The 750,979-nt window shown below is 46.4% G+C and carries 592 protein-coding genes, 10 tRNA genes, 5 pseudogenes and 2 riboswitches (1 of these 609 only partly in view); of the genes and pseudogenes, 83 read left to right on the forward strand and 524 right to left on the reverse strand.

Annotation, left to right across the window (positions count from 1 at the left end; translation table 11 throughout):
- The 50 genes from T456_RS0115265 to lepA form a co-directional block, all read right to left on the reverse strand.
- On the reverse strand, positions 1–362 hold the start of the coding sequence (locus T456_RS0115265; protein ID WP_024866882.1) for an ABC transporter ATP-binding protein. It extends 778 nt beyond the left edge of the window; the window shows 362 of its 1,140 coding nt (coding positions 1–362); its start codon is at positions 360–362; its stop codon lies off the left edge, out of view.
- A gap of 15 nt (positions 363–377) precedes the next feature.
- Positions 378–2,039, reverse strand: coding sequence for an ABC transporter permease (locus T456_RS22130; protein WP_024866883.1), 1,662 nt, complete (start codon positions 2,037–2,039; stop codon positions 378–380).
- A gap of 17 nt (positions 2,040–2,056) precedes the next feature.
- Positions 2,057–3,043 (reverse strand): ABC transporter permease, encoded by a 987-nt coding sequence (locus T456_RS0115275; protein WP_024866884.1) that lies wholly within the window; start codon positions 3,041–3,043, stop codon positions 2,057–2,059.
- 112 nt (positions 3,044–3,155) lie between these two features.
- Positions 3,156–5,540, reverse strand: a complete 2,385-nt coding sequence (locus tag T456_RS0115280) for an ABC transporter substrate-binding protein (protein WP_024866885.1) — start codon at positions 5,538–5,540, stop codon at positions 3,156–3,158.
- Positions 5,541–5,605: 65 nt separating this feature from the next.
- Positions 5,606–7,282 (reverse strand): M3 family oligoendopeptidase, encoded by a 1,677-nt coding sequence (locus T456_RS0115285; protein WP_024866886.1) that lies wholly within the window; start codon positions 7,280–7,282, stop codon positions 5,606–5,608.
- A gap of 114 nt (positions 7,283–7,396) precedes the next feature.
- Complete coding sequence (locus T456_RS0115290) at positions 7,397–8,686, reverse strand: alpha-amylase family glycosyl hydrolase (RefSeq protein WP_024866887.1); 1,290 nt, start codon at positions 8,684–8,686, stop codon at positions 7,397–7,399.
- An 8-nt stretch (positions 8,687–8,694) separates the two neighbouring features.
- Complete coding sequence (locus T456_RS0115295) at positions 8,695–10,761, reverse strand: oxidoreductase (protein ID WP_024866888.1); 2,067 nt, start codon at positions 10,759–10,761, stop codon at positions 8,695–8,697.
- 38 nt (positions 10,762–10,799) lie between these two features.
- Positions 10,800–11,645: a patatin-like phospholipase family protein gene (locus T456_RS0115300; protein ID WP_024866889.1), complete on the reverse strand. Its 846-nt coding sequence runs from the start codon at positions 11,643–11,645 to the stop codon at positions 10,800–10,802.
- Positions 11,646–11,765: 120 nt separating this feature from the next.
- Entirely contained in the window at positions 11,766–13,916 is a 2,151-nt protein-coding gene (locus T456_RS21615) for an HD domain-containing phosphohydrolase (protein ID WP_024866890.1), read from the reverse strand.
- Positions 13,917–14,008: 92 nt separating this feature from the next.
- Positions 14,009–14,584 (reverse strand): histidine phosphatase family protein, encoded by a 576-nt coding sequence (locus T456_RS0115310; RefSeq protein WP_024866891.1) that lies wholly within the window; start codon positions 14,582–14,584, stop codon positions 14,009–14,011.
- 15 nt (positions 14,585–14,599) lie between these two features.
- Positions 14,600–15,514: a ribosome small subunit-dependent GTPase A gene (gene rsgA, locus T456_RS0115315; protein ID WP_024866892.1), complete on the reverse strand. Its 915-nt coding sequence runs from the start codon at positions 15,512–15,514 to the stop codon at positions 14,600–14,602.
- 5 nt (positions 15,515–15,519) lie between these two features.
- Positions 15,520–17,553, reverse strand: a complete 2,034-nt coding sequence (gene pknB, locus T456_RS0115320; protein WP_024866893.1) for a Stk1 family PASTA domain-containing Ser/Thr kinase — start codon at positions 17,551–17,553, stop codon at positions 15,520–15,522.
- Complete coding sequence (locus T456_RS0115325) at positions 17,554–18,306, reverse strand: Stp1/IreP family PP2C-type Ser/Thr phosphatase (RefSeq protein WP_024866894.1); 753 nt, start codon at positions 18,304–18,306, stop codon at positions 17,554–17,556.
- Positions 18,307–18,350: 44 nt separating this feature from the next.
- Complete coding sequence (gene rlmN / locus T456_RS0115330) at positions 18,351–19,433, reverse strand: 23S rRNA (adenine(2503)-C(2))-methyltransferase RlmN (RefSeq protein ID WP_024866895.1); 1,083 nt, start codon at positions 19,431–19,433, stop codon at positions 18,351–18,353.
- A gap of 4 nt (positions 19,434–19,437) precedes the next feature.
- Positions 19,438–20,787, reverse strand: coding sequence for a 16S rRNA (cytosine(967)-C(5))-methyltransferase RsmB (gene rsmB, locus T456_RS0115335; RefSeq protein WP_024866896.1), 1,350 nt, complete (start codon positions 20,785–20,787; stop codon positions 19,438–19,440).
- 3 nt (positions 20,788–20,790) lie between these two features.
- Entirely contained in the window at positions 20,791–21,504 is a 714-nt protein-coding gene (locus T456_RS0115340; protein WP_024866897.1) for a zinc metallopeptidase, read from the reverse strand.
- Positions 21,505–21,518: 14 nt separating this feature from the next.
- Positions 21,519–22,460: a methionyl-tRNA formyltransferase gene (gene fmt, locus T456_RS0115345; RefSeq protein WP_024866898.1), complete on the reverse strand. Its 942-nt coding sequence runs from the start codon at positions 22,458–22,460 to the stop codon at positions 21,519–21,521.
- A 164-nt stretch (positions 22,461–22,624) separates the two neighbouring features.
- The gene (locus T456_RS0115350) at positions 22,625–23,101 is read right to left on the reverse strand and encodes a cupin domain-containing protein (protein WP_024866899.1); all 477 of its coding nucleotides are present in this window, start codon (positions 23,099–23,101) and stop codon (positions 22,625–22,627) included.
- Between the two features lie 624 nt (positions 23,102–23,725).
- Positions 23,726–26,074, reverse strand: a complete 2,349-nt coding sequence (locus T456_RS0115355) for a glycoside hydrolase family 31 protein (RefSeq protein WP_024866900.1) — start codon at positions 26,072–26,074, stop codon at positions 23,726–23,728.
- 45 nt (positions 26,075–26,119) lie between these two features.
- Positions 26,120–27,970, reverse strand: coding sequence for an alpha amylase N-terminal ig-like domain-containing protein (locus T456_RS0115360; RefSeq protein WP_024866901.1), 1,851 nt, complete (start codon positions 27,968–27,970; stop codon positions 26,120–26,122).
- Positions 27,967–29,229: a sugar ABC transporter permease gene (locus tag T456_RS20425; protein WP_024866902.1), complete on the reverse strand. Its 1,263-nt coding sequence runs from the start codon at positions 29,227–29,229 to the stop codon at positions 27,967–27,969. The genes T456_RS0115360 and T456_RS20425 overlap by 4 nt, the downstream gene beginning before the upstream one ends.
- Positions 29,229–30,590, reverse strand: a complete 1,362-nt coding sequence (locus tag T456_RS0115370) for a carbohydrate ABC transporter permease (protein ID WP_024866903.1) — start codon at positions 30,588–30,590, stop codon at positions 29,229–29,231. Before T456_RS0115370 ends, T456_RS20425 begins: the two co-directional genes overlap by 1 nt.
- Before the next feature lie 66 nt (positions 30,591–30,656).
- On the reverse strand, positions 30,657–31,958 hold the full coding sequence (locus T456_RS0115375) for an extracellular solute-binding protein (protein WP_024866904.1): 1,302 nt from the start codon (positions 31,956–31,958) through the stop codon (positions 30,657–30,659).
- Positions 31,959–32,151: 193 nt separating this feature from the next.
- The gene (locus T456_RS20430) at positions 32,152–33,531 is read right to left on the reverse strand and encodes an alpha-amylase family glycosyl hydrolase (protein WP_024866905.1); all 1,380 of its coding nucleotides are present in this window, start codon (positions 33,529–33,531) and stop codon (positions 32,152–32,154) included.
- A gap of 68 nt (positions 33,532–33,599) precedes the next feature.
- Entirely contained in the window at positions 33,600–34,616 is a 1,017-nt protein-coding gene (locus T456_RS0115385) for a LacI family DNA-binding transcriptional regulator (protein ID WP_024866906.1), read from the reverse strand.
- 105 nt (positions 34,617–34,721) lie between these two features.
- The gene (locus T456_RS0115390; RefSeq protein WP_242835991.1) at positions 34,722–35,747 is read right to left on the reverse strand and encodes a hypothetical protein; all 1,026 of its coding nucleotides are present in this window, start codon (positions 35,745–35,747) and stop codon (positions 34,722–34,724) included.
- 69 nt (positions 35,748–35,816) lie between these two features.
- A complete protein-coding gene (gene def / locus T456_RS0115395; protein ID WP_024866908.1) occupies positions 35,817–36,320 on the reverse strand; it encodes a peptide deformylase in 504 nt (167 codons plus the stop codon).
- 53 nt (positions 36,321–36,373) lie between these two features.
- Positions 36,374–38,632, reverse strand: a complete 2,259-nt coding sequence (gene priA / locus T456_RS0115400; protein WP_242835993.1) for a replication restart helicase PriA — start codon at positions 38,630–38,632, stop codon at positions 36,374–36,376.
- Between the two features lie 49 nt (positions 38,633–38,681).
- Complete coding sequence (locus T456_RS0115405; RefSeq protein WP_024866910.1) at positions 38,682–40,172, reverse strand: UDP-N-acetylmuramoyl-L-alanyl-D-glutamate--2,6-diaminopimelate ligase; 1,491 nt, start codon at positions 40,170–40,172, stop codon at positions 38,682–38,684.
- A 218-nt stretch (positions 40,173–40,390) separates the two neighbouring features.
- On the reverse strand, positions 40,391–42,178 hold the full coding sequence (recJ, locus tag T456_RS0115410) for a single-stranded-DNA-specific exonuclease RecJ (protein WP_024866911.1): 1,788 nt from the start codon (positions 42,176–42,178) through the stop codon (positions 40,391–40,393).
- An 89-nt stretch (positions 42,179–42,267) separates the two neighbouring features.
- Positions 42,268–44,580 (reverse strand): protein translocase subunit SecDF, encoded by a 2,313-nt coding sequence (locus T456_RS0115415; protein ID WP_024866912.1) that lies wholly within the window; start codon positions 44,578–44,580, stop codon positions 42,268–42,270.
- Positions 44,581–44,597: 17 nt separating this feature from the next.
- Positions 44,598–46,031, reverse strand: coding sequence for a thioether cross-link-forming SCIFF peptide maturase (gene scfB, locus T456_RS0115420; protein WP_024866913.1), 1,434 nt, complete (start codon positions 46,029–46,031; stop codon positions 44,598–44,600).
- A gap of 108 nt (positions 46,032–46,139) precedes the next feature.
- Complete coding sequence (scfA, locus tag T456_RS20435) at positions 46,140–46,286, reverse strand: six-cysteine ranthipeptide SCIFF (RefSeq protein ID WP_013281386.1); 147 nt, start codon at positions 46,284–46,286, stop codon at positions 46,140–46,142.
- 96 nt (positions 46,287–46,382) lie between these two features.
- A complete protein-coding gene (locus tag T456_RS0115430) occupies positions 46,383–47,663 on the reverse strand; it encodes an HlyC/CorC family transporter (RefSeq protein ID WP_024866914.1) in 1,281 nt (426 codons plus the stop codon).
- 51 nt (positions 47,664–47,714) lie between these two features.
- Positions 47,715–48,980, reverse strand: a complete 1,266-nt coding sequence (gene hisS / locus T456_RS0115435; protein WP_024866915.1) for a histidine--tRNA ligase — start codon at positions 48,978–48,980, stop codon at positions 47,715–47,717.
- Between the two features lie 118 nt (positions 48,981–49,098).
- Positions 49,099–51,054: an EAL domain-containing protein gene (locus T456_RS0115440; protein WP_024866916.1), complete on the reverse strand. Its 1,956-nt coding sequence runs from the start codon at positions 51,052–51,054 to the stop codon at positions 49,099–49,101.
- Between the two features lie 8 nt (positions 51,055–51,062).
- A complete protein-coding gene (locus T456_RS0115445) occupies positions 51,063–53,009 on the reverse strand; it encodes an EAL domain-containing protein (protein WP_024866917.1) in 1,947 nt (648 codons plus the stop codon).
- Between the two features lie 31 nt (positions 53,010–53,040).
- Complete coding sequence (locus tag T456_RS0115450; protein ID WP_024866918.1) at positions 53,041–53,301, reverse strand: hypothetical protein; 261 nt, start codon at positions 53,299–53,301, stop codon at positions 53,041–53,043.
- A 62-nt stretch (positions 53,302–53,363) separates the two neighbouring features.
- Positions 53,364–55,574, reverse strand: a complete 2,211-nt coding sequence (locus tag T456_RS0115455; RefSeq protein ID WP_024866919.1) for a beta-galactosidase — start codon at positions 55,572–55,574, stop codon at positions 53,364–53,366.
- A gap of 23 nt (positions 55,575–55,597) precedes the next feature.
- Entirely contained in the window at positions 55,598–56,596 is a 999-nt protein-coding gene (locus T456_RS0115460; RefSeq protein WP_024866920.1) for a LacI family DNA-binding transcriptional regulator, read from the reverse strand.
- A 242-nt stretch (positions 56,597–56,838) separates the two neighbouring features.
- A complete protein-coding gene (locus tag T456_RS0115465; RefSeq protein WP_024866921.1) occupies positions 56,839–57,702 on the reverse strand; it encodes a sugar ABC transporter permease in 864 nt (287 codons plus the stop codon).
- Positions 57,702–59,099 carry a carbohydrate ABC transporter permease gene (locus tag T456_RS0115470; RefSeq protein ID WP_024866922.1) on the reverse strand — a complete coding sequence of 466 codons (1,398 nt, stop codon included), beginning with the start codon at positions 59,097–59,099 and terminating at the stop codon, positions 57,702–57,704. The genes T456_RS0115465 and T456_RS0115470 overlap by 1 nt, the downstream gene beginning before the upstream one ends.
- A 114-nt stretch (positions 59,100–59,213) precedes the next feature.
- Positions 59,214–60,554: an extracellular solute-binding protein gene (locus T456_RS0115475; protein ID WP_024866923.1), complete on the reverse strand. Its 1,341-nt coding sequence runs from the start codon at positions 60,552–60,554 to the stop codon at positions 59,214–59,216.
- A 212-nt stretch (positions 60,555–60,766) separates the two neighbouring features.
- Entirely contained in the window at positions 60,767–61,927 is a 1,161-nt protein-coding gene (gene dprA, locus T456_RS20440) for a DNA-processing protein DprA (protein ID WP_024866924.1), read from the reverse strand.
- A gap of 3 nt (positions 61,928–61,930) precedes the next feature.
- Positions 61,931–63,499, reverse strand: a complete 1,569-nt coding sequence (locus tag T456_RS0115485) for a YifB family Mg chelatase-like AAA ATPase (RefSeq protein WP_024866925.1) — start codon at positions 63,497–63,499, stop codon at positions 61,931–61,933.
- A 194-nt stretch (positions 63,500–63,693) separates the two neighbouring features.
- Positions 63,694–64,755 (reverse strand): type IV pilus twitching motility protein PilT, encoded by a 1,062-nt coding sequence (locus T456_RS0115490; RefSeq protein ID WP_024866926.1) that lies wholly within the window; start codon positions 64,753–64,755, stop codon positions 63,694–63,696.
- A 17-nt stretch (positions 64,756–64,772) separates the two neighbouring features.
- Positions 64,773–65,894, reverse strand: coding sequence for an HD-GYP domain-containing protein (locus T456_RS0115495; RefSeq protein WP_024866927.1), 1,122 nt, complete (start codon positions 65,892–65,894; stop codon positions 64,773–64,775).
- Positions 65,895–65,980: 86 nt separating this feature from the next.
- The gene (yfbR, locus tag T456_RS0115500) at positions 65,981–66,577 is read right to left on the reverse strand and encodes a 5'-deoxynucleotidase (RefSeq protein ID WP_024866928.1); all 597 of its coding nucleotides are present in this window, start codon (positions 66,575–66,577) and stop codon (positions 65,981–65,983) included.
- Between the two features lie 19 nt (positions 66,578–66,596).
- Entirely contained in the window at positions 66,597–67,775 is a 1,179-nt protein-coding gene (hemW, locus tag T456_RS0115505) for a radical SAM family heme chaperone HemW (RefSeq protein ID WP_024866929.1), read from the reverse strand.
- 17 nt (positions 67,776–67,792) lie between these two features.
- Positions 67,793–69,601: a translation elongation factor 4 gene (lepA, locus tag T456_RS20445; RefSeq protein WP_035802249.1), complete on the reverse strand. Its 1,809-nt coding sequence runs from the start codon at positions 69,599–69,601 to the stop codon at positions 67,793–67,795.
- Between the two features lie 205 nt (positions 69,602–69,806).
- Here lepA and rpsT point away from each other — a divergent pair, with 205 nt between their 5' ends.
- Positions 69,807–70,070: a 30S ribosomal protein S20 gene (gene rpsT / locus T456_RS0115515; protein ID WP_024866930.1), complete on the forward strand. Its 264-nt coding sequence runs from the start codon at positions 69,807–69,809 to the stop codon at positions 70,068–70,070.
- A gap of 70 nt (positions 70,071–70,140) precedes the next feature.
- Here rpsT and T456_RS0115520 read toward each other — a convergent pair whose 3' ends face one another.
- The 10 genes from T456_RS0115520 to rsxC form a co-directional block, all read right to left on the reverse strand.
- Complete coding sequence (locus tag T456_RS0115520) at positions 70,141–71,163, reverse strand: putative ABC transporter permease (RefSeq protein WP_024866931.1); 1,023 nt, start codon at positions 71,161–71,163, stop codon at positions 70,141–70,143.
- A 13-nt stretch (positions 71,164–71,176) separates the two neighbouring features.
- Complete coding sequence (locus T456_RS0115525; RefSeq protein WP_024866932.1) at positions 71,177–72,118, reverse strand: TIGR03943 family putative permease subunit; 942 nt, start codon at positions 72,116–72,118, stop codon at positions 71,177–71,179.
- Positions 72,119–72,137: 19 nt separating this feature from the next.
- Positions 72,138–73,403 (reverse strand): GTP-binding protein, encoded by a 1,266-nt coding sequence (locus T456_RS0115530; RefSeq protein WP_024866933.1) that lies wholly within the window; start codon positions 73,401–73,403, stop codon positions 72,138–72,140.
- 123 nt (positions 73,404–73,526) lie between these two features.
- Complete coding sequence (locus tag T456_RS0115535; protein ID WP_024866934.1) at positions 73,527–75,443, reverse strand: hypothetical protein; 1,917 nt, start codon at positions 75,441–75,443, stop codon at positions 73,527–73,529.
- Positions 75,444–75,860: 417 nt separating this feature from the next.
- Positions 75,861–76,655: an RnfABCDGE type electron transport complex subunit B gene (locus tag T456_RS0115540; RefSeq protein ID WP_081749118.1), complete on the reverse strand. Its 795-nt coding sequence runs from the start codon at positions 76,653–76,655 to the stop codon at positions 75,861–75,863.
- Positions 76,656–76,835: 180 nt separating this feature from the next.
- A complete protein-coding gene (gene rsxA, locus T456_RS0115545; protein WP_035802250.1) occupies positions 76,836–77,420 on the reverse strand; it encodes an electron transport complex subunit RsxA in 585 nt (194 codons plus the stop codon).
- Complete coding sequence (gene rsxE / locus T456_RS0115550) at positions 77,420–78,196, reverse strand: electron transport complex subunit RsxE (protein ID WP_035802487.1); 777 nt, start codon at positions 78,194–78,196, stop codon at positions 77,420–77,422. Before rsxE ends, rsxA begins: the two co-directional genes overlap by 1 nt.
- A 5-nt stretch (positions 78,197–78,201) precedes the next feature.
- The gene (locus T456_RS0115555; RefSeq protein ID WP_024866938.1) at positions 78,202–78,801 is read right to left on the reverse strand and encodes an RnfABCDGE type electron transport complex subunit G; all 600 of its coding nucleotides are present in this window, start codon (positions 78,799–78,801) and stop codon (positions 78,202–78,204) included.
- Positions 78,798–79,748 (reverse strand): RnfABCDGE type electron transport complex subunit D, encoded by a 951-nt coding sequence (locus tag T456_RS0115560; protein ID WP_024866939.1) that lies wholly within the window; start codon positions 79,746–79,748, stop codon positions 78,798–78,800. Before T456_RS0115560 ends, T456_RS0115555 begins: the two co-directional genes overlap by 4 nt.
- Before the next feature lie 13 nt (positions 79,749–79,761).
- Positions 79,762–81,078 (reverse strand): electron transport complex subunit RsxC, encoded by a 1,317-nt coding sequence (gene rsxC / locus T456_RS0115565; RefSeq protein ID WP_024866940.1) that lies wholly within the window; start codon positions 81,076–81,078, stop codon positions 79,762–79,764.
- Between the two features lie 139 nt (positions 81,079–81,217).
- Here rsxC and T456_RS0115570 point away from each other — a divergent pair, with 139 nt between their 5' ends.
- Entirely contained in the window at positions 81,218–82,393 is a 1,176-nt protein-coding gene (locus tag T456_RS0115570) for a ribonuclease H-like domain-containing protein (RefSeq protein ID WP_024866941.1), read from the forward strand.
- A 131-nt stretch (positions 82,394–82,524) separates the two neighbouring features.
- Here T456_RS0115570 and T456_RS0115575 read toward each other — a convergent pair whose 3' ends face one another.
- From T456_RS0115575 to T456_RS0115610, 8 genes are all read right to left on the reverse strand, one after another.
- A complete protein-coding gene (locus tag T456_RS0115575) occupies positions 82,525–83,310 on the reverse strand; it encodes a CheR family methyltransferase (protein ID WP_024866942.1) in 786 nt (261 codons plus the stop codon).
- Positions 83,311–83,433: 123 nt separating this feature from the next.
- The gene (locus tag T456_RS0115580) at positions 83,434–84,633 is read right to left on the reverse strand and encodes an endo-1,4-beta-xylanase (protein ID WP_024866943.1); all 1,200 of its coding nucleotides are present in this window, start codon (positions 84,631–84,633) and stop codon (positions 83,434–83,436) included.
- Between the two features lie 95 nt (positions 84,634–84,728).
- Positions 84,729–85,886, reverse strand: a complete 1,158-nt coding sequence (gene rpsA, locus T456_RS0115585; RefSeq protein WP_024866944.1) for a 30S ribosomal protein S1 — start codon at positions 85,884–85,886, stop codon at positions 84,729–84,731.
- Entirely contained in the window at positions 85,867–86,718 is an 852-nt protein-coding gene (gene ispH / locus T456_RS0115590; RefSeq protein WP_024866945.1) for a 4-hydroxy-3-methylbut-2-enyl diphosphate reductase, read from the reverse strand. Before ispH ends, rpsA begins: the two co-directional genes overlap by 20 nt.
- A gap of 75 nt (positions 86,719–86,793) precedes the next feature.
- Entirely contained in the window at positions 86,794–87,462 is a 669-nt protein-coding gene (gene cmk / locus T456_RS0115595; RefSeq protein WP_024866946.1) for a (d)CMP kinase, read from the reverse strand.
- A gap of 109 nt (positions 87,463–87,571) precedes the next feature.
- On the reverse strand, positions 87,572–88,879 hold the full coding sequence (locus T456_RS0115600) for an NAD(P)/FAD-dependent oxidoreductase (protein ID WP_024866947.1): 1,308 nt from the start codon (positions 88,877–88,879) through the stop codon (positions 87,572–87,574).
- Positions 88,880–89,806: a MurR/RpiR family transcriptional regulator gene (locus T456_RS0115605; RefSeq protein WP_024866948.1), complete on the reverse strand. Its 927-nt coding sequence runs from the start codon at positions 89,804–89,806 to the stop codon at positions 88,880–88,882.
- A gap of 10 nt (positions 89,807–89,816) precedes the next feature.
- Complete coding sequence (locus tag T456_RS0115610; protein WP_024866949.1) at positions 89,817–90,368, reverse strand: TetR/AcrR family transcriptional regulator; 552 nt, start codon at positions 90,366–90,368, stop codon at positions 89,817–89,819.
- 158 nt (positions 90,369–90,526) lie between these two features.
- Here T456_RS0115610 and T456_RS0115615 point away from each other — a divergent pair, with 158 nt between their 5' ends.
- From T456_RS0115615 to T456_RS0115625, 3 genes are read left to right on the forward strand one after another with little or no spacing between them, the layout of a single operon-like run.
- A complete protein-coding gene (locus tag T456_RS0115615) occupies positions 90,527–92,014 on the forward strand; it encodes an MFS transporter (RefSeq protein ID WP_024866950.1) in 1,488 nt (495 codons plus the stop codon).
- 21 nt (positions 92,015–92,035) lie between these two features.
- Positions 92,036–93,010: an alpha/beta hydrolase gene (locus T456_RS0115620; RefSeq protein WP_024866951.1), complete on the forward strand. Its 975-nt coding sequence runs from the start codon at positions 92,036–92,038 to the stop codon at positions 93,008–93,010.
- A 6-nt stretch (positions 93,011–93,016) separates the two neighbouring features.
- Positions 93,017–96,130, forward strand: coding sequence for a DEAD/DEAH box helicase (locus T456_RS0115625; protein ID WP_024866952.1), 3,114 nt, complete (start codon positions 93,017–93,019; stop codon positions 96,128–96,130).
- On the opposite strand, the gene T456_RS0115630 is transcribed toward T456_RS0115625, so the two are convergent.
- The 6 genes from T456_RS0115630 to T456_RS0115655 all read right to left on the reverse strand — a co-directional run bounded on the left by T456_RS0115630 (position 96,096) and on the right by T456_RS0115655 (position 100,125).
- Complete coding sequence (locus tag T456_RS0115630; protein ID WP_024866953.1) at positions 96,096–96,641, reverse strand: shikimate kinase; 546 nt, start codon at positions 96,639–96,641, stop codon at positions 96,096–96,098. The genes T456_RS0115625 and T456_RS0115630 overlap by 35 nt on opposite strands.
- 47 nt (positions 96,642–96,688) lie before the next feature.
- On the reverse strand, positions 96,689–97,768 hold the full coding sequence (mnmA, locus tag T456_RS0115635; RefSeq protein WP_024866954.1) for a tRNA 2-thiouridine(34) synthase MnmA: 1,080 nt from the start codon (positions 97,766–97,768) through the stop codon (positions 96,689–96,691).
- Positions 97,769–97,958: 190 nt separating this feature from the next.
- Complete coding sequence (locus tag T456_RS0115640; RefSeq protein WP_024866955.1) at positions 97,959–98,210, reverse strand: heavy-metal-associated domain-containing protein; 252 nt, start codon at positions 98,208–98,210, stop codon at positions 97,959–97,961.
- Between the two features lie 83 nt (positions 98,211–98,293).
- Positions 98,294–98,437, reverse strand: coding sequence for a hypothetical protein (locus T456_RS22605; protein ID WP_155838118.1), 144 nt, complete (start codon positions 98,435–98,437; stop codon positions 98,294–98,296).
- A gap of 45 nt (positions 98,438–98,482) precedes the next feature.
- Entirely contained in the window at positions 98,483–99,226 is a 744-nt protein-coding gene (locus tag T456_RS20450) for a DUF4886 domain-containing protein (RefSeq protein ID WP_024866956.1), read from the reverse strand.
- A gap of 68 nt (positions 99,227–99,294) precedes the next feature.
- The gene (locus T456_RS0115655) at positions 99,295–100,125 is read right to left on the reverse strand and encodes a YitT family protein (protein ID WP_024866957.1); all 831 of its coding nucleotides are present in this window, start codon (positions 100,123–100,125) and stop codon (positions 99,295–99,297) included.
- Between the two features lie 591 nt (positions 100,126–100,716).
- Here T456_RS0115655 and T456_RS0115660 point away from each other — a divergent pair.
- Entirely contained in the window at positions 100,717–101,001 is a 285-nt protein-coding gene (locus T456_RS0115660) for a hypothetical protein (protein ID WP_024866958.1), read from the forward strand.
- Between the two features lie 113 nt (positions 101,002–101,114).
- Here T456_RS0115660 and T456_RS0115665 read toward each other — a convergent pair whose 3' ends face one another.
- The 16 genes from T456_RS0115665 to T456_RS0115745 all read right to left on the reverse strand — a co-directional run bounded on the left by T456_RS0115665 (position 101,115) and on the right by T456_RS0115745 (position 118,971).
- Complete coding sequence (locus T456_RS0115665; protein ID WP_024866959.1) at positions 101,115–102,848, reverse strand: ABC transporter ATP-binding protein; 1,734 nt, start codon at positions 102,846–102,848, stop codon at positions 101,115–101,117.
- Positions 102,849–102,906: 58 nt separating this feature from the next.
- Positions 102,907–104,604 carry a MutS-related protein gene (locus T456_RS0115670; RefSeq protein ID WP_024866960.1) on the reverse strand — a complete coding sequence of 566 codons (1,698 nt, stop codon included), beginning with the start codon at positions 104,602–104,604 and terminating at the stop codon, positions 102,907–102,909.
- A 124-nt stretch (positions 104,605–104,728) separates the two neighbouring features.
- A complete protein-coding gene (locus tag T456_RS0115675; RefSeq protein WP_024866961.1) occupies positions 104,729–105,304 on the reverse strand; it encodes an anthranilate synthase component II in 576 nt (191 codons plus the stop codon).
- Complete coding sequence (trpE, locus tag T456_RS0115680; RefSeq protein ID WP_024866962.1) at positions 105,301–106,839, reverse strand: anthranilate synthase component I; 1,539 nt, start codon at positions 106,837–106,839, stop codon at positions 105,301–105,303. Before trpE ends, T456_RS0115675 begins: the two co-directional genes overlap by 4 nt.
- Before the next feature lie 19 nt (positions 106,840–106,858).
- Positions 106,859–107,635 carry a tryptophan synthase subunit alpha gene (trpA, locus tag T456_RS0115685; RefSeq protein ID WP_024866963.1) on the reverse strand — a complete coding sequence of 259 codons (777 nt, stop codon included), beginning with the start codon at positions 107,633–107,635 and terminating at the stop codon, positions 106,859–106,861.
- Positions 107,628–108,818, reverse strand: a complete 1,191-nt coding sequence (trpB, locus tag T456_RS0115690) for a tryptophan synthase subunit beta (RefSeq protein ID WP_024866964.1) — start codon at positions 108,816–108,818, stop codon at positions 107,628–107,630. The genes trpA and trpB overlap by 8 nt, the downstream gene beginning before the upstream one ends.
- A gap of 17 nt (positions 108,819–108,835) precedes the next feature.
- On the reverse strand, positions 108,836–109,474 hold the full coding sequence (locus T456_RS0115695) for a phosphoribosylanthranilate isomerase (RefSeq protein ID WP_035802503.1): 639 nt from the start codon (positions 109,472–109,474) through the stop codon (positions 108,836–108,838).
- A 5-nt stretch (positions 109,475–109,479) separates the two neighbouring features.
- The gene (trpC, locus tag T456_RS0115700; RefSeq protein ID WP_024866966.1) at positions 109,480–110,259 is read right to left on the reverse strand and encodes an indole-3-glycerol phosphate synthase TrpC; all 780 of its coding nucleotides are present in this window, start codon (positions 110,257–110,259) and stop codon (positions 109,480–109,482) included.
- A 15-nt stretch (positions 110,260–110,274) separates the two neighbouring features.
- Complete coding sequence (trpD, locus tag T456_RS0115705; protein ID WP_024866967.1) at positions 110,275–111,300, reverse strand: anthranilate phosphoribosyltransferase; 1,026 nt, start codon at positions 111,298–111,300, stop codon at positions 110,275–110,277.
- 406 nt (positions 111,301–111,706) lie between these two features.
- A complete protein-coding gene (locus T456_RS23285; protein ID WP_242835996.1) occupies positions 111,707–112,846 on the reverse strand; it encodes a GNAT family N-acetyltransferase in 1,140 nt (379 codons plus the stop codon).
- 11 nt (positions 112,847–112,857) lie between these two features.
- Complete coding sequence (locus T456_RS22615; RefSeq protein WP_155838119.1) at positions 112,858–113,034, reverse strand: hypothetical protein; 177 nt, start codon at positions 113,032–113,034, stop codon at positions 112,858–112,860.
- 117 nt (positions 113,035–113,151) lie between these two features.
- Positions 113,152–114,090 carry an exopolyphosphatase gene (locus tag T456_RS0115725; RefSeq protein ID WP_024866968.1) on the reverse strand — a complete coding sequence of 313 codons (939 nt, stop codon included), beginning with the start codon at positions 114,088–114,090 and terminating at the stop codon, positions 113,152–113,154.
- 227 nt (positions 114,091–114,317) lie between these two features.
- Positions 114,318–115,064, reverse strand: coding sequence for a triose-phosphate isomerase (gene tpiA / locus T456_RS0115730; protein ID WP_024866969.1), 747 nt, complete (start codon positions 115,062–115,064; stop codon positions 114,318–114,320).
- A 58-nt stretch (positions 115,065–115,122) separates the two neighbouring features.
- Entirely contained in the window at positions 115,123–116,361 is a 1,239-nt protein-coding gene (locus tag T456_RS0115735) for a phosphoglycerate kinase (RefSeq protein ID WP_024866970.1), read from the reverse strand.
- A gap of 104 nt (positions 116,362–116,465) precedes the next feature.
- A complete protein-coding gene (gene gap / locus T456_RS0115740; protein ID WP_024866971.1) occupies positions 116,466–117,491 on the reverse strand; it encodes a type I glyceraldehyde-3-phosphate dehydrogenase in 1,026 nt (341 codons plus the stop codon).
- 118 nt (positions 117,492–117,609) lie between these two features.
- A complete protein-coding gene (locus T456_RS0115745) occupies positions 117,610–118,971 on the reverse strand; it encodes an MATE family efflux transporter (RefSeq protein ID WP_024866972.1) in 1,362 nt (453 codons plus the stop codon).
- A 110-nt stretch (positions 118,972–119,081) separates the two neighbouring features.
- Here T456_RS0115745 and T456_RS0115750 point away from each other — a divergent pair, with 110 nt between their 5' ends.
- The 9 genes from T456_RS0115750 to T456_RS0115790 all read left to right on the forward strand — a co-directional run bounded on the left by T456_RS0115750 (position 119,082) and on the right by T456_RS0115790 (position 125,183).
- Positions 119,082–119,906: a histidinol-phosphatase HisJ family protein gene (locus T456_RS0115750; protein WP_024866973.1), complete on the forward strand. Its 825-nt coding sequence runs from the start codon at positions 119,082–119,084 to the stop codon at positions 119,904–119,906.
- 94 nt (positions 119,907–120,000) lie between these two features.
- Positions 120,001–120,741, forward strand: coding sequence for a GGDEF domain-containing protein (locus T456_RS0115755; RefSeq protein WP_024866974.1), 741 nt, complete (start codon positions 120,001–120,003; stop codon positions 120,739–120,741).
- Positions 120,742–120,745: 4 nt separating this feature from the next.
- Positions 120,746–121,765 (forward strand): transglutaminase-like domain-containing protein, encoded by a 1,020-nt coding sequence (locus tag T456_RS0115760; protein ID WP_024866975.1) that lies wholly within the window; start codon positions 120,746–120,748, stop codon positions 121,763–121,765.
- Positions 121,766–121,786: 21 nt separating this feature from the next.
- Entirely contained in the window at positions 121,787–122,842 is a 1,056-nt protein-coding gene (locus T456_RS0115765) for a type II secretion system F family protein (protein ID WP_024866976.1), read from the forward strand.
- Between the two features lie 12 nt (positions 122,843–122,854).
- On the forward strand, positions 122,855–123,187 hold the full coding sequence (locus T456_RS0115770) for a hypothetical protein (RefSeq protein ID WP_024866977.1): 333 nt from the start codon (positions 122,855–122,857) through the stop codon (positions 123,185–123,187).
- Positions 123,188–123,190: 3 nt separating this feature from the next.
- Entirely contained in the window at positions 123,191–123,685 is a 495-nt protein-coding gene (locus T456_RS0115775; RefSeq protein WP_024866978.1) for a DUF4860 domain-containing protein, read from the forward strand.
- A gap of 2 nt (positions 123,686–123,687) precedes the next feature.
- Positions 123,688–124,233: a hypothetical protein gene (locus tag T456_RS0115780; RefSeq protein ID WP_024866979.1), complete on the forward strand. Its 546-nt coding sequence runs from the start codon at positions 123,688–123,690 to the stop codon at positions 124,231–124,233.
- A gap of 1 nt (position 124,234) precedes the next feature.
- Positions 124,235–124,639, forward strand: a complete 405-nt coding sequence (locus T456_RS0115785; protein ID WP_024866980.1) for a hypothetical protein — start codon at positions 124,235–124,237, stop codon at positions 124,637–124,639.
- A 181-nt stretch (positions 124,640–124,820) separates the two neighbouring features.
- Positions 124,821–125,183 carry a response regulator gene (locus T456_RS0115790; protein WP_022764589.1) on the forward strand — a complete coding sequence of 121 codons (363 nt, stop codon included), beginning with the start codon at positions 124,821–124,823 and terminating at the stop codon, positions 125,181–125,183.
- 108 nt (positions 125,184–125,291) lie between these two features.
- Here the strand turns inward: T456_RS0115790 and T456_RS0115795 are convergent, their stop codons facing one another.
- The 7 genes from T456_RS0115795 to fliY all read right to left on the reverse strand — a co-directional run bounded on the left by T456_RS0115795 (position 125,292) and on the right by fliY (position 134,824).
- Complete coding sequence (locus T456_RS0115795; RefSeq protein WP_024866981.1) at positions 125,292–126,104, reverse strand: nitroreductase family protein; 813 nt, start codon at positions 126,102–126,104, stop codon at positions 125,292–125,294.
- 153 nt (positions 126,105–126,257) lie between these two features.
- Complete coding sequence (locus T456_RS0115800) at positions 126,258–127,868, reverse strand: Mbeg1-like protein (RefSeq protein ID WP_081749122.1); 1,611 nt, start codon at positions 127,866–127,868, stop codon at positions 126,258–126,260.
- Between the two features lie 10 nt (positions 127,869–127,878).
- Entirely contained in the window at positions 127,879–129,816 is a 1,938-nt protein-coding gene (locus T456_RS0115805; RefSeq protein ID WP_024866983.1) for an ABC transporter ATP-binding protein, read from the reverse strand.
- 15 nt (positions 129,817–129,831) lie between these two features.
- Positions 129,832–131,580, reverse strand: a complete 1,749-nt coding sequence (locus T456_RS0115810; RefSeq protein WP_024866984.1) for an ABC transporter ATP-binding protein — start codon at positions 131,578–131,580, stop codon at positions 129,832–129,834.
- Positions 131,580–133,070: a GGDEF domain-containing protein gene (locus T456_RS0115815; RefSeq protein ID WP_024866985.1), complete on the reverse strand. Its 1,491-nt coding sequence runs from the start codon at positions 133,068–133,070 to the stop codon at positions 131,580–131,582. Before T456_RS0115815 ends, T456_RS0115810 begins: the two co-directional genes overlap by 1 nt.
- Before the next feature lies 1 nt (position 133,071).
- A complete protein-coding gene (locus T456_RS0115820) occupies positions 133,072–134,208 on the reverse strand; it encodes a DUF4317 domain-containing protein (protein ID WP_024866986.1) in 1,137 nt (378 codons plus the stop codon).
- Positions 134,209–134,218: 10 nt separating this feature from the next.
- The gene (gene fliY, locus T456_RS0115825) at positions 134,219–134,824 is read right to left on the reverse strand and encodes a flagellar motor switch phosphatase FliY (protein WP_024866987.1); all 606 of its coding nucleotides are present in this window, start codon (positions 134,822–134,824) and stop codon (positions 134,219–134,221) included.
- Positions 134,825–135,047: 223 nt separating this feature from the next.
- On the opposite strand from fliY, the gene T456_RS0115830 reads away from it, so the two are divergent.
- The 5 genes from T456_RS0115830 (at position 135,048) to ptsP (ending at position 140,908) form a co-directional block, all read left to right on the forward strand.
- Positions 135,048–135,797 (forward strand): DeoR/GlpR family DNA-binding transcription regulator, encoded by a 750-nt coding sequence (locus tag T456_RS0115830; protein ID WP_024866988.1) that lies wholly within the window; start codon positions 135,048–135,050, stop codon positions 135,795–135,797.
- 14 nt (positions 135,798–135,811) lie between these two features.
- On the forward strand, positions 135,812–136,717 hold the full coding sequence (gene pfkB, locus T456_RS0115835) for a 1-phosphofructokinase (RefSeq protein ID WP_024866989.1): 906 nt from the start codon (positions 135,812–135,814) through the stop codon (positions 136,715–136,717).
- Between the two features lie 54 nt (positions 136,718–136,771).
- A complete protein-coding gene (locus tag T456_RS0115840; protein ID WP_024866990.1) occupies positions 136,772–138,706 on the forward strand; it encodes a PTS fructose transporter subunit IIABC in 1,935 nt (644 codons plus the stop codon).
- 136 nt (positions 138,707–138,842) lie between these two features.
- Positions 138,843–139,106: an HPr family phosphocarrier protein gene (locus tag T456_RS0115845; protein WP_024866991.1), complete on the forward strand. Its 264-nt coding sequence runs from the start codon at positions 138,843–138,845 to the stop codon at positions 139,104–139,106.
- A 95-nt stretch (positions 139,107–139,201) separates the two neighbouring features.
- The gene (gene ptsP, locus T456_RS0115850) at positions 139,202–140,908 is read left to right on the forward strand and encodes a phosphoenolpyruvate--protein phosphotransferase (protein WP_024866992.1); all 1,707 of its coding nucleotides are present in this window, start codon (positions 139,202–139,204) and stop codon (positions 140,906–140,908) included.
- Between the two features lie 73 nt (positions 140,909–140,981).
- On the opposite strand, the gene T456_RS20465 is transcribed toward ptsP, so the two are convergent.
- The 6 genes from T456_RS20465 to T456_RS0115880 all read right to left on the reverse strand — a co-directional run bounded on the left by T456_RS20465 (position 140,982) and on the right by T456_RS0115880 (position 149,714).
- Positions 140,982–142,622 (reverse strand): methyl-accepting chemotaxis protein, encoded by a 1,641-nt coding sequence (locus tag T456_RS20465; protein WP_024866993.1) that lies wholly within the window; start codon positions 142,620–142,622, stop codon positions 140,982–140,984.
- Between the two features lie 225 nt (positions 142,623–142,847).
- Positions 142,848–144,182 carry an NADP-specific glutamate dehydrogenase gene (gdhA, locus tag T456_RS0115860; protein ID WP_024866994.1) on the reverse strand — a complete coding sequence of 445 codons (1,335 nt, stop codon included), beginning with the start codon at positions 144,180–144,182 and terminating at the stop codon, positions 142,848–142,850.
- 184 nt (positions 144,183–144,366) lie between these two features.
- Positions 144,367–145,674 carry a cell wall hydrolase gene (locus T456_RS23875; protein WP_024866995.1) on the reverse strand — a complete coding sequence of 436 codons (1,308 nt, stop codon included), beginning with the start codon at positions 145,672–145,674 and terminating at the stop codon, positions 144,367–144,369.
- A complete protein-coding gene (locus tag T456_RS0115870) occupies positions 145,559–146,761 on the reverse strand; it encodes a Gfo/Idh/MocA family protein (RefSeq protein WP_024866996.1) in 1,203 nt (400 codons plus the stop codon). Before T456_RS0115870 ends, T456_RS23875 begins: the two co-directional genes overlap by 116 nt.
- A gap of 24 nt (positions 146,762–146,785) precedes the next feature.
- A complete protein-coding gene (locus T456_RS0115875) occupies positions 146,786–148,123 on the reverse strand; it encodes an SH3 domain-containing protein (RefSeq protein ID WP_024866997.1) in 1,338 nt (445 codons plus the stop codon).
- Between the two features lie 88 nt (positions 148,124–148,211).
- Positions 148,212–149,714 (reverse strand): carboxypeptidase M32, encoded by a 1,503-nt coding sequence (locus T456_RS0115880; protein ID WP_024866998.1) that lies wholly within the window; start codon positions 149,712–149,714, stop codon positions 148,212–148,214.
- 116 nt (positions 149,715–149,830) lie between these two features.
- On the opposite strand from T456_RS0115880, the gene T456_RS0115885 reads away from it, so the two are divergent.
- Positions 149,831–149,902, forward strand: a tRNA-Arg gene (locus T456_RS0115885).
- Between the two features lie 248 nt (positions 149,903–150,150).
- Here T456_RS0115885 and T456_RS0115890 read toward each other — a convergent pair.
- The 15 genes from T456_RS0115890 to T456_RS0115960 all read right to left on the reverse strand — a co-directional run bounded on the left by T456_RS0115890 (position 150,151) and on the right by T456_RS0115960 (position 168,728).
- Complete coding sequence (locus T456_RS0115890; RefSeq protein WP_024866999.1) at positions 150,151–151,062, reverse strand: DUF5688 family protein; 912 nt, start codon at positions 151,060–151,062, stop codon at positions 150,151–150,153.
- Between the two features lie 251 nt (positions 151,063–151,313).
- Complete coding sequence (efp, locus tag T456_RS0115895; RefSeq protein WP_024867000.1) at positions 151,314–151,871, reverse strand: elongation factor P; 558 nt, start codon at positions 151,869–151,871, stop codon at positions 151,314–151,316.
- 99 nt (positions 151,872–151,970) lie between these two features.
- Positions 151,971–152,405 (reverse strand): type II 3-dehydroquinate dehydratase, encoded by a 435-nt coding sequence (locus T456_RS0115900; protein ID WP_024867001.1) that lies wholly within the window; start codon positions 152,403–152,405, stop codon positions 151,971–151,973.
- A gap of 31 nt (positions 152,406–152,436) precedes the next feature.
- The gene (locus T456_RS0115905) at positions 152,437–152,949 is read right to left on the reverse strand and encodes a DUF1961 family protein (protein WP_024867002.1); all 513 of its coding nucleotides are present in this window, start codon (positions 152,947–152,949) and stop codon (positions 152,437–152,439) included.
- Positions 152,950–153,112: 163 nt separating this feature from the next.
- Positions 153,113–153,631, reverse strand: a complete 519-nt coding sequence (locus tag T456_RS0115910) for a GNAT family N-acetyltransferase (protein ID WP_024867003.1) — start codon at positions 153,629–153,631, stop codon at positions 153,113–153,115.
- A complete protein-coding gene (locus T456_RS0115915) occupies positions 153,628–154,557 on the reverse strand; it encodes a GNAT family N-acetyltransferase (RefSeq protein ID WP_024867004.1) in 930 nt (309 codons plus the stop codon). Before T456_RS0115915 ends, T456_RS0115910 begins: the two co-directional genes overlap by 4 nt.
- 7 nt (positions 154,558–154,564) lie before the next feature.
- Positions 154,565–155,020: a hypothetical protein gene (locus tag T456_RS0115920; protein WP_024867005.1), complete on the reverse strand. Its 456-nt coding sequence runs from the start codon at positions 155,018–155,020 to the stop codon at positions 154,565–154,567.
- 75 nt (positions 155,021–155,095) lie between these two features.
- Entirely contained in the window at positions 155,096–159,970 is a 4,875-nt protein-coding gene (locus T456_RS0115925) for an AarF/UbiB family protein (RefSeq protein ID WP_024867006.1), read from the reverse strand.
- Positions 159,971–160,009: 39 nt separating this feature from the next.
- Positions 160,010–160,687, reverse strand: coding sequence for a beta-phosphoglucomutase (gene pgmB / locus T456_RS0115930; protein ID WP_024867007.1), 678 nt, complete (start codon positions 160,685–160,687; stop codon positions 160,010–160,012).
- A 24-nt stretch (positions 160,688–160,711) separates the two neighbouring features.
- The gene (locus T456_RS0115935) at positions 160,712–162,472 is read right to left on the reverse strand and encodes a glycoside hydrolase family 3 protein (RefSeq protein ID WP_035802253.1); all 1,761 of its coding nucleotides are present in this window, start codon (positions 162,470–162,472) and stop codon (positions 160,712–160,714) included.
- The gene (locus tag T456_RS0115940; protein WP_024867009.1) at positions 162,473–164,014 is read right to left on the reverse strand and encodes an alpha-L-rhamnosidase-related protein; all 1,542 of its coding nucleotides are present in this window, start codon (positions 164,012–164,014) and stop codon (positions 162,473–162,475) included.
- Positions 164,007–164,990, reverse strand: a complete 984-nt coding sequence (locus T456_RS0115945; protein ID WP_024867010.1) for an ABC transporter permease — start codon at positions 164,988–164,990, stop codon at positions 164,007–164,009. Before T456_RS0115945 ends, T456_RS0115940 begins: the two co-directional genes overlap by 8 nt.
- A 16-nt stretch (positions 164,991–165,006) precedes the next feature.
- Positions 165,007–166,209, reverse strand: coding sequence for a substrate-binding domain-containing protein (locus T456_RS0115950; RefSeq protein ID WP_024867011.1), 1,203 nt, complete (start codon positions 166,207–166,209; stop codon positions 165,007–165,009).
- A 29-nt stretch (positions 166,210–166,238) separates the two neighbouring features.
- Complete coding sequence (locus T456_RS0115955; RefSeq protein ID WP_024867012.1) at positions 166,239–167,216, reverse strand: ABC transporter permease; 978 nt, start codon at positions 167,214–167,216, stop codon at positions 166,239–166,241.
- A gap of 12 nt (positions 167,217–167,228) precedes the next feature.
- Complete coding sequence (locus tag T456_RS0115960) at positions 167,229–168,728, reverse strand: sugar ABC transporter ATP-binding protein (RefSeq protein ID WP_024867013.1); 1,500 nt, start codon at positions 168,726–168,728, stop codon at positions 167,229–167,231.
- Between the two features lie 227 nt (positions 168,729–168,955).
- On the opposite strand from T456_RS0115960, the gene T456_RS0115965 reads away from it, so the two are divergent.
- Positions 168,956–170,011 (forward strand): AraC family transcriptional regulator, encoded by a 1,056-nt coding sequence (locus T456_RS0115965; RefSeq protein ID WP_024867014.1) that lies wholly within the window; start codon positions 168,956–168,958, stop codon positions 170,009–170,011.
- A 6-nt stretch (positions 170,012–170,017) separates the two neighbouring features.
- On the opposite strand, the gene rhaD is transcribed toward T456_RS0115965, so the two are convergent.
- From rhaD to rhaB, 3 genes are read right to left on the reverse strand one after another with little or no spacing between them, the layout of a single operon-like run.
- Positions 170,018–170,833: a rhamnulose-1-phosphate aldolase gene (rhaD, locus tag T456_RS0115970; RefSeq protein ID WP_024867015.1), complete on the reverse strand. Its 816-nt coding sequence runs from the start codon at positions 170,831–170,833 to the stop codon at positions 170,018–170,020.
- Positions 170,834–170,864: 31 nt separating this feature from the next.
- On the reverse strand, positions 170,865–172,127 hold the full coding sequence (locus T456_RS0115975) for an L-rhamnose isomerase (protein WP_024867016.1): 1,263 nt from the start codon (positions 172,125–172,127) through the stop codon (positions 170,865–170,867).
- Between the two features lie 18 nt (positions 172,128–172,145).
- Positions 172,146–173,591: a rhamnulokinase gene (gene rhaB / locus T456_RS0115980; protein WP_024867017.1), complete on the reverse strand. Its 1,446-nt coding sequence runs from the start codon at positions 173,589–173,591 to the stop codon at positions 172,146–172,148.
- A 118-nt stretch (positions 173,592–173,709) separates the two neighbouring features.
- On the opposite strand from rhaB, the gene T456_RS0115985 reads away from it, so the two are divergent.
- Complete coding sequence (locus tag T456_RS0115985; protein ID WP_024867018.1) at positions 173,710–174,675, forward strand: AraC family transcriptional regulator; 966 nt, start codon at positions 173,710–173,712, stop codon at positions 174,673–174,675.
- Positions 174,676–174,752: 77 nt separating this feature from the next.
- On the opposite strand, the gene carB is transcribed toward T456_RS0115985, so the two are convergent.
- From carB to T456_RS20475, 8 genes are all read right to left on the reverse strand, one after another.
- Complete coding sequence (gene carB / locus T456_RS0115990; RefSeq protein ID WP_024867019.1) at positions 174,753–178,019, reverse strand: carbamoyl-phosphate synthase large subunit; 3,267 nt, start codon at positions 178,017–178,019, stop codon at positions 174,753–174,755.
- Between the two features lie 130 nt (positions 178,020–178,149).
- Complete coding sequence (locus tag T456_RS0115995; protein WP_024867020.1) at positions 178,150–179,373, reverse strand: carbamoyl phosphate synthase small subunit; 1,224 nt, start codon at positions 179,371–179,373, stop codon at positions 178,150–178,152.
- Between the two features lie 224 nt (positions 179,374–179,597).
- Positions 179,598–183,404 carry a phosphoribosylformylglycinamidine synthase gene (locus T456_RS0116000; RefSeq protein WP_024867021.1) on the reverse strand — a complete coding sequence of 1,269 codons (3,807 nt, stop codon included), beginning with the start codon at positions 183,402–183,404 and terminating at the stop codon, positions 179,598–179,600.
- Between the two features lie 70 nt (positions 183,405–183,474).
- On the reverse strand, positions 183,475–184,071 hold the full coding sequence (locus T456_RS0116005) for a TetR/AcrR family transcriptional regulator (protein WP_024867022.1): 597 nt from the start codon (positions 184,069–184,071) through the stop codon (positions 183,475–183,477).
- 29 nt (positions 184,072–184,100) lie between these two features.
- Positions 184,101–184,574 carry a hypothetical protein gene (locus T456_RS0116010; RefSeq protein WP_024867023.1) on the reverse strand — a complete coding sequence of 158 codons (474 nt, stop codon included), beginning with the start codon at positions 184,572–184,574 and terminating at the stop codon, positions 184,101–184,103.
- A gap of 77 nt (positions 184,575–184,651) precedes the next feature.
- Complete coding sequence (locus T456_RS0116015) at positions 184,652–185,233, reverse strand: zinc ribbon domain-containing protein (protein ID WP_024867024.1); 582 nt, start codon at positions 185,231–185,233, stop codon at positions 184,652–184,654.
- 26 nt (positions 185,234–185,259) lie between these two features.
- Positions 185,260–186,153 (reverse strand): HAD family hydrolase, encoded by an 894-nt coding sequence (locus T456_RS20470; protein WP_024867025.1) that lies wholly within the window; start codon positions 186,151–186,153, stop codon positions 185,260–185,262.
- A gap of 150 nt (positions 186,154–186,303) precedes the next feature.
- The gene (locus T456_RS20475) at positions 186,304–188,013 is read right to left on the reverse strand and encodes a methyl-accepting chemotaxis protein (RefSeq protein WP_024867026.1); all 1,710 of its coding nucleotides are present in this window, start codon (positions 188,011–188,013) and stop codon (positions 186,304–186,306) included.
- Positions 188,014–188,280: 267 nt separating this feature from the next.
- Here T456_RS20475 and T456_RS0116030 point away from each other — a divergent pair, with 267 nt between their 5' ends.
- From T456_RS0116030 to T456_RS0116045, 4 genes are all read left to right on the forward strand, one after another.
- Entirely contained in the window at positions 188,281–189,576 is a 1,296-nt protein-coding gene (locus tag T456_RS0116030; protein ID WP_024867027.1) for an adenylosuccinate synthase, read from the forward strand.
- Between the two features lie 60 nt (positions 189,577–189,636).
- A complete protein-coding gene (locus T456_RS0116035) occupies positions 189,637–190,056 on the forward strand; it encodes a DUF6553 family protein (RefSeq protein ID WP_024867028.1) in 420 nt (139 codons plus the stop codon).
- The gene (locus tag T456_RS0116040; RefSeq protein ID WP_024867029.1) at positions 190,053–192,755 is read left to right on the forward strand and encodes a translation factor GTPase family protein; all 2,703 of its coding nucleotides are present in this window, start codon (positions 190,053–190,055) and stop codon (positions 192,753–192,755) included. Before T456_RS0116035 ends, T456_RS0116040 begins: the two co-directional genes overlap by 4 nt.
- Before the next feature lie 108 nt (positions 192,756–192,863).
- A complete protein-coding gene (locus T456_RS0116045; RefSeq protein WP_024867030.1) occupies positions 192,864–194,630 on the forward strand; it encodes a methyl-accepting chemotaxis protein in 1,767 nt (588 codons plus the stop codon).
- 107 nt (positions 194,631–194,737) lie between these two features.
- On the opposite strand, the gene T456_RS0116050 is transcribed toward T456_RS0116045, so the two are convergent.
- The 10 genes from T456_RS0116050 to T456_RS0116095 form a co-directional block, all read right to left on the reverse strand.
- Positions 194,738–195,025 carry a DUF1858 domain-containing protein gene (locus T456_RS0116050; RefSeq protein WP_081749126.1) on the reverse strand — a complete coding sequence of 96 codons (288 nt, stop codon included), beginning with the start codon at positions 195,023–195,025 and terminating at the stop codon, positions 194,738–194,740.
- 51 nt (positions 195,026–195,076) lie between these two features.
- Entirely contained in the window at positions 195,077–197,506 is a 2,430-nt protein-coding gene (gene leuS / locus T456_RS0116055; protein ID WP_024867032.1) for a leucine--tRNA ligase, read from the reverse strand.
- 144 nt (positions 197,507–197,650) lie between these two features.
- Positions 197,651–198,193, reverse strand: coding sequence for a DUF308 domain-containing protein (locus T456_RS0116060; RefSeq protein ID WP_024867033.1), 543 nt, complete (start codon positions 198,191–198,193; stop codon positions 197,651–197,653).
- The gene (locus tag T456_RS0116065; RefSeq protein ID WP_024867034.1) at positions 198,190–199,299 is read right to left on the reverse strand and encodes a DUF6765 family protein; all 1,110 of its coding nucleotides are present in this window, start codon (positions 199,297–199,299) and stop codon (positions 198,190–198,192) included. The genes T456_RS0116060 and T456_RS0116065 overlap by 4 nt, the downstream gene beginning before the upstream one ends.
- 3 nt (positions 199,300–199,302) lie before the next feature.
- Positions 199,303–199,821 carry a hypothetical protein gene (locus tag T456_RS0116070; protein ID WP_024867035.1) on the reverse strand — a complete coding sequence of 173 codons (519 nt, stop codon included), beginning with the start codon at positions 199,819–199,821 and terminating at the stop codon, positions 199,303–199,305.
- A 127-nt stretch (positions 199,822–199,948) separates the two neighbouring features.
- Positions 199,949–200,248 (reverse strand): hypothetical protein, encoded by a 300-nt coding sequence (locus T456_RS0116075; RefSeq protein WP_024867036.1) that lies wholly within the window; start codon positions 200,246–200,248, stop codon positions 199,949–199,951.
- A 19-nt stretch (positions 200,249–200,267) separates the two neighbouring features.
- The gene (locus T456_RS0116080; protein WP_024867037.1) at positions 200,268–202,295 is read right to left on the reverse strand and encodes a methyl-accepting chemotaxis protein; all 2,028 of its coding nucleotides are present in this window, start codon (positions 202,293–202,295) and stop codon (positions 200,268–200,270) included.
- 216 nt (positions 202,296–202,511) lie between these two features.
- Positions 202,512–202,721, reverse strand: a complete 210-nt coding sequence (locus tag T456_RS0116085; RefSeq protein ID WP_024867038.1) for a hypothetical protein — start codon at positions 202,719–202,721, stop codon at positions 202,512–202,514.
- A 93-nt stretch (positions 202,722–202,814) separates the two neighbouring features.
- Positions 202,815–204,770, reverse strand: coding sequence for a fructose-1,6-bisphosphatase (locus tag T456_RS0116090; RefSeq protein ID WP_081749127.1), 1,956 nt, complete (start codon positions 204,768–204,770; stop codon positions 202,815–202,817).
- Positions 204,770–205,414: an endonuclease III domain-containing protein gene (locus tag T456_RS0116095; protein WP_024867040.1), complete on the reverse strand. Its 645-nt coding sequence runs from the start codon at positions 205,412–205,414 to the stop codon at positions 204,770–204,772. The genes T456_RS0116090 and T456_RS0116095 overlap by 1 nt, the downstream gene beginning before the upstream one ends.
- Before the next feature lie 166 nt (positions 205,415–205,580).
- Here T456_RS0116095 and T456_RS0116100 point away from each other — a divergent pair, with 166 nt between their 5' ends.
- Positions 205,581–205,871 carry a hypothetical protein gene (locus T456_RS0116100; protein ID WP_024867041.1) on the forward strand — a complete coding sequence of 97 codons (291 nt, stop codon included), beginning with the start codon at positions 205,581–205,583 and terminating at the stop codon, positions 205,869–205,871.
- Positions 205,872–205,952: 81 nt separating this feature from the next.
- Here the strand turns inward: T456_RS0116100 and T456_RS0116105 are convergent, their stop codons facing one another.
- The 23 genes from T456_RS0116105 to T456_RS0116215 form a co-directional block, all read right to left on the reverse strand.
- Positions 205,953–206,507, reverse strand: a complete 555-nt coding sequence (locus T456_RS0116105) for a GtrA family protein (RefSeq protein WP_024867042.1) — start codon at positions 206,505–206,507, stop codon at positions 205,953–205,955.
- Between the two features lie 39 nt (positions 206,508–206,546).
- Entirely contained in the window at positions 206,547–208,967 is a 2,421-nt protein-coding gene (locus T456_RS0116110) for a glycoside hydrolase family 3 C-terminal domain-containing protein (protein WP_024867043.1), read from the reverse strand.
- 51 nt (positions 208,968–209,018) lie between these two features.
- Positions 209,019–211,967: a glycoside hydrolase family 3 N-terminal domain-containing protein gene (locus T456_RS0116115; protein WP_024867044.1), complete on the reverse strand. Its 2,949-nt coding sequence runs from the start codon at positions 211,965–211,967 to the stop codon at positions 209,019–209,021.
- A gap of 122 nt (positions 211,968–212,089) precedes the next feature.
- Positions 212,090–213,220 (reverse strand): GGDEF domain-containing protein, encoded by a 1,131-nt coding sequence (locus T456_RS0116120; RefSeq protein ID WP_024867045.1) that lies wholly within the window; start codon positions 213,218–213,220, stop codon positions 212,090–212,092.
- A complete protein-coding gene (locus T456_RS0116125) occupies positions 213,217–214,527 on the reverse strand; it encodes an ATP-binding protein (protein ID WP_024867046.1) in 1,311 nt (436 codons plus the stop codon). The genes T456_RS0116120 and T456_RS0116125 overlap by 4 nt, the downstream gene beginning before the upstream one ends.
- 34 nt (positions 214,528–214,561) lie before the next feature.
- Positions 214,562–215,266: a LytR/AlgR family response regulator transcription factor gene (locus T456_RS0116130; protein ID WP_024867047.1), complete on the reverse strand. Its 705-nt coding sequence runs from the start codon at positions 215,264–215,266 to the stop codon at positions 214,562–214,564.
- Positions 215,267–215,348: 82 nt separating this feature from the next.
- The gene (locus T456_RS0116135; RefSeq protein WP_024867048.1) at positions 215,349–215,810 is read right to left on the reverse strand and encodes a PH domain-containing protein; all 462 of its coding nucleotides are present in this window, start codon (positions 215,808–215,810) and stop codon (positions 215,349–215,351) included.
- Between the two features lie 17 nt (positions 215,811–215,827).
- The gene (locus T456_RS0116140) at positions 215,828–217,195 is read right to left on the reverse strand and encodes a TrpB-like pyridoxal phosphate-dependent enzyme (RefSeq protein WP_024867049.1); all 1,368 of its coding nucleotides are present in this window, start codon (positions 217,193–217,195) and stop codon (positions 215,828–215,830) included.
- A 234-nt stretch (positions 217,196–217,429) separates the two neighbouring features.
- Entirely contained in the window at positions 217,430–218,029 is a 600-nt protein-coding gene (locus tag T456_RS20480) for a GNAT family N-acetyltransferase (RefSeq protein WP_035802258.1), read from the reverse strand.
- Positions 218,030–218,159: 130 nt separating this feature from the next.
- Positions 218,160–219,980: a hypothetical protein gene (locus T456_RS0116150; protein WP_024867050.1), complete on the reverse strand. Its 1,821-nt coding sequence runs from the start codon at positions 219,978–219,980 to the stop codon at positions 218,160–218,162.
- A gap of 209 nt (positions 219,981–220,189) precedes the next feature.
- Positions 220,190–221,926: a GGDEF and EAL domain-containing protein gene (locus tag T456_RS20485; RefSeq protein WP_024867051.1), complete on the reverse strand. Its 1,737-nt coding sequence runs from the start codon at positions 221,924–221,926 to the stop codon at positions 220,190–220,192.
- 47 nt (positions 221,927–221,973) lie between these two features.
- Complete coding sequence (locus tag T456_RS0116160) at positions 221,974–223,023, reverse strand: tetratricopeptide repeat protein (RefSeq protein WP_024867052.1); 1,050 nt, start codon at positions 223,021–223,023, stop codon at positions 221,974–221,976.
- Positions 223,024–223,063: 40 nt separating this feature from the next.
- Complete coding sequence (locus T456_RS0116165; RefSeq protein ID WP_024867053.1) at positions 223,064–223,441, reverse strand: RidA family protein; 378 nt, start codon at positions 223,439–223,441, stop codon at positions 223,064–223,066.
- 2 nt (positions 223,442–223,443) lie between these two features.
- Complete coding sequence (locus T456_RS0116170; RefSeq protein WP_024867054.1) at positions 223,444–223,686, reverse strand: hypothetical protein; 243 nt, start codon at positions 223,684–223,686, stop codon at positions 223,444–223,446.
- Positions 223,687–223,694: 8 nt separating this feature from the next.
- Entirely contained in the window at positions 223,695–224,684 is a 990-nt protein-coding gene (locus tag T456_RS21620) for a GDSL-type esterase/lipase family protein (RefSeq protein ID WP_024867055.1), read from the reverse strand.
- Between the two features lie 35 nt (positions 224,685–224,719).
- Positions 224,720–225,970, reverse strand: coding sequence for an MBOAT family O-acyltransferase (locus T456_RS0116180; RefSeq protein ID WP_242835998.1), 1,251 nt, complete (start codon positions 225,968–225,970; stop codon positions 224,720–224,722).
- 178 nt (positions 225,971–226,148) lie between these two features.
- A complete protein-coding gene (locus T456_RS0116185) occupies positions 226,149–227,567 on the reverse strand; it encodes a tetratricopeptide repeat protein (RefSeq protein WP_024867057.1) in 1,419 nt (472 codons plus the stop codon).
- A gap of 2 nt (positions 227,568–227,569) precedes the next feature.
- A complete protein-coding gene (locus tag T456_RS22880) occupies positions 227,570–227,734 on the reverse strand; it encodes a hypothetical protein (RefSeq protein ID WP_035802265.1) in 165 nt (54 codons plus the stop codon).
- Positions 227,735–227,743: 9 nt separating this feature from the next.
- The gene (locus T456_RS20500; protein ID WP_081749128.1) at positions 227,744–229,123 is read right to left on the reverse strand and encodes a bifunctional folylpolyglutamate synthase/dihydrofolate synthase; all 1,380 of its coding nucleotides are present in this window, start codon (positions 229,121–229,123) and stop codon (positions 227,744–227,746) included.
- 25 nt (positions 229,124–229,148) lie between these two features.
- On the reverse strand, positions 229,149–231,821 hold the full coding sequence (locus tag T456_RS0116200) for a valine--tRNA ligase (protein ID WP_024867058.1): 2,673 nt from the start codon (positions 231,819–231,821) through the stop codon (positions 229,149–229,151).
- 24 nt (positions 231,822–231,845) lie between these two features.
- Positions 231,846–233,483 carry a GGDEF domain-containing protein gene (locus T456_RS0116205; protein WP_024867059.1) on the reverse strand — a complete coding sequence of 546 codons (1,638 nt, stop codon included), beginning with the start codon at positions 233,481–233,483 and terminating at the stop codon, positions 231,846–231,848.
- Positions 233,484–233,931: 448 nt separating this feature from the next.
- Positions 233,932–236,430: an ATP-dependent DNA helicase gene (locus T456_RS0116210; protein WP_035802268.1), complete on the reverse strand. Its 2,499-nt coding sequence runs from the start codon at positions 236,428–236,430 to the stop codon at positions 233,932–233,934.
- Between the two features lie 92 nt (positions 236,431–236,522).
- A complete protein-coding gene (locus tag T456_RS0116215; RefSeq protein ID WP_081749129.1) occupies positions 236,523–236,762 on the reverse strand; it encodes an HPr family phosphocarrier protein in 240 nt (79 codons plus the stop codon).
- A gap of 213 nt (positions 236,763–236,975) precedes the next feature.
- Between T456_RS0116215 and asnA the strand changes: the two genes are divergently transcribed.
- Together asnA and hflX are read left to right on the forward strand one after the other, a co-directional pair.
- The gene (gene asnA / locus T456_RS0116220) at positions 236,976–237,986 is read left to right on the forward strand and encodes an aspartate--ammonia ligase (protein WP_024867062.1); all 1,011 of its coding nucleotides are present in this window, start codon (positions 236,976–236,978) and stop codon (positions 237,984–237,986) included.
- Entirely contained in the window at positions 237,986–239,314 is a 1,329-nt protein-coding gene (gene hflX, locus T456_RS0116225) for a GTPase HflX (RefSeq protein WP_035802270.1), read from the forward strand. The genes asnA and hflX overlap by 1 nt, the downstream gene beginning before the upstream one ends.
- Positions 239,315–239,525: 211 nt before the next feature.
- On the opposite strand, the gene clpB is transcribed toward hflX, so the two are convergent.
- From clpB to tig, 7 genes are all read right to left on the reverse strand, one after another.
- A complete protein-coding gene (gene clpB / locus T456_RS0116230; protein ID WP_024867064.1) occupies positions 239,526–242,120 on the reverse strand; it encodes an ATP-dependent chaperone ClpB in 2,595 nt (864 codons plus the stop codon).
- A gap of 224 nt (positions 242,121–242,344) precedes the next feature.
- Complete coding sequence (locus T456_RS0116235) at positions 242,345–242,995, reverse strand: HdeD family acid-resistance protein (protein ID WP_024867065.1); 651 nt, start codon at positions 242,993–242,995, stop codon at positions 242,345–242,347.
- Positions 242,992–243,600 (reverse strand): ribosome biogenesis GTP-binding protein YihA/YsxC, encoded by a 609-nt coding sequence (yihA, locus tag T456_RS0116240; RefSeq protein WP_024867066.1) that lies wholly within the window; start codon positions 243,598–243,600, stop codon positions 242,992–242,994. Before yihA ends, T456_RS0116235 begins: the two co-directional genes overlap by 4 nt.
- A 283-nt stretch (positions 243,601–243,883) precedes the next feature.
- Positions 243,884–245,356: an ISLre2 family transposase gene (locus T456_RS0116245; protein ID WP_024864352.1), complete on the reverse strand. Its 1,473-nt coding sequence runs from the start codon at positions 245,354–245,356 to the stop codon at positions 243,884–243,886.
- A 271-nt stretch (positions 245,357–245,627) separates the two neighbouring features.
- Entirely contained in the window at positions 245,628–246,896 is a 1,269-nt protein-coding gene (gene clpX, locus T456_RS0116250) for an ATP-dependent Clp protease ATP-binding subunit ClpX (protein ID WP_024867067.1), read from the reverse strand.
- 19 nt (positions 246,897–246,915) lie between these two features.
- Positions 246,916–247,515 (reverse strand): ATP-dependent Clp endopeptidase proteolytic subunit ClpP, encoded by a 600-nt coding sequence (clpP, locus tag T456_RS0116255; RefSeq protein WP_024867068.1) that lies wholly within the window; start codon positions 247,513–247,515, stop codon positions 246,916–246,918.
- A gap of 115 nt (positions 247,516–247,630) precedes the next feature.
- Positions 247,631–249,085: a trigger factor gene (gene tig / locus T456_RS0116260; RefSeq protein ID WP_024867069.1), complete on the reverse strand. Its 1,455-nt coding sequence runs from the start codon at positions 249,083–249,085 to the stop codon at positions 247,631–247,633.
- A 315-nt stretch (positions 249,086–249,400) separates the two neighbouring features.
- Between tig and T456_RS0116265 the strand changes: the two genes are divergently transcribed.
- A complete protein-coding gene (locus tag T456_RS0116265) occupies positions 249,401–251,419 on the forward strand; it encodes a methyl-accepting chemotaxis protein (protein ID WP_024867070.1) in 2,019 nt (672 codons plus the stop codon).
- Positions 251,420–251,504: 85 nt separating this feature from the next.
- Here T456_RS0116265 and T456_RS0116270 read toward each other — a convergent pair whose 3' ends face one another.
- The 7 genes from T456_RS0116270 to T456_RS0116300 form a co-directional block, all read right to left on the reverse strand.
- Positions 251,505–252,056, reverse strand: a complete 552-nt coding sequence (locus T456_RS0116270; RefSeq protein ID WP_024867071.1) for a DJ-1 family glyoxalase III — start codon at positions 252,054–252,056, stop codon at positions 251,505–251,507.
- A 26-nt stretch (positions 252,057–252,082) separates the two neighbouring features.
- Positions 252,083–254,344: a glycoside hydrolase family 3 C-terminal domain-containing protein gene (locus T456_RS0116275; RefSeq protein WP_024867072.1), complete on the reverse strand. Its 2,262-nt coding sequence runs from the start codon at positions 254,342–254,344 to the stop codon at positions 252,083–252,085.
- Between the two features lie 49 nt (positions 254,345–254,393).
- A complete protein-coding gene (locus T456_RS0116280; protein WP_024867073.1) occupies positions 254,394–255,176 on the reverse strand; it encodes an HAD family hydrolase in 783 nt (260 codons plus the stop codon).
- Between the two features lie 114 nt (positions 255,177–255,290).
- Positions 255,291–255,539 carry a hypothetical protein gene (locus tag T456_RS0116285; protein WP_024867074.1) on the reverse strand — a complete coding sequence of 83 codons (249 nt, stop codon included), beginning with the start codon at positions 255,537–255,539 and terminating at the stop codon, positions 255,291–255,293.
- Between the two features lie 121 nt (positions 255,540–255,660).
- A complete protein-coding gene (locus T456_RS0116290) occupies positions 255,661–256,401 on the reverse strand; it encodes a hypothetical protein (protein WP_024867075.1) in 741 nt (246 codons plus the stop codon).
- Between the two features lie 12 nt (positions 256,402–256,413).
- On the reverse strand, positions 256,414–258,084 hold the full coding sequence (locus tag T456_RS0116295; protein WP_024867076.1) for a sensor domain-containing phosphodiesterase: 1,671 nt from the start codon (positions 258,082–258,084) through the stop codon (positions 256,414–256,416).
- 53 nt (positions 258,085–258,137) lie between these two features.
- Entirely contained in the window at positions 258,138–259,511 is a 1,374-nt protein-coding gene (locus T456_RS0116300) for a diguanylate cyclase domain-containing protein (RefSeq protein WP_024867077.1), read from the reverse strand.
- Between the two features lie 120 nt (positions 259,512–259,631).
- Between T456_RS0116300 and T456_RS0116305 the strand changes: the two genes are divergently transcribed.
- Positions 259,632–260,756, forward strand: coding sequence for a cation diffusion facilitator family transporter (locus T456_RS0116305; RefSeq protein ID WP_024867078.1), 1,125 nt, complete (start codon positions 259,632–259,634; stop codon positions 260,754–260,756).
- Between the two features lie 150 nt (positions 260,757–260,906).
- On the opposite strand, the gene T456_RS0116310 is transcribed toward T456_RS0116305, so the two are convergent.
- The 6 genes from T456_RS0116310 to infC form a co-directional block, all read right to left on the reverse strand.
- The gene (locus tag T456_RS0116310) at positions 260,907–263,300 is read right to left on the reverse strand and encodes an alpha-galactosidase (RefSeq protein WP_024867079.1); all 2,394 of its coding nucleotides are present in this window, start codon (positions 263,298–263,300) and stop codon (positions 260,907–260,909) included.
- A 13-nt stretch (positions 263,301–263,313) separates the two neighbouring features.
- The gene (locus T456_RS0116315; RefSeq protein WP_024867080.1) at positions 263,314–263,883 is read right to left on the reverse strand and encodes a TetR/AcrR family transcriptional regulator; all 570 of its coding nucleotides are present in this window, start codon (positions 263,881–263,883) and stop codon (positions 263,314–263,316) included.
- 48 nt (positions 263,884–263,931) lie between these two features.
- Positions 263,932–265,368 carry an aminoacyl-histidine dipeptidase gene (locus T456_RS0116320; RefSeq protein WP_024867081.1) on the reverse strand — a complete coding sequence of 479 codons (1,437 nt, stop codon included), beginning with the start codon at positions 265,366–265,368 and terminating at the stop codon, positions 263,932–263,934.
- Between the two features lie 120 nt (positions 265,369–265,488).
- Complete coding sequence (rplT, locus tag T456_RS0116325) at positions 265,489–265,845, reverse strand: 50S ribosomal protein L20 (RefSeq protein ID WP_024867082.1); 357 nt, start codon at positions 265,843–265,845, stop codon at positions 265,489–265,491.
- 56 nt (positions 265,846–265,901) lie between these two features.
- On the reverse strand, positions 265,902–266,099 hold the full coding sequence (gene rpmI / locus T456_RS0116330) for a 50S ribosomal protein L35 (RefSeq protein ID WP_022764511.1): 198 nt from the start codon (positions 266,097–266,099) through the stop codon (positions 265,902–265,904).
- Between the two features lie 99 nt (positions 266,100–266,198).
- On the reverse strand, positions 266,199–266,729 hold the full coding sequence (gene infC, locus T456_RS0116335) for a translation initiation factor IF-3 (RefSeq protein ID WP_051465063.1): 531 nt from the start codon (positions 266,727–266,729) through the stop codon (positions 266,199–266,201).
- A 233-nt stretch (positions 266,730–266,962) separates the two neighbouring features.
- Between infC and T456_RS0116340 the strand changes: the two genes are divergently transcribed.
- Positions 266,963–268,354: an MFS transporter gene (locus tag T456_RS0116340; RefSeq protein ID WP_024867084.1), complete on the forward strand. Its 1,392-nt coding sequence runs from the start codon at positions 266,963–266,965 to the stop codon at positions 268,352–268,354.
- An 87-nt stretch (positions 268,355–268,441) separates the two neighbouring features.
- Here the strand turns inward: T456_RS0116340 and T456_RS21625 are convergent, their stop codons facing one another.
- From T456_RS21625 to T456_RS23295, 13 genes are all read right to left on the reverse strand, one after another.
- Entirely contained in the window at positions 268,442–270,601 is a 2,160-nt protein-coding gene (locus T456_RS21625; RefSeq protein ID WP_024867085.1) for an HD-GYP domain-containing protein, read from the reverse strand.
- Between the two features lie 165 nt (positions 270,602–270,766).
- Entirely contained in the window at positions 270,767–271,819 is a 1,053-nt protein-coding gene (locus tag T456_RS0116350; RefSeq protein ID WP_024867086.1) for an ABC transporter substrate-binding protein, read from the reverse strand.
- A gap of 12 nt (positions 271,820–271,831) precedes the next feature.
- Positions 271,832–272,869, reverse strand: a complete 1,038-nt coding sequence (locus tag T456_RS0116355; protein WP_024867087.1) for an ABC transporter permease subunit — start codon at positions 272,867–272,869, stop codon at positions 271,832–271,834.
- Between the two features lies 1 nt (position 272,870).
- Positions 272,871–273,959 carry an ABC transporter permease gene (locus tag T456_RS0116360; RefSeq protein ID WP_024867088.1) on the reverse strand — a complete coding sequence of 363 codons (1,089 nt, stop codon included), beginning with the start codon at positions 273,957–273,959 and terminating at the stop codon, positions 272,871–272,873.
- A 3-nt stretch (positions 273,960–273,962) separates the two neighbouring features.
- Complete coding sequence (locus T456_RS0116365; protein WP_024867089.1) at positions 273,963–275,471, reverse strand: sugar ABC transporter ATP-binding protein; 1,509 nt, start codon at positions 275,469–275,471, stop codon at positions 273,963–273,965.
- A gap of 238 nt (positions 275,472–275,709) precedes the next feature.
- Positions 275,710–276,699 (reverse strand): ABC transporter substrate-binding protein, encoded by a 990-nt coding sequence (locus tag T456_RS0116370; RefSeq protein ID WP_330369808.1) that lies wholly within the window; start codon positions 276,697–276,699, stop codon positions 275,710–275,712.
- A 132-nt stretch (positions 276,700–276,831) separates the two neighbouring features.
- A complete protein-coding gene (locus T456_RS0116375; RefSeq protein ID WP_024867091.1) occupies positions 276,832–278,169 on the reverse strand; it encodes a sensor histidine kinase in 1,338 nt (445 codons plus the stop codon).
- Entirely contained in the window at positions 278,166–279,785 is a 1,620-nt protein-coding gene (locus T456_RS0116380) for a response regulator transcription factor (protein ID WP_024867092.1), read from the reverse strand. Before T456_RS0116380 ends, T456_RS0116375 begins: the two co-directional genes overlap by 4 nt.
- 144 nt (positions 279,786–279,929) lie before the next feature.
- Positions 279,930–280,487 carry a VanZ family protein gene (locus tag T456_RS0116385; RefSeq protein WP_024867093.1) on the reverse strand — a complete coding sequence of 186 codons (558 nt, stop codon included), beginning with the start codon at positions 280,485–280,487 and terminating at the stop codon, positions 279,930–279,932.
- Between the two features lie 120 nt (positions 280,488–280,607).
- Positions 280,608–281,444 (reverse strand): HAD family hydrolase, encoded by an 837-nt coding sequence (locus T456_RS0116390; protein ID WP_024867094.1) that lies wholly within the window; start codon positions 281,442–281,444, stop codon positions 280,608–280,610.
- Positions 281,445–281,705: 261 nt separating this feature from the next.
- Positions 281,706–283,610 carry an alpha-amylase family glycosyl hydrolase gene (locus tag T456_RS0116395; protein ID WP_024867095.1) on the reverse strand — a complete coding sequence of 635 codons (1,905 nt, stop codon included), beginning with the start codon at positions 283,608–283,610 and terminating at the stop codon, positions 281,706–281,708.
- 234 nt (positions 283,611–283,844) lie between these two features.
- Entirely contained in the window at positions 283,845–284,153 is a 309-nt protein-coding gene (locus tag T456_RS0116400) for a hypothetical protein (protein ID WP_024867096.1), read from the reverse strand.
- Between the two features lie 116 nt (positions 284,154–284,269).
- A complete protein-coding gene (locus T456_RS23295; RefSeq protein WP_155838121.1) occupies positions 284,270–284,467 on the reverse strand; it encodes a hypothetical protein in 198 nt (65 codons plus the stop codon).
- Between the two features lie 3 nt (positions 284,468–284,470).
- Between T456_RS23295 and T456_RS23300 the strand changes: the two genes are divergently transcribed.
- Positions 284,471–284,704, forward strand: coding sequence for a hypothetical protein (locus T456_RS23300; RefSeq protein ID WP_155838122.1), 234 nt, complete (start codon positions 284,471–284,473; stop codon positions 284,702–284,704).
- A gap of 75 nt (positions 284,705–284,779) precedes the next feature.
- Here T456_RS23300 and T456_RS20510 read toward each other — a convergent pair whose 3' ends face one another.
- From T456_RS20510 to T456_RS0116445, 7 genes are all read right to left on the reverse strand, one after another.
- Positions 284,780–285,478 carry an MgtC/SapB family protein gene (locus T456_RS20510; RefSeq protein ID WP_024867099.1) on the reverse strand — a complete coding sequence of 233 codons (699 nt, stop codon included), beginning with the start codon at positions 285,476–285,478 and terminating at the stop codon, positions 284,780–284,782.
- Between the two features lie 59 nt (positions 285,479–285,537).
- Positions 285,538–286,599, reverse strand: coding sequence for an ABC transporter ATP-binding protein (locus tag T456_RS0116420; protein WP_024867100.1), 1,062 nt, complete (start codon positions 286,597–286,599; stop codon positions 285,538–285,540).
- A gap of 52 nt (positions 286,600–286,651) precedes the next feature.
- Positions 286,652–288,364 (reverse strand): ABC transporter permease, encoded by a 1,713-nt coding sequence (locus T456_RS0116425; protein WP_024867101.1) that lies wholly within the window; start codon positions 288,362–288,364, stop codon positions 286,652–286,654.
- Positions 288,365–288,441: 77 nt separating this feature from the next.
- Positions 288,442–289,623 (reverse strand): ABC transporter substrate-binding protein, encoded by a 1,182-nt coding sequence (locus T456_RS0116430; protein WP_024867102.1) that lies wholly within the window; start codon positions 289,621–289,623, stop codon positions 288,442–288,444.
- A 162-nt stretch (positions 289,624–289,785) separates the two neighbouring features.
- Positions 289,786–290,547 (reverse strand): response regulator transcription factor, encoded by a 762-nt coding sequence (locus T456_RS0116435; protein WP_024867103.1) that lies wholly within the window; start codon positions 290,545–290,547, stop codon positions 289,786–289,788.
- Between the two features lie 13 nt (positions 290,548–290,560).
- The gene (locus tag T456_RS21630; protein WP_024867104.1) at positions 290,561–292,240 is read right to left on the reverse strand and encodes a sensor histidine kinase; all 1,680 of its coding nucleotides are present in this window, start codon (positions 292,238–292,240) and stop codon (positions 290,561–290,563) included.
- The gene (locus T456_RS0116445) at positions 292,233–293,294 is read right to left on the reverse strand and encodes an extracellular solute-binding protein (RefSeq protein WP_242836000.1); all 1,062 of its coding nucleotides are present in this window, start codon (positions 293,292–293,294) and stop codon (positions 292,233–292,235) included. The genes T456_RS21630 and T456_RS0116445 overlap by 8 nt, the downstream gene beginning before the upstream one ends.
- A 543-nt stretch (positions 293,295–293,837) precedes the next feature.
- On the opposite strand from T456_RS0116445, the gene T456_RS0116450 reads away from it, so the two are divergent.
- Positions 293,838–295,295 carry an InlB B-repeat-containing protein gene (locus tag T456_RS0116450; protein WP_024867106.1) on the forward strand — a complete coding sequence of 486 codons (1,458 nt, stop codon included), beginning with the start codon at positions 293,838–293,840 and terminating at the stop codon, positions 295,293–295,295.
- Positions 295,296–295,387: 92 nt separating this feature from the next.
- Here the strand turns inward: T456_RS0116450 and T456_RS0116455 are convergent, their stop codons facing one another.
- The 12 genes from T456_RS0116455 to T456_RS0116510 all read right to left on the reverse strand — a co-directional run bounded on the left by T456_RS0116455 (position 295,388) and on the right by T456_RS0116510 (position 312,326).
- A complete protein-coding gene (locus T456_RS0116455; protein WP_024867107.1) occupies positions 295,388–295,732 on the reverse strand; it encodes a DUF1622 domain-containing protein in 345 nt (114 codons plus the stop codon).
- A 105-nt stretch (positions 295,733–295,837) separates the two neighbouring features.
- The gene (locus T456_RS0116460; protein ID WP_024867108.1) at positions 295,838–301,321 is read right to left on the reverse strand and encodes a hypothetical protein; all 5,484 of its coding nucleotides are present in this window, start codon (positions 301,319–301,321) and stop codon (positions 295,838–295,840) included.
- 87 nt (positions 301,322–301,408) lie between these two features.
- Positions 301,409–302,233, reverse strand: a complete 825-nt coding sequence (locus T456_RS0116465) for a GNAT family N-acetyltransferase (protein WP_024867109.1) — start codon at positions 302,231–302,233, stop codon at positions 301,409–301,411.
- Positions 302,234–302,326: 93 nt separating this feature from the next.
- Entirely contained in the window at positions 302,327–303,340 is a 1,014-nt protein-coding gene (locus T456_RS0116470) for a TRAP transporter substrate-binding protein (protein ID WP_024867110.1), read from the reverse strand.
- Positions 303,337–304,119, reverse strand: coding sequence for a response regulator transcription factor (locus tag T456_RS0116475; RefSeq protein WP_024867111.1), 783 nt, complete (start codon positions 304,117–304,119; stop codon positions 303,337–303,339). The genes T456_RS0116470 and T456_RS0116475 overlap by 4 nt, the downstream gene beginning before the upstream one ends.
- A 13-nt stretch (positions 304,120–304,132) precedes the next feature.
- Entirely contained in the window at positions 304,133–305,635 is a 1,503-nt protein-coding gene (locus T456_RS0116480; RefSeq protein WP_024867112.1) for a sensor histidine kinase, read from the reverse strand.
- A 74-nt stretch (positions 305,636–305,709) separates the two neighbouring features.
- Entirely contained in the window at positions 305,710–306,180 is a 471-nt protein-coding gene (locus T456_RS0116485; protein WP_024867113.1) for a YcxB family protein, read from the reverse strand.
- Between the two features lie 14 nt (positions 306,181–306,194).
- Positions 306,195–307,490 carry a TRAP transporter large permease gene (locus T456_RS0116490; protein ID WP_024867114.1) on the reverse strand — a complete coding sequence of 432 codons (1,296 nt, stop codon included), beginning with the start codon at positions 307,488–307,490 and terminating at the stop codon, positions 306,195–306,197.
- The gene (locus tag T456_RS0116495; RefSeq protein WP_024867115.1) at positions 307,487–308,014 is read right to left on the reverse strand and encodes a TRAP transporter small permease; all 528 of its coding nucleotides are present in this window, start codon (positions 308,012–308,014) and stop codon (positions 307,487–307,489) included. Before T456_RS0116495 ends, T456_RS0116490 begins: the two co-directional genes overlap by 4 nt.
- A 44-nt stretch (positions 308,015–308,058) precedes the next feature.
- Complete coding sequence (locus T456_RS0116500; protein ID WP_024867116.1) at positions 308,059–309,165, reverse strand: TRAP transporter substrate-binding protein; 1,107 nt, start codon at positions 309,163–309,165, stop codon at positions 308,059–308,061.
- Positions 309,166–309,307: 142 nt separating this feature from the next.
- A complete protein-coding gene (locus tag T456_RS0116505; protein WP_024867117.1) occupies positions 309,308–312,013 on the reverse strand; it encodes a hypothetical protein in 2,706 nt (901 codons plus the stop codon).
- Positions 311,994–312,326, reverse strand: coding sequence for a hypothetical protein (locus T456_RS0116510; protein ID WP_024867118.1), 333 nt, complete (start codon positions 312,324–312,326; stop codon positions 311,994–311,996). The genes T456_RS0116505 and T456_RS0116510 overlap by 20 nt, the downstream gene beginning before the upstream one ends.
- Positions 312,327–312,629: 303 nt before the next feature.
- Between T456_RS0116510 and T456_RS0116515 the strand changes: the two genes are divergently transcribed.
- Both T456_RS0116515 and fucO read left to right on the forward strand, forming a co-directional pair.
- Entirely contained in the window at positions 312,630–313,205 is a 576-nt protein-coding gene (locus tag T456_RS0116515) for a TetR/AcrR family transcriptional regulator C-terminal domain-containing protein (RefSeq protein ID WP_024867119.1), read from the forward strand.
- 176 nt (positions 313,206–313,381) lie between these two features.
- Positions 313,382–314,530: a lactaldehyde reductase gene (gene fucO / locus T456_RS0116520; RefSeq protein ID WP_024867120.1), complete on the forward strand. Its 1,149-nt coding sequence runs from the start codon at positions 313,382–313,384 to the stop codon at positions 314,528–314,530.
- 151 nt (positions 314,531–314,681) lie between these two features.
- Here fucO and T456_RS0116525 read toward each other — a convergent pair whose 3' ends face one another.
- A complete protein-coding gene (locus tag T456_RS0116525; protein ID WP_155838123.1) occupies positions 314,682–315,053 on the reverse strand; it encodes a hypothetical protein in 372 nt (123 codons plus the stop codon).
- Positions 315,054–315,124: 71 nt separating this feature from the next.
- Entirely contained in the window at positions 315,125–315,457 is a 333-nt protein-coding gene (locus T456_RS0116530) for a winged helix-turn-helix transcriptional regulator (RefSeq protein ID WP_024867122.1), read from the reverse strand.
- A 102-nt stretch (positions 315,458–315,559) separates the two neighbouring features.
- Here T456_RS0116530 and T456_RS0116535 point away from each other — a divergent pair, with 102 nt between their 5' ends.
- The 4 genes from T456_RS0116535 to T456_RS22620 all read left to right on the forward strand — a co-directional run bounded on the left by T456_RS0116535 (position 315,560) and on the right by T456_RS22620 (position 317,161).
- Positions 315,560–315,766, forward strand: coding sequence for a 4Fe-4S dicluster domain-containing protein (locus T456_RS0116535; protein ID WP_024867123.1), 207 nt, complete (start codon positions 315,560–315,562; stop codon positions 315,764–315,766).
- Positions 315,759–316,349, forward strand: coding sequence for a 4Fe-4S binding protein (locus tag T456_RS0116540; protein ID WP_024867124.1), 591 nt, complete (start codon positions 315,759–315,761; stop codon positions 316,347–316,349). Before T456_RS0116535 ends, T456_RS0116540 begins: the two co-directional genes overlap by 8 nt.
- A complete protein-coding gene (locus tag T456_RS0116545) occupies positions 316,346–316,735 on the forward strand; it encodes a C-GCAxxG-C-C family protein (RefSeq protein WP_024867125.1) in 390 nt (129 codons plus the stop codon). The genes T456_RS0116540 and T456_RS0116545 overlap by 4 nt, the downstream gene beginning before the upstream one ends.
- Positions 316,736–317,017: 282 nt before the next feature.
- Positions 317,018–317,161 carry a hypothetical protein gene (locus T456_RS22620; RefSeq protein ID WP_155838124.1) on the forward strand — a complete coding sequence of 48 codons (144 nt, stop codon included), beginning with the start codon at positions 317,018–317,020 and terminating at the stop codon, positions 317,159–317,161.
- 357 nt (positions 317,162–317,518) lie between these two features.
- Here T456_RS22620 and T456_RS0116555 read toward each other — a convergent pair whose 3' ends face one another.
- Positions 317,519–319,198, reverse strand: a complete 1,680-nt coding sequence (locus T456_RS0116555) for a zinc ribbon domain-containing protein (protein ID WP_024867126.1) — start codon at positions 319,196–319,198, stop codon at positions 317,519–317,521.
- A 482-nt stretch (positions 319,199–319,680) separates the two neighbouring features.
- Here T456_RS0116555 and T456_RS0116560 point away from each other — a divergent pair, with 482 nt between their 5' ends.
- Positions 319,681–320,277, forward strand: coding sequence for a recombinase family protein (locus tag T456_RS0116560; protein ID WP_035802275.1), 597 nt, complete (start codon positions 319,681–319,683; stop codon positions 320,275–320,277).
- Here T456_RS0116560 and T456_RS0116565 read toward each other — a convergent pair.
- Genes T456_RS0116565 through hsdR form a run of 4 tightly spaced genes read right to left on the reverse strand, consistent with a single transcriptional unit; the run spans position 320,267 to position 326,441 of the window.
- A complete protein-coding gene (locus tag T456_RS0116565) occupies positions 320,267–321,709 on the reverse strand; it encodes a restriction endonuclease subunit S (protein ID WP_024867128.1) in 1,443 nt (480 codons plus the stop codon). The genes T456_RS0116560 and T456_RS0116565 overlap by 11 nt on opposite strands.
- The gene (locus T456_RS0116570) at positions 321,706–323,187 is read right to left on the reverse strand and encodes a type I restriction-modification system subunit M (protein ID WP_024867129.1); all 1,482 of its coding nucleotides are present in this window, start codon (positions 323,185–323,187) and stop codon (positions 321,706–321,708) included. Before T456_RS0116570 ends, T456_RS0116565 begins: the two co-directional genes overlap by 4 nt.
- A gap of 19 nt (positions 323,188–323,206) precedes the next feature.
- A complete protein-coding gene (locus tag T456_RS22890) occupies positions 323,207–324,118 on the reverse strand; it encodes a hypothetical protein (RefSeq protein WP_024867130.1) in 912 nt (303 codons plus the stop codon).
- Positions 324,096–326,441 carry an EcoAI/FtnUII family type I restriction enzme subunit R gene (gene hsdR / locus T456_RS0116580; protein ID WP_024867131.1) on the reverse strand — a complete coding sequence of 782 codons (2,346 nt, stop codon included), beginning with the start codon at positions 326,439–326,441 and terminating at the stop codon, positions 324,096–324,098. The genes T456_RS22890 and hsdR overlap by 23 nt, the downstream gene beginning before the upstream one ends.
- Positions 326,442–326,644: 203 nt before the next feature.
- Here hsdR and istA point away from each other — a divergent pair, with 203 nt between their 5' ends.
- From istA to T456_RS0116600, 4 genes are all read left to right on the forward strand, one after another.
- The gene (gene istA, locus T456_RS0116585) at positions 326,645–328,207 is read left to right on the forward strand and encodes an IS21 family transposase (RefSeq protein ID WP_207640365.1); all 1,563 of its coding nucleotides are present in this window, start codon (positions 326,645–326,647) and stop codon (positions 328,205–328,207) included.
- Complete coding sequence (istB, locus tag T456_RS0116590; protein ID WP_024865699.1) at positions 328,200–328,964, forward strand: IS21-like element helper ATPase IstB; 765 nt, start codon at positions 328,200–328,202, stop codon at positions 328,962–328,964. Before istA ends, istB begins: the two co-directional genes overlap by 8 nt.
- A 4-nt stretch (positions 328,965–328,968) precedes the next feature.
- On the forward strand, positions 328,969–329,337 hold the full coding sequence (locus T456_RS0116595; RefSeq protein WP_155838052.1) for a hypothetical protein: 369 nt from the start codon (positions 328,969–328,971) through the stop codon (positions 329,335–329,337).
- Between the two features lie 413 nt (positions 329,338–329,750).
- Complete coding sequence (locus tag T456_RS0116600) at positions 329,751–330,812, forward strand: hypothetical protein (RefSeq protein WP_024867132.1); 1,062 nt, start codon at positions 329,751–329,753, stop codon at positions 330,810–330,812.
- A 299-nt stretch (positions 330,813–331,111) separates the two neighbouring features.
- On the opposite strand, the gene T456_RS0116605 is transcribed toward T456_RS0116600, so the two are convergent.
- Positions 331,112–331,183: transfer RNA gene (locus tag T456_RS0116605), tRNA-Trp, on the reverse strand.
- Positions 331,184–331,540: 357 nt separating this feature from the next.
- On the opposite strand from T456_RS0116605, the gene T456_RS0116610 reads away from it, so the two are divergent.
- Positions 331,541–332,878 (forward strand): ATP-binding protein, encoded by a 1,338-nt coding sequence (locus tag T456_RS0116610; protein ID WP_024867133.1) that lies wholly within the window; start codon positions 331,541–331,543, stop codon positions 332,876–332,878.
- A 71-nt stretch (positions 332,879–332,949) separates the two neighbouring features.
- Here T456_RS0116610 and T456_RS0116615 read toward each other — a convergent pair whose 3' ends face one another.
- From T456_RS0116615 to T456_RS0116645, 7 genes are all read right to left on the reverse strand, one after another.
- A complete protein-coding gene (locus T456_RS0116615; RefSeq protein ID WP_024867134.1) occupies positions 332,950–334,281 on the reverse strand; it encodes a VirD4-like conjugal transfer protein, CD1115 family in 1,332 nt (443 codons plus the stop codon).
- Between the two features lie 127 nt (positions 334,282–334,408).
- Positions 334,409–335,869, reverse strand: a complete 1,461-nt coding sequence (locus T456_RS0116620; protein ID WP_024867135.1) for a CapA family protein — start codon at positions 335,867–335,869, stop codon at positions 334,409–334,411.
- Positions 335,869–338,124 (reverse strand): DUF3160 domain-containing protein, encoded by a 2,256-nt coding sequence (locus T456_RS0116625; RefSeq protein ID WP_024867136.1) that lies wholly within the window; start codon positions 338,122–338,124, stop codon positions 335,869–335,871. The genes T456_RS0116620 and T456_RS0116625 overlap by 1 nt, the downstream gene beginning before the upstream one ends.
- Before the next feature lie 41 nt (positions 338,125–338,165).
- Positions 338,166–338,642, reverse strand: a complete 477-nt coding sequence (gene ybaK / locus T456_RS0116630; RefSeq protein WP_024867137.1) for a Cys-tRNA(Pro) deacylase — start codon at positions 338,640–338,642, stop codon at positions 338,166–338,168.
- Entirely contained in the window at positions 338,632–339,381 is a 750-nt protein-coding gene (locus T456_RS21635) for a 4'-phosphopantetheinyl transferase family protein (RefSeq protein WP_155838126.1), read from the reverse strand. Before T456_RS21635 ends, ybaK begins: the two co-directional genes overlap by 11 nt.
- Positions 339,382–339,466: 85 nt before the next feature.
- Positions 339,467–342,490, reverse strand: a complete 3,024-nt coding sequence (locus T456_RS0116640) for a hypothetical protein (RefSeq protein ID WP_024867139.1) — start codon at positions 342,488–342,490, stop codon at positions 339,467–339,469.
- A gap of 17 nt (positions 342,491–342,507) precedes the next feature.
- Entirely contained in the window at positions 342,508–344,622 is a 2,115-nt protein-coding gene (locus tag T456_RS0116645) for an efflux RND transporter permease subunit (RefSeq protein WP_024867140.1), read from the reverse strand.
- Positions 344,623–344,823: 201 nt separating this feature from the next.
- Between T456_RS0116645 and T456_RS0116650 the strand changes: the two genes are divergently transcribed.
- The 3 genes from T456_RS0116650 to T456_RS23305 all read left to right on the forward strand — a co-directional run bounded on the left by T456_RS0116650 (position 344,824) and on the right by T456_RS23305 (position 346,607).
- A complete protein-coding gene (locus tag T456_RS0116650) occupies positions 344,824–345,423 on the forward strand; it encodes a TetR/AcrR family transcriptional regulator (RefSeq protein WP_024867141.1) in 600 nt (199 codons plus the stop codon).
- A gap of 78 nt (positions 345,424–345,501) precedes the next feature.
- Positions 345,502–346,164: a YczE/YyaS/YitT family protein gene (locus T456_RS0116655; RefSeq protein ID WP_024867142.1), complete on the forward strand. Its 663-nt coding sequence runs from the start codon at positions 345,502–345,504 to the stop codon at positions 346,162–346,164.
- Positions 346,165–346,220: 56 nt separating this feature from the next.
- Positions 346,221–346,607 carry an MATE family efflux transporter gene (locus tag T456_RS23305; RefSeq protein WP_024867143.1) on the forward strand — a complete coding sequence of 129 codons (387 nt, stop codon included), beginning with the start codon at positions 346,221–346,223 and terminating at the stop codon, positions 346,605–346,607.
- A gap of 117 nt (positions 346,608–346,724) precedes the next feature.
- Here the strand turns inward: T456_RS23305 and T456_RS0116665 are convergent, their stop codons facing one another.
- From T456_RS0116665 to T456_RS0116745, 17 genes are all read right to left on the reverse strand, one after another.
- Positions 346,725–347,480: an SDR family NAD(P)-dependent oxidoreductase gene (locus T456_RS0116665; RefSeq protein ID WP_024867144.1), complete on the reverse strand. Its 756-nt coding sequence runs from the start codon at positions 347,478–347,480 to the stop codon at positions 346,725–346,727.
- Between the two features lie 156 nt (positions 347,481–347,636).
- Complete coding sequence (locus T456_RS0116670) at positions 347,637–348,476, reverse strand: DUF4097 family beta strand repeat-containing protein (protein WP_197026895.1); 840 nt, start codon at positions 348,474–348,476, stop codon at positions 347,637–347,639.
- 37 nt (positions 348,477–348,513) lie between these two features.
- Positions 348,514–349,470 carry a zf-HC2 domain-containing protein gene (locus T456_RS21640; protein ID WP_024867145.1) on the reverse strand — a complete coding sequence of 319 codons (957 nt, stop codon included), beginning with the start codon at positions 349,468–349,470 and terminating at the stop codon, positions 348,514–348,516.
- Entirely contained in the window at positions 349,467–349,952 is a 486-nt protein-coding gene (locus T456_RS0116680) for an RNA polymerase sigma factor (protein WP_024867146.1), read from the reverse strand. Before T456_RS0116680 ends, T456_RS21640 begins: the two co-directional genes overlap by 4 nt.
- Positions 349,953–350,151: 199 nt before the next feature.
- Positions 350,152–352,464, reverse strand: a complete 2,313-nt coding sequence (locus T456_RS0116685; RefSeq protein WP_024867147.1) for a glycogen/starch/alpha-glucan phosphorylase — start codon at positions 352,462–352,464, stop codon at positions 350,152–350,154.
- A 198-nt stretch (positions 352,465–352,662) separates the two neighbouring features.
- Positions 352,663–353,652 carry a LacI family DNA-binding transcriptional regulator gene (locus T456_RS0116690; protein WP_024867148.1) on the reverse strand — a complete coding sequence of 330 codons (990 nt, stop codon included), beginning with the start codon at positions 353,650–353,652 and terminating at the stop codon, positions 352,663–352,665.
- Between the two features lie 88 nt (positions 353,653–353,740).
- Positions 353,741–354,478 carry an amino acid ABC transporter ATP-binding protein gene (locus T456_RS0116695; protein WP_024867149.1) on the reverse strand — a complete coding sequence of 246 codons (738 nt, stop codon included), beginning with the start codon at positions 354,476–354,478 and terminating at the stop codon, positions 353,741–353,743.
- The gene (locus tag T456_RS0116700) at positions 354,465–355,151 is read right to left on the reverse strand and encodes an amino acid ABC transporter permease (RefSeq protein WP_024867150.1); all 687 of its coding nucleotides are present in this window, start codon (positions 355,149–355,151) and stop codon (positions 354,465–354,467) included. The genes T456_RS0116695 and T456_RS0116700 overlap by 14 nt, the downstream gene beginning before the upstream one ends.
- Before the next feature lie 10 nt (positions 355,152–355,161).
- Positions 355,162–355,932: a basic amino acid ABC transporter substrate-binding protein gene (locus T456_RS0116705; RefSeq protein ID WP_024867151.1), complete on the reverse strand. Its 771-nt coding sequence runs from the start codon at positions 355,930–355,932 to the stop codon at positions 355,162–355,164.
- Positions 355,933–356,041: 109 nt separating this feature from the next.
- Positions 356,042–357,046 carry a type I phosphomannose isomerase catalytic subunit gene (locus T456_RS0116710; protein ID WP_024867152.1) on the reverse strand — a complete coding sequence of 335 codons (1,005 nt, stop codon included), beginning with the start codon at positions 357,044–357,046 and terminating at the stop codon, positions 356,042–356,044.
- 7 nt (positions 357,047–357,053) lie between these two features.
- Positions 357,054–358,265, reverse strand: coding sequence for a hypothetical protein (locus T456_RS0116715; protein WP_024867153.1), 1,212 nt, complete (start codon positions 358,263–358,265; stop codon positions 357,054–357,056).
- A 6-nt stretch (positions 358,266–358,271) separates the two neighbouring features.
- Positions 358,272–359,291 carry a glycoside hydrolase family 130 protein gene (locus T456_RS0116720; RefSeq protein ID WP_024867154.1) on the reverse strand — a complete coding sequence of 340 codons (1,020 nt, stop codon included), beginning with the start codon at positions 359,289–359,291 and terminating at the stop codon, positions 358,272–358,274.
- 4 nt (positions 359,292–359,295) lie between these two features.
- Positions 359,296–360,468 (reverse strand): glycoside hydrolase family 130 protein, encoded by a 1,173-nt coding sequence (locus T456_RS0116725; protein ID WP_024867155.1) that lies wholly within the window; start codon positions 360,466–360,468, stop codon positions 359,296–359,298.
- A complete protein-coding gene (locus T456_RS0116730) occupies positions 360,437–361,660 on the reverse strand; it encodes an AGE family epimerase/isomerase (RefSeq protein ID WP_024867156.1) in 1,224 nt (407 codons plus the stop codon). Before T456_RS0116730 ends, T456_RS0116725 begins: the two co-directional genes overlap by 32 nt.
- A 23-nt stretch (positions 361,661–361,683) precedes the next feature.
- Positions 361,684–362,517 carry a carbohydrate ABC transporter permease gene (locus tag T456_RS0116735; protein ID WP_024867157.1) on the reverse strand — a complete coding sequence of 278 codons (834 nt, stop codon included), beginning with the start codon at positions 362,515–362,517 and terminating at the stop codon, positions 361,684–361,686.
- Positions 362,514–363,413 carry a carbohydrate ABC transporter permease gene (locus T456_RS0116740; RefSeq protein WP_024867158.1) on the reverse strand — a complete coding sequence of 300 codons (900 nt, stop codon included), beginning with the start codon at positions 363,411–363,413 and terminating at the stop codon, positions 362,514–362,516. The genes T456_RS0116735 and T456_RS0116740 overlap by 4 nt, the downstream gene beginning before the upstream one ends.
- Before the next feature lie 88 nt (positions 363,414–363,501).
- On the reverse strand, positions 363,502–364,965 hold the full coding sequence (locus T456_RS0116745; RefSeq protein ID WP_024867159.1) for an ABC transporter substrate-binding protein: 1,464 nt from the start codon (positions 364,963–364,965) through the stop codon (positions 363,502–363,504).
- Between the two features lie 251 nt (positions 364,966–365,216).
- Here T456_RS0116745 and T456_RS21645 point away from each other — a divergent pair, with 251 nt between their 5' ends.
- Complete coding sequence (locus T456_RS21645; protein ID WP_024867160.1) at positions 365,217–366,125, forward strand: helix-turn-helix transcriptional regulator; 909 nt, start codon at positions 365,217–365,219, stop codon at positions 366,123–366,125.
- 2 nt (positions 366,126–366,127) lie between these two features.
- Here T456_RS21645 and T456_RS0116755 read toward each other — a convergent pair whose 3' ends face one another.
- The 6 genes from T456_RS0116755 to T456_RS0116780 form a co-directional block, all read right to left on the reverse strand.
- Entirely contained in the window at positions 366,128–367,150 is a 1,023-nt protein-coding gene (locus T456_RS0116755) for a LacI family DNA-binding transcriptional regulator (RefSeq protein WP_024867161.1), read from the reverse strand.
- 67 nt (positions 367,151–367,217) lie between these two features.
- Positions 367,218–368,558, reverse strand: a complete 1,341-nt coding sequence (locus tag T456_RS0116760) for an MATE family efflux transporter (RefSeq protein ID WP_242836003.1) — start codon at positions 368,556–368,558, stop codon at positions 367,218–367,220.
- Positions 368,559–368,682: 124 nt separating this feature from the next.
- Complete coding sequence (locus T456_RS21650; protein WP_024867163.1) at positions 368,683–370,824, reverse strand: hypothetical protein; 2,142 nt, start codon at positions 370,822–370,824, stop codon at positions 368,683–368,685.
- A gap of 188 nt (positions 370,825–371,012) precedes the next feature.
- Positions 371,013–371,876, reverse strand: coding sequence for an SseB family protein (locus tag T456_RS21655; RefSeq protein WP_024867164.1), 864 nt, complete (start codon positions 371,874–371,876; stop codon positions 371,013–371,015).
- Between the two features lie 116 nt (positions 371,877–371,992).
- Entirely contained in the window at positions 371,993–374,164 is a 2,172-nt protein-coding gene (locus T456_RS0116775; protein ID WP_024867165.1) for an ATP-binding cassette domain-containing protein, read from the reverse strand.
- Between the two features lie 38 nt (positions 374,165–374,202).
- Positions 374,203–376,371: an NHLP family bacteriocin export ABC transporter peptidase/permease/ATPase subunit gene (locus T456_RS0116780; RefSeq protein ID WP_024867166.1), complete on the reverse strand. Its 2,169-nt coding sequence runs from the start codon at positions 376,369–376,371 to the stop codon at positions 374,203–374,205.
- Between the two features lie 157 nt (positions 376,372–376,528).
- On the opposite strand from T456_RS0116780, the gene T456_RS0116785 reads away from it, so the two are divergent.
- Positions 376,529–377,752, forward strand: coding sequence for a hypothetical protein (locus tag T456_RS0116785; protein ID WP_024867167.1), 1,224 nt, complete (start codon positions 376,529–376,531; stop codon positions 377,750–377,752).
- Here T456_RS0116785 and T456_RS0116790 read toward each other — a convergent pair.
- Together T456_RS0116790 and T456_RS0116795 are read right to left on the reverse strand one after the other, a co-directional pair.
- On the reverse strand, positions 377,712–379,367 hold the full coding sequence (locus tag T456_RS0116790) for a glycosidase (RefSeq protein WP_024867168.1): 1,656 nt from the start codon (positions 379,365–379,367) through the stop codon (positions 377,712–377,714). The two genes, T456_RS0116785 and T456_RS0116790, sit on opposite strands and share 41 nt — an antisense overlap.
- 17 nt (positions 379,368–379,384) lie before the next feature.
- Positions 379,385–380,371 carry an adenylyl-sulfate kinase gene (locus tag T456_RS0116795; RefSeq protein WP_024867169.1) on the reverse strand — a complete coding sequence of 329 codons (987 nt, stop codon included), beginning with the start codon at positions 380,369–380,371 and terminating at the stop codon, positions 379,385–379,387.
- Positions 380,372–380,487: 116 nt separating this feature from the next.
- Here T456_RS0116795 and T456_RS0116800 point away from each other — a divergent pair, with 116 nt between their 5' ends.
- The 4 genes from T456_RS0116800 to T456_RS0116815 all read left to right on the forward strand — a co-directional run bounded on the left by T456_RS0116800 (position 380,488) and on the right by T456_RS0116815 (position 385,213).
- Entirely contained in the window at positions 380,488–381,504 is a 1,017-nt protein-coding gene (locus T456_RS0116800) for a LacI family DNA-binding transcriptional regulator (RefSeq protein WP_024867170.1), read from the forward strand.
- Between the two features lie 310 nt (positions 381,505–381,814).
- Positions 381,815–383,161: an ABC transporter substrate-binding protein gene (locus T456_RS0116805; protein WP_024867171.1), complete on the forward strand. Its 1,347-nt coding sequence runs from the start codon at positions 381,815–381,817 to the stop codon at positions 383,159–383,161.
- A 91-nt stretch (positions 383,162–383,252) separates the two neighbouring features.
- Positions 383,253–384,344 carry a carbohydrate ABC transporter permease gene (locus T456_RS0116810; RefSeq protein ID WP_051465046.1) on the forward strand — a complete coding sequence of 364 codons (1,092 nt, stop codon included), beginning with the start codon at positions 383,253–383,255 and terminating at the stop codon, positions 384,342–384,344.
- Positions 384,344–385,213 carry a carbohydrate ABC transporter permease gene (locus tag T456_RS0116815; RefSeq protein WP_024867173.1) on the forward strand — a complete coding sequence of 290 codons (870 nt, stop codon included), beginning with the start codon at positions 384,344–384,346 and terminating at the stop codon, positions 385,211–385,213. Before T456_RS0116810 ends, T456_RS0116815 begins: the two co-directional genes overlap by 1 nt.
- Positions 385,214–385,413: 200 nt before the next feature.
- Here the strand turns inward: T456_RS0116815 and ltrA are convergent, their stop codons facing one another.
- The 21 genes from ltrA to thiT form a co-directional block, all read right to left on the reverse strand.
- On the reverse strand, positions 385,414–386,808 hold the full coding sequence (ltrA, locus tag T456_RS0116820; RefSeq protein WP_024864751.1) for a group II intron reverse transcriptase/maturase: 1,395 nt from the start codon (positions 386,806–386,808) through the stop codon (positions 385,414–385,416).
- 617 nt (positions 386,809–387,425) lie between these two features.
- On the reverse strand, positions 387,426–387,947 hold the full coding sequence (locus T456_RS0116830) for a peptidylprolyl isomerase (RefSeq protein WP_024867174.1): 522 nt from the start codon (positions 387,945–387,947) through the stop codon (positions 387,426–387,428).
- Between the two features lie 50 nt (positions 387,948–387,997).
- Positions 387,998–388,771 carry a tetratricopeptide repeat protein gene (locus T456_RS0116835; protein WP_024867175.1) on the reverse strand — a complete coding sequence of 258 codons (774 nt, stop codon included), beginning with the start codon at positions 388,769–388,771 and terminating at the stop codon, positions 387,998–388,000.
- 3 nt (positions 388,772–388,774) lie between these two features.
- Positions 388,775–389,734 carry a vWA domain-containing protein gene (locus tag T456_RS20555; protein ID WP_081749136.1) on the reverse strand — a complete coding sequence of 320 codons (960 nt, stop codon included), beginning with the start codon at positions 389,732–389,734 and terminating at the stop codon, positions 388,775–388,777.
- Positions 389,731–390,846: a hypothetical protein gene (locus tag T456_RS0116845; protein WP_024867177.1), complete on the reverse strand. Its 1,116-nt coding sequence runs from the start codon at positions 390,844–390,846 to the stop codon at positions 389,731–389,733. The genes T456_RS20555 and T456_RS0116845 overlap by 4 nt, the downstream gene beginning before the upstream one ends.
- Positions 390,837–391,334, reverse strand: coding sequence for a hypothetical protein (locus T456_RS0116850; protein ID WP_035802278.1), 498 nt, complete (start codon positions 391,332–391,334; stop codon positions 390,837–390,839). The genes T456_RS0116845 and T456_RS0116850 overlap by 10 nt, the downstream gene beginning before the upstream one ends.
- Entirely contained in the window at positions 391,318–392,199 is an 882-nt protein-coding gene (locus T456_RS0116855; protein ID WP_024867179.1) for a DUF58 domain-containing protein, read from the reverse strand. The genes T456_RS0116850 and T456_RS0116855 overlap by 17 nt, the downstream gene beginning before the upstream one ends.
- Entirely contained in the window at positions 392,199–393,224 is a 1,026-nt protein-coding gene (locus tag T456_RS0116860) for an AAA family ATPase (RefSeq protein WP_024867180.1), read from the reverse strand. Before T456_RS0116860 ends, T456_RS0116855 begins: the two co-directional genes overlap by 1 nt.
- A gap of 18 nt (positions 393,225–393,242) precedes the next feature.
- On the reverse strand, positions 393,243–394,106 hold the full coding sequence (metF, locus tag T456_RS0116865) for a methylenetetrahydrofolate reductase [NAD(P)H] (protein ID WP_024867181.1): 864 nt from the start codon (positions 394,104–394,106) through the stop codon (positions 393,243–393,245).
- Between the two features lie 3 nt (positions 394,107–394,109).
- The gene (gene purB, locus T456_RS0116870) at positions 394,110–395,543 is read right to left on the reverse strand and encodes an adenylosuccinate lyase (RefSeq protein ID WP_024867182.1); all 1,434 of its coding nucleotides are present in this window, start codon (positions 395,541–395,543) and stop codon (positions 394,110–394,112) included.
- Between the two features lie 29 nt (positions 395,544–395,572).
- A complete protein-coding gene (purF, locus tag T456_RS0116875; RefSeq protein WP_024867183.1) occupies positions 395,573–397,021 on the reverse strand; it encodes an amidophosphoribosyltransferase in 1,449 nt (482 codons plus the stop codon).
- 158 nt (positions 397,022–397,179) lie between these two features.
- The gene (locus T456_RS0116880) at positions 397,180–399,468 is read right to left on the reverse strand and encodes a putative bifunctional diguanylate cyclase/phosphodiesterase (protein ID WP_024867184.1); all 2,289 of its coding nucleotides are present in this window, start codon (positions 399,466–399,468) and stop codon (positions 397,180–397,182) included.
- A 201-nt stretch (positions 399,469–399,669) separates the two neighbouring features.
- Positions 399,670–400,863 carry a hypothetical protein gene (locus T456_RS0116885; RefSeq protein WP_024867185.1) on the reverse strand — a complete coding sequence of 398 codons (1,194 nt, stop codon included), beginning with the start codon at positions 400,861–400,863 and terminating at the stop codon, positions 399,670–399,672.
- 1 nt (position 400,864) lies between these two features.
- Positions 400,865–401,704, reverse strand: coding sequence for a hypothetical protein (locus T456_RS21660; protein ID WP_024867186.1), 840 nt, complete (start codon positions 401,702–401,704; stop codon positions 400,865–400,867).
- A 24-nt stretch (positions 401,705–401,728) separates the two neighbouring features.
- A complete protein-coding gene (locus T456_RS0116895; protein ID WP_024867187.1) occupies positions 401,729–403,030 on the reverse strand; it encodes a DUF5716 family protein in 1,302 nt (433 codons plus the stop codon).
- Positions 403,031–403,036: 6 nt separating this feature from the next.
- Complete coding sequence (locus T456_RS0116900; protein WP_024867188.1) at positions 403,037–406,624, reverse strand: DUF5717 family protein; 3,588 nt, start codon at positions 406,622–406,624, stop codon at positions 403,037–403,039.
- A gap of 67 nt (positions 406,625–406,691) precedes the next feature.
- Positions 406,692–407,906: an ABC transporter permease gene (locus tag T456_RS0116905; RefSeq protein WP_024867189.1), complete on the reverse strand. Its 1,215-nt coding sequence runs from the start codon at positions 407,904–407,906 to the stop codon at positions 406,692–406,694.
- A 15-nt stretch (positions 407,907–407,921) separates the two neighbouring features.
- Positions 407,922–409,130, reverse strand: a complete 1,209-nt coding sequence (locus T456_RS0116910; protein WP_024867190.1) for an ABC transporter permease — start codon at positions 409,128–409,130, stop codon at positions 407,922–407,924.
- Entirely contained in the window at positions 409,130–410,683 is a 1,554-nt protein-coding gene (locus T456_RS0116915) for an efflux RND transporter periplasmic adaptor subunit (RefSeq protein WP_024867191.1), read from the reverse strand. The genes T456_RS0116910 and T456_RS0116915 overlap by 1 nt, the downstream gene beginning before the upstream one ends.
- Before the next feature lie 35 nt (positions 410,684–410,718).
- The gene (locus T456_RS0116920) at positions 410,719–411,423 is read right to left on the reverse strand and encodes an ABC transporter ATP-binding protein (RefSeq protein WP_024867192.1); all 705 of its coding nucleotides are present in this window, start codon (positions 411,421–411,423) and stop codon (positions 410,719–410,721) included.
- A gap of 174 nt (positions 411,424–411,597) precedes the next feature.
- Entirely contained in the window at positions 411,598–412,299 is a 702-nt protein-coding gene (gene thiT, locus T456_RS0116925) for an energy-coupled thiamine transporter ThiT (protein ID WP_024867193.1), read from the reverse strand.
- A gap of 96 nt (positions 412,300–412,395) precedes the next feature.
- Positions 412,396–412,498: riboswitch (TPP riboswitch) on the reverse strand.
- A gap of 48 nt (positions 412,499–412,546) precedes the next feature.
- Here thiT and T456_RS0116930 point away from each other — a divergent pair.
- Positions 412,547–413,020: a CPBP family intramembrane glutamic endopeptidase gene (locus T456_RS0116930; RefSeq protein ID WP_024867194.1), complete on the forward strand. Its 474-nt coding sequence runs from the start codon at positions 412,547–412,549 to the stop codon at positions 413,018–413,020.
- Here T456_RS0116930 and addA read toward each other — a convergent pair.
- From addA to pdxR, 4 genes are read right to left on the reverse strand one after another with little or no spacing between them, the layout of a single operon-like run.
- Positions 413,005–416,700 carry a helicase-exonuclease AddAB subunit AddA gene (gene addA / locus T456_RS0116935; protein WP_024867195.1) on the reverse strand — a complete coding sequence of 1,232 codons (3,696 nt, stop codon included), beginning with the start codon at positions 416,698–416,700 and terminating at the stop codon, positions 413,005–413,007. The genes T456_RS0116930 and addA overlap by 16 nt on opposite strands.
- Positions 416,690–420,244 carry a PD-(D/E)XK nuclease family protein gene (locus T456_RS0116940; protein WP_024867196.1) on the reverse strand — a complete coding sequence of 1,185 codons (3,555 nt, stop codon included), beginning with the start codon at positions 420,242–420,244 and terminating at the stop codon, positions 416,690–416,692. The genes addA and T456_RS0116940 overlap by 11 nt, the downstream gene beginning before the upstream one ends.
- Before the next feature lie 18 nt (positions 420,245–420,262).
- A complete protein-coding gene (locus T456_RS0116945) occupies positions 420,263–422,398 on the reverse strand; it encodes a GGDEF domain-containing phosphodiesterase (protein WP_024867197.1) in 2,136 nt (711 codons plus the stop codon).
- 36 nt (positions 422,399–422,434) lie between these two features.
- Complete coding sequence (gene pdxR / locus T456_RS0116950) at positions 422,435–423,523, reverse strand: MocR-like pyridoxine biosynthesis transcription factor PdxR (protein ID WP_024867198.1); 1,089 nt, start codon at positions 423,521–423,523, stop codon at positions 422,435–422,437.
- A 127-nt stretch (positions 423,524–423,650) separates the two neighbouring features.
- Here pdxR and T456_RS0116955 point away from each other — a divergent pair, with 127 nt between their 5' ends.
- Together T456_RS0116955 and T456_RS0116960 are read left to right on the forward strand one after the other, a co-directional pair.
- Positions 423,651–424,253 (forward strand): ECF transporter S component, encoded by a 603-nt coding sequence (locus tag T456_RS0116955; RefSeq protein ID WP_024867199.1) that lies wholly within the window; start codon positions 423,651–423,653, stop codon positions 424,251–424,253.
- 50 nt (positions 424,254–424,303) lie between these two features.
- The gene (locus T456_RS0116960; RefSeq protein ID WP_024867200.1) at positions 424,304–424,867 is read left to right on the forward strand and encodes a TIGR01440 family protein; all 564 of its coding nucleotides are present in this window, start codon (positions 424,304–424,306) and stop codon (positions 424,865–424,867) included.
- A 119-nt stretch (positions 424,868–424,986) separates the two neighbouring features.
- On the opposite strand, the gene T456_RS0116970 is transcribed toward T456_RS0116960, so the two are convergent.
- From T456_RS0116970 to T456_RS21665, 3 genes are all read right to left on the reverse strand, one after another.
- Positions 424,987–426,165 (reverse strand): phosphoribosylaminoimidazolecarboxamide formyltransferase, encoded by a 1,179-nt coding sequence (locus T456_RS0116970; RefSeq protein WP_024867201.1) that lies wholly within the window; start codon positions 426,163–426,165, stop codon positions 424,987–424,989.
- A complete protein-coding gene (locus tag T456_RS0116975; RefSeq protein WP_024867202.1) occupies positions 426,162–426,884 on the reverse strand; it encodes an IMP cyclohydrolase in 723 nt (240 codons plus the stop codon). Before T456_RS0116975 ends, T456_RS0116970 begins: the two co-directional genes overlap by 4 nt.
- A gap of 157 nt (positions 426,885–427,041) precedes the next feature.
- Positions 427,042–427,126, reverse strand: a riboswitch (ZMP/ZTP riboswitch).
- A gap of 60 nt (positions 427,127–427,186) precedes the next feature.
- Entirely contained in the window at positions 427,187–429,667 is a 2,481-nt protein-coding gene (locus tag T456_RS21665) for a bifunctional diguanylate cyclase/phosphodiesterase (protein WP_024867203.1), read from the reverse strand.
- 193 nt (positions 429,668–429,860) lie between these two features.
- On the opposite strand from T456_RS21665, the gene T456_RS0116985 reads away from it, so the two are divergent.
- The gene (locus T456_RS0116985; protein WP_024867204.1) at positions 429,861–431,399 is read left to right on the forward strand and encodes an alpha-amylase family glycosyl hydrolase; all 1,539 of its coding nucleotides are present in this window, start codon (positions 429,861–429,863) and stop codon (positions 431,397–431,399) included.
- Between the two features lie 94 nt (positions 431,400–431,493).
- Here the strand turns inward: T456_RS0116985 and glmS are convergent, their stop codons facing one another.
- Genes glmS through nagB form a run of 4 tightly spaced genes read right to left on the reverse strand, consistent with a single transcriptional unit; the run spans position 431,494 to position 436,198 of the window.
- Positions 431,494–433,365 carry a glutamine--fructose-6-phosphate transaminase (isomerizing) gene (gene glmS, locus T456_RS0116990; RefSeq protein ID WP_024867205.1) on the reverse strand — a complete coding sequence of 624 codons (1,872 nt, stop codon included), beginning with the start codon at positions 433,363–433,365 and terminating at the stop codon, positions 431,494–431,496.
- Between the two features lie 18 nt (positions 433,366–433,383).
- Positions 433,384–434,730: a phosphoglucosamine mutase gene (gene glmM, locus T456_RS0116995; protein WP_024867206.1), complete on the reverse strand. Its 1,347-nt coding sequence runs from the start codon at positions 434,728–434,730 to the stop codon at positions 433,384–433,386.
- Positions 434,731–435,393 carry an acyltransferase gene (locus tag T456_RS0117000; RefSeq protein ID WP_024867207.1) on the reverse strand — a complete coding sequence of 221 codons (663 nt, stop codon included), beginning with the start codon at positions 435,391–435,393 and terminating at the stop codon, positions 434,731–434,733.
- A gap of 1 nt (position 435,394) precedes the next feature.
- A complete protein-coding gene (gene nagB / locus T456_RS0117005) occupies positions 435,395–436,198 on the reverse strand; it encodes a glucosamine-6-phosphate deaminase (RefSeq protein WP_024867208.1) in 804 nt (267 codons plus the stop codon).
- A 115-nt stretch (positions 436,199–436,313) separates the two neighbouring features.
- On the opposite strand from nagB, the gene T456_RS0117010 reads away from it, so the two are divergent.
- A complete protein-coding gene (locus tag T456_RS0117010) occupies positions 436,314–437,303 on the forward strand; it encodes an SH3 domain-containing protein (protein ID WP_024867209.1) in 990 nt (329 codons plus the stop codon).
- Between the two features lie 64 nt (positions 437,304–437,367).
- A tRNA-Thr gene (locus T456_RS0117015) sits at positions 437,368–437,440 on the forward strand.
- Between the two features lie 73 nt (positions 437,441–437,513).
- Here the strand turns inward: T456_RS0117015 and T456_RS0117020 are convergent.
- The 5 genes from T456_RS0117020 to T456_RS0117040 form a co-directional block, all read right to left on the reverse strand.
- A complete protein-coding gene (locus T456_RS0117020; RefSeq protein WP_024867210.1) occupies positions 437,514–438,029 on the reverse strand; it encodes a DUF4364 family protein in 516 nt (171 codons plus the stop codon).
- A complete protein-coding gene (locus T456_RS0117025) occupies positions 438,026–439,192 on the reverse strand; it encodes an NAD(P)-dependent malic enzyme (RefSeq protein WP_024867211.1) in 1,167 nt (388 codons plus the stop codon). The genes T456_RS0117020 and T456_RS0117025 overlap by 4 nt, the downstream gene beginning before the upstream one ends.
- Before the next feature lie 97 nt (positions 439,193–439,289).
- A complete protein-coding gene (locus T456_RS0117030; protein WP_024867212.1) occupies positions 439,290–441,101 on the reverse strand; it encodes a DUF5722 domain-containing protein in 1,812 nt (603 codons plus the stop codon).
- A 7-nt stretch (positions 441,102–441,108) separates the two neighbouring features.
- On the reverse strand, positions 441,109–442,443 hold the full coding sequence (locus tag T456_RS0117035) for a replication-associated recombination protein A (RefSeq protein ID WP_024867213.1): 1,335 nt from the start codon (positions 442,441–442,443) through the stop codon (positions 441,109–441,111).
- Between the two features lie 84 nt (positions 442,444–442,527).
- Positions 442,528–443,409 (reverse strand): ComEC/Rec2 family competence protein, encoded by an 882-nt coding sequence (locus T456_RS0117040; RefSeq protein ID WP_081749138.1) that lies wholly within the window; start codon positions 443,407–443,409, stop codon positions 442,528–442,530.
- A gap of 117 nt (positions 443,410–443,526) precedes the next feature.
- Between T456_RS0117040 and T456_RS0117045 the strand changes: the two genes are divergently transcribed.
- Positions 443,527–443,958, forward strand: a complete 432-nt coding sequence (locus T456_RS0117045; protein ID WP_024867215.1) for a hypothetical protein — start codon at positions 443,527–443,529, stop codon at positions 443,956–443,958.
- A 60-nt stretch (positions 443,959–444,018) separates the two neighbouring features.
- On the opposite strand, the gene T456_RS0117050 is transcribed toward T456_RS0117045, so the two are convergent.
- From T456_RS0117050 to T456_RS20585, 21 genes are all read right to left on the reverse strand, one after another.
- Entirely contained in the window at positions 444,019–445,455 is a 1,437-nt protein-coding gene (locus T456_RS0117050; protein WP_024867216.1) for an MATE family efflux transporter, read from the reverse strand.
- A gap of 39 nt (positions 445,456–445,494) precedes the next feature.
- Positions 445,495–446,652 (reverse strand): YibE/F family protein, encoded by a 1,158-nt coding sequence (locus T456_RS0117055; RefSeq protein ID WP_024867217.1) that lies wholly within the window; start codon positions 446,650–446,652, stop codon positions 445,495–445,497.
- Positions 446,642–454,330, reverse strand: a complete 7,689-nt coding sequence (locus T456_RS21670; RefSeq protein ID WP_024867218.1) for a CehA/McbA family metallohydrolase — start codon at positions 454,328–454,330, stop codon at positions 446,642–446,644. The genes T456_RS0117055 and T456_RS21670 overlap by 11 nt, the downstream gene beginning before the upstream one ends.
- A 238-nt stretch (positions 454,331–454,568) precedes the next feature.
- Entirely contained in the window at positions 454,569–455,228 is a 660-nt protein-coding gene (gene sfsA / locus T456_RS0117065) for a DNA/RNA nuclease SfsA (protein WP_024867219.1), read from the reverse strand.
- Entirely contained in the window at positions 455,225–456,112 is an 888-nt protein-coding gene (locus tag T456_RS0117070) for a TIGR01212 family radical SAM protein (RefSeq protein ID WP_024867220.1), read from the reverse strand. Before T456_RS0117070 ends, sfsA begins: the two co-directional genes overlap by 4 nt.
- Positions 456,103–456,609 (reverse strand): type 1 glutamine amidotransferase domain-containing protein, encoded by a 507-nt coding sequence (locus tag T456_RS0117075; RefSeq protein ID WP_242836007.1) that lies wholly within the window; start codon positions 456,607–456,609, stop codon positions 456,103–456,105. The genes T456_RS0117070 and T456_RS0117075 overlap by 10 nt, the downstream gene beginning before the upstream one ends.
- A 67-nt stretch (positions 456,610–456,676) precedes the next feature.
- Positions 456,677–457,714 (reverse strand): aldo/keto reductase, encoded by a 1,038-nt coding sequence (locus T456_RS0117080; protein WP_024867222.1) that lies wholly within the window; start codon positions 457,712–457,714, stop codon positions 456,677–456,679.
- 65 nt (positions 457,715–457,779) lie between these two features.
- The gene (locus tag T456_RS0117085) at positions 457,780–458,517 is read right to left on the reverse strand and encodes a nucleoside/nucleotide kinase family protein (RefSeq protein WP_024867223.1); all 738 of its coding nucleotides are present in this window, start codon (positions 458,515–458,517) and stop codon (positions 457,780–457,782) included.
- A gap of 490 nt (positions 458,518–459,007) precedes the next feature.
- Positions 459,008–459,604, reverse strand: a complete 597-nt coding sequence (locus T456_RS0117090) for a ClpP family protease (protein WP_024867224.1) — start codon at positions 459,602–459,604, stop codon at positions 459,008–459,010.
- Positions 459,605–459,743: 139 nt separating this feature from the next.
- On the reverse strand, positions 459,744–460,358 hold the full coding sequence (locus T456_RS0117095) for a hypothetical protein (protein ID WP_024867225.1): 615 nt from the start codon (positions 460,356–460,358) through the stop codon (positions 459,744–459,746).
- 13 nt (positions 460,359–460,371) lie between these two features.
- Positions 460,372–461,898, reverse strand: coding sequence for a hypothetical protein (locus T456_RS0117100; protein WP_155838128.1), 1,527 nt, complete (start codon positions 461,896–461,898; stop codon positions 460,372–460,374).
- Positions 461,899–461,909: 11 nt separating this feature from the next.
- Positions 461,910–463,499, reverse strand: coding sequence for an Hsp70 family protein (locus tag T456_RS20580; RefSeq protein ID WP_051465047.1), 1,590 nt, complete (start codon positions 463,497–463,499; stop codon positions 461,910–461,912).
- Positions 463,500–463,501: 2 nt separating this feature from the next.
- On the reverse strand, positions 463,502–464,122 hold the full coding sequence (locus tag T456_RS0117110; RefSeq protein WP_024867228.1) for a nucleotide exchange factor GrpE: 621 nt from the start codon (positions 464,120–464,122) through the stop codon (positions 463,502–463,504).
- A gap of 145 nt (positions 464,123–464,267) precedes the next feature.
- Positions 464,268–464,429, reverse strand: a complete 162-nt coding sequence (locus T456_RS22635; RefSeq protein WP_155838129.1) for a hypothetical protein — start codon at positions 464,427–464,429, stop codon at positions 464,268–464,270.
- Positions 464,430–464,500: 71 nt separating this feature from the next.
- A complete protein-coding gene (locus T456_RS0117120) occupies positions 464,501–464,734 on the reverse strand; it encodes a hypothetical protein (protein WP_024867229.1) in 234 nt (77 codons plus the stop codon).
- Positions 464,735–464,895: 161 nt separating this feature from the next.
- Entirely contained in the window at positions 464,896–465,567 is a 672-nt protein-coding gene (locus T456_RS0117125; RefSeq protein ID WP_024867230.1) for an RNA polymerase sigma factor, read from the reverse strand.
- Positions 465,568–465,756: 189 nt separating this feature from the next.
- Positions 465,757–467,922 (reverse strand): NACHT domain-containing protein, encoded by a 2,166-nt coding sequence (locus T456_RS0117130; protein WP_024867231.1) that lies wholly within the window; start codon positions 467,920–467,922, stop codon positions 465,757–465,759.
- Complete coding sequence (locus T456_RS0117135; RefSeq protein ID WP_207640369.1) at positions 467,909–470,257, reverse strand: hypothetical protein; 2,349 nt, start codon at positions 470,255–470,257, stop codon at positions 467,909–467,911. The genes T456_RS0117130 and T456_RS0117135 overlap by 14 nt, the downstream gene beginning before the upstream one ends.
- A gap of 601 nt (positions 470,258–470,858) precedes the next feature.
- Positions 470,859–471,029, reverse strand: coding sequence for a hypothetical protein (locus tag T456_RS22640; protein WP_155838130.1), 171 nt, complete (start codon positions 471,027–471,029; stop codon positions 470,859–470,861).
- Between the two features lie 48 nt (positions 471,030–471,077).
- The gene (locus tag T456_RS0117145; protein ID WP_024867233.1) at positions 471,078–471,554 is read right to left on the reverse strand and encodes a hypothetical protein; all 477 of its coding nucleotides are present in this window, start codon (positions 471,552–471,554) and stop codon (positions 471,078–471,080) included.
- A gap of 155 nt (positions 471,555–471,709) precedes the next feature.
- The gene (locus T456_RS20585; RefSeq protein ID WP_024867234.1) at positions 471,710–472,768 is read right to left on the reverse strand and encodes a helix-turn-helix domain-containing protein; all 1,059 of its coding nucleotides are present in this window, start codon (positions 472,766–472,768) and stop codon (positions 471,710–471,712) included.
- 129 nt (positions 472,769–472,897) lie between these two features.
- Between T456_RS20585 and T456_RS0117155 the strand changes: the two genes are divergently transcribed.
- On the forward strand, positions 472,898–474,259 hold the full coding sequence (locus tag T456_RS0117155) for an MFS transporter (RefSeq protein ID WP_024867235.1): 1,362 nt from the start codon (positions 472,898–472,900) through the stop codon (positions 474,257–474,259).
- Positions 474,240–476,621, forward strand: coding sequence for a glycoside hydrolase family 2 TIM barrel-domain containing protein (locus T456_RS0117160; protein WP_024867236.1), 2,382 nt, complete (start codon positions 474,240–474,242; stop codon positions 476,619–476,621). Before T456_RS0117155 ends, T456_RS0117160 begins: the two co-directional genes overlap by 20 nt.
- 117 nt (positions 476,622–476,738) lie before the next feature.
- Here the strand turns inward: T456_RS0117160 and T456_RS0117165 are convergent, their stop codons facing one another.
- The 25 genes from T456_RS0117165 to T456_RS0117290 all read right to left on the reverse strand — a co-directional run bounded on the left by T456_RS0117165 (position 476,739) and on the right by T456_RS0117290 (position 507,829).
- On the reverse strand, positions 476,739–477,512 hold the full coding sequence (locus T456_RS0117165; protein WP_024867237.1) for a hypothetical protein: 774 nt from the start codon (positions 477,510–477,512) through the stop codon (positions 476,739–476,741).
- Positions 477,505–478,839: a hypothetical protein gene (locus tag T456_RS0117170; RefSeq protein ID WP_024867238.1), complete on the reverse strand. Its 1,335-nt coding sequence runs from the start codon at positions 478,837–478,839 to the stop codon at positions 477,505–477,507. Before T456_RS0117170 ends, T456_RS0117165 begins: the two co-directional genes overlap by 8 nt.
- An 81-nt stretch (positions 478,840–478,920) precedes the next feature.
- Positions 478,921–479,574 (reverse strand): helix-turn-helix domain-containing protein, encoded by a 654-nt coding sequence (locus T456_RS20590; RefSeq protein ID WP_024867239.1) that lies wholly within the window; start codon positions 479,572–479,574, stop codon positions 478,921–478,923.
- Entirely contained in the window at positions 479,540–480,220 is a 681-nt protein-coding gene (locus T456_RS0117180) for a DUF3990 domain-containing protein (protein ID WP_024867240.1), read from the reverse strand. The genes T456_RS20590 and T456_RS0117180 overlap by 35 nt, the downstream gene beginning before the upstream one ends.
- Before the next feature lie 64 nt (positions 480,221–480,284).
- On the reverse strand, positions 480,285–481,358 hold the full coding sequence (locus T456_RS0117185) for an NAD-dependent epimerase/dehydratase family protein (RefSeq protein WP_024867241.1): 1,074 nt from the start codon (positions 481,356–481,358) through the stop codon (positions 480,285–480,287).
- Complete coding sequence (locus tag T456_RS0117190; protein ID WP_024867242.1) at positions 481,355–482,809, reverse strand: oligosaccharide flippase family protein; 1,455 nt, start codon at positions 482,807–482,809, stop codon at positions 481,355–481,357. The genes T456_RS0117185 and T456_RS0117190 overlap by 4 nt, the downstream gene beginning before the upstream one ends.
- 6 nt (positions 482,810–482,815) lie before the next feature.
- Positions 482,816–484,579: a thiamine pyrophosphate-binding protein gene (locus T456_RS0117195; RefSeq protein ID WP_024867243.1), complete on the reverse strand. Its 1,764-nt coding sequence runs from the start codon at positions 484,577–484,579 to the stop codon at positions 482,816–482,818.
- A 3-nt stretch (positions 484,580–484,582) separates the two neighbouring features.
- Positions 484,583–485,647, reverse strand: a complete 1,065-nt coding sequence (locus T456_RS0117200; protein ID WP_024867244.1) for a polysaccharide pyruvyl transferase family protein — start codon at positions 485,645–485,647, stop codon at positions 484,583–484,585.
- Complete coding sequence (locus T456_RS0117205; protein WP_024867245.1) at positions 485,626–486,918, reverse strand: hypothetical protein; 1,293 nt, start codon at positions 486,916–486,918, stop codon at positions 485,626–485,628. Before T456_RS0117205 ends, T456_RS0117200 begins: the two co-directional genes overlap by 22 nt.
- On the reverse strand, positions 486,915–488,207 hold the full coding sequence (locus T456_RS0117210; RefSeq protein ID WP_024867246.1) for a glycosyltransferase family 1 protein: 1,293 nt from the start codon (positions 488,205–488,207) through the stop codon (positions 486,915–486,917). Before T456_RS0117210 ends, T456_RS0117205 begins: the two co-directional genes overlap by 4 nt.
- An 18-nt stretch (positions 488,208–488,225) precedes the next feature.
- Positions 488,226–489,239, reverse strand: a complete 1,014-nt coding sequence (locus T456_RS0117215) for a glycosyltransferase family 8 protein (protein WP_024867247.1) — start codon at positions 489,237–489,239, stop codon at positions 488,226–488,228.
- A 14-nt stretch (positions 489,240–489,253) separates the two neighbouring features.
- Entirely contained in the window at positions 489,254–491,464 is a 2,211-nt protein-coding gene (locus T456_RS21675; RefSeq protein WP_081749141.1) for a glycosyltransferase, read from the reverse strand.
- Between the two features lie 207 nt (positions 491,465–491,671).
- Complete coding sequence (locus T456_RS0117230; protein WP_024867248.1) at positions 491,672–493,030, reverse strand: sugar transferase; 1,359 nt, start codon at positions 493,028–493,030, stop codon at positions 491,672–491,674.
- Between the two features lie 180 nt (positions 493,031–493,210).
- The gene (locus tag T456_RS21680) at positions 493,211–494,128 is read right to left on the reverse strand and encodes a Uma2 family endonuclease (RefSeq protein ID WP_024867249.1); all 918 of its coding nucleotides are present in this window, start codon (positions 494,126–494,128) and stop codon (positions 493,211–493,213) included.
- A 112-nt stretch (positions 494,129–494,240) separates the two neighbouring features.
- Positions 494,241–494,579, reverse strand: a complete 339-nt coding sequence (locus T456_RS0117240; protein ID WP_024867250.1) for a type II toxin-antitoxin system HicB family antitoxin — start codon at positions 494,577–494,579, stop codon at positions 494,241–494,243.
- Positions 494,580–494,790: 211 nt separating this feature from the next.
- Complete coding sequence (locus T456_RS0117245; protein ID WP_024867251.1) at positions 494,791–495,063, reverse strand: helix-turn-helix domain-containing protein; 273 nt, start codon at positions 495,061–495,063, stop codon at positions 494,791–494,793.
- The gene (locus tag T456_RS0117250; RefSeq protein ID WP_024867252.1) at positions 495,050–495,406 is read right to left on the reverse strand and encodes a type II toxin-antitoxin system RelE/ParE family toxin; all 357 of its coding nucleotides are present in this window, start codon (positions 495,404–495,406) and stop codon (positions 495,050–495,052) included. The genes T456_RS0117245 and T456_RS0117250 overlap by 14 nt, the downstream gene beginning before the upstream one ends.
- Positions 495,407–496,075: 669 nt before the next feature.
- Positions 496,076–496,660, reverse strand: a complete 585-nt coding sequence (locus tag T456_RS0117255; RefSeq protein ID WP_024867253.1) for a zinc-ribbon domain-containing protein — start codon at positions 496,658–496,660, stop codon at positions 496,076–496,078.
- A gap of 170 nt (positions 496,661–496,830) precedes the next feature.
- Complete coding sequence (locus T456_RS0117260) at positions 496,831–498,813, reverse strand: glycoside hydrolase family 31 protein (RefSeq protein WP_024867254.1); 1,983 nt, start codon at positions 498,811–498,813, stop codon at positions 496,831–496,833.
- A 56-nt stretch (positions 498,814–498,869) separates the two neighbouring features.
- Positions 498,870–501,065 carry a glycoside hydrolase family 127 protein gene (locus T456_RS0117265; RefSeq protein ID WP_024867255.1) on the reverse strand — a complete coding sequence of 732 codons (2,196 nt, stop codon included), beginning with the start codon at positions 501,063–501,065 and terminating at the stop codon, positions 498,870–498,872.
- A gap of 106 nt (positions 501,066–501,171) precedes the next feature.
- Positions 501,172–502,485, reverse strand: coding sequence for an ABC transporter substrate-binding protein (locus T456_RS0117270; RefSeq protein ID WP_024867256.1), 1,314 nt, complete (start codon positions 502,483–502,485; stop codon positions 501,172–501,174).
- Between the two features lie 106 nt (positions 502,486–502,591).
- Complete coding sequence (locus tag T456_RS0117275) at positions 502,592–504,367, reverse strand: cache domain-containing sensor histidine kinase (RefSeq protein WP_024867257.1); 1,776 nt, start codon at positions 504,365–504,367, stop codon at positions 502,592–502,594.
- Between the two features lie 85 nt (positions 504,368–504,452).
- Positions 504,453–505,301, reverse strand: coding sequence for a carbohydrate ABC transporter permease (locus T456_RS0117280; protein WP_024867258.1), 849 nt, complete (start codon positions 505,299–505,301; stop codon positions 504,453–504,455).
- A complete protein-coding gene (locus tag T456_RS0117285) occupies positions 505,298–506,197 on the reverse strand; it encodes a carbohydrate ABC transporter permease (RefSeq protein WP_024867259.1) in 900 nt (299 codons plus the stop codon). The genes T456_RS0117280 and T456_RS0117285 overlap by 4 nt, the downstream gene beginning before the upstream one ends.
- A 108-nt stretch (positions 506,198–506,305) precedes the next feature.
- On the reverse strand, positions 506,306–507,829 hold the full coding sequence (locus T456_RS0117290; protein ID WP_024867260.1) for a response regulator transcription factor: 1,524 nt from the start codon (positions 507,827–507,829) through the stop codon (positions 506,306–506,308).
- Positions 507,830–508,057: 228 nt separating this feature from the next.
- Here T456_RS0117290 and T456_RS0117295 point away from each other — a divergent pair, with 228 nt between their 5' ends.
- The gene (locus T456_RS0117295) at positions 508,058–508,840 is read left to right on the forward strand and encodes a formate/nitrite transporter family protein (RefSeq protein WP_024867261.1); all 783 of its coding nucleotides are present in this window, start codon (positions 508,058–508,060) and stop codon (positions 508,838–508,840) included.
- 124 nt (positions 508,841–508,964) lie between these two features.
- Here T456_RS0117295 and htpG read toward each other — a convergent pair whose 3' ends face one another.
- From htpG to T456_RS0117355, 11 genes are all read right to left on the reverse strand, one after another.
- The gene (htpG, locus tag T456_RS0117300) at positions 508,965–511,079 is read right to left on the reverse strand and encodes a molecular chaperone HtpG (RefSeq protein ID WP_024867262.1); all 2,115 of its coding nucleotides are present in this window, start codon (positions 511,077–511,079) and stop codon (positions 508,965–508,967) included.
- 230 nt (positions 511,080–511,309) lie between these two features.
- Entirely contained in the window at positions 511,310–512,071 is a 762-nt protein-coding gene (locus tag T456_RS0117305; protein ID WP_024867263.1) for a response regulator transcription factor, read from the reverse strand.
- Position 512,072: 1 nt separating this feature from the next.
- The gene (locus tag T456_RS0117310; protein WP_024867264.1) at positions 512,073–513,827 is read right to left on the reverse strand and encodes a cache domain-containing sensor histidine kinase; all 1,755 of its coding nucleotides are present in this window, start codon (positions 513,825–513,827) and stop codon (positions 512,073–512,075) included.
- Between the two features lie 213 nt (positions 513,828–514,040).
- On the reverse strand, positions 514,041–514,898 hold the full coding sequence (locus tag T456_RS0117315) for a carbohydrate ABC transporter permease (RefSeq protein WP_024867265.1): 858 nt from the start codon (positions 514,896–514,898) through the stop codon (positions 514,041–514,043).
- 1 nt (position 514,899) lies between these two features.
- A complete protein-coding gene (locus T456_RS0117320; RefSeq protein ID WP_024867266.1) occupies positions 514,900–515,805 on the reverse strand; it encodes a carbohydrate ABC transporter permease in 906 nt (301 codons plus the stop codon).
- A gap of 83 nt (positions 515,806–515,888) precedes the next feature.
- Complete coding sequence (locus tag T456_RS0117325; RefSeq protein ID WP_024867267.1) at positions 515,889–517,250, reverse strand: ABC transporter substrate-binding protein; 1,362 nt, start codon at positions 517,248–517,250, stop codon at positions 515,889–515,891.
- A gap of 33 nt (positions 517,251–517,283) precedes the next feature.
- A complete protein-coding gene (locus tag T456_RS0117330; RefSeq protein ID WP_024867268.1) occupies positions 517,284–517,832 on the reverse strand; it encodes a hypothetical protein in 549 nt (182 codons plus the stop codon).
- Positions 517,833–518,704: 872 nt separating this feature from the next.
- Complete coding sequence (locus T456_RS0117335) at positions 518,705–519,784, reverse strand: peptidylprolyl isomerase (RefSeq protein WP_024867269.1); 1,080 nt, start codon at positions 519,782–519,784, stop codon at positions 518,705–518,707.
- Positions 519,785–519,923: 139 nt separating this feature from the next.
- On the reverse strand, positions 519,924–521,366 hold the full coding sequence (locus T456_RS0117340; protein WP_081749145.1) for an NAD(P)/FAD-dependent oxidoreductase: 1,443 nt from the start codon (positions 521,364–521,366) through the stop codon (positions 519,924–519,926).
- Between the two features lie 89 nt (positions 521,367–521,455).
- The gene (locus T456_RS0117345; RefSeq protein WP_024867271.1) at positions 521,456–521,956 is read right to left on the reverse strand and encodes a GNAT family N-acetyltransferase; all 501 of its coding nucleotides are present in this window, start codon (positions 521,954–521,956) and stop codon (positions 521,456–521,458) included.
- A gap of 427 nt (positions 521,957–522,383) precedes the next feature.
- Positions 522,384–524,315, reverse strand: coding sequence for a subtype A tannase (locus T456_RS0117355; protein WP_024867273.1), 1,932 nt, complete (start codon positions 524,313–524,315; stop codon positions 522,384–522,386).
- A gap of 266 nt (positions 524,316–524,581) precedes the next feature.
- Between T456_RS0117355 and T456_RS20610 the strand changes: the two genes are divergently transcribed.
- The gene (locus T456_RS20610) at positions 524,582–525,283 is read left to right on the forward strand and encodes a L,D-transpeptidase (RefSeq protein WP_024867274.1); all 702 of its coding nucleotides are present in this window, start codon (positions 524,582–524,584) and stop codon (positions 525,281–525,283) included.
- A gap of 361 nt (positions 525,284–525,644) precedes the next feature.
- Here the strand turns inward: T456_RS20610 and T456_RS0117365 are convergent, their stop codons facing one another.
- From T456_RS0117365 to T456_RS0117575, 42 genes and pseudogenes are all read right to left on the reverse strand, one after another.
- Complete coding sequence (locus tag T456_RS0117365; RefSeq protein WP_024867275.1) at positions 525,645–527,639, reverse strand: 2-isopropylmalate synthase; 1,995 nt, start codon at positions 527,637–527,639, stop codon at positions 525,645–525,647.
- A 326-nt stretch (positions 527,640–527,965) separates the two neighbouring features.
- Complete coding sequence (locus T456_RS0117370; RefSeq protein WP_024867276.1) at positions 527,966–529,372, reverse strand: undecaprenyl-phosphate glucose phosphotransferase; 1,407 nt, start codon at positions 529,370–529,372, stop codon at positions 527,966–527,968.
- A gap of 105 nt (positions 529,373–529,477) precedes the next feature.
- Positions 529,478–530,443 carry a glycosyltransferase family 2 protein gene (locus T456_RS0117380; protein ID WP_024867277.1) on the reverse strand — a complete coding sequence of 322 codons (966 nt, stop codon included), beginning with the start codon at positions 530,441–530,443 and terminating at the stop codon, positions 529,478–529,480.
- A gap of 76 nt (positions 530,444–530,519) precedes the next feature.
- The gene (locus tag T456_RS20615) at positions 530,520–532,007 is read right to left on the reverse strand and encodes a glycosyltransferase family 2 protein (RefSeq protein ID WP_024867278.1); all 1,488 of its coding nucleotides are present in this window, start codon (positions 532,005–532,007) and stop codon (positions 530,520–530,522) included.
- A 16-nt stretch (positions 532,008–532,023) separates the two neighbouring features.
- On the reverse strand, positions 532,024–533,760 hold the full coding sequence (locus T456_RS0117390) for a phospho-sugar mutase (RefSeq protein ID WP_024867279.1): 1,737 nt from the start codon (positions 533,758–533,760) through the stop codon (positions 532,024–532,026).
- Between the two features lie 177 nt (positions 533,761–533,937).
- Positions 533,938–534,972, reverse strand: coding sequence for a hypothetical protein (locus T456_RS0117395; protein WP_024867280.1), 1,035 nt, complete (start codon positions 534,970–534,972; stop codon positions 533,938–533,940).
- 24 nt (positions 534,973–534,996) lie between these two features.
- Positions 534,997–536,409: an MBOAT family O-acyltransferase gene (locus tag T456_RS0117400; protein WP_024867281.1), complete on the reverse strand. Its 1,413-nt coding sequence runs from the start codon at positions 536,407–536,409 to the stop codon at positions 534,997–534,999.
- 217 nt (positions 536,410–536,626) lie between these two features.
- The gene (locus T456_RS0117405) at positions 536,627–538,324 is read right to left on the reverse strand and encodes a ribonuclease J (protein ID WP_024867282.1); all 1,698 of its coding nucleotides are present in this window, start codon (positions 538,322–538,324) and stop codon (positions 536,627–536,629) included.
- A gap of 8 nt (positions 538,325–538,332) precedes the next feature.
- The gene (locus tag T456_RS0117410; protein ID WP_024867283.1) at positions 538,333–538,599 is read right to left on the reverse strand and encodes a hypothetical protein; all 267 of its coding nucleotides are present in this window, start codon (positions 538,597–538,599) and stop codon (positions 538,333–538,335) included.
- A gap of 51 nt (positions 538,600–538,650) precedes the next feature.
- Positions 538,651–538,866 (reverse strand): hypothetical protein, encoded by a 216-nt coding sequence (locus T456_RS0117415; protein WP_024867284.1) that lies wholly within the window; start codon positions 538,864–538,866, stop codon positions 538,651–538,653.
- Positions 538,841–540,547, reverse strand: a complete 1,707-nt coding sequence (locus T456_RS0117420) for an LIC_10190 family membrane protein (protein ID WP_024867285.1) — start codon at positions 540,545–540,547, stop codon at positions 538,841–538,843. The genes T456_RS0117415 and T456_RS0117420 overlap by 26 nt, the downstream gene beginning before the upstream one ends.
- Before the next feature lie 13 nt (positions 540,548–540,560).
- Positions 540,561–542,687, reverse strand: a complete 2,127-nt coding sequence (locus tag T456_RS0117425) for a glycosyltransferase family 2 protein (protein WP_024867286.1) — start codon at positions 542,685–542,687, stop codon at positions 540,561–540,563.
- A 54-nt stretch (positions 542,688–542,741) separates the two neighbouring features.
- Entirely contained in the window at positions 542,742–544,862 is a 2,121-nt protein-coding gene (locus T456_RS0117430) for a glycosyltransferase family 2 protein (RefSeq protein ID WP_024867287.1), read from the reverse strand.
- A 5-nt stretch (positions 544,863–544,867) separates the two neighbouring features.
- A complete protein-coding gene (locus T456_RS22145; protein ID WP_024867288.1) occupies positions 544,868–547,033 on the reverse strand; it encodes a class I SAM-dependent methyltransferase in 2,166 nt (721 codons plus the stop codon).
- A 15-nt stretch (positions 547,034–547,048) separates the two neighbouring features.
- A complete protein-coding gene (locus T456_RS0117440; RefSeq protein ID WP_024867289.1) occupies positions 547,049–548,404 on the reverse strand; it encodes an ABC transporter ATP-binding protein in 1,356 nt (451 codons plus the stop codon).
- 67 nt (positions 548,405–548,471) lie between these two features.
- Complete coding sequence (locus T456_RS0117445) at positions 548,472–549,473, reverse strand: ABC transporter permease (RefSeq protein ID WP_242836009.1); 1,002 nt, start codon at positions 549,471–549,473, stop codon at positions 548,472–548,474.
- Positions 549,467–550,015 carry a dTDP-4-dehydrorhamnose 3,5-epimerase gene (gene rfbC, locus T456_RS0117450; RefSeq protein WP_024867291.1) on the reverse strand — a complete coding sequence of 183 codons (549 nt, stop codon included), beginning with the start codon at positions 550,013–550,015 and terminating at the stop codon, positions 549,467–549,469. The genes T456_RS0117445 and rfbC overlap by 7 nt, the downstream gene beginning before the upstream one ends.
- 59 nt (positions 550,016–550,074) lie before the next feature.
- Positions 550,075–550,581, reverse strand: a complete 507-nt coding sequence (locus T456_RS0117455; protein WP_024867292.1) for a hypothetical protein — start codon at positions 550,579–550,581, stop codon at positions 550,075–550,077.
- A gap of 66 nt (positions 550,582–550,647) precedes the next feature.
- Positions 550,648–551,517: a glucose-1-phosphate thymidylyltransferase RfbA gene (gene rfbA, locus T456_RS0117460; RefSeq protein ID WP_024867293.1), complete on the reverse strand. Its 870-nt coding sequence runs from the start codon at positions 551,515–551,517 to the stop codon at positions 550,648–550,650.
- A 13-nt stretch (positions 551,518–551,530) separates the two neighbouring features.
- Entirely contained in the window at positions 551,531–552,616 is a 1,086-nt protein-coding gene (gene rfbB / locus T456_RS0117465) for a dTDP-glucose 4,6-dehydratase (protein ID WP_024867294.1), read from the reverse strand.
- 90 nt (positions 552,617–552,706) lie between these two features.
- Positions 552,707–554,170, reverse strand: coding sequence for a hypothetical protein (locus T456_RS0117470; RefSeq protein ID WP_024867295.1), 1,464 nt, complete (start codon positions 554,168–554,170; stop codon positions 552,707–552,709).
- A 16-nt stretch (positions 554,171–554,186) separates the two neighbouring features.
- On the reverse strand, positions 554,187–557,840 hold the full coding sequence (locus tag T456_RS21685; RefSeq protein WP_051465050.1) for a GH25 family lysozyme: 3,654 nt from the start codon (positions 557,838–557,840) through the stop codon (positions 554,187–554,189).
- Between the two features lie 118 nt (positions 557,841–557,958).
- Positions 557,959–558,219, reverse strand: a complete 261-nt coding sequence (locus T456_RS22645; protein WP_155838131.1) for a hypothetical protein — start codon at positions 558,217–558,219, stop codon at positions 557,959–557,961.
- A gap of 29 nt (positions 558,220–558,248) precedes the next feature.
- On the reverse strand, positions 558,249–560,660 hold the full coding sequence (locus tag T456_RS0117490) for a YfhO family protein (protein WP_024867296.1): 2,412 nt from the start codon (positions 560,658–560,660) through the stop codon (positions 558,249–558,251).
- A gap of 15 nt (positions 560,661–560,675) precedes the next feature.
- The gene (locus T456_RS0117495) at positions 560,676–560,870 is read right to left on the reverse strand and encodes a hypothetical protein (protein ID WP_155838132.1); all 195 of its coding nucleotides are present in this window, start codon (positions 560,868–560,870) and stop codon (positions 560,676–560,678) included.
- 144 nt (positions 560,871–561,014) lie between these two features.
- A complete protein-coding gene (locus tag T456_RS23485; protein WP_278246946.1) occupies positions 561,015–561,140 on the reverse strand; it encodes a hypothetical protein in 126 nt (41 codons plus the stop codon).
- A 32-nt stretch (positions 561,141–561,172) separates the two neighbouring features.
- A pseudogene (locus T456_RS24180) lies at positions 561,173–561,341 on the reverse strand (IS200/IS605 family transposase); the annotation flags it as partial.
- 29 nt (positions 561,342–561,370) lie between these two features.
- Positions 561,371–562,441: a hypothetical protein gene (locus tag T456_RS0117505; RefSeq protein WP_024867298.1), complete on the reverse strand. Its 1,071-nt coding sequence runs from the start codon at positions 562,439–562,441 to the stop codon at positions 561,371–561,373.
- Between the two features lie 16 nt (positions 562,442–562,457).
- Complete coding sequence (locus T456_RS20635) at positions 562,458–563,897, reverse strand: MBOAT family O-acyltransferase (RefSeq protein ID WP_024867299.1); 1,440 nt, start codon at positions 563,895–563,897, stop codon at positions 562,458–562,460.
- 22 nt (positions 563,898–563,919) lie between these two features.
- Positions 563,920–564,981 (reverse strand): hypothetical protein, encoded by a 1,062-nt coding sequence (locus T456_RS0117515; RefSeq protein ID WP_024867300.1) that lies wholly within the window; start codon positions 564,979–564,981, stop codon positions 563,920–563,922.
- A gap of 29 nt (positions 564,982–565,010) precedes the next feature.
- Entirely contained in the window at positions 565,011–566,144 is a 1,134-nt protein-coding gene (locus T456_RS0117520; RefSeq protein ID WP_024867301.1) for a hypothetical protein, read from the reverse strand.
- A gap of 24 nt (positions 566,145–566,168) precedes the next feature.
- On the reverse strand, positions 566,169–567,590 hold the full coding sequence (locus T456_RS0117525; protein ID WP_024867302.1) for an MBOAT family O-acyltransferase: 1,422 nt from the start codon (positions 567,588–567,590) through the stop codon (positions 566,169–566,171).
- A gap of 51 nt (positions 567,591–567,641) precedes the next feature.
- On the reverse strand, positions 567,642–569,081 hold the full coding sequence (locus tag T456_RS0117530; protein ID WP_024867303.1) for an SGNH/GDSL hydrolase family protein: 1,440 nt from the start codon (positions 569,079–569,081) through the stop codon (positions 567,642–567,644).
- An 11-nt stretch (positions 569,082–569,092) separates the two neighbouring features.
- Positions 569,093–570,571 carry an MBOAT family O-acyltransferase gene (locus tag T456_RS0117535; protein WP_024867304.1) on the reverse strand — a complete coding sequence of 493 codons (1,479 nt, stop codon included), beginning with the start codon at positions 570,569–570,571 and terminating at the stop codon, positions 569,093–569,095.
- A 53-nt stretch (positions 570,572–570,624) separates the two neighbouring features.
- Entirely contained in the window at positions 570,625–571,470 is an 846-nt protein-coding gene (locus tag T456_RS0117540; protein WP_024867305.1) for a LicD family protein, read from the reverse strand.
- Between the two features lie 8 nt (positions 571,471–571,478).
- Complete coding sequence (locus T456_RS0117545) at positions 571,479–572,267, reverse strand: hypothetical protein (protein ID WP_024867306.1); 789 nt, start codon at positions 572,265–572,267, stop codon at positions 571,479–571,481.
- 23 nt (positions 572,268–572,290) lie between these two features.
- Positions 572,291–573,517 (reverse strand): DUF6077 domain-containing protein, encoded by a 1,227-nt coding sequence (locus T456_RS0117550; RefSeq protein ID WP_024867307.1) that lies wholly within the window; start codon positions 573,515–573,517, stop codon positions 572,291–572,293.
- A gap of 4 nt (positions 573,518–573,521) precedes the next feature.
- On the reverse strand, positions 573,522–574,142 hold the full coding sequence (udk, locus tag T456_RS0117555; protein ID WP_024867308.1) for a uridine kinase: 621 nt from the start codon (positions 574,140–574,142) through the stop codon (positions 573,522–573,524).
- Positions 574,143–574,154: 12 nt separating this feature from the next.
- On the reverse strand, positions 574,155–575,651 hold the full coding sequence (locus tag T456_RS0117560; RefSeq protein WP_024867309.1) for a hypothetical protein: 1,497 nt from the start codon (positions 575,649–575,651) through the stop codon (positions 574,155–574,157).
- A gap of 11 nt (positions 575,652–575,662) precedes the next feature.
- Positions 575,663–577,072 carry an MBOAT family O-acyltransferase gene (locus tag T456_RS0117565; RefSeq protein ID WP_024867310.1) on the reverse strand — a complete coding sequence of 470 codons (1,410 nt, stop codon included), beginning with the start codon at positions 577,070–577,072 and terminating at the stop codon, positions 575,663–575,665.
- Positions 577,072–578,025, reverse strand: a complete 954-nt coding sequence (locus tag T456_RS0117570; RefSeq protein WP_024867311.1) for a glycosyltransferase family 2 protein — start codon at positions 578,023–578,025, stop codon at positions 577,072–577,074. The genes T456_RS0117565 and T456_RS0117570 overlap by 1 nt, the downstream gene beginning before the upstream one ends.
- 80 nt (positions 578,026–578,105) lie before the next feature.
- A complete protein-coding gene (locus T456_RS0117575; RefSeq protein WP_024867312.1) occupies positions 578,106–579,689 on the reverse strand; it encodes an NAD(P)/FAD-dependent oxidoreductase in 1,584 nt (527 codons plus the stop codon).
- A gap of 224 nt (positions 579,690–579,913) precedes the next feature.
- Here T456_RS0117575 and T456_RS0117580 point away from each other — a divergent pair, with 224 nt between their 5' ends.
- On the forward strand, positions 579,914–581,122 hold the full coding sequence (locus T456_RS0117580) for a GDSL-type esterase/lipase family protein (RefSeq protein ID WP_024867313.1): 1,209 nt from the start codon (positions 579,914–579,916) through the stop codon (positions 581,120–581,122).
- Here T456_RS0117580 and T456_RS0117585 read toward each other — a convergent pair.
- Genes T456_RS0117585 through T456_RS0117630 form a run of 10 tightly spaced genes read right to left on the reverse strand, consistent with a single transcriptional unit; the run spans position 581,086 to position 594,572 of the window.
- On the reverse strand, positions 581,086–582,330 hold the full coding sequence (locus T456_RS0117585; RefSeq protein ID WP_024867314.1) for a lipopolysaccharide biosynthesis protein: 1,245 nt from the start codon (positions 582,328–582,330) through the stop codon (positions 581,086–581,088). The two genes, T456_RS0117580 and T456_RS0117585, sit on opposite strands and share 37 nt — an antisense overlap.
- Before the next feature lie 4 nt (positions 582,331–582,334).
- Entirely contained in the window at positions 582,335–583,285 is a 951-nt protein-coding gene (locus T456_RS0117590; protein WP_024867315.1) for a glycosyltransferase family 2 protein, read from the reverse strand.
- Between the two features lie 30 nt (positions 583,286–583,315).
- Entirely contained in the window at positions 583,316–584,335 is a 1,020-nt protein-coding gene (locus T456_RS0117595; protein ID WP_024867316.1) for a radical SAM/SPASM domain-containing protein, read from the reverse strand.
- 31 nt (positions 584,336–584,366) lie between these two features.
- Entirely contained in the window at positions 584,367–586,028 is a 1,662-nt protein-coding gene (locus tag T456_RS0117600; RefSeq protein WP_024867317.1) for a hypothetical protein, read from the reverse strand.
- Positions 585,997–587,556, reverse strand: coding sequence for a glycosyltransferase family 39 protein (locus tag T456_RS0117605; protein WP_024867318.1), 1,560 nt, complete (start codon positions 587,554–587,556; stop codon positions 585,997–585,999). The genes T456_RS0117600 and T456_RS0117605 overlap by 32 nt, the downstream gene beginning before the upstream one ends.
- Before the next feature lie 3 nt (positions 587,557–587,559).
- Positions 587,560–588,876, reverse strand: coding sequence for a sugar phosphate nucleotidyltransferase (locus T456_RS0117610; RefSeq protein ID WP_024867319.1), 1,317 nt, complete (start codon positions 588,874–588,876; stop codon positions 587,560–587,562).
- 48 nt (positions 588,877–588,924) lie between these two features.
- Positions 588,925–590,481, reverse strand: coding sequence for a hypothetical protein (locus T456_RS0117615; RefSeq protein WP_024867320.1), 1,557 nt, complete (start codon positions 590,479–590,481; stop codon positions 588,925–588,927).
- Positions 590,482–590,509: 28 nt separating this feature from the next.
- Entirely contained in the window at positions 590,510–592,081 is a 1,572-nt protein-coding gene (locus tag T456_RS0117620; protein ID WP_024867321.1) for a hypothetical protein, read from the reverse strand.
- Positions 592,082–593,170, reverse strand: a complete 1,089-nt coding sequence (locus T456_RS0117625) for a GDP-mannose 4,6-dehydratase (protein ID WP_024867322.1) — start codon at positions 593,168–593,170, stop codon at positions 592,082–592,084.
- A gap of 28 nt (positions 593,171–593,198) precedes the next feature.
- Positions 593,199–594,572, reverse strand: coding sequence for a sugar transferase (locus tag T456_RS0117630; protein ID WP_024867323.1), 1,374 nt, complete (start codon positions 594,570–594,572; stop codon positions 593,199–593,201).
- 125 nt (positions 594,573–594,697) lie between these two features.
- Here T456_RS0117630 and T456_RS0117635 point away from each other — a divergent pair, with 125 nt between their 5' ends.
- The gene (locus tag T456_RS0117635) at positions 594,698–596,206 is read left to right on the forward strand and encodes a hypothetical protein (protein ID WP_024867324.1); all 1,509 of its coding nucleotides are present in this window, start codon (positions 594,698–594,700) and stop codon (positions 596,204–596,206) included.
- Between the two features lie 35 nt (positions 596,207–596,241).
- On the opposite strand, the gene T456_RS0117640 is transcribed toward T456_RS0117635, so the two are convergent.
- From T456_RS0117640 to T456_RS0117700, 13 genes are all read right to left on the reverse strand, one after another.
- Positions 596,242–597,258, reverse strand: a complete 1,017-nt coding sequence (locus T456_RS0117640) for a hypothetical protein (protein ID WP_024867325.1) — start codon at positions 597,256–597,258, stop codon at positions 596,242–596,244.
- Between the two features lie 34 nt (positions 597,259–597,292).
- Complete coding sequence (locus T456_RS23880) at positions 597,293–599,608, reverse strand: glycosyltransferase (RefSeq protein ID WP_330369820.1); 2,316 nt, start codon at positions 599,606–599,608, stop codon at positions 597,293–597,295.
- Between the two features lie 27 nt (positions 599,609–599,635).
- Positions 599,636–601,297, reverse strand: coding sequence for a hypothetical protein (locus tag T456_RS0117650; RefSeq protein WP_024867327.1), 1,662 nt, complete (start codon positions 601,295–601,297; stop codon positions 599,636–599,638).
- A gap of 47 nt (positions 601,298–601,344) precedes the next feature.
- The gene (locus tag T456_RS0117655) at positions 601,345–602,766 is read right to left on the reverse strand and encodes a flippase (RefSeq protein WP_024867328.1); all 1,422 of its coding nucleotides are present in this window, start codon (positions 602,764–602,766) and stop codon (positions 601,345–601,347) included.
- Positions 602,753–603,766, reverse strand: coding sequence for a hypothetical protein (locus tag T456_RS0117660; protein WP_024867329.1), 1,014 nt, complete (start codon positions 603,764–603,766; stop codon positions 602,753–602,755). The genes T456_RS0117655 and T456_RS0117660 overlap by 14 nt, the downstream gene beginning before the upstream one ends.
- Position 603,767: 1 nt before the next feature.
- Positions 603,768–604,736 carry a glycosyltransferase gene (locus T456_RS20640; RefSeq protein WP_024867330.1) on the reverse strand — a complete coding sequence of 323 codons (969 nt, stop codon included), beginning with the start codon at positions 604,734–604,736 and terminating at the stop codon, positions 603,768–603,770.
- The gene (locus T456_RS20645; RefSeq protein ID WP_024867331.1) at positions 604,736–605,764 is read right to left on the reverse strand and encodes a glycosyltransferase family 2 protein; all 1,029 of its coding nucleotides are present in this window, start codon (positions 605,762–605,764) and stop codon (positions 604,736–604,738) included. Before T456_RS20645 ends, T456_RS20640 begins: the two co-directional genes overlap by 1 nt.
- Positions 605,765–605,802: 38 nt before the next feature.
- On the reverse strand, positions 605,803–607,041 hold the full coding sequence (locus T456_RS0117675) for a glycosyltransferase (RefSeq protein ID WP_024867332.1): 1,239 nt from the start codon (positions 607,039–607,041) through the stop codon (positions 605,803–605,805).
- Positions 607,019–608,185 carry a radical SAM protein gene (locus T456_RS0117680; RefSeq protein WP_024867333.1) on the reverse strand — a complete coding sequence of 389 codons (1,167 nt, stop codon included), beginning with the start codon at positions 608,183–608,185 and terminating at the stop codon, positions 607,019–607,021. Before T456_RS0117680 ends, T456_RS0117675 begins: the two co-directional genes overlap by 23 nt.
- A 7-nt stretch (positions 608,186–608,192) precedes the next feature.
- Positions 608,193–609,284, reverse strand: a complete 1,092-nt coding sequence (locus T456_RS0117685) for a glycosyltransferase family 4 protein (protein ID WP_081749147.1) — start codon at positions 609,282–609,284, stop codon at positions 608,193–608,195.
- Positions 609,263–609,826 (reverse strand): acyltransferase, encoded by a 564-nt coding sequence (locus tag T456_RS20650; protein ID WP_197026909.1) that lies wholly within the window; start codon positions 609,824–609,826, stop codon positions 609,263–609,265. The genes T456_RS0117685 and T456_RS20650 overlap by 22 nt, the downstream gene beginning before the upstream one ends.
- 139 nt (positions 609,827–609,965) lie before the next feature.
- Positions 609,966–610,499, reverse strand: a complete 534-nt coding sequence (locus T456_RS0117695; RefSeq protein WP_024867336.1) for a hypothetical protein — start codon at positions 610,497–610,499, stop codon at positions 609,966–609,968.
- Positions 610,492–611,772 (reverse strand): O-antigen ligase family protein, encoded by a 1,281-nt coding sequence (locus tag T456_RS0117700; RefSeq protein ID WP_024867337.1) that lies wholly within the window; start codon positions 611,770–611,772, stop codon positions 610,492–610,494. The genes T456_RS0117695 and T456_RS0117700 overlap by 8 nt, the downstream gene beginning before the upstream one ends.
- Positions 611,773–612,300: 528 nt before the next feature.
- Here T456_RS0117700 and tnpA point away from each other — a divergent pair.
- The 4 genes and pseudogenes from tnpA to tnpC form a co-directional block, all read left to right on the forward strand.
- Positions 612,301–612,450 (forward strand): annotated as a pseudogene (tnpA, locus tag T456_RS24380) (IS66 family insertion sequence element accessory protein TnpA); the annotation flags it as partial.
- 75 nt (positions 612,451–612,525) lie between these two features.
- Positions 612,526–612,702, forward strand: coding sequence for a hypothetical protein (locus T456_RS22650; RefSeq protein ID WP_155838035.1), 177 nt, complete (start codon positions 612,526–612,528; stop codon positions 612,700–612,702).
- The gene (tnpB, locus tag T456_RS0117710) at positions 612,699–613,043 is read left to right on the forward strand and encodes an IS66 family insertion sequence element accessory protein TnpB (protein ID WP_024864678.1); all 345 of its coding nucleotides are present in this window, start codon (positions 612,699–612,701) and stop codon (positions 613,041–613,043) included. Before T456_RS22650 ends, tnpB begins: the two co-directional genes overlap by 4 nt.
- Before the next feature lie 150 nt (positions 613,044–613,193).
- Positions 613,194–614,861 carry an IS66 family transposase gene (gene tnpC, locus T456_RS0117715; RefSeq protein WP_024865528.1) on the forward strand — a complete coding sequence of 556 codons (1,668 nt, stop codon included), beginning with the start codon at positions 613,194–613,196 and terminating at the stop codon, positions 614,859–614,861.
- Between the two features lie 638 nt (positions 614,862–615,499).
- Here the strand turns inward: tnpC and T456_RS0117720 are convergent.
- The 37 genes from T456_RS0117720 to asnB (T456_RS0117905) form a co-directional block, all read right to left on the reverse strand.
- Positions 615,500–616,996, reverse strand: a complete 1,497-nt coding sequence (locus T456_RS0117720; protein WP_024867338.1) for a lipopolysaccharide biosynthesis protein — start codon at positions 616,994–616,996, stop codon at positions 615,500–615,502.
- A 4-nt stretch (positions 616,997–617,000) separates the two neighbouring features.
- Positions 617,001–618,359: a hypothetical protein gene (locus tag T456_RS0117725; protein WP_024867339.1), complete on the reverse strand. Its 1,359-nt coding sequence runs from the start codon at positions 618,357–618,359 to the stop codon at positions 617,001–617,003.
- Positions 618,340–620,655 carry a Gfo/Idh/MocA family oxidoreductase gene (locus tag T456_RS0117730; protein WP_024867340.1) on the reverse strand — a complete coding sequence of 772 codons (2,316 nt, stop codon included), beginning with the start codon at positions 620,653–620,655 and terminating at the stop codon, positions 618,340–618,342. The genes T456_RS0117725 and T456_RS0117730 overlap by 20 nt, the downstream gene beginning before the upstream one ends.
- Positions 620,652–621,944 carry a Coenzyme F420 hydrogenase/dehydrogenase, beta subunit C-terminal domain gene (locus tag T456_RS0117735; RefSeq protein ID WP_024867341.1) on the reverse strand — a complete coding sequence of 431 codons (1,293 nt, stop codon included), beginning with the start codon at positions 621,942–621,944 and terminating at the stop codon, positions 620,652–620,654. Before T456_RS0117735 ends, T456_RS0117730 begins: the two co-directional genes overlap by 4 nt.
- A 725-nt stretch (positions 621,945–622,669) precedes the next feature.
- A complete protein-coding gene (locus T456_RS22655; protein ID WP_024867342.1) occupies positions 622,670–623,857 on the reverse strand; it encodes a glycosyltransferase family 4 protein in 1,188 nt (395 codons plus the stop codon).
- Positions 623,858–623,864: 7 nt separating this feature from the next.
- Complete coding sequence (locus tag T456_RS0117750) at positions 623,865–625,091, reverse strand: hypothetical protein (protein WP_024867343.1); 1,227 nt, start codon at positions 625,089–625,091, stop codon at positions 623,865–623,867.
- A complete protein-coding gene (locus T456_RS0117755; RefSeq protein WP_024867344.1) occupies positions 625,088–625,798 on the reverse strand; it encodes a glycosyltransferase family 32 protein in 711 nt (236 codons plus the stop codon). The genes T456_RS0117750 and T456_RS0117755 overlap by 4 nt, the downstream gene beginning before the upstream one ends.
- A 23-nt stretch (positions 625,799–625,821) precedes the next feature.
- On the reverse strand, positions 625,822–626,886 hold the full coding sequence (locus tag T456_RS0117760; protein ID WP_024867345.1) for a glycosyltransferase family 4 protein: 1,065 nt from the start codon (positions 626,884–626,886) through the stop codon (positions 625,822–625,824).
- On the reverse strand, positions 626,883–627,671 hold the full coding sequence (locus tag T456_RS0117765) for a WecB/TagA/CpsF family glycosyltransferase (protein WP_051465051.1): 789 nt from the start codon (positions 627,669–627,671) through the stop codon (positions 626,883–626,885). Before T456_RS0117765 ends, T456_RS0117760 begins: the two co-directional genes overlap by 4 nt.
- 20 nt (positions 627,672–627,691) lie before the next feature.
- Complete coding sequence (gene wecB, locus T456_RS0117770) at positions 627,692–628,810, reverse strand: non-hydrolyzing UDP-N-acetylglucosamine 2-epimerase (protein ID WP_024867347.1); 1,119 nt, start codon at positions 628,808–628,810, stop codon at positions 627,692–627,694.
- Positions 628,811–628,990: 180 nt separating this feature from the next.
- Positions 628,991–630,448 (reverse strand): WecB/TagA/CpsF family glycosyltransferase, encoded by a 1,458-nt coding sequence (locus tag T456_RS23315; protein WP_024867348.1) that lies wholly within the window; start codon positions 630,446–630,448, stop codon positions 628,991–628,993.
- A gap of 14 nt (positions 630,449–630,462) precedes the next feature.
- Entirely contained in the window at positions 630,463–631,656 is a 1,194-nt protein-coding gene (pseC, locus tag T456_RS0117780; protein WP_024867349.1) for a UDP-4-amino-4,6-dideoxy-N-acetyl-beta-L-altrosamine transaminase, read from the reverse strand.
- 105 nt (positions 631,657–631,761) lie between these two features.
- Positions 631,762–632,781, reverse strand: a complete 1,020-nt coding sequence (locus T456_RS24385) for an acyltransferase family protein (RefSeq protein WP_024867350.1) — start codon at positions 632,779–632,781, stop codon at positions 631,762–631,764.
- A 109-nt stretch (positions 632,782–632,890) separates the two neighbouring features.
- The gene (locus T456_RS0117790) at positions 632,891–633,085 is read right to left on the reverse strand and encodes a DUF6465 family protein (protein WP_024867351.1); all 195 of its coding nucleotides are present in this window, start codon (positions 633,083–633,085) and stop codon (positions 632,891–632,893) included.
- Between the two features lie 79 nt (positions 633,086–633,164).
- Positions 633,165–634,520, reverse strand: a complete 1,356-nt coding sequence (gene rfbH, locus T456_RS0117795) for a lipopolysaccharide biosynthesis protein RfbH (protein ID WP_024867352.1) — start codon at positions 634,518–634,520, stop codon at positions 633,165–633,167.
- 15 nt (positions 634,521–634,535) lie between these two features.
- Complete coding sequence (rfbG, locus tag T456_RS0117800; protein WP_024867353.1) at positions 634,536–635,606, reverse strand: CDP-glucose 4,6-dehydratase; 1,071 nt, start codon at positions 635,604–635,606, stop codon at positions 634,536–634,538.
- A 91-nt stretch (positions 635,607–635,697) separates the two neighbouring features.
- Complete coding sequence (locus T456_RS0117805; protein ID WP_024867354.1) at positions 635,698–635,856, reverse strand: rubredoxin; 159 nt, start codon at positions 635,854–635,856, stop codon at positions 635,698–635,700.
- 93 nt (positions 635,857–635,949) lie between these two features.
- Positions 635,950–637,533, reverse strand: coding sequence for a DUF6020 family protein (locus tag T456_RS0117810; protein WP_024867355.1), 1,584 nt, complete (start codon positions 637,531–637,533; stop codon positions 635,950–635,952).
- Positions 637,534–637,547: 14 nt separating this feature from the next.
- Positions 637,548–638,195, reverse strand: a complete 648-nt coding sequence (locus T456_RS20665; protein ID WP_035802671.1) for a flavin reductase family protein — start codon at positions 638,193–638,195, stop codon at positions 637,548–637,550.
- A gap of 57 nt (positions 638,196–638,252) precedes the next feature.
- Entirely contained in the window at positions 638,253–639,275 is a 1,023-nt protein-coding gene (locus T456_RS0117820; protein WP_024867356.1) for a glycoside hydrolase family 88 protein, read from the reverse strand.
- A 1-nt stretch (position 639,276) separates the two neighbouring features.
- On the reverse strand, positions 639,277–640,323 hold the full coding sequence (locus tag T456_RS0117825) for an acyltransferase family protein (protein ID WP_081749149.1): 1,047 nt from the start codon (positions 640,321–640,323) through the stop codon (positions 639,277–639,279).
- Positions 640,324–640,332: 9 nt separating this feature from the next.
- Entirely contained in the window at positions 640,333–641,859 is a 1,527-nt protein-coding gene (locus T456_RS0117830) for a lipopolysaccharide biosynthesis protein (protein ID WP_024867358.1), read from the reverse strand.
- A gap of 6 nt (positions 641,860–641,865) precedes the next feature.
- Positions 641,866–642,795 carry an alpha-1,2-fucosyltransferase gene (locus T456_RS0117835; protein ID WP_024867359.1) on the reverse strand — a complete coding sequence of 310 codons (930 nt, stop codon included), beginning with the start codon at positions 642,793–642,795 and terminating at the stop codon, positions 641,866–641,868.
- Positions 642,796–642,797: 2 nt separating this feature from the next.
- On the reverse strand, positions 642,798–644,009 hold the full coding sequence (locus T456_RS0117840) for a polysaccharide pyruvyl transferase family protein (protein WP_024867360.1): 1,212 nt from the start codon (positions 644,007–644,009) through the stop codon (positions 642,798–642,800).
- Position 644,010: 1 nt separating this feature from the next.
- Complete coding sequence (locus tag T456_RS0117845) at positions 644,011–645,009, reverse strand: glycosyltransferase family 2 protein (protein ID WP_024867361.1); 999 nt, start codon at positions 645,007–645,009, stop codon at positions 644,011–644,013.
- 18 nt (positions 645,010–645,027) lie between these two features.
- Complete coding sequence (locus T456_RS0117850; protein WP_024867362.1) at positions 645,028–646,398, reverse strand: DUF3329 domain-containing protein; 1,371 nt, start codon at positions 646,396–646,398, stop codon at positions 645,028–645,030.
- Positions 646,391–647,626 carry a hypothetical protein gene (locus T456_RS0117855; protein ID WP_024867363.1) on the reverse strand — a complete coding sequence of 412 codons (1,236 nt, stop codon included), beginning with the start codon at positions 647,624–647,626 and terminating at the stop codon, positions 646,391–646,393. The genes T456_RS0117850 and T456_RS0117855 overlap by 8 nt, the downstream gene beginning before the upstream one ends.
- On the reverse strand, positions 647,616–648,704 hold the full coding sequence (locus T456_RS0117860) for a glycosyltransferase family 2 protein (RefSeq protein WP_024867364.1): 1,089 nt from the start codon (positions 648,702–648,704) through the stop codon (positions 647,616–647,618). The genes T456_RS0117855 and T456_RS0117860 overlap by 11 nt, the downstream gene beginning before the upstream one ends.
- Positions 648,701–649,657: a glycosyltransferase gene (locus T456_RS0117865; RefSeq protein ID WP_024867365.1), complete on the reverse strand. Its 957-nt coding sequence runs from the start codon at positions 649,655–649,657 to the stop codon at positions 648,701–648,703. Before T456_RS0117865 ends, T456_RS0117860 begins: the two co-directional genes overlap by 4 nt.
- Before the next feature lie 2 nt (positions 649,658–649,659).
- Positions 649,660–650,430 (reverse strand): DUF5672 family protein, encoded by a 771-nt coding sequence (locus T456_RS0117870; RefSeq protein ID WP_024867366.1) that lies wholly within the window; start codon positions 650,428–650,430, stop codon positions 649,660–649,662.
- A 13-nt stretch (positions 650,431–650,443) separates the two neighbouring features.
- Positions 650,444–651,487, reverse strand: coding sequence for a glycosyl transferase (locus tag T456_RS0117875; RefSeq protein WP_024867367.1), 1,044 nt, complete (start codon positions 651,485–651,487; stop codon positions 650,444–650,446).
- A gap of 3 nt (positions 651,488–651,490) precedes the next feature.
- Positions 651,491–652,339, reverse strand: coding sequence for a DUF3431 domain-containing protein (locus T456_RS0117880; protein WP_024867368.1), 849 nt, complete (start codon positions 652,337–652,339; stop codon positions 651,491–651,493).
- 18 nt (positions 652,340–652,357) lie between these two features.
- On the reverse strand, positions 652,358–654,151 hold the full coding sequence (locus tag T456_RS0117885) for an ABC transporter ATP-binding protein (protein WP_024867369.1): 1,794 nt from the start codon (positions 654,149–654,151) through the stop codon (positions 652,358–652,360).
- Complete coding sequence (locus T456_RS0117890) at positions 654,148–655,020, reverse strand: alpha-1,2-fucosyltransferase (RefSeq protein WP_024867370.1); 873 nt, start codon at positions 655,018–655,020, stop codon at positions 654,148–654,150. Before T456_RS0117890 ends, T456_RS0117885 begins: the two co-directional genes overlap by 4 nt.
- A 74-nt stretch (positions 655,021–655,094) precedes the next feature.
- Entirely contained in the window at positions 655,095–656,189 is a 1,095-nt protein-coding gene (locus T456_RS0117895; RefSeq protein WP_024867371.1) for a hypothetical protein, read from the reverse strand.
- 271 nt (positions 656,190–656,460) lie between these two features.
- Entirely contained in the window at positions 656,461–658,104 is a 1,644-nt protein-coding gene (locus T456_RS0117900; RefSeq protein WP_024867372.1) for an MBOAT family O-acyltransferase, read from the reverse strand.
- A gap of 35 nt (positions 658,105–658,139) precedes the next feature.
- Positions 658,140–660,086 (reverse strand): asparagine synthase (glutamine-hydrolyzing), encoded by a 1,947-nt coding sequence (gene asnB / locus T456_RS0117905; RefSeq protein ID WP_024867373.1) that lies wholly within the window; start codon positions 660,084–660,086, stop codon positions 658,140–658,142.
- 159 nt (positions 660,087–660,245) lie between these two features.
- Between asnB (T456_RS0117905) and T456_RS0117910 the strand changes: the two genes are divergently transcribed.
- A complete protein-coding gene (locus T456_RS0117910) occupies positions 660,246–661,175 on the forward strand; it encodes an ATP-grasp fold amidoligase family protein (protein WP_024867374.1) in 930 nt (309 codons plus the stop codon).
- Between the two features lie 110 nt (positions 661,176–661,285).
- Here T456_RS0117910 and T456_RS0117915 read toward each other — a convergent pair whose 3' ends face one another.
- Positions 661,286–662,242 (reverse strand): hypothetical protein, encoded by a 957-nt coding sequence (locus T456_RS0117915; RefSeq protein ID WP_024867375.1) that lies wholly within the window; start codon positions 662,240–662,242, stop codon positions 661,286–661,288.
- Positions 662,243–663,510: 1,268 nt separating this feature from the next.
- Between T456_RS0117915 and T456_RS20670 the strand changes: the two are divergent.
- A pseudogene (locus tag T456_RS20670) lies at positions 663,511–663,963 on the forward strand (IS110 family transposase); the annotation flags it as partial.
- Between the two features lie 240 nt (positions 663,964–664,203).
- Here T456_RS20670 and T456_RS0117930 read toward each other — a convergent pair.
- On the reverse strand, positions 664,204–665,679 hold the full coding sequence (locus tag T456_RS0117930; protein ID WP_024865525.1) for an ISLre2 family transposase: 1,476 nt from the start codon (positions 665,677–665,679) through the stop codon (positions 664,204–664,206).
- A 106-nt stretch (positions 665,680–665,785) separates the two neighbouring features.
- Here T456_RS0117930 and T456_RS0117935 point away from each other — a divergent pair.
- Both T456_RS0117935 and T456_RS0117940 read left to right on the forward strand, forming a co-directional pair.
- Positions 665,786–666,541, forward strand: a pseudogene (locus T456_RS0117935) (IS110 family transposase); the annotation flags it as partial.
- Positions 666,542–667,024: 483 nt separating this feature from the next.
- Complete coding sequence (locus tag T456_RS0117940) at positions 667,025–668,263, forward strand: IS256 family transposase (protein ID WP_024864735.1); 1,239 nt, start codon at positions 667,025–667,027, stop codon at positions 668,261–668,263.
- Between the two features lie 529 nt (positions 668,264–668,792).
- Here T456_RS0117940 and T456_RS0117945 read toward each other — a convergent pair.
- From T456_RS0117945 to T456_RS0118160, 44 genes are all read right to left on the reverse strand, one after another.
- On the reverse strand, positions 668,793–669,380 hold the full coding sequence (locus T456_RS0117945) for a hypothetical protein (protein ID WP_024867377.1): 588 nt from the start codon (positions 669,378–669,380) through the stop codon (positions 668,793–668,795).
- The gene (locus T456_RS0117950) at positions 669,377–671,194 is read right to left on the reverse strand and encodes an HAD-IIIC family phosphatase (protein WP_024867378.1); all 1,818 of its coding nucleotides are present in this window, start codon (positions 671,192–671,194) and stop codon (positions 669,377–669,379) included. The genes T456_RS0117945 and T456_RS0117950 overlap by 4 nt, the downstream gene beginning before the upstream one ends.
- Positions 671,195–671,244: 50 nt before the next feature.
- Entirely contained in the window at positions 671,245–672,045 is an 801-nt protein-coding gene (locus T456_RS0117955; RefSeq protein ID WP_024867379.1) for a class I SAM-dependent methyltransferase, read from the reverse strand.
- 47 nt (positions 672,046–672,092) lie between these two features.
- Positions 672,093–673,313, reverse strand: coding sequence for a glycosyltransferase (locus T456_RS0117960; RefSeq protein WP_197026910.1), 1,221 nt, complete (start codon positions 673,311–673,313; stop codon positions 672,093–672,095).
- Positions 673,314–673,342: 29 nt separating this feature from the next.
- On the reverse strand, positions 673,343–674,092 hold the full coding sequence (locus tag T456_RS0117965; RefSeq protein WP_024867381.1) for an SDR family NAD(P)-dependent oxidoreductase: 750 nt from the start codon (positions 674,090–674,092) through the stop codon (positions 673,343–673,345).
- Positions 674,085–674,525, reverse strand: coding sequence for a MaoC/PaaZ C-terminal domain-containing protein (locus T456_RS0117970; protein WP_024867382.1), 441 nt, complete (start codon positions 674,523–674,525; stop codon positions 674,085–674,087). The genes T456_RS0117965 and T456_RS0117970 overlap by 8 nt, the downstream gene beginning before the upstream one ends.
- Before the next feature lie 24 nt (positions 674,526–674,549).
- The gene (locus tag T456_RS0117975; protein ID WP_024867383.1) at positions 674,550–674,792 is read right to left on the reverse strand and encodes an acyl carrier protein; all 243 of its coding nucleotides are present in this window, start codon (positions 674,790–674,792) and stop codon (positions 674,550–674,552) included.
- Positions 674,793–674,918: 126 nt separating this feature from the next.
- Complete coding sequence (gene asnB / locus T456_RS0117980; RefSeq protein ID WP_024867384.1) at positions 674,919–676,808, reverse strand: asparagine synthase (glutamine-hydrolyzing); 1,890 nt, start codon at positions 676,806–676,808, stop codon at positions 674,919–674,921.
- Between the two features lie 68 nt (positions 676,809–676,876).
- A complete protein-coding gene (locus tag T456_RS0117985) occupies positions 676,877–677,638 on the reverse strand; it encodes a hypothetical protein (RefSeq protein WP_024867385.1) in 762 nt (253 codons plus the stop codon).
- An 11-nt stretch (positions 677,639–677,649) separates the two neighbouring features.
- Complete coding sequence (locus T456_RS0117990; protein ID WP_024867386.1) at positions 677,650–678,768, reverse strand: glycosyltransferase; 1,119 nt, start codon at positions 678,766–678,768, stop codon at positions 677,650–677,652.
- A complete protein-coding gene (locus tag T456_RS0117995) occupies positions 678,769–679,704 on the reverse strand; it encodes a methionyl-tRNA formyltransferase (protein ID WP_024867387.1) in 936 nt (311 codons plus the stop codon).
- Positions 679,704–680,993, reverse strand: coding sequence for a glycosyltransferase (locus tag T456_RS0118000; protein WP_024867388.1), 1,290 nt, complete (start codon positions 680,991–680,993; stop codon positions 679,704–679,706). Before T456_RS0118000 ends, T456_RS0117995 begins: the two co-directional genes overlap by 1 nt.
- Entirely contained in the window at positions 680,993–682,438 is a 1,446-nt protein-coding gene (locus T456_RS20675) for a glycosyltransferase (protein ID WP_024867389.1), read from the reverse strand. The genes T456_RS0118000 and T456_RS20675 overlap by 1 nt, the downstream gene beginning before the upstream one ends.
- Before the next feature lie 75 nt (positions 682,439–682,513).
- Entirely contained in the window at positions 682,514–683,260 is a 747-nt protein-coding gene (locus T456_RS0118010) for a DUF2334 domain-containing protein (RefSeq protein WP_024867390.1), read from the reverse strand.
- Positions 683,260–684,234, reverse strand: a complete 975-nt coding sequence (locus tag T456_RS0118015) for an SDR family oxidoreductase (RefSeq protein WP_024867391.1) — start codon at positions 684,232–684,234, stop codon at positions 683,260–683,262. Before T456_RS0118015 ends, T456_RS0118010 begins: the two co-directional genes overlap by 1 nt.
- Positions 684,235–684,323: 89 nt before the next feature.
- Positions 684,324–685,640 carry a nucleotide sugar dehydrogenase gene (locus T456_RS0118020; protein ID WP_024867392.1) on the reverse strand — a complete coding sequence of 439 codons (1,317 nt, stop codon included), beginning with the start codon at positions 685,638–685,640 and terminating at the stop codon, positions 684,324–684,326.
- Between the two features lie 22 nt (positions 685,641–685,662).
- The gene (locus T456_RS0118025; protein WP_024867393.1) at positions 685,663–686,763 is read right to left on the reverse strand and encodes a glycosyltransferase family 4 protein; all 1,101 of its coding nucleotides are present in this window, start codon (positions 686,761–686,763) and stop codon (positions 685,663–685,665) included.
- Positions 686,760–688,574, reverse strand: coding sequence for an HAD-IA family hydrolase (locus T456_RS21690; protein WP_024867394.1), 1,815 nt, complete (start codon positions 688,572–688,574; stop codon positions 686,760–686,762). Before T456_RS21690 ends, T456_RS0118025 begins: the two co-directional genes overlap by 4 nt.
- A gap of 151 nt (positions 688,575–688,725) precedes the next feature.
- Positions 688,726–689,370 carry a sugar transferase gene (locus tag T456_RS20685; protein WP_035802295.1) on the reverse strand — a complete coding sequence of 215 codons (645 nt, stop codon included), beginning with the start codon at positions 689,368–689,370 and terminating at the stop codon, positions 688,726–688,728.
- A 775-nt stretch (positions 689,371–690,145) separates the two neighbouring features.
- The gene (locus T456_RS0118040) at positions 690,146–691,417 is read right to left on the reverse strand and encodes a DegT/DnrJ/EryC1/StrS family aminotransferase (protein ID WP_024867395.1); all 1,272 of its coding nucleotides are present in this window, start codon (positions 691,415–691,417) and stop codon (positions 690,146–690,148) included.
- Between the two features lie 81 nt (positions 691,418–691,498).
- On the reverse strand, positions 691,499–693,442 hold the full coding sequence (locus T456_RS0118045) for a polysaccharide biosynthesis protein (protein WP_024867396.1): 1,944 nt from the start codon (positions 693,440–693,442) through the stop codon (positions 691,499–691,501).
- On the reverse strand, positions 693,439–696,108 hold the full coding sequence (locus T456_RS0118050) for an O-antigen ligase family protein (protein WP_024867397.1): 2,670 nt from the start codon (positions 696,106–696,108) through the stop codon (positions 693,439–693,441). Before T456_RS0118050 ends, T456_RS0118045 begins: the two co-directional genes overlap by 4 nt.
- Positions 696,109–696,163: 55 nt before the next feature.
- Positions 696,164–697,798: a DUF6020 family protein gene (locus tag T456_RS0118055; RefSeq protein WP_024867398.1), complete on the reverse strand. Its 1,635-nt coding sequence runs from the start codon at positions 697,796–697,798 to the stop codon at positions 696,164–696,166.
- Positions 697,788–698,732 carry a glycosyltransferase family 2 protein gene (locus T456_RS0118060; RefSeq protein WP_024867399.1) on the reverse strand — a complete coding sequence of 315 codons (945 nt, stop codon included), beginning with the start codon at positions 698,730–698,732 and terminating at the stop codon, positions 697,788–697,790. The genes T456_RS0118055 and T456_RS0118060 overlap by 11 nt, the downstream gene beginning before the upstream one ends.
- 14 nt (positions 698,733–698,746) lie before the next feature.
- On the reverse strand, positions 698,747–699,277 hold the full coding sequence (locus T456_RS21695; protein ID WP_024867400.1) for a GNAT family N-acetyltransferase: 531 nt from the start codon (positions 699,275–699,277) through the stop codon (positions 698,747–698,749).
- 83 nt (positions 699,278–699,360) lie between these two features.
- Positions 699,361–701,175, reverse strand: a complete 1,815-nt coding sequence (locus tag T456_RS0118070; RefSeq protein WP_024867401.1) for a hypothetical protein — start codon at positions 701,173–701,175, stop codon at positions 699,361–699,363.
- 15 nt (positions 701,176–701,190) lie between these two features.
- Positions 701,191–702,327, reverse strand: coding sequence for a dTDP-4-amino-4,6-dideoxygalactose transaminase (rffA, locus tag T456_RS0118075; RefSeq protein WP_024867402.1), 1,137 nt, complete (start codon positions 702,325–702,327; stop codon positions 701,191–701,193).
- Between the two features lie 35 nt (positions 702,328–702,362).
- The gene (locus T456_RS0118080; RefSeq protein ID WP_024867403.1) at positions 702,363–702,839 is read right to left on the reverse strand and encodes a GtrA family protein; all 477 of its coding nucleotides are present in this window, start codon (positions 702,837–702,839) and stop codon (positions 702,363–702,365) included.
- Positions 702,840–702,852: 13 nt separating this feature from the next.
- Positions 702,853–704,598 carry a hypothetical protein gene (locus T456_RS0118085; protein WP_024867404.1) on the reverse strand — a complete coding sequence of 582 codons (1,746 nt, stop codon included), beginning with the start codon at positions 704,596–704,598 and terminating at the stop codon, positions 702,853–702,855.
- Complete coding sequence (locus T456_RS0118090; RefSeq protein ID WP_024867405.1) at positions 704,592–705,728, reverse strand: acyltransferase; 1,137 nt, start codon at positions 705,726–705,728, stop codon at positions 704,592–704,594. Before T456_RS0118090 ends, T456_RS0118085 begins: the two co-directional genes overlap by 7 nt.
- 23 nt (positions 705,729–705,751) lie before the next feature.
- The gene (locus T456_RS0118095; RefSeq protein ID WP_024867406.1) at positions 705,752–707,509 is read right to left on the reverse strand and encodes an ABC transporter ATP-binding protein; all 1,758 of its coding nucleotides are present in this window, start codon (positions 707,507–707,509) and stop codon (positions 705,752–705,754) included.
- A gap of 42 nt (positions 707,510–707,551) precedes the next feature.
- On the reverse strand, positions 707,552–708,616 hold the full coding sequence (locus tag T456_RS0118100) for a glycosyltransferase family 2 protein (RefSeq protein ID WP_024867407.1): 1,065 nt from the start codon (positions 708,614–708,616) through the stop codon (positions 707,552–707,554).
- Between the two features lie 202 nt (positions 708,617–708,818).
- Positions 708,819–709,829 carry a UDP-N-acetylglucosamine 4,6-dehydratase (inverting) gene (gene pseB / locus T456_RS0118105; protein ID WP_330369827.1) on the reverse strand — a complete coding sequence of 337 codons (1,011 nt, stop codon included), beginning with the start codon at positions 709,827–709,829 and terminating at the stop codon, positions 708,819–708,821.
- A 513-nt stretch (positions 709,830–710,342) separates the two neighbouring features.
- Complete coding sequence (locus T456_RS0118110; RefSeq protein WP_024867409.1) at positions 710,343–712,169, reverse strand: hypothetical protein; 1,827 nt, start codon at positions 712,167–712,169, stop codon at positions 710,343–710,345.
- A gap of 4 nt (positions 712,170–712,173) precedes the next feature.
- A complete protein-coding gene (locus T456_RS0118115) occupies positions 712,174–713,181 on the reverse strand; it encodes a glycosyltransferase family 2 protein (RefSeq protein ID WP_024867410.1) in 1,008 nt (335 codons plus the stop codon).
- Entirely contained in the window at positions 713,174–714,397 is a 1,224-nt protein-coding gene (locus tag T456_RS0118120) for a hypothetical protein (RefSeq protein ID WP_024867411.1), read from the reverse strand. Before T456_RS0118120 ends, T456_RS0118115 begins: the two co-directional genes overlap by 8 nt.
- Positions 714,398–714,401: 4 nt before the next feature.
- Positions 714,402–715,757 carry a glycosyltransferase family 4 protein gene (locus T456_RS0118125; RefSeq protein ID WP_024867412.1) on the reverse strand — a complete coding sequence of 452 codons (1,356 nt, stop codon included), beginning with the start codon at positions 715,755–715,757 and terminating at the stop codon, positions 714,402–714,404.
- Positions 715,758–715,762: 5 nt separating this feature from the next.
- Positions 715,763–717,040 (reverse strand): glycosyltransferase family 4 protein, encoded by a 1,278-nt coding sequence (locus tag T456_RS0118130; protein WP_024867413.1) that lies wholly within the window; start codon positions 717,038–717,040, stop codon positions 715,763–715,765.
- A gap of 42 nt (positions 717,041–717,082) precedes the next feature.
- A complete protein-coding gene (locus T456_RS0118135) occupies positions 717,083–718,027 on the reverse strand; it encodes a glycosyltransferase (RefSeq protein ID WP_024867414.1) in 945 nt (314 codons plus the stop codon).
- 11 nt (positions 718,028–718,038) lie between these two features.
- Positions 718,039–718,854: a glycosyltransferase family A protein gene (locus T456_RS0118140; RefSeq protein ID WP_024867415.1), complete on the reverse strand. Its 816-nt coding sequence runs from the start codon at positions 718,852–718,854 to the stop codon at positions 718,039–718,041.
- The gene (locus tag T456_RS0118145; protein ID WP_024867416.1) at positions 718,847–720,271 is read right to left on the reverse strand and encodes an exopolysaccharide biosynthesis polyprenyl glycosylphosphotransferase; all 1,425 of its coding nucleotides are present in this window, start codon (positions 720,269–720,271) and stop codon (positions 718,847–718,849) included. Before T456_RS0118145 ends, T456_RS0118140 begins: the two co-directional genes overlap by 8 nt.
- Before the next feature lies 1 nt (position 720,272).
- Positions 720,273–721,034, reverse strand: a complete 762-nt coding sequence (locus tag T456_RS0118150) for a glycosyltransferase family 2 protein (RefSeq protein WP_024867417.1) — start codon at positions 721,032–721,034, stop codon at positions 720,273–720,275.
- Positions 721,034–721,972, reverse strand: a complete 939-nt coding sequence (locus T456_RS0118155; RefSeq protein ID WP_024867418.1) for a glycosyltransferase family 2 protein — start codon at positions 721,970–721,972, stop codon at positions 721,034–721,036. The genes T456_RS0118150 and T456_RS0118155 overlap by 1 nt, the downstream gene beginning before the upstream one ends.
- Before the next feature lie 105 nt (positions 721,973–722,077).
- Positions 722,078–722,938, reverse strand: coding sequence for an AraC family transcriptional regulator (locus tag T456_RS0118160; RefSeq protein ID WP_024867419.1), 861 nt, complete (start codon positions 722,936–722,938; stop codon positions 722,078–722,080).
- Positions 722,939–723,100: 162 nt separating this feature from the next.
- On the opposite strand from T456_RS0118160, the gene gmd reads away from it, so the two are divergent.
- Complete coding sequence (gene gmd / locus T456_RS0118165) at positions 723,101–724,192, forward strand: GDP-mannose 4,6-dehydratase (RefSeq protein ID WP_024867420.1); 1,092 nt, start codon at positions 723,101–723,103, stop codon at positions 724,190–724,192.
- Positions 724,193–724,210: 18 nt separating this feature from the next.
- Positions 724,211–725,152 carry a GDP-L-fucose synthase family protein gene (locus tag T456_RS0118170; protein WP_334291128.1) on the forward strand — a complete coding sequence of 314 codons (942 nt, stop codon included), beginning with the start codon at positions 724,211–724,213 and terminating at the stop codon, positions 725,150–725,152.
- Positions 725,153–725,220: 68 nt separating this feature from the next.
- On the opposite strand, the gene T456_RS0118175 is transcribed toward T456_RS0118170, so the two are convergent.
- The 4 genes from T456_RS0118175 to T456_RS0118190 all read right to left on the reverse strand — a co-directional run bounded on the left by T456_RS0118175 (position 725,221) and on the right by T456_RS0118190 (position 731,120).
- Complete coding sequence (locus T456_RS0118175; RefSeq protein ID WP_024867422.1) at positions 725,221–725,733, reverse strand: helix-turn-helix domain-containing protein; 513 nt, start codon at positions 725,731–725,733, stop codon at positions 725,221–725,223.
- 152 nt (positions 725,734–725,885) lie between these two features.
- Positions 725,886–726,686 (reverse strand): hypothetical protein, encoded by an 801-nt coding sequence (locus T456_RS0118180; RefSeq protein WP_024867423.1) that lies wholly within the window; start codon positions 726,684–726,686, stop codon positions 725,886–725,888.
- Complete coding sequence (locus tag T456_RS0118185; protein ID WP_024867424.1) at positions 726,686–730,849, reverse strand: S8 family serine peptidase; 4,164 nt, start codon at positions 730,847–730,849, stop codon at positions 726,686–726,688. Before T456_RS0118185 ends, T456_RS0118180 begins: the two co-directional genes overlap by 1 nt.
- 16 nt (positions 730,850–730,865) lie before the next feature.
- Entirely contained in the window at positions 730,866–731,120 is a 255-nt protein-coding gene (locus T456_RS0118190; RefSeq protein ID WP_024867425.1) for a hypothetical protein, read from the reverse strand.
- Between the two features lie 220 nt (positions 731,121–731,340).
- Here T456_RS0118190 and T456_RS24390 point away from each other — a divergent pair.
- Positions 731,341–731,421, forward strand: a pseudogene (locus T456_RS24390) (AraC family transcriptional regulator); the annotation flags it as partial.
- A 42-nt stretch (positions 731,422–731,463) separates the two neighbouring features.
- Here T456_RS24390 and T456_RS0118195 read toward each other — a convergent pair.
- The gene (locus tag T456_RS0118195; RefSeq protein ID WP_024867426.1) at positions 731,464–732,201 is read right to left on the reverse strand and encodes a DUF975 family protein; all 738 of its coding nucleotides are present in this window, start codon (positions 732,199–732,201) and stop codon (positions 731,464–731,466) included.
- Between the two features lie 139 nt (positions 732,202–732,340).
- Here T456_RS0118195 and T456_RS0118200 point away from each other — a divergent pair, with 139 nt between their 5' ends.
- A complete protein-coding gene (locus tag T456_RS0118200; RefSeq protein WP_024867427.1) occupies positions 732,341–735,103 on the forward strand; it encodes a transglycosylase domain-containing protein in 2,763 nt (920 codons plus the stop codon).
- A gap of 207 nt (positions 735,104–735,310) precedes the next feature.
- Here T456_RS0118200 and T456_RS0118205 read toward each other — a convergent pair whose 3' ends face one another.
- The 8 genes from T456_RS0118205 to T456_RS0118240 form a co-directional block, all read right to left on the reverse strand.
- On the reverse strand, positions 735,311–736,690 hold the full coding sequence (locus T456_RS0118205; RefSeq protein ID WP_024867428.1) for an MATE family efflux transporter: 1,380 nt from the start codon (positions 736,688–736,690) through the stop codon (positions 735,311–735,313).
- An 81-nt stretch (positions 736,691–736,771) separates the two neighbouring features.
- Positions 736,772–736,851 (reverse strand) — tRNA-Leu (locus tag T456_RS0118210).
- A gap of 499 nt (positions 736,852–737,350) precedes the next feature.
- Positions 737,351–737,423: transfer RNA gene (locus T456_RS0118215), tRNA-Lys, on the reverse strand.
- Between the two features lie 40 nt (positions 737,424–737,463).
- Positions 737,464–737,535 (reverse strand) — tRNA-Gln (locus T456_RS0118220).
- Positions 737,536–737,564: 29 nt separating this feature from the next.
- A tRNA-His gene (locus T456_RS0118225) sits at positions 737,565–737,638 on the reverse strand.
- A 27-nt stretch (positions 737,639–737,665) separates the two neighbouring features.
- Positions 737,666–737,739: transfer RNA gene (locus tag T456_RS0118230), tRNA-Arg, on the reverse strand.
- A gap of 76 nt (positions 737,740–737,815) precedes the next feature.
- Positions 737,816–737,886: transfer RNA gene (locus T456_RS0118235), tRNA-Gly, on the reverse strand.
- An 18-nt stretch (positions 737,887–737,904) separates the two neighbouring features.
- Positions 737,905–737,979 (reverse strand) — tRNA-Pro (locus tag T456_RS0118240).
- A 204-nt stretch (positions 737,980–738,183) separates the two neighbouring features.
- Here T456_RS0118240 and T456_RS0118245 point away from each other — a divergent pair.
- Positions 738,184–739,512: an IS30 family transposase gene (locus tag T456_RS0118245; protein ID WP_024864491.1), complete on the forward strand. Its 1,329-nt coding sequence runs from the start codon at positions 738,184–738,186 to the stop codon at positions 739,510–739,512.
- Between the two features lie 28 nt (positions 739,513–739,540).
- Here T456_RS0118245 and T456_RS22665 read toward each other — a convergent pair whose 3' ends face one another.
- On the reverse strand, positions 739,541–739,723 hold the full coding sequence (locus tag T456_RS22665) for a hypothetical protein (protein ID WP_155837996.1): 183 nt from the start codon (positions 739,721–739,723) through the stop codon (positions 739,541–739,543).
- A gap of 395 nt (positions 739,724–740,118) precedes the next feature.
- Here T456_RS22665 and T456_RS0118250 point away from each other — a divergent pair, with 395 nt between their 5' ends.
- Positions 740,119–741,447, forward strand: a complete 1,329-nt coding sequence (locus T456_RS0118250) for an IS30 family transposase (RefSeq protein WP_024864491.1) — start codon at positions 740,119–740,121, stop codon at positions 741,445–741,447.
- Positions 741,448–741,475: 28 nt separating this feature from the next.
- Here T456_RS0118250 and T456_RS22670 read toward each other — a convergent pair whose 3' ends face one another.
- The 14 genes from T456_RS22670 to T456_RS22895 form a co-directional block, all read right to left on the reverse strand.
- A complete protein-coding gene (locus T456_RS22670; protein ID WP_155837996.1) occupies positions 741,476–741,658 on the reverse strand; it encodes a hypothetical protein in 183 nt (60 codons plus the stop codon).
- Between the two features lie 289 nt (positions 741,659–741,947).
- On the reverse strand, positions 741,948–742,430 hold the full coding sequence (locus tag T456_RS0118255; RefSeq protein ID WP_024867429.1) for a metallophosphoesterase: 483 nt from the start codon (positions 742,428–742,430) through the stop codon (positions 741,948–741,950).
- Complete coding sequence (gene rdgB, locus T456_RS0118260) at positions 742,423–743,052, reverse strand: RdgB/HAM1 family non-canonical purine NTP pyrophosphatase (RefSeq protein ID WP_024867430.1); 630 nt, start codon at positions 743,050–743,052, stop codon at positions 742,423–742,425. The genes T456_RS0118255 and rdgB overlap by 8 nt, the downstream gene beginning before the upstream one ends.
- The gene (locus tag T456_RS0118265; protein WP_024867431.1) at positions 743,049–744,101 is read right to left on the reverse strand and encodes an N-acetylmuramoyl-L-alanine amidase family protein; all 1,053 of its coding nucleotides are present in this window, start codon (positions 744,099–744,101) and stop codon (positions 743,049–743,051) included. The genes rdgB and T456_RS0118265 overlap by 4 nt, the downstream gene beginning before the upstream one ends.
- On the reverse strand, positions 744,098–745,252 hold the full coding sequence (locus tag T456_RS0118270) for a THUMP domain-containing class I SAM-dependent RNA methyltransferase (RefSeq protein WP_024867432.1): 1,155 nt from the start codon (positions 745,250–745,252) through the stop codon (positions 744,098–744,100). The genes T456_RS0118265 and T456_RS0118270 overlap by 4 nt, the downstream gene beginning before the upstream one ends.
- Before the next feature lie 113 nt (positions 745,253–745,365).
- Complete coding sequence (locus tag T456_RS21700) at positions 745,366–746,310, reverse strand: hypothetical protein (protein WP_155838134.1); 945 nt, start codon at positions 746,308–746,310, stop codon at positions 745,366–745,368.
- On the reverse strand, positions 746,225–747,244 hold the full coding sequence (locus T456_RS21705) for a hypothetical protein (RefSeq protein ID WP_051465052.1): 1,020 nt from the start codon (positions 747,242–747,244) through the stop codon (positions 746,225–746,227). Before T456_RS21705 ends, T456_RS21700 begins: the two co-directional genes overlap by 86 nt.
- 2 nt (positions 747,245–747,246) lie before the next feature.
- On the reverse strand, positions 747,247–747,474 hold the full coding sequence (locus T456_RS21710) for a hypothetical protein (protein WP_024867435.1): 228 nt from the start codon (positions 747,472–747,474) through the stop codon (positions 747,247–747,249).
- Positions 747,475–747,502: 28 nt separating this feature from the next.
- Positions 747,503–747,847, reverse strand: coding sequence for a hypothetical protein (locus T456_RS21715; RefSeq protein ID WP_024867436.1), 345 nt, complete (start codon positions 747,845–747,847; stop codon positions 747,503–747,505).
- A gap of 40 nt (positions 747,848–747,887) precedes the next feature.
- Positions 747,888–748,430, reverse strand: a complete 543-nt coding sequence (locus T456_RS21720; RefSeq protein ID WP_024867437.1) for a hypothetical protein — start codon at positions 748,428–748,430, stop codon at positions 747,888–747,890.
- A gap of 100 nt (positions 748,431–748,530) precedes the next feature.
- Entirely contained in the window at positions 748,531–749,481 is a 951-nt protein-coding gene (locus tag T456_RS21725) for a hypothetical protein (protein ID WP_024867438.1), read from the reverse strand.
- Positions 749,453–749,794: a hypothetical protein gene (locus T456_RS0118305; protein ID WP_155838135.1), complete on the reverse strand. Its 342-nt coding sequence runs from the start codon at positions 749,792–749,794 to the stop codon at positions 749,453–749,455. Before T456_RS0118305 ends, T456_RS21725 begins: the two co-directional genes overlap by 29 nt.
- Entirely contained in the window at positions 749,718–750,092 is a 375-nt protein-coding gene (locus T456_RS0118310; protein ID WP_024867440.1) for a pectinesterase family protein, read from the reverse strand. Before T456_RS0118310 ends, T456_RS0118305 begins: the two co-directional genes overlap by 77 nt.
- A 182-nt stretch (positions 750,093–750,274) precedes the next feature.
- Positions 750,275–750,979, reverse strand: a 705-nt coding sequence (locus T456_RS22895; protein WP_024867441.1) for a hypothetical protein, incomplete at its 5' end; no start/stop codon positions are given.

Consider the following 750,979-nt stretch of genomic DNA (forward strand, 5'->3'; position numbering starts at 1 on the left):
GTATTGAATCTGATCTCACCTTCTACAGTCTGTCCTGAAGGACGCTGTACCAGCTGCATAAGTGAAAGGCTGGTAACTGACTTTCCGCAGCCTGACTCACCAACGATACCTACGGTCTTACCGATGGGCACCTCAAAAGACACACCGTCAACGGCCTTAACAGTTCCGATATCCGTAAAGAAATATGTATGTACGTTATCGAACTCCACGCAGTTGTTCGGGTCTTTCATCTGAGTAACATATTCGCTCTCAGGTATGTTTTTTCTGTTCCTTCTTTTCTCAATCTCTGAGGTGATCTTGCGGTTCTCTCTCGAGATCCTTCTGGACTCCCTGGCAGAGATATAATTTGAATTCTTAGCCATTTTATTTCTCCTAACTTATCTCTTCATCTTAGGGTCAAAGGCATCACGAAGTCCGTCACCGATAAAGTTAAAGGCGAGAACTGTGAGCAGGATAAACAATCCTGCAGGAAGCCATACAAATACATAGTTACTCATTACATATGAGTCATTAACCGCGTTAATGATACTTCCCCAGGAAGCTGCAGGATACTTGATACCAAGTCCCAGGAAGGAAAGTGTAGCCTCCGCAAGGATAACATCACCAAGTCCCATACTTGCAAATACGATAAGCTGAGGAACTACGTTAGGAATAAGATGCTTGAAAATACGTCTGTAAGTACTGATACCTGTTGCCTCTGCCGCAACCATGAACTCCTGCTCACGAAGGGAAAGGATCTGACCTCTTACGATACGAGCGATTCCTACCCATCCGATAACAGCCATGATCACGCACAGCATATAGATTCTGGTGGTAGCACTTGCCTGATAGTAGTCCATGATGGAACCAAGAATCAGGTAAAGAGGCATTGTAGGAATACAGTAAACAACATCGACAAAACGCATGATCAGGTTATCAACCCATCCTCCGAAGAATCCGGCGATTCCACCCATGATCATTCCGATGAATACCTCGATAAAGATAACTACGAAACCGATAAGAAGTGAGATACGTCCACCGTACATAAGTCTTGCAAGAAGGTCCATACCGTTTGCATCGGTTCCTACCCAGTGCTCCTTGGAAGGTCTTGCATAAGTGTCGATGACTCTGGTCTCCTGGTACTTTCTGAAGGTGTACTGACCGTTCTTGTTCTCGATTACATACTCAACTTCTTCACCGTTTTCATCAGCAAAGGTGAATGAGCTCTGTCCTGCCTCAACGGCTTCCATAGCTGCATTCTTGTAAGCAGGGCTGATGAATACTCCTGCATTTGCCGCATTGAAGTTAAGGTCTGATACAAAAGCATACTCTGCGCCGTCTGCGGAAACCACTTCTCCGTCTACGGTATAAGTTTTGCCGTCTGCCTCAAAGCTGTTCTCGCCGTTAGCCATGGCAACCAGGGCTCCGCGGTAGAAATCGTAGGAGAACTTTGTGTTCTTGTCATAAGCGGTAAAAGACTTCATGGCTGCAACACCAAGCTCTGTAGCTCCGTAAACATCAGGATTTGCTGCTCCTGTGTCCTGGAACAGATAGGTGTCACCCTTGGAATCGGTAAAGAAGTTCTCACCTGCCGCTACAGCTGCATCGTAATCTGCATTCTTACGAAGAAGCATATTTACTGACTGCAGTGAATAGATAACGTAAACGCCGTCACCTACATTACCAAGACCCATAACATCGCCTTTTCTGGTCTCGAATACATACTTGCCTGTGGAAGCAGCAATAAGTGTCTTGGAATAGATATCTGAAGGAAGCTCTGCTCCCTCCTTCTGCTGGATCTGATACTGGTCTATGGTAGTAGCACCGGCATAGTCCTTAAGAATCTTATCTGTTGTATAGAACACCTGGCTCTGTGAGTAGGGGCAAAGAAGACCGCCTACAAATGAGAACAGGAACATGAATACAATGATAACCATTCCAACGATAGCAAGCTTGTTTCTGATGAAACGCTTGAATACCATCATTCCGGGAGAAAGAACTTTAACTCTGGCAGCATCGTCAAGAGTCATTTCTTTGTTTTCTACATTTGTGTTTTCCATCTGCTCTTCCTCCTTTCTTAATTTACTCGAACTCTGGGGTCAACGAGAGCATATGTGATATCTGCAATGAGGTTGCCCATAAGAATAAGTACAGCCATAAATACCATATAGAACATAACAAAAGGAATATCTCCCTGAGTTACGCACTGGTAGAATGTGTATCCGATTCCGGGAATCTGGAACAGAGTCTCTGTGATCATGGCTCCGCCAAAGAGTCCGGGAAGAGATCCTCCCAGAAGTGTAACGATGGGGATAAGTGTGTTTCTGAAAGCATGGTGATTGATAACCCTGTTCTCGGAAAGTCCCTTTGCTCTTGCGGTTCTGATGTAATCAGAGTTAAGAACCTCAAGCATGTTGGCACGTGTATAACGCATAAGGCTACCGATACTTACAACGACAAGTGTAAGTGTGGGAAGTATCATGTGCCTTACCATATCTAAAACTTTTCCTGTGGATGACATTGACTCATGCATACGGCTTACAATTCCGTAAAGATCAACCCATCCAAGTCTGATGGAAAAGACATATTTCAAAATTGTGGCAAAGAAAAAGCTCGGAAGTGAAATTCCGATAAGTGCGATAACTGTGATCGCATAATCTGCAAGTGAATACTGTTTTCTTGCTGCCAATATGCCGGCAGGAATAGCAATAACGATTTCAATGATAAATGAAGCCAGTCCCAAACCAAAAGAATACCAGATTACGCTGGAAAACTTCTGAAGTACAGGCTGATTGAAATACCATGATTCCCCAAAATCAAGTCTTATTGCTTTAGTCGCCCATTTGAAATAACCCTGAACGATACCGGTATCAAGACCATACTGTGCATTGAGCTGGTCTACCCATTCCTGATATGATTTGGATCCCGGTCTTGTAGCCAGAGCCATGGCCTGAGTCTCTACATAGGATGTGGGCATCAAACGCATGATTGCATAAATGATCATCGATACAAAGAATAGGAGAACTACAGATATAAGCAATCTCCTGATTATAAACTTCTTCATTTTAGCGGTGCTCCTTGTCTAGTAAAACCATAATTCTTTTGGCACCAAAATCGCAGTGCACTTAGGCACTGCGATTTGTATGCCAGGTAAAACAATATTGTTGTGCTACTTATTAGTTCATAGCAATTTTATGGATCTCATCCATGAATGTGTAATATGTTGTCTGATCAGGTGTGATAGAATCAACATTTACTCTCTCTGTGCTGTAGATTGTGCAATCCTGTCTCTGATATACAGGGATCTCGCAAGCAAAGTCTACAACGAAGTCAAGAGCTTCCTTGTAAAGAGCCTTACGAACTGCCTGGTCTGTTACAGTTCTAGCCTCAAGAACGAGCTTATCAAGTTCGTCTGAGTAGATTCTGTAGTGACCTGCGCTACCACCCTCTGAGTGATAGATCTGGAACATATCAGGATCAAGAGTTGTCTGCCAAGCTGCGCACCAGAGCTCTGCTGTGCCGGCCTCAAGTGCTGACCAAAGGATAGATGTATCTGAAAGGTCGTTGATTGAAAGGTCGAAGCCGATTGTCTTAAGTGCCTCAGAAGCTGCTGTAAGGATACCGAATGAAGGATGGTCTCCCTGTCCGCCGCCGCCGATCATAACTTCGTAGCCCATCTTAGCACCCTCGGGAGCTGCTGTAAGCTTGCCGTCTGTTACGGTGTAGCCTGCTGCCTCGAAGAATCCAAGAGCTGCCTGAAGAGCTGCTGCATACTTCTCATCCTCTGACATTCCGTCTGTGTAGATGGGGTTACCATCAACGTCAGTTGAGAATGCTACCTTGTAGTCAGGATCAGAAGCCTGAGGAGCTGCCCATGATGTGTTGGAGATAGGATAGTTGATAACTGAAGCAGCCTCTCCGTAGTAAGAGTCAATAACAACGTCACGATATACGGCAATAACAGTTGCGATAGCCTTTCTGAGGTTCTTGGAAGCTTCGCTGCCGTTATCACCACCAACAGCTACGTTCTCAGAGTTCATACCGATGTAACCGTATCCTCTGTAGTCTGTAAGAACTGTTGTAAGCTTGTCACCTGAGATCTCGCCGTTTGAGTTCTCGCCGGCGATCTGCTCAAGAGCTGACTTGGAAGCTGAAGGATCAGAGATATCAATTGTTCCCTGAACTACACCTGACTCCTTATCAGCATTTGATGTAACCTTGAACTGAAGGTTCTTGGTTGCAGGAGCGCCTTTCCAGTAGTTCTCGTTTGCTGTCATGTAAACGATCTTGTTCTCGAACTTCTCGAACTTGTAAGGGCCTGCTCCCATAGGAGTTGTTGTCTTAGCACGAACGGGAGAAAGGTCACCCTTCTCGAATCCGAACTTGTTGTTGTCGTAGTCATACATATCCTTGTTGCCGTAGTAGTGCATAGGGCAAACATCGATAGCCAGCTGATAGATAGCTGTAGCGTCAACCTCTGTAAGAGTTACTCTTACGGAATAGTCGCCTGTCTTCTGGATACCTTCGATGTGATCTACAGAATCGCCTGTCTCGATAGCAACCTTGTAGTCATCTGAAAGGAAATCAAGGATTCCGGCATCAGCCTGCTCTGTATCTGAAAGAGTAACAACGTCTCCCTCATAAGCTGCCATAAGCTCTGCCCAGTAATCAGCTGCTGTAGGAGCATTGCCGCCTGCTACATCGAAGTTTGTACCTGTAGCTGAAGTTGTGATGGTACCGTCCTCGTTGTCCTTAGCGAATCCCCAGTTAACCATACCGTTAGCGATAACGTCATTGGCAACAGCCTCTGTAGCTGCAAGATAGCCCTTGTCCTGGCAGTACTTACCGATGGACTCAGCGAACTTCTCACCTGCTGCAGGAAGATCTTCATCCCAGAACTTCTTCTGCTGCTCTTCTGTTACGAAAGTGAAATCTGTGTTGTCAGCGCCGCCCTTAACCAGAAGGTTGAAGAGTGTGTCTGATCCGCTTCTGTATTCCTCAAGACCCTTGATAGGAAGAGCGTAAACTGATCCGCTTCCATCGTATGAAGGATCAAGGAAAACGTAATATGAGAAGATTACGTCATCTGCTGTAAGTTCCTCTCCATCAGAGAACTTAACTCCCTGACGAAGTGTGAAATCATAATCAACGGTTCCGTCAGCATTCTCTGTTACTACACAGTCAGAAATACCCTCATAGGTATAATCTGTTCCGTTGTAAGACTTTGTCTCACCTTCGATACCATTGTAGATGAGCTCACCTGCACGATCGTTGGTCAAAAGAGCTACTGAAGTAAGACCGGCTACGTTTGTGTCAGGTACGCTTGCTGCAAAGAATCTGCTGAACTTCTCTGAGAAGTCGTCAGATGCGATTACCAGTGGAGCATCGCTTCCGGAAGCAACTTCTTCTGCAGGAGCTTCCTGAGTCTGCTCTGTGGCAGTTTCTGTTGTCTGAGTATCAGCCGGAGTCTCTGCTGCAGGCTGTGAATTTCCGCATGCTGCTGTTGAGAGAACAAGCACGCCGGCAAGAAGGGCAGACAACACTTTGTTTCTGTTTTTCATAAACTTTCCTCCTTTAGAATATATATTTAAAAGCCGGGGCCCTAAGACGCCGGGCAATTAAATCATTATCCGAAGATCTTGGCGCTCATATCGGCTGTGAGCTGATCGATGGTGCCGTCCCTGAAGGGGCTCTTAAGTCCGACTTCATCAAGCATGGGCTCGTAGAAGTCCTTGGCTGAAAGCTTGCAAAGCTGCAGGTAATGCTTCCAGGCATCATCAAAATCCTTGTCCATCCAAACCTTAAACTGCATTGCTACAACGCTGGCAAGAACGTAATCGATATAATAGAAGGGATTCCAGAAAATATGTCCCTGCTTCTGCCAGAATCCGCCCTCCTCAAAGAAGGGATCGCCGTCAAAGTCAAGCCATGGTCTGTAGGTCTTCTCAAGATCCTTCCAAACCTGCTTCCTCTCTGCGGGAGTCATCTCGGGCTTGTCATATACAATGTGCTGTAACTCATCAACCATGCATCCGTAAGGGATGAAAGTAACCGAATCCTGAAGATGCATCTTCAGATAGTCCTCGGATCTGTCTCCGAAGAACTTGTTCATCCAGCCATAGGTGAAATATTCCATGGACATGGAGTGGATCTCTGCTGTCTCCATGGTGATATCATTGTGCTCAGAAATCTCATCGTTCCTGGTAACATAGCCCTGGAACGCATGTCCGCACTCGTGAGTGATGACATCCACATCTCCGCTGGTTCCGTTAAAGTTCGCAAAGATGATGGGAGATTTGTACTTGGGCAGGAAGTCCATATATCCGCCTGCCTTCTTGGTCTTGCGTCCAAGAACATCAAATAGCTCATTCTCGATCATGAAATCAAAGAACTCTGCAGTCTCGGGAGACAGCTGTCTGTACATCTCCTGTCCTGCCTTCATGATCTCCTCGGGAGTTCCTGTAGGAGCGGGGTTTCCGTCCTTGAAGAACATGTCGTTATCGTAGTACTTGAGCTCATCCACACCGATCTGAGCCTTACGAAGTTCCTGAATCTTAGTAACGAAAGGAACAAAGCTCTCTCTTACCTGTTTGCGGAAGTTCTCAACCTCAGCTCTTCTGTAGGAGTTTCTTCTCATTCTGTTGTAGCCGAGCTCAACATAGTTGTCATAGCCAAGCTCCTTGGCCTGCTTGGTCCTTATCTTCACCAGCTGATCGTAGATATCGTCGATCTCGTCGGTAACGGACATAAAGTAATCTGAAAGTGCCTTCCAGGCTCTCTTTCTGGTGTCTCTGTCCTTGCTGGTAAGGTACTTGCGAAGAAGTGAGATATTGCACTCCTCTCCGTCGAATACAATCTTGGCTGACGCTATCAGCTTGTCATACTTACTGATAAGTGCGTTCTCTTCCTGCATAAGAGGAAGTATCTTCTCATCGATGGACTTGTTGTCCAGCTCGATGTTCTTGAAGGCCACCTTGCTGATCTTCTCCTCAAGGTAATCTCTGTAGGGAGATTCATAGAGAACCTTCATATAATCATTAGTGTACTTCATTATAAGAGGAGTGATCTCGTCGTAATAATCATTCTCCTTGGAGTAGAACTCCTCTGTAGTATCAATGTTATGTCTGAATACAGCCAACTTCATATTGGTGAAGACTTCGTCTGTAAACTTGTAGTACTTCTTATGAAGTTCGAACTGCTCCTCGCCGCTTGCAGCCTTCTTGCTGTCGGCGATAAGCTCCTCAAAGAACTTCTTGACTTCCTCCATATCAACCCTGGTGTAGGGCATTTCGGAACACTTCATATAAACCTCTTTCGCATTAACTCGTTAAATTATTAAATTTCTATAAATCAACAACTAATGTATTATACTTTAAACTGCTAAAATATGCAATGAAATTTACACGCTTTGATAAGTCTACTTTAAATTTATGATCACCGGCTCACCGCAGATGCTGATATATCCGTGAAGTATCTCCACTTTGCTTCCGTCAATAAGATTTTCGTAGACTCCGTCGGGCGCATTAATGGGAACCAGGGAAGACTCTCCCTTCATGGAGAATATTCCGATACACTTCCTCTCTCCCCTGCTGTGGATTCCCTTAAGGATATTGTCCTCATAGGTCTTGAGCCTGTAGGTGCTGTCCGCAAAAAGAGGATCGCTCTTGATCTTCCGCAGTGCCACAAACAGATCCGTAAGATCCACATTCTCTTTTGCCTTCCAGTCAAGGATGTCCCTGTCAAAAAGACTCGGCAGATGAGCCATGCCCATCTCCTGCCCCGCATATATAAATGTAAGTCCCTTCTGGAAGAACAGGAAGGCTGTGGCATTTTTCAGGGCACGGTTATCAGGGAAAAGAAACTTCGCCCTGGGCTGATCGTGATTCTCAAGAAACCTAAGTTTCACATAGTTGTCGGGGTAAATGAACTCCTGGCGGTTAACCGCAGAGGCATAATCCTCCAGCGATCCCTTTCCGGACACATAGGCCGTAAAATCCTGATATACATCGTACTCGTAGAGCACATCAAAGGCCTGATACATCTCGGAATCGGACTGGGCAAGAACTCCCATGTCTCTCATGGCCTGGATAAAGGGCGGGTCAATGGACTCGGAAAGCCAAAGGCATCCGGGGCGGACCTCCTCCACCATATCCCTTGCCTGTTTCCAGAATTCCACGGGAACCAGTGGAGCCACATCACATCTGAAGCCGTCAACGATACCGGCCCACATCTTAAGGGTCTCTATCTGATAGTCCCAGAGCCCTTTGTCCGAATAATCAAGGTCTATGATATCCGTCCAGTCTCCCACTCTGTTTCCGAAGCTTCCGTCCTTTTTGTGGTAGAACCACTCGGGATGCTCGGATGCCAGAACGGAATCGGGAGATGTGTGATTGTACACAACATCGATGATGCAGTCCATTTCTCTGTCATGGATCTCTTTTACCAGAGCCTTAAAATCCTCAAGAGTTCCATACTCAGGGTTTATTGCCCGGTAGTCCTTAATGGCATAGGGTGAGCCAAGGCTTCCCTTCCTTGCCTTCTCCCCGATGGGATGGATGGGGGTAAGATAAATGATATCCACTCCCAGGTCCTTTATCCTGTCAAGCTGCGGGATAATACCCTTAAAGTCCCCGCTCTTGCTGAAGTTTCTGGGGAATATCTGATACATGACCTTGTTACGAAGACTCTTTGATGTTGTGCCAGCCATAAGTCACCTCACATTCTCATTGCAACTTCATAGGCTCTCCAGATAACGCTTCTTAAGTTGCCTATCTTCTTGCAGTCGCCTACATAGTCCATGTTACTGGTTCTGTCGTTCTCGGAGATAACGGGATTGGGAATGTAACCCGCAGAGCTTATGACGCTGTCGCAGTCAATCTCCAGCTCTTTTCCCGACTTGTCTTTGCAGATGATGCTGCCGTCCCTTACCTCCTTAAGAGAGGTCTCAAGGTATACGGGGATCTTGTGGAGCGCAAACCACTCCCTTAGGTATGAACTGTTGGCAAGGCACACGCCGGTCTGGGAAACCAGGTCGTCCTTCATCTCTACGATGATAGGGTGCTTGCCCATAAGAGCTAGCTCATAGGCGATCTCGCTTCCTGTAAGGCCTCCGCCTATAACAGCAACGGTGTCGCCAACCTCAGCGCCGTTCAAAAACTCGCAGGCTTCGATCATCTTCTCGTGGCCGGGAACCCCTTTAAGTATCCTGGGCTTTGAGCCGGTGGCGATGATGATGTCGCTCTTCCTGCCGAATTTCCTGGGATCCTTCACCTCGGTATTAAGGTGAACCTCAACTCCGAGAATCTCCATCTGGCGTCTGTACCAGGTAAGAAGGTCACGGAGCTTGCCTTTATAGGATTCTGCGCTGGCGGGAATAAAGGTTCCGCCAAGCACATCGCTCTTCTCATATATTACAGGTTTGTGGCCGCGGAGCTTCAAAACTCTTGCAGCCTCCATTCCGCCGATACCGCCGCCAACGATGTGGATTGTCTTGGGGTGTCTTGCGGGTTTGATGTAGTGCTTGTCCTTCTGCATGGTCTCTGCGTTTACAGCGCAGCGGGCAAGGTGCAGGCTGTCGGAAAGGGCCTGATCATTGGGAACGCCCTTGTAATGGCACATGTTAAAGCAGCCGTTGTGGCAAAGGATGCAGGGCCTGATGTCCTCCTGTCTGTCCTCCATGAGTTTGGTCACCCACTCGGGATCTGCAAGGAAAGGTCTTGCAAAACCTGCTCCGTCCAGCTCTCCCTTGCTGATGCTCTCTGCTGCCACCGCAGGGTCAAGTCTTCCTGCGCATACCACAGGGATGTCCACGTATTTCTTGAGTTCTGTCACATCCTTAAGGTTACAGTTCTCAGGCATATAAATGGGCGGATGAGCCCAGTACCAGGCATCATAGGTTCCGTTGTCGCAGTTGAGCATATCGTAGCCGGCATCCTGCAGGAACCCGGCTGCCTTTTTGGACTCCTCAAAATCTCTTCCAACCTCGGTGTAATCTTCACCGGGAAGGGCTCCCTGACGCATTCCCTTGGTCTTTGAAATGACGCTGTAGCGAAGGGAAACCGGGAAGTCGCTGCCGCACTGCTTCTTGATCTCCTGAACGATCTCTGCGGCAAAGCGGTATCTGTTTTCAAAAGAGCCGCCGTATTCATCGGTTCTTTTGTTGACATATCCTAAAGTAAACTGATCCAGAAGATATCCCTCGTGGACCGCATGAACCTCAACGCCGTCAACACCGGCTTCCTTAAGGAGCTTCGCAGTCTTGCCAAAGGCAGTCACGAACTCATGGATCTCCTCCACGGTCATCTGCCTTGAAGGAACCTTGTCGGACCATCTGTTGGGAGAAGGGCTTGCGGATGCTGTGATCTTATCAAGATCCATAAAGGGCTTGCTTATGGCCCGGAGCGCACCGTTGGTATACAGCTTCTCCATCATTGATGACACGGTAAAAGAGCGGCCGAATCCGGCGGTCAGCTGAACGAACAGCTTGGCTCCCGTTTTATGAAACTCGGGCATCCACTCTGCCAGGTCCTGATACATCTTCTTGTTCTTGTATAGCCACTGGCCAAACATGGGATTGTACACAGGCTGGCATCCGGGAAGCAGAAGTCCCGCATTGTTCCTTGCAACCTCCAGTATGAAGTCGGCTCCGGCCTTGTCGAAATGGTTCTTTTCCATCCATCCGAAAAGGTCCGTTCCTCCCATGGATGTCAGTACTATTCTGTTCTTGATCTCACAATTTCCTATCTTCCAAGGTGTAAACAGCGGATTATACTTTTGATCCATCTTATGCTCTCATCTCCTGTTGTTATTCGTAATGTGCTTTATCCAAGGTATTCTTTGATTCTCTGAAGGTTCCTGTTTGCAACCTCCCGCCCGTGGTTATAAACTCTCTCAAGTTCCCCGGGGTCTTTTTCTATCGGACTTATGTGAAGGGGCGCATCGGGCCGCAGCACCAACAGCTGTCCCTTCTCCTCCTTGTCCCTGATGTAGCGCTTCTCCTCATTGTACATAAGATAGCGCTCCTCCATGCACTTTATCATGTTCGGATACTTCCTTAACATGAAGCGGACCAGGGGCATATATTGCTGTTTGCCTTTTACATAATCAACGGGCTGGGTCTCAACGACAAGATTCCTGTCGTACCCGTTGTCTTCCATGAATTTAAGGGGGATTGAATCAGAGATTCCGCCGTCCAGATAAACTCCGCCGTCAATATGCACCGGTTTTGAAACCAGCGGCATTGATGCCGAGGCCTGGATCCAGACAATGTCCTGCTTCTCGCCGGTAAGGCACTTGTGGTAGGCAGGCTTTCCTGTGCGGATATCGGTGGCCACGCAGTAGAACTCCATGGGATTGTTCTTAAATGCCTCTATGTCCCATTTGTCCAGTTTGTATGGCAGCTCATCGTAGCAGAACCGTACGTTGTAGATGTCACCTGTGGTTATCAGGGACCAAATGCTGTGATACCTTTTGTCGGTGCAGTACTTCTTGTTGTATCTGAAAGCTCGCCCCTGCTGCCCTGACTTGATATTGCAGCCAAAGGTTGCGCCTGCCGACACTCCCACCGCTCCGTCAAAAGAAATATCGTTCTCAAGGAAGACGTCTAAAATACCGCAGGTAAACATGCCCCGCATAGCGCCGCCTTCCATAACCAGCCCTGTTTTCATAAGCTTTTTCATCCTCCCGATTGCATCACCTACTATTATAAGCGTTTTGCCCCGATAATGCACTACGACAAAGCAAAAAAGCGGGATAGCTTTTGCTATCCCGCAGGGTTTTTATATCGTTTATTCTTTTGGCTCGCCATCCTTCATTGCGGCAATCCGTTCCACCTCATCAAGACTGTTAAGGAAAGCTCCGGCTACACTTGGATCAAAGTGGGTTCCGACATTGTCCCGGATGATCCGCAGCGCTTCATCTATGGGGAACGCCCTCTTGTAGCTTCTCTCCGAAACCAGTGCATCAAACACATCCGCCACAGCCATTATCCTTGCGGACAGAGGGATATCCTCCCCGGAAAGTCCCATGGGATAACCGCTTCCATTCCATTTCTCGTGGTGATACAGAGCAAGGTTCCTTGCTTCTTTCAGATAGCTCTCACTGCCGCCCGGCACCGATTCAATAACCTTGTCGATGATCTTGGCGCCTATGGCCGAGTGTTCCTTCATCAGATCAAATTCGTCCACGGTAAGTTTCCCGGGCTTATTCAGGATCGTGTCGGAGATGCTTATCTTTCCTATATCGTGAAGAGGTGTGGAATGGTAGACATCGGAAATAAACTCATCGGTGAGCTGGTCTTCATACATTCCCTCACGTCTCATCTCCTCCATGATGACCTTGGCGTACTCCGCAGTCTTCATGATGTGATCGCCGGTATTCTGATCCCTGCTCTCCACCATATCCGCCAGAATATTGATCAGGGACATCTGCATCTCGTTTATGGTGGCGTTCTTATTGTTTATGTCCCCGACGTACTCAAGGTTCGATGCAGCCATGTTGTAGATTGCCCGGTACAGGTTCTCAATCTCATCCCCTGTCCTTATGTCCAGCTTCTTCAAGGTGCTGACAGTCATCTCCATGGCTTCCTCATTCTCCTGGGCATACTCCGAAGTGGTGTAGGCCATGGAATTGAGGGGCAGTATTATCTTGTATTCCGTAAAGTAAAGACCTGCCGCAAAGATGAATATAAATATTCCGAGGAAAAGAGATATCTGGCTTACCAGGAACTCTTTTCCGTAGGTAGATACGTGTTCCATGGAAAGGTCCACTGCCGCATAGGCCATAACCTTTCTGTCGGAATTCCTGATCGGCACATAGGCTGTAAGGAGCCACCCGTATTCATCATGGCTGTCTGTTGGAGAGATCTCATTTCCCTCAATGAAATCCTGTTCGTATTCCGCAAAGGCAGGATCTATCGGTACGACCATACCGGCTTCATTGCCAAGCTCTGCGGGATTATCAAGGTCGAATACCACGTGGCATCCGTCCTCCTCAAACTTGTATACATAAAGGTACTCAATGTACGGCGAAGCATCCCGGATCCTCTCCAGAGCCTGCTTTGTTTTATTGTAGCCTTGAGCATCCTCACCTTTTTCAAGGTACTCCTCGATCATGTCACCGTCTACAGCGGCAGCCACCATGTTCGCCAGCTCCTCAGCGTAATCGCTGTGCTGATGGATTATGGTATTGTGGAACAGGAAATAACTGATGAGAACCGCTGCAAGAGCAGTGAGGGTCGATGCCAGTGAAAGGATAAGTATAAGCTTATCCCTTAAGGAAACACCTCTGCTGTGGCCCTTTTGCAGCTCTTTTACCGCCTCATCGGAAAGGGGCGCCTGAGCCCAGGCATCGTAATTGACCTTGTCCTTGATATCAGCAGATAGGAATCTGTCGGCAATGACCACCACAACAACGTTTATGGTCTTGTCAATGAGATCCACCAAAAAGTCTCCCAGAAGCTGGGAAAAGAACCTTCCAAAAACTCCGGTATTGTAGAAGGCCGCCACAACAGCTGAAGTTGCGGTACCTGCCTCAAAGCCGTACAAAAGCCAGGTAAGAACAGCTCCCAAAACGCCCACGGTGCAGGCATAGATAAGTATAACAGGAATAATGTACCGTACTTTCCTGTACCATCCGAGTTTTTTTAAGAACACGGTGATCACAGCCACCAGAACATTTAAAACACCGTAGGACAGATATATGGGATTTGCAATGGAATTAAGTCCGCTGCCAATAAGAGCCACAATGATTCCGGGGATATACCCTCCGAAATATGCTGCTATGACCGTACCTATGGTATCGAGATAAAGCGGGACTCCCAAAAGAGAGACAAAAAAAGAGCCCACAACATTGAAAGCTACTCCAACTATCACAAGACAGATGAAGTAAGCGTTCTTCTCCGTTATGGGTCTTACTTTCTCATCTTTAAAAATGTTCACTCTTTTTATCCCTATAATATATGAATTATCAATAATAATTATATAATAATTCGAACAACCGGGGCTGAACTTTTTTTATTAAAAATAGTGAATTATCTTATATCTTCCACAAGCCTTCGCTTTCCGCCAATGGATTCATACACAAACACTTCGCAGTTCTTAGGTCTCGGGCGCCAGATGATGCCGCTTTTTCTGTTCTCCATGTAGCCTCTTATGGGTCTGATGATCCCGCCGTGGCAGGCTACAAGCACGGTTTCATAGTCCTTCTGCTCCAGCTCCCGCAAAAAAGAACTTGTTCTGTCCACCATTTCTCTTATGGTCTCAACTCCCTCCGGTGCCGGAAAGATCTCGGGAAATGACCAGTACGCCATCATCTTAAGGCCTGTGCTGTAATAGCCCATAAGTTCGTACTTGCCGAAGTTCGCCTCAATGATCCTCTCGTCGGTGATAATGTCAGCCCTGTCCACATTGCCGATTATCTCCGCAGTCTGAACGGCTCTGATAAGGGGGCTTGCATATACCGCATCAAACTTAAGGTCTCCAAGGCTCTCCCGCCTTGCCTTTGCCTGAGCAATGCCGGTGTCGTTTAAGGGGATGTCGCTTCTCCCCTGCATCATCCTGCTCTTGTTGTAGTCGGTCTGACCGTGTCTTGTTACGTATATCTTCATGTCACTGTTCCGATCCTATCTGCCCTTCTTTGAATAGTCGGGCTTCATGTTCTTAAGGTCCTGATAGAGGATCCTGTAGTTGTCATAGCGGACCCTGGCTACCTTCCCCTCTTCAATGGCATCCTTGACGCCGCAATCGGGCTCTGCGATGTGGGAGCATCCGCCGAACCTGCAAAGGGGTTCATACTCCTCAAACTCGGGATAATAGTTCATAAGGCTGTCACAGGTAACGCCACGAAGCTCCAGGGAAGTAAATCCCGGAGTGTCGATTATAAAGGTCTCCTCCTGTTCATCCGACAGCTCTTTTACGTAAAAGAGCTCCGAATGCCTGGTAGTGTTCTTGCCCCTGTCGATCTTGCGGCTAAGCTCCCCCGTCTGCATATCCGCATCGGGAACCAGCTTGTTCAAAAGAGACGACTTCCCTACGCCGCTGGGGCCTGCAAGAGTTGAGGTCTTACCACGAAGAAGCGCCTTTAGCTCATCCAGTCCTCTCTCTTCAAGAACGCTTACAAACAGGACCTTGTAGCCGCACTTCTCATAGGCATCGTAAAGCTCCTGCTGCTCTTCTTTGGTGGCAATATCCTGCTTGTTGAAGCAGATTATAACCGGAAGGTTCTGCTGCCGCATCATGATAAGGAAACGGTCCAGCAGGTTATAGTTGGGATCCGGTTTTACGATGGCAAACAAAATAACCGCCTGGTCAACATTGGCAACAGGCGGTCTTATGAGGCTGTTCTTGCGGGGCAGGATATCCGTAAGATTTCCAAGGCCCTTCTCCTCATCAATTATCTCTATCTCCACGTCGTCGCCAACCATAGGTTTGATGCCGGCCTTGCGGAAAATCCCCTTGGCCTTGCACTCATAAACCCGCTCGTTTTTGGCTTCGACATAATAAAATCCAGCTATGCCCTTTAAAATTCTTCCGTGCATAAGGATCAGTTCTCCTGGGTAAAGGTTACTGCTCTGGTAACAGTATACTCGCGGCTCTCACCGCCCGTGGTCTCTCCCGTCTCGGGATTGGTGGTGGTTGGTGTGGTAGCTGTGTATACAAAGGTAATGGTTCCTGTGGGGGCTGTGATACCCTTGTAGGTGCCCTGCAGCGGGAAATCCGTTGTGGTGGTGCTAAGAAGAGTAGTTCCGTCAGAGGTCACAAGTGTAACCTTAACCGAAAGTCCGGCGGTATAATTCTCACCCTCTGAAGGAGCATCGATACTTGCATTGTAACTGTAAGTCACACTGGCAGGTCCCGTTGAAAGCTCCATGTTGATAATGGTTCCCTCTGAAACCGGAGTGCCGAAAGCAATGCTCTGGGCACAGATAAGTCCAGTAAGATTGGTATCCTCATGGCTGGTCTCCACGATGGATCCGGCAGTAAGTCCTGCCTCTACCAGAGTGATGACAGCATCCTCTGAGGAAAGGCCGATAAGGTTGGGAACGGTTACCTGTCCGTCGGACTTGGCTGTCTCAACCTGTGTTGTTGCAGTCGTTGCTGCTGAAGATGCGGCATTGGATCCGTTACTTACATAAACCGTGATTGAAGCGCCGCTGGCAGCTCTTTCTCCTGCCTTTGGAGAAATGGCAACAACGATATCCTTGGCTGCGGTATTGGCTGTATCCTCAGCCTTTACAACCTTGAATCCCTTGTCGTCATGAAGGATCGATACTGCCTCTGCATAAGTCTTGCCTGTGACATCGGGGATCTGTATTCCCTCATCACCGGTGACGGTTATCTCATTGCTTGAAAGAACAGATGATGAAGTCTCAGAGGAGTCGGAACCACCAAACAGTCCCATGCTCCTGCCAAGAAGAAGGATCACAATGAATCCCACAAGGACTGCGGAAACAATGGCCATGATAATAGTCATCTTCTCTATGCGGGAAGGTGTATTATTCTGCCTTGGACGTCTTCTGTCCCTGTTGTTGTCATATTCGTAAAGGTCATCCTCATCGTCGTATTCACGGCGAACGGGTTTCTTCTTCTCTCTGTCGTAATCCCCTCTCTCCCTGTCCTTGACGGCATCGGGATTGAGTCTCATCTGCTCCGTATCGGAAAGTCTGTCTGAATCACGAACGCTCTCCATCTCCTCTTCGGAGGCAACCCTTGTGGCGCCCTCCTCATCGGGATCAACCAGTGATACGAAGTCCTTGTCGGGAGTGATGAGGGATCTCTTAAGATCGGAGATAAGTTCCGCAGCGTTCTGATATCTTCTGTCGGGACTCTTCTGACAGCACTTGAGCACTATCTTCTCAACACTTATAGGTATCTCATCGTTGAACTCCGCAGGTGACGGAAGCTCTTCCTGAATGTGCTTGATGGCAATCGCCACAGTGGTATCACCGTTAAAGGGAACTCTTCCTGTGAGCATCTCAAACAGAGTGATACCCAGAGAATAGATATCACTCTTGGCATCGCTGTAGCCGCCTCTTGCCTGCTCCGGAGATGTATAGTGAACCGATCCCATGACATTGGAGGTAATGGTGTTGCTGGTGGCAGCCTTGGCAATACCAAAGTCTGTAACCTTCACCTTGCCTTCCTTGGAGATCATTATATTCTGAGGTTTGATATCCCTGTGAATGATATTGTTGTTGTGGGCAGCCTCAAGGCCCATAGCCACCTGAATGGCTATGCTGACTGCCTCCTTCACCGACAGACGCACCTTCTTCTCGATGTACTTCTTCAAGGTGATGCCGTCCACCAGCTCCATAACAATATAGTTGATACCATCCTCATCGCCTACGTCATATACGTTAACGATGTTAGGATGCATAAGACCTGCTGTTGACTGTGCCTCCACACGGAACTTGGAAACGAAATTCTCGTTCTCGGAAAATTCCTGCTTGAGCACCTTAACAGCCACAAGTCTGTTCAATTTATGATCTTTTGCTTTATATACATCGGACATGCCGCCGGTACCGATCTTCTCCAGTACCTCATAGCGATCCCCGATCACCATTCCAATCTTAATCATTTAGTCCTCCACGCGACCGGGCTCATCTGCAAACGGCTCGATAAGAATAACTGCTATATTGTCCTTGCCTCCGTTGTTATTGGCAGCAACAACCAGTTTCTGAGCCTTCTCTATGATGTCCCTCTGACCGCTTACTATCATACGGATCTCTTCGTCCTCCAGCATGTTCGTAAGACCGTCAGAACATAAAAGAACAATATCCCCACGATTTAATTCCACATTAAAAAAGTCGATGTCTACCGTTTCAGTGGCACCGATTGCCCTGGTGATGATGTTCTTATCCAGGTGAGTCCTTGCGGTCTCCCTGTCAATTCCGCCCATCCGCACCATTTCCTCCACCAGAGAGTGATCCCTGGTGATCTGAGTGATTGTATCATTGATGACGTAAAGTCTGCTGTCACCAACGTTAGCCACCTGCAGATATCTTCCCAGAACAGTGCAGGCCACCACAGTTGTGCCCATGCCAAAAAGGCTGGGATTTTCGGAAGCCTTCTGTCTCAGCTTGGTATTAGCTACTTTAATGGCATGCTCCAGTATCTTCACCGGACTCTGCTCAAAAGACCTTTCGATCTCCTCCACCATGGTGTCAACGGTAAATCTTGATGCATAATCGCCTGCATTATGGCCTCCCATGCCATCTGCCACGATAAACACGTTGGAAAGATTACCGATCCTCCTGTCTGAGGAGAAGACGTAGTCCTGATTCAGTTTTCTCTTTTTTCCAATATCGGTTACGGAAAAAGTCTTAAGCAAAATTGCCTCCCCGACTACTATTTTCTTCACTCAAAAAAAGCAGGTTAACTGTTTTCTTCCAAATGGCGTCTCCTGAGCTGTCCGCAGGCGCCGTCAATATCCCTGCCCATTTCTCTTCTAATAGTAACATTTATTCGGCTTTTTTCAAGCTTATTTTTGAACGCTTCAGCCCCCTTGCGGTCTGTAGGCACGAAGCTTCTCTCCTTTATAGGATTTACGGGAATCAGATTGATGACAGCGTTGAGAGGGCCGATAAGTTCTGCAAGTTCAGCTGCGTCCTCCTTAGTATCATTGACGCCCGAAACCAGCGAGTACTCAAAGGTGAGCTGACGCCCTGTCTTTTCAAAGTAATACCTGCAGGCATCAAGGAGCTCAGCTATGCTGTACCTGTTGGCTATGGGCATAAGCTCTTTTCTCTTGTCATCATTGGATGCATGAAGGGATATTGCAAGGTTGATGGAAAGCTTCTCATCCGCCAGCCTCTTCATGTTAGGCACTATTCCGCAGGTGGAAACGGTAAGGTTCCTCTGGCTTAAATTCATTCCGTTTTCATCGGTCAAAAGAGCTATGAACCTGAGGAGGTTATTGTAATTGTCCAAAGGTTCCCCGCTTCCCATTACCACAACGCGGTGTATCTTTTCCCCGGTTATACGTGCAATGGAATAGATCTGGTCCAGCATCTCGGAAGGCTGAAGGTTTCTGACAACGCCGTCCAGAGTTGAGGCACAGAATCTGCAGCCCATGCGGCATCCCACCTGGGAGGAGATGCAAAGGCTCACGCCGAACCTATACTTCATGAACACGCTCTCGATAATGTTGCCGTCAGGCAGGGCAAAAAGGAACTTCTTGGTATCGTCAAGCTTCGACTCCTGAACCTGCACGGACTTTAAAGTCACCAGGGAAAACTTCTCCCTGCACTTGTCCCTTAAGGCCTTTGAGATGTTGGTCATCTCCTCGTAGTCTCTTGCCTGCTTTACGTGGAGCCAGGAATAGAGCTGCTTTGCCCTGAAAGCGGGTTCTCCCATCTCTTTGATGCACTCCGTAAGCTCTGAAAGGGTCAGGGACTTTACGTCGATCTTCCCGTCCGGGGCTGTTATGTAGTTGTTATTTGTAACTGTTTCCTGCATATGATCAGATTCTCCGCAATTTGGCGATAAAGAAACCGTCGGTTCCGTATTCTCCGGGAAGGAGCTGAATGTAGCCGTTCTTCAGGCTCTCGCACCCCTTAAGCTTATCCGGAACGCTGTCTGAAATGTCCTCTGTTTTAAAGGGAAGCTCGGCTGTTATCCTCTTTACCATCTCCTCGTTTTCCTCACTGTTTACGGTGCAGGTGGAATACATCAGTATCCCGCCGGGTTTTACATAGTCCCAGGCTGTCTTGATGATGTCCCACTGCAGGGCAGCAAGCTCGGAAAGCCCCTTCTTTGTTGCATTGTATTTGATATCGTTCTTTCTTCCTATGATTCCAAGGCCTGAGCAGGGAAGGTCAAGATAGAGGATATCCGCCTTGCCCTCCAGGTTTCTGTCGTGGACTCTGGCGTCGTACTCTTCAACCTTCACATTGGAAAGGCCCATTCTCTCTGCATTTTCTCTAATAAGGTCACACTTGCGCTGTGACACATCTCTTGAAAGCACGGTATCTGCATGCTCCGCTGCGTGAAGGCTCTTTCCTCCGGGGGCGGCGCACACGTCAACCACCACCTGGTCTCTCTCCGGTGCAGCGATCTGTGTCACCAGCATGGAGCTCACATCCTGCACAAAGAACCTGCCATCGTCAAATCCCGGAAGGAATCTGATGTTGTCGGTCTTCTCAAGTTCCAGAGCATAGGGGAGAATGGGATTTTTCTTTACAACAACACCCTGGTCTTCAAGCTCCTTGATGTAAGCATCTGTCTCTTTTCCCTGAATCTTATTGGTGTTAAGCCTTATGACAGTCGGCCTTGGAAGAAGGAAGAACTTAAGCATCTCTTCTGTTTTGTCAAAGCCGTAACGGTCAAGCCACATCCTGCAGATCCACTCCGGCATGGAATAAAGAACGGACAGGTATTTCACTCCGCCCTCTTTGTTTCTGTCGGGGTACTCTATCTTATCTTTGCTTCTTGCAATGTTGCGAAGGACACCGTTCACAAAACTCTTTAAGCCAGCGAACCTGTGCTTCTGGGCAAGCTTTACCGCCTCGTTGCAGGCGGCGCTGTCGGGCACCGCATCCATGAACATGATCTGATAGACGCTCATGCGAAGAAGGCTTCGGATAAAGGGCTGCATTTTGGACACTTTGACCTTGGAGAAGGAGTCCAGGATGTAGTCGATCTGGATCTGTCTCTCAAGGCAGCCGTCCACACAGCGCTTTATGAAGGCCTTGTCCCTGGTCTCAAGATAGTCGTACTTCTCCAGGGAATCCTTTAAAAGGGATGGCTTTCGAACGCCATCCCTGTCGTATTCAATAAGTATGTTAAGTGTTATCTCTCTGATATTTGCCATTTATTAGCGCCTTCTATTGTTAAGCAGAATGAGCCTTAAGAGCTGAACCACTGCGGAAGCTGCGCTGGCCACATAGGTCATGGCTGCTGCCGAAAGTACCTTCTTTGAAGCGGGCACCTCGTCGTGCTCCAAAATGCCGTAATCTTCAAGCATCACAAGAGCCCTGTGGGAAGCGTTAAACTCCACGGGAAGTGTTACCACCTGGAAAAGAACTGCCAGTGAAAATACCAGTATTCCGATGGTGATAAGTGGCCTGAAGCTAAGGAGCATTCCAAGAAGAAGCAGCGGAATGCCGGCCTTTGAGCCGATGTTGGCTGCCGGTACTATGGCTGTTCTAATCTGCAAAGGAAGGTATCCTGTGCTGTGCTGTATAACATGTCCGCACTCGTGTGCCGCAACCGCCACAGCTGCAACACTGCTTGAACCGTAGGTAGCATCGGAAAGGCTTACCGTCCTTGTCCTCGGATCAAAGTGGTCTGTAAGGTTTCCTGCAATATGCTGCACAGAGACATCGGTGATGCCGTTTCTTCTGAGTATCTCCATAGCTGCCTGAGCTCCCGTAAGACCGCTCATGCTGCGAACCTTCGCGTATTTTTTGTAAACAGATGAAACTCTGTGGCTGGCCACCATGCAAAGGATTGCCATGATGATGACCAGAATGTACATGGGGTCAAATCCGATCCCCATTCCTCTGTATCCGTATCCGCCGTAATACATATCATCTACCTCCCTTATCTTCCAAGTTTATCCCCAACGTTAAGGTGATATCCCAGCAGGAAATCCTTAGCCGTCATTCTCTTTTTGCCTTCAAGCTGAACTTCAAGGATACGCAGTAACCTGTCTCCTGTCAATACGTCAAAAGAGTCTTTGTATATCGCCGTAACTGTTCCGGGCTCCCTGTCCTTATCCTTATCAAGAACGTCCAGAGTCTCGGCCTTCCAGATTTTAAGCATCTTGTTTCCAAGATAGGTATAGGCGCTGGGCCAGGGATTTAATCCCCTTACAAGGTTTCTTAAACTCTCCGCATCTTTGGTAAAGTCAAGAAGTCCCATGTCCTTGGAGAGCTTGCCGCACTTGGTGGCCTTCTCCTCATCCTGAGGAACAGGAATAATCTCACCCTTTTCTATTTTGGGAAGAGCCTCGACTATCAGCTCGCCCCCAAGAACAGAGAGCTTGTCGAAAAGTCCGCCTCCTGTCTCGTCCCTGTCTATAGGGATCTCCCTCTGAAGAAGGATGTCTCCCGTATCCATTCCGGCTGCCATCTGCATAATGGTTACGCCGGTAGTTTTTTTGCCGTCTAAAATTGCCTGCTGAATCGGAGCCGCTCCCCTGTATTCAGGAAGAATGGAAGCGTGTATGTTGACGCACCCGAACTTTGGAATGTCCAGTATCTCCTGGGAGAGGATCTGTCCGAAGGCAGCCACCACATAGATGTCCGCATTGTACTTCTTAAGCTCCGCAACGTTCTCGGGAAGCTTGATCCTAACCGGCTGGAACACCGGGATATTGTGCTCAAGGGCGCAGGCCTTAACATCCGAGATCTGCAGCTCTCCGCTTCTGCCCTTTGGCTTGTCGGGCTGGGTCACACACAAAACAACCTCATGTCCCGCTTCTATTATCTTCTCAAGGGCTGCTCTGGCAAAATCCGGAGTTCCCATAAAAACTATCTTCATTCTGTGATCTCTCTTTCCTGTAAATTTATCATGTCAATTTTTGTATAATGCCCTCGTAACCTCGTGGCTTGTACTTAGGAAAAGGTATACGGCATACCCAAGGCCCCTACCTAGAAAAAGTATAACACCGGCCCATTTTTCTAACAACAGCCACGCGCTATCCTTCAGGCACCGGTTCCTTCGAAGGCAAGATACTTGATCCTGTCGTATTCTTCCGGGCATATGGCTTGAAGTTCTTCCTGATATACAAGTCTGAAACCATCATAGGTAAACTTAGGGGTTGTGGCGCAGGATACAAAAGCGTAGCTGTCCTTATCCAATGGCTCGGATGCAAATATTGCACCCTTCGGGATTACAACCATTGCATTTTGATCTTCTCCGGGTCCCAGAAGTTCCTCACTCTTCTTCCCATCAACCAGCACCGTGATCTTAAGGCCGCACCCTTCATGGTGATACCATATCTCATCGCAGTCTATCTGGTGAAAATGGGATATATCACCACCTTCTAAGAGAAAGTATATGCTTCCCATAAAAGCCCGCAATCCATGCTCAAAGGGCGACGTATAGATCTCTGAAAACCATCCGCCTTCAGGGTGTTTTTCAAGGTTATATTTTTCTTTTAGTTCATCTGCTCGATCCATGATTGCCTCTCAAAAGTTTTTACTACTTCGTACTGATGTCATATATTGTAGCAAAAGATTTTAAGTTGGCCCATGGCAGTGAGATATACTGTACTTTTATGAAATATACGTATCCATAAGAGCTATATTACGGCATGAAATCAGTTTTTGAAATTGTACCGTAAGGGCAAAAAAAAGATTACTGCAGGATTTAGAGAACGCAATCTATACAGTAATAATTCTTCTTTGCCATGCTAATTAACCTATCTTCCTTACGGCAAGGTAAACAGAAATTGAATCTTGGCCGTAATAAATCTTCTCACACAAGCCATTTCACCATATCCCTTACAGCAGGAAATCGAAAATTGAATCTGTGCCGTAAAGTCACAAGTTGTTTACGGCACAGAATATTGAAGTGAGTTTTCTGCCGTAAAAAACACTGTGCCAAAAACAAAAACGATCTTATCGTAAGTCCTCGGCATATACAGTATGCCAGTATATTATAAAAAGCCTTATGGCAAGCAGCTTCCAGCTTACCATAAGGCACTTGTACATATACTCTTAGGTTGCTACGTATAATCATGACTATGAAATCATCATGACTTTGGAGCCATCATAACTACGGAATCTCCATAGCAACTGCCGTTATACGTCACAGTATACTTCTCTGATGGCGTCCTTCAAAGTCTCCGAAAGGTCTGCCTCCTCAAGCCATTCAAGGAATCCCTCATCATCAAAGCGGTTTAAGGCATCGCCTACCCAGTCCTTGGTGATGATATCGATCCATGCATAGTCGAGGATATCAAATACCTGCTTCTTGTGGTCGTTGCCGGCAGGGCGAAGACCTGTAACGGTAACCTTTGCTCCTTCTGCAGATTCAACACCTGAAACCTTCAGGGTGATCATCTTTCTTGCATCATCAACGCTTATCTCGCTGCAATCGCCGGAAACCACAGGCTTGTCACTTCCGGCTGCTTCCACACCCAGAATGCAGATCTCGTAGTCTCTTTTCCCGGGGATAAGGCTAAGGTCGCCCTTTGCAGCCTCAATCTCTATCGTTACGCCCTCACCACCGCATGCTGCTCTGTACATGGTCTTTACAAAGCTTCCATTAAGGTATTCCATGGTGATGCCGTCATCCTCGTACATCTCATAGGAGCCGTCCTTGCCAAAACCAACGTAAAGGCGAAGGCTTCCCGGATTGTCGGTGCCGTTCTTCCTGTCTTCAAGAGACATGGGAACTACTCCGCCCTCTCCCATAAGTACAGGGATGTCATCAAGGCGTCTGTAGAACTTTCTCATGGCTGCGCCCTTATAGATGCGGCCGGAGAAGATATCAAACCATCTGCCCTCAGGAAGAAGCATGTTTACAGCTGACATCTTAAGCTCATCATCCATGGGCTTTGTGATGGCTGCAACCAAAAGCTCCTCGCCAAAGCCGTACTCATTCTTAACCCTGTAGGCTCTCTCATCATCGGGAAGCATATAGTAAACAGGTCTTATAAGGGGCCTGTCATCCTCATTGGCTCTTCTGCTCTCTGTGTAGAGGTAAGGGATCAGTTGATGACGAAGTCTCATATACTTTGTCATCAGGCCTTTATAGGGCTCTTCCATGACCCAGGGCTCCTTATTAAGGAAAGAGCTGCTGCTGGAGTGAAGTCTCATCACAGGAGAGAACACTCCGAACTGTATCCATCTGATGAGTCTTTCGTTGTTCTTGTCACCCATCATATGACCGCCGATATCATGGCTCCAGAAACCATATCCGATGTTGCTGGAGGTGCTGGTAAAGTAGGGCTGGAAATCAAGACTCTTCCAGGTCATGACCGTATCACCGGAGAATCCCACGGGATATCTGTGGCTTCCGGGACCTGCATATCTTGAGAAGATCATGGGTCTTCGATTTCTCTTTTCCTGGTCGTGATAATGGTAGTGGTTAAGAAGGAACAGCGGGTCTACATCGTCCTTGCTGCGGCCTGTGCCCTGCTGCCAGTCGATCCACCAGAAGTCAACTCCGTCCTCTTCGTAGGGGTTCATCACCACATCGAAGTAAGCCTTTCTGAACACCGGATCTGCCAGATCAAATTCAACAGGCTCCTCTGTTTCAGGATCAATTCCAACGCTCTTTGCCATCTTGCTGTACATGCATTCAAATCCCCGGATTCCGTCTGCGGGATGGAGGTTTAAGGTTGTGGCAAGCTTTCTTTCGTGAAGCATCTTTAGGAATCTCTTATAATCCGGGAACAGCTCGCTGTTCCAGGTATATCCTGTCCAGCCGCTTCCGTACTTGGGATCAACCTCGGTAAGATGCCAGTCCATATCGATAACCGCTACGGACAGCGGAATCTGAAGCTCCTCAAACTTATCTACAACCTCTTTATAAGATTCTTCGGTATATCTGTAGTATCTGCTCCACCAGTTTCCGAGGGCATATCTCGGGATCATGGGAGTCTTGCCGCAGAGGGCATAAAAATCCTTAAGCCCTCCGAAGAAGTCCTTACCATATCCAAAGAAATAGATATCGAGACCCTCGCCTTTTCTGTTTTCATAGCTGTAATTTTCGGGGCCATCCTCCGTGCCTGATACCACCACAGGGCTGTCGCTGTCGTTAAGAACAGCAAAGCCCTTCCGGCCGAAGATTCCCTCTTCAAGGAATAGTCCGCCATCGCACCCATCCAGTGTTCTTGCGGTTCCCATAAGGTTACCGTCGGTGTTTCCGTAGGTGATGCTGTAATGCCATACAGTCCCTTCGTTCTTAAGTTCAATGGAAAGCCCCAGTGTTGAGAAGGGCTTTTCATCATATTTCAGCAAAAGAGCCTTCGTTTCAATCTCAATTCCTGAATCACTTCTTCTCTCTTCATAGGATATTTCCGGAAAAGATCTGTTTACGACAGTCTTTGACATCCTGTCCTCAAAAGCGTTATCTTCCCTGTATTCCAGCCTAATAAGCCTGTCTGTCAACACAGTTATCCTGTATTTATCTCCTGTAACCATCTTTTCTCCCTAATCCCAGAACAAAGGATGTTCTGTATTTTGTAATCACACAACCTTGAAAATATAGGAGGCATAGCCCGGCACCTTAAGCCGGATGCCGCCATCTGCCTTGTCAGCGTATATTCTGTCCCCGAACTCATCGGTATCGCAAAGGTTCTTTTCCGCTCCGATGTTTTTAAGAGGCACTTCGATCTGCATCTCGTCCTCTTCCATGGAGATGACACCGATGTACATCTCATCCTCCATGAATCTGGCGATCACAAGCACTCTGCCGTCGGCAAAAAGTACCTTTCTTCCGCCCTCTGAGAATGCTGCTGTATTCCTTCTAAGATCAGTGACCTTCCTGTAAACTTCAAAGTGCTTTTTGCCTCTTTCGGATCTTTCACCCCAGGGCATGGGGAATCTGAAGCCCGAGTCATGCCCGGTATATCCTTCTATGGCAACCTCATCCCCGTAATAGATGCAGGGAATTCCGGTCCAGAGAAGCTGGGAAACAGCCATGATCTTCCACTTTTCAAATGTTATGTTTTCATAGTTATGAACCCTTGCTACGTCATGGCTGTCAAAAAGATTCATCTGACAGTCTGCGATAACCTGGGGTATTGCACTGTAGTGAGAGTCGCATCTTCTCACTACATCTTTTGCCGTCATCATATAGTTTACCTTGTTAAAAGCCTCGTTTCTCATAAGGAACAGTTCGGGAAGCCCCACAAACTGGCGAAGGATACGTCCGTATCCGTAATAGTTCATGGGAGTGTTCCAAAGGTCTCCCTGAAGGTACTCCGCGCAGTCTCCCCAATGCTCTCCGATAATGATGGCGTCTTTTTTGACCTGTCTTATTGAGTCGCAGACTTCTCTCCACACCTCATCGGCCAGCTGAACATCATCATTTCTCGCAAGCACATCGGCGACGTCAAAGCGCCAGCCGTCAATATCGTAAGGGGGCTTAAGCCATTTCTTAAGTACCGAATCATCATCCTTGTAGATGATGTGTCTAAGCTCCTCGTTCCTGTAATCCAGAACGGGCAGCGACGAAAAGCCTGCCCAGCCCATAAGTGAGCCGTCGGCTTTTTTGAAATAATAGGGTTTGCCTTCCTTTACCCAGTGGTGGGCAATTCCCGTGTGATTTATTGATATATCAAGGACCAGCTTAAGACCGTTTTCATGAAGAGCCTTGGAGAGCCTTGCCAGTGCTTCGTCTCCGCCAAAGTGCTCATCCACGTGAAAATAGTCTATGCAGTCATACTTATGATTTGAATAAGCCGAAAAGATAGGATTTAAATAAAGAGCCGTAACACCAAGCTCCTTAAGATAGGGTATCTTTTCAATTATTCCGTCAAGATCTCCGCCAAAGAAATCCATGCCGGCGCCTTTTTCCGGAGGAAGGGGCCTTTCGTTCCAGTCATCGATCTTAACCGGGCCTCTGCCATGGTATTCATACTCGCCGGTAACTACATCATTGGAAGGATCCCCGTTGCAGAACCTCTCCGGGAATATCTGGTAAAAAACCGCTCCCTTCACCCAGTCGGGCTGCGGATGATCCGCCATGATCACAAAGTCGTGGCGATAATCCGGAATGCAGGTTGATATTTCCTCCTGATTGTAGAAATAATAATTGTCTTTAGTGGTTATCTCAAAGAGATAGCTTACCCTGGGCTCGTTAATGAAAATCTCGGCTTCATAATATGCAAGCCCTCCCCGGGAAAAGACATATCTCATGGGTATATGGTTCTCGGCTCCGTTTACCATCTGACGAAGAAGAACATCCACCACGGGAGCATCTTCAGCAAAACGCAGTCTTACCGTAACCGTACTTTTAAGCTTGGGAAGGGGATTGCTTACGAATCCCCTTGTTCCGTCACTGTAAACACTATCAAGAAAGTTGTTCATCATCATCCCTTAACCGATCCTGACAGACCTTCCACATAGAATCTCTGAAGCCAGATGAAGAGGATAACGATAGGCAGTGCAACTACCACCGCACCTGCAGCAAACTGTGTGTAATAGGTGTCAATTCTTCTGAAGTCAGTAAGCCAGTACAGACCTACCGCTGCTGTATAGGAGCTCTGCTTGTCGCCAAAGAGCATGCTGGGGAAGATATAATCCGACCAGGCACCCAGAAAGCTTCCGAGAGCTGTATAAACAATGATTGATTTTGACAGAGGCAGTGTGATCCTTGTAAAGATCTGAAGTCTTGAAGCTCCGTCAATGATCGCTGCCTCATCCACAGCCTTGGGAATAGTATCAAAGAATCCCTTGCTGACATGGTATCCCATGGCGGCACCCGCTGCACTTACCACAATAAGAGCCATAAGTGACTGGTTAAGTCCGAGGCCTTTCAAAATATTGTAAACCGCGATAAGGGACATGAAGCCCGGGAACATACCGATGATCATCAGAATGTTCATGAAGCCCTTCCTGCCCTTGAACCTTGTACGGCTAAGAACGAAGGAAGTCATAAGCACGATCAGAGTATTGATAACGCAGATGAAACTTGCCACGATAAAGGTGTTCATCCACCATCTTCCAAACGGAAGGACGCTCTTATTGCTGAACAGGTTTATGAAGTTTTGGAATGTGAGCCCTTTAGGGAAAAAGTAACCTACATAATATCCCTGCTCAGCTCTAAGAGCGGTGAGCAATATCCATAAAATGGGAAAAAGCCATATTACTCCCAGTATTGTGAGGGCAATGTACCCCGGATTTGTCTGAGTCACCTTCATGATGAAGAAAAGTCCGAAGTATGCTGCTGCAAGTCCGATCCAGAATCCTATACCAAGGTATTTGTTAAGGAAAGAAGTCTGGAGTCCTGCACCCTCAAGGATGTTCTTGCTGGCAAAAAGAAGGAAGGTCCAGAATGCTGTTGCAAATGCCTGTACGCACTGCCATACCTTTACTCCCGCTACTGTTGTCTTAAAGAAGTTAACAACTCCCAGCACAAATGAAACTGCAGTAAGAAGCACTGCACAATATACAAAGAAAGTGATCTTTGATCCGCCCTCTGCGCCCATCAGCGAAAGAGCCGTGGATACCATTGAGCTTCTTTCTCCATCCCTTGAAATGTAGGGAAGGAAAAGACTTATAAAGCCAAGAACGACTCCGATAGCCGCTCTGTTAAAGTATGAAAGATTAAGTCCTATAACTGTTTTTCTCATTACTGGAAGCCCTCCTCATTCTTGAGTGCATTAGATCTTGAGAACGAGATCAGAGTGAAGATAGCAGAGATCACAAATATGATGATACCGATGGTAGCTGCCAGGTTGTAATCGTTGCTGTCCTTTGTAAGTTTATAGAGCCAGGTTACAAGAAGGTCAGTTTTGCCGGCGCCCTTGTAATAGTTAAGTGTATGAGGCTCTCCTCCTGTAAGGAAGAATATGGGGTTAAAGTTATTAATGTTACCGATAAGGTTTGAAATGATATAAGGTGTTGTTACAAACCACATGTAAGGGAAGGTGATCTTCCTGAACATGGTTATGGGTCCTGCGCCGTCAATCTTGGCACTCTCGTAAAGCTCACCGGGGATGTTCATCAAAATTCCGCTTACCATAAGCATTGTTACTGGAACACCGATCCAGAAGTTAACGATAACTACGCTGGCTCTTGCCCAGGTGGCATTGGTAAGGAAAGGAAGCGATGAAGCGGTGAAGCCCCACTGCTGAAGAAGCACATTGAAGATACCTCTCTCTCCCAGCATGGTTGCCACAACTCTAAGGGAAATGAATGAAGGAACCGCCATGGTGAACACGAAAATGGTTCTCCAGAATTTCTTGAACTTGATTCCCTTGGAGTTAATGATCATTGCAAGGATCATTCCTCCGAAATAACATGTAAAGGTTGCCAAAAAGCCCCAGATAAGGGTCCATCCCAGTACCGGCCAGAAAGTAGCCGATAATCTGTCACTGGCTGCGAAAAGTGTATTGAAGTTCTTGATTCCCACCCAGTCGAAAAGATTTCCCGGAGGCTGATGCTCCGAATCATAGTTGGTAAATGCCATAAGGATCATGTAGATAAGGGGCATTACCGTAAATATTGAAAGTCCTGCTACCGGAACTGCAAGAAGCAGAAAACGAATATTCTCATTTGTAAGGCTTACTACGTCCTGGATAAAGTTGTTGACATGCTTGCCTGCTGCTTTGTTCCTTCTGGCGTTCTCTCCGGAAAAGATTGAAAACAGCCATACTGCAGCAAAGGCAGCTGAAATAACAATAGCTACAACGCCGTATAAAAGTATCAGCATGGAGTTGTCTCCCTGCTGCATCTCATAGATGCCCAGAGCTTCATTGAAAGCCATGCCCTGTGTGTTTTCTCCAAGTGTTGTCAGATCGTGTAAAAGATGACCACCCTTAAAGATCATAAATGAGATATAAGCTATCTCAAGAAGGAAGAAAAGAAATCCTTTTATTATCTGTCCGTTGCGCACATTGGCTGCGCCGCAGAAAATGTATGACAGCTTTGAAAAAATGTCTCCCTTTGTAAATATGGTGATAAAGTTCCTATCCTTGTACTCTGTCTTCATAGTTCGTACTCCGTTTAAAAACATGGGGCTGCTAAAAGCAGCCCCCGTCTTGCTTTATCTTTCTGATTAGTTCTCAAGTGTTCCTGTGATGCTGTCTACAAGTGAATCAAGATTCTGCTGAAGGTTAGCCTTTGTGATCTCACCGCTGTAGATACCCTCACCAAGAGCCTGTGCAGGTGTCCAGTAGTCACCCATCTTGGAAATGCTGGGCTGGTTGGTTGCAAGAGCTGCCTGATCGTTAAGTGCGCTTGCTACGAAATCGTTCTTGATCTCTTCGCTGTCAGCAAGTGACTTAAGAACGGGAACATCACCCTGCTCTTTGTATCTTACAAGGCAGTTCTCAGGGCTGGCCATGTATACAGCGAGCTGCTGTGCAGCCAGAGGGAATGCTGTATTTGACTTAACTGTGATTGTCTTGAAATCTACGAAGTTTGAAAGCTGAACGTCCTTGCCACCGATAGTAGCTGTAGGAAGAGCAACTGCTCCGAGCTTGTCGCCAAGTGCCTCTTTGAACTCAGGTGCGCTCCATGCTCCTGAAGTTACAGCACCAAGCTTGCCTTCCTTAAATGCAGAACCGCCAACGCCGTCCTTGTCCTCAAGGTACTTAGCATTTGATGCAAGATCAACAAGATACTCGCCTGCTGCAAGACCGTTCTCATTGTTGAATGAGCACTCTGTGGGATCCTTTCCGTCAGAACCGAAAAGTGTGCATCCGTTTCCAAGGAAGAAACTCTCGATGTACCAAGAGTTTGTGATCTGAGTACTGAAGTTCCACATTCCGTCTCCAAGATCCTTAGCCATCATTGTGTCAAGGTTCTTGACCTCATCCTCTGTGAAGAGTTCCTTGTTGTAATACATGAAATATGTGTTAGGTGAGAAAGGAGCTGCATATGTAAGACCGTCGATTGTAACTGCTGTAAGTGCACTCTCGGGAAGGTCTGATGCAATTGTCTCGAAATCCTTTGTGATGGGAAGAAGAAGACCCTTGCTTGCCATATCAGCTACACCGCCGCTGGGTGTGTAGAAGATATCAGCTGCTGTATCAGCGTCTGTCTCAACTGCCTGAGGTGCCTCGTCGATACCAACTACAGCGATCTCATAAGTGATGTTGAACTCATCGTGAGCTGCATCGAAGTCCTGTACCATCTTGTCTGTGATATCAACTTCCTCTTCAGGAACCCAGATCTTAAGGGTTACGTCCTGAGTCTCTGCAGCGGGTGCTGCAGTATCAGCAGCTGCCTGTGCAGCTGTCTCTGTTGTGTTTGTGGTGGTTGTTGCTGCCCCTGTGTCCTGGCTGCCGCAGCCTGCAAGTGTACCTGCTGTAACAGCAGCGGTCATTAAAAGAGCGCCTAACTTTTTCAACTTCATTTGTTCATCCTCCTGTTTAAATACCTTTGTTGATAACCGGTTTCGATTTGGTTAATCGCTTTACCAGTACTATATCCTTAGATGGTTAATCGGTCAACCTCATTTTGGCGATTTCTATATTATGAATAAATAGGTATTTGTAAAACTGTGGAAAATAAACAATTGAATTCTTTTGGATTTTATGTTATGCGTTTTACCTTGTGAGTAAATAAAAAGACCAGGGATTAAGGTTATCAAGGCTATTCGGGTTATCTCCGCCTTCCCCGTACTGTCCGTCTGTTCCGGAATAAAGAACCTTCTCTTCTCCGGTTAAGATTCCTGACAGATCATACTCTTCCTGCTGCCTCTTGGAGAGATTGAAGATGCATATCACTGTATCTTTTCCCTCTGTTCTCTCAAAAGCAAAGATGTTCTTGTTGCCGGTATCGAGTATTTCAAAAGTCCCATTCTCATTACCTGCATAAAGGGCCTTGTGGTCTTTCCTTATGCCGGCAAGATCGCGGATAAGTCCTCTATAATCCCCTGTGCCCTTCTCCCAGTTGATGGTATCCTTCTCCATGAAGGCAATGGCGTGATCATAGGCTATCTCATCCGAAGAATAGATCATGGGGATCCCGGGAATGGTGAAGATAAGGCTCAACATTGCAGGATATGAGCTGCTATCGAAGGCCTGGGGCACCGTTCTGTCATAGGAGTTAACATCGTGGTTATCAAGGTAGTTCATGCCGAAGGTGTGGTTATCGTTTCCCTGAAGATAGAGCTTTATCTTATCGGCCTTTTTGTTGTCCTTTGCAACTTCCACCAGGGCTTCGTAAAGCTTGCCGCTGTAGTTGGAATCAAAGGCGTAGTTAAGGTTCGCTCCCGCTATGGCTCCAAGGTCCTCTTCCAGCATGTAAACGTCCTTAACCTTATCAAGTTCTTTTCTTGCTTCCTCCCAGAAATCAACAGGAACTCCCGGGGCATAGTCACATCTGAAGCCGTCTATGTCATATTCCCTGATCCAGTACTTCATGCACTCGATCATCTCTTTTCTCATATCGGCATTGTCATAGTTAAGGTCTGCAACATCAGGCCATCCCATGTTCTTAGGGGATATAATCTGGCCGTTTTCCTGTGTATACCAGTCGGGATGCTCGCTGATCCAGGGGCAGTCCCAGCCGGTGTGGTTGGCAACCCAGTCAAGGACAACCTTAAATCCCATGTCATGAGCCTTGTCCACCAGAGCCTTAAAATCCTCTTTGGTTCCAAACTCAGGGTTAACCTCCCTGTAATCGGTAACCGAATAATATGATCCCAGCTTTCCGGATCTGTTAGTCACGGAAATGGGGTGGATAGGCATGAACCACAGGGTGTTTACTCCCATATCTTTAAGGGTATCCAGGTTCTCTGAAAACTCGTTAAAGGTTCCCGAGGGAGTGTACTGTCTTACGTTAACCTCGTACATAACCGCATCCTGCGTCCACTTTGGAGGCCTTGATACTCCCTCTTCCTCCTTAACGCTGCCGCAACCTGTCGCTGCGATCATAAGTGTCATCAGTAAAATGGCTGTTATTCTCTTTATGCTGTTTTTCATGGTGTTTTCCTCTGCTTAAGAAAAGAGCAGATCCTTTACTGTGATCTGCTCGTGTCTGTTGTTATTATTTACTGTGTGAGATCTCTTACCGACTGTCTCTCCATAACCCTTATGGGCTGGCGTTCGTCCACATGAAGGTCCCTCTCTCCGTCTATCATTCTGAAAAGGAATCCTCCCGCCTTCTCCGCTTTCCACTCATAGTCCTGAGCAATGGAAGTAAGCTTTGGAGTCATGAAATCACAATCCGGAAGATTATCAAAACCAATGACGGAAATGTCGTGGGGAACTCTTATGCCGCACTGCACAAGTCCCTCAATAACGCCGAAGGCAACAATGTCCGAAAGGGTTGCAACAGCAGTGTATCCCCTGTTTGAGAAGACTATATCCTGTCCCACTTCCACGGCATTTCTGTAGGTGGAAACGCAGCTGAAAGAATCTCTGTTAAGGTTAAAGTCGATATTACTCTCCTTGCACGCATCAAGAAATCCCTGCTGTCTCTCTCTTATAACGCCCTCTCCTGCATCGGGAGGTGTTACCAGAGCCAGCTTCCTGTGGCCTTTTCCTATGAGATACTTGGCGGAAAGATATCCTCCGCGATAGTCCTCGATTCCAACGTTAACGATCTTCTCCCCCGGAGCATAGGTATCTATGAACACCATGGGGATATCGATGGTCTGCCTTATCTCCCGGACTTCATCCTTGAATACCCCAAGAAAAAAAGCTCCGTCAACGTTCCAGGATGACAAAAGGGGAATGATTTCCCTTGGGTCTCCGACGCACCGCAGCATGACATAGTAATCATGGCGTCTTACCAGCCTCTCGAGAGCTGCTACTATATGGGCATTATAGGGATTTGTAAGGAAATCTTCCGTCTTATCAAGATAAGGAACTACAACACCTATAAGATGGCTCTCTTTCTTGGCAAGAGACCTGGCCATAACATTGGGCTTGTAGTTAGAATCCCTGATGATCTTCTCAACTCTTAACCTGGTCTCCTCCGATACCTTGTGGAAATTGCCATTTATGACATTGGAAACCGTGGCAGTGCTGACGCCTGCAAGAGAAGCAATAGTCTTTAAGTTCATTTGTGCTCCAATCTGAATCTTATGTCAGTAATAGGTTTAGCGATTAACCTTTCTTAACTATACATAGAATCAGAACTCTATGTCAAGCACATATTGCTCACAACGTTAATAAACCGTATTTACATCGGTAATGTTATCGCCGTTAACCTTAAAGCTCCAGATCTGATGATCGGTAAGGCGATGCTCCGTAAGATAATAGGTGTCATCAACCCTGGAAATATTGTAGGGGGTTCCGCCTCCGACAAAGTACCTGGCGTAGATATCCTCGTACTTACCCTTTATGAGGCCATCAAGGGATTTGGTCCTTACGATGGTGGCAAAGTCCTGGTTGCCGGTAATGTCAGTAGAAACGGTCACATAGTAGTATCCATCTATTGGCATTATCTGCACCATTCCCGCCATGGAATCGGGAACATCGTAAGTTCTTTTTACGGAAAGTGTTTCCAGATCGCATACCAGTATCTGTGGCTTTACACCGGCAGCTGAAACTCCTGAGACAAAAAAGATCTCATCACCGATTATGGTAAATGAGCGGACGTAAATATTGGAAAGCTGCTCGACATTCCTGATGTCCGTAAGATACATGCGGGTAGAATCCGCAGTGTGTCTGAAACAGTAAAGCTCACCCGACTCGGAGCTCCATACGTAGAAAGTATCGGAGATCTCGTCATAAGCACTGAAATGAGGCCTTATACCTATCTCGTAGAAGACCTGTGTCTTTATAAACTTGTCTCCGGATTTCTCGAAGATAAGCACCCTGCTGTTCTCGGTGTCATCCATGAGATAGACCTTGCCGTCACTGGCAAGGGTATGGGGGTAGGTAACCTCGCTGCACATGATGTTCCACTGATCAAGGGGCTTCCCCATGGTATCCGAGTAGATGATCCTGTTATGATAGCAGTCCACAATAAACCAGACATCATCCACCTTCGTTACATACGTCGGTACACTCAGTCTGGTATCGTAGTTGTGCTGCACCTCAAAACCGGCTGCTGCCGCCTCAAGGTCCGCTGCTTCATCATACAGCTCCGACATGCGAAGATACCCCTCTCCATCGAAGGGCTCCGCCTTGACCGGGGCTGTATCCACGCTACCAAAGGCAGCACATCCTGTAAGCAGCAGTACACACATTATTAAGCTTATGAACCTGGAAAAAAGTCTGTATCCTTCCATATTGGGCAAACTATAACGGCAGATCCGTTATTCGTTCTCTTCCTCTTCCTGTGAAGCTGCAAGATCCTCGTTATTTACCAGATCTCCCTCCACCTTCTCTACGTACATATGACCGTCAAGGTGATCAAGCTCATGGCAGATGGCTCTTGCAAGAAGCTCCTCGCCCTCAATCTCGTACTCGTTCATGTCAAGGTCAAAGGCTCTTGCCTTAACGTAATTGGGTCTTGTAACAACGCCGGACTTACCGGGAATTGAAAGGCATCCCTCATAGCCGGTCTGCTCACCATCTGTCTCCAGGATAGTGGGATTTATCATCACGATAGGCTGGTCTCCCTCGGGAGATACATCTATAACCACTATTCTCTTTAAAACTCCCACCTGAGGCGCTGCAAGTCCAACACCGTTGGCCTCATACATGGTATCAAGCATATCGTCAACCAGCTCCCTGATCCTGGGGGTTACTTCCTTAACCTCCTTGCAGGGCTTTTCCAGTACGTCGTCTCCGTATTCTCTGATAGTTCTAAGTGCCATTTTATATTTCTCCGTTTCTTTTAAAGCAATATCATTAGACTCCTATAATAATATCATCCACCATTCATAGGGTCAAAGTCAAATTGAACGGTTACGTATCTAAGTTTTCCCATGTCCTCAAGCTGCCTTATGTAGCCTTCCAGAACATCCTTAAGCCGAACCAGTCCTTCATAGTCATCAAGCTTGGCAAACACGTTAAGCCTATAAACATCATTGATCCTGCTGATGGCAGAAAATGCCGGTCCTATGAATACAGCTCCTGAAGCCTTCTGCTGCTCCATGAGCGCACGAAGTCTTGTGGCCAGTTCCATTCCCTCCTTCTCATCACGACTCTGGATCTGAACCGACATCATATGCGAGACGGGCGGGTATCTCAAAAGATCCCTGTAGGCTATCTCCTCGTTGTAAAAAGAGCCGTAGTCCTGAGCTGAAGCTGCCACAATGCTGTAGTGATCGGGCTGATAGCTCTGGATCACCACGTTTCCTGCCTTGTCTCCTCTTCCCGCTCTTCCCGCAGCCTGGGTAAGCAACTGGAAGGTCCTCTCCGAAGCCCTGTAATCCGCGGCGTATAAAGACATATCCGCTGCCAGGATTCCAACCAGAGTCACATCCGGGAAATCATGTCCCTTTACGATCATCTGGGTTCCCACCAGCACATCCGCCTCCTTGTTGGCAAAGGCAGAAAGTATCTTCTCGTAGCTGCCCTTGGTCCTGGTGGTATCCGCATCCATCCTGAGGACCCTGGCCTTTGGCCAGAACTTCTTTACCTCATCCTCAATCTGCTGGGTTCCCGCCCTGAAGGAGGACACATATTTAGATCCGCACTTCGGGCATATCTTGGGCCTTATCTCCTCATGTCCGCAGTAGTGGCACACGAGCTTCCCGCCTCTGTGCTCGGATAAAGAAACATCGCAGTGAGGGCACTTGAACACATGGCCGCACCCTCTGCAGGATACAAACCCGGCAAGTCCTCTCCTGTTGATGAAAAGCATTGCCTGCTCTTCCTTCTGCAGCTTCTCATCCATAAGCTCCTGAAGCCTTAATGAGAAAATGGACCTGTTTCCCATTCTAAGCTCCTGCCTAAGGTCTGCCACTTCCACCGAAGGGAGCGTACCTCCCGTGAGGCGCTTGTTAAGTTCGAACAGCTTGTACTCCCCGGTAGTTGCCCTGTAGTAAGCTTCCAGGGACGGAGTTGCCGAGCCGAGAACCACACAGGCTCCGTCCGGCACCAGTTTTGCCAGCTCTATAGCTGTTTCCCTGGCATGATATTTAGGCATGTTCTCACTCTTATAAGTGGACTCATGCTCCTCGTCTATGATTATTATTCCCGTATTTGGAAAGGGGGTAAAAAGAGCCGATCTGGGGCCTATGATAATATCTATGTCCCCGGTCCTTGCTCTCTCCATCTGATCAAACTTCTCTCCCGGAGAAAGAGATGAGTTCATAACCGATACCCTGTCTCCGAAGTGGGTATAGAATCTCATCAGAGTCTGATAGGTCAGCGCTATCTCCGGTATAAGTACTATGGCCTGCTTGCCCCTCTTTAAAATATCGTCTATCAGGGCTATGTAAACTTCAGTCTTACCGCTTCCCGTTATACCATGGATAAGGTAGGTATCTCTTTTCCCAAGGTCATAGTCTTTCCTTACGGTATCAACAATGTGCTGCTGATCGGGGCTTAAGACCTTGTCGCTGTATCTGCCTGAAGCGCTAACCTTGGGATTTCTGAAATACTCTTCACTATCTATGCGGATTATTCCCTTTTCTTCAAGGCTCTTAAGGGTAGCTGCCGCTACATTAAGCTTGCCTGTAATAAACTCGTAGGGGATCCGCTCATCCGGGTTTCCAAGAAGCTCCTTAAGTATCCTCTCTCTGGCCTTTTGCTTTTTCCTGATACACTCGTTGTAAAGAGCCGTCGCATCCTCTGTGGATGCACAAAGAGAAACAAACTTCCTCACCTGCCTCTTCTGCTTCTTGGCGGAGGGAAGCACGGTCTTTAATGCCGCTATCATGGTAGAGCCATAGTGTCTTTTCATCCATGCCGCAAGCCGCAGGGAAATGTCCTCTGCAGATACGATGTCATCCTGGACCGATATGATCTCCTTGATCTTATCAACATCCCAGTTAGGCTCATCGGTAACCTCGATCACATACCCTTTTCTTGGTGTATTTCCTCTTCCAAAGGGAACCTGAACGCATACTCCTATATCGACTCTGTCTCTTAAGTGCTCAGGTATCCGGTACTGAAAGGGTCTGTCCACCTTCTCGTGGGATATATCTATTATTATGTTAGCAAAAATGTCTCCTGCCACTTACTCTCCTTGCAACCTTATGCCTTTTTGCCGGAAGATAGCCGGTCCGTTATCCTCTGCGCTCCTCAAGGATTTCCTTTATAAGATCCCTCTCATCCATGGGATACTTAACGCCCTTGATCTCCTGGTAGTCCTCATGCCCCTTGCCTGCAAGGACTATGATATCTCCCTGCTCAGCATTATCGATGGCGTAGGCAATGGCTTCCTTGCGGTCTGTGATCTTGATATACTTGCCGTCGGTTTTCTTCATGCCGGTCTCAATGTCGTTCATGATCTCTTCCGGCTCTTCAAATCTTGGGTTATCTGAAGTGATAATGGTAAAGTCGGCATATCTTCCACTGACTTCGCCCATCTCGAATCTGCGAAGCTTACTTCTGTTGCCGCCGCAGCCAAAGAGGCATACCAGCCTGTTGGGGCGATAGTCCCTTAAGGTTGAAAGAAGGCTCTTAAGGGCCATTGCGTTGTGGGCATAGTCGATCATGAGAGTAAACTCATCCGAAACCTTTACCATCTCAATTCTGCCTTTAACCTTGGCATTCTTGAGCGCGGGAGCTATCTCATCTGCAGTGCAGCCAAAGTGTCTTGCAACAGCTATTGCGCAAAGCGCATTATATACACTGAACTTACCGGGAGTACGGATCTCAGCGTGAACATTTATAAGTCCGTCTGTATCAAAGAACACTCCCAGTTCTCCGGGCTTTCTGATATATGCAAGATTGATGGCTCTAAGGTCAACGCCCTCGCCAAAGCCGTAGGTCTCTACTTCACAGGTATGGCCTTCAAGAATGTCATCGGTATGGATATCGTCGCCGTTGCAAATGCCTACTTTGCACTGTTTGAACAGAAGTCCCTTGCAGTGCATGTAGTCATCAAAATCCTTGTGCTCATTGGGTCCGATATGGTCTGCCTCGATATTGGTAAAGATACCTATATCAAAGATAAAGCCCTGGCTTCTGTGGAGCATAAGTCCCTGAGAGGAAACCTCCATAACAACCGCATCGCATCCGGCCTCTACCATTCTGGCCATATACTCCTGAAGTGTATAGGACTCGGGAGTTGTGTTTTCGGAATGGATATGCTCATCCCCGATGATAACCTCAATTGTTCCTATAAGGCCTACCTTATGACCGGCATTCTCCAGCATGCTGCGGATAAGATAGGTAGTGGTGGTCTTGCCTTTGGTTCCTGTTATTCCGATGGTCTTAAGCTTTCTTGCCGGATGGTCAAAATATGCTGCCGATATGAAAGCCATGGCATATCTGGTGCTCTCAACTCTGATAACAGGCATTTTGCAGTCTTCCGGAAGATCCACCTCGTGCTCGACCACAACAGCGGCGGCTCCGGCCTCGGCAGCCTGTGAAGCGCAGCTATGTCCGTCAAAATTAGCTCCCTTGATGCAGATGAAAAGAGATCCCTCTTCAATCTTCCTGTTATCGTTAACCACATTTTTGATCTCAATGTCTGCGGCGTTTAAGATCTCCTTGCTGTTTCCTGCAGTGATATCATACTTAAGTTCTTCCAACAGTTTTTCAAGTTTCATAGTTTCCTCCATTAATTTAATTCATAATCAAATTAAATCATCTACTAATATTATCTATATTTAGCTAAAATATTTTTAATTATTTACACACAAATGCGTCACATTTATAATGTATATTATTAAGAAAGATATGAGTTATGTACTAACTCATCATCTCCCCCTCATAAGAAACCGCAGACACACGCCTTCGCGTGTGTTTTTGTGGTTTTAGGGGTTTTTTATGTGAAATCGCTCATTATGATCTGCATGCTCCCGTTGTAATCATTGATACCGGGATAGAAGGCTACGCACACACTCATGGGATCATCTGTCCTAATACCATTATACAGAGCATCCACCTTATCCTGTCCATATCTTTCCCTTAGGAAATCGTGCCATTTTTCAAGATCGCCGAAATACATCATATCCATTTCGAGATCACCGTCAGCAACCCTATACTTGCCAAAATTTTTATTCTTGCCTATAAGGCTTCCCCTTAGCAGTTTCACATTCTTTCTGGCAAACACAGGCTTGGGATTGCCGTTTCCGAAGGGTTCAAGCTTCTCCATGTCCTTAACAAGCTCTTTATCCGCATAGGCAAAAGGCAGCTCCATATCTATATGCAGCACGGGAACAAAGTCCTCTTCTGAAAGACCACAGTTTTCGCAGAGTCTTTCCCTGAGCACCTCTATGTTCTCCTTGGGCAGGGATAGTCCTGCCGCCATTTTGTGTCCGCCGAATTTGGTAAACAGCTCTTTTACCTCGGAAAGACGCTCGAACATGTCATATTTCTCAATGGATCTTCCGGAGCCCTTGGCTCCGCCGCCCTCGGCATTGGTGATAACGATAGTGGGCCTGTAATACTTCTCCTTGATCCTGCCGGCAATAATACCTGCAATGGACTCCTCCGTATTCTCCAGATACAAAACCAGAACCTTGGGAAGATCTCCGCCGGCGCTAAGCTCCTCAACCTGCTTAACAGCCTCTTTAACCCCGTCCTGGGTCATCTGCTTGCGGCTGTCGTTGAGAGCCTTAAGGTCTCCCGCTGCCTTCACCGCCTTACCGTAGTCCTCCTCCATAAAAAGATCAAGAGCCATGGTAGCCTGCTCAAGCCTTCCTGTGGCATTAAGGCATGGCCCTATCACAAACCCGTAGTGATATGCGGACATATGGGAAGCATCCAGACTGTTGACGTTTATAAGCGCTTTAAGGCCATTATTGGACGTGTTTGCGATCTTCCTTAAGGATTCCTTCACGATTATCCTGTTCTCGTCCCTAAGCTCCATAACATCGCATACGGTTGCTATACCGGCAAATACAAGCATCTGGGAAAAGAACTCTCTAAACTCCTCTTCCTCTTCTCTTCCGGAGATCTTCGCCATCACCTGAAGGAATTTATAGGCAACCACCGCTCCGCAGATCTCCCTGAAGGAGCAGCTGCCCCCGGCGCGCTTTGGATCTATCACGGCATCCGCAGGGGGAAGCAGCTCTTTTCTGGCCAAGCCTTCCTCTCCCTCCTCAAAAGGCACCTCGTGATGATCCGTAACCACAACAGTCATACCCTTCTCTTTGGCATGGGCAATCTGCTCCGATGCGGCAATTCCGTTATCACAGGTTATTATGGTATCTATTCCATCTGATATTGCATTATCCACCAGCTTGATGCTAAGTCCATACCCGTCCTTGACCCTGTCGGGAAGAACGCAGTCTACGTCTGCCCCAAAGAGTTTAAGTCCCTTAACAAGAATAAAGGAGGAGCAGATTCCGTCTACGTCGTAGTCTCCGATAACTCTGATGCGGGCACCTGCCTTGATCCTGTCCGACATAATACCGGCGCCCCTTTCAATGTCCTCAAGCTCCATGGGATCATGCAGCATGGAGGCATCTCCTGTAAGGTAACTCTCTATCTGTTCGTCACTTATAAGGTCTCTGTTTCGAAGGAGCCTTGCGGTAATATTCTTAATGCCGAATTTCTTCGCTGTCGCGTCAAAATCCGCTTTTTTCATTGAAACCATCCATTTAGTCATACTCTTGTTTCACTCTCCCAACATAAAATAAAAAAGCCGTTCAGGCATATATTATTATACCTGAACGGCGTCCTATAAAAAGGTCTCAATTAAACATTTTCAGCTTTTTCAGCCTTCTTGGAAATGAAGTTCTTAAAGCTTGTCTTAAAGTCATACCAGATAGGTGATGCGATGCAGATAGATGAATATGTACCGCAGATAACACCAACCATAAGAGGAAGCGCAAATGCCTTGATATCAGCTACACCGAAGATGTAAAGAGCAAGTACTGTGAAGAAGGTGGTCGCTGATGTGAAAAGGCTTCGTGTGATGGTCTGTGTAACAGAACCGTTAACCAGATCCTCAAGCTCTTTTCTTCCTGTTGCAAGGTGCTGGTTCTCACGGATACGGTCAAAGGTAACAATCGTATCGTTGATTGAGTAACCGATGATGGTAAGAACAACAGCGATGAATGTGCTTCCTACTGCAAGTCTTGTGAATGCATAGGATACGATGACCATAAGTGCATCGTGTGCAAGGGCTACGATAGCAGCTGCACCGAACTTGATATCCTTGAATCTGATCCAGATGTATATAAGCATAAGGATAAGTGCGATAACAAGTGCCTCGATAGCGCTGGCTCTCATCTCTGAGCTGATAACACCGCTGATGGTCTCAGCTGCGATATTGTCTGCTGTTACATTGTATTTGCTCTCGAGAACGTTCTCAACTGCCTCTCTCTGAGCAACATCAAGTGTTGTTGACTTGAAGATAACCTGATTTGTTCCTGTTACTGTCTGGATCTGGAGCTCGTTGATGCCTGCTGCTGCCTTGATGTCTGCAGCTGCACCTGACTCAAGCTCTGCAAGCTCATAAGCCTTGTCGAAGGTAACTGTTGTTGAAGTTCCTCCAACGAAGTCAAGGCTGTAATTGAAAGCTCCCTTGCCTGCGCCTGCGTTGATGCTCATTGCGATCACGCCTGCAACAAGGATCGCACAGGAGATTCCGTAGAAGATCTTTCTCTTGCCAACGAAATCGATCTTGTTAAGCTTCTTAGCCTTGCCGTAAAGCACAGGGTTCTGAAGTCCGATGCCGTAAAGTACTGAAGTGATGAATCTTGTTACAACAAGTGCTGTAAACATTGAAAGGATGATACCAAGGATAAGAGTCTCGGCAAATCCCTTGATGCTTCCTGTTCCAAGGAACCACAGAACTGCTGCTACAATAAGGGTTGTGATGTTACCGTCAAGGATTGATGAAAGAGCCTTGTTATATCCGTTCTTTCTGGCAGCATCCACATCCTTGCCTGCTGTGATCTCCTCTCTGATTCTTGAGAATACAAGCACGTTGGCATCAACCGCCATACCGATTGAAAGTATGATACCTGCAATACCGGGAAGAGTAAGTGTCATCTCAAAGGCTGAGAGAAGGAATACCATAAATCCGGTATAGAATGCAAGAGCAAGTGTTGCTGAAAAACCAAGGAGTCTGAACATAACGATCATGAAGATCGCAATAAGTGCAAATCCAACTGCTGCAGCGTAAAGGCTGGTTCTGATGGCGTCTGAACCGAGCTGAGCACCTACAACGTTTGAACGCAGCTCGTTAAGCTGAAGCTTAAGTCCACCGATACGGATCATGGATGCAAGATTATCAGCTGCCTCGTATGAAGACATTCCTGTGATAACAGCCTTGCCGTCTGTGATGGCTGCCTGAACATTGGGAACGCTGATGAACTCGCCGTCATAATAGATACCGATGCTCTCGCCGTTTGCAAAAGCCTTTGTTGTGGCATCAGCAAATGCCTTGGCACCGTTATCGGTAAATTCAAGGGAAACCACAGGCTCCTGAGCGCCATATGAATCCTGCTGATATACAGCCTGTGAAGCTGCAACATCTTCACCTGAAAGTACGATGGATCCCTCAGCCTGAAGCTCTTCAAGGGTCTTGTCAAGGATGTATCCAAACTGGGGATTCTCATCCATAACAATGTTTCCATCTGCATCTACTGAATAACCTGAGCTGTAGTGGTAGTTCTCATTGCCGTTTGCGTCGGTCTGTGCAATGAAATACAGGTTACCGGGCTGTCCCAGCTCCTCAAGGATGGTATTGGCATCACTTACGCCGGGGATCTCGATATTGATCCTGTTTGAACCCTCCTGGTAAACCTGTGACTCTGTGCTGTACTGATCTACACGCTGCTGGAGCTTGTAGATTGTATCTGACATGTCCTCTTTGCTGGGGGTCTCATCACCTACTACCTCATAAGTGATGCTGACACCGCCTGCCAGGTCAAGGCCAAGGTCGATGCTTGACAGTGAACCGGACTTGTCTTCACCCAGTCCGTAGATCACTGAGTATCCCAATCCTCCCAAAAGCGCGAGGGTGAGGATCAGCGCAACAACATACTTTATACGTTTCATAACTTAGATTCCTCCGTTTAACCTTCTTCGGCTAAAGCCGCTTTTATCATAATCGCACATTCGATGCGCTTCCTCTGAAGCTCACATCCGTGCTTATATGTCGTATTGATGTCTCCGTTAAAGTTGTATGCATTGGCAGCACATCCGCCGCTGCAGTAATATCTGGCAAAACACTTCTCGCACTCAGGTCTTGAATAGACATTGCTCTTCTTGAACATGTCTCTTATATCGTCCCTGGTGATTCCGTCGTAGACATTACCCATGATGAAATCTTCATTGCCTACAAACTGATGGCAGGGATACAGATCTCCCCAGGGAGTAACTCCCAGATACTCACATCCCGAGCCACAGCCCGATAATCTCTTGGCAACGCAGGGTCCGCCCTCAAGATCTATATTGAAGTGGAAGAAATTAAAGCCCTTTCCTTCCTTGTGCTTCTCTATATAATATTTAGCCAGCTTGTCATACTCCTCACAGAGTTTGGGAATATCCTCATCCTTAAGAGCATACCAGTCTTCCGGCTTGGCAACAACGGGTTCAACGGAAATCTGTTTGAATCCAAGTTCAGCCAGGTGCTTCACATCCTCTGAGAAATCAAGATTGTTGTGGGTAAAGGTACCTCTTACGAAATAACGCAGCTGATGTCTTGACTCAGCCACCTTCTGGAACTTAGGAACTATCTCATCATAACAGCCCTGTCCGCCCTTCCTTGGACGCATCGCATCATTGATTTCCTTACGTCCGTCGATGGAAAGGACAATGTTGCCCATCTCTTTATTTACATATTCAAGGATCTCATCATTAAGAAGAGTTCCGTTGGTTGTAATGGTAAAGCGGAAGTTCTTGTCGTACTGCTTCTCGATGCTCCTGCCGTACTCGACTATCTTCTTGACTACCTCCCAGTTCATAAGGGGTTCGCCGCCGAAGAAATCAACCTCAAGGTTCCTGCGGCTGCCTGAATTCTTAACAAGGAAATCCAGTGCTGCCTTTCCCACTTCCTCGCTCATGAGAGCACGTCTTCCGTGGTACTCACCTTCATCCGCAAAGCAGTACTTGCATCTTAAATTACAGTCGTGTGCGATATTCAGACAAAGAGCCTTGACTACGGTCTCCCTGTTCTGGAAATCCTCCACATAGTTCTCATATACATCATCCGTATAAAGAACTTCCGATGCCCGAAGCTCCAAAAGCTCCGAGATCGCCTCGCCGATATCCTCGGCGGAATACTTGCCTGAGATTTCAGGAACTGTCATAAGCTCGTTAAACAGCTTCTGAAAATCCTCATCGCCTTCCCTGTCTTCCTCCCTTGCAGCAGCTGTGCCATACCATTCGGTCAGCTTCTGCTCTACAACGGGAACCAGGTCGAAAACAACGTCATCCACCACATGTACGGAGCCGGAATTGACATCCAGTACAATGTTGTAGCCGTTGTTCTTATATGCGTGAATCATAAAAAACAAAACTCCTAACTAATACAAAATTACGATACAGACCTACGCAATAAATGGGCAGCGACATAGCCGCTGCCCGACATGATTACATCAACTTATCGGTATGGATTACTTGCTAAGCTGCTCACAGCTCTGATTTCCTACTGTGCAGGAAGTCTTGCAAGCTGACTGGCATGATGTCTGGCACTCGCCGCATCCGCCTTTCTTCATGGATTCCTTAAGGTTTCTTGTTACTAATGACTTTACATGCTTCATAATCTAGCCTCCTACTTGAAAATGTGGAAAGTGCCACCTTTCGAGTTTTTTACATCGGTTAAGTATACCATATATTTTCAAATTATTAAAGTATTTTTATTCAGTATCTTCTTTTTCATCACCTGAAGGTGTATTGACGGTTATAAGTACCTTGGTTATGCGGTTTCCCTTGATCCCGCGTGCGGTAAGGGTGATGCCGTTATCCAGAGTCACCGTCTCGCCGTAGCCCGGCAGTCTGTCCAGAGCCTCTATCATAAGTCCGCCGATGGAATCGTAGTCCTCGGAATCAAGCTCAGTCCCCAGCTCATCGTTGATATCATCAAGCTTCATATTGCCCTCGACAAGATATCTTCTTCCGCCAACGTTCTTAATAAGATTGATCTCGTCTGAGTCATACTCATCCCTGATCTCACCTACGATTTCCTCAAGAAGATCCTCTAGAGTGATCATTCCCACTGTAGCTCCGTACTCGGAAAGTACAAAGGCCACATTCTGGGATTTCTCCCTCATCTCCACAAGAAGATCCGCAGTCTTTTTAAACTCATATGTATAATAGGCCTTCCTCAGGTGATCCCTTATCTTGAAGTTCTCCCTGTCCTGCAGAAGGATCAGGTCCTTCATATTTATAAGGCCTATGATGTTGTCCTGCTCATTGCCCTCATAGACGGGGATTCTGGTGTACATGTCCTCCTTGAAGACCCTCATGACCTCGCTGTAGTCGGACTCGGTGCTGACACAGGACATATCGATCCTGGGGATCATGATATCCTTGGCCACCGCATCACTGAAATCAAATACGTTGTAGATGATCTCCTTCTCGCCGCTCTCAATGACTCCGTCCTCATGGCTTACATCCACGTAGGTCTTCAGTTCATTCTCGGTCATGGCCTGTCTCTTGCTGGTATCGATCCTGAAAAGCTTCATAATACCGGTGGCTATTCCGTTGATAATAAAGCTGAAGGGTGTCATGATCGCCATGACAAAGAGGATAACTGGAGCATAGACCAGCGACATACCCTCGGCATAGGCAGTTGCCACTGTCTTGGGAATTATCTCTCCGAATATCAGGACCACCAAAGTCAATATTCCCGTTCCAAGACCTATGGCAAAACTTCCGAACACATCCGTAACAAATACAGTCATCAGGGCGGATGCACTTAAGTTTACTATATTGTTGCCGATCAGTATCGCAGAGAGCATTTTCTGAGTGTCATCGCAGATCTTTAAAACCCGCTCTGCCCCCTTATTTCCTTCATCTGCCAGGGCTTTCATCCTGACCTTGTTGACGGTCATAAGTGCTGTTTCCGCCGATGAGAAAAAGGCGGACAAAAGAACCAGAAATATAAGCACTATGATCCTTATCACATTCGTGTCCAAAACATTCTCCTTATAAAACCGCTGTCACATAAAGCGTCTCATCCGGCTCTGTCAGCCAATGGGATTTACATAGAACTCGCGGAAATCTTCGTATCCCTGCTCAAGAAGCTGCTGCTTCTGGAATTTCTTGTTCTTGTTCATACGAACAACAAGAACCTGCTTGCCGTCTGCTCTTTCCTTCTGGGATTCTGAAATGATCTGCGCAAGGCGCTCTCCTCTTATTCCCTTTTCTATAAGGAATGCAACCCTTCCCTTTTCATCAGGGATCTTAAAGCCTTCGTCCATCATGATCATAATGATACGCTCAAATCCGATGGAGAATCCGCAGGCAGGTGTATCCTGTCCAAGGAACTTCCCTACCATCTTGTCGTATCTTCCGCCGCCTCCGCAGCTTCCGCCGTACTGAGGCATTGCCACTTCAAAGATGGTTCCTGTGTAATAGCTCATTCCGCGAACCAGAGTGGGATCGAATACCATCTCAAACTTCGCTGTCTTGGTGCTGTCAACGGAAGAAATGATCTCATCGAGGTTGTTTCTTACTTCCTCTTCAAGAGCATCACCAAGCATATCGGCTATCACCTTAAGTCCGTCAAGGCCGCTCTTTCCTTCTGCAGCACGGAAAAGATCCAGATACTTCTCAATTGACTCTGTGGCAAAGCCGCTCTTTGAGAGTTCCTCGGCAACGCCGTCAATTCCTATCTTGTCCATCTTGTCCAGGGTAATGAATACATTATCGTACTCTTCCTCGGGGAATCCGCTGTAGGCAGCCATTGCCTTAAGAAGTCTTCTGTCGTTGATCCTGATCTTGAAATCAGCAAATCCAAGTCTTCCAAGTGTTGTTGTGGTAGCCAGGATAAGCTCTATCTCGGCAAGATTGGAAGCCTCTCCGAGGATATCTATATCGCACTGCATGAACTGCCTGTATCTGCCCTTCTGAGGTCTGTCAGCTCTCCATACATTTCCCATCTGCAGAGCCTTGAAAGGTGCGGGAAGTTCACCGGTATGGTTGGCATAGAAACGAACAAGAGGAACCGTCAGATCATATCTAAGTCCTGAATCCGTAAGATCGTTCTCCTCTTTTGCAGTCTCAAGGTTGAGCTTCTCGCCTCTTTTCATTACCTTGAAGATAAGCTTCTCGTTCTCTCCGCCCTGCTTGCTGTTAAGATTCGCCAAAGACTCAACACAGGGAGTCTCAATTGAAGTAAAACCGAACTCGGCATAGGTCTTCTTGATGATCCCTATGCAGTAGTCCCTGAGTTTCATCTCCGCAGGGAGAATATCCTTCATTCCGGTTACGGGTTTTTTGATAAGTGCCATATCATACCATCCTTACTGTAAACTAATTCTCATAAACTAAATCCAGTGTGCCCTCGCGTTATACAAGGCGCACACTGAATGATTTTACTATATACAACCTTACTATTGCAACATTTCCTTACTTATTGTGCTCCTTTAAGAATTCTATGAATGCAGCCTTTGGCAGCGGCCTTGAATAATAGAATCCCTGAATGTGATCGCATCCAAGACGGATTATCTGTTCCGCCTGCTCGGCGGTCTCAACGCCTTCCGCTACAATCTCTTTTTTCAGGCCCTTTATGATCTTCACCAGATTCAGCATCACCATGTAGTTCGTACCGTCCTCAAAAGCCGATTGAACGATGCTCTTGTCAAGCTTGAACATGTCCACGGGAAGTGAGGAAATCCTGGCAAGGTTTGAATAGCCGGTTCCGAAGTCATCCATGGAAAAAGAGGTACCGTACTCCGTAAGTTTCCTGATATTTTCATCCATCACCGAAGTAATACCCTGTTCAAAAGTCTCGGTGATCTCAAAATTCAGCTGATCCGGTGATACTCCGTATTTCTCCATGGTCCTGATGGCATTGTCCGCCAGATTAGTCTGGATGATATCCACCACCGACAGATTGACTTCCGTATATTTAAGCCCGTACTTAACCGCGTCGGAGTTTGCCATCATGTCACACACAGAGGACAGCACAAAATTGTCTATGGCTATAACGGTTCCGTTCTGTTCAGCCACCGGCATAAACACCGCAGGTGAAATAAATCCAAGCTGAGGATCCTTAAGCCTGAGAAGTGCCTCGCAGGTTGTAAATCTCTTTTCCGCAGGACTGTAGATCGGCTGGTAATAAACCTCCAAAAGTCCGTCATCCAGGGCGTGCTTTACAATATTGTCTATCTTCTTGTCATGCTCAACGTGCTTTAAGTTAAGGTCGGAAACCCGAAGCACATCCCTGTTGTGTCTTGCAAGAGCTTTTTTGATAACATCTCTGACTTCGTTGTATTTCTCGACGTTGTCAATCTCATCCGGGAATCCGATGGCATAAGGGCTCTCAAAAAGCTTAATGTCCTCGTTTCCAATAGTCCAGGTATCCTTGAAGCGTTTTTTGATCTGATCTGAGACCTTCTCGATAACAGGATCGTCCGGTTCAGCCTCAGGATATATCATAAGGAAGTTTCCGTCATCGTCATAAAAAACATTTCCATCGGGGCACAGCTGTCTAAGATAAGCGGTTATCTGACCGAGCAGCTCTCCCGCTCTCTCCACGGGCTCGCCTCCGACCAGAACCCCCAGTCTTTCAATATTGATGCCGAAAACCGTGAACACCTTTTTCTGAAGAAGATTGGTGGAAATAGCAAATTCCAGAGCATTTCTGGTGCCCGCACCGGAGAGAGAATCCGTAAACTCGCCGGGATTCTGGAAAGTGTAAACGCACATCAAAAGCGCGATGGATACGCTGAACTCAAAGATGGAGCTGGACTTTGTAAGGATCCTTATGGGGATTCCCGCCATCATCACAACATAGTAAAGGATAAGCGAGAGGAATTTCTCTGTGGTAAGGGATTTTCCGAATTTGAAATACAGAAATGCCGCGTAGCCGAAGTATATAAAAAGACAGATATTTACACTTGCGCCCTGCGGATATCGATATGCCACCTCTCCAATTTCATCAAAGGAAAAGAATAAGTCCGTTACAAGCCCGCTGAAAAATACCAGCACCGAATATGCCACCGGAATCATAATAAGTATCTTCTTTAAGACAGTCTCCGCATTCGCTCTGAAAATAGACATTACGTAGATCATGGAATAATAGGACAGCAAATACGAACATACCTTTTCCACAAGAACGAAGTTGGTGTTCATATCATACGGCACAACTGCTCTGAAGGGTTCGCTGAAAACCCAGAGGCTGTGCAGAAGTCCGAAAATATTCAAAACCAGGGCATCAATAATAAGGGCACCGAAAATCTGCTTTTGCCTGCTGTAATGCGACTCCTCCGATACATGTATCGTAAGAGTGACAAGAATAAGCAAAAGAGATGCCACCGAAAATACTACATTATAAGTTTCAGGACTGATAATAACTCCCATACTGTCCCCTATTCGAAGTATTCATCTATAAATTTCACAAAGGAGCTGTCTTTCATCGGCCTTCCGAGATAATCACCTATAAGGAAATCGCATCCCAGTTCCTCTGCCATAAGCTTTTCTTCTTCGGAGCTGATGTTGCTGGCCCCCACAAAGATACTGATATCATGGAACAGGTTTACTATACCCTGAGTAACCATCTTCATCTGTTCGGATAACATGGACTGTGCGATAATGTCGCGGTCAATGTTCACCTGTGTTACGGGAAGTGTGAGGATCTTCTGCAGATCTCCGTATCCGTTTCCGAAATTATCGATTATGATGGAGCAGTTGATATCCTTAAGAAGCTTAAGGTTCCTCTCCGCCGTGGCATTAATGGTGGAGACATTGGTCTCCGAAAGCTTAAAGGTTATCCAGGAAATCTCTGCTCTCTCCTCCCTGGCTATCTTCTTTATTCTTCTGATGAAGTCATTTCTTGATATCTCGCCCTGGGAAACCTGCACTATTGCTCTGTATTTGCCGTTCTTATCACCGCCGTTCCAAAACGCCAGCGCTCTGCAGGCTCTTCTTATTACGAACTCATCCGTATCAAGAAGTGCCTGGGTTACCTTTATATCAGGGACCTTTCCCCTCATATCGATCTCATTGCCCTCTTCGTCGATGAGGAAGCAGAGCACATCCGCACTGTAGTTGATCTTGTAGATCTTGGAAAGCATGGGCTGGAACTTTATCACAGCCATTCTCGTATCCAGATTATTTCTGGCCATGACATCGTAATCCATGCTCTTTTTCCTGTCATAGAAATCAATATCATCAGCATTTACAATGGTTTCCGGATTATTGCCGATATCCTCAATGATCATCTCCAGTTTTGACATAAGATCCGGCACGCTCTCATAGTGTCTTGGGTAATTCATGATAAAACAATGTGCCTCGACTCTGATTGCCATGTTGGAAAAAGTCCAGGGTTTCTTGAGTCTGTCAGCGACAATCTTCAAAAGAGCCTCGACTCTTTTGGCATCATCCGTATGAACCGTTATGGCAAACACGTTCTCGGAATATCTGTAGGCGAAGGTCTGCACCTGAAGTTCCCTTTTTCCTGCCCGCTTGAGATATTTGGCAATCTTTTTAAGAACGCTCTGAGCCTGCATATAACCGATCTCATCGCTGAGAGCTCCGATATTGTCCACGCTCACAAAGATCGTATAATTGGAGGACTTTCTTCCGGTCTTAAGCTCAAGGCCCTCGAGAAATGCCCTTCTGTTCAATATATTAAGAGCCTCATCCACCATCTCACTGGGGTTCTGCAAAGTAATGTAAACCAGAGTAATGCTTATGGTAGTGAGGAAATTTTCGATCAGGATAGTGGGATAAAAATACTGAATAAGTATTCCCGATGCCACGAAAAAGATATAGGAATAAACCACAGCCTTTGTGCGAAGCCTCATGAGATTCCTGTTTTTTACCATCATGCCAAATCCAAAGATCAGATAGTAAGTTGCAAGAATATAATAAACGGCAATGTAAGCGCCTCTGTGGTAAAGGCCGTTTTCATCATAATAGAACAGAATGGGGGTGAAAATATTGACGATCACAAGGACTATTCCTATAAGATAGCCAAGATAGAACAGCACAAAATCTTTTAAAGACCGAAAATCAAGGAATATATCAAGAACCGCATAGATGTACAAAAGATAGAAAAATCCGGAGCCCAGGTGAGCCACAAAATACAAGGATCCGGTGGCCATCTCGGCAACATGATACCAGGGTGCCTTCACGGGAAACATCTGCAGATAAGTCTCTATCCGCTCTCCGATAGTAGCCGCAAGAACAGCGCAAAAAAGCATAGCATATGCTCTCTGCTTGTAAGCCGGTACCCACCTTCTCGACAGAGAAACAATTGCTATGGTAGCAAGTATGCAAATAGCGCAGATGTCAAAGTAATAGTTATAATGCATGCGCAGCCTCCGGTTGCCCCGCGACTTTACTTCATAACCACTTTAGCGGATTGCTGATGGCCTTGGCCCTCTCCATGATGTCATCAGCATTATCTCTAAGATACTCCTCCAGCCACTTGGCTTCTTCGTTGCTGTAACCGTTTTGGCGTACAATAACACAATCCGGCAGTACTCCTTCTGCGAGCTCCTTACCGGATTCTCCAGGTCTCTCAAACTGAACTCTTACAACCTTATTTCCATCCTTATCGCGCAGTATTGCGGAATAGGTCATAGTGATATCACTATTAATCATATATTCCCCATAAAAAAAGTGTTACCGAAGCAAATGCTCCGATAACACTATTATACGTCAATTTATGATATTTTGATACGATATTGTGCAATTAAATGGATATTATTTACGACGCAGGCTTCTCCATCCGTCATTTTCGGCCATTCCTGAAGATATATCGCCGCATTTTCGTGGAGAGGCTCCAGTTTACAGTTAAGGTCAAAAGAGCCTTCACTTTCACCGAACCTGTCATAGTAGCGCTTTAATCCTATCTCCCACTCCTGCCCGGTGTAGAAGCTGTCTGTAAGGACTTCCTCGCCCTTATACATTTTAGCCGCCTCTGCCTCGTAATCAACCGTAAGGAACAGCTCGTCCGCCCCCTTAAGTGACCCCGGTACCGTGATCCTGTACTCCTCTTTGGAAATCTTCGATAATCCGCTTTCGTAATCGCAGCTTATCGCCTCCTCTTTCTCATACAGTGCAAATATATCTCCCGTGGAAAAAGAATCAGCCGCCTTTCCCTCACTCTTTGCGGTAAATCCTTCCGGCGCCTTTGAAAGAGCAGGGAAACATCTGAAGGAAGGTACTGCCGATCTCTCAGTGTCAGATACCATCGCATAGAGATATGTCGCCCCGTTTCTGTCTGTAACCGCATCTGCCTCAGAGATGATAAGGCGTTCTTTTCCGCTGATTGTGGTCTTTACGGAATGGACTGCTTCGTTTCTTGTCAGGGTAACGATCACATTCCCCGAAAGATCTCCTTTAACATCCGCGCTGATCTCTCTGTCCGTATCGGTATAGAACACATAGGCATTGTGACCCAGACCGTCAAAATCATGCAGGATGCAGAAAGGAGTTGCATCCACGGTCAAAAGAGCTCCGTCTCCCACTTCCATGTTGAAGGGGTAGAAGAAATAGTCGCCATCTGCGATGTCTCTTTTGGCAAAAGAAGCAAGAACCTCGCTTCCGGCCTCGTCGAAGACTTTAAGCTCTGTGTCTTTGTGAAGAGCCATCTCGTATCTTCTCTGATAGTTGTTAACAAAAAGATAGCCTCTGGTATACTGCGAGCCGTCTTTTCCCAAAGCCTTCTTATATCTTGCCGAAGTCCTCAGGGACGTAAGATCGTCGGGCTTTAAGGGATTGCCGGGCTGAGGAACGTAAGGCATATCCGTAATGTCATCGCCGAAATCCCTGACAAAGGAAGCAAGAAGCCTTACCTCCCTGTAGGTATCTTCCATCTGTCCGAACTCCCTAAGCGGTGCGTTGAAATCGTAGGAATACTCCGGAAGGTCGTTGGGATAGCCCGTCTCTTTTGTCTCCTGAAGAGTTGTAAGCTTGCCCTTGGGATTGGTACCGCCGTGATACATGTAGTATCCAAGAAGGTTAGCACCGCTTCCAAGCTTTGTCATGGACATTGCGCCTGTATCAGAGGCAGTTGCGATGGGCCTTCTGTGTCTTGTCACCTGAAGTCCGCCGCCAAGTTCCGCCGTAAGATAAGGGAATTTGTCCATATCAAAGGTAATGCCGGCTCCAAGCCCATGGTCGGAACCGATATTGTGGTCGTTTCTTTCCCTGGTGAAAATATAGTTGCCGCTGGGCTCAATTTCAGTAGTTCTCTGATCCCAGGGGGCCTCACAGTAGCCGCCCATAACCGGGATCATGCCGCCTGTGACAGCGCCACCCCAGCCGGTAGCAGTGTAGATGGGAGTAACAAAGCCTATCTCCTTTGCCATGGCAAGCAGGGTCCTCATATGCTGCTCACCCTCTTCACCGTTTTTGCCGCCGCAGTGGCCATACTCATTTTCGATCTGGATTCCGATGACAGGTCCGCCGTCCTTTAAGAAAAAGCCTTGAACCTGTTCATAGGTCTTTTCGTAAAATCTTCTTACATGCTCAAGGTAGGCGGGTGCATCGGTCCTTGTCTCATAGCCTTTGCTCTTTGCATCCTCCAAAAGCCAGTCGGGAAAGCCGCCGTTTCTTGCCTCGCCGTGGGCCCAGGGACCTATTCTGAGCACGCAGTAGAGGCCGCTTCTTTTTACCGCTTCCATGAACTGTCTAAGGTTCCTGTCTCCGGTAAAATCAAATTCACCCCGTATCTCTTCATGATGGATCCAGATCACATACAGAGATACAATGTCAATTCCGCCGGCCTTCATCTTGGCAAGCTCTTCATCCCAGTACTTGTGGGGATATCTGCTGAAATGCATTTCTCCCATCATAGGAAACCAGCGCTTGTTGTCCACGATGATGCTAACGGGATCAAAGGTGATCTGTGAATCCTTGTTTATTTTCATAAAAACTCCTCTTTATCAGTTCTTTATTTTGTGCTCTCTTTGAGCACCACTTCGTAATTGCTGAGCATCTTATTTGCGACCCTGTTGCCGTCAATAAGCTCCAAAAGACTCTTGGCTGCCTCAGCCCCAAGATTTCTGTCGTTGAAATTAAGGGATGTTATTGATGGCATGGTATTATCAAGGATTGAACTGTTGTAGAAGGAAGCCAGGCGGATATCCTCCGGGATCCTTATGTGTTCGTCCCTGCATCTGGATATAACTTCTCCGGCAATATTGTCATCCATACAGATAACACCGTCGATCTTTTTCTTAAGAAGGTCCTTGAGAATCCTCCGCACCTTGGTCATGGATTCCACATCCAGATAGATAAGGGAGGGATCAACCGATATACCCGCATCCTTGAATGCATCCATAAATCCGGCATACCTGGTGTTGGAGATAACGTGTCCCATGGAGCCGCCTATCAGCGCAAGGCGCTTTAACCCCTTGGCTATAAGTATTGAAGTGAGCTCCTTGCATGCAGAGAAATTGTCGTTATCAACGGAGACAATGTCGGGGTCGCTGGTACTTCCTACCGCAACAAAGGGTATACCGCTCTCCTTTAGGAATCTTGCGGGTCTGTCATTTACAAGGGTCCTGGTAAGGATGATGCCGTCAACCTTGTGGTTATCAATGATACGCTTTAAGCCGCTGATATCTCCGCCGGTTATAAGCGAGACCACAATGTCATAGCCGTAGCTTGAGGTAACCTCACTCATACCGATCATGCACCTTTGGAAAAAAGGCAGATCCACAGCATTGTAATCGTCAGGCCAGACTACACCTATGTTGTAGGTCTTCTGCTGAGCCAGTGCCCTGGCCATCATATTGGGTTTGTAATTGTGTTCTTCTATGTAATTCATGACACGAGCCCTGGTATCATCTCCAACCCTGCCTTTTCCGGATATTGCTCTGGATACGGTAGTCTTGGAGATGCCAAGAGCTCTGGCAATGTCATCAATCGTAATTTTACCGTCTGCCATATGATATGTCCTTTATAGTCAATAGCATGCTACAGGCATTTTCACAAGGAAGTCATGCTCTCGCACTGCGTGCTCGCCATGACACGTTCGGACTAGCCTCGTTAAGTACCTCGACAAGTCCTCTCAGCCCTTTATAGTCAATAGCATGTTACAGGCATTTTCACAAGGAAGTCATGCTCTCGCACTGCGTGCTCGCCATGACACGTTCGGACTAGCCTCGTTAAGTACCTCGGCAAGTCCTCTCAGCCTTTAACCGCACCGCCTGTTACACCTTCAACATAGTATTTCTGCAGGAACATGAACAAAAGTGTTACGGGAATGGCTACAAGAACGCCGCCGGCGCAGAATCTTGTGAAATATCCCTGATAGTCGTTGGTCCATACCCATCTGGTCATACCTACTGCAACGTTGTAGCTGGTGTCGTGACCGAAAGCTACATAAGATGCGAATACATAGTCACACCAGGGAGCCATGAAAGCAACCAGTGCGGTGTAAATGATGATGGGCTTTGACATGGGTATGATCATGGTAAAGAATATTCTCGATCTTGTGGCACCATCGATCATAGCAGCCTCATCAAGAGCCTTGGGAATGGTGTCAAAATATCCCTTGCAGACATAGTATCCCATTCCGGAACTGGCTACGGATACCAGAATAAGTCCGGGGATAGCACCTGCCTGTGTAAGTCCGAACTGTTTCAGAAGGAAGTACAGGCAGATCATGGTAAGGAATCCGGGGAACATACCCAGGATAAGCCAGAATCTCATGAGGAATGTTCTTCCTGCGAATCTCATTCTTGAAAGTGAATAACTTACGCAAAGCTGGATAATGGTCTGAAGCAGAGATACAAACACCGCAATGATAATGGTGTTCTTGTACCACATAAGATAATTGGTCTGACTGCTGTCAAACAGGAACTTGTAATTGTCCAGAGAGAACTGCTTGGGAACAAGGTAGTCCACCATTCCGCCGTACTCTGTGGCATAGGATCTGAAGCTCTGAAGAACCAGTCCCACAAAAGGGAACAGCCAGATAATGCTTATAAGTATCAGTATGATATAGCCAACAGCGTTTCCGATGGCTCTTTTTGTCTTGTATGATTTCATTATTGGAAGCCCTCCTCATCTCTTACTGAAGGAAGCATGTTGTAGACAACCAGTGAAATAACCGCTGTAACTACGAATACCATGATTCCGATTACCGCTGCCATCCTGTAGTTGGTGTCGTTGACAGTCATCTTATAGAGCCAGGTGATAAGCAGGTCTGAATATCCGGCTTTCTCCGCAAGATTGACTGACTGCGGCTTACCCTGTGTAAGAAGGTAGATAACATTGAAGTTGTTGAGGTTTCCTGTAAACTGTGTCAGAAGGAAAGGTCCTGTGACAAACAGCATATATGGAAGGGTGATGCTCCTGAACATCTGCCAGGGATTGGCTCCGTCGATCCTTGCGCTCTCGTAAAGATCCTCGGGGATGTTCATGAGAAGTCCTGTTGCTATCAGCATCATGTAAGGGATACCGATCCAGATATTGACAACGATAATGGTAATCCTTGCCAGCAGCGGATCAGTCCAGAAAGGAATGTAGGTCTTGATGATTCCCCACTTTATCAGGTATCCGTTAATAAGTCCGTCATTGGCGAACATCTTCATAACGTAAAGAAGTGAAACAAACTGGGGAACCGCGATGGTAAGAACCAGGATGGTTCTCCAAAGTCTCTTGAATTTGATTCCCTTTTTGTTGATAAGCATGGCAACTGCCAGTCCAAGGAAATAGTTTGTAAATGTAGCAAACAGAGCCCATACAAGAGTCCATGCAAGAACCTGTACGAAGGTGGGTCCGATGCCTGCGCCTGAGAAGGATACCAGCTGTTTGAAGTTTGAAAGTCCCACCCAGGTAAAGAGATTTGTAGGTGACTGATGATTCTTGTCATAGTTGGTAAAGGCCACCAGGATCATGAATGCAATGGGAAGAACCGTAAATACAAAGATTCCCGTTACAGGAAGTGCAAGCAGTGTCTTGTGGAAATTCCTGTCGAAAAGTGAATGGAAAACCTCTCCGTTTGAAGGAAGCTTCTTGCCGTTTCTAAGAATCAGCTCTTCCTTGCGGTTCTCCTTGATGTTTATATACCATATCGCTATCAGCGCAATGACCGCGAAAATTGCAAGAACACCGAACAGAAGGATAAGGAAACTGTTGTCTCCGTATACCGTCTTTCTGCCGACCTTCTTGGTCGCTACTGTTCCAAGAGTTGAAATCTTGGAAAGATACTGCCATCCGAAGCCCGTCATAAACCAGATGAAAAGAGCCTCACAAGCAAGGAGTGCAACTCCTATAAGGATCTGTCCTCTCATGATAGGTCCGAATCCGAAAATAAGGTAAGAGATCTTGGTCTTCCAGTCTCCCTCCTTAAAAGTTACCCCTATGTCCTTAAAGCCGTTTCCCACCGCCTTAAAGAACTGGGACGCAACAGTGGTCTTCTTTTTTCCTGCGTCCTGTGCCATACCTTTAAGCCTCCTTTGCATCTGTCGCAAGTTTGATTAGTTAAATACAGGCTCGGAAACATACCGGATCCGAGCCTGAAAATTGTGCTTTATGAATGTAACTGAATCACTCTATTACTGAGCGTATGACTCACATGTTGTCTGGAAATCTGTAAGAGCCTTCATGAAGTCGTCATCGCTGGAATCCTTTGTGATCTCGCCTGAGATTACAGAATCACCAAGTGATGTTGCAAGTGACCAGTAGTCTCCGGGATACTGTCCCTGAGGGATAGTGTACTGGAGCTGATCAGCAAGAGCTGAAAGAGCTTCGTCAGCCTGAACTGCATCAGACTTCTGAGCATTGAGGTTTGAAGGGCCCCAACCTACTGCATTGTATCTTGCAAGCTGAACTTCTTCGCTTGAAAGGAATGCTGCAAGAGCATCACAAACAGCAAGCTTAAGGTCATCTTCCTGAGGCTTAACACCAAGGAGCTTGAATCCACCGAATCCGCTCATCTGATATGTCTTGCCATCAGCGCCTTCGAATGTAGGAAGCTTAGCACAAGCGTAGTTGTCACCGAAGAGATCCTTAGCTGCGCCTGCATCCCATGTTCCGTCTACGATAGCACCAACGTTTGTTGCGTTGCTGATAGCTGAACCGTTCTGGAATGCCTTGGAAGAAGCAACCTCTGCAATCTTCTTAAGAGCTACAACACCTGCATCAGATGCATATGTTGAGTTGCACTTTGTGAAGTTTCCTGAATCGTCTGTGTCGTATGTAAGCTCAGCACCTGTTCCGAAGAAGAATGCTGTCTGATACCAACCTGAGTTAATCTCGAAGTAGAAGTTCTTGCCTGCTGCTTCGCAATCAGCAATGATTCCCTCAAGAGTAGAAGGATCTGTTACAACGCTCTTATCATAGTAAAGGAAATATCCGTTGTCTGATGTAAGAGGATAAGCATAAAGTGTGCCACCAACTGTAGCTGCACCAACAGCACCGGCATCGTTCTGAGCCTTAACTGCCTCTGCGTTTGAATCCTCAACAACTTCAAGAGCACCTGCTGTTACAAGTCTTGCGATCTGATCCTGAGCGAATGCATAGATATCTGCACCTGCCTCAACGTCTGTGATCATGTTTCCTGCTGCATCTCCTTCACCAACAGCCTCAACTGTGTAGGTGTAACCTGAGAACTCAGGATGTGCAGCCTGGAATGCTGCGATCTGCTCATTTGTGAAATCTACTACGTTGTCGGCAACCCAAATCTTGATCTCGCCTGTGCCGTAGTCTGTGATCTCCTCAGCTGCATCTGCAACTTCCTCTGCAGTCTGCTCAGCTGTCTCAGCAACCTCTGTTGCTGTCTCTGCTACATCTGTAGCTGTGTCTGCTACTGTCTGTGCTGCTTCATTGCCGCAGCCTGCAAGCAGGGTCATGCCCATAGCTGCTGTCAGCAATACAGAAACCAATTTCTTTTTCATATTTTTCCCTCCATTTTCTAAAAAGGACTGCGCAATCTTGCGCAATCGGTTGCTCACACATAGAGTATATTTCTTGTGCATATTTTTGTCAACTAACACTTTTTTATAATATTATACCGTTTTATTTATACATAATGCACATTGACAAAGTTAACGGTAACGATTCCGGTAACGTTGTCGGTAACGTTTTGCGCAATCGGTGACATAATCGGTTATGCGCTGATTTTGCGGTAATATGCGCCATTCTGGGCTATCTGTCCAGTGGAAGTTAAGTCCATTAACGTACCTATGAGCATCGGTATCGTCACTTCCACACCCCTTCTGTAGAGTTCGTCCATGATGTAGGAGGTTGAAACCGGTATGATATCTACCGTTTCAAGGATGAGCTCTTCAAGGCTGAGAGGCCCATTTTTCGCGGTTTTCGAAGTGCCTTTGGGATCAATCTCTTCGAATTCCTCCTCCTCAAAAATGCCATCCTCCTCTTCTGCCTTACAGGCATCTGTCCTGATTCTAAGCCTGTCCAGCACATCCTCAACATCCACTGCGATACCGGCCCCCTGGCTGATTATGCTGTTGCAGCCATCGCTGAGCCTGTCGGTTACTCTTCCCGGAACCGCCAGCACTTCTCTTCCCTGCTCCAGCGCAGTATCCACGGTTATCTGGGTTCCGGACTTCTTCCTTGCTTCAACAACCAGCACCACATCCGCAAGGGCGCTTATTATCCTGTTTCTCACAGGAAAGTTCCTGCTCTCGGGCATGGTACCGGGAGCATATTCGGAAATTATCCCGCCGCTGCTTGCTATTCCGTCGTATATCAGTCTGTTTTCTTCGGGATAACAGATGTCAGGACCGCAACCCAGGACTCCGAAGGTAGTTCCTCCCGCATCCAGGGCCGCTGCCTGGGCAATCCCGTCAACGCCCCTGGCCATTCCGCTTATTATCTGCACTCCCGAAAGAGCAAGCCCCCTTCCGAAATGTCTTGCGGCGTATCTTCCGTATTCCGAGCACATCCTGGCTCCGATAATGGCAACGGAAGGCTTTTGAGGATCCGGAAGCTTCCCCTTAACATACAGGGCAAAGGGCGGATTATGAATGTTCTTTAGCTTCTCCGGAAAATCCGGTTCAATCCTTGATATAAAGCGGATCCCCTTCTCTTCAAGCTTTCTCTTTTCCCTGTCAAAATCCCAGTCAAATCTGGACTTTTCTATGGCTTTTACCTGCTTTGCGGACAGTATGTCCGATAGCTCTTTTGCCTTCATCCCGTATATGTCCCTGCAGCTTAAGCCGCTGCAAAGGAGCTTATCCGCGCTGGCATTGCCGATTCCCGGCACGTTAAACAGCCACAGCGCATAATCTTTTTCTGTTAATTCCATCTATCATTCCTCCATCTGCTGCCAGTATTTGCCGTCGGTTATCCTGTATCCCACGGCCTCCATAAGGTGTATCTGACAGATATCCTTTGATCCATCGATATCCGCAATGGTCCTGGCAACCCTTAATATTTTGTGATAGGCCCTGGCACTGAGCTCCATGGTGCAAAAAACCTGCTCAAGATAGCTTTCCTCCTTTGGCCCGAGCCTGCAGTATTTTTCAATATCCTTGGGGCTCATCTCCGAATTGAACTTAAGCTTCGTCCCCTTAAAGCGCTCCTCCTGAAGGGCTCTTGCTCTCATGACTCTCTCCCTTATGGAACTGCTGGATTCATTGGCGATGTTCCGCTTGTGGCTAAGGTCTGCTATATCAACTCTTTTTGCCTCCACGCAGATGTCTACCCTGTCCAGCACAGGGCCCGAAATATGCCCGAGATACCGCCTTATCTCATGAGGCGTACACTTGCATCTGTTTCTGTCGGGATAGAAGCCGCAGGGGCATGGATTGAGGGCGCCCACAAGCTGAAAATCCGCAGGGTAGGTATAGGTTCCCCGGTTTCTCACTATGTGGACATTTCTGTCCTCCAGAGGCTGCCGGAGCATATCCAGTTTTGCCCTGGAAAATTCAGGCATCTCATCCAGAAACAGCACTCCTCTGTGGGCAAGGGATATTATGCCGGGCCTCGGCACGTTTCCTCCGCCCACCAGGGCTGTTTCCGTCACCAGATGATGCGTGCTCATGAAGGGTCTTTTTGTTATAAGCGCCTTGTCCTTCCCCATCATTCCCGCCACGGAATATATGGTTGATACTTCAAGGCTTTCCTCCGGCGTAAGGGGAGGAAGTATTGTAGGTATCCTCTTGGCGATCATGCTCTTTCCCGCTCCGGGCGGTCCTATGATCATGATGTGGTGAAAACCTGCTGCCGCTATCTCCACAGCTCTTTTCACCGCAGCCTGCCCGTTGATGTCCGCAAAGTCCAGATCATATCCGTCACTTTGCGCATCATCAAAAAGAGCCTTCACATCAACCTTTGTCGGTCTGATAAGCTGATCTCTCTCCTTTTGGTCTGCGTTAAGATATCCCGCTGCCTCCTGGAGGGAGCTTACGCCGATGACCTTTATACCCTCCACTACGGCCCCTTCCCTGGCATTGCCGGCGGGGAGTATTGCGGTTTTATATCCCATTTTCTTCGCCTTGGCAACGATGGGAAGGGCGCCCTTTATCTCCTTGACCTCTCCGTCAAGTCCAAGTTCTCCAAGGACTATGGTGTCTGCAAGGCTTTCCTCTTCTATCTCTCCCATGGCAGCCATGATGCCAACAGCCACCGGAAGGTCTACCACTACACCGGTCTTTCTTATATCAGCCGGCGATAGGTTTATGGTTATCTTTGAGGCGGGGATTTTTGTACCTGCGTTTCTGAGAGCCACTTTGACTCTGTCGCCTGCTTCTTTTACCTCGCCGCTCATAAATCCAACCATGTTAAAGCCGGGAAGCCCGTCAGCCACATCCACCTCTACCTGCATTAGGTAAGGCGAGATGCCGCCCACGGCTCCCGATGTAATTGAACTGAACATTTTTATTCCTTTCTTGATCTTTTAAACGGAATTTCTTTTGAAATAACCTGACGCGCCGGATTTGGCGCAAAGAAAAAACATAAAACAAAATCGACCTGCTAATTGTATAACAGGTCGATTCGAAAAGTCTTTAAGAATTTCTTAAGAATTCTTATGATTTTCTTAAGATTGAAATTGTCGTATCATCCATGAGTTTATCTTAACATCTTGTTCTGCATGGTATCGGGATCCTGCGCAAACTGAAGGGCGATTTCCCTGGATATCTTTCCTGATCTGTAGAGGTCAAGGATAGCGTCATCCATGGTGATCATGCCCTGCTTTCTGTAGGTCTGCATGTAGGTTATAAGCTGATGGGATTTACCCTCACGGATAAGGTTCCTTACGGCGCTGTTGACATGCAGAACTTCAAAGGCCGCAAATCTTGTGATGCCGTCGCCGCTGGGGATCAGCTGCTGACAGATAACGGCTTCCAGAACTCCCGCAAGCTGTATCCTGATCTGCTGCTGTTGGTGAGACGGGAATACATCAATAAGTCTGTCCACGGTATTGGAAGCTCCGATGGTGTGAACGGTGGAAAGTACCAGATGTCCTGTCTCTGCTGCCGTTATGGCTGTACTGATGGTCTCAAGGTCACGCATCTCACCCACAAGGATAACATCCGGATCCTCACGAAGAGCAGCCCTTAAGGCGCTGGCATAGCTGTTAGAGTCGGTACCGATCTCCCTCTGGTTTACAATGGATTGATGATGCTGATAGGTAAACTCAATGGGATCCTCCAGTGTAATTACATGGGCTTCCCTGCTGTTATTGATCTTATCGATGATGGAAGCAAGAGTAGTTGACTTACCGCTTCCTGTAGGTCCCGTTACCAGAACCAGTCCCCTCTTCTTCTGATACAGGTCTATAACAGTATCGGGAATACCAAGTGATTCCGCAGACGGGATTTCAGAGGCAACAACTCTGAATGCCATAGCAATGGAACCTCTTTGTTTAAAAAGATTAAGCCTGTAACGTCCTATTCCCCTGATGGAAAAAGACATATCGTACTGTCCGTTCTCTTCAAGCTTGGCTGCCTGCTTCTCATCCATTACTTCATTGGCAATCTCCAGAGTATCAGGAGGAAGCATCCTGTCATACCCCTCCATGACAACGAGCTTGCCGTTAAGCCTCATCTTAGGCGGAATACCTACGGTGATATGTACATCCGAGGCTCCTCTTTCTTTGGCTTCTTTCAAAATTTCTTCAATCCTTGACATGTTTTCCCCCTCATTTATCAGACGTAAACAGGCTCCTCCACTGTAATACCCAGAGCCTTCATCTTGGCTGTATCCATCACATAGCGGTTGTCCATGGTCTTCATGATATCCACGATCTCGATATCACCGTAAGCCCTCTTGTTGGACAGATCGATTATCGAATTATCCCTGAAGCTCAGAACCGTGGGCCTTAGGAAATCCTCATCGTTGGTCCTGATTACCAGGGCCTTCTCACCGGTACTCAGCTCAACGCTTATGCCCGGCGTCAGAATGTTCAATGAGTCGGTCAGCCCCTTTACCACCTTGGGATCAAATACATCCGGCCTGTGCATCATCTTTCTTATGACCACCACCTCAGAAGTTGGCGAATCGTCTACCCGGACTGAGGTCTCCTTGTCATATATACCGGCCACCACCAGTACTTTGGCCGCGGTCAGCATCTTGGCATTCTGGATCGGAGTATCACTCCAGTAATCAAGCAGGAGCTTCCTTGCCTGGTTACATGCCCTTTTTATATTGGGCTGAGATGAAAAGGCATCCTCTATAATTGGATAACCCGCCACCTCGTGACCGTCTATAATAGCTATCTCATCGGCACTGCAGCATTGTTTTGACTGCAGGTCCGGCGGAAGAGTCAGCTTACCGATATCGTGGATCACGGCAGCCATTACCGCTTCATTCTGTTCGGCAAGCGGAACATTCATCGTATGGGTTATGGCCGCAGATAAAATGGCCACGTTAAGACTGTGTTTATAGATATAGTCGTCTTCACTTCTAAGGGATTGCTGGAAAGTGATCTTCTTTCGAAGATTCCCGTAGTTCTTGATTATCTGCGCGCAGATAGCGGGGAATCTCTCCTGCTTGTGATTCTTGACTATCTTTTGAAGTTCCTCCATGATCTCATGGTACATAACCGTCTGGAATCTCTCGAATTCAAGATCATCTTCCGTCATGGGAGGTACGGGTTCCGCGGGCTCAAGGATAAACAGCCCGATAAGACCAAAGCTCTTGATATTCTCGATTGACTGCATGTCCTTGAGGACAGCGGCACGATCGTATAAGAGCACACCCTTCTTGCTGTATATGGGCTTGGCCAGTCGCATACCCGGTTTCAACTCATCACTTTTGATAAAAAGCATAGAAACCACTCCTATAGCAAATAATCCATATATATAAATTATGATGCTAAAGTGGTAAAAAATCAATCAAATTGCGATGAAGATTGTCACGTTAATTCGTCAAGAGTACTGCCGTAGGAAGCCAGGAACTCATTGACAAAGTCCAGAACCTCGGGAAGTTCCTGATACATGCTCCTGATGGCCTTGCCGGTGCTCTCTTTGGCTGTCCTGAACTCGCTGTTGCCGGCATTCATCTCGCCTATGCACTTGATGAGGGCAGAGAGCTTATCCGCAGCCTTCACAAGCTTTCTCATGTAGAGTTCGTCCTCATCCTGGCTTGCAGGCCTGAATATCTCCTCAAAGGAAGGCCTAAGGTCCTCGGGAAGCTTCTCCAAAAGCTTGTTGTCCGCAATGGCCTCCACCTCCTTGTAGGCATGCTTAAGCTCGGAATTGAAATACTTGACGGGAGTAGGCATATCTCCGGTGATGATCTCCGACGCATCGTGATAAAGGCCAATGAGCGCAGCCTTATTGGCATCAAGATTCCTTCCGTAGCGCACATTACCTATGGTGCAAAGAGCATGAGCTATCATAGCCACTTCCATGGAATGCTCGCACAGATTCTCGGCCCTTGTATTGCGCATCAGCGCCCATCTCTCTATATATTTCATCCTTGAGATAAGTGCAAAAAAGTTGTAATTCATAACCATCCTCCCAATATTCTTAATCCAGTAAAAAATCCGCCATTACAGTATTGCTTACATCAAGGCCCTTCTCGGTGAGCCTTAAATATTCACCGCCATCTTCGCCGCTATAGTCTGTCCACTCAAGAAGCTCAAGGTCTATGTACCTTTGGATAACATCCTTGTACACCTCTTCCATATCCCTTCCGAAGTTCCGGAAAAACAGCCTCTTACTGACTCCCTTTGTAAGTCTAAGGCCAAGGAACATGAATTCCTCCATCTGCGACTTAACGTCAAGCTCTTCAACATCCTGCCTTATATCCTTAAGGTCAAAAGAGCCATCACCTCCCGGTACTCCCCTGAAAAACTCCTCGTAAGCCTTAAGATCCCTTGTGTTGCTCCATCTTATATTGTCCACTAAAGATGCCGCTCCAAGGCCAAGTCCAAGATAGTCGCCCCGTCTCCAGTATACCTTGTTGTGGCGGCATTCATACCCCTGCCCGGAATAATTAGATATCTCATATCTGTGATATCCTGCCTCCTTAAGCATGCGCCCGGTCTCGTGATACATCCGCCTGTCCAGCTCCTCATCCGGGAGATCCAATTCCATGTCGTAGAAGGGGGTTCCCTCCTCAAGGATAAGACTGTAGGCGGAAACATGCTCCGGATGAAGCCCGATGACCCTTCCAACGGTATCAAGGTATGAATCAAGGCTCTGCCCGGGAAGTGCACTCATGATATCCACATTGATATTATTAAAGCCCACCTCTCTTGCCGATTCAAAAGTGTGATAAAACATGGCACTGTCGTGGGCTCTTCCCAAAGCCTTCAGCTCCTCATCATTAAGGGACTGGGCTCCGATACTGAGCCTGTTAAATCCGGCTCTTCTAAAGTCCGACAGCTTCTCCTTCATGGCTGATGCGGGGTTCACCTCTATACTGATCTCCGCATCAGCATCTACGTCAAAGTTATCACCTATAGTGTTCAATAAACGACACACATCCTTCGATTCGGGAAAAGAGGGTGTGCCTCCTCCAAAGAATATGGAGATAACCCTGTGGTCCTTAAGGGAGTCTGCCGATATCCGTATCTCTTTTGCCAGGGCTTCAAAATAGCGCTCCTGCACTGACTTATCCGCATAAAAAGAAAGGAAGTCGCAATATAAGCACTTCCTTACGCAGAACGGTATGTGGACATAAAGTGACAGCTCTTTTGCCATACTGCTCTCCACGGTCCTCAGTCGGTATTGTCAAGCTTGAGTACGCTAAGGAATGCAGACTGGGGAACCTCCACATTTCCGATCTGGCGCATTTTCTTTTTACCCTCTTTTTGCTTCTCAAGAAGTTTCTTCTTACGGGTGATATCACCGCCGTAGCACTTGGCAAGCACGTCCTTGCGGTACGCCTTAACGGTCTCTCTGGCGATGACCTTGCCGCCAACGGAAGCCTGGATGGGAATCTCAAAAAGGTGCCTTGGGATCTCTTCCTTGAGCTTCTCGCACATCTTGCGGCCGCGCTCGTAGGCTCCGTCCTTGTGAACGATAAAGGAAAGGGCATCCACTTCCTCTCTGTTAATGAGGATGTCCAGCTTGACAAGGTCTGATTTCTCGTAGCCCTTGAGTTCATAGTCAAAGGAAGCATAGCCCCTGGATCTGGACTTTAAGGCATCGAAGAAATCATAGATTATCTCATTTAAGGGCAGCTCATATTTGAGGATAGCCCTGGTCTGTTCAATGTAGTCGGTACTTAAATATTTGCCGCGTCTTTCCTGGCAAAGCTGCATAATGGCGCCAACATAGTCGGTGGTCACCATGATTTCGCCGTTTACTATGGGTTCCTCCATGTAATCGATCTCGGAAGGATCCGGAAGATTGGTGGGGTTGGTGAGATCAAACACCTCTCCGTCGGTCTTGTGAACCTTGTAGACAACAGAAGGAGCTGTGGTGACAAGGTTTAGATCATACTCTCTCTCAAGTCTCTCCTGAACAACCTCCAGGTGAAGGAGTCCAAGGAAGCCTGCTCTGAATCCAAAGCCCAGAGCTTGAGAAGTCTCCGGCTCATAGAATAAAGATGCATCATTGAGCTGCAATTTCTCCAAAGCATCGCGAAGATCTGAATAATGGGCGGAATCTGCGGGATACAGTCCGCAGTAAACCATGGGCATTACCTTCTTGTAGCCCGGAAGCGCCTCAGCGCAGGGCCTTGCGGAATCCGTAACGGTATCACCCACTCTTGTATCCTGAATATTCTTGATGGATGCGGTGAAGTATCCCACATCACCGGCAGTAAGCTCATCACTGGGAATGAAGCTTCCGGGGGCAAAGTAGCCGACTTCCACAACTTCAGCCTCGGCTCCCGTTGCCATGAATTTAACCTTCATGCCTTTTTTGACAGCACCGTCCCTTATCCTTACAAATACGATAACGCCTCTGTAGGAGTCGTAGATACTGTCGAAAATAAGTGCCTTAAGAGGTGCGGACGCATCTCCTGTGGGAGCAGGGATTTTGTGCACCACTGCCTCCAGCACATCCTCAATTCCTATGCCGTTCTTGGCGGAGATAAGAGGAGCATCCTGTGCTTCAAGCCCTATTACATCCTCGATCTCATCCTTGGCTTCCTGGGGCATTGCGCTGGGAAGGTCAATCTTGTTGATGACAGGGAAAACATCGAGGTCATGATCCAGGGCCATATATACGTTGGCCAGTGTCTGTGCCTCTACGCCCTGAGTTGCATCGACAACAAGAATTGCTCCGTCACAGGCAGCAAGGCTCCTTGATACCTCGTATCCAAAGTCTACGTGACCTGGAGTGTCTATCATGTTGAAGGTATACTCCTGTCCGTCCTTGGCCTTATATATCATCCTTACAGCCTGGGATTTAATGGTGATACCTCTCTCCCTCTCTATATCCATATTGTCCAGAACCTGATTCTGCATCTCTCTTAAGGTGAGAACACCGGTCTTCTCGATCATACGGTCGGCAAGTGTTGATTTGCCGTGATCGATATGGGCAACTATACAAAAATTTCTAATCTTACTCTGATCCACTTATATATCCTCTTGCGTTTATTTTTATGTCCGCAGGTCTACCACGTACGCAAAATTATATCATACTTTGCCTGTCGCTGGCACAAAAATATGTTGACAGTTTATTGAATTTACTCTAATATATTTAACGTATGTGGTATTAACTGTCCGTGTCCGGCTAAATACCACTGATAACAACGTATAGTAAGTTTTTTCGGAGGTAATTATGGCAAATATCAAATCCGCCAAGAAGAGAGTATTAGTTAATAAGAAGAAGGCTGACCAGAACCAGATGATCAAGTCTGCTGTTAAGACAGAGATCAAGAAGGTTAGAGCTGCTATCGAGGCTGGCAACAAGGAAGAGGCTGCTAAGGCACTTCTTGCTGCAACATCTGCTATCGACAAGGCTGAGTCAAAGGGCGTATTCAAGAAGAACACTGCTTCTAGAAAAGTTTCACGTCTTGCACTTGCTGTAAACAAGCTTTCTTAATCATTTTTTATGAATATGAAAAGACCGGCATCTCTCACGTGCCGGTCTTTTTTATTTGCTTTTTTATGGATCATAACGTTGTTTCGTGATGCTCTTTTCTTCTGCTCTGATCCTTCACTTCTTCCATGCTGCTCTCGTACTCTGAAGAATACATGGTAGGGTTGCCTGCAATGGTCCTGTCTCTGTACCACTCAAGGAAGCTCTTGACGGGCCCAGGGGTAAATCTTGACATGACAACCTTGTATCTGGCATAGAGCTCCACTACTTCTTCCCTGGCATTTCCCACAAAAGCGCCGGGATCAAGATTCATCTTTTCCCTGATAATACTAAAGGACTTATCAAGAGAATTGCTGATGGATTCCACACGGTTTCCAAAGCCCTCGCTTATGGCACCCACGCGGTTTCCGATGCCCTCACTTATGGCACCGACACGGTTTCCGATGCCCTCACTTATGGCATCAACACGGTTTTCGATGCCCTCGCGAACATCCTCTCCCCTGAAGGCAATGATAACATCCAGTCTCTTTTGCATCCTGCGCATCTCAACCTTGGCCTTCTCCATGTAATCAAGAACGTCCTTAAGATCCATGGCCGTTTTGAAGGCCAGTGCAAAATCGATGCTGACCAAAACCGTAAGCGCCACAGTGGCCACGGTCACGATGTTGTATGGAATTGAAACAATGATGCTCTCGATGGGAATCTGAAGGTAATGGGTAAAGATAACGGTGCATGCGCCCCACACAATGGTGGATTCCAGGCAGATGTAGCCGTGGAAGTTAAACTTCTTGTGGGAATAGTCCCAGTATCTCACCTTAAAAAGAGACTCCATCACTATACCCGTGATAAGCTCCAGCATCGTAGCTCCCATGCATCCTGCGATGAATACGAGAAATACATTGTCGTAATAGGGCTTTGACACCACCAGCATCATAATTCCGCCGGTTCCGTATAACGGCAAAAAGGGTCCACGCATGAACCCTCTGTTTACCGGATGTTTTTCCATTATAGTTACATAGGTGGATTCGAAACACCACCCGAAAAAGCTGTAGAAATAAAACAGAAACAGCCATTGAAGCGGCAGGTAATTAAACATACAAATCTCCTGATTACTGCTGTGGATTGGAGAAATCGATAACCTGATTCTCCGGAGCAGTAGTCTTCTCCACCGAAATAGCCACAAGCACAGGGCCTTCACCCTTGTATTCCGGCACGAACTGCTTAACAACCTTAGCTGTTACAAGAACCCAGTCCTTCTCCTTAAGTTCCTGCGCCTTGTCATATTCGCAGGCAAATCCCAGGAACTGCATATCCTGGGCGCAGCAGGTCATAGCCATACGTCCGGGAACAAATCTGTCCTTCGGGAACTCCTCGGGCTTAAGAACCATGCCCTTGAAACGCACATTCTTGCCCTCATATCTCTCAACATGATCAAGGGCATCCAGATAAAACATTCCGTAGCCGTAGTTGTTAAGATCTATGGGATCCTGAGTAAGGTCAAAGGGCAGATCCTCATCAAGAGTCACATCCACCTCTCCGTCCTTGTCCTCAAAGATAATATCAGCCTTCTGGTTAATGGCCTTTACATTCCTCTTGTAGGAAGCAAGGTCCTCGATTCCGTCACAGCGGTTGAACAGTATCATATCGGAATTTCTGATCTGCTCAGCCAAAAGAGACTTCATGTTGCTGAAATACAGCTCGAAACTGGAAGCATCGATCACAGTTATCTGCTGCTCTAAGTTCCACATAATGGGAAGCTTCATATTCTTGAAATTCCACATGCCGTTGTACTCAATAAGAATACGCTCGGGGCCATGCTTGGCATCAAGAGCAATGAGGGCTTCGGGGGTAAAATCCTCCTCATCCTCTATGCGCTCAACCACCGTATTGGTGCTCTTTAAAAGCTTTTCTTCATAATCATTCTCGCCCTCTTCGCATACTATAAGAAGAGTCTTGCCCTTTGTTCTGAAATAGGGCTGAGCAATGGTGTATCTGAAGAAGTCTGTCTTACCGGCATCAAGAAATCCGTTGATAATATAAACAGGTTTCATCACTTCTTTACCTCTCTAATCAGAGTCTTCTGAACAGTTTCTGAAGGTTGTCCTCGTTGAGCTCGGAACCGATAACGCAGAACTTACCTGTAACATCTGCTGCTCCGTCCCTGACCTCAGCCTCTCCGGGAACATAATCAAACTCTATCCAATTACCGTCAACCGAAGGAACAACACCCTTGGTACGAAGAACGATTCCGTAAGTCTCCTCATCCTCCAGCTTGCCAAGCATTCCTTCGATTTCTTCCTTAGTGTACTTAAGGGGTGTCTCCATACCCCAGCTCATGAAGATATCATCAGCGTCATGGTGATGATGTTCATGGTCATGGTCATCATGATCGTGATCGTGGTCATCATGGTCATGATGATGCTCATGCTCGTGATCATGCTCGTCGTGGTCATCATGGTCGTGGTGATGGTGCTCATGCTCGTGATCGTGCTCGTCGTGGTCATCATGGTCGTGATGATGGTGCTCATGCTCGTGATCGTGCTCGTCATGCTCATCGTGGTCATGATGATGGTGGTGGCACTCGCACTCCTCGTCATCGCACTCTCCCTCGGGATGTGCACTGTAGATTACGGAGCCATCCTCAGCAACGGTCTTGTGGCTTCCGTGATCATGATGGTGATGATGATGGTGATGCTCCTGCTCCATTACAAGCTTAAGAAGCTCAGCCTCAAGGTCATTGTTACCCTCGAAGGTATCCAGTATCTCTTTTCCGGTGATCTGATCAAGAGGTGTTGTGATAATTGTAGCCTTGCTGTTGTGCTCACGAATAAGCTCAACAGCTGTCTCGATCTTGCTCTGATCAGCCTTGTCTGTTCTTGTAAGAATGATTGTTCCTGCATTCTCGATCTGGTTGATAAAGAACTCACCGAAGTTCTTGATATAAACCTTGGCCTTGGAAACATCAACAACGGTAACTGCACTGTTGAGCTCCATGTTATCATCTGTATCTGCAATGTTCTGGATAGCTCTCATTACATCTGAAAGCTTGCCTACGCCTGAGGGTTCAATGAGGATTCTCTCAGGTGAGTACTGATCCATTACCTGCTTGAGGGATGTCTCGAAATCTCCAACCAGTGAACAGCAGATGCATCCTGAATTCATCTCGGTGATCTCGATTCCGGACTCCTTAAGGAAGCCTCCGTCAATACCGATCTCTCCAAACTCGTTTTCAATAAGAACAACTCTTGTTCCTGCCAAAGCCTCCTTTAAAAGCTTCTTTATCAATGTGGTCTTGCCGGCTCCGAGGAAACCGGAAATTATATCTATTTTTGTCATATACACTCCAATCTGCACTGTGATTCTGTGCTATATCCGCTACAACACATCTATTCTATGCAGACTGCCCCATAATGTCAAGAAATCTGTTAGCAATAGCTTCCAAGGGGTGTTTGAGGCCGTTTATCCCTGCCCTTCGGTGGTTTCTTCAGGAGCATCCTCCGAAGTCGCCTCCTGGGATGTTCCTTGCTGCGCTGCATCCGGCGCGCCGTCACCTTCCGTATTCCCGGAATCAGAATCTGCCGAGCCGTCTTTGTTTTCAGCGTCAATGTCTTTGCCGTCATTGCCGCCCTTTTCGTCCTTGGCCCCGTTATCTAAATCACCGGGAAAAGAAGCATCTGCCCCCGCGGACGAACTTTCGGTTACAGCAGCATTTCCTAAAGGCGCTGTATCTTTTTCCGGTCCCTCTGTAAAGTCAAATAAGTCACTGTCTGCATTAAAATTCCGGAAACCTGTGGTTCTCATAAGACTTGTCTCAATGGGAGCAGAGCTTCCTGAGTTTCCGTTTCCGGTAACTGTCTCATAGTCTACTCCGTTTCCGGAAAATCTGATTTTGGCTCCCACTACCTGGCCGTGAACATAGCCGCAGGAAGTGGCATATCCCTCAAGTTCACCATCTGCGTACTTGCAGATCTTTGTCTTTCTTTCCTCAGAACCGGTCAACGTACCATGTCTGGCTGCTACCTCAGCCAGAGATGTGGATGTTTCTCCGTGGCTTCTTCCGGTAGTTACATAGACAGCGCCGCAGTAATTGCAGCGGTACTTATAGAATGCTTTTCCGTTGTAGTAATCACCCTCATAGCTTAACCACGTTATGCTATCCTCGGTTTCATAATGATAGACTATCTGGGTCTTATAGCAGCTGTCGGTATGAACATGATGGATGTCCTTGGTGTAGCATCCGCCCTTCCTGTCTTCTCCCACAAGATTTTCATTGCATTCGCCTCCCGTAGCATCTGTGTGATAATGGTAGGTGTATTCCACCTCCCCGGGAATCTCATTTTCAGGGAGAACATACTCGGTCTCGATATTCATAACAGCTGCAGCGATTTCATCAAATGTGGCATCTTCTCTGACTTTTATGCCTTTAGTGAGTAACGCCGATGCCACCTTCTTTTTTCCGTCACTCACAAATGTAAAAACCGTTTCAAGATTTTTGTTGACGTCGCTCATCTGAAGCCCAATGTAGCTCTTAAGTTCCGAAAGATCACCTTTAACGCCGATGATCTCGTTATTTACATTGCCCATTCCGCTGTTGATCGTAGAATCAATCTTGGCAAAATTATTATTGATGGTATTTGAAATTGCACCGATCTCAGTCTTAAAATCCGCCATGGATGTGGTATTCTGCTCTGTCAGTCTTGCATCGGTCTCTTCAAGCCTTGCAAGAAGATCTTTGTACTGATCCTGCATCTTGTCTGTGAGATCCTTATTGCCGCTCTGGACAGCGGTCCTGATCTCTCCCATAAGATTCCTGGTATTCTCTTTTGTTTCATTGTACTTGTTCTCGATCTTTTCAAGTTCAACATAGAGATTACCTATCTCTTTATCTACCTGGGCTTTATTGTCGGAACTGCCTTTCTCCATGGAGTTTTTGAGGGTATCGATGGCTGACTCCGTATTGCTGATAAGCTGGCGAAGGTCCTTCATGTCTTTATCAAGACCAACTACTTTCTCTGTGACACTGCTGGTCATTCTCTCGGTGAGCTCGCCCGCTTCCTTATGGTTTTCACTGCTCTTTTCACTGTATACGCTAAGGCTCTTCTGGTTTTCGGCAACGGTCTTGTCGATGCCGTCAAGGTACTCCTTAAGCTCATCAAGCTTCTCTACTGTCTTCTCATTGCTCGCGATCTCATCCTGTCTAAGCTCTTCCTTGGCAGTTGCGGTGACTACCGGAGTACTAAGATATATCAGCCCTCCGCAGATGGCAGTTGCGATAACAACCGCAATACCTACCACCAATGTGTCATGCCTCTTAAGCTTTTTGAGCAGAAGCTTAATTGAGTTGTTCTGTTTCGACCACTTTTCTTTCAAATTCATGTTTCTTTTCCCTTTCCTTACTACCTTTGTCTGTTGTCTTTTGTTTTGTCGTTTTGTTTTGTCTTTTTTGTTTTATGTCTTTGATGGTCTGCAGCAAAGGACGTCAAAAAGAGACATGGCTTCCCCGCCACAAACGTAAATAAAAAAATAAAGTGGAATATCTCCGGATGAACATCCGGGATTATCGCCGGCAGAATACCGACAGAAAGTTATTATACATATCCGCGATAAAAAAGCAAGGGGAAATTTGAAAAACAGTATCGTAAAAAAATCCCCATACATCCATGAGGCCTTAACAGCCAATGATGTATGGGGATGAAATCCTATTTTGTTTATGCGGTGATTATACATGCCGCCTTACCGGTTTTTGCCTCCGGTTTTTGCCTCCGGTTTTGTCGCCGGGAGCGCACACCCGGGTCACACAGCCTTGATAGCCTTCTTCGGGCACTTGGTTACGCAGGTACCGCAGTGTGTGCACTTCTCCTGATCAATGACAGCCACGTTGTTCTCAACGGTGATGGCACCTGCAGGACAGTTCTTTTCACAGATGTGGCAGGCTATGCAGCCAACTGTGCAGTAGCCGTTAACGGCTTTGCCCATATCCTGTGATTTGCAGGATACAACCTGTGTTGCGGTATAGGGAATAAGGTCGATAAGGTGCTTCGGGCAGATGTCGATACATTTACCGCAGGCCTTACACTCTTCCTTGTCCACCACTGCCACGCCGTTAACCACATGAATGGCATCAAACTGACAAACGGATACGCAGGTTCCGCCTCCGAGACATCCGAAGCCGCAGGTCTTTGAACCGCCGCCGGGAGCCTGAGTCTGAAGTCTGCAATCTGAAACTCCGTTGTATTCGTATTTGGTCTTTGCTTTTTCGCAGTCGCCCTGGCAATGTACATATGCCACCATCCTGGTGGAATCGCCGGCCTCTACTCCCATGATACCTGAGATTATTTCAGCCACAGGAGCTCCGCCAACAGGGCACTGGTTTACGGCAGCCTCACCCTTGGCGATGGCAGCCGCACATCCCGAACAGCCGGGGAAGCCGCATCCACCGCAGTTGTTGCCGGGGAGAGCTTCTAAAATAGCCTGTTCTTTTTCATCCACATCAACATGCAGTTTCATGTCTGCCACACCCAGGATTATTCCGATAACGATACCTGCGCCGGCCACCACTGCAGTTGCAATGAGTATTCCAGTGATCATAATTTATTCTCTCCTAAATATATTATACGTGATATACGGATTGCTCCGCTTCGCTCTCGCAATCCTACATACATTCGGAATCCGCACTGTCGTGCTACTTCCTCATGTATGTTCGGTCCTCAAGGTTGCAAGGTGCTTTGTGCAAGCACAGAACCTTGCAACTTTGAGTCCCTATATCACTCATTTCAGTGCACTAAATCCTGTAAATGCAATGGCCATAAGTCCTGAGGTGAGGAGAACCAGGGGCATTCCCTTGAAAGGAGCGGGGATGTCGTTGTACTCCATCTTCTCACGAAGACCTGCAAGGATAACAATGGCAATGGTGAAACCTACAGCTGTGGCAAATCCGCAAACAGTACTCTGAAGGATTGTGTAGCCGTCGGTAACGTTGTTGAGGGCAACACCCAGAACAGCGCAGTTGGTTGTGATCAGGGGAAGGTATACACCAAGGGCCTGATACAGTGAAACCACATATTTCTTGAGGATCATCTCAACGAACTGGACCAGCATCGCAATTACAAGAATGAATACGATGGTCTTAAGGTAAGAAAGATCCAAAGGTGAAAGAATAAACTTGTAAATAATACTGCAGACCAGGGAAGCCATGGTGATTACGAAGATACATGCGGCTCCCATTCCAAGAGCGGTATCTGTCTTCTTGGAAACTCCAAGGAAAGGACAAAGGCCCAGGAACTGGCTAAGTACTACGTTATTTATCAGGGAAGCTGAGATCATCAGTCCCACAAGACTTACTATTGTAGACATTATTCAGCCTCCTTTCCGGCATCCTTGTCAGCCATGATCTTGTCGGCTGCTGCTTCTTCAGCTGAGGAACAGCATCCCTCTCCGAACTTCGATGTATCTTTTCCCTTCCTGGCCATGTTCATCTTAACTTTGTTCATGATGGCAATAAGGAATGCCAGAACAAAGAAGGCGCCGGCCTGCTGGATAAAGATACTGATGGGCTGATAACCTGAAAGGAAAGCCCCAACAGCTCCGGGAACCACTGTTCCCTCGCCGAGGATCTGTACATCAAAGGCTGTACCTGCTCCCACAAACTCTCTCACAAGACCGATGCAGGTGATGGCACAGGTAAATCCGATTCCCATTCCGATTCCGTCAAAGAATGCAGGAATGATACCGTTCTTGCTGGCATAAGCTTCCGCTCTTCCGAAGATGATACAGTTAACAACGATAAGGGGAATGTATACGCCCAATGCCTTGTTAAGTGTAGGTACATAAGCTTTCATAAGAAGCTCTACCAGTGTAACGAATGATGCGATAACAACGATGAAGGACGGGATCCTGACCGTTGAAGGAATTGTCTTTCTGAGCGCTGAGATAACCGCGTTACTGAGCGCAAGAACGAATGTTGTTGCAAGTCCCATACCAAGGCCGTTGATAGCTGATGAAGTAACGGCAAGGGTAGGACACATTCCGATCATGAGAACCAGTGTGGGGTTCTCAACAATGAGGCCGTTAAAGAATCTCTCTGCAGGAGTATTCTGTTTAAAGCCTAAAGCACCTTTTTTTGCTTCCATGCTGATCACTGACCTCCTTTCAGAACATTTTCAAAATAGGCAACCGCCGCATTTACACCGTTTGTAACGGCTCTTGATGTAATGGTGGCACCTGAAATAGCCTCGATCTGAGTATTTGCATCAGACAGCTGTCCGCTTTTTACTACCCCGAATTCTGTGGCAGCCTTGTCGGCAAACTGTGGAGCAACCACCTTCTCGGCATTCATTCCCAGACCGGGAGTCTCGGCGATGTTGATGATGGAAATTCCGTTGATGCTGCTGTCGTTGGTAATACCAACCGTGTAGGTAATAAAGTCGCCGTAACCCTTGGACTTAACCTGGATAACATATCCAAGACCGTTTCCTGAGGCATCCTTGGCTTCCTTGACACTCTCGATGGTCACTCCGCTGTAATCCGCAAGAGCCGTTGTCTCTTTTACCTCTACCTCATCAAAGGTTGAAGCCTGCGCAAAAACCGACTGATTGGCTCTGTCCTGGGCCAGCTTGTCCTGATAGGCAATGGGGTCCTTGGTAACCTGGTAAACGATTCCCAGAAGAACTCCGGCCACCAGAGTGATTGCAAAGAGGATAAGTGCATTTTTGATCATTGACTTTGTATCATTCATGCTTTTTTCGCCTCCTTCTTTGCAGTTTTCTTAATACCGAAGGCTCTCGGGATCGTGAACTTCTCAATAAGAGGAACCAGAAGGTTTCCGATCACGATTGCAAAGGAAACGCCCTCAGCATTGGCTCCGAAGATTCGGAATATTCCGGTCAAAAGACCTAAGATGACGCCGTAGATAACTCTTCCCTTGGGAGTTATGGGGCAGGTCACATAGTCGGTAGCCATAAAGAATGCACCAAGCATCAGTCCGCCGCCTGCAAGGTGTGCGGAGATGTAGGACCAGTTAAAGCCGTAGCCGCCGAAAATTCCCACAAACAATGCAAAAGTTATGATATAGGAAAATGGTATTACGTAGTCAATCACGCCAACAGCAAACAGGATCATGGCACCGATGGCAATGGCGATCATTGAAGTCTCACCGATTGTTCCGCCGGTTCTTCCGATAAGCATGTCCATGATGTTAACGCTGACACCGTTCTTTAAGTTTGCAAGAGGTGTAGCTCCTGTGTATGCATCGGTAATGAAATTTGTCATAAGCGCGGGAAAAGAGATAACGAGGAAGCATCTTCCTCCAAGGGCCGGGTTCATGAAGTTCTGCCCCAGTCCGCCGAATATCTGCTTAACCATGATTATGGCAAAGATTCCTCCCAGCACCGGTATCCACCACGGCACTGTGGAAGGAAGGTTCATTCCCAGAAGAAGTCCTGTGACTACAGCCGAGAAATCACCAACAGTTACAGGTTTGTGCATTGCCTTCTCGTAGATGAACTCTGTGAGAACGCAGGTTGCAACAGAAATAAGCAGTATTATAAGTGCATCTAATCCAAAGTTATAAACGCCGAATCCCGCAGCGGGAAGAAGCGCTATAACTACCCACATCATAATGTTTGAAGTTGTTGTCCTGGACCTGACATGAGGATTGGATGACACTCTTCTTAAATCACTCATTCAAATGTCCCCCTTACTTTTTTCTATTGGCGAGCTGTATCTTTCTCATGCCCTTGATCAGCTGAGTGAGCTGACGTCTGGCAGGGCAGATAAAGCTGCAGCATCCGCACTCGCAGCATTCCATTCCGTACATTGAAAGGAATGACTTCTCATCATTGTGTTCAACGGCATCTGCCAGGTTCTTGGGTATGAGCCTCTCGGGACATACCTCAACGCAGCGCGCGCAGTTGATGCAGGCACTGGGCTCAAGAGCAGCGACCTCATCCTTTGTAAGGCAGGTCAGCGCAGATGCAGTCTTGGTAGTGGGAACATCAAGATCAAAGATGGCAAAGCCCATCATGGGACCGCCTGAGATGATCTTGGCGGGCTCTTTCACAAAACCGCCGGCATCCTCAAGAAGCTCCCTGTAATTGGTGCCGATCCTGACTTTATAGTTACGGGGATCAGCCACAGCATCGCCGGTAATGGTAACGATCCTCTCCATAAGGGGACGACCTTCCTTAACGGCGCGGCTTACAGCGCACAGGGTATCAACGTTGTCAACGATGCATCCTGCGTCTGCGGGAAGCATTGAAGAATTGATCTCCCTGCCCGTAACGGCATAAATAAGCATTCTCTCAGCACCCTCGGGGTACTTGGTCTTAACGACCTTAACGCTTATCTTCTCTTCGTCTTTAGTTAATTCTCTGAGTTTGGCGATCGCATCGGGCTTGTTGTCCTCAACCGCAAGAATACCTCTTGCATTGGGGAAAATGCTCACCGCGATCTTAAGACCATCGATAAGAAGCTGGGGCTCCTCAATCATCCTTCTGTAGTCAGATGTGAGATAAGGCTCACATTCCGAACAGTTGGCGATAACATAATCGATCTTGTCCGGCTCCTTCGGTGCAAATTTGACAGCTGTGGGGAAGCCTGCACCGCCCATTCCAACTACGCCTGCAAGACGAACTGCGTCAATCTTGTCCTGGGGAGTCATCTCCTCATAAGGCTTAGCAGGTTTGAACTCAACCTCCTCATATTTCTCATCGTTCTCCACGATGATGCTCTGGCACATAGCTCCTGTAGCCAGGCGTCTTGGTTCTATAGACTTAACTGTTCCGGAGACAGTTGAATAAACAGGAGCCGAAACGAAACCGCCGGCTTCTGCGATCATCTGTCCTGTCAGAACATGGTCCCCAACCGCAACAATTGGCTTGGCAGGTGCTCCGATGTGCTGGGATAAGGGATAAACCAGATCCCCTTTTGGTAGCACTGCTTTGATGGGTTTGTCCTTGGAAAGCTCTTTGCCTTCGTATGGATGGATTCCACCCGAAAAAGTACCTCTTGCCATTTTCCTACCCTTCCTCCGATTTAGAAATTCTTATCTCAGAAGACTTCCGAGATGAAAAAACCTACCCCTTATTATACTCTCAATATCGTAAATATGGTAGAATGTAAAACGTACGAAATACTCAGAAAGTGAGAAAATAATGAACAAAATCCACCAGACTTTATCACAGAGTATCCCCGTTCCGGAATATCTTACAGAGGCAGCGGAGTGCGATCTTGGGGATGTTCTTTTTTTTGATATAGAAACAACGGGACTGTCCCCCAAAAACTCAGACATCTACCTCATAGGTGCAGCATACTTTAAAGAGGGCCTTTGGCACATCTGCCAGTTCTTTGCCGAAAACACCTGCGAGCAGGAGGATGTATTAAAGGCTTTCTCGGCTCTTTTGGCCGATTACAAAGCCCTTGTTTCCTTTAACGGAGACCGGTTCGATATCCCGTTCCTAAAAAGCAAATACAATGCCTTCGGCCTTCCGGACCCCTTTGGGCAAAAGAGATCCATCGACCTTTATAAGTTCGTCCATGCCTATAAGATTCCCCTGGGTCTTCCGGACTGCAAGCAGAAAACCGTGGAACTTCTTCTTGGAATAAACAGGGAGGACAAATACAGCGGCGGAGAGCTTATCAAGGTCTACAAGGATTTTCTCGTAAATAAGGATGAGGACTTCAAGGAGCTTTTGCTTCTCCACAACAGCGACGATGTAAAGGGAATGCTCTCCCTTCTTCCAATCCTGAATTTCGGCAGCTTTTTTGCCTCCTTCGGAAACATGCCAAAGGTCTCCGTCAGAACGGATGAGGATATTGAGGAAAAAGACTTAGGGCTCCCCGTAAGGGCCGTGAAGGTAAGTGCCAACTACTACAACTCCCTAGACGGTTCCTCCAAGCAGGAAGTCATAATGAAGCTTGCCTTAAACACCGAGCTTCCCGCTCCCCTTTCCGCCAACAAGCTGGGCTGCTTTTTCAAGGCGGAGAAAAATGAGGCAGTGCTCAGAGTCCCGCTCTTTGAAGAGGAGCTAAAGTACTTCTACTCCAACTACAAGGACTATTACTACCTTCCCCAGGAAGACATGGCTATTCATAAGAGTCTTGGAGAATTTGTTGATAAGGATTTCAGACAGAAGGCCAAAGCCGAGAACTGCTACACCAAGAAGAGCGGCCAGTACCTCATTGAATGGGACCTGGTCTTCACTCCTTTTTTCAAAAGAGATTACAAGGACAAGAACTTCTTCTTTGAGCTTAACGATACCATGAAAAAAAGCAGGCTCGCCATGAGCCTGTACGCATCCCACGTTATAGCCAACGTGCTGGATATTTAAAATGTTAACGGTAAGTCGGAGAACATTCCCTGCGACGCACCTTTTGACAAATAATAAAAAGGGCGCTTTTCGCCGGCTTGCTGCTTCGCAGTAAACCGGAGTTAAACGCCCTTTTCTCATCTCCTCAAGACTTATGCCTGGGGTTTTTCGTAGTAGAAGGAATTCTTTCTTACAAAGCCGATATCCTTGTAGTTGATGATCTGCTCCGTACTTCCGATAAAGAGAATTCCGCCGGGAGCCAGGGTATTGTAGTACTTTCTGAAAATATCGTCCTTGGCTTCCTCAGTGAAGTAAATAAGCACGTTTCGGCATACGATCAGGTGATAGTCCTTCGGATAGGGATCACGAAGAAGGTCTGCCTGCTTGAAGGTAACCCTTGATGTGATCTCGCTGTTAACCTTCATCTTGCCGTCGGGAGTCTCAGTGAAGAATTTCTTTTTGAACTCCTCGGGAACATTTGCAACTTCCTTCTTGTCATAGATAGCTGCCTTAGCCTTTGCCAGAACCACTGCATCAAGGTCTGTAGCAAGAACGCTGATCTGATTAAGAGGGATGTGCTTTGAAAGCATCATAACAATCGTATAGGGCTCATCGCCTGTCGAGCAGGCTGCGCTCCATATCTTAAGGTTCTTTCCGAACTTGCTCATAAGCTCGGGAACCATATCCTTGTCCATAAGCTCCCACTGCTCTTTGTTTCTGAAGAACTCAGATACATTGATGGTGAGATAAGTAACAAAGGAATCCAGGGCCTCTCTGTCCTTCTTGATAAGCTCAAGGAATCCGTCATATCCCTTAACATCGTACTTGCCGATAAGGGTATCGATCCTTCTTTTCATCTGCTTTTCCTTGTAAGCATTAAGATCGATCTTGGTCAGATCATAGACACCCTTTTTAAACCACTCATAATCAAATGCCATAGTTTCCTGTTCCTCCTGAGGTACTATTAATTAACGACATGTCGATAACTTAATTTTATATTAGGAGGAATTGTATGTAAAATTAAATAAGTATAAAAAAGTTTTCTGTAAGTTTACATCTTATTAAATAACTATGGTCTGATCTTCATTGTCTGTAAGATCTGCAAATGTCTTTTGCCCATTGGCAGTAATGCTGTACTCTCCCTTGAAGCCCTGCACCCTGATACGGCCCTCGGAATCTGTCTTGACCGTGATGTCCGTGTGCCACTCCTTCTTTATAAGGTCTCTGAGCATCAGGTAGGAAGGTTTTAATGAATTGTCTTTTCTCACAAAGCCGCTTGGAGCGTTGAGCCATGCGCCGTCCCTGAAGTCCCAGGTGGTGATCGCTTCAACCAGAGGATGGGAAAAGAGTGTTCTGTACATCTCCTCGATTTCTTTTGCCTGACGTTCTTCTCCTTCGGGAGTGCTGGGCCACTCGTCCACCTGCCAGTCGTTGAGGTCCACGATATGAGCCGGCATGATATCTCCGGAGATAAGCGTGTTCTCGGTAAAATGTATGGGAAGGCCAAAGAAGGAAAATCTCTCAAGAACCTCCTCAAGCTTTTCTTTGCCCCAGTATCCCTGGTGCTGGTGGGACTGGATACCGATGGCGCTTATGGGAACACCGGCGTTAAGACAGCCGTCTATCAGAATCTCGTAGTTAATGGATGTGTTGAAGTCATTGAGAAGAAGCGTAGCTTCAGGGTTGCACTCATGGGCTTTTTCAAACACCTCTTTTATAAGGGCAACTCTTCCTTTCTCCTTGCAGATCCTGGTGATGGCATTGTCATACTTATCGAATATGGGCATGATCACAACTTCATTTATGACATCCCACATGTCGATGACGCCCTTAAAGCCTGTCACCTCACGGTCTATTCTCTCAAGCTGCTTTTTAAGTATGGTCCCGTTGTCATATTTCATAAGCCAGTCCGCACAGACAGTGTGCCAGCAAAGAGGATGCCCCTTGATGGTCACGTTCTTCTCCTTGAGGAACCCAGCGGTCTTCATGAGGACGTCAGTCTGAGGCTCCCCCTCCTTGGGTTCAAAGTTTCCCCAGTAAAAGGGCAGGGTTCCGAAATTGAATACATCCAGCCATTTGTCCGTAAGGTCTTTGTATTCCTCTTCCCCCTTCATCACATAGGGGATAAAATCAAAGGCTCCGCAGCCAAATAAGAAGCTGTGGTTTGTCTGCACCAGGCGAATCTCCTGATCTGCAACGGGATTACCGGCCTTGTCCTTAAGTCTGATATTCTTGTTAAACTGTCTGTGGGAAATATCCATACTGTTTTCCTTTTCCTATGATGCTTTTTGTTTTAAAAAAAAGAACTCCGGCAGCATTCTGCCGAAGTTCTCATAAGTTCTGAAATATTTAATAATTATGCATTCTCGTCTTCTGCTGCCTGCTCTGCAATAACCTTGTCGATATCAACGGATACTACATCGCCCTCTTCCTCAGCAGCTGCAGGCTCCTCTTCCTTCTCGGGAGCGAACATAGCCTTGATTGAAAGACTGATCTTCTTGTCATCCTCGTTAAAATCAACGATCTTAGCTTCTACTTCCTGGCCAACCTTAAGAACGTCAGCGGGCTTCTCGATGTGCTCCTTGGCAATCTGAGAAACATGGAGAAGTGCATCGATACCGGGCTCAAGCTCTACAAATGCACCGAAGTCTGTCATTCTGGCAACCTTACCTTTAACAATGTTGCCTACAGCGTACTTGGATGTTGCATCCTTCCAAGGGTTCTCGTCGTCGAACTTTCTTGAAAGAGCGATCTTGCTGCCGTCGATGGACTTAACAAGAACCTTAACGGTATCACCGATCTTGAATACCTTCTTAGGGCTCTCAACACGTCCCCAGCTCATCTCTGAGATATGAAGAAGTCCGTCTGCTCCGCCAAGATCGATGAAAGCACCGAAATCTGTAACGTTCTTAACTACACCTTCTACAACATCTCCTGCCTGGATTGTATCGAAGAGCTTCTTGGCTGCCTCTGCCTTCTCAGCAGTTACAAGCATTCTTCTGTTTCCGATATATCTTCTTCTCTTAGGATTGTACTCTGTTACTACGAACTGGATCTCCTGATCCTGATACTTGGTAAGATCCTTCTCATATCCGTCTGATACAAGACTTGCGGGGATGAAGATTCTTACTTCATCAACGATAACTGTAAGTCCGCCTTCAAGCACCTGAACAACCTTGGCTGTAAGAACCTCTTTGTTGTTGAATGCCTCTTCAATTCTCTTGTTGCCTCTGTCAAGGGCAAGTCTCTTATATGAAAGAACGACCTGGCCGTCTGCATCGTTGGTCTTAAGAACCTTAACGTCCATCTTGTCGCCAACCTTAACGGCTGTTGTAAGATCAATGCTGTTGTCGTTGCTGTACTCATTCTTGGTTAAAACACCGTCGGCCTTGTAACCAATGTTGAGGATGATCTCATCAGGCTTAACGTCAATAACAGTTCCCTCAACAACCTCCCCTGTGTGAATTGTTTTGAACGATTCGTTAAGCATCTGTTCAAAAGTTTGTTCTGACATAATTCTGAACCTCCTCAATAATGTTCTTTGGGGTTGAAGCCCCGGCGGTAATACCCACGAGAGTAGCTGATTTGTCCAAATTCAAATGCAGATCCTCCAGGGTTTGAATAAAATATGTATTCTCACATCTCCTGCTGCATATCTCATACAATTTACGTGAATTGGAGCTGTGGGCGCCACCGATAACGATCATGGCATCCACCTTGGAGGAAATTTCCTCCGCCTCGGACTGCCTTTCGTCAGTGGCGTTGCATATTGTATTCACAATATTAATATTGTAACCATAATTATTCAATATTTCAATGGTTTCTTGAAATTTATTCTTGTTAAACGTGGTCTGGGACACGACTGTGTATTCCGTTTCCTTGTCAGCCCGCATTTGCTCTGCCATCTGAGGGGAGTCGATGACGAAAACGGGGCCTGTAGCGTAGCTCACAATACCTTCCACTTCAGGATGGTTTCCGCTGCCGACAACAATAATGCCTTTTCCTTTTCCGCTCTCCTCTTCCACGATCCGGTGGATCCTCTTAACAAAGGGGCAGGTGGCGTCAATGACCTCTAGGCCGCTGTTTGTCAGCATTTCGTGGATCTGCTTCGTGACTCCGTGGGACCTTATGATAACAGTTCCCTCTTTTATGCCCGAAAGATCCTCGATGTTCTCTATGACTTTCACGCCTTTTTTCTCCAGATCCCCCACCACGGTCTCGTTGTGGATAATGGGTCCGAATGTATAAATATTAGTTTTTTTGTCCCGGATCTGATCATAAACGGTATCAACAGCCTTGGTGACCCCAAAGCAGAATCCCGCATGCTCGGCTACTATAACTTCCATAATTTTCTCCTCTTGCCCGGTTAAACCGGATGTCGCCTTTAGTGGGCGGCCCGCCTGTAAAGCTCCGGCGCCTTGTCAGCCAACAGCGTTCCTGTAAAGCTCCAGGATTCTGTCTGCCACTTCGTCGATGGTCATGTCGGATGAATCCAGAAGGATGGCATCATCAGCCTGTTTCAGGGGTGAGTTCTCTCTGTGGCTGTCGCGGTAGTCTCTCTCAATGATATCCTTCTCAATGGCGTCAAAGTCGCACGCTACGCCTTTTGCAGTAAGTTCCTTGTATCTTCTCTCGGCTCTTACCTTTGAGCTTGCGGTAAGGAACACCTTAAGGTCAGCCCCGGGAAGCACCACGGTTCCGATGTCTCTTCCGTCCATGACAACATCTGTTGTTTCTGCCAGCTTCTGCTGCAGCTCCACCAGCTTTTTTCTCACATCGCCGTTTACGCTGCTGGCAGAGGCCATATTGCCCACAGCCTCAGTCCTTATAAGGCTGTTAACATTCTCTCCGTTAAGATATACCACCTGAATTCCGCTCTCGTATTTGATGGTAATGTCTGCGCTATTGCAGGTTGCACTGATCTTCTCCGATTCATCGGGATCAATTCCGTTCTGTATCATATACAGCGCCATGGCCCTGTACATTGCCCCCGTATCAACATATATAAATCCCAGTTCTTTAGCCACTTTCTTGGCTATAGTGCTCTTTCCTGCTCCGGCAGGTCCGTCTATTGCAATGCTCTTACTCATAATCTTTATCTCCCAGTTCGTAATATTACTTAAGTTCCGGCTCCGGCCGGTGCGCATGTTTGGGTTCCCGCCGGTGCGCATGTTCCGGTTCCCGCCGGTGCCTGCCATCTCACTTAGCAGCAGCGGACTCTCCCGCAAGGTGTCCCGTGGACCAGGCCACCTGAAGGTTGAAGCCTCCGGTCTCGGTGTCAACGTCCATGACCTCCCCGGCAAAGTACAGTCCGGAAACAATTTTGGACTCCATGGTTGAGGGATCTATCTCCTTGACATTGACCCCACCCCTGGTGATTATTGCCTCGTTAAAGCTTCTGGTTCCGGTCACCGTCATTGGCACGTTCTTTATCAGCTTAACAAAAGCCAGGCGTTCTTCCCTGGTAATGGAATTCACGGGCTTTTCAGGATCTATCCCCGACAGTTCCACCATAACCGGTATCAGTTTGGAGGGGAAAAGACCTCCCAAAGAATTCCGGAAGATCCTGTTGGGCGCATCGTCAAAGTCCCGGAGTATCCTCTTATCCAGCTGTTCCTCGTTCAAAGCGGGCTTAAGATCAAGAAGAAGTCCTGCGCTCTTATCCCTGTCATAATAGCAGCTGGCAGTCAGTACCAGCGGTCCGCTTACGCCAAAGTGGGTAAACAGCATCTCGCCAAAGCCGTCGTAGACGGGCTTTTTCTTCTTGCCGCCTTTTGCCTCGCCGTTTATCTGCGCTGCTGCGCCGCCCTTCGCCGCGCCGGCATCCTTGTCCTGATACATCCTAAGTCCCACATTCTTAAGGGACAGTCCCTGAAGGTCCGTGCACCAGTGCTCACTGACTTCGAAGGGAACAAGAGAAGGTCTTGGCTCCACAATGCTGTGGCCCATATCCTTCGCAAATCTGTAGCCGTCTCCTGTTGAGCCGGTGGAAGGATAGGACTTTCCTCCGGTGCAGATGATCACCGCATCGAACTCTTCTCTTGTGATGGGCTCATCCTTTTTGCTGTAGGTAACTCCGGTAACGCTCCCCCCAAGGGCTTCCACAGAGTAAACCGGCGTGTCGAACTGCACGTTTACACCGGCTCTTTTTACTGCATTAAATAGAGTCTTAATGATATCGGAAGAGTGGTCGGATACGGGGAATACCCTGTCCCCGCGCTCAATCTTGAGTCTGCAGCCGTTCTTTTCAAAAAAGTCCATGACCATGCTGTTGTCAAAACCGTAGACCGCGCTGTACAAAAAACGCGGGTTTCTGCGGACATTGTCAAAATACTCATTGACGTCGCAGGCATTGGTCACATTGCAGCGGCCCTTGCCGGTTATGTATATTTTTTTGCCAGGCTTTTCATTCTTTTCAAAAACAGTGACGCTCCCGCCGCTTTCCGCAGCAGCAAGCGCCGCCATCATCCCGGCTGCACCGCAGCCGATAACTGCTATTTTTTTCACTTAGGTGCTCCTTTTGTTCATAATGTGAACATCCACATCATTGGAAGCAAAATCAATCTCGTCGTTTAGATAAACCTGGTAGTTGTTCCAGGTCTCCTCCAGCATCTTAAGGTCTGCCTGTACCTCATTGGGGCGTCTCATGCACATGGCTACCACCAGGGCATTGATAACGCTAAGGGGTGCCACCAAAGAGTCCACTATGGAAGCCATCTCGCTCTTTGCAAGGATATTGCAGGAGGAATACAGGTTCATGGGTGAATGGATGGAATCGGTGATGGTGATGACCTTTGCATTCCTGTCGTTGGCAAATTCCATGCACTTTAAAGTCCTCATGGAATACCTTGGAAAGCTGATCCCGATGATACAGTCCCTGTCCCCGATCCTGATCATCTGCTCAAACATCTCGCTGACACTGGTGGTACGGATAAGAACGTTGTTGCCTCTTATCATATTCAGGTAGAAATGAAGGAAATCGGCAAGGGGCTCACAGCTTCTGAGTCCCACTATGTATACCGTCCTTGCCTTCAGGATAATATCCACCGCAGTCTTGAAGGCCGCCACGTCGATATTGTTTATGGTGTGTTCGATATTGGAGATATCCGACTGAAGGATGCTGGAAAGGATCTCTCCTTCGCTGCTCTTTCCGAATCTGCGTCCCACTTTCTCAACGGATCCGAACTTATCCCCTACCCATTCCGCAAGGGCCTTCTGAAACTCGGGATATCCCTCGTAGCCAAGGCTCATGGCAAAGCGGACCACAGTGGATTCGCTCATGCCTACGATCTTGCCAAGCTCGGCCGCTGTCATGAAAACAGCCTGCTCGTAGTGGTCGCAGATGTAAGTGGCAATATTCTTCTTGCCCTTACTCATCCGTGAATAGCATTCATTTATCCTGGTGATGACATCTACGTCCTTCGCAAACTTCATAGCATCACCATCAATTACTGAAAGCCTTGTAAGCTGACTCCAGCATATTTACGCTGGTTGCCTCATCAAGGTCATAATCGCCGGTAACAGCCATGCATCCTGCGCCGTGGATGAAGATCCACATCTGCATAAACAGCTGCTGAGCATCGGAAGCGCCCTTTGCTGCTGCCTTATTGATCTCTTTTACCACATTCTCTTCAGCGCCGTTTACCAGGTCGTACATGCTCCTGGTATCCTCTCCGTGCTCGGAGATAAAAAGAAGTCTGAAAAGATGGGGATACTTCTGGGCAAAGCCGATGTATGCAAGGCCCAGGTCCACGAAAGGAACCTCATGAGTCTTCTCACGCTCTGCGTAGTACTCTGAATAATACTCTGCTGCCCTGTCGTAAACGTCCTTCTTGAGGGCATCCATGTTCTCGTAGATCCTGAAGATGGGCTGGGTTGAGCATCCTGCAGCTGCTGCAAGCTTCCTGGATGTGATCTGCTCAAAGCCCTCCTTCCTTGTTATCTTAAATGCAGCATTTACTATCTCTTTCTGCGTAATGGTAGCTTTTCTGGACATACCGTTCCTCCCCCGATGTGAAAATACGTTTCGTTTCGTCAGAAAACAAAACGTGCGTTATTATTTTACATAATCGCCATCTTAGTGTCAATGAACGCGCGCTTTTTGATATAATAAAAGGAGTGGTTACATTAAGATTTTAATTGGGGGTTTTACTTATGGACAACAACAAAAAACACAGCTACGGATTAGGCAGCAGAATGATGTACGGAATGGCCGAATTCTACGGAGGCGGCGCTTTTGTCATCATCAATACTTTCTTTGCGGTATTTCTTACCAAGGCTCTTGGAATGCCCACCGCTCTTGCGGGCACCATTCCGCTTGTGGGTAAGGTGTGGGATGCCATCACCGACCCGATAATGGGCAATATAACAGACAGGACCGTTTCAAAGTTCGGTCCCAAGAGATTCTACATTCTCATAGGCGGCATTGTTTCCGCCCTTACCTTCATCGTGATGTGGGTCACTCTTCCCACCAGGTCCATCATGGGCATGTATTTCTTTTACCTGTTCATGTACTGCCTGTTCTCCACGGGATTTACCATCATCTCCGTTCCCTACAACGGACTTCTTCCCGACATGATCGATGACTATACCATAAGGGCCAAGTTCTCCAACGTACGTATGATCTGGTCCACCTTGGGATCCATGGTCTGCGGCCTTGTTCCCACCTTCATCATCAGGGACAATCTTGACACTGGTTCTTACATGCGCTGCGCCCTTATCTTCGGTTTCCTGTTCTTTGTGACATCAATGGTCACCTTTGCAGGAACCTGGGAACACCAGAAGGAGCCTGTAAAGGCAAGCCTTCTTGAGAGTTTCCCCCAGGCAGCCAGCGTATTTAACAGCAAGTCCTTCAGACTTTTCATCTGCATCTACCTCTTTGGCCAGTGCGGCATGGACTTCGTATCCGGCATGGCGGTTTACTATGTTGATGATGTCTTAAACGGCTACGGAAACGGCTATTTCACCTACCTTATGGCGGTGCTCCTTGTAACTCAGCTCGTGGGAATGCTCATCTGGGGGCCCGTTATGGCAAAGACCTCCAAGAGAACCACCATCCTTATCGGCGCGCCTTTAAGACTTCTGGGAACCCTTGGACTTCTCTTTTTCTCCCATGAAGGAGCAAACATCGTTCCCGTACTTATCATGTCCGGCCTTATCGGTATCGGAAATGCAGCTACCCTGACCAGTATCTTCTCCATCATGGCCGACATGGCTGAGGTGGACGAGCTCATCACCTCCATCAGAAGACCCGGCATCGTATCCGGCATGGCAACCTTCGCAAGAAAGATCTCCTCAGGTCTTTCCGCTGCCATCATCGGCTTCCTCCTTTCAGCTGTTGGCTACGATTCAAACATCGCCAACCAGGGACTTCGCCAGGCTGTTTCAACCCAGCGGGGCATCGTTATGATCTTCGTATTTGTTCCGGCTTTTTTGATGGTTCTTCTCATCATCGTCGGATACGTATTTCCTCTCACCGGTAAAGAGTTTAAGGTTGTCCAGAAGGAAATCGCAAGAAGGCGCGGCAATGACAGTTCCGTGACCACCGACGAAGAAAAGAAGATCTGCGAGAAGGTTACGGGTCTTTCCTACGACAAGCTCTGGAACAGGGACAATGCAAGGCCCGGAGCCAAAAGACACTGATATTGACAGGAGACGATTCCAATGACAGACATATATTTTCTCGGAGAAGGCGGCTTCTTCGAAACCATGGAAACAGAAAACGAGGCATGGTTCAGAGACAGTGTAAAACAGGGAACCCTGGACAGCTTTGACGGAACAAGGCTTCGCTACTACTTTGCGGTTCCGGAATCTCCCAGGGCCATCGTCACCCTGGTTCACGGAATGGCTGAGTTCTTCGGCAAATACAGAGAGTACGCCTGGTACCTGTATCAGGCAGGATTCGGAGTATACTTCATGGAGCAGCGCGGTCACGGCTATTCCGAAGGCAAGGCGCCCCAGCACGACGTCATCTGCATTGACAGTTACGACACCTACGTGGAGGACCTTAAGTGCTTTACCGACAACGTGGTAAAACCCGCCGCCGGCTCTCTTCCGATGCTTCTTATCGCCCACTCCATGGGCGGGTGCGTGGGAGCTCTTTTCCTGGAAAAATACCCTGAAGTTTTCAAGGCTGCGATCTTAAGCTCTCCCATGTTCAAGATGAAGGGTGCCAACTATCCTGCCATCCTGCAGTTTCTTATCGGGCTCTACGCTAAGATCTTCGGCAAGGAAAAAGAGCTGGCTCCCGGCCAGAAGCACTTCGATCCCTTTGCAAAGCTCGAAGTCAGCAGCGCCGTATCAAGGCCGCGTTTTGAGTATCAGCTTCGCCAGCGCCGCAACAACGAAAACTACCAGACCACCGGTGCCTCTTTTTCCTGGGCTCTTGCCAGCATGAAGGCCACCGCCCGTGTCATTAAATTTGCAAAAAAAATAACAACACCCGTGACGGTAATGACCGCGGGACAGGACCACCTCATCGATCCTGCAGGCTACGAAGCCTTCAAGGCCGCCGTGCCCTCCGCCACTTTCCATCACTACGAGAACTCCCGTCACGAGATCTTTAACTCAGATGAGACTACCAGAAAGCAGTATTTCGAAGACGTTTTAAAAACCCTGGATTCATATGTATCACAGTGATAAAACATGCAGAATAACGGCTTTGACAACAACTTAAGAGGAAGCTTCGTATCCGGCTCCGGAAGGCGGTTTGTTTCCGATGCCAAAGGTGATTTCCACTACACCTCCTTTGAGACCAAGAACCTCCTTAGGTCCTACTCTCCCGAAGCAACCTCGCCCCTGCTTTACAGAAAGGCATCCTTTGTGGAACTTGAGCCCCACGCGGTCTTTTCCAGAGACCGCCTGTGGGTTTCCTTCAATATTGTATCCGGCACAAGCGGCCATCACTACGTCCTAAAGGACATCCTGGAGCTCCTTCGTGCCATTGACAATCACGACACCGTAAGCTACGGCAAACATCTGGAGTTCACCCACGACATCTCCGCTTTCTCTGAAACCTCCGTAAAGATCATCGATTTTCTCTACGCCTACTTCAGAGACCATCAGCTTAGGGATAATTCCATCTCCCTGGTACAGCGGGGATCCATCTCCTACACCTATGCCAAGGGCCACGCCAAGCAGATCGAGCTCTTTGGCCACGAGATTGACGACTTCTTTGAGATCCTTTCACAGATCCGTTTCCTCAACACAGATTTCCGGGCAAGATATACCGAAGAGAGGCTTCTTGAGATCTCTCCCGTATTTCCGCCCATTGATCTTCACATCGAAAAAGACAAGAACGGCATAACCTTCGAATCCGGTTCCTTTACCATGTTCGAGGGCTATTCCCACATATATTTTGAGCGGCGCAGAAAGCTCCACAGATTTCCGAGAGAGCGCGCAAAAGAGATCCTGCCTTTCCTTCGCTTTTTGTCCGCCCGCCGCACCGAGAACGAGCTGTTTATCGCAGAAAAAGACCTTACGCTTTTCTCCACGGGTCTTTTCCCTGTGCTTGAGGAGTTCTTCAATGTAAGCTGTGACGGCTTCGAGCCGGCAAAGTATGCGCCGGACATTCCAACCTTCAGGATCTATCTTGATCTTCCCGATCCTTTCACACTGACCTGCAGCCTGCAGGCGGTCTACTTCGAAGGCACCTACAGGGAAACTGTTTACAGCATCTTCGAAAATAAGGGAAAAGAGCCGGATGCAGGAAGCCTGCAGCAATCTCTTTCCGAAATAAAAAGAAGCCTCTATCTGGAGAATCAGGCCGCAAAGGCAGTGAGCCAGCATTTTGACAGGCTTGATGAAACCAAGGGTCTTCTTCTCCTTGAAGGCAATGAACTTTCAGTTGACAGGATCTACTCCTTTATCGCCGATGATATAGCGGTGCTTAACCGCTTGGGCGACGTATATCTGTCGGAATCCTTAAAACAGGTCCGCATCACCTCAGAGCCTACCGTAAACCTCGGCGTCTCTGTGGTCTCGGATCTTCTTCAGCTGTCCATCGTTCCCGTTAACATGACAGCTAAGGAGTTGGATGAGATACTCACCAAATACGACAGAAAAAAGAAATATTACAGGCTCTCCTCAGGGGACATCCTAAAGCTCTCCGGAGATGAAATGGAGCTTTTGTATTCCCTCAAGGACGGCCTTGGTCTTACATCAAAAGATATACTGGAGGGCCACGCTACCATCCCTAAGTTCAGAGCTCTTTTCCTGGATGAGCTCTCTGTAAGATCACAGGAATATGATCACACAAGACTTATACGGGGCGGCGATTTCAAGGAGCTGGCCTCCTCCTTCTCCATGGACGGGGACTACGATGTTCCCGTGCCGGAAAGTCTTGAAAGTGTTCTTCGGGACTACCAGAAAACAGGCTACAGGTGGCTTTCACTTCTTAAAAGAAACTCCTTCGGAGGGATACTGGCTGACGACATGGGCCTTGGAAAGACCCTGCAGGTACTTTCCTTCCTTCTTTTCCAGAAAGAGGAAGCCGTAAGAAAGGGCATCAAAAACAAATGCTCTCTCATAGTGTGCCCTGCTTCTTTGGTCTACAACTGGCAGCATGAGATCAGGAAATTCACAAAGGGCCTTAACTGCGAGCTGGCTGTTGGCATAAAGCCCGACAGGCAGAGGATCACCTCGGAAATAGACGAGGAGGAGACGGACGTTATCATAACCTCCTATGACCTCCTTCGAAGAGATATCGATCTGTACAAGTATCTGTCCTTTGAGTGCATGATCATTGATGAGGCGCAGTTCATCAAGAATCCTTCCACCCAGGTGGCAAAAGCGGTGAAGTCGGTAAGCGCCTCCTTTAAGGTGGCCCTTACGGGAACCCCCATCGAAAACAGACTGAGCGAGCTTTGGAGCATCTTTGATTTCTGTATGCCGGGATATCTTTTCTCCTATAAGAAGTTCAGGGAGATGCTTGAAGTGCCTGTGGTTCAGGAGGGTGACCGGGATGCCATGGAGCGCCTTAAGAGAATGATCTCTCCCTTTGTCCTTCGAAGGCTTAAGAAGGATGTGCTCACAGACCTTCCCGACAAGCTGGAGGAGAACATCATAACAGCCATGACCGATGGCCAGAAGAAGCTCTACGATGCCCATCTTCAGAAGGTGAAGCTCCTTGTAAGCTCCAAGGATGAGGATGAGATCAAAAAAGACAGGATAATGATCCTGTCCGAGCTTACCCGCCTTCGTCAGCTGTGCTGCGATCCGGGACTTATATATGACAAATACGACGGGGGCAGCGCCAAGGCTGACCTGTGCGTGGAAATGATAAAGGCTGCCGCAGAGAGCGGCCACAAAGTACTTCTCTTTTCCCAGTTTACCTCAATGCTGGAGAGGCTTACTGTCCTTCTTAGGGAGGCCGGGGTAAAATACCATCTCCTTACCGGCTCCACCAAAAAGGAGGACAGGATAAAGATGGTTGATGCCTTCCAGGAGGATGACACCAACGTATTCTGTATTTCCCTAAAGGCCGGGGGCACCGGACTTAACCTCACCGCTGCGGATATCGTGATTCACTATGACCACTGGTGGAATCTTGCGGTGGAGAATCAGGCCACGGACAGAGCCCACAGGATCGGCCAGAAGAACGTTGTCACGGTCTACCGCATCATAATGAAGGACAGCATCGAGGAGCGCATCATCGAGCTTCAGGGCAAAAAAAAGGAACTGGCGGACCAGCTCCTTGATTCCGATGCCCTTAAAAGTCCAAGCCTCACAAAGGAAGAGCTGCTTGAGCTTCTTGGCTGATACTCTTCTGTCTGGAGAGCTCTGCGATTATCTCCGCAAGAACTTCCTCGAGAGAAAGGTTCTTTTCATCTACTGTTACATCTGCGTACTTCTCGTAAAGTGCGCTTCTTTCGTTGTAGAGGGCCACAAGGGACTGGCCTTCTCTCATTACTACGCCCCTCTGTCTTACGTCACTGAGACGCTTTGTGAGTTCGTCCATGGACACTTTAAGGTATACGATACGTCCGATGTTCTTGTAGTGATCCATGGCTTCCTTGCCGTAAACTACGCTGCCGCCTGTGGCGATGACAGTCTTCTGGGCTTCAATCTCTGAGTTGATGCGGTTCTCTATGGCGATGAATCCCTCAACTCCGTCCTGCTCGATTATCTCGGAGAGCTTTCTGCCCTCTTTTTCCTGGATCACAATGTCTGCGTCAATAAAGCTGTATCCCAGGATCTTGGCAAGGATAACGCCCATGGTGCTCTTTCCTGAAGCAGGCATGCCCACCAGGATGATGTTGTCTTTTTTCATAATGTGTAAAACTCCTCTTTACTTCTATGGTTCATATTTAATGCAGGTCACAGCACGGAGTCGATGATGCCTCCGCCAAGGACATAGTCCCCGTCGTAAAGGACCGCCGACTGGCCTGCGGTTATTGCTCTTTGGGGTTCATCAAATTCAATGATGGCGCCCTTTCCTTCATCTGTTACGGTCACTGTGGCGGGCTGCTCTTTGTGTCTGTATCTTATCTTGGCACTGCACCTGAAATCTTCGGTGGGTGCATCCCCTGTTATCCAGTGAAAGCCACGGACTTTAAGCCTTTTCCTGAAAAGGTCCTTGTCATCCGCAAGCACTACCCTGTTGTTCTCGACGTCAAGCCTGAACACGTAGAGCCTTCTGTCTGCGGGTATTCCAAGTCCTCGCCTCTGGCCGATGGTGTAATTTATGATTCCCTCATGGGTTCCCAGTACGTTCCCCTGAAGGTCTACAAAATCGCCCTTCGGGTACTCTTTTCCCCGGTAGCGTCTTATCATGGCGCCGTAATCACCGTCGGGAACAAAGCAGATATCCTGGCTCTCCTTCTTATGGGAGTTCACAAAGCCGTACTTATCCGCGATCTCACGGGTCTTTGACTTGGTGAATTCTCCAAGTGGAAATACCGTGTGAGCCAGCTGCTCCTCGGTAAGGTCATAGAGGACATAGCTCTGATCCTTGGCAGGGTCCACAGCCTTCATAAGGTACAGGTGCCCGTCCTTCTCCTCAATTCTGGCATAGTGGCCGGTGACTATATTGTCGTAGCCCAGCTCTTTGGCCTTGTTGTAGAGGATATCGAACTTAAGGTATCTGTTGCAGCGAATGCAGGGATTCGGGGTCTCGCCCCTCTCGTAGCTGCAGACAAAGGGCTCGATGACCATCTCGGTGAACTGGGCCTCACAGTGATAAATGTTGTAAGGAATCCCCAGACTTTCACAGACCGATCTGGCATCGGTGGTGTCCTTTAAACTGCAGCAGGTACCAAAAAGATCCTCACCGATCATATCATTTTCATACAGGCGCATGGTGCATCCCATGCAGTCATAGCCCCGCTCCGTCATGATGGCCGCCGAAACACTGCTGTCAACGCCGCCGCTCATGGCTATAAGAGCTTTCTTTTCCATAATGTGCTCCTGTCTTTTTTAAAACAAACACTTCCGTTTTTGGACAAAAGACATTGTACCATAAAGTAAAGGGGTGTCAAATTGACAGAGGCAATGCATTACATCTTCCAGTTCATGGTCACCATCTGCTGCCTTGTCATATTCCTCTATCCCACCGTAAGTTACATATATTCGCCCCGCCGGGAGCGTATCAGAAAAGTCCAAACAGCTTCTTTTCATAAGGCTTAAAACTGACAGAAAGCAGTGTGTATCCGGTGTTCGCAACAGCCTCCTTAAGCTTTGCTTCATCAGGCTCTTTTTCCGACACAAAACTGCTCTCGCCCTTTGTATGTGAGCTCTTAACCTTCGAAGCCCCCGGAACAGCCTTTCTGATCGTCTCATTGATATGCGTCTCGCACATCCCGCACATCATTCCCTCAATCTTCAACGTCGTCTTATACATCTGTCTCTCCCAGAGTTAGCCACTGCTAACCCATCTCTCAAAAATAGGCCCCACCTCGTGGGGCTTTGTCCAACACCAAAATCTTAAAGCCTTCCAGCGCCCCTGTCAAGCCCTTTGCGGACTGCACCCACAGCTTTTACACCTGCCCCGGCGCTGTTGGGATTATCCGCTGCCCCGCCCCGCCCCGCAGCCGGGTAGCAGAAAAAAGCTGCAAATCTGAGTGTCATGTTTTTGCACCGGGGCAGGTTCAAAAACCGCTGCAAGCAAGCTGCTCAGCCGACTTCTTCGCGGATAAGTGCAAGGAGTTTGGGATCGGCTGCTTCGGTGGTGTCGCAGCATTTGGGAATGAAGGTGCATTTGCTGATGTCGGCGTCAAGAAGGGTCTTGGCCCAGGTGCAGGAAAGAGCGAATCTGCCGTAGAGGTAGTGCATGTGGAAGCCGTCGCGGCAGATGGATCTTCCGCCCTTCGATACGTCGAATTCGGGGTGCTTTCTGATGTTCTGGATCACGTCGCCGCAGGGTATAAGCGGAAAGCCGTACTTGTCTGCAATGGCATGATAGTTGTCTCTTGATCTTCTGTACATTTCCTGCTGATCACGGTTGTAGCGGATAAAGCATCCGTGATCGGAGTCGATCTCATAGGCCCAGGTCTGCTGCATCAGGATCTTAGCTCCCGGCACTTCTTTCTTAAGATAATCCAGCAAAAGACCTGTGAAGGGCTCGTAGGTATCAAGCCATCCGCTGTCATGGCTTGACTGCTGGGTCACGATATAGTCCCAGGGCTTTTCGTGCAGGACATCGGCTATGCTCACGTATCTGTCGGTGACGACGCCGTTTTCCTGGTACTGATAGGCTCTCTCATTCTTCTCTACGTTGTTCCAGTGGCGCTCAAGCGGGCAGCCTCCGATGTAGAGGTTCACCACATGTACCGGGATGCCCAGGTTGTCGCAGACATCGTGAAGGTACGCCGTAGCGTCCCTTGAAAAGCTGTTGCCGATTGCCAGAATGTATTTCATATATTTCCCCCCTAAATGAATTTTCATACCAAAGCTTCAAAACGTTCCCAATCGTATTTCCTATCACATTACCTCAGGATCTCATCGATGGTGGAAACCGTACTGAAGGTTCCCGAGTGAGATGAAATTATCTCCTTCATCACCGGAAGTTCAAAGTAGCTGATGTAGCAGATAAGAGTGTTGTTCTCTCCTGCGATTGCTCCTCTGGAATCCATGATGGTGCAGGTCTTGTTCAGCTTGTTCTTGATATCGCTGATAAGACCGTCCGGATCCTGAGTGATGACGGTAACCTGCTTGATGGCTTCGAAATGGTCAGTATAGTGGTCGATGACAGCTGTTGCCACCACATAAACCAGAAGGCTCAAAAGAGCTGCCGTAGCATCGATCACTACGAAAACCGTCATGTAGACAAGTGCGTTGAAGGCCAGAAGAACCGGTGTCATGCTGTAGTTGTGTCCGGTTTTATCCGACAGCTTTTTTACGATAATATTGGCAAGGATCTCGGAGCCGTCGATACATCCGCCGTTCCTGAGAATAAGTGACAGTCCCGCGCCCAGGATCGCACCTCCGAAGGCCACTGCCAGAAAGTGCTCCGTATTAACTTCAAAGGGGATATTCTCAAAGAAATCAATTCCCAGGGTATAGACCAGCGACCCCACTGCTGCCTTCATGGTGAATTTCTTTCCCAGGAAAACGAACCCCGCTATGATAAAGGGCAGAAATACCGCAATGATGCAAAAGGAAAGCTGGAATCCGGTGAGCTTGCTTATTATGATGGCAACGCCGGCAGTTCCGTAGTCTATGGCATCATTGGGAAGAAGTATGAGGGCGACGGAAAAGCTGGCCATCACCGCTCCAAGAATAATAAAGAAATAAGACAGTATTCCCTTTCTTTTCATACCTTATGCACCGCCTTGTACTTAGATTTTAATTAGATTAAAACGCACTTCCATTTTATCACATTTGTCCCGTTTTCATGAGCGGAATGAGCGCGGATCCCGGAATGGGCTGCAAAAATGGTGAAAGTAATACCAAACCCGTTATTATAGACTGTTTGGTATTACAAAAATAATACCAAACGCGGATATATAAACCTATGGTATTACTTTTTGACTAAATAGGGGTTTAGGATAGCTCTTTTGCTACAAAATGTAATACCAATCCCCGCTATATGAGTGGATGGTATTATTTTGGATGTTATGGGAACTTAAAGTACTACCTATAGGTGAGACATGTGGTTTCACTTTTGGTATAAAGTACCACCTATAGTTGAGACACATGGTTTTCACTTTTGGTGAGCAAATTTATTGGGTGTACCTCATGGTAAACAACTACATCTTGTAATTTATCAGAAAAGTGGTCCTACCCCTTGTACTTTACATTCCCGAACATTTGTTCTACAATTATCTTGCAAGGATATCCTCCAGACCGAATGGCCCAGCCCGGTCCCGGACCTTGAAATGGATTTATGTGTAACGAAGGTAACGCCTATGGGTAAAGTGATAGATAATGTAGATGTGATATGTCAGCACAAGTCTGACGGGGAGATCATCCCGCTGCGGTTCAGGCTTATGAATGAAGACGGACTATATGAGACCTATACAATCAAGGGATACCGGCAGATCATGCGCAAGGACCTGTACACGACCCCGGACGGGCTCACTGTGTGCAGCAACGACAACGTGTATGAATGCCGGGTCATGACCCTTGAGATGTACAGAACCGTAAGGCTCTACTTTAACAGAACAAGCTGCCACTGGAGGATAGCAATCTGATCCCCGCCGTGGCAGCTTTTTCATTCAAATTCGCATTATTAAATTCCGCCGTGACAGCTTTTTCATCCAAATTCGCATTATTCCGGTGCTCCGGCTGCACGCGGGAATACTTCTTACAGTGTTCCCAGCTGCATGCGGTAGTACTTCTCGTAGATGCCACCCTGCTTTATGAGTTCCTTGTGGGTGCCCCTCTCCCGGATACCGTCACCGTCAAGGACGATGATCTCGTCGGCGCCAAGGATCGTGGACAGGCGGTGGGCGATGGTGATGGTGGTACGCCCCACAGCCAGCTTATCCAGGCTCTCCTGGATATATCTCTCGGACTCGTTGTCCAGCGCGCTGGTGGCCTCATCCAGTATCAGTATCGGCGGGTTCTTGAGGAAGATCCTGGCAATGGCAATCCTCTGCTTCTGGCCGCCGGAGAGCCTTGCTCCCCTCTCTCCCACCTGGGTATCGAAGCCGTCGGGGAGACTTTCTATAAACTCCAGGATATCCGCACTCCTGGCTGCCTCGATGATCTCCTCCATGGTGGCATCAAGCCTTCCGTAGGCGATATTCTCTTTTACCGTGCCGTTAAAAAGATATACATCCTGCTGCACGATACCTATAAAGGAGCGCAGGGACTTCTGAGTCACAGTCCTTATGTCGGTGCCGTCGATAAGGACCCGGCCGCCGGTAACATCGTAGAACCTGGGAAGGAGGGAACACAGCGTAGTCTTTCCGCCGCCGGAAGGTCCGACGATGGCCACGGATTTACCCGCCTCCACGTGAAGATCTATGTGATTTAAAACCGTCTCCTCTTTTTCATAGGAGAAGGAAACATCCTCGTAATCGATAACGCCCTTGACGTCCTTAAGCTCTCCGGCATCGGGATCATCAACGATCTCGGGCATGGTGTCCATGACCTCGGAGAATCTCTCAAAGCCCGCAAGGCCCTTCTGGAGCTGCTCAGTGAACTCCACCAGAACGTGCACGGGATTGATGAAGATGCTGATGTACAGCGCATAGATGGCAAGGTCCTCAACGGTAAGAGTTCCCTTGGCGATGAAGAAGCCTCCCGCCACCAGGACCGCAATATACATCAGTCCCTCGAAGAAATTGTTCCCAGAGAAGAAAAGAGCCATCTGCCTGTAGTTTGCTTTCTTGGAATCAAGGAAGGCTATGTTTGATCTGTCGAACTTCTCCTGCTCGATGTCCTCACCGGTGAAGGACTTCACAACCCTGATTCCTCCAAGGGTATCCTGAAGGGACGAGTTGATGCCCGCAATCTTCTTCCTGTTGTCCGCAAAGGTCGCTCTCATGCGGGTATTCTGGCTAACCGAGAATATCGCCATAAATACCACCACAACCACAAGGCACAGGGTCATGGGCACATTGATGCGCATAAGCAGAATGAAGGATCCGATGATCTTGATAACTGAGATGAAGATATTCTCAGGGCCGTGGTGGGCAAGCTCGGAGATATCAAACAGATCCGATATCAGCTTACTCATCATCTCTCCGGTGTTATGGGTATCATAGTAGGAAAAAGAAAATGCTTCGAACCGCTCAAACAGCTCCCGGCGCATGGTGGATTCCATCCGTGCTCCCATCATGTGTCCCTGGTAAGCCACGTAGTATCTGCAAAGGGATCTTACAAGATACATGGCAAGCAAAAGAGCCGCGATCAGCCCGAGTCTTTTTAAGATCAGCTCCGGACTCTCAAGAAAAAGTGTTTCCCGAAGACGACGCAGGAACTGCGGAAATGCCAGGTCGATCACCGACAGCACCGTAGCACACAAAAGGTCTAAGAGAAACACTCCTATATATGGTCTGTAATATGGAATAAACTTCTTTATAAGCTTCATGACGCACCCCCGTTATTAAGAATTCAGTATATCTCATAAGATGCGCCGTGAAAAGGGCTTATTTTGTCAGCATTTCAAAGGTCACCCCGTATTTCTCCGCGATGTCCCTGGCGTAGGACAGGCCCTTGGGCGGTGCAACCTCAACTTCGTACAGCCTTCTTCCCTCCTCTGCTTTTACCACAAGGGAGGCGGCTTTTGCCTTGTACTCCTTATCGTTGATGGAATCTATCTCCATGGCAAGCTTGTGCATGTGGGTGTTGTAGATGGTCCTTATGCCCTTCCTCAAAATAGCTCTTGAGCAGTCCCTTGCTATGTAGTAGCCCTCTTCAAAGGAGGTGGTTGAGAAAGTCTCGTTGAGGAGCATCAGGCTCTTTTCCGAAGCAAGCTCGTAGATCTCCTTGAAGCGCTTGCACTCCTCTCCAAGGCGGCCAAGATCCATGGTCTTGTCCTCATCCGCAGGAAAGTGGGTGAAGATGTCATCCACAGGGACATATTCAAACTTCGTCGCCGGCACGTAAATCCCCGCCTGGGCAATAAAGAAAAGCTGGCCTATGGTCTGAGTTATGGTGGTCTTGCCGCCCATATTGGCACCGGTCAGAATATACAGCGTGTGCTCATCGGAGAAATCCAGGCGGTTGGTGACTATGTCGCCGATAGCATCTCCGCTGTGCTCCGCAAGGAGTTTGATATTATATACGCCTTCAGATTCCATGGAAAAAGAGCCTTCACTCTCCGAAGGATCTTTGGCCAGCGGTTTGCAGAAGGCTGCTCCCTTTTCCGTCATCTTCTCGATGTACTCAGCCCACCTTATGTAGAAGATGAACTCCGGCATAAGGTCGGTTATGTCGGTAACTGTGAGCATGGTGTATTTGTTCAGGACGTTTCGAAGGTGCTTTACCGTCTGGCTCAGCATCCTGTCGGTTATCTTGTCCATGTAGTTGGTGATGGTCCTGGTGGTATCGTCTGCTTCCGAGACCTTCATGACACTCATCATAGCAAGGGGGCTGAAGACAGGAGGAATGAAATCCTTTCCATCATTTAAAGGTCCCTTGGCATTTATCTCGTCAAATTTGTAGTCTCCCTTCCACTCAGTTCCGTCATTAATAATGTCTTTTCCCGAGACCTTGTCCATGAAGTGGCTCACAAGTTTGGCCCTGGTAAAGGGCTTGTTGTTGATGGAGATAAGTCCGATGCCGCTGGCCTCGAAGCGCTCATTCAAGTTGATGCCAACGGTGACGCTTTTTAGATTGCCGGTGTCCGCCCGAAGGTTCTTGATGTCTTTTTTAAGGCCCTCGAAACCGTTGTCCTCGTACAGGTCGCTTACATACTTCTTAAGTCCAAGAAGCCCCTTTGAGTGTATATCCGCCTCGGCTAGGCACCTGTAGATGGCACCGATGCTCTCGATGTAATCGTTTATCTCCTCAAGTCTGTGGAGAAGATCCCAAACTCCGGGATCATGGTCGTTGTCATGCTTGTAACTGCCGTATTCCTTAAGAAAGTCCACTTTATCAAGGAGTTCCAAAAGTTCCTCTCTCATCTTCTTATTTCTGTATATGTCGTCAAAGACGTCGCTCCTGAAGCGGGCGTTCTCAGGGTCGGCGGTGATCATCTTCATCACGTTGGTGATATAGGTCTGCTCGTTCTTCTCCTCCGAGAGTTTCAAAAGCACACTGTCCATGCCGATATCGTGCACCGTCAGGTCGCTGGTCTTTCTGTATTCCAGGTTTTGGTTTGGAAATAGTAGGCTGTATTTCATTGAGTTGCTCCGTTGTCTTCGATATTTGTTGGTTATTATCTATCATAGCATCTTGGGGCAAAAGCTGCAGTAAAAAGGCGGCCACATTTGGCCGCCGGGTATTACATGTTTCATTCCCCAAGAGTCAGTTAGAGCCATCCCTAATAAAGCTCCTTAGCATTGTTTTGCCATCGGGAGTCATGATGGATTCCGGGTGAAACTGGACACCGTAGATGGGGTAATCCCTGTGCTGTACTGCCATGATCTCACCGTCGTCAGTTACCGCGGTTACCTTAAGGCAATCAGGCATAGTAGAAGGATCTGCTGCCAGAGAATGATATCTGGCTACTTTTGCGTTTTCCGGGCAGTCCTTAAACAATAGGCAGTCCCTGTCGAACTTAACCACAGACTGCTTGCCGTGCATCAGCTCTTTGGCGTAGGTTATGGTGGCTCCGAAAGCCATGCAGATGGCCTGATGGCCAAGACATACACCCAGGGTCGGGATCTCTTTTCCCAGAGTCTTTGCTGCCTCTACGATTATGCCTGCATCCTCGGGCCTTCCCGGTCCGGGAGAAAGGATTATCCTGTCAGGGGCAAGAGCACGTATCTCCTCCACGGTCAGCTCATCGTTTCTGATGACTTTGATATCCGGATCTATCTCGCCCACAAACTGGAAAAGGTTGTAGGAAAAGCTGTCGTAATTATCTATAAGCAGGATCATGCGTCCACCTCCTGTGAAAGTTCCAAAGAGCGCAGAGACGCTCTGGCCTTGTTGAGGCACTCCTGGTATTCCTTCTCGGGATCGGAATCTGCAACAATTCCCGCTCCGCTTCTTACATACACTCTGTCGTTCTTCTTGTACACAAGGCGGATGGCGATGCAGGTGTCCATGTTCCCCGCAAAATCAATGTAACCGATGGCTCCGCCATAGATACCGCGCTTGTTGTTCTCAAGGTCACCTATTAGCTGAACCGCCCTTATCTTTGGGGCTCCCGAAAGTGTTCCCGCAGGCAGCACCGCATTTATGGCATCCAGAGCATCGTACTCCTTCCTGATCTTTCCACGGACTGTGGAGCCGATGTGCATGACATGGGAATATCTCTCGATGGAGTGGAGCTTTTCCACCTCGACGCTTCCAAACTCGCTTATCTTGCCAAGGTCGTTCCTGCCAAGGTCCACAAGCATGTTGTGCTCTGCAAGCTCCTTTTCGTCTGCCAGAAGCTCTTTTTCCAGGGCCTCGTCCTCCTGCCTGGTCTTGCCTCTGGGCCTTGTGCCGGCAAGAGGGAAGGTGTGAAGAATGCCGTCCTCAAGCTTAACAAGGGTCTCCGGTGAAGCTCCCGCCACCTCAACGTCCGTTCCTGAGAAGTAGAACATGTAGGGTGAAGGATTGATGGTTCTAAGAACCCTGTAGGTGTCAAGAAGGCTCCCCTTAAATGGCGCGGAAAGCCTGTTTGAGAGCACGATCTGGAAGATGTCTCCCTCTTTTATATGGCGCTTTCCTCTCTCCACCATGTCGCAGTACTCTTCCCTGGTAAAAAGAGCCGTCACCTCTCCGGTAAGTTTGCCCGTCTCCTCGTTGGACTTTTCTCCGTGAAGGATAAGCTGTCTCATTCGAAGGAGCTCCTCCTGAGCTGTCTTGTATCCTGCTTCTATGTCATCGCACCTTGCATTGACTATAAGAATTATCTTCTGGGATACATTGTCGAAGGCGATGACCCTGTCAAAAAGCATAAGGTCAAGGTCCTTAAAAGCATCGTTGTCTTCGACAGCTCCTCTTGCGCTTGGCTCGCAGTAACAAAAATAATCAAAGGAAAAATATCCCACAAGGCCACCTGTAAAAGGAGGCATATCCTCAAGTCTTGGGCTCTTGTAGTCTTCAAGGATTGTACGCAGGATTTCCCAGGGCCTGTCAGTCTTGTAAACCTTATCTTCAAGATTGCTTCCGGAGGTAAACGCAGCTTCAGCATCGCCTCCTTTGCTTTCCTCGTCGCATCTGCTGCTGACGGTAAGCTCCCCGTCCATGCAGCTTATGGCCATCTTAGGATCATAGCCCATAAAGGTGTATCTGCCCCAGTACTCATTGGCCTGGGCGGACTCCAGCATGTAGCAATGGGTGGAGACCTTCTTGAGCTTTCTCATAAGCTCTATTGGAGTGATGATGTCACTCATTATGCTGCAGCTTACCGGTATGACGTTGTAAGACCCGGAAGCAGCTATTTCTTTTGCCTCTTCTAATGTTATTGAAAAATCTGTCATTGATCTTCCTCTCCCGGAATCATGAAGCCAAAACTCCCTGTTTCATGCTGCTTACATACTCGCCCACATACTTGGGAGCGTCTTTGCCGTATTTCTCGATTATCTTGATAATAGCTGATCCAACGATGGCGCCGTCGGAAATGGCGGCCATGGCCTTTGCCTGCTCCGGTGTTGAAATGCCAAAGCCGATGGCGCAGGGAACATCGGTGTTCTCACGAATCGCACTTACTATTGATCCAAGATCGGTGGTGATGCTGGTTCTGGTTCCTGTAACCCCAAGGCTTGAAACCACGTAGATAAAGCCCTCAGCCTCTTTTGCGATCATGGCGATGCGGTTTTCGGAAGTTGGAGCGATAAGGGATATCAGATCCACACCATACTTATGGCACACCGGAAGGAACTCCTCCTTCTCCTCAAATGGAAGATCGGGAAGGATGATTCCGTCGATGCCAATCTCCCTGCAGGCGGAAATAAAGCGCTCTGCGCCGTAGGAATAAACCACGTTGGCATAGGTCATGAATACCATGGGGATCGTGACATCCTTTCGAAGTTCCTTTACCAGGTCAAAAATCTTGTCTGTGGTAACTCCTCCCGTAAGAGCGCGAAGATTTGCCCCCTGGATCACAGGGCCCTCGGCTGTGGGATCCGAGAAAGGGATGCCAAGCTCAATAAGGTCTGCGCCGTTGTCTGCTGCTGCCTTCACCACTTCTTTGGTGGTCTCAAGGTCAGGGTCACCGCAGGTTATGAATGCGATAAATGCTTTGTTATTCTCAAATGCTTTTCTTATATTACTCATTGATATCCTCCCCTCTGTAGCGGGCAATGGCTGCGCAGTCCTTGTCGCCGCGGCCTGAAATTGTGATGACGATGATCTTGTCCTTGTCCATTTTAGGCGCGATCTTCATGGCGTGAGCCACTGCATGTGATGACTCGATGGCAGGAATTATGCCTTCAGTGCGGGCCATGTACTCAAATGCATTTACTGCCTCCTCATCGGTGACGGGCACATACTCAGCTCTTCCTATGTCGTGAAGGTGGGCGTGCTCGGGGCCGATGCCGGGATAATCAAGGCCTGCGGAAATTGAGTATACCGGTGCGATCTGACCGTACTCGTCCTGACAGAAGTAAGACTTCATTCCGTGGAAGATTCCCAGTTTTCCTGTTGCGATGGTAGCTGCGGTCTCAAAGGTGTCAACGCCTCTTCCTGCCGCCTCGCAGCCTATGAGCTGTACGTCTTTATCCTCAATGAAGTTGTAGAAGGTTCCGATGGCATTGGATCCGCCGCCTACACAGGCGATAACCGCATCCGGAAGCCTTCCCTCCTTTTCAAGGATCTGTTCTTTTATCTCTTTTGAAATCACCGCCTGAAAATCCCTTACGATAGTAGGAAAAGGGTGGGGTCCCATTACGGACCCCAGGCAGTAATGGGTGTCGTCAATCCTGCTGGTCCACTCTCTCATGGCCTCTGAAACTGCGTCCTTCAAGGTGGCTGTTCCCGATGTTACCGGGATAACTTCTGCTCCAAGGAGCCTCATTCTGTATACGTTAAGGGCCTGTCTCTTTGTGTCCTCTTCTCCCATGAAAACAACACATTCCATGCCCATAAGCGCCGCTGCCGTAGCCGTAGCCACTCCATGCTGTCCTGCGCCGGTCTCTGCTATGAGCCTTGTCTTACCCATCTTCTTGGCAAGAAGCGCCTGGCCAAGAACGTTGTTGATCTTGTGGGCGCCGGTGTGGTTTAAGTCCTCTCTCTTAAGATAGATCCTGGCCCCGCCCAGGTCTTTTGTCATCTTCTCCGCATAGTAGAGCCTTGAGGGCCTTCCCGCATATTCATTCAAAAGCTCAGTGAGCTCTGCATTAAACTCCGGATCGTCCTTGTACCTGTTATAGGCTTCCTCCAGCTCTATAACAGCGTTCATAAGCGTCTCAGGTATGTACTGTCCACCATGTATTCCGAATCTGCCGTTTTGATTTGTCATAATATACTCTCCTCTTGTCAGCGCTTTTCGTCTGTATCATTGCCGGCGCATCGCACCGCATCCGTAAACTGTTTCATCTTCACCGGGTCTTTTACCCCTTCTGTCTCAATCCCGGAGCTTACATCCACTCCGAAGGGGCTTAGAACATCTATGGCCTTTCCAACGTTATCGGGGCCAAGTCCCCCTGCCAGAAAATATGGTTTTGTGATAGCTGCTTCTTTTAACAGCTCATGGTCAAAAGCTTTCCCCGTTCCTGTTCCCGAATCCAGAAGAAGCAGGTCCGCCGAGGACTTCTCTGCCGCTTCAAGGTCTTCTTTGTTTCGTATCACAAAGGCCTTAATTATGGGCTTTCCCGGGGCCAGTGTCCGAAGCCTTTTTATGTACTCTTCGTCCTCATGCCCATGAAGCTGCGCCGCATCTATGATTTCTTCTCTCAAAAGACCGGCTATCCTCTCGGGAGATTCGTCAACGAACACCCCTACTGCCTTTATCCCGGGCAAAAGAGCCATCTTCAGCTCCCGGGCTTTATCGAGAGGAACGTTTCGCCTGCTTTTCTCCCAGAACACAAAGCCTATATAATCAGGCTTTAGTCTGTTGGCCTCTTCTATATCCTCAAGGCGGCTTAGGCCGCAGAGCTTGATCCTGGTATTGTTCATATCTGTCATTTCCCTTTCAGCTCGTTTAGCTTGGCCCTTTTGTCCTCTGCTCTCATCAGGGTCTCTCCCACAAGAACCGCGTTTGCTCCAATCTCCCTGATGGCCTTCACATCCTCCGGTCCCTTCACTCCGCTCTCGGAAACAAAGATCACATCTGAGGGGATAAGGCTTCGCAGCCGTTTGCTGTTGCCGGTATCAACGGTAAAATCCTTGAGGTTTCTGTTGTTAACGCCTATGATCCTTGCTCCGGCATCTATCGCCATCTTAACTTCAGCTTCGTCATGGGCTTCCACCAGTGCCGAGAGTCCAAGCTCATCGCAGATCCCCAGATACTCCTCTATCTGCTGCTTGGTAAGTATGGAGCAGATAAGCAGTACCGCCGATGCCCCAAGGAGCCTTGCCTCGTAGATCATGTACTCATCTACGGTGAAGTCCTTTCTAAGGCAGGGGATGTTTACGTTCTCCGTGATTTCCTTAAGATACTCATCTTTTCCAAGGAACCACTTGGGCTCCGTCAGCACCGAGATGCAGTCGGCTCCGGCTTTCTCGTACTCCTTTGCTATATCGAGGTATGGGAAGTCCTCTGCTATCACTCCCTTTGAGGGGGATGCCTTTTTGCATTCGCAGATAAAAGAGATCTCGTCCCCCTTCAGGGATTTTTCAAATTCAAAGTTTTTCTTTGGAAGCGCCAGGGCTTTTGCCTTCACTTCCGCTAAAGGTGAAAGCTCTTTTGCCTTGCTTACTCTGCGGCGGGTTTCTGCAGCTATCTCATCAAGAATGGTCATTGCACTAGTCCTTTCTTATGCTTCAGGGCGGTTTGATACTTCGATCACCTTGTTCAGGGTTTCAAGAGCCTTGCCTGAATCGATAAGCTCTGCTGCAAGCTTCACGCCATCGGCAAAGGTATCGGCCTTTCCTCCGATGTAGAGAGAAGCGCCTGCGTTCATGAGAACCGCATCTCTCTTGGGCCCCTTGTCTCCCTTGAGGATTCCAAGAGTTATCTGTGCGTTCTCCTCGGGAGTTCCTCCAACCAGCTCGCTCTTGTCGCATTTTGTAAAGCCGAAGTCCTCAGGGGAAATGGTGTAGGTCTTGTACCAACCGTCCTTGATCTCGCAGATCTTGGTGTCGCAGCTCATGGAAATCTCATCAAGCTTGTCCAGTCCGAAGACAACCATTCCTCTCTTAACGCCAAGGTTTACAAGAACCTGAGCCAGGGGCTCAACCAGGTATTCGTCGTATACGCCAAGAAGCTGCATTGAAGGTGAACCCGGGTTTGTGAGAGGTCCAAGGATATTGAACACTGTTCTAAATCCCAGCTCTTTTCTGATGGCTCCAACATACTTCATGGAGGTGTGGTACTTCTGGGCAAAGAAGAAGCACATGCCTGCTTCCTTGAGAAGCTCTACGCATCTTTCGGGGCTCTGCTGAATGTTTACCCCAAGAGCCTCAAGGCAGTCAGCTGTTCCGCACTTACTGGAAGCTGCTCTGTTTCCGTGCTTGGCAACCTTCATTCCGCCTGCTGCTGCAACCAGGGCGGAGGTGGTGGAGATGTTGAAGCTTCCTGCGTTGTCTCCGCCGGTTCCAACGATCTCAAATACATCCATTCCGGTCTCAACTTTGGTTGCGTGATCTCTCATGGCAGCTGCGCAGCCTGCGATCTCTTCAGTGGTCTCAGCCCTTGCGCTCTTTGTGGAAAGAGCTGAAAGAAATGCCGCATTCTGAGTTGGGCTTGTCTCGCCGCTCATGATCTCATTCATTACAGCGTAGGCCTCATCATAGGTGAGGTCCTCTTTGTTTACGATTTTTACGATTGCTTCCTTGATCATTGTTTTTCTCCTCCTGTATGTGCGCTGCATGACTCTGTTTCACACGCAAAAGAAAACGTCCTTGACAGAATCATTGATTGGTTCTGTCAAGGACGAATTAGTTTAATCTTATACTATCCGCGGTGCCACCTTGAATTCACGGTTTGACCCGTGCACTTTGCGAGGTACCTTTATACCCCCGGCAACTGACGTATGCCTCACGTTGCAGAATACTAAGCTCCCTCACCTGATTTATGATCTTGCTGTTCACTGCACCCTCTGCGGTCCATTTGACAACTTGTTTCTCACCCGTTCTCAGCCAGCCGGGCTCTCTGTAAAGGCATCATTGCCGTTATCTCCGCTTCATCGGTTTGATGTATTAAATTAAAAAAATATTACAACCTGCAAAGGGCTGTGTCAACAGTTTTTATGCATAATTATTAAAACAGCTCTTTTTATAGAACCGGTTCATGGCTCCGTGGCCAACTTCCGGTGGCCTTGCGATCTCCAAGTAGCCGCTCTTTTCATATATGTGGATCGCTGCCTCAAGATTGTCGTGAGTCTCAAGGTATGAATACTTATATCCAGCATCCCTCATCTTATCTTCAATAAAGGAAATGAGTGTAAGCCCAAGTCCTGATCCCTTTACCGAATCATGAAGGTAGAGTTTTTGGAGCTCCGCCGTATCCTGCATGTGAACAAAACTCTCAAAGCCTATGCCGCCCACAACATTTCCGCCACAGTCTTCAAGGACGAAATACCTGCAATTGTCTTTCCCGTAGTAGCTGCTTAGGTGATCCAGCCCCTCATCAAAGTACACTGTGCCCGGAATGTCCAGGTTCCGCTTTTTTAGATTATCCCTGATGATGGCTGCCAAGATGCTGTCATCCTCTTCCTTTAGCAGTCTTAACCTGAATCCGTCACCGGTTGCCAGTGCCATTATTTCCCATTTGCTCTCGACTACATAAGTAGCTCCTGCATTTTCAAGTTCATCCCGGTCGCCATATCCCCAGAGAACACCTATGGAATCCAGGCCCGTCTCTTTTGCGGCACCTATATCGTGATGCCTGTCGCCTACCATTATTACTTCGCTTTTATCAGTCACTGAGAGCTTATCAAGGGCATATCTTATGACATCGGCTTTGGTACGCCTGTCTGTATCGTTAGATGCTGCCACAACATCAAAGTACTTTTTTAATCCGAAGTGCTCAAGTACTGTCGCTGCCGGCTTTTCATGCTTGGAGGTTGCTACCGCCAGCTTTTTTCCCGAGTTCTTAAGCTTCAAAAGCAGCTCTTCTATCCCGGGGTAAACGCTGTTCTCCAGTACTCCGCCCATATTGTTGTAATAGTCCCTGTAGATGGCTATGGCTCTCTTTGTATCCTCCCCGGAATATCCCAGCATCCGGCCAAAGGAATCCTCAAGAGGAGGTCCGACAAATCTTCGAAGCTGCTCCTTTGACGGCATCTCTTTTCCCATCTGCTTAATCGCGTATTCAAATCCATGTATTATGCCCGGAGCGGAATCCGTCAATGTTCCGTCCAGGTCAAACAATATTGCAGAGTACATCCTGCAGCCTCCTAAATTTTGTTTTCAGCATCTTTTAGCATGTCGCTGAGCGTATCGTCGGAGATATCAAGCACCCATGCCAGCATTGAGACGTTATGGGCATGCTCCTCCACCGTAAATTTGGGGCAGGTTAGATAGCTGTCTATCTCCTTGATGAGTCTTTTTCTGATCTCTTCCTCTGATCTCATAGTGTAACCTCGCAGGGTCCGCTAAATAACAGATAAAAAGGCACCTGCCATAGTATTCACTATAGTAAGTGCCTGTTTATGCATGGTCAAAAGAGCTGTCTCTTTTGAATCATATTGTCAGCCGGCGTTGATCTTTCTGATGATCTCAGGAAGAACCGTGTCGATCTTGTCGTTGTCGATCTGGCAGGTTCCGGCATTGGCATGTCCGCCGCCGCCATACTCAAGGCAAAGATCGCCGATATTGAAATTGGAGGCCTTGTTGATAATGGATTTACCGATCATAACTGCGGTGTTCTGCTTCTTGAAGCCCCATGCAATGTGAACGGAAATCTCAGCCTCAGGGAACATAGCATAGACCATGAAACGATTGCCGGCATAGATGATATCTCCTGCGGCCTTCTGGTCAACTACCACAACCTTTCCTTCCATGTGGGAGATGTCCTTGAGCTGAGCCTTGAAGTACTCAGACTGCTCCATATAAAGATCGACTCTCTCCTTAACATCGGGAAGTTCTAAAACATCCTTGATATCATGGTTAACACAATAGTCGATAAGCTCCATCATAAGGTCATAGTTGGAAATCCTGAAATCATGGAATCTTCCAAGACCTGTTCTTGCATCCATAAGGAAGTTCATAAGAACCCAATCCTTGGGATTAAGGATCTCTTCCTCGGTAAAGTCAGCGGAATCGCCCTTATCAACGGCTGTCATGATCTCATCGGAGATCCTCTCAAGGGGATGCCCCTCTTTCTTATAATAGTCGTAAACAACTCTGGCTGCAGACTTGGCAAAGCCGTCGATATGCCAGTTGTTCTTGTCCTTCATGTCCTTATTACGCACAAGCTCTGACTCATGATGGTCAAAGCACATAAATACCCTCGGGTCATATGGGAGATTTGTTGTGATATCATTGCCGGTAAGCTCTATCTTGCCATCCTGAACATCCTTGGGATGCACGAACTTGATATCATCGATCAGATCGCACTCTCTCAGAATCATTGCACAAACCAAACCATCAAAGTCACTACGTGTCACAAGTCTCATCTTATCGCTCATATTGCCCCCTGATTCGTTTATAAATGAATTCATGAAAAACAAAGTGTCTTATATAAGTATATCACTAATACGTTTATTATCGAAGTAAAAAAAGCCGACATTGCGTTTATTTTTCATAATTTACTTATATCGATCAAGTAGGCTGTGGCCTGATCGATTGTGCAATGAAAACAGCCACACCGTTTCCGGTGTGGCTGCCTTGATATCTGATGAAAATATCAGCTGTATTATGCGTTAACGATCTGGCCAAAGTCAGGCTTAAGGCTTGCGCCGCCGATAAGGCCGCCGTCGATGTTGGGCTTTGAAAGAAGCTCAGCAGCGTTGCCGGCATTCATTGATCCGCCGTACTGGATGCGAACTGCATCAGCAGTAGCTGCATCATACATCTCTCCGATGAGCTCACGGATAAGTCCGCAAACTTCCTCAGCCTGGTCTGATGTAGCTGTCTCGCCTGTTCCGATAGCCCAGATAGGCTCGTATGCGATAACAAGCTCCTTAACCTGATCAGCTGTTACGCCGTCAAGATCCCACTTGATCTGTCTTGCGATCCACTCTTTGTAGGTGCCTGCCTTACGAAGTGCAAGGGACTCACCGCAGCAAAGGATGGGCTTAAGGCCTGAAGCAAATGCCTTCTTAACCTTCTGGTTGATGAGGATATCGTTCTCGCCGAAGATATCTCTTCTCTCTGAGTGTCCGATGATGATGTACTCAACGCCTGCTTCCTTGAGCATGGGAGCTGAGATCTCACCAGTGAATGCACCCTTGTCCTCGATGTAGAAGTTCTCAGCACCAACCTTAACGTTTGTGCCCTTAACTGCCTCAACAACAGGAACGATGTCGATAGCAGGAACGCAGTAAACAACGTCTACAGCGTCATTCTTTACAAGATCCTTAAGCTCGTTACAAAGAGCTACTGCCTCGCTGGGAGTCTTGTTCATCTTCCAGTTTCCGGCGATGATTCTTCTTCTAGCCATTATAAATTCCTCCAAAATCATATAGAAATTAGTTATTCAACAGAGTATCGTTAAGCGCTCACGCTTTGTCGTCTGCAGCGTATACGCCGGGAAGCTTCTTGCCCTCAAGGAACTCAAGGGAAGCGCCGCCACCTGTTGAGATGTGGCTCATCTTGTCAGCATAGCCAAGCTGGTTAACAGCTGCTGCGCTGTCGCCGCCGCCGATGATTGTAGTAGCCTCTGTCTCTGAAAGAGCCTCAGCGACTGCCTTTGTGCCCTCTGCAAGAACAGGGTTCTCGAATACGCCCATAGGTCCGTTCCAAACAACGGTCTTAGCTGACTTAACAGCCTCTGAATAGAGCTCGATGGTCTTAGGTCCGATATCAGCGCCCTCTTTGTCTGAAGGGATCTTGTCAGCATCTACAACTGTTGTTGCGATGTTAGGATTGTCGATAGGATCAGGGAAGGAATCGATGCAAACTGTGTCAACGGGAAGAAGAAGCTTCTTGCCGGCCTTCTCAGCCTTCTCCATCATTTCCTTACAGTAATCAACCTTGGTCTCATCAAGGAGTGACTTACCAACTTCATATCCCTTAGCCTTAAGGAATGTGTAAGCCATACCGCCACCGATGATAAGTGTATCGCACTTCTCAAGAAGAGAGTTGATAACGTTGAGCTTGTCAGCAACCTTAGCACCGCCAAGGATAGCTACGAAAGGTCTCTCAGGATTCTCAACAGCATTTCCGAGGAAGTCGATCTCCTTCTGCATAAGGTATCCAACTGCGTTGTTGCCGCCTTTTTCCTTGATGAACTTTGTAACGCCTGCTACGGAAGCATGTGCTCTGTGAGCTGATCCGAAAGCATCGCATACATAATCGTCGGCAAGATCAGCCAGCTCTTTTGCAAAAGCATCGCCTGCCTCTTCGGGCTTGGTCTCCTCTTTGCCTCTGAAACGGGTATTCTGAAGAAGGATAACATCTCCCTCGTTCATAGCTTCTACTGCGCCTGTAGCTGTTGCGCCGGTTACGCTGTAGTCGCTGATAAACTTAACATCCTTGCCAAGCTTCTCTGAAAGTCTCTTGGCAACGGGAGCAAGGGATTCACCCTCGTTGGGGCCATTCTTAACCTTTCCAAGGTGTGAGCAAAGGATAACCTTACCGCCATCCTTCATGAGCTTCTTGATTGTAGGAAGAGCTGCTACGATTCTGGTCTCGTCTGTGATCTCGCCGTTCTTAAGAGGAACGTTGAAGTCGCAGCGAACAAGAACACGTCTGCCCTTTACGTTGATGTCATCTACGGACTTTTTGTTTAATGCCATTGTTCTTCTCTCCTTTTGTGGATTTTTTAAAAGAAAAGAGGGTTCGGTCCAAGGGACCGGACCCTCTTTGAATTCTGATGTGTTAATAATACCTCGCGGGGTGATTACTTAACAAACTTCTCAAAATACTTAATTGTTCTAACCATCTGTGATGTGTATGAGTTCTCGTTGTCATACCATGAAACAACCTGAACCTCATAGAGATCATCAGAAACCTTTGTAACCATGGTCTGTGTTGCATCGAACAGTGAACCATATGTCATTCCAACGATATCGGAAGAAACGATCTCATCCTCGTTGTAACCGAAGGTCTCAGGATCAGAAGCCTTCTTCATAGCCTCGTTAACAGACTCCTTTGTAACCTCTGTAGCTGACTTAACAACTGCGAAGAGAAGTGTTGTTGAACCTGTGGGAACAGGTACTCTCTGAGCAGCGCCGATGAGCTTGCCGTTAAGCTCAGGGATAACAAGGCCGATAGCCTTTGCAGCGCCTGTTGAGTTAGGAACGATGTTAACAGCACCGGCACGTGCTCTTCTAAGGTCGCCCTTTCTCTGAGGTCCATCAAGGATCATCTGATCGCCTGTGTAAGCATGGATTGTTGCCATGATACCGGACTGGATAGGTGCATAGTCGTTAAGAGCCTTAGCCATAGGTGCAAGGCAGTTTGTTGTGCAGGATGCAGCTGAGATGATGTTGTCATCTGCTGTAAGTGTCTCGTGGTTAACGTTATATACGATTGTAGGAAGATCATTTCCTGCAGGAGCAGAAATAACAACCTTCTTAGCACCAGCGTTGATATGAGCCTGAGCCTTGTCCTTAGATGTGTAGAAACCTGTACACTCAAGAACAACGTCTACACCGATCTCGCCCCAAGGAAGGTTATTAGCATCAGCTTCCTTGTAGATTGTGATCTTCTTTCCGTTTACTGTGATGGAATCATCATCGAAAGATACCTTGTCAGCATATTTGTACTTGCCCTGTGAAGAATCATACTTCAAAAGGTGAGCAAGCATCTTGGGTGCTGTAAGATCGTTGATAGCTACGATCTCTGTTCCCTCATGCTCAAACATCTGTCTGAATGCAAGACGACCGATACGGCCAAAACCATTGATTGCTACTTTTACTGCCATTTTAAGTTCCTCCTAAAATGAATTTAATAAATAGGTTGCTGTTCCTATATCATCTGAATTGATAATAAATTATCAGCAACATCTATTCTAATAGACTTTTGCCCTAAGCGCAAGCTTTTTATGGTTTTTTCGTGTTCCAAAATGCCATTCTTATAAGGAAAAGAATTCCCCTTACACAAAGCTCCGAAGCCATGGCGATCCACGCTCCCACAAGCCCGTATTTTGCCCCCAGAAACGCCGCAAGAGGTATCCTTACAACCCACACGCTGAGAAGATTCAGAACGCTGGACATCATGGTCTCACCGGCTCCCCTGAACACGCCGGCCGCCACAATTGATGCCCCGTAGAAGGGCTCCGCAAAGGCCTCAATCCTCAGTATCCTTGTACCAAGGCCTCTTATCTGAAGGTCCGGGGAAAGGATCCCTATCATCACCGGTGCAAAGACGTACATCAGCGCTCCGCTAAGCCCCATCACCAGCATTCCAAGCCCCGTGGCGAACCACCCCAGCTTTTTTCCCAGGTCCTTTCTTTTTGCTCCGATGCACTGCCCCACGATGGTAGTGGCGGCTACGCCGATTCCAAATCCCGGCATATAGCAAAGGCTCTCTGCTGTTATGGCAAAAGAGTTGGCGGCTATTGCGATGGTTCCGAAGGGCGAAACGATCCTTGTGAAGGCCACATAGGCAAAGCCCATGATCATGCTGTCGATGGCCACGGGCACGGCGATCTTTAAGGAAACCGGTATCTCTTTTGCAGCAAAATCCTTAAAGCTCTGACGCTCACTCTTTTCCCGGTCAGTAAGATGGAGGTATTCGGACTTCACCAGAAGGTGCCACATCATCACAGCCGTGATGACCGCCTTGGCAAGAGAGGTTCCAAGGGCTGCACCGGCAACCCCCAGCCTTGGGATCAGCAGGAAGTTGAAAACCACATCAAGGGCGCACATCACCACGTTAAGGACGCTTGGAAGCCTGATATTGCCGCTGGACTGGATCATTCCCTGGGACACTAAAAGCAGCTGCTGTACCGGGATAGTAAGGGCATATATAAGGAAGTAAGCCGTTGCATCCCTTCTTATCTCAGGCGCTCCGCCCATGACAGAGGGCAGGTAAATGCTGTAGGCCGCAGTCGCCATCGTCAGAAGTAAGCTGAACAAAAATGCGCACAGCGTTCCCCACCTTACGATGTTCCTTGCTCCCCCGTCGTCCTTTGCTCCTATCTTGTGGGCAACCCGCACGGAAAAGCCCATTCCCGCCGCGGTCACAACTCCGTTCACCAGCCAGGTGGTGCTGGAGACAAGGCCGATGGATGCCGAGGCATCGGGTCCCAGCCTTCCAACCATTGATGCGTCTATGTACTGCATTATTACCGATGAAATCTGTGCAAGGATCGCCGGAAAACTAAGCCGTGCGATAAGTATGATCTGCTGCCGCAGGGACAGCTCTTCCCCGTTTCTGATGGCCCGTAATGGGTCTGTCATATATATTCCTCCCGATGCACGGTGCATCCTTTTATTCTTTTAAAATCCGCGTTGCCGTTATATTATATCATTGTACAAAATCAAATCAATGAAAATACAGGAGACGTCAAATGCCCATACTCGCAGACTTTCATATGCACACCCACCACTCCGGTGACAGCCAGGCTCCCATGGAGGACATGGTAAAAAGAGCCATCGAAAAAGGCCTTACACAGATATGCTTTACGGAGCATCAGGACCTTGATTATCCGGAACTTCCCGGGAATCCGAAGGATCTTTTTACATTGGATACCGACCCCTACCGGGATGAAGTGCTCTCCATGAAGGAGAAATACTCAGGGAAAATAGACATCGGCTTTGGCGTTGAGCTTGGGTTGCAGCTTGAGGACACCTTAAGGAAGAACCGGGAGTACATGTCGAAGTACGACTTTGATTTCGTCATCGGCTCCATACATCTTCTTGACAGGGAGGACTTCTATTATGAGAGCGTATGGGAAGGCCGCAGCATAAGCGACATGTACAGAAGATGCTTTGAGAGTACCCTTGAGAATATCACTGAGTTTACAGACTTCGATGTTCTGGGGCATCTTGACTACATCACAAGATATGCGCCGGACAAGGGGGCTTCCTACCGCCCTGAGGATTATGCCGATATCATAGATGCGATCCTTTTGAAACTTATAAAGGACGGCAAGGGACTTGATGTGAATTCCAAGGTTCTTTTTACCAATCCTGAGGGAAATCCCAATCCGCACCCCTATATTCTTAAGAGATTTAATGAACTGGGAGGCAGGATCATCACCTTCGGCTCCGACGCCCACTTTGCGGACCAGGTGGCCTGCGGCTTTGAACGGACAAGGCAGATGGCCCTTGATGCAGGCTTTACCGAGTACTATACCTTTAAAGGCAGAAAACCCTCCGCCCACAAACTGTAACTTAAATTATCTTTATCAGTTCACTAAAATATAGTAAAATAGTTTCATAAATCCGATTATGCAAATGTCGGATGACCTTCTGCGGAGGCGTTTTATGAAACCCGAGTTTTACGACAAGAGCAAACGTGCAAACGTTTATAATACCATCTATATTTACAAGATCATTTCCCTGGTACTGCTGGTCATCTTTACCGTGATCCTTGCAGTGCTGTTCCATAAGGACAAGGCCAAATACAAGGAATTCAGTCAGGCAGACACTCCTGCATTCTTTGTGGTTGTGGCCGCGTGCCTTGTACTCTTTGTAATAAGCATCATCCTGGACTTCTATATATTAAGAAGGACCGCTTCCATCGGGCGTCGCCTTAATAAGCTGGCCTTCATTGACAAGCTCACCGGGCTTCCCAACAGATACAGCTGCGATCTTCTCATTAACAGCTTTTCTGCTCCCGAGAGGCTTCAAAATGCCGGATTTTTCCTGATGCAGATTGCGAATCTTTCCTCCATCAACAGCGAAAACGGCCACGACAACGGCAACTGGCTCATCTCTGAATTCTGCACCATCCTTGAGGATGTCAGCGCCGACTACGGCTACGCCGGAAGAAACGGTGGAAACGAATTTATCGTTCTTATTGAAAACTGCGACAGCACTGCTGCCGATATGTTCCTTTTAGACCTCACCAAGAGAATACATGGTTACAATGAAATGAATGTCGGTTCACCTCTTGAGGTTGCCTATGCCCGGGCTCTTAACTGCGATGAACACAAGGACAAGATCTCTGATCTTGTATCCCAGGGTTACCGCAAACTCAGAGAATCTCCTCAGGTTCTTTCGTAAATCTATGGCTGGAAAACAAATCGGTAACATCCTGAAAACTGCATATTCTCTTGCATCCGTTGCAGTTGCCGGCGCTTTGCTGACAGCTCTTGTCGGCTGCGGCGAAACTGTGCCTTCGGTAAGCACCTCTCCCGTAAAATCTGCTCCCGCAGCTGTTAAGCAGCAGGAGGAGGAAGAGGACGATGCTCCCAAGGTAAAGGGCAGCCGTGACAATGTGCCGGTATGTCTTGTTCCCGAGGCCACAGGCGAGGATGTCTATGAGAACGAATATGCACATCTCGATGCTTCCAACATATCTGAGGGCTACATCATTATCCGCTACACCGGCTCCTGTCCGAAGGTAAAGCTCCAGATAACAGGCCCCAATTCCATCACCTACACCTACAATCTTATAGTCGAAACTCCCACGGATGAGGTATTCCCTCTCCAGTCGGGAAACGGCGAATATATCGTAAACGTCTTTGAGAACATTGAGGGCACCCAGTATTCACAGGCCTTCTCCCAGCTTCTTGACGTTAACATCACCAACGAATTCTCACCTTTCCTCTACCCCAACCAGTATGTGACTTTCTCAAGCTCCAGCCTGGCGGTAAAGAAAGGAGAAGAACTGGCCTTTAGCTGCAACAACGATCTTGAGGTTGTTTCAGCCGTATACAACTTTATGATAAAGAACATTTCCTACGACCACGAGGAAGCTGAAACCGTTCAAAGCGGATATCTTCCCGACGTCGACGAGGTGCTCACCACCAGGACCGGCATATGCCTTGACTACTCGGCCCTTATGGTCACCATGTTAAGGAGCCAGCGCATCCCCACCAGAATGGAGATCGGATACGCCGGAACAGCCTATCACGCATGGCTTTCCACCTATATCGAGGACATCGGCTGGGTCAACGGAATGATAGAATTCGACGGAAAAGAATGGTCACTTATGGACCCCACTTTCGCATCCAACACAGAAGATAAATCCCTTAAGGATTTCATCGGAGACGGTTCAAACTACTCTGTTAAATACATTTACTGATATACAGCAAACGGAGGGATCATGGGCAAGATAACAAAAACATCCAAATTAAGCAGTTACGAGATTTCCAGTTTCTGCCGCCAGATGGCGCTGCTTATGAAAGCAGGCATCGATCCCGGCAGCGGCGTGGACATCCTTGAAGAGGACACAAAGGACCCCAAAGGAAAAGCTCTTTTGCAGTCCTTAAGCCAAGTGCTCCATAGCGGGGAAAAATTCCATACTGCTCTTAGCATGACCGAAGCCTTCCCGGACTATGTGATCCACATGGTCACCATCGGTGAGGAATCCGGAAACATGGACACCGTTATGGAATCCCTGGCGGATTACTATGACCGTGAAGAGAACATCGAATCCAATATCAAGAGCGCCGTAAGCTATCCTCTTATCATGGTGCTGATGATGCTGGTTGTTGTTATGGTGCTCATTACCAAGGTACTTCCCATCTTCCAGCAGGTCTTTTCCCAGCTTGGAACCAGCATGAGCGGCTTTGCCCAGTCCCTGCTCAATTTAGGAAATGCCCTTAACCGCTACTCCATCGTGCTGATCGTGATCCTTGTGCTGTTTGCAGCTTGCTTCTTCTATTTCAGCGCAACCGACAGCGGCAAGGCCAGATTCAAACTCTTGATGCACAAGTTCCCCGCCACCAAGAAACTCATGCAGGAGCTGGAGACGGAGCGCTTTGCCAGCGGTATGGTCCTTACTCTTTCCAGTGGTATGGATACCTTCGAGGGTCTGTCCCTGGTAAAGAATCTTGTTACAACAGATGCTATGAAAGAGAAAATAGAAAGTTGCAGAAACATGCTTCTTGACGGAGACAGTTTCCCGGAAGCCCTGGGAAAGTCACAGCTCTTTTCCTCCTTCTATTCACAGATGGTGGATGTCGGATTTAAGTCCGGCTCCATGGATCAGGCAATGAAGCAGGTTTCAGAGAGGATCGAAAAAGATACGGAGCGCAGGATCTACTCCCTTATCTCGGTCCTTGAACCCACCCTTGTTATCATCCTCTCACTTATAGTGGGAATGATCCTTCTTTCGGTAATTCTTCCGCTTATGGGAATCATGACAACCATCGGCTGATGAGGTTTATATATGAGCAACAGATTTGACAACAACAGGACTTTTTCCATTCCTGACAGAGTTTACAAGTTAATATCCATTGCCATATTCCTGTGCATTGCAGTGGTCTTCATCGTAGCTGTTGACAGGCTCGGAAAGGGACAGATCGAGAAACAGCAGGAGTCCCTTGAAAGCGCCATTGCAAGGGACATTGTCCAGTGCTATGCCATCGAGGGCCAGTACCCTCCCACCCTGGAATACATGGAAGATCACTACGGACTGGTCTACGACAAGGATACCTTCTTTGTGGATTATCAGCCCATTGCAGCCAACCTTTACCCGGACTACACAGTTATTCGGAGGTAACCCATGAATACCCGTTCTCAAAACAAACATATAATAGATGCGGTATTCGTTATCTGCCTGGCGCTTCTGTTTGTATTGTCCGCTCTCTCAGTAATTGCCATCGGTGCCGACATCTACAAGAAAAATGTATCGGCCATGGAGAGCAATAACGACCGGAGGATCGCCACTGCCTACGTCACAGAGAAAGTACGGCAGGCCGATGTTAACGGAGCTGTCTATGCCCGCGAGATTTTCGATCACAATGCTCTCATCCTTCAGGAAGAGATAAACGGCCAGCTTTACGATACTTACATCTACGAATACGAAGGAGCTCTGATGGAGCTTTTTGCCCGGGACGATCTGGAGGTCTTCTATCCCCAGTCCGGTCAGAAGATCATGAACATACTCTCCTTTGATATCGAAGAAATTACGGAACATGTACTTAGCGTCGACATAACCCTTATGGACGGAAGCACCGACCACCTTTACATAACCAAGAGGAGCGAAGAAGGCGGCTGATAATGAACGAACGCAGTAATTCCAAATTAAGCCTCTTTTTAATGGAGCTCATAATTGCCATCATGTTTTTCTCCCTTTCCGCAGCAGTGTGCGTAAGGCTTTTTGTGTCTGCCCACACTATGGCCGAAAGTACGGAGTCTATTAATAATGCCACCATCTGGACCCAGAATCTGGCTGAAGCCTTCACCGGAGAAAAGGGTGATCTGTCGGAAATATCGCATCTCTTCCCGGAGGCTTACGTCATCTCCGAATCAGAGACGGAAGGCACTCTTATCCTCTTCTTTGACGATAAATGGGAGCTTATGTCAGGGCAGCCCTCCGACGCAGCTTACGAGGCCATTCTTGAGGTCACAAGACAAGACGCTGCCGATGTTTACAGCGACGTTAACACCTATGGCACAGAAATAACGGGAAAAGCAGCAGTTGGAAAAATAGCTGTAATGAAAACCGGATCATCTGCCGATATAGTATCTGTTATCCCCGATGACGGTGCGGACGTGATCCTCCTTACTGCTGTTGATACTTATCTTGGAAAGGAGGGACAGTGATATGAACACTCATAAATCCCAGGGCGCTCATGTAGGAAGTGCCTCAATCCTTCTGATATTCACTGTTCTGGCCATAGTTTCCTTCGCGGCACTGGCCATGGTCAACTCCAAGGCGGACTACAACCTAAGCAGCAACCTTCAGGAGAGGCAAAAGAGCTATTACGAGGCCTGTCATAAGGGAAACGCATTTGTGGCAGCTGTAAATTCAGGCTATGACAATAATGCCGAAGATGGTATAATGAAGGAAAGTATACCAATTACCGATAATCAATCTCTCGATATTGCGATTATGCTAAATAGTTCAAACAGCATATCCAATTCAGACAATAACAACGGAATCATCAAATGGCAGATAGTTACACACAGCAATTTCGACTACGATACTAATCTTCCGGTCATTCCGTAATTATCACGATTTTAAAACAATTTTCGAGGGACTTTATCAAATTTTAATTATTTGTATAACGATTTAACACGCACAAACAGTATTTAGGTGGTACAATAGATTATGTACCAAATAAATAAAATCTAAGAAAGAATTTGCTTTATTTTTACAGGCAACTAAAAATACTTATTGGAGGTTCAATATGGGAAAAAGAATACTCATTACTGATGACGCCGCTTTCATGCGCATGATGCTCAAGGATATCCTTTCCAAGAACGGATATGAGATTGCCGGCGAAGCAGAGAACGGAAAAGTCGCAATCGAGAAGTATAATGAGTTGAAACCCGACCTTGTAACTCTTGATATCACAATGCCCGAGCTTGATGGTATCGGAGCCTTGAAGGGAATCAAGGCTGCAGATCCTAATGCGGTTTGCATCATGTGTTCTGCTATGGGTCAGCAGGCAATGGTTATTGAATCTATTCAGGCCGGCGCCAAGGACTTCATCGTTAAGCCTTTCCAGGCTGACCGTGTTCTTGAGGCGGTTAAAAAAGCTATCGGCTGATCGGCTCTGTATTGCAGAAATATCAAAGGCTGCTGCACTTTCAACAGTGCAGCAGCCTTTTTATTGTGCAGTCTGTGTAATTGTTAATCTGCAGCAGCTCCTGTCCTATCAGAATGTATAGGTGGCTACGTAATCCATTCCCTCGGGAACAGTGATATCGGGAGCGTCCAGTATAAGCTCCGGCTTCTTACCCTCAGAGAGCATCTGGGTCTCGAAGTTGTACATCGCAATTCCCATATCTATCTTCTGAAGATCATAGTCAGGTGTGATATAACCCTTGTCGTGTTTCTCAAAGAACATAGCACTGTGCTCATCGATAACGACTCTCCAGGGCTGTTTATTTACAGCGGAAGGAGCAAATCTGACAGCCTCAAGGTCATCAAAAAGACCGTTTTCCTTGGCATATTTCTCATCCAGGGGCTTTCCGAAATTGCCGATGCAGAAGAGCTCTTCAAACTTCATTCTCCAGTCAGCCTTAACGCCCTTTCTCATCAGGTTCTCTTTGATGGACATCTTGGCTGTGATTCCAAGAGGGCTTACACAGGGCATAACCTCACCCTCCTGAAGGCATGAAGCCTTCTCAAACTTCTCCCTTGGCATTGTTCCGCCGATCCACACAGTTCCAAGCCCCAGCTCATGGGCTTTCATCAGGAGCTTCTGGAAACTGTAGCCGTAGGCTTCTTCCATATGCTCACCCTTTGCTACAACAGCGCTCACATAGCACTTCTCACCTGTAAGTACAGGGCTTGAAAGATCGTTTTCCTTAGCATCAAGAAAAATGAATCTAACCTTGATCCCGTAGGGGTTTGTGATATCCTCCGCAAATGTCTTAAGCTCATCAAGCACCTTGGGATCAACACCCTTGCCGTCAAAGCTTCTTACACTTCTTCTTGTCTTAACAAGATCCATAAAATTTGCCATTTTGATCATCCTCTTCTTATGGAGAAATCTCCATCTGTTTTCTTTTGCATCATTAAATTGTTTGCAATCTTATTATATATGCTTTTTGGCAAAAATCAACCCTGATGACATTCTGCCACAGCTTTCAGTTTGTCAGCCGGCTGACCGGAATCATCACTTCTTTTTTCTCCTGTCTCTTAACATCTTCAGAGTCTCAAAAATGGCATCTATAAGCAGCAGATATCCGCATGAGAGCATATACCAGCTGTTCTCGATATCCGGTGTGATAAGGATATAGGCTCCGAGGATCAGGGTAACAATACCCTCAAAGGAATATCGAAACCTCTCAAATATCTTGTTATTGTAGATCCTGAAATTGATCAGGTTCTGATATGCCAGCGTAAGGAACGCCACTCCCAGAAGCATACTGGATACTATAAAAAGAGCCCCGTCCTTTACCACAACAGCCGATGACAGAACCCACAGCACAATGCACATGATAACTCTGGGCCTTTCCTTCTTAAAGTTCCAGCCTGAATTTCTAAGGTACTTTACCGTAAGCACCACCTCATATATACAGATAAAAAGAAGCAGCAAAAACACCACCGATTCCATGGCAAAATCCGGGAAAGCAAAGCACAGCGCGCAAAGAAGAAGTGACAGTGCTATCCTGATTATCTGCTTTCTGTTAATAAGCCCCCACAGACGGACAAATATCCTTCTGTTGTCGTCATCTTCTTTCTTGATCTTCCTGGCCTTGTTCTTAATATCCAGAGCATCGTTCCCCGCCATGTTCATAAGCAGGTTTTCAAACACAGATGGCCCCTGGGCCGCAAATTCCCTGATGGTCTCAGCTCCGGTCTCAGACATGGAATTAAACAGGCTGTCTATGAAATTCTCCCTGGCAGGAAGGTCCATCCCTTCCACAAATCTGTCTATAAGAACCGTGATAAGATGGCTCTCCGGTGCATGATCCGAGCATGTAACAGGCCCTGAGGGGCCAATAAGCCAGCTCTGCATATTATGCTGCAAAAGAGCCTTCGAGGAACTGCGGACGATTATGCTCTCTCCTGCAGGCGGTTCGAATATCCTTCCTATTATGGAGTACTCCGGTGTGATCTTGGTAATGCGGCTCAGTATGCTGTAGATATATGATTTATCCAGCACCTCATCGCAAAAGCCCGGTCCGTCGTTGACGTAGACTCTTACCAGTTTATCTTTTTCCTCATTCTCCAGATGCGCCGCACTGTAAAGTGCCAGGTGAGCGCCCTTGGAATGGCCGCAGATAAAGACCTTGCCTTCCGCTTCCTTTACATGCTTTTGGGCGTACTCATAGGCCAGATCCTGGGAGGGCACTCTGGTGTAGCTGATCATGAAATCCTCTTTCCATCCAATTATGGTGGAGTCCGTTCCCCTGAAAGCTATCACCGTGGTTCCGTCGTCCAATATATAAGTAACAGCTGCAAACTGCCTGTCCTGGCTGTCATAGATATCCTTGAAATCCTTAAGGACCACATCTCCGAACCTCTTGGATTCCGCGCAGGCCCTGGCAAATTCATCATCCTCTTTTACCGAACCTGCCCGAGTGTTCTTAAGCTTATTTACCTCATCAAGCCGTGTAATGGCCTCATTTAAAGACATACTCTGCCCATCGGAAAGAATCGGCTTATAATCCACATACACAAGCTCCGACAGAACCAGATTATCTTCAATTTTGAATTCCCGTTCACTGAAGTTCAAATCCCCTCTCCAGCGAACATAATCCGTCAAATGAGACTGTGCCATTTTTGTAACCTCATGCGGTTTCGGATTTCATGCCGGTGTAGAGCTGGTAGTACTTCTGCTTCTTCGCAATGAGCTCTTCGTGAGTACCCTGCTCTATGATGCGTCCCTGCTCAAGAACAATGATGCAGTCACTGTTCCTGACTGTTGAAAGCCTGTGAGCAATAACGAAGGTAGTCCTTCCCTTCATAAGCCTGTCCATACCGTCCTGAACTATCTTCTCGGTTCTGGTATCGATAGAGGATGTCGCCTCATCCAGGATGAGTACTGGAGGATCCGCAATAGCTGCTCTCGCAATGGCAAGGAGCTGTCTCTGGCCCTGGGATAAGTTGGAGCCGTCTCCTGTCAGCATGGTATTGTAGCCTTCCGGAAGTCTCTTGATAAAGCTGTGGGCATTGGCCAGCTTTGCTGCTGCCTTTACCTCTTCATCCGTGGCATCAAGTTTGCCGTAGCGTATATTCTCCATAACCGTTCCTGTAAAGAGATGCGTATCCTGAAGAACAATTCCAAGAGAGCGTCTAAGGTCAGCCTTCTTGATCTTGTTGATATTGATATTGTCATATCTGATCTTACCGTCCTGGATATCGTAGAACCGGTTGATAAGATTTGTGATGGTGGTCTTGCCGGCACCGGTGGAGCCTACAAAGGCAATCTTCTGTCCGGGCTTAGCGTGAAGCACGATATCGTGAAGAACCATCTTGTCATCGGTATATCCAAAGTCTACGCCGTTAAAGGTAACATCGCCCTCCATGGGCTGGTAGGTGGTGGTATCAGTAGCCTTGTGATAATGCTTCCAGGCCCAGTGTCCCGTGTGATGGTCCGCCTCGACAATCTCGCCGTCCTTCTTTTCGCTGTTCACCAGCATTACATATCCCTCATCGGTCTCAGGCTTCTCGTCAAGAAGTTTGAAGATACGCTCCGCTCCGGCGAGGGCCATGATGATGGAGTTAAACTGCATGCTGACCTGGTTGATGGGCATGGAGAAGCTTCTGTTGAAGGTAAGGAAGCTTGCAAGGGCACCTACGGTAATTGCTATCATGGCATTGCCTGAAAGAGCCATTGCTCCGCCTATGATGGCGCAGATAACATAGCTGGTATTGCCAAGCTGAGCATTGATGGGACCAAGGGCTCCGGAGTATGCGTTAGCCTTAAAGGCACTCTGGAACAGTTCCTCGTTCAACTCATCAAATCTGGCAATGTTCTCATCCTCATGGTTGAACACCTTTACCACTTTCTGTCCGGTCATCATCTCCTCAATGAAACCGTTGATGGCACCAAGGTTCTTCTGCTGAGCCACAAAGTTTTTTCCCGAAGAGGCTGTAGCCTTGGCCGAGCAGAACAGCATTACCGCCACCATGAAAAGCGTAACTCCCGTAAGGGGAAGGCTGAGAGCAATCATGGATGCCAGCACGGAAACTATGGTGATGGCACTGTTTAAAAGCTGAGGAATACTCTGGCTTATCATCTGGCGAAGAGTATCAATGTCGTTGGTGTAGATCGACATGATATCGCCGTGGGCGTGAGTGTCGAAATATTTGATGGGAAGGCTCTCCATATGAGTAAAGAGCTCTTCTCTAAGCCGCCTTAAGGTTCCCTGATTGATGAATACCATGGTCCTTTGCTGCACAAACGCAGCAACAACGCCAAGAGCATAGAACAGAGCCACCCTTCCCATGGCCCTCAGCAAAGGTCCGTAATCAGTGCTTCCGCTGTCAAGCATCGGCTGAATGTAGGAATCGATAAGAGTCCTGGTGAAAAGAGTTCCCTGCACGCTGGAAAGTACCGTAACAACTATACATATCGCTACCGTTATCATGTGCAGCGGATAAAATTTAAACACATACCCCATAATGCGCTTAAAAAGCCCCATGGGGTTCTCTATCTTGGGCCTTGGCATCCCTCGTCTGGCTCCGCCTCTGGGTCCGCCCTGCATTTGTCTGTTGTCTGCCATTATTATCTCCTTTTCTTACGCCGGAGCGTCAAAGTCCGCATCACCTGAAGCACCGGTCTGGGACTCGTAAACTTCTCTGTAAATATCGTTGCTCTCAAGCAGCTCTTCGTGGCTTCCAAAGCCGTTGACCTGGCCGTCATCCATAACGATGATCCTGTCGCAGTTCTGGACCGAGCTGATTCTCTGGGCTATGATGAGCTTGGTGGTTCCGGGGATTTCCTCGGCAAAAGCCTTTCTTATCTTGGCATCCGTAGCTGTATCAACAGCACTGGTGGAATCATCAAGGATCAGTATCCTGGGCTTCTTAAGAAGGGCCCTTGCGATACAGAGTCTCTGCCTCTGTCCGCCGGAAACATTGGTTCCTCCCTGCTCTATCACGGTGTTGTAGCCATCGGGCATCTTCTCTATGAACTCATCTGCGCAGGCCATCCTGCATACTCTCTTGCAGTCCTCCTCGGTGGCATTTTCATCGCCCCATCTTAAGTTATCCAGAATAGTTCCGGAGAAAAGCACATTCTTTTGCAGAACAACCGAAACCTGGTCTCTCAAGACTTCCATACTGTAATTGCGAACGTCGATTCCGCCGACCTTAACCGAGCCTCTGCTAACGTCATAAAGCCTGCTGATAAGATTCACCAGCGATGATTTCGCAGAACCGGTTCCACCTATGATTCCGATGGTCTCACCGGACTTAATTTCAAGACAGATATCCTTAAGTACAGGCTCATCCGAATCCCTGTTGTAGGAGAAATTTACGTGGTCAAAAATGATGCTTCCGTCCGGCACTTCCATGATGGGATCATCAGGATCCACAAGATCTGCCTTCTCGTCAATGACCTCGGCAATACGTTTGCCGCTGGCCTGGGCCATGGTTATCATTATAAAGAGCATAGCCAGCATCATAAGGCTCATAAGTATGTTCATACAATAGGTCAAAAGACTCATCAGATTACCGGTAGTCAGCTCACCGCCCACGATAAGGTGTGCGCCAAACCAGCTGATAAGAAGGATGCAGGTGTATACCGTACCGGTCATGATGGGGCTCACAAAGACCACATTCATCTCGGCTTTTACAAACATGTTGTAAATATTAAGAGCTGCCTTTTTAAACTTGTTGTTCTCATAGTCCTCACGAACATAGGCCTTTACAACTCTGATGGCAGATACGTTCTCCTGAACGCTCTCATTGAGTTCGTCGTATTTCTCAAACACTTGCTTGAAGTATCTGGTTACCTTACCCATCAAAAGAACTGTTATAAGGGACAAAAATGCCACAGCAATAAGGTAAATGCTGGCAAGTTTGGGACTTATGATAAAGGACATGATCATGGCTACGATCATGGAAGAAGGTGCTCTCATGGCCATTCTCAGGATAACCATGTAAGCATTCTGAACGTTTGATACATCTGTCGTAAGTCTTGTAACCAGTCCTGATGTAGAGAATTTATCGATATTTGAAAAGGAGAAGGTCTGAATGTTATCAAACATTGCCTTTCTTAAGTTTCTGGCAAATCCTGCAGAAGCCTTTGCACCGAAGTATGCTCCTCCAAGTCCGGCCAGAAGTCCCAGTATGGCAATGACGATCATCATTCCGCCAATCTCAAAAATGAAGGTCATGTCGCCGCCGTAGATTCCTCGGTCAACGATCCTGGCCATCAGTATAGGTATTATCATCTCACAGATTACTTCACCGATCATACATATCGGAGTAAGTATCGAAGGAAGCTTGAATTCCTTAACCTGCGATAAAAGTGTCTTTAACATTATATTCCTCCAAGTTCACCAATGTTGTTTTTTATAAGATCCTGTGGATCTTCAGCGCTCATTACTCTGTCAGCGCCCATTTTAACCGCCAGTTTCCTGCTCTCTTCACCGCTGCATACAGCAAGGATGGGGATATGGTTGAAACGCTCCCGCTCCTTGACATACTTAAGAACAAGTATCCCGACATCAGTACCATCCCTCATCTCAACGACGATAAGTCTTACGTTTTCCTCATACTGACTTATGCAGCTTATCACTTCATCGTCGTTTCCGCCGTAAAAGACATGGAATCTGTTCTTTTCTTCCTTTGATATAAAGTCGCGCTCATTCTCTTTAAGAGACGATGCAACTACCATCATGGGAAGATCATCCTCACTATTATTATAAACAACCCAGGAAGTGCAGCGGTTCTTGCCGGCCATCTTGGATTTGTAAAGTGCGTCATCCGCCATTCTGAACAGTTCTTCTCTGCTGTGGCCGCCCTCATCTATAATAACACCTATACTCAGTGAAAAAGGCTCGCTGTTGCCTATATAAAAATCCGTGAGCATCATCTGAACAGATCTGCACCTTAGCTCCACCAGCTGCGAGTCTTTCATTCCCGGCAAAAACACAACAAACTCGTCGCCGCCGAATCTTCCGATAATATCCGTCGGCCTGAAGTTTTCCAGAAGGAGTTTGCCTATATGTTCAAGGAGCAGGTCTCCTCCGTTATGTCCAAGGCTGTCATTGACCTGCTTAAAACTGTCAACGTCAATTATACACATGGCACAGGGGTTAGTTCCTCTGTTCTCTTCCAAATAGCTGTCCATCTCTTCAAGAAGCGCACCCTTGTTGTAAACATGAGTGAGCTTATCCACCGAGCTGTAGCGCCTTAGTTCAACCATGGCAAGTCCCTGCTTGCTTCTTACTCCGAGGATGATCCTTCCAACCAGCTGCGATAGTATAAATGCTGCGATCACGGTATAAAAATCCCTGGAAAACATTATCGGATCCTTAAAGAACCATGATATAGCCGCATATACAGCGATCAGAAACAATTCTTCAATCACATATTTATAAAGCCTGTCTATAAAAAGCACAGGAAAGATCATCAGAAGAAGCGGCAGCCATCTGGTGTGATTGGTGATATTCGAAAACATCTCTATAAGAATAAAGCTCATTCCCACCAGAAAGTAAAAAAGCAGACATACTGTAGCTGTTTGCACAGTAGATATTGAGCCTCGCTTCCTGATAAGGGCATTGATAAAGAAATATGCGATCAGCATAACAGCCATCAGTATGTGTCCCAATGTCACATTAAATCCCGGGATACAGGTGACGGCAAAAAAAAGCATACAGACAAAGACGATAGAAGTATACATACATGATCTTCTGAGCATGTACAGATTACTTCTGTCTATCTCCACTGCACACTTTTTGAAATAGAGCTTGATCTCATCAATCTCTTTTTTGTTTTGTTTCAGATATTCCTTAAGTGTTTTCAGCATATCACTTGTTCATGAATGTCCTGACATTGATGCCGTTGACCTCTATATGATCGTCAACAGCGATCACCAGACATTGTCTTCCGTCTACAATCCTGGATTCCACAAGATCTGTTCTGTCAGGTTTAACCTTAATGACAACATCGGGGGTCTCAATATCAAATTTCTTGGTATTGGCAATATTGCTGGCAAGAAGGGGATGATCGCCCTCTCCCGCACACTTTGTGTAGTTCTCTTCAAAATAATTGAGTCTGTCTTCCGGAACACCACTGTCAGAAAGAAGCTGTTTGACATCCTTTCTGGAGAGCTCCAGAGGCTCGGGATCATCCACATGGTCCTCGATCATCTCATTGAGATTATCATGAATATTCTTCATGATGTCGTAATCTGCCTCTTCGCCGATGGTATTCTGAACCACAGCATCAAAAATGTCCTTCTGCTCAGGAGCTGAAATGGGAGCCATTCCTCCGAACATGGCCTCAACAAACTCAGGCTGAAGGTCCTCGGGCTTCTTGGTGTAGTAGAGCATATTGTGGATGTCTGTGTTTCTGTCTATAAAAGCCGGGAAAAGAAATCCCTTAACCGGAGCTTCAACGGCCCAGTCCCTGAACCTCTCTTCAATCTCATTAGTCTGTTCGTTGTAGCCAAGTCCCGCCTTGGTTCTCTTAACGGGACATATACTACAGAGCATATAATCATATATGTTCTCCGAAGCATCCTCCATCATGATACCATCCCCTGTAATACCCGGGATATCATATACTGCATGCACAAGGATGATGAAGTAATTCTCTCCGTTCACATAGTTGGCGATTATCTTGTCGTAGCATTCATCCACCAGCTCGTCATCCTCAAGCTTGGAGTTCCTTAAAGTCAAAAGAAAGTCTTGAGTACCTCCCGGCTGTTCCTGGTCCAAAGGGAACTCAAGACTGATCAGATTCTTACCAAAGGTTCCGGTAAGAGTGTGCTGGAATATATCCAGGTATCTGTAAGTCTCCTCATCAGGAAGGGAATGGAACGCCTTCCTGAAGGTGAGCTTTTTATTTTTCTCGTGATCCACATAGCATCCGCAGATGTGGTCGATGGTGCATCTTTCCTGTGTAAACTGTTTCTTGATCTCTAGTGTTTCTGCTTTGTTCATTGGTTTATAGTTACTTTCCTTTACTCATAAATTTATCGCACATATCCAGCGCAAACTGTACGGGATAGAGCTGTACCATAACGGAGTCGATAAGGTCTCCTATGGTCATCCTGAAGGCGATCTTTACGAACCTGTCGTAGGTAGTATCAAACATCTTCTCAAACACCTTGATACTCTCTACATCTATCTGATTGACAATAGGTGTACTGATATCGGTAGCAACCCCAAGCATGGATGACAGTGACGTAGCGCTGGTTCCCATCATCTGGTTCATGGCTTCGGATGCAGCTGAAAGATGAAGATCCGTGATCTCTCCTGCGGTGTTGGTTCCGTCTCCGCCCATCATAAGATCGGTCATGACCTTAACGTCATGCTCCTTGAGCACCAGAACGTTATTGCCCTGAAGTCCCTTAACATAATGGATCTGCACAAAGATACAGGTCTTCTCATAATCATCAAGGGCTTCGCTTCTCTTTATGACCTTGACATTAGGAGTAGTGATGTCCACCTTCTTATTGACCATCATACTAAGGGTTGTCGCGGAATTACCCATACTAATATTTGCTATTTCGCCAAGAATATCAACTTGTTCATTAGACAGAATAATCTCTTCCAAAGTCAGTCACCTCCATAGGCATAATGCAACTCATACTACTATTTTAGTGTATTTAAGTGCATTTTGCAAAACTTTATTGTTTTTTAAGATTATATTTTATGATCGTTTATATTCGCTTTGTGATTATTTAATAAAATCTTTATTGATTATTTGTGATTTATTTTGATTGATTTTGATTTTTTATGGTGCTACCATGTAATCAGAATATGAGGAGGTATGTAAAATGCTCACTCAGGAAAGACGCGACCTTATGGTCGCCTATATAAATGAAAAGAATGCTGTCACGGTAGCCGACCTGATGAAGGAGTTTGACGCTTCTGCCGCTACTGTGAGAAGAGATCTCTCGGTGCTTCACGATGAGCGCAGGATCCTGAAGGTCTTCGGAGGTGCAACTTCCATTTCATCTTTGGATGTCAATACCAAAGAACCTTCAGTTACCGCCAAAGCCTCGCTCAACGTTGAGGAGAAAGATAAGATCAGCAAATACGCCGCTTCTCTTATCAACGATGATGATTTTGTCTACATCGACTCCGGAACCACCACCCTTGAGATGATCAAATATATAGAGAATACCCGCGCCAAATACATCACCAACGGCATCGTCCATGCCAAGAAGCTTTTGGAGAAGGGTCTCGACACCATGATCATAGGCGGCAAATGCAAACCCACTACAGAGGCCATCATCGGCCCCGACTGTGTTGAAGGCATAAGAAGGTATCACTTCACCAAGGCCTTTATGGGAACCAACGGCATTTCCGTGGACGCAGGCTTCACCACCCCGGATGTGGATGAGGCAAGAGTAAAAAGAGAAGCTGTAGGCCACTCCTATATCTCCTACATACTTGCAGATCACAGCAAGTTCGGTCAGATAAGCTCAGTGACCTTTGCAGAGATATCATCCTGCTGCATCATCACCGACAAAGAAGTGAACAAGAACTACAGCAGCAAGACAATCATAAAAGTAGTTTCATAAAAAGGGAGGCAAACATGATCTATACGGTTACTTTTAATCCTGCCATCGACTATGTTGTCAGAATGAGTTCCGAACTGCTTCCGGGTATGACCAACAGATCCAACTCGGAAGAATGCTACTTCGGAGGAAAGGGAATCAACGTTTCCACCATACTCAAGAACCTCGGGCTTGAGAACACAGCCCTTGGATTCACCGCCGGCTTTACAGGCAAGGCAATTGTGGAAAGTGTAAATTCAAAGGGAATCCTTGCTGACTTTATCGAACTTCCCGAAGGAATGTCCAGAATAAACGTCAAGATCAAGGGTCAGGCCGAAACCGAGATCAATGCTCAGGGCCCGAAGATTCCCGAAGATGCTCAGAATAAGCTCTTCGACAAGATAAAAGAGCTTAAGGACGGAGACATCCTTATTCTTGCGGGAAGTATTCCCAACTCTCTTCCCAGCGATGTATACGAGAGGATAATCGCCCTTGTGGCAGACAGAAAGATTGATGTCGTTGTGGATGCGACTAAGGACCTTTTGAAAAACGTCCTGAAATACCATCCATTCTTAATAAAGCCAAACAATCACGAACTTGGTGAGATGTTTGACACGGTACTTAAGACCGACGAGGAATTAGAGATCCATGCCAAGAAGCTCCAGGAAATGGGCGCAAGAAACGTACTTATCTCCATGGCGGGAGACGGTGCAATGCTCATAGCCGAGACCGGTGAGAAGTTCAGGATCGGCGTTCCCAAGGGAAAGGTAAGAAACTCAGTCGGTGCAGGCGATTCAATGGTGGCAGGTTTTATAGCCGGATATCTCAAGACCGGAAGTTATGAGGAAGCTCTCAAGATGGGAACCGCAGCAGGAAGTGCAACCGCATTTTCCGATGACCTGGCAACCGGAGAAGCAATCACACAGCTTTATCAAAATCTTTAAGAGGGGATTTTATAAAGAGGATACAAAATCGGCAAAAAGCCAAAAGGAGGGTCTATGAAAATCACAGATTTATTAAAGAAGGAAGGCATCGCTCTTAATGTGGGCGCAGCCGACCAGGAGGCAGCCATCGATAAGCTTATCGAGCTCCACACCAAGGTTGGCAATCTTTCTGACGCAGGGGAATTCAAGAAAGCAATCCTTGCAAGAGAAGCAAAAGGTTCTACAGCCATCGGAATGGGTATCGCCGTTCCTCATGGCAAGTCAGCGGCAGTCGCTAAGGCAGGCGTTACAGCCATGACTATTCCGTCAGGTATCGACTACAAGTCTCTTGACGGCAATCCCAGCAACCTCTTTTTCATGATCGCTGCACCTGATACTGCAGCCGACACACACCTTGAGGTGCTCTCAAAACTTATGACACTTCTCATGGACCAGAACTTCGCCAAGAAGCTGGTTGATGCAAAGACTCCTGATGAGTTCCTTGGCATCATCGATGAGAAGGAAGCTGAGAAGGACAAGGAAGAAGCTGCCAAGAAAGCTGCTTCTGCTGCTCCTGCTCCCGCACCGGCAACCGTTAAAAAGCTTGTTGGTGTTACAGCCTGCCCTACCGGCATCGCTCACACCTTCATGGCAGCAGAGGCTCTTGAGCTCAAGGCAAAAGAGCTTGGCTATGAGATCAAGGTTGAGAAGGACGGTTCAGGCGGAGCCAAGGACGTTCTTACTTCAGCAGAGATTGCCGCAGCGGATGCAGTTATCGTAGCCTGCGACAAGAATATTGAAATGGGAAGATTTGATGGCAAGAAGGTCATCATCACTTCCACAAAGGAAGCTATCCATGCTCCCGAGGGCCTTATTAACAAGGCAGTTTCCGGAGAAGTTAACGTTTATCATCACACCGGTGCTGTTGCAAAGGCAGATGACTCCTCCAAGGAGAGCGCAGGAAGAAAAGCTTACAAACACCTTATGAACGGCGTATCACATATGCTGCCTTTCGTTATCGGTGGTGGTATACTTATAGCAATAGCATTCCTTTTAGATGATTACTCAATCGATCCCAGCAACTTCGGTTCAAACACCCCCGTTGCTGCATGGTTTAAGTCAATCGGCGGCGCCGCATTCGGCTTCATGCTTCCGATCCTTGCAGGTTTCATCGCCCAGAGTATTGCTGACCGTCCCGGTCTTGCAGTAGGTTTCGTAGGTGGTTACCTTGCTTCAACAGGTGCAACATTTGCAGCACCCGGCGGAGATGTTCCTTCCGCATTCCTTGGAGCTCTTGTTGCAGGTTTCGTAGGTGGTTACATCGTACTTGGTCTTCGTAAGGTATGTGAGGTTCTTCCTCCCGCCCTTGAAGGAATCAAGCCCGTACTCATCTACCCTCTCATCGGAACACTTCTGATCGGCCTTGTAATGTGCCTCATCAACCCTGTTGTTGGCGCACTTAATGCATGGATCTCAGGCGTTCTCACAGGAATGTCCAGCGGATCTATTATCGCTCTTGGTGCACTCCTTGGCGCTATGATGGCAACAGATATGGGTGGTCCTCTTAACAAGGCAGCTTACGCCTTCGGCCTTGCAAGCCTTGCAAACCAGAACGAGACAGGTTACATGATCATGGCAGCCATCATGGTAGGCGGAATGGTTCCTCCCATTGCCATTGCTCTTGCAACCATCATCTTCAAAAAGAAATTCACTGCAGCTGAGAGAAAGTCCGGCCCTGTTAACTTCATCATGGGTCTGTCCTTCATCACAGAGGGTGCTATCCCCTATGCCGCAGCTGATCCTCTTCACGTAATTCCTTCACTCCTTGTGGGTTCAGGAGTTGCCGGAGCTCTTTCAATGGCCTTCAAGTGTACACTTATGGCTCCTCACGGCGGAATCTTCGTATTCCCTGTAGTAGGAAACGTAGCTATGTATCTTGTAGCTCTTCTTATCGGCTCCGTTGTAGGATGCGCACTGCTTGGAATTCTCAAGAAAGATGCTCAGGAATAAAAAAATTTCATTATTTTATTCCTGCGTAGGATGGCACGGATTATCGCTGCTTCGCTGCGATAATCCGGCCCGGTAAACGTCGAAGACGTTTACCCATATAACATTATGTCCACATTTACAGAAAGGAAACAAAATTATGGTATCACAGAAAATCACAGTGACTAACGAACAGGGAATGCACATGCGTCCCGCCAGCGTATTCAGCCAGGCTATGACCCCCTTCGCATCAGACGTTAAGATCGTTTTCAATGGCAACACTTTCGATGCCAAGAGCGTAATGATGCTCATGAGCGCATGCATCAAGTGCGGTGCAGAGATTGAGGTTCAGTGCGACGGCGCTGATGAAGCTGATGCTCTGAAGAAGGCTATCGAACTCATTGAAAGCGGACTTGGAGACTGATTTCGAAATCCTATCGTGTTTAAGTAAGCATGGTCGTTCCGGTTAGGGTTATGGCCGATAGCAGAACTTCATTATGAATCTGGGAGGATTACAAGATGTACAACGGAATTGCCGCTTCACGCGGAATCGGAATCGGCAGCATCTGTGTTATCACTGAGCATGAACTCAAGTATGATGCTGTCAAAGTAGAAGACACAGAAAGTGAAAAAGCCCGCTTCGACAGTGCTCTTGATCAGTTCAAAAAAGAGACCTCGGAAATGGCCGAGGACATCAGAAAGCGCATCGGACCCAAAGAAGCTGAGATCCTTGAAGGACATCTTGTAATGATGTCAGATCCCACCATGTCCGGTGAAATGAGCAAGATGATCGCTGCAGGCCAGTGCGCTGAGTCAGCAGTAGAGGCTGTTTGCGATATGTTTATCGGAATGTTTTCAAAGATGGACGATGACCTGATGCGTCAGAGGGCTTCGGATATCAGCGATATCAAGGTAAGCCTTCTGAAGATCCTTCTCGGAATTCAGGACATTGACATCAGCAAGGTGGCTCCCGGAACTGTTCTGGTTGCAAGGGATCTCACTCCTTCCATGACATCTCAGATCGTCAAGGAAAACGTGGTGGGTATCATAACAGAAGTCGGCGGCAAAACTTCCCACTCTGCCATCCTGGCAAGAGCCCTGGAAATTCCTGCCGTACTCTCCGTTCCCGACATCACTGCCCTTGTAAAGGACAAGGACACCGCCATTGTTGACGGCACAGAAGGTAACGTATACATCAATCCCGAGGGAGACATCCTCTCCCAGTACATCATAAAGCGCGAGGAATACATCAAGAAACAGGCCGAGCTCAAGGGATTCTTTGGAAAAGAAACAGCTACATCCGATGGTATTAAGCTTGAGCTTTTCTGCAACATCGGCACTCCCAAGGATGCCAAGAAGGCTGTTGAATGTGACGGTGAGGGTGTAGGTCTTTTCCGTTCCGAGTTCCTGTTCATGGACAACACCAGGATGCCCACTGAGGACGAGCAGTTTAATGCCTACAAGGAGGCTGCGCAGACCCTGGGCGGCAAACCTGTGATCATAAGAACTCTCGATGTCGGAGGAGACAAGGATATCCCTTATCTCAACATCAAGAAGGAGGAAAATCCCTTCCTTGGATACAGAGCCGTAAGATACTGCCTGGGTAACAAAGACAGCTACATGATACAGCTCCGTGCCATTGTAAGAGCCAGTGCCTTCGGCAAGGTTAAGATCATGGTTCCTCTCGTAACCTGTGTGGAAGAGATCCGTGCGGTCAAAGAGATGGTGGCAGAGATCAAGAAGGACTTCGATGCTAACGGCATCGCCTACGACAAGGATATTGAAGTAGGCTGCATGATAGAGACGCCTTCCGCTTCTCTCATAGCCGATCTTCTGGCAAAAGAGGCAGACTTCTTCTCCATCGGAACCAACGACCTTACACAGTACACCATGAGTGTAGACAGAGGAAACGCGGACGTAGCTTACCTCTATTCCACTTTCCAGCCCTCGGTTCTTCGCTCTATCAAGCACATCATTGAGTGCGGAGTAAATGCCGGGATCCCTGTTGGAATGTGCGGAGAAGCCGCTGCAGATCCACTGATGATACCGCTTCTTATATCCTTCGGACTGACGGAATTCTCCGTAAATCCGGTACTGGTGCTCACCGCAAGGTGCATCATTTCCAAGTGGAGCAAAGCTGAGGCTGATGAGATCACTGCCAAGGCTCTTGCCCTTGAGACCGAAGGAGAGATCGTTAAGCTCCTTAAGGAAGCTGCAAAAGAATAATTCTTTAAAAAAAGGACCCCGGTGCTGTAAAATGAGCACCGGGGTCCTTTATAATTCATAAACACAGGTCTGATTATTTAAAGAATTCTATTTCTTTGTTAAGCTGCTCCGCTATCTTCCTGAGGTCATCTGCCGAACCTGCAAGAGTTGTAACGGTCTGTGCAAGCTCCTGCATGTGAGCCCCTGTCTCTTCTGAAGAAGCTGCATTCTCCTGAGAGATTGCTGACAGTGCACCCATGATATCAACTACGGCATCCTTGGAAGTAGCACACTGCACTGCTCCGTTGCTGATGGTCTTAACACCGCCTACAGTGGAATCTATATCGCCAAGCATTCCGTTAATGGCATCAATAGTCTCTCCAAGAGCTGTCTGCTGATCAATGTTACCCTGCTTTACATCTTCCGCTGCAACAACGGCAGCATTTGCTTCTTCAAGAAGTACCTCCATCTCCCTCTTGATCTCATCAGCCATCTGCCTGGAATTATCAGCCAGCTGCCCAATCTCACCGGCAACTACCGCAAAGCCCTTTCCGGCTTCACCGGCTCTTGCCGCCTCTATGGAGGCATTCAGCGAAAGAAGGTTTGTCTGGGTTGCAATGGATGTGATTCCTTCAACCTTGGATGAAATGTTATTAACAGCTTCCTGAGTCTTCTGAATGGTACTGGTGATCTCTTCTATCTTTGCTGTCATCTCAGCAGAAGAATTCTGCAGTGACTCCAAAGACTGACTTGAAACCTGAGATGCCTCTTTCATCTTGTCTGCCAGACCACCAAGATCATCCGATGACTCCTGAACGCTCACAACAGCATCACCAATCTTTCCTACATTCATGGCTGCATCCTGGATCTCATTTGCCTGCTGGGAAGCACCTGAAGCTATTTCCTGAACAGCAGTTGAAACATCATCGGCTGTGCGTGATAACTGGCCGGCCATATCAGCCACTTCATCCGAAGAATTTTTTACTCCGGCTGCAGATTGTCTGATACCATTTACTATTCCTTCCAGCTTATCTATCAGAGCGTTTGTATTATGTAACGCTTCACCTATCTCATCTTTTCTTCCAAAGGTATCTTCTGTCTTTACAAATTCACCGTTTGACAGATGTTCTATACCATTATTTATTGCCACAATGGTTCCGGCCATACTCCTGGAACCTACAATGCCGACAAATATGCAGAATGCAAAAAGTACAAGGCCCACCACGATCATGATCACCAAAGACCTGGTGATCTTCGCCTCAACGGAGGTTCTGGGAACACCGGCAAAGGCCATGGCCACAACTTTTCCGGAATCATTCTTAACAGGCACATAGGCCACGAAATAGTTTGTTCCTGCGACAGGAGTCTTCTTGGATGAATAGTTCTGTCCTCCGTTTATAACTGCCGCAACAACAGAATCTGCCGCCTTTGTTCCTATAACGGAGCTTCCCAGAGAAGAATTTTTTCTTGTATCTCCTTCAAACCAGGTAAAGTCATAGCCGGTGCCATGCTTAAGCAGATTTTCCGTCTCATTATCTCCGGCTTCCCTGTCGGTAAGGTGGATAGCTATATCCTTATATGTGTATGCAGCGGCCTGAAGACCTTTTAGAGCCTCATCCTCCATACCGGTTCTGACAAATCTGGTGCCAAGTATAAGCATGGTCACAGTCAGACCAACAGAAGGAATAATAGTAAAGAGCAGAATACTTAATCTTACAGACCGTTTTTTCTTCATAAAGCGCCTCCTAATATAATCACTACTACCACATTGATATATCGTCATGATGCGTAAAATTATTAACGTTTATTCGTCTTGTTTTATTTTACTACTGTTTTTTAATCATTCAATATCCTGCACACTCACTTCCGCTCACATTCATATTGTGTTCCCCGAATCAAAGAAGGCCGGAGCGTATGCCGCTCCGGCCCTAAATTATTACGTTATTTTTTAGCTAAATTATTAAACGATACCCTGAGCCTTCATAGCCTCAGCAACCTTAAGGAAACCTGCGATGTTGGCACCTGCAACGTAGTTGCCTTCCATGCCGTACTTTCTTGCAGCATCATCAATGTTGTGATAGATGTTAACCATGATCTGCTTAAGCTTAGCATCAACCTCTTCGAAGGTCCATGAAAGTCTCTCGCTGTTCTGGCTCATCTCAAGAGCTGATGTAGCTACACCGCCTGCGTTTGAAGCCTTACCGCAAACGAAGAGTACCTTGTTGTCCTGAAGATACTGAGTAGCCTCGATGGATGTAGGCATGTTAGCACCCTCGCAGACAGCCTGAACACCGTTGGCAACCAGCTGCTTGGCATCATCAAGGAGAAGCTCGTTCTGAGTTGCGCAAGGAAGAGCAACATCACACTTAACTGACCATACACCCTTGCCCTCGTGGTACTCTGCAGAAGGTCTTGCTGATGCATACTCTGTAAGGCGGGCTCTCTTAACCTCTTTGACCTCTTTGAGAAGTGCTACATCGATTCCCTCGGGATCATAGATCCAGCCTGTGGAATCTGAACATGTAACAACCTTGGCTCCCAGCTGCTGAGCCTTCTCAATAGCGTAGATAGCAACGTTTCCGGCACCGGAAACAACTACTGTCTTGCCCTTGATGTCAGAGCCGTTGCACTTAAGCAGCTCCTCTGTAAGATAAAGAAGGCCATAACCTGTAGCCTGTGTACGAGCCAGTGATCCGCCGTAGGTAAGTCCCTTTCCGGTGAGAACGCCCTCGTAGGTATCTCTGATCCTCTTGTACTGTCCGTACATATATCCGATCTCACGTCCGCCGACACCGATATCACCGGCAGGAACGTCTGTGTCTGCTCCGATATGTCTGTAAAGCTCTGTCATGAAGCTCTGGCAGAATGCCATAACCTCTCTGTCTGACTTGCCCTTGGGATCGAAGTCTGAACCACCCTTACCGCCGCCGATAGGAAGGCTTGTAAGAGAGTTCTTGAAGATTTGCTCAAACCCAAGGAATTTGATAATACCAAGATTTACTGAAGGATGGAAACGAAGTCCTCCCTTGTAAGGTCCGATAGCTGAATTGAACTGGATACGGAATCCGTTATTAACATGAACCTGTCCCTTATCATCAACCCAGGGTACTCTGAAGAGGATCTGTCTCTCGGGAGTTACAAGTCTCTCTAAAAGAGCGTCCTTGCGGTACTCTTCTTCATTGGCCTCAATAACTACACGAAGTGACTCAAGCACCTCTTTAACCGCCTGATGGAATTCAGGCTGAGCGGGATTTTTCTCTACAACATAGTTGTAAATTTCATCAACGTATGACATCTTTTTTCGTCTCCTTCCATTGAAATGCGCGTATTTATGCGGATTCGCAAACTTTGTATACAATTATACATTTCACCGGTTTAAAGTGCAAGAGTTTTTTGCATGAATATACAAAAAAGGAAGCTCACTGCGGGAGCTTCCCTTGTAATCTAAAAAACTCTTCCTTGCTGCTTATTACAGGCTCTTACCCGCCGTTCTCTCCGGATCCTTCACCGGAATTTCCCTCTGAGTTCTCAGAACCGTTATCTTCACCGCCTTGCTCCTGCTGTGATCCTCCGTCTTCGCCTGCCGGCTCCGGCTCAGGTTGCGGCTCGGGCTGAGGTTCGGGCTCAGGTTTTGGTATCGTGATCCATCTGTAAAAGAATGCATGGTTGCCGATCATGGTGTATTCGGCGATCCCATAGTAGTCGGCCCAGTATTTGGTCATGAAAAAGAGATAGTCACCTACACGGGCACCGTCCAGGACCTCCTGTGCCGCCCTCATGCAGGTGGAATTTGGACCGTTGTTTATAATAAGCTCAACCTTCCCGGATCTGTAGGAAGCAAACTGCATATTCTGGGTAATGACCGCTATAACCGTATTGGGGAATGCAGAGCTCTTTACTCTGTTCATGATAACAGAGCCTACCGCAAGTTTGCCGGTATAGGATTCTCCGCCGGCCTCCGCCTGAATGGTGGCTGCAAGCCATGCAAGCTCCGTGTCGCTGGCGCTGTAGGAACCCGAAGTATCCTCTCTTGTAAGGGCAAGTCTCTCTGCTATCTGTTTAGCCAGTTCCGCCTGTGCCGCAGCTACCTGAGATTCCAGTGCCTTCATCTTCTGATCAAGATTTGCCAGCTGATTCTCATAGTCAGCCAGCTTGTTCTTCTCGTTTGACAGAGAACTGTTGGTGGAATTTAACTGACTCTTGACTGTATCCGTAAGGGAAGAGAGCTCATCATGCTTCTCATCGAGCTGGTCCTGATATGCATCAAGTTCCGCTTCCTTTTCTTCCACCTCGGCCTTCTTGAGCTTAATGCTGCTCTGAAGATCCTTGTATTCGGATATCTTCTTCCGGTCATACCGGATTATGGCATCCAGATACTCAAACTTGGTGAGAAAGTCGGAAAGAGACCCTGATTCCAGCAGAATCCTGGCAAGTCCCGATGTTCCTCCGCTCTCATAGGTTGACTGAAGACGCTTTTTGAGCAGTTCGTATCTGTCGCGCTCCATTTCCTCGGCTTCCTGAAGTTGACCGTTAAGATCCACTATCTGAGCGGATACTTCGGCCATCTTGTCCTCAGCATCGGAAATCTCCTTATTGAGGGAGTCCAGTTTGTTGGAATAGCCCTTGATGGTGCTCTGGAGGCTGCTGCTCTGATTTTGCAGGTTGTTTACGTTACTCTGCGTCTGTTCCCTCTGCCCCTGGAGCGCTGTTATCGCGTCCCTGGTCTCCCTGGTCTGCTTCTCCAGATTGGAGATTGTCTCCTGAGTCTGGGCTTCCTGCTGCTGCATTTCCTGGATCGTCTGCTCCAGCCGCCCCGCCTGGCTGGGAAATGACATCTGCCCCAGCATCAGGGACAGAATTATTATTCCCATCAGAATTCTTTTCTTCATACGCTTCCTCTCCCGGGAATCTTATGTTGTTGCTCCTTCTGATGAAGTCCATCATATTCATGATCTTAAGAGACTCGGAATGAGGCATCTCCGGACACTCAAGCCATTTCTCCTTGATAGCCCTTATGCACGCCTCTATCTCATACTCATAACCTGAGATCTGCTTGGGTCTGTTATATTCGGCGATCTTCTTGTACTCGCTGTTATAGACTGTAATGCTCTCAGGGTTATTGATGTTCTCAACAACGATAAAGCCCTTCGGGCCATAGATAATGCCTTTCCTGTCGCTGCTGGCAAGAGCTGTAGCGTTCAGTACGGCCATTTTTCCGTTTCTATATCTAAGGGTAATGCTGTCCTGCATATCCATTCCAAGGTCATTATAGGTACAAATGGACGCTATATCAGCCACATCGTTGCCAAATACCATGGAGGCAAAATTGAGGACGTAGACACCAAGATCAAGCAAAGCGCCGCCGCCAAGGGCAGGCTGATTGATCCTGTCTTTATAGACTATATTGTAGCCCAGGTTTGCAGTGAGCATAGTGGGCTCTCCGATAACATTACTGGAAATGACCTCTGTTAACTTGGTCCTGAGGGGCATATACCTTGTCCAGATAGCTTCGGTCAAAAGAAGATTCTTTTCCTCGGCATATTTGAAAATGTCCGCAGCCTGTTTCTCATTGAGCATGAAAGCCTTCTCGCAGATGACGTTCTTGCCTGCGGAAAGAGCCAGCTTGCAGTTCTCAAAATGCTCCGAGTGGGGAGTAGCAACATATATAAGATCCACTTTGGGATCAGACACCAGCTCCGCGTAGGAGCCGTATGCCTTTTTAACGCCAAATCTTTTGGCAAAGTCATCGGCTTTCTCCTGACTTCTTGATCCAACGGCGTAGCAGGTAACACCTCTCATCCCCTTTAACGTGTCAGCCATAACCTCGGCAATCTTGCCTGCACCCATGATACCAACTCTAAAGCTTCCGAACATTGATGTTACCTCCGTTTTGTAAGATCACTGTCTTAAGAATTCCGATTTGATATATCCTGTATTCTTATTATACTCTACTTTTGCCCATCCGTTTGAATATTGTTCCACAACATTTACCGTTGAACCGGCATAGATAGTACCCAGAGAATCGGTATCTGTGCCCTGTCCCTTACGAAGCTTGACGGATTGAGTCACAACAAGCTTGCCTGTCTTTGCATCTGACTTAACCTTGGAATCGGTGGTTGTCTCCTGCTGGGAAGTAGTGGCCTCGGCTGCAGCATTATCAGCCTGGGTCTCCTCCTGCTCATCGCTGTCCTCGGAAGCATCATCCTGCTCCTCATTGTTCTCTACCGGAATAACTTCGGTCTCTTCGGATACCGTCTCAAAGAACTCGGTCTTTACATAGGCTACGCCGTTCTTGTACTCAACCTTACTCCAGCCGTTGTCAAGTCTCTCAAGCTCCTTGAACTCCTGACCCTGTGTGGTCTTATCAAGGGTATCGGCAGTAACTGAATCAGAGCTTCTGATATTGACTACATCCAGAGCCTTGATAACGCGCTTGGTCACGGTAACTGTACCGGGCTGCTCCTCTGTGGTAGCTTCCGAAGCACTCTCATCGGGTGTGGAAGCCTCTGCTGTTGCAAGGCCTTCTCCCACGGCAACCTGAATTCCGGAACGCATTCTGGTAAGAAGCTCTGCAAGATTCTCGTCAGCGCTTACCATCTCGTTGTAGCGGGTGGCGATCCTGTTGTTAAGATCTATAACATCAGCCTGAACACTGATCTGTTTGATATAGTCTATCTCTGCAGCATCTGCGATGTCTCCGTTGATATAGAGAGTACCGTCATCATCCGTACAGATATAGAGGGTTTCAAGGCCGGGAACAGTTCCGTCATAATCAAAGAGCTTAACCTCATTGTAGACATAAGCCACATAGCAGCCCTCTCTGGGGCCCGGCTTGGTATAAACGGTAATGTTCTCAAACTTGTCGATATATTCCGATGCCGCAACAGCCTTAAGGATCTCTGTCTCTTCAAGGCCTCTGTATATCTCGGAAAGAGTATCGGAATCCCCTGCTGCTGATGCGGTATAGTATCTCTCAACAAGGGCATTAACCTCGGGATATGCATTCTCTTCCATGGTAACATCCGGGATCTCGATAACAGATGCCTCTGTGGCTGCGGTGTTGACCTGTGCAACCTCCGTTGCTCTCTTGTTGGCATTGATGGCGATGACAACCGTCAGAACCACTGCAACCACAAGAACAGCAGGCATCAGATATTTCTTATTGTCCCCCAAAAAGGCGGAAAATGAATTGGTATTATTTCTCCAGGACTTGTTGTCCTTTTTATTATTTCTCATGGGTAAAACCTCAATAATCTCCTACAAATAAATACAATGAAACATACTGATTTTATCTGTAAAACAGGCCTTAGTCAAGGGCGCCGCATTACAGTGAAAGGCCGTAAACTTCAGAGTATTTCTTCTTGAAGTAGTTTAAAAGCGGCTGTGCCGAGAGCTCCTTGTTACATACCTTTTCAAGAACTTCCGATGATGTCCTTGTGGATCCGTACTTGTGAATGTTCTCCCTAAGCCATGCGGTTATCTTCTTAATGTCGCCTGCTGCCAGAATGTCATCTACAGGACCAAGTTCAGCTTCAATCGTCTCAAGGAACATGCCGTCATAGATGCTTCCCAGAAGATATGAAGGGAAATATCCAAAACTTGCGTCTGACCAGTGCATATCCTGAAGAATACCCTCAGCGTCTGTCGGAGGAACGATGTGAAGCAGTTCTTCCATCTTCTTATTCCAAAGAGCAGGGAGCTCATCTACTGATACACCGTCAATAAAGATAGCTCTTTCTACCTCGTATCTTAAAATGACATGCAGGCAATAGGTAACCTCATCCGCATCTGTTCTGATAAGGCTGTTCTGCACATGATTGATCTCACGGACAAACTCCTCCAGAGTAACATCCTTAAACTCGGGAACGATCTCAAGAACCTTAGGCCAGATAGGCTTCCAGAAGTTGATGTTTCTTCCCAGGATATTCTCAAAGAATCTTGACTGGCTCTCGTGAAGACCCATGTAGTTTATGTTGGAAGCTTCAGTATCCTTATACTTCTGATCTACTCCCTGCTCAAAGAGCGCGTGGCCTCCCTCGTGGATTGCGCTGAAAATAGGAGCAATGACCTCATGCTCGTGATAGTGGTTTGTGATCCTTACATCATTTATGGACATGGATGTAGTGAAGGGATGCTCCGTCTGCGCCTGTGCAAATCTTGTCATATCCATTCCCATGTACTCAACCAGGAACTCGCAAAGAGCCGCCTGTTCGTGGGCAGGGACAAACATGGTGAACTTACTGTGATCGGGCTGAGGTGCTGCGGTTATCTTCTCCACCATAGGCACCAGTTCCTCTTTGAGCTCACCGAATACCCTGTCGATGGTCTCCTGGGTCATCCCCTCCTCGAACTGATCTATAAGGGCGTCGTAGACTTTTTTGTCCGGGTTCATATAGCCCTGGTACTTCTTCACTGCCTCGATGGTCTTCTCTAAAAGAGGCTTGTAGTAATTCCAGTCATTGTTCTGCTTAGCCTTGGGCCATGCCATGCTGGATGCGGTGGTGGTCTTCACATACTCCTCGTAGAAGTCAGCAGGAACCCTGCGGGCCTTGTCCAGATCCCTCTTGGTCCTTGAAATATCAAATTTATAAACATCATCAAGTTTGTCAAATTCCTCAGGCTCACAGAGCTTGCATACCAGATCGTAGAACTCGTCGGAAGTGCTCTTCTTAAAGGACTCCGTGGAAAAATATGTGATGGAGTCGGAGAGTTTCTCCTGTCCTCCCTCAGGGGCTGTGGTCTGCATATCCCAATACATCAGGCTGACTGCATGACCCATATATCCAATCTCTTTTGAAAGCTTTTTATACTGCTCAAGTAATGTCATTATTGTCTCCTTCATAGGGCGAAAACCCGCATTGTTATCATATTTTAGTACAACACTACAATTATACCTTTAATCTCTGTAATTTCAAGCAAAGTTATGGTATTATAGTCTAGTGCGCACCCGTAGTCTAATGGATAAAACGTAGGCCTCCGACGCCTTTGTTGCAGGTTCGAGTCCTGTCGGGTGCATTTTTTATGCCTAAGTTAAACGGATGAACTGAAGCATATTGACATTTCCAAAAGAAATTGCTATATAATTGGTATGGAAACGGGTTTTTACCGCATTTCACTGTTGCGGGCTTCTCGTTTCCTTTTTTATTGCAATAACATCATATAGATACTTGTTGCCATTTTCTGCATGGTTTACCAACAGGACTCCTATATAACAAGCTTCTTTCCCTCAGCATCCGTAACAACTGTAGCGTTCCTGTTGTCAATCAACTCGCAATATCCTCTTCATTATCTGCGATGAAGATTCTGTCGCTGTCACTGTGATATACGTAGAGGTTGTCGCTAAGGATCTCCTCGTCGCTAACAGTTGTGGTATTTACTTCATTTATGATGCTGCGAAGGTTATTTGCATCAATGCCAAACTCGCTATCAGGCAGCACCAGCACCTCGTGGATCGATGAGGGAATGATGTACAGGTCGCACTCAAGGTCTTCTGCAAGCCCCTTTAATACTCCCGGGTAAAAAACTGATCCTGCTCCGAGGCACTCTGATGTATTGCTCACCACATAGATCCCACATATGGGGAAAAGATCATCATCGCACCCGGTAATTCTCTGAAGCACATCCGCAAGGCCGCGCACCTTGACAGGAGCGAGCTTTGGCGCATTGTCCCTGATATTCTCCCAAAGCTCTTCCTCTGAAATCTCCCACATCCTTAAGTGAGTATTTGTAACGGTGATATTGCCGCTTCCTATAACATCGTTGTCCACTCTGCAAAGGGGAACCATGGCAAGATCCAGTACCTTCCTGTAGGGAATATCCTTAAGGCTAACTTTATTCTTTTCATAGTTCACCAGCTTGTAATACATCCTTCCCGAAACCTCTGAAAAATCCCTGAAGAAATCCATCTCCATTCCCGCTGCAGGAACGCTGCTGGCATGGTACATCTTCACCAGATCATTGACTATACTCATAAGCATCACACCGTTTTTGTAATCTTCAAAAAAGCTGTCAATGTAGATTGTTGGAGATACGAACTCTCCTTCTTTTCTGATTGCAAGAGCATTTCTTATCACTCCGTTATTCTTAACCACCTCACTTACTTCAATATGGTAGTCACCACCGAGTACATCCTTAACTTCTGCGGCAAGTATCTTGCCAAATTCTTTTATATCCATATCTGTTTTCTCCTTTAAATTTTCTGTTAAAGCAGACACTCAAACTCGAAAATGCAAGCATTTTCGAGTTCGTGTAGCTCGCCATATAATCAAATTTGCATTTGCGTGCAAGCACGCATGCAAATTTGATTACATGGCTCTGCTTTAACACGCAAAAAAAGACAATAGAGATAACTCACGCTTTCTCTATTGTCTTACTTAGTTTCTATAGTCTTATGATTGTTCTGTCAGATATGGTTATACGTATATGATCAAACTCTTGAAAGGTACTCGCCTGTTCTTGTATCGATCTTGATAACATCTCCCTCGTTTACGAAGAGAGGAACAGATACTGTAGCACCTGTCTCTACAGTAGCAGGCTTTGTAGCACCTGTAGCTGTATCACCCTTGAAGCCGGGCTCTGTCTCTGAAATAGTAAGCTCTACGAACATAGGAGGCTCAACTGCGAATACATTGCCGTTGTAAGACATTACCTTACATGTCTCATTCTCCTTAACGAACTTGAGAGAGTCGCCAATCTGATCAGCTGTAAGACCAATCTGCTCATAGGTCTCTGAATCCATAAAGTTGAAAATATCTCCATCCTGATAGAGATACTGCATATCCTTCTTGTCAATTCTTGCTGCAGGGAACTTCTCAGTAGGGCGGAAGGTTGTCTCCTTAACACCGCCATTGATGATGTCCTTGAGCTTAGTTCTTACGAAAGCAGCGCCTTTACCGGGCTTAACATGCTGAAATTCAATAACCTGACATACGTTTCCATCAATCTCGATGGTTACACCATTTCTGAAATCACTTGCAGAAATCATAGAAAATCCTCCTAAATTACATTACATCAAACAACTTTAGTAGTATAAACTATCATATCACATTTTTCAACTATTTTTTATACCTACTTTTAATATGATTTACTTCATGTCATGGATCATATCCATTGCCTCAAGATAGCCCTTAAGCCCGTGGCCGTAGATCTGCTTGTGGCAGGCAGGGGCAGTAACGGACACCTTTCGAAACTCCTCTCTGGACTGAATGTCCGAGATGTGAACCTCGATCTTGATTATGTTCTCAAGACTCTTTAGAGCATCGTGAATTGCGTAGCTGTAGTGAGTATATGCTCCGGGATTTATAACGATGCCATCTGTTCCGTCGCTGTAGGCAGCCTGGAGTCTGTCGATGATGGCTCCCTCATGGTTAGACTGGTAGCATTCCACTTCGTCTCCGTCTGCGGCTGCTTTTTCTTTTATTGTGTTGCAGAGGTATTCGTAGTCCTCATTGCCGTAAATATTCTTCTCCCTGATTCCGAGGAAATTCAGGTTTGGTCCGTTTATTACAAGTATTTTCATACGCTCAAATCCTCCCATCGTATGCATTCTATTAAATCCAGGTAACCTTAAGGTTTCTGTACTCTGCTGCAAGATCACCGTCCTGCCTGATCACTACGTTTCCGCCTGTAAGCATCTCTCCATGGGTCATGCCGTCGTCATGGAAACTGAGTATCTCCAGGTCATTTATCCAAAACGCCACGTCTCTTCCCTTTTTAAGGATAGTCATCCTGTACCACGATAGCTCTTTTCCCGAATATTCAGGATACAGGTCAGGCAAAGGATCTGCTCCTGCAGCAACTACGCCGTTTCCGGCATCCTTTATAAGACTGCAGACGTGAAAGGCCCGGTCTTCCTCACTCCCCCGCCTGAAGTAGACCATGTGAAATGCATTCTCATCCTTCATGGCAAAAGAGACAGCTGCGCAGCCTGCGCCTTTTATGGGCTTAAATTCCCACTCAATTTTAATGTCGGCTGGAAATACTCCCGGAAGAAAGATCCCCTCATGCTCCTCCCCCGCAGCAAAAGTTCTGATCTCAGGATCCTCATATACAACTTTAGACATCTGTAATCCCCCCAAATATAGCAAATACCTTTTACGCAATTATATCATGGATGCCCTCAAAAAAGGACCTGACCGCCGGGACTCATCGCGGTTTCGCTATTTTCAAGCATGACCTAAAAAAATAGCGAAAGCACCCGGCAAACTATTGCCATAAATTTGTCAACTAAAAGGCCTTAACATAAAGCCCCTTCTCTTCCCGCTTAAATCCAAGCTTCTCCAGGACCCTCACGGAGGCCACATTCTCCTCCTCAGCCCTGGCAAATACCCGGCGGATCCCGAAATGATCCCTGCAATGATCAAGTATGCTGCTGCAGGCCTCTGTGCAATAGCCCTGTCCCCACAGGTCCTGTGCAATAAAAAAGCCCAGCTCTGCGCAGTCCTTCTCAAACATCCAGTCGTAGGGGTACTCATCCCTGTCAACATCAAAGCGGGGCTCAAGACCCGCTTCCCCGATCAATGCATCAGTCTCTTTGTCGAATATGCCCCACATCCCATAGCCGTATCTGCGATAGACCAGCTCGGCATACTCCCTGCAAAGGAGCACCTCTTCCTCATAGGCTTCCGGCGGGTCGATATAGTCCGTCATATGTGAGCTTTTAAAAAGCTCAGCCTCAGCTGCCACATCGCCTTCCTCAAGTTCTCTGACATAGCATCTTTTGGTCTCTAAAATTGTCTCCCTCATTTACTATCCCTGTTTCTTTGCCACTTTGATTTCCAAAGCACATTTTTCTGAAATGGAATATCGAAGACTTCCCTCTCCCAGGCCGATTCCTGGTAGTCGTCTTCCTCCTTCTCATATCTGACATCCGGCACTGCGCCGCTGCTTTTTGAGATGTCCTTGGAGACGCTGATGCACTCCGATATCACTTCTATATTACTTTCATCAGAAAGAGTATTTTTCAAAAGAGCTATCACTTTACTGTTATAGGCGGCCATGGTAAGTCTGTTATATCTCCGCTCTCCTCCGACATTCCTTATGGCTTCAACCATTCCAAGCATTGCAAGAAGAATATAGGCCGGGTCCTCCATTTTCTTCGATATAAGAAAATCCACATTCAGATCTCTTTCCATATCCGTACAAAGAACCACGGCAGCAGGTTTTCCATTGGAATCAAAAACCACAGTGCTTACCCGGCTGTTGCAGTGAGCCATATCATAGCCTGTAACATCGGCTCCCACATCGCCAAGAAGGTCAAATACCTCCTGCATCCTTGTAACGGTAAGGTTGTAAAGCTGCGTATAAGATGCCAATCCCCTATCGGCCCAAAGAGCCTTTTTTACCTTTGGAGAATAAAGAACCACTCCAATGGGAATCGCCAAAATATCCGTAGACTTTGCCCCGGTATACCCGGCACTCTCAAACAGCTCTTTTGCCCCTTTAGCTTCGCAGGAAAAATCAGCGTACACCTTCCTGATCCCGCGATGGAGAAGAATCCTTTCAGAAGCAAGGAGAAGCTTTTTGCCGATTCCCTTCCTCCTTGCATCTTCGGGCACGACAATAGAGAGGATACGGGCCATATCCCTTGAAAGCTCAAAGGTAAGGAACGCCCCCTCTTTGTCAGTGATCCTCAGGATCCTATCGCTGTTTACGGTTACGATCACCTGCATAGGGCCTCTATCTCCGGGTCAGTTTTATCAGTCTTTGCCTTTCATCCTTATCATCCAAAGCAGGAATAAATCCGCATTCCCTGAAGAAAAGAACTATCTCATTCTCCTCAAGATCTGAGATTATCTCCTCATCTTCATTATAGGGAATGTCTGTCAAAATAACATCAACATCCTGCGATTTCAGTATCTGTGTTATCTGTCTTACAAGCCGCAGGCCTTCCTCGTTGTGCCTGAAGCCCTCAGTTACATAGATATAAACAAGCTCGGCATAGTACAGACCACGCGAAGTCATACCAACATAGAACTGGGCTATTCCCACAAAATCATCTTCTTTGCCGTCTTCACTATCCACGCTAAGGAGGGTAAAGTACCCCTCCTGTCCAACGTTCTTAAATACAAAATCGGGAATCCCCGCAAAGCTCCCTTCCAAAGGGGCCTCATCTATCGAATAAATCCTGGTCATGCCAAAGTCCTCACTAATGAAATGAACCACCCTCAGCGACCCACGTCGGAAAGGGTTTTACGTTATAACATTCTATCAGCCAAAGAAATAACTAAATGCAGCTTTTCCGCCCATGAGAATAAGGTTTCCAATTCCGACATTACCTGCAAATTTGGCCTTATTATCTGATATTAGTTCCTGCATTACATCGGTAAAATCGATGCTCTTAATATCGATGTCCCTGTCATATCGCCCTTCCATGAAGCGTTTCAGCTGGATTTTTGTAATATCCATATGTATCTTACCAAGCTCTGTCAGAAGTTTTGTGATCTTCTCTTTATCTGCCTGGGGGATTCTGGTCATATTCAATATTATCTCATTTTTGTTTGCATATTTTTCTGCCAGCTTATGATACTCCTCCAGCTTTTTATTAAACAACTCACCATAGGCGATCTCAACTTCTGCATCGCCCTCTTTTACGGTGGTCTTTGTAGTTTCTTTGAGCATCATATCCAAATCCTTGATTTTATCATCATAACGTATGACTTTCCGAATCTCACCAAGGAATGATAATGTGATCGGATGATTTTTATTTTTGGCTTCGTTATATTCGACATAAAGATTGTATATTTCGTTAGTAAGAGCAGTCTTTTTGTCATCGGTTAATTCTTTCTTGTCCTGAAGCCGGCGAAAATCTTTCACTTTCTTGTCAATTTCAAGACCTTTAGGTATTACCTGTTCATAGATGGTCAGAATAGATTCTACGCCACTGTCATCCAGCGTCTGTACCGCCGGTAATAATGCCGGCATCAGATTTTTTATACCGATTCTTTCCAGTATTTCTGCGTCTCCTTTTCCCGGCAGCAATTCAACCCAGAAATCTGATGATTCTACATCAAGTTCCCTCTGAACAGTCTCCGCTTTTTCCTTCTTTTGCTCTTCGGAAAGCGTCTTATCATCCTCTATAGCCTTGAACTTAGCTTTCCATTTATCCCTGAAATCAGTCCATTTTTTTCTGTAAGCTTTAAAATCAGGAAGCTTTCCATGGTCATAAGCTCTTTTCAGATCTCTTTCAAAATCAGCCAGTTCTCCAAGTATATGATCATCAAACTCCGCTCTCTTATTGATGGGGGCTATGCCTTTGGCCAGATTGCCTTTCTTTTTGGTATTGTCCACAAGTCCCTTTTTAAATGTCTCCTCGCCTACTCCCATAAGGGAGTCATACTGCTGCTTGATGCTGGCAGCAAACCCGTTTCTCCCTCTGGTCGTAACATATGCATTTTCTATTACAAGGCTAAGGCCAAGCACCTTGTTGTCATATTTCCTGAGATGCTGTTCAATGTTGTTAAGATCCTCACCTATTCTTCCGATCTCGAGGTTTATATCGTCTATGGACTTCTGAAGTCGCAGCTGTCCCTGAGAGAAATTATAAATGGATGCCGGAAGCTTTACTCCAAGTTCCGATGCCCTGATAAGCGCAGCTGCAATACGTTCTCCGGCCTCGGATGCGCTTCCCATTTCCAGAATCTCGCTGAATGCCTCTTTTACTTCCGCCTGCTTATCTTCAGTATAGAAGTCCTTAAAAGCCTCATCCTTGTTATCCAGGAGATTATTGAACTCCTCAAAAAACATATCAACATTACCGGCAGCTGCCGCTGTCATCATTCTGGTAATGGACACCTTCTGTTCATCCGAGAAATTGACAGCATTTCCGTAATCTATGAGGGTACCCTTTGTATCACTTATAAGGATGTTACCGGCATGAAGATCCGCATGATAATAGCCCGATCCGAAAAGAGCTTCCTCAAGCCATTTCTTGGTGATATGGGCCATGATATCCCTCTTTTTGATAAGATCGTTGGCAAGGTCGATAAGCTTATCTCTGGCCTGTTTTGTCTTCTTAATACTCTCATCTGTAAGCGGAATTGTAACTTCTGATACCACTTCTTTTCCCTGATCGTTTATATACTTTTCATGTACCTCATCATGGATTTCTTTTCTTGTTTTAACAGAATCCAAAAGGATATCGTCCAGAGTTTTTCCCGGAGCTTCTTTGATCATAAGGTAATTGGCGGTAGGCGCAATTGTCCTGTCAACTTCTTCAGATTTAACATCTCCGTACCCCTTGTTATATACCTGACCATCCTCAATATTCTTGGCTTCCTGGGAAAGATCCAGCTCCATATAGTAATTGCCAAGCTGCCCCTTATAGGTCTCGTACATACCGACGCTTACCTCTTTGGCACAATCCAGCATAACCTTCTCTTCACGTTTCATGCGGTTCTGACAGTCGGGACGAAGGAGCTTAATGACTACCCTTTTGCCCTCCTTCATACCGGGTCCGTATATATTACACAGAAATGTCTGTCCAACAGAAGCAGCGCCAAGGTTTTTAAGAATTTCTATCTTTGTGACTTTGCCGCCTGATGCCTCTATCATGGCATTCATCTGAGTCTTTACAACTCTCTCGGGAATAGGAGGAAGCTTTGACTTTACATCCCTTAAGGCAAGTTTAACAGACTCCGGAAGACTATCCTCCGGAAATCCCTGGAGCATTTTATGCAAAAGAGGTCCGGCTCCCCGGATAAGTCCGGCAAAATAGTTAGCCTGTATCTGCAGCTTTTCTCTCTCTTTCCCGTACTCCTCTATCAGTGCCTTTTTCTCATTTGTAAGTGCGTCATAACTTCTCTCATCCAGAATATCTTTGAATTTGGAAAGCCTTTTCTTCTTAATCTCATCAAAGAGATGTATACCATCCAGTTTTTGTACTTCAACCTTTTTGCAGGAGCGAAGCGCAGACGAGAGCATAGCCCGCTGGTCCACGGTCTTCATTTTCGCGAAATAGTTCTTCAGAACTTTCCTTATAAACAGACCCTGACCGGCTTCGGTTTTTGTGGCATTCTTCATAATGCTCTTAAGGGTCTCTTCCTCCAGAGGATCATTTTCAACTTCCGGGAACATGGCATCCACAATATTATTAACATTGTGCTGCATGATCTGTGCGGAATCCTTGATTCCCTGCTCCATGGTGCCATGAGCAAGCTCAAGCTGATCATTTACATCTTTATTATTTTGATCGCGGAGAAGTTTCTCAATATCAACGTCTTTCTGCCGCCTTAAAAACTCAACGATTTTCCTGAGTCCTTTTCCTATAACTCCGGCAAAATCATCGTTTTTGTCATCGGACACCTTATCCAGTGACATCTTCTTCATTATGGTGGCTATGAGGTCGTGATCCTTATCACTCTTATCCTCCACAAGAAGCTTAAGAGCCTTTATATTGTCAAGAAGAACAGTCCTTACAAACTCCTTGGGATCGTCAGCATTCTTGTCCATTGTTAAGGTATCACTTGTAAAGACGAATTCAGCCATCAGCTTTTTGACGGCCTTCTCATCGTCTGACCAGTCATTTTCATCAGCATTGGCCTGAACTTTGTACATGGATACATGATCTTCCATCTCACCACCTCTGGCTGCATCAAGTTCCATAAGTTCTGTCAGTGCAATACCGTTTATAAGATCCTCGTCCTGCTTGGCATCCTGAAGAATTTGCTTTATCTGCTCAGGAGTCTTCTTACCCTCTGCAAGTTCTCTGGCATAGCCAACCATGGCTGTTCTTCGAACGTTGTTAAAATCGTCCTTTTTAAGGTCCAGAACCTTGGCAAGGTACTCGGCAACATTGTCTCTGATATGGGTATATTCACCCTTTGTGATATCCGTCTTCTTCCTGTAGCTTTCAAGAAGATCCACAACAGCATCCTTCCCGTAAAATTCGGGACGCTGCATAACATCGTTGGTAAGCTGCTGATATAACCCCTGTGCAGTATTATTCAGCGCTATCTTTCCATGCTTTTCAATAGCAAAAAGCTGATTCTCCGCCGTCTGAAGGATTCTGACTTTTTTGCCCATGACACTTACATCAAGGACCTGAACCTGCCCCGGTTTGAACCGGCTTAAATCCTTCATGAGCTCGAGGTTATTGCTTACAAGCTTCTGTATATCCTTGGGCTTATTTCCTGCTGCCGCATACGCATTCCTTATGCTGTAATCCGCTCCGAAGACTCTCAGTGCGTTTATCACATCATCGCTGGCTTCCTCAGCCTTTAAGGTTTCTTTTATCTCAAGTTTCGAGGTTCTGACCACATTCCGGGACTTAGTTCTGGACATGCCAAGAAGCTCTCCCATGGTATAGTCTTCCTTGTTACTGAAATCCAGATCCTTTACCAATGACAGAGTGTCATTCTCATATGAAAGTCCCTGCCATACGGCAAAAACTTTTTCATAACGCTTATTGTGCTTCTTGGTGGAGAGATAGTCTTCGCAGAATTTGATGGCAACCGCGTAGTATACCTTAAGTTCCTCTATATTCTCCCTTGTAACCTCCATATCCCTGATGGCTTCAAGATGATAGGTAAGGCGCAGAACCTCAGTCTTAAGTGCTGCCATCTCCGGAGAGTCGCTCTTTGAATGATCATTGATCAGAAGCTGTGTGAGATCTCTCGATTTCTTATAGTTAAGGCTCTTAATTGCTTCCTGCTGTTCTTCCTTAGTATAGTAGCTGTATATAGCTTCTTCCTCGATCTCTTCACCATTGGCAAACATATCAAGGACCTTGTTGATCTCATCCACTTCAGCCTGGGTATCTTTGACCCTGCTTGCTTCCCTGGCGTCAAAGTTCCTTTCTTTTTTCAGATCGACTACCAGTCTGTCCTGCCTTGAGAGAAGATCATGAAGATCCCTTGCAGTATACTTAGGAGGCATGGATTTACCTATATCCTGCCTCTTACCGGAAAGCTTAACGCTTCTTACAGATTCGCTATCCTGGCTAAAAGAGTCCTCCATCAGCCTGTTATCTTTAAAGTAGATGGTACTGTTTAAATAGTCCTCCACGTCATAAGGACTTTGCATGTCCTTCATTTTGGGCTGCTGGGTATTGATTTCCTGAATTACTTTTTTCCTGGTCTTCCTCATATTGCGCTCCTATTCCTTTCGAAACAAGGTCACCACAATTTAAGTATATATCTCTTTATACGAAGAAAGACACATTTTTGAAACTAAATATCCAGTATTTCGGAAAAAAAAACTTATTTTAAACTCTGCTTCGTCACACTCCGCGGCAGGGCCTATTCCGACACTGTGAAACCCCGCTGCATTTGCCGCGTTTATACCCGAGATTGCATCTTCTATCACAAGGCACTCCTCGTTTTTAAGCCCAAGAATTCCCGCAGCCTTGATGAACACCTCAGGGTCGGGCTTGGACCTGGAAATCATGTTGCCGTCGCTGATACCGTCAAAGGCATCAGTAAGGGCTGTCCTCTCCAGGATGAACCGGGTATTCTTTGAGGAAGAGCCAATGGCAAGACCATATCCTCTTTCCTTAAGCTCCCTTAAGGTGCTTCTTACTTCCTCAGTGACATCCCCGGGGCCCATATTCTTCAGAAGTTCTCTGTAGATATTGTTCTTTTTTTCCATGAGAGCAGCCTTTTCCTCCGGGCTGTATACAGCTGCTGCCCTCTCAAGTATGATCTCAAGGCTTTCTGCCCTTGAGACTCCACGGAGTCTTTCATTTATCTTTCTGTCAAAATATATCCCCTCATCGTCCGCGATGGATTTCCACGCCTGATAGTGATACTCATCGGTGCTGCAGATGACTCCGTCCAGGTCAAAGATTATCCCTTTTATATTCATCTTGCCCATCCTTTCTCCCTCTCTTTATATGTAATCCTTTCCGCAGAAGGGATCTATGGGGCTTACTCCCTCAAACTTCGATCTTCCCATGAGTTTTTCAATCACAGCATTGCAGAAGTCTTCATTACCGCTGTAAGCATTGATATAGGTTCCGATCATGGGTGCATCAAAAAGATGATAGGGGTATGCAGTGGAGACCATTATCATCGGTATCTCTTTTGCATGCCAGGGAGCATCATCACCGAGGCCAAAGAGCACATTCCAGTTAAGTCGCAGGGTGGTGTTATTGGATGCATTCTCCATGTTGCAGACATAGATATACAGATCGTAATCCTTCTTCATCTCGGAAACGCTTCTGTACATTTCATTCAAAAGAGCCTTCTTCTTGTCCGGGAGGTTTTCAACATCCATGAAATCCATGGGCGTTATCCGCGTTCTCCTGTCCCTTACGGTAACTTCGAACCCTTCCTTCTCAAGTTTTTCCTTCCACATCAGCGCAAAATCGCTGCAGGGATCCATCTCTTTGTCTATAACATTAAGGTATATCCTCTTATACTTACCCGGATTTACAGGCAAAAGAGCCTTCTCATCCCTGACAAGGGTGATGGCCTTATCGGCAACCTCTTTTGCAAAGGCTCTATGCTCACTGCAGCCAACAATGTCTATGGCATCCTCCGGGGGAACAAGTCTTCCTTCCCTCTGCTTTACATGAAGCCCCAGTGAGGCCTTTGTGGCAAGGATGCGAAGAACAGCCTCATCCAGGCGCTCATTTGTAAGAAGACCGCTTTTCAGTCCATCTTTCAAAAAGCCGATATCCTCGGAAAGATCCTTGTTAAAGAGGATCATATCACAGCCGCTCATAATTGCCGTAGGGATGGCCCTGCTCCTTGGCATTGCCGAGGTAAAGCCCACCATCGGGGTCGCATCAGTGATGATAAGACCGTTAAAGCCAAGTTTTCCTCTAAGCAGTCCCTGCAGGAGTTCCTTAGAAAGAGAGGCGGGGCGGAGCATCTCCTCTTTTGTGGCATCCCTGTTAATCTCCTTTACATAGGCAGGCTGAGCGATATGTCCAACCATCACGGTCTTTGCTCCCTTGCCTATAAGTGATCCGTAGATATAGCCAAAGCTTTCATCCCACTCCCTGACGCTAAGTGAGTTAACACTAGTAACGATGTGCTGGTCCCTCTCATCTATGCCGTCTCCGGGAAAGTGCTTGATTGATACCGCTACGCCGCATTCATCGGCTCCATCCATGTATCTTGAGGCAAAGGCTTCGATTTTCTTCGGGTCATCTCCGAAGGTCCTTACATTGGTTATGGGATTATGAAATTCCCTGTTGATATCCACGATAGGGGCAAAGGACCAGTTGAGTCCAAGCGCTGCACCTTCTTTGCAGGCAACATATCCCATCCGGTATCCGTTTTCCGGATCGTTTGTTGCAGCTACCGCCATTGGTTTTCCAAAACTCGTCCCCTCAAAGGAGAGTCCGTCTCCTCCGGCCTCTGTATTGGCAGCGATAAGAAGAGGAATCCTGGCCATGTCCTGTATCTTCCGGTGGGTGGCTCTCAGCTCTTTTGCCGGGCCGCTTCTGTACATCATTCCGCCCACAGCTGCGCCTTCAACTATGCCCCGAAGAACATTCTCATCATTGGAAAATCCCATGGGGCAGAATACCTGCCCGCACTTCTCATCTTCCGTCATTGAGGCAAAGGTATCCTCTACCCACTTTATCGCCTCATCATCAAGGCAGAACGGGTTTGCTTTATAATCAATCTTTATGCTCATTTACGGTTCATCCTTCGTATCATTAAAATAGGTTCTCAGAAAATATGCCGGTCCGCAGCTCCATGCATGGCAGTAGCTGTTCACAATGGTCCCCCCGTAGGGCGACTCGTTGGGATTTTCCGGATTGTACAGTTCCCAGAAGGTATCGGCGGAATTTGCCACCATTCCTCCCCAGTACTTTGACATTTTCCTGTGAGCCACATCTTTTTTTCCAATTTTAATAAGCGCATCTATGTAGTTATGGTACATGTAGGGAGTCACCATGGTCACTGCTTCAGGGCAGGCCTCCATTCTGTCAAAGAGGCGCTCTGCTGCCTTTCCCTCCATTGCTCCTCCAAGCACCATCCATATCTGCGAGGCAAAAGAGATCTGGCTTTCCGCTCCGCTTACATAGAGCTTCTTCTCAACATCATAAAGGAATCTGTTGGAAGCTTCCTTGAGCTTGAGATAAAGCTGCGCATATTCCTCCTCCGCAAGAACGTCTCCGACGCACTGGGCAAGCTCGATGGCTGCCTCAAGGGCATACATGAAGATTCCCTGAGCGGAGGCCTGTTTGTTGAGGGCAAGATTCCAGTCCACAAAACACCAGCCAAGAACATCCGAGTCCCTTACCACATGCCGCTCATCGAGGCTGTTACTTGCCAGCTCAATCTGTCTTTTGCAGACGTCGAAAAGGTCCAGCACAGCTTTTTTATCCCCGGTCCTTTTGTAGTAATCCCGAAGTATCACAATAAAGAACAGGGAATAGTCAAACATATTCGTGTCATCAACTTCAGGCTTCGGATCAAGGAAGATACAGGCTCCCACCCGTCCGTCTTCCTGGGTCAGAGCCCCGAACAGATAAAGATTTGACTTTACCATGTCATTCATGTTGTAGGTGACATAGTTCACCAGAGCCTGAATTCGCAGGTCTCCGATCCAGAGCCTTCTGTCCCTTTTGGGTCCATCCTCAAAGACCGTCTGCATACAGTCATGGAGTGTTTTTACAGCCACCCTGTCAATCTCCCTGTCCAGCTCATTACTGCTGTAGTAGGGCAAAAGAGCTTCATCCGGGGCAGAGGATACTGCTGTGAGGGATGCATCATTTACCCTTAAGGAGAATCTGGAGCTGATATCAACCACCTCTATCCTCACGTATCTGAAGGAGTATCTCCTGTCCAGTTCCACAACAGACGGCACTATGTCCACATGGATAAGCTCCTCCTCAATCCAGGCCGGTGAGACCCAGCCCTTATACTCTGAGGCATCCTCAAAAAGCTCGATCTCTCTTTCCGCAAATCGGATTCTCAGAAGAACCGGTGAATCGGGGTGTGCCCCCTCATAGCCAAGGTCCAGGGACAGGTAACCCACATAGTGGTCCTCAAAATCCAGGATGATGGAGTCGCCTTTTTTCAGTGCGATAGACTCATATGCCGGACGGGGATCTCTTTTTATGACATCCCCATCCTTCTTTAAGTCAATACACTTGCATTCGTTTATCTTGTTTTTCTTTATTTCAGGGAAAAGAGCTGTCGCTTCCCGTAATAATTTTTCGTTATACATGTGCAAATATTCTCTTGATCAAATGATTATTGTTTAAATAGACTAAGAAGATCACCAGCAGTACTGCGTTTATGATCGACTGAGTCGTGGCATTTATCCGGTTTGAGAAAACCGCAAAGGTGGAATTCAGAAGGGACATACACAGGGCAGAGAGCAGAAAGCCCACCTTCTCGTTTCCGAACCTTCCGATATAGCCTGCAATGAACATCGGAAGGAAGGCCGTGAACATAATGGCTATACTTCCGAAATTCAGCTGTCCTCCGTTTATAGTGGTATTTCTTGCGGCATTCAGCATACCCACAAGTCCCATGAGTCCGCCGCAGATTGTGTAACAGATAAGGGCGTTTTTAACCTCATTGATACCGGTGGCTACAGCTACCTTCTGCCCTGACTTAAGGGCGTTGTAATCATAGCCGAAGGAAGTCCGCTCAAAGACAATGATCATAAAGATAAGAACCGCCGCAATGATAACAGCTGCGTAAACCCAGGTTCCAACAAAGCCTGACATGGATCTGTTCTGAACCTCACTCATAAGGTATTTGCCGCCTGTTATGGTATACATTATTCCCTCGTATACCAGGGTCACACCAAGAGAGACGATAATGGGCGGAAGCCTCAAAGCGCAGTACACAGCTCCCGATATAAGTCCCAGCAGTGCTCCCGCAAGAACCGTTATTATCAGCATAAGAAGTGCAGAACCGGAGCCCCCTTTAAGAAAACCGTATGTGATCTTCGCACCTATCACAGATGAAAGTCCTGCCATTGCCCCCAGGGAAAAATCAAATCTTCCGCTATTTAAGTTTATGGAAAGCGCCATGGTGGTGATCATAACGATGGCTGTATACACCACAAAGTTATCAAAGCTCTTTGCTCCCGATATGATGGTCTGCCCGTTTGCAAGGCAGATTCCTTCCAATACCACTGCCACAGCCGCAGGGATTGCCAATGTCTTTAAAATCTTCTTAAGGGTGCTCATGAACTGCCTCCATTCATCACTTACTCTCGATAAGTGCCTTTACATCATCATAGGTAACATCCTGACCGATAATGCCATCAAGACTTGCCTTGTCAAAAATAGGTGTATCTCCGTTGTCGTTTACATAGTACTTGTCAAAGGATTCTGCATCTGTTGCCACAAGATAGCCCTGAGTAAAGGAGACCGCATTTCCTTCGGGATCTCTTATAACATTTCCGTTAATCGCATCCATTACCAGAGCAAATACAGGTCCGATGGAAGATGAGTACTTGCCTGCAAGATACTCAAGAGAGCCGTTCTTCATTGATTCGCTGTTCATGGCTGTAAAGGAGTCGATATCGGAGAAAGGGATGTTCTCCTGGCTAAGTGTCTGAGCAAAGAAAGTTGTTGCCATTCCCACTGAGATAAATGCCTCAGGAGCTTTCTGGATTGCTGCATTGAGCTCATCTGTGGTTGTGTCGCCATATCCCTGGAGGTAAGCTACCACTTCAACATCTCCCGAAACCTTTGTAAGATCAACACCCTGATCCTGGAATATCTGTCCGATCATACCGTTCATATCATCTGTTCCGCCGTAGGTATCGCCAAGTCCGGCGATCACACCTGCTGCACGGTATACGTGCATGGGGTTGGGGATAAACGCTCCGTAGATGGCAACGCTCTTTACTCCCTTATCCTTAAAGTACTTTCCCATCTCCTTGCCGGCTTCAAACTCTGTCTCGTTTGAAGGTCCAACCTGGCCTACAAAATGCTCATAAGTCTTGTAGGTCTCATACTGACTCTCATCAAGCACGCCGGATGCAACCGCATAGTAGATGCCATACTCTTCGCAGGTCTCAATCTGCTGAGCTCTGTCACTGCTGGAGAGTGAGATAACGGCGTCATATCCCTTTGATGCAAACTTCTCGATGGCTGCCTTCTCATCCTCAGCACTGGCAAGAGCATCTGTATAATCAAAGGTTACGTTATAGTTGTTCTGAATATATTTCTCGTAGTAGTTTCTGAATCCAAGTGCCTCCTCGCCGCTGACGTCGGCCACAAGAACACCGATCTTACGAGTTTCACCCTGATCAGCGGAAGCTTCACTTACAACCGCATTATCAGTGCTGTTATCTGTTGTGTCTGAAACCGCAGCAGGTGCGCTGTTACCGCATCCTGTCATTACGGTCATGGCTGCTGCCATGGCAAGTCCGAGTACCTTTGTTACTTTCCTGTTCATAATCTTTCCTCCGTTTTTTCTAAAGTTCTTTATCTTGGCAACAGTGCGGTTTTGTAATTCATTCCCGTGATATATACCACTATCAGGAAGAAAACTGCGCTGATCACCTGTGTTATTCCGTATGCCGCACTGGAATCAATCACTATCTCCAGAATGTCGTTCAGCAGCATATATGAGAAGCCTCCAACCAGTGCGGCGTATATCCTGGATCTTGCGCCTCCCGATATTGGCATTCCTCCGAATACTATAGCTATAAAGATATTCATTCCTATACTTGAAGCCGTTGTCGTAGTGACCGAAGGGGTATACACAAGAGTAAGGAATGCTCCGAGTCCTATACCGATACCCGCCATAACAAAAGCCAGTATCGTGTATTTGTCGGCTTTGATGCCTGTAAGATATGCGCAGAGGGGATTTCCTCCTACGAACTTCATCCTTCTTCCTGCCTTTGTGAACTCAAATACAAAGACTGAGACTGCAAAGAACAGCAAAAGAGTTGCTATCTTGAAGGGCATATTGTCAAAGGGCTTTACTACGCTGCTGGGAATGCTTATCCCACCCAGCGCTCCTCCGTTTACCGTAATTATCTGCGCAGACACAGCTGACAGTACGGACATCATCGCGACCGTGGTTACAAAGGCCGGTATGTGGAAGATTGAGGCCAGCACCGAATTGAGCAGCGAACACACAATTCCCGTAAGCAGTATCACCGCCATCATCAGCGCTATATTCTCTGTTCTGTTGTAGACCATTACTCCGAGAGTTGCCGAAAACAGTGTGGAAGCGCCAAGGCTGATATCAAAGGTTCCAAGGGTATAGATGAAGGTTGCTCCCGTTGCTACGATTGCCAGAACCAGCGCCTCATTGAACACGATCTTCAGATACATATCAAGTCTGTAACCCTTTGCATTAACCACTGTGCAGAAAACAAGAAAGAGCACCGCCAGCGCCGCCATGGGCAAAAGAGCTATGATATTCTGCCTGTTTATGATTTTCTTTATATTCATTTCTTTTGCCTCCTAGATCATGCATCCTATGATGTCGCTCTCGGACAGATCTTTACTCCGCTGAAATTCTCCTGTTATTTCACCGTTCTTCATGATAAGAACCCTGTCGCTCATCCCGATGAGTTCAGGAAGCTCTTCACTTATCATGAGAATGGCCTTCCCTTCGCTCTTAAGCTGTGACATAAGCTGATACATTGCCTGCTTGACACCGATGTCCACACCTCTCGTGGGGCAATCCAGTATCAGGATCTTACTGTCGCAACCTATCCATTTTCCAAAGACTACCTTTTGCTTGTTGCCGCCGGAGAGCTGGGCTACTGCCTGATCTCTTCCCGAGCATTTGATCCTCAGGGCATCTATCTGCGCGTCTACATATTTTCTTTCCGCGGACCTGGTTATAAGTCCCGCCCCGGATTTGAATATGTTCATTCCTGCAATCGCGATATTGTCCTTGATGCTGGCCTCAAGGCACAGGGATTTTCTGTCTCTGTCCTTGGATACATATCCTATCTTGTCAGTCATTGCGTTGTGGGGAGACTTTATCTGTCGCCCTCTCGGGGATATGACTGCGCCGCTCTCAGGTTTAAGCGCTCCGAACATAGCCTCTCCAAGTTCATGCATTCCGCAGTCCGCAAGTCCTCCAATTCCCAGGATCTCTCCGCAGTGAAGTGTCAGGGACACATCCTTAAGTTTGTCCTTAAAGCACAGATTTTTTACCACAATGGCTTCTTCATCAAGGAAGCTGCAGCTAAAGTCCGGTCTGTAGTAATCGCCCTCTATCTCTCTTCCTATCATGCTGGTCCTTATAAGTTCTTCATCAAATTCCTCTTTAGCGAAAGTTCTTATAAGATTCCCGTCCCTTAGGACTGTCAGGGTGTCGCAGACCTCCATTATTTCCTCCAGATCATGGGAGATAAAAAGTACTGAACCGCCCTCTTTTTTCATCTTTTTCATGATGCCGTACATGATCTGTCTTCCGTCATGAGATAGTGCCGTGCTGGTTTCATCTATCACCAGGATCTTCGGCTTTTTAAGTATGACCTTGGCGATTTCCACCAGCTTCCTGTCCTGGAAGGAAAGGCTGTCCATCATATCCTTTCCGGAAATGGAGGTTATTCCTATATTGGAAAGGGCTCTGTCCGCTTCCTCGAAGAGTCTTTTTCTATCCACAAGGAGTCCCTTCTTAAACTTCTTCATCTCTGCCAGAAATATATTCTCCGCAACGGTGATCCCCGTTATTGTTCCACTCTCCTGAACCACCATTCCTATACCTTTATTCAAAGCATCGATCATGCTCTCGGGTTCCCAGGCGTTTCCTTCATAAGACATCTGCCCCGAGGTTGCTTTCTGCATTCCCGCCGCTATGGATGATATGGTGGATTTTCCAGAACCGTTCTCACCTATGAGACCTCTTATCTCACCGGGGTAAACCTCAAGGTCTACTCCGTTTAGAGCAGTCACACTTCCGAATTTTTTTGTTATGTTTTTCATTTCCAGAATCGGAGTATTCATAACCAATGAATCCTTTCTGTCTGAGGTATTGCTTGTTTATGGATTCATTATATTGAGCAAACGTCTTTTACATAATTCACATAATCGCTCAATTGTATTGACTTATTATGATGAAAATCTATTATTTCTGATACTAATATGAACTATTTTGACATTTACCTCTGTTAGGGGTATTATTTACCTGTTTTAACCGGACGTTCATTTAAGATAATAAGGAAATTAAAGATATGGATCACACAGCGGTAAAGCAGCACATATACGACATTACCGAAACTGAGAAATTTTACAGAGACTACTATCTTGCCGGAAAGGACAAAGACAGTCTGAGAGCTTTTCTTGATGGTCTTGATATGAAGCTTGTTCTTGACAGACACCTTCTGATTACCGAAAAGCCCGAGACAATACCCGAGGTATTCGAAGATTCCTTCTTTTTCGACCTGTCAAATAATGACAGTATAGTGGTACAGAAGCACGAGAGATATTCACCGGCCATCGAGCACAGTCATACCTTTTTTGAGCTGAGCTATGTCTATGACGGCAAGTGCTCCCAGACCATCTCCGGAAGGACCATCGAGATGCGTACGGGAGATTTCTGTGTTATTCCTCCCGGGATCAAACACTCCATCAGCGTGTTTGACGACACCATAGTCATAAACATAATGCTCAGAAGGGATACTTTACATTCCATGTTCTATTCCTTCCTGAACACCCCGAATATACTCAGTTCTTTTTTCCTGAATAATATATATGCCAAGAAGGCCAACGACTACATCATGTTCCACACAGGCTCCGATGAGGGCATAGCCACTTCCTTTATCTGGATGCTGACAGAATCCCTCAACAGACAGGAGTACCATTACCAGGCCATTACAAATACCCTGCTTCTTGATTTTTATCTGATAATAAGGAACTACTCGGAATCCGTTCAGATGCCGCTGTTTGACAGCCGCATAGATGTACAGCGATATGCCCTTATCCAGTATATTCAGGAGAATTACAAGGAGGTAACTCTCTCGGACCTCTCCGAGAAATTCCATTATTCCAACGAGTACACCTCAAGACTGATAAAAGAGCTTACGGGAATGACCTACACCGAGATCCTCAGGACCGTGCGAATAGAGCGAAGTCAGGATCTTCTTGCAAACTCCACCATGAGTGTTGCCACCATAGCTGAAGCTGTGGGATATGACACCACGGAGCACTATATCCGTCAGTTTAAAAAGCACACAAAAATGACTCCTTCCGCTTATCGAAAGGAGTCTGCATCCAGTAGGAACAGGTAAAAGACCTTACAGGAACTTCTCCGGCAGTGTAACGCCAAAGTCTTTTGCCAGCTGTCTTAAATTGTCGGTGGTGATGGTCTGTCTCTTGGTCCCTGTCATTGAGAGGGTCTTAACCAGGATCTCTGCCGATTTTTCCACGGTATGCATAAGCCCGAAGGTGAGATCGAAATCCTCTCCTGCGGCGAACATTCCGTGATGGGCCCAGATTGCAACATCGTAGTCTTCCATCAGTCTGCTGGTGGCAACCGCAATCTCTTTTCCCCCGGGAACCATCCAGGGCACAACACCTATTCCGTCAGGAAATACAACGGGACACTCTGTGGCCATTTCCCAGAGCTGCCTTGTGAACACCTTATCTTCCAGGGGAAGCACAAAGGTAAGGGCGATGGTGTTTGTGGTGTGGGCATGATAGATGACCCTGTATCTGCCGTTTGTAACTCTCTTTTTGACCTCGTGGTTCATGAGATGTGAAGGAAGCTCAGAGGTTGGCTTTCCGCCGTTTATAAGTCCCCAGACTATCCTGTATTTTTCTCCCTTTTCATCTATCTCGACTATGCAGAGGCTGTCCTCCGGCTTTATTATCACGTTTCTGAAGAACTTTCCGGAGCCGGTCACAAGAAAGAACTCTCCCGCAAGATCCGGAACAACGGTTCCTATATCCTGCCACTGTCCCTCCTTGAAATCTTCTCTTACAGCATCAACTTCCTCTGGCTTCATCCTGTAGGAGAGGTTTCCGCCGTTTCTCTCATGCCAGCCCTGCTGCCATCCGTCATCCGCCATGCGAATGAATCCCTTTGTAAATTCTGCATCCAAAACTCTCATTTTATTGTCTCCTATCCGTTATCTTCTTACTTCAGCTTCTCTTTGAAAGCACTTCATCTTCGTAGCGTTTTGCCTCTTCAAACCATCTGCCGTCGCCGGGAACACCGCATCTTTGGCAATACTCATTCCACACCTCTCCGAAGGGCATGGTCTTAAGTTCCTCCATACGAACCATCAGCTCTGTGAAGTTTCCGCTATCCTGCAGGTTCTTAAGCTCCTCATTAGGGGAAAGAAGGGCATATAAAAGAGCCTTCTGCGTATTTCTGTAGCCTGTCACCCAGGCGCTGATCCTGTTTATCGATGCATCAAAGTAGTCCAGAGCCATGAATACCGAACCCTCAAGTCCGCCGCAGCGCACGATCTCCTTCGCTATCTCTTTTGTCTCATCATCAAAGAGCACAACATGGTCGGAATCCCAGCGCACAGGCCTTGTAATGTGAAGAGCGATATTGGGGAAGAAGGATAAAAGAGCCGGTATCTTGTCGCTTACAACCTCTGTTGGATGGTAGTGTCCGTTATCCATAAGCGGGATGCACTTATCCTTGTGAGTTGCCGCAAAGCTCAGGGCAAACTCAGCACTTCCCACTGTGTAGGACTCAACTCCGATGCCGAATACCTTGGACTCCACGCAGGGCTTGACCTGGTTAAAATCAAAGGGCTCTGACAGGATCTGCTCTATGGAATCCCTGTAGCGGTCTCTTGGTCCCTTTCTGTCAGCAGGGATGTCCTTGAAACCGTCACCGGTCCAGATATTCATGACACAGGTTTCCCCAAGCTCCTTTGCAAGATATGAGGAAATGCGAATGCAGGCCTTGCCATGCTCTATCCAGAACTTTCTTGTCTCTTCATCCGGTGAAGAAAGAGTAAGTGGATCGCATTTGGGGTGCGAGAAGAAAGTGGGATTAAAGTCACATCCAAGGTTTCTCTGCTTGCAGAAATCCACCCACTTTTTAAAGTGCTTCGGCTCAAGCCTGTCCCTGTCTACCCATCCTCCGTTCTCCTCATCGAAAATGGCGTAGCTGGCGTGAAGGTTAAGCTTGGCCTTTCCGGGGATGAGCTTTAAAACCTCATCAATATCAGCCATAAGTTCCTGCGGATTTCCTGCTCTTCCGGGGTAATTTCCTGTTGTCTGAATTCCGCCTGTAAGGGGCTTTTCGGGGTCAGTGTCAAAACCTCTGACATCATCCCCCTGCCAGCAGTGCAGCGCAATCTGCGCCTTTTTAAGTTTCTCCATCGCTGCCTCGGTATCAACACCAATTGCAGCATAGCTTTCTCTTGCGTTTTCGTAGCTCATCCGTAATCCTCCGTTTTATTATCGATAAGTCTTTATGTCAAAACTGTTATAGATACAATCTCTTGCCCCGGAAAGGTCTTCAAATATGCCGGCGCTTATCATCTGTACCACCAGGTTACCTATTGCGGTTCCCTCGATTGGACCGGCGTAAACAGGAAGCCCAAGAGCCCTGGCGGTGAGGCTGTTTAAATACTCGTCCTGACACCCTCCGCCGATTATATTGATGCCGGTGATTCTTTTCCCGGTTATGTCTTCAAGCTTTCTTACGGTATCCCTGTAGCACAGGGACAGTCCTTTGTAGACGCACTGCATGATCTCTCCTACGCTTTGGGGCACCGGCATATCTTTCCTTTTGCAGTAGTTTTTTATGGCATCTATCATGCTCTCCGGCGAGAGAAAAGAGTCATCATTGACATCAAGGGCTGCGTCAAAATCTTCGCAGTTTCTGGCCTCAGCTATAAGGTCCGGAAAACTATAGGTTCTGCCGGTGGAGTAGCTGCTCTTTTTGCCCTGCACATATTCGGTGCCGTTTAGCTCCCGCCTTATGGACTGGATTATCCAAAGTCCCATTATGTTCTTTAAGAATCTGTATCTGTAGAAGGCGCCGCCCTCATTGGTGAGGTTCTCTTTTCTTGCTTCCTCGGATATTATGGGATATGCGCTCTCGATTCCAAGAAGGCTCCAGGTCCCGCTGGAAAGATACACGGAAGTCTCATCCCTTGCAGGCACCGACAAAAAGGCAGATCCCGTGTCGTGGGTTGCGGGAAGAATTACCGTGCTGCTAAAGCCAACCTCTTTGGCGATATCTTCGCTAAGCTCCCCAACTATGGTTCCCGGAAGTGAAAGCTCTCCAAAGAGTTTTTCCGGAAGCCCCAGTTTATCCAGAAGTGCTTTATCCCAGGTCTTTTCTTTGGCATTCACAAGACCGGTGCTGGTGGCATTGGTGTACTCCTGTTTTTTGACTTTCGTGAGAAGGAAATCAAGATAGTCCGGGATCATAAGAAGACTCTCTGCTTCCTCTAAGTCTTTTGGCCTTTCTTTTTTCAGCGCCATGAGCTGGAAGATGGTGTTGAAGGGCTGCCTTTGTATCCCGGTTTTCTCATACAGCTCTTTTTCCGGGATGATCTTATAAACTTCCTCTTCCATCCCTTTGGTGCGCCCGTCCCTGTAGGAAACGGGATTTCCTATCATGCGGTCGTCCCTGTCAAGAAGCACAAAGTCCACAGCCCAGGTGTCGATGCCGATGGTCTTTGGGATCAGGTTCTCTTTTTTGCAGGCTTTAAGCCCATCAAGAACGCCCTGCCAGAGAAACTCCATATCCCAGCACTGATGCCCGTCTATAAGGACCTGCCTGTTCTCAAACCTGTGCACTTCCTTAAGATGCATTTTCCCCTGGTCTACCCAGCCTATAATATGCCTTCCGCCGGAAGCCCCGATATCAATAGCAAGAAAATATTCGTTCATATTTAACCCTCAATACAATTGTCATTTATGATGCTATAATATTATGCACAAGGTGTGTTTTACAGAACCTTATCTATTGCAAAATAGAACCTTATTTGACATAAAACGGAGTGAACCTATGAGAGAAGAAATACTGGAGAATCTGTACAGGATAACAGAGGAAGAGGAGCAGCTTCTTAATGGCAGAAGCTCCATCCAAAAAGAGATCTACACCTCGGAGGACGAGTTTGTTGTTGACAGCAATAAGCTCCTTGAACAGGGCAAGCTCATCGCCATCCGCCCCCACACCCGGTTTGCCTATTTCCCCGAGCACAGGCACAACTACATTGAAATGATGGTTATACTTAAGGGCAGCATCACCACCAGGATTGTCGACGGAGATACCCTCACCCTTACACAGGGGGATATTCTCCTTATGAACCGCCATGCCAGACATGAGATAATGCCCAGCGGCAGGGAGGATCTGGCCCTTAACTTCATAATCCTTCCGGAGTTCTTTACAAGGGGAAGTGCATCCTACGACAAGGAGAACATTCTCCGTGACTTTATCATCTCTTCCCTTTCTGATCAAAGGAGGCAGCGGGATTATCTCATCTATCACACCCTTGGCATCATCACGGTGGAAAATCTTATGGAGAACCTCATATGGACTCTTATCAATCATTCCAACGACATGAACCTGATAATCCTCACCACCATGGACCTCCTTCTCATGAATCTGGCTGCCCTGTCGGCGGATACCCTGAAAGACATGCGCTCCAAGGGCCAGAACATAACCATCTGTGCCCTGGAGTACATTGATCACAATTACAGAAATGGTACTCTTGAGGAATTTGCCAGTCAAAGCGGCTATACCACTGCATATTTAAGCCGCCTTCTAAAGAGCTATACGGGATACAATTTCAAACAGCTCCTGCAGCAGAGGAAGCTTCAGCAGGCTGCCTATTATCTCGAGAACACTACGCTGACCACGGAGCGTATCATTGAGAAGATAGGCTACGAGAACAGTGCTTACTTCTATCGGGTTTTTGAAAAAAAATACGGCTGCTCCCCGCGGGTCTATCGCAAAAAGCACAGCGAATGAAAAAACGGCATGCAGCCTATATTATATGGCTGCATGCCGTTTTTAATTCTTATCTGATGTTCTCAAAAGAGCTGTCGTTAAATTTTCGCAATATCTATAAGTTCCAGGCCCTCTTCCGTACCTGCTGCCTCAAGGCTTGTTACCAGCGCTCTTGCAGTATCAAGCGCAGTGATGACATTTACTCCGGTCTCAATGGCTGTACGCCTGATTATGAATCCGTCACGGCTCTTGTCTCTTCCCTGGGTAGGAGTATCGATGACAAGGTCGATCTTGTGTCCCAGAATAAGGTCGATCACGGTAGGTGATTCCTGGCTGATACGATTTATCTTTCTGGCTTTTACACCGTTCTCATTCAAGGTATCCGCTGTGGATCTGGTGGCGTAAATGATGTAGCCAAGCTTCTCATAGCGGCGGGCTATCTCAATGACTTCACCCTTATCAGAGTCTTTTACCGTGATGATCATCTGCTTGTACTTGGGCAGATTGATGCCGGAACCAAGGAAGGCCTTGTAGAGAGCCTCGTTGAAGCTTCTGCTGATTCCAAGACACTCACCGGTACTCTTCATCTCAGGTCCAAGGCTGATCTCGGCGCCCCTTATCTTCTCGAAGGAGAATACGGGCATCTTGATGGCAACATAGTCTGCCTCAGGCTGAAGTCCCGGAGTATATCCCAGGTCTTTGAGCTTCTTTCCCATCATAACCTCTGCTGCCAGATCTACAATGGGGATTCCCGTAACCTTGCTGATATAGGGCACGGTTCTGGAGGATCTGGGGTTTGCCTCGATGATGTAAACCTCATCTCCAACAGCTATGAACTGAACGTTTATAAGGCCGATAACGTGAAGGGCCTTGGCAAGTCTTCTGGTGTACTCCGCAATGGTGTCCTTAACCTTCTGTGAAAGGGATTGGGCAGGATATACGGAAATGGAGTCACCGGAGTGGATTCCGGATCTTTCGATATGCTCCATGATACCCGGGATAACGATATCATCGCCGTCGCACACAGCGTCAACCTCTGTCTCGATACCCTGAAGGTACTTGTCCACAAGGATGGGATGATCCTGAGCATATCTGTTGATGATGTTCATGAACTCCTCTATCTCCTCATCGGAAAGAGCTATCTGCATGCCCTGTCCTCCAAGTACGTAGGAGGGACGAACAAGAACGGGATATCCAAGGCGGTTTGCAACTTCCTTGGCTTCCTCTGCCGTATATACCGTGGCGCCCTGGGCACGCTTTATCTGTGTCTCTTCAAGGATCCTGTCAAAGATCTCTCTGTCCTCCGCCGCATCAACATCCTGGGCGTCGGTACCGTAGATCTTAACGCCCATCTTCATAAGATCCTGAGTGAGCTTGATGGCTGTCTGACCACCGAACTGAACCACCGCTCCGTCGGGTTTCTCGAGGCGGACAATGTTCTCAACATCCTCGGGAGTCAGGGGCTCAAAGTAGAGCTTGTCGGCAATGTCAAAGTCCGTGCTGACGGTCTCGGGGTTGTTGTTGATAATGATGGTCTCAAAGCCGGCTTTCTTGAAGGCCCAGGTTGCATGAACCGAGCAGTAATCAAACTCGATACCCTGACCGATCCTGATGGGACCGGAGCCAAGAACCAGTATCTTTTTCTTTCCTTCGGAAGAATTAAGGGCTGCCTCATCCTCCGAATCAGGACCGTTGTATACCGAGTAATAGTATGGTGTCTGAGCGGCAAATTCAGCCGCGCAGGTATCAACGATCTTGAAGGTGGCATGTATGTTGTATTCATCCCTGAGGGCCTTAAGAACCTCCACAGAGAATCTTGTAAATCTGCTTAATACGGTGTCAGGGAACTCCAGACGCTTAGCTTCAAGCATGGTGTCAAAGCTGATGATCTTTCTTGCATCCTCTATGGTTCCCATCTTGCCGGCACTGTTCTTCTCGCCGATCCTAAGGAGCTTAAGCTCCATCTTTACCAGGGTGTGGAGCTTTTCTATGAACCAGTTGTCGATCATGGTGATCTCATGGATCTTATCGTGGCTGATACCTCTTGTGAGGGCCTCGGCAATTACCCATATTCTCTGGTCATCAACAACCTCAAGACGCTCTAAGAGCTCATCGTCATCCAGCTCTGAAAAGTCGTAGCTGGTAAGTGAGTCCACATGCTGCTCCAGGGACCTTATGGCCTTCATCATGGCACCCTCGAAGTTGGTGCAGATACTCATGACCTCGCCTGTAGCCTTCATCTGTGTGGTAAGGGTTCTCTTGGCTGTAATGAACTTATCAAAAGGGAGCCTTGGGAACTTTACAACGCAGTAATCAAGCGTGGGCTCAAAGCTTGCATAGGTCTTTCCTGTAATGGCATTCTTGATCTCATCCAGTGTATATCCAAGGGCGATCTTGGCTGCAACCTTGGCGATGGGATATCCCGTAGCCTTACTTGCAAGAGCCGAGGAACGGCTAACTCTGGGGTTAACCTCAATTACACAGTACTCAAAGCTGGTGGGGTGCAGCGCAAACTGAACGTTACAGCCTCCGGTGATCTTGAGTTCATCAATGATGCTGAGTGCTGCGCTTCTAAGCATCTGATATTCCTTGTCGGAAAGAGTCTGTGAGGGAGCAACTACGATGGAGTCACCTGTATGTACGCCGACAGGGTCGATGTTCTCCATGTTGCAGACGGTGATGCAGTTTCCGTTGGAATCACGCATTACCTCGTACTCTATCTCCTTCCAGCCGGAGATGCAGCGCTCTACAAGAACCTCATTTGCCCTTGAAAGTCTGAGTCCGTTCTTTAAGATCTCCTCGCACTCAAGCTGGTTGTGGGCTATTCCGCCGCCGCTTCCTCCCAGAGTGAAGGCAGGACGCAGAACCACGGGGTATCCGATCTGTCTTGCAAAAGCCACGCCGTCCTCAACGTTGTGAACAACGGTAGATGCCGCTACAGGCTGGCCAAGTTTCTCCATGGTATCCTTGAACTCCTGCCTGTCCTCAGCCTTCCTGATGGTCTCAGCTGTTGTTCCAAGAAGCTTAACGTTGTGCTTCTTCAAAAATCCCGACTCATCCAGCTCCATTCCAAGGTTGAGACCTGCCTGGCCTCCAAGGGTTGGAAGAATGGAATCCGGTTTTTCTTTTTCTATGATCTGTTCCAGGACCTTGACGGTAAGAGGCTCGATGTACACCTCGTCCGCAATGTCCTTGTCTGTCATGATGGTAGCGGGGTTGGAGTTTACGAGAACAACCTCAACTCCCTCTTCCTTAAGGGATCTGCAGGCCTGGGTTCCCGCATAGTCAAACTCAGCAGCCTGTCCGATTACAATGGGTCCTGAACCGATGACCAGAACCTTTTTCACATCTTTATTCTTAGGCATATGTATAACCTTCCTTTACTTCCTCATGCCGACTACTCGAAACCGCTTCGCTTGTTTCTCGTTGTCGCGGCGTTCGCCGTATATTCGTCAAAACATGAAATGCTGAGTGCAAGCACTCCTCATTTCATGTTTATTCCTCATGCATGTCTTCCTTTGACGCACACATCATATCTATGAACCTGTCAAACAGGTAGCTTGAATCCTGTGGTCCCGGGCATGCCTCGGGGTGGAACTGAACCGTGAAGATGTTCTTGCCCACATACTTAAGTCCCTCGTTGGTGCCGTCGTTTACATTCACAAAGGCAGGCTCAGCCACCTTCGGGTCAAGGCTGTCTGTATCTACCGCGTAGCCGTGGTTCTGGGAAGAAATATAAACTCTTCCGTTCTCCAGATCCTTTACCGGGTGATTGCCTCCTCTGTGGCCGTACTTGAGCTTATAGGTGTCAGCCCCTGTTGCCAGAGCCATCAGCTGATGTCCAAGACAAATGGCAAAGATCGGTATATCGGATTCATAGAGCTTTTTGATCTCCTTGATGATCTCAGTGCATTCCTTGGGATCTCCCGGGCCGTTGGAAAGCATGATTCCATCGGGCTCATCCGCAAGTATCTCCTCAGCAGTGGTAGTGCTTGGATAGATGGTAACATCGCATCCCCTGGCAGCCAGCGAAGAAGCAATATTCTTCTTGGCGCCAAAATCAAGAAGCGCCACCTTAAAGCCAAAGCCGTTTAGCTCCTTAACGTTGGAGGGCCTCATCTCCCTCTTGGTAAGGTCACCTCTTTTTGCAGCCTCATATTTCTCCCTGTCAAAAGAGGCAGCTCCGGAAAGCGGACCGTTGTCGGCAAGATCCGTGGTTCCCACGATCACCTGCTTCTCGGTGCAGGACACCCTGCTTACCACATCTCCTGTGGTGTAAGCCTTAAGCTTATCCCTTACATCCTCATACCTTATATTCTCGTTGGTAGTGATGTATCCGTTCATGGTGCCCTTCTCTCTGAGCAGACGCACCAGCTTTCTTGTATCTATTCCCTCAATTCCCGGAATCTCGTATTTCTCCAAAAACTCCTGAACTGTGATGTCACATCTGAAGTTTGAAGCCACCTTCGAAAGCTCTCTGACAATCACAGCATCAACCCAGATCCTCTCGGACTCCATATCCTCCAGGCATACGCCATAATTACCTATAAGTGGATAGGTCATACACACGGCCTGTCCCGCATAAGACGGATCAGTGAATACCTCTGTGTAGCCGGCCATAGAGGTGTTGAATACGATCTCACTGACCACATCCTTATCAACACCTATATGCCTGCCCTCAAAGACAGTTCCATCCTCCAAAATCAAAAACGCTTTCATATATCCTACTTCCTCCAAACTACTTTTATAACCGTACGGCGCTCTTTGTGGGAATATCCGGCTAAAATTTTGTGAACCTTGCGATTTTTTATGCTACGGAGATGAGACCTGGTTATCGTAAGTGCCTATGCACGAAACGATAACCGCTTAGGGCTCATCGGAGTGTTCAGCATAACATGAGCAAGGGCGCAAATTTTAGCCCTGATTCCCCAAAAGCGTACTCATTACAAGAAGTACTTTACGCCGCTCTCGAAGATGCGGAGATCCTGCTCGCCGAAGATGTTTACGGCTACGCCGTCGCCGCGGCGCTCTGAATGGGCCATCTTGCCAAGGCAGCGGCCATCCGGTGAAAGGATGCCCTCTACGGCGCGGTAGGAACCGTTGATGTTCCACTCATCATCCATGGTCACATTGCCCTCAAGGTCGCAGTACTGTGTAGCGATCTGGCCGTTCTTAAAGAGCTCATCAAGAACTGCCTCGGGTGCTACGAAACGTCCTTCTCCGTGGGATGCGGGATTGGTGTAAACTCCGCCCAGGGTTGCACCGGTAAGCCATGGTGAATTATTTGATACCACCTTGATATACGCCATCTTGGAGATATGACGTCCGATGGTGTTAAAGGTAAGTGTAGGTGAATTCTCATTCTGTCCTGTGATCTTGCCGTAAGGCACAAGGCCAAGCTTTATCATGGCCTGGAATCCGTTACAGATTCCAAGAGCAAGTCCGTCTCTGTTATTAAGAAGATCTTCTACCGCAGCCTTGATCTCCTCGTTCTGGAATGCTGTAGCAAAGAACTTGGCGCTGCCGTCAGGCTCATCACCTGCGGAGAAGCCGCCGGGGAACATGATGATCTGGGCATTGCCGATGGCTTTTTTGAATTCTGCCACAGACTCTGTGATGTCCTTCTCATCCCTGTTTCTGAAGATCTTTATATCAACATCCGCACCTGCTCGTCTGAAAGCCTCTGCGCTGTCATACTCGCAGTTGCTTCCGGGGAATACAGGAATGAATACCTTGGGTCTTGCAACCTTGTTCTTGCAGATATGGATGCTGTCTGCCTTATAAAGAGGTGACTCTACCTTGCTGTCGTCATCGCCGACTTTTGAAGGGAATACCTTCTCAAGGGTACCCTTCCAGCCCCAGAGAGCATCTGTAAGAGCGAAGCTCTCACCGCAGGCGCTGATCTTTGCATCCCCGGTAACCTCACCGATAAGTCTTGCTCCCTCTACGTTAAGGGCATCGGAAAGTGCAGAAGCAGGAACCTCCGCGATGATGTCTGCTATGTCGTTGGTAAACAGGTCTTTAGCCTCTATTGAATCTTCGATCTTAACTCCCAGGCAGTTACCGAAGGCCATTCTGCTGACTGCAGCTGCGATTCCGTAGCAGTCCTCTGCGTAAGCAGACACGATCTTGCCTGCAGCCATCAGCTCTTTTACCTGGCCGTAGAGAGCCTTTACTTTATCGTAATCCGGAAGGTCATACTCATCTCTTGCGATTTTGAACTGAACCAGCTTGTTGCCGGGGGTCTTAAGCTCGGGAGTAATGACATCGGAGAGCTTTGCAACGTCAACCGCGAAGGAAACCAGTGTAGGCGGAACGTTTATCTCGTTGAAGGATCCGGACATGGAGTCCTTGCCGCCGATGGAGGCGATGCCGAACTTCATCTGAGCTTCATATGCTCCAAGAAGTGCTGTGAAAGGCTGGCTCCAGCGAGTGGGATCCTCGGTCATTCTCTTGAAGTACTCCTGGAAGGTGAAGTGGAGGTTCCTGTAATCTCCGCCGCTGGCAACGATCCTTGCAACGGACTCTGTCACAGCGTAAGCTGCACCGTGATAAGGGCTCCAGCTTGAAAGGAAAGGATCAAAGCCGTAGCTCATCATTGTAACTGTATCTGTTTTGCCAGAAAGAACGGGAAGCTTGGCGATCATGGCCTGGGTCTCGGTGAGCTGGTACTTACCGCCGTAAGGCATAAGTACAGAGCCTGCGCCGATTGAGGAGTCGAACATCTCCACAAGGCCCTTCTGTGAGCAGACGTTAAGGTCTGACATCTCAGCGATCCATGCCTCTTTAAGGCTGCCCTTTGAAAGAGCCTGTGCCACCTTCTCGGAAGCAGTCTTCTCAAGATAGTTGTCGCTCTTTTCGGGGATCTCAACCTCAACTGTGGTCTCCTGGTGAGCTCCGTTGGTATCCAGGAAGGATCTCTTTATATCAACGATCTTCTTGCCTCGCCAGTTAAGAACAAGTCTGGGTTCTTCAGTGACAACCGCAACCTTTACAGCCTCAAGGTTCTCCTCTGCTGCATAAGCAAGGAACTGCTCGGTATCCTTTGGCGCTACAACAACCGCCATTCTCTCCTGAGACTCGGAGATGGCAAGCTCTGTGCCGTCAAGGCCCGCGTACTTCTTGGGAACAAGGTCGAGGTTGATATCAAGGCCGGGAGCAAGTTCGCCGATGGCAACGGAAACTCCGCCGGCACCAAAGTCGTTACACTTCTTGATAAGCTCGCTGACTTCAGGTCTTCTGAAGAGCCTCTGGAGCTTTCTCTCTGTGGGAGCATTACCCTTCTGAACCTCAGCTCCGCAGCTGGTCAAGGACTTGCTGTCATGGGCCTTGGAGGAACCTGTTGCTCCGCCGCAGCCGTCACGTCCAGTTCTTCCGCCCAGGAGAATGATGATATCTCCGGGATCTGCGCTCTCACGGATCACGTGCTCCTGAGGAGCTGCGCCCATAACAGCACCGATCTCCATTCTCTTTGCAACGTATCCGGGATGATATATCTCTTTTACATAGCCTGTGGCAAGGCCTATCTGGTTACCGTAGGATGAATACCCTGAAGCAGCGCCTCTTACCAGCTTCTTCTGGGAAAGCTTGCCCTTCATGGTGTCTGCCACGGGAACCGTGGGATCTGCTGCACCGGTAACACGCATTGCCTGGTATACATAGCCTCTTCCTGAGAGGGGATCTCTTATGGCACCGCCAAGACATGTTGCAGCGCCACCGAAAGGCTCGATCTCGGTGGGATGGTTGTGGGTCTCATTCTTGAAGAATACAAGCCAGTTCTCTGTCTCAGGGCCTTTTCCGTAATCAACTTCCACGGGAACCACAACTGTGCAGGCATTGTTCTCCTCAGACACTTCCATGTCAGTGAGGATTCCGTCTGCCTTGAGTTTCTTCATGCCCATAAGGGCTATATCCATAAGGGAGATAAACTTCTCCTTCTTCTTGTCATCGGTCTTATAGAGAGAGTCTCTTGCTGCAAGGTAATCCTTGTAGGCACCCTCGATGGGTGCTCTGTAGAAGCCGTCACCAAACTTAACGTCTGTAAGCTCGGTTCCGAAGGTGGTGTGACGGCAGTGGTCAGACCAGTAGGTATCCAGCACCCTGATCTCTGTCATGGTGGGATCTCTGTGCTCGTCTGATGCAAAGTACTGCTGTATCCACTTGAAATCATTGAAGGTCATGGCAAGACCCAAAGACTCGTAGAGGTCTTTAAGGCTCTTTTCATCCATATCTTTGAAGCCGTCAAATACCGCAACATCCTCGGGCTCGTCGTAGTGAGCCACCAGTGTTTCGGGCTTCTCATCGGATGCGATCCTTGAATCCACCGGGTTCATGGTGTAGTTCTTGATCTTCTCCACTTCCTCGTCGGATACATTTCCGATGAGCATATATGTAACCGCTGTTCTGATAACAGGCGCTTCATCTCCCCTGATGAATCTTACGCACTGCTCTGCGGAATCGGCCCTCTGGTCGAACTGTCCGGGAAGAGCCTCGATACTGAATACCTTTGCATCCTTTGGCACATCAATTGTCTCCCTGTAAAGGATATCCACAGGGGGCTCTGAAAATACGGTGGTGCAGGCTTTTTCAAAAACCTCATCGGACACATTCTCAACATCATATCTGATGAAGATCCTTACGTCCTCCACGCTTTTGATCCCAAGATAACCTGAGATCTCTCCCAAAAGCTCTTTTGCCTTTCCCGCAAAGGGTTTCTTTTTTTCAACATAGACTCTCTTTACTGCGCTCATATTATCTCCTCTTTTAGACCTTTATTTTGAAAAAAGTGCTTAGGTAAAACTTAAGCACTTTTTCTTGTCATTAATTATTTAATTCATCGGGCACTAATCCCTCTAATACATACATAAGCTCTCTGTCGATGGCTTCCTCTGTAACGCCGATGGTCTTGGAGGCTATCTTAAGCCCTTCCACCACGTACATCAGATTGCGGGCACATCCCACAGGGTTCTCGCAATAAAATTCTCCGCTTTCAACGCCGTTCTCTATAAGTTTCTCAACGATTCGTACCGCTGTATCAAACTGATTCTTAAGGGGGTTATCCTTGCCCTGGCTCTTATGAAGCGAGAAATATTCATAAGTGGCAACAGTGAGATTATTCTTCTTGCGAAGGATCTCCTTTTTCTGTTCCTTGAGGAAAAGAGCTAACATATCACCGGCAGTTGCATCTCCGGAAAGAGCTGCAACAACGGCTTCCTCATCATCTTCATCTATCTCGTCTTCAAGAACTGCAAGGAAAACATCTTCCGTGCTGGAAAAATAGAGATAAAGACCCCCGCGGCTGATGTCGCAGGCATCAACAATATCCTTCATGGTAACATCCTTGAAGCCCTTGTCTGCAAATACGGATCTGGCTTTATCAAGAATGTACTTTCTCTTCTGAACGGATTTCTCTCCCATTTATCCTCCCGATAAAATCAACAGTTGTATTAAACGGACTCTTGTCCCCAGAACTTCACCAGCTCATCCATCTTCCTGACCACATTGTAGAGGACTCCGTTGCGAACGCCCTCGGCCCAAACAGTTCCCTTGGTCATACCGGACAAGATGTACTTGGAAAGGATTCCCGCAAGATCATCCATGTTGGAGATCTGTGCGTTCTGAATGAAAGAAAGCTCATCTTTGGCAGTATTTAAGCGGTTCCTGGAATAAACATAGACATAATTTCTGTCCAGCAGATTGGTGTTCTGCGCTGCCTTTACAAATGCCAGCAGATTGGAGTCATAAACAGGGAACGGCATGGATTTGAGTTCACTGTTGGAATAACTCTGAGCCACATCATTGGATGCATTGTCCTTAAGCCAGTTCAGGTATGGAACAAGCTTGGAAAGCTCAGGACGATATCTTGAAACTATATCCTCAACGCTGTTCTCGTTGACATTGTTGTCATTTTCAATACTCATGAAAACCCGCTCCTTATCTGGCTTTCGGCCATTTGCAAATATTATAGCAAGTCCCAAATAAAAAGTACAGATGAAAATTATCTATCGAAAGGCATGTCCTCATCTTTGATGATGAACATCATGATACCGGCTATCATGTTGCAGAAAAGAAGTGAACAAACCTTAAATCCTGTTCCCATTGCCTCATCCCGGTTGATCTTCTTGAAGGCATGAATTGTCATGGGAATCTTCCAGATAAGCGGAATGCAAAGCAAATTAATGCTGAGTACGCATCCGATGACCATGAATACCTTGATTGCTGTAGCAAGGCCTTCCTCTCTTCTGTAGGTTGCCCCCGGATTGTCATGGAAGCTGTAATACTGAACTGCTGCGTTAGCGGTATCGTAAGCAGGTGCTGTGGTGTAGGCGCTTGGATCAAAGCCCTTTACCATATTCTGAGTCTCAGGCTGAACCTGCGCATTAAACTGCATCTCGGAAGCGTTCTGCATCTGAGGCGCTGACTGGTACTGGCCCTGCATCTGAGGTGCTGACTGGTACTGTAACCCGCCTGAAAATGCTCCCTGTGAAAAAGAATCTGCGGATGCAACAGATGTTCCGCAATAAGAGCAGAAGGCTGCGTTATCAGGCAGTTCTGTTCCGCAATTTGGACAAATCTTCATAACTAAACTCTCCTCCGTAAAACTCCTTAATATTTAACCCCAAGGTTGTGAAGTTCTTCAACAACCTGATCATAGCTTGTGTATACAATACCCTTCCAGCCAAGTTTTCTGGCTGCTTCGATGTTAACAGGAGTATCATCGATAAATACTGTCTTGTCTGCTTCAAGACCATAGCGCTCCATAAGAAGCCTGTATATCGCTTCATCAGGCTTGACCAGCTTCTCTCTGTAACTCAGGATTCCGCCGTCAACTTCATCCAGGAATTTCATGGCATCCCTGCAGCCGTTTAAAGCGCGTTCACTGAAGTTTGAAAGCACCAGGACCTGATACCCTGCGGCCTTCAGCGCCTTTATCCAGGGAATAGCCGTTTCTCTGCCTATTACAATTCCGTGAAGATCATCAAATACCTTCGGAAACACCTCGGCAATCCCGGGATCATTGGCTGCAAATCTCTCCATGAGCTCCTCATGGGTAAGAATGCCTCTGTCAATCTCTGTCCAGTCCTTGCTCTCCACTGATGCAGCAGATATTCTGTCAACCATGGCATCGTCGTAGCCCTGATTCCTGATAAAGTCCTTATACACAAAATCCGTCAGAACATTTCCTATATCAAATACGACCGTATTGATATCTCCATCCGGAATCACATTACCGTACTTGTCATGCCTTTTGTTGCTGGTCATGGGATCCAAGGAAGCCACGGTATGTCTTCCCGTAAGGGCACCGATGGACCAGATCAGAAGCCACAGCACGATAGGCACCGCAATGGTAGCCGCAACACATCCTATAAATACATTGTAAGTATCGGGAGAACCTGTAAGTGCTTCAAAAAGCAGCACCAGATACATACCAACTAAAACCACTATTCCAACCCATGCAAGAACTCTCTTCCACACAGGTGTCTTCTCTTTATTATCCATATCTCTTTCCTTATAAAAATACCTGTCAAAAAATTATCAGCAAATATAATACCCTAAAACCCTAAAATGCGCAAGAAAAAGCCCCCCACGTCGGAACATGCCAAACGCAAAGGGCTTATCATGCAAGTTTAGAACTTATTCGATAAAAAATCAACCATTTATAGTGAATTGTCCGATAAGGTTGTTCAAACTCTCGGACTGCTCGGAGAGTTCCTGGGATACTGCACTGGATTCTTCGGCGGTTGCGGAGTTGTTCTGAACAACGGTGGAGATCATCTCGATTCCCTTGTCGATCTCATCCATGCTCTGGGCCTGCTGTTCTGCCAGGTCGCCGGTGGCGATGATCATATCCGTGATCTCTTCTACGCTGTGCTGCATTGCGTCGAGAGCTTCGGTGGTCTCTGCCACTACGGAGTTACCGTTGCTGATCTCATCCATTGTATCTGCAATGAGCTGGTGAGTGTTCTTGGCAGCTTCACTGGATTGGTCTGCAAGTTTCCCGATCTGATCGGCAACAACCGCAAAGCCTTTTCCGGTCTCACCTGCTCTTGCCGCCTCTATGGAAGCATTGAGGGCAAGGAGCGATGTCTGCTTGGCGATGGCTTCGATGGAATTGGTAACCTGCTCGATCTCGGCGGAGGCCTCTGTGATCCTTGTCATGGCATCTGTTACGAGATGCATCTTGCGGGCACTGGTCTCTGCGTTGTCACGAACTGAAGTTGCCATTGCTTTGCTTCTCTCGGCAACTTCAGCCAGCTGCTTGGTCTGCTCCGTGACGGAGTTTACGGAAGCTGTCAGCTCTTCCACTGCAGCAGCCTGATCCGTAGCACCCTCTGCCAGGTTTGAAGCACCCTGGGACATATTGCTGGCTCCCTGGGAAACCTGTGAGGAGGAATTTCTGACCTCCATAAGTGTGCTGGAGAGGTTCTCGGAAATATCACTCAAGGCATTTTTAATTGCCTGATAATCTCCTATATAAAGCTTCTCGTTCCTGGAGCCCGTGGAGAAGTCTCCTGCGGACATTCTCTTTAAGGTCTCATCTATATCCTTTACGATATTGGCGATAGATTCGGTGGATGTAGCTATATCTTTTCCCAGCTTACCCAGCTCGTCCTCTGAATCTGTCTCGATTTCCACATCCAGTTTGCCCTTTGCCATGTCATCGGCAGCCTTGGAAATGGCTTCGATAGGGCCGAGGATGCTGTTTGTAAGGGCGCCTCTAGCCTTCTTGGAGTAAACAATTGCGTAGATAACAATAACTCCGGCTATTATGGTCATTATGGAAACCGTTACGATGGAGAGGATAAATGCTCTGTGGGCCTGCTCACCGGCATCTATGCCTATCTGTTTGAAGTCTTTAACAACTACCTTGATGGCCTCGTTGACATTGGCCACATAATACTGATACTGCTCGTCGTGGGAAGCACCGGAAGCATATAGCGAATCCATTCCCGCAGCAGAACTCTGAATATCCTTAATATGCTGATAAGCAGCGGAAAGATCGCCCTTGTAGACCTTTCCCAGGGAATCCAGGCCGTCATTGAGTTCCTGGATTTTCTCTTCGGCACCTGCCATCTGCTCCGATCTATCCCCGGCGTCCTCGCAGTTTAAAGCCCACAGATAGTATTTGGCAAGGGCCTGGATCGTGATCCTTATCTCGCCCTGCTGGGTATTCTGCTCGAAATACCTTCTATAGATACTGTGTAGATTTCCCACCGCCACAAGGTCGATAAGAATAACAACCACGAAGATAACGATCAGGTTAAGGCGAAAACGGTTAAATACTTTTTTAAATTTCTCGGATACCGACAGCCTCTTAAAGGTTTCGCCTGCGAATTCATTGTTTCCTGTTTTGGCCATAATAACCTCCCGGGATAAGGACAACAAACAACTTGTACATTTAATTGTAAACGATTTTTAGTGCAAAAAATCATAAAATTATATAAATTAGTATAAAATTTCAGAAAATTTACCCAGTTCAGATTTTTCCCCGCTTTGCGTGTCATTTCGGGCATTTGATTTTGACACAAAAAAAGTTTTACTTATGCCCGATTCTGCGATATATTACTATAGGTGGCAAATGGTTTGTCACCGAATAATTGTTCACTGCAATATGAGGAGGAATATATGGTAAAGGCTGTTGTAGGCGCTAACTGGGGTGACGAGGGAAAAGGTAAGATCACCGACACACTTGCGGATCAGGCTGATGTGGTAATCCGTTTTCAGGGCGGAGCCAATGCAGGACACACTATTGTAAACGATTATGGCAAGTTCGCACTTCACACTATGCCATCGGGAGTTTTCCATCAGAATATTATGAACATCATCGGAAACGGTGTTGCGTTCGATATAACCAAATTCATGAACGAGCTTAAGGAGATTGAGGAAAAGGGAGTTCCCGCACCTCAGATCATGATCTCCGACAGGGTTCAGGTAATGATGCCCTATCACGTTCTGTTCGATACCCTTGAGGAGGCAAGACTTGCAGGCAAGTCCTTCGGTTCCACCAAGTCAGGTATCGCACCTTTCTATTCAGACAAGTTTGCCAAGATCGGCTGGCAGATCAACGAGTTCTTCCAGGATGACGAGGTCATCAAGGAGAAGATTGCCCGCATAGCTGAGATCAAGGATGTGATCCTAGTTAATCTCTACCATGCAGACCCAATTGATCAGGAAGCTCTTTTCAATCAGATCGTTGACTGGAGAGAACAGGTTAAAGACTATATTGGCAACGTTTCACTTTATCTTGAGGAGGCCATCAAGGAAGGCAAGACCATTCTTCTTGAGGGTCAGCTCGGAACCATGAAGGATCCCGACCACGGTATCTATCCCATGGTTACATCTTCCTCACCTCTGGCAGCTTACGGAGCCATCGGTGCAGGAATCCCGCCTTACGAGATCAAGCAGATCGTTACCGTATCAAAGGCTTATTCTTCAGCAGTAGGCGCAGGTGCTTTTGTTTCGGAACTCTTCGGAGATGAAGCTGAGGAACTCAGACGCCGCGGCGGAGACGGCGGTGAGTACGGCGCAACAACCGGAAGACCCAGACGTGTCGGCTGGTATGACTGCGTAGCCAGCAAGTACGGCTGCAGACTCCAGGGAACAACAGATGTAGCCTTCACCGTTCTTGACGTTCTGGGCTATCTTGATGAAATCCCGGTTTGCGTAGGCTATGACATTGACGGACAGGTTACTACAGAGTTCCCCGTAACCCACCTTCTTGATAAGGCTAAGCCCGTATATAAGACTCTTCCCGGATGGAAATGCGAGATCCGTGGCATCAAGAACTACGAAGATCTTCCCGAGAACTGCAGAAACTACATTGAGTTCATCGAAGAGCAGATTGGATATCCCATTACAATGGTCAGCAACGGCCCTGCAAGAACCGATATCATCTACAGAAAGAGCAAGCTCAGTAAATAAGGTTTTATAAGCGGAGGTCCAAAAGGCTTCCGCTTTTTTGTTTTTACGAAAGGAAACGCTATGACAAACCCAAATAATCCGGAAGAAAAATACGCCCATCTTATAAAGGCATTTTTAAATATGATGGTCACAGGACAGGTGAGCGTCAACTTCCTCAATGCCGGTAAGCTCAAAAGAGAAATGGCATCTTCCATCGCAGCCTTCAAAGACGAGGATCTGGACGGCTTTGCACAGTTCTTTGTGGACTCCAGCCTCCACTCTTCCGCTTACCGCACCACCTTTTTCGGAACCGTCCCCATGAGCGACGGCGGCGCTGCCACCAAGCTTGCGGAGGATATCGATGAGATCACCGGAAAGATAGCCGGAAGATTCGGACTTGCCGATGAAGCCCGTCCTCTTCGCACAGCTCTTTTTAAAGCCTACCTTAATGAGGTAAAGGACGGATACAGACTTCTTGAGGAGTTAAACATCACACCATGAAAAAGCACCTTACCCTGGGCATCCTTGCCCACGTTGATGCCGGAAAGACCACCCTCTCCGAGGGCCTTCTCTACCTTTCCGGAGCCATAAGAAATATAGGAAGGGTCGACCACAAGGACACCTTCCTTGATACCTATGAACTTGAAAGAGCCCGCGGGATAACCATTTTTTCCAAGCAGGCTCTCTTTGAATACGAAGATTCTTCCTTCACTCTTCTTGACACTCCGGGCCATGCGGATTTCTCCCCGGAGATGGAGCGCACACTTCAGGTCCTTGATATGGCGGTTCTGCTTATCAGTGCCCCCGACGGCGTCACCAGCCAGGTAAAGCTCCTCTGGAAGCTCCTTGATCACTACCGGGTTCCTGTGATGATCTTCGTCAACAAAATGGACCAGGTTGAGGATTCACCTGAGCACACCAAAGAAGCTATTCTCGCCTCTTTAAAAGAGAATCTCTCCTCCCACGTAGTTTCTTTTGACAAGGAGTTTGATGATAGCGACTTTCAGGAAGAACTGGCGGTATGCAACGACGAGCTCTTAGAGGGCTATCTCGAGGGAAAAGAGATATCTAAAGAAACCGCAAGAATGCTGATAAAAGAAAGGGAATGCTTCCCGTGTCTTTTCGGCTCCGCCCTTAAGATGGAGGGTGTAAAAGAGCTCCTTGATACCATATCCGAGTATTCCGAGGGCTACCGTGCCGATGAAAATGAAGGTTTTGGCGGCAGAGTGTTTAAGATAAGCCGCGACGCAAGCGGCACCAGACTTACCCATCTTAAGATAACTTCAGGCTCTCTTAAGATCAGAGATATTGTGCAGGATGAAAAGATTGACCAGATAAGGCTCTACTCCGGTGACAAATTCACTCCCGTGCAGGAAGCTACAGCAGGCATGATCTGCGCTGTTACGGGGCTTTCCGGCACAAGAGCCGGTGAAGGCCTCGGAGTCCTTAAGGGAAGCAGTGTCAGCGAAGTCCTCCAGCCCATACTCTCTTCAACCCTGATACTTCCGGAGGAAGCGGATATCACCGTTGTCTTCAGGCAGCTTCAGCTTCTTCAGGAAGAGGAACCCATGCTCCTGGTTTCCAAAAATGAAGCCACAGGCGAGCTGGAAGTCCAGGTTATGGGGGAAGTACAGAAAGAGATACTGAAACACCTGATAAAGAGCCGCTTTGACCTGGATGTCAAATTCGGCCCGGGCCGCATTGTATATAAGGAAACAATCGCTTCCCCCGCCGAGGGTGTCGGACACTACGAGCCCCTTCGTCACTACGCGGAGGTTCACCTTCTCTTAGAGCCCGCGGAGCCGGGAAGCGGCATTACTGTAGAAACTTCCTGCAGCACCGATGAGCTTGCCCTCAACTGGCAGAGGCTCATCATGACTCATGTCATGGAAAAGAAACATCTCGGAGTCCTCACGGGTTCTGAGATAACAGATATAAAGATCACTCTCCTTACAGGAAGAGCCCACGAGAAACACACAGAGGGCGGAGATTTCAGACAGGCCACCTATCGCGCCATCAGGCAGGGCCTTATGATGGCCGACAGTGTTCTTTTGGAGCCAATGTATGACCTCAGGATAGAAGCCCCTCAGGAGTTTGTGGGAAGGGCTCTTACAGACCTTCAGCGGATGAACGGCAAAGTGGACCCTCCTGAAATTGAAGGCAATAAATCTGTGATCACCGGATCCGTGCCCGCAGCCTGCCTTGGAGACTACGCAGTGGAACTGTCCGGCTATACCCACGGCGAGGGAAAGCTTTTCGTGACTTTAAGCGGCTATGCCCCCTGTCACAACAGCGAGGAGATCATCGAGAGCATCGGCTACGATCCCACTCTTGATGTGGCCAATTCCCCGGATTCCGTCTTCTGTTCCCACGGCGCAGGAACCGTGATTCCCTGGAATCAGGTCAGAGAACACATGCATGTGGATTCCGGATGGGATGCCAAGACCGGCACCATCGTTACCGATCTTACCGACAACATCGATATGGAGGCCCTCAGGGAGCTGCAAAACAGACTTAAACGCAAGAAAGAACCTGAGCGCTCCTTTGCAGATGTGGAGAGAGATCTTCGCATGACTGAGAATGAACTTAAGGACATCTTCGAGCGCACCTACGGGACCATAAAGCCCAGATATGTAGCAAGCTCTGAGACCTTTGACAGCTCTTTTGCCGAGGAAAAGGAGGCCCGAAGGGACCTTGCAGTTGAAGAACAAAAGCGGGCAAAGTACGAGAACACCAGAACTGTGGCCGACACCGATGCCATGAAGGAGTATCTGCTTGTGGACGGCTACAATGTTATCTATGCGTCAAAAGAGCTCTCAGATCTGGCCGCAAGAGATCTTAAGGCCGCCAGGGACTCTCTCATTGATACCCTGTGCAATTTCCAGGGATTCAGAAAAGAGACCGTTATCCTTGTATTTGATGCATACAGAGTTCCCGGGGGAAAAGAGCATCTGGATAACATTAACGGATTATCGGTTATATATACCAGGGAAGCAGAAACCGCCGATCAGTATATTGAGAAGGCCGCCCATGAAATGTCCAAAAAGTACAAAGTAACCGTTGCCACCTCCGATGCCATAGAGCAGGTGATCGTCCTTAGCAGCGGTGCCTTAAGACTCTCCGCAAGAGATCTGTGGGATGAGATCAGGCGTACGGATGAACTGATACGCGAGAAAATTAGCCGGAATAAGCTAAAATAATTGTCAGTCTATTCATAAAATATTCATTAAATTTCGACAACATTTAAACTATTTCCAAAAAAAGACGATAAAATTATAGTGTAGATTCGCTTTTAAGGAGGTAGTCAAATGAAGCAAAAAAACAATGGTTTTAAAGTCCCGTTGGGTCTTCTTCTCATCGGCGTTTCAGGAGTGCTGGTTCTTGCTCTTATCATTAGCATACTCATAAACAGCAGCAAAATGAAACAGATAGAGAAAAACAACTCTGAGCTTTATTATGACATGCTGTACACTATCAGTTCCACTCTGATCAATGCAGACAGGGATCTTTATCAGGCTCAGTCGGCCGCCCTCCATATAAACGCATATTCACAGTATATGCCCCAGGAACAGATACAGCAGCAGATCAAAGATTACAATGAGAACTGCCAGCAGGCTTACGACAGAGTTGTTCAGGCCGCCGCTCTGGCTCAGACCGACCCCGATCTGTATACGGAGCACACAACTTCTGACGGAAGAACTTTCTCACAGGTTTATCCTTCTTTCGATGCACAGTACAAAAAGTGGAAATCTCTTTATAATGTAGAGACCAACGAAGGCGACATTGAGACCTTCGATATGGAATTTGCCACAACCAGAGACTACATCAGTGACATGACTGATATCGTTGAAGACTGGGCAAATCATGAGAAAGTCGAAAATGAGGCTGCTACCAGCAGAGGTATTGTAGTAAACATAATCATCTTTATGATTGTTGCCGTTATTCTTCTTATCGCCACCATCTTTATCATCATGGCTATCACCAGGACCCTCAAGAAGATGGGCGCAGATGTTAAAAGAATTTCGGAAGGTGACTTTGTTACCAAGATCACTACAGACAGCTTTATTGTAGAGTTCAATGCAATCCTTCAGGGCCTTGAATCTATGAGACATGAGCTTCGTAATGCCCTTGTAAAGGTCATCGACCACGCCGATACCGTTAACACAAAGGCCGAGCTTGCAAAAGACAGCATCACAAGTTCCCAGAAGACAACAACCGATATCAGCTCCGCTGTTAACGACCTTGCAACAGGCGCAACAGCAATGGCTGAAGATGTACAGAGCACCTCTTCCATCACGGTTAGCATGGGATCTTCCGTAGATAACGTTCTTGATTCAGCCAATTCCAATCTGGAAAGAGGACGTCAGGTTTACGAGGAATCCACTAAAGTTAAGGATCAGCTTGAACAGATCAAAGAACAGGATCAGAAGAACGACGAGATGGCTACTCAGGTTGCAGACTCCGTAAATGAGACAGCAAACGTAGTTGCTCAGATCACAACAGCAGCCGAGTCCATCATCTCCATTGCAAGCCAGACAAACCTCCTTGCTCTCAACGCTTCCATCGAGGCTGCAAGAGCAGGTGAAGCAGGTAAGGGATTTGCGGTAGTTGCCGACAATATCAAGGATCTGGCAGGTGACACCAACAGTCTTGCTGGCGAGATCACCAACATGCTTTCAACCATCACAGATTACTCCAATAAGAATAAAGAACTTACTGAGGCAATCAAGGGCGCCATCACCAATGAGACCACTGCTCTTGAGGAGATGAGCGAATCCTTCGATCAGATGCTTCAGCTCCTTAAGGAAACCGAGGAAGGCAACAAGCAGATTGTAGAACTGGTAGAGACCATGAACTCCGACAAGGAGAACATCCTGAATTCCGTAGAGTCCCTGTCCAGTATCTCGGAAGAGAACGCAGCTTCCACTCAGGAAACAAGTGCTTCTCTCATGCAGCTTGATACCAACATGGAATCTGTTGTTGAGCAGGCTCAGGATCTTCAGAAGATTGCCGAAGAGCTCACAGCTAACGTTAAGTACTTCAAGGTTGAGCTTCCTTCAGACGGACAACAGTAATTTACTAAGACTCCTCTTTTAATGAATACCAAAAGACCCCGGTCAGCTTTATCAGAAAGTTGACCGGGGTCTTAAGTTTTGCCTTTGTTTAAATCTCTGAGTTCCTATCAGGCATTGTGCTCCATAAGGTAATCATTCAGAGCATCGGTGATCTCTTCACCGTCGATACCATGAACCGCACATGCCTCAGCCAGTGACTCCATCTGGGATGCGGGGCAATGGATACAACCCATTCCGCACTCCATAAGGAACTGTGCTGCAAGGGGGTGCTTGGTAATGATATCTCCAACCAGCATGCTGGGATCTATAAGCGCTTTTGCTTCTTCAGCCATGTTACTATCCTCTCTTTCCTTATCACTTCCAAAGAATAAATCTTTTAATCCTTCTAAGCTCATAGTTTGAACCTCATAAATAGATTGTGCAAAATCATTCTATACCTCTTTTAATTATTTTGCAACTATGTTCACAATCCTTCCGGGAACATAGATCTCTTTTACAATGGTCTTACCCTCAAGCTTGTCAGCGATAAGTTCCTTACCCTTGGCAATAACTTCTTCCTTGGGATCTTCCTTGCCGATATTGAGTGTTGCCTTAACCTTACCGTTGATCTGAACAGCGATCTCAATGGTATCCTCTACGCACTTTGCTTCATCGTATGAAGGCCATGACTCAAAAGCAATTGTGTCATTGTGTCCAAGGAGCTGCCAGATTTCCTCGCCTACGTGAGGGCAGATGCAGGAGAACATCTTGATAAAGTTCTCAGCATACTCTCTGGGGCAGGTTCCCTCTTTATAAACAGCATTTACGAAGATCATCATCTGAGCGATGGCTGTGTTGAAGCCAAGTGCCTCGAAATCAGATGTAACCTTCTTGACTGTCTGATGATAAACTTTCTCAAGAGCAGCGTTGTCACCATCTGTGATGTTTGCGGGCTCTGTGAAGAATGTATATACGCGGTTGATGAACTTCCTTGCACCTGTAACAGCTGCTGCATTCCAGGGCTTTGATACTTCCAAAGGTCCCATGAACATCTCATAGAGACGAAGTGTATCTGCACCGTACTCTTTGACGATATCGCTGGGGTTAACTACGAATTCAGGGAAACGCTTACCCATCTTGATACCGTTCTCGCCAAGGATCATACCCTGGTGAACAAGCTTCTTGAAGGGCTCCTTAACAGGTGAAAGACCCTGGTTGTAAAGGAAGCGGTTCCAGATCCTTGAATAGATAAGGTGACCTACAGCATGCTCAGGTCCGCCGATGTAAAGGTCAACAGGCATCCAGTGCTTTAAAAGCTCCTGATTTGCAAATTCCTTGTCATTGTCAGGATCGATATATCTAAGGAAGTACCAGGATGAGCCTGCACTTCCGGGCATTGTTGAAGTCTCTCTTGTGCCCTTAAGTCCGTTCTTGTCATAAGCCTTCCACTCTGTTGCGTTCTCAAGAGGTGCCTTGCCGCCGTGACCCTTGTAGTCCTCAAGCTCGGGAAGAATTACAGGGAGCTCTGAATCATCAAGGAATACGATACTTCCGTCTTCCTTGTATACGCAGGGAACGGGCTCGCCCCAGTAACGCTGTCTTGCAAAGATCCACTCACGGAAGTGATAGTTGACCTTCTCTCTTGCAACGCCCATATCTACAAGCTTCTTAGTGATGGCTTTCTTGGCCTCTTCTACTGTAAGGCCTGTAAACTCCTCAGAATTCTCAAGGATGCATCCCTTTCCAAGGTAGTCCTGCTTCTCAAAAGCATGTCCGGTAATATCCACTGTTCCCTCGGCATTGTTGATAACCTGGATAAGAGGAAGCTTATGAACCTCCGCATACTCAAAGTCTCTCTGATCATGAGCAGGTACAGCCATTACCGCGCCGGTACCGTAGCTTGCAAGAACGAAGTCGCCGATAAACAGAGGCACTTCCTTGCCGTTTACAGGGTTGATAGCATAGATTCCCTTAAGAGGGCATCCTGACTTGGTCTTGTTAAGATCTGTACGATCAAGATCATTCTTCTTGCTGGTCTCATCTATATATGCCTGAACCTCTTCAGGATTCTCTACTCTGTCCATAAGGCCCTTAACGATTTCTCCGTCGGGGGCAAGTACCATGAAGGTGATACCGTAGATGGTCTCGATACAGGTTGTGAAGATTGAGAAATCTCCGCCGCCTACAATCTTGAAATCAACCTCTACACCTGTTGACTTACCGATCCAGTTGCGCTGGATCTCCTTGGTGGACTCAGGCCAATCGATCTCATTGAGGCCGTCAAGAAGCTCCTCAGCAAAGGCCTGCTGGTCGATAACCCACTGCTTCATCATCTTCTTTACAACAGGGTATCCGCCACGCTCTGACTTTCCGTCGATGACCTCATCGTTGGAAAGAACGGTTCCAAGCTCCTCACACCAGTTAACAGGCATATCGATATGCTTGGCATAGCCTGCCTCGTAGAGTTTCTTGAATATCCACTGTGTCCACTTGTAGAACTTGGGATCACTTGTTGCGATCATCTTGGACCAGTCATAGTCAAAGCCAAGCTCACGAAGCTGTCCTGAGAATGTCTCTATATTTTTTTCTGTAAATCCTGCAGGATGATTGCCTGTTGTTACAGCATACTGCTCTGCAGGAAGGCCAAAAGAGTCATAGCCCATCGGATGCAGTACGTTATATCCCTGCATACGCTTCATACGGGACATAATGTCTGTAGCAGTATATCCTTCAGGATGTCCTGCGTGAAGGCCTACTCCTGAGGGGTAAGGGAACATATCCAGTGCATAATACTTGGGCTTGGAAAAATCCCATACATCTGTCTTAAATGTCTCATGGGCTGCCCAGTACTCCTGCCACTTTTTCTCAACTGCGTGATGGTTATAAATCTCTGCCATATAACTTTTCCTTCTTTCCGATACAAATGTATATATACTACAGAATTTTACCACATGGAAAAGGGATGTCAAACCCTTACCGGAGTTTAACATCCCATTTATTCTGTCTGCAGCTCTAAGATATGTATACTGTCATTGCCTGGCTTACGCTATTAATTCCTCGATATTTTTGCTCTCCGTCTTTCTTAAGGCGCTTCCTATCCTCATGCATGCGGAGTAGATAATTCCTATTCCGTAGATGATACATGCTGTGGCAGGTCTTTTTATAAATACAATACAGGCCAGAGCCATAAGAATATTTACTACGCCGTGGGTCAGCTTCATCTTCATCCCGGCGCCGTATCTTCTCTGTTCAAAGGCCCTTAATATTTCCACCAGTCCGGAAAATGCATGAATGATAACAAGATAGCTAAGTACGTATATTTTCGGAACATCCACAATGGATGCCGACAGATACCCGAAGTCCGTCAGAATGATTCCCTTGTACAGAATGATCTTGCCACCCACCATGTGTCTTGCCATGGAAAAGAAATATATAAGGGTGCCGATACCATAGAAAAGGAGCCATACACCCAGGATGGTTATTACAATACTGTAACCGTCTTCAGGCTCTAAGATTATGATAAGGCCGGCAGCTATCATCACCAGCGCAAAAAGTATGCTTCTTATCTTCTGAAATCTGCTCATCCTTTTCCTCTTCTCTTAACATCTGGAATTCCCGTCAGGTAATTCCCCGAAAGCTTGATATTTGTTGATACCATTTCCTTGTGAGAAAGGGCTCCGTAAAAGAACTTTCCAAGGAAGGTCCTTGCTTTCCCGCCCTTCTGGGCATCCTTGTATTCCTGCTGATACTTCTCTATGTCAAAGTCTTCGATGGTCTGCCCCGAGAGCTCTTCTCCAAAGGCTTTCCAGTCCGCGCAGGCATTAAGCTGCCTCTTTTCCAGAATCTCTTTGATCCGCGCTTCATACGGATCAACGCTTTCGGTGTCATACCGCTCAAGTTCGAAGTTCTCATCATCGCTTCTTATGAACTTCATGGCGTAGACCATCTGTCTGAAGGCCTTCATGTAATCAGAAGGATTGTCCTTGACCACCTGTCTGTAGTCTGCCCAGGCGGGAAGATATCTGTATCTTGCAAAGCTGTAATCCGGGAAATGTCCCGCTCTTCCGTGACCCAGATTCATAATGGAGTTCTCACTGCTCTGGAAAAGACTTCCCGTATACAGGCCATTTTCTATATCATCCGGTTCGGAGGTCTTGTGCCTGAAGCGGATCTTTCTTTTAATAAAGCCATCCCCCTCCGGAATCAGCTCGTAGAAGTCGTAGTTGGTGTTGTTGATAACAAGTGACGGAGTTCCCGCAAAATAGGTGTGAGCCCAGGTGTCCGCCAGGACGTGCATGGCTATGCCCACTGACTGAAGGCTTCTGCCCTTGGCAAGCTCCACTGTCTTTTTGAGAAGTTCTCCGTTGGGGCCGCAGATAAGCCTGTATTTGGAGAGATATCTTTTCCCCGCCCACTTCTTGGTGGCATAAAGATCTTTGGGTAAAAAGTGAAAGGCCGCCCAGATCTTGGTGATATCCTGAAGTCCCACCAGGTCTGTTCTGTGGTCCATGAGTTCCAGCTGAAACTGTGTGGTGGCAACGCTTTTGGGAGCCTTTAATTTAGACAGCAGCGTCACGGAGCAAAGGTCCACAAACTGGGCGCTGTAGCAGATCTCCATAGCTTCTTCGTGGGAGTAGCCCGCCAGATATGCGGCTGCGTAAGTTGCGTAGTAGTGAAAATCTTCCTGCATATCTTACTCCTCCCCTGCTATTTTTTTCAGACTGTAATATATGATCGAAGAAATAATCAGATTCAGGACCGTAGCGCAGTTGGCCACGTCCACCAAAAACGAAGCAACGGTAACATCGAACTGAGTGCCGTATACGTCTATTTCAGATGCAAAATACTGCTCGAATCCGGTTATATCCAGATACAAGAGGAAGGCTGCCAGCAAAAGATAGAGATAGTGCTTCTTTCTCCCTGTCCCCACCTGTATCGCGCATCGCCCTATATAATAGTGCAGAAGGATCACAAACAGGATCACGGCAACAAAGATTGCATACATAAGTGCCCTCATCTGCGGCGTATCCTCCAGGTCTCTCATAAGAAATTCCATGAGATCAAGCTCTCCGAAAGCCATCTCGGCAAACACCTTGATCACAGACCACAGGCCGAAAAAGATAATGCCCATGCCGCTTACAACAAGGCCGTTGCTGATCTTACGATATCTCATATCCAGTTTGTCATTGTATTCAAAAGACTTTGCATCCATGATTTAATCCTGCCTTCAGATTAATTGTAGCACAAAGCAAAAACCGTGTATCGGAGAAGTTTAATCACTTTTCCGATACACGGATATTTTTTCTTATGACCCTGTCACAGGGAAAAGAGCTATCTCTTTAAACCGCAGAAATGGTAAGCTGCTGGGGCTCAACATTTCTGATCTCGCCCTTTCTTCCACGGCAAACGATGCCCTTTTCTATGGTAATCATGCTGGCATGGCTCTTCATGGCGTCGGTGATCTGCTTGACTGCTGCCTCGTAGTCATTTGGAGTCATGGGGATCACATACTCATGATTCAGATGCTCCGTGGATATCACTGCGGACCTGAATCTGGGCACGTATCTGATTCCGTAGAAGGTGCATATTTCAGTGTTTAGCATTCCACTGTTATCTGAGCATTGCATTGAAATATACATTTGCTTACCTCTCTTTCGCTTAAATCTTAAAATCTCTTACAAAGTCTTCGATTGTAGCTGCGGAGCTGGAAACTGTTGTAGCACTTTCGTCCACACCCTGGCTCTCGTCGGCAACCTGCTGTGCACTGACAGCCAGATTATCTGTAGTCGCTGTAACCTCTTCGGTACTTGCCGACTGTTCCTGTGAAATAGCTGCAACTGATGTTGCTATGGTATCTACATTGCTGATCTTGTTGATCATCTGCTTAACTGTATCACTGGTCACATCAAGACTGGAGAAGATCTCTTCGAAGGTCTTTCCTGCGGTCTGTACCGCCTCTGTACTTGCATTGATCTCATCCATGTTAGCTTCTGACTTCTCTGACAGGGACTTGATCTGTGCTGTGATCTCGGTAATGATCTTGCCTATTTCTGTGGTGGACTCCGCAGAGTTTGCAGCCAGCTGTCCGATCTCCTGAGCAACTACCGCAAAGCCCTTGCCGGCTTCGCCTGCTCTTGCGGCCTCAATGGAAGCATTAAGGGAAAGCAGGTTTGTCTGTGATGCAATGGAATTGATGATCTCTATGATGGAGTTGATCTTCTGTGCGGATTCTCCAACAGCCTGTACATCTGTATTCATGTCGCTCATGGAAGCTGAGATCCTGCCCATTCCATCCTGAACCACTTCCATGTCTCTTTGTCCGTCCCGGGCCTTTCCAACCAGAGTCTCTACTGTAGCACTGGCTTCATTTCCCTTATCCATAAGCTCTGTAACTTCTGTAGCAAGCTCGGTGGCATTGTTTGCAAGCTCTGCCACAGCGCTGGCCATTCCGTTCATTGCATCTCTGATCTGATTCATGTTTGTGGACTGTTCTGTCGCCTGAACATTAAGCTTGCCGGAAGCATCCTTACTGTTCTCAGCCTCGGTAGCCAGTTTCTCGGTCTCATCCTTGATGTTTCCGAGAGTTCCTCTCATGTGTCCCACAAAGGATCTCATGTTGTTGTTCATCAGGCCGATCTCATCGTCGCCTCCCTCAGGAATATCTACGGTGAAATCACCATCTGTGATCCTGGTGATGTTATCTGTAAGATTACCGACAGGAACTGAAACGAATTTCTTTAGCAGCATATAAAGGACAACCGAGATGATAAGTATCATCAGGATCATCAGTCCGATACAGATATATTCAAAGGTTCTAAGGCCTGAAAGAACCTCATTCTTTGCTACTGAACAAATAAGAGTCCAGTCGGTTCCCGGAATGTTTCTGCTGCCCACATAATATATCTGTCCGTTTTCGGATTTGATCTCAACAACTTCTGTTGATCCGGTCTTTGCAAACTGGTAAGCGGAGTTCAGGAACAAAGCCTCAGGATGGTCTCCTACTTTTGTTCCGTTATAATCAGTTTTGAAATATGAAAGAATGATATCGTTTGCCAGAAGCATAGCGCCTCCGGTCTTTACCGGCTTAATGGAACCTATCTCTTCCACGATCCCGTCCAGTGTATAATCGGTTGAAGCCACACCCTCTCTGGCATCAGCAAGTTTTACCTTTCTTGTAAAAGAAACAACCATGCTGCCGGTATCGCTGTCTACATAAGGTTCTCCGGGGAAAAATGTGCTATGCTGCAGTCCTTCCTGGTACCAGGATCTCTCTGTTGCAACATAATCGGGATCCGGCACCCATCCCGAAGGATCGATCCAGGCTCCGGTCGCAGTTGCCACATACATACCGTTGGGCATGTACTCGTTCTTGGTAAGTGTAGGAATCAGGAAACTTGCCATTGCATTATCATTGGGAAAAGAAACTGATTCAAGCGCGGCAGCTGAGGCATCGCAATACTCCATAAGAGTTGTGATCTCTCGTCCGATCTTCTCTGAATAATAATCAGACTCTTTATCCAGATTGTTGGTGGCAAGTTCCGTGATGATGTTTCTTGCCTGCACAGCAACTATATACATAATGAGGATTATGGATGCTGCGATCATAGGTATCAAAACCTTCAAGAGCTTGCCGCTTACGCTCTTTTTGGCCTTTACCTTATTGTCTTGTACTTTCTTTTCAGCCATATCATTATTCTCCAATCGATAACAACAGTGTTAATAGGTTGAAAATCATTTAATTGTGTGCGCAATTTACCACATTTTCATTATAGCCTGTTTTTACAGCTTTTGTTCGCTTTTATAGTATTTTTATAATCATTTAATCGTTAATCAATTTTTGCAAAAAACCACTAAAAAAGCCTCCCCGACAGGGGAGGCCAAACCTCAAAAATATGTATAAAACTATTTGCCCATGGAAGCTATGAGAGCATCGATCTCAGCCTGGCTGAGCATCTTGCTGCTGCCTGCATCAGGTGCTGCTGCAGGAGCTGCCGCTGCGGGCGTAGGAACCTGAGCCGCAGTGAATCCACCACCGCCGCCTGCCTGTGACGACTTACCCATTATGCTTGCTAAAAGAGCCTGCTGCTCCGGGCTTAATCCGTTAGCATCCATCTAATATGAGTCCTTTCGCATATTTCTGACCATAGATTAACAAAGCTGTAAGCCTACGTCAACTAACATTTTTATAAAGAGAATGTAAACTGCTTAATTCTTTTCTCTTATGGCACCGCTCTCAAAGGCCTTAAGAAGATCTTTAAGGTCATCTATCTGCTGCTGTAGATTCTTGCCTATATCCGTATCCCGCACCAGTATCCGCTTCCTTGACTTCTCCGTCATCTGAATTGCGGGAGTATTTTCACCCCCCTTTACAAAAGGTTTGTGCTGGGCAAGAGCAAGATGGTTGGAGTTGTAGATCAGGGTATAGCCTGCTATTCCCGTCTTCTCATGGTAGGCCTTGGAAATACCTCCGTCTATGATATAGAGCTTGCCGTTTGCCTTAACGGGGCTCTCTCCCTTCATGGTCTCCACCGGCACATGTCCGTTAATGATATGGGCCCACTCAGGGTCAAGGCCGAATTCACGAAGGATCTTGTCAGCGTAGGCTTCCATTGAGGAGAATTTGTAATAGGAATTGAAGTTCTCTTTGCACAGCTCTTTTTCATGTTTAAGGAACAGATGCTCAAAGGTAGTGATCCTGTCCTTACCGAAAAGAGGCGACTTGGGACCGCACCACAGATACCACATAAGGTCCACCGCATCCTGCTTCTTCTCAGGGTCATCCCTGGGGTCAAGAAAATATGCATCATGGATCTTGATGTTAAGGTAATCCATCAGCTCTTTTCCCGAGAAGCTTCCGTCCGGGGTGTTCATCGTGTCAAAGTTTCCCTGCTCATCCATGGGTATACAGCCGTGGTAGAGAAGGTTGTTATTGATGCTGCGGTACATGGCTCCGTGGGAGTAGAGGAACTGCACGTGGCGTATAAGGACCCTTGAATGGATGAAGCTAAGCTGCAGGGTGCGCATCAGCTCCTCCTCCGCCTCCGTCAGCCTGTAGGGGTCTTTCGGGTCTATTGTCGGGAAATTGGTATCGTTTAGCTTATAGCGCTTTCCATCGATTGTAACTTCCCCGGTTTCATAGTCAATCTTATCGAGAAGAAGCCTCTCCTCAAGGCCGTACTCAGGATGCTTTTTGATCAGCTGCCCTTCCAGCTTTAGCTGTATGATACTGATGGCCTTGCACATCTTGGCGGCAAGCTTTGGATTGACGGAATCGTATTTGTTCTTGTCCAGAAGATGCGGCCTGAAGCACTCGCAGGGGTCATCCCTGTAAACTTCCGCAGCGAACATGGACAGCGGTCTTAAGTTGATTCCGTAGCCGTCCTCCAATGCATCGAAGCTGTTGTAGCTGGTGCCTATCCTAAGCACATTTGCGATGCAGGCTGTGTTGCCGCAGGCAGCTCCCATCCAGTCTATATCGTGATTGCCCCACTGTATGTCCACGTCATGGAAATTCATCAGCTCTTCCATAACAAGGTCAGGTCTTGCTCCCCTGTCAAAGATGTCTCCTATTATGTGAAGTGAATCTATGGTCAGGTTCTGGATGAGCTCGCAGAGGGCGATGATAAACTCATCAGCAAAATCAATCTCTATAATGCCGTTTACGATCTCGCTGTAGTAGAGCTTCTTGTTGGGATCGTTCATATCAAGGTGAAGAAGCTCATCGATGGCATAGGCATAGTCCGCAGGCATCTTCTTTCTGACCTTGGACCTGGTGTACTTGGAGCTCACCACCCTGCAGATGGAAATAAGCCTGTTGATGGTGATCTTCTGATGCTCCTGGAGAACCTTCTCCGGGATGGTGGCATCGTGCCTTATGCCGCTTATAACTTCCCTTGGATAATAGATAAGATTGGCCAGCTGCAGCTGGTCGGATTCAGACATCATATTGCCGAAGGTCTCCTCGATCTTGGCCCTGATGATACCCGAAGAACTGCGAAGAAGATGTGAAAAAGCCTCATATTCTCCGTGTATGTCGGAAAAGAAATACTCCGTTCCCTTGGGAAGGGCGCAGATAGCCCGAAGGTTTATGATCTCTGCGGCGGCCTTTCTGGAATTGGGAAACTCCTTGCTAAGAAGTCTTAAGTACTCTATATCTCTCATTATTCCCCCATGGTTTTTCGTCCGTATTTACATACATCCTGAAGGCAGCAAGCTGCGCAGTTAGGGCGCCTTGCAACGCAGACCGCCCTGCCGTGAACAACAAAGCGGTGGCAGAGATCGTTCCCTTCTTCGGGAGGTATGATCTTCCACAGCTCTTTTTCCACCTTGGCAGGTTCCTTGATATTGTCCACAAGGCCTATAAGGTTGCAGAGCCTGATGCAGTGGGTATCCGTGACAATGGCGGGCTTTCCGAACACATCACCAAGGACCAGATTGGCGCTCTTTCTTCCAACCCCTGGGAGCTTCAACAGCTCTTCCATGGTATCGGGGACCTGGTCCAGATACTCGTAGTGGAGCATCTTCATGCAGGCGGAAATATCCCTGGCTTTGGAATTGCCAAGGCCGCAGGGCCGCACTATCTTTTCGATGTCAGCTACATCTGCCATTGCCAGCGCTTCGATTGTCGGGAACTTCTCGTAGAGAAGCGGCGTTATCTGATCCACCCTGGCATCGGTACACTGAGCCGCAAGTCTTACGCTCACCAGAAGCTGCCAGGCCTTGTCATAGTCCAGAGTGCACTTGGCATCCGGATATTCTTTTTTGAGTCTCTCGATCACCTCGAGAGCAAGCTTTTTCTTAGTCATACCTCTATTGTAAACGAAATATCCCCCACATGACACCCTTTTACTGACACAAATCTCCCAAATACTGACCATGATGCCCGGCCGTCACTTGCACTGTAGGGCCGCGGCGGGTAAAATATAAGGGTAGGCCAAAGGCCTAAATACATTGGGGAATCGGGGGGAAATCATGTTACAATTTTTTGCTGCAAATTTCAGCAGGGTAATCGCGTTTCTTACCATCATCGAATTTGAGCTGGTGCTCACCTACAGGCGCAGATACCTTCTGAATAACACCAAGATCAACACCGCGGTCATGGCGGTTTCGGCGCTGGTTTTCATGGATGCCTTCATCTACACCGTAAGAACCTACAGCCACCCGCAGTCCGTATCCGTTCCCGGGCTCATAAGGCTCTCGGTACATCTGGTGGTGATCGTATTTCTTTTTATTTTCTACTTTGTAAAACAGAATGAAAAATAACAAAAAAGAGGCGCCTTCTTCCGTCTCACCGATTCTATAGGTGGTCCGGAGTAAAGCGCCTTTTTTATTTATCTTTTTATATTATTCTGCTGTCTTCTCTGTAGGCGGGAAGATGATCTTATTTACAAAGAAAAATACTACCATCGATACGCCTCCATTGAGCACAGTTGTTCCGATGTTGTAGATGAAGTCCGGAACCACCAGTCCCGCTACCGCAACCCAGATACAGTTGATGGAGTTGACAATGCAGGTGATGATGCAGAATGCAACCACATACCATGCAACCTGCTTGCCTGTGTTGCCGTGGCTTCTGAATACAAACAGCTTCTGAATAGGGAAGTTGATGCACTCTCCGATGATCATGGCAACCATATATGCCGTAAAGTATGCCAGTCCGCCGTGGGCCTGATCGTATCCGAGGATATTCCAGTCGAAGGTCTCCCCGAACATTGTAAGGGGTATCCCGGGCCAGCCAAAGGATCTGTCTCCCAGTCCCGCAAAGGCTGCCGGCAAAAACTGCAGCATCAGATATTTCAGCACAGTTATAAGGTTACTAACTATTACAAACAGTCCGCCCTCTCTTATCCACTGGGCAGCCTTGGGGTGTTTTTCTGCGAAATCACTCCAGAATTTCATATTCTATACCTCCGCATTTCTCAAAATTTCCGAAAAATGTCAGCTCTTTATCTTAGCTTCATAGGCCTTGTTCTTTCTGCTGTTGCTGAAGAATCCGCCTATAACCTTTCCCATTCCTTTGAAGAAGTGTCCGTTTACCACTTCCACAAAGCCTTTTGCCATGTCCATGCTTACGGCTCCGCCGGTCATCTTAGCCATGGCCCTGAAGGGCATATTGTAGATGAAAAGAGTGTTCAGATCCGGCTTTCCGCTCTCGTCAGCCTTTTTCTTAATGGCTGTAAGGCGGCGGTAAACAAATCTTGCAAGACCGCTCTTTGCGTAGTACATCTGGCAAAGAGCATCGTTGATGCCAAGCTGTCCGTTCCACTTACCGTCAGGGATCGGCCTTCCCAGAAGCTTTTCAAACTCGGCGTCGCTGACATTCTCGATCTTTCCTGAGTAGTACGCAGGCATCTGTGCCTCTTCATAGGGAAGAAGGTCCGTGGTTCCGCTCTTTTCAATGCTTCCCGTAAGCAGGATATTTGCACTGCTGCTTCCGATGGAAACGCTGTAGCTTCCCTCTTCGACTTCCCATTTATTTGTCTTAACATTCCAGTAGCGGAAGGTCTTATCGTCAAAAGAGATTGTGACTTTCCTGCTCTCTCCGGCTTTAAGGAATACCTTGGCAAAGCCCTTCAGCTCCTTTTCCGGTCTGAAGACCTTACCATCCGGAAGAGATACATACATCTGTGCCACTTCTGCGCCGTCTCTGTCTCCGGTGTTCTTTACGGTAAAGCTTGCTCCCTTTTCATCAACGGAAAGGTCGCTGTACTCAAAGGTTGTATAGGACAGTCCGAAGCCAAAGGGATAAAGCACGGGAACCTTTGCTGTGTCATAGTATCTGTAGCCAACATAGAGGCCTTCTCTGTACTCTGATGTTCTCTCCTTGCTGGGATAATAGCGGTATGCAGGGGTGTCCTCGTGGCGCCTCGGGATAGTCTCCGAAATCTTTCCGGAAGGATTAACCGCACCTGTGAGGATATCAAGAACCGCGCCTGCTCCTGCCTGTCCGTTTAAATAGCAGTGGAGCATGGCTTTCATATAGTGGTGCCAGGGCATCTCAATCGCAGAACCTGCGCTGATGATTCCAACCAGGTTGGCATTGACCTGTCCAAGCTCCTGCAAAAGGGTTATCTGGTTCTGGGGGATCCTCATGTGAGTTCTGTCCATACCCTCAGACTCGGAATCCTCGTTGAGGCCGAAGAAGAACAGCACGATATCTGCTCTCTGGGCAAGATCAAGGGCTTCTTTCCTGGTGGCGGCATCTTCCTCACCGCCTCTTGAGTAGCCTCTGCTCATGCCTACGACCTGAAGGTCATAATTTCCTATAAGCTCTGATATGGTTTCAATTTTTGTGGGGTTTACAAGGGATGATCCTGCGCCCTGATATCTGGGAACAAATGCAAAATCACCGATGACCGCAACCTTTGCCCCCTTCTTAAGAGGCAGGATGTTCTCCTCATTCTTTAAAAGCACCGTGCTCTCTGCTGCGGCTCTTCTTGCAATTGAGTGATGGGCATTCTTGTCGAAGTCTTCTTTTCTTCCCTGAGCATTGACGTAAAGTGTCATCACAGCGTCCAGAAGTTCGTCGACTCTTTTGTCCACATCCTCCATGGAAATCTTGCCGCTCTCTACGGCTGCTATAAGCTCCCTTGCTGAATCAAGGCCGGGATTTGGCATCTCAAGGTTTGAGCCTGCGGCAACGCCAAGAGCATGGTCGTTGGATGCACCCCAGTCTGTTATAACGATACCGTCAAATCCCCAGTCGTCCCTAAGGATCTCTGTGAGAAGATGCCTGTTCTCATTGGCGTAAGTGCCGTTCACCTCATTGTAGGAGGACATGATGGTCTTGGCCTTGCCCTCTTTTACGGCGATCTCAAAGCCTGTAAGATAGATCTCCCTTAAGGTCCTTTCGTCAACCACTGAATCCATTGCCATACGACGAAGTTCCTGGGAGTTCACCGCAAAGTGCTTGGGACACGCATAAACGCCCTGAGACTGGATTCCCTTCACATAGGAAGCAGCCATCTTGCCTGCAAGATAAGGGTCTTCAGAGAAGTACTCAAAATTCCTTCCGCAAAGAGGACTTCTCTTGATATTGAGGCCGGGGCCCAGGAGGACGTTAACGCCCTCCGCCATGGCCTCTTCTCCGAGAGTTTTGCCGAGAGTCTCTCCCAGCTCAACATCCCAGCTGTTTGCTATTGTTGCCGCTGTAGGAAAACACGTTGCGGGAACCGATGCATTAAGTCCCAGGTGATCTCCTGCTCCGGCCTGTTTTCTTATACCGTGAGGTCCGTCGGAGCAGAATATGGACGGGATTCCAAGCCTTTTAAACGCTCTTGTCTCCCACTCGTTCCTGCCGCCAAGGAAGGCAGCTTTTTCTTCTATTGTCATTTTCTCAATGATGTCCTGATATTTCACTTTCGTTACCTCACTTTTAAATCTAAAGATCTGTTTATTCCTGCCAAGCCATTACTGCTCTGCAGATGCCTCTTTTGCCTCAGCTTCTTTGTTCTTCCTGAAATTCCTGATGAAGATGGTCATAAGGCAGATCATAAGTCCTGCAAAGATAACATCAAGAGCGATCATAAGCTTCTTCCAGGAAGCCATTCCGGGATTGAGGTTCTCGGGTGCATATGCACGGCTGTTTGCTACGGTGTAGAGAATGTTCTTTGTAGCATCGCGCATAGCCTGCTGAGCTCCGTTTGTATCTCTGAACTGTACGTTATTGGTTGCTGTAGGATAGTTAACCAGCATGCAGTCTGTACCGTTACGGATAGCCTGGTCAGATGACATGTATCCGTATACACCGAAGTAGTCGGTAAGTACGAAGCCGTTAAAGCCCCACTCATCACGAAGAACTGTCTTAAGCAGTGATGAGGATCCGCCTGCCCAACGGTTTCCGATGTAGTTGAAGGAAGACATAACTGCTGTAAGTCCTACGTTCTTTACGCAAACCTCGAAAGGTCTAAGGTAGATCTCACGGATCGCCTGCTCGTTGGACCAGGTGCAGAGCATGTCGCATCTGTTGCCTTCCTGATCGTTCATGGCAAAGTGCTTGATGTAAGCGTATACGCCGTTGTCCCAGGAGCCCTGAGCTGCCTTGGCAGCGATAAAGCCTGAAAGGATGCTGTCCTCTGAATAGTACTCGAAGTTACGTCCTGCGAAAGCTGTTCTGTGGATGTTCATGGCAGGTGCATACCAACCTGAAACGTCCATTTCGTTAGCCATCTTGCCAATGTAATCACCGAACTGATAAGCAAGATCCTTGTTAAATGTAGCTGCAATTGTTACACCAACGGGGAATCCAAGGGAACCTACGCCGGTGAAATTGTTATTGATGGAAGCAGGGCCGTCACAGTCGTTTGTACGTACCTTGCCGATAGAATCAACTGAATTTGTCTGATATCCGCCAAGAGATATAAGTGCGTTCATATCATCAAGGCTCATGCTGTTTAAAAGTTCATCCCACTTTGCATCGTTCTTATCAAGACCGCGAAGATCAGCGAGCTTAAGGTTTGTAGCAGCTCCTGTTGTTACCTCTGAAGCGTTGGGATCCTCATCAGCAGCTGTTACTTCAGGTGTGAGGTAGTTGCTGATGTTGTAGAAAGAAGCCTTTGCATCTGCGCTCATCTCATAGTTTGTAGGAGCCTTTGTTGCCTCGCCATAGTTGGCAAAGCCGTCTTTTCTTGAAAGATATGTTACATCACCCTCGGCATAATCAAATGCGTTTGTTGCAGTGATCTTGTCGCTGGGTCTGTTGTTTGAACCGTCGTAAGTAACTGTTGTGCCTACATTGTAGGTCTTTGAATCGATAACGTTATGAGAATCCTTGTTGATGGAGATCTCGTAATCACCTGCCTCAAGGACATAAGCCTTGGCATTCTGATAGTCGTAGGATGCAAGGAACTCGTCGTCAAAAGAGATTGTGACTGTTTCGGAAGCACCCGGCTCAAGGAGAGATGTCTTTTCAAATGCAATAAGATTTGCTGTTGCCTTCTCAATTCCGCCGTTCTCATAAGGAGGATTGAAATAAACCTGAACAACATCTTTTCCTGCTACTGAACCTGTATTTGTAACTGTTACGTCAAAACTGATATTACCGTTTGTAGCTGTAATGTCCCCCATGGTCTGCTCAAAGGTTGTGTATGAAAGACCATATCCGAAGGGATACTGAACTACTGAGTCGTAGTCGATAAGTCCCTCTACTGCTGCTGTCTCATAGAACTTGTAACCCACATAGATGCCCTCAACATAGTTAATGAAGGATACGTCTGCTCTCTGCTCTGCTCCTGTGATGAAGCTGGTTGAGATAACTGCGAACTCATCCATGTTTGTGTAGTTGAAATCACCGAAGTTGTTCCACCAGGGTGTCTTTTCCATATCGTAAACGAATGTGTCGATAAGCTTACCTGAAGGGTTAACATCACCTGTTACGATCTCGCCAAGGGCTGTCATTCCCACATGGCCCATGCCTGCTGCCCAGAGAACTGACTTGATCTGGGGATGATCCTCAACAAAGCCCATCTCGAAAGCGTTGGCACCGTTGTAAACAAGAACTACCTTATCGAAGTTTGCACATACAAGGTCGATCATCTCTTCTTCTCTGTTTGAGAGCTGAAGGTAGTGATCACCTGCATCCCAGTCGTTACCCTCGTTTAAAGAGTCATCATAAACACCTGCTGTGTAAGTTGTTCCATCCATGAAAGAGCCGTCAACAACTGCGGGCATATTGCTGGGAAGATCTGCGCCCTCACCGCCTGAGCGGCTGATAACGATCATAGCTGTATCTGAGAAGCTCTTTGCGTTTGCAATAAGCTCATCTGTGTAGAGATTTACGTTGGGTTCGGGAAGTGTCCAATCCTGTGCCCACATTCCTACCTCAGGCCTGTCAGCCTTGTAGTCTGTATAGAATTTTGTAAGTTCTTCATTGGTCTCAATTCCTGCTGCTGAAAGAGACTGAAGAATATTAACTGTATCATAAGCATTGTTAAGCGCACCTGATCCTGCTCCACCGAGAATAGGATTTGTAGATGCCCATCCGAATACGTTGAGCTTGCTTCCCTTTGCAACAGGAAGTGTTGCATCATCGTTCTCAACAAGTACAATGCCCTCTCTTGCAATATTCTTGGCAAGTTCAGCTGAAGCATCGGATGTCTCCTTGGAGATCGTTCCGCTTCCGCTTACCAGGTCAAGCATTGTGCTCATGGGACCTGTACAGATCATATTTACACAGATAACAATACCTGTAAGCATTGCAACCAGTGCAGTACCTCTGATAAGCTTTCTGGCGCTCTTTTTAACTTTCATTACCGCGATCATGACAATGACCGCTACGGCAATGATCACGCCGATTGCTATCAGTTGTGATTTGATGGATGTTATAACATTCATAACATCGCTCATGTTGATAGATAACATATAAAAAACCTCCCTTTTTCATGTGTGCTGTACTACGTACGCTACAACCATAGATTAACACGCAAAAAAAATCGTGCCGTTTTTGTCACAAACGGTACGATTTTTGTCCTGAACGGAATGTTTTATCTCTTGGCATGCTTCTGATTCTTCTCTTCATACATGTTGTCATCCATGCGCTTCAGGAAGTCATCCACTGTATCTTTTCCCGGTTCATAGATGGCATAGCCAAGGGAAAGAGACAGCTTATACTGCCTGTTCTCGGTCTCGTTGAACATGTTTACTTCATCCCTGATACTGTCAATTATGGCGTTCATCTCCCGGTCCGAAGTATTTTTGGCAAGGAGAATGAACTCATCTCCGGCAAATCTTGTAGCCACTACCTTGTCGGGCTTTGAGAGGCGAATAACCCTCGCCACATCAATAAGGGCCTCGTCACCGGTGGAATGTCCGTAGGTATCATTGATCTGCTTGAAATAGTCCACATCGATCATAATAGCGCCGATCTTGCTGCCAGGATCCTTAATAGCAGCATCCAGCTGATAGTCGAAATAGGCCCTGTTGTACATCCCGGTAAGTCTGTCTAGATAGGAAAACTCATTCTGCAGTGCCATATACATGGAAGTAAGTCCCACCGCCAGTGATACCCATATTAGAGAAACTCCGTAAAAGGTAGCCTGGAAAGCACATCCCAGAACCACAGGCAGAACCATCAGATACATGGGAAAGAACCTGACCTTTCCGTATCTTCTCTCGAAGCCTTTGATTATAAAGACGCTCAGTATCAGATATCCCGCATCAACTAAGTAATATACGTAGCTTAGGGGGAGTCTGTGATAAACATTCTGCTGATCAATATAATAGATAAGCGGAATAAAATTATTGAGGATAGCTATTATAACCATGATCTCAGCAGGTATCATGGCAAATCTGTAATACTTCCTGATCCTGCTTCTTGAGTGGTAAAGGCGAAGGTCTACATAAATACACCAGGAAGCAATAAACACCGGATTGGCGATAAAGCAGTAGGTATTCCCAAACATATTTATGAGCTTCATGAGAATTCCGGGCTTCCCATCCACATAGAAAGTCAGATAATCGACAATGCAGGCTATCAGTGTCAGTATTGTTATCACCGAAAAGAGCCTGACTTCCGGATGTTCGTCATCTGCTCTTCTTATGCGACTGCTTACAAGCATTGCGATCAGCAGTAAAGCTCCTATGTAATCTGATGTAGCAACAGCTACCATGTTCATGCGACGCCTCCCTGAGGAATCAGTATCTTAAGTTCGAACCAGTTTTTGTTCTGGCCGAAGGTTATAGTCCCGTGATATTTTTCGACAGTATAACGAATACTCTTTAGACCGAAACCGTGATTTCCTTTATCAGCTTTGGTGGTGACGGGATATCCGTTCTTCAGCTGGATCCGGTTTTCGGAATAATTGTTTATCTGGATCAGTACAAAGTTCTTTTTGGGAGAAACGGCGATATGAATCAGCCGCTTTTCCGGGTCTTCTATAAGCGTAACACTTTCTATCGCATTATCAAGCGCATTTCCGAAAATTGTACATATATCCGCAACGTGCATAAAATCAAGGACATTTCCGTCCGCAACGCAGGTTATCTTGATGTTATTGGCCCTGCAGCTCATCATCTTACCTGCGATCAGCGTATCCAGCACGCTGTTTCCGGTCTCCAGCTCCGGGCTGTAGGATTCCAGCTCATGCTCCATGGAGTCAACCCAGGCCTGGCGCTGCTCATCGCTCATGTCAGCCCGCAGCCCTGCTATCTGGTGTTTCAAGTCATGATACTTCATATTTATCATATCAAAAGTATCCTGATAATTCCTGTACTTTTCGTACTGGGCTTTGAGCATCGAATGGATATTATTCAGCTCTTTTTCCGCAAGAAACTCGCAGATACGACTTTGATACACGTAGAGGATCATGATACCCGCCAGATCCACCAGTGTCCTTATGTAGAAAACATCGGCTGTAACACCGGCAGAGAACGGGGTATTGCTCAAAATAAAACTCAGATTACTGAAGGCAAAAATCGAGGCAGCTATCAGGATTGCAGCCATCAGTTCACGGATGTTGATCTCAAGCTGCACAAGGCGCCTTGTGATGCCCTTTTCCATATAGTGAGCCCAGGTGAACACCAGGGCATACACAGCTACCAGAATAGCTCCCTGCAGGATTATCGACGGATTGATGCCCCTTGCAAAGTATGCCAGCTGCCACTCCAGGGATGCTGCAAATTCCGCCAGCAGAAAGGCCCTGGCGCAGTAGTATCCGATAACATTCCCGGTATCGTCACATACGATATACATGAAAAGATACATCAGCAAAACCGCAGCAAGCATACATGGAATCCAGAAGTAGATTGGCAGAGATTTCGTGAGCACAAGAAAAATGCTCTGCAGAATAATGGCCAGAACAGAAGCCACTGCAAATTCAAGATTCTTAAGCTTTCGCTTCAGCACCAGACAATAAGTCATACAGGCCATCCACTCTGCTATCGCCGTATATAGTCTTGGAATATCCGCGTACATGTTTTCCATCTAAAGTCCCACAAAATATATATACGTTACAGGGTCACAGACCGGCCATGTAATCGGTAAGTGCGTTCATGAAGTCATTTTTCCTGGCCCGGCTGATAAGAAGCTGCTTGCCCGCTATCTGGCAGCACCCCTTTTCAACGCCATCCACATATTTAAGGTTCACAAGGTAACCCTTGTTGCTTCTAAAGAAGTTGTACTGCGCCAGCTGAACCTCAAAATCCGAAAGCCTGGCTCTTATGGTAAATTCTCCGCCGCTGGTGTAGAAGTTTAAGTTGTGACCTTCGCTCTCTATATAGAAGATATTGTCAATATCCAGCTTTTTTACCCCGGAAGACATCTCTATTGTGATAATGTTCGTCTCGGACTTCCTGATCCTGCTTATGGCCCTCTCCAGCTTCTGGGAAAATGCAAAGTAGCTGACAGGCTTTAACACATAATCCAGAGCATCCACCTGATAGCCTCTGATGGCATAATTGGTCATATTTGTGATAAACATGATGACCACGTTCTGATCCAGCTTCCGGATCTCTTCCGCTGCGGTCATGCCGTCCATGAACTTCATCTCAATGTCCATGAGAATGATATCAAAGCTGCTATTGTAGCCGTTGGTGATCTCATCTCCGTCCCTGAATCTGGTGACATTGAACAGCGTGCCGCTCTCAATCTGATATTTATTCACAAACTCGGCCAGCTGCGCCGCGTATGAATCTTCATCTTCTACTATTGCGAGATTTATCATTCCTCTTCTCCTGCTAATAGTATTATTATACACTAAAAATCCGACACCTCGAAAGAAGTGTCGGATTGATATGTATATTTATTTAATTATCTATATGCCCTTCCAGATCGTCAATGCCGTCCACATCGTGGATGTCGCCGGCGCCAAAGCCGATGTTCTGCATGCTGACTGTCCTGCGACGGATACGTGCCGCCTCTGAAGCCTGAAGGATGAAGTCCTTGATCTCACGGCCATGCTTGATATTCTTCATAACAATAGTCCTGTCTGTTACGTCAGAAGTATAAAGAACTATGGTAGAAAGGCCGGCCATGCGCTGCCACAGAGTACTGGTAATCTCTACATCGCTGATCTTGTACATGTAGCAGTCGTTCTCCCTTGTGGTGAAGAACCCTTTGATTATGGTGAAATCATTTTCTCTTATCTCGTATTTGGTAAAGGTCCAGGGAAGGCCGAAAAGCAGCCATCTTGAGCGCTCACTGTACTTAAGATCGCCCTTGGATTCCTTGGATGCCGCATATTGCTCGGGATTTGCAATCTTTGCCATGTCGTTTACCCTCCTTATTACTCAACCTTGGGAAGTGTAGCAAAGGACTTCTGAAGCTCCTCATCAGTGGGAACGAAATCACTCATCTCGTGATCGTTGTACTTCTGATAAGCAACCATATCGAAGTATCCTGTTCCTGTAAGGCCGAATACGATGTTCTTCTCTTCGCCTGTCTCCTTGCATTTAAGCGCCTCATCGATGGCTACGCGGATAGCGTGGCTTGACTCGGGAGCGGGAAGGATACCCTCAACCCTTGCAAACATCTCAGCTGCCTCAAATACGGAAGTCTGCTCAACGCTTCTTGCTGTAAGGATTCCCTGATCGTAAAGCTCAGAAACAACGCTGCTCATACCATGATAACGAAGTCCGCCGGCATGGTTTGCTGAAGGAATGAATCCGCTTCCCAGAGTATACATCTTGGCAAGAGGACAAACCTTACCTGTATCACAGAAATCATATGCATATACGCCTCTTGTAAGGCTCGGGCAGGATGCGGGCTCGACAGCAACAATCTCGTAATTGTTCTCTCCGCGAAGGATCTCGCCGGCGAAAGGAGAAATAAGTCCGCCAAGGTTTGATCCGCCGCCTGCGCAGCCGATGATCATGTCAGCCTTGATGCCGTATTTATCGAGCGCTGCCTTGGTCTCAAGACCGATAACAGACTGATGAAGCAGTACCTGAGATAAAACGGAGCCCAAAACATAGCGGTATCCCTCCTGAGAAACAGCAGCTTCAACCGCTTCGGAGATGGCGCAACCAAGACTTCCTGTTGTTCCGGGGAACTCTGCGTTAATTCTGCGTCCAACCTCAGTCTCCATGGAAGGAGAAGGAGTTACCTTGGCACCATAGGTCCTCATAACCTCACGTCTGAAAGGCTTCTGCTCGTAAGAAACCTTAACCATGTATACCTGGCAGTCCAGGTCAAAATATGAACAAGCCATTGAAAGAGCTGTTCCCCACTGACCGGCACCGGTCTCTGTGGTAACACCCTTAAGGCCCTGCTTCTTGGCATAATAAGCCTGAGCAATGGCTGAATTAAGCTTGTGGCTTCCTGAAGTATTGTTTCCCTCAAATTTGTAATAAATATGGGCTGGGGTACCAAGCTTCTCCTCAAGGCAATAAGCCCTTACAAGGGGTGAAGGACGGTACATTCTGTAGAAGTTCCTGATTTCCTCAGGGATATCAATAAATCTTGAAGTATCATCCAGCTCCTGCTCAGCAAGCTCTTTGCAGAAAATGCCTGAAAGCTCATCCAGGGTAACCGGCTTTAATGTAGCGGGGTTAAGGATAGGCGCAGGTTTCTTCTTCATGTCGCCCCTTACGTTGTACCACTGCTTAGGCATTTCCGCTTCTTCAAGATAGATCTTGTATGGTATTTCGCTCATATAACTTCCCTCCAAATCTTGCTTGTACATGGGCCGGATTGGCCTTCAAAAGAGTTGCTCTCTCTGCGCTGATGGCTCATTGTCTTTTCCGACACCTATATACCATCATAGCTTGAATAAAGTCTTCGGTCAATGAAAATTTTATTGCTTTAACGTGGTGGAGTGGGCTGTCTCGTCACTCGCACGTAATGGAGCTTAATACCTTCGCTGATCAGGTGTACGGAACATATACATTTATCTGTCATTGACATGGTCACCGATCAGCTTCTCCATCCATACCATGTTGTACCATCTGCCAAATTTGTAGCCACACTTGTGGAACTCACCCACCATGCTGTATCCAAGCCTCTCGTGGAATTTCACGCTGTCAAAGGTAAGGTGCTCATCCTCTTCTTCCGGGTATCCGATGCAGGCGTTCAGGTTAAGGATTCCCTGAGCTTTCAGCCGCTTCTCCAGCTCCTTGTAGAGCATTCTTCCAATGCCGCCTCTTCGCAGGTCCTTATCAACATAGATAGTTGTCTCAACGCTGTACTGATAAGCCTCTCTATCCTTGAAAACACCCGCGTAGGCATAGCCGATGATCCTGCCATTACCGCTGTCTTCTTCATCCGGGGTTCCTGCAGTGACTTCATCGCTGTCCTTCTCCACTGCAACAATATACGGGTACTTCTTAAGGATATTCTCAATCCTGCCTCTGAATTCCTCCTCGGATGGCACATCATATTCGAAAGTAATTGCCGTGTCCGTCACGTAGTATTCGTATATCTTAAGCAACCCTGCCGCGTCATCAGGCGTAGCTGTGCGAATCGTAATAACCTTATCTGATTTGTTCATGCTGTCGTCTCTCGTATCCTTCATGTATTCAATTTACCCTTTCAAGCTAGTATAGCACTAATCATCAGAACGCAAAACGACTTTGAGATTTCTCTCAAAGCCGTCGCTAAAATCAACTATTCATATCGTCTCAAAGAATTATATATCCCAGCACTTTGGCAAGATTAAGGTAGCCGCAGTATCCGTCCTTATCAAGAAGGCTGCTGATATCGGTGCCTCTGGGGATGAATACTCTGATCTTCTGGCCATTGTAGGTGAAGATCAGCTCAATGTCGATATTTCCTTTTTCTGCAAAAGCCTGAAGCATCGCTGTATCGAGGCACGAAACTCTGTCGGTCTCAATTCGAAGAACACCGTCATCGGGAGTTGCTGCAATGTTCTCTATGATCGCATCCTTCATCTGAGCAGGTGTGATCTCTGTAAGGTTGAGACTGACCACTCTTGCGGGAGTTACTGCATCTGCTGCATCTTCTGTCACTACAGGAGCTGCCATAGAACCATCTGTAACCACGATGGGCTGAGGATCAGCTTCGCCCTCTGTCTCAACATTAACCGTCTCACCTGTGGCATCCTCTATGGTCTTCTTAAGAATATAGAGATCCAGACCTCCAAAACAGCCTTCCTTCAATCTGACTGTATAGGTCCCGTCTTCATTCCTGGTGATTACAGCAGCCTGGCTTCCTTTAAGATAATAGCCATCCTTAACAGTTACTGTAGCAGACTCGCTGCTCTTTATGGTCTTCTGATCTGTTAATCCGGGATGAGTATTGGCCTCAACTTCCCCTGCCTTATCGCCGTCATGGACCTTAATAATATAATTGATGGCATTTAAAATATAGCCTATCTGCTCTGCTTTATCTTCGTTGGATAAGGACTCTCCGCCGATACCTACTATATGATCCTTGTCTTTAGCTTCAAGTTTATAAACTACTATAACGGTCTCACCGGCGTTGTCGTCTGTATCTGCCTCGGACTCATCATCCGAATCATCCTGCTCCTCTGAGTCTTCCGAGTCATTAGAGTTTTCCGGATTTAATTCAGGGGGATAGAAATACAATGCATAGCCGTAATCATTATCCTTACCTGTTGCCTTTACGGTGCCGTCCACAACAACATAATAGTCACCGTTTCTATATGACATGTCCATGCCTACGCCGATATAATCCGCTGTAACATCACCATTTACTATTGCTGTACCGCTGCCTTCATATATGACAACGCCGCTTTCTCTGGTGGTAATATTGCCATTTACAATAGCTGTGGCATCATTTCCTACCACAACGCCATTTCTTATGATCCTTGAATCGCTTCCTTCCGGAATGCCCTTTTTATTGTCGCAGATATTTCCTCCGACTGTAACCGTTGCTTCGTCGTCACTCCAGACTCCCACCGCAGCGGAGGTCACGTCGCCTGCAACAGTAACTGCAGTCCCTTTACCGGATGCATTCACGCCTTGGTCTACGCCAAAGACTTTTCCGCCAACAATGACCTTTGATCCCTCAAAAGCACCAATGCCCGTCTTCCATGCTTCTACATCCCCGGTGATATTTACAACAGAGCCGTCGTCTGCCAGGATTCCGCCGGCATTGGAAATAACGTCGTTACCGACTGTAACCTTGCCTCCCTGTTTATTAGTACCACCAGAGCCATTGTTGATCGCCACAACAGCATAGCTTGTTTGAGTCTGGTCATAGATTTCCTGATGATTTACACTTCCGCTGACAGAAACTTCACCGCCATTTACGGCTCCTACAGCGCACTCCGCCGTACCTTCGTAGTTCACATCACCTGCAACCTCAACTCTTTCAGGCCCCTTAACACCGGTTCCATCCGCTATCACAGGGGGCTGAATCTGATCATCATTAGCAAGGGAAGTAACAGATGTCATGGATACTACCATGGCAAAAGAAACAACGGCAGAAATTACCTTGAGTGACTTGTTTTTATACATAAGCAGAACTCCTTTTCTTTTTATGTTTAACAACTGAACAATGCCACTTAATATAACTACATTTTGCCAGGTAAAATCAATGTTGATTAACTTAAATAAATGTAAACAATAAATAAAGCCGGAAGTTTAGCGGGCATCGCGTATGCACCGCCATCAGCTTCCGGCCTCTTATCTGCTATTACTTATCTGTTACCTCTTATCTTCTCTTCTTACTCCTCCACCTTCTCCCAGGTAAGTCCCTTGGCCTCGGTGCTGCGTCTTGTTTCCTCCATAGGCATGGGCTTACCAAAGAAGTATCCTTGCGCCCTCTCGCATCCTATATCCTTAAGGAAATTATAGTGCTCCTCGGACTCCACGCCCTCACAAAGTGGCGATACACCCATAGCCTTGGCAGCCTTCACAACGTAAGTTATAACCTTACCTGTGCGCTCGTTTCTGGCATAGCTTCTAAGGAATACCATATCCAGCTTAAGTACATCGAAATTGTACTCGGCAATGGTATTGAGAGATGAATAGCCGCTTCCGAAATCATCGATCCAGATATGATAACCCATTTCTCTCATCCGGTTACATTCAGCTTTGATATAACCTATATTCTCGCTTACCGCGCTCTCGGTGATCTCAAGATCCAGCATGTTTCTGGGAACATCATATTCCTCACGGGTAGCCTCAACTATATTGAAGATATCGCACAGTTCAAAGTCCATCCTGGAAATGTTGATGGATATGGGCACCAGAGCCTCCCCTGCCTCTCTAAGGGCACAGTAATCCTGGCAAACCTTCTTTACCACAAAGCTGTCCACAAGATGGATCAGATGATACTGCTCAAGAGTTTCTATAAATTCTCCCGGAGAAAGCATTCCCGCCTTGGGATCAAGCCATCTAACCAGTGCCTCGTAGCCGCAGATCTCACCGGTGGCCACTCTGATAACAGGCTGGTAAAAGACCTTGATGTACTCATTCTCTATTGCTTCTTCCACATGGTCGATAACAAACTGCTGACGCCTTAGATCGTCCCTTAAAAGCTCGTCATAGATGCAGTAGTTAACGTCATGTCTGTTCTTGATGCTGTTGCAGGCAAGACGGGCATGGTCGCAGGCAAGACCCACTTCAGCCCTTCTGTCATCAAGATAGTAGATTCCCGCTTTCATCCTTACTCGCTTATTGACGTCGGGACTCTGCAGAAGGATCTTATATACATTCTCTACCTTCTTCACTATATCGTCCTGATCTCCGGTTGAGCATACAACGAAGTGATCATCCGAAAATCTGGAAATGATTGCATTCTCAAAGGTATTGATCAGAGCCTTTGCCAGATCGCACAACAGCTCATCTCCAAGTACGAAGCCGTTTCGCTCGTTAAACAATTTGAAATTAGGTATATCAAAATGGATAAATGAGATCTCTTCCCTCCAGCTTTCAGGCGATGCCAAAAAGGCCTGAACCCGCTGGTAGAAGAAAGACATATTCAGAAGCCCCGTAAGGCCGTCAGTTTCCTGACTTGCAGACAGAATCTCTGCTTCCGCCAAAGAATTGCGGTTTTTGTTCTGATATTCGTTCTGGTCCACGTCCACGATAAAGACGTAGAAATAGCTCTTTCCGTTAAAGGCATGCATAAGATGACCGAAGTCCTCTACATAATGCACTTCACCCTGTTTGTTTACGATGCGGTAGCGGACATAGTCATGTCTCTTTTCCCCAAACAGGGTCTGAGCCTGGATCTGGTTCTCGATCTTGTGAAGATCGTCGGGATGTACCATACCCTTGAAGGTTCCGCCGACATGTTCAATAAATTCCTCATAGGAATCACACCCAAACATACTTACTATGTTGGGCTCGGCAAAAACGATCTTCTCGTCGCCTCCCGCTTCGTAGATAAAGAATCCCCCCGGAAGATCCAAAGGAATCACACCATTAGTCACGGTACTGAAATACTCTTTTCTCATAGGTCACCTCACTGTTCCCAAGTGCAATGAATGGTTACCGCTGCCTCTCACCTTGTGGAGAGGAAAATATTCTCCCTGACTGCTTTTTCATCGTCCGAATAAGTAGACAGATATGTCTCCATAAGCGATGAAGCTGTTTCAAAATCTCCCATATATTCATAGGCCGTTATCTTATTCATCATAAGGGCCTGTTGAAGCGCTTTGTCCTCCAGTGCAAGACCGGATTCAAAGGAAGCTACCGCTCCCTGATAATCGCCCTGTCTTATCTGACACATTCCCAGCTGATTGAAAACAAGCGCACTGGTAGGGTCCTCATTAAGATAGGTCTTATATACACTTATTGCATAATTGTAGTCGCCCTGTTTCTCGCCGGTCTGTCCCAGCATTACCACCACAGGCTCTTTTTCCTGGTTGCGCTCGTTCCTTGCAGCCTCAAGATAGCTCTGGGCGTCGGCATTGTTCCCCAGGTAAAAAGACATCTGCCCCTTTTCAAAGTTGGTCATAAAGTCCGAGCCGTTGTCCATGGCCTTCTGCAGGATGGAAATTCCCTCGTCCTCATATCCGTTCTCCGCAAGGGACTTATAGATCAGAATGATGGTGGCATAGTCCTTGGGATTCATGGCGATAGCCTTTGAAAAATCCGAATATCCTGCATCATGATCCCCCGAGGCCAGCTCCGCCGTTCCCCTTAGATAATAGGCTGCGCTGTCCTTGCCCTTCAGGGCGATGATGGCATCGTACACCTCCTTGGCCTTGGTAAACTCACCGCGCTTGATGAATGCATCCGCAAGGTAGTAGTTGGTGTCAAAGTCCATATCGTCCACAAGCCCGTTATCGGAGGCAAGGGAAGACATCAGCTCGTCTACGGCAGCATCATACTCGCCGCTGTAAAGATAGGCGATTCCTCTTCCCCTGTGTATAAGGGTCATATCCTCGCCGTTCTCCTCAGCAGCAGTAAAGCTGTCTAAAGCGTTCTGATACTCGTGACTCTCAATGTACGAAAAACCTGAGTCTATATTATGTCTGCCGGCAAGGCTCCCGCAGCCTCCCAGCAAAAAAGTCGTTAAAAAGAGCGCAATGACCACTCTGTACTTCATTCAAACACTCCCCCTTAAGTAATCGCGCTAAAATTGCGTTTTACCCAAGGTATGCTATTACTTCCACCTCGCAAAGTACGTTTCTGGGCAGCTGCTTAACTGCAACGCAGCTTCTGGCAGGCTTGCCTGTAAAGTACTTCTCATAAACCGCATTAAATGCAGAAAAATCAGCCATCTCAGCTAAATAGCAGGTAGTCTTTACAACGTGCTCATAGTCTGTTCCGGCCTCTTTAAGGATCTCGCCGATATTCCTGCAAACCACGTCTGCCTGATCGGTTATGGTGTTTGTATCAATTTCTCCGTCTGCGGGGTTAATGGGAATCTGTCCTGATGCAAAAAGAAATCCCCCTGCCTTGATGGCCTGTGAATAAGGTCCAATTGCTGCAGGTGCCTTATCTGTAGAAATATACTCCAACATGATCATTCCTCCTCACTGTCGAAAACGGCAGTCACATAGAACCCCCTGTCGTTCTCCTCAACCTTGGTGACGACCCCGTTTCTCTCCAGCATTCTCTCCCTGAAGGGAAAATTACCTGACATAGCCAGTGACGGGTCAATTGTGTAGTAATAGTTACTTGGCAGAACGCCTTCCGTAACATGCACAGGATCACCCTCGTGAAGCAATCCCGGACGTTCCATTTTAAAAATCATTTCCCTAGACATTTATTTTATCACCTTATTATTCCATTATGAAGTAAAAACTCGTGCCATCTCTCATAGGAAGAAGCCTTAAGATGGACATCGTCAAAGGTCAGGCTGTCGTCGAGATTTCCCTCTCCGTCGTCCACCGCTTCGTTCATATCAATGTAAAAGATATCGTGGTTATCCGCCAGCTCTGCAATGGCCGCATTTCTGGCGTCGATGTTGCCGTTGTTAAAGAACTTGTCCACGCTGCTCTTGGCCTTGGTAACATGCATGATGCCCTGGATATAGATAATGGCATCCGGCTGCAGCTCCCTTATCTTGTCTATAACTTCGCTGTAGGCATTTTTGAAGTACTCCTCATTGCCCGTTCCGATCTCGTTGATGCCAAGCATGATGTAGATTTTGCCGTACTGCTGCTTGGTAAGTGCTTCCTCCAGATTCATCTTGCCGTCATCGGTCTTTATGAAATCCTTGGTCATGCAGTCATAGATCGTCAAAGAAACTTTAGCATAAAAGGTAGCTCTTGTATCCAGCGCTTCGCAGTACTCGGACAGTCCCACGGTTCTGGAATCTCCGATGAAAAGCGCGTCCGTAAAGTAGTCATCATCAACGTCGGTAAACTCGTAAACCTCATCTTCGGCGCTGTTGCCGGAGACATCAAAGGTCCCGTCGTTTCCTGATAAGTCAAAAGAGCTGTTTCCGGAAATATCAGCATCTTCCTGCTGTACTTCCTCTGGGGAGCTCTCATTTGAAGCGCCATCACCCGGCTCGCTTTCCTCTTCCGGCGGTATTTCCTCAGTGCTTAAGGATTCATCAGGCTCTTCTCCCGTGGTCCAGGGATAGATCCCCATGGAAGCGGCCTTGAAAACCCTGGCAATGGCCGGCTCATCAGGTCCCTCGTCCCCGCTTCCCACATCTGCGTAGGCGGTGTCCTTAAAGGCAAAGGAAATGACCGATAAAATTATCGCGGTTGTCCCGATCCCCACAAGAAGGGGACAGTCTCTTAACAGTTTCATTAACACACTCCAAAGCCTCTTTTCAAGGCTTTAACTTAGAATTTAAAATACATGAACGGATTTCCCGAAGCATTGGACAGGCTGAAAATGCATGCCCAGAACAGGAAAAACCAGATTATCGTAAATGCCACATGCCTTCTGTGATTCTCCCAGAATTTGAAAACTCCCGGGATAAGAAGGATAAGCCCGGGCAAAAGAACGCTCCAGTAAACCGACAGCTTTTTTATCACATCCGCATCATTGACGGCAATTCCGGTCCCGAAGAACGGGAACAGTCTTGCAAAATATTCAGCCAGCATGAATCTGTCTGAAATGGCAAATATAACCCAGGTAAGGGGGATGAGCACAAGAACGTTGAAGTGTCCTATGAATCTTCCGATCTTCCGGGGAAGGAATCTGAATACAAGATATTTCTCGCAGACAATGATGGCAAAGAGCACAAGGCCCCAGAGAATGAAGTTCAGGTTGACTCCGTGCCAGAAGCCTGTAACAAGCCATACAACCAGGAGGTTAAGGAAGGTTCTTCCCTCTCCCTTTCTGCTGCCGCCCATGGGAATATAGATGTAATCCCTGAACCAGGACCCAAGGGTAACATGCCATCTTCTGTAGAATTCGGATACGCTGCCGGACCCGTAAGGGTGGTCAAAGTTAAGTACGAAGGGAAATCCCAGCATGATGCCCACTCCGGCCGCCATAAGGGAATATCCCCAGAAATCGAAGTACAGCTCCAGCGAATAGGTAACAGCACCGAGCCAGGCAAGAGGTGTTGAAATGCTCTCATAGCCTATGGTACCGATCTCCTTCCAGAGCATTGCAAGGTGATCTGCCAGAAGTACTTTCATGGCAAGACCTGCAACAAAATAAAGAAGTCCGTCCTCAAGTGCCACAAGAATACCGCGCAGCTTCTTTCTTCCTGAAGCATGTCCGGCTTTGCCTTCCGTATCAGTCAGCATCTTATTCTTTTCATAATCCTCAAAGCGCATGATAGGTCCGGAGACCAGCTGAGGGAACATGCAAAAATAAGCGGCAACATCCTTAAATGCAGCATCCGCCTTCACTCTGTCCCTGTAAACATCCGCCTGATAGGAAATCATCTTGAAAATATAGAAGCTTATGCCCACCGGCAAAAGACTGCTGTCAACATATTGTCCAAGGATCTTGAATTCCACCAGCATAAGCGCATCGATGAGAACTATAAAGATAAGCATGGACCTGCTCTTTTCGCCTGACTGCGTCCGGGCAAAAAGGAAGTTGACAATCACGGCTCCTGCAAGAGCAGGAACCATCCTAAGATCCCCCACCGCGTAAAACAAAAGACTCCCAAGTAAAAGAGTCCATGTTCTAAACCTGGAAGGGGTAAGATAAAAAGCTATGACAAAAACAGGCAAAAACCTGAAAATAAAATTTAAATCCGAAAAATTTATCATTTCCCCACTGACTTTTCCATAAACCGGTCACAGCCCGTCAGTTGCCGGAGTTGTTGATCTCCGCCAGCTTGGTCTGGGCACCCTGAGCACTCTTGGTATCAGGAAACTGTGTGACCACCTCATCAAATATTTCTTTTGCTTTATCTGTATTGCCGCTGGAGTAATAAGCATTGCCCAGGTAATACAGTGTATTAACGTTGGTATTGTCGTACTGATAAGCCTTTGCAAGATTTGCAATGGCTGTCTCATAATCCTCTGCCTTGTAGGCATCATAGCCGGTACTGTAGTAGTTGGCTGCAAGGCTCGGACCTACTTTTCCCATAAGGAAACTGTAGAGGGATGTAAACTCCTCCGAAACATCTCCGCTTATGGCATCAAGGTCAAGTTTATCAAGAGCCTCCACCATTCCTTCGATATTACCGGGGTCTTCCATGTATATGTTTACCGCCTTCATAAGGCTGTTCATGGCTGCAGATGTGGAATCCACGCCCTCATAATCGGTAACCTGTGTACGAAGCTCTTCTATCTCAGACTCCAGGGATGCAATCTTCTGCTCATTCTCATTGATCTGAGCCGACTTGGAATCAGACTCCTCGCTGATCCTGGCAATCTTCTCCTGGCTGTCAGAGTTCACCGTCTGTATCCTCTGAGGGAGGATAAGGAAACATGTGACAGCAACGCCCAGAACCAGTCCCAGAAGTATTCCCCATACCGAGTTGCTCCTGGTGATGGCTGACTTCTTAACCGGCTGGATTATCATCTCATTGCCGCTGTTGTATCTTATAACATCATCACTTTCGGACGCAGCAATATCGGATACCAGTTTGCCGCTCTCACCCGGAAGGAGCATACTGTCCGCTTCCTTGAGATATCTTTTGGCGATAACATTTCCGGTATCCAGCTTAAGAGCCTTCTGTGATTCTACTTTTGCCTTGTCCCAATTGCCGTTATTGAGATGTAAAAGAGCAAGTAAAAGATGTGCTTTTATAAATCCGGAGTTTAACTGAAGCACCTTCTTGAGCTGTATCACAGCCAGATCAAGGCTTCCCTGCTGGCAATAATTCAGCGCAATATTAAACTTTTTGATGGTCTGGTTTACACTCTCAAGACGTGATGGGTTGTTGCGCACCATGTCCATATATCCGTCGGCGATATTGTTATCAGTGCTGAGATTCTTGCTGATAACCCACTCCGAAAGGGCAGGTACTACCTCACCTGTCTCATAATAAACCAGTCCCAGAAGATTTCTTGCATCTATATTGTTCTTATCGAGCTTAAGGCTCTGTCTTAAAGACTTGATCGCTCCCGACAGATCGCGGACCCTGGCCTTTTCAAGGCCGTCATTGTAGTACCAGTTGGACATACTTACCAGTTTCTTGTAGATCCTAACCCTTGTTCCGCATCCGGGACATATATCCTTATCGTTTAACTGTGCTCCACAGCGAAAACATTTCATTGTTACTTGGTCCTCTTTGCAGTATCTGCCTCTTCTTTTGCTTCCTTAAGAAGCTTCACCAGAACATCCGACATGTCGTCCAGATCTCTGTTGTAGATAATATCTTCCGCATCCTGTATTTCAAGGCTGGGTTTGAATTTCTTAAGTTCCTCTTCAAAATTTAACATAGCATTCCTCTAAACCAGTGACTTGATCTCTCCGGCAAGATAAAGCGATCCGCCGGCGAATACCAGGTCTTTGGATTTCCTCATGGTTATGATGTCTGTTACGGCATCTCTTACATTGCTGTAATACTTGATAGGCAGCCCGATGATACCAAGTTCGTCCTTGCTGTCCTCAAAGGCTATCTTGAGATCGGATACGGATACCGAGCGCTCCGTTGCAAGTGCAGACACAAAAATAGCTTCAAACTGCCGGCTCTTTAAGATTCTGAGGATCATATCCTTGTATTCCTTGTCTCCGACAACGCCAAACAGCAAAAGCTTCCTGCCTTCGCACTCAATCTGACTGATACTGTCAAGAAATGCATCGATACCGTCAAGGTTATGAGCTCCGTCCACATAGATTCCCGGACGTATCTCTTCCATCCTGCCTTCCCACTTGGCGGCAAGAAGTCCTTGTCTAATCTCAAGTTCCGAGATCCTTACTCCCAGATCCCTTAAAACCTCGAGACATGTCACTGCCACAGCGCCGTTTTCCGCTTGGTATCTGGCTTCCGTAGCAAGTTTCAGGTCGGCATATTTATCATATAGGGAATTATATGAAAAAGCAATGCATTTGTTGCCCGCGTCATCCCTTGAAAGCTCCACGTTCTCTATGTTTCTGCTCTCTACGGGGATAGCCCTGCAATTCAGTTCCAGAGCCCTCTGCTTGATGATCTGCGTACTCTCCGGTCTCTTGTCAAAAAATACTACGGGGACGCCGGGTTTTATGATACCGGCCTTCTCCGCTGCGATATCCTCAATGGTAGTCCCGAGGTATTGCATATGATCATAGCCTATCTCTGTAATGACCGTAAGCAAAGGCTTCTCCACCGAGTTCGTGGCATCGAGCCTTCCGCCCAGTCCTGTCTCAAGGATCAGGAAATCCACGGGATATACGTCATAAAGCATCATGGCAACAAAAAACAGAAGCTCGAAGTTCGTGGGAAAATATCCCTCTTTGCCAAACTCACTAATACGCCTTAAGGTCTCCTGAAATACCTCGACAAAGACGCCCTCACTGATGGGTTTACCGTCGATGGCAAATCTCTCGTTGAGTTTAACAAGATGAGGAGATGTAAACATTCCCACGGAATAGTCCGCCTTAACAAGAGCCGATGAGATATAACTGCACACCGACCCTTTTCCGTTAGTTCCAGCCACATGTATTATTGGTATGTTTCTTTCGGGGGCTCCCAGGAAATCCAAAAATTCCCTGGTAGTCTCCGGGCCATGCTCATCAGTGAATCCCGGCACTTTGTTAAGAAGCGCCTCACACTCCTCCATGGTGATCTTTTCACCATTGTCGGAGCGGGTAAGGAATTCACTGACAGCCTGCTGTAAATTCTCGTCCATAAAACCGTCCGTTACCGCGCAGAGATCACTTTGTAAGCTGAGCAAGACGCTCTGTGATCTGATCGTAAGTCTGCTGGTATTTCTGCTGTTTTTCTTTTTCCTCTGCGATCTTGTCTGCAGGAGCCTTTGACAGGAACTTCTCATTGCTGAGCATGTTCTGTGATCTCTTGAGCTCTCCCTCAAGCTTCTTCTGCTCTTTGGTAAGACGCTCTATCTCTGCTGCGATATCAACAAGATCAGAGAAAGGAATATATACTGTCGCATCAGGCAGCACTACGGAAACCGCATCATCAGCAATTCCGTCCTTGCCGCTCTGGCAAACTGATTCCGAAGCATAAGCCAGTGACTCAAAGAAGAGTCTTGAAGAACTGAAGATATCCAGAACTTCGCTGTTATCGCTTACTACGAATACCTTGGCCTTTCTTGAAGGAGCTACGTTCATCTGTGTTCTTACGTTACGGATGCCGCGAACTGCCTCCTTGATGGTCTCAATGGCCTTCTCATCCTCTTCGAAGTTCCACTCATCCTTATATACAGGCCAGTCAGAGATCATAATGGACTCTTCTTCGTCCTGAAGAGTACAGAAAATCTCCTCTGTGATGAAAGGCATGTAAGGATGAAGGAGCTTAAGTGCATTTATAAGAACTGTCTGCAGAGTCCACAGAGCTGCCTCATGGGATGCTGCGTCGTCTGAGTTGTAAAGACGGGGTTTAACCATCTCAATGTACCAGTCGCAGAACTCATCCCAGATAAAGTCGTATACCTTCTGAACAGCGATTCCAAGTTCGAACTTGTCCATGTTCTCGGTAACTTCCTTAATGGTCTTATTGAGCTTGGAAAGTATCCACTTATCAGCCTTCTCAAGATTTGCCGGCATAGGCTGGTGAATAGCGGAAGGTGCATTCTCCGCCATGTTCATCATGATGAACCTTGATGCATTCCATACCTTATTGGCAAAGTTACGGCTGTTCTCAACTCTCTCATTGTAGAAACGCATGTCGTTTCCGGGAGCATTACCTGTCACGATGGTAAGACGCAGGGCATCAGCACCGTAGTTCTCGATAACCTCCAGAGGATCGATACCGTTTCCTAAGGATTTACTCATCTTCCTGCCCTGGGAATCCCTGATAAGACCATGGAAAAGAACTGTCTTGAAGGGGTAGGTTCCCATCTGCTCATAGCTTGAGAAGATCATTCTGATAACCCAGAAGAAGATGATGTCATAGCCGGTAACAAGTACGTCTGTAGGGAAGAAGTACTTAAGTTCCCTGGTGTCATGAGGCCATCCGAGGGTCTCGAAAGGCCACAGGGCTGATGAAAACCAGGTATCCAGTGTATCGGGATCCTGTGTAAAGTGGGTGTGGCCGCACTTAGGGCATACAGCCGGTGTCTCTTTTGCCACAACAACTTCACCGCACTTATCGCAGTAATATGCGGGAATCCTGTGTCCCCACCAGAGCTGTCTTGAAATACACCAGTCTCTGATATTATCTGTCCAGTTGTAATAGATCTTGTCCATTCTCGGAGGGATAAGCTTGATCTCGCCCTCTTTAACAGCCTTAACTGCGGGCTTGATGAGCTCGTCCATCTTAACGAACCACTGAGCCTTGATCATGGGCTCTACGGTTGTATGGCAGCGGTCATGGGTTCCAACGTTGTGAGAATAATCCTCGATCTCAACAAGAAGACCCATCTCCTCAAGTTCCTTAACGATGGCTTCTCTGCACTCGTATCTGTCCATGCCCTCAAACTTGCCGCCGTTGGCATTGATGGTGGCATCGTCATTGAGGATATTAACCTCGGGAAGATTGTGACGCTTTCCTACCTCGAAGTCGTTAGGGTCGTGAGCGGGTGTGATCTTAACCACGCCGGTACCGAATTCCATATCTACATAGCTGTCCTCTACAATAGGAAGCTCTCTGTTAACAATAGGTAAAAGAACCTTCTTGCCCCTGTAGTCCTTGTATCTGTCATCCTCGGGATTTACCGCTACAGCAGTATCGCCGAGCATGGTCTCGGGACGGGTTGTTGCAAACTCAATGAACTTTGTTGTGGAAACAGAGCCGTCATCCTCGATAAGAGGGTACTTGATGTGCCAAAGATGGCCAGCCTGCTCCTCGTACTCAACCTCAGCATCCGAAATGGAGGTCTTACAAACAGGACACCAGTTTACAATTCTGCTGCCCTTATAGATATAGCCTTTCTCGTGCATCTTGAGGAAAACTTCGGTAACTGCTTCGTTACATCCCTCATCCATGGTGAAACGCTCTCTGTCCCAGTCGCAGGAAGAGCCCAGTTTCTTAAGCTGGGAAACGATGGTTCCGCCGTACTCCTTCTTCCACTCCCAGGCCTTCTCAAGGAATTTCTCTCTTCCGAGCTCTCTTTTGTCTATTCCCTGTTTCTTGAGCTCATTAGTGATCCTGACCTCGGTAGCAATGCTGGCGTGGTCTGTTCCGGGCTGCCAGAGTGCATTGTAGCCCTGCATTCTCTTCCATCTGATAAGGATGTCCTGAAGGGTCTGGTCAAAGGCATGACCCATGTGGAGCTTACCTGTGATGTTTGGCGGCGGGATAACAATGGTAAAGGGTTTCTTGGTCTCATCAACCTCTGCGTGGAAGTACTTCTTCTCCTCCCACTTGGAGTAGAGACGACCCTCTATATCCTTTGGATTATAGGTTTTTTCTAGTTCTTTTTTCATAATTGTCTCCTTATAAAACGGGTATCAGCTGTGCTGTGCTTTATCCAGTGACTTCTTGGAGATCACTGCATCATGAAGCAGCACCACTTCACCCTTCTTATGATCTTTTACCTCGTAAAGCGCATTATCTGCGGCATACATGTAATCCCAAAGCTTGTTGTTCTCCTTGGGTACTGAATTTCTTATTCCCTGTGAAATGGTAACATATCCCACCTCACGGTTACGGTCACTTCGGATCTTGAAGCCGGCCACCTGATTGCGGAGGCCCATTGCGAAACTCATGATCTGCTCATCAGTCATATCTTCATATATAATGACAAATTCGTCTCCGCCGTATCTGAAAGCATGGATTCCTTCATTGCTGCGGCACAGGGCGATAATGGAATCAGCTATCCTCTTAAGGCACTGGTCACCTGCCTGATGCCCATAGGTATCATTATAATATTTGAAGTTATCCACATCAAGAAGTTCCACAGCCAGTGAATACTTGCCCGCATAGGCCTTCTCAAAGGCCGCCTCTGCGAACTTATTGAGGCTGTATCTGTTGCCAAGTCCGGTAAGTGAGTCTGTCTCAGCCTGCTTCTGCAGCACTGAGTTCTCCTTTTCTATGACAGCCAGCCTGTTCCTCATATTTAAAAAGAACTTGTGGTTGGCGATACTCTCTTTTTCCTGCTCCATGGAAGCTGTAAAGAATTCCTCGTAAGCCTTGGCTTTCTTGTCTTCCTTGCCCATCTTCTCATAAAACTCTATCTTAAGCTTGGCATAGCCCTTCTTCAGATTGGGGATGTTGAGTTCGGTCAGCGAGATCTCAATGTTCTTGATGATCCTCGTGACCTCTCCGACTCGTCCGACCCCCATGAGGAAGCGGCACACGCCAAAGGTGTCTTCCATACCGTCCAGGGGGATCTTGTCATTCTGAAGTGTCACGGAAAGCATATCCGCATACTTTTCAAAAAGATCCATCTCCCCGAGATAATAGAATCCTCTCATTAAAATATCCAGAACCGGAAGATCAAGGAAGTATTCCCTGCTCACAGCCCTGTCCTGTTCCAGCTGGTTGATGCCCTGAAGGCACTTCTCCACGGAATCCTTCTTATCAAGAAGTATGTAGCAATCCGCCTGGAAGCAATAGCAATAAAGAAGGTTTCTGAAGTACAGACTGTCCTTCTTGTTGCGGCGTATTCCTTTATATGCCGCCCTGATATGTGCCAGTGCGGATTTGATGTCTCCGTTGTCGAAATAGATCTGTCCGATATTGAACTGAAGAAAGCCTGAAATACTGGACTTTGTCGGCATCTCTTCACAATACTTGAGGCCTGTCAGATAGAAATCCAGTGCAAGCTCGGGATTGCCGTGGCTCAAAGCATCAATTCCCAGAAGGTTGTAGCATCTGGCCAGGTGCTCCAAATCACCGCAGGTCTGCAAAAGCTCGATGGCTTTCAGCAGATTAAGATTGAATTTTTTGTTGTCTGTACTTATAAGATAGTAAGCATCCGCAAGGTAATAATAAGCATATCCCAGAAGCTGGGTATCGCCCTCATCCTTGGCCTTGCGAAGGAGCTGATTGCAGGTCCCGATAAGATTTGGAGACAACTGCGCACGTTCCGTCAGCATTTTGCTGTTAAGTTCAGTGATTTCCCGACCGTAATCTTCTATATTCATACACCGTCTCCAAATTACTCTCTCCCAAAACTAATATTCAATATTTTACATCAACAACAGGAAGCTATCAAGGAAGAAGTATAATTAGTGCAAAGTCGCATAGATACTGGGTTTCACGTGCTTTTATGACATGTGCGTCGTTTAATATTTTAGTTTACATAATGTCATTAACCTTTCCGGTCATTAGCCTGTTTTTAAAGTTAATCCACAGTTCTTTTATCAGCATATTTAAATGCCCTATTTATGCGGTGTCCGAAAGTATGTTCTTCGAATAATCCCCAATTTCCACAGAGTTATCCACATGACGCCTCCGTCATTAAAAGCCAACTTTCATATCATTTGTCTGTATATTTAGCTAATTGTTGGACAGTTTCGAACATTTTTGTTGTTTTTGTGGTTTACATAAATTTCTCTTTGTCAGTATTATGTCAACCTCATATTATGTTTTTTATGATTTTCCGGGTTTTTTACCGGTATTTTCTCCAAGTTTTTCGCTCCAGAACTGGGATACAGCAGTTTTGACCGTATCGGTCGAAATTCGTCTGCAATCTCTCCATTCTCTGGGGAAAAGAGACCTGTAACCCGCCTGGGTAAAGCGATCGTCAAGAAGTGCAGCCACTCCCAGATCGTCCTCGGTCCTTATTACCCTTCCCGCAGCCTGAAGCACCTTGTTCATTCCGGGGAATCTGTATGCATAATCAAATCCATCCACGCCTGTATCATCAAAATAAGCCCTGAGTATCTCCCTTTCATTGCACACCTGAGGTACTCCCGGTCCTACAACGATAACTCCTATAAGGCTGTCGTTCTTTAGGTCGATTCCCTCGCTGAATATTCCGCCCATAACGCAGAATCCGATAACGCTCTTGTCTTCCACCACTTCCACATCCATATTGATGATCTTTGAAAGGTCAAGATCGTTTCCGGAGCTGAATCGGCTGAGGAAATTCTCCCTGTCCTCCTCGGTCATGTAGCTGTTCTGGGCAAGGACGGTTACCTTATCTGAGTCGTTAAATTCTGCCTCATACACATCAAGGACCTCCTCAAGGAACTGATGGGAAGGGAAGAATACCAGGTAATTTCCGGCTCTTGCGCTTACGATCTTGTCGATATATCCCGCCACATTCAGGTATTGCTTCTCATCTCTTTTTGAATACCTGCTGGTAACATCGGTTCCTATAAAGATTCCCAGTCTTGTGGGATCAAAAATGGATTTGGCATATATCTCAAAGTCCTCATTGTCCCCTCCAAGGAGCTTCTTATAATACTGGATCGGAAGGATCGTTGCCGAAAACAGTATTGTCGATATGCCTCTGGCCATGCAGGCCGCAAGGTTCCTTGACGGATCCACGCAGAACAGTCGGACCAGAAAGCTTCCGTCATCGGCATATTCGCCGTAGGTCACGTAATGGTCATCCGCCATGTCATATATGACAAGGAATCTGTGGACATCAAAATAAAACTGCAGTATCTCTTCCCTGCAGGGCCCTTCATTATGGTCCTCCAGATATTCCGAGATCACGGCTGAGAGCCTGTCCATGGCAGTTACAAGCTTCTCTATGGAGTCATATACCTCCATATCATCACAGCCGCGCTTAAGCTCCAGCATTGCGTTATTGCACTTATCAAGATGTGCCGCGATCCTGGGGTGGAACTCCTTAACCGTCTTTTTAAGCTCCAAGAAGCTCTCCTTACGGATCGTCGCACTGTACATGTCCCTTCCACGGTCCACAAGGTTATGGGCCTCATCCACAAGGAAGATATAATCTCTGCCCGTTCCTCCGTCCCCGAAGAAGCGCCTTAAATACACGAAGGGGTCAAAGACATAGTTATAGTCGCAGATAACCGCATCCGCCCAAAGGCTCATGTCCAGCGACATCTCAAAGGGGCACACCCGGTGCTTCTGCGCATACTCCACCACTTTGTCCCGGTCAAAAGAGTCTTCATGAGTCAGAAGGTCGAATATGGCGTCATTGATCCTGTCGTAGTGGCCTTTTGCGTAGGGACAGGCCACAGGATTGCACTTCCTTGTCTCCTCATCGATGAAGCAGACCTTGTCCTTGGCGGTTATGGTAACCGTCTTCATCTTCAGATTCTCTTTTGCCCGTAAAATATCAAAAGCCTCCTCAGCCACTGTTCTGGCTATGGTCTTGGCTGTCAGGTAAAAGATCTTGCTTGTCTTGCCCTCTCCCATGGCCTTTACTGCGGGAAAAACCGTCGTAATGGTCTTGCCTGTACCTGTGGGAGCCTCAAGGAACAGTTTCTTCTTATGTATAAAGGTCCTGTAAACTGCTGCCGCCAGCTCTTTTTGCCCCTCCCTGTAAGAGAACGGGAACTGCACCTTCTTGATGGAGTCGGTTCTTGTAAGGGCCCAGTTGTACTCAAAGTCGGCCCATTTCCTGTATTTCTCCAGAAGGTCCCCAAACCAGCCCACAATCTCGTCGTAGGTGAGGGTCTGGTCAAAATATCTCTTTTCCTCGGTATCCATGTTGCAGTAAGTTATGCGGATGTCAACCTCGGGATAATGCCTGTCAATAAGGTACATGGCCCCGTAGCACTTGGCCTGGGCAAGGTGTACCTCCACGGGCTCTTTCATCTTGGCAAGTTCCCTGTAAGTCCCTTTGATCTCGTCTATCATGGGTGCGTATCTGGTCCCGGGCAAAAAAGAATTCTGCTGCACTTCAAGGCTTGTATGGCTCTCATTCATGTGCTTGTCCAGGATTCCGTCCGCTCTGCCCTCTATGGTAAGGTCGTAGTTCTCATAGGATTTGGTATAGCTTAGCGGGTATTCAGCGTGATAATCCGGTCCCATGCTCTTTTGGATCATGCGGTGGATCCTGCCGCCCTCCTGCATTGCATCGGGGCCACCCTGATGTATTCTGTTATCAATGTCTCCTGACCTTAAAATGAACTCCACAAGGCCACGGACTGACAGTTTAATTTCCATAGTTTCTCCAAGCAGCGTACTAAAGTGTGTAAAAAAGACTCCCTATGATTATATCATAGAGAGCCTTTGTCAATTCATCTCATTATATTGTATCAGCCTGCTACCTGAATTCCCTCAAGGTACTGCTCGAAGTTCTTGTCATAGCCGCTGTATTCTACTGTAAGCTGTCTGGTCAGATCCAGTCCGAATACGCCCAGGATTGACTTGGCATCAACAACATACCTGTTATAGTATATATCAACGTCAAAATCACATTTTGTAGCAGCATTTACGAAGCTCTCGACCTGATTGGGATTCAGCTTAATATGCTTTTTGATAATGTTTCCTAACATAATATAACTCCTCTAACCTAAATAAAAAAATAAATAGTACCGGTAAACACGAAAACGTTTTCGTATTTGAATAATATAATCTAATTATGTGTCTATTTTGTGAAAAAGTAAGGTAGAAAATGTGATAAAGAGGTATCATTTTTTCCTTGCAATATTGGCGAAAAAGTAATTAAATGTAGAATAGAATATTTTTAAAGGAAAGTGGCTTATTATATGGAAAATCTCAAGATACCCAAGAACTACAAATCGGCTCTTGACCTCCACGACACACAGGTCGGAATCAAGACCGTCAAGGACTTCTTCCAGGGAATGCTGTCCACAAGGCTTAATCTCCAGCGTGTGACCGCTCCTTTGTTTGTAACTCCCGAGTCAGGACTTAACGACAACTTAAACGGTGTGGAGAGGCCTGTTTCTTTTGACATTCTCAATGAGAACGAGCGCCCTGCCGAAGTTGTACACTCTCTTGCAAAATGGAAGAGATACGCCCTCAAGAAATACGGCTTCAATGTCGGCGAAGGTCTTTATACCGATATGAACGCCATCCGCAGGGATGAAGTTCCCGACAATATCCATTCGATCTTTGTTGATCAGTGGGACTGGGAAAAGGTCATCAACAAGGAAGATCGAAACGTTGATTTCCTCAAGGAGACCGTCAAGAACGTCTACAAGGCACTTCGTAAGACAGAGAAATTTCTGTCCATTCAGTACGATTATATAGAAGAGATCCTTCCCGATGAGATCTTTTTTATCACAACACAGGAACTCGAGGATATGTTCCCCGACAACACTCCCAAGGAGAGAGAGTATTTCATCTCCAAAGCCAAGGGCGCTGTATGCATCATGCAGATCGGAGACCTCCTTGCATCAGGTGATAAGCACGACGGAAGAGCTCCCGACTATGATGACTGGCAGCTCAATGCCGACATAATCGTATACTACCCGGTTCTCGATATCGCTCTGGAGCTTTCCAGCATGGGAATCCGTGTAGATGAGGAGTCACTTAAGACTCAGCTTGAAAAGGCAGGCTGCACCGAAAGAGCAGAGCTTCCTTTCCAGAAGGCTATTTTAAACAAGGAACTGCCCTACACCATCGGCGGTGGAATCGGACAGTCCAGGATATGTATGTTCTTCCTCAGAAAAGCCCACATCGGCGAGGTTCAGTGTTCCATCTGGCCCGAGGATATGGTTGAGGAAGCTGTAAAGAACGGAATTCAGATACTTTAATGAAAAACACAATCTACGAAAACATTGAAACCATAGCCCCCATCAGAGCACTTCTGGTGGGGCTTAATATTGGGACGGATGATGCCGAATTCGAAAGGTCCATGGACGAACTCAAGGAGCTTGTTAAGGCTCTGGATCTTGAAGTAGGTCTTACCGTCACCCAGTCTCTTGATACTCCCGACCGCAGCACCTATATCGGCAGCGGTAAGGTCGAGGAGATCAGGGCATCCCTTGATATGTTCGATATCAGCATCGTGATCTTCAACGACAGCCTTTCCCCCATGCAGGTGAGAAACCTTGAAAAAGCCCTGGATACCGAGGTTTTGGACAGAACAGGACTTATACTGCAGATATTTGCAAGGCGTGCCCATACCAGGGAATCAAGGCTCCAGGTAGAATATGCCCAGCTTCAGTACATGCTGCCAAGACTTGCCCACATGAGGACTTCTCTTTCCCGGCAGGGCGGCGGCAGCGGTCGTCTTTCCAACAAGGGTTCCGGTGAGAAGCAGCTTGAGCTTGACAGAAGACGCATTGAGCATCGCATGGCAGAGCTTCGAAGAGAACTTGAACAGGTCGAGAGGGAGCGCGGAACCCAGCGTTCAAGAAGGCTTTCTTCCGGGATTGGAAGGGTCTCACTTGTTGGATATACCAATGCCGGCAAGTCCACCATCATGAACAGTCTCCTAAAGCTTTACGGCTCCGATGATTCCGAGAACAAGATGGTTTTGGAGAAGGATATGCTTTTTGCCACCCTTGATACCACGGTGCGAAAGATTACTCCTCCCGGATCAAGACCCTTTGTAATATCAGACACGGTTGGATTTATCAGCAATCTCCCACACACTCTGGTCAAGGCCTTCAGATCCACCCTTGAAGAAGCCAAGTACGCGGATATACTGCTTGAAGTCATCGATTTCTCCGATCCCGAATACCGCCATCACATGGAGGTCACCAAGGAAACCCTGGTTGAGATCGGCGCCGGTGATATCCCCGTGATCTACGTATTCAATAAATCAGACCTTCTGCAGAAGGAACAGATGGAATCCGGCCAGCTGGTAATGGAAGTGCCCAGGTCCCTGGACGATAGGATCTACATCTGCGCCAAGGCCGATGACAGCATGGACGCCCTGGTGGAACTCATAGAAAAAAGCCTCTCCGGCGGTGAAACCGTGGAGAAGCTCCTTCTGCCCTACTCCCAGGGCGCCATATACAGTTCTCTCGGGGATAAAAAAGCCATTATTTCCACCGAATATCTGCCTGAGGGAATTCTTGTTGAAGCAAGGCTGTCTAAGGCCGAGCTCGCGAAATACGAGGAATATTTGAATTGATGGTTCTGCGATGGCGTGAGACAATTTCACACTTATAAAGTCCTCGGTCCGCCTCAATATTGCCATATAGATAATTTCGGCGGAGAAACCCTATCGTTTCTCCGCCGAAAACTATATTTTTATCAATTTGAGGCCGGAACCATGAATAGCCTCGCTCGGATAAAGGTCACGGCAGCTAATTCCAGCCGATAATCCCAGCCAATACCCTCCTTTATCCGGATACAGCCCGTGCGGTGAGCTCGCCGCCGGCAGCATCAAATTCTATCACGTCTCCGGGCTTTACCCTGTCTTCCAGGATAAGCCTTGCAGACATGGTCTCCACATGCTTCTGGACAAATCTCTTAAGGGGCCTTGCACCGTAAATCGGATCGTAAGCATTGTCTATAACATAGTTTCTTGCAGCCTCTGTGAGCCTTACGCTGATCTCACGGTCCGCAAGACGCTTATTGAGATCATCAACAATAAGTCCGATGATATTTCCGATATTGTCCTTTGTAAGAGGCTTGAACATGATGATCTCGTCCAGTCTGTTAAGGAACTCAGGCCTGAAGTGGTCCTTGAGCTCATCCATGACTTCATTTTCCGCATTCTCATCTATGGTGCCGTCATCTCTGATGCCATCAAGAAGGTTCTGGGCTCCGATATTGGAGGTCATGATAAGGATTGTATTCTTGAAGTCCACAGTCCTTCCCTGGGAATCCGTTACTCGTCCGTCATCCAGTACCTGAAGAAGTACATTGAACACATCAGGGTGAGCCTTTTCTATCTCATCGAAAAGAACTACCGCATAAGGTTTACGTCTTACGGCTTCCGTAAGCTGTCCACCCTCTTCATAGCCAACGTATCCGGGAGGTGCTCCGATGAGCCTGGAGACGCTGAATTTCTCCATATATTCGCTCATGTCGATACGAACCATATTGTTCTCATCGTCAAACAGGGATTGGGCAAGAGTTTTGGCAAGTTCCGTCTTACCTACACCTGTAGGGCCAAGGAACAGGAATGAACCGATAGGCTTACCGGGATCCTTGATACCTGCCTTAGATCTCATGATAGCCTCGGAAACCTTGGATACAGCATCATCCTGGCCTATTACCCTAAGATGAAGCTCATCCTCAAGATGAAGAGTCTTGTTCCTCTCGCTCTCAGTAAGCTTATTTACGGGAATTCCGGTCCATCTGCTGATGATACCGGCAATCTCTTCGTCCGATACTCTCTCGTGTACCAGAGTGCCGTCTCCCTCTTTGTCCCTAGCAGCTTCTTCAGCTTCTTCAAGCTGTTTCTTAAGGGCAGGGAGCTTGCCGTACTGCAGCTCTCCGGCCTTTTCATAGTCGCCGTCTCTCTGGGCAATGGCTATCTCGGAATTTATGGTATCTATCTGTTCTCTCATGGCTGCAAGTTTATCCACAGCCTCTTTTTCATTGGACCACTGAGCCTTGCGGGCATCAAAATCCTCCTTGAGATCTGCAAGCTCTTTCTGAAGGTTGGCAAGACGCTCCTTGCTAAGAGAATCGTCCTCCTTCTTAAGAGCCGCCTCCTCTATCTGCATCTGCATGATCTTACGGTTCAGCTCATCCAGCTCTGCAGGCATGGAATCCATCTCGGTCTTGATAAGGGCGCAAGCCTCATCTACAAGGTCGATGGCCTTATCCGGAAGGAACCTGTCGGATATATACCTGTTTGAAAGAACCGCAGCACTTACAAGGGCACTGTCCATGATCTTAACACCATGGAATACCTCGTATCTCTCCTTGAGGCCACGAAGGATACTGATGGTATCCTCAACAGTGGGCTCATCCACCATAACAGGCTGGAAACGTCTCTCCAGAGCCGCATCCTTCTCAATGTACTTCCTGTACTCATTAAGAGTTGTGGCGCCGATACAGTGGAGCTCACCCCTTGCAAGCATAGGCTTTAGCATATTGCCTGCGTCCATGGCACCATCAGTTTTGCCGGCACCGACAATAAGGTGCAGCTCATCGATAAAGAGGATGATCTCGCCGTCGGACCCCTTAACGTCCTCAAGAACAGCTTTCAGTCTTTCTTCAAACTCGCCTCTGTACTTGGCTCCCGCAACCAGAGCTCCCATATCAAGAGAAAATATCTTCTTATCCTTAAGGGCTGTGGGAACATCTCCGCTGGCAATACGCTGGGCCAGTGCCTCTACAACGGCAGTTTTGCCGACACCGGGCTCGCCGATAAGAACAGGATTGTTCTTGGTCTTCCTGGACAGGATTCTGATAACGTTACGGATCTCGGTATCCCTTCCGATTACAGGATCAAGCTTCTGACGCTTAGCCTTCTCCACCAGCTCTGTTCCGTATTTGTTGAGGGTATCATAGGTAGCCTCGGGATTGTCCGTAGTTACATTCCTGTTGCCTCGAACCTCGGAAAGCACCTGAAGGAAACGGTTCCTGTCAATGCCAAAAGAGCTGAGAATCTCCTTGACCTCTCTGTTGGGATGACGGATCACGCCAAGAAGCAGATGCTCCACAGATACATACTCATCTCCAAGAGCCCTGGCCTCATCCTCAGCAGACAGAAGTGCCTTGTTAAGGTCTGCCCCAAGATACGGCTTACCGCCCTGAACCTTGGTGCGCTTTCTGATGGCTTCCTCAATCCTGGATAAAAAGACATCGCGATCTATGCCCATCTTCTCGATAAGCCTGGCGATAAGACTGTCTTCTATGGTCATGAGGGCATACAGTAGATGCTCCTGTTCAATTTCCTGGTTGCCGTAATCAACAGCCACCTTCTCACAGCCGTTGACCGCTTCTATTGATTTCTGGGTAAACTTCTGTATATTCATAAACACTCCTCTCCGCAGCCGGAACCTGCATCAAAACATGCAGTCACAGGCTGCCTTGTGTTTGTTGTTCTACTAAATATATAACACCGATTAGCACTCTTGTCAATAGAGTGCTAATTATCATCCCGGCGCCAGTGCCAATGCAGGCCCGGCGCCCCTATATTCCCTATGTTTTCCCCGCACAAAGAAGGGACAGCCTCCGCTGTCCCCTCCAATGATCTTATTTATTTCTTGCTGTCTTCCTCTTCCTCATCCAGTTCCCTGTACTCACCTTCAATATAATCCCCATCAGGGTCTGAATAGGACATCTTGCTGTCCTCATATTCATCCTGGAGTTTACCGGCCTTTATGGCGCAGAAGGAAGTCCAAAGGTTTGTAACACCGGTAAATATAAGGATGCCGCCGATCAGCTTAATTGTGATTATGTTGGCAGCGTTTGGATTTGTGATGATGTAAAGTCCGATCAGTATGGTGATCACCGCAAATACTACCGAAACCCACCAGAGTTTAAAGAGCATATATATGGTAAGATATCTGCAGTGAATCAGGTGAACCAGTCCAATGATCAGCACAAACACGCCGAACATTGTGGGCACAAACTCTGTAAGCGGCCCCGGAACCAGGAAAATCCATCCTCCGATAACTGCTATGAGAAGTCCGAAGGCGCTCTTCCAGGGGTCTGACACCAGCTTCTCCTTTTTAAAGAAGTATGCCACGAAGAAAACCAGGCCTACCACTAATATCAGTACTCCCAAAGCCTTGGCGATAAAAGTGATACTAGCTTCGGGCCAGAAAATAAACAGCGCTCCCACCGCGATCATGGACAGAGACTGGATCACATAGTCCATTCTAAGATGCTTAAGTCCGCTTTTCATTCTTCCTGATCCTCCTCACCCTCTGCAAGTATGGAATCCATAAGCTCGTATATCTCATCCCTTCCGGTCTTCTTAAGTGCAGAATACGGATAGATCCTCACTTCTTCCGGAAGTCCAAGTCCCGCACGGATCATGCCAAGATGCTTCTCCATCTGGGAAGGTTTGATCTTATCTGCCTTGGTGGCAATGATAACCGGCTGGAATCCCTGATGAACGATCCACTTATACATCTGCACATCGTTGGCGGAAGGATCATGTCTTATATCTATCAGCAAAAAGACCCTTCTAAGCTGCCTTGAGGTGTGAAGATAATTCTCGATCATCTTTCCCCACTGCTGCCTGGTCTTCTCGGAAACCCTTGCAAAGCCGTATCCGGGAAGATCCACCAGATAGAATTCATTGTTGATATTGTAGTAATTTATAGTCTGGGTTTTACCCGGCTCCTGAGATGTCCTGGCGTAGTTCTTGCGGTTCATAAGACCATTAATAAGGGAGCTTTTTCCCACATTACTCTTGCCTGCAAAGGCCAGCTCCGGCATAGTATTATCCGGCAATGTACTGGTAATTCCGCATACCGTTTCAAGATTTACATTCTTTATAACCATAGATCACGATTCCTTTCTGTGTTATCTAATTTTACCACTATCCTATGCAGTATGTCATCCGCCCCGCCCTTTCGGGACGGCGTAAATTTACTGTAGGATTCGAAAGGGTAGATTGCCCCTGTGATCAGTTCAGATGTTCAAACCTTACTCATTATAGCGCCTGGTTGGAGGACAGTTCAAGGCTGTCATTCTAATCCTTGGTCTGTAGTCAAGCAGATCAAGGATAGGTGTGCGCTCTGGCGCACTTTATTCAAAGGCAGAGGCGTCAGCCTCTGGCTTCCTTTTAGAACAGTTTCCAGATGTAGTTATGCATTCCGATGCTCATCCACTTCTTCAGCTCTGAACTAAGCTCTACCTGTATGCTATCGACATACTTTCCCCACGCCGGATGGGAATACTGTTTTTCTCTTACATGCGCTACTACAGTCTCTACTTCTTCTGCCCCAGCAGCCTTAGGCATTACTGTCTTCTGGTAACGCACAAGTTCCAGCATATCCCTTTTGTTCCATGTATAGGCACTGAGTCTTGCCATCTTATCAGCGCCTTTTCGACTCCAGCCCATTGGAGTCATGCTCATTCTTTTTGACAGGACATGACTGACATGACCTTCAGTACTACATCCAGGAATCCTCCTGTATCTAAGCCTTGTCTTGGCTGCAGACCAGTTATCAAGTATATAATCAGCGCCTTCTTGCACACGTTTCATTTCCTTGTCGTTTGAGGCATGATATTCAAGCATATCTACCACAGACAGGAAATCTTCCTTACTTCCATCCTTGATCATTTCACAGAGAAGCTTTCTGGCATCATCAGCACTATCCATCAAATGGTTTGTCATCTTTATCAGGTATTTTTTGAGGTGGAACTCGTCCATCACATATGTGATGCCACTTATCCTTTTTCCCCCAGCCTTAATCCAGGCTCCACCATCTGCTCCTAGGTATATCCTCTTTATGCTGCTTATGTCATAGTTGTTGTCAATATATGTGTAGACTTCATCCCAGAGTTCACTGTTTGCTTTGCCTTCATAAGAACCACAGAAGAAATGGGCATTAACAAGGTGATGTCTTGTACTCTTGGGAGCATCCTTTTCAATGCCCTCATGAACATAGATAAGCTTGTTTATCATTCCATTGAGTTTTCTTCCATACTGGTTGACCTGGAGATCCCCCTTTTCCTTCTGGAACTGAAGCGACACATGATCTTCATCAGCCTCTATATACAGATACTCAACCTTGCGTTTTCTGCCTCTTCTTTTCTGTTCCTTGGGGAACTCGAGAGCATGTATCTTATCCTTTACAGTCTCTTTGCTGACCTCATCAAGGATGCTTGCTGCTTGTCCACCTTTACGATAAGAGGTCTGAACGCTCTCTGATAAGAGCTGTGCTATGGCATCTTCTGACATCCTTTCATGAGGGTCAAATGAAAGCATGTCATCCAGTAGATATCTGCGTTCTCCAGTCACCTTGTTCTTAAACAGTGTCTTGGAAAACATAACCTTTCCAATTGAGGTGATAAGAGACTTCTCGTCAGTCCTTACCACTTCCCATCTTTCCTTTCTCACAGGACTGTCTTTTAATATCTGGTTGCAGGTTGTAAGGGTTTCAGAAATGTAATCCAACGCCATCTGAAGCGCTTCATTCCTGACCTTGTATATGAAACCTGCAAAGTCTCTCGGATCCTCTGAAAAATCTTTTGATGCCTTCTGAAGATTTGGTACTCCATTCTCAATAAAATGCTGTATACTATTTAACACAAGGGGACTCCTCCGTTTGGTTATTTTGGCTTGGACACCGTAAATAACTATATCACGAAGGAAATCCCCTTTTTCAATTAATCCTACAAAAACTTTACGCTAGCCCCTTTCGGCGGCTACTCATGGCCATATAGGCTCATTCTCGGCCGCAGAACGCCGCCCTCCAAGCCGCGTAAAAAACCGCCCTGCAATCCATTGCAGAGCGGCATAAAAGTCTTCTGATATCCCGTATTTGAACGGCTTTATCACTTCATTGGCTTGAGCAGCCTTATCACTTCGCGGGTTTGAGCTTCTTGGGTTCCTTGCCGCGCACGATAAGGGGCTGGCTGGTGCCGTCTACGGATGCCTCAGTGATGACACACTCGGTGATGGTCTCATCTGTAGGAATCTCGTACATAACATCCATCATAGCCTTTTCCATAATGGAACGAAGGCCTCTGGCTCCGGTCTCTCTCTCGTAAGCCATGGATGCGATCCTCTGAACAGCCTCATCCTCGAAGGTAAGCTTTACATCGTCGAAATCAAAGAGCTTCTGATACTGCTTAACAAGAGCATTCTTGGGCTCTGTAAGGATCTTGACAAGAGCTTCCTTGGAAAGCCCTTCAAGGGTAACGGTGATGGGCACACGGCCTACAAACTCAGGGATAAGTCCGAATTTAACCAGATCCTGAGGTGTTACCTCTTTTAATACTTCTCCGATCTCTCTCTCGGACTTGTCTGCGATCTCAGCATTAAATCCGATGGAGTTGCGGTCAAGTCTTGCCTCAACGATCTTCTCAAGGCCATCAAAGGCTCCTCCGCAGATAAAGAGGATGTTGCTGGTGTCGATCTGGATAAGCTCCTGATGAGGGTGCTTACGACCGCCCTGAGGGGGAACACTGGCAACAGTGCCTTCAACGATCTTAAGAAGTGCCTGCTGAACGCCTTCACCCGAAACATCACGGGTAATGGATACGTTCTCGCTCTTCTTGGTTATCTTATCGATTTCGTCGATGTAGACGATACCGAACTGTGCTCTCTCAATGTCGTAATCCGCATTCTGGATAAGCTTAAGAAGGATGTTCTCAACGTCCTCACCCACATAGCCTGCCTCGGTAAGTGTGGTGGCATCTGCGATAGCGAAGGGCACGTTGATGATCTTGGCCAGGGTCTGCGCAAGATAGGTCTTACCTGAACCTGTGGGGCCAACCATGATGATATTGCTCTTCTGAAGCTCTACATCATTCTTGTCATCACTCTTGGGTGCCAGAACACGCTTATAGTGGTTATATACGGATACAGCCAGAACCTTCTTAGCCTCTTCCTGACCAATTACATACTCATCAAGGAAATTTCTGATCTCAACGGGCTTAAGCAGGTTGATCTGCTGAGCCTTGCCCTGGAGGGGCTCATCTTCGAATTCTTCCTCAATGATGTCAGCGCATATATCCACGCACTCATCGCAGATATAAACCCCTGCGGGGCCTGCGATAAGCTTTTTTACCTGATCCTGTGTCTTATTGCAAAAAGAGCACCTGATCTCTCCGGAATTCTTTGCCATTTTTTCTCCTTAAAACTGATTATTTATCTTCCTTCTTGGGACGATTCTCAACGATTGAATCGATAAGTCCGTAGTCGAGGGCTTCCTGAGCGCTCATCCAGTTGTCGCGCTCTGTATCAAGACATACCTGCTCGTAAGGCTTGCCGGTGTTCTGAGCCAGCATTCTGTTGAGCTTCTCCTTGGTCTTGATGATGTGCTTTGCAGCAATCTCGATCTCTGTAGCCTGACCCTGTGTTCCGCCAAGAGGCTGATGGATCATGATCTCGGCATTGGGAAGAGCCATTCTCTTGCCCTTTGCACCGCCTGCCAGAAGGAAAGCTCCCATGCTGGCTGCCATACCGATGCAGATTGTGCTTACATCGCACTTGATATAATTCATGGTGTCATAGATAGCCATACCGGATGTGATCTCTCCTCCGGGGCTGTTGATGTACATGTGGATGTCCTTATTGGGATCCTCTGCCTCCAGGAAAAGAAGCTGTGCAACAACTATACTTGCTGATGTGGAATTTACTTCCTCTCCAAGGAATACTATTCTCTCTTTTAACAGCCTGGAATAAATATCGTAAGATCTCTCGCCGCGGCTGGTCTGTTCAATGACGTAAGGTATTAAACTCATCTTGCTTACACTCCTTTATAAAAATAGTGTGGTTGCGTTATATACATACACAACCACACTATATTATAAGCTAAATCATGCTAATTTAAAAGACTTTTGCACAATTAAATAATTATTACTCTTCGTCAGTCTTTTTCTTTCTTGTTGTCTTCTTGGGTTTCTCTTCGCCTTCAGCCTCTGCCTCAGCCTTCTTGGTGGTCTTTCTGGCAGTTGTCTTCTTGGGCTTCTCCTCGCCTTCAGCAGCCTCGGCCTTCTTAGTTGCCTTCTTGGCTGTCTTCTTGGCGCCTGTCTCCTTTGCATTCTCTACAAGGAAATCTGCTGCCTTCTGAACTGCAAGGTCTTCCTTGAGCTGCTTCTTCTCAGCATCGGACATCATCTCTTTAAGCTTCTCAACGTCCATTCTATACTGGTGAGCCATGCTCTCGATCTCAGCATCAACATCTGCATCTGAAACCTCGATCTTCTCAGCTGCTGCAACGGCCTCAAGAACAAGTCTTGACTTGATTCTCTCGATAGCCTGAGGCTTAACCTGCTCAAGCATCTTGTCTACAGTGTTGCCTGTATACTGAAGATACTGATCCATGTTCATGCCCTGCATCTGAAGTCTCTGTGCAAACTCATTGAAGATCTGTCTCTGCTGTGTCTCGATCATAGCCTCGGGAAGATCCATATCGGCATCCTCGATGGCTGCTCTTACAACAGCATCCTCTTTCATAGCCTTGGCATCAGCTTCCTTCTTGGCCTGGAGTTTCTTCTTTACATCCTCTTTGAACTCAGCAAGAGTCTCGAACTCTGAAACATCGCTTGCAAACTCATCATTGAGCTCAGGAAGCTCTTTGGCTCTGATGGAGTTGATCTTGCACTTGAAGGTTGCTGCCTTGCCTGCAAGCTCCTCTGCCTGGTACTCCTCAGGGAATGTTACGTTAACATCGCCTTCCTGACCGATCTCAAATCCGATGAGCTGCTCCTCGAATCCGGGGATGAATGATCCGGAACCGATTGTAAGGGGATAATCCTCTCCCTTGCCACCCTGGAATGCTACACCGTCAACAAATCCTTCGAAGTCAAGGTTTACAATGTCGCCGTCCTTTACAGGCCTGTCTGTAACATCAACTGTTCTTGCGTTGGAATTTCTCTGCTTCTCGATCTCGGCATCAACGTCTTCATCAGAAACTTCTACGTCGATCTTCTCAACTTCGATGCCCTTATATTTGCCAAGCTTAACCGGAGGCTTAAGTGCAACTTCTGCAGTAAAGATGAAATCCTTGCCTGCCTCAAGCTGCTCAACATCGATCTTAGGTGAAGAAACTACGTCCTCGCCGCACTCTTCAACAGCCTTAGGATACTCTTCCTCGATAAGCTCATTGGCTGCATCCTCGTAGAAGATCTCCTTGCCGTACATCTTCTCGATAAAGCTGCGGGGAGCCTTACCCTTACGGAATCCGTGAATCTGAATCTTGCCCTTGTTCTTCTGGTAAGCCTTCTCAATAGCCTTCTCAAGCTGTTCAGCGGATGCTGTGATCTTGAGCTTGGCCATGTTGTTATCAAGCTTCTCAACTGTTACGCTCATTTCTATTTCTCCTTCTATCTTATTGCTGCCCTGAAACGGGCTAACTTGCGTAGTTTAACTGCCCATCCGGGCACAGTCGCTTAAAGATTATAGCACAATTAAATATACATTTCCATATGTTTTTTCCTAATAAAAGCAAGTAAAAGTTCAGTATTTGACCGTGAACGATATTCAGTCAAAAATTGAATTGCAAAAAATATAAAATATTTATTATATTGCGCGTAAATTTAATCTATTTTTCATAATTGGATGTATAATTTTATGTAGGCGCTTTAATATACAGGCGCCTACCATTATCAGAAACGGAGGCGTGTTATGGCAAAGGAGAAAAAAACAAAAACATCTGAAAGTATTTCATTTTTCGACAGCATTAAGACTAAACTGATTTCCGTAATGCTGCTTGTTGCAATCGTTCCGTTAGTAATAGCTATAATAGTGAGCTATGTAACATCGACAAAAAAGGCTACGGCCGATGCTATCGATGCTCTGGACTGGCAGGCCTGGTACATTGAATCCTCCTTTGAAACCGTGGTTCAGAAAAATATCATAGCCATGCAGGCAATCGCGTCTGCACCTTCTACCAAAACTTTCTATATCAACCCCACAGATCTTACTGCTGCATCCAAGGCTCAGGCATATCTGAATACAGTCGATGCAGCAATCGGCGACGGTAACATCTCTGTTCTTACCGGTGCAGACGGAATGCAGCTGCTGCGTGCTTCCGGAAAGCTGGTTGATGTATCCCAGAGAGAATATTTCAAACAGGCCATGGCAGGAAACTGCTATGTATCTGACGTTATAACTTCAGCATCCACAGGAGCAAGACAGGCCACAATCGTTGCTCCCGTATATGCCGATGACGGATCGATAGTAGGTATGGTCCAGCGTAACTACAGCATGGATGCACTTCACGAGCTCATTGCTGCAGAAGCTGAAGATGCTTTCGTATCTGACAGAACAGGTATGGTAGCAGCCATGTCAGCCATGGAGATCACCCCTGAAAACGAAAAAGACATCGACCTCTCAGGCGCTCCCTTCATGAGCGACTCCGGCGAAAGCGGAATGTACCAGCAGACAGCAGGCAACGGCGAGTCCGTGATATGCTGGGTAAGATCCGCTACAACAGGCTATGTTATAGCATGTGCAAGAAGTGTAAAAGAAATTAAATCAACCGCCACATCCGCTGCAGGACTGGTCATCATCATCGGCGTCATACTGGCGATCATTGCCGGAGTTATTTCCTACCTGATGTCAAAAGCATTTACCGACCCTATAGGCGATGTGAACGAATCACTGTCAGCTCTTGCAGACGGAAGGTTCAAGAAGGTTGACAAACATCACACCAGAAAAGATGAATTCGGCGGAATGGTAAAGAGCACCAATACTGTTATCGACAGACTTGGAGAAATCGTATCTCACATCAAGTCCTCCGCTACCGACGTTGGAATTTCATCCGAGGAACTCTCCGATATGGCAAATCAAATCTCACAGACTGCTGAGGACGTATCAAACGCCGTTCAGGAAATTGCCTCCGGTGCAACCCAGCAGGCAGACGAGATTCAGTCCGCATCCGAGAACGTCGGAAGGATTGGCGATGCTGTAGGCGAGGTTCAGACTTCAACCGGAAGTCTTTCCGATCTGGCCAACAAGATGAAGGAAGCATCGGAAGTATCAAGTACCTCCCTTGCATCTTTGCAGGATTCTTCTTCCGAGATGACAGCCAAGATCGATGAGATTTCAAGGACCATCGCAGCTACTCAGGAAGCTGTTACAAATATCAACGACAAGGTAGAGGGAATAGCATCCATTGCAACCCAGACCAACCTGCTTTCACTTAATGCCTCCATCGAGGCCGCAAGAGCAGGCGAGGCAGGAAAAGGATTCGCGGTTGTTGCTGAAGAGATTGGTAAGCTTGCCGATGATTCCAAGGCAATGGCAGACGATATCAGAAAAGAGATGGATGTCCTTCTGGAAGAGTCCAAAGCTGCAGTTCAGGCTGCAGAAGACGTAAAGCAGGGCAACCAGGATCAGCAGATAGCTCTCGGCGAGACTCTGAGTGCCGTAAACGGAATGCTGGGCGACATCAGCAGCACCGTAGGCGGCGTACAGCTCATCTCCGAAGGTGCCGACACCTGCGAATCTTCCAAGAATGCCGTTGTGGACACCATGAGTGCTCTGTCAGCCATTTCCGAAGAGAATGCCGCATCCTCAGAGGAGACCGGTGCTTCAATGCAGGAGCTCTCCGCAACCGTTACTACTCTTGCCGGATCAGCAAACAGCCTGAAGGAAATTGCCGAAAAGCTCAATCAGGAAATGGAATTCTTCAAAGCATAACAAACGCCATTACTATAAAAAAAGCTGTGGGCCTCTCTCCCCGGAGGTCCGCAGCTTTTTTCATTTGGTCAAAAAAGTCATCACTTTACTGTCTGTATACTATCTTGCGGCCCATTTCCTCTGCCGCTTCCTTGCCCTGATAATGCTCTATCATCGCAAGGCCGAAGGGTATTGCCGTTCCCATTCCACGGCTGGTGATGAAGTTGTCACACACAGTAACCTCTGTGGTCTGAACATCTGCACCCTCCAGGTCACCTTCGCATCCCGGGTAGCAGCAGGCTTTTTTGCCCTTTAAAAGCCCTAAACGCCCGTATACGGTAGGCGCTGCACAAATAGCCGCAAGAGTCTTTCCGGCCCCGTTAAAGGCCTTTAAAGCCTCTGTAAGAGGCGCGCAGTTATAAAGGTTTGTGGTGCCGGGCTGTCCACCGGGAAGTATCACCATATCAAGTCCGTCAAAATCGCAGTCCTCAAGCAGCGCATCCGCTGCCACTTCGATGCCGTGGGATCCTGTAACAGCCTTTTTTTCCATGATGGAAAACATGGTTATTTCGATCCCCGCCCTTCTTAAGAGATCAACCACTGTCAGTGCCTCGATCTCCTCAAAACCATCCGCAAGAAATATTCCTGTCTTTGCCATAACTCCCTCCAAATCTAAAATGTCGCTCATCCGTTAAGCTGTTTCAAAAGTCCTTCAAGTGTCTGAGAATCTATAACTCCAAAGCCCACCAGTGCTGTTATGGGCATTTCAAGGAGCATGGCCTTCATCATCTCATCTCCTCCTTCGCCCAGTGCATCCCCGGCTTCCCCGGAATCTGCGTTGCCCATAGCCTGCATATAAGGCCCTAAGATCTTAGCTCCTGTCTCATTCTCAAGGATTTCTCCGATAGGCGTGTAAGGTGTCAGATTAAGAGGCAGCTTTACCGTGCCCTCAACCGCAATCTTCTCTGCGTGCCTTATGTCTGAGGAGGAAGATCCCACCATAACGGTGTACTCTCCGCTCTCCACATAGAAATCATGGATGTCCGTGTTGTAGTAGGCAAAAGAGTCAGCATCAAGAGTAAAGGTCACGGTCTTTATTTCACCGGGCTTAAGCTCCACTTTCTTAAAGCCCTTAAGTTCTTTCATGGGCCTTGACGCTTTGCCGTTATCACAGCTTACATACAGCTGCACTGCCTCTTTTCCCGGATAGCGGCCAACGTTCCATACATCAACGCTGACTTCAAGCTTATCCTTGTCGGTGATGCTATCGGCGCTGACCTTGAAATTGGAGTACTCAAACTCGGTATAGCTAAGGCCGTGTCCGAAGGGGAAAAGAACCGGCATGTGCTTCTTCTCGTAGTATCTGTAGCCGATGTAGATTCCTTCCGCATAAACGGGATTCCCCTTGTCTCCCGGGAAGTTCAGGTAGCTGGGGTTATCGGAAAGCTTAAGGGGATAGGTCTCCGCCAGTTTGCCGGAGGGGTTCACCTCGCCGTAGAGAAGCCTTACCGTGGCCTCTCCCACGCCGTCGCCTCCAAGCTGCACGTCAAGGACAGCATCCACCATGTCGATCCAGGGCATAGCCACCGGAGCGCCGTTATGCATAACTACAACGGTCTTCTTACCAAGCCGGGAAAGCTCCATGATAAGCTTATCCTGTTCAGGCGGAAGATTGATGTCTTTCCTGTCAAAGCCCTCGGACTCGTAGGATGCGGGAAGTCCTGCGAAGATAACGATAACGTCGCAATCTGCGGCAGCTTCCACTGCTTCCTCGCGAAGCCTTAAGCTCGCGCCGGCATCCTTTGTATCATACCCCCGGGCAAAAGAAACATCTTTTCCCGAAGCTGCATCTAAAGCGTTTGAGACATAGGCGCTGTTGATATGGGATGAACCTGAACCCTGATATCTGGGCTTATTTGCAAACTCGCCAACGAAAAGAACCTTGGCATCATCTCTTATGGGCAGAGCCCTTCGCTCGTTCTTAAGAAGTACAGCACTCTCCTCTGAGAGCTTTCTTGCAAATTCGTAGTCTGACTTTCTTGTGGCATCATCAGAGGGACGGGCATCCTTAGCCCTTGACTCCTCTGACCACAGAAGCGCCTCAAGAAGATACTCCACCATGCGGTCTACCTTTGACTCTTCAAGGGTTCCGTCCTCAACCGCAGCGATGATGGTCTTCTCATGGTCATCGCTTCCACCGGGCATCGCAAGGCTAAGCCCTGCCTCAACGCCTTTAACCGGGCCCTTTACTGCGCCCCAGTCGGTGACAACGAAGCCATCAAAGCCCCATTTGTCCCTGAGGACATCTGTGAGCATATATTTATTCTCTGAAAGATATGTTCCGTTAAGCTGATTGTAAGAGCACATGATGGACTTGGGGCGGGCTTCCTTCACCACTACCTCAAAGGCTTTGAGATAGATCTCGTGAAGAGTCCTCTCATCCACCATAGAGCTTCCGCTCATCCTTCTGTATTCCTGATTGTTGGCCGCATAGTGCTTGGGGCAGGCGCATACGCCCTTGGACTGCAGGCCGTTTATATATGATGCCGCAATCTTGCCTGCAAGATAGGGATCCTCTGAATAATACTCAAAGTTCCTGCCGCAGACAGGACTTCTCTTCATGTTGATTCCGGGGCCCAGGAGCATAGCTATATCCTCCCGGACGCATTCGTCTCCAAGCCTCTCTCCCAGTTCTTTTGCCATGTCCGTATCAAAACTCGACGCCACGGAGCTGGCTGTGGGATAGCACACGGTCTTAATGCTCTCGTTAAGGCCCAGGTGGTCGGTAACTCCCTCCTGCTTACGAAGACCATTGGGGCCGTCGCACATCATAAAGGCCTTAAGTCCAAGCCTCTCCACAGCTTTGGTGTGCCAGAAGTCCGCTCCGGACAGTAAAGATGCCTTCTCCTGAAGTGTCATTTTCGAAATCAGTTCCTTAACATCCATATTCAATTCTCCTCATCCTGTAATGAAAAGCCGCTACATATCTATTTTACTAGATTAACCCGAAATGTTTAAGTGCTTTATAGATGCCGTCATTATAAAGATCGTCGGTGACATAATCCGCAAAATCCCTGGTGTTTCCTCTGCTGTTTCCCATGGCCACACCAACTCCCGCAGTCAGGAGCATCTCCTTGTCGTTGATGCTGTCTCCAAAGGCAAAGGTGTTCTTGACATCCTCCCCAAGAAGCTCGCAGACCTTCTCTATGCCTGTGCCCTTGTTAAAGCCCCTGGGTACCATCTCAACCACCCTGGTATCGTGGATCATAAGGTCGTAGATATCGGACAGCTCATCAAAGCACTTTAATCTGTCCTCTTCCGGTACCTCTGTTGCGCAGGAGAGCTTGTGCATCTCCCACTCTCCCCAGCAGTCATCGATGCCCCGAAGCTTATCTCCCATCTCGCGGATGACCTTCTCGCCGAACATATCTCCAAGAAAGTCCTCCGGCTCCATGTAAAGATAGGTGTGTCCTTCGAGAATGGGCTTAAAACCGTACTTTCTTACGGTCTCCACCGTCCTTATGGCATCATCCTTCTCCACAAGCCTGTTGTAAATGACCTTGCCCTCGTGCTCTATCCTGGTGCCGCAGGCAGATACAATGCCGTCAAAGCCGATTCCAAGGAGCTTCTCATTGTGTATGAAAGCCCTTGCCCTTCCGGAGTTCAAGAAGCACTGATGCCCGTTGGCCCTTGCTCTTCTTATGCCCTCTATGGTGCTGTCCGGAATGTCATTTTTGTAATCCCATATCGTTCCGTCTATATCAAAAAATAAAACCACGTCTTCCTCCTGAATTAAAATTTCAATGGTATTCTAACAGAAAAAAGGGACATGTGCCAAACGGCCATGTCCCTTAGTATCCATTCCTCAATATTTAGTTGTTTCTTAGAGACCTTAAGCTCTTATCTTGACGAAAGCTACTGCTTTCCTCTCCTCGTGCTGCTGTGTTCTGCGCACCAGTGTAGCATTGTGGACCTCGTATCCTGACTCGGTTTCCATATCAAGCATGCTTCCTGCTCCCAGAAGATCCAGAGCCTTAAACTTGCCATATGACAGGTTCTGCTCCTTTGCCTTAATAGCATCAGCCATGATCTCGATACAACTCTGGCTCATGCCCTGTCTAACCTTAGCGGAACGTCTCATTATGCAATTCCTCCGTCTCATAAGAAGTTTTATAATGAAATCATTATAGCACCGCTTTGGTATGGTAAATCATTAAAAAACTATGAAATATTCTTTCAAAAGTTTATAGATTTTTTGAATTTTATTTTTGGATACTAATTCTGTCATCTCCCGCAAGATAGCTTAGAAGGGCCTGCCTTGCATGTTCCTTGTCCGTGGCCTCTACGCTCACTGTAAACTGATAGGTGTGCTTCTTCATTCCCTCTCTGGCGCGCTGCTCCTCCGCAAGGGCCAAAGACCTGTCTTTGGTGTCCTCGCCGGTCATCTCCATAATGTCAGCTATGGCGAAATTCCTGAACACCTCCAGGTGCTCCTTATCCTTTGCAAGGTATTTCTCTATAAGTCCCAGTGTATGGCCCATATTCAGGTAATCTCCGTGGAGATACGCCTCAATGTCCATCACTTCATTTTCGGTCTCGGTACCATCCTCGTTCCAGGTCAGCTCTTTTTCCATCAGTGTCTTGGCGTCCTGGCCAACGGTCTGCTGCCAGTCCATGATATACCACTTCCAGATCTGAAGACGTCTTCTGTTCACATCCGCATCGCAAAGCTCAGCCATCTTCTGGCAGGCATGCCGAACGCCCCTTGCCACGATCTCATTGGAGGTCTTCTCCACATCGTAGGACCTGTCCTGACAGACCTTGTGCTTTACGGTATTCTCTATGGTTAATCCCAGCTCTTTTTCCGAAATCCGCTTAAGGAACAGGGTGTAGTCACCGTGGCGCGCAATGACCACAGGCCTTTCCTTAAGCACGCTGTCTTTGAGCTCAAGGAAGGACTTGACCACATCTTCATTTGGAATGTATCGAAACATTCTGCTCATCAGTTCCTCCGGTTACGCTGTTATCTTTGGCATATTTCTGTAAAGAGCCAGATTCTTGAAATCCTCAATCCTGCAGGGGCGACCGTAGAAGTAGCCCATGAGGTCTGATATCGGATACTGCTTGGCCAGCTTCTCCGTGTCGGCATCCTCAATGCCTGTGAAGCAGGTCCTGATACCCAGTCTGTGGGTAAAAGAGGTAATGGCTTCGATCATATACTTTGAAGCCAGGTTATCTGCCATACCTCCCGTAAGGGAAGGCACGAGATTTACAAGGTCGACGGGCAGATGCCTTACATAGTCAAGGGATGCGAAGTCTACAGCATCGATACCAACCTTGATGCCGCAGGACTTGATGAATTCCACCTGACTCTTTAAGTGTTCAATACCCATCTGACGGCTGCTGCTGGTCATCTCAAGGCAGAGACCCGTTGCGGGATAGCCGGTCTTTCTTAAGATCTCCAGAAGAGTTGTTCTGAACTCTGATTTTTCAAGCTGCATGAAGGCAAGGTTTACCGACAGATAAAAATCTCTGTTGGCTTTCCTTATCTCCAGGGCATCCTTCAGCGCATTCTCAAGGATCCAGTTTCCAAGGGAATAGAATACCTGGTCCTGTTCAAGCCATGGAATAAACTCCGAGGGAGAAACCTCTCCGTAGGGAGCCTTGCTCCATCTTACAAACACTTCCATTCCCACAAGCCTTCCGTCCAGGGCGGATACAATGGGCTGGTACTCAAGATGGAATCCCTCAAAACCGTTGATGACGCACCGTCTTACTTCATCCACCAGCTCAATGCTGCTCTTGTTGTTCTCAAGCTCGTCATTGTGGAAGATGATAAGATTTCCGTGCTTGTGATTCTTGGAATAATCCAGCGCATACCTGGCGCTGGTATAGATGGTATGCTCATCAACATTGTAATCGTTGGCAATGATAAGTCCGCCTGCGATCTCGGCTCCGATCTTGTTGCCGGAGATCTGGATGGAATCTCTGGTGAAGGCCCTCATTCTGCCGTAGAGTTTTTTCACATCCTCGGGGTCCATGGTCTCGCTGATAAACGCCAGGGCGGTGCCATCGCCTCTGAAGGCACGGCCGGTATTCTTGCCTTCCTCCACCAGCCTTGTGGCGGTGATCCTTAAGATGTTGTTACCGGTCATATATCCAAGACGCCTGTTAACATCACCGAAATCCAGGAAATTGATCATCAGGATGGTATACTCTCTTTTCCTGTTCTTGAGCTGTCTCATGTAATTGAGCATCTCGTACTGATTGGGCAAAAGAGTTATCGGGTCATTATTGTCCACGATACCCTTATTGATTATGGAGCAGGCATAAAAAACGGGTTTGCCGGCATAGTCCTTGATGACCACGCCTCTGCAGGAGCAGATGACATATTCACCGTTCTTGTTCTTGGCTCTGTATTCAAAGTTGGGATCGACCTTTTTTCCCGAATATACTACGCTGGTGTACTCCGCAAACTTGTCCCTGTCATCGGGATGGAGTCTTGTCTCCCACACCGACGAGGCGTTGTAGATGTACTCTCCCGTAAGTCCGAAATAGTCCACCGCATTGGGTGACCATCTGGCTATGTTCTTCTCCATGTCGTAGACATAGACATATCGGCTCCTTGAAGTTACCGCAAAGGTATCAAAGATCCTGTTGATTGTGTCGAAACTTCCTCCCGCCATTTTCTTCTTTCTCCGTACTTGTTATTTGGCAAAAGAACCGGATAATCAGCCCCCTACTGAGAATCCCGGGCAGATTTGATGCCCATTGCAGCGCGTTTTGCCTTCATCGCTCTCTTGTTGTGATACATTGCGTCGTCCGCTACTTTGACAACGTCTTCAAACTTTGCTCCGTCCTCAGGGCATCTTGCAAAGCCGGCACTGATGGAAACATTCAGCTTGTGCTCGCCGATTACAACTTCCCTGGCAACATTATTCCTCATTCTATCGATAACACCCTCATAGAATTGCTTGTCGTGTACGCCGTGGATAACAACCACGAACTCGTCTCCGCCGATACGGAAGGCTCTGTCCTTCTCCCTTATGCTGTTCTGAAGTCTCTTGGCAACGATGTTAAGAAGGGAATCACCCACATCATGGCCCATGGTATCATTGACCATCTTGAAGTCGTTAAGATCCATGAAGATAAGGCCGTAAGGGAGCTTCTTCTTGGAAAGATCGTCCATGTGCTCGTGATAGCTTCTGGGATTGTAGAGGTTTGTAAGTGAATCCCTGTAGGACATGACCTCCAGTTCCTTGGCATTGGCAAGCATCGACATGTAAGCCGAAGCCGCAAATGCTGCCAGAGCGCTGAAAAGAATGGCTATAGCCAGGGCTCCCACAAGTTCCACAGGATTCATCCATCCTGCTTCCGGAGAGATCCTTATGATCCAGTATCCGCCCTTTACGGTACTGATCATGGACTCGACGGGTGTAGCCAGCTCTCTGTCCGAGTGTTCCATGATAAGGCGTTTCTCACCGGTTATGGGATTGTTGCCGATGAGCTTGTATTCATATCCGCCCTGGGCCAGATTCTCGATGGAAACAGCCTTTAGGAACCTTGAAAGATCAAGAGTCACGGATACAAAGCCCCAGAAGGACTCCTCAGATGCTTCCTCCGAGGTGTATACGGGCCGTCTTATGATAATGCCGTAGCTGCCGTCATCCATGATAGCAGGAGCGATCAGGATCGAAGCGCCCGACATTTTGCTGTAATCCGCATAAACACCCTGGACATTGTCGGAAAAGAGATTTTCTCTGTCCGCAAGGCCTCCTGTAAGCGGATACTTGAAGCTCACTATTCCATCGGGAGCAAGAGAGATGTCGGTTATATCAATGAAATCATCGAACAACTCCTCCGCTATGATGCGGAACTGCTCTCCCGTGATATTGCCCTTACTCTCCTGTATCTTGATCTCGAGCATCCTTGTGATATATTCCCTGGCGGCAATCTCCGCCTCAATGCTCTGTCCGTAGGTGTCCGCCATAAACTTGGCGCGCTCTCTCCTTGAACTTGCCGCATTGTTAAGGTAAAATATAGCAATCACAGTAGTTATGACCAATGTGACCACAAAGGCGATCAGACCGGCTCTGGCACTTTTTTTCTTCATATGACCCTCATAAAATAATAATATTTATACATAATCATACAAATTAATATTATCACAACTTCGTGTTTTATGGTACAAATCCTGATCCCTGTGGGGTCAGGTAGCCGAAAGGAAAACGATATGTCTGAAGAGTCAAAACAATCACTTCGCGGTAAAACCATCATCAGAACCAGCATCATCGGAATTGTTGCCAACTGTTTTCTGGCAGCCTTTAAGCTTGTTGTGGGATTGATCTCGGGATCTATAGCCATCGTGCTGGATGCGGTGAACAACTTAAGCGACGCTCTGTCCTCCGTCATCACCATCATAGGAACCACCCTGGCCGGCAAGGCTCCCGACAAGAAGCACCCCTACGGATACGGCAGGATTGAATACTTAAGCGCCATGGTCATCTCCATCATCGTGCTATATGCAGGTGTCACAGCTTTAGTGGAATCCGTAAAATCCATATTCAATCCGGAGACTCCAAATTACAGCGCTGTAACTCTTATCATCGTGGCTGTGGCCGTTGTGGTAAAGCTCCTTCTTGGTCAGTTCTTTGTCAATACCGGAAAGCGCGTATCCTCAGAGTCACTGGTAGCTTCCGGCAAGGATGCTAAATTTGATTCCATCATCTCCCTTGCAACCCTTGTGGCAGCCATAATCTTCGTCCTTTCAAAGGTTTCCGTTGAGGCGTATCTGGCAGCCATCATCGCAATCGTAATGATCAAATCAGCTCTGGAAATGCTTAGGGACACCATCAGCGAGATCCTGGGCGAGAGAATCGATGCAGCAACCTCCAAGGCAGTCAAGAAGACAATCACCGAGATTGAAGGCGTTCAGGGCGCCTATGACCTGATCTTCAGCGACTACGGTCCGGACAGGGTAATGGCTTCGGTGCACATCGAGATTCCCGACACCTTCACCGCTGACAAAATTGATGAGATAACCCGTGAGATCCAGGACAGAGTCTATAACGAACACAACGTGTCCATCATCTCCATCGGAATCTACTCTGTAAACACCAAGGACGAAAATATCATCGAGGTTCGCAACAAGGTATCCGCAATTGTTTCAGGCTTTGATTCGGTTCTTCAGATGCATGGATTCTTCATAGACTTTGACAGAAAGAATATCAGGTTCGACCTTGTGATCGACTTTGTACCCAATAAGAAAGAAATCTTCGACAATGCCATAAAGGCTGTGTCAGAGGCGTATCCCGAGTACTCGGTCATCGCAAATATGGATGTAAGCTACAGCGACTGATGAAATAAACGCTTAATGAAATAAACCCTCGCCCCTCCCGTTCCAAAAAGGGGTGTTTAACCCAAAACAAAAAGGGCATTTGACTTAGGACTGCCGCATTAAGGTAATCCAAAGCCAAATGCCCGTTTTATTTATTGTTTTTCCAAATTCTTATGCTTCTTCGAAAAGATACAGTCTTGTATCGCCGGTTCTCATGATCCTGACATCCCCGTTATAGCCTGTGCCGGCAAAGGAGGAATTGAGGGTAAGGCCGCGCTTTGAAAGTGCAGCACCGGTGGCCACATCAACCTGTTTCTCACCGTTAAAGTTTGTGAATTTATCGATTATGTGATGTATTATGCCGTCCTGCTTAACATGTACGGGAGCCATGGTATTAACAAGACTTCCGAAGTCAAGGACGCTAAGAGGCACAACTCTGTTGGCAACATTATAGACCTTGCCATCATCAAGTCCCTTAGCCTTGATACATCTGTAGTCGTTGTTGGGCTTTGCACATCTCTCCACTGCAAAGGCAACAGCTCTTTTCCTGTCTCTTGAGACGATCATGTATCCGTCGTCGGGGAGTCTGTAGTAATCGCCAAACTGGAACACTTCTCTCCACTTCTTGTAGAACTCCACCTGGTCGGCAATGATCTTCTTGTCACCGTCATTCATGTCGCACAGATTCAGCTCATAGCCAAAGCAGCCTGCTGCCGCGATCTCGAACCTGGTCTCAAGTGAGACATTGTTGAGAGTCTGATGGTTGGGGCATGCCGAAACATGGGCTCCTACTGTGCTTGCGGGGTAACCGTAGCTGTAGCCCCTCTGAATATCAAGTCTGCAGAAGGCATCCGTGTCATCGCTTCCCCAGATCTGAGGGAAGTATGAAAGGATACCAAGATCGAATCTGTTGCCGCCTGCAGAGCATCCCTCAAAGAGAATGTCAGGGAAGCTCTCGGTGAGCTCCTTCATAACCCTGTAAAGTCCAAGGTAATATCTGTGCTGAAACTCGCCCTGCCTGTCAGGGGCCAAAGATGCTGAATATCTGTCTGAGAAGATCCTGTTCATATCCCATTTAACGTAAGATATCTTCCCTGCGGAAAAGACCCTCTTCATGGAATCTATGATATAGTCCTGAACCTCAGTCCTTGTAAGGTCAAGGTTCATCTGAAATCTTCCCTTGGAATGTGGCTGCCCCGGGATCTGTACAGCCCAATCGGGATGCGCCCTGTAAAGGTCACTGTCCTCGTTGACCATCTCCGGCTCCACCCATACACCGAACATCATGCCAAGAGAGTCGATCTTATCCGCCAGCTCTTTTAACCCGCCGGGGAGCTTCTTCTTGTTCTCGTACCAGTCGCCAAGAGAACGATGGTCATCGTTGCGCACGCCAAACCAGCCATCGTCCATGACAAACAGCTCTATGCCGCAGTCCTTGGCCTCCTTTGCCAGCTTAAGAAGTGACCCCTGCGTAAAGTTAAAGTAGTTGGCCTCCCAGCTGTTGATAAGGATGGGACGGGCCTTGTCTCTCCAGGTGCCGCGGACAACGTGTTTTCTTACGAACTCATGCATATTGCGGCTCATACCGTTAAAGCCATCCTCAGAGAAGGCCATTACAGCTTCGGGAGCCTCAAGGCACTCTCCCTTTCCAAGAACCCAGCTAAAGCCTGTGGGCTGAATGCCGGATACAAAGCGGCTGTTAAAGGAGCCTGTGGAAGAAAGCGCTTCGTAATGATTGCCGCTGTAAATAAGGTTAAAGCCGAAGCACTCGCCGGTATTCTCTGCGGCGTCTGCCTCACTTACTATAACAAAAGGATTGGATCTTGATCCGGATTCCCCTGCCGCCAGCTCTTCGCATGTAGCCTTGCCTGCTTTGCAGATCATCTCGGATCTGCTCATCTCATAGGCCCATCTTCCGTGGAAGGAAGTGAACTTAAGGCCTGTCTCGTAGAAATCAACCGATGTACTCAGGAGCCTTTCAACTCTCACATCAGCATCGCTGTCATTGTAAATAACTGCGCTTCTTGTGATTACGTCGCAGTCCGGGAATACGGAATAGATAAGGTCAAGCCTTGTGCCGTAGGCCTTGTGGGAAAGCTTTACAATAAGCTGCTGCGCACTGTCCGTATCGTCATAGGATGAAGGAAGGGTCTTAAGCAGCTCTTTTCCCTTTCTGATCTCATAGTCGTAGAACAGGAAATCCACGGTATTGCTGCCGTCAGCGTAGGTCAGCTCAACCATGGGATCTCTTATATCGCCCTTACCAAAGCTCGACATCTCAAGCCCAAGCTGCTCAAGGAAAACCTGGGGATGCTCATCGGAGTAATAGTTCATATTTCCGCCGCCGAAGCTGTGCTTGGGCGCAATGGCTTTTACTATATTGTCGATAAGCTCCTTGTCCTGAGTCTCAAGATCGATCTCGTCCCTGATCTTCTCATATTTGTCACGGGAAAAGAGTGATCCTCCGAAATGAAGGTGCTCTAAATGCCCCGAATCAAGCTTTCTGAACATGTAAGAAACATTAGCGGTCTGTAAAAGGAATATATTTCCGTCAGAGTATATCATAGCCCATCCTCCATCACATTCTGTCAGTTCTGATACCGTTGATGACGATATCGATCATTGTATTAAGGGATTCCTCGTAGGTCAGGTCCGTCTTTGAGAGGCTCTCGGTACTGAGGAACTTCTCAATGGCCCCCTCAATGGTGAGCTTTATCACCTCGATGGGAACATCACGGATATACCCCTCGTCTATTGCCTGCTTCATCAGTTTCTCGGTGGCATCCCAGTCACTCTCCACCCTCTCGGCTACCCTGTTGTATATGGCAGGGTATTTGTCCCTCAGCTGATAGACCTTTCTGAAATCGATGTTCCTGTAGTTATCGGGAAGACACACGATAACCCTGGAAAGCTTTTCCACTATATCAAGGGAATCGTCCGCCAGAATCTCTGCCTCTTTTTCCTTGAGAGCAGAAAAACCGTAATCAACAGTTGCCAAAAACAGTTCGTCCTTGTCGTTGAACTCCTTGTAAATGGTCTTCTTGCTGATGTGAAGCTCCCTGGACACATCGTCCATGGTGAACTTCATTCCCTTCTGATTGAACTGACTTATGACCGCATCCATGATGCTCTGTCTTACACTACCCATTGTTAACCCTCCTGGTTTCCCATTAACCTCTTCCATTCCCCAATGATATTACTTCAATACTTCTTTGAGATAATCCCATACGTTGGCTGTTGACTTAACCGACAGTTTCTCCTTCGGTGAGTGGATGTCAAGCATGTCGGGGCCTATTGAAATGCAGTCAAGGCCTTCGATCTTCTCGCTTAAGATTCCGCACTCAAGGCCTGCGTGGATAGCCTCAACCTTGGGATCCCTTCCGTACATTTTTCTGTACACTTCAACCATGTGCTCGCGAAGAGCTGAGTTTGGGTTGAACTTCCAGCCGGGATACTTGCCGCTGATGCTGGTGGTTGCACCAAAGCTCTCTGCAAGAATGATAAGCTTTCTAAGAAGATAATCCTTGGAAGTCTCAACGCTGCTTCTTACGGACTGCTCAAGAACGATCTCATCCTCGCTTGTTGTGAGAACTCCAAGATTTAATGAGGTCTCAACCAGTCCCTCAACAGATGCGCTCATGGCCTGAGCTCCGTCCGGCATAACATTGATAAGCTCAAGGGCCTTTTTGCCGTCCTCATTGGAGATTGCAAGAGCCTCCTGCTCGCTCTCTTTAGTAACCTTTATTGTCACATCAGGATCTTTTACCTCAAGCTCGCCCTTTACGGCTGCAAGGGTCTTTGCAATGCTTTCTGCAAATTTCTCTGTATCGTCCCCGGCAACCACTACCTCTGCTGTAGCAGAAGCAGGAATGGCATTGTCAGCAACGCCGCCCTTAATATCAATGATCCTGAAATCGGCATCCCCGGCAGCTTCAAGAAGCGCTCTTGCAGCAATAATGTTGGCATTGCCCCTGCCGTACTTTATCATCTCTCCTGAGTGGCCGCCCTTTAAGCCGCCAACCTCAACAAGCACCTTAACTCCTGCGAAGGCCTGTCTCTTAACAGGAAGGTGTGAGTAGATCCTTGCTCCGCCTGCGCAGCTTGTGATGAACACGCCCTCTTCCTCGTTGTCCAGGTTGATCATGGTCTTTCCCTTAAGGGATGAAAGGTCGATGGCTGCAGCACCGAACATTCCGGTCTCCTCGTTGGTGGTGATTACTACCTCAAGAGGCGGATGAGGGATATCCTTGGAATCAAGAAGAGCCAGGCTGTAAGCCACAGCGATTCCGTCATCTCCTCCAAGACTGGTGCCGTTGGCCCATACATATTCTCCGTCTGTTGTAACATCAAGGCCGTCGGTCTTCATATCGATGTCCGTGGCTTTGTCGGAAACCGCAACCATATCCATGTGTCCCTGAAGGATCACAGGGGCCTTGTCCTCGTAGCCTGCTGTTCCGGGAGCTTTGATGATGACATTGAGCTCCTCATCCTGAGTAACCTCAAGATTTCTCTCTTTGGCAAAAGAGACAAGATAGTCGCTTATCTTCTGAAGATTACCTGAACCATGAGGGATCCTGCAGATCTCCTCAAAATAATGAAATACCTCTCGGGGCTGCAAATTTTCAAGAGCCATATTTTTGTCCTCGCTTTATCTTAAACATTTTAAGCACACAAATAGGAGTCTAAGTATTACCTTAGACTCCTCTATTTTACTACTCGGAAACTATTTTTACAACTTTAGTTTACGCGATTATTATGCAATCTTAGCTTTTGCAAGCTCAGCAAGTGTCTTGAATCCGTCGGGATCGTTAACAGCCAGCTCAGCAAGCATCTTGCGGTTGATATCTACACCTGCAAGCTTAAGGCCGTGCATCATGTTGCTGTATGAAAGGCCGTTGATACGAGCTGCAGCGTTGATACGTGTGATCCAGAGAGATCTCATATCCCTCTTCTTCTGCTTACGTCCTGCGAATGCAGAAGTAAGTGCTCTCATAACAGACTGCTTAGCAACTCTGTACTGCTTTGATCTTGCTCCTCTGTAGCCCTTAGCGAGCTTAAGTACTCTATTGTGCTTCTTCTTGGCATTTAATGCGCCTTTTACTCTTGCCATTTTAAAATCCTCCTAAAATAATCAAATTACCGAACAGTGTTTCTGCCTGATTGAAATTAAGCGTAAGGCAGAATCTGCTTCATTGTCTTAACGTTTGTTGCGTCAACAAGTCCGGCATGTCTGAGATTTCTCTTTCTCTTTGTGGACTTCTTTGTAAGAATGTGGCGCTTATACGCTTTGTTTCTCATGAGCTTGCCTGTGCCTGTAACCTTGAATCTCTTGGCAGCTGCTCTCTTTGTCTTCATCTTCAGCATTGCTTGTTCCTCCTGTTAAATAAATGTTTTCATTGTATGATATACGGATTGCTCTGTATTAACCTATATCATATTTATCTTTAACCAAACGGCTAATGATCAGTTTTTCTTCTCGGCAAGGAACATTGTCATACTGCGTCCCTCAACCTTAGGTGCCTTCTCAACAACGGCCACATCTGAAAGTGCATCGGCGAAATCCGTAAGGATATGTACGCTTGCGCCCATGTGAGCCATCTCACGACCACGGAAACGAAGTGTGATCTTAACGCGGTTGCCTTTCTCAAGGAACTTCTTGGCCGCATTAACCTTGGTATTAAGATCGTTGGTATCGATGTTGGGAGAAAGTCTGATTTCCTTGATCTCAACAGTCTTCTGCTTCTTGCGGGCTTCCTTCTCCTTGCGCAGCTGCTCATACTTGAACTTGCCGTAATCAACAACTCTGCACACAGGGGGCTTCGCTGTGGGAGCGATCATAACAAGATCTACACCCTCATCCTCTGCTATCTTCCTTGCGTCCTGAATGGACATAACCCCGAGCTGGTCACCTTCCGGACCAATCACACGAACTTCCTTAGCTCTGATCTGATCGTTAATGAATAAATCGCTAATTGCCTTACCCTCCGTAAACATTGCAAAAAAAGTGGATACACGCATGTATCCACTAAATCTTCTCACAATCAATCCATCCCTTACGGGGAAGATTTGAAGAGATATTAACCGCTGCCAGCGTCGCCGCAGGGTGAGAGTGGATACTCTGCTTTGTTCTCAAATACTGGTATAAGATAACACATGGAAAAAGAACTGTCAACATCTTTTTGTGATATAATATTACGGTCAAAAGATATTCGGGGGAGGGGAAAGCAATGACAACCAATGAAAAGGAACAGCGACAGCTGGCAAAACTGCAGGCGGAGTCTGCAAGAAGGAAGCCTATCCATTACATAGGACTGGCTATGATAGTGCTCACCATCATTTATATAGTAGATGAGATCACTTCAAACATGAACTCGGCGATGCAGCCCTATGTGCTGTTCGATCTTTTTAACATCACTTCAAGAAACGTCAATTCACAGGAGTACACCAATGCCTTCAACGTAGTGGCTCCCATCCAGGTCTTTTCCAATTTTCTGCTTATTATAACACCTTTTTACAAGGCACTTTCTGACAAATACGGCCGCAAGCTCTTTCTCATGCTCAATACCATCGGAATGGGCCTTGGAATGTGCATCGTAATGACTGCTCAGAATGTTGTCTGGTATATTCTGGGAATGCTCTTTATGATGTTCTTTACTCCAAATGACATGCAGGTTCTTTATATCATGGAGACCGCGCCCAAGGAAAAGAGAGCTACCTACAGCTTTGTTGCAAAGGGCATTGCACTGGTGAGTGTTTCCCTGATCGGTGTCTTCTCAAGGATGTTTCTTAAGGAAACCGTGCCTTCAAGCTGGCGAATGGTATATCTGATCCCGGTAATCTCGGCTCTTGTGATCGGAGGTCTTTCCTATTTCTTCATGCGGGAAACTCCTGTCTTCCTGGAGCAGCGTATCGGCTATTTGTCTCTTAGCAGTGAGGAACGTGAGCAGAAGAAGAAAGAGGACAAAGCTGCCGGCACTTCAGAAGACGGCGGTGTTTTCAAGGCCATAAAATTCATCTTTACCAACAGGCAGCTTCGCTGGATCCTGATCGCAGGCTTTATATTCTTTGCAACTACCTTTTACACTTCATATTATGCAACGGTCCTGGAAGGAGCCATGTCCACAGAGATGGTGGCCACCGCACTGGTGATATATCCCTTCTTTAACGGACTTATCACCATCTTAAGCGGCTTTTTCTCTGATAAGCTGGGCCGCAAAAAAGTCTGTCTCATCCTGGGGAGCCTTGCCATTTTCGGCCTTCTGGCCTTCGTGCTCTCCTGCCGTCTGCATCTTGGCCCCATCGCTGCAGGCATAGCCTATGGCTGCTCCATCGGAGGCCTTTGGTCCATGTCCGATACACTGATCCTGACAATGCCCGCGGAGTCGTCACCCTCAGGCATGCGTTCCTCTGTCATGGGTACCATTTCAGTCCTCATAGGAGGCGGAATGTTCCTGGGACAGGCGCTGTTTATCATCTGTCAGAACTTCATGCCCATGGACATTCTTTTCATGATCATCTGCCTGCCCTTCATGGCTCTTTCCCTTATCATTCTGCTGCTTAAGGTTAAAGAGACCAAAGACGCAGATCTTGATAATATCACAGTGGATACCTACCGCTGATCTGTTCTTCAGCAATAAAAGAGGGACATTAGAACTGTATACTACAGAACTAATGTCCCTTTTTGAATTCATGAGAATTCTGTTTCTTTATGTCAAGTGATTTCCGTAATGCACATTCATAATCTCCTTTGCCTTGTCCTGAACATTCAAAAATGCCTGAGCTACCAGAGGATCAAAGTGTGTTCCAAGGCTTTCCTGAATGATGCCTATGGATTTTTCAAAGGAGAAGCCCTTCTTGTAGCTTCGGTCTGAAACCAGGGCGTCAAATACATCCGCAACAGCCATTATCCTGGCGGAAAGAGGAATATCGGTTCCGCTTAAGCCGGTGGGATATCCTGTGCCGTTCCACTTCTCGTGGTGGTAAAGAGCCATTGTTCTTGCTTCATTGAGATATCCTTCATCGGAACCGGGTACCGTCTCCATAACCCTGTCAAGGATCTGTGCACCAACCGTGGTGTGGCCCTTCATTGAAGCAAACTCCTCATCTGTGAGCTTGCCGTTCTTATTGAGGATAACGTCCGAAACGCTTATCTTGCCGATATCATGAAGAGGAGCAGATCTGTAAACATCGTGCCTGAACTTGTCCGTAAGCTCATCCTTATAAAGTCCCTCTTTCACCATCTCATCCATGATGATCTTGGCGTACTCAGCGGTCTTCTTGACGTGGTCTCCCGTATTGTGGTCCCTGCTCTCAACCATGTCCGCAAGCACAAGGATAAGTGCGTCCTGCATCTGGTTGATCATCAGGTTCTTCTTCTGGATATCCTTAAGATATTCCAGGTTCTCTTCCGTCATATCCGTAAAGGCGTTGTATAGATTCTCCGTCTCATCTCCGGTATAGATAAGAAGATGCTTGAACATGTCGGCGGTCTCCTGAAGAGCTTCCTCCTTGTGATCGGAGAACTTCGAGGCGGTATAGGCCATTGTATTAAGAGGCAGGATAACATGATATTCCGCCAGGTAAAGGCCGATGGCCAAAGTAAGTGCAAAGATTCCCACAAAGGCGGAAATAACCCTGACAATATATCTTCTGGACTCAGCACGAAGAGAATCCATGGAGATATCAACGCCTGCGTAGGCCGTTACATCTCCTGTGCTGTTTACTATGGGCTCGTACACTGTAAGAAGCCATCCGTAGGTGTCATCGGTGATGATGGGGTCAATTCTTCCTCCCGCCAGAAGTACCGTTATATATTCGGAAAAAGAATCATCGAATTCTATCACATCTCCGGGATTGCTTACGACACCGTCTTCACCGGCCACATCAAATACCACGTGGCATCCGTCGGGAAGTATCTTGTATACATAGACATACTCCGTGAATGCCGCGGAATTTCTTATCTTTGTCAGATTGGATTTAACGGTTACATAATCCGGATTGCTCTCTCCCTCATTCAAATACTCGTCAATCCTGTTGCCGTCCACCATTCCGGCCACCATTTCAGCGGTTCCCATGGCATAGATCTTATGGTGATCCACGGTGGAATTAAAGTACATCAGATAACAGATATAGATTGCCGAAACACCTATAATAAGGGCTGCGCAGGTAAGAAGTGTCACTAACTTTATTCGAAGCGACAACTGCCTGCTTCTCTTTTTCCTTATGTTCTTTAAAACCTCGCTGGAAAGAGGTGCCTGCCTCCAGGCATGGATCTTAAAGATGGATCTGAATTTAACGGGAAGTAAATAGACGATGGTAAGGGCCAGGAAAAGACTTATCGCCTTATCCGCCACATCCACGAAAAAGCCACCGGTAAGTTCAGCTGCAAAGGCTGACATCCCCATGTTTGCCCGAAGCCCGTGGACCAGTGCAGATGAAGCATCTTCACCTTCCGCACCGTAGATGAACCAGGTTATTATGCCTCCGATGATACCGCCCACAGCAGCATCAAGGATTATGGCTGTCATAACTCCGTGAGCCTTCTCCAGCTGTCCCTTGTCGCTTAAGAACACTGTGATGATGGCTATCAGAACATTCAGCATTGAATAGGACATGGCAGTGGGATCGGAAGATGTAAGAGTGTTCACCGCAGGTCCTAAAAGTCCCACGGTAATACCCGGAAGATAACCTCCCAGCATCGAAGCCACCATGGTTCCGATCACATCAAGATACACGGGTATACCCGTTACACTGACAAATGCAGCGCCAAGATAATTGATCAGCGTACCTGCGGCAATAAGCCCGATGAATACTATTGCCTTGGTATAACTTTTTTCTCCCCCGTACTTTTTCAACGTCTCACGCATTTATATCTCCTCCTCACATATACTAATATTACTCCAAACAAAATAATATTTCACGCAAAAACATAAATGTGTTTGATCATTTACAGTTTCCCCCGGTATCACAATATAAAACGACTTGGAGAACTGTTCTCCAAGTCGTTTTAATGGGCAATACACATGTATTCATCAGGGATTTTCCACATTGTACTCCACTCCGTCTATCATCACGCCGGAAACATCATTCAGCGAGCTGAACAGCTTTTCGTCAACGTAGTTGAATTTCTGCGGCGATTCGCCGTGTCGAAGAGCCTCTATCAGAGCCCTTACCCTGGGCCCGTGCAAAGGATTGCACTCTGCGATGCAGGATATTTTCCCTTCTCTGGCATATTCCAACGCTTTTTCATTTACTCCGTCAAATGATACTACCATGACCTCGCCTTTTGCTATGTTTGAGCCCACGGTCTTGCCGGCGCTCTCAAGGGCATCGATGGCGCCGATGGCCATGTTGTCGTTCTCGCAATAGACAACATTGACGTTCTCAAAGCGCTTAAGAAGGGCTGCCATGGTCTCACGGCCTTTGGTCTCGGTAAAGTCTCCGCTTACCTCAGCCATAAGGTCCCAACCGTTTTCTCTTGCGGCATTGGCAAGACCTCTGGTGCGGCCAATCTGGGCCGAGGAACCAAGGTTACCCTGAATGTTTACGATGTGCAGTTCTTCGGGAGCTATGCCTTTGGCCTCGGTAAAGGCTTTGATCCATGCGGCGACCTTCCTGCCTTCAAGCTCAAAGTCAGAACCCACCCAGCAGGAAAACAGATTCTTGTCGGAGGCATTTACACGTCTGTCCACCAATATTACGGGGATCCCCGCCTCCCTGGCTTCGGAGAGCACCGTGTCCCAGCCGCTCTCTGTTGCGGGAGCCAGCACGATATAGTCCACCTCCTGCTGGATGAAGGTACGGATCGCAGTGATCTGATTGGCCTGCTTCTGCTGGCCGTTCTTGTAGATCAGGTTGTACCCCGAATCCTCCGTAAAGGCAGACATCATGGAATCGGTGTTGGCGCTTCGCCAGTCGGATTCCGCCCCCAACTGAGAGAAGCCGACGGTAATGATATCGTCGGCTTGTTCTTCATTCTCTTCTATGAAATCTTCCGCAGTCTGTGCAGAATTCCTGCTCCCACAGCCGCTAAGAAGTGCGGTCGCAAGGAGCAGGACAGAAATCTTTTTCAAAAAACTCTTCATTTACCCGTATCCTTAGCTCTTAAGTGCTTTCTTTTTCTGAGCCATTACTACGCTCTGGATAAGGAGGAAGATGCAGAGCATTGCAGCGATGGTGATACCTGTCCACCAGGCCTGATCAAGACCTGCGGATGCAACAATGTTCTGAATGGTGCTAAGTGAAAGAACACCAAAGAGTGTTCCGATGATGTTACCTACACCGCCTGTCAGCATTGTTCCGCCGATGATGGAGGAAGCAATGGCATTCATCTCCATACCCATGGCATGGCTGGCTGATCCGGAACCAACATGAAGGAAGTAAACGTATCCGCCGATACCTGCAAGTGTGGAGCAGATAAGGTGTGACAGGAACTTGGTCCTGCGAACGTTGATACCCATCATCAGTGCGCTCTGCTTGTTGCCGCCCACTGCGTAGAAACTTCTTCCCAGCTTGGTCCATCTCAGTACTACAAACAATAATACCACAATGATAAGGGCTACAATAACACCAATTTCAACATATGCCGGAACATATACACCCTTCTTGTTCACTGAACCCATGAAGGGAACGTTGATACGTGTCAGCTTAAGTGCATTGAACTCTTCGTCGGCTACGTTGAAGGGTGCCGTATTAACGATGGTTGTCATACCGCGGGCAAAAAACATACCGGCCAGAGATACAATGAACGGCTGGATATCAAGATATGCAACCAGAAATCCCTGAACCAGTCCGTAGGCAACTCCGATGCCAAGGGCAAGGAGGATGGAGCCGAAAATGCTGCCGCCCTTGTAGTCAAGGTATACGGCGCAGCTCATGGAAACAAGAGCAACCACGCCACCCACGGAGATGTCGATTCCGCCGGAGATCATAACAATGCTCATTCCAACAGCGGTAATGATAAGCGCTGCATTGGCGTTAAGGATGTTAAAGAACATCTGAGGCTTTGTGAAACCGCCTCCCTGGAACACAACCGCACCGATGTACATCAAAAAGAAGATGACAATGGTGATGGTAAGAAGAAGGGTTGTGTCGTTCATCTTTGAAAAGATGCTTTCCTTTTTGTTCTCTTTCATATCAAGCCGCCTCCTTTCTTGCAGGAGAAAGCTTTTTAAAGAGCTGTCCCATATACTCTCTTACCGTAGGTGCAGAGAATACAACCAGAATGATAACAACTACAGCCTTGTATGCTGCAAGAGCATCGGACTGAACGTTGAACTTGTAAAGTGTTGTGGTAAGGAACTGAATTACATAAGCTCCGAGGATTGAAGCCCACATGTTGAACTTACCGCCGGAAAGTGCATTGCCTCCCAGTGCTACGGCAAGGATGGCGTCCATCTCTATATCTTTTGCTATAACAGAGTAGTTGATGGTGGACAGACGGCTTACCTTGATAAGAGCTGCTACTGCAACACAAAGTCCCAGGATAACGAAGGCCAGGAACTTGATGAAGGTAGGGTTGATACCGTTGAGTCTTGAGGAGCTTTCGTTGATACCAACGGCCTGAGTGTAAAGTCCAAGGTTTGTGAACTTAAGTACCAGAGCGATGACCACAATACAGATAGCAACAATGAATACCGTGGTGGGAATCGGGATTCCCGGTATGAAGCTTCCAAAGTATGAGAACTTGGGGTCCGGAACGATGGGAAGCTCATTGTTGTTGATCCATGCTGCGATGGATCTTCCTGCCGTAAACAGGATCAGTGTGGCGATCATGGGCTGGATCTTGAAGATGGCAACCAGCATTCCGTTGAAGGCGCCGCAGAGCATTCCAACGATACAAGCCACCAGGAAAGCCACGATGATGGGTGCCTGAATGGTCTCGGGTCTTGAATCTCCGCCGCAGAGGACTCTAAGCATTGCGGAACCTGCAATGGCGATGGTTGCGCCAACGGAAATATCCTGTCCTCCGGAAGCTGCGGTTACCAGTGTCATTCCTATTGCCAGGATTCCCAGCTCTGAGCCGTAATCCAGGATCGTGATGAGGTATCCCGAGAAAACAGGGAAACCTGCGTTGTTGGTTCCCAGGGTAATCTTGAAGAACCCGGGATCGTTTATCAGATTTATCACCGCAAGAAGAATAAGTGCTGCAAGCGGTATAAAGAGCTGATTGGAGGTTAGCTTCCTAAGAAAGCTCCCTTCAGATTTCTTTTTTATGTCTGTCATACCTTATTCTCCTCCTGCGATAGTGCTCATGATCTTGTTCTGGGTTAAGTCTTCCCCTGACAATTCCCCTACAACTTTTCTATCGCGCATTACTACAAGTCTTGAGCAGGTCCTTAGCATCTCATCGGTCTCGGATGAAATGAAGGTCACGCTCATTCCCTGGGAAGCCAGCTCCAACACCAGCTTCTGGATATCTACCTTGGTTCCGACGTCTATACCTCTTGTGGGCTCATCAAGGATCAGATATTCGGGATGCATAAGAAGCCATCTTGCAAGGATAACCTTCTGCTGATTGCCTCCGGAAAGTGATTTGATGGGGGTATCAGCGGAAGCTGTCTTGATGTTAAGCTTCTTGATATATTCATCCGCAAAAGCATTTGCCTTGGCCTTGCTGAAGGGTTTGAAGAAACCGGTAAGCACCTGGAGTGCCAGGATGATGTTGTCCCTTACGGACAGATCTCCTATGATTCCGTCAACCTTTCTGTCCTCGGGAAGGTAGGCGATACCGTTCTTCATGGCGTCAACAGGCTTTGTTATCTTAACTTCCTTTCCATGGATCTTGACCTTGCCTCCAAGGACTCTGTCTGCACCGAAGATTGCTCTTACGCACTCGCTTCGGCCGGATCCGAGAAGTCCTGTGAAGCCGTTGACCTCACCCTTTTTGATGTAGAAGTCGAAGGGCTTTATGCCTGCGTCGGACTGCAGATCCTTTGCCTCGAAGACAACCTGTTCTGCGTCCTGTCCCTTGTAGCTCTCCTGCTCGCCCTTTATGTCTGAAAGGTCATCCATGTCCTTACCCAGCATCTTGGCAACCAGCTGGACTCTTGGAAGATCTTTGATCTCGTATTCACCGACCAGCTGTCCGTCACGAAGAACAGTGATCTTGTCACAAACCTCGTATACCTGATCGAGGAAGTGCGTTACAAATATGATTCCTACTCCTCTTGCTTTCAAATCTCTCATGAGACCGAAAAGCTTTTCAACCTCCTGCTCATCCAGCGAGGATGTGGGCTCATCCAGGATAAGAACCTTACAGTCCATATCCACTGCCCTTGCAATGGCTACCATCTGCTGAACGGCGATGGAGCAGTTTGACAGCTGCTGGTTAGCTCTGGCGGGAATATCCAGCTCCTTTAAAAGAACTTCCGCAGCCGCGTTCATCTTTTTCCAGTTGGTGATCTTCTCCTCGCCTCGGCCTATAAACATATTCTCTGCAACCGTAAGATTGGGGCAGAGTGTGATTTCCTGATAAACCGTGCTTATTCCGTTTTTCTGGGCATCCTGAGGTGAATGGATCTGGACTTCCCCTTTGCCCTCCATTTCAATGGTGCCTTCGTCCTTGGAATAAACGCCGGTGAGTACCTTAATAAGCGTTGATTTGCCCGCTCCGTTCTCCCCCATCAGCGCATGGATCTCGCCCTTGTTCAGGGTGAAGTCCACATTCTGAAGGGCATGGACACCGGGAAAGGACTTATCGATGCCGCGCATCTTCAGCACTGTATTTTCACTCATAGTGCGTTCCTCTCAATTCTTTTAAAAAAGGCGCAGCAGACCGGCCGCTGCGCCTTCCTTGGTAAGTGTAAGTATACGTGTTATCGTGATATACGGATTGCTCCGCTTACGCTCTCGCAATCCTACATACATTCGGAATCCGCACTTCCGTGCTACTTCCTCATGTATGTTCGCATCCCGAGGTCATAATGACATTTGTGCAAGCACATGTCATTATGACTTCTGTCTGCTATATCACTTAGATGCCGTAATTATCAACATCATCCTGAGTAATTGTTGTAGCGTCGAAGCCCTTCTCATCCATGATGATGGTCTTCTCAGGTGTCTCACCCTTCTCAAGCTTCTTGATGATGTCGTCAATGTAGCTTGCCTGGAAAGGATTGCACTGTCCGTCATAGTTCCAGTTCTGAGCAAGGAGCTCTTCAAGTGCCCACTTGTTGCAGTCGAAGCCCATAACAACAACGTCTTTGCCAACACCGTGTGAGATGCCTGCTGCGTCGAGAGCTGCTACAGCACCCTTAGCCATATCGTCGTTCTCAGCGTAGATTACGTTGAAAGGTGTGCCTGCGTCGATAACTGACTGAACGATCTGCTGTGCCTTCTCTGCGTTCCACTCAGCTGTCTGCTGAACAACGATGTTCCAATTTGACTCTGCAGCAACCTTGGTATCAAGAGCGCCGGATCTTCCCTGCTGAGCAGCTGAACCCATAACACCCTGGATGTGGATTACGTTGTACTCGGGGAGGTTCTGGCTTGCAAGCCAGTCAACAGCTGTCTGTCCCTCTTTAGCCATATCGGAAACGATAGAAGCCTCATAGAGTGAAGGATCAGCATCGATTGTACGGTCGAAAAGGATAACCTTTACGCCTGCTGCCTGTGCATCCTGAAGAACTGAATCCCAGCCTGCTGTGTCAGCTGCGGAAAGAAGAAGGTAATCAACTTCGTCCTGAATGAAGCCCTGAGCTGCCTGAATCTGCTCGTCGTTCTTCAAGCTGTAAGCGAACTGTGCGTCGTATCCGTTTTCCTTTGTGAATTTTGCCTTAAGATCAGCAACGTTAGCTGTACGATAACCGGACTCGTTGGGGTCGTTGTTGATGATACCAACTTTGATAAGTCCGCCCTCAGAAGCGGGAGCTGATGCTGTGCCTGATGACTGCTGAGCGCCGCCGCAAGCAACGAGGCCAAGAGTCATTGCAGATGCTAAAAGAACTGCCAATACTTTTTTCATGATATTTTTCCTCCTTGGAATTTGATGCAGGGACAATTCCCTGCTAATACCAATTCTAGAGGAAAGCCATAAAATCTCCATTAAATAAACAATGGAAAAATGTTGATTTTTTTATTTGATTTTAATTTTGTTTCAATTTTTTACGATTTCGGTTGAAATTTTCTTCTGAGGAAGTCTTATGGTAAGCGTAGTACCCTTCTCATATGCAGAGTCTATGCTTATTCCGTACTCCTCACCAAACTCAAGACGGATTCTCTCATTGACGTTGTAAAGGCCGTAGATCTTGCCGGAATCGGGATCCTGGTCCGTAAGTCCCCTTCTGACCTGAGAGAGCCTCTCCTCATCCATACCGATGCCGTCATCTGTGACTTTTATGATGTAATCGTCTTCTCCAAGCTCACCGGTCACACTGATCTTTCCTCCGCCGCGCCGGTTCTTTATCCCGTGATAAAGAGCATTCTCCACCAGGGGCTGAATGGTGATCTTGGGGATCAGATAATTGTGAAGCTCCTGCGGAACATTGATCTCGTAACTTAAAATATCCTGATATCTTATCTGCTGGATCTCCAGGTAACTTCTTACATGCTGCAATTCCTCACGGATAGTCACCATCTCTTTTCCCTTATTAAGAGAGGTCCTGAAAAACTCCGACAAAGAGCCCACCATCTTCACGACCTGCTTCTGGTTGCCGGCCTCTGCGGACCATACAATGGCATCAAGGGTGTTGTAGAGGAAGTGCGGGTTTATCTGGGCCTGCAAAAGCTCAAACTCCGCCTTTCGAAGCTGCTTCTGCTCCGCGGTAACCTGCTCCTCGATGGGGCGGGTGATCCACAGCGGTCCTATCAGAGAAACCACCACGATTCCCACAACAATGAAAGCCAGGATTCCCACGGAAATCTTGATGGTGTCCAGGTAGAGCTCACGGCTCCTTATCTGGGCGCTCTGGATCTGGCGGTTCTCATAGTAAATATATTCGTTGATGGTCTCCTGCAAAAGAGCCGTCACTATCTGGACGTCGTTCTCCCAGATCTGCATGTTGTTCTCATAGCGGTCGTCGTAGCTTAAGTTTTCCTTGATGTTGTCAATGTACCCCTCAAGGTTGTTGAGGTACTTCTCAGCACTGGCCAGTCTCTTCTTGTTGGCCTCGGTGTCTGTGTAATCCTTAAGGCCGTCCACGACTTTCCGGGCATCACTCAAAAGCCCCGGAAGCGCCGATTCCTCCGGAGATACATTTCCCACGATCAACAGGTATGTCTCATAGTCAAAGTCGTTTTTGAAATCCAGACTGAATTCCGAGGCCACCACAACGGAGTTGAGCATCTCGTTGTATCTCTCATTGGTGACCCACAGGTTGTAGAAGGCGTAGACCATGAATACGATGTTGGGCAAAAGAAGTATCAGATAAGAGATTCTGATCTGGGTAGCCAGACGGGATTTATTCTTTTTTCCTATCTCCCGCTGTGAGTTCATTCAGTGCCCTCCCCGGCTGAGCCGGCTCTGTACTGGGTTGTGGTCATGCCCTGTGTCTTTTTGAAAAGGTATGAGAAATAGTGGGGATCCTTGTAACCCACCAGCATTCCTATCTCATTGCTCTTCTTGGAGGTGGTAAGAAGCAGCTCTTTTGCCTTATCCAGCCTGTAGTCCGTAAGATACTTGATAAAGGTCTGCCCCGTAGCCTGCCTGAATACTGCACTGAGGTGATTGGGCGAGAAATTAACATGAGCCGCAAGGGTATTAAGCGACAGCTCCTCTTCGCTGTAATGGGCATCAATGTAGGCCATGACCTGAGATACCACATCACGATACCTGCCTTTTGAATTCTCCTGACGAAGATCCAATGCTGTGCTGATAAGGTCCACCAGATAGTCATAGGTATTCTTCTCGTCCGCAAGGAGCTCCGCTGCAGGGATTCTGGCCTGGGTGTCCGCTCTTGAGAGCCCCAGGTCATTCTCTATAAAGTCTGCCACGCAGAAATATATGTCCATTGAAATGTACTGCCGAAGCATAGTGGATCTGATGGCATTTTTGCCCATTCCTTCCAGAAACTCATCAAGGAAAAACTCCACCTCAGAGGGCTCGCCTCTTCTAAGGAACTCTTTTACCAGCCTTCTGTCTATGTGCCTTGGGTCAATCTCCGAAAGGATAACGTTCTCCTTCTGGGAATGAAGTCCCTCCTCGGAACCAAAGAGAAAATCGCTGTCCGAAGACAGATACTGGTGAGCAAATGCCCTGCTGGCCCACTCAAAGGACGTGGGAATATCGGTTATTCTCTCTACGCTCTGGCCAACGCCTCCGAAATACCTTATATTGGGATATTCGGAAAAGAGCTGTTTCAGTTCCTCTATGCAGCTCTTGATATTGTCAGCTACGGCCACTTCACCGTCGCCCTTGAAAAGGATGGCATTGCCCTCAAGGTTGAGCTCAAAAATCTCTGCCCCGTGCTTTGCTGCGATGTCTGCAATTCCTTCCTGTACCTTAAGAACACTGCCCGAAAATTCGTCGGCTTCATGCTTTAAGGACCAGACTTTCAGGATCACTATGTTGTAGCAAAGAGCTGAAAGGTCAACCGACAGCTCTTTTCCCTTCTCCAGAAGGTAAGGAAGGGTCCTGTCTCCGGTGACTAGGCTCTGAAAGAAATCCTGCCTCTCAAGCTCCGTGCGCTCCTTCATGTCTTCACGGTACTTGCGGGCAATCTCCTGCTCCTGCTTCCTCTCTTCGATTCTCCTTGCAACAACGCCGATTTCCTTAAGAAGGCTGTCGCCGCTGATGGGTTTGGAAAGATAGGACGCCACACCGATCTTGATGGCCTCCTTTGCATATTCAAAATCCTCATACCCGGTGAGGAGTATTATTTCGATTTCCGGAAATTCTGCCTTGATCATGCGGCTCAGAGTAAGCCCATCCATAAAAGGCATCTTGATGTCAGTGATCACGATATCCGGCATTTCCTTTCGGATCATGGAATAAGCCAGTTCCCCGTCTCCCGCTTCGCCGCAGAAGTTGTAGCCGTGAGCACTCCAGTCGATATTATTCTTGATTCCCTCGCGAACGACAAATTCGTCCTCCGCCAAAAAAACTTTAAGCATAACCCCAAATTACCTTTTCCCTTATAATCTCCAACCCGTTATCGTGATATATGTCTGCGTCTCAGGTCCAGCCCTCCGCCCTCAGGTGCGCTCCTTATCCCTGCTGCTCTTCCGCGCTTTATCCGCGTCTGTTCCTGCTATACTTTATACGCGGCCATCGCCTCGGCTGTTCTTCCTGCTGTTGGACAGCGGCCGGAAGATAGTCATGCGGCCTGTCCAGCCAACGATTCTTGTGATTATCACTCCCAGAATTACTCCGCAGCTGTCGATGATCACATCTTTTTTGCCGGGAGACCTTCCCGCCACAAAGGACTGATGGTATTCATCAAGACAGGCGTACGCTATGCAGAAACTTCCTGCCGTTATTACCAGCATAAATCCCCGTACTCCGTACACGTAGAGAGGAAATGCCACGCTCACCGCCAGCAGAAAGTACTCCGTAAAGTGTGCTGCTTTTCTGATGTAAAATTGCCCATGCTCCGACATCTGTGCTATTCTCTCCGGGGACCAGCCTCTGTCAAAGGTGTCGTTGGCGATACTGAGCACCTTCACGCCGACGTCGTAACTAAGCTGGCTGCTCTCCCCCGCCTCCTGGGCCGAAAACATGAATATGGCATACATCATGATCAGCGCAGGAAGGAATGACATGGGCTTAAGCACAAACCGAAGTGTCTGTTTAATATATTCCAAAAAGTATTTCATAATTATGTATCTTCCGCAGTCTTCTTAAATATCCATGATATTCTTAAAAGCCCTCGGTATTCTTAAAAATCCTCGGTATTCTTAAATGTCCACGTTCTGCTCACCCCTGCGCGAACACATTCAGGCATTCATGCTCTCAAAGACTTCGGTAAAATCTCCATTCTGAACCAATATGCCCTTAACGCCACAGCGCCGGGCAATTTCCATATCGCTTTTAATTTCGTTTCCTATCATAACACATTTTGTCTTATCAAGACCGTGTTTGTCCAGGAGCATCTGAAGGTAGCGCGGCTCCGGCTTCATGATAAGCTTGTCCGAAGAAATGAAAATATCGTCAAAGAAATGTGCAAGCCTGCAGGTGCCTATCTCCCTCTTTGTATAGGCACGCTGCGCGTTGGAAAGAAGGTAGACTTTTTTGCCATTTTCCTTGAGAGTTTTAAGCAGTCTGTGGGTATCAGGATAGTTACACATGTGGTAGGTGGAAGTCCTCCTGAAGAAAGTGCACAGCCTTGCGATGTGCTCCGGTGCCCTGTCGACAGGTTGATTGATCCCGAATAGGTGCTGGCGATGAGGGTAAGTGAATTTACTTACTGAACTGCCGGTTTTCTCTGCCGAGAGGCTATTTGAAGCGGTTGCGCGGCCACGGGCTTTTTTTGCATTGCTACCGGCGCTTTCAGGCGTGGCGGTGTTCCACAGCTTGCGCAGGATGTCGTCCCATACCCAGGAGATGCGGATCTCGGGGTAGTCGGACTTTGTGATTTCTTTTAATTCCTCCACGTATCCGGCGTAGGTTTGTGTATAGAGTTTGTAGAGCTCATCGCTTTTTATTCTTATATTGAAGTTATCTTTGAGGTACCGGCTCATCTGCTTCCACAGCTTTGGTTCATGCTCCTCTGTGTGGACATCGATGAGGGTTCCGTAAAGGTCAAAGATGTAATTGTCGTATTGATGATTCATGGATCTTCCCTTTTCAGTTGGCTATATATTCTTTATTTCTTTTCTCCGGAGAGCTATCCCCATGACAGTTTTCGCTATTTTTTGAGGTGAGTCTAAAATCTAGCGAAAAAAGGCATTTTTTCTCGCTAGATTTAGAGGTGATGCCCAAATCTAGCGAAAATCACTTGAAGTGTGTCGCATGAAGACTATTACTCGAGGTGCTTCACTCGAAGGCCATCTTTCTAAGACGGCCATTGCCTGAGGGCCACCGCATGAAGCCTATCACTTAAGCACCACGATTCCGTAGGCGGGAATGGTGATCACCTGATTCTCTATAGAAGCGCATGAATCAGAGGTCATGAGCTGATAGTCGATGGCGCCAAACTGAGCGCATCTTTCATCTGCAGAGATATCAATGGTCTGCTCTTCGCCTGAGGTATTGATGATCACAAGAAGCTGCAGCGGCCCGAAAGCTGAAATGTCTAAAGCAGATGCATCAGAAGTGTTTACAGCATCTCCCCCTGCTTCATTTCCGGTCTCAGCATCGTTTCCGCCATCAGCGCCTCCGGCCTCAGCGCCGTTTCCAACACCAGTGCTGCCGGCCTCTGCCAGGAATTTCGCAGCCTCTTCCTCCGATACGCTTCTTAGCATCACACACAGCTCTTTTCCCGAGAGGTCTTCCAATTCCTTGGTGGTGCCGCGGGCGATAACGGGATACATGTTTCTAAGCTTGATTGCTGACTTAAAGTAATTATAGATGGAAGCGGGATCTTCCTGCTGCTCATCAAGGGCGGGATATTTCATGGAGAAGCTGTCCATAGCCGTGGGGCCCTTGCACATGCCTTCGGCCTTCGGGTCGGAGGTCCACTGCATGGGAGCTCGTTTATTCTCGTCCTTGCCTGAGCCCTTCATGCCAAGCTCCTCGCCGTAGTATACAAAGGCGTTGCCACTCATGAGAAGGTTCAGGGCGCCGGCCAGCTTAATCTTGTCCTCGGTGCCTTTTCCGGTGAAATACCCGGCGGACCTGGCCATGTCATGGTTGGTGTAAAAAGGCGCATCAACGGCGTCTTCATTTATCTGGGAAAGAGTATGCTCGGTGACCATGAGGGAGGTTCCGAATTTCTCGGCGGGGGTAGTGCCTCTCGCAAGGCCTGCTATAAGCCCCTCACTTCCTGCATAGTCGAAGTCAAAAAAGCTGTCGACGCCGCTCTTGTAATACTTGGTGTATGTAGCTGAACTTGTCCAGGCTTCCCCGACGATGTAGACAGAAGGATTCAGCTCTTTTGCCGTGTCATTGATCCAGGTAAGGAATTCGGTGTTCTTGAGGTCCTCGCCGGTGTAGTAGGAAGTCACTGCATCAAGTCTGAAACCGTCAACTCCCCGATCAATCCAGAACTTAAGCACATCCTTAAGCTCCGCCCTTACAGAATCGCTGTCGAGGTTAAGATCCGGCATTCCCGACCAGAAGCGGGCTTCGTAGAAGTAAGCGGTGCCGGGAAGGGGCTCGTAGCCGTCCTTCTTCTCCGTGTCAAAGCTGTAATAATTGATGAACGGACACTGCTCCGCTGCCTCATCAAAGGTCAGCTCGGAATGATTCCTGAGAAATTCCGAAGCCTCGGTAAACCAGGGATGCTCTACGGATGTATGGTTGAAAACAGTGTCGATGATGACATTGACGCCTCTTTCGTGGCAGGCACTAATCAGGTTATCGAAATCCTCCAAAGTGCCATACTCAGGATCAATGTCCTTATAGTCTATAACGTCATACTTGTGATAAGTGGGGGATGGTGAAATGGGCATAAGCCAGATCTCGTTGCAGCCAAGGTCCGTGTCGGTGCTGTTATCCCCATCGTTGATGTAATCAAGCTTCTGTGTAAGTCCCTTCAGGTCGCCAATCCCATCCTTGTCGCTGTCGTAAAAAGAGTATACGAACACCTCATAGGTAGTGCGATATTTGTCATCAAGGATGTTGAGGGAAGGCGCGGCGTTCTTCTGCGCTGTCGAGCCATTTTGCGCGTTTTCCTGGACCGACAGGCCGCTCTGCGCATTTTCACTGTTCTCCTGCCCGGAGCCTGAAGAGACGGTGCCATCTATCTCCGGATTCTGCGTTGCCGCCTTCCCGCATCCTGCAATTAAGGTTGATGCGATCATCACTGATAAAAGTGCTGCCGATATTTCTTTTCTCAAAGTCTTGTCCCCGCTCTCTTTCATACTGTTTGCGTCACTATGATTATAGCGTTATTTATGTGGTTTGTGACGGTTCTATTTGCAAAAAAGGCATTTATTCGACACCGCCTGGCGCATAAAAAGCGGAGCACACCAAATCATCGCGCACAAAAACGGCGCGCACCCTGCCGGTGCACGCCGCGTATCGCAATCTTGCTTATTAACGACAACTTCTGCCAAATCCGCATCCTGAAATCAGCTATTGCTGCGATCCTCTTTCATGGTCTCCTGGCCGCTGTCGCGGATCATCTTGATGCCCTCAATGGCTACCTGATAGATCATGGCCATCTCCCGGGAGGCAGGATCTGTGTAGCTGCATTTTGATTTAAGGGTTTTGAAGTACTGCTCCGCCTTCTCGATTACAGGCTTAGTGATCATGATGCCGTCGCAGTAAAGTGTTCCCGTCTGGGCATCGTACCTTGACTCTGTGTACTTGGTCTGCGCAAAATCGCCGGCTCCCATCTTAGCCGCAAGCTGATTGATCAAATCTCCTCTGTCTGCCATAATCCGCCACCTCTTCGCCATAGTAATAGATCCACTTAATGGACTCATATATTATTATAACAATTCTTATGACAGATTTCATGATTTTTTCTCAGCTCACAGAGTCCGCTTTTTTCTCACAAAAGTTTCCCGATGTGGGGCCCGTCATACTCAATATCCAGCTCTTTTAATGCCTTCCACAAAGTCACATAATTGCTGGCGATCACCGGCCTGTGAAATGACTTCTCCGCAATATCTATCTGATCGATTATCCCGAGCCCGGTACAGCTCATGAATATCACATCAGTATCCTCTGTCACTGCCTCTTTTGCCAACTTATGAAGCTGATCGTAAGTGATATAGGAAATGGTGTGAACCGCCTCATCAGCGTATTCTTCGGCGCGGACATCACCACTGAGACTGCCGATCTTCTTGAGATTGTAAGCCAGGTTAACGAGAAGATCCAGATGCTAGCTACTTCGGCAAAAGACATATCGTCCTCCACGGAAACTCTTGCAGACACCATGGAGAAGGTAAGAGATGAAGTAGAAAATCTGGCAAACAGAGGATAATTTAATACGACCACTTCAAAGGGGACGATTCACTCACGGAATCGTCCCCTTTTATCTTTGTTACATTTATTTGTCTTATACTTCTTCTACGTAATTAACATATTCCTGCTCACTTATCATGTTGATCAGGCCGTTGTGATTGAGTTTCTTCCCAAAATCCAGGTCGATCATAAGGCCCGTATCCGAAGCCTGCAGTGTCTTTTCCTTGCTCTTGGTCATGCTGACCACAAGGAATCCCTGCTCTTCCATCCACTTGGTAAGCTTGGTCACGCCGTGACTCTTGCTGACTTCTATGTAGATGCTCATGTATCTGCTGTTCTGTTCAACATGGTTGCTGAACTGCATCAGAACAAGGTTCGAAAAAGCCACCAGAAGGAAACATACGATGCCTACAACCAGGTATCCCGCACCGATGGCCATTCCCATGCAGGATGTAACCCACAAGGTAGCCGCAGTGGAAAGTCCCTTGATCTGTTTCCTGCCGGTAACAAGAATTGTTCCGGCTCCCAGGAAACCGATACCGCTGACAACGCCTGCGGGGATACGGCTGACGTCTGCATTAAGCCCCGGCAGTATGGCAAGATATATGTTCAGGGCAGTTGCTACCGCAGATCCAAGGCTCACAAGCGCAAAGGTCTTGATTCCGGCGTTGTGGTGTCTTGCTATTCTCTCCCAGCCAACCACGCTTCCGAAAACAGTAGCCAGAAACAGTCTTATAGCCACCGCAATATCGCTGTTCCCCTGAAGAAACTCAAGTATAGTCGAAAAACTCATTAAGTGTACCTTCCATTTTTCATTTAATGCTAAGTATCGCTGCTACTTCTATTATACCATTACAGCGCATAAAGAGTGTTATCTTCAAAATTCAGGTAAACACTGTCCCCAACCTTGTAAATCTTCTTGTTCTTGGGGTTATATTCCTGAATCTTGATAAGGCTGTCACCGACCTTGATGCGATAATCCTGATAAGCTCCCATGAAGCAGGAGTAATCAACAGTTCCTTTGATGGCACCGGAGTCTGAAAGAGTTGCGCCCTCGGGACGAAGCACCACGTCGCACTCTGCGCCCACAGAGAGGTTACCCGTTGCACATTTAACAGATGTTCCGTCAACCTCAACCTGATCCTGACCTGTGACCTTTGCCTTAAGGAAATTGCACTCACCGATGAAGTCGGCAACAAACTTGCTGTTGGGATAGTAGTATGCTTCCTGAGGTGTAGCCACCTGCTCAACCACTCCCTGGTTCATGATGATGACCTTATCGGAGATTGCCATGGCCTCTGACTGATCATGGGTAACATAAACCGCTGTGATGCCGGCCTCCTGCTGTATTCTTCTGATCTCTGTTCTCATGGACACACGAAGCTTTGCATCCAGGTTTGAAAGAGGCTCATCAAACAAAAGCACGCCGGGCTCAATAACAAGGGCTCTTGCCAGGGCAACTCTCTGCTGCTGTCCGCCGGAGAGCTGGTTTGTCATACGGTTCTCCATTCCCTCAAGTCCCACCAGAGCAAGGATATCGGTAACCTTCTTCTTGATGGTCTCGGAATCCATCTTGCGAAGCTTAAGTCCGTAAGCCACGTTGTCAAAGATGTTGTAATGAGGAAGAAGTGCATAGCTCTGGAAAACCATGGCTGTATCTCTCTTATTGGGAGTCAGCGCATTTATGGGCTCTCCTCCAAGATAGATCTCGCCCTCGTCGGGAGACTCAAAGCCCGCGATCATTCGAAGTGTTGTTGTCTTGCCGCATCCTGAAGGGCCAAGGAGTGTAACGAAACTTCCGGGCTCAATCTCCAGGTTCTGATCCTTTACCGCATAGAAATCCTTTCCGGTTTTGGGATCCTTGTAAATCTTTGAAATATGTTCAAGGCGTACGCCCTTTTTCTCTTTTGCCATTTTATCCACCTATCTCGCATGTCAATGCGTAAACTTTAGTCTATGGTTCTTTTTACTCATCCAGGTTAACCCTGCGGCTGGTTCCAAAGTACTTCATCACCAGGTTCATCAGCAGCACCGAGCCGTAGGTGATCATGATCAGGATCGTCGCAAAGGCACAGGCGATGCCGTAGGAGCCTTTTTCTGCGAACTCATTGATCTGGACCGTGATCAGCAGGTACGAAGGTGTAACCAGCAGGATGATGGCACTGATGGCTGTAATACTGCGGACAAAAGAAGTAACGAAGCCGCTCAGGAAACTGTCCTTGATAAGAGGAAGCGTAACAGTCATGAACACTTTGAAACTGTCTGCGCCCATGTCATAGGCCGATTCCTCGATGCTCTTGTCAATCTGGCGAAGAGCTGAGATTCCGCTTCTGGTACCGGTGGGAAGGCTTCGAACAATGAACACGATAACCAGGATAGCACCGGTTCCGTAGAGCCACTGCAGGATTCCCGTGCCGAACAATCCGCCGGAGAAACCTCTGATATATCCGATACCCAGAACCGTTCCGGGAACAGCCATGGCCAGCATTGATACTGCTTCGATAAAGCCCTTGGCCTTAAACTTTTTCTTTACCACCAGATAAGAGATGATCATGGACAAAAGAGCCGTGATAGGCGATGCGATCAGTGACAGGATGAAGCTGTCCTTGAAGGCCTTAAGTCCCTTGTACTTGGTAAATACCTGGCCAAACCACTTGAAGGTCAGATGGAAATCGTAGCCCCAGGTCTTGAACATGGCGCCGAAGGGAACGCACACATACATCAGGATTACGAAGATGGCAAGAGCTGAGCACAGGATCGTGAGGGGCACCGTAACACTCTTATCGGTTATCAGCATACGCTCTCTTGATGCTTTGCCGGACAATGTAGCCGTACTCTTTGCCTCCAGATAATATTTCTGTACCACGAACATCAGAAGGGTTATGGCCAAAAGAACTACCGCCATCGCCGCAGCACCTTCCTTGTCGTAGGCACCGGTGATCTGCAGGTAGATCGTGGTTGCCAGTGTATCATAGGAGCCACCGATGATCATGGGGTTGGCGAAATCCGCAATGGACTCGATGAAGGTTACAAGGAATGCATTTCCAAGCCCCGGAAGAATCAGGGGAAATGTAACCGTCATGAAAACCTTGAATCTGGATGCTCCCATATCCCTTGCCGCTTCCTCCAGGGAGGGATCGATGTTCTTAAGAAGTCCCTTGAGCATCATGTAGCAGACAGGGAAAAATGTAAGGGTCTGGACTATTGCTATGCCCCAGAATCCATACACGCTGTTGTCATAGATGTGTAAAAGAAATCTCGTAATGATGCCTGCTTTTCCGAAAAGCATGATCATTGAAAGAGACAGAACAAAGGGAGGTGAGACTACAGGCAGCATGGATACCACCTTGAAAAGGCCTTCCATAAACTTTGTTCTGAGCTTTACGTAAACTTCAACGTAGGCAAACAAAAGACCAATGAGGGCTGATGCGATACCTACCAGAAATCCTACTTTTAGTGTATTGGTGATGGCACGCCTGAAATTGGCCATTGCCATAATTCTTTTGAAAATATCAAGTGTAAATCCGTCTTCCGAAATGAAGCTGTCCACCAGCAGTATTGCCAGCGGGTACAGGATAAAGATTGTAAGAAAAACAATCAAAAGAGCAATGGTTGTGACCATGATAGGATCAGCAAGGAGCTTTTTCCTGTCAAGGCTGGCACTTTGACTCTTTGCCATTTATGTATTCCTCCTGTCAAAATCTTAAAAGAAAGGGCGGATTGTTACATCCGCCCTATAAAAATTTTCTGCAAATTTTATTCAGTCTGGAAACGATCGTCTGCTGCGCTTCCGAGGGCTGTCATAACTTCCTCGACGTAAGTAGGTGTATTTGCCTTTGCATCTTCGAAGTCATACTTCATAACGTTCTCGGGATCAAGTCCGAACTCTGCTGCAACCTCAGGCTGCTTGGCATTGTCAAGAACCAGGAACTGATAGGAACCGTTCTGAGCTGCAAGCTCTACACACTCAGGGCTGAGAGCATACTCAATCCAAAGCTTAGCTGCATTCTCGTGTTTGCATCCCTTGAAGATAGCTGTTGCACCAACCTCGAAGGAAGTACCTGTTGAAGGGATGATAAGTCCGATGTTGCCATAACCGTTGTCAACGATCTGTGTGATACCGTCATGAAGGAAACCGATACCAACTACGCACTCACCTGTTCCAACGTTCTTGGAAGGGCCTGAGCCTGACTTTGTGTAAACTTCGATGTTCTTGTCAAGATCAACCAGATACTGAATACCTTCGTCATGACCGTACTTCTGGATCATTGTGTTGATAACAAGCTTAGCTGTTCCGGCTGTGTTGTAGTTTGAAAGCCATACAAGTCCCTTATACTTGGGATCAAGAAGATCCTGCCAGTCAGCGGGCTCTTCGATACCCATACGGGCGAGCTCATCCTTGTTAACCATGAATCCGAGGATTCCCTTGTAGATACCGTACCAGTATCCGTCTGCATCTCTGTACATATCACTGAGGAGGTGGCTTGCATTCTGTGCATCATATGCCTCAAGAAGTCCCTCACCTGCTGCTACGTTGTAGGGATCGGTTGTGCCGCCGAACCAGACGTCGCCTGAAGGATTGCCGTTCTCTTCCTCGATCTTACTCTGAACCTCACCTGTTGAAAGACGCTGATACTGAACCTTGATGCCATAGAGCTCTTCAAAGTGCTCGCAGGCTGCTGCCAGATATTCCTCTTCGCAGGAACCGTAAACAACCAGCTCTCCGTCAGCCTTTGCTGCCTCAATAAGTGCATCCATTCCGTCAGCCTCAGCTGCGGGTGCTTCCTCTGCCGCAGGTGCTTCTGCTGCAGGTGCTTCTGCCGCAGGTGCCTCAGCTGCAGGCGCTTCTGCCGCAGGAGCCTCAGTTGCTGCGCCTCCGCAACCAACAACGCTCAGGGCCATAAGTCCCGCCAATACCAATGCAAATTTCTTTTTCATATTCCTTCTCCTTTCCATTTCGGGTATTTGGATAATTTAATGATAAAAAATGTCCAATCCCCCAACTACCCAAATTCCTGTCATATTATCCAAAATTCTGAACACAAGAAAGCAGATATCAAAAATCCTGATATCTGCTCCTTTGTTATCCATATATAGCCATCACTTCACAAAGTCCGAGGGTGAGCGGCCTGTGTATTTTTTGAATACAGCACTGAAATATTTGTAGTCGGAAAAGCCTGTCATATCGGAGACCTCATAGACCTTGTAGGTTCCGGTCTCCAAAAGCTTTATGGCCTGCTGAACCCGGTATTTGTTAAGAAAGTCCAGGTATGTCTGGCCGGTTGCCTCCTTGAACTTGCGGGAAAGATAGCTTGCTGATACCCCAAGCTCTTCGGAGAAGGTCTCCATTCCGATCTTCTCGGCATATCTTTCCTTAGTGGCCGCAAGTACCTGCTGAACGTAGTCATTCTCCTTGTCGCTCTTAACAAAAAGCGTATCAAGGTCATCGGCAGTCTTCATCTTGTCCGTAAGCTGTCTTATTCGGTTGTCCTTCTCAATCTCCCTGGCCAGCTTCTCCACATGGCTTCGAAGCTCCGCCTCATCAACAGGCTTCATAAGGTACGCGGAAACTCCCAACTCAATGGCCTGCTTGGCATACTCAAAATCCGCATAGCTGGTCATGATGATAGCCTTAAAGTCAGCAAACTCCTGTCCTTTTCGTATCATCTCTATTCCGTCACAGATGGGCATCATAATATCTGCCAGCACAATATCGGGCTGCAGCTCTTTGATCTTCTCAATGCCCTCCCTGCCGTTGGCAGCTTCTCCTGCAATGGTGCATCCCATGCCTACCCAGTCCATGGTATATGCAATTCCCTTGCGGATGATGTCCTCATCCTCCACTATCAAAACCCTGTACATAAGTCTCCCCCGATCACTGTTTCTTTTCCTCTGTCTTCTTGGGAAGGGTAAGTCGCACCACCGTGCCCTCTCCCTTTCTGCTGCTGATATCCAGTCCGTAATCGCCATTATACATCAGACGGATCCTGCGGTGAATGTTGTAAAGTCCAAAGTGTGCCGAAGACTCCGACGAATCTGCCAGTTGCTCCTTAATGGCATTAAGCTGCTCTTCGTCGATTCCCACACCGTCATCCTCGCACACAAAGATCAGATTTTCCCTGATCTGGTAACCGTTTATATTCACCGTCAGCTTCTCTTTTTCTCCAAAGCCATACTTGACTGCATTCTCCAAAAGAGGCTGCAAAAGAAGCTTAGGGATAAGGCAATCCCCAATATCCTCTGCCACATTGATATTGTAAGCAAATCGCTTGTTGAACCTGATCTGTAGAATATTCAAATAAAACTGAAGGTTCTGAAGGTCCTCGCTTACCGTAACTTCCTCTCTGGTCTCCCTGATGCTGTACCGCAGAAGCCCCGACAAAGAAAGGATCATCTTGTCTGCCGCTGCGGCATCAATCCTGGCCATGAACCTGATATTGTCCAGGGTATTAAAAAGAAAGTGCGGATTGAACTGGCTTTCCAGTTGCTTAACCTGGGAAAAAGCCGCGTTCTGGGCCAGTTCTCTGTTCCTGTCTATTTGATCCTTTAGACCGTCTATCATCTCATTGAAGTCGTTACCGATGATCTGAAACTCTTTGCTGCTGCCGATGTTGAGGCTCACGTCAAGATTACCCCGGGATACTTCCTCAAAGGCATCCTCAATCTTTTTTACATCCCTGGTATAAACCTCGGAGCTTGACCTGGTGCTGCGGAAGGTAATGAGAATGATCCCAAGGAATATCACCGCAATGATAACTGTCAGCATCACCGTTATCCTGATGCTTCTGTTAAGATCAACAAAAGTATAAACTGTAAGCCCCTTTCCCAGAGCAGCCTTGCTGCAGACGTACCTTTGTCCGTTCAATTTTGCATATCCCGGGCCGGCCTCGAGAATGGCATTTATCTGCCCGAATTCATCTGTCAGCCCCGGAGCATTGCTTAAATATACCCAGCCTGTGGAATCCGTTACCACGCAGGTCCTGTTCCTTGCGTTTACAATATCGGCAATGACCTGGGACGGCATCGAATACACCAGGGCATACTCAAGCTCTTTTCCCTGATAAACGCCTCTGGTGATATAAAGGTTACCGGAGTAAAGAGTAGTTTTCGTAAGTCCCGGATACTTTTTGATCCTGTTCCAGACACCCCAGTTGTCGTATTCCTCCCTGGTCAGATGCTCGGGAATGCTGTTCTTGGAGGAGAATATAACTTTCCTGTCCGGGGAAAAGACCATGAGATTTCCGATATCATCATAGTCAGCCGTACATTCATAGAGGAGGGAAAAGAGCCGGTCACCTGCCCCTTTAACATCGCCGCCGTTTTCGGCAATGACGTCCTCCATGTCCATGAGCATGCTGTAGTACCTTGTTATAACCTCATTGGTATCAGATGCGATCTGACTGCAGTCACGTTTGTTGGTAAAGGACAGATATGTGCCCCAGGTAATGATAAACACGATAATGGCTGCAAGTACCGTTACGATCACCGGTGTCACCGACAGAAGCAGAAATGTTTTCCGGATATTTTCCTGGAAGGAAGGTATCTCTTTATTCATGGCCATCCTCCCCGCAAAGCGCAGCAAATCTTAAGGTCCATTCATCCTTGCAGGATGTGACCGTATCGCTGTCAACAGTTATCACGTTAATATCTTCCTTGGGAGTTACCAGAGGTGACTCCTCCACGTCTTTAAGGACTGATCTTCTTCCAAGATCTGCCGAAATATACCGCTGCGTATCTTTGGCAGTCATGAAATCCACAAATTTCCGTGCATTTTCGGGGTTTTTCGCTTTCTTACTGATATACAGACCATCCGGGGTAAAGACCACCCCTTCCTCCATGTAGACGATTTTAACGTGCCTTCCCGCTTTCATCTGTGTTATGGCTGCTTCCTCAAAGGTGAGCCCCACAATGAATTTACCCGAAGCAACACCGTTATATACCTGTGACGAACCCTCAAGAAGGTTTCCGCCTATCTGATCTGCCAGTTTTTGGGCGTAGTCCCAGCCATTTTCCGGGTTGCCTCCTCCCATGGCATAGAGCATGTTCACCAGATGTTCAAAAGATGATGAAGATTTCTCCGGGCTGGCAAAGGCAATCCTTCCCTTAAGCCTTGGATCAAGGAGATCTTCATAGCCTTCTATGCTGATATCTCCGCATAGATCCGTATTGACTATAAGTACGCTTGGCACATCGGTAAAACAGGTTACCCCCTCCGGCATATCCCGGAATTCCTCCGAGAAATCCCCATAGTTCACGGTCTTATATTCGGCAAAAGAGTCATCATAGGAGCTTACTGTAAGAACCGATCCTCCCCAGAGAACATCAATAGCCTCGTTGCCACTGATTCTTTTCACCGCCTCTGAAGTTCCGCTCCGTATTATCTCAACCGTTATCCCTGTCTGGGATTCGAACTCATTTAAAAGAGGCTTCATAAAATCGACAGGGTGCGGCGATATCACCACAACCTTGTCGGCGCTGTCATTTTCCTCTTCCTTAATGCCTGCGTCACTATTACCGGTGCCCGCGCATGCACACAAAAATGCAGCAAGCACAATTGCCATAAACAGCGCAGCCGTTATTTCTTTTATCTTTTTTCCAAATGCTTCCATGAATTCCTTCTTCTTCCCGTCACAGATACTTTTTTCAAAAATCAAAGAAAGGCAGATTGTAAGGGGCTAAGCACCTGCTTATCCTTGCAATCTGCCCTACATGTAACACTTTAAATACTGTCACCCGGTTCTGTCAATTTCGTTTCATCCCCGGGCCTTATTCCTTTGCAGGCTCTTCCAATTCCCTCTTCTCGTTCTTGATCTCCCAGTGTATCAGGAATGTGAGTATTGCACGGAGTGTTCTCATTATTGTCGCTGATACCTATATTATACCATCTTACAGGGAGGGCGGTATTGTCATACCGGGGGATGGATTGTCTTTTGACCACTTTTAGAAAACTAATATTCTTCTTTTAGTTTTTCTTAACAATGTTTATGAACTTAAAAGAAACAGGGGCGTTTTTGTAATGCTTCTGTAATGCACGTAGGAGTATTCTAAATTATGTGATTTGAAACTTACATTGCAAAAGGAGTTGCGATGTGTAATAGGCTATGGAGCATGGGAACCGGTTATGCTCCGGCCCAATGAAAAGGAGGTCTTTTATGAATTTTAAGTACAAATCTGTTTTAGCTTTAGGAATGAGTGTTGCTATGATGGTGCAGGCACCGGTTGTAGCATTTGCCGATGATGGCGAGCCTCAAAACGATGCAACCATTGTGCAAACCGTGCCTCAGAGTGAGTCAACCAGCGAGATTGGTTATGGTGTAGGTGATGCCGGATTTAATGTAGTTGGTAAAGATTCCAATTCCAAAGACATACAGACAACTTGTGGAAACGTAGGTTATAATACTTATCAGAATAGTGATGAAGGAAAAATTCCAATTCCTAGAGGAAATGGTTTTGCATATGGAACTGAATATAGCGTTCAACCGGGAATTACAACCAAGATTACAGCAGAAACAAAGGAAATAGAAGGTGCAGGCAATGATGAGGTTCATGTAACCTATACAGTAACCAATACCGGAGAAGAAGCTAAAGAGGTAAAAATCGGGTCGGGTGCCGATACCAAGATAGGAGAAGTTGATTCTGCACCTATAGGATTTATAAATGACGGTACCGGCATTTATATGAAAGGTGATGGTGTATCTTTTACACTCACACCTCTTTCCAATCAGGATAATTTTAGTACTGTTTGGTATGGTCACTGGGGTGATGTAGGTGGAAACATATTTAACCAGCAAGAAAATCAGTCAGAATACAAGGGTGATAGTGGCATGGCATATTCATGGACTATCAACGTAGGTGCAGGAAAGACAGAAACTCGTACCGCAGTATTCAAAATCGGTAATATTGTCCTTCGCCAGATTTCATACGATGCCAATACCGGTATAGGTGAAATCGCTGGAACAACTGTAATCGGCGGAACCTCTCAGGAAATCGTCATCAAAAAGAATGCCGGCGAAATGACAAAGGAAGGCTACCAATTTGCAGGATGGGGCTTATCAGAAAATGCAACATCTGCCAAGTATATAGGCGGTGAAACAATTGACTTAGGTATGCTTGAAAACGACCTTAAGCTTTATGCATTATGGCAGCTTATTAAGGCATCTAACCCCAGCGTAACTATTGAAGAAGTTGCTCAGATGGTTGAAGAAGAGATCAGTAACGAAGGTATCAATATCATCACCACAGAGGCAGGTGAAGCACTTCCTACAACTGAGCTTGGAAATGCTGAGGCAGTTACAAAGAGTGTAAGTCTTGATCTTTCTAAGGTTGCACCTGCTCAGTATGTGGAAACAATCAAAAACACCGTACAGGCTGTACCCACACAGGGCATAGCAGTTATTGAGACTAACGAAGTTGCAACTTTTGATAAGAATATCATTGAGGCTATGGCAGAGCGCAACGACGTTTCTTACATCATCGTATTCAAGCATGATGGTTTTAAGAAGAAAGTTGTAATTCCTGCAGGTTATGATGTTCAGACACTGCTTGATGAGAATGGATACTGCGGATTCTTAAGACTTGCAGCTATTCTTGGATTTACCATCATCGATTGATATAGGCCAAAACCTGTTCATACTGCAATAAGATATCATTATAATATCAGCCCCTGCTATTGAAATAGCAGGGGCTTGTCATCGATACCCTATTACTTACCCGGCTCCTGAAGCTCCTTTTTCTCATTCTGAATCTCCCAGTGTATCAGGAATGTGAGTATTGCACGAAGTGTTATTATGGCTCCAAGGATTCCAAGCTCCGCCCAGTCTCTGACTACAACCGTCCTTAAGACCTCGCCGCCAAGCTTGAATTCCAGCGCAAGAGCTATGCCCTGCGCCAGCTCAAGTCTTATGGCATCGCTTTTCTTGATCCATAAAACAAAGCTCTTAACGCCTGTAAACACAAGGATGCATATTCCGAAGAACTCCAATAGAAGCGTGGAAAATTCCACAACATACCGCAATATGGTTTCCGCAGAAAGATATACCTGTTCCATAAACCGTCTCCTTGTGTGCGTTTTCTTGAAACCATTATACAACTTGTACATTTTCGAAATCAACTGCGGACCGGTCAACTTCGGCGCGGATTTACGGATATTTCTTTATTTCTTGGAACCTGAAGCTTCCTTTTCTTTATAATAATCCTCAACCATCATACAGATATAGGCAGCCGTAGCGGGCATAGTTTTTTCTGCAGTCTTTATAGCTTCATCAGTCCTCTTATGAATGTCCTGACTTTTTTCCTTAACAAATCCCAACGGGTTGTAATTTTTCTTATCCTCAATAAGATAATTAGCCTGCAGATAGTTATTTATATAAGGTAAAAGAGTATCCATAGCATCGCAGCGTTTTTTAAATACAGGATTATCCTCAAAATACTTTTTGAAACCGGGATGACTCTTCTTAAGGGAATCGTAGGAAAGAGATCTGTTGCTCTCAACCATAAGTTTTATAAAATCGCCTTCCTCAATGACCTTCTTTAAATAGTTATCCACAACCGCCTTGTAGGATTCCGGATTTTTCAGCTGCTCCTCTGTCGGCCTTGGAAGATCCTCTAATCCCGCATAGGTTTTAGGAAGCTGATGTGCTATCATCTTATCTCTTAGGGCAGGCTTTTTGTCCTTCCAGGCCTTAAGCCATGTAAGGTTCCATCTGTGGTTTTCCTGATCCTTCTCGGAGATAGGCTGCCAGTTCTTATCAAAGGAAACATGTCTCATAATGGCAAGGCAATCTCTGTCTATGGATTGACCGCTTGCCCCCTGCTCCTTCATGTTTTCTGTATCAAACAATTCCTTATATGCAGGGCACCACCTGAAGTCTATTGCCTTTTTGCAAAGTCGAAGCATCCTCTCCGACTGACGTGTAAAGCCGGGCTGAATCTTCTTGTGTTCCTCAAATTCCTTTTCCCTTTCAGCCTCTGTGGAAAGTTTAAACTCATAGGCTGTTTCATATTCCTCATCTTCAACTTTCTTATATTCCTTAAGGCCGTCCACAATACTCGGTATTATTCCTGATCTGACCTGAGCCGTCTCCAACTTCGACCCCTTATCTTTATCCTGAATAGGTTCTCCCTGGAAAAGGCCTGCATTATCAACACAATAGTAGTCAAAGTATGCGAACAGATTTGTAATCAGATCGCTTTTCTTTTTAAGCTTTTCATTATTGTTCAAATACTTTTTCAGGGCAGGATGATTGAGCATCAGTGTATCTATCGATCCTTCAGCGGTAGTTATCCACATGATCTCGGCCATATTCTTGTGGTTTATTATCTGAGTACACCACTTTTCCAATACTTCCTTATAAGGAATATCTTTGTCTTTATTATTTTTTTTCTTAAGCTGCGACTCTGTAGGAAGAGGAGGCAGAGGTATCGAGTTATAGAGATTTGCTATCCTTTCAGCTACAACAGCTTCTCTTTGCTCCATATCATTATCTGCAATCGCCTGAAGATATCTTTTATTCCACTCGTGGGCTTCTTTATCAGCAGGGGTGATGGGGACCTTCTTGTCATCATAATGAACAGGCTTGAGTACCATAAGAACTTCTCTGTCAATGGAGTGGGCCGCACCTTTCAGCTTAATGTGCTTACATGCTCTCCGGTAGACTTCCTTCAGTTCAGGATGATTATTTACATCATCCTTACAACGGGTTTCCTTATACAGCTTGAAGCCCTTTTCGTTTAACAGCGAATGTCCTTCCTTAAGCTCTTTATATTCCCTTTTCTCAGCCGATGTAAGTTTTATCTTAGGTATCTTCGCATCAATCTCCTTTTTTGTCATAAAGCTTGAGGATGATGAAGACTTGATCTTCTCAGTTTTAATCTCTTCAAGCTTAATGCTGTTCAGCTCACTAAGGATTTCGGGATCAAGTTCCTCTCTCTGCTCTTTAGCCTTCTGTGCCTTTTTGGACTTCTTTCCGGTTTTCTCTTGCTTCTTTTCCCCCTTCTTTTCTTCTTTCTTCTCGATGATTACGTTCTTGTTTTCTTCCTCTACGATGATGTTGATCCTGTTAAGATTCTTTTCTTGCTTCTTTTCTTTTTCATCTTCAATGATATTTATTCTGTTCGGATTCTCTTCTTGCTTCTTTACTTCTTTTTTCTGTACTTTTCCGTTTTTGCTGTTTTTTCCATAGTGCTTCAACTCACTCTCGGGTACCTGGTAATACTGTTGTACCGAACTGGCGACATTCGCTGCATTGGCCAACTTGGCAAAAGATGACATCTTCCTGTGATCCGCCATGAAATCTTTGAAGCTCTTTTTTGGATCTTTATTTTTGCCAACCACGCCGTTCTCATCGAACAGGTAAACAAATCCATTATATGAATTCAGATAATTTGTGATTATGTCAAATGCCTGGTTTCTGGCATAAAGCTTAGGATTATCATCTATGAATTTCTTCACATTAGGATGCATTCGTTTCAGAGAATCAATCGAAAGACCCTTCTGTCCATCGATCATAAACTGGCCCAGTTTTCCCGTCTTTATCAGGTTAGCAATAAAAGCATCTATCTTAAGCATATAATCCCCGGGCTCTATGATATCCTTCTCTGTTGGCTCGGGCAGCATCTCCAGCCCCTCAAATCTGTGTCCAAGTTCCTGTTCGATCATTTCCTCACGAAGCTTGACATCATTATCTCTCCAGGCTTTAAGCCACTTAATGTTCCACTGATGATTCTTCTTATCCTCTTCGGAAACAGGATTCCAGCCTTTATCAAATTTAACGAATCTCATTATGGCAAGGCAATCCCTGTCTATATTCTGTCCGCTTCCGCCAAGCTCTTTCATATGATTCTCGTCAAAGAGGTCTTTGTATTCAGGGCACTGACTGAATCTGCGAGCGTTCTCAATCTCCTTGTAGACCCCATAGCCTTCCCTTGTAAACTCGGGCTGGATCTTCTTAAATGTCTTGAATTCCTTCTCCTGATCCTCTTTTGTTTCAAGCGAAAGAATCGGATATGCCACCCTGTCCTTGTCTTTGTTGGCCATATAGATCTGAACTTTTTCAAAAATTCCCTGTCCCAAAAAAGCCACTCTATTTTCAGCAAATCTTTTAGCGCTTAGCCTGTTAGGACTATTTTTCTTTATAGGCTTATACCCTTCTATCCCGCCCCTGTGCATAGCATAGGCATTAAGATACTGCGACAGAGCATCAAAAAGATCGCTGACAGCACGGAACTTCGGATTCTCATCATAAAACTTCTGAAGATTCTTACTGTTCTTTCTGACATAATCAAAGGACAGGCCGGCCCAGATTGACATTAACATCTCTCCGAATTCCGGAGTTCTCATAAGCTTCTCCGCCCAAAGATCAATCTTCTCCTGATAGGCTGCCAGATTACCCTTTTTCATCTCCTCAAGTTCCTTCTTTGTGGGCATCTCGGGAAGCGGAATACCATTATAAAGATTCGGAATCCATTCGCAGATCATTTTCTCTCTTGTATCATCATCCTTATCTATATAGGTCTGAAGATACTTTTTGTTCCACTCATGATTCTCCTTGTCCTTAAAGGAGATTGGATGTCCCTTTTTATCAAAGTGGACAGGTTTCATCATTGCCAGAGCTCTCCTCTCTATACCCTGCAAAGAACGATCATCAGGCATAAAAGGCACAGCTTTCTCATAAAGAGCTTTGATTTCTTTATTCTCTGCGACATCATGATAGCACTTGGCAGATTTATAGATCTTATATCCAAATTCATTGCAATCACTGCATGTCTCTTTGATCTTATTAAGTTCATTAACCTCATCTTTTGTAAGATTTATGGGAAGTGCCTCTGCATATTTTTCCGCAAGGCTCTTTTTCTTTTCTTCTTTCTTTTTCTCCTCCTTCTTCTTATCCTCTTCTTTCTGAACATTAATCTTGTTTTCGAAGATTTCTCTCTGCTTCTTAACATTACCCTCATTAAATACAGGCATCTCCACGTTATTCTGTGCATTCAGATTCTGTGCCTGCTGTATGTTAACAGGCTGATTCACAGGCTGCTCCTGTTGTACATTCACCTGATTCACCTGCGCAACCACAGGCTCCACCACCGGCTCAGCAACGGGCTGCACTATAGGATTTCCGTTCTGATCCAGGTTATATTTACGGCGCTTCTCCTCACGCATCTGTGCATCAAAGCCTGTCTGTGTTTCCTTCTTTGTCTGCTTATCCTGTACCTCAGACTCAGCATCTGCAAATGTCTGCGATCTGATATAGTCGCCGTATATTCCTCTCATATCTCTGAGCATATTGGGACCGGCATTTCTTGGAAATCCCTGACGCTCAGCATCTTTCTGAACCACAGCATTTCCCTCTGCGTCGAAAATGATGTGGTTGTCCTTTTTAAGTCTGTATTCGATATACTGCTTAGCCTGAGCCAGATATGCAAGCTTGGCCTCAAATTCCGGATGGTTGTTCTTATAATCTATCACAGTCTGATCGTTGGAATTCTGATAGTAGGAAAGTCCCCTGTGGAAAAGGTCATAGTATCCCCTTATGTCTCCCATGATGTATTTATATGTTCCCTTGCCCTCAATCTCTTCAAGAGAAGGCACATGTATTCTGTTAAACCGCTCTATTGCTTCAAGTTCAAGCTCCGGAGTGCTTCCGTTATCAAATTTTGCATTCCACTGTTTGGCTCTGCTCTCGGCTCTGCTTATGCAGGCACCGTTCTCATCCTTCATGACTATCTGCCTGGGCCATGCTGTGTCATTGCATTCAGCTTTGATCTTCTCTAGATTAAGAAGAAGGTTTGCACTGTTGGTGTTAAAGGATGCGCAGTCATTTCTGGCCGCATTCTTCCTTTCACGGATATGCTGCGTATCAATCTTTCTTGCCTTGCGCCAGGTATCCTGAGCTTTGGGAACAGCTTTCTGAATCTCCTGATAGGCCTCGCTTATCTGCTTGTTGAGAGCAGCAAGCTTCTTTCTGAATTTATCAAGAGTCTTGTTGTTTTTCTCAACAGCCATGTAGTGCTCTAACTGATCCCTTAATACCATGGCACAGGAAAGCTTTGCCCTGCCTTTCAGGTAGTCCTCATGCTTGCCGCTCTTACTCTTAACCTCAGCCGCAGCCAGCATTCCCTTAAGGCGGAACCCCATGATCTCTTCCTTGTGCTTATACTTTGCCTCATTGGACAGATTCTCATCTTCATCGTCATTCTGATAAAGCGTGATCTTGGTTGCCATCAGATTAAAGTATACGGAGGCATCATCAGCACTGCTCTTTCTCTTGCTTGCCCATTGATTCTTGTAGGTCTTCGAATACTCAACCAGTGTATTATCTTCATCTTTGGACAGCTTCTTATAGCCCAGCTGCTTATGGTATGGATTGCCGTGCTCCTTGAAGTAGTACTTTGTCCTCTGGGCAAAGCTGCCCTCATCCGCAAATCTCTTATCGAAATACTCTTTGAGTTGCTCTGCATCAAAATCAAAGGTGTTCTCTCCCACACCCTCAACCATTCTGCGGCGATGCTCTTCGTCTTCCTGAGGCTCCAGGACATTTCTGATCATACCCGGCATCTGCCTGCTCCGGAACAGACCGTTCTGTCCATTGACATCCTCATTGTTCTTTATCTTCTTCTGATATTCTTCAAATCCGGGCATAGCTTGGTCCTCCAATCATACTTATATATACGAATCAACAGCCCCAAAAGGCACATAAAAAGGAAACGCCGATCTCTCAGCATTTCCTTAGAATTCAGCCTCATAAATATGTACGTTTTTTGCCTTAGGGAAAAGATGCTTCGCAAGAAGCTCCGAGTTCTCGTTCATAGCGTCAAAAGTCAGTGAAGCCTCCGGAAAATGGCGCTCCATGTTTGATACTGTTTCTGATAAAAGATAGAAAAGACCCTTGGGGTACTTCCCGTAAAGATAAGAAAGCTCAAGATTTCCGTCGGGGGTCTTCTGCATAAAGATAAGGTCCACAAGATTGTTCTTTACAAATATGCATCTGCAAAGATCCGGAACGCAGGTCTCCTTCCATCTGTCATAGTCTTCAACATTGTAGGTCTCATCTTTAGACAGCATCTGAAGTATCTTCTTCTGTTCCTCAACGGGCCTGTCAAAAAACATCTGCACATCCAGCTCTGTCCCTGTCTGCCTGTGAAGAGCCGAAGACTGCCTGATATCACTGCTGGTCACATAGTACCTCTCATGGGAATAGGTTGTGATCATATGCTTGCAGGACAAAAAGAATGTGTACATCTGATCGTCCTCTTCAGAAAACTCAAATCTGGCGGTAATGGGGAAAATTTCCTCCGAGAACATGACAGCCCTTGTCACCTGTTCCACCAGCTTCATTCCTATTCCCTGCCTCCTTGCAGAAGGATGTACATAGAGCCAGTCTATCTCATACTCAAATCCCTTAAGAACATAGGACGCAGCCCCAAGAACATATCCTTCCTTGTCATAGGCACCTATGCTCATTCTTCCGGGAACCGGTTCAATTGAATCCGGGAGAACTCCGCGAAAATACTGCCTGTTAGAATCATCAATAAGCGTAAAATAAATATCCATCAGTTCCTCTTTTATTCGTTATTTAACAGATATTATTTATTATAATACGCTTTTTGCACTATTAAAAATTCAAATTACTCTTTTTTGATGTCTTTAGTACTCCATTATCTTTCTGAGCATGTCCATGTCATCCTTGCAGTACTTTGAATAAACCTCAGACATAGCCTGCCTGAACCGCTCCTTCTCCCCGGAGTCTATCTCAATAACGGTTATTCCACTGTCCTCGGCTATCTGCCGGGAGCTCTTTTCCCTGGCTGCCCAGAGCTCGCGCTCATAAAGAGCTGACTCTTTTGCGCAGTCCAGTATGATCTGTCTGTCTCCTTCATCCAGCGTATCCCAGACCGCCCGGGAACATATCTGCATCTCAGGCACTCTGGTGTGCTCATCGATGGTGTAGTACTCAGCAACCTTGTAGTGATGCATGGATTCATAGGAGGGCCAGTTATTCTCAGCACCGTCAACCAGTCCCTTCTCAAAGGCAGAATATACTTCAGAATATACGATCTTGGCGGGAGTTGCTCCAAGGGCAGAGACCATGTCCGCCATCATATCCGATTCCTGAACTCTGATGGTCATACCTTTAACATCCTCAAGGCGTCTTATGGGCTTTGTGCTGTAGAAATTACGTGCGCCGGCATCGTACCAGGACAATCCAACAAGGCCGTAACTCTCAGGCTTTTGCAGAAACTGATCTCCAAGTTCTCCGTCCAGCACCCGCCACATATGCTCGGAACTGCTGTAAAGATACGGCATCTGAAGCACGTTCATCTCCGGGACCTTCTCCGCAAGCTGAGAAAGGGACACTCTGGCAAAGGCTATGCCGCCATAGCGCATCTGCTCAAGGACTTCGCTCTCGCTTCCAAGCTCCGCCCCATACTTTACCAGTATCTTGATCCGGCCTCCGGTCCTCTCATAGACAAGGTCCGCAAATTTTCTTCCGCCGCTGGTTGTAGGGTAATCCTCAGTCTGATTCTCCGCATATAAAAAGACATACTGCGGGGCTCCCTCAGCTACCGCAGCCCTTCGAAGGGCAAATATGCTTCCGCCTGCAATCGCCAATACAGCAAGAAAAGAGGCAGCTATTATCGCCATACGTTTTCTGTTCATTGACCTGTCACTCCCATTCTGTAATCACTTGGGGTCATTCCCACCATTCGCTTGAAAATCCTGGCGAAATAGTTGGCATCCCGGTAACCCGCTTTGGTACTGACATCTTTTATATTTATCATGGGATCCGCCAAAAGTTCTTTTGCCCGGTCCATTCTGTACTCATTTAAAAATGTGATGAAGTTTACTCCGAAGTTCTGCTTGAAGAGCTTGCAGAAGTACACGTCAGAGTAGCCAAAAGAGCCTGCTATATCTTGAAGTGCTATGTCTTCGGTGTAGTTGCTGTCAATGTAATCCCGGACCTTCTTCACAAACACGTTGGGCTCTGCGTTTGCCCCATCATCGTTTCTGTCCTCGTCTTCACCGGTCTTTCCGAAAATACCGTACTGCGCCCTGTTGGCATCGCACAGCCTTATGGCCTCCTCAATGACATTTATAAGGTCCTCGTCAGAGCCGGGCTTAAGCAAATAATCCAGGGCCCTTACTTCGATGGCTCTCTTGGCGTAGCTGAACTCATCAAAAGCTGTAAGGAAAATAAGGCAGGCCTCCGGGTGTCTGCCTCTTATGACAGAGGCTGCCTCCAGTCCGTCCATCCCCGGCATTTCGATATCAAGAATTGCAATCTGACAGTTCTTTTCCTCAAAAAGTTCTACTGCCCTGAGGCCATTCTCCGCCAGATATATCTCAACTCTGTCGGGGAAATATCCCATCAGTTTCTTATTGACGACCTGCCTCTCAATGGGCTCATCGTCCGCCACAAGTATCCTGTATTTGTCCACTGTTTACTCTCCCCTAGGCCGTTTCCCCATGTAACGGAATGCTGATCCGTATTGTTGTGCCAATGTCTTTTTTGCTGTCTATCTCAAGGGTCCCGCCCTCGTACATGGAGCGGATCCTCTTACTTACATTTCCAAGGCCGATGCCCACCATGTCGGCATCTATGTCGGTGGCCTCCCCTCCCTTAAGCTGCGTTCTGATCCTGCTTAAGGTCTCTTCATCTATTCCTATCCCGGTGTCGGCCACTTCGATAAGGAGTCTTCCATCGCTTCCTGTGATGTTGATGCAAATGCTGCCGCCTTCGACCTTTGGGGCAACGCCGTGGATGATGGCATTCTCCAGAAGCGGCTGGAAGGTGAATGTGGGAACAATGACGCTGTTCTCATCCACATTGCAGCAGATATTAAACTTAAGCCTGTCGCCGAATCTCATCTGCTGAAGGTACATGTAGTCCCTGGCATTCTTGAGCTCCTGGGCCAGAAGTGTCTCTTTTGCCTGGGTCTTAAGATTATAGCGGAACAACGAACTTAAGGCTTCTATCATCTGCTCCGTTGTGCCGGCCCCTTCAAGGTTCGCGGTACCGGCAATGACATTAAGTGTGTTAAAAAGAAAATGCGGATCTATCTGACTCTTCAAAAGCTCCAGATTCATGGTCTCAAGCTGCTTTTCAATCTCAAGCTTTTCCATCTCCTGAAGATGGAGCTGGTCAAGAGCCTCCCTCTTCTCCTCCATGGCACGGATGTATTCGCCGGTGGCAAACTTCATCTTGTTGAAGGCAGACACCATGTCCCCCAGCTCGTCCTTGTTCTCTACAACAACGTCGTCGATAAAAAAGTCATTGGCTGCGATCCTCCTGGATGCATCCGCAAGCTTTAGAACCGGCTTTGTTACACTTCTGTTTAAGGTTCTGGAAATCTGAAGAATACCGATAAAAAGAATGACGCTTAAAACCGCAGCGATTATGGGCACCCTGAATACCACGGGAAGAAGATTTCGATAGTTCTCATTCCCCTCCTGCGTGGTGGAATCCACAAATCTCTGGGCATAGACGCTAAGATACTTCTGCATGTTGTAGACATCGTAGAGCTTGTCCACATAGACTTTTTCCGAAAAATGGTCAGTGACCACCTGATTTCTGTATCTGCAATAGACCTCGTAAGCGGTTTGAAGTGACTGAAGAAGAGCAAACCTTCCGTCACCGAGATGGGCGTAGTCAAGGGGAACGGCATAGATAGCTTCCCGGGTAGCCTGAACACTCTTTTCCCAGGTATCCTGATCTATCCCTTCGGTGCCGCGGATAAGACCGTCAAAGGCCTCGATCTCCCGGTTCAGGGTCGTTACGATCTCGCCGCCCTTGGCATTGTCCACCATGATGTCGTTGAAATCCATTACGAAAAGCTTGCCGATCCAGACATCAAAAAGAAGCGCAGCTGTGATGGCCACAAATACGCTTATGGTAAACACCCCTATTTTGTTCTTGATGGTGAGAGTTTCCCAAATACTTTTCAGTTTTTTCATACTGTCCCGGATTGAAGCAGCGCTATATTTATGCCAATAATTATACCGCTGCCCCCGGGTAATTTCTATTGAATTCAATGCTTTATCTGCCTGCATAGATAGTCAAAGAACTCCTCTTTTTCTTTGCCAAGGACTCTGTTGGTGAGGATGTATCCGTGCCGGTCATCGCTCATCACAACGATCATGTTCTTTTGCCTTATGGCATTGGTGATGCGGCTCCAGGAAAGAGTCTGGGTTCCGCCGTCTGTGGTGACGTACACGCCGCCTGCATCAAAGGCAAGGTCCAGATATCCCGGAAGGTCTTCCAGCTGCTTAACGCACATTCCGTAAGTGGCAATGGGCTGGATAACAGGGAAAAGAAGACATCCCGCAAGGAGGATCGTTCTCATAAGGTCTGACACTCCTCCCCAGTACTTAAGCGTCAGAAGGATCATGGCCACCGTGAAGACCACGTTAACAATCCCCGCCATGGACCTGTAGGTGCGTCTCATGGACAGCTCCCACAGGTCTTTTGCCTTGACATCACATTTATATCTGTATTCCATACACTCTCTCCCTGTTACTTTGTGAGCAGGTTTGGCAGGAACATGCTGATCTCCGGAATGAAGGTAAGGAGCATCAGCACAAGTATCATGCAAAGATAGAAAGGAAGTGTTGCCTTTACAACCTTCTCCATCTTAACTTTACCCACCGCAGAGCCGATGAAAAGCACCGCTCCCACAGGCGGAGTAAGAAGTCCGATTCCGCAGTTCAGAACGATCATGATACCGAACTGAACCGGGGTGATGCCTATTGATGTGGCTATAGGCAGAAGGATAGGCGTTGCGATAAGGATGATGGGCGCCATATCCATGATGCATCCAAGTACCAGAAGGATAAGGTTAAGAAGCAGTGCGATGAGCACGGGGTTTCTTGTGAGGCCGATAATGGCGTTGGCCGCAAGGTCCGGTACATGGAGGGTTGTCAGGCAGTATCCGAAGATGCTTGAGGTGGCGATAAGAATAAGCACGATGGACAGCGTGTCGATGCACTGCTCGAGGGTTTTCCAAACGCCCTTTGCATCAAGTCCTCTGTAAATAAAGACACTGACGATCAGGCTGTAGATTACTGCTATGGCTGCTGACTCCGTTGCGGTGAAAAGACCTCCCACAACTCCCACAACAACGATGATGACCGCAGCCAGTGCCCAGAAGGAAACAGCGAACTGTTTGCCGAATTTCCTGATGTCAAAGGCTTCTCCCTTGGGGTAGTGACGTCTCTTTGAGATGATGTAGGAACCGATCATCAGCGAAGCCGCAAGAAGAGCTCCCGGAATATATCCCGCCAGGAACAGACTACCAACGGACACTCCTCCTGCGCTCATAGCATATATGACCATGTTGTGACTGGGAGGAACAAGCAGGCCCTCGCAGGAGGAAGTGATGGTTACCGCTGTGGAAAAATCGTCGTCGTATCCCTGATCCACCATCATGGGGATGAGGATACTACCAAGGGATGCGGTGTCAGCGGCTGCAGAACCTGAGATTCCGCCAAAGAAGTAGGATGCCACGATATTTACCATGGCCATTCCACCGGTCATCCAGCCAACACAGGAATCCGCAAAGGCTATGAGTTTTTCCGATATGCCTCCGCTTCCCATGATGCATCCCATGGTAATGAAAAAGGGTACAGCCATCAGGCTAAAAGAGCTGATTCCTTTTACCATCTGCTGACAGACGGTAACCAGGGGCAGCCCCTGATATAGAAGGCAAAATGTGGATGACAGTGCAACCGCATAAGCTATCTGAAATCTTAAAAATATCATAACGATAAAGCTTATAAGCAGTATCGCTATGGCAGTTGAATTAACGCTCATTGTGCTTTCCCCTCCTTTACAAAAAGACCCTTCAAATGGTTGTAGATTGCTTCCAGTTCGAAGATGATCATTGCAAATCCCGCAACGGGGATGGGGAAATACATCCAGAATTTTGAAAGCTTAGGGAGTGAAACATAGGCCGCCTTGCTGCCAAGGTTCACGGCATATTTCCAGCCCACGGTGAGCATTATCACTGCAAGACCCAGGACAAAAAAGTCTGCTATAAGGTCCAGTATTTTTATAACAATGGTGGGCAGATATCTGTCAAAGGCCGTCATACGGATGTGAGCGCCGCGCCGTATTGCCAGCGCGGCTGAGAGAACTGCCATGTAGGACATGAGGGTAAGAACTATCTCCTCACTCCAGGCAGGATCGGGAACAAAAGAAACATATCTTCCCAGCACGCTCATGCTGGTGATCAGAATATCCGCCACCAGCAAGAGCTTGCAGATAAAGAGCATTGCTTTGTAGGTCACATCATATACAGGCTTTAACTTATCCACCGTGTTAAAGAAAGAACTCATTTCTCATTCCTTTCTAAGCGGATTTTATCTTCTGATAGGATGTGTTATTTCATATCAACGATCTTCTGATAATAGTCCTCAAGCCCTTTAATATTCTCCTCTATAACAGGCTTAACTGCTTCCTGCCAGGGAGTGATATCATCTACTTCGATGATGGTAACACCGTCAGCCTTGAGCTCTGCAAGAACTTCATTTTCCTTCTCTTCGGAGATGGAGCGGTTGTACTCTGATGCAGCTTTTCCTGCCTCAACAAGAACATTCTGCTGCTCAGCTGAAAGCTTGTTCCATGCTTCGTCTGTGATAACAACCTGGATGGCACCAAGGGTATGTCCGTCAAGGATCATGTAAGGTGCAACCTCAGGGAATGCGTTTGATTTATAGTTTGCGATGGGCTGCTCAGCACCGTCTACAACGCCGGTCTGAAGTGCAGAATAAAGTTCTCCAAAGCTTACAACTGTAGGAGATGCTCCAAGTCCTTCAACCAGACCGTTCATAACAGGGTCGTTGGATACACGGATCTTTTTGCCTGCAAAAGAATCAATTCCGGAAATCTCATAGGATGTGAAGAAATGACGGAAACCTTCCTCACCGTAGAAAAGACCTCTCACACCACTGCCGTTCTCTGAGGACTCCTGAAGGAATTCCTGTGCAAGATCTGATGTTGCGAAATTCCAGAAGTGCTCACGGCTTGTGAAGATATAAGGAAGTGAAAGAAGCATTGACTTCTGTCCGCCGTAACTTGTAAGAGCAAATGCGGAGATACGGGACATATCGATGGTACCGCCGCCTCCAAGCATTGAATCCAGTACATCATTCTCAGAACCAAGAACGCCGCTGGCCTGAAGATCGATGATGATGGAGCCCTTTGATCTTGCCTCAACCTCTTCCTTGAATTTCTGGTCTGTCATACCAACGATGGTATCAAGAGGGTTAACCTCGGCCATTACAAGGGTGATGGCATCAGCTGCAGGCTCTGACTGAGCAGCCTCAGGGGCCTCTTCCTTGGCTTCTGCCTCGGGCTGTGCTGCAAGAGGTGTAGGAGCCTCGTTGATCTGAGCTGTAGGTGCAGCTTCAGGTGCTGTCACACCGCATGCTGTCATGGACATAACTGTAGTTACTGCGAGCAGGATAGAACAAAATCTTTTTTTCATTACACGTAACCTCCCTAACATTGAAATGCGCAGAACGCGCGGACTAAAAAATGGCATTGCCAGAGTTATCTCTGACAATGCCATTATATGTCAGCTGAGGTTGTCTAAAAATCGGACATTCTTAGCATCGGATAGCACATTTTTAATCTTTGATCTCGTTCTCGGATTCAGCATCCTTTTTATACTTCACGTAGAGTTCGCGGCCTCTCTCTCCAAGGACCAGAAGTATCAAAGCCCACCACCAGCTCATCTTTTTAGCGGTCTGCGCCTTTTCTGCAAGGGCTACGTTGCCGTCTTCGATGATGGCTGTTGCATCCTCAATCTTCTCTTCCATCTCCGGGGCCTGTGCAAGAGCAATTGCCTCGTCAACGATCTCTGCGCCTTCGGCTACAGCCTCCTCTGCTCCGGCTCCGCCTGCTCCTGCGCCTTCAACGTTTCCTGCGCCTGCATCGGGAGCCTCTGCCTGAGCGGCAGCTTCATCCTGAATTGTTGCCGTCTGAGTTGCTGCTGTCTGGGTTGCTGCTGTACGGGCTGCTGCGTCTCCACCTCCTGCAGGTGCCTGTGCTTCAGCGGCTGCCACAGCTGCAGGTGCTGCAGGTGTTACCGCTGCATCCCGTCGTGCTCCGGCGCCGTCCGCAACCGTGCCCGCATCTGCCGATGCGCCTCCGGTTCCGCCTCCACCCTGATTACCTGTTGGCCTGAATTTATCTCTTACTGCTTCAAGGTCTGCCTTTGCCTCCTCGAATTCCTGAACAAGTCCCTGATAATTTGCCTGTGCCAGATCCAGGTTGGTGTTGGCCTCCTTCATATGTTCTTCAAGAACCACAAGGGCCTGCTGAACAGTCATCTTGTTGAGCTCTGCTGCCCTCTCGGGAGTTACATCCATTCCAAAGTAGGTAGCGATATCATCCACCTTAAGAGCGGCTACGGCAAGTACGTATCTGCTCTTCTTAACTTCCTTGAGATCTCCTATAGCATCGTTAAGTTTAGCTGCTTCATCTTTTGCCTTATCAACTGCATCCTGGGCCTCATCCACAGCTTCCTGATAGCTTGCGTACTTCCGGGCCAGGATATGCTCAGCATCACCGTTTTCATCCACCATCGCTCTTGCAGCAGTAAGATAAGCGTTATAAGCCTTGTTGTCCTCAACCATCTTATTGTAGATTGCCTCAGCCTCCTCAGCAGTGTGGTTAACCTTAAGGCCGTTCAGGATGGTGTTCTTATACTTGCCGGTAACATCAGCTTCCTTAGCAAAGATGTAAGCTTTTCCTCCGTTGATCACGCTGTTGCTGTTCTGAACAATCTCTTTTACTTCTCTGCCATCCTTGGTCTTCATCACTCCGTTATCGTCAATAATGTCTCCCGAAGCTATGGCATCCTCCAACATCTGTCTGGTCAGATGTACATTCTTGCCGGTGTCATCCTTATAGGCAAATACATCAAAGGCTCCACCGTTGGCCTTTTCATGAAGATCCTTGCCGGTATATGCCTTTTTGCCATAGGTACTTACAAGGAAATTATTGGCTTCGATTTCCTCGGCGGTCTTCTCATATACGGCTATGCCCCAGGCCTTTCCGAGAGTGCTCTCAGCATATCTGTCTTCTCCGTTGGTACGGCTTATTCTGTCGAAGTTAAAGTATCTGGTCTGTATTTTTCCTTTGCTATCCTTATATGTAAGTACGCAGTAATTGTAATTCTGTGAATCAAATCCTCCTACACGATCCCATTTTACATCTGTTATCTTCTCGCCCTCCAGCTGAGGAATGACATAATTAACAATCGTGTCTTTCATCATATCACGCTGCAGATCCCAGTTATAAGTTGTGACTTTGTCAAAGGCATCGACAGTCTTCTTGGCCTCCTGTGCCTCGGTAAGGAGGTTGTCCTCAACATGGTCGAGAGCCTTGGCGAGGTTATCAACCTTAGCCTGAGCTGCTTCGATATCTTCTTCTGCGGCTTCAGCCTTCTCAAGGGCTTCATCCACATTTCTGTTATATGCGTGCTCAAAAACTTCCAATGCCTCTTCAGCTCTCTTGAGCTCAGCTTTGGCGTTCTCGTAGTTCTCCATCAGACGGTCGTAGTAAGCCTTCTTGTCTGCAAGAGATGTCTTGGTATCTGCTACATTCTTCTCAAGCTCCTTGAAAGCCTCCTCTGCTTCTTTCTCTGAAGTAGCTGCATTGATTGCTTCAACAAGGATGTCAGCTTTCTTCTGGGCATCCTCAGTGTCTTTTACCATATCCTGAGATGTGGTAACTGCCTGGGTACCGTTCTCGAGAGCTCTTTCTCCGTATTCTTCAATCTCGCTCTGGGCAACGTCAGCCTCGTGGTTGGCACTGTCTGCAGCCTTAAGGTTATCCTTGATCTCATCCATGGCTTCGGATGCGGCTTCAAGACTTGTAACTGCGGATTCCTCGGTGACATTTCCCTCTTCATCCTTGGTATCTTCCACTACATCTTTTGCAGCCTCGGTGAGCTCCTCGATCGCCTGGTCAGTGATTGTTCCGGCCTCACCCTCTACTACTGCTGCTATTCCGGCTTCTGCCTTGCCCTCAAGGATTGCCTGTGCAGCCTCAGTTGCTTCGTTGACTGCACTGTCCTCGGCAACTGCTGCAGCTTCCTGAACAACCTCAGCCTGCTGCTGAGCCTCTTCAGTAACCGGTGCCGTAACAACGGTCTCCTGTGCTGTAACCTGCTCTGTCTGCGGCTGTGCGGGCTCCGGCTCGTTATTATCGCCTTCTGTAGGACTCGAAGCATAGGCTGTGACTGGGGTCGACAGCGTCATCATAGCCGAGATACCTATCATAAGCGCTGACATTAAATTCTTATTCTTAATTTCCTTCTTCCTCATCTTCTTCGCCTCCTATGCTTTCGAACAGATACTGTAAAACGTCAGGAGTAAACTTGCATGCCTTGAACGCCAGAGATTTCTTCATTCCGTTTTCAGTGTCTTCTCTTACGGTTTCCGCGTACATTATCATGGTCTCAGCAACGATGATCACATCTCTTCCCACAAGGTTGGGAATTCGCTTGTCAACTGTAATGGCGATTCCCAGCGGGCTGATGTTCTTAACCTGCCCGTAATACTTCTCCAGGGTCTTCCTGTCCACGATAACACTGTTTGCTAAAAACTCTACTCTGTTGATGGTTCTGCGTTCCTGCATAATTGCCCCCTTAGTCATTTTTATTATAATTTTTGCTCAATCATAAAACTCATCATAAAATCACCTTAAAATGTTGTTTTTGATTCATTTAAGAAAAGCTTTATAATTAGTTTATTTTACTTCATCATTAATTATAAACCGTTTATTGGGATGTGCAATTGCAAAAATGCTTCAAAAGCATGCTGCTGGCGGGTGACGAGCCCCATCTTCTGCTATAATATTGGAAATGGCTGACAGTCGCGGAAAGCGATGCTACTACGGGGAACGGCGCTGCGGAAGGCAACGCCGCTACAGGAGAAGTGTATGAATAACAGGGGAAAAGAAACAACGGCCGACGCTATCAAGTACAAGCTGGCGGAGGCTGTGAAGGAATGCATGAAGACCACGTCCGTTGAGAATATCACGGTCAAGCAGATCGTGGAGCACTGTGGCGTCTCAAGGCAGACCTTCTACAGAAATTTCATCGACAAATACGACCTTATAAACTGGTACTTCGACAGGCTTTTTGAGATCTCTTTTAACGAGCTGGGAAGCGGCAAGACCCTGAGAGAGGGCCTTATCAGGAAATTCAGATACATCAAGGAGGAGCGGGTCTTCTTCGGGGCGGCCTTTAAGGTGGATGAGCAGAATAATCTTAAGGAGCACGACTTCTTCATGATATTTGAGTTCTATTGCAGACTTATCAGGGAAAAGACAGGCCGGCTCCCCGATAAGAAAACCAGAAAAGTCCTGGAGATGTACTGCCAGTCTTCGATATATATGACCGTTCAGTGGGTACTTAAGGGTATGAAGGAAACGGAAGAAGAGCTTGCTGATCTTATGATCGCAGCCATGCCCAAGATGCTTGAAAAAGAATACAAAGCCATGGGGCTGATCTGAAAAGTGCGGCGTGATGTGCTGCACATTTTAAAGCCCTTGGCGATGGCGATATTTCTTTTCCCATGGAACAGATTCCGTAAAGTGTAACTTACTCTGAACTCCCTAAAATGCTATGCTCTATGTGGATTCGAAAAATCCGTGTAACATAACATATTGATTAATTGGAGGGAGAAAAAATGGCAAACAGAATTTCACTGAACGGAACATCTTATCATGGCGCAGGTGCTATTGCAGAAGTTGTTAATGAGTTTAACAACAACGGCTTCAAGAAGGCATTTGTTGCATCAGATCCCGATCTTATCAAGTTCGGCGTTACTGCTAAGGTTACAGACCTTCTTGACAAGGCAGGCATTTCATATGAGATTTATTCGGATATCAAGCCCAATCCTACAATAGAGAATGTTAAGAACGGTGTTGAAGCTTTCAAGAAGTCAGGTGCTGACTGCATCATCGCAGTAGGCGGCGGATCTTCCATGGATACTTCAAAGGCAATCGGAATCATCATCACAAACCCTGAGTTTGCTGATGTTCGCTCGCTTGAGGGCGTTGCACCCACCAAGAACCCCTGCGTTCCCATCATCGCAGTTCCCACCACAGCAGGAACAGCTGCAGAGGTTACCATTAACTACGTTATCACCGATGTTGAAAAAGAGAGAAAGTTCGTTTGCGTAGATACTCACGATATGCCTTTCGTTGCTATCGTTGATCCCGAGATGATGTCCTCAATGCCTAAGGGCCTTACAGCTGCAACAGGTATGGACGCTCTTACACACGCTATCGAAGGTTACACCACAAGAGCTGCCTGGGAGATGACAGATATGTTCCATCTTGAGGCTATCAGACTTATCTCCAAGAATCTTCGCGGTGCTGTTGAGAACACCAAGGAAGGCAGAGAAGGAATGGCTCTTGGCCAGTACATTGCCGGAATGGGATTCTCAAACGTAGGTCTTGGAATCGACCACGCTATGGCACACACACTTTCAGCTCACTATGACACACCTCACGGCGTAGCTTGCGCCATGTTCCTTCCTATCTCCATGGAGTTCAACCGCGAGTACACAGGCGAAAGACTCAGAGAAGTTGCAAGAGCTATGGGCGTTGAAGGCGTAGACGACATGACTCAGGACGAGTACAGAGATGCAGCTATCAACGCAGTTAAGAAGCTTTCAGAAGACGTTGGAATTCCGAAGACTCTTGATAAGATCAAAGAGGAAGACCTGGATGTTCTGGCAACAGATGCTCTTAACGATGCTTGCTATCCCGGTAATCCCAGAGAGGCAACCAAGGAGCAGGTTATCGAGATGTTCCGCATGCTGATGGCATGATGCAATCAGAGACCCGGCAAGATTGATTGCGTGGTTTCCGATTGAAATTGAAATACACATAAAAAATACGAGCCTCAGGGTCTGTCGACCCCGAGGCTCTTTTGCTGTATACATAATTCATTATATAGAGAACATGAGAAAAAAAGAAACATCATTTTGGCAAAGCGTATCTTTCCCATTCTCGTGTTTCTAACAGATCATCTGAATCATAGATTTCAAAGGAGCCTTCATTTCCGTAAAGCTCATAGGTTATCGCATATACCAGAACGTGGTCATCGTCATGAAATCCAAGCATTGTAGAGTAGTACACACCCGGACTATCAATGTCTGATATTTGTCCCGCCACATTAATTAGGGCATCTTTTGCCGCCTCTATAGATTCAAAAGTTCCTGCGGGCACTTTGGAGTTGGCCTCGATTCCAAGAACCGGCCTCTGAATATCATCCTGCAGAATGAAAATCACCATATCCAATGTAGCCAAAGCCTTTTCCAGATCTTCTGCGTTTATGTATCTTGCAAACATTCTTGCCTCCCTACGTCCTTTTCTTTTCTTCGCGATAAAGCCCCTGAACATTTTCCTTCGTAGACGATTAACTACAAATTCTCCTCTCCCCATTTTTTCAGCTGTAGCAAAATCGGTATCATACTTTTGGCTTTATCGGTCAGTGTGTACTCAACACGTACAGGCATCTCATCATATTGAGTCCTGTTTATAAGGCCGTCACCCTCTAATTCTTTAAGAGACTGAGCCAGCATCGTATTGGTGATCCCGAAGACTGCTCGACGCAGATCTCCATATCTTGCCACTTCATTGTTGTCTATTACGCAGAGGATCATGATCTTCCACTTTCCTCCAACAATGTTTAATACCTTTTTTAATCCGCAGCCTTCGCCTGCGATTTCATCGCATAATGCTTCTTTTTTCATGGTCAGTTTTTCCTTACCAGGTTAATAAATATTGCGTACTTGATAAGTTTATTGTACCACGTATAATTAGCATGTCCAAAAAAATGCGAAAGGAATCTGCATATGGTTAAGAGAAAAGCAAATGTGAATATCGAAAGATGCGTTGCCTGCGGTGTATGCGCTCTGCAGTGTCCAAGGCAGGCGATATCTATCCACAGGGGCTGCTATGCAGCTATTGAAGAGAGTATTTGTGTAGGATGCGGATTATGCGAAAGAGCATGCCCTGCAAGTGCTATTGAGCTGAAAGAGAGGGAGTTGGTTAATGACTAAGAAGAAAAAGCATTGGTACAGCTATTTGTGGATCTGGAGTATAGTTTACTTTTCCCTGGGATTTTTCAATATTCTCTTTGCATGGCTTGGGCTTATTGATTTCATACTGCCGCTGATATTTGCCATCGCAGGAGGCAATAAATGGTTCTGCAACAACATGTGCGGAAGAGGCCAATTGTTCTGGATACTCGGAAGGAATGTCGGATGTTCAAGAAAAAAGCCGGCTCCTAAGTGGTTGTCGTCGAAATGGTTCAGATATGGATTTTTGACATTTTTCATGACGATGTTTGGCACTATGATATTCCAGACTTATCAGGTCTTTGCAGGTGCTGATTCACTGCGTAAGGCCATCAAACTTTTCTGGACTTTCAGGCTGCCATGGAACTGGGCATATTCCGCCAGTCCTTTTCCTGACTGGGTAGCCCAGTTCGGTTTTGGTTTTTACAGCCTTATGCTCACATCCACTTTGATCGGGCTCATCGTGATGGTACTATATAGAGAAAGGACCTGGTGTACATTTTGCCCTATGGGAACCATGACACAAGGTATCTGTAAGATAAAAGAAAAAGGAGCGTCAAAATGACTATAGAAAAAAGAGCTGATATTGCAGCAGAGTTAAAGGCTACAGGCCAGTGTAACTGCACACAGTCTGTGCTTAAGGTTTTTGAAGATAAGATTGATGTTGCTCCGGAAGAGCTTTCAAAGCTTGCTTCCGGATTCGCTGCAGGAATGGGCTGTATGGAGAGTACATGCGGTGCTCTTATCGGTGCAGTTATGGTTGCCGGCATGATCACGGATGGAAAGGGCACCCCCAGGTATTCCAAGGATCTGGTTAAGAAATTCAATGATAAGTGCGGTGCAACTATCTGCAAAGATTTAAAAGGAATCACCACCGGAAAGGTTATTTGCGAATGTCCTGATTGTGTAAGAAATGCAGTTATTTCCCTTGGCGAGGTAGTAGAGTCGTAGTTGAACTTGGGAATATGCATTCAGATCCGAAAGCAAACTCGTGTGGAGCGCGTAGCGCTCTGAGGGCAAAGGGCGAACTCCCTGAAGAGGGTGCTTGGCTAGTATTACCCAAGCACTTTTTTCACATCTTTTATAATCCCTGTATTTATCGGTATTTAGTACCTCTTTTTTGTGATTATTCTTTTGCCACATTTCACAATTCTGTTACTTTTTCACATTCTTATTCCGGTCAAAAAAAGCTATAATGACCTTGCACAGAAACATTTGTGTGGTGGTGTCCACATGAAAGGAAATAAATATATGAGTAATAGAGAAATCGCAATGGAGCTTTTGAAACAAGTACCTGAAGAAAAGCTCTACTATATCATCGGTGTTATAGAAGGAGCTTCTATAGTATCTATTTTCTTATTATTCTCATCAAATTGAAATTCATATTGTTCTATCTGGTTTTCAAATAACAATTCCTTGACTTCATAGAAAACCTCATCTAAAAAAATTTCAGGTCCTGCATGTGCTATATTACAAAACGTTGCTTAAATCGTAGGATTCGGAATAGAATCCTACGATTTGAAAACAACGGAGCATAATATATCATTTTTGAAAGTACTGTCAAATCATATGAAAAGCCCCTCGCGATAATGCAAGGGGCAGTAATTTATCAATTTATATCACCATATTTTGTTGATTTGCATCCTTCAGATTGTAGTTTTTCAACTTTTACGAAAAATGCATTGACCTAGTTATAAGCACCTATATTAAAGTAGATGCTTATGACGATGTGTTTTACTGTGGATTGTAGTAACCTGAATATTCGCCCTTTGTTATCTGAACAGAGTTTCCGTCATTGGGATAATAAATCACTTCACAGGACGTACATTTATAGGTGATGCTGCCATCACTGTTTTTACTATATGATTCAGAATCAATATAGTCATCGTAAACGATACCGTCAATAGCTAAATCAGCTGTACCGTCGTCATACCAAACAAATTCTAAAGAATGACCTCCCCCGGACTGTTCATATAAGGTGTATGTTTTGTACCATTCCTTGTCAAAGTCTATATCAGAGGATATCTCACTTGAACTTTCTGATTTTGAATAATAAAATACATTACCAGTAGAATAATCCATAGGAAGAATATCTGGATTACTGCCTAGTGCTTCTGTAAAATGATCAGGATATGTAAAGCCGCTAAAATCCATTCGATCATTATAGAAAGCAATTACCCCATCACCGCCATAGCCAGAGTTAATAGCCTCGGGATCAAATCCGCTTTTAAGCTGACAAGCATATGCGCCTTCTGATATCATACTGTATTCTACAATTTCATAGGTGTACTCTTCAGAAATATCAGTATACTCCAATGTAATTTTTGCTGAGGTTGCTTCTTTTAGCGTAATTGTTGATCTTAGTTCTTTACTATAAGCTGGCTCTCCTTCATGAAAAACTGATAGGAAAGCCTCAATCTCAGCCATTTCTTTAGCAGTCTCTTCCTCTGCCTTTTTCTTAGCTCCTTCTACGCGTTCTTTATACCGCTTTTCCATATCTTTATCGCTTAATTCTACTAGTTTTTGAGAACCATTAAGGTACGTATTGTACTTAGCTTTACCTATATATTGGCAAGTAATTGTTGACTCCTGATAATCATCATACTTGGGCCTTACTAGATAAGCTATGTATCCATTCCCATACTTTGCAACGCAGAGGTTGTATCTGTAATCCTCTGTATCAAATACTACATATCTACTTCTTTTGTCAAAAACCTCAGAAAGCTTAACGCTGCCACCTGGAAGTATATAAGAAGCAACTGCTTTCCCATTTTTCTTACCGTAATATGCGAATGCATTATTGTTCACTACATATTTATCATACTTAAGTCCTTCGCACATTCCCCAAGTACCTCTGCCGCTCACCTGGGAATAATCAAGATCCATTTCGTCTGTAAGCTTACTCTCTTTTACTTCAATATAGTTCAGCTTATTACATTTTGGCGCTTTGCTTACCTGTTTGCTTCCACCGCTAGCACCTGAAAAAATATTAAAAAATATGATTATTGCAACAACTAAAGCAGCTGTTATAATTGAGTTTCTGTAGTGATTTTTTGTAAAAAAATTTTTAGCATCTTTAGTTTTTACCGTATCTTTAATGTCATTTACAAACTCGTTTGTTGTATTCCTTGCCTTTTCTGCATACTGTCCTGCTTGACCATTTGTTGCATCATTAATAGAAGCGCCTAACGACTTAGCACCTTCTTGCGCTTTAGAGATAACATCATCCAGTTTTCCATTGGTTACATTGTTTATTCTCTCACCTGCATTCTTGGCTGAATCATTTATAATTTCTGATGCTTTTGAAATCTTGTCTTTTATCGTTTCTGACACATCACCATTAACATCCTTCCCACATTTGGGGCAAAATATAGCATCATCAGGTAATTCATTTCCACAATGCTTACAGAACATTTCCAGACCTCTCTTCAAATATTTTTTAATAGAAAAAAAACATGCTACTTTATATTTTATCAACGAAATATTAAAAACTTCTTAACGGCTCATAAACACTCTATGATTTATGATCGTTTTTACTCCCGGCGTCATTATGATTAGAAGGCTACGCAACTTTTACATCTCTTTAAATGAAATTCAACTTTTTTTCTTTAAACTTATTGGCCACCAAGCTGATAGACTATGATCTTGAACCCCAAGTAAGTCCTGTGAATTTTTCAAACAGATAAGTTAATCTTGGTGTTCACAAAAACAGATGTTTTCATGTACACTTTTTCTCAAAAATCTGATATACTACTCTTAAGAAATCTCTACGTGTGATTTTCAGTATTCTCAAGGCTTAGAAGTCTTTTTCGATAATCTGAAAATCGCATAATATTTTTGTCAAGTTGTTCATTTTATTAAGATAACCTTTTATTGAACACAGAAAGGAATCTATAATGCCAAAAATCTATGGCTATGCTCGCTGCTCTACCAATGAATCAAAACAGGATATCAACAGGCAGAAAAGAGAGCTTAAAAAGCTTGGAGTTAAAGAAGAAAAAAATATCTTCTGGGAATATGAATCCGGTACTAAATTTGATAGAGCTGAATTCCAGAAACTTTTAGATGTACTATCCCAGGGAGATACAATCATTACTACAGAAGTATCCCGACTCACTCGATCCACAAAGCATCTTTGTGACATAATGCAGCTTGTACAAGACAAAAAACTTAAGCTCATCATCGGTAGTTTTGTCATTGACTGCAGAAAAGACGAAATAGATCCGATGACAAAAGGTATGCTCATGATGTGGGGAGTTTTTTCTGAGATGGAAAGAGACATTATTTCCAAGCGAGTAAAGTCTGGAATAGAGAACGCAAAAGCCAAAGGAAAAAAGATAGGCAGACCGAAAGTTGATGCTTCCAATCTGCCAGATAAATTCTTAAAGTATTATCCTATGTATAAGAATGGTAGTATGAATATTACTGATATTGCTAATGTTCTCAAATGCTCAAGAACAACAATATATAAGTACATACGTCTTATGGAGTAGCTAAACGATCACAGTATGGTAATAACTCCTCTAATTTTGATACTATACGTTTTTGTTCCTCATATGGAGGTAATGGAATCAAAAGGTTTCTTAATGTGTTTAGCCCAACTGTCTTTTGAGCAATTCCAGTCGAAAGCTCATCGCACCTTCTTTTAATATAAGGAGACTGAAGTACATAAAAAATATAGTTATGTGATGATAATAGTTTTAACAATGCTATATGACGCTGAAAACAAAATTTTTCTTCACTATCTACGCTAATCACAATGCCATATGAGCCTGTAACCGTAAAAAGAATATCCCCTTTCTCAGCTATCCTATCATCAGATAAAGACAAAAAATAATTTTCTCCAACATGACGAGTATTTGATAAATCCAAGTATCCGGACGATACATTTGAAATAACAACAAATGGGTATCCATCAGATGTTTGTGGTGGTGGTTGGTGATCGCCATCAGTTATGCTTTTACATAACTCCGAGAGCCTTACCCATTTCCAGTTAGTTGGTATGTCAAATGGAATCTCGTCTTCTGTTATTCCAGCTAAAAGCTTTTCTTTTTTAATTTTTCCTTCTTTAATCAGCTTCTGCTTTTCTTCCTGTATTTTCTGATAAAGCTCTTCAGCGGTTCCTTCTTCTGATCGCTGCTCCGCTAATTTGCCCTGAATAGCATACTGAAGAATGGCCTTCTTCATCTCTTCTGGGAACTTGGTATTGAACTGTTCCAACTTCTCATAGGCTTCAGCATAGTGTTCAACATACGGAAGGAGTTCCTCTATCTTAGCAACGATACGATGCTGCTCTTCTAGAGGCGGAAGGGGAATAATCTGATTCTTTACCACTTCTCCAGTGATGGCTACAAAAGTTGTTCCTGTTGCCTTTTTAATAAATGTATCTTTAAGGCATCTCAAAGAATAAAGAGCGAATTTTTCCGTCATTCCGGCTAATGCTTTAACAGCGCATAACCCTCGTCCTATACATAGTTCTCTATCTGTAATATTAACAATTCCAACTGGTGCTCTGACACATAGCAAAACTGAATTTGGCTCTGCTATTTTGGATGGCTCAGATGTAACTTGATCCGATTTAAGAATATAGTCCTCACCAAAAAAAACCTTTCCTTGGTGAAACTCCATACCATTAGAACCTTTTGTTACGCTTTTTCCATCGGGCGATTGACCCATTGTAATAGCGTAGACATCCCCTATGCGAGACCATTTCCATGTATCGGGAATATCAAATGGAATTTCATCCTCTGTAATCTCTGCAAGAGGCTTTTCTTTTTTGATTTTTCCATCTTTTATCAGTTTCTTCTTTTCTTCTTGTATCTGTTTATATAGTACTTCAGCATTACCTTCTTCTGGTCTCTGCTCCACCAATTTACCCTGAATGGCATATTGAAGAATACTTGCCTTTAATTGTTCAGGTGTCATTCAACAGCACCTCCCGGAAGTAATACCTCAAGTTCAGCAAGGACTTTATCAATCTCTGCATTAAGACTGGCACGCTTTTCTTGATAATTTTGTATTGTCTCCATAGGAGAAAGTACCTCTTCTTCCTCATGAGGATATCCGCAGAGATCAAGGTTGCATTCCTGCTCATTCAGAAGGAAATCTGCTGTAAACTTCTGTGCCTTTGGACCATCTTCAAGCATGATCTCTTTTCTGTCATTCCACCAAGCTATTGCATCATCAAAGTGCTTAAGCTCCATAGGCTTTGTCTTTGAGAAATGCTTTCTATCAGTAGGCATATCTACTCTATAGAACCAAGTCTCTTTTGTTGAGCCGGTATTATCAAAGAAAAGGAGATTCGTAGATATTGATGTATATGGACTAAATACGGATCCAGGGAGTCTTATAACTGTATGCAGGTTAAACTCAGTAAGAAGCTTTGTCTTTATTGCTACTTTTGCATTGTCAAGGCCAAACAAGAAGCCATCTGGTATGATTACAGCTGCTCTTCCGTTCTTCTTTAAGCGGTACATGATAACTGACATGAAAAGATCTGCCGTTTCTGAAGAAGCAAGATCATCAGGGAAAAATCCCTGAATGGACTTATCTTCATGTCCTCCATATGGGGGATTCATAAGGATTACATCAAATTTATCATCATCTGTATAATCAAGAAGATTTCTTCTCAGTGAATTATCATGATAGATATTTGGTACTTCAATATCATGTAGGAGCATATTGGTAACACAAAGAAGGTATGGAAAAGGTTTCTTTTCAATACCATAGATACTATCATCAAATTGCTTCCGTGCTTCTGTATCTGTTACCTGCTTCTGGAGCTGCCCAAGCCACGATGTAATAAAACCTCCTGTTCCGCATGCAAAGTCAGCCATCTTCTCTCCAAGCTTTGGCTGTATCATAAGAGCCATAAAATCTGTTACAGCTCTTGGTGTATAGAATTCACCAGAAGATCCTGCAGACTGAAGATCTCTCAGGATTTCTTCATAAACAAAGCCAAAGTCATGGCTTTCTTTTACATCATCAAATTCTATCTCATTGATTACATCAATGACCTGACGAAGATATACTCCGTCCTTCATATAGTTGTTCGCATCTTCAAATGTAGACTTTACTATCGCTTTCTTTACCGGCGTAGAAGGATCCACAGATAGATTTTTAAGAGTAGGGAACAGTTTGTTGTTTACAAAATCAAGAAGCTCATCACCAGTCATTGCATGACCGTTATCATCGGCAACAGCCCAGTTTCTCCATCTGCAATCCTCTGGGATGATGGATGTATAGTTGTCCTCATTAAGTTCCCAGTCATCTTCTTTTGCATCATATACCTTAAGAAAGAGCATCCATACCATCTGCTCAATTCTTTGCGCATCACCATTGATACCAGCATCCATACGCATAATATCCCGTACTCTTTTAACAAACCCTGCTTGTAAAGCCATTTCTCCTCCTATTTATCCATCATGGAATACCGTATTTTTTCTTTATATTTGTAATTTCCTGATATTTAACGTACCAAGCTATCTTTGGCAAATTTGCATTCCGTTTCACAGCACATCTTTTGCAGTGTTGTAAATTACATGCCAACACATAGTTCACTGGAACAAGATTCGCACTTCCACAATTTTGCTTTAGATGCATAACCCTTGGCCTCTTACTCGCAACATATGCCGTATATTCTCCATATACCCCTCTATTAACATCGTCCGTACAAGGATATCCATCTCTTATAAAAGAACCCTCAGGTATTTCTACAAAATATAACGGATCTTTATTTGCATACATTTCATAGTATTTTTGCCTTTCTTTTTCAAATTGTTCTTTTTCCAATTTCCTTTTTTGTGAAAGCTCTTTAGCCTTTTTATAAGTATCTCGAGCAGAGCTTACTATTGAGACCACTGTCCCCCAAGCAATCGCTCCGATAATTACCCATACTACTGCAATCACAACGGGATTTTCCTTCTTTTCATCATCAGTACTTTTCTGCACATTCGCACTTTCCGATGTTTGTTTATTAATCTTTGTACTTTGATTTTTTGTGCTTAAATTTCCACCTTCACTCTTTTCCATCTTTTCATGTAACGGCTCAGGGCCATCATATATAGGTGGATTACAATCCTCACATGGATTATACCCATGCACGACAACTGCTTCATAAAGAGTTATTTCATAATCGCTCCGTAAGTGATAGCACCCCTCTCTGTGATAGCACTTTCCCGTAGCAGTAATATGAACGATTGTGTTGCCATTATCTGCCAGAGCAATAATAGGACTTGCATTGATACCTATGATAAGCACAAATCCCATCACAAGAATCAGCCTATAGCACCAATATAAAATCTTTTCTTGCTTAAATTGCACTAGTTTCTTCATATAGGCTTTCTTCCAATTCTTTTACAGCCTTTTCATAATTATCCTTGCCACCAAAGAGCTTTACTATCTTTGCCGGTTTTCCATAATCTGCAAAATCAGCCAATGAAAGGACCTTGATATCTTCTACTTCTGTAATACCCTGGTTCATGTACTTATCTAGTAAGATCTCAAGAACAGCCCTTGCATCCCCGGAATACTTTGAGAAGAAATCACGCTTCTTGACGTTATTTGCGCGTTCTGCCCTTGTAAGCGGCTTCTTGCCATATGCCACATAGCAGATAAAGTCAAAGTCATCAACATCTGACATACCCTGGTCTTTTTTTAGCGCTGTTATATCAATTCCCCTCTCAGCAAAAGCTTCTTCAATCGCTTTTTTCTTATTGGATTCTTTCCACTTACGGATAAAATCTGAAAGCGAAGCATATTCGCCTTTTATATTTGTTCTCGTGTAATCGATGATATCCTCTTCTCGAAGAAGTTTTCCATCCACATCATAAACAGAGACTCTCTTATTTATGATTTTTACGTGGCATCCATCTTTATCTACTATCGGCGCAGCCAGTTTAGTAGGATCAATAGGAATAACTGGTCCATCCGAATATGGTGTCCTCGGATGGTCTTCCGTTCCTTTATGCTTAAATCCTTCATCCTGCTCTATAGGTCCGTCCCAATCTGGATCTGCAAACAATCTTGTTACGTCTCTGAAATCCATTACAACAAAGTGAGTCTTACCTTCTTTTTCAAGGATTCTAGTACCACGACCTATTATCTGCTTGAAAGTTGTCATACTCTCTATCGTCTTATCAAGCACTATAAGTTTTGTCATCTTACAGTCAGCCCCTGTCGAAAGCAATTCCGATGTGGTAGCTATTACCGGATATTTCTCTGCTACTGAAATAAATGGTTTGAGTTTCTTTTTTCCATACACATCACTACCCGTAATACGCACTATATAATCAGGGTTTTGCTGGCACATATCTGCATTAAGATTAGTTAATGCAATCCGCATTAACTCGGCATGGTTTTCATTAGCGCAAAAAACTATTGTTTTTTGCATACGATCAGTGCTCTTTAAGTATGCTGTTATCTCATCTGCAACTTGATTTATCCTATCCTCAATGATGATATTGTAGTCATAATCTCGGTTATTATATATACGATCCGGAATAGGTTCTCCATTAATATCCAGCTGTCCTTTATAAGGTCTCCAACCATCACCGATATTTGTAGTAATATTTATAACTTTGAATGGCGACAGAAACCCATCTTCAATTCCCTGTTTTAAACTGTATGAATAAACAGGTTCTCCAAAATAATCAATATTAGATATCTTTTCACTCTCTTTTGGAGTAGCCGTCATTCCTATCTGAGTTGCTGATTCAAAGTACTCCAAGGCCTTACGCCAATTACTGTCATCTTTCGCGGAACCACGATGACACTCATCTACTATAATGAGATCAAAATATCCAGACGGAATCTGCCTAAAGTGCTCTTCATCATTCTGACCCACCATTTGTTGGTATAACGCAAAATTAACTTCATGGGACAGGATATTAGCAAGGCATTCTTTATCCGAAAAGTCTATTTTATAAGTTGTCTTTTCAAGTGGTGAAAAGTCTTGTGTTATGCTCTGATCCACAAGTATATTCCTGTCCGCAAGATACAGAATCCTCTTTTTCATACCGGCTTTAAGAAGACGATATACAATCTGAAATGCAGTATATGTTTTACCTGTACCAGTAGCCATAACAAGAAGCAGCCTCTGCTGTCCTCTTGCAATAGCCTCAACCGTCCTATTTATAGCATTTCTCTGATAATATCTTGGTGGAAATGTTTTTTGTGAAGAATAATATGGCTGATTTACTATCTTCTTCTCTTCGTCAGAAATACCTTGTCCATCATGTATCTCAGAATAATATCTTGAAAACAGCTCCTGCTGCGTTGGGAACTCATTAAGCGGAATCTGTCTCTCTTTACCGGTTAAAAAGTCATGCTCAAAAAACACATCTCCATTTGATGAATATGCAAACGGAAGATCCATCATCTGTGCATAGGCCATAGCTTGCTGAAGCCCAAAAGATGCGGAATGATTATTGTCTTTCGCCTCTACAATTGCAATAGGCTTACCGTCGTTCAGGTAAAGCATATAATCAGCATATTTAGGCTTATTACGGGCAACCATATTACCTTTGATATTGATCTGTCCATCGGTAATCTTTGTCTCCATAGTGATATGGTCTGACCAGCTTACCTGAACTGCAGGAGTAATATAATTTAGCTTTATGTCTTCTTCAGACATTTGTTTTTTGCTAAGAATGGTCATAAAACCAGCCTCCATGTTTGATGAAAACTAATAAAACACTCATTTATGACCCATTAATTCTACCATATATGAGTATAGGAAAGTATGTGTAAACGGTAAAATAAATTCCATAGCCAGCGGCATTTAAATTTCCATAGTTTCGGCATTTTATTTTCCATAGATCATGCTTCCAAAGATATACTTTTCTTTGGAGGTGAAGAAAGGTGAAAAGTTGGATGATCTATGAAAAAATTCAAGAACTGAAACGTCACAAACTAAACAAATCTCAGACCAGTAAAAAACTTGGAATTGACTTCAAGACAGTCAACAAGTACTGGGACATGCCACCCGATGACTTTGCTATTGCCAGACAGAATGCCGGATGCAGGCGCAAGAAGGCTGACATCTACAAAGACTACGTTGTCGAATGCCTTCAGAAATATCCGGATATGACAGCAGCTCAGATCTATGACTGGATCAAAGAGCAGACCGGTAAGAAGGATCTGGAGTTTCAGGAGCGAGCTTTCAGAAACTATGTTGTATCCATCCGAGAAGAATACGGGATTAAAAAGCCTGAACATTCCAGACAGTATGAGGCAACAGAGGATCCCCCATTTGGAAAACAGGCTCAGGTGGACATGGGCGAGATCATTCTGGAGACGGTTTCCGGTCGGAGTAAGAAGGTCTACTGCTTTGGAATGGTGCTCTCCAACTCTCGTCAGAAGTATGCTTTATGGAGAGAACGTCCATGGACAACAAGAAGCTTTATCGAGGCACATATCAAGGCGTTTGAATTCTTTGGCGGAAGAACTCAGGAAATCGTTTATGACCAGGATAAGGTGCTTGCAGTCAGCGAGAACCATGGGGATATCATCTACACAGACGAATTCCAGATATTTAAAGAAACAATCGGATTTGACGTATTCCTGTGCCATGGTGCGGATCCGGAAAGCAAGGGACGTATCGAGAACGTAGTAAAGTACTTAAAATACGGTTTTGCTGAACACAGGATATTTAAGGATATAGACAGTTTTAACGAAGACTGTATCGCCTGGCTTGAAAGAACCGGAAATGCCAAGGTTCATGAGACAACAAAAAAGATACCGGCAGAAGTGTTCGCCCTCGAAAAGGAATACCTCATACCAGTATCTGAGTACAGTTTTGAAAAACCTGTCAACGAAAGTATAACCTATCAGGTCCGCAAAGACAACGTGGTCCTTTTCCATAGCAACCGATACCGCGTACCTAAAGGAACTTATTCCAAAGGCAAGAAGGTATACATGATCACAGAAGGTGGAGAAGTGTCCATTGTTGATGCGTCGACCGGAGAGATATATGCAACACACCCGATATCCGCAGGGAAAGGCGAGCTCATAGGCTCAACCACAAATGACTACCGTGAGAAAAGCCAGTCTTTAAAGGAACTTGAAGCAGATGTTCTGTCGAGGTTCATGGACAGTGAGTCTGCCAGTGAATTCTTTGAGAAGCTGTATCACCAGAAACGCCGGTACTATCGAGACCAGCTTCAGATAGTAAAGAGGCTCTTTACAGAATACGATGGACAATTCATAAACCGTGCCCTTTCGTATTGCCTTGAAAGAAACATTTACTCCGCTGTTGAACTTAAATCAGCTACTGCATATCTGTTCAGTTTTGAAGCGGACAAGAACAAAACAGAAAAACCAGGAAAGGTACAGCTGCCAGAGAAGTACAGAGGCGGCAGCCCTGAAATACGCGATCTAAGGATATATGAGGATGCGATGAAGGGAGGTGCCATGAATGGATAAGATACAGACCTTAAAGACTTCTGCCAGAAGCCTTGGGCTGATACATACAAGAGATGCCCTTGATGAGGTGATCCATACAGCTGAAACTGAACAGCACAGTTATCTGGATTTCCTTACATATGTCTTTGACGGAGAGATACTTTACCGCCAAAACAAAGCAAGGGACAAGCGCATAAAGGAGGCAGGATTTCCCTATCCCAAATATCTCAAGGACTTTGATCTGACCTTTTGTAAAGTCATAAGTAAAAAGCAGTTCAAGCAGCTCACAGAGCTTACCTGGATAGATGGGCTATACAACTTAATACTTTCCGGTCCACCCGGAGTTGGCAAGACACATCTTGCGATAGGGCTTGGATATCAGGCATGTGAAGACGGCTATAAGGTCAGCTATACAACCATGCAGTCACTGATAAAGGTCCTTCGTACTGAAGAAATCGACAGACATGCTGGAGTCAAGCTAAGAAGGATACGTTCATCAAATCTTCTGATAATAGACGAGGTCGGATATCTTCCCATCTCTGCAACTGAAGGGAATCTGTTCTTCCAGCTGATATCAGAGCTTCAGGAACGTACCTCGATAGTCATTACTACCAATAAGGGGTTTGAAGAATGGACCGAGTTTCTCGGAGATGCAGCACTTGCTACTGCCATTCTGGACAGGCTTTCATATCAGTGCGACAAGATCCCTATGAATGGTAAGAGCTACAGACTTGAGAACAGGAAATCATTTTTAAATGAAACCGGAAAGGATAAGTGAATATATGAGAAAAGAACCAGAATACCAGGCTATGCTTGAAGAAGAACTCAAAGAATATCTGAAAGACACAAAAATGACACCCAAAGAGCGTAAAGCTCTGCGTGAATGGGTGGCGGCAGGTCACAGCGTTCACGAGAACAATGCCATGGCTGTGTGCGAAGGCGGATATCCAATAGATTTCCTCGACATATACCGTGAAGAGGAAGAACTGAGACAGGTAACAAAGGATATGAGCTCTGAAGATGCCAGAAAGTATATGATGGATTATTACGGATACAGTGATGACTCCAGAAATCATGCCTCAGAGCCTTTGGACGATATCGACTTTTCCAAGTTAAAAGGCAGGGATCTTGACTTCATTTTTGGTAATTAAGCAACAAGGGCTGCCGTTTACGCGGCAGCCCAAGAATAAAGACAAGTATGGAAAATAAAATGCCGCTGGCTATGGAATCTTAAATGCCGCGGATTCGGGAAAATTAAATGCCGAAATTTCGGGAAAAGTACTTGCCGGTTACAGTATGATAAATACCAAGATTATCGGACAAAAACCACCTTGAGTATGAATACAGTTCTTTTCCTTATTAAGTCCTATCACATTCTTACTTTGAACAACTTGAGGTTGATTTCATCATAGGCCAATGACAGGTGCTGGAAATAACAATAATGACCATGATGAAACAGCTTCTCAAGAGAACTTTAATCTTTTTTTATTTGATGAGATTTCATGTGCTTTGTATAATTAATTCACGAAATTCTGATCAGAGGTAATAATAAGGAGACTTAAAAATGAGGAAGCTCATGTGGCTAGTATTTTTTATAATCGCAACGATTATGGTTCAAGGTTGCAGTGAGCTAGAAGTAGATGGGAATGCAGCTTCTTACACCTCGAAAGAACCCAAAGATGGTTATAATGCTTTTACCAATAGAATGTTTGCAATTGGTTACTACAAGTTTCCTATTCCGGAATACTATGATGTAAAAGCAAAACAAAGCCGAAAATTGGAGGCATATGCGGAAAATGGCGATAAAATAGCCAGTTTGTCTATATCTAGAGTACCTGATGACAGCAAAGTAAGCTATGAGCGGCTGGATAATAATTCTGAGTTTTATACGTTAATTAATGACGTTCTTGAGAAAATTGAGGTAGAAGATATATCGGACGAATGGCATGAGACAGACTTAGTAAAAGGAAAATTAGTCTCATTTAACTATAATACACCAATTGTTGGGACCGGTAAGCTTTTTATATTTCCATCATTTGAAGATAATGCATGGTACGTTATAACAAGTGCAGAGACTGACAATACAGACTATTCATACTATGATGACTTTATCGCTATTCTTGGTGGGATCACATTTTTTGAAGCAGGTACGATAGATGATACTATGGAAGCCGAAGTATCATTTCCGCTTAAAGATGCTCAAAAAGCCGCTATAGTAGCTACCATAAACTTATATGAGTACATGGATTATGCCACGAATGGGAAGTCGTTAGAACAAGAAGATGTACTCGCGTGGTCAAAGGCAATTCAAGAGTTCAATCCATACGAGTGGGGGGATGGCATAGGCATAGACGAGAATACATGGAAAGTTTATGGTATTCAACTAAAGTCTCTATATATGACTGAAGGAGAATATCATTATATAGACGATATTGAATGTTATGTGACATATCAGGATGGGACTTATATTATTTCTGATATCCACGGGTATTATCACAGTCCTGCAATGGAGTCATTTAGTAAATCTATGGGGGTTAAATATACAGGAGTATACATTCATAATTTAGAAAATAAGGAATATGCTCTAGTTATATTAAATCTTCCAGAATCGATGATTCGACGATAAATGATATCGGTTGTTTTGGAACTGATATCATCCACTACGGTAGGCAGAGTGTAAAATTAACTATACCTAATTATCAAGCAAAAGGCGCTCTAGTTCATCCATATCATAACCCATTTTCATCCTTTGCTTGCTCTGTAAATTCTGATTAATGCGCAATTTGTACCCTAAAATTACCCAAATTTAATTGGTCTAAAATGTACTAATTTGGACTGAAACAGACATTTGAATAAAAAGAAATCTAACAACAAAAAAAGCTGAAGACCTAGAAAATATCTAGATTTCAGCCTTTTTACATTGAGCAGGGGAAGCAGGATTCGAACCCGCATGAACGGTTTTGGAGACCGCAATACTAGCCATTGTATGATTCCCCTATTCTATCTCTGTGCAGTTCGCTTTGTTTTGTAACCACATTTGATTTTCTGAGCATTCTGAATTCCATATAACGCGAACCACGAGTGATATTGTACCATCACTATAGCCTATTGGCAATACCTAAAATGATGTTTTTGTAAACCCATCAATTTCTTATCAATATTTCCCTTTTCGATTGTAAATGATGTCTTTTACCTTACCAACTGATTGTGGGCGATTTTAGTGAATTTTTGACATTTTTGTCCATCAAAAATATTGAACAAATAGCATTTTTTGCTTATAAAAATATTGAATAAATGACATTTTTTGCTTATAATTTTCTTGAATAAATGCACACAATCATCCGGGAGGCCCTAATGTTTAAGAGAAAAGTCACTGACCAACTCATGGAATGGAAAGAAAAATATGCTCCAAAATATGCCGCTTTACTGGAAGGCGCAAGACGAGTTGGTAAATCTACTGTAGCGGAAAACTTTGCCCAAGAAAACTACAGATCTTATATCAAGATTGACTTTGCCAATATCAGTAAGGAGCTCCTAGAGGTCTTTGATGATATCGCCAACCAGAATACATTCTTTTTACGATTGCAGACTGTAACCGGAATCACCTTATACCCACGCGAATCAGTCATAATATTTGACGAGATTCAGCGTCAGCCTTTGGTCAGACAGGCAATCAAATATCTGGTAGCAGATGGGCGATATGACTATATCGAGACCGGATCTCTTATCAGCATTAAGAAGAATGTAAAAGACATCGTGATTCCCTCCGAAGAACATAAAATCCCTGTTTATCCCATGGATTATGAAGAATTTATGTGGGCTATAGGCAATGATACATATCCTGTACTGCGTGAACTGTATCATACCGGTAAGCCTGTCGGGAATGGCACCAACAGAAAGCTTATGCGCGACTTCAGAATATACATGGCCGTAGGCGGTATGCCACAGGCTGTAGAAGCATATGTGAACGGTAAAAACTTTACTGAAATCGATGCTGTCAAAAGAGAGATCATAAGCCTGTACATAGATGACTTCAAAAAAATAGACAGTTCCGGACTTGTTGGCAAAATGTATGAAGCTATTCCCAGCCAACTTGCCACCAACAAAAAGAGATATATGATTTCCAGAGCTACCGGTAAGCGAAAGACTTCAAAAGATGTAGAAAGGCTATCTGATCTGCTTGATTCAAAAACAGTTATTCCATGCTATAACACATGCAATCCCAGTATCACCTTAGCCCAGACCAAAGATGATGACACCTTCAAACTTTATCTTTCTGATATCGGTCTTTTTACAACCATGATCTTTATGGCATCACCGCAGACCTCAGAGAATATTTACAGTAAATTGCTCAGTGATAAGCTTCCGGCTGATCTGGGTTATTTATATGAAAACGCTGCAGCCCAGATAATTGCCGCAACAGGTAGGTCGCTTTACTATCATACTTGGGAGAAAGAAAACAGCACACACTACTTTGAGGCAGACTTCCTCCTTCAGGACAAAGCTAAGCTTATGCCACTGGAAGTAAAATCTTCAGCAACGAAGAAGCACGAATCCATAGATGCATTTTGCAGGAAATACTCAAAGTACATTTCCGGAGCAATTCTGTTATCACAAAAAGACGTCGGCAAGGATCAAAGCCTCTTATTTAAGCCTATCTATATGCTACCTTTTATCTTGGAAGATTTGTGATACATCAGTATAAAAGTACCGCCTGCCTTTGATTACTTGGTCACTGACAGACGGTGCTTCTCATTCTCCTTTCAGGCTAACATCAGTTCTTCGGTTTTCTCTTCCTTTCTGAGTCCCAATCTTTCTTCCAGTTTTTCCAGCTCGAAGTTCTTTGCAAACACCGGCTCTTCTCCTCTTCTGAAGATGATGTTCATTCCCACCGGCATGTTAAGTACCTTCTTCTCAGGAATATCAGCTCTTCTTGCAACGCTTCTTGCGGTATCTACGTCATTTCCTCCAAGATACACGTAATTATCGCAGTTTCCGATTATTGTCCTGCCGTCTTCACCATATCTATGCGATAACTGCGCTTCACTTTGAATGCTCAGCATAGTGGATATTCCTCTGGATCTTATAGCTGAGATCATCCTGGGGAACTCATCAATGCTTACGTTGGTGGCGAAATCATCCATGATGAATCTTACGGGAACCGGAAGCTTACAATCCGGGCATTCGTCGTCAGCATAGGTGCACAGCTCATTCATCGCCTGCGTAAAAAACAGATTGGCGAGTGGATCCATAGCTCTGTCCGAATCGCTTATTACCACAAATATAGCGGTCTTTTTACTTCCTACTTCTCTGAAATCCAGGGGTTCAGTATCCTTATACTGATTATCATGGCCGGAATTGTCACCTCCCATCATTTTTTCAACGCCCGGAGTATCCATTGTTGCAAGTTTTGCGTTGCAGCTTATAAGTATACTTTTCAACGTCTTGGCGGCTGCTACCCTGAACTTATCATACTGCTTCACCGCAAATGATTTGCTGTTACTTCTTCTCGCATTATCCATTATTCTGTCCACGGGATTCTTTATTCCATCGGAGTACTCCTCAACATTTGATGCTACCGCCAGCTTGCCAATGCAGCTGAGATTCTGTTCGTCCCTGGGTCTGAACTCATGCAGATATGAAATTATGGCTGAAAGATAAAGGACAGTTGCTTCGTCCCAGAACGGATCAAATCTTCCTCCTCGATAATCCAAATACGACAGCATTCTTGCAATCTTCACCGTGTCATAATCAGTTCTTATATAGTCAAAGAAGTTATAACTGTCAGATTTCTCGGGATGAATGAAATCAATCTTTTTTACCTTATAGCCTTTTCTCTTAAGGTATTCTCCATAATCCTTCCAGAGCTTGCCCTTAGGATCCGAAATGATGTAACTGCCTTGAGCCTGAAGGATGTTGGGCGTAATGATAGAGCGGGTCTTGCCGGCTCCTGACGCCCCTACAATGAGTACATTGTTATTTCTCAGTGTCTTGTAACAATCCATGCTGTAAAACTGTCCATTTGCAAGGATCATATCCCCTTTCTTTGGCATGCTGAACTTAGTATTGCTGCACTGTGTAAATGTATCTCTCATAGCTTTATCTCCTTATCAATTTCATTTTGCTTTACACTATATATACCCACAGGAACACAAAAAAGTTTTATGAAAGCAAAAAACTCCCAGATCTCTCTGAGAGTTTTTGCTCATGATTATCATGCACCTATTTCCAGTAGGAATTTATCTCATAAAGATCATGGCCCGTGACCTTTACTCCGTCGTAGGTATGCTCGAAGATGATTCGCGCCTCTCCTCCTGTTTTTGTCTTCTCATCCATTCCCTGGTCCGCCCTGAAATTTCCCAGGGAGAAAAAAACTATCGTCTCCCCGCCATCATTTCTTTCAAGGACTCGCTTTTCCTGAAGCACATGGGGATGACTTCCGATGACCACGTCCACACCGGCCCTTGCAAAAAGCTCTGCGAAGTGTTCCTGCTGCGGGGTGACCCCGGTACTGTACTCATCTCCCCAGTGGACGAAAACGGCAACAGCGTCATACTTCTCTTTTGCCGCCTTAAGCCTTTCCACCATCTCATTTTCGCCGGCCTCATCAGAGGGCAGAAGGTCCACCATATCTTTTACCGGTTCTTCTGCTCCGGCATCAGCGGCATCTGCGCTCCCGGACGCTATGCCGTTGACTCCGTAGGTATAGCTAAACAGCGCAAAGGTCATGCCGTTCCTGGAAATAGTCGCATCCTCCCCGATGACGGAATCAAAGGGGGAGTGTATCCCGAGAGCTTCCACTCCGCTTTTCTTAAAGACAGCGCAGGTGGTATCAAGTCCGTATATCCCCCGGTCCAAAATATGGTTGTTGGCGCAGGCCGCAATATCAAAGCCCGCATCCGCAAGCGCCCCTCCCACTTCCACCGGTGTTCCAAAGGATGGGTATCCCCCATACATGGAGGGTTTGTCAACAAAGGGCGTCTCGCAGTTAAAGGCAGCAATGTCCGCGTCCTCAATATCTTCAAGGAAAGGCTCATAGAGAAAAGAAAAATCGCCGCCCTTAGCCTTTAGGCCGTAGTCCAGGATGCTCTCGTGAATAATGTTGTCTCCGAAAGCCACGAAACTGACAGAATTGTCCATGGACTTAAGCCCCCAGGATTCCCATCTCCAGAGGCTACAGTGACCGCTCCTTTCCTCGGTGAGGATTATGGAGGGGTTCTTCTCCATTAGTTTAAATCGTGTGATCTCAGGGCCGATCTCTGAGGCCAGCCACTTCTCTTTTACCTGAAGATCCTCGGATATATCATAGATGAAGATGTGCTGGGAATAGTTCTTTTCATCGGCCTTTACCCAGAAGGGCATGTCGGGGCCAAAGCGCCCTCTTTTCCACACAAGAAGGATAAGCTCGAGGTCTTCATCCCCGTCAAGGTCCGACACAAGAAAGTCCTGGACAAGCCAGCTCTTTTTCGTGTGCCATTTTGGTCCCTTGCCCCCGTCCCTTAGGACCATTTTTTTGCCACTAAGTTGTAGGGTGCCGCCGTAGATTTCCTGTTCCTTCTCCTGCCAGGATACGTTCATGGGCAGCTTGAGGAATACAAGAAAATGGACAGCACAAAAGGCTGCTGCCATTAGAAACAGCAGCAGCCATATGATATTTCTTTTTTTGTCAAACAGACTTCTCATCAATCATGGTACCTGTAGCTCTGGGTCCAGTCGGGCTGAACGGGCTTGTCCTTGTTCTCAACCCAGTTCCAGTTTTCGTCAAGGTGGCCGCCGGAAAGCTTATCTCTCCATTCGCTGTCGGTAAGGCGCTCACTCATGGGCTGGACGAACTGGTAGAAGCTGTAGACGCTTCCCCTTGCCACGTGGATCTCGCCGTCGATAGGGAATACCACGTACATATTCTGGGCTTCGCCGGTTCCAACCTCCAGCACAGAGCCGTTAGGGTCTGTGGCTATGTCCGCGATAACGGGGCATGGAGACTCGTAGCTGTAGATAATATCGCCGTAATCTTTGTTTACCTCATACCAGAAGTGCTCCAGATCTCCGCCGTAGTCCTTGATGAATTCGTATTCCTCATCAGTGAGGGCTTCATTCACCAGCTCTTTTTCAGAGATGGTCAAAAGAGTCTTCGCCATGGTGGAAAGTTTTGTCAGATCCTCACGGGCACTGTCCTCCAGCATTCCGTAGGAATCAAGGCCGTCCCTGGTCTTCTCGGAGAGGAACAGGAACCTGCTGTAAACCACGGGCTCCGGCTCAACATAGCCTCTGTCATCCAGTACCTCTTCGTCATCGCCTCCGCCCATCTCGGCCATGACCTGCTTGGCGTAAAGGATGGTGTCGTGCTTGAGCTCTGCATAGGATCCGGCAAAGGTCTCAAGATCCTTCTTGGCCCATTCCTCAGACTGCATGAAGGAAGGATAGCCCTCGCCCTTCTTTTCAAGAAGAGGTCTTAAGGTATTAAGCCATCCCGCATAGATGCTGGCATTCCAGTCGGCGGGTGAGGCTGTGTTATACAGCTCTTTTACCTCATTCAGGTTTTCGGTATAACCCTCAAACTCAGTTGCTCCCTGCTCTTTGAGCAGTTCCATTGCGGTGTCGGAGCCAAGGGCAGCCATGGTATCGAAGGTGTCCGGAAGGTATCTTCTTTCTCCCTCTCCATTCTCCTTGACTGCGCTGTAGATAAGTCTCTGCATTATCGCTGCATCTATGGTGAAGCGCTGTCCCATAAATCTGAAGGAAGGAATCACGGGATCGTCTCCCTCCATTACAGGGATGGAATTGATTTTGGGTTCTCCTATGGTTCCCGCAAGGTCCATGACCTTTGAAAGACCGTCCTTGTTTGAAGCAAGGTCCGAAGTTCCCGGCATCTTGCCATAGGCTTCTTCTATCACAGGAGCTATTTCAACATATCCCGGGTCGTCGCTCTTTCCTGCAAAAAATGCGGTGATGTTGTATATACTCTCCCATTTGTCCAGGCCGTTGTCCTTAAGGGCCATGGTCATCAGTATCGCGCTCTTTACCGCTTCCTCACTGTCAAGGGCAAAGGGAATGCGGCCGTACCACATCATGGACCTGAAGTAAGGCTCAAGCTCCGTGCCCTCGTAGTAGCCTCTGGGCTTGTACTGGGTGTAGTCCTCGTTAAGGCCCGTAAGGAAACATTCATCGATGCCGGAAGCATCCATTATCTTACTTATCTCTTCTTCCGCAGCTGACTGAGCATCCGCTGCGATCTCAGGAAATGTCACGCTGCTGTCAAGGAGCTTACTTCCCACATAGAAGAAAGCTGTGTTTCTCTTTGCTGCGTCCTCCCAGTCTGTGCCTGTAAGGTCTTTCGCCTGCGCAGCGGAGGCTGCCAACAGCTCTTTTCCCAGGTCCTCTAAGGTGGAAGAAAGATGGTTCATCTCGGTCTTCTTCATCAGGTACGCAAAGTACAGATGGTAGGTGTGCATCAGGGAATCTACAGTGACAAAGCTCGGGAACTGCAGATATCTGTTGTCCTCGTATACGTCAAAAAACTCACTGTTTCCGAAGCCTCCGTTAACCGCAAAGCCGTTCTTTATCAGTGCCTCGCGAAGGGGCGCGGTATTGTTGTATTCGCTGTCATAATCAGGGTCAAACCAGTTGGCAAAGCGCTCGGCGTAGACCACGTTGGAGAAATCCTCAGCTATGGTGTAGGGTTCAACGCAGGGTTTAAGGAGCTGGTTGTAATAGATCTCCTCCTCATCCCCAAGAAGCGAAGTTTTGATGGTCTTTACAGTCTCTTCGCCGGAAACCGCACTGTCCTCAGCGGCTGTATCGGCGCTGTCTTCAGGCTCCCCGCTCTCTTCCACGGCCGTGATTTCTGTGTCTGCCGTTTCGTTTGTTGTCCCGGCAGCTCCGCATCCTGCGGCTACCATGGAAATCGTAAGTATCAATGCTATCAATCTTTTTTTCATAATGCCCTCCTTGATGTCTGTAGAATGATTTTACTGTCTTATTATATCAAATCTGCGGGTGTGCAGGCCGCTGCCCTGATAAGATCCGCAGGTTCAAGCTCTATCTGTGCACCAACCTTGCCGCCGCTGACATAGATCTTTGTAAGGCTGTTTGCCGCCTCATGGATGAAGGTTGGAAATTTCTTTTTCATTCCTATAGGGGAGCATCCGCCGTGGACATAGCCCGTTAAAGGAAGCAGCTCTTTTTGCTTGATCATCTCGACAGACTTCTCTCCCACCACGGAGGCTGCCTTTTTAAGGTTAAGCTCCCGGGCCACGGGGATAACAAACACGTAGTACTGCCCGGTCTTTCCTCTGGTGACCAGGGTCTTGAAGACGCAGTTAACGTCCTCTCCAAGGATCCCTGCGATCTGCTCTCCTGTAAGTCCCGGATCGGCCTCATATTCATGACCGCTGTAGGAGATCTTGAGGCTGTCCAGCACCCTCATTACATTTGTCTTCTCTGTTTTATTCTTCATAGTATTCAAACTCCTTGTATTCGGAACAGACGCAAAGCCTGTATCCTTCAATAGCATATATGGAAAGTGAAAGCCCTCTGCAATCAAGCTCCTCTGCTCGAACGCTCAAACACGCCTCCTTCGCCGCGGCCTTTTCCGGCTTACCATCGCCCGGTGCGTCGAAGCCGGCTCTTTTCCCGGGGGATGCACCAGCCGCTTCAAGCTCAATAGCCTCCGGCATCAGCGAGAGCCCCTGGCCGCTGTACTTCATGACACTTTCCTTGGCGGTCCAAAGGGATGTGTAAGCGCAGTCAAGGCCTGAATTCACTTTGCAGGCATTGGCCTTAGCCATATTCCTTGCCAGCTCTTTTTCATCATCGGAGAAAACCCGCTCTATCAATGAGTCCTTAAAGTTTCTTATCCTCTCGATGTCGACGCCGATCTCCCTGTCCGAGATGCCAAGGGCCACCTTCATTCCGGAGTGGGACAGGTTAAAGAATGTGCCTGCCGGCCCGCCATCCTTATTCGTAAGATACGGCTTGCCCTTATCACCGATCTCAATGGCATAATCCGCGATACCAAGCTCCTCCAAAGCCCTGTCAAGAAGTATCCCCGCTCCCAGGGATAGCCTTTTAGAGCTCTCGGGTTTAAGGGCATCCACTTTGGATTTTCGAAAGGGCTTCATTTTCTCGTACCAGTATTCAAAAGTCTCCGGATCCTCAAGAAAAGAGACATCCATAACATAAATCCGATTTTTCAAAACCGCCTCCAGATTTTCTCCAGATTTTAGACATCAAAAAAGAGGAAGGCTTATAAAGCCTTCCCCTCTATCATATCACATATTATCAAAGACTCTTTACTGCACCGGTCTTGATCACAAACTTAACGCTGCTGTCAACGCCTTCCTCTGTTCCGCCGAAGGAGTTGTAGTTGCTTCCGGCCTTCTGGATGGCATTTAATCTGTCAGCGAAATCAGTAAGGTCTCCGTCGAATGCATCGTAGAGCTTCTGAATTCCTTCCTCATCGAACTTGATCATGCCGTCAAGAAGTTCCTGTACGCCGTCATCAAGCTTTGCTGCGCCTTCATCAAGGGCCTTGGCACCGTCATTCAACTCTGCTGCGCCGTCCTTGAGCTGGCCTGCTCCGTCAACAAGCTGGCCTGCACCGTCTCTAAGCTGTGCTGCGCCGTCCTTAAGCTGTCCTGCGCCATCCTTGAGCTGACCTGCACCGTCCTTAAGCTGGCCTGCACCATCTTTAAGCTGATCTGCGCCGCCCTTAAGTTCCTTTGTGCCGTTTGTGAGCTGGCTTGCACCGCCTGTAAGCTGCTTAGCTCCGCCAACAAGTGCTTCATTGTTTGCTGTAAGAGTGTCTGCACCTTGATAGAGAGCGCTGACACCGGCACCAACCTGGCCAATGCCGTCACTAAGCGCAATCTGACCGTCCTTAAGAGCTCCAAGACCTGCTTTAAGCTGTTCTGTTCCTGAAGCCACAGCATCTGCTCCGGTAACCAGAGTGGAAATTCCGGGAAGTTTTGCCTCGAGGCCTTTCTTCATGGCACTTATCTGCTCATAGGTTGAGCCAAGGGTCGCAGCGGCTCCCTTAGTTGCGCCGCAAAGAGCGCTGTATCTCTGTACATATACTGCAATGTTGTAAACGTCACTGTCGCTGTAGCCTGTTTCGTTTTCTCCGGCAGCTTTTACAGTTACCTTCTTCTCATTGCCTGTGGATGAAAGCTCGTCCTCGCCATCTTCTCCAAGAGAATCTTCATCGGCGCCTTCCTTTTCATCATCGCCGGTTCCCTCTTCGTCTTCACCTGTGCCTGCTGCCTTTCCGGTATTTGTATCTCCGGCATTTGCTGCAGGTGCTGCTGCAGTGGGAGTCTTCTCATCGATAATCTCAGTAACGGCAGCGGGTGTTTCACTGCTGTTTGCTGAAGTTCCGGCATTTTCGCCGTTTCCGCCAGCAGTGTTATTGTCTGCATCATCAGCTGCTCCGCTTCCGGATCCGTTCTCGGTATTATCTGTTCCTTCAGATCCGCTCTTAGCCGCTCCTGAAGCATCCCCTGTGGCTTCATCTGAACCTGCTGCAAGTTCATCATCGGTCACCTCTGCATAGAGAGTTCCGGTCTTTACAGTGGTTACCAGCATCTGGTAGTTATCGATCGCATACAGTGCCTTCTTGGTCTGTCCGCTAAGAGCTGCAAGGGCTGCACACTTGATCTTAAGTGCATCGTGTCCTGAGGTGATTCCTTTATCAATGGACTGGAGTATCTGAAGAACTGCTGCCGAAGGCTCTGAAGTAGTATCGGAAGTATCGGTAAGCCATGCATAAGCTGCTCCGTAGAGATTCTGATTAGCCTTGATGCCATCAAGCTTATTTACCAGCTCAACCTTTACCATGTTCTCCATCATCTCCTGCATTGTTTTAACGCCATCGTCAACCTGTTTAGCGCCATCTGCAAGGTCAGCGGTGCTTGACTCCACTGATGCTACTCCTGCAACCAGCTTTTCTGATCCGGCCTTGGCACCGGCAACACCGGCCTGGAGCTGACCTGCGCCGGCCTTTATCTTTGCAGCACCGTCGGTATAGGACTTAACGCCGCTCTCAAGGGAAGCAGCACCGGTTCCCAGGGCCTTGCTTCCGTCATAGAGCTTGCCTGCTCCGTCGCTAAGGCTCTTTGTACCGTCATAAAGTTTTGAAGATCCGTCTGCAAGACTTCCTGCTCCGTCATAGAGCTTTGAAGTTCCGTCTGCAAGGCTTCCTGTTCCGTCGTAGAGCTTTGCTGTTCCGTCATAAAGATCGGAAGTTCCGTTGTAGAGCTTATCGGTACCATCGGCCAGCTTAGCTGTGCCGTCCTTAAGCTCTGTAGTTCCGTCCTTAAGAGCCTTGCTTCCGTCAACCAGCTTGTTTGCTCCGTCGTAGAGCTCGCCCATATCATCCTTGAGGTCTTCGATCTTCTCTGAGTCATTAAAGTCTGTAACTCCGAAATCAGAGAGGATGTCTGAGCTTGCCATTGTAATGGTCATTCCAAGTTCAAAGTCTGTGGTGTCAGCTGTGATCTCGAAGGAATTTGAGAGCTTATCCTTGATCTCATCTGCATCATCAAGCTCATCCCACTTCTCATCAGAGATATCAAGACTCTCCTTAAGTCCGGGAACTGCAACTCCCATAACGATGTAGTTGCCGCCGTCAGAGATGACCTTACCGTTTGAAATCTCAACGTTGGTGAACTTCTCAGCATCCAGCATCATTCCGGATACCATGGCGAAAGGTGTGTAAACATCATAGTTTTTGCCGTCAACATCAACGGTCTGCTTCGCATTGTTCTCATACTCGAAGCGGATGGTAACTTTTCCGCTCTTGCCTGCCAGATCCTCGGGAGCTATCTCTTTTCCATCAAGAGTATAGGTGATGTTCATCTTAACAGGAAGCTCCTTGTCTGTGGTTCCCTGATAGTAGATGTCAGAGCCGCCGGCTTCCCAGGTAACTGTGCCGTCGCCGTTGTCGGTAAAGGTCTCATCGCCCTTTACGTTCACGATGTTCTTAAGCTCTGTCTTGTCAGAGAGCTCTGGTGAAGCCTCGGCGTTCTTGAGCCACTCGCTTACGATGACATCGTTTACTGCGCCGTTGGCATCGGCTGTTACGTAAACCGTCTCAACCTTGCCGGACTCGTTTGCTACGGATCCGAGCAGAGAGTTTGTTGTAACGGCTTCCTCAAGGGCCTTCTGTTGTGAATCTCCTGCCTCTACCGTAGTCTCGATGGCAGCTGTGTTGTCAGTTACTGTATTCTGTCCGCAGGCAACCGTCATAACTGCCAGCATTGTAGCCATAATTAAAGATAATGATTTAATAAGATTTTTTCTGATCATGATTCTCTCCTCCGTTCTTATGCGACTTTATGTCTATGGATCAAATGTCCGAAATGATGTGTTTCATTCTCCTTGCTGTTCATGCCGAATGTGGTCTTCATAATGAGCCAGTCAAAGAGCATATACATTGCCGGCAGAGCAAGAAGTACTGTAAACATACTGATGATGGCGCCTCGTGCCATGAGCATGCACAAAGATCCGATCATATCGATGCTGGAGATAAGTCCAACTCCGAAGGTTGCCGCAAAGAAGCTCAGTGCGCTGACAATAACGGATTTCATGCTGGTGGAAAGAGCTATCAAAGTAGCTTCCTTCTTGTCATGGCCGCTCATTCTCTCATTCAGATATCTGGTTGTCATCAGGATGGCGTAGTCAACAGTTGCGCCCAGCTGAATGGTTCCGATAACAACCGATGAGATGAAAGGTATCGTTGTCTTTGTGTAATAAGGAAGTCCCATGTTCACGAAGATGGCAAACTCGATGACTGCCACCAGTATAAAAGGCAGGGATACTGATTTAAGCACGAAGGCTATGATCAGGAACACAAGACCTATGGATACGAAGTTAACCACCTGGAAATCGTGGTCTGTTATGTTTATCAGGTCCTTGGTGCAAGGCGCTTCGCCTACAACCATGGCCTTGGGATCGTAGCTCTTTACTATTCTGTCCACATCAGCTATCTGAGCGTTGATCTCGTCAGAAGCGATCTTATAATCAGTGGTCAAAAGAACCATCTTCCACTCGTCACTCTCGAGATCGGCCATAAGGTCTTCGGGAATAAAGTTCTTGGGGAATGCGGGTCCTATAAGTGAATCTGTGCCGAGTACCGAAAGAATTCCGTCTGTATTTTTAAGTTCATCTATCATCTCAGTCATGGATGCACTGTCCAGGTTCTTATCAACCAGCAGCATATATGCGGAGTTCATCTCGAACTTCTCATCAACCTCTTTGGCTCCCTGTACACTCTCAAGCTTGTCGGGAAGTGTCTGGGAAAGATCGTAATAAACTGCAGTGTGGTTGTTTCCGTAAATTGCCGGGAACAGAAGTACCAGGAATACAGCAAAGAAAGCCAGATAATGCTTGGCAATGAACTTCGGGATCCTGTTAAATTCAGGCATCAGAGGTTTATGCTTGGTCTTCTCTATAAGATTGTCAAATACAAGGATCATACTGGGCAGGATGGTTACGCATCCGATAACTCCGAATACAACACCCTTGGCCATTACAACTCCAAGGTCAAGACCCAGTGTAAAGCTCATGAAGCAAAGTGCAACGAAGCCTGCGATTGTTGTGATGGAACTTCCTATTACAGACTGGAAGGTTGCTGTAATGGCGTTTGCCATGGCGTCCTTCTTGTCATCGTTTCTCTCCAGTTCCTCCTGATAGCTGTGCCACAGGAAGATTGAGTAGTCCAGAGTAACACCAAGCTGAAGTACCGCACTCAGGGACTGGGTGATAAAGGAGATCTCTCCTTTAAATATGTTGGTACCCATGTTGTAGACGATTGCCATTCCTATACTTAAAAGGAAGAACAGCGGAATAAGGTAGGAATCCATTGTCAGGGAAAGAACAATGATTGCAAGAAGTACTGCAATTCCTACATATATAGGCGTCTCTGCCTCAGCCATGTTCTTGGTATCCGTTACGATGGCGCTCATGCCGCTCATGAAGCACTGCTTGTCTGAGATTCTTCTGATCTCTTCTATGGCAGCCATGGTTCCGTCTGAGGAAGTACCCTCATCAAATACCACGAACATCATTGTGGCATCATCTCCGTTGAATGCGTCATATACCTTTGAAGGAAGCATCTCCATGGGCACCGACAGATCCATTACCGAGTCATACCAGATAACATCCGCAACGTGATCGACCTGCTCGATCTTGCTCTTTAAGGCCGCTACGTCTTTCTCCTCCATACCCTCTGCAACATACAGGACAAAAGAGCCTGTTCCGAACTGGTCCAGAAGAATATCCTGGCCCTTCATGGTCTCAATATCCTTGGGAAGATATGTGAGAATGTCGTAATTAACTCTTGTGTTAAAATATCCGATCGCCGACGGGATCAGCAGTGCTACCGCAACGATCAGGATAATGTACCTTAGCTTTACGATAAGATGTGAAAGCTTATTCATAACACCAACTCCTCTTTTTTATAAATAATTATTGACCAACGGTCACTTTCTGTATTATGGTATATCACATAAATGACCATTAGTCAATTATTATTGACCGTTGGTCATAAATTTTATTTCTTTTTTATAATTTCATTTTGAAATAAAGGAAACGGGCACTTTTGTGCTATGCTATAATATGTTTTATAAGGAAGTGATCATATGGGAAAGGCAGATCTTAACAAGAAACTGAAAATGGAAAACCTTTTGAACGCCTCTTTTGAGCTGTTTACCTCAAAGGGACTCAACAAGACCTCCATCTCGGATATAGTAGAAAAGGCGGAAGTTGCAAAGGGCACCTTCTATCTGTACTTCAAGGACAAGTACGATATCAGGAACAGACTCATTGCCCACAAGTCAAGCCAGCTCTTTCTCCAGGCCTACAACGCCATGAAGGACAATGGTATCGAGGGACTCGAGGAAGAGATCATCTTCCTTATGGACTATGTTCTTGACGAACTGGCCGCCAACAAAGGACTTCTTGCCTTCATCTACAAGGACCTTAGCTGGGCCTTTTTCAAAAGAGCTCTCACCTCTCCCACCTCAGAGGATGACGTGGACTTCGCTGAGGTCTACAGGAAGATGGTGGAAGATTCGGGACTTAAGATCAAAGACCCGGAAGTAATGCTGTTCCTTATAATAGAGCTTGTGGGTTCCACGGGCTACAGCTCCATAATGTTCGGAGATCCCATATCCTTAGATGATCTCAAGCCCTACCTTGAAAATACCGTTCGCAGCATTATCAAACAGCACATGAAATGAAAAAAAGACATCGATTCTTTGGAGGATTCCGAAGTTATCGATGTCTTCTCTTAACTTCAACACCATCGGAGGAGCACCATGAAAAGAGATAACCTGAAAAAGCGAATCGCAATGTCCCTGTTCGGAGTAATCATCTGCGCCATAAGCGTAGGCATCTTCAAGATAGCTGCTCTGGGAGTTGACCCGTTCCAGTCCTTTATGGCAGGCCTGGACAGCATTGTTCCCATAAGCTTTGGAACATTGTACGTTATAACCAACGCTGTGATGCTGCTGTTCGCCCTGATATTCGACAGGCATTACATCGGAATAGCCACTTTTATCAATCTGTTTCTTCTTGGGTACATAACCCAGTTTACTTATGCATTCCTGCAGACAGTGATCGTTGATCCTTCCATGCCTGTCCGCATTCTGTGCCTTATTATAGGTGTAGTCATAATCTGCTTCGGATCTGCCTTCTACATGACCGCAGACCTGGGCGTATCCACCTATGATGCAGTGGCGCTTATCATCGTCAACACCTGGAAGAAAGGAAAGTTCCAGTATGTCAGGATCATAACCGACATTGTCTGCGTTATCCTGGGTGTGTCGCTGTTTCTTTTGTCCGGAGGTCTTGTATCTCAGATCCCTACAATAGCCGGTGTCGGAACCATAATAACCGCCTTCTTCATGGGACCTCTCATTGAGTTCTTTAATGTTCATATTGCAAGACCGATATTAAACACTTGCAAAAACCAAAACTAAAGTGTATATTAGATTGCATACAATTTAATTTGGTTTTTGTTTAAGAGGGTTTAAATATGAAAATGAAAGCATTTGATGCTGTAGACATGACCGTAGGAAGGCCCTGGGAGCAGATACTTAAGTTCACGGTTCCCATGCTCTTCGGAAATGTTGTACAGCAGTTATACAGTACAGTAGACAGTATAGTAGTAGGCAGATATGTTGGAGATAACGCTCTTGCTGCGGTAGGAAGTGCGGCTCCCATCTTCAATCTTCTGCTCATCCTGTTCATAGGAATAAGTATGGGTGCCACCATCATGGTTTACTTAAGCCGCTCAGAGGCTTACCCCATCGGCAACCGCGACATGATCTACTGGTCGCTGCTTATTGCCTGGGCTATCGGCGCAGCCATGAGTATCTTCTTCTACAAGTTCGGCAAATGGCGCCAGAAGGGTGTTGTGTAAATAGCGTTGCAAAAAGGCATAACATAAAATAAGTGGCAGGGAGCAATCCCTGCCACTTTTAATATCTGTGAGTCCGGACGAACAACGTACCAAGCGACTCTATTTGTTATTCATAAATTACTGCTGAACGATTCCGCCGTTAGGAGAAATAACCTGTCCTGTAACGTAAGGAGCTGTCAGAAGGTATCCAAGAGCACCTGCGATATCGGATACGTCACCGATGTATCCCTGAGGAATTGTAGCTGCAAGAGCATTGAGCTCATCCTGATTAACGCCGCGGAGCATGTCTGTCATGATCATGCCGGGAGCGATAGCGTTTACACGAACGCCTCTGCCTGCAAACTCAAGGGCAAGAGCTCTTGTAAGACCGATAACACCTGACTTGGATGCGCAATAATCAGCCTGATTGATAACGCCGATAAGTCCGCCGATGGAAGCTGTGTTAACGATGCAGCACTGATCATCCTTTGAAGAATGATTAATCATATAAGGAAGTACCAGGTGTGTCATATGCATAGCGCTCAGAAGGTTTGTTCCGATAACGCTCTCATACTGCTTCTGTGTGATGTCGATCCAGTTGCAGTTATTTGTGATACCGGCGTTGTTAACAAGTACATCGATCTTATCACCGAACTTATCAACAGCAGCCTTAACAAGGGCTTCGCAGTCCTCATACTTACTAACGTCTGCTCTTACAACCAGTGTCTCAACGCCATACTGTCCGCTGATCTTTGCAGCAAGATCGTCGGAAAGAGCCTTTGAAGACTCGCTTCTGTAGTTGATCACAACATTGTAACCAAGCTCACCCAACTTAAGTGCCATTGCCTCACCGATACCTCTTGAGCCACCGGTGATGATAGCTGTTTTTGCCATTACCTAAATCCTCCTTCAAAATATAATAGTTACTAACCCCATACCCCATACGGGATATCGTTAATATAATAACATACCTGTTAAACTAACGCCACAAATCTCCTTAGTTGATATTTAACAGTTTTTTGGTTAATGATTTAGGCATTTTTAATGGGTTTAATCTGAAATCACTTCAATACTGATGTCCCCAGAGACTGTGTGAGCGTTCATCTCATTGCCTCCGTTTCCGCAGACATAGATGTCTTCACTCTTTGTAAATGCCTGCCTGTATGTAATATCTCCGGTAGTTGCCTTAAGGGAAGCCGTAACATCAGGATCCTCGGGAAGATAGATTGTGATATCTCCGGAAGTTCCGCTGATATTGGAAGTTTTAGGAACCCTGGCAAAAGAAACTGTGGTTTCGCCGCTGCTTGTGGCTGATTCCACTTCCTTAGCATCCAAAGCATAGATATCTATATTTCCTGATGCAGCTGAAACAGTTATTTTATCTGCATTTTCAGCTTTAAGATCCACATCTCCGGACGCAGTGGAAAGCTCGATGTCACTGCTGTTTCCCTTCTGGACAAAGCTTATATTACCGGAAGCAGAACGCACATTGATGTTGCCTGCGCCGCAGTTTGCCTTTACATCTCCGGAAGCAACCTTAAGATCAATATCTCCAAGTTCCATGTCACTTGGAAGTTCAATAGTCAGCTTTTTGCCAAGTCGGTTAAGATCGAGTTTTTTGGCTGATGCGCAGTATCTTACGTGAAGAACAGATCCCTCAACCCATGTATGTACCTTCCTCTTGTCATCAAGCTCTTTTAACGAAGTCTCTCTGATGACTATCTTGTCTGATGAAGAAGCCTCAAGCATCACATCCCCGGAGACATAATCAATATCCAGTGTATCGATCTTCTCCGAAATCTCACGATCTCCTGCGACATACTGATCGCCGTTTGTATAAACATAGCTGGTTCTCATTCCGAACGAGCATCCTGTAAGTAATCCCATCATTGCTACCCCCAATACTGTTATTAAAAATATTTTTATTTTAAGCATTGTTATTCTCCTTTTTCCCAACCAGCAGACCGATCACTGCAAATACAGCTCCGATCGCGATACCGACAAACATCATACTGATAGACGGCTCACTGTACATCATTACGCCGTTAGATCCCATTGCCGCAAGTCCGATAGCAGTAACAGCCAGGTTTCCATAGTATGAAAACAGACTGATGGCTGCGATCACGATACCTGTTTTAACAAGGCCGTTAAACGGAAGATATCTGACGATTGCAAAGATGATCCAGATAAAAGCCACAACAGGAATGCTGATGGCCATTGCCAGAGGAAAGAACCTTGCGGGTCCTACACCAAAGCCTATGCAGAACATCATCAGGAAAAATGTAGCAGTGATAGCTGCCATGGCTATGAGGCCCTTTTGCTTTCCAAGATGCGTCTTTACCGGATCTGCATTCACTATAAAGGGAGCGAAGCAGACAGTAAGGCCAAACAGTGTTGCGGATGCCGCGATAAAGAACCAGCGACCGCCGGTATATATATTGATCACTCCAAGAAGGAGAATAACGCTTGCTGTAAACGATGTCATGGTCAGGAACATTCTGTTCCTTGTTGCCATGAGCGGAACTACGATAAGGGCAGTTGGAACAAGCATAGCTGCCAGTACAATAAAGAACCAGCTAAGTGCATGTCCGCTTGCCAGATTTACGATAAGGCAGACCAGGATAGGTATTGCAAAGACTGCAGCTATAACGCTTCCGACAACTGCACTCTTTCTCTTAAAAAACCTGGACTGTGATTCAATCACATTGTTTCTCTCCAGAACCATTATCTCATCGTAAGAGGTGTCCTTTAGTTCATCAAGTATTTTCGCACACTCAGGACATTCCTGTAAATGCTCCTCGACAACCTGTCTGCTTGAATCGCTACAAACCCCGTCTTTATATAATGGAAGGAGATCACGAATCATTTCGCACTGATATTTCATTTTTCATCCATCCTTTCTTTAATCATAAGTCTGGCACGATGATACGTAACCCGGGCCCAGGTTTCTGTTTTTCCAAAGATAGAACCTATCTGCTGGAAGGATAATTCACCAAAAATGCGCAGCTGGAAAACCTCTTTATACGGGTCTTCCATGTCATGGAGAATGCGGTGGATCCTGATGGAAGAATCGGTGTCCATAAGGCTCTTTTCAAGATTCTTACCGTCCGATCTTTCTTCCACAGGCGCTTCTCCCATACGGGACTGTCGCCTTTTCTCGTCAATAAAGATGTTCTTTGCTATGGCACACAGCCAGGTGAAGCTTTCGCTCTCTCCCCTGAATTTCTTTTCCGTTGTTATCGCTCGGAAAAAGGTTTCCTGTGTGATCTCCATGGCCTCCTCGTGATCTCCCGAAAGAGTCATCACATAAGAAAACACCTTCATATAGAACGCATCATAAAGTTTTTCCGCTGTGACTTTATCCATGTGTCATCATGCTTCCTTTTCTTTGATCTCATATATTAGACGGAGAAAAAGAAATTTCGTTACAAACTTTTTTTAAAAAATTTCAAAATCACTGTTTAGGTATCATTTTAACACAAAAAGCCACAGGGGACGGTTCTCTCCGGTTCACTTAAAAAAGTGTACCGGAGAGAACCGTCCCCTGTGGGCTTAAAGTCTTATATCAATCCAGGTGCCAGATATCTCTGTTGTACTCTGCGATGGTTCTGTCGGATGAGAAGTAGCCTGCCTTTGCGATGTTGGTAAGCATCATCTTCTTCCACTTGTCGCGGTTCTCGTAATCAGCAAAGATCTGATCCTTCTTCTCGATATAGCTCTCAAGATCGATGAGAGTCATGAACCAGTCCTTATTAAGAAGCTCTTTGTAGAGTCTCTCAAGATTCTCCTTGTGGCCAACCTTCAGGCACTCTTTGCTTACGATGAAGTCCACAGCCTCTTTGATAACAGGGCTCTTCTTGTAGTAATCCTTTGAAACATAGTCAGCCTTCTTGTAGTGCTCAATAACCTCATCAGCGCTGATACCGAAGATGTAGATATTGTCATCGCCTACAAGCTCGTGGATCTCTACGTTTGCACCATCATCTGTTCCAAGAGTAACGGCACCGTTGAGCATGAACTTCATGTTGCTGGTACCTGATGCCTCTTTGGATGCAAGAGAGATCTGCTCGGATACGTCGCAGGCAGGGATAAGTCTCTCAGCGTAGCTTACGTTGTAGTTCTCTACCATAACTACCTTCATGTACTTGTTAACATCGGGATCGTTGTTGATGATCTCCTGAAGAACAAGAAGAAGGTGGATGATATCCTTGGCAATAACATAGGCAGGTGCTGCCTTTGCACCGAAGATGAAGGTCAGAGGCCTTACGGGCTTCTTGCCGCCCTTGATCTCCAGATACTTGTGGATGATGTAGAGGGCATTCATCTGCTGTCTCTTGTACTCATGAAGTCTCTTTACCTGAATATCAAAGATGGACTCAGGGTCAACCTCAACGTTCTCGTGATTCTTGAGGTAAAGAGCCAGCTCTTTTTTCTTACTCATCTTGATCTCTTCAAGCTTATCAAGAACGTCCTGCTCGCCTACGTGGTCAAGGAGCTTCTCAAGCTTGGTGGCATCCTTCTTGAAGCCGTCGCCGATGGTCTGTGAAAGGAAATCAGCCAGAGGATGGTTGCAGCTAAGGAGCCATCTTCTGAAGGTGATACCGTTGGTCTTGTTGTTGAACTTCTCAGGATAGAGCTTGTAGAAATCGTTGAGCTCGCTGTCCTTAAGGATATCTGTATGTATAGCGGCAACGCCGTTGATTGAGAAACCGTAGTGGATGTCGATGAAGGCCATGTGTACCTTCTTGTCCTTGTCGATGATCCAAACCTTGGAGTTCTTCTTGTACTTGTCGCGAATTCTCTTGTCCAGCTCCTTGATATAAGGAACAAGCTGGGGAACAACCTTCTCAAGGTATGCAAGAGGCCATGTCTCAAGAGCCTCGGCAAGAATTGTATGGTTTGTGTATGCGCAGGTCTTGCTAACAACGTTGATGGCTTCGTCGATGTTGAAGGCCTTCTCCTCAACCAGGATCCTGATAAGCTCAGGGATGATCATGGTAGGATGTGTGTCGTTGATCTGGATAACCGCATGGTTGTGCAGCTCGTGAAGGTCGTACTGGCGCTCCTTCTGCTCGCGGAGGATAAGCTGTGCGGCATTTGAAACCAGGAAGTACTCCTGATAGATCCTCAGAAGGTTTCCGGCCTCATCAGAGTCATCGGGATACAGGAAAAGAGTCAGATTCTTATCAATCTTGGTCTTGTCAAAGTCGATGCCTTTTTTCACCAAAGACTCGTCGATGGTCTCGATATCGAAGAGGCGGAGCTTGTTAACGCCTGTGTCATATCCAACAACGTCCATATTGTAGAGGCGGGATACAACCTTCTCCTTGCCAAAAGAAACTTCGAAGGTGGTATCTGTCTTCTCAAGCCAGGACTGATCCTCGATCCACTCGTTCTTCTCTGCGGTCTGAAGGTGATCCTTGAACACCTGCTTGAAAAGACCGAAGTGATAGTTAAGTCCGATTCCCTCTCCTGCAAGGCCGAGAGTTGCGATGGAATCAAGGAAGCACGCTGCAAGTCTGCCAAGACCTCCGTTACCCAGTGAAGGCTCGGGTTCGCACTCTTCAATATCAGCAAGACTCTTGCCGTTCTTCTCGAGGATCTCCTTAACTCTGTCATATACTCTTAAGTTGATAAGGTTGTTGGAAAGAAGCTTACCGATAAGGAACTCCATGGAAATGTAGTAAACCTTCTTCTCTCCGTTGTATACTTCTGCAACATTCATGAGACGTGTTGTCATCTCAAGGAGTACGTAGTAGGTCTCCCTGTCTGTGCAGTCCTTGAGGGACTTTCCGAACTTCTCGGAAGCGATGCTCTCCAGCTGCTCCTCAAGGTTGGTTACAAGTACGTCGCGCTGCATGTTAGTGTGCTTTGCCATTGTGTCTCTCCTCTCGTATTCATAAAGCTTGAATTTACGTTTCCTGTTTGTCTTTGTAAGTTACGCTTTTATAATCTTTTGTTTTAGCTATTTAATTACAGCTTGTCATGACCTCGGAAAACGTTTTCTCAATTCCGATGGTTGTAATATAACACAGGAAAACGTTTTCCGCAAGTACTAATTTTCGAATTTAATTTATCAGCTGATGATATCCTCGTATCTCATCCTTACCAAAGTGTGGGGCACAGTGACCTTGCGGCCTTCCTTGCCCTTCATCAGGCGGTTAAGTTCATCCAAAGCAACCTCAGAGATCTTAACGAAGTCCTGCTTGACCGTGTTCATCTGCTTGCCCACATATCCCATGAGGATGATGCCGTCAAAGCCGCAGACCGGGCGGAAAATATCCATATCTATAAGAGCCTTCATGGCACCGATGGCCATAAGATCCGAGGCGCAGACAACGCAGTCGTTGTTCTTGGCGTAGCGCATGGTAAGCTGTCTTGCACGAAGCTCCGAGAAGTTTCCGTTCCTTACGCTGAGCTTAAGTTTCTTTTCCTCGCACAGCTTTTTGATACCCTCAAGACGCTCTCCCGTCACATAGCCGAAATCCTCACCGGCAAGATAGAGAACCTTCTTGCATTTGTTCTCTGTGATGGTCTTTTTGGCAACGTCATACTGAGCCTTCTTGTTGTCTATGCTGACGGAGGAAGTGGTGCTGTTCACCATTGGCGCATCGATGACCACCATCTTGAAGTGTCCGCTGCCGATGAGCTTGTGGACCACCTTGTCCTTTGTGGTAAGGCCGTAGACAATTATTCCCTTTATTCCCTGGGATTCAAAATAGGAAGTTACTTCCTCCACATTCATGTCATCGATCATGGAGGTAAACACAGTGATCACGTCCAGCTGCAGCTCTTTTGCCCGGTGAACCGCACCGGAGATATACTGCATGCTGATCTCGTCGCTGGCCTGGGTATTTAGATTAAGCTTGATAAGAAGAGCCACCCTTCCTGTGCGTTTTGAGGAAAGACTTGCTGCCACGGCATTGGGCACAAAGCCCAGTCTTTCCACCACGTCCATGACCTTTTTCCTGGTGGCTTCGCTTACGTTCGGATAGTTATTGAGGACTTTGGAGACTGTGGAAATAGCAACTCCGGCCTCTTTTGCTACGTCTTTTATGGATACCATATTTCCCTCTTCATAAAAAATAGTAGTACACGGAAAACGGTTTCCGTGTACTACTACTATATCTTTTTTATCTGTAATTGTCCAATCCTTAAAGCACTTTTGCGAGAAAGTCCTGCAGTCTCTTGCTTTGCGGGTTTTCGAAGAATTCCTTCGGGGTGTTCTCCTCAAGGATCTTGCCCTCATCCACAAAGAGGACTTTTGTAGCTACCTCTTTTGCAAAGCCCATCTCGTGGGTAACAACCACCATGGTCATTCCCTCATCAGCAAGCTGCTTCATAACATCCAGAACCTCTCCTACCATCTCAGGGTCGAGAGCGGATGTGGGTTCGTCAAAGAGCATCACCTCGGGGTTCATGCAAAGGGACCTTACAATGGCGATCCTCTGCTTCTGTCCGCCGGATAAAGAAGCCGGATAGACGTTTGCCTTGTCGGTTAAGTTTACCCTTCTAAGAAGCTCGAGGGCTTTTAACCGGGCATCTTCCTCAGTCATGATTCCCAGCTTGACGGGAGCCAGTGTGATATTCTGCATTACCGTGAGGTTGTTGAAGAGATTGAAGTTCTGGAACACCATTCCCATGCGCTGTCTGACTTTGTTGATGTCAACGCCTTTGGCTGTAATGTCCTCTCCGTCAAAAATGATCTGTCCGGAGGTGGGAACTTCCAAAAGGTTAAGGCAGCGAAGGAACGTACTCTTTCCTGAACCGGAGGGGCCGACGATAACTATCTTCTCCCCTTTATTGATCTCGTAATTGATCCCTGACAGAACCTCGTTTACTTTTCCGTCATGATCGGTAAATTCCTTATAAAGATTCTTAACGGTTATCACTCTTACGCATCCTCCTTTCAAATTTTCCAAGGAGTATGGTGAGCACCTTAATGATCACAAAGTAAATGACCGCTGCGCCGATGAGCGGCATAAATGCATCATAGGTCCTTGAAGCTACCTGATTTGCCACACGGGTAAGATCAGACAGACTTACGTATCCCACGATGGCAGTTTCCTTAATAAGAGTTATGAACTCGTTGCCAAGAGGCGGGATGACATTCTTCGCAGCCTGGGGAAGAATAATGTAGCGGTAGGTCTGGGCCTTTGAAAGGCCAAGGCTTCTGCCTGCCTCTCCCTGGCCCTTGTCAACTGCAAGGATTCCGCCGCGGACAATCTCAGACACGTAGGCGCCCGAGTTAAGTCCGAAGGACAGGGATGCCACCAGGATCCCGTTGCTGGAAGATGCCATGATTATGAACCACATGATAAGGAGCTGCAGAACACTGGGTGTTCCCCTTATCACATCGATATATACTGTTGCTATATAGCTTAAAATTGTAGGCTTTCCTTCTCCGGTCCTTGAAAGTTTCATAAGGGCAAGACAGGTTCCTATGATGATACCCAGTATCCCGGCAAGCACCGCGATCTCAAGGGTTATTCCAACACCTGACAGATAAAGTTTCCACCGGTCGCCGGTTATAAAAGCCGCCTCTAAACGTTCACTTATAGTCATCTATTTGCGATTACTCCTCAATGTATTGTTTAACCAGTTTATCGTAGGTTCCGTCCTCTTTGAGTTCCTTAAGAGCGCCGTTGATCTTGTCTGCAAGTTCTGTATTTCCCTTGGGAAGTGCGATTGCATAGAACTCGGGTTCAAAATCAAAATCAGTTCCTGAAAGTACATCTACCTTATCGGAGAACTGAGCGCCGAATACCTCAGCGGGATTTTTATCTACGATAACACAGTCAACTCTGCCATTTATGAGATCGTTAACTGCATCAACTGCTTTGTTATAAGCGGAAACTTCAACGCCTTCGATTTCATCGGCGATGAATTCACCTGTGGTTCCAAGCTGAACACCGATCTTAAGGTTCTTGAGGTCATCGGCTGATGCAACGGATGAGCCCTTGGGAACGATGACTGCCTGAACAGCCTCATAATATGAATCAGAGAAATCTACTGTCTTCTGTCTCTCCTCAGTAACTGTCATGCCTGCGATAGCAACATCGATCTTGCCGCCGATGGAAGAAACAAGGGAGTCAAACTCCATATCCTGAATCTGAACCTCCATGCCGATCTTGTCGCCAACAGCCTTTATAAGCGCCATGTCGAAACCGTCGGGCTTTCCGTCATCGCCTACATACTCAAAAGGCGGGAAAGCTGCGTTTGTTCCAACGGTAAGGGTCTCTTTAGCTCCTCCCTCAGCTGCTCCGCCTGCTGCGCTGCCGCATCCTGCAAGCATTGAGCCTGTCATTATCACCGACATGATTACTGCCATTAACTTCTTTTTCATAATGTCCTCCTTCTTTATGCACTTAAATGCATAATTATGCAGATTTATGAATAATATAGCAGTATAAACAGAATAAGTCAACCGTCTTGATTCATTTTATCTTACGATTTTATGCCCGGGCGGAAGACGCCGCAGACACAGAAGAAGCGGCGCAGGCCGCACAGGCGGTGGAAGCCACCAACATCATATTCCCCTTAAACCGCGCCTTTCCGTATCCGCTAGGCACAATGAAACTGCTGCCCTTTGAAACGGGAGTACCTTCGATCTCTCCAAAGCCCTCCGTTATGGTCACAAGAAGGAAGTCCTTTCCCATATCAACAAAAGCTTCTCCGTGGACCCTCATCTCATAGATGGTGTAGTAATCGCAGGAATATATCTTTGAAAGCTCATTGTTGTCCTGCTTTCTCTTCTCCAGAGGAATTATGCAGCTGCCGGCCGGAAGCGCCGGAACCGTGATGACTTTCTTGGACTGTTCGAGATGGAGCTGTCTCTTTTCCCCGTTCTGAAGTCTGTCGTAGTCGTAGACTCTGTAGGTTATATCGCTGTTCTCCTGGGTTTCAAGGATGAGGCAGCCGCTTGTCAGGGCGTGCACGGTTCCCGGATCTATCTGAAGAAAATCCCCCTTCTTTACGGGAACTCTTTTCACAAATTCCTCCCATCTTCCCTCATCTATCATCCCCACCAGCTCTTTTCTCGTGGCTGCCCTGTGGCCCAGTACCAGCTCCGCTCCCTCAGGGCAGTCCAAAACGTACCAGCACTCGGTCTTTCCGAGGGATCCGTTCTCATGCTCTCTTGCGTAGGCGTCATCCGGGTGGACCTGAATGCTGAGGTCACCCGATGCATCAATTATCTTCACAAGAAGAGGGAACACCGAAGTCTTCCCGGTTCCGAAGAGCTCCCCGTGCTCTTCCCAAAGCTTTGACAGGTGTTCCCCCTTAAAGGTGCCGTTTCTGATGATACAGTCCCCCTGAGGATGGGCCGATATTCCCCAGCATTCGCCGATATCGTCACCCTCCTCGGGGCATCCATACTCCTCCCGAAGCCTCTTTCCACCCCAAACGGTGTGCTTGTAAACAGGCTCGGTAAAAAGTATCTCTTTCCTTTTATTTTCCATTTTCTCTTTATTCCATGGGGTTTCCTTCCTCATCAAAACAGCGCACGTAGTCGCAAAGCTCCTTAAGTCCCGCCTTTGCGATCCCCACCTTCTGGTCCGCCGCGCCGTACCCCATGATAAGGGTATCGCCCACGACCACCGCTCCGGTGGTAAATATGCAGGGGCACGGAAACTTATCCGGAAGTTCCCACTTCTGCTTAGCATAGATAAGCCTCTCTGACATGCGATGTTTGATCCTTGGAAAGTCCCCGTCCCTTTCCTCTAAAATCATGAAGGACTGGGTATAGCCGTAGTCCGGAAGGGCCTTTCCGTGGTAGGAAACAAGCCATTCTCCGCCCCCAAGATCAATAGGCGGGAAGCTGGCGCCGACCCTCTCTTCCTCCCAGTCAAACTCACTTTTAGCAAGAAGTCTGTGAACCGTGCCTTCTTTTACAAAGTCCTCAAACTCCCTGGCTGCTGCCATAAAAATGGCCGGGTTATTTACTTTTTCTCCTGTGGGAAATTCATAAGATCGCTCCGGTCTGTGGAGCATTAGAAGACTGTTTTGTCCTTGAATGTTCATTCTCTTCGGGAAGAAGAAAACGTCTCTGTTGTCACTTAAGTTCCCGTCCGTCAGTGGACCCATATATGTAAAAGAGCTATCGTAGTCCCGCGCCTTCAACCTCTCAAGATCCACCTTGTAAAGTACCGTCACGGTGTCGTTTCTTCTGGCCAGAACCCCAATGGGATTATCAGGTTCCATCACCCAGTCCGGGAGATTGTCTCTTCTCTTATCCCCCTCCCAGTAAGCTCCCGGGGGAAAGAGCCTGCAGGCCACGGTCAGATACAGCTGACCCTCCACCGTAAAGAGCCTCGGATCTTCTATGCACCCGTTGGCATAATTTAAAACCCTCTCTCCCTTATCATTTTCCACATACATGTCTTCCTCGTCGTAGGCAAGCCTCGGAGCCAGGGCTGGTCTGTCAAAGTCGGCGGTAAAGCTCTCTCCGAGGTCAGTGCTCACAGCGTATCCAAGGAAGATCGGATAAGGATCTGACTTCCCCTTAAGATTCTTTGAAGGCCAGGGGCCTGTGGCCCGAAACAGCATGTGAATGGTCTTTCCGTCCTTATCAAGGACAAGGGCGGGGTTAAGCACCATTGTGTCCGCCCATTCACATCCCGCCTTCGGCTCCAGCACCGGCTCTTTTGAATAGGTGATGACAGGTCTTTTCGTATTCATAAACTGTCACCGCCTTCCGATTTCCCTGTCAGTTTCGGATAACTGACTGTGGCTTTTGATGTAGTCGATGATCTCATCGGTGTAGGTAAATGCCAGTCCCACGTAGCTGTCGGCAGCGCCGTAGTAGATGGCAAGCTGTCCCGTCCCGGGGTTCTGCACGGTAGCGCAGGGGAAGCATACGTTGGGCACAAAGCCTCTCTCCTCGTACCATTCCTCCGGGGTCAAAAGAAATGTCTCGCACCGGTACTTTACGATGGAGGGATTGTCGATATCCAGAATCGCTCCGCCGATGGAGTACACGTATCCGTTGCAGGTTCCGGCAACGCCGTGATAGAACAAAAGCCAGCCTTCGGAAGTCTCTATGGGAGTTGCTCCTCCGCCGATCTTAAGTGACTCCCACCAGTTGTCATTGGCTCCCATCACATGTCTGTGCTTTCCCCAGTAGGTCATGTCCGGGCTCTCACTGATAAAGATGTCTCCGAAGGGAGTGTGGCCGCTGTCCGAGGGCCTTGAGAGCAGCATGTACTTTCCGTTTATCTTCCTCGGGAAAAGAACCGCATTCCTGTTGAAGGGTATGAAGGGATTTTCTATTCTGACGAATTTCTTAAAGTCCCTTGTCTTTGCTATTCCTATGGAAGCTCCGTAAAAATCCTGGCACCAGATGATATAGTAGTCATCCTCCACCTTTACAAGCCTCGGATCATAGGCGTACTGCGGCATGAAGGGATTGCCCTCTTCGTCAGTGAAGGGGATCTTTTCTTTGTCGATGTCCCAGTTTATTCCGTCGCTGCTTCTTCCAAGGTAAATTGCAGGGATCCCGTTTGTCTGCTCTCCCCTGAACACGCCGATAAACCCGTCCCCGTAGGGCATTACCGCGCTGTTGAAGATCCTGGCTACGCCCTCAACGGGATTTCTTCCTATAATGGGATTTGCATCATATCTCCAGATGGGCGCTCCCTTTAATTCCTTTGGTCTTTCCTGCCAGGGAACCTTAGTGGTCCCGGGTCCCAAAATCTCGTACTTCATAAATTCATCCTCTCTTTAATAGTTCAAGATTCCTGCTGATCAGCTCATCTCTCTGTCTTACACACAGAACCGACCTGCCGGGGTCTTCCGGGGTCTCAAAGCAGTAGTCAAGGAGCTTGTCCACTGTGGTTGTTGCAACATGTAATCTCGTATCCGATGACGCATAATATATGAAAACCTCTTCTTTCTCATTGACGATGGCTCCGTTTGTGAACACCACATTGGAGACATCTCCGACTCTTTCCTCACCCCTGGGTCCCAGCAAAAGACCTGAGGGCTGCGCGATAACCTTTGATGGATCCTTAAGGTCTGTTACAAATGCATAGAGCACATATCTAAGGCCCGCTGCGGTATTCCTTACACCGTGGGCGATGTGCACCCATCCACGGGAGGTCTTTATGGGAACCGCTCCCGCGCCGTTCTTGGCCTCGGTGATGGTGTGGTACTTCCTAAGGCTCGTCATCTTTTCCTCGTCGATGACAGCCTGGGTGATATCGCTGCAAAGTCCGAACCCTATGCCGCTTCCACTGCCGGTCTCGATGAAATCATCCATAGGCCTTGTGTAGAAGGCGTACTTGCCGTCCACAAATTCGGGATGAAGAACCACGTTTCTCTGCTGGGGACTTCTAAGTGTCACCAGGTTCGGAAGCCTCTCCCACTTCACCAGGTCTTTGGTCCTTACTATTCCCGCGGAGGCCACAGCCGCAGACAGATCGCTGACTGAGGTGTCCTTGCTCTCGGAGCAGAAAACTCCGTAGATGTAGCCGTCCTCATGCTGCGTGAGCCTCATGTCGTAGACATTGGTCTCCTCCTTGCAGGTATCCTCCAGAAGCACCGGGTGATCCATGAACCTGAAGCCGTCTATACCGTTATCACTCTGCGCCACTCCGAAGAAGGACTTCCTGTCGTTCCCCTCGATCCTGGCCACCAGGTAGTACTTTCCGTTAAGGTAGAGCGCGCCGGAATTCATCACCGCGTTCACTCCAAGTCTCTCCATAAAGTATGGGTTCGTATCCTTATCAAGGTCATATCTCCAGGTCAGCGGGATGTGCTCCCTTGTAAGGACCGGGTACTTATATCTCTCGTACAGTCCGTTGTAGAAAGGCGCCGCCTCATTTTTCCTATTTAGGATCTTTTCCTGTTTCTCAAGCTCCTCGTAATACTTTTCGTGAATCATCCGCCTCTCCTTCTTTAAGTCTGTTCATTATTTCAAAACACATTCTTCCGTTGTGGTAGGGACATTTCCAGGGTTCCACGATGGGTCTTTTCCCGGGGGCTCCGTCCTCTGAAGCTTGCCAGAACCACTCCCCGCCGTTTCGCTTGTCGATGATAAATTCCCCGGTGTATTCCCAGATATCGGATACTGCCTTTAGGTATCGCGCCTGGCCGGTCTTTCTGTAGGCATTTGCAAAGCCCACCATGGCCTCGGACTGTACCCACCAGATCCTTGTTCTGTCCTGCTTTCCGTCCTCGCACTCGTTTATAAAAGAGCCGTCTTGGAGTGCCCTCTCAAAAGTGCTTTCAGCAAGTTCGCCTGTCATCCGCTTGATGTTTGCCGCTGCCTCTTTTTCCAGGAATGCATCCCCAAGGGTATCCGCAGCAAGATCGATCAGCCATGAGGCCTCGATATCATGGCCGTAACTCTGAAGGTCGATAAGGCTTTCGTAATCCCGGTCAAAAAATACATCAAGGCGCTTTTTGTCAGGGTTATAGATCTTCGTTCTGATGACCCCAAGAAGCTGCGCCAGCTTTATGCCGATGAGTTTTTTCACCGAAAGGTCGTCCGTTACGTCAAACAAGAGGGTGTAGGCCTCAAGAACGTGCAGCGCCGTATTCATGGTGCGCTCGGCAATTACCCCGTTCTCGGAAAGCTTGTCGTTGGGAAGGGGATTGAAGTCCTCATCAAAGGCCTCAAGGTATCCGTCCCTGTCCCGGCACTTGTCCTCTATAAGGCAAAAGAGCTTCTGAGCCGTGATAAGGGCCGTTTTGTTTCCCGAAGCTCTGTAGTATTCGGAAAGAGCATATATCGCAAAGGCCTGATTGTAGGTGTGTCTGGTACTGTCCAGGACCTTTCCGTCGTAGGTAACGGACCAGCAGATTCCGCCCTTTTCCTCATCCAAAAGCTTTTCTTCAAGAAACCTGTAGGCATGATCTGCTTCCCGAAGAAGCGATATATCTTTTAACTCATTAAATGCTCTGGAAAAGAACCAGAGAATGCGGCTGTTTAATATGGCACCCTTTTCGGCCTTTTTATCCACCGTAAGATCAAAGTCCACAAGGCCGTAGTATCCGCCGTATTCCTCATCCCGAAGGCTCTTCCAGAAGGGAATGATATGCTTTGTCAGTTCTTTATTTATTTCCTGTAACATCGTAAAACCTCAAAACTTTAAAATTATCCTTTCACCGCGCCCTGGGTGATGCCGCTGTAGATCTGCTTCTGACTGAAGATAAATACCAAAAATGCAGGAAGTATGGATATCAGCACGCCTGCGCAGATCAGATTGTACTGGCTGCCCATAGGGCCCACGAAGGTGTAGAGGGAGGTGGACATGGTGCGGATCTCTTTATCCATAAGGTAGAGGTTCGCACAGTAGTACTCGTTGTACACCGAGACGCCCTTTAATATGCAGGCAGTCACAACGGCAGGTTTTAAGAGGGGAAGGATTATCTTCCAGTAAACGGTCCAGTATGAAGCCCCGTCTATGATGGCCGATTCGTCCACGGAGGAGGAGATGTTTTCCATAAACTGAATGAAGATGTATATGGAGATAACATCCGTTCCGCACATCATGATGATGTAGCCGTAGAGATGGTTTACAAAGCCCAGAACCGTCATGATCTTGTAGACCGTAACCTGCATGGCGATGGATGGAAGGAGGGATGCAAACAGGAACAGGTTCCTGATGATCCCGTTTCCGAAGAACTCAAAACGGTTCAGCACATACGCCAGCTGGGTTCCAACTATTACCGATACCAGAAGCACAACCACCATGACGATCAGGGAATTGAGAAATGCTCTTCCCATGTTGGCTGTTTTAAAAGCCTTCACAAAGTTCTCGAAGTACAGCCAGTTAGAGGGGGGTGTTATCACGCTGGTGGTCTGGTATTCGTCTGCCGTCTTAAAGGCCGTGAAGATGCAGGATACCACCGGTACAACTGCAGCAAAGGAAAAGAATACAAGTACCAGATATTTAATTGTTGTGGTGAGTATCTTACTTATCTTCATGTGTCAGCCTCTCTGAAAACATATTTAAAGAACAGCTTCTGAAGTATAGTCACTATGAAAATGATCACCAGAAGCACCACGGCCATTGCGCTGGCCAGTCCCACCTTCTGTGTAACGTGGGCTATCTCATTCATTATTACAAAGTAGGTTCCGGTTCCGTTGGCACCTCCCGTGATAACGAAGGGCGGCTCGAAAGCACTTAAGGATCCGGTTATGGAAAGGATCACGTTCAGTGTGACAATGGTCTTTATACCCGGAAGTATGATGTGGAAGAACTGCTGGAAGCGGTTGGCACCGTCCAGGGCGGCTGCCTCGTAAAGCTCTGCATCCACCGACATGATGGCTCCGATAAACAGCACCATGTTCTGGCCGAAATACCTCCACACCGAGGTGGCAACCAAAGACCAGTTGTTAACCTTCTGGTCCTTGAGCCAGTAGGGAAGGGAATCTACGTCTATTCCCACGATCCCGAGAATTGAATCCAGCACAAATCCTCTCGTGTAAAAGAACTTGAAGATAAAGCCGATGGCAATTCCGCTTATAAGGTAGGGGAAGAACATCATTCCTTTAAAGACATTTCCGCCCTTGGCCCCGAAGCTTAGGATGGTCGCCAGGAAAAGAGCCAGCGCCAACTGGAACAGAGCTCCTGCGCAGTAGTAGAAACTCAGCTTCAGTGCCTTGAAGCAGTCATCCCTGGTGAACACATCGATATAGTTCCTAAGTCCCACGAAGACTCTTTTGTCCGGGGGCGTAAGATATTTCATTTTGTAAAAGCTGAACTGTACCATCTGCGCAAAGGGCAGGTAGGTAAAGATCACAAGAAGAAGTAATGGGACAGTGATAAAGCTGAGTATTATGACAGCCTGTTGTCCCTTTCTACTTTTTAGCCATTTCATTGTCCCATCCTCCTTGGTTTCGACCTAAGGGTGCCGCTTGCGGCGGATTCCTTAGGTCAGACATTTCCGTTAATATGTACCGGCACGATCACTCATTGACAGTAACGCCGAGTACATCCTGAGCTTCTGTCCACTTCTCGTTCCACTCGTTCATGATGTCGTCGAACTCCATGTCGCCCATGGAAGCGTGCTCTATGATGAGCTGGATCCTTCTGTCGCCGCCGGCTCTGTAGTTGAGCTCTGACTCTGCATTGAGTTCGTTGAGAAGATCCTCCTCACCCTCTTTTGCAGGTGTTTCCTGAAGGAATGTTACGTTGTCAAAAGCGAGCTTGGTCTCGGTGCTTCCGGCCTGAATGGGAAGTCCGTCCTCGTTGTAAACAAAGCCTGACTGCTCAGTCATCCACTTAACGAAGATGATGCCTGCCTGCTTCTCGTCATCGGAAGCGTTCTTGTTGATACCGTAGCAATAGTCGGGACCTGCCAGAGCGTACTGCTTGCCGTCAACTGTTACAGGGAAAGGCATGTATCCGATATCTGCAGCGTTGGGGCCTGCTGCCTCCATCTGAGGATAAGCCCATGATCCAAGTACCATGCATCCGATCTCGCCTCTGTTGATCATGCCCTTGCAGCCTTCCCAGTCGGTTGTTGAGTAGTCATCCTCTGTAAGACCCATTGCAACAGCATCATAGAGGATCTTGTAAACCGCATAGGGATGTGTTGAATCGCCGTAATCTCTGAAGGGATCCTTCTCATGAAGAAGTGTTCCGTTGGTGAAGCCTGCATCGCCTGTTGCGCTGATGCCGGTGTAGTCATCCCAGCTTCCCATTGTCCAGCCTGCAGCATAGTTGGTGTAAAGAGGGATTATGCTGCTGTCATGCTCTTTGATCTTCTTGAGGGCGTCGATGAACTGTTCGGGAGTCTTGGGAAGCTCTGTTACGCCTGCCTCCTCAAATACTCTCTTGTTGTAAACGATACCCTGAGCTGTGGCTGTTGAAGGTACTCCGTAAACCTCGCCCTTGTACTCCCAGTGATCTGCGTAGTTGATCTGACCGTTCATTACGTCCAGGCTTCCGTAGGACTCGAAGTAGGAAGAAAGATCTGCCTTATCGATTGAGGGGATCAGGATAACTGTCTCGTAATCTCCTGACTGAAGGTGAGTCTTTGCATCCTCGGCGTAGTTTGTATCTGTGATAACGTTCACTGTGATACCGGGATATACCTCATTGAAAGCGGCCATGTACTCTTTCCAGTTAACTCCGCCGTAATCATCGGAATCAAGATCTGTTCTGTTGCTGAAAAATGAGATCTCTGTTGTAAGATCTGTGAAGTCCTCCCCAAGGACAAGATCAGCGTAAGATTTGATACCATCCGCTTCGCCGGCGTCATCGGCTGCTGCAGCTGTGTCAGCTGCAGGTGCACTCTCTTCTGCAATCTGTACGTCTGACTCCGCGCTCTCCTGTGCTCCGGTTTCTGCTGCTGTGCTTCCACATGCTGCAGTTCCTGCTGCCAGAGCCATCATAAGTGTTACTGCTAATGCTCTTTTCAATTTCATTTTCATCCTCCTTTTACGAGCTGCGTTTCATTTACTAAATGCAGAATACAGTATTTAGCTTTTTTAATCATCCATCATTCTTGCGTTTTATAACTCATTCTTGTCTTTGTGGTTATTTTCTTGTCTCAAAACATCATTTAGGCATCTATTTACTCTTTTTTACCTAAGTAAACTTAAACGTTTTAGGTAAATCATCATTGCTATTTTACTGCATTTTCATTATAATGATCCCATAAACAGGAGCAGTTATCATGGCAGAGGCAATAAGGAACAACCTTGAAGAACTGAATAGCATTTTCCGTTTTCACAGGCTCTTCGAGAGCGGAACCTCCTTCACCGACGTTCTGGATATCAAGAGGTTCATGGCGGTCCCCGAAGACTCTTTTGACCCGCTTCTTCTAAGCGCGGTGTTCGGAGGAGCCATCACCTACGGAATTCCCACCACCTTTGAATGTATCAATAATCCGTATTACTTATTATTATATATCGAAAAGGGTGATGTTCTTATCAAATCGGAAGAGAGTATGCTCCTGAAGGAGAAGAGCATGGCACTGTTTAAGCCTGGGGTCAATTTCAGGTTCGACACCAGAAGCACTCCCTGCTTTTTCCATCTCTTTTTACTGACAGGGGAACCCTTAAGGCTCTACATACAAAAGCCCATGGAGGTCATCGAGCTTAAGGAGCGCCACGCCAACGCCCAGCTCTCCTACCTGCAAAGACTTATGCTGCGGCAGGGCGCCGATTCCGGGATCCTTCGCTCGAGGCTTCTTACGGATATACTGACCGAGGCGTATCTCGCGGTGGCAGACACCAAGGTACCATCAGCAACTCCGGGCATTCCCGCTCACATCCAGGACATGAAGGCGATCCTGGATACGGAGTACAACAGTTTCCTTACACTGGATAATCTTGAGGAGAGGCTCTTTGTCAGCAAGTACAGATTGTGCCGGCAGTTCAAGAATTATTACGGCCACTCTCCCTTGCAGTATCTGAACAATCTGAGGATAGAACAGGCCAAGACTCTGCTGGAGCAGACAGACATAAGCGTAAATGCGGTGGGCTGCGATGTGGGGATCCCCAACACCAGTCACTTCATAAAGCTATTTAAGAGGGAGACCACTTTAACTCCCGCCGAATACAGAAAAAAGAAAAGCTCTTAGCATCAGCTAAGAGCCTTTACACTGTCTTTTTCTACAAGATGTCCCGTTATGATGTGGGTTCCCATTTTGATCTCTTCTCCGTTTAACAAGGATGCCAGATAGGAAACCGCCTTTTGTACCATGACGGGCATATCAACTTCATAGGTGGTAATCTCCACGTCGCAGGTTCCCGGGAAAATGAAATTATCGTACCCCACCACCGAGAAATCCTCGGGCACTTTGTAGCCCTCTTTTTCCAGTCTCTTAATCAGCACACCCGCCGTAAGATCGCAGTTGCAGACAAAAGCGGTGGGAAGTTCCAAAGGAAGCGGAAGCTTGTCAGATTCGAAGATGATGCCCGTCTTCTTATCTCTGTCCTCGATCTGCCAGTCGGGTCTTACCTGCATTCCGTGCTCCATCATGGACTTAACATATCCAAGATATCTGTCGGTAATGGAAGTGGTCTGAAGGAGCGAGCCCACAAAGGCAATGTCCCTGTGACCCTTCTCAAAGAGATAATTGGTCAGGTAATAGGAACCGTAGAAGCTGTCCGATATCACGGAGATACCGTCCCTTGATTCGTCGTTGAAATCCAGATATACAATGGGGATGTCACCTACAATCCCCTTAACAAAGTCGCAGTAATCCCTGGTAAACTCGCCCTGCACCACGAGAGCATCTATCTTGTTCTCTCTGAGCAGATTCGGAGCCACCAGATCTTTTTCCATGTCATGGGTAATGATCTCAAGAATTGTGTAATCCCCCAGGGTTCCCAGCTGCGATGTGAGCATCTGATACATCTGAAGGTAAAAAGAATTGTATTTGCTGAAGTGCTTGTCGTGAATGATGATGCCGATGTTGTGGCCCTTATTGTCACTTGAAGACGCAGCGGAGGGCTGTACGTATCCCATCTCATCCGCAAGCTTCATGATCTTGCGCCTGGTGCTCTCGCTGACACCCTTCTGTCCTGTCAGGGCCTTGGAGACCGTAACCACGCTCACCCCGACTTTTTCTGCAATATCCGCCATCTTGACTGTTTTCGCCATTTCTCATTCCCCACAAGAGTTGTTTTCGTTATTATACAACAGCTTCATCCGACGTCAAATAGAAAAGTTAGTTTCCTGCCCCAAAGCGCTCCCTCAGTTTCTTCATGATGAAAAGATACAGTATCAGCGCAAAGATTCCGGTGGTAAACCAGGCCAGCGCATCCCCCGCAACAGCCAGAGTGTAGCTCTGAAGCTTCATGGAGGTGAAGGCCGTTATCAGTCTTGCGATCAGCTCCATTATTCCCAGCGCCAGCGCGGTCTTACCAAAGCCGCAAGCCTGCATGGCGTTCCTGTAGATGAAGATCATGGCAAGAGGCAGATAGAACACAACGCACAGATACATATAGGTCCTGGCGTAGGGCAGATACTGAGCCACATCCACGTTGGCATCAAAGAACAGCCTTATTATATAGGGCAAAAGAGCTATCGCCAGCACTGCATTGATCAGCGAGTAAACTGCGGAGATCTTCATTGCATCTTTTGTCCCCTGATGTACTCTGTCCATGTCTCCGTAGCCGTAATTCTGGCCGCAGTAAGCCGCCATAGTCTGTCCGATGGAGGGCATTCCCGCCGTCATCAGGTTATTCACCTTGCCCGCCGCGGTAAAGCCGCCAACAGCTACCGAGCCGTAGATATTGATGGAGGCCTGCATCACCATGGTTCCGGAGGCTGTTATTCCAAACTGAAGCGCCATCGGGATACCGATATTGAGCTGTTTGGCGCTGTAGGATCCGTCCAGGCGCCAGTCACTTATTTTTGGCTTTAGCACGTCAACTTTTCTTATAATGTAGATCATGCAAAGGATCGCCGACACTCCCTGTGAAACATCGGTGGCAAGGGCCGCTCCGAAGGTGCCAAGCCCCAGCACGATGATAAATGTCAGATCAAGAACAATGTTCAAAAGAGCTGCGAATATCAGGAAGTACAGCGGTGTCTTACTGTTTCCGATGGCTCTTAGTGAGGCCGCAAGAAGGTTGTAGCCGATAAGAGCTATGCTCCCGGCGCAGATGGTGATTATGTAGGCGTAGGCGTCATCATAGATGTCCGCCGGAGTATTCATGAGTTTCAAAAGAGGATGCATCACCCGGAAAGCAATGATCGTTATGATCCCGGTGCTGATGATGCTAAGGAGTATTGCATTCACAAATGCCCTCCTGGTCCCTTCCATGTCTCCGGCACCGTAGCGCTGGCTGATAAGGACCGTGTAGCCGGTGGTCATTCCGTTGGCCAGGCCCATGATCATGAACATGATGGTTCCCGTGGAGCCCACCGCCGCCAGAGCATTGGCGCTGACATATCTGCCCACGATAACAGTATCCACCATGTTGTAAAACTGCTGGAAGACAAACCCCAGAAATATGGGAAGTACAAATTTGAGAATTATGGGGAGAGGATTCCCCTTAGTCATTTTTCCGTCCATAGAAGCTATCGTACCATATAAAGAGTGCGGGTGAAAGCCCGAAGGCCTGGAGTTTTTGGGATATGTTGATAAGGAGCTGTCCTTTTGGGAACAGCTCCTTTGTGGGTTTGGTTTATTTGGCAACTACTTTGGAACCCTTGTGTCTTGTGATTCCGCTGCTTCCTCCATTCTTGATCGTCTCTTTTATGAAGGTGTTCATAATGTCTTTGTATCCGGTCTTACCATCCTTGGCAAAATTCGAATCCAGGGATTCAAACTCATTGCCGTCATAGGTGATGGCCATGGAGTTTCCGTCCGCCGTCTTCATGATGAGCATGGTGATCGTTCCGGTCTTGATTGTTGTATATTCGTAATCCTCGGAATCAAGGAAGTCTTCAATATCTTCAACAGCCCCTTCCATGGCGTCTGCCGCAGCATCCATATCCATGGGAGCAGGTGCCTGCTCGCCCTCTTCCTCTGCAAACTGCTCTGCTGCCAGCATAGCTGCCGCTACAGGATCAAGGTCTGCGGATGCTTCTTCTGCGGGAACTTCTGCCGCTGCCACAGCTGCCATCACGGCATCCATATCCGAAGGTGCCTCTTCCGGTGCGGGGATTTCAGGCATTGGCTCTGCGGAGATTTCTTCCGTCGCGGGCATCTCGGGCATTGGCTCTGCAGAGATTTCTTCCATCGCGGGCATCTCAGGCATTGGCTCTGCAGGGATTTCTCCCATCGCAGGGATCTCTTCTGCAGGGGCTTCTGCTGCCGGCTCTGCGGGGATCTCGGGTGCTGCCTCAAGGGCGTCTACTTCAGCATTGAGGATCGCATCCAGGTTCTCTGCAGGTGACTCTACAGGTGCTTCAGCAGGCTCTGCGGGGATTTCTTCCATTGCAGGGATCTCAGGCATAGGCTCTGCAGGGATTTCTTCCATTGCAGGGATTTCTTCTGCAGGGGCTTCTGCTGCCGGCTCTGCGGGAATCTCCGCAGCTGCAGCCTCTGCTGCCGCTGCATCTGCCATCATTGCTGCCATTACAGGATCTATATCTGCAGGTGCTTCCTCTGCGGGTACCGCAGGAATTTCTTCCATCGCAGGCATTTCCGGAGCTGCCTCTGCAGGTGCCTCTTCTGCTGCTGCCATTGCGGCCATCATCGCATCCATATCTACAGGTGCTTCTTCTGCCGGTGCTGCTTCTGCGGGCGCTGCCTCAGCTGCTGCCGCCGCATCTGCCATCATCGCCGCCATAACAGGATCTATATCTGCAGGTGCCTCTTCTGCCGGTGCCTCTGCAGGTGCCGCCTCAGCTGCTGCCATTGCAGCCATCATTGCGTCCATATCAACTGGCGCTTCCTCTGCAGGAGCTTCTGGTGCAGCCTCTTCCGCCGGTGCTGCTTCTGCAGGTGCCGCCTCTGCTGCTGCCATTGCAGCCATCATTGCATCCATATCTACTGGTGCTTCCTCTGCAGGAGCTTCTGGTGCAGGCTCTTCTGCCGATGCCGTTTCTGCAGGTGCCGCCTCTGCTGCTGCCATCGCTGCCATCATTGCGTCCATATCTACCGGCGCTTCCTCTGCGGGAGCTTCTGGTGCAGCCTCTTCTGCCGGTGCCGTTTCTGCAGGTGCCACCTCAGCTGCCGCCATCGCTGCCATCATTGCATTCATATCTACTGGCGCTTCCTCTGCAGGTGCTTCTGGCGCAGGCTCTTCCGCAGGTGCTTCTGCAGGTGCCGCCTCTGCTGCTGCCATCGCTGCCATCATTGCGTCCATATCAACTGGCGCTTCCTCTGCAGGTGCTTCTGGTGCAGGCTCTTCCGCCGGTGCTGCTTCTGTTGCTGCCATTGCAGCCATCATTGCATCCACATCGGTAGCTGTCTCAGCTGCTGCCATTGCAGCCATCATCGCATCCACATCTACAGGCGCTGCTTCCTCCGCAGGAGCTTCTGGTGCGGGCTCCGCGGGCGTTGCCTCAGTTGCTGCCATTGCGGCCATAGCCGCAGCCATAGCATCTGCTTCAGCAGCCTCTGCGGGGCTTTGTTCTGCCGTCTCCGCAGGCGCACCTTCTGCTGTGGTAGCAGCAAGAATGTCATCAAGATTAGGTATATCAGCTATAGGCTCAGGTTCCGCAGCTTTCTTGCGTGTGCGTTTGGGCTTGGGAGCCTCCTCAGCAGGGGGATCTGCCTGACCTCCCTCAGCTGCTGCCATAGCCGCAAGCAAATCATCCACATTCGCAGTGGAAAGATCCTGTCCGTTAAGCATATCCTGGGTACTCATGCCATCCATGCTGATTCTCCTTTCAAAGAGCAAAGCTCGTTTTTCAATCCACATGTACAAAAAGCGTCTATTTATATTATCGTTTATTTCTTTAGTAAATTACAGTAAATTTTCTATAAACTAAGGCTTTTCATATTCATTTTTTCCCAAACGATGAATATGAAAAGCCTTAATTTCAAATACATTCATTTACATTTCTAGTCGATGCCCTTCATGCCTTCGATCATGCCTAGCATGTTATTGTCTACGATGTACTCATTGGTGAATGCGTTGACCACAATACCTGAGAGTTTCCGCTCGTTGTTTTTTGCCAGTTTTACGGCATCCATGAAGCTTCTCTCAATTTTGGCAAAATTCTTGCCATATTCTCCCATCTCCTCTGCAGTTGAGAAAACCGGAAGGTAGAATTTATCCTCATCTTGAAGGATATCCGGGAAAAGAGTCAGCGAATCATTACCGGATTCTCCGGGAACCGCAAGGCAGGGAACCCATACATTGCTATTTCTAAGAATCTTCATGAGTTTCAGGGCATTGAGGTCTGTGTTGTTTCTGCAGCAGATTTCCACAGCTCTGGACAGAAATGATCCATCAGCCAAAAGTTCTTTTGTTATAGGATCCTCAGGAACAGAATATTCAACGCCGTCGTCAGACTCCAGGATTAACCGGATCAGCTCTCGGGAAAGCATGAAAGCATCGTCACTCCAGGGATTGACAATGAAGCCCCTTGCCTCTGATGCTTCAACACATGCCTTGAGGGCAGCATCAATGAAGTGCGATATTGCCTGGCTTGGCTGACCTTTCTCAAATTCCTTCTGTGATGTGAACACTACATTCCAGATATTTCCGTCATTGGTATTGAGGCCTCTGAAGGAGTATGTCATTTCATCGCCTGCTTTGGTGACTACCGGAATTACGAAATGTCCGTCAGCGTACATTCTGGCCCTGATGCTCTCAAGGACAGTTATAAGGTTATCGTTGCTCTGATCCTTATGGAATGTAGAAATAGCCTGCTCAATGATCTCATTGCCTTCAAGAAACGGATCCCTTACTTCCTTATTCATAATTACTCTCTCCCCTATCATTGTTTCACACACATTCACTCAGTTCTGCGATTTTTTTCCTTTGCTTTCAAATCCGTTGAAAAGATATATTCCAAGAATAGCATTTCTGTTCCACCTCACAGCTGCTGCCGTTCCACCAGCTCATAGAAGTATCCTTTCTTATCGATCAGATCCTGATATTTGCCCTCTTCAATGATCCGGCCGCTGTCCATAACCAGTATCCTGTCGCAGTTCTTAATGGTGGAAAGCCTGTGGGCGATAACGATCCTTGTGCACTTAAGTCCGTCCAGAGCCTCGGAAATCTGCCTCTGGGTGATATTGTCAAGAGCACTGGTGGCCTCGTCAAAGATCAGTATCCTGGGCTTGGAAGCCACTGCCCTGGCTATAAGAAGCCTTTGCTTCTGGCCTCCGGAGATTCCTCCCTGGCCTTCGGCGATGATGGTGTGCATTCCCATGGGCATAGCGCGAATGTCATCCGCGATTCCCGCCATCTCGGCCGCTTCCCAGGCTTCCTCCTGAGTCAGCTTCTCGGAAGCAATTGCTATGTTGTGGAAGATATCTCCAAAGAACAGCTTGCCGTCCTGGATTACCGAACCGATCTTGCGCCTCAAGGACTTAAGGTCAATCCTCTCTATATCCTTACCGTCATAGAAAACCACACCCTTATTGGGTTTCTCGAATCCCAGAAGGAGCCTTACCAGAGTGGACTTGCCGCATCCTGTCTTGCCGACGATGGCAACGTACTCCCCGGCCCTGATCTTAAGATTGAAGTTCTCAAGAATATAGGGATCCTGCTCGTTGTATCTAAAGTACACGCCGCCCAGTTCAATGCTGCCGTTCAGCCTTGTCACGATATCCTTTTTAAGTGTCTTCTCAGGCTCTGTCTTGAGGATTGGTTCCGCCATATCAAGTACCGGCTTGATCCTTGCCACCGACAGGGATGTTGAAGACAGCTGCGAAAATGCCGCAAACAGCGCAGCATAAGCTATATTGAACGCAAAGTATTCCGATGGAGCAACACCTGATTTAATTGCTATCTCATATAGCACAACGGTTCCTATCAGCGAAACCGCTGTATTCAGCACGCCGCTTATCTTAAGGAAAAACGGCGGATTATACGCCAGTGCCGCACCCTCTGCGTACTGGTTTGCCCACTTTGCGAAGATCCTCTTCTCCGCTCCCGCAAGTTTTATCTTCTGAATGCCGTTGATCATCGCATAGCTAAGGCCGTTCTCTTTAGCAAGAAGCTCCATTCTCTGCCTGGTAATCCTCATCTGCATAAGAGTCGCGATCACAGACAGGAAAAGACTCAGCACAATGATCACCACAGACGGGATAACCAGCATCGGTGCGTATCTCATGATCTGGAAAACATATATCAGGGAAGCAATGGCAGACAATCCCAGGGAAAAGACATCCTCAATAATTATCTGACATATCGAGTTGATGCTTCCGGACCTGCTGGAAAGTTCACCTGCGCTGAACTGCCTGAAGAAAGGCGCCGGCAAAGTAAGAATCCTCTGCATTACCGCCTGCTCCACAGGAATCGTAACCTTCCACTTTACCCGCATGGACACCGCCGTAGCAAAGGCCTGAATAAATCCCGACAAAACGATGGTAACCATGATGGTAACTGCCATAACACCAAACAGCGTAATATTCGAATCCCTGATGACCGTTCCCGTCATGGTCTCTGCAGCCATTGGAAGAATCATGGAAATTGCCGCAGCCACAAGCACTGCCACAGCGTAGTACAGATAATCGTAGTAGGAAAGTCTGTCCTTCATAAAGCTGATAAGATCGGAGATCCCAAGCTTTTTCAGCGCCAGCGGCTCATAGAACGCCACCGCCTGCTCCTCGAACAGATCAGCATTCTTCTTGTTTACCGTTGTCTTTTTTCCGGTAGCCGGATCATAGAAGTAGTACCTTGCAAATCCCATCGGGAAAAGACATATCGGGGAGTGGTCAGCCTTGAGAAAGCAGATGATCGGGCCAAAGCAGTCCGTGTACCATCCATCCTTCAGCGAAATGACAGCCTTCATCATGCCCACTGAGCTTGCCGCATATTCTATCTGCTCCAGGGGATCCTTGATATTCCCGGGTATCTCAACGGAAGGATAATGATAGTACATGAAAACATCTTCAATGGCATTGCGCACACTGAATCTCTTGTTCCGGGTTTTCATCCTCTCCCCAAGCACCTTGTGGGCAATCTTGTCGTAGGACTCCCGGTACAGCTCTTCGTCTCTTCTTTTTCTAAGTCTTATCTGTTCGTCAAACCAGCCCAATTTCAACGCTCCTGTACTGTATGATTAATCAATGGCCGTCAGTCGTTGCTGACCAATGCTTTGTAATATCCGTCATTCTCAATAAGCTGCTCGTGAGTTCCGCGCTCAACTATCTCTCCCTTATCAAGAACTATGATCTCGTCGCAGTCCCTGATGGTGGAGAGCCTGTGGGCAATAATTATAAGAGTGATACCCCTGTCCTTGATGGCATTAACCACCTCATACTCAGTCTTGGCATCCAGAGCGCTGGTGGCCTCATCCAGGATAACGATGGAAGGATCCATGGCAAGAACCCTTGCAATCTCAAGTCTCTGTCTCTGGCCTCCCGACAGGTCTTTTCCACCCTCGGTAATCCTGTACTGATATCCGCCGGGCTTAAGGATAATGTCATCGTGAATCCTGGCATCCCTTGCCGCAAGGATCATCTCAAAGTTCTCGATGGATTCATCCCACATTTTGATATTGTTCTCTATGGTGTCCTCAAACAGGATAATATCCTGGTCCACCACTGCCACAGACCCGGTAAAGGCGCTTCTGTCTATCTCGGGGATGGACTTGCCATCAAAAAGGATCTCGCCGCTCCAGGGCTTGTAAAGTCCTGAAATAAGCTTGGAGACAGTGGATTTTCCGCATCCGCTTCCGCCAACGATGGCGACTCTTTTCCCCTGGGTCAGTTCCATATTGAAATCCTTGATAAAAGGCTTATCAAGTCTTGAATATCCGAAGGTAAGGTTCTTCACCTGAATATTACCGGAGAGCTTCTCAAAGACATGGCTGTCATCATCGCCTCTGTCTGCATATTCATCGGTCTTGTACTGCATTACATCCTCAACCCTCTCCATCTCGGTGCGCATCTCAAGAATGGTCTGCCCCGCATTGGTCAGGGTTGTGGCAGGCCCCATGAAAGACTGGAGGATCCCCTGGAAGGCCGTGATCATACCAACCGAGAAGTTCCCGTTCAGGGCAAAAAAGACACCGCCGATGAGGATGGCATAGTTGGCCATGTTGGAAACCATCTGGGGTATCGCCTCCAGGTAGGTGTTCTTTCGCATGAACTCTACCTCTTTTTCATCAACAGCAGCCTTGGTGGCAACCCAGTTTTCAAAAAAGCCGTTCTCAGCGCCGCTGGCCTTGATGGTCTCGATCATGCTGATCCCGGACAGAGTCTGAGTGGCGAGCTTACCCTGCTCGATCATCATTCCTCTGGTGACATTTATTCTGTGATCTGAGATTATCTTGGAAATCACAAGGTTAATGATAACGGTTGAAATGCCAAGGATTGTAAGAGGCACCGAATATCTCACAAGAACCACCAGGTAAAACACCATCATTCCGGTATTCAGACACAGAGGTGCGAAGGTGTTGACGATGACCCCTGCTATTTCCTCATTGGTGGAATGTCTCATAAGGATATCTCCGGACATTCTCTGGGAAAAGAACTCCATAGGGAGCCTGAGTATCTTCCACATGAAAGACGTGCTTCCGTTGATGGCCAGTTTTCCGCCGATCTTAAGGGAATATACCGCGGAGATCCAGGACACGGCTATCTGCAAAATCGCCAGCCCCGTCAGTAAAACTATGAACCCATCAGCCTCATTTGCGGCTGTCCCCGTCAGAAGCTTATCCATAAAGTACTCGGACATTTTGGGATTTATAATTGTGAAGGCATAGGAAAACAGCGTGATGAGCACGGTAAATATCACCGCAGCCCTGGCATCCTTAAGTCTCCTGCCTGCAAATTCGAGGACACTCTTTCTCTTGCCGCCGGGTTCAAAGTTCTCGGTAGGCTCAAAGGTCAGTGCTATTCCGGTGAACCCTTTCTCGAACTCCTTAATGGGAATGGAAACGCTTCCTCTGGAGGGATCATTTATGTAGGCCTTCTGTCCCTTGAATCCGCACAGCACTATGAAGTGGTTATACTCCCAATGCACGATACAGGGAAAAGTGCACTCTTTTCTGAGGCTTTCCATATCCATGCGGTAGCCTGCTGCCTGCATGCCATAGTTTCTGGCTGCCTTCAGTATATTTTTTGCATTGGAGCCATCCCTGGAAACGCCGCAGTCAAGGCGCACCTGTTCAAGGGCAATCCACTTGCCGTAGTAAGCAAGTATCATGTCCAGGCAGGCAGCTCCGCACTCAAGGGCCTCCATCTGCATTACAACGGGAACTTTTGCAGCTCCGCTAGTCAACGGTTTTTTGTTTGCCATGTCTCACCTTTCGAATGGACCAAAATAGAATATATATGAAAATTATACCATCTGAAATCGCTATTTTGTATGGTTGCTGACGCTAAAGCACACCTTGTTTTTTAAAAAAGTTTCATATACTATATTATTTGCTATTAATAAGAAGAGGGAATGGAAAATGTGGAATTATATTAAAGGTCTTTTTCTCAGCGGAAGCTTTGGCAAAAAGTTTCACGCAGCGTTTGTTGGAATAGCGGGAGCACTGGTGTTTCTCGGGGCTCTGATCGGTATCGGCGGAGGTTCCTGGATAATCGGTTTCTTTGTAGGCTCAGTACTTTACAGCAAATATGAAGAAAAATACAAGAAAACTCTTGAAGATATATCTCATGTCCCTTACTGGGGCAATCAGTTCGGACGCCGGAACACCATCAACCTTCTGAAAGACGAAGAATTTCACCCTTATGTTTTAAGAGACGGTAAAGTCTGCAGACATCTTAAGGTCAGCGAAAGCGGCCGCTGGTTCTATGTGGCCGGTCATTATTATCCCCTGTATCTTGTAAGAGGCTTTGACTATGCCAGGGGAGAGCTTATGATGATAGACGGAACAAGGCTCACTGAACAGAACTGGCTCAAGAACAACGCCATCAGGCATGCTCTTGTGGACCTTTTAAAAGCCAACAGGCTCTACGAAGTTGGAATGAGAAAGTCACTTCTTGACAGCATCACTACCCGCGCTTTCAACTCCGTTTGGAAGGGAAGCTATGAAGAGCTTGCAAAAGCTGACTGGGACCAGATCCGCTATGAATGGGAAAAAGCGGTATCAATGGAAGCCGAGGATACCCTGGAGCGAAGCAAGGCAAACAAGCTTAAGGAAGCTTTAAGACTCCCTGATTATGCGCTGAACTCACTCCACAGCAGAACTCTCACTGATAAAGAAATAGATATTATAAGTAAAGCAATTCAGGACAAAAAGATAAAGCATATTGATGGCTGGTTTGTTCAGGAAGATTATAAAGATGACATGTGCGTCGGAAACGGTGCCCGTCTTCTTTCAGCACTAGGTCCCATTGAGAATGAGGAAGCCTTAAACTTCCTCTTTGACTGCACAAGAGATATCCAAAAGCCCTATTTTACCGAAGCTGTAAATGCTCTTTTGAAATATCCCAGACATGTGCTTATTAAAGAGATTGAGAAACGTGTAGCAATAGCCCATGAAACAGGCGATGTTCTGTGGGGCGCAGGCCTTATCTATCTCTCCGGCCAGTTTGGTTATGAAATAAGTTTAAGCCGGCAAAGCCATGAGCAGATCGCTCAAAGCCCTGCCAGCTCAAATTTCTACGATGAGCCGCAGCCCTATGCAGCTAGTCAAGCTTATAGCTATAGTCCGAAAAATCAGCCTTAAGCTGAGCTTTGTGTCCATCCTTCTCCCAAAGGAAGGTCATTACCGTGCCCTCAAGGCTTACGGTGAAGTTGGAATCAAAGCCAAATGCAGGATTGGTGTTCCTGTATCTTAGGAGCTTAAGCTGCTCCTTCACTACTTCTTTTCCAAGAGCTTCTTCGATCTGAGGCAGAGTAAGGTTGGTCCTGTTGATCTCCTTATGGCCGCCTGCACCGGCGCGCTTTACTGCCTCATGGTCGTTCTTTCCTGCGAACAGATCAAGATACCATATCTGAGGCTTTCCGGGCATGAACATCTGGATTGCCCTTGCAAAGAGCATCTTTTTGTCATCCTCACCAAGAGCGCTGTAATAGGTTGCATTTACCTGGTAATACATATTCTTGGCGCCGTGAAGATCCTTGACATATCCGCCTCTTCCGACAATGATGTCAATCATCTTCTGGATATCCTCCTCGGGAAGGAGTCCCTTAAGGTCCAAAAGCGGGATTCCGTCGTGGCAGCCCAGCATGTTTACAACGCGGATTTTCTTGTCGTATACCTCTTTTGCCCAGTCATAAAGAAGCTTTCCGTCCTTGCTCTCTATGGCATAGATAAGAAGACCGGGCAGGAAGAAGTCATAGGTCATGTAGCCTTTGTCTGCCACTGTTTCATATATCTTTTCCCCGTAGCTTGCGTGGATCTCGGGAAGAAGTGATACTCCGAATTCATCAGCCAGCTTTTTAACCCTCTCAAGTACATCCCAGGTATCGGGCTCGTTTAAGAAGTTCTTTTTGCCGGGTTCCTTGGGAGCATAGGCAAAAGCATCAAGTCTTACAATCCTTGCGCCGTACCCTGAGAGGCTCTTTAAGGTATTTCTGTAATGCTCCCAGACAAGCTCTGACTTGATATTAAGATCCATCTGTCCAAGGTAGCGTCTTCCGGATTCAAGAAGGTCAACCGCTGCGTCCCTGTATTTCTCAAAGCCTGTAAAATCTATCTCTGAAGGCTTTTTGCCCTCATCAAGCTCACTTTTAATGCGCTCGGAAAGCTTCTGTGCTGTCAGATACTGAATGTTCATCCTGTCCATGAGATCCTGAACATCGGGTCTCTTGTACTGAACCTCCTGATAGAAGGTATTCCAGTAGGGAACGTCCTTTCCATCTGGCATTCTGACCATAAGAATGGGAAGCCCGGGCTTTCTGAAGAACATATCCTTGATGTACTCTTCCCTTGGCTGGATGTAGCCCTCGGGGGTCATCTCACCGCAGCCCTCCCAGAATTTGTTCCAATTGATGAAGAAATCCTTATACTTTGAATTCTCACCGTTCTTAAGAAGATCCTGGAACTGAGGAGAAAGAACCGACGCATGATTTAAGATAAAATCAAGCTTAAGGTCAATTCCCAGATCGGCTAATTTATCGATATCTCCGGGGGCAGCCATCTGCTCATTGATGCTGTAGTCTATTACGGAAAAACCTCTGTCCAGATCGGTATTGAAGATGCTGGGAAGGATGTAAAAAGACCGGAACACATCCTTAAACTCTTCTTTGGAAAGAACAGCAAGGATATCCGACATGGTTCCGCCCATGCTGTCCGGATAAGCGTTGAGCATAGGTCCGTTATTTGTAATATTACTCATATTTCTTCCTTTCTGAATCAGATATCCGCAGCCATGATCTTCTTAAACTCATCGTAGCTGATAATATCTCCCGCTTTAGAAACAATGATCTTAGCCTTGTGAGCCTGATCCACAAGCTTGGCCTGCTCAATCTCAAGAACCATTGTAGTGAAGGGGCTGTCAAGCTTGCCGTCTCTGTTTCTTGATCTTCTGTGCTCAAGTGTCTCCTGCGGTGTGCTGTTCAAAAGAACAGGGATATCAACCTGAGTCATGTAATCGCTGTTACCATGGGTCCACTCTACAATAAGAACCTGCTTATTAGAAAGATCAACAAGGTCATACCAGAGGGAAGCCTCGTCTCTGCCCATTCTCTTAAGATAGAGTGCATCCGCTCCATCCTTGAAGGCTTTCATTATATTATCAACTTCTTCGAAATCAGTTTCTTTGGGAGTTCCGAGATAATTCTTAAGAGCTTCTTTTCCTGCCTCAAGATAGCTTGTGAACCATGTGTCAGTCTCTGCATGTGCCTTGTCTGCATCGGTTTCAGCCTTCTGCCACTCTCTGATCTTAGCTACATTTTCAGGATTCATGACACCGGCGTCAGCCATAGCCCTCATGCCTGCAACTCTGAAAGTATGAAGCCTTTCAGCATCATTGTACATGGGAATTCTGTGGGGATAATTGTCTCCGGACATGGTGTAGCTGCCTATTCCTGCCTGTTCCAGCATATATGACAGAAGTGACGCAATTTCAGATTTACCAACACCGGATCCTCCGCAAACCGCTACTACAGCGCGGCCGTATGGATTAGCCTCCATTTTAGCCGTAAGCTCTTTTACCAGTTCTGGGAAAATTGTTCTTGCCTTGGCGATGTGGCTCTGTCCGATCTCAATCTTATCTCCCGGCATATCACCGTGAGGAATATCCTCGGGAATAGTCAAATCCGCTGCAATTTCTGATGCATGTGTTAGTTTTTCTTTGACGTCAGAAACATTGATCGTTATTCTGTTGTACTTAGTGTTCATTTTTCCTCATTCCTTTTCAAAAAAAATCGAATACTTTGACAACATGTATTCGACCGTGTTATTTTGTGAACAAGATACAATAACTTTTTTTCGTTGTAAAGTCCCAAAATCAAAACATGATAACTATCAAAGAAATCGCCAGGCAACTGAATATGAGTACCACAACGGTTTCAAATGTTATCCATGGAAAGGCCGGGGAGGTGTCCGAGGACACCAAGAAAAAAGTGGAGGAGTTTTTGAAAAAAGTGGATTACGTACCGAATATAAGTGCCCGTAATCTCGCCCAGAACGAATCCAAGATCATCGGCCTTGCGCTGAAGGCCCGTGCCGACAAGTACGAGAACCTTATCATGGATCCATTTGTATCCGTTCTTATTGGTGGCGTGGAAGAGACCATCCGCAGCGCCGGTTACTTTATGATGCTTTATATCTCAAAGGATACCGACGAGATCATGCGGCATGTCTCCACCTGGAATGTGGACGGACTTATCCTCTTCGGAATGCTGGATGATGACGGCATCCGGGTCAGTGAGAAGTACAAGAAGCCCATCGTATGTATAGACACCTATTCTCTCGAGGGCCTCAAGCACTTTACCAATGTCGGACTTGATGATGAGCAGGGTGCTTATGAAATGGCCTCCTACCTCATCTCCCAGGGCCACAAAAGGATCGCATTCCTGTCCGATAACACCAAGGGCGTCGACCTTGCAAGACTCAACGGATTTAAAAAGGCTCTTAAAGATAACAAGCTGAAATTCAAAAGTACGGACTTTTTGCAGATAAGACCAAGGTCCGAGGAGATAGAGGAAAGTCTTGAGAAGATATGCCAAAGAGCTTCCGAGTTCACCGCCATCATGTGCGTATCGGATCTTTATGCGGTAACTCTCATGTCCGCTCTTTCCGACAGAGGCATTTCCGTTCCCGGGGACATCTCGGTCGTTGGCTTCGACGACAATATGCTGGGTCAGCTTCACCGCCCGGCCCTCACAACAGTCCATCAGGATGTAAAGGCCAAAGGTGTAACCGCAGCAGATACGCTTCTTAAACAGCTCTCCGGGGTAAAGACTCCGAACCAGATAAAACTGCCCACAAGGCTTGTGATTCGTGACACTGTCAAAAATATAAACAGTTAACACAGGTTATCGTTGTGTAGATTGACCAACTTATGCTTACGCGCATAAGTTGGTCTTTTTTACGTTTTATCATAATTTTTAGAAATGTTTTATTGATTTTTAACACTTAAGTGTAAACGATTAAGTCCGCTTACCGCCTGACTTTAGGCTTATTTAAGCAGTTTTGCAAGATAATTTTTATGGTTTTTTGCTTGAATTTTAGCCGTGTATGTGATATCGTGAATTTAGCGTACAACTTATGCGCAAAAGTAACTGTGAAAAAGTTACTTTATATGGCAGAATGCACAAAAGTGCAAAAGGAGGGTAAAAAATGAAAAAGAAACTGATGTCATTAGTTCTTGCAGGCTCTATGGTTCTTTCACTTGCAGCTTGCGGTACTACAGGAACAACCGACACAACTGACACCGCTGAGGCTCCCGCAGCTGAGACTCAGGCAGAGGCTACAGAGCCCGCTGCTACTGAGGAAGCAGCTCCTGCAGCAGAAGCTACAGGCGACCTTGGAGAGGTTCGTCTTCTCAACGGTAAGCCCGAGATCAACGACCAGATGCAGGCTCTTGCAGCTAAGTATCAGGAAGAGACAGGAAATGTTCTCGTTGTTGAGACAATCGGTGGTGACACAAACGCATCTGACGAGCTTAAGAAAATGTATCAGGCTGACAACATGCCTGACATCTTCGTAATCGAAGCTAACCAGGCAGCTAACTGGGACGGCATGCTTGCTGATCTTTCCGGTGAGGACTGGACAAACAAGACAGGTTTCGAACTTGTAGATGCAAACATGGGAACAATCGGATTCCCTTACACAGTAGAGGCTACAGCTCTTGGTTACAACGCTGACCTTCTTAAGGCCGCAGGCGTTGATCCCGCATCTCTTACATCACCTGCCGCATGGAAAGAGGCTTGCGAGACTCTTGATTCCAAGAAAGATGAGCTTGGCATCACAGCTGTATTCGGATGGTGCGCAGAGCCCACAAACCTTGGCTGGTCTTCAGGAACACACGTATTCGCTCAGTACCTTGACGCAGGTCTTAAGGCTGATGACACAACATACATCGACCTTCTTAACGACGGCGGCAAGATCGACGAAGCAAGAATGAAGAACTTCGCTGATTTCGTAGGCATGATGAACCAGTATTCAGATCCTGCCCTTCTTATTGACGGAACCTATGATACACAGGTTCAGGGATTCAAGGATGGCAAGTATGTATTCATCACACAGGGTAACTGGTGTGTAACATCACCTGACGACGTAAGCTTTGAGTGCGGATTTGCTCCTTATGCATTTGAGGACGGAATCAACACAATCATCGCTGGTCCCCCTTCATATTGGGTAGCATACTCAAACGGCAACGTTGAGGGCGCTAAGGCATTCTTCAACTGGTGCGCAGGCGATTCTGCTCAGAACATTCTTGTTAATGATGCAGGCCTTGTTTCTCCTTTCGATGATTGCCAGTACGAGGCAGTTAACCCCTTCTACAAGAGCATGAACAGCTACATCACAGCAGGCAACTACTCAGGATGGCACACAATGCTTAAGAAGGACGGCCTTCAGAACCAGACATGTAACGTATTCGCTGATTACGCTAAGGGCAAGCTTGATGCAGACGGATTTGTATCAACAATGGCTCAGGTAATCTCCAGCTACTACGCTCAGTAATAATGAACATGCGGGCAGGGCGTGCTATGTGCCCTGCCTGTTTTTTCATAAAAAACCATTTAAACTATTTAATCTGAAAGGGGGATTACAAATGGGTACTTTTTCAATAGGCCGAAAAGTCGCATCCTTTGGCAGCCTGATCCTGGGCGCAGTGCTTGCGATCGCCGGACTTGCCTTATCCATTACCAAAGCAGGCGATCTAATCCTGGGAACCATGCCCGGTAGCGGAACGCCTATCATTCTGGGACGAGGCGTAATGTTCGTATGCGGAATTCTTTTGTTCATATTAGGCCTGTATCTTTTCCCAACATTTAAACATCATCGCACTATCATCAACATCATCTTCCTGTTCCCGCTTCTCTTTGCATTTGCGGTAACAGTGATCATTCCTCTGGTTCTTGGTATCGGATATTCCTTTACCGACTGGAACGGAATCACCATGAAGGGTGTGGTAGGATTTGCCAACTACGCCAGAATGTTCAGACAGCCGTCTTTCCTTTGGTCAATACTGCTGACATTCCTCTTTGTGGTTTTCAACATGATTCTCGTAAATCTTGTTGCTTTCCTTCTGGCTCTGCTTTGCACCTCAAGGATCAAGGGCCTTGGATTCTTCAGAGCAGCTTACTTCCTCCCCAACCTTATCGGAGGAATCGTACTTGGTTACATCTGGCAGTTCATTTTCAGTAATGTTGTCACAAAGTTTACCGGTACCTACTCAATGCTTTCGGATACAAAGACAGCGTTCATTGCTATCATCATCGTATACATCTGGCAGTATGCAGGTTACATCATGCTGATCTACATCACCGGTCTTAACACAATCCCCGGTGACGTACTTGAGGCATCTGCCATCGACGGTGCGAACAAGCTTCAGACTCTTTTCAATATCAAGCTTCCCATGATCGCACCTACAATTACGATCTGTACATTCCTTACACTTACATCAGCCTTCAAACAGTTCGATGTAAACCTTGCTCTTACAAACGGTAAGGGCTCAGTACAGTTCCTTGGTGAGTACATCGCCAACGGTACCGAGATGCTTGCACTTAACATCTACGGCACAGCTGTTGTAAATAACGACTACGCCCTTGGCCAGGCAAAGGCAGTTCTTTTCTTCATCATCCTGGCAATTGTATCTATCATGCAGGTACGTATTTCTAATAAGAGGGAGGTGGAACTGTAATGCATACCAAAGAAAAAGCTTCTTCAGTAGTGATCAGAATGATCATAGCAGTTATCGTTGCAGCATACGTTTTGTTCCCGTTCTTCCTGCTTGTTATCAACTCGGGAAAAGAGACATCGGATATCACTTCCAATCCCGTAAGCTTCAACGGTATGAGTTTCGGCCAGTTCAAGTTCAATGTTCATGAGGTTATCAACGACCCCAACTTCCTGTTCTGGCGTTCCTTCGGTTACTCGGCACTTATCACTATCCTGTCCCTTGTGCTCCTTGCACTGTTCGGAGCAATGGCAGCATGGGTTATCTGCCGTAACAAGACCGCATGGTCAACAGTTATCTACTTCACCTTCATCGCATCAATGATCATTCCTTTCCAGGTAGTTATGCTTCCGCTTATTTCTACCTTCCGTGATGTAGGTAAGTTCATCGGATTCCCGATGCTCCAGTCAGTACCCGGTATCGTGTTCGCATACCTGGGATTCGGCGGAGCCATGACGGTATTCATTCTTGTAGGTTTCATCAAGGGTGTTCCCTTTGACCTCGAGGAAGCTGCTTCAATCGACGGATGTTCTCCTGAGCAGACCTTCTTCCAGATCATCTTCCCTCTGCTGACACCTGTAATCACAACAGTTACAATCCTTAACGGAATGTGGATCTGGAACGACTACCTTCTGCCTTCAATGATGCTTGGTCAGAACGGTAAGGTAATGACAATTCCCATTGCCATCCAGAAGTTCGTTGGATCTTACGTAAAGCGTTGGGACAGAATTCTTCCCGCTGCGCTGCTTGCCATCATTCCTATGATCATCATCTTCCTCATTGCACAGAAGCAGATCATGGAAGGTATGATCGAAGGTGCAGTGAAAGGCTGAGAGAACTTGCTGAGGTTTTGCCGAAGCTAGTTCGAACGTGTTCTGGCGAACGCGAAGCGTGAGAGCAGAACTTCCTTACGCGCAAAGCGCGAGAGCAGAACTTCCTTGCGAATATACATATAAACATAAATCAAGTAGGAGGCGGTGACTAGCCGCCGTCCTCTCACAGCACCGTACGTACCGTTCGGTATACGGCGCTTTCAATAGTTGACGTGCACAGACTGATAGGCTGTGGCTAAATCATAAAAGCCACTGTTTATCAGTCTTTCTTTTGTCATTGCCATATTTACTGCAACAGTATGCGACGTGAACCAGTGACCTCTTCGGCTGTTACCAGCCCGCCATGCTAAGTCCTCGGGCACGCCCATCTTAATCAGATTACGTACCTTTGTCTTTGGTTTCTTCCATTGTTTCCATATACACATACGTATTCTGTGATAGAGCCATCCGTTGATGTCATCGACGTTCCACTTAATGCTTGCAATACCGTAGTAGTTGAGCCATCCTCTAGCATATACCTTGATTTTCTCAAGGCTAGGCTTGATAGACTGCACAGACTTACGGGAAGATAAATCTTTCAGTTTTGACTTGAACTTCTTCCATGACTTTGGATGAACTCTGACAAAAATGCCACTTCCGTTCCTTCCCAATGCAAAGCCAAGGAATTTAAAATTTCGGATTGCAAACACACTAACAGTACGGCTTTTTTCCCGATTCACCGTGAGTTTCATGTTCTCTTCGAGATATCTCGTACTGCTTTCCAAGAGTCTTTCAGACGCCCTTTTGCTTCTAGCTAGGAGCACGATGTCATCTGCATATCTAATGCAAGGAACACCCCTCTTTAGAAACTCTTGGTCGAACTCATTGAGGTAGATGTTCGCAAGAAGCGGTGATAGATTACCACCTTGTGGCGAGCCTTCCTCTGTGTCAATGACCACTCCATTTTCCATTACGCCACTCTTTAGATAGCGTTTAATGAGCTGCACCACACGCTCATCCTTTACATTCTTCCGCAGAAGATTTATAAGGATTTCGTGATTTAAGGTATCGAAATACTTGGATAAATCAAGAACCACAGCAAATGTGTAGCCTTGCTCTGCGTACTCTTTGACCTTTCGTATTGCTCCTTTTGCATCTCTGTTTGGACGGTAACCATAGCTTCCATCCGCAAACTGTGGCTCGTAGATCGGCATAAGCTGTTGGGCTATTGCCTGCTGGAGTATACGGTCTATCACTGTTGGTATGCCAAGCTTTCGCACACCACCATCTGGTTTTGGAATCTCAACTCGCCTGACTGGCGACGGAGTGTACTTCCCCCGATATATACGGTCAGTTAGCTCCTGCTGATGTTCCTTAAGATAGGGAAGTGCATCTTCGATGGTCATGCCATCAATCCCTGGCGCTCCCTTGTTTGCCTTCACTCTCTTATACGCTCTGTTTAAGTTGTCTTTATACAGTATCGCTTCCAAGAGTCTCGGCTGTGCACTGTCTCTTTCTTTCCATATCCGATTGAATGACCTACGCGCTTTCGCATACCCTTCATGTTCCGCATTATCTCTTTGCGAACAGCCATTGTTTTCAATGTTTTCTGCCATAAATGGTCATTCCTCCTTTCTCGGTCATACTTAAGACTCCTACTGATTCGGTCCTTCGGTCAGCATGTCCATGTTTCCATGTCCATATCCCTACTATGACCTCTGCTGACTTCTGCATGTTCAGCACCGCCTCGTTTCCTTGTACGGTGGTTACTCCTTTCAGAGCATTTCACGCAGACCTCCCTAGGTACCACACGTTTCTTCCTCTCCATCCATCTGCCTCATTTATCATGCATGATTCCGTGTAGTTATTGGGCTTCGACTTGTGATGCAGCCTTACCCTCATGCATAACCTCATATGAGATTTCTGTACGTCAGACCAGAGATTTGCCCGTGGGTTAGTATGTTCCCCACATCCAGCTTCCTTCAGATTCCACCTCGCGGCGGACACCCTTGCCTTCGGCTATATCCTTCCCACTACCGGGCGGATTCGGGACTTTAACCCGTTAGAAACGTGCGCCGCTAGGCGCACACCCATATAAAAGCCCCCGGAGCTTAGTTCCGGGGGCTTTTGCCATGCATTTAGAACTTATTTATGTCATAAGGAAGTTCTGCTCTCGTGCCAAAGCACTCGCCAGAACAACGTTCGAACCAGATTCGAAAGAACCTCATCAGTTTCAAACAGTTTCAGGTTCGGGATAATCAACACCGAAGGTCTCAACGGTAACTGTCTTCATTACCTGAGGAGTTACGGGGCGATCGTCCCAGTCTGTCTGCGTCTCAGCAATGGCGTTAACCACTTCAAGTCCCTCAATTACCTTACCGAATGCAGCATAGTCGCCGTCAAGGTGAGGTGAAGTCTTGTGCATGATAAAGAACTGTGAACCTGCTGAGTTGGGCATCATTGAACGTGCCATGGAAAGAACTCCCTCAGTGTGCTTAAGGTCATTCTTAAAGCCGTTGCTTGAGAACTCACCCTTAATGCCGTAGCCTGGGCCGCCCATACCGCTGCCCTCGGGATCTCCACCCTGAAGCATGAATCCGCGGATTACTCTGTGGAAGATAAGTCCGTCATAGAAATGCTTGTTGATAAGTGAGATAAAGTTGTTTACAGTGTTGGGTGCAATCTCGGGATAAAGCTCAGCCTTCATCACATCTCCGTTTTCCATTGTGATTGTTACTATTGGATTCTGTGCCATTTTAATTCCTCCGTTTTATCTATATATTTATTTGCTATAAATATCTGCTTTTACCAGGGACTGTTATTGTAGTCGGATCCGTATCCTCCCTCTTCTTCTCCGCCGGGAGATCCTCCTATATAATCGCCCCATTTCTCCATGGTGTCGCGCTGGTCCTTTCTGTCTTCAAGAGCATTCTTCTTGTTCTCTTCCAGTTCCTTCTGTACCTTCTTCTCCTTGTCGGAAGGCTTGGAATCTTCGCTTGATCCGTCATCGGAATCGCTGCTGTTGCCCTGATCCTGCTGCTCCTGGCTGTTGTTGTTCTGATCGGGATTCTTGAGCTTTTCTATCATCCTGTCTATATCTTCCTTGAGCTGTTGTGCATCAGCATCGTGCCCCGGCTCACCTTCATCGGTGGCACAGCCCTTCTCAAGAAGAATATCTCTTGCTTTATAGAGTATAAACAGCGCCGTGTCTATCTTTTCCTGACTTGTCAGGTTGTTGAAATCGATGGTATTGCAAAGGGAAAGAGCAAGGTTGACTCTTATATCACACTCCTTTTCCTCTGTGGGGTGCTGCTTAAGTGCCTCGGTATACTGGCCTACCGCCGCATTGTAATCACCCTGCTTGAAGGCGGCATTTCCAAGGTTGTAGTAGGGAATATAGCTCTCGGGGAAATTGTACTTAAGAAGAGAGGACTCCTCCTCGGTCTTGTATTCACCCTTGTTGTAAGCACTTACGAAGGACATGTTCGTTCCAAGTCTCACCGCCTGATAAATGCCCAGCAAAAGAAGTATCAGTCCCACTAATGCATAAAAGTACATTCTAAGAGGTATTTTTTTCATAACTTATAACCTCCCTCTTCTGGCTATTATGAACAGCTCGATAAGTATCATGAGAACCAGCGGCATTGCAAAGAAGTAATAGAGGTCTTTAGTGATCTCCGCTCCCTGGCCGCTTTCTATCACGGTCTTACTGGACTCCTTGATGATCTGGATGCGGCCTTTAAGGGCCTCTTTTCCGTTGTTCATGTTCTCATATTCAAGGCCAAGCTGCTCTGCGATGGTCTTAAGATTATTCTCATCAATACGGGAAATGGCATCGCCATGAGTCTTGTAATCATAGACGTTGCCGTAACGCTCTTTCATCTTGCCGCCGGTCGCAGTTCCGTAGCCCATTACCACTCCGGAATCTATATACTGTGCAAGGTCAGAATAATCCTTGAGCTTTCTGCCGTTGGTGATCTCGCCGTCACTTATATAGAAGACGATTGTCTTTCTGTTCTCCTTTTTCTGGGATGAAAGAAGAAGAGCTTCGATGTCCTGATAGGGGATGGACAGATCGCTTCCCTTGGCGTAGTAGCTGTCGGGCATGTCAAAGGTATCCATAAGGTCCCTTATATACTCAAGATCCTGGGTAAAGGGCGCCAGCACATGTGCGCTGTCATCAAAGGTAACAAGACCGAAGTTGCTTCCGGCCAGCTCATCGAGAATGTAATTCACATCAGATGTAACTCCGCTCATTCGTGTCTTGGAGCCATTGTAATCCATAGCCCACATACTGATGGTATTGTCGACGACAAAAAGCACATCCAGATTCTTGGTGGCAAACTCATACTGGCTCTCCACAATGCAGGGTCTTGCCCCCACCAGAAACGCCAGAGCATATATCAGTGACAGCCGTACCAGAGTGCCGATCTTGTCAGCCCTGTGAGCCTTATTGTTGATAATGAGAAATGCGGTGAGGACAAATAGCAGTAAAAAGCCCGCCACCAGCGCTCCCATGGGTAAAATAGGTTGAAACTTCATTTCTGTAACACCAATCCTGTCGTGCAAGCCAGTGCAAGACAAATAATCAAAATAATATACGGAATCTCCGGAAGGTCCACGGTCTGCCTGGTCATAACAACCTTGACCAGCATAGCCTCCTGCTTCTGGATATCCTGAACAATGGAGGAAACGGGAAGGTTGGCTGTCCTTACGTAGAACTTGCCTCCTGTGGTCTCCACCGCAGTCTTAAAGCCGTTAAGACATGATGAATAGCTGTACTCTTCAGGCTGATAGAACTTCTCCTCTGAAGGGAAGATACCGAACACGGTAACCTTGTTCTTCTTGCAGTAATCTGCCGCCTCCTGAAGGTTGATGACCTCTCTTCCGTAGGCATTGAGCTCATTGTCGGTGCTCATGATGATAACTCTCGTCCTCTCGGAATTACCAAGATAGGGAAAAGAGTATAAGGCGGTGCCAAGGCCCTCTCCAATGAGGGAGGATCCTCTGTACCAGTTGTCATAAAGGGTTCCCGCCTCGAAATAGTCCAGTCTCTCGTTCAGCTCCTTGAGCCTCTCCGACTTATCATCCGGAACATATCTTAAGTCATCATACACAAGAAAATAGTCCTCGTAGTACTCCTTCTGCATCTTGAAGTACTCGTTGAGTTCATCAAGTCTGTCAATGACATAGTCGTAGTCGTCAGTCAGGGGAACGTAGGTGACGGAAGAAGTATTGAAAATGCTTATTCCGAACCTGTCTCCCTCAAGGCCTGCCACAACACCCTTAAGATAATCCGTTATCTCTGAATTCAGATCGTACAGGGAATAGGAAACATCAAGGCAGAGGATGATATCTCTTTTCTTGACTCCGCTGACAGTATCGTCGGTTCTGTAGGGTCTTGCTATCAGGAAAAGACCCGCCACAACACTGCCAATGATTCCTGCCAGCATCAGGGCTGACAAGATGCGGTATCTAATGGCAAGGGAGCGATACAACGGAGAATTCTTGATTCTCGAAGTATTGGCTGCCTTGGTACCCCTGGTATATACGCCGGTTCTTTTACTGTGTATAAAGAAAAGAACAATCAGTCCCGCCACCAGCACGAAAATACTGATGATCAGGAACTTCTCATACATTAACTTCAGTTCCATGATTTGATAACTCCCATTGCCGCCTGACAGGATTTAACAAGATCCTTGTCCTTGCCCTTCTCGTCTTCGGCAAACTCAGGCACATAGTACTCTTCCATAAGCTCGTCAAGCTTTCTGATGCCCATGGCCTTAACTTCTTTTATAGTGTAATTCTCAACGTTGATTCCTGTTGCTTCGTGAACAAAGCCTCTTATCTCAGCGGAAAGGCGCTGGTAGCCATCTCTTTTGTCCAGTCTTCCTGCAGAATAGGCCACCTGTATATCATGCACCTTGCTGATATATGCCATCCTGAGCTTTTCCAGTCTCTCGGGAGTGATCTTGATATGCCGGGGCACCGGAGGTACCGCCTTTTTGACCTTAAATATCTTCATAAGCTTTGCAATCACATAAATAATGATGGCAAGGGCTGCAAGAAGAATCGCCGCAACTATCAAATAGACCCACCAGCTGTATGAAAAGGGGGCCTGTAATTCAACCGTAGTAACCATTTCTGTACCTTTCAAGCAGATCCACTGTTCTGCCTATTATATCTTCCTCAGAAGAAAGAGTCATAAGAGCCGCTCTGTTTCGCTTGCATATCTCGGAGGCATTGCCGATGATGGCTTCTCTCTGCCTTACCTCCTCCTCGTGAAGTGCCTTGCTGTGAGACAAAAAGAATCTCTCATACCTTGAAAGCTCGGTGTCAAATACATTGTCTCCCGTAAGGAAAGCATCCTCCACGTTGATGATAAGAAGATCGTGATTTGACGCAACGCTTCTGATCACGCCCTCAGAGAGCATTGAAAGCCCTTCAATATCGGTCAGAAGAAAGATGATCATTTTCTTTCTGACGGTATTTAGGACCTCGGTTAAAGTATCCACTATCGTATGATCAACATCGGATGTGATCTTACTCTCGTAGTCGTAAAGCAGCTTCTCAAGATGATCGGTTCCGGATTTAAAGTAGCTTATGTAGGAGCTTCCCTCCCCGGGATAAGCCATGGCATAATCTGCGCCGTTCCTGCCGACTATATAGGCCAAAGTTCCGAAGGTCATCAGCATAAGTTCCTTCTTGGCCTCAGCCGCAGCCGTGTCTCCCTGCATCTTGCTGCCTCTGTCGCATATGAACATAACATTGTGGCGGCGGTCCGTCATATATCTGCGGACCAGGATGGTTCCCATTCTCGATGAGGATTTCCAGTCTATGTCATGGACATCGTCACCTATCATGTATTCCTTGAGGTCATCAAACTCCATGCTTCGGCCTCTGTGAAGGGAATGAAAATCACCGTCCAGAATGTTGGAGGTCTTTTTATTTGTATAAAGAGCTACCGCCCTTCGTATCTTGGATAGGTATTCGTAATCTATTTTCATCAGGGTGCCTTCACTGAATTAACAATAGCATCGATAACTGCTTCCACGGGAACGTTGTCCGCAACCGCTGAATAGTTGAGGCCGATCCTGTGGCGGAGCACCTGGTGGCTCACCTGCTTAACATCCTCGGGAGTCACATAGGTTCTGCCCTGAATGAGGGCAACTGCCTTTGCCATCTTAAGGAAAGCGATGGAAGCTCTGGGGCTGGCACCGATCCTTACATACTTGCCAAGCTCAAGGCCCTGGATCTGGGCAGCCCGTCTGCTGGCAACAACAATGCTGGAGATGTACCACTTAATGGCATCATCAACATAAACCTTTTCGGCGATATCCTGAACCTTATCAACATCCTTGATGGTGAGAACAGGAGGAGCTACGTTGGCAATGGCTCCTGTCTCAACCCTGTTAAGGATCTCAACCTCCTCAGCAGCTGTGGGGTATGTGATCACCTCTTTTATCAGGAATCTGTCAGTCTGAGCCTCGGACAAAGGATAGGTTCCCTCCTGCTCGATGGGGTTCTGGGTGGCAATTACGATGAAAATGTCCTCAGGCATATGATAGGACTTGCCGCCAATGGTAACCTGCTTCTCCTGCATGGCCTCCAGCATCGCAGACTGGGTCTTGGCGCTGGAACGGTTTACCTCATCAAGGAGCACGAAGTTGGCAAATACGGGGCCTAAGATATTCTCAAACTTTCCTGTAGCCTGATTGTAGATCTGGGTTCCGATGATATCACCGGGCAAAAGATCCGGTGTGCACTGGATCCTTGTGAATTTACCCTCTACCGCATCAGAGATTGCCTTGGCTGCTGTGGTCTTTGCAAGACCGGGAACAGACTCAATAAGGATATGTCCGTCGGCAATGATTGAGCCGATCAGGGAAAACTTGAGCTGCTGCTGTCCCACAACCTTTGCGTCAAAGTAGGAAGAAAGCTTCCCGATAACTTCCTGGGAATAGAGGAAATCCGCCTCGGAAATATCTTCTCTGTTCTGAGGCTGATTGTTCATGTTGTTATTAACGTCCATTTTAAATCTCCAATTCTTTTACCTGATGATAGTGGAAAGGTTTCTCATGATGCCTTCCGCAATATCGGGTTTGTTCATAGAATACACGTGTATGTGGCTAACGCCGTTGGATATAAGATCGATGATCTGGTCGCTGGCGTAGATGATGCCTGCTTCCTTGAGCTTCTCGGGGTCATCCGCAAAGCGGTCAACCATGATCTTCATCTTCTGAGGTATGGTGGATCCTGAAAGAGCAACGCTTCTTGCCACCTGTCTCTTGTTGGTGATGGGCATGATTCCGGGAACCACGGGAACTTCAATCCCCTTCTCCCTGATCCTGTAGAGGAACTGATAGAGAGTTGAGTTATCAAAGAACATCTGGGTTGTCAGGAAATCACATCCCGCATCCACCTTCTCCTTGAGGTGAATAATGTCTTCGGACTGTCTCTCACACTCCACATGTCCCTCAGGATAGCAGGCTCCGCCGATGCAGAAGCTCTCATCCAGTGACTTGATGTCATAGATAAGCTCTGTGGCATGGTTGTAATCAAAAGCAATTCTGCCTTCCTTAGGGATATCTCCACGAAGGGCCATGATGTTCTCGATACCCTTTTCCCTGTAGCTTTTAACCACTTCCCTCACCAGATCCCTGGTGGAGGAAACACAGGTAAGGTGGGCAAGCACAGGAACACCGTATTTATCCTGAAGGTCAGCGGCAATATTACCTGTATTCTTGCTGGTTCCGCCGCCGGCGCCGTAGGTTACGCTCATAAAGTCCGGCTTAAGCTCAGCGATCCTGGCTGCTGCCTTCTCCACTGCTTCATAGCCGTCATCGGTCTTGGGCGGGAATACCTCGAAGGAAAGCGTAACTTCTTTATTCTTAAACAGGTCTTTTATCTTCATACTTTATACATTGATCTCGGCTGAAAGACCAAGATCCTCCTTGTTTGCTTCGATGATGGGGTTAACTACTTCCGAAAGGAACTTATCAACCTGGTGAGCGCTGCAGCCAACGTACTTCTTAGGGTCCATTGAAGCCTGAAGCTCCTCAAGGCTCAGATGGAAGGCCGGATCTGCTGCGATGAGCTCAAGAAGATTATTGTCCTTACCTTCAACTTTAACGGTCCTTCCGGCTTCCATGGAGAGCTCTCTTATCCTCTCATGAAGCTCCTGTCTGTCACCGCCTGCCTTTACTGCATCCATCATGATATTCTCTGTTGCCATGAAAGGAAGCTCAGCAAGCATGTGCTTCTCGATAACCTTGGGATAAACCACAAGTCCGTCCACTACATTTATACACAGATCAAGGACGCCGTCTGTTGCAAGGAAGCCCTCGGGAATTGAAAGCCTCTTGTTGGCTGAATCGTCAAGGGTTCTCTCGAACCACTGGGAAACCTCTGTGATGGCGGGGTTGAGCATATCTGTGATCACATATCTTGAAAGAGAGCAGATTCTCTCGCTTCTCATGGGGTTGCGCTTGTAGGCCATTGCGGAAGATCCGATCTGGCTCTTTTCGAAGGGCTCCTCAACCTCTTTGAGGTGCTGAAGAAGTCTGATGTCCTGAGCCATCTTTGTGGCTGATGAGCAGATGCCTGCAAGAACATTGATAACCTTCATGTCGATCTTACGGCTGTAGGTCTGGCCTGAAACAGCCATGCAGCCCTTGAAGCCCATCTTCTCTGCAAGCATGGGATCCAGCTTGTCTACCTTTGTGAGGTCTCCGTCGAAGAGTTCCAGGAAAGAAGCCTGTGTTCCTGTGGTTCCCTTGGAGCCCAGAAGCTTCATGTTATCAAGGACGTAATCAAGATCCTCTAAGTCTATTGTGAAATCCTGAAGCCATAAGCAGGCTCTTTTGCCAACGGTGGTAGGCTGTGCCGGCTGAAAATGTGTAAATCCAAGGGTAGGCTGATCCTTGTACTTGTCTGCAAACTTAGCCAGTTCGTTGATGACATTGATGAGTTTTTTGCGGACCAGCTTAAGGCCCTCGGTCATGATGATGATGTCCGTGTTATCGCCAACGTAGCAGCTGGTGGCGCCAAGGTGAATGATACCCTTGGCCTTGGGGCACTGCTGGCCGTATGCATATACGTGGCTCATAACGTCGTGGCGGACTTCCTTCTCTCTGGCTCTTGCCACCTCGTAGTTGATGTCCTCCTGATGAGCCTTCAGTTCCTCAATCTGCTCATCGGTTATGTTAAGGCCCAGCTCCTTCTCAATCTCAGCCAGGGCAATCCAGAGTTTCCTCCAGGTCCTGAACTTCATATCCTGGGAAAAGATGTATTGCATTTCCCTGCTGGCATATCTCTCCGATAATGGGCTGCTGTAGCGGTCTGTAGACATGTGAACTCCTCCTGTGAAAAAAAGATTTATTATTCCTCGTATTCGCCTCTGATATCCTCATTTGGCGGGTCAACCGGGTAGGTTCCTGTAAAGCATCCCTTGCAGATGCCAAGCTTTCCGCCCACCATCTCCTCGAGCCTTTCGATACCAAGATAGGCCAGGGAATCCGCACCGATTATCTTGCAGATGTCATCAATGTTCCTGTTGTAGGCAATGAGCTGGTCCCTTGCGGGAACATCCGTGCCAAAGTAGCATGGCCACAAAAACGGCGGTGAGCTGACTCTCATGTGGACCTCTTTGGCTCCTGCATCACGAAGCATCCTGACAATTCTGTCAGATGTGGTGCCCCTTACGATGGAGTCATCTATCATTATTATCCTCTTGCCCTCAACCGCGCTCCTTAAGGCATTGAGCTTGACCTGAACGCTGGATTCTCTGTTCTTCTGTTTGGGCTTGATGAAGGTTCTTCCTATATAAGAGTTCTTTACAAAGGCCTGTCCGTAGGGGATGCCTGACTCAAGGGCATAGCCAAGGGCTGCTACGTTTCCGGACTCGGGAACGCCAACAACCATGTCTGCCTCCACAGGAGAATCCATGGCAAGGAACCTTCCTGCGGCAATCCTGGCATCGTAGACGCTCACACCGTCTATGGTGCTGTCAGGTCTTGCAAAGTAAATGTATTCGAATATGCATCTTGCATGTTTGCTCTTGTTAAGGCACATGCTTTTATCTGATTTTATACCAAAATCTGGAGAAATAGTAACTATCTCTCCGGGCTCAACATCCCTTATAAAGGTTGCCCCGATGGTATCAAGGGCGCAGGTCTCGGAAGCCAAAACGTAGCAGTTCTCTCTTCTTCCTATAACAAGGGGCTTGAATCCGTAAGGATCTCTGGCTCCGATAAGCTTTCTCGGAGACATGATAACAAGGCTGTAAGCGCCCTTTATCCTCTGCATGGCCTTACCAACTGCCTCCTCAACGGACTGTGTCACCAGTCTCTCCCTGGCAATGTGATAAGCTATCACTTCCGAATCAATTGTAGTCTGGAAAATGGCACCGGTATAAGAAAGCTCATGTCTAAGCTCCGGTGCGTTGACAAGGTTACCGTTGTGGGCCATCGCAAGAGTACCCTTAACGTAATTAAGAACCAGCGGCTGGGCATTCTCTCTTGTGCTGCTGCCTGCCGTGGAATAACGGACGTGTCCGACCCCGATATCGCCCTTAAGCTTATCAAGTTCGTCCGGTGTGAAGGCCTCATTCACAAGGCCCATATCTTTGTGACTTAATACCTTACCTTTAGGGCCTTTGGTATCACTGACCGCGATACCGCAGCTCTCCTGTCCCCTGTGCTGCAAAGATACCAGCCCATAGTAAATGGAGTCTGAAACGTTGCCTCCGTCAAAGTCATACATTCCGAAGACTCCGCACTCCTCTCCCAGGTGCTTGTAAGGTTCCAATCTTTCAATATACTGCTGCATCCTATCTCCCCAAAATAGCAACAATCAACTCTTGGTACAAACACACAAATAATACCATCATCCGGCTTTCGTTTCAAGGGTTCAAAGCCTGTCAGAACATGTAAAAAAGATGCGCAAAAAGCGCACCTGAATTAAAAACAGTGGGCCATTTTCATGGCTCACTGTTTTGCAAGAAGTGCTTCAAATTCGGTTGCAGGAACAGGCTTTGAGAAATAATAGCCCTGGAACAGATTACACCCCAGCTCATTAAGGGTATCAAACTGTTCGAGTGTCTCAACGCCCTCTGTAAGGGAGATGATTCCCAGATCTTCAGATAGTTTTATGACATTTTTGACTACGATGTCAGCTCTTTTCTCATCGCTGCCCTTTCCAAGGAACTTCATGTCAATCTTGAGCACGTCAACCGGCATGTCCTTTAACATGTTAAGGGAGGAGTAGCCGCTGCCGAAGTCGTCCATCTCAACAATGAAGCCCTTTTGGCGGAAGTCTTCGAGAACCTTCATTTTATCGTCAGTATCTCTCATCATGCTGCTCTCGGTGACTTCAATCCTGAGTCTGTTAGGATCAATGGAATACTCAGCTACCATTCCGGTTATATCTGAGAGAACGTCAGTAACATAAAAATCTTTTGGGGATACGTTCACAGAAATAAACAGATTCGGATATTTCTTTTCCCAATCCGAAAGTATCCTGCAGGCTGACTTCCATATATGCTTATCAAGATCCACGATCATTCCGTTCTCTTCAAACAGCGGTATGAAATCAGCAGGGGACATAAATCCGTGTTCAGGATGGATCCACCTTGCCAGAGCCTCAGCCCCCACAATACGTCCGCTTTTGTCTACTATAGGTTGCAGATAAGGAACCACCTGGTCCTGTTCGATGGCTATTCCCAGCTGCGAGGAGAGCTCCTGCTTCCATATCATTTTATCCCTGATGCTCTTATCAAAGAACGCCACATGCTTCTTGTAGTTATCTCTTATGGAATCAAGTGCCAAAACAGCCCTGTCATACAAAACATCCACATCCGTGTCATCATCTTCTATTTCACAGAAGCCGATGTGGATCATCAGATGCTGCTCAGTATCTCCCAGCTTAACTGTAAACTTCGAGAGGTCTTCTTCCACAATATCCTGGAAGAACATATTCTTTGGAAGGCATGAACCGAAGGTATCGCCGGAAAGACGGCCATATATACATTTATCGTCCGAATATTTTCTAAGCCAGTCGGCAACCTGTATAAGCGCCGCATCACCAAAGGCTCTTCCGTAGACATCATTGAACATCTTAAAGTCAAAGATATTGATCACCGCAACATAGTAATCCTTAAGAGCTTGCTTCTGCAGCTGATCGGATATCTTCTTGAATGTATATTCCTTGTTATAGAGGCCTGTAACCGCATCATGGTTTGTTGCAAACAGTTCATTTTCTATACGGTTCTTTTCCTCGGTTATGTCTCTGACACGGATATAGGTACCAAGTTTTCTGTCCAGATCGTCGCGGAAATATCCTCTGGCTACCAGATAGTGCCTGACATTTCCCAAAGGTCCATTTGTAAATTCCGTCTCAACACTTTCAGGAAGATTATTTACCGGGCCGAAGAGCTGCATTAAGGCATGAGACATACTCTCATAGTCTTCTCCCCGGGTCTTCGTCAGTTCTTTTGCCGGATGGTTCACCCAAATACATCTGCCTTCCGGACCGTACAGGAACACCGCAACCCTTGTATCGGACACAATATCAGCCAGCATTTTATCAAGAAGTCGAAGGGGCCTGTAGTAGATGGAAAAATAGAAGATCAGGATTCCCACTACCGCAAATCCCACCATTGATCTGTCGATGGGAGTTCTTGAGAAAATGTAGAAGGTCTGCCACATTGTCCCCAGTATCATGCTCAAAAGGATAACAATATAGCGCTCTTTGTATAGTCTGTGGGCCTTTATTGTCCTTGCAACAAAGACGATCAGTACTATCAGCATAACGCCGTAACACACAATTCTGTGGAAGGTCTGGCCCAGCAGGGGATTTATGATAAAGTAGGGCTTTCCATAGGCTTCTATCTCCTGAAGAGAAAAAGCATGGCCCGTGAAGATGTTGAGAAGCATCTGAACAATATCAACAAGAAGTATGTATTTCATCCAGGAGGGCACACTCTCCCTGCCTTTTCCATGCTCACTCTTTATACGACAGTACTCATTGGTAAAATTAATAAGAGTGTACATGATAAGATCCATGCCTATGTAATAGATATAGCAGCCCACAAGAGCAGCGCTTCTTGTGGTTGCACCGATGATTATCATGTTTCCAAGAACCGGAGGAATAAGAGACAGGCAGAAAAAATGCACCTGTTTTCCGATGGGCTTGTCCGAGCGCACGGAAACAAAGCCACATATAAGTAATGTGACGATCAGCAGAGCAAATATAATAACAAAAGCTGTTCTGATCAAACGGACCCGCCTCCTGTACCCATAGTAATCCTAGAGTAATTGTATTATTACAACGTGTACTATTCAACGCATTTTAGATAAATTTAATTATGTTATTGTTTGTTTAGAAGCGGTGGGAAACAGGCGCCTGCGGCGGATTAAAAAGGGCAAAGGCAAGCCGCCGGAAAACAAAAAAAGTCGGAGGCAAACGCCTCCGACGACTTAAGCTTCAGGATACTGCTCCTCATAGCGAGATACCATATCCAGGATCTCCTGGGTGTATTTGGGATACTGGCGGGCCATGTCCTCGATCTCCATCTTGGCATTGCCGGCCACCACATCACGGTTGTATTCCATTCTCTTTCTAAGAGACTGGCGCTGGACGTTGAGGCTGTGCCTTATCTCAACCTCTTCGTTGTGGTTTACAAGGGCTTCGGCCTGATGGATCCAGATCTCGGGGTCTCTTACACGGAAGTGGCGAAGCATGTATACCAGATCTTTCTCATTGGTATCAAGAAGTTTCCTGGCATCCTCGAATTTCTCACGTTCCTCCCTTTCCTTGAGATACCTGTCGTAGAGGTCCGACAGCTCTTTTGAACTGTTGACCCTGTATTTAAGGCACAGATAATCTATAAGGTTGGTATTGTTGACATACCTGATCTTCACTGAATTCTGGAGCATTATAAGTCTCGAAATGGACTTGCCAACACTCTTAAGCTCCACAACCGCGTTGGTGTTGTGGAAATACAGAACGGTAATCCCCACCGCAGCCAGAAGGATCGTGATCATATAGCCGTAGATAACGTTAAGGGAAAGTCCGTACTGCAGGAACAAAAGAAATATTATTATCACCACCAGTGATACGGAAATGGCGATCATAAGTCTTTTGGTGTTCTCGATGGTGCTGTGAAGCTCCTCCTCGCGGTATAGATAGGCCTCATGCTCACCGTCAAGACGCTTTAGGTCGTTCCTTATCTTCTTCTGATACTCCTCGGCTTCATGGAGCTTCTTGGCCCCTTCCCTTGCAGCGGACTGAAGCCTGTCCATATGCTCGAATTCCTCATCGGTCATCCGGCTCTTGCGGCGGGCGAACTTCTCCTGCTGCTCCTGGGACTCCAGGATCTTCATGGCACAGTCGTTGATCTCAGCTCTCTGCTCAGGGGGCAGTGCATCGATCTCCTCCATGTCCCTTAAGTGACTGGTGACATCGTTGTACTCAAGCTCCAGAGCATCCAGCTCTCTTGAGGCCTCCTGCATCTGCTGCAGACAGCTGTTTATGTACTCTCTTCTCTGGACCGGGTCGTCCATATCAAGAGCCTTCCTGGTATAGACAATGTCATTCCAGTTCTGAAGCTCTGCCTGCTTCGCCCAGTCCTCTTCCTTAGATTTGCCGGTAAAGACATCAAATAGTCCCATATCACTTCTTGTCCTTTACAAGTTCCCTGTACTCCGCCTTAAGCTCCTCCGTCATCTGCCCGATCTGATCGTAATACTCGTGCATCTTACCCTCGGCTTTGATAACGGACAATGTTCCGATAGCGTGATTATCATCACTGGCAGCATAGAGCTGCTCAGCCTCATTCATTCTCTTTTCTATTTCCATTGACGCCTCGTAGGCATCATCATTGTCAGCGATAAAAGAGATATATTCCTTATTGGACAGGTTCATCCTCACTGCTGACAGATACTGGAGATAGGATTCTTTTCTGCCCCAGTCCTCATATGCCTTAAGGAACATGTCAGCTGCCTTTCCGAACAGGAACAGCCTTGCGTACATAACGCCCTCGTTGTGCTCGATCCTGCCCCGAAGCTGCCTGTCTATGTCGGGAGTGTTGGCCAGAAGGAACTCATATTCTTTGAAAGCCATGTTGTATCTGCCGTTCTTCATAAGGAAATCCGCCCTGGCCAGCTTCTTCCTGTAGATGTCCATGCCGGCGTTCTCACGAAGGATTTCCTCTGTCCTGTCAACTTCCCTTCTGGTGTTGTAGCCAACATAATCAAGGATCGTTCCTGCCAGGGAAGCCATGGAGCATCTCTTGGCAGCCATGCTTCTAAGCTCATCCGCAAGCTTCGCAAGAGAGCACTCATACTCTATCCAGTCAAAAAGATCCCTGTCAAAGCTCTCCTCATCCAGAAGAAACGCATTCCTGACGATGCAGTAGCACAACTCCTCTATGCAGTAAACGTTTCTGCCGATCTTCTCAATATGATATGGTGTTTTGGCATAACTTCCTATGCAAAGGATAGGTTTGCTCATAGGTATCTCCATTCATCACAATAGTTACAGTTCTATGGTCTGCTCCCATACCTTGCCGGTTGCCGGGAACAGCTCTCCGAATCCAAGGTCCGTGACCTTGATATTGACGTCGCTTACGCTGCTCATGTCCATGTTTATCCGAAGCCTTGTGGTACCCTGAGGCCTCTTTTCAAGCCCGTCCAGATAAAACTGCACAACCCTTGGCATCTTGCCGGTAAGGGGCGTCACCTCGATGTTGAGAATGCCGCTGGGATCCATAATGATATCAAGGCTCGTCTGGGCCTCATACCAGTTTACTCCCGCATCCAGCAGCGCATAGTACACTTCCGTGCCGCACTTAAGGAGCTTCATGCCAAGATTTGACTTAAGCTTGTCCTCTCCCAGGAACACGAATTTCCCTGTATTTGCGCTGGGGCGTATCCTCTCTCTTGCGGCAATGCTGGCCCCCTTGCTAAAGAGGTTGTTGCCCTGGAACACACGCCTTGTCCTGCACAAAAACTCCAGGGATCTCTTGGTCCACTTCTCGTGGAACCCGTCTCCCAAAAGGAACACGGTAGATATCACCTTGTCCCCGCATACCTTCTGCATAATGGTCAGAAACTCGTCATCCAGCCTGTCGCAGGTCTTATGGAAAAGAGCCGCCTCCTTAGGGAAGCCTTCCGGCCCGATCTTAAGGTCATCAAAGCTGTTCACATCAATGGTGGCAACCACGGGTTTGGTCCTGTAGTTGAGGCTCATCTCGTAAACCAACAGCGTCTCAAGATCATAATCACAGGCCAGCACCGCATGCCTTGTCAGCTCGTCGGGCTGATAGAGCATGTAATTGTAGAAGCTCTCCTCGTGGCTCTGGTAAAAGACATTCCGGGTCTTGAGCTCCAGAGCTGTGGTCACCGCATTGAGCACCTGCACCATCCTGTGATCCAGTGATTTTGTGGTAAACATGATGGCATCCACGTTGTCCATGGACAGCTCCATAGACAAAAGTGAAAGACTTCTCTTAACAAAAAGAGTAAGAAGAGCGATGGGGTCGTACTCAGACTCCCCAACCATAACGGGTTTGCCGTTCTTGGCCGCTGCGATCAGATTGTCCACAGCGATGCCGTCCCCTTCCTCGATGTGCCTTACGGCTTCCTTGCCGTAGAACCACTGGTTCACATCACGTCTTTTGCAAAGGATCGTGGGAATATTATAAAGTTCGGAACCGGCCAGTACCGACAAAGTCTCCGGCATATCCGCATCGGAGGCCAGGTAACTTATCTGGGAAACCTTCTCTCCCAGATCATACCCCAGTACAAACCGCTTTTCTTCAGAATTTCCAAAAAGCATCCTTTATTATCCTTCCGCTTCCTCATCTTCTATAGGATAAAAGAGTTTATCGCTGATAAATCTCCTCTTGTAATACTCAGACATAAGGTTGTCCACGGTGCCGTAATCCTGCAGGGTCTCGCCGATCATGATGTCGTTGATCATAGAAAAGCGCCCTGTGAGATGCTCCTTGACGATATCACTCTTTTGAATGGTACCGCTCTCGGTATGAGTGCCCTCGTCATTGCCCTCCTCGGTGATGTAGTACTGCATCTGCTCGCCGAAGAACAGCACAAATTCAGTCACATAGATGCCATCGTACATCTCCTGCATCTGCCTTACATGATATTCATTGCCGGCATCATTGGCCAGCCTGTAATGAACAACGCACCTGGCCCCGGGAGTTGTCTTGTACTCCAGCATGGTCTTGTCGATGAACTGGACCATATCCGGCAGTATATCCTGATACTCCTGATAGAAGGGGAATACTATATTTCTTGAAAGCAGTTCCTTCAGGAAAAGAGCCGCCACCTTCTCGTTGATCTCCTCCTCAGAGCTGCTCTCCCCTGCATAATATCTAAGATATGCCAGCTTGCAGATCTCCTGTATAGGCATATTATCGAGAGCCATCTTCTCGATGCGCTCAAAAACATATCTGTCCGTAACCTTGTTCTTCACAAAGCTGTCATAGGCACTCTGGGCAAGGAAAGCCATCTCTATGTCAGAGTTGGAGCCGCTTTGAACATAGGACTTGAAGACCTCGATCTTCTCTCCGATATAAGCTCCGCTGTAGAGCATCTGAACCAGCATTCTCTCGCCAAGTCCGTACGTATCAATGCCAAAGGACTCCGCTGCTCTCCAGATATCCCTCATCTCCTTGATGGTTCCCCTGAAGTTCTCCACCAAATAGGCAAGTAGCTGCTCGTCATACTTGCCGCTCTTAAAGGCGCTGTGGGCTATATTCAGCTCTTTTTCTGAGGCATCAAGAAGGCCCCGGTCAAGAAGTCTTACGCAAAGGCGAAGAATTATTCTCGGGTCAATGCCGTAGGTGCCAAAGAGAGTGATCCACTCAAGAGCCTTGTCGTACAGCCCCGACAATACCATGATCTCCAGGATCTCATTCCTTGCGCCGGTTCCCAGCTCCCCAAGGTCCATCTCCATAAGGTATTCCGTGAGCTGCCTTGTAAAGTCATTGTCGTAATAGAACCTGATGAGATTGCTGCGGATCTCGTTTCTGCTGCTCTTTCTTACAAACTCGGATTCCGCAAGATCTCTGTATCTGCTAACGTTATCCATGTCGATGGTATAGGCGTTTTTGCCAAGGTCGCACAGGAAAAGATCAAGGTTCTCACGACCCTTCTGGATGTAGGGGATCGTAAATGCAGCAAGCTTCCCGGGAAGCATCATCTTGGTATTGGTGTGTGGCACGGAAACCCCGTATCTGTTGTCATCGCGGTCCGTAAGGAGCACAGCATAATCACTGCCGTACAGAGGCACGTAGGCGCAGCCATCCGACATTGAGTATTTCATTTCCCGCTCCAGCTTGTCGTAAACCACCACGACACCGCTGATGCGCTTATCATCGGTCATTATCTCCGAGGTAAAGAGAATGCTAAGAACCTTGGATGCATTGGTGGCATCCACCATCTGCCTTGTAAGCATGTTTTTGTAAAGGTAGGCCAGATCTTTGTTGATCCTGCCCTTATCGAGCTGAGCCAGAAGATACTTCTCTATCTGAGGAAGGTATGACTCGTAGAGCTCCGGGTATTCCTCCCTGTTCTCGTGAACATATCTGTAGAGAATGGCGTTCTTGTCGTATTCTAAGTCGCTCTGGTAGGAGAAATACATAAGGACCATCCTGCTGATCTCGCAGGGAAGAAGGCCGTTCTCATCGGTGTAGATGGACATCATGTAGTACTCGTAGAGCCTTGTTATGCGAAGCTGCCTGTCTACGCCCTTCTCATACCACTCAAAGGCGTATCTGTCTGTCTTGCCGCCCTTAATAAGCAGCGAAACTATGGCCTCAAGGACCTCATCGCTGACTCTAATCTCGTAGCAGGCCTTGAGGATCCTGAAGAGCCTGTTATCAAAGTTCCTTACTCTGAGAGACAGGTACACTATCTGGTCTATAAGATTCAGGCTGATGATCTTCCTCTTTGCTCCGTACTCAAGCACATAGAGCTCGTACTCATCAAGCCTTGTGAGGATCGAAGGCGAGTCATTAAGAAGGTTCATGGACTCAAGATACAGGATCGGGCTTCTGCAGCCAAAGGAAAACTGCTCCTCCAGAACCATCCACTTTCTGGGAGTGCTGGCGCTGTACTCCTCGGCTATATAGAGGAGAAGCCAGGCAATACGCCAATTGTCATGATTTCTTCTGAAGATTCCCTCAAGCCTCTCGGAGATATCATTGATAAATGCATCCTCCCTGCTGCAGAGGGTGGAAAGATACAGATAATAGCTGTACAGGGTGTCTCCCGGTGCCTCTTCTACTTCTCTTGCGGCCTGGTCCAGTATCCACTTGCCCTCGTTCACGCGTCCCGCAGTGATGTAGTAATGGGCGGTGTAAAGCCTTGTCTCTAAGTCCTTGTCGTCTATGGCATTCATCTTGGTGATGATCTTGCCGGTCTCGGAGAGCCACTCCCTGGACTTTATCTTCTTGCAGCTGAAATTCTCATATATCCTGACAAGGTCCACCAGAAGCTTTTTCTTTTCCTGATAATCGGATGTAAGATGTCTTCCGGAAAGCTCCACAACCACCGTAACAGGAATCTCCAGGGTCACAAAGAAGTTATGAAGAATGATCTTGCCGTAGTTCCTGCCCTCGTGAAGATTCTCCGGGCAGATCCTGAGCTTTATCCTGCAGGAGCTTCCGGAGAAGTCATCCTCTGTAAGCTCTGTTCTGTCGAGGGTTATGAAGTCTCCGTCAACCTCGGTACTAAGGCTCGTGTAGCCCCAGCCGTTTCTTGTTATGATGATTCCGTGATCGTGGGTAAGTCCGTTAAAGTCGATCAGAAGCTCCCCGGGCTCTGCCACATATTGAACCGGCTGCTTCTTGTTGATGGAAATAAGAAATTCCTCTACGTTCTGGATGTTGTCGGGATTGGTGGACAGTCCCCTGTAAAGGCTCTCGTACTGGGCATCGTTGCCCCTGAATATTGAAATGAACTCACGGGAATAAAAGAGGTTTACCGCCTCATTCCAGTCAGACTTTGCCAGATTTGCAAAATGAAAAAGATTCTTGATGTCACCGAGGCTGGATGCAATATGATCCAGACGCACGGTAACTACGAAGGGCAGAACATACTCACCCTGATTGGATATGATCCTGAAATCCCCCTTGATAACATCCCCCTGGGAAAGCCCCTGCCCGTCGAATCTGTAAGAAAGCTCATAGGGAGAGCCGGAAAACTCCTCAGCAAGGACATTCATCCTTATCTCAGTAGAAGTAACAATTCCGTAGGTGGGATCATTCTCCGGTCCGAAGATGGTAAAAGAGCCCTCAACAGACTCCCCGGGAATAATGGACAGCTCAACTCTCGCAGTGGAGAAGTCAAGACTCCGCTGCGTATATTTATATTTACCCTGAAGTAACTGGTCAATTATTTCTCTCACAACTCACCCCAAAAAAACAATTTATCCAGTATAGTATACCATAAAGCGTCCAGTCGGGCGAAGAAGGTTACTCGGTTCTGAGGGCCTCGATAGGGTCGAGGTCGGCCGCTCTTTTGGCAGGGTAGATGCCGAAGAAAAGACCTATGGCGGTGGAGATGGCTACTACGATGGCCACAAGGGCGGGGTTAACCGTAAAGGAGAAGCCTACGACCTTGCAGATGATGAAGGATACTGTAAGGCCGAAGATGATTCCGATGATACCGCCTACGAAGGTGAGAATGGCGGCTTCAGCAAGGAACTGGGTCAGTATGGAGGAGGTTCTTGCTCCAAGGGACTTTCTGATGCCGATCTCTCGGGTTCTCTCTGTTACGGATACTGTCATGATATTCATAACGCCGATTCCGCCTACCAGAAGGGAAATGGCTGCAATGATGGCTACAACAGATGTGATGATGTCCAGGATGGCGTTGGTGGTCTGGTCAAAGCCGGCGCCGGAGGAGATCTTCACTGCGTTCTCGCCCCGAAGTCCCATGATGTTCTCAACAACGGCTCTGGTCTGGGCAAGAACGGCCTGCTTGTCCTCATTGTCAAGGTACATGGTGAACCCGGTGATCATGTTGTCCACATCAAAGTTAAAGGATTCGCATACTGAGGTGTATGGTCCTTCAGCCAGTACCATGGCTTCATCGCCGAAGCTGGAATAGGCCATATCCATGGGTGTGTCCTCCCTGATTCCGATTACGGTAAACTCCTGGGTAAGATCGTTGGCAGTGAGTTCTACAGTGTTTCCAACCGCCTCCTCGTAGCCAAACACAAGATTTGACATGGTCTGGCTTATAACAAGAACGTTCTTGGCATCATCCACGTCACTGTCTCCATAATATCTCCCGTGAACAATGGTCACGCCGGAGCTGTTCTCTGCTGCCGGCTTTCCTCCGGAAACATAAACGTCGTAGGACCCTTTTCTGCCCTTGACACTTCCGAAAACATTGACAGTGGGCGATATTCCGAAGATCCTGGATATGCTTGACTCAATCTGATCAATCTGTTCTCTGGTAAAAGTCTTATCAGTCTTGGTATCATCAAGGGATACTGAAATAGTGGTGGCTCCGATGGAGTCCATCTCACTGTTTACCGTAGCCTTCATGCCATCACCGATAATAAGTACCGTAATCACCGCTGAAATACCGATGATAATGCCAAGCATGGTCAGAAATGATCTGCCCTTGTTGTTCCTGATACTGGCTAATGCACTTTTTATATACTCTCCGAAAGTTCCCATATTAGTCCTCAAACATCACAGTCTCAGTGCATCGATAGGCTTCATCTTGGCTGCCTTCCTTGCAGGATACAGTCCGAAGAAAAGACCTATCATAATGGAGAAAAGAGCTGCTCCTCCAACTGAAGTGGGTGTGATGATAACATCAAAGCCTATGGCTGTACAAATAAGATGAGCCGCAATGATCCCGAGAATAATACCTACGATTCCTCCAAGAAGCGTAAGGATCGCAGCCTCAGATAAAAACTGCGTCATTATGGCACCGGTACTTGCGCCGATGGATTTTCTTATGCCAATCTCTCTGGTCCTCTCGGTAACGGATACAAGCATTATATTCATAACGCCGATTCCGCCTACCACAAGGGAAATAACCGATACCAGAAGAAGGAAGCTCTGAGCGTAACCCAGGATCTGATTAAGCTGATCCGCAAAATCCGCCATGCTGTATGCGCTTAAGGCACTTGTCCCCCTGAGGCCATGTGCATTTATAAGCAGATTCTCTGCCTTGCTTACGGAATCCGAAAGGGTCTGCTGGTCATCAAAAAGAAGCAGTGAAGAAAACTGCTCGGTGTCGTAATCAAAGTCCGCTCCCAGTGCGGTATATGGCATCTCAATCTGAGCGTAATATTCCTGTCCCTCCATAAGGAAGGTATACATCTCATTCATGTGATCGCGAAGGCCGATAACGGTGTAGGTAGCCGTCTTACCATATACGGTGATATCTAACTCCATGCCCACGGCATCCTCTGTTCCGAAGATCTTCTTGGCATCATCAAGAAGCATTACGCAGACTCTCTGGGAAGAATCCACCTGCTGCTTGTTAAAATAGCTGCCTTTCACAATGCCGTTGCTTAAATAGTTCTCAAGGCTCTCCGCACCACCGGATATACTGGCACTGAAGGTACCTTTTCTGCCGGTTACCTTACCGTAGGAGGTAAAATCCGGTGAAACGCCCTTTATATCAGGCAGTGCCTCCTCAAGGTTGGCAATGTCATCCCTTGTGAAGCGCTCTGAAGTCTTACTTGTATTGATATTAAGCTGTCCGTAGTTACCGGCAATGTCGTTGAGCTGGCTTTTTACAAATTCGCTCATACCATTACCCAGGGCAACGACAGCAATAACCGCGGCAATACCGATGACTATGCCCAGCATGGTCATCAGTGTTCTATAGCCGTTTCCTATTATCTGTTTAATTGCGCTTTTAAAATACTCGCCAAATTTTCCCATTACTGTACCTGTACAGGCATACCCTCTGTAAGGGTGCTTACATCCGATGAAATAACCGCATCGCCATTAGAGAGGCCTTCTGTTATCTCTGCTTCTGTGCTGTTTGAAATTCCTATTGTGACATTCTTTCTGGTGACAATGCCGTTCTCCACTACATACACATAATCACCTGTAGAATCTGTCTGAACATATTCGTAAGGAAGAACAATCGTGTTCTCTGCCTTTTCTGCGTGGATCTTGTTGTTGGCCTCAACCCCGAGGATTATCTCATCATCAGGATTTGTGACAACAATAACCGTATCAACAACTGCCACGCCGTTGGCATTCTTTGTAGCTGTTCCGGAGATCTTGGAAATCTCACCCTCATAGGTCTTGTTGTTAATTGTTACATCAACCTTCTGTCCAACGGAGATCTTGGGAAGGTCACTCTTTGAAACCTGAATCGCAACCTGAACTTCATCAAGATTTGCCAGAGTAACAACCATGGAACCTGCGGTAACGGTTGCTCCGTCCACTACATTGGCGGGAATAGCTGTAACAACGCCGTTGAATTCTGCAGACACTCCTGCTCTGGCTTCCTCAATCTTGGAGAGGGTATCCTCCTGATTGAGCTGGGTAGTATCAAGTGCTGCCTTGGCAGACTGAACATTACCGCCGCTCACCTTTAAGCTTTTGGCTTCACCAAGGCGTGATGCTTCATCCTTAAGTGCAGTAATCTGATCCTGCCAGGCAATGATCTGAGGATCTCTTGTAAGGGCTGCTGTAGCATCTGTCAGCGCTTCCTGAGTCTGGAGATACATCTCGTTTCCGTCACTGTCTTTTCTGTCTGTAGCAGCATAGCCCTCAGCTGAGTCAGACACCCTGTTCTGGTTGTAGTCCATCTGGACTTTTTTAAGCTCATCTATAGTCTGATTGATCCTGTTCTGTTTCTCTGTTATCTGCTTATTTACAGCTTCTATCTCATTGGTTATCTGATCGATCCTGTCATTTATCTGAGCCAGAGTCATGGTGTTGGCATATCCCTGCGCTGCCGAAGATGCGGTGGCACCTGCAGCTGTGGCACTATAGCTTCCCTTTGCCTGTTTGATTGCAAGCTCCGCATTCTTCTGGGCCAGGTCCAGTGCTTCCTGATCATAGGTATAGAGCATATCTCCGGTCTTTACCTTGTCTCCAACCTTAACGTTGATCTTCTCAAGAGGTGCGGTTACATCCGAGAAAAAGCTCTTACTCTCTGCGCTCTGAACGGTACCGGAAATGGAAATAACATTCTCAATGGTGCCCTGAGCAGCGGCATAGGTCTCAACATATACAACAGAGTTCTTCTTGCTGTTCAGGACTCCTGCAATGATCCCGATAGCGGCAAGGGCCACTATTCCCAGAACAACATAGCGCTTTTTGAACTTTTTCTTTTTGCCTGCGGAGTCTGACAGATCGGTGGTATCGTAATCTTCATAGACCTCCATCTCCGATCCGGTGGTCTCCTTTATCTCGTTGTTTACTTCAGGCTGCTCGGTTACAGAAGTATCCTGCTTAACTTCATCCACTTTAGACATTTCGTTCCTCCATACACTCTTTTCTTCTATAACAATCAGATCTCATCCTTATATTCGGGATTTTTAATATCGCTCTGTATCATTCCGTCCGAGATGGTGATTATCCTCTTGGCCTGCTTGGCAATACCGGGGTCATGGGTGATGATGATGACCGTTCTGCCCTCATGATAGAGCCTCTTTATGATCCTTATTATCTCCTTTGTGGAGTGGGTATCAAGGTTACCTGTGGGCTCATCCGCAAGAAGAATAGGCGGTGCCTGGGCGATGGCCCTTGCGATGGCAACCCTCTGCTGCTGTCCGCCGGACATCTCACTGGGCTTGTGAGTCTTTCTCTTTTCAAGGCCCACGCTGTTAAGTGCGGCATTGGCAAGGCGCAGTCTCTCCTTCTTGGAAACTCCTCTGTATATAAGAGGAAGCTCCACATTTTCCAAAGCTGTCAGTGACGGTATAAGATTGAATCCCTGAAAAATAAATCCTATCTCCCTGTTCCTGATGTCTGACTGTTCATCGTCAGACATGTGAGAAACATCCTGCCCATGGAGAAAATACTTGCCGCTGGTGGGGGTATCAAGACACCCAAGCATGTTCATAAGTGTGGACTTTCCGGATCCGGACTGGCCGATAATGGCCACAAATTCGCCCTCTCCGATGGTCAGATTTACATGGCTCAAAGCTCTGACCTCATTTTCCCCGGGATTATATATCTTGCTTACGTCTTTTATTTCAACGAGTTTCTTCATTTACATCTCCCGATTGCTAAAAAATACACAAACTTCATTATATAGTATGATATTTCATGAATAAAAGAAAGTACGGCCCATGCTAAATTTAATAAAATTTTTATAAAAAAAATGGTGCACAATCTATTTAGATTGTACACCATATTCTCCCTCAATCAATACCGCAGATCTACTTTATCCAAGTGATACCTGATTTCTTATTTCTTTTTCCTGTGCCTCAGCCTTTACTCGATAGATAGCCTCATGTACAACAGGGATCAAAAGAACTATCACTGTGATCGCACTCTCCGCAGCAAGGTAAGAGCCGTTGTAAGCTGCTGAGTAAGCTAAAGGTGACATATTCTCGGGAGCGTAATCCGCAAAGAATACCACGCCTGAAAGTGTCGCAAAGAAGAATCTTCCGAAGACTGCAAGAAGATAACCCTTGATCATTCCGCCCTTCTTGTTATAGAAGAAACCTGAAAGTCCCAGAGCTGTGAATGCAAGGATATAATCGCACAGAAGCTGGGGAATGCTGATGATGTAGGGATCAACCACAAGCTGCAAAAGTCCGTAGGCAAAGGCAGATGCAAGACCGATCCTGGGTCCGTACAGGTAGCCGATGAATGCCACAAAGAACATGCTGAAAAATGTTACGGAGCCGCCCATGGGCAGTTTGAAAAGCTTGATATTTGACAAAACGAAGGCCAATGCCAGGCAAAGAGCAGAAACCGTTGTCTGCTTGATGCTCATTTTGAACTTGCCGTCTTTGTTAAGGAAATAGCTGATTGCAAGAAACGCCAGAACCGCAAGCGCAATGATCAGGGCATATCCTCCTTTGGTTATGTTGTAGGTAACATAACCGTCCTCTGTTACTTTCTCCAAAAATAAACTCATAAAAAAATCCTCCCTTGTTGTCATTGACTTTCGGGGAGGATACCATATCCTTGCTACCTGCATAAACACTGCCATATATGATATAATCAAGTGGCATTGCAAGTAAATAAGCTTCCCTACGCCGGTATTATCCGGGTCAGGTAATAAGGGTTAGACGTTTGAAACGTACACTCTCAGCATTGCTCCCCTAGCGGTCTGTTAAATTCATTTACATTAAACTCTCATGGAAAGGGATTGTCAATAGGAAATGAAAAATATATTTTCCGAAAGATCAGGTATCAAGGAGATTTCAGTCTCCACATATATCATTTATGGGCTTATTTCCTGCGCTGTGGCCTTCCTTCTCACCCTGGTGTTCAATATAACAGGTCTCACCGAAATCGAATCCTTTCAAAACGCCTCGGATTCACTTATGGATGTTGGCGACAACACTGTTATCCTCATCCTTCTCTACTGCATCGTCACTCCTCTTTTTGAGGAGATCATTTTCAGATTCTTCCTGTTTGACATCATCTTTCATTTTTCCAAAAATGCCGTCGTCTCCGTAATTCTCACCGCGGCCCTCTTTGGCATATATCACTTAAATCCCGTTCAGATACTCTACGGCTTTCTTATGGGACTTCTCATAACCTTTGCCTATTACCGCTACAGAAAGCTGTCCCTGGTATTTCTCATGCACTCACTGGCCAACCTCGTAGCCCTCATTTACACGCTTAGCTGAATCTGCCTTCCAAGGGCAAAGGAATAGATGTAGATCTCTTTTACCTTCATTCCTGTAGCTGCCTCCAGCGCCCTCTTGTAGAGCTTAAGCTGAATGCTGTATCTGTCGGTAAGATCCTTGTCTTCCCTCACCTTATCCGTCTTGTAATCCATAAGGATGATATCATCACCTTCTATGAACCAGGCATCCACGATTCCCTGAACCAGCACGGTTTCATCATCCGGGAATTTCTCATTAAGCTCAGAGGCGGAAACGCCCATCATGAAAGGCTTCTCGGTCATTAGCTTCCCGTTTCTATATGCTTCCCCCATGCGCTTTCCAAGGTCTGTAAAAAGAAACATCGAAACATCCTTAATATCTACGCAGTCCCTGTAGGTTTCCGGGATAACGCCCTTTTCGGTCAGTTTCCCGATCCACTTATCAAGTCTTTCGCAAACCTCTTTGCTGCTCTTTGAAGGAAGGCTCTCATCCCCGTAGATGTCCTCGTCAAGAAGCTCCATTATCCTGTGATATGCTGTTCCTCTTTCAGCTCCCGTAAGCTGTCCCCCGGAGGATGCACTATCCTCATCCCCGGTCTCTTCCATATCTTGGGCAAAAGAGGCTTCATGGGCATCGAACTCTCCCGTCTCCTCCAGCATCTTTTTCTTAAGCTCCGTAACCGTGGTCTTGGTGAAAAGACCTGTAAGCTCCGGATGAGAGTACTTAGCGCTTAGCCTTTCCTTTAGCTGTTTCTCCAATTCGTCATTCCCCGCGGGAGCCTCCAGCTCTTTTCTCCGGATCTGTGAAAGAGCATCATCAGTAAGCTGCACCACGGTGATATCGTTGGCACCCATGGCCTTTATCTTAAGAGAGGGCTCATCCTCACCGGCTACGTAATATGCGCCGTATTCCTCAGCGGGAATCTCATACTTCTCAAATATCTCCTTCATGGATGAATGGAGGAATACCGCAGGAAGAACAAGGTCCAGGTAACTCTGGGCTGCCTTTCTCTTTCCGTAGGGAAGGAGCTCTCCGCTCTTTCCAAGGGAGGCTGCAAGGGCCAGCTGCTCAGAGACTTTCTTAGCCAGGTTCTTCACACCGGCAGTCATGATGAGCTTTTCTTTGGCTCTTGTTAAGGCAACGTAAAGGACACGCAGTTCCTCGCCGAGGCTCTCGGTCTTCATTGAGTCTGCGATAACAGCGCGCTTTAAGGTGTCGGACTTGATGCCAAGCTCTGAATTGATGTACTTAACCCCTAGTCCCAGATCCATATCCAGGATGAAATTGCCGGTGCTGTCCCTGAAATTGAGGTGCTGTCCCATTCCGGCAACAAACACCACGGGAAACTCCAGGCCCTTACTCTTATGGATACTCATGATCCTTACAACATCGGCGTTCTCGTCGATTATGCCGGCCTCGCCGGAATCCAACTGACTGTTCCTAAGGTGCTCAATATATCTTACAAAGTGGAACAGTCCCTTGAAACTGGTCCTCTCGAAATTGGCGGCGTCGTTAAGAAGCTGTTCTATGTTGGCCCGGCGCTGATTGCCGTAGGGCATGGCTGTCACCACGGTCTCGAAATCAGTCCTGTTCAAAAACAGCTGTAAGAGCTCATGGACGGGCACATAGGTGGACATGGTCCTGAACTCCTCGATAAGAGCCACAAAGGCCGCTGCCTTGTCTGAAAGCTCCGTATCAAGTGCAAGGCCGCTCTTCATTCCAAGGAAGTAGCTCTCCCCAAGATCCGGGTCTTCAAGATCATTTAAGGCGATCTTTATCTTTGCCAGCTCCTCGTCGGTAAAGCCGCCGACAGGCGACTTCATAACGCTGATAAGCTCAATGTTCTGCCTGGGATTGTCGATCACAGACATCACGTTAAGAAGCACGGAAACCTCATAGGAGGTGAAGTATCCGCTCTTGGATTCCATATATGCGGGGATTCCGTTGTTGGAAAGCCCCTTCTTTAAAACATCCACCCAGCCTGAGGGTGATCTGAATAAAATGACAATGTCCTTGTAGGAGAGCTTTGGATTCTCTCTTCTTAGCTCATTTATCCTTGAGGCAATGACCGCTACCTCTTTTTCCTTGATGGACATATCCGAGGCGTCACCATCATCCTCCGTATCGTCCACAAGCAAAAGCTCGGGAGTTACATCAAGCAAGGGCTCCTCGTATTTAGCCCCGTAAACAAGCATTGCATCGCTGTCATACTCAACCTTGCCAAGGTCAGCCCCCATGATCCTTGCAAAGATATAGTTGGTTATATCAAGGATCTCTTTCCTGCTTCGGAAATTCTTGTGAAGGTCGATCCTTCTGTTTTCGGAACCCGCATCCTTATCAAAGGAGGCAAATTTCTCCATGAAGATCTCGGGCCTTGCCAGGCGGAACTTGTAGATGCTCTGCTTGACGTCGCCCACCATAAACCTCTCGGAAACCTTCGGGTCCTCGCCGGATATGGCCTTTAATATCATCTCCTGAACGCTGTTGCTGTCCTGATACTCGTCAATAAGGACCTCCCTGTAGTAGTCCCTGTACTCAAGGGCAACGACAGAGGGCGTTGAAACATCCTCGGAGGGGTGGTCCACCAGTATCTGAAGGGCAAAGTGCTCCATATCGGAGAAGTCGATGATATGCCTGTTTCTCTTTTCTTCTGCAAACCGGTCAGCAAATTCCAGAGTGAGCCTTACCAGCTCCCTGACAGCCCTGTCGCAGTAAGCCATTTTCTCTTTTACCTGGTCGCTCCTGCTGCCGAAAAAATCCTTTATAAGCTTCGCCACGGCCTCCTTGGCATCGTTCCGCATCTTCTGGGCAAACCCCTTCTTGTCGGCGTTTACGCTATTGTCCCTGCAGGGGGAAAGCTTGTCAAAGCTTATGTTCCTCAGCCGGTCAAAAGAATCATCATAGCCCTTAGAGTCAATGGCAGCACGGACACTCTCAAGCTCTGCCTCAAATCTGTCAACATACATATAGGGCCCGTCGGGATCAGAGGCAAGCTTAAGAGCAAGCTCAAGCCTTGATGCAGCTTCCTTAAGGACGTCCCTTGCAATCTCCATGCACACCTTAACAAAGCCAAGCTCATCAAAGTCCCCATCCGCGGCCTCATAATCGCAAAGCCTCTGTCTTAGCCAGTCCTCGGGCCAGGGCATACTCTGTGAATATTTGTAGAGAGTGTTTATGTACTCCGAAACCGCGCTGTCGCTGTTGCCCTGGCTGAAATAATCCATGCAGTAGATGAAATCGCTGTTCTCTTCCCCGGAGGCCCTGTCATACTCCTCCTCCAGAAAGTTGTTTAGTACCTCCTCGGAGAGAAGCTGCAGCTCGCCCTCGTCCCCTACTCTGTAGGAAGGGTCAAGGCCTATGGTATTAAAGTTGTTCCTGACCACATACTGACAGAAGGAATCGATGGTGGTGATCTGGGCGTTGTGGATCAGGGTCTCCTGCCTCTGAAAGTGGGCATCCTCCGGATCCTGCGCCAGTCTCTCATGGATCGCTGCGGTGATCTTCTCCTTCATCTGTGCGGCTGCTGCCCTTGTGAAGGTCACCACCAGAAGATGATCGATATCAAGCCCCTCGCTCATCATCTGAATTATGCGCTCTACCAAAACCGCAGTCTTGCCGGAGCCGGCTGCTGCGGATACCAGTATATTGCTCTTTCTGGCGTCAATGACCGCCTGTTGTTCCTCGGTAAATTCAATCCCCATCTGTATCTGTCTCTTCTTCGTTAACTTCAGCCATGATAAGGGCTGTTGCTTCATCGTCTGTTACTTCGAAATGTCTTTTCCTGTATCCGGGCACCTTCTCGTCGCATCCGCAGATGGACTTAAAGTCACAGAAGGTGCAGGAGTTGTACTTCTTGTCGTCAAAAGGATTTACTTCTATGTCTCCGTCCAGGATATTCCTGCCCTGCTGCCTTATCTTCCTGCCGACAAATTCCGAGAGTCCCTCTATGACCTCGGGAGCCGCCGTCTGGGATCTTGCTCCCACAGCGCCCTTGGCTGTGATCTCAACAGGAATTACATCGGATTTACCCGAAATCTCATTGTCCAAAAGATCTATGATATCCCGGTCCTCACTTACAAGTCCCCTGGTATTGAGCTGGCTTCTTATGGCCTTGTTCAGTGTCTCCTCATCGGGCTCCTCCTCGGTCTCAAACTCGGGATTGTGTATATGGTAGTAAAGAAGCGCGGCGGGAACTACCTCTTTTCCCTTGGAGTGCTTCTTCTGAGCGGCCATGGCAACGTTCATGTACAGCACCAGCTGGAGCTGAAGGCCGTAGTACAGGGATGCCACGCTGAAGCTGTGCTTGGAGGACTTGTAGTCCACGATCTTAACGTATACGTGATCGGGGTCGCTGCAGATGTCCACTCTGTCGATGCGGCCTTTAAGCTTCATGCTCTCTATGATGTTATGCCTTTCATCCTCACGAAGGGCAATATTGATATCTTCGATGTTTCCGGCTTCTTCAAAGCTCATCTCCATATGGGCGGGCTCAAAGCTTCCCTTTGAGAGCTGGTACCGCATGGTATCTGCGGTTTTGACAAGGATCTTGTGGATCCTGTCCGCCACATACTCGTTTCTTGAGGTGCTGCGAAGAATGGTCTCCCCGTAGGCGTCCACGCACTCGTTAACGATCTTGTCCAGGATCTTATCAGACTCCTCCTTGGTAATGTTTCTGAAATTCCTGCCATCGGAGGTTATTTCCTTAAGGTACTTCTCAAGGACGTCATGGAACACATTTCCAAGATCCGCCCGGTCAAACTTGTACTCCTGCCTCTCCTCAAGCCCTAAGCCGTACTTAAGGAAGTGGGCATAGGCGCAGGAGGCATACTGCTCAAGCCTTGTAACGCTGTTCTCAAGGTTCACCCCGTAAAGGGCCGTGGCAATGGCCTTGGCCAGGGGCCTGTTCCTGTAATGGGTAAATGCAGCCTCGGTGATCTCATCAAGGAGCTTCTTATCTCCCATCTGCCCAAGAACCCTGTAGAGGGTCATGAACTCTTTCTTCTCCTCATCGGTTGCTCTGCCTGCGGCATATTCACGGATCATCCCCGCCATGGCCACCATTCCGTCGTCGGTGCTCACAACCTGTGAGAGGGCATCCCGATCCTCGGGACGATGCACCTCAAGGCCCTCATACATCCCGGTTATCTTGGGTATAAGATAGGCCGCGTGAAGTGACTTTCCGTCGCTTGATAGCTCCGCAAAGGACAAAAACAGCTTGTCCGTGGGCTTTGTCAGGTTCATATAAAGGTAGAGCCTCTGTATATACATCTGCTGCCTGGGTGTAGGTGCAAACTCTATCTGCGTGCCAAGGTCCAGAAGGAACTGCCTGTCTATATCCGACAGTATTCCTCCGCTTCCGGCGCCGGAAGGTATATTTCCGTCGTTGACTCCCACAAAGAAAAGGACCTTTATCTCGCGAAGCCTTGTTCTTTCTATGTCTCCCACAACTATCCTGTCAACGTCCTGGGGAATGGTTCCGACAGCTATCTCTCCAAAGCCCGCCGACAGAAGATCTCTGTACTCCTCAAGGGTTATGGCTTCATCCCCCACAAGGGATTTCATCTGCTCAAGAAGGGTTATGATCTTGTCATAGATCTGGTCGTATTCCCTGGCCTTTTTAAGGTCACCCTGCTCCTCGAACATCGCCCTGTATTCCTGAAGCTTCCGCTGACATTCCCCGGCCTCGATGACCTTTATCAGGGCATCTGTTATACCGGAGACTGTCCCCTGTCTTGTATCAAAAAGAGGCATCAGATCCCCGGAAAGCTTCTGTCTGATGCTGTTTAGTTTCTCTAAAAGCCGGACTTCGCGAAGATCTTCCTCTTCCTTGCCTGCTCTTTTCCTGAATCTTCTGGGCATGTGCCTTAGGAACTTATCCTCCCACTGCTGTCTGCCTCTTACGCCCAGGGCTCTTACGTAGTCCTCCAGGATATCGGCGTCGTTCCTGTCAAAGTCCGTCATGCCGCTTCGCATGTAGTGGAAAACGTCCTCGTATCTGTAGCCTGAGAGGACGATGTTGATGGCGCTTGTGATGTACTCAATGAAGGGATTTAAAAGGATGCTGGTGTTCTTGTCAACGTAAATGGGGATATCGAACTTCCCGGCCTGCCTGGTCACAATATCCGCGTAGGAATCAAGGCTGCCGCAAAGAAGGGCGATGTCCCTGTAGGCATAGCCCTGCTGCTTGACGAGATCACTTATGATTATCATGGCCTGGCGGATCTCCTCATCCCCGGTGGATGCCCTGAATATGGTGATGGAGTCGTTGGCCCCCGTAAATTTCTCAGTTTTATAGCGGAAAAGAGACTGCTCAAGATATGCCAGCGGTGGATTGCCTTTAAGCCTTGCCACCGGAGTTTCTTTGATGAAGACATCTTTCTCATCTCCGGTTCTTGCATGCCTTAAGGCCCTGAAGGCGGCAAAGTCGCTTATGTTGCTGCCCTTTTCCCGCATCACGGCAAATTCAAGTTTCTCCAGTTCCAGAACAGTTTTTTTGCTAAGAAGAAAGAGTTCCTGCTCCTTCAGTTCCTCCGAATAGGGATCCTCATCGGGACTTATGGTCACGGTAAAGATGACCTCCCTGCACAGGGTAAGGAGCTGTCTGATGACTCTGTACTGAATGGGGGTAAAGCCGGTGAAGCCGTCAAATACCACCACGCTGTCCTTTATAAGCTCTGAGTTTGGAAGAGCCCTGCAGAGGATGTCCAAAGTCTCCTCGGGAGTTGTGAACTTTCCGTTTATGTATTCAAGGAACTCCCGATACAAAAGCCTAAGGTCCCTAAGTTTGGCGCTAAGTGCCCCTTTGCTATGGCTCTTTTCCTCAAGGAGGGCAAGGTCCTCGTCCCCGATACCGTACTGCATGAATTCGGAGATGGTGGACTTTACTTCGTCGATATAGCCGGGTTTGTGCATGTTCTTTCCGATGACAGGGAGCCGGTCTCCAAGCTTGTCGGAAAGACGGCGAAGTACAAGGCTCTTTCCCAGATCGTCAAGCACAGAAAAAGAGCTCAGGCCTGTTTCCTCAAAAACTCTGTGAGAAAGTCTGCCAAAGCTCAATATATCGATGTTCATGATGGCTCCCAAAGGATGCATCTTTACTACATCCTTCTGGGTCTGCATCGTGAACTGGTCAGGGACCAGGATAAGAAAATCCGTATCCCTTTCCTTCATACTTCTTTCAATGATCTCTTTATAAAGCCCGGTGCTCTTCCCCGCTCCGGACGCCCCAAAACAAAACCTGAGCATACCCTGATCCTATCCCCGTTATTTCAAATAATCGTCCTTTAACTCATCCGCATATCTGCAGCATGAGATGTATTTCCACTTACCATTATAGTAGAAGGGCAGGATCATGTACATCTGCATTCTTCCGCTATCGCCGGGCATTGCGGAACGGAAATAATCAACCAGATATTCGCCGCCGGACTCCTTAACCCTGTCCCTGACAGTAGGGATGTAATAGAACTTTTTAAAGCGCTCCCTGTCCTCGGGTACAAGGTACAGTTCGGCATAATAGCTCACAGCCTTCACCGCGTCATTTTCCACGTCAGACACAGACCTCTGATTTGCATTGAGGTAGATATTATCAACTTTTCCGTAGTCATCAAAAAGGTCAACTCTGAAATACTGGTTAAACACGTGGGCCATTGCCACCTGAAGGTCCTCAGACAGATCGGCCTGATTGTTAAGAGAAGTGTTTCTGGTCACTATGGCAAAGACCGCCGTATCACCATGCCTTGAGAGGAACCTTATCTTGTTATCCACGATGGATCCGTTTGATATTGTGTTTATGTTTATTCTATGGTCAGGGGATTCCTCCGCCTGTCTTACCGCATGAACAAATTTGTCCAGTTCCGGAAGATCGCTGTGGAGTGCATAAAAGGCATTTATCTCCTCAAGGCTTGAAAAGCCCAGAGAGCTTATAACGCTAAGGTAGGCGTCGTTGGCATAAAGGATCTGGGGAAGCTGCCCAATAAGCTCCGTGATGGCTATGGGAATGTTATTCTCCACCACCATCTCTTTTGCCCTTAAAGGGGTGTTTCCAAGAAGGTTGATCTCGCCGATGGCCTCGTAGTAATAACTGTAAGTGTAGTCCTCACAAAACTCAGGTGTGAGCTCTGCTGCCCTGTCAAAATCCTCCACGGGCTTTGGCTTTCCAAAAAGGTATCCCTGCAACTTCTCGCAGCCTATTTTCTTAAGAAATTCATACTGTTCTTTAGTCTCAACACCCTCTGCAAGGGTATGTATTCCAAGTTCCTTTGCCATGTTGACTATGGCTGCCAGGATAACATGGGACCTCTTGTTGTTCTCAAAGGACCTGAGGAAATTCATATCAATCTTAAGGACATCAAAGTCGTAGTTCTTAAGGTTGTTAAGGGAGCTGTAGCCTGCGCCGAAGTCATCCATCCAGACTTCATATCCCGCCTCCCTGAATCTTCGTATCTCATCTCCAAGGAAATCAGCTCCGAAGGCGATGGCGCTCTCGGTGATCTCTATGTGAAGAAGGCTCTTGGGAATATCAAACTTCTCTCTGCACTTATCCACTTCAGCCAGAATGTCACAAAGCTCAAAGTCCAGCTGTGAAAGGTTGACGGAAATAGGCTCCACCGAATAGCCGCTGTCTATGTCATCCCGAAGGTCTGAACACACCTGACTTATGATGTAGGTGTCCAGCTTGTGTACGAGATGTACGCTCTCTAATACTTCCACGAAGATGACAGGGGAAATAAGCCCCATAACAGGGTCCTGCCACCTGGCAAGAGCCTCGTAGCCGCAGACCTTGCCTGTCATGGCCCTGACTTCCTTCTGGTAATAAACCTTGAAGTACTTCTGTTGGAAGGCATTCTCAAAATTATCTATAACGTACTGACGAAGCTCATTCTTCTTGTCGAGCTCGTCATTGTAGAAATTATCGTATTTATCGTAGACTCTTATTATGTCATCGCAGGCAATCTTGGCTCTGTCAACGGAAACAACAGGGTCCTCCTCATTTCCCGAAGCAAGATAAATACCCGCCTTGATGCGCATTGGAAGTGCCTTCTCATGCCTTACCGCAGCCTCTCGAAGTCTTGACAGTCTATCCAGTATTTCTTTTTCCTCAAGGGATTTACCGTAAATAATGAAGTGGTCGCCACCGGTGCGGGCCACCAGCTCATCAGGAAAGATGCTACGAATTTCAGCCGCAAGCCCCTTAAGGAACTCGTTTCCTCCCGCAAAGCCGTAACGCTTGTTGAAGGTCTTGAAATTCATAACATTCAGATAGATTATGACAACACCGGCCTTTTCATCCTCCTGGCCATGGCTCTGAATATGGCTCAGAATTCCGTTCAGCTTAAGGAATCCGGTGAGTTCATCAATATGTTCATGGTTCTCGATTTCAGGTAACCCGAAGTTGTTCACAATCTGCCCTCTTATTTCGACACCAATACAAATATATTATACCATGAATAACTTGTTTCTGTTATACCGTCTGACTCTATTAATATGCCTTTCAAAATCACCGCTGTCTATAAGACTTGCTATGACCAGCTGATCCAATGTAGGCACCGGGCATTCGTAGAATCCTGTCATTTCGGTAAATTTACCCGTAAGGGCCTCCGGAAGGACCATATAAGCGCATCGAACAAAGCTTCCGATGGTCCTTGTAAAGGTATTTACATAGATGACCCTGCCCTCGCCGTCAAGGGAAAAGATGGTCTCCTCGGGCTTTCGGCTGGGAGTGAACTCGGATTCGAAATCATCTTCGATGATATATCCGTCATTTTTTCTGCTCCACTTAAGATACTCTCTCTTCTTGGAGGCTGAGGCGGTAACTCCGCTGGGGAAGCTCCGGTAGGGAGTGATATGAAGGATCTTTATGCTGCTGTCCCACAGCAGCGAGCTCTCGATTCCGTCGCTGCCAAGCTTTAGCATTTTAAGGTCGGCTCCTCCTGCGCTGTAAACCTTGGCAATCTTCTGATAGGAGGGACTCTCAACACCGTAGACCACATCTCTTCCAAAGGTCTGAACGATGAGGCCGTACAGGTATTCCGCCCCGGCACCGATGATTATCTGATCCGGATTCACCTCAAGCCTTCTTGACCGCAGCAGATACCAGGCTATGGCATTCCTTAGCTCAAACATCCCGTTCTTCGGGGATTTCTCCATAAGGTATTCCCCATAATCACTAAGTACCTTTCTTACGGTCCTTGCATAAATGGAATAGGAAAACTGCGGCTCATCGCTTGGGGTATGGGGAACGGAGGGATGGCCGGACTTTGGAGCGGGAGCCTTTGCCTTTTTTCCCGGAAGACTGTAGATATCTGTGTCATCAAAGGTCACAAAGTAGCCGCTCTTCTGCCTGGGAACGATGTACCCTTCCTCGGAAAGAAGCTCATAGGCATGCTCCACGGTAATGACGCTGACTCCCATGGAATCCGCCATTACACGCTTTGAAGGCAGCTTCGTATCCACGGGATATCTTCCGCTTATGATGTCCTCTCTGACCCTGTCATACACTTTAAGGTAGCGCTTCTCTTTTTCCATGGGCATTCTCCGAAATCTGGTTATATAAAATAATCTGTTTTTGATATTTTTAATATTATCAGTTTGATGATATATTGTATTCAGTTTGTTAGTCAAGACAAAATAGCGTTAACCCAGGGAGGATAATATGAAAATCGACAATGTCAAAAGACTTACTTTCGCAGGCCTGATGGCGGCCCTCTGCTATGTAGGATACGCCGTTTTCCCCGCCATCAATGCTTCCGGAACCAAAGTTCACATAGGTAATGCATTCGTAGTTTTAGGAGCCCTTCTTCTTGGCGGAGTTTACGGGGGACTGGCCGGAGCAGTCGGACTTTCCATCGCAGATCTTACACTTGGATATACAGCATCGGCTCCAAGAACCTTTATCACCAAGCTGGTGATCGGCCTTATCGTTGGACTTGTAGCTCACAGGATTGCCAAGATCTCCGGGGAGCACAAGAGATCCTATATCATCAAGTGGTCTGCCATCGCAGCAGTTGCAGGACTTGCCGTTAACTGCATCTTCGAGCCGGCACTTAAGTATTTCTGGTTTACCATTCTTACACCAAATGCCGAAAAAGCCGCATCAGCCGTCAGCGCGCTTTTAGCAATAACAACTTATGCTACAATAATAAATGCGGTCATCAATTCAGTTCTTGCGGTGATCATCTACAATGCACTTCGTCCCGCACTGAACAGGGCCAACCTCTTTCCCACACTTACAGGGGATGTAGCAAAAGAGGCATAAAAGTTACCGGAGCCGTCACAACGTGCGCCGGACAAAGGCAGGTATGGATCATGGATTACGATAATATAAAGGCACAGGCTGCTCAGGCTGCAAGGGAGATCCTTGAGCAGGCGCATCTTTCAAAGGGAGCCATCTTTGTGATAGGCTGTTCCTCCAGCGAGATCCTGGGAGATCAGATAGGAACCGCAACCAACATGGATTCGGCCAACGCGGTATACGACGGGATAATACCGGTGCTTAATGAAAACGGAATATATGCGGCAGCCCAGTGCTGCGAGCATCTCAACAGAGCTCTTGTGGTAGAAAGAGCCGTCATGGAAAAGTACGGTTTTGAACAGGTAAATGCCATTCCCCAGCCGAACCACGCAGGCGGAGCCTTCGGAACGGTATGCTATGACAGATTCGAGGATCCTGTTCTTGTGGAGAATATTGGAGGCAGGGCCGATGCCGGAATCGATATCGGCGGAACCATGATAGGCATGCACATGCACGCTGTGGCTGTTCCCATCAGGATATCTATTCGTAAGATCGGCGAAGCACCCATCATCTGCGCCCGCCACAGACCCAAATATGTAGGAGGCCAAAGAGCCATCTACGACGAGAAGCTTATGTAAATGAAGATCGATGAGCCAGCGCCGCAAGCGCACACATCAAAAGACGGACACCGGAAGGTGCCCGTCTTTTTTGGGATGTAGTAATGTGAGGGAAAAGGAGTCTTTGAGTGTTCTCCTAATCAGTGATGGAAAAGTCTAAGCCCTGTGAATGCCATAACCATATCGTGGCTGTTGGCAGCCTCGATAACGTTGTCATCTCTTACGGATCCGCCAGGCTGAGCAACATACTTAACGCCGCTCTTATATGCTCTCTCGATGTTGTCTCCGAAGGGGAAGAATGCATCTGAACCAAGGGCTACGTCTGTGTTCTTGTCAAGCCATGCTCTCTTTTCAGCCTCTGTGAATACAGGGGGCTTCTCCTTGAAGATGTTCTCCCACTTGCCATCTGCAAGAACGTCCATGTAGTCAGCGCCGATGTAAAGGTCGATGGCGTTGTCTCTGTCGGGGCGCTTGATGGTATCAAGGAAAGGAAGATTAAGAACCTGAGGTGCCTGACGAAGGAACCAGTTATCTGCCTTGGAGCCTGCAAGTCTTGTGCAGTGAATTCTTGACTGCTGGCCTGCGCCGATACCGATGGCCTGTCCGCCCTTTACGTAGCATACTGAGTTGGACTGGGTATACTTAAGTGTGATGAGGGCAATCTTGAGGTCGATGATTGCAGACTCGGGAAGGTCCTTGTTGTCTGTAACGATGTTCTCAAACATCTCGTCGTTTATCTCGATAAAGTTGTGTCCCTGCTCAAAGGTAACACCAAATACCTGCTTCTTCTCGATAGCATCGGGAACATAGTCGGGATCGATCTTGATAACTGCGTAGTTGCCGCCCTTCTTACCCTTGAGGATCTCAAGAGCCTCATCTGTATAGCCGGGAGCAATGATTCCGTCTGAGACTTCTCGCTTTACAAGTCTTGCTGTGTCTACGTCGCAGACATCTGAAAGGGAAATGAAGTCACCGAAGGATGACATTCTGTCAGCGCCTCTTGCTCTTGCGTAAGCATTTGCCAGGGGGCTTAATTCACCAAGATCCTCTACCCAGTAGATCTTTTTCTCGATATCGGTAAGAGGTGTGCCTACGGCAGCACCTGCGGGAGATACGTGCTTGAAGGAAGTTGCTGCAGGAAGGCCTGTAGCCTTCTTGAGCTCTGAAACCAGCTGCCAGCCGTTGAAGGCATCAAGAAGATTGATGAATCCGGGCTTGCCGTTGAGAACCTCGATAGGAAGGTCCTGTCCGTTCTCCATATAAACTCTTGAAGGTTTCTGATTGGGGTTACATCCGTATTTAAGTGCTAACTCTTTCATGCCTTGTCTCCTTTAACATTCTTGTTGATGATCCTGCTCTCTACAGCGCCTGTCTCGATGTTGATGAATCTGGTGAAAAGAGATACCTTGTTATCTGAATTCAGTGCTGACCATACTGTGTTTGTGAACTTGTCGATATCACCGGAAATGTTTACCAGAGTGGGCTCTCCCTCATAGCTGGGAAGAGGATTGCCGTCTCCCATGTAGGTGTGGATGAAATATCCTTCACCAGCCTTGGGCTTGTCGTAGCTGTAGGTAAATCTCTGGCATCTTGAAGGATTGCCGTGATCACTCTTAAGGATTGAAAGTGCGAAATCATACTCCCCGTCCTTGACGTTCATGATACCTGAAATTCTGGGTGTATAGTTGGGGGCATCAGGCTCAAACTCTCTTGTTCTTAAAGCCTCTTCAAAGCTCTGACCTGCCTGCATAAGCTCATAGATGGTGTCGGTCTGATCGCCGTTGGTTACGATGGTTGCGTTGCCACGAACTCTTACGGGAGCATAGATGATAAGGCTGGGATCTTCCATCTTTGAAGGATCAAAAGCCTCGGTGCGGATTCCGTCGCCCTCCCATACAAATACTCTGTTGCGGGAATTCTCGCTTCTTCCCATGATGAAGTAAGCACATACCGCATACTTGCCATCACTTGATGTTCCGATCACGATTCCTCTTCCGGGATAGCTGGTGCTTCCGATCTCTTTTGCTAAATCTACCATGTTCTCCTCCTTAATGTGTATTGTACCGTGAAGCAGACTCGAAAATGCTGCGCATTTCCTCGTTCGCGTTGCTCGTCATATAGTTACATGTATGTCTGCATGCATGTAACTGCATGACTCTGCTTCACGCGAAAAAAACCGCCTGAGCATACCAATAAGCGGTTGCCCAGGCGGTCGACTATTCATTATAAATCTGTACTCCCATGTGGTTACCCACTTATCCGCCAGTTGTACAGACACATATAACATACACTTTTTTGATCAAAATTTCAATGGTAAAAAATGACGGAGTAAAATCCGCGCTAGCTAAGGCTTTCCCGGATCACATGGTACATATTGACATCAGTGATGCCTTCAGCACTGCGAAGATTGCACCCGGATCTTACCTTTACGGTAACGCTGTTGCCCTCAAGTTCTCTGATATCTTCAACTTTCTGTCGAAGGTCCTGCGTCAGAGCTTCAAGCTTTTTGCTGTCATCCATATAAGCCAGGACTGCAAATTCTCCCTCCTTGACTCTGGCAACAGCACAGTTCGCAGGCGTTCCCTCCACCAGGATTTCTCCTATTCTTCTTGAAAGCCTGTCTGCAAATTTACTGCCATAGGTACTTACAATACGATCATATTTCTCATTGCGGATTATAATCAGACCAAAGTCTCTGTTATAATCATCGTACTGAATGGAGTAATCCACCAGCGCCCCGATGAATCCCTTTGCATTCATAAGGCCGGTAGATCTGTCTATCTTTCCAATCTCATAAAGGGCGTCCATCCTGCCTGATTCAATGTCCGCATCAATCATGTAACCCATGATGCCGACAATCTCGCCATTTTCATAAATGGGAGCCTTGTTATAAATAATGTTATGGATCACTCCGTCTATGATGCACTGAGCCGGTGCGTTTTTGATGGAACGGCCTTTTTCCAGAACTTCCATTTCATTCTCATCATATCCCACTCCCTCTATAGTCCAGTTGGTATCATTACCGGTCTTTCCAACAATTTCGTTCACTGAAGCCAAACCAAAATACTTAAGAAAAGCGGCACTTGCTCCAAGGTAACGTCTTTTTGCATCCTTCCAGAAAAACATGATGGAAGAATACCCTGCAAAGTTTTTAAACAACCTGGCATAAATGCTTTCGGCGCTGATAGGGTCTTCTTCCCCGGAAGAGATTTTGAGCTTTTCTGATCCGGAAATAAAGTCGCCTGCATTATCCGGTATTTCCTTCATACAATAAAGATATTCCTTGCCGCCGGTGCCGGGAATTATCATAACGGAAATCTCTTTAAGTCTGTAACTTCCGTCTTCCTGCTTAACTCTGAAAACGTTCTCTATGAATCCCTTTCCTGAGGCTTCAATTCTCTCGGTAATGGTATCAAAATCCATAAATGCAATATACTTGGCCTTATCTTCAGGATTGATAACATTGTCTCTGAACATTTTTGTCTTTACGTTCAAATCAGTACTATAGGCGTTTGAATCCATACCATAAATGAATTTTCCCAGCAGGGGAACAACCCTGTTTCTGCCAGGATTTATCTGAAGAACAACTTCAAACAGATGATTTAGTTCTTTAAGCTTGAAGTCCACACTATTCCTCTTTGTGACATTGCTGTCCGAGGAAATATTCCAGATAGCTCCCTTTATAAGATATTTTCCGGAGTTCTCGGCAATGAGCACACCGGTAAACTTCATGATATTGCCGTTATTGGTGTAATAGAAGGTCTCAACGTTTTTGGTGCGTTCGATGGTATTGGCATATTCTCTGTATTTTTTCAAAAGAGGAGAATTCGTTTGATAGATAAGCCGATCCGCTTCCTTGGATGACAGAGTCCTTGGGAATATCTGCTTTTTATAGGGTTCGTTCATGAACAGCGTCACAAACTCTTTTCCATCGTCCTCTATGATCTCCAGGGGCTCATCACTGTGCCTTGCCGTAGCGCTGGCAACTTCGTAGTAATGGCGCCACCCCCGCTCTTCCATGACTATCCCGTTCTCCTCAATATGATCAAAAAACGCATCAATGGGCATAGGCTTTCCGTAATAATATCCCTGCAGCTTACCGCAGCCGACGCTCATCAGAAAATCCACCTGCTCCCTGGTCTCTACTCCCTCTGCCAGGGTCATTATTCCGATGTCCTTGGCCATGGTAACGGTGGAAGTAATGATAGCCCTGGATCTGTCAGTAAAAGTTCGAAGGAATCCCATATCCAGCTTCATGGTATCAAACTGATAATCCTTCAGAAGAGTCAGAGACGAATATCCGCTTCCGAAATCATCCATCCATACCTCGTAGCCGGCGCCTCTGAAGTCCTCAATAACCTTCTCCATCAGCTCTGCGTCGGACGCTATCATGCTCTCGGTGATCTCTATATGAATGCTGTCTCTTGGAATGTCATACCGATCAACGGCATATTCCACAACCTTCAGCATATCTGTTGTTTCAAAATCAAGTCTTGAGAAATTAACTGAAACCGGAACTGTAGGAAGCCCCTCCGACATGCGCTCGGAGATGTGACGGCATACGGTATCCACAATAAAACAGTCAAGCTTCTGTATCTGCCTGCTGTCCTCAAGGGCACTGATAAACTGATCCGGCGCAAGGAATCCAACCTCCGGATCAATCCATCTGGCCAGAGATTCTGCCCCGCAAAGCTGCCCGGTAAGAGTACGGATGACAGGCTGATAGTACACCTGAATCCATCCCTTCTTAATGGCAACATCTATATTGTCAATGACATAATTCGTCAGAGCACTGTTCTTGTTGTTACCTTCTGGTTTCATAGATTCGCTCCCAAAAATGCCGACACCTGTATTAAGTATAGCAAAGTTTTGTACCAAATATGGTAAACTCAAAATGAAATTTAAGTAAACTCAAGTCGGATGGACAAAGTCGGTAACGTTACCACTTTTCTCTTTTCAAATCAGACCGGTTATGATATTGTGACATTAATTTACTGATAAGGAGGATAATGAAATGCCTGCGTGGTTAAAAGACGCTGTTTTTTATGAAATATATCCGCAATCCTTCAAGGATACCAACGGGGACGGTATCGGTGATCTTGAAGGGATCATTGAGAAACTGGACTATGTGACGAGCCTTGGCTGCAACGCCCTGTGGATCAATCCCTGTTTTGACTCTCCTTTCAAGGATGCGGGCTATGATGTTAGAGACTACAAGAAGGTTGCTCCAAGATATGGCACCAACGAGGATTTATACAGACTTTTTGATGAAGCCCACAAGAAGGGCATCCATGTGCTTCTTGATCTGGTTCCCGGACACACCTCCGAGGAGCATGAGTGGTTCCTTGAGAGCAAGAAGGCCGAGAGAAATGAATACTCAGACAGATATGTCTGGACAAAGTCAGCTTTTCAGGGCATCGGCGGACGCCCTTACATCGGCGGCGAAGCCGACAGAGACGGCTGCTACATGCTGAACTTCTTCAAGTGCCAGCCCGCCCTCAACTACGGTTTCCTTAAAAGAACTGAGGACTGGCAGATGGCTCCCGACGATCCCGCCTGCATCGAGACCAAAGAGGCCATGAAAGATATTATGCGCTTCTGGCTTGATAAGGGATGCGACGGCTTCAGAGTGGACATGGCCGACTCCCTGGTCAAGGAAGATGACGACAACAAGTCCGCAACAGGTGCTATCTGGAAGGATATCAGACAGATGCTTGATACCGATTATCCCGAGGCAGCCCTGATCTCTGAATGGAGCAATCCCGTTCTTGCCCTTAAGTACGGTTTCCACGCCGACTTCTATCTCGACCACCACGGCAACGGCTACAACACCCTTATCCGTGACAACGAGACCCCCGGCGGTGACCACAGCTTCCTTAAGAAGGACGGAAACGGCGATATCATCCGCTTCTTAAACGACTACCTGCCAAAGTACGACAAGACCAGGAATGACGGCTACATCAGTTTCATAACCTGCAATCACGACACTCCAAGGCCAAGGCGCACCTTAGGCTACGAGGAGCTCAAGATTGCCTACGCCCTGTTCCTCACCCTTCCCGGCGTTCCTTTCATCTACTACGGCGACGAGATAGGAATGAGATATCTTGAGGACATCCACACCAAGGAGGGAGGCTATGCAAGAACCGGAAGCAGAACTCCCATGCAGTGGGACAACAGCGCCAACAAGGGATTTTCTAATGCTCCTGCCGAGAGACTGTATCTTCCCGTTGACCCTGCCGATGACGCTCCCACAGTAGCAGACCAGGAAAAAGATCCATCATCGCTCCTTAACACAGTGAAGGCCCTTACAGCTCTTCGCCACAGCGAGCCCGGCCTTATGGCAGATGGAGATTTTGAAGTAGTCTATGCGGAGAAGGATGAATTCCCCTTCGTATTCAAGAGGGGTGATCTGATAGTAGGAGTTAATCCTTCAGAGAAGAAAGCTTCCGCCTCACTTCCAAGGAAGATGGAAAAGGCTTTTGAGATAGGAAGTGTGCAGATAAGTGATGCCTCACTGATAATGGGGCCCCAGAGCTTCTGCGTTCTTAAATGACCCCGGTAATGTAAAAAAATAAAGGACGTTTCGTCTTAGCTTTCTGCCAGGCAGAAGACGGCGAAACGTCCTTTTTGATTTGTATTTTTAGGTTTTACTCTACTGTAACACTCTTTGCCAGGTTCCTGGGCTTATCAACATCAAGACCCTTAGCAACGCTGGTGTAATATCCGAGAAGCTGAAGAGGAATGATTGCAAGGCTTCCTACGAAGTGCTCATCAACTCTGGGGATATATACGGTGAAGTCTACCTGGTCCTCTACGTTGTAATTGCCGTAGGTGGTAAGACCCATAAGGTAAGCTCCGCGGCTCTTGCACTCAGCCATGTTGGAGATGGTCTTCTCATCCAGTGAAGGCTGTGTAAGAACACCGATAACAAGGGTTCCGTCCTCGATCAGTGAGATTGTGCCGTGCTTGAGTTCTCCTGCAGCATAGGCCTCTGAATGGATGTAGCTGATCTCCTTCATCTTAAGGCTTCCCTCAAGACAGATAGCGTAATCTATACCTCTTCCGATAAAGAAGATATCATGAGCATTGGCAAACTTAGCGGAGAACCACTGGATTCTCTCCTTCTCCTCGAGGATCTTCTCGATCTTCTCGGGAATGCTCTTTATCTCTGAAATATAATAGTCAAGCTTGGTATCATCTTCAAATGTTCCCTTAACTTCAGCAAGCTTAAGTGTCAGAAGGTATCCGCAGATAAGCTGGCAGCTGTATGCCTTTGTAGTGGCAACGGAGATCTCGGGACCTGCTGCCGTGTACATTACATGGTCTGCCTCTCTTGCGATGGAGGAACCAACCACGTTTACAATGGCAAGAGTCTTAAGGCCCTGCTCCTTGGCCATACGAAGGGCTGCAAGGGAATCCGCAGTCTCACCTGACTGGGAGATAACAACTGCAAGGGCTTTCTTGTCCACAGCCATCTTGCGGTATCTGAACTCGGAAGCCAGCTCAACTCTTACAGGGATACCTGTGAGGTCCTCGATGATATACTGCATCTCTACACCCACATGCCATGCGGATCCACAAGCAACTACATAGATCTGCGATATATCTTGTGCCTCCTCATTGGTAATGCCAACTTCGGAAAGATCGATCTTGCCGTCTCTTACATACTTGCCGATAGTGTCTGCAACAACCTTGGGCTGCTCGTGGATCTCCTTCATCATGAAGTGCTCGAAGCCGCCCTTTTCAGCTGCCTCAGCAGAGAAAGTAACTGTAGTTACCTCTTTCTCCACCTCATCACCGTCAAGGTTGAAGAATGTAACCTCACCTGCTCTGATCCTAGCCATCTCCATGTTGTCGATGTAGTAAACATCTCTTGTGTACTTAAGGATGGCGGGAACATCGGAAGCTATGAAGGACTCATCTCCCGATACACCGATGATCATAGGTGACTGCTGTCTTGCAACGTAAATCTCACCGGGATAATCCTTGAACATAACTTCAAGGGCGTAGGAACCGCGAACTCTCACGAGAGTCTTTGCGATAGCATCGATGGGGCCTACCTTGTATTTCTTGTAGTAGTAATCAACAAGCTTTATCAGAACCTCTGTGTCAGTGTCTGAATAGAACTTGTAGTTGTGTCTTATGAGCTTCTCCTTGAGTTCCTGGAAGTTCTCGATGATACCGTTATGAACGCCCACAACCTCAGACTCAACATCCCCTGATCCCGAACCTGTGCAATTTCCGCTCACATGGGGATGAGCATTGATAAGACTGGGTGCACCGTGGGTAGCCCATCTTGTATGACCGATACCGCAGCATCCCGGAAGGGCTGCTCCGCCGTTTGTTTTGTTGGACAGATTAACAAGCTTACCTACAGCCTTAACCACTACGGCGTCATTTTCGCCGTCCCTTACTGCAAGTCCTGCTGAATCATATCCTCTGTACTCAAGTTTTGAAAGGCCGTCAAGCAGAATGGGTGCTGCCTGCTTGTGACCGATATATCCTACTATTCCACACATAATCTAACTCTCCAAAAATTATTCCAAATGACCTTTTTCGCGGATCACATCGATTACCTGATCCACATATTTCTCGCAAATCTCATCGCTCTCTGCTTCCACCATGACACGGATAACAGGCTCTGTACCTGATTCTCTTACAAGAATTCTTCCTGTATCTCCGAGGATCTTGGAAACCTCTTCAACTGCCTTCTGAACATCGGGGTCATTCTGAGCATCGGGTTTGCTCTTAACTCTTACGTTCTTAAGAACCTGAGGATAGAAAACAACGGGTGCTGCCAGCTCACTCATGGGTTTCTCCTTGGCCAGCATAACTTCCATCATCTTAAGACTTGTGAGAATACCGTCACCTGTGGTGGCGTACTTGGTAAAGATGATGTGTCCGGACTGCTCTCCGCCTACTCTGTGTCCGTAGGTTACCATGTTCTCGTAAACGTACTTGTCGCCTACCTTGGTCTTCTCATACTCGATACCAACCTTATCAAGAGCCTTGTAAAGTCCGAAGTTGCTCATGATGGTAGTAACAACCTTGTTGTTAACAAGGGCGCCTCTCTCCTTGAGGTAGAGACCGTAGATGTAAATGATATGATCACCGGTTACAACATTGCCCTTCTCGTCTACGCAAAGGCATCTGTCTGCATCACCGTCAAATGCAAAGCCGACATCAAGACCCTTCTCAACCACATACTTCTGAAGGTGCTCGATATGAGTTGATCCGCAGTCTGTGTTGATATTGAGTCCGTCGGGCTCATTGTTGATAACATAAGTCTTGGCACCAAGGGCATCAAATACAGCCTTGGCAATCTGCCAGGACGCACCGTTTGCACAGTCAAGACCAACCTTCTTGTCCTTGAAGCTGTACTTGGAGTTGGAAATAAGATAGCCAACATAGCGGTTTCTTCCGGCTACGTAGTCAACGGTTCTTCCGATCTCTGCCTTCTCTGCAACAGGGATATCGATCTTGCCGTCGATGTAATCCTCAACGCGAAGGATTGTCTCCTCATCCATCTTCTCACCGTTTCCGTTGAAAAGCTTGATTCCGTTGTCATAGAAAGGGTTGTGGGATGCGGAGATCATGATACCGCAGTCAAAATCATCAACTCTTGTTATATAAGCAACTGAAGGAGTTGTGGTAACGTGCATGATATAAGCATCAGCACCGCTGGCCATAAGTCCGGTACAAAGTGCATACTCGAACATGTAGCTGCTCCTTCTTGTATCTTTTCCAATTACGATTTTGGCCTTCTTGCCGTGGTTTGCACCATAGTACCAGCCAAGGTATCTTCCGATCTGTACCGCATGCTCGAAAGTCAGGTTCTTGTTAGCTTCACCTCTGAAGCCGTCTGTTCCGAAATACTTGCCCATTTATCTCTCCTCCTTATGGATGATCTCTCCGCTGTTCTTGTAAATGGAATTCTCGGGAACAACTCCTCTTACGCAGGAAGTGGGATAAACGTTGGAATTACGACCGATGACTGTTCCGGGATTGCAAACTGAATTGCATCCTACCTCAACGTGATCTCCAAGCATTGCACCGAACTTCTTCATGCCTGTCTCGATGTTCTCTGTTCCGTTGTGTACCACAACCAGCTTCTTGTCACTCTTAACATTGGAAGTGATGGAGCCGGCTCCCATGTGTGAATAATATCCAAGGATCGAATCTCCAACATAGTTGTAATGAGGAGTCTGAACGTGGTCAAACAGGATAACGTTCTTGAGCTCTACGCTGTTACCAACAACGCAGTCAGCACCTACAAGAGCCGTACCACGAATGAATGCTCCGTGGCGAACCTCGGTATTGGGGCCGATGATACAGGGCGCTCCAAGATAAGCGCTCTCAAAAACCGTAGCGGTCTTGTGAACCCATACATTCTCCTTAACCTCGGTGTAGTCATCACCAAGCTTGGGTCCCAGCTCAAGGATCAGATCCTTGATGCCCTTGAGGGCCTCCCAGGGATAGGTGAACTGACGCAGATAATCCGCAGCCAGAGTGTGGTCAAGGTCGTAAAGATCAGAAATTGTATACATATTAAAGTCTCTCTTTCTTCTCGATATCAAGGAAATATTTGTAGGTATCTACAGTAAGCTCGCCGCAGGCAGGCTCATCGCAGGCGATGATCGCGCCGTTGTGCATCTGAAGAGCACTGCAGGTCCACTTGGAACTTACGCTTCCCTCAACTGTTGCAGCAAGAGCTCTTGCCTTGTTGTGTCCGTTGATGAGAATAAGTACTTCCTTGGAATCGGTTACTGTGCCTACGCCTACTGACAGTGCCTGAGCAGGAACAGCCTCAGGGTCATTGCCGAAGAATCTGGAATTAACAATCCTTGTATCTGTAGTCAGGTCTCTTACGCCGGTGCGTGAATTAAGACTTGTAAAGGGCTCGTTGAAGGCGATATGTCCGTCAACACCGATGCCGCCCATGAACAGGTCGATGCCGCCGTATGAAGCGATCTTCTTCTCGTAATCAGCGCACTCTTTTTCCGGATCATCTGTCATGCCATTTAAGATGTTGATGTTCTCGGGTTTCATATCTACAAGGTGGTTAAAGAAGTTGTCATGCATGAAATACCAGTAGGACTGATCGTGCTCACGAGGGAGGCCAAGATACTCGTCCATATTAAATGTAACTACGTTGGCAAAAGAGATCTCTCCTGCCTTGTTCATTCTTACAAGCTCCTTGTATACGCCGATGGGGCTGGAACCTGTGGGAAGGCCGAGTACGAAGGGTCTGTCCTTCTCGGGACCTTCATTATGAGCTTTGATACGGGACTGAATATAGCCCGCTGCCCACTTGCACATTTTATCGTAATTATCCTGGATGACTACTCGCATATGTTTGTTCCTTTCTTTTATATAGGCATATTCTAAGTAATTATATGTTTTCTGTACTGACTCTGTCAAATTACGAAATTTGACATATTGTTACGACTAATGTAAAATCTGTTCGATGAAAAAAATTAACATAAATTCACGAAACTTAATATTACTTGCTGCTTTTGCGGCCGGGTTTTCCATCGTTGCCACTGCAACAGCCGTTGTGGACAGGAACGCTGAAACAGTTTCCGCGGCTCCCGCTGTGATAAACGCAATTCCGGAAAGTACTTCTTCCTATAACAATGAAGTTACAAAGGAAGTTACTGTTCCCGTGACCGCCTCCGCAGACACAGGAACAAGCGTTGTTTCTCTGGCAACAGAGACACCCGCACAGGTTTCTCCGAAGACCGTTTATTCCGTTATGGAGTATGAAACCCCTGTGACCATGTACACCAGCGATACCGTAAACGTAAGAGCCGGTGCCGGAACCGACTATGACAAGGTTGGCAAGCTCCGCTGGGGCAATCAGCTTCAGGTAACCGGTGAGACCGATAACGGCTGGTACGAGGTCATCTACGACGGCATCACCGCCTTTATCAAGGGTGACTACATGGTACCTGACCTTCCCGGAACCCCCTATGTTTTTGTTGGCGATTCCAGAACAGTTCAGATGCAGATGGCTGTAGGTTCTTCAGATAAGGCCTACATCGCTAAGATCGGTGAAGGTTACAGCTGGTTCAAGAACACCGCCCTTTCACAGATCCCTGCCTATGCCGGAAACGGATCCGTTATGATCATCAACTTCGGTGTAAACGATCTTGGAAATGTAAGCAAGTACATCAGTCTCATTAATGGCAATATTGATGCCTGGACAGAGGCCGGCATCACGGTTTACTATGCCGCAGTTACTCCTGTCGGGGACTGCACTACAGTTACCAATGCCCAGATTGAGAGCTTTAATGCCAGAATGCAGTCAGAGCTCGATCCCAGGATCAAGTGGCTGGACGGATACTCATATCTGAACCAGGCAGGCTATTCAACTGCAGACGGACTCCACTACAATCTTGATACTTACAGGAGTCTTTACTCATATTACATGTCAGTTATCAATTCAGAAATTTAATTATTGACAACCATTTATTCAAGTGGTAAGATACAATCTGTTGACTGCCCAAAAGGCATCACAAGCTGTTGTAGCACAGTCGGTAGTGCGTCGCATTGGTAGTGCGGAGGTCACGAGTTCGATTCTCGTCAGCAGCTTTTCCCCTAGTAAAAAAAGCCGACGTCCAGGCTGCTGGATGCGGGCTTTTTTGAATTAATGAGATATTTCTTTTTACATCAGCTCTTTTACCAGATAGCTGTAAATCTCCTGGTTGCGATTCTGCCATTTATCCAGAATGCTCTGAGCCGTTTCCTCAGTAGGGACAGACATTGTAAGATCCATAAGAACCTGATTTCCGTCTGTGGCTATCATTCTGACCTCATAGTCATTGTCAGCCACTTTCCTGTAATCCCCCTTGATGGAAGTTTCATTTATGAGCTTCATATTGTTGGCTTTAAGGTACTCATCGATCTGATCGCGAACGGCGGGGTTTACTCTGTTGCCGAAAAACTCCAGAGTCTTGGCCCCGTCCTCGGTCAGCTCAAGATAAGTCCTGTTGGCCATGGTCTTCTCCGTGATAAGTCCGGAGGAAGCCAGCTCACTGAATACTTCCTGAAGTGTAAGGAAGTTCGTATACTCTTTTTCCAGAATAAAATCGTAGATCTGTGACTTGCTAAGGGGCATCTGGCAGCGCTTTAGCATGTACAGCACTATCATCTTGTACAGTGTCAGATATGTTGAACTCAATTGTTTCTCCCATCAACTACGTGAGCCTTGACCGCTGCGCTGATAACGTCGGCAACTCTGGGATCAAAGGCTGCAGGTAAGATATTTACATCACTAAGCTCTTCTTCAGGAACAAGACCTGCAAGAGCCTCGGCTGCTGCCAGCTTCATCTCGTTGGTGATCTGTCTTGCCCTTGCTTCAAGAGCTCCTCTGAAAATTCCGGGGAATACCAGAACATTGTTGACCTGATTGGGGAAATCGCTCCTTCCGGTTCCGATTACCCTTACGCCTGCTTCCTTTGCAAGATCAGGCATGATCTCGGGAACGGGATTTGCCATGGCGAACATGATCGCATCAGTGTTCATGGAAGCCGCCATTTCTTTTGACACGATTCCCGGAGCTGAAACTCCAACGAAGATGTCGGCTCCTTTGAGAGCGTCCGCAAGGCTGCCGGAGAGGTTCTCCGGGTTTGTTACGTCCATCATCTTCTTCTGCATCCAGTTGAGGCCTTCGGTATCCTTATTCAGGATTCCAACCTTGTCGCAGAGGGTAACGTTCTTGAAGCCGTAGCTAAGAAGCAGTCTTGTGATGGCGATTCCGGCGCTTCCCGCACCGTTTACGATGACTTTGCAGCTCTCCTTGGACTTACCAACAACCTTAAGGCCGTTGATGATGCCCGCAAGAACCACGATTGCTGTACCGTGCTGGTCGTCGTGGAATACGGGGATATCCAGGATCTCTTTTAACCGCTCTTCTATCTCAAAACATCTGGGGGCTGAAATGTCCTCCAGATTGATGCCGCCAAAGCCCGGTGCCAGGTAAGTCACAGCTTTTATGATCTCCTCGGTGTCCTGGGTGTCAAGGCAGATGGGCACTGCATTTACTCCACCGAATTCCTTGAAAAGAACTGCCTTTCCTTCCATAACAGGCATTGCTGCGTAGGGTCCGATGTTACCAAGCCCGAGAACTGCGCTTCCGTCTGAAACAACGGCAATGGTGTTGGATTTGAAGGTGTACTTGTAGGCAAGCTCCTTATCCTCGGCAATGAGTTTGCAGGGCTCCGCAACTCCGGGTGTGTAGGCAATTGCCAGGTCTTCACGGCTCTTTACCTCGGCCTTGGATCTGATCTCCAGCTTGCCGTTCCACTCCTCGTGCATCTTAAGGGCTTTTTCAGCGTTTGTCATTTTTGGTTTCCCCTTTCCTGGTCCTAAGGTGGTACCGCTTGCGGTGGATTCCTTAGGACGGTTCACAGTTTTTATAATTCACTTTACACTGCCCGTTTTAGAAGGTCGTTCCTACTATATTATAGGCAAAAGAAATAACTTCGCTACGTTTATCTGTGTCGATGTATTTAAATACGTTGTATGAATGCTTCTTCTGTCCGCCGGTGGTCTGAAGTCCAAGGGCCAGTCCAAGGGCTGCGATCTCATCTCCCGCATCGGTCTGCCTTGAAAGCATCAGAGCGTCAATGTTGCCGTTTTTCTCCATCTTAACGTAGGCATAGGCAATGGCCGCCGCCTGAAGTGCTTCGCCGGAAGTGGAGGAATATCCGATCTCACTAAGGATGATGGATCTTCTTTTTCCTTCTGCGGTAAGCATCGCCGGCTCATGCATATAGTTTGTCAAAACCTCAATGTTGTCCATGGTGATGATGGGCGTTGAGTAGGTGTGATTGACATTCTTGGAGGCCTTCCAGAAAGCGGTATTACCGTTGGGGAAGGAATAGGGATGGGCCGCCAGTCCCCAGTTTATGTCGCCATAATCCTTAAGGGAAGATGCGAAAATATCAAGCACATCCTTGGCGTCATAATCACCGGTCTTCTCTGTATTATAGGTCCAGCGCTGGTCGATGGGAATGTAGACCTTGGCTGCTGAATTCTGGGATTTAATGGCATTGTAGAACACCCTGAAAGCCCTGGTATAAGCGGCGGTGTAAGTGCCCACGTCGGTCTTTGCCATGTAGTTGTATTCCTTGCGGGCATTGACCTCGTTGGCAATGACCCACATGCTGACATTGCCGTGGCCGGAGCCTGAATATCTGTTAGCAAGGAAGCTTCCAACTGCTGCCAGAGCCTTAACACCGGCTTCGTTGGTGGCATTGAACATATAGTAGGGAGCCGTTGAGCCGCCTCTTGCATCGGGATGGGTTATCTCCGGGAAAGCTCCCACGCTGGCGTCATTAAGGATAATGGCCGCCACATCGATCCCCATGCTGTTAAGCCTCTTATAGAGAGTATCGTAGTTGTTGATGATTCCTGCATTGAAGTGATATGTCACTCCGCCGTAGGTATAAGCAATGCCGCCTGAGGTTGTAAGAATATGGCTCAGAGGCATGTTGTAAGTACAATAGTTAACTCCAAGATCAGGAAGTTCTCCAATCCTCAAAGGATCAGGAAGAATGCCCTTGATGGAACTGTGGCTCATACCTCCGTAGCTGTATCCCGCACAGGCCCCGGGGTTTGTGATGTACTTGGCGTGGCTTATGCTGACAAACTGATCGTTCTCCTTGACCGCCACCTGGAACTTGGAAAAGAGCCTTGAATTAGCCGCTCCCTTATTGAGATCGACTTTAAAAGAGGTATCATCGCTCTTGTAGACCTTGGCAATGGGCTCTTTGCCATCGGCGATCCCGTCCTCATAGGTTGCTTCCTCAAAGAGGTAATAGTACTTGTCATCACTCTTCGGGATTCCCTCTGACTTTACCGAGATCTCAACCTTGCCGGAATCCACTATAAGGCAGTTATCTATTGTTGCAAACTCAGCCCTGTTGTCGGCTGTCATCTCCACAGTGGCAGGCCTTGCCGCCAGGGCATCTGAGACAGTCTTACCGCCGTCAACAATGCTGTTTATGGTGTTGACGTTGATGTACTCTGAATTCTTTTCCTCTTCGACTTCCAGGGAAGCTTCAAAAATGGCTTCATCTATATCGGCTGTCACCACTTCGTCATTGTTTCTTCCGGTGATGATCATCCAGACTATGAGGGCTGCCACAAGCAGCGTTGCGCTTACTGCGGCTACACCCGAAAGCATCACTATTCTTCTGTTTCGACGGGCTTTCTTACCCGTATGCATCTTACGATAGTTCTTTTTCATTAAATCCTCATGTATCCTTCTGGTCGCGGGTCTTAAGGCGTCTCATGTGGTCCTTTATCTTCAGTTCGTACCCGTTTCCTGTGGGGCTGTAGAACTCCTTGCCGTTAAGCTCGTATGGCACATACTGCTGCTCCACATAGTGGTCAGGGTAGTCATGGGCATACTTATAACCGATGCCATGGCCGAGCTTGGCCGCAGACTTGTAATGGGCATCCTGAAGGTGCGGCGGAATGGGAAGATTCCCGGTCTGTCTCACCGTGGACAAAGCTTCATCTATGGCGAGATACGCCGCGTTGCTCTTGGGTGCCGTAGCGATATAGGTGACCGCCTGAGCCAGAGTAATCCTGGCTTCCGGCATACCCAGCCGCTCCACAGCCAGTGAAGCAGCCACAGCCACCTGAAGTGCCTGGGGATCTGCATTACCAACGTCCTCCGAAGCACAGATCATCATTCTTCTTGCAATGAACTTGGGATCCTCTCCCGCATTGAGCATTCTTGCCAGATAATAGACCGCAGCATCCGGGTCAGAGCCTCTCATGCTCTTGATAAAAGCAGAGATGGTATCGTAGTGGTTGTCCCCATCCTTGTCGTAGCGGGCAACCTTCTTCTGGATGCATTCCTCCGCTACTTCTTTAGTGATATGGATAAGACCGTCCTCGCTCCTCTGAGTAGTCATGATTCCAAGCTCAATGGCGTTCAGGGCATGCCTTGCATCCCCGTCTGCCAGGTCAGCAAGAAACTCCTCCGCGTCGGGCTCAAGGACTGCTTTGTAGGCTCCCATGCCCCTCTCGGTGTCATTTACTGCTCTCTCAAGAAGCACCTTAATGTCATCAACGGTCAGCGGCTTAAGCTCAAATATCACTGATCTTGAAATAAGAGCCCCGTTTACCTCAAAGTACGGATTCTCGGTGGTGGCACCTATAAGCACCACGGTCCCATCCTCCACAAAAGGAAGCAGATAGTCCTGCTGTCCCTTATTGAACCTGTGTATCTCGTCGATGAAAAGGATCGTCTTCTTGCCGTACATGCCAAGATTATCCTTGGCTTTGGACACCACTTCCTCCATATCCTTCTTGCCGGAGGTTGTGGCATTAAGCTGCATGAACTCCGCCTTTGTGGTGTTGGCAATGACCTTTGCAAGGGTGGTCTTGCCGGTTCCGGGCGGTCCGTACAGGATGATTGAGCTTATCTTATCAGCGGAAATTGCACGATAAAGAAGCTTGTCTTTACCAATGATGTGCTGCTGTCCCACAACCTCATCGAGGGTCCTGGGGCGCATCCTGGCGGCAAGCGGAGATTCCTTCTCTTTATTGTTTTCACGCATATACTCAAATAAGTCCATAACACTACAAGTTTACTATTATTAGGTAGAAATTGGAAGTAAAAAAACTTTTTATGCTATGGGCGCAGGTGGGGCGCGTTTTAATTATTGAGTCACAGCAATTCCGGCACTATCCATCACTATAGTCACATTGCCGTCCCTGGTGAGATAAGTCTTAACACCGCGCGATTCAAGCATGTCCAATACCTCCTGATCCTCCGGCTCAGAACCACTGCTGGTGATAATGGCGTAATCCGGATTGATGTAGTCGATCAGCTTTTCGGTATTTGCATCAATCCGCCCGTGGTGGGGAATCTTGAGAACAGTGGATTCCAGCCCTGTGGTTTCAAGAAGTTCGCTTATCCTCTCGCTTTCAGCATCTCCCGCAAAGAGCATGGAGTTCTCTCCGGCAGTCACCCTCACAACCAAAGAAGAATTGTTGCTCTCACTGTCAGCGTAGCTTGTCTTCTGCGGAGGATAAATGGTGTAGGTTACATTGTCTGCCTCAAAAGAAATCAGTTCCGTTACCGTGCTCTCAGAAAGCCCCTTGGATTCCAGCGCAGCAATATACTCTGTGATATCATCGGATTCCTTTGAATGGTAGGTTGTATAAACCTTCCCCACTTCAAATTCACTGATGATATGATCTGCGCCGCCCACATGATCCTTGTCATAGTGGGTGATAATAAGCTCATCAACCCTTGTGACTCCCTGGCTTTTCAGGAATTCCACCAGCTTGTCGGCTTTGCTTTCAAGGCCTGTATCTATGACAACTACATGATTTTCAGACAGCAGGACAAAAGAGTCTGCTGCTCCGCCCTTGAGCGCTGTGATGATGAGGGAAGAATCCTCAGCAATTGATTCTGCCGTGCTCACAGCTGCCTCTGCCTCAGTCTCCGGCACTTCCTGCCGACCACATCCGCCAAGCACCGGAATCATCACGAGCATCATCATCAGTATTCCTATAATAAATTGTTTACTTCTCATTTTGACATATCCTTTTTACTGCCATATAATGCATTTTGTCTTTGGGTTTCTATAGGAACAGTATATATCCTCAACCTAAAAGAAACTTTAAGAAAACATGAAAGGATCAAAAAAGACATGAAAGCACTTAAGTCATTTATGATAACTCTGATCATCGTTTTGGTGATCGGATGCATTTTTATAGTAGCAAGAGGCTCAATAATGAAGTCAATCTCCAAGGACGTGGAGTCAGCAGCTTCCCGCGAAGAGAGCAGCTCAAGCAAAGCCAATCCCGTCACCAAGGCCATTGTCAGCAAGACTCTTGATACCTACATTGAGAACACCTCCAATGATAAGGTAAAAGAGATTGCGGAATCCATGACAGAAGAGGATAAAGACACAGTTACCGAGATAATCGCCAACAACGTAAACGTCGAGGACATTCCCGAAGTCCAGTCCTACATCTCAAGCGGGGATACTCAGGGGATGCTTGAATATGCTCAGGACAACCTCTCCGATGAGGAGGTTGAGCAATTAAAGGACATAATGTCCAAGTATGTTACTCCATGATCATACATATATGACTAGCAATAAAGCCGCCACAGACTGACACTGTGACGGCTCTTTTTATTAATTCTTTACGATATTTCTGACCCATACTCCGCTTCTTACAAGGCAGAATCCGATGATGTCCTTACCAATCTCCACCAGGTTAACGATGATGAATACGTTGATGGCAGGCAGAGCTGTGAATCTGCTGAGTACATACGCTGTCGGCACCGAGATCACCCAGGCGTAACAGCTGTCGAAAACGAAAGTGATGGCTGTTTTTCCGCCGGAGCGCATGGTGAAGTATGACACGTTTGCAAATGCGTGAATAGGCATCATGCAAGCTACCACCAGAATAAACTGCATTGCCAGATGCTTGATGTCCGGTTCTACATTATAAATGCGGGGAATAAGCGGTGCTGCTATAGCAAGCAGAGCGCCCATTACAAAGGTGCTGCCCACGGAAAGTGCGGCCATTCTCCATGCCGTCCTTCTGGCATTCACCAGCCTGTCTGCGCCAAGCTCCTGTCCTACAACGATTCCCGCAGAGTTACCCAGGGATAAAAAGACTTCGTTGAAGATCTGGGATATGGTTCCGCTGATGTTTATGGCAGCGATAACGGCAATCCCTCTAAGGGAGTAGGCCTGCATCAAAGTTGCCTGTCCAAGACTCCATAAAAACTCGTTCATCAAAAGAGGCAGAGACCTTGAGAGTATCGGCCATATAAGGCCCACAGGAATCTTAAATCCGTGATAAAGCCCTTTGAAGAACTTGTACTTCGACCCTTTTCTGTGAGCTCCAACTATCACAATAAAGAGCTCCGTGAATCTTGAAATAACCGTCGCAATGGCTGCGCCCAGAACACCCATCTTTGGGAAAAAGAAAAGTCCGAAGATCAAAAGGGCATTGAAAACGAAATTCACAAGCATGGCCACCATACTGGCAATCATGGGAAGTGTGGTCTTGCCCGACTCTCTCATGGCGCTGGCGTAAACCTGAGTAATGCTAAAGCCTACCAGTCCCACCAGCATGATATTAAGGTAGGACACCGCGTAGCCCATTGTCGCTGCAGCATCGGCAGGTGATGTTTCTTTTGCAATATAAAGGGATATCAGGTCGGGGCCGAAGTTGAACAGGATAAACAGCGCTGCTGTCAATATCACCACAGCTGTTATCAGCTTGAAACGAATCGAGTAGCGTACTCCGTCCATATCGCCCTTGCCGAAAAACTGGGTGCTGAAGATGCCCGCTCCCGCAAGAGAACCCCATATGCAAAGATAAAAAATGAAGAGCAGCTGGTTTACGATAGCCACAGCGGACATGGGAAGGGTTCCCACCTGTCCGACCATGACATTATCAAGCAGACCCACGATATTGCTCAAAGTGTTCTGAACAATCATCGGGACCACAACCATAGCCACTCTTCTGTAAAAGGCAGCGTCTCCGAAAAGACACTCCTTTAGTGTGAATCTGTATTTAATTGCTTCTTCTCTGTTTCCCGTCTCAAAAGTCGTCATTAGACAATCATAGCATAAGTTTCCACTTATAGCTACGTGTCAGGACTTTTTTGAAGTATAAAGAAGCGCCGCAAAGGCCGATACACAGGGTACAGCGCATATGATTCCAACGCTGCCTGCTACGGCACGGATAATTTCGATAGCAACGAAATCCGTGCAAAGAAGCTGACGCCAGCCGACTCCGTATGAATAGATCAGGACGCACATATTCAGCGCACTTCCCACATAAGCAAGAACCAGTGTGTTGGCCATAGTTCCCATGGCGTCTCTTCCGATGTTGAGGCCGGACTTTATAAGGCCCTTCACATCCTTGGAAGGATCAGCGATGTGGACTTCTTCAAGGGCGGATGAGATGGACATTGTGATATCCATAACCGCACCCATGGCTGCGATCAGTATTCCGCTGGTAAAAAGACCTCTCATCTTAAGGTTGGATGTGCTCTTAAGAAGGAGAAGTGCTTCCGCTTCATCCATCTGGAAAGTAGTGATACCGCCGATATTTGCCGCTATCTGACCAAGAAGCGCTGCGATAAGAACACCGCTCATGCACCCCAGGGCTGCCGCCACAGTCTTTTTACTGATTCCTCCTATTAAGTAGAAACATACTGCGCTGGTCACAAGAATGATGGCGCAGGTAAGAGGAATTGCGGGAACGCCCTTGATGGTCAGGGGGAGAAGTATCCCGAACATGCAGATGATGGTGTATAAAAGACCAACAAATGCCTTTATTCCCTGCACTCCGCCTATGATGGCAAGGCTCAGGAAAAATACCAGGACAAGTCCGATGAGAAGAGGTACTCTGTTGTAGTTATACACGCTGCAGCTGTAGACGTTTTCTCCGGTGGTGTCTATTCTTACGCAGACTGTATCGCCTTCTTTGACTACTACGTTATAAAGGGAGCTGAAATAGTTGGTAACAAAGCATACATCTCCCTTGTACCTTCCGGTGAGGATCTTCACCTTCAATTCCATGCTCCCTTTAAGGACACCCTCGGTTTTCTCGTCGATGACAGAGTTATCCTCTGTCACCGCGAGAACCTTTGCATTCTCATACTCCACTCCGGTATCGGAAGTGGTGGTATAGCGGGGTCTGTCCCTGTTTACCAGGAACAGCACCCCGATCATTACCAGTGAAAAAACAATTACTACAAGGGTGTTAATGATTATTCTTTTTTTGTCAAAACTCTTATTTAACATTTCTAAATCTCAAGAATCTGAATACACCAAATCCTGCTGCGGCAATGGCTGCAAGGATAAGTATAACAACTGCTGCTACAGGCAGGCCCTTGCTCTCAGGCTTATCTGTGGTAGGTGTCTCCTGATCTTCGATATTTGCATTCTCAGAAGTAGTGTCACCTGACTCTGTTACTGCTTCCTCGGTTGTAGCCTCTGAAGCTGCATCAGGGTTCTCTGCAAGAGGTGTCTCACCTTCTTCGATGGTTGTTGCCTCAGGAGTTGTTGTCTCTGTGGTGTTGCCTGTTGTGGTACCTGCATTATTGCCTGTTGTTGTACCGGTTGTTGTTCCTGCAGTGTTACCTGTTGTGTTTCCTGTGGTTGTTCCGGTTGTTGTTCCGGTTGCAGTGCCTGCGTTTGTGCTTGTACCTGTTGTGCTGCCGGTTGTTGTGCCGGTTGCAGTACCTGCGTTTGCGCCTGTACCTGTTGTGCTGCCGGTTGTTGTGCCAGCATTTGAACCGGTGTTAGAACCTGTGTTGCTGCCGGTTGAACCTGAGCTGCTTCCGCTGCCGGTTGAGCCACTGCCTGAACCGCTTCCTGTGCTGCCTGAACCTGAACCGCTTCCGCTACCTGAGCCTGAGCCACTGCCACTGCCGGTGCCTGTGCCGCTGCCTGATCCTGTTCCGGGATTAGGTGTAATAGGCTCATCCTCAGTCTTGATAGTGTATACGAATCTGGCTGTATCACTATCAGCATAACCCTCTGCTGTCGCATATGCCAGAATGGTCATATTCTCTGATACAGTAATTTCTTCGGTATACTTTGTATACTCACCACCGTTGATGCTATACATTATCACAGCACCTTCGGTATCGCAAAGAAGAGTGATCTTAGTATTCTTCTCAGTTCCATTAGATGTAGGTGCAGGAGTTACTCCAACATCAGAGCACTTCTGTACTGTATACTTGTACTCTGAAGTCTTGCTGTTTCTGTATCCCTTTGCCTCAGCATATGCCTTAATTGTCATATCCTTTGATACAACAATGGGATTAGTGTATTCAACAAACTCATCGCCATTTACGCTGTAGAAGATCTTAGCTCCTCTTGTCTCACATGAAAGAGCAACCTTTGCATTCTTCTCAACCACACCGGTCTCAAGTGATGCTGTAACAGGAGCACACTTAGGTGTAGTCTGTTCTCCAACTGTGATCTCAATCTCATCGCAGTTTCTTACACGGAATACGGGAACATTCTCATCAGCAGATCCTTCAGGATGCATATAGAGAACGCCGACTGCAGTTGCTGAAACATTCTCAAGAAGATCTCCGTCTTCGTCCGCCATTACACTTGCAAGCTCATTCTTACCTGTTGTTGCAGAATAAATATATCCGTCAATGAAGATTGCTGCTTCTTTTCCGGTATCATCTGCAATCCAGAACTCAGAAAGCTTACCGTTCTTAATCTCAAGTCTTGTAACCTTACCGGATGTCTTAAGGAGTGATCCACCAAGATTTTCATAATCCATAGCATCCTTAGTAGATACAACCTTGGGCTCGATAACTTTGTGCTCATCGTTCAGCACAGTTGCCTTCAGGACTTTAAGCTCCAGGTCACCCTGGTAAGATGCAACATAGCCAAGGATTCTTACCTTTGTGCCGATAGCAAGACCCTCTTCCGCATAAGGGAAGATATCAATTCCGGCTGTCTCATCCTGAATGTAGATAGTATCAAAGAACTTATTGTTCTTGTTATCTGTTCCTACTGTTACATATCCTTCTACTGCAAATACATCACCGGTCTTGCCCTTACGAGCCTCTGCAATAGTTGAAACCTCAACTTCTTTCGCATTCTTTGCGATGAGGTTATTTGCAATTGTGTAGTTCACAAAAGGAAGTGAATCGTTATTATCAAGTTCTGCCTTAACCTCGAAGTCTGATAAGAACACGCCACCTGCAACAATTATCTCTCCACCTGCTTTTGTCTTCTGACGAGCAAGGAATGTTACGTCGCCTTCGTTATCGTTCTTCTTGCCTTTCACACCATTTTCCAGAACATCATCTTTTCCGTAACCTTTTCCGGAAGCATCCTTACAATCTACGGAATATGTTGTGTCAAAGCCTCTAACCAGCCATTCAGCTGCGCTAACAAAATCTGTAGCTTTAGCATTTGAAATGTCTACAGAACATCCTGAGTACTGGCTATACTTCTGGCCAGACTTAAATCCTGCAAGAAGGTCAGCCTCTGTATTAACGTTAGTAGGATACAATCTGTAAACCGAGCCGCCGTTATTCTTGTCATCGCAAACCTCATCAGAGCCCATACGGATTGTAGCTCCGATTGCCTCAAGAAGCTTATTCTGCTCTGTTGCAGTCTGTCCATCAGTGGTATCCGAGTAATCAGCAAGTCCGCAAACAATCACTGATCCACCGTTTGCTACATAATCCTTGACCAATGCAAGGAACTTATCACTGTAATGAGAAGGTTCATAGCTTACGCCATTAGCAGTTCCCGTTTTCTTGGCAGGAGCTGAAACAATCAGGAACTGCGCATTCTTAAGAGTATCCTCTGTGAACTCCTCAGTCACGACAGTTGCTCTGAGGCTGTTCTCAGCGCAGATCTTTATAAAGTTACCCATGTTGTTAGCATAATAGCCGGTCACATAATCATTTCCATGGCTTCCATCGATAACAACTTCGCCTACCATCTCGGATGTAACATAATTCTTTGTCAGCTTACCGATATACTTTCTTTCAACACCGCCAAGATCACATGTTGCGTTAACTGTATAAATAGCATTTCCGGCGCCATTATATGTATATCTGTATGTCAGAGTAGCTGTACTATTCTTGCCGATTTCAGCAACAGATTTAATATCATCTCCTGAAAGCTCAGCGATTGGTGTCTCTTTACCCTCAGCATCAGTTACTGTAATAGCTACTGTATTAACCTTAAGAGGAGTCTTCTCGTTGTTATAGAACTCAACATTGATATCAATTTCCTCGCCTCTTACAGCAAGAGTAGTGCTTGTTGTTACGCTGTTGATTCCACACGCCTCAACATCACCTACCCATACAGGAGCAGTCACAGCGATATCGCCGTCCTTCTGAATAACCTTAATGTAGTAATAAGAGTACTGTGGCGCAATATCAAATTCTACTGTGCCATCATTTGTGGACATTGTATCCTCAGCTGCAACAAGACCACCATTTACTATTACCTGAACAGTACCAACTGAGTCATCGGTCTTGTCACTGGCCTCTACAACAATATGTGCATTGTTTTCAACGGCACTTCTGCCAAGTTCTGATCCAACAATACTGCCGTTTAGTGTGTAATAGATTCTAAGGTCGTTATCCTCAGTAGCATACATACGATGATTTCTCATCGCATCATAAATATCAAGCTCTGTGTTCTCATCAGCAAGTACTACAGTTCTTGCTGTGTTGGCATCTCCCCAAAGGCCCTTGTGGTTATCCTGGTTATTTGTGGGAGCTACGTGCCATCCCTTATCAAGAGCTCTTGTGTAGTACTCATATGAAGGGAAGTATCCTGATGATCCGATAGCTCCCTCACCATTACCAACCTCAATCAGGTTGATCAGTTTGTCGTTATCCTCTGTATAGTATGCAAAATCCTGGAAATCACCGAAGGTTGTTCCGGGATGGTTGAACATACTGATTGAATCAGGCTCTTTGTTAAGAGCTGCATAGTAGGCCTGAAGTGCTGTTGAATATGTTGAATACGCATCCTGGGTTCTGCTCTGGAATCCAGGTGTATTATAGGTATTCATATGTCCCAGTCCATTTGACCAGGTCATCTCATATCCGTACAGACATGTAAAGTCCTGACCATTGTCCTTCTTTCCTGTGTACTTCTTCGCAAGTTCATGACCGGTCGTCCATTCACCCGGCATGTTTGTTGAAATATCTGATTCTTTCTCATTATCAAGTGAATTTGAATGGTCTGTTACTGCAAGGAAATCGAGGTTTGCAACAGTACGGGCATGCTGGAAAGCCTCCTCACAAGTACCTGCTCCGTCGGAGAACTCGGTATGTGAATGAATTTGTCCAAAGTAAATATCATACTTGTCCTTAAGTCTTGCCTTATAGTTCAGTGTTCTTATAGCACTGGCAAGGCATCCCTCCTTTTCAGCCTTTGCAGCGATAACACAAGGAAGTTCTTTAGGGATAAAAGGCTCTGTGTACTCTATCCACTCATACTCAGCAGAGGTATCCAATTCATCCTCACCTGAGTACTCCTCTTCCTCATCTTCTGACGGCTCGGTTGAAGGAGCGGGGGTTTCTGTAGAAGTCTCTTTTACATAAGCATAATAAATCTTGGCACCCTCAGTCTTGGTCTCAAGCTTGATAGCCTGGGTTGAAGTGATTGCTCCACCATTAGGATCAGCAATTACATTTGAAACCCTAGCCTGAGTATAGCGATACTTGGTTGTGATACTCTTCTCAAGGCCATCCTTAGTAGCATAAACTCTCAAAAGAGCAGGAAGCTTCTCAAGAACAGGTTTGTTCTCAGGATCATAATCACTGAAGTTAATGCCATCAAATGAATAGTGAATTGTAGCACCTTCAGTTGCTGACTCCAGTGTAAGTTTAGCTCCAAGGTCAGCCTCACCTGCATCGGGGGTTGCCTTAACGTATCCACAAAGGTTACTCATTACAACAGGGTGAGCGGTAACTACTACAGAATCTATACGAGATGTTCCGGAAGCTTTAACAAGCTTCTGACCATCGCTGTCTTTCTTTACTGATTCTGTTCCCGGTACAAGTCTAATATACAGCCACTCGCTGTTATCAGCCTCTGAAGGAATATCAAAGGTAAAACTTGTAAACTGGCTACTATAAGAAGCCTGGCTTACGTTTGCGATACCGTCAGTTATTGGAGCATCTGTCTTGGTCGCTGAGCCTTTCTGAACTCCGCCGGTACCATAAATTGTGTAACTATATGAATATGTACCTGTTGTAAAGTTGCTAAATGTCTTTCCATCAGCAGAATACTGAAGCTGGTACTTCGCTGCACCTGTTCCGCTGGATTTAAGTCTGAAAGAAATCTTACCTTTTCCATATCCGCCATAGTGCATCTTGAACTGAAGGAAATCATTATCGCCTGATCCTACGCCTTTACCACCCATGCAGTAATTGGTAGAACCTGTTTTACCCTTTGAAGTAAGGTAAGGTTGAGTTTTCTCTCCGTCAACAACAGCGATGAAAGTAGCGTCCTTATCAAGCATATCGTTGGTATCTATAAAGTCACCAAAAATTGTCTCACTATGCTCATCTTCATTATAAATAGCGTTTCCGCCCCATGAAGCAACACTGAGCTCTGTGTCCATATCTACAGTATTGGCACTTGTCTCAGGCTTCTCGGTATTGAAGAATCTAACGATGAACTGCGGATCACCCTTTGAGAGGTTGAACATTGAGAAATTCTTCTTGCTTGCATAATACTCGAGGTAATTCTTTGTTGTAAGTCCGCAATTCTTAAGGTAGAAACCTGCAGCATTCTCGACTTTCTCGAGAGTCCAGTATGACATGTCATTCTTTGTTTCAACAAAAGTCACTCCGGTTGAAGCTGCGCTAAAATACTTGTTTGTATCAAGATCCTTGAAAGCATATGCTTTCTTTTCCTCAGAATACTCAACTCCTAAAACCGCAGCACCTGAAGGAACTTTAAGATTTCCATCTTCGCCGATTTTAGCTTCAACACCTTTAAGGTAGTTTGTGCTCACAACTTCTGAAGTAAGAACATTATCATGGCAGAAAAGTGCTACAATATCGCCATCCTTAAGCTCTTTGTCCTCATTCGTCTCACCTGTAGGTGCAGCCTCTGCCTCGGCAGTATAAAAGCTTACTGCATAAATGCTTCCGCCATATGAAAGCTTATAAGGCTTAAATGCTCCGCTAAAAAACTCGACAAATACAGGATTGCCATCTATATCAACGGCATTCTTGTTTCCAAGATAAACATTACCGTCATTCTTGGAAGTGTCAAAATACCACTTTGCGCTTTCTGTAATTGTGTCGTCAAAAGTCATAACATTTGTTACAGTTTTGGTGCCATCTTCTTTAGTTCCATAGGTTGTTACAACAGAAAGATACTTCTCTTTCCCTTCATCATTTGTGAACTTGAAGGTAACATAGTCATCTGTCTTTACAAAGCTAAGAACAGCTGCGCCTTCTCCGGAAAGTGTTCCATCCTCAGCTACTGTTGTATCAACGCCGCCAAAGGTTGCTGTCATAGCCTTGTTATCAATAACCATGATAACTGAATCGCCATCTTTAAGATCAGTATAATTAACCCGGTTTGTTATTTCAGGCTCAACAACCTCTTTTATTTCAGGCATTGTATAAAAATCGAAAGTATAAATACTCTTATTCTTTTCTTTATAATCATATGCAGAGAACGCTGACCCATTCGCATAGTATTGAAGAGACTTTTTACCATTTACACTGTTGAGACGGAAACCACCATCTTCAACAATTTCCCATACTGCGTTGTCATCAGCCTTATCTGTAAAAGTAAGATTCTTACCGCTTACAGTAAGATACTTGTTATCTTCTGTCTTAATATTGTAGTTATCTGAACCCTCAACTTTAACAAGAGACAAAAGAGCAATTGAGTCAACGAGCTTACCGTTAACTCTCTCATTTCTCTCTAAAGAGATATGACCATTACTAATATTTGCCTCAACAGCCATCAGATTGTTGCCGCTAACTGTTGATGTCATAACAGCTTTGCTGCTATAAACAATAACAAAAGGAGTACCATTCTCAATCTGAGAAAGCTTCTGAACCTTTGATGCTGCTCCAAGCTCTCCTACAGGCTCCTCGGTCTCACCTGTCTTCACAGTATATTTAAAGGAAACCTTCTCACTGTCATCAAATCCTTCTAAAGAAGCATATGCGGTAACAGTTGTATCCTCAGTAACCTTGATCTCAGTCTCCTCTGTATACTCAGAGAATCCGTCTCCGCCAAGGTTATAGTAAATTGTTGCGCCTTCTGTAGCGCATGAAAGAGTAACAACAGTATCCTTCTCAACTTCTCCAGCTACAGGATCAGCAACAACTGCAGCACACTGTTCCTTCTCAGGATCAACGGGTTCATTCTCTCCGCCTTCTGAATCACCTTCAGACTTGGTACCAGTAATAACAATGTTGTTAATGGATGAAGTACCGCCGTCCTTGACAGTTTCGCCCTTTACGCTTTCATCGCCATTCTGTGCAATGATAACTTCTGTTGCACCGTCAATAAGACTGAATGATCGATTTGCAGAGCTAGTGGACAGTTTATCAATCGACACACTCTCACTGGCATTTCCGTCTCCGTCCTTACTTACAACAGTAAAGTTAGCAGGACCGGTACTGGATGATCTCATCTTGCAGCTAAATGTAAGTCCGGTATAACCACTACCATCAAAAGTAATGTGCCACTCACCGGAAGCCCACTTTTCCGCATTGAAACCATTTCCGCCACTGGCTGCCATCGAAGCGTTTTCGACGCTGATAGACAAGCCATCGATGTTCTCGGTGTATCCGTTAGTTTTATCACCGGTAACATTGGCCGTAGCGATAGTTACTACGTTTTCTTCTGCCCTGACATTAAAAGAAGCATTCCCGAATGCTGTAGAAAAAACAATCAGAAATGCCGTCATCAAGGCAAAAACTCTCCTTGTTGCACGTTTCATAACATTTTTCTCCCTTCACATTTCCCATACTGCGCCTTCTCCCAAAAGGGCAGTGACAAAGCTAATTTTAACTAAATTTCGTACGCCATGTCAATAGGAAACTGGGATTATGTTTCACACTCTCAAGCCTGTATTTATCAATGTTTCACGGGCACTTAAACCGCAAACCCAGTGCCCGTCTGTACCAATTTGTTCAAACTTTTTTAATATTTTTTTAATAAAATTCAATATATTGTGGTCACATGGGAGCATCCACCACTAAAGTGTCTTTCGTCACCTTGCAGGTCAAAAATAAAATTTCAACTCCTGCCGATTTTGCGTCTTCAAAGGCCGCAGCAAAATCAGGATCCGTAGCGGTGTTAGGGCGCACCTCACTTATGCCTTCCCCCTGGATAACGAATGCGACGGCCGTCTTGTAGCCCTGAGCTACAGCTCCCGCCAGTTCCCGAAGGTGCTTGGCGCCCCGCTGGGTCGGCGCATCAGGAAAATACCCCACACCATCCACAAACAGCGTGCATCCCTTCACTTCCATCAGGTACTTCACTCCGTCTTTTTCCATATAAAAATCGATCCTGGAATCGCCGAACTTGTACTCGGGCTTCACCACTTCGTATCTGCCGGAATCCAAAAGCCACTCCTTCACCACAACGTTTGGCGCCTGGGAATCGATATTGATGATCCTGCCATCCTTCTCGACAGCCACCAGGTCATAAGGCGTCTTGCGCTCGGGATTGGCAGCCTTCTCCAGGTACACCCTGCAGCCGGGAATCAGAAGTTCCCTGCATCTGCCGGTGTTCTTGACGTGAACCGACAGCTCTTTTCCCTCAAGAAGAACTTTGGCGATGAATCTGTTGGGGCGGGATATGAATTTGGCTTCGGTAATGTTCTGATACTTCACTCCAATAATCCTTTCGTCTTGCGGGTCAGCATATTGAGAACCCGCTTCTTATCTAGGCTCCACAGCGGCGCCACAAGGAGTCTTCGCGGGCCGTCGCCCTGCATCCGGTGCACCACGGTCTTTTCGGGCAAAAGAGCTATCGCTTCCGCCACCAGGTCTGTGTATTCCTCCATGGTCATGATGTGGAAGGCGCACTGAGACCATTCGCGGTACATGTCAGTTCCCTTTAATATTTGAAGGTTCTGGATCTTGATGCCGTCGAGTGGCGGGTCAAGATTCGCAAGATAGCGCACTGTATCCAGCATGTCCTCGGGGGATTCTCCCGGGAGGCCGAAGATCACGTGGACAATAACCGTGATGCCAAGGGCCTTAAGGTTCCGGTAGGCCTCCTCGAACACGGGAAGGTCGTACCCCCGTCGAAAGTGCCTTGCGGTCTCGTCGTGGATGGTCTGAAGTCCCAGCTCGATCCAGACAGGTTTGATGCTGTTTAGTTCCCTGAGCATTTTTAGGATATCAGGCCCCAGGCAGTCCGGGCGGGTTCCGAGGGACAGAGCCACGATGTCGTCGCGCTCTATAGCTTCTTTATACAATGCTTCTAATCTGACGGGATCTCCGTAGGTGTTGGTGTAGGACTGGAAGTATGCGATGAACTTGCCCGCATCTGTCTTGCTACGGATCAAAGCTTTGGCGCTCTCTATCTGCGCGCCGATGTCGCCGGGCGCCGACGCAAACTCCCCGGAACCGCCTTCAGAGCAAAAAGAGCAGCCCCCGTAATCCCCTGTGGTGCCGTCCCTGTTGGGACAGCCGCACCCGGAGGAAAGCGAGAGCCGATATATCTTTTCCCCATATTCTCTTTTGAGGTAAGTTGACAGTCTCAGCGGCATTTCAGGAACCTTACCAGTTCTCTTGAGTACTCCGGGATATCCGGCGGGCGCCTTGCGGAAATGATGTTGCCGTCAACAACCACCGCCTCGTCAATCCAGGTCGCACCTGCGTTTGTCATGTCGTCCCTGATACCGGGAGTGCTGGTAACTTTGCGCCCGCGAAGAACATCCGCGGAGATCAGCACCCATCCTGCGTGGCAGATCTCACCGATGAGCTTGCCGTCGTCGTTCATGCTCTTTACGATCTCAAGCACCTTTGGAAATCTGCGGAGCTTGTCCGGAGCCCATCCGCCGGGAACCAGCACGCCGTCGTAGTCCTTAGGGTCGATCCGGTCAAAAGACATAGCTACTTCGCAGGGCACACCGTACTTGCCGATGTACTTGCCGGGCTTCTCGGCCACCAGGTCCACCTGAATGCCTTCTTCTCTGAGGCGCATCACGGGGCACCACAGTTCAAGGTCTTCAAAGTCAGCGCTAACAAGTTGCAAAACTTTCATAGGAACTCCTTTCATATGAACTCCTCTCACCGACTCCGTGTCGGAAAGGATTTCTGTTACACTGCGATCATTTCACACTGCGATTGCCGGCAAGAACCTCTCTGTAGTCCTCCAGGTTCTTGCGAAGCAGTGTAGGTATATCAAGTTCATAGGGGCACTTGGAAAGACACGCGCCGCACCCTATGCAATGCTCGATCTTCTCCATCTCTGCCTGCCAGTGCTCGGAAAGCCAGCTGTCGCTGGGCGCACGACGAAGCATCAAAGTCATGCGGTTACACTGATTAATCTGAATGCCAACGGTACAAGGCATGCAGTATCCGCAGCCGCGGCAGAAATTACCCATCAGCTCTTTTCTCTCGGATTCTATAAAAGCTTCAATCTCGTCGTCATAAGCAGGGGTCTCATCCATGAATGCGAGCCACTCGTCCAGTTCCTTCTCACGCTGGATTCCCCAGATGGGAACTGCGCCGTCGTACTGACTGATGAAAGCCATGGCCGCTTTGGAGTTGGTGATAAGTCCGCCCGCAAGGCCCTTCATGCAGATGAAACCAACATTCTTCTCGTTGCAGAGTTTAACAAGCTCTTTCTCCTCGTCGGAAGCCAGGTAACTGAAAGGATACTGGAGGGTCTCGTAGAGTCCGCTCTCCACTATCTCTCTGGCAACGCCGATCTTGTGGGCTGTGCCGCCGATGTGGCGGATCTTACCCATCTCTTTTGCCTTAAGCATGCACTCGTACATGCCGGTTCCGTCCCCGGGCTTCCAGCACTGTCCCATGAGGTGGAACTGATAGATGTCGATGTAATCAGTCTTGAGAAGCTTCAGGGAAGTCTCAAGGTGCTGCCAGAATTCCTCCGGAGTCTTGGCGCCGGTCTTGGTTGCGATGATTATTTCATCTCTTTTCACATAGCCGTCTCCGAAGGCTGCGCCTACCTTCTCCTCGCTGTCGGTGTAAGCTCTTGCGGTATCAAAAAAGCGCATGCCGCCTTCGTAGGCCTTTCTCAATATCTTTACAGACTCATCCAGAGAATCTCTCTGAATAGGTAACGCTCCGAACCCATTTTGAGGGACGCATATGCCGGTGCGTCCGAGAGTAACATTCTTCATAGGAACCCTCCTTTACTAAAGATATTATATCGAATGGCGGGGAGTTTTTTAAGAGAGAAATCTTCCTATCTTACGCTGTAGCTGTCGTCTTCATTAAGCACCAGCTCAAGGTCTGCTTTTCTAGTTCTGGCAAGACACAGCCTCACATTGCGCATGTCGCTGAAATCAACGAACTGCTCTGCCTTCTGCCTGGAGTTACCGCTCTTCTCTTTGCGGTCAACAAGGCGCTTTCTTAGCATCTTAGGATCTGCGGATATTGATACAGTGTAATCCGCAAGGTCAGAAAGGCTGTCCCAGCCGGGCTCATCAAGAAGAAGATAATTGCCCTCCAGCAACAGAATGTCTGCATCGATTCTTATCGCATCCTCCACCGGATTGTGAAGGTGCCTGTCATAGGAAGGCCAGGTCGTGACACTGCCGTTCATAACGCCTACAATGCTGTCCCTTAGCTTATCCAGATCAAAAGTCTCGGGGCAGCCCTTGACTTCCACCATCGATATCTCTTTTCCCTCTACAATCATGGTGTGGGTTGTCAGATATTCCTGGCGTCTGTGAAATCCGTCCATTCCGATAGCCTGAACCTTATATTCTGGAGATAGCTCTTTTCCCAGATGCTCCAGGAAGCTTACCATAGTGCTCTTCCCCGCACCGGGAGGCGCCGCCAGCATAACAAGAAGGCGGGAGCCCTTGGCCTTTCGCATTTGAACAAGCTTCATGATCAGCGGCTTGAAAATCCCTTCGACAGCATCCTGGCTGTAGTGTGCATGCACATCTATTCCGTTGATATTAACAATATAGTCCATTTAAACACCATCGCTTTACATACTTGCACGTAGTTTACACAGATTCCGTCTGATTAAATCAAACACGCTTATCATCCGGCAAAGCCACTTTTGACGGAACCTCAATTTCACACAGATAATCGCACTTCTAACTTATCCAAAAATAATCTTATCATATTATGAATATGCTTGCGTTGCATGTAAGAGAAAGCAGAAATAATACCATGCCGTTAATAATTGGCTGTTTGGTATTACAAAAGTAATACTATATGGGTCATATACGCGCAGTAGTATTACCGCCGCCATGGAAAACCACTAAAATCCAGGGAAAAGAGCCATCAAGGTAATACTAATTACGATATAGAGAGCTGATAGTATTATTTCACCCTGCTCCGGCAAAATTTCACCACTAACCACTTTCCATATCAGAAAGTTTTTATATACTTATTGTACAAATGGTGTGTTAATATTCTTTATATAGCCCTGTATCATTAAGTCATGAAAAACCGGATTAAAAAATCGTCTTGACTATCTTGTCGCAGATGCCGAAATCGACGCATTCTTTGGCATTCATGTAGTTGTCGTAAGCCGTAGCTTCATCGATTTCCCGCACTGTTTTTCCTGTGTGCTTTGACAGGATCCTGTTTAATATGTCCTTGGTTTCAAGGATCGATTCCGCCTTTCTCTTGATGGAAGTGGCGGAGCCCCCTGTCCCGCCGCTAAGGAGCGGTTCGTGGATCATTACCTCCGAATGGGGAAGTATGTATCTGTGACCTTTCTTGCCGCTGGCCAGGATAACAGCAGCCATGCTGGCTGCCATTCCGATGCAGTACATGTTTACAGGCAACTTCATGCCCTCAAGAACATCCATGATCATCAGACCGGCATTAACAGCTCCACCGGGACTATTGATATATAAAGAAATTTCTTCATCAGATTCATCCTGCAGAAACATAAGCTGAGATACGATCTCAATTGCGCTTTCATCAGTTATCTCCCCCGTAAGAAAGACTTTTCTGTTCATGAGATGCCTTGTATAAAGACTGATCTCTCTTGTTCCGTTTGCGCTCTCGACTTCAATTGTTGATATTCTGTTTATGCTTCCCATATGTTCATCCTCCTTGCTATTTCTATTCATAAGTAATACGCCTGCGACAGGCAAAAAGTTTTATGAACACGCAAAAAGAAGCAGGAGCTCTTCGTCTCCTGCTTCGCTTTTTTACTATATACAGCCGCTATCCTTCGCTTTATTGCTGTTTCTTTTTACCTATTCCGATGATCGTCTTAACCTGGAATATCCTCCATGCAAAGTAGATAGCTGCCACTAATGCCAATCCGCCCAAAAATGTCAGAAGGTAGATCGGGAATGAAAGAGTCTCATTTTTGAACAATGTGGCTCCGCCCGAAAAACGGAATAACGCGGAAACGGCCATAATGATGGCAAGGAAATCACCAATCCACCATACAATAGCGCTTCCGAAACAATCCAATTTTTCCTTTATGATCTTGTACCAGGTGAGCCAGATCCAGAACATGAAAAATGCCACCTGCACCACATACGACAGCGCCATGACAGGTACCTGAAGTACCGGATGAGGTCCCTTCACAGAGCCGAGGATAAAACCAAGGCTATATACCGTTGCCCCCAGGAAGAACAGGAAGAATGCAATTACTCCATAGAGTTTTCTGGCATTCCAGATATCAGTTGCTGAAAGATCACGAATATTATCAATGGTAATCTTTCCCTTTAATGAGGTGCACTCTTTCCTTGCTGTGTTGTACAGATCATTAAGCTTTCCATCCTCCAGCTGGGAAAGATACTCAATATTAAGATCAGTTATGTTTATTTTTTCTCCAACCATTTTACCGCTCCAATCACTTAAAGATGTACAGAATCGACAATATTGCTGTTCCCGCAAGCCATGCCAGTTTAAGCTTATCTGCCCAATTGACAATGCGGATTTTCCACGCTATCTCAGCAAGCATATCCTGTGAGGAATACTCGTCTCTGTAACGTGTTATAATCGGCTTCAAACTTACAACCTTTTCGTAAAGCTCACATAATTCGGCTGTATCATTGCGATTATAAAACGGATTGTTGCGCGGCTCCAGTTTCATAAGCCTGTTGTATATATTGCAGGCGCCCTCAAATACCTCGTTGGTTCCGTAGTTCAGGACAAAGAACCGCTTAAAATCCTTAGAGAAAACGTCGGACTTAAATTCTTTGAGAGCCGGGATGTTCTTTTCCATTACAGTGCAGCACAGGAGCAGCTTTGTCACCAGATCTTCCTGCTGGATCGTATCAGTGCAATCTTTGATCTCCTCCCAGTAGATCCTGCTGAGAGTATCATCATTCTCGAAAGCGGTTCCCCAGTTGAAATTATTCTCCTGGCCGGCGTTTGAGGATGTTGAAGCTCCGGAATTTCCGCCTCCTAAAGCTCCTTCGTACACTTCTTCATCAATTCCATATCCCAGGTAAGGAAGGACATCAGCAAGGATCACGCATGCATCGTTAAAGTTGATGCCAAGATATTTTCTTATGCCGTCAGCCTTTCCGAAGAACATACCGGCCGAAATATCGTCCTTGCCGGCGCCTTCACGCAGCAGGATCTCGGGGTACTGAAAGAGAAGGAAAAAGGCTTTGAATGCATCCCTGTCCGATAAAAGTGAAGCATACCCTGTCTCCACCTTTTCGATGAGTTCCTTTGCAACTCCTGTGGCAGAGTCCAGAGCTTTTCTTGAACTATTGGCCTGACGACTCTGGGTTGCCTGCTTGGAGATCGTACCCACATTATTCTTAAGATCGGAAAAAGAGTTAGTGGTGTACTGCTCAAGAAGTTCATCAATAAGGGCACGTCTTGCATCCTTTACGCTGTTCGAAGCGTAGCTGCTGTTTTCTATAAGATTGATCATTTCTTTGGGAAAAGGATTGACTCTGTGGTAGGTTACCGAATCATCTTTTCCGGGAGAGGCCACAAACTCTTTAATGTCACTCTCAGCAAAGATCAGCCTTGCATTTTTGATATCGCCCTTGGCATTCTTTCTGTCAAAGAAGAAATCTACAATCTCTTCCGGGCTCTTTCCCTGAAGGTCAGCGTTATTCTCAACCGCATGTCTGATGGAAGCTGTCAATGCCTTGAGATCATCTTCCCTGACCATATCCTTGGGCATTGTTCCGCTGCTCATACCTGCAATGATCGATTCGCAAACACTTATGGTATGCTCTGTCTTTTCTCTGTTCTCTGAGTCCATGGCTCCCAGGGACTGCTTGAGACTCTGAACCTTATCTACCAGAGTCTTTTTGTCTATTCCGTTGCATCCTTTTCTGGATTTGCTGACATCGCAAAATCCACTGGCCTGGGCCATGTCATCGATGCCGATTGTGTTTGTGTACGTACTCACGTCAACCTCCATTATTCAACAGTAGATTTACTCTCTGAAGCCTTAGCTATGCGAAGTTCATCCTCGCCCATTCCGCCGGTGCTGGTGTCATAGGAGAAAGAAGCCTTCTTGTGATATTTGGAATCCTCGGCCTCAAGGGTCAGAAGACCGTTATTCTCTATGGTGATCTTTACAACCAGATGGTCCTCTCTGTTAAGTACACCATCGATATTCATGGTATAGCTCTTTACAGGCTTCTTCAGGATCTCCTGTACCTGTGCAGGATCATCTATTGTCATCTCGCTTGATGTTGTCTCATAAAGATCAAGAGGCAGAGATCTGGTGTTATCGGAGTAGATTCCGAAAACCTGCTCAACAGTCTTGGGAAGCTCATCGTTGTGAAGGATGAAGTTTGCAATGATCTCCTTATCACCGCTGATGGCATTTATTCCGTAAGATCTGCTGGAAACATTGGTGATGTTAAGCTTGCCTTCTGTGGCTCCGCTGACAATCTTTCCTGTCTCGTCTTTCTTTACGGTAAGAGTGGAAGCATAGATAGCAGCTCCCTTTGCTACAGCCTCATTGGGTTCCCATGCGGATACGGGAAGTCCGTACTTCTCCTGAAGCTTGGCCTTGATCTGAGGCATGTAGGTTGATCCGCCTACAAGAAGGATCTCATCAATAGGTCTGCTGTCCTTCTTTCTCATGTCCTCCATGCAAAGGTCAGTCATCTCGATGGTCTTAAGGAGAAGACCCTCAGTAGCCTTATCGAATTCTGCTCTTGTGAGAGGCTCTTTACTTCTATAGGAAGTGCCCTGATGCATGAAGTTGATGCGGGCATCCTCTTTGCTGGTGAGCTGGATCTTGGCCTTCTCGGCAGCTCCCATCATTGCAGCCTTTGTCTCAAGGACTGTTGTGATATCTTCATCGCTGTCGTTGTCATCCTGCCACTTCTCAAGAAGAAGCTTTACAGTAGCTTCATCCCAGTCCTTACCGCCAAGGAACTTGTCACCGCCGGTACATACAACGCTTACGTTGTTTCCGTCAATGTCCATTACGGTGATATCGAAGGTTCCGCCGCCAAGGTCATAAACAAGAACTCTCTTGGCTCCGTTATCCCCTTCGTGCTGTCCGTAGTAGATAGCTGCAGCTGTGGGCTCGTTGATGATATCAAGCACTTCAAGGCCTGCGATCTCGCCTGCATTCTTTGTAGCATCCTTCTCAGCCATTCCGAAGTATGCAGGGCAGGTGATAACTACCTGATTAACTTCCTCATCCTCCGGAATCACCTTCTGCTCATGGAGCGCTCTGTTGGCATCCTGGACCAGCTTCTTAAGGATCTTGGCTGAAAGTTCCTCAGGTCTGTATTCCTTTCCGAAGATCTCTCTCTTATAATCCTTAACTCCCATCTCTCTCTTGATGAAGGACACGGATTTCTCAGGATTGGCAAGGGCGTATTCCTTAGCCTCATCACCTACAAGCTGAGATGTCTCTGAGTCAAAAAAGATAACGGAAGGCGTAGTCTTTTTTCCCTCGGAATTGCTGATGGTCTCAGCCTTTCCATCCTCGTTGATATAAGCCACGCATGAATATGTTGTTCCAAGATCGATTCCGAATTTCATTATTAGTTCTCTCCTTTTTTCTCTGTGTATTTGTAAATTGCAATGTTCTGGTGTCTGATGACTCTGTCGCCCTTTTTGTATCCGGGCTGCAAAACTTCTGCTACCGTTCCTCCCAGTTCCTCATTATCAGTCTCGATGACCCTGGTAAATCTCTGGAACTTGGCATCGGGCTTGGTTCCTTCGATGCTGTAGGAAGTCACGTCAAAGTCATACAGGATGTCATCCAGTCTTAATGGAAGCTGTTTGAATCTCTTGAGAAGATCCTTGTAATTCTCATCACTTGGCTCTTCAGATATATATTTGAGCTGCTCATTGATCTCATCTATAACGCGGATGATCTCCATAAGGATGGGATCTGTTATAGCAGCAACGATGTCCTCTTCATAGGCCTTTTTATCGGCATACAGCTTGTCTATCAGCTGATTGTTGTGGGTCTCCTTCTGGATCTTGTCCTCGAATAACTGCTTAAGGCCGTCGATCTTTTCAGAAAGAGCCGCAAATTCCTTGCTGCTCTCACTTCCGGCATCAGGAGCCGGAGTGGCTGAAGTTTCTGCCGGGGGCTCTGTTCCCGGTGCTGCGGGGCTGTTTACCACCCCATTAAATATATCAGTTTTAATATCCATCTCTTACCTCCGAATATGACGCAATCGCATAATATTATCATCTCATTTTTAGTATATCAGTGTCAATTTAAAATTACTTCAAAACCCCGCCAAAAGCGGGGTTTGCGTTTTTTTGTATCATGAGATAGTCTTATTTTTGAAACATTTATTCAGTATCTGCTGCTGACTCCGTTTTCTCTTTTGCCGCATCCTCATCATCGTCTAAGTTTCCCCAGAACAGTTCTACCATTCCCCAAATTGAAACTCCTGTGAATGCCACAAAGGATACTACTGTGTAAATGCCTTTGATCATCTGAATGTCTATCATAATCTTTTCCTCCCGGTTTTTGTCACTTTGTCTGTTGCTTTGTCTGTTACATTACTTTATCTGTCTTATTATCAGTTGCTTCTTCTTTGAATCCTTCTCTGTCTCCTTTGCTTGTTTTTCTCCCTGATGGAGAATACGAAGATGATGGGGCCCCTCAGGTACTTGTTGGCGAAAGCGAACTGCTGCTCCCTGGTCTTGTACTTCGCCGTAAAGAAGGCTCCAAACAGGAAGATTCCGAAGAATACTCCTGCATAGATGTAGTTTGCGATTCTCATAATGTGTAAGATACTGTCCATGTTTAACATAAGCTTTTTCTCCTTTATGATCTGTTTTTATTGTTCATGGTGTTTGCTTCTCTATAATAAATACCCGGAGGTTTTGGAAAAGGTTTTAAAAAAAATAAAAAAAACCAGCAGAAATTTTTCCTGCTGGTAAAAATAGCCTGTATTTGGTGATAGAGAGGCCGTTACGAAGCGAGTCCCAGCTCTTCGAGCGGGACTCTGAGCTTGTTACGGCCCTGATGGAGTCTGGACTTCACGGTAGCTTCGCTGCAGCCCTGCATCTTAGCAACGTCTGCAATCGACTTATTCTCAAAGTAGAATAAGTATATTGCCTCGTTCTGCTCGTCAGAAAGGGCTTTCTCCATGCACTGCAAGAGTTCATCAAGGCTCTCCTGAGATGTAATCTCATCCTCGATAAGCTCCTGATCATGGTGATACAGCTTCTTGACGCCGGGATCACCCTCTTCTGCACATCCCTCCTTCCAAAAATCACTGGGATTCTTGGTGCGGATACTGGACTCATCGATCGATGAAAGTTCCGCATAAGAGTGCGCATTAGTATACTCGCAGCCTGACATGCATGTATTATAGAAGATTCTCCAAAACCAACAGCGGAAAGTTCCTTTTTCAGCATCGAAGCTGTCAAGTTTCATCCACGCTTTGGTGATGGCCTCGTGAAAAAGGTCATCGAAAGGATAGCGCTCCTTCCCATAAATCTTTCTATTATACACGTCTTTGGCAATCTGCTCGCATTCTTTATAGATTGCGTCAAACGCTCCCTCATCACCCCCGCGATAAGCCTCAACCAATGCATTAAGTGTCTCGTTACTGCAGATATCCTTCATCATGTTCTTCATGATATACACCTCCTAAAGGGTGTGAGGGTACCGCCTCACGTACGGTATCCAGCACTCTGCTGAATATTCATCAGTTAAGGAAATATATATCTGCAGTATTTAGTTTTTAATGATCGGTTTTACTCTCGCGAGTAATCATATAATAGCACTAAATTGTTTTTTTGTGAATACTATATGATTTATTTTTTCTCACAATCTTTCTGCCGCCTCCTGAATGTCCTGATTTATAAACGAATAGTACCATTTCCTGTCTATATCCATCATGTCCTGATACTCTCTGAGCAGTCCCGCCTGAACAAGATGTACTCTGTAGGTCTTGGCGAGGTTTTTATCACCACCTACTGCCTCCAGTATTATTTCCATCAGAGCTTCTCTGTCGATAGCGGTGATATCCTCATCCTCCAATTTATTGCTAAGATCACTGAGTACCTTGCACAGTGCATCATAATGGTCCTCAGAATCCCCGCCTTCAGCTATCAGCTTTTCTTTTGCTTCTCTTTCAAGGAGTGCCATCAGGTAGTATCTGTTAAGAGCAACAGCCCTCTTATCTTCACTCCTATCCAGAAATTCCTTATATTTCTCCTCAGATGCGGAAGCGATCATGGTTAGCTGAGCCAGTTCAAACACTGTACTGATCTCTTCAGGCTTTTTCAGGCTGACAACCTTGTTTATAAGACCAATTTTCACTGCATTGTTTATATTACCATCATCATTAAGGTAATCATCCTTGGGATTATTGGCCATAAACCGATTGACGTACATTGCTACGTCATCTCTGCTAATATCATCAGCAACATAAGATACCATATTGGCCTGGTTTTCAGTGCTGACATCCCTGTCGCTGATCAGGCACAGATTGGAAGGCTTACCGCCAAAGTAATCTGCAACAAATCCCTCTATAGCCCTGTATATCCTTGGCTTATCTCCATATGGGCACTCATCAACGCCATCAAATATCACCAGAAATCTCTTATCTATAAGAAGGTGTCTGACTCCCATGCGTATCTCATCCTTCATATCAGCTCCAAGTCCCGAAAGCCTAAGGATGATCCTGGATATCACATCGATAATGGAATTACTGTCATCTGTAATCTCCCTATACCAGGAGATCATCGGTATATACACAGGTATGAGCGGGCAAAAGACACGTTTGCTAAGGCCAATGTTTTCTTCCTTTTTATAGCTTAGATAATCCTTGGCATATTCGTACCGGAGCTTTCGCATTGCCCATGATTTACCGCATCCTGCAACGCCCTGTAAAAGATTTGCCCTGTTGAGGCCACTCTTCCACAGATATACTGAGATGTTCTTTATATCACTATTCCTGGCAAGTCCGATTCCCTGCGCATATGGAGGCAGATTATCTGTAAGATTCCACTTAAAATTACAGAACATCCTGCTCTCTGCATCAGTCTCATAGTTATCAACTATTCTTTTGCAATACCCTGTTGCTCCAATAAGCTCATCTTCGCGCTTTAGCATTTTCAAGAACAGAGGCCAGGCATATTTCATTGTGATGATCATTCCGGTAAGCACCATATCCGAAGCAGACATGAATTTTGTCTCCAGGGGTTTTGCGCTCCAGTATGCTTTATGAGTTGTCCCGTTTCTGTAGGCGTACATCCTGGCTATGATCTGAGCAATATCAGGATACTTGAACTTATACCTTGGCATGTCTTTGGGGACTTTATCGTAGTCGATAACAGTTACAATTGTTCCGTCTTTATTGCGGCATCTTTCCGGAATTCCGCGTGTAAGAGCCTCCAGAAGCTCGGCATCATCGTTTGGAAGATGAAAAGATTCGACTATTTCCCGGGACGCAGCGTGTCCATTCTCATCCACATATTCCGAGAGAAGATCAAGATCTATCATATGCTGCCAGACCGATCCTCTATCCTCACTGTAATCAAACTGATTGCTGTATTGATCCAGCAGATAGCACATTCTGGAAAGGATCGCTTCTGATTCCAACGGACAATTATCCACGTCTTTTAAAGAATACAGGCGCATAAGATTATCGGGAACCAGGTTGACATCGGCGTTCCTGCCATCGGTTATCTCCGAAAGGTCTTCCGAAAGAATATCATAATAGAGACCTATGATCTTTCGGGTAAGTTCTATTCTGGTTCCGGCAATCTCGTCAGAATCCGCTTCCGGACTTGCATTCTCCCTGGCACTTATCCTGATCCCAAAGAACCTGCAGGCGGCATTCTGTTCATCCAAATTTGCCAAAGGCCCATTCTTATCATCCTTTTCATGCCGCTTCAGCATTTGTGTAAACTTCTCTCCAACCTGAGAGTAGATCATGTCAACAAATTCACCTTTGGCAACAATAACCTTTTCACTTCCCGGCATCATTATCTCCTTCATCTAAACTGACATTTGCGGTGACACTGCCATCTTCCTCTATTTTAAACCCTTCAATGATCAGCTTAAGATCCCCATCGTCATCCTTTATGCCCTCTCCATTGTCAGGCAATATCACTTTCATACTGTTGCCTTTTACCCGTATATCGGAGGATATCCGGACACTGTCACCGGTTTTACTCTTCGCTCTGTCAGTAAGATATGAAAAATCTCCCTTAAGAGCCATTTCAAATTCTTCAGGGGTATTAGCCCTAAATTCATCACTCAGTATTTCGGCAAAAGATAACACATTACTATAAACTTGTATAGGTGCCGTTGAATCCCGGTACCATTGGGACGTCTCTGATTCATGACTCCGTCTGCAGATCCTGCGTAAGCCGCCGCGTCTTTTGATCTGCCTGTTAATGTCCCAATCATCTCCATAGCTTTCCTTCATCATCGAGTTAAATGCATCCAATCTGATAAAGCAGGACAGGTATGTATCAAAATATATATCTGTGATCTTTTCATCATCGGCTCCGCGCTGCCTTGAGTCTTCTATGACTTTTTTCAAATAAGAATTAAGAAGAAGCAGCTGATCTTCCAGGTCGTCAGAGACCTTTTTTACCACAAATGTCTCGGGTCCCATTTCTTCATTTAACTGGTTATCATGACGGACATTAGCCAGTCTGAATGCTCCTATTCTATCAGACTGGTTAAGCAGAATATTATGAGTCGAAAGAACATCAACCTTAGAGAACATCCGGATCATTTCCAATCCATCAGAAAGAAAATTCATCAGAGCATACCTGGTGAAAAGAACTATCTTTGTAATATACAGTCCTGAACTTTCTTTCTGGAGTTCATTAAAAATAAGCCTTGCCCGGTTTCTGTCCGGAAGCTCTTTTGGCATATCGATCACATCAGTAGCGCTTTCTATAAATCTCATAAGCGCAGTTTTCTTATCAATCCCAAAGTCCTTTTTTGCAATGTCATCAGCCACCGCAAGGATAACCGGTGCGAAATAGTACGCTTCTATACCGGACCAGTTTGCCATCAGAATAAACTCATCTATCAGGGCATCCAAAGAAGAATAGTTTATAAGCCTTAATCTATAAAAGGCTTCTGTCCATAAAAGTCTGTCTCCGTACACCTCAGAACTGCCACCAGGTACACTTACAGCCGCATTCCCGACACGCTGAATAAGGGATATATACGCTAGCCGATTGAATCCGTTCTGTGTGTTCGCCTCATCCGGAGCAGTCAGCATAGTCAGCACCCTTCGAAGGTGATCATAATTCAATGTACTCATGATATACGGTACTACAGGATATTCTGCATCATGGCAGAAAGAAAAGATCAGTCTGGAAATATAGAATATACTCTTATCTGTAACCTCGTTAAGCTCCATCAAAAGTCTGAGTTCATTCCAAAAGTATCCCATCGTATTCATACAAAAATGAGCTTTTTTCAAGGTGCCATACTTGCCTGTATATGCCAGGAACCAGAAAATCTCGATCTTCTGCGACGCATGTAAAAAGGAAAAAGACGCCTTGGCACCAAACAACTCCTCCTCAATGAAGATCAGCAGATGGCATTCATCCGGGTCTGTCGATGGATCAATAAAGTAATCGTAAAGCCCTAGATACAGGCATAATTTATTGCGTCTGTAAATTCCTGGATACAGGAATGATTTATTGCTTTTGTAAAGCGGTTCGAGATAAGATCTGATATCCATCCCGTGTTTCCGCTCCATAAGCGGCCCTTCATATAATATGTATATGTGATTCTGTAAGTATTCCTCCATGCACTCAACAAAGAATTTTCTTATATACGCATATTGGGGTTCCGTGAGCCTTCTTTCATTGTCAAGAAGTTCAATTAACCGTTCCTGGTACTTATAGCTGTCCGCTATTACTCCCGCAAGTCTTTTTGCCTCTTTGAGCTCACTGCTGTCATCGTCTTCGACAGCATTCATATAACACCTGGTAAACTGCCGTATTGTCTTTTTCAGATGCTCTTCAGAGTAAAACTCCCTGTCCCCTTTTGCATTATCTATTTCCATGGACTGTATTATAGATGCTTGCAGCTCTACATAATTGCCGTCCTTTATCCATTTCATCCTATTGCTTTCTTTGATGAAATCCTTTTCTTCCTCATAGTGACTCATCACTATTTCCCTGTACGATTCCGGAGATATTATACGCGATAACACTGTTAGCGCATAAAGGGGAAACGTATCTCTTATGTCCTCAGAAGGCATTTTCCTAAGGATGTTAAAAAAGGCTTCTTTAATGCCTGATACCGTGCTTATTGTTTCATCATCAAAAACGATGACTTTCACATCAAATTCTCTTTGTTCTAAATGAAAACCGTCATAATAGGAGTAATATTGTATTATTTTTAATCCTTCGGGCCCGCGCTTTAATTGGTCAAGGACAAATTGCAGTAAGAGCCTGTAGTATACCTCCCGGCCATAGCTGAATATTTTTCTCTCACGGTTGGTTTCCGCATACGGTCTTAGCAGATCGGTAAGGATATAAAGAATATCTGAATTGAAGGCAGCCTCATCCGCTACTTTTTCCTTCAGATAAAAATAGATGATAAGAAAGGATGTGGGAATATCACAGTCAAGAAAGGACTGCTCACAGCTTTGGACAAAGGCGCCTGCATTAGACTTTCCATGTGTCCACTCCGCATATTTGTCAAGACAATCAGGGTATTCTCCCAGATCATCCGTACCAAATGTACTGATCAGCAATGAACTATCCATTTATTAAGCCTCCTTCATGAAATGAACTGATTATGCTGCATTTATCCCATTAATTAGTGTAGCATGGCACAAGTTTAAGTGCCAATATTACGACAACAAAAGCCCATAAAACCAACGAGAATGCTGAGTTTTGTGAGCTTTTGCACTACTGTATTTAATTGAGATTCATAACTTATTGGAAGCTGGGAACATCGCTACTTGATAGCTCTTTTCCCTCTTCTTTTTTGGCATCGGCACCTGCGATTCCCGGAAAAAGGTAACCTACTGTGTAGATTGCAAAACTTGAAAGCACCATAGAACTTAATACTGTTAAGATATCCCTCATCATTTCAATCCCCATCATTTTCTCTCCTCCTCTTAAGAAATCCGCATTAGCGTTCCTTACATTTGATCAGGCGCCGGTACCCCAGTCCTTGTAAGCCTCCCTGTAGGCTTCCGCCTCCATGCGGTCGCGCTCTCTTCTCTCCTGCTCTTCTTTCTCTGATGCCTCCGCGTTCCTACGATCCATTTCTTCTTTTGAGACAGTTTGGAAGAAGCCGCCGAATACAAAGCTCATGAGGGAAGCAAATATGTGCTTATTAACCTGAAAACCTTCTTTCATGCTGCGCTTTATGTACCAGCCCTTTGGAGCAGTCTCTCCTGTTTCATGCTCATAGATGAAAGCTGCATACACTCCGTGCTCTTTCCACCTTCTTACATGCATGATCATCGATACAATTGTGATCAAAGCGAAGATCACTTCCACCACCTGGCCATTATCACCACGGCTCACCAATGCACAGATGAATGCCGGTACAAGAAATGAAGCATATTTGTCGATAAGGTACTTCTTTCTCTTCTCGTTATATTCGTTTGTATTATTGGACATCTTATGTTCCTCCTTTTGAAGAATCTCGTTGTTGTTTTGTCTTACATAAGTAATACCGGGGTGTTTGGCAAAAGGTTTTATAAAGACTAAAATTTTTTTTAAATTTTTTGGCTGCCATTTTTGGGGTGAGAAAAAGCGAGTAAAAAGGCGCAGGATTAGTCGCTGTCTCTTTTCCTGTACTGAGCCGGCGAGACGCCATAGTGCTCCCTGAATATTGAATAGAAATGGCTTCTGTTGGTGAAACCAAGATGCTCTGAAATCTTAGCCACATTCATATCTGTGCTATCAAGCAGTTTTGCTGCTTCTTTCATGCAGATATTCATTCCGTAATCAAAAAGGCTCAGGCCTGAATATTTCTTGCACAGGCTGTTCAGATAGGAGCCCGAATAATTAAGCCTTTTACTGAGGTCGCTCCTGCTTAGTCTTCCGTTTGTCGATACGAGGGCATTTCTCACCTGATTGAATATTCCCAGCTCTGTTTCCGAACCAAAATGTATCGGTATAGTACTGTAGGAACCGCTGTCACTTAAGGTTTCAAACAGTTCCAAAAGAAGCGACCTGATTTCAAAAGAGCTGCCAAGATCCGGAGACAGAAAAATAGTAACCATCCTCTCGAAATAGGAGTACATTCTGTCATAGCACTCCTTACTCTCATCTATCGGGATAAAATCCAGATACTCCATTGCACCGGAGTCATTGCTGCCTGTATTATTCCTGAAAAATTCAAAAACCTGGTTTCCTTCAAATTTCTTTTCCTCCCCAAACAGATAATCCTGTCCCAAAAACAATGACTGTACCAGTTCCTTGGATAGCATAACAAACAGTGCCCTGTAATCGGTGGAGAATTCCTCTGAATGATGGATATTCTTGTTCATAAGGCAAAGACTCCCCTTGGTGTACAGGTGCCTTTCGTACTCAATGTTCTGATAAACCTCTCCCCTTATGACAAACAGAAGCTCAAAAAAATCGTGGGAATGCAGCACCGATCTATGGATTGGGTTCATTGGATGGTCTTTGGGCATCACCGTCAGCACGGATTGCTTTGGAGAAATCAGCGCAAAGACAATATTCCCCTCCTCCTGATCCGGGTGAACCGTCTCAAAAGTCAGATCGATTGCACCTCTGGATCGGTAGTGCGTAGCATCGGTATAGGATTCGTAGACCTCCGGATCTACGGGTCCGTTTGTTGTGAAAAAAAGATTTGATATATCCATGCCCTAATGATAGTCGAATATGATACATTTTTCAATTTTAAATGGTTATTTGTGTCATTTTCAGCCCAAAACAAAGATACTAAACTCATTTATGTAACATAATTATCATTGTTATTGGGAGGGTTTCTAATGGATAACGAGAAAAAATATTTATCACTGGGCAAAAAGATTGCCTATGGATCCGGAGATTTTGGATCCAATTTCTTTTACATGCTGGTTTCGTCCTTTGTGCTCATCTACATGACCAACACAATCGGGATGAATCCCGGAATCGTCGGCACACTTATCATGGTAAGTAAGCTCCTTGACGGAATTACAGATGTCTTTTTCGGAAGTCTTATAGATAAGACCAGGAGTAGCATGGGCAAAGCAAGGCCCTGGATGTTCTTTTCCGGATTCCCGCTTGCTTTATGCATGATCATGATCTTCGCTGTCCCCACATCTTTGGGAGATACAGCCAAATATGCATGGTTCTTCATTTTCTATACCTGCGCCAATGCGCTGTTCTACACTGCCAACAACATCGCTTATGCAACTATGTCAGCTCTTATAACCAGAAATGAATCCGAGCGGGTTTCACTGGGGTCCTTCAGGTATATTTTTGCAATGCTCGCTTCAATAATCGTTTCTTCCTCCGCAGTTGCCATAGCAAATGCACTGGGCGGCGGTGTTGCAGGCTGGAGAGCAATGGCGATTGTATTTGCTGTCATCTATCTTATCTTTAACTCAGTTGCAAGCCTTGTCTGCAAGGAAATCCCGGACATCGCCGTAGAGAAGGGAAAAGAAACAGAGAAGGAAAGCTTCTGGCTATTGCTGAAAACAGTAGTTACCAACAGATATTACCTGCTCCTTTTGGGGTTGTATCTGTTCCTTTATATCAACACAAGCCTTGGAACGAGCATCGGCGTTTTTTATTTCCAGTACATAATGGGCGATCCCGGTCTTCTGGGAACGGTTTCCGCAGCATCACTGTTCATGATCATCGGATTTGTATTAAATCCTATGCTTGTTAAGAAATATGGAATGTACAAGGTTAATCTCATATCTTTCATAGCCTCCACCATCGTTTCGGTAGTGCTTCTCTTCTTTGTATATACCGCGAATCTTGGTGCAATCATTGTGCTGTCAGTTTTGAAGGCCATCACTCTGGCATTTTTGATGGGTTCGCTGAACGCCCTGGTTGCCTGCGTATCACAGAACAGCTATCTTAAGACCGGACTTCACACAGAAGGAATGATGTTCAGCTGTTCCTCAATCGGAGTAAAGGTGGGCGGTGGCCTCGGCGCAGCATTGTCAGGATGGCTTTTGTCCGCAGTAGGCTTTGTCGGAACAGCAGAGGTCCAGACCGTTGCCGTAAATAACATGATAAAATTTATATACGGAGGAATTCCGCTTATCCTCACAATCGCAATGACACTTATTCTCGCAGCAATGAATGTCGAAAAAGACAACAACAGACTGGAGGAAAGAAATGAAAAGAAAGCCGTTTAATCTGGATTGGACCTTCTATAAGGAAAATGAAAAGAGCAGCGCTAAAGTCGTCACTCTTCCCCACGACGCAATGATCAGCGAAAAAAGATCAAAGTCATTTCCTTCCGGAACCGGAAGCGCATATTTTGCAGGGGGAGTCTATTATTACACCAAATCACTTCACGCCCCAAAAGAATGGGAAGGAAAGCATATTGCCCTCGAGTTCGAGGGTGTATATCAAAAGGCCACTATCCTGGTGAACGATACGGAAGTATATAAAAATGCCTACGGCTACTCCAACTTCTATCTTGATCTTTCGGACCGGCTCATTTTTGGTGCCGATAACACCATAACCGTTATTGCCGACAATTCCAATTGTCCTAACAGCAGATGGTACTCCGGAAGCGGCATATATCGAAATGTAAATCTCTTTGTCGCAGAAAAAAGTCATCTTCAGTACAACTCAGTTTTTGCAGATGCAAGGGCAGACGGAAGTGTCAGAATCAAGGGTCTTACCACCGGCGGAGACAGCGTGAAGATTGAGCTAAAGCATGAAAACAACCTTGTAAAAGAGCTTGTCACCGAGGTCACCGATGGTTCTTTCCTTGCAGAGTTTCAGGTAGACTCACCTCTTCTTTGGAGCGATGAATCACCGGATCTTTACGGACTTACGATAGCTCTTTTGACCGGGGATAAGGTTGCGGACTTAGAAGAACTGAAGATTGGTTTCAGAACAATAGAGTGGTCGCCCCAAAAAGGACTTCTGGTAAACGGAAAGCGTACGCTTCTTCGCGGAAGCTGCATCCACCACGACAATGGAATCCTTGGCGCCTGCGGATACGACGACGCCGAGAGAAGAAAAATCCTGCTTCACAAAAATGCCGGTTTCAACGCTATTCGCAGTTCCCACAATCCATGCTCAAGAGCAATGCTCGAGGCCTGCGATGAGCTTGGGATCTATGTTATGGACGAATTTGTTGATCACTGGATCATCCACAAAACCAGATATGACTATGCAAATGAGGACTTTACAGTCAATTGGAAGAAGGACCTCAAGGCTATGATAGACAAGGATATGTCCCACCCCTCTGTCATCATGTATTCCATAGGAAACGAGATCTCAGAGCTGGGTCTGGACAGCGGAGTTTCTTATGCGAAAGAGCTGACGGATTTTGTTAAAAGCATTGACAGCACAAGACCGGTCACTGCCGGAATCAACCTCATGCTTGCAGTTATGGCAGCTAAGGGAAAAGGTCTTTACGGAAATGACAAAAAAGATATCTCAGGTACCGATTCGGTTCCTACCAGCGCCTTCTTCAACATGCTCATGAATCGCATGGGCAGTCTCATGGATGGCATGGCTTCCAGGAAGGATGCCGACAAAGTGACTGAATCTCTGGAAGGTATCCTTGATATCAACGGTTATAACTACGCCACTTCAAGATATGTAAATGAGGGCCGGAAATATCCCGAAAGAGTTATCGTTGGTTCAGAGACACTGCCCTGCGCCGCCTACAAAAACTGGAAGCTGGTTGAAAGCCTCCCCTATCTGGTGGGCGACTTCGTATGGACAGGAATGGATTATCTGGGCGAGTCCGGAATCGGCACAGTTCAGTATAAGAGTGACAAAAAGGACAGCAATCGCCTTATTATTTCAGGAGGTGCAGGACTTATCGACATCTGTGGCAAATTCCGTCCCGAGATAAGCTGGAACCGAATGATCTGGCACCAGACCACCACTCCGGAGATAAGCGTTGAGCCCATGACCAGGGCAGGAGACATTGGAGCCCTCAGTATGTGGAGACTCACCGACGGTGTAAGCAGCTGGACCTGGCCCGGCTGTGAAGGCGCCAAAAACAAGGTACATGTATATGCCACCGGAGAATACGTTGAACTCATTGTCAACGAAAGAAGCTATGGCAGGAAGAAAACCAAAGAGTTCATGGCTGATTTCAAAAATGTGAAATACGAGCCCGGAACCATTACCGCCAGGTCATTTGCTTCCAACGGAAATATGATTGCAGAAAAGAGCCTTTCAACTGATACCGGAGACATCAGGATCAGCGCAGTTCCTGAAGTTGACGAGCTTAGGGCAAACGGTCAGGACCTTTGCTATATCAATATTGATCTTGTTGGAGATAATGGAATAACCAAGTCTTCCGTGGACACCCTGCTTAACATTGAAGTATCCGGAGAAGGAAGCCTTATCGCTTTCGGAAGTGCCCGTCCCGCTCCGAAAGAGAGCTTTACAGGAAATTCCCACACCACCTTCCTCGGAAAGGCTCAGGCTATTATCAGAGCCGGAGTCAATCCCGGAGCAGTTAAAGTCAATATCACCGGGAAGGGCCTTAAAGCTGCTCAGCTGGAAATCAAAGTAAAATAAGATAAGAAAACATTAATATAAATGACCTGCTGCTCAGGAAAAGATATGTGCCTGTCTTACCGGCTAATCCGGTAGGAAACCACATATCAGGAGCGGCAGGTCATTTTCAGTTTGCATTCACTCTCCGATATTCTGCTGCATATATTCCATGATGGTGTCCATTGTCAGCTCTTTTCCCGTTCTGTCCTTGTAGATCTCCTCGAGGGTTCTGCCCTGGTCTTTAGGATCCAGGTCAACATCTTTGGCATGGGCTTTTAAGTCATCGCCGTCAGGAAGAAGCTCATAGGCTGTATTGTGTACAAGCCACTCATAGGCCATATCATCAGCTGTGCGGTAGGACACCAGATCTTTTCCATGGACGGGGTGCTCGTCGATGAGAGCCTGACAGATAATGGTAATATCTGCTTCACTTGTGACTCTGTAGGAATCGTAGATCCTCCAATTGTCGGGCTTGTAGACAGCAGTGAAGGTCTCACCGTCGTAAATGAATGTGTAATTTACGCCCTTTCCGTCGGTGTCCGTAAGGGCGATGTCAGCAGGCGATGAAAGGATGCCACCGGAGGTTGAGGCAGTTTCAGCAGAAGCTTCCGCGTTGGTGTCATCAGCGTCGGGGGACTCCGCTTCTGAGGCGTTGTTCAGAGCTGAGCTTGCTGCTATAGCCTCTTTGGCCACCTCTTCCGCATCCTTAATCTGTTCCTTGATCTCGTCCTTGTGATCGCTGATGGCAGCCGCCGATTCCTCCAGCTGCTGCGCAGCCTCCGTCACAGTCTGTTCAAGCTTATTATCTAATGTAGCCACGGTCTCCTTCTGAGAGTCTGTAAGTGTCAGGCTTCCGCAGGCGGTCAACGACAGCGCCAGGATGAGCGGGGCGATAATGTATCGTTTATTCATGTAACTCTTTTTCCACCTTCAACAGCTCTTTTTCTGCCTTCGAATATCCACACTTATGAATATAGAACATCAGTAAACGCAGATATGTTGACGGATGATATTCTTTCCTGCGTTCCTCATCTGCATACGTGAAAAGTATTTCAGGGATTTCATCTATGGAGATGCCCTTTAGCCTGTTAGCTTCATCTGTGGATATAAGAACCTTTACCTTCTCATCAAAATCATCAAAGGAATATCGCAGTTTCACTGTGCAGAGCAGAGCGAAATTATACCTGTCCGATTCAAAGTCCACGCTGATGCATCTGAGCGATGACTCATTCACAATGTCCTCAAACATTTTATCATCCAGTTTAAATTCTTCCTTGAAGGCCCTTTTCAGCCAGCCGGAGAGAAAATTATCAATGTAATTTTTGCCGTCAATTATATCCTCGATGTCAAGCTGCTCGCCCAGTGTGGCAGCCCAGGTCCCCGGATTATCATTGCGCTTCGACTCACTAATATGAGCCAGTACAACTTTATTATCACGGCTCTCTATGAGAAGATGCATGCATAAACTGTTTGGAAGATATGGGTCAGCCTTGTCTCCACTTACTATTCCGGATACATATTCCTTCATCAGGCTGTTTGAATCGACCTCATCGCCTTTGGCTTTTCCAAAGCCATCCCACACATAACTGGTCTGACTCCACTCTGTTCTCCCCACGGAAAGAAGCAGTTTTCGGTTGTGCTTATCAAAGTTTACCGAGCATTTATTAAGCATAACTCTTGGTAGATTATTCCCGTCCTTGATGATCTTTGCAAAGGACTCAGTCGACTTAAAAGCTTCATAGTCCTCTTCATTAAAGTGATAGCTCTTTTGCCCAAATTTGCGTTCACTATATTCCTTCGTGAAAAACGAGTACATAACATCATCGTATCTATCGATGACAATATTCTCCGGAGTCCAGCCAAATATAACATCGCTGCATATCTCAACTGTCTTGCCCTCTCCCCAGCTGATGCATCCACCGCCTAAGGAATCTGCGATCTGCGGGCTTGTGTATTTCTTCATAAATTCCGGAAATTCCCTGGAAAAAGATTTCTTGTTGATCCGATTGATTCCCCAAATGAGAAGCACATTAAAGAGAACAAGGAGAATAAGCGAAGCCAAAGTCAGAACTCCGCTAAAAGACCTGAAGTCAACCAACTGCAGGAAAACCTTGTAGGGATCCTTAAATACATCTCCGCTGGTGCCGGAGATTGTATTGAGAATCAAAGATGTAAATATAGTGATGAATATTCCGTTTATCGTTGTTCTGTATTTACGGAGCCAAATGAATATGCGCATGAAAGTCCTCTTATTTGTATGTTTTAAATGCTTACTCTATGGTGGTTAAGATAATGGAAGTGCCCAAGCGTACAAAAGATCTCATTGAAGTTCTAGTATGTCTTCAGGCGTACACTTCAATACCTTAGCCAAAGAAATAATCTTGTCGGTAGAAGCGCGATTTATATCTTTGTCCCTTATTTCATATTGCTGAAGTGTCCTGACATTGACTCCAGAAGCATCCGCCAGTTCTTTTTGGGACATTCCCAAGCGCTTTCTGTACTCCTGAAGCCTTGTGGCCTGAGTTCCTGTAGCGTTCATCATCTTCTCGATTTCAATGAAGGCTCTTTCTTCCGAAACGGTATGCAATGCCGGATATAATCTGCCCAGAGTGTCAAAAGTTACTTTTTCGAGAATATCCAAAAAAGAGCAACTCAGTTTCCATTGAACATATGCCAGGATATATCCATACCAGTATTCAGCCTCAGTATCATACTTCACCAATGCCGGAGGCCATTTTCTGTACTCTCCGTAGCATTTGTCCACTATTCTATGATGCAGCTCAGTGCCTGACATTCCACTGACAACCGCCGGGTCGCCGTGTTCAAAGCGATCGGCATAGCCACTTATGGTGAACATTCTGAACAATTCTTCCAATCGTATTTCCGGGGTGACGAGCATGGTGTACTCAGTCATCTCCCCCAAATTTCGCATCGCATCATCAAGATAAAGTTCTGAAAAAGCCGGTGTCGTCATCTTCTATCCCCTTTCTCATGATGTCACTCAAATATAATCCTTCTTTGTCTTCCTGTTCCAACAGCTTGTGGAATGCATTTCTGGCATCGGTATCACGCTTTAATCTCTTGGGATAATAAAGCTTGCCATCTACCAAATAAGATTCGACAAAAGAGATTGCTCCAAAAGCCTTTTTGCTCCTGAGCATAACCTGTAATCCCAAGTCCCCGTATTTCATGGCATGAGTCAGTTGCTGTATCGTTATGGTATTACTGAGAAATGCTCTCGAAAAAGAGAAATAGGAATCATCCGCACGGTATCCGATGATCACATCGCTTCTGCTCACATCCGGAAGATACTTGGAAACAACATAATCTATACCGCGCTTTTCCACAGGATTGGTAACCCGAACTGTGCGGTTACTCATCAGAAGAGCAAGCCAATTAAGAATATGATACTTACCATCATTCAAATTCAGACATTTTAAGCCATCCGTATTCAGCGAATACTCATTAACAAATCCGCCCTTAGCACTTATAGCCGCCCATTCTTTAGCAAGCTCAATATCTTCAGTACAATAAAAGCCACGGCCATAGTCATTGTCTGACCTGCCCTCGCCATAAATCGGCTTATTCACTATTTGTACAGAACCGTGATATAAGATCATAATGTGCTCCTATACTTCTGGGGAAGTATAATAATTATACTTCCAGGGAAGTATAGAGTCAAACTCACCTTGATACTTCAAAATACGGAGTATACCTTCCCACAAGATATTTGATCTTCTCGGTCGTTGAAAATCCTCCATATATGAATGAATCTCCGGTTATACGATTATAATATGCTTCGGTTCTTGCAGAGATATGGCCAAAAGACCTATCTCCTCTAAGAAATCCTTCAAGGCAACGTGAAATTCCATTCTCAGTGGATTCAAATTCAAGCTTTCCTATCACTTTTTCGAGTCTGGAATTGTCAAACCTTCTGCTGATACTGCGAGCATATTTTATCTGATAGTATTTTCCAAGCCTACCGGCAAGCTTCTCCCAATCATCTATATACTCTATCAATAGCTCTTTACCTGCTACTGTCTGAAGCGTTTTGCGATATATACCGTTCACTTCTCCCCATGTAATAGCCTCTGCCCCGGCGATATTTAGGGTAACTCCGTAGGACTTCTCATTTCCTACGAGGAGTGAAATTGCACGGGCCACATCATTTCCACTGCTCATTGTCGTATATACATTTTCAAAACACTTCGGAAATACTACCTTCTCGTTATTAAGTACCCTAAATAACCACTCTTCTTTTTCACCCAGAGCGTATTGCAATCGATTTATGTTATATGTAAGGCTGGGACGTACAATGGTATAATTCCCTTTGTTTGATGATAATAGAACGTCCTCCTGACGAGCTTTTGCAAGAGCATACTCGTCAGTTTGCAGATAATTGCAATCTTCACTTACATCCAACAACCGAGGACAGTCCTCCGTTATTATCTTGTCGGAAGGTGCGTAAACCCTTGCTGAACTAACAAAAATATATTGAGAAGTACTATTTAAAACATAATCTGCCCTATCTGAAAACTCATCCGTCGAATAAGACATAAAATCTATTATTACATCATATCCTTCATTCAAAAGTCCACTCAGAAAACTTTTATCATGGGCATTTCCCTGATGAAAATAAGTATCACCGGAAACATGTTTACTCCTGCTGGTAATATGAACCTCATGGCCAGCTTTGATAAGGTATTCTTTCAACGATATTCCTATAGCTCCGGTGCCTCCCAATATTAGTACTTTCATTTACTCTCCCATTGAATAATATCCCGCCTAATAAATACTTCAATTTTCTTCCTGAACAAAAAAATAATGATCACGATAACGCTCAACAGTAGATATCTTATTATCCTATGTTCATAGACCGGGACAAAAGCCATTCCCAAAGCTGTACTGCAGATGCTCAGAGCCAGAAACATTCCGTATCTGTATGGTCTGACTCCATTCAGATAATTATCACAGACTTTTTTCATAAAATACATATGTGTATAGCCAAGTATCGCAGAGCACAACAGTGTAGTATACCCCGCTGCCACATATCCAAATTTAGGAATCAACAGATAGTTGAGAATCACATTCAATATTGCTCCGACAAGAGTCCCAACAGTAGTCCATATTCTTTTTTCATAGTAGAATTCGAAAGGTGCAAAACAAAGATACAGGTATGAAAAGAACCCACTTAGAGCAACAGGCACTATTGTATATATAGCTTCACTGTACTCTCTTGGAGCAAACAGAAATAACAATTCAGGTGCGATTGCTATCAGCAATATATTACATGCTGCCACAAATATCAGAGAGGATACAACCACTCTTTCCATACTCTCAAATTTTCGATCCCTGATCTTCTGATATAGCCAAGGGCTCATAGTTTTATTAAGAGATTCATTTACAATCAGCATGATCTGAGCAAGCGAATATGCAAGACCATAGATCCCCGCTTCCGATTCACCAACCATTCTTTGTATCATAATCTTATCGGCTCCCGCCAAAACGACACCGGACAAATAATGAGGAATAAGCGGTAGATTGAACAAAATTGCGTATTTCCAGAACTTTGAAGAAAAAAACACTTTTCCTGTAGCTATCTGAGCAAAAGAAAATCCTGAGTAACAAACGAGTTCAACCAGGGCAATGCCCAATATTCTGGCTGTTGCCTTATCATTTGAATTCAACACAAATATTATGCTGATTACCGGTTTTAGGATGGATACTATGAGAGTTATAAGCACCAGCCTTTTGTATCTAAAGCGGTTACGCTCAGTCGTCATCCAAAAAGAAAAGGATGCCGAAGCCCATATCATGATGAGCATAGCCAACATCTGAACTGTAGTCAGCTTAAACAGTGAATTCCAAAATTCTCTGAATAATAAATAGATTATGGTCCATGCCAGGCAAAGAGTAATCGTAAGTCCCTGAAGCGAGGATGTAAACACCTTCTCTTCTTCTCGGAACTTTACTATACCCATGGTAAATACACCTGTGAAAAGATTCATCGTAACTATTACAGTAACGATGGAAAGCCATGAGTAAAAAACACTATACCTCCCATAATCGGTCGTTGATAAAAGCCTGGTGAATATGGGTGTAGTGATAACTGATATACCCCTCTGCAGAACCGCACATACAAAAAACCAGAATGATGCCTTCATCTGAATAGGGAGCAAATCATATTTTACCTTAACCTTCTTCAGCATCTTTTCCTAGTTTCCTCTGATTATCTTTCTAACTGCATTGACGGCTTTTTCACCAGCCACTTTTCTTATAGTTTCTTTCGCAGTTTCACGAGCAAGGCCTGAGAGTGGCTGCATTAAATGATTCATGATATAGACAGCATCACTTTCATCTTTGTAATTTGTAAACACTTCAAAAACAACCGACTTATCCATAGTCGTATCAAGGAACTCCGGCAATACTTGTTCGAATTCATCCATTCTGGAGGCTGTCAGATACTTATATCCAAGATTCTGTACATAATCTTTTATCAACTCGGGGGACTTATTGCCAAAATGCCCAGATGCCGCAATATAGTCATCAGCTTCATCACCAAAGTCGTTGGCAATATGTGAATAGAGCTTAAACTCAGCGCCCCCTCCATTGTTTATCACGAGAAGCCGAATATTATTGCCAATATGTCTATTCCCCAATGAATTCATATCATAAAAAAATGTAAGATCCCCGACAACACCAAAATGAAGTTTATCGGGAGAAGCCAAAGACTCTCCTATTAGTGCGGAAACCTGTCCATCAATTCCCATAGTTCCATCATTTGAGAAGCAAGTTATATCTTTAGGTAATTTAAAGTAATTCCATGCTCTTGCTGTGTTTGACCCTCCAAGATGCAAAACACAGCCCGATGGCAACCTAGATAACATGTTTTTTGCTATCCATACATTTGAAAACGGTAGTTCTTTCACTTTTTCCAGCACAGAATCATACAGTTGCTGCCACTGCTTTGCATAGCAGTTCTCTGCATAATCAGGGATAGTGTCTATCATTCCGTTATAGTATCCGAAGAAAGATTCCTCTTTCATTTGAAAAACAGCAGTAAGCTTCTTTTCCGGATCTGCCACTTTACCATCAAGACTCACTCTCCACATTTCAGCCTTTTTCATTCCGGATACATATCGGGCTGTATCACCAATATGTATCACAAGATTGGCGTCATCAAGCCCATTCTCATAATGCAATAATCCATTTATCAACGGAAATGCAACTCCGTAATCACCACTGTAATTTGAAGAATGAGTTGTTAATACAACTGCATTATACTTACAACAAAATTCATCCACAGCTTTTTTCAGCAAATCGCTCCATTTTCTGTGAACTCCGACTAAAATAGCAATTCTATTGAAGTGTTTTATGTCAGGCATCTTATCTTCACAGCCAAAGAATCGAATCATTTTTATATCGGGCAGTTTTTTCACTGAATAATCCCTGCTAAATTCGGTCACCAAATTTATGTGAACCGGTCCGCCTCCATCTTTTCGCATTGCGATAAGTGCTCTATTTATATTCAATTCACAAGCCCATTCGTCTTCTTCTGAATAAACGCTCTCAACACTTATACTCTCTTTAACAAGATCGACCATATGAGCGCTTCTATCAATGTGCTGAGGGTATAAACTTCCTGCTCTGCCAAGGTGTTGTGTTGATGTAATGGCCACAATCGGCAAATGGCGATAAAAAGCCTCCGTCAAACCGGGCACATAGTTCCTTGATGCAGTAGATCCTGTACAACTTAACGCTACAGGCTCTCCGGATTCAGTTGCCAGCCCGCATGCGATGAAAGCTGCCGATCTCTCCTCTGAAGAAGAATATATCTCGAAATATGGGTCATGTTGTATGCTGGCAACAAAACTTATATTAGCAGTACCAGGACTTACTATTACTTTCTTAACCCCATGCTCTTTCAAGAGTGCAATCAGTATTTGCGTATGTTTTTCAGAAGTATAGTACTTATCCATTTTCTAACCTCTCTTAACACAGTCCCTCAGGAAGTCCTCTGATGCAATGATCATTTTATCCAATAGTTCGCCGTCATATTTTGAGAACTCATATAAAGGCATGTTGTCTTCATCCGCACATATCCCCAGATTTCTCAACAGTTCCATCGATCTTTCAGGTGATTTACAATTAGGCAAATGCAGACATTTGCGATGAAAAATTAAAGAAAACGCTACCGCATGATATGAATTAGTGCATACGCAATCAGCTTCTGACACAAGTCCCAAAAACTCCAATGGTCCAACGTCATTTAGCTGATCAGCGCCATAAAAATAACTGTTCCTTGTCGGATGTATCTCATATATATCAAGCGCATTTGACTTGGCATATTCGGTTGCATAGTTATAAAGCTCCTCGCTTGGTTCCAGTAGATAAACCAAAACATAAGGTTTCTTCAACGAAGCAGGAATTGCAAGCTTTTTCCACTCATCTCCCCTTAATAAAAAAACCGGATCCAACACATTATCACAGTTTTTTCCTACTACCTCCTCAAGTTTATCTCTTATGTAACCTTCCCTGATAGAAATCCTGTCAAATCGTTTCAACAAGTCAGAAACCAATTCATATTGAATGCTTTTATCAAATCCTGATCCAAAACTGGCAGCATAAGATATTTTTCGTTTAATGATTCCACTTCCAAAATAGGTCATATCATCGGATGTTATTTCGGTATTCCAAATCTGGTCGCTACCAAAAATAATCAGATCATATTTATTACAGAATATTCCAACTTCTTCCTGACCATAAATGTGATCCTTTATCCCCAGATAAGCATCATCAAATTCCTTAAATTTTCTATATTGCTTTACCTTATGCACATACTTTACAATCCTTGATACTCTTGTCCTGATTGCTATGTTTTTTGCAAACGGATCTATTTCATACTGCCTTCGAAAAGCATCAGGATAATAAGGAATAATATCCGCTTCTTCTCCGTTTCGGCGGCACCATTCCCGTATAGCATATGCTTGCAATACTGCCCCATAATTATGTGCAAACCAAAATGTTAGTATTCCGATCCTTGCCATTGTGCTTCATATTCCTCTATTTCACTTGTTTCATCCGCTTCATAATTAAAGCTGGATAGCGCAGTTACAAACAGCGGGTAAAAGAAGGTGGTATAAACAAAAGGTCTTTGAAAAATTGATATCATAAAGCACAGAAAAAATACGATTCCTTCTTTGGATCTATCTCGCAGGTAAGTCTGTATAAAAAGTGATATATATAAAATGGAACCAATGATTCCATAATCGTAAAGAATCAGCTTATATGAATATGTTCCATCATTAATAAGTCTATGGGCACTCTTCCCCATACCCATAAGCAACGGATATCCTCCACCTGCTATAAATGCTCGATAATACTCCAAAAACCTCTTTGTATCTCTCCTGGAGAATAGGGTATTTATAAGCATCTTTTCCTGAAGTGTCTTTATCAATAAAATGTCATTAGGAAGAGCATAGATAATCCCATATACAATCAATACACCTGCAATAGCTATCAGGGTCTTGTACATCTTCTTGGTATACGTTATCCATAAATAAAAGACGGCTATGATTATGTAAAAGGCAGTAGAGAGTGTCAAAATGCCTATAAGTAACACAGGTATTCGCAGCCTTTTCTTGATTCCTTTATAGGATCCTGCATATAGCAAAGCAGATATTGTTCCGAGAACACCGGGTTCATCAAATATCGCACAGTAACGGTATAGTCCTCCTGACCGAAGCACTACCCCCATTGGAAAGACATAATAAAACTGCTGATTTCTTATGATGTTATTTCTTCTACCTCTTCTTGCGATAACTGAATGAGGAATAAGTCGTTGTAGTCCAAGTACACACACTAAATAATATATAAGACCTATAGTGGCAAACAGGAGAAACAGCTCAATTATGTACTCGAATAGAATCTTTTTTCGTTTTGGCGACATCTTAATCACAAGATAAACAACAAGAAGGAGTCTGATATCACCTACAGCAAAATCGAAGTTACTTTCTGCGCCAAACAAACTTCCATGTACTTTCACTGCTATAGCAATGAACATTATCACCAGTTCCCTTAACGTCAGCGTAAACAGGGCTTGCCCTTGAATTCTCATCTCCTCGAACAAAAGAAGAAATGTTGCTGCCCAAGCCAACAAAGATGCCATTGTGCTTAATCTGCTATTGCCATACCATGCAATATTGAAATAAACCCAGTCCATATCAAAAAATATACTCACAGCAAAAAGTAGTAAGATTTTTGATCTTACCCCCAGAAAAGATTTTGAATTTGTTCTTTCAAGCACAGCCTGGCTCATTTTGTTCCTTCTAAGTAATCAGAATATTTCCTTGTATAGAGTTTTTCTGTAATAAGTGCAAAAAAAGATCTCTTCTTAAGTACTTCGCTGAAAGCCGTGTTAAGTCTGTCATTTTTCGACGTGGAGACACATGTCACGTCAGGGATATTGTCTCTGTAGCCCAATGGTACAATCACATCCTTGTCAAAATACTTTTTTACTTTTTCACTAAAAGCATCATAATCGAAAAGCAGTTCAGAAAGAGAATCCATTGAATTATCAAGTACTATTCCGTTATTTCTCTCTAATACCATATGAGCTATGTTTCCACTGGTTTTTGCAGTGACTATGTAACAACCGGCTGCTTCTGACTCAAAAAATGTGTAACTATAGGTTTCTGGCCAAATTGATAAAAGGAGGCAAACATCAATATTGTTGTCCCTGAGTGCTTTTATCATTGCATCTTTTCCGTCTCTGGTTGACACATGTATATTTGTTATGCCTGGCCTATGATCCTCATATTCACCAAAATAATATATCTTGTAATTACTCGTTTTCTCTAAAATAGCATCGCTAACTCGAAGCCAGGAATCCCAGCCTTTACTGATCGTTTTTGCTCCGACAAATGCTATTTTCATTGTAGTGATGTCTTTTCTTTTACGGCGAATATACTCTCCGTCTCCCATAAGATGAGGGATTACAATTATCTTTCCAATAAACTGCGGATAGGCCTCCGCGAACATTTTTTTTGCAGTTTCTGATGGCGCTATAAACTTATTTTCATACTTCCCAAGATTATTAAAGAAATGTGTAAGGACAGTTCTGTGTTCAAGGGTTCTCTGATAGTATTCGCAATCAGAGCATTTTGAGGCATTCACTTTGGAATCACCGCAATAATATTTCCCATTTTTCAGAAGATTATACTGTATACATATCGAATAATAGTCATGAAGGTAAAATGAGACTCCAGAAGGATTTATAGCTTCTATAAGTCTCTGTAATACTCTGATATTCCAGTTGATCAGGCTGTGAATAAATATTTGTCCAGCCCCATCTTTAGCATTCTTTTCAAAATAATTCACAAGTTTTTGAGGAGCACACACTCCGAGGAAATCAAACCCCTCCATCACGCCTAAGTATTCGACAGAAATAGGGCCCATGCTTTTCCTTATTGGAAAAATAGTGTAGCAAGAAACCCCATTCAACAGATAATATTCAACCTGAGCTTTTATATACCTCTCTATTCCACCAGTTCCCCAATTCACATTACTAGAAGTAATAAGAAGAGCGTAGTCTCTATTTGAAGCCATCTGTTTCACCCTTGATAATCATTTTTTTCCATGCTGCCTTATTATTTCGTACATCTCCTTTATCCTGGGATGTCTCATGTGATAGTGCCTTCTGATATCCAGAATTTCTTCAACAGCTAAGTACACATCAAAAGGCGTATTTTCAAAAAACCACTTCCTTATCTGTTTTCTCTTATCTATTTTGTCGTCACTCAAAGAAATATTAAGTCCCGTTGCCTGCAGTTTTTCCTGAAAATATGCAGCATATGGGTGATCGCAATGCTTTGACATTGGTTTGTTATACAAAAATTCTGTAAAGTGTATAATTATTGGATTACTGATAGCTGCGTCAATATCTTCCTGTTTATAGTAATTGATAATCCTATATCTTCTTTGAATTTTTGTTGATGACTTAAACGCAAATACTTCCGCCAATACATTGAAACGTGGATCAATTATCTTTATTCTGCCTGAGCAAATCTCATTTATTATTCCCTGATCATAATTAAAATTCTTAGATGTATCTTCAAGTCTCTCTAGTGCAGTTTTCTCAAAATTTGTTTTTCTCCACATTCTGAGGTTACATAACAATACTCCTCCATTTATATACCGGTCTTCTTCTCCCATAAGAGCAGCATCTTTATGATAATAAGGCAGACACTCAATTACTCCCCCTACCAGATTGTTACCCAGATTCATTTCGATCAACGGTCTGATACTGCCAAGGACTATAGTATCCGGATCCAGAAAAAGCACCTTATCCTCGTCCGGAAACATGGATGCAAAAAGGAATTTTGCATACGTAGTCTTACTGCCGGTGCCCTTATAAGACGGTAATTTTTTATATACATCCGGCATTTGAAATGGTATAAGCTTTATATCAGAGCCATATTTTTTCCCAAGTTCCGAAAGCTTATTACATTTATCCTGATCAACATTCTGAAATACATAATTGATGTGAATGTCTTCATTGCTATTGGTTTCAAGCAGCGTTTCTATAGATACATACACATAAGGATAATAGTTTTGATCACTGGCATATACGACTTCCAATATAAGCTAGCCTCCTAATATATATCTTCGTAAAAAGACTGGAGCTTTTGGGCACTATTCGTAATATCAAACTCAGCATAAATATGATTATTTCCAGAATGAATACGATTACATCCATTAATTCTATCAGCCCAGCCGGCTGGGCCTTCGCCGAGACTAACAAAAGAAACCAGCCCTACGCCCATATCTACAGATTTTGGAATAACATCCGAAACAATACACGATAATCCAACTGCTTCAGCTTCAATAACACTCATCCCAAAGCCTTCCCATAGGGAAGGAAAAACAAAACAATCCATTGCCTGGTAGTAATCCTGTGGACTATCTGTATTTCCTGTAAAGATGGTATCTTGTAATACACCCAATTCGCCGGCGTAATTCTTTACGTCAGACATGAGTTTTCCATCTCCTACCAGCAGTAGCTTAGAATCGGGATTCAACTTTTTAAATTCCTTAAAGCACTCCAAAAGAAAGAAATGATTCTTGGCTTCTATCATTCTTCCGACATGCCCCACAACAAAAGAGTCCGTTAAGCCATATTCCGTTCTTACCTTTTTTCTGACGCGCTCGTCATATTTAAACTTATCAAAATCAATTGAATTTGGAATGATTCTAAACTTATCGGACTTAGTAGCCTTTTTTCCAAAGAGCCACTCGCCAGCTTCCAGCGAGCACGCAAACATATAATCTGCCTGAAATCTTATTGGCAACTGCATGAAATCCTTAATATGAGAAACAGCCTTTTTCCCATTAGAGGTACTGTGACTGTGAGCAATTGTTTTTAATCCGTGATTCTTGGCAATTGGAAGATACACAGAGGCATAGCTTCGTGAATGAGTATGGAGAATTTTATATTCAGGGTGCTCATCAAAAAAGGAATTCCATGCTTTTTTTATTTCAAAATAATTTACCCCTCTAAACGTGGGCAAAACAAAAATCTTACCTCCCAGACTTTCTATTTCACTACGATAATCATCGCGATCCGTGTGATCAATAATAAAATCAAACTGGACTTTCTCCCTGTCTATGTTCCTGTATATATTCATCACCATCGACTGAGACCCACCCATTTCAAGGCTTGCTATCATATGAAGAACGCGAATAGGATCTTTGACAGTATCTTTTTTATCAAAATCTAATTTCTCAATCTCATTCATATATGCAGCTATAACATCATTTCTGTTAAATTCGCGAACCACCTTTTCTCGGGCTTTAATCCCCATTTCTCTTTTATCATCAAAAGAGCTGCTTATAAAACCATCTACACACTTGATAAGTTCCGCTATATTCCTCGACTTTACCACATATCCACTTATACCATCGGACACAGTGTCTCGGCATCCTGTCGTATCAGTAGTAATAACAGGTCTTCCGCTCGCGGACGCCTCCAAGCATACATTAGAAATACCTTCCGGGTAATAGGAAGGATGTATTAAGCAATGTGCAAGCTTTAATATCTCACCAATATCATCAACTTGCCCATGATATTTAACAATGCCCTGTTTCTCCAATTGTTTAATGCGTCCTTCATATCCTCCGTCATCAGGCCCTGCAATATGGAAAAAAGCATTCTTATAAGTCTTCTTAATCCTTTTTGCACACTCCAGGTATTCTTCTATCCCCTTTTCTTTTATCAGGCGAGCTGCAAACAAAAAGTGAATACCATTATTCTCTTCAGGATATTCAAGGTATTTCCACTTATCTGTATTAACTCCTGATCCGGGAATAACTCTTTCCCTATCTGCATCGATATGGTGCTGTTTGAAGAACTCCTTCCCCTGTTCATTCTGAAAGAAAACACATAAAGCCTTGCTAATGGCCTTTTTGTACATCTCCACCGTCAGTTTCTGTATTGGTCCAGGTTGATATACTGCTGTACCTAAACCAGATACATTAATAATATATGGTATTTGCATCTTGGCAGCTGCCATTCCACCATAAATACATACTTTCGTTGTAAAAAGAAGAACTATATCCGGTTTCTCAGATGCATATATTCGCTCAATATTGTTGAAAAGTTTGATATCCCTGACTGGGTTCTTTCCCCTACCGTCTACCTCAAGCGGAATAAATCTCGCCCCCGCCTTAGTCATCAGGTCAACCTTAGGACCGTAAGGAAGACATATAACTACTTCTCGCCCCTCATCTATCAGTTTTTGTATGAGCTCAAACCGGAAATTGTACAGAACGAAATCCCGGTTTGCTAAAAGCATTATCTTTTTCATCAGCTGATACCGTCGAAATATTCTTGTCTAAAAAACTGTATAGTATCGCACCATACATTATAATTATAATCTATATATTGTTATTTGTCATAGAAAAAAGCGTAGATTTTGTGCCATCTACGCCTTCTTACAATCTTATTTTATCGTCTCCAATTCCCTTTCTGGATGCCGCACATTCTTTTGCTCCGGATAGGTTGGTCCTTAGCCTTATCCTACCCGTCTGCTTCTCTTGTTCATCAGGTGGACCATCTCCTTCTCAAAACCTTCCGTGCTCTCACCCTTGAACATAACCTTAAGTGTCAGCAGGATAATGCGGATGTCCAAACCCATGCTCTGATTCTCGATGTACAGAAGATCCAGCCTTAGCTTGTCAAACGCTGAGGTGTTGTACTTGCCAAAAATCTGGGCGTAGCCGGTAAGTCCGGCCTTAACTTTCATTCTGTATTTGAACTCCGGAAGCTCCTTGGTGTAGAGCTCAACGTGCTCAACACGCTCGGGTCTCGGTCCCACGAAGGTCATGTCGCCGGCCAGAATATTGAAAACCTGGGGAAGCTCATCCAGCCTGTATTTGCGGATAATATTGCCAACTCTGGTGATTCTGGGATCGCAGTTGATGGTGGGCTGAATGCCCTTCTCTTCTGCATTCACAACCATGCTTCTGAACTTGATTATCTCGAAAACCTCTCCGTCCTTTGTGCATCTCTTTTGCCTGAAAAAGACAGGTCCGCCGTCCTCAATCTTGATTGCAGCCGCGATGATCAGCATTACAGGGGCAAAAAAGACAGTGAAGACAATACCGAAGGCTACGTCGAAGATTCTTTTTGCATTGAGTCTCTTGTGATCCTCGTACACGTAGTCGTACTTCATGAGCGGTGTGTCAAGAAGATGCCTTGTGGAGCACCCCTGAATGATAATGTCTTCAATTCTTGGTGTGAAGTAAAAGATCTTGTGAGCGTCGATACAATGCTGCATGTGGATGCGCCTCTGCTCAACAGACAAGCCGTACATGATAACTGCACAGCACTCGGAAAGCCTCTCCTCAAGCATTACAGGATTGATGGTCTCGTACTCCACATATTTGAAATCAAAAAGGTGATTGTATTTCTTGAGGATTCTCTCTTCGAAGCGCTCAGCTTCGTCCATGGAAACCCAGCTTCCCAGCAGCAAAAGAGTCTTCTGCGGTTCAACACAGGACATGAAAATGCGCTTGGAAAGCGTGATGATCAGGGCAGTTCCCAGCACCTGGAGTACCACAATGCCCAGCCCCGGAATGAAGCTGGTATATCTGTTCCTTATGAGGTTACCTTCAACATAAAGGATGAGATCAGCGATACTAAAAGAGATAGCCTGTGAGATCACCATCTCCGCAATCGAAGAAGACGCAATTCTGAAAGCATTATACAGATTGCATAATCCATTGTAGATAAATACATATATGATTATGGAAAGAATGCCGCCAAGCACATAGTAGGTCTGGAAAGCATTGCGGTTATAATAGGCCAGCCATATAAACGCAAATAATCCGATATTCCAAAGCATGACCAGCGCTTTGGCAGTATGTGTCACTTTTTTGCTCCTCAAAGCAGTGCCCTCACAGAACGCGAATATTCGTGACATTATACAGTCCCTAAACTATTTATCGGTCAATTTCTTTATAAAGTTTAGTCAGGGACTACTTTGAAATTATCCTATTTTATTATACTCTATATATAGTGCTTTGTCATTCAAAAAAGCGCAGATTTAGTGTTATGCAAAATCTATACCAATATCAACCAGCCTGATCTTAAGCTTCCCATCATAGATATACACCGGAACATCATCCTCAAAACCGTATATGTGAGTTTCCATAGGTTGACCTTCTGTAAAGGTCACGATTTTCTCCGTTTCAAGGTCAATGACCCAGTATTCGCGAACACCTGCGTGCATGTACTTATGCATCTTGAGATCATAATCATTGTCCCGGGTGCTGGGAGATGTGACTTCTATTACCCAGTCAGGAGCTCCGATTATACACTTCTTATCCATCCTGTTCTTGTCGCATAGGACAACGATGTCAGGAATCACAACCGTATAGTCGTCTTCGTCCAGGCGAACATTAACTCCCACATTATACAATACGCACTTGCCTTTATTGGATTGTATGAACTCATGAATTACATATCCAAGATTCTGCACAACCATCTGATGATCCATACCGGGAGCTTCATTTACAATAATATGACCATCAATAAGTTCTATATTTCGATCTTCTCCAAACTGTGTAAGAACCTCTTCAGTTACCCTTTCGTCGCCAAATAACGCAAGATTCCCATTGCTAGAGTTTGTATTTACACTGTCATTTCTTTGCTTTGCATACGGAATTGGGGCATTATCCAGATTGTGTTCCTTCCTGTATTCCTTCTCAAACTTTATCTGATCAATCTTCTCGCCCTGATGCTTAAGAATATATGCAAGCAGCTCTTCCTTATAAGCCGTAACTCTGGCCACCATTTCTTCATGTGACAGTGCATTATCAAGGAGTTCCAATGTTGCCATTGTTGGATTCTTAGTTTCTCCTGTCATGATTTTGCTGACAGTACCATAGGGAAGCCCTGCTTTCCTGGCAAGCTCTATGGTTGTGAGTTTCAAAGCTTTTTTTCTTTCTTTAAGCTCTTTAACATCCATAACAAAAGCACCTCCTTCTATCTATATTTTACTTTCAGGAGATGCTATCGTCAATCATTTTTACCCGTACTCGGGTAAATCCGGATATGAATTCATCGTATCGTAAGTGTTATCAGTTCATCACATAAGCTCTTATTGCTTTCTCCACGACAGAGTTAATGGTTCCATTCTCCTCGCAGGCTTTCCTGGCTATCTGTCGATGAAGTTCAGGGCTTATTCTCACATTGAATCTGCCTTTGTAAGTTTTCTCGGGTTCCTTACCAACCTCCTTGCAAAAGGCAAGGTAATCATCAACCGCAGAAATGAACTCTTTTTCTATCTTTTTAGGACTGCTGCTTTCAAAGGTCACAAGATCATTGATGCCCTCTATTTTGCCAATTAGTGACTTGCTTTCTGAATCAAATCTGATATTTGCATAATAACCTTTATACTCCAGGACACTACTATTCATATATCACCATTCCTTTCCAGTACATCTTTAAGGGCTTTTGTAGCCCCACGAGACATTTGGTCTCCCGGATGCGGCTTATGAAGCAATATGATGAAGTCATCGCTTTGTGTCACTAATATTTAGTGACTATCTATATTATACTGTTTTATCGATATGGTTTCAAATGGAGTACATTTAGACAATCCACGATTTAGTGATCTTCGCTTTATTATCAAATCATTTCTATTTTCAATTTTTTGCCAAGCCCCTTCGCAAGTTCCTGAAGAGTCTTTAGCGTTGGCATACATGCTCCCTTTTCTATTCTACTGATATTTGATTGGCGCACTCCTGACTTCTCAGCTAACTCTTTCTGCGTCATCTTCTTTTCTAAGCGAGCATCAAGTAACATGCATTTTATTTGATATTCAAGCTCAGTATCTTCCCATGCTTTTGCAAATACAGGATCTTTCAGTTGTTCTTCCAGCAGTTCGTCAATATCTCCCATTGCTATTTCTCCTTTCAAAATCCAACCTATACTCTTTAGCCTTTTTAATGATATCTTTCGGAGTTCTTTGCGTCTTCTTTACATAACCGTTAGTTACAATAGCTCTGTTTCCTACAACAAAGAAATAAAGACACCTGGCTATGTTATTACCCGATATTGCTCTTAGTTCAAAAACTCCATCTTCAAGATATTTTGAATCCGGCATGCCTAGCTCTGTTCCATATTTTTCCAACAGCTTTATAGCTCTGATCATTTTAGCCCTTAATTCTTTATCTGTAATAGATTTTATGAACTCCCCGGCTGGCTTAGCACCTGATTCTAATTTGTAGAACTCAACAACCATTTATTCCTTTCTGGGAATATTTTAATCCCCCGCATTTTATCCTGTCAATGTAAAGTACGTAATGTGAGTAAGGGTTTAAAACATCAATAATATGCACATTTACATTACATTCCAGGTGATGAATTTATATATTGGAAAGTTATATAGTGAAATGTTTTAGACAATCCACTGACCTGTGACAAACAAAGAATGGGAAGACGCCGCAGGTGATGCAGCATAGAAAGGAGTTTTTTGTTAATCACTACTATATGCACGCTGAAAGGATGCGCTAAAACTCGGCCTTAGCCGAATATGCGCTAAGACATTTATTCACAGGTCAGTGTTTGGAAATATGCCGTCGTATGAGATCGACAGCAGACGCTCCGAATGGAGCAGGCACTGATGATAAACACGAATAAATCTAGGATTTATCGTCATCAGTGATCTGACAAAAGGTACGATATCATCATGAGAGATGCTTGTAAACCACCTTAAGGAAATCTTAAGGAGTTCTTAAACAGTTCTTAAGAATTTGATGTTATTACGTTCAGTATTCCCCGTCCCATATTTGCAATATCGTAAACTCAAGACTGTGCCATTCTTGCGCGGGGATAAAAACGGCCGGGGCGCATCCAAAGCGCTCCGGCCAAATCACCATGTCAATTTAAATCACCATGTTAAATCCACTTATCACTTCAAAAATCCCAGCGAGCCCACAATAGGCGCATCCTTGGCCTTGCCCTGAAGAACCTGAACCATGCAGATGATCTTCACAACCAGAAGGATAAGGAGGCAAACGCCTGAGAAAATCCATCCGATAAAAGGAATCGCAAAGAAGAGGCAAAGAATGATTGTCACAAGATCAATCTTAAGTGCATTCTTGATGTGGAACTTAACGAACGCGGAATCCTTCACATAGATACCGGCGATAATTCCCACAAAACTGGAAAAGAAATACGGAACTGCTGCAAATACCTTGTTCTCTGCAATATCAGCTGCATCAAATTCAGCTGTGTGATCATGGGGATCATACTGAGCATATCCATATCCCTGCTGATATCCGGTCTGTCCGTAAGGAGCCTGAGGGTACGCACCCTGATAATTCTGCTGGGGATAGGGCTGTCCGTTCTGAGCCGGAGCTGCCTGGGGCTGTGCGTCAGCACTTGCATTATTGGCAGGGGCAACGCTCTCGCTGCCGGCCATTGAGCTTCCGCAGTTGTTACAGAAAGTAGCATCATCAGGAACCTGAGTTCCGCAATTAGCGCAAATCTTCATATCTTTTTTCCTCCAACAAACTAATTTTTACCATCCCCATAATTCTACCCTCATAAAGTACCAAATTCAAGCAAATACACTGATTTTTCACGGTTTTTCACGGAATTGTATCGACATATTCCTGCCAACCATCAAACGCTATCAACGCTATCAAAATCTATCAAACCCTATCAGACTCTCTCAAACACGGGAATCCTGCCAAGAGGTGCATCCGCCATGATAATCTGCCCGCCATCATAAACAACTTCGTCATTCACAAAAGCCGCCTTCCACCTGCATCCCGCCGGAAGATACACACTTCTCTTTCTTACACCTGCTTCAAACACGGGAGCAACAAGATACTTATCGCCGAACATGTACTCATCATCGGTCTCCCAGGCCTTCGGATCATCAGGAAACTCATAGAAAAGAGTCCTCATAACCGGCTTTCCGCTCTCATGAGCCTCAGACATCAAGCCGCGTATGTAATCCCGCATGGACTCCCTCAGGAAAATGTGCTCCTTGCATATCTCATAAACCTCGTCTCCGTAGCTCCATATCTCGTTTGGAGCGCCGGACCTGCAGGTGGCGCCGCCTGTGGTACCAAACTGCGGCTGCCTGGGCTCTCTGTCCCCGTGAAGCCTCATGACAGGAAGAAATGTGCCCCACTCAAACCATCTTGCAAACAACTCTCTGAAGGCAGGATCATTCGGGTTTCCACCGTGGAAACCGCCGATATCCGTGGTCCACCAGGGAATTCCGGCCATGCCCATGTTAAGCCCGGCCGAAAGCTGGTTTCTCAAACACTCAAAACTTGAAGCAATATCCCCGGACCACACCAGTGCGCCATACTTCTGGCTTCCGGCCCAGGCACAGCGAAGGAGATTTACGATGTTCTCCTGCCCTGCTTCCTTCTGTCCGTCAAAAAAGCCTTTGGCGTACCCCACAGGATAGTAATTACCCACTTCCAGATCGGTTCCAAGGAAGTATCTGTAATTGTCAAAATCGTAAGCGGTATATTCAGGCTCCGCCTCATCAAGCCAGAACGTCTTTATACCAAGATCGTAATAGTTCTTCTTAACCTTCTCCCAGACGAACCTCCCTGCTGCCGGATTAGTGGCATCATAATGAACTGTGGCCCCCTGGAAATAAAGACCTGTCCTGAATCCCCGCTCTGTCCTTATAAGGTATCCCTTCTCCAGCATCTCATCGAAGTTCTCGCTCTCACGGTCTACAGTAGGCCAGATGGATACCATGAGCTCGCATCCCATGTCTTTTAACTCGTCCACCATTGCCTTGGGATCAGGCCAGTAGGTCTTATCAAACTTCCACTCACCCTGCTTTGGCCAATGGAAAAAATCCGCCACGATCATATCAAGAGGAATTTTCCTCTTATTGTATTCTCTCGCAACTTCCAGAAGCTCCTCCTGGGTCTGGTATCTAAGCTTGCACTGCCAAAATCCCAGGCCGTATTCAGGCATCATCGGTACAGTTCCGGTGACGGAAGCATACGCCTCTACTATATCGCCAGGAGTATCTCCGACAACGAACCAGTAATCCAGATACTTTGTTGCGTAGGCCTCAAAGCTCATGATGTTTTTGCCAAAAAAGGCTCTTCCAACCGCCGGGTTATTCCATAAAAGTCCATATCCAAGGGAAGATACCATGAAGGGTACGCTGGCCTGGGAATTTCTCTGAGCAAGCTCCAGGTCACACCCTTTAAGCTCCAGATTCCTTTGCTGGTACTGGCCCATGCCGTAAATCTTCTCTTTATCATCAACGGACTCAAAGCGCATGGTAAGGTGATAGTCTCCACCAACGTTAGGCTTGAATTCTCGTCCCTCCACCTCGATGGCGCTGCACTTGGGATCTGTGACATCCCTTCTGGTTCGCCAATACTCCTCGAAAACTTTGGTCCCATCTGCCTTATAGATGACGATCTTTCCGCCATCGGAAAGCGTAAGCTTGAGGCCGCCATTCTTCAGCACTGCCCCGCCTTCCGTAATATCTATATCTGCTTTTTCTTTTTGCGATATGGTAAGCGCCCAGTCTGTTTCAGGCATCAGCGCCTGCTTGGTAGCACGGATCCTGACTGCATTCTTCCCCCAGGCTTCGATCCACAGTTCCTCCGCATCATAGTGATATATAAGTCTTTTGCCATCAATTTTCAGCATATATGTTCAACCTTTCTTCACACGCGCAAAACGAAAGCTGCCCCCAAAAAACAGCCTCACTCCTTCTCTCGAAGCCAAACCCTCATCTCATTGGGACCTCTGTTGGCCCAGGCATAGTAAGGAATCATCTTTATCTTTACAGGCTTCTCAGCAGTCGCCTTTCTCTTTCTGTAAAGTCCGCCTGCGCCGCAAGCCGCCTCGCCGCTTGTATTCTGCATTTCATTACATGTTTCTGCGCCGGCGCTCTCCTTTTCCTCACCGTCACTATCTCTGACACCGGCGGTCTCATTGGCCTCGCCGTCACTATCTCTAACTCCCTCAGCCTCTATTACGTTCACGCCGCCAAGAAGTTCCTCATCCCAGCTGCAGGTAAGCTCTGCATCAGAAGGAAGCGAAAGAAGATGCAAATTCTCTCCGTTGTCCACGCCCTCTGCGCAGAACACCTGAGGCCCTCTTGCAACAGCTACTTTATCAACATCCTCGGAAACCAGAGGATTTGCATACCATCTCTGGGGCGTCATATCAAGCTCCAGTTCAATAGAAGTCTCGCCAACGCCGGCCTCCACGTACCAGAAGCCATCCTCAGTCTTCACCCGGCAATCCACATCTGTCACGTGGCCATCAGAACATGCCTTGCCTTCAGCACAGCCATTCGCTTCTGAGCCGCCAGTGCACACCTTCCCGCTGGCCTTCTCGGCCCAGCCCGGGATCCTTATGCCAATCCGCACGGCGCCGGAAGTTTTATTCTCAACACGGACAGTCACCTTTCCGTTCTTTGGATAATCCGCATCAATCTCCACCTTGACTTCGCCATCCCCGTAATCTCTTGTCATGGACGACTTGATGAACAGATTCACAAGGATATCCCTGCCGACCTCAGAATAAACATAATCCTCCACCGAGGAGATAAGCCTTGCAAGGTTAGGCGGACAGCAGGCGCAGCCAAGCCAGTCGGGTCGCACGATCTTCACGTGGCTCTTGGTGGGATCCTTCCTGGATTTTTCAGGCACCACCTCCAGCGGATTCACGTAGAAGAAATGTCTGCCGTCCAGGGCCATTCCCGCAAGCGCAGTATTGTAAAGCGCCCGCTCCATCACATCCGCATACTCGCTCTTTGCCTCGATCCTAAGCATCTGCCTTGCGAAAAAGATAAGTCCGATCGACGCGCAGGTCTCGCAGTACATGGTATCGTTTGGAAGATCATAATCCAGGGTAAAAGACTCTCCGTTAACAGTGGACCCGATGCCACCCGTTATATACATTCTCTTATCAACTATATTTCTCCAGATCCTGCGGCATACCTTGGCCATCTCCTCGTTTCCTGTTGAAGCCGCAACGTCAGCAAGGGCCGTGCACATATACACTAGCCTCACCGCATGTCCCTCCGCGGTATCCTGCTCAAGAAGGGGTGCATGAATCTGGAAATAGGTCAAAGGCGCATGGTACAATCCGCCAATCGCCTCTTTACCCGTATCCTCACGGAACTGCCTTCTGAAGAAATCAGGATCCTGCCCCCTCTGCAAAAGAAAATATTCAGCCAGCTTCATGTAGCGCTCTTCCCCGGTTAAATGGTAGAGCCTCATAAGTCCGATCTCCACTTCCTCGTGGCCGTCCATGCCGTGAATCTTCCCTTCCTCCGGGCCAAAAGAGGCATCGATATGATTCGCAAGTTTAATGGCAATCTCCAGGGCCCTTGAAGTTTTCGCAGCCCCGCCACCTGCGCCCGCGCCGCCGCAGCCTTCCGCAGCCGCATCATCACCGGCGCCCGCGCCGCATGCCGCCGTCGCCTCATGATACGCCACTGCAGCCTCGATGAAGTGCCCGGCGCAGTACAGCTCGTGGCTTTCCCCGAGGCGCTTGTATTTGTGATCCGGCTCCATGATGGTGAAGTAGGTATTAAGGTACCCACTCTTTTCCTGGGCCTCTCCAATTAGCTCCACCACCTCGTCGGTTATCTTCTTAAGTTCTTCATCAGGGTGATTTTTCAAGGTATAGGCTGCTGCCTCAAGCCACTTGTAAACGTCGCTGTCCTGGAACACCCAGCCGTAGTGGTCTCCCTTTGCACGTCCGGCTGCGATCTTGAAATTCTCGATGGCATGGCTCTTTTCACTGGGAATCGAGGCATCGTTCCTCTCCTTCTCTATCTTTATGTCGATGTCATCGTTCAGAACCTTCCACTGATACGGTATCATCCGGGTCCGCACCAGCTCTTTATACCTGTTCCAAAACGCATCATTTACTACGGTTCTCATACCTTTTCTCCCTCTCCTCTTTTTGCTTTCAATTTTACTATATTAAGTACGGGCAGAGATACCTCTCTGCCCGCCATTTATTACCTGTTAATCTGAAGATTCGAACTTAATTTCCCAGAATCCCATCGATGGTTGCCTGTGCCTCCGCTGCTGCATCTGCAGGTGCGCTCTCGCCTGTGATTACCTTGTTAAAGGCAAGGGAGATAGCATCTGAGATGTCGGGCCACTCAGGAAGAGGACCTCTTGCGTTTGCATACTGCATCTCATCTACGAATACCTGGTAAACTGCGTCGCCCTTGAACTGGTTCTCAGCAATTCTTGAATCGGATGAGATGTATCCCATGTGATCCATCATGTAAAGGCATGTGTCGCCGCTGGTTGCGTACTGAAGGAATGCGATAGCTGCTTCTTCGTTGCCGCCTGCGATAACTGCGTAGTTCTCGCCGCCAAGACCTGATGCCTGCTGCTTGTCCTGAGGGATAGGTGCTACGTTCCAGTTAAGGTCGGGCACTTCTTCACGCATTGTAGGAATCTGCCAGGTTCCGTTGATCATCATTGCAAGGTTTCCGGAAATGAACTGGTTCATGGTGTCGCCCTGTGTCCAGTTGATTGCTTCCTTAGGGAATGCTCCGGATTCTACAAGACTCTTTTCAAACTCAAGAGCTTTGATTCCGCCCTCGGAGTTGATCTCGTATGAAGTCTGTCCTGTTGACCATACCCAGGGCAGGAAGTTGAAGGTTCCCTCTTCGTTCTGCAGTGCGCAGTGAGCAAAACCGTAAACATTACCCTTTGTTGTCTTCTTGGCTACGTCAAGGAGCTCGTCCCAGGTTGTGGGAACTTCGCAGCCTGCATCCTTAAGCATATCCTCGTTGTAGAAAAGTACCAGATCGTTGCTTCCGAAAGGAACACCGTAAAGTCTGCCGTCCAGAGTGCAGGAATTTACGGGTCCGGGATAGTAGCTGCTTACATCAAATCTGTCTGTGATGTCCGCAAAGATTCCCATTGCTGCGTATGAAGCGTGGTCGGGATTATCAAGGATTACAAGATCCGGAAGTTCTCCTGCTGAAGCTCCGATGGAGAGCTGCTTCTTGAAATCGGCAAAAGGAACATACTTAGCCTGAACGGTGATCTTGTCCTGCTGATTGTTGAACTCCTGAATGATGTGGTCCAAAGCTTCCTGATGACCAGCGGTCTCCCAATAGTACCAGATTGTCACATCCCCTGAAGCTTCATCTGATGCGGGTATGGGATCTGCTGCAGGTGCCTCGGCCACCTCGGTATTTGCAACTTCTGTGGCAGCTTCTTCTGTTCTTGCTACGCCTTTAACCCCCGATTCGCTGCTTGCTGCAGAGCCGCATCCTGCCATCATTGTAACCGCCATAACAGCGCTTAAAACTGTTGCCAATAGCTTCTTTTTCATGTTTCCCTCCTTATTGTCTGTTACATTATAAGTTTTGCTTACAATGGGATTATCTCCCATAAACAAGGAGTAAAAAACTCAACAAAACTTAAAAAGGATGAATTTTCTAATCTGTTTTTTTCTTTAGTGGAATTTCGATAACGATGCAGGTTCCCTTCTCCGAGCCCGGCTTAACCCGCATCTTTCCTTCTTTTCCATAGTACATGGCAAGTCTTGTAGCCACGTTCTTAATACCAATTCCCGAACTTGCCTTCAGCTGCTCAAAAGCACCGGAATTGATCTTATCCATGATATCGGCGTCCATGCCCCTTCCGTTGTCCTCAATGGTGATCTTAAGCATCTCCCCCTCACAGGTGGCTGACACAAAGAGCTTTGCATCTTCCTGCTCCGGGGTAAATCCATGTTTTATGGAATTCTCCACAAGAGGCTGCAAAAGAGATTTGTGCACTATGGCCGCCTGTGCCTCAGGCTCTGCAAAGGCCCCATAATCAAAGCTGTTCTTAACTCTGTACTGCTGAAGATATATATACTTCCTAAGCCACTCCAGCTCGTCCTTTACCGTGACTTCACCGTTGCTGTTGACGATGGAATACCGCAGGATATTTGCCAGAGCGCTGATGGCATTGCTTATATCATACTCGTCCTTATCGATGGCCATCCAATTGATGGTGTCCAGTGTGTTATAGAGAAAGTGAGGATTTATCTGGGCTTCCAGCGCCGCAATCTGCGCCTCCTGACGGCTCTTTATGGCAACATTCAGCTTCTCCATCATGTCGTTGAACCCATCGGCAATTGCCTCAATCTCCCGTGGCATCCTTCTGTCTTTTTCCGCCCGGACAGAAAGGTCACCGTTCCTTGCCTTCTTCATCCTTCCCGTGAGATACCCTACACTTCTTACCAGGTCTGCAGAAAGTCCCGTGGACAAAAGAACTACCACCACCATCACCAGTACTCCTATAACCGCAATAAGGTGAAGCTGGCGCCTCTGAAGCCTTGTCAGTTCCACGAGGCTTGTGACATTTACTATATCCCATCCAAGATCCTCATCCCGGAAAAGATATATCGCCCCATCCCGGGACAGCTGAGGAAAATACAGTCTCAGGAACCTGCCGTAGTCTGCAAGCCTTGTCTCCTCCTCAGAGTCCATGTTCGTTATCTTACTTCCTATAACCTCTGTCTCTTTTCCGAAGGTAACAACCTTGCCTTCCTTATCCACGATAAAGTTGAAGATCCTGTTATCGTCCGTGGAACCGGCACATATCTCCTTCAGAAAATCCTCATCCACGCTTATGACCACGATCCCGCAGTCCTTGGTAAGGCTCTTGTAATCAATGATCCTGTGAGCTATGTGGAAGAGGTAGTAATCTTTTTTCGCAAAGTTGGTGCCAAACTGCGTGGGATAAATATGAACCACATTGTCTGCACTGACGTCCCGGTAAAGCTCATCCGGAGTCATGACAAAGTTCTCAAGCCAGGAACTTTTATAGGTGGCGGGAGTCATCTGCTCATAGGTAACAAGCTCCCCTCCGGGAGTTATCACGGACACAGCACGGATGTAATCCTTGGTATAAAGAAGAGAGCTCATGAACCGCCTCATCTGGTTCACCGCTACCGCATCGTTTATCCCTGCGTCTATATCAGACACCCACTTCACCATGTCATCGTCGGTGTACATCTGATATAACACATCTTCGTAGGCCTCAATGGATATCTTCAGGTTATTGTCCAGTTGCCGAAGACTGCTTTTGGACATAACCTCTGTATTGTTGCTCAAAGTCCTTGAAATATTGATATATGAATAGACTCCCAGGATCACGATAGGAAGCATGGAAGTTAAGATGAACACGCTGATAAGCCTGTTCCTAAGACTCGTTTTTTTCATACCCTTTTCTCCGCCACAAATGAAAAATCAGAGGAAAAACTTCTCCTCTGATTATCATATATTTTGCGGGCCGCCCTTTCAAGAATTATCCTTTTACCGCGCCGTTGGTCATTCCGCTTATTATGTAGTTCTGCATGAAGATGAAGATCAGCGTTACCGGTATGATCGCCACTATGGCGAAGGCCGTTAAGTAGCTCCACTTGGTTCCGTACTGACCCATGAAATTAAAGATACCGGCTGTGATGGGTCTTTTCTCCTGATCAAGAATAAAGGTCATGCCGTAGGCCAGGTCTCCCCAGGCATAGAGGAAAGAGAATATGGCACAAACGATAACTCCCGGCTTGGCCACAGGCACCAGTATCTTCATAAAAGCCATGAGCCTGGTGCAGCCGTCGATGTAGGCCGCCTCCTCCAGGGCTTTCGGAATCGACGCAAAGTAGTTCTTAAGGATCAGCACCGAGAATGGTATTCCTATGGTGGCATCCGCCAGAACCGGCGCCCACCAGGTGTTGTAGATCTTCATATTCCTGAACATGATGAACATCGGGGTCAAAAGAACCGAGACAGGCAGCATCTGTGTCACAAGAAATCCCAGGAGCATTGCCTTTCTTCCAACGAACCTGTATCTTGCGATGGCGTAGGAGGCAGGAACTGCAAGAACTACAGCGATGGCCATTGCTCCAGTGGAGATCACAAAGCTGTTGAAGAAAGACTTGAACATATTGAAGTCCCCGTTTTCAATCTGCGCCGCATAGGACTTTGTGTTGAGCTCGTGGGGATACCAGGTTGGCGGTATCAGGAATATCTCTTTTTCGGTTTTAAAAGATGTTATAAGTGTCCAGAACAAAGGGAAAAGAAGCAGTACCAGTATCACAACGGATACGGCACAGAATATCACATTCTTTTTCCCGGTCATTTTCTTCTCGTCCATCATTCATCCTCCCCCTGCATGGTGATCTTAAGATACAAAAGTCCCACAAGGAACAATATCAGGAACAGTACGTTTGCCACTGTGGATCCTTTGCTGTACTGGAACAGATCGAAGGACAGCTTGTAGGAATAGGTGGAAAGAAGATGCGTGGAATTTACAGGTCCGCCTTCAGTCATAACATACACCAGGTCGTAAACCTTGAAGGTGTAGATAAAGCCCAGCACCAGTACTGACTCAATGGTGGGGCGAAGAAGCGGCAGAGTTATCTTGATGAGCTGCTGGAAGCTGCTTGCTCCGTCCACAGAAGCGCTCTCATAGAGTTCCTGGGGAATGGTGGTAAGTCCTGTGGCCAGAAGTATGGTATTAAAGGGAATTCCGATCCATACATTTGCCGCCACCACAGCTATCATGGCAGTCCTGGGCGACGTCAGCCACTCAACGTTTTGCTGGATCAGATGAAGACTCTTTAAGATGTAATTGATGATCCCGACGTCTGTTGAAAACATGAACTTGAACATCAGCGCCGTTACTGTCATGGGCATCATCCATGGGATCATGGTAAGGCCACGCACGGTCTTGGCGAAGGTGAAGTTCTTGTTAAAGAGAAGGGCCAGTAAAAAACCTATGATAAACTGAAAGATCAGACAGTAGATGGTGAACTTTAAGGTATTGCCCATAGCCTTTCTGAATACTTCATCCTGAAACATGGTGACATAATTTGAAAGCCCCACGAAGTGTTTGGTGCCCTTGACCAGGTTTTTTACCGACACGTCCTGAAAGCTTAAGATGAGGTTGCTTAAAATGGGATAGCCCACAAACACCAGCATATACAAAAATGCAGGAAGAATGAACAACAGTCCTGCATTTTCATATCTGAAAAACTCCTTTACTTTTTTCATATTCTTCCCCTCTTTACATATTTCTTTTTCTACATAATACCCAGGGAAAAGAAATATCAAAACACGAGAAATCTGAAAAAGGTGGAAAATTCTAATGTGGTTTTCTTATCACTTCAGGGACTTGCGGTACTCGGCGGGGAGCTTGCCTGTGACGTCCCTGAAAACCTTGCTGAAATACTTGGGATCAGAGTAGCCTACTCTCTCGGCGATTTCGTAGAGCTTCATGCCTGTGCCCACAAGGAGCTCTTTGGCTTTGCCGATGCGGTAGTTTCTGATGTAGGTGCTGAAGTTCTCCCCGGTTTCCTTGTGGAACTGGGTTCCAAGGTACTCCGGAGTTATTCCAAGGCGCTCGGCTATTTCATCAAGGGTTATTCCTGTGTGATAGAATTCGTGGATCATGCTCTTAGCCCTTCGCACCGTCAACGTCTCTGCGTCGGACTCAGTCTCTTTTGCCTTAAGCATTTCAAGGATACTGTCACACACTGAAGAAAGCTCGGACTTTAACTTGGCATTCATGATGCTATCCAGAAGCTTTTGCTGCTGAAGGTCGCCCACTCCCGTGTTTCCGACGTCCTTTGCAATCTCGATGATGGACCATATAAAGCGGACAAAGCACTCCTTTATTTCCTTGGGGTCGTAAACCTTTCCGTCATGGAAGGTGTCCTGAAATTCCTCCATCAGCTCTTTTTCCCTGGCATGGTCATTGGCGCAGATGGCGGTCTTCATCCCGGCTTCAAGCTCCTGAGGATAGACGCAGAGCGCAGTCTGGACCTTGGTTATCTTGGGATAGGAAATCAGAACATCTTCTTCAAAAGAAATATTCCAGTCCATGAAGGGGAAGAGGTCACCGATACAGCTGCCAAGCCCTGAAAGCCCGTGGCATTCCATAAACCCCATGGCTGAGCTGCCGCCAAGCTTGTGAAGAAGCTGATACTGTATCCACCGCTCAAAATCGGCGGCACTCTTATATTTGTAAACCACTGCAATAAGGGACTTGCGGTACTCGGTATCCAGGATAATGTAGTCTATTCCTTCGTAAAGTGACAGGGCAGATGAGAGCTCTTTTTGCTCCTTTTTGAACTGCTTCTCGTACTGACTTCCAAGGTAATCGCACAGGACCACAAAATTCCGGTCCTTGGTTATGCCGTAGTTTCTGTTAAGGTAATCTATGACCTCCTCATCAGAGGACATGCGGCCGCCAAGGACGTCACGCATCACCTGGTCCAGGGTGCCCACAGCCACAGGCTTTTTGCGTTTGTCCTCTTCTATCTGATGTCTTATGCTCTCCAATGCTTTGGAAAAATCCCCGATATTTACGGGCTTCAAAAGATACTCCGTAACCCCCAGCTTCATGGCGGTACGGGCGTATTCGAACTCTGAGTATGCGCTCAAAACAATTGCTTTTATATCAAGGTCTTCGTCATAGATGGCCTGCAGCATCTGAAGGCCGTCCATGTTCGGCATCTGAACATCCGTAATAACAAGGTCGGGCTTTTCTTTTCTGCAGAGCTCAAGCCCCTCAAGGCCGTCTGCTGCCTCCCCCGCTATCTCGTATTCATCCCCAAGTTTACCAAGGAGCTTGTAAAGACCTTCTCTGATCCTCACTTCATCCTCGACGATTGCTATTCTCATACCTTCGCTTCCCCCTTGAACACGATAATCCGTGAACTTACCACGATTATAATACTAATCTAAGAATCCTTTCAATATATTCGTCATATCGTTAAACTATATCTTGTGTTTGAGCGCAAGTTGTTATACTATATGATGTATGAGGAAAGCATATAATTACCATATATAGTTAATTGTCATCTACAGCATTAAATACAGTCTAAAATCCGCTTTGAAAGGAGCACTCTCATGAAATCACCAGCAGCAATCGCAGCAGCCTATGAAACCGCAGGAACAGGCAAAACCCAGATGAGCTTCAGGAAGACCTTTCTTCTGGGAATCCTGGCGGGAGCCTACATCGCTCTCGGGGGCCTTGGAAGCCAGATAGCGTCTGTGTGCGCACCGGATCCTTCTGCGGCGAGAGTCATAAGCTCGGTGGTTTTCCCCATAGGACTTTTCATGGTGCTTATCGGTGGTGCGGAGCTCTTTACCGGCAACTGCCTCATCCTCATACCGGTGCTGTCTAAGAAGGCTACTTTAAAGGGGATGCTTAGAAACTGGCTTATAGTATACTTCGGAAACATGGTGGGAGCTTTTATCATCGCCTTTATAGCCAACTTCTCCCACACCTATGCTTTTGCCGACGGTGCCCTTGCCAAAGCAGTGGTGAGCACAGCCGTTGCAAAGTCCTCCATCTCATTTGGGGACGGGCTTTTAAAGGGCATTCTGTGTAACGTTCTGGTGTGCATGGCTGTGTGGTGCTCCTTCTCGGCAGACGAGATTGCAGGTAAGGTCCTGGCTTTGTGGCTTCCGGTAATGCTCTTTATCATCTGCGGTTTTGAGCACAGCGTTGCCAACATGTACTTCATCCCCGCAGGCCTCATGGCTTCTTCGGTTTACGGCATTGCAGCCGACGGGCTTTCACTGTTTGGATTCTTTGTAACAAACCTTATTCCCGTTACTTTGGGCAATATAATAGGCGGCAGCCTTTGTATCGGCGCCACCTACTACGCAATCTACTTAAAAGACTAATGTCTTTCATATCCCTTTAAAAACACCCCTTTTTCCGGTCGCCCGGGGAAAGGGGTGTTTTTATTTCTTTGTATGAGCCCCGGAGAAAGGGGCATTTTTGTACGCCCCATAGAGCGGGGGATTCTTATTTTGTAAGGAACATCAGGATATCGTTGCTTCTCTGAACGAACTTGGTCATTGCATCGCCCTCAAGAGGAGCATTCTGAATGCGGGCAAGATCGTAAAGCTGCTCGCAGATCATCCTTGTGTGCTCTCCGTCCTCGTTCTCCATTACATACTGAACAAGAGGATGGTTTGCATTGAGGATAAGGGTCTGTCCGCCCATTCCGAAGTCTCCCATGCCCATTCCGTTGGCAGCATACATCTTCATCATGTCTGCCATACGTCTTGCTTCCTCGGAAACGGTGAGCATTGAAGAGGTCTTCTTGTCCTTGAGCTTCTCAAGCTTGATAACAAGCTTGTCATCCTTCAGTGCCTTCTTCATCTTCTCAGCAAGGCTCTTCTCCTTCTCCTCGAGCTCGGCTGCTGCCTTCTTGGAGGTCTTGGACTTGAAGGTATCTGTAAGGTCTGCATCGATCCTCTGGAACTTGATGCCCTCGTTCTTGCGCTCAAGCTGCTCCATGAAAGGAACATCGATGTTGTGCTTCATGATGAAAGCTTCCATCTTCTGAGCCTTGAACATGTTGATGTACTGGCTCTGCTGAGCCTCGTCTGTTACGTAGTAGATGATGCGGGGCTCCTTCTCCTCGGGCTCCTCAGCCTTGGCTTCTGCCTTTGCATCCTCTGTCTTAGCTGCGTCATCTGCTTTGGCACCATCGTCTACAACCTCGGCCTCAACCTTGTTGCCGTTCTCATCAACAGCATTCTCTTCTGCCTTCTTGGCCTCTTCCTCTGCCTCTTTGTTGATCTGAAGAGCCTCGGGAGTTGTAAGGTACTTGCCGTCCAGATTCTTGAAGAGGATGTAGTCTGTCATCTTCTCGCAGAACTTGTCGTCGCGCAGGCAACCATATTTGATGAAGGGACTGATGTCATCCCAGTACTTGTCGTAGTTCTCCTTGTCTGTCTTGCAAAGGCCTGCCAGCTTCTCGGCAACCTTCTTGGAGATGTACTCGGAGATCTTCTTAACAAAGCCGTCGTTCTGAAGGGCTGATCTTGATACGTTAAGAGGAAGATCGGGACAATCGATAACGCCCTTAAGAAGCATCAGATATTCAGGAATAACTTCCTTGATGTTATCTGCGATGAATACCTGGTTGTTATACAGCTTGATGGTTCCCTCGATTGACTCAAACTCCATGTTGATCTTGGGGAAGTAAAGGATACCCTTTAAGTTGAAAGGATAATCCATGTTCAGGTGGATCCAGAAAAGGGGCTCCTTGAAATCATGGAAGACCTTTCTGTAGAACTCCTTGTACTCCTCGTCTGTGCAGTCCTTGGGAGTCTTTGCCCAAAGGGGATGGATATCGTTAAGAAGCTGAGGTCTTCTCTTGATCTTGTACTCAAGCTCGGGCTCCTCGGTCTCTCCTTCCTTCTTCTCAGGATGAACCTCTTCGATGACGGTATCGCTCTCAAGCTTCTCGCTTGCCTTGATGGTCTCGGTTCCCTCCTCGTTCTCCTTTGAAAGATAGATCTCATAAGGCATGAATGAGCAGTACTTCTGGATAACCTCTCTTGCCTTGTACTCGTTGCAGAACTCAAGGCAATCCTCTGAAAGATGCAGTGTTACTGTTGTTCCAACCTCTGCCTTGTCTCCGTCGCCCATCTCGAAATCAGAGCCGCCGTCGCAGGTCCAGTGAACAGCAGGGCCTCCCTTGCATGAAAGGGTGTCGATATCTACATAATCAGATACCATGAAGGTTGAATAAAATCCAAGACCGAAGTGTCCGATGATCTGGTCTGCGTTTGCCTTGTCCTTGTACTTGTTAAGGAAGTCGGTAGCACCCGAGAAAGCCACCTGATTGATGTACTCGTCAACTTCCTCCTCTGTCATACCGATACCGTTATCAACGATCTTAACGGTCTTGTCCTTATCGTTTAAGATGATGTCCACACGGGGCTTGTACCCCTCAGGAAGCTCGCACTCACCCATCATCTCCATCTTGCGGATCTTGGTGATAGCGTCGCATGCGTTTGAGATCACTTCCCTGTAAAAGATATCATGATCCGAATACAGCCATTTCTTGATGATCGGAAACATGTTCTCGCTGTTGATTGATAAGTTACCTTTCTTTGAAGCCATAATTCTCACTCCTTTGTAAAAAAATATTGCGTCTGCCCGCCGGGCAGAGAAATGCCGAATTATTCGTACAAAGTATAGTTTAGGCCTGCCCTACCCAAAAGTCAATAAAAATTTAGCACTCACCGGAAGTGAGTGCTAATAATAAGTGAATATGCAATATTTGTGTCAAAGAGAACCGTCCCCGGCAGTTCGTCCCCCGGCAGTTCGTCCCCCGGCGGTTCGCCGGTGGCTCACTTGTTGTTCTCGGCCACGTAATCGGAGTAGCTCATCCCCGTGTATTTCTTAAAGCATCTGCTGAAATAGTTGGGGTCGGGAATCCCCACTTCCGAGGCCGTATAGTACATCTTGGAGCCTCCCTTGGCGTATCGAAGGGCCTCCTTCATTCGAAGGTCGTTAAGGTACTCCACAAACTTTTTTCCCGTGTCCTGCTTGAACTTGCGGGACAGATAGCTTGCGGAAAAGCCAAAGTGCTGGGCTACAAAGGTAAGGTTAAGCTTGGAGTCCGTGAAGTTCTCCTCAAGATACTTCTTGATAAGCTCCGTGGCATCCGCCTCCGAAGCAGCTCCGGGGCCAACCTCGCTCTTGGACTCTTCCCAGTAATCCTTCTGCGAAGCCAATTTCTCTTTTGCCCGAAGGAGGACTTTTCGGACCTCTTCTCGTACCATGGGCTTTAGCATGTAGTCAAAAACCGGAAGGCTTACGCACTTCCTGGCGTACTCGAACTCGTCGAAGGCCGTCATTATTATGATGATAAGATGAGGGTATCTGGCTGTGACCGTCTGGGTGAACTCGATGCCGTCCATGAAGGGCATCGAAATGTCCACGAAAGCTATGTCCGGCTGCACATCGTCAATGATGTTGATGGCCTCAACGCCGCTGGCTGCCTCGCCGGTGACTTCCATCCCCAGCTCATCCCACTTGATGGCCGCCCGCATGAGCTTTCTTGCGGATTCCTCATCATCTATGAGCATTACTCGGTATTTCCTGTCCATATTACTGCCTTTCCTCCTCCGGAAGCGACATGTCGGGGATTATCATCTCGATCTCGGTGTACTCGCCGATCTCGCTCCTGATGTTCACCACGTCATCTCTTCCGCAGTAGATCCTTACTCTCTCGATGGTTCCCCAAAGTCCGAAGCTTGAATCCGCTTCGTCGGGCCTCTGGCTTCTGTCCTGGGAAAGGATCTTCTTTATCTGCTCCTCCTCCATTCCTACGCCGGTGTCTCTGACGATGAGATGCAGGTTGCCGTCCTCAAGATAGCTCTTTATCCTGATCTCTCCCTTCTCGCCCTTTAGCCTGATGCCGTGGTAGATACTGTTCTCCACCAGGGGCTGAAGAATGAGCTTGGGCACGATGCACTTCCCGGTGTCCTCATCGATCTCGTATGCATCTTCAATTATATCACCGTAGCGAAGTCTCTGGAGCGTCAGATAATCCTTCACTATTTTGATCTCCCTCGACAGCGGGATGTCCCTGCCGCCCTTACTTAAGAAGTTGCGGTAGAATCTTCCCAGAGTCTCAAGGGCATCATGGACGTTATCGGCCCCCGCATCCAAAGCAAGGAAACCGATGGTCTCAATGGAATTGTAGAGGAAGTGCGGTTTTATCTGCTCCTGAAGCACACGCATCTCCGCCCTTTGAAGGGTCTTTTCATTATCCATCAGCTTCTCGATCAGTTCGTTGACGTGATCGATCATGCTGTTGTAATCGCCCTTAAGCATGTCCAGCTCGCTGAACTTCATAGGAGTGTCGATCTTCTTAAGGTCACCGGATTTCTTATTCTCCTCCATGGAGGCCGACAGCTCGTAGACGGGATCCGTGATGTTCCGCCTGATATACTCTCCGATGTAAAGGGCAAGCCCCAGGAAAAGAGCCAGCAAAGCCACCAGGATCGCAACCATTCTAAAGGGTGTTCCCTCCGTTCCGTAGGGAGCAACCCTGAGTATAACGATGGGCAGGTCCGAAACCCTGCAGCCGGAAATCAGCATCCTTACGCCATCGATCGTGGCATTTTTGTAGCTTATCTTTCTGTCGGCAAAAGAGCCATCATAATAAGCGGCGTATTCCTTATTGCCCGCAAGGAAGGTGCCGTCGCTTCCCATGATGCAGATGTTGTTGTAGCGGAGCTGTCCAAGAATTCTCTCGAAGACACGGGGCGAAATGTTCATCAGCATAAGACCCGTGCGCTCCTGGGAATCTATGTCGTAGATAGCTCTTCCGATGGTGACCATGGGACGCCTGTCGGCCTTGTGGGCGATGTTGTTGGTGTTAAGTGAAACCACCGCGCCGCCCTTGCCGGCGTAGATGTCTTTTTTCCAGTCTTCCCCGTTCATCACGTCGTAATCGTAGATATAGGTAAATCGGTTGGTGGCCAGCATTATCATGTCTTCCCTGAAGACAATGACCGTGTCCACACCTTCCGTAACATTCAAAATATCCATAACGCCATATCTGGCGTCGTTTATCATACTGATGTCCACCGAGTCAACATCGGCGCGCAAAAGACGCACCAGATCGGGTTCGGTCATGATCAGTCTGGAAAGTTCCTTATAGCTTTGCACATTGGAATCAAGGTTGTTGGAGAGATTTCGGATAACGCTCTCGGACTCCCGCATGGCATATTCCCTTCGCTCCCTCACAACCACTATGTACAGGGCTATGACAAAAGAGATTATGACCACAAATACAATTCCAAGAACGATCCTGGAAACGCTCAGAGAAAGAGAGTTCTCGGATTTTTTCTTCATTCTGTTGATCTTCCCCTCAATAATCGCTTTTTTACTATGCATTAACGATATCATTTTTCACCACCAAACGCAAAATAATACGGGAAGCCAATGGCTCTTTTCCCTGAAAATGAAGGTTCTCTTTCCGGAAAGATGAAGGCTCTTTTCCCGGACACAGCAAAAGCCGAACACCACGCAAAGCAGTGTCCGGCCCGCCACATGAAAAAGAAAGTATTATCCCTTAACCGCTCCTGCAATAAAGCTCTCCTGGATCTTTCTGCTAAGGAACAGGTAGAATATCAAAGTTGGGAAGGTCGCTATGACCAGAGCCGCGCCGATGGGTCCCCATTCGGTGGTATGCTGGCCTGATAGCGCTTTGATACCTACAGGCAGGGTTCTGTGTGCAGAATCTGAAATGAATACGTTGGCGAACATGAACTCATTCCAGCACTGCAGATAGGAATAGACGCCGACGGTGGATACTGCGGGCTTCATAAGGGGGAGGATTATCCTAAAGAAGGTCTCCGCAAGGCCGCAGCCATCTATTCTTGCGGCTTCATCGAGAGCGTAGGGTATCTCTACCATGAAGCCTGTACAAATGAGTATCGACATCGAAAGAGCAAATGCCGAATACGGGATTATCAAAGTTGAATATTTATTGAGCCAGTGAAGCTTTGAAAGCACTACGTATACCGGTACGATGGACGCCTGAATGGGAATCGTAAGTCCCAGCATGAAGAATGCATTTGTCAGTTTACTGAATCTCCACTTTATCCTGGTGATAGCGTAGGTTGCCATCATGGCAGCTATCATGGATATTCCGATGGCCAGTATTGTTACCAGTAAGCTGTTAAGGAAATACAGGCCCATGTTTCCTGTGTTAAGAGCAGTTGTGAAATTTGACCACAACCAGTTTTTCGGAAGGCCGATGACATTGGCTCCGAATATCTCCTCGTTGGACTTCAGTGAAAAGGTGAACATGAAGTAAATGGGGAAGATATTGACAAGAGCCCAGAACACCAGGAAGATGTACATTATTATTTTTCCGACGGGATTTGCTCCCTTCTCTTGATCTACAGTATTAGTCCCCATATCATTCATCCTTTTCTCTAAATGCTGCGGTTATTAGAAGTGCAAAGGCAAAGCACAGCGCGATCAGCATAACCGATATAGTACTGCCCATTCCGTATCTGTTCCTCAGGAAAAGCATGTTTTCCAACAAGGTACTGGGCACTTCCGTAGACTGGAAGGGTCCGCCCTCGGTGAGGATACGAACAAGGTCATAAGCTTTAAGAGAGCCGGTTACCGCAAAGATAACGCTTACTCTGATAATGGGCTTAATGATGGGAATAACAATATATCTGTCAACCTGCCACTTTGTGGCGCCGTCCAGCATTGCTGCTTCCCTAAGATCAAGGGATACGCCTTTTACTCCCGCATACATAAGGAGCATGTGATAACCGATGTACTGCCAAACAGTGGGAACAATTACGCTTCCCAGGGCAGTCTTTACATCTCCAACCCATACATGAGTCCATTTCTCAAGGCCCACAGCGATGAGGAACCTGTTGAGAAGGCCGTAGTCAGGGTTGTAGATCTTAAGCCACAGCTGACCGATAACTACTGTCGAGATCAGCACGGGCATGAAATATACTGAAAGAAAAGCTCTGTCGAACTTCGGTCTTCTTCCCAGCAGAAGTGCCAGCAAAAGGGAAAAGGGTAATTGCACGAACACTGAGAAAAATGCCAGAAGCATTGAATTCTTGAGAGCTGTCATGAACTTGATGGAGCCGTTGGTAAATAGCTCTTTGTAATTCTCAAGTCCAATGAAGGTTCCTTCCGAAAATCCGTTCCAGTCGAAGGTACTCCTGTACAGCGAAACCGCAATAGGTGCGATCAGAATGCTGATAAAGAGTGCCAGTCCGGGAAGCAGGAAAAGAAATATCGTAATCCCCTTCTTTATATCAGTTGTCTTTTTGTTTGTGTTATTTCCAGCCATGTGAATAACCTTCCAAAAAGTCCCTCCTGTGCCTCCTTGGTGGAAGTACAGGAAGGACTCATTTCTTTTAACCCTTTAGTGAATTACTGGATATCTTTTGCAAGACCGTCGATGAACTGCTGTCCGTTAAGGAGGCATCCATAAACCTGATCTACATATGAAAGATATGTGTTAGCTGAATCAGCACTCATAGCTGTGTCGCCGAAAAGAACCATTGTGTCAGCCTTTGCAACGATGCCTGCTACAGTCTGTGTAAGCTCGTTAACGCTGCTTGTGTCACCGTAAGGTGTCCATGCGGGAAGTCCGCAGCCATCAAGGTAACCATAGTGGCAGATAAGCTTTCCGAGTTCCATAGCATACTCAGCTGCTCTCTCAGCATTAGGTGAAGAAGCTGCAACTGCAAGAGTATCTGAAGGTCCGCCGATAAGCTGTCCAAGCTTTGACTTGTCAGCGTTGATAACAGGGAACTCACCAACCTTTACCTTAGGGAAGAACTCTTCGTTAGCTGCGAAGTCTGCGCAGTTCCATGTTCCGTTCATGTAGAACGCATACTTGCCTGCCATGAAGTTGTTCTTAACTTCGTCGTTTGTAAGGCCGATTCCTGAAGGATCGAAGTAACCGTTGTTAACAAGGCCCTGGAATGTATCTACAGCATCAGCTACATCCTGGTTAGCCCATGTTGCTCTTCCGAGGAAGATGTCGTTAAGAGTATCAGCGCCTGCACTCTTCTCGATAACGGACTCAAGATACTCGGTTACGCACCATGTCTCTTTTCCGGCACATCCGAAAGGAATGATTCCTGCTGCTTTAAGCTTGTCGCAGCACTCGATGAACTCATCATAAGTTCCGGGGATCTCTGTATAGCCAACCTGCTCAAGGAGCTCCATGTTAGCAAAAAGACCAACGATGTTCATTGTAAGCGGCACACCGTAGTGCTTGCCGTTGTAGGTTGAGTTTCCAAGCATAACCTCGGGAAGCTCATCCTTGTAGTTCTGATATACATCATCCAGGCAGTAAACCTTGTCAGCATCTACGAAGTCGCCAAGGAATGCGCAGGACCATGTAAAGAAGATGTCAGGAAGCTCGTTAGCTGAAACAGCAGCCTTGATCTTGGTCTTGTAAGACTGGTTCTCGAATGCTTCCCAAGTGAAGTTGATGTCAGGGTACTTCTCCTGCATGTCGGCGATGGCTGCCTCGTAAGAATGACGGTTAGAATCACTCTCAGTAGCGATACACCACATGTTCAGAGAAATAGGCTCTGATGAATCTGCAGGTGCAGCTGCCTCAGTTGCAGCAGGCTCAGCTGCGGGCTCTGCAGCGGGAGCTTCTGTTGCTGCGGGGGCGGTATCGGTTGATGCCGCAGGTGCAGCTGTGCTTCCGCAAGCGACGAGTGATAAGGTCATAGCACCCGCCAACAGTGTTGAAACAAAACGCTTCATTTTCATAACACACCTCTCCTTTTTAAAAAAGTTTATTAGTTAACTACCCATCTTAACCATGGGCCATGGGTAATCGATGGTGAGCCGGTCCCCATCCAGGGAGTAGTAAAGGTATGCGTCCTCGATCGGATCGTCGTACATGAGTCTGATGCAGTTGTTCTCCTCATCTACCGTGTAGCGTCCGAAGAAGATGTTCTCCTCACTGAACTTTCCGTCCCCGGTGAATTCATATGACCAGCCGTTGTCCTGTTTCCAGTCCCCAACAATTCCTTCCGTATCCTTCTCCCCATCGAAGTAATACGTTGACTTTTCATACAGGGTCATTTGGTCTCCGTTCATGACATATCTCAGCTTCTCCTCATCGCCGGATCTGTCCTTGAGACTGATGAAATTATCATCCTTTGTGTATGTGTACTTTTCCCCTTTGTACTCAGCCTTGCCGTCATCGGAAAGAGCAATCACCTCTTTGTCCGGCTCATGGCTGTAGGCCCATTTCTCTGTTGCGGCTCCGCATCCTGTTATGGTGGTCATGGCCACCAGTGCCAGGGATAAGGCTGCCGTCACCAGGGCCTTTTTATATGTGATCATACATCCGCCCTCTTTCTTTAGGCCGCTGCCCCCGCAAGCGGCGTGGTTTGTTGGCCGCGGCTGCGATTTGGCTCTGCGAGCGGCCTGTTCTTGGGCCGCGGCTACGATTGGGCTCTGCGAGCGGCCTGTTTTTGTTGCGTTCGTTGCGCATTACCGGCCGCGCGGTGCGGCCTGTTTTCAGTCACTTTCCCCTTATGTGACTTAATGTCTGTACAATTAATATATAATCGGGAGTTTATAGAATTAATAGAAATCTTTTACCTCATCAAGCACATTTTTTACTTCTTGTACATATTTTGTTCACATTTTGCAATTATATTGTGCACAATTATGCTATTCTGCTGTAGCGTGGTGAAATTCTGATGAAAATATATACAAATGAAAAGGGATGGGTATCTGTCCCATCCCTCACATCACTATCTATTTTGTGCCTAATTATGAATATCAAATTCATTTCGGCACACTCTTTTATTCTCCCATGTGCCGAATTTCATAATGCAAACAAGAAAAGGCTCACTTTTTCACCATTAAGGACCACTCCGATATGCCACATTCTTAAAAATTGAACTAATGTGGCACATACAACCTTTACCTAATGGCAAAAAAGTATGCTGAATTTCTTTGAATATAGTGGCCTCGGCACATCTGCCGCCCAATCACTGTGCTACAATCACTATCTTCATGCCTTGTTCGGCACATCTTACATAAAATGATTGGCCAAAAACTACCGGCCAAAAACTACTACCTATAGAGTGGACACATAGCACACTATTCCCATCAGAATCCTGATGATCTCATCCCAAAACAAAAGCCTGGTGCAATCCTTCTAACATCGAATTACACCAGGCATTCACTATGAATTCATATACCTCTTAGTTAAAGTACTTCTGATAAACCTCCATGAGGCTCGAAGTGCTCACTCCACTGTCGCCGGACAAGCTGATGGAATCCCACAGCTTGTGGTTCAGCTCCTTGGTGAGGGTTGCGACGAAGGCATCGTACTGTTCGCCGAAAACCTCCTTTTTCCTCATCTCCACAATCTTGACCTTGTTGGCCTCGGTCTCCTCGCGGTTAAAGGTGCTGATACACTTGATGATCACATATCCGTCCTCAACCTCGGTGATGCTGCTGACTTCCTCGTTGCCGAGATTGAAAGCAACGGCCTCGTACGCACTGTCCTTCTCTCCCTTGCGAAAAGAAATAGTGCCCTCATCCGCCTCGTTGTACTGGGCCATCAGCTCGTCGAAGCTGCCTCCCTGATTGAGTTTCAACATGACATCCCTGGCAAGGCTCAATACCGCGCGTTTCCTGTCATCGGAAAACGGAATTTTCTCCCCGGAAGCATCCAGGGAATAGGTCTTAAAAAAGATCTGCTCAACAGTTATGGTTCTGGCTTCATCGTCGCTGATCTCGGGATTGATGTCCCTGATGATATAGTCGTAGAGCCTGTCTGCAACAGCCTGCTCCTTGTAAATATCAGCGATTTCCTCCACTGTGACGTTGTTCATGGCCTCTATGTCTGCCTCTGTCAGAGTGCCGTAGTACTCTGCCGCTGCGGTTTTTGCCAGTTCTTCATCGCCATCTTCCAGCTCTATTCCTGTCTCTTTGGCCAAAAGATTCATCACTTTAATCTGGGCAATCTTGGCAAGAACAGATTCTTTAAGTCTGTCTTCCACCGTACCGCTGTCGGTAACCGCACTCCAGATCTCGCTTCCAAAGGTTGACTCATATCCTGTCCTGGTATTTACCAGATAAACCATGGCCTCCGTAAGAGAACAGGTGGAATCCTCGATGCGAAATACCTCGTCATCGGAAAAGCCTGTGGTGAACACCACCTTGCGCTCAAGGGCTTCCGACGAGCATCCTGTCAGAAGAGCCGTGGCCGCAGCCACAGCTCCCATGATTGATATCGCTCTGTTAAGTTTTTTCACGATAGTCTTAAAAATCCGCAAAAGATATGCTCCTTGCTAAAGGTGCTATTTTAAAAGTTTTCCCGGGCACCGCGCCCGCAAGCGTCAATTTTTCTTCGCCCGTAAACGCCAATTTTTCTTTGCCCGCAAGCGCCAACTATTCCGCGCCCGCAAACGTCAATTATTCTTTGCCCTCAAGCGTCTTGATAATGCTTCTTGCAACGCAAAGTCCGTTGGCCGAAGCCTGCTGAAGACCTCTTGTTACACCAGCCCCGTCGCCGATGGCGCGAAGTCCCTTAACGCTGGTCTCAAAATCCTTGTTAACTATTACCTTGTTGGAGTAGAACTTAACCTCTACGCCGTAAAGAAGGGTCTCATCCGAAGCAATGCCAGGGGTAACCTTATCCAGAGCCTGGATCATCTCGTCAAGATCCACCATGATCCTGTGAGGGAACACCAGAGAAAGGTCGCCGGGAACCGCATCCTTAAGAGTAGGGATCAGGTTGTTCCTGCAAAGGCGCTCCTCGGTGGTTCTTCTGCCTCGCTTAAAATCGCCGTAGGTCTGCACCAGAATCTTGCCGCCGCAGAGCATGTTTGAGAGCTCTGCGATCTTCTTGCCGTACTCGATGGGAGTCTTGAAGGGCTTGGTGAAATTCTTGGACACCAGCAGGGCAAAGTTTGTATTGTTGGTCTTAAACTCTTTTCCCTTATAAGCGTGTCCGTTAACTACTGCAAGACCGCCATCATAATATTCCGTTGCAACTTCGCCGGAAGGATTGGTACAGAAAGTACGCACCTTGTCGTCGAAGGTAGGTGTGTGGTAGATGAGCTTTGCCTCGTAGAGGTTCTCGTTGAGGAACTGCATGACCTCGTCCCTGACTTCGACACGGACGCCCACATCAACGGTGCCGGGCTTGGTCTCGATGCCGATCTCCTCGCACTTGTCCTTGAACCAGTCAGCGCCTTCACGTCCAACGGCACTCACTATCTCTTTTGCCATGTAGGTCTCACCCTTATCGGTGGTGACACCCTTGGCTACGCCGTCTTCCACGATGAGGTCCGTAACCATGGTGTTAAACTCGATGGTCACGCCCTTGTCCAAAAGATGCTGCTGCAGCTTGCCGTAGATCTTGTAGCCCTCCTCGGTTCCAAGGTGTCTGATGGGGCACTCCACCAGCTTAAGGTTGGCGTTGATGGCTTTGCGCCTGATCTCTCGAATCTCAGCCTCCTTGTCGATTCCGTAAACGCTCTTGTCGGCACCAAACTTAAGGTAGATCTCATCGGACTCGTGGATGAGGTTTGTGGCCTCATCGTAGCCCAGGATCTCGGGGAGATTGCCGCCTACATCAGGGGAAAGAGAAAGCTTTCCGTCCGAAAATGCACCGGCGCCCGCAAAACCTGTAGTGATTGAGCAGGGCTTACAGCCTGCACAGGTCTTGGTTACACGCTTGGGGCAGTTTCTCTTCTCGATGGATCTGCCCTTCTCGATGATGAGAACCTTAAGGTCAGGTCTCTTTTCCATGAGCTCGTATGCGCAGAAAATGCCGCCGGGGCCTGCGCCGATTATGATAACATCAACATTATTTGCCATATTTTCTTCTCCATTTAAATAGTACTGATTCATGCGCCGCGCGGTCCGGCTCCTGCCATAACTGCCCGGGATGCATGACATACTTATTGAGGTATTAAGTATACCATATACGGCAGGGGAATTCACGCCAGCTTCTCGAAGGCGAGCCTTGGGGCGTCGTCCTCCTCAACATAGATGGTCCCGCAGCGGACGAATCCCAGCTTCTTTAGCATGTTCTGCATGACATAGTTGTCACCATGGGTGTCCATGCGAAGGTGCCCGCACTGCCCAAATGCCCATTCCACGCAAAAAGAGCCAACGCCCTTCCGGGAGCCGTCTGAAGCAATCCTGTGTACCACACCGTAGGTGTCATCTCCGATCCAGTCGCCCTCTGTGATATCCAGATAGCAGGGATCAATCTCTTTTCCCCGGTCAAAAAAGAAAGCGCCCACCACCACGCCTTCGTCATCTACGCAGACGTAGCTGCAGCCTTTATCTATGTCTTTCCTGATCAGTTCTTCCGGTGGCCAGTTCCTCGGGCCCCACTGGCTGGGGTTTCCGTGCTCTGCCATGAATTTCCTGGCGTGGGCGTAGATGTTCATTACTGTGGGAAGGTCGGATAGGGTTGTCTTTCTTATGTTCATGGGATTATTTTGCTTTCTGTTCTCCTGATTAAGTCGCTGCTTGATTGATCAAATTAGTGTTTGCCTGAGCAAATTACTCTTTCATGTCAAATCACTCTTTACTATCGTACACAGCGGCGTTTACGTCAACCTATTCTCTGTACTGAATAACGGGAATAATACCTTGCCACAACACCCGCCACAGAGCCCACACACCCCCTGCCCCGCGCCGCACAGCCTTTGTCCCCTCTTCAGGGCAATAAAAAACGGCCTTGCGGCCGGATATTTTGGGAGGATGGGCTGCCAACGCGTTGACAGCCCGTTATGAAAAAGAAATTTAGTTTTTTCTCGTTGCTCTTTCTTGGTTTTTATAATACAATGCACTCTTTGCCGTTCCTTAAACAAAATGTGAATGAATTGTAACAAAGCCCTAAAAAGAAAATTAACTTTATTCAGACTCAGCAGCAACGCACTCATTTACCCACTCAATGAAGTTACTTGTAGAATCGCCGCTTCTTTCTGCCATGGTGTGCTCCTGCCCCCATACAAAACTGTAGTCAACGTCCGAGCCGTAATTCTGAAGTGCCAGCACCAGGTTTGCCTCAGTGTTAACGGCGGTGTCACTCTGCCATATACCTGTGTTTATGCGGAAATACTTGGCAACATTTGATGTCTTGTATCCATCAGAGCCGGAAAGCAGATAGTACAAGGGTGAATACATATTGAGCCTGTAGTCAACGGTGTGTCCAACAGAATCCTCTGTAGAAAGGTCCTCCGCAAAATCAGATGCATAGTCCGATCCAAGTTTCTCAAGGACTTCTGCCAGCATTGAATCAAAGTGCGCGCCCTGTCCGTCGCCATACCCAAAGAGCGTATTCTCGCCCTGGGATTCATCCAGCTGATCAAAGGCTGCGATGCCCTTGGAAGCGGTTTTTACAGCTTCGGCAAAGTCGGAAATACTTGTGATCTTAGCGGTATTGGTAGTCTCGTCATAGGTTACCCAGGTTCCGTTGGCATTCAGAGCATCAATGTAATCCTGTGCAGTCTCAAAAGTGCCTGATATAGAGACTCCTGAACTGTTTTCTGTTCTTGAAATATCATCTATAGCCGTGAAATCAACGTCATCCATGTTTCCTTCGGGTGTGCTTGCAAAATCGCCTTTGCCGGTGTTGTCATCACTCTCCCCGCCGGGACCTCCGCCATTACCAACTTCAGCATTACCGCCTTCAGCATTCTCTTCCTTGCCACCGGGACCTCCAAATTCTCCTTTACCTCCGGGGCCGCCCTGTCCCATTCCGGCATGATGTCCCTGACTTGAAGCATCCGCATCATAAGGAAATTCCGTGTCAGCAAGGAAATTGTTTAAAGACTCTTCAATAACGCTGACCATATATTCATAATATGTTCCTGCCTGATATCTGCCGTCATCGCTTTGTTCCAGTGTCAGCGCATTTCCTTCGCTGTCTGTAAGTCCCAGGCTGTTGATATACTCTGCATATGCCTCGGTAAGGCCATCAGAAATGCTCTGTTCCTCCTGTGTAAGATCGGATCTGGTCGTTCCCATCATCCACTCGTATGCTTCATCCGCAGAATCAAGGGATGTGATAGGGCACCACCCCTGAGAGCCCAGAACTGCGTCGCTGACGCCCATGACAGCTCCTATCTCTTCAAGATAATCATCATAAAGCTCAGAGTCTCCGGTCACGCCCAAAAGAGCCGACTGCGCCCCGCCACCTGACATACCAAACGAAAAGATACTGTCCATATCTCCCGCGATATTTCCTTCATTGTATCTGATGTAACGGATTGCAGCCTTAAGATCGGTAACTCCCGCAGGTGCTCCCGCATCTCTTCCGCGGCATCCGGCATGTACATATATAAAACCCGCGTCAGTGTACTCGGAAACACTGCTGTACTCTGTCATCGGGGACTGAGCCGCATATCCGGGAGTATTCACCGGAAAAACAATCGGAGCAGTTTCTGCCGTATATCCGTTCACCTCCGCTGTAGTGTTCAGAGTACATGTATATGTTCCATCACCGTTATCTGAAGCATCCATGTAGGCAGCGGGAACGATCACGGCAAGTTCCTCATAATCAGTATCTGCCGGATTCTCGCAGTATTGGATTCCAAGCTGGTAATATACATTGTCTTCTTCATTGTATTGCCATTTTGTGTTATCAATCTTCGACAGGTTAGTCACTATCTCCGATGTTTCATCTGCTTCTGCTTCCTGTAGAGATTCATCCGAAGTTTCGGTTTCAGCCAAAACATCCTGAGTGCTGCTTTCCGCAGACTGTGTTGACGCATTGCTTCCACATGCTGTAACGGCCACAGCTGTTCCCAGAATCAGTGCCGGAATAATCTTTCTTCTTATCATTGTTCAAGCCTCCTAAGCTATTCATATATGTGTTTTCCATTTGTTTGAATAACTCAATGATAAGACTCACAGTTAAAACGAAACTAAAATTAAAAATAAAAAAGGATAAATTTCTTTTTCTTCGGGAAAAGAGCCATCATTTACCGCAGAAGTCTCAAAAACCGCCCAACCGCCGATAGATTTAACACTCTTTTTAGAAAATATCGTCTATAATTTTTATTACAGAAAAGTCTAAAAAAGTATGAAAAGCGGGGCGATGATCAATCATGTTAAGTCATAACTGTTTCAACCACAAATCCAATAGCGGGGGTGCGGCAAGTCAGCGTATTTCAAGCTGCAGCAAAAAATCTCACTACATAACCGCATCCAAAAAACTAATATCTCTTGCGACTGTATTCGCAGTTGCAGCCATACTCTGGTGTTCTCCAACAAAGGCCTACGCCAGCGGGTTCGATCCTGTGTATTACGCGGAGCGATACCCTGATGTTGCCAATGCAGTTGGTACAAGCCAGAAGGCACTGATCCAGCACTATATTGACTACGGTGTATATGAAGGACGTTTCCAGAATGCTGCGGAGGAAGAGGCAGGGACACCGCTGAATACCTATATTGATATAAACCTGACCAATCAGACGGTCACCTACATTCTGGATGGTGAGCAGGTTCTCCAGACTCCCTGTGTAACCGGTGACGTAAGTCAGAACCGCGAGACTCCAACCGGCGTATTCGCAATCTACGCCCACATTCCCGGCCAATACCTTACAGGGCCTGACTGGCATGTATGGGTAGACTACTGGATGCCGTTCTACGGCGGTATCGGTCTTCACGATGCAACCTGGCGAGGAAAGTTTGGCGGAAACATCTACAAGACAGCCGGATCTCACGGCTGCGTCAACATATCTCATAAGGCAGCAAAAGAGCTGTTCAATATGGTAGGCATCGGTACCGTTGTGACTGTTCACGAATAGGAAAAGAGCTACAACTACCAGATTTTCTAATATTAGGCACACAAATTTGTCCCTTTTTATCGTATTCATGTGCCGCAGGCAATGTGTTTCATCTGCTTGCGGCACTTTTTTATTGCCTAATATGTGCCGCATATGAAAATGAATCAGATATTCAGCACATTTAAAGCCGTAAATATGAGCCGCACACAAATCACCCCATAGTTTTCGGCACATCAAAGCCAACAAACATGCCCAAAATATGAGCCGCAGTCCCGGAGATTCCGGGATTGCGGCTCATTCTCGCAAAAACAAATTCAAAATCAAATTAAAACTGTCCAGATACTCTTAACCATAGCACTCTCGCCAGGCCAATACATCTTTTTCACCTCGTGCTGCTCCTGTACTGCACCGGAGTCATACCGTATTTCTTCTTGAACAGTCTGTTGAAGTGCTCAACATTCTGATATCCTGCTGCCTCAGCCACCTTCTCAACCTTCATGTTGCCGTTTCGAAGAAGGGTGCTGGCCTTGTTGAGACGGATCCTCTTAACATTCTCCCCGAAGGTCATGCCGGACTTCTCCTTGATGTACTTGGAGAGGTAGGGCTTTGAAAGGTAGAACTGGCTGGAGAGGTCATCAAGGGTTACAGTCAGGTAATTCTCCTGGATGTAATTGATAATGGCATTGATCCTCTCGTCTTTGCTGTTCTTGATCTCTTTTACCGCATCTATCTGATTGACAGCGATAACCAGCGCACCGATGGATGACTTGATGATATCCTCATCTATTCCAACGCCCCAGAACTTCTGCCCGTTGTAGGTAATACCAACATATGAGCAGGCCTTGGAGGATGAACCCCTTGAAAGAGCATGCTCCTCGTAGTTTGAAAGCTCGTAGCTGATATTGAAGTACTGCTTGATGGCGTTGCTCACCGCATCGAGACGGCCGTTACCGTTGGCCTCAACGATGTGCTCCTTGTCGGCGTGAGCGATGGTGACCTCAGCAAGGATTCCGTCGATCTGCTTGAAGTGAACCTCGGGAATACGGAATACGTTGTCGTTGTGCACGTACTTATCCTCGAAGATCTGATAGATCCTTGCAGGTGAAAGCTCAGCATGCTCTCTGTCGGAGATATCCTTGATGGTATAGCTGATATCTGCCTGCATATCCTTGGGAACCATCATGCCGTAGTTGGTCTTGAGGATGTAGCTTACGCCGCCCTTTCCGGACTGGCTGTTGATCCTGATAACATCGCCATCGTACTCTCTTCCAAGATCCTTGGGGTCGATGGGCAGGTATGGTACGGACCAGATTCCCTTGTCCTTCTTCTGGTCGTGCCAGGAAAATCCCTTGGAGATTGCATCCTGATGAGAACCCGAAAAAGCAGTGAACACCAGCTGTCCTGCGTAGGGCTGTCTCTCGTAGATCCTCATTCTTGTGAGTCTCTCGTAGGTCTCGCCAACTTCCATGATATTTGAAAAATCCAGTCCCGGATCAACGCCGTGGGAGTACATGTTGATGGCAAGAGTTACGATATCCACATTTCCGGTTCTCTCTCCGTTGCCGAAAAGAGTTCCCTCAATCCTGTCAGCACCGGCAAGGCATCCAAGCTCGGCGTCGCTGACTCCCGAACCTCTGTCATTGTGAGGATGAAGGGAAAGAACCACCGCATCCCTGTACTTAAGATTCTTGCTGATGTACTCAACCTGGGTCGCAAAAACATGAGGCATTGCGATCTCAACGGTTGTGGGAATGTTGATGACTGCTTTATTCTTCTTGGTGGGCTTCCAAACATCGAGAACCGCGTTGCAAACGTCTACCGCGTAGTCAACCTCTGTTCCCGGGAAACTCTCCGGCGAATACTCAAAGGAGAAGTTACCTGATGTCTCTTTTGCCAGCTTATCAAGAAGCTTGGCGCCGTCCACAGCGATCTTCATGATCTCTTCCTTGCTCTTCTTGAAAACCTGCTCCCTCTGGGCAACGGAAGTCGAATTGTAGAGGTGGATGATGGCCCTGGGCGCACCCTTGACCGCCTCGAAGGTCCTCTTGATGATGTGCTCTCTGGCCTGAGTCAGAACCTGAACGGTAACATCATCGGGGATCATGTTCTTCTCGATAAGTGTTCTCGCAAACTCAAACTCGGTCTCCGACGCTGCAGGGAAGCCGATCTCTATCTCCTTGAAGCCAAGCTTAACCAGCATGGTAAAGAACTCCAGCTTCTCATCCAGGCTCATGGGCTCGATAAGGGCCTGATTGCCGTCGCGAAGGTCCACGCTGCACCAAATGGGCGGATGATCGACATAGTCCTTCTTAACCCAGTCATAGGTGGGCTTGGGAGGCATAAAATACTGACGCTGGTACTTCTCTACATTTTTCATAGCTGTTCTCCTCATTCTGCATATTTCGTATATTCCGCCGCTGTGCTCCTTTTGGGAAAAGAGCCATCACTCCCCGGGAAAAGAGCTATCACCCCAAGGTCAAAATCCATCGCCCGAGAAGCGGTTGACATATTTTATTGGCCAGCGGTTAAATATCGTCAAAATTGATTGATAGTAATTATGATATCACAATTTTGCGCAAATACATCATGGCAGAATTAATCTATTTCTTGATATTATTTAACACAAAAATAGCGCATGACCAAAGTCATGCGCCGTATCGCCCGGAATAAATATTCAAATGTATCACCAGAGCGCAAACCGTATCAATATGCGTTCTTGTTGACAAATCCGTGTCTTAAAGTTCCCAGCATGATCTTGAAATCGAAGACCATGCTCCAGTTCTCGATATAGTAAATGTCGTAGTCGATTCTTTTCCTGATGGAGGTGTCGCCGCGGTAGCCGTTGATCTGGGCCCAGCCCGTGAGTCCCGGCCTTACCTGGTGCTTGACCATGTACCTCGGGATCTGCTCCTTGAACTTCTCAACAAACTGCGGCCTCTCGGGTCTTGGTCCCACAAGGCTCATCTTCCCGGCAAAGATGTTGAAGAACTGCGGCATCTCGTCGATACTGGTCTTTCGAAGGAATCCGCCCACCTTTGTAATTCTCGGGTCGCCCTTGGTGGTCCAGCCCTTCTTCTCCTCGGCCTCGGTCTGAACCTTCATGGTCCTGAACTTGTACATCATGAAATGCTGACCGCCAAGGCCCACTCTCTCCTGCTTGTAGATCACAGGCCCCTCGCTGGTGACCTTAACTGCGATAGCCGCAGCCAGCATAACCGGCGAGAAAATGATAATGGCAATAAGCGAACCTACAATATCTACAAGCCTCTTCATCATCCTGTTAAGCGGATTGGTGAGCGGCACATATCTTATGTTAACAACGGGAATTCCCTGAACATCCTCAGTGTAGGGATTACTCGGGAAAAGAGACTGATAATCCGGGATGAACTTGGTGTGAACACCGGATTTCTCACACTCCGCCACCAGCTCCTCAAGCCTGTCGTAATCGTCCAGAGGCAGTGTGATGGTGATCTCGTCGTAGCTGTTGTTCTCAAGGTATTCGTTGAGCTGCTCGATCTTGCCGATGACCTTGATACCGTGATAGCTGGTGCCCAGGGGAACGAAGTCGTCAAGAACTCCGGCAATCTCATATCCCCACTGGGGGTTCTCCATGATCCTGCTGATGTAGCCTTCCGCAGCCCTGGAGTATCCCACCAGCAAAATGTGCTTGATGTTGTAGCCTTTTTTCCTGATAAATCGAAGGAATTTCCTAAGAAGCCAGTGTGCGATCGTAGTCAGCGTCGTGTTCATCACGAAAAATATGGCTATCATGGACCTGGAGAAGTCCGGCTGATTGATGATATACAAAACAACCAGGAAGCCTATAACGCCCATGACGTTGGCCTGAACGATGTCCACAAACTCGTCCCAGAGCCGCAGCGCCCTCCTGGAGGTGTAGAGCTGAACCATATAGTACAGCAAAAGATACGAGGGGATCAGATAATACAGCGCAGAAAAATAGACCGGCATGGAAAGTCGTCCGCCGGGTGTCTTGTCCGCAAATACTGATTCGAATTTCAAATAGTAGGACAGCGCGTAGGAACCGGCCACAAGAAGCCCATCCACGATCACGTGCGCCCTATTCAGATGTACCTGATTGTCCTTGATCACAATACTTTTCCATCTTTCCCCATAGTTACTAAATATTCTATACTACTTTCCTCTTTGGGGCAATCAGCATATTTCATGCCCCCTCCCCGGGAAAAGAGCCATCTATTAAACCGAAAGAGCCCGTCTTGCCAGGTTCACCCACAGCTCAATCTGGAGCCTGAAGGCATTCACAAGCTCTGTCTTTCCGAATAAGACTTTTTTGCCAAGGTTCTGTCTTATCTTCCTGAAGCCTGCCGCAAGGCCGCGGATATGGGCCGCGCCAAGACCTTTCCTTGAGTAAAAGACGTGCTTAATGGCAATCCCCGCAAGGATAAAAGGAAGATTTATAAAGATCTGGAAACCCAGCATGTTCTTGTAAATGAAGTACAGATTGTTTGCAGCGGTAAGCTCAACCTTGAATTCGTTGTACCTTGAGCCGCTGGAAGCACTGCCCGCGTGATACACGATGGCCTTTGGCTCCATCACATTGATATAGCCCTTGAGCCTTGCCCTGTAGCCGATATCCACGTCCTCAAGATAGCAAAAATGCGCCTCATCAAAGTACCCGACTGTCTCGAAGTACTCTTTCCTGTAAATAGCTGCGCCGGCGCAGGCGCTGGTAACGGACTCACGCCTTGAGAAATGCTCGTTGCTCTTATCTTTGCCCGGTGAAAAAGCCCATCCCAGGGTGCAGTAAAGATCCCCTGAATCATCGATATCGTGGGGATCCTGTATCTTCAGCATCTTAGCCTGGGCGGAAAAGAGCTTTCTCTTGTGATCCATGATCCTCAAAAGGCTCTCAACAGCCTTCTCGTCGCAGATGGTGTCGTTGTTAAGAAGGAACACGTACTCGCTGTCACAGGCCTTTATGCCCACATTCACCGCATGGGCAAAGCCGGTGTTCTCGCCAAGTTCGATGACCTTCACCTCGGGGAAACGGGTCCTTATGTAATCAGGGCTTCCGTCGCTTGAGCCGTCGTCCACCACCAGAACATCGAAGTTCAGGATGCTCTGCTTGCGAAGGCTCTTAAGGCAGTCCTCCAGATATTTTTTGCCATTAAAATTTGGAATTATCACTGTAAGTCTGTTCATGATGCAATCCTCAAAAAAGTCGCGGGCACGCTTTAGTCGCCGCTATCCCGCGTCCAGCCCGGCTATGAAAGCCGGCTCAAGTCCTCGCCGTAACTCCCGGGTCCCAAAGGGATCTGTAGCCCCGCTTCTTGAGCTCAGCGCCGAATTTAACGGAGAGCTCCGGAATCTTCTCCAAAGGGACCTCCGCATAAGCCGCCTTGGTAGTCTTGCCCGTCGCACTAGCCGCCTTGGCCATCGCATTAGCTTTCCCGGCCGCCGCATTAGCTGCCTTCGCATCCCCATAAGCTGCCGCCTTGGCTGCCACAAAAGAATCCACGTATTTAAGCCCTGTTGTCTCCTCAAAAAGTGGAATAAGCTCGGGCCTTACACTTATACATCTGATATCCACGGCATAGGCGTCCTGCTGCACCGCTGCCCGGTGCTGGAAACCGCCGCTGTAATCCGAAGGAAGTCCCGCGAACACAAGACTTTTATCCTTGAGATACATTCCGCCGCAGATACGGCTCTTTTTATCAAGAATTCTGCCGCCGACGCAGCCGATATCGCTCCTTTGGGAAAAGACCTCCGGCTCATAGTCCACACGGTAAAAGCCCAGGTGCTTTAAAGCTGATACTTTGCCGCCAACGCCGCTGTTATCCAGAAGATCCTGTATGGCACGGCCGCCGGCCTCGTAGGCGTAGGTTTTGCTGGCGGGATTGGCCGCGGTTGAATTCACATGGCAGCGCCAGTGATAGAGCACTTTGCCGATGTGCACGATCTGGTCGGAAGCCAGGGGCATGGAAAGCGCAGTCTCAGCGCAGGCCCGCAGCACAAGGTCAAAGTCCTGGGCGCCGTCAAACTCTGCACGTAGCCGCAGTCTCTTTATGATATCTGCTCTTATCACCGTAAAGTGACAGATGTAGTTGTTGGACAGAAGATAATCCATGTTAAAAGAGGGTTTGCCGTGATGCTCGTAGTAGCGCCCCTGTGCATCGTCAAACTTATCCTCATCCGAATAGATAAGGCGAACAGGGCATCCTGCGTACTTCACCAGCTTATTGGTCTTCATGCTCTTCCTGATGACGCGGTCAACCTCGTAGAGAGCATCGGGAGTCAGAAGATCGTCGTGGTCCAAAAGACCTATGTAGTCTCCGCCTGCCTGCTTAATACCAAAGTTCGTGTTGGCCGCGATCCCGTCGTTGCTCTCAAGGTGAAAATACCTGATCCGGGGGTCGTCTTTAGCGTAACCTTCGGCGGTCTGCAATGGCTCTTTTGACGCGTCTGCAAGTATAAGCTCCCAGTTGCCGTAGGTCTGGGCGATGACGGATTCTATCATCTCGCGAAGGTACTGCTCCGGGGTGTTGTAGAGAGGAACAACGATAGAGAACCGCACGAGGTTGTCCTTCTCCGCAAGAAGGCGGTACTCGGTCTTCTGCTCGTCCAGAACCTCTTTTGACAGAGGCCTGTACTCATACTTCTCCCCGGCGCTGTCGTGCACCCTCTCCAGGGCAGCAAAAAATGCGGCCCTGACACCATTGCGCTTTGCGTATGCAATTGTCTTTCGGACCGCATTTAATATTCCCATATGTTTAGCTCGCTTATTATATAAGTGCCTTAACAGCTGCTGTCAGCTCATCCTGGAGCTTAGCGGCATCGTCAAGGTTCTTGCCCTTAACGCCCATGTAGAACTTGATCTTGGGCTCGGTTCCTGAAGGTCTTGCACAGCACCAGGAATCGTTATCAAGCGCAAAGTACAGAACGTTGGAAGTAGGAAGTCCTGTGCTTCCCTCTGCTCCGGTCTCCATGTTGAGGGTCTTGCCGGTCTTGTAATCCCTGAACTCAAGGACCTTCCACTGGCCGAACTCCTTGGGAGGATTGCTGCGGAGCCTGTCCATAAGAGCTGCGATCTGCTCAGCGCCTTCCTTGCCCTTCATGGTGATGGCGTACTGTCCTTCCTTGTAATAGCCGTACTTCTCGTAGAGGTCGATCATGGCATCCCAAACGCTCTTGCCCTGCTTCTTGTAGAAAGCAGCAAGTTCGCAGAGCATCATAACAGCCACAACGGCATCCTTGTCTCTTGCGTGGGTTCCTGCAAGACATCCGTAGGACTCCTCAAGACCGAATACGTAGTTGTTGCACTGGCCGTTCTCCTCGAAGAGCTTGATCTGCTCGCCGATGTACTTGAAGCCTGTGAGAACCTCGATATATTTAAGTCCATAGCTTTCGGCAACTGCCTTGGCCATGTTTGTGGTAACGATAGTGGTAACAAATGCAGGATTAGCGGGCATTGTGCCTGTAGCCTGGCGCTCTCTTAAGATATACTCGCCGATCAGCATTCCTGACATGTTTCCGGTGAAAGGAACGTAGTCTCCTGTCTTTAGGTCTTTTGCATAAATACCGAGTCTGTCGGCATCGGGATCTGTGGCGAGAACGATGTCTGCGTCCTTCTCCCTGGCAAGCTTAAGAGCAAGCTCAAAAGCCTTGGGATCCTCGGGGTTGGGGTACTCAAGAGTTGTGAAATCGGGATCGGGCTCTTCCTGCTCGGGAACCACGAATACGTTCTTGAAGCCAAGCTCCTTGAGGACACGCCTTACAGGGAGATTGCCGGTGCCGTGGAAAGGTGTGTAAACGATGGTGAACTTGTCAGCCATCTCGTCGATAACATCCTGATGGATGATCTGCTTCTTGAGCTCAACCATGTACTTGTCGTCCAGTTCCTCGCCGAAGGGCACGTAAAGCCCCTGCGCGATGGCGTCTTCCTTGGACATGGTCTTAACATCGTGATAATCGGTGATGGCAACAACCTCGCCGATGATACCTGTGTCGTGAGGAGGTGTGATCTGCGCGCCGTCCTCCCAGTATACCTTGTATCCGTTATATTCAGGAGGATTGTGGGAAGCAGTAACCATAACGCCTGCGATGCATCCAAACTCCCTGAGTGCAAATGAAAGCTCAGGTGTGGGACGAAGAATATCGCTGACATATGCCTTGATGCCGTTAGCTGCAAGGCAAAGTGCAGTCTCATCGGCAAATTCAGGTGAGAAACGTCTGCAGTCAAAAGAAACAGCTACTCCCCTCTTTGCTGCGTCAGGGCCGCCATGTTTCTTGATGTAATTCGCCAGACCCTGTGTAGCCTTGCGAACAGTGTACTTGTTCATTCTGTTGGTGCCGGCTCCGATTACCCCGCGGAGTCCGCCTGTACCAAACTCGAGCTCTCTGTAAAAACGGTCTTCTACCTCAGCCTCATCATTCCTGATGGAGAGGAGCTCATTCTTGGTTTCCTGATCAAAATAATCATCGTTAAGCCAATATTCCAGCTGCTTTGTTGCTTCGCTCATTATCTTTCCTCCTTAAACAGCGCAAATTACATACCAAGTTATTATACCATAAAGCGACGAGCCGAGCGAGCATTTATGCTCATTCGGCGACCGCCTTTGATAACAGATGCTTTATATCTGTTATATCATGAAATATGGGTTTGAGGGAATCATCTCCACTCAAACCCATTATTTGCGTCACGTATTTTCTTTTATCAGCTGCTGAATGTTTTCATAGTCCACATCCCAGGACTCATAGCCCTCTTCTCCCCGGCGATCAGGGATGTCGAAGCGGGATTTCAGCTCTTTTCCCAGGTAATTGGTAAACTTTTCGGCGCCGCGGTAGTTCAGGTGCGATCTGTCATAAAAATCTGTCTCAAAATTGAGCCCTATCTCTTTGTAATCGTAGTTGGTACTATTGAACTCTATGTTGTTCATATTAGCGATTTCTTTGACACGGTTATATACCAGCTCATCTTCATTGGTAGTGATGTAAGGTGCCACCATGAGAAACAGCTCGATGTCATTCTCTTTGGTGAAATCAATGATCTTCTGGAGATATGTCTCCTGCTTTAACGACAGTCCGCCGCTCCTTTCCTGGTCAAATTCCGGCTCCTCCTGTCCCTGGGTCTCAAAGGCGGGAGCAAAACCCTTAAAGTTCTTCATTTCCGTATGGAGCGTCAAGGGATAATAAAAATCGAAAGGGGTAAGTTCCGAAAACCTGTCATGGTAAACTGCCATAGAAGGAAAATAATCATCTATCTTCTCACGTTCCACACTGATAGACAGCATCCTGAGCTTGTTTATCGAAAAGCGCATGCCGAGGATATTGGGCTTGATCCAATCATATTGGTAATCATCCTTATTATTTGCCAAGGAGTACAGATCCAGAACCATTACCTTGGGCTTCTGGTATTTGCAGAACTCCACCAGATAATGATAAGTGATCCACAAGGGCTGCTCAGCAGCGCTGTAGTCAAAAGACGCAATGCCGTAATCCTTCCACAGGATTCCCGTGTTTATATTGTAGTGAATGTGGCTTGACCCCATCATTACAACATCCACTGTATCCTTTGGCTGATAGTACATAGCCTTTGCCTGGTTTATCCCGTGATCGTTTTTGACGCTCATCACTCCGTCCCAGTACCAGAGTGACACAACCGTAAGAATGACAAACGCCACTCTGAGAATATTGTTTTTCTGTAAAAAGAGCTTTCGCATTCGTTTAATCATTGGTATTTCTCCGGGTCATAAAGATCAAAAATCCATATACATATAGTCTGCGGCATCATACCCGGGGCCGTAGATTCCAAGGAGAACTATGGCCAGTATCAGGGCGTATTCAATAAGATACCTGACTATCGGAGGGATCTTCTGCAGTGCCTCCCCAAAAGGAATCTTCATCTTTGTCATGAAAAGATCCATAAAGAAGACTACAAAGGCATACACAAATATGTTACGGTCAAAGGGCTTTACCCCAAGCTCAATAGTCTGAGTCGGAAGCGGAATCTCTCCGGTACTGAATCTCAGCATCCTGGTGATAAAGCTCAATGCAAATTTTGTGCTCGGAGCCCCAAAGAATATCCAGGCAAAGGCCACACACAAGAATGTGATCACAGTCCCAAGTATCCTGTTTGGCTTTATGTTGCGGGATGACAAGATCGCACCTGCGACGCTGTAGATGCCGTGAAGCAATCCCCAGATGATAAAGCTTAGTCCCGCTCCATGCCATAATCCGCAGATCAGGAAGACTATCATGGTGTTCAGAAGCTTTCTTACAAAGCCCTTTCGATTTCCTCCCAGGGGAATATAAATATACTCCTTGAGCCATGATGACAATGATATATGCCATCTTCGCCAGAAGGTCGCTATGTCAGGGGAAAGATATGGGGCGTTAAAGTTCTCTGTCAGCCTGATACCAAGAACCCTGCTGACTCCCACAGCTATGGCACTATACCCGGCAAAGTCACAGTAGATCTGAAGGGTATACATGAGCATCCCGGCAAAAAGCCACTGGCTGCCGTAAATATGGGGATATCCTAAAAGCTTAGGCGTGTACATAGCCAGTCTGTCCGCCACTACGGTCTTCATGAAGAATCCGTAAAGGATCGTAGGGAACGCTATGGACAATCTGTTGTCCTCATCCAGATATACCTTGTGAAGGCTCTTTATCTGCGAAAGAAGCTTTTCGGGCGATTCTATAGGTCCGCTCACAAACTTCGGAAAGAAGCACATGTACAGCATAAAGAACAGCAGGTTCTTTTCAGCGCTCATTTTCCCGCGATAAATGTCCACGATGTAAGCTATTGCCTGGAAGATGTAGTAGGAAAAGCCGATCGGCATTATCAGTTCCCTGAAAATATTGTCGGAAAAGTTCCATTTTGCCACATGTTTAAGAACGAACAGGGAAAAGACACAGCTCATGACCCCGACCACCATGAATAGCCGGGCAAGGGTCTTATTCTTTTTGGCAAAAGAGCCTTCTATGAGCCCCCAAATATAGACAAGAACGGAAGTTGCCAATACCCAGAAGCATGAGTTTCTGTCAAGGTAAGCTATAAACGCAATGCTGGCTGCCAAAAGGAAATATGCCCTGGCGCGCCTGCGGATTGTATAAAAGATTAAAAAGACAACGCCCACAAAGACGAAGCTTTCTATGCTGAATGTCATGACTCCCCTTCTCCCTTAAACTGAACAAATAAAAAAGCAGAATACGAAAAGAAGGCATCTAGTGCCTATTTTCGTATTCTGCCATGTATACACGTTTCTTTTCACAATCCGGGTACTCGCTCTGATAAAGGCGGAGCGACGTAAGCGGTATCATAAAAGCATTGACCTTGCGGCCGCATAACAGCGCAAATTATTTAAATCAATTAAGCAAGTAATATTATAGCATAACGTCGGTGATAAGGACAATGACTATCGGGCCCTTACCGGTATTATCCTTTATCAGATCTTTGGCGATGCGCTCTACTCCCCGGGACATTCTTTCGTCCCTGACGCCCTGTCCGATGCACCTTGCAATTTCCCCGGACACAGCGGTTTCAAGTGCCCCTTTAAGCCCCTGATATTTTTTCTCATCAACAAAGCCGCGACTGGTGATATTTATTCCGGATGCAAGACGCCCTGTCATCTTGTCTATGCAGACCTCGATGACTACAACTCCTGACTCCGAGAGCCGCTCTCTGTCCCTGATAATGGTGCGGTCGATCCTGGTTCTCTCGCTGCCATCCACCAGAATGTCGTGAAGAGAAATGTGATCTGTAACAGAGCAGGTGATGTCGTCAGGTGTTGAAGTGTCCGAATCCGACTGTTCTTCCGGGGCTCTTGCCAGCTCCACCACATCGCCGTTATCGATGAGGAATATATTCTTTGCGGGGATACCCACTTCAGCTGCTATTCTCTTGGCTTCACGTCTGTATCTGTACTCGCCGTGGGCGGGAATAACATAACTAGGGTGGAGTACTGCAAATAGGAGTTTCAGTTCTTCTGCACAGGCGTGACCTGTGGCGTGAAGATCTTGGAAAACTACTGTTGCCCCCTGCTCCTCGAGGCTGTTCAGGGTTCTGTTGAATTCTACCTCATTACCGTGGATTGCGATGGAACTGAAAAGGACAACATCATTCTCTTTTATCCTGATTCCGGGATGGCTTCCCTGAGCGATTTCGGAAATACACTGCACAGACTTTCCGTGACTTCCGGTGGTAAGGAAGATGATCTCGCCGTCTTCATAATCATTCATCCTGTCGGCGCTGACTATCATATCCTCAGGGACATCCACGTAGCCCAGTTTCCCGGCTTCGCTGAATACTTCCAACATCAGCTCGCCTTCCATCACCATCTTTCTTCCGTATTTGCCCGCCAGATTGATGATCTGTTGTATCCTGTCCATATTGGTGGCAAAGGTAACGATGATGAGCCTGCTTCCACGGTATCTGCTGAACATGACATCCAGCTGTTCATAGACATAGAGTTCCGATCTGGAAAAGCCTTCTGTCATTGCGTTTGTGCTGTCTGAAAGAACTGCCAGAACTCCCTTGCTTCCAAGGGCTGTGATCCTGGAGATGTCGCCCATTTTTCCTGTAACCGGGGTCATATCCAGCTTAAAGTCGCCGGTATTGAAGATTATTCCCAGCGGCGTATAGATTGCCAGCATGGCTGAGTCGGGGATACTGTGGCTGGCCTTTATGAACTCGACCTTGAAATCCCCCACGACTATCGTGGCACCCTGCTTTATCACTCTGGTCTTAATGCCCTTTATTCCAAAGTCGGAGAGTCTTTTTTCCACAAGGGCAATAGTCAGAGGCGTGCCGTAAACCGGCACCTTCATTTCTCCCAAAATATAAGGCAGAGCCCCGATGTGATCCTCGTGGCCGTGAGTCAGAACAATACCCTTAAACTTATCCCTGTTCTCCTCAAGGTAAGTCGTGTCGGGGATCATCGCCGTCACTCCGGGCATATTGTCCGGCGGAAAAGACATTCCGCAGTCGATGGCTATAATGCTGTCCTTTGACTCTATCAGAGTCATGTTCATTCCGATCTTATCAAATCCCCCAAGGGGGATAATACGTACGCTGTCTGTCATAGTTCTTTTTAACTTTCAACAAGATTTCCTGCCTCGGCCAGTTCCTCATATATCTTCTCAGGATCAAACTCAGGAGCATATTTACCGGCTACGTCGTATATCTCCTGAATGGTCTCTTCATCTTCGACCAGATCCCGGGCGATCTGAGCCACATCCTGACCTAAGGTCATTTTTTTGCAGACTTGCTTTATAAGCTTTATCTCTTCGCCTTCATCTCGGCCGTTCTGCTTCACTTCCTGATAGTTGAAGCCTTCCCACTCATCAAATAATCCCATAGGCTGCCTCCTCTTTATCTTATCCATCATGTTCTGGATGTGGGTGTCAACTTACTGCGTCCTTAAGCTGGAATAGCCTTCCACATTCAGGCTGTAGTCGCTGCGGTCAAGGGAGAAGTTGGGATTGTAGTACGGATTTCCCTTATCAAGTACTTCCTTCCACTTGGTGCGGAAATGCTCAGACTCTATCTCGTAGCGCTTTGCGTTCTTGCCTTCGAGGTCGAGGCCGCGAGACAGAGATTTATTTTGCCTTGAAACCGTCTTCAAAACTGTCGCCTCTAAGCTCGGTGCGCTCAGCCATCATTCCGTAGCAGCTGCCAGGGTAGACATGATAGCTGTTTACTTCGTCAATTCCGGCTATATAGATTGTCTGTCCGTTCATATCCATGGTGCTCATATCGCTCTTAGGGAATTCAACCGGAACAAGGTAGTAGTCGTCAGTGATGTAATGTTTCACAAACACCAGATCATCGGTGAAATACCTGTCTATCCAGCTAAAGAAGTTTATGGCGATAAGAGCAGCCAGAAAGGCTAACACGATGTTCTTTTTCCTTGCGATTACATCAAGGGCATCTCCCATGACACACAGGGGCAAAAGAAGCATGAATGCCAGGCCGTATCTGATGAAGGGCGCTGTCATAAACCACATCACAAGATTCACCAGTATAGCCATATAGAAAGCCGGAAGGGCGGGATTGGTTGTCTTTTCCCTGATCCTGCCAACAACGCCCAGAATTAGCAGCGGAATCGCCACAATCTGTGAGTAGCACAACATCTCTTCATAATGCTGCTTGTTTTCCCACCAGGGGCCTATCCACTGGCTAACGCTAAGGTCCACCTTATTCACGTCAAAGAGACATCTGCCCCAGACCTTTATCTGGTCCGAATCGATCTTCATATACTCAGCAGGGATCTTCCAGTCAAAGTTAAAAAGGTCTATCGCAGAAACCGGGTAGAAGAGCCAGCCTGACAGTATCACGTTTCGCACCAAATAGGGCAGAAACGAAAGGAATCCTATAAGCAAGAAGAATGTAAGCTCCTTCCACATTTTCTTTTTCACGAGCGCTATAAAGGGCAGTGTCGCAAGGAGTACCACCATAGCTGCAGACAGCTTCATGCTGACAACAAAGATGGCAAGAACCGAAAGATATCCGTAATATGCAATGTCCTCTCTCCGGTCAAAAGAATTTACGGCCACCTCCTCAGCGTATGTGATCCATCCACAGAATATATAAAGAACCATGAACATGGTACTGTAATCCGTTGCCGGGGACTGAAGGCCGGTCATATTACCGAAAGCATAGATGAGGATGGCAACTCTCGCCATGTCTCCGCCGTGTTTTCCGTGCCTGGTGAAATCGAAAAGTCCGTCTATTGCATAGATGGTAAAAAGAACCATCAAGAATCCTGTCATGGTGTGAAGTGCAAAAGGCAGGATAAAGCTCAGGGTAAAGAGAGCGCAAAGAGGCAGATAGGAACTGTTGTACGCGTAATGAAGCTGAAGATTACCCAGCCCCTTTAATACTCCGTACTCCTCAATGAGTCTGATCGCCTGAGCATGGTAGATTCCGGTATCGGTATGGAATGTTCCCCTTGATGTAAAGAAAGCACCGGCCACGATAACAGCAGCAAACAGGATCAGCCTGTTACCGCGAAGTTTCCGTATAACTGAAGTAACAATAGCCTTTATCTCGTCCCGATTAAAGAATGCGGTAACTATGGCAACTGCAAGCATGATAGCATGACAGACTGCACCGACCTTATAAAATATGCTGAAAGTTTCAGCATACACTGTCAGGGTCACAAGGCCGGTGACAATGTAGCCGGTATATCCGATATGCTTATATCCTGGAACGGGAATAAGCTTTGAGAGCGCTTTGTTTACAGCGATTCCTATTGAAAGACATATTGCCGCTATATAGATCCAACTAATAACAACAACTACCATTACTTATCCTTCCTTACTGGGTTCTAAGGCTTGAGTATCCCTCAACATTCAGACTGTAGTCGCTGCGGTCAAGGGAGAAGTTGGGATTGTAGTAAGGATCTCCCTTATCAAGTACTTCCTTCCACTTGGTGCGGAAGTGCTCGGATTCTATCTCGTAGCGCTTTGCGTTCTTGCCTTCAAGGTCAAGACCCCTGGACAATGACTCATAGTGGAACAGCTCAGCAAATGGAGTGAATACGTTGAGGTATCCCTTGTCGCGGAGTTTCAGGCAGAAGTCAACATCGTTGAGACTTACCTGGAAGCTCTCGTCAAAGCCGCCGACTTCATCGAACTTGGCTCTTGATACCATGAGGCAGGCGCCGGTTACGGCGCTGACATCCTGAGCGTAGCAAAGGCGGCCCATGTAGCCGAGGTTCATGCCGGCCTGTCCGTAGTGGGAATGGCCTGCAGTTCTGTGGGCACCAAGTTTAAGCACAACTCCTGCGTGCTGGATCTTGCGGTCCGGGAAATAGAGCTTGCCGCCTACTGCTCCCACATCTGATCTCTGGGCGTACATCAGGAGTTCCTCCATCCAGTTCACGGTGATGACCTGGGTGTCGTTGTTAAGGAGGATGATGTATTCCCCAGTGGACTGGGATACTCCGTAGTTCACGACAGCAGAGAAATTAAAGGGTGCGTCGTAGGTTGCATCGGCCTTGGCAGATGCTGCTGATGCAGTCTGTTCTGTGCCGGCGCCAGCTGCAGCCTTCTGCGCAGGAATCTCTCCTGCTTTTTTAGCGGCGGTGAAATCAACAACCTTAACGATGTCTTTGAGAGCTCCTGTTCTAAGCTCCTCGTAGTATCCGCGGATCTCGCTGCCCTTAGAGTTATTCTCAACAACAATTATTTCGTAGTTGTCGTATACGGACTTCTCATAAATTGAACTAATGCAGCGGCGCAGGTCCTCCGCATGCTCGCAGTTGGGTATGATTATGGAGATCTTGGGGGTTCCTTTGACCTCGTAAGTAATCTTGAAAATAGTCTCAAATGCCCTTGTGCTGGTGATCTTGAAATGATCATAGCCGTGGCGGCGAAGATGGTCAGCTACAGCTCCCTTAGCCGCATCGATGGCATAGGGCTTAGCACTGATGTCAGATGCAACGCTGCCTGCGTGGCTTCTCCAGTAATAAAGGAGCTTTGGCACATGCACGATGTGCTCAGCTCTGTCGGTAAGGCGCAGGATCATGTCGTGGTCCTGGCTTCCGTCAAACTTGGGCCTGAAGAGCTCTGTGCCGTCAAGGAGAGTTCTTTTGAACACACTGAAATGGCAGATATAGTTGTTGGCCCTTAAGTTATCAATTGCATAATCGGGCTTGAAGTGCATGGTTATCATCTTGTTGATGTCATCGCCCTTGAAGGTGGTCTCATCGCAATAGATGTAATCAGCATTCTGCTCGTTGATGGCCTTCACATACCAATAGAGCACCTCGGGATGGAGAATGTCATCGTGGTCGAAGAGTCCTATATACTCGCCGTCAGCAAGTTCAAGGCAGTGGTTGGTGTTGCCGGCAATACCTTCGTTCTTGGCGAGCTTTTGATATTTGATCCTGCAATTGTCAGTGTTCTTAAGTGCTCTCGGGTCCGCCTGATACTCTTTTACAATGGTCTGAACAAGTCCAACATGCTCGTCATCGGAACCATCTGCAAGACACAGCTGCCAGTTCCCATAGGTCTGGGCAAGTACCGACTCGATCATGTCTCTTAAGAACTTCTCAGGTGTGTTGTAGAGCGGAACCAGAATAGAGATAAGAGGCATCTTCTCGAATACGGCGCTTTCCTGCTCCTTCCTCGTCTCCTCGGAAGGGAAGCTCTCTGTGCCGTAGTGAGTCATGGCTCTTTTCTCGACCTGCTTGTACTTGATCTTGGCGATGACGCCCTTGAGGGATCCCTGATTCTTGATCCTGTCCCTCTGGCGGATCACCCAGTGCATGGCATTTCGCGCCGGTGTGGAGGCTTTCCAGATGGGATTGTTCTTAATCCTGTTAAGCTTGAATTCAAGCTCCTGGTTCTTATCCTCCAGCTCAGCAATCCTGCCCGCCAGATCTGCAGTTTTTAATTTCTCCCGCTCGTAGGCGGCCTTGTAATCCATTTCCTGTGACATAATTTCCTCGTAAATCTTCAAAGTCATAGCTTGCTCGCTGCAAGCAGCAGCAAGCTATGACCTTGAATCCCTTATTCTCAATACGTTCGGCACCCAGTTGATCAGCTTCAGCCGGCTGGTCCTGTCAATAGCCAGCATTCCGATCTGGTAGTACCCCGCAGGAAGCGTGTTCTTGTCTATGCGCACCTTATATCCCGTGAGGTCCACATTGACCTGGTCCTGAAGCCGCACCCGAATGTCCGGGCGGTACCAGATATATGGCGAAATGCTGTAAACCTTGGAATTCACCGGGCCCGCGCCGTCTTCGCGGCGCTCCACCTGCCTAAGCAGAAGTTTCTTGTCGTATATCGCATTGTCGGAGCCGATGACAAAGCTGTAGCCCTTGAGGAAGTACCCCTCCTCATGCCCCACAGCCGTAACGCCGTAGAGCCAGTTGTCCATGGTTCCGTTGTACTCACAGCCGATCCTCAGGCACTGATCCTCCCTGGCACCGTGGATTCCCTTCTCGTGAATGGAAACCTCAGCAAGAGGCAGGTCCTCCACGGGAGTGTAATCCTCCTTGGGGATGATGGCTGAAATTGTCTCATCCTCGGTAAGGTGCGGGCTGTAGAAAGGATCCACGTTGTATAGATGTGAGTGCCTTGTCATAAGGGTATCCCCCTCAACAGCCAGCCTCTCCATCTTCTTGGGATCAAGGTTATCAAGCCCCCTTGTCAGGGACTCGTGATGATACAGATAAATGTGGTTGCAGCATACGTTATAGTAGCCCTTCTCGTGGACTGTGTAGCAGAAATCCACGTCGTTGAAAGCAACCTTTAACTGCTCGGGGAATCCGTCCACAGCGGCAAACTTCTTGCGGCTGATCATAAGACATGCGGCTGTCACGCCGATCATGTTGTGAATACCCCTGTTATATCCGAAGTAATGATTCTTGTTGTCGTGCATCTTCTGAAGCTTGTGAACCGGGCCGCGGCGCACATTTGCAATGCCCGCATGCTGGATCAGATCCGTATCCGGGTAGATGAGCTTTGCACCGACCGCTCCAACGTGCCCAAGCTGCGCCTGGGAAACCATCTCACGAAGCCATCCTTCCTTCACGCACTCGATATCATCGTTCATGAAAAGAAGATACTCGCCCTGGCAGTTCCTTGCTCCCTGATTGCACATTGCAGAGAAGTTGAACTCCTGGAGCTTATAGATATAGTTGATCTTGGTCAGGCCGTTCTTCCTGGGTGCGCGGCTTGCGTAAACGCCGTACTTCACCCTGTTGGCGGCGCTACTGCCGTTGTCCACGATGACCACGTCGAAGGTGATGTTCTCGTCGGTATTGGTCTCGATTATTGAATTCAGGCACTGATTAAGGATTTCCGGATGATCCATGGAAGGAATGACAATGCTGACCGTGGTGGGCTTAAGCAGCATATGCCTTGAGCTGTGGAAGTTCCTGCCATAGAAAACATCCTGCTCCGGGCTTCTGTGGAACAGCACCTCTCTTATATGCCCGATGGGGAACTCAAGCCCTGTGCGCTTTCCGAAGGCATGCTCATGTATGGCCAGCATACAGAACAATACGTCCGCGGACAAAAGAGATGCCTCCAGCCCGGTCTGCTCCACCGAGCCGCGCTTATTGGCGGTACCGCCCAGCATCCTTACTGCATTGTCATATTCGACTGCACTTGCATGCATGGTCTCTGCCCTGCACGCAAAGAAACTGCCTATATAAAAGGCATTGAGATATGAATCGGGAGACCAGTCGGGCTTGAAGTAGGGATGAATATACTTCCCGTTTGATGAAACCTCGTCCTCATCTCCGTAAACTACGTTGTGTTCGGGGTGGGCAATGAAATACTGCCTGATGACTTCCTGGGCCTTCTTAACGAGCTTCCCCTTGGGGCTCACAAAGATGTAGACCACGTTGTCATCGCTTTTGATGTCTGAAACTTCCCAGACCTTGGCATAGGGAATAACCTTGACGGTGGGCTCGGGCTTCTTGTGGGGAATCATCTCCCCGTTGGGGCCTTCCTCGTACTGGATGGGAGCCTCGCGCTTAGCAACCGGCTCTTTTTCCATGGCTTTCTGCCACTTGTCGTAAGCCGAAGACTTGGCAGCCACCATCTTGTCGTATTTTTTTATTCTGCGCTTTACAAGCGTATCCTTCGCCAGGTCTTTAAGCATTCCCCTTAGTCCCACTCCTCGTCTTTATAGAACTTCGCTTCGCGTTTTTGCTTTATCTTTCTACCGATCTTTCCGAGAATATTCTCACCCTTTGCGGAAGCCTTCTCCTCCTGGGCTTCCACGGATTCAACCACCGCATCTGCAGATCTTCTGGGCAAAAAAGCCATCAAAAGAGTCAACTTTAAGTGATTGCGCTCCTGTACGCTCAGGGTGTTGCTCTCGAGCCCGAACTCGATGTTGGGGTCGTCGGTGTTGAACACCATGGTGTCGTCCGAGATCCACTGGCCGTTTCCGGGATGGATGCTGATGTTCATACTTCCGTCGGAAAGCGACTTGCCGTTCCAGGTGGCATCGAGAATAGTCACGATGCAGGGCGCAAACGCGGGATCAACCCTGACATTCCTGCAATCGGAGGAAACCCTGATGTCGAGATTAATGATGTTGTTCTCGTCGTACTGCTCCTCAGGGAAGATGGAATCCTCCTCGGAATAACCATCGCCCTCGTCAAGGTAGATCTGAACGCAGTCGTCGGGCCTTGCAGCCTCGCCGCCCCCAAGAAGTTCCTTGGGAACAGTCACCTTTCTGCCAATCTCCTTGTAGATCTCAACCATGGACTTGCGGTTGCCGGTGACGTACTTCTGGAAAGCATACTCCTCATCCAAAAGCTCTGCCATCTCTGCATCGGTAAGACCAAGCCTCTTGTAAACCGGCCTGGGATCGAAGTGTTCGCGCTTCCGATCTTCCAGTCTGTAGCAGTAGAGCGCTCTCCACACCTGCTCTTTTACCGGAATGCACTTACCGTAGGTCCATTCATAATCTATTATAGTCCAAATAGGCCCATTGACCATAATATTCGAGAATATCAGGTCGTAGTCGGAAACGGGATAATCCTCGCGATAACCTATTCGTTTAATGTACTCATTCAAAAGGGCATTAAAGCCCTCCATGTCGTCCCTGTCGATGCACTCATCAAGGAGCGAAGACAAGGGAACTCCGTTGACAAAAGAGAAAATGGCGCAGCCGCCTTTTTCGTCCAACTGGCAGTCATTGATCTCCAGGTCGCCGCCCCTGAACTTCTCCACAAGGTTGAGGTATGCATCCCTGATGCCAAAGACATGCTCTTTTGCAGCCTCGGTCAGCGGGAACTTCCTGATGATCTTCCTGCCCGCCCGGTCGATGGCGATGTCCGTCCTTATCTTGAACTCATCAACACGGTCGTTACTGTATTTGCTGTAGATGGTGTCAAAGCCCGGTCCCAGTATTACTTCAAAAGAGTTAGCGAAATCAGCATACATGCCGTCCCGCACCAGCTCCTCGTAGGCGTGCTTCTCGTTAAAGAGCACCATCCTGTCTCTGTCGTAGTTCCTTACGTTGTCCTGAAGCTCGCCGTGCTTGGGAAGATAGGAATCCGAGTGGATCATGGTCATGAGCTTGTAATCAGGATAAGGATAATAGAAGTGGTAATCATTCATACCACATCTCTTGAAGATATTGATAAGGCCGTTCCTTGAGAAGGTCTTGGCGACACTGTCCGCCGAATAGCCCTCGATTCCGGTAAAGTAGGTGCCAAGATGGTCCTCGGCGCAGCCCGCAAAGTACTTAAGCCCCAGCCTGTTCTCAATGGCGATGACAATCCTTCCGCCCTTTTTAAGGTGCTTCTTAAGCATCATCAGGAACTTCTCGTAGGGGTTGTCGGTGCCGATGTAGCCCTGGCCGTACTCAAACACGCCGATCAGGAAGATGTAGTCAAAATCAGAAGGCAGGTCAGGCTCGATGTCCCTGAAATTGCCAACGTGGATGGTGACGTTGTCACAGTCGCTGTTCCTGGTGGCGTTGATCTCGGAACGCCGCCTTGAAAGGTCGCAGGCCACTACCTCTCTTGCCTTGGAGGAGAGCATGCCCGTGATGGCGCCGCACCCTGAGCCCACTTCAAGAACCTTGGCGCTTTTGTCCATGGGGATCCACTCAACGATGTTGGCCCTCTGGTCGGAAAGGTGATAGAGAATGGGCCAACTGCCCCGCTCTTCGATGACCTTCTGGTACTCTTCCTTCTTGTACTTTTTGACAATCTCAAGAAGGTCGTTCTCTATGGCTCCGTCGCTGTAGAGATCAACCCCCGAGTAATGTTTGAAATTAAGGCTCACACCGCCTATCTTTATGTTTTCCTGCATGTGTTCGTTCCCTGTTTATTCTGCGTCTGTAACCACGCACTTTGACTCCATGTCGTAGTAACCCACCGTGTTCTTGTCCGACACCACCGTCACATTCAGGGCGTCGTAAAGTCTGTGGTAAACCGTAAAGTTATCCTGCTCAAAGCCTGTAACTCCGAAGCTTAAGAGATATTCTCCGCCCTGAAGGTTCATCTTCTGGGTAAAAGAAATATCTTTGACCTGTCCTGCTTTGGCCGGCTCCAGAAATGCCTTCTCCACCATGGAGTTGGTGCCGGTGATCTCGATACCCATGATGTTCTTAAAGGTGAAAGCAAATATAGGTGCTGCAACATCCCTGTTGAAGCGAACCTTCATGTGCACGGTAAATTCCGTGCCCTTGATTATTGAATTGGTTGTAGTTCCTGATGTATCAGTGACAAAAAAGTCTTCAATGACTGCCGCCCCGTCGCCGTACTCAAGGGTGTCGGGGTTCTCGGAATCCTTGCGGGCCTTGCTGCCTTCCTTGCCGTTCTTACCATCGCCGGCTCCCGAAGCATCGGCTTTGCCGCCCTTACCGTCCGCCGCTTTAGCAGCTGCAGCGCGGATCTCCTCGTCATCAAGAAGATTCTCTCCCTCAGCCTTGGGAAGAGGATACTGTCCCACCAACACCTGCTTGTAGATGTCGATCATCTTCTTGGGAGTGCCCTCGCCAAGCATAACGCCCTGGTTCAGGAGCACTGCCCTGTCGCAGTACTTGCTGATGCTGGAAAGGTCGTGGGATACAAAGAGGATGGTCTTACCCTGCTCCTTGAACTCCTCAAACTTGTGATAACACTTGGCCTGGAAGAATACATCTCCCACGGAAAGAGCCTCGTCAACGATAAGTATCTCCGGGTCGATGTTGATGGCCACTGCAAAAGCAAGGCGCACAAACATACCGCTGGAGTAGGTCTTGACCGGCTGATACACGTAGTCGCCGATGTCAGCAAACTCTAAGATAGCATCAAGGCGCTTTGTGATCTCCTCCTCGGAGAAGCCGATCATCATGCCATTCAGATATATGTTATCGATTCCGTTGTATTCCATGTTAAAGCCGGCGCCCAGCTCAAGAAGAGCCGAGATATGGCCGTCCACGTTCACTTCACCCTCGGTGGGAGAAAGAACTCCTGTGATGATCTTGAGGATCGTGGACTTACCGGAGCCGTTGGTGCCGATGATGCCTACGGTCTCGCCCTTTCTGATGGTGAGGTTCACCTTGTTGAGGGCAAGGTGCTCCCGGTACTTCTTACCGCGAAGAAGGCCCAGTGAGTCCTTGAGCCTGTCCATGGGCTTGTCGTAGAGCTTATATACTTTTGTGAGGTCTTTTACCTCAATCGCAATGTCTTTTTCCATGTAAATACCTTAGTAAATAAAATAATGATACAAGTATAATTTTTTCTGTGACCTTGAATCCCTTGTATCATAGCACGTCTGCGAAGTGCGTCTTCGAGCGTTTGAATATCAGCGCACCAAGGCAGAAAGCCGCAACCACAAAGATCCAGAAATAGGTGGATGAGTAGAAGTGCTCAAAGAACCATGTGTCACCGTAGATTGAATTTCTGAAGCCCTCCACGATGTATACCATGGGGTTGAGCTTGACGATCCACTGATATTTGTCGGGAACGATGTCGATATTCCAAAGGATGGGAGTTGCCCACTGGAACAGCTGCAGGAAGATACTGATGATCTGCAGAAGATCCCTGAAGAACACCACGATGGCGCAGGTGGCGTAGCTTAGTGACAGCACCAGAATGAACTCACAGCCGATGTAATATATGATCTGCAGCCAGTAAATATTGGGATAATATCCGTATACGCAGGCGATGATCATCAGAACGCCGATGAAGAACACGTGGATGAACATGGCCGCAATTATCTTGATTATGGGCAGAATACTGATCTTGAAAAGAACCTTCTTCACCAGGTAGTTGTACTCAAGAAGTGAAGTGGTTCCGTTGGTCAGCGCCTCTGTAAAGAAGAACCAGGGCACAAGTCCGGACGTAAGAAACAGGACGTATGGAATCTCCACACCTCCTGATACCGCCTGGGCTCTTTGACGGAACACTATGTCGAAAACAATGTAATACATTACAACAGTGACCACCGGCTGAGCCAGTGCCCACACGATACCCATATAGGAACCGGCATAGCGCTTCTTGAAATCATTGATGGCAAGACGCTTTATGAGATTCCTGGAGTGGAACAGCTCCACCGGAAGTACCATGAGCCTGTCATACCAAACAAAGATCAGGATGCAGCTGATGCCTATAAGAAGGCATCCGCATACCTTCTTGAGCATCTCGGTGTGCGGATCCGCCAATGGGTTATTATGAAAGATAACAAGCAGCGCCAAAGCCAGCGCCAGTGCGTAGAAAATCCCCAAGATCATCTTCTTGGAGACCCTCTTTGATCCTGTTAACAAAACTCCTTGATTCCTCCCCACTTTGTATCTTTCTCGGAAAGATTAAGCTTAACGCCCTCCTGAAGAGGCCACTCTACTCCGATGTCGGGATCGTCCCACTTAAGGCCGCCCTCATCATCGGGGTGATAGAAATCCGAGCACTTGTAAGCGAACTCGGCGTAATCGGATAATACCAAAAATCCATGGGCAAAGCCCTTGGGAATAAAGAACTGCTTCTTATTCTCAGCTGAAAGCACAACTCCGAACCACTTTCCGAAGGTCTTTGAGTCCTTTCGAAGGTCCACAGCCACATCAAAAACCTCGCCGTTTATGCAGCGAACCAGCTTGTCCTGAGGGAACTGCTTCTGGAAGTGGAGCCCCCTGAGCACACCTCTGCTGCTGGCTGACTGGTTGTCCTGAACGAACTCAACGTCTATGCCCGCTGCAACGAAATCATTCTTGTTGTAGGTCTCAACAAAGTATCCTCTGGCATCACCGAAAACCTTGGGTGTGATGACCTTAAGTCCCTCTATTTCACATGTTTCTACTGTAATCTGTCCCATTTTAAATTCATCTCCGATTTAATTTTTTATAATTTATTGTCCGTCTCCGGGAAAAGAGCTTATGGTGAACCCACTACGCTGCCGCCGGGAATAAACTCTCCGAAGCCTCCCGGAGGCGCTGTAGGCGGCGTTGTAAGATAGCCGTCCGCATCAACCGGCGGCTCGCCTGTTCCCTCAGGGTTTGGATTCTGAAGCTCTCCAACCACGGCCATTCCCGTGCCTGCTCTGTCCTCTTCCTCCGTGGAAGCTGCAATACCGCTCTCGTCAGTGTTCTCACTGCCTAAGCCGGTCGACTTTTGGATCACTACAACAGCAGGGATCTTCTCGGTCTCGTCAAAAAAGTCTTCATCATACATGAAGGCACCGAGATTATCACCAATCTGCTGGCCGTAGATAACCTCCTCAGTAGCTTCGGTGGCGGCTTCTTCAGTCTGGGTTGCTTTCCTGTTACCCCAGCCGAACATACTATTTATTTTGTCAGCATTGGTGGCGTACACGATCACCAGCACCAGAATAAAGGCGCTTATGATGGTGAGGATCGCCATCCTAAAGACCTTAGAATCCATAAGTGTCCCCCGTCACAAGGAAGTTCCGCTCTCGCGCACCAGCCTCAAAAGAACCTCGGCAAGTGCTTACAGTCCGTTAGCTACTTCAACCAGGTATTTTCCATAATCTGTCTTCATCAGAGGCTCAGCCAGTTTAAGCAGCTGCTCCTTGTCGATGAAGCCTCTCTTGTAGGCAATCTCCTCGATGCAGGAGATGTACAGGCCCTGTCTCTTCTGGAATGCGCACACAAAATCCGAAGCATCAAGAAGGGAATCGTGGTTGCCGGTGTCAAGCCATGCAAAACCGCGGCCCATGGTCTCCACCCGAAGCTCGCCCCTTGAAAGGTACTCGTTGTTGATACTGGTTATCTCAATCTCACCGCGGGGTGAGGGTTTAACATTCTTTGCAATCTCCACAACCTTGTTGTCATAGAAGTAAAGTCCCGGAACCGCATAGTTGCTCTTGGGATGCTCGGGCTTCTCCTCGATGCTGATAGCTTTGCCGTTCTCGTCGAACTCAACAACGCCGTAGGCTCTGGGGTCACGAACGTAGTATCCAAAGATCGTAGCTCCGCTCTCACGGGAAGCAACTTCCCTAAGGAGCTTACTAAAGCTCTGTCCGTAAAAGATATTGTCACCAAGCACCAGGGCAACGGAATCCGAGCCGATAAAGTCGGCGCCGATGATAAAGGCATCGGCCAGGCCGCGGGGCTGTTCCTGAACAGCGTAGCTGAACTTCATTCCCAGCTGCTCGCCGGTTCCGAAGAGTTCCTCAAACATGGGGAGGTCTCTCGGGGTTGATATAATAAGCACTTCTCTGATCCCTGCCAGCATCAGTGTTGACAGAGGATAATAGATCATTGGCTTGTCATAGACAGGCATCATCTGCTTGGACATGGCTCTGGTCAGAGGATAAAGTCTGGTGCCGGAACCGCCTGCAAGAATAATTCCCTTCATGTGTATTCCTCCATTATCTGTTTGCGTACATCTTCTCGTAGTACTTCTCGTAATCTCCGCTGGTAACGTGCTCCATCCACTCCTGGTGCTCAAAGTACCACTTGATGGTCTTGCGGATACCTTCCTTGAACATGGTCTCAGGTTCCCAGCCGATCTCTTTTTTGATCTTGTCAGGGGCGATTGCATAGCGGCGATCGTGTCCCTTTCTGTCGGTAACGTACTTGATAAGGTCGTAGGAGAGCTTCTCTTTTCTGGGATCGGAATCATCCAGCTCGTCCCTGAGTACGTCGATTATGGTCTTAACTATCTCAATGTTCTGCTTCTCATTGTGTCCGCCTACGTTGTAGGTCTCGAAGAGTCTGCCCTTCTCCTGAACCATGTCGATGGCCTTGGCGTGGTCCTCAACATAGAGCCAGTCTCTTACATTCTTGCCGTCTCCGTATACAGGCAGGTCTTTGCCTGCAAGAGCGTTGTTGATGATAAGAGGGATCAGCTTCTCCGGGAACTGGTAAGGTCCGTAGTTGTTGGAGCAGTTGGTGATGTTGGCGGGGAACTTGTAAGTGTCCATGTAGGCCTTCACCAGCATGTCTGAGCTTGCCTTACTTGCTGAGTAAGGGCTGTGAGGATCATAGGGTGTTGTCTCATAGAAGTAAGCGTTGGGATCCTCATCAAGAGAGCCGTAAACCTCATCAGTTGATACGTGGAGGAACTTCTTGCCCTCTTTAAAAGAGCCATCGGGAAGCTCCCAGGCTTTCTTGGCAGCGTTAAGCATTGTAGCTGTTCCAAGAACGTTGGTCTGAACAAAGACCTCGGGATTGACGATAGACCTGTCAACATGGCTCTCAGCCGCAAAGTGCACAACTCTGTCGATATCATTTTCCTCAAAGAGCTTATTGATGGCATCGCGGTCGCAGATGTCAGCCTTAACAAAGGTATAGTTCTCGCGGCCCTCGATGTCCTTGAGATTCTCAAGGTTTCCTGCGTAGGTCAGAGCATCCACATTGATGATGCGGATCTCATCCCCGTATTTCTTAAACATATAGTGAATGTAGTTCGAGCCGATGAAGCCTGCTCCACCGGTAACCAGATAAGTTCTCATGAAATCTGTCCTTTCATCTTAAAGTATTAAAAAACATAGTTTAACTAACATAGTATAGCACAAGAAAGAGTCAAGTAGAAGAGACCCATGCTATAGCACATATATCTGCCCTGGGGGAAGATCATGGAACCTGTGATAAAGCAGTTCACAACGATCCCCGCCATGACAACAAAGCCCATGACAAGCACGAACCTGCCAAAGGTCCGCCGCCCCCTCGGGAATTCCTCTGCCACGAAGATTCCTTATTCCCGTCCATATCATCAGCGCCAGGAAAATGCCGTAGATTATCAGAGAAACCGGTATCAGCACCTTGGGATAGACATTGGCGTTGGAGATCACAAAGGCCTTCAGGACATTTCCCCAGAATACGTAGGCTATGCCCCTATCCTGCCCGCTTGTGATCTTGTGAAAAGTCTCCTTAAGAAGAGTCCGGAAAAGAGCCTTCTCCACCTTGTTCTCCATGATTTGAGCATGAACTTCATCAAGTTCCGGGAAGGTGCGGGCCACGTACCTGTCCCCTGCGGGAAGCACCACATCAAAGCCTATGACATCGTAGGATAGGGCATAGTGCTCAACCATGGCTGTCCAGTCGCTGTTAAAGATCGTGGACTTTTCTTTTAACTCATAGCCGGGTGCGGAATCGATAGTGAGCCCCTGCTCTATGCACTCACCATAGATCTCATCGTAGAGAGCGGTGATGCCGGGATACTCCTCTTCCAGCGGGGAAAAGAGCTCTCTATCCTCAGGAAGTGCTGTGTAAAGCACAGTATTAAGACCGCCCTTGCTGTCTCCAACATGGCCGGTAAACACGCCCCTTAAGGCATAGTTATAAGTTCTGTCAATTAAATTGATTGCTGTAAAAGAGATGAGGATCGCAAGCAGCACAAGAAGAAACTTCTTGAGAGAGCGATACCTCTTTACAAAAAGATAGAGGACAAAAGCGCAGCCGCCCCAGATGATCAGGGTGATAAGCATCTGCTTGCGGACACTTGCAATAAGAAAGCCCATGAGTGCAAGGCGCACAAAGGCATTTTTGTCGTAATCGATGAAACTCTCGATGAGAGTGATGTTAAACAGGATAAAAAGCGGCATGGCGATGGATTCCGTCATGATGGACTCGGAATACATAGAGCCCCTGCCTGCAACGAACCTGTTCAAGGCCGCCACCGCTATCTGGGAAAAGACAGCGATGAAACCTAAAGTGATGGCTCTTTTCCCGGAGAGGGACTTTGCGGCATGCCTGTAAACAAAGCGGCCCAGGGCATAGGTTGAGATCACCCAGAGGATGCTCTGGATGATCACTGCTACGAAGAGGTAGCGCTCCTGGCCGTAGAGGGGGGCTGTAAAGCCGAGTTTATTGCAGATGCCACGAAGGCACCAGAGAAACAGCGGGTACAGCGGCTCCCTTACGAAGGTCATATCTGTGTAGCTGGGACTGTCAACGCACCACACCGGTCCGTCAAGAATCGCCAGTCCCAGGAAAAAAGCTGCAGAAATCCCGAAGGCGCCTATGCTGAAAGCCACTCCTTCTCTTTTCTGATCATTACTTGCCATAGCCCCTCCTAAAAGGTTAATTGTAGGAGATATTCATATCTACATTGCCGGAAATGCCGGAAATTTTGCCCTTTGAGGTGTACTGCCACATGTCGTATCTGGTGGCGTTGTAGGTAACCGAAGCTGCGTACTGGGCAAGCCAGATCTTGTAGTTGGTAAGAGATCCGGTATTGATGTGGCTGGTAAACCAGGTCTTGTTGGCGTAAACGCCGGCTCTGTAGCCTGCATTCTGAACGGTTCCGCAGAATGCTTTGATGTTGGCGGTTCTCTGGCTTGCGGAGATCTTGTCGCCGCGGCCTCCGCTGCCCTCTACGTCAAGGTAGATGGGATAGCTCAGGCCATAGCCCCGCACCAGACTTATTGCCATGGAGGCCTCTTCTACGGCTTCCACCTCATTCACCGCCTGTGTAAAGAAATATACGCCGACTTTGAGGCCTGCTGCTGTTGCGCCCTGGATATTGGACCTGAACTTGGGATCCTCGATGAGGGCACCTGCGGAAGAGCCTCTGTAGCCGCATCTTATGATAACGAAATTAACACCGGAATTCTTGACCTGAGCCCAGTTAATGCTGCCGTTCCACTTGCTGACGTCTATACCCATGACACCTGAGGATGAGGACAGCACGCCGTCTCCGTTAAAAGAGTACTTGGCTCCCTGGATGACCTGCTCGCCGGTCACATAGTTTCCGTTCTTGTCGTAGTAATAAGTGTTTCCGTTTATGGTCCACCAGCCGTATCTTGTGCCGGTGTTCTCCTTGTTCTCCTTACGAAGGTAAAGAGTCTTCTTGCCGTAGTAGTCGTCGTAGGTAGCTTCTCTCCAGCTGCCGTCGTCATTCTTGACGTAGACGATGTTGCCGTTCTTATCCTTAAGGACTGTCTTGTTGGACTCAACAACAACCTCTACTGTAGCGTCGGCATACTTGTCAGCGGAAACAGTGATGGTTGCGCTTCCTGCACCGACACCTGTAACCTTGCCATCCTTGTCCACTGTGGCAACAGAGTCCTTGGAGGACTTGAAAGTAATCTTTTCAGGACCCTTGGCTGTGATCTTGGAGGATCCGCCAACCTTCAGGGTAAGCTTTGTGGCGTTGAGCTCCATCTTGAGCTTGTCGCCCTCAGCTACCTTAACGGTTACTTTGCCGTCGTTGTAGTCATCGGCCTTGAGAGTGATGGTAGCTGTACCTGCTGCAACAGCAGTAACTGTGCCATCTTCTGCAACGGTTGCGATCTTGGCATCGGAAGATTCGTACTTCACCTTGGAAGGTGCCTCTGTAAGAGCGATCTTCTCCTTGTCACCGATCTTGAGGGCAAGCTCTGCCTTTGTTATCTTGAAGGTCTTCTTCTCTACAGCTGCAGTATCTACATGGACGCTGACCGTAGCATCTTTATACTTGTCTGCGGTGATGGTAATGGTTGCATCACCGGCTTTAACTGCCTTTACTTTGCCGCCGGATACTGTGGCTACTGCTTCATTGGAAGACTTGAATGAAGGGCTTGAAGGGCCTGTTACTGTAATGGTAGCCTCCTCACCTTCCTTGATGGTGATGGAGGAAGGGGATACCTGCATATCCTTTATCTCTTCAACGGGAGGTGTGGTACCGCCTTCGCCGGCGCCTGACCCGCTGCCTGAGCCGGTATTTCCGCCGGAACCGCTATCTGTTCCGCCGCCTTCACCTGTATTGCCGGAGCCGGAGCCATCGCCTGAACCACCGGTATTTCCGCCGGAGCCGCTGTCTGTTCCGCCGCCTTCACCGGTATTACCGGAACCTGAACCATCGCCTGTGTTTCCGGAACCACTCTCACCGGTATTGCCCGAGCCACTTTCGCCGGTATTTCCGCCGGAGCTGCCTTCACCGGTGTTGTCCGAACCGCCTTCTGTTCTGCCAAGATAAGTCCTGTTTGCAACTACCTTGGTCCTTGCTGCGGTGTATATGTTTGTTCCCGTTGCAGCCTTACCTGTGGTGTAAGGAGCAGGGATATCGTTTCTGTTGATCTCTTCGTACTTGTACTTCTCCTGACTGCCTGATGAAGTGTTCTGATTACTCTCAACCCATTCAACAGTGTCTGTAAGCTGGGATTCAACAACAGTCTTCTCTGCTGTATCCTCAACTGCTGCGTTGATCTGGGATTCCTTCTTGATCTCGTCGCTGACATCAACAGCCTTCATCTCTACCTGATCCTTAACGGTAAGGGTCTGGGTAGAAGTATCAAGCTTGTAGTTCTCATACTCGGATCCAAGAGCCCTGGGTGTGATCTTGTACTTGCCGGCAGTTATGTCCTTCTTATAAATGATTCCGTCCTTGTCGTGGTCATCATAAGTAATCTTTGTTCCGTCGGGAGTCACAACATCAATCTCAAAATGAACATTGCTGATGAGCTTCTTAGTCTCGGAGTTGATGAACTTGACCTTCATGTCGCTCTTGATTGAGGTGAGGGTCACCTTGATGTTTATAGTCTTGTTCTCCTCTACAACTTCTTCCTCAATCTGCTCTTCGGTAAGTTCCTCTTCCGCAACAAGACCTGCTGCCAGAGCCTTGGCCTTCTGGGCATCAGCCATTGCAATAAGTCCGCTCTGACCCACAACTGTGGTTTCATTAAGTGACTGTCCGATTTCAACAAAAGAATCTATCTCATTCTTCCTGTCCATGGCCTTGGAATAATAATTGGCCATAACAATACCACCTGCCACGAGAAGCACTGCCACAAACATGGCGATACGCTCCACTGCGCCGGTGTTCTTGAAAAAGTCTACAATCTTGCCCCCGGCAACTGCCAAAGGATTGGGTCCGGAGTGTCTTCGAGAGCTGCGGCCTGAGCGATTGTCACGGCCTGAATGGCTGCCGCGGCTTGAACGTCCGGCTTCACGTGATCCGCGTCCTGCGCCGTAGGCTGCTGCGTAGCGGTCGTCTTCATCATCCTCGTAGTAACGGTCGTCCTCGTCAGGATAATCCTCTTCATCGTATTCCCTGTCGAACTCCTCGTCCTCGGGGTAGTCATCGTCTTCGTCCGCGTAGCCCTCGTCATCACCGCCGTACTCACGCTCGAATTCATCATCGCGGTAGTCGTCGTCATCATCGTCTTCGTCGTACTCGCGGTCGAGGTCTTCTACATCGTCGGAGTTTGCTCGGTAGTTGTCATCTTCATCAGGATAATCTTCATCCTCATAGTACTCATCATCCGAGTATGAATCATCCTCAGATAAATCATCATTCTCCGAAGACTCCGCTTCATTTTCTTCGATAGCCTCACGACTTCTCTCGAATGCTGCTACGTGAATGATATTGGAAGCGTTATCTGAAGCGACGTCCTCGCGCTCCATGGCCTCATCCACATCGTCCTTATCCCATGCTGCAGTATCTGCGTAATCATCTACATCTTCCGCATTCCAGGACTCAGTCTCGATGAAGGGTTCTTCTTCGTCAGAATTGCCTTCATCGGAATAGCCTTCGTCAGCGTTGTCATCGCCGTAATCCGCATCGTCTGCGTAATCCTCATCTTCATAATCTTCGTCGGCGTAGTCATCATCCGCGTAATCTTCCTCGGAATAGTCCTCGTCTGCGTAATCTGCGTCGTCGTTGCGATAGTAATCATCGCGTCTGTAATTTTCCTGTCTCTTTGCAGGACGTCTCCTGCGTGTTTTTCTGTTAAAAATTCCTAATCCTTTTTTCATACCTCTTCATCCCCATACCAACATCTTGTGGTAAACAGACTTTAACCACTATATCTCATAGTAGATTGTAGCATTTATCCATAGCACTGGCAAATCGCTGCTACTTTTAGGCGTATTTTCACATCTTATAAAACAAGGAGTCGGACAAGCGACTCCTTGTAAAGGTCATATAATATGTATGGACAGCCTTTGTATTGCCGGCTTCATTCTTTGTAACTATATTCATAAGTGTAAGTCCCTCACCGATGTCATAAAGATCAGTTTCTCGCTCTGAAGCAGTGTATTTATTCATCATCCGACGTGTCGCCTTTAATAAATGCCATGATTCATCATCCACATTGACTGAATCCGCAGTCATCCTGACTTTTTCAATAGCCATGCTTCAAAATCCATTTAATGATTAGAGATTCAAAAGTCATTATCTTTATGGTTAAAAACCATGAGTAACGATAGCGTGATAAGGATAAATGCGCTAATAAATGAGGAGAGCACACCGAGGGTGAGACCCTGCAGATGGTAAGTGGCCTTGATTTGGTGTTCTCCTGCTTCGAGCTCGAGGAGCGTAAGACCACCGCTTTTGATGGCTTTTGTCTCTTTTCCGTCTACTGTGATTTTAAAACCCTCGTCATAGGGAATTGAAAAATAAACAAGAGATCTTGTGTCGTAATCGGATATAGCACTGAAACCACTGCTGTTTCTTTCAAAACTTTTGAGAGCCATGGCGGTGTTTTTTTCTGTGGCTCTTTTGATGCAGGGATTTAAAAACAGTGCATCCCCTTCGCTATATTTTATATCTTCATCTATGATGTTCAGTATGTCGTCTGAAGAAAGGACAGGAACAATATCCGAAAGGGATTCAATTTCCTCATCTTCGACGACAGAGGCATACAGTAGGGCAATACCTCTCTTTTCCACGGGAAGTTCCATGAGGGAACTCTTAGAGATAATGGCGCTTGTCCTGTAACCTATGGGGCAGGCGTTCATTTCGTAAACATCCCATTTCTTACCGTCCACCGTAAAGATGTCTTCGAGTTTTTTCCCCTCCGAATAAATGTAGTCGGGGTAGCGCTCCGTGGTGTTGGTCTCGGAGAGCATGAGATACCTTCCTCCGAGGAGCTCGGGGAGTCCAGCGGTAAAGCCTTTGTTAGCCCTTCGGCTCACATCCCAGTAGCCAAAGAGCTCATCGAATTCAATGATGGAATTGCTGGTGGTGGAGGAGTATCCGGACAGACCCGCGGCATTCTCCTGCCTGTTATAGAGTATGATGGGATTTTTGTAATTACGGAACCTGTAGGCCTCGCCCGGATCCGGCATCATAGCCCCCGCTCTGTAGATGTTCACATACTCATCCTTGGTGATATAGGCGTTCCGCCTGTAAATGTACTCTGTAAAGCCAAGAGTGATCATGCTGCATAGCATTATTCCTGAGATGATAACAAGGGCAAAGCCTTTTGCCATCTTCTTTTGAACAGTAGCATTCTTGCTGTTTCTGAGTAAGTCAGTGACAAGAACTGCACCTGTGCAAACGAGGGAAAATAGCACCATCACCACAAATCTACCTTTGTGAAATACAAGACTCTGGCCTTCTTCATCCCTAACAAACCAGATTGCTGTGGCAATCACTGTGATGAAGGCAGCCTGTATTAGGGCTGAGAGTCTTATGTTGTAGTTCCTAGCATCCTCGAGCACAATCGCCGACATTGCAGCCATAAGGAGTATGAGAAAGTACCACCACCTGGAGTAGATTATGGTAAACAGCAGGAACACGCCGTTTCCAATGGGGATAAAGGACATCGCAAAGAGACAGATCACAAGCGAAGAGAGTCTGTCCCTATTCTTTATAAGATATGCAATAACAAATACCATTCCCACAAAGGGCAGATAGCAGGAGGTCGATGTCCACACCCGATTCAGAAGAGCTGTTTCATCCAGCATTATATCCCCAGGGAGGAATATCCCTTTTAAGATGTATATAATGGTCTTAAAGTCGTATAGGTAAAGGTTGGAGTCGATGCCGCGGTCTGCCCTCTCATTTCCCATGATGTAGATGATGCTGGGTATAAATACTATGCCAGAAAGGCCGACACCAAGGCTGCCAAAGGTCGCTGTTACGAGCGTCCTTTTGAGGAAGTCCGATATTTTTTCCCTGTTCATAAAGACGAAGTAAATCACGGCCGCCACCACGCTCTGGATGAAGAACACATAGTTAGCGAGACAGTTGATGGCAACTGAGAAAGAGAAAAAGATCCCTGCTTTTGTGAGATTCCTTTTACTGTCAGCTCTTATGATATCGTCAAGACTTATCAGCATCAGGGGAAAAATGGCTGTAACGTCGTGGAATATAAAAAAAACTATGTTGGTGCACTGGAACCCTGAAAAAGCGTAGAGCAGAGCCCCCGCCATGGCAGCCTGCTCGGTCCTCGTGAATCTCCTTATAAAGAACAAGGAGGTGTAGCAGGCGACAATATACTTGAGAAGCACGGCAACTGAGACAATATAGGGTATAAATGCCCTGGGAACAAGGAATATGAGGTAGCTAAAGATGCTCCCCAGACCATAGTAGCCGTAGGCATAGAACATGGGAGTGCCAAGATCGAATCTCCAGTAGTAAGTGTTAAAGCCGTGTTCGAATGCATCTCTGAAATTGAATAGAAAAGGAAGCATCTGCTCGTCGAAGTCGTTGGAAATAAAATAGAATCCCTTGCCCATAATGGTTGGATACAGTATGGGGACAATAGCCGTTATAAAACACAGTAGGAGAAAAAGATATTTATTCTTTCCCGATAGAGGCATTGAAATTTCTTTTTTTGAAGTGCTCATATATTCTTCCTTGTACTATTCATGGGATATGGAAACAGTATTGAGGTCAAAAAACTTGGCGTAGGAGACATTGACAGGGGCATCCGGATCTTCAGAGAGTCCCATTCCGTACATGCTCCTGTTGTATATGGCTACCCTCAGAGTACTGCTGACAAATTTGTCAATTACGTCTTTTACAGCGCCCTCGTAAGCGTAATTGTCCTCGCACAAATAAGCATATCCCGTTCCAAGTGCAACGGATACAATACAGAATGCAGATGTGAGCAAGCAAATGACAACACGGAGATTTTTTTTTTATCTTCAAGGCGATTTCTCCGGAGACTATTACGTTTAGACTTTGAAGATTATACATTTTTATAGGTTATAATTCAATGGCAGGAAGGAAAAAGCCGCAAACACAGCTGTAGGATCTACCTGCTTGAAGCGATAGCAGTCTTCAAGTATACGCTGGAATATCTGCTCAAAAAGATCTGTATCCATAAATCTTCTTGTGTAGTTCTTTCCAATTGTTGTATCAAAAGTGTGCTCTTTCTCTTTAGGCCCATACGAAGCTTGGTGCCCTAATGCTCGGCGAAATACTTGCTAGCATATGCATATAATCTGGGCAAGTCTTCTCCTGAACTTAGGTATAAATACTATGTGGTACTTACACTCCCATTTAGAGTGTGATAAACTATTCATGTCTTTTGGAGCTTACCTGATTCCCCGTATTATTTTCCCAATTCCTGCACAAGACCACCAATCACTTCATCAACATTATCCGCAGTCACTATTGTACCAAAGGGTACAACTGTCGCCACACTACACGCCTCTGAAACTGAGTTCATACGCTCATTGTCATTTCCAAACAGCACCTTCTCCATCTCCCGCCCAACGTAGGGCCTAAAATGCGATGCATCGAAATAATACATTGCCTCCCTTGTATACGCATTTAATCCGGAAAAGCAATAGTAATCTGTTACTGACGCGAGATCTGTCAAGAAATCCAAGTACCCGTTATCAACTCCCTGTCTATATGTACTTTCCAAAACAGGACTCGTGATCACAAGAAGCTCAATTCCATTCTCATCGCAAAACTCCTTCAACCGGCGCACTGACTCAACTGAAGTCGATGCCTCCGTATACTCTAGTGATCTCTCTGGCTCAAACATATTGGTCGGGCTACCTATTGCCATATCTGTGTTAGCCTCACCAACGCCATATTCATAGAATAAGGATTTCTTCAACAACACTTCACTTCCTTCTTCAGCCAGATCATTCTCAATCACCGCAGGCAACAACTTTAAGAGTGGTTTTTGCTTGATGTATGCATAATAAAACTTTAGCGGGTTCTCCTCGTAGGTCTGATAAGTAGCAAATATAAGATCACCTGTGCCCTCAAAAGCATTTCTCCACATAGAAATCTCATCCACAAGAATAACCAGCTCTTCAATCTTCACTCCATTATCCAGAAAAGTCCTTACCGTCTGATAGTTTTCCTCCGGACATCCCATAGCGTAAGTCATGTTATACCAATGAAGTTTCTGTCCTTCCGGCCCCATCTTCGGGAGTCCGTCTAATGGCAAATTTCCTGCTCTGGAAGACCCCAAAACAAATGCATTAAACCTATCCTTATTATTCAAAACATACTTTGTCTTAATAAAGTTTTGATTTGGTGTTACATAAGTAAGTCTGATATTGTCTACATGGAACACGTTATATGCATCAATATAAATGCTAGCCCCCAAATAGATAAACGCAGGTATAATAAAAAGACAAAGCTTAGCCAATAGTTTCTTCATAATCTTTGCATCCCAATCAGAATCTGTTATATATAAACTCTCCGCTGTTCTCCGCGCTAAAAAACAAAATCAAAAGAGCAAGTGCAAAATAGCCCCCCCACCTAATCACTGGTTTCTTGCTCTTTATTAACTTAAGCCCTGAGTTCCTATACGTAGTCCCACTAATACCCAAATATCCAACTAAAAAAACAAGGCTTAGTGCCAAATTAAATCCATGTGGCACCATCAAAACTCTATTGACAGCAATACCATCAGCCACAATCATAGCCATTTCCGAAGGAATTCGTCCAAATGACACAATAGTATCAGCCACCTCATGAAGGCTGTCGGATGCAAATATGATCCACCCGAAGGTTACAATAACGTAGGTCCAGAAAATCCGTAGCCATCTCCTTGGAGTACTCACAATGACATTCTTCCCGATTCCCAAAATATTCTCAATGCACAGACAAATGCCATGATACAATCCCCATACAATCCATGTAATACCTGCTCCATGCCATAGCCCGCTTACCGCAAAAGTGATCAAAGTATTCAAATTCTTGCGGAGCGCGCCAACTCTACCACCGCCTAGGGGAATATAAACAAAATCCCTTAACCAACTACTCAACGAGATATGCCATCTCCTCCAAAACTCGCCAATGGATACAGACAGATACGGATGATCAAAGTTTTTCCCCAACTCATACCCAAGAGCATTCGCACATCCTATCACAATGTCGGAATAACCTGAGAAATCAAGATACAGCTGAAAAGAATACAGAAGCGCCGCCAGCAGCAAGGCCATTCCATATTTCTCTCCTTCAGCACCTCTTACTGCCTGAATGTATGTGGCCAAATTATCCGCGATCACCAGTTTCTTTAAAAGTCCCCATCCCATAAGCCTTAGCCCATCTGTGATCTCATCATAATCGAACACCTTATACTCCCCAAATTGTGGAAGAAGCTTTTCAGCTCTGGCAATTGGTCCACTAGACACACATGGAAAAAAACTAACGAAAAGCAATACAATCAGCGGATTCCTTTCAGCACTTAAAGTACCTTTGTACACTCCATGCGTATACGTCACCGCTTGAAGTGTAAAGAATGAAAGTCCAAGTGGAATGATCAATTCTTCTGTAGGTACATCAAATAAATCTGTCCGAAGTCCCACAAGCCTGTAAACAAGTAGAGGAAGCAATTCAAGTCCTGCAAATGCAAGAATTATCGACTTTTTATAAGAGTGGCATCTGCCCAGAACGATCCCTGAAACATAACTTATCACCCCGATTGTTATAGGAAAAAGAATGAACCGCAGGTTGGACCAGCAGTAAAAAACGATACTTGCTCCCAAAAGAAGGATATTAGAAATAAAGGTACAGAAGGATTTGTTTTCATTCCAAATCCTCCGTACCATATTTACGGTCAAAAATATAGCAAAAAAGAAAGTCACAAATAGCTTAGTATAAACCGGCATTACCCGTCCCCCAACAGCTTTATCACTCCGGATAAATAACCCTTATAAAATGATCCGCCATAAACGCATTACAGTCCGCATTAACATGTATATTATCCAATAACCAGCTGGAGCTGTTATCCTCATGAATGGTTCCATAGTAATTGTCCACAAAAGACACACCGGTAGCCCCTGACACATCGATCATAAACTGCAGATATGTAGTGAGCCTTCCGTTTCCGAAATCGAACCTGTCACCACTTACCAATGATCCGTCAGAGCCGTAAGCATAACACATCGGGAATGACATGCACACGATCCTTATGAAGGGATACTTCTCCTGGATCATCTTGATTCCTGCATTCAGCGCACCGCTGTATGTCACAGGATCCGAGTCATCATCAGGATTCATACCGATACGAAGGCTGATATAATCCTGCGCATCGTAGAAAACAACCAGAGTATCAACTGTGCTCATATCAAGAGCAGCCAGTGCCTCGGCATTCTTATCATATGTGGAATCCTCAAACTGCGTTGACGCTTGCACAAGCTCGCTGCAATCACCATTCACTATGCACTTGGCGACGTTATAGAAGCTGAAAGCATCGATAGGTTCACTTCCGCTTGCATCCTTAAGCGCCACAGTAGAAGCCGGGAATCCGGCATTGATCACGTTAGCGCCAAGCTTCTTCTCCACCTGCTGCGCAAATCCATTCTCGTCCTTGTAATAAGTCAGGATATCATTTCCCAGAAAAAGAATCGTCTCCTTCCCGTCATCCTCGTGAAGAGCCTTCTTGTCCTCCGGCAACAGGAATATCTGATCCAGCACCTCGACTTCAAAGCTCTCTCCTGTAACGCCCTCAGTCTTGGCAGTTCCCATGTTCCAGCGGATCAGCTTGTATGCAGAGAAGATCACAACTGCCGCAATGACCGCCAAAAGTACTATATACACCCAGGAAGGAATACCGTTCCGGTCATCTCTTCCGCCTTTGGCCCCCGCCCTACGTCCTTCACGCCTGTCATCTTCTTCGAATTCCTCACCCTGCTCGTCGAAGTCAATTTCTTCTTCAAACAGTTCATCTCTCTCGTCTCTATCTTTACTCATTACACATGTCCTTCCTTTTCATATCCATTTCACCAATCCTGCGACAGCAGCTCATCGTAGTCAAATCCTTCCACAATTCCCCGCATCTTCCTAAGATTCTCCGCCATCTCCTCCGATGAGTGAACCTCATATTCACCGTTCTTAAAGCATTCTACCATAAATCTGTTGATGTCGGGTTTGTAATGGGAATAATCCGCATAGTTATTGAGGTCCGTGACCTCTTCCATCGTCTGGAAATAGAACAAATGCACATTGTCATACTTCAGAAGCTCATCCGCCACATACTGATACTGCGCATAAGCCGCTTCATAGAAGCCCTCCTGCTGTAGATTGTGCCAATACAAAATGCTATAGGGCGGGAAAAAGAAGTAAAACTGCGTCTCCGGGTGCTGCTCCACAAACGGCAGTATATTCTCCTTCAGATTCTCCTCCGTAGCCGGAAGCACATCATCCTTCCCGTAAGTCACCGGTGACTTCTCCGGTTCTTCATAGGTATGCATAACCCACTGTATGTTGTAGTAATCCGGTGTCCACCAGCTGAAGTATATCTCCGACAAATCTGAGCCCTTTCGCTGAATCAACGGCCGCATGATATACTGCAGGATCACGTCCTTATTCAGCACATAATTCACATCGTTGAGCACATTGTTATCGTACAAATATCCCGGGAGCGGGTACTTGGTCTCCATGGTATCCGCCGTCATTGTGGGAATATCCAGAGCAAAAAACACAGCTCCCATAGGATTTATCCGCCTTGCTCTCGTGTTCTCATCAAACACTATCGACAGAATATTGTAATCATCCCTTGGATACGCCCCGCTATAACTTAGCTTCAAGGTATCATACCCCAGAATATCCCTGAAATCATCTGTATCAAAGTTAACTGTCATGGAGGACCCGATGATACATCCATTGTAGGTCATATTTTCGGCCATTCCGGGATTCTGACTCAGCTGATTGTCTACAATGTACGGAAATCCCGGGAGCGGAGCATGATAATGGAAAAATGGATCCACATACACCACCAGTGCTGCCAATACCCCGAGCACCACCAGTACTCCCCCAATCAGTCCAACAAATAACCTCTTGTATCTGTGAGTACCTTTGCTATCAGCCTCTTCAATATTCACTTGCAAATCCGGATTCATCAGATTCTCACTCATTTACACTTCTATCCCAATCAATTCTTAGAAATTCATATACAGGAAGGTGCTCACTCCAGCAAAGCTCACCACCGACCACACCAGTAATATTCCGGTCAAAAGAGCCGTCTTCACTCCTATACGCTCCTTCTCTGCCTTTTCTATGGCATTCGGAGCAAAGAATACAACTATAGCCGCAAACACCACGAACAGCCACAGGCAGATATCCCATGCAAAGTTCAGCTTCATTATCGGTGTCACCTTTATCACATACCAAAGCTCATCCAGCATGAAGCAAGATGATAATGCCGATGCAATAGACTTTCGTCCTCCCGTGAACATGCGCCCGATAAGCGCCAGCGCATCCCCTATTGTATTTGCTCTGAAGAATATCCAAGCCATGGTCACATAAATGAACGTAATGGCCACCTTCACAGCCTTAGGCAGAGTCAAAGGATGGTCTTTCATCATCCTCGTCACAACATACAATACTCCGTGCAGCGCGCCCCACACAATGAACGTCCATCCGTTCCCGTGCCATAGACCGCTCACCAGGAATACCACCAGAAGGTTAATGTACATCCTCGCCATCCCCTTGCGGTTACCTCCAAGAGGAATATAAATATACTTTGTAAAAAACTTTGTCAGAGTAATATGCCATCTCTTCCAAAAGTCTATGATATTCTGTGCCTTATAAGGTGAATTGAAATTAAGCGGCAGCTCAAATCCCATCATCTTGCAAACACCTGCTGCCATATCACAGTATCCGCTAAAATCAAAGTACAGCTGAAACGAATAGAACACAGCAACCAGCACAGCCTCAAGACTACCTAGTGTAGGGATATTGTCAAATCCCCAGTTTACAGCTTTTCCGAAGGTATCCGCCAGTATCACCTTCTTAAACAGTCCCATGGAAAAGAGATATAATCCCCGCAGAAGAACCTCATAGTCAACCTGCGCCTTCAAAGACTTCTCAAATTCATTATCATAATCAGAGTACTGCATCAGCGGCCCCTGAAGGAGTTTCGGGAAGAACAGAATATACGATAGATATCCGGGAAGATCAAACTCCTCAATCTCTCCCCTATATAAATCCACCAGATAGGAAATCTGATTAAACGTATAGAAGCTGATGGCCACAGGGAAGAACACACCATTGAACTTAAAGGCCAGAAGCCAGATTACATTGACCGCCACCGCAATTGCAACAAGGACCTTTCCATGATCTGCTCCTCTCCTACTTACAAGCAGCCATGCGAGTATCCCGTTCACCACGATACTCATCAGCAGTGCCAGAAGGTTCTTCCATCCGAAAGGTGCATAAAAAAGAAGGGAGCCACCGGCCACTAAGGCCTTGCACAACCCCCTCATCTTAGGATCGTCATATGAAACTTTCCTGACTGCAAAGAACACTATCAGAAAAACAGGCAAAAATGCCAGCATAAAAACATAAGAGTTAAATAACATCAGATATCTATCCTCTCATAAAGGTCAATTCGCACCTTGATGGCCGTATTACTACTCCTCCAAGTTGGTATGCTCAACTTCAACACCTTTGTATATGTCAACATACATGTTATCGATCACATAGCCGCATTTCTCATCAAAAACCAATATACTTATCCCGTTGTACTCAGGTGTATAGTCCTGTTCTCCAACAATTATGTGAGGGAATTCCTCATTCTCTGTCTTGAAAAAATTGAAATCCACACCGCCTATCTCAGAATATTTCTTAAAATTAGACGCACCATCTGAATAGTCTTCAAAAAAACCATTCCGAATGATCCAAACTCCGCCCTTTTCATAGCTTTCCTGGTCTATACCAAGCTCAGTGATGTATGGCATATAAATATCATCACCCAGAGCCCTGTAATTGCCATTAAGGGCAATTACCACCGTATAGTCATCAGCCATGTTCCGAAGGCACTCCAGGTATTCCTGCAACCCACTTATTTTATGTAGAACATACATTGCCTTCCTGTCCTCAAGATAAGTCAGGTGCTTATCCCACATCTCATACCCTTTGCATCCTCGCCTATCAGGAATATCATAGTTACTAACCAAAATCTCTCCCAGTGCCCTGGTGACCTTAGATGCGCCCTCATCATTGAGGTGCCCGTCATCCCTAAAGTCCCGTGAGAAATCGATATTATACTTCTGATAATCTCTGATAAAATCTATATATTTGCACTCCTTTGCCTCAACATAGTCCCTGATAGCATTCTGCTTGGCCTGTTCATCACTACTAGCGAGATAAGGGGCCGCAAAGAACACCGGTTCGACATCATTCTGTCTGCACGAAGAGATTATGTCATCAATATTCCGTAAAGTCACTTCACTTAACAAAGCTTTTTCGTCGGTAAACTCTATCGGCTCAATAGGGACTGTCTGGTCGCTTCCGCGGTATCCCATTATATACTCTTCCCATGCACCAAAGTCCTTAGGTTCCAGTTCCTTGTACCTCGAATGTACTATAGGCATCCTGAGCAGCATGTCTTCGACCATTTCCCTGTCAAGATCATTTTCTCCTGCTACTCGCATTGTGTAGTCAACATATCTTGTCGAGAACCTTGAAGTAAGTGCTGACCTGTAATATGACGCCAGACTGAATTCCTCCCCAGGCAAAAGATACGTTTCAATCAACGCTACCTTTGGTTTGTTGACAGCAATTGCCTCTCTTACAAAATAGGCTGTTCCGTCTCCCTCCTGACTTCCTGCAGTAAGAGAATAGCTGGCTACTCCATTCTCTTCCCAGAGGATTCCATTGTTCACAGTGCAGGCCGCATGAGAACTGCCAAAGACAATCACATCAATAGGAACCTTAGTACTGTAGAAGTTGTCCATTCCGCCGCCACTTCCCACGTTCTTGTACCTGAGAACGTTGTAAAGTCCAGATACTGCAAGGCTTAGAAAAAGACAAAATACAATTATCTCAATTAAAAAACGATTCTTTTTCATACCCCTGCTCCCTAGAACTGAAAATAGATAAACTGCTTGGAATCAAAGCCTGGTCCATACTCGCCGAAAACTATCACCATGAGCACGATCAACAGGACAAAGAATATTCTAAATACCACAAATTGTCCTGAGAGCCATGCATCAATTGCAAGCCCCCTACGCGCCCGTATAAAATCAACCAAAAGCAGAAGCAGAAGTGCTGAGACAAGTATCCACATCTCTTGAACATCAAGACCGTAACTATAAATCTTATCAGATGAAAGCAGATAAAAGTCTGGCTTGTTGAATAGCCTGTATATGAAATCTCTTGCCTGCCCAAAGGAATCCGATCTAAAGAATATCCATGCGAAGTCTGCAATCACAGTTACAACTGCCGCCCTGCATATCATGAAGCCAAAAGAGCTCCTGTTTATTTCATATTTCTCTTCAAATCTATGGACAAGGGGCCTAAAAAGTCCCTCTAAGACTTGAATCACGCCGTGTACAAGTCCCCAGAAGACAAAAGTCCAATTAGCTCCATGCCATAAACCGCTCAGAGTAAATACTATCAGCACATTGAGATACTTTCTGGCCTTCCCCCGCCTGTTACCTCCAAGGGGTATATACACATAATCCCTGAACCACGAAGACAGCGAAATATGCCATCGCCTCCAAAAATCAGTTATGGAAGTAGCAAAATACGGAGCATTAAAGTTCTCCATAAGCTTTACTCCCATAACCCGTGCCGCACCTATGGCAATAATAGAATAACTTCCAAAGTCACAGTATATCTGTATGCCAAACCCAAAGAAAGCCATAATTAATCCAACAGCCCCATAGAGATTGACATTATCGTAAACATTGTCAATGATAATAGCAATCCTATCCGCAATCACCAGCTTCATGAACATTCCCCAGCACATTAGGATGAGACCATCCCTTATCTGCTCCCAGTCCACAAGTTCTTTTCTCGAAACCGTGTCATACCGTTTTATCTGGCAAAGGAGATTTCCGCTTCTCTCGATAGGTCCCGCCACCAGCTGCGGAAAGAAAGACACAAACAAAGCGTAGGTTATAAAGTTGTGCTCCGCCTTCGTATCACCCCTGTAGCAGTCTATGGTGTATCCCAACGCTTGAAATGTGTAAAAGGAGATTCCTACAGGAAGGAGCACATCCAGATATCTCGGAGTTCTACCCGTTATGAGGCTCACCGTATCGAGGGTGAAATTAAAATACTTAAAGAAGAAAAGGATGCCAAGATTAAGAGCAATGCAGAAAAACATCACCAGCTTTCTTTTGCCCACATCCACTATTTTTTCTATAAGTATAGCGCTGAAATAAGTAATCATTGTCGATCCTAAGATCAACACAATATATTTTGCCTCCCAGCACATGTAAAAGAAATAGCTGCAAGCCAGAAGCCAAAGCCTCCTTAATTTAGCAGGTATCAACCACAATATAAGTACTACTATGGGAAAAAACAACAAAAAATCAATACTGTTAAATAACATCGTAATAATCCACTTTTCTAATAGTTTGCAAACAGGAAGCCTTCTTAGTGAAGCTACATCAAATCATACACATGTTGAGGCCACTGCTTATCCTCAGGAGGAAAGGACATATAGTCGTCTCCATATACGAAAGAAAACCACCTGTCATACAGCTTTGGCACGGGGAATTCCCTTCCACGAATAATTCCTGTATCATAGCCATTTAAAACACAAGGCCCAAAGAACGTCAGTCCCCAGTACTTCGGATTCATCTGCTCATTGGACACAAACACAGTCGGAAGCCCCGCCCCTTCAGTCATCTCAAGCGCTCCGCCTTCAACCTGTACTTTTTTATACCATGCAGCAATCTTCTTAAAAGGCACCATCTTTCCAACTGAAGACAGCACAAAGGCCACCGCCTTCATCGCCCCCTTAAAGTGCCCGTAATTAACATATGGCCTGTGTCCCAGCGCCAGAGCATAAAGAGCTTTAAGCTTCATCAGTTGAAAGTTGCTCTTCTTGATATCATAGACAAACAGATCCATGGTGGGATGAAGAAATCTCCCATCATAAAAATCATCCGCCCCGAAATTGGTGGCGGCATAAGTAACATCAGTATTGGCAATCTTCACCATGAAATCATAGAAGGTAGTGTAATCCTCCGGCCGCATAAGTTTCAGATGTTCCGGAGCTTCTTTCTCAAACACTTCAAGGAACCGCTCATACTCAGCTCTTACAAAACCTATATCCACGTCATCATCCCAGGGAATAAAATCCTTGTGCCTTACAGCTCCAAGAAAAGTTCCGCCGTGAAGATTATATTTTATATCATATTTGCGGCAGATCCGGTCCACCTCGCAGAGCATGTCGAAGTTGGCATCATGGATCCGCTCCATATATTTTGAGGTTTTCTCATCCATGACTTAAATCACCCCTGCTCAATAACTTCAGGATCCGCATAGATGTAATAGCCGTCAACCGTATCAATCAACTTAAGTCCCAATGTTGTAAGGGATTTATCAATTCTTCTGTCCACTGACAGAACAATATAACTGCATTTGGTCTGCCTCGTTGCCTCAAGAAGTGCCTCCGCATCAATAACCTCGGGCTTTTCCATAACTTCATATACCACGTTGTAATAATCCCACTGAGTTGCCACCATCTCCCTGCCGTAGGGCATAAGGATATCGGTGTCATACTGTCTTACAAAATGCACCAGTTCCGAAGGGAAGGCTGCGCGAACCCTTGGCTCGCCTTCCGCAGGTGCGATCACATCGCAGATATTTATTACATGCTGTGGAATATGATAAGCATTCTCAGCAACCGTGACATACTGATTGAGATATACCAAAGAACCCGAAAGCACCAAAGCCGCAAGAACAGCAACGCCCGCGACTCTCTGCCACTTCCTCTTGCCAAAGCTCACAGCAAATCTGCAGCCAGCATAGCCGATCACCACATACATCGGGACAAGCCACAAGAGCCTATAGTAGGTATCGCTTCCCTCATCAAAGGCAGCCACATACACGATCTTTGTAACAGGCAAAAGGAATCCCGCCATCATCACAATGGGTAGAATTCCAAGCAGTATTTTTCTTTTCAGGTCCTTCTCCGTAACAGTCAGATAAACAGCCGACGCTATCAGAAGGATAGGAAGAAACGGGTTCCCAAAGTACAGTTTAAAAGCAACCCAGCACTCCATAAAGATTCCATACATAACTTATCTTCCTTCTCATCAACTTATAGTGAGAAATACACAGCCAAATAGGCCAGGTTTGGCAGGATACAAACAAAGGCTCCCACCAGCACTGTCCATCTCTTTGAGAAGAACAGCAATATCAATGTAAAAAGAGCTATCAGCGCACTTCCGAATATAACTCCCATGGAACTGCAAACTCCCGAAAACATATTTATCAGCCACAGAATAACCCAGGGAGCAATCTTCTCTCTCTTAGCAGACAATCTCTGGTATCTTGCCACATCCTCAGCAACTGAGGTTCGCTTCATAAGAGCACTGTCCTTGTTATCAAACACCAACGCCCTGGCCCCGGTTTTGATATCCTCAAACATCCACAGGAACATCCACAGGATCATGGGGAATACAAGATTTGCCACCAGTGCCTTTCCCTGCCAGGTCCTCATAAGGAAGAACGTGGCCGGTGTGTATATAGAAACATTTCCAAACATCATCAGAACAGCAATAAACACCATAAATACCGGGATCACATGCTGACGTCTTCTGAACAGCACCCTTCCGATCTCCACATAAACCAGATATACAAGGGGTATGAAGAACAGAGGTATTATGCTGTGGGACAGAATAGTTGCATGAATGCCACTTCTCTTAGCCACATATCCTATCCACATGGTAATAACCGCCAGCGCATGACGAATATCCAGCGATGTACTTGTGCCCGTGTAAGGAAGTATCGTGTTCATAACTCCGGCCTGCTGAGCCAGGAGGGACTCAACAACGTAATAGGCATCATCACCGTCAAAGCTTGCCATCACCACGCTCATAACCATCTGGAAGATCATAATTACAAAGAATATTCCCCAGTAAATGAGACTTTCCCTGGAATAATCCAGTTTGAACATAAGCGGATCAGATCTTGGACTCATAAGATCCTGAGCCTGGGCATGAGCCTCACCGGGGAACAGCGTAAGAAAGCTCTTCTCCCCTTTAAAAAGAAGCATTCCGGCCCTGATAGCCCCCGCAAGAGCAAAGAGCAGTGATGCCACCATAAAGTACCTGCAGCAGTAAGCGAAGGCATCATAAACAATCCTGGTCATACAGGCTATGGCCACCACCTCAAATACGGCCATATACATCAGAAATCCCAGGATGAAGGTGATTCCCGCCGTTCTTCTTGGTCTTGGCAATATGAAGTTGAAGGCAAGTCCGATGAGAAATGGCACAAGAATAAGCCACAGCACCAGACTAAGCGCCGACAAAACTATATTCATCTGTTTACTCCGCAAGCATTAATTTGAGATGTTCCTGAAGAATGCTGATACCTGTGAGGTTCTCGCCGCCTCTTGGAATGATGATATCGGCATATTTCTTGCTGGGTTCAACGAACTGCTCATGCATGGGCTTTACAGTCTCTCTGTACTGCGTCAGAATGGACTCAATGCTCCTTGCACGCTCCACCATATCTCTTCTGATCCTGCGCATAAGTCTCTCATCGGCATCAGTCTCAACAAACACCTTGATATCCATAAGATCTCTGAGCTGCTTATTTTCAAGGATAAGAATTCCTTCAAGAATGATAACCTTCTTTGGAACCACATGAACCGTGGCATCAGACCTGTTATGAATAGTGTAATCATAAACAGGCATATCAATAGCCTCATTATTCTTGAGCTTCTTGACATCCTCTATCATAAGGTCTGTATCAAAGGATTCGGGATGGTCATAGTTGAGCCTGCTCCTGTCCTCATAGGAAAGGTCATCATGGGCCTTATAATATGAATCATGGTTCAGCACCACGATGTCATCGCCGAACTTCTCCTTTATCTTTCTTACAATTGTTGTCTTTCCGGAAGCTGTACCTCCTGCAATTCCAACTACACAAGTATTATCGCTCATAGCATCCTCCATTTATTGTTCATAATCATTTCCATATGACTTATAGTACGAACGGCCCAATATTTCGCCGTTCTCCTGGCTATACACAATAATCTGTATGTCGTACTCATAATGCTCATCATCATACAGATAATTCGTATCCGGGTCCTCATCAGTATAAAGAAGTCTGAACATATGCTCCACAGGCCGATAATTCAACATACCCATGGCAGTTTTTACGCCTTTAAGCTCACCACTGTCCCTCGCCTCATATACATATTCTTTTCCTTGCGACTGATCCCTTATGAGAATATATGGCCCATCTGTCTCACGGAATGTATCTGTTCCGGAAATATTGCAAATAAGATTTTTGAATCTCTCATCTGAAAAAGCATCAGACCCTTCATTTATATATATAACGCAGCTTACATCCCTCACTGATAGATAATTAAGCTGCTGATACAGATTGTCGCTTTCCCTGGCCTTGTCTGCCAGTTCCCTGTAGAAGGCATCCGCCTTCTCCTGCCAATCATCATAGTCGGGATCACCTCTATGGTCCTCAAACTCTCCCGTATCCATAAGGATCTCTCCCAGGAACTGAGTCACCTTTGTAGCTCCCAGCGCATTCAGGTGCCCCGTATCATTAAGGTCTGTATATAGATCAATTATATCCCCATCCAGCATATAGTAAAAAGGGACGTCATATTTGGCTGAAATCTCCTCGGCGCTGATTGCTGCTTTCTTATCCTCTGTGGTAGCACTGCAGGGAAGGAAGGTAACAATAACTCCGATATTCCTGTTCTGGCACTCATCGATTATCTTCTCAAGATACTCCTCACCGACAGTATAAGTTTCAAGTCCAACCCAGCCCTCAGGATCAGGATAGGTTTTGGGAAAACGTTCCACATTATACCTCATCTCAGCCCCGAACATCCGGTTACGCTCCCCTCTTCCAAAGAGAGCCTCGTAATCATCCTTTGTAAGTTCCTTCCACCTGTCATGGTACGCAGTCATGGTAAAAAGAAATTCCATCCGCCGCAGTGGTGACTGTATCATATCTGTTACCGCCGCCAACTTGATATGATCTGTAGGCCAGGCATCCATGTTGAGATGAAGCTGTTCCAAAGCAACATTAGGGTCATCTTCGGTTGCGTTCTCCTCCATCACATCAAGGAATTTATAATCCTTCTGCATAAGGAATGTATCCACAACCACGTACTTTGGCGTAGTATAGTTTAACGCCTCCATGAGTTCCCAGTAGGTAGCCTGCATTACAGAGCCATGTCCTCCCATGTTGTAGGAAGTTATTCCGTAGTCCTCAAACAATACACATGGGTTACATGCATTTATCACATGAGATGATCCAAAAAATAGAACGTCTATCTGGTCCTGCGCCGCCTTATCAAAAAAGTCAGCATACTTATGGTCACTGTCCTTGCGCTTTACAAGAATGGAGGCCGCAGTGACACAGAAAGCCAGCATAGCCAGGAACAATATGCACTTTATCGTATTAAAAAGAGTCTTCTTCATAAATATATTTCCTAAAACTGCTGATAAATAAAGGATGAGGCATCATACCCCGGTCCCCAGATACCGAATATCAGTATCAGCAGAACAAAGAGAATCATTACTGCCCATCTGAACCAGATGCCCTCATGAACGAGCTTTTCTCTTAAATCTACGCCGTGGTAATTTATAACGTCATCTATAATAACAAAAATTATTCCCAGCACTCCCATGTTCATATCCATAACGTCAAGCCCGTGTGTAAAAAGACTCCCGTCGGAAAAGATCCATGGTGTGACCTCAAGGCTCTTTCTAAGCACCGTGAGCGCCGTATCCACAGTATCGGCCCTGAAGAACACCCAGGCTGCATTGACCAGCAAAAAGGTCAGGAATGCCTTAACAAATCTGTGGGAATATCCTTCTCTTCTTATTCCCAGCTTTTTGACCACAAAGTTCCTGGCGGGCATCAACAGATATCCGACAATTTGATAAACGGCGTGCAGCATTCCCCATATCAAAAAAGTCAGCGCCGACCCATGCCAGATACCGCTTATGGCAAACACAATAAGAATGTTCAAATACTTTCTGAATATTCCTTTTCTGTTTCCACCAAGCGGAATGTAAATATAGTCCCTGAGCCAACTTGAAAGTGAAATATGCCATCTTCTCCAGAATTCAGCAACAGAACCCGACATATAGGGGCTGTCAAAATTCTTCATAACATCGATTCCAAGAAGCCTTGCTGCGCCTATGGCGATATAGGAATATCCTGCAAAATCACAATAAATCTCAATACTGTAGAACAACGTTGCAATGAATACCACAGTTCCCGAATTATCGGAAGGTGCCGCGTACACTCTGTTCACAAAAATAGCAAGCCTGTCTGCCACAAACAGCTTAAGGACCAATCCCCATAATATCTGGAGTATTCCGTATCTCAATCTGTCAAAGTCCACGTTAGCAGGCTTGTCAAACTGAGGAAGGAGATTACCGGCCCTTTCTATAGGGCCACTGAGTATCAAAGGGAAAAAGGACACAAACAGCGAATACTTTATCGGATTGCGCTCAGGATCAACATCTTCGCGGTACACATCAATAAGATATCCTATAGCCTTAAGCATGTAAAAAGAAATACCGATTGCCCCAAGGATACTTCCGCTTCTGAAAACAAGCATGGCAACTACACTTATGACTATCGATAGAAACAGGATTGCTTTTCCCGCGAAGCTGCGATTTTCTGATCTTATGGTACCAATAAGAAGCCCCGCGCCATAGGTAACAAGAATTGATGCCATCAAAACAACGCCGGCTTTATAATCCAGCGCAAAATAAAAGCCAAGGCTTATAATTGCAAGCCATATATATCTGTATTTTCCGGGAATCAAGGCATTTATAAGTGCCGCTATGGGAAGCACAGCCCCAAATGCCAATAAAGCATTTATCATCAATCGGTTCCCTCATCAAAGTTAATTCGTTTCTCTTCAACCACAATGGGCCTTCCGATGACCCTGGTATTTATATTTAAAATATACTCTCCCATCAGTCCTATGAAAAAGAGCTGTATGCCTCCGATAAGGAACAGTCCGATTATCATAGGTGCATAGCCTGCATGGAAACTGTTCCAATGTGTCAGCTTCAGCACCAGATACACAATGGCTATAATAACATTGATCAGTGCACAGAAGAATCCTGCAAATGTACAGAGCCTTAAGCCCACCTTCGTGTAGGAAGTTATACTGAGCATAGCGGCATCATACAGGGTATAGAAATTATTGTGTGTATTACCCGCTCTGCGCTTTGGCTGCTCGTACTCTACTGTAGTCATGTTGAAGCCTTCGCCGTACTCTGCCACAATTCCTCGCAGGAATGGTATAGGGTCGTTCAACTGCCGCAGCAGTTCTATAAATGTCCTGTCATACAGACCAAAGCCGGTAAAGTGCTCTATCATCTTTACGTCTGACATATTTCTTATAAGTCTGTAGTACAAGGTCCTAAGGAGATAGACAAATGGATTTTCCCTGCTGGACTTCTTGATGGCGCTTACTATCCTGTGCCCCTTCTCCCATTCTCTCACCAGAGTCGGGATAAGCTCAACCGGATCCTGAAAATCCGCACATACAGGTATTACGCAGTCGCCGTCCAGCTGACACATACCGTAAAATGGTGATTTAAACTGTCCGAAATTGGTCACGTTGAAGATAGCCTTGATCTTCCTGTTACCTGCGCAGAGTTTTTCTATCTCGCTGCGAGTGCCGTCCGTCGATGCATTATCAATAAAGGCTATTTCATAGTCGTAAGAAGGAAGGTCCTTTTTTAGCATCCCTTCTACAGCCCCTGCAATAGCCGCCACATTTTCAACCTCATTAAAACAGGGAATAAGAATACTTATCTTCTTCATAATGTCCCTTTTAAAGAAACTCGGAGCTAGGTGTAGCTCCGAGTTTTATTGTCTTGTATGTCACCCCAGAAGGCCGCTTGTCAGTCTACCTCAACCTCATCTTCTGTGGCCTTGGATTCATCCGACTCGTGATATTCCTTCTCGGTATTTACGTTCCAGATGTTGCTGCGGTCCTCTGTACCGGAAAGGATATTCTTAACAGTCTCAAAAGAAGTACACATGGAGTGGTCAATATTGTTGTATCTGTGCTGGCCGTTTCTGCCGACACAGTACAGATTATCGATAGTATTAAGATAAGCAACCAGCTTGTCCATCTCATCATAGGTATCGAAGTAAGCAGGATATGCCTTTTTAACACGTTCCATGTGATAATCCATAACCTCAGAAGGACTACTGATAAGATCCAATGTTACCATCTCATCGATGGCCATCTTCGCAAACTCATCCTCCGTCATATTCCACATGGAATCGCCTTCAAAGCAGAAATACTCAAGTCCAACCCAAACTGTATTCTGGATATCCTTAACAAGGTAAGGAGACCAGTTGTTGTAAATCTGGAAACGTCCCATCTTAACTGTTCTGTCCTGAACATAGACCCAGTTATCCGGAACTATATTACCGATAGTCTTGATATCGGTCTTATTTACAAGATTGAGCTTGGGAACAAGCACGCCCAGGGTCATATAATCACGATAAGGAAGTCCGGCAGCAATCCTTGCAGGATCTGCAGGAACATCATTCATTCCGGCAACAAGATCCTTAACAGGCATTGAGCTGATAACTACATCACCGTCAATGTCTATATCCTGTCCATCCTGAAGATAGGTAACACCCTTTATGTGATTGCCCTCCTTACGGATCTTGGTAACCTTGGCATTCATGATGATGGTACCGCCAAGCTTTTTGATTTCCTCAGCGGTTACATCCCACAGCTGCCCCGGGCCAAGCTTAGGATATGAGAATTCTTCGATAAGTGAAGTCTCAACCTTACCTCCGGTCTTGCCGTGCTTCTTGTTGAAAGCGTTCTTGAGAACTGCCAGAATTGATACACCCTTTACACGCTGAGCGCCCCAGGAAGGGTCAATCTCGGACGGATGCCTTCCCCAAAGATTCTCTGTGTAATACTCAAAGAACATGGAATAGAGTTTCTTGCCGAAGCGGTTTACATAGAAATCCTCAAGAGACTTCTCTTCTCTTTTAAAGAGCATGGCATGAAGATATGAGAATCCGCAGGCCATTGTCTTTGAAAATCCCATGTTCTTGAAGGTCTCAACCTTCAGAGAAATAGGATAATCATAGAATTTCCTGTCAAAGAAAATACGGGAAACACGGTTACGCCTCAGCATAACCCTGTCTGTCTTCTCGGGATCGGGACCGCCCGCCTTCATCTTCATGGGGCGATTTAAGACGATGTCATCATAGGTGGGTGCACCCTGCTGGGGAAGCATCTTCTCCCACCACTCGTTGACCTCAGGTACCTTGGAGAAGAATCTGTGGCCACCCATATCCATACGGTTACCCTTATATTCAACAGTTCTTGAAATACCACCGAACTTGTCAGACTCCTCAAATACAATAACCTGATAATCCTTAGATTTGGTCAGAAGCTCATACGCAGCAGTAAGTCCCGCAGGGCCTGCTCCGATAATAAGCGCTTTTTTCATACGGAATACCTTCCTAAATTAATATTTTACACAACATAAGTAGTATACCCCACAGCGCCGTTTTCTTCAACAGTCTGCGATATCGAGGGATTAGTTGTCGCTTTTTCGTATATTTCTTAAGAAATTCTTAAGATTGCTCTTTTGATTCTTAATTTTTCTACAAAATTCACACAAATAATATTTTTTGGTGTTAGAATGTTTTTTGGAAAAGCGAGGATAATTATATGAAAAAGAATTTGAAACTTATAACAACAATTTTACTCACATCAACACTTGTTCTTAGCGGATGTTCTCTGAAAGCCTACGAGAACACCAAGACAGCCGAGGAATATGTAAGCGATGCGATTGCTTCTGTTGAAGAAACTACAGAAGATGCAGCTGAGACAGATTCCTCCATCGTTGTCATTGAAAACCTGTTCGAGCCGCTGCTTGAAGAGAGCACTTCTTCAGCTGAGAGTTCTACTGTTGTAAATGATGAACAACCTGCAGAAGAGACTGCTGAAGAAGTTGATAAAGTTGAGATTGTATTCTTTGGAGACAGCCAGTTTGCCAATGGCAGAAACGATGGCTCCAGCATCCCTGATATGATTGCTACAAGAGTTCCCAACTCAGTGGTCTACAACATGGGCATTGGTGGATCTACCGCATCACTGGAGGCATCCACCAGTATTATTTCACCGGATAAGGTCACCACTAACTGCTTCGTAGGAATGGCTTATGCACTAGCCTCAGAAGCAGACAGAAATACCATTCTTGCAGATAACCATGAAGTACTGAACATCATGAACAGCATAACCCCTTCCAAAGTAGACTATTACTTCATCGAATATGGTGCAAACGACTTTTTCAGCAATGCCAGACTTGATACAGACATGTACGATCTGGATCAAATTCACAACTACTATGGCGCTCTCAAGTCAGGTATTAATAAACTAAAGGAGATCAGCCCACAAGCTGTAATATTTGTAGTTTCACCATTTTACAGCGTATATAACTCTCCCGAAGGCCAATATATTGGTGATTCATACATTGTCAGCAATGGTATCGGAACCTTGGCAGAGTACGCTGAAAAGGCCAAAAATGTAGCTGATGACACCCAAGTATGGTATATAGACACTATGATTAGAGAGCATACAGATCTCTATCTTGACACAGCAGATCAATATCTCATGGACGGAGTACATCTTACTCTGAAAGGCCGACAGATATTCGGACGTATATTTGCTCATTACGTAAATTTCTGCGAGCACAATGAGCCATTTGCATATCTTGACACCGACTATATCAAGATTGCCGAATATGACACCGAGGAATACTACAGATATGATGAAGCTATGATGAAAGCTTACTACCCCGAATCCTGGGAGAAGTACATCAAAGGTGAATTCCCTCTGGCTCAGCCTTCAGAAGAAGCTCTCTCATGGGATAACTGATAAAGCCCCATGATAACAGTCAGCATAAATCGTAGTGCATTAACTATGACAAGACTATAAGCCATTCCGCTGATCCCCATATTTACAGTCATCGGGATTACAACTATGGCAAAGACTGCGGCATAGATGCAGTTTATTATCATCTGAAGCTTCTCATCCGAGAAGCTAAGCACCACCACCATAAGTGTTCCGGACAGGAAGTACAGAAGTTGTCCCAGGTTAGCTATTATGAAATATTCCCTAGCCTGTGCAAACACATCCGGATACATGATTTTTACAAACACGTAGGATACTGCGGTACAGACAGCAGTAAGCATAACTGTAACAACAATGAGTAACGTGCTTGATAGAAGGAACTTCCTTCTATCAAGCATTATTTTATATCCGGCAAGATAACTGATTATTATCCCATTAAGCGGTGTTGTAAGAAGTGCAACTATCTTTCCTATCAGACTTGCCACATAGAACACCGTCACTTCCTCAGCTCCTGCGAGCAGTCTTAAGAAAATCCTGTCAGCGTTCAAAATCACAGCTGATAATAGATTTCCTATAGAAATATAGAATGCCGCCCGAAGATTGTCTGCGAAAGCAACAGAACGCTCGAAATATGGGGGTCTTAGAATGCTGCCTCTGACAATCGTGTACAAGATACCAAGTACTTCTCCCTGCAGGATAACAGTCATCCATCCGTCAAATATCCGCAATCCCACCACATATCCCAAAGACACAAAAACAAAGAATAGAAAATAGTCCATAAACCGGATGTTCATCCGGTATTCCACATCGCAATAGTAGCGGATAACGGTTAGCGCCATAAGAAGTATAAGTCCAACTATTCCTGATGTTGCACCATCAAAAATCTTCCCATCGGCTACTCCGCTTCCAAGAAGCTTTACCATTCCGACGCTCACCGGTACGCAGATAAGAGCCACTATTCCCAAGAAAGCGTTGTAATCCCCATTGGATTCAATTCTCTCCTTACGAGCAACTATCCTTGAATAGCTCGCTGACGTACCAAAGCCTGCTCCCATAATAGAAACCGCTGAAATAAAATAAAGAACGGTGCCAAAAGCCTCTGCTCCCATCCGGGCATTAAGCCCGGGGTAGATCACAAGCTGAAGGACACCGTTATATATTACGATCGCCAGTATACTTAGTATTAAATCTCTTGAAATTTTCCCTGTAAGATTCTTCTTAGAAGAACTCAAAGTCTTACTCCTCTTCTTTAGAGTAGTCATTCTCCTTATGTCTCTGAAGCATATTTAGCTGCATCTCAAAGTCTCTCCTCTTATCAATAGCAAGGGTAGACAGTATTATCCCCGCAAATATACTCTGCACAGCAGCCAGCATAACAAAACAGCATACGATAAGTGTAGGTATCCTTGGAACAAGGTGAGTTGCCCAATACTCTCTTAATATAGGAATGAAAAATCCCATAGAAACAGCAGCAAGCACTAACGCTATAATACAGAAGAATCCAAAGGGCTTGTAACTTCTGTAAAGCCTCGCTATAGTCTTAAGCACTTTAAATCCATCTGCATAGGTGTTGAGCTTTGATACAGATCCGCTGGGGCGATCCCTGTAATCAATGATCACATTGTCAATCTGCATGTTGTTGTAAACAGCATGAATTGTCATTTCGGTCTCAATCTCAAATCCTTTGGACAGTACAGGGAATGTCTTAACAAATTCATAGGAAAACGCCCTAAATCCCGTCATAACGTCCCTGATATTGCAGCCAAAGAGCCTGTTGATGCTGGCTCTTACAAGGTCATTTCCAAAGTTATGGAATGGTCTCTTGTTCTCCTTGTAATACGTGGAAGAAAGCCTGTCTCCAACCACCATATCCGAATTATGATTAAGCACAAGGTCTACCATTTCGGGAGCTGACTCCATAGGGTAGGTATCATCACCGTCTACCATGACGTACACAAGGGCATCAATCTCGCGGAACATACGTCTGATGACGTTACCCTTCCCCTGCATGTACTCATTACGAACAACAGCCCCGGCCTTTGCAGCGATCTCTGCCGTAGCATCAGTGGAATTATTATTGTATACATATATGGTAGCATCAGGAAGAGCCGCCCTGGCATCCTTCACCACTTTTTCAATTGTCTTCTCCTCGTTATAACAAGGAATCAGCACAGCTATCTTATCCATGGAATCTCCTTAAGTCATATGATGATCATCTTACTTGATTCCATCATCATCATTGTTCTTATTTCCGATCTTCATACGCTCATGACCGCCAAGCTTATTGGCAGCTTCCTGATCACCTCTTAAGATTGCATTTACAATCTGCATTCTGAATCCGGCATCAATAAAGTCACAATGCTTGCAGAAGGGGTAATTCTGTCTTCCTTCAGCAATCTTCCTTCTTACTTCCTGGAATTTCTCCGAGCCCCAGGCTTCCTTAAGGCTCATCTTTGTAAGGTCACCAAAATCCGTCACCTCGAAGTTATCGCAACAGCAAAGCCCCATCTTACCGTTAGGCATGATCCACATATCCGTAAAAGGAAGAAGACAAGTCTCTTTGATAACCTTCTCAGTCTCCTTCTTGTTAGGAGCACTTCCTGCACGGTTTGTAAGTACTTCCTGCAAATATCTCATCTGGATCTGAATATCCAGATCCTTAAACTCGTCAGGATGAGCCTTAACATAATCATAGAGTTCCTGAATATTCTTATGAAGTTTCATCTCCATTGAATAGTTGTTGATAATCAGCTGATCAATGTAAGGCGCAACTTCCTTAACCTTATCTATAGTCAGAATAAGGCCGTTTGTTGACATAAAGATAAAGCTATCAGGGAGTTTTTCTCTGGCATATTTATGTCTCTCAACAATCTTTGTATCAAGAAGAGGCTCATTGTTTCCGTAAAGGGTAAGATGGCCCTTATATCCCCAGTCAGCAAGCTGATCTATGATATTCTTGTATACCTCGTCATCAATCTTGCAAAGAGGTCTCTTTTCTGCATGTACATTGGCAGTACAGAAGGCACAGGTGGAATTACACCTGTTGATAGTTTCTATATTTACCACGTTTGGCATGGGAACTTCCTTTGCATTAAGGAAGTAGTCGCAATATGCTTTCTGTGACTTACTTCTTGTTGCGAACTGAAGCTTCAGATATGCATTGCTGGCAAGCATAGGAAAGTGCTTCCTTGCAAACCACCCGAATTTTCCCATAAAACTGTTAACTCTTATTGGCATTTCTTAAATCTCCTTACATTCTCACTTGAATTTATCCTTCATCTGCAGGATTGTCATTCCTTTGATAAAGATAAAAAGTCTCGTCGTACTCATAGAACACACACCGTTCCTGCATTACAAGATCATATCTGTCTCCGATGCCCTCAGCGGGGCTATTGATGCTCAGAACAAAATCCGCCTCACCGCTGTGAAGGTAGGTCTTCTGATAATCAAGAACCTCCTGCATATTCAAGGTTTGTGTCTGAAAATAGTAGCATATTGGTTCAACATCAAGCACTGTGTAAAGGCCCGCATCAAATCCGAACTCATTGATGATTCCGGGATTTTCAATTCCCGTATTCTCAATATAATCCTTGAAATGATACAGCCACAAATCCTCTGCCCTAATCCCCATAACCTTTGGGTTAATAGATGTAAATACTGTGATAACAGCACCCACAATCAGGGCCACTATACTCATAGCAAAAGCAATCGATGTGTCAAGAATTGAGCCACCATAGGATCTTCCATGGGTATGCTTCTCTATTTTTCCCTTCAGGAACTTTTCTATTATATAACAAAACGGAATAAATCCAAACAGTACGAAGACATTTGTGGAAAATGAGTAGTATGGAAGGCTCACTCCGCCGATAAAGATCACCAACAAGAGGAAAAAGAGCTGCATCCCTATATTTATAAGCTCCATATCACTTATCTCAACAAAGAACCTGTTCCTCTTATTTCTGTTGTTGGGATCCTCATAGGCATATGTTGATATAGTTGATGCCAAAAGGTACAACGCCCCCAATACCATCAATACATATAACAGCTTGTTATTAAGAAAATGATTCTTCAGGATGTCATATATCTTGGCCGCTCTTTCCGCTAAAGTAAGCTTAGCCGAATACTCAAATACATTCTTATAGATATACACATAAAGCCAATCTCCAACAGCCCCGTTTACAGCGAAATATAAAATCCACGGCAGAGTTGCAAGGAGCATGCCTCCAAGAAATACCATACAGCTCACAAAAGCTTTTACCACTGACCTTGATCCAATAATATCCGCCACAAATACCATTACCATCCAGGCAAAGAACAGGCCCAACGAGTTAAACTTAATGTTTAATACACACCCCGCAAGGATTCCGCCAATCAGAACAGTTTTATAGTCCATTGGCTTGGGATAAATCTTTCTAAAATATCTTACCGAAAGATATAAGCCCCACACAATAAACGGGAAAAGAAATTCCTCAGCACTTCCACCCCAGTAAAAATTTCTTGCAGAATATATAACCGCACCGGTAATAGGCGTAATAATATAAGGGAAAGTGCTTGGCTCCAAAAACAACTGATAAATCCTGAGTATACCAAGGAGAGCAGCAAATGCAGCAATAATCTCCATGATAAACACACCCTTAAAAGTGACAGGAGATATAAGTGAAGCTACGCCATAGATAAAATACAGCATTATACCCTTCTGATCAAAGAGATCTCTGTAAGGCACCATTCCCCTGAAAATGCTCTTGCCAACAGTAAAATAGCTGTTGGCATCATCCCACATATTGAAAACATACAAAAAAGATGACCGTGTGCATATGGTCATGATCACAAAAGCACAAACAAAACACCAGACAAAAGACTTTAGCCTACTGTCTGCTATCTCATCACTAAGGTCATATTTAGCTTTTACCGTGTTTGTGAATATATCCAAAAATAACCTCCATACCGGCAGCCGCATAAGGCAGCCAGTAAATATAATATCTCATGGCATATCGGGATGAGCCCTCCCAGAATTCATGGAACAGCATCCCGCCAAAAATAAGGATCAGTAACAACATCTGCGGAGTTGTAAGACTACCTCGTCTTATCGCATTAACTAAAAATACCAGCACTCCCAGATAGCAAACTGTCATAAACACATTCATGACCCATGCCAGGATTCTTCCGCCCTTACCAAATACAAGAAAGTCGCAAAACTCTGATTGATTTTCCACATGACGACTTACAAGGTCAAGGTTATGGGTAGAAACACAAACAGGATCTGCCCACTGGGTTGCGAACTTCCTGGCAAAGAACTTTATCCCTGCCTTGGGGTTTGAAACAAAATAGGATAGCCTCTCGGATATATTGGCCTTAGCTACTTCCGCAGTACGAGCAGAATCCTGATCATTCTCATCAAAAATCCTGTATACATAACCGTTAAACCAGCCATCCTCAAGCTCACTTTCCTGAAGCCCCATAGCAATATAGGCTACTGAAGGATCGCCCTCAGGAATCTTATCAAGGCCTGTGAGATTGCAGAAATATCTGTCAACTGCTGCCTTAGCTCCAAAAGTCATCGCAAGAGCCACAATTGCCAAGACAATGCGTTTAATAAGTCGTTTAGGTATAGCCTTTGATTCTATATCCTTGTTCTTATATGTGTAATCCCAGGTGCTGCCTAACAGTACCACTGTAAGGGCAATCAGAGTGATCTCACTGTTAGTTTTAATAACAATGGCAATCGCTATACTTACAGCAGACAAAATACCATATCTGATCTTGTCCGTCTTAACAAATCTTATCATCGCATACAGCGCCAGAGTTTGTGGTGCCATACTGATGATATCTCCATAGATATACGTAACATAATTGTAGAAGAAAAGAGCGCCAAAGGAAAGAAATGCAGCAATACCTGCAATCCTCTCCTCTTCAAATATCTCCCTGGTTATCCCGTAAATCAGTGCCATTGTTATGATTATTGAAATAAGCTGCACGATATCCCAGGCAAAATAGTTTGAAGGTCCGAACAGCAAATACATCACCTGGCCAAAAGCCACATATCCTCTCTGCCAGGGGCATGTGAACAGGTACCCGCCTTTTTGTGTCATGGAGGAATAGTCTCCGGCCATAAACGCATTTATAACATCATCCAATGTCTTTGAATCGTTTACTGCCTGCGGATGTATTGCCAGGATAAGCATAAGACTATAGGCTGTCACAAAGATAATTGCAGCAGCAACGAAAAAACTGCTCTTATCAAATAGCTTAAATCTATATATTAGAAAGAAAACAGCAAATATCACCACAACAGATATAATCAAAAGAGGGATATTCTCCCGGCCATAGAATGGCTGGTCATTGTCACTGTGCATCTCGTAATAAACAGTGGTAAGACTGCTGATAGTCAGTACCGCAGCAGCTGCAACTCCTAAAATAGCCGCAATTATTAAGTTTAAGATTTCCCATGTTTTCTTCATCCATTACTCCGGAAAATCATATTTAATCTTATCCTGCTCGCTGATATCCTCACCCAGCTGAACTTCATTAACCACAAGCTTTGTATCAGCTATGATAGTATGCTTCTGTCCTGCCTTCATGGAGATGACATCTCCAACTGTAACCTGTCTCTTCTCGCCGTCAACAATAGCAGTTCCATTACCTTCCATAATGGTCCATACCTCGTCTCTTCGTTCATGACTATGGTATTTCAGCTTGTTTCCGGGCAAAAGAACTACTCTTATCACGAGAGCGTTGTTCTGAACATCTACTACCGTAAAACTTCCCCAGGACTTCTCGGCAAAACGGATATTGTCAGTTATCTTCTCTACGTATGGCTTGATATAACTTGATTGCTCCTTATCGGCTACAAGAATACCGTCATTGCTGGCTGCTACCACCATGTCCTTAATCCCCATAGCAATGATTGGAATATCAAGTTCATTTACCACATTGCTGTTGACACAAGTATCATCCATCTCTCCCTTGCCGATAAAGGACTCATGCATCTCCTCAGCAAAGGTATTCCAGGAACCTATATCCTTCCAATCTCCCGAATAACGTACAACGCCGATGGATTTCTCATGTTCACCTACAGCATAGTCGAAGCTTATCTTCTTACAATCAGCATAGTTATCTTTTAAATCTTTAAAGTCGGTAAATTCAATAAGCTCATGGGCTCTCTCAAGAATATAACTAAGCTTAAAGGCAAATACACCGCAGTTCCAAAGAGCCCCCTCATCTATATATTTCTGTGCGGTCTCTACATCAGGCTTCTCTCTGAATGCTGACACTGCGCTGATATGGTCCTTGGTATCAGGCTGGATATATCCATATTTCTCACTTGGATAGGATGGCTCAACTCCCATGAGGTTAAGGTTATAGGTTCCCCCCTTCACCATTTCCTCCAACTCTTTGAAGCAGCAAAAATACGAATCATCAACACAAGGGTCAACAGGGCACACAATGACTGCCTCATCCTCTGCCACCCCCAGCTCATCCTTAAGATATGCAGCAGCCAGCGCAATTGCAGGGAAAGTATCCCTTCTCGTTGGCTCCACGCATACATTAACAGCATCTCCTAATTGATTCTTGATGGATGACACCTGGCTCTTACTGGTGGCTATGGTCACACTTGCATCAGGATCCATTCTCCTGATCTGCCCATATACTCTCTGAACCATGGACTCAAGTTCATTCTCTTCATTTCTGAATATTTTAATGAACTGCTTTGATCTTACATCATTTGAAAGTGGCCAAAGGCGCTTGCCACTTCCACCGGATAGCAAAACTATATTCACAATAAACGCTCCTTTAGATCATTTTAACTATTTTATTATTGGGTAATACTACCTTTTCTCAAGCATGACGGACTCTTTGTCATAATATGCTGCCAGTGCGGTATTCTCCCAAAGAGTAGCATCCTCATAGATATCGCCCTGGAAAAGAAGCTCAGGCTTATTGTCATGAGGCTGTAAAACTGCAACGCTAACTGAATTGTCATTTAGTATTTCTAAGCGAGCCTCATTTTCTTGTCTATAAGCTGCTGCCTTGCCATTTACAAGATCATATATAGCTGATGTTCCTGAGTAATATGCCGGATTAACATATACACAGAGAAGCGAACCAAGCAACAATACGCATACAATCACAATTATGAATGCAGACGATATCTGTCCAAACATAGGAGTTTTGGCATCGCTACCATCGTCAATTCTCTGCCTTATCCATGTCATGTAATAGAATATCGTTACTGTCATCATCAGCACAAACTGAAGCCACATAGTAGATCTGATCCTAGGCGCATCAATATTTCCAACCGCAAACAACGGAGGAACCATACATACCGCCATCATACTGATTGAAAAAAGCCCAAATACGAAAGGATGCTCTAATCTGTTCTTAATGGCAGGTGCCATCTTCCAAAACAGCACTGCCAAAACCGCAAACTCCAATATAACTTCCCATCGTAGCATTCCATCCACACATACATCAAATACGCTAAAGTACGCTCTAAGAACAGCCTTTATGGGACCAATATTACCTATCCCGGTCCCTCTTATGCGGTTTCCGGGTGCTGCTGCTGACACGATTAGCCCAAGAAGGTTAAGTATAAACGGTAGCCACGGAAGGTTTATTCTCTTTATATCATCATGCACGCTTTCTTTCTTAAGGCTTCCACTCCATAGTTTAAACTTCCCAAGCTTAACCATAATCACAATAATCAGCCCAAGTACCGAACACACTGCAGCCACTAGAGCCGTCATATAGTTGGAGCCTCCAAGCAGGAACCCCAAAACGCACAGAAGGACCAGCCTACTTAACTTACATTTCTCAAACACATATCTAAGTGCCAAGCCAATCCAAAACAGGCAAAGTCCGAACATAAATGTATAATTAATAGCTCCGCTCCACCAGAAGAACGCTTCCGCTCTTGCCGCACCGTTTTCCATAGACTGAACCATTACAAGAAGCGTTAGAAATGCGGAAGCCAAAGATAAGTCTTTATCAAATCCAAAAGTTCTGACAAACAGTGCATCAAAAAAATACAGCACGCAGAGTGTCAACGTTGCTATCACAATAATCCCGGATAAGAAATACCACTTTTCTCCCCATATACTCGGACAAAGACAGGTCACAAAGTCAGAGAAGAAATATCCAACCCAATTATTGTATATGTAAACTGTCTTGGTAAAGACACTTCCCAGCGTTGCAAGTACACTCCCTGTAGAAACGAATGTCTGATGCACCTGCAATGGCATGGAGAAGTCATCGACTGAAGGCCAGTTATAAAAACCTATAACCATCATCGGTATAACACCGATAAGATATAGTGCTCCAAGACACATCATAAGCAGCTTCTTATTCAGTTTGAATTTCGGAGCGTATAATTTGTATGAGAACATCTATTTTTCCATTCTTATATAGATTGTATCAATATATCATTAGCTCTTCATTCTTGGAAGAATCAAAAACTGTAACTACATCCATTTTTCTGGAAATGACCCCGTGCCTAAAAAGTGTATCACCAATCAAATTGCCGGCATAACTTGGATATGGCCAGTTGTCATCGGCATTTTCATTTGACACTACATGTAAATCCATTTTCGTCTGGCCTAAATTATCTGCAGTGATAAACTGTTCAATAATATCTTTTCCCACTCGAAGTTCGTCTTCATAACTCATATTTGTCATGCTAAAGTCCGCATAAGATTTACAATAATTAAGCGTCTGAGATGTTACTATAAAACATACTAATGGAATGACAAGAGCCATATGTCTTGTATACTCTCGATTCTTATCATTATCTCGCGTTCCCTCAATAAAAGTCTCAGCTAACATAAGCGTAATCTCTATGAGTAGATAAAAGAATATCCCCAGTTTAACATCATCTCTATATAAATAACTGGGACTGGCGACACCACATAATACTACAAGATAAACAGATGTCAGAATGCAAGAAGCTATTATTTCCAAAGAAACAACAGAAAACATATGCATATCTTTATTGCTCCTCTTACGTTTTATCATTAAATATCTAAACGCAAAGGTAAAGATAAACAGAACAACAAGTAATGCAACCATTTTGTTGACCGAGACAAAATTTGAAAAAAACGCTTTCTGTGATCCATAGAAGCTACCTGTTGCCCCCTGTCCTCTGGCTATATCATTTCTCGGATCTTGCGTTTGAAATAATACAGCCGCAATCCACATGACTAAAGTCATTATAAACAACCAGGTATTTGAAAACCACAACCGTAACTTATAAAACCATTTTAATTCTCTATTTTCCCTAAAACACTCAACCAACATTCTCAATACATGTATTCCGGCATATGAAGCTATTACTATATTGCTAAACATATTGGAGTAGACCGAAAGATATAATAATAATATCAGTAATCCACCCTTTAATGAGCTCATATCGCCTGACCAAATACTGCTGGAAATATTCTTTCCTTCTATAGTTTCTTTTCTAATGAAGTACATTACAAGGCAAGCCCCTAACAACACTGATAAAGTATAGTGAAAAAAACAAGTAACATCTCTTGACCATAGCAGGTGAGTGTTCCCGTTCCAATCATTTTTATACATTAGAAAATGAAGCATTAGAAATATCAAAGAGACTTCATCTGACTGGAGAATAGAGCTACCAGTCAGTCCTTTTATAAGTTTACCGGCCATATATACATAGAGAGTCACAAATCCGGATACTACCAATGCATATATACAAGCCAAAGATATTAGATAATTATGAGTGATGGGATATATTATACTTACTCCTATCATCGAGCAAAGCGGCATAAAGGTCTCCGGAAACACTTTGATACTGCCAAATTGCCCCCACACGGGAAGCGGCCTTCGCCAATAACTTGCATTATACCAATCATCAGTATCAGACAATATTAGCGGATGTGCCACATAAAAAAATAAGAAAAGCCCGGTAAAAATACATATCCAAAACGCTATATGAATATACTTTTTAATCCTAGTAACCTTATCCATTCATTGATTCCTTTTAACTCCATAATACATTTTATACCATTTGGCAAAAGCCCGTAGTCCCTCTCTCAACGGAGTAGAAGGTTTAAACCCAAAATCTTCTTCAAGTGCAGAAGTATCCGCATATGTTATCTCTACATCTCCTGGTTGCATAGGAACCAGTTCCTTATGCGCCTCGAAATCATAATCTTCCGGCAACACTCCTGCAGCAATCAGTTCCTGCTGAAGTATATCAACAAAATCAAGCAAGTTTACCGGGGCATTGTTTCCGATATTGTAGACCTTGTACTTAACTCTATCCTCATTTTCATCAGGTGATTTCTGCATTACGTCTATAACGCCTTCGACAATGTCATCTACGTAAGTAAAATCCCTCTTGCAGTTTCCATAGTTAAATATCTTTATAGTATCACCGGCAACCAGCTTGTTAGTAAATCCGAAGTAAGCCATATCCGGTCTTCCTGCAGGTCCATACACTGTAAAAAATCTAAGGCCTGTAGCAGGTATTCCGTAAAGTTTCGAATATGCATGCGCCATAAGCTCATTGCTCTTCTTTGTTGCTGCATATAAAGACACCGGATTGTCTACCTTGTCCTCAACGCTATAAGGGACTTTCTTATTGTTCCCATATACACTCGATGATGATGCATAGACAAGATGCTGCACTCCATCATATCCGGATTCATCGTCATAAGAATGTCTGCAAGCTTCCAAAATGTTATAAAATCCTATGATATTGGCATCAATATAGGCATCTGGGTTCTCAATTGAATATCTAACTCCGGCCTGAGCCGCCAGATTAACAACAATATCAGGTTTAAACTCAGAAAAGACATTTTCAACCAGTGCTTTATCCGCAATATTGCCACGGACAAGTTCAAACTGATCATCTACAGAGACAACCGCTGCCACCTCGTCAAGTCTGTACTGCTTGATGCGAATATCGTAATAGTTATTGACGTTATCTATTCCCATAATCTTGCAATACGGATATCGCCCAACTAGTTCCATGACAAGGTTAGCGCCAATAAATCCTGCAGCCCCCGTCACTAATATTCTTTTTTCATTCAATTCTATGTTTTTCTTCAACATCTATCATTTTCTCTTGTCGAAATATTTCTTACTTGGCGCCTCGCCCAAAAAGTACAACGCCAACAGTCTTAATCAGTATCATAAAGTCCTCTGTAAGGCTCCAGTTATCAATATATTTAAGATCAAGTTTTACTACTTCATCAAAATCTTCAATGTCGCTACGCCCACTTATCTGCCAAAGTCCCGTAAGTCCGGGAGTCATGGAGAGCCGTCTCCTATAGTGCTCATTGTACTGCTCAAATTCAGCTTCCGTCGGAGGCCTCGTTCCCACAAGACTCATCTCGCCCTTAATCACATTCAGGAACTGCGGGAACTCATCCAAACTGGTCTTTCTGATGAACGCCCCCACTTTTGTAACTCTTGGGTCATTCTCCATCTTAAACATAAGCCCCTTCATCTCATTCTGGGCCTCAAGCTCTTTCTTTCGCTCCTCAGCATCAATATACATGGATCTGAATTTATAGATTTTAAATCGTCTTCCATTCTTACCGACCCTTGTCTGTGAGAAGAAAACAGGTCCCGGCGAGTCCAGTTTGATAGCCGGTGCCAAAAAAACAGTGATAATACCTGTGATGATTAGCCCTACAATAGCACCTATAATATCAACGACTCTCTTGATAAATAATCTCTTATAACTGCTTCTGAACATGGAATAGGTAAGAACAGAGTAATCCATAAACTCTCCTACTTGAGTCGTTGCCTTACCAATGCTTGGAAGTTCAAGATTGTAATGTGTAGTAACTCCCATCTCTTCAAACCCAAGGATCAAGTCCTGAAGCTGTCCCTGTGGAATATTAGGAGTATTAATAAACACCTCGTCAAAAGGATCCGTTATCAGCTTACCGGTAAGATCCTGCAGTCCATCTTCAGCACAATAAGATGCTATGACCTTATACCCAAAGTTTCCCTTGGATTCAGAAAAGCGAGCCAATGTGCCATCCATCATATCCCGTTCAGCAATAACGACTACCCTGATCACATTATTCTCACTGGAAATGTGCTTTCTAAGTGCAACCTTAAAGGCAAGCCTCATAAGGTAAGTAAACAGAACATCCATCCAGGTGAAATGTAATATAACAAACCTTGACAGTATATCGGCCCAGCTAAGGAAATACACTACTACTATAGAAACAAATAGCATAATGGCTACGAATCTGACAACCGACAGGAACTCCATGACATATCCGCGCATTATAAAGTCTCTGTTCCAATCGGCCAAAAAAGTGTAAATAACGCAAAAAAGGAGAAAGATCACGCATATCATATAATGCAATGTCTTATCTCCGTAGTCCCTTTTATCATTATATCTGATGTATGTGGCAATAAGATATGACAGCAAGATGCATGCCATATCTATCCCCCACAATACATATGTCTGTAATACTTTATACTTCTGATTCATCTGTTATTCATCCTTGATTATGTGCTAAAAGCACTGTTTTGTTTCAACATATGCTTGTTTATTATAGCAAAAATGTGAGATAATTTCATCAGTATGTCCACAGTAAGCTTTAAGTGAGGGATGATATGAATTTCTGGTCAAAAAATAAAAGTCTTATAATATGTTTCGGTTTTGGATTTCTGATGATGTGCGTTTTTTACGTAGAACTGCATCCTTTAGTAATTGCCTCACCTGATGATTGGACATATATTTCATACTCAAGGCAAGCCTGGCCCATGAAAGGAGCATGGAATCCCGGGAAAGTATTACCGGAGACAATCGGCGGATTAGTTGGGAATCTTAGTGCTTTTCTGGTATATCCGATTTTGGGGGATTATATTAGGACGTTTTCAATATGCTACGGTATATTTTTCGCAGCACTAGCCGCAGCATATATAACTGCCTTCGCATCATTAGTCAAAAAGTGCTTTTCTCTAGACCACATACAGACTCTTTTTATTGCATTTGTGTTCTTTGCCCTTAATTTCCAATTATGCAAAGTAAGAACAATTAACAACAATCACCTGCTCAGTATTTATGGAATAAACTTAGGCATCAACTATTCTATGCCCACTTTTGTATGTGCCATAATGGCCTTTTATATTATAAAATGCGTAGCATATGATGATTACTTAAATACAATCAAAACTTATGACTTGGCATATGCACTCAACATGTTTAGAAGCTTCAAAAGTGGGATCCTGTTCCTATTTTTATATCTTTGCATCTTTTCAAATCTCATAACTAACGGAACACTATTAGCAGTTTTAGGTGCAGCTTTCATCCAACGGATATGTAATGATATCAAAACCGGCATCAGGCGTGGCTTCAAAAACTGGTTCTGGCGCTACTCAGCATATATTGCCGCTTTTGTCATGGATTTACTATGCGGATTATTTGAACTTACCGGAGGAAATGCAGATCTTCATGACGACTTTTCATTGTCCCGTGCAATTTCAGAATATCCAAGTACAGTAAAAACAGTTATAGACAACATAAATAAGCCAACGTTTCTAACCATCATAGTTATAATTGCATTATCTTTGGCCATTTCTTTTTCAGCCAAGCAAAAAGGCACTAATGACGCAGAACGTCTACGCAAAATGCTGATCATTACTCTTTCAGCATTATTGATAGATTTTATTTACGTTTCAATTATATCCATCAGAGTTGGAGGATATATTGCATCGGGAATGGTATATAACGGTATCTTAATCTGGGTAGTCAGCTCCGGTGTAATAAGCTGCGCATATATAATCAGCAAAATTGCTGAACTCAGAGCATATATCCCGATTATTGCATTTATACTCTTGTTCGTTGTGATTAATATTCCCGATAATGTTGGAAACGGATTCGGACTAGGCGATAGATTATATGGTGATAATTCATCTGCAGCATTTTATTACGAAGAATCCAACAGTCTGTTGGAGCAGTTTATAGATGCTGATAAGAATGGCGTAGAATCATTTACGCTTTACTCTAAAGGAGCAGTTGGAGATTGTGGGCAATGGGCTGCTTATAGAGTCAGAAGGACCCTACTTCGCCACGGTTTAATCCATAATGTCATGGAAGTAGATGTGCAAAAGACCAATTAGGCCAATCGACTATATAGTGTTAAGCTGTTGTACACTTAATGACACACAATCGCTCCAAGCACCTTAATTCCCAGGTTATTACACAATTCCAATTCCTTGGCTATATCATCGTATTTCGATATTCCCACTTTCTCCACCAGCATAATAGCATCTGAATTTGCGGCTTCTTCAACTGCGGAAGATAATTTCAAAATACTTCTGCAATTCACCACATCCATATTATTCGCAGAAGCACCTTTCTGTACTTCATTTTTTATTGAATCCGACATCACATCATCTATACTGCCACTAAGCGCAAGTCTCTTAATGCCCATATTCTTACTGGCGCCTATGACACTTGATACAACAAGTTCCATATTATTGTCACCCTTTATCTCGCCCAAAACAGGAAGTTCAAAGGCAACCGCCAGATCATCTGTAGTCCTAAGCACAGGAGTCAATATATATTTTAGTGCTGCTATCAAAATGACTATAAAGGCACCAGCCATAAAGCCAATTAAAATATACTTAATACTAAGGCTGTGTACTACTTTACTATTGTCGCTTACATCTGGAATATCTGAAACAATATAGGATGCATATGAATAATCATCTCTCCCTATGCTTACTAGCCAGTCGTCAACATTTTTAAATTCGCCTTCATGTATTTGTTTCAATATCTCAGCGTAAAGAGCTTTGTAATAAGCTCTCTCTAACGTTGTCATATATGAATAGCTACTTTTGTTTGATACATTTTCATACGCTTCTGTCTTTGAGGCTTCTTTAAGATTCTTCCTAGCCCAATCTTCATATCTCAAAGACATAATAACATCTTCTTCAACCCATATGGCATCGGCATCTTTAAGTTGCTCTCTTGCATCTATAATACTATATTCATCAAATGTGCCCAAATACTCATGGGTGGCTGTACTCACGCCAGATGCCCAATAACTATATCCGCCAAACAGAACAGCGCCAATAAAAGCACATATAATAATAGCTTTCGATTTCTTAAGTATTTGCACCATCAGATCCAACAAATCAATTTCTAATCTGTCCTGATAATTAATCATTCTTATCTCCTCTATAACCTTTGCTATTTAGCCTTCACTTGTATAATTGTACTGTCATAGCAGCAATTTCATCCCAGTTATATCTATTGCACACATAATCCGAGGCGCTATTCTTATACCGCGCAACCATCTCAGGATTTTCAATCAAGGTTTTCAGAGCTTTAACAAGTTCAGCCTTATCATTAACCCTGAATGTGACACCTTTATCGCTTACAACATCATAGTTTTCCGGGATATCAGATGTAAGGCAACAATTGCCATAGCTCATAGCTTCCAGCAGACTGATGGGCATTCCCTCAATTTCGCTTGGCAAGCAATAAACATAAGCATTACTGTATAGTTCACTAAGTTCCCTGCCTTTAACAAAGCCCGTAAAAACAATCCTGTCATCGCCCTCTGCCAGTCTTTTTAGTGAGTCCACATATTCTGTCGAATCACTGCTTCCTCCGGCAATAACCAGCTTTTTATCTGTCTCAACTTCCTTAAAGGCTTCTATGAGCAAATCGATTCGCTTTTCCCTAGTAAGTCTCGAAAGCGAAAGAATGTAATCATCCCTATTAAGTCCCCATTTAGATCCTATAACATCCGCATTAACTATTTCCGGCCTTTCTATGCCATTGTATATGAGGAATGAATCTCTGTTGTAATTGTCCTTGAAATATTGCTGAAGATGCCTTGACAAAACTATCATTGCATCGGATACACCGACAGCAACTCGCTCTCCAAATTTAATAAATGAAGATGCAAGGGACCCCCACTTTCCGGTCCTCGCCCAGTCAAGTCCATGTATGGTACAGACCGTCCTTATTCCAAACACGGAAGGAATCCACATAAAAGCACAGGGGCCTTCAGCATGGTAATGAATCACATCATAATCTTTAAATGAAACCATAATGCTGGCTATAAACGAATAAATAAGTGCAGCAAAGCCCTTCCTGTTTATAGTAGGAACCGAAATAATACCAATACCTTCGTATCTATTCAGTGTTTTATAATCAACCCCACTGTTTTCAGCTCCGGAGATATGCTGCCCGCTTCTGTTATAGGCATCTACCTGATGTCCCATCTTAACAAGGCGTTTGCTAAGTTCCTCTACAACCACTTCAACTCCGCCTTCTCTTCCGGGAATATGCTTATGCCCAATCATGGCAATTTTAAGTTTATCCTTATTTACCGAAACAAACATCTTAACAGGGCAGCTTCCGGTCTTCATGACCATATTGTAAAAGCAATCCCCAATGATCCATCCATAAATAAAAAAGTTTTTGGAATCTGTAAAATAGCCTCCCGTCATCTGATACATGATAATATAAGCAAACAGGGCTTTATCCAGACTTTTCCCATATTTTATGCAAAGGAATCCAATCCCCAGTATGATTGAAAATACCAGTAAAATCCCAAATATTCCGCCTTCTGATATTATCCTCATAAAGGAGTTTGGAAAGGCTCCGAATCCCTCCACAAGTTCAACTGCGAACGCAGTATTTCCGTTGCCAAATCCGGTACCAAGAAAGTATGTCTTTTTCAATACATTTGTGAGCATCGTAAGCGGCAAGGTAAGTTTGTAATAAACCATTATATCCTCACCGTTTATCATGGCAATTACCCTTTTATAAAATATGGGATTTGTGACCACAATCATGCCAACAGCAGCAATGACAAAAGCAAAAGTCCTGAGTATAATACGCTGTTTCCTACCGGACTCACTGTTTCTCTTTGAATAATATCCCACAACAGCCATGATCAATATAGCCACAGCAGCATAGCCCATCGCCCCAATAGAATACGACAAGTACATATCCACCATCATCACTAAGGAACACAGTGCCTGCTTCCAAAATACCTCCTGAGTCATCATCTGATATATAAGCATGACAAGTACTATTCCGGATGAAAAAGCCAATGTGCCTGCATCTGTATAAAAGAGTCTCAGGCGTGAGGCATAAAGAGTGCCTTGAATAAATTCATCCTGATACCATAGTGCAGAATCTGGCAACAAGAGGGCTATTACAGTTTCAATGCCCTGTATCAATGCAATCATTTCGGCAAATCGGTAGATATTCCACCGTTTACTGTTATATGCCACAAAAACCAAGAGCGTAATGTTAAGAACCATTTTAGCCAGGAAAATAAAGGTGCGAAGTGTGTCCGACCATGGGTATAAAAAAGCCATGATGAGAGTGACAACAGCAAATGGCATTACACATTTAAGTATCAGATAGAATTTTTCACGCCTCTTTAACACATAGAAAAAAAGGGCCAAAGCTGAAAACAGATAAAAAATATCTGCATTCCTGTCACGCCCCAATATGTATTGAGATGTAAATAAAAAGGCCAGTATATACTCCATCACATCCTCCCGGGAATGGATAAAAGACTATCGTTTTGTATTCTTGTAACTAAAGATATATATGATAAGTATAACAAAAATACTCCCCCACACAAAAAGACTTAAAGCAAGCCTGAATTTCTCCATATTTCCGGCATTGGGAGCATAATACCCACCCTGAACGGGACTTTTATCATCTGAGTAATACACATACATAAGCTCATCTTCATCGGTATAGTCAAGAACAATGTTACCCTCATTTTTAATTGCTTTAATCTGAGCTTTGTCATAAGTATGACCTTCCATCCCCTGAAAGATCCACTGCAAGCGTTCCCCTGCATTCCTGTCCGATAAAACGTATGCAGGTTTCGGAGTAATGCAATAATACATCGTGGAAATAAGCAGAATCAATAAAACTCCTACTATTATCATTTTTAAACTATTATTCTTTTTATCAAACAATTTTCCTTTTTGCGATGCCTCGCAGATAACAGGCAAACCTATCTCTTTTTCTCCAATCTTCAGTATTTGTATTTCTTTGGCTAGTAATGGTGTAAACGCAACATTTAATTTATTAAGGTAGCCATAAACCATCACTCCCATGAATACAAACGCCAGGTTCTTAAACCCTATGTTATATAAAAACGGATCCGTTATACCCATGATCAAAAGGGAAATTGTAATTGGAATCTCTCTTTTTTTGTTTTCACTTATCTCGCTTTTTAACAATAATATCCATAACAGGGAGACAACGCAAAATGCCACAATCCCCAATTGAATGAACAAGTACAGTTGTGACATATCAATTCCATAAATGTGCGCATCCGGGTCAGATAGCCGTATCCCGAATAAAGACAACGGATTATTATCAAGATAATACTTACCTTCTGCAAACCTAGATCCCAGATTATACTCAACACTCCTAAAAAAACTAATAGTATCATCAGAAGCGATAAAAGGTATAAGAATACATACTGCCCAAATAACAGGCATAATAAGTATTGATATAATCCTTGTAATTATTCCCGTCTTATCCATATAGGCATATATCATATTGATTGCCAGATACAGGCAAAGCAATAGCATACCCGTTCTGCTTCCAGAATACAAAAAAAGATACATGCCAATCAGCAACACAACAACCGAAGCCAGCCAAATCTTTGGCTTATTATTATGCCCAATGACATACATCACCATCATCGCTATGATCACAAATGAACTACTAAGAGTGTTTGGATGAGGAGCCCCTAAGGATCTTCTGAAAACCTCTCCAACAAAATGTCTTTCCTGAAGATACGCAACATCTTCAATTATGCCAAATGCAGATAAAAATGATAAAACGGCAATTCCGGATCCTCCTGCAATTATCCCGGCCTTAAACAGTCTGTTTACATTGATATTTTTCACCCCCATCATGAGAGCAAAGTATAATAGCAAACCTTTTTCTCCGGTCTTTATATAAACAATTCCGGCCAGGATCATAAAGGCACAAATGACAATGTATTCCAAAACAGAATATTCAGACATCAGTACGCTGATTCCCCAAACCAGAAATCCCACCACTAATAAAGGGACATATGACGATTTGCTTTCATATATCCCCCACATTCTCATTCCGAACATGATCATGAAAAAACAATAAAATGTCAGTTCACGGATAGTAAAAGTATTCCTGGCAATATTAAGTTTGAGATTCTTCTCCATACCCATAAAATATATACCTTGTCGATAAAACTATGGTTGCAGGAATAATTCCATCACCTTCTAATTCTCTTCCTTTCATATACCAAAACCAATAGGCCATATGGCAAAACACTGGCAACAAAAGAAATCAAGATTACCAAAATAGGTTGCTGCAGATTAACGTTTTTTACACCGATACATACAATAGTCACCCAAACTGCTCCAATTATCCCAACAATAAAATCTGATTTTATTCTGATCTTCACCACTCCACGCGTAAAGATAATTCCCATGATCATCAATAACATCTCAGAAATAAGAGTTGTCACCGACACTGCAACATAACTATACCTTTTAATAAAAATAACATTGAGAATAACGTTTATCATTGCGCTTATAGTTGTAGCGAGCATAATCTGCTTATCCATCCCATAAGACAGCATCACCACACTAATATATACACTTCCAATTGTTGAAAAAACAAGGGCTATACCAAGAATGGCAAGCGCTGAATATGCTTTTTCATACGAATATCCAGCCAAAATTATTATAAGTTCTTTTCCAACAAACAGCACTCCTGCAACTAAAGGAAGTAATAGTACCACCAAAACGCCTAACAATTCGCTTACTGATAAGCTTATATCTAAGTCTTTATTCTTTCCCAACTTATAGCTAAGTCTTGGTGTTACAACTGCAGTGACTGCGTTTATCACCTTCTTTAATAATTCATATATTTTGCCGGCTACTGCATAATATCCTACAGCAATATCCCCAACCATCAACCCCAGCATCGATGTGTCTGAATACAAATAGATCATTGTTGAAATGGCATTTCCAAACAATATCATAATTGGCTGTAAATGCTTTTTGGCATTAACCCTAAAAGTAAATTTTATTTTTATTCCCAGTTTTTTTCTTATGTATGCCAGATTCATTGCATATGACAGTGTCGTTCCAAGATTCACAACAAAAGCGTATATAAGAACATCTTCGGGCCCTTTTATAAACACAAAAGTACAAACAACCGCTATTAATTGGCAGATGATATACCGGATTGTCATATATAAATAATCTTCATATACAACATTTATCCAATCCGCCCCAACTGTAGTGAATAATACATTAATGCTCAAAACTATCATTATCCATTTATATGGATATAATCTTGGCCACACCACAAGTAATACAGCTAATAAAACATAAGAAATCAATGTAGAAATAATGTTAATTGATACTACTTCACTGGAAAATATCTGAAACTCATTTTTGTTATCTCTGATCTTTGCCCCTTCTCTTACGCCATAGCTATAGACCCCCAATCCCGCCACAAGCGCCAAATAGCTGATAAAAGAATTAGCAGTGTTAACCTTCCCATACGTCTCAACCTCTAACACTCTTGATACATAAGGAAAAGAAATCATGGGAAATATAATTGAGCATATCTGCCTTAATACATTCAAAACTGCATTAACTTTTAATGATCTATGTCTCTCCATTCCACTCACTCAAAGCCGTCTTTCGCTCATTCTCTTTTTCATACAACATATCCAATATTCTAATTGGTGAAAATCGATCAGGTTCATTGTACTTTACATCTATTTTCTTTTTTATAAAATCAATGTCTAAATCCTTTATTGATGTAAAGACACTCATAAATCTTTCATCATAAAAAGGTTCTTTTTTTATCGCCACATTATTAGTCAAAAGCTTTTTGTTGAAAGCTATTGCTTCACATACTCTTAGGGTAATACCTGTTTGTCCCCCTTTGACTATCTCTAAAAGACAATCACTATTGTAGGACCTAAGTATTTCCTCCTTAAAAGCTATCGTCTTGTTATATATGATCCCATCTTCCGGATTAATATACTCCTGTGGAACCGATGTCAAAATGAAACAACTATTATCAACATTTTTTCTTATATATCTACAGACATCCAACGATGCCTGTAAACGCCCAAATGTATCTCCGGCAAAAAAACAGGAGCTACTTAGTTCTTGGTTACTGACTGCATACTCGGGGATAGAAAAACAATGTTCAAACTTGATAAAACCGTACTTATCACAATCCCTTTGATCAAAAGAAAAAATATAATCAAATAAAGACTGAAATCTGATTGCTCTTTTAGCACTAAAATAATTAGAATTATCAAATAAAAGCAATACGTATCCAACGTTTTTATGCTTTTGCTTAATTCTCTGCAAATAATTATAGGAAAAATGATATCTGAAGCTGCCATTCATAAAGATTATCAGATATCTTTCCTTGGAATCAAAATCATATTTGTCCAGACTATAAAACCTATTCCAAATGTCCTTGAAAGGAAACTCAAAACTATTATTCAATTTAGGGCTATAATGCTTTTTATGCAGAAAGGCTAAACTTTGAGGAAGAACTAGACGCGGAATCTCCTCAACAGAATACTTTCGAGTCCTAAATAGATCCTCCATCATCACCCTGTATAATTCATGTTCGTCATCGATAATTAAGAATTTCATGTCAATCCCTTTTGTGAATCATAGAATGAATTGGCAAATACAGTCCTAACAATATTAGTAGTCCCTTCATTTTATCAATCACCCCAATATTCCTATCAAAAAAGAACTCTTTAAAATGCTTTCTAAAAGTAGCGTATACTTTATCATAATCATCCTTATTGGAAACATAAGTAGACTTATTGGAAAGCAGAAGATACAGAACTTCCTGCATATACCGGGTGCTAAGCACATAGAATTCATGAATAATATGAGGATATTTTCTGCATATATAATCCTCTATATTCCTCAAATGCTTAAGCATTATCATCTTATTGTGTTTATAGCCTGATCTCGTTATACTGCCTTCATTTTCACAATAAAAATACAAGGCCTCTCCCAGATAAACTATCTTCTCTGCATCACCCAATATTGCTATAACGAGTTCTATATCCTCATTTATCTCTCCCTCAGGAAATCTTTTATTTATAATTGCCTCTCTCTTAAAGAGCTTATCCCAGACAGCTTCACTTATATATCCCCCTATAAATATCTGCCTGATAGCCTCTTCAGAAGCTACAACTTTTTCACCCTCGACTACTTTTTGAGGCTCAAAGCAATCACCACTTACTCTCATCCTTCCACAAGTAACAACAGTGGCATTATTTTTTTGAGCACACAAAAACATGGATTCGACCATATTGGAATCAATATAATCATCACTGTCTACAAATGCTATATACTCTCCAGAAGCCACGGAAAGGCCTGAATTCCTAGCTGCAGATAATCCTCCATTACTTCTGTGGATCACTTTTATTCTAGAATCCTTTAGTCCATATTTATCACATATCTTTCCGCTTCCATCAGTAGACCCATCATCTACCAATATTATTTCCAAATTAGCATAGGATTGATTAATGATGCTCTCCAAACATCGAACCAAATATCTCTCGACATTGTATATTGGTACTATAATACTTACAATTTCATTCATTAGCTCACCCTGCTTTTTAATCTGCACAACATAAAGCTAAGAAAAGTAAGCCTTTTCCTCATAGAAAGCATGAATAGTCTCTTAGAAAAAGCATATCTGTTGTCATTTGCAAATAGTTTTTGCAAAAGTTCACTATTAGCAATACCCTTTATAGCTTTCATTTTTTTGAAAAAGTCCACATCAGCATCCGATACCTGTTTTATAGCTGCTATTGTGAAATCTATATAGCTATTTGCAATCCCTCTTTCTACGTCCTGCCCATATCCAAGCTCTCTGCACTTCGCAACGCAAACATAATAGAACTGTTCAATCCTTTGGTATCTGTCCGGAGCATATTTACGACTGAGAGAATTACTATTTCTCACATAATAATACAAAGCATAAGGAAGAACGCCCGCAACTTTCACATGGCTATATAGCACAAACAAAGAATAAACATCTTCTGAAATGATCTTTCTTTCCGATTCACATTTCCAATTATTATTTTTAATCATGTCAAGGGAAATTAACGCGGCACATAAACTCATTATACTTCCGAATGGTTTATTTAAAGATCTGTTTCCACCACTAATGCCGGGCAAAAATTCCTTTATAATCTGTTCTCCCCTAAATACTCTCTCCTCTTCTGCCCTAAGCTCATTTTCTACATTTAATTCTTCATCCACCCAAAAAAAGCCAAAGTGAACAATATCCGCAGAATTCTTTTCAGCAAATAATACACACTTCTCTACGGATGATGCATGCATGAAATCATCGCTGTCGCAAAACATTATGTATTTGCCTGAAGCATTGTCTATCCCGGTGTTTCTCGCCTCTCCTAGCCCTGCATTAGCCTTATGGATCACTTTAATCCTATCGTCACATAATTTCCACTTATCACATATATCTCCACTTTTATCCTGAGATCCATCGTCGACCAGAATTATCTCAATATTCCTATATGTTTGATTAACGACACTCTTTATACATCTTCCAAGCGTCGCTTCCACGTTATATACCGGAATAACGATGGAAACAATTGGTTCCATTATAACTTCACCTTACCTTCTTCTAAATGTGTACCTTATCAGCCCTTCAATTTGGCCCCAAAAGTGTCTTCATACCACCTTGAATACTCATCTGTATCCGGCCTTCTAAGATTCACCAAGTTGCTTCGACATTCAGCTACTGATTCAGTATCATTCCATAACCTGCTTATCGCCTCCGTTAAGCTCTGAACACTTCCGCTCTCAAACAGCCATCCTGTTTTGCCTTCTTCAATCAGTTCCGGAATGCCTCCTATCTTTGCTCCCAGTACCGGAGTCAAACGATCCTGACTCTCCATTACGGAAAACGGGCAGTTCTCATAACACTCAGACGGGCATACAGAGAACTCTGCATTTCCTATAAGACTGTTCAGTTCTTCTCCAGATTTAAAACCGACATTCTGAGCATTAGGAAGGCTGTCTATTTCCTTGGAGTATTCACCAGTCCCCGCAAAAACAAAATTAATATCAGGCAAATTCTTACATGCCTCTATCAGAGTTCTCACGCCTTTTTCCCATGAAAAACGGCCAAAATACAAAACATATTTCCCGTATGGAGAATTATTGGTTTTATTACCGTTGTCTGAGCATCTGTCATAAGGCTCAATAAAATTATGCTTTGCTACAGTCTTAGATGCAAAAACCGTGTTAGTATCCATTCTGCTCTTCATGAATTCTGAACAGCATATTATAGAATCAATATATTTATATGTACCTTTTCGTCGCCAAAACCAAGCCTCGATAGCTCCCATCATGGACTTTATTACAGATCCATGAATACATCTGCCTCTTACACAGTTAAGGTACTGTCCACCTATGCACTTTTCGCAGTTGCTATGGGTCCTCGGATTATTAAACATGTGATTGGGACAAAGAAGCTGATAATCGTGAGCGGTATATATAATTCTGCACGCTCTGCCGGTATCCTTGCGCCACTTAACAACCTCCAATATTACAGATGGAGTCAGCTGATAATTGAAATTATTCAAGTGCACTACGTCAGGCTTAAAGTCATCCAACACAAGCCGAATCTTATCTCTGGCCTCTTTGCTGTATATAGTCTTAAATGAATAGCCAAGCTTCTGTAAAACACCGGCATTATGAAAATCCATATCCGCAGTATACGCGCCAACCGCATTTCCTACGCACCGTCCCTCATGCTCCATACCAAAATACTGGACTGCATGACCGTGTTTTTTTAGCGCATCTCCCAATCCGAATATGTATGTTTCCGAGCCACCATTTGGATAAAGGAACTTATTTACTATCAATACTCTCATTTACAATATCTTCCCATGATCTATCATTAAGCTGTTCCTTGCTTGCTTCACTCAATCCGTTATTAGCCACAGCACACAGGTCACATGTGCTGCACTTATCAAGTTCTTCCTTTGTCACCTTACCATCTCGATAGTCTCTGACAATCCTGTTTTCATACATGCTGTAAGGGCTCTTTGTGAATAAAGCTTTAAACTTATGTACCGCGACCCAGGTAGCAGGTTTCCATATATATTTGTGCATAGCGGGGCTCACTGAGCCTATCATCCAGCACTGCCTGTCACAATTTCTTACTTTTTTTCTCACCGCCTCTGCTTCTGGGCTGTTCCATAGTTCATCCCATGTCTGATCATTAAGGTTTCCCATAACCTCTTTGTCTTTAGTTCCGTTACAAGGCATAACATCTCCATAGGGATCAATAAAGAAGGTATCAAAGCTCATGTCACAGGGAAGCAGCCTCTTCTGTCCATAAATATAATTAATAAGGCCATGATTAAAATATGCTCTAAACCACTTCTTGGGGCTGTTACTTCGAAGCAATCTGTTAATCAGCTTTTCAAAGTTTTCAGCTACCATAGGTCTATCCTTTATGATATTTTTAGCCTCCACAAAATAAAAGCTGTTGTGAAGGGATGCAGTCGCAAACTCCATCCCCATTTTGTCTGATATATCGTAGAGAGGAACCAGGTCAGGGGCATTTCTATCCTGAACAGTCATGCCAAAACCCACATCCTTCATGCCCATATCCCTCAAAATCTTGAGTGTACTATAGCCACGCTGATATCCATTCTCAAGCCCTCGAATCTCATTGTTGGTCTTTTCAAGGCCTTCTATAGATATACGTATTCCCACCTGCGGAAATTCTTTTGCAAGATCGACTATCCTGTCCGTAAAGAATCCGTTAGTAGAAATAACTATTCTGTCCGATTTTTTGTAGAGCTCTCTGACTATATCCTTAAGATCAGTTCTGATAAATGGCTCTCCACCGGTAATATTCGTAAAATACATTGGTGGAAGCTTCCTTATGGTATCAAGCGAAATCTCTTCTTCCGGTTTAGATGGAGCCTTATACCTATTGCACATAGAACATCTCGCGTTACATCGATATGTAACAATAACCGTTCCGTTTAATTTCTTTGTGGACATCATATCATTACGTGTTTTCATTGATAAAATCCTCTATTTCTCTTGCCATGGTTTTCTCATTACACTCATTCATAACAAAGTCCGCAGCACGAGCGCCTATTTCTAACCTAAATTCGGAATCTGAATTTACCAGTTTAATCTTTTTAGCAAGGTCCTCAGTATTTTCGGGATCATAGAACACGATGTTCTCTCTATCCGTTCCGTAATCCACAAGACTTGGAACTCTGGAAGCTATTACGCACTTCCCAAGAGCCATCTGCTGTAAAAGAGTCATCTGCCCATAAGAATAATTAAATGACTTAAGAGGCAATATAGCAAACTTTGCCCCCTCAATATTAGAAACAAGTTCATTTACCGGGACATATGGCATCTGTTGAATCAAGGGATTACCACTATATCTATCCTCCACATGACCAATAAGCCGAAGTTTAAGGTCATTGACCCCTGATAATTCGAAGGCTTTTACCACAGTATCCCAATCGCGTTTGCTATAGCCCACGCAAATACAATACGGCGACGAATCAATATCATCAAAAGTCATCTCGGTATTTCTATGACAATTGAAAAACTCAGAATCCGTTCCAAATCGGATAAACCTTGATCTATCAATTATCCATGGAAAGCACTTTGCATAGTAATCCTTCTGTCGGCTAGTATGGTAAATTATACCATCAATAGATTTACTGGCGAATTGCATAAGTTTAAGGGCTGCTCCTGATTCGGAAGCACTGTTAAAGGAGCCTATCTCAAAAACAATATGCTTAGCCCTTGTTTTAAAAAATCTCCTCCACAAACTGACAACCACTCCGCTCTGCATCCCATGGGATATTACAAAATCATACTTATTAAGCTTCGGTATCGCCTTCAGTGCCTGCCAGATATAAAATCTCATGCCCTTCCTTTCAAAGTTTTCAAGCCACGAAAATGACGATACATCTATCACATCCACCTGGGGATTACCCTCAAAGTATCTGAAAAACCAATAATCATTCCCATTTACATAATAGTCTGGCGGTTGCTTATCCGTTGGAGTCCTTTCGCAATATTCAATTTTCCAATTCGGTAAAAAGAGGATTTTCATTCGTCCACCTTTTCCCATTCCATTTTTTCTTCATTAAATCGTTTTATTACTCTTGCAGGTGCACCAACCGCTACGCAGTAATCCGGTATATCTCTTGTCACCACTGAATTAGCCCCAACAACAGTGCCTTGGCCTATGCTTATATTCCCAACAATTACAGCATTTATACCTATGTATGCCCCATCCCCAATGCTAATTTTATTATCCCTGTTAACAATACCCTGCTTGATCACAGGGACTTGTATGTTCCTATATTCGTGGTCACAATCAGTAATATATACATTAGGAGAGAGCAAAACATCTTTTCCGATATAGAGTGAGTTAGCTATTGACAACCTATCTCTTTGTCCTATTTCTGTACCATTTCCTATGTTTATAGATGCACCGCCACACCAAAGATCCACTTCCGGACGAATTGTTACATGATCTGAAAGGTGAATATTTCTCCCACCAACAACATTAACTCTTTTACCTATATATACACAACTAGAGGGATATACATTGATATGATTGATTCTTCCACGAATAAACCCCAGAAAATATTTGATTATTCTTACCACACTCATACTCCGTATCTTTCTCTATCAGTGCCTGTCACTGTGAAGAATAAAATTTCTTTTCCACTATAATTCCTGCTACAATAAACACCTGTAGCCGCAGTCAAAAAAGCATATAAAATGTAATATGAATCACTTCTGGTTACTTCTCAGGCGATGTGGACACAAACAGTATAATCAAAAACAAAATACCCATGAATGTCCCAAACACCGCGCCTTTTAGTGCATCCGACATGATAAATCCCTGCGGAGCGGGCTTTTCAAGATACGATCCGCTTTCCATATATGCTTCAAAAACAGCTATCGCAGTGTCATAGTCTGAATCAGCAAGGCTGTCCGTAAATTCCTGATTCCTGTTCTCACTAATAAGCTTATAAAGTTCGGGCTGCAATGCATTATAAAGCACCTTTTGAGTGTCTGTATTAGTCTTTAGAATTTCCTCAAGTCTCCTATCCTGCTCATCTGTTAATGTTCCATCATCATGCTGCAGGATCAGATAGTATTTTAGTTCCTCATATACCTGAATCTTTGCATTACCACCAACATATTTAATTATATCATCCTTGGTGTCTTTTCCTGAGTTCTGCATAGTCTTAAGGAGCATTCCTGATATAACAGCCAATACTAAGGCTGTTCCAAATATCACGTACCATTTTTTTATTATATATTTATACATTATCAGACCCACCTTTCATCTCAGAGAATCCATATATAAGCCCCAAAAGAACCGCCAATGGAATTGAAACCGAATTATTGAATGTGGGCTCAGTTGTTGATGAAATCATGAGATATCCCCATATAAACATGGCAGAAAAATACATATTTGCTTCCTTTTTATACAGATTCCAAGTAATGATTAGCAATGCCCCCAACATCAAGACATATAAAACCGTACCAATTATTCCTGTCTGTCCCATTATTATCGGCCAAAACATATCATCGAAGTAGTAAGCCGACCTTCCCTCAACGAGCGATAATTGTGCAGAATCGATTAATCCATATAGGATATAAACAGGCGAATAATGCTCTGCAGCAACATGTGACGAAAAAGTTCCAAACCCCGTTCCTATGGGAAAGTAATCCTTCATTATTTGAATACCTGTCTCCAGTATTAGACTTCTTGCAGCATATCCCCTCAATTGAATAAAAAAAGGCGCTATCCTGTGCCATCCGACTATCACTAGTATGACTCCCGCCACCAATAGTTCCCAGACTTTAAGCTTACTGTGGAACACTTTGATGATTGCCCAGAGTATAATGAATACAACTATTCCGCCAAACGCTTTTGCCCTTTGGGTAGCAAACAGGAGCACAAAATCCAAGAGGATATAGGGTATTACTCTCCTCCTGTAATATAGCGCAAATATCGCAAGAAGAAAAGTTACTGCACCGGCCAGATATGTAGGATGGAAATAGATAAGCTTATATGCCCTTCCAAAGCGTCTTATCTCGACATACCAGATATTGAAAAAATAATCAATTATCAGAAGCACAAACAGTACTACAGTTGATATCTTTGCTATCGGCACTATTACACTTCCTGTTTCGTCATATGTGAATTCAGATTTTGCGGCGTAAAATCCAAATACAATAAGGAAGAACTTTACATTTGTGTAGGCATCTATTACCCAGTATTTGAATGGCTGATAATTAAACGCAAGTGTTGAAATAATACCGACAATAAAGAACATTGGAAAAAATAACGATGCAAGAAACATGAACCTGTTTTTGAACTTTTCGTTAAGACTTCGTAGATTAAATAATAAAAAAATACCTCCTATTAGTCCTGCCGCCTCATCTATGTAAGAAGCATAGGATACAACAGATTCCAGCGGACTTTGAAAGATAAGAAGCAATATGAATAGTCCAAATAACAGCTTATATAGTTTTTGTTTACAAATAATGTTTTTTGTCTCTATCATTTTCTTAATTTCCTCATTTTTCTCCATTAGTGCCTGTCACTGTGAAAGAAGTGGGAATTCTCTAACCGCAAACATTCGTAGCACAGAGATCCACAACTGGATTCTTATGCTCTCACGCTTATAACATTTTAACAATATGATAAACCCCATAAAACAATGAATGATATTTGGGACGATAGTTTCTTCATAAGAGATACCATCTTTTATTGCCAAGTTATTGATACCATTGCAGTTTCTCACACATAGCTTGCCTCGTAGGATATATTACTTCCGCTCCAGAGCTTGTTGTCTTACCCATTATTATCACCTGCATAATGCGACATTATGTATCTGCCCAGTTCGTCATAACGTAATAGGTTGCAGACTGCTTCTGCCTGTATGGAAACAAACTCAGATTAATAATCAAGGCTCTGCTCTGAAGTAAGCGCGAAATAATCCGGCGGATGTGAATGCGTCCCTCAATCACTCATAATGGATTTGAACTATAAACTACATTTTAGTGTGAACACTTGAACTTATGAACTTCATTTTGGTGTCACATGGAAAGGATAGCTTATGTCAGATCCCAAGCATTATCGTACTAAAGATGAGTGGTTCAAGCTCGTCCAGGAGTGCCGTAAAAGCGGTTTATCGGACGCTCAATGGTGCGCATTAAATGGTATCAGCCGTCATTCATTAAACACTGCTATCAAAAGGCTGCGGAAATGTTCTTATGCAATTCCTCCTCGCAGCTCTGATGATATATATGACCTGGCCATTCCAAAACAGGATGTGGTCAAAGTGGATATCGTTCCTGATATCCAGCCGCCACAGAAGATCATTCCTGAGGCGGCACCGCACATTGACAATTCACATATGATAGAGATAAGTCTTGGAGATGTACATATTTCTCTCTTCAACGGAGCTGATCCGGATCTTGTAACCAGGACTCTCTCAGCCTTAAGGAGCTTCGTATGATCGGCGATATAACAGCTGCAGATGAGATCTACATTGTCTGCGGCTACACTGACATGAGAAAGTCTATCGATGGCCTCTGTGCCATAATCGAAGACAAGCTCCACATGGATCCAAGAAGCAGGGCTCTGTATCTCTTCTGTGGGAGAAGGGCTGACAGGTTCAAGATGCTTCTTTGGGAGCCGGACGGATTCATACTGTTCTACAAAAGACTATCCGCCGAACAGGGACGATACCGCTGGCCAAGAAACAAGGATGAAGTACGCAACCTGACCTGGCGCGAGTTCGACTGGCTTCTCTCAGGTATCGATATAGAGCAACCTAAGGCCATTAGAGCCTCTTAAGGTCTGTGTATCAGTTTTTGTGCATAATTCTGAAATCGCCTTATATCGGATTAATTAGATGCCGGTTTTCAGATCACTTTGGCACTTTTACCGATATTAATTGCCTTGTAAGTCTGATAAAATCTATATATCAGATGTAAGGAGGCTGTCGTGGCGAGAGATTCCAAGGACCAGCAGCTCATTGAGCTGAAGGACACTGTGAAAGAACTGAATACCACCATCAGAAATCTCAACGCACACATTGAGGCTGCTAACAAACGCGAAGAGGAGCATCTTCTGAAAGAGCAGGAACATATCGAAAGAGAAAAAGTCCTGCAGGAACAGATAGATTACCTCACCAAGAAACTCTTTGGCAGATCAAGTGAGAAACGTGATGATTTTGAGGGACAGCTGAATCTCTTCAATGAAGCCGAAACTCTAAAGGCTGATCCTGATCCCGAGGAACAGGAATTCACCACCGTCGAGAAACATACCCGCAAGAAAAAATCCAAGATGTCTGATAAGTTTGCAGGCCTCCCTGTCCAGGAGGTTATTCTTGATGTTCCTGAAGATGAGCGCATCTGCGATGTCTGTGGCACTCCTCTTGAGAGGATTGGGAAAGAATTCCTTCGCAGAGAGATCGAATTCATTAAGCCAAGTATCAAGATCATTGATTACTACAGTGTCAGCTATGGATGTCCTAACTGCAAGATAAATGCTGAGGTCCCGCACATCGTAAGAGGACGCGACGGTCAGGCACATATGCTGCACGGCATGGCATCTGCCGGAACAGTTGCGTGGGTAATGTATCAGAAGTATGTTAACTCTCTTCCTCTTTACAGACAGGAAAAAGACTTCAAGATGTACGGAGCCGAAATCTGCAGAGGAACCATTGCCAACTGGATAATCAATAACGCTGAAGAGTTCTTCAAGCCTATGTGCAATTACTTCCAGAGAAAGCTTGTTGCCGGAAGATATGCAATGGCAGACGAAACGCCCGTACAGGTGCTCAAAGAACCAGGGCGCAGGGCTGAATCAAGGTCGTACATGTGGGTTTTCCGTTCGGGAGAGTTTGATCCGGAGCAGATAGTTCTGTTCCACTATTCTCCGACACGGGCGGGAGATACTGCAAAGGAGTTCCTTGAAGGATTCCACGGGTACCTTATGACTGACGGGTACAGTGGATACAATAAGCTCAGGGACTGCACGAGGAATTCCTGCTGGGCGCACATAAGAAGGTATCTTATAGATGCCATTCCCAAAGGTAAGGAATACGATCACAGCCAGCCGGCAGTACAGGGACTTGCCTATGTCGACAAGCTCTTCGAGATGGAACGGAAAATCCATGAAAAGAAGGGCTCTGATTTCGATGCCATAAAGAAGTTCCGCCTTGAAAAGGAGAAACCTGTACTTGACGGTTTCTGGAACTGGCTTGACTGCCAGACTGCAATAAAGAATTCCAGAATGTACAAAGCCCTTGTTTACATCCAAAACAGAAGACCGTTCCTCGAAACCTATCTTGAGGATGGTGGCTGCAGTTTCAATAACAACACTTCCGAGAGAAGCTGCAAGGCCTTTGTTACTGGCCGCAAGAACTGGCTGTTTTCAGACTCAGTTGATGGCGCAGAGGCAAGTGCTCTTACTTATTCCATTGTTGAAACAGCTAGGGCAAATGGTGTTGATGTTTATTACTACCTGAAATATCTTCTCATGAAGTGTCCAACATCTCTTACCAGCGATGAAGATCTTGAGAAGCTCTGCCCGTGGCATCCTGAATGCAAGGAAGCTCTGGATGAACTTCACAGACAGCATCAGAAAGCAATCTTCGACGCAATGTAATCTTTATCATATGTGAATTGTCAAGGTGCTCCAGTCTCTATGAGGCTGGGGTATATTTTATGGGCAAAAGCCCTTGTACCTGTTAACATGCATTGCGGGATAGTGCAATCCGCCGGATTATTTTGCGCTTACGCTCTGAATACCCTCAGCCAAAGCAAAGCCATATTTGTTCACTAGTCCTATCCTATCTTTCCGCTCCCATATAGCATCAAACAGCTTTTAATGCATCTTCTCATCTGCATGAAATTCCGATCTCTTATCAATATCCTCCCACGAGTCGATTATCTTTATCCGTTTTCCTGCCACCCCTTATCAGAACACATAGCTCAATATGATCTGTAGCCCTTTTGAGATGCTCTCTGATTAACAGGTGTTAGTACAGCAACTATAATGAATTTTGGCTTTCTTTATCTGCTTCATCAGATGTAAAATTTGTATCTTGGCTTTCTTTATCTCTTCGTTTGTCTGGGTAATTCCCAATTTATATAGTTCTATCTTTTCTTTATTAAATCAAATCCATTACACTAATCCCCGTCTTAAAAATGCGTGCGCTATGATCATTCCCACATAGTCCGAGCCCACAAGTGCGAGCGGTTCTTATTTTAAGCATTTCATACAGGTTCATTTTTCTATCTTCCTTATTTTTTGATTATTTGATTAATAAATTCAACGGTCTTTGTTCTATAAAAAATAGTATTCATAACTACTGTGATGATTGACCAGATTACAAAAACAGTTATTGCATAAAAAAACCATTCAAAGTAATCAAGAGATTCATTTTTTACAAATGAACATATTGCTATTGCACAGAAACAAATAACTGCATCAACTGCAAATTGTTTCAAACTTAATGCAACTTTAATTCTTACCAATTCTTCACATGCATATTTCAGTATAGTTATCAACTGAAAAGCCATCCCTATTATAGTTCCTATCGACACCCCAATTAGTCCAAGCCTTCTCACGCAAAGTATTGAAACTGCAACATTCAATATTGCTGAAATAGCATAATAATTCTTTGTCTGCTTAAAGTGCCCGGCCGCACTAATCATACAATGATAGGGCATGACTATACACGAAAAGAAGTACGCTACAGTGAGCAAAATACCAAATATCGGTTGGACATACTCTGCATCCGTAATCCCTTTTGTATATACAGATACAAATGGGCTAATCGTCATTCCCATTGTTCCAAAAATTATAATACATGCAGCATGATATAACCATTCCAACCACGAAAATGTTTTTTGTAATTTAGGATACTCGCTTTTTGCATATAATTCCCCAAGTCTTGGCCTAATTCCATTTAATGCTATCAATCTTATAACATTGTTTATATTGTTGACAATTCCGATATAAACGCTATAAACAGATACATTTTCAAGACTGGAAAAGGCTGTTAATACCATTGGATCCGTATAGTTAAGAATTACCGATGAAATATGTAGAGCGATGCCATCCTTCTTTCCCTTAATTGCATCTTTCACAAATGGAACGTTTTTGTCTATTTTATAATGCTTATAAACGTATATAATCTGAAATATAGGTTTAAGTAAATACAGTCCAACAGTGATTGCTTTCACTACATGTATTGATGCCCCAAGACTAATCGCAAAATAGCACAATACAAGATTACTTAGTACAATTAAGCTCTCGACCCAAAACAGAAGATACCCCTTTTGGTCTGCAATGATTAGGTTTTGATAGGTGATTCCAAAAAAGAATTGCGAAAAACTACTAATCGCCATAATCAGAATCAGTGCAGCTGTAAATCCATATCCAAAACCAGAATCAACTAATATGGGGTAAATGAAGGCGAGTCCAACACAATATATTGCAATTATTATTCCAAGTTTGTGATAGTAACTACTTGCCGCCTTTACAAGAATACTAAGTCTAGTTTTGTTCTTTTCAACCAGTGGCTTGTAATATGAAGACTGAATAACAAGATTAACCCCCATATCCACAAAGCTAATAACAGCAAGAAACTGTGTAATAGAAGATACTAATCCGTTTACAGTAGAACCAAATGATCTAATGACTAATACAGGCAGAATAAAGCCGCTGATAACTTGAAATATCTGCAGAACAATACTCGAAACAGTATTCAGAAATAGTTTTTTATTCTGTTTCATTGAACTACTTTTCCCTTATCTTCTCTTGTATTGACCTGAACCACCTATCAAATGAAAATGCGATAGCATTATAGTTTTTCTTCTTATTTAGCCGTATTAATGCAGCACTGTATGGTGGCCAAATTGAAACCACATTAAAATGAGCCTTAGTTTCAGAATAATAAAATGTTTTAGAAACCTTCCTGTTATTACCAATACGTGGTTTTACCTTGTCAAAACTCTTGTCTACATGCCTAGATAAATATTCAAATAACTGAGCATTCCATGCCGGGCACGGAGTATAATCTTCCCAAACCATAGTGCTTGGTTTACAGCCAAATTTATTTCTATAATTTGATTTAGAGTTATAATGCAAAAAAGAAGAGACCCCACCATTGTTGAGTTGGTGTTTGAGGATCATTTTAAGAAATTCTTCAGGAATGATATCTATATTGAGTATTTTCTCAACAGTATCAACCTCCTTAAGTATAATCCCGGCACCGGCAACAAAGAACGGGTATTTTTGAAAATTCCCATCAACATGTGCATGCAAGAAATAACCATTTTCTGAAAAGGAAACAAGATGCTTCGACGTTGCATACATTATTTTCTGCAATGCCTGATCATGGTTTCGCTTATACATTTCACAAATACCATCAAGAGCTAATGCTGTATAAATACTTACAAACCACCTGTTTTCAGTATTCGAATAGCTAATAGCCCCATTTAATATTCCATCCTCAAAAATGACTTGGCTTTTTATCCATTCAATGATTTCGTTTGCTATTTCGTAATACTTATTATCGTTTGTATAATCAAACAATAATAATAATGCACTTACAAAGACACTGTTCATATTTGCAACATATCTTGTCTTTTCAGGTGTATAATAATCAATTCTACTGAACTTACATGCTTTTACCTTTGAATCATATAATTCACCAAGCAAATATTCATCGATATTTTTTTTTGCTGTTTTTATAATTATTTTTTTTAGATTTTCATCTTCCTTTTTTATTATTTCAAGAAACGATAACAATGAACAGTCAGCCATACTGTTATGTACCAAGGAACTGAATCTATCGTCCTCAAATCCAGCATAGTTGTAATATCCATCAGAATTAGCTAATCTACTAATCTGAAGTTCAACTGATTGTTTGGCTTTTGAATAGTATTCTTCATTTCCCGTAATATTATAAAGATTAATCAAACCACCAATTACAGCTGATTGTTCCCACGGAGTATCATGAATATAATGCAGCCTTTTAAGATTATATCTATGGACAACCCAACCATAATATGCTCCATTCTCCGTTCTATATGTGTCCAGAAACATAAGTAGTTTCTTTGTTGGAGTATTCACATCAAATGATATCTTGCGCATATTTGCTCTCTTTCCGGCAATTAATTATGTTTTCAATTGTGTTTATAATGTCTACCGCATTGCCTAATGAATTGTCGGTTTCTTTACCACCCTTTACGAAAGTATAAAAATCTTCAATTTCTAATTTGATAACACGATCACCTAAAAATTTAATACTCTTAGTTTTGTTCTTCCAGTTTTTCAGATTCAACTTAATTCTTTTTCCATCAAATACAATATGCCCTTTGTCACCTTCTATCCGAACGACAAATTCATAAGTTTTGTCAAACGCACAAAGCAATTCAGCATCAAAATTTGAATACTTAAGAATAATCTCGGAAGAATCTGCTGAATCAGAAAAATAACTATGATCACTAACCTGAACTTCTAATTCATTACCAAACAGAAAATGGAGTATTTCTACCAAATGCACACCCAAATTAAACAATGCCGAATGTTCAATATTTCTTCTCCAATCACTGTCGGATGGCATAGGAACACTTCTTACTACCTTTACATTTTTAATAATGCCAATAGTATCCTGCATAATCATTTCTTTAATCTTTTTAATAACAGGTTCAAATTTCATGCTGTGTGCAACATATACATTTGAAAACCTTGATGATACGTAAACAATACTTGAACATTCCTTATATGTTGAGGCTAAAGGCTTCTCAATATATATGTTCTGATCTATATTGCACGTATTTAGTATTTCTTCATGAGTAAATGGAGGCGTTAACAGAAAAACTGCATCCAGCGAATTGTCATTCATTATTTCTTCGATTGACAAAGCCGCTACCACATTATATTTTTTCGAATAAAACTTAACGCGCTTCTCATCTACGTCAAAAATTTCTTTTATTTGGTAATGCGAAGAAGAACTTAAATATCTCAGGTAATTAACTCCCCAGTTACCAAGACCAATGACACCCACTTTAAGAGGCGAGGATTTGGGAATAACACCTCTCATGATTGGTTGTACATGATAATGATAGAAATTGCTAATCTTTTCTGATGCCCCCCACACTTTATGGCATACATTCTCGGTTTTGTTCATAACCCTTACAGGAAGCCATCTATCTATTCCATGGTAAGATAAACGTCCTAATTTCAGCATCTTATTCGGTTTGCCTAAATATGCATTCCTTCTTTGTTTTAGATGCCTTTGTAGCTTGACAGAAAACGTATCACTAAAGCGATGAGCTAATGTCAGTTTTTCTTGGGTTCCCCCAATCCATAATGGAACTATAATTCCTTTTTTTTTATAATATTTCAGTCTTTTTTCAACTTTATTCCTTTTTTCTCTAATCATAAAAGGAATAACCGTTGAATCTATTTGGCTTGAACAAAAATCGCAATATTCAATATATCCTTCTACTTTAGCTTGATCCAATTCACTAATTACATGGTTATTATGAATTGATAGTAATGTACCCACATTTTTCCACGCCCCAAAATCACTTGCAGCAAAATCAGCATTTTGGCAAAAACAATCCTCGCATAATAAGCATCTATTCTGCGCATAGAAAGTAACATCTATAGAATGCTCAACATCAAACGGAACCATTTTACTGTTTCCTTTTATATCTTTCACAGAAAAGCTGCCAGGAAGTCCATCTATTCTCCATCCTTCAATTTTCTGATAAAAATCTTTTTCTAAATTTACAGCCTTGAGAAGAGCATCAAGACATTCGTTTTCATACGTGTATCCACATACGAGTCCAATCTTATATTTTATGCTGTTTTCTATTTTTTTATTACGCTGTGAATATTGTTTAAGACCATACCATTGACAAGGCAACGCTACTACAGCATAAGTCGCATCGTGGTTTAAAATGTGTTCTATCACATCCGTTAATGATGCCTGTGTATATTTAGACTTTCTGCATTCAAAAATAACCTTAGGATCATCTGTTATAATGTATTTTGAAAGTGGTTCATCTTGTGAATCTCCCGTAATCACGGCACATACATAGTCTACCTTTTTACTTTCTAAAAGGAATTTGGTAAACGAAGTAATAAAACCTCCAGCTGATGAATCCTTTTTCGTCTTATCGTCTGTAGATTTTGCCACAAAATAAGTGCTATTTATAAAGTATTCCTTGCTTGAATCCTCCAAAGAATACCCCATTGCCGGGCAGCACTGTTTACATAAATCACAATTTATGCATTGAGACACATGCTCAACAACTGACTTGCCATTATTTATAGAAAATACCTTTTTAGGGCAAACTGCTGCACACATTCCACAACCGCTACACAGATCATTTTTTATTATTTCCATAATATAATTTATAGAACTAAGATCGCTCATTTTCGAAGTTTACTCCTAATATACCTTAATCCTCTTAAAGCAAGAACCCTACTGGGATATGTATAAATATATCTTCCTATTATCATCTGAAGTTTAGGTTTTTTTTCTAATATTTCTAATATATACTTTTTTCGTACTACATTCGTAAGAGTTCTTTGTATCCATAGGAACATCCTACCTTTAGGACTAAGTGACTCTTTTATATCTGAGAAACATATATCATTAATTGGAACACCCCCTCTTTTTAGGCGAATATTATATAAACCCTTTATTCTTTTCGCTTGAATTATTCCATCTACGCAAGAATAACGTTTATCCGTTTTATCAAACACCTCTACATGTATGTATTTCTCAGCATCCTGTAACAATTCCTTTCCTTTTTCAGAATAAACGATTGTAACATTAGATTTATTTCCAAACGTATGAATATCGCCAAATGACAAATCAGCAAATTGATTTGTTCCATCAATACAATAAAAGCAACGTTCATTTGCATAAAAAACATTCATTATACAGTAGGCATCATATATAAGCATTTTTCTAATATCATGATTGTGCTCAAATGTTACATACCCGGGATATTCTCCTTTTCTCCACCCAAGTAATCTGCTATTCAAATCAGAACCTAAATAACGCCTCAGCGCCAAAGGTGCTTCTTTTGAAACGGTATATCCACAAAAAAGACCAAGTTTTATAACTATTCTATCTTTTAACGATGGAATTGTTTTTATTGCCTTATTGATTCCTTGAATATGACAAGGAAGTCCTACCACTGCCCATTTTTCCTCTGATGATAGAATATCCTTAATTGCAAGATTCAAAGGTGCTGAATAATACTTGGATTGTTGATGTGATTGTGAGATTTCATTACTGCTGCTCAAAATATTTATATTTGGTCTATCTGATTCGCCTAAAGACAATACAACAGCTTTATCAATTATCCTCAAATCCAACAAATATGCTAGTAAAGCTGTAACACTTCCTCCAGATGTTCCATTTTTTCTTATAGTTTCATCTTTTGCATAAGTTTCAGCAAATAACAGCGGACTTCCAACAAGTACTTCTCTATCTTTTTTCTCTTTCCGATATTCAAATCCTTGTCCTGGGCAAGATGCATAGCATCTATTGCAATTTATACACTCAGCATTTGGACTAATTATTGGAATATCCTTATTGGAGTCATAACAAATAGCGTTAACAGGGCATACACCAATACAAGTTCCACACTTTGAGCACAAATCATTATCGATTATTTTTCTAAAAAGCTGAGATCTAACAGTATTATCCATTGGGTTCCTCATTTAAAACCAAAATATGAAATGGTCTTCCCTAGTTTTCCATTTTGCTTGCAATTCCAAACAATCCAGTGTACTTTTCTCCATGCTATCCCAGCAAATCCTTATCCGATGGCAACTCTTTGGTTTCTTTACCGATATATAATATTTTTTCCATACACATCTGACATGTAATCCCAAACAAGACGGGGTGATCTCCCATTTTTGTCTTCTTTCTCCGACATATGTCCATCAATCAGAATGCCCGTTCTAACTCCTGTACTTCTTGTTAGTAAGTGCTTTATTGATAAATTCACCTGAAATCTTGTCATTACCCTATTTGATCAAAGTGCTTTTATCTATCACGATAATGTTGCAATATCTTCGTAGCTTTGAATAGCGTTTATGTCTATATCACTATAGTACTCTTGATAAAACTCTACGTGCGTGACATCATCTGAAATCAAGTCCTTAATCTTTCCAGCATATTCTCTTTAAGGCGTTTCCTACGATCTTGAATATACTTACAAAATAAAACTCAATTACTTTGCATTTAAGCTTCTTCCATAATTTAAGTCATTTTCACTTGGATTACGCATTCATTCTTTGTGGGGATATTTGAAGGTTGTTATTATAAAAAGTTCTTACCTCAGACTTCAATAACTCTTTTATCCCTCAATTTATATTCTTACTATTGATCTTACTTTTCCCTTCTTATATTTCACGCAATTTGACTTAATCTATCTGCCAATATCTTCTAAAACTCCTTCAGCAAAGCGTTTCCAAGAATAATCCTTTACTGCCTTACTCCGTGTTTCTAGTCTCATTTTTAAATACTTCTCTTTTTCTCTATATATTGAATATCCTTTTTCTATTGCCTCTGACAATGCCCTTGCGTTAAACTTCTTTACAACATATCCCGTGACTCCGTCTTCTACTAACTCACCAATAGCTGTCCTTGTAATACCATCAATTTTCTTAAAACCTATTACTGGAGTTCCACATGCCTGAGACTCTAGAACCACCTGCCCTAAAGCTTCATATTTTGATGGCAAAATAAAAAAGTCATGCGTCCTCATATATTCTTCAGGTACTCTTGTATTTGGGAAGAACGAAACTATATCCTGTAATCCTTTCTGCTTTACATACTCAATTAATTGTTGCTTAACATTCCCATCTCCAACTATCGACATCACAATAGGTATTTCTTTTTGTTTCAACAATGTTAACGCATCAACAAGCATAAACAAGTTTTTGTCATCTACAATTCTCCCTACAAAAAGGCCTCTCATTTTTTCTGTATCATACTCATATAATGTATTCTCTAACTCAAATTTATCATTTAGACCGGGACATGAAACCGTTATACTTTTACCCTTTCTCTCTCCTGTTTCTTCTACCTGTTCTTTCATATTCTCACTGAACACAATCAAATGTTCAATATTGCGCAACGCTTGCCTCTGATATTTCCATGTTGCGTGTAAAAACAGAAGTTCCCGATAATAGAATAGCTTATTGACAAAACCTTTGTTATCGCTTGCGCTTCCTTTGTTAAATTTCAAGATAGTCGGAGGAATATAAACCAGTTTTGCTCTTTTCAAGTCCAACGAAGCAACAGACATAATTGCATCTCTTCCTACTATTAAATCAGGATATTCCTCTCGTGCGAGTTCACGCATATAGTTGCGAACAATTCGATATGTAATAAAAGGCATAATTGGTCTAGCCAATTTATTGATAATTCTGTATTTGTTTGGATATGGGCACAATTTTGCGTATTCTCTATCTCTGCCAGTTTTTCCATTGTCCTTATAAATAATCGTTACATCATGTCCCATCTCGCTAAACTCTTTTGAAAGACAGAATAAGGATGTTTCTATACCTCCTATGCTTGGATAATAGTACTCATTCAGTAACCATATATTCATGATTTAATCATCTCCGTATCGCGCTTACTACAGGTCTAACTTCATCGCTTTCTTTTAGTCTTGTAATAGATAAAGCTATTGCTAATTCCGCACCAAAGTTCAACAAAGTCGACTCCGCTGTTAATCCAATGAAACAATACGCTATCAAGATAAACATACTTAAATTCATTTTTCTTCCACTCTTTTTTGAACCTATCGATATTCTTAATTGATCAATCAACAGTTTTATCATTATCAAAAAACCAAATACTCCGAATTGTCCCAAGTAATATGGATATCCAACATCTCCAAGAATTGCTCTTGAAAAATCGCTTGTAAAAAAATTTACCTCCGGAATATATATAAAATCATACACCTTAGAATAGAACTTTCCTGATACATGAGAACCATACGTTCCAAATCCACTTCCTATTGGAAAACACATGCGAGCCAATGTAAGCGCCCCCTCATATAATGACTGTCTTCCTGATCCCGTATATGACATATACAACGAAAGTTTACTCCACAATATTAAAATTACAACAAAAGCCGCTCCCCCCCAATAAATAAACCTAAGCTTTTTTGACCATCCTGCAGAAAACTTCAAAAACAAAAAAAGTGCAGCAATGGCAATTCCTTTAGTTCTAAATGTTAAGACCAATGTTAAAATATTAATTATATAGTATGCTGTAAACTCTTTCCTATCTTCGGATGTATTCATCAATACCATAAGAATTACTATAGCAATCACAAGACCTGTAGGATGTCCGTATAGAAACATAAAAGGGTGAAAACCATATCTATACTCAACTTGATTCATGCCTGTGTTAACAAAAATAGAAAATATTCCAAAAAGAAATAGAATTACAGAATAAGCTTTGTAAAACCTCTTCAAACGATAATTCTGCTTATACAACATTTTGTTTATTTGACTTTCACATAATGCAACATAAAGAATTGGGAATTTTATAAATCCGACAATGTCCCTAATTATTGCTTCCATCGAATTGGTATATCGATAATAGATATTTCCTAAAATACCGATTATGATAATCATACTTACTTTTATTAGTAATTTCTTGTTATCTAGATTCTTAAATCTCCCTCTTTTACCTATCCGTAGCAGAAAATAGAATAATAAAAAAATCGTAAATAGTTCATCCCAATAACCTACTATTCTGGGGAAGTTAAACTTTGAAATAAATATGCCATTAAAAAGTGCCCAGATAATCAAAAGTGAATATACTATTCTCATTTCTTCAGCCTTGTCGCTAAACCATATTTCATTCTTCTATATACCGTTCCAAAAAACATTCGTACTTTTCTATACCACGGAAACCAAGAATGTGCATAATGATGAACTGATAGTGTATCCGCTTCTATTTTTATAGTTCTCTTTTCAGCATCATATCCACAAAATACACTACTGGGAAAAATCGTCATACCAGATACTATTTGTTTTATGTTCTCTTTCTTGTATCCTTTTTTCTCTAGCTTCTCCGTCATGCGAAGATTAACCGTTTTTATATCTTCAATTCTTTCATTTACAAAATCTGAATTTTTATACTCATCCAATAGTTCCTTAATAATTCTATTACCTGGGTTACATGCTAGAACGAGCCCTGGACTAACAAGCTTAGAAAACTCCTCGATTCCAGAGAACGAATCAAGTTCGAATAGTTCGTCTGGAAACCTTTTTAGTACTTCAACATCCGTGTCAAAGTACATACCGCCTTGCTCATATAGCACCTTCATTCTCACATAATCTGAAACAAACGCCCATTTTTTCTCCATATAGGCTTTCTTAACATATGAGCACTCATCTAAATCTGTATTTTTCTCATTCCATTCTATTATTTCATAATCCGGAAAAGCTTTTTTCCAGGAATCGATACATTTTTCTATTATTGGGCTTTTCTTATTATAGCCATACCAACAATAATGTATTATTTTAGGTATCATCTTTTTTTCATTTCCTCATACAGTTATTCAATCGCTCTATCATAAACATTTTGATAATCAGCGATAAACTTTGAATAATTATAAGTCTGTATATAATCCTTATATGCATTTGCCTCTAGTTTATGAAGCTTACCAACATCTGTTATCAGTTCAATTATCCTATCTGCCAAATCTGTTATATTTTCCTGTTCAAAACACAAACCATTATAACCCGGATTAACTATTTCAAGATTATTGGGAATATCTGAAACTATAATAGTTTTTTTCATAGAAAAAACTTCTATCGGTGTAAGAGGAAACCCTTCCCATCTTGAGGGCAGGACTATAAAATCCATTCGTTTGATCAATGAATAAATGTCTTTTCTATAGCCCAGAAAAAGCACATGTTCATCAATTCCTAGCTCATTAGACAATTTCTCAAGCTTCTCTCTATCTTCACCATCACCAATAATAACAGCTTTTATATCATTCACATTTTGCAACACAATTTTGAATGCTTTTAGAAACAGGTCAACACCTTTTTGTTCCGATAATCTTCCGACAAAACCAATAAGGATGGCATTAGTTCCCAAGTTGTCATTACAATCGAATATAATCTCTGGAATCCTTACTGAATTGCAAATTACTGTAATTTGTTCTTCCTTTTGACGATACTCGTCAACAAGATTTTTTTTTACCGTTTTACCGCACGCAACTATGTTCGCCTTTGATAATGCAAATCTCATAAATGCTTGTTTCCCATAAAAAACGTTATGTGCGGTATATACATGTTTCAACGATTTATTGCTTATCTGAAGAAGCCTAGCATAAAAAGCTGCCATCCTGTGGTGCGAGTGTAGTATTTGTATTCTTTCTTTACGAATTACCTTATTTAAAATAATAAAAGTCTTTACTATCATTAACGGATTTTTTATATCCATATCAGGAATTGTAAAATGTTTTATTCCTTCATTTTCAAGCTCATTTACGTATACACCTCCACACGATGCTACAAATTGCTGATCTCTTTTATTATCTTTGCATAACTGAAAGACCACTTTCTCAGCTCCACCTTGCCCCATTGTGCGTGAAATATGTAGTATCTTCATTTCTTATTATTTTCTTTCTTTTCCTTCCTGATAGCATTAATAAATACCCAATTACCAACAAAATATCGTTTAAACAACCTCTTCGGTTCCTGAATAACTCTAAACAGCCATTCAAGCCCCATCCTCTGCATCCACTTAGGTGCACGAGGGATTGCACCTGAGATAACATCAAAGCTTCCTCCAACCCCCATGAAAACTCCATCGTTTCCATCGTCTTGAAGAAATTCAATCAAATACTCTTTCATAGGACTTGTGATTCCCACAAACACAAAATCCGGATCGAGAGATTTTAATTCTTTAGAAATCTCTGGCCACTCCGATTCTTTGAAATACCCATTATGTATCCCTACAAGATTAAGATTTGGATACTTTTTCTTAAGTACTTTTGCTGTCCTCTCCACAATTTCCTGCTTAGCACCTAAAAGATATACTGAATATCCTCTCTTCTCGCTAAGTCTTACCAAACTCTGCATAAGGTCAATACCAGCCACACGCTCCGGAAGCGACATACCCAAGTATTTACTTGCAATAATAACTGATGCACCATCAGCATTGATAATGCCACAACTATTAACTATCTGCTTTAGTCTTTCATTTTCGTTCAGCTCGTTAATCTTATCAGCGTTTACTCCCATCAAATGAAGCGGTTCTTTTTGCTTCACATATTGTTCAACAAGTTTGATGGTATCCTTTACGTTAAGCACATCAATAGTAGTGTTTAAAATCGTTATTCGCTTATTACTCCCAAGAATTTTTTCCTGCTTTGCAGGTGTCCAATCCGCCATAATCATCTTCCTTAAATAAATCATCTAGGTTCCCAAGGGCTGTATTCTTTGCCCTCTAACACATCTGCGATACGCTCACAAGCATGTCCATCACCATAAGGATTACAAGCCTTGCTCATCTTGTCATACTCAGCCTTATTTTCCAGTAGTAGCTTAAAAGTTTTATATATTATCTCCTCGTTAGTCCCAACCAACTTCAAAGTTCCAGCATCCACGCCTTCTGGTCTCTCGGTTGTATCACGCATAACGAGAACTGGCACTCCATAACTGGGACACTCTTCCTGAATTCCACCAGAGTCTGTGAGGCACAAGAAGCTCCTTGCCTCAAAATTGTGACAATCAAAGACTTCTATCGGTTCAATAATGTGAAGCTGCTTACAATCACCAAGTTCCTGTTCTGCAGCCTCACGCACCACTGGATTCATGTGAATTGGATACACAGCCTTGCACTCAGGATGTTCATCAAGAACACGACGGATAGCTCGGAACATATGGTGCATAGGCTCTCCAAGATTCTCTCTTCTGTGAGCTGTTATAAAGATAAGTTTCCCATCACCAACCCAATCAAGTTCTGGATGTGTATAGTTCTCTTTTACCGTGTGCTGCATTGCATCGATTACAGTATTACCAGTGATGTAGATGCTACTCTTCTTCTTCCCCTCTTTAATTAGATTAGAAGCTGATAAAGGTGTCGGAGAAAAGTTGAACTGGCTTATGATACCCACGCCCTGACGATTGAACTCTTCTGGATAAGGGCTATAGATATTGTAAGTCCTTAGACCAGCCTCTACATGTCCGACCGGGATCTGTAAATAGAAGCAAGCTAAAGCGGTCACAAAGGTTGTAGATGTATCTCCATGAACAAGAACCACATCAGGCTTAACATCTTCCAGTACCTCTTTGATTCCGTTCAATACTCCGGTCGTAATATCAAAAAGCGTCTGCCGATCCTTCATAATGTTCAAATCGTAATCCGGAACAACACCAAAAGTTTTCAAAACTTGATCAAGCATCTGACGATGCTGTGCTGTCACACACACAACCGTCTGTATCGACTTTCTTTTCTTCAGTTCCAGCACAAGTGGACACATTTTAATTGCCTCTGGCCTTGTTCCAAAGACCAACATTACTTTTTTCATTGATATTACCTCTCCTCTTTATGTCCAAACAGAAGAATTCCTTTTACTTTCTTATTAATTTGCAATTATTTATCATGCTCTTGTCTTAGAGTCAGATTTGTCACCATTGGCACTATCACTTTTTCTTCTCATCAACAAACTTAGTTAGTCCACACATTACACAATTACTTTATACACCTTCTATTTGTTTCTATGTTCATCAGCTCTTTTCTGTCGCCCCGAAATTGTATCTGCCATAAGAAAAAGAAAAAATTTAACATTAGTAATAACATATCGCTTTATCAATCTTCTTGGATCCTGAAACAGCCTATACAACCACTCGAGTCCAGTTTTCTGTATCCATATAGGCGCTCTTTTTATAGTCCCTGCATGAAAATCAAAGCCAGCTCCAACTCCCATCATGATGCCATTGATTTGACCCTTATGAGCTTGCATCCATTTTTCTTGCTTTGGGGCTCCAAGACCAATCCATATAATATCCGCTCCTGATGAATTGATCATATCAACATCAGCAGAATCTTCTTCTGGGGTTAACTCTCTGAATGGAGGTGAATACAAACCTTTTATCACAATTCCCGGATACTTTTTCTCAAGATTGTTTTTTAATGCATCTATTGTTTCCTGACTCGAGCCATAGAAAAAATGTGATATGCTTCCATCCATAGTATTTCTGAACATATGCTCCATGAAATCAGGTCCAGCCACACGTTCAGCACCTTCTATTCCCTTTTTTCTTTGAAGAATTGCTATTGGGCTTCCATCCGGGAAAATAAAAGCTGCTCCATTAAGTATTTTGGCATATTCATTATTCTCCCTCGCCATTACAGAAGTATGTACATTTGAAAAGCATATATACTGCCCCGCAAGCTCCTTAATATGCCTCATAACATGAAGAACTGCCTCTTCGGTTCTTGCTATAGAATAATTTACTCCAAATACTGGAAATTTATCTGCTCTTATAAATGCGGGAACAGAAGCGTATTCAGAAATATCTGAAATAATACCCGGTCTAACCATATATCCCATACTACTAATAGTGCAATATGTCCGTATCCCAACCTTCTCTGCCACTGAAACAAGTTTTCCCTGTACTTCTGAATCAGATGAATCTCCGCAAATTAGAATACCATCATAATTGTCACTAGTTATGGCGTTGATGAAGTCTTTCTCGTTTGGATAAGGTTCATGGACCGTTAGTACATTATGAGAATACAAGTGCCCATACTTTTTCAGATGATGTCTCCTATAGAGCATTCTCAACACATATGATAAAATAATGCACACCGCAAAAGAAACACCCACTACAGCCCTAGATGACTGTTTGCTCTTCTGAACAATATAAAGGTACAGAAGTGATAGAGCCAACAGCATACTCCTACTCTTAACCACAGTCATAAAATTCTCTATAGGATCCTGTTCGAATATAGGTTTTCTTCTATTGTCATACAAAAGAAATACCATTACATTGAAAAGGCAAAGCGTTAAACAAAAGGTTACGTAGAATCCATCAGATATCAGGTGCCACCTTCCTAACATATTAGGAAATCTAATAGCAAGTGCGATCAGCAATGCCCCAATTATTGCAATTTCATCCAGTATGAAAACTCTTCTAATAGGATAACGGTTCTTTCTGTTCATAAATACTCTCTCTATTACTTACGATATGCCGCAACAATCTTCCTAACAGCCTTAATCACATCCTCAACATCCTCATCAGTCATCATTGGATAAAGTGGGATGCTCATAATTCCCTTATATATCTTCTCTGCATTAGGGCATAATCCTTTTTTAAATCCAAGTTTCTGGTAATAAGGGAACCAATACACAGGCATATAATGTACCTGGCATTGAACATTCTCCGCTGCCATAGCATCAAAGAACTCTCTTCTGGTACAGCTAAGCTTATCAAAGTTAAGCTGCAGGATATATAAGTGCCTTGTGGTCTTTGACTCCGGAATCTCTTTCTGAACTATTATCTCAGGCATCACAGAAAATGCTCGATTATACTTATCAACAATCTCCTGCCTTCTATCAGAGAATTCTTCCAATTTCTTTAGCTGACTTATCAGAAGCGCAGACTGAAAGTCTGTCATCCGATAATTGAAGCCCAATTCCTGCATCTCATATACCCAGGGGCCTTCCGGTTCTTCAACATATTCTGCAGGGTTATGCGTAATGCCATGCTGGGAAGCAAGAATAAGCTTTCTATAAAGCTCCGGATCATTTGTTGTGATTGCTCCGCCTTCACCGGAAGTGATTGTTTTAACCGGATGGAAACTAAAGCAGGTCATATCAGCAAGTGAGCCCTCAGGTTGGCCTTTATACTTAGTACCAATTGCATGAGCACCATCTATGATAAATGTAAGATTATGTTTCTCACAAATAGCACGGATTCTATCATGATCTACAGCCTGTCCCGTGTAGTCTACTGCTATAACTCCTTTGGTTCTCTCAGTGATGCACTTTTCAATGCTGTCTGGATCTATATTGTAGGTTTCTGGATCAACATCGGCAAATACAGGCATTGCTCCAACATATCTGACACAATTTGCTGATGCAGCAAACGTAAGAGGAGTCGTGATTACCTCATCTCCCTCACTAAACCCGGCTGCTATAGCCGCACAGTGAAGTGCAGCTGTTCCGTTTGCTACAGGAACAGCATACTTAGCGCCAGTTACTCTGCACAATTCCTTGGCAAGCTCGTCAACATATGGGCCGCAGGTTATTAGGTCTCCCTTAAGAGCTGATGTCACAAGAGCAACATCATCATCTCCAATCCATTGCCTTCCATAGAATATCTTCTTTTCTCTAACTGGATTTCCACCATGTATTGCAAGCTTCTCCATCTACCTTACCTTCCTTCAAAAAGTTTAATATAAAAAAGCATAGAGAAGGCATATTGTCTAAGCCTTCTCTATGTATTATACCTATTCACAAACACAAATCAAATATCATCTAATTACCTTACTTACGAATGGTATCTTCTTCAATAATCTGTAAGACGATATTTTAGTAACAACCCACGATACAATAATTATTATAAGAATATATACTGCAAAACCTACTGTATAGTGTGAAAAAGCATTGGGAATATACACTAATGGACTTATATAATGAAGTAAATAAACGCTCATACTGATTCCACCCAAAAACTGCGATAATCCACAACTCAGTATATTGGTTATCATCTTTTCTTCGATAGACAACAGTATCAAGCTTGGAGCAATGAAAAAGATAAATAGAAATCTGATATCCCTTATTATAAACAGCGAATTTAATGTTAAACAGATAGCGCTCAAAAACGATAACACGTATAATACAAATCTATACTTACGGATAAAATGATAAATTTCATATAAAATGCTTCCACCAAAGAAGCATGTTATGCCCTCCCCATCGTGAACATAGCAAAAAGGAAGGTTCAGGTTAGCGTTCAATAAAAAGATTCCCCAAAGAAATAGCCCCAGACTAAACCAAATATAGTACTTACGATTGGTCTTACATATATAACAAACAAAATAGTTAATAACAAAGCAAACCATCAAGGTACATAGGAACCATCCCGGGACCACATAAGGGTACATATCGGTAGAGGCTCCACCTGTTTGCATAATCAAAGATAGTAATAATCTAGATATATCTATAGACGCAAAGCCGGAATCATAAACTAAAAATCCCACCTGCCACAAATTACATAAAGCATATAATGGCCAAAATCTCACTAATTTACTAACCAAGTATGGAAAAAACGACCGTTCAGATATCCCATTATAAGAGAAAGAATGCGCTGTTAAGAAACCACTAAGCATAAAGAATGTATAATTCCCAAGATACCCCCCGTATAGCTTAAAAGGCAAAAAGACATTTGTAAGAATTCCCTTACTACCAAAAACATGAAATATAACGATGGAATATATTAGCCAACCCTTTAATCCCTTAAGAGATGCTATTGTTGTCACTTTATTATTCATTATTCTCCTATGCTTTCATACAGACTATTCCATTATAACATAAGAGCAAAACAGGCGGATGATATAACTCATCCGCCTGTCTATGGTTCTGTTTAAATCTGAATTCTAATTAAAGATCAAAGCTTCCGTTAACATCGCCGTTTACTACGTAGTATGCCTTGCTCTCTTCAGGCTTAACATAGATGTCAAGGGACTTGATGTCCTTCTTGCCATAAGCCTTCTTAGCTAATGATACAAGCTGGTCCTCTGTGATCTGCTTATCGCCATACTGAAGTTCAATCTTTGTAGTAACTTTTGCTGCCATTTCATTCCTCCCCTTCTAGGAAATAATTTCATGAAGAATCATGAGTTTATAAATTTAGTGACTATTATAAACCCTTTATTCAAGTAAAGCAACCACATGAACCGATAATAACTTTTGCCATGTAGTCCAGCTTCTCTTCAGTCATTCCGGGGTATACGCCAACCCAAAATGCATTCTCCATGATGAAATCGGTAGTGGAAAGAATCCTGGAAATTCGGTAAGCATCGGTATCACGTATCTCATCAAAAAGTGGCTGACGAATGATATTCCCCGCAAACAAAAGTCTTGTCTGAATATTGTGATTTTCAATGTACTTAATGACATCTTTTCTCTTTAGGCCGCTACCGGGTCGGATGCTCATCATGAAACCAAACCAGCTTGGTTCTGAATCGGGACATGCTTCAGGCAGGATAAGCTTATCTTCAACAGGCTTTAATGCATCGCGAAGTGTCTTCCAGTTTTTCCTTCTCTTCTCTATAAAGTCCGGGAATTTCTCCAATTGCCTGCACCCGATGGCCGCCTGCATCTCGGTGACTTTCAGGTTATATCCAAAGTGACTGTATACATACTTGTGGTCATATCCTTCAGGCAGCTCACCGTGCCTTCCGTCAAATCTGTGACCACACATATTGTCCTGTCCGGATTCACATATACAATCCCTGCCCCAGTCTCTGAAGCTTAAGATAAGCCTGTTAAGCTGAGGATTATCAGTATATACACAACCTCCCTCTCCCATGGTCATATGGTGTGGCGGATAGAAACTACTGGTACCTATATCGCCAAAGGTACCTGTAAATTTCGTAGTTCCATCTAAAGTGTATTTAGAACCCAAAGCATCACAGTTATCCTCTACAAGCCACAGATCGTGCATATCGCAAAATGCTTTTACTGCCCTGATATCAAAAGGATTGCCCAGAGTATGGGCTATGAATACTGCTTTAGTTTTCGAGCTGTATGCTTCTTCAAGCTTGGTAACATCTATGTTGTATTGAGGAACAGTCATATCAACAAATACAGGAATAGCTCCGTATTGGATTATAGGATTGATGGTCGTTGGGAATCCGCCTGCAACCGTTATTACTTCGTCACCTTTTCGGATACGTCTCTCTCCAAGTTCAGGAGACGTAAGCGCCATAAAGGCAATAAGATTTGCCGATGATCCGCTGTTTACAAGATGTGCATACTTTGCTCCTATCCACTTGGCAAACTTATCCTCAAATTCTTTGCAAAATCGTCCCGTAGTAAGCCAAAAGTCAAGAGCTGTCTCGGTTATTGCCTGCATCTCTTTTTCATCATATACTCTGCCTGCATAGGATATGCGCTCTCCGGGAGTATATGGTGCATCCTGCTTAGGCTTTTTAAACCGCTTATAGTATTCTCCCACAAGGTCTAAAATTTCCTGCCTTGCTTCAGATTCATTATTCCATTTTGGCATTTGTCCCTCTTATTATCAGATATTGAAGTATTCTTGTATCTGACCCTTCGTAATCTCTGTTAAATCTTTATTCGTAGCGTAATTCACATACCATTCAACAGCCTTGCTGACAGCTGTTTTCGAATCCCACTTAGTTTTCCATCCAAGAGTCTCGTGAATCTTTGTTGAATCAAGTCTTAAGAGTCCGGCTTCATGTGGTGCGTATTCCTGTTTTTGAGCAAACCAGAAAGCTTCAAATGCCATTGGTCCTCTCACCGCTTTGTTCCATTCACTGCAAAAGGCATCTGCCAGCTGTCCTGTAGTAAGACAGTCAGAATAATCCGGGCCGACATTGTAACTACCGGCAAATTCGGGGTTTTCATACTGTTTCTGCAATATAAGAAGATATGCTGAAAGCGGCTCCAGCACATGCTGGTAGGGTCTTACTGAGTCAGGATTCCTAAGAGCAACCCCTTCCCCCTTCATGGTGGCTCTTACACAATCAGGAATGATCCTGTCTGCCGCAAAGTCTCCTCCACCTATTACGTTACCTGCTCTGGCTGTAGATGTGGCAACCTTATCCTTCAGGAAGGAGTTTACATAGCTGTGGGTCACAAGTTCCGAGCATGACTTACTGTTGGAATACGGGTCATAGCCGTCAAGCTGCTCATCTTCCCGGTAGCCTTCCTGCCTTTCAACATTCTTGTAAACCTTATCTGTTGTCACATTCAAAAAGGACCTTACACTTTCTGTCTGACGTACTGCCTCGCAAATGTTCACGGTTCCCATGACATTGGTCTCATAGGTGAGGACAGGATCATCGTAAGAAGCCCGCACCAATGGCTGAGCAGCCATGTGGATAACAAGCTCAGGCTTGACCGACTGCATGTAACTTATAAGCTCATCTCTTTTTCGAATATCTCCGTATTTGTGATGTATCTCTTTCTCCAGCTTAAGAAGTGCGAACATACTTGGGTCCGTTGGCGGATCCAGGGCATATCCGTATACTTCAGCTCCTGCCATTGAGAGCGCCTTACAGAGCCAGCCGCCCTTAAAGCCGGTATGGCCTGTTATGAAGATTCTTTTACCTTTATAAAATTCCAGCATTTTTAGTCCTCATAGTCTGCAAAAAAACCATAGTGGCCGTGGCTAGCACAATCACTATGGCTTAAATTTGATAATTCTCAACTATTAAGTTTTATTCCTGAGCAGTAAACTGATCCTTGCCTACGCTGCAGAGCGGGCATGCGAAATCATCGGGAAGCTCTTCCCACTTTGTTCCGGGAGCAATGCCGTTATCGGGATCGCCTGCTGACTCATCATAGACATAGCCACATACATTGCATACATACTTCATAAGAAAGTCCTCCTTCTGAAAGCAATAATACGTTCAACAGTAAATGCAATATCAGTATACCACATACGGCGTACCGTTATGCATTAAAATAAATCATTCAGTCTGATCATCCGGAAGGAAAATGCCACATAGTATTATTGGTGCTATGACAAAGATATATGCCACGTATCTGACTAAAGAAGCAGGTCCAAGAAGCATTGTCAGATAAACGATGTATACAAAGACAAACGCTTTCCCAAAGTTCTTATTGCCATGTTTCCTTATGTACATCAAAGCCGCAATCGAAAGCCAGAGCCATGATCCGGGAGTCCATATGAATCTTATGATTGGAATCTTGTGAGGCCACATCCTGACAGATATCGCCCTATAAACCTTATCTATATAGTTCTCCGCAAGATTTCTCCACCCGGGATTCTCTGTTATATAGCCAAAGTAGCAGACTTCCTCGTATTGGGAGCCACTATAACAATCAAAGATAGCCGCAGGATACCACATCTCATAGCTCGTCAAAAGCCAGGCATTAACGTATGTTACAGGATGTTTGGTAAACAGTTTAAAGTAAAGAGAAAGGAACGCTAACGGATCTTGCATGATGGCTTTTCCATCAACATACTCCTTAACAGCATCTGCAATCTTATCGTTATACATGGTCCATCTTGACATATCCTGCAAAGAAGCCAGATACTTAAGGTCTTCTTCCTCAAAGCTCTCCGGATAATACTTATATACTCTTGCAATCTGCTGGATAGGTACTGCAAAAGCCTCCTGCTGCCCTGTCTTTCGAGCATTCATCCCGGTTATCAGAGTATTATTGATAAGGACAAACAGCACTATGGCTATCACTGAAGTTATCGCTAGCTTTATTCTGTATTCTTTTTTGCCCATAAATATCAGGAAGGGCATAAACACGATAATATCGTAAATACCGTTCTTCCTGAATAGCAATATCATAAGAGTAAACAGCAGCAATAGTGCATATCTATATGGCTGTCTCTTAAATACCTCAGGAGTACAATAAAGAGCAATAAGCTGCACTGTGTACATTATTACAAAAAACGAAAACAGCGAATCCGTAACCGAACACAGTACATACATGACTATAGGCGGAAACAAGGCAAGCAGCACCAGGCATATGATCCTGATTGCTTTAGGTATCTTATACCTTATCAGTTCTGAATAAATGTAGGTGAACCCTACCGATATTACCAGCATCTGTATAAGGAGATACACAAAAATACCCTGATTGTAGTTCTCATTAAATCCATAAACCCAGGTAATTACCTTACCCATGACAAATGTATGAAACAATGGATGCCAGGTTGTATTTGTTCCCTTAATGAATTGCATAAGCTCTGTGCAGGCATCATAAACAAAAAAGCCGGGGTATACTCCCCAAAGAACAATACCATACGCCAGAGTCAGAAAGATGAATACCGGAATAAGTCTTTTCCAAAGTAAAACGTTAGTATTATCTTCGCGGCTTCCGGAAAGCAATTTTTCTCTAAGTAGCGTTGCCGCTTTTCCAAGAATCTTGCACGCTACAAAGCAGCCAACAGCAAGAGCGATAAACCATGCTATGTCCCCGGCATCGGGAACAGTCAGTTTACCTTCGCTATCAATCTGTCTAGCTACAGACATGCAAAATGAAAACACTATGGAAAAAATAACGGTACTCATCTTAAGTTTCCTTCTTACAGTTTCTCAAAATCCTCTTTGCCATGCTTACAGATAGGACAAATGAAGTCGTCAGGCATCTCCTCGCCCACATACTCATAGCCGCAGATGGTGCAGCGCCAAATGGTCTGTCCCTTAGGTGTCTCTCCGACAGGCTGGGGCTTGGGCTTAATGTTATTCTGATAGTACTCATAAGTACAGGAAGGAGTGCTTGAGAGAATCGTCATAAATTCCGGCTCACAGATAAACAGTGTGTGAGAGCCAAGATCCACTTCCTTCTCAACTTTCAAAGAGAAATAAGCGTTTGTGCCAAGGATGATATAAGGGATACCATTGTCTGCCATCTTGCAGATATCAGCAGGGTCATCTCCAAGGTCCTTTAGAAGGTCAGGAGAAAACTTATCTACAACTCTTCCTGTCTGGAAACCAAAGTGTTTAAACAGACTGAATCCGGCATCCGTGCTGATAACCGAGATGTTGCATTTTCCGGTCTCCTTTACCATGTCATGGGTGAGGTTTGCTTTGTTGATAGCAATGGAAATGCGGTTGGGGTCTGATGCAACCTGAACTGCCGTGTTGATTATGCATCCGTTTAGCTTGTCGCCCTGCTTGGCAGTGCAGACAAACAGACCGTAGGACAGTTTGTACATTGCTTTGGTGTTCATCTCATTGTTGCTCATGGTTAGAATCTCCTTTCCTTGAACTTACTGGTTGATGTATGATTATTGCTTGCTAAATGCCGAGGATATTGCTGCTAGTGCAGCGCCCTGTCCCCAGGGATAATGACCATAACTTTGATAGTGTACTCCGAAATCATCGCAGGAGCTTAAGGCATTTCCTACACGTCCGTTACTGTCGATATTCATGCTCAGCGCCGTTACGTCGCCTGCCCTGATGCCATATAACAGCATTCCTGTAGCTGAGGTATCCAAATGTCCCTCCACAGCCTGGATTTGCCAGGAGAATCCGCCGTCACTTCTTACATAGGATTCAATTATACCGCTAAGATCACGGTACCAGCTAGCCATGTTGATATCCACGTTCCCGTTACAATATTCGGAAAGTCCCATAATGAGCCAGCCCATTGCCCTGCCCCATCCCAGGAGGCCCTTTTTCTCAATTACTTTATTGTCAATACAATAGCCGTGATAGCATAGACCGGTCCTTGCATCCATGCCGTATTTTCTGAAATTCATCAGCTGAGTATGAGCCAGTGACAGAGCATCCGCTTTGTTAAATGCCCTGCCGTAAGCTGAAAGGAACATGACAGTCTGGCCGATCCCATCTGCAAATATGTTTGAGTTACCTTTTCCGGAATTGTATATAATGGCGCCTTCCGGGTCTCTTTGTGCATTCATTACAAATTCGTAAATCTTATCTGCGGCATCTTTATACAGTTCGTTCCCGGTATATACATACATTTTGACCAAAGCTGTTCCCGCAAGGGAATCATCTATGAAATCTATCTTTGAAGCATATTTGTCACGCCACATTATTACGTGGGACTCAATGGTCTCATCAATCCTTTTAACCATGTCTTGTCCCGCCAATGCCATTCTAGCCTCAGTCAAGCCAAGCATAAGCATCCCTGCCGGCCAGAACATTGGATCCTCAGTCCTTACTGAACGCCCCAGAGCACTCTTGACAAAATCCTTGGCTCGACGGGTAAGCGACACCTCCATGATGTGCTCAAGCTCTGTGGCAGTCGTCTCCACAAGCTTCATATACTGATTGCTGTCTATCATGTCATTTCTCCCTATTAAACACTCTTCCGGCTATGCCTGTAGCAACAGCATGCACTCCGACTGATGCAAAAAAAACAACTATCATAGTTGCAAGATACCATCTAGGAGCATCTATTTTGGAGTTAAGGTTACTGAATTTCCTGGCTGCCCACTCATGCATACAATATATTTCAAGAGTGATTCCTCCCATATAGGAAAGCATATAATTCAGCGTATGACCTGCTCTAAATCTATCAATACACCTGGCAAGGTGCGCAACAATAAGGCACAAGGAAGATATGAAAAACACAGGAGTAAAGGCCCCCAACAACCAGTAAGTAAAGCCCTCCCCCAGAAAAGCCGGACTTGGTATGGCCTCCAAGCGTTCAAAGTAAGTGATAACAATAAATATTGCAAATATTATCATTGCAATATTCATCTTCCTGTGTCCAAAATGATACTCCGTGTCATCTGTCTCATTCATGGCAAGATACCCCCAGTATATTCCCAAAAGGAACATGGGAATCCTGGTAAAAATAGGAAACACAATATCGTCTCTAAGGTAAGGCCTTGCTACAATCGCAACAGCATAAGCTATGATCATTGAAATGATGGTAAATCTCTTTTTGTTTTGAGCCTTGCAAAATGGTGCCAGGTAGAAAGGCACAAATATGTAGTACATAAGAATGGCGCCAACAAACCACAGATGTTTATACATGTGAACAGTAAGCTGCTCAATATAGGTAATTCTCATTAAAATCTGTATTTTTGTCCAGTTATCGACAAGGGCAATCACTGCAGTTATTGGCAGGAAGCTGGCATATATCCTCAAGAATCGCTTTCCTTCAAACCTTAAGTAGCTCTTTAAATCCTTAACCGGATGCTTGGTATATGCATATATCATGCCAAAACCGGACAGCAAAATAAAGAGATCCACACCGGTATACCCCTGCGAATGGATATACCAGATAGGTGTCCCCCATTTAGCAGGGGGCAATATATGAAAACAGTATATCCAGATTATTCCTAATCCCATGAGGACTGATCTATACTTACTTATTGTTTTCACAGTCGATAATTACCTCCGTCCTAACTTCTCCAGTACTTTACCTTTAATATACCCGAACTCTTCGCTTCTGCCATAGAGCAGGAAATATGATCCGTTAAATATAACTGTTATGATGACCGCCATAAGAAGGAATGTCCCGATATTTAAGTTTACGAGAACATAGCCGCTTATGAACTTGCATACTGCAAGTACTGCAATAAGACTTGCCAGGTATTTGGCTGTATCCAGGAAGTACTCCGATGCCTTCCTGTCAAAGCAGGTTCCGTAGATGATTACAGGTTTTGTGATATTGGCTATAAGTCCTGAAACTATGGTTCCGATATAGATGCCGGTAAGTCCAAGCGGGGTCTGAACCAGCCAGATGGACAGGATAAGGTTTACCGCGCCTTGAATCAAAGCCAGGTATTTATCGGGTTCAAATACACCTGCTGCTGTCTTGTAATTGCTAAGGACTATTCTGTCGCCCTTGAAGTAATAATCGATGAGAATGCAGTATACTGCTGCAGGAGCCAGTATCCATTTCTCCCCCAGCCAGATGCGGATAAGAGGAGTAAGCAGCACCAAAAAACCAACGCATGAAAAGCCATAGACCCAGGATGCAAAGAACCTGTAGACTTTGAACATGGAGAACTGCTTTTCTTTGGACTCCGTAGCTATAAGATTTCCGAAACTTGATATAACTGAGTTAAAGATGATATTAACGAAATTTGAAACTGTCCCGATCACCAGATTGTAGTTATCAACAACTCCGGCCACACCAACCTCTATAAGGGAGGAGATGATAAGGGCGTCGGTCTGGAGCCTTGCCACATCACCTATCTTGTGGAATACCAGAGCTTTGGTCTTGGTCCATACAGTATCGCTCTCCTCTTTCGTAAGAGGCTGAACATCTCTGTCCCTGAGGAAGGGATAGAGCTTATCCAGGTACCTTGATACCACGATCTTCTGAATCAGCTGCACAGCAGCATCGGTCAGAAGGAAAAGGTAGAAGTTGGATGTAGTAAGAACGATAATGATCTGGAAGAATACAGTGATAACCTTGGTTATGGTATTGATATTGGTCTGGATATAGTTCTTCTGCTGTGCATTTACCAGCGAATACTTATAGGCCACAAAATAACTGGTTACTGTATTGAACAGGAAAATAAAGTAATAGATGGTTAAATCCCTTATCGTGCTGTTTCCGGGATTCTTTACCAGATATTTGAGAAACGGGGTAAGAGCAAGTCCAATGACCGCCACCACAACAGCGATGAAGTGATAGGCCTTCCTGTACATCATCATGTAGGACTTTATCTTCTGAGTCTCGCCCTTGGCTACAGGGGCATAGAGACTGAAGTTAAGGGCTGTGCCTATGCCCAGCTCTGCCATATTCAGGATTGAAAGAACATTGGTGTAGGTCGAGTTAATACCAAGAAGCTGCTCATTAAGCCGCATGATAAAAACAGTTCGCAACACAAACGACATGATCGCGGTTGCCACCTGTCCCACATACCCAAAGGCAATATTCCTTGTTGCGGACTTAACTCTGTTCATATAAGTTTAGATAATGCTTCCTTTCTCATCCATAAGGATCCAGTCTCCCCAGTAATCATGCATGATCTCCGGGTTCACCGGCTGGTTGTTCCTCATCTTGTAAGTTCTTATCACCTTCCTGTCAGGGCGGCGGTTAAGCCTTGCCCCCCAGAAACTGAAGGTGGAATTGGCACAGATATTGCCGCGGCAGTGGCTCATGAGCATAAGGTCCTGAACGCTGTTCCTGCCGGTATTCCAGTCAACGATAGTGTACCGGGATTCGTCGGAGAACTTCTCCCTGGCATACTCATGGTCGCTGGTAAAAATGTAGAAGTGAGTATCCGGGTCTTTTACCAGGAAATAATTCATGGCGCCCTCGTAATACTCCTCCGTTGCTATATTGCCAAGTATGGCAAAGTTTGGCGGATCAAGGTAGTCCCCGCGCCTTATGTGAACGCTCACGCTGGATTCGCCGTCCATCTTGGCTGCCAGGGTCATGTTCCTTGTATGGAGCATTTCATCGGAGTGCTCCGGGAAAAGAAACTTCTCCGCAAGCTCAGGCAGCACATCGCTGTAGTACTTCTGACAGGCAAAATATCCTTTGATATATTTGTCATCCAGATCAAAGATCTCCGGATGATACATCTCTTTTTCAGAGAATACCTTTGGATTGTCGTTGTCCCTAAGGCCTAGTTTTCTTGCAATCTTGCCTGACAGCTTCTGAAATCCGTTTCTTTTCAGAAAGTAGTCTCTTTCTTCGTCTGTGCACACCTCGTATTCAAGGTCTTTGAAGATGGAAAGCTCGAACTCCCTGGGAGCCAGCATGTTTTTCTGCACTCCCGGATCAAACCAGGACAGGTCAAGCTTCACATCCTTCCCCATTTTCTTAAGCTTGTAATAAACCGCGTACTGCTGCATTTGGTTTCCCAGGCCGCCTGCAATCTGAACAATAAGCATTTTTATTTTCCCCCAATACTGGCTCTGTTGGAGCGGATCCACTCGTAGCTTCTGACCAGTGCGAAGGGATCCTCGATCTCCTGCACCGGAATAACATAGTTCTCGTAGCTTCCGAAAAGGTCAGTGGCTATTCCCCTGCTCTTTACTGAGTAGCCCATAACAAGTGTGGGCACTCCGCTGCTGTAAGCAGCTATGGTGCTGTGAGTCCTTGCTCCCACAAAGAAGCTGCAGTTTGCTATGTAACCCTTAAGAACTTCAGCGGGTGCATCATCAACCATAAAGACGCGGCCGCTGTTTTTAAAATCATCATAGAGCTTTTGAAGAGTCTGTCTGTCATCGCTGCTGCTCCACACCACATGCGGGATCAGGGCAATGTTCTGGTCTGTTTTCTCCAAAATGAACTCTACGAAGTTGCGGTAATTCTCTCTTACTATCCCCTTTTTGGATTCTCTCTCCTGTATCATAGGGCTTAAGTTTATTCCTATGGTATTGCCCTTCTTAAACCACTCAGGTAGCTGGATCTCCGCCCTCTGAAGTTCAAAGGCAGGGTCCTGCCTGAGAGTGATCTTATCTGCTGGTATCCCCGCGTTTAAGAGAGCATTATAGGTTATGGACTCTCTGGCATATATGCGATCGTAAGCATTAATATCCTGTAAAAGATCGGGATTTCTCATTGAGTCAGGCTCGATGGAGCATCCCCAGAGCATAGTCTCAAAGCCTTTTTTCCTGAAAACGCTGTGTGCCAGGATAAGATCGGGAATCATCTCGGGATAGCAGTAGTTGTCCCCGCCTATGGAGACTGCAAGAGGCTTAAGGCCATTAGCACCTTCTTCGTAAGGGTGAAGGCTCTTTTCCCTGCACTTCTCCTCGTAGACCTTCATCACTTCCCTGAAGCGGTAACGAAGGAAGGATTCCCAGTCCCCGGTAATAAGGCGCCATCCGTAATAAAAAACGTGGGCTATGAAATCCCTGTCTATATGGTCCTCTTCAACAAGAGTGCAAAGTCCCTTTTTCTCCAGATCCCCAAGAATGTACTTCCTGTCTTCATTCACGCTGTTGGTGGCAACTATAACGGGAAGGGAGGTGTCTGCTCCCTGTTCTTTCCTGATGCGCTCTATAAGACGCAGGGTACTGTCCACAATGGCCTCACAGCCGTGGTTTCCGGAGCCTGCGTGCATATACAGGATTATCGGTCTGTTTAAATCCAATGACATATCATTTTCCCCTCTTGTGGCGATGATAACTGTTTATGTAAAGCTTAGGGCTGATCTTAAAGAGGATCACCTTGAGTTTGTATCCCAGTGAAAGGCCGGCAAAAGACCCATGGGTCTTAAGGGCGTCATTTATCTGCTCCGAAGCCTTTGAGATTGCAAGGGCGGACAGGTCGTTGTCCCGGTCCTGTTCGTCCTGAACCGCAACTTTACCTATAACAAGAAATGCTGTCATAATGCGGTTCACCGCAAGGGTCACGAAGGCGTAGCTTGAGAAGTTCTCTCTTGCGGCCATCATCTTGTCTCCTGCAAGACTCCAGCATTTAAGCTCATCCATGTAGCTTGCCTTGAAGGCGCTCTTCATGGCACCGTTCTCGTTCTCTTTGTAGACGTAATTTCCCGACCCGCGGATGCATTTGATGTTGTGGGTCTTCCCCTGAGCCAGGGCAAAATCTATGAGGAATAAAAGATCCTCTCCGATGGTGAGGCCTTCGATGAATCTGGTGCCTGACTGCTCCAGTTCTTTCTTTTCAAAGATTTTCCCCCACACATGGGAGTTTGCGTTCAATATGCTGTTCTCTATGTACTGGTAGCCGCTTACCTTGACGCCGGACTGAAGGCTGTCAGTCTCATCAAGAAGAACCGTGGTCTCATCGGCATACTTCATAAGATTCTCGGCAAAATCCTCCGTCAGGTTGTCATCCGCATCCACAAAGGTGACAAAATGACCTGTGGCTCTTTCGAGGCCAAGGTTTCTGGCGTGGGATACTCCGTGATTGCCGGTGTGAATGACGGTTATACGCTCCTGACCGTATTCCTTCTGAAGATCATCGCAGAGTTCCTTACTTCCGTCCGTTGAGCCGTCATCTGACAGGATTATCTCAATCTCTTCCGGATTTAAGTCCTTTTGGTTTAAACAAGATAAGACACACTCCCTCAGTGTGTCTTTAGCCTGATATACAGGAATTATAACGCTTAAAAGCTTCTCCCCGTTTGTTTCCATACATTTCCTCAAAACGCTTTAGTATTTGGTCCAGGTCTCCCTATCTACTCCCTTGATGAAGTCGATTCCGTAATGCTGTGCATAACTTAGGTTAAGCCAGTTCCAGTGATCCTCGCAGATGTCTGACTCATAGGCCATGGAGAATCTGTTCTCCCAACCGGGACGCAGCATAGGGGCTTCAAGCCACTTCTCATCGGTGGTGGTGGTCATCATGGTAAGGTAGGCATCTCTCTCATCGAATTCACGCTTGATACGGGCAAGGTTGGCGCCGTCTTCTATGTAGGTAAAAATAAGGATGATGCTTAATACTGTCACGAGGCTGGTTGCCAGTATCTGGACAAGATCTGCATCGAACCCTTTATTAACAATCCAGGCAAAGCCCTGAACGATAGCCGTCATAAGAAATAAGCTGGCTCCGTAGTAGGTGCGAAGCTGAGACTCGGGAACCATGATAAGAGCATAGGCGGTTGCCAGGAAAAGGAATGCAAACATAAGCATGCCTGCTGCCGCCTCTTTGAACTTTTTAAAAGAACCCGTCTTATAGGCTATGGCGATCACCATAACCGTAAATGTCAGTATAAGAACAAGGTAGTAGTCTTTGATGTTCAGAGTTATCTTAAGGAATCTGGCTACCATTGCAAGCAGTCCTGTGTGGGCTTCCTCTGCGCCTTCTGCTCTTGAAGCATTGCCCGGAGAAAGGAGCATTATGACAAAGCCTATGATATTTCCTATAAGTCCCGTTATCATCCACAGCCTGATGCCGGAGAAATTCTTGGTTTCAATCCACTTCCAAACAAACATCAGAAGTACGAACAAGATAACACCACCGGAGGTGTTCTCGTTGCACCATCCTGCAGCCACTCCGAAGAAAAACATTCCCACTGCAAAAAGGATTGAGCCTTCTTTCTTTTCCCAGATGGATTTCCTGAAAAGGGTGATGTAGCCCACCATGATAAGCGCTGTGAACAGGTAGTTGCAGGCTCCGGTTTCCCAGAACACACTGTTGCTGATGGTAGGGTCAAAGAGCCACAAAAGAAGGGTTATTGCCAGATAGACTCTCAGATCGTAGGGCTTTCTGTTATCGATGTTGCGATAGATAAGAATTCCCAAGGCTGTAAAGGCTGCTGCCGCAGCGATGTTAAACACCGCCTTGGTTCCGGTATACATAAAAATCCTAAGGATGATGTGAGCGATGTTACGTCCTATGTGGGTCATATAGTGCTCATATTCCTGAACAAAGAGGTCGAAGAAGCTGTTTGCCTTGGCCACTGCATCTCCATATATGATGTCATCGGACATGTTTGGTGTGAGAAATTCGTATATAGCTGTCATGATGAAGTTCACTGCTACAGCAATATAGAACAGTTTTTTCCTTAGTTTCTCAGGCATTGGTTGCCCCTTTCGCATCTTTCAAGTCTTTTGATTCTTTCAAGTCTTTTGGCTGGAAAAGGTTCCTGAAGAACCTTCCCAGGTAAACTCCTGCAATCAATAGGAAGAAGTCTCTTCCAAGGTATCTGGTGACAAAGGTCGCCTCCACCAGAGTATATATTCCTAGGGATACCATTAGTACCATTGTCCAGATGTCACGCTGCTTCATGCACTCATAAACAATCGCCAGCATGGCAAGTATCATGATTATAGTGGGAATAATGCCGTACCAGTAAAACAGGCGGTTCCATCCCATGTCAAAGTATCCGTCATATCCCTTCTCGGAGAACAACGTCCAATAATCAATAATCCCGCCATGATCGGGAGTTGCATAGTACAGGTTACTGATCCTGTTATTAAGCTTAAAATCCAGGTCCCATGCGGCTTTACCAAAAAGCATCGGCCTCTCTTCATAATAAAATGATCCTGCTGCCCACGCAGCCCAGGAAGCGATAACTGTGCAAAGTACCGGTGTTATTGCGCCACCAAGGATATATATGTATCTTTTTTCCGAGAGCTTTTTAAATAGCCTAAAGAAGATTGCCAGAAACAGTGTAAATGTCATGACCAGCATTCCGGTTCTGGTTCCGGCCACAGCTATCACTATTGCTGTTGAAGCAACAGCCACCATATAGGGCAGAATACCTGCAGTTCTTCCGTATATTCCGATCCACATCAGTATCAGCGCATAGACGCTGCTAAATAAAGTGTTGGGATGACCAAATCCAAATACATATCTGGTCTCAACACCGACATCTCTTCCGTAGTCCAAGGTCAGGGATACATCTCCCAGAAGCCCTGTAACTCCAAGAAGAGCAATAAGCAAAAATCCAGCAAAACTAAGGTAGAAGCAATACTTAAGTGCCTTCTTAAGGTCAATGTCTCTGGATGCCATAATGAACATGGCTATTCTAAGAAGATCATTTCTTCCGGTATGTACATAGGAAAATCCCGCAAGCGCAATAATAAAGCCTATGATGCCCCACTCTGCTACGCTATGTTCCATCAAAAGCACAGCCAAGAGCGTCAGAAGAAACGTTACCCTGAACACGTAGCTCTCATAAGAAAAGGTCAGCTCACTCTTTTCCACTATCATCAGTACCAGTTCTATGGTAAGGGCGATGTAGAAGAGCGCATTTACAAGCTTTGTTCTGTTTTCTTTAAACCAAGGTAACAGCTTACCTTCCATTACGAAGCCATCCTTTGATACGTTTTTTTATACCGTGTTTGATGCTATTTGAAATAAGCGCATTTACGCTGTTGTCTGTGCTTTGCAGTTTCTTTACATAAAGGGCTTCCTCGGGGGCCCACTTGGGAAGCGGGTGCTTAGAGTATTCCCTGTAGAAATCGTCGTTTATAAGCTTTTCAAGTTTCTCTTTCTTGTCAGCGGTGGTCAGGTCAGAATAAATAAGCTTAGATACCGCAATTGTACAGGTAAGAGCCTTCCTCTCTGCGATTGTCTCTGTAAATCTGTCACCAAACCACTTCTGTGAGTACTTATCCAGCTGCTTGTAGGTATTCTTCTCATCCTCAAGATATGACTCGTTGTAGGTGGATGAAAGGCTGGCTGAATCTTTTCTGTAGTAGTACAGGACTTTATCCAGATACAGAATGCCCGAAGCCTCATCAAGGTGCTTGGCAGTCTGGTAAAGGTCCTCTCCGTAGTTCAGGAATAGATCAATATCCTCAAAGGCTGCAATGCTGCGCCTTACGCACTTGATCCACATGGCGTTTACAGAGTCGTCCATGCAGAGCTGCTCCATGAATGGTCCCTTGACTCCGTCCCCATGGACCACATTTGGGGTGAAGCTGTAGCTTCGAAGCTTTTTATCTGGCTGACCAAGTACTGCTGCATCATACAGGATGAGATCAGGCTCAGTGCCGCTTTTTTTACAGCTTTCAATTGTGTCGTATAGGGTTCTGAGGGCTCCCGGAGCCAGCTCATCATCTCCATCCAGGGATACGATCCATCCGCCATTGGCTACTCTTATACCCTCCTGGCGGGCTCTGAATAGGCCGATTCTGCCGCGGTGGATAGTGGTCACGCACTCGTATCTTGCGGCCAGCTCATCACAAAGAACCGGTGTCCTGTCGCTTGAACCGTTTTCGCAGATGATAACCTCAAAGATGTCCTGTCCGGAGGTATTGCCCACTTCGCAGACTCCCTTAAGGTCAGTGAAATCCGCAGCCTGTTCGGCAGCTGAACGCACGCATTCCTCTATGAAAGCTTCCCCGTTGCATACGGGTACAATTACGCTAAAGATCATTTCTCTGCCCCCAGCATTCTCATAGCCTTATGAAATGCCTTTCTGCAAAAACGTCCAACTGTCATATCAAATCTGTGGGTAAACTTCATCCATCCTGTGATCTTACCCAAAACAAAATGCTCGTACTCATCAAGATGCTGTCTCAGATATACAGGGTAGGTTTCATCAACTTCCACCCTCTCAAATCTTGCATCTCTTCCAAAGATATCCATGCCAAGGATAAGATGATCCATGGTCTCGGCAAGGACCTCTCTCTCATTGTAGTTCTGATGGGCTGCTGCCTTGGTCTTGATACCTATCCTCTTCATGGGATCTTTTTCTTTATATCCCCCCATGTAGCCAAAGTGCCAGCCACCGTTAGCGACTCTTACACTCCTTGGATCATCCACTTTGATCAGGTCGCGAAGTCTCACAATTCCCTCTTTGGGGATGTTGTCTATGCTGCAGATCTTGGTTCCCAGCCAGAGTCTCTTCTCCTTGGGAATCTTGGGGAACTCTCCGGTAATGGAAAGGAGTTTGCCGCTCTTCTCCTCATTGTTTACGTATACGTAGAAATTTCTCTGAGCCAGGTGATAAACCTTGGTCTTATCAAAATTTCTTATTATCTCTTCCAGGGTCTCGGGACATGGGATCTCATCAGCATCGCTGAAGATGATGATGTCATCAGGTGTAGCATCCTTAAGCCCCTGTATCAGCTTGTTCTTCTGGAAATAATCTCTCTCATGGGTATCAGCCCCCTCTATGGGAGTATCATCCACCACGATATGGGTGATCTTCGGAAGGAACTCTTTAAACATATCCTTGTTCTTCTCAAAGATAAGCTCCTTGGGCTCTCCGGAGAAAGTCACTGTAGACTCTTCTATCACAAACCTGTCAACATAAGGGTCCATGATGTTGAGCCTGAGTTTCAATATATCCAGTTCATTAAAAAAGGGTATACAATCGTAGACCATTATTAATCCTCAGGTATTTCGTGTTTCTTTTTCCATTCGCTGCTCTGTCTCCAGAAAAGCAGCGGTCTTACAGCCATCTTAAATCGCTTCTTTGGGCTGTAAAATCTGGGATAGTCCTTGTTCTCGCCTCTCCATTTATGAAAGGCAAAGGGCTCGATCCCCTTGTTTTCCGGAAGTGCGTGCTCTCTTGCGAACTTTATCGCCACCTCCAGCGGAGCCCATTTAAGGCCGTCTCTTTCCATCTCGTTCTTGTGAGCACAGCACAGGAAAATATCCTCGTTGTACTGGTCATCCTGAACCTTATGCCATGGGATATTGTGAACGGCAGGATACTCCAAAAGTCTCTTTGACCTTATGGATACACTGTTACCAACCCTACAGATATTGCCCTCACTGTCCCTGTAGGCGTAGTCGTTGGTAGGAAGCGGCCAGGGAGAACCTATGTAGTCGTACTCAAGGAACTCATCTTTCCAGTTCTCGGGATGAATCACAAATCCATCAGCATGTACTACCAGACAAAAGTCAGTCTTTATATGGTCCTTCAGTTCATAGACCATCTTGTAATTGAATTTATCTATGCTGTCCAGCTTTGAAGTGTAGCTGAATCGGATATCCTTTGGCAGATACCACGGCTTTTTATCGCTGATAAAGACCGCATCCCCAAACTCAATATCCCGCATGCTGTACTTCATAGCCTGAACAGTTTCATATACATTTACGCTTGTCATGGCCATCAGTGTAACCTGAGGCAGTTTAAGCTTTTCTTTTGACACCTTAATCTCCGTTCTATGCTGAATAAGTCTTGATCAGGCCAAGGCGCCGTTCCAAAGACCTTACTATTCTTTTGCCAAAAAAGATTCCGTAAAGGCATTTGCGCCTGATAACCTGGAAAAAGGTCATGACTCTTCCGGGACGTTTATTACGTTTCGCATAAAGCTTTGATGTCTTTTTATATTCTTCCAGCTCTTTTCTGCATTCGTCCGCAGTGAAGAGTCTGCCTTTTTTGTCCTGATAGGTCAGAAAGCTGTATATGTTCTGCTCTGAGGACCAGAAGCCATCTGAAATATTATGGCGTGCCCAGTACTTAGGTGCTATAGCATACTTAAGCTCTGTACTGGACATAACCGGCATCAGCGCAAATGATGAGTTAGACAGAATAAGATAGCGGGCATTCTTTATAGTCACATAATCCTTGCCCATATCAAAATGATGGTGCTCGTACTCCGGAAGCACTTTATTTGCGGCTTCTTCATCCTCGGTTATTACCATAAATCTCATGTTTGGATTGATCTTTTTCATGTTCTTTATGGCATTAAGGAAATACTTTCTATCCAAAAACAACTCCGGATGGTTGGTGTACTCTCCACCTCTTAAGTTAATTATGCATAGATCATCAGCGGTATACTCGTAGGACTCCGCTTCTTCCTTAACATGAAGCCACTCTCTAATCTTATCCCTATACTTCTCAAAATATGACTGATCCTGAAGATTTCCATAGATCAGGGTGTTGTCCTCCACCTTGAAAAGCTCTGGATCTGCACCACTGATATAGCAGCCATTAGTCATATCATGTATGGAATTACCCATAAAGAGTCTGTCGTCCTGCTCGTGGAAGATCTTATAGTTCTTCATCTCTTCTCTTGATATCTCTTTGCCCATATCAAGAACCATGAAATACATTCCCTTCTTGGAGTGAAAAACATTTCCCACCTGTCCGGGATTCACAAAACCAAAGTCCACACCCTTTTCCAGAGCAAGGCACCTCGTAGTTATATAAAAAAACAGTTGGTTTCCAAGGCCGTAGCCTTCAATAAATTCTGTTCCTATCATTTCCTAGACCAGGCCTTCCCAGAAATCAGGGGCTTTCGCTCCCAGCATAATCCTTAATCTTTTCAATCTCAGACTTTCCCACTGTCTGTGTCTGTTTACAGCTTCTTCACACTTGGGAAGGATTTCCGCAAGATAATCTTTGTTCTCCATCCATGGATTAATCTCATATCGGCTGGTGAATATCCATGGCAGCATACGCTCAACCAAATATGCCTCTGCCGGGAAATTAGACTCTTTTCTGTATTCCATAATAGTGCAAAGGTTTTCATAAAACGTTTTGGAGTTTTTGAGCACTTGAGACTTGTGTATAATATAACATCCTCCGGGGCTAAAACTGCAGTACCTTGGAATCACCGGATCTTTATAAACAAACTTATAAAAATCATCCATGTTATAAAAATACCTATAGGCATGGCTCTGGTTCATATACCAGGAACTATTAAGCTCGATATATCCCTCTTCGCTTAATAGTGATGCTATAGAATCCGGGTCTCCACCCTTCTTATATCTGTCCCACATTTTTTTATCCTGATACAGATATGTAAACCACTTGTTTTCGTAGTTCCTGTCAAAGAACTCCTTTGACACGTGCCTTCCGATAATATTTCCCTTTAGCAGAGCTATCCATTCCGGAAGATTATCATAGTTATCCACGAAATAGTGAAAATAACTTGTAATATTATGCCCGGTATTATCCACATGAATAAAATCCATGTTATTGCGCTTCAGTTCTTCTATTACGTTTTCATCATCCGAGGCATCTACTATCAAATAATGCTCACAGTATTCCAAAAGCTCTGTCGGGACAGTATTGTAATTATGTATAAGAAAAAAGGTATCAGTTTTGTTCATATTATTGCCCCCGTCTGGTTATTGATAAATAGTATGACCTTCGAGCGTTGTCTTATGTATTTTCTCATCTTGCACAGCGTAAATAGTGTCACAATTAGCTATTGTATTTAACCTGTGCGCAATAATTATCATGGTTTTCTTACCATGGAATCCGTTAATAGCTTCCATGACTGCTGCCTCGGTCTCGTTATCAAGAGCACTGGTAGCCTCATCAAATACAAGGATCTCAGGATTGTGATACAGTGCCCTTGCAATGCCGATCCTCTGTCTCTGGCCACCGGAAAGTCTTACGCCTCTGTCACCAATCTTTGTATCAAGACCTTCCGGAAGGCTCCTAACAAATTCAGCAAGCTGGGCCTCTTCCATAACCTCCCAGATTCTGTCGTCATCAATTTTGTCAAGATCAATACCAAAAGCGATATTCTCCCTGATTGATTCATCCACCAGATAGATAGATTGCGGAATATAACCTATCTGAGCAAGCCAGGAATCATAGTTGCTGAAGATATTGTTTCCATCACATAGAATCTCACCTTTCTGGACACGGAGAAGTCCCAGGAGGATATCTACGATAGTAGATTTACCCGCGCCTGAAGGTCCCATGATACCCACGGACTGCCCCTTCTTTACCAGCATATTTGCGTTGTCAAAGATCTTCACATCTGAGTCCGGATAAGCAAAAGTTATACCTTTTAGCTCTATCTCTTTTTCCAGATGGAGCTCCGGGCCTGCGATAGCAGCACGCTCAGCCCTCATGGCCTTGTCTGTTTTCATAGATTCGGTCAAATTCTCATATACAAAGTCCAAGCTAAACTGATTGTAAGCTATTGCTGCAATATACGTATTTATGCGGTTTGCGGAGGGCATGATCCTGATGGCTGCCACACCAAATGCAGTAAGCTGAGGAAGGAGAAGTGTCGCATCTCCACCCCTTACGATGTATATAAGGACATACAGGAGAACAACGGCCATGAATACTGTCTCAATCATGAGACGAGGCACACTGTTAAGTACGGTGTAATCCCTCTCGATATCTGCACCTATCTTACCTTGTTCATAATAATTTCTTATAAAGAAATCCTGCCTGTTAAGAACTTTGACGTCCTTAAGTCCATATATAGCCTGGATTCTCCACTTGGCGATCCTGGACTGAGTCTCCTGATTTCTTCGTCCGATAGCGTTGAGCTTCGGTTTTAAAACTCTGGTAATGATATATGTAAGGCCCAGAAGCACAGCAACGATCAAAAGAGTCATCTGCCAGTTCACGAACAATAGCACAATACCAAGGCACACAGACACAACAAGTTCTGTTGAAAGAGACAGTAATGACATCATTAAAGTGAAGGTCTTGGGAATATCGCTGTCAGTGATTCTAAATACAGTGGGGATATCCGCTCCAAGATAATCCTCGTAGGGCCGGTTAAGGAATTCCCTCATAACGCGGCTTATCATGTCGTTCCTTGCCCTTGAAATGAAGGTATTCTGCCTATGGATCAGGAACAAAAGATATGCGTTCTTTATCACAAAAAGCAGGATCATCAGAACAAGAAGAAGGCTTGCCAGCTTCATGTCTGTGTCAAACCCGAAAGCATTCAGAGCGTTTCTTAGGAACGGGTATTTGTCGATGTTGCGGTGAAGTGCCTCGGGATTTAAGATAACCGAAACCACGGGAAGCATCATGGAAACACCCAAAGTCTCCACAACACCTCCAATGAGTATAAGGACAGCTAGAATAACTATCTGTCCTTTCTGTTTTTTATCAAATATGTAATTCAGCTTGGTAAAAAGGCTGACCTTTCTTGACTTGCTCATATAGCTACCTTTGTCATACGCTCAGTGTAGACATCATCCATCTTTTTATTATTTATCCATTTCTCGGGAGCTATGACCATCTTCTCAGGAGCATCATTGAGCCACGCTGACCACCAGCTGAAGGAACTGTTAGCCATAATGTGATGCTTGCAGCGACTCATGAGTATCATATCAGCCACATCGGTGAATTCACCCTCAGGAAGCTCAACAGTAATGAAGTTGGGGCCTTTGAAGTGATCCTTGCACCATTCCTTGTCATCGGTAAATATGAAGAATACTGCGTTGGGATGCTGCTTCCTTACCATCTTGATCGCATTCTTGTAGTATTTCTCCGAGCACAGATTATGAACCTTGATATGTTCCTGAGCCAAATAATCTGTTCTCCTCACATGAATGCTTACAGACTCGCAGCACTCGATCTGCTGAAGTGTAGTCCAGCTGACAGAATCCTTCATGATCTCCTGAGGCCTTTTTCCAAAAGTATCCTTAAGCTCTTCGATGACCGATGGTGTGGGGAAATACTTATCCGACTGCCAGTAGCCCACCAGGTATGCAGGGTCAGCCTCCATGATCTTGGGGTCATACATGCCGGATACTTCATCAATCCTTGAAGTCTTTCTGCCTGTGAGCTTTCGTCTGATGCGGCTCCAAAGATCCATTCTCGAATCAGTAAGCTCCACTATCTCTTCTCTTGTGGCCCTTTCGTACTCTATTCCAAAGCGATCAAGAACAGGCACTCTGAGCTTATCGTTTACAAAACCGGTCTCATCGTCGATCTTGACTTCCTTACCTCTACTTATAAGTTCTCTGTACAGGGCATATTGAAACATCTGATTTCCTAAGCCGCCCTTAAGCTGAATAATTATCATAACTCCTCCATAAAACAGCCAAAACCATAAAATGCCGAATATATTATACCTTAGTTACGGGGCAAGTACAAATCTTAGTCATCGGTCACAAGCTCATAGAAGGTGCCGCTCTCTATGTTTTGCTGTACCTTCTCCTTGCCTTCTGCAGCTTCCCCGGTCCATTTATCGAAGGCTTTGTCCCAGGAAGTGTATTTCCTGTCGCCACGGTGGTCTTGAGTCAGGGCAATTCCGGTGTCTATGTAATGCTCTTTGAGATAATTCTCAAACCAGTTTGTTATCTTCTCTGCTCCCACGATGTTGGTGTGGGTTCCGTAGTCTCTGATGTCGGTCTGGAAGTCCAGATCCATCTCATCAATGTAGCGGTTCATGTCCAGGTAGTCGTAGCCGTATTCTTCGATAATGTCCGCGAGGTAGTTGAGCTTCTTCTGCTCGTCTTCTTTAGCTGAATAAGGCGAAACGATGAAGAGAGCTTTGAGGTCTTTTTCCTTAAGGTAGTTTAAAAGATCCCTGAGGTAGGCTTCCTGCTCGGCGGGAAGAGGCTCTTTTACGTCTTCCGGGACGCTGGCGGGAAGGTCTGCCGGGCCTACGTCAGTTTCTATGATGTGACCTTTGAGGTCACTTGGGTATTTGTAGAACAGGGTCCTGAACTGGCTCCACATGAACAGTGTCTTCCAGTTGGAGTGATACTTGAAGATATCGAAGTAGTAGGTAATGCGCTCATCCTTATCATCAACCATGGCGTTGATGGCATTGATCCTGTTAAGGGAGTACTTCATGTTGTCGGTAACTTCCCTGGTGTGAGCCATGTTGCCAAGAAGATTGGCATCCTCTGCGGTCCACATCCTCATCTCAAAGATGAAAAGGTCGGGATTCTGGGTCTTTAAAGACTCCTCCACCAGATACTTGGTGCCAACCGGCCTTTGCATGTTTGAAGAAAGCGGGTATACGGTAACTCCCAGGTCGCCGTAGATCTTGGGCGTGGCAAAGCAGGCAGGAACCGGGCTGGAGCCGATGAGGACGGCGTCTATGGTATCCCTCTTCTCCGCATAGAAGCCAACGAACCTGTCTTTGACAGGGCCGTTGGTACGCAGGATGTAGGTAAGGTGCACCGTCATCCAGGCGATGAGCAATATGAAGATTGTAGCTCGTAACAGTTGTTTCTTGGTCATTTATTGTCTCTCGTAGTGAATATAGTTAGTTCGGGTTTCGCTATTTTTCGGCATCAGTCGATTTTATAGCGAAAAAATTGGCCTGTTTTCGCTATTTTTTGAAGTCATCTAAAATTATAGCGACGTTTTTAGAGATTTTTGTCGCTATTATTTTGAGTCATGCTCAAATATAGCGAAAATCCCAGAAAATTCTCGCTATCTTTTGAGGTGACCTCTAAATCTAGCGAAATCGCCCCGGACATCCTTCTCATGGAATAGGCGCAAGGCTATATCAAAAGTCTTTATATATAAATTCTGCAGCGCTGTAACCGGGGCCGTACTCGGCCAGGGTTATGCAGTAGAATATGAAACCGATAAGGATAACCCAGCGAAGGGCCAGAGGTCTGGCAGCAAGGTACTCGCGGATGTTGGCAAAGCCGACGAAACGGGACTTCTTGGGTTCAGCCGCTGACTGCTCAGGTGCCTTATCCTTCTCAGCTGCTGTGGCCTTCTTAGCCGTCTCAGCAGTTGTGGCCCTCTTGGTGCTCTTGGCCTTCTTGACAGTCTCGCCCAGCATTTCCATCTTGTATTGGATCACTGATACCGTAATAAGGATAGCCAGTGATACCAGAAGGATCACCCATTCCACGATATCCAATCCAAGGTTTAAGAGGCTTCCATTCACGAAAATCTCAGGATTGAATACGGTAACGCTCTCCTTGAGCATTCTGAGGGCATGGGACACGTTATCCGATCTGAAGAACAAGTCTCCTATGCACACAAGAAAGAAGGTCCTTACTACCCTGAAAGCATCTGCTGCCTTGCTCTTAAGGTTCATATGGAGCTTGTCCGCAAAGAGCCATGTGAAGAAAGGCAGTGTAACCTCGCCGAATACTATATAGAACCAGTGTAGTAAGCCTGAGCCAATAACATATTTCATCTCACCGCCATGCCAAAGGCCTACAGACAGCCATAGGATGAACATAGCCACATAGGTGGAGATATTCTTGGCTTTCTTCTTGCCCAGTTTGGACTTAAGGCCCTTGTTTAGGGATGTGATCATCTTGCTTCTAAGGAGCGGATAGAACACATTATCCTTCATCCATACGCCCAGGGTGGCATGCCATCTGCGCCAGTATTCGCTAATGTTCTTGGCAAAGAAAGGTGTTCTGAAGTTCTCGGGAAGAACTATTCCGAAAGTCTCGGATATACCGATGACAATATCCATGCATCCGGAGAAATTAGTATAGAGTTGGAAGGCAAAGCACACAGTGCCAAGCCAAATATAGGCTCCCTGGTATTGTTGATCATTGTTGTAGATGGTATTAACTACCAGTGCAAGTCTCTCTGAGATAACAAGCTCTTTGAAGAATCCCCACAGCATGCGCTGAATTCCGAAGGTTACATTCTTGTAATCCAGAGGATGATACTCAAAGAATTGATCTCCGCTGTCTCTTGTCTTCATAATGGGACCGGAGATCATCACAGGGAAATACAGGCCATAGAGTGCTGTCTTCAAAAGACTTTTCTGACAAGTACCTATACCGTTGTAAACTTCGATGAAATATCCCAAAAGAATAAAGGTGTAGAAGGAAAGTCCAAGTGGAGCAATGAATCCCGCCCCGGTAAGTTTCAGATACTTAAGGATGATCAGGATTCCCAAAAGTACTGCGAGCTCTGCCGCTAGGATGATGCGTCTTTTGACCGGGTTTTCTTCGGAAGTTCGGCCAAGGAGCTGCAAAAGGCCCCAGGTGACGGTCACTGCGGCGATTGGATACAAGATCAATACGCCGTTTCCGGACAACAGATAATAGGCGATGCTGCCAAGAAGGAGCACCACCCACTGTCCACGGCCCTTAGTTATAACGGGGACCAGGTAATATACGATTAGAACCAGTGCAAAAAAGCACAGGAAATTAAAAGATGTAACACTCATTTATAGATCATCTTTCTAACGCCTTGTAAGACTATTTAGGCCGGTTTGTACTCGTTTTCATACCACTGCTGGAACATCAGGATGTACCATATCTGAACGCGATAGATTCCATGCAGGGTAAAGTCGGTCCATATCTTTCTGACAATTTCAGGGTCAAGAAGTCCCTGCTGCCGTAGTTTGTCCTCATTAAGGAGCTCTTCTGCCCATTCTCTGATGGCAGGATCTGTAAGCCACTTGGCGATGGGGATGGAGAAGCCTTTCTTGGGACGTTCCACCATCTCCTTTGGAACATACCGGTATAATACATCCCGAAGTACCTTTTTGCCAACTTTGTCGTCGCGAAGGTAATCGATGGGCAGTGTCCAGGCAAACTCCACGACGTCTTTATCCAGCATGGGCACACGGGTTTCCAGTGAGCAGGCCATGGCGGTCCTGTCTACTTTCACCAGAATGTCATCCGGGTGATAGAGGACCATGTCCATGAGCATGGCTTCGTGGTTGACTTCCCCAAGGAAATCTGCGGGAAGGTCCATGCACTTGTATTGATACTGTGCGGCCCTGTTTTTGGCAGGACTGCCATTCTTCAGCGCAATCTTCCTGACTATAGGGTCAGTTTCGTGTTCAAACCTGTGGAGCTCATATGGAGTCTTTGCCCCAAGGTACAACGCCTTGGAATATCTTGGAGATTCACCGTTTATGGGCTCTTTGGTAAGACCAAGGGCAGCAAGACTTGCGATTTTTCTTAATGGATATGGAATCCTGCTGATCTTATTCCATACACGACTCACTGATTCATAGGATCTGTAGCCGCAGAAAAGCTCATCTCCTCCATCTCCTGAAAGAGACACGGTTACATGGTCTCTGGTCATCTTGCTGACAAGATACGTGGGAATCTGGGAAGAATCTGCAAAGGGCTCACCAAACATCCCGGGAAGTTTGGGAATAACTGCTTTGGCATCGTCTTCTGTTATGTAGAGTTCTGTATGGTCTGTACCTAGATGATTCGCAATCTCCTTGGCTATAACAGCTTCATTGAACTTAGGGTCCTCCATGCCGATGGTGAAGGTGCGGACCTTGCCGGGAGCAAGTGACTGCATCAGTGATACCACAGTGGAGCTGTCGATACCCGCTGATAGGAAAGCGCCCAGAGGCACATCAGCTATCATCTGATCCTTGATGGAATTCTTAAGAAGACGCTCAAGCTCGTCGGCCGCTTCCTGGCTGGAACCCTTAAAGAGGTTCTGCTGCCCGCGCCAGGCGGTGGAAGTCATGGACCAGTAGGTTTCGTGATGAAGGGCAGTGCTTTCGAGGGTTTCAAGAGTTGAACCAGTCTTTTGGGACAATGTTTTCAGATTCAGGGTCATGATTGTTCCAGGCTCTAGTTTCTTAATACCCTCGTATATCGAATAAGGTGCAGGAATGTAGCCATCTGCAAAGTACATATCCAGCACGTTTGTATCTATTTTGTTGTTAAAGCCATCTATTACTCTGAGGCATCCGATATCTGATGCGAAGGCGAATGCTCCATTAACCGTTCCGTAGTACAGGGGTTTCTCTCCGACTCTGTCCCTGGCGAAGGTCACCGTCTGAGCTTCTTTGTCATAAACCGCGAAGGCAAACATGCCCTTGCTGTGCTCGAGGGTGTAGGGCACACCGAACCGTTCAATGGATTCAAGAAGAACCTCGGTGTCGGAGGTGCCGCGGAATGAAACGTTCTCCAACTTGGTTCTCAGCTCTTTTACATTGTATATCTCGCCGTTATAGACCATCACCAGCCTTCCGCTGTGAGAGGTCATAGGCTGAGCGCCGTTCTTGGAAAGGTCCACAATAGAAAGGCGCCTGTGCCCAAGCGCCACAAATCCGTCTTCACTTATATAAACTCCGCCATCGTCCGGGCCGCGATGCAGCATCCTCTCGTTCATCTTCAGGATGTTGGCCTTCGCATCGCCCTTAAAGCCGATGAGTCCAGCAATTCCGCACATATAGATTCCTCGTTGGTGTAACAACTTATTTCAATGATTATAGCATAATAATGGGCTTTCTTCATCCCCGCACCCATAGTGTCTTTATGCTCTTTCTGAAGTTCGTCAGATATGATAAAATATATCAGTTCGAAAGCATAAATGAGGGGGAGTTACACAATGTCCAAACTTAATTTCTTACTTGATCTTATCAAGAATCCTGCGACCAGGTTCTATTACCTGTCCGCCCACGGATTCTATCATTCCATGTCTGACGAGGAGTATATCAAGCGCCTTTGGAAATACAAAATGGGGGACAAGCCTCTTGACCTTGAGAATCCCAAGACCTTTTGTGAAAAGATGCAGTGGCTCAAGATCCATGACCACAATCCTCGCTACACTAAGCTTGCCGACAAATATGCGGTAAAAAAGATTGTGGCTGATGCCATAGGCGAAGAGCACGTGGTTCCTCTTCTTGGTGTGTGGGATGATTTCGATGATATAGACTTTGACAAGCTTCCGGATCAGTTCATTTTGAAGACCACCCACGACAGCGGCGGTTTCATGATCTGCAAGGATAAGAGTACTTTTGATAAAGCTGCTGCCAGAAAGAAATTCAAGAAGGCTCTTAAGCGAAACTTCTACTGGAGCGGACGTGAGTGGCAGTACAAGAACATTCCTCCAAGGATCATTGCAGAGAAATACATTGATTCTCTTGGAAAGCCTGATTCTCTTGAGTATAAGCTCACCTGCATGGATGGAAAGGTAGTATTTACCACTGTTTGCAAGGGTATCGCACACACTGATCTTAGTCTCCGTTCCAACGACCACTTCGACCGTAACGGCGAGAGGATGCCCTGGTATGCATTCTATAAACCCTCCAAGGATCCCGTATCGCTTCCTCCCCAGTCCGAGGAACTGATCCGCTACGCAGAGCTCCTGTCCAAGGACATTCCTTATGTCAGGGCGGATTTCTATATCGTTGACGACGTGGTGTATTTTGGAGAGCTCACCTTCTACACCTGGGACGGTTTCCTGGTATTTGAACCCGATGAATGGGACAGAAAGCTGGGAGATATGATCACTATTCCCGAGCATTTAATGAAATAATTGATACAGATAAAAAGCTCCCTGTGGTTTGATGTCGCGCCACAGGGAGCATATTTGTTTGTCTGTATTTATTGTTTCCTTTCCCGGTTAGCAGATGACTCTTTTCCCGGTTAGTTAAGATCACTGTAGAAGGTGTCGATGTTCTCTGTGGGAAGCGCTCTCTTCTCCCAGCCGTAGTCCTGATAGCCGGTGATGGGAAGGTCATTGGCTGCCGCATAGTTGGCGATGATCTGGGCACGGGTTGCTTCGGCGGATTCCTGGTCAGAGCTCACTTTTATAAAATCATCGTAACGGTTGCCGAAGATTCTTTTGGCCGTGGTATCATAATCCGATCCGTCTGCCACAGCGTCAAAATCCGTGACAACATATCCGCTGTCAGTCTTTGCGACATGCATAAGGCCGGGATGGCTTCCGCCGGAAACGGTCATCAGAGTAGTTCCATTGGTGTTGAGGGTGTAATTGTAAACCTGGAAAACACCGTAGAGCAGGATTTCTGAATTGTCGCTGTCATCCTCATAAACTATAAGCGGGCAGGGAATTGTGACATCCCCGGGAAGATAGCCCTTGCCCAGTTCATTTGTGATGTAATCATAGACCACATAGTAGAACTGCTCGGGCCCCGGATACTCATAAGCGGGAAGTCCGCCGCCCTGGGGCAGGATCGCGCCCTTTGCAAAGCCCTCGGCGCCTTCTACCTTTTCAATTGTGATATCCGATGCGGTGTTGTCGGTGGTCTGGCCTGTGGTGGTTTGGCCGGATGCGGATGAAGACTGGGTGTTCTGGTCGGCTGCGGTGCCGGTTGACTGATTTTCAGCATCCTTTTCAGTGTCTGTGTCTGCTGTTTCTGTATTGGCTGATTCGGTAGTTCCCGCTGCCGCGTTGTCTTTGGAATTGTCTTCGTTGTCCGTATTAATATCCATGCCGGGTGTCTCTATGACTACTTCCGAGCTTTCTTTTGCATCCGGATTGCTGCATCCTACTGCAACTACGGATGTAACAATTACCATTGATATTCCTAATACTGCCGGCCACATCTTAAGCGAAGCCGGTCCCCTGTTCTTTCTCATACATACTCCTCCTGAAAGTTTACCCAAAGTGTAACTTTTCTTAGGATATTCTACCATGTACGCGGGGAAGTAGAAAGGTGGGATTGGGGGAGGGGAATTTGGATCGTTCCCATTGGCAGACAGGAGAGGTATTTTTATCTGGGCTTATTGCTTTTCTTCTTGAGAATGCTTTACTTCACCAGTAATTACGAGATGCAGTTGTTCACTGTAAGGTACATCCAATAATTTTGCATACCAAAAGCGAAAACTATGTGTCTCACCTTTAGGTAGTACTATAATAAGCTTCGGGACTGTGGAAATAATACTAAGTTGCCCAAAATCAATGGTCTAGTATTACATTATGGGTTTCATGAAGGGCTAAACGGACCCTTTCTATCAAAATGTAATACCAATGCTTTCTATATTCCTGTTTGGTATTATTTTTGTAATACCAACAAGCTGATAATCACTGGCATGGTATTATTTCCGCTTTTCAGTGTTTATATTGTACTTCGCCCTGTTTCTATCTTGAGTTTTAGTCGTTGAGAATTATGTCCATAAGTGCTATACTATAAACACAAAGAAAGCACCCACTCCAAAGTGGATGCTCCCGAGAAAGTGAGTTTAGTTCCCTATCAGGAACCGCCTCTCCCGTTGGCAGACAGGAGAGGCATTTTTATTTATGCTTATTGCTTTTCTTCTCGAGAAAGCTAAGCAACGCAATTAACATACCACTAGATGAAATCAACAATGCCAGTACTTCCAGCATGATCATTATGATCTCGTAATCTGTCATACGCGCCACCTCCCTTCCTTATAACTATGGCTCGGGAGGCTACCACCCTGTCATGGGTACTTTCCTATGCGGCTTCAGAGCTGCCGCATAGAATTATGATAGTACATATGTTCGGTTATATCAATACCAAAATTTCTAGGGCTTAGATGCTTTCATAATTCTTCATAATTCTTCATAATTCGATATTTCTTTCATAATTCTTCATAATTCGGTATTTCTTTCATAATTCTTCATAATTTAAATTCCTCGTATTATATAGTCATACCCATTCTTTACCTTCTCTATAGGTATCGGGTATGCTGTTAAAGATGCTGTGGATTGGTTCCTAATTCCTACCGCATAGACGGTTTTAAAAAGGCTCCTACCACAGCCTCTTTGTTTAATTGTTAATCAGTTAGATACCGCATGACGGTTTATGTAGAACGAGGTTACAGCACGCAAAGAGCCCTGTGGATCCAATACAGCGTCAAATACTTTTAGGAGGATCACATGTATGATCTATGTTGGTATCGATGTTGCAAAGGATAAGCATGATTGCTGCATCCTGGGATCAGAAGCTGATAATCTCTATCCGGTATTTACTATCCCGAATAACAAGGCAGGCTTTGATGAGTTGTATGAGAAGATTTTCTCAGTGACTGACGATAGAACCGAAATAAAAGTAGGTCTTGAAGCTACCGGTCACTACTCACTCAATCTTCTCGGTTCGCTCATTGATAAAGGTCTGACCACCTGTGTTATCAACCCGTTACATACAAATCTTTACAGAAAAGGTCTAAGCCTTAGAAAGACGAAAACGGATAAAGTCGACGCCGGTTCGATTGCTATGATGTTGATGACTGATAAGACTCTCAAGCCCTACTCAGACACATCATATCACAGTGAAGAACTCAAGTCATTAACCCGCTACCGTTTCGGCCGCGTAAATTTACCTACGGAAATAAAAGGTTAGAATCCACCAAAGAAGCTCTGATAAAAGATCAGGCTTTTGAAATATTGGTTTTATATTACTCTTTTGATTTCCTTATGGCAACCCTACGCTTAGTCCTCTTGTATGTTTTTGAGCCGAGGAAATATGTATGTCAAGGGCATGCCTCATAGAGGTGCCTTGCACCCTTGACATACATATTCCCTCAGCTTTCTGGTTGATCAAGAGGACTAAGCTAAATAGTGCATCTTCAATGCCTTATAATCCAGCGATGTGATGATTGATGCATAGCTTCTTCTTTATCTCTGATGGAAGTGTTCCCTGTATAGCAGCCATATACTTACCAAGTTCATAATGCCTGTTCTTTTCAGATCTCATTACCTCTGTAGGTGAGAAATATGACATCTCATAACCTACAGCATCTTTCAATTCTTCTCTTTGGAACTTGGCTAGTTCGAGCATATCTCCACCGTTGTAGAAGTATGCTCTGAGCCTTCCCATTTTTCCTGCTCCACGCTTACTCCATCCCATCGGTCTTGAACTCATGCGTGATGATAGAACATGACTCACATGTCCTTCAGCGCTGCATCCCGGAAGTTTCCTTCTGTTACTCAGTCTGACTTTGCATGGCATCCAGTTATCAAGGATATATTTTCTTCCGTCTTCAATACTCGCAGCCTGCTTTTTATCTCCGGCCTCTAGATACTCTTTTACCATGTCAACGTATGAATTAAAGTCATTCTTAGTCTTATGCATGATGATTTTTCGGAGGTCTGAAATAGCATCCCACTGGCTATCTCGGAGATGGCTGGTAATCTTTCCCAGGTACTTTTGCATGTGGAACTCGTCCATTGTAACTATGACTCCGGAAACATTTTTCTTTCCAGCTTCAATCCATGCACCACCATCGCCATTTATGTATATCTTCTCAATACGACTCATATCATAGTGGGTATCTATATATGCGTAGATACGCTCCCAGAAGGCGTCATTTGTCTCGCTGGTACTGTCAGAACAAAAATAATGAGGATTAATAAGTCTATGTCTCTTGCTCTCCGGGGATTCATTTTCAATGCCTTCATAGACATAGACCAGCTTTTCTATCATGCTGTTATACTTATAACCATTTTCACCTTTGACCAGGTCGCTTTTTTTCTCTTTGAACTGGAGCGATACATGGTCCTCATCAGCATCTATGTACAGGAACTGTACGAATTTCTTATCTATTAACGCTTCATCTTCAGGCGGAAACTGTAATGCATGTATTTTCTTCATCACGGTCTGTTTGCTAACTGAATCAAGTATGCTTGTTTTTTCTCCACCTTTTCGATATGAAGTCTGAACTGTTTCTTCTAAAAGCCTTGCTTCTGCATCCTCTGTCATTCTCTCATGAGGATCCATACCCATGAGTAAATCTATGATATAAGAGCGCTTTCCTTCTTCTTTGTTCTTGAACAACGTCTTATTGTAATTAACGTTACCAAGGGATGTTATAAGCTGTTTGGACTCATGTCTGTCCACTACCCAAGAGAGCTTTCTCATCTCACTTTCTGTGATCATCTGATCCAGATATCCAAGCGTCTCCTCTATCATTCTTATACCAGCCTTATGAAGCTCATCTGTCAACTTAGTGATGTAGGATGCAATATCGGAGGGATTCTTTAAAAAATCATCCTCAAGCCTTTCAAAAACTGGTACACATTCCTCGTTAAAATACTGTATACTTTTTACCATGGAGAACACCTCTGTCTTTTATAGTTTGGTTTAGTCGCCTTTAACTTTATCAGACTTTGGTGTTCTCTTGTATTTTATTTAATCCGAGTGAAAATTTACGCTAGCCTACCGTTTCGATAAGGTTCAGGAACGTGCAAAGCTTAAATCTTCCGTGGCCCGTCTTGTAAACATTCTTTTCCCAGAGTTGGAAAAGCTCGTTCCCAGCCTTCATATGGCTTCTGTGTACGCCTTACTTTCTGAGTTTCCCGGTGCTTATTACATCGCTGCAAGTCACCTTACACATCTCAGAAATGTCCTTGAAATAGCTTCTAAGGGACGCTACGGACGAGATATGGCTGTCACCATAAGAGATGCTGCCAAAGATTCAATTGGTTCTGTTATGCCAGCAAAATCAATGGAGTTGAAACACACCATCCATTTGATCGAGGTGCTGACGGATGAGATTGATGAAATCGAAGTTTCAATCAAATCCATCATGGATACTTGCAACTCTCCGATTATGACAATCCCCGGCATTAGCTACCGTATGGGAGCCATGATTCTTGCAGAGGTTGGTGATTTCTCCAGATTCAGTAATGCTGATCAGATACTTGCATTTGCTGGGTTATCGCCATCTACATACCAGTCAGGGCAGCTCGATTCCAGTTACTCTCACATGGAAAAACGAGGATCCCGTTACCTAAGGTATGCTTTGTTTAATGCCACTAAGTTCGTCTGCAAATGGGATGAAAACTTCGGAGCCTACCTTTCAAAGAAGGTAAGCGAAGGCAAGCATTACAATGTTGCAGTCGGTCATGCAACGAAGAAGCTGGTACGTACCATCTATCGAATGGAACTTACAGGCGAAGCCTACCGAAAATAATACTTTAACTCATACCTTTCTCTGCGGGCACCTATACAGATGCTCTATTTGTCATGCAGTTTTCAAGGAACTGATTGAGGCTCAAGCCCGCCTCCGGGCTATCTAAAACACCTAATGATGTTTTATTCAAAAAACTTCATTTTCTTGTTGACTTTTAATAGTTAGTCTTTTTACATTTGTGTTGATAATAATTACGGCTGGTATAGACTGATTCTCAGATTGCGTAATTGGATATATGCTGAGGACTTACAAGATTTCGATGATTTCGGCAACGGCACTTCCGACGCATTTGTCTGTTATGGAGTTTTGCGTCGGTGATATTTGCGAAATAATATAAAGAATTCACAAAACGCAAACGCTATCCATTATGTCCATATAATGGTGTAAATTGAAAATTAAATATAAAAGAGCCATGAATGCTCTCTCCTGATTTAAAATGTTAAGTGACCAAACAAAACAGTATAAAGGAGGCAAGTAATCATCATGGCTCAAGTAAATATTACATTAAACCATGAGGAATTGGTAGCATTATTAGGAGGAGACCGAGAAGAAGCGTTCAAGCATCTTGTCGAGAAAATCCTCAATGAGGCTCTATTAGCGGAATCCACAGCCCAACTGGGAGCTGAAAAGTACGAAAGGTCTGATAACAGGACTGACCAGCGCAACGGTACAAGAGAACGTGAACTAACCACCAAGATAGGCACTATCGTCCTGGAAGTACCGCGCCACCGATTATCACCCTTTCACACCACTCTTTTTGAAACATACCAGCGTAGTGAAACAGCCTTGCTCAATACCATGGCAGAAATGGTCATCATGGGCGTTTCTACGCGTAAGGTGAGTAATGTTATCGAAATGATATGTGGCAAGGAATACTCCAAGTCCACTATATCAGAGGTGTGTAAGCGACTTGATCCAGAGATCAAAGAGTTTCAAAACCATGATCTGAGTGTTCATGATTATCCTTTTATCATGGTGGATGCCACATATTTTAAAGTACGTGAAAATCATAGGGTTGTTTCAAAAGCTTTATTCATAGCAGTAGGTCTTACAACTGATGGCAAGAAAGAAGTCCTATACTTCAATGTATATGATGGCGAAACTAACGATACATGGCTTGACTTCTTCAGCCACCTGAAAGCCAATGGTCTTAAGGATCCACTTATGCTCACTTCTGACGCCCATAAATCCATTCGATACGCAGCGTTCAAAGTGTTTCCTAATACACCGTGGCAGCGTTGTCAGTTTCACTTCACTAAAAACATCCTTGACGCAGCCCCAAACTCACAGAGACCCGGGCTTGAAATAGAGTTAAGGCAAATGTTCCTGGCTAAGACCCTTACTGCTGCAAGAAAAAAGCGCGATGACATCCTGTCAGACTACTCTGATGTTGCTCCAAAGGCGATGGAACTGCTTGACAACGGATTTGAAGATGCCATGACGGTATATATGTTGCCAGAGAATACATGGCGCCACCTGCGTACATCAAACACAATAGAAAGGCTTAATAGAGAGTTAAAACGCCGTTCCGATGTTATACAAATATTTCCGAATGAAGCTTCATTATTACGTCTCATGGGCTCGGTGCTTATAGACCAGAATGATATCCTACTAATGAAACGTACAAGTTTTGGCCGGAAAGCTTATGAAAGCATCTCTAATGAAACCCGTATCAAACTCAAAACCCTGGCCTTTGAACAGCAAAAGATTATGGCCGCATAACAGCTGCTCAAAGATCTGGAGCCCGAGGTAATAAAGTAGCCACCCTGCCAGCGGCAGGGCTTGTCCTTGATGCCCATAAATCAGAATGCTAAGCTGAGAAAACCGATGGTGATGCATATCAGCTGCTCATGAGTCTATCGCCGTCGGTGATTGACATACAGCGTTCTGATTTATGGGTGTCAAGGATGGCGGACACAGCCACAACATTTATATCAGGAATCAATTTACACCACATATAGGACTTGACCACGCTATCCCGATAACCAAGTGCTCAAACAGGCTTTTTGTCGATATAGCGTCAAGTTTTGGGGCTATTTTACCGACTCAATCAGCTTGTAGAATGCTTTGCGTCGGAGAGGGCTCTCATGGCAAGTCATGGCAAGTACCGGGCTTTCTTTTTCCGTAAGTTTGGAAAAAGCAAGATCCATGTAATCAAAACAATTCACATTTGTACAATAGAAATACTTTTGTAAATAGGGCGTAATTCAAAAATGCCGGTCTCTATTGAATATAGACCGGCATTTCAATCTTACAGATTCAATATAAAATAATACACAACACAGATCACCGCAGCGCCTGCAACCATCAGCGAATAGGCTATCGGCCACTTTCCATCTTTGTTAAAACTATAAAAGTCATCCCATCTCTTTTCCTGTGGAGCAAAAACCACATTGTAAAGATAAAGGGGCGCATACAGCGCAACCGGGATAATTCCAACAAACGCCGCCCCTAAGCCAATCCCTCTCCTCTCAAACACACATAGGGAGACAATGGCAAGCAGCGGGGTTATCAGATGCATGAACAGATCAGAGCCTTTCAAAAGGGCTATGTATCCATATATTCTTCCAAGGAAGAATAACACTGTAAGCATGGTTACAGTAACTGCCGCAGTTCCCATCACCTTTAGGTAATAAGCCCAGTCTTTATCCGGGAAAAGGCACATGGCAAGTGCCGACACAGCACAGAGAACGTTGCTCTGGGTTGTAAAGTATCTGAGAGCCTTCTTCCCTTTCGCAGGGTTCCATCTGCCGTCTTCCCGAAAGAACCCGACAACCAGAATCGCAGTGATGATAATGATTATTAAGTTAATTATCGAGGAAAGTTCTTGCTTAATCATAAGTTATTTTGTGAATTCACCCTAATATATTTATTCTTCTTCTCGTACTCCCCGGTTCCAATCTCGAGCTTAAACGTAATATTCCCGTCGGCGTCCTCGGAGACTTTCTCAAAGCCCTGGAGCAGGTAGAAGTCCTTCACCATCTTGTTCTTGGCGGTAGGATAATAGTAGCCGTAGATGGTGCTTATGCCGCGGTCAAGAGCGGCCTTAACCAGCTCGTCCATCATGGCAAATTCCATGTCGCGTTTGAGTACTCTGCAGCTCATGAGCCACAGCACTATGTGGAGCTCGTCACGAAGCTCGCCGCGGACATTGCCGATTGCCAGGGAAACTATGCCGTTGTCGCCGAACTTATCCTTGAGGCGCCCGTAAAGAGTGATGTTATCCACATCCTCCGCCGCCTTCTCGATATCATCCTGGGAGTAGCGCCTTGTAGTGAGGTTAAACTGGTTACTCTTGTTGGTGAGCTGCGCAATCCTCGGCATGTACATCTTCTCGAAGGGCTTGATCTCAGCCTCCATCTCAAGGGAAGTCAGGTACTCGCCGTAATCTCCGAAGCTCTCCTGCAGCTCCGCTCTCTGGCGGTTAGCCATGTACATCTCGTTTCGCTTTCTGTCATCTTCTGACAGGCTTGTCACCTCAAAAAATCCGCTGTGATCAATGTATCTGATATAGTGCTCGGGGCTGTCTATGGCCGGAGCAGATACTCCGGGAAGCTGCGCCGTTACGATCTCACGCTCAGCGGGATTGTCATCCACAAATACCAAAGACTCGGGCAAAAGAGTCAGCTCCGACGCGATAGCCTTGAAATTCTCGCTCTTAGGTTCCCAATTTGCCTTAATAGCAACGAAATCATCGGGTTTAAGAGCTCCGTCGGGGTGCTCAAGTCCTGCAATGGCATTCTCTTTGTCATTCTTGGAATCCACAGCCAGTACTACCCCGAGGTCCTTCTGCATCTTCACATAATTCTGGAACTCAGCATAAACCTGGCCAAGGTTGGTCTCCTGACCGATCTCGATGCCGTCAACTCCATCATCCCCAACAACGCCGCCCCAAAGGGTGTTATCAAGGTCCAGCACCAGGCCCTTCTTGTTCTTGCCGTAGATGGACTTGATGATATTTGCCACGTTAAAGCTAAGGGTAGGGATTGCAGGAATGCAAAGGGCATACTTGTACATATGCCATGCAAGCGGATCCGACCACTGATCAAGGCCGTAAGTGGCAGCCAGGTAGTTGATATCGTTGATATAAAAGCTTACGCCATCAGCCTCTGAAGAAGCCGCATAATCGGCGAATTTCTCGTTAAGTCTGTTTATAAATCGAAGGCGTCCGTGTACATCCACACCGTCTCTGTTTCCCATAAGCCTGTAGAAAGGAGCCTCAAAATTGTTCTGGATTATCGGGCAGTGGTAGAGTTCCTGCAGTTTCTTCCACATGGTCTCAAAGTGTCCGAAGGTCTTTTCAAGCTTGGCATTCACATCCTCAGCGGAATCCCCAAGAACAGGATAATCTGTGATATTCCTGTTGGAAGTATGCACATATATCACATCCGGGTTAAAAGAGCTAAGCTCCTCTCCGGGGAACATGGCATCCTGCCAGTACTGGCCGTACTCTGACTCATAGAACTCAGGCTCAATACCATAGTTCAAAAGAAACAGCTCCAGGATCCTGATAACATCATGGGTAGTTGAACCGCCCAAAACCGCAATCTTCTTATGGATCCTGTCCGTTCCGTCAGCAAGAAGAGCCTTCTTCAGGCTCTTACTCTTTTTCATTATGTAATTATTGTCAAAAGGATATTCAAGTTCTCTCATTTATTGCCTTTCGAAACCCTTATTTCTTATGGGAATTGCCTTCAATCCCATTACTTTTTGTGGAACAGGAACTGATTGCAGCCGTGTCCTCCGCCGCAGGTGTACAGCTTGTCCATCACAAAGCCTCTCTCGGTATAGAAATCCATGATCTCCTCGGGCTTGGCAACCTCAAAGGGCCATCCGCCAACCCAGTCCACAACGTCGATCCAGGGTGACATTCCCCTCTCTTCCTTGTATGTCTTCCATCTGTGGAAAGGCTGCAGCTTTACAATGTCTCTCACTGTGGTAGGTCCCCAGAGACGCACAAACGCAGGTCCCAGCACCAGATACTTGGAAGGACCGGGAAGCAGGTTGTAGGTCTTCTTTACGGCAGACCAGCACTTGGACCACTTACCCTGGTCATTGTAAATGGCGATAAACAGTATTCCACCGTCCTTTACGAGATTTCCGGCATTCTCAAGGCCCTTGTACATGTTTCCTGTGTGGTGCAGAACACCCCATGAGTAAACTATGTCGCACTTACCGTACTTCTCAAGATACTTCTCATCCAGAGCATCTCCCCGCTCCACGTTCCAGTTAGGGTCTCCGTCAAAGTATCTTCTCTTCAGCTCATTGGTACAATCCACGCTGTCCTGATCATAGTCAAAAGAGAATACTCTGGCCCCCATCCTTCTGGCAGCCAGACTGAACAGTCCGCTTCCTGAGCCGATATCCAGAAAATCCTTGCCGGAAAGATCGTCGGTCTTAAGCCATTCCTTAAGAGAATCCTCTGCTCTTTTTATCTTGGTCTCATCAAGATTCTGCAGAAAATCCTTCCAGTTCTTGCCAAATCCAAATCGGTCCTTAGACATTTCTTTTCCCCCTAAAAGATAATTGGTCTTGCCGCAGCTATTTCACGCTATCTGACTCCGATAACAGAATCCATGTACTGCTTCCAGGCTGCATTTGCAACGTCAGGGGCATAGGTCCTCTGAACCCTTGTTGCTGCAATGCCCAGGTTCTCGGCCAGCACATCGTTCTCCAATATCTTCACAATGGCCTCTGTCAGTGCCTTCTTGTCCTGAACCGGTACCAGAAGTCCGTTTACGCCGTCTGTGATAAGGTCTCTCGGACCTCCGCAGGGGCAGTCCGTTGAAATACAAGCAACGCCCAGAGACATGGCCTCTATCAGTGAATTGGGCATGCCCTCGTGGTCTGAAGCCAAAATAAAGAGCTTTGCCTTCTCTATATGCTCCGCAACGTGCTTAACATTGCCCTTGAACACAACTTTGTTCTCGATTCCAAGGTTCATGGCATGGCGCTGCAGCTTAAGCCTGTCAGGCCCGTCTCCGTAAAGCTCCAGGATATAATCCTGAAATCTCTCTGCAGTGGCGTCCTTGAAGGCCTCCATGACCAAAGCCTGGTTCTTATTGGCGTTTAGCCTTGCCACCATTACTATCTTCTTCTCCCTGGCTCCCTTACCTCTTTCCCTGACAAAGGAAGGATCCATGGAGTTGGGAAGTATCACGCACTTTTTCTGAATGAACTTGGGGAATTTCTCCTTAGCCCCGTTGGACTGTACCACAACTCCTGCTGCCTTGCCGAAGTTTGCCAGCATGGCGCTCTTCATGGCTGCGGTCGAGTACTCCATATCGGGATCGGCTCTAACCGATACAACCACCTTATATCCATCCTTGGTAGCTGTTGAAAGGGCCATGATATTGTTCTTGCCCATGAAACTTAAGATTACATCCGGATTCACCTGCTTAAAGGTTTCACGAAGTTTCTTTTTCCTGAGGCTGAAGTTAGTGAGTCTGTCCTTCTGCTCGCTGGGTAAAAGACCTGAGAATACGCGCTCTATGCCGTCCTTCTCGCCGCCCTTTGGATCAACCCAGACAGGGTTCTCGTCAAGGTCCATTACCTGCTCGCCCCCGTCAGCACCCGCAGGAACCTGCTTCCAGGCCGCGTGCTTAACCTCGTACTCGTTTGGAGCAAGGTAGGTGGTGACCAGAGTCACCCTGTAGCCCTGCTCAAAGAAATAGTCCGCCAGATTGGACATGACGCGCTCAGCTCCGCCCTTCTGGAGGGAGCCTATATACATTGCGATATGTTTTTTGCCGTTAGTTGCTGTATTTTTCAATTCTGTCATTCCCTTAAGATGATTTTTTCTTAGATGATAACGCTTCCGTTGCTGACGTTAAGATTCACGCCGTTCATATAGTTGCTGTCCTCGGACAAAAGAAATGCTATGGCAGGAACAATGTCCTCAGGCTTTGCATTCCTGTTCTCGGGGCTTACCTCAGCAGCCATCTCAACAAGCCTTGGATCAAGGTCCGAGAGGAACTTGGTCTCTATCATTGAAGGCGAAACACCGTTGATGCACACCTTCTTACCTTCGTAGTCGGCTGCAAGCTGCTTGATAACTCCAAGAAGCATGGACTTGACCGCAGTGTACTCCAGCATTGACTTAGGCGGCTTGCCGCTTGCTACTGAGGAGATCACTGCCACCACCTTGTCGTATTCCTTGCGCTTTGCCATGCCGGGCAGAAATGCTTTCAGGATCCGGACAAAAGAATATACCTGGATCCGGACATTTTTATCAAGCCTTTCGGCGTCGAAGTCCTTGAGCTTCGTATACATCATCTTTGACGCGCAAAGATGAACTATATGGGTAGGAGACAGCTCTTTTGCCGCAAGGTCATCCAGAAGGACCTGCACATCCGTATCGGAAGAGAGGTCAGCCTGGAAGAGCAGGCTCCTGTTCCCGTTAGAAAAAGGCAGCGCCTCCAAGGCCTCACTGCTTGAATGGTAGTGGAGGCAGAAAGTGCTGTCCGTATAGTCTTCGTTAAGTTTGCGCACCAGGGCCAGCCCCAGATCCGATGAGGCGCCCAGTATCAGAAATACTTTGTTGTTATTCATCCATGCACCCGGCAAGAATCTTGCCTTTTCCTACTTTTTTGCCATCCTGGTTAAGGATCTGCGCTGAAATTTCCATGGTCTTCGTGGTATCGTGTTTGGTCTTAACAAACCCTGACACGGTGAGGGTATCCCCGATGAACACAGGGAACCTGAAAGCAGTCTCCACGCTGTGAAGAATGCAGTATTTGCCGGGAAGATACACACCGGCAAGGGTGGAATAAAAGGAGGAGGTCAGCATCCCGTAGACCACCCGGCCACTGAAGCCCTTACTCTTTGCGAATTCATCGTCGTTGTGGAGAGGGTTTACGTCGCCGGTGATATCAAGGAAACTGCGCATCATCTCGGCGGTTACGGTAACGGTAAACTCCGCCCTGGTGTAATTTGCCTTATCCTCTTCCCTGGACACGATGTCCTCAAATCTGTATTCGTTCATAGGCTGCGAGTCCGTCTCTTTCCTTTACTGGAGCTTGCTGATGATAAGGTCTGCCATCTCGCCCACATTCTTGAGGGCAACGATCTCGCCCATGGTGAACTTAACGCCAAATTCTTCCTCCATGGCGTTTACAAGGTTGATATGCTCAAGAGAGTCCCAATCCTCGATATCGTCGGCTGTTGTCTCGTCATTAACCTCGATATCCTCATCATCAAAAACATCTCTGAATACTTCGTTCATTCTTTCAAAAACTTCTTTTCTTGTCATATGTAGTTCCTTTCTCTTTTAATAGCGCGCGATATTGCAGCGTGCACCGCCCCATGCGGGCTGCGCAGCGCCTCGTTCAGGACTTGCTGTAACCGGTTCATGTGATCTGCGCGGCACCTTCCGTCTCTACAGCATCCTATAGTAGCTGTACCACTGTTGGAAAATGAAGAAGGACCAGGCGATCTTGCTGAAATTCGCTCCGGTGCCGGGGCCGCCATCCCCCTTCATGATATAGTCATTTATAAACTTCGGCACATATTCCTCATGGAAAAGACCCTGCTGCTTAAGGAAGGCTGTGCTGCTGTAGTCAAGAAGCGCCTCCTTCAACGGGCCGCGGAGCCACTCATCCATGGGAACTCCAAAGCCGGTCTTTGGCCTCTCCAAAAGCTCTTTTGGAATATAGTCATAGGCGATATCCTTTAGGATGTGCTTCTTGTCCCCTTTGTAGTACTTGAACCTGTGGGGGATCCTGAAGGAATACTCCATGACCTCGGTGTCCATGATGGGGCATCTGTTTTCCAGGGAGTACTTCATGGAAGCCCTGTCCATCTTCACCAGGATATCCTCGGGAAGATAGGTGTCCATGTCAAGAAGCATGCGCCTTACCTGGAAGTTATTTACTTCGTACCTGCTCTCATAGGGGTAGAGAATAGAGTCGTCAAAAGACTCATCACCTGTCACAAAGGCTGCTGCAGCCTTAAGGTATCCGTCCGCCACCAGCTGGGTCTTGGTCTCCGGATTACTGTTTGCAGCCAGAACCTTTACCTTAGTGGGCATTCTGTCTATGAGCCTGCCGCTACCTACAGGGATCTGACCAAGGGCATGTGCTATGGCTCCCGGAACCTCCAGTTTCTGGGCCAGGGCCACGTTGTCATACACATTGTAACCGCAGAAGAACTCATCTCCTCCGTCTCCCGAAAGGGCTACGGTCACATCCTTCTTGGCCAGCTTGCTTACCAGCATTGAAGGGATCTGAGAGTTGTCTGCGAAGGGTTCGTCGTAATATTGAGGGATGCTGCTCACAAGGTCGAACATCTCTTTCTCCGAGATGTAGAGCTCCGTGTGGTCAGTTCCCAGGTACTTCGCTATCTCTTTTGCATACTCAGCTTCGTTGTACCTTGGCACGTCAAAGCCTATGCAGAAGGTCTTCACCGGCTTATCGGAAAACTCCTGGGCCATTGCCGTTACCAGCGAAGAATCATAGCCTCCCGAAAGGAAGGTTCCCAGGGGCACATCGGCTATCATCCTGCTCACAACGGACTTCCGAAGCCTGCCCTTAAGGCCCTCTTTGGCTTCCTCGTAGCTCGTTACGGGGTCCGCCGCCATCTTGTGGTAGACGTCCTTGATATCCCAGTACTTCCACTTCCTGATCTCGCCCTGATGGAACTTAAGAATACCGCCGGCCTCCAGCTTGTACACATCCTTGAAGATGGTGTCGGGAGCCGTTATGTACTGCTGATAGAGGAACCTGGAAAGAAGGTCCTGCCTGATCTCTCCCTTAAAGCCCGGGCACTTCATGATAGGCTTAAGTTCTGAGGCAAAGACGAGATTGCCGTCCTCAAGCCAGTAGAAAAGAGGTTTCTTGCCTATCCTGTCCCTTATAAGGTAGACATCTTCGGTCTTTCTGTCATAAAGAGCTATGGCGAACATGCCGTGAATGTGGTCCACCATGTCAATGCCCCACTTAAGGTAGGCAGCAATGATGACCTCGGTGTCGCAGGAGGACTTAAAGGAATAGTACTTCATCTCCTCCTTAAGTTCCAGGAAGTTGTAGATCTCGCCGTTAAATACCACGGAAATCCGCCCGTCCTGTGAATGCATGGGCTGATGTCCCAGCGGGGAAAGATCCAGAATCGCAAGCCTTCGTTGTGCAAAACCAACAATATAGTCACTCTGCCCCACAAAGACTTCTTCTCCGTGATCATCCGGTCCCCTGTGGTACATGGTGTCGTTCATGATGCGGAGCTGCTCCTGAGTTATTCTTTTTTTAGATACGTATCCGCAGATTCCGCACATGTATGTTGTCTCCGGTGATGTCGCTTAATGTTGTTTCAGGCCGCGGCCTTGTTGCGCTGACGCCTGCTTCAGATCTCGATGGGCAGCTTTTCGAAGTTGTCCCTTAAAGGTCCGAAGTCCTTGCACTCGTTGTCGATGGAATCGATCATCTCGATGTACTTCTCGTTGACCAGTGTCTTATAGTTATCCAGGTTGTCGTATCCCTTCTTGGTCCAGGCGAAGGGATGTGTCAGGATCTGGATCTTGTCGTATTTCTCGATGGTTTCCTCGTCGGGGTAACCATAACGCCAGATATGATTGGCATCTGACATGTACTTGACCTCAAGATCTGACTCGGGAGTAGCCTTGGGATCAAAGGTAAAGAAATCATCCTGATAGGCGTTGAGGATTCCGGGAAGTTTGATGTTCTCCTCAAGTACGTGAGGTGAGGGTCTGTGGATCGAGAAGGAATTGATCTCAAATCCCAGCATGTCGCTGAGCATATCCATCTCCTGTTTTATCCTCTCCCTGATAAGGTTCATGTCTGTCATGCCGTTAAGGGCAAAGTGAAGACCGATGATCTGGCCTCTCTCATGCATGTCTGTGAGGATGTCCCTGTTCTTTCTTGAGAGGATGTTGTAGGAATTGTTGGTCCACTGGAAAAAGAATGTAGACCTCATATCCATGCTCTCCTCAACCTTGGACAGAGCATAGGCTCTCTCAACAGAGTACTCAACGTCGTGGCGCATGATGATGAACTCGCTCTTGTTCTTGGCCTCTTCGTATGTGCAATAACGTCCGCTTTCTTTTATCACTCTAAGTATTTCCCTGTAATCGTCGTATGAAAACATGTGTTATTCTCCTATTTCTTCTTATGCTCTGCGATGACCTTGTCCAGGTAATCTCTCCACTGAACAAATACAGCTTCGCCGTTTGTTATCTCTTCTATCTTCGCTGCCTCTTTTCCCAGGTTCTTTGCAAGTTCCGGGTTCTCGATGAGCTTAAGCAGCCCCTCTGCCATGGCATCTGCATCCTTGATGGGGACAAGGAGACCGTTCTTGCCGTCTGTCATAACGGTCCTGGGGCCGCCGCAGGGACAATCCGTGGCAACGCAGGGCATTCCCATGGCCATTGCCTCAAGAAGGGAATTGGGAAGCCCCTCCCAGTCTGAGGAGAAGGCGTAAACCTCGCCCTTTGGTATCTCTTTTTCCAGTTCGTCCGAGCCGCCCATAAGGAGGATAAAGTCCTCGGCGTGGTTCTCTGCAATTATCTTCTCAAGGATCTCCCTGGTTCCGTCAAAGGAATCCGGGCCGTAGATCTTGAGCTTGTACTCCGGGTGCTTCTCATGAACCTTGAGGAAAGCTTCGCACAGCATGGGCTGATTCTTGAAGTCCACAAGCCTTGCGTGGTGCATGACGGTCTTTTCTTTAACCGCCGGGTGCTCTACGCCGAAGTACTTGGGGTTTACCGGGTTCAGGATGATGGTTGAATTCTCCTGAAGGTAGGGCTTAAAGAACTCCTTCTGGCCGGTGGTCTGGAAAACGCAGCCCGCAGCCCTGGGGAACAGCCATTTTATCTGCACCTTGTCGGAGAAGGCGTCGTAGTGTCCCACCGGGTCTGTACGGATTGAGATGACTACCGGGATGTCGGTGCTTTTTTTGCCCGCTGCCATAAGTGCGCGGTAGTTGGCTCTCTGAGCGAAAGCCACCAAAACATCCGGGTGATACTCCTTTATAAATTCCTTGAGGTATTTGACCCTGAGGAAGAACTTGGTTATGCGGTTCTTCTTCTCATTGCCCTCGCGAAGGCCCACGTGAACCCTGGTGACGCGCTCGTCAAGCTCGAACTCATCCTCGTCCTGCCACTCAGTGGCCACATATACCTTGATGCCCTCCGCGGCGAACTGATTGGCCAGGTTGGACACAACTCTCTCTGCGCCGCCCTTTACAAGGCAGTTTAAGTGAAATGCAATACTATCCATTTATTTAAGCACCATTCCTGTAGAGAGCTCAACTTCGCTCTCGTACTTGTCTATCAAAAGTGAACCGTCAACGGTCCTTACAACGGGCTTTCCGTCGAACACGTCCAGGATCTCTCCCGGGGCATAGGCCGAAAAATCCATCATCTCATCGAAGGGATGTGCCTGCCACACGGTAACTTTGCGTGACTCATCCTCCTCGTCTGCGTAGCAGAAGGCTCCCGGGAAGGGCGCAGCCACGCCTCTTATCAGGTTGTAGATGTTCCTGGTCCTGTCGTGGAAATCGATCTTGCCATCTGCCGCTGTACGTTTATTGTACCACGAATCAAAGTCTTTGGAATCTGTGTGTATCTCAACATGCCCCTTCTCCATGTAAGTGGTAAGGAGCTTTCTGATGAGGTTCTTGGAGCAGATCATGTTCTTGTACTGAGCTGTCCTGATGTCGTCGTGCTCATTGATCTGGAACATCTCGGTGGCAAAGACGTTGGGGCTGTCTGCTTTCTCGTCGTATTTAAAGAGGTTTAAGTTAAACCTGGTGTCTCCAAGGATCATGGACCAGTTGAGGGGCGAGCGGCCTCTTCCGAAGGGGAGATAACCGCAGTTTCCGTGGAACCCGAAGATTCCCTCCCTGAAACAGTCGAGAACCTCCTTGGGGATGAGCCTCTGCCAGCCCATTACGATACCGATGTCGAAGGTGTTCTCCTTCATGAAGGCAGTGGTCTTATCGTCCTTGAGGAAATAGCTGTCTGCCTCAAATACCGGGATCCCGTATTTCTCTGTCATGACTGAAAGGCCCTTAAATCCAGAGACCTGGTTGTGCTCAAGAACCTTGGGCGCGATGGTGATGATAAGGTCCACCTTGCAGATCTTTTTCTCGATAAATTCTATGATGTTCTCCGATGTATCTTTTACACCAAAAACAACTACTTTGTAATGCATTATTCGTACCTCTTCAAAATCTCATGTATGCTGCCGGCGTACTTCTCGGGAGTATAGAAAAGAGCTCTCTCGTAGGCCTTGTCGGCGTAGGACTTCATAAGTTCCTCGTCGTCAAGCATTCTTGATATCTCTTTTGCCAGCATCTTCTCGCCCTCGGTTACTACGTTCGGGTCGAAGTTCTCGTTTTCGTCCATATCGGGAACCAGAATGCCAAAGCTTCCCTGAATGGGCTCTTTAGGGCTGCTGCCGTCCGGAATATCGGTTATCAGCTTGTTGTACTCATCGTCGGAGAGAAGGATCTCTCTTGGCCCGGTCTTGCAGTCTGCGCTGATAACGGGCTTATGAAGGGCCATGGCCTCCAGCACCGCATTGGGAAATCCCTCGTGATTGGAGCTGCAAACGTAGAGGTCTGCCGCCGCAACATAGGGGAAGGGGTTCTTGCGAAGCCCCGGGAAAGCAACTTTGTCCTCTATTCCAAGGTCCTTGGCAAGTTTATTGTACTTGTCCCAGTTTCCGGCTCCAAGTACTACCAGACGCACCTCCGGATGGGTCTTGGCCACAATGGCCACAGCCTTCACAAGGTGCCAGATGCCCTTGATATAGTCGTTGCGGGCCATGTCGGCGATGACCTTGATTTTGGGCTCTGCTTCGGGCGCAGGTGTGGCTTCCGGGGTTGCCTCTGCTTTGGGCGCAGGTGTGGACTCCGGGGTGGTCCCTTGACTCCGGCCACGGGAACCAAAAGGAAAGTCGTCGATGGGCTCGGTACCTTTCTTCTGCACGTCTGTAACGTCCAGCGGGTTGTAGATGTAGGTGCTGCGCTCGTAGTCAAAGTCTGCCTTGAGCTGCCGCACTATCTCTCTTGAGCAGGACAGCACCTGTGTGGACCTGCTGCAGAAGAGCCTTACCTGCCTGGGGTTCTCCATATCGGTCTGGCAGCGAAGTCCCGTGAGGACACGCTCCTTGCCCTTGGACAGTGTATTTACGTAGTTGGCACTGCCGCCAAAGCTGTAAGAAATGTCAATCTTAAGGTCCTTCTTGATCTTGCGGGTCTTGCGGACTCTTTTAAACACATTGATGACCTTGTTCACAACGCCCTTTTTGGCGGGCACATCAATGTCGATCACCTCAAGCCCCGTGATATCAAAGTTGATGTCCTTGGAGCTGAAGATGAGAATATATACGTTGTAGTAATCCTGCATGAGACGGGCCGTCTTGATGCAGACCCTCTCAAATCCGCCCTGGTGCAGCATTGGCACCATTAGCATCAGGTTCTTTTTACCATTATCCATTAAAATCTTCCTCTGCTGTAGAAAAGAGCCATCATTCTGGCCTGTGACTTTACGTCAAAGCCCGCGCCCTTGAGCTTGCCCTGGATATATTCGCTGCTCTGGGCCCTGTCGCCGATGGAATACTCTATGAGTTTGTGCCTGGGTTTTGCCACCTCCGAAGGCACATTTACCGTATCAAAGCCGGTGTCCTTGTCAAGAAGGTCGATATCAGGCTGGTCGTCGGTCTCAAACACACTCTCCCTGCGCTCTCCCGCGATCACGGTGAAGGTCTGGTTGACCCTTATCTCCTCTTCAAGAGGATCAATCTGATAGTCCTCGCGCAGTGTCAGATCCTCCAGGATCTTTCTTGCCCAGTCTCTGGCCTCGGAGTTTATGCTCATCATGGAAACCAGCTCCGTTACGTTGACCTCAGGTGTCACCGCATCAGACACAAGACACTGAAGTCCTGCTGCCTGAGCCTCGATTACGCTGCCGGGAAGCCCCTCATATCTTGAAGGGAAGCAGAAATAATCCATGGCCTGGTAGTAATCGCTGGCATTGCTCTTATTTCCCGCAAAAATGCATCTGTCGTAGATATGGAGCTTATCCGCAAGCTTCTTCATGTCCTCCATAAGGGGGCCCTTTCCAAGCATCAAAAGCCGCACCCTCATGCCGTGCATCATGCTGTACTGATTAAGATCGTCGTTATCAAGAAGCCTGCACACCTGTGCAAAGACATTCAAAAGGAACTCGTGGTTCTTGGCGTACCTGAAACTCCCCACATGCCCGATAACAAGGGCATTGGATACTCCAAGCTCTTCCCTTATCTTGTTCCTCACCGCCTCGTTGTAGGCGAATTTCTTAAGGTCGATGGCATTGGGAATGACCTTCACCAGCCCCTTGTCAGTGAGATCCTGGCCAAACACCGAGATCCCGGCTTCCCTTGAGCAGGCAAAGTTATAGTCCGTAATGCCCTCCTTGTGAAGGGGCGTGCGCAGAAACCTTGTGGCAAGGCCCTTTATGCCATTGTCCACTCCCGCGCTCCTGGCATGGGCGATACAGATGGGGATCCCCGCCTTTTTGGCTATGGGAAGATAGATGGCCGCGGTGCTGGTCATGTGCCCCTGGACCACCTTCCACTCATTCTGGTGCTGGGCGAAAAACTTCTTGATGGCCGCCTTGTAGTCGCCCATATTTGTGCCAACGAACTTCGGAAGGCAGAAAATCCGGCCTCCCAGCTTATACACGCTATTATCAAAATAGTCCGGCTCGCGAACTGCCATCAGTTCATCGGAAGTCGGACTCTTTTTTCCCGTTTTTTCTGCCGGATAGTGCACAAGAAAATCAAACTGTATCCTGTCCCTGTCCATGTTTCTGTATAGATCGATTATGCGGCACTCGGCACCGCCAACCCCCAGTCCGCCAAGCACGTGAAGCACGCGGATCTGTCCGTATCCTTCTTCCATACCTTAATCCTCTTAGGTCCTAAGGAGTTACCGCTAGCGGTGGATTCCTTAGGACGGCTCTTAATTTCCCAAACTCTATTTTTTTATTAGTTTCCTTGCCTGCACAGCCAGGTACTTGGCCCTTGCCACGCAGTACCGGGAAACCTCCCCAAGAAGCGTCCTGTCCTCAACGTCCAGGCGCTTGTACTCTGAAAACGAAACCACCTCTGCCCTGTCGAAAAGCTTCTCAAAGTCCTCAAAATCCGCTTCCTTCATGGTGTTGGTGTGATATACGAAGGTAACGATGCCATCCTTTTTGCTCTTTAAGGAGGCCGCCCTGCTCACTGAGATCGGGTAAAAGACAAGTCCATGAGACCGGAAAGGCCCCGTTCCAAAGCCATCGGTAAGACCGTAAAAGCCATTCTCCTTAAGGACCTTCAGGGTATTCATGTCAAAGGAATGAGAAGGCGCCATAAAGAGGTCGGTCTCAATCCCGTGCTCCTCGAGGATGCGCTTACCTTCCTTTATCATCTCCTCCTGTCTCTTATAGGAGACGCCTGCAAACTCGGACTTTCCTCCAATCGGGAAAAGACCCGGCGAAGAAGTGGTATATACATGGCAAAAGCCGTGCATAGCCACTATCCAGCCCTGCTGCCTAAGCTCTTTTACATAGTTCCAGAAATCGGGGCGGTCATCGTCGATCTGCAGTTTCTTGTCTCTTACATCGGGCACCACTCCGATAAGGGGCTTGACCCCGTGCTTATCCAGGATTTCCTTGAAGCGAAGGAAATTCTCCCAGTTCATTCCCGGAGTGATGTCATCCAGTCTTATTGCGATACGCATTAGAGGTTTTCCTTGTACCACTCGATTGCGAGCTTGATGCCTGCCCTGAAATCAAAGGAAGGATCGTAGCCCAGGTTCTCTCTGGCCTTTGTGATGTCAGCGTTTGAATCCCTGATATCTCCTGCTCTTGGAGGTCCGAAATTAGGCTCAACGTCCATGCCAAGGGCCTCTGTAAGATGATGGTAAACGTCGATAAGGAACTCTCTTCCACCGGCGCCGATGTTGTAGGCCTCTCCTGCTGCCTCTGAAGAAGCAAGGCACGCACGAAGGTTGCCCTCGATAACATTGTCAACATATGTGAAATCACGGGACTGCTTGCCATCGCCGTTGATGGTAGGTGTCTCGCCGTTCATAAGCTGTTTGAGGAACTTGGGGATAACGGCTGCATATGCTCCGTTGGGATCCTGACGTCTTCCGAATACGTTGAAGTATCTAAGGCCGTAGGTATCAAGTCCATAGAGCTTCTTGTAAAGCTTGCCGTACTCCTCGTCTGTCTTCTTGGTGAGGGCATAGGGTGAAAGAACGTTGCCCTCCTGTCCCTCCTTCTTGGGAAGGGTTGTGGAATCACCGTAAACAGAGGAACTTGAGGCATAGACGAATTTCTTTACCCCGTTCTGTCTTGAAGCTTCCATCATGTTGAGGGTGCCCCTGATGTTGATCTCCTCGTACAAAAGAGGCATCTCGATACTGCGGGGAACGCTTCCCCAGGCAGCCTCATTGAGAACGAAGTCTACGCCCTTTGTGGCCTCCATGCAGGCATCCAGGTCCCTGATGTCCTTCTCGATAAAGGTGAACTTAGGGTTCTCCATGAAGGGCTGGATGTTCTCGATATGGCCTGTTGAGAGGTTATCCATGCATCTTACGGTGTAGCCCATGTTAAGAAGGGCCTCGCATATATTTGATCCGATAAAGCCGGCTCCGCCTGTAACAAGAAAGACGGAATCTGCCGGGAATTTAAGTTCTGTATAGCTCATAAAATCATCTCCTTAAACAAGGAAGTTCTGCTCTCGCTTCGCTCGCCAGAACACGCGCGCACTAGGCTCAACAAAACTTCGCCAAGTGCTTACAGCCTCCAATAATCAAAATCGGGAGCCTTGAAGTCGTTCATATCATAGATTCCCTTAAGGTCAAGGAATACCTTGGTCTTGTGAGCGGGATTAAAGAATCCTGCGATATCTGAAGGCTTGTAATCCTTGAAGTCCTCGTGAGCCACAGCCACGATGACAGCATCCATATCTTTTACCGCATCAAGAGAGTCGAACTCGATGCCGTAGAGTCTTTTGGCCTCTGCTGCGTCAGCCTGGGGATCAACAACCACGGGCTTAATGCCGTACTCGCCCAGTTCGTTGTAAATATCGATGACCTTGGTGTTTCTGGTATCAGGGCAGTTTTCCTTGAAGGTGAAGCCCAGGATAGCTACCTTTGCATTCTTGACAGGGATGTCGGCTGCGATCAGGTTCTTGACGCAGGACTCTGCAATGTACTTGCCCATGTCGTCGTTGATGCGGCGGCCTGAAAGAATGATCTGTGAGTGATAGCCAAGCTCCTCAGCCTTATAGGTCAGATAGTAAGGGTCAACACCGATGCAGTGTCCGCCAACCAGGCCCGGGAAGAACTTAAGGAAGTTCCACTTTGTGCCTGCTGCCTCAAGAACGCTCTTGGTGTCGATGTCCATCTTGTGGAAGATCATGGACAGCTCGTTCATGAAAGCGATGTTGATATCACGCTGTGAATTCTCGATAACCTTTGCAGCCTCGGCAACCTTGATGGACTGAGCCTTGTATACGCCTGCAAGAGCCACCAGCTCGTAAACCTTGGCAACTGTATCCAGGGTCTCCTCATCCATACCGGAAACGATCTTTGTGATGGTATCAAGCCTGTGAACCTTGTCACCGGGGTTGATACGCTCTGGTGAATATCCGATCTTGAAGTCTACTCCGCACTTAAGGCCTGACTCCTGCTCCAGAATGGGAACGCAGATGTCCTCTGTAACTCCGGGATAAACCGTTGACTCGTAAACAACAACACTGCCCTTTGTCAGGTACTTGCCCAGTGTGTGGCTTGCGCCCTCAACCGGGGAAAGATCCGGTGTGTGGTCATCGTTAACAGGTGTGGGAACAGCAACCACATGGAACTTGCACTCCCTGAGCTTCTCAGGGTCAGCAGTGAACTCAACGGTAGTGTTCTTGATGGCCTCGTCGCCCACTTCTCTTGTGGGGTCGATGCCCTGCTTGTAAAGAGCCACCTTCTCGGCGTTGAAATCATAGCCCACAACCTTGATCTTCTTGGCATAGGCAACGGCGATGGGCATTCCAACGTAGCCCAGGCCTACAAGTGACAGTTTCTCTTCTCCGGAAAGGAGCTTCTCATATAAATCCATTATGTTTCCTCCAGATAATTCTTTATTCTGTAATCTGTTTTATCTCATTAATATACGTCAATATTATACTACGTCTGTCAAACTTCTGCTCAACCAGTCTCCGTGCGGCTTTGCCCATTTCTCTTCTTTGGGCCTCATCCTTTTCCATGAATGTAAAAAGAGCCTTCACCAAAGCCTTTGTACTCCTTGGTTCAAAGAGGATTCCGGACACTCCATCCTCCACTATTTCACGGCATCCGCTGATGTTTGACGCGATGACGGGCCTTGCCGTAGCCGAAGCCTCCATCAGTACATTTGACATTCCCTCGTGGTAGGAAGGATGAACTATGGCATCCGCCTCTCTTAGGTAAGGGTGAATATCCCGGGCAAAGGGGATCATCTTGAATTGGTGGGCCTTCTCTGCCTCTTTTACCCGTGCCTCATATGCATCGTCAAAGTAGCCTACAGCCGCAAAAGACACCTTCCCGGGATACTTCTCATGCAGTATCTTCGCAGCTTCCAGGTACTCGTCCATGCCCTTTTCCTTCATGATCCTGCCGATATAAAGGAACCTGGTGATGTCATCCTTGTGCCCCGGATACTCCTCGGGATAGTGCTTATCAAGATTCACGCCGCTTCCGTTTACGGTAACGTGCTTTTTGGCCCTGATGCCGCAGTCCTCGAACTTTCTTCTGTTCTCCTCATTCTGGAAAAAGAGGCATCTGCAGCCCTTAAGGGCCACCTTATACATGGCGACTATGAGCTTTAAGAGGATCCCGCCCCGCTCGAAGGTGGTGCCAAGTCCCGTGACCGTTGAAATGTAGGGGACTTTCAGCCTTCTGCAGGCAAATCCACCGTAGATATTGGGCTTTATGGTATAGGTCAGGACGATATCAGGCTTTTCCCTTTTGATGAGAGCCTTGTAAGCCCGGTAAAGAGCCATGTCCTGAATTGGATTAACGCCTCTTCTGTTTATGTCCGTGTGAACGACCCTGAAACCCTCGTCTTTGATCTCCTTGACCTTGAGGTCGTCGGGAAGGCTGATGACTACTTCGTAGCCCTCCTCATCAAGGCCTGTCAGAATCTCATTTCGAAAGTCGTAGAGGCCGGCGGAGGAATTGGCAAGTATCAGAGCTTTCTTCATGATTCCTCCTTGTGGGCGGCGGCAGCGTCCGGCGTGCCAGCGCTTGCGGCTGCGGGGGTTGCGGCTGTGTTCGCGGCGGCGCCTGATGCGCCACTGCTCGCGGGCAGGCCGCAGAGCGCCTCGCATACCCCTTTTATGTCGTGGGGCGCAAAAAACGCCGACTCTTCATCTGTATAGTAAATTCCTTCGGGATTCTTAAAGTAAAGGCTCTTCATTCCAAGCTGCATGGAAGCTGCAAAGTCCTTGGTAATGTTGTCGCCCACATACATTATCTCTTCTGCCGGCAGCGCGAACCTCACCTGCATTATGCGGAAAGCAATGTCGCAGGGCTTTCTGAACCTTGATCCTCCAAGCTCGTCGGTGATGACGATCTCATCCACCATATCCCTTACACCAAGAGCATCGATCTTATTATTCTGCCCGTTGGGCCTTCCGTCAGTGATGATACCAAGCTTGATCCCTCTTGCTCTCAAGGTTTCAAGGGCCTTTTTCATCTCGGGATACATGGTGATCTCGGGCTTATGGGTTCTGTAGATATCAAGGGCCTTTTCTTTATCTTCGGGCCTGTTTATCTCAGATAAGAGTGCATCAATTGCAGGCTTGCCCTGTTCAAAAAGCTCATATAGCCTGTCTGCGTAAGCATCGTCTCCAAGGAATTTGGCAACCGCCTTGTAGCCGGACCTTACATATGCCCGCTCAGGATAAAGGGTGTCGTCCAGGTCGAAGATGACGGCCTTTACGGCGGCGGATACGACGCCGGTGCTCACAGAGTTATCTTCGGCGGCGCCGGTGTTTTCTGCGTTGCCGGACGCGGCCGCCTCTGTTGCCTCGGCGCCGGCCACGGCGAAGTTGCCCTCGTCAAGGCATACCGACTGGTCGAAGCGGCTGTAGATTGCGCCATCAGCTATTGCGGAATGGCGATATATCTTTTCCCCGGAAAGCATTATGAGTACGTACTCGGCGCTTCTTGCTCCCGCCTTCATTGACAGGGGCGCGCCTCCGCCGTATCTGGGGTTGATCTCTATGTAGTAGTCCTCTCCGGACTTTTCGTCTCTGATAAGCTGGATGGTGATGGGGCCGCGGGGACGGAACTTCTCGCAGATGGCCACTGCCTCTTTTACCATGGTCTCATCCATGAAGATCTGCGTCTTGAGGACTTCGCCGGCTCTCACCTGCAGGCGCTGCCTGGGCACGATGGAAATGGGGTTGCCGTCAAAATCGCAGAAAGCATCGATGGTGTACTCCTTTCCGGAAACAAAGGGCTGAATGATGTAGTCCTCGACCTGGCGGGCGTACATCTCAAGATCCTCGGCGTTTTCCACCTTGAAAGCATTGATGGAGCTGCTGCCGTCCTTAGGCTTGATGAACGCCGGGAAGCCGCCGTTGTAGGCCTTTACGTCGTTGACGGGCATTGGTGCCTTGAGGCCGCAGTCCACAAAGAACTGCGAGGTATTGTTCTTGTCGCGGCAGATCCTGATCTTGTCGGGGTCCGCGATGAGGACTTTAGTGCCGATGGCCTCGAACTTCTCACGGTTTTCGGAGAGCACCAAAAGATCCGTGTCGATGGTGGGGATCAGGAGGTCAATTTTGTCCTTACCGCAAATATCAAGGAGATTGTCTATGTATCCGGGGTCCTTCATGGCCACTACTTTCCTGGTAAAGTCGCAGTAAGCCAGCGCGGGAGCGGTTCCCGCCATGTCTGCCCCGTAAATCTTCAGTTTCCTGTCCAGAACCAGCGCGGCGCTGCGGAAAGCCTGCAAAAGCTCGATCCTGCGGCCTACGCCGGTAAAGAGAATTCTTATTTCACTCATGTTTATGTCCTTCGCTATTTCTTTTCCCTGGGTGTCTACCCGGCTCGCCACTTCATCGTGAGCGGCCTCACTTGCTGTCTTGCGGCTTGTCACTTCATTGCAAGCGGCCTCACTTGCTGTCTTGCGGCTCGCCACTTCATTGCAAGCGGCCTCACTTGCCGTCTTGCGGCTCGCTTCCCATGAATTCCTCCATGGTGGCTGAGGTGCCGGAGCTTATGCCCTTGTGTCCGAGGACTACGCCCACTGTGGCAAATAGGATCTTGAGGTCCCCAAGGAAGGTGATGTTATCTACGTATTTCACATCCCAGTCGAACTTCTCCTCCCAGGAGATGGAGTTTCGGCCGTTCACCTGGGCAAGCCCCGTAAATCCGGGTCGTACCTCGTGGCGGCGCTTCTGATGCTCGTTGTACCTGGGAAGGTATCTTACAAGGAGCGGGCGGGGGCCGACGATGGCCATGTCGCCTCTTATGATATTGATAAGCTCGGGGAGCTCGTCAATGCTGGTGCTTCGAAGTTTTTTTCCAAAGCCCGTGAGCCTCACCTCGTCGGGAAGCAGATTTCCGTCGGCATCCTTCTCATCGGTCATGGTGCGGAACTTGTACAGGTTGAATACCTTCTCGTTCCGGCCGGGCCTTGGCTGGCGAAACAGCACCGGGCTTCCGAGCTTCACCCTCACCAGAATTGCCGTTATGATGATGACGGGGCTCAGGACTATCAGTCCTACAAGCGCCAGAAGGAAATCGATGGGTCTTTTTATGAATTTTTCGTAGGGGCCTTTGGCCTTGTGATTGGTCATTAGTTATTCTCCTTTGTCCATGGGAGACATCTCAACCCCTATTCTACCATAAATTGCGCCGGTATCGACCCAAAAGAAGTGGTGAATGGATTCTACGTTTTATATCTCTTTATATCTTTTTATATCCTTTTATATCTCTTTATATCTTGTTAGTTTGTTTTATATCCTTTTATATCTTGCCGCAAGCCCACTATTCATCTACGTTTCAGACAACGCATCCACTTTACTGTGCGCTGGCGGTACATACGCATTTCTTGGCGGCGCCAGGCAATACTCTTTACTATGCGCTGCCGGTGCATCTCGTCGCCCCCCATGAGAATTCGCTATATTTTGACATCACCCTTATTTATAGCGAAAAAATAAGGGCTTTTTCGCTATTATTTGACATGACCCTAAATTATAGCGAGAGATTTCGCCTTTTTCGTCGCTATTATTTTAAGTCACCCCTAAAAATAGCGAAAATGGGCTGTTTTTGTCGCTATTTTTTGAGGTCATGCTGAAAAATAGCGAAACGCAGCTCCGGAGGCCGACAGCAATAGAGGCGGCCGGACGGGCCGGAGTGGCAGGCCGACGCCGGGCGATCGAGTAGGCTGACTCCTACTCGATTCTGCACACAGACATTCCGCACTTCGTGCTCCATGTCCTTACGACCGGCAAATGAATTTGTATGCAAGCATCCATTCGCTTGCCGGTCTTGTGCATCAAAAAGGGCGAAGCCGCCGCTTCGCCCGAAGAAAAATCAATTCATTATGGTCTTCCTGCCCTCGCAGGCCTCTTACTCAAAACACCTCTTCACGATCTCAATGATCACATCCTGCTGCTCGGGAGTCATCTTGTTGTCCGAAGGAAGACAAAGTCCCCTCTCAAAGATATCCAATCCCACATCCAAGACAGTGCCCTCGTCGATATAGGCGTTGCTCCTTGCTCTGCCGCTTCCGGCCTCGGTGATGAAAGGATTCATCCTGTAGATGGGCTGCAGGTGCATGGGCTTCCAGATGGGTCTGCCCTCTGCGTTGTATTTGGCAATCTCCTCAAGGATCTGTGTGGGGCAGCTCTTGCCGGGCTCGGCCACATAGAGAGCGTCCTTCTCGCCGCGAACCTGCCTGCACATGGCGTCCTTGTCGATGATGATGCAGGAGAGCCAGTAGTTGGGCTCGGATTTGTTAAGATCCATGGGATTCATGCTAACGGGAAGATCCTTGAATCCCTCTTTGTATCTCTCAAAGATGGCCTTCTTCTGGGCGATGTGCTCCTCAAGATGAGGGAGCTGGCCTCTGATAACGCCGGCGATCACATTGCTCATGCGATAGTTGTAGCCCATCTCCTCGTGCTGGTACCAGGGCGCGTCCTCTCTGGCCTGGGTGGACCACTTGCGGACCTTGTGCGCATCCTCGAGATTATTTGTCAGGAACATTCCGCCTGCGGATCCGGTGATTATCTTATTTCCGTTAAAAGAGATAACGCCGTAATCACCGAAGTTTCCGGTCTGCTTTCCTTCATAGGTGGCACCGAAGGACTCTGCGGCATCCTCCACGATAAGGGCTCCGTGACGGTCACAGATTTCTCTGATCTCACCAATCCTGCCGGGTGTGCCGTAAAGGTGAGCAACTACAACCAGCTTAACATCGGGATATATCTCGAAGGCCTTTTCCAGAGCTGCGGGGCTCATGTTCCAGGTCTCGTACTCGGTATCGATGAATACTGCTTCGCCGCCTTCGTAAGCCACAGGATTAACGGTGGCATCAAAGGTAAGGTCGGAGCAGAAGACTCTTTTCCCCTCAAGGACTCCCTTGGCGGTCTTGGGCTGGCCGTAGAGCCTCTCTCCCGCAAGCCTTATGGCAAGATGGAGAGCTGCGGTGCCGGAAGCAAGAGCGACGGCATCTTTGCAGCCAATCTTGGCGCATACAGCCTTCTCGGATTCATTTATGTTGGCGCCAACGGTAGACATCCAGTTGGTCTCGTAGGCTTCTTTTACGTATTCGATCTCCTCGCCGTGCATTGTGGGCGAAGAAAGCCACACCTTTTTCTCAAAGGGCTTGATTTCCATAATACAGTTCCTCCTGTATCAAATTTGGGCTTGATTGCACAGCCCGGTGCTATCAGGGCAATAGCCGTCGAGGAAAGCTTCTCACGTTCCTGTTGAATTGATAAGCTCTGAAGTCTTGGCCAGAGCCTCTTTTCTCTCCCTTGTCATGACGTATCTGTGAACATCGGGATGGTATGTTTCAACGATCTCCTTGACGATGTCGCGGATCTCGGGAGATTCCTCTCTTGCAGCCACGTTGAGTTTCTCAAGCTGGGAGAAGAATCGCATCTCGTCCATCTCGATGGGCTTTCCGATGTGGATCATCTTGTTGGCTGTGTCCTGGAGGCCTTCCTCGTCCATGAGCATCTCCTCGTAGAGTTTTTCGCCGGGACGAAGGCCTGTAAATTCGATCCTGATGTCCTCTCCAACCTTGTAGCCGGAAAGCTTGATGAGGTTCTCCGCAAGATCAAGGATCTTAACGGGCTCGCCCATATCAAGGACGAATATCTCGCCGCCCTTTGCAAAGGCTCCTGCCTGAAGCACAAGGGATACTGCTTCCGAAATGGTCATAAAATAACGAATGATATTAGGGTCTGTTACGGTAACGGGGCCGCCGGCTGCTATCTGCTTCTTGAAAAGCGGGATAACTGAGCCGTTGGAACCAAGGACGTTTCCGAATCTTACTGCAACAAACTCTGTATCATAGTGCTTGTCAAAGGTCTGAATTATCATCTCACAGATTCTCTTGCTGGCTCCCATGATATTGGTGGGGTTAACAGCTTTGTCCGTGGAGATCATAACGAACTTCTCGCAGCCGTTGGTGGCTGCTGCCATGGCAGTCTTGAAGGTTCCGAATACGTTGTTCTTGATGGCCTCTGTGGGGCTGTCCTCCATGAGAGGTACGTGCTTGTGGGCCGCTGCATGGTAGACGATCTCGGGCTTGTACTTTTCAAAGATGAGATTGATCCTTAAGGTGTTGCGCACCGAAGCGATGAGCACCACAAGGTCGAGGTCAGGATACTTAACCTTCAGCTCCTGCTGTATGTCGTAGGCATTATTCTCGTAGATATCAACGATGATAAGGCGCTTGGGCTTGTGGTCTGCGATCTGTCTGCAGAGCTCCGAGCCGATGGAGCCGCCACCGCCTGTGACCATGATGGTCTTGCCCTTTACGTAACCTGCGATGGAATCAATATCAACTGATATCGGATCTCTTCCAAGAAGGTCCTCTACCTCAACATCACGAAGTCTTGATACATTAACCTCGCCGTTTACCAGCTGATACATGCCGGGCAAAGAACGAAGCTTACAGTTGGTGTTCTTACAGATATCCAGGATCTTCTTGAGCTCCTGTCTGGATACTGAGGGGATCGCTACGATGATCTCATCGATGTCGTAGAGGTCCGCGCACTCAACGATCCTGTCTCTTCCGCCTACAACGCGGATTCCCTGGATATATCTTCCCCACTTGTTGGTGTCGTCATCGATGATACATTTGATGGACATTGTGGAGTAATTGCTGGTGATGATGTCTTTGATGATGATATTGGCGGCCTCTCCGGCACCGATGATCATCACGGCCTTGCTGTTATTGCGGTTTCCTGCCTGCTGCTTCATGCTCCTGAAAAATCTGTAGGAGAATCTGCTGACGAAGATTCCGGTGATAAGAAGGAAGGTGTACAGGAAATAATAACTCTGGGGAACAGGCTGGCTCTGGGACTTGAAGAACTGAAGTCCGATGGCGTTTATAACACCGGAGAGCACGCAGGCCATGACCAGGTTCTGCATCTCCTTCTCACCTGCGTAGGCCCACAGGCTGTCGTAGAGCTTGAACAGGTAGAAAATGGCGATGGTGATGATAATGTTAATGGGCAAAAAACCTGTGACGGGATCCAGGAAGTGTTCCGGAATACTGCTCACCTTGAACTCGTACCTCATGAGGATCGCCACGTAGCTGGCCCCGATAATGCAGAGGATATCGTAGATTATCAGTCCCACTCGCCTATAAAGTTTTTGGAAGTTAAAAGGTTCTTTTTTATTACTCATTTCTCTTTGATCCTATATGTCAGCGGTGCCAAAGACAGCATCAGCGCTATGGTCATAGGGTTACTGTACTGGAATACCCACTCTGAGATTCCTGCAACCGCAAAGCCGATAATGATGGCGCAGGTAACCAGTGAAAGGGGCTCTTCCTCTCTTTTTCTCAAATAATATCTGATGCCTGAAACCAGGGCGACAACAAGGGTTATCGCAAAAAGAATTCCCGTGGGAATGCCGTGGTCATGGGCAACCTGAATGTATGTGTTGTGGGCGTGGATGGCGATCTCTCCGTTGGGAAGAGGAACACCCATCTCATCGTGTCCCGTCATATTGAGCTGCTTTAAGTATGACTTAAAAATCGTGATCCTGCCATTGGAAATTACATCCAAAGGATTGGAGGTGTCAACGTAGTCCTCAAGCTCGTCGTGGACAACAGAGGCCACTTGGCTAAGAATCTCCGCCTCCGCGTTAGTCTTGCTAACCGCAGCCAGCAGGCCGTCGCCGGGCAGTACCGCATCGCCGGGGAGGTCGATGGCGCCGGTTCCCTGATTGGCGGGATTGTCCGGGCTCTCGTCATAAGGCCGTCCGTAGTCGTCGTAAAGCGGCGCACCGCTTGGGCCGTCATAGTTGTAGATATCAATGGGGTACTGATAAACTCCCACCTCTGCCCCGAGGATCTTGCTCATAAAGAGGTTTGCAAATCTCTCAACGCACATGAAGTTGGTGTTGTCCCAGTCTGCGCCGCCCCTTACGAACTCATCGGCATCGTCGATGGCGTAGTACACGGGGTCTGCTGCCATGGTGGGCAGTATCCTCTGCAAAGTAAAAGCTGCAGGGAAGCACAGCAAAACTGATAAAACCAGCACCGCCAGTATCCTTCCAAGCTGCCGTCTGTGGCAGGCCACCACTACGACCAGCACCAGAAGCGCTGTTCCCGCAATAGCTGCGTAGGCAGTCCTTGAAACGGTGAAGATGGCATAGGACATGATAAATCCAAAAAGAGTCATCTCCTTCCAGGCAGAAACGATAACTCCCCTAAGGTTAGTGCCCTTGGGAAGCGCCACCACCTTGACGATGAGCATCACCAGAGCCGCTGCCCCCATAAAGGTCAGATACTCGGCGGTCACCGTTACAGTGTGGAATATGAAGCCGAATCTTCCGCTGACATAGCCGGTAAAATACCTGTGAAGCCAGCTGAACATCAGCGAAATGGCAAAGTTCATCATAAGTCCTCCGGAGAGGATCTTGTAAAAGTCTTTCTTCTTGTTCCAGGAACCGATCCTGATATAGAAGGCCGTGTAAACAAGAGCAAGGTAAATGCCCCAGACCCTGGTGTTCCTGAATACGATCATGGCCACAAACAGCGCGATCAAAAGGATTCCGAACAGTGTTGGCCTAACGAGATGTATCTTTTCCCTGTGGGCAGGTGCCTCGTTCCTGTCACGGATCGCAATCACCGCAAGGCGCACCAGGTTAAGTGCCACCAGCCCCGCCAAAATGCCGATGATCACTGTAAGCATCAGCACCTTGTTGTGGAGGTCATACTCAAACTCCCCGAAGTACTTCCTGTGATAGTCAAAATATCTGTAGCCGTAAAGCCCGGCGCCGATAACCCACACCAGGTTGTAAATATTGAAAAACTCCTTCAAAGAGAAGGTAAACAGCAGCATCACAAGAAGCCATACCGTCAGCTGCCTCTCGGAAATGCTGTGATAAATATCGAAAAGATCGTTCATGTACTGTGAGCCGTACCAGATGGCCATGGCCATGGAGAACATGATGGCCAGATACTGGGCCCTGTCCTCGTTTCGAAGGCTCTGCCAGAAGGAAATCCCCACCTCATGCCGTATTGGCTTGTGGTTTATGGCGTAAAGCACGATAACTGCTGCCACCAGAAGTCCTATCTCATAGAAAATGATGTCCGTAGCCCTTGAATCAAAGACCTTAAGCGGGAACACCATGATCATCAGCGCTCCGAAAAACAGCACCGCTACCGGGTTTGCAACGCACCTTACGGTCTGCCACACAGTGACAATGCCGTCTTTTTCGGCATTCTTCCTGAAATATACCCTGGTCAAAAGACACATCACAAAAGCCACAGCTGCGATAATGCCTATGATCCCCAGAGAGCGCCCCTTTGAAAGCGGCAGCCTGTAATTATAGAAAGCCGCCATATGAAGCCCCTCTATGGGGTTGTAGTCGCAGGTAAGATTTCCAACGTATGCGGGCTGATCCGAAACCGTCTCAAACGCCACCTTATATTTGGACCTGCAGTCCACCATTTTAACCGCATATTTCTTGCCGACTTCAAGGTTTATGTCCATGGGAATGTTCACATACCCCGGAACCACGCACTCATTGGTGTCCCTGAATACCTTCAGCATCATTGCGCCGTTCTCGTCGTAGAGGATAGCTCCGATATACCGGCCCTTTTCAACCTCAGTAACATACACATCGACGGAGCTCAGCCTGTTGTACTGGGCTACAAACTCCTGCATGATCTTGCCACGCTCAAAGTTGATGTAATCCGACTCCGACACGATGGTGCCGCCGCCTGAAGTCTGTGTAACCGCGGTAAAGAGTCTGAATGGCCATATTGTCAAAATGCCTATCAGGGCAAATGCGATGATAACCGCCCTGACAGCCGTACTTTTACTGATTGTAGTTCTCATTCTCCCAATTGCCTCTCAAAAAAACCATCACAAAATAATACCACACACGTGGCTCTTAATCAAACCGCCCGGTCGCCTGAAGAAGCGGCGCCGCAAGCCACAGGTACAGCACATACCTCACAAGGTAAGTTGGCCCCAGAAGCACCGTTAAGAAAGTCAGTACTATAGGCAGGAACATCAGAACTCCCTTGTATTTCCTGCGATAGATCCTGTAGAAGAGCACAAACATGAACAGTATCACATACAGCCCCGGGGAAAAGAAAAGGTGGATCACCGGAAGGTCGCTCTGGAAAGTCCCGATGGAAAGGTATCTGTAGAGCTCATCCAGAGGCTTAAGCACGCTCTTTCGCTCGCCGGGAACCTCCACCTCATAGCCGAAGTAGGAGCTCTCCTCGTAGGTAAAGGTGTACATACTGTTTCCCTTGTAAACGTTGATCACCGCCGGGGGATACACATAGCCATAGGAAGTCAGCATCCATGCATTCACATAGGTCATGGGATGCTTAAGTGCCAGCTTTTTCCATACTTTCCAGAAACCTGCACTGTCCTTTTCGTAAAGGTCATTGTTAAATCCAAGCTTCACCATATCCGAGAGCCTTGGAGTGTACTTTTCAAGGTTTTCCTCAGGGATATAGGCCGTGATGGCCTCGATATCCTCTGCAGTCAGTTCATCCTTCTCATAGTTGTAGACCCTTGCCAGCTGCATTATAGGCACCGTCAGCATCTCCTGATGGTGGGTTCCCTCGCTCACGTGGCAGGCCGCGCTAAGAAGCGGCGAGATCACCAGATACAGCACCACCGGCGCAATGAGCATCGGTGTAAGAAGGCTCTTTAGCCGTTTTCTAAAGTGAATCAGTGCAAAGGGCACAAACACAAGATACGCATAAAAGCCGTTGTGCCTGAAAAGCGGCATAACTGTTGCTGTCAGGATAAAAAGAGCCATCATTTTCCGGTTGGCTGCAAAGCCCTCCGGGTCTTCCGAAAGCTTTGCCAAAAGAACCGTCAAAAGAAGCAAAAGCGCCGAAAACAGGCCGTCCTTGCAGGAACACAGGGTGTACATGACGATGGTTGGAAATGCGCCGTAATAAAGAACCCAGAGTATCCGGCTCTTTTTCCCGATGCCCTTCTTCTGCATGTAGGTAATGGCATAGGAATAGATTGCAGTCATCACCAGCATCTGAAGCACCAGGTAGGTGAAGATGCCTGCGTTCCAGGAGCCTGTAACCTTGTGGACAAGGGCGATGGTGCCCCCAAGAAGCAGCACGTGCAAAAGCGGATGGTGAGTGGTGAAGGTCCTTGTCAGGACTTCGTTAAGCTCATCTGCCGCATCATATACAAAAAAGCCCGGAAATTCTGCCATAAACACAGGGATACTGAGCAGTATCATGCAGCCCCAGTTTACAAAGAAATCTCTTTTCCCGGGAAGATCGCTGTCCTGGTAGACGGGGAGCTTTATAAAGCCAAAGAGTTTTCGCCCTTCAAGGGCAAGGTTGTAGCCCCTCCAGATGTATCTGGTGTCCATGGCGATTATCACAATGAGCATGCCCCATACCAGCAGAAAATTCCTGTCGGAAAGATCGATGCGGTCCAGCTTTTCCAGCTGATAGCCAAGGGCTAAAAAGGTTCCTGTCAAAATGCCAAACAAGCCTGACAAAAGCCAGGCTCTGTTGTTGTCTCTATCATTTTTCATCACGGGTAGTCTCCCGAATCACAAATTGCGGATTGTTGTTCTGGGAAATGTAGAGTCTTCCCAGGTATTCGCCGATCATGCCCAGCATCAGCATCAGCATTCCTCCGATGAAAATCACGGCGCTCATAAGGGCAGAAAAGCCCACGGGCACGTCAGGAAGAACGAATTTCTTGATGATGGTGTAAATGCCGTAGATAAAGCCAAGGATGGCGAAAAGTGTGCCGGTTGCGGTGGCGATTCGAAGGGGCTTTACGGAAAAGGCGGTAAAGCCGTTGATCCAGAGGGCCATAAGCTTACTGAAGGTGTATCCGCTGGTGCCAACCTCTCTTGCCCTGTGGGTAACGTCAACGTTCACGATATTTCTGGTGGTGCGAAGCACAAGGCCGATAACGTAGGGGTAGGAGCTGGTGTACTTTATCATCTCATCCACCACAAAGCGCCTTGCGGCGAAATAGCTGGAAACATACAGCTCCTTGGGCTTACCCAGCATAGCGCCGGCCATCCACTCGTTCATTGCGGTTCCGAAGTTCCTGAAAAGGTTGTGCTTCTTGTGGCTGTATCTTGCATAAGCTACGTCTGCCCCTGCTTCCAGGGCTGCGATGAGCTTGTCTGCTTCATTTGCCGGGGTCTGTCCGTCGTCATCAAGACAGATAACGTAGTCTCCGTCTGCGGCGTTGAGGCCTGCCATAAGGGCTGCGTGCTGGCCAAAGTTCTTGGCAAGGTTTATTCCAAGAACCCTGTTATCGTCCCTGCCTGCAGCAATCTTCTGCAGAGTGTCCCATGTATCATCGGGAGAACCGTCATTTATCAGGGTTATGTCGTAGTCGTAACCTGCCATCCCCTTCATGGTCTCATCTATCTCATTTATTACCCCGCCGATGGTCTTGGAAGACCTGTAGCAGGGGATCACAAAACTAATCTTCTTATCTGCCATTTTTAATGAACCTTTCAGTCTGTCAGTGTTTTTTCCATCAATATCATATCATCTTTTTGGCCGTCACTGCACTCAACCTGCGGAAGATCCGCGGTTTTTGCAAAGCCTGCGTGCTGATAGCTCCTGATTGCCACGGTGTTGAAGGCAAAAGCTCTAAGGATCAGCTTCTTAAGCCCAAGTTCATCCCTTGCATACTCTGTTGCAAGAACCGCAGCTTCGCTGCCGTAGCCCAGTCCCAGAGCATCCTCTTCGCCGATAAAGATGCCGTACTCTGCGCTGTCCTCTTCCCGGTTGATATCCCGAAGATGCAGGCACCCGATGGGGCGATTGTCCCTTCCGTTCTCGCAGATAACAAGCTGCACCACTTTCCCGGTATCAAGCATGGTCTCTTTCCAGGTCTTCATGCCCTCCACCGTAAAGTCTTTTCTGTATACATGATTGTTTCTTATCCGGTCCTTGTTTCGCCACTCCACAACCAGAGGGAAATCCGCCTCTTCTATGGGCCGTAGGGAAACCTTGGGGCCTACTTTTACAAACTCAGTCATTGAATCTCCATTTCTTTATATAGCCGCGCCATTCATGATATTCTGCCGCTCTCCGGACACCATGCAAAATGCGCGATTCGTTGTCACTGCGGGCTTACGCTGTACACTGCGAACACATCTGCCACAAGGTCCACCTGCTCTATGGCCACGGTCTTTCCCTTGTCCTTGTAATAATCGGAAAGCCATCCTGTGTCCTTGCCCTTAAGCTGCACCATGTAGACATTATCTAGAAGAAGTGCCTTCTCCATGCTCTCAAAGCCGTTGTTCATAAGCTTTTTATAGTACAGCGGGCTCTTGGAGGCCCAGCCTCCCATGAGATCGTGGTTTGCTTCGCTGTTGTCCACGTTCTCAAACATCTTCTCCGAGAAGGTCTCCTCCTCATAGTCTATGGCATCCGCCACAGAAACGCCGGTGTACACATCCACAAAGTAGAAGCTGTCCTCATGTTCATCAAAGTACTCATACAGCGGGCCGTAGTGCTGCCGCATGCTGTCTCTGTCCTTCATCTCCGCATTTATAATGTTCACCTGGTTGGGCACTGAAACCGCCGCCACAAGAGCTGCTATCACCACGGGGATGAACACGTTCCTGCGGTAATTCTCGCATCCAACAAGGATCATTCCCACAAGAATGCCGATCTCCACCAGATACAGAGGATGGGTTATCCTCACGGGATCCCTGCCCCTTACAATGATGTAGAGCCAGAGGGTGCTCCTGCAGGCAAACAATAGTGCCAGCATTGCCACCACAGGCAGTCTCTTCTCCTTCTGCTTTCCGAAGAGATAGAGAATAAGGGTTCCCAGATACAAAACACCTGCTATTATATTCCATGGGAAATCCGACATAGGGTATTGATAGCTCTTTTGCGCGGCTATGTGCCTTAGCCTGTAAAGGTACTCAGGTACTGCATTTATGAGCTGCTGCATAAGCGGTATCTCGTCGGTCTTAAGCTTGTCCGCATATGAAGCCACAGCCCTTAAGATATCGGCATTTATCTCCTCGTCCAGACCGAAGTTGTAATTTATCAGCAGCTGCTGCTCGCTTTTGTCCAGGCCTATCCCGTCGTAGAACGCCTTGTTCTGCGCATAATCCGGGATGTACTGGAAATCGTAGAGCTCCGTTCTTGCATCAAACAGGCGGTTAAAGTCCTTCCAGTCAGGAGTCGAATAAGCTGCCCTGTGGGCGATCTGCCCTATAAGGAGGCACAAAACCAGCGCCACGCACAGTTTAACGTAGGTTGTAAACAGCTCTTTTCTTGCGCCGGCACGGGAAACCATGATGCTTCCATCCTGCTTGTCCTGCAAAGACAGCCGCTCCAGCCACCACTTGGACAATATCCCCACTCCCACCATGGGAAGGGTCAAAAGAAGCATCTCGGACCTTATAAGGTACGCAAGTAATATAAGAAGTACCGGGAGGATGAAGGCTCTTTTCCCGGAGTCTTTACCGGTCATGATAAGGAATATGGCCGTGGCTGACAAAAAGCCGCAGTTGAAGGTGTACTGCACGAACAGGAAATGTGCTCCCACAGCGCCAAGCATGAAGGCCAGTTCCATGGCTCCCACTTCAACCTTAAGGAGGTTGTCGCTGCAGAGCTTAAGGGATCTGTAAAACACAATGAATACGCACAGATACTGGCAGGTGCACAAAAAAATGCCGTACCAGTCAAAGCTCCATGCCGCCCGGTACAAAAGGGCGATAAAGGCGCTTATGGGGTACAGCATCTGTATGTTGTGTCCGGCAGGAGTTCCGGTGTAGGCTCCCGATAAAATGTCCTTCATCAGGACATCGTCGTTGAGGTCAAAGTAATGATCCCCAAAAAAGCCCGCAAAAACCACGACTGCCACAGTCATAAGAACAGAAACTATGAAGTTCGGGCTGATGCGCGTCTTTTTCATATGAATGCTCCGGAATTATGTAAATTTGTAGTACTCCTTTACTCTTCTGACAACCTCGTCCAGGTCGTCGTTGGTGAGCTTGTAATACATGGGAAGGCGAAGGAGTCTCTCGCTCTCCTTTGTGGTAAATCTGTCCTCTCCGTGGAACTCACTGTACTGAAGGCCTGCCTTTGAAGAATGAAGCGGCACATAGTGAGAAGCGGGAAGGATGTCATTGGAAAGAAGGTACTCGATAAGGCCCTTTCTCTCCTCGAAGTCCTTGCACTTTATGTAGAACATGTGGGCGTTGTGGACGCATTCCTTAGGAACGTAGGGAAGCTCGATAAGTCCTGCCTCCGCAAGGGGCCTAAGCGCCTCGTAGTATCTGTTGTAGTGGTCCATTCTGTCGTTGTTGATCTCCTCAGCCATGGTAAGCTGCGCGTACAGGTAAGCGGCGTTCATGTCGCTGGGAAGATATGAGGAACCGGGCATTATCCAGGAGTACTTATCCACCTTGCCAAGCTTGTAAAGGGTTCTGTTGGTGCCCTTCTCCCTTATGATGATGGCGTCGTCCACGAAGGTCTCGTCCCGAAGGAGAAGCGCTCCGCCCTCTCCCATGCTGTAGTTCTTGGTCTCGTGGAAGCTGTAGTTTCCGAAATCTCCGATGGCGCCAAGGGCTTTGCCCTTGTAGGTACTCATTACGCCCTGAGCTGCGTCCTCAATAACAAGAAGGCTGTGCCTCTTTGCGATGTCCATGATGGTGTCCATCTCGCAGCCGACTCCCGCATAGTGTACAGGCACGATTGCCCTTGTCCTGGGAGTTATGGCATCCTCGATGAGGTTTTCGTCAATGTTCATGGTGTCGGGCCTGATGTCCACAAACACCACCTTGGCGCCTCTGAGAACGAAGGCATTGGCTGTTGATACGAAGGTGTAGGAAGGCATTATCACCTCGTCCCCTTCCCTGATCCCTGCAAGGATCGCAGACATCTCAGTGGCGTGGGTACAGGATGTGGTCAAAAGAGTCTTCGCTACCCCGGTCTTCTTCTCGATCCATTCGTTGTCCAGGGCTGTGTATTTGCCGTCGCCGCAGATCTTCTGGGCCTCCACACACTCCTTTATGTAATCAAACTCTTTTCCCGTATAAGGGGGTACATTGAAATTAATACGCATAGCTTTTCTCCTATCGGACAGACCCTTGATACCGGTCAGTCTTTTTTCTTAAATACAATGAGCTTACTTATAACATAGTTCAGGGCTATAACAACGAAGGTTGCGGCCAGCTTCACCGGCATCTTCGGGAATCCCATGAGGGTGATGAAGATGTAGATGATAAGGTCCTCAACAACAAGGGTAAAGAGCCTTCCCGCTGTGAAGGAACCCGCCTGCTTAACAAAGTCCTTAGTGCTGTCTACCTTGCCGTCAAACACCCAGGTTCTGTTGGTAAAGAACTGGAAGGCAACGCAGATGATCCAGTCGATGGTGTTGTTCACAACTTCGTTGAGGTGCATTACCGTGTCCATGAACCAGAACAGGAAGATGCTAAGGAAGAATGCCAGGCCTCCGAAGAAAAGGTACAGCAGGCCTTCCTTGTGTTTCTTGTAAAAGGGTTCAAAGATATTTAAAACCGGCAGGGACATGATCCTGTCGAAAATATCCTTCTTCTGTGTTTCGTTTGTTTCCATAATCTGTTAACTCCTATTCATTACAGGCAAAAATCATAAATCTATTATTCTCAAAGACCTTATTATAATCATGATTGGTTATATAGTCCAATAAAATATCATACTTGGCCTGAATGTTGGCGTAGTCGGCCATGTCGCTGCCTACGATGATGACGGGCTGCGCTTCGTCTGATACCGAGAGCTCCATCAGCTGATCATCGAACTTCTGCACCGAGTAGCTGTCAAGGTCCGGCCACACGGTGTTGATGGCCGGCTCCATGTCAAAGATATAGGAAAGTCCCGGAACTCCGCCAAAAAGGATGACCTTTTGGCCTTTGAGACCGTTATCTTCGAGGGCTTTTGCAAGTTCATTCAGAGAATCCGCGTTGTCTCTGGTGGTTGCCATCCGGGAAACCTTGGGTACATCAACGTGAGAATCCAAAGCTGATCCCATTACCCCGTCCCCGAAGGACCATTTTCCGTGAAAGATGGCGCCCTGGATAAGGATCACAACAATAACCATCGTTATCATTGCCTGCCAGGGGAAGTGATAGCTCTTTTCCCCCATTCTCTGCATGAGGCGCCTGAAGATCCAAAGGCTTATGGGCGCTGCCACGAAGAGGTTGTTGATGACAGGATAGGTGTAGTTGTTGCTGCCAAGGGGCGTTATCAGGATTATCATCAGGGCTGCAAAGGCAAGGGTCTGCTCCTGTTTGCTGCCGTTAAGGACTCCGAGGCTTCCAATAACACACATTATTATTGAGAAGATGATAAACATCATGGCAGCGGGGAATACGCTGTCATAGTACCAGTAGTTTCTTGTAAATACGCCCTGGGCGAAGTAAAAGCGCACCAGGACAAGAAGTCCAAGGATGTAGAGGACTTTTTTGGCCAGAACATACTTATCCGGCAGGAGCAGGAACATGATGATGCCTGCGCCGATGCAGGGAAGCATGATCAGCATGTGGGAGCCGGCATGAAGGTACGCATCAACGATGGATGCAAGCATTCCGCCTGCGGTGTAGTCCGATGCCCCCTCGGTCATGCCAAAAAGGCCGCCGATCATGTTGAAATAGGCCATGGGGCTGTATATAAAGCTGATGGCTGCAAAAGGGATGAAAAGACCTATGAGGTACCCCCCGATGCAGATAAATGTCTTTTTTACGGTCTCTATGAATCTTCCGCGGGTTATCAGCTGGAAGAACCAAAGAATAAGGATCAGTGCGGCCTCGGTGATGTTGGGGAAGCGCACCATTACGTTAAGTCCAAGGCATACTCCCGCAAGCACCAGGAAAAGAGTCTGCTTCTCCCACTCAAACAGTCCGATGAGCAGAAGCAGCACTCCCAGGGTCATAAAAAGGTAGGTCAAAGTGTTGTACAGGATGACTCTCGGGCACCAGAACAGGCTCTCCGCCATGAAGATCCCGATAAAGTTCATCCATCCCGGCATCCATCTCTGAAGAAGGTAGTAGGCGGCAAGGGCTGCAGCGCAGATAAACAGCGTGCAGTAGATGCCGATCCCCGGCATGGTCCCGCCAAAGGGGAGTTTCATAAGGATGCTTCCAACCGCATTGGCCAGGTAGGTGGACAGCGCCCACATGGGATCAAGGCCTTTCAGATACTGGAAATTCGAAAGGCTGTAGGTGGTGTCCGCGATGTCCAGTCCCCTGTTTACGCCGATAAAGGGATACAGGAAAAGGATAACCGGAAATACATATGTCTCAAGGGGCTTTTGAAACCTCTTGAATCTGTAAAAATAGCTTCTAAGGGTCGTCAGCATATTTTCTCGTCCAGCTCTCTTATCTTCTTAAAAAGCCATGTATCGTGCATTACTCTTCCAATAAAATCAAAGATCATCTTCCTTATCCAGTCAACAAAGATGCCGGCCACAAACACAATAAGGATCGACCTTACGGCATGCCATGCAAACAGCGGAACGCTGTGGTAGGGAACGGAACCCAAAAGGTGCTCCATCCAGGTAACCCATCTGTCCCTGATCTCGATATGCATGTGGAGAAGATATACTCCGAAAGTGAGCGGTCCAACAAAGCGCACCACATCTGCAGCTTTTCCCTCTCTCATCCTGTAGAACCTGAAGAAGGAGAAAAGCCCCAAAGACCCGGTCAGGGTAAAGAAGAAGTTAAGGTTAAAAGGCACCTCGGAATAATGAGCCAGGCCGCCGTGGTTAAAGTTGATGTAATACAGGGAAATGCTCATGGTGGCGATGACCGCGCAGGAAATAAGGAATACCATGGCACTCTTTCTTGCGGAATAGAACAGCACAACATTATATTTGCGGATATAGGCCGCAATGAGATACAGGCAGATGAACCAGCCGTAGTCATATCCGAAATGGTCTGTAGGGAAAAGAACCGGAACAATGCTCTTGATAAAGCAGAACCAGACAAGAAGTCCTATGATAACGGCCTTCATCCGGATTCTTGGGAGCTTCTCCACAGCGGCATTCATAACCGGTGCCAGCACATACATGATGACGTAGGCTGTCACAAACCAGTAATGCTCGGAAGAGATGGGGAAAAGATACTCCACCAGCTTGTAGGTGGTGTTCCCCGCCTGAAGACTGTAGGTTCCCACCAGCATCATCACCAGTGAGATGACAAAGGTATAGAAGTAAACCTGGGCGATAAGCTGCAGAATCCTGCTAAGTTTTACCCTGCCCTTTGACAGGAAAAATCCCGAAAGAAGCACATAGACATTAAGCCCTGTTATGGCAAAGGACTCCATGATATTGGCAAATACTGCCGTTCCCGTTGCGGGAATCCCAAGCTGCAGCAGCGCTCCCGTCTGGCTGTTGTAATGAAGGGTGATGATCATAAGCATCGCCACTATCCTCAAAAGCTCAAAGCCGGGATTTCTTTTGCTTTTCTGAATTTCGTCAGCAGTTCCCATAACTGTCGGTTCCCCCAAACCTGTTACTTTTCTTCTTTAAGTGTTGCCTTGCCCTCTCCGATGCTGTAGATCATGTCGCATTTTTCTATGGTCTGAAGCCTGTGGGCAATGATAACAAGCGTTTTTCTTCCGTGAAGTCTGTTTATTGAATCCATAATGGCTGCCTCGGTGTCATTATCAAGGGCCGATGTAGCCTCATCCAGCACCAGGACTTCCGGATCCTCAAAAAGAGCTCTCGCTATTCCGATCCTCTGACGCTGTCCGCCGGAGAGTCTTATTCCTCTCTCGCCGATCTGAGTGTCCAGGCCTTCCGGCAGCTCTTTTACGAATTCATCAAGAGCAGCCTCCTTGAGGGCCTGCCATACTTTTGCGTCATCTATCTCATCCTCGGGAACGCCGAAAGCCACGTTCTTCCTGATGGTTGAATCCGTCATGAATATTGTCTGAGGGATGTAGCCTATGTTCTTAAGCCATCCCCTGTAGTTGGTGTTGACATCAACGCCGTCGGCCAGGATCCTTCCGTTCTCGGGCTGTAAAAGTCCCAGGAGAACGTCCACGATGGTGGTCTTACCTGCGCCTGAAGTTCCAACGATTCCCACGGACTTTCCAACGGGAATGTCCATGGTTGCTTTATCAAGGATAAGCTTGTCGGTGTTGGGATATTTGTAGGTGATATCCTCAAGCCTTATGGTCTTCGTAACGGGAAGCTTCTCCACTGCCTCTTTTACCCTATAATCATCACTGTTGTAGTTGATGGAGGTGTCGTGGATCTCATTCTGGAGATTGTCGCTTACGTTATCAAGGAAAGGCTCAAAATATGCGATGGAGGTCAGGTAGTTGTTGATCCTGTTGGCGCTGGGAAGGAGTCTTGCCGCTGCCGCTGCCAGCACGGTGAGCTGAGGAAGCAGGGAAGCAATACTGGTTCCGGTGGCCATTACCGCCAGCATATAGCCGATCATGCCTGCAATGGCGATAGTCTCGATAAGAAGCCTGGGTGTTGAATTGTAGAGGTTGTATTTCTGGACTGCGTTGACGTAGCCTGCGCCGCAGTCAGCATAGCCGTTGATGAAGTAGTTCTCTTTGTTCGCAACCTTGATCTCCTTGATACCGGTAACGGACTCGTAGATCCACTTGTAAAGGCCGCTGTAGTAGTCCTGGTTGTCCTGTCCGGCCTTGACCATGACGGGCTTGATAAAGAACTTGATAACGAGCAGCACGATAACAAGAAGGGTTGCGATTGTTAAGGTCATTTTGGCGTCCTGGCTAAGAAGTATGATAACCAGGCATACAAACACGATCATCTCACTGATAAGCTGCAGGCAGCTAAGAATCAGGGCGTAGAGGTTATTTACGTCCGAGGTGATGTTCCTCTGGATGACAGTTGTGTCAGCGTTTAAGTAGTACTCATAGGGGCGCTGCATGAAATTGATCATCATGCGGCGGGAGGTGGCGAACTGGTTGGTGTAGACGAATCTGAGCTGTACCACGTTCATGAAGTACAGGAATACGTTCTTTATGACAAATACCAGGATCAGAGCCACCATGATAAGGGCCGCCAGCTGGGTGGTGCTGCCAAGATGGAACAGGTTGTAGATCCCTGAAAGCACCCTGCTCTCCTCAACCTGTTTGGGGTCAATGACAACCTGCATCACAGGGGCGATCATGGCGATACCGAAGGCTTCAAGTACGCCTCCTATGAGCATCAGGATGACTATGCCCACCATCTGTCTTTTTTGCCTCTTATCAAGAAGCACCTTGAGTTTACTGTAAATCTTTCGCATCTAAATATATCCCTTCCGAAGCCGATTCGTGAATTGCCGGCCTCAGCTTTTTTTACCTGATCGCAGGTCTCTGTAAAACCACAGAAGTCTGTAGTAAACGTAAAAGAAAAGGTGTGATCTCATCTGGAAGCCGATAAGCTTCTTCTCTTCGGGATGGATCTTCTCTATGTAGTATGGGTTGTTCTGAAAATCAGGAAAGGTCTCCTTCATCTCTTTTCCCAAAGCCTTTGTAAAGCTGTAGCAGCCGGGAACCCTGAATTTCTTGGGCATGGCCGAGAACAGGGTGTTCACGTAGAAAAGCACCGTGTACTGGAACTCGATCTCCGGCTTATATTCCTCAAAGTAGCCGTTTTCTCTGGCTTCAGACACTATCATACGGCCTGCAGCCATTCTGTCCTCCAGGTTTTTCCTGGAGATGCTGTGAACCGTCGAGGCATCGTGCTGATAGTAGTAATAGAGCGGCTCCTGAATGTATTCAAAGTGTTTGGAACGGGTCATCCAGGTGTTGCTGACCGCGTTGTCCTCATAGAAGATGTTCTCCGGGAAAACGTCCAGTTTGTCTTTGGTTCCGGGGACATAGTCCTTAAGGATCAGCTCGCGTCTGTAAATCTTAACAACCAGGCTTCCGGTCTCGATAAGGAGCTTTGCATATCTGTCGTGGTCCATGACGCCGGTCTGCTCGAAGTTGTTGTTGTGGACTATCTGACCGACCTTGAAGCTGTGCTCGTGGGTTAAGTTGTAGTCGCAGCCTACCATGTCGGCGCCGGTCTCCTCGGCTTTCCTGATGAGCTTCTCGTAGTAATCGGGAGTGATCCAGTCATCCGCATCGATGAAGCCCAGCCACTCGCCCTTCGCAATTGCAAGGCCTATGTTCTTGGCTCCGCCCTGGTGAAGGTTCTTTTCCGAATGGATGGCTATGAAGCGCCCGGGGTATCTGTCCTGGTAGCTTTTTAGGATCTCGTAGGAGTTGTCCGTTGAGCAGTCGTCCACTGCGATTATCTCGTAGCTTCCGTCTTCCAGGGTCTGGGAAACCAGGCTGTCGAGGCAATATTCAAGTTTTCCGTCCGCTGCCATGTTGTAGACAGGCACAACTACACTAAGTTTCATCAACACATCCCTGATTATCGTAAGGCCGCGTCGGTGGCGGTACCTTTTATCGTATTATAGGGCCGCGCCAAAGGCGGCGCCTTTTATCGTATTATAGGGCCGCGCCAAAGGCGGCGCCCCGTATCGTAAAAAGGAAGCATCGGCCGCTAAAAGACCTGGTGCTTCCGATTTGTTTGCAGCTTATGTTTTTGAATGGGGCAGCTTAGTGATCAACTGCCTCTGAAAGTCTGTTTCTTATCTCCTCTACGCTCATCCATTCTGTGTTGTTGCCTGAGCTGTAGTAGAATCCGTCGGGGACTTTCTTGCCCGCAGGATCGGGAGTCTGCCACTCGTTGAAGGTAACCTGAGGATAGATGACAAAGTGTTTGTCGAACTCGTAGGTGAAAGGAGCGTCCTCAGTGGTAACCATGCACTCGTCAAGCTTCTCGCCGGGACGGATGCCAACTTCCACGGTTCCGATGCCGGGGCACATAGCCTCTGCCAGGTCCTTGATGTGGAATGAAGGGATCTTGCTGATGAAGGTCTCACCGCCCTTGGCCTCTGCCAGAGCCTTAAGAACCAGCTCAACGCCCTGAGGAAGGCTGATCCAGAATCTTGTCATTCTGTAATCTGTTATGGGAAGCTCTTTCTCACCCTTCTCGATAAGGCTCTTGAAGAAAGGAATGATGGATCCGCGGCTTCCTGCCACGTTGCCATAGCGCACGATGGAGAAGTTGATGTCCTTGGCGCCTGCGTAAGCATTGGCTGCGATAAAGAGCTTGTCTGAAACCATCTTGGTTGCACCGTAGAGGTTCACGGGATTAACGGCCTTGTCAGTGGAAAGAGCCACAACCCTTGAAACACCGGTGTTGAGAGCCGCATTGATAACGTTCTGGGCTCCGTTTATATTGGTCTTGATGGCCTCATCGGGGTTGTATTCACAGGCGGGAACCTGCTTAAGAGCTGCCGCATGGATGATATAGTCCACGTTCTCGCAGGCTCTCTCAAGTCTTGCGCCGTCTCTCACATCGCCGATGAAGAAACGCATCTTCTCTGCATTTTCTCTATAAATCTTCTCGTTGGACATGGTGAACTGCTTGTACTCGTCCCTTGAATAGATGATGATCTTCTTAGGGTTGTAGTGCTGGAGCAGATACTCGGTAAAGCAGTGTCCAAAGGACCCGGTTCCACCGGTAACGAGGATCGTCTTGTTATCAAGTATTGATCTTTCCATTTATAAATCCCTCTTATTTTAATGATAGTTTAACTAATTGATTATAACGTAGGATGCCGGCAGTGTCAAAAATAGCCACCGGGGACGGTTCTTTTTGGCACTCTTGGCTGGGGCCACCGGGGACGGTTCTCCTTGGCCACCGGGGACGGGGTCATGGGACAATTTTTTGTATCGGTGTGTTGGTAGCGGTGGAGTCGGATGCGGGAGGCTTTGGGGGCCTTTTGGGGGACTTGACGGCTGGAATAATACCAATACCCCAAAAATCCCGGGTTTGGTATTACAAAAATAATACTAATCCCTCTATATATGTCCGTTAGTATTACTTTATGCCTCTTTGACCTCATAAAAACCCTGAAATGTAATACTAAACCCCGCTTTATCAGCGGTATGGTATTATTTTCTCTCTTTGCCCAGCCGGCTAAGGTTGTACCTATAGGTGAGACACGTGGTTTTCACTTTTGGTAATCAAATTTATTGGATGTACCTTCCGGTGAACAGCCACAACTTGCTGACTTACGGCGTTACTTCATAGGTGTTCCACATGTCCTCTGTGGCGATCCACTTGATATTAGTCAGGTTTGCGCCAGCCTTAAGGTTGTCGAAGGCTTCCTTCTGATAGTCGTCGTCCGCGGCATAGAGCACGATCTTATCTGCGTTTACGACCTCAGCGTCGGTTATTTTATCAAGGTTCTCCTCATCCATGTAAAAGACCTTGGGATACTCAAGCAGCTCATCCGTCAGCCTCCACACGTTCTGAGGTGTCGCCGGATTAAACATCACAACAGCAACTTCGCCCGAGTTTGCCTCAGCATAGGCCATCTTGTCCCTGTCCTCCGGGTAAAGGAACAGCACCCTGCCGTCATTTATGAGTCCCTTAAACAGGAAAGCCAGCATAACTGCTCCCATTACCCACAGGAGTGTCCTGTTTCCGAGCTTTGACAGCACATAGTAGCCGTCAAGGAATATCAGAAGGATCAAAAGCCCGTAGATAGGCATCTCATATCTGTTAGAAGCTGCCCCCACCAAAAGAGCAGTCTTTGAAGTCAAAAGGAAATAGCCAAAGGCTCCCACTGTAAGGGCCACCAGCTCAGGGCCGAATTTAAGCTCCCGGCCTACCGGTGCAGATTTGCCATCGGAACCTGCCGCGGTTTCATTCTCGCCGCGCGCCCCGGCACTCTTTTTCCCGCCGGTCATATTGGAGAGCCCGTCATAGCGGCTGTTTAGTATCCCTCTGGCCTTCTTGTTACGAAGACCGATCCCGTAGGCGATCCCCAGGAAAAGAATCAGCGCTATCACCACCAGGCCTCCGCCAAACACGAAGTCATTTAAAAGACCCATAAAGAAGGAAATTCGCATCCAGGTGTTATTCATATCAAAGAGGCTTCCTGAGGCACCTGTGCCCCTGTAACCTCCGAACATATGACGAACAGCCGAAGAATATGTGGCAACTGCCAGAAGCAAGCTTGCCGCACAAATCCCTATATAAATAAATCCTTCTTTAATTTTTTGTTTCTTAAGCAGAAGCCAAAAAGCGCAAACCGCTCCAATACATACAAAGAAGAATATATAGAAGTACTGAATAAGAAATCCCAGATACGAAACAATAGCGATTGGAAGAAATCCCTTAAGGATAAGCCCCTTCAAGTCGCCATTCGCGCTATCGCCGCCAGCCTTCCCGCTGCCAGGCTTTTCGCCTTCACCGCCGGCCTTCCCGCCGCCAAGATTTGCGCTGCCGGCCCCCGCGCCGCCGGCCTTTTCGCCGCCAAGATTTGCGCTTCCGGCACCGGCGCGCAGCTCGTCATACCTCTTTATCAGCCGCACATGAAAGTAGGCGCAGGCCATGACCGCAGCCCCAAGCCATGCGTACATTCTGATCAGGAGATTACTTGAAACCGTCTGTGGATTCAGCCCCCAGAACACCAGTGTAAGGATCTCCAAAGGAAGCGGAAGCTCAAGCTCCTCCATGAGAAGACACAGGAAGATAAAAGCAATAACAAAAGCTATCAAATTGGTAATAAGCCCCGGCCACTTGGAGAACTGCCCCGGCACAAAGCTGCACAGGGTGTGGAAGATAAAGTAATAAAAAGGCGGATGAACATCCCAGCTCTGGACCAGCTTCACCATTCCGTAGTTGAAGCCCTCACCCGGTTTTACCGCAAACTCATCGAGGATGGTCTGTCGATCCTGCCACTCTCTGTCAGGCTGGTAGAGTCCGATGCTCCTGTTGGAGGAGTAATAGGTATAATATTCATCCTCGTGATAGCCGCTTTTCTGAATTCCATAACAAATGCTCACAATCAGCGAAAGGGCCAGAATAAATCCAAATATAATTTTCTTCATAAACTTAGAGCCCTCGCAGTTTTGCATGGATTTGACGCACCAGTTTCGGGGCCGGTGCAAGGAGTTTCAGATAGGTCTTTTGCTTGCCGGTAAGGTACTTATTTTCATTTATGGAAGACATGTTTTTTCTCACGTAAGAGACCACAGAATTATAAAATTCGTTGTCCTTTGTCATCTTGGAGATCGGAATATGAAGAAGATAGTCAAGCCTTTGAACATAACCAAAGCGCTCAGCCACCTCTGTAAGGGCCGGGTGATTCTTCTTTACAAGATCAAGGGCCACATCCGCATTCCTTACGATATCCGTAAATACCGGAGGGAAGTAATCCTTGTTATCCCTGGTCTTTCTTGAGTTGCTGCCTGTTCTGTAGAATACGTGATAGAACTGCTGCGGAAGGATGACGAGCTTATTCACCTTCTCCAGCATATGGATCATCAGATAGAAATCCTCGTTGAGCTCTCCCTCCGGGAACTTCATCTCATCTGTAAAGAGGCTCCTCTTCGTCAGCTTTGTGCAAAAAGAGGCATCTCCGGTATGCATAAGCAGTGTCCTCAAATGCTCCTCCGGGGAAATCTCAGTTACCTCTGAAGGCGGGATCACAACATCCGCAAGCTTCGAGCCATCCTCTGCAATTTCATCCCTGGAAGCCTGCACCATGTCTGCATCGTGCTCCATAGCCGCAGCCATCATGACAGAGTACATCTCTTTTGATACAAAGTCGTCGCTGTCAACAAATCCCACATAGTCGCCTGTTGCCGCCAAAAGCCCAACATTTCTGGCACTGCTGGATCCTCCGTTTTCCTTGTGGATGACCTTGAGATTCCTATGCTCCCCGGCCATTTCATCCAAAATCCCGGGTGTTGCGTCAGTGGAGCCGTCGTCCACGGCTATCACTTCCAGCAGATCTTCCGGGTAGTCCTGTGCCAGCACCGAAGCCACACACTTTTTTACCAGGTTCGCTGTATTATATGCAGGTATTATTACCGTTATCTTCTTGCTAAATTCAGTCATGGATTTCCTCCGGAACCTTCATCTGGAGATACATATCGCGGCCTACTGCCAGTATTATGACCAGCATCGCCACAGTCAGCGGCCACAAAACCGTAACCGTTGAGCCGAACAAAAATCTTGTGTAGGTGATCATGGCTATGACCTGCAAAAAGGTGCAGACAGCCGCTCTCTTATAATTCAAAAGTGCGTAAACCACTGCCAGAAGCTCTGCCACATAGGCGTAACGCTCATGCATGGTGGGAAGACAGAAGCAGCAAAGCAGTATGGTAAATATCGCCAGGGTCACCATATATTCCCTTGTGACCTCGAACTTTTTGTTTCTGATAACATAGGCCAGAGCGCCGAAGATAGCCAGGGTGCAGATCACTCCGGCGGGGATCAGCTTCTTCCTGATCTCCACATCAAGCTGCCCCGTGATTATTGTGTAAATGCTGGGATAGTTCATGGAAAGCCGCGAGAACATGGTGGCCTGACTTCCGTAGATTCCCATAAGCTCGCCGAAATTCCGTCCCGCAATAACAGCTGGTATTGTTGAAAGCACGTAAATTACGGGCACCCAGAACACGTATCTGAGCTTTATCTTGTCCTTTAGCCACAGGATGATGATGAAAGGTGCAAGAAAAATGGCCTGCTGTTTGAAGCTGTAGCTGATGGCCAGATAAATGAAACCTCTGTTGCTGTTTCCCTTCATGAAATGAAGAAACGAAAGAAGCAGGAATGATCCGAAAATGGCGTCATTCTGGGCCCAGGCCCCGCTGTTAAGAACCGAAGTAGGAAGGAACATGATGCACCCAAAGGCCAGCACGGACTTTCTCACATTCCCGGAAGTGGCTTCAAAGGTGATCCTTCCGATGGTCACGGCGCAGACAACGTCGAAGATCACGGACACGGTCTTTACCAGATAGATGTCCTTTACTCCGCCGCCGATGTAGTGAAGCAGCACGATAATGTACTGGAACATGCAGTTGTAATCGAAGGTGCTGGCATCGGACACCCCGGGCTTTATCCCAAGATAGGCGAATCCGCCGGCCTCGTGGCACTCTCGCATCCAGTCGGCAAAAGACAAAGCGTAGTCCCCGGAGATCACGTCATACAGGGAGAGTCTGAATATCAGTCCCAAAGCCAGCATCACGGCAGCAAAAATCAGGTCCACCATTCTGAACCTGATCTTAAAATATTCAACTTCCGCATCCAGCAGCTTGTCGATAGTTCTCATTTACTTACTCCAGCCGGTTTTTCTCTTCCAGAGTACGCTTAAATCCCGGCGCTTTTATAACCTGTGCCCTGCTCATGGGGCCGTCCCCGGCAGGCTCAGGCTTTCCGTTTTCAAAGAATTCCCTGCAAAAGCGCACCAGTTCCCCGGCTGCCACCTTTGCATTCCAGGTTTTCTCTATGGTTTCGGCCGCCCTGCGACCAATACTCTCTATTCTTGCACTGTCTTCATACAGCGACAGGGCCTTCTTCTCAAAATCCTCGTAGCTTCCGCCATCATAGACAAGGCCGTTCTCCCCGTCCTTTATAAGGAAAGGTACAGCTCCCGCCTCGCCGGATGCAACAACCGCGCAGCCACAGGACATGGCTTCGTTCACAACGGCTCCCCAGCCCTCAAGATAATTGCTGGTAAAAAGAAACATCTCCGCCCCGGCCATGTAATGCCTGACTTCAGCTGGCTTCTTCCCGCCCGCAAGGTTCACACAATCCGAAAGACCGGACTTCTCCACCATAGCTTCAAGGGAAGCCTTCAATGGGCCGTCGCCCACGATATCCATCTCAAACTCTTTACCCAGGCTCTTGAGCTTAGCGGCCAGACGCACCGCAAATTCAGGGTGCTTAAGGTCAATAAGCCTTCCGGCCCAGCAAATCCGAAGCTTGCCGCTCTGCGCCTCCGCAGACGCACCGGCATCGCCAGACGTTTCGCATCCGCCAGCCTGCGCCTCCGCAGACGCACCGGCATCACCGGACATTTCGCATCCGCCAGCCTGCGCCCCCGCAGACGCACCGGCTTCCACGGCGCCGCCACGGCTGTCTGTGCCTTCCAGCCCCGTCGCTCCCTGTGATGGCTCTTTTCCCTCACTCTCCGGGAAGTAGCCCCATTTCAGCATCTTTCCGGGGTACGCCTTTATCAGCGAAAAGTCCGATGCCACGTAGGCACCGGTGCAAAGAAGGTAGACCGGCTTGTTGCGGTACCTGATATGCTCCCTGTACTTGGCTGCAAGGCCCCTGGGGGAAATGAACTTCCACTGTCCCTCCCGGTAGATCCTCTCGCTGACTCTGAAGGACAGCTTGCCGGAAGATAGCCTTTCTGCCTCAAGATCTGCGATCCTGCCCTCGGTCCAGCCAAAGAGCACCACGTCGCTCTCACGGATGAGCCCGGAAGCCCGCTCCGGTTCCTTGTAATACAGCACCAGGTAGGGAATGGCGGACTCGTCCACGGCCCAGCCCATGCTCTTTCTCTTTTCCTCCATGGGCATAACCTGGACAAAATAAAACTCTACTTCCTCCCCGAAGGCGCTCATGGCCCTGCAGAAAGGAAGCTGATGGTGGTTTATGTAGTTAGATACAAAGGTTATAACCAACTTTTTTACCCGCTTATGATGGTCTTGTAGATCTCAATGAGCCGCCTGTAATTGGCGTCCGCATCGTGGGTGATGCGGGCGTGGGCTGCCGCATTGTCGCCGTAAACCGCAGAGATCACCGGCTCATCCCAGATCTGAAGGATGCATTTGGCAAGCTCTGCGGCATTTCCTTTTTCAAACAAAAGCCCGTCCTTGTTCTCCGTTACCATATCAGGTATTCCGCCGGTCCTGGCGGCCACCACGGGAACTCCGAGGAGCATGGCCTCTCCCACCGAGTTGGGGGAATTCTCTATGATTGAGGGGCAGACAAAAACGCTGCTCTCCAAAAACTGCTGTTTCATGCCTTCATCCGTGAGCATTCCCACCATGGTAACCTTCTTTTTCAGGCGGTTTTTGGATATAAGGCTCTTGATATATTTGCTGTAGGCGCTGGCCCTGAGGAAATACGGGTACTTGCTCCTGCCCATGATGTTGTTTCCCGCAACGTACAGGTGAGCATCCGGGTATTTTTCCAGGATTTCGGGCATGGCCTGAAGCATGAAATGGAAGCCCTTGAGGGGATAATCTCCCTGGGATAAAAAGATACTGTGGCTCTCCGCCTCTTTCTCGTCCCACTTTCCCTCATAGAAGCAGGGCCTCATGGTCTCGTTCATATGGAAATATCTGGCTTCGGGATTGATCTGAGCGCTTCTGGACTTATCAAAAGCGGTGCGCCCGGTGATGTTTCCCGCAAGGAGAATTGACTCACGCTCGTGCTCGGCCCTTATCTTAAACTTCTCCTGCTGCTGCCTTAAGGAGTCCTCCTTGAGCCTGTCCCTGAAAGTCACGTTGTTCTGCACTTCCTCAGGAATGTTTGCCATATACTCCTCGGCAATGGCGCCGCAAAAGCCCTGGATCCCCAGGAGAACCCTGTCGGGGTTTCCGAAAGCCCGAAGCATTGCCAGCGTATGGGGAAACTCGGTGCCGAAAATATGCACCAGATCCGGCTTAAAGTCGTCGATTATCACGTGGAGCCTGTTCTCGATGGTGCCGTCGTAGACCTCAGGGTGCTCCAGATCCTCCCTGAAACTGTAGTAGGTGACGCCGTCTATCTCTTCTCCGGCGCCGGTGCCGCCCTCGCTTACAGGAAAGCACACTCCGAGAGTGATCTCTTCTTCGCCGTCTTTTTTCTCTTTAATTCTGCTAAGGCAACCGGTCAGCCACCCCTCCCGAACTGAATAATCCAGGCCATGGGCAATGGCGTAGGCCGGAAGCATGATATTGCAAACCCAAAGGATCCTCAATGCTGCTCCTCCCGGCAGGGAAAAGAACTATCTCCCAGGCCGTTACTTCTTTATAATGGCGTAAATGGCGCTCTTAAGGCCGTTGTAGGCCCCCGCCGTAATCTTGTTGTTCGCTATCGCTGTCCTTAAAGGTGCAAGGGTCACCGCCCTCAAAAGGTCGTATTTCCTAACCTTTTCCGCAGGCAGATACATGAGGATGATCTCCCTTCTCTCCTGCTCCGAAATCTTTTTGTTCTTGTCGGAGAATCCGCCGCCCTCGTAATCCGCTATCAGCACGGGCATATACACGGTCTCGGCCTTCTCCCTGTAAAAGCACCGAAGGAACTGCTCGTAGTCCGCCCTAACCTTGTACTTAAGGTCGAAGGGATTCCTGTAGATCAGCCTCTCGTCGTAGAAGCAGGCCTGATGTGACGGCACGTTCCTATAGCAGGCAAGGTCGTCGATCCTGGGATTTGAGGCCACCCGGTTCCCCGTTGTGGAGTCGAAAATGTCCCCGTAGTAGATCACCGGCAGCGTGGTCCCCTCAAGGCTGTTCCTGTCCTGTATCATCCTGTGGACGTCCCTGAGGACGTTCTCGTTCCTGAAATAGTCTCCGCAGTTCAGGAAAAAGATATATGAAGGGCTCTCCCCGGCCTTTAAAAGCTTCACCTCTCCGGTCTCCGGCCCTTCCTCCTCGGCTCTCGCCTCCATGATCTTCCCGCCAAGAAAAGCCGTAGCGATGTTCATGGCGTGGTAGATGCCGTTGTCGCAGCTCTCCAGCAGGGTGATCTTACTCTTCCTGTCCTTCTTTGTAATGTCCACCTCATGGGCGTTTACTACGTCGAATGCGGCCTTGAGCTTCTCAACGGAGCCGTCTGTGGACATTCCGTCCTTCACCAGGATCCGGTAATCGGTGAAGGTCTGAGACGTAATGCTCTTTACCGTCTTCACCAGCTTATCCCCGGCATTATATGAAACTACAATGATCGTGAAAAAAGGCTTCTTCATGCTTCTTTCCCTCAAAGGGTCCTGCCGTGTCTTACTCCCTCAAGAAGGAGACTGTAACAGGCCGAAAGCCCTTTGCCTTTGCACATTTCCTCTCGGTTTTTAAAAAGAAATCTAAATCCCCACAGGGCTGCCATCCTCCCATACAGGAAGTGATACAAAACGCCTCTGTCGTAGAAAAATTTATCCGTATAACCCTTAAACCAGGTGGATTCTCCCGGGGTCTCACTCCCGATCTCCACCGGTGTTCTGTAAAGCTTAAGCCCGGCCTTCAGGCAGTCGTGCAAAAAAAGGCTGTCCTCGCCGTTCATGTAGGGCGCTCCCCCTCCGAACAACAAGGAATATCTGACACCGCTGTCAATAAGTTTCTGCCTTCTTGCGCAGATGGCATAGGCCGGATATCTTCCGTAGTTGTACCAGGAAACCGCCTTGAAATCCCCGTTGTGGTAGGTCTCCCGCCCCGGCTGCTGCTTCACATTAAAAAGAAGCACATCCGCCTCGGGGTGCTTTTCAAACTCTGACAGTATCCTCTTAGCGTAGCCACTCTCGTAGACGATGTCGTCGTCCCCGAACTGGATGATATCCCCGTCCGCAGCCTCAAGAGCTGTGTTTCTTGATAGTCCCACGCCCTTCTCACGCCTTGTAAGAACCTTTACGGTGTGCTCCTTATAGGGAAAAGAGCTATCACCCTCCGAGAGGTCCTTCGGGGCATCGTCGCCGATCAGCTGATCCACGATAACAGCATCGGACTCGAGGTTCATCCGCTCCGGCATCAGAGAAACGTCTTTATTTACCGCCGATACAAGAATCTGTAATCCGGAATTACCCATTCTTCTCACCATCCGAAGGCTTTTTGGCAGTGATCTGGTTCTCATCAACGCCCTCGGTACTGTCGGGGGTGAAAAGAATCTTCACTGTAAGAAGCATAAGTTTGATATCAAGCCAGATCGAATAGTTCTCGATGTAGGTAAGGTCCAGCTTGAGCTTGTCATAGGGTGTTGTGTTGTACTTGCCGTAAACCTGGGCGTAGCCTGCAAGTCCTGCCTTAACCTTGGTCCTGAAGGCAAACTCAGGCATCTCCTGAAGGTACTGCTCCATGATCTCGGGTCTCTCGGGTCTTGGCCCTATAAAGGACATCTCACCCTTTAAGATATTGAAGAGCTGCGGAAGCTCGTCGATCCTGCAGGCGCGGATAAACTTGCCGATGGGAGTTATCCTGGAATCATTCTTGGAGGCCAGTCTCGCAACGCCGTCCTTCTCCGCATCAACCTTCATACTCCTGAACTTCATGATCTTGAACTGCTTTCTGTCCTTGGTGCAGCGAACCTGCTTGTACAGCACAGGGCCGCCGTCATAGGCCTTGATGATAATGGCAGTCACCAGCATGATGGGTGAAGTAAGAACAATAAGCAAAAGAGACAGCACAATATCGATAAGTCTCTTAATGGCCCTCTGCTCGATCTTGATGGAATACTCCCTCAAAAGAAGAACCGGAGTATCAAAGAGGTGGAGCTGGGAGGAGCCTTTTAAGAGAACATCTGTTATCTTAGGCATTACGTAGACTCTGATGTTGTTGCCGTAGCAATACTTCACCAGACCGTTTCTGAACTGACTGGGAACATCCCAGATGATAACGCCGTCATAGTGTCCAAGGCATTCCTTATAAATAGCGTCAATGCCTTCAGATATGTTCATCTTCTTTACGATATGGTATTTATCCACGCGGCTGTTGAACTTCTTCTCGATGTCATCCGCAGGATACTCGCCGCTGATGAGAAGAAGCTCTCTTGGCGGGAATATGGCCATATAAATAGCATTCGTTACGTGTGCCCACACAAAGGATATCGCCAGTTCAATGACGAAAATCTCCACCATGGGAACCACGGGAACCAGCCAGTTATTCAAAAGGGCTATCTGGAAATAAGAGATAAAGTTCACCATGAACAGCGCAAAAATCTGCGAGAAGAACACGTCCATGGGCTTAAGGTAGCCTATCTTGAGACCACCGTAAGTATTTAAAAAGAACAATAGCAGAATGAAATAGATAGCCAGTATCAGAACATGTCCCCTGAAATACAGCTTAAGTCCGTTTCCGAGAGCATATCCGTCCACACTGACACGAGGCCTGGATACTACGGGATAGTAGGTGCTGAACCAGAACCATGCGTAAACCGCGGTATGCATGCACAGTCCCACAAATGCCAGGAACAGTACAAGGATCCTCTTCTTAGATTCTCTATGCTTCATATCATACCCTAGACAGACCGAGACGACGGAGTGTCGCTCTTACTGCCCATCCTCCAAAATAAAATAGTGATGCCGGTGCCGAAAGACCCGCTATATTCCTGTAAAGGAACCAGATCCTGCTGACAGCCACCAGCTTATTCGATGACAGGGACTTCCCCGGTCTCCTGTAGATCGCAAGGTTTTCATCAAGGCCGTAGGCCTCGTAGCCGCTCTTAAGTATTCTCCACCAGGTGGCGGTGTCCTCACTGGGAACCTGGGGCATATGGATTATCTCCATATCTATCTTCTCTGTGTCAAACATAACAGTTGTTGTGAAAATGACCGTTCTCGACAGAGCCTTCTTAAATGTGAGCTTCTCCGGAACATGGACGATCTTCCCGGTGGGATTGGCATCCCTGTCTCCAAACTCATAGGAGTGAAAAGAAAATGCGGCTCCGGTCTTCTCCATGAAAGCAATCTGCTTCTCAAGCTTCTCGGGTTTCCACACATCATCCGCATCAAGAAAGGCTATATACCGTCCTCCCGACGCATCAATACCGGTATTTCTGGCATTGGCCGCTCCGGCATTGAAACTCATCCGGATAAGCCGAATATTCTTTTGCCCGGAGGATATTATCCTCTCGATTATGGCTGCGCTGCCGTCTGTGGAGCAGTCGTCCACCAGTATAAGCTCCCAGTCCGTGTAGGTCTGGGCCTCCACCATCTTAATGGTGTTCTCTATGTAATTGGCCGCATTGTAAACCGGCACTACGATACTGACCATCAAAGCTCCTCTTTAACTATGTACAGAGGCCTGTCCTTGACCTCAAGATATGCCTTTGCCAGGTATTGTCCCACGATTCCAAGGCAAAAGAGCTGGATACCGCTGACAAACAATATGATACAGACCATGGATGCCCAGCCCACCGAGTTGTTGGGGTCTCCCACCGTGAGCTGCCTCACCATAACAAGCACGATGAAGACAAAGGCCACGATGCAGAAGAATACTCCAAGGAAGGAAGCAACGGAAAGCGGGGTTGTGGAAAAGGCCATTATGCCGTCCAGGGCATACACAAACAGCTTCCAGAAGGACCACTTGGTCTCGCCCTTCCTGCGCTCGATGTTCTCAAACTCCAGCCACTTATTCTTAAAGCCGACCCATCCGAAGATACCCTTGGAGAAGCGGTTGTACTCCTTCATGGAGAGGATGGCGTCCACAAACTGTCTTGTCATGAGCCTGAAATCCCTGGCTCCGTCCACGATCTCAGTGTTGGACATCCTGTTGATGATCTTGTAGAACTGCCTTGCAAAGAAGGATCTGATAGGGGGCTCGCCCTTTCTATTGACCCTTCTGGTGGCTACGGAATCATAGCCCTCTTCGGCAATTGCCTTATACATATCAGGTAAAAGAGCCGGCGGATCCTGAAGGTCACAGTCCATAACCGCCACATAGTCGCCCTTGGACTTCTGAAGTCCGGCGTACATGCCTGCCTCTTTTCCAAAGTTTCTTGAAAAGCTTACAAGGTGCACACGGCCGTCCCTTGCAATGAGCTCCTTGACCCTGGGAACAGTCTCATCTTTGGAGCCGTCGTCCACGAAGATCACCTCGAATTCCACGTCTTTGGATTTAAAAAACGCTTCATTCTTCATGAGTTCGTCGTAGAAATCAAAAATATTATCCTGCTCGTTGTAGCAGGGAACTATCACACTTAAAAGTTTCATAGAAGCCTTCCGTCATCATAGTCGTAAATGTCGCAAAATGCGCATTCCTATTCAATATTCTACACTTAATGGCCGTTTCTTTCAACGAACAAGTTAGGGTGCGCCTTACTTCCAGTTCATGCGGTATTCCAGGGGACTTACCCCCTCTATCTGCTTGAACATCCTCGAGAAATAGTAAAGGGGCGTTATGCCGCAGTTGTAGCCAATCTCCTCCACGGTCATGTCAGTAAAGCGCAGCATCTGCTTGGCGTGGGTAATCCTCACCACCAGAAGGTAGTTGATTATGGAGGTTCCCGTCTGCTCTTTGAAACTGCGGGAAAGGGTATACTTGCCCGTAAGGAAGATCTCGGAAAGGCCGTCCAGGGTGATCTTCTCCTGGTAGTGGGTGTCCAGATACTCCTTCAGGGCGTTGATCCTGCTTTTGCTGCCGCTCTCAGGAGCAGCTTCCGGATTCCAGCTAAAAGACATAAGAAAGGTCAAAAGCCTTGATAAATATTCATTTATCCTTATGTCCCTTATGTAATCCGACGACCTGGCAATGGTGTTGAGCTCCTCCCAGATCCCCCGGGGACTTCCGGCTTCATCGGTGTGAAATACCGCCTGTCCGCCTCTCTCCCTGTACTTAAGATAGATGGGAAGGATGCTCTCACCGTTAAAATGTATCCACTCGATGGACCACAGGTCATTGGATGTCCTGTGGGAATAAAGGTTCTGACAGTTGATGAATACACAGTCCCCGGCGGACACCGCATATTCTTTTCCCTCGTAATCGATGTAACCGGAGCCGCTGCGTACATATATAAAAAGAAACGATGAGAGGTTCTGCCTCTTACTGGTATGGGGCTTCTGGGCCGTGAGCCTGCCAATTTCCTGCAAATACATGAGATTGCTTTTGGCAAACTCAGAGGGCGTGTACAAAAGCCTGTCTGAGGATACGTATTCTCCTTGAAATAACTGATTTTCCATTTTGTAATCTCCGTTTTTTCCCTATAATTCGATTATAATTTTGCCCGCAAGATAATGCAAATCAAAGTCAATAAAGTGAATTCAAATTGTCACAACATGTAATATAATGATATGGAAAAGTACAAATGATACATTTTTTGCAAATGAGGAAAGGATTTTTATATGGCAAAAAAAGCTTTGATAACCGGTATTACCGGACAGGACGGATCATATCTTGCAGAGTTCCTTCTGGAGAAGGGATATGACGTCCATGGCATAATCAGAAGATCTTCCGTTGACTACAGAGAGAGGATCGCGCACCTTGAGGGCAAGCCCAATTTCCACCTTCATTACGGAGATCTGGGCGACTCCATGAGTATCCTGGGGGTTGTTTCAAAGGTTCGCCCCGACGAGATCTACAACCTGGCTGCTCAGTCCCACGTTCAGGTTTCCTTTGACTCACCCGAGTTCACCGCTGACGTGGATGCAACCGGCGTTCTGAGAGTCCTTGAGGCAGTAAGACTCTGCGGACTTGGAGATACCTGCCGTATCTACCAGGCTTCAACTTCAGAGCTCTATGGAAAGGTTGAGGAAGTTCCTCAGAACGAGAAGACTCCTTTCCATCCCTACAGCCCCTACGCTGTTGCCAAGCTTTACGGCTACTGGATCGTTAAGGAGTACAGGGAAGCCTACAACATGTTCTGCTGCTCGGGAATTCTTTTCAATCACGAGTCAGAGCGCCGCGGAGAGACCTTCGTTACCCGTAAGATCACACTGGCAGCTTCCAGAATCGCCCAGGGCAAGCAGGATAAGCTCTACCTCGGAAACCTCTCCAGCCTTCGTGACTGGGGCTACGCCAAGGACTATGTTGAGTGCATGTGGCTGATCCTTCAGAATGACAAGCCCGAGGATTTCGTTATCGCAACAGGCGTTCAGCACTCTGTTCGTGAGTTTGCACAGCTTGCTTTCCACTATGCAGGTATTGAGATAGAGTTCAGGGGCGAGGGCGCCGATGAGAAGGGCTACGACAAGGCTACAGGCAAGGTTCTCATCGAGGTTTCACCGGACTTCTACAGACCTACAGACGTTGTTAATCTCTGGGGAGATCCCACCAAGGCTAAAGAGAAGCTTCACTGGAACCCTCAGACCACTTCCTTCGAGGATCTTGTAAGGATCATGGTTGAGCACGATATGGCAAAGGTTGCCGTTGAGCGTGCCAACGAGCGTGTTGAGTTCAACCTGGCAGAGTTCCTGGAGAAAGGTATCGATAAGTAACAGAGGTAAAATACTATGATGGAGAAAAAAGCTAAGATCTACGTGGCAGGCCATCGCGGAATGGTTGGCTCAGCCATCGTAAGAGAACTTGAGAAACAGGGCTATACAAACATCGTCACCAGAACACACAAGGAGCTGGATCTTATAAGACAGGATCAGGTGGAGAACTTCTTCGCCGACGAGAAGCCCGAATATGTATTTCTGGCCGCTGCCAAGGTTGGCGGTATCATGGGCAATTCAGAGGCCCTTGCGGATTTCATGTATGACAACATGATCCTTGAGATGAACGTTATCAACGCAGCCTGGAAGAACGGCTGCAAGAAGCTGGAGTTCCTTGGTTCCTCCTGCATCTATCCCAGAATGGCACCTCAGCCCATGAAGGAGAGCTGCCTTCTGACTTCCGAGCTTGAGAAGACCAACGAGGCCTATGCTCTTGCAAAGATCTCAGGACTTAAGTACTGCGAGTATCTCAACAGACAGTACGGGACCGATTATATCTCAGTAATGCCCACAAACCTTTACGGCCCCAACGACAACTATCACCCCACTCACTCCCACGTGCTTCCTGCACTTATCCGCAGGTTCCACGAGGCCAAGGAGCAGAATCTTCCTTACGTAACCTGCTGGGGCGACGGAAGTCCCCTTCGTGAGTTCCTCTATGTTGATGACCTTGCAAACCTGTGCGTATTCCTTATGAATAACTACAGCGGCAATGAGACCGTCAATGCGGGAACCGGCAAAGAGCTCACCATCAAGGAGCTCACCGAGAAGGTTGCAGGCATCATCGGCTACACAGGGGAGATCCGCTGGGATCCCACAAAGCCCAACGGAACACCCAGAAAGCTTCTTGATGTTTCAAAGGCTAAAGCGCTGGGATGGACCTACACCACAGAGCTGGATGACGGTATCAGACTGGCTTACGAGGATTTCCTCAATAACCCCATGAGGGCCGAGAGATAAGATAAATGATTAAAGGGCAGGTCACGGCGACCTGCCCTTTTTGTGTTTGAATTATTGTGTGACGCGTCTTACTTCTCCTGAAGCTCTTTGAGCCTGCTCTTGTTAAGCTTGCCGTCAGCGATGGTGCTGGCGATCCAGAGCTTAAGGGATTCTACGGTAGAATCTATCTGGTCCAGCTGGTGCTGGATCTGAACGAAATCCGGAAGCTCATCATCGGAAATAACGCCGTCGGCTGTGATGTCTATAAGCCTCACCTGCTGAGCGTTCAGGCTGTTCAAGGCAGAAAGCATGCTGAGGACAATCTCGGAAAGAGTTGCGACCTTAACCTCAGGCACATCTGTGTCCTTGCCGATACGGCACTCATGGGTGCAGTAATAGTTGCAAAGCTCGGGCTTCTTGTAGGCTGTGGCCATATCAACCACATCCTCGGGATAAAGAGCTGTCTTGCCAGTCTCAAGCTTTTCAAGCCTGCTCTCACTTATGGTTCCTATAAGTTCACTGGCCTGAGCCCTTGTAAGTCCGGCCTCCTCGCGGCTCTCGAAATATATATTCTTATTTTCTTTGATCGACTTTTTCCCCATCTTGCACCTCCAATACTATACTTTCCACCATTATAACAAAAACTTAATCGTTTCAGAAGAAAAAATGATCCCCGGGACGGAGTTTAGGGAGCATTTCTAAAAATGAGCCCATGACCTCGTCCCCGGGGACCAAAATTCAGTGACTAAAAGGATTAGCCGAAGATTCCAAGAAGTTTCTTAACCTTTATGGAAAGAACGTTGGATTCCTCAGAGAAGACTCTTTCAGAACCCTTGCCCTGGAAGGCCTTTACTTTGTAGTAATATGTCTTGTTATTCTGAAGAGCAACATCCCAGAAGCTTGTAGCTGTGGTTGTTGCGATCTCAGTGTACTTGCCATCCTTGGATGTGCTGCGATACAGAACATATCCGTCAGCGTTGGTATCTTTACTCCATGTAACGTTAACGCCAAGCAGAGTCTGGTTCAAAGACTTAATAGCAGGCTTTGCAAGCTCTGCGCGGCCAACCTTAACGGTGTCAGTGATGTCAGTCTCAACAGGAATGAGCTCTGTTTCCTCGTTGTTGAGGTCGAAAACTCTTGTGGTGATGACTGTATCCTGAGCTGCAGCGCCCTTCTTAACGTTGAACTTGATACCGATAAGTGCGCCTGCTGTTGTCTTGGATGAATCATTTACAAATGCAACGGAAAGGCCCTTTCCTGTAGCATCAGTATAGTCGCTGTTAAGATCGTAGTCGTCAAAGCGGTCAATCTCGATATCAGCGGCAACTTCAAGAACCTCGGGATCATATACTACTGCGATGTGTCCGTCTGTAACTTTGGTCTTGCTAAGAGTCAGGGTATAGAATACCTTCTGGCTGTCGTTCTTACCGGTAACGGTAACGCTTGTGTAAAGCGGTGAGTTCTTTGCTGCCTCTACCTTCTGCGCAGGAAGACCTGTGAAAAGAAGCAGCGCAGCAAGGAAAACAGTCGCTGTTCTCTTTAAAATATTCTTCATTATTCGTTTCCTCCTAACTCCTTAGATGTTTCTTCATCAGCAGATGAAGCAGCGGGAACTTCTTCCACATCTTCTTCCTGCTCATCTGACTCTTCTTCAGCTGTCAGATCAGCTGCATCTGCTGTCTCGGAGGAAGCACTTGAAGCATCCTCATTGGAAATAGCCTCGTCTGTAACCTTCTTGTCGGAGTCGTCCTCAGTAGTCTCCTCTGCGGGTTTCTCCTCAGCCTCATCTGCAAGAGCCTCATCGGTCTTTTCTGTGTTGTCTGTAGGCTCGGTTACATCTTCGCTCTTCTTAGTATTATTGGTAAATCTGAATACAGATTCATTTAATGCATAGTCGACAACATCAATATAGAAGGTTCCTTCGGGCATCTTAATATTGACAGTTGCTTCTTCGCCCTTAGTTTCCTGATTAACAGCATATCTGTCTATAATCTGGCCTTCCGCATTGAGGATAAGGACTGCTGCTGTATAGCGGTTATCCTGTACCTGAATGCCAAGTGTTCCGTCCTCATTGAGTACATAGCCCGTAATCTCAGGAGCTGTGTTATCGATAGCAATAGGTGTTGAAGGAAGGTAAAGTCCCTTTCCGTCAAGAGTTGAAGGATCCTCTACATCATCATAGTAGCTGGGAACAGCCTGAAGGTTGATAAGTACCTCTGTACCATCCTCAAGAGGATTGCCCTCAGCATCTGTGCCGGCCCAGAAAAGATCCTGTGTCTGCCAGTAGTTCTCGATCTGACCATTATAGGAGAACTCAGCATAATTCTCATAGTTTATATTCTTGAAGTACTCCTCACCGGTATTCTTATCTGTGATGGTAAGGATGGATCTGCTGGCATTTCTGATAAGCGAATAGTACAGTGAGCCAAGAACAGTACCCATCTTAGGATCTGAGCTGATGGCATTTCTGTCGGCAATATACTTAGCATCCTTTGCAAAAAGATTAGGAACATAGAACATCTCATTTTCCTCAGATGTATCTCCGAAAGGATAGATTGACAGGAAGTTTGTTGCTGTAACTCCTGAATAAGTAAATCCATCGTACTCGGGATCATGTCTTGATGCCATGAAATCGAAATCTTCAAACATTGAAGAATCCATCCAGCTTCCGTAGAAGGCAAGGAAAGGAACAGAAAGATCTACAGCTCCGTTCACATAAATGAAACCGTCTACGTACATACCGTTCTCAAACTGTGCAAGATACTCTCTGTCTGCAGCTGAGAGGTTGATGGAAACATTTACCTTTGTTGAATCCTTGACCTGCATTACTCTGCGTCCAAGGTCAACCACTGAATCTTTTTTCTTGAGCTGCTTACCAAAGATATATACGTCCTTGGTATCTACAATGCCGTCTGCGTTGAAGTCAAAGTCGTCCTCGTTCTGGGATACAAGGTTGAGATCGAGGCTTCCGTTTACTACCTGAAGAAGAACCTTACGGTCTTTCTTGTCTACTCTTCCGTCATAGTTAAGGTCATATACAAGAGCTGTGTCATCTGCAGTAAGAGTAACCTCAGGGCTGAGCTTGTGGGACTCACACATGATGAAATAGTTCTGGATAAGTTCCTCTGTCAGGACGCTTGAGTCAAGCTCATAGTACTGAGGCTCATCTGTGAGGTTATATACATCAAATGAGAAGTTATAGGAGCCGTTCCTTGAAGGATCGTCTCCAAGAACAACCTTTACCTTACCGTCGTTGCCGGCCTTGTCGCCAACAAGAACATAAGCAGGTGATGTTACGGCTTCATGTACATTTGCAAGTCCTGCACCCTGGGATCTGGGTGAGTACTCGGGAGCACTTGCATCATTGCCTGTGGTAAGAGGTGTTGCTGTGCTCATGATAAGTGACTGAGCCAATGTACGAACTGAAAGTCCGGTCTTTGCAGCAAGATCATTCTCTTTAATATACTGCTCAACAAGAGCTGTCTGGCCTGCGATGGAAGGAGCAGACATTGAAGTTCCGCTCATGTTTCCGTAGGTTCCGCCGTCTCTTGTGGAATAGATGTTTCCGCCGGGTGCTGTGATCTCAGGCTTAAGGTCAAGAGTTTCGGGAACACCAACGGATGAGAAATCACTCATGGTGTAGCCATCTGCTGCCTCAAAGTTGGTTGCAGGTGTTGCTACAACTGTAAGAGTACCTGCACATGCCTTCTCACTGATCTGTTCTGTAGCTGTCTCTGCTACTCCAAGTCCTTCATCGAGAGTTACGGAAACAGCGGGGATAACAGCTGTGCTGCCCTGAAGGGTCATGGAAATTGTTCCGGGCTGATTGTTATAGATAACTACAGCCTTTGCACCTGCTGCCTCAGCGTTCATCTGCTTCTCGCCGAAGGTAAGCTCACCACGCTGAACGAATACGATCTTATCCTTTACAAGGCTCTCTCCGTTTTCATCAACAAGTGCTTCGTAATCGGAAGCAGCACCCTTACCGTCAATGAATACGAAAGGATATTCTGTTCCCTTACCGTCAGCAGATACGTCCAGAGTATAGAACTTAGGAGCCAGTGTATCATTACCGTCTGTATAGTAGATATTCTTGCCGTTTGTTGTAGCAAGGTAGTTTCCTGTAAATCCGCTGTTAACAGCGCTGGCAACTGTGAATGCATTGTAGTAGGATCCGGGAGAACCGATGGTATCCATGTTTACATCCCAGCTAAGGTTTGCGCCAACAGCTGTGTCATCACCGAATCTTCCTGAGTTACCTGCAGAAATAGAAACAACAGTTCCTGTTCCCTCAAGCTTCTTGAAGATATCATTGATGTAAGCCTCTGCGTCTGAGGAATATCCTGCAGCGGATGAACCAAGAGAGAGGTTTACAACGTCAGCTTTAAGAAGAAGGGCATCCTCGATAGCTGCCATGTAGTCATCGGAATATGCTCCGCCGCCTTTTCCGAATACCTTCATGGTGATCAGCTGTGCATCGGGAGCAACACCCACAACACCAAGTTCCTGTCTTGCATATCCTGTCTCGGATGCAGCACTGGGTACATAAGTGTTGGCTGTTGCGATACCTGATACGTGTGTACCGTGGTCACCTTCCTCGTCATTTGCATGTGTTATATCAAGATCCTTGTCTACATAGTTGAATGCGAAGGGGATCTTCTCACTAAGATAGAGATCGGAAGCTGAAATGCCACCGTTTCTCTGGGTTGCATTGAGGTTTGGAAGAACTGCTGCGATCTCGCTCTCATCAAGGAGGCTGTAATCTGCAACGCTCTTGCCGGCCTTTTCTGCCGTCACCTGAAGGTGAGCATCAAAAGCTCCTCCATCAAAAGAGGGATGATCTGCATCGATACCTGTATCGATGACAGCAATTCTTGTGCCTGCACCTGTGTAACCTGTTGTCCAGGCGTCATAGCTTCCAACCATATCGCCGGCTGTAATGGTGTTGATCTCTGCATCTGTAGCCTGAGGCTCATACTTCTGAGCTACATATACAGCTTCAACGCCCTCTACCTCTGCGATGCTCTCTATATCCTTAAATGCAACATCTGCAGATACCGCATTTGTGAGGATTGAGAGATTATAATTTACGTCAAGCTCTGCTCCGTCAAGAGCCTGAGCTTCAATCTTTTCTACCTGAACCTCCTGCTCGGCTATGATGTTGTCAGACATGGTCATGGCTGCATCATTCTCTGCAAGGGTCTCTGTGTCAAAGCCTGCATCCAGAACGCTGTCACCTTCCATAACGATGATGACACGGGTCTGCTCATCGGGATCCGGGGTTGCAACCGAGAAATCTGTTGCCTCTCCTTCGATCAGGTCTTTGCCTTCTGAAAGCTCAAGGCCTTCCTCAGTGGGATCAACCTTCTCAAAAACAAGCTCTCCCTCTTCACCTTCCTCTGACACAGCAGCCTCTTTGGCAGCTTCATCAGCTTTTTCCTCTGCCTCTTTTTCTGCAGCATCCTCTGCTGCGCCGGCTTCCTCTGATGCCTCCTTGGTCTCTTCCTCAGCAGCCTTTTCAGGCTCTTTTTCCTCGGAAGATGCCTCTTCGCCTGCTGCCTCGCCGGCTTCCTTAGTCTCCCCGGCCTCTTTAGCTTCTGCTGTCTCTGCAGTCAGAGCTTCCGGTGCCGTTGCCGAAGCTGTGATGGCGGGTGAAAATGCCATAGCCGCACTAAGGATCACAGCCAGTGCCTTTTTAGGGCACACTCTTCTTTTCATACACGTTCCTCCAATGTTAGTATTTAGTAGGTCTTGCAGGCATTTCAATCTTGACGCGGCTTACAACGGGCAGCTGTCGTATCCCCTCGACAAACACCCCGCTGATCCTGGCGACAACAGCATTCCCCCTGTTGTCTATCCTGGATACATCAAGTTTCTCTCCCCCAAGAACCTCACTCTCAACTGCCTTAACACCGTCCTCGATAGCCGTATCTGCGGAAAATACGATGTATGCGCGCACCGGCGCCTCTCCATAATCAATTATTCTCATGTTTTCAACTCCGGTTTCTTTTTCGCATCGCGCATTCAACGCATTGTACTTTCAACGCGTTGTACCGCTGTCGCTTTTAAGTGCTAAAGCGCGTGATAAATTTAAGTTTAATTTGTGTATATTAGCGTGTCAATAGGATTATGAACAAAATCTAAAATTTATAAAATAAATATAAAGAAGGCGCCGTGTTTCCCCGAAAACACAGCGCCCTCTCTATTCTCTTTCCTACTTTACAAGACTGTTCAAAAAAAGCTTTGGCGTCACCCCCGTGGAATTCAGGGGCGATGGCCAAAGCTCTTGATCAAAACCTTATGTTATTGATAACGCTTGTAATTTAATTATATCAGAACTGCTGGGGCTCTGCGGGCTGAGGTGCCTCTACAGCATAGCCGTTGGCAGCCTTGATGGACTCATAGAGTGCCGCGTCCGCATTCATCTTGTAAGGGTTAACATACAGAAGGCCCACAATGTTCAGGGTGAAAACTGCTAAAATGTACCACCCGAAGAAGGAAAGGTCATATACAAATGATCTCCACTTGTGGCCCTTCATCATAGTTCTTGATTTCTTGATGGCGTCTGTTGCACTGATTGTAGGATCATCTGCCAGAATAAAAGGAACAAGCCTGTATGAGAAGCTCAGGATGATTCCCGGGATAAGGAACAGCAGTGATGCCAGTCCGATGAGCAGGTCCTTAAGGAACAGTGCAAGAACTGTTGTAAGGTAGTTAAATCTGAAAGCGTGTGCTACTTCACCAACCTCAGCGTTTACATGCTGGTTTACAACGAAGAATCTGTTGCAGCCAACCTGAAGGGGATTGAACAGGAAAAGGTCAACCAGCTTCAGAATGATCATAACGGTGCTGAGTGCGCCGGCGATAGCCGCCAGATAAAAGACCGCATTGGGGTCCTCCAGGATGTTCTGGAAAGCCTGTGATGCCTCTTCGCTTGAAGAAGTTCTTCTTGTTGCAACAGCTGTTGAAGTTGCGAACAGTCCTGCGATGAATGCAACAAGCACTGATTTCCAGTAATTCTTTTTGAAATTAATCTTGCCTCGTGTCTTTACTTCTTTTCGATTCCACATAATCTTTTCTCCTCTCTTAAAACCTCATATAAACAAAAGGATACCACCCTTAATGCACCATTTCAAACGGTAAATTTGGGATTTATGTGATTTGTGGTATAATATTAGTTTAGAACATTGTATTAATGTGAGGTATTTTATGAATTACGGAAAAAGAGGTATCAATCAGCAGGCAAGAGCGCTGAATTCCGGTACCAATAAATGGGGCAAAAAAATAAGCCTCTTTGGATTTTATATTATTCTGGCAATGATCCTTGCAGTGGTCATAATCGGTGCCAGCGCAGGAATCGGTGTATTCAACGGAATCAGGGATGACGCTCCGGATATCGGCAACATCGACGTTACACCGACAGGTTTTTCAACCTTCGTTTATGACACTGACGGCAACCAGATCGCCAAATTGGTTTCAACGGATTCCAACAGAATCCCCGTTACCATGGATATGATCCCCGAGAACCTGGCACACGCCTTTGTTTCCATCGAGGATGAGCGTTTCTACGAGCACAACGGTATTGATATCCAGGGTATCATCCGTGCCGGCGTTGTGGGCATTACCTCCGGACATTTCTCCGAGGGTGCAAGTACTATCACACAGCAGCTCTTAAAGAACAATGTCTTTTCCGGATGGACCAACGAGACCTTTATAGAGTCTGTAAAGCGTAAGATCCAGGAGCAGTACCTGGCTGTACAGCTTGAAAAGACCATGTCCAAGGATGAGATCCTTCTTAATTATATGAACACCATCAACCTTGGTCAGAACACACTGGGCGTGCAGGCTGCTTCTCTTCGTTACTTTAACAAGTCAGTAAGCGAGCTTACCCTTTCCGAGTGCGCATGTATAGCGGCCATCACTCAGAACCCCAGTAAGTTTAACCCCATATCCCACCCGGATGATAATGCCGAGAGACGTAAAAAAGTCCTTGGCAACATGTTAAAACACGAGTACATCAATCAGATCCAGTACGACAAAGCCATGGCTGATGATGTTTACTCAAGGATCCAGACGGTAAACCAGGAATCCGGCGGGGATTCCACCATCAACTCCTACTTCGTTGATGCCCTTACCAATGACGTTCTGGATGACCTTATCGATGCAGGATACAACGAGACACAGGCCTACACACTGCTTTACAGCGGCGGCCTTAAGATATATTCAACCCAGAACCCCAAGATCCAGCAGATCTGCGATTCCGTTTTCCAGGATGAGAGCAACTATCCGGAGGGGACGAAGTATCTTTTGACCTATGAACTGTCTGTTCAGGATGCTGCCGGAAACGTAAGCAACTACAGCAGTGAGATGTACCAGGCTTATTTCAAGGAACAGAAGAGCTCCTTCAACATGCTTTATGATTCCCACGAGTCTGCAGAGGCAGGCATCGAGGAGTACAAGTCGGTTGTAATGAAGGAGGGCGATTCGGTTCTTGCAGAGAAGATCAACCTCATCCCTCAGCCTCAGGTTTCCATCACCGTTGAGGAGCAGAGCACGGGCTATGTGGTAGCCATGGTAGGCGGACGAGGTGAGAAGACAGCCAGCAGAACCTTAAACAGGGCAACGGACTCCTACCGTCAGCCGGGATCGACCTTCAAGGTGCTCTCCACCTATGCTCCCGGAATTGACAGCGCGGGACTTACACTTGCTACGGTTTTCAACGATGCGCCTTTTGCCTACGCTGACGGAACTCTGGTAAGAAACTGGTGGGGAAGCCAGTACCGCGGTCTTAATACCGTAAGGTCAGCCATCAGGGATTCCATGAACGTCATCGCCGTTGAGGCCCTGACACTGATCACTCCTCAGCTTGGATTTGATTACCTTAAGAACTTCGGATTTACCACCCTGGCCGAGAATGTTACCATCAACGGCAAGGTTTACTCAGACATACAGCAGTCCACCGCTCTTGGCGGACTTACCTACGGTGTTAAGAATATCGAGCTGAATGCAGCTTATGCGGCCATCGGAAATGGCGGCGTTTACGCAGAGCCAAAGCTTTACACCAAGGTTGTGGACCACGACGGAAACATTGTCCTTGATAACACTCAGGTAAGCTCCAAGAGGATCATCAAGGAGACCACTGCTTTCCTTCTTACCAGCGCAATGCAGGACGTTGTTACCAGCGGTACCGGCGGATCCGTAAACTTCGGAACCACAGCCATCGCAGGTAAGACAGGAACCACTTCAGACTACAACGACGTTTGGTTTGCGGGCTACACCAACTACTACACCGCAACCACCTGGGCCGGCTACGACAACAACGCCAAGATGACCGTTACGGCAGAGAAGAACCTGGCCAAGACCATGTGGAGAAAGGTAATGGAACAGGTACATGCAGACCTGCCTTACTCCTCCTTCACGGTACCGAGCGGCATCACTTCCGCAACAGTCTGCTCCAGATCCGGCAAACAGCCGATCGCAGGCCTTTGCGACGGCACACTTATCAGCGAGTACTTTGAGGAAGGAACTGTTCCCACAGAGAGCTGCGATGTCCACTATCAGGGCACAATGTGCGCAATGGATGGACTTCCCGCTTCGGAGTTCTGTCCCTTCAAGACAGCAGGTGTATTTGAGCTTTCACCGCCTGTTCCTCCGGCACTCCAGTCGGGCTTTGTAAACTATGTTCAAACCAACTCAGCTTATACAACTACCACAGATGAGAACGGTAACACCGTAACGGTGCTTAACCAGTGTCACCACACTCCCGAGTTCATGGCTCAGGAAGGCATTGAGGGCATCATAAACGGCGAACGCGGAGCTTTAGAGGCCGCAGCAGCTGCTGCAGCCGCCGCTGCCGGAATCGATCCCAACGCACCTGCTCCGGCTCCCGAGCAGCCCGCAGTTCCCACACCGGGCGAGATCGTAGATTCTATCATTGACGCGGTTACCGACGAGATATCGGCAGGAAACTAAAGTTCAAGCTATAGCCAAGGGACTTTAACCCGGAAATACCTGTGCTTGCCTGCGGTGTGATTTTCTAAAACTCAAAAAGCAGCAAATGCCTCATTTCGACGTTGCTCAAAGCAATCGGCATTTGCTGCTTTTTTATTTTGAAAATCATCATCCTCGTCCGAGAACTGCGCATTTCCGGATTATAGTATCATGGAATTATCATGAACTTCAGCGAATCTTTTTCTTCTTTGTGTAGTACATGTAGTAGATAAAGAATAATAATGATGTGGTGATCCAGGTAATGGGGTAACTCCACTCTACGGTCTGAACCGTGCGAACTATGGGGAAAGCTACCAGCACCCATCCCACTCTCAGGATACATACACCGCTCAGGGTAATTATCATGGGAATCAGCGCATCTCCCATGCCGCGAAGGGTGCAGGAGAAAATCTCAATTCCGATGTAGGTGACGTAGAAAGGCGCCAGGAAGCGTATCATCTGATCGCCTATCTCAATAACCGCGTCAGTATTTACGAATATGCCAAGGAGCAGTGATCTTCCAAGTATTATGAGGATTGACATGGGTATCGTTATGATAAGTGCAATGGCAAAGGCCTCGCGCACGCACTTGCGCACCCTGTCCATCTTACCGGCGCCGAAGTTCTGGCCCACAAAGGTCATGGCGGAAGTGCCAAGAGAGTTCATGGTCATCCAGAATACCACGTCAATCTTGCCGTAAGCTGCCCAGGCAGCCGCTGTATCTTTTCCGAACTCATTTATTGAGGACTGGATCAAAATGTTGGAGAAGGTGTACATGGTGGACTGAAAAGCTGCAGGAAGGCCGATGCTGATGATCCTTGAGAGCATCCCTCTGTCCAGCCTTATCTTCCTGATATCAAGCCTGTAGGAGTCCGTGCTGCGCATCAGAATGCCGCACACGATAACAGCGCTAAGGAGCTGACACAGGACAGTAGCCACAGCCACGCCCGTAACGCCTGATACGTCGCCTCTTTTGCCCATTCCAAGCGCAATAACAAAGAGTACATCAAGGAAAATATTTACAAAGCAGCTGATGATCAGCACTATCAGCGGCCTTCTGGAGTCGCCTATGGCCCTCAAAATGCCGGCGCCCATGTTGTAGACAAGGTTCGGGATCATACCCAGGAAAAAGATCCTGAGATACAGAGTTGACGCTTCCACTGTCTCCGGAGGAGTCTTCATAGCTTTGATGATCCAGGAGGCGGAGCCAAAGCCAATCACGGTGATGATGGCGCCTCCGATAATGGCCACAGCAATGGCCGTATGTACAGCCTTGGAAACCTCTTCTTTGCGGCCTGCGCCAAAGAACTGGGAGATAACCACGGTTGCGCCAGTAGAAAGTCCCATGAAAAATCCCACGAAAAGATTCACCACAGTTGCCGAGGAACCGCCAACCGCCGCCAGAGCATCGCTGCTGACAGCACGGCCAACGATAACCGCATCCACGGTATTATAGAGTTGCTGAAAAAAAGCTCCCAGAAGAAGCGCAAAGAAATAAGTGAGCATGCTCTTCCATATGGAGCCCTCGGTTATGCTTATCTGTTTTTTAGTAGCCTTTTGTTTGTTCATACTTATGTTTGCTTTTCTCCTACTACTATATTAGCACATGAAAAGGGTCTGTCACATTCTATGACAGACCCCAATAAATAGTGCGGATAACAGGACTTGAACCTGCACGGTCGCCCACTGGAACCTAAATCCAGCGCGTCTGCCAATTCCGCCATATCCGCCTATACGCCACCTCTTCAGAGCACATTATCCGAAGAGATAACAAATTAGATTATACTCACTTTAGTGCAAGGTCGCAAGAGTTTTCAATCCTTCGCAGATCGCGTATTTGGATATGCGCTGCGGGCTTACAAGATCGCGTATTTGGATATGTGCTGCGGACTTACAAGATTTCGATGATTTCAGCAAGGCGTTTCCGACGCATTTGTATGAAATGGAGCTTTGCGTCGGTAGTATTTGCGAAATAATGTACAGAATTCGTAGAATGCAAACGCTATTCTGATAACCAGGTGCTCAAACAGGCCATTTATCGATATAACGTCAATTTTTGCAGCTATTTTACCGACTCAATTAGCTTTTAGAATGCTTTGCGTCGGAGCAGGCCCAATTCACATGCCCCTCGGCCCACAGCGCCCAATTCACATATCATAGAAACACTTTTGTAAATAGGGCATAAAAAAATCCTTATAACCGAAATGGTTATAAGGATTTCATTTCTAATGAGACACGGGGGATTCGAACCCCCGACAACTTGATTAAAAGTCAAGTGCTCTACCACCTGAGCTAGTATCCCATATGCAAAACACAAATGCGGTTCATAGTGCTCCCGCGAACTGGGCCAGCCGGATTCGAACCGTCGTATGCAGCAGTCAAAGTGCTGTGCCTTACCGCTTGGCGATGGCCCATTATTACAGCAACAATTCTGCTCATTGCGGGTGGCTAGAGGGACTCGAACCCTCGGTCTCCAGAACCACAATCTGGCGCGTTAACCAACTACGCTATAGCCACCATTAAAACAAAAAAGGTAAAAAAGAATGTGCCCGAAGGGATTCGAACCCCCGACCCACGGCTTAGAAGGCCGTTGCTCTATCCAGCTGAGCTACGGACACATTTACATTGAGCTCTGATCCTCTTCGGGATGCTCCACCAGGCTTGAAAGAACTTCGCCAGGTGATTCGCTCAAAGAGCGGGTGATGGGAATCGAACCCACGTGTCCAGCTTGGAAGGCTGGTGTTCTACCATTGAACTACACCCGCATGTATTTAATTAAAGCGTCGGGGTGACAGGATTCGAACCTGCGACCCCCTGCTCCCAAAGCAGGTGCTCTAGCCAAGCTGAGCCACACCCCGTTTCGCAAGTCACACTACGGCCAAAGCCGTAACGCAAAAAGTATTATATAATAATGGAACCGTACTTGTCAACACATTTTACTAATTATTTATTTCTACATTGAATAAAAAAGTAAATTCCACATTATACGGAATTAAGTCTTACACTCTGGTTCATATATAGGTATTCTAATACAGGTCTCTTTCGCAGTAGAAAGAGGAATCATGTCTAAGAAAATAGAAACCAATCAGAAGCATATGAATCAGGATAACCGTGTTGTTATTGAGAAGAGGTTGGATGCATCAGTATCTTTCAGAGCCATCGGTATAGAACTGGGAAAAGATCCAACAACTATAGCTAAGGAAGTCAAAAAACACCGTGTGTTCCAGATGCATAATACATTCAATGAGAAGCTATTTAAATGTGCCAATGCAAAAGACTGTCATAGAAAACATGTATGCACAACAGTGCCTTTCTGCAACCGTGAATGTAAACGCTGCAATAAATGTCACAGCTATTGTAAGGACTATGTTCCCTATGATTATCACTGCCCTTTGACAGATAAAGCCCCCTTTGTATGCAATGGCTGCGATAAGAAGAGAGGCTGCCGGTTAGACAAGTACTTCTATCGCGCTGTTAGAGCTCAGAGTGAATACAAGGCAATCCTTGTTGAAGCAAGGCGTGGCATAAACATAACCGAGGAGGATCTCGCAACACTTGATGCAACTGTAAGCCCTCTGATCCTTAACGGGCAGTCACCTTACATGATACTTCAGAATCACCCGGAGATATCCCAGTGTGAGAAAACCATCTACAACTACATTGATCAGGGAGCTTTATCTGTCAGTAACCTTGACCTCCCGAAGCTGGTCAAGTACAAACCTCGTAAAGCTCATGCCTCAGAAATCGATGATACCGGCATATTTGAAGGAAGATCCTACAAGGATTATGAGGCATTTATCAAGGAATTCCCTGACACAAAGATAACCGAGATGGATACAGTCATAGGTCCGGAAGGAAGTCATAAGGTGCTCCTGACACTTCACTTCTGCAATGCTGACTTTATGATGGCATATCTGCTTAATTCAAAAGAAGCCATCGGCGTTGAGAATACATTTGATGATATCAATAGAGCTATAGGCACTGAGCTGTTCTGCAAAACCATGCCTCTGATCGTCACAGACCGCGGAAGAGAATTCAAGCATCCTGAAGCTCTTGAGTGTGGAATAGATAACGTATTGAGAACAAGCATCTATTACTGTGATCCTATGGCTTCATGGCAGAAGCCTCACTGTGAAAAGAATCATGAATACATCCGCAAGATATGCCCTCAGACAACAACTACCTTCGACAGACTTACCCAGGATGATGTCAATCTCATGATGAGTCACATAAACAGTGCAAACCGTGAAAGCCTTGGAGGGCTCACACCATTTAAACTAGCCAAGATGATGCTTCCTAAAAAGCTCTTAAAACACTTTGGCTTGTGGGAAATACCCTCTGACGAAGTAATCCTCACTCCCGCGCTTTTAAAAGGAAAAATCGAGGTTTAAAGCTCAGAAGCTGTTCCTAGATTCTGAGTCAGAGGCAGTTAAAGCAGCCACCTCGCTCCTGCGAGGCTGTGCCCTTGATAGGTGCCTGAAGAAACGCTACAATGCTCATTCCGACGATGAAGCTATTGAAGCTGTTCCTGAGTTCCTCATCGTCGGCAACGGCTGCGAAGCGTTTCTTCAGGTGCCTGTCAAGGGTGGCGGACGGTGCCAATACATAAATACAAAAGCCACTAAGCATTACAAAATTTGAAAGAAATCTGCGGACGAGACCACCATATGTTCACCACGAGATAAGTGGAATTTAGTCTTGCAGAACCCAATTCCAGTTGTCAGCGACCGCATACTCTTTTTTATTTTAGCAAATGCATAAGTGGCTAAATTCCACAATAAAGGGTCTGACAAAATATGTCAAACCCTCTAAAAAGCTGAATTTAGTCTTCAGTATGGAATTTACTTTTACATGTGGAATTTAACTATTCATTCAATCTTATTTATTTCTACATTGAATAAAAAAGTAAATTCCACATTATACGGAATTAAGTCTTACACTCTGGTTCATATATAGGTATTCTAATACAGGTCTCTTTCGCAGTAGAAAGAGGAATCATGTCTAAGAAAATAGAAACCAATCAGAAGCATATGAATCAGGATAACCGTGTTGTTATTGAGAAGAGGTTGGATGCATCAGTATCTTTCAGAGCCATCGGTATAGAACTGGGAAAAGATCCAACAACTATAGCTAAGGAAGTCAAAAAACACCGTGTGTTCCAGATGCATAATACATTCAATGAGAAGCTATTTAAATGTGCCAATGCAAAAGACTGTCATAGAAAACATGTATGCACAACAGTGCCTTTCTGCAACCGTGAATGTAAACGCTGCAATAAATGTCACAGCTATTGTAAGGACTATGTTCCCTATGATTATCACTGCCCTTTGACAGATAAAGCCCCCTTTGTATGCAATGGCTGCGATAAGAAGAGAGGCTGCCGGTTAGACAAGTACTTCTATCGCGCTGTTAGAGCTCAGAGTGAATACAAGGCAATCCTTGTTGAAGCAAGGCGTGGCATAAACATAACCGAGGAGGATCTCGCAACACTTGATGCAACTGTAAGCCCTCTGATCCTTAACGGGCAGTCACCTTACATGATACTTCAGAATCACCCGGAGATATCCCAGTGTGAGAAAACCATCTACAACTACATTGATCAGGGAGCTTTATCTGTCAGTAACCTTGACCTCCCGAAGCTGGTCAAGTACAAACCTCGTAAAGCTCATGCCTCAGAAATCGATGATACCGGCATATTTGAAGGAAGATCCTACAAGGATTATGAGGCATTTATCAAGGAATTCCCTGACACAAAGATAACCGAGATGGATACAGTCATAGGTCCGGAAGGAAGTCATAAGGTGCTCCTGACACTTCACTTCTGCAATGCTGACTTTATGATGGCATATCTGCTTAATTCAAAAGAAGCCATCGGCGTTGAGAATACATTTGATGATATCAATAGAGCTATAGGCACTGAGCTGTTCTGCAAAACCATGCCTCTGATCGTCACAGACCGCGGAAGAGAATTCAAGCATCCTGAAGCTCTTGAGTGTGGAATAGATAACGTATTGAGAACAAGCATCTATTACTGTGATCCTATGGCTTCATGGCAGAAGCCTCACTGTGAAAAGAATCATGAATACATCCGCAAGATATGCCCTCAGACAACAACTACCTTCGACAGACTTACCCAGGATGATGTCAATCTCATGATGAGTCACATAAACAGTGCAAACCGTGAAAGCCTTGGAGGGCTCACACCATTTAAACTAGCCAAGATGATGCTTCCTAAAAAGCTCTTAAAACACTTTGGCTTGTGGGAAATACCCTCTGACGAAGTAATCCTCACTCCCGCGCTTTTAAAAGGAAAAATCGAGGTTTAAAGCTCAGAAGCTGTTCCTAGATTCTGAGTCAGAGGCAGTTAAAGCAGCCACCTCGCTCCTGCGAGGCTGTGCCCTTGATAGGTGCCTGAAGAAACGCTACAATGCTCATTCCGACGATGAAGCTATTGAAGCTGTTCCTGAGTTCCTCATCGTCGGCAACGGCTGCGAAGCGTTTCTTCAGGTGCCTGTCAAGGGTGGCGGACGGTGCCAATACATAAATACAAAAGCCACTAAGCATTACAAAATTTGAAAGAAATCTGCGGACGAGACCACCATATGTTCACCACGAGATAAGTGGAATTTAGTCTTGCAGAACCCAATTCCAGTTGTCAGCGACCGCATACTCTTTTTTATTTTAGCAAATGCATAAGTGGCTAAATTCCACAATAAAGGGTCTGACAAAATATGTCAAACCCTCTAAAAAGCTGAATTTAGTCTTCAGTATGGAATTTACTTTTACATGTGGAATTTAACTATTCATTCAATCTTATTTATTTCTATTACAAATACTTGAATTCGTAGCTTATTTTCCCGTCATCTCCGATCTCCAGGATCATGTAGCTGGGCCTTCTTCCCTCCTGTCTGGGGTAGGAAAGGCTTCCGGGATTAAAGAGCCAGATGCCGTCAATACACTTGGCAACAGGCTTGTGGGTGTGACCAAAGAAGGCGATGTCAGCGCCTCGGTAGGCCGCTTCCGCCCTCAGATTCTCAAGATCCATGGACACCATATAGTGATGGCCGTGGGTGATAAGAACCTTGTGGCCCGCAAGTTCTGCCTCTATCTCCCTGTTAAGGTCGGAGAAGAAGTCATTGTTACCGGCAACAAAATACACGGGGCAGCCGGCTGCCAGGGCAAAACGCCCTTCAGATCCTTCAAAATCCCCGCAGTGGATCACCCCGTCCAGGGGCCCCACAAGGTCCAAAACCGTATAAAAATTGTCGTCATGTCCGTGTGTATCACTGACAACCAGGTACTTATGCATTGTCGGAAAGCTCCTCTTTCAAAAGCTCGGCCATTGCCCTTAAAGCCTTTCCTCTGTGGCTTATGGCATTCTTCTCCTCGGGAGAAAGCTCTGCGCTGGTCTTGCCATACTCCGGCAAAAAGAAAATGGGATCATAGCCAAAGCCGTTCTCTCCGGCGATCTCGTATCCGATCCTGCCCTCCATTTTGCCTATGGTATCGATCTTCCCTGCGCCGGGAAGGGTGGCTGCAATGGCGCAGACGAATCTTGCGCTTCGCTCCTCATCCTTGGCATCCGCCAATCTCTCGATTATTATGCGGTTCTTTTCGGTATATGGTGTGTCTTTTCCCAGGTATCTTGCGGAATAGATGCCCGGTTCGCCGTTAAGGAAATCAATCTCGAGTCCCGAGTCGTCCGCCAAAACCACTGTGTGGTCTGCTGCCTCAGGATCTTTTTCCTTCAAAAGCTCATATATGGCATCGGCCTTGATCCTGGCATTTTCGGCAAAAGAGCTGCCGTCTTCCACCACGTCCTCGAAAACGCCCGCTTCCTTCATGGAAAGGATCTCGGCGTTAAGGCCGCCTAAAATCTCGCGAATTTCCCTCATTTTGTCCTTGTTGCCTGTGGCAAATACTATTCTCATTCCATCTCCTCAAAGGCCTGTAAAAGAGCCTGATAAAGCCCTTCAGCCATCTTCTTTTTGTAGTCGTCTTCCGAAAGGCGCCGCTTGTCTCCCGAGCCCTGCAGATTTCCCATGTCCAGACGGACCGCCGGGATCCTGCAGTCCATTATCATTTCAGCTTCAGGACCTGCAGGTTTTACTCCGCCTGCATCAGCACCTGAGGCCGCCAGACAGCTCTTTTCCACCAGGTTTGCGAAGGCCGCATTGTTGAAGCCCCTGATAAAAAATCTATCGTTGTAGTAGGAAGTTATTCCGTCCGTCCGGTCAGGAGCCATGTTGCAGGTCAGCTCCACGTAAAGGTCCGCTCCGCTGTCCTTCAAAAGCTTCTGCCTCTGCTCAGGGGAAACATCCGTATCTCCGAGCCTTGTGTAGTAAATCCTGATTCCGGATTCAGGCTTTTTGGCGGTCTCCTCACGAAGGGCCAGAGCCACGTCAAGGTTAATATCCTTCTCCGAAAGTTCCTCGGAAAAATACCCGGTATCGCTGCCTCCGCAGGCAGGGTCAACCACCGCTATATGATCGTACTTGTCCTTGGGCCTGCTAAAGCGCACCTCGATGGTACTGGAATCCGTCAGGGAGCTCTCGTTGACGTAGAGCCCGTCCAGGGTAAAGTCAAGGCACACGCTTCCCGTGTCGTTCTCCTTGATACAGACGGCCTTCTCCAGAATATCCAGATCCGTCCGCACGGGATTATCCAGGTAAAATCCCTCTTCCCGGCTGTCTATGTAGATGAGGAGCTCATTATCAATGTAGCGGTCCTCAAGGACTATATCATCGGAACTGACGCTCTTGGATAAGGGAATTATCAGCGTATTCTCTTTGCCCGCAGGAACGTTCCTGTCGATCAGCAGCGAATATGAGTCATCGGCGTTTCCTCTGTCAATGTGAGCCTCTGCAGCATCCGTGATCATGATGTGCTTGGTGGCCGAGCGGTGAACCATAAGGCCTATGGCCAGCACCGCGAAGACAGAGGCTTTTATCGCCATCTTTTTCATGTCTTCATTGGTCATTGCTGTTTGTCTCTCTTAGGCGGCTTCGGGCCCATAAACTGGTAAAAATAGGTCTTCAGCATACCGTTGTATATCTTGCGGTTCTTGTCGGCTTTGCGGCCGATGAACTTCTCCGCCTGCTCAAAGCCGGTGATAAGGTACATTGACCAGGAATCCAGGGCTTTGTACCTCTCGCCGATAGTCTTGTAGAGGGCATTCAGCTCATTCTTTTCCCCGATTCTCTCACCGTAGGGCGGGTTGGTTATGATAAAGCCGTATTTCTTCCTGTGGCTTAAATCCGCTATGTCTCTGGTCTGGAAATGGATCATGTGCTCCACTCCGGCCTTTCTTGCATTGATGCGGGCAATCTCCACCATCTCGGGGTCAAGGTCGTACCCCTGGATGTCCACCTCAACATCAGTCAGGATCTCGTCCCTGGCCTCTTCCCTGACATCTTCCCAGTTCTGAGGGTCGATGAGGTGCGTCCAGGCCTCAGCAGTGAAATGCCTGTTCATGCCCGGCGCAATGTGGGCTGCCATCATGGCTGCCTCGATGGGAATGGTACCGCTGCCGCAGAAGGGATCGACCAGGATCCTGTCTGCGCGCCAGGGAGTGAGCATGATAAGTGCCGCCGCGAGATTCTCGGCGATGGGAGCCTTGGATTCCAGCTTCCTGTAGCCTCTCTTGTGCAGGGAATCTCCGGTGGTATCAAGGGCCACCGTGACCTCGTCCTTCAAAAGGAACACGCGCACAGGGTAGTCGTCGCCGTCCTCAGGGAAGCGGTCAACGTCGTAGCTCTCCTTCATCCTCTCCACCATGGCCTTCTTCATAATGGACTGAATATCTGACGGGGAAAAGAGCTTGCTCTTTACGCTGGAGGCCTTCTTAACCCAGAAACGCCCGTTACGGGGGATATATTCCTCCCACTCAAGGCCTTTGGTTCCCTGGAAAAGATCCTCAAAGCTCTCCGCGTGGAAGCTTCCAACCTTGATCAGTACTCTCTCTGCAGTTCTAAGGCCGATGTTGGCACGACAAACAGCGTCAGGATCGCCGGCAAAGGTCACACGGCCATCTGACACTTCAGTGATATCGTACCCCAGATCGATTATTTCTTTTTTTAATACTGCCTCCAGACCGAAATGGCAGGGGGCTATAAGTTCAAATCTTTTCATACCGTGTAATTATAACATTTAACGCAAAGAGCCGCCACAAGAATGCAAATGCTCTTGCAGCGGCTCTCCGCAAAAATGTTTTATGAAAGGGCTGATTTATGAAAATGAATAAATCACTTGGTTATGTGCAGGACTGCCAAAAGTTTTGCCAAAAGTCCTGTCTTGATGGCTATTGCCACAGCTGCGATGATCACTACTGCTGCGCCTGCCGCAATAGGAAGTACCGGTGAAGGAGCTGCTGTGCCGGGAGTGTCTGTTGTAGGCGTCTGCTCGTCGGCAATTGTGGTTGCATCGCCGTTTGCGGAGGCTGCTGTATTGTTGCCGGCTGCTGTATTGTTGCCGGCTGCTGTTTCTGTGCCTGCTGCGGTGCTGTTGTTGTCGGTATTTGCTGCTTCTGTGGTGCCTGCGCTGTTAGCATCGCCGTTTGCTGTGTTTGTATTATCGGAAGCTGCGGTGTTATCTGTTGCAGCGCCTGCGTTGCCGGTAGTTGTTCCGGCATTTGCGCCTGTTGAAGTGCCTGTTCCTGTGGTTGTTCCGGCATTTGCGCCTGTTGAGGTGCCTGTGCCGGTGGTTGTGCCGGCGCTCGTGTTGCCTGTAGATGTGCTTGTGCTGCCGGATGTGCTGCCACTGCCTGAGCTTGTGCTTCCACTGCCGGTTGAGCTGCTGCCTGAACTGCTGCTTCCGCTGTCGGATGAGCTGCCGGAGCCGCTACCATTGCCGGAGCCGCTGCTGCTTGAGCCCGAGCCGCTTCCGCTGCCGGAGCCTGAGCCCGATCCACTGTTTCCGCTGCCATTTCCGGACTCCTCTTCCTCTTTATCCTTCGCGGAATCCTCTGCAGAACCGGAGATATCGCTCTGGTCCTTGATTGCCTCATAGTTGCCGCCAAGATCCGCAACAATGCCTGACGGTGTAAGGCCTGCGTCAACAAGCGCCTTTGCGCCGGCATCGGTGAGCTTAAGGAAATCTCCAAGGTCAATGGAGCCGTCGGCTGTTCTTAAGGAAGCTGCAACTGCGTAAGGATCTGATGCGTTTTGCGTAAGGAGCATCCAGTGATACAAACCAATCGTCTGTAACCTTGAGGCCTTCACTGTTTGCGCTTTCGCCATCCATCCAGTAGAAGTTATCCTTGCCGTAGATCTTGCTTGTGTCCTGTGTTCCCTTGGGCTTTATGTTCTCATTGGTGCTCTTGCCTGTTGTTCTGTAGGAGAGAACGCCCTCAACATAATAATCTGTGTTAGCTGTATCATTTGTATAAAGAGCTACGTTGTTGCTTCCGTTGTTGAAGGACATGCTGTTGTAAACCTGGATGTCAGGGCCTGAGTTGGAATCAATACCCTTTGCCTTGTTGCCCCATGCCACGGAGTTGATGAGTCTGTGAGCTCCCTGAATGCTGGAGCCGCCCATCTTGAATCCGTTACCGTTTCCTTCATTGGTGCCGTCAACTCCATAGCCGTTTGCAAATGCTACAGAATTTCTGATGGTCACCTTACCGATAGGACCTGACTCTACCTTTGCAAAGAGATCCCATCCGTCATCTGCGTTGTTGTAGGAGATACATCCGTCAAATACGATGCCCTCGCCGCAGGTGAGCTTTGCCGCAAAGCCGTCAGCATCCTCATAGCCAAGATCGGCGTTGCTGTAGGATGTGCAGTTGAGTATAAGGTCATAGCTTGGCCACTCATCAAATCCGTCTGTAGTAAGGTATCTGCTTACCTGAATACCTGTGTTTCCGTTCTCATAAGTCCTGATATCCTCAAGAGTCATGTGACTTCCGGATACCTGGATACCCTTCTGGGCATTGGCTGACTTTGTGCAGTCGATTCCGCTGATATACCAGTAATCACCGGCAAAAATGAATCCTGCGCACTTTCCGCCAAAATCAAATATTGCTCTTCCATTAGGAGCCGCCATCTTAATAGGCTTTGAAGGTGTTCCGTCTATTCCCCTTTCAACTTTGGACTGTACTGCTAAGGTTGTAAGTTCCGGGTGCAAGCTCAATGGTCCTGTCCGGGCTGAACATACTTAACTGCTGTGTAAATGTCCACAGGGTTGTTTTCGGTTCCGTCTCCTGTTGACTTACCGTTCTGAGTTACATAGATCTTTTCCCCGTTATTGATGGTTGCGTACTTAACTGTATGAGTAAACTCTGATGTCTCATAGGAGCTAAGGAACTGGTACTCATCATCCTCGGGATGGAAATCCGCATCAGGAGTAAATGTCACTGCAAATTTATTATCTCCCTTTGCAAGTTTAGTAATAACACTTGTTTACTTCACCGGCTTTTACAGCCTCTCCATCAACGAGAATCTTTCCGGCTGAGTCTTTGACAGTGAGCACACCGTCAGCATTTCCTGAATACTGAAGTTCATACTTCTCTGTATTTGAATAGGTAGCTGAGATGATGCTGTAAGCAGGTGCTACATATGTAACAGGTCTGTCCTCAGCGGACTCATCCTCTGAAGGATCGATGGTTGTAAGCTCTACGTCTTTAAATGTCGCCTTCACGTTTCTGGACGCAAAGAATCCGATGTAAACATTTCCGGAATCCAGTTTGGAAAGTGCCTCTGTGTCATAGAACTTCTTCTGAGAGATCACGTTGTCATTTCCGTCAAGATATGAAACAAAATATCCCGTGTTATTCTTCTGTATCCTTAACCTTATCTCGGTAAGAGGCTGGTCGCAGGTTTCCTAAATCTTTTTCTGTGGTCTCATTGGCGATAATATTTCCGCCGTAACCCAGAGGCCCGAAGCTCTTCTCCAGTGTGTACATATTGGTGGAGAACTGATTGTTTACCACATCAGTGTTATTAGCTTCAAAAGCTGAAAGATTATCAGATGTAACGCCTTTCTTCTCCTGTGCCCCAAGGCCGAGCTTCATTGTAATCTTTGTATATCCGGGAGTATTTACAGTATAGGTCTCTCCGGTCTCGGGATCATAGCCGTACTCAACCTTGGTTGCGGAGGCCATGTAACTGTTGTTCCAGAATACTGAAGCATCTCCGTTAACACCGACTCTGTCAGCCGCCATAAGGCCGAAGCCCTCCTGGCCGTTTGAAAGAATCCACTCATCAATAACAGCTGTTGCTGTAAAAGTAAAGTTCTGATCTGCAGGGACTGCAGTGTAGTAGAAGGAAAGACCGTCTGTGGAGCCAGGAACGATCTTGCCCTTACCATTCACTGCCCATACGCTTACGGTATCATCCTGATTTACGCTGTAGCCGCATTCACTTGCCTTTGATGAAATTCCCTGTCCAAATGCCGAGAATACCCACTCGGTCTCAGCGTCCCTTTGTAACCGTGATGTTTACTGAGCTTTCTTCGGAAACATCTGTTATTGTTTCATTTTCTTCAACTCTGTCGCGATTTGCTATAACAGCAAGCTTGTACTCATTTCCAACTGTAAGACTTGTAAAGATATAGGAATACTCTGTCTTGTTGTTGGTCACAACCTCAGAAGGTGTGTAGGCAGCCTTGGTTGTAAGTCCTGCCGCACTTGAAAGATCTGTTGTAACGATACTGTAGGATGTTGCCTCAGGTACGGAGTAAAACTTAAGAACAACCTTTCCTGCGCCTTTATTTGTTGCAACTTTGATTCCGGGTGCCGCAAGAGGAAGAACAAACTTAAGGTTCTCTGACTTGTCGCTGTTCTTGTCCTCCTCATCTATTCTGTGAGCTGCCACACAAAGTAGTACTCGCCGGATGCGGAAGGAGTAAATGTTGCTGTACCATTGTCTACCTTGGGAGGCGTTCATGACCTTCTCATCTGTCTTGGCATCATACATAACTGCTGTTACGGAATCAGCTCCGTCATAACCGGTCTCTACGGTGAATTTAACGTTTATGGTCTTACCGTCCTCAGAAAGTGAGATCTTGTCGATAACGGGAGCCGCAACTTCACCCCAGGCCTTGCGTTCCTGCACAACTGCCTCTCCGCCTTTCTGAACAACAGTGATCTTATAGACTCTTGCGCCTCTGTTAAGCGTCGTATCCTCAGGTGATACAAATCTGTAGGTACCCTCTCCGAGGCCGTAATATGTAAGTGTAGCCTTGGATGTACCCGTAACGAACTCTATATTCTCATTATTTGAAACAGTAGTCTTGGCATCGCCGCTAACTCTAACCAGCGCAACCTTTGATGTGTTGGAGCCTCCTGTGGAGCTTGTCTCAATGGTCACATTGGCATTGCCTGTAACAATGAACTCAAAGTAGCTGCCTCTCAGACTTTCCAATCTCCGTTGAGGTTACCTTTTGGGTGCTGGAGTTAATGCGCTTTGTAACACCGCCATAAGCTGTGATATAACCGTTGGCAAAAGTTGTTCCTACTTCAATAACTTCTTTGTCCTTTGCAGCAGTAAGGGTTGTAGCGTCAAATACATAGGTAGTTTCGGCAGCGCCGCCTTCGGGTTCCTCAGGGTCAACATTAACCTTTTCTGTAGGGATAACAATCTTCATGTCATCGCCGTTGTCAGCAAAAGGATCCCATGTTCCAAGGAAAGTCTCTACCGAGATGCTCTTTCCGTCGGTGGTCTCTTCCTTGTCCACTTACCGGGGCCCAGCTGACTCTTTTGCCCGTATTATCAACGCCCTCTGCCATCTCATAGGTGCCGTACTCGACGTTCCTTTCGGTTGTGCCGCTGAGTGTTGAAAGCCAGCCATCGGGCATAATAAGGGATGCCGATGATGCCTTGTGCTGATAGCAGGTTGCATCCACTACAGTGTTGTAGAACACTACTTCGGAGGTGTTTGCCGCCCATGGTCTTCCCAGATATCCGGCCTTTGAACCGTAGGAAGAAGCTGTGTTTTCTCCGGGAACAGTGGATGTTACCTTACAGTTGTACATAAGGTAGCCTCTTGTGCAGCGTCTTTCTGCTGAGCGGCTGTGATGTAGCCGACGTCATTGCTGTCCTCGGAAGTATTGAATATAAGGTTACACTTAGCAAAAACAGCTTGTCATTCCGCCGAAGATATAGTCTGTTCCGCCATAGATATCGCAGTTGTAATATGCTTCCTTTGAACCGGGAATCACCGTAAAGTGTGGTCCTGACGTCCAATGAATGCGCAGTGGTTGAAATATGTCTTGTCTGCAGCTGTGCGGATTGCCATAGCTGCGGCTCTTTCAACGTATTTTTTGTCCTGAACGGTCACATCTCCGGCAGACAGGCCCGCGCGGGGAGCCGATCCCTCTTTTGCGGAGCTCTGCTTAACAATGGTGTCGGCAGCCGCAAGATCTGACTGATACTGGTTAAAAGAGTTCTCAAAAATAATATCGTAAGCTTCAAAGCCGGCTGCATTCACAACAACCGTTGCGTTCCAGTAGCTGCCTGAGGTTGTGCCGCTGCCGGGATTTGTAAATGAAGGATATCCGTTGTAGTTGTTTACCTCCAGAAGCTTGGCATCATATTTGCAGTCATCGCCCATGCTGTAGTAAGTGTAGCCATGGCCGTAGTAGCCTGTGATCCTTACGGAATCCTGTGCAAGGGAAATGCCCTTGTTTACAGGAGTGATGCTTGCGCCCTTTACGGCGTTCTCAAAGGTAACGTTGGGTGTGTCGATAACCAGCATTTCCTGGTAGTCGCCGGGCTGGATCTTTACTGTAACTCTCTGCTGTGAAGCATCCCTGTCCATGTTGCGGATCGCTTCCAGAGCCTCATTTATTGTGCTGTATTCCTTGCCCTGACCAACGGTAACGGTCTCGGAATAAGGAATCTTCTCAGGTGCTTTGGTAGA

Source organism: Butyrivibrio sp. FCS014 (assembly GCF_000526935.1).
Classification (GTDB): domain Bacteria; phylum Bacillota; class Clostridia; order Lachnospirales; family Lachnospiraceae; genus Butyrivibrio.

What these genes read in the sequence shown, in the direction of transcription:
- T456_RS22130 (WP_024866883.1), bottom strand. Translation starts at nt 2,039, where the DNA reads ATGGAAAACACAAATGTAGAAAACAAAGAAATGACTCTTGACGATGCT.
- T456_RS0115275 (WP_024866884.1), bottom strand. Translation starts at nt 3,043, where the DNA reads ATGAAGAAGTTTATAATCAGGAGATTGCTTATATCTGTAGTTCTCCTA.
- T456_RS0115280 (WP_024866885.1), bottom strand. Translation starts at nt 5,540, where the DNA reads ATGAAAAACAGAAACAAAGTGTTGTCTGCCCTTCTTGCCGGCGTGCTT.
- T456_RS0115285 (WP_024866886.1), bottom strand. Translation starts at nt 7,282, where the DNA reads ATGAAGTGTTCCGAAATGCCCTACACCAGGGTTGATATGGAGGAAGTC.
- T456_RS0115290 (WP_024866887.1), bottom strand. Translation starts at nt 8,686, where the DNA reads ATGGCTGGCACAACATCAAAGAGTCTTCGTAACAAGGTCATGTATCAG.
- T456_RS0115295 (WP_024866888.1), bottom strand. Translation starts at nt 10,761, where the DNA reads ATGGATCAAAAGTATAATCCGCTGTTTACACCTTGGAAGATAGGAAAT.
- T456_RS0115300 (WP_024866889.1), bottom strand. Translation starts at nt 11,645, where the DNA reads ATGAAAACAGGGCTGGTTATGGAAGGCGGCGCTATGCGGGGCATGTTT.
- T456_RS0115310 (WP_024866891.1), bottom strand. Translation starts at nt 14,584, where the DNA reads ATGAAGATATACGTAACAAGACACGGTCAGACCGACTACAACAAGAGC.
- rsgA (WP_024866892.1), bottom strand. Translation starts at nt 15,514, where the DNA reads ATGCACGGAAGAATTTTAAAGGGCATAGCTGGATTTTATTATGTCGAA.
- pknB (WP_024866893.1), bottom strand. Translation starts at nt 17,553, where the DNA reads ATGATTAAGATTGGAATGGTGATCGGGGATCGCTATGAGGTACTGGAG.
- rlmN (WP_024866895.1), bottom strand. Translation starts at nt 19,433, where the DNA reads ATGCAGGAAACAGTTACAAATAACAACTACATAACAGCCCCGGACGGG.
- rsmB (WP_024866896.1), bottom strand. Translation starts at nt 20,787, where the DNA reads ATGGCAAATATCAGAGAGATAACACTTAACATACTTATTGAATACGAC.
- T456_RS0115340 (WP_024866897.1), bottom strand. Translation starts at nt 21,504, where the DNA reads ATGTATTACGGCGGATACGGATACAGAGGAATGGGGATCGGATTTGAC.
- fmt (WP_024866898.1), bottom strand. Translation starts at nt 22,460, where the DNA reads ATGAAGATAGTTTTTATGGGAACTCCGGATTTTGCCAGAGCAGCCCTT.
- T456_RS0115350 (WP_024866899.1), bottom strand. Translation starts at nt 23,101, where the DNA reads ATGGATCGAGCAGATGAACTAAAAGAAAAATATAACCTTGAAAAACAC.
- T456_RS0115355 (WP_024866900.1), bottom strand. Translation starts at nt 26,074, where the DNA reads ATGGTTACAGGAGATAAATACAGGATAACTGTGTTGACAGACAGGCTT.
- T456_RS0115360 (WP_024866901.1), bottom strand. Translation starts at nt 27,970, where the DNA reads ATGATGATGAACAACTTTCTTGATAGTGTTTACAGTGACGGAACAAGG.
- T456_RS20425 (WP_024866902.1), bottom strand. Translation starts at nt 29,229, where the DNA reads ATGAGAAAAACAGTTATAGGACTTAATCTTTCATACTTTAACAGAGCG.
- T456_RS0115370 (WP_024866903.1), bottom strand. Translation starts at nt 30,590, where the DNA reads ATGAAGACAGAGTACAAGGATAGGAACTTTATCACCATATTTACAAAG.
- T456_RS0115375 (WP_024866904.1), bottom strand. Translation starts at nt 31,958, where the DNA reads ATGAAGTTGAAAAAGTTAGGCGCTCTTTTAATGACCGCTGCTGTTACA.
- T456_RS20430 (WP_024866905.1), bottom strand. Translation starts at nt 33,531, where the DNA reads ATGAAAAACAGCATAAAGAGAATAACAGCCATTTTACTGATGACACTT.
- T456_RS0115385 (WP_024866906.1), bottom strand. Translation starts at nt 34,616, where the DNA reads ATGAACTTAAAGACTATTGCTTCTCTTGCAGGCGTCAGCACTGCCACG.
- T456_RS0115390 (WP_242835991.1), bottom strand. Translation starts at nt 35,747, where the DNA reads ATGTGTGTACTGCTGCTTACAGGATGTGCTGCCTTTGGTAGCGTGGAT.
- def (WP_024866908.1), bottom strand. Translation starts at nt 36,320, where the DNA reads ATGGCACTTAGAACTATCAGAGAATACGGAGACGACGTACTGGAAAAG.
- T456_RS0115405 (WP_024866910.1), bottom strand. Translation starts at nt 40,172, where the DNA reads ATGAAACTTGAAAAACTGTTGGAAGAACTTAAGTATGATATCACTGCA.
- recJ (WP_024866911.1), bottom strand. Translation starts at nt 42,178, where the DNA reads ATGACTAAATGGATGGTTTCAATGAAAAAAGCGGATTTTGACGCGACA.
- T456_RS0115415 (WP_024866912.1), bottom strand. Translation starts at nt 44,580, where the DNA reads ATGAAACGTATAAAGTATGTTGTTGCGCTGATCCTCACCCTCGCGCTT.
- scfB (WP_024866913.1), bottom strand. Translation starts at nt 46,031, where the DNA reads ATGATTCACGCATATAAGAACAACGGCTACAACATTGTACTGGATGTC.
- scfA (WP_013281386.1), bottom strand. Translation starts at nt 46,286, where the DNA reads ATGAAGCATGTAAAGTCATTAGTAACAAGAAACCTTAAGGAATCCATG.
- hisS (WP_024866915.1), bottom strand. Translation starts at nt 48,980, where the DNA reads ATGGCACTTATCAAAAAACCCGTAACCGGAATGAAGGATATTCTCCCT.
- T456_RS0115440 (WP_024866916.1), bottom strand. Translation starts at nt 51,054, where the DNA reads ATGGGAGTTATTATCAGTCCTGAAACTTATAATGTAGTATTTTCGGTG.
- T456_RS0115445 (WP_024866917.1), bottom strand. Translation starts at nt 53,009, where the DNA reads ATGCATTATAACTATTACTTTGACATCTGCGCTATTTGCATACTTGCT.
- T456_RS0115450 (WP_024866918.1), bottom strand. Translation starts at nt 53,301, where the DNA reads ATGATTAATAGTGATATCACTATGACCTATTCCGCAATACTGCGCGAT.
- T456_RS0115455 (WP_024866919.1), bottom strand. Translation starts at nt 55,574, where the DNA reads ATGAAAATAAACAAGGATTCACAGATCACCTTTGATCCCGTTAGCATC.
- T456_RS0115460 (WP_024866920.1), bottom strand. Translation starts at nt 56,596, where the DNA reads ATGGCAGACGGTAAAATTACGATTGATGACATTGCCAGAGCTCTTGGC.
- T456_RS0115465 (WP_024866921.1), bottom strand. Translation starts at nt 57,702, where the DNA reads ATGAAATCATACAAGACAAAAAGAGCCATCGGAAACGCTGTTGGCTAT.
- T456_RS0115470 (WP_024866922.1), bottom strand. Translation starts at nt 59,099, where the DNA reads ATGGCACAGGACGCAGGAAAAAAGAAGACCACTGTTGCGTCCCAGTTC.
- T456_RS0115475 (WP_024866923.1), bottom strand. Translation starts at nt 60,554, where the DNA reads ATGAAAAAGAAATTGGTTTCTGTATTGCTGACAGCAGCTATGGGCATG.
- dprA (WP_024866924.1), bottom strand. Translation starts at nt 61,927, where the DNA reads ATGGAATTAACAGAAAAAGATTATGCGCTGTGGCTGTTTAACGTGCCG.
- T456_RS0115485 (WP_024866925.1), bottom strand. Translation starts at nt 63,499, where the DNA reads ATGTTCAGTTCAATTACATCGGGAGCCGTGGGCGGCATCTCGCCTTAC.
- T456_RS0115490 (WP_024866926.1), bottom strand. Translation starts at nt 64,755, where the DNA reads ATGTCAAGGATTGAAGAAATTTTGAAAGAAGCCAAAGAAAGAGGAGCC.
- T456_RS0115495 (WP_024866927.1), bottom strand. Translation starts at nt 65,894, where the DNA reads ATGCTTTTTATCAAAAGTGATGAGTTGAAACCGGGTATGCGACTGGCC.
- yfbR (WP_024866928.1), bottom strand. Translation starts at nt 66,577, where the DNA reads ATGAATTACAACTTTTTTGCACTTATCTCAAGGATGAAATATATAGAG.
- hemW (WP_024866929.1), bottom strand. Translation starts at nt 67,775, where the DNA reads ATGGCAAAAGAGCTGTCACTTTATGTCCACATACCGTTCTGCGTAAGG.
- rpsT (WP_024866930.1), top strand. Translation starts at nt 69,807, where the DNA reads ATGGCAAATATCAAATCCGCCAAGAAGAGAGTATTAGTTAATAAGAAG.
- T456_RS0115520 (WP_024866931.1), bottom strand. Translation starts at nt 71,163, where the DNA reads ATGTTTAATTACCTGCCGCTTCAATGGCTGTTTCTGTTTTATTTCTAC.
- T456_RS0115525 (WP_024866932.1), bottom strand. Translation starts at nt 72,118, where the DNA reads ATGAAACCTGTTTATATTATCAACGGATTTCTTGATGCCGGTAAGACA.
- T456_RS0115530 (WP_024866933.1), bottom strand. Translation starts at nt 73,403, where the DNA reads ATGACAAAAATAGATATAATTTCCGGTTTCCTCGGAGCCGGCAAGACC.
- T456_RS0115535 (WP_024866934.1), bottom strand. Translation starts at nt 75,443, where the DNA reads ATGAATTTGAAAGAAAAGTGGTCGAAACAGAACAACTCAATTAAGCTT.
- T456_RS0115540 (WP_081749118.1), bottom strand. Translation starts at nt 76,655, where the DNA reads ATGATCACTGGAATACTCATTGCAACTGCAGTGGTGGCCGGCGCAGGT.
- rsxA (WP_035802250.1), bottom strand. Translation starts at nt 77,420, where the DNA reads ATGTCTACAATAGTAAGTCTTGTGGGACTGATGATCTCAGCTTCCCTG.
- rsxE (WP_035802487.1), bottom strand. Translation starts at nt 78,196, where the DNA reads ATGGAAGCAAAAAAAGGTGCTTTAGGCTTTAAACAGAATACTCCTGCA.
- T456_RS0115555 (WP_024866938.1), bottom strand. Translation starts at nt 78,801, where the DNA reads ATGAATGATACAAAGTCAATGATCAAAAATGCACTTATCCTCTTTGCA.
- T456_RS0115560 (WP_024866939.1), bottom strand. Translation starts at nt 79,748, where the DNA reads ATGAGTGATTTAAGAAGAGTGTCATCCAATCCTCATGTCAGGTCCAGG.
- rsxC (WP_024866940.1), bottom strand. Translation starts at nt 81,078, where the DNA reads ATGGCAAGAGGTACTTTTTCGGGTGGAATCCATCCATACGAAGGCAAA.
- T456_RS0115570 (WP_024866941.1), top strand. Translation starts at nt 81,218, where the DNA reads ATGAACAAAATCCACCAGACTTTATCACAGAGTATCCCCGTTCCGGAA.
- T456_RS0115575 (WP_024866942.1), bottom strand. Translation starts at nt 83,310, where the DNA reads ATGGCATTTGATTATGAGTGGTTTAAAAAGGGTGTCTATGATCTGACC.
- T456_RS0115580 (WP_024866943.1), bottom strand. Translation starts at nt 84,633, where the DNA reads ATGGATATTTCCCACAGACAGTTTAACAAGAATATCAGACTTAAGGAC.
- rpsA (WP_024866944.1), bottom strand. Translation starts at nt 85,886, where the DNA reads ATGTCAGAACAAACTTTTGAACAGATGCTTAACGAATCGTTCAAAACA.
- ispH (WP_024866945.1), bottom strand. Translation starts at nt 86,718, where the DNA reads ATGGAAGTTATAGTAGCCGAGCATGCGGGATTCTGCTTTGGGGTCACC.
- cmk (WP_024866946.1), bottom strand. Translation starts at nt 87,462, where the DNA reads ATGAGTAAGAGCATTGCAATAGACGGACCTGCCGGAGCAGGAAAGAGC.
- T456_RS0115605 (WP_024866948.1), bottom strand. Translation starts at nt 89,806, where the DNA reads ATGAAGTTTGCGAAGGACGTAGATGTCATCACCAGGATAAATGAATGC.
- T456_RS0115610 (WP_024866949.1), bottom strand. Translation starts at nt 90,368, where the DNA reads ATGTCCAGAAAAGCTACCATTACGCAGAAAGAGATAGTAAATGCTGCA.
- T456_RS0115615 (WP_024866950.1), top strand. Translation starts at nt 90,527, where the DNA reads ATGGACAACAACAAAAAACACAGCTACGGATTAGGCAGCAGAATGATG.
- T456_RS0115620 (WP_024866951.1), top strand. Translation starts at nt 92,036, where the DNA reads ATGACAGACATATATTTTCTCGGAGAAGGCGGCTTCTTCGAAACCATG.
- T456_RS0115625 (WP_024866952.1), top strand. Translation starts at nt 93,017, where the DNA reads ATGCAGAATAACGGCTTTGACAACAACTTAAGAGGAAGCTTCGTATCC.
- T456_RS0115630 (WP_024866953.1), bottom strand. Translation starts at nt 96,641, where the DNA reads ATGAAAAAAGACAACATCATCCTGGTGGGCATGCCTGCTTCAGGAAAG.
- mnmA (WP_024866954.1), bottom strand. Translation starts at nt 97,768, where the DNA reads ATGGAAAAGAAAGCTCTTATAGCCATGAGCGGCGGCGTTGACAGCAGT.
- T456_RS0115640 (WP_024866955.1), bottom strand. Translation starts at nt 98,210, where the DNA reads ATGTATAAGACGACGTTGAAGATTGAGGGAATGATGTGCGGGATGTGC.
- T456_RS22605 (WP_155838118.1), bottom strand. Translation starts at nt 98,437, where the DNA reads ATGACACTCAGATTTGCAGCTTTTTTCTGCTACCCGGCTGCGGGGCGG.
- T456_RS20450 (WP_024866956.1), bottom strand. Translation starts at nt 99,226, where the DNA reads ATGAAATACATTCTGGCAATCGGCAACAGCTTTTCAAGGGACGCTACG.
- T456_RS0115655 (WP_024866957.1), bottom strand. Translation starts at nt 100,125, where the DNA reads ATGAAAAGAAAGGGAATACTGTCTTATTTCTTTATTATTCTTGGAGCG.
- T456_RS0115660 (WP_024866958.1), top strand. Translation starts at nt 100,717, where the DNA reads ATGGGTAAAGTGATAGATAATGTAGATGTGATATGTCAGCACAAGTCT.
- T456_RS0115665 (WP_024866959.1), bottom strand. Translation starts at nt 102,848, where the DNA reads ATGAAGCTTATAAAGAAGTTTATTCCATATTACAGACCATATATAGGA.
- T456_RS0115670 (WP_024866960.1), bottom strand. Translation starts at nt 104,604, where the DNA reads ATGAAATACAGCCTACTATTTCCAAACCAAAACCTGGAATACAGAAAG.
- T456_RS0115675 (WP_024866961.1), bottom strand. Translation starts at nt 105,304, where the DNA reads ATGATCCTGCTTATAGATAATTACGACAGCTTTTCCTACAACCTTTTC.
- trpE (WP_024866962.1), bottom strand. Translation starts at nt 106,839, where the DNA reads ATGACAGATTTTTCAATAACATTAGAAGAGGCAAAAGAAATAGCTGCT.
- trpA (WP_024866963.1), bottom strand. Translation starts at nt 107,635, where the DNA reads ATGAGTAATATAAGAAAAGCATTTGAGAATAACAAAGCATTTATCGCA.
- trpB (WP_024866964.1), bottom strand. Translation starts at nt 108,818, where the DNA reads ATGACAAATCAAAACGGCAGATTCGGAATACATGGTGGACAGTACATA.
- T456_RS0115695 (WP_035802503.1), bottom strand. Translation starts at nt 109,474, where the DNA reads ATGAACAATACCAGGATCAAGCTCTGCGGCCTAAGCCGCCTTGAGGAT.
- trpC (WP_024866966.1), bottom strand. Translation starts at nt 110,259, where the DNA reads ATGACCATTCTTGATGAGATAGCTGCAGAAACCCGCCGCAGAGTAAGC.
- trpD (WP_024866967.1), bottom strand. Translation starts at nt 111,300, where the DNA reads ATGATCAAGGAAGCAATCGTAAAAATCGTAAACAAAGAGGACCTCACC.
- T456_RS23285 (WP_242835996.1), bottom strand. Translation starts at nt 112,846, where the DNA reads ATGTACTCTGCAATATTGTTTGACCTGGACGGAACATTGACGGATTCC.
- T456_RS22615 (WP_155838119.1), bottom strand. Translation starts at nt 113,034, where the DNA reads ATGAGATCAGAGGAAGAGATCAGAAAAAGACTCATCAAGGAGATAGAC.
- T456_RS0115725 (WP_024866968.1), bottom strand. Translation starts at nt 114,090, where the DNA reads ATGAGCGATAAGATGAGACTTGTGACACGTAGTGACTTTGATGGTTTG.
- tpiA (WP_024866969.1), bottom strand. Translation starts at nt 115,064, where the DNA reads ATGGCTAGAAGAAGAATCATCGCCGGAAACTGGAAGATGAACAAGACT.
- T456_RS0115735 (WP_024866970.1), bottom strand. Translation starts at nt 116,361, where the DNA reads ATGGCATTAAACAAAAAGTCCGTAGATGACATCAACGTAAAGGGCAGA.
- gap (WP_024866971.1), bottom strand. Translation starts at nt 117,491, where the DNA reads ATGGCAGTAAAAGTAGCAATCAATGGTTTTGGCCGTATCGGTCGTCTT.
- T456_RS0115745 (WP_024866972.1), bottom strand. Translation starts at nt 118,971, where the DNA reads ATGACAGACCCATTACGGGCCATCAGAAACGGGGAAGAGCTGTCCCTG.
- T456_RS0115750 (WP_024866973.1), top strand. Translation starts at nt 119,082, where the DNA reads ATGCCCATACTCGCAGACTTTCATATGCACACCCACCACTCCGGTGAC.
- T456_RS0115755 (WP_024866974.1), top strand. Translation starts at nt 120,001, where the DNA reads ATGAAACCCGAGTTTTACGACAAGAGCAAACGTGCAAACGTTTATAAT.
- T456_RS0115760 (WP_024866975.1), top strand. Translation starts at nt 120,746, where the DNA reads ATGGCTGGAAAACAAATCGGTAACATCCTGAAAACTGCATATTCTCTT.
- T456_RS0115765 (WP_024866976.1), top strand. Translation starts at nt 121,787, where the DNA reads ATGGGCAAGATAACAAAAACATCCAAATTAAGCAGTTACGAGATTTCC.
- T456_RS0115770 (WP_024866977.1), top strand. Translation starts at nt 122,855, where the DNA reads ATGAGCAACAGATTTGACAACAACAGGACTTTTTCCATTCCTGACAGA.
- T456_RS0115775 (WP_024866978.1), top strand. Translation starts at nt 123,191, where the DNA reads ATGAATACCCGTTCTCAAAACAAACATATAATAGATGCGGTATTCGTT.
- T456_RS0115780 (WP_024866979.1), top strand. Translation starts at nt 123,688, where the DNA reads ATGAACGAACGCAGTAATTCCAAATTAAGCCTCTTTTTAATGGAGCTC.
- T456_RS0115785 (WP_024866980.1), top strand. Translation starts at nt 124,235, where the DNA reads ATGAACACTCATAAATCCCAGGGCGCTCATGTAGGAAGTGCCTCAATC.
- T456_RS0115790 (WP_022764589.1), top strand. Translation starts at nt 124,821, where the DNA reads ATGGGAAAAAGAATACTCATTACTGATGACGCCGCTTTCATGCGCATG.
- T456_RS0115795 (WP_024866981.1), bottom strand. Translation starts at nt 126,104, where the DNA reads ATGGCAAATTTTATGGATCTTGTTAAGACAAGAAGAAGTGTAAGAAGC.
- T456_RS0115800 (WP_081749122.1), bottom strand. Translation starts at nt 127,868, where the DNA reads ATGGCACAGTCTCATTTGACGGATTATGTTCGCTGGAGAGGGGATTTG.
- T456_RS0115805 (WP_024866983.1), bottom strand. Translation starts at nt 129,816, where the DNA reads ATGGCAGACAACAGACAAATGCAGGGCGGACCCAGAGGCGGAGCCAGA.
- T456_RS0115810 (WP_024866984.1), bottom strand. Translation starts at nt 131,580, where the DNA reads ATGTTAAAGACACTTTTATCGCAGGTTAAGGAATTCAAGCTTCCTTCG.
- T456_RS0115815 (WP_024866985.1), bottom strand. Translation starts at nt 133,070, where the DNA reads ATGCTGAAAACACTTAAGGAATATCTGAAACAAAACAAAAAAGAGATT.
- T456_RS0115820 (WP_024866986.1), bottom strand. Translation starts at nt 134,208, where the DNA reads ATGAACAAAGCAGAAACACTAGAGATCAAGAAACAGTTTACACAGGAA.
- T456_RS0115830 (WP_024866988.1), top strand. Translation starts at nt 135,048, where the DNA reads ATGCTCACTCAGGAAAGACGCGACCTTATGGTCGCCTATATAAATGAA.
- pfkB (WP_024866989.1), top strand. Translation starts at nt 135,812, where the DNA reads ATGATCTATACGGTTACTTTTAATCCTGCCATCGACTATGTTGTCAGA.
- T456_RS0115840 (WP_024866990.1), top strand. Translation starts at nt 136,772, where the DNA reads ATGAAAATCACAGATTTATTAAAGAAGGAAGGCATCGCTCTTAATGTG.
- T456_RS0115845 (WP_024866991.1), top strand. Translation starts at nt 138,843, where the DNA reads ATGGTATCACAGAAAATCACAGTGACTAACGAACAGGGAATGCACATG.
- ptsP (WP_024866992.1), top strand. Translation starts at nt 139,202, where the DNA reads ATGTACAACGGAATTGCCGCTTCACGCGGAATCGGAATCGGCAGCATC.
- T456_RS20465 (WP_024866993.1), bottom strand. Translation starts at nt 142,622, where the DNA reads ATGAAGAAAAAACGGTCTGTAAGATTAAGTATTCTGCTCTTTACTATT.
- gdhA (WP_024866994.1), bottom strand. Translation starts at nt 144,182, where the DNA reads ATGTCATACGTTGATGAAATTTACAACTATGTTGTAGAGAAAAATCCC.
- T456_RS23875 (WP_024866995.1), bottom strand. Translation starts at nt 145,674, where the DNA reads ATGCAGCAGCAGGAAGCCCAGACTCAGGAGACAATCTCCAATCTGGAG.
- T456_RS0115870 (WP_024866996.1), bottom strand. Translation starts at nt 146,761, where the DNA reads ATGTTCGGAAGCTTTAGAGTTGGTATCATGGGTGCAGGCAAGATTGCC.
- T456_RS0115875 (WP_024866997.1), bottom strand. Translation starts at nt 148,123, where the DNA reads ATGAGAAATAATAAAAAGGACAACAAGTCCTGGAGAAATAATACCAAT.
- T456_RS0115880 (WP_024866998.1), bottom strand. Translation starts at nt 149,714, where the DNA reads ATGACATTACTTGAGCAGTATAAAAAGCTTTCAAAAGAGATTGGATAT.
- T456_RS0115890 (WP_024866999.1), bottom strand. Translation starts at nt 151,062, where the DNA reads ATGGATATAAAAGAATTTGGCAAGATACTTGCCGCAGAAGTTAAGGAT.
- efp (WP_024867000.1), bottom strand. Translation starts at nt 151,871, where the DNA reads ATGATTTCTGCAAGTGATTTCAGAAATGGTGTAACCATCGAGATTGAT.
- T456_RS0115900 (WP_024867001.1), bottom strand. Translation starts at nt 152,405, where the DNA reads ATGAAAATACTTGTAATAAACGGACCAAACCTGAATTTCCTCGGAATC.
- T456_RS0115905 (WP_024867002.1), bottom strand. Translation starts at nt 152,949, where the DNA reads ATGTCTAAAGTTGTATATGAGGATCCTGAGATCAGAACTTTTGCTGCG.
- T456_RS0115910 (WP_024867003.1), bottom strand. Translation starts at nt 153,631, where the DNA reads ATGAGGGAGACAATTTTAGAGACCAAAAGATGCTATGTCAGAGAACTT.
- T456_RS0115915 (WP_024867004.1), bottom strand. Translation starts at nt 154,557, where the DNA reads ATGCAGGTGATCGTAACCGTAAACAGCGATAGGATCCTGAGGATCACT.
- T456_RS0115920 (WP_024867005.1), bottom strand. Translation starts at nt 155,020, where the DNA reads ATGACCAGGATTTATTCGATAGATGAGGCCCCTTTGGAAGGGAGCTTT.
- T456_RS0115925 (WP_024867006.1), bottom strand. Translation starts at nt 159,970, where the DNA reads ATGAGGAAGACCAGGAAAAAAGTAATTCAGGAAATCAATACCCAGCAG.
- pgmB (WP_024867007.1), bottom strand. Translation starts at nt 160,687, where the DNA reads ATGAATATAAAAGGGATAATCTTTGACCTGGACGGAGTCATCTGCAGC.
- T456_RS0115935 (WP_035802253.1), bottom strand. Translation starts at nt 162,472, where the DNA reads ATGAGCATAAAGATTGATTATAAAGCAAACCCGTTCTGCCTTGATGAT.
- T456_RS0115940 (WP_024867009.1), bottom strand. Translation starts at nt 164,014, where the DNA reads ATGTATAACGAAAAATTATTACGGGAAGCGACAGCTCTTTTCCCTGAA.
- T456_RS0115945 (WP_024867010.1), bottom strand. Translation starts at nt 164,990, where the DNA reads ATGAGCACCCTTAAGAAGATTTTAAAGACATTGGCAATCCCTGCGGCT.
- T456_RS0115950 (WP_024867011.1), bottom strand. Translation starts at nt 166,209, where the DNA reads ATGAACAGGAAAGTAACAAAGGTACTCGGACTTGCCATGGCAGCAGCC.
- T456_RS0115955 (WP_024867012.1), bottom strand. Translation starts at nt 167,216, where the DNA reads ATGAATATAAAGAAAATCATAAACAGGCAGAATATCATAGCTCTTTTG.
- T456_RS0115960 (WP_024867013.1), bottom strand. Translation starts at nt 168,728, where the DNA reads ATGAATACTCCGATTCTGGAAATGAAAAACATAACAAAAAAATTCGGA.
- T456_RS0115965 (WP_024867014.1), top strand. Translation starts at nt 168,956, where the DNA reads ATGGATCACACAGCGGTAAAGCAGCACATATACGACATTACCGAAACT.
- rhaD (WP_024867015.1), bottom strand. Translation starts at nt 170,833, where the DNA reads ATGAGAGTTTTGGATGCAGAATTTACAAAGGGATTCATTCGCATGGCG.
- T456_RS0115975 (WP_024867016.1), bottom strand. Translation starts at nt 172,127, where the DNA reads ATGAGCTACGAAAACGCAAGAGAAAGCTATGCTGCAATTGGTGTTGAT.
- rhaB (WP_024867017.1), bottom strand. Translation starts at nt 173,591, where the DNA reads ATGAACGAATATTTTCTTGCTATTGATATCGGGGCTTCCGGCGGAAGG.
- T456_RS0115985 (WP_024867018.1), top strand. Translation starts at nt 173,710, where the DNA reads ATGAGAGAAGAAATACTGGAGAATCTGTACAGGATAACAGAGGAAGAG.
- carB (WP_024867019.1), bottom strand. Translation starts at nt 178,019, where the DNA reads ATGCCTAAGAATAAAGATGTGAAAAAGGTTCTGGTCATCGGTTCAGGA.
- T456_RS0115995 (WP_024867020.1), bottom strand. Translation starts at nt 179,373, where the DNA reads ATGAAAGCGTTTTTGATTTTGGAGGATGGAACTGTCTTTGAGGGCAGG.
- T456_RS0116000 (WP_024867021.1), bottom strand. Translation starts at nt 183,404, where the DNA reads ATGAGCGCAGTAAAGAGAGTCTATGTTGAAAAAAAGAAACCCTTTGCG.
- T456_RS0116005 (WP_024867022.1), bottom strand. Translation starts at nt 184,071, where the DNA reads ATGGGAGAGAAATCCGTTCAGAAGAGAAAGTACATTCTTGATAAAGCC.
- T456_RS0116010 (WP_024867023.1), bottom strand. Translation starts at nt 184,574, where the DNA reads ATGAGTATTGAAAATGACAACAATGTCAACGAGAACAGCGTTGAGGAT.
- T456_RS0116015 (WP_024867024.1), bottom strand. Translation starts at nt 185,233, where the DNA reads ATGAAGATTTGTCCAAATTGCGGAACAGAACTGCCTGATAACGCAGCC.
- T456_RS20470 (WP_024867025.1), bottom strand. Translation starts at nt 186,153, where the DNA reads ATGGATAATAAAGAGAAGACACCTGTGTGGAAGAGAGTTCTTGCATGG.
- T456_RS20475 (WP_024867026.1), bottom strand. Translation starts at nt 188,013, where the DNA reads ATGGCCAAAACAGGAAACAATGAATTCGCAGGCGAAACCTTTAAGAGG.
- T456_RS0116030 (WP_024867027.1), top strand. Translation starts at nt 188,281, where the DNA reads ATGGTAAAGGCTGTTGTAGGCGCTAACTGGGGTGACGAGGGAAAAGGT.
- T456_RS0116035 (WP_024867028.1), top strand. Translation starts at nt 189,637, where the DNA reads ATGACAAACCCAAATAATCCGGAAGAAAAATACGCCCATCTTATAAAG.
- T456_RS0116040 (WP_024867029.1), top strand. Translation starts at nt 190,053, where the DNA reads ATGAAAAAGCACCTTACCCTGGGCATCCTTGCCCACGTTGATGCCGGA.
- T456_RS0116045 (WP_024867030.1), top strand. Translation starts at nt 192,864, where the DNA reads ATGAAGCAAAAAAACAATGGTTTTAAAGTCCCGTTGGGTCTTCTTCTC.
- T456_RS0116050 (WP_081749126.1), bottom strand. Translation starts at nt 195,025, where the DNA reads ATGAGCTTAGAAGGATTAAAAGATTTATTCTTTGGAAGTGATAAGGAA.
- leuS (WP_024867032.1), bottom strand. Translation starts at nt 197,506, where the DNA reads ATGGCAGAGATTTATAACCATCACGCAGTTGAGAAAAAGTGGCAGGAG.
- T456_RS0116060 (WP_024867033.1), bottom strand. Translation starts at nt 198,193, where the DNA reads ATGAGCAGATTTCAGAAGATAAGAAGCATACTTTTTGCGCTGGTGATG.
- T456_RS0116065 (WP_024867034.1), bottom strand. Translation starts at nt 199,299, where the DNA reads ATGCAGGAAGATTTTCACTACTACGCAACTTACGCAGCCGCATATCTG.
- T456_RS0116070 (WP_024867035.1), bottom strand. Translation starts at nt 199,821, where the DNA reads ATGGATGCAAAGTCTTTTGAATACAATGACAAACTGGATATGAGATAT.
- T456_RS0116075 (WP_024867036.1), bottom strand. Translation starts at nt 200,248, where the DNA reads ATGTATATTTCAATGCAATGCTCAGATAACAGTGGAATGCTAAACACT.
- T456_RS0116080 (WP_024867037.1), bottom strand. Translation starts at nt 202,295, where the DNA reads ATGGCTGAAAAGAAAGTACAAGACAATAAGGTAAAGGCCAAAAAGAGC.
- T456_RS0116085 (WP_024867038.1), bottom strand. Translation starts at nt 202,721, where the DNA reads ATGGATGCTAACGGATTAAGCCCGGAGCAGCAGGCTCTTTTAGCAAGC.
- T456_RS0116090 (WP_081749127.1), bottom strand. Translation starts at nt 204,770, where the DNA reads ATGAGAGATATAGAGTACTTAAGACTTCTTAGCAAGGAGTTTCCCAAT.
- T456_RS0116095 (WP_024867040.1), bottom strand. Translation starts at nt 205,414, where the DNA reads ATGACTAAGAAAAAGCTTGCTCTCGAGGTGATCGAGAGACTCAAAAAA.
- T456_RS0116100 (WP_024867041.1), top strand. Translation starts at nt 205,581, where the DNA reads ATGTTACAATTTTTTGCTGCAAATTTCAGCAGGGTAATCGCGTTTCTT.
- T456_RS0116105 (WP_024867042.1), bottom strand. Translation starts at nt 206,507, where the DNA reads ATGAAATTCTGGAGTGATTTCGCAGAAAAACACCCCAAGGCTGCCCAG.
- T456_RS0116115 (WP_024867044.1), bottom strand. Translation starts at nt 211,967, where the DNA reads ATGTTATCTATCAACATGAGCGATGTTATGAATGTTATAACATCCATC.
- T456_RS0116120 (WP_024867045.1), bottom strand. Translation starts at nt 213,220, where the DNA reads ATGAACATGGTAGCTGTTGCTACATCAGATTACATAGGAGCTTTACTG.
- T456_RS0116125 (WP_024867046.1), bottom strand. Translation starts at nt 214,527, where the DNA reads ATGGAAAACATGTACGCGGATATTCCAAGACTATATACGGCGATAGCA.
- T456_RS0116130 (WP_024867047.1), bottom strand. Translation starts at nt 215,266, where the DNA reads ATGATAAATCTCGCAATAGTAGAAGATGAAGATTCATACGCGGCGCAG.
- T456_RS0116135 (WP_024867048.1), bottom strand. Translation starts at nt 215,810, where the DNA reads ATGGCAAAGATTGCAAATCCCGAGCAATATGCGGCATCCAAGGAATCC.
- T456_RS0116140 (WP_024867049.1), bottom strand. Translation starts at nt 217,195, where the DNA reads ATGAGCGAAATACCATACAAGATCTATCTTGAAGAAGCGGAAATGCCT.
- T456_RS20480 (WP_035802258.1), bottom strand. Translation starts at nt 218,029, where the DNA reads ATGAACAAATCAGATAAGGTTATTACGATTCGCACAGCTACGCCTGAT.
- T456_RS0116150 (WP_024867050.1), bottom strand. Translation starts at nt 219,980, where the DNA reads ATGTATAAAAACAAGTCACTCAAGGTAATTTCTGCCGTTGTTTCTTTT.
- T456_RS20485 (WP_024867051.1), bottom strand. Translation starts at nt 221,926, where the DNA reads ATGAGAAAAGAGTATTTCAGTACCGTGACTAATGGTGTGATTCCTTTG.
- T456_RS0116160 (WP_024867052.1), bottom strand. Translation starts at nt 223,023, where the DNA reads ATGAAGTACAGAGTGGTCATTGCGCTCTTTTTAACGACTTTTTTGCTG.
- T456_RS0116165 (WP_024867053.1), bottom strand. Translation starts at nt 223,441, where the DNA reads ATGTTGGAGTATATTTCTACAGATAAGGCACCTGCAGCAATTGGACCT.
- T456_RS0116170 (WP_024867054.1), bottom strand. Translation starts at nt 223,686, where the DNA reads ATGTCTAGGGAAATGATTTTTAAAATGGAACGTCCGGGATTGCTTCAC.
- T456_RS21620 (WP_024867055.1), bottom strand. Translation starts at nt 224,684, where the DNA reads ATGAAACTGTTAAGAGACTGTCCCCTTCTTGTGGGGATCGGGACAACC.
- T456_RS0116180 (WP_242835998.1), bottom strand. Translation starts at nt 225,970, where the DNA reads ATGGTTCCTGCTCTTGCAGGAGCCGTGATTGTCAACTTCCTTTTTGCC.
- T456_RS0116185 (WP_024867057.1), bottom strand. Translation starts at nt 227,567, where the DNA reads ATGAAATGTTTTCGCTGTGGAGCACAGTTAAACGATAAGGATATATGT.
- T456_RS22880 (WP_035802265.1), bottom strand. Translation starts at nt 227,734, where the DNA reads ATGTTAAATTTTGAAGAGGAACTTAAGAAATTCAAACCCAGCCTTGAA.
- T456_RS20500 (WP_081749128.1), bottom strand. Translation starts at nt 229,123, where the DNA reads ATGGACGAGAATTTACAGCAGGCTGTCAGTGAATTCCTTACCCGCTCC.
- T456_RS0116200 (WP_024867058.1), bottom strand. Translation starts at nt 231,821, where the DNA reads ATGAAAAAAGAACTAGAAAAAACCTATAATCCAAAGGATATAGAGGGT.
- T456_RS0116205 (WP_024867059.1), bottom strand. Translation starts at nt 233,483, where the DNA reads ATGAATATAGAAGATTACGGTCGGGAAATCACTGAACTTAACAGCAAA.
- T456_RS0116210 (WP_035802268.1), bottom strand. Translation starts at nt 236,430, where the DNA reads ATGGAAATTAAACTGTCAGTCCGTGGCCTTGTGGAGTTCATTTTAAGG.
- T456_RS0116215 (WP_081749129.1), bottom strand. Translation starts at nt 236,762, where the DNA reads ATGTTAGGAAACATTATCAAAAAGCATATTAAGCTGAATCCCAATCAG.
- asnA (WP_024867062.1), top strand. Translation starts at nt 236,976, where the DNA reads ATGGAAAATCTCAAGATACCCAAGAACTACAAATCGGCTCTTGACCTC.
- hflX (WP_035802270.1), top strand. Translation starts at nt 237,986, where the DNA reads ATGAAAAACACAATCTACGAAAACATTGAAACCATAGCCCCCATCAGA.
- clpB (WP_024867064.1), bottom strand. Translation starts at nt 242,120, where the DNA reads ATGAATATACAGAAGTTTACCCAGAAATCAATAGAAGCGGTCAACGGC.
- T456_RS0116235 (WP_024867065.1), bottom strand. Translation starts at nt 242,995, where the DNA reads ATGAAAAGCGGACTTAAGCATCTTAGAATGGACTATGTGATCCAGTCT.
- yihA (WP_024867066.1), bottom strand. Translation starts at nt 243,600, where the DNA reads ATGGTTATAAAGAATGTAAATCTTGAAACGGTATGCGGAATTACCAGT.
- clpX (WP_024867067.1), bottom strand. Translation starts at nt 246,896, where the DNA reads ATGGCAAAGAATTCCGGAGAGATCAGGTGCTCTTTTTGCAATAAGACA.
- clpP (WP_024867068.1), bottom strand. Translation starts at nt 247,515, where the DNA reads ATGAGTTTAATACCTTACGTCATTGAACAGACCAGCCGCGGCGAGAGA.
- tig (WP_024867069.1), bottom strand. Translation starts at nt 249,085, where the DNA reads ATGAGCGTAACAGTTGAGAAGCTTGATAACAACATGGCCAAGCTCAAG.
- T456_RS0116265 (WP_024867070.1), top strand. Translation starts at nt 249,401, where the DNA reads ATGGCAAAGGAGAAAAAAACAAAAACATCTGAAAGTATTTCATTTTTC.
- T456_RS0116270 (WP_024867071.1), bottom strand. Translation starts at nt 252,056, where the DNA reads ATGGCAAAGACAGGAATATTTCTTGCGGATGGTTTTGAGGAGATCGAG.
- T456_RS0116275 (WP_024867072.1), bottom strand. Translation starts at nt 254,344, where the DNA reads ATGGATGTTAAGGAACTGATTTCGAAAATGACACTTCAGGAGAAGGCA.
- T456_RS0116285 (WP_024867074.1), bottom strand. Translation starts at nt 255,539, where the DNA reads ATGAGACGTTCCGCTAAGGTTAGACAGGGCATGAGCCAGAGTTGTATC.
- T456_RS0116290 (WP_024867075.1), bottom strand. Translation starts at nt 256,401, where the DNA reads ATGAGCAGAATGTTTCGATACATTCCAAATGAAGATGTGGTCAAGTCC.
- T456_RS0116295 (WP_024867076.1), bottom strand. Translation starts at nt 258,084, where the DNA reads ATGGCGGGAGGAAGTTTCGACACAATCAACAGGATCTTTGATACCTTT.
- T456_RS0116300 (WP_024867077.1), bottom strand. Translation starts at nt 259,511, where the DNA reads ATGAAGAAAAAAAGTGCCAGAGCCGGTCTGATCGCCTTTGTGGTCACA.
- T456_RS0116305 (WP_024867078.1), top strand. Translation starts at nt 259,632, where the DNA reads ATGTCTGAAGAGTCAAAACAATCACTTCGCGGTAAAACCATCATCAGA.
- T456_RS0116310 (WP_024867079.1), bottom strand. Translation starts at nt 263,300, where the DNA reads ATGATATACTCTGACGGAAATATATTCCTTTTACAGACCGCTAATGTT.
- T456_RS0116315 (WP_024867080.1), bottom strand. Translation starts at nt 263,883, where the DNA reads ATGGGTAGTGTAAGACAGAGCATCATGGATGCGGTCATAAGTCAGTTC.
- T456_RS0116320 (WP_024867081.1), bottom strand. Translation starts at nt 265,368, where the DNA reads ATGGCTCTTGAAAATTTGCAGCCCCGAGAGGTATTTCATTATTTTGAG.
- rplT (WP_024867082.1), bottom strand. Translation starts at nt 265,845, where the DNA reads ATGGCAAGAGTAAAAGGCGCATTAAATGCCAAGAAGAAGCACAATAGA.
- rpmI (WP_022764511.1), bottom strand. Translation starts at nt 266,099, where the DNA reads ATGCTGAAGATGAAGACAAAGAGAGCAGCTGCCAAGAGATTCAAGGTT.
- infC (WP_051465063.1), bottom strand. Translation starts at nt 266,729, where the DNA reads ATGTTTACGGAGGGTAAGGCAATTAGCGATTTATTCATTAACGATCAG.
- T456_RS0116340 (WP_024867084.1), top strand. Translation starts at nt 266,963, where the DNA reads ATGACAACCAATGAAAAGGAACAGCGACAGCTGGCAAAACTGCAGGCG.
- T456_RS21625 (WP_024867085.1), bottom strand. Translation starts at nt 270,601, where the DNA reads ATGCGTGAGACGTTGAAAAAGTACGGGGGAGAAAAAAGTTATACCAAG.
- T456_RS0116350 (WP_024867086.1), bottom strand. Translation starts at nt 271,819, where the DNA reads ATGAAGAGTTTTTTGAAAAAGATTTCTGTCCTGCTCCTTGCGACCGCA.
- T456_RS0116355 (WP_024867087.1), bottom strand. Translation starts at nt 272,869, where the DNA reads ATGAAAGAGAACAAAAAGGAAAGCATCTTTTCAAAGATGAACGACACA.
- T456_RS0116360 (WP_024867088.1), bottom strand. Translation starts at nt 273,959, where the DNA reads ATGACAGACATAAAAAAGAAATCTGAAGGGAGCTTTCTTAGGAAGCTA.
- T456_RS0116365 (WP_024867089.1), bottom strand. Translation starts at nt 275,471, where the DNA reads ATGAGTGAAAATACAGTGCTGAAGATGCGCGGCATCGATAAGTCCTTT.
- T456_RS0116370 (WP_330369808.1), bottom strand. Translation starts at nt 276,699, where the DNA reads ATGAAAAAAGTATTGGCAGTTCTTTTAGCATCTGCAATGACTCTTGGC.
- T456_RS0116375 (WP_024867091.1), bottom strand. Translation starts at nt 278,169, where the DNA reads ATGAACTCACAGCGGGAGATAGGAAAAAAGAATAAATCCCGTCTGGCT.
- T456_RS0116380 (WP_024867092.1), bottom strand. Translation starts at nt 279,785, where the DNA reads ATGCTTAAAGTTTTTTTGGCGGAGGACGAATTTGTCGTTCGCGAGGGA.
- T456_RS0116385 (WP_024867093.1), bottom strand. Translation starts at nt 280,487, where the DNA reads ATGAAATACTTTTTGGAATATATTAAACAGACACTTCGGTTTGTGCTT.
- T456_RS0116390 (WP_024867094.1), bottom strand. Translation starts at nt 281,444, where the DNA reads ATGAATCATCAATACGACAATTACATCTTTGACCTTTACGGAACCCTC.
- T456_RS0116400 (WP_024867096.1), bottom strand. Translation starts at nt 284,153, where the DNA reads ATGGCAGACAGAGGAGATTTGATCAATCAGCTTGCGGCTAAGATGGGA.
- T456_RS23300 (WP_155838122.1), top strand. Translation starts at nt 284,471, where the DNA reads ATGAAGCTGATCGTAAGTGATATAGGAAATGGTGTGAACCGCCTCATC.
- T456_RS20510 (WP_024867099.1), bottom strand. Translation starts at nt 285,478, where the DNA reads ATGAGTTTTTCGACTATACTTGAGTTTCTTCAGGGGAACAGCGATATT.
- T456_RS0116420 (WP_024867100.1), bottom strand. Translation starts at nt 286,599, where the DNA reads ATGGCAAAAGAGAAAAAGGGCGTACGCCTTGAACATATTTCAAAGATT.
- T456_RS0116425 (WP_024867101.1), bottom strand. Translation starts at nt 288,364, where the DNA reads ATGGCAAAGAGTCAAAGTGCCAGCCTTGACAGGAAAAAGCTCCTTGCT.
- T456_RS0116430 (WP_024867102.1), bottom strand. Translation starts at nt 289,623, where the DNA reads ATGAAAAAGAAATTTGCATTGGTATTGGCGGGACTTATGGCCCTGAGC.
- T456_RS0116435 (WP_024867103.1), bottom strand. Translation starts at nt 290,547, where the DNA reads ATGTACAGGGTTTTGATAGTGGAGGATGAGGACATCATCCGCAAGGGA.
- T456_RS21630 (WP_024867104.1), bottom strand. Translation starts at nt 292,240, where the DNA reads ATGAATAAAGAGATACCTTCCTTCCAGGAAAATATCCGGAAAACATTT.
- T456_RS0116445 (WP_242836000.1), bottom strand. Translation starts at nt 293,294, where the DNA reads ATGGAAGCATTTGGAAAAAAGATAAAAGAAATAACGGCTGCGCTGTTT.
- T456_RS0116450 (WP_024867106.1), top strand. Translation starts at nt 293,838, where the DNA reads ATGAATTTTAAGTACAAATCTGTTTTAGCTTTAGGAATGAGTGTTGCT.
- T456_RS0116455 (WP_024867107.1), bottom strand. Translation starts at nt 295,732, where the DNA reads ATGGAACAGGTATATCTTTCTGCGGAAACCATATTGCGGTATGTTGTG.
- T456_RS0116460 (WP_024867108.1), bottom strand. Translation starts at nt 301,321, where the DNA reads ATGCCCGGATTTGAAGAATATCAGAAGAAGATAAAGAACAATGAGGAT.
- T456_RS0116465 (WP_024867109.1), bottom strand. Translation starts at nt 302,233, where the DNA reads ATGGATATTTATTTTACGCTTATTGATGATTCTAACAGGCAGTATTTT.
- T456_RS0116470 (WP_024867110.1), bottom strand. Translation starts at nt 303,340, where the DNA reads ATGAACAGAAAACGTATGGCGATAATAGCTGCCTCTTTTCTTGCTGTA.
- T456_RS0116480 (WP_024867112.1), bottom strand. Translation starts at nt 305,635, where the DNA reads ATGAAAAAACTGAAAAGTATTTGGGAAACTCTCACCATCAAGAACAAA.
- T456_RS0116485 (WP_024867113.1), bottom strand. Translation starts at nt 306,180, where the DNA reads ATGGAATACAGATATAAATGTGATGTCAAGGCAAAAGACCTGTGGGAG.
- T456_RS0116490 (WP_024867114.1), bottom strand. Translation starts at nt 307,490, where the DNA reads ATGAGCGTTAATTCAACTGCCATAGCGATACTGCTTATAAGCTTTATC.
- T456_RS0116495 (WP_024867115.1), bottom strand. Translation starts at nt 308,014, where the DNA reads ATGAGTTCTTTCTTTAACACGGTGGATAAGTTAAAGCCTGTATATGAT.
- T456_RS0116500 (WP_024867116.1), bottom strand. Translation starts at nt 309,165, where the DNA reads ATGAAAAAAAGATTTTGTTCTATCCTGCTCGCAGTAACTACAGTTATG.
- T456_RS0116505 (WP_024867117.1), bottom strand. Translation starts at nt 312,013, where the DNA reads ATGAGGAAGAAGGAAATTAAGAATAAGAATTTAATGTCAGCGCTTATG.
- T456_RS0116510 (WP_024867118.1), bottom strand. Translation starts at nt 312,326, where the DNA reads ATGCAGGAACGCAGAACCATCAACAGAGTAGAGTTTTTAGCAAACAGT.
- T456_RS0116515 (WP_024867119.1), top strand. Translation starts at nt 312,630, where the DNA reads ATGAATAACAGGGGAAAAGAAACAACGGCCGACGCTATCAAGTACAAG.
- fucO (WP_024867120.1), top strand. Translation starts at nt 313,382, where the DNA reads ATGGCAAACAGAATTTCACTGAACGGAACATCTTATCATGGCGCAGGT.
- T456_RS0116525 (WP_155838123.1), bottom strand. Translation starts at nt 315,053, where the DNA reads ATGTTTGCAAGATACATAAACGCAGAAGATCTGGAAAAGGCTTTGGCT.
- T456_RS0116530 (WP_024867122.1), bottom strand. Translation starts at nt 315,457, where the DNA reads ATGAAAAAAGAAGCATTATGCGATGAAATCGCAGGCGAAGGCTGCGGA.
- T456_RS0116535 (WP_024867123.1), top strand. Translation starts at nt 315,560, where the DNA reads ATGGTTAAGAGAAAAGCAAATGTGAATATCGAAAGATGCGTTGCCTGC.
- T456_RS0116540 (WP_024867124.1), top strand. Translation starts at nt 315,759, where the DNA reads ATGACTAAGAAGAAAAAGCATTGGTACAGCTATTTGTGGATCTGGAGT.
- T456_RS0116545 (WP_024867125.1), top strand. Translation starts at nt 316,346, where the DNA reads ATGACTATAGAAAAAAGAGCTGATATTGCAGCAGAGTTAAAGGCTACA.
- T456_RS22620 (WP_155838124.1), top strand. Translation starts at nt 317,018, where the DNA reads ATGAAAGGAAATAAATATATGAGTAATAGAGAAATCGCAATGGAGCTT.
- T456_RS0116555 (WP_024867126.1), bottom strand. Translation starts at nt 319,198, where the DNA reads ATGTTCTGTAAGCATTGTGGAAATGAATTACCTGATGATGCTATATTT.
- T456_RS0116560 (WP_035802275.1), top strand. Translation starts at nt 319,681, where the DNA reads ATGCCAAAAATCTATGGCTATGCTCGCTGCTCTACCAATGAATCAAAA.
- T456_RS0116565 (WP_024867128.1), bottom strand. Translation starts at nt 321,709, where the DNA reads ATGACACCTGAACAATTAAAGGCAAGTATTCTTCAATATGCCATTCAG.
- T456_RS0116570 (WP_024867129.1), bottom strand. Translation starts at nt 323,187, where the DNA reads ATGGCTTTACAAGCAGGGTTTGTTAAAAGAGTACGGGATATTATGCGT.
- T456_RS22890 (WP_024867130.1), bottom strand. Translation starts at nt 324,118, where the DNA reads ATGAAGAAACTAGTGCAATTTAAGCAAGAAAAGATTTTATATTGGTGC.
- hsdR (WP_024867131.1), bottom strand. Translation starts at nt 326,441, where the DNA reads ATGACCATTCTTAGCAAAAAACAAATGTCTGAAGAAGACATAAAGCTA.
- istB (WP_024865699.1), top strand. Translation starts at nt 328,200, where the DNA reads ATGGATAAGATACAGACCTTAAAGACTTCTGCCAGAAGCCTTGGGCTG.
- T456_RS0116595 (WP_155838052.1), top strand. Translation starts at nt 328,969, where the DNA reads ATGAGAAAAGAACCAGAATACCAGGCTATGCTTGAAGAAGAACTCAAA.
- T456_RS0116600 (WP_024867132.1), top strand. Translation starts at nt 329,751, where the DNA reads ATGAGGAAGCTCATGTGGCTAGTATTTTTTATAATCGCAACGATTATG.
- T456_RS0116610 (WP_024867133.1), top strand. Translation starts at nt 331,541, where the DNA reads ATGTTTAAGAGAAAAGTCACTGACCAACTCATGGAATGGAAAGAAAAA.
- T456_RS0116615 (WP_024867134.1), bottom strand. Translation starts at nt 334,281, where the DNA reads ATGAGAGATACATTTACACAGTGCAGCAATACTAAGTTCAGCATGCCA.
- T456_RS0116620 (WP_024867135.1), bottom strand. Translation starts at nt 335,869, where the DNA reads ATGAGAAGTCTGTTTGACAAAAAAAGAAATATCATATGGCTGCTGCTG.
- T456_RS0116625 (WP_024867136.1), bottom strand. Translation starts at nt 338,124, where the DNA reads ATGAAAAAAAGATTGATAGCATTGATACTTACGATTTCCATGGTAGCC.
- ybaK (WP_024867137.1), bottom strand. Translation starts at nt 338,642, where the DNA reads ATGAAGAATAAAACAGAGAAGACAAATGTAATGAGGGTGCTGGACAGC.
- T456_RS0116640 (WP_024867139.1), bottom strand. Translation starts at nt 342,490, where the DNA reads ATGATCAGAAAAAATCTTATTAAATCATTATCTTTAATTATGGCTACA.
- T456_RS0116645 (WP_024867140.1), bottom strand. Translation starts at nt 344,622, where the DNA reads ATGAATAAGCTTTCACATCTTATCGTAAAGCTAAGGTACATTATCCTG.
- T456_RS0116650 (WP_024867141.1), top strand. Translation starts at nt 344,824, where the DNA reads ATGGGAAAGGCAGATCTTAACAAGAAACTGAAAATGGAAAACCTTTTG.
- T456_RS0116655 (WP_024867142.1), top strand. Translation starts at nt 345,502, where the DNA reads ATGAAAAGAGATAACCTGAAAAAGCGAATCGCAATGTCCCTGTTCGGA.
- T456_RS23305 (WP_024867143.1), top strand. Translation starts at nt 346,221, where the DNA reads ATGAAAATGAAAGCATTTGATGCTGTAGACATGACCGTAGGAAGGCCC.
- T456_RS0116665 (WP_024867144.1), bottom strand. Translation starts at nt 347,480, where the DNA reads ATGGCAAAAACAGCTATCATCACCGGTGGCTCAAGAGGTATCGGTGAG.
- T456_RS0116670 (WP_197026895.1), bottom strand. Translation starts at nt 348,476, where the DNA reads ATGATGGGATTACTTACAGGATGCTCGTTCGGAATGAGAACCAGCTAT.
- T456_RS21640 (WP_024867145.1), bottom strand. Translation starts at nt 349,470, where the DNA reads ATGAAATATCAGTGCGAAATGATTCGTGATCTCCTTCCATTATATAAA.
- T456_RS0116680 (WP_024867146.1), bottom strand. Translation starts at nt 349,952, where the DNA reads ATGGATAAAGTCACAGCGGAAAAACTTTATGATGCGTTCTATATGAAG.
- T456_RS0116685 (WP_024867147.1), bottom strand. Translation starts at nt 352,464, where the DNA reads ATGGCAAAGCACACTAACATGCAGCGCGACGTACTTGTAACCAACCTT.
- T456_RS0116690 (WP_024867148.1), bottom strand. Translation starts at nt 353,652, where the DNA reads ATGGTATCCATAAAAGACGTAGCAAAAGAGGCCGGAGTTGCTATTTCC.
- T456_RS0116700 (WP_024867150.1), bottom strand. Translation starts at nt 355,151, where the DNA reads ATGACTATAAGTGAACGTTTAGAGGCGGCTTTTATAACCGGCGACCGG.
- T456_RS0116705 (WP_024867151.1), bottom strand. Translation starts at nt 355,932, where the DNA reads ATGAAAAAGAAGTTAATGGCAGTAATCATGTCGGTGATAATGACAGGC.
- T456_RS0116710 (WP_024867152.1), bottom strand. Translation starts at nt 357,046, where the DNA reads ATGGAAAATAAAAGGAAAGAGATACTTTTTACCGAGCCTGTTTACAAG.
- T456_RS0116715 (WP_024867153.1), bottom strand. Translation starts at nt 358,265, where the DNA reads ATGAATACGAAAAGACCTGTCATCACCTATTCAAAAGAGCCGGTGCTG.
- T456_RS0116720 (WP_024867154.1), bottom strand. Translation starts at nt 359,291, where the DNA reads ATGAAGTACGAGATTTTGGGACCCGGGACCACTAAGGTTCCCTGGCAG.
- T456_RS0116725 (WP_024867155.1), bottom strand. Translation starts at nt 360,468, where the DNA reads ATGATTCACGAAAAGTATTACGAGGAGCTTGAGAAACAGGAAAAGATC.
- T456_RS0116730 (WP_024867156.1), bottom strand. Translation starts at nt 361,660, where the DNA reads ATGTTACAGGAAATAAATAAAGAACTGACAAAGCATATCATTCCCTTC.
- T456_RS0116735 (WP_024867157.1), bottom strand. Translation starts at nt 362,517, where the DNA reads ATGAAGATAAGTAAGATACTCACCACAACAATTAAATATCTGGTACTT.
- T456_RS0116740 (WP_024867158.1), bottom strand. Translation starts at nt 363,413, where the DNA reads ATGAAATGGCTAAAAAGTAGAAAGGGACAACAGGCTGTCATAATACTC.
- T456_RS0116745 (WP_024867159.1), bottom strand. Translation starts at nt 364,965, where the DNA reads ATGAAATTGAAAAGAGCATTAGCAGTAACACTTATGATGGCTCTGGCA.
- T456_RS21645 (WP_024867160.1), top strand. Translation starts at nt 365,217, where the DNA reads ATGGCAGAGGCAATAAGGAACAACCTTGAAGAACTGAATAGCATTTTC.
- T456_RS0116755 (WP_024867161.1), bottom strand. Translation starts at nt 367,150, where the DNA reads ATGGCGAAAACAGTCAAGATGGCGGATATTGCAGAAAAAGTCGGGGTG.
- T456_RS0116760 (WP_242836003.1), bottom strand. Translation starts at nt 368,558, where the DNA reads ATGACTAAGGGGAATCCTCTCCCCATAATTCTCAAATTTGTACTTCCC.
- T456_RS21650 (WP_024867163.1), bottom strand. Translation starts at nt 370,824, where the DNA reads ATGGATGGCATGAGTACCCAGGATATGCTTAACGGACAGGATCTTTCC.
- T456_RS21655 (WP_024867164.1), bottom strand. Translation starts at nt 371,876, where the DNA reads ATGAATAAGGAAGTAAGGGATCCGTTTCTTGAAGGCAATGAGATCATT.
- T456_RS0116780 (WP_024867166.1), bottom strand. Translation starts at nt 376,371, where the DNA reads ATGGCAAACAAAAAACCGTTGACTAGCGGAGCTGCAAAAGTTCCCGTT.
- T456_RS0116785 (WP_024867167.1), top strand. Translation starts at nt 376,529, where the DNA reads ATGTGGAATTATATTAAAGGTCTTTTTCTCAGCGGAAGCTTTGGCAAA.
- T456_RS0116790 (WP_024867168.1), bottom strand. Translation starts at nt 379,367, where the DNA reads ATGAGTAATATTACAAATAACGGACCTATGCTCAACGCTTATCCGGAC.
- T456_RS0116795 (WP_024867169.1), bottom strand. Translation starts at nt 380,371, where the DNA reads ATGAACACTAAGTACAACAGAATAACGATCAATGTTTCTGACGTCAAA.
- T456_RS0116800 (WP_024867170.1), top strand. Translation starts at nt 380,488, where the DNA reads ATGATAACTATCAAAGAAATCGCCAGGCAACTGAATATGAGTACCACA.
- T456_RS0116805 (WP_024867171.1), top strand. Translation starts at nt 381,815, where the DNA reads ATGAAAAAGAAACTGATGTCATTAGTTCTTGCAGGCTCTATGGTTCTT.
- T456_RS0116810 (WP_051465046.1), top strand. Translation starts at nt 383,253, where the DNA reads ATGGGTACTTTTTCAATAGGCCGAAAAGTCGCATCCTTTGGCAGCCTG.
- T456_RS0116815 (WP_024867173.1), top strand. Translation starts at nt 384,344, where the DNA reads ATGCATACCAAAGAAAAAGCTTCTTCAGTAGTGATCAGAATGATCATA.
- ltrA (WP_024864751.1), bottom strand. Translation starts at nt 386,808, where the DNA reads ATGGCAGAAAACATTGAAAACAATGGCTGTTCGCAAAGAGATAATGCG.
- T456_RS0116830 (WP_024867174.1), bottom strand. Translation starts at nt 387,947, where the DNA reads ATGGCACAGAATCCAATAGTAACAATCACAATGGAAAACGGAGATGTG.
- T456_RS0116835 (WP_024867175.1), bottom strand. Translation starts at nt 388,771, where the DNA reads ATGAAAAAAATACCTCTTAGAATGTACTTTTATGCATTAGTGGGACTG.
- T456_RS20555 (WP_081749136.1), bottom strand. Translation starts at nt 389,734, where the DNA reads ATGAAGTTTCAACCTATTTTACCCATGGGAGCGCTGGTGGCGGGCTTT.
- T456_RS0116845 (WP_024867177.1), bottom strand. Translation starts at nt 390,846, where the DNA reads ATGGAACTGAAGTTAATGTATGAGAAGTTCCTGATCATCAGTATTTTC.
- T456_RS0116850 (WP_035802278.1), bottom strand. Translation starts at nt 391,334, where the DNA reads ATGGTTACTACGGTTGAATTACAGGCCCCCTTTTCATACAGCTGGTGG.
- T456_RS0116855 (WP_024867179.1), bottom strand. Translation starts at nt 392,199, where the DNA reads ATGAAAATAGATTACGAATACCTATCCAAGATACGAAGGGCGGTAGCT.
- T456_RS0116860 (WP_024867180.1), bottom strand. Translation starts at nt 393,224, where the DNA reads ATGGACGTTAATAACAACATGAACAATCAGCCTCAGAACAGAGAAGAT.
- metF (WP_024867181.1), bottom strand. Translation starts at nt 394,106, where the DNA reads ATGAAGATAAAAGACCTGTTTAAGAATAAAGAAGTTACGCTTTCCTTC.
- purB (WP_024867182.1), bottom strand. Translation starts at nt 395,543, where the DNA reads ATGTCTACAGACCGCTACAGCAGCCCATTATCGGAGAGATATGCCAGC.
- purF (WP_024867183.1), bottom strand. Translation starts at nt 397,021, where the DNA reads ATGCAGCAGTATATTGAAAGATTGGAACCTTACAAGCACCTGGGAGAG.
- T456_RS0116885 (WP_024867185.1), bottom strand. Translation starts at nt 400,863, where the DNA reads ATGGGACTATTTGATGTCTTTACCGGCAAATCTAAGGAAGAGGACTGG.
- T456_RS21660 (WP_024867186.1), bottom strand. Translation starts at nt 401,704, where the DNA reads ATGAGCAAACCTATCCTTTGCATAGGAAGTTATGCCAAAACACCATAT.
- T456_RS0116895 (WP_024867187.1), bottom strand. Translation starts at nt 403,030, where the DNA reads ATGCTTTTTGGAAATTCTGAAGAAAAGCGGTTTGTACTGGGGTATGAT.
- T456_RS0116905 (WP_024867189.1), bottom strand. Translation starts at nt 407,906, where the DNA reads ATGGGAACTTTCGGAGAGTATATAAAAAGTGCATTAGCCAGTATCAGG.
- T456_RS0116910 (WP_024867190.1), bottom strand. Translation starts at nt 409,130, where the DNA reads ATGGGAAAATTTGGCGAGTATTTTAAAAGCGCAATTAAACAGATAATA.
- T456_RS0116915 (WP_024867191.1), bottom strand. Translation starts at nt 410,683, where the DNA reads ATGTCTAAAGTGGATGAAGTTAAGCAGGATACTTCTGTAACCGAGCAG.
- T456_RS0116920 (WP_024867192.1), bottom strand. Translation starts at nt 411,423, where the DNA reads ATGAAGAAACTCGTTGAAATAAAAGACGTAAGCAAGATATATAATCCC.
- thiT (WP_024867193.1), bottom strand. Translation starts at nt 412,299, where the DNA reads ATGAGTTTATTTTTGGAGAAAGTAACAGAGGACGGTTATGTTACCTAC.
- T456_RS0116930 (WP_024867194.1), top strand. Translation starts at nt 412,547, where the DNA reads ATGAAAAATATATTTTCCGAAAGATCAGGTATCAAGGAGATTTCAGTC.
- addA (WP_024867195.1), bottom strand. Translation starts at nt 416,700, where the DNA reads ATGGGGATTGAATTTACCGAGGAACAACAGGCGGTCATTGACGCCAGA.
- T456_RS0116940 (WP_024867196.1), bottom strand. Translation starts at nt 420,244, where the DNA reads ATGCTCAGGTTTTGTTTTGGGGCGTCCGGAGCGGGGAAGAGCACCGGG.
- pdxR (WP_024867198.1), bottom strand. Translation starts at nt 423,523, where the DNA reads ATGGAAAAAGAGAAGCGCTACCTTAAAGTGTATGACAGGGTCAGAGAG.
- T456_RS0116955 (WP_024867199.1), top strand. Translation starts at nt 423,651, where the DNA reads ATGAAAATCGACAATGTCAAAAGACTTACTTTCGCAGGCCTGATGGCG.
- T456_RS0116960 (WP_024867200.1), top strand. Translation starts at nt 424,304, where the DNA reads ATGGATTACGATAATATAAAGGCACAGGCTGCTCAGGCTGCAAGGGAG.
- T456_RS0116970 (WP_024867201.1), bottom strand. Translation starts at nt 426,165, where the DNA reads ATGAAAGAGTTAGCACTTAAATACGGATGTAACCCCAATCAGAAACCT.
- T456_RS0116975 (WP_024867202.1), bottom strand. Translation starts at nt 426,884, where the DNA reads ATGGTAGATTTAGCAAAAGAGATCGGAAGCACCAGCTATCCCGGAAGA.
- T456_RS21665 (WP_024867203.1), bottom strand. Translation starts at nt 429,667, where the DNA reads ATGAAACCAGAAGGTAACAACAAGAACAGTGCTCTGACGAATTATGTC.
- T456_RS0116985 (WP_024867204.1), top strand. Translation starts at nt 429,861, where the DNA reads ATGCCTGCGTGGTTAAAAGACGCTGTTTTTTATGAAATATATCCGCAA.
- glmS (WP_024867205.1), bottom strand. Translation starts at nt 433,365, where the DNA reads ATGTGTGGAATAGTAGGATATATCGGTCACAAGCAGGCAGCACCCATT.
- glmM (WP_024867206.1), bottom strand. Translation starts at nt 434,730, where the DNA reads ATGGGCAAGTATTTCGGAACAGACGGCTTCAGAGGTGAAGCTAACAAG.
- T456_RS0117000 (WP_024867207.1), bottom strand. Translation starts at nt 435,393, where the DNA reads ATGTATACAATTTCTGATCTTTACGACCTTGACCACACTCTGGCTGCG.
- nagB (WP_024867208.1), bottom strand. Translation starts at nt 436,198, where the DNA reads ATGCGAGTAGTCATCCAGGATAATTACGATAAAATGTGCAAGTGGGCA.
- T456_RS0117010 (WP_024867209.1), top strand. Translation starts at nt 436,314, where the DNA reads ATGAAAAAAATTAACATAAATTCACGAAACTTAATATTACTTGCTGCT.
- T456_RS0117025 (WP_024867211.1), bottom strand. Translation starts at nt 439,192, where the DNA reads ATGACAAACGCTGAAAAAGCCCTTAAGATGCACGAGGAGTGGAACGGC.
- T456_RS0117030 (WP_024867212.1), bottom strand. Translation starts at nt 441,101, where the DNA reads ATGAAAAAGAACTATCGTAAGATGCATACGGGTAAGAAAGCCCGTCGA.
- T456_RS0117035 (WP_024867213.1), bottom strand. Translation starts at nt 442,443, where the DNA reads ATGGACTTATTTGAGTATATGCGTGAAAACAATAAAGAGAAGGAATCT.
- T456_RS0117040 (WP_081749138.1), bottom strand. Translation starts at nt 443,409, where the DNA reads ATGAGAAGTAAACAATTTATTATAGGAATACTGATGATGATGCTCGTG.
- T456_RS0117045 (WP_024867215.1), top strand. Translation starts at nt 443,527, where the DNA reads ATGAAAGCACTTAAGTCATTTATGATAACTCTGATCATCGTTTTGGTG.
- T456_RS0117050 (WP_024867216.1), bottom strand. Translation starts at nt 445,455, where the DNA reads ATGACGACTTTTGAGACGGGAAACAGAGAAGAAGCAATTAAATACAGA.
- T456_RS0117055 (WP_024867217.1), bottom strand. Translation starts at nt 446,652, where the DNA reads ATGTTAAATAAGAGTTTTGACAAAAAAAGAATAATCATTAACACCCTT.
- T456_RS21670 (WP_024867218.1), bottom strand. Translation starts at nt 454,330, where the DNA reads ATGAAACGTGCAACAAGGAGAGTTTTTGCCTTGATGACGGCATTTCTG.
- T456_RS0117070 (WP_024867220.1), bottom strand. Translation starts at nt 456,112, where the DNA reads ATGCCGCTGAGACTGTCAACTTACCTCAAAAGAGAATATGGGGAAAAG.
- T456_RS0117075 (WP_242836007.1), bottom strand. Translation starts at nt 456,609, where the DNA reads ATGAAAGTTTTGCAACTTGTTAGCGCTGACTTTGAAGACCTTGAACTG.
- T456_RS0117080 (WP_024867222.1), bottom strand. Translation starts at nt 457,714, where the DNA reads ATGAAGAATGTTACTCTCGGACGCACCGGCATATGCGTCCCTCAAAAT.
- T456_RS0117085 (WP_024867223.1), bottom strand. Translation starts at nt 458,517, where the DNA reads ATGGACTATATTGTTAATATCAACGGAATAGATGTGCATGCACACTAC.
- T456_RS0117090 (WP_024867224.1), bottom strand. Translation starts at nt 459,604, where the DNA reads ATGGGAAGCATAAACAGAATATCAACAATTGAAGTCGAGAGCGCAAAC.
- T456_RS0117095 (WP_024867225.1), bottom strand. Translation starts at nt 460,358, where the DNA reads ATGGTTGGAGAAAAAATAAACATAACTGATCTTAATATTGAGTATCTT.
- T456_RS20580 (WP_051465047.1), bottom strand. Translation starts at nt 463,499, where the DNA reads ATGAAATTCGGAATCGATCTTGGAACAACATATTCATGCGTGGCTTAT.
- T456_RS0117110 (WP_024867228.1), bottom strand. Translation starts at nt 464,122, where the DNA reads ATGGATATTAAAACTGATATATTTAATGGGGTGGTAAACAGCCCCGCA.
- T456_RS22635 (WP_155838129.1), bottom strand. Translation starts at nt 464,429, where the DNA reads ATGATAGACATTCAGATGATCAAAGGCATTTACACAGTAGTATCCTTT.
- T456_RS0117120 (WP_024867229.1), bottom strand. Translation starts at nt 464,734, where the DNA reads ATGTTAAACATGGACAGTATCTTACACATTATGAGAATCGCAAACTAC.
- T456_RS0117125 (WP_024867230.1), bottom strand. Translation starts at nt 465,567, where the DNA reads ATGAAGAACATGATGAAGGATATCTGCAGTAACGAGACACTTAATGCA.
- T456_RS0117130 (WP_024867231.1), bottom strand. Translation starts at nt 467,922, where the DNA reads ATGCCGGGAAGTGAAAAGGTTATTGTTGCCAAAGGTGAATTTGTTGAC.
- T456_RS22640 (WP_155838130.1), bottom strand. Translation starts at nt 471,029, where the DNA reads ATGATGGGGATTGAAATGATGAGGGATATCTTAACAGTATTAAGTTCT.
- T456_RS0117145 (WP_024867233.1), bottom strand. Translation starts at nt 471,554, where the DNA reads ATGTCCAATAATACAAACGAATATAACGAGAAGAGAAAGAAGTACCTT.
- T456_RS20585 (WP_024867234.1), bottom strand. Translation starts at nt 472,768, where the DNA reads ATGGATATATCAAATCTTTTTTTCACAACAAACGGACCCGTAGATCCG.
- T456_RS0117155 (WP_024867235.1), top strand. Translation starts at nt 472,898, where the DNA reads ATGGATAACGAGAAAAAATATTTATCACTGGGCAAAAAGATTGCCTAT.
- T456_RS0117160 (WP_024867236.1), top strand. Translation starts at nt 474,240, where the DNA reads ATGAAAAGAAAGCCGTTTAATCTGGATTGGACCTTCTATAAGGAAAAT.
- T456_RS0117165 (WP_024867237.1), bottom strand. Translation starts at nt 477,512, where the DNA reads ATGAATAAACGATACATTATCGCCCCGCTCATCCTGGCGCTGTCGTTG.
- T456_RS0117170 (WP_024867238.1), bottom strand. Translation starts at nt 478,839, where the DNA reads ATGCGCATATTCATTTGGCTCCGTAAATACAGAACAACGATAAACGGA.
- T456_RS20590 (WP_024867239.1), bottom strand. Translation starts at nt 479,574, where the DNA reads ATGACGACACCGGCTTTTTCAGAACTTTATCTTGATGATGCGATGCGA.
- T456_RS0117180 (WP_024867240.1), bottom strand. Translation starts at nt 480,220, where the DNA reads ATGATCTTATATCACGGTTCTGTACAAATAGTGAATAAGCCGATTTAT.
- T456_RS0117185 (WP_024867241.1), bottom strand. Translation starts at nt 481,358, where the DNA reads ATGAAAGTACTAATATTGGGAGGCACCGGAGCTATAGGAATATCGTTG.
- T456_RS0117190 (WP_024867242.1), bottom strand. Translation starts at nt 482,809, where the DNA reads ATGCTGAAGAAGGTTAAGGTAAAATATGATTTGCTCCCTATTCAGATG.
- T456_RS0117195 (WP_024867243.1), bottom strand. Translation starts at nt 484,579, where the DNA reads ATGGATAAGTACTATACTTCTGAAAAACATACGCAAATACTGATTGCA.
- T456_RS0117200 (WP_024867244.1), bottom strand. Translation starts at nt 485,647, where the DNA reads ATGGCAAGGATCGGAATACTAACATTTTGGTTTGCACATAATTATGGG.
- T456_RS0117205 (WP_024867245.1), bottom strand. Translation starts at nt 486,918, where the DNA reads ATGAGCCAGGCTGTGCTTGAAAGAACAAATTCAAAATCTTTTCTGGGG.
- T456_RS0117210 (WP_024867246.1), bottom strand. Translation starts at nt 488,207, where the DNA reads ATGGCTTCAAATAGAGACTACGCTCTTCTTATTACTTCTAGTAATGTG.
- T456_RS21675 (WP_081749141.1), bottom strand. Translation starts at nt 491,464, where the DNA reads ATGAAAAAGATAATGCTTTTAGCAAACCGGGATTTCGTTCTGTACAAT.
- T456_RS21680 (WP_024867249.1), bottom strand. Translation starts at nt 494,128, where the DNA reads ATGGATGTTAAAGAGCTTAAAGAAAGAAAAAAAGCTTTGAAACTCACA.
- T456_RS0117240 (WP_024867250.1), bottom strand. Translation starts at nt 494,579, where the DNA reads ATGAATAGTAGTGTCCTGGAGTATAAAGGTTATTATGCAAATATCAGA.
- T456_RS0117245 (WP_024867251.1), bottom strand. Translation starts at nt 495,063, where the DNA reads ATGGGAGATATTGACGAACTGCTGGAAGAACAACTGAAAGATCCTGTA.
- T456_RS0117250 (WP_024867252.1), bottom strand. Translation starts at nt 495,406, where the DNA reads ATGGTTGTTGAGTTCTACAAATTAGAATCAGGTGCTAAGCCAGCCGGG.
- T456_RS0117255 (WP_024867253.1), bottom strand. Translation starts at nt 496,660, where the DNA reads ATGAAGATTTGCGCTAATTGCGGAACTCAGGTTCCTGATGATGCTACT.
- T456_RS0117260 (WP_024867254.1), bottom strand. Translation starts at nt 498,813, where the DNA reads ATGCTGAAAATTGATGGCAAAAGACTTATATATCACTATGATGCGGAG.
- T456_RS0117265 (WP_024867255.1), bottom strand. Translation starts at nt 501,065, where the DNA reads ATGAGAACCGTAGTAAATGATGCGTTTTGGAACAGGTATAAAGAGCTG.
- T456_RS0117270 (WP_024867256.1), bottom strand. Translation starts at nt 502,485, where the DNA reads ATGAAAAAGAAGCTATTGGCAACAGTTTTAAGCGCTGTTATGGCGGTT.
- T456_RS0117275 (WP_024867257.1), bottom strand. Translation starts at nt 504,367, where the DNA reads ATGAAAAAAACGAGTCTTAGGAACAGGCTTATCAGCGTGTTCATCTTA.
- T456_RS0117280 (WP_024867258.1), bottom strand. Translation starts at nt 505,301, where the DNA reads ATGATGGACGAGAAGAAAATGACCGGGAAAAAGAATGTGATATTCTGT.
- T456_RS0117285 (WP_024867259.1), bottom strand. Translation starts at nt 506,197, where the DNA reads ATGAAAAAAGTAAAGGAGTTTTTCAGATATGAAAATGCAGGACTGTTG.
- T456_RS0117290 (WP_024867260.1), bottom strand. Translation starts at nt 507,829, where the DNA reads ATGAGAATAGCAATCGTCGAGGATGAAGTGAGGATCAGAGAAGGTCTT.
- T456_RS0117295 (WP_024867261.1), top strand. Translation starts at nt 508,058, where the DNA reads ATGAAATCACCAGCAGCAATCGCAGCAGCCTATGAAACCGCAGGAACA.
- htpG (WP_024867262.1), bottom strand. Translation starts at nt 511,079, where the DNA reads ATGGCTTCAAAGAAAGGTAACTTATCAATCAACAGCGAGAACATGTTT.
- T456_RS0117305 (WP_024867263.1), bottom strand. Translation starts at nt 512,071, where the DNA reads ATGGACAGGAAATACCGAGTAATGCTCATAGATGATGAGGAATCCGCA.
- T456_RS0117310 (WP_024867264.1), bottom strand. Translation starts at nt 513,827, where the DNA reads ATGAAGAAAAAATCCGAGAACTCTCTTTCTCTGAGCGTTTCCAGGATC.
- T456_RS0117315 (WP_024867265.1), bottom strand. Translation starts at nt 514,898, where the DNA reads ATGGGGACTAATACTGTAGATCAAGAGAAGGGAGCAAATCCCGTCGGA.
- T456_RS0117320 (WP_024867266.1), bottom strand. Translation starts at nt 515,805, where the DNA reads ATGGCTGGAAATAACACAAACAAAAAGACAACTGATATAAAGAAGGGG.
- T456_RS0117325 (WP_024867267.1), bottom strand. Translation starts at nt 517,250, where the DNA reads ATGAAAATGAAGCGTTTTGTTTCAACACTGTTGGCGGGTGCTATGACC.
- T456_RS0117330 (WP_024867268.1), bottom strand. Translation starts at nt 517,832, where the DNA reads ATGATCACATATAAAAAGGCCCTGGTGACGGCAGCCTTATCCCTGGCA.
- T456_RS0117340 (WP_081749145.1), bottom strand. Translation starts at nt 521,366, where the DNA reads ATGAATCAGTACTATTTAAATGGAGAAGAAAATATGGCAAATAATGTT.
- T456_RS0117345 (WP_024867271.1), bottom strand. Translation starts at nt 521,956, where the DNA reads ATGAACATAAGAAAGACAACCCTATCCGACCTTCCCACAGTAATGAAC.
- T456_RS0117355 (WP_024867273.1), bottom strand. Translation starts at nt 524,315, where the DNA reads ATGATAAGAAGAAAGATTATTCCGGCACTGATTCTGGGAACAGCTGTG.
- T456_RS20610 (WP_024867274.1), top strand. Translation starts at nt 524,582, where the DNA reads ATGTTAAGTCATAACTGTTTCAACCACAAATCCAATAGCGGGGGTGCG.
- T456_RS0117365 (WP_024867275.1), bottom strand. Translation starts at nt 527,639, where the DNA reads ATGAAAAATGTAGAGAAGTACCAGCGTCAGTATTTTATGCCTCCCAAG.
- T456_RS0117380 (WP_024867277.1), bottom strand. Translation starts at nt 530,443, where the DNA reads ATGAACAGACTTACAGTGATAATTCCAAATTTTAATGGCAAAAAATAT.
- T456_RS20615 (WP_024867278.1), bottom strand. Translation starts at nt 532,007, where the DNA reads ATGGGAATATTAAATGCGGTCCGAAAGACAATTGCATACGCAAAGCGC.
- T456_RS0117390 (WP_024867279.1), bottom strand. Translation starts at nt 533,760, where the DNA reads ATGAGCGAAGCAACAAAGCAGCTGGAATATTGGCTTAACGATGATTAT.
- T456_RS0117395 (WP_024867280.1), bottom strand. Translation starts at nt 534,972, where the DNA reads ATGATTAAACGAATGCGAAAGCTCTTTTTACAGAAAAACAATATTCTC.
- T456_RS0117400 (WP_024867281.1), bottom strand. Translation starts at nt 536,409, where the DNA reads ATGACATTCAGCATAGAAAGCTTCGTCTTTGTGGGCGTTGTCTTTTTA.
- T456_RS0117405 (WP_024867282.1), bottom strand. Translation starts at nt 538,324, where the DNA reads ATGACAGACAGCGTACGTATTATCCCCCTTGGGGGATTTGATAAGATC.
- T456_RS0117410 (WP_024867283.1), bottom strand. Translation starts at nt 538,599, where the DNA reads ATGGGATTATTTGATGAGTGGGAAGGCTTCAACTATCAGGAAGTGAAG.
- T456_RS0117420 (WP_024867285.1), bottom strand. Translation starts at nt 540,547, where the DNA reads ATGGTAGTTGTTGTTATTAGTTGGATCTATATAGCGGCAATATGTCTT.
- T456_RS0117425 (WP_024867286.1), bottom strand. Translation starts at nt 542,687, where the DNA reads ATGTCACAGGAAATGGATTACAAGGCCGCCTACGAGCGGGAGAAATTA.
- T456_RS0117430 (WP_024867287.1), bottom strand. Translation starts at nt 544,862, where the DNA reads ATGCTTAAAGACCTGGCGAAGGATACGCTTGTAAAGCGCAGAATAAAA.
- T456_RS22145 (WP_024867288.1), bottom strand. Translation starts at nt 547,033, where the DNA reads ATGCAGGAAAACATAAAGATAGGCGGTGTGAGCCTTAATTTCAAACAT.
- T456_RS0117440 (WP_024867289.1), bottom strand. Translation starts at nt 548,404, where the DNA reads ATGGAAAAAGACATTGCGATTGAGGTAAAAGACCTCACAAAAGTATAT.
- rfbC (WP_024867291.1), bottom strand. Translation starts at nt 550,015, where the DNA reads ATGGGACAGATTACAGTAGAAACATGTGAAATAGAGGGACTTAAGGTC.
- T456_RS0117455 (WP_024867292.1), bottom strand. Translation starts at nt 550,581, where the DNA reads ATGGATTCTAAGGTCTTTAGGATGGCGATCCTCACCATCATAAGCGCC.
- rfbA (WP_024867293.1), bottom strand. Translation starts at nt 551,517, where the DNA reads ATGAAGGGAATTATTCTTGCAGGCGGTTCCGGCACCAGACTTTATCCT.
- rfbB (WP_024867294.1), bottom strand. Translation starts at nt 552,616, where the DNA reads ATGAGAACTTATCTGGTTACCGGTGGAGCAGGCTTCATCGGCTCGAAC.
- T456_RS0117470 (WP_024867295.1), bottom strand. Translation starts at nt 554,170, where the DNA reads ATGGCAAGTAATGATCAGAAAAGAGAAGGAGTGGCTTTCAGCATAGGC.
- T456_RS21685 (WP_051465050.1), bottom strand. Translation starts at nt 557,840, where the DNA reads ATGAAAAAAGGATTAGGAATTTTTAACAGAAAAACACGCAGGAGACGT.
- T456_RS22645 (WP_155838131.1), bottom strand. Translation starts at nt 558,219, where the DNA reads ATGGCTATTGAAAAAGTCAGGATGACTGCGGATTCAGTCAATGTGGAT.
- T456_RS0117490 (WP_024867296.1), bottom strand. Translation starts at nt 560,660, where the DNA reads ATGAGCACTTCAAAAAAAGAAATTTCAATGCCTCTATCGGGAAAGAAT.
- T456_RS23485 (WP_278246946.1), bottom strand. Translation starts at nt 561,140, where the DNA reads ATGGATACAGATCTTTTTGAGCAGATATTCCAGCGTATACTTGAAGAC.
- T456_RS0117505 (WP_024867298.1), bottom strand. Translation starts at nt 562,441, where the DNA reads ATGAAGAAACTATTGGCTAAGCTTTGTCTTTTTATTATACCTGCGTTT.
- T456_RS20635 (WP_024867299.1), bottom strand. Translation starts at nt 563,897, where the DNA reads ATGCCGGTTTATACTAAGCTATTTGTGACTTTCTTTTTTGCTATATTT.
- T456_RS0117515 (WP_024867300.1), bottom strand. Translation starts at nt 564,981, where the DNA reads ATGAGTAAAGATAGAGACGAGAGAGATGAACTGTTTGAAGAAGAAATT.
- T456_RS0117520 (WP_024867301.1), bottom strand. Translation starts at nt 566,144, where the DNA reads ATGAGTGAGAATCTGATGAATCCGGATTTGCAAGTGAATATTGAAGAG.
- T456_RS0117525 (WP_024867302.1), bottom strand. Translation starts at nt 567,590, where the DNA reads ATGTTATTTAACTCTTATGTTTTTATGCTGGCATTTTTGCCTGTTTTT.
- T456_RS0117530 (WP_024867303.1), bottom strand. Translation starts at nt 569,081, where the DNA reads ATGAAAAAGAATCGTTTTTTAATTGAGATAATTGTATTTTGTCTTTTT.
- T456_RS0117535 (WP_024867304.1), bottom strand. Translation starts at nt 570,571, where the DNA reads ATGTTATTTAACAGTATTGATTTTTTGTTGTTTTTTCCCATAGTAGTA.
- T456_RS0117540 (WP_024867305.1), bottom strand. Translation starts at nt 571,470, where the DNA reads ATGGATGAGAAAACCTCAAAATATATGGAGCGGATCCATGATGCCAAC.
- T456_RS0117545 (WP_024867306.1), bottom strand. Translation starts at nt 572,267, where the DNA reads ATGTATGGAATCTTTATGGAGTGCTGGGTTGCTTTTAAACTGTACTTT.
- T456_RS0117550 (WP_024867307.1), bottom strand. Translation starts at nt 573,517, where the DNA reads ATGAATATAGTTTTGTCGGCGCTTAGTCTGGTGCTGTGGCTTATTCTT.
- udk (WP_024867308.1), bottom strand. Translation starts at nt 574,142, where the DNA reads ATGAGCGATAATACTTGTGTAGTTGGAATTGCAGGAGGTACAGCTTCC.
- T456_RS0117560 (WP_024867309.1), bottom strand. Translation starts at nt 575,651, where the DNA reads ATGAAGAAGACTCTTTTTAATACGATAAAGTGCATATTGTTCCTGGCT.
- T456_RS0117565 (WP_024867310.1), bottom strand. Translation starts at nt 577,072, where the DNA reads ATGATAAATGCTTTATTGGCATTTGGGGCTGTGCTTCCCATAGCGGCA.
- T456_RS0117570 (WP_024867311.1), bottom strand. Translation starts at nt 578,025, where the DNA reads ATGAAGAAGATAAGTATTCTTATTCCCTGTTTTAATGAGGTTGAAAAT.
- T456_RS0117575 (WP_024867312.1), bottom strand. Translation starts at nt 579,689, where the DNA reads ATGAAAAAAGCGCTTATTATCGGAGCAGGCCCTGCGGGACTTACTGCT.
- T456_RS0117580 (WP_024867313.1), top strand. Translation starts at nt 579,914, where the DNA reads ATGAAAAAGAATTTGAAACTTATAACAACAATTTTACTCACATCAACA.
- T456_RS0117590 (WP_024867315.1), bottom strand. Translation starts at nt 583,285, where the DNA reads ATGGATAAGATAGCTGTGCTGATTCCTTGTTATAACGAGGAGAAGACA.
- T456_RS0117595 (WP_024867316.1), bottom strand. Translation starts at nt 584,335, where the DNA reads ATGCCAATAAGAGTTAACAGTTTTATGGGAAAATTCGGGTGGTTTGCA.
- T456_RS0117605 (WP_024867318.1), bottom strand. Translation starts at nt 587,556, where the DNA reads ATGAAGAAAACATGGGAAATCTTAAACTTAATAATTGCGGCTATTTTA.
- T456_RS0117615 (WP_024867320.1), bottom strand. Translation starts at nt 590,481, where the DNA reads ATGTTCTCATACAAATTATACGCTCCGAAATTCAAACTGAATAAGAAG.
- T456_RS0117620 (WP_024867321.1), bottom strand. Translation starts at nt 592,081, where the DNA reads ATGGATAAGGTTACTAGGATTAAAAAGTATATTCATATAGCGTTTTGG.
- T456_RS0117625 (WP_024867322.1), bottom strand. Translation starts at nt 593,170, where the DNA reads ATGTTGAAGAAAAACATAGAATTGAATGAAAAAAGAATATTAGTGACG.
- T456_RS0117630 (WP_024867323.1), bottom strand. Translation starts at nt 594,572, where the DNA reads ATGAATCAGAAGTATAAAGTATTACAGACATATGTATTGTGGGGGATA.
- T456_RS0117635 (WP_024867324.1), top strand. Translation starts at nt 594,698, where the DNA reads ATGAATTTCTGGTCAAAAAATAAAAGTCTTATAATATGTTTCGGTTTT.
- T456_RS0117640 (WP_024867325.1), bottom strand. Translation starts at nt 597,258, where the DNA reads ATGATTAATTATCAGGACAGATTAGAAATTGATTTGTTGGATCTGATG.
- T456_RS23880 (WP_330369820.1), bottom strand. Translation starts at nt 599,608, where the DNA reads ATGGAGTATATACTGGCCTTTTTATTTACATCTCAATACATATTGGGG.
- T456_RS0117650 (WP_024867327.1), bottom strand. Translation starts at nt 601,297, where the DNA reads ATGGGTATGGAGAAGAATCTCAAACTTAATATTGCCAGGAATACTTTT.
- T456_RS0117655 (WP_024867328.1), bottom strand. Translation starts at nt 602,766, where the DNA reads ATGGAGAGACATAGATCATTAAAAGTTAATGCAGTTTTGAATGTATTA.
- T456_RS0117660 (WP_024867329.1), bottom strand. Translation starts at nt 603,766, where the DNA reads ATGAAATTCTTAATTATCGATGACGAACATGAATTATACAGGGTGATG.
- T456_RS20640 (WP_024867330.1), bottom strand. Translation starts at nt 604,736, where the DNA reads ATGAATGAAATTGTAAGTATTATAGTACCAATATACAATGTCGAGAGA.
- T456_RS20645 (WP_024867331.1), bottom strand. Translation starts at nt 605,764, where the DNA reads ATGGAACCAATTGTTTCCATCGTTATTCCGGTATATAACGTGGAAGCG.
- T456_RS0117675 (WP_024867332.1), bottom strand. Translation starts at nt 607,041, where the DNA reads ATGAGAGTATTGATAGTAAATAAGTTCCTTTATCCAAATGGTGGCTCG.
- T456_RS0117680 (WP_024867333.1), bottom strand. Translation starts at nt 608,185, where the DNA reads ATGTCCACAAAGAAATTAAACGGAACGGTTATTGTTACATATCGATGT.
- T456_RS0117685 (WP_081749147.1), bottom strand. Translation starts at nt 609,284, where the DNA reads ATGGGAAAAGGTGGACGAATGAAAATCCTCTTTTTACCGAATTGGAAA.
- T456_RS0117695 (WP_024867336.1), bottom strand. Translation starts at nt 610,499, where the DNA reads ATGTATAAATATATAATAAAAAAATGGTACGTGATATTTGGAACAGCC.
- T456_RS0117700 (WP_024867337.1), bottom strand. Translation starts at nt 611,772, where the DNA reads ATGGAGAAAAATGAGGAAATTAAGAAAATGATAGAGACAAAAAACATT.
- tnpB (WP_024864678.1), top strand. Translation starts at nt 612,699, where the DNA reads ATGATCGGCGATATAACAGCTGCAGATGAGATCTACATTGTCTGCGGC.
- T456_RS0117720 (WP_024867338.1), bottom strand. Translation starts at nt 616,996, where the DNA reads ATGAAACAGAATAAAAAACTATTTCTGAATACTGTTTCGAGTATTGTT.
- T456_RS0117725 (WP_024867339.1), bottom strand. Translation starts at nt 618,359, where the DNA reads ATGCGCAAGATATCATTTGATGTGAATACTCCAACAAAGAAACTACTT.
- T456_RS0117730 (WP_024867340.1), bottom strand. Translation starts at nt 620,655, where the DNA reads ATGAGCGATCTTAGTTCTATAAATTATATTATGGAAATAATAAAAAAT.
- T456_RS0117735 (WP_024867341.1), bottom strand. Translation starts at nt 621,944, where the DNA reads ATGGATAATACTGTTAGATCTCAGCTTTTTAGAAAAATAATCGATAAT.
- T456_RS22655 (WP_024867342.1), bottom strand. Translation starts at nt 623,857, where the DNA reads ATGAATATATGGTTACTGAATGAGTACTATTATCCAAGCATAGGAGGT.
- T456_RS0117750 (WP_024867343.1), bottom strand. Translation starts at nt 625,091, where the DNA reads ATGAGAATAGTATATTCACTTTTGATTATCTGGGCACTTTTTAATGGC.
- T456_RS0117755 (WP_024867344.1), bottom strand. Translation starts at nt 625,798, where the DNA reads ATGATACCTAAAATAATACATTATTGTTGGTATGGCTATAATAAGAAA.
- T456_RS0117760 (WP_024867345.1), bottom strand. Translation starts at nt 626,886, where the DNA reads ATGAAGATACTACATATTTCACGCACAATGGGGCAAGGTGGAGCTGAG.
- T456_RS0117765 (WP_051465051.1), bottom strand. Translation starts at nt 627,671, where the DNA reads ATGGCGGATTGGACACCTGCAAAGCAGGAAAAAATTCTTGGGAGTAAT.
- wecB (WP_024867347.1), bottom strand. Translation starts at nt 628,810, where the DNA reads ATGAAAAAAGTAATGTTGGTCTTTGGAACAAGGCCAGAGGCAATTAAA.
- T456_RS23315 (WP_024867348.1), bottom strand. Translation starts at nt 630,448, where the DNA reads ATGAACAGAAAGAACCGTTATCCTATTAGAAGAGTTTTCATACTGGAT.
- pseC (WP_024867349.1), bottom strand. Translation starts at nt 631,656, where the DNA reads ATGGAGAAGCTTGCAATACATGGTGGAAATCCAGTTAGAGAAAAGAAG.
- T456_RS24385 (WP_024867350.1), bottom strand. Translation starts at nt 632,781, where the DNA reads ATGAATAATAAAGTGACAACAATAGCATCTCTTAAGGGATTAAAGGGT.
- T456_RS0117790 (WP_024867351.1), bottom strand. Translation starts at nt 633,085, where the DNA reads ATGGCAGCAAAAGTTACTACAAAGATTGAACTTCAGTATGGCGATAAG.
- rfbH (WP_024867352.1), bottom strand. Translation starts at nt 634,520, where the DNA reads ATGCCAAAATGGAATAATGAATCTGAAGCAAGGCAGGAAATTTTAGAC.
- rfbG (WP_024867353.1), bottom strand. Translation starts at nt 635,606, where the DNA reads ATGCTGGAATTTTATAAAGGTAAAAGAATCTTCATAACAGGCCATACC.
- T456_RS0117805 (WP_024867354.1), bottom strand. Translation starts at nt 635,856, where the DNA reads ATGAAGTATGTATGCAATGTATGTGGCTATGTCTATGATGAGTCAGCA.
- T456_RS0117810 (WP_024867355.1), bottom strand. Translation starts at nt 637,533, where the DNA reads ATGAGTACCGTTATTTTTTCCATAGTGTTTTCATTTTGCATGTCTGTA.
- T456_RS20665 (WP_035802671.1), bottom strand. Translation starts at nt 638,195, where the DNA reads ATGAACACCAAAGCAATGTACAAACTGTCCTACGGTCTGTTTGTCTGC.
- T456_RS0117820 (WP_024867356.1), bottom strand. Translation starts at nt 639,275, where the DNA reads ATGATAGACAGCAATCAGTATATGAAGCTTGTGGAGACGACTGCCACA.
- T456_RS0117830 (WP_024867358.1), bottom strand. Translation starts at nt 641,859, where the DNA reads ATGAACAGAGTTAAGTCCGCAACAAGGAATATTGCCTTTGGGTATGTG.
- T456_RS0117835 (WP_024867359.1), bottom strand. Translation starts at nt 642,795, where the DNA reads ATGCTTATTGTTCAGATTGCAGGCGGCCTGGGAAACCAAATGCAGCAG.
- T456_RS0117840 (WP_024867360.1), bottom strand. Translation starts at nt 644,009, where the DNA reads ATGTCATTGGATTTAAACAGACCGATAATCCTGTATATGCACGCAGGC.
- T456_RS0117845 (WP_024867361.1), bottom strand. Translation starts at nt 645,009, where the DNA reads ATGGAAACAAACGGGGAGAAGCTTTTAAGCGTTATAATTCCTGTATAT.
- T456_RS0117850 (WP_024867362.1), bottom strand. Translation starts at nt 646,398, where the DNA reads ATGCCTGAGAAACTAAGGAAAAAACTGTTCTATATTGCTGTAGCAGTG.
- T456_RS0117855 (WP_024867363.1), bottom strand. Translation starts at nt 647,626, where the DNA reads ATGGAAGGTAAGCTGTTACCTTGGTTTAAAGAAAACAGAACAAAGCTT.
- T456_RS0117860 (WP_024867364.1), bottom strand. Translation starts at nt 648,704, where the DNA reads ATGATCTTTAGCGTAATTGTACCCGTATGCAACGGGGAAGCTTTCATA.
- T456_RS0117865 (WP_024867365.1), bottom strand. Translation starts at nt 649,657, where the DNA reads ATGGTCTACGATTGTATACCCTTTTTTAATGAACTGGATATATTGAAA.
- T456_RS0117875 (WP_024867367.1), bottom strand. Translation starts at nt 651,487, where the DNA reads ATGATAGGAACAGAATTTATTGAAGGCTACGGCCTTGGAAACCAACTG.
- T456_RS0117880 (WP_024867368.1), bottom strand. Translation starts at nt 652,339, where the DNA reads ATGAACAAAACTGATACCTTTTTTCTTATACATAATTACAATACTGTC.
- T456_RS0117885 (WP_024867369.1), bottom strand. Translation starts at nt 654,151, where the DNA reads ATGAGCAAGTCAAGAAAGGTCAGCCTTTTTACCAAGCTGAATTACATA.
- T456_RS0117890 (WP_024867370.1), bottom strand. Translation starts at nt 655,020, where the DNA reads ATGATAATTATTCAGCTTAAGGGCGGCTTAGGAAATCAGATGTTTCAA.
- T456_RS0117895 (WP_024867371.1), bottom strand. Translation starts at nt 656,189, where the DNA reads ATGACCAAGAAACAACTGTTACGAGCTACAATCTTCATATTGCTCATC.
- T456_RS0117900 (WP_024867372.1), bottom strand. Translation starts at nt 658,104, where the DNA reads ATGAGTGTTACATCTTTTAATTTCCTGTGCTTTTTTGCACTGGTTCTA.
- asnB (WP_024867373.1), bottom strand. Translation starts at nt 660,086, where the DNA reads ATGTGCGGAATTGCTGGACTCATCGGCTTTAAGGGCGATGCGAAGGCC.
- T456_RS0117910 (WP_024867374.1), top strand. Translation starts at nt 660,246, where the DNA reads ATGTCCAAACTTAATTTCTTACTTGATCTTATCAAGAATCCTGCGACC.
- T456_RS0117915 (WP_024867375.1), bottom strand. Translation starts at nt 662,242, where the DNA reads ATGAGAAAGAACAGGGGACCGGCTTCGCTTAAGATGTGGCCGGCAGTA.
- T456_RS0117930 (WP_024865525.1), bottom strand. Translation starts at nt 665,679, where the DNA reads ATGGTAAAAAGTATACAGTATTTTAACGAGGAATGTGTACCAGTTTTT.
- T456_RS0117940 (WP_024864735.1), top strand. Translation starts at nt 667,025, where the DNA reads ATGGCTCAAGTAAATATTACATTAAACCATGAGGAATTGGTAGCATTA.
- T456_RS0117945 (WP_024867377.1), bottom strand. Translation starts at nt 669,380, where the DNA reads ATGATTAAGCAAGAACTTTCCTCGATAATTAACTTAATAATCATTATC.
- T456_RS0117950 (WP_024867378.1), bottom strand. Translation starts at nt 671,194, where the DNA reads ATGAGAGAACTTGAATATCCTTTTGACAATAATTACATAATGAAAAAG.
- T456_RS0117955 (WP_024867379.1), bottom strand. Translation starts at nt 672,045, where the DNA reads ATGTCTAAGGACCGATTTGGATTTGGCAAGAACTGGAAGGATTTTCTG.
- T456_RS0117965 (WP_024867381.1), bottom strand. Translation starts at nt 674,092, where the DNA reads ATGAATAACAACAAAGTATTTCTGATACTGGGCGCCTCATCGGATCTG.
- T456_RS0117970 (WP_024867382.1), bottom strand. Translation starts at nt 674,525, where the DNA reads ATGAACGAATACAGATTTGAGGACATCGTGTCCAGGGAAGAGGATAAG.
- T456_RS0117975 (WP_024867383.1), bottom strand. Translation starts at nt 674,792, where the DNA reads ATGACAAGAAAAGAAGTTTTTGAAAGAATGAACGAAGTATTCAGAGAT.
- asnB (WP_024867384.1), bottom strand. Translation starts at nt 676,808, where the DNA reads ATGTGCGGAATCTGCGGATACGTATCTAAAAAAAGAATAACTCAGGAG.
- T456_RS0117985 (WP_024867385.1), bottom strand. Translation starts at nt 677,638, where the DNA reads ATGTTTTCATACGACGATTACAGGGAAATACTTAGAGTGATAAAAGAA.
- T456_RS0117990 (WP_024867386.1), bottom strand. Translation starts at nt 678,768, where the DNA reads ATGGATAGTATTGCATTTCACTTAAACTGCCTTGTAAAGGGCGGCGCA.
- T456_RS0117995 (WP_024867387.1), bottom strand. Translation starts at nt 679,704, where the DNA reads ATGCATTACAAAGTAGTTGTTTTTGGTGTAAAAGATACATCGGAGAAC.
- T456_RS0118000 (WP_024867388.1), bottom strand. Translation starts at nt 680,993, where the DNA reads ATGGATAATGGTAAAAAGAACCTGATGCTAATGGTGCCAATGCTGCAC.
- T456_RS20675 (WP_024867389.1), bottom strand. Translation starts at nt 682,438, where the DNA reads ATGGAAGAAGGATACGGACAGATCCGCGTGCTTCACGTGCTTGGCGGA.
- T456_RS0118010 (WP_024867390.1), bottom strand. Translation starts at nt 683,260, where the DNA reads ATGCGTATCGCAATAAGACTGGATGACATCACTCCGGGAATGAACTGG.
- T456_RS0118015 (WP_024867391.1), bottom strand. Translation starts at nt 684,234, where the DNA reads ATGAGCTATACAGAACTTAAATTCCCGGCAGATTCCGTCTTTCTTGTT.
- T456_RS0118020 (WP_024867392.1), bottom strand. Translation starts at nt 685,640, where the DNA reads ATGGATTTATATGAGAAGCTCCTTTCCGGAGAAGAGAAACTGTCACTT.
- T456_RS0118025 (WP_024867393.1), bottom strand. Translation starts at nt 686,763, where the DNA reads ATGAAGAAAGCTCTGATACTTGCCAATTCCTCCGCCGGCCTCTACGAC.
- T456_RS21690 (WP_024867394.1), bottom strand. Translation starts at nt 688,574, where the DNA reads ATGAGTGAAATAAGAATTCTCTTTACCGGCGTAGGCCGCAGGATCGAG.
- T456_RS20685 (WP_035802295.1), bottom strand. Translation starts at nt 689,370, where the DNA reads ATGACCAATCACAAGGCCAAAGGCCCCTACGAAAAATTCATAAAAAGA.
- T456_RS0118040 (WP_024867395.1), bottom strand. Translation starts at nt 691,417, where the DNA reads ATGGAAATCAAGCCCTTTGAGAAAAAGGTGTGGCTTTCTTCGCCCACA.
- T456_RS0118045 (WP_024867396.1), bottom strand. Translation starts at nt 693,442, where the DNA reads ATGAGTAATAAAAAAGAACCTTTTAACTTCCAAAAACTTTATAGGCGA.
- T456_RS0118050 (WP_024867397.1), bottom strand. Translation starts at nt 696,108, where the DNA reads ATGAGAACTACAATCAGTAAAAGTACGGCTGTCAGGGCGGTTATCATC.
- T456_RS0118055 (WP_024867398.1), bottom strand. Translation starts at nt 697,798, where the DNA reads ATGAAAAATGATAGAGACAACAACAGAGCCTGGCTTTTGTCAGGCTTG.
- T456_RS0118060 (WP_024867399.1), bottom strand. Translation starts at nt 698,732, where the DNA reads ATGGCAGATAAGAAGATTAGTTTTGTGATCCCCTGCTACAGGTCTTCC.
- T456_RS21695 (WP_024867400.1), bottom strand. Translation starts at nt 699,277, where the DNA reads ATGACTGAGTTTGTAAAAGTAGGCCCCAAGGTTTCCCTACGGCCCATA.
- T456_RS0118070 (WP_024867401.1), bottom strand. Translation starts at nt 701,175, where the DNA reads ATGAAAAAGACGCGCATCAGCCCGAACTTCATAGTTTCTGTTCTTATG.
- rffA (WP_024867402.1), bottom strand. Translation starts at nt 702,327, where the DNA reads ATGCGTATTAATTTCAATGTACCCCCTTATACGGGAAAAGAGTTTGAT.
- T456_RS0118080 (WP_024867403.1), bottom strand. Translation starts at nt 702,839, where the DNA reads ATGGAAACAAACGAAACACAGAAGAAGGATATTTTCGACAGGATCATG.
- T456_RS0118085 (WP_024867404.1), bottom strand. Translation starts at nt 704,598, where the DNA reads ATGCTGACGACCCTTAGAAGCTATTTTTACAGATTCAAGAGGTTTCAA.
- T456_RS0118090 (WP_024867405.1), bottom strand. Translation starts at nt 705,728, where the DNA reads ATGGGAACTGCTGACGAAATTCAGAAAAGCAAAAGAAATCCCGGCTTT.
- T456_RS0118095 (WP_024867406.1), bottom strand. Translation starts at nt 707,509, where the DNA reads ATGCGAAAGATTTACAGTAAACTCAAGGTGCTTCTTGATAAGAGGCAA.
- T456_RS0118100 (WP_024867407.1), bottom strand. Translation starts at nt 708,616, where the DNA reads ATGAAACTTAGTGTAGTTGTGCCTGTCTACAACATGGCAGCGGACGGA.
- pseB (WP_330369827.1), bottom strand. Translation starts at nt 709,829, where the DNA reads ATGGAAAGATCAATACTTGATAACAAGACGATCCTCGTTACCGGTGGA.
- T456_RS0118110 (WP_024867409.1), bottom strand. Translation starts at nt 712,169, where the DNA reads ATGAAGAAAATTATATTTGGATTTATTCTGGCCCTTTCGCTGATTGTG.
- T456_RS0118115 (WP_024867410.1), bottom strand. Translation starts at nt 713,181, where the DNA reads ATGACTGAATTTAGCAAGAAGATAACGGTAATAATACCTGCATATAAT.
- T456_RS0118120 (WP_024867411.1), bottom strand. Translation starts at nt 714,397, where the DNA reads ATGAGAACTATCGACAAGCTGCTGGATGCGGAAGTTGAATATTTTAAG.
- T456_RS0118135 (WP_024867414.1), bottom strand. Translation starts at nt 718,027, where the DNA reads ATGAAGAAGCCTTTTTTCACGATCATTGTAGTTTCATATAATGCCGGG.
- T456_RS0118140 (WP_024867415.1), bottom strand. Translation starts at nt 718,854, where the DNA reads ATGGGTAATTCCGGATTACAGATTCTTGTATCGGCGGTAAATAAAGAC.
- T456_RS0118145 (WP_024867416.1), bottom strand. Translation starts at nt 720,271, where the DNA reads ATGAAGCATAGAGAATCTAAGAAGAGGATCCTTGTACTGTTCCTGGCA.
- T456_RS0118150 (WP_024867417.1), bottom strand. Translation starts at nt 721,034, where the DNA reads ATGGTCAGTATCGTAGTGCCGGTTTACAATGCGGCCAATTACATAGAG.
- T456_RS0118155 (WP_024867418.1), bottom strand. Translation starts at nt 721,972, where the DNA reads ATGAAACTTTTAAGTGTGATAGTTCCCTGCTACAACGAGCAGGATAAT.
- T456_RS0118160 (WP_024867419.1), bottom strand. Translation starts at nt 722,938, where the DNA reads ATGGAAAATCAGTTATTTCAAGGAGAATACGTATCCTCAGACAGGCTT.
- gmd (WP_024867420.1), top strand. Translation starts at nt 723,101, where the DNA reads ATGGCAAAAAAAGCTTTGATAACCGGTATTACCGGACAGGACGGATCA.
- T456_RS0118170 (WP_334291128.1), top strand. Translation starts at nt 724,211, where the DNA reads ATGGAGAAAAAAGCTAAGATCTACGTGGCAGGCCATCGCGGAATGGTT.
- T456_RS0118175 (WP_024867422.1), bottom strand. Translation starts at nt 725,733, where the DNA reads ATGGGGAAAAAGTCGATCAAAGAAAATAAGAATATATATTTCGAGAGC.
- T456_RS0118180 (WP_024867423.1), bottom strand. Translation starts at nt 726,686, where the DNA reads ATGAAGAATATTTTAAAGAGAACAGCGACTGTTTTCCTTGCTGCGCTG.
- T456_RS0118185 (WP_024867424.1), bottom strand. Translation starts at nt 730,849, where the DNA reads ATGAAAAGAAGAGTGTGCCCTAAAAAGGCACTGGCTGTGATCCTTAGT.
- T456_RS0118190 (WP_024867425.1), bottom strand. Translation starts at nt 731,120, where the DNA reads ATGAGAATAATTGATTATGGAGAGGCGCCGGTGCGCGCATACATCGTA.
- T456_RS0118195 (WP_024867426.1), bottom strand. Translation starts at nt 732,201, where the DNA reads ATGTGGAATCGAAAAGAAGTAAAGACACGAGGCAAGATTAATTTCAAA.
- T456_RS0118200 (WP_024867427.1), top strand. Translation starts at nt 732,341, where the DNA reads ATGAATTACGGAAAAAGAGGTATCAATCAGCAGGCAAGAGCGCTGAAT.
- T456_RS0118205 (WP_024867428.1), bottom strand. Translation starts at nt 736,690, where the DNA reads ATGAACAAACAAAAGGCTACTAAAAAACAGATAAGCATAACCGAGGGC.
- T456_RS0118245 (WP_024864491.1), top strand. Translation starts at nt 738,184, where the DNA reads ATGTCTAAGAAAATAGAAACCAATCAGAAGCATATGAATCAGGATAAC.
- T456_RS0118250 (WP_024864491.1), top strand. Translation starts at nt 740,119, where the DNA reads ATGTCTAAGAAAATAGAAACCAATCAGAAGCATATGAATCAGGATAAC.
- T456_RS0118255 (WP_024867429.1), bottom strand. Translation starts at nt 742,430, where the DNA reads ATGCATAAGTACCTGGTTGTCAGTGATACACACGGACATGACGACAAT.
- rdgB (WP_024867430.1), bottom strand. Translation starts at nt 743,052, where the DNA reads ATGAGAATAGTATTTGCCACAGGCAACAAGGACAAAATGAGGGAAATT.
- T456_RS0118265 (WP_024867431.1), bottom strand. Translation starts at nt 744,101, where the DNA reads ATGACCAATGAAGACATGAAAAAGATGGCGATAAAAGCCTCTGTCTTC.
- T456_RS0118270 (WP_024867432.1), bottom strand. Translation starts at nt 745,252, where the DNA reads ATGAAAAGATTTGAACTTATAGCCCCCTGCCATTTCGGTCTGGAGGCA.
- T456_RS0118310 (WP_024867440.1), bottom strand. Translation starts at nt 750,092, where the DNA reads ATGTACAACTGTAAGGTAACATCCACTGTTCCCGGAGAAAACACAGCT.